Raw genomic sequence first — 896,631 nt, 5'->3', positions numbered from 1 at the left:
TGCCGAACGACATTTCAGGGGCATACGGTGCATCCAGTTCCGCACTCAGCCCACGGCCGGAAACCCGCAGTTGGGAAGACCCAAACGTGCGGTCTCGCGCAATGCGTTCCAGAACAAAATTGAAGGGCGTGCCGTTGATGGTCGCCTGTACGACGACTGGATCACCGTCGCTATTTGGCTGGACATCCGTCAGGGCTTGTCCAGGGACAGAAGCTGAAAACTGCCACGTCCAGGAGTCCACGTCCAAAGACATGCTCAAACTCGCTGCAGGGATGATTCGCCCGCTGTCCAAGCGAATGAGAAATGCGCTGTTGATTGTCAAGTAGACCTCCTTTACCGGTACAACGACCGTCTCACCAGGCTCTGGCCCGGGACCGTCCTTGCAGCACACAAACAGAAGATCCGCAGACGCGGACCACGGGTCTCTGAACACCAGGTGCGTGGGCAGGCCCGGCACGTAGCACGGCGGCTCGACCGGCGGGACCACGGCATGCGTGCGGCCCGGCCCGGGGCGCATGGCCTCCTCGTATCGGGCGCGCCAGGGTTGGCGCACTGCCAAGCCATCGGTCAGGGATGACGCCACGGCCGCGCCCCGTGCGAGTGCTGCGCCAAAGGCCAGGCCGGCGCGGCCACGCAGGCGGATGGACTCCTGCCAAGCCTGGGCCGTGCTTCGCCCACGCCGCTGCGCGTCCTGCATGAGCGTGGCTGCTGCCGTCCGCCGGCGGATGGATTCCTGCCATGCCTGGGCCGTGCCGCGCCCTCGCCGCTGGCCCTCCTGCATGCGGGCCTGCAACGCGGCACGCATGCGCAGCGACTCCTGCCAGTGCTGCTGCGTGCTGGCCCGTGCCGGCACGCCCTGGCCGCCACGCTCACGCACTGCGCCACCAGCCCGGCCGGCCTGCTCGTACACGCTGCGTGTCGAGGCCTTGGCAGGCACGGCCTCCTCGTATGTCGTGGGCGTGCGCGCGGCGAGGGGCCGCGCTACGTTGATGTCGGACTTGACCGGCACAGCGCCCCGCAGCCCGGTGATCGTGCCCCTGGCCGAGGCCAGCGCCACGGTGTGCACGACAACGCGGCCCCGCAAACCCGTGATGCGGCCGGCGGCGCGCAGCTCCACGACCTGCTGCTGGCCGCCATCGTCGCCGAACACCAGTTCGACGGGCGAACCGGGCCCGTTGAGCTGCGGGCCGAAGACGAGGTCGATCTGTGCCATAGGTCAGCTCAGGCTGGTCTCGCCCAGCAGAACCAGTCCACCGGCATACAACATAGGGCTGGTCTCACCCTCGGGTGTCTCGCCGCCAGCGATGCGCCAGGGGCCAGCGTGGTCGGCGTCCGATACCTCGCCGCCAGCCAGCAGCGCGCCATCGGCTGCATGCCAGTCCGCCCAGCGTGGGATGCCCGTGGCCATCACCATTGCGCCGGCCGCATCGCGGACGTGCAGCACCAGGGTGCCGTTGACCACCGTGGCGCTGGGCCTGGCTAGCACGACCTCGGCCTGCTGCACCCCTCGGCTGCCAAGGAAGTCGGCCGGCATATCAAGGTAGATGCGCACGCGGGCGTTGCCCGTGCCCACGTCCGAGCGCGCAGCCGTGGCCTGCAGTTGGGCCAACGCCGTGGCGGGAGCGATCTCCCATACGCCCGCCGTCATACTGCCTCCAATCGCTGCGCTGCCACTGCCTGGAAGTTGCCTCCGGCATCTTCGGCAAGGGCTATGTACTGCTGACGCATATCCAATCCCTCAAACGCCCATGCACCTGTATCGGGGTCCGACCATGTCTGCCTCACAAGCAGTCTGTCGCGCTGACGTAACAGCACGACGCGGGATTTGGCGGGGCTGTTACTCACAGTGCCTTTTATTTTTGTCGTGCCAAAGATTCGACCGCTGCCGCCAAACTCTGCATCCATGAATGGGAAAGTGCCATTTGCCGGGATGGTTTCGACCGATGATTCCCCTGTAGACGATTGAACAACGAAATACTGCAGGGTTCGCCGACGAGTAATCAGTGGGGTCGGATCAAAGTTGCCGCCTCCTGAGCCGGTGGGCAGCGGATCTGTAGGTGGCGTGAATGAATCGGTATATCGCGCCACCCCTTTTGTTATCCGAACTTCGCCCAAATTTCCATTCACGAAACGCCAGCCAGAGAAATTTAAATTCCCCCCAATATTCAAATCTCCCGAGGCAGTGGGAATCGCCCCCGAAAATGGTACGTCCGCGCACTTCACACCACCCAGAAACAACCTAACCCTGCCGCCGGATCGAGACACCGCAACGTGGGTCTTTGCGAACAGCCCGTAATACGCATTCCCTATTACGTCAAGAGCCATTGAATTATTGCTAGATACGTAGAAGCGCAAAAATCCGACATCTGTAAACTGCAGCAGGAATCCATTGGCGTTGCTTTCACCCGTGTTTCCTAGTAACGTATTATTCCGGTAATTCTCGACTTGAGCCCAAAGCTCGATCGTAAAGTCTAGATCGGCAAAATCAAAGTCTTCCGCTTTATTTAATACAACAGACCCGCCGACACCGCCATATCTAATCGAATTCAGACCCGAAAATGTGACGGCATTGCTGACGACAAGATCCCCCGAAACAGTTAAAGGTTTTTCGGGTACGGATTTATCCCGAAAATCCAGTGAGCCGTTTTCGCCATCCACTTGCAGCAACAGCGACACCTTGTCGAAATGCTCGTCGCCCGAAACGACCTGTGTGACCTCTCCCATGGCGCGAGGACCGGGCCATGGGTGGCGCCCCGTCGTCGATAGCCAGGTCCAGGAAATGCCGTCCTCGGAATACTGGAGCGTGAACTCCGACAGAAACGAGCCCTGGGTGTCTGCCGATCCGAAACGCACGGATTGCACAGAACCAGGCGAGCCCGAACCAAAGTCCCAGACAAGAGCGAACCCTGGCGAGCGTGCGTCGAACACGACAGACGTGCCGACGTCCGCGTCCTGCAGACTGGAGACATCTCCGGCCAGCGTGGGAACGGTGCATGTCAGGGCCGCAGCGGAGTCCACACGCTGGTCGGCCGCGCCGTATAGGTGCCAGGCGCTCAGCTCCAGGTGGGCTGCGGCGTAGGTGGAGATGGCGATCGCTCGCCAGTACCGCGCGGTGGCCATCAGAGCCTCCAGGGGCCGGTGATGTCGATAAATGCGGCGCCCGCATTGCCCAACGCCGCGCCGGGGGCCCCAACGCGCAACACCAGCATGCGGCGGTCAGCGTAGACCCCTGTGCCGACAACCATGTCGCCGGTGGAGAAGGCATCACCCAGGATCTGGGGCGAGTGATGCACGCCCGCGATGCGTCCCCGCATGCCGCTGGTGCCGACAAGGACATCGACGGGCGCCAAGCGAAGGCTGTTGTCTGCCGGATTGGGATAGGGCAGCGCGTTGCCGTTGTAAGCCGTGGTGCCGGCATAGCCCGCTGCGGTGTTATAGGCTGCCACTTTCTTGGCGAGCTGAGCACTGCCTAACCCCGTGGTTGCCCGGGGCACGTAACAGTCCGCACTGGCGGATGTCGCATGCGCGTAGCCCAGGCAGCCAGGCACTGCGCTGGTCGTAGTGGTTGCCCCGGCACCTCCACCAGTCAGCAGGCAGGCATAGGCGTCACCACTCTTGTCTGCAACGAGATCACCGAAGGAAAACAGCACGCCGTGCTGCTGGTTCGCCGCCTGTGGCGCCAACCACAAGTGCAGCGCCTGCGCGTCGGCCACCAGGCGCCAGGCACGTGCAGCACCGCCGGTTGCATCACTCTTGGGCCAGTACATGCCCCCGGCATACTGCGCCTCGGTCGGGAATGCGCCCACGCCCGTGGTGTTGGATGTGGCGGTCTCAAAGCCCACCACCCGGGCCACAGTCGCGGACGTGTCGTCCAGGCGCAGAACGCACCCGGACGCCTCGACCGCCGTGGGCTTGAGCAGCAGCACGTTGGACAGGCCGGGGAACAGCTCCTGCCAGCCGGCCGGCGCCGCCCGGCTGGTGATCGTGCCGGAGGCCGGCCCATCCGCCACGTTCGGCGCGGTGAAAGATGCCGTGTTGCCCGTGGTCTCGGTCACCAACTGGTCACCATTGAGGCCTGCAGGCGTGGCCCCCGCAATGCGCGCCACAGAGCCCACCTTGAATGGATGCGTGCCCGGGTAGGTGAGCTTTGCCGCACCGCTTGTGACGACGAGAGACGAGACCGTGCCCGCGCCAAAGCCATCGACCAGGCAGGTCTTGAGTAGCGCAGCCAGCGCGCCAGCGGTACCGCTGAGCACCGGCGCTCCGGACTGTGTGGAATCAAACGTGTAGATCATGGTTCATCTCTCAGGGGTTGGACGGCGGGCGGTCGATGTCGCCGCGCGTGAGCAGCTCGAAGTGGTAGTCGGTGCCCGCGGCCTCGCTGGGCTGTACCGCGCGGATAGCGGCCAGCGGTTGCATGGCGCCCACTGTGTTGATGCGCAGCACGTTGCCGGCGGCCCAGCCCATGCCCCAGCCCAGAGCCGGCAGTACGAAATACGGGGCATTGGTGTTGGGGTTGATGGGCGCGTAGTCCGCGTTGAGGGAGCCCACACCCAGGTTGCCCACGTACTGGCCGATGCACTCGAAGGTCGAGCTGTTGCCCAGGATGCGCAGCATCCAGCGCTCTGTCACTGCACCCGTATTCGTGACCACGATGGGCGAGATGGTGTCGTTGTAGCTGGCCAAGGCCTCCTGACCGTCGACGGTGTCCTGCCACCTGTTGCCCCATGTGTTCTGGTCGAATAGGTGGCTGACACGGGCGCGCAGACCGGGCGCCGCGGTGATCAGGGCCGAGCTGACGATGGAGCCTGCGGGGAATTCGTGGCTCAGCGCCTTGGTCAGGGTCAGCATGCCGCTGATCTGTACGTCCGACACGCGGGCCATCTCTTCGATGCGGTGCTCCACGCGCACCGGCTGGGCCCAACCCGTGGTGTCCTGGATCGCCACGGTGCCGGCGTCGAGGTTGGGCGTCCAGCCCTCCTGGATGAGCTGGCCATCGGCGCCGATCAGGTAGACCCGCGACAGACGCGTGCGACCGCAGTTGATGGTCTGGCCTGCACTGAGCTGGGCCGGACCCACCGACGCGCTGTGACTGACAACGACATAGCTGCCGACCCGGTAGATGGGCACGCGGCCATCCTGGGGCAGCCGCACGGGGTCCAGGCCGATGATGTCCGCGTCCAGCGGCAAATAGAAATAGCTGACGCTGTTGTAGCGCAGTGTGGTCGGGTCCACGGGCCAGGGGCGCCAGATCCGGTCCGGCTGCACGGCCCCCACATCGTCGGCCGAATACCACCACTCGGCCTTCTGGGCCGCAGTCAGCGAGGAGTCCAGCACGTAGTCGCCGAACTGCAGCTCCACGACCCCGCTCTGGTAGTCGATGCGTCCGCGCAGGTGGGTGCCCGAGATCACGCCGTCCACACCGGCCGAGGCCGTGATCTGCTCGCCTGTGGCGTCGGACAGGTTGAGCACGAACCCCGAAGGCTTGACAGGCGCTGCAGCCGTCCGCATGAATATGCTTGCAGTGGTCCAGTTTTGCCGCACAGTCCACAGGCTCTCGACCGCAAGGTCGGTGGGCTGGCCGTCGACCACGTAGTCGTAGATGCGCGCCACGCCGCTGGAGTAGTCCAGCGCGCCGGCCACAGTCCCCGCCGCCGAGGCCGTGCGGTCGCGCACCAGCACGCCGTCGTAGTCCTCGTAGACATGGCCCATCCAGCGAAAACGCACGCTGCCCGGCACGATGTAGTCGCTGGTGTAGGGGCACAGGTCCAGCGTCATCGGTTCGGGCGTGTAGCTCATTGTGTGCTGCTGGGCGCCGGCAAAGCCCTCGACATAGCTCACCGTGACGGTGCTGGCCGCCAGCAGCTCCTCGCTGACGCTGGTGTCGCTGCGCGCGCCGCCCTTAGCGCTGGAGTTGTTGGAGCCCGGGTCGCTGCCACCTCCCGACATCGACGTGGTCTCGAAGGTCTTGGCGTCCTCGTAGTCGCTGTTGTAGCCCTCGGTCCGGCTGTCAAGCCGCAGCAGGCGCACGTTGAGCGTCTTGCCCGCGTAGTTGATGGTGCCGTCCGGCCCGAACGACCCCTGGCCGTCATCGGTGAGCTGGTGGCGCACAGTGTCCTGCGTCTTGCTTGTCTGGTAGCTGGTCTTGCTGTGGCTGGACGATGTGCTGGCACTGGTCTCAGTGCGCACGGTGATGACTGCTGCTGCATCGCTCATGCTGCGCTCCCGTTGCCCCAGCGCTTGTACCGGGTGCCGTTGATATCCTTGGCGCCGGCGGTGATCTCCGACTCCGACCAGGTGACGCCCGCCACATCGGGCACGGGGTAGTAATAGCCATCGGAGCCATAAGCAGCCGTGACAGCGATATAGACGGTCTCCCCCGTGAGTACCCGCGTGCCAGCTTGTGCCATGTAGGGCACGTAGATATCGCCGCCGCTCAGGGGCACGCGCGTGGTGGTGGCCGGCGGGTTCACGCCGCCGGGCAGGGGCATGTAGCTGACCGTGCCGCTGGATTCTTTGGTCGCGGCCGTGCCACTGGAACTGGCGCCCGAGCTGGCCGAGAGATTGCGCACCGTGATCCAGCCCACGGACACCGAGCCAGCGGCGGGCACGGTGTCCAGGGTGATGGTGGCAAAGCCGCCGGCATCAGGGGTGACGGACACGCTTTTCTCGACGATGGCGGCGTACTCGTAGTCGATGGCGAACTGTCCGCCTGCGTCGATCATGAATTTGGGGCGCAAGCGCAGCGCGCCCGAGGCATGGTTGACCTCGCCCGTGGCATCGCCCTGCAGCTGCCCGGCGGCATTGCCCGTGGCCGTGCGCAGCACACCGCCCGAGGTCCACTTGATGACCAGGGTGCCGGGCTTGATGCCCTGGTGGTCCAGACGCAGCGTGTGCTCGGGCGCGCGCCAGCCCGTGGCACCCGACCGATTCACGAAGGCAGAGGCCTCGCCCCACTGGAAAATGATCGAGCTGCCCACGTCCGGGAGGGCCGGGAGCGTGACGGACACTGAGCCATTGGCATAGTTGACCGTGCCCACCGCGCCGCCGCCGGAGATCTCGCCCACGCCGTTGTCGGCGGCCACATACCAGACACCCATCACCGCGAACGAGATGGCCAGGCTGTTGGGTGCAGGGAACGGGCGCAGGATGTTGACCCATGCAAAGCCCCGATTCTCCTGGCCCACCTTGATGCGCCGCGTGTGCGGGGATGCGGCCACGCGGATCTCGCGCGGCGCCGTGGCGAGGGTGAGCTGACGCACGCCGGCCGGGCGCTGGTCCAGCGAGGCCGTCTCGGTGCGCGAGCTGGGCACCAGTTGGGTGTAGATGCTGTCCACGCGCAGCACGCTCTCGCCCAGACCCACGACGGCCGTCAACGGCTGGGCACCGTAGTAGGTGGCGGCGTCGGCCACAGTGGTGTCGCGGATCTTGGTCTTGCTGGAGTCGCCAGCGAACCCACGATTGGGCGGGGAGCCGGGGAATGCCGCAGCCAGGCGGGGCGTGATCTCGCAACTGGAGACGCTGGCTTGGTAGTCGATGTAGCCGCCGCTCGACGAGTACGTGAAGGTCTGTGTCTCGGTCTCGACGCGGAGCACGCGCACGTACTGCTGCACCTGGGTCGGCAGGCCCTCATTGAGCACCAGCGCAAGGGTGCGCCCGATGGCCGGGCCCGGCGTGCCCGGACGGTGAAAAATCTTGATCGAGGCCTGGCCCTGCACATGGTTCTCGAGCAGGAAGCCGCTCCACTCCGTGCCCGGGATCAGGTACGCCGCAATGGCCGCCGCGATGTCCGTGCGCCGCGCGAAGAAGCCGCAAGACGCCAGCGTCACACTGACATTGGGGTCGTTCGGCATGGCCGACAGGATGACGTTGGCATCCATGAGCGGCTCGGTATCCGGCGTACGCACAGCGGCGAACAGTTGGCGGATGCTCACGTCGCCGCCAGCGCGGTCCACTTCGGTGATGTCGCTGAAAATGCCGTTGCTCTTGCCCCAGGGGATAAGGTTGCCTGTTGGGCCACCGCCTCCTTCTGGCACGTCGTCCATCACCTTGGACGCGTACAGGCCTATATCGCCGTCTTTGATCGCCATTGCTAAATCTCCATCAGACGGACCACACACAGATACCAATCCGTTGGAGTGCGATCGCGGTAGTGCACTACAGGACGCGCTTCGAGGCCGCCATCCTGATGCCTAAAGACCACGTTCCGTGTTTCGTTTCGCAGTGTAAGAATGAGCTGCTGCCCCGGCACTGCGGCCCAATTTCGCAATTGCACAACGATGCCTGATGACATCCACGCACTGCTGTCATCCTCGGGCTCGAGGGTGATGGGCCGTCCCTTGTCCATTGCTGCTGCTTGAATGTCGAGGGCGCCGGTGATGGTCCGTTGCACGCTCTGCTGGACCGGATGCCAGTTGTCCTCGTCGGACCAGCGTAGGTCCGGGTTGAGGTTCAGGGTGTTCATGCCGTCAGAAAGGGTGATCACGATGCCGTTCCTCCAGATGCTTCGAGTTCGCGGAAGATGGCCGTCAGCGTGTCCACGTCCGCAGCACTGGATACGTTGACTTGCCGCTGCCGACCTCCAAGGTTGATAGTCACAGTCTTGTTGCTGCCCGCCGGCGACGCGGTCCCCTCCCCACTACTCCCGTTGCGCACCCGGGTTCTTGCGTTCTCCAAGACCCGCTGGTTGATTGCGTCGTTGACGTTGGTAAACCAGTCTTTACTCCCGCCAAGCGTTCCGGAGTCCATACCTGTGGGGTTGCCATTGCGCATGAATTGGTCGACCAAGGCGACTGCTTCGGCTTCCGACAACCCTTGGCTTTTTGCTGTGTCATAGACATATCGCTCGGTAGGCGCCGACTGCTGCATCCGCTGTCCGTTGCTATCCAGGGTGAAGCCGTCTTTGTCGATGTTCCACTTCTTGCGATAGGCCTCGGCTGCTTTCTCGGCGGCAGCCGCCTCCCGTTCCAGAAGCGAAATTTGCCGCTCGCTGTAATCAGCGGATTGCATGTACTTCATGGCCAGCTTGTCCAGGGCGTCGGCATGATCTTTACTGGCCAAAACAACTCCGCTTCTTGCCCGCGCCTCGTCTCTCAAATCGCCTATCAGCCCTTTTCGCAAGCCAGTTCCTTCTTTCAGCGTCTTAAGCTCCCGCTCCAACGCAGTAACTGCCTCACCTGCCGCTTTAGCACGAAGGATATCGGCTTCGGCCGCTTGGATACTTAGATCGATAGCTGCAATTTTCTGCGCTCGCAAGGGATCATCCAGACCAATTTCCTCTTTCTTAATCTGAAGCATTGCAATCTTCGCCTTGGTTTCCGCGATGACTGCATCCATTGTCGTCCTGGTGATTTTTATCTCAAGTTCTTTCTGCTCGATGAGTAGTTTCTTAAGTTTATATTCATCTCCATCTGATCTTGCCTTATCGATCGCCAAATTCAGCTTCGCTTTATCGAGGTCATATTGGGCGAGAGATAGTTGATAACCAGTGCGTATTGCCGATATACCCAGCTCGGCATTGGCATTGCGATCTTTCTCTGCGTCACGCACCTTGTAAATTGCGATAGCCTGCTTTTCAAACGCATCAGCGACATTCTTCTCTGTCGCCATGCCTCGCGCTTTTAACACTAAAGCCAGGGCGTACTCTTTATTGGCTGCTTCTTGCGCTGCCCTCAGTGCTTCAAGCTTGACGGACTGATCCCCTAGAGTCTCCGTTGTCAAGCGGCGCTGCAGCGCCTCCACACGAGCGACTTCTGCGGACTGCTTAGCTTGCTCAGCTTCTGCCCGGCCTGTGTTAAGTTTCTCTTTGAGCTTATCGGTTTGATCTTTAATTGCCTGCGCATCCAAGTTGCGAGCTTTGGCGTTCTGTTCAATTACTGCAATCTCCTGCTCCAATATTTTGACGGCTTCAGCCCGTTCTCTTGCCTCAACTGCAATGGCTTGCGAATATTTCTCTTTCATTTCTGCTGTAATACGCGTCGTCTCAATCTCACTCCCCATGAGTTCGGTAATGCGTATAACTGCATCTCCTTCATCTTTGACCGCTTTAGCAATTTTGGCAGCGTCATCGATGCGTTTCTCTTGAGCTTTTACGGCTGCTTGGCTGGCCACTTGATACTGAATAAGCTTGGCGCTTAGGTTCAACGTGGCATCGGCATTGAGGCTCGCAGTCAATGCTTGTAATTTCAATGACTCCGTAGCACCTTCAGCAGCAGACTGCACCGCCGCCATTTTTGCGGCTACGTTGGCTGCGCTATCCCCCAACGAGTCACCGCCACTGACGGCCTTCGCCATAGACTGCACGAGGCCTTTAACTCGATCATCAGCGGAAGACCATATATCTTTCAGTGCGGTCCATGGGTTAGTCCATGTAATGACCGCTGCTGCAAGTACACCCCCTGAGCGGTACAGCGCCCCGAAAACTTCAACGAGCCCGCCTACAGCCACGCTGGCCAGCCCAAGGACAAGACTAAGCGTCCGGATAGCAGCTGTCAGTATGTTCGTTCCTCCCGCATCCCCCAAGCTTTGGGCTAAGGCGGTTAGCATGTTCTTGAGGTCATTCCATGCGGGGATGATCCCTGTGCTTTCCCCGTGCAGTCCTTTCAATGCCTGCGTGAATGGCTCTACAAAATCGCGTGTTGCCAGCTTTCCTGATTCAACCAAAGCGATGAGTTGGGCTTGCGTGAGTCCCATTCCCTTCGCAACGAGACCCAGGGCGCCCGGCAAGCGATCTCCGAGTTGTTGTCGCAACTCTTCCATTGAGACGACACCTTTACTCGCCATTTGTCCCAGGGCGTTTAAAGATCCCGCTGTTGCCTCTGCATCAAGACCCAATGTGGCCGCGGCTTTAGTAACCGCTGCGAACAATGCGTTAGATTGCGCTAACGGAATATTAGCGCTTTGCATAGACGCCGAAAAACGCACGAACTCCCCGCCCAAACTCCCGACTGCAACGCCTGCGTCACGAGCTGTCTTGTTCAAGAAAATAATTTGGGATGCTGTAGTGCCAGTATCTTTATAGATCGCATTTAACCCACGGCGCATCTGATCCAATTGGATAATGGCCGTTATGGCTGCCGCCCCCATCTCCTTGACCTTGTTGACCAAGTACCCAATGGCGTCTGCAATCAGATTGCCTGCGGTGATCTGGCCCATGCTGTTCTTCAGCAGGCCGGCGGCCTTGTCGGCCGTGGTCATGGTTCCGGACACCTGGCGCAACTCGCGCTCAAGGCTCTGCACCTTCGTCTCGGCCTGCTGCATGGCCACGGCCAGGGAGCTGCCCGTCATTTTGCCTGATGCAGCCAGGGTGGCCATGGCCGCATTGGTGCTGGCGATCTCTCGCTGTATGTCCTCGATCGGCCGCACGTTGATTTGCTTGAACGCGTCGTTCACGCGCTGCGTGCTGGCCGCCAGATCCTGCTGCGTCCGGTCTGCCTCATCAAGGGCCCGTTCCCAGAAACGCACGTACTCGGCGGCCTGGACCATTTTCTGCGCCTCGGCCGCCTGTTTCGCGAATGCGTTCTGCGCCTCGAGTTCTCGCAGCGCCGCGACCTGCTCTTGCGTCCTCTTGGTGGCTTGCTCCTGGGCGATGCGCAACGAGACGACGGCATCTGCCTCTCGCTGCCACGCCTCGGCATCGGCTGTCGCTTGAGCCTTGGCCGCCGCATAGTCCCGCGCTGCCTTTGCAGCTTCGCGTTGCGCGACCACTTCGGCTTGCAGGGCTGCTTCTCCGCGCGCGTAGAGTTCAGCCAGTCCTTTCGCCTCGATCGCGGCAAGCCTGTCGGCTTCGGCCATACCCTCGATAGAGGCTTTGCGATCTTGCGCGGTCTTTGTGGCGCGCGTGAAGGTCGTCTGCAGGGCCGCTTCTGAGCCGGCGAGATCCGTCACGTCCACGCCCAGGGCGTCGGCAGCCGCGCCCGCCTCGCGCATGGCGGCGCCCTGCTTTTCAACAGCTGCGGCCGTTGCAGCCACCTGCCGTTCAGCAGCCTTGTAGGCGCCTTCGGCCTTTCGCTGATCGGCCGCCGCCTGGGTGACTGCCTCGCTGGCGCGCCGGTTCTCATCCCGCAGGGTCACAAGCGCCAGGTTGGCTTGGTTCTGCGCCGCCACCAAGGCTTGCAGGCGGCTGCGGTACTCGGCCGTTTGCTTGCCGGCGTTGTCGTATTCAGCTTTCAGCGCGCGCAGCGCGTTGCCGGCCTCTGTGTAGGTCTTCTCCCCTTCAAGCAGGCCTTGCCGGGCCGTGTCTTGTGCTGCTCGCGCCTCGTCGGTGGCTGCGCGCAAGGTCTCCAGGCGCTGGGCCAGTTCCTGCGCTGTTTGGCCCGCGCCCTCCTGGCGAGCTTGCAGCGCTGCAGTCTGGTCTGCCAGGGCCTTCACGCCCTGGAGCGCTGCATTCTGGTCGCCCAGGCGGCTGATCTCATCCGCCAGTTGCCCGAACTCTGCCGCGCTGGCATCGCCCGTATCGGCAAGGCGGCGCAGCTCCTTTTCCAGTTTGCTGATGTTCTCCTGCCCGAGAGACTCTATGCTCAGGGTCAGTTTCGCATCGCGGCTGCTTGTGGCCATGTCAGATCCTCGGAAAAACAAAACCCGCCAGCGCTCGAAAGCAGTGGCGGGTTGGGCTGCGGGCAGTGGCCCCGCCACGGAGGGAGGCGCTTACTGCACGGGGTCTTGCACTTCGACGATGTACGGTGCGTCCTTGCCCGTAGGTGTCTTGAGGTTGCCGGTCAGCGATACGTTGCCGAAGTCGTCGGCCAGGAAGTCGAAGGCGGAATCGGCAGACAGCACCGCCTCCCAGACGTTGACCGTGCACTGAGTGCCGTCGGCCTGGTTGATGCCGTCGAAGACGATGTGTGCACGAACTTCGGTGCGAGTCGAGCCCTTGATCGTGCGGCCCTTGGCAGCCGAGTAGGCACCCGAGACATTGACAGTCGCTGCATCGGCAATGGCGCCGCCAGCCAGCGCCATGATCCAGCCCATGGGGCGGTTCAGCTTGTAGTCGGTGCCTTCGACGTAGGTCGTCGTTCCGCCGGTGTTTTCGACCGAGATCAGGTCGTCGAGATTGCGCTTGCCCAGCGCGACCCACTTGCCGAGCTTCACCGTGACGGGAGCATCAGCCAGCGTGCCCGCAGCTTCGTTCAGCGCCGCATCCGTGCCCAGGAAGGCCATGGTCAGGATGTCGCCGGTGACTTCCTTCAGTTCCATCGTGAAGGTCGTAGGCTGGGCGATGTTCACGGACTCCAGAACCTGGCCGTAGTCGTTGCGGCCTTTGCTCGTGGATTGCACCGTGTTGACAGCAGGCTGCAACTGGAAGCTGTTGGCGTAGATCGGGCCCACGAGGCCCTGCGGAATGCCGTCGATCAGACGGTTGATGTAGATGTCGCCGGCGCCCAAGAAACTGCGTGCTGCCATGGTGTTCTCCGAAAGATGTTGCGTGCGGCAACGCGCACGTTCAAAGCGACACCAGTTTCGCTATTTTGCTAAATTCCGGGCTGCGGGCAAATTTCGGAACTACGCCTGCGCAAGCTGTTCGACGAACACCACGTCGATGTGCACCACCGCAAAGACGATGGGGACGCCGTCAGCACGAGGGCCGATATCTCGTCCGCGATACGAGACCGACTTGACCCGGCCGCCGAAGCTGAATTCAGCGCCAGCGCGCTCCGCGCGCGTCGCATCGGACGTCAGACCGAACAGAGCTTTCTTGATATCTGCAAGGATCTCGTGCGCCCGGTCATTCGGGTGGTCTGGGTCGCACTCGGCATATCCGCCGAGCACGTAGGACTGCGTAACCTGCTGGCTGCCGGCCCCTTGTACGCCGCCCGGCTTGTCCTCGCCTTCGATCAAGACCGCGCACGGCACCTGCTGGTCGTCGATCTTGCGACGGCCTCGGAACACGTGCAGGCCAATGTCGGTTTCGTAGCCGTTGGCCTTGGTGATGGTGGCCAGGCGCGTCGTCAGGTACGCCGCAATATCTCGGGCACGGGCGAGGGGTGTCATCCCAGAATCCTTTCCACCTGCTCGTCGACACGGCGCAGGAATGTGTCTTGGAGGTCGTCGGCCACCTCGTCGCTAATGCGGGGCGCCTGGTACGCAAAGAGTTGGTACACGGACGGGCCGTAGAGATGCTTGAGCTTTCCGCCCTCTCGCCGAAAGACGCCGACCTTCTCGCCCGCGGCTGCGCCAGCGCGCAGGTTCAGCAGAAAGCCGCTCTGCAGCGTCTTGGCCGCGCCCTTAACGACGGTGACGTTCACGCCGCCCTGCTTACCCCCTGCGGGAATTTTCAGTAGACCCTTGGAGCGAGAGGCCCGGTTCGTCTTGCGCGGGACAATCACCATCTGGGCGTCGTAAGTCGCAAGGCGGGTCATCAGGGCGCGCGAGCCGCTGGCTGTAATCGCGGCCTCGGGCTTGCCGGCCGTGGCGTGAACCACGGTCATGCGCCTGCGCAAGTAGTCGTCCGTCAGATTGATACCGACCGTGATGCGCTCTCGGGCCATCTCGTATGTCCAATCAGCAGTCTCGTTGATCGACGTCACCGAGACATCCACGAACCCTTCTGCATTCAGCCGACCCAAGTTGTCTGCCGCCTGGCGAATCTGGTCAACACCGATCTTGATAGCGGTCAGGCGGGTAGCCATCAGCGCAGCTCCATCACGACGAAGCGGCGGGTCACGCCGTTGTCTTCCACTGGCACGTCCAGTTGATAGGTCTTGCCGTTTTGGACGAATTTTTTGAACTGCTGGGGGTTGTGGCGCGCATGAATCGTGGCTACGTCGCGATTCGCCACCAGGTCGCCCCGGTACTGTGCCTCTTCGCCGCCGATACCCGCGAGTTGCACGCCGTGCTCGATGTTGATCTTGATGGGTTCGGTGGCCCCATCGTAAAAGGCATCCTCGCCTATTTCGTCGAGGATGCCTTCGGCCATTTCTTGGAACAAGTCCAACATGGCGCCAGCCTTTACGTAGCGGCTGTGGTCAGCTCAATGACCGCTTCAGGTAGCGTGTTGAGCACGATGGGGTTGGACTGCGATTCCAGGTCAACGCCCTTGTCGTGCGGCAAGCGTTCCTGCGAGGCGTAGTACGGCACGCCCAGGGTGTTGACCGTGCTCATGTAATCGCCAGGGGCATAGGCGATTTGGAACATGCCCTGCACACCTTCGGGGTACGCATAGGCCTTGCCCGCAGGGATGAAGTCGTGCTGATCGCCGCTGCCGTCGACCACGCCGCCCGAGTACACCTGGAACAACACCCCGTTGAACAGGAATGTCTGGCCGGGGAACTCGCGATTGAACGCCCCGTTCTGGTACAGCTCCCAGGCCTTGTACATCTTGTTGTGTCCGACGAACTTGTCGAACCACGACTCGCTGCACTTCACGCGGACACGGGTGAACGACTTGCCGCCCAGCTTGCGCTGAATCGCGCGCTTCAGGTCTTCGGTCTTCTGGCGCAAATCGGTTGTCGAGCTGGCCGAGTTGATGTCGAAGCCGATGACCTGGCGCGTCATACCGAAGATTTGGTACAGGTCCCAGATCACGCTCACGCCGTCGGCATCCAGCACTTCACCGCGCAGCGCACCGACGCGCATGTGCTCCAGCGTCAGGTCGATGTTGCCCTTCAGCACCGTCAACTGGCGGGACACGATACGCGAGACCTGTTCCACTTCAGTCTCGGAACCGACCGCGCGCACGTTCTGCACTTCGTCGGCCATGATGGTGTCGCCCTGAGGCAGATGCACCGCAGCGATCGGGATCAGCTTGCGACGCTCGCGGCCGGCCGTGGCGCGCACACCGCCGCGGGGCGCCGTGGGCACCAGCTTCAGGCCGGAGCCAGTGCGCTCGATCATCATCGAGGTCGTGGTGATGCCGTACTCGTTGAACAGCCCCTCGTCGCCCAGTTGGGTTGGGACGCGGGGGATGTCGACGATGGTCTGCGTGAGCTGGCTCACGCTGAAGGCGTCGTCATTGAAAATGTCGAGGGTTGCCATTTCTTGTAGCTCCTGAGTCGATCAAAAATGGCTCAGAGAGCCGGGGTGTGGATGCTCAGGCCGCCGACTGCGCCGCGTACCTTGATGCCCACCTTGCGCAGGTCATCTTCAGCCGCAGCCGTCAGGCCGGTCAGGGCCGAGCGCTTGACTTCGCAGTCGCTCGTGAAGGCGACAGCCGCCTTCAGGCCGGTGGCTGCAGGCAGATGGCTGTACAGAATGGCGACCGCCGTGCCCGTGCCGGTGTATGGCAGGTAGTTGTCGTCGGCCGGGATCACGTCGAGGGTCGCACTGTCGCCGGCAACGGCGGCTGTGGTGCCGGCTGTCAGCGTGAAGCCAATGCCGCCCGCCGAGAAGGCCGTTCCCAGAGCGCCAGCAGAACCGACTTGGGTGCCGCTCGGGTCTTTGACCACGAAGGCGGTCGCCGCTGTGAAGTCGATCGTGTAGGCGCCTTCGATCGCGAGAGCGCTGGCCGAAGCAGCCGAGATGGTCGGGTTGCCCGTGGCGCCTTCGTCCATGTCGAAAGCGACGCCGCCGACCGTGTCCTGGACCAGCAGAGCGCCCGACTTGACCTCGGCGCCGCTCTGGCGCACGTGCACGTTGTCGCGACTGCGCTGCCCGCTGGCCTCATGCAGGATGAAGTCGGCCAGGGGTGGATTGTTGTAGAGAGCGGTTGCCATGATCAGCGTCCCTTCTTCGATTGAGCGTTGTGCGAAGCCCAAAGCGTGTTCGTGTTGACGACGGCGGGCTTCGCAGGGCCTCCGTTCGTCGTGCCGGTTTTCGGAGTGGCGGGTGCGTTGTCCACCTGGGTGTCGGTGTCGGCCAGGTCCTCGATCAGCGCCGCGCGCACATCGGCAACGCTCTTGTTGTCGCGGATGAAGCGGGCGGCCTTGGCTTCCAGGTTGCCGACCTTGCACAGCGCAGTGATCTCGCGCGCAGTGGCGATGCGGGTCTTGGCTTCGTCGACCGAAGTGCAGGACAGGGCGAGGAACGGAGCGTGGGCTTCGAGGCCACCGGCCGTGGCAAGGGCAACAATCGCTTCGGCGACCGGAGTTGTCAGGGCATCTTTGTCCGCTGGTGACAGTTCCGGCTCTGGTTCAGGCTCGTCCACCTTGGCGGCAAACAGCTTGGCGACGTTTTCGGGCATTGACGCGCGCTCCACGTCGAACTTGGCCTGCATCTGCACCTCGGCCAGGAGGTCTGTAGCAAAGCCTGTGGCCAGAGCTTCGTCGGCAGTCATCCAGTTGTCTTTGCCGAGCATTGCGTCAGCCGTTGCCTCGTCGACGCCCAGCCGGTCCACGTAGATGCCTCGCAACTGGCCCTTGACCTTGTCCATCGTGTCTGCGTGGTCACGCAGCTCATCGGCCGTGCCCCAAATGCCGCTGGCGACGTTGTGCGTCATCGCCATGGTGTTCTTGGGCATCTCGCGCTTGTCGCCAGCCAGAAGCAGAACGCTGCCGATGCTTGCGGCCACGCCCATCACGCGGGTGGTGACTTGAAAGCCCTTGGCTGCGTGCGCGCGCAGCATGTTGAAGATGCCCAGGCCGGCGAACACATCGCCGCCGGGTGTGTTCAGTTCAACGTCGATATCGCCTGCGACATTTGCAAGCTGGTCGCGGAAGTCCTTGGCCTGGGTGCCCCAGAAGCCGATCTCATCGTCGATCGCCAGGACTGTAGGCTTGCTCGCAGTCTTGGCGCTAAATGCAAAGCAAGGTCGCATGTCGCAGTCCTTTCAGGAATGGCCGCATTTTGGGCGGCATCCTGCTAAACAGGGCTGCGGTTAAATTTCGGGGTTGTCAAGAGGCGCCGCAGCCTGGCGGCTGCGTGCTCCAGACATAGACGAAGACGACGATGGAAATAAAAACTTGGCTCGGGGACGGCCAATGGCCCATCCAGGGTTGGCACGCGGACACCAGTCCCGCGCAAAGCACCAAGGCCAGGGGTGCAATTTTGCGCAACGGCACCCCGGGAGAGAGTGTGTCCAGGCGGCAGAACGCCAATGCAGCAATGCTGAATCCGAGCATCGCATTGACGGTCGCCAACAGCAATTTGCTCTCAACCATGACCACCTCCATCACCTCGCATCTTGATCAGGATATCGACCAGGCGTGACACCTTGCGTGCCGCCCAGCCCATCACAGCCGGCCAGCGGTCCCCAATAAAGCCGATGACGAATGCCACGGGCGAAAACCACGCGCGCTGATCTTCGATTGGGTATCCTGCATTCACAACTGCCGAGACGGAGTAGGTCAACAACACCGAAAGGCCGTTGACCCGGACGAAGAACAGCACCGAGTTGAATCCTGTGGTGCGCTCCCGGGCCACGAGAGCAAACGAGGCGCCGATGGTAGACGCGAAGAGAATCACGAGATAAGGCCCTACCACGTGCGCAACGGCTGGTGCGAAAACTACAGAAGCAACGGCGACAGCCGCACTGATCGGATCGATCTGCGGCTGATTCATTTCAGGCCTCCCGGCAAATTGGAATTGTGCATGGATGCCTCTTGTGTCAAGTTGTCACACCCTCGGCATTGTGCGCAACATGGCCGAATGTCGGCTGCGGGCTGTTTTCGCAATTACGCTCGCTGCGCGGCTGCCCAGGCGAACAACGTGTCCACCTGCTCCGCTGTCAGGCCCAGCACAGCAGCCACCGCCGCCACGGTCTCGCTGTCGCGCAGCCAGTCCTTGGCATCGTTGAGCACTGCGTCCACCCGGTCCAACATCTCGCCGGGCTGCAAGGTGTCGCGCCACGCCAGCACGCGCGCCAGTAGGTTGTCCTCGGGACGGGCATCGTCAGGGGCCAGCAGCACCAGGGCACCCTGCTCCAGCACATGCCGCTTGAGCGCCAGGCGGCCGGCCCAACGTGATACCTCGAAAGGTTGATTTGCCGAATTCAGGGTGATAGGCCCATGCTCGATACGCACGCCTCCGATATCGATAATCATCGGACAGCCCTCAGAATGTATGCGAGCACTGTCGATGCGTTTGTAGCGGCCCCGGCTGGCGTATAGAAGACGCGAAACGATCTGCGGAATGGTATTCCTGGGCTTTCCGGAAGTGCGACGTAACCAGCGAACGATGTGGTTGACGTGCCACCACTACCCGATGCACCGATTATGATGTTGAATTCGTTGTTTAATGTCTGTATTGACGCATCAAATATAGACCTGTCATCCGCCAAGACTTCAAAACGCCCGCCGCCGGTGTTTGCTTTTTGAAATCCCAAGTACCCCACATAACCGCGACCTGTTGCAGAAAATATCTCTGTGCGCGTGCCAACGGAAATTGTGGCGGGTGTGATCTTTATGGCGCCATTTGCGAACAGCGTGGTGTTGCCACTGTTGTTCGCCGCGATCGAAGCTGATCCCCCAAGGGAAGTAACGCGCGGATATGTTACAGACTGATAGTTCGCAATATCGTCTGCGGGGTCAACTGCGCCGCCACCAGTGGCCGCAGTGCGCCGATACTCCTCCCAATCCAGTGGGCTGATCACCCGCTCGCCTTGGGTGACGGTCATGCCTGATTGCCAGACTCTGGTCATAGCTATCGAGTCTCCATCTGGCAGCTCTCGCAGAGAGCCGCCGATCATGACAAGGGGGCGCCGCTCGGCCATGGCTTACGCCAGCACCACCGGGACGCCGGATTCGAAGTTGATGGCCGTGGCGCTGATGGCGATGCCCAGGCGCTGCACCACGTTGCCCGCTGCACTGGGGGCCGTGGCCCCTGCTGTTCCGGCCGTGGTCTGCAGGAAGACAGGGCCAGCCGTCTGGCCAGACACCTGCGTGTTGGTGCCTTCGAAGTACACCGTGGCGTTCGCGCCGCTGGTCACGGCGGCCAGCACGAAGCCGTGGGCCTCCTTGCCGGACACAGTGCCATCTGCCTTGCGGACCTTCGCGCCGGTGCTGTTCCAGATGTTCACGAAGTCGCCTGCTGCGAGGGCTTCGCTGGAGGCAATGACAGCCGTATCGGCCCCCATGCCCACCGGCATCATGCTCATGTCCAGGCGCCCGGAATCATCCAGGGAGACGATATCGCCAGCATTGGCGGCGCCTGTGGATGCCTGTACGCCAAACACCTCGGTAATGTTGTTGCCGACGAAGCGGAGAATTTTCTTTGCAGCCATGGTGGGCTCCTATGCAAGGGTGATGGGTGGGTTGATGTCGATGAGGACGCGGGTAGAAGACAGCGCTCGGCCGATGACCTGAGCGAACAGCGCGCCAGCGGGCGGGGCCTGGGCCAGCTGCCCCGACAGCCCGACCAGCACCGGGCCGGGCGCCCAGGTCCAGCCGGCGTGCTCAAGCACATAGCCGGTCTGCACCACGGCGTCGTCGCCAGGGCTGTATGCGTCGGCCACCAAGCCGAGGACGGCGCCGCGATGTGCGGGATTGGTGGCGTCGGCTGCGACCAGTTCGCCAGCGCTGTCGCAGGCCACAACGCTGTGTCCGCTGATGGGCAGCGGGCCGACCTTGACGGTGGTGACACCGATTGGTGCGCAGGTCTCTACTGAAGATAAAACCGCCACGGAACCGGAACCTGGCGGGCCCCTTAAGTCAACCCACTTACCCCAGGTTTCCTGATCTTTCTGAAACCTCAGTTCCGTTCCACGCCATTCATGTTTTGGCATTGGTCCGGTGGCACCGTCTTTACCGTCCCGACCTTTTATGCCGGGTTCACCGTCTTTTCCGTCTTTGCCATCCCGACCTTTTATGCCGGGTTCACCGTCTTTTCCGTCTTTGCCATCCCGACCTTTTATGCCGGGTTCACCGTCTTTTCCATCGATACCGTCTCGGCCGGCAGGTCCTGGCTCGCGCGCCAATGCCGCCACTCGCTTACTGAGATCAGATATAGATCGCGCCAGGGTGAGAAACAATTTTTCAGTCACTGGCTGGCCCCTCTAATAAGGCCAATACACTTTCGTGCAGCGCGTCATGTCGTTCAACTTCACGGGCTCGGGCCAATTTGGCAGCTTCGCGCAATGCGTCCGTTTGCGCTTCCAAATGCCTCAGTCGTACCAAATCGGCCTGGTCTTCTGCATCAATCTCAGGCGCCCGTGAACTGCCTTCACCGGCCCCAGACGCTGGATCCGGCGCCGTAGTACTGGGGGCAGTGTCTGTAACTCCTGACACCGGCAGACCCAGGGCTCGCTCCCGTTCAGCGTCGTCGGCCCGCTCCTGATCCACCACGTCCGGATCATCGCCCTGCTCCCCGATCACGCTGGAGCGGCTGCGGAATCCGTTCTTGACCTCCAGAGCCTTGCCTTCCACATCCTGCACGGGATGGATGTACTCCCAGCCGTGGGGTGCATGTTCAGCGCGCCGAATGGCATTTCGCTCTTCGAGTGAAACCTTGCCTGCCAGGAGGGCCGCGTCAGCGAACCACTCGACCACGCGCTGGCACTTCTGGAAGATGACAATCTGCCATTGACGCTGTGATGCAAAGCGCCGGTATTCGTTGATGACGACACGCAAGGTGCGGTCACTGACATTCGCGATGTCGCCCACGGCCAGCTCGTAGGGAACGCCGGTACCGGCCGTGGTGCCCAGGTGACTGGTGCGCATGTAGTCGCTGTACGACGTGCCCGCATCCGGCGGCTTGGCGAACTCCACTGTCTGGCCGTCTTCCAATTCCTGCATCAGCCCGGGCTTCATCGGCAGAAGCGGCGCCGCTTCTCCGTCGATCTCGGACTCCAGGCCTGTCAGTGCCTGGTGGTTCGGGTCGGTGGGATCAAGCGATGGCAGCGACCGGCTGATAAACGCCACGAACAGGTTGGCGATCTTCTGCCGCTCCAGTGTGGCGTCCTCGTAGTCCAGGATATTGCGCTGCTTGGCCAGGATGGGTGCCAATGTCGGGACGCCGCGGCGAGCGCCAATACGCTTCGGCTCGAACATGTGGAACATGTCCTCCGCAGGAACGCGTACCAGGGCCGTGGCGGCGGGCGTGCCTCCGGCGCCGGACCAAACGCCGTCGCCTGGGTGCTCTTTGTAGACCCAGTAGGCGATCTTTTTGCCACGGTTGTCGAACTCGATGCCCGAACGGATCTTGTTGTTGACAGGCAGGCCGGAGTAGGTGTCCGCGTCAAAGTTCGGCACCATGTCCGCTTCAAGCAGTTGCACCTGCATGGGCACAGCGAGACCGTCCGATGTCTTCCGGTAGCGGCGGCGGCCAAACATCTCGCCCCGCTCAATCCAGCTGCGCACGGCCAGGGTTTGCATGCCGTAGGCGTCAAGCACGCCATCGGCGTCTGCCTCCCGAACGAAGTCTGCCCAGAGGTCGTTGATCTCTTGCCTGCGCTCTTTGTCCTTGATCCGGCGAAAGCGCGGGGTGATGGCGATGCCGACCAGGGTCGTCGTCCATTTCTGGATGATCGACTCGCTCGACCAGTCGTTGCGCGCGGAGTCGCTGGAACGGTCGCGCAAAACCTGCAGAGCAGCGTTGATGGCCTGGTTCGGCCCGGTGGAAGGTGCATTCCACGATGCCATGCGCCGCCCACGGCCGGCGGCGTCGTAGCGATTCATGAACTGCCGGAAGGCACGGCCATACGCCACATCCTCCGCCGACACTGGCGGTGCCGCCTGCGCTGCTTGCGGGTTCTTTGGCGGTCGGCCGATACGCTTGCCGTTTGCGGTGAATCGTGGCGCCATCAGTAGTCCCGCCCACCGTAGACAGCGTAGTTCTGCCGTGACACCTTCTGGCTTGAAGCAGCGCGCTCGACGGCGGCGAGTTGGGCCTGCATGTCGTTGCGCGCCTTCATCAGCGATTCTGTCGTGTTGTAGATGATGGTCTGGCCACCGAGCGTGACCGAGCGCGCGCCGCGCGCAATAGCCTTGTTCAAGGCCTTGACGTAGCCCCGCAGGGTCGCGGCATCTTCGGTGGTAGTGCTCATGGTCCGGCAGTTTGCCAAACGCTTGCGAAACGCTGCTGCGGTTAAGTTTCGGACTTTTGCGAAAACGCCGGAAATAAAAAGAAAACCCCGCAGTAGCGGGGTGAAGGCCGTGGTGGCAGCCAAGGAGACAGCGGGCGCGGTGTAAAACACCACCAATCGAGAACTTTCGTGACCCCCGTTTTGCAACCTCGCTCGTGCAGGTGGTCAACCCGCCTTTGTCTGGTCGTAGGCTCGTTCCTCTCTATCGAGGCGACTCCCGGCGAAAGCACTCGATTGGTGGTCCTCGTCTTTCCGAGGCGTCAAGGCGTCGTTTCAGTCCTGGGCAAACCTGAGGACCTTCTAGCATCCCTACCGTTGAACTGGCCCGGAAAGGCCTGTTCTTTGGGGCTGATGCAGTGCTGCAATCTGGCTGAAATAATATCGCATTTGCGAAACAAAACAATACCCGACAAGATCACAAGGCTGCTACCGATGACCGCCGCGCACGGCGCCGAGCGACCGGCTTCGCGGGCAAAAGTCCTGCTGTCGGCTGAGAGACGACTTCGTTGGTTTGGACCTCGCGGCGATCCTGGCGCGTGATTGCCATGGCGTTTTTCTCAAATGGCGCCAGCCACGCAGGTACGCGTGCCCAGTCCTCGACCTTGAACACGCCCAGGCGGTGCAACAGCGCGCGCTGCATGCGGCAATGGTCAAACGTCTCGTTGCGCGCCCGCAGCTTGCGCCAGGTGCCGTCCTTACCGCGCACTTCCGCCTCGAGTTCGTCGAAAAACGCTGCAGAGACCCAGCCGTCAGGGTTTGTGTCGGGATGGCGCGCAGCGGGGAAGTGGATGTAGCCCGGGCCGGGTGTCTGGCGCCGCAGGCCGGCGTCCACCTGGTCAGAGAGCTTGTTCGGGTTGCACAGCAGCAGCGGCACATCGTCGCGCCCCTTCTTGCCGTTCTTGCCGACCATGTTCTCGCGCATGTCGGGCGCATCTTTTGTGGACCCGCCCTTGTACAAGAAAACCCGTTTAGCGAGGCCCAATTGCCGCACTCGTCGATACCACTCGTAGGCGTTGTGGGTGACACCGGTCTTGCCTTCCTCGAAAACCCGGGCGCCCTTCTGCTTCCCGCTGGCGCCCTGCTCCTGCATCATCACGCGCCCGGCCTCGCCGCCGGTGTCAACAATCACGCCGATGGGGTGCATCTCGAGATCTCTTGTCGTCGTGCGCCAGGTGCCTAACAGCACTTTTTCCGTCAACAGGTCCCAGTCTTCGGGGTATGAGGCGGGGTCAAGGGGGGCGAACTCATTCGGCCCTATGCCGGGGCGCTTCGACTCGGTGATCTTGAAACGGTCGATGACCCACTGCTCGCCGCCTGGGCCGACAGCGTGGACCTGAACGTCAAATCTCGCGTTTTGGCCGCCCTGCACGTCCACGGAGGCTGTGATGCAGCGCGCTGCCGGCGGAGCAATGAACCGCTCCAAGTCAACTTCTGCCCTGTCTCTCGGCGTCGTGCCACTGCCGCGGGCTTCCACAAGCCGGCGCTCGATGTACGGCATGCCCTGGTCCGTGTTGGTGGTCTGTTTCAGCTTTTGCTCGCTGCCCGTGAGCGCGTAATCCTGCAATCCGTACAGGTGCTGCGCGACGATAGATTCCCAGGACTGGTATGCCGCAGCCACGCCGCCCAACCAATACCCCCTGATCGTTGACGTGCGCGGGCTGCCGACAAAGTGCCCTTCGTCCGCAAGGCTGCAGCCATCAGGAACCCATATGCCGGCCCTGTTGAGCGCGCCCTTCATCTGGTGCCCAGGCTCGCTGCCACAGTGCGGGCACGCCACCTGCCCGTAGTGCTTCGCCATCGTCGGGATATCCATCGTGCGGATCTCTTCGAGCAACTGCTTGATCGCCGGCAAGCGTTTGAACAGTGAAAGCCCGGGGGCTGCTTCGAACCACGCGCGGCAATCCAGGCAGCGCCAGTAAAAACGCCGACGGTCGGATCGGTTGTAGAGCGACAGAATTCCGCCGGTAGGTGGTGCCTCGTGCGGGGTTGCTGGTTGCCAAGACGGATCTTCCAGTGGGTAGCCCGGGCTGGACTCCACGAGCGTCATGCCGCGAGAGAGAAACGTCGTGGTGCGCTTCTTGGCCAAGTCGAACAGTGGGCCCTCTCCGTCCACGTTCTCCGCATTTTCGATCCGGTCGATATCCGTGATTGCAACGTACCGATAGGTCGAGCCCGAGACGTTGCCCACGGTCGGCCAGGCGATACGCACCCACATGCCGTGCCGAAACATGGTGTCGAAAGTGTTGCTGTCCACCGCCCTGTCGGATTTCATGGCCTGGACCTTGGGTGAATATCGGATAGCGCGGTCCACGTCAGTCTTGGAAAACTCTCGCGCCTTGTCCTTGGACATCTGCACGAACAGCATGTCCCCCGGGTCGTTCACCACCGTATGCGACATCCAGCCGAGCAGCAGCGACGCCGTCTTGCCCGTCCTGGCCGGGCCCACGAACACCACGGCTTCGTGCCTGCGGCTGGCCAAGGCATCTGCAGGCTCGACCATGTACGGGGTTTCGGTAGGAGACCAAGAGGTCTTCGGCGAGCCGGGCTGCTGAATCACGAGCGTGTCAGCAATGCCTTCGCTGACTCGCATCCGGTTGGGCGGCCTCAAGGCCTCGAAGCCGCTGCACGCGTCCGACAGTGCCTGGGCGTAGTGATCGCTCAAGACTTTGCCTCCGTGAACAGCGCCAGCTCGTCGGCGATGTGGCTCAAGGCTTCATCGATCGCCGACTCAATGTCCTGCAGCACCTCTGGCGCCAGCCCGCATTTGCGCTCCAGGGTGTCGGGCAGCGACCGGAGCCCCTGCGACAGGGAGGCGACCAATGTGGCCGTGGCCTCTCGGTAGGCGGCACGAGGCAGGTACTCGCCCGTCTTGACCTTCAGCTGCAGTTCGTTGAGGCCTGCGAGTGCCGCTTCTTTTCGGGCTTTCGCCAGCAGGTGACGCGTGGTGAGGCTCAACTGTCCATCTGCGGACTCGAGTTCTTCACCCCCCACATCTTCCCCGGCCTCAATGCGCCTGGCCACCTCGGCCGCCTTTTTCGGCGAGTAGCCCGGTGTCCGGCCACCGCGCGGCATGTACGGCCCGCGGCGAAAGCCCGGAGGCAACTCCGTTATTCCATCTGCGCCAAGGTCGAAATCTGCATGCATTTCGCAGATTGTGCATGTTTCGCGTTTGCGACACAAGCCCCGACACCATTCGTCTTCCAGGGGGTGCGGCGCCGCGCTGCTGGGCCTGCGGCCGGTTCCAAAACTGCTTAAATTTTAAGCGGGTGGCATGTGTGGCGTTTGGAGGGCTGTTTTAAATTGGTCATACCCCGCGCAGACGAGATCAATTCTAAAACCCCATTTAAACGCCACCTACGCCACCCTTTTTAGGTTTTTTGCTTATTTTTTAAGCAGACTGCGCTGATTTTTAGCTTTTGCGAAGTGACGCAAGCCGATTTTAAAATTTTCGGGCCAAGTTTTACCCGGGCTCAATGAGACCCGCGGCGCTTAAATTTAACGTCAGGGTCCCCCGCGCCCGGCAGGCTCGCGGCAGTCGATCTAAAAGCGGGTGGCATGTGTGGCGTTAACTCTTCGCTCCTGACGGAGCCACAGCATCTGTTCTGATGGCTGCTGATCAAACGCCACACATGCCACTCGGCTGCAGCATCGAGCCTGCTGCCCTATGCTTGGCGGTGCCTGTCTACGCACTCAGAGACTTGTGGGTGGCCCAGGTAGGCCGCCGATGAACCCTGATACAGTACGCTCATGGCGGGGTCGTACTGCAAAGCTTGTGATAGGTTTACGCTGTACCGGCTTGGGAACAGCGGTTTGCAGCGGTGCAAATGCGGGTATGGGAGTGCAGTGTTTGCAACCCCGCAATTCAAACGCTCGGAGATTGACTCACAGATCGAAGAGAGTCTGCGGAGTCAAATAAGCAGCGCGGATATCAGCCCTCTAGAAGCATTGCGCGCCGCAATTCGCAAAAACTCCGAGAGGCAAGATACTCCAGACACTACGCTGCAGGATCTTCTAAAAGAGGCTGCAGCACGAGACCCGAGGCACAGTGGTCTTGTTGCACTGTATTCACACATCAAAGAATCCGATACTAAGGCGGAATCACTCAGATGCCCTAAATGCACACACCCTCGAATAAAAGAGGGCTCTGTTTGCAGCAATTGCAGTATTGTGTATGCCAAATATAACAGTATGCGTATCGCCGAATTGAGTGCAATACGTACACAAATTAGGCAGCGAGAGCGCAGAAGATTATGGGTTGCCTTAGTGGCTATTGCAGTTGCGCCACTTGTCTATTTGGTGTTTAAAGTTATTTAAGGGATCGATACATGCGGGAATACGCAGTTCTAATTACCGTCTTGACATCGGCACTTTTTAGCGCCCATGCACAACAGGTCTACAAATGCGGCAACACCTACAGCCAGACGCCATGCGCCCCAGATGCAAAGGCTGTCGACATCAGAGCTTCTGATGGTTGTGAGAGTGCCCAGAACAGATACCGGAGCGACTGCTTCGATAAGCGCTGGGCAGAATCTGATAAAGAGTCGGCTAAATTGAGTAAGGAAATAGCGCTTGGTAAACTCCGTGTTCAAAAATTGATTGATGAAAACGGACCAATCACGCCTCCTAGCGATGCAACACTGGCGCGTAACTATGAGGCCTGCCAAGCGGCAATCCGGACAAAGTTGAAAGACCCTGACTCAGCAAAATTTGATGCGTTCACGCGGTCTGCCAAGGCGGCTCCTGCACTTGACTATCCAACCTGGCACGCAGCGATAGTGTATTCCGGACTCGTTAACGCCAAGAATAGTTACGGGGGGTATACAGGATCGAAATTCGCATGGTGCGCGTTCGATCTTGCCGAGCAACGCATTTTGTTTACCCGTGGCCCTGATTAAAACATCCAGTTTGCTAAATTTGTGCTAAAATACAAAAAGTACTTGCAAACGGGAAAACCTCTGCGGTATACTGGCGTCACTCCGAAAGGGGTGGAGCCTAGAAACTCCTAGAGATACGCGGTAAGCCGCACCCGATAGCAATGCGGCTTTTTTGCGCCCGTGCCAGATTTATTTATGGCCGGGAGGGCGACGGATACAACACCCCGCAAGGGGAAAGAAGTCCGCCTAGCGTATCCTAGGTTTCTAGCCTCCCGGCCGCCTTGTCTTAGCGCCTAGAAACGCTTCGATAAGGCCTTGTAAGTCTTGATACGGAGCATTCACCATGGCACGTTCTGCAGCCCTCCGCGTATCCACCGATACCGCATCCATTTACGTTTCCGTCACCCCCAAGCGCGCCCGCTTGACGCCTCCTGCAGATCCTATGGAAGCCATTGAATGGCACGTCCGGCAGATCTGCACCCTCGCCGAAGAATATGTGTGCTCGACCAACGGCCTGTGCAATGGCCACCCAGCGCGTATTGCTAACCACAAGCGGAAGCTCGCATCGCTTGGTATCGACGAGTCGTCTCTGATATCGTTCATTCACCGCCTGGCGCCGCCCACGCACTGACCGCAGTCCGAATCACCCGACGAAGCCCGCCTTGTGCGGGCTTTTTTCATGCACTATAGGGGTATGACTCCTGCACCCCTGCTCCAGTTCACCAGCGTTCGCACTCGCGTCGAGCCCGGCAAGACGCTCATAGGTATCAAGCACACAGCCAAAACATCCGCAGGCCTGCCCGTTACGACGACCTGGGTTGAGATGCCACCCGAGGACGTTGAGCAGCTGATCAAGATGCTGCAGGCCTCGTTGGCCGACCTGGGCCGCGAGTAGAGCCAGACTCATCAGCGAATCCCCCACCCTCCGCCGGGTTCCACCGGCAACGCCAAGCCGGCACGAGCTGGCACCATCGGCCAACTGAGCCGCCCTACCCCAGCACAAGCCCCGCGCGACGGGGCTTTTTTGCGTCACTACCTCCCACGAAGATCACATATCGCTTTTTGCTAAATTTTTGAATAGCGTTTCTATTTCGCGTTTGCTATACTAACTGCATAGCAACAAGACCCGGCGGGAGCGCGAGATGAAAACCGAAACTGCAGCAAACAGGGCCATGGAAGAACGCGCCGCGTGGCTTGCGAAGGGCGCTGAAAAAGCTCGATGGGCTGCAGTATTGGCGAGGCCCACTGCCCGACATGCAGGCACTTCAGTGACCAAACCTGCCGGTCTCCTGGGTCGGCTGCTGGGCCTATGCAGATCGAAATTCTCGGCCCGCACTGTGTAGGCTCAACGCCTTGCATCGGTTTTTTGACCCGCAGAGTAGGTCCCATTCCGGGGGCGAAGAGCTTTCTAAGGCCTGCACTGAAGCACACCCCGGGGTGGGAGGGGTCGCCCGTTCAAATTTGAAATCAGACCTGGGGGGTGGGAGGGGTCGCCCGTTCAAATTTGAAATTGCCACGGGTGCGGAAATCAGAACGACCCCTAGTGCTGCCCCCGGGCCAAACAGGTATCGGGGTGGCCTGCTGCGCACTATCAATCCTGCGGAAACCCGCATGGGTATTAGGTTTTGGGTGGCCACTTGGGTAGGGACACCCTGGTGCTGCTCACGTACGCAGACGCAGCACCGGACGAGAAAACCCCTGTACAGGTTTCGCATAACTACTGTATATTCGCACAGCACACAGCATCCATAGGAGCTTCAGTTATGACAACGACACCCCAGGCGGACCCATTCCCTTCACAAACACCCCTGGCCAGCCACGACCCCCAAGTGCTTGCGGCGGGCTGCCTGCTTGTGATCGGCCGGCGCGCGCTGCATGAGTACGGAGCTCAACGGGGAGAGACTATGGGTCCGTTGGTTGCCCTGCTGCAAGAGGCTGTGGGAACGTGGGCTGCGGCCAACGAATGGGACCGGTCAGCAGTGCTGGAGGTGGCGGCTGCTGTGGATGCGCACTTACTGCCGGATGACTTCCCGGCGACCCATTGAGCGTGACAGGAATGAAATCGGCAGCTTTTAGGCTGCCGAACATTTTCGTGCGCTAGGCACATCTCCGGAGAGAAATGTGTGCGGCCCTTCAGACGCGCTGTTGGTCAAGCCGGTTCGTGCAGTTGCAGAACCATCGCCCCAATTACCGTTGAGACAGGAGCCTCTTTCGCTGTCTCGATGCCAGCGATGATAGAGGTCTGACTTTTGGCACCCCGCTTTTTCTGGGGGCCTTTTTCCTGGCATTTTTCCGATGCCCTTTTCCCTGGGGGCTTTTTTCTGGAAAATTCCCACTCTGCTTTTTCCTGGAGCGCTCCCGGCGGCGCCCAGCAGTCGTTCTCTGCCGACGGGCCCAGCGGCGCGATGATGCCAACCTGCTCCAGCTCTCGGCAGATCTGTTGGATACGCCGCTCGCTGACGCGCTCGATGCGGCTGACCTCTCTGGTGCTGAACCCTCGGGACAGCATGGTGGCCACGCGCTGACGGCGGCAGTCCTCGTCGTAGGAGACGATGCGCGGCACGGCCAGGTGGTCCCCGCCGAACTCCTGCGACAGACGCTCCGCTGCGCTGCGCCCGATGAGCAGCACCAGCACCTGCCCCTCTTCCACAGTGGTGGGCACATAGAGGTTGTTGCCGTTGCCGTACCAGGCCGAGAGCCGCAGCGTGGCGCTGAAGCCGATGATCGAGGCGATGTCGTCGAGTGTGGTGTTTTGTCGGTCCATGGGGTGTCTTTCAGAAAACGTCGGCGATATCGCGCAGGCCAATGCCGCGGCGGATGCGCACGCCCTTCGAGCCTTTGTCCGAGGGGAAACGGGAGTCGAGGCGGCGGCCGAGCGCCTTTGATGAGCTGATGAAGCGGACCAGGCCGCGCCGGCGCGCGTAGGTTTCCCACGACTCCCACAGATCCGAGACCTTGGTGTGCAGGTTCTCGTCGATCTCGCAGCACTCTTCGATCCACTCGCCCAGCAGGTCCATGTCCTTGCGGTAATCGGCGCTGGCAGCCAGCACCTTGGCCGGGGGATTCAACCCGGACTGGCGGTAGCGCATGCCGGCGCGCACGATCAGGGCCAGGATGCCGGGCAACTCGGCCTCCAGCTTCTCGCGCCGCTGGTCGTCCTTGACGATGTGCGGGTCGTTGCGGAAGTCGCGCTCGAAGGGCAGCAGGCCCATGCGCCGCCAGATGCCGTTGTCGGTGCCCTTGATGATGGGCTTGTGGTTCGTGGGCATGTACACGGTCCACGTGGGTTCGATCTCGATCGAGTGCTTGGCCTGAATGCCGCGCGCCGTGATCGCGTCGCCGCCTGTCATGGCCTTGACGGCACCTTCCCGCAGCTCGCCGCCCTCGTCCGGCTCGTTGACGTACACGAACCGAGCGCCGCGCAGGCGCAGTAGGTCTTCCCGCGGCCCACCGGCGTTGCCGCCCATGGCGTCGCTGATGAACGAGGCGGCGTCGGCCGAGCGCGCGTAGCCGCCGAAGACCTTGCGCACGGCGTTGAAGATCGTGCTCTTGCCGTTGGCGCCGTTGCCGAAGGCGATGAACATCATGTCCTCGCGCGGCTGGCCCTGCAGCGCATAGCCGAACGTGCGCGCCACGTACTCGACCATCTCCAGGTCGTCGAAGAACACATCGCGCAGGGTCTGCTCGAAGAGCGGGCACTTCGCCCCTGGGTTGTACTCGCAGCCCGCAGACAGGGTGATGCGCAGTTCGGGAGATGCCGGCATCAGCACGCCGGTGCGCAGGTCGACCACACCGTTTTTCACACCCAGCAGGTGCCTGTGCTTGTCCAGCTCCGAGGACGGCACGCAGACGCGGGGGTCGCTCTCGGCCAGCTTGACCATGGCCGCCACCATGGCGGCGCGCTGGCTCAGGCTGCAGAAGGCGAAGAACTCGCCCGGGTCAGCGTGGCTGGCGGCCTCGCTGGGCAGATCCTTGATGGTCTCCTTGGCATAGTGGGCGACCTCGGTATTGCCGCCCATGGCCGTGCGCCAGTACACGCCAGTCCAGACGTACCAGGTGGCCGTGTCCGGGCAGAACATCAGGCTGTCACCGTAGCGCGCCAACATGCGCTCGGTGTTGCCAAACTCGGTCAGCGGTGCGACGGCGGCAGCGGCCGGCGGGCGCTCCACCTTGATGAGCTTCTTGAACTCGGTCTTGTTGATGGCCAGGCCGAATTCCTTAGCGCGCCCGGCCACCAAGCTGTAGGCCTCGATCTCCAGGATGGGGAATTCGAGCAGCAGCCGCGACACGTCCGGCATGACACGCGTCTGCAGCGTGAGCATATCGGGGGCTTCCTTGAGCAGCCTCTGCATCTCGGCCAGCGCGCCGCGCATGCGCTCGTCGTTGCTCGCCGCCATCTGGTCCCGGCGCCAGGACAGCAGCCACCGGCCGGTGATAGGCGCGCCGCCGCGGTCCCGGCCGAAGGAATCCCAGCGGCCTTCCACGTCCTTGCGGCCGGCGTAGCTGTCGCCGGTGGCGCTCCATTCGTCGGCCAGGTCCAGCGCGTCTTCGGAGCCGTCGAACTCGTGGTGCAGCGCCATCAGCGCGTTCAGCCACTCGGCGCGCGACACGCTGGCCTTGCAGTCGAACAGGTACTCGCGCGCCTGGTCCATGGTCCAGCCCAGCTTCTCCGGGCCCAGTGCGGCCAAGTTGGCCTCGCCAGCGAGAGCTACGGCGCCAACGGCCGGCAGAGGCCCGGTGTCTCCGAAGCGCTGGGCGTAGAGCTGCTGCACCCCCTGGGAGAGCGGCGCGACTGTGTCCTGCAGGCCCCACAGCTGCGTGTCGGGCGTGGCCTTGCCGGTGACCGTCACGAAGCCGTTGTGGCCGAAGAACTCGATGTCGAAGAGGCCGTCGAGGCGCGCTGCGCCAGCCTGCCCGCCAACGCGCTTAGACTTGTGGGCGTTGTCCTTGCGGCTGGCCATGGCGCCCAGGTAGAAGGCGCGCAACCCCGTACCGGAGGGCGAGAATTCGGCGTATGTGTCCGAGATCAGGGCCTCGATGCGTGCGTCTGTGATCTGGCCGCCGGACACACAACCGTCGAAGTCCAGGGCGACGATGCCGCCGTTGGCGATGGGCGCGAAGCCCAGGCCGGTGTAGCCGCGCTCGCGCACGGCGTGCACTGCAGCGTCGAAGGTCGTGAGCTGGGCCAGATCCTCAGCCGTGCCCTGCTCGCCGTTGCGCGGCGCGCCGTTGGCGTAGAAAGGGACCTTGCGGGGCTTGGGTTCATCGGGCTTCTTGACCAGGCGCCACACGAGCCACTGCTTACGCTGGCGCAGCACCTGGGGGATATCGGGAGGGGAGAAGGTCATGCAGGCTGGCTCGCGGGTTTCTTGGCAGAGCCGATGAAGGCGCAGCGCACAGGGTGGCCGATGTCCTCGGTGGCGCAGGCCGCCAACGCTTCAGTGACGGCGGCGTAGTGCTCGGCCGTGGGAGCGTTGGTCTTGACGAGATCTTGAACCGCCTGCGCGAGCAGACGACGGGTGACGGGCGAAGACATAGGCTGGCGACCTGTTCTGCGAACACCCCGTGGGCAGGGACCGGGAAGTAGAGCGCCAGCCATGACCTCGCCGCAAAACGAGGACTTCGAGGCCCCTGCCCACGGGGTTCTGCGGATGCTGTGGATGTAGGCTGGCGTCGCTAAATTGTATATCGCATTTGCGAAATAACAAAAGAAAAGACCGACGGCGGTACGTCGGTCTGTGGTTTGGTGGGTGGGATTGCCAGGGCGGGGGATCACGACTCTGGAAACAGCAATCGACTTACTTGCTGGACCTGCTCTGTGGTGAGGTGCGCAGGGGTTGTATGGAACATGCCGACCTGCCGGCGCAATTTCAGCCACGCATGATTCCGTTCTATCCCTGCCTCATACTCTCCTGCACTCAGGTAGCACCGACCGTAATAGCCGCCTTCTTGCTTGAGCGTCACGATGTCAATGCGTCGTTCGTTGCTAAGCGTCAGCCATTTGCGCCCCACCTTTGTGATCGTGACTTCCGCCTTGTCGCGGCCAACCCAGAACAGCGTCTGGCCGACCTTGAACTTCTTTTCGGACATCTCTCATCTCCTTGTGTGCCCCGGCTACGCGTCAGGCGGTTTGCTCCGGCAGAACAACTCGTGATCCCACAGGACCCGAGGCATCAGGAATTTTTGGCCGCACTTGGCGCACTGCTGGTATCGGACGTACATGATCACCCCCGATCCACAGGGCACATGCTGGCCAGCGTGTCCATGGTGATCACAGCCGTTCCGTGGCGCTTGTGCATCTCCACCGAGGCGTCGGAGATACCCTTGGCGAGACGGGAGCGGCAAGCCCCGCGCTTGCACGTGGCGAGCTGGTAGAGATAGGCCGTGGTCGTACCGGCAAGGACCGCAAAATCTGTTCGGCGCTCGTCCGTACCCAGCTGGCGCAGCAGGGCCAGCAGCGGCGTCGATGGAGGGGGTAGAGGTTGTCGCATGGCGAGAATTGTCGCACTCATTTCGCATTTGCGCAATAACTCGCGCAAGCGTATAGCACATGCGATAAACGTAAGCCTAGCAACGATTCTATGCTCACCTTTTTTACAAGGTCAGCTTGTAAAATACTTCGGTATTCGCTATCGTTGATGCGAATCACTTCAGGACACAGACCATGGATCTCACCAGCCTCCGTATCGCAAATGCACGCAAAGCAATGGAAGCCTTTGGCGGCGTGGGCAAGGCGGCGATAAAGATGGGCTACGCAAACGCAGCATTCCTCAGCCAGATCTTCGGCCCCAATCCCACAAGATCGCCGACCGAAAAGACAATGCGGCGCCTGGAACGAGCCTTGGAGCTTGAGGAAGGATCTCTGGACAAGGAGCCGGCGCCTGAATTGCCAGCGCAATCGGCCGTCGTGACGACGCAGATCGACCCTGGCCAGCTTGCCCAGGTGATCACGTTGGTCAACCGGCTGCTGGAAGAGGAAAAGGTCTCCCTGCCCACCGAGCGTTTCGCGAACCTGGTCGCTGTCGCATACGACGAGGCCGCAGAACACGCAGGCCAGGCGCGCGAGAGCAAACTGCGCCAAGTCGTACGCCTGCTGCGCTGATCGGCAGCCGCCGGGAGACGGACGTCAACGCGAAACCGCACCTTTGGCCGCCACAGGCAGAGAATCCAGGACGAGGCAGCACTCAGCACATACCTTGAAGGCCTTGAACGGCCGAGCGCCCTCCCCGCTTTTCTCCTTTTCACAACGCAGGCAGTGGATGGTTTGCAGCCGGCCCAGAGATTCCAGCCCGCTGGGCGCGCGGCCTTTCTTCGGGCTACGCATAGACGCCTCCCGGCCACGCCACCAGGCCCTGCAATTTGCGTGCACGGCACGCGGCGGTACGGTGCGCCCCGCTCATCTTCGGGCGGGCCACGTCTTTCATCTGCCCGAGTTGGTAGCACGCCACCAGATTGCGCCCGCCGTCGGCCGGCTGGTCCCAGGCGGCGATGAACACCTGGCCTGCGCGCCGCAGCTCGTCGACGTAGTGACCGACCGTCTGGGTGTGCAGCCCGGTGATCTCCGCCAACTCGGCGCGCGAGTACGGCCCTTCGTGCAGGGCCTTGATGAGTTGGGCGTATGCAAAGGCGCCAACCTTTCCTGAGCGCTTCATGTTTTCGCCACTCCGCAGACACCATGGTCGATCAGCACCTGTTCCACAGCACTGGTTGCGTCCCAGGCTTGGCCGTGGGTGAGCCAGCCCGGAGAACGCAAGGCTTCCTTGATCGCACTGGCTGGCGCCGCAGGCAATGAGCGCACCTGCTCCGTCATCAGTTCCCGCACCAGCGCCACCACGGCACCCCGCTGGCGCAGACGCGTCACCTGCAGCGCGGCGTCACTGACTTGGCTGCGGCCATGCTTTTTGGCCACGTCTTGCAGGCGCCCTTCGTGGGTGCGCAGCAGCTTTTCAAGCCGCTCTTGTTGCTCAGGCGTCATCGCCATTTCTCCATAGGTTTGCCCGGTGTATCCCAGACGATGTCCATCGTCAGGCGCCAGGCCTCGTCGTTGTCTGCCCCGGCGCGCAGCGCACTGTGAACGGGCCCCATGGGGTTGCGCTCGCAGCACGGAGACCCCGGCCGGTGCGCGTAGTGGTAGCCCCCGCAGGTGCAGACGGTGTGGCTGTGGTCTGAGCAGTGCTTGACCAGCAGCACGAAAGATGTGCGCCGGGTGCGGCAGGCGGGGCAGCGAAAGCGGCGCGGCATCTCATCGAGCCTCAGAAGCTGCGCGGCTGCGCGAGGCTCGGGTCTTGCGCATCTGCTCCGCAGGGGTGAGTGCACGCCCTGGACGCGGTGTGTCCGGCCGGCTTCCCCAGGCGAACACCGGAACGAAGGGCCGGCCGTTCTTGTCGGGGGCCCAGGCTGCAACGTGCAGATCGGCGCGGTGCTTCTTGACCCAGCGCGCCAGGCGCCGGGCGGCCATGCGGGTGGCCCGCTCCATGTCGGCGTACCCCATCGGCTTGTCTCGCAGCATCTGCTGCAGCGCGAGGGATTGCTGTTGCGTGATGCGCTCAGCCACGGGCGCCCTCTGCGGCTTGCTGTGCGGCCACCTCGGCGCGCAAGCGTGCCACGCGCTCCGAAAACATCTTGCTCATCGCGTTGGCGTCTTCGAGGGCGGCCTGCCAGGTCAGCAGGGACCTTTCGGCCTCTTTCAGTTGCTGCTCACGCAGCTGCGCCACGGTGCGCGGCTTGAGGAAAGCGAACATCGCAGCCTCCTTGTTGTGTTTGCGATGGGCGCACTTTAGCGTTGAATTTCGCTTTTCACAAAATTGTGTCGCAAAAATCCACGAACTCGGCTTGGCTATTTCGCAAACGCGAAATGTCGTGCACAATGCAGGCTCCGCAAACGCAATTTCGCAAGTTTTTACGGAGCCAACAATGACCATCGAAGCGAAGCTCGACGAAACCAACAACCTGCTGCGCCAGTTGCTGGCCGCCTACCAGTCCGGCCAGCAAGTCGCCGGCGAAACCGCAGCCACCGGCACTCGCAAGCGCCGCACCAAGGCGGAGATCGAGGCAGACGAAGCTGCTGCCGCTGCTTCGGCCGGCGCCCAAACAGCCCCTGTCGTCGACGGCGACCCTGCAGGCACGGTGTACTGGGCCAGCGACGCCCACAAGCTGGTGTTCGCACAGAAGCCCGGCGAGGCCGCACCCCAGGGAAACGAGTTCTCGCAGGTGTCGAGCACCGACTACCTGGCCAAGAAGGAAGCATTCGCCGCTGCGGAGAAAGCTGCAGCCACACAACAGACCAGTGCCAGTACCGAGCCTTCTGCAACAGCCCAACAGGCCACTGCCTCGGGCGCGACTTCGGGCGCCGCTGAACCCACCTGGGACGAAGTGGTCGCAGGCCTGAAGTCGCTGGCTCAGAACCCTGCGCACGGCGCCACTGCGGTGATGGCCACCGTCCAGAAGTTCAAGCCCGGCGCTGCCAACGTGCCCGCCCTGAAGGACCTGGGCCAGAACGCCGCAATCCTGGCCCACGTCAACAGCTTGCTGAATCCCAGCGCCAGCGCTGGCGCCGAGGTGGACCCGCTGTTCGGCTGATCGACAACCCCTCCAGCAAGCCCCTTCCATGAGGGGGTTTGCGAAGTAGCGGTCCCCCCCAACACGCCCATGTCCAAGAAACACGCCCGCCTATCGCCATCCAGCGCAGACCGCTGGACCTCGTGCACGGCCAGCCCTGCGGCGCAGGACGGCATCCCGAACGAGAACAGCGATGCCTCGCGCGCCGGCACCACGTGCCACCAGGTGCAAGAGGAACTGTTGCTCAACCCCGAGCGCGACCCGCAGGTCTACCTGGGCGCGAAGTTGGTTTTCTGGGTGCACCCTGAGAGCGACAGCAAGGGCGAGACCTGGAACGAAGAGTTCTATGCGGGCATGGCCGCTGAGGTTCAAGTCGAGGCCGAGGTCGAAGTGACCCAGGAAATGATCGACGCTGTCGTTTCAGCCGTGACCTTCATCCGCGAGCAGCACCAGCTACTGGGCGGCGAGTTGCTGGTCGAGCAGCGTGTGCCCATCGGCCAGTTCACCGGCGAGGAAGATGCATACGGCAGCGCCGACGTGATCCTGCTGGGCGCCGATTGGCTCCACGTCATGGACTCGAAGTTCGGCCGCAAGCGTGTCCATGCGGGCAAGGTGATCCGCCACGAGTCCGTGGACTTCATCACTGGTGAAATCTTGTCTCTGCTGCTGGGCCCGAACCTGCAGATGGCCAGTTATGCGCTCGGCGCGGTCCATGCCCACGATATCTTCGGCGAGGTCAAGACGGTCACGATGACCATCGTGCAGCCGTTCATCGGCCATACCGACAGCTTCACCTGCTCGATCGACGAGTTGCGGGAAGTCGAAAAATTCCTGGCCGCCAAGGCTGAAGAGACGCGCACCGCGCCGCGCTTCGTCCCTGACTACGACAACTGCTTTTTCTGCCGAGCCAAGGGCACCTGCTACGCGCAGACCTCGAAAGCCCTGGGCACTGTCTTCGACGGCTTCGGCGAAGCGACGAGCGGAGTCTTGCGCCGGCCTGACCCTTTGATGTTGGGCTCGCAGTACGCCCTGGTGCCCTTCGTCCAGCAGTGGGCCAAGGATGTTGAAGAGGCCACCTACCGCGCGCTGCAGAACGGCGAGCCCGTGGTGCGCAACGATGGCGTGCCCTACAAGCTCGTGCCCGGCCGCGCGGCCAAGCGCACCTGGCGTGACGAAGAGGCCGCCGCCGCTGTCCTGCATGCCGCGCGCATTCCCCGCGACCGCATGTACCTCTTCCAGCTCATCAGCCCGGCAATGGCCGAGGCGATGTCCAAACAAAAACGGCCCCCCAAAGGCCAACCCCCGCAGCCTGCAGAGCTTCCGCCCAGCAAGTGGAAAGACCTGCAGCCGCTTATTGCCCAGGGCGAGCCTGCACCGCAGATCGCCTTGGCTACAGACCCGCGACCGGCACTGTGCAAAGCAGACGGTTTCGAGGACGCGCCCACGCCTATTGACCCTATGGCGGCTTTGTTCGGCGAGTAATTGCCGAGCGCCATCGATACGCAAAAAGCCAACTCGTAAATCTTAAAGATCGGAAATCAAAATGGCATCGAACTTCGCATCCAGCAAGCCTGTAATCCTGAAGAACATCCGTCTGCAGTGGGGTGACTTGTTCCAAGCTGCCTCCGGCGAGATCAATGGCAAGAAGACCGAGCCCAAATTCAAGGCGGTCGGTTTGTTCGCGCCCGACTCCGACGCTGCCGCGCAAGCCAAGGCCGGCCTGCTCGAGGCTGCCACGACCCTGTGGGGAGCCAACGCGCAAAACGTGCTGGTGAATATCAGCGCGAATTCAAAAGCGGTGCGCAACGGGAACTCGAAGATCGACGACTCTGGCGCCGTGCGGCCTGAGTTCAAGGACATGCTGTTCATCTCGTGCAGCAACAAGCAGCGCCCTCAGATCATCGCCCCGAAGCTCCTGGACGGCAAATACGTGACCATTACCGAAGACGGCCGCGGCATGGTAAACGGCATCGATGTCACGGACCGGTTGGGCTACGTGCTCAAGGCGCCCTATCGCGGCTGCTATGTCAACCTGAAGGTGCAGTTCGTCGCCGGCAAGGCCTTCAAAGCCAGCAGCGGCGAAATGATCCCCAACCAGGTCTATGCCAAGCTGGAAGCGGTCCAGTTTCTGCGCGACGGAGACCCCTTCGGCGCCGGCCCCACTTCCGCAGAAGGCTTCGGCGAGGAAGAGGTTTCGCAAGAAGCCGTCGACTCCGCGTCCCTGTTCTAAGACCATCGCGCACTTCGTGAAACAAGCCCTCTGCCATCGGCAGGGGGTTTTTCAAAAAGGAACTGGAAATGGACAGCGAAGAGTTGGCGCAGTTGCGTCTGCAATATCACGACTTGGGCGAGCGCATCAAGGTCGGCGAGGCTATGGCCAAAAAAGAAGCGCTCCAAAACGCCAAGGACTCAATGACGGCCGCTGGCCTCACGGATGCTGAGATCGCGGCGCACTTCAGCAAAGTCCGCAAGCCCACTGGCGTCAGTGGAATGAAAGTGCCCGCCAAATACCGCGACCGGGCAACGAACGCCACCTGGACGGGCCGCGGCAAAGCCCCCACTTGGTTCAACCAAGAGCGCGTGCAGGGTGGCCATATAGAGCAGCTTCGCTGATCGGAGACATCATGTTCAAAAACCTGATCATCTACCGCATCGCGGCCTCCTGGGTCGCTGACTTCGCCGCCCTGGAAGCGGCCCTCGAAAAAACCCCGTTCGCGGAATGCGGTCCGACCCAGGAACGGTCGGTCGGCTGGGTGCCGCCCCGTCAAGAAGAACACGGCGCCCTCGCGGAGAACATCGGCGGCCAGTGGATCTTTCGCTTCATGACCGAGGCCAAGCTGCTGCCGGCCAGCGTGCTGGCGCGCAAGGTTCAGGAAAAGGCCGCCCACATCGAGGCCAACGAAGGCCGCAAGCCCGGCAAGAAGGAAAAGAAGGAACTCAAGGACGAGGCCAAGCTGGACCTGCTGCCCATGGCCTTTACCAAGCAGGGCGCCATGTGGGTCTGGATCGATACCCAGAAGCGCACCCTGGTGCTGGACACCGGCAGCCAGGCGCGCGCCGACGAAGTTGTCAGCCTGCTGGTGGAATCCCTCCCCGGCTTCGCGCTCGCGCTCCTGGACACCCAGACAAGTCCGCAGGCCGCCATGGCGCACTGGCTTGCCACGGAAGACACACCGATTCTCTTCTCCGTCGACCGTGAATGCGAACTGAAGGCTGCCGACGAGTCCAAGGCCGGGGTTCGCTATGCGCGCCATCCGCTGGACATCGACGAGGTGCGCCAGCACATCGAGCACGGCAAGCTGCCCACGCGCTTGGCGTTGACATGGGACGACCGCGTGAGCTTTGTGCTGACCGAAGGCCTGCAGCTGCGCAAGGTCGCGATGCTGGATGCCGTGATGGAAGGCCAGTCGCAGGACGACAGCGGCTTCGACGCCGATGTGGCGATTGCCACGGGCGAGCTGTCCAAGCTCATCCCCGATCTGATCGATGCACTGGGTGGTGAAGGCCGCACGGGCCTGACTCCGGCCACGCCGGCAGCACTCGACAACCTGTTCGGCTGACCACTGCCTTTCGCCAGCGGTCTGCTCGCGCGGGCTGCTGCCAAAACGCAAGGGAGCACATCGTGATCAATCAGACAGACCGCAAATTCCTGGCCTCGGCAGAAGCCATCGGGCAAATCTGGAGCAAGGACCCTTCCACGCGCGTCGGCGCCGTGGCCGTGGGCAACACCAAGAACCAGGTTGCCTTCGGCTACAACGGCCTGCCGCCGGGCATCGCAGACACTGATGAGCGACTGCAGAACCGAGACCTGAAGCTCTCGCTCACGCTCCACGCCGAAGAGAACGCCCTGGCCAACGCCTCGTTCGTCGTGCGCACCGTGTATGTTACCCACCACCCGTGCGCCGGTTGCGCCCTGCGCATTCTTGCCAAGCGCAGCGTGCGCCGGGTGGTCTACATCACCCGGCCCGACTTCGAGGCCCGTTGGGCAGCCAGCCTGACCGAGGCCCGCATGCTGTTTGAAGAGGCTGGCGTGCAGATCGAGGGCTGTGCGCTGTGACCGCGCCGCTCTGGCTTGACCGCGAGACGTGGTCCGAGCGCGATCTGAAAGAGGTCGGCACCGCACGATATGCCGAGGTGGCCGAGGACCTGCTGTTTGCTTATGCAATCGGGGACGGGCCGGCGCGCGTCTGGGATTGCACGGCCGAAGAGATGCACGACGAGCTGTACCACGCCATGGACGACGCAGACAGCGAGGCCTGGGCCCACAACGCATTTTTCGACCGGACGATCCACAACGGCCCGGCGCAAGCGCATCTGCCGCGCATCGCGGACGAGCGCTGGCGGTGCAGCATGGCGATGGCGCTGTCGCACGCCCTGCCCGGCGGGCTTGCCGATCTGTGCCGGGTCTTGAAGGTTCCAGCGGACATGGCGAAGCTGGCCGATGGCAAGAAGCTGGTGCGCCTGTTCACCCAGCCCCAACCGGACAATCGCAAAGTCCGGCGCGCCACCCGCCTGACTCACCCTGCCGAGTGGGAGCGCTTCAAGCAGTACGCGGCCAACGACATCACGGCCATGCGCGAGTGCGTGCGCCGCATGCCCGCCTGGAACTGGGACGCTTCCGCCATTGCCGAATGGCACCTGGATCAGCGGATCAACCAGCGGGGGTTTCAGGTTGACCAGGCGCTGACACGCGCTGGCGCGCGAGCGGCTGTAGAAGAGAAGGCCCGCATCGCCACGCGCTTCGCACAGCTGTCAGGCGGACAGTTCACCCCGGGCCAGCGCGAGAAGTTCCGGGTGTACCTCGGCCAGCGCCTGGGCTACGAACTCGACAACACCCAGGCCGGTACATTCCAGGTGATGCTGCGAGACCCTGGCCTGCCGGCCGACGTGCGCGAGATGATTGAGCTGGCCATAGCCAGCAACAAGACGAGCACGGCGAAGTACGCCGCCCTGGACCCGGCCGTGTCGCCAGACGGGCGCTTCCGTGGCGGCCTGCAGTTCGCCGGCGCCAGCCGCACGCGGCGCTGGGCGGGCCGCCTCTTCCAGCCCCAGAACCTGCCGTCCCGCGGACTGCCATCGGCCGAGGTGATCGAGGACTATATCGAGCACCTCAAGATGGGCACCCACGCCCTGTTCTTCGACAACCTGATGTTGCTGGGTGCTGCCGCCCTGCGCGGGTGCGTGGTGGCCGCCCCCGGCAAGAAGCTCGTCGTGGCCGACCTGTCAAACATCGAGGGCCGGGTGCTGGCGTGGATCGCGCGGGAGGAATGGAAGCTTAAGGCCTTCCGCGAGTACGACGCCGGCACCGGGCCGGATCTCTACAACATCACGGCGGTGAGCATCATCGGCGGCGACCCCTGGAACGTAGAGAAGAAAAACCGCAACGCTTTCGGCAAGGTTCCCGACCTGGCATCAGGCTACCAGGGGGGCGTGGCGGGCTACCAAACGTTCGCCCGCAGCTACGGTTTGAAGATGGCCGACTTCTGGGACACCATTCAGCAGATGGTGCCGGCCCAGCACGTGGCCAAGGCCTGGGAGAACCTGGCCTCCTGGGGGCACCCGCAGTTGGAGTCTCTTGAAATCGACGAAATCGAGTGGGTGGCTAGCGAGACATGCAAGCTCGCCTGGCGTGCGCGGCACCCGGCCACAAGCAAGTTCTGGTACGCCCTGGGTGGCGCGGCCAAGGACGCTATCCGCAACCCGGGCTCCGTGTTCACCGCCGGGCCCTTTATCAAGCTGCGTACCGTCTCGCACCGCGGGCAGAAGTGGCTGGTTGTGCGCCTGCCCAGCGGCCGGTTCCTCACCTACTTCGAGCCGCACATTGTCGGCCAGGGGCGCGACGAGACCATCGCCTACTGGGGCGAGGCGTCCGAGGAAGGCAAGACCACGCGCCAGTGGGTGCGGGTCTTCACCCACGGCGGCAAGATGACCGGCAACTGCTGCCAGACCATCGCGCGCGACATCCTGGCGCCGTCCATGGCCGTCGCCGAGAACCGCGGCTACTTGCCCGTGCTGTCGGTGCATGACGAGGCCTTGACCGAGGTGCCCGACACCGACGACTTCACGGCGGCCGGGCTCGTCGAGATCCTGGCCACCAACCCAGCATGGGCGCCAGACCTCCCGCTGGCCGCAGCCGGTTTCGAGGCCTACCGATACAAAAAAGATTGATGCTCCACAGCCCCGCAAGGGGCTTTCTTTTTTGCGATATTTCATTTAGCATTTGCGTTATGAATTTCGCAACCAAGGAGCGCCACATGCCCGTCACCACCCCCATCACCGCCAACAATCTGGAGATCACGAAGGAACGAGTCAAAGAATGGAGCGCCTGCACCGGCGGCTACCGCTGGTTCCTTGAGCAATTCCCCCAGGGCGGTCAGTTTGTACCCGTCTACCGCGCGCTGCGTGCAGCAGGCCGGGCTGACGACGCAAACTGGCTGGTCGGCAAGATCAGCCCGGAGCTGGACCCGGTACTGCGTGTCGCACAGATCGCCCAAGTCGTTGGCGCAGATCGCGAGTGGGTGGCAGAGCAGGTGCAAGAGGTGATCAAGGCTGCTGACAAAGACGTTGCCACTGGCTACAAGGGCCACGCCGCAGCCACTGGCGACGAGGGCCACGCCGCAGCCACTGGCTACAAGGGCCACGCCGCAGCCACTGGCAACTACGGCCACGCCGCAGCCACTGGCTACAAGGGCCACGCCGCAGCCACTGGCGACGAGGGCCACGCCGCAGCCACTGGCAACTACGGCCACGCCGCAGCCACTGGCTACAAGGGCCACGCCGCAGCCACTGGCGACGAGGGCCACGCCGCAGCCACTGGCAACTACGGCCACGCCGCAGCCACTGGCTACAAGGGCCACGCCGCAGCCACTGGCGACGAGGGCCACGCCGCAGCCACTGGCGACGAGGGCCACGCCGCAGCCACTGGCTACAGGGGCCACGCCGCAGCCACTGGCTACAGGGGCCACGCCGCAGCCACTGGCAACTACGGCCACGCCGCAGCCACTGGCGAACACGCGATTGCAGCTGCCCTCGGTATGGCCTCGAAAGCGATGGCCGGTGAAAAGGGCGCGATCGTGCTGGTCCATTTCAACGACGACGGCGAACTGATTCACATCCGCGCGTCGAAGGTGGGCGAGAACGGCGTGGCGGCCGGCAAGTGGTATCTGCTGGACGCCGACGGCCAATTCGTGGAGTGCGAAGAATGATCTATCCCGACCTCGACTCCCTCGTCCAGCGCGCCAACCGGCAACTGGACGGCATGACCATCAACCGCGACCAGTTCTCGCGAGACGCCATCGCATTGGCCGGCGAGCTGCAGCGCTGGCGCGAAGCCCATGCCCGTTTGGAAGCAACCCGCCCTGTTGGGCAGGGCCATCCTTTCGACGGTGTCTTCAAAGACCTGTTCAAGGGCCAGGCGCGATGACTCAATTCTTCGACCTGATGATCGACACCGAGACGATGGGGCTACCACCGGCCGGCGCGCTGTTGTCGATCGGTGCCGTCTTCTTTGACCTGCACACCCAGACCCTGGGGCCGACGTTCAACCGCACGATCAACCTCGCCTCCAGCGTCAAGCACGGCGGCACCATCGACGCAGGGACTGTGCTCTGGTGGCTGCGCCAGGGCGACGAGGCCCGCAAGGCGGTTGCCTATGGCGGCGAGCCCATCGATCTGGTGCTCGCAGACTTTGCCGCCTGGATCGCGCAGACCTGCCGCCATGACGACGTGCGCCCGTGGGGCAACTCTTCGACGTTCGATCTGACCATCGTGGGCGGCGCCTTTCAGCGCCTGGGCCTGAAGGCCCCCTGGTATTTCACCAATGAGCGCGACTTCCGCACCGTGCGCAATATGTTTCCACATATTGAATATGACCCGGGCGAAAAGGGTACTGGCGCGCACAACGCACTGGCAGATGCGCAATTCCAAGTTGCGCATCTCTTCAAAATCAAGAACCGCAATTCCGCAGTTCAATCCACGGGGCAATAACTATGCACGTCATTTCACCTGCCGGCACTGTACATCACCTGCCTTTGGCGCGTCACGCGCGGCACAACGACGATCACTCACTGGTTGAGCTTTTTACAGACCCAAGTTGCGCCGAACTCGTGGCCGCTTTGCCCGGGACCTGGGCCATCTTGACGATAGCGCCCGAAAAGACCGCTGTCGACGAGATGAACGCGCTTCAACTGGAAAAGATGTACGCGAAGCGCAACATTTTTAACCCGTGGGAAGCAGGCACAGCGCCGAGAACGTTTCGTCTTTTCGGTCGTATCCCGCTGTTCACGATTCGTTGAACATGCCCCGTGAATCAGCCATCGAGCGCGCCGACCGCAAGAACCACAAGGCTGCCGGCCGCCTGCTGCTGAAGTTTGTCAGCCCGGGGCGAAACGGCATGCCCGATGACATTTTGCTCAACCCTATCCCGCCAGAGCACCAAGAACTGGTGGCCCGATATTTCCGCTTCGTTGAATACAAGAAACCGAAAGCGACGCCGCGAGCCGACCAATTGCGCCGCCACGCTGAATTGCGCGCGTTGGGTTTTACTGTCGATGTGATCGACAGCCAATCAGCATAAGGATTAAGCAGCTATGCCTCTCATCCAAGTTCGCAATACCAACGACTCGGGCACGACAACTATTCAATCGGACCTGATTGAAAAAATGGAATGGGTGGGCCGTGCATGGCCGCCCTACACCGCGATCACGATATCCGGCAAGGTCATGACTTCAGCCGAAAGCCCCGAGGAAATCCAATCGAAAATCCGCGCAGCTACCGCCCAGCCCCCAACGGCACAGTCGAAGGCTGACACCCTGGCCCGCTACGCTGCGGCATTCGAGCTTTGGGAAGACGAGTTTCGCGCCGACCCCAGCACCTTCTTGACGGCGGAAGAGATCGCCGCCATGGAAGTCGCGCCGCTGGCAGTACAGCGCGCCATGACTTTCGTGGGCTACCTGCGCGCCGGCGGACAGGAGGTCTGACCCATGCCCACCCTTCCACCAAACTCGGATGAGCGCGACGCCGCGCTGCGCGAACTCGCCACAGCCCTGTCGGCCACCGCCGCCGGCCATCCGCTGGATATCTCGATTGGCGCGGCTGCGACCTTCATCGTCAGCCAGGTTGAGGCCGTCGGCGATCCTGACCTCTTCGCATACGCTGCGCGGACGCTGCGCCGGGTCGCCGACATCCTGCAGCCTCCGGCCGAATGACCAAGCGGTACACGCCCCGCCCGTGGCAGCCCCAGATGACAGAACACATGCTGCGGGTGCCGCGGAGTAACGTGTTCGCAGGCATGGGCTCCGGGAAAACTGCGGCGACCCTGGAGGCCCTGGCCATCCTACTTCTGTTCGGCGTCGTCCGGCGCATCCTGATCATCGGCCCGAAGCGCGTGGCGCGCGACACCTGGCGTGACGCCATCTGCAGCTTCGGCCAGTCCTTCGGCTGGATGACGATCGCAGTTGCTATCGGCGACGAGAAAAAGCGGCGCGCGGCCATCCAGGCCGGCTGCCACATCACCGCCATCAATTTCGACAATCTGGACTGGCTGGTGGACAACTACGGCCCTGACTGGCCGTTCGATATGGTGGTCGTGGACGAGTCCACCAAGCTGCGCGGCCTGCGCGTCTCCATCCAGGCGCACAAGAAGTCCGGCAAAAAGTGGCTGGCCGGCCAGGGTGCCAGCCGGGCGAAAGCCCTGGCGCGCGTGGCGCACACCCGGGTGCAGCGCTGGGTGAACCTCACCGGCACGCCGGCCCTGGCCGGCCTGGAAGCACTCTGGGGGCCAACTTGGTTCCTCGACGCGGGCCACCGCCTGGGCAACTCGTTCACGGCTTTCTCGCACCGCTGGTTTCGCTCGGTGCCTGGTTCTGACCCGCAAAAGCAGGTGATCGAGCCCATGCCCTTCGCCGAAGAGCAGATCCGCAACGCCATCCGCGACATCACCCTGGTGGTCGACATCAAGGACTACGTCGATGTGGGCGCGCCGCAGGAAAACGTGATCTACGTGGACCTGCCAGCGCCAGCGCAACGGCAATACGACGAGATGGCGCGCGAGCTGGCCACCGAAATCGACGGCCAGGTGATCGAGGCGTTTTCGGCCGGCACGAAAAGCCAGAAGCTACTGCAGATCGCCAGTGGCGCGGCCTACACAGACGACCAGGGCGCCTGGGCACTGGTGCACGACGAGAAGATCGAAGCGCTGAAGTCTGTCGTCGAAGAGGCCCTAGGCATGCCGCTGCTGGTCTTTTACCACTTCAAGAGCGATCTCGCCCGAATCCGCAAGGCCTTCCCCAAGGCGCGCACGCTCGACGACAAGGGCGCCAAAGAGGATTTCGAGGCCGGGCGCCTGCAGATGCTGGTCGTGCACCCGGCCAGCGCCGGCCACGGCGTCGACGGCCTGCAGCACGGCACCTGCCAGTGCGTTTTCTTCTCGACCAACTGGTCGGCCGAGAACGACGCCCAGGCAATCGAACGCATCGGGCCCACGCGCCAGATGCAGTCCGGGTACGACCGCCCGGTCACCGTCCATCGGCTCGTGGCGCGCGACACCGTGGAAGAGTCCGCGATGTACCGACTGCGCAGCCGGGTGTCGGTCGACGAGGCGTTGCGGCAGGGGCTGAAGAAATATCGCAAAACTTAGCGAAATACTTTCGCGTTTCGCTTTGTTTTGCTAAACTGAATTTCGCATTCAACAAAGGAGGTGCGAAATGTCAGTAAACGGCATAGCGCTGGCGGTCGGCCAGCGGTGGCTGACTCGAAGCGGTCGGGTCTGCAGTGTTCAAAGCGAGATCCCTGGCAAGCGCAACTACTACCACTGGGAGGTAAAAGGCCTCGATGGCGTGTGGGCCGTAACCCATGAGGGCTTTCAGGGCGTCGATGGCGCACCCCGCAATGGAGACCTCATCGAACTCGTAGCTCAGCCCGCCCCCGCACCGGTGCCCCCAGGCGAAGACCTCCAGGTGGAGAGCATCGAGCTGGCCGCTGCGGATCTTCCCAACCGCGCACCCGACATTCTGGAGGCCGCAGCAGGCCACCTGCGCGACCGTGCAGCCACCTACGACAAGCCCGAGGGCGAACGGTCGATGGCCCAGACCGTGACCATCTTCAACCAGTTTCACGGCGCCGGCATGACGGAGGCTCAGGGGTGGCACTTCATGCAGATCCTGAAGGACGTGCGCCTCTTCACGCGCGACGGCTACCACCAGGACAGCGGTGAAGACTGCGTGGCCTATGCGGCTCTGAAGTGCGAGGCCAAGGCCCGTGAAGGCGGTGCCCCATGCTGATCGCCGCTTTTGCCATCCTCGGCGGCGTGGCGCTGCTGTTCGCTGGCTACTTGGCCGGCTTGGCCCGGGGCTCGTCCACCGGCCGCGACACCCAGCTGATCGACTTCCTGGAGGCCGGCGGCTATTCCCTGCAGTGCCTGCGCGGTACGAACGGCGATGACGACGCATGGGCTGTGACGGACGGCGCCAACGGGGTGATTGGCTTTCCGGGGTACGACTTGCGCGAGGCCGTGGAAGCGGCGACGGGGAACGAACCGGAGACGACTCATGGCTGACGAAGCAGACATCACCGCCGACCGCGAAGAGCGCGAGGCCCCCATGCGCCTGGCAGCCAGCCGGCGCAACCCCGGCCCGGCCGCCAACGGCCTGTGCCACTGGTGCGACGAGCCTGTCGCCTCCGGTCTGCGCTTCTGCGACGCAGACTGCCGTGATGATCACGCCCGGGCGCAGCGGGCGAAGGGAGTGGCCCAATGACGCACGAAACGAAAGTCCCGGGCATGGCTGTGACAGCCCTCGCCGGCGAGATTGTGGAAGCGCTCCTGGCCGACGAGAAAGACGGCGGGTATGACCTGACTGCAGGTCTTTTCGGGCCGAGCTTTTCCGCATTGGTTCGGCGCTGGGCCGCAGCGGAGTGGTTCGGGATCACCAATGCGCGCGAGATCAGCGACGAGGCGATCAAGGCGGCTGCGCTGGCGGCTGGCGCGGCCAAGTTCTACCCGGACGCCCAATCTAAGAAGCCGTGGGGCGAGGAATCCTTCTTGGTCACTGGTGGCTTTTTGCAGCGCTTTGCGAAGGCTGTCTGTACGGACTTTCCAGCGGATGCCGAGGCCAACAAGAAGGCCGCCCGCTGGCAACCCGTTGCGCCACTCGATAGCTGCACAGACCCCTACAACTGCGCTCGTTGTAAAGCGCACCCTGCGCACCGACAAGGGCTGCATCACGCAGGTATTTCCGGTTCATCCCGCAAGGAGGACAGCGAATCATGAAAGCCTCACTTGCCTACTGGGGAGTCGCATTTTTCGCAGCCTGCATGCTTTTCAGTGGCGTCTCTACTCTTAGAGACATGCAGTGCCACGCTCGTTGGGCAAATTCCGGCTTCAAGGCGTCCTATTCCATCAGTACCGGGTGCCTCGTTCAAAAACCGAACGGCCACTGGATTCCAGAGTCGGCAGTGCGGGAAACGGGAGTGTTGACATGACGAAACGCATCAATTTGCTGGATGACGACGGCGAGAACCGAGCGGTTCGTATGTTCCTCGCAGCCTACGGGGCTCCGGGCCTGACCGTGGCGCACATGCGAGAACACATGGAAGCCGCCGGCTGGCCCCAGGTGCCGGAATGGGCCACCAAGCCCGAGGCACAGGGGCACCTCACCAAGGCTGGCGCACAGATCTGGTTGCGCCACCTGTTTGCCCTGGAGTACCCCGAGGCCCCGAGCGTGACCAACGCTATTGACCCAGGTAAGGGCGCCTTGTAGGTGTGTCCCGTGACGTCCCAAAATCCCCCTCCCTCATAAAGCAATGCACATCAAAACCGCCATCCTCAAAGCTGTCTCGCTGGCCGCAGCCAAGAAAGACCTACGCTATTACCTGAAAGGCGTCCTGATCAATGACCGCCATATCGTCGCTACCGATGGCAGCCGCTTGCACGCTGCGCGCCACGGGGCCGAATGGCTACACGGCCCGCGCATCATCCCCATCGACAACCTGCTGCTCGCGTTGAAGAAAAAGAGTGACCTGACCGAAATCACTCTCTGCAGCGTCGGCGACGTTATTTACGCGCCCGTCGACGGGGTATTTCCCGCCTATGAACGTGTCTTGCCGCGCGGCACGGAACCCGAGCAATGCCCCGGCGTCATGAACATCAACCCGAAGTATTTGGCCGATGCGTGCGAGGCGATCAAGCTGGCGACCGGCGAAAGCCACACGCTCGCATTCAGCGGCGGCAATTGGGTCTACAGCAGCGCGTCCCTGGCCATTACGGTCAGCCCCACGCGGCCTACCCAGAAATTCCCTTCCCTCACTCGCCTGGAGCCTTTCCAATGACTTTTCATGCAATTCCCCCGTCTCAAGCCATAGAAAGGTCTCGAGCATGGCCAACACTATTGACCCAGGTAAGGGCGACGAAATGACGGCTACGGCCCGTAGGCCCGACATTGCCACGCGCATCATTCAGCGCGTGGCAGAGCTGCCCGAGCGAAACAGCCCCGAGGACTGGCCCGAAGCCATGTTGGTGACGGGCAATGAACTGCAACTCATCATCAGCGAAGAAATAGCGCCGATTGTTGAAGAAACCGCGCGCCTCGTCCGCGAGCTGCGCCTCCTAGACGAAGAGATCAAGACCCTGCGCGAAGATGCAGAGCGGTATCGCTTCATCAAGCGCCACCGGCTCATCCTGAGTGGCGGCACGCAGAAGTTCGGCTGGCCCATGGCGCCCTTCGGCGACGAGTGCGACCGATACATCGCGCAGGCATTGGCAACCGAGCTCGTAGCCCAGGGGGCAGCCAAGGCAAGAAACACGGCAGTCGCAGTGCTACAGCCATCTCTGTGGTCGGAGGAATCAACACCTCAAAATTCGGATTGACGGCTACGCCACGGCTACGGCGACTTAAAAATGAAAAAGCCCGCTACTTTTCAGCAGCGGGCTTTTTGTTCTAAGTTCTTGTTTTTATTCAAGAATTCTTGGTGGGTCCTGCGAGATTCGAACTCGCGACCAACGGATTAAAAGTCCGCTGCTCTACCGACTGAGCTAAAGACCCGAACCACGCTTTGCATGCATCAGATGCTGCTTAGCGAAGACATAGATTCTAGCACCAAAATTTACGCTTCAATTCTTGATGCGGCTCAGTTGATCGATGACCCAGCCTGCGGCGCACTGGCCGAAGGTGGCGGTGACGGCCACTACCGAGCCGTAGCCGTGGCAGTTGAGCGTGCCGTCGCCTTCGATGGCGCAAGAGGCATCGGGCGGGGCGACGGCCTCGCGGCTGAAGACGCAGGCGATGCCGATGCGCTTGCCTTCCTTGGGTGCGCCGTGTTCGCGGCGCAGGCGGTAGCGCAGTTGGGCCAGCAACGGGTCGTGCGTGGTGGCGCTGAGGTCGTCGATATCGACCTTGTGAGCCAGGCGCTTGCCGCCCGCTGCACCCACGGAGATGAAGCATTGCCGCGTGGCACGCGCATGGGCTGCCATGGCGGTCTTGGCCTTGACCTGGTCGCAGGCGTCGATGACGGCGTCGGCGTCCTGGGGCAGCAGGCGCAGCCAGTTGTCCGGGTCAACGAAGTCGTCGATGCAGTGCACGCGGCAGGCGGGGTTGATCTGGGCGATGCGCTCGCGCATGGCTTCGATCTTGGCCTGGCCCACGGTGGCGGAGAGCGCGTGGATCTGGCGGTTGATGTTGGACTCGGCGACATGGTCCATGTCGATGAGGGTGAGTTCGCCCACACCGCTGCGCGCCAGCGCCTCGGCGGTCCAGGAGCCCACGCCGCCGATGCCCACCACGACGACGTGCGCGGCGCGGATGCGCGCGGCGCCCGGCACGCCATACAGGCGCTCCAGGCCGCCGAAGCGGCGCTGCAGGTCGGCATCAGAAAAAACAGCGCCTGCTTCAGGCGCTGTCTTGTCTTCTTCCGGAAGGGATGAAGAGACCGTGTCGTTCATCACTTGAGGCTGGCGAGACGGTTCTTGGCCGCAGCCGTGGCTTCGGCGTTGGGATAGGCCTTGATGAGGTCTTCCAGCGTCTTGCGCGCGCCCTTGGTGTCCTTCATCTCGATCTGGCAGTTGGCGATGGACAGTGCCGCCTCCGGCGCCCGGCCGTGCATGGGGGCTGCTGCCAGCAGCGCGCGGAAGTTGGTGATCGCGTCCTTGTAGTTGCGATTGGCGTACTGCGCGTTGCCCAGCCAAAAGCGTGCCGAGGGCACATAGCCGCTCTTGGGCCACTGGTTCAGGAAGGACGAGAACGCCGTGCCGGCTTCGGCAAAGCTGCCTGCGCGGAACTGCGCCAGCGCGGCTTCGAAGTCGCGCTTCTCTGCCGGGTCGGCTGCGAATTCCTGGCCGTCCACCGTCACCGTGACGGGCTCGAACTGGCGCAGGCGCTCGTCCACGCCCTTGGCAATGTCGCGCTGGCCGCGCTGCAGCTCGGCCACATCGCGCAGCAGCTGCTCGTTCTGGCCGCGCAGCTTGGCTTGCTCGGACTTGAGCTGCTCGATCTGCGACTGCAGTTCGAGCAGGCCACGGCGCGTTTGCGAGCTTTCCTCGGTCATGCGCTGCTGCGACTGCTGCATGCTGTCGACGCGCTGGCGCATTTCCAGGATGGCGCGGCGCGCCTCGTCATCGCCGAACAGCGCGGCATGGCCGCTGGCGGCGTAGCCGGCCATCAGGCCGGCCGCCAGCAGCGTGCGCAGCGCGGTGCGATGCAGGATCGGGGAGCGCTGCATGTTCATCAACGGTAGGACAGTTCAGCGCGGCGGTTTTGCGCGTAGGCGTCTTCGGAATGGCCTTCGGCGGCAGGCTTTTCCTTGCCGTAGCTCACGGCTTCCATTTGCGCATCGCTGACGCCCAGCAGGCCCAGCGAGCGGCGCACGGCTTCGGCGCGCTTTTGGCCCAGGGCCAGGTTGTATTCGCGGCCGCCGCGCTCGTCGGTGTGGCCTTCGATCTGGACCTTGCGTGCAGAAGACGCCTTCAGGAAGCGTGCATGGGCTTCGATCTGGGGCTGGGCGTCGGCCTTGACGACGTAGCTGTCGAAGTCGAAGTAGACGACGCGGCTGACGCCCTGGGGACCTGCCTTGTCGGCAGCCGAGCCGGTCAGGTCCACGCCCGAGATGCCGCTTTGCGAGGTGCTGCCCGTGCCGGCGCCGCTGCCCTGGCCCGTGCTGGTGGCGCCCGCGTCGGTGACCGGGGTTTCGTCAAGCTTGACGCCCGAGCTGCAACCTGCCATGAGTGCGGTGACTGCAAGTGCCAGGGAAAGTCGTTTGATGGTGATCATGAAAAATCTCCGTATGTCCGGGTGGACTTCGTGCTGAGTTGACTGGTTGACTGAAAAGAAATCGGGGAAGCCGGATATCACTGGCGCTGGAACGGACCCCAGTCGGGCTCGCGGATGTCACCGCCCTGCCCTGCCAGCCGCGCCTTGATCTTGCCGTCGAGCGTGGTGGTCATCAGGGACTCGCGGCCCTGCTGCAGGGTGGCGTAGACGATCAGGCGGCTGTTGGGAGCGAAGCTGGGGCTTTCGTCGGCCGTGGTGTCGGTAATGGCATTCACTGTGCCGGTGCCCAGGTCCATGACGTGGAGCTTGAAGCCGCCGCCCACGCGCGAGACGTAGGCAAGCCACTTTCCATCGGGGCTGACGCTGGGCGAGATGTTGTAGTTGCCGGTGAAGGTGACGCGTTCCGCACTGCCGCCCGAGGCCGGCACCTTGTAGATCTGCGGGGCGCCGCCACGGTCGCTGACGAAGTAGATGGAGCGGCCGTCGCTGGAGAAGTTCGGCTCGGTGTCGATGCCGCTGCTTTGCATCAGTCGGCGCGGCTCGCCGCCCTGGGCACTGATCAGGTACAGCTGCGAGCCGCCATCGCGGCTGAGCGTGACGGCCAGGGAGTTGCCATCGGGCGACCAGGCCGGTGCGCTGTTGGAGCCCCGGAAGTTGGCAACCAGGCGGCGGCGGCCACTGGCCACATCGTGCACATAGACCACGGGCTTGCGCGATTCGAAGGACACGTAGGCCAGCTGGGTGCCGGTGGGCGACCAGGCGGGCGAGATGATGGGTTCCGGGCTCGATAGGGCCGACTGGGCGTTCTCGCCATCGGCATCGGCCACCCACAGGCGGTAGTTGCTGCCCGCCTTGGTCACATAGGCGATGCGTGTGGAGAACACGCCCTTCTCGCCCGTGAGTTTTTCGTAGATGTAGTCGGAGATGCGGTGGGCCACCAGGCGCAAGTCGCCGGTGGTGACGGCAAAGCCCTGGCCGCCCAGGTCCTGGCCCTTGACCACGTCCCAGAGGCGAAAGCGCACGTCGTAGCGGCCATCGGCCAGGCGCGTGATGCTGCCCACGGCCAGCGAGTCAGCGCTCTTTTGGCGCCACATGGCAACGTCGGGGCGCGAGGTTTCGTCCAGTTGCACGCCGGCCGTGTCCACGGCGCGGAATTGACCGCTGCGCTCCAAGTCAGCCTGGATGATGGCCGAGATCTTCTGGGGCGCCTGCCCTTCTCCCTTGAATGCTGCAATGGCGATGGGCAACTGGGTCAGGCCCACGCCCGTCACTTCGACGCGGAACTGGGCCAGCGCGGGAATTGCGGGGGTTGAGGCGAGAGCGGCCAGCAGGGTTCGGCGCGAAGTGCGCGGCACGGCCGCCAGGGAGGAGGGAGAAAGGAGTCGGTCAATAGTCATTGGCATTCATCAATATCTACGGGAAGACCCCGGTACTTGCACAGGTGCGAATGTTACACACACTGGATGCGTCTCGATGTAAGAACGTGCACTGTAGGGTCTGTCGGCCCAGGCTTTCTCGATCCCCGCCAGCCGCATCAGTTCCCCATGAGGCAGCCCCAGGCAAGCCCGCCGTAAAATCCGCGCTTCATGCAAGCACCATCCTCACCGCCGCCGGCCCCTGCGCCGTCCGCCGCACCGGCGGCCCTTGATCTCGCCAGCACCCTGACCCTGTCGCAGCGCCTCAAGCGCCTGTCACCCTACTTTGGTGGCCAGCGCCTGGCCTGGACGCTGGCGGTGGCCGCCACGCTGGTGGGCGCGGTCACCGAGCCATTGATCCCTGCCCTGCTGCAGCCGCTGCTGGACAGCGGCTTCACCGACGGCACGCTGCCACTGTGGTCGGTGCCGCTGGCCATCATCGGCGTGTTCCTGGTGCGGGGCCTGTCGCAGTTCGTGGGCCAGTACGCGCTGGCGCGCATTGCCAACGAGGGCATGCTGGCGCTGCGCAAGCGCCTGTTCGAGCGGCTGCTGGCGGCCGATATGGCGCTGTTCTCGCGCCAGTCGGCCTCATCGCTGTCCAATACCGTGGTCTATGAGGTGCAGACCGGCTCCACGCTGCTGGTGCAGGCCATGCTGGGCATCTCGCGCGACGGTTTCACGCTGGTGGCGCTGCTGGGCTACCTGCTGTATCTGAACTGGCAGCTGACGCTGGTGGTGGCGGCCGTGGTGCCGGGCGTGGCCTGGATCATGAAGACGCTGTCGCGCCGCCTGTACCGCATCACCAAGATCAGCCAGGAGGCCACCGATTCCCTGGCCTATGTGGTGGAAGAGAACGTTCTGGCCCACCGCATGGTGCGCCTGCATGGCGCGCAACAGGGCCAGCAAAAGCGCTTTGGCGGCCTGAGCGGGCAGCTGCGCAAGCTGGCCATCAAGGCCACCATCGCCTCGGCGGCCATGACGCCGCTGACCCAGTTGCTGGCCGCCGCCGCCCTGTCGGCCGTGATCTGCATTGCGCTGTGGCAAAGCCGGGGCACGGGCGCTGCTGCGGCCAATGTGCAGGATGTGACGGTGGGCAGCTTTGCGGCCTTCATCACGGCCATGCTGATGCTGATTGCCCCTATCCGCCGCCTGGCCGATGTGGCCAACCCCATCACGCGTGGCGTGGCGGCGCTGGAGCGGGGCCTGCATCTGCTGGAGGGCTCGGGCGACGAGACCGGCGGCACCCAGGTGCCCGGCAAGGCGCGCGGCGAGATCGAGTTGCGCGACGTGTCCGTGCAGTTTGGCGAGGACAAGGCCCCCGCCCTGAGCCATGTGGACCTGCGCGTGCGCCCGGGCGAGGTGGTGGCCCTGGTCGGCCCCTCCGGCGCGGGCAAGACCACGCTGGTGAACCTGCTGCCACGCTTTTTGCAGCCCACGGGCGGCCAGTTGCTGCTGGACGGAACGCCCCTGCCCGAATGGGATCTGGCCGCGTTGCGCCAGCAGTTCGCCATGGTCAGCCAGGACGTGGTGATGTTCAACGACACCATTGCCGCCAACGTGGCGCTGGGCGGGGTGGAAGACGAGGCCCAGCTGTGGGCCGCGCTGGATGCCGCCAATCTGGGCACCCACGTGCGCGGCCTGTCCAACGGCCTGCATACGGTGGTAGGCCACAACGCCAGCCAGTTGTCGGGGGGCCAGCGCCAACGGCTGGCGATTGCACGGGCGCTGTACAAGGATGCGCCCATCCTGATCCTGGACGAGGCCACTTCGGCCCTGGACAACGAATCCGAGCGCCTGGTGCAGGAGGCGCTGACGCGGCTGATGCAGGGCCGCACGACCCTGGTCATCGCCCACCGACTCTCGACCATCGAGCATGCCGACCGCGTGGTGGTGATGGAGCGCGGCCGCATTGCCGAGCAGGGAACGCATGCCGAGCTGCTGGAGCGGGACGGCCTGTACGCCCGATTGAGCAGGAATCACACAACCTGAGCTGGACAGCGGCGGCACCGGCAGTGCCACCCGCCTGGCTTGCTGCTACCAGCTTCCGCGCGAAGGCTGGGTCTTGCGCTCGGCCTTGATGGCCTTGGTGAGCTTGTCCACCATGTATTGGCGGTCCACCTGCCGGGCAAAGTCGGCGGCGGTGAAGCCGCGCTGGTTGCGAAGGACGACGTCGGCGCCCTCCTTGATCAGCAGGTCCACCACGGCTTCGCTGCTGTATTGGGCGGCCAGCATCAGAGGGGTGGTGCCGTTGGGCGAGTCGGCGTCGATGTAGGCGCTGTTGTCCAGCAGCAGCTTGACGATGTCCAGCGTCTTGGGCAGGTCGGCCGAGGTGGCGTAGTGCAGCGGCGTCCAGCCGGGGCGGTTGACATCGGCGCCCCGGCGTATGAGTTCCTTGGCCAGGTCCAGGTGGCCCTTGATGCAGGCCATCATCAGCGGCGTTTCTCCCTGCTGGGAGGCCTCGTTGACCTTGATGCCCGGGGATTTGAGCAGCACGTCGAACACGCCCAGTGAGCCCTGGTGCAGGGCCGCTACCAGGCCCGGGCGGCCGCGCGTGTCGCGGGTGTTGGGGTCGAAGCCGCGAAAGATCAGGTTGACCATGGCGCGCTCGTTGTCGCTGATGATGGCGCGCACATAGTCGTCGTACTGGCTGGCATGCGCCAGCCCGCCGCTGGCTGCGGCCAGGGCCACCACGGCCTGGCCGGCCTGGGCCAGCCAGTGGCGCCGGTGCACGTCCACGCCCATGCCCACGCGGCCACCGACCGCAGCATTCAGTCGCATGCGACAACCCCCTTGAACAGCTGGTCGAAGTTGGCACTGGTCAGGGCCGCCACGTCCTCCATGGCCATGCCGCGCACCTGTGCAATCTGCTGCGCCACGTACGGCACATACGACGGATTGTTGGTCTTGCCGCGATAGGGAACGGGCGCCAGGTAGGGGCTGTCGGTCTCGATCAGCAGGCGGTCGGCCGGCACGAAGGCGGCCACGTCGCGCAGGTGCTGGGCGTTCTTGAAGGTGACGATGCCTGACATGGAGATGTAGTAGCCCAGGTCCAGCGCCGCACGCGCGACTTCCATGGTCTCGGTGAAGCAGTGGAACACGCCGCCGGCCTGGCCTGCCGAGCCGTCCTCGCCTTCTTCGCGCAGGATGGCCAGCGTGTCATCAGAGGCGCTGCGCGTGTGGATGACCAGGGGCTTTTGCGTCTGGCGCGCCGCGCGGATGTGCACGCGAAAGCGCTCGCGCTGCCATTCCAAGTCGGCAATGGTGCGCCCGCCCTTGCGGTCTTCCATGCCGTAGTAATCCAGTCCCGTTTCGCCGATGGCCACCACGCGCGCCAGAGCGGCGCGCTCGACCAGGTCGGCCACGCTGGGCTCGGTCATGTGTTCCGTATCGGGGTGCACGCCCACCGTGGCCCAGAAATTGTCGTGATCCAGCGCCAGCTGGTGCACATCGCCGAATTCCTCCATCGTGGTGCAGATGCACAGCGCACGTGTGACGCGCGCGGCCGCCATGGCCTCGCGGATCTCGGGCAGGCGGCTTTGCAGCTCGGGGAAATTCAGATGGCAGTGGGAATCGGTAAACATGGAATCTCGTGGTTCAGAAACAGGCATGCCGACCGGAGAGCACTTCCTCCGTGTCGGCATGCGGGCAGAGGCAGGCGCAGGACTCAGACCGTCTGCGTGGCCTTGTCCGAGGCCAGGGCCGAGCCCAGGATGTTCTCGATCTTGGCCTTGAGCTCGGCGGACTTCTCGTCCTTGGGGAACTGTATGCCTATGCCCTGCGTGCGGTTGCCCGAGGCGCGCGCGGGCGTGATCCACGCCACGCGGCCGGCCACGGGATAGCGCTGCGGCTCGTCGGGCAGGGTCAGCAGCACATAGACATCATCGCCAAGACGGTACTCACGCTGCGTGGGCACGAAAACGCCCCCTTCGGCGAACATGGGAATGTAGGCGGCGTACAGCGCGGCCTTTTCCTTGATCGCCAGTTGCATCACGCTGGGACGGGGTGTGGTGGGTGCGGTGCTCATGGATGGTTTGCAGACATTGGTTCGGTGAGCGGCCGGCGCGATCGGCACCGGGCCCAGGGCCGTAGGTTAACAGGACGGGCTTTCATGTGGCGAAAAGCACACCGCCGCGCTGCTGCACTGCCGCCACGCCCCCCGCGCCTCATCCCCGGCGCTGGCGGGCAGGCTGGCCGGACATGAGCACGCGCCGGGCCTCGGCGGCCAGGGCCTCGGTCATGAGTCCGGCGTTGAAGGGGTGGTCCGCCGTGCGCGCAGCCTGGGCCAGGGCACGTGACCATTCGGCCAGCAGGCCCATGTCCAGCGGCCGCGACGGCAGGTCGGCGGGCGTGAAGTAGCGCGGCGCGGCGCCTGCGGCCAGGGCCATCAGGTCGTGGCAGATCTTCTGCAAGGCCTCCACGGCATGGGGCGGAGCATAGGCGGCCAGGGCCGCCACATCGCCCTTGGCCAGCGCACGCGGCAACTGGGACCATGCGGCCATGTCCTTGCCACCACCGCTGTGCGCCAATGCCAGCGCGTCGCCGGGCCGCCCGCCTGCGGCGCGCAGCGCCACGTCGGCCGCTTCCGGGGCCACGCCCTGCCCCTGAAGCCAGGCCAGGGCCTCTTGCTGATCGGGCCAGGCCATGGTGTGAGTCAGGCAACGGCTGCGGATGGTGGGCAGCAGCTGGTGGGCCGCCTCGCTGGCCAGCACGAAGCGGGCATCGCCCGGCGGCTCCTCCAGCGTCTTGAGCAGCGCATTGGCCGTGATGGCGTTCATCTGCTCGGCCGGATAGACCAGCACGGCCTTGCCGCGCCCGCGCGCGCTGGTGCGCTGGCAGAACTCCACGGCATCACGCATGGCCTCGACACGGATTTCCTTGCTGGGCTTGCGCTTCTTGTCGTCGATATCGGCCTGGGCCTTCTCGGGCAGCGGCCAGCCCAGCGCCATCATCTGCACCTCGGGCATGAGCACGCACAGGTCGGCATGGGCGCGCACGTCGATGGCGTGGCAGCTGCCGCAGTGGCCGCACGCCCCCTGGGGCGACGGCGATTCGCACAGCCAGGCGCGCACCAGCGACAGCGACAGCGCGTACTGGCCCAGGCCGGAAGGCCCCTGCAGCAGCCAGGCGTGGCCGCGCTGGGCCAGCAGGCGCGCGCGTTGCCCGGCGATCCAGGCGGTGTCGGTCTCGGCCGGTTGTGGCAGGGCCTCGCTCATGCCGCACCTGCCTGTCCGCCGACCATGATGGCCAGCCAGCCCCGGCGCACCATGACCTGGGTGATCTGCTGCCAGACCGCATGCCGGCTGGCGTTGGAGTCGATGCGCGCAAAGCGCTGGGGCGCGGCGGCAGCGCGCGCCGCATAGCCCTGGGCCACGCGTGCGAAAAAGCTGCCGGGCTCAGACTCGAAGCGGTCCGGGACACGGGCCGAGGCCAAGCGCTCGGCGGCCACCTCGGCGGGCAGGTCGAACCAGAGCGTCAGGTGGGGCTCGCGCAGCAGATCGGGCTGGGGGGCCGTGCCCGTCTGCACCATGCGCTCCAGCGTGGCCAGCGGCTGCAGGTCGAAGCCCCGGCCCGCACCCTGGTAAGCAAAGGTGGCATCGGTGAAGCGGTCGCAGAGCACGACTTCACCGCGCGCCAGCGCGGGCTCGATCACCTGCACCAAGTGGTCGCGTCGCGCGGCAAAGGCGATCAGGGCCTCGGTCAGCGGGTCCATGGCGTCGTGCAGCATCAGCGCGCGCAGCTTTTCGGCCAGCGGCGTGCCGCCGGGCTCGCGGGTGAGCGTCACCGTGCGCCCCTGGTCACGGAAAGCCTGGGCCAGCGACGCGATGTGCGAGGACTTGCCGGCGCCATCGATGCCTTCGAAGCTGATGAACAGGCCGGCGGGAGTTGCAGTGGTCATATGGAAAGAGAGGATACGCAAGCGCTGCGCAGAACGCAGCAGCCCTGGGGGAATATCTCAGGGCTTTTGCTCAGGGCTTTGCTGGCCGCGCTGGTAGCGGTTCACGGCGCGGTTGTGCTCGTCCAGCGAGGCACTGAAATGGCTGGTGCCGTCGCCACGCGCCACAAAGTACAGCGCCTTGGTCTGTCCGGGCTGCACGGCGGCCATGAGGGCGGCCTTGCCGGGCATGGCGATGGGCGTGGGCGGCAGGCCCGCGCGGGTGTAGGTGTTCCAGGGAGTATCGGTCTGCAGGTCGCGGCGGCGCAGGTTGCCATCGAATTTCTCGCCCAGGCCGTAGATCACGGTGGGATCGGTCTGCAGCAGCATGCCGATGCGCAGGCGGTTGCTGAAGACACCGGCAATCTGTGCGCGGTCGGCCGCGCGGCCGGTCTCCTTCTCGACGATGCTGGCCAGGATCAGCGCTTCATCTGGCGTCTTGAGCGGCGTGTCGGCCGAGCGCAGCGCCCAGACATCGGCCAGGCGCCGGTCCATGGCGTGCAGGGCGCGGCGCAGCACGGCCAGGTCGGAGCTGCCCTTGGCATAGGTATAGGTATCGGGGAAGAAGCGGCCCTCGGGCGCCACGCCCGCGCGGCCCAGGGCCTGCATGAGGGTAGCGTCGTCCATGCCTGCGCTTTCCTGGCGCAGGAATTCCTCGCGGGCCAGGGCGGCGCGCACCTGGCGCCAGTTCCAGCCTTCCACCAGGGTCAACGCCTTGAGCGATTCCTCGCCGCGTGCGAGTTTTTGCAGCAGCACATAGGGAGTCAGGCCCGTGGTCAGCTCATAGTTGCCGGCCTTGATCTGCCGGTCCTGCCCCGAGACGCGGAACCAGGCGTACAGCAGCCGCGCATCGGTCTGTACGCCGGCCTTGACCACTTCGCGGGCCACGCCACGCGGCGTGGTGCCGGGCTCGACCTCCAGCTCCAGCGTGGGCTGGGCCAGCGGCAGCGGCTGGTTCAGCCACCACCAGCCGGCACCGGCCAGCACGGCGGCCAGCACCAGCAACATCATCAAAGCGCGAAAGATAAAGCGCACAACCTCGGTCCAAGCAAGCAATAGAGCGGCTGATCATAATTCAGCCATGACCCAGCCTTTACTGAACGGCATTGCTTCCGTTTCCCATCTCGGCGTGATACGCGCCCTCGGCGAAGACGCCGCCCAGTTCCTGCATGGACAGCTGACCAACGACTTCGCGCTGCTGGATCTGCAGCATGCGCGTCTGGCGGCGTTCTGCACGGCCAAGGGCCGCATGCTGGCCAGCTTCATCGGCTTCAAGCGCAGCAAGGACGAGATCTTGCTGCTGTGCGACCGCAGCCTGCTGGCGCCCACGCTCAAGCGCTTGTCCATGTTCGTGCTGCGCGCCAAGTGCAAGCTCAGCGACGCCACGGCCGAATTCACGCTGCACGGGCTGGCTGGCGGTGCCGCCGCGCAGGCCCTGGGCCCGGCAGCCGTGCCCTGGACCAAGACCGATGACGGCGACGCCAGCCTGATCGCCCTGTACCCGGCCGCCGGCCAGCCGCGCGCCCTGCGCGTGGCGCCCGTGGGCACGCCCCTGCCCGAAGGCCCTGCACTCAGCGAGGCCGACTGGCTCTGGAGCGAAGTCGCCAGCGGCATTGCCACGCTGTCGGCGCCTGTGGTGGATGCCTTTGTGCCGCAGATGCTCAACTACGAATCGGTGGAAGGCGTGAATTTCAAGAAAGGCTGCTACCCAGGCCAGGAGGTGGTGGCCCGCAGCCAGTTCCGGGGCACGCTCAAGCGCCGCGCCTACCTTGCCCATGCACAGCAGCCGCTGGCCACCGGCATGGAGGTCTTCACGCCCGAGGACCTGGAGCAGGCCACCGGCACCGTGGTCCAGGCCGCCCCGGCGCCTGGCGGCGGCTGGGACGCCATCGTCTCCATTCAGACCAGCTCGGCCGACCAGCCCCTGCTGGCCCACGCCGCACTGGGCGAAGGCCAGCGCGCCGATGCCGCACAGGCCGTGGCGCTGCAGCTCAAGCCCCTGCCCTACGCGTTGCGCGAGGACATTTGAGATTTGAGCCTTGCACCGCCTGAGCTGCCTGCAGCTCAGGCGGTGAGCACTTTCCTCATGGTGATGTGGGGGATGCCGGCCTCTTCATAGGGCTCGCCTTCCGGCGTGAAGCCCGCGCGCAGGTAGAACGACTCGGCATGGCGCTGCGCATGCAGCACGACTTCGCGGTCGCCGCGCTGGCGGGAGGCTTCGACCAGGCTGTCCAGCACGATGCGGCCCCAGCGGCCGCCGCGCACGCTGCGGTCCACGGCCATGCGGCCGATCCTGCCCGCGCCGGGGCTGTCGCTGACCAGGCGGCCGGTGGCGATCGGCTGGCCCAGGCCGTTGTAGACCACGGCGTGGCGGGCCACGGGGTCGAATTCGTCGATCTCGATCTCGCGCGGCACGCCCTGCTCGTGCACGAACACGGCCAGGCGCAGGCGCTCGGCGTCGCGGCCCAGGTCGTTCCAGCTGCCCGATGCCACGCGCACCACGCTCTGGCCGGCCTCATAGGCCGTGAGCACGTCGCGCAGCTGCTGCGGCACGGGCAGCGGCTGGCGCGTGGTGGCATCGGCGAACACATAGACCAGTTCCACGGTGTTGAGCAGTTCCATCCCGCGGAAGATGCCGGCCTCGAACAACAGCGAGGTATTGCCCTGCCTGGCACAGCGTATGCCCACATGCAGCACGTCGCCCAGCGTGGCCGATGCGTGGTAGATGGTGGTGGCCTTCTTGACGAACAGCTCGCCACCCAGGGCCGCGAAGGACGATTCATAGGGCAGGCCCAACTGGCGCCAGTAGTCGGTGACGGCCACGTCGGCGTACATCAGGTAGTGGGCGTTGAAGACGATCTTCTGGGCGTCCACTTCGGACCAGCGCACTTCAATGCGTTGCAGCGTGCGGAAATCTTGGCGTTGCATGGGGGTGTTTCTCTCCTGTTGTCTTGGGGTGTCTTGGTGTGTTTTGGTGCGTTTCTTTGTGCCTCGGCCTTCAGGCCGCGAAGGCGTCGCTCAAGGCGCGCGCCATGTCGGCATGTGCACGGCGCGCTTCGGCAATGGCGCGGCCCATCTTGACGAATTCATGGGTCACGCCCCGGTAGATCTCCAGGTCCACGGGCACGCCGGACATGCGCAGCTTGTCGGCGTATTCCACGCCCTCGTCCACCAGCGGGTCGCATTCGGCCAGGCCTATCCAGGCCGGGGCCACGCCGTCCACATCGGGGGCCAGCAGCGGGGCAAAGCGCCAGTCCTCGCGGTCGGCGGGGCTGTTGAGGTACTGGGCGAAGAACCAGGTGATGGCCGGCTCGTCGATCACCAGCCCGTGGGCGAAGCGGCGGTGCGAGTCGGTGTCCTGGTTCGCCGTCGTGCCCGGGTAGATCAGCAGTTGCAGGGCCAGCTTGAGGCCGGTGTCGCGCGCATGGATGGCGCAGGCTGCGGCCAGCGTGCCGCCCGCGCTGTCGCCGCCAACGGCCAGGCGCGCAGGGTCGGCGCCCAGCGAGGCCGCCTGCGCGGCCAGCCACTGCAGCGCGTCCCAGGCGTCGTCGTGGGCGGTGGGAAACTTGTGCTCTGGCGCGCGCCGGTAGTCCAGCGAGACCACCATGGCGCCCGACAGATGGGCCAGCTGGCGGCACAGTACATCGTGCGTGGCCACGCTGCCCACGGTGAAGCCGCCGCCGTGCAGGTACAGCAGCACGGGCAGGCCCGTGGCCGGCGCCTGGCTGCGCTCCACGGGCGCATAGAGACGCGCAGGCAGCAAGGCGCCATCGCGCGCAGGAATCTGCAGATCATCGACACGCGGCAGAACCGGCTTGGGAATTTCGAGCACGCCGGCCCCCGCCTCGTAGGCGGCACGTGCGCCCTCGGCGCCCAGCTGGTGCAGGGGCGTGCGCGCGGCGCGCTCCATGCGGCGCAGCACATCGCGCATCTGGTGGGTCAGGGACGCCGGCAGCGGCGTGGCATGGGAGGAGGATTCAGTCTGGGGCACGTTCAGGAGCACGTTCAGGGACAGGTTCGGTGGCGACTATCTGGCAAGGCAATTCGGCGTGGCCGGCCAGGTGCGACCGGCGAGGTAAGGCCAGGCAGGCACGGCGCAGCAGGCATTGTGCCGCGAGCACAAGGCCCTGGCAGCCATGCGATGACAGCACATGCCCGCGCTGTCGCCCCCGTGACCGTCGCAGCGCCCTCTCAGGGTTTGCTTTGTTTGCAGTGCAGCACGCGCGGTCTAGATTCGGCGCACTCCCCCTGATCCCCACCATGGGCCGCAACGGCCCGCAACGAGTCACCGACCATGGCCTTCATCAACTACGTCACCCAGATCCAGTTTGACTTCGGCGCCGTGCGCCTGTTGCGCCAGGAGTGCGAGCGCGTGGGCATCACGCGGCCGCTGATCGTCACCGACCAGGGCGTCAAGGCCGCTGGCGTGCTGCAAAAGGCGCTGGATGCGCTGGGCGGCATGCCGCATGCAGTGTTCGACCAGACGCCCTCCAACCCCACCGAGGCCGCCGTGCGCGCGGCCGCTGCCATCTACCAGGAGCAGCGCTGCGACGGCCTGATCGCCGTGGGCGGCGGCAGCGCCATCGACTGCGCCAAGGGCGTGGCGATTGCAGCCACGCACGAAGGGCCGCTGTCGCACTACGCCACCATCGAGGGCGGCTCGCCGCGCATCAGCGAGCGCGTGGCCCCGCTGATCGCCGTGCCCACCACCAGCGGCACGGGCAGCGAGGTGGCGCGCGGCGCCATCATCATCGTGGACGACCACCGCAAGCTGGGCTTTCACAGCTGGCACCTGGTGCCCCGTGCCGCCATCTGCGACCCGGAACTGACCTACGGCCTGCCCGCCATGCTGACGGCCGCCACGGGCATGGACGCCATCGCCCATTGCATGGAGACCTTCATGGCGGCGGCCTTCAACCCGCCTGCCGACGGCATTGCACTGGACGGCCTCACGCGCGGCTGGGCCCACATCGAACGCGCCACGCGCAACGGCCAGGACGCCGAGGCACGCCGCCAGCTGATGAGCGCCAGCATGCAGGGCGCCATGGCCTTCCAGAAGGGCCTGGGCTGCGTGCACAGCCTCAGCCACAGCCTGGGCGGCGTGAACCCGCGTCTGCACCATGGCACGCTGAACGCCATGTTCCTGCCCGCCGTGGTGCGCTTCAATGCCGAGGCCGAGAGCGTGCGCGCCGAACAGCGCCTGCAGCGCATGGCCCACGCCATGGGCCTGGACTCGGGCAGCGACATTCCCGAAGCCATACGCGACATGAACGCCCGCCTGGGCCTGCCCACGGGCCTGGCGGCCATGGGCGTGGAGCGCGCGCAGTTCGCAGCCGTGATCGGCGGCGCGCTCAAGGACCATTGCCACGGCACGAACCCGCGCCTGGCCAGCGCCGACGACTACGAGCAGATGCTGGCCACCTCGCTGTAAGCGGGACTCAGCCGCCAGCACTCGGCTGGGGTGTTGTCGATGGTGACGACGATGGTGGCTGGGGTGTCGTTTGGGATGCCACTTGCGCCGGAGTTTGTGCCGAAGTCTGCACCGGAGCCGGTGCAGCGCCAGCCTCCATCATCCGGCGCACCTCCACGTTCTGCATCAACTGCTCGGCCATGACGCCCAGCAGCTCCAGATCGGCCGCCGAGACCTCGCGCGGCGCGTCGTCCATGATGCAAAAGCTGCCCAGCACCGTGCCGTGGCGGTTCTTGAGCGGGACGCCCGCGTAAAAGCGCAGCCGCATCGCCTGCAACGCGGGGTTGCCGGCAAATCGGGGGTCGCGCGCGGCGTCATGCACCACCAGGGCGTCACCGCCATGGACCACGTAGGAGCAGATGGACTGCGCACGCGGCATGCCGGCGGAAGCCGGGTCGCCCTGGTCCGCCACCAGCAGGCTGCCGGGCGTGTGCACGCGGTCGGCATCGACCCATGAGACCTGGGCCCATTTCACATCGAAGGCATTCGCGGCCTGCTGGGCTGCCTCGTGGTACAGCTGCGGCAGGCCGGGCCCGAGCACGCCGCTGTCGTGCAGCTGGCGCACGCGCTGCTCATCGTCATCGGGAATGGGCGCGGCCAGGCCCTGGCCTGCCGCGTCAGGCAGGCGCAAGGCGTCCACCCACAACTGCAGCTCGCGCAGGCCGGACACGCAGGCGGCGGCGCCGCAGCGGCGCGCGAACTCGGTGTCGGACACCACGGCCGGCGCATTCCACAGCGCCAGCACCACGCGCAGGTGCGGCCAATGGCGGCGCACGCGGCGCATCAGTTGGCGCACCACGGTCTGGGGCTGGGTGCTGAAGACGGACAGCACCAGCAACTGCGCCTCGGCCAGGGCCTGGGCTCCTGCGTGGCCTTGCGGCAGGCCGCCCTGCCCCGGTCCCAACTGGCGCCATTGCGGGTCGGCGGCCAGGGCCCAGTCCGAGCAGCTGACCACGTGGCCGCGCAGCGCCTCGCTGTGCGCCACCATGGCGGCGGCCAGGGCATCGACCTCCCAGCGCGCGCCCACGCAATGGATGCGCAGGGCGCGCGTGGCCAGGGCAGCGGCGGGCGCCGGATGGCTTTCGCGCAGTTCCTCGATCAGGGCATCCATGCCGCTGGACAGGCGCAGCCGGTGTTCGGCCGTGGCCGACTCCAGGTGCTGCTGCGTGGCCAGGCGCAATGCGGGGATGGCCACCTCGTCATAGAAACCGGCCACTGCGGCCGAGCGTTCGTCCGCCGAGGCGCGCGCCGGCAGCCTTGCGTCCACCAGTTCATGCGCCAGCGTGACCGCGTCTTCCACGTCGTCGGCCAGCAGGCGCTGGTACAGGCGCTGGGCCGGCCCCAGCACGGGCGAGCTGCCCAGCAGCACTTCCATGAATTGCAGCGCCGGGATGTAGCGCCCCAGCACCAGCAGGCAGACCGTCAGCGGAGTGGACAGGATCAGCCCTATCGGCCCCCACAGCGCTGGCCAGAAGGTGGCCGACACGATGATGGACAGCGTGGACAGGCCCGTGCTGCTGCCATACAGCCAGGGCTCGATGAGGTTGTTGCTGATCAGCTCCAGCGCCATGATCAGGCCCAGCGTCATCAGCAGCATCTGCCAGCCCGGGTCCACGGCAAAGGCCAGCGCCAGCGGGAAGGCGGCCGAGATCATGGCCCCCACATAGGGCACGAAACGCATGATGGCCGCCAGCACGCCCCAGAGAATGGCGCCCGGCACGCCAATGAACCACAGCCCCGCCGCCATGGGCAGTCCGTAGGTGATGTTGACGACGAACTGCATGCGCAGGTACTTGCCTATGCGCTGCGAGGCCTCATCCAGCGCGTCGGTGGCCACGTGCAGGTTGCCGCCCATCAGGCGCAGCAGCCGGTCGCGCAGGTCATCGCGGTCCAGCAGGATGAGGATCACGAACAGCAGCACGATGCCGGCCATGGTCACGGGCTCGGCCACGCGGCCCAGCCACTGCAGCATGCGCGCCGTGGGCTTTTGCTCGGGCGACTGGATCTCCACCTTCTGCACGCGGGGCGTGTTGGCACCGCGCGATATCTCGCGCTCCACGGTGTCATAGGTGCGCAGCGCACCGTCCCAGGCACTGGGCATGTTGGCGTTCCTGCGCAGGCTGCGCAGCTTGTCGCGGATGGTGTTCTGGTAGGTGGGCAGATCGGCGCTGAGCTGCTGCACCTGGCTGCCCAGATAGGTACCCATTCCCGCCAGTGTCGCCAGCGCCATGACCACCACCAGCAGCGTGGCCGCCATGCGCGGCATGCCCCAGCGCTTGAGCCGGGAGACCGCAGGATCCAGCAAAAAACCGAACAACAGCGCCAGCGCCAGCGGAATCAGCAGGCCCTGGCCGAAGTACAGGCCCGCGATGATGATGCTGGCCACCAGCAGCCCGGTGAGCAGGCGCAGCGCGGGGACCATGTCGGCCAGCTGTGCCAGGCCCGGCAGGGCCGAACGCACGCTGCGCGCGAAATCTGCATGGGCGGCGGCATGGGTGGCGGCATGGGCGGCGGAATTCGCGGCTGCATTGGCCGCATTGCCGCCTTCGGCGGCGGCAGGAAGGGCCTGCCGTGAAGGCGACGGCGCAGGGTCGGGATGTGGGTTCATGGAAACGGGATGTCAGGGCTGGGATGCAGGTATGGATACTGCATCACATCCGCATATCGGGGGATTGCACAGCGCGCCGCGGGCCTGCCCTGTCAGCGGGCACCGCAATTGCCGGAACGCCGTTGCCGCCGGCGCATCGGCCCGATCACCAGCGCACACGCACCACGGTCCCCCCACCGGCCCGCGGCAGGATATCCAGCACAGCCCCGATGGCATGGGCGCGGCGATGCATGCCTGCCAGGCCCATGCCCTGCAGGCCAGGCGGGATGGCACCCTGCGCAGGGCCAGGGCCGGGGTCGGAAGGCAGGCCGCAGCCGTCATCTTCCACGCGCAGTTCCCAGTGCAATGCACGCCGGGCATCGCGGCCAGGGCTTGCAGCATCTGCACGATCCACCGGCTCCAGCACCAGCCACAGCGTGGTGGCGCGCGCATGCTGCAGCGCATTGCTCACGGCCTCCTGGGCGATGGCCAGCAACTGCTGGGACGGCTGGCCACGCGGCAGGTCTGGCAGGTCTTGCAAGACTGGCAGGTCCGGCGCCCCGCTCAGCCCGGCGGCGGCATGCGGATCGGCCACGCTCCAGCAGATGCGCATGCCGCGCCGGTCCAGCACGGGCTGCAGCCGGTGGCGCAGGCGCGCCAGCCGCACGGGCAAGGCGTCTTCCATGGCGTCCATGGCATCCACCATGAGCCGCAGGTCCAGCAATGCCTGCTCCAGCAGTTCCTGCGCCTGGCGCTGGCGGGTCTCGCGCGGGTCCAGCAAGGCCATGGCATGCACCAGCAGCCCGCCCACGCCGTCGTGCAGGTCGGCGGCAATGCGCCGGCGCTCGGCCTGCACTTCGCGCGAGGGCCGGGGACTGCGCCGGCGCCGCCACAGCAGCAGCCTGTGCAGTCTCCGGGCACCCATGGCGCACAGCAGCGCCGTGGATACCAGCAGGGCCAAGCTGGCCAGGCTCAGCCACGGCGGGGCCTGGGCGCCCGCCTGCCAGAGCCAGGCGCACAGGCCCAGCATCTGCAGCAGGCCCAGGGCCAGGCAGATGGCCAGCGTGCGAAGGGGATCTTTCATGGCCAAGCCGTGCCAGGCGCGGCCGCCATGGCCCGGGCGGCGGCAGGCCGCTGCGGGCAGGACGCCGCCCCAAGATCAGAACAGGCCGCGCAGCGATGCAAAGCGTACCGCCTGGGCGCGTGTGCGCACCTGCAGCTTGCGGTAGATGTTCTTGATGTGCGTGTTGACCGTCATGGCGCTGATCATCAGGCGCGAGCCGATCTCGGCGCTGGTATAGCCGCTGGCGACCATGCGCAGCACCTCGCGCTCGCGGGTGGACAGGCGGTCTGCCTCGTCAGGCGTGCGGCGCTTGGGCTCGGCGCCCTGGGTCTTGTCGAAGCGCTGCAGCAATCTGCGCGCCAGGCTGGGAGTGACGGATGCGCCGCCATTGGCCACCTGCAGCACGGCCTGCGGATAGTTGCCGAACCAGGAGTTCTTGACGAGGTAGCCCGTGGCGCCCAGCTCGAAGGCGCGCAGCACCTGTTCGTCGTTTTCCATCACGGAGATGATGACGGCCTCGGCCGTGGGCCGCACGGTCTTCATCATGTCCAGCAGCTCGAAGCCCTCGCCATCACCCAGGTTCAGGTCCACCAGCATCACGTCGAATTCATGCTGGCGGATGGCCTTGCGCCCGTCGCGCACGCTGCCGGCCTGGGCCACGACCAGGGTGCGCGGGTCGTTCATGATTTCCTGCGCAATGACCATGCGGATATGGGCATCGTCGTCCACCAGCAGCACCCGCACGGGCTTGTCGGGCTGGCCCGCCAGGTAGTCGGGCCACATGGCAGAGCTCAGACCTGTGCCCAGCATGCCCTGGGCGCGAGGGGACTCGGCGATCAGGGGACGGGCATCGGCGGGAACGTCGGATGGATTCATGCTGCTCTCCTCAAATGTCACGCCATGTGTATGACGCAACCGATCACAGACTTGCCTTTCCACATTAAGAGAAATCGCAACCGATATCCAGAATCTTTGACGAAGTTTGTGAAAGATTGCGTAGATTACAAATTAACACCTTTGTGTGAGGAATCGACTACGGAGTTTCCTGAGCGCCGGTCCGGCAGATCTTGCGGATCCAGACGCCGCGCACCACGCCTTCAATCCCGCCCTGTTACAAAGGCCGATCCTGCCCTTGTTGCCGCCGCCGACCTCAGGTGCGTGCACTTCGATACACCAGGTTGCCCAAACGCCCCCGCCCCCGTCTGGACGGCGACCCCAAGCAAAGCTGCAATCGTGAATTTTCTGTCGTTACACCTTGAAACTACCCAGATCCATTCATCGCGCATGGCTGCCGCTTTAACGCGATGCAGCCTGCCTGCAAACGGCTTGGGCGGGTAAGTACCCGGCAAGTGGATCAGCGCTCATGGCTACCCCGGACAAGAGATGGAATGGACGGATCTCCCCGAGCACATTGGAGTCCAGACAACGAGCAGGGGTCCAGGGAGACAAAGCCGGAAACCTCCGCAAAGTGTCTGCAAAACGGGTGCTTACACACCTCTTCCTGATAGTCCGATTCTTCATCAAGGAGCCATCATGAAATCGCTTGCAATTCTTTCCCTGAGCTTGATCGCAACAGCTGCCATGGCAGGCCCCATGGGTGGTGGCGGCGGTGGCGGCAGCGGCGGCGGCAGCAGCAGCTCCCAGATCGAAATCAATGGCCCCAGCGTTCAGGTCACCCTGCTGAACAGGAGCGGCGTGCTGAACGTGGCAACGGGTGGTGGCAAGGCCTCCCAGAACCTGGCCAGCAATGCAGGCAACGTGACCATCGATCGCAGTGGCAGCTCGCTGCAGGTCGTCGCAGCCACCGGCAGCGGCATCCTGAACAAGGCCGATGGCTATAGCGCAGTGGCCGTCAACAACCTGGCCTCCAACTATGGCGAAGTGGACGTGAAGAGCACTTCGATCCAGGTGGTGGCTGCCAAGAACTCCGGCATCATCAACTACGCCGGCAACGGTTCCATGGCAGTGCAGAACATCTCCAGCAACAACGGCTGCGTGACCTGCTACAACAACCACTGAGCCTGGCTGCCGGACGAAGGAAACTGCCGGGCGGCCCCAGGCCACCCGGCGGCACCTTCCCGGCGAAGACCCAGCTCACCGCACCAGGAGAGCCCACCATGCACACCGCCGCCCATCTCTGTTCGGCTGCCCTATTGGCCTGGCTCGCCCTCGGAGCGAACCCCCTTCATGCAGCGGCCCCCGGCGAAGACCCGGTGGTGCTGAACAAGCCCGTCGACTACCTCAGGCTGCCCACGGCCAAGCAGCCGACATCGTCGGGGCTGGACACCGTCACCGACATCCCCATCAATGTCAAGGCCAAGATCGCGCGCTACGAAGCCATGTCCATGACCAATGCGCCCGGCATCTCCACCGAGGCGAACGTGGTGACCACGACCACGACGAGCAGCACGGGCATGCAGCGCACCTGCACCCAGGACCTGGCCAGCAACACCAACGCCAGCGCATTCAACCGCTATGGGCCCCAGACCAAGGACCAGATCGTGGTCCTCAAGGGCGACCTGGTCAACGTCTGCCGCTAGCGCGACACAGGGCGGCCAGCCTTCGGGCCGCCCACCATTTCTCGATCCCCCATTTTCCGGCGCCGACGCCCGTGCGCGCCTGTGCCCTGGCTCGCCGTTTTCCAGCAGAGGTCCATCATGCGCAACCGCCTTCCATCGCCAGGACTTCCCCGCCCCGATGCCGCGCTGCAGCCGGCACTCGGCGGCCATGCGGACGACCGTGGGACTTTCCGCCAGCGATGGTCCGGCAGACAGGGTTGCATGCGGGCCATTGCCTGCGCCGTCTCGGCCTCCATCGTGCTGCTGTCGGGCTGCGCGCCGCTGGATGCGCGCAAGGACGCCAAGTACCTGGACAAGGTCTATGCGGCCGACCGCCCCGTGGTGCGGCCGGTGCGCTCGATATCGAGCTTTTCCGACTCGCTGATGTGCATGGACAGGATGTTCCGCAACAGCCACATGCCCACGGTGCTGATCACCAGCAAGCAGCTGCCCGACTACTCGGGCCGCGTGGCCGTGGCCGCCAAGGAGATGGTGGTCACCGCCCTGTCCCAGATGTCGCGCGTCAGCAGTGCCTTCCGCTACGTGGACTATGAGGTGGACATCGCTCGCCAGGATACGGTGCAGAACCTCACCACCATCTTGCTCAACAACAACCAGATCCAGCTGCAGCGCCCTGCCCTGTATGTGTCGGGCGCCGTGTCCTTCATGGACCAGAACGTGCTGCGCAACAACGTGGACATAGGCACCAGCGCCTCGCGCCTGGAAACCGGCTACAGCGCCAACCGCAGCGGTGCCGTGCTGGGCATGGAGCTGCACCTGGGCGACTTCCGCACGCGCACCATCATCCCGGGCCTGGATTCGGCCAACGAGGTCGTCATCGGCAACGGCAGCCAGGGGCTGGACCTGTCCGGCCGCATCGGCACCTACGGCGTGCAGTTCAGCGTGGGCCGCGACTATGCCCAGGGCTCGGGCCCGGCCGTGCGCACCCTGGTCGAGCTGGGCATGATCGAGCTGCTGGGCAAATGGTCGCGCCTGCCCTACTGGCAGTGCCTGACGCTGGACCAGACCCACCCCGACTTCCAGCGCCAGCTGCGCGACTGGTACGAGGAAGGCGAAGCCGGCATCCACCAGGAACTGGTGCGCCAGTCGCTGATCAGCAAGGGCTATCTGCCGCCGGACGCCCCGGCCTTCACCGCAGGCAACCCGCAGTGGCGCGAGGCCATAGGGCGCTTCCAGGCCGACAGCGGCATGGTGGTCAGCGGCGTGGTGGACTTCAACACCTACGAACGCGCACTGCGCGACTTCGTGGCCGTGGGCGCCGATGGGCACATCACGCGCATTGGCTGGAACACCAAGAGCGCAGCGCCGGTCACCACCGCCTCCGAGAACGTGGCCGTGGGCACGGGCGACTACCGCTACGGCGCCCCCGCGCCCGACCGCAAGCTGGACCTGTGGGTGGAGAACATCACGCCCACCCGCACCTCCTTCGAGACGGGTGAGCAGCTCTTCCTGTCCACCACCGTGTCGCGTGCCTCCTACCTGTCGTGCTTCATGGCGGGCGCCGATGGCGAGGTCACCCGGCTGGTGCCCAACGACGTGAACCGCTCGGGCTGGATCACCGCCGCCCAGTCCGTGCGCCTGCCCGACTGGATGAGCCCCAACCCCGGCTATGTGATCAACGCCGGCCCTCCCGGCAAGGAAGGCGTGGCCTGCTTCGCCACCGAGCAGAACATGACCGACAAGCTGCCCACGCTGCTGCAGGGCAAGGCCTTCATCGCCATCCCGGGCATGCGCTCCCTGGAGGATGTCAACCAGTACATGGCCAGCTCGCTGGGCGCAGACGGGTACACCGGCTCGGCCCGCTTCTGGCAGGTGGTGCCGGCCCAGGCCAAGCGCTGATGCACGGTGCGGACCACAAGCCAACCAGAGGCACCTGCCATGCCCTCCAGCGCTCATGAAACCTCGCCGCGGCGGCGCCGCGGGCTGCGCCTGACCGCCAGGCTTGTGCTGCCCGGGCTGCTGGTGGTGCTGCCCGGTCTGGCGCCCGCCGTGCTGCCGCATGTGCAGGCGGCAGCACGCTTCACGCCGGTCATGCCCATCCGGGTGGCGACGGCCAGCGTGTACGGCTCCCAGCCGGGCACCAGCAACATCACTTCGAACTCGGATACCGCCCAGCAACGGGCCCTGTCCCAACTGCGCAGCCGCGCCGAAGGCAAGGGCGTGAGCCCGGCCACGCAGCGCGAGGCGCAATGGGTCATGGGCCTGCTGGCACTGCATGGCATTGCCATGGCCCAGGACGGGCCGCAGGCCAGGACCTGGTTCGAGCGTGCCCAGCGCGCCGGCCATCCGCTGGCCAGCGCGGGACTGGCCTGGTGCGCCATGGACGGCTGCGGCCAGCCCCCCGATCCGCCGGCCGCAAGGCCCTGGATCGCCCAGCTGGCCAAGACCGACCCGGCCCGTGCGCAATACCTGGAATGGCTGCTGGCCCGGCGCCTGGCGCCGCTGTCCACGGCCGAGCCCGTGGGCGAGGCCTTGACCGTGGCAGGCACGCCCGACCAGGAGCTGTTGCAGCGCGCGGCGCGTTCGGGCAGCCCTGGCGCCCAGCTGGAATGGGGCCTGGCCTTGCTCGCGCAGGACGAGCCCGAGGCCGCCCTGCGCCAGTTCCGCGCGGCGGCGCCACGCTCATCCAGCGCGGCGGCCAATGCGCAGATGCTGGGCGACCGCATGCGGCCCGCAGGCCAGCTGGTGTCGGCCCAGGGCACGTCTGCCCCGCCTGCGGCGCAGGGGCCGCAACGGCTGCAGCGCACGCCGCAGTTGCGGGGCTCGCCCAGCGAGCAGGACATCCAGGTGCGCCAGCCCGTCACGGCCCAGCAGCAGTGGGAGCAGGCCCAACGCTATCACCGTGGCGAAGGCGTGCCGGCCAACTACACCGAGGCCCTGCGCCTGTACCAGCAGGCGGCGTCCCACGGCCATGTGGCATCGCGGCGCATGCTGGAGTTGATCTATTCGCGCCCCGCACAGGGCGGCGGTGTGGACATTGGCTGGATGCAGCAGCTGGCACGCATCGACCCCATGACCATGCAGCCCATGGCACCCATCAGCCCCGCGCCCTACCGGCGCGACCCCACGCCGCTTTTCGACATGGTGCCGGCGCCCTGGCACCGGAACTGACGCTGGCCCCGGGTCCTGCCCTAAAGCAGCACATCCAGGCCCGTGTCGGCCATCCAGTCCACCGGGTCCTGGCGCAGCACCATGTCGATGTCCAGGCCCAGAGCCACCCCCACTTCGCCGGGAAAGCTCACGGCCAGCGCGCGCTCGCCCCATTGCGCCTCGCGCGATCGGGCGCGCCAGGCGGCGATGTGCAGCACGCAGGCCAGGGGATCGAAGCCGGGCTGGGCCAGCGGCGCGTGCAGGTGCTGCAGCGCGTCGGCCAGCAGCGGCGGAAGGTTCCAGCGCCGGGCCAGGCCTGCGCTGACATGGCTGTATGCGTAGCCGCACAGCCGCATCTCCACTTCGGCACGGCGCGGGTCCAGCGGATCGACCAGCTCGGAGATGGTGGCCGCGCGGCCGGGATCGATCATGTGCATGGCCAGCTCGCCCAGCCCGTGCAGCAGGCCTGCCGCATAGGCCGCCGTAGGGCTGGCCTGCACCGTGCCGGCCAGCGCGCGGGCCACGCGTGCGGCATCCACGCTGTAGCGCCAGAAGGCCGGCATGGCCACGCCCGGCACGGCATGCGTGCCCACGCCCAGCGGCATGCCCCGCACGATCTGTCGCAACTGCGCGGGCGCCAGCAGGGCCAGCGCCTCGGGAATGCCGGTGACACGGCCCGCCATGCCGAAGACCGGGCCGTTGGCCTGCGCCAGCAGCCCGGCAGCCAGCGCGGGATCGGCCGCGAACAGCTGGCTCAGCCGGCGCAGGCTGGGCTGCTCGGGCACCAGCTCGCGCAGCAGCAGGGCCACAATGCGCGGCTGCGCCGGCAGGGCCAGCGTCTGGGTCAACAGCGTCTGCAGATCCAGTGCGTGCGCAGCCATCGCGTTTCCTGCCTTGCCCTGCCCGGCCTTACTTGCGGGTCTGCAGCTTGGCGAAGGCCGAGGCCATGGCCGACTGCTGCGCCGGCTCGGGCGCGCGGCGCTGGCCGCCCTGATGGCCCTGGCTGCCCCGGCCTGCGCTCTCGAAGCGGTTGTCACGGGGGCCATCGCGGCGCGCGGGCGCCGCATCCAGCTTCATGGTCAGGCTGATGCGCTTGCGCGCCACATCGACCTCCAGCACCTTGACCTTGACGATCTGGCCGGTCTTGACGACCTCGCGCGCGTCCTCGATGAACTTGTGGCTCATCTGGCTGACGTGGACCAGGCCGTCCTGGTGCACGCCCAGGTCCACGAAGGCGCCGAACTGGGCCACGTTGCTGACCGTGCCCTCCAGCGTCATGCCTTCCTTGAGGTCCTTGATGTCTTCCACGCCGTCATTGAAGCGGGCGACGACGAAGTCCGGGCGCGGGTCGCGGCCGGGCTTTTCCAGCTCGCCCAGGATGTCCTTGATGGTGATGGCACCGAACTGCTCGCTCACGAACTGCTCGGCCTTCAGGCCCTTGAGCACCTCGGAGCGGCCCATGAGCTGGTCCACGCTCTTGCCCGTGGTGGCAATGATGCGTTCGACCACGGGATAGGTTTCCGGGTGCACGCCCGTCATGTCCAGCGGGTTGTCCCCGCCGCGGATGCGCAGAAAGCCTGCGGACTGCTCGAAGGTCTTGGCGCCCAGGCCGGCCACCTCCATCAGCTGCTTGCGGCTCTTGAAGGAGCCGTTGGCATCGCGCCAGCGCACCACCGACTTGGCCACGCTGCCCGACAGGCCCGAGACGCGCGACAGCAGCGGCGCCGAGGCCGTGTTCAGGTCCACGCCCACGGAGTTCACGCAGTCCTCGACCACGGCGTCGAGCTGGCGCGCCAGCTCGCTTTGGTTCACGTCGTGCTGGTACTGGCCCACGCCGATGCTCTTGGGGTCGATCTTGACCAGCTCGGCCAGCGGGTCCTGCAGGCGGCGCGCAATGCTGGCGGCGCCGCGCAGGCTCACGTCCACATCGGGCATTTCCTGCGAGGCGAACTCGCTGGCGGAATACACGGAAGCGCCGGCCTCGCTGACCACGACCTTCTCGATCTGGCGGTCGGCCTTGCTGGCGATCTTGATCAGGTCGGCCGCCAGCTTGTCCGTCTCGCGGCTGGCCGTGCCGTTGCCGATGGCAATCAGGTTGATCTGGTGCTTTTCGACCAGGCGGGCCAGCACGGCCAGGGAGCCGTCCCAGTCGCGGCGCGGCTCATGCGGGTAGATGGTGGTGGTGTCCACCAGCTTGCCCGTGCTGTCCACCACGGCCACCTTGACGCCCGTGCGGATGCCCGGGTCCAGGCCGATGACGGCGCGCTGGCCCGCAGGCGCGGCCAGCAGCAGGTCGCGCAGGTTGTCGCCAAAGACCTTGATGGCCACCTTCTCGGCGTCTTCACGCAGGCGCGAGAACAGGTCGCGCTCGGTGGACAGGCTCAGCTTGACGCGCCAGGTCCAGGCCACGCACTTGCGGATCAGATCGTCGCTGGCGCGCTTGGCGTGGCTCCAGCCCAGGTGCAGTGCGATCTTGCCTTCGGCCAGGCTGGGCTGGCCGGGCTCGGGCTCCACGGGAAGAACCAGCTTGGCTTCGAGGATCTCCAGCGCGCGGCCGCGGAACACGGCCAGCGCGCGGTGCGAGGGCACGCGGCCAATCGGTTCGTCGTACTCGAAATAGTCGCGGAACTTGGCGACCTCGGGGTCGTTCTCGTTCTTGGACTCGATCTTCTTGGAGCGCAGCAGGCCGTCTTCCCACAGCCATTCGCGCAGCTTCTGCACCAGCGCCGGGTCTTCGGCCCAGCGCTCGGACAGGATGTCGCGCACGCCATCGAGCACGGCGAAGGTGGTGGAGAAATCGGGGCCCGGCTTGCCGTCGTCCAGGGTGGTGGCGGGCTTGCAGAAGGCCTCGGCCTCCTTGTGCGGGTCCAGCGTGGGGTCGGCAAACAGCTTGTCGGCCAGCGGCTCGATGCCGAATTCCTTGGCAATCTGGCCCTTGGTGCGGCGCTTTTGCTTGAAGGGCAGGTAGATGTCCTCCAGCTCCTGCTTGGTCGGCGCATTGGCAATGGCCAGGCGCAGCGCATCGGTCAGCTTGCCCTGCTCGTCGATGGCCTTGAGCACCGTGCCCCGGCGGTCTTCCAGCTCGCGCAGATAGCCCAGGCGTTCGTCGAGCTGGCGCAATTGCGCGTCGTCCAGGCCGCCGGTCACTTCCTTGCGGTAGCGGGCGACGAACGGAACCGTGGCTCCGCCATCAAGCAATTCGACCGCAGCACCCACTTGCTGCGGCTTGACATTCAGTTCTGCGGCGATTTGGCCAATGATTTTTTGCATTCGAGAGGCGCCCCGTGGCGTGGAATCCGGAAAGCGGCCAAGTGTGCCACACGCGATTCGGGCCGGGCCGCTCACGGCCCGCCCGCAAATGCAAGCATTTCTTGCAGTCCAATGAATTCAAGGGCTTGCAGCATGAAGCCGGAAGGGCGCGGGAATGGCCGATAGGACAAGCCCGGCTTTCAGGGCCGCACATCCACGATCTGCATCATTCCCAGGTCCTCATGGTCCAGCGCATGGCAATGCCAGACGAACTTGCCGTGGAAATCCGCGAACCGCATGCGAAAGGTGATGCTGCCCTTGGTGACCCCCGCCGCCCCGCTGCCGCCCGTGCCCGGCGGCACGGGCAGGGTGTCGGCCCAGAACGGCGTCACCGGCGCGCCGTTGACCCTGACCACATAGCAATCGTTGACGTGGATGTGAAAGGGATGCGGGTAGCCGTTGTAGTTGTAGACCGTCCACTCCTCCACCGCATTGAAAGGCACGGTCTGCACAGGCGTGAGGCTGGAATGGATGGGCGACATGCCCAGCGACATGGCCTCGGTGCCCACCGCAAACACCGATCGGTTGCCGCCCACCTTCAGCACCCAGCTCTCGCCGGCCGGCATGGGCGCCAGGGCCGGGTCGCGCACGCCCTTGTCCTCGTCGTCGGCCAGCACGGCCAGGCGCAGGACGCGCTGCACGCCACCATGGCTGGCCAGCTCGGCATCGGTGATGGGCGTGTAGTCGCCGGGCCGGCGCAGCAGGGCCGGGTCGGGCACGCGGGCCTGCACGGGCTCGCCCTGCACCACCACCCGGGCCAGCACCTCCTCGAAGGGCTCGTTGCCGCTTGGCCGGTGAAAGGACGGGCACGCGGCCGCGCGCAGGAAATACTCGCCCGGCGCCATCGATGCCTGCACCACCATGGACAGGCGCCCGCCCGGGTAGATGTAGTTGCCGGGCCAGTCGCGCATGTCCAGCGGCTGCCCGGCCGTCTGCCGGCTCAGCGGCCGGTAGATGCCGCCGTAATGGTTGCCGTCGCGGCCATAGACATTCATCACATGCCCGTCGAGCACGGGATGCAGCGGGTAGAACGACGAAGGATTGACGATGTGCCAATGCTGCACCTCGCCGGGCCGCATCACGATGGTGGGCTGGTAGGCGCCGTTGAGCAAAAAGGCGCCGGCCGGATTCTGCATCGAGTCTTCCAGCGTATCGGTGCGGCCCTTGGCGTTGACGGTGAGCTTGTGGGCGAACAGCACGCGCTCGCGCATGTTCACGCTGGCACGGAACGGGTCCTGCGCATCGGCCACGATGATGGCGCCGAACATGCCGCTGGAGACCTGGGCATTGGTGGCGCCGTGCAGATGCGGGTGGTACCAGTAGATGCCGCAACTGTGGTCGTCGGGCAGATGGATCTCGTGGTAGCGCGTGGCGCCGGGCGCGATGCCGGCATCCGGCCCGTCCACCACGTAGTCGCCAAACACGCCGGGCCGTATCTCGCGCGGGTCCACGTGCAGGCCGTGGAAATGCATGTTGGTGCTGTTCTGGTGGTTGAGCAGCGCCCAGTCCGAGCCCTGGGGCGAGGCCGGCAGCTGGTTGTGCACCCACATCTTCAGCGTGTCGCCGGGGCGCAGCCACAGCGTGGGCGCCGTGTATCGCCCATTGAAGCTGCGCAGCTCCAGACGCCGCCCGGGCTGCCGATCGGCCGGATAGCGGGCCCAGCGCGCAATGTCGCTGTCCGGCAGGTCCATGTCCATGGACGCATAGCCCACGTTCAGGTGCAGCTCCAGCACGCCGTTGACGGAGCGCAGCGCCTGCGGCTCGGGCAGATCGTCGCGCGGCCCGCCTCCACCGCCGCAGCCGGGCAGCACGGCGCCCGCCGTCAGCAGGGCGCCCCATTGCAGCAGCGCCCTGCGGTTCAGGCCCGGGGCAGGCATTGAATGCTCCTGGTGCAGATGCTTCACAGGGCCTCCTTTGCCGTGCCGGCGATTGCGTTGGTTTCGGTCAGGTCATTGAGGGCGTGCAAGGCCAGCGCATGGGGGCGGGACTGGGCCTGGGCCCCGTCCTGGCCCTGGCAGGCGCCATGGCGGTTGTCGCCCCAGGCCCAGCAGCGCCCGCCGCGCTCCAGGGCCAGCACATGCGTGCCTCCCACGCTGATCTGCTGCACCGCCGCCAGGCCGGGCACGGCGTGAAAGCCCGCGCGGGGTGCCGCATCGCCCTGGCCCAGCTGGCCCAGGCCATTCCAGCCCCAGGCCAGCACCTGCCCGCCCTGCGTGGTCGCCGCCGAAAAATGCAGGCCCGCCGCCAGACTGCTGAGGCGCCCAGGCACGGCAATGCGCACGGGGCCGGGACTGTAGGCCGCCTGCAGCCCCTGGTCCAGCTGGCCCTGGTGGTTGGAGCCCCAGCCCCACAGCCGCCCCTTCTCATCCAGCGCCAGGCTGTGCGTGGCCCCCGCCGCCACCGCCACCACGGCCGCAGCACCCTGCGGCAGCACCACGCGCTGCGCACGGCTGCGCTGCACCAGATCGCCCTGCCCCAGTTGGCCGGCCGCATTGGCGCCCCAGGACCAGACCTGACCCCTGGCGTCCAGCGCCAGCGCATGGCCCATACCCACGGACACGCTGCGCACGGAGGGCAGGCCCTGCACGCGCTGCGCACCGGGCATGGCATCCGACCATCCCCAGAGTGCGCCTTCGCGGTCCTGCACATAGGCCTGCTGCTCACTCGCCCAGATGCGCCGCACCCCGGCATCCTGCCGGCCCAAGGCCAAAGGCCTGGGCACGGCGCCCGCGGCATCGCGGACCTGGGGCGCAACGGCATAGGCCTGGCCATCCGCCCAGGCCAGCAGCGAATGGCCCGCATCCACCAGCCCCTCCCAACGCGTGCCACGGGGGCTCAGGCGCTGGGGCACGGGCTGGGAAAAGCTGCGGTGGCCGATGCGCGTGGCATCGGGCGCACAGACCTCGGCAGCATCCACGCCTTCGGGCAGAGTGCGCAACACCTCCAGATTGCCCCAGGCGAATACGCCCTCCGATGTGATGAGCACGGACCGCTGCGGGCCCGCCACTACCTGTTGTATGGTCAGCATCACCCTCTCCTTTGCGTGTTTCGCGTGTTTCGCGTGTCTTGGGGCACCCCGACACGGCGGTACAGCTGCCCGTGAGGTGTCAGTGCGGATTGTTCAAAGGAAGCGGGTGGGGGGCAATCACTGAAAACTGTGATTCCTCAAGAGCGCCTTAGGCTCCGTCAATCGATCCCGCCCCAGGCCTGCGACGCGGCATTGGCCTGCAGGCACATCGCCATCGCAGCCGGGGCCTGCGTGGCCTGAGTGCCTACGCGGGCTGCGCTGGCGCAGCGGCATCATGGACAATCCATGCTCCAGCCCATGCAAGACGATCTGTTTGGCGCGCCGCCCTCACCGCCGCCCTCCCCACCCTCTTCCGCTCCGGCCTCGCCTGCCGCCAGCGCTGCGCCTGGCGGCCGCAAGCCGGCATCCCGCAAGGCCGTCGGCGCCGTGCAGCTGGCGCCCCAGGCCCTGCAATGGCAGGCGCTGGCGGACCGGCTTCCGCAGGGCTTGCGCATGGGGGTCTCCACCTGGTCCTACCCGGGCTGGGAAGGTTTGATCTGGGATGGCGCCTATGACAAAAGCGTGCTCGCCAAGAAGGGACTGGAGGCCTATGGCCGGCATCCGCTGATGCGAACGGTCTGCGTGGACCGCAGCTTCTGGAGGCCGTTGACGGCCAGCCAGTACCTGGCCTTCGCGGGCCAGGTGCCGGCCGATTTCCGCTTCGTGGTCAAGTGCCCTTCGGTGGTCACCGATGCGCAGGTCCGCGACGAGGATGGCAAGGGCATGTCGCTGAACCCCGTATTCCTTCAACCCGATCTGGCCGTGACCAGCTTCGTCGAGCCCACGCTCGAAGGGCTGGGCGAGCAGCTCGGCGTGCTGGTGTTCCAGCTCAGTCCGATGACCTGGGGCCTGCTGAGCCGTCCCACCGAACTGCTGGCGCGGCTGCAGGCCATGCTGGACGCGGTGCGAGCGGCGCTGGCCGCCCATCCGCTGGGCGCACAGATCATCGTGGCGGTGGAAGTGCGCGACCCGGAGCTTTTGACGCCCGAGCTGGCGGACACGCTGCTCGCTGCGGGCGCCACCTTCTGCCTGGGGCTGCACGGCAAGATGCCGCCCATCGAAGAGCAACTGGTTTTTCTGCGGCGGCTGTGGCCCAGCCCCCTGGTCTGCCGCTGGAACCTGAACCGCGAGTTCGGGGCCTACGGCTACCCCGATGCGCAAACCAAGCACGACCCCTTCAACGAGATCCGCACGCCCGATGTGCACACGCGCGCCATCCTCGCCAAGACCATCGATGGCATCACCAGCCGCGGGCTGCCCGCCTTTGTGACGGTGAGCAACGATGCCGAAGGCTGCGCGCCGCGCTCCATCGCGCTGCTGGCCGAGGCCGTGGTGCAAGCGCAGGCGGCCCGGATTCAGCGCTTGCCGTAGGCGCGCTCCACGCGGGCCACGCGCAACTCATAGTGCTCGTACCAAGCGTCCTTGCCCAGTTGCTGGGCGACCAGGTGCTCGGCATCCTGCTTCCAGCGCGCAATGGATTCGGCCGTGGACCAGTACGACACGGTGATGCCGAAACCGTCCTCGCCGCGCGTGCTTTCCGCGCCAAGGAAGCCTTGCTGCTGCGAGGCCAGGTCCACCATGCGCTGGGCCATGAGGCCGTAGCCATCATCGTCGTCCGGCGTCCTGCGCGACGAGAAGATGACGGCGTAGTAAGGCGGCTCGGGGGTGTTGGCAAAGGGGCTCATGGTGGTCGGGGCGGCATGTTCTGCGGGACCGCGCAATACATCGCCCGCGCTCAGGAATTCGCCGGTGCCGAGGCGGACGACGCCTGCACCTGCTCGCCGCCCAGCACCTTCCACAGCGTGACGCGGTTGAGCTGCTCGGACAGGCGCAGTCCGATCAGGGTCTGCTGGGCCGTGTAGAGGCTGCGCTGCGCATCCAGCACGGTCAGGTAGTTGTCCACGCCGGCCTTGAAGCGGGCCTCCGACAGGTCGAAGGCCTTTTGCGTGGCGGCGACCATGCTGGTCTGGGCGGCCAGGCGCTCGTCCCACTGCGCGCGGTCGGCCAGCACGTCGGCGGTTTCGCGGAAGGCCGTCTGTACGGCCTTCTCGTACTGGGCGATGGCGATGCGCTGGTTGGCCTCGGCCACCTGCACGCCCGCACGGTTGCGGCCACCGTCGAAGATGGGCAGGCGCACCAGGGGGATGAAGCTCCAGGTGCTGCTGCTGCCGCCAAAGAGGCCATCGAGCTCGCGGCTGCCCGAGCCCACGCTGGCCGTGAGGCTGATGGTGGGGAACATGGCAGCGCGTGCGGCGCCGATGTTGGCCTCCATGGCGCGCAGGTTGTTCTCGGCGGCCTGGATGTCGGGGCGCACCAGCAGCACGCTGGAGGGCAAGGGCGCCGGCACGGGCTGCAGCGCGGCCGCGGGCCGGGCATCGGCGCGCAGCGTGGCGGCGCCGGGCAGCAGGGCATCGGGCAGCGGGCCGCCCACCAGCAATTGCAGGGCATTGCGGTCACGCTCCACCTGGGAGGTGAAGCTGGCCACGTCGCCGCGCGCCGTGTCCACCGTGGTCTGGTTCTGGGCCAGCACCAGGCCCGATGTGGAGCCAATCTCGTGCATGCGCCGCGTCAGCTCATAGGCTTTCTCACGGCTGGCCAGGGTCTCGCGCGCCAGCTGCAGGCGGGCCTGGTCGGCCGCCAGCGTGAGCCAGCCGTTGGCCACGTCGGCCACCAGGCCGATCTGCACATTGCGCCGGTTCTGCTCGCTTTGCAGGAACTGCTGCAGCGCCGCCTCGCTGAGGTTGCGCACGCGGCCCCACAGGTCGATCTCATAGCTGGCAAAGCCCAGCTGGGCCGTGTACTGGGTGCTGACCGAGGCCGCCTGGGTGGCGCTGGTCATGCCGGCGGCCGTGCGCGCACGGCTGGCCTGGGCCTGGGCGTTGACGCTGGGCAGCAGGTCGGCGCGCGTGATGCCGTACTGGGCACGCGCGCGTTCGATGCTTTCCACGGCCACGCGCAGATCGCGGTTGTTGGCCAGGGCCAGCGCAATGACCTCGCGCAGCTGCTGGGACTGCACCCAGCCCAGCGCGGCGGCGGCCTGCAGGCTGGCCTCGTCGGCCTGGGCCGGCATTGCGGCCGTGCTGCCCACGGTATCGGGCACGGGCATGTCGGGCGTGCGGTGCTGCGGCGCGAGGTTGCAGCCGGTCAGCAGCGCCGCCAGCGCCGCCGCTGCGGCCAGTGCGGAGACATTCGTTGGGCGCCTCATGCTGCGCTCTCCTTTGCGGTATGCGGTGAATCAGGTGATCCGGCAGTGGGCTGGGGCGCGTCGTCCTCGGTGCGCGAGTGGCTCTTGAACCAGCTGCGGATCAGCAGGAAGAACACCGGCACCAGGAAGATGCCCAGCACCGTGGAGGCCAGCATGCCGCCGAGCACGGCCGTGCCGATGGCATTGCGCCCGCCCGCGCCGGCCCCCGTGCCGATGGCCAGCGGAATGACGCCGAAGCCGAAGGCCAGCGAGGTCATCAAGATGGGACGCAGGCGCAGGCGCACGGCCGAGACCACGGCGTCGAAGATGCTCTTGCCCTGCTCCTGCAGCTGCACCGCAAATTCCACGATCAGGATGGCGTTCTTGGACGCCAGGCCCACCGTGGTCAGCAGGCCCACCTGGAAGTACACGTCGTTCGTCAGCCCGCGCGTGTAGGTGGCGGCCAGCGCGCCCACCACGCCCAGCGGCACGGCCAGCATCACCGACAGCGGCACGGTCCAGCTTTCGTACAGCGCCGCCAGGCACAGGAACACGAAGAGGATGGAGATGGCGTACAGCAGCGGCGCCTGGGCGCCGGACTGGCGCTCCTGCAGCGAGGCGCCGGTCCACTCGTAGCCTATGCCGGCCGGCAGGGTGCGCAGGATGTCCTCCACGATCTGCATGGCCGTGCCCGAGCTGACGCCGGAGGCGGCGCGGCCTTCCATTTCGTAGGCCGGGTTGCCGTTGTAGCGCATGAGCTGTGGCGAGCCGTAGGCCCAGTAGCTGCTGGAGAACGAACTGAACGGCACCATCTCGCCCTTGGCGTTGCGCACCGTCCATTTGGCGATGTCCTGGGGCAGCATGCGGTGCGGCGCATCGCCCTGGATGTAGACGCGCTTGACGCGCTCGTTGTTCAGGAAGTCGTTGACATAGGTGCCGCCCATGGCGCTGGACAGCACGCTGTTGATGTCGGTGTACGACAGGCCCAGTGCGGCGGCCTTGCGGTCGTCGATGTCCAGGCGCAGCTCGCTGGCGTCTTCCAGGTTGGTCATGCGCAGATTGGTGAGCTCGGGGCGCTTGCGGGCCTCGGTCAGGAATTTCTCCTTGGCCTCCAGCAGCACCTGGTGGCCCAGGCCGTTCATGTCCTTGATCATGAAGTTGAAGCCCGAGCTGGAGCCCAGGCCGCGCACGGCCGGCGGCAGCACGACCAGCACGCGCGCATCGCGGATGGAGGACAGGTCTTTGGTCGCGCGGTGCGCGATCTCGGAGGCCGACTGGCCGGGCAGCGGACGCTCCTCCCAGGTCTTCAGCCGCACGAAGGCGCGTGCCGAGGCCTGGTCGCCGTTCAGGCCCGAGACCTGGTAGAAGCTCACCACGTCGGGCTGCTTGGCAAAGTAGTCGCGCACCTCGTCGAGCACGCCCTGCAGCCGCGTATCGGCCGCGCCCGAAGGCAGGTTGATGTTGACGAAGACGAAGCCCTGGTCCTCGTCCGGCAGGAAGGAAGTGGGCAGGCGCGCCATCAGCAGCCAGACCACGCCGCAGACGGCCAGGAAGATCAGCATCATGCGCTTGGCGCGGCGCAGCGAGTAGGCCACCGTGCCCTGGTAGCGCGCGGCCGTGGCGTCGAAATGGTGGTTGAACCAGCGGAAGAACCGGTCATTCACCCCCAGGATGCCGCTGCGGATGGGGCGGTCATGCCCTGCCCCGCCCGCTGCGGGCGGCTTGAGCAGCGTGGCGCACAGCGCAGGCGTCAGCGTCAGCGCCACGAACACCGACAGCGCCATGGCCGCGACGATGGTGATGGAGAACTGCCGGTAGATCACGCCCGTGGAGCCGCCGAAGAACGCCATGGGCACGAACACGGCCGACAGCGTCACGCCGATGCCCACCAGGGCCGGCGTGATCTCGCGCATGGACTGGCGCGTGGCCTGCTTGGGCGACATGCCCGTCTCGTGCATCACGCGCTCGACGTTCTCCACCACGACGATGGCATCGTCCACCAGCAGGCCGATGGCCAGCACCATGGCGAACATGGTCAGCGTATTGATCGAGTACCCGGCCAGCGACAGCACGCCGAAGGTGCCCAGCAGCACCACGGGCACGGCGATGGCGGGGATCATCGTGGCGCGGAAGTTCTGCAGGAAGATGAACATCACGATGACCACGAGGATCATGGCCTCGCCCAGCGCGCTGACCACTTCCTTGATGGAGGCGCGCACGAAGGGCGTGGAGTCCGAGCTGACGAAGTAGTCGATCTCGTTGGGGAAGAACGGCTTGAGCTCGGCCAGCTTGGCGGCGATGGTGTCGGCCACCTGCATGGCATTGGCGCCATCGGCCAGCACGATGCCCATGCCCGCGCCGGGCAGTCCGTTGAGCTTGGCCTTGATGGTCAGGTTGTCGGCGCCCAGCTCCACGCGGGCCACGTCCTTCATGAGCACCACCGAGCCGTCCAGCGAGGACTTGAGCACGATATCTTCGAACTGCTCCACCGTCTTGAGCTTGGTGCGCGCCGTGATGGTGGCGTTCAGCTGCTGGTCGGAGACGGCGGGCAGCGCGCCCAGCTGGCCGGCCGAGACCTGGGCGTTCTGCGAGTTCAGCGCATTGACCAGGTCCGACGGCATCAGCGCGTACTTCTCCATCTTGGCCGGGTCCATCCAGATGCGCATCGCATAGTTGGTGCCGAAGACGTTGACATCGCCCACGCCGTCGAGGCGGCCGATCACATCGACCAGGTTGCTGGTCAGGTAGTCGCCGATATCGACCGCGGTCATGGCCGGGTCCTTGGAGAAGAAGCTGTAGGTGACCAGGAAGTCCTGGCCGCCCTTGTTCACGAACACGCCCCGGCTCTTGACGGCGTCGGGCAGGCGGTTCACGGCGGACTGCAGCTTGTTTTGCACCTGCACCTGGGCCACGTCGATGTTGGTGCCCGGCGCAAAGGTCAGCGTGGTGCGCGCACGGCCCGAGGCGTCGGACGTGGAGCTCATGTAGAGCATGTTGTCGATGCCCTTGAGCTGCTGCTCGATGATCTGGGTCACCGAGTTCTCGACCGTCTCGGCCGAGGCGCCCGTGTACTGCGCGCCGATGGTCACGCGCGGCGGCGCGATGTCGGGGTATTGCTCCAGCGGCAGCGTGAAGATGGACAGCGCGCCGCCCAGCATGATGACGATGGCGATGACCCACGCGAAGATGGGCCGGTTGATGAAGAACTGAGCCATGTGACGGGTTCCTGCGGCTTAGCCGGCGGCCGGAGCAGGAGCCGCTGCCGGTGCTGGTGCAGGAGCTGTAGCAGGCGCCTTGTCCGCCGCGCCAGGTGCTGCCGGCCCGTCGGCCGGCTTGCCCTTGCGGGCCTGGGCCTTGGCGCGCAGGTCCACCTCCACGGCGCGCACCTTGTCGCCGGGCTTGATGCGCTGGAAGCCATCGACCACCACGCGTTCGCCGGCCGACAGGCCGTCCTGCAGCAGCCACATATTGCCCACGGCACGGTCGATGTTCACGGGCCGGCGCTCGATCACGTCGTCGGCCTTGGCCACCAGCACGCTGGCCTTGCCGGTCAGGTCGCGCGTCACCGACTGCTGGGGCACCAGCAGCGCCTCGGGCGCCAGGCCCGTGGGCAGCAGCGCCTGCACATACATGCCGGGCATGAGAACGCCCTGCGGGTTGGGCACCACGGCGCGCAGCGTCACGCTGCCCGTGGTGGCATTGACGATCACGCCGGCAAACTGCAGCTTGCCCTGGTGGCTGTAGTCCGTGCCATCGTCCAGGCGGATGCGCACGGCCACCTTGTCGCCCTCCACCTTCTGGAAGCGCCCGGCATCCCAGTCGCGCTTGAGCTGCAGCAGCTCGCTGGTGGACTGGGTGAAGTCCACATACATGGGGTCCAGCTGCACGATGGAGGTCAGCGCCTCGGTCTGGTTGGCCGTCACCAGCGCGCCCGGCGTCACGGTGGACAGGCTGATGCGCCCGCTGATGGGCGCCTCGATGCGGCTGTACTTGAGGTTGATGCGCGCGGTCTCCAGATTGGCCTTGGCCACGGCCACGTCAGAACGCGACTGGGCTGCGGCGGCCTGGCTTTCCTCGAAGGCCTGCTGGCTGATGGCATCGATCTTGACCAGCTCGGCGTTGCGCCGCGCCGTGGCCTCCAGCGTGCGGGCGCTGGCCTCGGACTTGGCCAGCGCCGCCTGGGCGCTGGCCTCGGTGGCGCGCAGCGAGGCCGCGTCGATCTGGTAGAGCTGCTGGCCCTGGCGCACCAGGGCGCCCTCGGTGAACAAGCGCTTTTGCACGATGCCCGACACCTGGGGCCGCACTTCGGCGGTCAGCGAGGCGCGCGTGCGGCCCGGCAGCGTGGCGTCCAGCTGCTGGCTCTGCTTTTGCAGCGTGACCACGCCCACCTCGGGCGCGGCCTTGGCCGTGGCGGCAGGTGCGGCATCCTTCTTGGAGCAGGCCGCAAGGCTCGCGGCCAGCGCCAGTGCGCACAGCACGGCGGTGCCGATGCGCCGGCCACCGGCCGGCGAGGCGGAAACTTGTACGTGCCCTGCGCCGGGCTGGGAATCGGAAGGCGCAGCAAGGCGCGGGCTCGGCGAAAAGGGCACGTCAAAAATCATGGGAGCAGCGAAGTCGTTGGGGGCATCGCACGATTGTGCAGTGCCCATATTTCTTGTTTGTAAAGCGGATGGCATGCCACCGAAATCTCCTGGCAAGTCCATCCAGGATGATGCATGTGTCGGAGCGCGCCGACACATGCAAGTTCAATGCCATTTACGGGCCTGTTCAGTGCTTAGGCACAGGCGCCGTGCGCACGCGCAGCAGGCTGAACACGCCCGCCATGGCCGCAAAGCAGCCCGCCACGGCCAGGGCCACGATTTCGGCATGGCCGCCATGCCCGCCCGCGAAGGTGAAGATGGTGGCCAGCACCACGGCACCCAGGGTCTGCCCCGTGAGCCGCGCCGAACTCAGCATGCCGCCGGCCGCGCCGCTGCGCGCCAGAGGCGCCGTGGTCACGATGGTGTGGTTGTTGGGCGACTGGTACAGCGCAAAGCCGCTGCCCGCCAGCAGCATGCGCCAGACCATGTCCACGGTCGAAGGCGCATCGGGCATGGCCGCCAGCGCCCACAGCCCGAAGGCGAACATGGCCATGCCGATGCCGCCCAGCAGCCCGTCCGCATAGCGGCCGATGAGCCGGCCCGCGATGGGCGCCGTCAGCACCGTGGCCAGCGGCCAGGCCGTGATCAGCAGCCCGGCCTCGATGGGCGACATGCCGTGCGACTCCAGCAGCAGGAACGGCAGCGCCAGGTAGGCCAGCATCTGCGCGCAAAAGGCGCTGACCGATCCGCACATGGACAGCGCAAACACCGGAATGCGCAGCAGGTCCACCGGCAGCAGCGGCGCGGGCAGGCGCCACTGGCGGCGCACATACCAGGCGCCCACCAGCAGGCCCGCGCCCAGCAGCCACCAGCCCGAAGGCAGGGAAGAATCGGCACCGCCGGCGCGCACGCCCAGCTGCTCGCCGCCCAGGAAGATCAGGCTGAACATGAGGATGTTGAGCAGCACATCCAGCGGCGACAGCCGCGCCCCTGCATGGCCGGCCACGGCATTGGCAGGCAGCGCGCGGCGCCCCAGCCACAGCGTGAACAGGCCCAGCGGCAGATTGGCCGCAAACAGCCAGGGCCAGCTGGCCACCGACAGAATCGCCGCCGCCACCGAGGGCCCGGCCATGGATGCCGTGGCCACCACCAGCGAATTCACGGCCATGCCCCGCCCCAGCAGGGCACGCGGATAGATCAGCCGCACCAGGGCGGCGTTGACGCTCATCACGCCCGCAGCGCCCAGGCCCTGCAGCGCCCGCGCCGCCACCAGCGTGGGCAGCGACGTGGCCAGCATGGCCGCCAGCGAGGCCACGGAAAACACCAGCATGCCCACCAGGTACACACGGCGGTAGCCCAGGCGTTCACCCAGGGCCGCCAGCGGCAGCAGCAGCACCAGGCTGGCAAGCTGGTAGGAATTGACCACCCACAGCGTATGGGCCGAGCTGGCCTGCAGCTCGCGCGCCATGGCAGGCAGTGCCAGATTGACCAGGGTGCTGTCCAGCACCGACAGCGTCAGCCCCAGGATGATGACCAGCATCGCCTGGCCGCGAGGGCCTGACGGAAGTCCATCGTGGACAGGCGCAGCCTCTGCCGCGGGTGCCAGGCTCATGAATGGCCCTTTGCGCCCACGCGATGGGCACGCGCACCGCCCAGCGTGATCCAGGCCAGGGCCACACCGATCAGCGCGCCCGTGGCCATGCCCACCACCATGGGCAGGGGCTTGCCCGTGGAGAACAGCCCTACGATCTGCATGGCCGCAGCGCCCGACAGCATCTGCAGCGTGCCCAGCAGCGCCGAGGCCGTGCCGGCAATGGCGCCGTGCTCCTCCAGCGCCAGCACCGAGGTCGTCGGAATCACCAGCCCCATCAGCGCGCTGGCCACGAAGTACAGGCCGATCAGCACGGCCAGCCGTTCACCGCCCAGCAGGTAGTAGGCCAGCAGCGACAGCATCACCAGGCCCGAGCCGGTGGCCGCCACCTTGACCACGCGCACCAGCCCGAAGCGCTGGCCCAGCCAGCCCGTGAACTGCGCCGCGCCGATGAAGGCGATGGCGTTCAGCCCGAAGGCCAGGCTGTACTGGGTGGAGCTCAGCCCGTAGTAATTGATCAGCACAAAGGGGGAGCCAGCCAGGTAGACGAAAAAGCCCGCCATGGCGCAGCCGCCGATGAAGACCAGGCCCAGGTAATGCCAGTCGCGCAGCAGCACGCCGTAGGCACGCAGTGCGCCGGCCACGCTGCTGTCCAGCCGCGCGGCGGCCCCGCGCGTTTCCTTCAGGCCCATGAACACGGCCACCAGGCCGATCACGGCCGCCACGGCCACGGCCCAGAACACGCCGCGCCAGCTGCTGACGGCGATCACGCCGCTGCCGGCCAGCGGCGCCAGGATGGGAGAGACGCTGAACACCAGCATCAGCAGCGACATCATGCGGGCCGCCGCGTGGCCGGTGTGCAGGTCGCGCACCACGGCGCGCGGCACGGCCATCCCGGCGGCCGCGCCCAGGCCCTGGATGAAGCGCAGCACCACCAGCGTCTCGATGCTGGTGGCCATGGCGCAGCCCACGCTGGCCAGCGCGAACACGGTCAGGCCGAAGTACAGCGGCGGCTTGCGCCCCACCATGTCCGAGACCGGCCCGTACAGCAGCTGGCCCACGCCCAGCGAGAGGAAGAAGGCCGTCAGGCTGGCCTGCACCGCGCCCACCTGGGCGCCAAGGCTGCTGCCGATCTGGGGCAGCGCGGGCAGGTACATGTCGATGGCAAACGGGCCGATGGCCGAGAGCAGGCCCAGGATCAGCACCAGGCGCAGTGTGTGGGAATCAGGGGAAGCGGGAGAAGAGGAAGGCATAGACGCAGACATAGACGCGCCATTGTGGCGGCAAGCGCGCGGGGCTGCAGGAGGCTGCTCACATTTCCTGCCCATGCAGCCCCGCGCACCTGGCGGTGGCGGCTTGCCGTGGCACAAATTCAGAAGCCCGCAATCCTGTTACGCTCTGAAACGAGTTCGCCACCCAAGAGGCCAACCCACCTTTTCATCGCTGCAACTGCCATCGCCACTGCAACACACCATGCGCCCATCCCTGCCTTCCCTTCCACCGGCCCTGAATGCATTGCCAGGGCCCCTGCTCGCCGCCCTGCTGCTGGGTGTCTGCACGCTGGGTTCTGCCCAGGCAGCGCAGCGAGAGACACAGCAGGAGACGCAGCAGGAGACACAGCGCGGCCCCAGGCCCGGCGCCGCTCCTGTGCTGGAAGTATCCGAAGACGGCCGCGACGTGATCGACCGGCGCGCCCGCCTGCTGTGGCCGCGCTGCGTGGAAGGCATGCAGTGGAATGGCAAGACCTGCACGGGCCTGCCTGAGCTGTTCACGCACAAGCAGGCGCAGGCCCTGGCCGCCGAGCGGGCCAAGCAGGACGGCGTGCGCTGGCGCCTGCCGCGCGTCAACGAGATGCGCCGGCTGATCTCGCGCGATATACGGCCGCAAGGCCTGTCGCCCGAGCTGTTCCCGGGCGCGCCGCGCGGCTGGCACTGGACGGGCACGGCAGCGGTGAACGCGCGGCCCGTCAATCCCTACAACTACAGCAACATCTCGGGCAGCGCCGGTACGCAGCTGTCGGCCCAGCAGGCATGGGCGATTGACCTCGACAGCCTGGAGACGCGGCCCGACATGGGGCGCGGCAACCAGCTCATGGTGCGGCTGGTGCGGCCCCTGCCCTCCGCGCCGCCCGATGAAAAGGCCGAGGCTCCCGCCAGGCCGGCCCCCCACAGGCCGGACCCGGACGAGGAGGACTGACGCTCAGGCCGCGCGCAGCGAGGCCTTCAAGCTGGCGCCCAGTTCGGGCTTGTGCGCGAACGGGTCGGTGGGATTGCGGCCCTGCACCACATCTTCCATACGGGTCTGGACCGAGCCCAGCGCCTGCGGATGGCTGTAGATGTAGAACTGGTTGGCCGCAATGGCGTCGAAGACCTTCTGCGCCACATCGGTGGCCGTGACCTTGCCCGAGCCCACGGCCTTCTCGCTCATGGCCTGGCCGATCTTCTGGCTGGCCGTCAGCGGCTGGGCGGCCAGATGGCTGGGCCGGTTGCGCTCGCTGTGGCTGATGCCCGTGGGCACGAAGAAGGGGCACAGCACGCTGGCGCTGATCTGGTCGGAGACCAGGGCCAGGTCCTGGTACAGCGTCTCGGTCAGGCTCACCACGGCATGCTTGCTGACGTTGTAGATGCCCATGTTGGGCGGCGCCAGCAGGCCGGCCATGCTGGCCGTGTTGACGATGTGGCCCTCGAAGGACGGATCGGCCTTGGCCGCCTCCAGCATCATGGGCGTGAACAGCCGCACGCCGTGGATCACGCCCCAGAGGTTGACGCCCAGCACCCACTGCCAATCTTCCAGCGTGTTCTCCCAGACCAGCCCGCCCGCGCCCACGCCTGCGTTGTTGAACACGAAGTGCGGCGCGCCGAACTGCTGGCGCACCTCATCGGCCAGGGCCTGCATCTGGGCTGCGTCGGACACATCCACGCGGCGTGCCAGCACGCGCACGCCCTGCCCTTCGAACTCGGCGGCAGCCCTGTCCAGCGCTTCCTGCTGCACATCGACCAGCACCAGGTTCATGCCCAGCTTCGCGCCGATGCGCGCGCACTCCAGGCCGAAGCCCGAGCCTGCGCCCGTCAGCACCGCCGTCTTGCCCTTGAAGTTCTTGATCATTCCCTTGTCTCCTTGTCTTGTCCTGATGTTCTTGTGGAAGGATTTGGCAATTAACCCTGGCCCGTACACAGCCCTCCCTCCTGGCACTGGCAGAGCCCGCCTCAGGGACACCGAGGAAGGGCCGCCCCCCACCGAGGGTGTCGTCCCCCTCCCTCGCGAAGCGAGTAGAGAGGGGGAAGGCGCGTAGCGACTCAGGGGGTGAGCTTCACAAGCTGCTTTCCGAAGTTCTTGCCCTTGAGCAGACCCAGGAAAGCGGAAGGTGCAGAGGCAATGCCTTCGGCAATGCTCTCGCGCGGGCGCAGCTTGCCGGTGCCCACCAGGCGGCCCAGTTCCTGCAGCGCCTCGGGCCAGACTTCCATGTGCTCGCTGACGATGAAGCCTTCGATGCGGATACGGTTGATCAGGATGAGCGCGGGATTGGTCATGGGCAGCGGCGTGCCGTCGTAGCCGGCGATCATTCCGCACAGCGCGATGCGCGCAAAGGCATTGGTGCGCAGCAGCACAGCGTCGAGGATGTAGCCGCCCACGTTCTCGAAGTAGCCGTCGATGCCCTGCGGGCAGGCGTCCTTGAGCGCCTTGGCCATGGTCTTGGTGTCGGGGTGCTCGCGGTAGTCGATGCAGGCGTCGAAGCCCAGCTCCTCGGTGGCGTAGCGGCACTTCTCGGGGCCGCCCGCAATGCCCACCACGCGGCAGCCGCGTGCCTTGGCCAGGGCCGCGAAGGCGCTGCCCACGGCGCCCGTGGCGGCGCTGACCACCACGGTCTCGCCGGCCTTGGGGGCAATGATCTTGACCAGGCCGTACCAGGCCGTCACGCCGGGCATGCCCACGGCGCCCAGGTAGTGCGACAGCGGCACGTGGGTGGTATCCACCTTGCGCAGCATGCCGGGCGCATCGCCATCGACCACGCTGTACTCCTGCCAGCCGCCCATGCCCACGACCTTGTCGCCGACCGCAAACTTGGGATGGCGGCTTTCCACCACCTCGCCCACGGTGCCGCCGATCATGACCTCGCCCAGCGGCTGCGGCTGGGCGTAGCTCTTGCTGTCATTCATGCGGCCGCGCATGTAGGGGTCCAGGCTCAGGTAGTGGTGGCGCACCAGCACCTGGCCTTCGGCCAGCGCGGGGGTCTCGGTACTGACAAGGCGGAAATTGCTTTCCACGGCTTCGCCCTCGGGGCGGTTGTCGAGCAGGATCTGCTGGTTCACGGGCATGGGAAAACCTCCGGTGGCATCACAAACAATGGAACCAGTTCCCGGTGCTGCCGGGGCTGGCGTGTGGCATTGGGTATCTGGCAAATTCGCCGTGCGGATCAGTCCGTGGCGAGGGTTGTCTCGGCAGCGGCCGGCTTGGCCACGCGCGGCATGTACTTGAACGTTCCGGTCGCATGGCTGCACAGCCGGCCCGAGGCATCGAACACGCGCGCCTCGGTATAGGCCATGGAACGCGTGCGGTGCAGCACCACGCCCTTGGCCACCAGGGGGCCGCGTGCGGGCTGCATGAAGCTGGTCTTCATCTCGATGGTCACGCAGCCCATGTCGCGCTGCAGGCTGCGTGCTGCCACGGCCATGGTCACGTCCAGCAGGGTCATGGTGGCGCCGCCGTGGGTCACGTCAAAGGTGTTCAGGTGCTCGGGACGCGCCTCGAAGCGCAGTTCGGACTCCCCGTCCTCCATGCGGTGCAGGGTGAAACCCAGGTGGTCGACGAAGGGGATGGGGTGGCCAAAATCCAGCACGAAATTCTCCAGTTCAGATCGCAATGCAGGCGAGCATAAGGGCGCCCGAAGGCACCATGGCGCGCGGCGGCCCGATCTGCGCGAAAAACTGTCACCTCGGCAGCAGCGCCGCTGCGGCTCAACCGCCCACCAGGGCGCTGACGCCGCCGTCCACGGCCACCCACTGGCCCGTGATGTGCTTGCCCGCGTCGCTGGCGTACAGCAGGGTCAGGCCCTTGAGGTCCTCGTCGTCGCCCAGGCGGCGCAGCGGGGCGTGGGATTTCATTTCATCCTCGCCCAGGGTCTCGATCAGCACGCTGGCCATCTTGGTCTTGAAGAAGCCCGGGCAGATGGCGTTGACGTTGATGCCGTGCACGCCCCACTCGCCGGCCAGCGCGCGCGTGAAGTTGATGACCGCGCCCTTGGAGGTGTTGTAGGCAATGGTCTTCATGCCCAGCGGGTTGCCGCCCAGCCCTGCGATGGAGGCCAGGTTGATGATGCGCCCGGTCTTGCGCGGGATCATGCTGCGCCGCGCGATCTGCTGGCTCAGCAGGAAGTAGCCGCGCACGTTGAGGTTCATCACCTTGTCCCATGCGGCCACCGGGTGCTCCTCGGCCGGCGCGCCCCAGCTGGCGCCCGCGTTGTTGATGAGGATGTCCACCTGGCCCAGGCGCTCCAGGGTCTCGGCGGCCAGGCGCTCGATGTCGGCCTCGTTGGCGCAGTCGGCGGCGATCCAGCGGGCGTCGATGCCTGCGGCCTGCAGCTCGGCAGCGGCTTCCTCCAGGTCGGCGGCCTTGCGCGAACTCAGCATGATCCTGGCGCCCGCCTCGCCCAGCGCATGGGCCATCTGCAGGCCCAGGCCGCGCGAGCCGCCGGTCACCAGGGCCGTCTTGCCGGTGAGGTCGAAAAGTTGCTGCACATTGCGAGTCATTCGTCTGTCTCCTGCGCCGGGTCTTGGGTTCCGGTCATGGTTGGAATGGAGGGCGGCCATCCCCAAGCGGAACAGCCTGCAGCGGCGATTGTGCAAGCCGCCCCGCCGTGCCGCATGTCACATGCGTGTCCGGCCCGTCAATCCCCGAACAGCGAGCGCGTGCCGCCCCAGGCCGCACCCTCGATCTCCAGCATGCGCAGCTTGGTCAGCGCGCCGCCGCCGCCCGAAAAACCGCCCGGCTGGGCGCCGGCAGCCAGCACGCGGTGGCAGGGAATCACGGGCGCAAAAGGGTTGAGGCCCAGCGCCTGTCCCACGGCGCGCGAAAGGCCCACCTCGCCCAACTCGCGCGCGATCTCGCCATAGGTGCGCGTATGGCCGGGCGCAATGGCGCGCGTCAGGTCATAGACGCGACGGTGAAAGTCCGACACGCCGTGCCAGTCCAGCGCCAGCCCGGCCAGATCCGGCAGTGCCTCGCCTGCGGGCAGCATGCGCCGTGATCGCAGATCGGGCAGCACCGGGCCGTCACGCAACTGCTGTGCGCTGGGCGCGAGAGGCTCCACAGTCCATTCGCCATGGCCCGCCATCAGCACCTGCACGCCGGCGATGGCCTGTGCCACGCTCACCGGCAGGTCCTCGGCCCGCGCCGCTGCGGCGTAGCTGCCCGGTCTGCGCAATTGCACGCCGCGCAGCATGCGCGTGCGCGTGGCGGCCGGGCCGTCCACCTCGGGCAACTGAAAGGCCACCAGGCCGCAGGCGCCCCAGGCCACGCCGCAGGGCCCCACGCGCGTGGCAAACAGCGCGTGGCCCGTGGCTTCGGGGTCCCAGGCCGGGCTGCCCGTGGTCGATTCGTTCTTCATGGCGATGGTTTTCTCCTTGCAGGCGATTGTGGCCGCACGACTGCAGCCGCTGCCCGGCAGCGACCCCACCGGGATAACACTGTAAAAAAACACCGGAAAAATACTGGATGTGCAGCCAGTTAATACTGTATATTTCGCCAGTCATCATCCTCATCTCGTGAACCATGGACATGCAAGAAGCCGCCTTCACCGTCACCTTGTGTGACTACCCCAACCTGCCCGAGCAGGAACGCAACAAGGCCGAGGCACGCTATGCCCGCGTGCTCGAACGCCAGCTCGGCAGCGCCGAGCAGGTCAGTGAAACCCTGTACCTGGTAGAGGGCCTGGAAGACACGCCCCCTGAAGAAATCAGCGACGACGCCAAGCTCGCCTTCGCCCGCTGGATGAAGGCTGCGCGCGCCGCCACCGAGGCCGGCATGCAGGGCCTGGGCGACGGCGAATGCAGTTTCTTCGAGGTGCGGCGCGGCTGGCGGCATTGAGCCTGCCCGCAGCACGGCTGAATGGGGCCTGAAACCAGGTTTGCCCGGGTTTGCCTGGGCTGGGCCCCAAACTGCATACACTGGCAGACCTTTTCGTCGCCCCCTGCCTGGAACCGTACGGTCCCGTACGGTTCCACCCGGCACACCCGGCGCCCCTGCCAGATCCAGCCTCTCCCATGCAAGCCCTGCTCGACGCCATCGCCCGGATGGCCCTGCCCTCCGACGCCCAACGCATCTTCCACGGCCGTGGCGGCCTGTACCCGGGCTGCGAGCATCTGGTGCTCGACGCCTTCCCGCCCGTGCTGGTCCTCACCAGCTTCCAGCCGCTGGACGATGACGCCCTGGCCGCCATCGGCACGGCGCTGTCACTGCGCTGGCGCGAACTGGCACCGGACCAGCCCCTGAACTGGGTCTACCAACTGCGCCAGCCCGCCGCGCCCGCCGAAACGCGGCTCATGGCCGGTGAGGTGCCTGACCCCCACATCGTCACCGAGGCCGGCACGCGCTACCGCGTGCAGGTGCTGCGCGGCCAGAACCACGGCCTGTTCCTGGACATGGCCGAAGGCCGGCGCTGGGTGCACGCGCATGTCGCCAACCATCCCGAGCACCGCCACGGCATCAAGGTGCTCAACCTGTTCGCCTATACCTGCGCCTTTTCGGTGGTGGCCCTGCAGGCCGGGGCGCGCCACGTGATGAACATGGACATGGCCCAGGGCGCGCTGGCCACGGGCCAGCAGAACCACCGGCTCAACGATCTGTCGGGCGCCAGTTTCCTGGCCCACGACATCTTCAGCAGCTGGGGCAAGATCACGCGCGGCGGGCCCTACCACCTGATCGTGGTGGACCCGCCCAGCTACCAGAAGGGCAGCTTCGTCGCCACCAAGGACTATGCCCGCCTGATGCGCCGCCTGCCCGACCTGCTGCGCCCAGGCGGCCATGTGCTGCTGTGCCTGAACGCGCCGGAGATGGGCACGCAGTTCCTGACATCGCAGATGCAGGAAGTGGCGCCCGAGCTGGAGTTCGTCGAGCGCCTGGCCAACCCGGCCACCTTCGCCGACATCGACGCCGAGCGCAGCCTCAAGGTGCTGGTCTACAGGGCACCCGCAACACCCGCAGCGGCCGACACGGCTTCCTGACCCGCCCGGCCCTTGAGCGCACGGCGCCCCGCATAGACGGCGGCCGGGCCCAGTTCGCGCTCGATGCGCAGCAGCCGGTTGTACTTGGCCGTGCGGTCGGCGCGCGACAGCGAGCCGGTCTTGATCATGGCGCACTGGGCCGCCACGGCCAGGTCGGCAATGCTGGTGTCCTCGGTCTCGCCCGAGCGGTGCGACATCACCACGCCGTAGCCGGCGCCATGCGCCAGGCGCAGCACGTCCCAGGTCTCGGTCAGCGTGCCGATCTGGTTGATCTTGACCAGGATGGCGTTGCCCACACCCCGGGCAATGCCGCCCTCGAACAGGCCGGGGTTCGTGCAGAACACATCGTCGCCCACCAGCTGGCAGCGTCCGCCCAGGCGCCGGCCCAGGGCCTGCCAGCCCTCGATATCGTCCTCGGCCATGCCGTCCTCGATGGAGACGATGGGGTAGTGCTCCACCAGTTGCGCCAGGTAGTCCACCTGCTGCTGGCGGCTGCGCACCAGGCCCTCGCCCGCGTAGCGGTAGCCGTCCTCGCCATGGAATTCGCTGGCGGCCGGGTCCAAGGCCAGGGCGATGTCCCTGCCGGGGCGCAGGCCGGCGCGCTCGATGGCGGCCATCAGGTGGTCCAGCGCCTCGGGCGCGCTGCGCAGGGCGGGCGCAAATCCGCCCTCGTCGCCCACGTTGACGCTGTGGCCTGCGGCCTTGAGCGCATGGCGCAGCGTGTGAAAGACCTCGGCGCCCATGCGCAGCGCCTCTCTGAAGCTGTCCGCCCCCACCGGCAGCAGCATGAACTCCTGGAAGTCCAGCGGATTGTCGGCATGGGCGCCGCCATTGATGACATTGATCATGGGCACGGGCAGCACGCGCGCCTGGGCGCCGCCCATGTGCCGCCACAGCGGCATGCGCTGGCTGGCCGCCGCCGCGCGGGCCACGGCCAGCGACACGCCCAGCAGCGCGTTGGCGCCCAGCCGGCTTTTGCCGGGTGTGCCGTCCAGCGCGATCATGGCCGTGTCGATGCGGCCCTGGGCGTCGGCCCGCATGCCGCGCAGCAGATCGCGCAGCTCGGTGTTGACGGCCTGCACCGCCCCCAGCACGCCCTTGCCCAGGTGGCGCGAGGCATCGCCGTCGCGCCGCTCCAGCGCCTCGTGCCGCCCCGTGGAGGCGCCCGAGGGCACCAGGGCCAGGCCGCGCGAGCCGTCCGCCAGCTCGACCTCGACCTCCACGGTGGGGTGGCCCCGGCTGTCCAGCGCCTCATGGGCCGCGATATCGGTGATCTGCATGGAAACTCCTTTTCGTCAAGAAATTGAACTGTGCAAAGGAGCTGGCAAGCCTGCACAACTCCCATTAACAGGCCTCCATGCTAGAAATCACGGCGATGCGGGACAATGCAGTTTTTCTGCCCATGCGTCAGCTTTTCTGACGAATTGATTGCTATGAGACAACTGCCACCGCTGGCCGCCCTGCGCGCCTTCGAGGCCATTGCCCGCACCGGCTCGGTGACACGCGCGGCCGAGGAACTGTGCCGCAGCCACGGTGCCATCAGCCGCCACCTGCGCCTGCTGCAGGAGCACGCGGGCGCGGCGCTGTTCGAGAAAGAAGGCACGGGCCTGCGCCTGACCGAGGCGGGTGCCGCCTTCCATGCCTCGGTGCGCACGGCCTTCGACCAGCTGGAGGCCGCCTATGCCCAGCTGGCGCGCGACGCCCAGGCGCCGGGGCTGCATGTGGCCTGCAGCGCCACCTTTGCCATGCGCTGGCTGGTGCCGCAGCTGGCGGTGTTCTACCGCAGCCACCCGCATATCCGCATCCGCCTGTCCATGACCTCGGCGCGCGAGATGCGCCACGAGGGCGCCGACCTGATCATTGCCTGGGACCTGTCCACCTACGCCGAGGCCGACCGCCGCCGCGCCATCGAACTGGCGCCCGTGCATTTCGGCGCCGTGTGCACTCCGGCCTATGCCCGGCGCCGGCCCGCTAATCGCGCGCGCATTGCACATGAGTACACGGCCAGCGCCTGGAACCAGTGGGAAGCCCTCACGGGCCAGCCCGTGGCCCTGGGCGAGACGCTGGCGTTCCCCCACACCCACCTGTGCATAGAGGCGGCACTGTCGGGCCTTGGCGTCGCCCTGGTGGAGCAGCGGCTGATCGCACGCGAGCTCAAGGAAGGGCTGCTGGTGGCGCCCCATGGCTTCGTGCCCTTCGAGGGTGGCCTGCGCGCCGTGCCCGCCGCAGGGCGTGCGCTGCCGGCCCAGGCGGGGGTCTTCATCGAATGGATGCGCGGCGCGCTGGCCGCCGTGCCGGCATAGGCCGGACGGCCTAGGCCCTGCCCCACTCCCGCAGGCGCCGGTACAGCAGCCCGCGCGAGACGCCCAGCATGCGGGCGGCCTGCGAGATATTGCCCTGGCAGCGGGCCAGGGCCTGCTCGATCAGCTCGCGGCTGGCCTCGCCCAGGGAGGACGGTGCCTCGGACGGCGCCTCGGCGGGCGGCGGCAGGGCCTCGATGGCCGGCAGCACCTCCTCAATCTGGGAGGATGCCTCATCCAGCCTCGCCTCCATCCACAGCGTCAGCCCCGTGGGCAGCATCTGCGGGCGCGCCTGGCCGTGGTGGGCCAGCTCCAGCAACTGGTTCAGGCCCAGGCCGAAGACTTCCTCTGCCGCCAGTCCCTCGGCGGGCCGGCGCGGGCTGTCGAACAACTGGGCGCCCACGCCGTTGAACCAGCGCACCATGCCTTCGCCATCCACGGCGGCCAGCCCTTCCAGCGGCGTGCCGAACATGCTGCGGCTGGACTGAAAGCGCAGCAGCAGGTGCATGCGGGCGGCGCCCACCAGCAGCCGGTTCTCGATGCAGGTGGCGTACATGTGGGCCATGGCGCCCGCATCGAAGCGAAAGGGGCCCGCCTCGCTGCTCAGGTCCAGCATGGCCACGGTGCGCCCGCTGGCGTCGCGCACGGGCGCGGCCGCGCAGTGCAGCGAGGCCAGGCAGCGAAAGAAATGCTCGCCGCCACGCACATGGCAGACCTCGCCCGTGCGCACGGCCACGCCGGGTGCGCCCGTGCCCACGGCATCCTCGGCGATGTTCACGCCCACGCGCGCAGCCGTCAGCAGCAGCGGGCCGTCGCCCGGCGTGGGGCGCGAGGCGATCAGCACCACGCCCTCGCTGCAGGTGAGCATGGCGCGCGCCTGGCTGCCCGCGATCACGGTCTCGAGTTCGGCGATGGGGTCGCGCACCGCCTCGATCAGCGCGCGGTTGTGGGTCAGCAAGGTGGCCGTGCGGATCTTGCTGACCGGGTCGAAGCTGATCTTCTCGTCGGGGCTGCGGCTGGCGCCCAGGCAGCGCGTCCAGGACTGCAGCACGGGCTCGGACACCAGACCCGAGGGGCGCTCGCCACGCTCGAAATAGCGCTCGCGCGCCAGCGCCACCCGGTCCTGCCGCGTGGCATAGAAGGGGTTGGAGGGCAGTGGGGCGGGAGGCGGCTGTTGCATGACGGACATCAAAACTGCCGCGATTGTTGTTCCGCCACGGCACAGGACAGCACTAGGGAAATCACCCGTGTTGGAACGGATTGCCGGGCTCGGTAACCTCGGGCATCGCCACAGGCCCGCCCGCAATGACACGCTCCCCACACAGCACAAGACACACCCGGCCCGCCCTGTCCACCCTGGGCGCCGCACTGGCCTGTACGCTGCACGCGCTGCCCGCCCACGCGGCGGACGCAGCACAGGACTCCAGCGAGGCCCTGCTCGCACCCGTGGTCATCACGGCCAGCCAGCCCGGCGCCGGCCCCGACCTGTGGCGCGCCACCGCCGCCATCGACAGCGTGGAAGGCGCCGTGCTGCGAGACGGGCAGATGCAGATCAACCTGTCCGAGAGCCTGGCGCGCGTGCCGGGCCTGGTGGTGCTGAACCGCCAGAACTTCGCTCAGGACCTGCAGATCTCGGTGCGCGGCTTCGGTGCGCGCTCCACCTTTGGCGTGCGCGGGCTGCGCCTTTACGTGGACGGCATTCCGGCAGGCGCGCCCGACGGCCAGGGCCAGGCCGCCAACTTCACGCTGGGCAACGCCGCGCGCCTGGACGTGGTGCGCGGCCCGGCCGCCGTGCTCTACGGCAACAGCGCAGGCGGTGCACTGCTGCTGTACACCGAAGATGGCGAGGAACCGGGCCTGTGGCGCAGCGGCATGGCCGTGGGGCCGGACGGGCTGTGGCGCCTGTCCACCCAGCTGCGCGGCACGATCGGTGGCGGAAAGCCGGACCAGGCGGATGGCGGCTCCGCCCCATGGCGCTATGCCATCCACATCGAGCGCTTCGCCACCGACGGCATGCGCCCCCAGTCGGCCGCAGACCGCAGCACGGCCCACATGAAGCTGTCACGCAAGCAGGGCGACGACCAGTGGCTGCTGCAGTACCAGGAGCAGCGCGCCAGCGCCCAGGACCCGCTGGGCCTGACACGCGCCGAGTTCGAGGCCGACCCCGGCCAGACCACGGCCAGCGCGCTGCGCTTCAATACGCGCAAAAGCGTGCGCCAGCGCCAGCTGGGTGCCGCCTGGCAGCACCAGTTCGGCGCGGGCCAGCGCCTGGAACTCATGGCCTATGCGGGTACGCGCTCCGTGCTGCAGTACCAAGCCATTCCCGTGGCCACCCAGGCACCGCCCTCGCATTCAGGCGGCGTGATCGACCTGGACCGCGACTACGCAGGCATGAACCTGCGCTGGCGCAGCACCCACGAGGATGTGGCTGGCGGCCGGCTGGACTGGTCGGCAGGCCTGGCCTACGACTGGCAGGGCGAAACCCGGCGCGGCTACGAGAACTTCATCGGCAGCCAGCTCGGCGTGCAAGGCCGGCTGCGCCGCGACGAACGCAACCAGGCGCGCTCCGCCGACCCCTATCTGCAGGCCGAGTGGAGCACGCAGAGCCTGGCCCTGAGCGCCGGCCTGCGCCAGGCGCGCGTGCGCTACCGGTCCGAGGACCACTACATAGTCGCCGGCAATGGCGACGACAGCGGCAGCATGGCCTGGCGCGGCTGGCTGCCCTCGCTGGGCCTGCGCGTGAACCTGCTGCCGGACCTGGTGGCCCACGCATCGGTGGGCCGGGGCATGGAGACGCCCACGCTCAACGAAGTGGCCTACCGGCCCGGTGGCCAAAATGGCATGAACAGCGGCCTGAACACCGGCCTGGCCGCCAGCGCCCACAACACCGTCGAGGTCGGCCTGCGCGGGCGCCACGGCAACGCGGGCTGGAACCTCACGCTGTTCGAGACCCATACCCAGCGCGAACTCACCGTGCTGTCCAACACGGGCGGGCGCGCCACCTACCAGAACGCAGGCCGCACGCTGCGCCGGGGGCTGGAATTCTCGGGCAACGCGCAATGGGGGCCGCTCACGGCCAGCACCGCCCTGACCCTGCTGCAGGCCCGCTACCGCGACAGCTTCCTGACCTGCGAGGCCACGCCCTGCACCACGCCCACCGCCCCGGTGGATGCCGGCGCGCGCCTGGCCGGCACCGCGCCGCGCCGCCTGTGGAGCGAGCTGGCCTGGCAGCTGTCGCCGCAATGGACCTGGACCGTGGACATGCTGCACAGCGGCCCCGTGGCCGTGAACGACCGCAACACCGACCGCGCGGCCGGCTACACCGTCTGGGGCTCCAGCCTGCGCTGGTCACGGCAATGGCAGCAGTGGAGCGCCCAGACCTTTGTGCGGCTGGACAACCTGTTCGACCGGCGCTTTGCAGGGTCGGTCATCGTCAACGAGGGCAACCAGCGGTTCTTTGAGCCGGGTGCGGGACGCGGGCTGTCGGCCGGGGTGACGGTCAGCCGGACGTTCTGAGCTGTTCCACGGCGGTACAGATCCGCCCCCGGGTAAATCCGAATGTTGTGACCCGAGGTCGCTTTTTTTATCGTCTCCCACATGGTGCCCTTGCCCCCAGCGCCATGCACGCAAAAACAAACCACACAGGAGACGAGACAACATGAAGACCCACGTGCTTTCCTCCACGCTGCTGGCCGCCGGCCTGGCGCTGGCCCTGCCGGGCGCCGCTCTGGCGCAGGCAGGCCTGCCAAGCAAAGGCTCGCCCGAGCACATACGCGCCGTCACCTCGCGCATCGACTCGCAGAGCATCCGCGACAACGCGCGCAGTTCCAAGGACTGGCCCAGCTACGGCATGGACTACAGCGAGACGCGCTTTTCCAAACTCAGGCAGCTGGACACGGCCAATGTGAAGCGGCTGGGCCTGGTCTGGTCGTATGACCTGGAATCCACGCGCGGCGTGGAGTCCACGCCCGTGGTGGTCGACGGAATCATGTACGTCACGGCCAGCTGGAGCGTGGTGCATGCGGTGGACGTGCGCACCGGCAAGCGCCTGTGGAGCTACGACCCCGGCGTGGACCGCGCCAACGGCTTCAAGGGCTGCTGCGACGTGGTCAACCGCGGCGTGGCGGTCTACAAGGGCAAGGTGTATGTGGGAGCCTTCGATGGCCGCCTGGTGGCGCTGGACGCGGCCACGGGCCAGAAGGTCTGGGAGCAGGACACCATCATCGACCGCGCCTACTCGTACACCATCACGGGCGCGCCGCGCGTCATCAAGGGCAAGGTGCTGATCGGCAACGGCGGCGCCGAGTACGGCGTGCGCGGCTATGTCACGGCCTATGACGCCGAGACCGGCGCGCAGCAATGGCGCTGGTTCACCGTGCCAGGCGATCCGTCCAAGCCCTTCGAGAACGAGGCCATGGCCCGCGCCGCCAAGACCTGGGACCCGGCCGGCAAGTGGTGGGAGGCCGGTGGCGGCGGCACGGCCTGGGACACCATGGCCTATGACCCCGAGCTCAACCTCATGTACATCGGCACGGGCAACGGCTCGCCCTGGGCGCAAGCCAAGCGCAGCCCGGCCGGTGGCGACAACCTGTACCTGGCCAGCATCGTGGCGCTGAACCCCGATACGGGCGAGTACGTCTGGCATTACCAGGAAACGCCGGGCGACAGCTGGGACTTCACCTCCACCCAGCCCATGGTGCTGGCCGACATCAAGATCGGCGGCAAGCCGCGCAAGGTCATCCTGCATGCGCCCAAGAATGGCTTCTTCTTCGTCATCGACCGCACCAACGGCCAGTTCATCTCGGCCAAGAACTTCGTCGATGTGAACTGGGCCAGCGGCTACGACGCCAAGGGCCGCCCCATCGAGACGCCGATTGCGCGCAGCGGCGACCGCGCGCGCGACGTGATCCCCAGCCCCTTCGGCGCGCACAACTGGCATTCCATGTCCTACAGCCCCGATACGGGCCTGGCCTACCTGCCGGCCCAGCATGTGCCGCTGACCCTGCAGGACAACAAGAACTGGAAGTTCAACGGCGGCTCCCTGCCCGAGCCGCACAGCAACATCGGCTGGAACACGGCCACGCTGATCAACATGGAGCCGCCCAAGAGCACGCCCTTCGGCCGCCTGATCGCCTGGGACCCGGTGGCGCAGAAGGAGCGCTGGCGTGTGGAGCATGCCTCGCCCTGGAACGGCGGCACGCTGGCAACGGCGGGCAACCTGGTGTTCCAGGGCACGGCCGACGGCCGCTTCGTGGCCTATGACGCGCGCAATGGCAAGAAGCTCTGGGAAAAGCCCACGGGCACGGGCGTGGTGGCCGCACCCATCACCTATGAGGTCGATGGGCGGCAGTACGTCTCCATCGCCGTGGGCTGGGGCGGCGTCTACGGCCTGGCCGCGCGCCACACCGAGCGCAAGGGCCCGGGCACGGTCTACACCTTCGCGCTGGACGGCAAGGCCGAGGCGCCTGCCTTCGTCGCCTACCAGCAGGGCAAGCTGCTGCAGGGCGTGCCCTACGACAAGAGCCTTGTGGCCGAAGGCACGGCCCTGTATGTCAGCAACTGCGCCTTCTGCCACGGCGTGCCCGGCGTGGACCGGGGCGGCAACCTGCCCAACCTGGGCTACCTGGACCCGGCCTATATCGAGCACCTGGACAAGTTCATCTTCAAGGGCCCGGCCATGTCGCGCGGCATGCCCGACTTCACGGGCAAGCTGAGCATGGAAGACGTGGAAAAGATCAAGGCCTTCATCCAGGGCACGGCCGACGCGGTGCGGCCCAAGTAGCCAGCGCGAGCCGCCCTCCTCCCCTCCCCAACCTCCCAATCCCCTCCCCGGCCCTGCTGTCCTGCAGCAGGCCTGGGCAGGGCTTTGCCTGAAAACACCGGACCTGACTCTTCGCCATGCCATCCAAGCCCTTTACCCGCGCATCCCTGGCCCTGGCAGCCATGGCCGCATGCGCCACCTTCAATGCCCACGCCGTCGATATCGACGCGGGCGACTACACCGCCCTGCCGCCCGGCACCACGCTGGGCATGGTCTATTACCAGCACGCCACGCGCGACAGCCTCTATGCCAATGGCGACCAGGCGCCCATACGGCCGAGGCTGACCTCGGACATCGGCATTGCGCGCGGCGTGCACTTCATGAAGCTGGGCGACTATGTGATCGACCCGCAGTTCCTGCTGCCCTTCGGGCGCCTGTCGGCCTCGCGCGATATCGCGGCCATGGGCAGCAATACCGGCGTGGGCGACCTGATGCTGGCCGCCACCCTGTGGCTGACGAAGCCCGGCGACAAGGAGCACTTCGGCATCACCCCCTTTGTCTGGCTGCCCACGGGCCAGTACAACCGCAACGATCCGCTGAGCCTGGGCGAGAACCGCTGGAAGGCCGCCCTGCAGGCCGGCTGGATCAAGCCGCTGGGCAAGAGCGTGACCATGGACCTGGCGGCCGATGTCACCGTCTTCGGCAAGAACGACGACTTCGGCGCCCACAGCGCCACGCTCAAGCAAAAGGCGCAGTTCCAGTTCCAGGGCCTGCTGCGCTACCACCTGTCGGACACATCGGACCTGCGCCTGGGCCTGTCGCACCTGACGGGCGGCGAGACCCAGGTCAACGGCGTGGCGCAAGGCGACCGCCAGTCCACCACCAAGGTCTCTTTCGGCGGCGCGGTCTTTGTCGCACCCAAGACGCAGCTGCTGGCCACCGTGGGCCGCGATCTGCATGTGCGCCAGGGCTTCAAGGAGAACGCCCGCATCAACCTGCGCCTGCTGCAGGTTTTCTGAATCCACACCCCCTGTCCCCTGCCCACCACCAAGGAGCACACCATGAACCTCAGCGACATCCAGCACCAGATCACCGAGCGCGCCAGCGCCTTCCTCAACCGGGGCACGCATGACCTCTTCATCGACGGCCAATGGGTGGCGGCCCGGACCGGCCAGCGCCTGTCAACCGTCAACCCGGCCACCGAGGCCGTGATCGCCGAAGTCGCCAGCGCCGGCCCGGCCGACGTGGACTTGGCCGTGCGCGCCGCGCACCGCGCCCTGCACCTGGGCCCCTGGGGCCGCATGCGCCCCGTGGAGCGCGAGCGCCTGATGCTGCGCCTGGCCGACCTCATGGAGACCCATGCCCAGGCCCTGGCCGAGGTCGAATCGCTGGACAACGGCAAGTCCGCCGCCATTGCGCGCGCCGTGGACATCGCGATGGCCATCGACTCCATCCGCTACATGGCCGGCTGGGCCACCAAGATCGAAGGCATGACGCACGAGCACTCCGTGCCCTTCGCGCCCGAGGCCCAGATGTTCACCTACACCCGGCGCGAGCCCGTGGGCGTGGTCGCCGCCGTCGTGCCCTGGAACTTCCCCCTGCTCATGGCCACCTGGAAGCTGGCGCCCGCGCTGGCTGCCGGCTGCACCCTGGTGCTCAAGCCCGCCGAGCAGACGCCGCTGACCGCGCTGATGCTGGCCGAGCTGATCCAGGAAGCGGGCTTTCCGCCCGGCGTGTTCAACGTGGTCACGGGCGACGGCCCCGGCACGGGTGCGCCCCTGGTCTCGCACCCGCTGGTCAACAAGGTCAGCTTCACGGGCTCGACCGAGGTGGGCAAGCTCATCGGCCATGCCTGCATGGACAACATGACGCGCATCACGCTGGAGCTGGGCGGCAAGTCCCCCGTCATCGTGCTGGACGACTGCGATCCCGCCACGGCGGCGGCGGGTGCGGCCAATGCCATCTTCTTCAACCACGGCCAGGTCTGCTGCGCGGGCTCGCGCCTGTACGTGCACAAGAGCATGTTCGACCGCGTGGTGGCCGACGTGGCCGACCAGGCCGCCCGGCTTACCCTGGGCCATGGCCTGGACCCCAGCGCGCAGATGGGCCCGCTGGTCTCGCAGGAACAGATGGAGCGCGTCTGCAGCTACATCGACATAGGCCGCAGCCAGGGCGCCGAGGTGGTGACGGGCGGCGCCCGCGCAGGCCAGCGCGGCTACTTCGTGCAGCCCACGGTGATGACCGGCGTGCAGCACGACCACCGCGTGGCACGCGAGGAAATCTTCGGCCCCGTGCTCGTGGCCATGCCCTATGACGACCTCGACGAAGTCGCCGCCTGGGCCAACGACACGCCCTACGGCCTGGGCGCCAGCATCTGGTCCAACAACCTGTCCAAGGTCCACCGGCTGATCCCCAAGATCCAGTCCGGCACGGTCTGGGTCAACTGCCACAGCACCCTGGACCCGGGCATGCCCTTCGGCGGCTACAAGCAGTCCGGCATGGGCCGCGATATGGGCCGCACCGCGCTGGATGCCTACCTGGAGACCAAGTCGGTGTTCATCAATCTGTGAGGGCTGCTGCCGGCCTGCAGCTTTTGTGCAGGCCGGCAGCGGGTGCTTGTCGGAAAGCACGGATTCAGATCATTCCGATATCTTTTCACTGCGCACCCCTGCACACTTCCCCGCTTTCCACGCCATGCCGCCTGCAGTGCGGCACAGAAAGAGAGGGAGACCATGGATCGTCGTTGGATCGCAGGGCTGTCATGGCTCTTCATCGCCTGGTCCTGCCAGGCGCAGGACGGGGGCAAGGCCGACAGGCCCACACCCGAACAGGCCCGCCAGGAGGCAGCGCGCTGGAGCCACACCGCCGTGGCCGACATCCAGCGAATGCACCAGATGATCCGGGAGGCACATCCCGCCGTCCTCGACCCTGGCGCAAGTGCTTTCCACCAGTGGTTCAGCGAGGGATACGATCAGGCCATGGCGCTGGCTGGGCGCGCAGCCACGGAACAGCAGGCCTTTGCCGCGCTGCGCTTCTACACCACCGGATACCGGGACGGCCATCTGGCCATATGGCGCAACCACCATGCCGCCACGCCTGTGCGCACGACCTGGGCAGGCTGGGCCGTGCAGCGCCAGGCAGGCCGCTACCGCGTCTCGGGCCGCGCTGCGCAATGGCCGATCGATACGCCGCAGGTGGGGGAGCAGGTACTGTCGTGCGATGGCATCCCCATCGACGATCTACTCACTGACAAAGTGGCGCCCTTCGTGAACCGGCTCGTGCACCTGGAGGGAACGAAGTCCGATCTGGCATGGCACCTGACCCGCGAATCGCCCAGCGCCCCGCTGTGGGAGCCGCTCAGGTTGCGTCAATGCACGACCCGCTCCGCCGCTGGCGAAATCCGGAGTTTCAACCTGGCATGGCAGCCGCTGGACGACAAGGACGCCCGTGCCCTGGCGCGGCCCCGGGCACCGCGCCAGGGCATCAAGGAAGTGCGACCGGGAGTGCAGTGGGTCCAAGCGTCCAACTTCATGCCATCGTCCGAGAAGGCCATGGCCGCCTTCGAGAAAATGCTGGAGGGCATCCGGCAGGCAGGAGATGCGCAGGCCGTGGTGCTCGATGTGCGCGGCAATGGCGGGGGCAACTCCCTGCTCGGCTACCGCATCCTGATGGCCCTGCTGACAGATGCCATCACGGCAGGCGCCACGCAGCACTCCCACGCCAGGGCTTACTGGCGTGTCTCCGCCATGGCCCTGGAGGCGTTCGAAGAGCGCAGGACACAGCTCCTGCGCACGGAAGGCGCCGGCAGCCTGGTCTACCAGTTCACACAGCAGATGGCATCGCTGATGGGCGATGCCGCATCGCGCGGGGAAGATTTTGTCGAGCAGCCGCAGGTCGATGAAACGCACAAGGAGTTGCAGCAAGACACCGCCGCTGCACGCGCAAACCCCTTCAAGGGCAAGCTGGTGCTGGTCACGGATGCCCAATGCCAGAGCGCCTGCCTGGATTTCGTGAGTGCGGCGCTGCAGATTCCGGGCATCGTGCACGTGGGCAGCATGACCGGCACGGACACGCAGTACACCGACGTGGCCGACAAGGCACTTTCGCCCACAGTGACGTTCCGCGTCCCCCTCAAGGTCTGGAAGAACCACGGACGCCAGGACAAGGAGGGCAAGCCCTACCTGCCGCAGTTCGTCTTCGACGGCGACCTTGCCGACACCGCCGCCGTGCAGGCCTGGGTGCTGGACAGCATCCTGCCCACGGCAGGAAACATCCAGCTGGATTGAACAGAGGCAGGCTTTGAGGAGATCGGATGATGCGAAGCAGGTCCCATGACGACGCCATGGCCGAGCTGTACCGCAGCGATCCGGTCATGGCCATCGAGACCATCAACGCCATCCTGGCCGATGGCGATCCGGCAGAGCTGCGGATGTGATGCGCCAGTCTGCCCTGGCGTACCCTCCCGCACAGCTTCCCCCTACTCCGAATACCCCTTGGGCCATCCCCCTGGCCGGTCGCAACACTCCTCCCAGCCCAGCTTGCGCGAGGTGTGGCCTATGCCGGGGTTGAAGGTGTTGGTCGGGTCCAGTTCGCGGTAGAAGCCCGCCAGGGCAGGCTTGGCCACGTAGAGGTGGCCCACGTTGTGCTCGGCCGGGTACTCGGCGCGGCGCGCGTCCAGCAGTTCCCACATGCGGTGCTCCATGGCCAGCGGGTCCACGCCCTTCTTGACGATGTAGTCCTGGTGGAAGACATGGCAGAAGAAGTGGCCGTAATAGAGCTTGTGGACCATGTCGCGCTCGACCTGGGCAGGCAGTTGCTCCACCCATTCGCGGTCGTTGCGGCGCAGGGCCACGTCCAGGGCCACGATGTCCTCCACCTGGGCGCGGTGCACCTCGCGGTAGCGGATGGCCGCGCCCGCGATGGCGAAGCGGTGCAGGAAGGCCTTGCGCCCCTCGTCGGCATCGCACTCGAACCAGCCGCCCGTGGTGCTGCCGCTGAAGTGCCGCGTGAGGAATTCACGCGTGGCCTCGGCCGTGTCGTTGGACACGCGCACCAGCAGGTGGTGCTCGTAGCGGTCGCGCCACTGGCGCATGCGCGCGGGCAGGTGGCTGGGCAGCAGGTTGGTCAGCGCCTGGATCACGCGGTCGGTGACGCCGCGCAGCCCGAAGCGCTCGAAGAAGCCGTCCACGCGGCTCTTGAGAGCGAAGGCGGCCGGCACCCTGGCCGTGCCGAAGCGGTCGATCAGCAGGAAGGTGTCCTTGCCGTATTTCTCGCCGATGTCGTAGGCCGTGCGGTGGATGTACTCACCCGCGATCGGCAGGCGCGGCAGCGCGGTCAGCAGCTCGCGGCGCACGGCCGTGAGGTCGTCGGGCGCATTGCTGCCTATGTAGAAGACGGTACTGGGCTCCTTGGGGAAGGTGTCCAGCCGCACGGCGAACAGGCACAGCTTGCCGGCCGAGCCCGAGGCCTCGAACAGGCGCGAGGGGTCGGCGTTGAAGCGCGCGGGCGTGTCCTCGTCCACGGCGCGCACGGCCTCGGCATAGCGCGGGTCGGAGGCGGCGCGCTGCGCATCGTGGGCGATGTCGGACTCGGTGTAGTCGCCGTTTTGCAGCCGGGTGAGGATTTCCTCGGGCGTGCGGCCCAGGGCGATGCCCAGGTGGTTGACGAGTTCCAGCGAGCCGTCGTCGCAGACACGTGCGTACAGCGCCAGCTCGGTGTAAGCCGGGCCGCGCCGCACCAGGGCGCCGCCCGAGTTGTTGCAGATGCCGCCCAGCACCGAGGCGCCGATGCACGACGAGCCGATCACCGAATGCGGCTCGCGCCCCAGCGGCGCCAGCGCCTGCTCCAGCCGGTCCAGCGTGGCGCCGGGCAGGCAGACCACCTGGGCGCCGCCGCCAATGACCTGCACGCCGGTGATGCGCAAGGTGTTGATGAGCACGATCTCGCGGTCGTAGTCCGCGCCGTCGGGCGTGGAGCCGCCCGTCAGGCCCGTGTTGGCGGCCTGCATGATGACGATGCGCCCGGCCGCCACGGCGGCCTGCACCACCTTCCACTGCTCCAGCAGCGTCGCGGGCCGCACCACGGCCAGCACCGGGCCCTCGCCCGTGCGGTGGCCCTTGCGAAAGCGGCGCGTGGCCTGGTCGTCGGTGAGCACATGGGCGGCGCCCACGGCTTCGCGCAACTGCAGCAGCAGGTCCTCGCGGGAGACGACCGGAGTCTGCAGCGCGCTCATGGCTGGCGCACCAGCAGGTCGCCGGTGATGTCGGATACCTTGCTCACGCTGGTCAGCGTCATGGCCACGCGCATTTCCTTTTCCAATAGTTCCAGCAGGTGCTTGACGCCCGCCTCGCCGGAGGTGGCCAGGGCGTAGATGAAGGCGCGGCCGATCATGGCGCAGTCGGCGCCCAGGGCGATGGCGCGCACCACGTCCAGGCCGTTGCGGATGCCGGAGTCGGCCAGGATCTTGATCTGGCCCTTGACCGCATCGGCAATGGCCGGCAGCGCGCGGGCCGAGGACAGCACGCCGTCGAGCTGGCGGCCGCCATGGTTGGAGACGATGATGCCGTCGGCGCCAAAGCGCACCGCGTCCTTGGCGTCCTCGGGGTCCAGGATGCCCTTGATGACCATGGGGCCCTTCCAGAAGGCGCGTATCCATTCGAGATCCTTCCAGGAGATGGAGGGATCGAAATTGGCGCCCAGCCAGCCGATGTAGTCGGCCAGGCCCGTGGGGCTGCCCCGGTAGGCCGAGATGTTGCCCAGGTCATGCGGGCGGCCCAGCAGGCCCACGTCCATGGACCAGGCCGGGTGCGTGACCGACTGCCAGTAGCGGCGCATGGCGGCATTCGGGCCGCTCATGCCCGAATGCGCATCGCGGTAGCGCGCGCCGGGCACAGGCATGTCCACGGTGAAGACCAGGGTGGAGCAGCCGGCCGCCTGGGCGCGCTCCAGCGCGTTCTGCATGAAGCCCCGGTCCTTGAGCACATAGAGCTGGAACCACATGGGGCGCTTGATCTTGGGCGCCACCTCTTCGATGGGGCAGACCGAGACCGTGGACATGGTGAACGGAATGCCATGGGCGTCGGCCGCGCGCGCGGCCTGCACTTCGCCGCGGCGGCGGTACATGCCCGTCAGGCCCACGGGCGACAGCGCCACGGGAATGGACAGCTTCTCGCCAAACAGCTCGATGCTGGTGTCCAGCCGGCTCATGTCCTTGAGCACGCGCTGGCGCAGCGCCACGGCGGCCAGGTCTTCCACATTGCGGCGCAGCGTCTGCTCGGCATAGGCGCCGCCGTCGATGTAGTGGAACAGGAAGGGCGGCAGGCGCTTTTGCGCCGCTGCGCGGTAGTCGGAGGTGGAGGAGATGATCATGATGGGTGTCTCATGTCTTTCGTATCAGGTCTGAAGTGGGCAGCAGCGCGGGCGCGGCGTCCAGAGGCAGCCGCATGGAGCGCTCGCGCCGCGCGCGGTCCTCGTCCAGGCGCTGGATGGTGGTGCGAACATGCTCCAGGTGCTCGCCGATGCATTCGCGGGCGCGCTGCGGGTCGCCGTCCAGGATGGCCTGCATCAGGCTCTGGTGCTGCACGGTCAGCTCCTGCAGGGTCTGGGGGGCGCTCAGGCGGAACATGTCGTGGCGGTTGCGCTCCACCGTGGACAGCACCACGGTGAACAGGCTGTGCATGACCTGCACCAGCACCAGGTTGTGCGAGGCCTCGGCAATGGCCAGGTGGAACTGCGCGTCGGCACGCGCCGCCAGCTCGGCGTGACCGCTTTGCTGGTGCTGGATCATCACTTCGAAGCAGCGCTGGATATGGTCCTTGTCGCGCTCCGTGGCGCGCTGGGCGGCCAGCCAGGCCGTGCTGGTCTCCAGCGCATGGCGGGTTTCCAGCACGTCGTAACGGTAGTGGGAGTCGGACTCCATGAGGCCGGCCAGCGGCCGCATGGCGTCCTTGAGCCAGTCCGCAGGCTCGGCAGCCGGCGCCGGCTCCTGCAGGTAGGTGCCATCGCCGCGCCGCGCCACCAGCACGCCCTGGCTGGTGAGTTTCTGTATGGCCTCGCGCACCGAGGTGCGCGAGACACCCAGCTCGGCCGCCAGTTGCCGCTCCGCGGGCAGCCGCTGTCCGGGCTGCACTCCGCTGGCCTGCACCAGGGCAAGCAATTTCTCGACAACTTGATCGGCAACGCGCATGGGGATTCTCAGAATTGGTTTTCAGTGATTCACGGCGCTATGCGCCAGCCTCATCGCATGAAACCCGCACTGCCCAAGCCAGGGACACCGAGCAAGGGCCGCCCCGCCGCGAGGGTGTCGTCCCCCTCCCCCGCGAAGCGGGTAGAGAGGGGGAAGGCGCGCAGCGACTCAGGGGGTGTTTCATGTCAATACCCCGGGATCATCCACGTAAATACGTAGGCTTGCAGCGTGGTGATCACCCCGATGATCACGGCGAACATCAGGCTGTGCTTGACCGTGAAGCGGAACAGGTCCGACTCGCGGCCTGCCAGGCCCACGGCCGCGCAGGCAATGGCGATGGACTGGGGCGAGATCATCTTGCCCGTCACGCCGCCCGTGGTGTTGGCCGCCACCGTGAGCACCTGGGGCAGGCCCAGCTGCTGCGCCGTCGTGGCCTGCAGCGCGGCGAACAGCGCGTTGGCCGAGGTGTCCGAGCCCGTGAGGAACACGCCGATCCAGCCCAGGAAGGGCGAGAAGAACGTGAACGCCTGGCCCGTGTGCGCCAGCGCCAGGGCCAGCGTGGCCGACAGGCCCGAGTAGTTGGCCACGAAGGCGAAGGCCAGCACCATGCCGATGGAGTAGATCGGCACGGCCAGCTCCCTGAAGGTCTCGCCCAGCGTGGCCACGGCCTTGGCGGGAGACAGGCGCGTGAAGGTGATGGTGATCAGCGCCGCGATCAGGATGGCCGTGCCGGTGGCCAGCAGCCAGTTGAAGGTGTAGACCGCGCCGTAGGGCGCAGCGGCGGCCACGACGGGGGGCGTCTTCTCCACCAGGTTGTGCAGGAAGGGCACGGGGATGTTGATGACGGTGGAGGCCAGCGGGCCGCCTGCGGCGAACAGCGCCTTGAAGGGCTTGATGCTCCAGACCGTCACCATGGCCGTGAGGATGATGAAGGGCGACCAGGCCTTGATGACGGCGCCTGCTGTCAGCGGTGCACCGGAGGTGATGGCCGGTGCTGCAACTGCCGCAGCCTTGCCGCCCTCGCCTTCCGTGTCGAAACGGAAGATGCGCTTGGGCTGCCAGACCTTGAGGAACAGCGTCAGCGCCACCAGCGAGACGATGGCCGAGGTGATGTCCGGCAGCTCGGGGCCGATGAAGTTGGCCGTGAGGAACTGCACCACGGCGAAGGAGCCGCCGCCCACCAGCACGGCAGGCCAGGTTTCCTTGACGCCGCGCCAGCCGTCCATGATGGCCATCAGCCAGAACAGCACGAGCACGGTCATGAAGGGCAGCTGGCGCCCGGCCATCTGGCCGATGGCGAATGCATCCACGCCCGAGACCTGCCCGGCCACGATGATGGGAATGCCCATGGCGCCGAAGGCCACGGGCGCCGTGTTGGCGATCAGGCACAGGCCCGCTGCATACAGCGGCTTGAAGCCCAGGCCCACCAGCAGCGCCGCCGTGATGGCCACGGGCGCGCCGAAACCGGCAGCACCTTCCAGGAAGGCGCCGAAGCAAAAGCCCACCAGGATGAGCTGCAGCCGCTGGTCTGGCGTGACCGACAGGATGGACGAGCGGATCACGTCGAACTGCCCTGTCTTGACCGAAATCTTGTAGAGGAACACGGCCGCCACGATGATCCAGGCGATGGGCCACAGGCCGTAGAAGAAGCCGTACACGGCCGAGGCCAGTGCCGCGCTCACGGGCATCTTGTAGAACAGCAGCGCCACGCCCAGCGCCAGCGCCACGGTGACGGTGCCGGCCTGGTAGCCCTTGAGACGGAACCTGGTCAGCGCCAGGAAGAAAAAGATGATGGGAATCAGCGCGATCAGCGCCGAGATCCAGATGTTCCCGGCGGGATCGTAGTTCTGCTGCCAGATGGTTTGCATGACCGTGTCTCTAGATGATGGGGAGGGCGCGGTAAGCGCCCCTTGTCGGCCACTCCCTCTCGTCACAGCGTTGGCATGCGGTGCGATCCGCAGTGGATGTCTGCTGGCTGGCTGCAACGGTGACCGGGAGTGTTCCCCGCGCTGGCGCCTTGTGGGGCCATTAGCGAATTGGTCCAACCAATTAAGACCAAATTCAGACCATTGCGCGAAGTGGTGCGATTCTCAGAGCTTTCAAGCCCATAGATGAACAGGGTAAACACCTAAAACAGTGCAGATACTGCACCATGATGTTTATTGGTCAGACCAATTTACGGATTTGTTTTGGTGCAGCGCGCAGCAAGACGCACCGCCAGGGCAGGCCCAGGTGGTGCGCAAAGCGGAAGGAAATCTGAAGAAAAGCAGCGGTGAGGCGAGCGCAAGCGCGGGCGCGGGCGATCAGCGCCGCGCGGGTTCGGCGCTCATGCGCGGCTGGCTGCAGGCCACGGTCCACAGCGCCTCGGCCGCATCGGCCATGTCGGCGCGCTGGCGGTACAGGCGGATCTCCACGGGCACGGACCAGGCATGGCCGCCCGCCAGCACCAGCGCGCCGCTGCGCAGCTCGTCCACGATGAGGCTGCGCGGCAGCCAGGCCACGCCGCGCCCCTCCAGCGCCATGGCCTTGAGCAGGGCCGCATGGTGAGCGGTGAACACGGTCTGCGCGCCCTGGGGCAGCTCGGGCCGGCCATCGCCCTCGCCCGCCGTGCCGGCGCCGCCTGCGCCAAACAGCCCACGCAGGCGCGAACGCATGATGCGCCCCAGCCCCGAGGCCTCGCTGTAGGCCAGCACGGCCAGCGGCAGGGGCTGGCCGCCTCCCGTTGCGGACCCGGCGTCTATGGCATGCAGCGCGCGGCCCGGCGCGTCCGGCCAGGGCGCGGACACGGGCAGCAGCATGTCTTCGGACAGCTGCAGCATGGGGTAGCCGGCCTCGTCCAGCCGGCCCGGCACCTCGGCATGGCCGTGGCACAGCACGAACTGCACGCGCCGCTGCAGCGCCTGGTCCTCGCAGGCGTGAAAGCTGTCCGAGATGGTCTGTATCGGCCCCAGCCGCAACTGCGACTCCAGCGTGCCCAGCCAGCGCGGGAAAAAGGTCAGCGACAGCACATGGGTGGCCGCAAAGCGCAGGCTGGCGGCGGCCTGGTCGTGCGCGGCGCGGGCCTTGATGCGCGCCGCCTCCAGCTTGGCCAGCACATCCTCCAGCAAGGGCTGGAAGCGCTGGCCTGCTGCGGTGAGCGCGGCCGGATGCGCGCTGCGGTCGAACAGCTCGGCGCCCACCCATTCCTCCAGCGCGCGGATGTGCCGGCTGAAGGCGGGCTGGGCGATGGAGCGGGCCTCTGCCGCGCGCGAGAAGTTGCCGCTTTCGGCCAGGGCCAGAAAGTCTTCCAGCCACTCCATGTCAAGGGGGCGATTGCCAGGTCCCATGGTCTCCAGTCGTTGTGGTTCTCGGATGGATAGATGTATGCGATTCGAGTATTGGACCGTGCGGGCGCGGCGGGAAATGATCCATCCGTCGTTCACACACATCCCAAAACGGAGACAAGCCTCATGACTTCCATCTCGAATTATCGCGGCATCATTCCCGCCATTTCCTGCCCCTTCACGCCCGACCACCGCATCGACGAGCCCGCGCTGCGCAGGCTGGCATCGTGGCTGGCAGGCCATGAGGGCGTGGTCGCCGTGATGACCAACGGCCATACGGGCGAGGTGTTCGCGCTGACGCCGGCCGAGCGCGCCGAGGTCACGCGCATCGTGGCCGACGAGCTGCGGGGCCGGCTGCCCGTGATCTCCTCCATCGTCTGCGAAGGCCTGGCCGATGCGGCCGAGCATGCGCGTGCCGCCCAGGCCGCAGGCGCGGTGGCGCTGGATGTGATGCCGCCCCACCACTGGCTGCGCTTCGGCTTCACGCCCGGCCATGCGCTGCAGTACTTCGAGGCCATCCACCGCGCCGCGCCGGACCTGGACCTGGTCTGCCACGTCTACCCGGCCTGGACGCGTGCCTCCTACTCCTCGCAGCTGCTGGCCGAGCTGGCGCGCCTGCCCTACGTGCAGGCCTTCAAGGTGGGCCAGCGCGACATGAACAAGTACGCCCGCGACATCCAGGCCATCCGCGAGGCCAATCCCGCCAAGGCCATCCTGACCTGCCATGACGAGTACCTGCTGGCCTCCATGGTCCAGGGCGTGGACGGCGCCCTGGTCGGCTTCGCCACCTTCATCCCCCAGCTCATCATCGACCTGTGGAATGCCGTCAAGGCCGGCGACCTGAAGAAGGCCATAGCGGTGCAGGCCGTGATCACGCCGCTCAAGGACGCCGTCTACGGCGGCGGCGAGCCCACGGGCGAGGCCCACGCCCGCATGAAAGGCGGCATGTACCTGGCCGGCGTGATCGACGACGCCACCGTGCGCCCGCCCACCGAGGCGCCCAACGCCCAGGAGCTGCAGGCCCTGCGCGCTGCCGTGGCGCAGGCCGGGCTGCTCAAGCGCTGAACGCAGGCCGCAGGCCACACACAGACATAGACACAGGCTCTTGCCGCGCAACCAGCCTGGCCCGGCCCGAGCTGCGCGGCCCCTTCGGACAACAACAAAAGCACGACAGGAGACAAGACACCATGCAACGCCATCATTTCCTCCGCGCGGCCCTGGGCGCTGCCGCAGGCGCCGCCCTGCTGGCGCTGGCCGGCCCGGCCGGTGCCCAGGCCTGGCCTGCCAAGCCCGTGCGCGTGGTCATTCCCTTCCCGCCCGGCGGCACGCTGGACGCCGTGGGCCGGCAACTGGCGCAGAAGCTGGGCGAGCAGACGGGCCAGCAATTCATCATCGACAACCGGCCCGGCGGCAACGGCGTGATCGGCGGCGACATCGTGGCCAAGGCCCCGGCGGACGGCTACACGCTGCTGTTCAACGCCTCCACCTTCACCACGGCGCCCATGACCATGAAGACCGTGCCCTACCAGGTCAACCGGGACTTCGCCCCCGTGGCCCTGGTGGCCAAGGCGCCGCTGTCGGTGGCCATCAACAAGAACCTGCCCATCACCGACATCAAGTCGCTGATGGCCTATGCCAAGTCCCATCCGGGCAAGATGACCTTTGCCGTGGGCTCCATCGGCTCGGCAGGCCACCTGTCCACCGAACTGCTCAAGCGTGCGGGCCAGCTGGACTACCTCATCGTCCCCTACAAGGGCACGGCCCCCGCCTTCCAGGACCTGATCGGCGGCCAGATCGACGGCTTCATCGACCCCATCCTGGGCTCCCTGCAGTACCACAAGGGCGGCATGCTGCGCGTGGTGGCGGTCACCTCGGCCCAACGCGCGCCCAGCCTGCCCGATGTGCCCACGGTGGGCGAGACCATTGCCGGCTACGAGTTCTACAGCTGGTACGGCCTGTGGGCGCCGGCCAAGGTGCCGGCCGACATCATCAAAAGGCTCAACACCGAGGTCAACAAGGCGCTGGCGGGCGATCTCAAGGACAAGCTGCGCGAGCAGGGCCTGCTGCTGTCGCCGGGCAGCGTGGAGGACTTCGCCAGGTTCCAGGCCAGCGACATGGAGCGCGCCCAGAAGATCGTGACCGAGGGGAACATCCGTGTCGAATGAACTGCGCCACGCCGTGGTCACCGGCAGCAGCAGCGGCATAGGCCGCGCCATTGCCCAGTCGCTGCTGGATGCAGGCTGGCGCGTGACCGGCCTGGACCTGGCGCCCGCCAGCCTGGCGCATGAAGCCTTCCACCCGCTGCGCGTGGACCTGTGCGACGGCCTTGCCATTGCCCAGGCGGCCCAGGCCAACCGGGACCGGCCCGCCCCCGATGCCCTGGTCCATGCCGCAGGCGTGCTGCGCGTGGGGCCGCTGGGCCTGCTGGACCACGCGGGCGGCGAGCTCATGTGGCGCCTGCATGTGGATGCCGCCACGCGGCTGGCCGACGCCATCGTGCCCGGCATGGCCGCGCGCGGCGGCGGGCGCGTGGTCTTCATCGGCAGCCGCGTGGCCCAGGGCATGCCCGGGCGCGGGCAGTACGCGGCCACCAAGGCCGCGCTGGTTGCGCTGGCACGCAGCTGGGCCGCTGAAGTCGCTGGCCAGGGCGTGACGGTGAACGTGGTCTCCCCGGCTGCCACGGCCACCGCCATGCTGGGCGACCCCGCCCGTGCCGGCAGCGCGCCGCGCCTGCCGCCGCTGGGCCGGCTGATAGAGCCGGCCGAGATCGCCGCCCTGGTCGGCTACCTGCTGTCGCCGCAAGCCGCCGCCATCACCGGGCAGGACATCGCCATCTGCGGCGGCTCGTCGCTGCCGCGCTGAGATCACCCCGACACCCATCCTTCATCCGCAAGCACCATGAAAATCGTCAACATCCTCGAATCCACCCGTCCCATCAAATCGGACATCCGCAACGCCTACATCGATTTCTCGAAGATGACGCTCAGCCTGGTGGCCGTGGTCACGGACGTGATCCGCGACGGCCGCCCCGTCATCGGCTACGGCTTCAACTCCAACGGCCGCTACGGCCAGGGCGCGCTGATGCGCGAGCGCTTCATCCCGCGCGTGCTGGAGGCCGAGCCCGCCAGCCTGCTGGACGACAGCGGCGACAACCTGGACCCGCACAGGATCTGGGCGCGCATGATGATCAATGAAAAACCCGGCGGCCACGGCGAGCGATCGGTGGCCGTGGGCACCATCGACATGGCCGTCTGGGACGCCACGGCAAAAATAGCGGGCAAGCCCCTGTACCAGCTGCTGGCCGAGCGCTACGGCAGCGGCACGCCCAACCCGCGCGTCTTCGTCTATGCCGCTGGCGGCTACTACTACCCCGGCAAGGGCCTGGACGGCCTGCGCCGCGAGATGGAAAGCTACCTGGAGCGCGGCTACTCGGTGGTGAAGATGAAGATCGGCGGCGCCTCGCTGGCCGAGGACTGCGAGCGCATCGAGTCCGTGCTCAAAATTCTGGGCCCGGGCCAGCAGCTGGCCGTGGATGCCAACGGCCGCTTCGACCTGGCCACCGCGCTCGACTATGGCCGCGCCCTTGGCCAGTACCCGCTGTTCTGGTACGAGGAAGCCGGCGACCCGCTGGACTACGAACTGCAGGCCCGCCTGGGCGAGGTCTACCAGGGTCCCATGGCCACGGGCGAGAACCTGTTTTCCATGCAGGACGCGCGCAACCTGATCCGCCACGGCGGCATGCGCCCGGACCGCGACTGGCTGCAGTTCGACTGCGCGCTCAGCTACGGCCTGGTCGAGTACCTGCGCACGCTGGACATGCTCAAGGCCCATGGCTGGTCGCCCAGCCGCTGCATTCCGCACGGCGGCCACCAGATGTCGCTGGCCATTGCCGCCGGCCTGGGCCTGGGCGGCAACGAAAGCTACCCCGACCTGTTCCAGCCCTATGGCGGCTTCCCCGACGGCGTGAAGGTGGACAACGGCCACGTCACCCTGCCGCCGCTGCCGGGCATAGGCTTCGAGGGCAAGGCCGACCTGATCGCCGAGATGCGCGCGCTGGCGGCCTGAGGCGCACCCCATATCTGACGCTCCCCAACGGAAAAGCCCGCTCCCTACAATGCAGCCTCAGCGGTCGGTGTACCGCCCTTGTACCTTCGGCGCCCGGTCATCCCGGGCGCCCATTAAACCGCCGTGTATCCGGACGGCGGTGGCTGATTGAACGGAGCCCATCCATGAACCACATTCCTGCGCGCCGCTCGGCGCTGCGCCAGGCGGCTGCCTGCGTGCTGGCCGCCTCCACCCTGTCCAGCCTGCCTGCGCTGGCCGCCGAACCCGCCGTGCTGCGCGTCTCGGCCATCCCGGATGAAGCTCCCACCGAGCTGCAGCGCAAGTTCGAGCCGCTGGGCAAGTACCTCTCGGCCCAGACCGGCATGAAAGTGGTGTTCACGCCCGTGACCGACTACGCCGCCGTGGTCGAGTCGCTGGCCACGCGCAAGCTGGACCTGGCATGGCTGGGCGGCTTCACCTTCGTGCAGGCCAAGATCCGCACCAACGGCACGGCCATCCCCATCGTGCAGCGTGAGGAAGACGCCAAGTTCACCTCCAAGTTCATCACGGCCAACCCCGCCATCAAGACCCTGGCCGACCTCAAGGGCAAGAGCTTCGCCTTTGGCGCGCCCTCGTCCACCTCGGGCAGCCTGATGCCGCGCTTTTTCCTGCAGCAGGACGGCATCAACCCCGAGAAGGACTTCAAGACCGTGGCCTTCTCCGGCGCGCATGACGCCACCGTGGCCTTCGTGGCCGCAGGCAAGGCCGAGGCCGGCGTGCTCAACGCCTCGGTCTGGGACAAGCTGGTGGAGACCAAGAAGGTCGATACCAGCAAGGTGCGCGTGTTCGCCACCACGCCGCCCTACTTCGACTACAACTGGACCGTGCGCGGCGACCTGGACCCGGCCCTGGTCAAGAAGCTGACCGACGCCTTCCTGGCGCTGGACCCGGCCAAGCCCGAGCACAAGGCCATCCTGGAGCTGCAGCGCGCCGCGCGCTTCGTGCCCACCCAGGCCTCGAACTACGAAGGCATCGAGGCTGCCGCCAAGTCGGCCGGCCTGCTCAAGTAAGCCGCAGCAGGCGCAATCCATGAGCTTTGAACTGGAAGGCGTGGGCCTGACCCACGCCGGCGGCGGCATTGCGCTGCGCGGCGTGACGCTGGCCGCACGCCAGGGCGAGGCCATTGCGCTGATCGGCCCCTCGGGCGCGGGCAAGACCACGCTGCTGTCCGTCATCGGCACGGCGCTGGCGCCCAGCCAGGGCCGGCGCAGCGTGCTGGGCAACGAGGTGCCTGCGTCCAGCGCGGGCGCACCCCGGCTGCTGCGCGCGCGCATCGGCACGGTGCACCAGGCGCCGCCCATACCGCCGCGCCAGCGCGTGGTCACGGCGGTGCTGGCCGGGCGGCTGGGCCGGTGGCCGGCGTGGAAGGCGCTGGCTTCGCTGCTGTACCCACAGGACACCGCTGGCGCGCGCGAGGCCCTGGCCCGCGTGCAGCTGGCAGACAAGCTGTTCGCGCGCTGCGACCAGCTCTCCGGCGGGCAGTTGCAGCGAGTGGGCATTGCCCGCGTGCTCTACCAGCAGGCCGAGCTCATCCTGGCCGACGAGCCCGTGGCCGCGCTGGACCCAGCCCTGGCCCTGTCCACCGTGCAACTGCTGGTGCACGAAGCCGCCGCGCGCGGCGCCACCCTGGTGGCCAGCCTGCATGCCGTGGACCTGGCGCTGGCCTGCTTTGCGCGCATCGTGGGTATCCGCGATGGCGCCATCGCCTTCGACCTGCCGGCGGCTGAAGTCACGCAGGAACACCTGCGTACGCTGTATGGGTCCGAGCATCCTGGCGATGATCCCTCCCGCCCTGCGTGGACACCCGCGCCCGCCGCCTTTGCCGCACCGCTGTCCGCATCCGCATGCCGTTGAGTTCCGATCTGCACGCGCTGCGTGATCCCGCCGCGCCCCGCCGCCTCGGCGCACTGGTACTCGCCGCCGTCGTTCTGTGGCCGCTGTTCCAGGGCGCAGGCTTCAGCCTGGGCGCGCTGTTCGATCCCGGCAACCTGCAGGTCATCGGCCGCTTTCTGGCCACGTTTCTGCCGCCCGAGACCGGGCGCGACTTCCTCGGCTACCTGGGCCGCGCCACGCTGGAGACCCTGGCCATTGCCACGGCCGGCATGGCCCTGGCCTTTGTGCTGGCCGTGCCGCTGGCCTACCTTGTCACGGGCGCCGCGCGCGAGCGGCGGGCGCTCAAGCCCGTCACGCGCGGCCTGCTCACCATCCTGCGCGGCGTGCCCGAGCTGGTCTGGGCCCTGGTCTTCGTGCGCGTCTTCGGCCTGGGGCCGGCCGCTGGCGTGCTGGCCCTGGGACTGACCTATGGCGGCATGCTGGCCAAGGTCTATGCGGAAATCCTGGAGTCGGCCGACCCCGCACCCGCACGTGCCCTGGCGCAGGCGGGCGCGCGCCGGCCGCTGGCCATGCTCTACGGCCTGCTGCCCCAGGCAGCGCGCGAGCTGACCTCGTACACCGTCTACCGCTGGGAGTGCGCCATACGCGCCTCGGTGGTCATGGGCTTTGTGGGCGCGGGCGGCCTGGGCCAGCTCATGGACCAGGCCATGAAGATGCTCAACGGCGGCGAGGCCTCCACCATCTTGCTGACCTTCATGCTGCTGGTCTGGGGTGCCGACCTGCTCTCGCGCGGCCTGCGCCGCGCGCTGGACACGCCACCCGCCGCGCGTGCCAGCGCCTGGGGCTGGCGCAGCGCCCTCACCTGCGCCGCCCTGGCGCTGGGCGTGGCCGCCAGCTTTGCCATGCTGGAGATGGACCTGCCCTCGCTGTTCACCGGCGCGGCGGGCCGGTCCATGCTGGAGTTCGTCATCAGCTTCTTCCCGCCCGACACCAGCGCCGAATGGCTGCGCAAGGTGGCCGTGGGCGTGTGGGAGACGCTGGCCATCTCCGTGGTAGGCACCCTGCTGGCGGCCGTGCTGGGCCTGCTGCTGGCGTTGCCGCGCTGGCGCGCTCCCTGGAGCCTGGTGCTCAACGTGCTGCGCTCCGTGCCCGAGCTGGTCTGGGCCACCATCACCGCCCTGGCCGTGGGCCTGGGCCCGTTCGCAGGCGCGCTGGCGCTGGCGCTGCACACGGCGGGCGTGCTGGGGCGCCTGTATGCCGAGGCCCTGCAGAACCAGCCCGCCGCCCCCACCCAAGCGCTGCGCCTGTCCGGCAGCGGCCGCGCCATGGCCTTCCTCTACGCGACGCTGCCCGGCGCCGCGCCGCAGTTGCTGGCCTATACGCTGTACCGCTGGGAGATGAACATCCGCATGGCCGCCATCCTGGGCTTCGTGGGCGCGGGCGGGCTGGGGCAGCTGCTGTACTTCGAGCTGTCGCTGTTCCACTATGCCCAGGCCAGCACCGTCATCATCGCCATGCTGGCGCTGTCCGTGGCCGTGGACTGGGCCAGCGCGGCGCTGCGCAGGCGCATGGGTTAGGCCGAGGCACCCTCGCCTTCCTCCTCGACCAGGTAGTCGATCAGCGCCCGCAGCTTCAGCGGCACATGGCGCGTGGGCGCATAGACCGCATGCACCACGCGCGGCGCGTACTTGCCGCACAGCGCCCAGCCCGGCAGAACGGGTGCCAGCTGCCCGGCCTGCAGCGCCGCCTGCGCGGCAAAGTCGGCCACCACGCCTATGCCCGGCCCCTGCTGCAGCGCGTGGATGATGCCCAGGCTGCTGGCAATGGTGATGGGCGTATTCACCAGCAGACGCGTGGCGGGCGCGGCCGCAGGGTGGAGCGGGCGCAATTCCACCTCGTTCTGGAACTGCCCGTAGCCCAGGCTGATGAAGGGATGCGCCAGAAGTTGCCCGGGCTCCGTGATCTGCGCATGCCGCGCCAGATAGCCGGGCGTGGCCACCAGCACATAGCGGATGGTCTTGAGCGGCCGCGCCACCAGCCCCGGCGCGATCTGGCCCGGCACGCTGATGCGCAGGCCCAGGTCCAGCCCCTCGGCCACCAGGTCCACCATGCGGTCCGTCATGTCCACCTGCACCTGCACCTCGGGCCAGCGCGCGCAAAAACCCGGCAGCAGTGGCGACAGCCAGATGTCGCCCAGCACGGCCGGCGCGCTGATCTTCAGCAGCCCGCGCGGCTGCTGGCGCAGCTGGCCGGCCAGCGCCTGCACGGCCTGGGCATCCGCCACCAGCCGCAGGCAGGCCTGGTGGATCTCGGCCCCCGCCTCGGTCAGCGACAGCGAGCGCGTGGTGCGCTGCAGCAGCCGCAGCCCGAAATGCGCCTCCAGCCGCCCCACGCTGCGGCTCACGGCCGAGGTCGTCAGCCCCAATTGCCGGGCCGCGCCCGCAAAGCTCTGGTGCTCCACCACGCGGGCGAAGACCAGCATTTCATCCAGGGGCATGGCGGTATCGGGCAAGGCGCCACTCCGGTCTTTGTTGCATGGCAGGCAATATTAATTTGAATGACTGGCGGATTGTTGATTGATTGCAGGGTCTGCAAGATACGCCCATGCGCTCCATACCGAAGCGCGCCCAGGAATCGACACCATGTCCCACAGCCCCAGCCTCACCTCTGCAACCTCACCCACACGGCCCCGAACCAGCCAGGGCGGCACCTGGCGCATGCTGCTGGCCATGGCGCTGTCGGGCACCATCGGCCTGCTCGTCGTGGAAAGCGCGCTGCCGCCGCTGCTGGTCGTATTCGCCCGCTGCGTGCTGGGCGCACTGGGCCTGGGCCTGTGGCTGGCTTGGCGGCGCGAATGGGTCGCCCCTCAAGGCCGGGAATGGCTGTGGCTGGCCGGGGGCGGCATCGCCCTGGTATTGAACTGGGTCGCCCTCTTCAGCGCCTACCACTACAGCTCCATCGCCGTGGCCACCGTGGTCTATCACGTGCAGCCCTTCATGCTGCTGGCCCTGTCGGCGCTGCAGGGCGAGCCCGTCGAACGCCGCAAGCTGCCCTGGCTGCTGCTGGCCCTGCTGGGGGTGGCACTGAGCAGCGGCCTGGTCGGGCTGGACGGCATGGATGCATCGCATGCTGGAACAGGCGCATGGGTCGGCGTGGCCCTGGCCCTGCTGGCCGCCGCTCTCTACGCAGGCACCACGGTCGCCACGCGCCGCCTGGGCCACATGCCCTCGGCCCAGATCGCCATGCTGCAGATGCTTGCGGGCGGACTGGTGCTGAGCCTGTGGGCCCTGCCGCTGCTCACCCATATCGCCGCAGCCAGCCCACAGTTGCTGTCAGCGCGGGCCGCCTCCATGGTGCTGACCCTGGGACTGGTCCATACGGCCTTCATGTACACGGTGATGTATGCCGCATTCCAGCGGCTGCCGGCGCCCGCCATTGCGGCACTGTCTTTCGTCTACCCCGCCATGGCCTTGCTGGTGGACCTGGTCTGGTTTGGCGCTGTGCCGTCGGCGGCGCAGTGGGCGGGGATGGGCTTCATCCTCGTCGCAGTCGTGGGTCATCGCGCAGGCATTGCATTGCGCCGCCATTGAGCCCCTGTGAATTCCGGAGATTTCCGGAATTCATCCATCCTTCATGAAATGCACCCAATTGTTTCAATATATTTCCAATAAAGAGATGCACAGTACATTTCGAATTATTTATATCCCTTCAGCCCGTATGCTCTGCCGGCTTTCCGCCATTCGCATTCATTCAGCCGGAATACAGAGGGAGAAATAATTGGCCACTATCGAAAAAGGATTGATGGTAGACAAAAGCGTCGAAGTCAAGACCTATCCATCCATAGAGCACGGCGCCTTGCTGGCCGTAACCTCCATCGTGCTGCACCGCACAGACTCGTCCACGGCCGCCAGCGTGCTCAATGCCTACAAGAGCGGCCAGAAGACGGGGGCGCACTTTCTGATCGAGAAGGACGGGAAGATCTACCAAACCGCCAGTCTGGAAAAGATCTGCTGGCATGTGGGAATTCTTCAGCCGCGCTGCGTCAACGAGAGCACCTGCGATCCCACGGAACTCAAGAACATCAATGCCCTGCTGCACCAAAAGGGCCTGAGCTTCAGCAAGCGGGCCAAGAATGTGTCATCGCACGAGAACACAAAGGCCTACCCGTTGCGCTATCCGGCCAACAGCGACTCCGTGGGCATCGAGGTGGTGGGCCGTTTCCTGCCATCGACCAAGGATTACGAGGCGCCCACCCAATCGCAGCTGTTCCAGACCAAATGGCTGACCCAGCAATTGGTGGACCACTACAAGCTCAAACTGCTGTCCGATGTCTACTCCCACGGCGCCATTGCCCGCAAGGAGGCGACCGAAGGCGCCCAATTGCTGCGCTACATCTTCACGGGAGCCTGAGCCATGCCATCCAGCCAGCTTTTCAACAATCCCTCTCGCAGCCTGCGCATTGCCGCCTGGGCTGCCGTGATGCTGTGCCTGCATGCGCCGTTGCAGGCCTCATCTACTTCCACATCCACGCCCAAGCACGCGGCCAAGGCGGCACCCATTTCCGTCATCGGCCCGGTCACCCGTTCCGTGGGCACGGGCGAGACCATGGGATGCGAGAAAGTCAGCCTGGACGCCGCCGACGTGGCCCGCTATTTCGCGACGGCAAAGCAAGTCTCGGCTGGCAGCTTCCACGAGGAATCCATCATCCTGCCCTGCAGTTTCAGCGGACGGCTGCTGCGCTCGGGCAAGGTCTATGAATGGAATATCAACGCCGCCGGTGCCGGCTACCTGCGCAGTGAAGATGGTGAACAGGACCTGCGCTACCTGTGCCGCAAGGCCTGCGAGAAGGCATTGCCGCAGTTGACGGGGCTTTGACCTGTTGTTCAGACATTGTCTACAAAGGCGTCTTGTCACTCCGATTGAGTGGCGCCCCATCCTCCTGTCAAACACAGCGGATACGATGGCGCCTTCCACAATATTCCCAACAGACCATGGACCGACTGATTTCCCAAGGAATGCATTCCTTCAGCCAGGGCGACCACGCGCGCATGCATGCGCTATGGTCCGGCACCACGGTTTTCAGCCATCTGGACAACGAAGCGATTGCCAGCCTCTTGACCAGTATTCAGGCCACTGCCGAATCAGGCCAGGGTAGCGAATGGTCATGGCTGATGCTGTGCCTGGTGTATCTCGATTCCAGTGACCAATTCACCGAGGACCGCAGTGCGGCATTGCGCCAGGTCGGCGAATGGGCACAGCGCGCACTGGCGATGTCACCAGGCAATGCCTATGGACACCGCTATTTGGGCAGTGCCCACTATTGGCTGGACGAACCCGAGCCCGCGCTGGCCGCCTACCGCAAGTCTCATGCCTTGCAGCCCCAGGCGGACTTGCAAGCCCGCATCTTCGAGATGGAGCATGCCGTGCCCTGGCGCAGCATCTTTTCCTATCCCGAGTTGGCTGATAGCCCGGCGGCACCCGACTACTACACGGCCGGCGTGACCGTGGGCAAGTGGAAGCGCCCCGACACGGATGCAGCGGCCCTGCAGGAAATCGAGCGCCTGCAGACCACACTCTACGAACGCTGTCTGGAGCGCTTCGCCAGCGCCGGCACGCCGGCAAACGGCCAGGAGGCCGCGCCCGCCGCGCTGGACATCCACACCTATGCCATGTGCTGCAACAACCTGGGCGTGCTGTACAACGCGCAGGAACAGTACGAGCAGGCGGCCGCCGTCCTCGAAGCCGGGCTGCAGCAGACCTGTTTCCAGGCCCTGCTGGAAAACCTGCGCCATGCCTATCGGCAACTGGGGAACCGCAAGCAAGCCACCGACCTGTCACTGCTGCTGATGGAGGACTACGCGCTTGATACCGGCCTGTATCTGGACTGCGCGCAGACCGCGTGCGCCTATCTCAACGAGACCAGCCACCACCAAGACGTCCTCGACATCGTGGCCGAAGCCGAGCGCCGCTATGCGCAGCTTTCGCCGCAGCAACAGCAAGCGCAATGGGAAGTTCGCAGCATGAGCTTCGTTCATGCGCACAAGGTCACCGCCCTCAGGGCCCTGGGCCAGCTCAAGGCCTCGCACCTTCAGCCTGAACTGGTCGAGATCGCCCTGCGCCACGATCCGGGCGATGCCCAATTGCTCGGCATACGCGCCCACATGCAGGGAGCCCGCCAGCAGGTGGGGGGAAAAGGCGGATTCTGGTCGCGCCTGTTCGGCTGAGCCACACCGGGCGACCGGGCCACCAAGAAATGTAGGGCACCCAAGATGCTGGCAACCCTCAAAACACCCCCAGCGCCAGCCCGGCCCCCATCGCCTCCCCCAACGCCCGGCACTGCTCCAGCTCAGCTGCGGCAATCCGCTTGGGCGCCAGGATGGCTTTGGTGGTCTGGGCGTGGGTGCAGATGATCAGGGGCTCGGCCACGGGCTTGAGGCGCCAGCCGGTGGCGATGCGGGCGATCTGGCGGGCGGCGTTCTGGCCGTCGCTGCCCGCGCAGATGAGGCTGGCATAGGGCCTGCCATTGAGGTGCTCCAGCGCCGCGTAGTAGCTGCGGTCGAAGAAGTCCTTGAGCTGCCCGCTGATGGCGGCCAGGTTTTCCGGGGTGGCGAAGAGGTAGCCGTCGGCGGACAGCACATCGTCGGGGCCGGCCGCGGAGGCATGCAGCAGGCGCACCTGCACGCCCTGGCCTTCGGCCGCTGCGCCGTCGCGCGCGGCCTCGGCCATCTGGCGGGTGCCGCCGGTCATGGAGTGGTAGACGATCAGCAGGGTCTTGCTTGCGTTCATGCCGCGAGCATAGACCGATGGAGGGAGAACCGGGCCGCTCCCGCCACGATGCGGCTCAGGTAACCCCCCTGCCGGCCCCATCCGTCAGCGACGCCACGGAAGGCCTGATCCATTGCGGATCATCGAGCTGCCGTTGAATGCAGTCGCGCAACCATTGATGCGCGGGATCCGCCTGATGGCGCGGATGCCAGGCCATGCGCATGGGCTGCACCTGTACTTCGATGGGCAAGGCAAACACCACCAGCCCCAGCGATGCAGCCATGCCATGCGCCGTGCGTGTCGGCACGCAGGCCACCAGGTCGGTGCGGGAGGCCGCAATCAAGGCCGAGAACGAACTGGGCACCAGCAGCGCCAGTTGCCGCTGTAGGCCCAGCGCCTCCAGGGCAGCGTCCACGGGCGAGCTTTCACCCGGGCGCTGGGTGATGCCGACGTGGCGCGCGGCGGCGAACTGCGCGGCGCTCGGCCGTTGCGACTTTCTGGCGGACTTCAACAGGGGATGGCCGGCGCGCACGACGCCCACCAAGGTCTGCTCCGATATCACCAGGCTCTCGGTTTCCGGGTCCATGCTGCGAAAGCTGCCCACGTCCAGGTCGATGCGGCCTTCGCGCAGGGCCCCCGGGTCGGCATGGGTTTCGGGCAGGAACTGCAGGCTGGCCAGCGGCATTTCCGCCTCCAGCGCACGCGAGAGGCTGGCACCGAAGACGACGGCAATGCCTTCGGGCGCCCGCACCACGAAGCGGCGGCGCAGGCCCGCCAGTCCTCCCGCGTCGACAGGGTCCTGCAGCGCCCGCGCCTGGGCCAGCAGCGCGCGCACCGGCTCCGCCAGGGCCAGGGCGCGCGGCGTGGGCACGAGGCTGCGGCCCGCACGCACCAGGATGGGATCGCCAAACGCCTCCCTGATGCGTGCCAGCGTATGGCTCATGGCGGGAGTGCTCAGGTGCATGCGCCCGGCCGCCTGCGTCACGCTGCCGGTGCTGAGCAAGGCATCCAGTGCAATCAGCAGGTTGAGGTCGTATGTGTTCGCCATGCGAAATCATACGTTCAATACATTGCACTGTACAAAATCCATACCGCTCCCGACACTGGCGGCCGTTACCTCAACCCAAGCCCTCGCCGCTGCACGCCCATGACGCCCACGCCCACAACCTCGCTGACTTCCCCGCCCGGTCGGCGGAACCTGCCCCGGCTTTGCTTCGCCATGCTCGTGCTGACGCTCGTCCTTGCGGCCCTGGACCAGACCATTCTTTCGACCGCCCTGCCCGTGATGGCCCGCGAACTGCCGGGCCATTGGCCGCTGGCCTGGGTGTTCTCGGCCTATCTGCTGGCGGCCACCGTGGTGATTGCGCTGTACGGGCGGCTGGCCGATGTGCTGGGCAGAAAGCCCATGCTGCTGCTGGCCATCGGCCTGTTCCTGGCCGGCTCCCTGGCCTGTGGTGCCAGCCATGACCTGCAGCAGCTGGTGTTGGCGCGTGCCCTGCAGGGCGCGGGCGGCGGCGGGCTCATGACGCTGACGATGCTGACCCTCGCCGACCTGTTTGCGCCTGAACAACGGGCCCGCTACCAGGGCCTGCTGGGCGCCGCCTATGGCGTATCGACCATGGTCGGCCCGCTGCTGGGCGGGGCGCTGGTGGAGCATCTGTCCTGGCACTGGGCGTTCTGGCTGAATGTGCCGCTCGCAGGGCTGGCCTGGGGAGTGCTGGCATGGGCGCTGCCCGCCAGGGCGGCTGCGCCGGAGGCTGCCGCCGAGCCCCGGCCCCGCCAGCGCATCGACTGGCTGGGTGCCGTGTTGCTGGCCGCAGCCCTGGTCAGCCTGCTGCTGGCCACCCAGCACAGCCACCTGAATCTGCCCGAGCAGCTGTCGCTGTGGGTGCTGCTGGCCCTGGGCGCCAAGTTCGCCCTGGCATTCTTCGTGCGCCAGCGCCGCGCCACCCATCCGCTGCTGCCCCTGTCGCTGTTTGCCCACCCGGCCTACGCGGCGGTCAGTTTCCTGGCCCTGTCCACGGGCGTTGCGCTGTATGCGGCCGTTGTCTTCCTTCCGCAGTATCTGCAGATTGGCCTGCACCTGTCGCCTACCGGTTCCGCCTGGCACCTGGCGCCACTGATGGCCGGCATCACCGCAGGGGCCATTGGCAGCGGCCGGCGCCTGCGCGCCCAGACGCCAGCCGCGTCGCTCGCCCGGGTGGCCTGCGTGCTGATGCTGCTGTCGTTCGGGCTGATCACCGCGGCCTTGCACTGGCTGCCGCAGGCGCCGCTGGCCCTGTCCGCAGGACTGCTGCCGCTGGGCCTGGGACTGGGGCTGATGTTTCCCATCATCACCGTGGTGGCGCAGCGTGTGTCGCCGGCCCGGCACCTGGGCATTGCCACGGCGGCACCCGTCATGCTGCGCAGCCTGGGCGGCGCCGCCGGCGTGGCCTTGCTGGCAGCCCTGCTCACCCATTTGATGAAACAGGAGCTGGCTGCGGCCAGCCCCCTGGCAGCACAGGCCGATGCCGTTACCGCCGCGCTGGGCCACGGGCTGCAGGCCATCTTCGGCTGCGCGGCGCTGGCGGTTCTGGCGGCGTTGGCTGCCTGCCGATGGCTGCCGGCGCGCAAAGCCGCAGCCCGTGACGGCCAGGGAGCCCCTGCGGCGCAGAGCGCCGCCATTCGCCGAGGTGCGGAAGGCGCCTAGGCCGCCAGGTGCCTCAGAAATGCCTCAGAAATCCACCGAAGCCGATACCACGAAGGTGCGCGGAATCATCGGCGAGACGGCGCCCCAGGACGTGACACCGGCCCAGGCCTTGCGGTCGGCCACGTTCTGCACCGTGGCGCGCAGCGTGGTCTTGCGGCCCGCGATGCGGGTGGCATAACGCAGGCCCAGGTCGGTGCGTGTCCAGCCCGGGATGCGCAGGCGGTTGGCCTGGTCCACGAACTGGGCGCCGGTGTATGCCAGGTCGCCGACCAGGGTCAGGCCCTCAAGGGCGGGCACATCCCATTCCACGCCCAGGTTGGCCAGCAGGCGCGAGGTGCCGATGGGCCGGTTGCCCACCAGCGCAGGCGTGGCCGAGCGCGTGATCTCGGGCTTGAGCCAGGTCACGCCACCGAGCAGGCGCAGGCCGCGCGCGGCCTCGCCGTAGGCATACAGCTCCATGCCCAGGTTGCGCTGCTCGCCATTGGTCTTGTAGACGCCCTGGTCCAGGCCGCCGCTGGGTTTTTCAATGCTGAACAGGGCGGCCGTGGCCATGAAGCTGCCGAAGTCGTACTTGCTGCCCACTTCGTACTGGCGGCTCTTGTAGGGACGCAGCACCTCGCCGTAGTTGCTGGCCGCGGGCGGCGCGATGTCGCCCTTGCTCAGGCCTTCGATGTAGTTGGCGTAGAGGCTCCAGTTGGGCGCCTGGCGCCAGACCACCCCCACGGCGGGCGTGGTCACGCTCTCGTCGTAGACATTGGCGGTGCCGCCCGTGAGCACGTTGTAGTTGGTGGACTTGATGGCCTGGTGGCGCAGGCCCAGCGACAGTTGCAGCCGGTCCTGCAGCAGCGAGAGCGTGTCCACCAGCGCCAGGCTGGTGTTGCGGTTGTCATGGATGCGCGGAATGACCGAAGGCCGCGCAATGCTCTGCGGCGCGTGGGCAATGGGCGCATAGATGTTGGACACCACGGTGGAGCCCGCCTGCAGCGCGCGGTGAAAATCCTCGCGGTAGCTGGCCAGCTGCAGCGTGACCGAATGCTTGACACCGGCCAGCGCAAAGCGCGAGCGCAGGCCCGCGTCGATGGTGCTGCGGTCCACGTCGAACACCGCGTAGGTGGGCGTGATGCTGGTGGCGCCCGCCGCACTGGTCAGGCGCGGGGCCGAGTCGTAGATGCGGTCCACATCGGCGCGCGACTGGCCGATGTTGGCGAACAGCGTGAGCTGCTGCGTGAGGTCCAGTTCGGTGCGCAGCAGCACGGCGCGCTCGCGGTTCTTGGACCATTCCCAGGGCTGGGTCACGTTGCGCCGGCCATCGGGCGCAGCAGGCATGGAGGTGAGTCCCGTAGGCATGATGGGCCGGCCCACGCCGTCGATGCGCTCGTCCTGCGAGAGCAGGTCCAGCGTGGCACGGAAGCGCTCCACCTCGTAGTCCAGCGCCACGGCCAGCACATGGCCGTCGGTGCTTTGATGGTCCATGGACGTATCGCCGCCGTACTTGCTGGCGTTCACACGGATGCCGTACTGGGCCTCGTCGCCGAAGCGCCGGCCCACGTCGGCATGGGCACGCCAGAGGCTGTCCGAAGTCCAGCCCGTGGTCAGCCGCGCCACGTCTTCATTGGCACGCTTGGGCGCGATGTTGATCACCCCGCCCACCGAGCCATTGGGCGACATGCCGAACAGCAGCGCGCCGGGCCCCTTGACCACCTCGATGCGGTCCACGTACTCGGTGCGCACGCGGTAGTTGGGAGCAATGCCGTAGATGCCGTCAAAGGCGATCTCGCCCGAGTTGCCCTCCCAGATCGGAAAGCCCCGGATATAGAGGTTGTCCACGTTGCCGCCCGGCAGCACGGTGTAGCGCACGGAAGGGTCGCGGTTCACCGCCTCGGCAATGGTGCCGGCCTGCTGGTTGCGCACGGCCTCGGACGTGTAGCTGGTGGTGCTGAACGGCGCCTGCATGTTGCCGGTATTGCCCAGCACGCCCAGGCGCACGCCCTTGGCCACCTGCCCGCCGGCGTAGGGCGCGGGCAGCAGGCTCACATACTGGTCGCCGGCCGTGACGGTGATCTCGGACAGGCGGTGCGCGTTCTCAGGCGCGTTGGCGGCAGTGGGAAGCAGGGTCAGCGTACCGCCCTCGATGCGCCCCTGCAGGCCGCTGCCCTGAAGCAATGCCGCCAGGCCCTGGCGCACATCGTGGCTGCCGTTGAGCGCCGGGGCCTGCCGGCCCTGCACCAGTTCGGAGGAGTAGGTGAGCTGCAGCCCCGCCTGGCGCGCAAACTGGCTCAGCGCCTGGGCCAGCGGCTGGGCCGGCACGTCGAAGGACACCGATTGCGCGGCGGCCAACTGCAGTTGCAGGCCCAGCACCAGGCCTGCACATGCATGAAAAACCGCTGTGCGGCGGAGACGGAGGCGGAATCGGAATCGGGAGGACTTGGGAGCGGACATAAGGACTTTCTGGAAGACAGGCTCATTGCGAATCGCCGGCACAGGCAGGGCGCCCGGCCTTTCATATGCAAATACGAGTCACTCCCAAAAACCCTGAAAAAAACTTCACGGCTCCGCGCGCCCGCCGCGCCGCGCAATCCGCAGGCCGCCGTCGTCCAGCACGCTGACCTGCACCGGGGCGAACTGCGGCAGCCCGCGCAACCATCGCTCGGCCTGGGCAATGCGCACATGGCCGCTGATGGCCAGTTGCGCCGCGCCCTCCTCCACCACCAGGCGGCGCCGCGTGTAGCGGCCCAGACGGTGCACGACGCGGCCCAGCGGTTCCTGCTCGAAGACCAGTTCGCCCTCGCGCCAGGCCGCAGGCCGTTGCTGGAGCTGCGGCTGCCAGGCAGCGCCCTCGGCATCTCCTTCGCCGCCGTCCAGGGGAATGCGCAGCGACTGGCTGTCCTGCAGCAACTGGCTGCGTCCGGTGGCCGCATGCTCCACCCGCACCTGGCCCGACTCCACCTGCACGCGCACCGCATCGGGCTCCAGTTCCACGCCAAAGCGCGTGCCCAGCACGGTCACGCGCAGGGGGCCAGCCTCCACCACAAAGGGCCGTGCCGCATCGCGCGCCACGGCAAAGAAGGCGGCGCCTTCCAGCAGCTGTGCCTGTCGCAGGTCGGCACGGTAGGTCAGCGCCACGCGGCTGGCGGCGTCCACGCGCAGCACGCTGCCATCGGGCAGCTCCAGGCTGCGCTGCACGCCCGTGGCGCTGGCCAGTTCACCTTGCCACAGCACGCGGCGGCTCCACATCTGCCAGGCGGGCCAGGCCGCGCAGGCCATGCCGGCCACGCCCAGCAGTGCGCCCAGGGCACGCCGCCGCCGCTTTCTGGAGGAGGCCTGCAAGCCCGCCTCCACCCCGCCGCGCCAGCGCAGCAAGGCGGCTTCCAGGCAGGCATCGGCCTGCATCAGGTCGCGCTCCACGGTGTTCAGGGAGACCTGCAGGCGGTCGGCGATGTCGGCCTGCCGCTCGCCATGCAGGCGGTGGGCCAGCAAGGCGGCCTGCATGCGCTCGGGCAGGTCTGCAATCGTGCGCTCCACCACGGCCAGTGCCTGCCGGTACATGGCGCGGTCAGCCACATCGCCTTCGGCCTCGGGCTGCAATTGCGCCCAGTCGTCCATGCAGCGCTGCTGCGCACCGCGCTGACGCAGCCTATCTATCGCCAGATGCTTGGCCGTGGCAAACAGGTAGGCCCGCGCGGCTTCGAGCGTGGGCGAGCTGCCATCGGGCAGCTGCGGCGGCGCATCGGCCAGGCGCAGCCAGGTTTCCTGGGCCAGTTCCTGCGCCTCGTCACGGCTGCCGGTCTTGCCGGCCAGATAGGCCACCAGTTGCTGCTGGCAGGCACAGAAAAGCTGGTGCCAGCGCGCAGCGGTCCAGGAAGCGGAGGGGGTGGGCATGGCCGGGGGGGAGGTGAGGAATCGACAACGAGAATGACTATCATTCTAGTTTTGTTTGATCCAGGCAGGCCCGGCCGCCGGGCCATCGAAGGCAAACTGTCCACCCATCAGCATCCGGACCACATGCCCATGGTCTTCTTGGCGATCACACCTACCGGCTTGGCACAGGCACTTCGCGCCGCCACCGAAAGCGACGCCATCTGGTGCGGCAGCGACGCGATTTCCGAGGCCGACTACGCCGCCCGACAGTGGCCCAACCTCAGCCGCTTTGCCTACTCGCTGGAGGACCGCGTTTTGATCGACGATGCCGTGTCCACCATTGAGGAACACCATCCGGGGCAGACGGTCTGGGTCGAGGCCAAGGCCGTGCGGTAGCGAAGTCTCGGGCCCGCTACCACCTCAACGCCGCCACCCGCAGCGCATCCACCGCCATATCGATGAAGGCCCGCACGCGATGCGCGGCATGGCGCCCTTCCCTGTGCACCACATGAATCGGTAGCGGCGGCCGCTCGAAGGGCTCCAGCACCAGGCGCAGTGTGCCGTCCTGCACGGGCTTGGCGATCTGGTAGAGCGGCAGGCGCGTGATGCCTTGCCCGGCCAGGGCGCAGTCTGCTGCAGCCTCGTTGGTCATGGACATGAGGCGCGGCTGCAGGCGCACGGCCAGGGCCTTGTCGCCTTCGAGAAACCGCCATTCGGGCGTGGAGGTGAGGCCGGATGCGGTGATGGTGGTGTGCTGGGCAAGCTCCTCGGGCCGCTGGGGCACGCCGTGGCTGGCCAGGTATGCGGGCGAGGCGCACAGCACCTGTCGCACGCTGCCCACGCGGATGGCCTGCAGCGAGGAATCGGGCAGATCGCCGATGCGCACGGCCACGTCCACGCCCTCGTCCACCAGGCTGACCACGCGGTCCACAAACCAGCAGTTGACGTCCACCTCAGGGAACCGGCCCAGGTAGTCGTGCACCACGGGCAGCACGTGCATGCGCCCGAAGTTCACCGGCGCCGTGAGCGTGAGCCGGCCGCGCGGTGCGGCGTGGGCGCTGGCGGCATGCTCGTCGGCCTCTTCCAGCTCGGCCAGGATGCGGCGGCAGCTGTCGGCGTAGGCCGTGCCGGCCTCGGTCACGCGCACGAAGCGCGTGGTTCGCGTGAGCAGGCGCACGCCCAGGCGCTCCTCCAGGTCGGAGACGGCCCGCGTCACCACCGAGGGCGAGACCTTGAGCCGGCGTGCGGCCGAGGCGAAGCCGCCCGTGTCCACCACCGCGAGAAATGCCGTCATGGACTGGAAGCGATCCATCTGTGCCTGCCTTGTCTGTGTCGTATGTCTGCCCGGCTGCGAGCGGCCCGCGCAGGCCTGCACAGGTTTGCGCCGGCGCTTTGTTCGCGTTCCCGCAAGAGTGACTTGCCGCCGCCAGGGATTCTAAAGATGCGGGCGGAGAAGGAGGATACGTCCCGTGGTGCCGACAACCGGCGCCTTCACCAACCCCAAGGAACCGCAATGAAGCTCTACCACTTTCCCCTGTCCGGCCACGCCCACCGCGCCCGCCTCTTCCTCGGCCTGCTGGGCGTGGAGCATGAGCTGGTCCACGTGGACCTGGCCAACGGCGCGCAGAAGAAGCCCGAATTCCTGGCGCTGAACCCGCTGGGCCAGGTGCCGGTGCTGGACGACAACGGCACGGTGATTGCCGACTCCAACGCCATCCTGGTCTACCTGGCGCGCAAGCTGGACCGCCAGGACTGGATGCCCCTGGGCGCACAGGCCGAGGCCGAGATCCAGAAATGGCTGAGCATCGCCGCCGGCCCCATCGCCTTCGGCCCGGCGGCGGCCCGGCTGGTCACGGTGTTCAAGGCCCCCTTCCAGGCCGAGGAAGTGATAGCCCGCGCCCACGCCATCCTCGGCAAGATCGAGGCGCAATTGACCGGCCGCCCCTTCCTCACCGGTGCCACGCCAACGATTGCCGACGTGGCCCTGTACAGCTACATCGCCAGCGCGCCCGAGGGCAATGTGGACCTGCAGCCCTACCGCGAAGTGCGCGCCTGGCTGGGCCGCATCGAGGCGCTGCCGGGCTTCGTGGCATTCGCCCAGACACCGGCCGGCCTGCGGGCCTGAGTGCCTGAGCCACACCTCCCCTGAAACCCCGGCAAAGGAGCGCACCATGCACCCGCAACCCCCGAAAAACCCCGCCTCGCCATGGCATGCGGGCGAACTGGCGATCCAGCAAAGCGTTGGCGTCGTGGGCCGCATGGACATGCCGGGCCGCAAGTTTGTGCGCCCCTTCCTGCTGGACCAGCACCGCGAGTTCTATCCGCTGCTGCATTTCGTGGTGCTGGGCAGCGTGGATGCGCAAGGCGACGCCTGGGCCACGGTACGGGCCGGCGAGCCGGGCTTCCTGCACTCTCCCGATCCATCGACCCTGCATGTGGCGGCGGGCCGCGATGCGGCCGACCCGGCCGAGCCGGGCCTGGCAGACGGCCGTGCCGTGGGCCTGCTGGGCATGGACCCCATGACGCGCCGGCGCAACCGGCTCAACGGCACCGTGCGGCGCAAGACAGGCGTTGATGGGGCGGGCGCCTTCGACATCGGCGTGGTCCAGAGCTTCGGCAACTGCCCGCGCTATATCCAGAACCGCAGCGTCCGGTTCGTCCGGCCTGCGGACGAGCCCACGCAGGTGCCGGCTATCGAACTGGCATCGCTGGACCCCCGCGCGCAGGCACTGATTGCGCAGGCGGACACGTTCTACGTGGCGTCCTACGTTGATGGGGAGGATGGCCTGCGCCAGGTCGATGTCTCCCACCGTGGCGGCAAGCCGGGCTTTGTGCGGATCGACGCCGATGGAACGCTGACCATCCCCGACTTCTCGGGCAACCTGTTCTTCATGACGCTGGGCAACTTCCTGGTCAATCCCAAGGCGGGCCTGCTGTTCATCGACTCCGAAACCGGGGAAATGCTGCAGATGACGGGCGAGGCCAGCGTCATCCTCGACTCCCCGGAAATCGCGGCCTTCGAGGGCGCCGAGCGCCTGTGGACCTTCAAGCCCCGCCGCATCGTGCGCCGGCCCGACGCCCTGCCGCTGCGCTGGAGCATGGCGGCCGACGGCTGGTCGCCCCACCTGCAGATGACCGGAAGCTGGGCCGATGCCAGCCAGCGCCTGGCCGCCGCCCGGCTGGGGCGGCAATGGCGGCCGTTCCGGGTGGCGCAGGCCGTGGACGAGAGTTCCACCATCCGCTCGCTCTACCTGGAGCCGGCCGATGGCATGGCCACGGTGGCCCCCCTGGCCGGCCAGCACCTGCCGCTGCGCCTCATGCTGGCGGACGGCAGCCATCTGCAGCGCACCTATACGCTGTCGCTGGCGCCTTCGGACGGGCGCTTGCGCATCAGCGTCAAGAGGCAAGGCCGCGCATCCAGCCATCTGCATGGCCTGAAGCCCGGCGATCTGGTCGAGGCCCGCCCGCCCGCTGGCAGCTTCACCGCCGATGCGGCCCTGCGCCGACCCGCCGTGCTGCTGGCCGCGGGCATAGGCATCACGCCCTTGCTGGCCATGCTGCGCCACATCGTCCACGAAGGCCGGCGCACCCGCAGCCTGCGGCCCACCTGGCTGTTCCAGGCGGCTCGCACGCGAGATGAAAGGGCCTTTGACGCGGAGATTGCCGAACTGGTGAAGGCCGGCAATGCCGAGGTGCACTGGGTGCGAACGCTCAGCCAGCCCGGCACGGCAAAGGCCGGCCGCGACTACGACCACGAAGGCCACATAGACATGGCCCTGTTGAAAGCCACCCTGCCCTGGGACGACTACGACTTCTACCTCTGCGGCCCGGACACCTTCATGCAGGCCACCTATGACGGCCTGCGCGAACGCAATGTGCCCGACGAGCGCATCCACGCAGAAGCCTTCGGTCCGTCGGCCCTGAAGCGTTCCATGGCCGGTGCAGCCCCCGCCGCCGAACTGCCGGCACCCGCCACACAGCCTGTCCGCATCATCTTTGCCGACTCGGCCAAGGAAGCGCGCTGGAAGCCCGGCGACGGCAACCTGCTCGAAGTGGCCGAGGCCAGGGGGCTGGAACCCGCCTTCGGCTGCCGGGGCGGCAGCTGCGGCGACTGCCGTGCTCGCGTGCTGGAAGGCGGCGTGACCTACGCATCCCCGCCCTCCTTCGCCGTGCCGGCGGGCGAGGCCCTGATCTGCTGTGCGGTGCCTGCGCAGGGGACGGGGGAGGCTTTGCATCTGGCGTTGTGAGGAGCCTGTCTCTGCGCGCTTTCCGCATCAGGACATACCGACGGCAAAAGGAGCATCAGCGGTTGCTGCCCAATGCTTGGCTGCATCTAGCTTTCTATCTGGACGAGTATCGATTCATCAAGCTCTATGACTTCAAACAGGCCCTGACCCCGCTCATAGACCTCCCCTGACAGGAACCGAACCACTTTCTGGCCGATGAGCATGCACATCTCCACGACAAAGCCATCTGCATCCCGGCGCATGTCTTTTATCCGCACAAGACCCAAGGGCAACTCAGCCAGCAGTCGGTCACGGTAACCAATGGATGCAGGCACGCCGGGATCCGACTCAGACGCCTCTGGAGTCACAAGGTACAGGCCGTGAAAACCGCTGCCATCGTCGATACGGGAAAGCATTGACCAGACACGTCCGTCCACCAGTTGGATCCAAATCTCGATGAACTGGAGATAGGGCACCTGCGGATGGCTCCAGACTGCTTCGCCAGGTACCCAGTGCTGCCGACCTGATTCATCCATATCCCAGCGGCCGCCTTCGGCCAACGCCATCTCGCAAGCTCGCCAGCCCACAATCACCTGCTGGTCGAGATCCTGAAGGGACGGGAACTGGCGCGGCCCCATGGGCTGGATGGAGCTCCCGGGGGCCGGCTCGGTGTCATCGATATGGATTACCGCGAACCCTTCCTGCTCACTCGGCGGCTCGAACATGGCAAACACGCTGCGAATGGCCTGCTCCGGCACTTGGTGATCGGCTCGCCGCTGCGTGTTCCTCCGCAAGGCGGTCTGCAAATCGGCTTTGAGCCAAATACAGACTACCGGCACCCCATGTGATCTGGCGATCTGAATGGAACGCTCACGATGCACCGCCTTCGGAAGGGCGGCATCAAAGAACACCGCATCACCACCCAACGCTAGGGCGTTCTGTTGAATCCAGCTGCTCTTGCCTGCAGCTTGCACCCCCACCACCACATAGAGCTTGGTCGCGGGCGAGCTGACAGACAGTGCTTTGTCCAAGTCCCGGTACGCCAACTCCCATGCGGCAGCACTGCGTTCCGGGGTGAACAGGCGACCTTGTTCGGTTTCCAGATAGTGGTCTGGATTGATGTGCTTTGTAGTGTCCATGGTGAGCTGCAAGATTCTGGATCACTGTAGCTGGGCACGGCGCCGTACCGTCCGCAGACAAACGAACCCACCATGCAAAACGGCCTTGATCGATACACTCGCTGCAATTCCTGCGCCCTCGTACACGCCGCAAATCCAAAGCCCTGCCCATGCAACTCACCAACTGCCTGCTCCGCCTGTCGCCCTTGGTCCTCACCTGCCACATCGGCCTGGCCTGCGCACAGATCACCACGCCCTCAGCAGGCACCTATGTGCGCAAGGGCGGGGGTGGCGATCTGGTGGTGCGGGCCAATGGCAAGTTCCATATCCAGACCGTCGGTGCCAACGGCCATACCTGTGAGCTGGAAGGCACCATCACCAACGGCCGGGCCAGGATAGCGAATTCGGCCTGCGCAGTGGACTTCACGCCTGCCGGTCAGCGCGTCGGGGTCGACACGGCCACCGCCGATGCATGCCGGGACTTCTGCGGCATGCGGGCCTGGTTCGGTGGCGATTACCTTCGGCCCACACCCGGCTGCACGGACAAGGCCATTGCCGCATCGCGCAGAAACTTCAAGCGCGCGTACGACGCCAAGGACTACCGTCTGGCGCTGACCACGCTGGCGCCGGTGCTGCAGGACTGCGATGAGGTGCTGACCGGCGTCGCCAAAGGCTGGCTGCGCAACGACCTGGCGCTGGCGCAGCTTCGCTCGGGCGACGCAGCCGCCTGCCGCCAGACCCTGGCCCCGCTGGCCGAGGAAGCCGGCAAGACGGATCAGGAACTGCGCGAGGCCTATCCGCCCACCGATGCCGATGTGGTGCTGCCCATGCTCAAGGCCGCGCGCACCAATCTGCGCTTGTGCAGTTGAGCGGAGCCATCGCCATGAAAGATCCCGCATCGCCCAACGCAGGAATCTCCGGGCATTTCCGGCGTGAGGCGAAGTGGATGCTGTGGGTGCTTGGCGTGCTGCCCTTGGCGCTTGCCTTGCTGGCAGCGTGGCTGGCGCCGCTGATCCTGAACCATGTGGAGAAAGACAAATGCCTGAAAGCTGGAGCACAGATCTCCAGGCAAACCGGCAGGTGCGAACGCCCTGAACAGGCGCCCCCGAAGGAGTGAATTGCGGGCTGTCCCGTTGCCCGCCTGGCGCACGACGATGCCCTGTGCTTGGGCGTGGTGCCCATGCTGTAGCGGATCGGCGGCGGCCCGGGCGTCTTGCCCTATCCTTGTGCGCTTTCATTCCAACCGAGCAGCGCCCTTGAACAGGGCTTGACCCCTTGGCACCCATGACCGATATCCGCCCCGCCCGCTTCCCCGAAGACCTCGACGCCGTGGTCCGCATCTTCCGGGAATACGTGGCCAGTCCCACCGTGAGCCTGGACTTCCAGGACTTCGAGACCGAGTTCGCCGCCCTGCCCGGCAAGTACGCCGCACCCGAAGGCTGCGTGCTGCTGGCCTGGAAAGACGGCCAGCCCGTGGGCTGCGCCGCCCTGCGCCAGGTGGATGCGCAGACAGGCGAAATGAAGCGCGTCTACGTGCGCCCCACGGTACGCAGCGAGAACCTGGGGCGCCGCCTGGTGGAAGGCATCCTGGACGCTGCGCGCCACGCAGGCTACACCCGCATCTGCCTGGACGTGCTGCCCGAGTTCCAGGCCGCGCAGCGGCTGTATGAAAACCTGGGTTTTGTGGATGCGGAACCGGTGAGCTTCAATCCCGTGCCGGGCACGCGTTATCTCGGACTGGATCTTTGAGGCATGCGCCCTCCGGCAGGCGGCCTTCAGCGCCTGCACGGCTTCCGATGCGCTGACACCCGGTCCCTGAGTCCTCGTCTGCAAGCATTCGGCACGGTGAGACCGTAGCCCATACCCCGGTCCAACAGCCTGCCGCAAGCGCAGCGGCGGTACGGACCACCTCTTCCCGCATCCTTCATCCGCAAATGCCCGTGGCCGAGCCGGGCAGCCTGCGCTTGTACCCCGTGAATGCCGCCCATGGCGAATGGCGCTGCCTGGTACCAAACGCTCATTGGCAGCATCTCTATTCACCTGGCATTTCAATCCTGATTTTAGGAATTGTCCTAAGGATAATTCTGAAAATGATCTGTGGGCGACTTCTTTGATTGACCTCGTGCAGGCCATGAAATCAAATGAGGACTCTTCGCACAGCAAACATCGGAAACCCGCCTGGACACTGACAGCGGATTATTCGCCTGCTTGCAACCACTCATTTCCGTCAAATTGCCTTTATTGACCAAGGCGCATTGGCTGGAATCATCGATTCCGCTTCTGATCCAGCGTCTCCATACACCATGCCAGCCTCCATTGCCGCCACCTTCTATCAGATCGGCTATGCCGACATGCTTGCTCGCCAAATGGAGCAAAAACAGATCGATGCCATTGTGCTCACGCCACAGGAATACGCAGACATACTGAGCGACAAGGCGCGTAACAATCCTCGCCTGGCGGCCACGCTGCATGCCATGCTGGCCCACAGTGCGCTTGGGCGATACTGGACACACACCGCCAGCCCGAATGCAGGCAAACCCTGGGTCGCTCCCGCCTCCCTGATGGTCAGCGACGCGTACCTGATCACCAAAACGCTGATTGCATTGGGCTTGGCCGGTGCCCGCTCCTATATCAAGACAACCGCCACAGGCACCTATATCATCATCACGGGCTACGCGGGACTTCGCCGCCAGTTGCTGCAAGGCACGCGATTCCTTGCCGCCAATCCGAGCATGGTCCAGATGGGCCTGGGTATTCGCGGTCTGCAGAATGTGGCCAAGGGCGGGTTCCTTCTGAGCCTGGTGGTGGGCACCGGGATAGAGTCACTGGACTTCATCTTCAATGACGAGAAGACCATGCATGATCTTGTGGGTGGGATTGGAGTGGAGGCGGTCAAGGCGGGATTGGCGACGATGATTGCAATAAGTGCGGGAGCCCTAACTGCAAGCGTTACCACTTTGGTCATTTTTCCGCTAGGAGCGATGGCGTTAGCCATATTTGCCACTGGAGCACTTCTCAACTACACAGATCAGCGATGGAAAATAAAACAAAACGTTATTACAGCCCTAAAGTCTGTAAACAATGAAAAAGCACCAGGCATATATAAACTAGATCAAAGCACCATTCAATAAAGGCAGCTACCATCTCTCAGCACGTGAGCATCACCCAAGGATCACGATCCAACAGAAAATCAACTTCACAAGATACTTCGCGTCAAATCAAAAGAAAATCAATTCATTAAAATAAATATGAGAGACATAAAAAATATTCGGAAATCTGCAATATTTGGAATACCCATCAGCATTCTACTATCCGTCGGATGTTTCTGGTTTTTCTTTGCGGAAACAATCCCGATGCTGAAAGACATAAATGCTCTCGCGCCAACCATAAGAATCATGCCGGGCGCACCAACAATCTTCATGACTCCTTTCGTTTTTATTACGTTAGCACTGGTATCGGTGCTGAATTCCATCCCCTGCAACGACAGCATTCTACGAAAATCCGATAAAGCACTATCAATAGTTTTCACCCTTGGAATTTCTTCAGCACTGGTTTCTTTGATATTTATTACTCCGCTGCAGTACTATGCGATGCCTAAGCTTGGCTATACACGTTGCAATATTCTGGAAGGGCATCCCACCCTATATTTCACAGACTGGGTAAAAAACCCCGAGTGGTGCGTTCGCGGAAAAACCAGGGAATGGGTCAAAGAGCAGGCCAGGCTCTCCGGCAACCTTGAAAATCCCTGAAATAAAAAAAGCACAGACCACATGGTCGGCGCTTTTTTGCATCCTCCGGCAGCCGTGCTGCCAACTCCCTCAGAACGCCTCTTCACTCATCTGCGCGCAAGTCATGTCGCGCTCACGCACGACCTTGAGCCAGGCGCCGATCTTCGGCAGCTCGTAGCCAAAGAAGTAGCGCATGGCGGCCATGCGGCCAGCGTTGGCGGGTTCGGCCAGGGCGGCGTCCTTGGCGAGTACGGCCAGGGACACGTCCAGCCAGGTCCAGGCCAGTACCGTGTGGCCGAAGGCCTGCATGTACGGCACGGCATTGGCCAGGGCCTGTTGCGGGTCGTCGGTGGCCCATGCGGCCTTGGTGGTGGCGCCGACTTCCTGCAGGGCCTTGGCCAGTTCGTTGGCGTGGCCGGCCAGCTCGGGCCGGGCCATGGCGCGCTGGATGGTGTCGTTGACGCGCGTGGCCAGCAGCTGCAGGCCCTTGCCGCCTTCCATGAGCACCTTGCGGCCCAGCAGGTCCATGGCCTGGATGCCGTGCGTGCCTTCATGGATCATGTTCAGGCGGTTGTCGCGCCAGTATTGCTCCACGGGAAAGTCGCGCGTGTAGCCGTAGCCGCCGTGGATCTGGATGGCCAGGGAGTTGGCCTCCAGGCAGAACTCGCTGGGCCAGCTCTTGGAGATGGGGGTGAGCACTTCCAGCAGCAGCCGTGCCTCGGCCACGGATTCGGGCGTGCCGGTGTGCTGCTCATCGACCAGGCGCGCGCAGAACAGGTTCAGCGCCAGCGCGCCTTCGCAATAGGACTTCTGCGCCAGCAGCATGCGCTTGACGTCGGCGTGCTCGATGATGCGCGACTGGGGGCGCGTGGCATCCTTGCCGGCTGCACCCGGCGCCCCCTTGATCGGCCGGCCCTGCGGGCGGTTCTGCGCATAGTCCAGGCTGGCGTGGTAGCCGGCCAGGCCCAGCATGGTGGCGGCCATGCCGATGGAGATGCGGGCCTCGTTCATCATGTGGAACATGCATTTGAGGCCCTCGCCGGGCTTGCCGACCAGGTAGCCCACGGCCCCGGCGCCGCCGCGCACGGGAAAGCGCCCTTCCCCGAAGTTCAGCAGCGTGTTGGTGGTGCCACGCCAGCCCAGCTTGTGGTTGAGGCCGGCCAGGGCGACGTCGTTGCGCTCGCCGGTCAGTTGGCCTTCGGTGTCCACGAGCTTCTTGGGCACGATGAACAGCGAGATGCCCTTGACGCCGGGCACGGGCTTGCCATCGGGGCCGGGGATCTTGGCCAGCACGAGGTGGACGATGTTCTCGGTCAGCTCATGGTCGCCCGCGCTGATCCACATCTTGTTGCCCTTGAGGCGGTAGCGCGGACCCAGCGCATCGCTCTCGAAGTCGGCGCCATCGGGCTCGGCACGGGTGGCAATGTCGCTCAGTGACGAGCCGGCCTGGGGCTCGGACAGGCACATGGTGCCGGCCCAGCGGCCATTGAATTCATTGGTGGCAAAGACCTGTTTTTGCATGTCCGTGCCGTGGGCCATGATGGCGTTGGCATTGCCCGAGGTCAGCATGTTGGAGCCGATGCTGATGGAGGCCGCCGCGAAGAAGCTGTTGGCTGCCGCCTCCACGGTGTAGGGCAGCTGCATGCCGCCGATGTCGTAGTCCTGGGCGGCGCTGAGCATGCCCGAGTCGGCATAGGCCTGGCGCGCATCGTGGGTGCACTGGGGCAGGATGACTTTCTCGCCGTCGAACTGCGGCTCCTGCGTGTCCACGGTGCGGTTGAAGGGGGCGTATTTCTCGCGGGCGATGCGCTCGCAGGTGTCGAGCACGGCATCGAAGGTGTCGCGCGAATGGTCGGCAAAGCGCTCGCGCTCGCCCAGCGCATCGGCGCGCAGCCATTCATAGAGCAGGAAATCGATGGTGGAACGCAGGCGCATGGTGATGTCCGGAATCAAAAAAGAAGCCGCAGGCGCCGCCAGAGGGAGCGCGTGCGGCCAACAGGAGTAACGGGAACAGGCGGTGGCGGCCACAGCCGCCACCTGCACTTACAGCACTTCGAACACGCCGGCGGCACCCATGCCGCCGCCGATGCACATGGTCACGCAGACACGCTTGGCACCGCGGCGCTTGCCTTCGATCAGGGCGTGGCCCGTCAGGCGCTGGCCCGACACGCCATAGGGATGGCCCAGGGCGATGGCGCCGCCGTTGACGTTGAGGCGGTCGTTGGGGATGCCCAGCTTGTCGCGGCAGTACAGCACCTGCACGGCAAAGGCTTCATTGAGCTCCCACAGGTCGATGTCCTGCACCGTCAGGCCCAGCTTCTTGAGCACCTTGGGCACGGCGAAGACGGGGCCGATGCCCATTTCGTCGGGCTCGCAGCCGGCCACGGCAAAGCCCAGGAAGCGGCCAAGAGGCTTGAGGTTGTTGCGCGAGGCATAGTCCTCGCTGACCACCACGCAGGCGCCTGCGCCATCGGAGAACTGGCTGGCATTGCCGGCCGAGATCACGCCGCCGGGCAGCGCGGGGCGGATGCCCGAGATGCCTTCCTTGGTCGTGCCTTCGCGCACGCCCTCGTCCTTGCTGCAGGTCACCTCCTTGGTGATCAGGCCGCGCACCTTGTCGGCCACGCCCATGGTCACGGTGATGGGGGCGATCTCGGCATCCAGCAGGCCGGCGGCCTGGGCCGCGCAGGCCTTTTGCTGGCTGGCGGCGCCGTATTCGTCCATGGCGTCACGGCCGATGCCATAGCGCTTGGCGACCTGTTCGGCGGTCTGCAGCATGCTCCAGTAGATCTCGGGCTTTTGCTTGGCCAGGGCCAGGTCCTGGATCATGTGCAGGTTCATTTCCTGCTGCACGCAGGAGATGGACTCCACGCCGCCGGCCACGTAGACATCGCCCTCGCCCGCGATGATGCGCTGCGATGCGGTGGCAATGGTCTGCAGGCCCGAGGAGCAGAAGCGGTTGATGGTCATGCCCGATGCGGTGATGGGCAGGCCGGCCTTGAGCGCGATCTGGCGCGCAATGTTCATGCCGGTGGCGCCTTCGGGGTTGGCGCAGCCCATGATCACGTCATCGACGGCGGCAGGGTCGATGCCTGCGCGCTGCACGGCGTGCTGCACGGCATGGCCGCCGAGCGTGGCGCCATGGGTCATGTTGAAGGAGCCCTTCCAGCTTTTGGCCAGGGGCGTGCGGGCGGTGGAAACGATCACGGCGGATGTCATGGATATTCCTTGTATGGCGGGTTTGCGGTGGTTCGCAAAAAGTTCGTGCGCCGCACGTCTCAGCTGAATTGCTTGCCTTCGGCCGCCAGCTTCGCCAGCAGCGGGGCCGGCTGCCAGAAATCGGCGTCGTCGTTGGGGTTCTTGGCGAAGCGGTTCATGGCCTGGACCACGTTGAACAGCCCGACCTCACCCGCGTAGTGCATGGGGCCGCCGCGCCAGATGGGGAAGCCATAGCCGGTCAGGTAGACCATGTCGATATCGCCCGACTTGCCGGCGATGCCGTCTTCCAGGATGTGGGCGCCTTCGTTGACCAGGGCGAAGACCAGGCGCTGGACGATTTCCTCATCGGAGATCTTGCGCGGGGTGATGCCCAGCTCCTTGCGGTGGGACTCGATCATCTGGTTGACCAGCTCGGACGGGATGGCATCGCGCTTGCCCGCCTGGTAGTCGTACCAGCCCGCGCCGGTCTTCTGGCCGAAGCGGCCCAGCTCGCACAGCTTGTCGGCCGTGCGGCTGTACTTCATGTCGGCGCGCTCGACGGCGCGGCGCTTGCGGATGGCCCAGCCGATGTCGTTGCCGGCCAGATCGCCCATGCGGAACGGGCCCATGGCGAAGCCGAACTTCTCGATGGCCTTGTCCACCTGGGCGGGCGTGGCGCCTTCGTCCAGCAGGAAGCCGGCCTGGCGCGAGTACTGCTCGATCATGCGGTTGCCGATGAAGCCATCGCACACGCCCGAGACCACGGCGGTCTTCTTGATCTTCTTGGCCAGCTTCATCACGGTGGCCAGCACGTCCTTGGCGGTGTGCTTGCCGCGCACCACTTCCAGCAGCTTCATCACGTTGGCGGGGCTGAAGAAGTGCATGCCCACCACGTCCTGCGGGCGCTTGGTGAAGGCGGCGATCTTGTCCACGTCCAGCGTGGAGGTGTTGGAGGCCAGGATGGCGCCGGGCTTGGCAACCTCGTCCAGCTGCTTGAACACGGTTTCCTTGACGCCCAGCTCCTCGAACACCGCCTCGATGATGAGGTCGGCATTCTTGAGCGCGTCATACGACAGCGTGGTGCTCAGCAGCGCCATGCGCTGGTCGTACTTTTCCTGGGTGAGCTTGCCCTTCTTGACCTGGGCTTCGTAGTTCTTGCGGATGGTGGCCACGCCACGGTCCAGCGCTTCCTGCTTGGTCTCCAGAATGGTGACGGGAATGCCCGCGTTCAGGAAGTTCATGGAGATGCCGCCGCCCATGGTGCCGGCACCGATGACGCCCACGGTCTTGATGTCGCGCACAGCCGTGTCCGAAGGCACGTCGGCGATCTTGGAGGCCGCGCGCTCGGCCATGAACAGGTGGCGCAGCGCGCGCGACTCGGGCGACCACATCAGTTGCATGAAGGCATCGCGCTCCAGGGCCATGCCCTCGTCGAACTTCTTGCGCGCGGCGTTCTCCACCGTGTCCACGCAGCGGGCCGGGGCCGGGTAGTTCTTGGCCATGCCCTTGACCATGTTGCGCGCGAACTGGAAGTAGGCGTCGCCCTGGGGGTGCTTGCAAGGCAGGTCGCGCACGCGCGGCAGCGGACCACCAGCCGCGTGCTTGTCAGCCACTTCCAGCGCAAAGGCCTTGGCCTCGTCCAGCAGGGACTCGGGCGAAGCGGCCATCTTGTCGAACAGCTTCTGGCCGGGGATGGAGGCCAGCAGCTCGCTCTTGACGGGTTCGCCGCTGACGATCATGTTCAGCGCGGTCTCCACGCCCAGCACGCGCGGCAGGCGCTGCGTGCCGCCTGCACCGGGCAGCAGGCCCAGCTTGACTTCCGGCAGGGCCACCAGGGTGCCGGGAGCGGCCACGCGGTAGTTGCAGCCCAGCGCCAGCTCCAGCCCGCCGCCCATGCAGACGGTATGGATGGCGGCCACCACGGGCTTGCTGCCCTGGTCCAGCGAGTTGATCAGCGAGACCAGGTGCGGCTCGCGATACGCCTCTTCCTTGCCGAACTCGTTGATGTCAGCGCCGCCCGAGAAGGCCTTGCCGGCGCCCGTGATGACGATGGCCTTGACGGCAGGGTCGGAATAGGCCTTGTCCAGCCCCTCGACGATGCCCCGCCGCGTGGATAGCCCCAGGCCGTTGACCGGCGGATTGTTCAAGGTGATGACGGCGATGGCACCGTCCACTTTGTATTCAGCAGTCATGCTGTTGTCCCCTATGCGATAGAAAAAGAACGATCGTGCGATTTTGATTGTAAAAAAAATGCGGACCGGCGCCACTGCGGTTTGTCCCAAGCGGGACAAGCGCCGTGGTCCGGGCCGCCTGCCTGGCAGCATGCCCAGCCTTGTGCGGCATCAGACCTCCAGCCACTCCTTGCGCACCTTCTGATCGGCGCGCAGCCCGTCGGGCGTGCCGTCGAAGACGATGCGCCCGTGCCCCATGACCAGGGCCCGGTCCGAGATGCTCATGGCAATGGTGAGCTTTTGCTCGATCAGCAGCACGGACACGCCGCGCTGCTTGATCTTTTGCAGGTACTCGCCCACCAGCTCGACGATCTTGGGAGCCAGGCCTTCAGTGGGCTCGTCGATGATGATCAGGTCCGGGTCGCCCATCAGCGTGCGGCACAGGGTCAGCATCTGCTGCTCGCCGCCCGACATCACGCCGGCCTCGGTGTGCTGGCGCTCCTTCAGGCGCGGGAACATGGCGTACATGTCGTCGAAGCCCCAGCGGCTGTCCCGGCCCTTGCCCTTCTGTCCCAGCAGCAGGTTCTGGTGCACGGTGAGGTTGGGGAACACATCGCGGCTCTCGGGCACGTAGCCCACGCCCAGGTGGGCGATCTCGTAGGCCTTGCGGCCGGTCAGGCTCTGGCCCTTCCAGTCCAGCGAGCCCTCCCAGTGCACCAGGCCCATGATGGCCTTGGCCGTGGTGGAGCGGCCCGAGCCGTTGCGCCCTAGCAGCGCGACGATTTCGCCGGGCTGCACCGAGAAATCCACGCCATGCAGCACATGGCTTTTGCCGTAATAGGCATGCAGGTTGTTGATGTTGAGCATCCGCGCTTCCTCAATGTGCACCAGCTTGTTGATCGGCGACTGAAGATCCGAGATAGGCCTCCTGCACGCGCGGATTGGCACGCACGGCCTCTGGCGTGTCGTAGGCGATGACTTCGCCGTAGACCACGACGGCGATCTTGTCGGCCAGGCCGAAGACCACGCCCATATCGTGCTCCACGGTCAGCAGGGTCTTGCCTTCGGTGACCTTCTTGATCAGCTGGATGAAGTGGGCCGTCTCGCTGTTGCTCATGCCGGCCGTGGGTTCGTCCAGCAGGATGACGCCGGCGCCGCCGCCGATGGTGATGCCGATCTCCAGCGCGCGCTGTTCGGCATAGGTCAGGTTGACCGCCAGCGTGTCGCGCTTTCTGTGCAGGCCGATCATCTCCATCAGCTCATCGGCGCGGGCATTGGCGTCGCGCAGCTTCGACAGGAAGCGCCAGCAGCTGTAGCGGTAGCCCAGGCTCCACAGCACGCTGCAGCGCAGGTTCTCGAACACGCTGAGCTTGGGAAAGATGTTGGTGATCTGAAAGCTGCGCGACAGCCCCATGCGGTTGATTTCATAGGGCTTCTTGCCGTCGATGCGCTGGCCGTTGAGCAGCACCTGGCCGCTGGTGGGCTCGAAGCGGCCACTGATCAGGTTGAACAGCGTGCTCTTGCCCGCGCCGTTGGGGCCGATGATGGCCACGCGCTCGCCCGGCTTCACGGCCAGTTGGGCGCCGCGGATGATCTCGGCCTTGCCGAAGCGCTTGTACAGGTCGCGCAGCTCCAGCGCATAGGTGGCCTCGCCAGCCGCGGCGGCGGCCGCGGTGCCCGGACGTTCGATTGCAATGCTGGACATGGTTCAACCCTCCCCGCGCTTGATGGCTTCTTCGATTTCTTCCTGGATGCGCTCCCAGCGGCGCAGGCACCAGCGCCTGGCCACTTCCAGCAGGCCCAGGCCCACCACGAAGATGGCAACGGCCACGGTCCAGGTCGATGCCGAGCTGGTATCGAGCTGCACGCCCATGAACGAGACCTGGGGACCCAGGGCCGCATTGAGCTGCAGGTGGTAGATCATCTCGACGATGGCCGCGCCGCCCACGATCATGACCAGGGCACTGGCCGCGATGGCCAGGTAGGGCTGGGCCAGCCGGCGCCACTTGCCGAAGCGCGCCACGCGCAGGTTCATCATGATCAGGCTGGCAACGCCGCCCGGTGCGTACATCACCATCAGCAGGAACACCAGGCCCAGGTACAGCAGCCAGGCCTTGGTCAGCTCCGACAGCAGCACCGAGGCCAGCACCAGCAGCACGGCGCCGATGATGGGTCCGAAGAAGAAGGTGGCGCCGCCCAGGAAGGTGAACAGCAGGTACGAGCCCGAGCGCATGACGCTCACGCTGTCCATGGCCGTGATGATCTCGAAGTTGATGGCTGCAAGCCCCCCGCCCACGCCAGCGAAGAAGCCCGCGATGATGAAGGAGAAGTAGCGCACGCGCTGCGTGTTGTAGCCCACGAACTCCACGCGCTCGGGGTTGTCGCGCACGGCGTTGAGCATGCGGCCCAGAGGCGTGCCCGTGAAGGCGAACATGGCGGCCGTGCAGATGAAGCAGTAGGCGGCGATCAGGTAGTACACCTCCATGCCCGAGCCGAAGGTCAGCCCGAAGAAGGGCTTGCCATAGACGCGGTCGGTGGTGATGCCGCCCTCGCCCCCGAAGAACTCGGGGAACATCAGCGCCATGGACGCCACCAGCTCTCCGATGCCCATGGTGATCATGGCGAAGGTGGTGCCCGACTTCTTGGTGGTCACATAGCCCAGCAGGGCCGCGAAGAACATGCCGCCCAGGCCGCCGATGATGGGAATCAGCACCAGCGGAATGCCCCAGTCGCCGGAGCTGGCCCGGTTCATCGCATGGATGGCGATGAACGAGCCCAGCCCCGTGTAGACCGCATGGCCGAAGCTCAGCATGCCGCCCTGCCCCAGCAGGATGTTGTAGGACAGGCAGATGATGATGAGATAGCCGATCTGGCTGAGCATGGTCAGCGCCAGGCTGCTGGTGAACACCAGCGGCGCGACGATCAGCGCCAGGGCGAAGGCGCCCCAGATCAGGATGCGGCCGATGTTGAGCGGCTGGAAGCTGTAGTGGCGCCCTGCGCCCCCAGCCCCTGAAGCGTCCGGAACGCCTTTTGCGGCAGTGGATGTCATGGTCGTTTTGGTGATCGAGGACATGGTGTCAATCTCCCCGCGTGCCCAGGAGGCCCTTGGGCCGGAAGATGAGGATCAGCACCAGGAACAGGTAGGGCAGGATGGGCGCGACCTGGGAGATGGTGAGCTTGAGCAGCGGCCAGCCAAAGGTCTGCTCGCCGACCGGGCTGCCCAGCGAGCTCAGCAGACTGGCCAGCGACCAGTCGATGGCCACGGCAAAGGTCTGCACGACACCGATCAGCAGCGAGGCCACGAAGGCCCCCGCCAGCGAGCCCATGCCGCCGACCACCACCACCACGAAGATGATGGAGCCGACCGACATGGCCATGGCCGGCTCGGTCACATAGGTGTTGCCGCCGATGACGCCGGCCAGCCCCGCCAGCGCGCAGCCGCCGCCGAACACCATCATGAACACGCGCGGCACGTTGTGGCCCAGCGCCTCCACCATCTCGGGGTTCTTGAGCGCGGCCTGGATGACCAGGCCGATGCGCGTGCGCGTCAGCAGCAGCCAGACGGCCACCAGCATCAGCAGCGCCAGCAGCATCACGAAGGAGCGCGAGCGCGGGAACTGCGTGCCGTACAGCGTGAACAGGGGGCCCTGCAGCGCGGGCGGCAGTCCGTAGGGCACGGTGCCGCGGCCCCAGACCAGTTGCACCACCTCGAGGATGAGATAGGACAGGCCGAAGGTCACGAGCAGTTCGGGCACATGGCCGTACTTGTGCACGCGGCGCAGGCTGTAGCGCTCGAACATGGCGCCCAGTGCGCCCACCAGCAGGGGCGCGACGAACAGCGCGCCCCAGAAGCCGATGATGCCGCTGAGCGTGTAGCCGAAGTACGCGCCCAGCATGTAGAAGCTGGTGTGGGCGAAGTTGAGCACGCCCATCATGCTGAAGATCAGCGTCAGCCCCGAGCTGAGCATGAACAGCAGCAGTCCATAGCTCACGCCGTTGAGCAGCGATATGGTGAAGAACTCAAGCGTCATCGAAAGGCCTTGGTCTCGGTGCGTTGGGGACAGGAAGCGGTGCGGGCCGCTCTCAGGACGGGCGCTTCATCTGGCAGGAGGTGGGCGTGCTGGCCACGTAGGGCTCGTAGTACTTCACCGGGGCGAAGGTGTAGCCCGTGTTCTCTGCGTCATACGGGTTCTTGCCGCCGGCCTTTTCCCAGCGCGTGATGTACAGGCCCTGCTGCAGCTGGTGGTCGGTCTTGCGCATCTCCACTTCGCCGTTGAAGCTCTTGAGCTTCATGCCCTCCAGCGCGGCCGCCACCTTCACGGGGTCGGTGCCGCCGGTCTTGACGAAGGCCGCATCCAGCAGCGCGAACACGTGGTAGATCGAGCTTTGCGTGAGGTCGTCGTTCATCTTCTTCTTGAACTCGGCCATCAGCGGCTGGATGGGGCCGCCCATGTTGTAGTGGCCATAGCCCACGGTGTAGACCTTGCCGTCGGAGGCCGCGCCCATGGCCGTGGGCGAGCCCGAGCCGAAGGCGTAGTAGGTGTAGAACTTGACGTTGTTCAGGCCCGCGTCGTTGGCCGCCTTGAGCAGCAGCGACAGGTCAGAACCCCAGTTGCCCGTGATCACCGTGTCGGCGCCCGACTGCTTGATCTTGGCGATGTAGGGCGCGAAGTCGCGCACCTGGGCCAGGGGCGCGAAGTCGTCGCCCACCACCTGCACATCAGGCCGCTTGGCCTTGAGCATTTCCTTGGCGTACTTGGAGACCTGCTGGCCGTGCGAGTAGTTCTGGTTGATCAGGTAGACCTTCTTGACCTCGGGCACGTCCTTCATATAGGTCGTCAGCGCTTCCATCTTCATGGAGGTGTCCGCATCCAGGCGGAAGTGCCAGTAGCTGCACTTGCTGTTGGTCAGGTCCGGGTCCACGGCCGCATAGTTCAGGTAGACGACTTCCTTGCCCTTGTTGCGCGCGTTGTGCTTTTCCAGCGCATCCATGATGGCCAGGGCCGGGCCCGAGCCGTTGCCCTGCACCACGTAGCGTGCGCCCTGGTCCATGGCCGAGCGCAGCACGGCCGTGGTCTCCTGCGGGCTGAGCTTGTTGTCCAGCGGGATGATCTCGAACTTCACGCCCGAGGCATTTTTCCTGTTGAACTCCTCGGCCATCAGCTGGAAGGTCTTGAGCTGGTTCGTGCCCACGGCGGCCATCAGACCCGACAGCGGATCGATCCAGCCGATCTTCACCGTCTCGCCCTTTTGCGCCCAGGCGCCCGATGCACAGGCCAGCATGGCCGAGGCGGCCACCGAATGCACGATCCACTTCATTTTTCTGTCTCCTTTTTCCGGTTGATTCGGATATCTGTATTGGCGCCAGACTAACGCCTGAATGACAATTTCCCTCTGGGGAATGCCTTAGAAACTATCGCGCATGCGACTTGGCTGCGGCCCTGGACACATTGGCGACAGATCGCCATCGATCAGGCCAGAAAACCGTGTTTTGCCTGATTTCAGGCAAAAAAAGGGGCGCCTCGCGCCCCTTTGCGAAGTTCACTGGCCGGTCAGGCGATCAGGAGGGCCTTTTCATCTCGCATGAAGTCGGCGTGCTGGCCACATAGGGCTCGTAGTACTTCACGGGAACGAAGGTGTAGCCGGTGTTCTCCGAATCCATCGGATACTTGCCGCCGGCCTTTTCCCAGCGCGAGATGAACAGGCCCTGCTGCAGCTGGTGGTCGCTCTTGCGCATCTCCACTTCGCCGTTGAGGCTGTTGAACTTCATGCCTTCCATGGTGGCCGCCACCTTGGCCGGGTCCGTGGTCTTGGCGCGCAGGAAGGCCTGGTCCAGCATGGTCAGGCCCGAGTACAGCGAGCCCGTGTACATGTCGTCGTTGAACTTGGCCTTGTAGCCCTTGGTGATGCGGTCCAGTGGGCCGGGCAGGTTCATGTGGCCGTAGCCCACCATGTAGACCTTGTCGGCCGCAGCTGCGCCCATGGCCGTGGGCGCGCCGGTGGCGATGGCGTAGTAGGTGTAGAACTTGACGTTGTTCAGGCCCGCGTCGCTGGCGGCCTTGATCAGCAGCGCCAGGTCCGAGCCCCAGTTGCCCGTGATCACCGAGTCGGCACCCGACTGCTTGATCTTGGCGATGTAGGGTGCGAAGTCGCGTACCTGGGCCAGCGGCGAGAAGTCGTCGCCCACGATCTCCACATCGGGGCGCTTGCGCTTGAGCATCTCCTTGGCGTACTTGGAGACCTGCTGGCCGTGCGAGTAGTTCTGGTTGATCAGGTAGACCTTCTTGACCTCGGGCAGGTCCTTCATATAGGTCGTCAGCGCTTCCATCTTCATGGAGGTGTCCGCATCCAGGCGGAAATGCCAGTAGCTGCACTTGCTGTTGGTCAGGTCCGGGTCCACGGCCGCATAGTTGAGGTAGACGACCTCCTTACCCTTGTTGCGCGCGTTGTGCTTTTCCAGCGCATCCATGATGGCCAGGGCCGGGCCCGAGCCATTGCCCTGGAAAACGTAGCGCACGCCCTGGTCCATGGCCGAGCGCAGGGCCGCCGTGGTTTCCTGCGGGCTGAGCTTGTTGTCGATGCCGATGATTTCGAACTTCACGCCCGAGGCCGTGCCCTTGTTGAGCTCCTCGGCGATGTACTGCAGGCTCTTGAGCTGGTTGGACCCCAGCGCGGCCATGAGGCCGGACAGCGGGTCGATCCACGCAACCTTCACCGTCTCGCCCTTCTGGGCCATGGCGCCCGTGGCGCAAGCCAGGGCCAGGGATGCCGTCAATGCCTTGATCGCAAACTTCATGAAGCGTCTCCTCTTGTGGTGGTTTCTGGGCGAGGCCCAGGGTAATGGCCCCTGTGCCCTGCCCTGATCGGTGATTGCCCCTAGCGGCTATCGCCGACGAGACTCGGACCGGCCGCCCCGGCCAGGACATGCCCCCGCATGCCCTGCCACGGTGGCCGCCCGCAGCGGCTCAAAGCCCCGGCAGCCGGTAGCCGGCCAGCTGCTCGCGCAGCCGGGTCTTGAGCATTTTTCCGGTGGCGCCCAGCGGGATGGCATCGACGAAGACCACGTCGTCGGGGATCTGCCACTTGGCGGTCTTGCCCTCGTAGAACTTGAGCAGTTCCTCGCGCGTGACCTCGGCGCCGGGCTTCTTCGCCACGGCGACGATGGGGCGCTCGTCCCACTTGGGATGCGGCATGCCGATGCAGGCGGCCATGGCCACGGCCGGATGGGCCATGGCGATGTTCTCGATGTCGATGGAGCTGATCCACTCGCCGCCGGACTTGATCACGTCCTTGCTGCGGTCGGTGATCTGCATGAAGCCGTCCGGGTCGATGGTGGCCACGTCGCCCGTGGGGAACCAGCCGCGGCCCTGCGCGTCCTTGACCAGCGGGCTCTCGCCCTTGAAGTAGCTGTCCACGATCCAGGGGCCGCGCACCAGCAGGTCGCCATAGCTCTTGCCGTCCCAGGGCTGGTCGGTGCCGTCGCTGTCGACGATGCGCATATCCACGCCGTAGATGGCGCGGCCCTGCTTTTGCAGGATCTTCATCTGCTCGTCCTTGGGCAGCTGCAGCTGCTTGTTCTTGAGCGTGCACAGCGTGCCCAGCGGGCTCATCTCGGTCATTCCCCAGGCATGCAGCACCTCCACGCCGAACTCGTCCTGGAAGGCCGTGATCATGGCCGGCGGGCAGGCGGAGCCGCCGATCACCGTGCGCTTGAGCGTGGAAAACCGCAGGCCGCCCGGCCTGATGTGGCCCAGCAGCATCTGCCAGACCGTGGGCACGCCAGCCGCGTAGGTGACGCCCTCGGCCTCGATCAGCTCGTACAGCGACTTGCCGTCCAGCGCCGGGCCCGGGAACACCAGCTTGCAGCCCGTGAGCGCGGCCGAGTAGGGAATGCCCCAGGCGTTGACGTGGAACATGGGCACGACAGGCAGCACCGAGTCGCGCGCCGATATGCACATCACATCGGGCAGCGCGGCCGCGTAGGCGTGCAGCGTGGTGGAACGGTGGCTGTACAGCACGGCCTTCGGGTTGCCCGTGGTGCCGCTGGTGTAGCACATGCTGGAGGCCGTGTTCTCGTCGAATTCGGGCCACTGGTACTGGTCGGGCTGGCCGGCAATCCAGGCCTCGTAGCTGACCAGGCCCGGAATGCCGCTGTCGGCGGGCAGGCGATCCGCATCGCACAGCGCCACCCACTGGCGCACCGTGGGGCACTTGGCATGCACGGCCTGGATGATGGGAAGGAAGGTCAGGTCAAAGCACATGACGCGGTCTTCCGCGTGGTTGATGATCCACGCCACCTGGTCGGGGTGCAGGCGCGGGTTGACCGTGTGCAGCACGCGGCCCGAGCCGCTGACGCCGAAGTACATCTCCATGTGGCGGTAGCCGTTCCAGGCCAGCGAGGCCACGCGGTCGCCGGGCTGCAAGCCCAGGCCGTCCAGCGTGTTCGCCAGCTGGCGCGAGCGCCGTGCCAGGTCGCGGTACGTATAGCGATGGATATCGCCCTCCACCCTGCGCGAGACGATCTCCGCATCGCCATGGTGGCGGTCGGCGAAGTCGATCAGCGACGAGATCAACAGTGGTTGGCTTTGCATCAGACCCAGCATCTATAGGCTCCTAAGGTGATTGAACTTCGTGAACGTCGTGAACTGCGGACTGCGGATTCGCGCAAGGCCAAGGCCCTGGTGCGCGATGCCGCTGCCCGCATGGAGGGTGGCTCAGGCCGGCGCCCTGGGTCCGATCCCGGCAGGGACAGGCGTATCGTTTTTCCGGCATGGTTGACGCATTGTCTTGTCGCAACTCGGCAGCGTCTTCGCATGCTCGTATGGGATATACCCTAGGACGATGCTGGAGGCATGCGCCGCGTCATGCCACAGCGTGTTCGTGGACGGCGTCTTGTCGTTGCCGAAGATCCAGTATCCGGTCTGCGATGGCGAATCCACTGTCACGCGAATGCTTGAACCGGCGCGGAACACATGCGCGAATTTCTGTATTTCCACCCGCATCAACTGGGGCTGGCCGGCAACCAGTGGCACATCCTTGTCCCGTGTGTAGGCCCCCCAGGGACGCAGCGCCGTGGAGCGGCTCTCATCGAGCGCACGCTTGGACGCACGCAGCCAGCCACGCTGCACGAACATCTCCTGCCCGTCCGGCCGCACCTCGGACACGGTGACCTGGATGTCGGTATTGGCGGCCGTGGCGCTGAGCCACAGGTCGGCCGAGCCTTCGCCATAGAAGCTCAGGTCCTGCGGCAGGGCCGCCGTGGTGAAGACCAGCTGGCCATCCTTTTCCGAAGCGGGCACGGCTGGCCAGCCTTCGGCCGCCGGGTTGTTCACCTGCGGACTCAGGGCCGGATAGCGGTAGCTGGACGAAGCCGTGCCTGAGGCGGGTGCGCTGTCGCCCAGCGCCTGGCCCGGCTGCATCCACAGGCGCAGGGGCTTGACCTGGACAGGCAGCCGGTCAAACCGTGCCTCGCCCGTGGGCATGAGCTTGGCGCCGCCATTGAGGGCCTTGGCGTCCGTGGTCTGCATCTCCTGCAGCAGCCGCACGCGCGGCTCCTTGTCGAAGCCGTTGTCCTCGCCCTTGACGAAGCGCGCCAGGAAGCGCTTCAAGGTCTGGTCGATATGGTCCGAGGTGATGTTCGTATGGTGGTCGCCGTTGGAGCTGACCAGCCACATCCTGTCGGGCGCAATGGTGTCCTCGTAGTAGCCCGAGCGCGGGCCGATCTGCTCGTCCTGCCAGGACTGCGTGCCCAGCGTGGGGATATTGATCTTCCCGCTTTGCAGCATGGCGCTGCGCTCCAGGTACAGGCCATCGGCATAGGGGTTGTCCAGCCACTTGATCAGGTCCAGCTCGGGCCGCTTGATCTTCTCGATGTTATCGGCCACGGTCTTGGCGCATTCCGTGTCGCCACCGTTCTTCACCGCCAGGTCGGCGGCCGTGCGCCAGATGCGCGGGAAGCCGTTCCACCACTGCGCCGGAAAACCGATGTTGGCAATGCCGCCCGGATAGCCCACGTCCCGGTAGGGATCGCCCACATTCTTGCTGGGCGTGATCGCCAGCAGCCCCTTGGGCCGGTGCGCCGCCACCCACAGCTGGTTGTAGCCCGAATACGAGTAGCCGATCATGCCGATGCGGCCATTGGACCAGGCCTGCCGCCCGGCCCATTCGATGGCAAAGGCCCCAGCCGCACCTACGCTGGCGTCAAACACCTTGTCATCCCCCGTGGAGCAGCCCGTGCCCGGCACGTTCAGCCCCATGACCGCATAGCCTTCCTTGGTCCAGGGACTGCTGATGTTGGGGTACGAGCCCGAGATATAGCCGTCGTACTCGACCAGCAGCGGAAACGGGCCCTGCCCCTCGGGCAGCAGCAGCGAGTAGCGCATCTTGCTGCCGTCCGGCAGGGTGATATAGCCCGATTGCTGGCCCGGCCCCATGGGCGCGGGCATGCCCGACGATCCCCCTCCGCAGGCGGCCAGGCCCACGGCGGCGGCTGCAATGGCCCCCGCCAGCGGCCAGCGCCAGGCATGTGTGAAAACGGTCTTGACTGTCATGGGTACTTGTCTCCTTCGTTGTTGTTGGCTATCTCGTGGGGCTTGCCGCGGCAAGCCCCTGCTCGCTCATCTACTCGCTCACTGCACCCGGATGCTGGTCGCGCCCGGCTCGGCATCAAAGATCAGGCTGGACGGCCAGGGCTTCCATGTCTGGCCCAGGGCCGCGTTCTGCGGATTGCCCGTCTGCATGAAGGCCTTGAGGCTGGCCATCATGGCGTTCGACAGCGCCAGCCGGCCCGGGGCATTGGCCGTGCTGTTGGTCACGCGGGAGAACACGGACGGCCCGAAGTTGCCGAAGAGAAAAGGCAGATCGAAGGCATGGGCCGCGCCGTAGACCGTGTTCCAGGGCGCAGGCTGGCGCGCCCAGTCGAAGCGGTAGCTCCAGACCTCGGCCTGGCGCGTGCGCAGCGTATTGAGCAATTGGTCGCGGCTGGGATCGGCGAACAGATGGGTCAGTTGCGCCATGCGGGCGTTGTAGCCGGTGACCGGCGTGTCGACGGGCAGGTAGGCGGCATCGATGATGTCGGCCAAGCCCGGCGCGTTGGGCGACTGCGCATCGAAGGACTGCATTATGCGAAAGCGCGCCGCATCATCGATCCTGAAGCCCGGCTTGCCGCCCAGCGCCGCCAGCAGGGGCGCGAACAGCTTGCCCTCCTCGGCCGTGTAGCCGGCCATCACGGGCACGCGGTTGTATTGGCCCGCAGCCAGCGCGGCCATGGGATCGGTGGGCAGCAGCAGGCCGTCGGGAATCGGTCCCGCGCCCGTCAGGCCCTTGGCCACCAGGGTCTGCAGCAGCACGCGCGCATCCTTGCCGCGCAGGTAGGCCGCAATCTGCGCCGGTGTCCAGCCGGCAGCCACCGTGGCCGCAGCCGCCACATCGGCAGCCAGCCCATCGGCCACCATCAGATGGGCCAGCAGCAGCGCGGACTGGGTGGCGTAGGCCGAAGCCGGCTTGAGCGTGGCCAGCACGCCGGCCGGCAGGTTGGATGGAAGCGACAGCCCGCCGCTGATGGGCACCAGCCTGTGGAACAGGCCGCGCGCCGACTCGGCCGCCAGCAGCGCCAGCACATTGGTGGCACCTGCCGACTGGCCCATGAGCGTGACATTGCCCGGATCGCCGCCAAAGCCCGCGATATTGCGCTGCACAAAGCGCAGCGCCTGCAGGTTGTCCAGCAGCGCGAAGTTGCCCGTGGCCGGCGCGCCGGCCTGCATCTGCGGCATGTGCATGTAGCCCAGGATGTCCAGCCGGTAGTTGGCCGTCACCACCACGGCATTGGCGGCGCGCGCCAGGGCCGCGCCGTCATACAGCGGATCGGCCGTATAGCCCGAGATGGCGCTGCCGCCGTGGATGAACACCAGCACCGGCAGCTTCTCGGCACCGCTGGCCGGGCGCCAGATGTTGAGCGTCAGGCAGTCCTCGCTGCCCACGGGCTGGCCCAGGGTGGAGGCAATGGTGTCGTCGAAGCGGTTGTTGGCTCCCGGGCCGTACATGCGCCCGATCTGCAGGCAGGCATTGCCGAACTGGCGCGCCTCGCGCACGCCTTCCCAGGCCTTGGGCTCGGCCGGCGGCTGCCAGCGCAGCGCGCCCACGGGCGCCTGGGCAAAGGGCACACCCTTCCAGTAATAGGTGCCCGTGGCGGCGCCATCGTCCACGCCGCGCAAGGGGCCGTAGGCCGTCTCGCGCAGTTCGGGACCTCCGCCGCCCGAGCCGCCGCAGGCCGCGAGCCACAAAGCCATTGAAGCCACGGCCAGGCGTATGCCGCCAGCCATCCACCGCTGTCCTGTGCGCATGCTTGTCTCCTGAATGGTTTTTGGGGTTTCCCGTATGGGCCGCGCCGGGCCCATGGGTCACACTGCGCAGTCGTTCGCCGCGCTGCAAAAATTCTAGGAACAGCGCGGCAAAACGCCGCTATCGCAACCACGCCAAAACAGTGACTTCAGAACGCAAACAGCGCCCCGAATGGCCCAGGAAAACCCGGTCATGACAACGCAGCGCAGCAGCTCCGCCGCCTGGGTGCGCGGCATCCTGGACATGATGGCCACCGAAGGGCTGGCCCCGCAAAGCCTGTGCGCCGCAGCCGATATCGACCTTGCCGCACTGCAGCATTCGCAGGCCCGTACCGATGTGGACCGAGTGAGCCGGCTCTGGGAGCTGGCCGTGGCCCAGTCCGCCAATCCCACGCTGGGACTGGACCGGCAACTGGCCGCGCGCCACGGCAACATCGATCTGGTCGGCTACTCGCTGGCTTCGGGCCCGCACCTGCTGGCCGGCTTCCGCGACCTGGAACGCCACATGGCCGTGATCTCGGACGCAACGTCCTTCACGCTGGAGCGCGATGCGCGCGGCTACTGGCTGTCCATACATCACATCGGCGCCACACGGCCCGTGCCGCGCCAGCGCGTGGAGTTCGCCGTGCTCACGCTGCTGGTGCTGTGCAACTGGCTGACGCGGCGCGATGTCCGGCCGCTGGCCGTGGAATTCATGGCCGAGGCGCCCGCCCCCTCGCACGAGGCCGCCTACCGCGCGGCCTTCGGCCTGCTGCCGCGCTTCGGCGAGGACGCGAACCGCTTCCTGCTGTCCGAGGCCGACCTGCTCGCCCCCATTCCCACGCACAACCCCGAACTGCTGGCACTGCACGAAAAGCTGGTCGAAACCGAACTCGACCACCTGGGCCAGGCCGGCGTGGGCGCGCGCGTGCGCCACGAGATTGCTCGCCTGCTGCCCCAGGGTGAGCCGCGCCGCGAAGACGTGGCCAGCCTGCTGGGCCTGACCGACCGCACCTTGCAGCGCCGCCTGCAGGCCGAAGACACCAGCTACCAGCAACTGCTGGACGAAACCCGGCGCGAGCTGGCCCTGCAGTACCTGGGCGAGCCGCGCCGCAGCCTGGCCGAGGTGGCCGACCTGCTGGGCTTTGTGGACCAGAGCAACCTCTTTCGCGCCTGCCGCCGCTGGTTCGGCATGCCACCTGGCCAGTACCGGCAGCAACTGCGTGCGTGAATGCATGCGGTGAATGCGCGCATGAACCTTGCGCCCCACGGGGCATAGGCGCTGGGGGACAATTCCCACATGAACCTGCATGCTGCCGCCGAAGGCCAGGCTCCGGCGACCTCCCCACGCCCTCCCATCTCCTGGCAAGACGGCTTCGCCGCCCTGGGCCCGGACTTCTTCACCCATCTGCGCCCCACGCCGCTGCCCGAACCGCACTGGATTGCCACCAGCACCGGCACAGCCGAGCTGCTGGGCCTGGACCCGCAGTGGCTGGCCTCCGATGAGGCCCTGCAGGCGCTCACCGGCAATGCCGTGCTGCCCGGCAGCCATCCGCTGGCCAGCGTCTACAGCGGCCACCAGTTCGGCGTCTGGGCCGGCCAGCTTGGCGACGGCCGTGCCATCTTGCTGGGCGAAACGGCCTCGGGCCACGAGATTCAGCTCAAGGGCGCGGGCCGCACGCCCTACTCGCGCATGGGCGACGGGCGCGCCGTGCTGCGCTCTTCCATCCGCGAGTTCCTGTGCAGCGAGGCCATGCACGCCCTGGGCATTCCCACCACGCGCGCGCTGAGCCTCACCGGATCGCCCGCCCCCATTCGCCGCGAAGAGATCGAGACCGCCGCCGTGGTGGCACGCGTGGCGCCCAGCTTCATACGCTTCGGCCACTTCGAGCACTTTGCGGCGCGCGACCAGATAGCGCCTTTGCGCCAACTGGCCGACTACGTGATCGACCACTACTACCCCGAATGCCGCACGGCCGAGGCACTGGCCGGCAACGCCTACGCCAACTTCCTGCAGGCCGTGAGCGAGCGCACGGCGCGGCTGCTGGCGCACTGGCAGGCCGTGGGCTTTTGCCATGGCGTGATGAACACCGACAACATGAGCATCCTGGGACTGACCATCGACTACGGTCCCTTCCAGTTCCTTGATGCCTTCAACCCCGGCCACATCTGCAACCACAGTGACACCCAGGGCCGCTACGCCTTCAACCGCCAGCCCCAGGTGGCCTACTGGAACCTGTACTGCCTGGGCCAGGCCCTGCTGCCGCTGATCGGCGAAGAGGAACTGACTATTGCAGCGCTGGAGTCGTACAAGCAGGTGTTTCCGCAGGCCTATGGCGCCCTCATGCTGCGCAAGCTGGGCCTGCCCGAAGATGCGCCAGGCACGCCGCCCGCTGAGGGGCGCTTTGCCGCCCTGGTGAACCCGCTGCTGCAGCTCATGGCCGACAACGCGGTGGACTACACCATCTTCTTCAGCCGCCTGACCGATGCGGTGGCTGCAGGTGCCGGTGCCGGCACGGACCTCGAGCCCGTGCGCGACCTGGTGCTTGACCGCGAGGCCTTCGACCGCTGGGCAGCCCTGTACGCGCGGCACCTGGCAGGCACGGATGCCGCGGCGGCCGCCGCTTTGATGCAAGAATCGAATCCGCGCTTCGTGCTGCGCAACCACCTGGGCGAGATGGCCATCCGCGCCGCAAAGGCCGGTGACTTCGCTCCCGTGCGCCAATTGCTGGCCGTGCTGCAGACTCCGTTCGCCCCCCACGCCGAGCATGCCGAATGGGCAGGCTTCCCGCCCGATTGGGCTTCCTCCATCGAGATCAGCTGTTCATCATGAGCTTTCCCATCCACAAGACCGAACAGGAATGGCAGGCCGAGCTGCAGGCCAAGGGCGCCGAACCTGCCGCCTTCCAGGTGACACGCCATGCAGCCACCGAGCGTCCGTTCACCGGCCGCTATGAACAGTTCTGGGCCGATGGCAGCTACCACTGCATCTGCTGCGGCAGCAAGCTGTTCGACTCCGACACCAAGTTCGATGCCGGCTGCGGCTGGCCCAGCTTCGACCGCGCCATCCCCGGCGCCATCACCGAAATCGTGGACCGCAGCCACGGCATGGTGCGCACCGAAACCGTCTGCAGCCAGTGCGGCGCCCACCTGGGGCATGTATTCCCCGACGGCCCCTCCGACACAGGACTGCGCTACTGCATGAATTCCGCATCGCTGGAATTCGAGCCGCCCAAGGCCTAGGCTCCAGGCACGCAAAAACCCCAGGCCACGCGGCCCTGCACCGATGCCGGGCCGCGCCGGCTGCGCCACAATGCGCCTGCCAAGCTCAGGCCCCATGCCTGACTCCAAGCCCATCGAAACCTTCCAATGAAGTTACTGATCGACTTTTTCCCCATCATCCTGTTCTTCGTCGCCTTCAAGGTCTGGGGCATCTACACGGCAACGGCCGTGGCCATCGTCGCCACCATTGCCCAGATCGCCTATCTGCGCGTGCGCCACGGCAAGGTCGAGCCCATGCAATGGGTGAGCCTGGGCGTGATCGTGCTGTTCGGCGGCGCCACCTTGCTGGCCCACAACGACACCTTCATCAAGTGGAAGCCCAGCGTGCTGTACTGGCTCATGGGCAGCGCCCTGTTGATAGGCCAGCTGGTGTTCCGCAAGAACCTGCTGCGCTCGGTCATGGGCGCGCAGCTGCAACTGCCCGACAACGCATGGCGCACCCTGAACTGGAGCTGGGCGGCGTTCTTCGCGGTCATGGGCGCGCTCAACCTGGTCATCGCCTACCGCTTCGACACCGACACCTGGGTCAACTTCAAGCTGTTCGGCGGCATGGGGCTGATGCTGGTCTTCGTGATCGGCCAGGCCATCTACATGAGCCGCTTCATGCAGGAAGACAAGGGCGAGGCAGCAGCCGCCACGCCCGACGCCCTGCCCCCGCCTGGCGTGCAGCAGGACAAGCAGCCATGAGCGCCCCCGCCCATCCGCTGCCCATCACCGCCGAAGCCATGCAGGCCGTGCTGCGCGAGCGCCTCGCCCCCGATCACCTGGAAGTGATCGACGAGAGCCACCAGCACGCCGGCCACATGGGCGCCAACGGCACCGGCTTCGGCACGCATTTCCGCGTGCGCATTGCGTCACCTTTGTTTCAAGGCAAGCCACGCGTGGCACGCCATCGCCTTGTGTATGATGCGCTGCAAGAATTCATTGACCAGGGCGCACACGCCATCGCCATCGAGGTTCTTTGAACTTTTACAGGCTCCGACGATTCGGAGCCTGTTGCGTATCCGCGCTATAGAATCAATTTTTCCTTCATATCTGGAATTCGCATGAAAAAACAGCTTCTGACCAGCCTGGTGACTGCCGCCGTGCTGAGCACCGCGGCCCTGTCCGCCTCGGCCCAGAACATCGCCGTCGTCAACGGCAAGGCTGTGCCCAAGGCACGCGCCGAAGCGCTCAAGCAACAGATCGAGCAAAGCGGTCGCCCCGTGACCCCCGAGCTGGAAGGGCAGATCAAGGAAGAAGTCATCGCCCGCGAGATCTTCATGCAGGAAGCCAACAAGCGCAGCCTGGCCAACAGCGAAGCCTACAAGCAGCAGATGGAACTGGCCCGCCAGACCATCCTGATCCGCGCGCTGTTCGAGGACTTCCAGAAGAAGAACCCCGTGACCGACGCCGAAGCCAAGGCCGAGTACGACAAGGCCGTCGCTGCCAACAGCGGCAAGGAATACAAGGCCAGCCACATCCTGGTCGAGTCGGAAGACCGCGCCAAGGCCATCATTGCCGAGATCAAGGCCGGCAAGAAGTTTGAAGACATCGCCAAGAAGGAGTCCAAGGACCCCGGATCCGGCGCCCGTGGCGGTGACCTCGACTGGGCCAACCCCGGCAACTACGTGCCCGAGTTCTCCGAAGCCCTGATCAAGCTCGAAAAGGGTGGCATGACCCAGGAGCCGGTCAAGACCCAGTTCGGCTACCACATCATCCGCCTGGACGACGCACGTCAGGCCGAGCTGCCCAAGTTCGAGGAAGTCAAGCCCCAGATCGTGCAGCAGCTGCAACAGCAAAAGCTGGCGCAATTCCAGGAATCGCTGCGCGAAAAGGCCAAGATCCAGTAAGATGCGTACGAGTCGGCGGTTTTTGCCGCCGGCCTGACCATCACCAGCCCGCCTTGTGCGGGCTCTTTTTTTGTCCAACGCCCCTGTCAAAAACAAAAGCTGCCCTCTGGGGGCAGCTTGCACGCATTGTTACCTGCGGCCGACACGCTGAGCGTCGGGCCCCAGGCAATCCGGCACTTCAGAACTGATAGGTTGCCGTTACCCTGGCCGTGCGGCCTTCGCCGTATTCAACGGCCGAGGAACGCGACTGCTCGCCCAGGCGCTGGCGCACGCCGGCCACATAGGCCTTGTTGCCGATGTTTTCGAGATTGAGCCTGAGCTTCCATTGCCGGTTGAGTTCATAGCCGACCATGGCGCTGTGCACCCAATAGGCAGAGAGTTTCCCATCGCCTGCCGAGGTGACATTGCGCGTGCCCACGAAGCGCACCCCATAGCCCACCGTCCAGCCTTGGGGCAATGCATAGGTGGTCCACAGGTTCAGCGAATGGCGCGGCGTATTGCCCAGCGCCTGGCCCACACGCGCAGGCTCGTTCAATGACTTGAGGGTCTTGCTGGCCATGAAGGTGTAGTTGGCGAAGACATCCCATTGCGGCGTCACCTTGCCTGCGGCACCGAGCTCCAGCCCGCGCACGCGCTGCTCTCCGGCCAGCAGATAGCTGCCATCGGCCATCTGCTCGCGGGCATTGGTCTTGTCCACCTGGAACAGGGCGCCGGTCAGCGCCAGCTGGCGGTCCAGCACATCCCACTTGGCTCCCAGTTCCAGGCTGGTGTTCTTCTCGGGTGCCAGCGAGGCCGTGGCCGCATCCAGGCCCGAGCCCGTGGAGACCAGAAATTCGGCGGAAGGGTTGAAGGCCGTGCCGTAGGCCAGGTAGATGCGGCCATTGTCGGCGGGCTTGAAGCTCAGGGCCGTGCGGCCGCTGAGCCGGCCGTCGGAGCTGTCCACCGCGGTGCGCACGCCAGCGGCCGTTGTGGCGTTGGAGCGCCCGTCGATCCAGTCATAGCGCAGGCCCAGGTTCAGATCCCAGCGCGGACCCAGCGCAATGGAGTCGGTGGCATACAGCGCGCGGGTGTCCAGGCTGGTTTCGTTCCTTCCGCTGTTTTGCAAGTCCGTCGTGCCCGTCCAGTATCCGGGCGGACGGGCCAGCGGATAGCCGCCGGCCGGGAACTGCCGGTTGATGTTGTAGGAAGAGGTGGTGCGGTCATAGGTCTCGCGCGCGATCTCGAAGCCCGTGATCAGCGTATGCCCCAGCACGCCTGTGTCGAAGCGCTGTGTCAGGTTGGTCTGGTTGATCCACAGGGTGGTGGCCGCATCGCGGCCATAGGCCTGGGGCCCTGCGGGCCGGTAGTAGCCAGGCTGCATGCCCCGGAGATCGACATGCGAGGCAGAGATCACGGTATCGCGGCTCAGCCGCGAGTAGCGCGAGAGGTTCTGCAGCTTGGCGCCCGAGGCGAAGTCATGCTCGATCTTCGCGGTCAGGGCATCCTTGCTGATCTTTTCCCGGTCAAGGTTGCGCCATCCGAAGTAGGCATTGCGCGAGACGCCATCGAGCATCTTGCCGCGAAAGGCCGGCACGCCGAAGTCGGGAAGATTGTCATCGTTCTGGTGGAAGAAGCTGAGAGTCACGCGCGTGGGCGAATTCAATCCCAGAGCCAGCGAGGGCGCCACACCCCAGCGCCGCTTGAAGATGGTGTCGCGCCCGGCCACGTCGCTGTCATGGCCCATGAGGTTCAGGCGCATGGCGGCCTTGCCGCCAGCCAGCACACGGTTGGTGTCGAGCGTGAGGCGCCGGTAGCTGGCCGTGCCCAGGCCTGCGTCGGCCTCGGTGAAGTCATGGGCCTTGGGCTGCTTGCTGATCATGTTGATGCTGCCGCCCGAGGTGCCTGCCCCGCCAAAGACCGAGTTCGGGCCCTTGATGACTTCGACAGACTCCGTGTTGAAGAGGTCGCTGCGGTTGTTCTGCCCACTGTCGCGCAGCCCGTCGATCTGCAGGTTGGCGTTGGCGCTGAAGCCGCGGATGTTGATGCTGTCGCCCGAGCCCGCACCGCCCTCGCCCGCATTGAAGGTGATGCCCGACACATTGGACAGCGCCTGCTGCAGGCTCAGGGCGTTCTGTTCCTGGAGCACCTGCCCCGGTACCACCGTAATGGTCTGGGGCACGTCCAGCAGCGGCTTGGCGTACTTGACCGAGTCGGATGCCTCGGTGCGCGAGCCGGTGGTGCGCGGCCCCGAAACGGTGACCGGCGCCAGCTGGACCTGGCGATCCTCAGAGGACACATCCTGCGCGTATGCGGGTGTGACCAGCGCCGCAGCGAAGACCGAATAAAGGCATGACTGGGGGCCGGAGACGAAAGGTCGGGAACGGCAATCTGAAGTGCGCATGGCAAGGGCCTTTGTTGAAAATGGAAATCATTTGCAACAAGACCTTTCCCAGCAATCAGATCCGTCTGATTCTGGTGTTCAGACCTCGATTTCAGGCGTTTTCGCTTGCGTCGATCAGCGCGCTCCCGCCTCCTGCAGCAGCCGCTCCACCTCATGCTGGCTGCGCTGGCGGGCGTGGGCCAGGGCCGTGACGCCGTCCTTGTCGGGCAGGCTGAGGTCCGCCTTCGCCGTGATCAGCTGGCGCACGATGTCCTGGTAGCGCGGGCCACCATCGCCCAGCAAAACGGCTTCGAGCAGGCAGGTCCAGCCCAGCCGGTTCACATGGTCGGCCCGCACCCCGGCAGCCAGCAAGGCCTGCACGGTATCGACGTGGCCGCGCTCGCAGGCAGGGATCAGCGCCGTGCCGCCGTAGCGGTTGACGCTTTGCAGGTCCGCACCATAGGACAGTGTCATGCGCAGGATTTCCAGCCGGCCCAGGGCACCGGCCAGCAGATAGGCGCTGTCCTGCAGGTCGTTCTTGAGATTGGGATTGGCCCCGTGGACCAGCAAGGAGCGCGCGACCTCGACATGGTTGCCACGCACGGCCAGCAGCAGCGGCGTGTTGCCCTGCGGATCACGCACATCCACCGGCGCGCCGCGCTTGAGCCAGTCGCGCACCTGCAGCGCTTCGCCCGCCTGGGCGGCCGCCAGCAGCGCGGGGCCGAATTCGGGGCGGTTCACCACACCCTCCTGCGCCTTGGCCGCGTCGCGGCCCTCGGCGGCTGCGGCAACGGCCTGGGCCTCCTGCGCCTGGACATCCGCCAGTCCCGCCGCAAGGCAGGCCGTCAGAATCGCCGCGTGCCGGCCCTGCGCGCCGGATCGGGAAACAGCATGGTGCATACAAGCCCTCCTGGAAAACACTGTGGTGCGGCAAGCGTACGGCAAGCCCGGGCGATTGCACGCGAACCCGGGGTGCCGCCCGTCAGTTTCATTCAGGAACTATAGCGGCATCGCCTGATCCCACGCGCTTTCCCTGGGCTCGGCCCGCGCTGGAAAGTCTCCGCGCGCCAGCCGACCTCGAACGAAAGGAGACCCGTTCCCGTGCCTTGCAATCAACGCCGTGCCGCCCGCTGGCTGGCCGCAGCCGCCACCGCCCTCGCCGTCCTCACCACCACCCTGGCCCCGGCCGTCGCCCATGCGCGCGAGTTCGTCAGCGTCAAGGGCACCAGCGTCAATGTGCGGCAGCAGCCCACCACGCGCTCGGCCACGCTGTGGGAGCTGGGCAAGGGCTATCCGCTGCAGGTGGTGCAGCGCAAGGGCCAGTGGCTGCGCGTCAGGGACAACGAGAGCACGCTGGGCTGGGTGCATGCGCCGCTGACCGGCAAGACCCCGCACATGGTGGTGACCGGACGCACCGCCAACCTGCGCGCTGGCCCGGGCCAGAACCATCGCGTGGTGGGCAAGCTGGCTGAAATGGAAGTGGTGCGCACGCTCAGGAAACAGGGCTCCTGGGCCCAGGTCCAGCGCGACAACGGCCAAAAGGGCTGGGTGGCGCGCAGCCTGACCTGGGGCTGGTGAACCAGGCGCTGCGCCGAACGTTCAGCCGTTGACCACGACCTGCGCGCGCGGCGCATAACCGTGGTTCAGCGGGCCATGGCCGGCGCCCGTGAACACATCGGCGCCGGCCGCAATCGCGCCCAGGATGTACTCGCGCGCCTGGGCCACGGCCGCATCCAGCGGCAGGCCCAGCGCCAGGTGAGAGGCAATCGCCGAAGACAGCGTGCAGCCCGTGCCGTGCCCGTTGTGCGTGGCAATGCGCTGCGACTGCAGGCGCAGCCGCTGGCCGTTGCCATGGCCCAGCAGGTCCACCACCAGATCGCCCGACAAGTGCCCGCCCTTGAGCAAGGCGGCCGGCGCGCCCAGCGCCAGCAGTTCCTGCACGGCGCCGTCCAGTGCGTCTATGCCATCAATAGAGCGGCCCAGCAGCAGCGCTGCCTCGTCCAGATTGGGCGTGACCACGGTGGCCAGGGGGAACAGCTCGCGCACCAGCACGGAGGCGGTTTCCGGCGCGATCAGCCGGTCGCCGCTGGTGGCCACCATCACGGGGTCCAGCACCACGTTGCGCAGCTGGTGTCGGCGGATGGCATCGGCCACCACCTGCACCACCTCGGGCGTGGCCAGCATGCCGATCTTGACGGCGTCGGCGCCGATGTCCTCGACCACCGCATCGATCTGGCCGCGCAGTATGTCCACGGGAATGCCGTGGATGCCGCTGACGCCCAGCGTGTTCTGCACGGTGATGGCCGTGATGGCCGTCATGCCGTAGCAGCCCAGGGCGCTGCAGGTCTTGAGGTCGGCCTGTATGCCGGCGCCGCCGCCGCTGTCGGAGCCCGCGATGATGAGCACGCGGGCATAGCGCTTGCGCGCGGCGGGAGCCGGTTCGGGGGATGCGGCGGTCGAAGGGGAGTGGTCGGCAGTCATGGGCGAAAATTATCACCCATGCGCATGGTCAATACCGGCAGCTGCGGGATGTGCTGTAATGCCTGCTGACGGACGAAACAGGGGTGTCCCGTCGGTGAAACAGGGCCTGGCCCGCCTCACCGATGCGTGACTGAGAAACACCCTGGGGCCCCGGGGCGACCAGCCCCCTGCCGCACAAGCCTGCACCACAGGCACCTTGCCGCGCAGCGCCCCTGCACCCGATCCAGGTCATGCTGGCGTGGGGAGTTTCAATCAATCGGGGTGGTACGCCGCGTTTTGTCCAGCACATGCCCTGTGCGCGGACAGCCGGCCGGCAGTCCCACGGGCATGGGCGCACTTGACCACCAGATGCACATGTCCGTTCTACAAGCTTCTTCCCGCATCGCCATTCTGGGCGGCGGCCTCATGGGCCGGCTGCTGGCATTGGCGCTGGCCCGTCGCGGCCACGGCATTGCCGTATACGACGCCCACGGCCCCGAAGGCGATGGCGCCGCGGCCCGCGTGGCAGCCGCCATGCTCGCGCCCCTGGCCGAATCGGCCATCACCGAGCCCGGCGTGGTGCGCATGGGCCAGCACGGCCTGACGCGCTGGCCCGAACTGCTGGCCCAGCTCGATGCGCCCGTGTTCTTCCAGCAAAACGGCACCCTCATCCTCTGGCACCGCCAGGACGCGGGCGATGCCCAGCGCTTCTTCGGCCTGCTGGAGAAAAACCGCCGCATCAACCCCAGCCTTCCCGCGCTGCAGCCGCTGGCCGACCAGGCCCTGCACGACTGCGAGCCCGCGCTTGAGCGGCGCTTTGCCCAGGCCATGTACCTGCAGGGCGAGGGCCAATTGGACAACCGCCAGCTGCTGGCCTCACTCCACGCCACGCTGACCCGCCTGGGCGTGGAGCAGCACTGGAACCAGCCGCGCGAGCTGGCCGACTTCCGTCCCGGCACGCCGGGCCAGCCCGACTGGGTGCTGGACTGCCGGGGCCTTGGCGCACGCGGCCAGTGGCCTGCGCTGCGCGGCGTGCGCGGCGAGGTGGTGCGCATCCACGCGCCCGAGGTCACGCTGCAGCGGCCCACGCGCCTGATCCATCCGCGCTACCCGATCTACATTGCGCCCAAGGAGGACCACCTCTTCGTCATCGGCGCCACCGAGATCGAGTCCGACGACATGTCGCCGGCCAGCGTGCGCTCCACGCTGGAGCTGCTGAGCGCCGCCTACACCGTGCATCCGGGTTTTGCCGAAGGCCGCATCGTCGAGATCGCCACCCAATGCCGCCCCACCCTGCCCGACAATCTGCCGGCCGTGCGCTGGAGCGCGCCGCGCGTGATGGAGGTCAACGGCCTGTACCGCCATGGCTTCATGATCGCGCCGGCCATGCTGGACGTGGTGCTGGAGCTGCTCGACAGCGGCGATTCCGAACTGGCCCGCCGCTTCGATGTTGCCGTCGAGCATGCGCCATCGCAGCACAAGGCAGCCGCCTGAACGGCACGCACGGCACTTTCACGCACAACAGACCGGACATGCACGCAGGGTCGCCAGGCCCGGCCCTGCCTAAGATCGAACAAGCCCCCGTACCCGCCTTTCGTTTTCCCCCAGCCGCCATGAACATCACCATCAACCAGCAAGCGACCGAACTGAGCGACGGAGCCACCGTGGCCGACGCGCTGGCCCAGCTTGCGCCGCGCCCGCCCTTTGCCGTGGCCATCAACACCGTCTTCGTGCCCAAGGCCCGCTATGCCGAGCAGGCGCTGAACGACGGCGACCGCCTCGAAGTGATCTCGCCCGTGACCGGCGGCTGATGCCCCATCCGACTCTCCCATTGCCTCACGCCATGACGACTTCCGCCTCTTCCTCCGACGACAGCCTGGTCCTGTACGGCCAGCGCTTTGACAGCCGCCTGCTGCTGGGTACCTCCCGCTACCCCTCGCCCGCCGTGCTGGAAGCTGCCGTGCAGCGCGCCCGCCCGGCCATGGTCACGGCCTCGCTGCGCCGCCAGGGCAGCAATGCCGCCGAGACCGGAGCCAGCTTCTGGGAACTGCTCAGAAAGCTCAACGTGCCCGTGCTGCCCAACACCGCCGGCTGCATGACCGTGCAGGAAGCCGTGACCACGGCCCAGATGGCGCGCGAAGTCTTCGAGACCCCCTGGATCAAGCTGGAGCTGATCGGCGACGACTACACCCTGCAGCCCGACACGCTGAACCTGGTCGAGGCCGCCTCCATCCTCATCAAGGACGGCTTCCAGGTCCTGCCCTACACCACCGAGGACCTGGTGCTGTGCCAGCGCCTGGTGGATGTGGGCTGCCAGGCCGTCATGCCCTGGGCGGCGCCCATCGGCACGGGCCGCGGCCCCGTCAACCCCTATGCCATGCAGACGCTGCGCGAACGCCTGAAGGTGCCGCTGATCGTGGATGCGGGCCTGGGTCGGCCCTCGCATGCCTGCCAGGTCATGGAATGGGGCTATGACGCCGTGCTGCTGAACACGGCCGTGGCCCTGTCCGAAGACCCGGTAGCCATGGCCGGTGCCTTTGCCGATGCCGTGAATGCCGGCCACGCCGCCCACCGCGCCGGCGCCATGGCCGAGCAATCGGCCGCCCAGCCCAGCACGCCCGTGCTGGGCACGCCGTTCTGGCACCACGGCTGAGGAGACCGGCCATGAGCAACGACTCCATCCAATCCTGGGCAGATGCCATCGTGCGCCTGCACGGCGCCACCTTCGCCCCTGAAGGCTCCGCCCTGCCCTCCCAGCCCGTGCCGCAGGCACAGCGCCAGGAGCCGGCCTATCTTGCGGCGCTGCAGGCCTGCAGCGCCCTGGGCTTCATCGCCATCGACGCCCAGACGCTGGCCTGCGCCTGGCAGGCGCAGACGCTGCGCAGGGGCCGCTTCGAGGCCACGCTATGGCCCGACGATCCGCGCGACTTCGGCCTGGAGGGGGCCGATCCCGCACTGGCCTTCCCGGAGTGCCCAAGGTCCCTGGGCCTGTACGGCGTGCTGCCCGATGCGCAATGGGTGGGCCGCATGGCCCGCGCCGGTGTGCCCACCGTGCAATTGCGCTTCAAGTCCGAGGACCGCGACGCCATCGCCCGCGAAGTGCGCTCCGCCGTGGCTGCCGTGGAAGGCACGGGCGCACTGCTCTTCATCAACGACCACTGGCGCGAGGCCATCGATGCCGGCGCCTATGGCGTGCACGTGGGCCAGGAAGACCTGGACGCGCTGGCCGGCGCCGACCTGCAGGCCATCCACGCCTCGGGCCTGCGCCTGGGCGTGAGCACGCATGGCTATGCCGAAATGGTGCGTGCCCATGCCGTGCAGCCCAGCTACATCGCGCTGGGCGCCGTCTTCCCCACCACGCTCAAGAAGATGGCCACGGCTCCGCAGGGCCTGGCGCGCCTGGGCGCCTATGTGCGGCTGATGCAGCGCTATCCGCTGGTGGCCATCGGCGGAATCTCGGCCGACCAGTTCCCGGCCGTGCGCGCCACGGGCGTGGGCTCGGTGGCCGTGGTGCGGGCGCTGGTCAATGCCGAGGATCCTGAAGCGGCGGCGCAGCAGTTGCTCGCGCGCATGCACGCTGCAGGCTGAGTTCCTGCTGGGCACGCCCAAAAAAAAGGGAGCAGATGCTCCCTTTTTTCGATGCACACCGCTCAGCCCTTGGGCGGATCCTTGTCGTCTGCCTGCGGCGACGCAGGCTGTGGTGATCGACGAAAGGCCGGGTCGGTCTCACGCGACAGCAGCATGTCCACCGAGCGGCTCAGCGGCTCGTCCAGGCCACGGTGCTCACGCACGGTGTCGGGCGGCTCCAGCTCCCACTTGTCCAGCGCCAGGTCCATGTCCAGCGGCGCCTTGAGATTGTGGCTGCTGAAACCCACGGCACCCGAGCCGGGCACCGACAGCGTCACGGGCGGAAAGCGCGAGGGCACATCGACATGCGGCAGCTCGTTCTCGCCCAGGTCCGTGAGGTCTATGTCCAGCAGCGGTGCCGACTCATCGTGGATGAAGGAAGGCGCCTCGCCCAGGGGCACGGCGCGCACCTGGCCTGCGGGCAGCTGGCCGGCCTGATCCAGATCGAAGTTCAGGGGCTGCAGCTCGAAGTGCAGCGGTGCGGACAACGAGTCCGGTGCGCTGCTCGCAGGCCTGTGGCCGCCACCGACAGCACCCGTGGACAGGGGCAGCGTGTCCATGGGGGTGAACTCCAGGCCCGGCTCCAGCGGCGTCACCGAGGCCGGCTGCGGCTGTGCAGGTTCTATCGGCGGCTGCAGCTCTGCCATCCAGTCCACGCCCGTGGCCGCGGATGCAGGAGCCTGCGCCGGCGTGGCTTCTGCCGCCGCTGTGAAGGCAGCAGCGCCAGCCGTGGCTGCGCCGGCTACGGCCGTGCCTGCCACCATGCGCGGCGTGGTGCGCTCGCGCGGGCCGGGTTCGCCGCGTGTTCCGGCAGGTGAAGTGCGCGCAATGGACAGCAGCAGCAGCAGGTCGTCGAAGGCGGCCAGGTCGAAAGGGGCCGGCGCATCGGGGTCGGGTGCGCCGTCCTGCTTGAACAGGTAGTGCGCCAGGCAAGCTTCGACTTCGTCCACGGGCCACAGGGCCTCGATGCGTGCCAGTTGCTCGGGATAGCCCTGCAGCAGGCTGCTGCCCTTGTCGGTAAAGCCCGGCATGGCCGGCACGCGGGCGTTGAAATGCCTGGCAAAACGCGCGCGCAGCTGGTCGAAATCGTCGCGGCGGCTCAACGTGTAGTACAGGTGCAGCAGCTCCAGATAGGCCAGCGGCGAGGAATCCTCATGCGTGTCGATATGCGAGCGCAGCAGCTCGATGGCCTGCTGGTGCTCGCCCACAGAGATGAAGAATTCCGCCTGTTGCTGCACGTCGAACAGTTCGCCGGGCTGCACCATGCGCCTGGCCTTGATGGCCTCGGGCCCGGACGTGCGCACAGGTGCCGGGGCCTGCGGCGCAGGCTCGGTTTCCAGTTCGGCATGCACGGACACAGGCACGGGAATGGTGGCCGGGCCGAAGTCGCCAGGGTCCACATCCTCATGCAGCTCATAGGTCACGCCGGGGCGCATCTGGGCGCCGCGCTGCACATAGGGCGAAGCCAGGGTATCCGGTCCCCGGCGGTCGTCCTGCTGCGGTGCCGCAGGCCGGTGCTCACGCAGGCTGGGGGCCATGGGCCGCGTGGGCCTATGGGGATCCAGGGAATGCGGCAGGGTGTGAATCTCGTCATCGCGCACATGCGGCGGGGTCGACGGCACGGGGTCCTGCGACGAACGCTCCACCGATTCCCGCCAGGCATCCGGCTCGCGCGAGAACAGCAAAGCACCCGAGCGCATGCGCCAGGCCATCCAGCCGATCACGGCCACGGCGGCAATCAGGGCCAGTAGCAGCGCATTGAACAGCCAGGATGAGCCGCCGGACTCCTGGCGCATTGCGTCCAGCTCGGCCCGCAGCTGGGCCAGTTGTCCACGGTCCACGCCGTCGCGCTTCTTGAAGGCCGCCATCTCGGCCTCCAGCGCCTGCACGCGCTTGTTGGCCTCGGCCAGCTGCTCGCTGCCGGCATCGAACATGGGAGCCGCAGATGCGGCGCCGCCTTCGGGTGTTCCGGGTGTTCCGGCTGCTCCAGCGGCGCCCGGCGTGCCGCCCGTGCCCAGCCATTCCTCCACCGGCTCCATGCGCAGGCGCGGTTCGATGCGCAGGCCCGCCTGCAACTGCCCGGCCTGGGCCTGGGCGGTCACGCCCACGGGCGGCCTGGATTTCTCGGCCGCCGCCTTGGGCTTGGCCTGGGGCTTTGGCTTGGGCTGGGGTTTCGGTTCCTTGGCAACGGGCACCGCTGCGGGCCTGGACTCGGCCCGGGCGCTGCGGCCAGCGGCCGGACGGGAGGAAGAAGTCGAAGATGGGTCGGAAGCGGCACCAGCGGCACCAGCGGCCGCCAGCGCCGGCTGGGCTGCCGCCAGCTCCCGCACATTGATGGGTTGATTGCCCGTGGCATCCACCGACTCGGGCAGCTGCGCCAGCAGCGTATAGCTGCGGCTGATGCCGCCACCTTCGCAGCCCGCCCACAGCTTGAGAGTCACGATGGGCTCGTCCACCGTATAGCGGGCCTGCACCCGCACGGCCTTGCCCGACGAGGTCGGGCTGACACTGACGCGCGAGGATTCGATGGGCCTGTCACCGGCCAGCAGCTCGGCGCGCACGCAGGAGCTGCCGGCATCGTTGCCGCTATCGGGCTGCAAGCCCACCACCAGGTCGAACGGAGCGCCCAGCACCACGTTGCCTCGAGGACTGCCCAACGACAATGCGGACGCGTTCCAGGCCATGGAGGACAGGGCGACGCCGAGAATGGTGCTACAAATTCTCACATCAGCCTTTCTTTGAACGCTTGCATTTTTGCATAGACACCTGTAGGACACCTCCTCTATGTATATGAACCAAAACAACATTTCTCCTATCAGGAGCGTCGGATTGATAGGCGCAGGCATCATGGGGCAAGGCATTGCCCAGTTGGCCGCCCAGGCAGGCGCCAGGGTGCTGTTGCAGGATGCCCGTCCCGGTGCTGCCGCACAAGCGCAACAACAGCTGCTTGGGCTGTGGGACACGCTGCAAAAGAAACAAAAAATAACAAGTGAGCAGGCCGCAGATTGCAAGGCCCGGCTGACGGTAGTGGACGGTCTCGATGCCTTCAAGAACTGCGACCTGGTGATAGAGGCCATCGTCGAGCGCATGGATGCCAAGCAGGCGCTGCTGCGCGAGCTGGAGGCCATCGTTGCGCCCGGGACCCTCATCGCCAGCAATACCTCGGCCCTGTCCATCACCACGCTGGCCACGGCGCTCAAGCACCCGCAGCGCTTTGCCGGCTTTCACTTCTTCAACCCGGCACCGCTGATGAAGGTGGTGGAGATCGTGCGCGGCCTGGCCACGGACGAGGCCACCTGCGCCACGCTGGCACAGTTCGCGCGCAGCTTCGGCCACACGCCCGTGCGGGCGCAGGACACGCCGGGCTTTCTGGTCAACCACCTGGGCCGCGGCTATGTGACCGAGGCGCTGCGCATCGTGCAGGAAGGCATTGCCGACTTCGCCACCATCGACCGCATCCTGCGCGAGCAGGTGGGATTCAAGCTCGGCCCGTTCGAGCTGATGGATCTCACCGGCCTGGATGTCACCCATGCCGTGATGGAGCACATCTACCACCAGTACTACCAGGAGCCGCGCTACCGCCCCAGCCCCATTGCCGCGCAGCGCGTGGCGGCCGGCCTGCTGGGCCGCAAGACCGGCCGGGGCTTTTACCGCTATGCCGAAGGCCGCGCCGAGCAGCCTGCCGAGCCTGCCGTGCCGCAGGTGCAGACGCTGCCACCGGTCTGGGTGTCCGCACGCGCGGCCCGGCGCAACGAGATCTACCAGTTGCTCAAGAGCCTGGGCGCGCGCATTGAAACCGCGCAGGCACCGACCGAGCAGGCCTTGATCCTGGTGGCGCCGCTGGGCCTGGACGTGACCACGGTGGCTGCCGTGGAGCGGCTGGACTGCACGCGCACCATGGGCATCGACATGCTGATCGCCGACGCCGACACGCGCCGCCGCGTACTGGCCACCACGCCGGCCACGCGCACCGACATGCGCGATGCGGCCCATGCGCTCTTTGCCAGCGATGGCAAGGCCGTCAGTGTGATCCGCGACAGCGGCGGCTTCGTCACCCAGCGCGTGGTGGGCTCCATCGTCAACATCGCCAGCGACATCTGCCAGCAGGGCATCGGCAGCCCGGCCGACCTGGAAAAGGCCGTGACCCTGGGCCTGGGCTATCCCATGGGCCCGCTGGCCATGGGCGACCGCTGGGGCCCCACCAACATGCTGGAGGTCCTGTTCAACCTGCAGACCGTCTACGGCGACCCGCGCTACCGCCCCAGCCCCTGGCTGCGCCGCCGTGGAGCGCTGGGGCTGAGCCTCACGCACGAGGAGCCATAAGCCCTGCAAAGCCGGCGACCCGATGCAAGACGGGTCGCCTTTTTTTCGCCGCCCTGCCCCGTTTTCGGCAGGCCCAGACACCGAAGTGACAGGCCCGCCGGCGGCATGCTGCGCCGCGGCGGTCCCACACGCGACAATGTGACCGTCATCAGTCACGCAAAAGACAGGCCATGGACGACCCGATTCTTACCATCGAAGAACGTGAAGCGATCAATTCCGGTCGCTGGTTTTCATCACTTTCTCCATCGCTTCGGCACGACATTCTTCGATGCGCTTACGTCAAACGGTTCAAAGATGGCACGCTCATCTGCGCACGCGGAGAACCGCCCGAGGAATGGATCGCCTGCGCCCGCGGTGCGGTGCGCGTGAGCTCGACCTCGATCACGGGCAAGCAGATCACGCTGGACTACGTGGAGCCGGGCATCTGGTTCGGCGACGTGGCCATCCTGGACGGGGACAAGCGCACGCACGATGCCTATGCGCACGGCGAGACCACGCTGCTGTGCGTGTCCAAGACCGACTTCAAGAAAATCCTGTCCATGCATGTGGAGTTCTCGGAAGCCATGCTGCGCCTGCATGCACGGCGCATCCGCCAGCTCTACGGCCTGGTCGAGGACCTCAACACCCTGCCGCTGCGCGCGCGCCTGGCCAAGCAGCTGCTGCACCTGGTGCGCAGCTACGGCGTGACCAGCCTGTCGGATGGCAGCGAGATCCGCATCGGCCTGCACCTGGCGCAGGAGGAACTGGCGCAGTTGCTGGGCGCCTCGCGCCAGCGCGTGAACCAGGAACTCAAGGCCATGGAGCGCGAGAACGCCATCCGCATCGAGCCGGGCGGCCTGGTGGTCTGCGACCGCGACACGCTGCTGCGCATCGCCGCGCCCGACGCCTGAACCTGCGCGGCCCGCGCCGCGGCCTTTTCCCTGCCACATCCCTTCCACCGACCGGACGTTCGCGCCGGCCGGTGCCTTGCCGCGCCCGTGCCGCGCGGCCGCACCCCTTTCTAGAACCGGTTTCCGAACCGATCACAGGACTGACTGCCCCATGAGCACTTTCGACCATTTCGTAGGCACGCGCCCCGTCTCCGACCAGCACGCATTCGACGTGCCCGCGCTCACCGCCTGGATGCAGGGCCATGTGCAGGGCTTTGCCGGCCCGCTGCAGGTGGAGATGTTCAAGGGCGGCCAGTCCAACCCCACCTACAAGCTGATCACCCCGGGCCGCAGCTACGTGATGCGCTCCAAGCCCGGCCCCGTGGCCAAGCTGCTGCCCTCGGCCCATGCCATCGAGCGCGAGTTCCGCGTGATGAAGGGCCTGGCCGGCACCGACGTGCCCGTGCCCCACATGTATGCGCTGTGCGAGGACGAGTCCATCATCGGCCGCGCCTTCTACATCATGGAGTGCATGGAAGGCCGCGTGCTCTGGGACCAGTCCTTGCCCGGCATGGAGCCGGCCCAGCGCGCCGCCATCTACGACGAGATGAACCGCGTGATCTCGGCCCTGCACACCGTGGACTTCGCGGCCCAGGGCCTGGCCGACTACGGCAAGAGCGGCAACTACTTCGAGCGCCAGATCGGCCGCTGGAGCAAGCAGTACGTGGCCTCGGTCACCCAGCCCATCCCCGAGATGGACCAGCTCATGCAGTGGCTGCCCGCCCACATGCCGGCCAGCGCGCTGGATGCCTCGCGCGTGTCCATCGTGCACGGCGACTTCCGCCTGGACAACCTGATGTTCCACCCCACCGAGCCGCGCGTCATCGCCGTGCTGGACTGGGAGCTGTCCACCCTGGGCCACCCGCTGGCCGACTTCAGCTACCACTGCATGAGCTGGCACATCCCGGCCACGCTGGGCCGGGGCATCGCAGGCAAGGACCTGGCGGCCCTGGGCATTCCGGACGAAGAGGAATACATCCGCCGCTACTGCGAGCGCACGGGCCTCAAGGACGTGGACACGCTGCGCGCCGACTGGAACTTCTACATGGCCTACAACATGTTCCGCATCGCGGCCATCCTGCAGGGCATCGCCAAGCGCGTGGAGGCCGGCACGGCCTCCAGCGCCCAGGCCAAGGCCTCGGGCGACACGGCCCGGCCCATGGCCGAGCTGGCCTGGTCCTTCGCCCAGCGCAGCTGAGCCATCCAGACCACCAGCCCCCAACACTCACCGATCACCCCGTTTCCACCACAAGCGACAAGCCAAGAGAAGGAGCGCATCCATGGACTTTGAATATTCGCCCAAGACCAAGGACCTGCAGGAACGCCTGCTGAAGTTCATGGACGAGCACATCTATCCCGGCGAAAAGGACTATGCCGCCGAGATGGAAGCCAACACCGCCGCAGGCAAGCGCTGGACGCCGCTGCAGACCATCGAGAAGCTCAAGGTCAAGGCCCGGGAGCAAGGCCTGTGGAACCTGTTCCTGCCCGTGGACAGCGCCGAGGCCGCTGGCTACAAGGGCGGCGGCCTGACCAACCAGGAATACGCGCCGCTGGCCGAGATCATGGGCCGCGTGCCATGGTCCAGCGAGGTGTTCAACTGCTCTGCGCCCGACACCGGCAACATGGAGACCATTGCGCGCTACGGCAGCACCGAACTCAAGGAGCGCTGGCTCAAGCCGCTGCTGGAGGGCAAGATCCGCTCGGCCTTCGCCATGACCGAGCCCGAGGTGGCCTCCTCCGACGCCACCAACATCTGCACCCGCATCGAGCGCCAGGGCGACGAGTACGTGATCAACGGCCACAAGTGGTGGATCTCGGGCGCCGGCGATCCGCGCTGCCAGGTCTTCATCACCATGGGCAAGACCGACCCCGATGCGCCCAAGCACTCGCAGCAAAGCATGATCATCGTGCCCGGCGACGCGCCCGGCATCCGCATCGTGCGTCCGCTCAACGTCATGGGCTATGACGACGCGCCGCACGGCCACATGGAGATGTACTTCGAGAACGTGCGCGTGCCCGTGGGCAACATCCTGCTGGGCGAGGGCCGTGGCTTCGAGATCGCCCAGGGCCGCCTTGGCCCCGGCCGCATCCACCACTGCATGCGCCTGATCGGCCTGGCCGAGCGCGCGCTGGAGCTGATGTGCAAGCGCGCCAGCTCGCGCATCGCCTTCGGCAAGAGCGTGGCCCAGCAGACCGTGACGCAGGAGCGCATCGCCGAGGCGCGCTGCCGCATCGACATGGCGCGCCTGCTCACGCTCAAGGCCGCCTGGCTGATGGACATCGCCGGCAACAAGGTGGCACGCAGCGAGATCGCCATGATCAAGGTCGTGGCTCCCAGCATGGCCTGCCAGGTCATCGACTGGGCCATGCAGGTGCACGGCGGCGGCGGCATGAGCGACGACTTCCCGCTGGCCAGCGCCTACGCCCACGCGCGCACGCTGCGCTTTGCCGACGGCCCGGACGAGGTGCACCGCAACGCCATCGCCAAGTGGGAGCTGGGCAAGTACGGCGCCTACGGCAAGGATGCCGGCGTGCCCATCACGCGCGGCAGCTGAGCAGGCTTCAAGCCTGAGGCCTGAGGCCGCACACCCGGCAGGACCGGGTGGCGGCCCTGGCCCTTCCCTCTCAGCCAGGTGGCAATGCCTCCTGGCTTTTTTGTGCCTGCCTTTCCGGCATTTCAGTGCCTACGGCAGGCGCCTCCCATCCCCCGCCCAGCGCACGGTACAGCGCCACGCGCGCCTGCAGCTGCAGCAGGCGCTGCAGCACGGCATCGTCCTGGGCCGCGTACAGCGTGGTCTGGGCCTGCAGCAGGGACAGCAGGCTTTCCGCCCCGGCCTTGTAGCGCAGCTCGGCCAGCGACACGGCCTGGCGGGCCTGGGCCAGCACCTCGGCCTGGGCCTCGGCCTGGGCCTTCAGGCCGTGGACGGCGTTGAGCGCCAGGTCCACATCGCCATAGGCGGCGACGATGGACTTGTAATAGCCGGCCAGCAGCTCCTCGCGCCGGGCCTGGGCGCCATCGCGTTCGGCCGCCAGACGGCCGCCGTCGAAGATGGGGCCGGCGAGGCCGGCCAGCAGCGAATAGACAGGCTCGCGCAGCCAGTCGCTGGCGCGCCCAGCGCTGGTGCCTGCACTGCCCGTGAGGGTCAGCCGGGGCCACAGCGCTGCGCGGGCGGCCTGCAGGTTGGCGCTGGCGGCGGCCAGCTGCGCTTCCGCATTGGCAATGTCGGGCCGGCGCTGCAGCAGCTGCGTGGGCAGGCCTGCGCCGATCTCGGGCAGTTGCAGGGCTTGCAGCGAATCCGTGGCCAGCGCGGGGCGGCGGGCCTGGCCCAGCAGCACGGCCAGCGTGGCATCGGCATCCTCGCCCTGGCGGCGCAGCGTGGCCAGGGCCTGGCGCTGGCTGGCCACCAGGCCGCGTTGCTGCGCCAGCTCCAGCTGGGTGGCGGCGCCTGCGCGCGCGCGGGACTCCACCAGGCCCAGCAGCCGCTCGGCATTGGCCACGTTGCGCGCCGCAATGGCCTGGCGTTCGCGCAGCGCCACGGCCTGCAGCCAGCCATGGGCCACCTGGGCGGTGACCGTGAGGCGCACCGTGTCCTGGTCGAACCGGCTGGCCTGCCAGGCCGCCGCCGCCGCATCGCGCGTGGCGCGGTTGCGGCCCCAGAAGTCCACCTCATACGAGGCCGTCAGCGCGGCGCCGTAGACGCTGGCCTGCCCGCCCGCCACCTGTGCATGGTTCATGCGCTGGGCGCGCAGCTCGCCATTGAGCGACGGCAGCAGCGCCGCGCCTGCCTGGCGCGTGGCCGCCTCGGCCTGGCGCACGCGGGCCATGGCGGCAGCCATGTCCAGGCTCTGGTCCTGGGCGGCCTGCACCATGCCGCCCAGCTCCGTACTGCCAAAGGCCTGCCACCACTGCGGTGAAACAGAGGCAGGGACGGCTTCGCCCTGCTGCTTCCACGAAGCGGCCAGCGCAGGCGCTGTCCTGTCCGGCATCGTCTGCTGCGCGGCGCAGCCGCCCAGCGCAGCCAGGGCCAGGGCGATGCAGCCCAGGCGCGCCGGCATCGTCTTGTCGTTCATGTCTTTCATCTCACTCTCCCGCCAGCGCGCGCACCGGGTCCAGCCGCGCCGCCGTCTTGGCCGGCATGTAGCCGAACACCAGGCCCGTCACCACGGCGCAGGCAAAGGCGCCCAGCATGGCGCGCACCGAAAACACCACGGGCACGCCCGCCACGATGAGCACCACGCCCACGGCCAGGCCGGCCAGCAGGCCCACCGTGCCGCCCACGAAGGTGACCAGGCTGGCCTCGGTCAGGAACTGGCGCAGGATGTCGCGCTGGCGCGCGCCCGTGGCCATGCGGATGCCGATCTCGCGCGTGCGCTCGCGCACCGTCATCAGCATCACGTTCATCACGCCGATGCCGCCCACCACCAGGGAGACGGCGGCAATCAGGCCCAGCATCACCGCCATGCTCTGGCGCGTGGCCGCCTCGGCCTGGATGCGCGCGGCCGCGTTGCCGATGCCGAAGTCCTCGCGCCCGCCGTGGCGCGCCAGCAGCAGCTTGCGCATGGCCTCCTCCGCCTCGTGCACCACGTCGGAGGACATGGCCTCGATCACCACATAGTCGGGCTGGGTCTGCGACTGGTAGACGCGCGCCCGGCCCGAGCGGTAGGGAATGAAGACCATGTCGTCATAGTTCTGCGCCCCCGAGTCCGCGCCGCGCTCGCTCATCACGCCGATGACCTCGAAGGCCGATGTGCCGATGATCAGCTGGCGGCCCAGCGGGTTGGGCGTGTCGGGGAAGAAGTGCTGGTGCGCCTTGTGGCCCAGGACCACCAGGGGCGCCAGGTCGCGGTCCTCGGCCTCGGTGTAGTAGCGGCCCTGGGCCAGCTTCCAGTGGTGTACCAGGGGCATCTCCTCGCTGGCCGCGAACACGTAGATCTGCTTGTCGGCCTTGCCGTAGCGCACGGTGATGGGGTCGCCGATCACGGGCATCACGCGCCGTATCTCGGGCAGCTCGCGCACGGCGGCCAGGTCTTCCTCGGTCATCTGCCCGGCCGGCCCGCCCGTGGCCGGCGGCTTGCTGCCCATGTAGAGGATGGCCGTGCCCATGGTCCCCATCTGCTCGACCACCTTGCGCCGCGCGCCCTCGCCAATGGCCAGCATCACGATGACCGAGGCCACGCCGATGACGATGCCCAGCAAGGTCAGGCTGGTGCGCACGCGGTTCATGCGCATGCCGCGCCAGGCGCTGCGCGCGGCCTCGAACAGCTCGGCCAGCCAGGACGCGCCGACGCTGCCGCGCTGCGGCGTGAGCGGCAGGGCAGCGGCACCCGCATTCACCCCGTTAGCGGCATCGTCGCGCTGGCTGTCGCTGGTGATGCGGCCGTCGCTGATCTCGATCACGCGGCGCGCCTGGGCGGCCACAGTGCGGTCGTGGGTGATGAGGATGATGGTGTGGCCCGCGTCGGCCAGCTCGCGCAGCAGGGTCATGACCTCGGCGCCGCTGTGCGAGTCCAGCGCGCCCGTGGGTTCGTCGGCCAGGATGATCTGGCCGCCGTTCATCAGCGCGCGCGCAATCGACACGCGCTGCTGCTGCCCGCCCGACAGCTGGTTGGGCCGGTTGCCCAGGCGCGAGCCCAGGCCCAGGCGCTCGAGCAGCGCACGGGCGCGCCGCACGCGCTCTTCCTTGGGCAGGCCCGCGTAGATGGCGGGCATTTCCACGTTCTCGCTGGCGCTTTCGCTGGCTATCAGGTGGTAGCCCTGGAAGACGAAGCCGAAGGCCTCGCGCCGCAGCCAGGCCAGCGCGTCCGAGTCCAGCGTGGCCACGTCCTGGCCCTGGAAGTGGTAGCTGCCCTCGCTGGGCCGGTCCAGGCAGCCCAGGATGTTCATCAGCGTGGACTTGCCCGAGCCCGAGCTGCCCACCACGGCCACGAACTCGCCCGCGCGTATCTCCAGGTCGATGCCGTGCAGCACGGTGACGGCGGGCTGGCCGCTGTCGCCGCCGCCGTAGTGCTTGGTGATGCCGCGCAGCTCTATCAGCGGTGCGGTCAGCGGCGCGCCGGCCTGCATGCCCTGCGCCATCACCATTGCAGCCACCGCAGGCCACGGTCCAGAGGCGTCTCGCCGACGATGACGCGCTCGCCTTCCTGCAGGCCCTCCAGCACCTCGGCCTGGTGGCGGCTGCGCACGCCCAGGCGCACGGTGCGCTGCTCGGGCTGGCCCTTGGCGTCCAGCACGCGCACGGTCTGCGTGCTGCCTGCCTTCTCGGCGTTCTCTGCCTTTTCCGCCTTGTCAGTCGTTCCCGCCTTGTCGGCCACGGCCATCAGCGGCACGGTCAGCGCCTGCGCGGCCTGCCCGGTGACGAAGACCACCTGGGCCGTCATCTGGGGCATCAGCTCGGCGTCCTCGTTGTCCACATCGAACAGCACGGTATAGGCCACGGCCTTGGTGGCGGGCGCAGGCGCCTGGCCCGCATTGCCGCCGGCCGGCGCCTGGCTGGCAGAGGGCGAAGGCAGCACCTGGCGCACCTTGCTGGACCAGCGCCGGGGCCTGGCCTGGTCGGCGCCGCCCAGCGTGGTGAAGTACACCGGCATATCGTCGCGCACGCGGCGCACGTCGGCCTCGGACACTTCGGTCCACACCGTCATGGCCGACAGGTCGGCAATGCGCAGGATGTTGGGCGTCTGGTAGGTGGCGTTCAGTGTCTGGCCCTCGCGCGCCTCCACCGACACCACGGTGCCCGCCATGGGCGCGTAGATGCGCGTATAGCCCAGGCGCGCCTCGTCGGCCTTGAGCGTGGCCTGGGTCTGGTCGATCTGGGCCTTCAGGTGCTCCATGCGGGCGCCGGCTGCGGCCAGGTTGGCTTCTGCGGTCTGCAGGTCTTCCTCGCGCGTGGCCCCGTCGCGGGCCAGCTGGCGCTGGCGCGTGAGCTGCTGCTCGGCCAGCTTGCGCAGCGCCTGCTGCTCGGCCAGCTGTGCGCGCAGGCCGGCCAGCGAGGCACGCCCCGCATCCACCGTGGCGCGCTGCACGCTGGGGTCGATCTCCACCAGTAGTGCGCCCTTCTCCACCTGGGCGCCGGGCTCCACGCGCAGCCGGGTGACCTGGCCCGACACCTGGGCGCCCACGTCCACATAGCGGCGTGGCTGCAGCGTGCCGATGGCCGTGACGGTGGACTCGATATCGGTGCGCGCCACGGTCTCGGTCTGGTAGGCCACGGCAGGCCGGCTGGACCACCAGGCGGCCGCGCCCCCGGCCGCCGCCAACAGGACCACCGCCACGGCGATGGCTTTCCAGCGTTGCTGCGTGCGCGTCATGCTTGCCTCCCGACCACACACACCCCGAACTGGAACGAAAGCAGGAAACTCATCTGAAAAACCCCGTAGTACCGAAACTGAAACCAATCCACGCAAAATCCGCCACGGCAAGCACGCCAGCCAACCAGGCCAGCCGCGCCGCCCAGCGCGCATGGGCGCTGATCAGGGCCACGGCCATCAGCGCGCCGGCGGACACAAAGCCCAGCCAGGCCACCGTGCCCACCGTGCCGCCCCAGCCCGAGACAACGGGCACAAGGGCCAGCGCCAGCAGCGCCGTGCCCAGGCCGCGCAACTGCGGGCCGCGGCGGGCCGGCAGCTCGCGCGCGCCGGTCAATTGTTCGTAGTGGCGGTCCATGGCAAAGGCCAGGGCCGCCATGCCTGCAAAGGCCAGGGCCAGTGCGGCCAGGGATGCGTGCAACGTGCTCATGCCTGCACCTCCGAGGGGCCGGCCACGGCGGTCTGGCCTTTGGCCGTCCTTGCCTTGGCGGCGGCACCCGCGCCGCGCCGCGCCAGCCAGCGCCAGGCCCAGGCGGCCGCCAGCCCCGTGGCCAGGCAGAACAGCTCCACCCCGGCGCTTTCCCAGTCGCCCTCCAGCATGTGGGCCGACAGCGGCTCGCCCACGGTGATCCAGTTGAGCAGCGGCAGCAGCAGGCACAGCATGGCCAGCAGGCCCATCTGCTGGCGCCAGGCCGTGGCCGGCGCGCAGGCCAACGCATGCACCAGCGCCAGGCCCCACAGCCCGAAGAACACGGCCAGCTCCCAGTCATCACGGTGCGCCAGGCCCACGGGCACCAGGCGGTTGGCCCACAGGTAGCCGATGCAGCCCAGGCCCAGCCCGGCGATGGCCGCCACGTTCAGGCCCTCGACCAGCCGGTACACGCGCGCCGTGGCGCTGCCGAACTCGCCCTGGTGGCGGCTGCGGCGCTTGACCATGAAGAGAATGGCGCCCGTGGCCATCATGGCCGCGCCCGCCAGGCCGCACAGGAAGTACAGCCACTTCATGGCCAGCCCGCCGAACTTGACCATGTGCAGCCCGCCCATGACCGCCTGGGCCAGCGAGGGGGTGCCGCCGTCGGCGCCGCCGGGCAGGCGCACCTGCAGCACCTCGCCCGTGGCGGCCGAGAACATGGCCATGCCCGAATTGGGGCTCAGGCGCTGATGCGCACGGTCATCGCTGTTCCAGCCGTAGACGCCGATGCGTGCCGACGCATCGCCGGGATGGTTGACGACCACCGCGCGCACCGCCTGGCCCATCAGCTCCTGGCCGCGCCGCGCAAACGACTCCAGATCCGGCACGGCCATGGGCTTGCCGGAAGGCGCGGGCGGCCCGGCCTCGGTCATGTCGGCGATGAAGGCCGTGCGGGCGGCCTGGTCCGTGCCATAGACCGTCCAGACGCCAACGGGCATGAAGCTCAGGCTGGAGATGGCGATGCCGGTATAGGCAATCATGAACTGGAAGGGCAGCGTCAGCACCGCCACGGCGTTGTGCGCGTCCAGCCAGCTGCGCTGGCCCTTGCGTGCGCGAAGGGTGAAGAAGTCCTTGAAGATGCGCTTGTGCGTGATCACGCCGCTGACCAGTGCCACCAGCATGGCCATGGCGGCAATGCCGATCACCCACAGTCCTACCTGCCCTGCATGCAGTTCATAGTGGAAATCCACGAAATGGTTGCCGCCCATGGTGGCGCGCGCGGCGCCGTGGCCGTGGCCGGCCCCCATTTCCTCGCCCGTGGCGGTGTCCAGCTCGGCATCGGCGTATTCGCGCCTGGCGTCGAACCAGTAGACATGCAGGTCGCCGCCGCCCTTGTCGTCGGACGGCCAGATCTCCCACATCTGCGCGCCCTGGTGGTGCTTTTGCATGTAGGCCGCGCCCCAGGCCAGGCGCTGGCCCAGGTCCGCACCCTGCCCGGCCGGCGCGGCGGCGCGCGCTGCCGCCTCGGCCGCCTCCTCGGCATGGTGCTCGGGCGTCATCCAGTGCGTGATGGCTTCCTGGAACACGGCCAGCGAACCCGTGAGGAACACCGCGAACAGCAGCCACGAAAACCACAGCCCGCACCAGGTATGCAGCCAGGCCTGGGCCTGGCGGAAACCGCCCGTGGCAGCGCCGCTGCCGGGGACCTTGCCGATCTGCGCCTTTGCCATCTCAAAGGCCTCCGCCATTGCGCGCCAGCAGCAGCGCGGCGCCGCCCATCAGGGCCGCAGGCACCAGCAACCCCAGCCAGACCCGGCCCGCCGAAACCGGCGAGAACGCCCAGATCACCGCCAGTGCGTGCAGCGCAAAGCTCCACTGCATGCCGGCCAGCACGGCATCGACACGCGCGCCGGGCAGCGCAGCGGCCAGGAAGGCCGCCAGCGCGCTGGCCAGCGCATAGCCGCCAAAGACGGCGGCCAGCAGGCGGGAAACCGCAAGCAGCCCCGGATGGGTGGGTTTGGCGGAATGACCGGATTGGCCGGAATGGCTGGAATGGGAAAGGGACATGTATTGGGTTGTTCAGAAAAGCGGCAATGCAAATGCCGAAAGCGATGGCCGTGACGGCCCTCCTGATACATGACAAACGAGATTGAAAAAAAGGCCAGCCGCAATGGACAGCGGCCTGGGTGGTTGCCGGCCTACGCCCGGTGTTGCTGTGCCCGCCCGCAGGCCGGCATGGGGCTGGCGCTCACCCTGCACGCGGAGTGCGGTGAAGGAGGCGGACAAATCCATGGGGCTGGATCATAACCGCGTAAAGAAGAATCATTCTCAATGAACGCAACGCATGCCGGGCTCTTTCAGCGGTCCCTGGACGATCCCTGAAAGGGCGAGATGGCAAGGTGCAACGGGCCGCAAAGCGACTTTGCGCACGCCGCACGCGCTATCATCCGCACCAGCCCCCTGTCACGGGGCCGGTGCTTCAAAACACCCATTTAGTAAGCGGTGCTGCCTCCCCGAAAGCGAGGCCTTGTCACGTCTGGATTCCGGGCTGTGGACGCTCGTCCACGCCCCTGCGGTTTCGGGCGGGATGGGGCTACCCGTAAGGGCGTCCGCACATCTTGCTGTGTGTTTTGAACATCCCGTCCACCTGTTTCGTGCTTCAAAACGCGGAGTCGGTGGTTTCAGTCTCAGTAAGGAGCACGGAAACATGACTGCCGTTTCTCTGGCACTCGCCTGCGCGCCCTCTTTTGGCGCCGCCCTTTCCACACGGAGGGCCCAGGCATGAACCCCGCCCAGCCCAAATCCGCCACGGACAGCCACACCACGCGGCAGCTGTCCAATGCCCTCACCCAGGTGGACCATCTCGTGCAGCAAGGCTGTGCAGAGATCTCCTCCATCGCCCAGCTCGCCCTGGCATGGCTGGAGACGCCCAAGGGCCATCGCCACATGGACGTGGTGGCCCGCGCCCTGCAAAGCATCCGCGACAGCGCCGAGACGCTGGCCGACTACGCAGGCACCGAGGCCCAGGCCATGGGCTGCGGATTCGAAGACGCGGCCGAGATGCGCCGCGCCGAAGCGGCCGAGGCAGCCGCCAAAGCCATGGCGCAACTGCTCGACTGCCGCACCCATGAGCCGGTGCGCCCGCAGGGCTGAGGCATGGCCATGGACAAGGACACCCCCAGGACACAGCCCCCCAGCCTGCACCAGTTGACCAGCGCCATCACCGAGATCCACAGCAGCGTGCAGGAAAACTGCACCGAGATCTCGGCCCTGGCGCAACTGGCCCTGGCGGCAGTGCATGCACCGCAGGAGCACCACAGCCAGCAGGCCCTGGCCCATGCATTGCGCGCCATCCGCGACAGCGCCGACCTGCTGGCCGGCCATGTGAAGGTGGAGGCCCGGCGCGTGGTGTAGCACCCCTCCGCCGCCTGCCCCGCGATGACTCTGCAAGGGCGGCTGGCTCCGCAATGTGCGCCAGCGGCCTGCACCGCCGTCATCGGCTGCTGCCGCGCAAACGCCACCCCCCTCACAGGGAAAGCTTCACCACTTGTAGTTCAGCACCGCCATGGCCTGGCGCGGCGTGCCGAACTGGCCCTGGCCGTCGATGTTGACGTAGTACTTCTTGTTGAAGAGGTTGTTCAGGTTCAGCTGCAGCGAGAGCCTGGGGCTGAAGGCATAGCGCGCCATGAGGCTGGCGGTGGCGAAGGATTTCTGCTCGAAGACCAGGTCATTGCCCGCCACGAAGACGCTGGCGCGGGTGCGGCTTTGCCATTGCAGGCCGCCGCCCACGGTGAGCTGATTCCATCCAGCGGGCAGGCGGTAGGAAGTGAACAGCTGGGCCTGGGTCTTGGGCGCCCAGGCGTTGATGGACAGGCCCTGGGCGTCACGCGCGACGGTGTGGGCAATGCCGGCCGACAGGTTCCAGCCCGTGGCCAGCTCGCCCGAGACCTGGGCCTCGAAGCCCTTGCTGGTCACGCCCTTGGCGCCGTAGTAGGCGAAGTCGGTGGTGCCGGGCGCGACCTGGCCTTCGTCCAGCTGGGCCACGTTGTCCTGCTGGATGCGGAAGACGGACAGCGAGCTGTTGAGCCTGCCGTCCAGGTGCTCGCCCTTGATGCCGATCTCGAAGCTCTTGCCCGCCACGGGGTCCAGGTAGCTGCCGCCACGGTCGCGGTAGTTCTGGGGCTGGAAGATGTCGGTGTAGCTGGCATAGGCCGAGAAGCCTTCGCTCAGGTCCAGTACGACGCCGGCATAGGGGATGAAGACATCGTGCGAGCGGTTCTCGCTCAGGCTGCGCACCTTCCAGCTGCTCTGGCGCCCGCCCACGATGAGCTTGACCGGATCGGCCAGCGACAGGCGCAGCGCGCCGTACAGCGCGTCCTGGCGCGTGTGGTCCAGGCTGCTGGTGGTCAGCGGCCCCCAGGTGGGCTCGGCATAGGAGCCGTCCCATTGGTAGTAGTTGCCCACGTCCTGCAGCGGGCTGGTGCGCGCATGGCCGGCCTTGTGCTCGCGGGCGCGGCTGCTGGTCAGGCCGACAACGGCTTCATGGCGGCGCCCGCCCAGTTCCCAGCCGCCCGTCACCTGCAGGTCGGCGCTGTTTTGCTGGAAGCTGTATTCGGAGTAGTTGGGCAGGGCTGCCATGCCCAGGCCGGTGGTGATGTCGGGCTGGCGCATGAGGTACAGCAGCTTGGCGTCGTAGGCGCTGTCGCGGTGCACGAAGTTGGCCTTGAGCTTCCAGTCGTTGCCGAAACGGTGCTGCAGGTTGGCGAAGATGTTTTTGTTGGTGCTGTTCCAGCGCGTCCAGTTCGCGGCCGTGGTCTTGGAGGTGCTCCAGTCGGCTGGCATGCCGTTCGTGAAGACCAGCGGCAGGCCGCCCCAGGTCGAGCCGGTGGGCCGGTTGGCCTGGTAGTCGGCGCCCACGCTGAGCGTGGTGTCGGGCGTGAGGTCGGCATCGATCACGCCGTAGAAGACCTGCTTGCGCGCGTGGTAGAGGTCCACATGGGAGTCGCGCTCTTCGGCCATGCCTGCGACGCGTGCGCGGATGCGGCCGTCCTGCGTCAGCGGCATGGACAGGTCCACCGTGCCGCGATGGTGGTTCCACGAGCCCACGCTGGCCGAGGCCGAGCCCGTGAACACCTTGCTGTTGGCGTGCTTGCGCACCATGTTGATGGAGGCCGACGGATTGCCCGCGCCCGTGAGCAGGCCCGTGGCGCCGCGCACCACTTCGACGCGGTCATAGATGGTGGTATCGGTGCCCGAGTCCCCGTAGAACGACAGGCCGATGGAGGTGGGCACGCCGTCGTACTGCAGGTTGTCCACGTAGAAGCCGCGCGAGTAGAAGTCCGAGCGGTCGCTGTCCGAGCTGACGACATGGATGCCGGTGACGCTGCGCATGGCGTCGTTGAGCGAGAGCAGGCCCTGGTCCTCGATCTGCTGGCGCGTGAGCACGCTGACGGACTGCGGCGTGTCGCGCAGCGACAGGCTCAGGCCCGTGGCTGCCGCCGTGGCCGGCGTGGTGTAGGAGCCCGAGCCTTCGGTGGTGGGGCTGGCCTGGGCCGAGGCCGTGACCAGCACGGTCCTGAGTGTCTGGGAGGACGGCGCGCCTGCCGCACCCGCAGCGGAGGCGGCCGGCACCACGGGCATCTCGCGCAGGGTGTAGCCGCCACCGGCCGAGCGCACGGCCGCCAGCGGCGTGCCCAGCAAGGCGCGGTCCAGCGCCTGCTCCACGGTGAAGCGCCCGCTCACGCCGCCGCTGCGCAAGCCTTCGGTGACGGCCGAGCCGAAGGTGACCAGCACGCCGGCCTCGCGGCCGAGCTGGTTGAGCACGCTTTCCAGCGGGCCGGCCGCAATGCTGTACTGGCGTTGCTGCGAAGCACCGGCAGCGGGCTGCGCCCAGGCCTGTGCCGGAGCCAGGGCGCCTGCGGCAGCCAGCCCCGCCAGCGTGCCCGCGCACAGCACCTGCAGCGCCAGCGCCACCGGACGTAACGCCGGGGCCGCCTGGGATGGGCGGACGGTGGAGGCGGCAGTCTGCCGCATGGAGTTCTGGCGCATGGTCTGAGGGCGCATGGAAAGGCCTTGTTGCAATGGTTGTAGAGAAGCGTTGGCGCACGCTGCGGTGCGCTCCTGTCTCTGTTGACAGCCATCGCCGGCAAATCAGCTCACATTTTTTTCAGGAAAGTGCGAAGGCCTTCATGCAGGCCGTGCCGCTCATGCCTTGCCCGCCCCGGCAGGCCGCACCATCACCCAGTAGCGCGAGAAGGAGTGGATTTCCACGGGCAGCGAGGAAGTCAGCGCGGCCAGCACGCGGTCGGTGTCGGCCAGCGGATAGGCGCCGGAGACGTGCAGGCCGGCCACGGCCGGGTCGCAGCCCAGGCGCCCGCGCCGGTAGCGGCCCAGCTCGACCAGGAAATCCTCCAGCCGCATGCGCGAGGCCACCAGCATGCCTTCGGCCCAGGCGCTGGCCGCCGTGTCCAGCGCGCCGGAGTGCACGGCCTGCTGGGCCGTGAACGTGCCCTGCTCTCCCGCAGCTATGCGCTGCGGGGCATGCGGGGCATGCGCGGGCCGCAGTTGCACGGCGCCTTGCAGCACGCCCACTTCAACGGCGGACTCGCGCTGGCGCACCGTGAAGCGCGTGCCCAGGGCCTGAACGGCGCCCATGGCGGTCTGCACGATGAAGGGACGGTGCAGGCTGTCCGGCGCAGTCTGCACGAGGATTTCGCCACGCACCAGCTCCAGCACGCGCTCGGCCGCGCCGTAGCGCAGGTTGAGGGCGCTGCCGGTGTTGAGCACCACGCTGCCGCCGTCGGGCAGCGGCAGCGTGCGCTGCTCGCCTACGGCAGCCACCTGGTCGGCCGTCCAGCCGCGCCAGGCCTGCGAGCGCACGACGGCTGCGGAGCCTGCGCCCGAGACCAGCAGCACGGCCAGCGCCTGCACCGCACGGCGCCTGCCGGCCGAGCCGGGTGCGGCCAATGCGGCCCGCGCCAGCGGCATGGGAATGCCGGCCATCTGGCTGCCCATGGATTCGATGCGCTGCCAGGCGGCCTCATGCTCGGGGCTGGCCGCACGCCAGCGCTGCAGGCCATCGTGCTGCCGGGCCTGGGCCTTGCCGGAGTTCAGTTGCAGCCACCATTGCACGGCCTGGCGGGCCACTTCGGCAGAAATGGGGGAAGAAGTGGAAGGGAACGCCTGCATGCCGCCTACTCCGGGAAGAAGCAGCGCATGGCGGCCTTGGCCAGATGCCGCTTGACTGTGGAGACGGAAATCCCCAGCTCGGCCGCGATCTCGCCATAGCCGAGCCCTTCGAGCTGGGCCAGCAGGAAGGCCTGCTTGGCCAGCGCGGGCAGGCGGCCCAGGCGGCGGTCTATCTCGACCAGGGTCTCCAGCACCATGAGCCGGACCTCGGGCGGCGGCGCCACGGGCTCGGGCATGGCGGCCAGCGCATCGAGATAGGCCTGCTCGATGGCGCGGCGCCGCACCTGGTTGATCAGCAGGTTGCGCGCAATGGTGGTCAGGTAGGCGCGCGGCTCCTGGAGCTGGTCCAGGCCCTTGGCGCCCAGCACCTTGAGGAAGGTGCTCTGCGCCAGATCGGCCGCGTCGAAGGCATTGCCCACCTTCTTGCGCAGCCAGCCCTGCAGCCAGCCGTGGTGGGCCAGGTACAGGGATTCGACATGGGCGGACAAGGAAGGCGATGGGCTGGACACGCGGCGACCCGAGATTGAGAATAATTCTCAATTATAGGCAACTGCGACCCTCTTGCGGCCCAGCTCTGCCGCTTGCTGCTGCAGTCCGTTCCTCCTGGCCGCGTTTCAGAACTTGCCGCGCAGGGTGAGCGTCGCGCTGCGCGGTGCGCCGTAGACATTGCCCCAGGCCGGCGCGCCGATGGTCTGGTAGTAGGTCTTGTCGAACAGGTTGGCCACGCTCAGTGCCACGGACCAGTTGCGGTCGATGCGGTAGCCCAGACGGGCAGACCACACGGCATAGGCTGGCTGCACGTCGGTGATGGCGCCCACCGCGCGCGAGCTGGCGGTCTGGAAGTTGACGCCGCCGCCCACGTTCCAGGCGCTCCATTCGCCCGGCAGGCGGTAGTCGCTCCAGACACGCAGCATGTGCTTGGGCGTGTAGGTGCTGGCGAACTCCACGCCGGCATTGGAGGTGTTGTCCAGGTACTTGAAATGGCTGAAGGTGTAGCCGGCAAACAGCTGCCAGCCACGCGCCACCTCGCCGCTGATCTCGGCATCCAGCCCCTGGCTGCGGACCTTGCCCACGGAGACATAGCAGTAGGTGCTGGCCGAGCAGGGGTTGACCAGGTCCTCTTCGGCGCGGTTCTTCTGGTCGATGCGGAACAGGGCCACGGCCGCGTTCACCCTGCCGTCCAGCAATTCGCCCTTCATGCCCACTTCCAGATTGCGCCCCTTGATGGGTGCCAGCAGGTCGCCGGCCGCCGTCACGGCGTTCTGGGCCTGGAAGATGTCGGAGTAGCTGGCATAGGCCGACCACTGGTCATTGAGCGCATAGACCAGGCCGCCATAGGGCGTGATGACGCCGCTTTCCTTGTACGGGTCGTTGTAGGCCTCGCCCGTGTTGCGGTAGTTGCTGCTGCCCGTGAAGCGGGTGACGCGGGCGCCGCCGATCAGGGTCAGCGCATCGGTGAGGCCCAGCCGCGCCACGCCATAGGCGCCGGACTGGGTCATGCGGGTGCGGCTTTCATCGCCGCGATAGCGGTTGGCCAGGAATTCCGCGCGGGACGGCTCGCGGATGGCGGCGCTCGGGTCGAACACGTTGTTGGGCAAGCCCATGCGGATCAGCGAATAGTCGCTGTCGTTGACCATGCGGCCCGTGTTGGCGCCAAAGCTCAGCGAATGCCGGCGGCCGAAGGCGTCGAATTTGCCGTCCACCGCCACGTCCAGGGTCTTGTTGTCGGTGGTGACATCAAACAGGCCGGCATACATCTCGTTGCCCGCCAGCGTGGCGGGATTGATCGCCCCCAGGGCGAAGGCGTACTTCATGTCGTGCTTTTCCCGGGTGTAGCCCGCCGTGGCCTTGACGGTCCAGTCCGCGTTGAAGCGGTGCTGCAGCTCGGCAAACAGCGATGTCTGCTCGCTGTCCCAGCGGTTCCAGTCCGCGCCCAGGAAGGTGGAGCGCGGCAGCCGCAGGTCCGCACCGTCGGCATAGCGCGGCAGGCCCTGGAAGAACGGCGTGGAGCGCAGCCGCTCGTGGGTGGCGCCCACCGTCAGCCGGGTCTGGGAGCTGAGGTCGTACTCCAGCACGCCGTAGAGCACGCCGGTGCGGCTGCTGGCCACGTCGTAGAAATAGTCGCGGCTGTTGAGGCTGGCGACCACGCGCCCGCGCAGCGTGCCGGCCTCGTTGAGCGGGCCAGTGGCATCGATCTCGCTACGCAGGTTGTTCCAGGAGCCCACACTGGCCGATACCTCCAGCTGGCGCTCTGCCAGGGGGCGCTTGCGCACCATGTTGATGGCCGCGCTGGGCGAGCCCGCCCCCTGCAGCAGCCCCGTGGCACCGCGCACCACTTCCACGCGGTCCAGCGTGGCGGCGTTGCTGGTGAAGTTGTCGGCCTGCGGGTAGTAGAAGGCGCGGTTCACGCCATCGAACTGGTAGGTATCCACGCGGAAGCCGCGCGAGTAGACATAGCGCCCGCCCATGGGGCTGTCGTACATGGTGATGCCCGTGGTGCTGGCCAGCACGTCGTCCACGGTGTTGAGGTTCTGGTCGTCCATGCGCTGGCGCGTGATCACGCTGATGGACTGGGGGATGTCCTTGATCGCCTGCTCGCCCTTGCCCACCGTGACCGCGCGGGCCGCGTAGCTGCCCGTGCCTTCGCTGGTGGCGCTGCGCTCGGCGCGGGCCGTCACCTGCACTTCGTTCAGGACCGTGGTGGAGCCGGCAGCAGCGCCGGCCGGTGCGGCCTGCCTGCGCAGCGTGTAGCTGCCATCGCTGCGCGCCACCATGTCCAGCCCGCTGCCGGCCAGCAGGCGCTGCAGCGCCTGCTGCGGCGCGTAGTGGCCGGACAGGGCCGGGCTGGTGAGCCCTTCGGTCAGCGCAGGATCGAAGGACAGCGAAATGCCCGCCGCCGTGGCCACGCCGGCCAGCGTGCGGCCCAGCGGCCCGGGCGCGATCTGGTAGGTCTGGGCTGCGGGAGCGGGTGTGGGAGCAGGTGCCGGTTCGGCCGCCTGCACGGCGCCTGCGGCCAATGCCATGCCCAGCAGGGCCAGTCGGGCGGCATGCGCCAGGGGGTGGAAGACGGGATGCGGCATGGGTACGGCAGGCATGGAAATCGGTCCTTGGAGGCGGTGAAGAAAGAAGCTCTTTCCCCGTTGCCAGCCGAGATCCGAAAAAGTGTCACCCTGCCTCGATTTTTTTAGTTCCTGGCGACCACGGTGATCCAGTAGCCGCGCATGCGCGTCTGCACGTCGACGGGATAGGTGGAGGCCAGCATGGTCAGCGTCCGGTCCGTATCGCCCAGCGGGAAGGAGCCGGACACGCGCAGCGCGCGCACCTCGGGCGCGCATTGCAGCAGGCCGGGCCGGTAGCGCGACAGTTCGGCGCAGAACGCGGCCAGCGGCATGGCGTCGGCCATCAGCATGCCGTGGGTCCAGGCCGTGACCTCGGGCTGCAGGGGCTGGGGCGCGGTCACCTCCCCCGCTCGCAATACCGTTTGCTGACCGGCTTGAACGACCAGCGCCGGGTGGGCGGCGCCGCGCAGCGTGACTTCCACGGCGCCCTCGGTCACGGCCAGGCGCACGGGGCCGCCGTCCGCCCTGCCCCCCTCCTGCCGCACGGTGAAACGGGTGCCCAGCGCGCGCAGCCGGCCATGGGCGGTGTCCACGACAAAGGGGCGGCGCGGTGTGGCGGTATCTGCCGCCGTTTCTATGGAAATCGCGCCCTGGCGCAGGGTGAGCAGGCGCAGTGCGCCATCGAACCGGATGTCCACCGCGCTGGCCGTGTCCAGCAGGAGGCGGCTGCCATCGGCCAGATGCTCGGTGCGGCGCTCGCCGGTGGCGGTGCGCAGGTCGGCGCCCCAGCCGCGCTGGTCCGCTGCGCTCCATACCAGCCAGCTTGCAGGCGCCACGGCCAGCAGCGCGGCCAGCCGGGCCACGGCGGCGCGGCGCTGGGCGCGGTGGCTTCGGGGCCGGTCCAGCGCCGGCATGGCCAGCGCTGCAGGCAGGCCCCCCAACTTGCCCAGCAGCCGCTCGGCACGCTCCCAGGCCAGGGCATGCTGGGGGTCGGCCTGGCGCCAGCGTTCGCAGGCGGCGCGGTCGGCATCGGTGGCGCCGCTGTCGTGCAGGCGCATCAGCCATTCGGCGGCCTCGTCGAGCACACGCGCTTGCAGGGGCGTCTCCATCACGCCATTGCCACCAGGCATTGGCGAAACGCCTGGGCCATGTAGCGCTTGACGCTGGTGAGCGAGACCTCCAGCTGCTGCGCGATGTCCTCGTACTTCATGCCATCCAGCTGGGACAGCAAAAACGTGCGCCGCACGATGGGCGGCAGCGCGTCCAGCATGGCGTCTATCTCGTGCAGGGTCTCCAGTACCAGGGCGCGCTGCTCGGGCGAAGGCGCCACAGGCTCGGGCAGTGCGGCCAGGGCTTCGAGGTAGGCCCGCTCCAGCGCCTGGCGCTTGTACCAGTTGACGAGCACGCCCTTGGCCACCGTGGTCAGGTAGGCACGCGGCTCCTGCACACCGGCCAGGTCGCGCACGCCCAGGATGCGCACGAAGGTGTCCTGCGCCAGGTCCGCCGCGTCCGCCCCGTTGCCCAGCCTGCGGCGCAGCCAGCCCTGCAGCCAGCCATGGTGGGCGGTGTACAGGGAGGCGGCTTCTCGGTGCTGGGGGGTGGAGGCGGATGGCATGGCAGGTCCCGATTCCCTTGGGGGCGGGGCCCGCAATCAAACAAGAATCATTCTTATTCGATTGTATCCATGCCAGGGAGCGTGCAACCGCGCTTTCGACCGGCCTGATGCCGCAAGGCCTACCAGATGTACCCGAACCGAACCACCATGTTGCGCGCTTCGCCATAGTTGCAGGCATTGGCGGAAAAGCACGACGCCGTGTGGTACTTGTCGAACAGGTTCTTGACCGTCAGGCTCACGCTGGCCCCGCGCCAGTCACTGCGCATCTTTCCCAGGTCATAGCGCAGCGAGGCATCCACCAGGGTGAACGACGGTACGCGGAAGCTGTTGTCCGCATCGCCCCAGCTCCAGCCGATGTAGCGTGCCCCCACGCCCGCCCCCAGCCCCAGCAGGTCGCCCCCAAAGGCATAGTCCACCCAGGCCGACGCCATCTTGCGGGGCACTTCGTAAGGCGACTTGCCCTGCACGTTGCCGCCCCACTGGTCTGGCTGGGCCCGGGTCACCTTGACGGGGTTGTAGGTCAGCGCGGCCAGGAGCTTGAGCCCGCGCATGGGCTGGACTGCCGCCTCGAACTCGATGCCGCGAGAACGCACTTCGCCTTGCTGTATGGAATAGCGGACGTTCTCGGGGTCGGTGGTGAGCACGTTCTGCCGGCGCAGCTCGAAGGCGGCCAGCGTGAAGCTGCTGCGCTCGTCGGGCGAGTACTTGACGCCGACCTCGACCTGTTTGCCGGTTTCCGGATCAAAGGGCCGGTCGTTGCGGTCAGCGCCCATCAGAGGGACAAACGACTCGCTGTAGCTGACATAGGGCGCCACGCCATTGTCTGCAAGATAGGTCAGGCCGACACGGCCGGTGAAGGATTTGGGCTTGCGCACGCTGGTGGACACGGGGTCGGCCAGGCGGCTGGTCTGCTCCAGGCGGCTCCAGTCGTGGCGTCCGCCCAGGGCCAGCACCCAGCGGTCCTTGCGGATGCGGTCCTGCACGTAGAGGCCCACCTGCTGGGCGCGCTCATCGCGCAGCGCATCGGGCTGCAGCAGCGAGGTGTCGATGAAGCTGCCATAGACGGGCCGGTAGATGTCCAGCTGCGGCCCGTCGGCGATATAGGAGTCGAAACTGGAGCGGCTGCGGTTGTAGTCCAGCCCCACGATGAGTTCATGCTGCAGGCCGGCCGCCGCGAATTGGCCCGACAGGCTGGTGTCCACGGTGTAGACGCCACCCTTGCCATCGCGCGAATCGATCTCCCGGTTGGTGATGGAGCCGTCGATCAGCGGCCCGTAGCGGAACATGTACTGCTCGTGGTTGCGTGCGTGCAGGTAGCGGAAGTTCTGACGCAGCGTCCAGCCGCTGTCGAATTCGTGCCGTGCGTCGTAGCCCAGCGATGCGACCTCGGTCTCTTCACGGTCGAAGCCCGGCTCCCCCAGGAAGCGGTTCAGGGGCAGCCGGCCATTGGGGTTGCGCCCGTTGAGCGCATCCCACTGCACGTTGGTGGACATCATGGCGTGGTTCTTCTGGTAGAAGCCGCGCAGCGTGACGCTGGTGCGCGCGTCCGGCGCCCAGGTCAGGCTGGGCGCCAGGTAGACGCGGTCATCACGCATGAAGTCGATCTGCTGGTCGGCCGCCCTGGCCAGCCCCACCAGGCGATAGCTCACCGTGCCATCGTCACCCACCGGCCCTCCGAGGTCGAAGGCCGCCTGCCGGCGAGCATGGCTGCCCACGGACAACTCCATGCCGCGCACCGGATCGGCCGAAGGCCGCTTGGACACGAAGTTCACGATGCCGCCCGGCGAGTTCTGGCCATACAGCACCGAGGCCGGCCCCTTGAGGACCTCCATGCGCTCGGCCCCGTAAGGCTCCATGCCGAAAAAGCCCAGCGTGCCCAGCGGCATGAGGCGCAGCCCGTCCAGGTAGAAATTGCCCGAGAACTGGCTGAAGCCGCGCACCGACAGGCTGTCGTCCGCAGGATTAGCCCCGCCCGTGTTGGTGCGCACGCCGGCCGTGTACTGCACGGCGTCGTTGAGCGTGCGCACGCCCTGGTCGTCCATGCGGTCGCGCGTGATGACGGACACCGATTGCGCCACCTCCAGAATCGAGGCATCAGTCTTGGTGGCCGTGCTGGCCCGGCGCGCCACATACCCGCTGGTGCTGCCCCAGGGGCTTTCTGCCGGGGCCGCGGCGGTCACCCTGACCTCACCCAGCACGGTCGATGCCTGGTTGGCCTCGGGCACCGCACGCAGCACAAAACCGCCCTCCCCCGCCGCCTGCGCCTGCAGGTCGGTGCCGGCCAGCAGCCGGTCCAGCGCCTCGCGCACCGTGAGGCGGCCCTGCACGCCCTGGGTGCGCCGGCCCTGCACCAGGGCGGGCGGCGCACTGATGCTCACGCCTGCGTCAGCGGCAAACGCCGTGAGCGCGGCGGCCAGCGGGCCTGCCGGCACCTGGAACGGACGCTGCACCGCGCCGGTGGCCGCCGCACCGGCCTGGGCCAGCGCGGCGCGTGGCAAGGCGGCGCCTGCCGCCAGGCCCGCTGCCATGAGCGCGGCGAGGCCTGTCCGGGACAGTGAAAAGAGCAAGGGGGAGGGAGTGCGCGCCACGCTGCGCATGCCGGGCCGGAGAGCCATGGTCTGTTTTTCCTTCGGAAGTCGTTCGATGAAATCGGTTGCCATCGAACAGGACACGGCCTGCCGCAGAAAGGGGCCAGATTCCGAAAGAAATTTCAGCCCGGTGGTGTACCGCGCGCCGCCACCGTCACCCAGTAGCGTGTGCGGTAGTGGACCTGCACGGGCAGCAGGTGCACGAGGTTGGCGAGCACGGCGTCCGTGCCGGTATCGGCATCGCCCAGTTGAAAGGCGCCGGTGACGCGCAAATCCGCCACAGACGGATCGCAGTGCAGCCAGCCGGAGCGGTAGCGCGACAGCTCGGCCACGAAGTCGGCCAACCGCATGTTGTCTGCGGACAGCAGGCCGCGCGCCCATTGGGCGGCGCCGGCGTCCGCAGGCTCGGCACGGCCCATGCCCATGGCGTCAAACCACAGTTGCTGGCCTGCCTGCAGCTGCTGCGCGGCGCCGCCACGGGTGGTGATCTGCACGGCACCCTGCAGCACGGCCACTTCGCTGCGCTCCCGGACACTGCGCACGACAAAGCGCGTGCCCAGGGCGCGCACCCTGCCCTGCCCTGTGGTGACCACGAAGGGCCGATGCCGGGACTGCGGGTCGGGCGCGGTCTCTATGAAGACGGCGCCCTCACTCAGGTGGACACGGCGCAGCGCCTCGTCAAACAACACATCGACGGCACTGCCCGTATCGAGCACGATGCGGCTGCCATCGGCCAGCGTCCATTCGCGACGCTCGCCCGTGGCCGTCGCATGGGTGGAGGTCCACTGCATCCAGGGCGCGGCGCGCCAGGCCAGCCAGCCCACGGGGGCCGCCGTGATCAGCAGGGCCAGAGCGCGCACGGTATCGCGGCGGCCCACGGCGCCCAGGCGGCGCTGCTTGCGGGCCAGGGCCGGCGCACCCAGTGTGGGCGGCAGGCTGCCCGCGCGCTGGCTCACGGCCAGGGCGCGCAGCCAGGCCTGCTCATGGACATCGGCACGGGCGCGCCAGGCCTCGAAGGCGCGGTGGTCGGCCTCGCTGGCCTCGCCCGAGTGCAGCAGCACGAACCATTCGGCGGCCTGCAAGGCGATTTCGCGCGACAGCGGCGCTGCGGCCTGGGAGTCCACGGCGTTCATGCCGACAGCAGGATGCACTCGGCCATGGCCTGGGCCATGTAGCGCTTGACCGAACGCAGGCCCATGCCCAGTTGCTCGGCAATGGCCGCATAGGTCAGCCCCTCGACCTGGGACAGGATGAAGACCGCGCGCACCTTGGGCGGCAGGCCGTCGAGCATGGCATCGACCTCCTGCAGCGCCTGCAGGATGAGCAATTGCTGCTCGGGCGACGGCGCCTGCGGCGCTGGCAGTGCGGCCAGGGCCTGCAGCCAGGCCTGCTCCAGCGACTGGCGGCGCAGGTGGTTGATCAGCAGGCGCCGCGCCACCGTGGCCAGGTAGGCGCGTGGCTCGCGCAGGGCGGGCAAGTCGCCCGCAGGCGCGGTGAGCAGGCGGATGAAGGTGTCCTGCGCCAGGTCGGCCGCGTCGCAGGCATTGCCAAGTCGGCGGCGCAGCCAGCCCTGCAGCCAGCCATGGTGGCCGGCATAGAGGGTGGAGATTTCGCGGTGCAAGGGGCTGGAGACCGCGTTGGAGGTGGCGCTGGAGGCTGGGGCGGATGGCATGGTAGGACCCGATGGCTTGAAGGCTGGTTGCACCATCAAACAAGAATCATTCTCAAATCATTGTAACCAGCGGCAGCACTTGCCTAAGAGTGCCATCAGGCGGACCATCCATGGGCGAACAGAGGGAGCAAGTGCGATCAGGTGTGGCTGGACATCCAGCTGCTGCGCCGGATCGGTATCATTTAGAAACAATCAATCATCAGCTCAGCATCCATCAGGAGAGCGAACCATGTTCGAAACGCGGGTAGCAGGCACGGCAGGGCAGCAGGCGCTGTGGAGCACGCTGGACAAGGCCATGGCGCTGGCGGAGTTCACGCCCGAAGGCCGGCTGATGCGCGCCAACGCCAATTACGAAGCCATTCTTGGCTACCCGACCTCGGGCGCCGAGGGCCTGCTGCACAGTGACCTGTGCACCCAGGCACATGCCGATCCCGACGCCTACGGCCGGTGGCGCCAGCGCTGGGGCGCGGGCGAGACGATCTCGCGCGTGGGCGAACACCGGCGCCGCGACGGCAGCACCTGCTGGCTGGAGGCCACCTATGCCCCCGTGCTGGATACCCAGGGCGCGCTCAGCCATGTGCTGTGCATTGCCACCGACATCACGGCCCGGGTGCAGGCCGACCGCAGACGGCAGGAGCATTTGCGGCGCCTGTCCCTGGTGGCCGATGCCACCGACGCAGCCGTGGTGATCGCCGACGGCAACTGGACCATCTCCTATGTCAACGCAGGCTTCACCCGCATGTTCGGCTGGAGCAGCGAAGAGGTCGTGGGCCGTGCGCCCATCGCCCTGCTGGTGCCGCATGCCTCGCCCGAATTCACGGCCGCCTACCGCGCCGAACTGGACGCAGGCAAGCCGGTGTACCGCGAGGAAATCCTCGTCGGCAAGGACGGCGAGCGGTATTGGGTCAGCGCCCAGGCCAATCCCGTCATGGGCCCCGACGGCCGCCTCCACACCACGGTGACCGTGATCACCGACATCACCGAGGCCAAGATGCACGAGGTGCTGCAGCGGCGCGCCCTGGAGGCCATGGCGCGCGACCAGCCGCTGACCGAGGTGCTGGACCTGGTCTGCCGCGAGGTCGAGCGCATTGCGCCCGACATTGCGGTCTCGGTGCTGGAAGTCGATGACCAGAGCCGCCTGCACCCGCTGGCCGCGCCCAGCCTGCCGGCCTCCTATTCGGCGGCGCTGGACGGCGTGCCCATCGGCCCCAATGTCGGTTCCTGCGGCGCGGCGGCCTTCCACAACCGGCCCGTGCTGGTGGGCGACATCGCCACCGATCCGTTGTGGGCCGACTTCAAGCACCTCATCCTGCCGCTGGGGTATACGGCCTGCTGGTCCACGCCCATCTGCGGGCTGCAGGGCGGCGTGGCCGGCACCTTTGCCTTCTACTACCGCCATTTCGACCGGCCCGGCCCCGATCCCTTCCACCAGCGGCTGGTGGAGGCCTGCACCGACCTGTGCGCGCTGGCGCTGGAGCGCGAGCAGGCACGCCGCCGCATCCGGCAGCTGGCCTTCTACGACGGGCTGACCACCCTGCCCAACCGCAGCCTGCTGCTGGCCCAGGCCGAGCAGGCGCTGTCCGTGGCTTCTCACGAGGGCCACGAGCTGGCCGTGGTCTTCATCGACCTGGACCGCTTCAAGCAGGTCAACGACTCGCTGGGCCACCCGGCCGGCGACCGGCTGCTGTGCAGCGTGGCCCAGCGCATCCAGGCGGAGCTGCGCACGGGCGACATTGCCGGGCGCCTGTCGGGCGATGAATTCGTCATCGTGCTGCCACACTGCGGCGGTGCGCAGGCGGCCGAGGTGATCGAGCGGCTGCAGTCGGCACTTGGCGAGCCCTGCATGATCGACGACGTGTCCCTGGCCAGCACGGCCAGTTGCGGCATTGCCGTGTTTCCCGCCGACGGGCGCGACATGGAGACCCTGCTGCACCGCGCCGACATGGCCATGTACCAGGCCAAATCGGGCGGGCGCGGGCTCTACAGCTTCTTCAGCCCCGAGATGAACCGCCTGGCGCAGGAGCGGCTGGTGCTGGAGACGGCGCTGCGCGACGCCCTGCGCAGCGGCGGCCTGCGACTGCACTACCAGCCCCAGCTCGACCTGAAGGACGGGCGCCTCTACGGCGTGGAGGCCCTGGCGCGCTGGAGCCATGCGGAATTCGGCGAGATCTCGCCCGCACGCTTCATTCCGCTGGCCGAGGAATGCGGCCTGATCGGCGAGCTGGGCACCTGGGCACTGCGCGAGGCCTGCCGCCAGCTGGGCGAGTGGCGCAGCCGGGGCATTGACGTGCCGGCCATGTCGGTCAACCTCTCGCCCACCAGCTTTCACAACCTGGACCTGCCGCGCATGATTGCCGACACGCTGGAGCACAACGCGCTCAAGCCGCAGGACCTCACGCTGGAGATCACCGAAAGCCTGCTGCTGGACACCAACCCGGGCACCATGCGCACGCTGCAGGCCGTGCATTCCCAGGGCGTGCGCCTGTCCATGGACGACTTCGGCACGGGCTACTCCAGCCTCAGCTACCTGCGCCGCCTGCCGGTCAGCGAGCTCAAGCTGGACCGCAGCTTCGTGGCCGACCTGGAAAACGACGAAGCCGCCCAGGCCCTGAGCAACGCCATCCTGGGCATAGGCCGCAGCCTGCACCTGACCGTGGTGGCCGAGGGAGTGGAGACGGCGGCGCAGAACACCATCCTGCGCGAACAGGGCTATCCGGTCGCGCAGGGCTATCTGTTCTCGCGCCCGCTGCCGGCAGCGGATCTGGAGCGGTGGCTGCAGGCATCGAGCCTGCAAGCCGGCCTGGCGACGGACGTGGGATCGGACGTGGGATCGGACGTGTGAACGGGCATGTGAGCGGGCATGCGAACGGACCAGGCCGTGCGCGCGGAGACCTCGGCCGGAAAAAGTAACAATCCGCAATAAATATTCGGACTGGACCTATTTTTCCCTAAGCCTCGCCGGCAAGTGACCGATAACTGCGGCATGGCGGGGCCGAGTGTCGGTCCCGCTGATCGCCACCGATCGCCACCGCATCCCCTCGATTCGCAGCCACCGCCGCTCACCCGCTTTCGCTTCTCGCCGTACGGCACTCCCCACCATGATGTTTTTCCGCAATCTGAAGCTGGCCCACAAGCTGCTGGCCTCTTTCATCGCCCTGCTGCTGCTGACCGCCGGCCTGGGCCTGTTCTCCGTGGTCCAGCTGGACCGTGTCAACCGCACGGCCACCGACCTGGCGCACCACTGGATGCCCGCCGAGCGCGTGATCATGGAGATGCGCTACCAGCTGCAGCGCTACCGCTCGCAGACCATGCAGCATGTGCTGGCCACCTCGATGGATGAAATGGCCATCTACGACAAGAGCATGCCGGCGTTGTGGTCCGAGCTGCTCAAGAACCATCAGGCCTTCGAGCGCTATGCCAACACCGCGCGTGAGCGCGAGCTGATGGCCGGCATCAAGGACGACCTGGGCCAGTACGCGCAGCACACGGCAAAGATCGTGGACCTGTCCCACGCCCTGCGCACCGAGGAAGCCTCCGAGGTGCTGCGCGGCGATTCGGTCAAGACCAGCCGTGCCATCAACACCAAGCTGGACGAACTGCTCAAGATCAACGCCCAGGGCATCGAGGATGCCAACCAGGCAGGCGACGACATCTTCACCGCCGCGCGCTGGTGGGTGATCGCCCTGCTGGCGGGGGCCGTCCTCTTCGGCCTGGGCATGGCGCTGCTGATCGCCCGCAGCGTGGCACGCCCCCTGCAGCAGGCCGTGAGCCTGGCACAGGCCGTGGCCGCCGGCGACCTGGGCAGCCGCATCGAGGTGCATGGCAAGGACGAGACCGGCCAGCTGCTGCAGGCCCTGCAGCACATGAACGAGAGCCTGCAACGCATCGTCGGCCAGGTGCGCCAGGGCACGGACTCCATTGCCACGGCCAGCGGCCAGATCGCCTCGGGCAACCAGGACCTGTCGGCCCGCACCGAGGAACAGGCCAGCTCGCTGGAGCAGACCGCCGCCTCCATGGAGGAGCTGACCTCCACCGTCAAGCAAAACGGTGCCAACGCCCAGCAGGCCAACCAGCTGGCCGCCGCCGCCTCCCAGGTCGCTGTGCGCGGCGGCTCGGCCGTGGCCCAGGTGGTGCAGACCATGTCCGCCATCAACGATGCCTCGCGCAAGATCGTGGACATCATCGGCGTCATCGACTCCATCGCCTTCCAGACCAACATCCTGGCGCTGAATGCCGCCGTGGAAGCGGCCCGCGCCGGTGACCAGGGCCGGGGCTTTGCCGTCGTCGCCTCGGAAGTGCGCACCCTGGCCCAGCGATCGGCCGCCGCCGCCAAGGAGATCAAGCAGCTCATCGACGACTCGGTGGGCAAGGTCGAGGAAGGCAGCGCCCAGGTCGACTCGGCCGGCAAGACCATGGAGGAGATCGTGGCCAGCGTGCGCCGCGTGACCGACATCATGGGCGAGATCTCGGCCGCCAGCCATGAGCAGACGGCCGGTATCGAGCAGGTCAACCAGGCCGTCACGCAGATGGACCAGATGACCCAGCAGAACGCCGCTCTGGTGGAGGAATCGGCGGCGGCCACCGGCGCACTGCAGGCCCAGGCCAAGGCGCTGGCCGAGGTGGTCAGCGTGTTCAAGCTCTCGCCGTCCGCCGGCATGCTGGGCAGCAGCCGCGGTGTCAACCACGCCGCTGCCGTGGCAGCGCCCCGCCACGCGCCGACGGCGCCCCGCCCGCATCTGGCGCCTTCCGCTCCCAAACGCGCGGTGCCCGCACGTGCTTCGGCCGCCCTGCCTTCTGTAACCGGTGCGGCCGGTGCAACCCCTGCTCCGGCTGGCGCCGCGCGCCCGGCCCAGCCAGCACAGCCGGCCCGGCCCGCCGTGACGGCATCGGCCAAAGCCAAGGCCAAGGCGGCCAGCACGGCTTCCGACGACGATTGGGAAACCTTCTGAATCAGGTTTTCGCCCGCCCCGCCAGGGGCGGACATGCCTGCCAAGGCCCGACCAGCTTCTGCTGGCCGGGCCTTTTTTCCGGGAGGTCTGCAGTCAGATCACGCCAGGGTCCACGCTGCAACCTGCGCATTGCCATGGCCAAGCCCTTCAAATCTGCCATGATCGGCCGCTGCAAGCCCTTGTTTTGAAAGCCATCGTCACACGGCAGCGCGCCTCCAGACCCGCGCGGCGGGCGCTTGTCCCGGCACGATGCCTCAGCATGAGAAAATCGGCGATTCGGCCAAGAACACATTCATCAGAAGAACGGAACACATCATGGAAGCAGAACGCATCAACCTCATCGGCAACACCCTCGAAGATCTGTCGCAGCGTGCGGCAGATCTACGGAGGTATCTTTGACTACGATGCAAAGTACGAACGACTGCGCACGGTAAACGCCTCGCTGGAAGATCCCAGCGTCTGGAACGATCCCAAGAAGGCCCAGGAGCTGGGCAAGGAAAAGAAGCTGCTCGACGGCGTCGTGCTGACGCTGCAAAAGCTGACCACCGAGCTGGCCGACAACGCCGAGCTGTTCGAGATGAGCAAGGAAGAAGGCGATGAGACCGGCCTGCTCACCATCGAGGGCGAGACCGCCAAGCTGCAGCCGCTGATCGAGGAGCTGGAGTTCCGCCGCATGTTCGGCAAGGAAGCCGATCCGCTGAACTGCTTCGTGGACATCCAGGCCGGCGCCGGCGGCACCGAAGCCTGCGACTGGGCCGGCATGCTGCTGCGCCAGTACCTGAAGTACGCCGAGCGCAAGGGCTTCAAGGCCACGGTCGAGGAAGAGACGCCGGGCGACATCGCCGGCATCAAGAGCGCGACCATCCACATCGAGGGCGAGTACGCCTACGGCCTGCTGCGCACCGAAACCGGCGTGCACCGCCTGGTGCGCAAGTCGCCCTTCGACAGCTCGGGCGGCCGCCACACCAGCTTTGCCTCGCTGTTCGTCTACCCCGAGATCGACGACTCGATCCAGATCGAGATCAACCCCTCGGACGTGCGCACCGACACCTACCGCGCATCGGGCGCGGGCGGCCAGCACATCAACAAGACCGACTCGGCCGTGCGCCTGACGCACATGCCCACCGGCATCGTCGTGCAATGCCAGGACGGCCGCAGCCAGCACAGCAACCGCGACGTGGCATGGCAGCGCCTGCGCTCCAAGCTCTATGAGCACGAGATGCAAAAGCGCATGGTGGAGCAGCAAAAGCTGGAGGACACCAAGACCGATGTGGGTTGGGGCCACCAGATCCGCTCGTACGTGCTGGACAACAGCCGCATCAAGGATTTGCGCACCAACGTCGAAATCTCGGCCACCCAGAAGGTGCTGGACGGCGACCTCGACGCTTTCATCGAAGCCTCGCTCAAGCAAGGCCTCTGATTTCAAGCCCCTGGGCGGCACCGGCCGCACAGGGGCTTGGACTCTGTCCCCTGATATTGGCATAGGAAGGAATCTGTATGCTGCAACTGCGTGACGGGCAGGCCCCTGCCACCGCCATCCACCGCGCCGACTACCAGGCTCCTGCCTGGTGGATCGACACCGTGGACCTGACCTTCGATCTCGATCCGGCCAAGACCCGCGTGCTCAACAAGATGCGCGTGCGCCGCAACACCGAGGTGCCGGCCCAGCCGCTGCGCCTGGACGGCGATGAACTGAACCTTGCGCGCGTTCTGGTCAACGGCGGCGGCACCTCGTTCAAGATGGACGGCGACCAGCTCGTGCTGGAGAACCTGCCCGAGGGCGGCGACCCCGTCGATCTGGAAATCTTCACCACCTGCGCGCCCGCCAAGAACACCAAGCTCATGGGCCTGTATGTGAGCCAGGGCACGTTCTTCACCCAGTGCGAGGCCGAGGGTTTCCGCCGCATCACCTATTTCCTGGACCGTCCCGACGTGATGGCCATGTACACCGTGACGCTGCGCGCCGACAAGACCGCGTACCCGGTGCTGCTGTCCAACGGCAACCTAGTCGAGCAAGGCGCGCTGGAAGACGGCCGCCACTTCGCCAAGTGGGCCGACCCGCACAGAAAGCCCAGCTACCTGTTCGCCCTGGTGGCCGGCAATCTGGTTGCGCGCGAGCAAAAGATCAAGAGCCGCGCAGGCCGCGACCACCTGCTGCAGGTCTTCGTGCGCCCCGGCGACCTGGAGAAGACCGAGCACGCCATGAACTCCCTCATGGCCAGCGTGGCCTGGGACGAGGCCCGCTTCGGCCTGTCCCTGGACCTGGACCGCTTCATGATCGTCGCCACCAGCGACTTCAACATGGGCGCCATGGAGAACAAGGGGCTGAACGTCTTCAATACCAAGTACGTTCTGGCCAGCCAGTCCACGGCCACCGACACCGACTACGCCAACATCGAGTCCGTCGTCGGCCACGAGTACTTCCACAACTGGACCGGCAACCGCGTCACCTGCCGCGACTGGTTCCAGCTGTCGCTCAAGGAAGGCCTGACTGTCTTCCGCGACCAGGAATTCAGCATGGACATGGCGGGCAGCCCCTCGGCACGCGCCGTCAAGCGCATCGAGGACGTGCGCGTGCTGCGCACCGCCCAGTTCCCCGAAGATGCGGGCCCCATGGCCCACCCGGTGCGGCCCGACAGCTACATCGAGATCAACAACTTCTACACCGTCACCATCTACGAAAAGGGTGCCGAGGTCGTGCGCATGCAGCACAACCTGGTGGGCCGCGAAGGCTTTGCCAAGGGCATGAAGCTGTATTTCGAGCGCCATGACGGCCACGCCGTCACCTGCGACGACTTCGCCCAGGCCATGGCCGACGCCAACCCCGGCAGCGAGCTGGCCCAGCGCCTGGACCAGTTCAAGCGCTGGTACAGCCAGGCCGGCACGCCCCAGCTGCGCGCCGAAGGCAGCTATGACGCCGCCGCACGCACCTACACGCTGACCCTGAGCCAAAGCTGCGCGCCCACGCCGGGCCAGGCCGAGAAGCTGCCCTTCGTCATCCCCGTGCAGATGGGCCTGCTGGGCCAGGACGGCCGCGCGCTGACCCTGCGCCTGCAGGGCGAGGACCAGGCGGCAGCGGGCGACAGCCGCCTGCTGGTGCTGTCCGAGCCCAGCCACAGCTTCGTCTTCACCGACGTGGACCAGGAGCCCGTGCCCTCGCTGCTGCGCGGCTTCAGCGCCCCCGTGGTGCTGCAGCACAGCGACAGCGATGCCGCCTTGCTGACCCTGCTGGCCCATGACAGCGACGCCTTCAACCGCTGGGAAGCCGGCCAGCGCCTGGGCCTGCGCATCGCGCTGCAGGCCATTGGCGACACCTCCATCACGGCAGACGCCAGCGGCCAGATCACGGCCGCCCTGCTGCCGGCCTCCTTCATCGAGGCCATGCGCGGCGTGCTGCGCCATCCCCAGCTGGATGCGGCCTTCAAGGAGCTGATGCTGGCCCTGCCCGGCGAAAGCTACATCGCCGAGCAGCTGGCCGTGGTCGATCCGCAGCGCGTGCACGCCGTGCGTGAAGCCATGCGCCAGCAACTGGCGACCGAGCTGCAGGCCGACTGGCAGCAGGCATGGCAAGAGCACAGCGACACCGGCGCCTACCGCCCCGACCCCGTCAGCTCCGGCCGCCGTGCGCTGGCAGGCCTGGCCCTGTCCATGCTGTGCCTGGCCGCACGCGCCTCGGGCGACAGCGTCTGGCCCGGCAAGGCGCTGCAGCGCTTCAAGGACGCGGGCAACATGACCGACCGCATGAGCGCCCTGACGGCCCTGGTGCAAAGCGGCCATCCGCTGGCCGCCCAGGCCCTGGCGCGCTTCCACAAGCTGTTCCAGCACGATGCGCTGGTGCTGGACAAGTGGTTCGCACTGCAGGGCGGCGCCTGCGACCGTGGCGGCAACGTGCTGCCGGCCGTCAAGCAGCTGATGAAGCACCCCGACTTCCAGATCAAGAACCCCAACCGCGCGCGCAGCCTGATCTTCAGCTACTGCAGCGCCAACCCAGGCGCCTTCCACCGCGCCGACGCGGCGGGCTATGTGTTCTGGAGCGAGCGCGTCATCGAGCTGGACGCCATCAACCCCCAGGTCGCCGCCCGCCTGGCGCGCGCCCTGGACCGCTGGAGCAAGCTGGCCGAGCCCTACCGCACGGCCGCACGCGAGGCCGTCGCCCGCGTGGCGGCCCGCGCTGAACTGAGCAACGACGTGCGTGAAGTCGTCACCCGCGCCCTCGCGGATTGACCCAAGGCGCGGCCCAGGCCGCGCCTCCCGGATTTTTAGGAGTTGAACCCATGAAGAAAAACGTCAGCCTGACCCGCTACCTGGTCGAGCAGCAACGCGTGGACGGCCTCATCCCCGGCCAGCTGCGCCTGCTGCTGGAAGTCGTGGCCCGTGCCTGCAAGCGCATCAGCCAATCCGTCAACAAGGGTGCCATCGGCGACGTGCTGGGCACGGCCGGCAGCGAGAACGTGCAGGGCGAAGTCCAGAAGAAGCTGGACATCATCGCCAACGAGGTGCTGATCGAGGCCAACGAATGGGGCGGCCACCTGGCGGCCATGGCCTCCGAGGAAATGGAAGGCATCTACCTGGTGCCCAACCGCTACCCGCACGGCGAATACCTGCTGATGTTCGACCCGCTGGACGGCTCGTCCAACATCGACGTCAACGTCTCCATCGGCACCATCTTCAGCGTGCTCAAGAAGCCCGAAGGCCACCCCGGCGTGACCGAGCAGGACTTCATGCAGCCCGGCACCCAGCAGGTCGCGGCCGGCTACTGCATCTACGGCCCGCAGACCACCCTGGTGCTGACCGTGGGCGACGGCGTGTCCATGTTCACGCTGGACCGCGAGCAAGGCTCCTTCGTGCTGGTGCAGGAAAACATCCGCATCCCCGAGGACACCAAGGAATTCGCCATCAACATGTCCAACATGCGCCACTGGGACACCCCCGTCAAGCGCTACGTGGACGAATGCCTGGCCGGCGTGGAAGGCCCGCGCGGCAAGGACTTCAACATGCGCTGGATCGCGTCCATGGTGGCCGACGTGCACCGCATCATGACCCGCGGCGGCATCTTCATGTACCCCTGGGACCGCCGCGAGCCCAACAAGCCCGGCAAGTTGCGCCTGATGTACGAAGCCAACCCCATGGCCTGGCTGGTCGAACAGGCCGGCGGCGCCGCCACCAACGGCAAGCAGCGCATCCTCGATATCCAGCCCACCCAGCTGCACGAACGTGTGAGCGTCATCCTCGGCTCCAAGAACGAAGTCGAAAAAGTGACGCAGTACCATTCCGAGGCATAAATTTGCCGTTATAATTTTTGTCTGTCGCCGGTGTAGCTCAGTTGGTAGAGCAGCTCATTCGTAATGAGAAGGTCGAGGGTTCGATTCCTTTCTCCGGCACCAAAAACATAGCATCCATGCGGGTTCCGCGAGGATTGTGGGAGGAAATTGGGGGAACTCAATTTCCTCTTTTGGTTTCTGCAGCGCGCGCGAGCTTACCTGATTTCGATCAGGCGCCCGCATCGGCTGGCCACTCTGCCACCCAGACTCGAACGCAAAAAAGCCCCTCGGCAGCCATCAAGGCGCCGAGGGGCTTTTTTGCGTTCTTACTGTACTCATCGTGACATCTTGGGCCACGCATCCCGCATCAGCGCGGAGTCAGCGGCGTGGCCATCAGCCGCTCTCGCGATGTCTGCACCGCGCTCTGCCATGCGTTCACCTCGATCTGCCAGCTCTTGGAGTACGGCTGTGCAGGTTGAGGCGTACTGAGCGAGGGCGGGCTGGGCAGCTCCAGCGATGCGCTCGGGGAGGCCGGCAAAGTCGCCCCGCATGCCTGCAGTAGCAGAGCGCAGCTCGCGCAGACTGCGGTCGAGATCCTGCTGCGCGGCCTGGTTGCGCTGGCCCGTGGCCTGGAAGGTTGTGAGTGCATCGGTCAGTCCTTTCTGAAATCCGGCCATGTCCGTGACGGCCTGGTGGGTGGCTTTGAGTTCGGCCGTGGTCTGCTGGTGGCGCAGCTGCTCCAGTTGCAGGCCGTAGCGCTGGCCCTGGGTCCACCAGGCGCCAGAGGCCCCGATGGCCAGGGCTGCGCCGGCGGCGGCTAGGTGGGTGTATAGCGCGGAGATCACGTGGCCGCCCCCGTCACAGCGGCACGCGCCTGGGCATGGAATGCATCCCAGGTCTGCCGGTGTGGCTTGCCGGGCCGCCAGGTGCGCAGCGCGTACAGATCCCAGGCGCCCTGCACGTCGCCCACAGCCGGCAGCCGGCGGGCATCCGTGAACAGCAGCAGCCGGGCCAGCGCGGCGGCCAGCACGTCATCTTGCTCGATGGCCTCCCAGATACTCGTCGGGACGGGCAAGCACCCGCGCTGCTCAGCGATGGCGCGCAGCAGGCGGTTGGTGGATGGGTGCAGGAAAACGCCCCAGACCCCGCCCCGGCTTGCACGCGAGCCGAGCTCGAACTGCCAGAAGCCCCGGGCCGGGCCCTTGACGCCGGGCCGGCCCTGCACCAGCTGATAGCGGTAGGTGAACCGGGATTCCTGCAGGCCGATGGCCAGCAGCATCACGCGGGCCTCGGGCGTGTCCATGGCGGCCGGCAGCAGCGCCAGGGCCGGGTTGATCGCGGTCTTGATGATCGTGTCGAGAGTCATTGGTCTTCCTTTTGCTTGTCGATGCCCAACTTCCGCTCCAGCACCTTCTGGCCAGCGGACTCAACCCAGATCAGGCCCTTGGCCCCGGCGTGGCCGCTCATGCCGACAATCGCCGAGGTCAGCAGCGGGTTGAGAGTGAAGTACTCGCAGAGCCAGAACGCCACTAGGCCGGCGAACGCGCTCACGCACAGCTCGCCGATCAGCGAAGAAAGGTTCCAGGCCAGGATCTCGCCGCGGCGGACCTTCATCCACCAGGATGCGAGGCCGCCGAGCAAGGCCGTGCCAAGCACGATCCCGTATTCCTGCAGCGTGTAGCTCAGGGGCGTTTTGACCGTCGATTGCGCCCATACGGCGATAGGCACCACCAGTTGCAGGCTGATGAGGAGGGTGATGAATATGCGCATCAGGCATTCCGTTCGGGCATGAAAAAACCCGCCTGAGCGGGTTGGGGTGGAGTGGTGTCGGGGTCAGAGCGTCACAGCTAGCGCGAACGCAGCATCGAGCGATCCCGGTGTGCCGCCGAGCTGCGCCCAAAGAGCGGACAGAAACGGGTTGTGCCGCTCCCAGGTGTCCGCCTCGTACTCGATCTGAGCAGCCCGCTTGTCGGCGCCATCAGGCATTGCGGCAATGGCTGCCTCAGCGGCTTCGAGCAGGCCCAGCATCAGCAGTGCGAGCCGGCCCTGGCGGCGCGTGCACGAGATGTGCGCCACCGAGGGCGTGGGCTCGTACTGCTCGGCCGCCACGCGCCAGGCGCCTGGATGCAGTTGCTGCGCAACCTCGGGCGTTGCGATGATCGTGTTTGCGACTGTGCCGTCGGCGTTGAGTATTTCGATGCGTTGCATGGCTCACCCCAGCGAATACTCGATGATCACGACGCCCGCGCCCCCGGCACCGCCCGTGCCGGCATTTGCGCCACCACCACCTCCACCGAATGGGCCGCCCGCGCCTGCGGCACTCCCACCCGTCGAATTTCCACCGCCGCCGGCGAACTCACCTGCAAAGCGATTTGCTGCAGCACCAGCCCCGGGGCCACTTTGGCCGCTCGCCGTCGCAGCGGGAATACCAACTGGGAGCAACACTCGGCCACCTGCGTACCCCGCGCCAGACAAGATCCCCGGTAGCGATGGCCCGCCAAAGGTGCCAGATGTATTCGGCCCGCCCGTGCCAGCACCAGCCGAGCCACCGGAGGCCAGGGACCCATACCCGACGCCGTAGACGCCGACAGCCCCACCGCCAGTGCCCGTAGCGTTGCCCGACGCGCCACCCGTGATGTTTCGGTCCCCACCTGTGGCCGTTCCGCCGCCGGTTGTCGTCCCGCCGTTCGCAGTCAACGCAACGCCCGTGCCCGTGACAGTTGTCGCGCCGCCTGCAGCCCCATTGCTCGCCCCGCCGGCGCCAATCGAAATTGCGAGCGTCAGCCCGGCAGTCAAAAACACACGCTTTTGCGCCAGGCCGCCTGCGCCGCCGCCGCGCCCGGTATTGAGCCCAGCGGCACCGCCGCCGATTGCCGTCAGCAGATACCAGCCATCCACGGGGCAGGTGTATGTCACCGATGCCGGGGCAATCTCCTGCATCAGCGCGCCACTCCCCCCGCCCCCTCCGAACAGCTCCGAAATTGGTGTCGCGCTCATACCCACTCTCCTCGTGTTGCGTTGTACTTGATGTCCAGGCCGAAGCCCTTCTTGTCGATGAATCGTTGGCCAGGCGTCTGGCCACGGAAATTGACCGTCAGAAAGTCAATGACCTGGTTGCGCGATACAGCGGCTGCAAGCCGGATCCCGATCTTGCTGTCGCTGCTGAGGCCGGTCGTCGGCAGCGTAAGCGTCACGTTTGCAGCCGCGATCACATAGATCACCCCGGGCACGGCGGTCGTGTTGCCCGTGATGACCTGCTGCGCCATGCCGCTGGAGCCCTTGGCGGCCACGCCGATGACCCAATCGGACTTCGCCGAAGCGCCGCTGAATGTGTCCACAGCGATGACCAGCGCGCCCGTAGCAGGGTCGTAGCTCTGCACAGGGCCGCTCATCTGGGTCGCAGGGTCGCTGGTGGACGTGGCCACGACGTACATGCCGGTCACGAACGAGCGCGATGCTTCGATCGTGAAGCTTTTGGCGCCGGCACCAGGAGTCACGCTCGTTGTGCTGCTGCCCTTGAGCTGCTGGGTCGCGAAGACCTCGGCCTGGTCGCGGAAGTCTTCAGCCGCATCGCGGGCGGCCTCGGCGCCTGTCTTCGCCGTGTTGGCAGCCGTCGCCGAGCCGGAGGCGGCCGTGGCGCTTCCTGCTGCTGCCGATGCGGATCCTGAGGCGGCGGTGGCCGAGCCTGCAGCGTTGCCTGCCGACGTGGAAGCGGCCGTGGCGCTCCCAGCCGCTGCTGTTGCGCTGCCGACTGCTTCTCCTGCCTTGGTGGTCGCCGTGGCCGCCGCCGCCTGCGCTGCGCTTTTGGACGCATCGGCGGCCACTGCCCGCTCGTCGGCAGCGACCGCGTTTTGGTTGGTTTGGGTCGCCGCAGTGTTGATCTGCGGCACCATGAGCACCTCCGCTGCGACAAACGGGAAGCTCTTGGCGTTGAACTCAGCCGCCGTATCGCCCGGAGAAGGCGCCGGCGGCAGCGCATCAATCGGGGTTGGCGTAACGATGTCTGTCATGTCAGTCCTTCCAGCTCCAGCTCGGAGTCTGCATAGTCGTAGTAAGAAAGAAGAATTTCGTAGTTCTTGCAGAACCCGTAGACCACCGTTGCCTCGAACCGACCGGAGCCGATCCAGAGACACGGTGTGGCCCGCACCGAGATCAGGAAGTCGTTGAACGCATCGACCTCCTTGGAGGCAAGGAGCATCTGGAACGCGGCACGCCTGGCGAACCCTCGCTCCAGCAGGATGACGTCGCCGAACTCGTTGCGATCCTTGATCGAGTAGTCCTGGAAGCTCACACGCGCGCCCGACTTGACGCCGAGCGAGAACGTGCGGCGCTGCCCCATCAGGATCACGCCGATGGCCAGGTCAGCCGTGCCAGTGACATCGACCAGAACGTCGGCCGCCGGGAAGCTGGGAAGGTCTTGCAAGAGAGCTTGCGTCGGAGTGCGTCGCTCCCCGAAAAACCACTCCCACCAGCCAACAGCAACCGGGACTGGAGACATCGCCGTTGTCTTGTCATAGACGGTGCCGAACGTCGGATCAATCAGCCGTACGCGGATGCTCGTGGCGCCCGTGACATTGAGCAGACCGAGCGACGTGATCGCTTGGCCGGGCTTGATCCGGTAGCTGATGTTGTTGGCCTGTTTGACTTGGCTGCTGATGGACTTGTCGAATGGCTTCCAGCGGTTCGTCGGGCCCACCTCCTTCCATTTCGGCGTGGCGGACGGCGTGACCGGGTTGTTCCCGGTGTTGCTGTCTGCCGCGCTTTCATAGACCTTGTGCTGTGCCACCACGATCACGCGATTGCCTGTCGAATAGGTGGTTCCTGCAGCCCACTCCGGATAGTCCGTTTCTGGCACATCACTGGACACCAGCATGGCCGGTGTCACAGTGATTGGCGCCACGACGATGAGCGATGAAATGCTCATGCTGTTACCCCCTCTCCTTCTTTGCGTGGCTGCGGCATACCGTCGCCATCCCATCGCTGCAGCAGCTTCGCCACCACCCCCTGGAGCCGGACGATCTGGCCCGCCTGAGTGCGGTTCTCATCAATCAGCTGCGCCATCAATGCCTCAAGCCGGGCGTTGTCGTTGCCGCTACCCATGCCAGTACCGCCCGCCCATGGGTTGAAGGCAGCCGGCACGATGGCCTCGTTCTTGTGGACGATGGCCAGCATGTCCTGCGGCACACGGTTGGTCCCAACGTCGAAGCCAGGCACACCAGCCGCACGCAGAGCTGCAAGCACGTCGCGCTCGTAGAACCCGTAGATGTCTGCGAGATCCTTGGCAGTTGCGCCGGCGGCCGATGCCTCGGCCCACAGGCCAGCAACGTCGCCCGTGCCGTCGTACTTGCTCTTGATCGCGTTGATGTCATCGAGATGCGAGATACGGTCCGGGTCAGTGATTGGGTCACGCCAGGTGATTCCGCCCACGTTGTTGACGCTGCCGTACTTCGATGTCGTGCCGCTGCCAGCGCCTCCCTGCCCCCAGCCAGGCCGCCCGTTGCCACCTGGCACAGGCGTCTTGGAGCCGCCCGTGCCGCCCGCTGTGTCCGGGAACATCAGCGCCCTCAGCGCTTCGATGGCCTTCTCAACGCTCAGCGTGGCGTCGATCTGCGCCTTGCTGCCGTCCAACAGGTCGCGCCAGTAGCTCAGCGTCTTGTTGAGGCCCTCAAGCTGCTCTTGCGAGTTCTTGAGCTGCCGCTCCTCTGTGGAGAGTTGAGCATCCCCGTAGCCAGCGATCTGGCTGAGCTGGTTGGCCAGCACCAGAGCGTCGCGGTCGCGCTCGAACTGCGATGCGTAGCGGCCCGATGTGATGCCGCCGCGCGCCGCGGTGATTGCGTCTGTGAGCCCGTCGTAGCTGGACAGCTTGGCGCCGCCGCGCACGCCCGCCAGGGCCTGCTCGATGTAGACCATGCCCGCAGCGGCCTGCATCTGCTGAGCAGCATCGATGGAGCCAAAAAGCTCCTTCGCGTTCTGCTTCAGCGGCGTCAGGATGCTGGATATCGCCTGCACTGCTGCCTGCGAGTCCGTCACGATCCGCTGCCAGTACTCCTGCTCGCGCTGCACCGCCGCTTCAAAGTTCGCCAGCGCGGCGTCCTTGGCCTTCTGCTTGGCCTCCTCCAGTGCGCGCGCTGCTTCGTCTGCTGCCGACTTGGCCGCATCGGCCGCTGCCTCCGCCGACTTCTGGGCCGAGTCGGCAGCGATGCCGAACAGCTGCGCCAGGGCCAGCAGCTTTGCCGCAAGCTCCGTGTTTCCAGAGGCCAGCGCCTGCTCGATGAGGGCGCGGAATTTCTTCTTTGCCTCTTCGCCGCCAGCGGGGTCGATGTCCACGACTCCCAGCTTTTTGAGCTGGTCGCGGACTTGGCGTTGCAAGATCTCGGCCCTTTCCTGTTCGCTATAAAACCCTGCGTAGAAGGCGTTCACGTTGCCGGCCAGCGCTTCGATGCCGCCCGAGAACTTGAGCAGCTCGGTCTGGGCCTTGGCCGTGAGCCCGGCAAAGCTGGTCATCGTGTCAGCCCAGCCCTTGAAGGCAGCATCGATCACCGCGATCTTCTGGATCGCAGCGTTGAGTCCCTCGACCGTCACGTCCTCGCCCAGCGCGTCCAGCTCTTCACGCATCCAGCCAGGGATGTCGCCCTTCTTGATCTCGTTGACAAGCTCCCCGCCCATGTCGGCCACAAACTGCGCCCAAGCCTTCTCCGGGTCCCTGTCCATGTCCCGGTTTTTGTACTTCTTCAGCACTTCGCCCGTGACTTTGTCCAGGATCTGGAAGTAGCCATACACGCCTTCATCCGCATACTTGGGGTTCGTCGAAAACCCGGCCGCGATGTCGATCTCTCGCGCGCCACCCCCGCCGATCTTGGCCAGGGCCTTGTACATCTCAAGCATGCCGTTGACGGTCTTTTGCAGCTGCTTGTCGAGCGCCTCGTTCTTGCGCGTGGTGAAGTCGCCGAGGGTGTTGCCCCAAGCATCTGTGCCAAGCACTTGCTTCACGGCAAGGTCGCGGTCGGTGGTCGCCGTGGATGCGACGCCGCCCGAGTGGTTCGGGCCGCGCGAACCAAACCAATCACCCTTCAGGATCTTGAACAGCGCCAGTCCTGCACCCAGGTACGGAAGCGCCCCACCAAACATGCCGAGGGCCGACGAGCCACCGGCCAAGATGCCCGCCGCGCCCGCGCCGCCCAGAGTGGAGCCCGTCAGCGTAGCCATGATGCCGGCGCCAATGGAACTGCCAACCGTGGTAAGCGACATGCCGCCGAACAGCAGATTGCTGACCAACCCCGAGCCAGCGCTGCCAACAACGCCGCTGGCAGCCGCGCCTGCCCCACCACCTCCGAAGATGCCGCCCATGACTGCCTGGACGACAGGCTCAAGCACCAACGTGGCAAACAGTCGCTTGAGGTACTGGGCGGCGTCCTTGCCGCCGGCCATGATGTAGTCGCTCAAGGTCCGGCTGATGGTCTGGGCGGTCTTGTCCCAGTCCTTCGCCGCCTCGTCCGCCGCCTTCTTGTTTCCCTCGCGGAAGCCCTTCTGCTGCAGCACGCCCAGCAGTTCCTTGCGCGCGGCAAGCTCCCGCTCCAGGGCATCAATGGTGGCCTGCGACTCCGTGCCCATGCGGGCCATCTGCAGCTGGTCTTCCAGACGCGCGATGGTCAGGCGCTCCACGGCCTCGGCCAGCGTGATGTTGGCAGCAGCAGCAAGGGCATGCGCCTCCTCTTCCTGGCGCGCCTTGCGCACGGCATCCTCTGCAGACTTGATCGCAGCTTGACGCTTGTCGGCCAGGCGGTCGGCCTGCTTGATGTCGTCCTCGATGGCCTTCTGCAGGTCGCGGCGGGACTTCTCCTCTTCCTTGGCCAGGGCGATGGCGAAAGGCTGCTTCTTGATCAGGTCTTCGACGTACTTGACGTACTGAGCCTGGGTGATGTTTCCCTTCTCGAATTCTTTCTGACCACGCGCCAGCTCTTCGTAATAAGTGCTGCTAAATCCGGCCAGTTCTGCATAGACCTTGGCTTGATCGGACAGCTCCTTTTTGGCCTCGCGCGCAGCAGCAGCACTGCCCTTGTTGGCTTTGTTGTACTGCTCTGTCTCGTAGGCCAGAACACGCTTTATCTCAGCTTCCGATTTACCAGCGTCTTCCCCTTCACGTCGGATCTTGGCCAACTTTTCCTGGAGAGTTGCTTCATTTTCAAGGGCTTTGGCGTAGTCCTTGTCGAAGGCAAGACGCGCAGCCATTACACGGGAAGACTCCTGCTGCTGCATGGCTGCGATTTTTTCGGCATCAGCTTTTTCGTAGAGAGCCCAAATCTCCTTGCGCAGAATTTCAATGCCTTTTTCGCGCGATGCACGCATGGCAGCGTTATCGACAGCAAGCGGCTCCGTCAGCTTCCGCTCCAGCTCTGCCTGTGCTGCATTGATTTGGTCGTTGAGCGTTGCAGCACGCCCCACATTGAGCATTGCGTCCCACGCTTCAGCAGCCTTGCCTTTGATAGCCGCCCATCCTCTTTCGATGTACCCGAGGGACTCCCTGATTGACGCGCCGCGCTCACGCATGGCGCCGTCCAGCGCCTCCATGGCTACCTTGGATGCGTCAGCCTTGCGGCCCTGGTCATCTAGGGCCTTGATCTGCTCGTACACGGATACCGTCAGGAAGTTTGTCCCCTCGTTGAGCTTGATGACGGCGGCCAACGGATCCTTTTGCAGGCTGGCGAACTGGTCAGCCGTCTTGCTGACAGCCTGGCCCGTGAGCTTCTCCCATTCAATGGCTGTCTGCGTGTAGCGGCGCAGCTCTTCGCCACCGCGCACGCCGGCCGCGACAAAATCAGCTAAGCCGGACGCAGCCTGTGCTTGAGTTCCCACCACGGCATCGATCTGCCTGGCGTAGTCGCGCAGCTGACTGGAAGTGACACCAGACGCATTCCCGGTCAGCACAATGGACCGGACAAATGCGTCGCTCTCCTTTGAGCCTTGATAGTACGCAACGCCCAGTGCAGCTGCGCCGGCAGCGGCCACTGTGAGCGGGTTCACCAGCCCCCACACATACCCTGCGAGCGCCTTTGCAGCCGCCCCTGCGCCGCCGAACATGTCCTTCAGCTGCCCTCCCTGCTGCAGGAAGACGGTCATGGGATTCATGCCGCCTTGCAGGGACACCACGATGTCCGTGAACTGGGCGGGAACACCGCGCAGGGCGGCTTCCGTCGCCTTGGCGGACATTCCGATCTTGCCCAGACTTTGCACCGCCGCGTTTTGCGCGGTATCCGCCTTCTTCAGCTGATCAAGGTAGGGGGATAAAACATCTCCACCAATGTTGGCGGGCTTGCCAAGCACCTCATAGAACTTGCCAACAGATTTTTCGCCCGCCTCGCTTGCCGCAGTGGTCTTCTTGATGCTGTCGATGATGGATCGCGAAGCGCCATCGACCTTCTGCGCAGCCTGCTGACCTCCATTGCCTATGGAGCCAATGCTCTCCCCGATTTTCTTTGCCGCAGCCTCAACACCAGGCCCAGACTGGCCGAGCTTCTCAAGCTGCTTCTGGGCGCGCTCAAGATCAGTGGTATCGGCCTTGAAGTGGATCGCGCCTATTTCTTCGCTCATACGGCCTCGCCAATAAAAAAGGCCCGCCTACTGGCGAGCCCATAAAAAAACCCGCCGAAGCGGGTCTCGTCATTCAAAAGCAAATCTATGGATTACGACCCCATCGGGCGCGGTAATCACTTTCCATCTTTTCACAAGCACTCGCCGCAAACCTTGCTGCGCTAGGGTCAAGCGACTTCTTCGATTGCTGCTCCCAGCAAAAGCTGATCGCGTCGCGAGAGGATTGCCGCTCCTTGCCTTCAGGGGAGTTCCCCGCACATGAGCCAACAATCATCATGAGGATGAAACCGCCAACAGGAACACCCAGCACCCACTTCCAGACGCTGGACTTTTCCTTCTTCGGCTCTTCCGCCCACCGATTAACGATCGGCTCGCGCGCACTTACTGGCGCGCCGCAACTTGGGCAGGACGCAGCCTTGTCGCTGATCTGTTTATTGCATTCTGTGCAGGCAATGAGCGCCATATCCCCTCCAAGTGATGACTTGAAGGGGATGGTAGCGCATCACCTGCTCTGCATTCTGAGTAACTGGATAGTGATCAGGCGGATCGGGCCTTTGGAGGCATCACCAGATCCAGCAGTTCAGCGAACTTGCTCACGTACCAGTGCGGCTGCGTCTCGCGCGGATTGCTCGGGCTGGTCAGGTTCTTCCCGAACTCCAGCGCCGTGCAGACCTTGAACTTCTTCACACCCGCGCCACGGGAGGACTGGCGCTCCTGCTCCTTCAGCATCCCGCGCTGCATCAGCAGCTTGTTGAAGGCCTGGGCGCTGATTCCCACACCGAACTCCTTCAGCAGTTCCGCCAGGGACTTGGTGGGTTCGCTGGTGCCGGCGGCAGCAGAGGCCGGCGCGTCAACCGCATAGGCGGGCAGAAGGCCGGCCACGCCGACGTGGCTCTCCAGCTTCTGATAGCCGCCGAGAACGGCGGACGGGGCGAACTTCAGGTCTTCGGCCGCAGCGCGCAGCAAGAGGATGCCGGCGTCCACCTGATCGCGCAGGGGCGCGGCCATCTGCTGGGCTGCCGGACCGGTGTAGCTGCCAGTGCGCCGGATCGATGGCAAAACCTCGCTGGTCACCCACTTCTTGAACCGCTTGGCCTCCTGGCGCTCGCTCTTGAGAATTGCGGAATACAGGCCCGATTCGTTGATCACGATCACGCGCTGGGTTCCGCCTTGGGTCTGCAAAACCTGCAGACCCTTCTCATCGTCGTCAAGAGTCCGCGTCATGGCGCTGGCTTCGGAGTAGCCGAGAACGCCCGACACTTCTTTTGCAATGAACCAGGGCTCTCCACTGTCATTCGTCAGCACAGTGATTTCGTGGTCCTGAAATTTGAATGGCGTGATGTTGCTCATGCTGCGGCTCCTTGTGCGCTGAGTTGCTGGGTGGGCAGGATCTCCATCCAACCTTCATTTTTGAAGCCTGCTCGCGGATCTTGTCCGCGCAGCGCGCGCTTGATCGCCAGCAGGTCGGCGAACTGGTCGCTGAAGGGGTGGAACAGCTTGCCCACACGATCCAGGCGTGTGCTGATCTCCTCAATCTGGGATGCCGGGATGGCCGGCGCTTTGTGCTCGTCAACCAGTTCCCAGGTGGCGATCTCCTTGTCCAGCCGGGCCAAGTGCTGCGCGGCGCGTTTGCGGGCCGTCGCCAACAGCTTGCCGACCTTGGCCTTCTCTGGGCTGTCCGTCAGCGAGATAGGGCCTGCGGACTCTGCGGCCTTCGGCGTTGTGACCGCCAGGAACACACGGATCACCTTCAGGTGGAACTTTGCGCTGATCCAGGCCGCGTAGGCGATGACCAGCTCCTTGCAGGCGTAGGTGCCGCCGTACTTGCCACGCTTGGTTTCCAGGTAATTCCGGGAATCACCGGAATTGGAAAGTTCGGCAACAAGAGCCTTCGTTTGTTCGATCCGCAGAAACTCATGGGGCTGGTGCTTCGACTGGCCGCCGCTCTCCTTGTGCAGATCGTTGAGGGAGTACAGGTCGCCAACTTGACGCACCGCTGTACCGCCGATAGTCAGTGCTGTAGAATTTGCCACGTTGATTCCTTTCATTGCTTGACTGGCTTCTTCACTCGACGCCTCTGGACTCCTACATCCAGGGGCGTTTCCTTTTTCAGGCCGCATCCGCATGCTCGGCCTCCTTCTTTTTCTCAATCAGCAGCGTTAGCCAGCTGTTGACGCTACGGCGCTCCTTCTTGGCCTGCTCCGCAACCCACTCCTTCAGTTCGGGAGGAAGGCGGAGGCCAAGCGGGGCGATCTTTCCGATCGGGGTGTCCATGCTGCAACCTTTCTCTAGTGACACGATGTCACTATACAAACGACACGGCGTAGTGTCAACATAGTGCCATGCAAGAAATTTTCAGAAGCCAGTTTCGCTTGCCGGTAGAGCTGGCAGACAAGATCAGAGAGTCAGCCGATGCCAGCGGTCGCTCTATGAACGCCGAAGTAGTTGCTCGCCTGGAGCAGTCATTCCAAGAGCGCGCCGGCCAGTCTCTTGACGCGGCAAAGGAGGAGGTCCGCGCGCAAATCCGACTGGTTCTTGAAGAAATGAAAGCGATGGAAAACGTGTTCTCAGACGCCCGTCGCTCGTAGCCCTATGGATTCAAGGCCCGCCCAGCGGGCTTTTTCGCGCCTGGGCTGGGGGTTCTTGAAACGAGAACACCTTCAGCGAAGGCATGGTGGAAATCACCATACCCAGGCCATGACCTCGGGAAACGCGAGGCCGTCGGCCAGACCGACGCCCCGGGCCCGGTTGCCCTCCTGGCCTACGATGGGAGCTTCCACACAACCATCGCCAGGAGGGCGAAACCCATGAAGCGAGACATGGACTTGATCAGAGACATCCTGTTCTGGATGGAGGAGCACGAAGCAGACTTCCCAAAAATTCCAGAAAAGTCGGAGAGGGAGATCGGCTATCACTGCTACCTGCTTGCGGACGCAGGCCTGATAGAGGCAGCAAAATCGACTCCATTTGAGGAGACCATTCCTCAAGCGATTCCGATCTCTCTGACCTCTCGTGGACACGACTTCATCGACTCTGCGCGCAGCAAGACCGTCTGGTCAACTGTCAAAAGCAAGGTCGCCACAACCACAGGAGGCGTATCTATTGCCATCATGACGGAGCTACTCAAGGAGGAGTTAAAGCGGCGCCTAGGGCTCTCTGGATCCTGAGGAAGCAGTTGGCGTAGCACATCGCACCGTGCTCGATGAACCGACGACCCGCCTCATCACTTTCGGGCTGGAGTGCCGCGCTTCTAAACGCTGCAGCGCTCCAGCCCCTGATTTCCTCCATTGCTTGGGAGACTCTGGATTCCAGGCGTTCACCAGAAGCTTGCCCACCATCCCAGGGATTGAACGCCTTGGGCACGATGGCCTCGCCTTCATGGATCTTCGCGACAAGATCGCACGCGGCAGCCTTCTTGGCGTCGATTTCAGCCAAGCCCGCGGCGGTGGCAGCGTGCTTGGCCGACTCTGCTGCCGCACGGGCATTGGCTGTCGGGGCGTTTTCATGGGGGTCCATAGTTCCTCCGGAAATTCAAAGGCCGCCCTCGGGCGGCTTTACTCTTCGCGCATTGCGGCCAAGGCCTCGGACTCCATCACGCGGATGTCGCTGAACAGCGCGTCATAGTCCTCTTCGCTGAGCCCCATGCGGTCCAGTTCGTGTTGCAGCGGGATGTAGTCGAGCGAGGCCGGGCCGCTCATGGTGTAGCGCCACTGGCTGCCGACCTTGCACCACAGCTTGTAGGCCGGGAAGTTCTCGGGCCATATCTCCACAGGCTGCTGCTCTGCCTCCCAGTCCCGGTATGTCATGCCCCAAAAGCCGAGTTGCTCGGCTGTCGGCGGCTTGCGGTAGATGGCAGCAGCTATGGCCCTCAGTTTCCCACGCGGCCCGTGGTGCAGAGCGAGCGGTATCCATCCCACAGGGCTGCGGGCGCGGCCGGCGCTTGGTCGAACAGCTCGATCAGCGTGTCCTTGCTCAGGGCGGGGAAGTCCTCGTTCCAGGCGGCCAAGTACTTGAGCACGTTGTCGGCGTTCACGGCATCGCCACGCTCAAACATGCCGGCAAAGCTGAACTTGACTTCGTCGCCCTCCTTCTTGACGGTGCCCTCCTGCTGGGCAGTGGCCAGGGCCAGTGTGGCGCCCGCGATTTCGTCCCACAGGGCGCCGAATTCCTTGCGGGTGCGGTACTTGAACTTGCACTCCAGCTTCGCGCTGGTGCCGTCCGGCAGGGGGAATTCGATCGTGCCGGAGATGGTCTCGGGGCGCTTGCCCAGGATGAACGGAGCGGCCTTGTCGGCCTTCTTTGCAGAAGCGGTCATGGTGATGGTCTTTCAGCAGATGGAGGAGAAATGCCCGCGCCCGACTGCCCGCCTCTGCTGAGAGACGAAACAGCCGGGCCGGTGCAACTGGGGCCGATCAGACGGCGTAGCGGGTGGTGCGGCCCTGCGGGGCCATGGCGGCGGTCACGGTGTCCACCTGGCCCTTGGTGAGCGAGGGAATCTCGTTCAGCGCGATGTAGCCGTAGAAGTAGTTCACATTGCCGTTGGGCTTGAGCACCTTCAGCGCGACCAGCAGGCGGTCCTCGGAGGCCTTCTTGACCGCCTTGTAACCCGGCAGGCTGGGGTCATCGCCGATGGGGATGGTGATGCTGGTGGCACTGAAGCCCGTGGGGATCTGGAAGGTGTTCATGCTGGCCAGGGGAGCCACTTCGGCGAACTGCGCATCGCCGCCCGAAGTCGAGGGGTTCAGCACCTGCTGGATTTCCTGCCAGGTGGTGATGGGCAGCACCGAACCGATGCCGCCACCCGGCGTGAAGCGGTTCTCGTTGAGCGTGTCCAGGCCGTCGATGGCGAAGGTGCCGGCCGCAGTGTTGGCGACACGGAAGACGCGGTTGTTGGCGTCATCCCAGCCGGACGTGAAGATGAACTCCTTGCCGTTGGGCAGGCCGTGCGCTGCTGCACTCGCAACTGCGGGGCTGGCGTTGGTCACCGCCGTGACGGCGATAGCCGTGCCATAGACGGTGGAGATGAACAGCTTGCTGCCGTCCGGTACGGTGTATGCCATGGTGGGCCTTTCAATGAAAAAGCCCGCAGTCGCGGGCATGTGTACGCCCTCGCGGGCACAAAAAAAGCCACCCGGAGGTAGCTCAACTTTTCAGATTTAGCTGGTCAGGCGGGGAAAGCTCGCCAGTTGACGGAGACCGGCACCGTGTACCAGCCTTCGTCGGGAATGCCGCCAGCGATGGACGGCGTTCGCGTGAGATCAATGCGGTGGTTGCCGGCATCCAGGCTCTGGACTGGGGCGAAAAGTGCGGCCACTTGCTCGGCCATCTGCTTCGCCTCTACCTTGCCCTGGCCTGCGGGCCACACCACATCCACCTGGAAGATGCCGAGGCGCTCAGCTGCATCACCAACCAGGGTGAAGTCCCTCGGCGTGTTGTGCAGGTGATGCACGCGCAGGTAGCCCTGGCCGGTCGTCGGCTCAAAGGCCACGTCCTCCCAGGCGATGGGCGGCGGCGAGGCCAGGGTCATCAGGCGCTCCTCAAGGGCTGATTCGATTGCCACAATGCTCATGCTTCACCCCTCACTGCATCTGCCGTCTTCTTCAGTGCCTGCCCAGTGTTCTGAAGCGACAACCGCACCATTCCGTTTGGAGCCTGCTTGGACCAGCCATATTCAAGGCGCTTCGCGTATGGAAGGTTGTTTGAGACGTAGATCACCATCCCGAGCTTCAATCCGTCGAACACCGTAGCGGCACGCTTCAGAGAGCCGGACCCGCTTGCGTCTGGAGTCTCCTCAACGGCTGCGTTGATGAACCCGATCCCAACCTGCCAGTTGTTTTTGAAGCGCCCGCCTGTGTAGCCCTTGCCGACAGCCAGAGGGAATTTCTTGTTCACCACCTGCCTGCTCGTGCCCTTGCGCCGCTTGCCAGGATTCGCCGCGTTGTACGTGAAAGCCTCCTCGCGGTATGCCTCTCTTGAAGATATGACGCCTTGATTCGCCTTCCACAGATCCGGGTTCCCGACAGGGGAGCCATCCACGCAGTCGCTGAGGATCTCAAGCAACGTTCTGCGAACAATCTCCCGGGAGCGTTCGATTTGCACCAGGCACACGCGCTGCAGATCGTCAGCGAAGCCCATCACACACCTCGCAACTGCAGCTTGTAGAGCACCGCAACGCCGGCCGGCGCAACGATCCCGACGTCAACCACGTTGTAGACCTTGTCCCCCACGGTCACGGTGTCGCCCGTCTTCGGGGCAACCTCGATCTGCGGGGCCAGGAGCAAGCGTTGGTCGCCGTGCTTGATGAGCGCGCCGTCGATGTCGCGCTGCTTGTAGCCGAACAGCGCGCCGGTGCCGGGGTAGTCGAGCACAGTGGGCGTGACCGGCTGACCAGGCACGAACGGCCCGGACGGCGCAGCCTTGCGGTGCAGCGTGACGGGCTGGCCGGCCTCGGCGATGGACTCCAGCGCGCCAGCGGCGATCTCGGCGTAGTCGATGGCCATGGGTCAGCCCGTCACCGTGTGCAGCCAGGGCTTGAGCCACGCCCACGCGGCCGGCATTGCCCAGTAGAACAGCGAGAACAGGCCGAAGACGCCCAGCACTGCCAAGACTGCCATGACTTGAAAGAAGCCATCCAAGTCGATGTATCCGCGTTGCGTTCTCATGATGGAAGCCTCTCTCCAGTTTCATAGGCCTCGCGGCCGTCCAGGCTGTGATGCAGCCACACGCCATCTTCTTGGCCGTCTTCAGCCGGAGCGCACCAGCACTGCGCAGAGTGCTCATGGGGCCGCAGATCCTCGATGGGCGTGATGTGGATCGCAGCAGCGCCTTGTGTGACCAGCCACATGCCCTACCCCCTCACCAGCTTGATGTTCATCGCGCCGCCCGTGGTCAGCCCACGCAGCAGCGCATCGATGACCGCGAACCGCATCTGTCCACCCTGCTGGCCCTCGGCCCACTTGGTGGTGATCACGTCCACGGTCCGCTCGGTCATGATCCGGCCGTCGGTGTCCTGGAACAGCTCACCCTTCGCAGCGCGCCATGCGGCCTCGCAGCATGCGTCCTTGACCTTCTGGGCCACGGGATCGAGGTACTGCGGGTCAAGGGCGTAGTTGCTCAGGATGTACTGCGTGGCGCGCCGGAGTGCGATCTCCTGGGCCGACTCGTCGGCAGGCCACACATGGCCGTAGTTCGCCATGTAGACCACCGCCTCGGCCAGGGTCACGAGGCTGTCATAGCCCTCAGCCGGGGCAACGATCAGCGCCATGGTCAGGCCACCGCGTCCAGCAGGGCCTGCAGGTCGGCCTTCTTGGCGCCCTCGGGCACCTCGACGCCCTTGGCTTCCAGGGCGGCGCGCAGCTCGGCCACAGTGGCCTTCTTGGCGCCCTCGGGCTCGCCATCGTCGGCAGGGTTCTCGTAGCCCTCGGGCATGAAGATGGCATCGATGATTTGGAAGCCGCGCTTGCGCAGCTCGGCCTTGCGCTCCGGCTTCACCGGATGCGGCTCGTACCAGACCTTTTTGTCTTGCATGTGGTTCTCCCAGAGGAGAGGGGCCGAAGCCCCTCCCATTACTTGGCGGCGTCGCCGATGGTGACAACGCCGGCCGAGGCCTTGACGCTGTTGGCCACCAGATCCCAGTTCGTGCCGGTTGCCAGCTCAGCATCGGTGGGGCTCTTACCGCCGTTGGCGGTGTCCCAGGTGTAGCCCTTCAGACCCAGACCGAAGGTGTAGTCGGCCTGCATCGTGGTCTCGATGCGGTTTTTGCCGTTGGTGGTCTGGATGTTGGTGATGAGGTCCGAGCCGTCCGAGACGACTGCGGCACCGTTCACCAGGGACAGAACCTTCACCTTGTCGGGAGTGCCCGCCGTGAACAGCGAAGGTGCATCCGTGACGATCACGGCCTTGCCCAGGATGTCCACGATGGTCACGCCGCTGAAGGTGAACAGCTTCTCGGCGTTGGCCAGGTTCTGGCCGATCAGCTTGTGGTACATCGCGCCCGTCATCACCTGGGCCACGATGCGCGCCGAAGCGTCGCCGAACTTGGCGTGCGCGCTGTTGATCGCGCTGTAGGTGATGCCAGCCGTGGCGGACACGTCATTGGTAGCGCCGGCCTGGTTGGCGATGGCGGCCACCAGCGCGGCGATGGCCGTGTTCAGCTGGTCGGCCATGATGGCCTCGGACAGGTTTCGCGAGATCACCTCCAGGGCTTCCTCGGGCGACTTCTGAATCCAGGACAGTTGGCCCGGCTCCCACAGGATGGGACCGAAGCCGCCTGCGATCTTCACGGTGTCGTACTGCTTCTGTGCCAGCGGCGTGGAGGACTGCGCGCTGTTGGAGGCGTAGCGGTCCACGCGGCGCTGGGCGCTGTGGATGCCGGCCCAGAAGGATTCCTGCAGGAAGTCGCCGTCGATGCTCTGCGTCGTCAGCTGGATGGAGCCGGCCGATGCAGCGTTGAACTTGGCCACGTCTTGGGCCAGGGTTTCGATGGTGGCCAGCTTCAGGTACTCGTTGAATACCTTCATGTCGGACAGTGCCATGATTTGCCTTTCTGCGCCTTACGCGCCAGATGTGAGTTGCTTCATTGCGGCAACACGTTCGGCCTTGCTGCCGCCGAAGTTGCCTTGTTGTTTGCCACCACCATGGCCGCCCTGCGCGCCAGAGCCAGAAGCGCCGGAGCCCTTCAGGATGTGGTCCTTGCCTGGGTACTGGTTGACCAGCATTTCCAGCGCCTCATCGAAACCTGCCAGGTCGCCCGGGCTGGCTGCGCTGTAGAGCTTGTTGCCGTTCGCGTCCTTGGCTACGACCTTGCCCTCTTCGATGCTGAAGGCCTTGCCGAAGTAGGCCTGCACCAGGTCGGGTGGGATCGCCAGCTTGTCCAGAGCGAACTTGGAGCGGGCGAAGCTTCCGCCGATCATCTCGGCGTACAACTGCTGCTCCAGCTTCGAAGCGGTGCCGTTGGCGGCGTCCAGTTGAGCCTGGAACGCCTTGGAGATCTCGGCCTTGACCTTCTCCACCTCGCCAGCGTCGATCAGCTTCTTCTGGTCCAGCGACTGGAGGGTTTCCAGCGCCTTGCGAGCAGCGTCCGGGTCAGCGATCCCCTCGAAGCCCTTGAGTTTGCTTTCTGCATCCTCGAAGCGCTTGCGGTATGCGGCGCTCTGGCCGGTCAGCTCGCCGATCTTGGCGAAGGCCTTGGCGCCATCGAAGGCGATCTCAGTGCCGTCGTCCTTGATGTACACGGGAGCGCCGTCTTGCAGAACAACCGCGCCGTTGGAGTCGAGTTTCAGTTTCATGGTGGTGGAACGAGCTTTCTGCTCAGAAGTTGATGGCTTACTGCCGACGAGCCCGCTTCTGCTTCCTGCTTTCGACGGGCGTGAAAAAGCCCGCCAGACTTGCGCCGGGCGGGCGGTGAAAAAGAAAGCCCGCACGGCGGCGGGCTGGTTGTCATTTCACGGGCCTGGGCTTCGTTCGCCTGGGCTTGGGCTCTTTCGCCACCTTGAACTCGGGCGGCATCATGGGCGACCAGATGCCCTGCTTGTCGCAGGTGTAGCAGACCCGATCATGGGTCATCGTGCCGCGCTGGTAGCGGCCCTTTTCATCGATCCATGAGCCGTTCACCACCGTCATCACAGCCCGGCCGCCACACTTGGGGCACTGGAGCATGCCCGGCGGCCGATACCGCGCCTTGACGCGCTCTATCAGGGCGGTCTTGGCGTCTGGCTCGGCTGGCGGGACGAGGGAGAGGTGCTTCGGCTTGTCGGTCACGGCGCAATACTACAGCCCGGCCCGCTTGAAAGCCTCTGCATCCCGCTGCCTCAGCTCATCGAGAGTGAGATAGCGGCCCTTCGAGTCGTACATCGCATCCATCCCCAGCTTGCCGTCGCGCATCAGCCTGGCCCGGGTCTCGCCGAGCACATCGGTCTGGCGCGCCAGGGATTGGTTCTTCAGCCAGTCGGCGTAGCTCGTCTCCTTCGGCACCTGGCCGTCCATGCTGGCCCGTGTGCGCCCGTTGACCTCGATGTCCGGCAGATCGATGCCCAGCTCCTTGTGGCTCTTGAGCACTGGCACCTGACCAGAGCGGCAGCGCCAGTGCAGCCGGCCCGGGCCGCTCAGCCACGGCACCTTGTGGCCGATTGGCTTGTGCGTGTCGGGCGTGTACAGCAGCCGGTCACGGATGCGGCACATCGGCGACGTGCGGAGATCGAGGGTCGATGACCACATGGCAGCCTTGATCAGGTCAGCATTGGCCTCCATCACGTTGTCCTGCGCCACTCCGGCCATGTGAGCCAGCGCCGTCCGCACGACCGCCTCAATGTCCCGGCGATCCTTCTGGATCAACCCGTCGATGTAGCCCTTGGCCCGCGTGCCGCGCAGCTCTCGGATGATTTGGTCGGTGGTCTTGCCCTCGACAAAGCCCTGGGCGATGGCTTGCCTCACGCGCTTGAGCTTGCCGGCGTCCAGATCGCTCCAGACGCCCTGCAGCAGCAAGCCCTGGAATGGCCGAGACAGCGCCGCAGCGTAGATCTGCTCTGCCGAGACTGCCGCCACGTGCACGCCCACCGGCAAATGCGTCTTGAGCATCTGCTCCTGGTAGCTGACCTCGTAGGGAACGAACTGCTTCAGCTCTTCAGTCAGGGCCCTGCCCAACTGGGCGTAGGCCTCGCTGTTCAGCGACCAGATGGACGTGAGCAGCGACTCCAGCCGCTGCATGGTGAAGCTGCCAGCGTCCAGGCCTTCCAGCCTGGCGGTCAGTTCAGCCATCAGCCGCAGGTCCGAGCGGTTCAGAAGCGCGATGATGCGCGCCACGACTCCGTTGTCGTACCGTTGCAGCGCGACCATGTGCCGGATGGCTTCCGAGAGAATCAGGTCATTGACCGAGGCCATCAGTCACCTCCGATGGTTCCGAGTGCCGGCCCCTCGCTTGCGATGCGGTCGAACTCCGCTTCAGCGTCCAGATCAGGCGAGAGCACGCCGCGCCGCTGCATCTCCTTGATTGCCGTCTCCTTCGACAGCAGCCCGGCCTGGTACAGGCTCACGATCATCTGCGCGCCGGCCTCCGTGAGGCTCTGGGCGGCGAAGTCCTTGAACAGCGTCACCTTGGCCGTACGGTCGATGCCGAGCCACGCGGCCATGTAGTCCAGCACAAGATCCAGCGCGTCCTCGTAGTTCTCCACGATGCTCTGGAGCGCGGACTTGTTGGCCTCGGCATCGTTGGACGCCTCCGTCGCAGTGCGCTGGCCGGGCTGTGCGACCAGCAGTTCGGCACCCGTTTGGATCATCTGCTCCTCAAGAGCGTTCAGCTCGGAGCGCCCAACAGTCACGGACTCAGCCGAGCCCTGCAGCACATCTGCGCTCCCACCGGCTGGCAGGTTGACCGCCTGGCTAGCCGCCATGACGATCTCATCCTTGTTGTTGATGCCCGAGAACACCAGCAGACGCTTGCGGGCAAAACGGGCAGAGTCGTCCTGGTCGCTTTCGTTCTGCCAGTGCTTCACGTTCAGATAGGCCAGATTCAGCAAAGGAGGCATGCCCTGCATGAATGCAGCGCGCCGGCCGTAGACGGGCACGAACGGGATGAAGCTCAGGGTTGTCGCCCCAGACTCCTCGCTGACCAGTGCATAGCTGCCGTTCGCCGATTCCTCCCATACCTCGAAGGAGCCGGGCCGGAGAACCCGCACCCGCTTCAGGAGCTTGGTCCCATAGTCCCCGTCCGGCACCTCCTTGGTCTCGGCGATGCGCAGCATCGTGAGCCCAGGCTTGCCGCCGACTTCACCCACCATCCAGCCCAGGATCTGCTCAGCCTTGATGTGCACGCAGTAAGGGCGCGCGCCGATGGCCTTTTCCTCAGCCCGCGTCCTCGCCCTGCCTTGCGTTCGGGTGAAGTCCACCAGGATGCCGCCGAAGCCGTACTTGATGGCCGAATGGTCGAACACGTCGGAAGCGAAGGCATGCAGGCTGCGGCCTTCGCCATCGATGTTGTTGCACAGGTCGAGGATGACGTCGGGCGTGTCCTTGGAGAGCGTCACTTCCTTGGCGAACGGCTTGCCAGCCATCACCGTGCAGGTGCGCTCGAAGGCAGGGAACAGAGTGGCCACCGCCAGGCGGTAGTTGTAGTCGTCCAGGTCTTCCTTCGGTTGGCGCGGCAGGAACGTCGTGGACGCTGCACGCATGGTCCGGGTGCCACCCAGCAGCGCAGTCAATAGGGGCCACTCCGCCTCCATTGCTGACATCTTCGGGTCGCGGTCTTGAACGTTCAATGCCATAGAGAAACCCGCCTCCATTGCTGGGGCAGGCCTGTTTTCACATGCGGAAGGTGAACGCCGCTGCTTGTTTCTTCACGATGGGCCACATGTATGCGATGGGATAGCCCGCCGCATCGATCACGTGGTCCACGCCGCTTGACTTGTCCGGCAGCCCGTTCTTGTCATAGGCCTGCTGCTCCAGGGCCTCTGTCAGCTTCGGGCAGCGCAGGGTGTTGACCTTAAGGCGCCGGGCGCCCTCCCCGTTCAGGATCAGGGCGTTGACGGCGTTGATGCGGTCGGCCACCGCTGGGTTCGTGCCGTTCACCTGCACGGTCAGGTTGTGATCCCGCAGGATCGACAGATCCGACTCGCTGGCGTTCTTGCTGCTGCTGTTCTGACCCGATGCATCGGGGTACACCGTGACGGCGTGGCCCTTGTCTTGGTATCGCTCCCTGAACAGCCGCGCCATGTAGGGCGTGTCCCGGCCGTCCGTGATCTCATCCACTGCAACCGGCCAGCCGTCCCTCAACACGTAAGCTACAGCCGCCATGTGCAGGCGGTTGAAGTCCATGCCGAGCATCACAGGCTCGCCCTCCTGCAGCGACTCGAAGCTGTGGTTCAGCTTGCGGTCAAAGTCGGGGTAGACACTGCCCGAGGTCAAGTTGACGAATAGGCCGCGCAGGTAGGCGTCGATCAGCTGCTTTGGGTAGCTATCGAACAGAGACGGGATGTAGTCGGCCGGCAGGTTCTTGGCGTTCTCGAACGTGCTGGCCTGGATCAGCCCATACAACTTTGCCAGTTCCGGCTTGTCCTGCACCGCCTTGACGAACTGCTGGTGCGTGAACTTGAACCCCTCAGGGGTCGTGGTCACGTCCACGCCGTTCTTCAGGCCGTCCACGTTGTAGCGCATCCGCGCGATGATCTTGCGCCAGGCCTGCTCAGCCTTCTGCTTGGCCATCACGTCCAGCTCATCCACAAGCGCCTGGCCGATCTTGAAGCCCACGATGGACTCGGGCCGATCCATGGAGCGGCAGATCACCGTCGTGCGGTACTGGCGGCCGGAGTAGAGGTGAACCTCCTTGTTCGACTCCCGTATCTCGGTCCTCAACCCCCAGTCGTGCGCCACCTCTTCAATCGTCGGGAAGAAGATGTCGCGGATCTGCGGGTAACTCGGGGCAAAGTAGCCAGCATTGATGCGCGGGAACTCCCAGGCATGCGCCGACAGGCCAGAGCAGCCCACCCAGGTCTTGCCCGACCCGAACCCCGCCACGAAGGCGCGGAACTTGTGTGGCAGAGAAAGGAAGCGGGACTGCGGGACATTCAGGCGCGGGCTAACGGTCTGCATCGGCGCTTGCGTCCTGCACCTGCACGACGACCTTGACCGGCTGCGGCGCCTCTCCGCCCTTGCCATCACCATCCAGAGGCTTGCGGTTCACGTACATGTCACCGCACTCCTTCGCCGCCTGCTCCAGTACCTGCAGAGCCAGCGGCATGTTCTTCATGGACTCGGCCTTCGAAACGATGCGCTGCAGCACCTTCAGCCGGTATGAGCGCTGGGCAATCGGAATCTCGGTGATCTCGTTCTTGAACGCATCGCGTGTGGCGAAGAACACGTCCCGCCACTTCTTGGACAGGTCCTTGCCCGAAGCCTTGGTCGGGTCGTAGACCGCCACGTGCGCGCGGTCCAGCACCAGGCCGAATTCCTCCTTGACCGCCTCAGCCACCTGAGACGGCGTGTCGTAGCAGGCGAGCGCTTGCACAATGAAGCGCTTGACCGCCTCATCGAGCCTCGCCATATGCGCTCTCCTGTATATGAGTGGTGAATGTTATGCCGCAACCTTGAGACATGTGCCGCATGCGTGAGCGATATTTCCCATCCGCAGCTCCGGGCCGGCGTTCGCCGCATCCATGAGCCGCTTCACGTCGGCCGACGGGCCGTAGCGCTTGACCACGCCGACGAACTCCTCGACATCGTGGCCGCGGATCTTCAGCTTGGGCTTGCCGTCTCTCCCGAACTTGGGTGCGCCGAACTCATCCAGCGCCTGGGCGACGTGGTACAGCTCATGCTCCACCAGAGCGCACCACTCGGCATCCGAGCACTGGGCGCAGTAGGTGGCGTCCAGGGTGATCATGAAGGCCGGCACACGGCCGAACCAGTCGTAGAGCTGCTGCTCCTGCCGGCCCTTCTGCCACCCACCGGCGCGGATCATCACCTCCTCAGCCTGACCGATCACGGTCTTCATGGCCTTTGTGAATCCGTCAGGCGCCCAGAGGAACACCAGGTCGGCGTCGATCAGGTGCGCGTGGTCAGGGTTGTGGATGCGGCCATCCTCAGCAATGATCTCGGCCTGCACCCACTCCGCCACCCCTTCTGCCGGGACGTAGCGCCCCAGTTCAGCGGGTGGATACGGCCGGGCGCCGATGGCAGCAGCCGGCTTTGCCTTTGCCGGTGTTGCCATGGCAGGACTTCCTTACACTGTATTGATGACTGAAAACTTTGACGCCGATGAAATACGCGCTATCCGCGCGAAGCTTTTGGGATTCCAAAGCCGTTGCAAACAAATTTCGAATGAGATTGGTGAACGCAAGTCACTGACAATCGATGAGAAAGAAAGGCTGCAAGAGCTCTACACCAGCCTGAAGGCAGATCTCAAAGCCGAGTCAGCCGCTCTCCGCAAATGCTGGGACGATCTCTCCCGGGCAGAGGAGTGCTTCTATGAGCCTGCGATCAGGAAAGCGGCAATTGCGCTTCGACCTGCGACCAACTCCAACCCCATCACCTCCGGCTGGTTCTCTGCTCTATACGACTGCGAAGGAGAGTTCTCCTACGTGCTCTTCAACTTGGAAAAGCTGGACATTTAGCCCATGCCCCCATGATCAGGCGCCGTCTTTCAGGCGCTGCAGTGCTTCTGCCGTCTCTGGTAGATCGGGGTATGTGGTGTCTTCGCCGACGCGGACGAAGGTCTCGACCTTCACGCCGAAGCCGGCGACGTGGTTGCCGCCGCACCAGGAGCAGCGGAAAGCCTGGCCCTTGAAGACCATCTCCTCATCGAACAGGTCCATGTCGGTGAGCTGCACAGGGCAGTCGTAGGATTGCCAGACTTCGCGTGCGGCACTCATCCCAGTGCCTCGTCATCGATGTGCAACCGGACGGTGGTGACGATGTGCTCTGGCGCCGCAGACTCCAGGCGATTCACTTGCACCCAGGTCACATCCACTCTGGCGCGCATGCCCGTAGCCTTGGAGAACTCGGTCATCGCGTCGCGGATTTTGGCGGCGGCCGTCTGAGCGTGCTGTTGGATTTGGTCGCGCGGGGTCATGGCGGTCTCCTCACATCCAGGACTTCGCCACCCAGGCGATGCCCATGATCACGGCCACGGCTAGGGGCACACCGAGGAACGCCTTTGCCAGAGCAATGCCAAATCCATCCTTGGACTTCTCCTCGGACAGCTTGAGCCCCTGGAGACACCGGAACACCTGAGCGATGCCCCACGCCTGGATGATGGAAATCGTGGGCAGCCCAAACACTGGGACGATGAACCACCCCCACAGGGTGGAAAGCAGCAGGCCCGCAAAGAACCCCACCCAAACGATGCTCAGCAGGAAAGCGACGAAGCCGCCGAACAGCATGGAGCAGGCCTCGCCAGCGGACATATCGTTGAATCTTGACATGGAGTCTCCTGTGAATAGGTGCCACCGCTGCGGGCAAGGCGTCCCTGGCGAGCTAGGCGTGGTGGATGCGCCCGAGCGGTGGCGGAAACGAAAAGGCCCCGCGTCAGCGAGGCCGTGTTGATAGTCACCCCATCGGACTTACGCCCCTAAGGCGCTGGGGGATGCCGTTCGCGAACTATCCAGCTCCGCTGCGCTTGCGGTGGAGATCACCGCCCCGTCATACCTCTCGGGGGCGGCCCTGGCTGGATCAGGGGATGAAACAGAAAAGCCCCGACTGCGCGAGCAATCGAGGCTTTGGTGGCAACGTTGGCGCGTCACCAGTTGAAGGTCAGACGACCCTCCTTTGCAGGCTTGTTGATGGCTACTCGCGGCGGCTCAAGCATGGCCGAAGTCCGCATTACGCTTACGCTCTTCACCATCACGGGGGAAGACTGGGCCGCCAAGACCTAGCGCGCCAGGCGCATCGGTGTTGCCCACGGAGTCGAACCGTGTCCAATCTTCCTTCGTGATGCCCCCAGCCTTTTGAGCCGCTGGGATGGGCTGGCGTCCTCGCAACGGCCTCGCGCCCAAACCCTGGCGTGCGGGATAAACGCCCCGATTTCTCCGGGCGCGCTTGTCCATCTCGGTCCTGCCTACGTCAACAAAGCGGAGGGAGCGAATTGGACAGTGGGGAGGCCTAAGCACAGCCCCTCATTGAGAATTTTCAGACTCAACGCGGGGCCAACGTTACCACATAAATGCGTGAAAATCAAATCAGCGCATCAGCTTACGCACGCGGCCGCTCAGGGCGCGCCGGCAGTCGCTCACATGGTCGATCAGGTACTGCGCGTCGCGGCTGGCCGGCTCCCTGCGCAGCTTCTCTCCCTTGCACTTGGGGCACTTGTGCATGCGCCCCTTGCGCTCGATTTCGCCCGTGCCAGAGCAGACCTTGCAACTCGGGTCCAGCATCCAATCGATGGCGGCCGTGATGGCGGCGGCTGGCTCCACAAACTTGCGCTTGTGCGCCACGTACAGCAGCGCGGCATAGACCCGGGTCATGTCGGCTTTGGTGGGCTTGCTGACCAGTCGCATGAAGTGGCTGGCCATGTTGCTGGCGCTCATGCCGTTGGCCTTCACCAGATCAACCTGGCCGATCCGGTGGGGCATGTCCTGCAGATTGGTTGCACCAGTGGCGCAGAGGTAGCGTTCTTCGGTCATTGCTGGCTCTCTTTCTTCAGTTGCTTGGCTTTGGCTCGGTACTTGGCGCGAATGTCGATCAGCTCTTCGCGGGTCCATTTGCGGGGTTGGTTGTCGGCTTCCAGGGCCTCGACGCGCGCCAGGCCGATACGGGCAATCAGCCCGATCCGGTAGTCAATGGCGTTGCCCGAGAGGAACTGGTTGTCGTGCTTGCTCTGGGCGTGGCAGTTGTCCTCGTTGAACCGAAGGTGTGGCGCGGCGCCCGTGGAGCGGTAGTGGCCAGCGTCCACGGCGTTGCCAGACCAGTCCAGTGGGCGGCCAGAACTGATGCAGTCGTAGCCGGCGGCCTGGTCACGGGCACGGATGTAGGCGTTGAAGGCCAGCTGCGCTTCCTTAGTCAGTTGCGGAATGGTCTTCAGCTGCTCCCGCTTCTTTCGGTCCAGCGCGCGCTGCACTTTGGCTTCGGCCTGGCGGCGCTTCTCCTCCTTGCGCGCTTCCTTCTCGCGCTCGGCAATGGCCCAGTCTGCGGCGCATTCCTCATGCACCACCTGGCCATAGCGCTTGGGGTCGAAACGCGTGCGGCAGTGGGCGCAGCGTGTGCGGCGGAAGGTCATCAGGCCTCCCATGCCAGCTTGGTTTCGCGCCAGTTGCGTTGGCGGACCTCACCAGAGAAAGGCGACTCGCCAAAGATCTGGCACAGGCGTGAAAAGTCGGCCCATGTCATGCCCTCGGATCCCCTCGTGTGGATGAAGTGAGGCTCCTGGCTTTCGAGCATGTCCGGGTCGTCGTCCAGGATCGCGTAGTTCGTGACCTCGACGTGGTTGTCCAGCCAGTGCTGAATCTCATCGCCGCGGCAACCCAGCAGACTGGGAGTGCGATCGATGATCGGCAGGTCGAAGGCCTTGGCCACGTCCTTGTAGTCGTGGGTAAGGCGCCAGGCGCTGGAGAGCACCACCTGGATGCCCGACGAGTCGCACAGGCGCTGCAGCAGCTTGATGGCCACCCAGTCGAATGCCTCGGTGTGCGTGAGTTCATGGGGATACCCGCCATGAGCCACGCTTGTGCGGGTGCTGTTGAGCACGCCATCAATGTCGAGAAACAGAACCCGCATCACTTCCCCTCCCAAAGGTCATAGAACGTCACCCCCAGCTCGGACTTAGGTCGCTTGTTGTGCGCCTGCTCAAGCGCAGTGGCCCATCGGCAATTGCCCGGCTCGTAGTTGCCATTCACATCAATGCGATCAATCGACAGGTGATCGGCGGGGATCCCCATGTCGGCCACGAAGTTCTCGAACGAGTTTCTCCAGCGTTCGCAGACCGTGATCCCTCTGCCGCCGTAAAGGTGGCGCTCTGGATACTTCTCGTAGTGGCAGCGGTTGCACATGGCTTTCCAGATCCGGTAGACCCGCGAATTCGATAGACCGTGCGTGGTGTTGACCTCCACCCTCCTTTGCGCCCAGTAGCATCCGCAGGAAAGTACGGCTCCGCTGCGCAGGTGGTCAGCCCGAACGGTCTTTTCTTTTCCGCACGAGCACCCGCACGTCCACATGACATGCTTGCCCTGGTTGGGCGCACGGCTTATCGCCGTGAGTCGGCCAAAAACACGGCCGGAGAGATTTGCAGCGGTCATGCCCCGGCCCTCCATGCTTCGATGAAATCCACCAACTCTCCACACTCAGCCCTGGTGAGCGAAGAGGTACGGCGGAAAACGACATCGATGCCGCAGCCGTCCAGCGCGGGCAGCACCTCCACCGATTCGCCTCTGGCTCGCAGCCAGGCAGCGGTCAACAGGCGCTTCCAGGTCTCAACGTCACGCTTGGCGCCAGCCCATTCGCGCGTTTTGGCGATCTCCGTAAGCAGCGCATGAAGCATGGCGTTCTGTGCATCGCTGCGCTTCTCGGGCCGAAGCTCTGCGACCATGCGCCTGCCCTGGCGCACGGCCACTCGGGCGTTCTTCCACAGGTGGTTGATGGCCTTGTGGGCTTGGCTTTCTTCCCACAGGCTCAGGGTGAGGCGGTCAGTCATTGCGATCCTCCACATAGCCTTCGCACTGAGTGACTGCACCCGGCTTCGACTTCCCCGCCCGCACCATGTCGGCCAGCTCATCAGCGGGCTTGATGCCGTACTGCAGCTCCAGTGCAAGCTGGGCGTAGTGGATGACCTTCTTCAGATCTTCTGCGCCGTTCTTGGCCTTGTACCGGGTGGCGTACTTCACGATGTTGCCCTGGAAGAAATCAAGGCCGTTGGCGTGGATGTACTGGATGGGCTGGATGGCGCAGCCCTTGTAGTGGGTGCCGCCTGCTTGGGTGTTGAGGGCGCTCATGCTTGCTCCTTCGGCGCCTGAGCCGCAGCACAGCGCAGGATCGCCAGGCGCATGCGGTCCGCGCGCTGGGATTCTTCGGGCACGTCTTCCATGAACAACTGGACGGGGCTCGACACTCTGTCATCGACCTTGGCGCATACCCACGGACGATTGCAGCTCGGAGGGTTGTGCTCCAAGCTGATGCGCAGCGCGGCGGCCAGCTCGAATGCGTCAGCCCCTTCTTTTCTGGGGTCGAACCACCAGCCCTCACCATTGCTCAGGCAGCCCATTCCATCGTCCCAGACTCCAAGATGGGCGCACCCAACAGCCCGCGCCGCTGCTTCGAGCAGTTCGCGTTCGGTGCTCATGCTGAGCCTCCGATCTTGGCTGCTGCCTCTGTTCCTCGCTTCCCTTCCGCGCGCCCGGCGGTCTTGCCGCACTCAAAAATGATCTGGTCGCGCGTCATCTCGGCAGTTGCGATGTAGCCCTGGGAGCATGTTGGGCAGTAAGCGATAAGCGCATCCAGTTTCTCGACATGCTCGCGCCAAAGCGCGGCATAGCGCGCATCCTCTGCCACTGGCGCAGCAGGTGCCTCCAGCCGCTCCCGCAGGGCCTTGTTCTCTGCGTCCAGCGCCTCGATGCGCTCCTTCGCGGCCTCTACGCACAGGCTCTCGTGCTGGACCGTCATCTTGAGTTCGCGCACCTCTGCATCCAGGCGGCGCAGTTCGGCGGCTGCCTCATCAATCGGATCGCCATGGCCAACAGGCAGCCAGCAGCCGCTCTCCAACAACCTCGCCAGCCTCAGCGCCTCGCTCTGTGTCTCTGTCTTGCTCATGCTGCCTCCTGCACGAAAGCGCGGACGACATCAGCCAGGCGCTGGCCGGCGTACATCATTCGCTGGGAAACAATCTGGTCACGGTGGCATTTGCAGCCGCCGTTCGTGTGCATGCCCTGCGGGCGCTTCACCAGGCAGCCACCATCCCTGCAACCCGACTGCGCGCTCATCGCGTCGCGCAATTTGTCGTACTCGGCCAGTGCACTGGCGATGTCTTGACGCTGCTTTTGAAGCAGTTCCTCAACAGTCTTCTGGCTGAAGAGCGCGAGATCCTCGTCGTCGCAACGGCGGCCGCTCACGCACCATTCGCCCGATGTCCCCATGAGGTGCTGATCCTCAACATCCATGAATGCGTCCGGCTCTGGCAGTTGCATGCTCGATTTCGCTTCTGTCTTGCTCATTGCCCCACTCCTTTGTTGATCCACTCGGCCCGCTTGGTGGCCTGCTCTTGAGTTACTGCCTTGTGCTGGTCACAGGCCGGCGCTGTTGCGCTGTACGTGTGGCCCTTGGTGCGCTTCATGCACTGGGCGAATCCGAGACGGCGCATGCCTGGGTCTGTCTCTTTGCGTTGCCAGTGCACGCAGGTGCTGCAGGTGGTCATGCGATTTCCTTCAGCAGGGCCTTGAGCTGCTTCAGCTTCGCGGCCTCGCCCGTGGTGCGGCTTTGCTCTTCCTCCAGGGCCAGCGCCGCGGCGTCCACTTCATCCGCCAGGGCGCGCATCTTCTGGGCCAAGCAGCCCAGCACGTCGATGGCCGACGCGGGCGCGGCTTGTTGTGGGGTGGCGGGCTTGGCGGGCTGGGTCACGGTCGATTCCTTGGTCTTGGGCGGGGTGGATTGAGCGGCGGAAACAGCGACGCGCTGGTGCAGCGATCCGTGCTCCGTGGAGCGGATGAGGTCGGAGTCGGCCAGGGCGCGAAGGCAGCCTTGCAGCGTGTGGCGGTCCAGGCGGGCGCCGGTCGTGCGGTGCAGAGACTGCGAGATCTGGGCGACGGTCCAGGCCTCGGCGATGGGCACGGCCTGGAACACCTTCTGCGCGATGGCCGTCTGGCCGGCGAGCTTTTGCTTTTGCTTGTCGGGCGTCATGCGGGCTCCTGACCAGGGAATAGGTCCGACAACTCGATACCATGGCACTCGCGCCATGCCACTGCAGGCCAGGCCTTCACGGAGCCGTAGCGCGCGTCCACCACCGACACCGCCTGCAGGCCGTACTTCTGCGTTACCCGGCGCAGGTCCACGTAGGCGTTCTTCGGGAAGGCCATGCCCGTCGCCTTCTCCACGGCGATCACGGTGGCGTGCTGTTGGTTGCGGCCCAGCTCGTGCTGCAGGCGGGCCACCTCGCGGGACTTGGCCGATGCAGTGGCCATGGCCGTGGCTTCGCGGCGGCTGCCGATCTCTGCCTTGGTGGCGATGGCCTTGTCGCGCTCGGACTCGGCTTGGATACGCGCCTGCTCCGACTCCATGGCCAGGCGGAGGATGTCCATGCGGGACAGCTCAGCCGGCGTCTTTGCATGGGCCGCCTCCAGCACCTGCCAGCGCGCGATCACGCGGCGGCGCAGCTGCGTGCTGTAGCCGGCCAACAGGGTGTATGTCAGCTCGCGGCCGAGATGAAAAGCGAGGGTGTAGCCGCGCGCATCCTTGTCCTCGCGGACATGCTCCAGTTCTGGATCATCTTCGAGCGAGTCCAGCATGGCGCGGATGTCGCGGTTGACGTGGCCCAGATCCTTGCTGGTGAGCTCAGCGATCTCCCGGCTGCTCATGGTCAGCGCGGGCGCGATGTTTTGCAGTGCGTTCATGTTCACCATTCCTTCGAGTAGCGGGGCTTCGATTCGGTATCGGCCTTGGCCGGAGCGGAGAGGGAGGCAGTGGATTCGGTCCAGCGCTGGTACTGGCCCTCGAAGTGCAGCGCGACTTCGCCCTTGGAGCCGCCACGGTTCTTCAGCAGAGCGGCGCCCTTGATGGACGGCTGTCCATCGACGCCCTTGACGTGGTCCCACAGCGTCAGCACCACGTCTGCGTCTTCCTCGATGGCGCCGCATTCCTTGAGGTCCGACATCTGCGGGCGCGGGTTCGTCCGCTTCTCAACGTCGCGGTTGAGCTGGGACAGCAGGATCACGGTGATGCCCAGCTGCTTGGCGGCGCGCTTCAGGCCCCGGGTGATCTCTTCCAACTGAAAGCGGCGGTCCTTCTTCTGGTCGGTGCCCAGCATCAGCTGCAGGTAGTCCACCACCAGCGTCTTGATGCCGTACTTGCGCACCAGGAACCGGGCCTTGGAGACCACTTCGTGCAGCGTGAGGCCGGGAACGTCGTAGAGGTAGAGTGGCAGGTTGCGGATGGACTCCAGCGCCTCGGTGATGCGCGTCCACTCGTCGTCGGACAGCTTGCCGGTGACGATCCCGTCCAGGGGCACGCGGCCCTTGTTGGCCACCGTGCGGTCCACCACCTCGTAGTTCTCCATCTCCATGCCCAAGAACGCGGCCGGATAGCCCTCAGAGGCGTGGAAGCAGGCGATCTGCTGGGCCAGGCTGGACTTGCCCACGGACGGGCGTGCGGCGATCACCACCAGCTTTCCATCGCCCAGGCCGTTGGGCATCATCCGATCCAGGTACGGGATGCCGGTGGGCCGGCCGGCCTTGGATTCGCCGTCGGCGCGGCTTACCAGGCGGTCGATGAACTCGGCGGCGAACGCGGACACCGGCAGCGGGTCACCGCCAATGCGGTCAGCCAGCACGCTCTCCAGCGCAGCGACTGACTGACCCACGCGCTGCTCGATGGCCAGCGTCTCATCGGACACGAAGCCCGACACCTGGAAGGCTGCAGTGCGCAGCGCGCGCTGCTTGGCGTAGTTGGCAATGATCTCGGCATGACCGGGGACCGCGCGCACTGTGGAGTAACTCTGCGCAATGCCGTTGACCTCGACCAGATCCACCCCATGGCCGCGCAGGTGCTCCATCACAGCCACCGGGTCCACGAACTTGCCAGCCAGGATCAGCTTCTGGGCGGCTTCCCACACCAGGCGATGCAACGGCACGCAGAAAGACTCGGCGGTGATGATGCCGGCGGCTGCGTCGTATGCCTCGGCGCCGTTGCACAGGATCGCTCCCAGCACCGCGCACTCGGCCTCGTTCGAGAACAGCAACTCGTACTCAGGCAGGTCGATAGCGTTCATGCTGCCTCCTGCTGGTCTTCGTTGGCAGCGTCCGCCACGCGCTTGGCCTGCAGGCCTTCGGTGGTCCACTGCGCAGGCCCGTTGGCCTGGATGAACCAGAGCCTGTACCAGCGGTCCTTCACCGAGTTGGCGAACGTCGCCGGCCAGTCCTTCTGGCGCTTGTCCTTGCGCGTGCCAGTCGTGTGCTCCTCACGGAACCGCATCCAGGCCAGCTGCTGCATCTCGTCGCAGATCCCAGCCTTGGCCATGAACGTGCGGATCGCATGGTCATCAGGCACCGGCTTCACGCCCTGCTCCTCGCACTCGGCCAGGTAGGTCTTCAGGGTCTTCAGTCCGGCAGAGGGGCGAGACGGCTTGGCCGTCGTGGCGGGCTTGTCCGCCGGTTTCAAGGAATCAGAAGAGAGGGAATCAGGAATCAGAGAATCAGCAGGATTTCCACCGGCCTTGTCTCCGTCCTTAACCGTTACGGCACCTTCTATGCCAGGAATCTCCGAGGCCTTCTCGGTGTGGTGCGGGTTTTGGTGCTTGCTCCAGTTGGCTATTTGCACGTAGCGCGAACCGTCAACCTCGTAGCGCACAACGAACTTTGCCTCGTGCAGCTCCTGGAGCATGGCGTCAACATCGACGTTGTCAGCCGGAAAGACTCCGATCTTGATCTTCTTCGGACGGTCCTCAAGGCGGCCTTCGCGGTCGGCCAGAGTCCACAGGCCAGCGAACAGCAGACGCGTGCCGAAGTTGAGTTCCACGAGGTCTTCGTTCGTGAAGAAGCCGGGTTTGATGTTTCGAGACCTAGCCATGGCTCACCTCGAACTTGTTGGACTTCTTCAGGTTGCCGACCGCAGGAATCACCTGCAGGTTCGCAGCGACGTGCAAGCCACACACCAACGCGCCAGCGAGGGGCACGATGTGGTCAACGTGATGCTCTTGTCCGGTCGCTTGCGTTGCCAGGCGCGCGGCCTCGTAGACGGCCTTGATCTCGCCGGCATGAGCCCATGCCGGCATGGCCTTGCGACGGCGCGCACGGCGGGCGGCGGCCTCTGCATTGACTTGAGCAGGGGTCTTCTCGTCGTACCACTGTTGACGGTTGACGATCAGAATCGAGCCGGAAGGCTCCCGAACGATGAAGCCGCTGGCCTGCAGCCAGGACAGCATCTCATCGACATTGATTCCGTCTCGATACGGAAAAACTTCGGCCTTGATCCGAAGTGGACGGTCCTCCAACCGACCTTCTCGGTCAGCGAGAACCCACAGCCCCTCGAACAGGAGCGTGTAGATGGGGTCGGCGACGCCAAGAATCTCGTTCTTGAACAGGCCGGGTTTGATATTCCTTGCGCGAGCCATGTAATCCTCTTGTGCGCTGGCCCGGTGGGGCCATAAAATGCGCATGTGTTTTCCAGATTCGTCTGAATCCCGGTTGCACCCGAGACCAGACTCCTAGAACGCCTGCTAGCTCTCCAGCTGCAGGCGTTTTTGCTTTTGCCCTTTCATATCGATGCCAGGCGATTTGCCCGGCGGCGGTCGTTGTCAATGCGGCTCTTTGCGCTGCTGACCACACGGATGTGATTGATGGCGCTCGGAGTGACGGGCTTGTACGGCTTGGCGCCGGCCATCACGGAGCGAGTGGGGATGTGGAATGCGGTGGGCTTCATGGGATTGCTGCTTTGCAGTAACTGGAAAGTGCCGGCCTAGTGAGCGCGGCGGAAACCCAGCAGTCGCCCAATAGGGCCCTGCGCGGGCTTTTTCTCATCGCGTTCAGCCAGCAAGAGCAGGTGCTTCAGCGCGAAGTCCTCGAAGGAGAGCCCCGCGCGATCTGCTAGCTTTTGGAGAGCGCGCACCTGTTCAGGCGACGCGCTGCCGAAGTCGATTTGCATCGGCGGTTCGGTCATGGGGGTGGCTTCTTTTTTGGTCATGTGGCGGGTCCGAAGAAGCCATCACGCGGCCAGGAGAGCGCCGAAGGCGTTCCTGTCAAGGCCGTGGCGCTGCGTAGCATTTGTCCGATGCGAACGCTCTTCTTCACGAATCTCGTCGTCGGCCAGGCGCAGCAAGGCGTCCAGCAACGTCGGGGCAACCGCTCCCCCGTTGGACCGGCGCTCGGCCCAAGCGATCAGCTTCTCCCGCTCCTCTTTGCTGGCACGCAGCATGCAGAGGGGTTCACGGATGAGGTCACGGTTGCGGTATGTCATGGTTGGTATGCCCTCCAGGCAGTTCTTGTTGGGTTGAATTCAGGAAAAGGTGCCCGCCACTCGCTGGGCTATGCTGGTGGCTTCCAAACCGTTACCAACATCGCCAAGGAGGGCGGACATGAAAGAGGAATTGATCGCACCAGCCGCTGTCATCACAGCCGAGGTGCTGAGGCAGACGCAGCCCATATACGGAGAAATCACGGAGGAGGTCATCGCGTCAGCCTTTGCTCAGGCGTATCGCGGCCTTCTGGCAGGCGTGGCGGAGGTGAAGAAGGACGACCCTCCTCCTGCTTCAGCTTCAACGATGCAATTTCGGCTGTGAACTCGCGCTGGAGGAGCGGCAGAGCTGCTGCGGCCTCGCGGGCTACCTCTTCCAACGTGTCGTACCTGGCCATCGCATGGCTCAGCCAAGCCATCTTCAAAAGAGCAAGGTCATCACGAAGCATGGGCCTGCTCCTTGGGCTGGGCGGGGATGGCGGACTTCTGGGGCTTGCGGCGCACCGAGGCCCGGTGCAGCTTGGCGAGGCGCAGAGCCACATCCGCAGCAGCGGGGATGTCGCCTGCTTCCCAGCGAGATATCAGGGACTGCGAAGCGTCAACGCAGGCAGCGATTTGCGCCTGCGACTGCTGCTCACGCAGGTCTTTGATGAAGCTTTGGATTTGACTCATGCAGTTATTATGCACATCTGCATGATGTCCGCAAGTCACTTGTGCATGATCACTATGGACAATCCGCTGCATGACACCCGGTGAACTTCTTCAAGCCTTGATTGCCAAGCGAGGCATCCCCTCGCCCAATGCCCTTGCAGACCAGATCGCGCTGGAGTCTGGCGGCGAGGCCTCCGCTGGAAGCCTGCAGTCAGCCATGAGCCGCCTTCAGTCTGGAAAGACGCCAAGAACAGCAACAATGAAGCCCATAGCCGAGTTTTTCGGCCTGGACGCATCGGTGTTTCAGACTCCTGAAGCCGCTACAGCTGCGGCTGAGCGCCTAGGACTCATCCGAGACGAAGCTGACGCACCCGCCTTCGCGGGCTATCCAAAACATCAGAAAAGCAAGATACCCGTGGTAGGAACAGCCAAGATGGGGGACGACGGCTTCTACGAGGAATTCAGCGCGATTCCTGGGGCTGGCGATGGTTACGTAGAGCACTACAGCGACGACAAAAGTGCCTACTGCCTGCGCGTGAAGGGAATGAGCATGTTTCCGGCTATACGCGACGGCTGGTACGTCATCGTTGAGCCGAACTCGAATCCGTCAGAGGGCGAGTACGTGTTGATAAAAAAGTCAGATGGCAGGAGGATGGTCAAGGAGTTTTTGTTCCGACGCTCTGGCTCCATCGAACTCATGAGCGTTAATGGCGGAGCACGATTGACACTAGAGATGCATGAGATACAGGACATTCAGCCGATCTGCGCCGTGATCCCGCCCAGCAAGTGGCGCCCGGCATAAGAAATGCTCAGCGTTGATGTATAGGAAGCGCAATGAAGAAGGTTCTGACTGCCGCTGTACTAGCAGTGTGTTCTTTGGCCGCTCAGGCGGACGATTTCAGTTACAAGGGCGTGAAGCTCGGCGAAACGATGGAGCAGTTTCAGGCCGCTCTTCCGCTCTACGAATGCAAGGGTGACGCTTGCACCTACACCCGGGATTCATGCGCGCCAAACTCCATGGGCGGCACAACTGATGCATTCGTTCAGAGGCTGGCCGAATGCAGGGAAGGCACATCTTTCGGCGGCGGCCTGGTGACATATGGGCGAGCCAAGTTCATCGATGGGAAGTTCGCCAGCCTCTACCTGATCTTCCCGATGGCGCATGCGCGTGTCGTTGGCGATGCCCTTGAGGAGAAGTACGGCAAGCCAACAACTGTAGACACCAAGCCGGTGAAGAACCGCGCCGGCGCGGAGTTCGACAACTGGGTCAAGACCTGGACGAAGGGTGACGCTGACCTAGTTGCAAGGCTGCGGGCCTCCCAGATTGACGAGGGCTCCGTCTCCATCCGTAGCGCGGCAGCGAAGGCCGAGGAGCAGGCGCGCCAGCAACAGCAAACCAAGGCCGGCGCCAAGGATTTCTGAGCTAAGTAAAGGAGCGAGGGATGACGAAGGCATGGATTGTGTCGGGGGCTGTTGCTGTGGCCGCCCTGGTGCTGGTGGCCGCGAACTATCACATCGTGACCGGCTCGACTGTGAGCGGTGTGACCTTCCAGAAGAAGATGTCCATGAGCCTGTCCGAGACCTTCGTGAACCTCGACTCCGTGGGCAACATGCCGATGATCGTGGCCAGGGCCCAGTACCCGATGTTCGTTGCCTCGATGGAGCGCGCAATAACCGCCACAGAGGACGCCTTGGTCAAGGCCTGCGGCAAGGACATCCAGGTGGGCATGAGCAAGGGCGTCGTACTTCACCGATGCGGCCAGCCGGCGAACGTCGAGACGGAAGACTTTGACGTGGAAAAAATGCGCTGGCGCACTGGACTCTTGGTCCATGTGCAGCACGGCCTGGTCACCTACGTCTCTGGCCGCTGAGCGCAAGGCCGACGCCGCGAGGTTGTAGGGCTGGCCGCTCAGGGTCATGACCATGCTGCCCAGACCGACCAGGTTCACGACATTCGCTACCGAACTTCCAAGCGAAAGCAGCATCGAACAAGCATCGAAGGACGATGCGAACACCCCACAACTGGCACCGTGTGAGCGTCGAACCTACAGAGGAACACCCGGAAGTTCGCATCGAAACACTAGATATAGGCGAAGAAGGGTGTTAAGCTGCCCTAACCGACGAAATTTCAGAACAAAGAATGTCATGAATTTTCGTGCTAAAATTTAGGGCTTTGCCAATTTTTACCTAGCGACACTAGGCACTACATGCAACGTGTAGTCGTACGTTGAAGCACTGGACTTGTGCTTCAGGTGGCGCTTACGTGAGGTGGCCTATGGATGACATCATCACTATGATCATAGAGAAGACGAGGAACGCTACCCCAGACGCGCCAGATGGCCGCGCCTCTGGCGACCTGTTGCCTGGCGACTTCGATCAAAGTCGCATGAAGAAGGCCTTGTCCAGTCCGCGTTTCACCGTCCCGCCAGGTCTTAGCCCGCTGGAGATCGTTGCGTTCATGAAAGCAGCCGCAAAAACTGGCGCATGAGCAACTACATCGTTCATTTCAATCTTCAGTTCGCGCAAGAGCTGACGAGAGTGCGGGAGGACCAGCAGTTGGCTGTTGGCGAATTCGTTAGCACTTTCCAAAGCTGCGGGCTGCAAGATCCAACAAAGTACCCGGGCAGAATCTCCCCCTCTTGGCTTAATGCCGGCGCGCAGAATTTTGATTTTGCTAAGCGCCATGACCTGTGGCATTACCACTTGGGCCTCCCCGAGTACCGAAGAGGCAGGTCTGTTGGCGGCACATCCGACTGGCTACTGCACTTTCAGTGGAGAAACAGCGGGGACGAGATAACCCTTCTGGACATGTACCAACATTACACGACTCGCGGTGATTTTTACTTGCCGCCAGCTTCGCGCATAGGCGCCCTAGAGAACGAATAGAGCCCGCCCCGAGCGGGCTTTTTCATGCCCGGCTGCCCACAGGCAGGCAGTCGTGACAGCAAGATGGTGGTGCCGCGCTGTTGCGGCGCAACTGGAGCATTGAATGCCCTACACGACCCTGCAAGACATCGAGACCTTGGCGGATGCACTGACAAACGCCCGCGCCGTCTCGAAAACGCATCTAGGCCAAGATGATGTCGAGATGCTCGAGCTGCGCGTCCAACAGTCGATTGATGAGCTGGTTGCGGGCGGCGCCACGGCCGACGATCAGCGCCTGGTCAGGTTGCGATCTCTGTAGCCGCCCAACCCTGGCGCCATCGGCCAACCGAGCCGCCCCACCCCAACACAAGCCCCGCACGACGGGGCTTTTTTGCGCCCGGGGCGCAGAGCAGTCAGGCGCTTCGAAGTGAGTCATGCAAAGGCGACTGCTTTTTTTGTCTTGACTCATGCAATAGTGATTGACATCTTCATGCACAACTGCATAATTGACCCCAGACGCAGCAACAAAGCCCCAAGGCAGCAGTTGCGGCGGCGGGTGTCACGGGATCGGCCGGGCGCTGACTGGTCTTTAACAACAGAGGGCTACAGAGAGATGCGGACGCACCAAAGGTAACGGGGGTGCACCACAGTCGAAACGCGAGGGTTGATGACCTCGGGAGGGCAATCAGTCCATGCCCAAGACGGCGCGAAAGCGCGGGAGCATGCCTTGCGAGGCACGTCAGACAGTGTCATAGCCGGGAATTGCCGTCCGGCCCGCATCTCTCTGTAGCCCTCAAGGAAGGATGAACAGGCCGCAAGGCCCTGCCCCTGTGATCTGTCGGCAGAAGCAAAAGACAGGTGGCGCGAGAACCAACACTCGCGAGCCGGGCCCAGCTGGGGCTAGATCAAAAACGCATGCTGGAGCCGGGAGACCGGGAGATGCCAGCCGTCCACCCTGTACGTAAACAGGGGAAAGACCAAAGCGCATTCGCCGAGTGCGCTTCGTTTTTTCAACCACCACGGAGTGACTCATGAGCACACAGACACGCGAGACCTTGAAGGCTGAAATCAACGCCGCCAAGAAAGCCCTGGAGGCTGCACAGCAGGCCTACGACGAGTTCGACCAAGCAGCCGAGAACAACGTCTTCCCCTCTTTGGAAGATGCCGAGGCTCTGCAGGATGTCCTGGCGAACCGCGCGTTCGATGACTGCCAAGGCGCCTACAACTGTGGAAGTGATGTCTATGAGCAGGAGTTCATGGTTGGCGATGTGGTCTACGTTGCCACACTGAAGTGCGAATACAACCGCCACGACAAGACCTACTACTACCTGGATGGCCAGGAGTTCAGCATCGCCCCGAAGGCGTCCGCCTGACCGCCCGCCCCTGGCGCACAGGGGCAGAACCAAAGGCGCCATGACCCGTTGCGGCGCCTTCGGTTTTTCAACAGGAGCAGATATGACGCCAGAACAGAAGTTGAAGCACGCAATCCTGCTGCTTGCCGCCAAGTGGAAAGACATCACCCTAGCCGCTGATGCAGAGATCACCGCCGAGAACGTAGATGCCCTCTACGAAGAACACGACGAGGGCGGGATGCTGCAAGACGCGCGCAGCGAGCTCCGCAGCACCGGCGAGGAAACCGGCCTCAGCGCACCTGGATCGCGCAACTACGAGACCGAAGCGGTCGCCAAGCAGATGCCAGACGGCTCCTGGGTCGGCTGGACGCACTACTACGGCGGCGGCAAGCACAGCGAGCCCGACGCAATCCCGTGGATGGAGGACGCCTACGACCTGACCTGCACAGAAGAGCAAATAACGGTGACGAAGCGGACGTTCGCAAGAGTCCCAGCCTGACCCCTCCCCCGGCTCGTAGCCGGGGCACACAAGGAGATGAGAGATGAAGTCCATAAACGCGCAGGTTGCCGACCTGCTGCGCCCTTTCCTGAAGGAAGGCGACAAGGTGATATGGCGCGATGCGTTCCGTTGGCATGACGACAACGGGCCTCTGCCAAATCACTTCGAGGGGGCTTCACTGGCCAGTCTGGCTGATGAATTCGGCTACGACATTGACTGGAGCATGAACATGAGGCACGCGGCCATCGTGCGCAAGCGGCCCTGATCCCCCGCCCTGGCAAGCCCAGGGCCCATCACATCTGCAACTGGGTCCCTCGGGATAGTGCTGCAGCTCTGCCGGTTGCAGTTGTGATGGTTTTCCAGCCGCGCGCGCCCAGGAATCGGGGATTGATCGCACGGAACGTGGCGCGCACCACGCGGCTCTTTACACCCAGGCTCTGCAATGCAGGGCCTTTTTCGTTTCTGGCCTGCGGGCCGCAAGGAGGCTTCTCATGGGTCTTTCTTTTGTGAATATCCACGGCCAGCAAATCAGCGAACTGCAGCTCGGCGCCATGAAGGCGGAGGGCCTGGAGATCGAGCGCAAGCGGCGTGCGGCGAACAAGGCGGATCAGGTGTCTGTGCACAAGGGCTGGCGCGTCACCGGCGTTGCCCCTGGCCTGCTGGATGATGCGCGCGCAGCTCGCGAGCGACTGCAGGCTATGGCGCGCAAGGCTGGCGGCAAGCCGATTGAGGACTTTGACCAAGTGGCGTGGCAGCGCAATGCCAAGCGATCTGCAGTGCGGAGCAAGCCATGCGGCCTGGAGTCGGCGGCAAAGCAGTGTGCTGAGCTGGCGAGCAAGGCTGGATGGCTCGACGTGCAGATACAAGAGATCAAAAAGGTGGTTGCATGAACGCATGTATCCCATGCCTCGCCAGCCGAGACGCTGATGCTCTGGCCCACCAGCAGGGCGAGTACGACGCAGAGGACTCGTTCCTCGACGCATACGTGCAGATCCACTACGGGCCTGATTACGCACCTGAGTTCGTGATCGAGGCAATGAAGGAGATCCCGTTCGATCTCGCGAAGGTCATCGCTGAACTGAAGGACTACAAGGCCCAGGGCGAAGCCATTGAGAACTGGCTGAGCAAGTACGCATACCAGTGCGCCCGCCGCGACATGCAGGAGGCCCGCAATGCTTGACGCAGCAAAGGCAGCAGCGCATCCCGCAATTGCTGAGGCGTTGATCCTGCTTCAGCAGGAGCGCATCAGAGACCTAGAAATGCAACTTGCCACTGCACTTTCCAACGTTGATGCGGAAATAGTCAAAAAAGCCGCGCGCTACGACTACATCAAGCAGTTCGGCACATCTGGCGAAACCGAAGCTCTGACGCATCCCAGGCAGGTCGTCTATGCATCCATCGGCTTCCATGGACACGAGTTGGGGGCAGCCATTGACGCACGCATCGCAGAAAAGAACGGGCGAGCCGCGCTCGCCCAACAACCCCAGGCGCTGGAGTTCAGCGCCGATGCCATTTGAGGACAACATGAAGCAAACAAAGAAACACGCATCCCCCGGAAGCTTGGCGCGCGAGTACCGCGCCTCTATGCCGGCCGATGTGCTGCACCTGTGGGCTGCTGATGCTGTCTCTGCTCTCCGCCTCCAGGACGCGAAGATCATGGCCCTCCAATGCGCCCTGGAGGATGCCGGGTGCGCAATCAACAGCATGAAGGCCGAGGCAGAAAACGGGGCTCAAGGCGATGAGCAAATGATGCTCGAAGCGTGTGAGCAGATTTCGAATGAAGGCTTACAGGCGTCAATGGAGATTGCCGCCGCGCTAGCCCCACAGGAGTCCCCATGACCCCGCCCATCCAACTCCCCACAGAACCCGCCCCTCCCGGCGGGTTTCGCTTTTCAGGAGCCACAGCAATGCAACGAGTGACCCCTACCGAGCCCTTCAACCCCGACCCCGACGCCCGCTACCTGCGCGAGTGCTCGACCCCTGGACCGGTCCATGAGCCGGAAGCCGATGGCGTGCCCGGGGGCTGGCTGCTGATGGTGCTGTCCGCCCTGCTCCTGCTGGCCCTCACAGGATGCAGCCAGGCTGGCGCACAGGAGCAGCCCACGGATACAGCGCAGGAACTCAAGCGCGCGGCTGCAGGCAAGTGGCTGTGCCCTGGGATGCACGCCGAATGGATCAGCAATACAGAGGTCCAGTGCCTCAAGGAGAGATGAGATGAAGGAAGAGCACCCGCACGCACAGGTACTGCGCTGGATCGCAGATGGCGAAACGGTTGAGGCCAGGAGCCGTGGGCATCAGGGCGATTTGGGCGATTGGGAGCCATTCCCGGATGCCTTTGACCAGTATGTCATTGCACAACTGGTGCGTGGATACGAAGGCCGGCTTGAATTCCGCATCAAGCCTAAGACCATCACGGTAGGAGACCGCGAGATCGAGGCGCCCATCAAGTCCGGCCCGGGGTTCTACATCACGAATTACGGCGATGTTTTCCGTTGGTTCGAGGACGCAAATCTCAACCCTCCTATTGACCTGCAAAAGCTTGGACGCGTCTATGCAACCGAGAAGGCCGCGCGCGCAGCACAGGAAGCAATCACAGCACTGCTGACTAGGGAGCCATCATGAGCTCAGACATGCCCACATACGCAGAGCTGCAGGCAGAGATCGCCCAGCTGCGCGGAGAGATGCTCTGGTACTTGCCACTCATCAACAAGGCCGAGCAGTACCACCACACCTGGGCCTTTCTCACGGAAGGCACGGGCATCGCCACCGCGAACGGCTACCGGGCCGCGCTGGGGCAGAAGGAGAAGCCATGAGCAACGAGGAACTGACAGAACTGGCGGCCAAGGCTGCTGGGATTCGCTTGGCTTCGCACCCCTGGACACACCGTGGGCCTGTTGGATCTGCGCTTACGGATAACGGCGAGTTCTGGAACCCAAGGGACGACGACGGCGACGCCCTACGTCTGGCCGCGGCGCTTGCTGGGCTGAGCCCAGGGGCATCGTTCACCTTGTCTATCAGCAAGATGCATGACAGCCGTGGATTTGCAAGCGCTGGCTTCTTTTCTCGCGACAACCCAACACAGCAAGTTGTTGATCCCGACCTGAGGGCGGCAACTCGCGGGGCAATTTTCCTGGCCGCCGCCGAGATCGGGAAGGCCATGCCATGAAGCACCTCTTCTACGCATTCCTGTGGTCCGGCATCAGTGCGCTGACGCTGGCCGTGGCCGCTTTCAACTCAGGCGCCTTCTAGCGCAACCGAGATCACCATGAACACAGCAACCGAAGAAATGACGCTCATCGACGTTCCGGTGCAGCAACAGGCCGTGCCCGCAGTCCAGCAAGGCGGCGCGCTGGCTCCAAATTCCCCGGCCGCAATGATGATGGCAGCAATGAGCCAGGGCGCCAGCCTGGAGCAGGTCGAGAAGATGATGGACCTTCAGGACCGCTGGGAGAAGAAAGAGGCTGAGAAGGCCTACAACGCGGCATTCGCGGCATTCAAGTCCGAGGCGGTGCGCATCGTCCAGGGCCGCACAGTGACGGATGGCCCGCTCAAGGGCCGCGCCTACGCCGAACTGCATGACGTGGTGAAGGCTGTCACTCCAGCCCTGTCGCGCCATGGCCTTAGCGCATCCTGGAGGCTTTCCAAGGACGAGCCCCAGTGGATCGAGATCACATGCGTTCTCAAACACATCGGTGGGCACTCCGAGTCCGTCAGCATGGGTGGCGCGCCCGACACAGGCGGCGCCAAGAACCAACTCCAGGCGCGCGCCAGTACCAAGTCCTACTTGGAGCGCTACACGTTGAAGGCCATCTGTGGCGTTGCCGAGGGTGGCGATGACGACGACGGCGATGGCGGTGGCACTTCGGATCTGGTGAGCGGCTGGGTGGACTATGCGCTGGCCCGAAAGGGCACGCCCGAATTCGACGCGGCTTGCAAGAAGGCGCGCGCGGAGTTCGACAAATCTCGAGACGTCGCCAGCCTGAAGGCCTTCAACGCAGCAGTTGCAAAGGGCTGACCATGCGCGAAGTCCTCTTCCGGTGCTCCAGCATCGGCAAGCTGATGGGCGCGCCGGTCAGCATCGATCCAGCCCTGGTTACGCCCGATGTGCAGAAGATCCTGGACAGCAAGAAGCGGACGGACGAAGAGAAGGCACGTATCGAGGGGCTGAAGTTGCGCACGCTCAGCGAGGGAGCCAAGACATACGTGCGTGAGCTTGTCCGCCAGGAGATATGGGGCGTGGACTTCGAGAGCAGCAGCAAGTACACGGAGAAGGGTCTTGCAGTCGAGGGGCAGGCCCTGGAACTGATCAACCGGGTACGCGGCCTGAGCCTCACGAAGAACACCGAACGCCGATCCGACGACCTGCTGACCGGTGAGGCCGACACCATCGACCTGTTGAATCAAGAGGGATGGGACGTGAAGAGCTCCTGGAGCTTGCAGACCTTCCCGGCATTCCTGCAGGACTGCGCGGACTCGCTCTACGCATACCAGATGCGAGGCTACATGCGGCTATGGGGCGTGGATCGCTGGCACGTCGGCTACGCAATGGTTGACACGCCAGACGAGCTACTGGGCCGCTACGAGCCCCTGCCTCTGCACATCGTCAGCCACATCCCAGAGCACATGCGGCTCACGGTCTGGACCATCGAGCGCGATATGGAGATCGAGCGACAAATGGTCATCAAGCTCCAGGCCGCGCGCACTTACTACCAGCAGTGCATCGAGGAGTTCAGCGCACTACACCCAGACCCCAAGGAGGAAGCATGCCAGTCCCACCTGTCGTGCGCGATGCAATAACCCAGGCCCTGCGCGAGTTTGGACCCATGAGCGCGGTGGAGATCGCCGAAGCCACCGGCCTGCCGCGCGGGAAGGTGAATGCGTCTCTCACGAACGCCAGGGCCAACCACCCGGGCAAGTTCTTCCGCATCAGCCGATGGCAGTTGCAGGTCGGGCGCAAAGGCCGCGAGACACCGATCTACGCGGCGGCGCCCGGAAAGGATGCAGAACGGCCAGCATTCGATGAGGCGCACCGCAAGGCCGCGAACCAGCGCAACTACCGCGCCAACCGCGCCCGCTGGGCCGCGCGTCGGAAGCGTCGTGCTGGCGTGGCGACGTCTCCATGGGCTGGGCTGATTCCAATGGAGACCAGGTCATGAGCAACAAGCCCAAGTGCGTCGAATGCGGTGCTGACACCCAGGTCACGGAAACGCGGCCTGGCGACGGCGCCGCGATCATGCAACGCAGAACCCGCAAGTGCAAATGCTGCGGGGCTCTGTTCAACACGATCGAGATCTACGCGCCCGATCAAAGCATCCCAAGGAAAGACCGCAGGCCACACGCCAGAGCCTGACACTCCCCTCCCCCGAAGCCCTCCCGGTATGCCGCGAGGGCTTTTCTGTTTCTTCATCCCGTGAATTCCAACTCTTCCCAGTGCCCGCTGCTGCAGCGCGCAGGCCACGTCATCAACACCACCAAAGCGCTATGGCGCGTAGAGGAAGCCTCATGACAGCAACCAAGATCCAGCCCGGCGACGACCTGCACCTGACGTCGCTGATGTCGCCCCACTCCCTGAACTTCGTGACGGGCGCAGATCGCGCAGCACTGCTGGCCTACGGCCGAGACGTGTTTGCCGCGGCGCGCAACTCGAAGTGCCTGGCCCAGATCGAGGAGCCGGCAGCTCCTGCCGCTGTGGCGCCCCGGGGCGAATACCCGCATGAGCAAATGGATGCCATGGCGCTCGATCGCTACAAAGTTGTGCCCTCTAACGCCAGCATGCTTTGGAGCCACGCGGTCGTAGCCGGAGACGGCACGCAGCAGCTCTATGTCGGCCGCGAGGTCGAATGCCAAAACATGGCGCGCAAGTTTGCAGGGGCATTCCTTGATGGCGCCTTTGCATTCCACTCGACAGCTGCCGCTCCCACCGCCCCGGCCGCGCCCGCCCTGGAAGCGCCTGCAGCCCCGGCCTGCAATCTGTTCGACTGCGAAGTGCGGCCCCACCCACTGCGGTATCCGCTGGCTGCGTATCACCACGCCCCTGGCAACGGCCCCCTGCATGCCACATGGCAGGACAAGCCTCACCGCATCGTTTATGACCTTGTTGCGGCGGTCCGGCACTACGCCGCGCTTGCAGCATCGCCCCAGGCACCTGCTGCGCCCATCCTGGGTGATGCCGAGCGCCTTGCCGCAGCGCGTCAGGACAAGTCCCTGGCGGACTACTGGCGCAACCGTGTGGCCGGCCTGGCCGAGGAATTCACCACGGCAGAGGCCGCCCTGTATCTCGCGGATCGAATCGTGGCGGACCTCTACGACTTGCCGCAGGCTGGCGTGGCGCGGCCGGCAGCACCTGCTGCGCCTGCAGTAGATGCCGACCCGCTGGGCCTGCGTGATTTGGGCGAAGCGCTGATGGAGACCATCGAGCGCAATGCTGACGCTCTCAAGGCGGTCGGCTGGCTCGGCCCGATGGACTGCCCCAGCGAAATCGTGGTGGACCTGCTCAACCTACTGGACGAGGCCAATACCACGTCTGCCCTGGGCGAATGGGTGGCCACGCTCGAAGTGGACAGCGGGGGAGGCCTCGACTACGAGACTGTGCCACCGTGCACGCTGCCGCCCGGCTGCTACCCGCTCTATCGCGCAGCCCAGGCCAAGGAAGGCGCCGAGTGATGGTCGAGCTCAAGACTACCTGCGGTACGCCATTCATGGTTGACGAAGACATTGCGGCGCGAGTTCGCCACCTCGCCTGGAAGCTCGATAAGGACGGCTACGTGATCCGCAAGACAACCATCAGCGGGAAGCGGGGCCGGACAGTTCGCCTGCACCGCATCGTAGCGGGCTGCAACGACAGCAGCGTGCTGATCGACCATCGGAACTGCGACAAGCTCGACAACACCCGAGCCAATCTGCGCGAGGCCACGAAGCGGAACAACAGCCACAACTCCATGAAGTCTCCTGGCTGTTCATCAGTTTTCCGTGGAGTCACATGGAACCGAAGTTCCTCAAAGTGGCAAGCCAGCATCAAGGTGGGCGGCCGATATCTCTACCTTGGCGTTTTCAAGGAAGAGCACGAGGCCGGTCATGCATACAACCGGGCGGCAGTAGTCCATCACGGCGAGTTCGCGCGCCTAAATCCGATTGGCTTCAAACTGGGAGGTGAGGTATGAATCGTCCTGAATTTGGGCCCGGCTTTCTCGCTGGATTCTTGATCGGCGCATTGATCATGACGGCCGCTGCCATCTACTTCCGCGACCAAGGCCGCGATGAATGCGACCAGAAATTGCCGCGTGATGAGAAGTGCGTGCAGATCTGGGTGCCGGGAAAAGACGCAGCCCAGGCAGCAGCCAAGGGGGATGGCGGCCATGAATGAGGAAATCGAGCGCCTCAGAACGGCTCTGGACTACGACCCTGAAACGGGTCTGCTGAGATGGACGAAGTCGATGGTTGGCAAGAAACGGCGCGGAGATATCGCTGGTAGCCGAGAGAAGGCTGGCTACAGAAAGCTGATCTGCTTTGGGAAGACGTACTTCGTCCATCGGGTTGCTTGGATGCTGCACTACGGCGAGCCGCCGCCAAAGATCATCGACCACATCAACGGCGTGCGCGATGACAACCGCATTGCGAATCTGAGGGGCTGCACCGATTCCCAGAACAACATGAACCGTAGGCCAAGACGATCCGGCTATGGGCTCAAGGGAGTCACGAACTTGCCGGATGGCCGATTCATGGCGCACGTCACCAAGGAAGGCCGCAGCTACTACGGCGGCTACTTTCATACCAGAGAGGCCGCCGCCAGGGCCTACGACTTTCTGGCCATCACCCATTTCGGCGAGTTCGCTCGGCTGAATTTCCCAGACCAGCGCCCCACTGGGCACAAGGAGAGCTGACATGCAAGAACCTATCGAAATCACCGTGCGCAACCAGATAGAGCGCGGCTGGTGGGTGGACCAGGATCAATGGTTCGCCCAGAAAATCTGGCCCCTCACCGGCGTCTGGCAGGCCGTCCGCCTCAAAAATGGCGACATCACCAGCGGTGTGGTTCTGGCCGGCTACAACGGATGGCGCGACGGCAACTACGAGCCGATCAACGTGGTGCAGTGGCTGAAGCCAGCGCGCTGGTTCACGTCGCCCGACGACATGGAAGGCAAGGTCGATGAGTACGCGGCATATCGCCACGCCGTGCTCTATGGCCGCAAATCTCCGTTGCGCGCCCAGGCGCAGCAGAAAGGACCTGCATTGTGACCATCATCAGCACCAGCGAACTCACTGGCCCCGCACTTGATTGGGCTGTGGCGCAAACAGCAGAGAAGTGCGAAGGAATTATGTTCAAGGTCATTGGCGGCATGCCTGTCGGCATTGACGCGGAAGATGGCAAAACCATCTGCATTTTCTTCAACCTGCCGCGCAGCAATTTCAAGGACCGGCTGCTGCAGCAAAGCCGCTTCGGCGCCGATGGCGCTCACGCTGTGCGCTACGAGCCAAGTCAAAACTGGGCACAGGCGGGGCCGATCATCTGCCGCGAGCAGATCGGCATCAGCCCGCCTGGATCGCGCGTCCATCGCAATGGCGGCAACAGTCCAGGCTGGGGGCCTTCCGGCATCTGGACCGCTACCACATGGCATGCAGGCGCCAATGGCCGCCGCTCCATCGCGTGGCACGAAACCGAGCCACTGACTGCGGCCATGCGCTGCTACGTGGCAAGCAAGCTGGGCGACAGCGTGGACGTGCCCGATGAACTAGCGCCGGCCGCCGAGAAAGGACAGACCCCGTGACCACAGCACCAACACCCTCCGAACTGCTTCCCTGCCCGTTCTGTGGCGCCGGCAACACCGAGATCCGCGACAACGGGAAAGTGTGGTCTGGCATGGGCTACACCGCGCCCACCAGCACATCGGTATTCCATCAATGCAGGCCAGTGGCCGGCCAGCCGTCTCGCGCCATCGAGAGAGTAGGGCGTGATCGCGCCAGCGCCATTGCTTCGTGGAACCAGCGGGCAGAGCTGGAGGCGCGCAAGCCGCTGCCGCTGAGCGATGAGCGGATCGAAGGACTGCGAGAGCAGACCTTCAGCACGAACAACCCGTTTTGCCCATGTGACAGCAAGACCATGCGTAAGGCTGTCCGCGCCGCTGAGCGCGCCCACGGCATCAAGGAGACCTGACCATGACACCTGAGCTTGAAAGAATGAAATCCATCTGTGACGAGTTCTACAGATCAGATCTTCTCCCTCCTCATTTGGTGGCGTTCCTGAGAGCGTTGCCTGACACGCTGCAGGAAATACACAACCGCCTGGATGCTCTAGAACAGAAGGCCACCGGCCCTATGCCGGGCATCACCGGAGGATCGTCATGACCTGGCAACCAATTGAGACTGCACCCCAGGAGGGCGAACAGTGCTGGGTGCATGTTCGCCATTCGGATGGTGGAAGCACGCAAGCATATGCAATTTGGGCGGATGGAGACTGGTTTATGGACGTCCTCGAATCTGGCGACCTCTACTCACGATCGAGGGCAATCAAAGATGGCATGCAGGCTGCGGCAGTAACTCACTGGATGCCACTGCCCCAACCACCGGAGGACGCATGACCCACGCCGAGATCATCGCTGCCTGGAACGCACAGGCTGACCACATGAACCAATGGCCTGTACTGAGCGAGCAGGAGAAGGTCGAGTGGGCGTGGAACTGCGCGCTTGAGAAGGCCGCCAAGGTCTGCGACGACCAGGACGTGCCGCGCGAGTTCTTCCGCGACCAGTCCTGGCCATACGAGAAAGCCTGCAACGACCTGGCAGACGCCATCCGAGCCATGAAGGACAAGCCATGAGCAAGCGCGACAGGTGGCAAGAGCCACAGGACCAGCAACCAGAGCCCGCACCAGCGGGCTTTTTCATTTGAGGGGATGAGGATGACAGCAGTACTTGAACGCCTGCGCCTCGCATCAGCCGTGATCGCCGGCAGCGCAGAGGCAGCCAGCATCGTGCCCGTGCGTACCTTCCAGATCTCGCGCGGCCCGCTGGATCTGTTCGTCTGGCCCGATGAGGACAGCCTGGACGACTGGGGCAAGCTGGAAGTGCGGAAGCTGCGACGGGAAGTCGAAGAGCGGTACACGCGCTACCGCAGCTTCGACATCTGCTCGCTGCGAGATTTCCTGAAGAACATGCGGATTCCCTTGACCCATCAGACCCAGGATTCTTTCGAGCGGCTGCATAGGCTTCACTGCGTGGAATTCAGCGGTGTCCCGGCGTCCATCTACGAGCGCATACCGCACTGGTTCAACCACGTCATCTCCTGCGGCCAGATCACGCACCCGCTCATTGAGACCGGGTCGGTGATCGATGTATGACCAACCCCAGCCCCGCTAGTCGGGGCTTTTCTTTGGAGAACCAGATGAAGGAAGAACTTCAGCGACAGCTTGCCCAGGTCATCGCGGCGATCCACGGGCAGGCCTCATCCACCGGGGATTTCTGGATCGAGCGCCTGCCCAGCGTGGCGCAGCAGTACATCGCCTACGGGCGCGCTCAGGCCGTCATCGACATCATCATGCCCACTGCGGGTCTGCTGGTCGCAGCTTGGCTCATCAAGCATTTGCTGGTGCACTCGGGCATCGCGCTCGACTTCAAGGCACATCGCGCTTTCCTGTCGTTGCTGACGGGAGTCGTAGCCGCCGGCCTTGGCATCTACTCCGTGATTGCATTTGTGACCGCGACACGCCTTGCGGCCCTGGTCTGGTTCGCGCCAAAGGTCTGGCTCCTGCGCGAGTTGGCCAATATCATCAAATAACGATAGAGGTGAACGACATGACGACAACTGAAGCCATGGAGGCCAAGATCGAGATGCTGACCTATGCCGTGCAATCCCTGTGCTTACAACTTGGAGGGAGGCTCACGCGCCAGCAGTTTGCCGAGCGCATGGGCGTGCACAGGAACACGCTCAGCAACATGCTCGCGCGCGACCGCTCTATGCCCAGGCCTGGGAAGGATGGGAAGTGGCTGCTCTCAGAGGTGATGGATTGGGAGATCCGGCGCCGACGCCAGGGGTAGGAGCATCCAGCCTGTCCGCGATCTGCTCTGCAGTCGGGTTGTAGTAGGTCATGGCCCGCTTCGGGTCAGACCACCCAAACATTTTGCAGAGGTCGAGCAGGTGGAGTTTCTGGGCAATGCGTGTCGCCGCGGTATGGCGGGAATCGTGGAAGGTGAAACCAGACAGCCCAGCGCGCTCTCGGCACCGACGAAAGATCACATCCAGCGTCCCCTCTCCGATTCCGAAAACGAACTCGCTGTCGTAGCCCCGCATGCTCTCGATGTTCCGGCCGGCAGACTTGCTCAGTGGGACGATGCGGCCCTGGCCTGTCTTGGTCTTACCCTGGCGCAAGATGCAGTGCGAAGGCCTTACGTCTTCCCAGCGGAGGTTTGCGATCTCTCCCGCGCGCATTCCAGTGAGTAACGCATGGATGAAGCAACGGGCAACGACATGCTTCTTCTGGGTCAATGGTCCATCAGATGACCATCCCATGGCGCGCAGCATGCATCTCACCTCGAAGTCGGAGATGACGCGCTCGCGGTTCATAGGAGCGCTTGGCCGCTTCACGTCCGCCATGGGATTGCGCTCAATCCAGTGCCACTCTCGGCGCGCCTCTTCCAAGATGGAGCTCAACAGACCCATCTCACGGATGACCGTTCCATCTTTGACAGCCTTCCTGCGCTCGTTCTTCCAGCCGATCAAGTCTTGCTCATCAAGCTCAGACATCGGCCGGTCTCCTGGCCACTTCGGCTGCCTCAGGAAGGCATCAATCCTGAGCAACTCCCAGCGCCAGCCGCGCTTCGACGGCGACACTTCTTCCTTGTAGCGCAGGACGGCATCGTTCAGCGTCTTGGACTCGCCCAGTATCCTGGCGCCAGCTTTCCCCCCTGCCGCCGCCGCGAGAAGCTCAACACGCCGATGGGCTGCCCACTCGTTGCATTCCCGGGCCGTGGGGAAGGTTGCGGCATCGCGCCTACCCTTGACATCGATCTGTATGCGGAAGGTTCCAGCAGCGGTCTTCTTTGGTTTTGCCATAACGATTGGGGGAAATTGGGGGCAAGTTTTGTGCAGACATGTGTTTTTGCTGCACATGCCATCTTCAGAAATCATCATAACTACTTGATTTGTTTGTCTTTGTGCGCCATGAGCACAATCGCAAACAAGCAATAGATTCCTTTCTCCGGCACCAAACAAGAAGCCCCTGGTTCGCAAGAGCCAGGGGTTTTTTCGTTGGATCATGCTTGTGGCTTCGCGCCTCCTGCGCGCGCCGCCATCCGCACCGCGAGGGCCGACAGTACAGCGCTGCCGCCCGCCAGCAGGATGGACGATGTGTAGCTGCCCGACAGATCGAACAGCAGCCCCGCCAGGCTGCCCCCGGCCACGGCAGCAATACCGACCGACACGTAGAGCGCACCCAGGATGGCGCCCAGGCTCCGCGTGCCAAACCAGGTGGCAGCCACGGCAGGGTACAGCGCGATGCAGCCGCCATTGACCGCACCGAATGCCAACGCGAATCCCGCCAGGGCCGTGAAGCCTTGCGCCATGGACCACAGCCCGCACAGCAGGGCCAGACTCGCGGTCAGCACCAACAGAAAGCGCAGCGGCCCCATCCTGTCGCCCAGCCGCCCCAGCACCAGACGCCCGAGCACATTGCCGACGCCGATCAGCCCGATCAGCAAATTGGCCTGCGCGGCAGGCAGCCCCTGCTGACGTGCCAGCGGATTGATGTGGATCAGCGCCAGGAACAGGCCGATGGAGCCGAAGAAGATGGCGGCGAAATACCACCAAAAGCGCGCCTGCCGGGCCGCTTGCCCCAGGCCGACGCCCACCACACCTTGGCCCGTCTGCCCCGCAGCCTTGGCGCCGCCGGGTTGGATGCCATCGGGATGCAGGCCCAGCTCCTCGGGCCTGCTTCGCAGGGCGGCTGCGGCAGCCAGGCCGGCCAGTGCGATGGCTGCGGCATAGACCTGCATGGTCAGTTGCCAGGACAGATGCTCCATGAGTGCGCCGGCCACCACGGGCCCGAGCAGGGTTCCAAGTCCGGTGCCGGCAAGCGCGATACCTGAAGCCGAACTGCGCCGCAGCACGAACCAGCGCTGAATAGTGGAGACAGCAGGCACATAGACCAGACCAACTCCCAGCCCGACCAGCGCACAGAAGGCACCCAGGAAAGCCGCCAGCGATGATGTCAGCAGGCTGCTGGCCGCAAAGCCCAGCGACAGCAGCACAATGCCGGCCGAGGTGACGGTGCGCACCGAGGTCCTGTCGCTCCAGGCGCCCGAGAACACGCCGACGGCGTAGTAGATCAGTGCCGTCAATGAAAAGATGGAAGCCGTGGAAAAGCTGCTGGCGCCGAACTGTGCCTGGATGCTGAAAAAAAATGCCCCGAACGAGTAGGCGGCACCAAAAATCAACGCCAGCAGCACATGGACGGCGCCCACGATGTACCAACCCCGGAACAGCCTGCCTCGGTCCATATGCATCTCCTTGATAGGGCTGACTGTAGTTGTCTATACATGTTCAGACATTAAGTATCAACCCGGAGATCACAGGCCAGCGAGATCACCGGCAGTTGCCCGTCAGAGGTCAGGCAAGCTCAACGAGCCGCCTAACCACCAACGGCTATCGGTACTTCGCCTGGAGGCGGCACCTTGCTTCTGCGCCGGAACCGCGCAGCTTCTCACTTTCAAAGTCAGGCCTGAGCTGCCCCCTCCCCTCCTTCAGGCATGCGGGACAGCGCCGGGCGCCGGACATCTGGAATCTGCAGCCAGTACCTGGTTTCAGTGATATGTCGCGCATATGCATTGAACAGGTATTCCAACCATTCTCATCAGACGCAGATTTCTCCGTCTTATATTCTCAATTCGCACAATGCTATTGATAACAAGAAACCAATCAATCACCAAAAACCGACAACAGCATGTTCAATCGACATAATCAACGACTATTGCAAATTAATTATCAAGAATCATGAAAAATATAAGCATTCGCTGATAACCACCAAAACCACACCTACCATCCGCCTTCCTCCTCTGAAGAAGAAAATAAATGACCAATGAAAGCGCTTGAATCCAGACACACAACGAAAAACCACCTGAGCAATTTCTTCTTGAAAATTTCTTACAATCCATCGATATTCCGGCCTACCTGATGCGCTCAGCATCCACTCCAGGCCTTTCCTTTCCGTATTGAATCCATGCTGTTTTCCGGCCAGAATCCGCCGCCCGACATACATGACCAACTGTCTTCCGTTTCAAGGCAAGACCGGGAGATACTCCATGGTCATAAAGCGGTTGCGATATGGCTGACCGGACTTTCGGGGTCCGGAAAATCGACCATCGCCAATGCGCTGCAGGCGCATCTGCACGCAGCCGGCCGGCGTACCTATGTGCTGGACGGAGACAACATCCGCAGCCGGCTGAACCGCGATCTGGGCTTTTCCGAAGAAGACCGGGCGGAGAACATACGCAGGGTCTCGGAGGTTGCCCGGCTTTTCGTGGATGCGGGCACGATCGTGATCGCGGCCTTCATTTCCCCTTTCCGTAGCGAGCGCGACACTGCCAGGGCTTTGTTCGACAAGGGTGACTTCCTGGAGGTGTTCGTGGATGTTCCCCTGTCCGTTGCCGAGCGGCGGGACCCCAAGGGCCTGTACAGAAAAGCGCGCCGCGGCGAACTGCGTCAGTTCACTGGAATCGACTCGCCCTATGAACCTCCTGTGGCAGCGGAGCTGACGCTGCGCACTGATCAGCTCAGCGTGGCCGCATGTGTTTCGCGCCTGCAGGCGTTGCTGCTGCAGGGGCAGCCGACTGCGCCGGGCACGCCCGCCCAGGGCATGGCGCCGCTGATGACCTGTCCCCTGCCACTGGCCAAGGCGCTGCAATGAATGCCAGGCCCGCCCTGCCCTGCGCGCATGAAGACGCCTGTGCCGGCACGCCCCTGTTTGCGCGGCTTGATGCCAGGGTTGCGCTGCAGGCGCTGCGCGAGGAGGTGGATGCGCTGCTGTCCTCGCCATGGTGCGACCACGTGAACCACGGCGGCTACGAAGGCGTATGGCGTGTGATGCCGCTGCGCTGCCAGCGCCAGCATGTGGCGGCCCACCCCATTCTCCAGAGCTTCTCCATCGAGGAACCCGAGGAGGATTGGAAGGACCTGCCCCTGCTGCAGCACTGCCCCGCCATACGCCAGGTGCTGGAGCAACTGCAATGCCCGCTGCGCTCTGTGCGCCTGATGCAGCTGAAGGCTGGCTCCTCCATCAAGCCGCATCGCGACCATGGGCTGGGCCTGGCGCATGGCCAGGCCCGGCTGCATGTGCCCGTGCACACACATCCCGATGTGCAGTTCATCGTGGAAGGCCGCACGATCCCCATGGCCGCAGGGGAGCTCTGGTATTTCAATGCCGATGCCACGCATGAAGTGGTGAACCGGGGCACCCGGGACCGCACCCACCTGGTCATCGACTGCCTTGCCAACGCCTGGCTGGCAGACAGCATCGGCAAGGGACACGCCCATGCATGAGCTGCAGGCGGCCTTTGCCGAACTGATCGCAAGCCCCCGGCAGCACACCCTTTTCCAGCAGGCCAGGAGCATGGAGTCGCTACTGGTGCAGCTGCGCCTGCTGTGGTGTCTTCCCGCCTGGAACGATGGCCGGCTCATGCAGGCGCTGCAGCAGTTGAACCAGGCGGCCGCCGTGCCAACTGCCGCACTGCTGGCCGGTGGCTGGCTGCCACACAGGTATGAGGCACGCACGCGCAGCATCCTTTGGTGCCTGCCGGACGGCCCCGCCACCGAGCCGTTTCATGACGAGTACATCAGCCGCTGCCTGCAGCGCAGGCTGCTCAACCAGTTCATCCGGCCGCGCACGCCGCTGGCCGGCCTGTGCGCGGAATCCCTTCCCAGGCCCGGGGGCCATCCGCCTGCCGGCTTCATCTTCCACCTCTCGCGCTGCGGCTCCACCCTGGTCTCGGGCTGCCTTTCCGAACTGGACGGCACACTGGTCCTGTCGGAGCCACCTGTGTTCACCGAGCTGCTGCTGGACAGCTCGCTGGACCGGGCGCAAAAGCGCGATGGCATTGCCGGCCTGGTGTCGGCCATCACCGTGGCCGTGCCGGGGCGCCGCAACCTGGTGGTCAAGTGGAATGCCTGGGACATTTTCCAGTGGGAGCTGCTGCACGATCTCTACCCCGAGGTCCCCGGCCTGATGCTGGTCCGCGATCCTGTGGAGATCCTGGCCTCACACCACAGGCAGGCCGGCCGGCACATGTCGGGCGACCCGTCGCTGGCTGGCGCCGGTCCGGTTTTCTGTTGCGGCAGTGGCAGCCAGCCCTTTGTCTCCGTGCTCGACCACCGCATGCGCGTGCTGCAGGCGATGATGGAGCGGATGCGGGATCTGCACGAAAGCCAGGGCGTTCCTGTGCTGCACTATCGCCAGCTGGATGCCGAAGCCATGGAGCAGATAGCCCGGCGCTTCGACCTGCATGCAGGCGAGGCGGCGCGCCAGCGCATCGCCGCACGCCTTCGCCAGCATGCCAAGGCGCTGGACCAGCGCTTCGAGCCTGACGGGCGGGACAAGGCAGCCGTCTTTGGCGAAGGCGAACGCCAGCACATCGAGGCGCACCTGGGTCCGCTGCACGCACAGCTGCTGCGGCGCGCACAACCCGTGCACGAATAGGCCGCGCCAAAGATCAACGCCAGCAGCACATGGACAGCGCCCACGATGTGCCAGCCCCAGAAAAAACGGCGAGACGATCTGCGGCTTTGCCCGTTCCTTCGATTTGCGCAGCACAGATCCTTTGGTAGTCCGCGCTGTGTATGCACAGCTTCAGTCTGAAGCGGCACCGCAGGCCACCGCATTTCACTGACGACAGTGCCTTGCCCAGAGCACGGCACAGACCGCTGCAGCGCCCTCACGAAATCACATTGCGAATGAACCGCGTCACGCCTTCGTGCAGGTTCACATAGGCGTAGTCCTGGGCGCTGCCGTAGATGGCGTAGTCGCCGGCCTCGATGGTCATGGGGCCTTCGCTCAGGTCCACCAGCAGGCGGCCTTCGACCACGACGATCATTTCATGCCAGCCTTCCGGGTCGGGTTGGGCCTGGTAGCGTTCGCCGGGCCCAAGGGACCAGGACCACAGCTGGGCCTCGCGCGTGGCGGGCACGCTGCCCAGCAGCATGGCCTGGCTTTCGGGCCGGGTGCCGCGCCAGGCCATGGCATCCATGCGCAGGCGCTGCGCGGCCGGGTCGCTGACGATTTCTATGAAGCTGGCGCCCAGCGCATCGGCCAGCCTGTCCAGGCTGGACAGGCTGATGTTGGTGTCGCCGCCTTCCAGCTGCACGACCATGCGCCGGCTCAGGCCTGCGGCCTGGGCCAGGGCCGCTTGGCTCAGTCCTGCACGCTGGCGCAGACGGCGCAGGTTTTCGCTGACGAAAGCCAGGACATCGGAGCGCTCGCCAGCGCTGTGCAATATATTTCTCATATGATCTGCGCAATATGTTGCACACGTCATCTTCTCACAGTTCGCGCACGCCACTGCTCAGCCGGCAGGAGCTGGCCCTGATAGCCGTCACCATGGTCTGGGGCGGCACCTTTCTCGTGGTCCACCTGGCCATGCAGCACAGCGGGCCGCTGTTCTTTGTGGGCCTGCGCTTTGTCACGGCGGGTTTGATCGGGCTGCTGGTGTTCCGCAAGGCCATGGCCGGGCTCACGCGCACCGAGCTGGTGGCAGGCATCGCCATCGGCACCAGCATCTTCCTGGGCTATGGCCTGCAGACCTTCGGGCTGCAGACCATCAGCAGCAGCAAGTCGGCGTTTCTGACGGCGCTGTATGTGCCGCTGGTGCCTCTTGTGCAATGGCTGGTGATGGGCAAGCCCCCGCGATTGATGAGCTGGATAGGCATTGGCCTGGCCTTCACGGGACTCATGCTGGTGGCGGGACCGGAGTCCGGCGGCATGGAGTTGAACGTGGGCGAGATGGCAACCATGCTGAGCACGCTGGCTATTGCGGCCGAGGTGCTGCTGATCGGGCATTTCGCGGGCAAGGTCGATGCGCGGCGCGTGACCACGGTGCAGTTGCTGGCGGCCGGCGTCATGGCGCTGCTGGCCATGCCGGTGTCGGGCGAATCCGTGCCCGATTTCTCATGGGTCTGGCTGTCCGCCGCGGTGGCCATGGCCTGCGCCAGCATCCTCATCCAGCTGACCATGAACTGGGCCCAGAAGTCCCTGTCGCCCACGCGTGCGACCGTGATCTATGCAAGCGAGCCGGTCTGGGCCGGCATCGTGGGACGCATGGCCGGCGACCGGCTGCCGGGGCTGGCAATTCTGGGGGCTGCGCTGATCGTGGGCGGGGTGCTGGTCAGCGAGCTGCGCCTGGGCAGGCAAACACCCAAGCCGTAACGCACCCCGGCTGCGGCCCCCGGCGTGCTGGGCCGCACCTGTCCCACCTTGCGGCAAGGCCACAGGCGAATTGCTGCGCAGGACAAATCGCGGGGGCATGCCAGGCGCCTCGAGAGCCCGGCCAGGACACTTCTCAGAAGCTCTTGAAAAACGGTATTTTCATAATCAATCAGAAACATCCGAGATCAAATAAGCTATTCCTAGGATAAATCCCATTTCCTCAATAATCCTAGGACGACTCTGAAAATCCGATTTTCATCAAAAAGATCATTACAAAACGCAATCAACCCTTTAGATTCCGCTTTTGAAAACAGGCAAGCCATTCATCGGCTTGATGGTCATTCAATTCAGGAACTCATGAAAGGGCGATGGCATGCAAAAGCGTGGCGCGGGAAATCGACGGAAATTGGCCGGCTTTACGGCGGCAATGGCAGTCAGCTGCACAATCGTTTTTGGGACAGGTGGCACCGCATGGGCCGCCTCGGCAGGGGAAGGTCGCGGCTATGCGCTGGAAGTGAAGGCCGGCGTTTCATTGGTAGACCTCGGGCTGGATATCCCGCTGGTAGATACCGGACTGCAGAGTGCGCCGCCGGCGTTCAATGTCTCCGGGAAAATGCTTGCTGCAGACATCGGGGGCGCCACCAACAGCTTGATTTCATTGAAGGCGGGTGTGCTCTCGGCAAGCACCGGGAGCTCGCTGGCGCAAAACCGCGTCGAAACAACCGCAGGCATCAGTGACATCAACCTGTCCATCGCTGGCGTCGTAGCCATCAAGGCTGATGTGCTGCAGTCCCAAGTGCAGGCAACCTGCGTCAATGGCGCCATCCAGCCCACCGGGGCCGCGACCATCGAGAACCTGAGCATCTCCGTGCTCGGTATCCCTGTCCCAATTCCACTGAATCCACCCCCCAATACCGGACTGAATACCGGAATCCTGGAAATCGTTTTCAATGAGCAAACTCCCGTGGATGGGGGAATGGAAGTCAATGCCCTGCGCATTGGCGCGAAAATACCCACCCTCGCCGACGTCAACCTCGTCTTGGGCCATTCGCAAGCCTCGCTTGCCGACTGCACCGCAGCGCAAGGAGATACCACGCCACCTGCGGTAGACATCACCACGTCCCCGGTGATCAATGCAGACAACCAGGAGGCCTACATCGTCGCAGGCAGTTGCACCGCGGACGATGGCAATGTGAAGGTGACCATCGGCACGGCCCCGAAGTTCGTGACCATGACGACGGCCTGCAATGCAGCCGGAGCCTGGACGGCACCCGCTGCCAATGTGGCCAGCCTGCCCCTGGGTCCGGTGGACATCACGGCCACCCAGACCGATGCGGCCGGCAACACCGGCACGCGAAGTGTCATCACCACCAAGACCACGGCCGCAGCCACGGACACGACGGCACCCGTGGTCGCGGTGGACAACGCAGCCGCGATCAATGCCGGCAATGAGCACGGCTACACCGTCTCGGGCACCTGCACGGCCGGCGATGGCGATGTCAGGGTGCGCATCGGCACGGCGCCCAACTCCGTGGAAGCCATCGCAGCCTGCGGCAGCAATGGCAAATGGACCACTGCCGCCACCGACCTGGGCGGGCTGCCTGCGGGCACGGTGCCCATCCAGGCAAGCCAGACCGATGCGGCTGCCAATACAGGGACCGCCAATGTCTCCGTCACCAAGGCAGACACCACGCTGCCTGTGGTCACAGTGGGCAGCGCGCCCCAAATCAATGCCGGCAACCAGGGCGCCTACATCCTCTCTGGCACCTGCTCAGTCGGCGCAGGCAGCGTTACGGTGACCATAGGCACGGCGCCCAACGCGGTAGTGGCCACTGCGCCCTGCGACAGCAATGGCCATTGGACCACCCCCGCCACCGACGTGAGCGCACTGCCTGCGGGCACGGTGGGCATCCATGTGGCTCAGACCAATGCCGCCGGCAATTCGGGCACGGCCGATGCCACGGTCACCAAGGTCGATACCACGCCGCCCACCACGCCCTCGGTCACGGTGGTGAATCCTCCCCCGATAGACGCGGGCAACCAGGGCGGCTACATCCTCTCTGGCACCTGCACGGCCGGCGGTGGCAGCGTGACGGTGACCATCGGCACGGCACCCAAGGCCGTGGTGGTGACCGTGCCCTGCGATGGCAATGGCCACTGGACCACTCCTGCCACAGACGTGAGCGGCCTGCCCAAGGGATCGGTGACCATCACGGTCACCCAGACCCAGGCGACGGGCGATGTCGACTCAAGCACTGCGACCACCACCAAGACCACGCCTGGCGCGGGCGATGCCCCAGGCAGCGACTCCGTCGCAGCCATCCCCGTGGGCGGGGCCTGGGCCTCCCTGCTCCTGCTGGGCGCGGCGGCGCTGGGACTGCGCCGCCGTGGCAGGCAGCCGGGCCCGCAGCGCTCCGGGCGGCACCACGATTGACGTAGTTGCCACCATCAAAGGCGCCACGGCCGTGGCGCCTTTTTGCGTTGGGCCTGCGCAAGGCATGGGGCGGCCTTGATGCGGCCTTGATGGCGTTGTGCGCAAACACAATCCGCCCTTGAGGCAGCCGTGCCTAGAGTCAAGGCCTCACAACAAATGGCTTCCCGATGAAGCCGCGCCGCCATGAGACCTGTCGCCATCCTCCAGCACGAATCCGCCCAGGGCCCCGGCGTTCTGCGTGAACACCTGGAGCAGCAGTGCATTCCCTACCGACTGTTGCAGCCCGCCCTCGATGGCACAGCCCCTGTGCACGCCGCCGATTACAGCGGCATCGTGGTGCTGGGCAGCAACCACAGCGTGAACGAGGGCCTGCCGTGGATGGAGGATGAACAGGCCCTGCTGGCCGATGCGCTGCGCAGCGACATCCCCGTGCTCGGCCACTGCTTTGGCGCACAGATGCTGGCGCGCGCCATGGGCGCCAGGGTCTGGCGCAACCCCTGCCCCAACATTGGCTGGAGCCGCATCTGGGTGACGGCCGCCGCCCAGCAGGTCATGGACCTGCCGCGCGAGGCGACGATCTTCCATTGGCACTACGACACCTTCGAGATCCCGCGCGGCGCCGTGCGCACCATGTACGGCAGCCACTGCCTGAACAAGGGCTTTCGCCACGGCCGGCACTGGGCCTTCCAGGGCCACATGGAAGTGACCGCCGCCAGCGTGGCCGCCTGGTGCACCGAAGGCCATGACGAGCTGCTGCGCGCACGCGGCCCCGCGGCGCAGACCGAGAGCGAGATCCTGCGCCACCTGGACCTGCGCATTCCCGTGCTGAACGCCCTGGCCCACCGGACCTACCGGGCCTGGACGGCACAGTTGCAGCGGCCGGTGGTCGTGAACCTGGGCGTGGCCAGCCGATAGCCCTCCCCGAAGCGGACGCCCCGGTGAATACCCGGGGAGCGCTTGACGTGGCGTTTGCACGCAGGGAAACTTTCGACACGAAATAAAAAACTTTCGAATCGAAAGAATCCATGCAGGACCAAGGCAACAGTTCACTCAAGCGCAGGCTGCAGATCGTGGAGCTGGCGCGCAAGACCGACGAGGTGCGGGTGGAGGCGCTGAGCGTGCTCTTCGGCGTCTCCACCGTCACCATCCGCAACGACCTGCACTACCTTGAGCAGCAAGGCTATGTGGTGCGCGCCTTCGGCAAGGCGCGCTACAACCCGGCCCTGCTCAAGACGGCCGCCGAGATACCCGGCGCCCCTGCCGCCGCGCAAGGCCCGGCGCAGGCCCAGGTGGCCCAGGGCGCGCTGGGCTGGATCGAGGACGACGCCTCGGTCTTCCTGGGCAGCGGCCGCATCACCCACCGCGTGCTGCCGTTGCTGGCCAGCCGCCAGGGCATTGCGCTGACGCTGCACGACCTGGCCATGGTGGCGACGGCACGGCAGTTTCTCGATTGCGCCATTCACGTCACGGGCGGCACGCTGGCCGGCGACGAGCCCGGCCTCATCGGCCCCGGGGCGGAAGCGGGCCTGCGGGCCCGGCCGCTGGACATCTGCCTGTTCGAGATCTGCGGCATCGACGACCGCAACCGCCTGCTGTGCCGCGATCCAGGCGCGGCTCGCCTGTATTCGGCAGCCGTGGAGCACAGCACCAAGGCCGTGGCGCTGGCCCTGGATCTGGACAGCACCACGGGCGGGCACCCGGTCTGCGACATCGCCCAGATCGACGGCCTGTGCACCCACCAGGACATGGAGCCGGGCGCCTTCGATCTGCTGGCGCACCACCGGCTGCAGGCCACCCGCAAGGCCGAGGGCCGCATCGAATTCGCCAGAACCTGAGCTTTTCCACAACGACAGAGGGAGGGAGACAGCCATGGACCGCAACACGTTTCTCCGGCGCATGCTGGCCGGCGCATTCACATTCGGCCTGCCGGCCAGCCCGGCGCTTGCACAGCCGGGCCCCGGCCCCAGCCCTGCCCGCACCATCGGCGTGTCCCTGCTCACGCAGCAGCACCCGTTCTACCTGGAGCTGGCCCAGGCCATGCAGCAGGAAGCCGCGCGGCAGGGGCTGAAGCTGGACCTGAGCATTGCCAACCAGGACCTGGGCAAGCAGATCTCCGATGTGGAGGACTTCGTCAGCAAGAAGGTCGATGCCATCATCCTGTCGCCCGTGGATTCACGCGGCGTGAAGGCCGCCGTGCTCAAGGCTGCCGCCGCCCGCATTCCCGTGATCACCGTGGACATTGCAGCCAGCGGGGTCGAGGTCGCATCGCACGTGGCCACCGACAACCGCGCCGGCGGCGTGCTGGCCGGCCAGCTCATGGGTCGGGCCACCGGCGGCAAGGGCCAGATCGGCGTGCTGCACTACCCGTCCATACAGTCCGTGGTCGATCGCGTGGAGGGTTTCAAGGCCGCCATCGCCACCTTCCCCGGCATGAAGATCGTCTCCGTGCAGCCGGGCATCACGCGGGCCGAGGCCCTGGCCGCTTCGCAGAACATGCTGCAGGCCCACCCCGATCTCGCGGGCATCTTCGGGTTTGGCGACGACGCGGCCCTGGCTGCACTGGCCAGCGTCAAGGGCGCAAAAAAGCTGGAGCAGGTCAAGATCGTCGGCTTTGACGGCATGGCCGAGGCGCGCGCGGCCGTGGACCGCGAACCAGCCTTTGTGGGCGTGATCCGCCAGTACCCCGACCAGTTGGGACTGCAAGCCGTGGCCATTGCCGCGCAGCTGCTGTCGGGCAAGCCGGTGGAAAAATTCCACCCCGTGTTGCCCGGCGTGTACACGGCTGCCGCCAGATAGCTAGATACGGACCTGCGGAGCAAGCCATGCCAGGCCCATCTGCGAAGCCCTGCCCCGGCCATCCCCAGGATGACGCCGCAATGCCGCCCCCACTGCTGCAAGCCCGGGAGCTGGCCAAATCCTTCGGCGCCGTGCAGGCGCTCAAAAGCGTGTCCTTCCGCCTGCGCGCAGGCACGGTGCACACGCTGCTGGGCGAGAACGGGGCCGGCAAATCCACCCTGCTCAAGATCCTGGCCGGCGTGCACCGGCCCGATGGCGGCCAGCTGCTGATCGAGGGGGCCGGCACCGAGCTGGCCAGCCCCGCCGATGCGCAGCGCCACGGCATCGCCATCGTTCACCAGGAGCTGAGCCTGGCGCCCAACCTCAGCGTGGCGGACAACCTGTTTGCCGCGCGGCTCCCGCAGCGGGCCGGCTGCGTGGACCGCCGCGCACTGCGCCGCGACGCCGCCGCGCTGCTGGCCCGACTGGGCATGGACCTGGACCCCAACGCGCAGGTGGCCGAACTGTCGCTGGCCCAGCGCCAGCTGGTGGAGATCGCCAAGGCGCTGGCCCAGCCCGCGCGCATCGTCATCATGGACGAGCCCACCTCCTCGCTCAGCGACAGCGAGGCGCAGATTCTCTTCACCCTCATCGCCCGCCTCAAGGCCGAGGGGCGCGCCATCATCTACGTCTCGCACCGCATGGACGAGATCATGCGCATCTCCGACGAGATCACCGTCATGCGCGATGGCAGCTCCATCTGCACCCTGGCGCGGGACGAGACCGACATCGGGGCGCTGATCGCGCTCATGGTGGGGCGCCAGATGCAGGACATCTATCCGCCGCGCGGCCCCGCCCCTGACCGCAGCACGCGCGCCCTGCTCCAGGTGCGCGGCCTGGGCCTGGCCGGGCGCTTCGAAGGCATTGACTTCGAGGTCCACGCGGGCGAGATCGTGGGCTTTTTCGGTCTGGTGGGCTCGGGCCGGTCCGATGTCATGGATGCGCTGTTCGGCATGCACCGCTGCACGGGCAGCATCCTCATGCACGGCCGGCCGCTGCGCCTGCGCTCGCCGGCCGACGCCATTGGCCAGGGCATGGCCTTCGTGACCGAGAACCGCAAGGAGCAAGGCCTGGTGCTGGACCAGTCCGTGCAGCACAACATCTGCATGGTGCAGGTGCACAGCGGGCGCGGCGGCGCGCTGCTCACCGACGAGGCGGCCGAGCAATCGCTGGCCCGCGCCTGCGTGCAGCGGCTGAAGATACGCGTTGCCGGCCTGCACCAGCCCGTGCGCCAGCTGTCGGGCGGCAACCAGCAAAAGATCGTGTTCGCCAAATGGCTGGCCATGCGGCCCCGGCTGCTGGTGCTGGACGAGCCCACGCGCGGCATCGACGTGGGCGCGAAGTTCGAGATCTATGCCCTGATCCGCGAGCTGGCAGCGGCCGGCACGGCCGTCATCCTGGTGTCGTCGGAGCTGCCCGAGGCACTGGCCATGAGCGACCGCCTGCTGGTCATGCGCAACAAGCGCCTCGTCCAGAGCCTGGACACCCTCCATCTGCGCCAGGAGACCGTGATGGCGCACGCCACCGGAGCAGGACTGCCATGACCCCTTCCGAACTGAGCATCACCGCGCCTGGCTCCTCCAATGCCTCCGACGCCGTCGACGCCGCCGAAGGCATCCCGGACAGCCAGGAAACCTGGCGAGACGGCTTGCGAGGTGGCTGGCGATCGCTGCGGCGCCACGCCGGCACCCTCATGGGCCTGGCCGCCCTGGTGCTGCTGTTTTCCCTGCTGTCGCCGGCCTTTCTGACGGGCGGCAACCTGCGCAACGTGCTGCTGCAGGTGTCCATCATCGCCATCGTGGCCTTCGGCATGACCTATGTGCTGCTGCTGGGCGAGATCGACCTCTCGGTGGGATCGGTGGTCGCCCTGGCCGGCAGCGTGGCCGGCCTGATGCTGGGCCAGGGCCTGGCGCCCGCCCTGGTGCTGCCCGCCGTGCTGCTGTGCGGCCTGCTGCTGGGGGCACTCAACGGCTCGCTGTCGGCGCTGCTGCATCTGCCGTCCTTCATCGTGACGGTGGCGACCATGGGCATCTTCCGGGGGCTGGCCTATATCGTCTCGGGCGGCATGCCGGCGCCAGTGGACAACGAGGCTTTTCTGTGGATCGGCAACGGCGAATGGCTGGGCATGCCCGTGCCCATCTGGATCCTGGCCGCACTGCTGGCCGCCAACCACTTCGTGCTGGCCCGTACCGTCTTTGGCCGCAAGATCTATCTGGCAGGCGGCAATGCCGAGGCGGCCACCTATGCGGGCATACGGGTGGGGCGGCTCAAGATCGCCATCTTCATGCTGTCGGGGCTGATGGCGGCCGTGGGCGGCCTGCTGCTCACCTCGCGCCTGTACTCGGCCCAGCCCAACGCGGCCATGGGCTGGGAGCTGGACGCCATTGCCGCCGCCGTGCTGGGCGGCACGCGTCTGGCCGGAGGCCACGGCAGCGTTGCGGGCACCTTGATAGGGGCGCTGATGATCGGCGTCATCAACAACGGCATGAACCTGATGAGCGTGCCCTACTTCTATCAGCTCATCGTCAAGGGCAGCGTGATTCTGGTGGCCGTGTGCATCGATGTGCACAGCAGGCGCAGGCGCTGACGCATGGGCCAGCGGCGCAGCGAACGGCGCACGGGGTTTGATTCCAGAGGGAGGGAGAGCATGCAATCCATCATGACCATGGGCGAGATCCTCGTCGAAATCATGGCCGAGCAAAAAGGCCAGAGCTTTCGCGCGCCGGGGCCGCTGACCGGGCCCTATGCCAGCGGGGCGCCCGCCATCTTCATCGACCAGGTGGCCCGGCTGGGGCATCCGGCCGCCATCATCGGCTGCGTGGGCGATGATGATTTTGGCTGGCTCAACATCGACCGCCTGCGCCGCGACGGGGTGGACACCAGCGCCATCGCCGTGTGCAAGGGCGCCGTCACGGGCAGCGCCTTCGTCACCTACCGCGACAGCGGCGAGCGCGACTTCATCTTCAACATCACCAACAGCGCCTCGGCACAGCTGCAGCCCGAGCAGGTCAACCAGGCCGTGCTCAAGGACTGCGCGCACTTCCATGTCATGGGCTCGTCGCTGTTCTCGTTTCGCATCATCGATGCCATGAAGAAGGCCATCGAGATCGTCAAGGCCCAGGGCGGCACCGTGTCCTTCGACCCGAACGTGCGCAAGGAGATGCTGCGCATCCCCGAAATGCGCGAAGCCCTGGCCTACATCCTGGAGTTCACCGACATCTTCCTGCCCAGCGGCCACGAGGTCACGCAGCTGGCCCGCTCGGCCGACGAGGCAGGCGCCATCGCCGAGATCTTTACGCGCGGCGTGCGCGAAATCGTGGTCAAGCGCGGCGCCGACGGCTGCAGCTACTTCAGTGCCGACGAGCGCATCGACCTCGACGCCCTCCGCGTGAACGTGGCCGACCCCACGGGCGCGGGCGACTGCTTTGGCGCCACCTTCATCGCCTGCCGGCGCATGGGCAAGACCGCGCTGCAATCGCTGCGCTACGCCAATGCGGCCGGCGCGCTGGCCGTCTCCAGCAAGGGGCCGATGGAGGGCACATCCGGCTTTGCCGGGCTCGACGCACTGCTGGCACAACAGCCGCAGCACCTGCGGCATGCGGTGATGGAGGGCTGAAACCATGCCCGCCCACCTCACCCACCCCACCCATCTCACCCACTTCACCCGCCTGGCGCAGTCACGCTCCAGGCAAACGCCAGCTGCCGCAGGCGATGCGCGCGCAACAGGCAGCGCACTCGGCATCTACTCCATCTGCTCGGCCCATCCCCTGGTCATCGAGGCCGCCATGCACCAGGCGCTGGACGACGGCACGCCCCTGCTGGTGGAAGCCACCGCCAACCAGGTCAACCAGTTCGGCGGCTACACCGGCATGCAGCCCGCCGACTTCCGCCGCTTCGTGCTGGCCATCGCCCACCGCGTCGGCCTGCCGCCCGACCGCGTGCTGCTGGGCGGCGACCACCTGGGCCCCACGGCGTGGACGCACCTGCCTGCCGCCGAGGCCATGGACCTGGCGCAGGACCTGGTGCACGCCTATGCGGCGGCCGGCTTCGTGAAGCTGCACCTGGACGCCAGCATGGCCTGCGCAGACGACCCCCAGGCGCTGGACGACGAAACCGTGGCCCGCCGCGCTGCCCTGCTCTGCCAGGCGGCCGAGCGCGGCAGCACCTGCCCGGCGCCCGGCCCCGTCTACGTGATCGGCACCGAAGTGCCCGTGCCCGGCGGCGCCGCGCATGCGCTGGAGCATGTGCAAGTCACTGCCCGCGCCGACGCCCAGCGCACGCTGCAGGTGCACCGTGAAGTCTTCGCGCAACAGGGGCTGGACCCCGTCTGGCCGCGCGTCATTGCCATGGTGGTCCAGCCCGGGGTGGAGTTCGATCACACGCGCGTGGTGGACTACGCGCCCGGTGAAGCGGCCGACCTCAAGCAGTTGCTGCGCCAGCACCCGCAACTGGTCTTCGAGGCCCACTCCACCGACTACCAGCGGCCCGAGGCCCTGCGCCAGCTGGTGCAGGACGGTTTTGCCATCCTCAAGGTCGGCCCCGGCGCCACCTTTGCGCTGCGCGAGGTGCTGTTCGCGCTGGCCGCCATCGAAGAGCAGCTCATCGACGCGCACCAGCGCTCCCACCTGCCCGCCGTGCTGGAGTCCGCCATGCTGGGCCGCCCCGCCAGCTGGGAGCGCTACTACCGCGGCGAGCAGCCCGATCCCGGCGCCCAAAGGCTGCTGCGCATCTACAGCTACAGCGACCGCATCCGCTACTACTGGGCCGACCCCACGGTGAACGCCGCCGTGGCCCGGCTGCTGGACAACCTGTCCGCCTGCACCCTGCCCGAGAACATGCTCAGCCAGTTCCTTCCCGCCCAATACCAGGCCGTGCGCGCCGGGCGGCTGGCACCCTCGCCCCACGCGCTGGTGCTGGACCGCGTGCGCGAGGCGATCAGGCCGTATGCGGCGGCTTGTGGCCACAGCCTCACAGCTGCCCCGCCTCCCCCCTGATCAAATCCCACACGCTTTGCGCCACCGGCGACAGTTCGCGCTGGCGGCGGCGCACCAGCATGATGTCGCGCTGCACGCGCGGCAGCAGGGGGCGGCTGGCGAGGGCATCGGGGGTGGTGGCGCCACTCCCGGGGGTTCGCCATGCCTGCGGCACGGCCAGTTCCGGCACCACGCTCAGGCCCAGGCCCGCCTGGAGCATGCAGAAGATGGTGGTGGTGTGGCCGACTTCCTGCACGACGGCGGCCTCGGCGTCGTGGGCCTGCAGCGCGGCGTCGATCAGGCGGCGGCTGCCGGAGGCGTGGTCCAGCAGTACCAGCGGCTGGCCGGCCAGGTCGCTCCAGGCCACCTGGCGCTTGCGGGCCAGCCGGTGCGTGGCCGGGCAGACCAGGCAAAAGGGCTCGCTGAGTATGGTTTCGCAGTGCAGGTCATCGCGGCCCTGCGGGTCGATGACCACGCCGAAGTCCACCTCGCCGCTGCGCACGCTTTGCAGCACGTCGCTCTGGATGCGGTCCAGCAGCAGCAGCTCGATGCCCGGCGCCTGCTCGCGGCAGCGCGCAATGCAGCGCGGCATCAGGTGGGCCGACAGCGTGGGGCTGCTGGCCACGCGCACCTTGCCCAGGCGCTGGGTGGCCAGGCCGCTGACTTCGAGCAGGCATTCATCCAGCGCGTCCAGCACGCGCGTGGCATGGCCCTGCAGCAGGCGGCCGGCGTCGGTCAGTTCCACCTCGCGCGTGGTGCGGTGCAAAAGCTGCACGCCCAGGGCCTGCTCCAGTTCGGTGACATTGCGGCTGACGGCGGGCTGGGTGAGCGCCATCAGCTCGCCGGCGCGGCTGAAGTTGCGGCTTTCCGCCACGGCCAGGAAGGCGCGCAGCTGGCGCAGGCTGATATTCATACGGAAAAATTATAAAACCATCAGATAAATCCATTTCTCTTTTCAATGGCCGTGGCGTCCAATCGGGGCCTTGCAGCCTGGCTGCACGAACCGATAGTTAGTTGGAGAGAGTTTTCCCATGGCACGCCCCCGCTTCGCCCCTGACAATTTCACGCTGATGCTGCTGTCCACCGTGGCACTGGCCAGCTTCCTGCCCGCCTCGGGCGCCGTATCGCAATGGCTGGAGGTGGCAACCACGCTCATGGTCAGCCTGCTGTTCTTCCTGCACGGCGCCAAGCTCTCGCGCGAGGCCATCTTTGCCGGCATAGGCCACTGGCGCCTGCACCTGACCATCTTTGCCGCCACCTTCGTGCTCTTTCCCCTGCTGGGCTGGGCGCTGCGCCCCGTGCTGGAGCCACTGGTCACGCCCGAGATGTACATGGGCGTGCTCTTTCTGTGCACGCTGCCGGCCACGGTGCAGTCGGCCATCGCCTTCACGGCCATGGCGCGCGGCAACATGCCCGCCGCCGTGTGCAGCGCATCGGCCTCCACGCTGATGGGCATCGTGATCACGCCCATCCTGGTCAGCATGCTGCTGCACAAGAGCGCCGAAGGGGGCGATGCGCTGCAGGCCATCGGCAAGATCGCGCTGCAGCTGCTGCTGCCCTTTGTGCTGGGCCATCTGCTGCGGCCCGTGATCGGCGGCTTCATCTCGCGCCATGCCAAGCGCGTGAAGTTCGTGGACCAGGGCTCCATCCTGCTGGTGGTGTACACGGCCTTCAGCGCCGCCGTCATCAGCGGCCTGTGGCAGCAGACGCCCCTGCCTGCGCTGCTGGGCCTGCTGCTGCTGTCGTCCATCCTGCTGGCCCTGGTGCTGGTCATCACGTCGTGGACGGCGCGCCGCCTGGGCTTTTCCAAAGAGGACGAGATCACCCTGGTGTTCTGCGGCTCCAAGAAGAGCCTGGTCAGCGGCGTGCCCATGGCCAAGGTGCTGTTCGAGTCCAGCGCGGTGGGCGCCATCGTGCTGCCGCTGATGGTCTTCCACCAGCTGCAGCTCATGGTCTGCGCCGTGCTGGCCCAGCGCTATGCACGCCGGCCCATGCATCCCGAGGCGATCGAGGATGGCGCCGTGCCCGCCAGCGCTGCGCCGGCCGCCAAGGCCGAAACGGCGCCGGCCAAATAAGGCGCGGGCGCGCTCCCATCACAAAAAAGCCTGGCTCTCGCGCCAGGCTTTTTTGCATCTCAGCCCTTCAGGGCCAGGTTGTTGAGCTTGTCCAGCCGTTCAGGCCAGCTTCCCTGCTGCGCCGACTGCAGCAGGATGCGCGTCCAGGCGATCCAGGCGTCCCACTGCACGCGCTTGTCCCAGGCATTGCCCCAGCCGCTGAAGCACTGCAGCGCGCTGGCGGCTGCGCGCGCGGCGCCGTCGGCGCGGCCGGCAGACAGGTAGAGCTGGGCCAGCACCATCTGCGGCTCGCCCACCCAGGGGTTCAGGCGCACGGCGCTTTCCAGCACGGCCGTGGCGGCGTCCAGGTCCACCAGCGGCTGGTCCAGCTGGATCACCGACCAGTACAGCGACACGGCAGCGGCCTCGTCGCCGGGCGACAGCTGCCGGCTGCAATGGTCGAACACCGGCGGCAGCGGCAGCTGGGCGCGCAGCGCCGGGTGCTGCAGCGAACGGCCCAGGTCGCTGATCTGGCTGAGCATGCGGCTGGCAGGCCGCATGGGGCCGGGCCACAGCGAGGCCGCCCAGTGCACGCCCTGCTGCCGCTGGTTCTGCACCTGCGGAAACTGCGAATAGATGTCTTCCTGCCAGCTGAACCACTGCTCCATGGCATCGGCCATGCTCACGATGGTGAAGGCCGCCACCTCATAGGCGCTCAGGCGCTGGCTGCGGCCGGCGGATTCCAGCGCCATGGAGCCGTCTTCGGCCAGGTCGCCGGCCAGTATCTTCTGCATGAACTGCGTGCGGCTCATGGTGCAGAACAGGTAGACCAGGTGCTCGGCGCCCTCGCCCACCAGCTCGCGCAGGCGGCCGCGCTCGCTGCCCGCATCGAACTTGACCAGGTCCACGAAGGCGTTGCCGTAGACGCTGTGCAGCAGGCCCAGCAGGCGCACGTCGCGCGGCTGGCGCCACAGCGCCAGCGAACGCGCCACTCCCGCCAGGTGGTGGCGGAAGGTGCCGGCCTTGTGCCAGTCCTGGCCCACGCCGCGCGCCAGCACCACGGGCAGCACGGGGGCGAGGTCGGCATCCTTGGCCAGCCATTCCTCGTCCAGCAGGTCCTGGGCGCGCGTGAACAGCGCCTCGTCAAGTGTCTGGAACAGTGTCGGGACAGGCAGGCTCATGCAGGCACCTCCATGGCAGCGGCGGGCCGCTGGGTATATTGCGCCACCCAGCCCGCCGTATCGGCGAACAGGCGCAGCGCCTTGATGCGCCGCGTGGCGGTCAGCGTGAAGCGGTGCTCCACGCCGGCCGGTATGCGCAGGTAGTCGCCGGGCTGCACGCGCAGCACGCGCTCTTGGCCGCCGGCATCAAAGAAGCCGAACAGGCCTTCGCCTTCGAGGATGTAGCGCACCTCGTCATCGGCATGGGTGTGGGGCTTGTCGAAGCGCTCCAGCGCCTCGTCCAGGCCCGGGGTGCCTGGGTGCAGCACGACCAGGTCCATGCTGTGGTAGCCATGGGCCACGCATTCGTCGACCACCAGCATGCCCACGGCCTGGACCACGGTGGCCTTGCCGCCATCGTCCAGCTGGGCCTGTGCCAGCAGCGCGGCCAGGCCGGGCTCGGGCGCCAGCGGGCGGTGCTGCCATTGCACGCCGATGGCGGCCACGAAGTCCGCGTCGGAAACCCGGTGGGATGCGAGGGCACCCATGGTCTTACCAGGCCGCCGTGTAGGCGCCCTTGAACTGCGTGTCGATGAACTGGCGCACCTCGGGCGACTGGTAGGCCTTGACGAAGGCCTGCAGGCCCGCGTCCTTCTCATGGCCCGCGCGCGTGGCGATCAGCACGGTCACGTACGGCGTGTCCGTGGCTTCCAGCGCCAGCGAATCCTTTTGCGGCGACAGGCCTGCGGCCACGGCGTAGCTGCTGTTGACGGCGGCAGCGTCCAGATCGTCCAGCGAGCGCGCCAGCTGGGCGGCCTCCAGCTCGACGAACCTCAGCTTCTTCGGATTGGCCGTGATATCCAGCACCGAGGCACGGGCGCCCGCGCCGGTCTTCAGTTCGATCAGCTTTTGCGCGGCCAGCACCATCAGTGCGCGCGAGCCGTTGGTGGGGTCGTTGGGGATGCCCACGCGCGCACCGCTCTTGAGGTCGGCCAGGCTTTTGATCTTCTTGGAGTACACGCCCATCTGCTGGTTGACCGCACGGGCCACGGGCACGAGCTTGTAGCCGCGGTCCTTGTTCTGGGCGTCCATGAAGGGCTGGTGCTGGTAGATGTTGGCGTCCAGCTCGCCCTGCGACAGGGCAGCGTTGGGCTGGATGAAGTCGCCGAACTCGACCAGCTTCACCTTCAGGCCGTTCTTCTCGGCCACCTTCCTGGCCACCTCGGCGATCTGGGCATGCGGGCCCGAGGTCACGCCGATGGTGACCGAGCCGTCGGCCGCATGGGCCGGCAGCGCGGCCATTCCCGCCAGCGGCAGGACGGCGGCCAGGGCCAGCGATTGAAGCAATGCGCGCTTTTTCATGGAATCCCTCTTTCAGACAATCTCGCGGCAGCTTGCCGCCCCGGCCGCGCCAGCCGCGCCGGCCGCCGGGGTGTGTGGATCAGCGGTGGCTGAGCCTGCGCACCGCCCAGTCGCCCAGGCTCTGGATGGCCTGCACGAAGAAGATCAGGATGATGACCACAGCCAGCATCACGTCGGGCAAAAAGCGCTGGTAGCCGTAGCGAATGCCCAGGTCGCCCAGGCCGCCGCCGCCAATGGCGCCGGCCATGGCCGAGTAGCCGGTCAGGCTCACGAAGCTGATGGTCAGGCCCGCCACGATGCCGGGCAGCGCCTCGGGCAGCAGGATCTTCCAGACGATCTGGCCCGTGGTGGCGCCCATGGACTGGGCCGCTTCCACCAGGCCGTTGTCCACCTCGCGCAGCGCGGTCTCCACCAGCCGCGCCACAAAGGGCGCAGCCGCAATGGTCAGCGGCACCACGGCCGCCCAGGTGCCGATGGACGAGCCCGTGATCAGACGCGTCAGCGGGATGATGGCGACCAAAAGGATGATAAAGGGGGTGGAGCGCAGGGCATTGACGATCCAGCCCACGATCTTGTTGGCCGGGCCGTTCTGCAGCACGCCGCCGTGGTCGGTCAGGCGCAGGAACACGCCCAGGGGAATGCCGATCAGGCCACCCACCAGGCCAGAGACGCCGACCATGATGATGGTCTCCCACAGCGAGCTGACGAACAGCTCCAGCATCATTTCCGAAAAATTCTCAAACATCGCTCAATCCCTGGTGGAAACGATCTGCACCTGCACGCCCGTGGCGCGCAGATGGTCCACGGCGGCATCGATCTTTGCCGCGTCGCCGCTGGCGAAGACGGCCAGCGAGCCGAAGGTCTGCTCCTGGATCTCGTCGATCTGGCCATGCAGGATGGACAGGTCCAGCCCCAGCTCGCGGATCAGGTGCGACAGGATGGGCTGGTAGGCGCTCTCGCCCGCATACGACAGGCGCAGCAGCCGGCCTTGCTGGCCGGGCGCCAGCTGGGCGGCCAGCGCATTCACGCGCACGGCCACCGACTCGGGCAGTTGCTGGGGCACGATCTCGTCGATCAGGCTGCGCGTGATGGCCTGCTGCGGGCGCGTGAACACGTCGATCACGGGGCCCAGCTCGGCAATCTCGCCGCCGTCGATCACGGCCACGCGGTCGGCGATCTGCTTGATCACCTGCATCTGGTGCGTGATCAGCACCACGGTCAGGCCCAGCTCGCGGTTGACCTTGCGCAGCAGGTCCAGGATGGAGCGCGTGGTCTCGGGGTCCAGGGCCGAGGTGGCCTCGTCCGACAGCAGCACCTTGGGGTGGCTGGCCAGCGCGCGCGCAATGCCCACGCGCTGCTTTTGCCCGCCAGAGATCTGCGCCGGATAGCGGTCGCGCAGCGCGCTCAGGCCCACCAGGTCCAGCAGCGGGTCCACGCGCTTCTTGATGTCGTCGGCCGACATGCCCGCCATCTCCAGCGGCAGCGCGGCGTTGTCGAACACCGTGCGCGAGGACAGCAGGTTGAAATGCTGGAACACCATGCCGATGTCGCGGCGCGCCGTGCGCAGCTCGGCATCGCTCAGCTGCATCAGGTCACGGCCGCCCACCAGCACCTGGCCCGAGGTCGGGCGGTTGAGCAGGTTCAGGCAGCGCACCAGCGAGCTTTTGCCCGCGCCGCTGCGGCCGATGATGCCGAACACCTCGCCCGACTCGATCTGCAGGTTGATGCCCCGCAAGGCATGGACGGGCCCGGTGGGGCCCTTGTAGGTCAGGGAAAGATCCCGAATCTCGATCATGAAAAAACGCCGCGGCGCAGGACGGCCTGGGGACGCCGCTGCGCATTGTTGGGAAGTGGGAGCAAATATAGGTTGCGCGTATAAAAACGCAAACTATAAAAAAATAAAGTAATAAGAAGCTCCGGTTATGCCCAGGACTTCACTACTTTCTGCACAACCCTCAACTATGCCTGAATGTGGACACGCCCTTGCCCTGCCGGGCTATGCGCGGCGCCACGGAGCACAACGGCAAGGCCCTTCTTGCGGCCGCGTCTGATTGACAGTGCGGCCGGCACGCTGCCGTCGCGGCCTGGCGGCCCCGGCCCGCTCCTGCTTTTGACGATGGCAAGCACCCGCCGCTGCCGCCGCGCTGACGCCAGAAGCAGCCTTTGCTGACAGGCCGCGCGGCATGCGCCCTCCTACAGTGGGCTCAACCCCACAGGAGAAGAGCGCCATGCGCCCAGAACAACACTCCGGCGCCGGCAGCCAGGCCGGCACGGCTCCCTTGTCGCGGCGCGGCTTTCTGCAGGCCGCCAGCATCGCAGGCGTCAGCGTCTGGGTGGCGCCGCTGGCCAGCCAGGCCTATGCAGCCCTCTTTGAAGACCGCGTCCTGGGCAGCGTGGCCCGCGAGCCGGCCACGCAGTTGCCGCGCATGCGGCTCGATGGCCGCTCCAAGGTCATGGGCGCCAAGGTCTTCGCCCGCGACATCCGCGCACGCGACATGCCGCACTGGCCCCAGCAGCAATCCCATGCCTTCATCGTGCGCACCACGCTGGCCGACCGGCTGTTCGACGGCATGGACCTGTCTTCCCTGGACGGCGAGCTGGCGCCCGACCGCGTGGTCACCGCCGAAGACCTGGCGCGCGACGGCCTGGCATTTCCCGAGTTCTATGGCGAAGACATGCTGCTGCCCGCAGGCAAGACCCCCGCCTACCTGGGCCAAGCCGTGGCCATCCTCATCTACCACGACTTCGCGCGCTTTCGCTTTGCCAAGGAAAGGCTGCAGGCCACGGCCGGCGTCATCCGCTACGGCCGCATCACGGGCGCGCTGGACCGTCCGCCCTGGGGCGTGTTCCGCTACGTGCGCCAGGGCGGCGCCACGGCCTTTGACGACGACGTGTTCTCCAGCCTGCGCGATGCCCCGCTGTTCCCCGCCGAACGCAAGCCGCTGGTCTGGCCGCAGATCTCCAAGGCCGACGCGGTCACGGCACGCGGCCTGCGCGCGGCCGAGCAGATCGCCCAGGAACTGGCCACGCCGCCCGCCGACTGGCTGGTGCTGCAGCGCCACTACGCCACGCAATCGGTGGACACGGCCGCGCTGGAACCCGACAACGCCAACTGCTGGTATGACGCGGCCACGCAAAGCCTGCACATGGTGCTGGCCACGCAGTCGCCGCACGAGGTGGCCGAATGGGCAGCGCAGATGGTGCAGGCCAGCAGGTTCCCGCTCAAGAACCTTTTCGTGCACCCGTGCTACACGGTGGGCTACGGCTCCAAGGACCACGCGCCCATGCCCTACTACGGCCTGGTCTGCGCGCTCTATGCGGACGGCAAGCCCGTGCGCCTGGCCAATGACCGGTTCGAGCAGTTCCAGTCCTCGCTCAAGCGCCATGCCTTCGAGATCGACTACACCATGGCCATCGACAGGAAGACCGGCCTCTTCCAGAGCCTGGTGGCCAACATGACGGCCAATGGCGGCGGCCGGGCCAACTTCTCGCCCTCGGTCGCCATGGTCGGCGGCACGGCGGCGCAGTCCATCTACTACTTTCCCAAGAACGACATCACCGCCGTGGCCCTGGCCAGCCGCGCGCTGGACGCGGGCTCGGCACGCGGCTACGGCACGCTGCAGAGCATGGCGGCCACCGAAATGATGGTGGACGAAATCGCCGAACTGCTGCAGATCGACCCCATCGAGCTGCGGCTGCGCAACGTGCTGACCTCGGGCGCCAAGAACACCCAGGGCGCCATTGCCGCCGGCGCCCTGCGCGCCGACGAGGTGCTGGAGCGCGCCCGCCGCCATCCGCTGTGGACCGAGCGCGCCAAGCGCAAGACCGCCTACGAGGCCAGCCACCCGGGCCAGCGCTACGGCGTGGGCTTTGCCTGCGTGCAAAAGGACTTCGGCACGGGCGGCGAGGCGGCCTTCGCCCGCATCGAGATATCGCCCCAGGGCCGCGTGCTGCTGCACCACTCGGGCACCGAGATCGGCACGGGCATGGGCACCTCGCAAGCCCAGCTGTGCGTGCAATGGTTCGGCAAGCCCGCCGACGAGCTGCAGACCGCCTGCCTGGACTGGCCGGAGCTGCCGCTCAAGGCCGAGGGCGACAACTACACCATGCCCCAGGCCGACCAGGACCGCTTCGCCACCCGGCCGCTGTGGACGCCGGTCTACGCCTCGCCGGCCAGCGCCAGCAACTCGGCCTACTACTACAGCCACGCCACCAGCGAGACGGCGCGCGTGGTCTTCGAGCACGGCCTGTGGCCGGCCGCCGTCGCCATCTGGAGCCAGGGCACGGGCGGCGGCCAGAAGGCGCCCTACGTGGTGCGCCGCGAGGACGCGCGCTGGGTCAACGGCATGCTCACGGCCAACGGCATGCAGCCGCTGTCCCTGCAGGCCCTGGCCCAGAAGGCCCATGCCATGCAGCTGGTCACGGGCGCCGTGGGCCATACCTTCAACCGCTGGCAATGGGCCGAGGCGGACTTCGACATCCTGGGCACCAGCGCGCGCCGGCCGCTGGACGCGCTGGCCGTGCGCCTGGGCAGCGCGCCCGATGCTGCCGCCGTCACGCCGGCCCCTGACACCACCGACACGCCGCAGGCGGCCACGCCCGTTGAGGCCTCTGTCACCGCGCGGCGCAGCGCCGCCGGCTACCGCATGATTGCGCGGCGCAACCTGTTCTATCCGCCCATGCAGCGCAACAACGCAGGGGTCACCTACTACAGCGCCAATGCGGCCCTGGTCGAGCTGGCCGTGGACACGGGCACGGGCGCGGTCGAGCTGCTGGCCCACCACTCCATCATGGAGTGCGGGCGGCCCATCGTGCCCGAGCTGGTGCACGGCCAGCTCGAAGGCGGCATTGCCATGGGCATAGGCCATGCGCTGTACGAAACCATGCCGCTGTACGAGGGCGGCCCCGGCGACGGCAACTGGAACTTCCACCGCTACCACCTGCCGCGCGGCAGCGAGGTGGCGGTCTGGAAGCAGACGGCCGAGCTGCTGCCCCCGCTGTCCGACACCGATCCACCCAAGGGCATTGCCGAGGTGGTGATGATTCCCATCGTCGCCGCCATCGTCAACGGACTGCACCACGCCATTGGCAAGCGCTTCCACGACCTGCCCGTGACCCCGCAAAAGATCAGGGAGGCACTCGCACCATGAGCCTTGTCCCGCGCCCCTTGTCGCTGACCGTCAACGGCCAGACCGTCGGCCCCATGGACGTGCCCGAAGGCATGCCCATGATCGACTTCCTGCACGAATACCTGAACCTCACCGGCTCGCGCCTGGGCTGCGGCATCGGCGAATGCCGGGCCTGCACCGTCATCGTGGACGGGCCCGAGGGCAGCCGCGAGATGCGCACCTGCATCACCGGCGCCCACTACTTCCAGGGCCGCAAGGTCCGCACCATCGAAGGCATTGCCGACCCGGCCGGCGCGGACACCGCGCCCCCATCAGCCCCGGGCGCCTCGGGCCAGCCGCGCAAGGTCATCGCCATCAGCCCCGTGCAGCAGAAGTACCTGGAGCATTTCAGCTTCCAGTGCGGCTACTGCACGCCGGGCTTCGTCATCGCGGCCACGGTGCTGGTCGAGCGCCTGGCCAAGGCGCCCATCCGCGCGGCCGATGTGGAACAGGTCGTGGGCGAGGCGCTGCAGCCCCACCTGTGCCGCTGCACCGGCTATGTGCGCTACTACGCGGCCGTGAAGGACCTGGTCCTGAACACGCCCGGGCTGACCTTGAAAGGATGAGCGCCATGTCCGCAGCCGACCCCAGCGCAGCCACCCCCACCGCCGCCACCGGTTCCCCCACCGCCGCGCCACCTGCCGACTACAGCGGTGCCCGCCCCCCGCCACCGCGCAGGCCCAGGCGCCGCTGGCGCAGGCTGCTGCTCGTCCTCTTGCTGCTGGCCGTGCTGTTTGCCATTGCCGCCGTCTGGGGCAACCGGCCCCATGTGCCGCAGCGCGAGCCGCAGGCCGTGCACCGCAGCCCGCAGCAGCTGGCCCAGGGCCTGTACCTGGCGCGCGCCGCCGACTGCATGGCCTGCCATGACGGGGTGGGTGGCATGGGTGGCGCCCGGGAAGGCCAGCCCTTTGCGGGCGGCAAGCCCCTGCCCACGCCCTTCGGCACCCTCTACGGCACCAACATCACCCCCGACCCCGACCACGGCATAGGCCGCTGGACGGCCGAGGAATTCCACGCCGCCGTCACCCGCGGCACGGCGCCGGGCGGGCGCCAGCTCTACCCGGCCATGCCCTATGCCTCCTACCACCTGATGAGCCGCGAAGACTCGGACCTGATCTACGGCTACCTGATGAACATCCGGCCCGTGGCCCAGCCCAACACCAAGCCCGCCCTGCCCTTCCCCTTCAACCTGCGCGTGCTCATGTTCGGCTGGAAGGCGCTGTTCCTGTCCAGCGCGCCCCTGCCCGTGGGCTCGCAGGGCCAGAGCCCAGCCTGGCTGCGCGGGCAGTACCTGGGCAATGTCATGGGCCACTGCGCCGAATGCCACACGCCGCGCGGCATGTTCGGCCAGATGCAGAAGGACCGCTGGCTGCAGGGCGGCACGCTGTCGCTGTTCACGGCCCCCGGCATCACCGCCGAAGCCCTGGCCGCACGCGGCTGGACGCGCGAGGGCATGGCCCAGTTCCTGCAGACGGGCTTTTCGGCCCACGGCAGCGCCTTCGATGAAATGCACGAGGTCATTGCCAACAGCACCCGGTACCTCACGGCCGAGGACATGACGGCGCTGTCCACCTTCCTGCTGGGCGACAACCCGCCCGCGCCCCAGCCCCTGCCGGCCGCCGTGTCCCCGGATTCCGGCACCGGCAACAGCGGGGGCAATAGCGCGGGCAATGGCGCCGGCAACGGTGCGGGCACGCTGGACGCAGGCCGGGGCCACTACATGGCGCTGTGCGCCAGCTGCCACGGCAGCGAGGGCCTGGGCCGCAGCCTCACCATGCCCCCGCTCAAGGGCAACAGCACCGTGCGCCAGGCCGACGCCCGCAACCTGGTGCTGGCCATCCTCGTCGGCCTGCCCAAGCACCCAGCCACCCAGCAGGGCCCCACGCCCCTGCCCGGCATGCCCGGCTTCATTCAGGAGCTGACCGATGGCGAAGTCGCCGCCCTGGCCAACTACACCCGCACCACCCTGGGCGGCCAGCCTGCCGATGTGACAGCCGCCCAGGTGGCCGACCTGCGCAGCGCAGCCGGAAAGTCAGGGCACAAGGCTGCGCCGTGAAACACCGGCTGTTCTACGGAGCCCAACCCGTATGCCCGCGCCTGCGGCGTGGCGGTTGCGGGGTTGCAAGCCTGCCGAAGGACAGGCTTGCTTCGTCATCTGACTCGCCGTGATGTCTGAGCGTAGCGCGCAGCGCGAAGTGAGTTTCACGGCGAACCCCGCAACCGCCACGACGCAGGTTGCCCGCAGCGAAGCGGAGGGTCGCGGGCATTCGGGTTGTACGTGTCAAGGACATGGGTAACAACTCAGCTCACAGACATGGGTAACACTTCAAGCTCACATAGTCCTTCTGGGGTCCTCGCACATCCTCTTCGTTGAAGCAGCCCAGTCGCACCGGCCCCAGATACACATCCCACTGGCCAGCGGCCACCTCCTGCATCCCGATCCACTGCCCCGCAAGTAGGTAGCCGATGTAGACCCGCAGCGCTCGCCAGTAAATCAGGCCGTTGTGGCTGACTCGAACTCGTTCCCAATGCTTCGGGTACTGCAGCTCGGGTAGCTTTGAGGGGTATGGCCTGGCCGAGTCGCTGTAGTGCTGGGCCGGCATGCTTTGCTGCAAGGCCTCATGCGGGCGCTGCTGGTTGTAGTGCTCCACAAAGGCATCGAGCTGCATCTGCAATGCCGCTTTGTCCGCCGCAGGCTCTTTGCCCAGGGCATGCTTGAGCGTGCGGTGCATCCGCTCGTGGCGACCGTTTTGCTGTGGCTTGCCCCTCTCGATGCGCTCCGGCCTGATGCCCAGCCTTATCCACCATATCGCCAGGCGTGACAGGCCCGCCACGCCAGTAGTCGCGAACGGCGGACCGTTGTCACTGCGTATGCGCTCGGGTAGTCCGTATTGCCGAAACACCTGTTCAAAGCTGCGTTTGGCATCCTCGTAGTTGGGGCTGTCGTAGACATGCACGGCCAGCAAATAACGGCTGGCGTGGTCCATGATGGTCAATGGATAGCACCAGTGACCATCGGCTGTCTTGAACTGGCCTTTGTAGTCTGCACTCCACACCCCATTGGGCTGCTTGCTCGTTCGCAAGGGCTGGGCCGTAGGCACCGAGCGTCTGCGTACACGCCTGCTGCAAACAAGCCCCTCTGCCTTCAGCACGTTGTAGATGGTGGTTTTGCTGGGTGTCTCCTGTGGGCCCCAACGCTGCAGGAGCAAAGCGTGCAGCTTCTTGGGCCCCATCTGTGACCTTTGCTGCGTGCGCAGCTCAATGATGGCCCGGCGCTGTGCATAGCTGATCGCCTGATTGTTCCCGTGGGGCCTGCGACTGCGTTCTTGCAATCCATCCATGCCCAGTTGGCGGTAACGCTCAACCCACTTGTAGGCCGTCTTGCGGCTGATGCCGTAGCGCCTGCACAGCTCGCTCAGCGGCGCACCACCGCGCAGGTGGTCGGCTATGAAGAGCAGTTTCTCGTCCATGGGTGCGCACTCCTTCCAGGGCATGGTGATCGCTCCTTGGCTGCTGTTGGCTCCAGCTGCCAAGCTTGGATCTGTTACCCATGTCCTTGTACTGATGTGTCACCTATGAGTGTGAGTCGTACCGGTCGCCTTCTTTGACCTGACCTTTCTTGGCGAATCAAGAAAGGGCAGTCGGCTGCCGGGCCGAGACCCGGCCTCGAAAAATAGCCACCCGACAGGTGGCCATAAGCATCCCTGCACTCGCTGACAAGCCGCGGTCACAGCCCCAAAACACAAGCCCATTGTTTCCACCACGGAACCAACCGCGTTCCACCACCGTCCTTTGCCAGCCGCCCCTGTCTCCCTAGAGTGAAAGCAAAAGGAGACAAGCATGTTCGAAGCCAATCTATTCCAGGGCCAGCGCGTCCTGATCACCGGGGGCGGCACGGGGCTGGGCCTGGCCATGGCGGCCAAGCTGGCGGAGTTGGGTGCCGAGCTTCACCTGTGCGGCCGGCGGCATTCCGTGGTGCAGCAGGCCTGCGAGATGCTGAACAACGACACGGGCGCGCAGGCCTTTGCGCATGAACTCGACATTCGCCAGCCCGAGGCCGTGCACACCGTCATCGACCGCATCTGGGCCGAACACGGACCCCTGACGGGCCTGGTCAACAACGCGGCCGGCAACTTCGTCAGCCGCACCGAGGACCTGAGCATCAACGGCTTCCATGCCATATCGGACATCGTCTTCCGGGGCACCTTCTACGTCACCCAGGCCGTGGGCCGCCGCTGGATCGCCGAAGGGCTGCCGGGCTCGGTGCTGTCCATCGTCGTCACCTGGGTGGACACGGGTTCGCCCTTTGTCGTGCCCTCGGCCATGTCCAAGGCCGGGCTGGACGCCATGACCAAATCGCTGGCCGTGGAATGGGGTCCCAAGCGCATACGGTTCAACGCGATTGCGCCGGGCGTGATTCCCACCCAGGGCGCCAGCCAGCGCCTGCGCCCCAGGATCGACGGCAACGAGGACTCGGCCGACCGCCGCCGCCTGGACAACCCCACGCGCCGCCTGGGCACGGGCGAGGACATCGGCAACATGGCCGCCTTCATCCTGGCCCCGGGCAACACCTGGCTCAACGGCCAGACCATCACGCTGGACGGCGGCGACGCCCTGGCCAATGGCGCCTACTTCACCGAATACCAGGCCTGGGACGATGCCGACTGGGCGCGCGCCCGGCAGATGGCCAAGGCCGCCAACCAGCCCAACGTCAACGATGGGGACCAGGAGGCCACGCCCACATGAGCAACGCCGCCACGCCCCATTCCACCCTGGTCTTCGAACAGCGCACGCTGACCGGCGCCGCCCAGCAGCAGCGCGGCCGCCAGCTGGCCCAGGGCCTGCGCAGCCTGGGCCTGGCCGAAGGCGACGTGCTGGCCGTCTTCCTGCGCAACGGCATCGAATACGCCGACGTGGTCCATGCCTGCCGCATTGCGGGCATCTACTACTGCCCCGTCAACTGGCATTTCACGGCCACGGAGATCGACTACATCCTGGCCGACAGCGGCGCCCGCGCCCTCATCACCAGCCAGGACCTGCTCGACGGCCTCAAGGGCGAACTCTATGCGGACCTGCCCCGGCGCGTCGCCCACGCACGCGAGCCGGAGCAGGACTACGAAACCTGGCTGGCCGCCCAGGCACCCTACGACGGCCCGCTGGTCGCGCCGCGCGGCCACATGGCCTATACATCGGGCACCACGGGCCGTCCCAAGGGCGTGCTGCGCAAGGCGTTTCCCGTGGAAGAGCTGCCTCGGCGCCTGGCCGTGAACCAGGCGCTGATCGCCACCGCCTACGGCCTGCAGCCCGGCGCGCGCACCCTGCTGACCGCGCCCATCTACCACAGCGCACCCAGCCTGTACTTCCAGAACGCGCTCATGCTCAGCGAGCTGGTGGTGCTGGAGCAGCGCTTCGACCCCGAGCGCTTCCTGCAGCTGGTGCAGGAGCACCGCATCGACACCGCCTACATGGTGCCCATCATGTACGTGCGCCTGCTCAGGCTGCCGCGCGAAGTGCGCGAGCGCTACGACATCTCCTCGCTGCGCTTCATCGCCTCCACCGGCTCGCCCTGCGCGCCCGAGGTCAAGAAGGCCATGATCGAGTGGATGGGGCCCATCATCAACGAGACCTATGCCTCCAGCGAGTCGGGCCTGGTCACCTTCATCGGCTCGGCCGACGCCCTCACCCACCCGGGCAGCGCGGGCCTGCCGCTGCAGGACGCCGAAGTCCGCATCCTGGACAGGCAGGGCCAGGGCCTGCCCACGGGCGAGGTGGGCCTGATCTACGTGCGCCAGCCCGCCTATGCCGACTTCACCTACAAGGGCAACGAAGAGGCCCGCCGCAAGATGGACCAGGGCGGCCTGATCACCCTGGGCGACATGGGCTACCTGGACGAAGAAGGCTTTCTCTACGTCTGCGACCGCGACTCGGACATGGTGATCTCCGGCGGCGTGAACATCTACCCGGCCGAGATAGAGAACGAGCTGCTCAGGCACCCCGGCATAGCAGACTGCGCCGTCATCGGCGTGCCCGATGCCGAGTACGGCGAACGGCTGCTGGCCCTGGTCGAGCCCGGCCAGTCAGGCACACTGCCCGAGGCGGAACTGAAAGAATGGCTGCGCGGCCGGCTGGCGGCCTACAAGCTGCCGCGCAGCTTCGTCTTCCAGCGCCTGCCCCGCGACGACAACGGAAAGATCGCCAAAAGAAAGCTGCGTGACGCCCACTGGGGCGCGACGCAGCGCAAGATCTGAACCCGCCAACACCGAAAGAGAAGGAGACAACGCATGAACAAGGCCATTGCATTGCTGCTTGCCGCTGCGGCCACCGCAGCCGCAGCCCCCGGGTTCGCCCAGTCCGACTACCCCAGCAAGCCCATCAAGCTCATCGCCCCGTATGCGCCGGGCGGCTCGGTCGATGTGCTGGCCCGCACCCTGGCCACGCACCTGTCCACGGAGCTCAAGCAGTCCGTGGTCGTGGAGAACCGGCCGGGCGCCAACACCATGATTGCCGCCTCGGCCGTGGCGCGCTCGCCGGCCGACGGCTACACCCTGCTGCTGGCCAGCAATGCCAGCATGGTGCTCAACCCCCTGCTCTACAAGAAGCTGAGCTACAACCCCGACCGGGAGCTGAAGCTCACCAACATCCTGGCCGAGGCCCCGCTGGTGCTGGTCACCAACAGCCAGACCGGCATCAAGAACGTGGCCGACCTCAAGGCCTACTCCAAGGCCCACGCGGGCAAGCTCAACTACAGCTCGGTCGGCCTGGGCAACCCGCTGCAGCTGACCACCGAGCTGATCAAGTCCCGCCTGGACGTGGCCGCCACCCACATTCCCTTCAACGGCAGCGCGCCGGCCCTCACCGCCCTCATGGCCAACGACACCCAGCTCATGGTGGACGTGGCCGGCACCTCCCTGCCCCACATCAAGGCCGGCAAGCTGGTGGCCATTGCCACCACCGGGCCGGAGCGCTCGCAGTTCCTGCCGCAGACGCCCACCATTGCCGAATCGGGCGTGCCCGGCTTCAGGGCCTCCACCTGGTTCGGCATTGCCGTGCCCGCAGGCACGCCCGCGGACGCGCGCAACACCCTGCAGGCCGCCGTCAACAAGGTCATGCTCAACCCCGAGTTCGCCAGTGCCCTGGGCAACCAGACCCTGGCCGCCAGAAAGCCCCAGACCCAGGCCCAGCTCGACGACTTCCTGGCCGCTGACGGCCAGATGTGGCGCAAGGTGATCGCGGACAACGCGATTGCGCTGGAGAACTGAAGAGCTGAAGAGCTGAAGAACTGAACAACCGAGGCGCTAAGGCCCGGGCTCCCCGGCCTGCTCCACGAAGCGCAGCAGGCTGGCCCTGAGGAACTCGGTCATCACCTTGACGGCATGCGAGGGCCGACGGTCCTCGGCCGTGATGATGTACAGCCTGTCGCCCAGGCCGGACACCGTCCAGTCCGGGCACACGCGCTGCACCGCGCCCGATCGCAGCTCGTCCATCACCATGTAGTTGGGCAAGGTGGCCACGCCGCTTCCCCGGAGCATGGACTGCTTGAGGAAGGGGAAATGCTCGCTGGTGATGCAGGGCTCGCACTTGAGTGCAATCTCCTGCTGCCCCTTTTTCACCGAGACGGCATAGGTCTTGCCATCGCCGGGCGGCGTCAGCAGCACGCCGTGGGGAATCTCGGCGGGGTCGTGGAACGGCCGCGCCTTGGCATAGGCGCTGCTGGCATACAGGCCAAAGCCCACCGGCCCCAGGTCGCGCGCCACCAGGTGCTCCTGCACGTCGCGCGCCACGCGCACGGCCACATCCACCTGGGCGCTCATGGGATCGCTCACCCGGTTGGAGAACAGCACGCGGATGCGCACCTGCGGGTGACGCTTCTGGAAGGCCAGCAGCATGTCGGCCAGGTACAGCTCGCCCAGGCCCGTGGGAATGCTCAGCCGCACCGAGCCGGTCACCACATGCTGCAGCGCGTCGATGGCGCCCTGCGCCGCCTCCACCTCCTGGATGATGCTGCGCCCATGCTCGTACAGCACCTCGCCCGCCGCCGTCGGCAAAAAGCTGCGCGTCGTGCGGTGCAGCAGGGTCACGCCCAGCGCGGTCTCCAGCGCCTTGAGCTCCTTGCTCACCTTGGAGCGCGTGATATCGCGCTTGCGCGCCGCAGCGCTGAGGCTGCGCGCGTCCACGATCTCTACGAAATTGCGGATGAGGTTGATGTCCATGGCTTGAGAGCGGCAGGTCAGGCGGTCCGCCTTGTTCGCGGCCTTGTTCGCGGCCTTGCGCGCGGCCGCAGGCAACGCGCCCGGACCGCCACCTCCGGACTATGGCACCGTCACGACGCCTGGCCCCGCCACCCGTGGGCGCCGGGACACAGGGCTTTCCCCGGTGCCAGCCGCATCAATCCAGGCTGATCTGCGACGAAGAGGCCACCTGCTTCCAGGTCGTCACATCCTTGAGGATCACCGCGCCGAACTGCTCCGGCGTATTGGCCACCACCGTGCCGCCCAGCTCTGCCAGGCGCTGGCGCAGTTGCGGATCGGCCAGGGCCTGCACGCTGGCCTTGTGCAGCTTGTCGCGGATGTCCTTGGGCAGGCCCTTGGGTGCCAGCAGGCCGTTCCAGGCCTGCACGGCGTAGCCGGGCACGCCGGACTCTGCAAAGGTCGGCACGTCGGGCAGCTCGCTGCTGCGCTGGGCCGTGGCCACGGCCAGCGGGCGGATCTTGCCGGACTTGATGTGCGGCAGCGAGGCCGGCAGCGGCTCCCACAGCATGGACACCTGGCCGCCGATCAGATCGGTGAAGGCCGGGCCAGCGCCACGGTAGGGCACATGCATGATCTGCACGCCCGCCTTGGCCTTGAAAAGCTCCATGGCCAGATGACCCAGACCGCCCGCGCCCGAGGACGCATACGACAGATGGCCCGGCTGCGCCTTGGCCAGCGCGATCAGCTCCTTCAGATTCGCCGCCTTGACCGAGGGATGCACGCTGAGCACGCCCGGCACCGTGATCACCTGGGTGATGGGCGTGAAATCCTTCACCGCGTCATAGGGCAGCTTGGTGTAGACGGCCGGATTCGTGCCGTGCGTGCTGGACGTGGCGCCCAGCAGCGTATAGCCATCCGGCTTGGCATCGGCCACGAAGCGCGTGCCCAGCGAGCCACCGGCACCGGCCTTGTTCTCCACGATCACCGAGGCGCCCAGCACCTTGCCCAGCTGCTGCGCGAACAGGCGGTTCACCACATCGGCCGTGCCGCCGGGCGGAAACGGCACGATCAGGCGGATGGGCTCGGCCGTGGGCCAGCCGGCATCGGCCGCCAGGGCCGACTGCGCGGGCGCCAGGGCGCCCAGGGCCAGGGCCGCCGTGGTTGCAGACAGGCTGCGGATCATGAAATTGCGGCGTTGCATGAGATTTTTCTCCTCGTTGAAATTCTTCGGGACCAGCCCCGGCCAGTCAGCGGCCAGTCATCGGCCAGTGACCCGCCAGTAACCCGCCAGTCATCGGCCCAGGCGCTCCAGCCAGGCCAGCACCCGGCCCAGCACCTCGTCGCCATTGGTGTCCAGCATGCAGAAATGCGAATTGCCGGTAATGCCTGCGGCCGGCAGGTCCAGCACCTCGGCACGGCCGCCAAGGCGGCGCAGCAGCTGCCAATACACATCGGTCTGCGCGCGGTACTTCTGCCACTGCGGGCTGTGCGCGAAATGGTCGCCCCACACCGCCAGATGGGGGATGGCCGAGGCAGGCGCGAAGGCATCCGCCCCCTCCTGCCCCTGTTGCCCCTGCTGCCCTTCTTGCACCACCGGCATGCCCGTAGGCTCCACCCCCACCACGGCGCGCACCAGGTGCGGCTTGCGGCTGGCCGCATGCGCGGCAAAGCCACCGCCCTGGCTGTGGCCCAGCACCACGCAGGGGCCGAACTGCTCCAGCAAGGCGTCATAGGCAGCCATGGTCATGGCCTCATGCCCCAGCCAGCGCGGTACCATCTGCCGCACCAGGGCACCAAAATTCTCATGTGGAAACCGCTGGCCAACGAAGGGCTCGCCCACACCGTCGCACGAAGGCGCGCCATGGCCTATGCGGAACAGCGTCCACGCCTCCTCGGCACTGCGGAACACGGGCGCCTCGGCATAGATCTCGGGGAACATCGCCCAGCCCGCGCGGCCGCGCTCCACGGCATCGCAGACCACCACGTCGTGGCCGGCCTCCAGCAGGCGCCACAGCCAGCCCTGGCGGCCATCGGGCGTGGACTCCCACTGCGCACCCGTCATGCCACCGCCGTGCCACAGCAGCACCGGCAGGGGGCTGCGCGGACGCGCCAGCCGGTACTCCATGGCGTACATCTGGCCCACGGCATAGCTGCCATTCATGTCCAGCGGCCGCTCGCCGCCATTGCGCACCACTTCCCTGTGCTGGATCGGCAGATCCCGCACCGTGCGCTGCGCACCGCCAATGAAATGGCTTTGCATCTTCCTTAGGCAAACTTCAGGCATAACAGGGCTTCTCTCGCATGCCGCCATGCTAGGCATGCCCCGCCTTGGTGCTGTGCCGATTGCGGCGGCGCTGTGCCGGATCAGCACAGCCCTGCACCCACCCTACCCATGCACGAACTCAACCTCAAACTGCTGCAGGACCTGCAGGCCCTGGCCGACACCGGCAGCCTCTACAAGGCCGCCGAGCGCCGCCACATCACCCACCCGGCCTTTGGCCGCCGCATCCGCGCGCTGGAGGAATGGGCGGGCACGCCCCTGGTCGAGCGCGGCCACCAGTCCACCACGCTCACGGCAGCCGGCAAGACGCTGCTGGCCTCGGCCCATGAAGTGCTGGGCATCCTGGAGCAGACCCACGGCCTGCTGCAGCGCCCCCACCGCACGCGCGATGAAACCATCACCATCGCGGCCGGCCGCACGCTGTCGCACACCGTCCTGCCGGGCATCATCACCGCCCTCAACCAGGCCATGCCCCAGCTGTGCTGGAAAGTGGTCACCACCAGCCTGGACTACGGCGTGGAAATGCTGCTGCAAGGCAAGGTGGACCTGCTCATGTGCCACGCCCAGCCCGCCATCGAAGGCAGCCTGCAGGGCCACCATCTGGCCTGGCTGCCCGTGGGCCAGGACACGCTGATCCCCGTCAGCATCCCCCTGGTCCCGCAACTGCCCAAGTACGCCCTGCCCGCCCACGGCGGCGGCCCGCTGGTGCCCTACCTGGACTACGCGCAAAGCATGTCCCTGGGCAAGATCCTGCGCAGCCACCTGCACGAACTGTGCGACACCACGCGCCTGCGCACCGTCTACGAGGCCGACCTCGCCGACTCCCTGCACGCCATGGTCCACCAGGGCCTGGGCCTGGCCTGGCTGCCGCTCACCCTGGTCAAGGCCGACCTGACCGAGGGCCGCCTGGCCCGCGCGGCCGGGCCCGACAAGGACGTGCCCATCAACGTGCGGCTCTACCGCCGGCCTGCGGCGCAGAGCAAGCCGCTTACGCGCAGGGTGTGGGCGGGGTTGGAGAATCTTTATGGGAGGAGTCAGAAGTCGTGAATGGCATCGCCCGCCGTCAGCAGCAAGCAAACAGGCGGCATCAAGACTCTTTCAATATTGAGTAAATCTCAATAACCAGAACACACAAGATAATCGGCAATATTATCTTTGCAAATAGCGGGAGATAGTTATAAACCCTTGCTCTCATCTGCTCCGATAAAATCCAGCCAAAGACCAGCATCAACGCCAAAAACCAGATGGCCGATGCCGCAATTGCCCCCGAAATGAAGCTGACCGGGTATGTTGATACCGCAGCCATACCTCCCAGAAAGATCACAGTATCAATCCATGAATAGGGATTTGCAAGAGAAAGCTCTCCCATGCGCAGAAAATCGCCACTACGCCGATCACGCTCTACTGCATCCTCAGAAAATCCTTTGCCATCTATCGAGAAAAACAAATACACGATATAAAACACGGCCAACACCCTGATGCTCATACCCACAGCAGAAATACCGCTAGTCATTCCAAAAAGCAATGTCCCCACCGCAATCAGAACTGCATCGGAAGCAACCGCAAAAAATGCCATCCGAAACAGACTTCTTCGCAAGACGCACATCTTGATGAAGAAAATATCCTTGGGGCTGGGAATACTGATGATTCCCAGCCCGAAAGCCACGCCCAGGAGGAAAGTATTTTCATCCATCAATTTATCTCTGCATTACCAAAAGATATGTGATTTTCCTGAATATGCCGCGAGAAATTTATCAACTTTCTTTTGTAGAAGCTTGAATAATTTTTATTCAAATCAGGATTTAGAAAATAAACTACCGAGGTTCTATCCAGCTCCAATTGGCTATCCACAGAATGATATATCGACTTGATCGCGTGGTCGGACAATATCGACAGTGCCGATCCCGCCATCACAATAAACTCTCCATCTGCAAAATTTACTTGCTCCATCAATTTTCCATTATGCAAGCAAAGCCCTTTGGAGTTGGCGGTTATAAACGTAAGGAAATGACCATCCTCATGAGGCTCCTGAGAATAAGCCCTGCCATTATTTTCACCGGCTTTATAGTAAAGGCATGCTTGCAAATATGAATAATATCTTCCAGATGATTTCTCATCAATATCAAACTTTGAGAATATTCCATCCAACAGACAGTCTGCAATTTCACTCATACGAATCTCCAATTGCGCTGCCAGCTTATAGACCAGCGCGCCAGTCACACCATTCTTTTCATTTATTTCACGCCTAGAGTACCAATAACAGAATCTCTCACAAATATCAGCATAGCCATTGATATTAGAGAATTCGCTACCGGCCCCCATGAATCCATCGCTATGCTGTGGACTCGCATGAGAAAATTTATACTCAAGATCACAATTACGCACTGAGTCAGTAAATTTAAGAACAAGATTGTAAATATCATCATCGACAGAAAATTTACAATAACCATCTTTGATGATTTTTTGAACCAAACTATCCAAAGTCCCATATTTTCCAGCCGCCAGACTTGGCCTTATTCCAATTTCATTCATCATTAAATCCCAAGTTAATTTAAAGAATTATGCGTTCAGCTGCACCAAACATGCGATAGATCTCATTCCAAGTACATAAAGCACCTCCTTGCATTTCAAATGTTAGTTGCTGCACGTCACTTTTTCTATAATTCCGTCCTAGGAACATTCTGTTTTTTTGCGACCAAGCCAACTACCTCTTGAAAAGCAAGGCATCAAAGGCCTCATCAGCCAAAGAATTCGCAACTCATTGCGCCTTCACACGGCCCATACCACACAAACAAAAGGGATATTTGTCATTGTCAGCACTGTTTCTGCCTGCGGAAGACAGCAAGTGCATCACTTAGCGGCAAGTCAACAGCAATGCTCGGTGACAAAGCCAAGGACTCCTGACTCAACCGCGGTGGTCATTGGCGCAAAAGCGTCTTGAACTCCTTTTTGGCCCTGCCAGGCGGGCGCTTTCGGAGATCAGCATCTGGCCAGGCAACCGAGTCCTCTTCACTAGGCTGTGGCACAGCCGGCATCGTGGCGATTGCAGCCTCTGCCCAGGACTTTCCCCTTGGCCCCGCTGCAGCCTTGAACTAGCATGGCCTGCACCGTCCCGGCCGGGGCGGATCTTCCCTGGGCATCGATGAGCTTTCCCGTTCAGATTCCGATCCGAGTCCCCTGCCCTCCGGGCGCCTGCATCTGTGAGCACGATGCCCTGCTCGCCGACTCCATGGCCGACCAGCGCATCCTGCGGCTCACCAGGGAAGAGGAAAAGCGCCTGCTGCTGCGGCTCGAACAGATCACCAGCCTGCAGGACCTGCGCCATGTGGAGCAGCGCATGTATGAGCAGCTCGGCATCCGCGTGCGCATCGAGCCCGGCGCCAGCGAAGTGCGCACTGTGCGCGGCATACAGATCGAGGTCCTGTCCATGCGCGGGCTGTGCAGCAAGACGCGGCAGGCGATTCCTGCGGCGATTCGGCGGGGGATGGAGAGGACGCCTGAGGTGGCGTTTGAGTTGTTGGATGAGGGGGGGTTGTTTGGGTGAGGATTGGCAACCTCGACCGACCAGGGATCACTGGTTTTCCGCAAGGCGCTCAATTCCAGCTTTGCGACTGTGGCCAGAGGCTAGCTCCAGACCTCCTCTATCAGACGCCTCAACTCATCAACCGCCGCAGAAAAAGCCGTCTTGTCAAATACTGCTCTTTTATTTCCCGCTACCCATTCAACCGAAACAACAATACCATTTCTCACATCGATAGCACGTCCGATTCTCGCCCAACTCACCGTTTCTTCATCAACCAGCTGCTCTACCACCGCAACAGTGCAATTCATATCCATATCATCTGGACAGATCATGATTGGAACTATCGTCGACGAATTTTCATTTTTTGGATTCAAAAGATACCAGGCATTTTGCAAATCGCACTCATCAATAAGCCACCCTTGGGCCGGGACAAGGCCACCCACAGTATCTTCTCCAAAGACAGCCGAGCAATCTGCCTCTTTCAACCATAACTCAAGCGGCACCCCGTCAACCACCAGGACAGGATGGGGAGCCTTCGCGTAAAGCGACATGTGCATTACAGCTTCAATAACGTTCATGTGGTGTCAAGATTTAATTTTCAGTGTCCATGACGATCGATTGTCCTTACCGCGCACAGGTCCCGTCAACCTCCTTCACCCTCCGTAGGCTGACCATCCCTGTCGCGTACCCCATGCGAGCACTCCGCCCGAAGACATGCACGCCATCGCGAGGCGACCTGCCATCATGCCTACTCACCGCCACCGCAAACGCTGAGGATGCATGGCAGCACGCCTGAATCAGGATGCCAGGCTCCTCATCATGCGGCACAATCAGCCGACAGCGACCCTGAAGCCAGGTTTGAATCTACTGGAAGCACCAGCCACCCGCCTCCAACATGGAATGCCCCATCTGCACAAGCACTGATTTTCATCGCCCCGCGGAGAAATCTGCAATGGAAATATGGCACTGCAAAAACTGCGGGAATGGATGTGCAGTGCGTTGCAATTACATCCCCGATCTTTCGGACGTGAAAGGCCATGACCTGTTCGTTGGAACGGCATCGGTTTCCACAGGAATAACGGGCCTTAAGGCATTGATCCAGTTAAAGAAAGCTCTTTCATTTGCAGAGCATTTTGTGCCTGCCAGACTTGATGAGCAGCACCGAGCCGGGAAACTTTGTTGGGACCTAGGATATTTTCTGGATTTTGAAATCCAACAGGCCGAAGCAGAGTGCGAACGAATCGGAATAGCTGCGTCATTCAATAGATTGGTCTAGGCGAGCTTGATGCAGATGACAACCGGCGTGCGACGACAGACAATGCCAGTCCGTGGCACACGCAACCAATCCGGCTCTTATGTCAAAGCACACCAGCGCGGCTTCTCGGAGATTAACAACTACCTACATAGACTCCGTGTGCCCAGCCATATACGCAGTCCTGCTCGTACATTCAAGATCATCGATAAGACAAAGATCGATAATCATGGAGTATTTCAATCACTCCAAAGTTACCAACAACAACTGACTTTAATTTGAAATTCTACAATCATTCGCTGCTGGCTTTTTTGCAAAATATGCTATTATCCACTCAGGAGAAGCGGCCAATAAATGGTCTATACAACGCATGAACAATGATGATCTATACTCATTTTTTTCCGACCCTGAACTGATCGAGTTAATCGAGCAGGCAAAGATTTCAGATGATATCCTAGATGTCATAACACTGAATGAAAATCAGCATTCAGATATGCTAGCTTGGTGCTTGACACCAGGGGAAGGACATGGTCAAGGGGACTCCGTCATTAAAGATTTTCTAGAAGCCGCATACCAAAAATCAGATGCAGCTATCTACGATAATAAAAAGTTCTTTCGCAAATGGACACCGGGACGTATTCGTGTGTCGAGTTTTGGCTCAGCTTTCGTTACGCGGGAATTTGTGGTGAGTGTAAAAGAACCCGGGCAAGAAGAAAAGCGTACCGGACGACTCGATCTTTTTATAGTAGATCCTCAGAACAAGCTACTGATTGCAATCGAAAACAAAGTTGGTGCGAGACTGACCGAAGAGCAACTGGCTCGCTACCAAGGAGCAATAAATAAAGAAATTGGCAGTCGCCCTATATTCAAAGACTATGAATTCGCTTACGTCGTGCTGGATCGTGAACTTGATTGGTACACAGATGACAAACTAAACGCGCTCGGCAAGCGCTGGGCACTGCTCGACTATTCATGGCTTGAAGCATCGGCCCGTCGGGCGCGATTGCAAGTTACCCGCAACAACCAAGCCGCACAACTGCTGGTTGCCTATTGCCAAAAACAGACTAGCTGGGAGAGTTCGTCGGAAGCACGGCTGTCTGAACTAGCTGGTGAAATTGCCAGCAAGCACCCACAGGTGATTGCCGCGCTGAGTGCTTTGCGCGGCCAGAGTATCGCTCAGTGGACGCCAAAGACGCTTGAAGGCCTAAGCGGCGAGCTGGCTCTTTTCCGTGCGCAGCACTTGCGGCTGTGCATGTTACTAACACGTAGCCAGGGCATTGCATCGTTACAACGAAAAATCCGCAAGGCCTTACCCCTCAGTGACATGGTAAACGGGCGAACTTGGCTAGAATTTGCCACGCCAGACATAGCCGAACTAACCATCGACGATGAAAGCTCCTGGGCGCTATCTGTAAATATCCGTCGGCAGCCAAATAATGACGACAACAAGCCACGCTACACGTTGCGAGCAATGTGGAGGCGCGCCTCTTTCGACGATGCCCATGGAAACGAAACCGACCTCCGTCGCCACTTTGAAGCAGTATTGCCCGGGCTCAAGCACTTCAGTTCTGCAACAGAGCGTCGAATGGTGATTGCGCAAAGTCTGGATGCAGACGCGGTATTGCAACGAGCAGTTAAGCTAGCGCAGCAGTTGTCGGCTTCCTTGTTAAATTTGAGCATGGCCACCCCCATGCGAAAAATATCATAGATGTCATTGGACTGCGGCCGCAACTCCATCGTTTGATCACAGCCATTAACACATTGAATACCCAATGTATGTCACAAACAGGAGCGTTAGAATGCAAAGAATTCTACCGATAGTCGATCTATGAAATTCGAGAATCGACTAAAAGCTGTCGAGCACAATCACTTTTGATCCACGCAAATTCCGAAGTTTATATACATCTAGTACATGAGAATATTACATGGACGATAAATACAAAGTATTCGAAGACGATGAGGCAGGTTATCACGCCTGGTTAGCGCATAACCCCAATGGTTTTGTTTTAAACACAGACCGCCCACCGCGCGCTGAGTACATGCCACTGCACACAGCGAGGTGTAGCACCATCAAAATACCCGCTACTCACGCACGCCCTGACCCTTTTACGAGTCGTGGCTACATGAAGGTTTGCGCTAATGATCCTAATGACCTGCTCGCCTGGATGCAAACTAAAGGCGCGAATGAATTCTCGAAGCTATGCAGCAAATGTAGAGTTGCGGAATTCATGACTGGCAGCGCGGGAGATAGCTGGACGAACGATGAATTACGCTCTTCAGTTGAGGCTTACCTAGAGATGCAACGCAAAGAGCGAAACAATGAGCCGTTTACAAAAAAGCAGTATTACAAAAAATTAACGCAAGACTATGGGCGTACCGTCAAAGCATTTGAGTACCGCATGCAGAACATTTCTTATGTTCTATCGCTTATGGGCAGGGATTGGCTTACAGGGCTAAGACCGGCAAGAAATGTTGGAAAAAGAGTTGCCTGTCTGATTGAAGCATTGGTCTTAGAGCTGAGTAATAGCCAGCAAGCCCCTGTTGTAAAATTTGAGTTTCAGGTTCGTGAGAACCTGGAAAACAAAAAGCAAGCCAAGCCAGCAGGCAACAGCAACCCCGGCACAATCATTCGCCAAGTAGCTCAGTTCGAACGCGATCCTGCGGTTAAAGCTTGGGTGTTAAAAAAGGCTGCTGGCGTTTGCGAGTGCTGCAGTAGCAATGCACCGTTTGAGAGCACAGATGGCCAACCTTTCCTAGAAGTCCACCACATTCGCAAATTGGCAGAAGGGGGATCAGACACAGTAAGCAATACTGTAGCTCTCTGCCCCAATTGCCATCGCGCACTACACTATGGAATGAGAGCAAAAGAGCTTATCGAAAGTATATTTATCAAGGTGAATCGCCTAATTCGCGAATGAATCATGGATTTTTAATTAATTTTGATTCAACTATTTCTGGGTAGATTGAAGGGTTATATTCATAGTCACAATCCAACACGCACATCGCGCCCAGCCTAATCCTTCAATACATCCCTCACCCGTTTCCTAACTTCCTCACCCGAAACCCCATACCTGAGCAACAACTCCGCCACTTCATCATCCGTATCCGAATAGAAAAACGCCATCGGAACCTTGAGCACTTCCGCCAGCTTACGCACAGTCAGCAAGTCTGGTTTGTGTTTCCCCAGCTCATAGCGATTGATCCGCGCACTCGCCACAAACGGATCGATTCCAGCTTCAATTCCCAGCATTTTTTGGGACAGGTCTGCTGCAAGCCGAGCTTGCTTGAGCCTCGCGCCCCATTGTTCATCTGCGTCTGACATCTCGTGCTTTCCAAAAGCTACGAGACTCGTAGTTATGCTGTATTCTCGATACTACGAGTTGCGTAGTTTTCTAGCCTGCAGCCACGAATCGCTACGGAACGTCCTCGCCGCAGCACGGCGCTTCGTCACAGGAGCAGCAACCCATGAAGCACATCCCCCCATCCCCTCCCCCCGAAAACACCCACGCCCAGAAGCTCGCAACAGCGCTGCATGAAATGGACCGCTTCGTGCAGCAAGGCTGTGCCGAGGTTTCCGCCCTGGCCCAGTTGGCGCTGGCCTGGCTGGAGATACCCGAAGGCCATCAGCGGCTGGACGTGGTGGCGCAGGCGCTGGTGACCATTCGCAACAGCGCTGAATCGCTGGCGGAGTTCGCTGGCAGTGAAGCCCGGGTGATGAACTGCGAGTACGAGGACCAGGCAGAGGTGCGCCGCAGCGAGGCGGCCAAGGTGGCTGCCGAAGAGGCCGGGCATGTGTACACCGTGGTGGGGCCTGGGGCGACGCGGGGCGTCAGGTAGTCCCACAGGTACTGGGTCTGCGCCCCGTTGCACCCTGCACGGGCCGTCTATCCCTTGCGCGTGCGAAACAGCAGCCACAGCAGATACACCCCGCCCAGCAGCCCCGTCACCAGCCCGATGGGCAGATGCAGGCGCACGGGTGCCCACTGGCTGAGCATGTCGGCCGCCAGCAGCAGAACGGCGCCCATGGCTGCCGCCGTGCACAGGGGCACGTCGGGCGACAGGCCCAGGCGCCTGGCCACCTGGGGCGCGGCCAGCGCGATGAAGGCGATGGGCCCCGCCGCTGCCGTGGCGATGGCGGTCAGGGCCACTGCAGCCATCACCATGGTGAGCCGCGTGCGCGGCACGTTGACGCCGAGCTGGGTGGCGGCATCGTCGCCCAGCTCCAGCAGGTTGATGCGGCGGGCGCACCACAGCACGACGGGCACGATGGCGATGAAGCCCAGCGCGGCGGGCGCGACATGCGCCCAGGTCCGCGCGCTGAGCGAGCCGGCCAGCCAGCGCTGCGCGGCGACGGCCCGGTCCAGGTCCCCCATGACCAGCAAGATGGTGTTCAGGCCCGAGAGCGTGGCCCCCACGCCTATGCCCACGAGCACCAGCCGGTAGCCGCCGCCAGCACGCTGGCCCCCGGACAGCGCAAGCACGACCGCCGCCGTGGCCATGCCCGACAGCACGGCGGCCAGCGATGTCCACAGCGGCCCGGCGTCACCCAGCACGATGAGCGCAATCGCCCCGCTGGCCGCGCCGGTGGTGAAGCCGATCACGTCCGGCGAGCCCAGCGCGTTGCGGGAGATGGACTGGAAGATGGCGCCCGCCATGCCAAGAGACGCGCCCACGAAGACGGCCGTGAGGACACGCGGCAGCCGCACCCGCTGCACGATGCGCTCAGCTGCGGGGTTGGAGCCCGTGCCCAGCAGGCTGTCAAGCACTTCGGCGGGGCTGAGGGACAGGGTTCCCGTGCCCAGCAGCAGCACACCCAGCACCAGGGCCAGCACGACCAGCGCCATGCCCACGGCCAGCGGCCTGGGCCGCCAGAGAAACGAACAGGCTCCCCAGCGCACAACGGATGTGTTCACGAAGGTCTTCATAGCCTGCTCAACCGGTATCTGCACGCCACCCAGACAAAGAACGGCCCGCCGATCAGGCAGGCGACGATGCCCGCAGCCACTTCGGCAGGTGCCGCGACGACACGGCCCAGCACATCGGCCCCCAGCAGCAGCACCGCCGCGTAGAGCGCGGACAGCGGCAGTATCCAGCGGTAGTCCGGCCCGCACGAGAGGCGTGCAAGATGCGGCGCCACCAGGCCGACGAAGGCGATGGGCCCCACGGCCGCCGTGGCGGCCCCGGCCAGCAGCATGACCGCAAGGCAGGCCAGTTGCGCGGTGGCGCGGACATTGACGCCCAGCGCCAGGCCCACGTCATGCCCCAGCGCCATGGCGTTGAGCTGGCCGACGATGGCCCAGGCCGCCGCCAGCCCTGCCGCCACGGCAGCCGCCAGCACGGCGGCGCTGGCATAGCCGCTGCCCTCCAGGGAGCCGGCCGCCCAGTGGCGGAAGCCGTCGAAGACTTCCGGGGGTGCGTTGAGCAGGATGATGCCGGCGCTGGAGGTGAGCATGACCGACAGGCCGGCCCCGGCCAGGACCAGGCGCACCGGGTGCGCGCCAGCGCCCCGGGACTGGCCGAACGCGAAGACGGCGGCGCCCGCCAGCCCCGCGCCGGCAAAGGCGCACCAGACGTACTGGAGCACGGACGTCAGGCCGAAGGCCGTCATGCCGATGAGCACGGCCAGCGCCGCACCCGCGTTGACGCCCAGCAGGCCCGGCTCCGCCAGGGGATTGCGGGTGACGGCCTGCATGAGCGCGCCGGCCACGCCCAGCGCCATGCCGGCCAGGATGGCCACCACGGTGCGGGGCATGCGCAGCAGGCTGACGATCAGGTGCTGGTCATCACGCAGGTTCGGAGCCCGCAGCGCGCCGAGGATGTCGGCCAGCGCAATGTCGCGCGAGCCGACGGTGATGCCGAGCACGGCAATGATGGCCAGCGCCAGCAGCCCGCCTGCAAGGCCCAGCCAACGCCTGCAGTGCAGGGAGGAGCGCGAACAGGAGCGCTGGGCAGGCCGCGCCACCGCGCCTAGGAGCCGTGCACGCATGGCTCAGCGGAAATGGCTTGCCACGGCGTCGACCATCTGCTGCCCCGAGTAGTAGTCGATGCGAAACGAGGTCGGGCCCAGCGGATAGACGCGCCGCCCGGCAACGGCGGGCAGGTTGGCCAGCAGCGGATCGTCCAGGAAGGCCTGCACATCGCCCTGCGAGGCGCCGAGCAGGAAGACGGAGTCGCCGGTGATGGCGGCCGAGAGATTCTCGCGGGAGATGAATTCGAAGTCCGAGGCGCGTGTGACCTGGGCGGCCAGCGCGGGCGGCAGGCCCTCCACCTTGAAGCCCAGCGCGGCCAGCAGCCGCGCATGGGGGCTGGCGGCGCGGCCTATGGAGTAGCTGCCGGCCAGGTTGTAGGCGACGATGCTGACGGGCTGGGCCGGTGGCGTGATGGAGGCGGCGGTCTGCGCCACATGGGCATCGAAGCGGGCAATGGCTGCTGCGGCCTGCTTCGCATGGCCCGTGATGCGGCCCAGCTCGGTGGCGATGTCCTGCCAGGACTGGCTGGAGTAGTCGACCACGACCATGGGCACGCCCTGCGCCTGCAGTTCGGTGCGGTGCTGGGCCACGCTGTCGGCCCCGGTGGCGGAGGCCACCAGCAGGTCGGGGCTGGCGCCGATGGCGGCCTCGATATCGAATTGCAGGTTGCGGTAGAGCACCTGCACGCCGCGCTTGTCGGCAACGGCGGCCCATTGCGAGAAAAAGCCCTTGTCGTCGGTCATACGGCTGGGCGTGGTCGCGGCGGTCGCGACGACCGGCGCATCGATGGCCAGCAGGATGCCGGTCACGCTGGGCGAGGTGGAGACGATGCGCCGGGGCAGCGGTGCATGGTCTGCGTGTGCTGCAGCCGGCGTATCCGATGTATCCGATGTATCCGATGTATCCGACGCATGCGATGTATCCGACGTATGCGGTGCGGCGCCCGCCACGGGAACGGCGGCGCGTGGAAACCATGCGAAACAGGCCAGTACGGCCAGTGCGGCGGCCGCGCCCAGGGCGGCAAGTTGGAGTCTGTTCATCTCGATCCGAAGCGACGGGGCCGGGCGCCAGGGCGGCGTCTCCAGCATATTCCGTATTGTAGAATTCATTCCACATTGCAAACACCGAAGGACCTATCGATTGTGGGAAATGACCGGCCATGACGCAGCGCCTGAGTGCTGATGCGGTGACGCTGCGCTACGGCGAGCGCACGATTTCGCAGGGCCTGTCCCTTGCCATTCCCGATGGTTCCTTCACCGTCATCGTGGGGCCGAACGCCTGCGGCAAGTCCACCCTGCTGCGCGCGCTGTCGCGGCTGCTGGTGCCGGCTGCCGGGCAGGTCATCCTGGATGGCCGGCACATCTCGCAATTTCCCGCCAAGGAGGTGGCGCGGCGCCTGGGCCTGCTGCCGCAAAGCGCGGTGGCGCCCGAGGGCATCACGGTGGCGGACCTGGTGGCGCGGGGGCGCTACCCCCATCAATCCTTCCTGAGGCAGTGGACGGACGCGGATGAGCAGGCCGTGGCCGAGGCCATGCAGGCCACCGATGTGGCAGCGCTGTCAGACCGCCTGCTGGACGAGCTGTCAGGCGGCCAGCGCCAGCGGGTGTGGATTGCGATGGTGCTGGCGCAGCAGACGCCGATCCTGCTGCTGGACGAGCCCACGACGTTCCTGGACATCGCCCACCAGATCGAGCTGATGGAGCTGCTGGCGGATCTCAACGATGCCCGCCGCACGGTGGTTGCGGTGCTGCACGACCTCAACCAGGCGTGCCGCTATGCCTCGCACCTGATCGCCATGCGCGACGGGCGCATTGCCGCGCAGGGCGCGCCCGGAGCGATCTTCACGGAGCAGTTGGTGCAGGAGGTGTTCGGCCTGCCGGCCGTGATCATTGCGGACCCCGTGTCGGGGACGCCGCTGGTGGTGCCCAGGGGGCGCAGGGCCGTGAATGCCATGGAGCGCGCCGCAGGGAACTGAGGCGCCCGGGCATTTTTCCCGGCGCGGCTTTCAAGGCGAATCTGCGCTGAAGGCCCGCCCGCCCGTGGACTGGTTGATCAGGCTGGCCTCGCGGAACAGTGCGACCCGGTCTTGCGGCGACTTGAGCTGGCCCAGGTCCGAGACGGTGGTGACCGCGCAGACGATTTCATGCTGCGCATCAAACACCGGCGCCGCCTGGCCCGTGACGTTGGACAGCAGGTGGCTGGTCATCTCGGACCAGCAGCGCTCGCGCACTTCGTCAAGCACGGCCTTGGCTGGCGGCTTGCCACGGAAATGGGCAGGCTGCTGGCGCCGTGCGGCGTCGATGGTGGCCTTGGGCAGGAAGGCCTGGAACACCAGGCCGCAGGCGGTGTTGTCTATGGGCAGGATATCGCCCAGCGCCAGCGGGTTGATCGAGAAGTAGGCGCTGCGGTACCAGCGCACCAGGGTGGGCCCCCGGTCGGTCCAGATGGCCACGCCGCCGCTGAGCGCATGGCTGTGCGTCAGCGCCTTCATGCGCTGCGCCGCAATCTCCACCGCATCCACACGCTTGAGCGCGCCAATGCCGATGCTCAGCGCCGCGCTGCCCAGGTCGTACAGGCCGCTGGCGGGGTCCTGCTTGGCCAGGCCTTCCTTGACGAGGCTTTGCAGGTAGCGGTGGGCCGTGGAGCCCCCCGTTCCCGTTCGCCGGGCCACCTCGCCCAGCGCCAGCTCGCTTTCGGCATTGGCCAGGACCATGAGAAACCGGGTGGCGATGGAGACGGACTGGATGGTGCCGGAGCGCTTCTCGCCGGCTGTCGTCTGAGGTGTTGTTGTTTTCAAGGGCTGGGCTTTCTTGCCTGTACCAGGCGCATCGCAGGTGGGGGCGCAGGCGCCGCCGGTGTCGATGATACCGGCTCTGCCGAAGGCTCTGCACGGGTGCGCGCACACCATTTCGCCGCTGTTTTTTCTTCCGCATGTGGGAATGCATTCCCTACTGTGGAATTTCGATGCATGATGGCGACCTTTGAAAAATACGAATCATTCTCATCAAAGGAAGATGCTGTGAAGCTGTGTTTCCATCGCAGGCTCCCGTCCCGGGCGGGCGCCATCGCACTCTCTACCCTGATGGCGCCGGCCGGCGCCTTCGCTCAGGGCACGTCGGGTTCCGGGGGGGAATCCAACGCGCTTGAAGCGGTCGTGGTCAGCGGAGAAAAGGTCAGGCGCGAACTCAAGGACACGGCCTCCTCCGTGTCGGTCAAGGCCGGCAAGGACCTGGCCCGGCAGGAGTCCGGCAATGCCTCGGTCCACGAGGTGCTGCACGACGTGCCCAACGTGGTCTACACCGACACGGTGGGCGCGCCCATCATCCGCGGGCAGGACACGCAGGGCCCCAACAACGGCCAGAACGTCTTTTGGGGCGGCACGGTGCCGCGCGCCACCATCAACCTGGATGGGCACTACCTCAACTACAACGAGATGTTCTTCGGCGCGACCTCGGTCTGGGATGTGGAGAGCATCGAGGTGTTCCGCGGCCCGCAGACCACCTCGCAGGGCGCCAATGCCATTGCGGGCGCCATCGTCGTGAACACCAAGGACCCCAGCTTCAAGCGCGAAGGGGCCTACCAGCTGGAGGCGGGCGACTACCACTCGCGGCGTGCGTCCATCGCCGTCTCCGGCCCCGTGGGCGAGGAGCTGGCCGCGCGGCTGGCCGTGGACTACTCGGGGCGCGATACCTTCATCGACTACACCAATCCGCAGTTCCAGCGAGGCCAGGCCGATCAGGATTTCCGCGCGCTGAATGCACGCATGAAGTTCCTGTGGCTGCCCAGCCGCATTCCGGGCCTGGAGGCCAAGTTCACCTATTCCCACAACGACAGCAACCGTCCCAGCCAGGAGGCGGCGTCCGCTCCGTTCACCGCGCTGGAGCACTGGACGACGACCATGCCCAGCTGGAAGCAGAAGACCGACACCGGCATCCTCGACCTCAGCTACGAGCTGGGCAACGGCGTGCGGCTGGTCAACCAGTCCCAGTATTCGCGCTCGTCCGTGCAGCGCTATACGGGCATTCCCGGCGAGGGCGATGCCGATATCCGCCAGAACAATGTCTCCAATGAGTTCCGCGCCCTGGTGGGCAGCGACAAGGACCGCCTGAGCGGCTTCGGCGGCGTCTACTACGCGCGCACCGGCACGGACGAAAGCCTGCTGCTGCGCGGCCTGTCCGCCTTCGACGACACGAAGAAGAACCTGGGCGTCTTCGGCGAGCTGAACTGGCGCCTGGCCAACCGCTGGACCCTGACCAGCGGCCTGCGCTACCAGCAGGACGAGGTGGTGCGCACCGGCACTTCGGTGCTGGCACCCACCGCCCTCGACTACACGAAAACCTTCTCGGCCCTGCTGCCCAAGCTGTCCCTGGCCTATGCCGCCACACCGCGCTGGACCGTGGGCGCGCTGGTCAGCCGGGGCTACAACCCGGGCGGTGTGTCGCTGAACCTCACCAGCCGGCAGTGGGCGTATTTCAAGAAGGAGTCGATCTGGAACTACGAGCTGTTCAGCCGCGCCAGCCTGCTCGATGACCGGCTGATGCTCAACACCAACCTGTTCTACATGGACATGCGGGACGCGCAGTACAACATCCCCGTGGTCATCTCCCCGGGCGTGGCCCAGTCCTACACCATCAACGCGGAGAAGGCCCATGCCTACGGCTTCGAGCTGGGCGCCGACTACCGCGCGCTGGACAACCTGCGGATCAAGGCCGGCGTGGGCGTGCTGCGCACCCGCATCGAGGAGATGGGCAGCAACCCCGGCTACGAGCACAACCGCTTCGCCCGCTCGCCCGGCTACAACCTGAGCCTGGGCGTGAGCTGGGACGCCAGCCCCCGGTTCAATGTCTCCGGCCAGGTGCGCCATCTGGACGGCTACTACTCCGATACCGCCAACACGCGCGCCTATGCGGTCGGCTCCAACACCATCGCCGACCTGCGCATGACCTATGCCTACAGCGCGCGCGTGCAGCTGTACGGCTATATCAAGAACGTGTTCGACAGGCGCGCACCGACGTACCTGCAGCAAAACCGGGGCATCGGCGGCATCGAGGCCAGCATGACCGCGCCGCGCATGATCGGCGTGGGCGTGCGCGGAACGTTCTGAGATGGGAATGACAGCAGACATGACAACCCGCAAACCCCTGCACATCGGCCTTTCGCTGGCCCCCACCTGGCTGAGCGGCGACGCCTGGCGGCAGCCCGGCAGCAATATCGAAGGGCTGTACTCCAGCGACTTCGCCCTGGACCTGGCCCGGCGCGCCGAAGCCGCGCACCTGGACTTCGTCTTCCGCCCCGACGTGAGCTTTCTGCCCATGGAGGCGCTGGAGACGGGCGCGGGCTTCGCCAGCCTGGACCCCACGGTGCTGATGGCCGCGCTGGCGCGCGAGACCTCGCGCATCGGCCTGGTGTCCACGGTATCGACCACGTTTTTCCCGCCCTATGCGGTGGCGCGCCAGCTGCAATCGCTGCACTGGATCAGCAACGGCCGCGCCGGATGGAACATCGTCACGGCCCTGCAGGGCCACGAGAACTTCGGGCTGCAGGCCATGCCCGATGCCGATGAACGCTATGCGCGGGCCGCAGAGTTCACCGACGTGGTGCGCCGGCTGTGGGCCAGCTTCCCCAACGAGGCCTTGAAGATCGACCGGGACAGCGGCCGCTACGCCGATGCCTCGCTGGTCCACCCCATAGACCACGAGGGACCGCACCTGAAGGTGCGCGGCCCGCTGAACCTGCCGGAGTTCGGCGGCCCGCGCATTCCGCTGGTGCAGGCGGGCGCGTCCAGCACCGGGCGCGACTTTGCCGCATCGGTGGCAGACATTGTTTTCGCCCCCACGCCGGACCTGGACGCGGCGCTGGAGCTGCGCCGGGACCTGTCTCGGCGCGCCCAGCGCCATGGCCGCCAGGCGCGGGATGTGCGCCTGCTGCCCGGCCTGAGCCTGTACCTGGCCGACACCCGCGAGCAGGCCCGGGAGATGTTCCAGCAGACGCACGGCCGGGTGGACAGGGGCCGCAAGCTGGCATCGATCAAGGCCATGGTCGGCCTGGACCTGACGGACTGGCCCGCAGACCGGCCGATCACCGCAGCCGACCTTCCGCCGCCCGTGGCAACCCCGTCCAGCCGCACGCATGCGGGCCTGCTCAGGCGCCTGATGGAGCGCGAGTCATTGCGCATCGACGAGCTGCTGCAGCGGCCGGAAATCCTCTCCGCCGCGCACTGGCAGGTGGTCGGCACGGTGGACGATGCCGTGGCGCAGATCACCCAGTGGAGCGCCGCTGGCGCCATCGACGGCTTTCTGGCCGCGCCCGGCGGCTCCGTCGAGTCCCTGCATTGCGTGCTGGAGCAGCTGGTGCCGCGCCTGGTGGAGGCCGGCCTGTTCCGCTCCCGCTACACGGGCACCACGTTCATGGAGCACCTCGACGAGTCGAGGTAGGGGCTGCGCCCTGCCCTCGCCGGGCCTTCACTGCGCCCGCGTGTCGGAACCGCCATCGGGCTCGAACGCAAAGCCCACGCCATAGACGGAGCGAATCCACTCATGGCGGTCGTCCGCCGCCTTGAGTTTCTTGCGCAGGTTCTTGATGTGGCTGTCGATGGCGCGCTCGTTCACGTCCAGTGTGTCGGCGCAGGCCAGCTCCAGCAGCTGCGCGCGGGAGTACAGGCGGCCGGGCTGGCGCATCAGGGCCTGCAGCAAGGTCAGCTCCCGCTTGGTCAGTGGCAGCACGCTGCCGTTGAGCATGGCGCGGCCCTGCTCGGGCAGCAGCGTCAGGCGTTGCTGGGCAGGGCCGGGGCCGGCACTGCGGCGCAGCACGGCCTTGACGCGGGCCACGACTTCGCGCGGTGCGAAGGGTTTGCAGATGTAGTCGTCCGCGCCCAGCTCCAGGCCCAGCAGGCGGTCCATTTCCTCGACACGCGCGGTGAGCAGGATGACGGGGCTGGCGCTGTGGGGGCGGAACTGGCGCAGGATGTCCAGGCCGTCCAGCCCCGGCAGCATGATGTCCAGCACGGTGAGGTCGGGCGGGGAGCGCAGCATGCGGTCCAGCGCCTCGCGCCCGTGGCGGATGTGCTCGACTTCGTAGCCGGCATGGCGCAGGTAGTCGATGACGATGGCGGCCATGTCGGTCTCGTCTTCGACCAGGAGGATGCGGGCAGGCTTCATGGCGCGGGATTTTCCAGCAAGGGCAGCCACAGCGTGATGCGCAGGCCGCCCAGCGGCGAGGCAGCGGCCTCGATGCTGCCGCCATGGGCCTGGACGATGGTGCGGCAGATGGCCAGCCCCAGGCCGGAGCCGCCCAGGCCGTCGCCATCGCGCACGCGGGAGGCGTCCACGCGATAGAGGCGGTCGAACAGGCGCGGCAGGTGCGGGCTGGCCACGCCGGGAGCCGTGTCGTCCCAGCGCAGTTGCAGCATGCTGCGGTCCTGCATCTGGACGATTTCGGCGGACACCTGCAGCCGCCCGCCCGCAGCCGTGTAGCGCAGGCTGTTTTCCAGCAGGTTGGCAAACACCTGGTGCAGCCGGTGCGGGTCGCCCTGCACCAGCGGCGGCGGAACGCGCGCAGCCAGCTGGTCCACGGTGGAGCGGTCCAGGCCGATGCCGACCTGCTCGAAGCCCGGCCGTGCGCCGTCCAGCGCCTCGCCCAGCAGGGTCAGCACATGCACGGGCACATGGCCCGAGCCGTGCAGGGCCTGCGGGTCGTCCAGGCTCACGCGCAGGTCGCTGACCAGCCGTATCAGCCGCATGATCTGCCGGTGCAGGCGCAGCGCCATGCGGTCGTCCATGGGCAGCACGCCGTCCTGCACGGCCTCGACCTCGGCGCGCATGGTGGACAGGGGCGTGCGCAGCTCATGCGCCACGTCGGCCAGCCAGCGCTGGCGCGAGGCCTCCATGGTGGCCAGCTGCACGGCCATGTCGTTGAAGGTTTCCGCAAGGCGGGCCAGCTCCGCATCGCCCTTGATGGCCACGCGCGTATCCAGCCGCCCGGCCGCAATGCCGCGCAGGCCGTCGACGAAGGCGGTCAGCGGCTCCAGCCAGCGCCGCGTGAGCCAGGCCGACAGCAGCAGCGCCAGCAGCAGGCCGGCCAGCCCGGTCCAGGCCACAAAACCCATCTGCTGCGCGAGGAAGGCGCGGTCCAGGTCGCGCTGCATGCCCTGCCCTGTCTGCACGGGGGACAGCACGATCTCGCCAATGGCCTGCCCGTTGGCGGCGCGCAGAACGCGGTGCGCCACACCGGGCTGCGGCGTCATGCCGGAGATGAGCTGGCCCTGGGCATCCAGCAGGCCCACGCGCGCCCACGGGCCGCCGAACGGGCGGTCTGGCGGCGGGCCTGGGCGGTCTGGGCGGTCTGTACGGTCGGAGCGATCTGAGCGATCTGAGCGATCGGCACGCTCTCCGCCTTCCGGCCCAGGTGGCGGTGGAAACCCCGGGCCCGGCCCCGGACCGTGGCTTCCCTCAAAACCAGGCCTCGGCTCCGGCATGGGCATGGGCATGGGCATGGGGGGCCGTGGCCCGGGCTCGCCCGCAGGAAAGCCCCGGCCCATGCCTGCGCCCGGTCGCACCATGTCGCGCCAGAAACCGGGGTTGGCGCGCGCCGCATCCCAGCCGCCGTTTTGCTCATGGTGCTGGACCAGCCGCTCGGCCAGCCCGTCCATGCCGGTCAGCTCCACCTCGGCCATGTACGGGCCCAGGCCCCGCTGCAGGCCCAGGCGGGAGAAACCGAGAAACACCAGCAGCAGGGCCACCAGCAGCACGGCCAGGGCGAAGAAGGCCTTGTGCTGCAGCTTCAGGCGCGGGAGGCGGAGGCTCATTCAGTTGCTGCGTCAGACGGCAATGCCGATGGATATCGTGGCGGTGTGGCCATTGGTGGTGTCTCCGGTGAAGGTGGGCGTCTGCCAGGCGATCTGCTCGCTGGTGTTGTCGCCGAAGACATTGTCCGATGTCACGCTGACCCGCGACAGGTTGGAGACGCTGGCGCTGTAGCCGCTGACACCGGCATAGACGGCGCTGGCCACGTCCTTGGGCATGGCCATCTGCGAGGTCAGCAGCTTGTTGGTGTAGCTGCCGGCCGTGTTGAGGCTGCGGAACACCTCGAAGTGCATGTGCGGCCAGCGCCCGTCATAGCAGCCCGGGAAGATGGTCACAAAGGTGCATTCGCCATTGCTGTCCGTCGCCTGCACGCCGCGCAGGAAGTTCTGGTTGAGCAGGTCGGTGGAGTACAGCGAATACTCGCCCTCGCGGGTGCAATGCCACAGGTAGATGGCATAGCCTTCCAGCGGGCTGCAGTTGGTGCTGACGTTGACCAGGGTGATCTTGAGCGTCAGCGGCAGGCCCGCAGCCATGCCGCTCATGCCGCCAAAGCTGCTGCGCAGGTCGCTGCGCACCACGCCGCTTTGCGACAGCACGTTGACCAGGCTGCCGCGCGAGCCGTTGGAGCCGTCGGCGGGGTAAGGGCCCTCGGTTTCCGTGGGATCGACCATGCAGGTGCCGGTCGTGGTTCCAGCCCCCGTGCCCGTACCTGTGCCCGTACCCGTGTCGGTGCCCGTTCCTGTCCCGGTTCCGGTGCCCGTGCCAGTTCCTGTCGAATCACTGGAATCACCACCGCCGCCACAGGCGGACAGAAGCGCTGCAGCGCCGCCAGAGGCCATCAGGCCCAGAATGCGGCGGCGCTCGAACAGGCGGCGCGCCATGACTTGCAGATCGTGCTGAAGGCCCAGGTCGTGGGCAAGATCATGGGCATCGTGAGAGTGGTTCATGGGGGTGGCTTTTTCATGAGGGCCTGTGCGCAGGCCCGTGGGGTTGCAGACAGCCCGGCGGCGTGGCCCGCCGGGCCACGCGATCACTGCTGCGGATGGGGCGGCGGCCCGCCTGCGCCGGGCCCGCCGGCCGGCATGGCCACCAGCTGCCCGTTCAGGCTGCGGCAGGTGCCGGCCAGCGTCTTGCCATCGGGCATGGTCAGCGTCACGCTGTCGCCCTCGGCCTTGCCCTGGCAGGCCGTATAGGCCTCGGGCGGCGGCGACGGCGGATTGCCGTGCCCCCCGTGGCCCTGCGCATGGCTGCAGGCCGCCGCGAAGGCAGCCACAGCCAGCACCAGGGCCGGGCGAATGCGTGAAGCGTTGGTTTGCGAGAAATCAATCATGGTCTTTTCCTGGAGTTGCCAAGGAATTCTTGCGACCAATCTGGGGGGAAATTGGGAGAAGTGGACGCGGGTTCTGCAACATCGTCCGATGGCTGCACCCGGCTTACATTGCCTGCGGACAAAGGCGTACGTGAACTCCTTGCCGTTGTCCACCATCAGCTTGTTGATCCCCATCGGGCAAGGCACCTGCGACACAGGGCAAGCCTGGAGGCCGTGGCAGAACCCTGCTTATTTGGACACTGCCTGATAAGCGGCCTGCACCGCGCGCACAAGGGAAGGATGCAGGACTCCCAACTTGGGCGTCTGTCCATGGGGAGCTGCAGGCGGCACTGCAAACCACTCTGCCGTATACGGCAGATCCAGGGCCTGCTTGAGATTGAATTTCGTGTCATAGCTCAACCCGGCAGCCGTATAGGCCACGGGATTGCGCTCGCGCAGGATGGCGAACTCGCCCTGGTACAGCGTGGTAGTGCGCTGGCTGGTGCCGTAGGCGACTCGTACCGTGAACTGCGGAGCATCGTCATCGAAGACCACCAGGATCAGCGCGGGCCGAGGCTTGGGCCCGGGACTGATGTCTTCCGGGAAATAGCACCAGACGATGTCGCCCGCCGTGGGCTCATCCCACCATGGCGCGGTCACAGCGCCTCCAAGTCGAACAAGCTCGACTTCACCGAGCGTTGCTCTCCTTGCGGCACTTTTTTCTTGATTTGCCTGACCTGGGCTGCCGTCAAGGGGCCGTCATCCGCCTCGTACTGCGGCAGCATTCGTACGGCAAGCTCATGCAGCGCACGGTGTATCGCCTGCGTTTCATCAACACCAAGATGCTCGGCCAGGCGCTTGGCGGTTTCTCGCGTGACGCCGGTGGCGCTGTCCACTGCGCGGTAGCGGAAGGCAATCTGGTTGGCGTTTGTGCGGGTCGGCATATTCAACTCCTTTGGATATATCAAAGATATCCACCCGGCCAGTCCATGTCAACGATGCCCATGAATCGACCATGCCTCGGGCATGTTGGCAAAGCGGTACGACCCGGACCTTCTCACGCCCACCTGAAGACTGCCTGCGCGGCCATGGGGCCTTGCGCGCAAGGCAGCAGTGCGTTCAGAAACTACGCCCGCAGGATACAGCCGGCCAAATCAGGGCCATCCGGACTTACTCCAACACGACATTGGCCTTCTTGACCAGGCGCGCAAAGCGTTCCTGCTCGGAGCGCAGGAACTGGGCTGCCGCCTCGGGGCTGTTGAGCACGGTGTATTCGTCGCGCCGAGCAAAGCCGGCCTTGACCTCGGGGTCGGCAAAGGCGGTGGCGATGCCGTCGTGCAGGCGGCGCACCTGGGCGGGCGGCATGCCCTTGGGGCCTATGGCGGCCACCCAGCCGGCGATGTCCACGCCGGGAAAGCCCTGCTCTGCCACGGTGGGCACATCGGGCAGCGATGCCACGCGCTCGCGGCCCATGATGCCGATGGCACGCAGCGCGCCGGATTTGAGGTGCGCCTGCGCCGTGCCCACGGCGATCACGCCGAAGTCCACCTGCCCGCTGAGCAGGTCCACCACCATCTGGCCCACGCCCTTGTAGGGAATGTGGCGTGCCGTGGTGCCGGCCGCGTCCAGAAAGACTTCGGCCGCGAGGTGGAAGATGGTGCCGTTGCCGGACGAGGCGTAGTTGAGGTCGCCGGGCCGCGCCTTCATGAGCGCCTGCAGTTCGCGCGCATTGCGCGCCGCCACCTTGGGGTGGACGACCAGCACGAAGGGAGAGCCGCCGACGATGGACAGCGGCGTGATGTCGGCCAGGCTGTCGTAGGGCAGCTTCTTGAAGACGCTGGGGTTGACGGCGTGGTTGTTGGAGATGAAGGCGATGGTGTTGCCATCGGCCGGCGCCTTGACCAGCATCTGCGTTCCCGTGATGCCGCCCGCGCCCGGCAGGTTCTCCATGACCACGGGCTGGCCGCCCAGCGAGCGCACCAGCGCGGTCTGGGCCGAGCGCACGATGGTGTCGGCGCCCGAGCCTGCCCCCACGGGCAGGATGACGCGCAGCGGCGTGCCATTTTGGGCGCGCACGCCCAGGGCAGCGGCCCCCAGCGATGCGCCGGCCAGGGCCAGCAGGGTGCGGCGGCGGAAGGGATGGGACGAGTGCATGGGGTTGTCTCCTTTTTGTGTTGTCTCATGCGCGCCGGGGTGGTTTTTCTGCTGCCTTCGGCGCCCGGGGTTGGCTGTCAGGTCCGTGATGCAAGGGCTCCGAGGATTTCTTCGGTGTGCTCGCCAATCCCGGCCAGCGGCATGCGCACGCCGGGACGGTGGCCGTTCATGAGCAGGGGCAGCAGCACCACGTCGGTCTGGCCGCCGTCTTCGGTCTGCATGGAAGCCAGGCCGCCGCTTTGGCGCAGGTGCGGGTCGTCCACCAGTTGCTCAGGCCGAGTGATGGGCGCGTAGGGAATGCCTGCGGCCTCCAGCTGCGGCGCGAGCCGGGCCGATTCATGGCTGGCCAGGATGGCGCCCAGCTCGGCCAGCAGTTGGGGGCGCACGGCCACGCGGGCGGCGTTGTCGGCGTATTCGGGGCGCTGCAGCAGGTCGGCGCAGTCCAGCACGCGGCACAGGGTGGCGAACTGCTTGTCGCTGACGGCGCCGATGAACAGCTGCTCGCCACCGGCCAGGGTGAACACGTCGTAGACGCTCCAGGCCGATACGCGCGAGGGCATGGGCGGCGGTGCCTCGCCCGTCATCAGGTACTGCTGCATGTGCTGGGAGGACAGGAAGACGCAGTTCTCGAACAGCGCGCTTTGCACCTCCTGGCCGCGCCCGGTGCGCTCACGCTCGCGCAGGGCGGCGAGCACGCCGATGGCGCCGAACATGCCGCCCATGATGTCGTTGACGCTGGTGCCCGCGCGCAGCGGCCGGCCCACGGGGCCGGTCATGTACGACAGGCCGCCCATCATCTGCACCACCTCGTCCAGCGCCAGGCGCTTCTCGTAGGGGCCGGGCAGAAAGCCCTTGTGGCTGACGTAGATGAGACCGGGCGCGCGCTGCGACAGCGTGGCGTGGTCCAGGCCCAGGGACTGCATGAGGCCGGGGCGGAAGTTCTCCAGCACCACGTCGCTGCCAGCGGCCAGTTCGGCAGCGGTGGCGCGGCCCGCTTCGGTGGTGATGTCCAGCACCACGCTTTTCTTGTTGCGGTTGAAGCTGCGGAAAAAGCCGATGCCCAGGCCAGGCAGCGTGCGCGTTTTGTCTCCGCCCGGTGGCTCGACCTTGATGACTTCGGCGCCCAGGTCGGCCAGGATCATGCCGCAGGTGGGGCCCATGACCATGTGGGTGAATTCGATGACGCGGATGCCGGACAGCGGCAGCAGGGGGTCGGTGGCCATACAGGTGTGCTCGTGGGAAGGTAAGGGGTTCATGCAGCGGCGGGGGCTGCGTCGGCGGTGACGCTGCGCGGCAGGCCCGCGCGCCACAGCGCGCCGTGCAGGCTTTCGCCGTCCAGCCAGGCGGCCACCTTGGCGCGCAGGCGCAGCAGGGCCTCGATGTCCAGGCCCGTGCCGATGTCCATGGTGTCCAGCATGAAGGCCAGGTCTTCGGTGGAGGCATTGCCGCTGGCGCCGGGCGCATGGGGGCAGCCGCCGATGCCGGCCAGCGTGGTGTCAAAGCGCGTGACGCCGGTTTGCAGTGCGGCATGCACATTGGCCAGCGCCAGGCCGCGCGTGTCGTGGAAGTGGCCGCACCAAAAGCGTTCGCCCGCAATGCGCCTCGCCTGCTCGAACAGCGATTGCACCTGGCCCGGCCCGCCATGGCCCACGGTGTCGGCCATGCTGACGCGGTCGGCCCCCGCGTCCAGCAGGGCCTGCATGCAGCGCAGTACCTCGGCCGGCTCCACCCGGCCCTGCAGCGTGCAGCCGAAGGCCGTGCCAATGCCGCCTTCGATCAGCATCTTCGAACCTGCGGCATCGCGTGCGGCACGCATGCGGGCCACCTCGGCCACGACCTCATCGGGCGTCTTGCGCAGGTTGGCCAGGCTGTGGGCATGGCTGGCCGACAGGGGCACCAGCATCAGGTCGGCCCCGCTGGCAAGGGCACCTTCGGCACCGCGCAGATTGGGCACCAGCACGGAGACGAACAGGCCCGGCAGCGTTCGGGCATAGGCCACCAGCTCGGCCGTGTCGGCCAGCTGGGGCAGCAGGCGCGCAGGGACGAAGGAGCCGACTTCGATCTCGCGCTGGCCGGCAGCGTAGGCATCGCGTATCCATTCCTTCTTGCGCTCGGTGGACAGCACGGTCTGGATGCTTTGCAGGCCATCGCGCAGGCCGACCTCGCGGATGACGGCGGACTGCAGGGCACGGATGGGTTCTGGCATGGGAAGGTTCGCGTGGGGTGGTTTGTCTTGAATGGCACTTTAGACATTCCCACCAGCGTGCAGAAGCGATAATTTTTCGCCTCAGAGTTTCCCAAATAGAAATCCATAACCGCCATGAAAGACCTGGACCTGACCACCCTGCGGCTCTTTGTCGCCGCCTGCGACCTGGGCAATATCGCCCGCGCGGGCGAGCAGCAGCACATCGGCTCATCGGCCATCAGCAAGCGCATGGCGCTGCTGGAAGAGCAGGTGCAGGCCCCGCTGCTGGAGCGCCACCGCCGGGGCGTGGTGCCCACAGCAGCCGGGCTGATGCTGCTGGAGCATGCACGCGCCATGCTGGCCAGCGCCGACCGCGCGGCCCGCGACATGGCGGCCTACCAGCATGGCGTGAAGGGCCAGGTGCGGATACTGGCCTCGGTGTCGTCGATTGCCGAGTCCCTGCCCGATGACATCGCGGCCTTTCTGCAAAAGCCCGAGCACGCGCAGATCCGCGTGGACATCGAGGAGCTGACCAGCAGCGAAATCATCCGATCCATCCGCGAAGGCCTGGCCCTGGTGGGCGTGTGCTGGAACGCGGCCGATCTGGAGGGCCTGCAGACCCTGCCCTACCGCTGCGACACCCTGGCCGTGGCCGTGCCGGCCGGCCACCCGCTGGCCTTGCGCGACAGCTGCAGCTTCAGCGAAACGCTGGATTGCGAGCATGTGGGCCTGCCCGCCTCCACGGCCGTCTACACCATGCTGGCGCGGGCGGCGGCCATCATCGGCCGGCCCATCAATTACCGCGCCGTGGTCAGCTCCTTCGACGCCACGATCCGCTGCGTGCGCGCCGGCCTGGGCGTGGCCATCATGCCCAGGGAGATCCTGGGCATGGCGGGCTCCGGTCAGGGCGGGCAAGGTGTGCAAGGCGTGAACATGGTGCCGCTCACCGATGCCTGGGCGCGGCGCCAGTTCGCCATCTGCTTCAGGGACGGCAGCCGGCTATCGCCTGCGGCGCGCACGCTGGTGGACTATCTGGCCGGGTGCGCCCAGGCGGGCTGAGCCGGCCTTGGGAGTTATCACGATTAATTGAAGTTTGCGTGATACATCCGCTACAGGGTCCCTCCAACAATGGGACCCATGAACACCGCCCTCATCACCCCCCAACCGGCACAGCCCCAGGATGGTCAGCGCATCCACCCGCTGTGGCTGCGCCTCACGCATTGGCTCAATGCGCTGGCCGTGGTCATCCTGGTGACCAGCGGCTGGCGCATCTACAACGCGGCGCCGTTCTTTGATTTCAGCTTTCCGGGCTCGATCACGCTGGGCGGCTGGCTGGGCGGGGCGCTGCAATGGCACTTCGCGGCCATGTGGCTGCTGGTGTTCAACGGACTGCTGTACCTGCTGCTCAACATCGCCAGCGGCCGGTGGCTGCGCAAGTTCTTTCCCGTCAGCGTGCAGGGCGTGCGCCAGGACCTGGTGGCCGCCCTCAAGGGCCGGCTCTCGCACGCCGACCCGGCCCGCTACAACCATGTGCAAAAGCTGGCCTACCTGTTCGTGGTGCTGGACCTGGTGGTGATCGTGCTGTCGGGCCTGGTGCTGTGGAAGTCGGTGCAGTTCCCGCTGCTGCGCGAGTTGCTGGGCGGCTATGAGTCCGCAAGGCGCGTGCACTTCTTCGGCATGTCCGCGCTGGTGGCCTTCGTGGTCGTGCACCTGGCAATGGTCGCCCTGGTGCCCCGGACCTTCCTGACCATGATCCACGGCCGTGCGCCCAAGTCACCATGAAAATCTTCAAAGTCCCTTCCCTGCCCGGCGTCGATGGCGAGGCCGTGGTGCGCGAGGCACGCTCGCTGATCGTCCGCAAGCTGGACCAGCCCGCACGCCGCGCCTTCTTGCAGCGCTCGCTGACGCTGGGCGGCCTGTCCCTGCTCACGGGCTGCAGCATCAGCGATGACAGCCACGTCGAGGCCGCGCTCAGCCAGGTATCGCGCTTCAACGACCGCATGCAGGGCCTGCTCTTCAGCCCCACGCGGCTGGCGCCCACCTATTCCGCAGCCGAGATCACGCGCCCCTTCCCCTTCAATGCCTACTACGGCGAGGACGAGGTGCGCGAGGTGGACGGGGCCAGCTGGCGCCTGGAGGTGACCGGCATGGTCGCCGACCGCCATGCCTGGACCCTGGCCGAGCTGCGCGCCATGCCGCAGGACGAACAGATCACGCGCCATATCTGCGTGGAAGGCTGGAGCGCCATAGGCCGCTGGGGCGGCGTGCGCTTTGCCGATTTCCTGCGCCACATAGGCGCCGACACCAGTGCCAAGTACGTCGGCTTCAAGTGCGTTGACGACTACTTCACCAGCATCGACATGGCCACGGCCCTGCATCCGCAGACGCTGATGGCATTGACTTACGACGGGCAGCCCCTGCCGCCCAAATATGGCTTTCCGATGAAGCTGCGCATGCCCACCAAGCTGGGCTACAAGAACCCGAAGCACATCCAGGCCATGTTCGTCACCAACACCTACTCCGGCGGCTACTGGGAAGACCAGGGCTACAACTGGTTCGGAGGCAGCTGAGCGGCCTTCCAAGCCGCTGGGCCGCCAACGAAGGTGCGAGGCCGGGCCCATCCAAAGCCGGCCGATTTGCAATCCCGCAAACCGCTAATCCAAAGGAAGACTCAAATGACCAAGCTCACCACCACCCTGCTCGCCACCTGCCTCGCCCTGGCCGGTGCCACCACGGCATTCGCTGCGGATGAGATGGCGAAGGACGGCATGTCCAACGGAGCCATGTCCAAGGATTCGATGTCCAAGGACGGAATGAAGAAGGACTCCATGGCCAAGGACGGCATGAAGAAAGACTCCATGTCCAAGGACGGGATGAAGAAGGACTCGATGTCCAAGGACGGCATGCACAAGGATGGCATGCACAAGGACGGCATGTCCAAGGATGGAATGAAGAAGGATTCCATGGGCAAGGACGCCATGTCCAAATAAGCAGACGGACTCGCCTGATCCGTCTGGTGCCCTCCAGGCGGTCGGGCCGTCGGGGCTGCTTGGGAAGCTGACTGGGGCTGCCGATCAGGCAACCAGGCACAGAGCCCGGTCCTGCGCCCCGAGTGCCCGCTCTGCAACAGAAGCGGGCCGGCGGGCTTCAGCGGCGCTGCGGAGGACGCGGGCCCGGTGCGCCGGAGCGTTGCTCGATGTGGCGGAACGTCAGGCGGCCCTTGTTCAGGTCATAGGGCGACATTTCAAGCGTCACCTTGTCGCCGGCCAGCACGCGGATGCGGTGCTTGCGCATTTTTCCGCCGGTGTAGGCGATGAGCTGGTGGCCGTTTTCCAGCGTTACGCGGAAGCGGGAATCAGGCAGCACTTCGTCTACCCGGCCTTGCATTTCGATCAGTTCTTCTTTAGCCAATGGGACTCCTGTGAGTACATGTTGAAAGGGTTGCGTCGCCGCAAGTTGCTGGTGCAGCACCATGCTGCGGCCTTGGGCCAGCGCAGGATGACCGCTGCACGCAGGCAGCGGAGCATCGAAAAAAGGGAAAAGAGGACCCTGCAGGTGGCAGGGAGAGTGCGGACCCGGGAGGTGGGTTGGATTCGCGTGGTGCTCGCCGTTGAGAGTGACAGTTGCGGACCTCGTCACAGACTTTGTGACAGTGGGCGGCTAACGGCAGCCCGGAGACCGCGAAGGTGTCAGACGGGCACTGAGGAGGCGAACAACAAGGACAGCACCTCCATCAGTATAGGTGAATTGCCGGCCGCGCGTTGAAGCGGCGCTGGGTACCGCACCTGTACGGGGCGGCATTTTCCCTGTCGCGACTGGGGCAATTCGCAGTCGAACCGGAAGTAGTGCCCTCTCTTGGTGGTTGCCGCGGCATCGAAGTGGCCGCAGGCGGCCCGCCTCATGCCTTTCACTTATGCCTTTCACCTATCCCAGCTTGGGCAGCAGATTGAACAGCAACACCATCAGCAGGCCCACAAAGGACACGATGGACTGGACCACGGTAATCGTCTTGGTGGCCTCGCCCATGCTCATGCCGAACGACTCCTTCACCATCCAGAAGCCCGCGTGGTTGGCATAGTTGAAGAACAGCGAGCCGCAGCCGATGGCCAGCGCCAGCAGCGGCACGTTCAGCGAAGGATCGGAGGCCGCCAGCGGCGCCAGCAGGCCCGCCGCGCCCACGATGCCCACGGTGGCCGAGCCGGTGGACACCGACAGCAGCATGGCGATCATCCAGCCCAGCACCAGCGGAGGCAGGGCGAACTGCTGGGTCATGTGGACGATGGCATCGCCCACCTTGGCGCTGGTCAGGATCTGCTGGAAGGCGCCGCCGCCCGCAATGATGAGCATGATGCCGGCGATGGGCTTGAGGCTCTGGCCCAGCGCGTCGCGCAGCTTCTCTGCATCGGCGCCGCGCAGATAGCCCAGGGTGATGGAGGCAAACACCACGCCCAGCAGCATGGCCACCAGCGGATTGCCCAGGAAGGCTGCTGCATGCAGCAGGCCCGAATCCTTGGGCAGAAGCACCTCGGCCAGCGCATGTACCAGCATCAGCAGCGCGGGCAGCAGGGCGCACAGCACGCCCATGCCGATGCTGGGCGCACTGCCCTGCCCGCCTTCCTTCTTGCCTGATGTGAACTGCTCCAGCAGGGCTGCATCGGGGCGCGTGCTCATGCGCGGCGTGATGAAGGCGCCGTACAGCGGGCCACCCAGCACCATGGCGGGAATCACGGCCAGAAAGCCATACAGCATGGTCGGGCCGACCGTGGTGTGCAGCGTGGCAATGGCGGTGAGCGGGCCCGGGTGCGGCGGCACCATGCCGTGCATGGCGGCCAGCGCGGCGATCACGGGCACACCCACATAGACATAGGCCGATCCCTTGAAGCGCTCATTGCTTTCCAGCTTGCGCGCCACGCTGAAGATCAGCGGCAGCATGACCACCAGCCCCACCTCGAAGAACATGGGGATGCCGATCACGAAGGCCACCAGGGTCATGGCCCAGGGAATCATGCGCTCGGACGTGCGCTGCAGGATGGCACTGGCCAGCCGCTCGGTGGTGCCGGAGTCCGCCAGGATCTTGCCCAGCATGGCGCCCAGGGCAATGACCACGCCCACCGCGCCCAGCGTCTTGCCGGCCCCGTTGGTGAGGTTCTTGACGATCTCGCCCGGCGCCATGCCGGTGGCAAAGCCCACGCCGATGGAAACCACCAGCAGCGCCAGCAGGGGATGAAGACGGATGCGCGAGACGATCAGCGCGACGAGGACCAGCACGCTGGCCAGCGCGATGAGCAGCAGTTGGGTATCGAATGAAGACATAGGAGGCTTGGAGTTGTGTTTTTATGATGGACGCCCGCACGCTGGGATGCATGCGGTTTCCAATCGCTACAAATCCTATGCCTGACCCTGAAGGGGAGCTGTAGGTTCCGGGCTTGTTCGCAGGAGACTGGCTCAGAGCCGTGCCTCCCGTTCCACTACTGCAAGACCAATGAACAACCTCGGCTCCGCTGGCACTCTCGAAGTCTTTGTCAGAGCCCCCATCCAGCCGGAATTTGTGGATTTGGTGGCGGATGCGCGCGCAGCCATCGCCAGCGACCTCGGCGAGGCGCTGGACAGCCTCTACCTGTATGGCAGCGTGGCGCGCGGCTGCGCGAGGGCGGGCTTCTCCGACCTGGACCTGACGGTGGTGCTGGTGCGCTCCCTTAGTGGACAGGAGTGCGCCCGGCTGGAGCAACTGCGCCAGGACCTGCAACTACGTCACAAAGAAGTCGTGAAGATCGATTTCGACCTGGGCACTCGGCAAGAGGTGCTGGACCCGGCCCATCTCTACAGCTGGGGCTACTGGCTCAAGCATGAGTGCCGCTGTATCCATGGAGAAGACCTGGCGCAGCAGTTTGAGGCGTTCGAGCCGTCCAGGGCGATTGCACAGGCCGTCAATGGCGACTACGTGCAGGTGCTGAACGACTACCTGCAGCGCATTGCTGCAACCCGGGACGACTCGGAGGCCCTGCGCCTGCAACGCGAAGCCGCACGCAAGCTGATCCGGGCCACCAATGTGCTGCGCCCCTGCTCAGGGGGTTTCTGGCCGCGCACGCTGGAGGAGTTCGCCGGATGTTTTTCAGAGCGCCACCCGGAATTGGCAGAGTCCATCGATTTCTTCCTGATCCAGGCCAGGGCACCGTGTATGCCCAAAACACTCTTCAGTGCCCGGCTTTCCAGCTTTCTGGAATGGTTGCACCGGCAGCAGCAGTTGCTGGCATCGGAGCTGGATCCATCGGTCCCGTGAAGGCCGGACGGCAGGCATTTCCTATTCCGTGAACGACACCCCGATGGAGCCCAGCGGTCCAAAGTCCGCATGGATGGTGTCACCGGCCGTGACAGCCGTGGGCCGAGTGAAGGAGCCCGCCAGGAGGATGTGTCCGGCCTCCAGCGCGATGCCATGGCCCGCGAGCTTGTTGGCCAGCCAGACGATGCCCAGGGCGGGATGGCCCATGACGGCAGCCGAGACACCTGACTCCTCAATCACGCCGTTCTTGGACAGGGTGGCGGCCACCCAGCGCAGATCGATGTCCATGGGGCGCACGATGCGCCCTCCCGTGACCATGGCGGCGGCTGCGGCGTTGTCCGCGATGGTGTCGCAGATGCTGCGCGGCACCTCGGTGCGGTAGTCGATGATCTCAAGCGCAGGCGTCACATAGGCCGTGGCGTCCAGCACGTCATAGACCGTCACCGGCCTGCCGCCCGGCCGGGTGCCGCCCAAGGACTTGCCCAGGACAAAGGCAAGCTCCACCTCCAGGCGGGGCCGGTGGAATTGCGAAGCGCATATCCGGGCGCCATCCGCATGGACCATGTGATCCAGCAGCACGCCGTAGTCCGGCTCATTCATGCCGGAAGCCATCTGCATGGCGCGTGAGGTCAGGCCGATCTTGTGGCCCACGATGCGCGCGCCAGCCTTGACCTTGGCCTGCGCCCACAGTTGCTGCACGGCGTAGGCATCGGCTATCTCCATGGCCGGCCAGGTCCGGCTGACCTGGGCGATGGGCTGGCGGCTCTGTTCTGCCTGCAGCAGCGCATGGGCCGCGTCCTGGCGTTCGGTGGCATCGATCATTTCCGGGCTTTCCTCAGTGAGTGTCTGTGCAGCGCTCCAGCACGGTGAGCGTCGGGCGCTCCCCGCCGGCCTTGCCGGTGATCGGGGGCTTGGGCAGCCGAGCCTCCCCTGGCTCGATCACGAAATGGTGGTCCAGCGTGTACCAGGCGCCATGCACGTCGTCGGCCGGAGGGGACTCGCCCGAGTGAAGAACGTACTGTCCGATCAGCGCCCGCGTCACGCCGAACTGCACATCAGTCTCCAGGTGCGGATCGTCACTGGAATACACCTGGGCAAACTGCGTCTTGAAGCCGGGCTTGTAGACCATGAAGTGGATGTGGGCCGGGCGCATGTTGTGCCGGCCCTGCGCGCGCAGCAGGGCGCCCACCGGGCCGCTCAAGGGAATGGGATAGCCCACGGGCTTGATGGTGCGAAAGGTGATGCACCCTGCGGCATCGGTCCTGAACTTGCCGCGCAGGTTCATGTCGGCCTGCTCCGGGTCCTGGTTCTCATAGAAGCCCTCGGACGACGCATGCCATACATCGACTTCGGCATCCGGCACGGGCCGACCCTGCCGGTCGCGCACCCAGGCGTTCACGAACACGGGCATGCCCGGCGTGGGAGAGCGGACGATGGAGCCGCCGTTTTCCGTGGGCGGAGAATCCATGCGCCAGAACGGGCCCATCAGGTTGGCCGTGGTTTCCGTCTGGCCGTTGTCCCCGTTGTTGAGCAGGCAGACCAGGGCGGAGACGCCCAGCGAGCCGGCAATGAGCACCACCTCGTTGTGCGAGGCCGTGGTCAGTTGCCCCAGCCGGGCGATGAGGGCGCAGGCCTGGTGGAACTCCGCCTCCGACAGGCGGGCGTCCCGTATGAAGCCGTGCAGATGGGTGACTGCGGCGATCATGATCTCCTTGAAGCGGGGATCGCTTGACTGCTGCAATTGCTCCAGCACGGCGGCCGTCACGTCGCTCTGCTTTTCGATGATCATGGCAACTTTCTCCATTTTCTAGTCCAGCCTGACGCCAGACGATTTCACGAGTTCGGCATATGCGGCCCTGCCCTGCCTGAGCGAGGCCGCCAGGGCGTCCGGGCTTGCGCCCAGCGGTCTCATGCCGTTGGGCGCAAGCACCGTGGCCGCAATCTCCTGCCGGACGATGACAGCGGCGGCTGCATTGATTTTGCGCACCACGGCTGGCGGCGTGCCCGCAGGCGCCATGAGGATGAAATTGACTTGCGGGTCGAGCCGCGCAAAGCCTGCTTCGGCCAGGGTGGGCACATCCGGCAGCAAGGGGCTGCGCGATGGACCCGTGACGGCCAGCGGCCTCATGGCGCCGCTTTTCAAATACTGAAGCGCCGGCCCGCCAATGCCGCCCAGCACCAGTTGGACCTGGTTGGCCAGAACATCACGGATGGCGTCGGGATAGCCCTTGTAGGGCACGTGCACCAACTCGATGGCAGCCATCCGGGAAAACGCATCCATGGCCAGGTGGACGATGTTCCCCGTGCCGAACGAGCCATAGTTCAGCGTGCCCGGCCTGGCCCTGGCCAGGGCCACCAGTTCAGCGATGCTGGCAGCGGGCACCTGCCTCGCGCTGGACAGCACCATCTGCAACTGCGCAAGATCCGCGACCGGCGCGAAGTCCTCCAGCGAATAGGGCAGCTTGCGGAACAGATGCGGGTTGAGCGTGAAGACGCCGTCATCGCACAGCAGCAGGGTGTAGCCATCGGCGGCGGCCTTGGCCACGAGGCTGGCCGCGATGATCTGGTTGCCCCCGGGCCGGTTGTCGACCAGCACCGGCTGCTTCCACCGGGCGCTCAACTGCTGGGCCACGCTGCGTGCGAGAACGTCGGAGATGCTCCCTGCGGAGTAGGCCAGGACCAGGGTGACAGGCCTGTCCGGAAAGGCCTGCGCAGCGCCGCACAGCGGCACCAGCGCGCAGGCCCAGACACCGATGATCCGCGCGATCCGCGTGATGAGTGAATGCATGGCCTGTCTCCTCCTGAATGCGTCGTGGCTGCGATGGCAGGGGTTGTGCAAACCATTCTCGAGTGCCCTCCCCATACTGTCCAATACCGAATCAGCGATCGGCCATACCATTCAGGTATCTCCAAAAAAGGGAATGGCCATGGATCTGCGGCATATGCGTTACTTCCTCGCCCTGGCACAGGAGCAAAGCGTCAGCCGTGCGGCCGAGCGGCTGCACATGGCGCAGCCGCCCCTGTCGCGGCAGATGCGCCAGATGGAGGAGGACCTCGGTGTGGAACTGTTCGTGCGCACATCCCGGGGCATAGAGCTGACCGAGGCTGCGCACTCCCTTTTGCGCGATGTTCCGAACATCCTGGAACTGGCCCGGCTGGCCCGCGAACGTGCGCTGCGGGCAGGAAAGGGGCTGCTGGGTGATCTGGACATCGGCATCTTCGGCTCGGGGATGCTGAACGTCATCCCTCGCCTGATCGGGAGCTTTCACACGCAGCGGCCCGAGGTCCGCATCCGGCTTCACAACCTGACCAAGGGCGAGCAGATCCAGGCCTTGCGGGAACACCGGATCCAGGTGGGCTTTCACCGGCTGCCCCCGGCCGAGCCCGACCTGGCCGTGCGCCTGGTGCTGCGCGAGCCCATGTACGTGGGCATGCATGAAGGCCATCCGCTCAGCACACGCGCCGGGATTTCCATTCGCGACCTGGAGCGCCAGCCCATGATCCTGTACCCGAACACGCCGCTGGCGGGACTGGCGCAGGAGGTGGTGGCAGCGTTTCGCCGCGAAAAAGTGCAGATCGAGGTCATGCAGGAGGTGGAGGACGTCACCACTTGCATCGCCCTGGTCAGCGCAGGCCTGGGGCTGTGCATCACGCCCGAATCGGGAACCATGCTGAGATTGCCGGGCGTCGTCTTCCGCCCGCTGCGCTCCCGCTTTCTCAAGGACATCGAGTTGAGCTGCGTCCACCGCCGGGACGATACCTCTGCCCTCCTGGCGGCGTTCATGGAGGTCGTCAGAGACTACCCGGGCAGCGCCTGAACTGCCACAAAAGCTTCAAACCTTCGTCACCTCCCTGTCACGCGCAGCGGGTGCAATGTAAACGTTTTCAAGAAATCGTTTACATCCATGAGCATCACCGAGGTTGCACGCCGCGCGGGACTGTCCGTCGCCACTGTTTCGCGGGTTTTCAATTCGCCGGAGGTGGTCAATGCGCAAACGCGCAGCACGGTGCTGCGCGTGGCGCAGGAAGTGGGCTATGTGGCCAATGCCAGCGCCCGCACGCTGCGCACGCGCAGCAGCAAGGTGCTGGGCGTGGTGCTGCCCACGCTCACCAATCCGGTGTTTGCCGAGTGCCTGCAGGGCATTGCCTCGCAGGCGGCGCTGCGCGGCTATGCGATTTCGCCCTGCACCACCGAATACGACCACGCCGGTGAAGACGCGGCCACCACGCGGCTGCTGGCCAGCGGGGTGGATGCGCTGGTGCTGGTGGTCTCCAACCCTGGCGATTCGGCGGCGTTGGCGCGTGTGCGCCAGGCCGGCAAGCCCTATGTGCTGGCCTATCACCACACCCATGAGCATGCCTGCGTGGGCGTGGACAACACGGGCGCCGTCAGGGAGCTGGTGCTGCGCCTGGCTGCGGCAGGCCACAGCCGCATCGGCATGGTCACGGGCCAGTTGCAGGCGTCCGACCGCGCCCAGCAGCGCTGCCGCGGCTATGCGCTGGGCATGCAGGCCGCAGGCCTGTCGCCGCTGCCTGTCTGGGAGGTGCCCTTTGCCGCCACCGCCGTGCAGATGCTGCAGCACCACCTGGCCGAGCAGGCCCCGCCCACGGCCATTGTCTGCAGCAACGATCTGCTGGCGATACGCACCATCCGCGCGGCATCGCTGGCCGGGTTCTCCGTGCCTGCGGACATCAGCGTGGTCGGCTTTGACGGGATTGCCATGGCCGGCGATCTCACGCCTTCGCTGGCCTCGATTTCCCAACCCAACCACGACATCGGCTCGGCCTGCGTGCGCCTGCTGTGCGATGCGCTGGCGGGCAAGAAAACCCTGGCCGCGCAGGAAAGCCTGTGCCTGCCGCATGGCTGGCGCAGCGGCGAGTCCTGCCGGCTCTGAAACCAGCAACAGCGGCCCGCGCAAGCCAAGGCCGCGCCCTTCCCTTCCCCACGCTCCCCCACCTCTTCGAGTACGCACCATGAAACTGACTGCCCTCCCCTTCAAGCTCTCCTTCAAGCCCTCCTTCAAGCGCCTGGCCCTGCTGGCCGCCACCACCGCCGTCTGCGGCACGGCCCTGGCCCAAAGCGCCATCTGCTACAACTGCCCGCCCGAATGGGCCGACTGGGGCACGCAGATCAAGGCCATCAAGGCCGATACCGGCATCACCGTGCCGCCCGACAACAAGAACTCCGGCCAGTCGCTGGCCCAGCTGGTGGCCGAGAAGGCCAGCCCCGTGGCCGATGTGACCTACCTGGGAGTGACCTTCGCCATCCAGGCGCAGAAAGACGGCGTGGTCGCCGCCTACAAGCCCGCCAACTGGGACCAGATTCCCGCCGGCCTCAAGGACCCCAAGGGCGAGTGGGTGACCATCCACTCGGGCACGCTGGGCTTCATGGTCAACAAGGCGGCGCTGGGCGGCAAGCCCGTGCCGCAGTCCTGGGCAGACCTGCTCAAGCCCGAATACAAGGGCCTGGTGGGCTACCTGGACCCGGCCTCGGCCTTCGTGGGCTATGTGGGCGCCGTGGCCGTGAACCAGGCCATGGGCGGCACGCTGGACAACTTCCAGCCCGCCATCGACTACTTCAAGAAGCTGCAGAAGAACGAGCCCATCGTGCCCAAGCAGACCTCGTATGCGCGCCTGCTGTCGGGCGAGATCGGCATCCTGCTGGACTACGACTTCAACGCCTACCGCGCCCGCTACAAGGACAAGGCCGACGTGGACTTCGTGATCCCCAAGGAAGGCACCGTGGTCATGCCCTATGTGATGAGCCTGGTGAACAAGGCGCCGCACACGGACAACGGCAAGAAGGTGCTGGACTATGTGCTGTCCGACAAGGGCCAGTCCATCTGGGCCAACGCCTACCTGCGCCCCGTGCGCGACGTGGCCCTGCCCAAGGAGGTGGCCGGCCATTTCCTGCCCGCCAGCGAGTACGCGCGCGCCACCTCGGTGGACTACCAGAAGATGGCCGATGTGCAAAAGGGCTTCTCCACGCGCTACCTGCGTGAAGTGCGGTGAGCCAGGCGGACTGCATCGTGGGCATTTCCTCCCAAGCGCCAGGCGACTGGCGCGCCCGCGCGCTGCTGCTGGCCTGCAGCGCGCCGGCCGTGGCCTTCTTCGCCGCGTTCTGGCTGCTGCCGGCCGGCCTGCTGCTGGCGCTGCCGGCGCGTGAAGGCTGGCGCACCTACTTCGCCACGCTGACCGACGCGCTGTACCTGCAAAGCCTGCTGCAGACGCTGGCCCTGTCGCTGGCCGTGACCCTGGCCACGCTGCTGATCGGCGCGGTGATGGGCATTGCGCTGGCGCGCCACCGCTTCACGGGGCGCGGCCTGCTGCTGTCGCTGCTGACGCTGCCGCTGTCGTTTCCGGGCGTGATCATCGGCTTTTTCATCATCCTGCTGGGCGGGCGCCAGGGCGCGCTGGCCGATCTGTCGGTGGCCCTGGGCGGCGAGCGGATCACCTTCGCCTACGGGCTGCTGGGCCTGTTCCTGGGCTACCTGTACTTCTCGCTGCCGCGCGCCATCGCCTCCTACACGGCAGCGGCCGAGGCGCTGGACCCGCACCTGGAAGAGGCCGCGCGCTCGCTGGGCGGCAATGGCTGGCGCGTGGCGCGCGATGTGTGGTGGCCGCAGCTGCTGCCCACCACGCTGGCCTGCGGCGCCATCGTGTTCGCCACGTCGGTCGGCGCCTTCGGCACGGCCTTCACGCTGTCGAGCAAGTTCGAGGTGCTGCCCATCACCATCTACAACGAGTTCACCAACTACGCCAACTTCGCCCTGGCCGCCAGCCTGTCCATCAGCCTGGGGCTGATCACCTGGCTGGTGCTGTGGCTGTCGCGGCGCTGGGCGGGTCCGGCCGCCTCGGGAGTCTGAACATGCGGACCACACAAAAAAATAGCCCCCACGCTGCCCTTGCAGCGCAAGGTCCGCTGCCCCCCGAAGGGGCCGCTTTTTGCCTTGGGGCGGCCCGGCGGCCAAAAATGCCGCCGCTGATGTGGCTGGTGACGGCCACCGTCACCGTGTTCATGCTGGCGCCCATGCTGCTGTCGGTCCTGGCCGGGCTGGTGCAGAACTACGGCCAGGGCCTGGCCAGTGGCTTGACCACCCGCTGGCTGGCCGAGGTCTGGGCCGGCTACGGCAATACCGTGCTGATGTCGCTGCTGCTGGCCTGCGCCTGCGTGGCCATGACCTTGGTGCTGGGCGTGCCCTGCGCCTATGCGCTGGCGCGCAGCCGCTCGCCCTGGGCCCGGCATTTCGAGGAGCTGCTGACCCTGCCCGTGGCCATTCCGGGCCTGGCCAGCGCCCTGGCCCTGCTGCTCGCCTATGGCAGCGTGGCCGCCTTCCGCCAGAGCTTTGCCTTCATCCTGGTGGGCCATGTGGTGTTCACCCTGCCCTTCATGGTGCGCATGGTGGGCTCGGCGCTGCGCCGCCAGGAGCTGGTGGCGCTGGAGGAGGCTGCGCGCAGCCTGGGCGCCTCGTTCACGCAGCGCTTCCTGGGCGTGCTGGTGCCTGCCGTGCTGCCCGCCATCGTGGCCGCCTGCCTGATGGTGTTCACCCTGTCCATGGGCGAGTTCAACCTGACCTGGATGCTGCATACGCCGCTGACGCGCACCCTGCCCGTGGGCCTGGCCGACAGCTATGCGTCCATGCGCATCGAGGTGGGCTCGGCCTACACCCTCATCTTCCTCATCGTCATCCTGCCCGTGATGTGGCTGCTGCAGGCGCTGGGGCATTTCATCGAGAAGCATTATGGAAAGTAACAGCGTCGCCATCGACATCCGGCAATGCGCCAAGACCTATGCCGACGGCACCCGCGGCCTGCAGGCCACCGACCTGCGCGTGGAGCCCGGCGAGGTGCTGGCCCTGCTGGGCCCCTCGGGCTGCGGCAAGACCACGCTGCTGCGCATCATCGCGGGGCTGGAGACGCCGGATGCGGGCAGCCGCATCGCCTTCGGCGACACCGACGTCACCCGCGTGCCCATAGAAAAGCGCCAGGTGGGCATGGTGTTCCAGCACTACGCGCTGTTCCCGCAGATGAGCGTGCAGGCCAACATAGCCTACGGCCTGCGCATACGCGGCGTGTCCGAGCAGGAGCAGCGCCGCGTGGTGGGCGAACTGGTGGACCTGGTGCGCCTGAACGGCCTGGAGCACAAGCGCCCGGCCGAACTGTCCGGCGGCCAGCGCCAGCGCGTGGCCCTGGCCCGCGCCGTGGCATCGCGCCCGCGCGTGCTGCTGCTGGACGAGCCGCTGACCGCGCTGGACGCCAAGCTCAAGGAAACCCTGCGCGACGAGCTGGCCCAGCTGCTGCGCCAGCTGCGCATCACCGCCGTCCATGTCACGCACGACCAGCAGGAGGCCATGGCCATTGCCGACCGCATGGCCGTCATGCAGGCAGGCCGCATCCTGCAGGTGGGCGACGGTGAAAGCCTGTACCGCCGCCCGGCCCATCCCTTTGTCGCCACCTTCCTGGGGCGCGTGAACCAGGTCGAACGCAGCGACGACGATGCGCGCAGCAACCGGCTGGCGCTGGCCGGCATGGAGCTGGCCTGCCCGGCCGAGTGCACGGGCGCGGCCCGGCTGCTGCTGCGCCCTGAAGACATCGAGGTCTGCGCCGCCGGCACGCCGGGCGCCGTGCCCGCATCGGTGGCGCGCCGCGTTTTCCTGGGCGATCGCCTGCAGCTCACGCTGGAGCTGGCGGGCCACACGCCGCTGATGGCCGACGTGGCCCGCGACCACGCCGCGCAATCGGGCGACCGCGTGGCCTTGCGCATCGCCCCCCACCAATGGATGCCCAACCATGCCCACGCCTGAAACCCTGCGCCCCTCCATGACCACCTTCCTGGCCCAGCTCACCGACCTGCACATCCGCGAACCCGGTCGCCTGACCTACCGCCGCATCGATACCGCCCAATACCTGAAGCGCACGGTGCAAAGCGTGCTGGCCCTGCCGCAGCCGCCGCACGCCGTCGTGATCACGGGCGACCTGACCGACTTCGGCCGGCCCGCCGAATACGCCCACCTGCGCAGCCTGCTGGCGCCGCTGGGCGAGCTTCCCATCTACCTGCTGCCCGGCAACCACGATGACCGCGACGCGCTGCGCACCGCCTTTCCCGAGCACACCTGGCTGCGCAGCGAAGGCTTCATCCAGTACGCGGTGGACATCGGCGCGCTGCGGCTGATCGCGCTGGACACCGTGGTGCCCGACCACAGCGAGGGCGCGTTGTGCGAGGAACGCCTGCAATGGCTGGAGCTGCAGCTGGCCGCCAGCGAGGGCCGGCCCGTGGTCATCGCCATGCACCACCCGCCCTTCGAGACCCTGATAGGCCACATGGACAAGATCGGCCTGCTGCAGGGTGCCCAGGCACTCGAAGACCTGGTGCGCCGCCACCCCAACGTGCAGCGCGTCATCTGCGGCCACCTGCACCGCAGCATCCAGGTCGGCTTCGGCGGCACGGTGGCCATGACCTCGCCCGCGCCCGCCCACCAGGTCTGCCTGGACCTGGCGCCCGATGCGGCATCGGCCTGGACGCTGGAGCCGCCCGGCTTCATGCTGCACGCCCTGCCGCACGGCGGCCGACTGGTCAGCCATGCCGTGGCCAGCGGGCAATTCGACGGGCCGCACCCGTTCTGGGATGCGGACGGGCGGTTGATCGACTGAGCCCGGGCCGGCGCGCCTGGCCGCGTCAGCGGCCCGCGCCGACCCGCTGGCGCCGCCCCAGCCCCATCCATCCGATGGCTGCAGCCAGCAGGCTCAGGACCACAAGGGCTGTGTGCTGCAGCGTCGGCACGGGGGTCACCTGTCCACCGCCGGGGAAAGCTGCCAGCGTATTGATGGACGCGGAAGCCATGCACGGCACCGTTCCCACGACCTGCCCTGCTTGCATGCACTGCACCGACGGGTCCCCGGCATTCACGGTGGCCACATTGGTAATGGTTGCGGGCGCCGGGTTGGCCACGCTGGCCATCACGGTGAAAACCAGCGAGTCTCCTGCCGCGAACACGGGCACCGTGACCGCCAGCGATCCGGAGCCTGACGCCACGGGACATGGCGTGCTGGTGCCGGGCGTACAGATCCAGGTGGCGCGCTCCAGGCCGGCAGGCAGGCTGTCGGCAATCTGCGCCTGGGTGGCGGCCACGGTCCCCGTATTCCTGACGGTGATGGTGTAGCGCACCTCCTGCCCCGCCTGCACCTGGCCTGCGGGCGAGATGCTGTGGGTCAACGACAGGGCAGGATGCACGGCCTCCCTGTGCCAGGACATGACGTTCTGGTTTTGCACGGGCGCCCCGGTCCACGCAACGGACACGCCGTTGTCTGGCACCTCATAGGTCCCCAGACAGGTGTCGCTCTCACCCGAATAACTGACCTGCAGGGATGTTTCCGAGAACAAGGAAGCGCACATCGCGTTGTTCATGGCACCCACCTGTTCCGTGGCCATTTCAAACCGGCTCAGCATATCCACATCATTGGGAGATCCACCCGGGCCCATTTCATTGATGGAGCGGTGCGGATTGCTTCCCGTCAGCCAGCGTTGAAGGTGGATTCTGTTTTTCACGATATTGGACCCACTGTCCGTGGAAACCCTGAATATGAATGCGCGCACATCCGGATCGGAACTGCTGTAGGTGTTCAATCCGTCCGAGAAACTATAGGAAGTGACCAGCGCCCTTATTTCGCTCTCGTCCAGATTGGGCTGCAAGGGTGCGGCCGTTTCAAACCAGCCGGCCAGGCGGGCGGTCCTCGGAAAATCCTGGCATGAGCCGTGAGACCCCAGGGGACACGCCGTGCGATCCTGGAAATCCGAGTAGGCGGTTCTCATCTCCCCGTAGTAACGCGTCACTTGCGCGCTGGCGGGGGGGCAGGCCGAGAGTGCTGCGCCGGCCATCAAGGCAGCCATGAGGGCGTGATTTTTCATAGAACTCCCAGTGATAGATAGATTTACGCTATCAAGGTATCACCGGTATTGAACTTTAAAAATCACCAATCCCCTACAGCCACCATCCAATGACAAATATTTGCAATCCCGCCATTGGAATTGAACTCCAAGTTGTCGTCCTGTTTACTTTTCAAAGGAGAGCACCGATGAATGTGGAACTTCATAACAACCGATCTGCCACCCAACATACTTTTTGATTGGATCGCACAATACCCCATTTGAATCAACGCTATTGTGACAAACGTTTCAAACAGTAAATAACAATAAGGGATGGCGGTAAATCCGACCCTGGAACGCCGAGGACGGCTCCCTCACCGATCCACAGGCAGCGCCAGCGTCTCCTTGACCTCTTCCATCACCACATAGCTGTGCGACTCGGCCGGCACGGGCAGTTTCTTGAGGATGTCGCCCAGCAGGCGGCGGTACTCGCGCATGCCGCCCAGGCGGGCCTTGACCAGGTAGTCGAAGCTGCCCGAGACCAGGAAGCACTCCAGCACGTCGGGCACGTGCAGCAGTTCCTGACGCACCTTGTCGAAGACCTCGCCCGACTTGGACGAGAGCTTGATCTCCACGAACACCAGCAGCGTCTTGCCCAGCGCCTCGGGCGAGAGGTGGGCGTGGTAACCCGTGATCACGCCATCGCGCTCCAGGCGGCGCACGCGCTCCGAGCAGGGCGTGGCCGAGAGGCTGACCTGCTCTGCCAGTTCGGTCATGGAGATGCGGCCGTCCCGCTGCAGGATGTCGAGGATCTTGCGGTCGGTGCGGTCAAGCACGCGGTTTTCACTTTTGGCGGCCATGGCGGCGATTCCCGGGGCTTATCAATCACTGGAGAGTAGCAATATTTCAGTGGTTTCCACTGCCTCATCGTCAATAGACTTTGATTTCATCTTGTTGACCTGGCGGTGAATCGTATGAAAGTCCTTGTTCTTGGCGGCGGTGTCATCGGCGTGACCAGTGCGTACTACCTGGCGCGGGCCGGTGCCGAGGTCACGGTGCTGGACCGGCAGGATGCGCCCGCGTCCGAAACCAGCTTTGCCAACGCGGGCCAGGTCTCGCCCGGCTACTCCACGCCCTGGGCGGCGCCCGGCATTCCGCTCAAGGCCCTGAAGTGGATGCTGCAGGAACACGCGCCGCTGGCCGTGCGCCTGGACGGCAGCCTGTTCCAGCTGCGCTGGATGGCGCAGATGCTGCGCAACTGCTCTGCCCAGCGCTACGCCGTCAACAAGGAACGCATGATGCGCGTGGCCGAGTACAGCCGCAGCTGCCTGCAGCAGTTGCGCGCCGACACCGGCATCGCCTACGAGCAGCGCACCGGCGGCACCTTGCAACTGTTCCGCACCCAGGCCCAGCTGGACGCCGTGGAGCGCGACGTGGCCGTGCTGCGCGAATGCGCCGTGCCCTTCGAGCTGCTGGACCGCGACCAGCTCGCCCAGGTGGAGCCCGCCCTGGCCCAGGCGCGCGACCGGCTGACGGGCGGCCTGCGCCTGCCCAAGGACGAGACCGGCGACTGCCACCGCTTCACCAATGAATTGGCCCGCATCGCCACCGGCCTGGGCGTGGAGTTGCGCTTCAACCAGAACGTGGATGGCCTGGTGGTCGAAGGCGGCCGCATTGCCGGCGTGCGTGTGAATGGCGAACTGCTGACCGCCGACCGCTACGTGATGGCCTTCGGCAGCTACTCGCGCCAGGCGCTGGAGCCGCTGGGGCTGGACCTGCCCGTCTACCCCGTCAAGGGCTATTCGCTCACCGTGCCGCTGGGCAACCCGGCGCTGGCGCCGCAGTCCACCGTGCTGGACGAGACCTACAAGATTGCCGTCACCCGCTTTGACGACCGCATCCGCGTGGGCGGCATGGCCGAGCTGGGCGGGTTCGACCTGCGCCTGGACCCGCGCCGCCGCGCCACGCTGGAGCTGGTGGTCAACGACCTGTTCCCGGGCGGCGACGTGGCGCGCGCCAGCTTCTGGACCGGGCTGCGGCCCATGACGCCGGACGGCACGCCCATCATCGGCGCCACGCGCTATGCCAACCTGTTCCTGAACACCGGCCACGGCACGCTGGGCTGGACCATGGCCTGCGGCTCGGGCCGGCTGATCGCCGACCTGATCACCGGCCGCAGCCCGGAAATCAGCACCGACGGCCTGGCCCTGGACCGCTACACGCACCGGCCGGCCCGGCACCTGGGGGGCAGCTCCACGCCCGTGTCCGCCTGAGCGCAAGACACCTTGAACACTTGAGGCCGGCCTGCACCGGCCCTGCTGAACGGTCCGCTACCCCAGCGTCAGGTCCCGCAGCGCGGACATCAGCGGCGACCAATGGGCCTTGGGGTGGCTGATGAGAAGCCAGCTGCGGCGCGTGCGCAGCTCGGGGATGGACAGGGACTGCAGGCGCTCGGGATTGCTGCGCAGCACATGGCTGGGCACGTAGCACAGCAGGTCGGTCTGGCCCACGATGTCGATGGTGGCCTCGGTGTTGTGCTGGATCTCCAGGGCCACGGTGGGCGCGCCCAGGCCCTGGGCCGCGAAGGCCTCGTCCACCACCTTGCGCACGGCGGCGCCCGGTGCCGGCAAGGCCCAGGAGTAGCCCTGCAAATGCCCGAACCTCAGGCCCTGCTCCAGCGCCAGCTGGAACAGCGGGTGGCGCGGCCGTGCGGCGGCCCATAGCTCGTCCTCGCCGATGACCACCTGGGCGCAGCGCGTGGCATGGCCCGGGTAGGACGGCACCACGGCCAGGTCCAGGCTGCCGTCGAGCAGGGCGCGCTCCAGGTCGTCGGACTTGCCCACGGTCAGCCGCACGCGCAGGCCGGGGCGGCGGCGCAGCAGCTCGGCCACGGCCCGGGTGGCGCGGCTTTCGGAAGTGGCCTGCGTGAAGCCCAGGCGGATCAGGCCCACATGCTGGGCCTGGATGTCGCTGGCGGCGCGCATCGTCTCCTCATGCCGCAGCACCAGTTGGCGCGCGGGCTCCATGAACAGCTGGCCGCTGCTGGTCAGCGCCACGCCATGCGTTCCGCGCGTGAACAGGGCCGCTCCCACCCCCTGCTCCACGCGGCGCACGATCTTGGAGACGGCCGGCTGGGTCAGTTGCAGGGCAGCGGCCGCACGCCCGAAATGGCCATGCTCGGCCACGGCTAGAAAGCAGGCCAGCTCGTTATAGGCAAATCCCGTCATGCCATTCCTTGTCAACGAAGAAAAACGAGAAAGCTTGCTACCTTGCCGAGCAAAGCCTTCCAGATGTGCATCGATTTTCGCTGGTTTGGTTATCACCAAGACAGGGCTTGTGGCTAGAGTTTTGGCATGGAAACTTTTTGAGCCACATCATGAACCCACCAAACATCGTGCTCATCGTCGCGGACAACCTGGGCTGGGGCGAGCTGGGCTGCTACGGCGGCGGTGCGCTGCGCGGCGCGCCCACTCCGCGTATCGACCAGCTGGCCACCGAGGGACTGCTGCTGCAGAACTTCAACGTGGAAAGCGACTGCGTGCCCACGCGCTCGGCCCTGATGACGGGGCGCCATCCCATCCGCACGGGCGCCCTGCAATCGGTGCCGGCCGGGCTGCCCCAGGGCCTGACGCGCGGCGAGACCACGCTGGCCCAGTTGCTGTCGGCCCAGGGATATGCCACGGCGCATTTCGGCAAATGGCATCTGGGGGACATTCCGGGCCGTTATCCCTCGGACCGGGGTTTCGACGAGTGGTACGGCATTCCGCGCACCACGGACGAAAGCCAGTTCACCGCGACCACGGGCTACGACCCTCTGGTGGCACCCCTGCCCCACATCATGGAAGGCCGCGCGGGCGCGCCCTCGGACGATGTCAAGGTCTACGACCTGGAATCGCGGCGCAACATCGATGCCGAGCTGGTGGAGCGCTCGCTGGACTTCATGCGCCGCAACCACGCCCGGGACCGCCGCTTCTTCCTGTACCTGCCCCTGGTGCACCTGCACTTTCCCACGCTGCCGCATGCGGATTTCGCGGGCCGCACCGGCCAGGGCGACTTTGCCGACTCCATGGTGGAGATGGACCACCGCGTGGGCCAGATCTCGGACGAGATCGACCGGCTCGGCCTGCGCGAGGACACGCTGTTCATCTTCTGCAGCGACAACGGCCCCGAGTTCCGCCAGCCCTACCGCGGCACGGCCGGCCCCTGGCGCGGCACCTACCACACGGCCATGGAGGGCAGCCTGCGCGTGCCCTTCATCGCACGCTGGCCGGGCCGCATCCAGGCCGGGCGCACCAGCAATGAAATCATGCACGTGACCGACATCTTCTCCACCCTGGCGGCGGTGGCGGGCGCTGCCGTGCCGCAGGACCGGCCCATCGACGGCCTGGACCAGACGGCCTTCCTGCTGGGCGAGCCCCGGTCCGCGCGCGAGGGCTTTCTCTTCTACATCAAGGACCAGCTGCGGGCCGCGAAGTGGCGCGACTGGAAGCTGCATTTCTACTGGGAGCCCGAGGTCAACGAGAGCAAGGGCAAGCTGGAGTCCCCCTACCTGTTCAACATCGTGCGCGATCCCAAGGAGGAGCATGACGTGCTGATCTTCAACACCTGGGTGCTCAACCCCATGCTGACCATGGTCCAGCGCTTCAACGAAAGCTGCAAGGCACACCCCAACACCGCGCCCGGCGCCCCCGACCAATGACCTGCGCACCCCTACCCGCCCCGCAGGCCAGCGGCCGCCTGCCGACCACCCGCCGCCATGCGCTGCGCCCCCTGGCCGCCGCAGCCCTGCTGGCCCTTGCACTGCCCACGGCCCGCGCGGCCGATCCCCCGGCGCACGCGCCGCAGGGCAAGCCCATCACATGGATCGTGGGCTTTGCGCCCGGCGGCAGCTTGGACGTGCTGACCCGCCATGTGGCCCGGCAACTGGAGGCCAGGGCCGGTGTCAGCGTGGTGGTGGAAAACCGGCCGGGCGCCTCGGGCGCGATCAGCCTGCAGGCGGCGGCCAAGGCGCCTGCCGATGGCCTGACCCTGGTCTCCGTTCCCGGGCCGCAGCTGTCCGGTCCACGCCAGCCCGAGGTGGGCCGCGAGCTGACCGCCGTGGCCGTGATGGCCCGGGGCGCCATGGTGCTGGTGGGCCCGGCCCCGGGTGCGGCCGGCAGCCTGGGCGAACTGGTAGCCGCCATGAAAGCCAAACCGGGCCAATGGAGCTACGCCAGTTCGGGCACGGGCACCTCCCAGCATCTGGCCGGCGAACTGCTCAACGCCCTGGCGGCCACCAGCATGGTGCATGTGCCGTACAAGGGTGGCGGGCAGGCCGTGACCGATGTGGTGGGCGGGCAGATCCCCCTGGCCATGCTGGGCGTGACGCCCGTGCTGCCGCACATCCAGTCGGGCCGGCTGAAGGCCTATGCCGTGACCAGCGCCACGCGCATAGACAGCCTGCCTAATGTACCGACCATGCGCGAGGCCGGCGTGCCCGGCTACGAGGCCACCCAGTGGTATGCCGTGGCCGTGCCCTCCGGCACGCCCCCCGAGCGGCTGGCCCAGCTCAACCAGTGGATCAACCAGGCCATCCAGTCGCCCGAGCTGCGCCCCACGCTGCAGGCCGCAGGGGCCGTGGCCACGCCCATGTCGCTGCCCGAGATCCAGCGCTTCATGTCCCAGGACAACGCCAAGTGGAAGAAGCTGGCCGCAGACCGGCGCCTGGCGCTGGACTGACCCCACAGCGCCGGGCCACGCCGGGCCGGGCTACGCCGGGCCGCCAGCCCCTTTCAATGCGCCGAAAACCCCAGCAGGTACTCGTAGCTGAGGCTGGTGGTGCGCGCATCGCCGGAGACAGGCAGCCGCACGATGGCCAGCAACTGGTTGAGCCCGGCACGCGGCAGCACGGTCACCAAGCCGTCGGCATCGGTCTCCAGGGGCTCGCCCTTTTCTCCCAGCGACACGCGCACGCCGGCCCAAGGCTGGCCGTTCAGCAGCACCTGGAATTGCTGGGGCTCGCCCGCGTGGGGCGAGCGGCGGGTCTTGGCGATGATCTCCAGGGTCTGGCCCAGCTTCTCGCGGGTGACCGGGCCCCATTCGAGGATGGTCTTGTGGAACTTGAGCGCATGCACGCCGCTGGTGGCGCCAGGGTTCTCGGTCATGGGCTTTTCGACCATCGGCCCCTCGCCCACGCGGCTGAAAAATCCGTTGTCGAAATGCGCGGCCAGCAGCGCGGCCTTGCGGGCCGGCGTGGCGCGGGCGCCGCCGGGCACGGGCTGCACGGCCACGTCGATGCGGCGGCCGCGCGCGTCATAGGCCTCAACGCTCTTGAGCTTGCCGGCCGCAAAGTTCTCCAGCTTGCCCTCATGGCCGCCGAATTGCACGGTGTAGGCGCCGTCGGCATCGGGCTCCAGCCAGACGTTGTGGGCCTGGGCCAGCGGCGCGCAGGCCAGCAGGACCACGAATGCGGCGGTTGCAACGGATGCGAAACAGGGGTTGGATTTCATTTTTTTCCTCCTCAAAACTGTGTCTGCACGCCGACCTTGAGCGTGCGCGGCGCGCCGGGCGCGAACAGCGGCACGCCGCGGATGACCGAGGCCGACGTGGCATAGGCCTTGTCCCCCAGGTTGGAGACCACGGCATAGATGCGGCTGCGCGCCGAAGGCAGGCGCCAGCTCAGGCCCAGGTCCCAGGTGGCGTAGCCGCCGTAGAACACGCTGTTGTCGGCCGTGACGGCATAGCGGCCCACGCGGCGCCAGGTGAGCGTGCCCTCCCACTGCGCCAGCGGGCGCCAGGCCAGGCCCACGGTGGCAGTCTGCCGGGGCACGCCGGCCACCTGGTTGCCGACCAGGGCCGGGTTGCCGTTCTCGGTCACGCGCGAATGGGCGCTGCCCCAGGCCAGTTGCAGGTCCAGGTTCTTGCGCACCGCCCACAGCGCGCTGGTCTCCACGCCCGTGCGGCGCGTGGCGCCGAAGTTCTCGTATACGCCGGGCGCCACGTTGCGGATCTCGCCCGAGGACTGCAGGCGATAGGCGGCCACATCCAGCACCAGGCCCGGCATGGGCTTGATCTGCGCGCCCACTTCGGTCTGCCGGAAGATGTTGGGATCGAGCCGCGCGGCGCCCAGCGCGTACTTGGCGAAATCGCTGGCCAGCGCAAATCCTTCGGACCAGCTGGCGCGCAGCAGCACGCCCGGCGCCACCTGCGAGCGCAGGCCCAGCTTGGGGCTGGCATGCGAGGTGCGAGCCAGCGGGCCGCAGGGGTCGCTGCCCGTCTCGGGGCCATTGGGCCGGCAGCCGCCCGTGAAGCGGTCCCAGCGCAGGCCGGCAGACAGCTGCAGCAGGCGGTGGATGGGCGCATCCACCTCGGCAAAGGCCGAGAGGGTGTTGAGCCTGGAATTGCGGTCATCAATGGCCGCGCCCGTGCGCTCGCGCCATTGCAGGCCGTCGTAGAACTGGTAGTCGGTGGATTCGCGCACGGCCTCCAGCCCGGCCACCCAGTTGAGCGGGGTCAGCGCCGTGACATGGCGGCCATTGAGGCTGGTGCCGGCGCCGTAGACGGCGCGGTCATAGCTTTCCTCGCGCTGGCGCCACTGCAGTGCGTCGATGGGCCGGCTGAACCAGCGCGTGAAGCTCTGCTGCGTGGTGTAGGCATAGCCCAGCCAGGTCAGCCGTGGCGAGAGCGCGTACTGCACATCGGCGCGCAGCGTGGCGAAGTTCTTGCGCGTGCCATCGTTCATGGCGCGCGGATCGATGCCATGCGGATCGCGTGCGAACTGCCCCGCCGTCAGGTACGAAGGCGAATCGCCCTCACCATGGTGCAGCCGTGCCGACAACGCCACCTCCAACTGCGACGAGAGCCGCTTGCTCCAACGCAGGGATGCCGTGCTGCGCTGCATTTGCGACTGCGCGCGGAAACCGTCCGTGCGGTAGTGCTGGGCCGCCAGGTTCAGGAACTCGCCATCGCCCGGCTTCAGCCCCAGCGCCGCCTGAGCGTCCAGCGTGCCGTGCGAGGCCAGGCTCACGTCGGCCTCGCGGTAGGGGGTGTAGTCGCCCTGCTTGCGCGTCTCTATCGCCATCAGCCCTGCACGGTTGAAGTTGCCGTACAGCGCGGACACGGGACCCTTGTAGATGCTGATGCGCTCCATCTCCAGCGGCACGATCACGCCCAGGTCCACATAGCCGTCGGCATGCGACATGGCTTCGTTCAGTGGAATGCCGTCCAGCACCACGCCCACGTCGCCGCCATGGCCCCCACCGCCGAAGCCGCGCATGACGATGGCGTCACCCACGCCGGACAGCTGGTAGTTCTGCACATTCATGCCGGGCACCTGGCGCAGCAGCTCCTGCGGATGACTGACATGGGCGTTGGCAATGTCCTCGGCCTCGATCACCGTGGTGGTGTAGGCGGCCGAGGCGCCACGCGCGGTCTGGCCCTTGACCTCGACGGGCTGCAGGCTGGGCGAGGCATCCGTCGCCTGCTGTGCACCAGCCTGGGGAATGGCGGCCAGGCCCAGCAGGCCGGCCGCCGCAATCTGGTGCAAGGCGCAGGGCCGAGAAGGAAATTTCAGAGGATGTGTCATGCGGATCCAAGAGTTGTATGAAGAAAAAAGCAAACTTCATACCGGCCTGCGTGACAGGGGCTGCGCGCCCGGCCCCGGACTGCCTCAATCGTCGTGCGAATGCGGATGGTGGTGCGCGTGATCGTGCCCACCAGGCTCTGCCCTGCGCGCCATAACCACGTTGAGCTGGCCATGGTGCACGCCGCGCTCGGCCGTGATGGTGTCGGCAAACCGCCGCACGGCGCTGGCCGGGCCGCGCAGCATGACGGTTTCAATGCATTGCTCGTGGTCCAGGTGCACGTGGGTGGTGGCCATGTGCAGTTCGTGGTGGTCGTGCTGCAGGCTGGCCAGGCGCTCGGACAGGTCGCGCTCGTGGTGGTTGTAGACATAGGACAGGTTGGCCACGCACAGGCCGTCGGCGTCCTCGCGCTCGCGCACCTGGGCCAGGTGGGCGCGCAGCACGTCGCGGATGGCCTCGGAGCGGTTGTCGTAGCCGCGCGCGGCGATCCAGCCGTCGAAATCACGGGCCAGGTCGTCGTCGATGGAGATGGTGAAGCGTTCCATGGGCAGCAGAAGTGGGGAAACAGGTGGCGGGAACAAAAAAGGTCGGCATCACGCAGGATGTGCCCGGCCATTGTCTGGCCATCCAGGCCGGTGCCCTGCATGCAACACCCGCGCCAATCACTGTCGGCGCAGGCTGGCAATAGCGACAAACCACCACGGTCATGCTTTGTTCACATTAGCGCAATATCCGGTTACCCTGATCGAGGTTGCGCAGTGCGCACCGTCGATCGCTGAAAGGGGCGCGGCATGCAGTATTCATTCGATCAGCTTCTGGACATGCTGCTGTCCCTGCTGGAGGCTGCGCCCGCCTGTTCCTCGCGCGAACAATCCTTCGAGCAACTGCGCACGCTGTGGCTTCAGACCCACAGCTATTTCGCGGCCCCCGAGACCGAGCTGCGCCGCCTCGCCGGACGCAGGCTGGTCGAACTCCACGGCTGGAAGGATCTGGACAAGGACCCCTGTCACCTGGACTACGACCCCGGCAACGGCAGCGCCCTGCGCATCTACCTGCACCGCGATGGCGGCATGGTGATACAGCGCCTGCAGGGCGATGGCCGGCAGATCCTGTTCTCGCGCCTGGGCGTGCAGTTGCAGCCTGCTAGCTGAGCCTGTGCCCGGCCTGCGCGGCCAGACATCGCCCCACATCGCATGCTTCCCGTGGTCCCCGCATTGCAGGGACCGAGGATCACGGGCCGGGCTGCCGCTCCCAGCCCTGGCGCAGCAGCCGCGCCAACCCCTGCTCGAACCGGCCATGCAATGCCTGCGCGCCCTCGCCCGACAAGGCCAGCGCCAGTGCATGGCCATGCGTGTAATCGATCAGCAAGTCCAGCAGCACGGCGGCATCGCCATCGCTGGGCTCGCACTGCTGCACCTCGCCGCGCAGCCGCTGCGTGAAGGCGGCCAGCGAATCGGTGAACAGGGCCGGGTCGCCCAGAATGCACACCGTCAGCGCCGGATGGCGGCGCACGCGCTCCATGTAGCCCGCCAGCAGCGCCTGCACGCGCTGCGCCGGCGCAAGCCCGGGCGGAGGTTCGGCCAGCGGCTGGCCATGCACGCGCTCCACCAGGCTGCGCATCAATTCCTGCTGGTCGCCCACATGGTGGATCACCGACATGGGCGTAATGCCCAGCTGCCGCGCCAGCGGCCGCAGGCCAAAGCCCTGCGCGCCCACGGCCTCTAGCAAGGCCAGCCCGGCGTCCAGCACCTGATCGCGGCTGAGCGAGCGCCCGGCCGAGGGGCGCCCGCGCCGTGCAGCCTGTGCAGTCGATACAGCCCGTACAGCCGGTACAGCCTGCTCACTCATCGCCGCCCCCGTTGCGCACCATGACCCGGCCGCCCGCCTCCACGCGGTAGCGCGTGCTGACCATGCCGCTGGGATAGGCCTGGGAGGCCAGGCAGGTCAACCGCAGATCGCAGCCGATATCGCCAAACAGCGGCCGCCCCGCGCCAATCAGCACGGGCACGCGGGTGATGGTCATCTCGCCCACCTCACCCGCCGCCAGGAAGGCGCGTATCACGGCGCCGCCGTCGATATAGGCGCTGCTCCAGCCCTCGGCCCGCAGCTCGGCCACCAGTTGGGCAGGCTGGGCGGACGTGATGCGCAACTTGCCGCGCAGGTGCACAGGCACATCGCTCGCGCCCAGCGTGCGGCTCATCACCACCACGGGTTTCTCAAACGGCCAGCCGTCGAAGCCGAGCACGCTTTCATAGGTGGAGCGGCCCATGACGATGCCATCCACCGTCCTCATGAAGGCCGCGTAGCCGTAGTCCTCGCCGCCATCGCCCCCGGCCGGCAGCCAGTCCAGCGAACCATCGGGCCGGGCAATGAAACCATCCACCGAAGTGGCGATGAAGACCTTGCCGAACGCATTGCCGAACGCATTGCCGTGTGCTTTTGCGGGTGTCCTGTCGGGTGCCATGGCAGTCTCTCCATCCAATTAAACATACACCGTATGATAATTAATCTGCGGCACCCTGGCTACCGATGCCCGTTCTCAGGCATAGGCCAGGATGTCGGCCAGCGGCCTGCGCGCCTTCTGGGGGCGTGGCGTGCCTGCCGCGTGGCCCACGGCGACCAGCATCACGGGCAGTTCGTGGGCCTGCAGGCCAAAGCCCGCTGCCAGCAGTTCCGCATCGAACCCCACCATGGGACAGCTGGCCAGCCCCAGGCCCTGGGCGGACAGCATCAGCGTCATGGCCGCCAGCGAGGCTGAGCGCACGGCCTCGTCGCGCTGCAGCTGCAGGTTGTCCGCGTGCGCGGCCTGGGCCTGGGCTACCCAGCCATCGGCCGTGCGCTGGCTCATCAGCCCGCCGTCCACGCTGGGCTGCAAGAACTCCGCCAGCCGCGCATGCGCGGCCAGCGTGCCGCAGACGATGAAGACGGCAGAGGCGTCCTCCACCTTCTGCTGCCCATAGGCGGCGGCCTTCAGGCGCGCCTTGGCCTCGGGTGTGCGCACGGCAATGAAGCGCCAGTTCTGCAGGTTGTAGGCCGACGGGGACAGCGAGGCCTGGGCCACCAGCGCGGCCAGCGTCTCATCGGCCAGCGCGCAGCCCGGCTCGAAACGGTCTGCGGAAATGCGCGAAGCGATGGCCTGCCCGATGGGCATGGAGGAAAGTTCAGAAGAAGTCATGTGAAACGCTCGGTGGGAAAAAAGAGGAACCTCGATGCCAGAAACTCAGGCGCCGCGCGAAGCAGACCACTGCACCATCAGCACGCTGGCCAGCACCACCAGCAGGCCCAGGAAGGACAGGCCTGTCATGGACTGCGACAGCAGCGCCCAGCCCAGGACCACGGCGGTGAGCGGGCTTAGCAGGCCCAGCGAAGACACGGCCACCGAAGGCAGGCGCCCGATGCCGCGAAACCACAGCACATAGGCCAGCAGCGCACCGGCAAGACACAGGTAGGCATAGGCGCCCAGTTGGGTGAGCGACAGCGCGGGCAGCGGCGCATCCACCCACCAGGCCAGCGGCAGCAGCATCAGCCCACCAAACAGCAGTTGCCAGCCCGTCAGCGCCAGCACCGGCAAGTCCACGCGCCAGCGCCGCGTGAGCCAGGTGCCGGCTGCCATGCACACCGCACCCGCCAATGCCGCCGCCATGCCCACGGGCTCGAACACCGTCTGCGGCGACAGCAGCAGCACTGCCATGCCCGCAATGCCCGCCACGGCGGCCCACAGCGTCAGCCGCGCGGGGACCCGCCCGTCCACGCCCCAGGCCAGCGCCATCACCAGCAGCGGCTGCACGGCACCCAGCACGGCCGCCAGCCCGCCCGGCAGCCGGTAGGCCGCCACGAACAACAGCGCCTGGAACACGCCGATGTTCAGCGCGCCCAGCACCAGCAGCCGCCACCAGCCCGAGCCCACGGGCAGCCGCCGCGTGAACAGCACCAGCAGCAGCCCGGCCGGCAGCACGCGGATCAGCGCAGCCGTGAACGGACGGTCTGGCGGCAGCAGTTCGGAAGTGACGATGTAGGTGGAGCCCCAGATGGCGGGCGCCAGCGCGGTCAGCAGGATGTCGCGCCAGGACATGGCGAGGCTGGCCGAGGGTGCACAAGAAGAGGATGGCGAGGAGGACATGGCATTTATCTTCAATTCAAGACAAATCCATTATGCACGACTTATCTTAAAATCAAGACAAATGCCGAAACCCACCCTCCCCCGCCTTCCCGACCGGGTAGACACCATCCTCGAACAATGGGCGCGCGAACGCCCCGACCTGGACGCCAGCCCCATGGGCCCCATCGGCCGTATCAAGCGCTGCGCAGCCCTACTGGAGCAGCGGCTGGAAGAGTGCTTTGCGCGCTTCGGCATGACCATGTGGGAATTCGACGTGCTGGCCACGCTGCGCCGCTCGGGCGCGCCCTTCTGCCTCACGCCCACGGCCCTGTTTTCCACGCTCATGGTCACCTCGGGCACCATGACCCATCGCATGAAAAGCCTGGAGACGCGCGGCCTGGTGCAGCGTTTGCCCAACCCGCAGGACGCGCGCAGCATGCTGGTGCAGCTCACCGACCAGGGGCTGGAGCTGATAGACCGCGCCGTGGAAGCGCACCTGGACAACGAGCGCGCCATGCTGGCGCCCATGCCCGTTGCCGAACTGGCCGCGCTGGACCAGCGGCTGTCCCAGCTGCTGCGCGTGCTGGAGGGCGGGCCTGACGAGGGCACCCGCCCTGCCCCCTGAACTGGCGTATGTCCAGGTCGTTGGGACTGGCGACGGTCGTGGTGCTCAAGCCCTTCGTCATGACCCGGGAACGCTTTTGGCAAAAGAGGTGCTTCCCTTGAAGCACATCGCAGGCACCCAGCCGCTTCTCGATACGCCATGGCAGCAATTGCTTACCCGCATGTCTCAAGACCTGCGCAACAGCCCGCATCCTGGACTCGGGCGGGCAATGCCAGAAAATCCTGATCACACAAGCGCGACCCACAGAAGACCATTGGTTTTCCCACAATCTGCTGCAAAAACCTTGGTGTCGAATTTTTGTAGCTAGATGTAATGATTTCGCCAGAGATTTCCACTAAGATGTCCATTCCAACGGTGAAATGGCGAAAACAGATTCTCAAACGACTTTGATACTCCCTCAACGCACCATACCATCTTGATAATGGTTTATTAATCTCCCACCTTGGATACAAAAGGCTGCCGCAGGCTGAATGCGCGCGATTTTCAATCGTCCAATGTTCAGGCTTCTTCGGCTGTTCCTTTACCGCACAATTTCTACACGAATGGCATGACGTCAGTTTATTCAGGCGGCAAACAGGCGGTTTAGCTAGTTATTCAATCTTTCAAACGGCACTGTGCAAAGCAGTCTCGCCGAGGCTTCGGCGTGGAATGGCCCTATGGCATCGGCACATAAGAAATGGGAGACATACCATGGACATATCGGAAATAGCTTTGGCAAATAGCGAATGCCATCTCGATGCTGCGCATCCAACAGCTGATGAAGTCATCGCCTCTGCGCTCACTGCGCGCGAAATCGATGTACTCGAAGCGATGGCCAAAGGCCTTGGTTGCAAGGACATTGCGCACACGCTGGGCATCAGCGAACACACGGTACGCAAGCACCGCAGCAATATGTGTACACGGCTGGGCCTGCGCAATGCCGTAGAACTCGTCACGCATGCCAGGCGGCAAGGCTGGTTGAGCGCTGCCCGCTCACCGCTCCCTCTGTCTCCTCGCGAGCAGGAGGTGTTGGCGCACGTGCTGGCGGGACACACCAGCAAGGAGATCGCACGTTCGCTTTACCTCAGCGACTTGACCGTACGCAAGCATCGCGAAAACATTCTGCGCAAACTGGGCCTGACAAGCACGGCCCAGTTGCAGACATTCGCGCCAACGGCAACTCGCAATGGCGGCGACACCTGATATCCAGGCCAGCGTGCATCGCCTGTCCGTACCCACCGAATACGACATTGGAAGTATTCCACTCTCCTGGTGCAATTGGGCATGATGAGCATAACGAATCTCGGACATTGACCTTCGCGACTTTGGAACAACCGGAGGGTGAGCAATCTCCTTATGGTGGCTTCAGCAGGCACCATTGCATTTGAGGTTTGCACGGTTGACATGGAATATCCGCGCGAGCCTTGAACGACTGCAGAATCTCATATCTCTTCGCCTTTCAGTCTCTTCGCCCTTTGGTTTTTTCGTCTCTACGGTCCGCATCCGTCGAGGCATCTTCCCGGCGCCCACGTGTCGGATTCCTGTACGCAACTCAAAGGAGTATCCCGTCATGAACCACTCTTCGCGGTCACCACCTGAGATTTCTCCCAAGCATCCCATGCCTTAGGCCCAATACCGGGCAATCATTCTCATTGGCAAAGAAAAGCGTTCATGACTTCAAACCTCATGTCGCTCCCTATCCATTCAATTTCAGGAATTGCACGCCATGTCAGATCAAGCCATGTTCAGCCAGTTGTACAACGCCCTTGTCGATAATCTCGGCACCCCGAATTTCCAGTTGCTTGGCACCCCCAAGGACTTCAGCTGGGGCACGGCTCCGACCGGGCAATGGGACCCGGCCGCCTATCAGATCGTCAGCGGCATGCCGCAGTGGTCCGCGATCGGCCAGTACGGCAGCCTCGATGCGACGCTCTTCGACGCCGTTCGCCAGATCTTCGGTCACGTGACATTCAAGGTCAGCCCCGAGCAGCAGGCCAATCAGACGGAGCTGGCCAACCTGTGCGTCCAGAAAAGCAATGCGATGGCCAAGGCCAACAGCGACATGAACCAGTTCTACCTGAGTTCAAAGCAGAACGGCGGCTTGATATTCGCAGCCCGCTACCCTGACATCAACACCTGGCTCAACAACGCGCCGGAGGCTGCTGCCTACGTTGCCGCCATCCAGGCGGCCACCAACGCCTACAACCAGGCGGTCAAGATGAAGATGGAGCTGGAGCGAGCCAGCATGCCCAGCGATCTGCAGCGCGCCATCGACATGATGCAGATTCCGTCGGGCGACCCTGCCTCAAACAACGCACCGGCAGGCTGGACCAAGGTGCCGGATGGCTCGGGCATCCTGCGCTGGCAGCCGGACTTCCACATCGACACGACGGGCGCGGACTGGCGCGCAGCGCTCAGCAATGGCAGTGCAGGCGCGTTCTCGATCGCGATGAAATCTTCGCAATCGAGCAGCGACTTCAAGTCCTCGTTTGCCAAGGGCTCGACCAGCGTTGGCAACTTCTTCTGGAGCGTCAACGCATCGGGCGGCTGGAGCAAGTCCGACCTGTTCAACCAGGACTCGAGCTCGGCAGTGAAGATCAGCTGCGAGTCCTCCACCCGCGTGAAGGTGAATCCGGGCGACTGGTACCCGGGCGGCTTCATGAGCGAACTGGCCAAGGCACAGCAGGGGCCGAACGGCCAGGGCTACACCATCGTCGCCCCGTGGGTGGCAAACGGCGGCCCGGGATCGAGCTCCCTGTTCGGCCCGAACGGCATCGTCGCGGCACGGGTGTCCGAGCTGCTGGTCGTCTACAAGCCTTCGTTCGAGATCACGATGAGCGCCAACACCTATCAGCAGAACAAGCAGGCCTTCGAGGGCAGCGCGGGTGTGCGCATCGGGCCCTTCACCTTCGGTGGCACGGGCGGTCACCAGTCCGAGTACACCAAGAGCACCGCACAGGCCAATACCTTCAAGGGCAGCAGCACCTCGGAGAACCCGCAAATCATCGGCGTGATCGTCGACTTCCCGGGCATCCATTGACCTGAAGACCAGCGGGTGGGCAGGACGCCGCGGCGGGTCCCGCCCACCCCCGTCAACCGGAGACAGCGTTCATGAACGTGATCCATCAGTTCCTCGGCGGCCTGGCTGATCTGGTGCCTCCGCCCCCAAGGGGCCCAAGCGTATCGAGCGGGCCGAAAACCGGCATGGTGTTCAAGCGCTCGGCATCCATTTCGGCGCCGCTGGTGCGGGGGCAGATGCTGATGCCAGTGACCGCGTGGAACTGGCCGGATCCAGTGACCGGCACCATGGCCGACGCGCAGTTTCTCTTTGCAGATACGGTGCCCCAGTCCGCTGCCAATGGCGCGCTGTACCAAGCGTCGGGGCGCAGCTTTTCGCAGGGATACAAGACCTTTCTGCAGGTACTCGAAGCCTGCAAATTTCCCTATCAGTCGATGCTTGCAGGCGCCTTGCAGAAGATGGCGGCACCTCCAGGCGACCCTGCCTACTCGCCCACTCCGGTGGGATGGACCAAGGTGTACGAGACCGGCTACCTCCAGTGGAAACCGATCTGGACACTGCCCAAGAGTTCGTCGGAGTGGAGCGCAGCAGTGGCTGTCGGCACGATCGCAAACCCCGGCACCTTGCGCTTGAATCTCAACGACACATCCGGCGCAGGGCCGCAGGCTCCGGCTTCCCTGCAGGCCCTGGACGCTTCCGGCCGCGTCCTTGCGCTACCCGCCGCTTCGCTGGAGACGGTGACGATCACCTCTGAATGCTGGGACCAAGTGCCGATCTATCCCGGCAGCTGGTACGACGCCTCGATGGTGGCGCTGGGTCGCGGCCTGGTGCCGGATGCGGGCGTGTTCTTCGGGCCTGCCGGCCTGATGGCGTGCCGTGTGTCAACTTTCTACGTCGCGTTGAAACCCCGCTTCGACTTCACTGCCGCAGCGCCGATCCCCGCCTCGCTGCGCCAGACGCTGGACGAGGCTGACACCGTGCAGGCCATGGGTGTGACGGTTCAGCGCGCACGCGGAGACGGACAGCCAAACCAGGCCTTGCGCCTCGTGAACACGGAGCCTGCCCCCGTCATCGTGGCCGTGAGCCTTGAAACCTTGGCTTGATTCGTCACGTCCACATCACGTCACTTCACGTCAGACGATTTGCATTGGGCACCCTCAAGGTCGCAAGGCGCAGGCTGCTTGCCATGACGCAGCAAAGTGCGTGGTGGCCGCATGCGTGACAGCCCCCGGCCCTATCGCAGCCCTTCCGCCTGCAGCGACTGGCGCACGGCAGGCCGCTCCCGCATCCGCGCGTACCAGGCTGCAAGATGCTCCAGGCCATCAAAGCGAATGCTCGTCTTGTAGACCGACTCCAGCCATGGCGCCTGCCCCCACTGCGTGAGCGCGTACAGATAGGCATCGGCCACGGTGAAGCCATCGCCCATCAGGTAGCGCTTGCCGGCCAGTTGCGCATTCACCCAGGCATACCGCTGCTCCAGCTTGGGCCTGGCCGTCTCCACGCCGTACTTTCCCGCCGCCACTGCATACAGCAGCGGGATGAAGCCCTTGTGGATTTCCGAGTTCAGGAAGGCCAGCCACTCCAGCAGCCGATAGCGCTCCAGGCTGCCCTGGACTGGCACCAGAAGCGACGCAGGCCGCAGGTCCGCCAGGTACTGCAGGACGGCGGGCCCTTCCCGCAGCAGGCTGCCGTCGTCCAACTCCAGCAAGGGGACATAGCCGAACGGGCTGAGCGCACGGAAGTCCCTGCCGTCTTCCGTCTGGTGGGTCTTGTGGTCCACCCGGACCAGTTGGAAATCAAGCCCCAGCTCGTTCAGGGCAATGTGCGGCGCCAGCGAACAGGCGCCCGGCAGGTAATACAGCTTCATGGAATTTCTCTGGTGATGGAACAAGGGGCCTGTGCGTTCAGGCACAGCCCCTGGCCAATGTCATGCACCAGGGATAAATCTGGAAGAAGGCAATAAAACTGCCCATAGGTTAAAAAAATATACCTGCCGCCTGCCTATGATGAATGTGCTATGAAATCCAACATCTCCGGCTGCTCCGTGGAAGAAGCCATGCGCCTGCTGGGCGGCCGCTGGAGGCTGCTCATCGCCTCCTACCTCATCGACGGCCCCCGCCGCTTCAACGACCTGCGCCGCGACATGCCCGGCATCTCCCAACGCTCCCTCACCCTGGACCTTCGCGCGCTGGAGGAAGCGGGCCTGGTCAAGCGCACCGTCTACCCCACGGCGCCGATCAAGGTGGAGTACGAGCTGACGCCCGATGGGGAGCGGCTCAAGCCCGTGGTGGAAGTGATGAAGGAGTTTGGATTGTGGGTGAAGGGGAAGGCGCCGGCCTGACGAGAGCTGCGCCGGCTGGTTGTCCCCATCCGCCCCCTGCTGACAGGCAAGCCCCATCGCCGCATGAACGGTGATTTGAAGAACAACGACCATGACGAACAAGCCTTCCGAGCAGGCATCCCGCGCCGAGTACGCGCGACGGATCAATCGCGTGCTCAACTACATCGATGCCCACCTGGATCAGCCTCTGGATGGCGCACATCTGGCCGACATCGCCAATTTCTCGCGCTTCCACTTTCACCGAATTTTTGCGGCATGGATGGGAGAAACGCTGGGCAGCTATGCGCAGCGCCGACGGCTCGAGAAGGCGGCGTTCCGGCTGTCCTGCGGCAGCAAGGAAACCGTGCTTGAAACCGCGCTGGCCACCGGCTTCCAATCGGGCGAAGCATTTGCGCGCGCCTTCAAGCTCAAGTTTGGCTGCACGCCATCGGCCTGGCGCTCCACCACGCTTGAGCGGATGAAAACCCAGGCGGCCGCCATCGGGCAGCCGCCAGGCAGCCAGCAGAGCAATCCTGATCAGGTCTTCGGCAATCTCCATCAGGAAGACCTGCGCGCGTTCGGCGAACCTCAGGGCTCTTGTCACCTGAAGGAAGAAATCGCCATGGACGTCCGCATCATTGATCTACCCAAAGCACATGTCGCCTATCAGCGCTTGATCGGCCCCTATGGGCCAGCCATAGGCCAATTCTGGCGAGGCACCATTGCGCCGTGGATGCACTCCAATGGCCTCAGCGATCAAACGTGCTACGGCATAGGCTATGACGACCCCTCTCTCACGCCCGCCAGCAAATGCCGCTATGACGCCTGCGTGGAAGTCCCCGCGCATTTTGTCGCCAGCGGCCAGGTGGACACCCAAACCCTGCCGGGCGGCCGTTACGCCGTGGCAAGGTTCAAAGGAAAACCCGAGGGTCTAGCCAATGCCTGGATGTGGCTGACGCGCGAATGGATGCCGTCCAGCGGGATGCAATGTGACGACCGGCCTTGCTTTGAGATGTTTTCTGCGGCCACTGCAATGGATGCCGACACCGGGGAGTTCTGCTGCGACATCTGTATTCCGGTGCGGGCGCTGTAAAGCGGCTCAAGCTGGGTGAGGTTTGACGAAGGCTTTGGGTTGGGCGATTGAACTCGCTACCCGCTGCAGTCGTTCGGCCTTAGCCGTCAGGTGTCGGCTTTGCTGCGGTTGCCGCCGCTGCTACCAAAACGGCGAGCGAACGGTCTGCGCCAGTTTGCTGTCGCTGAAGCCTCCGTAGCTCGAATGATCCGAACGACTCGCTGGAAGGGCCTACGGACAATCCCATCTTCGTCGCTCGTGGGCTGTCTCGGGCAGCAAGGGATTGACTTCGAGCAAGGTCGCTCTCCAAATCGTGTTCAACGCGAAAACAGCGGCAGAGATCGGCCCCGCGTCGAATCCAATGTTGGAGTGCGTCACGATCGCCGCAACTATGGGTGACCGTGCTTTGGCAATCGCATCGCGGCTACACGGCAACTCTTCCTGCGTTGTTACGACCTTACCTGCCTTTGATAAATTCAGACAGCAACACCCATATGAAGGGTCGTTGGCTTTGCGTGTCCAGGATCTCAAAATGATCCATGATGGCTTCCACGCCGTCCTGTGTATCCATGGCCATCTTGAGATAGGAAATACGGATGTCGGCCTTCCCATTGCCATCCATGACCGCAGTGAAGATCATGCCGCTTACGCTGCCGCAAACGGTCTTCAACATCGTCTTCAATCCTTCGGATCTCTGAAGATCAATGCCAGGCCGGACTATCAGAGTGACTGTTGTTTCTTCTGCTGCCATGCTCTGTCCTCATCGGAATGGCTTCAACTGCCCCTGCACGCGCCTTCTGTAGTTGTGAAGGCGCGGGGAGTCCGCGCTTTCACGGTGCTCAGTATTTGTTGCCCACGTACGTTGAGTCCCAGGCTTCGGGAATCACAAGGCCATCGCCCACGGTGAAGTTCTTGCCACCATCCTTGAGCCCGAACGTGTTCTTTGCCCACAGGCCCAGCGTTTGCCAGATCAACGACCCTGGATCGGATTGGCGATCCTTACTCGACTGCCGATGAGGGTGGACCGTCTTGATGGCGCCATTCTGGGCCGCGACCGAATCGATGATCCACTTGATCGTCGTCTGGACAGCTTTCATCTGCGCTTCCGGGAGATCCATGGGCAAGCGCTTGGGGTTCGTGCCGCCAGGTTGCCAGAGTGTTTCCGGCTTCCCCTCTATCCCAGCAAACCAGCCGTCGATCTCGATGCCGACGCTGATCTTGTTGAGGTTTCCTGCGTGGTTGCAAACCTCAGTCAGCGCATATAGCTGGAAGATCTTTCCCGCGCGCGTGACGCCGAAATGAATGGGTACGTTGTGCCAGGCTTTTGCCGTTTCCCCGATCTTGGCGGCCGTCTGGTGCAGCACGATCGCGGTGATCGCGGACCAGGGCCTGAACGGATTGGACTTGGAACGCCCTGAGTGTGGGTGTTTGAGTTCTTCGTTAATGATCTCGCTGGGAGCCGGACTCGTGCTCAAGGAGTTGAAGGCCTTGTCCAGTGCGGCTGCTCCGGCCACGGTGACCGAGTTGGGGAGCTCATCGGTTGGTGCAAGCAAACCTGCTTCGATCATGAAAGCGGCATACGCAGTCAGCGTTTCATCCCCAAGATCTGCATCAGCGCCGAAACGAGGCAGAGCATAGCCGAGCGCTAAAAGCTGCTTCTGAATGTTCTCGACCGCAGGCCCCTTGGAGCCGCTCTTCAGTGCACTCAAAATTGCCATGGCAGTTCCTTTTTCCCAGAGTAGTCGCGGAGAGACCAGTAGCGCGTTGGCGCCTCATTGGTCTGTACGGTCACTGGATGGCGTCCTCCCCGGTCACCACTAAGGTGTCACCGTTGGCAAAGTAGAAGTCCCCTGGCATTAGCTGCTGCGCTCGTTCTTCGATCTGTTCGAGCGTCAGCGCGTTTGGGTTGGCTTCCAGCTGGGTTAAGACCTCTTGCATGGCTGGAGCCAATGCCGGCAAGCTGTAGTCGGCGGGCCGGGTCTGAAACCCCGTGTCGCCTGTGACCGACTTCATCGCGTTGATGCAATTCTTCCCACAGGCGTTGCCGGCGATGAGCCTGATCCATTTGGGCCCGCCAACCAACACCGCCAAGTACATGGTCTTGGCCTTCGCTTGGGAAACACCCTGGTCCAGCAGGGCATCGTAGAACACCCGATGCGTCATCCTCCACGAGCGGACGTGACGGTCGCAGTAGTGATCGTGGATCACAGCTGCCTTGATGAACCTTGTCTCAAAGGGACTCCCGATGAACGGCTGGAAGACTCCCGGGATTGAGGCACCGTCCGTCTTGAGCCCCGCCTTCGCCTCCCAGACCGTTCCGGATGCATCTTTGAAACGCAGAGCCTCCTTGATGATGCATTGCCCGGCGGCCTCGCATCCCTTCGGCCAGAGCACCAAATCGCCACTGAATTGGGCTGGTGCCAACGTAGGAGTGAGCAGCGCGGCAGCCGTTGCCAGCGTCCGAAACCACGATGGATTCATCTAAAACCTCCGAAAAGGAGTAGCTTGATGCCAAACGCTGGTGTGCAAAACACGAGCCGACGATGTGCCGCCAGCAACGGCGCATACATTTGCAGTAGTTTCTCGGCGGCAAATGCTTTGTGAGCAGTGCTGCGGATAGTACGGCATCTGCACGTCATTGGGCAATTGATGGCGCCGATGCCGATTTGAGCCATGTGCTAGAGGAGTGATGAGCGACTTCGCGCAAGCCGAAGGCCACGCCAGAGGTCGCGCGCTGCCTCTTCTCCAAGGCTCAGATCCGCGCCTGCAACAGCAGCCGATGGCCTACAGCGCCGATAAGCTCCGGCATAAGCGGCTGATTCCGGGTAAAGCGGAGGAGCCACTTTCGACGCAAAGCGCTAACTCGCCAACTGCGCGAGCAGCCGGTTGCACGATTTAGAGTGGCTAACACCACTTCGTCACAGGCCCCCGCAGAGCAGTTATGCTCGCTGCCCTCATGGCAAGACGACCCGTTAGCAAAGAACTGTGGCGACAGCTACAACCCCTGATCCCAGCCTTCGTGCCTTCTGCCAAAGGCGGTGCGCGCAAACTCGCAGTCAGCGATGAAGCTGCCCTCAACGGCATCTTGTTCGTGCTGCAAACAGGCATTCCATGGGAAGACCTTCCCCAATCCCTGGGCTACGGCAGCGGCATGACTTGCTGGCGGCGTCTGCGCGACTGGAATGCCGCTGGTGTCTGGGAGCAGCTGCACCAAGCCATGCTGACTCGCTTGCGTGAACATGACCAAATCGATTGGAGCCGGGCCAGCATTGATGGCTCCTCAGTACCAAGCCCCCGGGGGGCCAGGAAACGGGCCCAAACCCCACGGACAGAGGCAAGCTCGGCTCCAAGCGGCACATCGTCGTAGATGCCAGAGGCATCCCGCTGGTGATCTTGGTCAGCGGCGCGAACCGGCACGACTCCAAGATGTTCGAGAGGTGCGTGGACGCGATTCCTGCGATTGCTGGCCTGCCAGGACGTCCCCGTAGAAGACCGGCAAAGCTGCACGCCGACAAAGGCTACGACTTCAAGCGATGCCGAGCCCACCTGAGGCAGCGGGGCATCATTGGCCGGATTGCCAGACGAGGCATTGAGAGCAGCGAGAGGCTGGGCAAACACCGGTGGGTGGTGGAGAGGACGCACAGCTGGTTTGCAGGCTTTGGCAAGCTGCGAATCCGCTTTGAACGACGGCTGGATATCCACGAAGCGCTGCTGAAACTGGCAGCGGCGATCATCTGTGCGCGCTTCGTGGATCGGTGGTGTTAGCCACTCTTAGCGTTGAGTCGTCTCTGATTGACCTGTTCCGGGTGCACAGCGTACCGCCGCGCCTGTCGAGCGTCAGTGGCCTCTTTCGCAGGCGACGGTCGCTAAGTTCTGAAATCTCAAAGTCAGTAGTCAGCTTGCAGTCGTCGTTCGGTAGTGCGTAAGCGCTCTATTGACCACGCCCTTGCACTCGGATGCCCGTTGCGGCAATGAATGTTCTCTCTGCGTGGTGCGGTCTGCGACGCGCGAGAATCTGGGTCAGCGCCGCATTTCATATTCAGTTGATGACAGACCCATTTGCTCCCTTGTCCGAGGAAGAGTTCGAAGAACTCGACCACTTTCTGCTGTTCGGCATTGACACGGAAGAAGGCATGACCATGGACATGGTCGATGGGTTCTTGCACGCCATTGCGGTCGGGCCGACGACCGTGCATCCCAAGCAATGGCTGCCCAAGATCTGGGGTACCAAGGAGATGATGCCTCCGATGGGTTCCATCGAAGAGCTGAACCACATGCTGGGCTTGGTCATGCGCCACTTCAACACCATCATTGCCGGCCTGGGGGATGATCCCCGGGAGATCAGCCCGTGCTGGTCAACGATGGCCTACGACGGTGACGAGCGTGAATACGACGACGCAGAATCGTGGGCGTATGGCTTTGTCCAGGGGATGAGGCTTTGCTGGAAGGACTGGCAACCGTTGCTGTCCACTCCTCAAGGGCAAGCTTGGTTCAGACCCATTGCCCTGCTGGGCGAAGACGACTATTCCGTGGACCAGGACGAACTCACCCGAACACCGGCCATGCGATCGGAGCTGGCTCAACAAATCCCGCCGGCTGTTCTGGACATGCACGCTCACTGGCTGCCACTTCGGCTCGCTGTCTATCAGCGGGAAGTGGCCAAGTCGATGCAGCCCAAGGTGGGGCGCAATGATCCGTGCCCTTGTGGGAGCGGGGCGAAGTTCAAGAAGTGCTGTGGTGCTGCGGCCGATTTGCACTGAGCCATCTCGCGCCTCGAACCGTCAGGCGGTGGATCACCGCACCAGTCGCCAGGGCAGCAAGGCCTCGTAGTCCTCAACGGTCCTGGCCCGAGGAAGCGCCACCAGCAGCGCCCTCAGGTACTGGTACCCATCGACGCCGTTGACCTTGCAGGTCTCCAGCAACGAGTACAGGTTGGCGCTCGCGTTGGCGCCGGCCACGGTGTCGGCGAAGAGCCAGTTGCGTCTGCCGATGACAAACGGACGGATCGAATTCTCACAGCCGTTGTTGTCGATGGGGTAATGGCCGCTGGTGACGAAGCGCTCCAGCTTGACCCACTGCGAGGACAGGTAGTGCAGCGCCTTGCCCAGCAAGCTGCCCGGCAGCACCGCATGAACATTGGCCAGCAGCAAGGCCTGGATCTCTTGCAGCACCGGCACACTGTGGGTCTGGCGGCTTTGCAGCAGCGCATTCACATCCAGCCGTTGTTCTTTGGCCAGTGCCTCCACGCGGTAGAGCGTGCCGATCAGCGCGATGAATCTGGCCGCCAATTGCTCAGGCCCCCGGTTCGCTTTGGGCAGCGCCTGCAGCGCGTCATTGAAGTAACGTCGGCAATGCGCCCAACACCCAATGTGCACGAGCTTGTTGGCCAAGGCGATTTTGTTGTAGACCTCGTAGCCGTCGCTCATCAGCACGCCGCCCTCGCGCACGCCGACGTACAGACGCTGCGCCGCTTCGGTGCTGCGTGAGGGTGAGTAGGCGAACAAGCGTATGGGCGGACCCGTGCCGCTGGCGCCAGAGCCATCGGTCATCTGCGCCCACATGTAGCTCTTGGACTGGGCGCTGCGCCCAGCCTCCTTGAGCACCTGGATCTCGGTTTCGTCACCGAAGATCAGCGGGGCGTCCAGCACCCGGTCGCGCAGCAGGTTGATGACGGGCTGCACCGCCTGGCCCACCCGCACCACGCTGGCGGCCATGGTGTTGCGCGAGAGGTCGCTGCCGCCAAAGCGCCCCAGCAAGGCCGCCTGGCGGTACAGCGGCAGGCCGTCCACGTACTTGGAGGTGATCACCCAGGCCAGCAGGCCTTCGCTGAACAGCCCCTTGGGGATGACTTGCTCGGGCTTGGCCGCCAGACGCAGCGTGCCATCGCAGCACGGGCAGGCGTACTTGACCCGCTCGTGGCGGATCACGCGCACTTGTTGCGGAATGATGTCGAGCTGCTCGCTGGCCTCCACGCCAATCTCCCGCAACACGGCACCGTCGTGCGGGCATACGCGCTCGGATTCGGGCAGTTCGTGGCGCACCACCTCGCGCGGCAGCGCCGGGTCCAGCGGCTTGCGCCCGCGCTTGGTCCGTTTGTGGGCGGGGACCTCGACGGTGTTGTCGTCGGCCTCGGTTTCTTCCTGGGCCGGCTGGGTTGCCGATCCAAGCGCCTCGGCCTCGTTGAAGAACATGTCCTTCTGGTGGCCGGCGCTGGCCTCGCTCTTGGCGGCGAACAACTGGCGCTTGAACTTGTTGAGCTGCTCCTTGAGCAGGTCGCGCTCGGCGCGCGTGATGCGCAGCTCACCAGCGAGCGATTCGCTGGTCTGGGTGGCTTGGGCCAGCGCCTTTTGCAAGGCTGCAAATTCTTCGGCGGTGGGCATGTGAACCATCGCCTGCTTCGATCTGCTTGTCGCTCAGGCGGTTCCTTGTGCTGGGGATTTTGCGGCAAATATTCTCAGCAGTGGCCTTGCTCATTTCGGCAGCACCAGCCTCACGCAACGCGCTCGTAGAACCGCTGTGGATGTCGCTGTGTGACCGCCAGATCAATGCCATCAAGCAACCAGTGCAGTTGCTCCACCGTCAGCGTCGGCACCACCGCCTCGTCCGGCCAGATGAAGCGGTCTTGCTCCAGGCGCTTCATCAACAACCAGAAGCCGTTGCGCTCCCAGACCAGGATCTTCACCCGGTTGCGCTGGCGGTTGCTGAACACGTACACCGCCGCCGCGAACGGGTTCATGCCCAGGGCTTGCTCCACCAGGATGGCCAGACCGTTGATGCCCGTTCGGAAGTCGATGGCCGGGCGGTGCAGGTACACCGTCAGCGTGTCGTCGAGTCGGAACATGGCAGGCGCCCCAGAAGTTCAATGACGGGCAACCACTCGCCTGGGCCTGTTTCGCTGAGGTCGATCTCCACCCCATTAGGCAGTCGGGCGTGCAGGCGTGCCTTGATCTGCGCAGCGGTGACGGAGGACACCTCGGGGGCCGCCAGCCGCAGCGGGACAAAAGCACTGGTGCTGGCCATGGCCACGGTCGGCATGCTGGCCCGACTTGCCTTCATGTCTGCACCCATGCTCTGGGTGATCCAGCGGCGCAGCAAGTTGGCGTTGATGCCGCATTGCAGCGCCATGCGCGCCACCGACACACCCGGCTTCAGGCACGCCCGCACCACCTCTGCCTTGGCCTGCGGGTCGTACACGGCCCGTCCATCGTTCTTGCGACCCGTGACCAGGCGCCGTACCACTTCTGCGTCGATCTCTGACATACGTGTCCACCTTGTTCTACATGGACACGTAGCTTCCCCTCTCAAGCGCTCTGTGGGAAGACGTAGTTGGATGACCGCTTACGGTAGTGCACTGCGGCTGTCCGCCCCTGGCCGGATTCTGTCCGATGCTCAGGCTTCCCGCAGTTGCCCGGCAAGCACGACAAAGTTGCTGGTGCCAGCCGTGGATTCGACTCCCCAAGGCTTCGTCGTCGAAGCACTGACCAATGACCGGCCCGCCGCGTCAATCCACTCTGATTCGACCTCGCAAGCGATAGCGCCTGGCACCGGCAACTGGTCGACAGGTAAGGGGGCGGAACTCACGATGGCATCCTTCTCCACGAACCGATGCGTCCGACCTTGTGCGTCGACCAGGATGCATTCCACCAGGGGCGGATACGCGCTGTCGTCGACGAGACGTGTGATTTCAACGGAGATAGCTTTCACGAATACCTACTTCTGCTGTTTGGGCGACCGTCTGCTGTTGGCCGAAGCCGGGCCTAGCTAATGATGAGTACAGCACCGCAAAGCTGACCTTCGAGGCTGCACCTTGAGCGTCCGGTTAAGGAGAGGCATTCAACTGGTGCAGGCCGTCGCCAGTCGGCCATGAGCGGTCGGTCGCCGGACGCTCCTAATTTCGAGTGCGACGAGGCCTCGGATGGCATTGCGGCGATGAGTCTCAACTGCTCGCCGGCCTGACCCGGCCGAAAGCGGACATTAGCGCTTGAGCCAGGGCGTTCGCTAGCCGCTCGCCTGGCCCTTTCGGCCTTTCAGCCAAGAACCCGCCGGAGTACAGGTCCGTAGGACGATTGCACTCTCCCGGTTCTCTGGAGACTGGAGCCTCTTCATGCGGAGCGGCGACCCTGTTTCCTAAAATCAATTGCCCTTCGCCCGACGCGCAGCGGAGATCTCGTTCATGGCTTGTCTTCCGCAATGCAGTTGTCATGGTCGGAGCTTCCGGCGCAGCGCCTTAGCCAGGGGCGACTACTTCTCGATCGCGGTCGGCGCTACGTCCGTAGTGTCATCTCAATAGCAGATTGCCTTCTTGGTGGAGCTGCACATCCACTGAGCGACCTCGGTGGTGTTCACACGAACTATGTACTGGTTTCCAGCGCGGCAGTATGCGACGGACTGGCCCGTAGCAGTGGAGCCGCTGACGACGCCAACGAGCTCGTGCTCAGGAGGCTTGGGGCCGCCATTAAGCTCGCCGGCGAACACGGGGCCTCCGGAGTCACCCGCGCAAACGCGGCCCATGCCTTTGGTGCTGACCGACTCGTACAGCAGGTACTTAGGGAATACCCGAACGTCAGCAGTGCGTCGCGTGATTTCGAGCGTACTTCCGTCAACTCCTGGATCGGCCGCATTCGTCAGCCCATACCCCGCACTCGTAAACGGCATGTCCTTGTTCGCAGTGCGCAGTACGACTGGCCGCCACGTGGCACTACCCGCGGGGACGGACACTCGCAGCACAGCGAGGTCTTTTGCAGACTCGAAGTCATAGAGCTTGCTGGGCTGGAATTCGACGTCGTACAACGTTGCACTGCCCGGGACGACGGAGAAGGATCGCAGGTTTCTGTTAAGTGCCTGCGCCGCCATCGCCTGTTCGGAACTACCCTGGAACGGCATGTACACGATGAGCTTGTCCTGGGCGATGCGCGCGCCAGTCTTATCGAATAGGCAGTGCGCGGCTGTTAGGAGCCAACCATCTTTGAGCATGGTTCCCGTGCAGTGAATCGTCCCGACCGGCTGGCCGGCGGCTCGCTGGCCCACCGCAACCACTTCAGTGAAGCCTTGTCGGTAGACCAGTCGCTCGCATCGATTAAGGCTCGAGTTGTAGTTGCATGGCCCCGTGGCCGACGCTGTTGGGACGGCGTCGGTGCTTGCTGGCGTGTCCGGGTCCACCTGTTGCACGCTCGGCCAACCGCCCAGGGAACGAGCTATTGCAAGAATTCGGTTGGAATTGAACGCTGCACGTGCTTTCACCAGAGCAGGTGAATGCGGGTCCACCGAGCGAGCGGCCAGAAGAAGCTCCTCACGCTTCAAGTTCGCCCGCTGCAGGGACTCGGCCGAAACTGCGCCCGTTGCCAAGTGATAAAGAAATGCGCGATCAGCCAGCTTCCGTTGCAGCGCTGTGCGGGCGGCCTCAGTGCGGGCCGTCTCTTGCAGGCTCTTACCTTCCTCTGACAGCCTCTGTACGACCTCGGGGTCCTGAACGCGCGCGACAGACTGCGCTGTCTGCGCATCCAAGCCGTTCGCAGACAAAGCCCTGATCGACAGAGCGGTCGTGGCGGCGGGCTGTGCCAGAGTGTCGCTGGCGGCTATCACCAGGGCTGCGCCAAGTCCGAACGCGCGTAGCGCGTTCACTGCTCCAGCTCCTTGGCAAGTTCCTTACGCTTCTTGACCAGCTCGATTTGAGAGTCGATCAACTGTTTCTCGCGAGCGTTGCGGTCGATCTCACGCTGTACCTTGTCCATATCGCCGTTTCGACGCGCTTCGACGTCTCGCATCAGCGTGATCCGCTCCGCTGCCTCCTTCAGCGATGCGTTGGCATCTGCCCTCACGGCGGCACCTTCCTCGCGGATGTCCTTGCGCTCGGCGCGTTCGTCCTTGCGCTCTTCGCGATCCTTCTTGCGGTCGTCGCGCTGCGCATTGAGCTCCGTGCGCCGATCCTGAATCAGGTTGGAAACCGTAGTCATGTAGGTCTCGGACGCCTGCTTGGCTGTCTCGGCGGCCTTCTCCAGTGCCGCATCGGCGTCAAAACGCAGCGACACCATAGTGCCGTCGGCGAGCTGCGCCAGAACAAGGCTGTTTTTCTCAAAGACTTCGTTCTTGAGGGGCAGTGAGCCAAGAGCTCCAAGCTGAGGAATCAAGAACGTCTGATTCAGCACCGCGTTGGCGATTCCCGCGCCAGAGTCGCAACCATCACCTGCGCAGATCGTCATCTGTGCGCTCACAGGCTGCCGGTACACGATGCCTTGAGCGGTGTTGGTGGCCATAGGCTTCGCGCCCACGGAGCGGTCTCCCATGCCGGCGACAGACAGCTTGACCAGAGCGAACAGACGGTTAAGGCTTGCAGGCCGGATGTCCGCACCGCCTAACTTAGCCTGCAGGGCCTTCTTCCCGTCATCCGTGAGAAGCTTGTCCCAAGCTTGATCCGGGTAGCGAATCTGCACCTGCAAATCGCCGAGCTTTGGCTGCCAGACTAATGTGACCTTCTGCGTCAAGGCTGTCCGGGCAGCGGCCAAATCTGCAGCGTTCTTGTCCGCCTTGGATTGACCAAGCGCCTCTAGCTCTGCCTTCACGACATTGAGGCGCTCCTCCGCGACGGCGACTGCTTTTTTCGCGTCGGCTTTGTCCTTCGCGGTTCCGGTCTTTTCGGCGTCGCGCGCGTTCACCCGGGCTTCAGCCAGGGCGTCCACGGCCTCGGAAACTGCAGCAGACTTGGCCCTGCGGCCTTTGTCTTTGTCCTTTTCGTTCTCTAGCCTTTGCTTGGCGCCATCGCGCTCGGTAAGAAGGTAGATAAGCTGCGGGGAGCACAGCTTGTCCTGGGTGACCTCTGCGACTTCTGCGGCGTAGAACTTGCCCAGCGCTACTCCGCGGGCGACGTTGCCGAGGGCCTGCACAGTTGAAGTGATGATCTGGCCCGTGCGATCTTCGGCATGTGCATTGACTGACTTGAGCGTGCCGTTGTCAAAGAGTTCGATATTGAAGCCGGTGACTTTCGTCTTTCCAGCGAGCGCCGAGTAGCGGATGACGTGTACCTGGCTCACGTCCCCGACGAGCGTTTCTGTGACTACCGGAACGATGCTGTAGGTGATTGCCGGAGCCTTGTCCACGTCCACAAAGCAGTCTTCGACTTCGAACGGAACGGTGATGGAGAACTGCTTCGCCGGTAAGTAGTACACCAGACCGTCGGGGAGCGACCCCGCATCATCTTCAGCTCTCTGGACCTGGATTGACGTGCAAGCGCTGATTGCAGCCGCGCCAACAGCCGCCAATGAGAGCCTGACGAAGTAGTGCATCTATCCTCCCTTGCCACCTCAAGGTGCGACTCGGGGTACTGTAAACGTTGGTTACGCGCTGAGCAAGGCCACCAAATGCGGGAACCCCCGAAGCCTTTGGATGAAAGATGGCTAGCCTTTGACAAGGGGGCGTGCCCTAGATGAGGGTTGGCTTCGCTGCATGTGCCGCCACTTCGCCCCCGCGCCAAGAGCGAGCGTTAGTCGGACGTCGTCTGCTCTTGGCCGAACTCGAACATGGGCGAACGGCTGCGCCAAGGATGTCCAGCTCGAGACGTCGTGTCTACATCGTGTAGCAGCTTTCAGGAGAACCGAAGGGCAGCTGAGGGTCGACAGGAGCCTACCGCGCTGCGCGAAGTCGATCCTTCGAACCGGTGCAGGGCGAATTGAGCAATCAGTTGGCGGCTTCCAAGGATGGAGCGGTCGTCCATGACCGGAATCGCTCAATGGCCGGTGTTCGTCGTTGCGGTCACTCGCGCACTGCAACGTGAATGGCTCAGATCAGCCTGAAGCCGTCGTTCAACCGCCTGCGGTAGCCTACTACTGACGCACAGGCCTTGAGCAACTGAAGTGCGAAGAAACCAAAACAGGTGTTGCCCTCGCAATACGCTACAAAGCCCATCATTCAACACGTCCCTGTCCCCTTCATCCAGCACGCCTACGTAACCGCTTTGGGCAGCTCCCCGCACGCCCACACCTGCTACGATCCCCCCGGTGCTCAACACACCTTCATAGGCGGAAGTCACTCCCGAAAGTCAGTGGCGTTTCGTCCATACGCTTTGTCTTGCCCTGCAACCCAGGGCAAGTCTTGTTTATGGCCGGGCTGCCCGCCGCTGCATAAAGCCATTGCGGCAAAGACCGACGGGCAACCCTATGACCGTGTTGACATAGGAGGCCATTCATGGCTTTGCGATCCCCCTCCCGTGCCGTCCCCGCAGACGACATCACCCCCCAAACCTTCCACTTCGGCGACATCCCGATCCGCACGTTCCCCAGGAATGGCGTGATCTGGTTCATGGCCAAGGATGTGTGCACCGCCCTGGGAATCTCCCGCCACAAGCTGGCCACCGGCAAGCTCGCTGAGGACCAGCGCTGCACCGTCCGCCTTGCCAGCGAGCCCGGCCGCAAGCCCAGGCGCGAAGCCGTGGCGGCCGTCAACGCGGACGGCTTGCATGCACTGATCCAGGCCAGCCCCTCCCCTGAAACCAAGCGGTTCAAGCGCTGGGTGCAGCGCAAGGTGCTGGGCGCCAAGGATGCCCCGGCCAAAGACAGCAAACCCAAGTACAAGACCAAATCCGGGCGCGATGCCAAGCACCCGCCCCAAAGCCTGATCCCGGGGCCTGCGCCCAAGGTCTTGCGCCGCATCCGCACCTGCGATGACCTGTCTTTCACACGGCGCAATGCGAAGGGGGAGCGCATTCAGTGGTTTGTGCCGCCGCGCGTGAACAGCGGGCATGAGCACTACGGGATTGGAGAGATCTGGTTCAGCGAGGTGGTGGAGCTGGCGCGCCACAACCCCAGGCATGCCTATGACGCCATGCGGTTTGCGGGGCCGGAGATGGCGCGGTACTGGAACCATGGGCACCCTGACGGGTTCTTTGACCGCATGGCACGTTGGGCGCTGGGGGCCATTCTGGCCAATGCGCAGGAGCCCGCGCTGCCGTTCGAGCTGCCCTGCCTGGGCTTTGCGCCGCTGGAGGGCATGGAGGCCATGCTGGCGACTGCGGCTGCGCCCCGGCCGCTGCCGGACCATGTGCAGGAGGCCATCGACAGGCAGGCCTGGCAGGAGGCGGCCGAGTGCCAGCGGCATTACTACGAGCGCCGCCGCCGTGACCTGATGGCGCGGCGCGACTGAGGCGGGCGTCAAATGCCACTCCTTTACTCCAGGAGTGGCCAGCGGCTGGCCGGGCCGTGACCTGCACAGGGACCCGGGCAGGGACAATGGCGCATATAGCGAGACTCCCATGAAGTTGAACCTGCTCACCCTGGACGAAAGTGACCTGGCCGCGCTGCCTGAAGGCGTGTGCATTCGCTGCCTGACCCACCCCATCACCGAGATGTTCATGGCCCTGCTGCCTGCGGTTGAGATCAATGGCAGCAGCAAGATTGCCGTGGTTCTTGGCCCCCAGGGCGAAGCGGAGGCGTTCGACAACGTTCTTGGAGTGACTGCGGTTTTTGTTGAGGATTTCGACTTTGCGCATTTTCTGGCGCAGGACCGCGCTGCCCAGAACCAGCAGTTGCTGGAGCTCCTGCGCCAGTGCCTAATGGACATCGCCAACCGCAAGGGACCGAACCCGCAAGCCGTGCAGGCCATCAACGCGGCAGCGGATGCGGTGGTGCAGCGCCAATTCCAGCTGACGCTGCCCATCAAGAAGCTGGGCAAAAGCAGCAGAGACAGAAAGTCCCGGGTGGAAGTGTTCCGGCGCCTTGATTCCGAAGTGGGTGAAGCCTGGTATTGCGAAGTGACCAGGGCAGGCCAGAGCACCCCGCAAAGGCTGTGGATGAGCGATGTGCCCGGCTTCATTGACCGCCGCGACTCTTTCAAGACCGCCGAGATCAGCGGCAACAGCTACATCGTCAAGAGCCGCCTGGGCCGGGTGGTCTTCGAGACTCCGCTGGCGTAGCGCCCAACTGCCCCCGCCATTTCCTTTGCTGGAGCGCGCTCAGGGCAAATCGATCTTCAGCCCGCGCCCGGTCTGCACGGCCACGTAGTGCGCATCCTTCAGGGCCCGGGCCAGCTCTGGATCGGTCTCGTCGAACTCCTTGACCGCAACGCTGCCGATGGTGATCTGGTGCAGCCTGGAGCGATCCAGACCCCGGTCCAGTAGCACCGCACGCACGTATTGCAGCTGTTGCGCCAGGTGCTGGAAGAAAACGTGCCCTGGCAGGGCCAGGGCACGTTGGGCCACCAGCGCCAGGGCGCGATCGATGTATTCAAGGGGCGTCAATGGGATTCAACCGGTTCATGCAGTGGCTGCAGAGCATGCCAGAGCGCCGCGGGCCTGAGAGGGCAGGCCGCGGGAGCCAGGGGTACCAGGGGCACCAGAGGCACCGGGCTCCCCTGGCCTCACCCGGTGGCTCTCAGAAACTGTCCCAGTCGTCATCGGCCGTGCAGGCCATGGCGACGGGCTTGGCGGCGGCCGTTTTTGCCGGGGCTGCAGGGGCTGCGGGCTTGGCCGCGGCAGCGCCGGGCGCCAGTGCCGGGGCACGGGGGATTGCGGCGCCGGTGGTTGGCGTGGCGCTCGCTGCGCGGGCCGCAGTCTGCAGCGGCGCACCGCTGCCACCCGGCAGCCTGAAGACCGAGACCACGCGCACCAGTTGATCGGACTGGTGGCGCAGGCCGGCGGCGGCGCCTGCCATTTCCTCGACCAGGGCGGCGTTCTTCTGCGTGGTCTGGTCGATGTGGGTGATGGCCTCGGCCACCTGGGCGACGCCGCTGTTCTGCTCAGCGCTGGCGTGGCTGATGTCCGAGATGAGCTGGGTGACCTTGCGGATTTCCTCCATGGCCTGTTCCATGGTTTCCCCGGCAAACGCGGCCTCCTGGTTGCCGGTGTGGATTTCGGCCACGCTGTGGCTGATGAGCTGCTTGATTTCCTTGGCGGCCTCGGCGCTGCGGCCTGCAAGGGCGCGCACTTCCTCGGCGACCACGGCAAAGCCCCGGCCATGCTCGCCCGCGCGGGCCGCTTCCACGGCGGCGTTGAGGGCCAGGATATTGGTCTGGAAGGCAATGGAGTCGATGACGCCGATGATGTCGGCGATCTTCTTGCTGCTGGCGTCTATGCCCTGCATGGTCTGCACGACCTTGCGCACGGCCTGCCCGCCTTCGGTGACGACGCGCTGGGCCTCGCGCGTGATGCGGTCGGCCGATTGCGCGTGGTCTGCGTTGTGGGCCACGGTGGAGCCCAGCTCTTCCATGGCGGCGGCGGTCTGCTCCAGCGCGCTGGCTTCGCTTTCGGTGCGGGCGGCCAGGTCCTGGTTGCCCTGGGCGATTTCCGCGCTGGCCAGGGCCACGCTGTGGGCCTGTTCGTTCACGCTGCCGACCACGCGCGTCAGGCCCGTGCTGGTGGTGTTCATGGCTTCCAGCAAGTGGCCGATTTCATCCTGGCGGTCGCTGGCGATGCGCACGGTCAGGTCGCCATCGGCAATGGCGTAGGCCATGTGGCTGGCCTGCTTCAGGGGGCGCACGATCATGCGGCGGATGAGCCAGAACCATGCCGCCGACAGCAGCAGCACGGCGCCCAGGCCCATGAGGGCGAACTGCAGGATCAGGCTGCGGGTCTCGGACACGGCTTCGTCCACGTAGGCGCTGGTGGCAATGACCCAGTTCCAGGGTGCGTATTGGCTGAAGACGACCAGCTTGTCGCGTGCCTGGGTTTCGCCCGGATTGGTCCAGGGATAGGCCATGCTGCCCTGCTTGCGGTCCAGCATGTCGCGGATGAAGAAGCGGCCATCGCCGTCCTTGGAATCGCTCATGTTCTGGCCTTCCAGGGCGGGATGCACGACCAGTTGGCCGCGCTGGGGGCCGTCTTCGGCATTGAGCACGTAGTAGTAGCCGGTCTGGCCCACCTTGAGCGCGCGGATGGAGTCCTTGAAGTGCTCCAGCAGTTGCGAGAAGTCCTGGCCCACGAAGGCGATGCCCACGGTGGCGCCGGAAGCGTCCTTGAGCGGGCGGTACTGCGTCATGTACTGGCGGCCGAACAGGTGGGCCAGGCCCATGTAGCTTTGGCCGGCCTGGATGGCGGCGTAGGCGGGATGGGCGCGGTCCAGCCGGCTGCCCAGCACGGCCACGCTCTGGTCGCCTTTCTCGTTTTTGAGCGTGGTGGCAATACGCACGAAGTCGCCCTGCCCCTGGGCCGCAAACACGGTGGCCACGGCGCCGGTGCTGCGCGTGAAGGCCTGCAGGTGCGCATCGTTGCCGTTGAGCGGCTGGCCGTCCAGGCTCAGCACGGGTTCATGGCCGCTGGTGTCCAGGCTGAGCGTTCCCTGCAGGCTGCGCGCCAGGCTGTCGGCCAGGAACTGGGTGCGCTGGCGCAGCTCCTTGTCGGTGGACTCGACGAAGTTGTGCAGCATCTGGACGCCCTGCTGCATCTCGTTGTGCATTTTTTTCTGCAGGGACTTGCTCACATCCCAGGCAATGCCCAGCACCAGCAGCGCCAGGATGGCGGCGACCCAGACAAAATTGGTGAGTGACAGCTTTGCGCCCAATCCTTGGCGGCGCCAGAAACGTTGACCGATGTGCATTGATGCATCTCCTGTGCGGCGTTGTGCGCCGCTGTTGTGTGCGCACAGGCGGGGAATGCCTGCGTGCCAAGCCATGCTGACCAAAGTCAAGCCCTGGTGATTCATGGGCCGAAGCGTATCGACGCTGCCGCATGCGGGATTTGAGATGGGTCAAGGAAGTAACAAAGTGTTGCAACGACAGTGCCCGGCCATCGCGCCCAGGCTTCGGCCAACGCCCGCCAGAACGGCTGGGGCACAAACAGGCGCATGACAACGATGCCGAGGTGGCGGGCTTTGTCACCGAAGCCGCCAACGTGCGCTACCTGGAGACCGAGCTGGCGCTGGAAGGTGGCATCCACGCACGGCGCAGCAGCAGCCGCGTTGATGCGCGCCGTGCGGCAATAAGAATCGTCTTAGCCTTGGCTGCGCAAGGCCGGGCAAGACTGGAGAGCGGTACATCGATCCGTTTTTTCCAGAAATGCAGCCAAAGAGAACGTCCCAGAAACTATGCGACCCGTGCTACGAATTGCTGAGCAATACAAGCCTGTCAACGCCCCACCCCGGACTGAGGTTCCGCTTTTATTCACTGGAGCAAGACGCCAATTTCGTGAACTATGGCTGCGTGCATTGCCAGGCGCCCCTGGCGATGAAGACAAGCCGGAGCGGGGCACTTCTGGGGTTTCGCCTGATGCCGTCCGAACCGCACTATCGCCTGGGTGAGGGGGACGCCGAGGACGGCAGCCAGGCGCAAGGCCAGGTGCTGGAAGGGTGACCGGCTTGTGCAGCCCGCAGGCCGGTCAGTCGAAAAGATGGTGCTCGGCGCAGAAGGCCGCCAGGTCCTGGTTGCTGTCCACGTTCAGCTTGCGCATGGCGGAGTTCTTCTGGAGGCTGACGGTCTTGACGCTGCGCCGCAGGCGTGCGGCGATTTCGGTGATGGACTCACCATTGGCGAAATGCCTGAGGACTTCGAACTCGCGCGGCGAGAGGCTGTTGGCGCGCTCGGCCAGGAAAACGGACCGCTCCTGCCTGGGCGTGTCGGCCTGGAATGAGGGCGAATAGTAGCGGGCATTGAGGCGGACACACTGCAGCGCCGCCATGATCTGGGTGAGCGGGTCTTCCTTGAGCAGCACACCGGCGACGCCGGCGTCATACAGGGCCGAGATGATCATGGGGTTGGAGACGGTCGTCAGCACCAGCACCTTGATGTCCGGGAAGTGGCGTATCAGATAGTCCACGTAGCGCAGGCCATCGCCATAGACATCGTCGCCCGGCATGGAGTAGTCGGTCAGAACCACGTCCAGCGGGTTCGATCTGGCGTATTGCATCAAGGACGATGGCGTGCTGAACGTGGCCACGACCTGGAGATTGGGGTCCTGCTCCAGGAAGTCCTTGACGCCAAGCAGGACCACGGCGTGGTCGTCCACGACAGCAATGCGCAGTTTCAGTTTCATGGGATCGCAAGCAAAGGGTTAGGGCTGGGGCAATTGCGCCATCATGGCGCGAAGGTCGGCCAAGAGGTCGGCCAGCAGGACTGACAGCGCGGCCTGCAGGCCGGGCTCCCGGGTGCCGTTCGGGAGCTGGTCCTCCAGCGACTGGGTGCGCGCGGCAAGCTCCTGCATCCTGGCCAGCAGCAAGGCGCCGCGCATGCGATGCAGCGCCTGCGCGGCCAGGTCGGGCCGGTGCTCCTCCAGGCCACGGGCCAGCATTGCGATGTCGTCGTTCATGCACTGCACGAAGACCTGCCGGTGCGTCTGCAGCACGTTGGGCTCCGACAGGGCCGCAGGCTGCGGGGTATCCCCCACCGGGGTATCGGCCTGGGCAGGCGCCGGGCGGAGCCGCTTTTTCGGCGCGAACTTCTCCAGGGTGCGGACCAGCGTGCGCAACGGGATGGGCTTGACCAGCCAGGCATTCATGCCGGCATCCAGGCAGCGGTTTTCCTCGTCCAGCATGGCATTGGCGGTCACGCCGACGATGGGGCAGGCAACGCCCTCCGCACGCAGCCGCTCCGCCAGTTCGTAGCCGTTGAGGTAGGGCATGTTCACGTCCGTCAGCACCAGATCGTGCGGGCTGATGTCCCACAGCGCCAGCGCCTCCTCGCCGTCGTCGGCGACCGTGACTTCGCAGCCCAGGCTCTCGAGCTGGCCGCGCAGCGTCACCTGGTTGACGGGATTGTCCTCGGCGACCAGCACGCGCAGGTCGAACAGGGGCAGATCGGAGCCGAAGCCGGCCGAGCGCTGTGCGCCACCGAGCACTTGCGCAATGCCCAAGCCGATGCTCAGAACGTTGTGCCCGTCGATGCCCCGGTTGTCCGGCGAGGAAAGGTTCAGGTGCGGCCCCATCCATCCGGGCGCGGGGCTGTCCGCCGGCAGCAGGACGTCCAGCAGCAGCTCATCGTCATGGGCCGCCACCGGGGCGGCGCCCGCCGCGCGGGCCTGGCCGCCCCAGCGCTGCAGCCAGGCGCAGATGTTGTCCGTCAGTTCCGGGTGGGGGGTGCGCACCGCGATGCGGGCGCCCTGTAGCGCGGGAGCCTCCTCCTGCTCCTCCTCCTGCGCGACGGTCTCCAGCCCCAGCTCGAACCAGAACCGGCTGCCCAGCCCGGGCTCGCTCCAGACCTCGATGGAGCTGGACATCATCCGGGCCAGGCTCCAGCAGATGGACAGGCCCAGGCCCGCTCCACGGGCGGTGCGGCTGCTGTTCTTGACCAGATAAAAGGGCGTGAAAAGCTCCCCATGCAGGGATTTCTCTATGCCCACGCCCGTGTCGCAGACCTCGAACACCAGCCGGACCTGGGAGGCCGTGCCCGGCACGCTGCGCAGGCGGACGATCACATGGCCGGCCTCCGTGAACTTGATGGCATTGCTGATGAGATTGCCCAGGATCTGGCGGATGCGCACCGCGTCTCCCAGCACCGACTCGGGCACCTGCGCGTCCACGCAGGAAAACAGCAGCAGGCCGTTTTGCTGCGCCATGGCGGCATAGGAGCTGGTGCAGTTTTGCACCAGCTCCCGGGGATTGAACGGAGCCTTTTCCAGTTGCAACTGGTCCGCCTCGATCTTGCTGGTGTCCAGGATGTCGCTGATGATCTGCAGCAAGATGGACGAGGAGGCTTCGATACGGTCCACATACTTGCGCTGCAGCTGCGTGAGCTCGGTCAGGCCCAGCAGCTCCAGCGTGCCCAGCGCGCCATACAGCGGCGTGCGGATCTCGTGGCTCATGGTCGCCAGAAAGGTGGACTTTGCCTCGTTGGCCTCGTCCGCCGCGATTCTTGCCCGCTCCAGATTGCTCTCGATTTCTGCGCGCGCACTTACGTCGGCAAAAACGCACAGCGTCACATCCTGGCCCAGGTAGCGGGTGGGCGCGTAGGCCACGTAAAGCGTTCGGCCCTGCGCGGTGACCAGTTGCTCCATGGTTCCTGCGGCCCTGGCGTGGACAATTTCATCCAGCGCCGCCCTGTTTTCCGGCGAGCCGGGGCGCAGGTAGCCATCGGCCGAGTGCAGCCACTCCTGCACCAGCGAGTTGCTGAAGATGATCTTTCCACTGCCGTAGGCCACAAGGCAGACAGCCACGGGGGCGGTTTCGATCAGCGTCCTGTTGAATTGATTGCTCTCGACGATGACCCGCTGCGCTTCCTGCGCAGGCGCAATCACCTTGCGGTTGAACCAGCGGGTATAGGCAATACCGGCCAGCAGGCTCAGCAGCAGGGCCAGCACCAGGCCGGCAGAAGGGGCGAACAGCCGGCCCTGGAAAAAGGTGGCGTAGTCCACCTGGTAGTAGCCGGTCCACCGGCCGGAGGCATCTTCGGTCTTGAGGATCAGGCCATTGCGCGTGTACCGCATCCCCGCCTCGTCCACTTGCGGGACGGGGCCGGTGCCCATGAGCACGCCGAAATCCCGGTGCTCCAGCCAGAAAAGATGCCTGGGCAGCGTATGGATGGTTCTTTCTATGGCGCTGATGCGCTGGCGGCTGAAAAGGATGGCAGCGTAGATCGGGCTTGCGGCGGCTTCGTCGCCGGCATCGATATGGCTTGAAAAGCCGGCGGCGACCATGCCGATCATCTTTTCCGGGAACTGGGGCGACCGGAACCAGACGATCTCCTGCGCCGGCGCCGTGGAGCCGGCGCCCGGCCGGGCATCGGCGGCCCTGGCCCGCAGATGCGCCTTGACGGCGGCAATCGTGCTGTCGAACATTTCCTGCGTGACGCTCTCGTTGCCGATGGGCACGTCGATGGCCGGCACGCCGATGCTGATCGCCCCGTCCTCCTTGGTGAAGAAGGCAGCGGCTGCAGGGAAGTAGGAGCCTGCCCAGAAGGAGGAATAGCCCGCGGCCAGGGAGCTGCCCAGCGAGAAAAGCCGGTCCGGGAGCGTGTCGCAGGCCACGCGCGCAGAGCATTGCAGTGAAAAGGGAATGCCGCCGATGGCCTCGCGGCCACGGAACATGCGGTAGTCCGCCTGCGCAGGAGCGGGCACGTCGACGATGGTGGCTATCCTCTGGTCCGGCAGCGCTTTCCAGGACTCGTTGCGGCCCTTGAGCCGCCGAAGAAAGATCTCCTGCTCCTGCAGCGAGCCGACGATGGCGGAGAAGTTCAAGGCCAGGCGGCCCTGCTCCTGCTCGAAGATCCTCTCAGAGCCCCACAGCAGCACGGCGATGAGGAAGATCGCAAGGGGAAGCACTCCAAACAGTACCCGGTTCTGCCAGCGTGTGGTGCGTGTGATCTTGCTGAACGGGGAGTCGGGCATGGACGCCTTGCGTGCTTGGGTCAGGTGGGGTTGCCTTGGTGTCGGGGTTCGGATGCCAGCATAAGGGCAAATTCGCTGGCGGGCACCGCGGCGGACAGCAGATATCCCTGCACGCAATCGCAGCCGATGCTGCGCAGCAACTCCAGGTCCTGGGTGGTCTCCACCCCTTCCGCCGTCACCGTCAGGCCCAGTTGCCGCCCCAGCTGCACCGACGACGTCAGGGCCGCAGTGCGCACCTCGTCACCCGCGGCGCCGGCCACGAAGGCCCGGTCGATCTTCAATTCGGTGAAGGGCGTGGAGATGAGGCTGTACATCGAGCTGTAACCCCGCCCGTAGTCATCCTGGGCCAGGCCGAAGCCTTTGAGCCGCAGGCGGCTCGCGCACATGTAGTAGTTGGCGGGTATGCCGACGGCCTGGTCCTCCAGCAACTCGAACGTGATGTTCTCCGCAGCGATGCCGCACCGGGCCGCCATGTCGTGCAACTCATCCGGCAGCCCGATGTCGTCCAGCAACGGTATCGGCAGGTTGACGGATACGGGAATCACATATCCCGAACTGCGCCAGGCCAGGTGCGCCGACATGGCGTCTTCCATCATCCGCACCAGCAAGGCATGGTCCAGGCCATGGAACCGGATGGCGGACATGAACGAGCCCGGCATCATGAAGCCGAACTGCCGATGGTTCCAGCGTGCCAGCGCTTCCACACCGACGGTGTGGCCCGTGAGCAGGGATTTCTTGGGCTGGAACCAGGCCTGTATGGTTTTCTCCTCCAGCGCCTGGATCAGGTGTGCCTTGGCGAAAATCGGCCGCTCCTTGATGCCTGGAGCGCCTTTCCTCTCGTAGGCACGCAAGGATCTGAGTTGGCTGGCCAGGACCTGGACATGGTCCGCACCGAACGGCTTTTGAAACATCCCGATGACGGAAAAGCCGGACTCCTTGGCCATGAGACTGACACTGTTCATCAACCGGCGCGAGCAGGAGCTGGATATGACGAGCATGGGATGCAGGCCGCGCTGGCTCAGTTCATTGATGAACTGCAGGCCGTCCATGTCGGGCATTTTCAGGTCGGTGATGACGAGGTGGAATCCGCCATCGCGCAGCATTTGCAGGGCATCGCGTGCGTTGCAGGCAATGTGCGTGTCCACGATTCCCGCCTCCATGAGCAGGCTGCGCGTGTGCTCGCAGCACAGGGCGTGGTCGTCAAGAATGAGTGCTTTGAATGTCGACAGCATGGGATCAGGTCCTGCATTGCTTGATGTGGTTCAGGGTGGTGCGCAGCACCGCCAACGTGAATGGCTTGCACAGCAGGCTGTCGAAGCCGGCCGGCAGTCCGTCGCCCTGCCCTTGCGCCTGCGCCTGCGTCTGCGGCTGCGTCTGCGTCTGCGGCTGGGCATTGGCCGTCAGCCCGATGATCGGGCGGCCGTAGCCACGCTTTCTGAGCGCACGCGCCAGGGCCAGGCCGTCCAGCAGCGGCATGTGCAGGTCGGTGAGAACGGCGTCGAATTCGAGCAGGCCGGGCATGGACAGCGCGTCCTGTCCATTGCTGGCCTGCTGGACCTCGCAGCCCAGCACCTGCAGTTGCTCTCGCAGGATGATTCTGTTGATGGGGTTGTCCTCGACGATGAGCACGCTCAGCCCCATCGGCTCGTGGACCTGGGGAACGGCGGCGTACAGGTCAGGGCGCGCGCCCGGCGCAATGCCCAGCTGGGCCATGCCCAGCGCCTGGCCCACGGCCAGCACGCCAGGCATGCTGGTTTCCCACACACGGGCCTGCAGGGTTTCGCGGGGGACCTCGCCCGGCGCCAGCGCCAGAACGCATTTGCCCGTCCATTGCGGACGGCGCACCGACCGTGGCCAGGCTTGCACCAGCACCGCCTGTTCATTGGGGCCCTGCACCTGCTCCCGGTACGGCTGGGCCATGGCGCCCCAATGCCGCAGCCAGGCGCACAGGTTGTGCACGACTTCCGGAATGGCGCCATCCACGTAGACGGTCTGCGGCAACAGGCTGGGCACCGCCTCATAGCCTGCCGCGCTCTCGCGCGGCAGGCGCAGCTCGAATGACACGCAGGTCCCCAGTCCCGGCTGGCTGGCGGCCGTCAGCCGCCCGCCCATCTCCTGGCTGAGGCGCAGGCAGATGGACAGCCCCAGGCCCGCGCCCTGGACCTGCTGCTGCGTGGCCGCATGGGCACGGAAGTACGGGTCGAACAGGAAGGGCTGCTGCTCCGGGTCGATGCCGATGCCTGTGTCCTGCACCTGGAACCGCAGGTCGGTGCCTTCCTCGCTCTCTCCCATGACCTGCAGGCGGATGGCCACATGGCCGGAGAACGTGAACTTGATGGCATTGCCCACCAGGTTGTCCAGGATCTGCCGCAGCCGCAAGGCATCGCCCACCAGCAGGGGCGGCGTTTTCACATCGGAGACGGCATACAGCTGCAGCCCCTTTTGCTCGGCACGCGACAGCAGGCCCGCGGCCACGCTGTCGAGCAGTTCGGTGGCCGAGAACGCATGGGCCTCCAGTTGCAACCGGCCCGCCTCGATGGCCGACAGGTCCAGGCTGTCGTTGACGATGCGCAGCAAGGACGCCGATGCCTGCTGCATGGCCCCCAGGTAGCGTGTCTGTTCGGAAGGAACCCTGGACAGCGCCAGCAGCTCCAGCGTTCCCAGGATGCCAAAGAGCGGCGTCCGTATTTCATGGCTCATGGTGGCCAGAAACTGCGTCTTGGCCTGGCTGGCCGATTCGGCGCGCAGCTTGGCATCAACCAGCGCTGCCTGCACCTGCCTGAGCGCCGTCACATCGCTGACCAGGCAGAAAACCACCGGCTCGCCGGCGTGGGTCGTGGGCGTGGTGCTGACCTCCACCAACCGACCGTCTCCCAGCGCCAGCTCACGCGGGCCCTGCTGCGTGCCCCCGGCCAGGGCATGCTCAAACCAGGAAGCATCACTGCACACCCACTGCCGCGCCAGTCCGTTGGACAGCAGCAGGCTGCGATCGCTGCACCGCACCAGCGCCAGGCCCACGGGGGCCGTGTCCAGCAGCTTGCGGCAGAGCGCATCACCGGCGGCGCAGGCGCAGGCACCTGCCCGGCTCCAGGCCGAAGCCGGCACCCTGCGGCGCAGCCGGCGCACGCACCATGCAAGTACAGCCATGAAGGCAAGTCCCAGCGCCACGGACCACAGCAGCAGCCAGACATGGGCCCTGACCAGCTGCCGCGCGGGCTCCCAGCGGTCTGCAAGCCATCCGGCGTTGTTCGCGGATTTGCGCAGCAACAGGGATTCGGGAAGCGCCCGGCCTGCCTGCATCAGTGAATGGAGCGGCCCGGGCTGGCCCTGCGGTGCGCTGGCGCGCCACGGCCAGGCATAACCGGCTTGCGTGTGGATGGCTGCGTGCGTGGCCCCCACCGCAGCGTCCAGCAGCAGGAAACATCGGTCCATGAAAAACAACTGAACGTCTCGCACGGGCACATGACCGAGGCTGCGCGATGGCGTCGCCGGGGCGGCGTCGCCCCTGCCGCCGTGACCAGCACAGGCCAGCATGGCCATGATCGCCAGTGCAAATGCCATCAAGTCACGCCGTGCCAGGGACAGGCGCAGCCTGTGATGTATCGATCTGGAAGAAAGCAAGAGAGCTTGAAACTGGCGCATTGCCGAATCTTAGAAATCAAAAGGCGAATTTGGACTAAGAATTTTCTTAATGCTGAAACCTCTTGCACGCCACCTCGCCAAAGAGCGATTTCAAGCATCGATCCGCCATCGGAAAATTGCCCAAATTCTTTGAAAATGCCATTATTCCTGTCACTTTAAGAAAATTCTTAAACCAATATCCCAATGACCTGGAGATCATTGCCGGATTGATTCATCGACAAAGGCTGCTCCGTTTCTCACCACCCCTGTGATATTGAACACAGACGTCGCGCATGCAGAATGCCAGCGCTTTTTTCACGTCCTGTGTTGCGCAATATCCAGAATGCGTTTCGGCAGCCCATTTCAGGGAAAGTGAAAATGGCAATGAAGATATACAGGCAACGATTCATTCCCATGGCGGCACGCAGGCCCCTGCGCCTGCTCGCCCTGGCGTTGCTGTCGCAAGGCTGTGTCGCCACGGCCCAGGCATGGACCGTCGTGGTGGACAGCGCCGCCGACGCAAGCGGCCCGTGCGCCAGCACCGGCCTGGGACCCTGCACCCTGCGCGACGCCATCACCTACGCCAACGCCAACCGCAACAAAGGGGGCGACAACCGCATCGAGTTCAGCATCGGTGCGGGGGGAGAGCAGACCATCGTCACCCAAAGCAACTGGAATGGCAGCCTCATGCAGCCCATTGCACCGGCCACATCGCTCACGGTGGACGCCAGCACGCAACCCGGCTATGAGGACCACTTGCCACGCCGCCCCCTGATCACGCTGCAGGCAGGCAGCTCCGAGTTCGGTACAGGGCTTGAGCTGGCAGGCGCCATCACGGTGCGGGGTCTGGCGATAGGCGGCTTCAACACCGCCCTGGCGGTGACAGGCGACGGCAACACCGTGCTGGGCTGCCACATAGGCGTTGACGCATCGGGAACGGTCGCCATGGGTAACCGCAGCAACATTATTGTCAACTCCGGCAACCGCAACCGCATCGGTAATCTGGATATTGGCGGGCGAAATGTCATTTCCGCGGCGGAAAATTCCGGAGTATGGCTTTCCTGGCCGGGCGTCGGTACAGAAAACATTATTCAGGGAAATTACATAGGCACCGATATCACCGGCAATGTGGCGCTGGGAAACCAGGGAAACGGCATCAGCGTGGCATCCGGATTTACCGGCACGCTGATCGACAGCAACCTCGTCTCCGGCAACGTCAGGGAAACCGGTGGTTCATCCGGGATTTCCATTTCCGGCTCGCACACGCTGGTGACCCGCAACCGTGTCGGGACCAATGCAGCCGGCACGGCCATGATTGCCAACAATGGGCCAGGCATTGCCGTATTCTTTTCGCCGAAAGGCGGACACCGCATTGGCACAGGCCCTGAAGACGGCAACCTGGTTGCCGGAAACAAGGAAACGGCCATTGAATTGAATGGAAACTACGCCGCACGCAACTCGAATACCCTGATTGCCGGGAATATCGTGGGAACCAGCCTGGATGCCAGCACCATGCTGCCCAATCAATGGGGCATCGTCATCAAGGATTCGGACGAGGTGACCGTGCGCGGAAACATCGTCGGTGGCAGCAAGGCGTCCGGCATACAGTTCCAGGGCGCCGGCAAGAACAACCTCGTGCAGGGCAACTACGTGGGCGTCAGTCCCCAGGGAACCGCCCTGCCCAACGGTGAAGGCGTTTCCTTTTTCCAGAAGGCCCATGACACCCTGGTCGGCGGTGACGACGCGGCACATGCCAACGTGATTGCGCACAACAGGCTGTTCGGCGTGGGATTGCGGGGGGACGAAGTCAAGGGCGTCTCCATGCTCGGCAATGCCATCTACGGCAATACCGAGGGAGGCATCGCACGAACCAGCCTGGCCAACGGAGATCCTGCCGATCCGGTGCTGCTCACGGTGACGCCCGACGGCCTGTCCGGCACGCTGGACAGCGTCGCCAACGAGAGCATGCGCATCGAGTATTTCTCGACGCCCAGGCTGCCCGACGGGCTGGTGGAGCGCGCCGCTGGCAAGGTTCTGCTGGGCTCGCAGACCGTGACCACCGATGCCTCCGGCCATGCGCCCTTGGCGTTCAAGGGCGCCATGCCCCCGGGCGACCAGGCCGCTGTCACGGCCACCGCCACCCGGATTTCCACCGGCGACACCTCGCGCTTTTCCAACGCGATGGCGGCCAACGCCGCCCCCGTGGCGCTGCCGCAAGCCGTCACGACGCCGCAGGATACGGCGCTGTCCATCACCCTCGCTGGCACGGACTTCGAGTCGGACCCGCTGCGCTTCGAGATCACCGCCGGCCCCGCCCATGGCGGCATCAGCGGCTTCGATCCCCAGACGGGCACGCTGGTCTACACGCCGGCGGCCGGCTACTCCGGGCCCGATACCTTCGCCTTCACGGTATCCGACGGGCACCAGAGCGCTGCCGCACCGGCATCCGTGTCCATCGAGGTGATCGCTGCCGATCCTCCCGACCCGGGCCCGGGCACCGATCCCGGTCCGGGCACGGACCCAGGGCCCGGTGCCGGCCCCGGAAATGTCCAGGCCGTTCCCGGCCTGGGCAAGGGCGGCATGCTGGCGCTGCTGTGCGGCATGGCCTATCTGGCCAGCCGCAGGATGAGGAAAAGGCAGGCCTGAGCCTGCGGCGGGCGCAGAGGTCCCCGCGCAATCGTCAGGCCGGCAGCCAGCGCAGCCAGCTCGGCCGCCAGGTCAGCGTGAAGGCAATGGCCAGGGCGGCAGCGGCCAGCGTCATGATCCAGACCAAGGAGGCCATGGAGGCATGGTCCACCGCCAGGCACAGTCCCAGCGAGGCGGCCAGGCCTGAGGCGCCCAGCCAGCGCAGCAGCCTGACCTTGCCATCGGGCTGGGGGGTGTTGCCGTGCACCTGCTCCCAGTGCACGTCCTTGGCCAGCGCAAACCAGCCCATGCCGGCCAGCGAGGCGGCAAAGGCGGCGGCCAGCAGCAGTGCGTCCATCAGTCCCTCAGACATGGGCCACCTCCGCGGCGCGCGAGGGCATGGCGGGCACGGCGCGCGTCTTGAGCTTGCGCGCCACCACCACGGCCAGCAAGGCGCTGGCCAGCATGAACAGGTCCACGCCGGCCACGGGCCAGTAGCCCGCGCCCAGGGTCTTGAACAGGTGGTCACCCGTGGTCAGCCAGTTCAGCAGCACGGCCGTGACGGCCATGGCGGCCACGGCCCAGCACTGCTCGCGCCAGGCGGGATTGGGCAGGCCCCGGGCCACGGGGGCGCTGCGCACAAAGGCATGCGCCATGGCCAGCAGCCAGGTGGCCCAGAAGAAATAGCGCTCCATGTCGCCCCTGCCCGGCCAGCCCTGGGGCATGGCCTCGGGCAGCAGGCGGTTGGAAATCAGCATGCCCAGGGCGGCCACCAGCATGCCGGTGACGGTGGTGACGGCCAGGGCATCGACCACGCGCGCGCCCTGCACGCCCTGCTTGGCGTGCTGCTTCTTGCGCTTTTCCACGAAGAAGACAAAGCCGGTGGCAATGCAGGCGCAGCCGGCCAGGCCACCGAGCACGTACAGCCAGCGCAGCAGCCAGTGGCGGAAGTGCTGCAGGTGCAGGCCGGTGAGGAAGGTGTTGAGGCTGTCCACGGCCGTGCGCGGCGGGTCTTCGCGCAGCAGCGCGCCCGTGCTGGCCTTGAAGTGGATGCCCTCGCCCGTGAGCGCGATGCGGTCGGTGCCTGCGCGGTAGACGCTGACGTAGCCATTGGCATCGCCCACATGGGTTACGGACAGGAAGCCCACGTCGCCGGCCATGCCCTTGGCGGCCCAGCGGCGCTGCGCCTCGGCCACCATGGCGTCCACCGAGGCCACGGGCGCGGCCACGCCGGCGCGGTCGTGCGGCAGGCCGGTTTCCTCGGCCTCCATTTTTTCGTGCAGCTCGTGCAGCGGCTCCAGCTGGGTGTGGGTGATGGGGAAGTAGATGCCCGCAAAGATCACCAGCCCCGTGAAGGCGAAGAAGAAGTGAAAGGGCAGCGCCACCACGCCCGTCATGTTGTGCAGGTCCAGCACGCTGCGCTGGGTGGCCTTCTTCGGACGGAAGGTGAACAGCTCGCGGAAGATCTTGCGGTGCATGACCACGCCGCTGACCAGGGCCACCAGCATGATGAGTGCGGCAAAGCCCACGATCCAGTAGCCCAGGCCCATCCAGTTGAGCGTCAGGCTGTAGTGCAGCGGGTAGAAGAACTGGCTGCCGATCTTGAGGTGGTCGTCCGGCAGGGACTCGCCATTGCGCGGGTCGATGGTGCGCATGGCCCAGATCAGGGTCTCGGGCTTCTTGGCGTTGGCCACCTCGTAGCCGGCGAACAGGCCCAGCACCGGGTCGCGGTGCGTGGTGTAGGCGCCCCAGCGCTGGGGCGTGTCGAAGCGCTCGGGCAGCGGGCCGTTGACCTCGCCGCGCATGGCCTCGCGCGCCTGGGCGTTGGGCTGCATGGACTCGAAGACCGGCTTGAGGATCTGGTCGTACGAGGGCATGGGCGTAGGCTCGAAGCGCGAGGCCGGAATGGCCCAGCGGTCGATCTCGCGGTCGAACACCGACAGCGCGCCAAAGAAGAAGGCGGCCATGAGCACGAAGCCGAGCACCAGCCCGAACCAGGTGTGCAGCCAGGCCATGGAAAGGCGGAAATTCTGGAACATGGGAAGCGATCTCCGGATCAGGGCAGCAGCATCTGCTGGAGCAGCGATGCGCAGCCGGTCATGACAATGCCGCCACCGGCCAGCACGGCCCAGACGCGCGGGAGGCTCTGGGCGGCAAAGGCCCAGAGGAACACCGTCAGAAACACCAGCAAGCCAAGGATGTAGCCCAGATGCTCGGCATCGTGGAACTCCATTCCGGCGGCAAACATCAGCACCACGCCCAGGGCGATGAAGCCCCAGGTGAAGGCATAGCCGCCGAAGATGGCAGCTGCAATGCGAACCAAAATAGTTTTCATTTACACAGAAAAATACAGTTGTGCACCAAGTTCTCGGGGCGCATTATCCCCGAGGGTTGTTAAAACCTGTAATCGGCTGTGGTCTGTGGCGCCTGTCTTCTCTGCGTGGCGTCTCTATGCCGCCTGGCCCGCCGCCTGCGCCTTGGCCTGCGGCGCAGAAGGCTTGAGCGTGGGCGGCGCGAACTGGAAGGTGTGGGCGCTGGCGCCCGGCCAGTAGAGCTTGAACACGCTATGCTGCTTGTCCAGCGGCCCCAGCAGCGCGCCGGGCTCCACGCGCAGGACCAGGTTGGCCAGCTGCCGCACCTCGGTGTCGGAGATGCGCCGCACGATGTGGTGGGCCGTGATGTCGCAAGGGTGCTCCAGGCCCGCAGCCTGCACCAGTTCCTGCAGCGCATGCAGGGTCTTGTCGTGGAAGTTGGCCACGCGCGTGGCCTTGTCGGGCACGACCAGGGCCTTCTGGCGCGCCGCATCTTGCGTGGCCACGCCCGTGGGGCAGTGGCCGGTATGGCAGTTCTGCGCCTGGATGCAGCCCAGGGCCATCATGAAGCCGCGCCCGGCGTTGCACCAGTCGGCGCCCAGCGCCATCATCCGCGCGATGTCGAAGGCCGTGATCACCTTGCCGGCCGCGCCGATCTTGATGCGGTGGCGCAGGCCCACACCGATCAGCGTGTTGTGCACCAGCAGCAGGCCTTCCTGCAGCGGCACGCCCACGTGGTCGGTGAACTCCACCGGCGCCGCGCCCGTGCCGCCCTCGGCCCCATCGACCACGATGAAGTCCGGCGTGATGTCCGTCTCCTGCATGGCCTTGACGATGGCGAACCACTCCCAGGGATGGCCAACGCAGAACTTGAAGCCCGTGGGCTTGCCGCCCGACTTCTCGCGCAGCCGGGCGATGAAATGCATCATCTCCACCGGTGTCTTGAAGGCGCTGTGGCTGGACGGGCTGATGCAGTCCACGCCCACGGGCACGCCGCGCGCGGCGGCGATCTCGGGGGTGACCTTGGCGCCCAGCAGCATGCCGCCGTGGCCGGGCTTGGCGCCCTGGCTGAGCTTGATCTCGATGAGCTTGACCTGCGGGTCGGTGGCGTTGGCGATGAATTTTTCTTCGTTGAAGCTGCCATCGTCGTTGCGGCAGCCGAAGTAGCCCGAGGCCACTTCCCAGATCAGGTCGCCGCCGTGCACGCGGTGGTGCTGGCTGATGGAGCCCTCGCCCGTGTCGTGCGCAAAGCCGCCCATCTTCGCGCCCTTGTTCAGCGCCAGGATGGCATTGGCCGACAGCGCGCCGAAGCTCATGGCCGAGATGTTGAAGATGCTGGCGCTGTAGGGCTGGGTGCAGGGCGAGTTGCCTTCATCGGCGCAGCCGATGGTGATGCGGAAATCATGCGAGGCCAGCTTGGTGGGCTGCATGGAATGGTTCACCCATTCATAGCCCTGGGCCGTGACATTGAGCTGTGTGCCCAGCGGGCGGCTGTCCGGATCGCCCTTGGCGCGCTGGTAGACCAGGGAGCGCTGGGCGCGCGAGAACGGCAGCGCCTCATGGTCGGACTCGATGAAGTACTGGCGCATCTCGGGCCGGATGAACTCCAGCAAAAACCGCAGGTGGCCGATGATGGGGTAGTTGCGCAGCACCGAATGGCGCACCTGGGTCATGTCGCGCACGCCCAGCAGCGCCAGCGCGGCGCACACGCCAAAGCCCAGCCACCACCACAGCCCTCCCCACACCAGCGCCGCCACCAGCAGCCCCGCGCTGCCGACCAGGCTCAGGCAGAACGTGGTGTAGCGCAGCGGCACCCATGCGGGCAGGCGATGAACCGGGGAGGCAGACGTTGACATGGCGTGGGTCCTTGGGGGCGTGTTGACGATCTTGTGCATGCCGCGCCGTCGAGGGCGCGCTGTGCACAAGGGTAACCCACGATCCGCCTCAGCCCTGGCGCGGCCGTGCGTCGGCGCCCGTTGCCTGCGCGGCCGCCGGCAGCACGAACCGGAAGCTCGCCCCCTGCCCCGGCTGGTCCACCAGTTCGATGCGGCAGCCGTGCAGCTCCAGCATGCGGTGGACGATGCGCAGGCCCAGGCCGCCGCCGCGGCGGGCGCCGCCCACGGTGAAGGGCCGCTCGAACAGTCCTTCGCGCAGATCGGCCGAGATGCCGGGGCCGGTGTCGGCCACGGTGACTTCGACGGCGTTGCCCGCTGCCGCCAGCGCCACCTGGATGCTGCCGCCGCCGGGCGTGTGGCGCAGCGCGTTGTCCAGCAGGTTGCCCAGCACGCGCTCGATCATGCCCAGGTCGGCCTGGACGACGGGCAGGCGGGGCGGGAAGTCGGCCCGCAGCGCCACCTGGCGCGCCTCGGCACGCAGCTCGAATTTCTGGAACACGTCCTGCACCAGGTCGGGCATGGAAAACGGCTCCGGCTCGGGCTGGACAAAGCCGTATTCCAGGCGCGCCAGCTCGAACAGGCTTTGCGCCAGCTCGCCCACCTTCTGGCTCTGGGCCAGGGCAATGCCCAGGTAGCGGCGGCGCTCGGTGGCGTCGAGCACGGCATCCTTGAGCAGCAGCGTTTCCAGGTAGCCGTGCAGGGACGACAGCGGCGTGCGCAGGTCGTGCGAGACGTTGGCGATGAGTTCGCGCCGCTCCTGGTCCTGGCGCGTGAGCGCCCGCCACTGCTCGCCGATGCGCGCCACCATGCGGCGGTAGGCCGAGTCCAGCACGGCGATCTCGTCACGGCTGTCCTGTGCGGCGCCGGGCTGGGGGGCCGGCAGGTCCGGGGGCGCGCCATGGATGTCGAAGCCGGCCACCTCTTCGGTGAGACGGCGCAGCGGCCGCGTGATCAGCGCAAAGGCCACCAGGCCCGCCACCAGGCACAGCAGCGCCACCATGCCGATGGACCACAGCGCCGTGCTGAGCACCGAGTTGGCCGAGCCCTGCGCCACCAGCTGGTCATGCGCCTCGCCCTGCAGCACCACGTAGATGAAGCCCACGTCCTTGCCGTTGACGCGCAGCGGCGCCGCGCTGAAGACCTTGCGGCCTTCGACGCTGCGCGGGTCGTCGCCCAGGATGGGCAGCGTGCCGCCTTCCAGCAGCCGGTGCACGGGCGCCAGGTCCACGCGCTCGCGGCGCACGCGGCCGTCGGGGGCGGCATGGCCGGCAATGCGGCCGTCGGCGTCCAGCAGGTAGACCTCCACGCTGGGGTTGACCAGCATGAGCTGGTTGAAGAAGCTGCGCACGGCGCCGGGCATGAGGCCGTTGGCGTCGGTCAGCTGGGCGTCGCGCGCAATGCTTTCGGCCACGTCGCGCGACAGGCCCTGCACCACTTCCAGCTCGTGCATGCGGCTGGCGCGCAGCTGCATCCAGGCCGAGGTGCCGCTGCACACCAGCAGCAGCACGGCAAAGACCAGGGACAGGCGCTGGGTCAGTGTCAGGCGCAGCTTCATGTCAGGCGCCCTCCCCCGCCTCGGCGAACTTGTATCCGCGCCCCCAGACGGTGAGGATGCGCGCGGGCTGGGCCGGGTCGGCCTCGATCTTGGCGCGCAGGCGGTTGATGTGGGTGTTGACGGTGTGCTCGTAGCCTTCGTGCTGGTAGCCCCAGACGGCGTTGAGCAGGTCCATGCGCGAGAACACCTTGCCGGGCTGGCGCGCAAAGAAGTACAGCAGGTCGAACTCGCGCGGGGTCAGGTCCAGCCGGGCACCATGCAGCCGGGCATCGCGCGCCACGGGGTCCATGGCCAGGCCGGCGATGGTCAGGCTGCCGGACTCCAGCCTTGCATTCTGGGCCAGCGCCTCCACGCGGCGCAGCAGCGCCTTGACGCGCGCCACCAGCTCCAGCACGGAAAACGGCTTGGCCAGGTAGTCGTCGGCGCCGATCTCCAGGCCCAGGATGCGCTGCACCTCGCTGGAGCGCGCGCTGATGATGATGATGGGCGTGTAGCGCGCCATGGCGCGGGCGCGGCGGCAGATCTCCAGGCCGTCCACGCCGGGCAGCATGATGTCCAGCACCAGCGCGTCCCAGCCGCCGCGCTCCAGTTGGCGCAGGCCGTCGTCGCCACGCGCGCAGTGCATGACTTCCAGGCCTTCGTCGCGCAGGTGCAGCGTGAGCAGGTCGGCGATATGGGCGTCGTCCTCGACGAGAAGTACGCGGCGCGTGGCGGTCATCGGATGCGGTTTCCTGGAAGTGGCGGGAGTGGCTGCCATTGTGCGCAATACCGGGGCCGGGAGTTATCACGAATCTTTGAACTCTGCGTGAAGACTTCGGGAGGCCGCCGCCCTAACCTGACTGGCATCGCATCGTTTCAGACGCACGCAACCTTCAGGAGCACACCATGACCACCAGACGCCATCTTCTGTGGACTGCAGGCGCCGGCACCACCGCCGTCCTGGCGGCCAGCCTGTTCCCGCGCAGCGCACCGGCCGCCGCCTCCAGCGAAATCTTCGAGGTGAGCTACAGCGACGCCGAGTGGCGTGCCCGGCTCACGCCCGAGCAGTACCAGATCCTGCGCAAGGAAGGCACGGAGCGCGCCGGCACCAGCCCCCTGAACAAGGAGCACCGCGCCGGCACCTTTGCCTGCGCGGGCTGCGCGCTGCCGCTGTTCTCGTCCAAGACCAAGTTCGACAGCGGCACCGGCTGGCCCAGCTTCTGGCAGCCGCTGGACAAGGCCGTGGCCACGCGCCAGGACCGCACCTACGGCATGCTGCGCACCGAGGTGCATTGCCGCCGCTGCGGCGGCCACCTGGGCCATGTCTTCGACGACGGCCCCAAGCCCACGGGCCTGCGCTACTGCATGAACGGCCTGTCGCTGACGTTCACGCCCCAGCCTGCCTGAACCCGGGAGCCACGCCATGCTGCTGATCGTCCTGGCCTATCTGGGCGGGGTGCTGACCATCGTCAGCCCCTGCATCCTGCCGGTGCTGCCCTTCGTCTTTGCACGCGCCGACCAGCCTTTCGCCAAAAGCGGCCTGCCGCTGCTGGCGGGCATGGCGCTGACCTTCGCCCTGGTGGCCTCGCTGGCCGCCGTGGGCGGCGGCTGGGTGGTGGCCGCCAATGAATACGGCCGCTGGCTGGCCCTGGGCCTGGTCGCCGTGTTTGCACTGACCCTGCTGTGGCCCGGCCTGTCCGAGCGGCTGACGCGGCCGCTGGTGGCGGCGGGCTCGCGCCTTTCCGAGCGTGCCCAGGGCACGGACGGCGGCGCCCGCCCCGGCGCCTCGCTGCTGCTGGGCGTGGCCACGGGCCTGCTGTGGGCGCCCTGCGCGGGCCCCATCCTGGGCCTGATCCTCACGGGCGCCGCACTGCAGGGCGCCAACACCACCTCCAGCCTGCTGCTGCTGGCCTATGCGGCCGGTGCGGCCACCTCCATGGCGGCGGCCCTGCTGCTGGGCGGAAAGGTGTTTGCGGCGCTCAAGCGCATGCTGGGCGCGGGCGAATGGGTGCGGCGCGGGCTGGGCGCGGCCATGCTGGCCGGTGTGGGCGCGATTGCGCTGGGGCTGGACACGGGCGTGCTGGCGCAAGTGTCCACGGCCTCCACCGGCGGCCTGGAGCAAAGGCTGGTGGACCGCCTGAGCGGCAGGCCCGAGGGTGGCGCCATGGCCATGCAGGCCGGTCCCGCAATGATGGCCGCCGTGGATAGGGACTCCGGTGCTGGCCCGGCCATGATGGCCGCAGGCGGCGCCATGCGCATGGCCGGCGGCCCGTCCCGCGCCGCCCTGCCGGACGAAGGGCTGGCTCCTGCGCTGGACGGCGCCACCGGCTGGCTCAACTCCACGCCGCTGACGGCCGAACAACTGCGCGGCAAGGTGGTGCTGGTGGATTTCTGGACCTACTCCTGCATCAACTGCCTGCGCACCCTGCCCTATGTGAAGGCCTGGGCCGAGAAGTACCGCGACCAGGGCCTGGTGGTGGTGGGCGTGCATGCGCCGGAGTTCGCCTTCGAGCGCAAGCTGTCCAACGTGGAAAAGGCCATCAAGGACCTGGGCATCGGCTACCCCGTGGCCGTGGACAACGGCTACAAGATCTGGCGCGCCTTCAACAACCAGTACTGGCCGGCGCACTACTTCATCGATGCCCAGGGCCGCATCCGGCACCACCACTTTGGCGAGGGCGGCTATGCCGAGTCCGAGCGCGTGATCCAGCAACTGCTGCAGGAAGCCGGATCGAAGCAGGTGGACCAGGGCCTGATCGACGTGCAGGCCAAGGGCGTGCAGCAGGCAGCCGACATGGCAGCCGTGCGCTCGCACGAGACCTACCTGGGCTATGAGCGCGCCGAGCAATTTGCCGCCACGCCTGCCGCCGTGCACAACCAGGCCACCGCCTATGCCACGCCCGAGCGCCTGCCGCTCAACGCCTGGGGCCTGAGCGGCCAATGGACGGTGGGCCCGGAAAGCGCCACGCTGGACGGCGCTAACGGCCGCATCACCTACCGCTTCCAGGCACGCGACCTGCACCTGGTGCTGGGCCCGGGCAGCGATGGCAAGCCCGTGCGCTTCAAGGTGCTGATCGACGGCAAGGCGCCCGGCGCCTCGCGCGGCATGGACGTGGCCGCCGACGGCAGCGGCAGCGTGACCGAGCAGCGCCTGTACCAGCTGGTGCGCCAGGACGGCGGCGCAGCCGAGCGCACCTTCAGCATCGAATTCCTGGACCCCGGCATCTCCGCCTATGCCTTCACCTTTGGCTGATCCCTGGCCACTTCACTTTCACCGGAGAGACACCATGACCAACGATTCCAACCTCGCCGCCGCACCCCGCCGCCGCGGCCTTCTCCAACTGCTGACCGGCAGCGCCGTGCTGCTGGGCGGCGCCTTGCTGTGGCAGGGCAGCAACCTGCAGGCGGCCGAGCAGGCCGTGCGCATTCCACCACCCGCGCAGGATGCGACCGCCACGGGCCAGGGGCCGCAGAAAGCCATCTTTGCGGGCGGCTGCTTCTGGGGCGTGCAAGGCGTGTTCCAGCACGTCAAGGGCGTGCAGCGCGCCGTCTCGGGCTACAGCGGCGGCACGGCGGCCCAGGCCTCGTACTCGGCGGTGAGCAGCGGCCGCACCGGGCATGCGGAGTCGGTCGAGATCACCTATGACCCGGCCCAGGTCAGCTACGGGCAGCTGCTGCAGATCTACTTTTCCGTGGCCCATGACCCGACCCAGCTCAACCGCCAGGGGCCGGACACGGGCACGCAGTACCGCTCGGCCATCTTCGCCACCGACGCCGCGCAGCTCAAGACCGCCCAGGCCTATGTGGCCCAGCTGGACGCGGCCAAGGTCTTCGGCAAGCCCATCGTGACCCGGCTGGAGGACAAGCCCAGCTTCTTCCCGGCCGAGAACTACCACCAGGACTTCATGACGGAGAACCCGCGCCACCCCTACATCGTCATCAACGACCTGCCCAAGGTGGAGCAGCTCAAGCAGCTGTTCCCGGGCAGCTACCGCGCCGAGCCGGTGCTGGTCAAGCAGGCCGCCCGGCAGATGTAGCGTCTGCGCAGCGCGGGTGCGGTGCGGGTGCGGTACGGATGCGGTATAGGTGCCTGCAGGCGTCGGCAGCGGCTGCCGTATGAGACATTTGCGGCATGCCTCCCAGTTCGCTTGATGCACCCGCTGCCCCCCTCCCTCCCACCCGCGCCGAAGCCCTGCGCTACTGGCTGAAGCTGGGCTGCATCAGCTTTGGCGGGCCGGCCGGGCAGATCGCCATCATGCATGAGGACCTGGTGGAGCGGCGGCGCTGGATCTCTGAGGGGCGCTTCCTGCATGCGCTCAACTACTGCATGCTGCTGCCCGGCCCCGAGGCGCAGCAGCTGGCCACCTACATCGGCTGGCTGCTGCACCGCACCTGGGGCGGCATCGTGGCCGGCGGGCTGTTCGTGCTGCCTTCGCTGCTGCTGCTCATCGCCCTGTCCTGGATCTATGTGGCCTTCGGCCATGTGCCGGCCATTGCCGGCATCTTCTATGGCATCAAGCCGGCCGTGACGGCGCTGGTGGTGCAGGCGGCCTGGCGCGTGGGCTCGCGCACCCTGCGCAACGGCTGGCTGTGGGGCATTGCCTCGGCGGCCTTCGTGGCCATCTTCGCGTTGAAGCTGCCTTTTCCGCTGATCGTGCTGGCGGCCGGCGCGCTGGGCTACCTGGGGGGCAGGCTGGCACCGCGCCACTTCTCCCCTGCGGGCGGGCACGGCCCGCGCGGGGGCAGCCACGGCCCGGCCGTCATCGACGATGACACGCCCACACCGGCCCATGCACGGTTCCGCTGGCGCTTTTTCAGCCAGGTGCTGGCGGCCGGCCTGGGGCTGTGGGCGCTGGCGCTGGGCCTGCTGACCGCCGCCTTCGGCTGGCAGGGCGCGCTCACCCAGATGGGCTGGTTCTTCACCAAGGCGGCGCTGCTGACCTTTGGCGGCGCCTACGCCGTGCTGCCCTACCTCTACCAGGGCGCCGTGGACCACTACCACTGGCTCACGGCCACGCAGATGATGGACGGGCTGGCCCTGGGCGAGACCACGCCGGGGCCGCTGATCATGGTGGTGTCCTTCGTGGGCTTCCTGGGCGGCTGGAGCACGCAGGTGTTCGGCCCCGATGCGCTGCTGCCTGCCGGCGCCGCCGCCGCCCTGGTCGTGACCTTCTTCACCTTTTTGCCGTCCTTTGCCTTCATCCTGCTGGGCGGCCCCTTCATCGAGTCCACCCATGGCAGGCTGGGCTTCACCGCGCCGCTGACGGGCATCACGGCCGCCGTGGTGGGCGTCATCGCCAACCTGGCCGTGTTCTTTGCCTGGCATGTGCTGTGGCCCCAGGGCTGGGCGGGTCCCTTCGACTGGCCGTCCGCACTGCTGGGTATGGCTGCCGCAGCCGCGCTGCTGCGCTGGAAGGTGGGCGTGATCCCCGTGGTGGTGGGCGCGGGGCTGGCCGGCCTGGCGATCACGCTGGCGCGCCAGGTTGGATAGGAAAGGCTGCGGCATGGTATCGACCACGGATGGGCATTTCAGCTGGCTGCGCTGCCGCACCGCAGGGGTGGAGGCCGTGGCCGCAGACACGGCGAGGCGCTTTGGGCGGCACGCCCACGAGCAGTACGGGATCGGCCTGATCGAGCGTGGCGCGCAGAAATCCGCCAGCGGGCGAGGTCTGTACGAGGCCGGGGCCGGCGACCTCATCATGGTCAACCCCGGCGAGTTGCATGACGGCATGCCCCTGGGCGATGGCGGTCGCGCCTGGCGCATGCTGTACCTGGAGCCCTCGGTCGTGGCCGGGCTCATGGCGGACATGGATGGCGCAGGGCCGGCGACCGGCTTCGAGTTCCGCCAGCCCGCCGTGCGCGACCCGCGCCTGGCCGCGTGTTTTCAGGCTCTGTACCGCAGGATGACCGGCAGCGGCGAGGCAACGGACGCCCTGGACCTGGACGAAGCCCTGCTGCAGCTGCTGGGCGGCATGCTGCAGCGCCCTGCCCCGGCGCCCCGCGCACCGGCCCCCATCACACTGGCCCGCGCCCGGATGGACGACGATCCCGGTGCGCCGCTGACCCTGGGCGCCCTGGCCCACGAGGCGGGCCTGAGCCGCTACCAGTTCCTGCGTGCCTTTGCGCGCGCCACGGGAATGACGCCCCATGCCTATCTGCTGCAGCGGCGCCTGCACCAGGCGCGCAGGCTCATCGCCGGCGGCATGCCGCTGGCCGAGGCCGCCGCGCACAGCGGCTTTGCCGACCAGAGCCATATGACGCGCCTGTTCGTGCGCAGCTTCGGCATGGCGCCCGGCTTCTACGCCAGGGCAGCCAAGGCCTGCGCTGCGTGACGCGCTGCAATTTCCTTCAAGACCACGCAAACCGGCCTGGCGAGGATGGAGATCACATCACCTCTCCACTCACAAGGCCTGATCTTGCAGTTCTCCTACTCACCCTCCATCCCCCGCGACTTTCCTGAACTGGCCTCGCAGACCTTGCTGCTGCGCGGCATGTCACCCGACGTGCCCGCACACGCCGTGATCGCACCCTTCATGGCACAGGCCAGGCAGAACCTGGCCTGCACCCCGGAAAGCGAGATGCCATCCATTCAGGCCTGGCGGCGCGGCTTTGCCAGGATGGGCCTCAAGCCCACGCAATACCGCTGCGCCGCCGAGGCCCTGCTGCGCCGCTTGCGCAAGGAAGGAGATCTGCCGGGCCTGCATCCGCTGGTGGACCTGTGCAATGCGGCCTCGGTGGCCTTTGCCATTCCCGTGGCCGTCTTCGACCTGGACCGCGTCAGCGGCTGCCTGCAGGTGCGCCCCGCAACCGGCAGTGAGGTCTACGAGACCTTCTCGGGCGAGATCGAATATCCCGAGCCCGGCGAAATCATCTTCGCCGACACCGCTGGCCGCGCCCACGCCCGGCGCTGGTGCAACCGCCAAAGCGGCCACTCGGCAGTGCGCGAATCCACAGTCAACGCGCTGATCGTGACCGAGGCGCTGCACGCCACGGGCAAGGCGGATACGCGGCAGCTGGTGGAAGCATTGCAATCGGCGGCCGGGCGGCTGTGGCCCGAGGCCGTTTCACACCGAAGCAACCCCTCGCAGGCCGCCCTGGCCTGAGGAGACCGGGGCGGTTGGCGCCCCGGCGTGAAAGGGGCTAACACGCTGCGCGGACTTCCCGCAAGCAAGACCGCACGCGTATCGCACCGCCCTGCACATCGACTCGCAGATCTCTTCAAGACATGCTTTGTTGCTATCAAAATGATACCAATGCGTTGCATGCTACATACAAATGAAAAGAAAAAGCAATCATTCTCATTGTCATTCTAGAATTCGCACCCGCCACGACAGGCTGCGCCGCTGGCCCCAGGCCGGCAGCAGCGCCGACGCACCCAGAGCACGCCCCACGGCACAGGTTTCCCAGCTCTCGACCATTGACCATGCCTATCCAAAGACTTTCGCGCACGGCAGTTGCGCATGCCGCCCTGCTTGCCCTGTGCGGCGCAGCCCACGCCCAGGCCCAGCCTGAAAATGTTCCCGAGGCCACGCTCGCCCCGGTCACCGTGAACGCAGGCGCCGAGAAGGAAAATCCCACCGGAGCCGTGGTGGGCTTCACCGCAAAGCGCGCCATTTCGGCCACCAAGACCGACACGCCGCTGATCGAGACGCCCCAGGCCATCAGCGTGGTCACGCGCGACCAGTTCGAGGCGCAGGGCGTGCAGACGCTGCGCCAGACCACGGCCTACAGCGCGGGCGTGGTGTCCAACTATTTCGACAGCCGGGTGGACAGCTTCTCGGCACGCGGCGGCAGCGTGAGCCAGTACCAGGACGGGCTGCTGCGCACCTACGGCACCTACAACACCAGCCGCCCCGACCCCTACACGCTGGAGCGCGTGGAGTTCCTGCGCGGACCCTCTTCCGTGCTCTACGGCCAGGGCAGCGTGGGCGGCGTGCTCAACCTGACCAGCAAACGCCCGCAGGCCGAGGCGCTGCGCGAGGTTCAGGTGCAGATGGGCAGCTACGGGCGCAAGCAGATCGCCACCGACCTGACCGGCGCCGTCACCGAAGACGGCCAGTGGCTGTACCGCCTGGTGGCCGTGGGCCGGGAAAGCGGCACCCAGGTGGACCATGTGAACGACGACCGCCTGGTCATCGCGCCCAGCCTGACCTGGCGGCCCAGCGCCGATACCTCACTCACGCTGCAGGCGCTCTACCAGAAAGACAAGAGCGGCTCGCTGATCGGCTTCTTCCCCTGGCAGGGCACTCGCCTGCCCAGCCCCTACGGCCAGATTCCCACCAGCACCTTCATCGGCGAGCCCGGCTGGGACTCGTTCGACACAGAGAACAAATCCTGGGGCTACCTGTTCAGCCACCGTCTGAACGCGGACTGGACCGTGCGCCAGAACCTGCGGCGCACCATCAGCGACGTGGACTACCGCTCCATATACACCAGCTTCACCGCCATCCCGGGCCAGGGCCGCCCTGCGCGCCCGGTCTTCAACCCCGACAACCGCAGCGTCTACCGCGATGCCTCCTGGCAGGTCAACGGCGGGCGCATGCTGGTGATCGACACGCAGCTCGAAGGCCGGCTGCGCTGGGGCACGGCCGAGCACACCGTGCTGGCCGGCATGGATGCGCAGCGCAACAGCACCAGCCAGTCCACCTGGCGCGGCCTGACCGCGCCGTTTGACGTCTACAACCCCGTATACGGCAACTTCACGCCGCCCACGGCCTCGCAGCTGGTGCGCCAGCCGGGCGTGTCGCAAAAGCAATTGGGCTTCTACGCCCAGGACCAGATCAAGTGGGGCCGCTGGACCGCCACCCTGGGCCTGCGCCACGACAGCGCGCAGACCGATACCGAAGGCCGGCCCGCCTCCGCCGTGGACGAGAAGGCCTGGACCAAGCGCGCAGGCGCCACCTACCAGATGGACGGTGGCTGGGCGCCCTACCTGGGCTACTCCGAGTCCTTCCAGCCGCTGGGCGGCGTGGATGTCTACGGCACGCCCTACAAGGCCCAGCGCGGCGAGCAATGGGAAGCCGGCGTGAAGTGGCAGCCGCCGGGCCAGGGCCTGTCGGCCTTTGCCGCCGTCTACACGCTGCGCGAGAAGAACCGCAAGACCACCGACCCGGCCAACCCGCTCAACAGCCTGCAGATCGGCGAGGTCAAGGTCAACGGCTTCGAGGCCGAGCTCACCGCCAGCCTGGCCCGCCACTGGGACGCCACCCTGGCCTATGCGTACACCGACGCCGTCATCTCGCGCAGCAATGGCGGCGACCAGGGCCAGCGCGTGACCAGCGTGCCGCGCCACACGGCGTCGGCCTGGCTAACCCACCGCTTTGCCAGCGAAGGGCGCGGCGGCTGGAGCCTGGGTGCCGGCGTGCGCTATACAGGTTCGCAGTGGACGGGCACCAGCCTGGTGGACACGCCTTCGGCCACCCTGCTGGACGCCATGGTGTCCTATGACGCCGGCCCATGGCGCCTGGCCTTCAACGTGGTCAACCTGACCGACAAGGTGCAGATCACGCAGTGCCTGGCACGCGGCGACTGCTTCTACGGCCAGCGGCGCACCTTTGCGGTGACGGGAACGCACCGCTTCTGAGAGCCGCCGCCGTGCGCCTTTCACAGCGCAGGCAGCTCAGGCAGGCAGCTGCCTGAAGCTCCTTCGGTCCGCCGTGCTGCCAAACGATGCGCAGCCCGACAGCACGGCGGGCGAAGGCGCGGTGGTCGACAGCGCCTCGCTGCACAGTCGGGGCAGCTGGCTGTGCTCGTCTTCCAGGGCCTGTGTCTGGATCATGGGGGCCATGGCCACCACGTTGCCGAAGATGGTGGCAAAGGCCACGTCGGCCGCGTCCCGGCCCGTGCCAAAGCGCATGAAGCCCATGGGAATGGCCGTGCCCGATGCATCGAACAGATACCACCTGTCGCCCAGGTAGGCTTCCACGTAGGCATGGAAATCGGGCGGTCCCAGTGCAGGATCGGCGCCGTAGTCCGTGCCGGTGGCGATGCGGGCGGGAATGTTCAGCGCACGGCACAGGGCGATCATCAGGTGCGTGAAATCGCGGCACACGCCCACCTGCTCCACCAGGGTATCGACGGCCGAGGTGGACGAGTTGCTGGTGGCAGAAGCGAAGGTCACCAGCTCCTGCACCCACTGCTGTATGGCCAGCACGCGCGAATAGCCGGGCGCCAGTTGGCCGAAATTGCGGAAGGCCAGCTGCATCAGCCGGTCGGACTGGCAGTAGCGGCTGGGGTAGATGTACGGCAGGACCTCCAGCGGGATGCAGCGCACCGGAACCTCGCCCAGCGCCGCCGGATCCTCGCGGTGGTGCGCGATGCAGACGGTGGCCTTGTAGGTCAGGTGCAGGGGGCCTGGGTTGGCATGCAGGCGCATGAAGCGGGTGGAGGTGGCGGGCTCGGTGGCAATGTCGGGCTCCACGGGCTGGCTGAGCACCAGACGCTCGTTCTCCACCGTCTGGTGGGAGGTATGGGCCGCATGGATGTTGAACACGAAATCGGCCCCGGCCGGATCGCGGATGTCATAAGCAAGATCCACCTGGATCTGCAGCCGGATCGCTGCGTTGGCCATTGTTTGTCCCTGGTTGGTGTGTCTGATCGGAACCATGGTGCGGGCAGCCACGCCCGCAGGCCGTAGGCCCCTGCTGAAAAGCCTGTAGTGCTTGGCAGGGACAGCGCGTGCGCCGGGCAGGAGGCCCGCCTGGGGTGCAAACTCGGCTAACATCGGCGCCGCCCCGCATGGCGCAATGCCTGTGGCGGGGGCATCCACCAGCCAGGAACAGCCAAGGAGACCGCTAGATGGCGGAGATCATCGAGATATCGCGGGCGGCGCTGCACGAGCAGGTGGCGGACCGTTTGCGGTCCATGCTCATCGAAGGGCGCATCGCCCCGGGCGCCAAGCTCAACGAGCGCGAGCTGTGCGAGCAGCTCGGCGTCTCGCGCACGCCGCTGCGCGAGGCCATCAAGCTGCTGGCCGCCGAAGGCCTGGCCGACCTGCTGCCCAACCGCGGCGCCATCGCCGTCAAGCTGAGCGAGGCCGATGTCATGCACGCCTTCGAGGTGCTGGCCGGCATCGAGGGCCTGTCGGGCGAACTGGCCGCCCAGCGCATCACCGACCAGGAATTCGCCGAGATCCGCGCCCTGCACTACGAGATGATGGCCAGCGTGGCGCGCGCCGACGTGTCTGCCTACTACCGGCTCAATGCCGCCATCCACGCGGCCCTGAACAGCGCCGCCAAGAACCCCGTGCTGACGGAGACCTTCCAGCGCATCAACAACCGCGTGCAGTCGCTGCGCTTTCGCACCAACCTGGACACGGCCAAGTGGAAACAGGCCGTCAAGGAGCACGAGGCCATGATCGAGGCCCTGGGCGCACGCGACGCCACGGCCCTGCGCGAGCTGCTGGTCACCCACCTGCACCACAAGCGCGATGCCGTGCTGGCCATGCTGCGCGCCGAGGCCCTGCAGCCGCGCAAGGCGCGCTGAAGCAAAAGGCCAAATCGGCCACCCGGCACCGCATTCGCCAGCTCTTTTACCTCACCACTGCGGCAAGGCTACGCCCAGCAGGACAGCCGCGCCTGTCAACAAGCGCACCCGTGAGAGTCTGGGCCCAAAGCCCTTTGCATTCATTCATCCAGTTCTATTCCTAGGAATTTTCTGTTAAATCGGTTCGTTCGCGAAATAATTCAGAATGATCTGATTGATTTTCTATTTTTATCGTGTGCTTAATCAGCAGCCATAGGTATTGCGCTAACGGTGCCAATGACTGAGAACACGATGAATGAGAAACAACGCACAAGCATTTTCCGCAAGGAAGCACTGCAACGATTTGAGCGACAGGAGCATGGCCCAATGCTGCTGGCACGCTCAAACCACAGCTGGCTACTGGTTAGCTTGGCTTTTGCCATTACTTTTTTCTGCACGCTTTATCTCTTCCTTGGCAGCTACAGGCCACGCGCTACTGTAAGTGGCATCCTGGTTCCAGCGGATGGCGCGATAAAGGTCATGGCGCCTGTCAACGGCATCGTGTCGGAGCTACGTATCCAGGAAGGCCAGCGGGTAAAACAGGGCGATGTCCTTTTTGTAATGGCGGACCAACGCTCACAGACAGGCAACCAGCAAACCACAAAAATCTCGGATTTACGCCTTGCCTCGCTGGCACAGCGTCAAGAAAGCCTGAAGCGACTCAGAACGACGACACAGCAACTGGGCATGACCAATGAAGCAGGTTTGCGCAGGCAGCACGACAATATCAACGAGGAACTTCAGCGCAATCAGCAAGAGCTGGACCTTTATGCTCGGCGGATCCAGGCTCTCTCGAAAATAGTCGCGAATCATCGAGAGCTGGCAGAAAAAAAATACATTTCACACTTGGAGCTTCAAAACAAGGAAGAACAACTATCTTCACTTGAAACACAACTGCTGGGCGCTCAACGCAGCCGTTCGCAGTTAACCAGAAGCTCCGCAAATCTCTTGAGTGAAATTCATCAGGCTCCCATCAAGGTGGCTGGGCAACTTGCTGAGATTGATCGTGATCTCGCAAGCCTGGAACTTGAAACCACGGAAATCGCGTCTCGCGATGGCTTTGCGATTACAGCGCCCATCTCAGGCCGCGTGACGGCCATCAATGCCAATCGTGGTCAGTCAGTATCTTCCCAGGCATTGGCTGTCATCGTTCCTGAGAATGCTCCCCTGATGGCGCATCTTTTCGCCCCCTCCAAAGCACTGGGTTTCGTCCAGTCCGGGCAGTCAGTCCGATTGAGGTACGAGCCCTATCCTTATCAAACCTACGGCATGCACGAGGGAATAGTCTTGGAAGTCTCCAATAGCCCATTAAGACCCGAGGATTTTGCCATTCTGTCAACCACAATCAAACAGGAGGGAATGTACCGTGTCACTGTAAAAATCAAGAGCCAAATCATTACCAAGAACGGAAAGCAGACAACGCTATTTCCCGGAATTGCACTCGAAGCAGACATCCAGCAGGACAAACGTCGCTTGATCGATTGGATACTGGCACCCATCAGAGGTAACGCCAATCGACATCTATGAATAGACTACTTCTTGCCTGTATTTCGATCAGCAGGATGTATTTGCCACAACACTTGCCAAAGGAAGAACAATGGTAAACAAAAACCCTGTCACGTTAGCAATCGACGCTCTGAAATTTGATGAATTTGGAATATACGCGGTTACAGAAGTTTTGACAGATGATGAGCTTGACTTCATCAATGGAGGAGCACTACAAAGTCTTAACATCATCTGCCCTAACGCCATCTGCCCACAAAACAGGCAAAACTCCATTTGCGGAGAGGACAATGACTTCAATATCTAAATAAATTCTTCAAAAAAGCCGAAATAAACTCGGCTTTCATATTAAGAGAAAATTGATAAAAATTAAGAGGATTATTTTGAAAAATGAAATTCACAATCAATTGATCGCCTCTGTGGATCCAAAATATTTGGAACTTACCCTTCTTCCCACGGAGCAATGCAATTTTCGCTGCACCTATTGCTACGAAGACTTCTCGATTGGAAGAATGAGTAAAAAAACGATTGATTCCATAAAAAACTTCTTGAACAACAGAATCAGCACTCTAACACAATTAAACCTTCAATGGTTTGGAGGAGAGCCTTTGGCAGCAAAATCCATCATGTACGAGATCAGTGATTTCGCACAGAAATTATGTATAAAACACAAAGTCATTTTCAGAGGGTCCATAACAACAAATGGATATTTGATGGACATGACAACCGTCAGGCGCTTGCACGAACTTAGCCAATGCAGCTATCAAATATCTCTGGATGGGCTCGGCCCTGTTCACAATGTCACAAGAAGACTGGCGTCTGGAGGCGGCACCTTTGATCGTATTCTTAAAAATCTGAAGGCTATTCGTGACAGTGAATTATCTTTTTCTGTTCTTCTACGCATTCATCTTTCAGTGGATAACCATGAGTCATTGAAAGATTTGGTAAAAATGCTCCGTAGTGAATTCTTACATGACAGCAGATTTTCCGTCTTTCTCAAACCAATAGAAAATCTTGGTGGGCCCCACAGCAAAAAAATACGCTCGCTCAATGACCAGGATCGGCGATCTCTCAAGAATGACCTCGAACATTTGCTACGTATGGACAACTCAGAGCGAGAAAAATCTCTAAATAACAATCCTCAAATATGTTACGCCAGCAGGCCCAATTCTCTGGTGATACGTGCAGATGGGAGGGTACAAAAATGCACGGTACTACTTTCTGACAAGCGGAACACAGTGGGGAACCTCACTCCCGAGGGAAAAATCAATCTTGATCACTCCTTGATGGGAGACTGGATGCAAGGCTATGCGACAGGTGATTTTAAAGCACTGAGTTGTCCCGCAATAGCCATTACTCAAGCCAAAACCTCGAAAACCATTCCAATCATCCGGATCTCATGAAAAATCTCATCAATTTTGACCTCACCAAAGAGGCCTTCAATGAAGGCATTGCAGATCGCAACATCCATCTGGTGCGCGGTGCAGTGGAACCAATGCTTTTCAGTTGGTCTGATATGGATTCAGCACTCTACTATAGCGATATCACCCCGCCCTTTATGCACCTGCACAAAAATGGAATTATTCCATCAGAGATGTACATAGAAGAATTCAAAGCAGGCAGTCGCACAATGCAACGACTAGACACGCACGCAGTGCAATCCTTACTTAAAACAGGAGCGACCGCCATACTTAATCGCATAGACAACAGGCAGGAATTGGTGCGCAGGCTGTGCGAGGAGGTAGCCAGCTTCACCAATGCAGAAACCACCGCAAATGCATATCTCGCCTTCTCGGGAGAAGGAAGCTTTGGCTCGCATTGGGACACACATGACGTCATGGCCATTCAATTGATTGGCAAGAAGCATTGGCGTGTTTATGCCCCAACGTATAAATCGCCTCTACCTGGGCAAACCTCCAAATCTTTCGATTCCACTTGTCCCACGGACCCCATTTTTGACGGTGTTCTAGAAGCTGGTGATTTGCTCTACGTCCCAAGAGGCTGGTGGCATGAGGTGCTACCTATCGGAGAAACCCTTCATGTCGCAATTGGAATATACCCACCCCATGTTCTAAATTATGTGGCTTGGTTTTTAGAAAAAAATATAAAACACCACGAAGAACTCAGAAAAACGCTCAGATCTTGCACGACGACAAAGGAAGTAGTCTCAAATGCCTGCCATGTTCTAACCGAAGGGCTTAACGATCCTGAAGTTCTCAAAGCATTCATGGATGACGTAAATAAAGAAATGGTAAAGCCTAGAGTACCATTTTCACTAAAATCCTTATCAATATAGATACATCATACCCAAATTTCCTCAATCGCATGACTAAAGCAATATTTCCACTAATCGCAATCATCATGCAATTCATTCTCAATCCATCGGCACATGCACATCCATCTGAGATGGTGACTCATAAAAACAGCATGCATAAAACCATTGAAGAGTGGGATAAAGTCGCCATTCGAGACATCAAGAAAGTCCACGATATCATCAGCGAAACACATCCAGCCAAGTTGGACGAAGAAAATCTTGAATTCAATCACTGGCTGGAGTTCGGATATCAAAAATCCCTCTTACTTGCCGGACGAAGCAGATCTAAAGAGCAAGCCTGGGCTGCAGTTAATTATTATCTAACCGGATTCATGGATGAACATTTGACAGCGGGAAGAGTATTAAGTCAATCAAGCCACCTTTATTGGGCAGGATTTGTAATGAGTTACAAAAATGGCCGATACTTTGCCACATCAAAAGCCAACGTTTGGCCCGTGGATTTGCCGCAGATAGGTGATGAGATCATATCTTGTGATGGAGTTGACATTACTGAAATTCTGCGCAGTAAGGTTGCACCATTTGTGGACAGGCGAACGTATTTGGATAACACGCTTGAAAAACTCTCAAGATACATGACCTTGGAGCAATCCCATCACCCTCTCTGGGATCCTTTGCGGCCCATGAGCTGCATTATCCAGAAACCCGATGGCGAAAGGCACGAAATTTCCTTGCTTTGGAAAAAGCAAACAGATAATACGAAAATCGGACGCCAACCAGCTCCACAGCAGGGTATGCATCAGATAAAAAAAGGTGTTTACTGGATACATGCCTCCAATTTCATGCTGGATGCTGAGGCATTCATCAAATTCGAGAGTCTGCTCAACGAAGTGCGAGCGCTAGGTTCTGCTGACGCAGTCGTACTTGATACACGGGGAAACAATGGAGGAGACTCCTCGGTTGGGTCCCGTTTATTGCGAGCCTTGTTGAAAAGCAACACACCTCTGCTTAACGAGGCCAGAGCATATTGGCGTGTATCACCCTTGGCCATGGAAACTTTGAAAGCCCACAGCACATCCGCTCTGCAGATTGAAGGCAGGGAGAGCACAAGATACAAATGGCTAGATGGACTGAGTGAATCCATGGCCACGGCCGCCCGGCGCGGTGAGAATTTCATAGAGCAAGCTCATGGTTCAGCAATAGATGATGAAGACACGGGTCAAGAGGTGCCACCATTCCAGGGAAAACTTATTTTGATAACCGATTCATATTGCAACAGTGCTTGCCTTGATTTTGTTGACGAGGTCATGAGTGTTCCGGGAGCCTTGCATGTTGGCAGCACAACCAATGCTGATACCCGTTATATCGACGTTGGGTCAGTGATGCTTCCCAGCGGTCTCAAATTATGGGTTCCCCTCAAAGTATGGGTAGGCAGACGCCGACAGGACAATGTGCCCTATGTTCCGCAGATCAAGTACCACCAGGATCTTGATGACACCAAAGCAGTGCAGGACTGGGTTCTCGGTTCCGTTCTCCCAGTGGCCTCAAGAATCGGAAAACCGTGAGCACCTATCTGCAAACCACATTGAGTGAATGCGGAATGGCTTGCGTAGGCCACGTCGCGGCACACCATAAGAATGCATTTTCCATGAACGAATTGCGTACACGCTTTGCCGTATCGATTCGTGGAACAAGCCTGCGCGACCTCATACGCATGGGAGAGGTTCTTGGCCTGGGTGCCCGGGCGGTGCGCATGGATCTTCAGGGCTTGACCAAGCTGACCCTGCCCTGCATCCTTCATTGGGACCTGACCCACTTCGTGGTGCTGACCAAGGTTTCACGCCGCAAGATCACCATTCATGACCCGGCCAAGGGCTTGCGCACTTTGCCCCTAAAAGAGGCCAGCGAGCATTTCACAGGTTTTGCCTTGGAAATGTGGCCGACACCGGCCTTTCAGCAGATCAAGCCGAAGCCACCCATCAGCTGGCGGGATTTGATGGGTCCCATCATCGGCCTCAGGCGCAGCCTGCTTCAATTGCTCTTGCTGGCTGCTGCCCTGCAAGTGGTGGCCCTCATCCTGCCTTTGTTCACGCAGTGGTTGATGGACGGCCCCGTCGTTTCTGGCGAGCTTGATCTCATAGGAGTCATCGCCATCGGCTTTGTACTGTTGACTGTAGTGCGCACGGTGCTGGAGTGGACACGCGGCTGGCTGGGGATCGTTGCTACGTATCAGCTCGGCATCCAATGGTCTTCGCGCATCGCGCGGCACCTGTTCAAGCTTCCGATGCATTGGTACGAAGTCCGCCACACCGGTGACGTGCTGTCGCGCTTCCAGTCTGCCAACAATATCCAGCAGACCGTGACGGGCAAGCTGGTGGATATCGTGCTTGATGCCCTGTTTGCCATCATCACCGGGGTCGTGATGTTGATCTACAGCCCACTGCTGGCTGCTGTGGCCGTGTTCACCATCGTGGCCTATGCGGCCATACGCCTGTCCACACATGGGGCATTTCATCGGCTCAGCGACGAAGCGCTGGTTCATGAAGCAACAGCACAAAGCCATTTTCTGGAAAGTCTGCGCGCCATGCAGAGCGTCAAGATCGCGGGCTTGGAGGCACATCGCGCATCCGACTGGGCCAACCGCATGGTGCAGGCGTCCAACAGGCGCATGCTCAGCAACCGTATGACGCTGACCTTCGGGTCGAGCTACAGCCTGCTGTTTGGCTTGGAAACCGTGGCCGTGCTTGCGGCAGGTGCGTACATGACCATCGAGGGCGCATTGACGGTTGGCATGTTGATGGCCTTCATTGCCTACAAAAATGAGTTTTCCTCCAGGATGCAGCGGTTCATCGACAACATGATGTCGATGCGCATGCTGCGGCTGCATGTGGAGAGGCTGTCCGACATCGTGCTGACCGAGCCTGAAAAGACCGCAGGCACCTTACCTGAGCAGTTCGACTCCAGAGGCTGGGCACCGCCTGAAATCCATCTGGACAAGGTGAGCTTCCGGTACGCCGAAGGCGGTCCATGGGTGTTGAAGGATATCGACCTGAAGCTGCATGCAGGGGAACATGTAGCCATCGTTGGCCCGACCGGATGCGGCAAGACGACACTGGCCAAGATCATCTTGGGCTTGCTGGAGCCGACCTCGGGAACCGTTCGGGTAGATGGGCAGCCGCTGAGCTACCTTGGCTTGTCGAACTGGAGGCGGCGCATTGGCGTCGTGATGCAGGACGATCAGTTGTTCTCTGCAAGCCTCAAGGAAAATATTGCGGGACTGGATGGCGTGATCGACATGGGGCGGGTCCAAGCTGCAGCACGGGCAGCTTTCATCCATGACGATATTCTTGCCATGCCGATGGGTTACGACACGCTCAATGGGGACATGGGCAACACCTTGTCCGGAGGCCAAAAGCAACGCCTTCTGCTGGCCAGGGCCTTGTACCGTGAACCCTGTGTGCTGGTTCTGGACGAAGCCACCAGCCACCTGGATGTGGAGCGCGAACAGCAGGTCAACGAATCCATTGGCCGACTGCCTGTGACACGTATCACGATTGCACATCGTCCTGACACGATTGCCATGGCTGAGCGCGTGATTGACATCACACGATTGCATGCAAGCGCCATTGCCGTGGAGGCAGCCGTTCCATGAGCCGACCTCCCGTCTTGCTCTGCAACTGCCCATGGCGATGCTTGCTGCTCTGTATAGCTGGCTGCCTGGCCGCGCTACTGAGCGTGGTACCGATGTGCACTCTGGCATCGACGGACATCTTTCAGGCTGAGGAGAGGGTTGTTCAGCCCCTAACAGCCATCGCACGGCCTGGATCGCCAACACCCTGCATCTTTGCTGCGATGCCCGACCCTTTGCCTGTCGCCGAGGCCGTGGAACGCATGCTTTGCAATGATCCCAACGTGCGTCTGGCATGGGCTCAAACCCGCGCGCAAGCAGCCCAGGTCGGACTCAAACAGTCGGCTTACTTGCCAAGGCTGAACGCACAACTAGACGCCAGACAGGCACACAGCGAGATCCAGCGCGCAAGCGGTGGCTCGGGCGGCAGCAGGCAAACCTACACCGGCGCCGTCAACCTCCATTGGGTGGTGCTGGATTTCGGAGCCCGCGAAGCAGCGCTGGAGACTGCACGACAGCTGTTGCGCGCCGCAAATGCCTCCGGGCAGGCTGCTGTACAGCAAGCATTCCTGCGCTCGGTGCAGTTGTACTATCAGGCGCAGTCGCTCCAAGAACGCCTGCAAGCGGCGCGGCAGGTTCTGGATCTGGCGGATGAAAACCACCAGGCGGCAAACGCCAAGTACCAGGTGGGGGCAGCAGCCTTGTCCGACATGCTGCAGGCGAAGACGGCACTATCTCGAGCCAGCCTCAGAGTGACGCGTATCCAGGGTTCGCTTGAACAGGTACTCGGCGATATGGCCTTGTTGATGGGGCAATCTGCAGATCTTCCGCTGCGCGTCGAGACCCTTTCTGCTCCTCAGCCAGACTTGAGTTTCGTTGTTGCACTGGACGAACTACTGGCAATCGCCCAGCAGACGCACCCCACCCTGAGGGCCGCACAGGCCAGACTGAGTGCCGCGCAGTCGGCTGTGCAAGAAAGCCGAGCTTATGGTCGGCCCAATGTCGCGCTGACAGCGAGCATCAACCGTTCGCGCAGCATGCAACCGCCAGCCTTGGGCTCTGACTTCCGTCAGTCGGATAGCAGCCTGGGCCTTCTGCTGAACATCCCGCTGTTTGACGGGATGGAGCGCGAATACCGCATACGCGATGCGCAAGCCCGTGCAGCTGAAAGCACAGCAGCCATGGAAGACACACTTCAACGGATTTCACGCGACGTATGGCTTAACTACCAAACGCTGAAGACCGAGACCGAAAGCCTTCAACGTGCCAGTGAAATCGAAGACCAGTCGCGACAGGCGCTTGAAGTCGTTCGAGGCCGGTACCGTGCCGGCGTGGGCAACATGACGGAATTGCTCAACGCCATGAATGCCTTCACTGATGCGCAAGAACTTCATATCTCGACATTGAACAGTTGGAGGATCTCTCGGATAGGCTTGGCCGGCAGCCTGGGCCGATTGGGCTTTTGGTCGCTGGATTGAAGCGTTCTACGCCCGCCAGCGCCCTTACTCCTTTAGAACTTGTAGCGCCGCAATCCCCGCCCGCGCCACCTCCGCATCCTCGGCCGGCTTCACCCCGCTGACGCCCACGGCGCCCAGGCAGTGGCCCTCACTGGTGATGGGCACGCCGCCTTCCAGCAGGCCTTGCAGCGCGGGCACGCTCAGGTAGGCGGTACGGCCACCATTGATCATTTCCTCATAGAGCCGACTTTCCTTGCGGCCCAGTGCTGCGGCGTGGGCCTTGGCCGGCGCGATGTGGGCCGAGGCCGGTGCCGCGCCGTCCAGGCGCTGCAGCCACAGCAGGTGGCCGCCGTCATCGGCGATGGCGATGCTGACGGCCCAGCCGCGCGCCGTGGCATGCGCCTCGGCGGCCTGGGCGATGGTCTTGATGTCCTGGAGGTCCAGGCAGGGCTTGTGCTTCATGGGAGTGCCTTGTCTTGTGCGGTAGGGAGGATGGCGGTCAGCGGGCGTCCAGCAGGCTTTCCAGCAGCCGCGCCACATGCACGGCTTCGCGCGCCGCGCCGTCGGCGATCTGGTGGCGGCAGCTGGTGCCGTCGGCCACGACGATGGCCTCGGGGCGCTGGCGGATGGCCGGCAGCAGGGCCGCCTCGGCCATGTCCATGGAGACCTGGTGGTGGCTGGCCTCGTAGCCGAAGCTGCCGGCCATGCCGCAGCAGGAGCTTTCGATGAGCTCGGGCTGGGCGCCGGGAATCAGCCGCAGCACGTCGAGGATGGGGCTGACGGCGCCGAAGGCCTTCTGGTGGCAATGGCCGTGCACGAGGATGGGCGCCTCGGCGGCGCGCAGCGGCAGCGCGAAGCGGCCGGCCTTCACTTCACGGGCAATGAATTCCTCGAACAGCAGGGCCTGGGCGGCAACGGCCTGTGCAGGCTCGCCAAGGCCCATGACCAGGGCTTCGTCGCGCAGGGTCAGCAGGCAGGAGGGCTCCAGGCCGACGATGGGGATGCCGGCCCGGGCCAGGGGCGCCAGGGCGTTGATCAGCGCACCGGCGCTGGCCTTGGCCTGCTCGACCATGCCGGTGGCCAGGTAGGTGCGGCCGCAGCAGTGGTGGCCGCCCCCCTCTTTGGCGGACTTGCTGGCGGTGTGCAGCGCATAGCCGGCCGCCTGCAGCACGCGCGCGGCGGCCAGGGCGTTTTCGCTCTCGAAGGTGCCGTTGAAGGTGTCCACGAAGAGCACGGCCACGCGCTCGCCGGCCGCCGCGCGGGCCAGGGCCTGGTCGCGGTCAAGAAAGGTATGTGCTTCGGGCGCGCGCCAGAAGGTGTCGCTGCGCCAGGCCGGCAGCGAGCGCCTGGCGGACAGGCCCAGCAGTTTTTCGCCCAGTTGGCGCAGCACGGGCAGGCGGTTGCGCAGGTTCAGCAGCCAGGGCATGCGGCTGGCCGTGGCGGCGTAGCGCGGCAGATGGGCGACCAGCCGGTCCTTGAGCGTGTGGCCATGGCGGGCCTTGTAGTGGGCCAGGAATTCCACCTTCATGCGGGCCATGTCCACGCCCGTGGGGCAGTCGCGCCTGCAGCCCTTGCAGCCCACGCACAGGTCCATGGTGTCGTGCAGGGCCTCGCTGGTGAAGGCATCCGGCCCCAGCTGGCCCGAGATGGCCAGGCGCAGGGTGTTGGCGCGGCCGCGCGTCAGGTGCTGCTCGTCGCGCGTGACGCGGTAGCTGGGGCACATGGTGCCGGCGTCGAACTTGCGGCAGTGGCCGTTGTTGTTGCACATCTCCACGGCCTTGGCAAAGCCGCCGGTGACGTCGCCGCCCGTGCCGGGTGCCGTGGTGATTTCGGTGACCGGGTCGGCCTGCACGTTCCAGGCCGACCAGTCGAGCACGGGCGTGATGGGAACGCGCCGGTAAGGCCGGGGCGTATCGGCGGGCGCGAAGCGGAACAGCCGGCCATCGTCCATCTTCGGCGTATCGATGATCTTGCCGGGGTTGAAGAGGCTGTCCGGATCGAAATGCTGCTTGATGGCGCGCAGGGCCTCGGTGATGGCGGGCCCGAACTGCCAGGCAATCCACTCGCCGCGGCACAGCCCGTCGCCGTGCTCGCCGCTGAAGGCGCCCTTGTATTTGCGCACCAGTTCGGCAGCTTCCTCGGCAATGGCGCGCATGCGCGCCGCGCCGTCGGTGCGCATGTCCAGGATGGGCCGCACATGCAGCGTGCCCACGGAGGCATGGGCGTACCAGGTGCCCCGGCTGCCATGGCGCGCGAACACTTCGGTGAGCGCGTCGGTGTACTCGGCCAGGTGCTGCAGCGGCACGGCGCAGTCCTCGATGAAGCTCACGGGCTTGCCATCGCCCTTGAGGCTCATCATGATGTTCAGCCCCGCCTTGCGCACTTCCCAGAGGTTTTTCTGGGCCGCTTCCTCGGGCATTTCCACCACGCTGCCGGGCAGGCCCAGCTCGCCCATCAGCTCCACCAGCTGGCGCAGCCGCGCCAGCAGCGCGGCACGGTCGTCGCCGGCGAATTCCACCAGCAAGATGGCAGCCGGGCGGCCGATGAGGGCGGTTTCTATGGTGGGCTTGAAGGCCGGGTTGGCCAGGCCCAGCTCGATCATGGTGCGGTCCACCAGCTCCACGGCCGTGGGTCCCAGCTTCACGATGTGCTGGGCCGAGTCCATGGCCGCGTGGAAGGTGGGGAAGTTGACCACGCCCAGCACCTTGGCGCGCGGCAGCGCGCTGAGCTGCAGGGTGAGCGAGCGCGTGTAGGCCAGCGTGCCCTCGGCGCCTATCAGCAGATGGGCCAGGTTGACGCTGCCGTCGGCCGTGTAGGGCCGCTCGCTCTGGTTGTCGAAGATGTCGAGGTTGTAGCCCGCCACGCGGCGCATGACCTTGGGCCAGTGCGCGTGGATTTCCGCCCGGTGCTGTTGCGCCAGCCCGTGCACGAATTGCGCAATGCGCGCCGCGCGGCCCGTGGCCTGGGCGACGGGGCCGAAGTCCAGCAGCTCGCCATCGGCCATCCAGGCGCGGGCGCCGCGCACGTTGTGCACCATGTTGCCGTAGGCAATGGAGCGCGAGCCGCAGGAGTTGTTGCCCGCCATGCCGCCCAGCGTGGCCTGGGCGCTGGTCGATACGTCCACCGGATACCACAGGCCGAGCTTCTTGAGCCGGGCGTTGAGGTGGTCCAGCACCAGGCCGGGCTCGACCTCGGCCGTGCCTGCATCAGGGTCCACCGAGAGGATGTTGCGCAAATGCTTGCTGTTGTCGATCACCAGGGCCGCGCCCGTGGTCTGCCCGCACTGGCTGGTGCCGCCGCCGCGCGGCAGCACGGGCACCTTCAGCTCGCGGGCGATCTGCAGGGCCGTGGCGATGTCTTCTTCGCAGGTGGGCACGAAGACGCCCACCGGCATGATCTGGTAGATGGAGGCATCGGTGGCATAGCGCCCGCGCGAGGCGGCGTCGAACAGGACCTGGCCGCGCGTGTCCGAGCGCAGGCGGCGCGCCAGCATCTGGCTGACATCGTCGGGCGGCAGCACGGTGCCGGGGGCGGGCACGGTGTCGTCGGGGGAAGCGGCAAGGCGGTGCGTGGATTCCATCAGCATGGCGGCTCTCATTCGTTCATGGTTCGTGGGTAGATCTGGCCTGCCTTGAGCAGGGCGATGACGGTGTCGCGCTTGTGCTCCAGGTGGGCCACCAGCACCTGGCGCAGCGCGGCGGCGTCGCGCGCCTGCAGCGCCTCCAGCATGCGTTCGTGTTCCTGGACGGCGCGTTTCCACTTGGCCGCGTCCTGGTTGGTGCGAAAGCGCAGCGACTGCACGCGGGCGTTGATGCGGCCATAGGTCTCGGCCAGCACGGGGTTGGCGGCGGCGCGGTTGATGGCCGAGTGGATCAGCGCATTGAGCCGGTAGTAGCCGGACAGGTCCTGGCGCGCATGGCTGGCCAGCATCTCGAAGTGCAGGGCCCGCACCTCGGCCAGTTGCTGCTCGCTGATGCGCTGCGCGGCCAGCTCGCCCGACATGCCCTCCAGCCCCGCCAGCACCTCGAAGGTCTGCAGCACATCGGCCTCGCCCAGGCGCACGGCCACGGCGCCGCGGTTGGGCACCAGGTCCACCAGCCCTTCGGAGGCCAGCAGCTTGATGGCCTCGCGCAGCGGCGTGCGCGAGACGCGCAACTGCTCGCACAGCGCGCGCTCGTTGAGCTTGGCACCGGGCGGTATGCGCCCCTCCACCAGCCAGGTGCGCAGCCGAGCCGCCACCTGGTCATGCAGGGCAAGCCGCGAAATCTCGATGATCTCCGCCATGGATTCTCCTGGTCGAATGAATTTTGCATTCATTTTTACGCAAGCATTTCTCAAGGCATTCATGGTTATCACCAAGGCATTTATGAATTTTGAATGCAAAAATTCGCAAGCACCCTTTCCCGCAGACCGACCTGGCATTTCCTTGAAAAGGACGCACCATGCTCACGCTCGACAACCATCCCACGGGCCGCCACTTCCTCCAGATCCCCGGCCCCAGCCCGGTTCCCGACCGCATCCTGCGGGCCATGAGCCTGCCCACCATCGACCACCGGGGGCCGGAGTTCGGCCAGCTCGGCCTCAAGGTGCTGGCCGGCATCCAGCAGGTCTTCAAGACCCGGCATCCGGTGGTGATCTATCCGGCCTCCGGCACGGGCGCCTGGGAGGCGGCCCTGATCAACACGCTCAGCCCTGGCGACCATGTGCTGATGTTCGAGACCGGCCACTTCGCCTCGCTGTGGCAGAAGATGGCCACGCGCCTGGGCCTGTCCACCGAGTTCCTGTCCTATGGCGGCTCCGATGAGCACCTGCCCCAGGCGCCAGGCTGGCGCCATGGCGTGCAGGCCGGCCTGATCGAGGCACGGCTGCGCAAGGACACGGAGCGCCGGATCCGCGCCGTGTGCGTGGTGCACAACGAGACCTCTACGGGCGTGACCTCGGACATCGCCGCCGTGCGCCGGGCCATCGACGCGGCGGGCCACCCGGCCCTGCTGCTGGTGGACACCATCTCGGGCCTGGCCAGCGCCGACTACCGCCATGACGAATGGGGCGTGGACGTGACCATCAGCGGCTCGCAAAAGGGCCTGATGCTGCCGCCCGGCATCAGCTTCAACGCGCTGTCGCCACGCGCGCTGGAGGCCGCCAAAAGCGCGAAGCTGCCCAAGTCGTTCTGGGCCTGGGACGAGATCGTGGAGATGAACCAGACCGGCTACTGGCCCTACACGCCCAACACCAACCTGCTGTACGCCCTGTCCGAATCACTGGACATGCTGCTGGCCGAAGGGCTGGACACGGTGTTTGCGCGCCACCAGCGCTGGGCGGCCGGCGTGCGCGCCGCCGTCCAGGCCTGGGGCCTGCCCATCCAGTGCGCCGATCCGCAGGTCTACTCGCCCGTGCTCACCGGCGTGATCACGCCCGAAGGCGTGGATGCCGACGCCCTGCGCCGCCTGATCCACACGCGCTTCGACCTGTCGCTGGGCGCGGGCCTGGGCAAGCTCAAGGGCCGCATGTTCCGCATGGGCCACCTGGGCGACAGCAACGACCTCACGCTGCTGGCCATGGTGGCGGGCGTGGAGATGGGTCTGAAGCTGTCCGGCATCCGGCTGGCCGGCAGCGGCGTGCAGGCGTCCATGGACTACTTCGCTGCCCACGCCGCAGCCGGTGCGCTGCGCAAGGCCGCCTGAACCCATCGGCCCCGCGCCGAAAACCCTTGGCAGAGCCGGAGCACATGGCTCGCCCCCTTGATCGTGGATTGCACCAATACCAGGAAATAACAGGAGACAAGAGACATGACATCGCCCCGCAACCGCCTGGCGGCAACTGCCGTCGCCACCCTCGCCGCCACCGCCGCCATCACCCTCGCCGCCCCTGCCGCCTGGGCGCAGTGGAAGCCCGCCAAGTCCGTCGAACTCGTCGTGCCGTTCTCGGCCGGCGGCGCCTCGGACCAGATGGCACGCGTGATCCAGGCCATCGTCACCAAACACAAGCTGATCGAGCAGCCCGTGGTCATCCTCAACAAGGCCGGCGCCTCCGGCGCCGAGGGCATTCTGGACGTCAAGGCCTCGGCGCGCGACCCGCACAAGCTGCTGGTGGCATCCACGGCCATCTTCACCCTGCCCATGGCCACGGCCCTGCCCTTCCAGTGGCGCGACCTGAATCCCGTGGCCATGATTGCCCAGGACCAGTTCGTGCTCTGGGTCAATGCCGAGACCGGCTACCAGACGCCCGCCGACTACCTGGCCGCCGCGCGGCAGGCCGGCGGCAAGTTCAAGATGGGCGGCACCAGTTCCAAGCGCGAGGACCAGATCATCACGGCCAACATGGAACAGGCCGCCGGCGTGAAGTTCACCTACATCCCCTACAAGGGCGGCGGCGAGGCCAGCACCCAGCTGGTGGGCAAGCACATCGACTCCAACGTCAACAACCCCAGCGAGTCCATGGCGCAGTGGCGCGCGGGCCAGGTGCGGGCGCTGTGCGTGTTCGACACGCAGCGCATCGAGTACACGGCCAAGGTCACGGGCAGCCAGGCGCTGTCGGACATCCCCACCTGCAGGGAGCAGGGCCTGGACGTGCAATACACTATGCTGCGCGGCTTCTTCCTGCCGCCCGGCACCACGCCCGAGCAGGCGCAGTTCTATGCAGGCGTGATGCAAAAGGTGGTGGCCACGCCCGAGTGGAAGGAGTACCTGGAGAAAAACGCGCTCAAGCCCGAGTACATGACGGGGCAGGCCTTCGTGGACTTCCTGGCCAAGGACGAGACGCGCCACCTCGACATCATGAAGAAGGCCGGTTTCCTGTCGGCCAGCGTGGCCGCCGCCGCCAAGTGAGGAGCCGCGCCATGGACACCGCCATCCACCTTGCCCCGCCCTCCTCCAATGCAGCGGCAGCAGCAGCAGCCCCGGCCCAGCCCTCCAGCGCGGCCACCGAATCCATCCCCGCCACCGAAGCCCAGGCCCCCGGCCTGTCCCGCCGCCATGTGGAGTACGGCGTGGCCGCCGTGCTGCTGGCGCTGGCCGTGCTCGTGGTCTGGGACAACCAGCGCATTGGCGCGGGCTGGAGCGACACCGGCCCGCAGGCCGGCTACTTCCCGCTGCGCGTGGGCGCCGTGCTGGGCATCTGCGCCATCGCCGTCTTCGTGCAGGCGCTGCGCAGCCGCAGCCAGGAGCAGTTCGCCAGCTGGCTGCAGCTCAGGCGCGTGGCCCAGGTGCTGCTGCCGCTGACGGCCTACATCGCCGTGATCGCGCCGCTGGGCATCTACGCGGCCTCGGTGCTGTTCATCACGGGCTTCATGGTGTTTGCGGGCCGCTATCCCTGGTGGAAGGCCGTGGCGCTGTCGGGCTTCACCAGCGTGCTGCTGTTCTACGTCTTCGAGATCCAGTTCAAGGTGCCCCTGCCCAAGGGTCCGCTTGAAGCCTGGCTCGGCTATTGACCCCTGTCGCCGCCACGGAGCAACACCATGGACGAACTCCAATACCTCGCGCACGGCTTCGCGGCCGTCACCACCTGGCAGAACACGGGGCTGATGCTCACGGGCATCCTGCTGGGCATCGTGGTCGGCGTGCTGCCGGGCCTGGGCGGCCCCAACGGCGTGGCCATCCTGCTGCCGCTGACCTTCGGCATGTCGCCCACCTCGGCCATCATCCTGCTGTCTTGCATCTACTGGGGGGCGCTGTTCGGCGGCGCCATCACCTCGGTGCTGTTCAACATCCCGGGCGAGGCCTGGTCGGTGGCCACCACCTTCGACGGCTATCCCATGGCCCAGCAGGGCCACGCCGGGGCCGCGCTGACCACGGCCTTCACGGGCTCGTTCATCGGCGCCATCTCGGGCGTGATGCTGATCACCTTCCTGGCGCCGGTCGTGGCCTCGTTCGCGCTGCAGTTCGGGCCGCCGGAGTTCTTTGCGGTCTTCTTCCTGACGTTCTGCTCCTTCATCGGCATGGGCAAGGAGCCCAAGGCAAAGATCGTGGCCGCCATGGCCGTGGGCCTGCTGCTGGCGGCCGTGGGCATGGACACCATCTCGGGCGACCTGCGCATGACCTTCGGCTCAACGGAGTTGCTGCGCGGCTTTGATTTCCTGGTGGTGGTGATCGGCCTGTTCGGCATCAGCGAGATCCTGATGACCATCGAGGAAGGCCTGGCCTTCAAGGGCAAGAAGGCCTCCATCGACCTCAAGGTGGTGTTCAGGACCTGGGCCCAGCTGCCGCGCTACTGGCTGACCATGCTGCGCTCGGCCCTGGTGGGCTGCTGGATGGGCGTGACGCCCGGCGGCGCCGTGGCGGCCAGCTTCATGGGCTACGGGCTGGCCAAGAAGTTCTCGCGCGACCCCGACAGCTTCGGCAAGGGCACCCCCGAAGGCGTGCTCGCCCCCGAGACCGCCGCCCACGCGGCCGGCACCTCGGCCCTGCTGCCCATGCTGGCCCTGGGCATTCCGGGCTCGGCCACGGCGGCCGTGCTGCTGGGCGGGCTGATGATCTGGGGCTTGCAGCCCGGCCCGCTGCTGTTCACCGAGCAAAAGGACTTCGTCTGGGGCCTGATCGCCAGCATGTACCTGGGCAACATCGCCGGCCTGGTCATCGTCATGGCCACCGTGCCGCTGTTCGCCGCCATCCTGCGCGTGCCGTTTTCCATCGTCGCGCCCATGATCCTCATGGTCTGCGCCATCGGCGCCTTCACCGTGCACGGCAATGCCACGGACATCTGGCTCATGCTGGTCTTCGGCGTGGTCGGCTACGTGTTCAAGAAGCTCGACTATCCGCTGGCGCCCATGGTGCTGGCCATCGTGCTCGGCGACCGCATGGAAGACGCCTTCCGCCAGAGCATGCTCTCCAGCCAGGGCGCGCTGGGCATCTTCTGGCACAACGGCCTGTCGGGCACCATCACCACGCTGGCCTTGCTGATGCTGGTGTGGCCGCTGCTGGGCAAGTTGCGGGCGATGGCGTTCGGGGCGAGGGCAAGGGCTGTGGCGGCCTGAGCCCTAATCCCTGTACCGCTTCTTGCGAAACGCCAGCCAGGCGGCGATGACGGTGAAGGCGATCACGATGGACACCACGATCCAGAAGCCGTGCTCGTGCTCTGCCAGCGGTATGCCGCCCACGTTCATGCCGAACAGGCCGGCCAGGATGTTGATGGGCAGGGCCAGCACGGTGACCACGGTCAGCACGAAGAGGCTGTTGCTGTTGTCCTCGTTCACGGCGGCGGCCACTTCTTCCTGCAGCAGCTTGATGCGGTCCTGCAGGGTCTGCATGTCGCGCAGCATGAGCGAGAACTCCTCGCTGGCGGCGGCCAGGCCGCGGCGGTCGTCCTCGCCCATCCAGGCGGGGGGCTGCTGCAGCAGGCGGAACAGCGCGGCCGGCTCGGGCGCCAGCAGGCGCTGCAGGCGCACCAGCAGCCGGCGCAGCCGGCCCAGGTGGGCGCGCGGATGGTGGTAGCGCTGCGCGATGATGGCGTCTTCGATGTCGTCCACGCGCGCCGTGGTCTCGCGCACCACCTTGACCAGCACGTCGGCCTGGGTGCGCATCAGGTGTTCCAGCAGCTCGGCGGTGCTGGCGGGGCTGTCGCCCTGGCGCACGCCGGCACGCAGCGCATCGACCGAGCGCAGGGGCTGGGTGCGCGCGGTGACGACCAGGCGCTCGTCCAGGCAGATCCACAGCGTGGCGATGTCGGCCGACTCGAAGTTGAACTCGAAATTCACATCGTTGAGCACGGCGACCAGGGAGTCATCGGAGCGCTCGATGCGCGTGGAGGCCAGGCCCTCGCGCAGCGTGGTGTAGAAGACTTCGGGCAGCGCGGCGTGGCGCTGCAGCCAGCGCAGGGACTGGGTATTGGCCAGGTTGAAGTGCAGCCACAGGAAGTCGCGCCGGCCGGGCTCGGTGAGCGGACGCTCTGCGCCCAGCCACTGCGCGGCCGACTGTGCCGTCATGGCCTCCACACGCCGCTGCGTGTCGCAGAAAAACCGCCAGCCGCAGATCAGGCCTGCGTCTTCATTGGCCTGGGCCAGGGGGGAGGCTGCGTCAGTCATGGATGGGTGGGGCACCTGCGGGGAGTGGCCTGCGCGGGCCGGACAAGTGCGGGATTCTTGGCCGCCTCCATGACAGAGGTGTGACAACTGTCACGGAGTCGTCATCCGATGTGCCTGCCCCCCCAGTCGGGGGTGCGGGGCAGGCCTCAGCACATCACGACATTCTCCAGCGTGAACGACAACGGCGTGGACCCGGCGCCCGCACCGCCGCCTCGCATCACGATGTCGGCGCGCGAGATGCCCAGCAGGGAGATCTCGGTGTTGATGTCGCCCAGGATGGCCGAGTTCATGACCTGGCCCTGTTCGATCTGCGAGACCACCCCGATCCAGATGGTGGGCTTGAATTCGAACACGGCCTTTTGCTGGGGGGCAATCGCGGTCTTGACGGCCAGCAGCCGGCCGTCCTTGTAACAACTGGCATTGATGGCGCCCCGGGGCAGCGAGTTGAGCACCTGCACTTCGTTGGAGCTTGCGCCATAGCCTGCGGGCGCCAGGCGATCGCCGCTGCTGCTCAGGGACAGCTGGAACTGCTGGCCGAACTGCGCCTCCAGCTGAGGCGTGTGGTTGCCATAGCTGTCGCTGGCACCGACCTGCAGGCCCAGCGGGAAGGTGAACGGGTGGTTGTCGCCCTGGCCGCAGTACTTGATGACCCGCCATGCCACGGCCAGTTCCTCGAAATCGCTGGCCACGTTTTTCTGGAAGATGACGATCTGCGAGTTGTTTGCGTCGTTCGATTGATTGACGAAGTTGAGTTGAACGCCCATGCATCTCTCCTGATGAATCAAAAAAGCGCTGCGGCGCTTTCTGCTGCCCCGCCGTGCGGGCGCAAGCGCACTGTAGGGAACAACGATCCGTCAGAAAATTACGCCTGATTACATCCCGCCCCCTCCACAGGGAACGGCCCAGACCCGCCCGCCGCCTACGGCAAAGCGCTGGAGGCCAGGACCGGGCGGCAGGCTGGCCATGCCAGTGAACAGGCCGAAGGCCGGCAGCAGGGTGAAGCCGGCATGGACGGCAAAGCACGGCAGGCGCAGCGCATCGCGCCCGGGGCCGCGCAGCACGACGGCGGGGTGAACATGGCCGGCCAGCACATGGCAGGCAGGAGCCTCCTGCGGGTAATGGCAGCCCGCGAATGGCCCCAGGCGCCAGGGCTCGTCCACCACGCTGATGCCCAGCGCGGACGGCGGGTCGCCCGCATGGCTGTCGTGGTTGCCACGCACCAGGACCACTTCCAGCGCCGCGTGGCGGCGTCGCCAGTCGGCCAGGGCGGCCAGCACGGACGGCGTGCGGGCCTGCGCGGCATGCAGGAAGTCGCCCAGAACGACCAGCCGGCGCACCGGCAGGCCCTGCAGCAGCGCCGACAGCCGGTCCAGGTTGCCCTGGGTGGTGCCGGCCGGCACGGGAATGCCGCGCGCGCGGAAGGTGGCGGCCTTGCCCAGGTGCAGGTCGGCAATGAACAGCGTGCCCTGGGCGGGCCACCACAGGGCGTGCTGGGCCAGCAGGTGGACGGGCTCGCCCGCCAGAAGGATGCCCAGGCTGCCGGCCAGGGCGTCGGGGGAAACAGGACTTGGCAACGGTGCGTGGCCTTTCATCAGCGGTGCAATGGTTCTACAGCAGCGGCAAGGGCCGCGAGGGCTTGCGTACGCGGCGCGGGCGGCGGCTGGCGGCATCGGCCTCGGGGCCATCGGTGGCCTGCAGCGAGAAATCCAGCGTACGGCGCACGGCGGCCGTGTCCTCGTCCACGGCGGGGGGCTGGTCTGCCTTGGGTTTTTTCCGTGGACGCAGCGGCGGATCGGGCGGGACCAGGTCCTGCGTGCGCGGCTCGCTGGCTGCACCGCCGGCGTCTGCCGCCTCGTGCAGCTGGGCCAGCATGCGCGCGATGCGGTCGGCCAGGTGCTCGTTGGTGAGCTTTTCGCGAAAGCGCTCCACCATCAGCGGAAAGGCAAACGGGCTGGGACGGCGCAGTGCGCTCACCACCAGCTGCTGCGCCTGCATGCGGCGCAGCGCGGCCAGCAGCTGGGCCACGTCCAGCTCCTGGCTCAGGACTTCCTCATCGGCCTGACGCAGCAGCAGGTTCATGTCGTCGTACTTGCGAAAGACCTCGAAGAACAGCTGGGCCGAGGCCTGCAGCTGGCGCGCGCTGCGGCGCTCGCCCGGGTGGCTCTGGAAGATCAGGCCCGAGACGCGGGCGATCTCGCGGAAGCGCCGCCTTGCCATCTCGGTGGCGTTGAGGCTGGCCAGCACTTCGTGCAGCAGGGCGTGGCGGGCGTCATCGCCCGCCAGGTGGGCATCCTCGGCGGCCTGGTCCCAGTGGCGGTCGGCATTGGCGGTATTGCGCATGGCGCCCGCCTCCGTGGCAGAGACACGTCCGGGCGCCGCCACGGCCTGCACCGGCTCGGCGCGCAGCAGTTCGGGCAGCATGGCGGCCCAGTCACGCTCGGTGGCGCTCAGCAGCTCCAGCCCGTAGTCGTTGACGGCGATGGAGAAGGTGCCCATCTCGCCCTGCGCGGCACGCCAGGCCAGCAGGCTGGCCAGCCCCGTATGGGCATGGCGGCCCGCAAACGGGTAGAGGAAGAGATGCCAGCCTTCGCGCGTGCGCAGGGTTTCGGCCAGCAGCGTGCCGGGCGTGGGCAGGGCCGACCAGCGCTGCTGCACCTCCAGCAGGGAGCGCACGCAGCGCAGCTCGGGCGAGTGGTAGTCGCCCGCTGCCGCCAGCGCCAATTGCTGCACCACGAAGTCGGCCAGCACGGTGGACAGCGGCATGCGCGCGCCCGCCCAGCGCGGCACGGTGGGCCGCGTTCTGGCGGCGCGGCGCACGTAGGCGGTCATGTCCTCGATGCGCACCAGCTCCAGCACCTGGCCCGCGAAGACAAAGGCATCGCCGGGCGACAGGCGCGACAGAAAGCTCTCTTCCATGCTGCCCAGCCGCGCGCCATGCAGGATCTGCACGCTCATGCTGGCGTCGCTGACGATGGTGCCGATGTTGGCGCGGTGCCTGCGCGCCAGCCGCGCGTCGGGCATGCGCCAGATGCCCTCCGCGTCGGGCCGCACGCGCTGGTAGTCGGGATAGGCGGCCAGCGAGGGGCCGCCCCGGTGCACGAAGTCCAGGCACCACTGCCAGACCGCAGGCGCCAGCCCGGCGTAGGCAACGGTGCGGCGCACTTCCGCATACAGCTCATCGGGCACGAAGCCGCCGCCCAGGGCCACGGTGGCCAGGTGCTGCACCAGCACGTCCACGGGCTGGCGGGGGCTGGCGCGCATTTCCACCTGCTGCGCGCGCACGGCGGCGCGGGCGGCGGCGGCCTCCACCAGCTCCAGGCTGTGCGTGGGCACCAGGGTGATGCGCGAGGGCCGGCCCGGCGCATGGCCCGAGCGGCCCGCGCGCTGCAGCAGCCGCGCAATGCCCTTGGCCGAGCCGATCTGCAGCACGCGCTCCACGGGCAGGAAGTCCACGCCCAGGTCCAGGCTGCTGGTGCAGACCACGGCCTTGAGCGTGCCGGCCTTGAGCCCGGCCTCCACCCATTCGCGCACACCCCGGTCCAGAGAGCCATGGTGTATGGCCAGCAGGCCGGCCCAGTCGGGCCGGGCCTCCAGCAGCGCCTTGTACCAGAGCTCCGCCTGCGAGCGCACATTCACAAAGACCAGGGTGGAGCCTGCCGTGGCCTCCAGCTCGCGCACCACGGCCGGCAGCATGGCCAGCCCCAGGTGGCCGGCCCAGGAAAAGCGCTCGGGCCGGTCGGGCAGCAAGGTGTCCACCACCAGGCGCTTGTCCACCTGGCCCTGGACCAGCACGCCGGGCCGCGGCTGGCCATGGTCGTCCAGGCCCAGCAGGGTCTGCATGGCTTCGTCCAGATTGCCCAGCGTGGCCGACATGCCCCAGACGCTCAGTTGCGGGCTCCAGCCGCGCAGCCGCGCCAGGGCCAGCTGCAGTTGCACGCCGCGCTTGTTGCCCAGCAGCTCGTGCCATTCATCGGCCACCACCAGGCGCACGGAGCCCAGCAGCTCGCGCGCATCGGCCCGCGCCAGCAGCAGGGACAGGCTCTCGGGCGTGGTGACCAGCACGGTGGGTAGCTGGCGCGACTGCGCGCTGCGCTCGGCGCTTCCCGTATCGCCCGTGCGTGCGCCCACGGTCCAGCGCGCCAGCGCGGGATGGTCCTGGGCCAGCGCCTGCAAGGGCGTCTGCAGCGCCTTGAGCGTGTCGGCCGCCAGGGCGCGCATGGGCGTGATCCACAGCACGGTGAGCGGCGCGGCGGCGGGTTTCCTCCTGCTGGGTGGGGCCTGGGCAGGGGCCTGGAGAGGGGCCTGTGCAGGCGCCTTGGAGGCCTGCGCAAAGGCCTGCAGCGCGCCCAGCCAGACCGCATAGGTCTTGCCTGCGCCTGTGGTGGCGTGCAGCAGGCCGCTGTGGCCCTGGGCCAGCGCCTTCCACACGGCGCGCTGGAAGGCAAAGGGCTTCCAGCCCCGTGCGGCAAGCCAGGCGGTGGCGAGGGGGTGGGAGGAACGGGTGGCCATGGCGCGGTGCGTCAAGGGTGGGTCACGGGTGGGTCGCGGGTCGGTCAAGGGTTGATCAAGGGTCGGAATGCGGCAGCAGGGCGGCCAGCGTGTCGATGGAGTCGGCCTCCTGCACAGGCTTGTCCTCGCGCCAGCGCAGCATGCGCGGAAAGCGCACGGCAATACCGCTCTTGTGGCGTGCGCTGCGCGCAATGCCCTCGAAGCCCAGCTCGAACACCAGGGTGGGCCGCACGCTGCGCACGGGGCCGAAGCTCTCCACCGTGGTCTTGCGGATGACGGCGTCCACGCGCGCCATTTCGGCATCGGTCAGACCCGAATAGGCCTTGGCGAAGGGCACGAGGGCGCGGCCCTCGGTGCCGGGCGGCGCGTTCCAGACAGCAAAGGTGTAGTCGCTGTAGAGGCTGGCGCGACGGCCGTGGCCGCGCTGTGCATAGATGAGCACGGCGTCCACGCTCAGCGGATCGATCTTCCACTTCCACCACACGCCGCTGTCCTTGGTGCGGCCCACGCCGTAGGCGGCATCGCGGGCCTTGAGCATCATGCCCTCCACGCCCAGGGAACGGGCCTGCTCGCGCAGTTCGGCCAGGGCCTGCCAGCTATCGCCCGCAAGGACCGGACTGGGCAGCAGCGCCGGATGCGCCACCAAGGCCACCAGCCGCTCCAGCCTTGCGCGCCGTTCATGCTGGGGCAGCGCGCGCAGGTCCTGGCCGCCCTCCTCCAGCAAGTCATAGGCCAGCAGCACCACGGGCAGCTCGCGCAGCAGCTTGGGGCCCAGGGTCTTGCGGCCTATGCGCTTTTGCAGGTCGGCAAAGGGGCGCACATGGGCGGGCGCCTCGCCCTGCTGCGCGGCCCAGACGACGATCTCGCCGTCGATCACGGTGCCCGCAGGCAAGGCATCGCCCATGGCCTGCAGCTCGGGGAAGCGCTCGCTCACCAGTTCCTCGCCGCGCGACCAGATCCAGGTGCCCAGCGCGTCACCGCTGCCGCGCCGCACGATCTGGGCGCGTATGCCGTCCCATTTCCACTCCACCACCCATTGGGACGGCGGGCCGAGCACGGCGTCGAACTGCTCCAGCGGCAACTGCAGCGGATGGGCCAGGAAGAAGGGATAGGGGTGGCCCCGGGCTTCGCCCGAATGCGCGTCATCGCCCTCTTCCTCCCCCGCCACCAGCCGCAGGTAGTCGGCCGCCCCGGGCCGCGCGCCGATGTGGGTGTAGCCCATGAGCCGCTGGGCGATGCGCTTGGCATCCACCTCGCTGACGGCCGCCAGCGCCTGCGTGACCTGCAGCCGCGACACGCCGACCCGGAAGGCACCAGTGATCAGCTTGAAGTAGACCAGCCGCTCATCGGCCGCCAGCCGCGCCCACTGCGCGCGCAGCGTGTCCGCCAGCGCCTCGGGCGCCATGCCGCGCAGCGGCAGCAGGTGGTCCGTGACCCAGGCGGCCAGGCCCAGGTCGTGCGCGTCACCGGGTGGCGGCAGCAGCAGCGCAATGGTTTCGGCCAGGTCGCCCACGGCCTCGTAGCTTTCGTCGAACAGCCATTCGGGCAGGCCGGCAGCCTCGCGCGCCAGCTCCTTCAAGACCTTGGTGGGCACCAGCTGGCGTGGCTTGCCACCGGCCAGGAAATAGACGGCCCAGGCCGCATCGGCAGGCGCGGTGGCGCGCAGATAGGCCTGCAGCGCGGCCTGCTTGTCGCGGCTGGCGGTGCTGGCGTCCAGCGCGCGGTAGAGGGCGGCGAAATCCTTCATGGCGCGGGCGTCTCATCCGGTGCAGCCTGGGCTGCGGCAGCCTCGTCCTCATCGCCGTATTCGGTCTGGAAGGCTTGCGCATCCAGGCCCTGCTCGCGCAGCCAGCGCACCAGCACCGCCACGCTGCCATGCGTGACGAAGACACGCTCGGCGCCCGTGGCGCCTATGGCGTACTGCAGGCCGGGCCAGTCGGCATGGTCGGACATGACAAAGCCCCGGTCCACGCCACGGCGCCGGCGCGTGCCGCGCAGCTGCATCCAGCCGCTGGCAAAGGCATCGGCATGGCCGGGAAACCGGCGCATCCACGGCGTGCCCTGCGCCGAAGGCGGCGCCAGCACCAGGGCGGTCTTGAGCCGTTGTGCATCCACGCCGGGGTCGGTCACGCGCAGCGTGGGCGGCAGGTCCACGCCCGCGGCGCGGTACACGGCATTGAGCGGCTCCACCGCGCCATGCACGACGATGGGGCCGATGCGGCGGTCCACCCCATGCAGGATGCGCTGGGCCTTGCCGAAGGCATAGCACAGCAGCACCGAGGGCCGGCCTTGGGCCGCATTGGCTTGCCACCAGGCGTTGATGTCGGCCATGAGCTCGGGCTGGCGGGGCCAGCGGTAGATGGGCAGGCCGAAGGTGGATTCGGTGATGAAGGTGTCGCAGCGCACGGGCTCGAAGGGGGTGCAGGTGCCGTCGGCCTCGGTCTTGTAGTCGCCCGAGGCCACCCAGACCTGGCCGCCATGCTCCAGCCGCACCTGGGCCGATCCGAGCACATGGCCGGCCGGGTGCAGGGAGATGCGCACGCCGTGGTGATCGATGGCTTCGCCATACGGCAGGGTCTGCAGCGTGATGTCCGCCCCCAGCCGTGCGCGCAGCACGCCCTCGCTGTCGTCATGGGCCAGGTAATGGGCGTGGCCGGCGCGCGCGTGGTCGGAGTGGCCATGCGTGATCACGGCCCGGTCCACGGGCCGCCAGGGGTCGATGTAGAAGTCGCCGGCCGCGCAGTACAGGCCTTCGGGGCGGGCCACGATCAGGTCGGCGGCCATGCGGGATCAGGGACGGGAATGCTCATGGCCCCATGCTAGTGGGGCGGTCGCCGCGCGCACGCTGGCCCGGAGCGCGGCAGGCTGTCAGCCTGCACCTACCCGCGCAACGAATGACCGCAACCGGTCCGCAGGGCCGGTCAAATCGGGGAAGATAGCGCCCTCTCAACCCACACACATCCACACGCCTTCATGAACAACTCCGTCGTACGCATGTCCAATCTCTTCCTGCAGCTGGGCCTGGATGCCAGTGACCAGGCCATTGCCGATTTCATCCGCGCGCACCAGCTGGCCGCCGATGTGGATGTGGTGGATGCGCCCTACTGGAGCGATGCGCAGCGCCAGTTCCTGGCCGAGCAGCTCAAGGCCGATGCGTCGTGGTCCATCGTCGTGGACCAGCTCAGCGAGTCGCTGCACGAAGACGCGGTCAGGCAGCGCGCTGCCCGATAGCACGGGCAGTCAGGCCGCCAGCGGCTCGGGCACCGTGATGTCCACGCTGTGGCGGCCGTCCACGCTGGTGGCCACGGTGCCGGTCACGGTGACGCGGCGCACCACGCGGTGGGCATCGCCGTAGTCGTTGATGGCGTAGTGCTGCGTGGCGCGGTTGTCCCAGATGGCCACGTCGCCCTGCGCCCACTGCCAGCGCACGGTGTTCTCCAGCCGGATGATGCGTTCGTTGAACAGCTGCAGCAGCGCCGTCGATTCATTGGCGCGCAGGCCCTTGATGCGCTTGGCGAAGTGGCCCAGCAGCAGCGCCTTCTCTCCGGTCTCGGGGTGCACATGCACCAGCGGCTGCTCCGACTCGATGGTCTTGCGCGTGAACACCTTGCGGTAGCTGGCGCGGCCTGCGGTCTCGGTCTGGCTGGCGGCGTTCTGGCGGAAGTTCTCGGCATAGTCGTAGTCGTTGCCATGCACGGCCCACAGCTGCTCGGCCAGTTGCCTGAGCGGCTCGGGCAGGCCCTCATAGGCGGCCACGGTATTGGCCCAGACGGTGTCGCCGCCATGGCCGGGCAGCGTGACGGCGCGCAGCACGCAGACCTTGGGAAAGGCCGCCTTGAAGGTGACGTCGGTATGCCAGGAATCGGCGCGGCCGCCATGCTGGGAATTGAGCTCCAGAAAGGCCGTGCCGTCCGGGGCAGGCACGGTGGGGTGCGATTCGATCTCGCCGAACAGCCGCCCGAAGGCCTGGTGCGATGCATCCGTCAGATGGTGCTGGCCCCGGAAGAACAGCACGCGGTGGCGCAGCAGGGCCGCATGGATCTGCGTGAACTGTTCGGCCGCCAGCTCGCCCGACAGCCTGGCGCCGTGGACCACGGCGCCTATGCGGCCGGACAGGGGCTGGATCTGCAGCGGCTGTTGCCGGTCCTGCTCCAGGTCTTGGGCCACGGTGCTCAGGTGGCTGGCTTCGGTGACAGCGTTCACGGCGTCTCTCCTCAGTGCTTGCATGGGTGGAAGCCCCATGCTAGGAACCGCCCTGCCACGCCACAACGAAGCTTTTGGCGCATGGTTATGCGCAAGAGCGGTGCATACCAACCAGGGCCGTGCGCGTCACAAAACTGCAACAAGGAAAACGTAACATTCCTTAACAATTTTGCGATGTGCCTTCCATGGATGAGTCCCGCGCCTACCTGAGCGATTCCAGGCCACGTTTCCGCCCACCCAGCGCTGCGGACCTGTGTACCCCCGTTCCCTGCATGACCGCCGACGAGACCAACGAGAAGGTGCTCGAGGTCTTCACGCGCCACCGGGACCTGATCAGCCTGCCCGTGGTGGAGGGCAACCGCCCCATCGGCCTGATCAACCGCAGCATCTTCCTGTCCCAGTTCAGCAAGCCCTTTCGCATGGAGCTGTACGGCAAGAAGAGCTGCATCGCCTTCATGGACAAGGAGCCGCTGGTGGTCGATGCCTCCACCGACATCGACACCCTGACCGTGAAGACCGTGGAGTACGGCGAAAAGGCGCTGACCGATGGCTTCATCATCACGCGCGAGGGCCTGTTCGCGGGCGTGGGCAACGGTCTGCAGCTGATGCGCGCGGTGGCGGACATGCAGGTGGCGCGCAACCGCCAGATCATGCACAGCATCGAATACGCCAGCGTGATCCAGCAGTCGCTGCTGCGCAGCTCGCGCGACTCCCTGGCCCGCGCCTGCCCCGGCGCCGACCTGGTCTGGGAGCCGCGCGATGTGGTCGGCGGCGACTTCTACCAGTTCAGCCAGGACGGCGATGGCTGGTTTGCCACCGTGGCCGATTGCACGGGCCACGGCGTGCCCGGCGCCTTCATGACGCTGATCGCCACCAGCAGCCTGAGCCAGGCCATCAAGGAGCACGGCCCGCGCGACCCGGCTGCGCTGCTGGGCCATGTGAACCGCAGCGTCAAGCAGATGCTGGGCCAGCTCGACGGCAAGGATGGCACGCCCGGCTCCGACGACGGGCTGGACGCGGCCTGCTTCTGGTTCGAGCCCGCGCACCGGCGCCTGCGCTTTGCGGGCGCGCGCCTTGCGCTGTTCGTGCTGCGCCCCGGCGCCGAGGCGGTGGAGGTGCTCGACGGCCAGCGCAAGGGCGTGGGCTATGTGGACAGCGAGTTCGACTTCGCCTGGAACAACATCGACCTGGAGCTGCCCGCCGCCACCCTGGTCTTCGTCACCACCGACGGCCTGATCGACCAGGTCGGCGGCCCGCGCGGCATCACCTTCGGCAAGAAGCGCGTGCGCGAGCTGCTGCTGGAGCAGGCCGGCCGCACGCCCGCCGAGATCAACCGCGCCCTGCTGGCCGCCCTGCAGGCCTGGCAGGGCGAGCACCACCGCCGCGACGACCTGACCTTTTTCTGCTTCAGAACCTGAATGCCTCCCATGCCCTCCGCACAGATCGCCGACAAGTACGGCAGCTTCTTCCACCTGGCGCGCCAGCACCAGGTGATCTTCTACTACGTGGGCTACTTCTCGCAGAACATCGTCGCGGCCATGGCCGAGGCCGTGCGGCTGCAGCTGGAAGTGGCCGGCGTGCCCGGCCCCACGCGGCGCAAGCTGTTCTCGTCCTTTGTCGAGATGGCGCAGAACATCATCCATTACTCGGCCGATGCCCTGACCCCGCCCCACCAGGACGATGGCGAGCTGCGCCACGGCGCGGTCTGCATCCGCCGCGAGGACGACGGCAGCTTCGTGCTGCTGTGCGCCAACCCCATAGAGCCGGGCATGGGCGAGGCGCTGCGCGCCAAGCTCGACGCCCTGCGCAGCATGACCCTGGACGAGATCAAGAAGGCCTGCCGCCAGTCGCTGCGCGATGACGCGCCCGAAGGCAGCAAGGGCGCGGGCATGGGTTTCCTGACCCTGGCCCGCGATGCGCGCGAGCCGCTGCAGTTCGACTTCGATCCCGCCCAGACCGTGGACGGCCGGCCCGTCTTCTACCTGAAAGCCACGCTCTGAGCCGTCGCTCCGGCACCAGGCCTGGACAGGCCCGGCCCGCAGGCACGGACAACGCACCGAGATCACGCATGGACAACCTCTACATCGCACCGACTCCCAGTTCCCCGGAAGTGGACTTCCAGTTCGACACGCACACGCTGCACCTGCGTGGCGAGTCCTATCCCGAGAACGCCGCCGCCTTCTACGGCGGCATCCTGGCCCGCCTCAAGGACTACCTGGCGCAGCCGCAGCCGGCGCAGCAGCAGGCGCGCATCGAGGTGCACATCGCGCTGGCCTACTTCAACAGCTCCAGCACCAAGATGCTGTTCAACCTGATCGAGGCACTGAGCGGCGCCGCCGAGGCCGGCCGCCCCGTGGCCCTGCACTGGTACCACGACGAGGAAGACGACACCATCTGCGAATTTGGCGAGGAGCTGCGCGACGACTTTCCCGCCATCGCCTTCACCGGCCACCCCGTGAAGGCGGCGTGATGGACACCGTGGCCGCTCCCGCGGACCTCTTCGATGCCGAGCACCAGGCCCTTTTGGCGGCCCGCGCCGCCCACGACCGGGGCGAAGAAGCCGGCGCCCAGGCCTGCCACCAGGCCCTGGGCGTGCTGCTGACCGCCTATGAGCGCCTGCTGCGCGAAACGCGCCGGCTGGTACGCCGCAGCGACCGGGCCGAGCTGGAGATGACCCAGCTCAACCAGCGCCTGCAGGAGCTGGCCGGCGAGCTGGAATACCGCGCCACGCACGACCCGCTGACCGGCGTGCTCAACCGCGCGGCCATCATCGAGCGCGTGAACCGCCACTTCACCCAGCAGGGGCTGGCCCTGATCGTGCTGGACATAGACCACTTCAAGCGCGTGAACGACAGCTTCGGCCACCCCGTGGGCGACAGCGTGATCCTGGGCGTGGTGCGCTGCCTCAAGGCCGCCGTGCCGGCCACGGCCCACATCGGCCGCGTGGGCGGCGAGGAATTCACCGTGCTGCTGCCCCAGCACGACAGCGACGGCGCCGTGTGCGTGGCCGAGCAGGTGCGCGCCGCCATCGAGGCCCATCCCTTCGGCCTGCCCGACGCCAGCTGCATCACGGCCAGCTTCGGCGTGAGCTGGCGCCCGAGCGGCGGCCGCTTCGACGACGCCTACAGCCTGGCCGACGAGGCGCTGTACGCCGCCAAGCGCAGCGGGCGCAACCAGGTCGTGCGCGCGGCAGACCATGCCACGGCCTGAGCGGCGCGGACACAGACAGGGCTGAGGCATGAGTTTCGTGATGCGCGCACGGGCGCCCAGGGCGCCCGCCCCTGCTTCCGCCCTCCTGCAGCCGGCTCTGCAGCCGCCCCCGCCATCGCCCGTGCCCGGGCCTGAATGGCGGGTGCTGATCGTGGACAGCGACCCCGACGTACACGCCGCCTTCCGCCTGGCGCTGGAAGGCCACAGCCTGTTCGGCCGGCCGCTGGTGTTCCTCTACGCCCGCTCCGGCACGCAGGCGCGCAACCTGCTGCGCAGCGAGCAGGACCTGGCCGTGGTGGTGCTCGACGCCGTGACCGATGGCACGGGCGCCGGGCTGGACCTGGTGGACTTCATCCGCTACACGGCCGGCCTGCGCAACAGCCGCATCGTGCTGCGCACCGGCCGCCCGGGCCAGGCGCCCGATCTGGAAACCCTGCTGCGCTACGACATCAACGACTGCCGCACCAAGACCGAACTCACGCCCGACCGGCTGCTGGCCATCGTGGTGACCGCCGTGCGCTCCTACGAGCAGCTGTGCGCCATCGAGGCCAACCGCCGCAGCCTGGAGCTGATGGTGCGCTCCAGCGCCTCGCTGCTGGAGGAAACCAATCTGCACGCCTTCGCGCGGGGCGTGATCACCCAGCTGGCCACCTTGCTGGGCGTGGCCAGTGAAGGACTGGTCTGCTCGGAGGGCACGCACCCGGCCGAGCCCTACCGCGTGCTCGCGGCCACGGGACCGTTCGCCCGGCTCATCGACCAGCCCATCGCCACCGTGCTGGCCTCACGCGGGCTGCGCCTGCTGCGCCAGGCGCTGCAGGCGCGGCGCAACATCTACGGCGTGCAGCGCGGCGTGGCGCTGTACATCGGCCGGGGCGACGAGCAGGACATGGCCGTCTTCATAGACGCGCCAGCCTCGCACAGCGCACTGGACCGCCAACTGCTCGAAGTCTTCTGCGCCAACCTGCGCACGCTGCTGCACAACCGCGGCCTGCTGGAGCGCCTGCACCAGTCCGCCTACTTCGACCCGCTGGTCTGCCTGCCCAACCGCGCCCACTTCGTGGAAAAAGTGGACGAATGCGTGTGGCGCGGCACGCGTGACCATGTGCTGGCCCTGGTGGACATCGACGACTTCAGCGCCACCAACGACGTGATGGGCCACCGCTTTGGCGACCGCCTGCTCGAAGCCATGGCCCGCCGCTTGGCCAGCGCCCTGCCCGCAGGCGTGCTGCTGGCGCGCGTGGGATCGGACACCTTCGGCATCCTGGGCCCCACCGACGAGGTGGCCCTGGCCCAGTTGCTGGACTGCGCCCGCCAGCCCCTGGCCGTGGACGGCGTGCCGCACAAGGTCTCGCTGACCTGCGGCTACGTGTACCTGCCCCATGAACGCCAGGCCGGCACCGACCTGGTCAAGGACGCCACCATCGCCCTCAAGCGCGCCAAGCGCGATCACCGCGGCCAGCTGCTGGAGTACTCCGAGCAGATGGGCATGGAGGCGCGCGACCGCGCCCTGCTGCTGTCCGACCTGCGCGCCGCCATCGACGGCGCCCAGCTTTTCCTGGTCTACCAGCCCCAGGTGGACCTGGAAACCCATGCCCTGGTCGGCCTGGAGGCCCTGCTGCGCTGGCGCCGGCAGGACGGCAGCTTCGTGCCGCCCGACCGCTTCATTCCGGTGGCCGAGCATTCGGGCCTCATCGTGCCGCTGGGCCAATGGGTGCTGGCCACGGCCTGCCGCACCATGCGCGAACTGCTGGACGCCGGCCGCGCCCCCAGGCGCATGGCCGTCAATGTCTCCACCGTGCAGTTGCAGGACCCGGGCTTTCTGCAGACCGTGAGCAACGCCCTGGCAGAGCACGGCCTGCAGGGCGCGCAGCTGGAGCTGGAGATCACCGAATCCGTCGCGGTCCTGCCCACCCAGCTGCTGCAGGCCACGCTCAGCGCCCTGCGCACGCTGGGCGTGACCATTGCCATCGACGACTTCGGCACCGGCTACTCCTCCCTGAGCTACCTGGAGCGCCTGCCGCTGGACCGCATCAAGATCGACCGCAGCTTCGTGCGCCAGCTTGGCGAATCACAGGAAGCCCGCATCGCCGAAATGATCGCCCAGCTGGGCCGCAAGCTCGGCCTGCAGGTCCTGGCCGAAGGCATAGAGGACGCCAGCGCCTGGCAGGCCCTGCGCGCCATGGGCTGCCAGGAGGGACAGGGCTATCACGTTGCCCGGCCGATGGACAAGGCGCAGTTGCTGGGCTGGCTGGGCCAGCGCAATGAAGTGCCTCAGCGACAGCCTGGCACCTCTGAGTTCCCCTGAGGCGGCCAGGCCGCGCCCTGCCCCTGCCCTACCTGCACACCGCAGGAAACCCATGCCGCCTGGCCGCCCACACCACGGCCAGCGATGCGCCCAGCAGCGCCAGCAGCACGGGCGTGAAGGCGCCCACGCCCATGCGCGCCAGCAGCAGGCCGCCCACGATGCCGCCGCCGGCAATCGCCATGTTCCAGGCCGTGACCAGCATGGACTGCGCCACGTCGGCGACCTCGCCCGCCGTGTGGGCAATGGCGGTCTGCAGCAGCGTGGCGGCGCCGCCAAAGGCCAGGCCCCAGACGGCCACCGCCGCATACACCAGGGCCGGCGCATCTGCGGCCACGCCCAGCATCAGCGTGGACAAGGCGAACAGCGCAATGCTGGCCAGCGTGAGCGCGCGCAGGTGGCGGTCGATCAGCACGCCGGTGATCCAGATGCCCAGCACGGAGGTGGCGCCGAACACCAGCAGCACCAGGTCCGTGCGCGCGGCCATGCCCGCCACCGCCAGGTAGGGCGCGATGTAGGTGTAGAGAATGTTGTGCGCCAGCACGAAGGCCAGCACCACGAACAGCACGGGGCGCACGCCCGCCAGGGTGAACACGCGCCGCAGCGGCAGGTGGCGGCCTGCCGCCTGCCCCGCGAAGTCGGGAAGGCGGGCGCGCACCCAGACCATGAGCGCCAGCGCCAGCACGCTCATGAGGCCGAAGCACAGCCGCCAGCCCACCAGTTGGCCCAGCACGGTGCCGGCCGGCACGCCCAGCGACAGCGCCAGCGGCGTGCCCACCATGGCAATGGCGATGGCGCGGCCCTTGAGATGGCCGGGCACCATGCGTGCCGCGTAGCCGGCCAGCAGCGCCCAAAGCAGCCCGGCCGAGACCCCCGCCAGAAAGCGCGCCACCAGGGTCAGCGCAAAGTGCGTGGACAAGGCCGTGACCGTGTTGGCGACGACAAAGCCCGCGATCGCCGCCAGCAGCAGGGGGCGGCGGCGCATGCCCTGCGTGGCGGCCGTCAGCGGTATGGCGGCCACCAGGGAGCCTATGGCGTAGAGGGTGACGGTCTGGCCGACCCAGGCCTCGGTCACGGCCAGGCCCTGGGCCATCTGCGGCAGCAGGCCGGCCGGCAGCGCCTCCGTCAATATGGTGATGAAGGCCGCCATGGCCAGCGCCAGCAGGGAGGCAACGGGCAGGCGGTCCTGGCGTGTCCCGTTCATTGCGGCGCTCCCGAAGCCCCTTGGACCTCACAAACCCCGTAGACCGCGTCGCGCAGATCGTTGACGAAACGCCCCGACATGCCCTCGTACAAGGTGTTGGTGAAGGCCACGACGCTGAGCTCCTGCGCCCGGTCGACGAACCAGGAATGCCCGTAGGCCCCGCCCCAGCGCCAGGTGCCCACCGACTCCGGCGATGCCGCCTGCGCCGCATCGCGCAGCACGGAAAAGCCCAGGCCAAAGCCGAAGCCCGGCGCGTTGGGCAGGGCCAGCCCGCCGGTCTGGTCCCGCGCCATCTCGGCGACCAGGGCGTCGGGCAGCAGGGTGTTGCCGCCCTGGCGCAGGGCTTCCAGCAGCCGCAGGAAATCGCCCGCCGTCCCCGCCATGCCGGCGCCGCCGGAGGCAAAGGCCTGGGCGTCAAAGATGCGCGAAGGGCTGAAGGCAATGCCGATGCTCCCCTCGAAGGGCGACACGGTCTCGCCCTCGGCCAGCGGATGGGGCTGCGGCACGTCGCTGACATAGGCCTTGGCCACGCGCTGCACGGCCAGCGCATCGGTGACGGCAAAGCCGGTATCGGTCATGCCCAGCGGCCCGGTCACAAGGTCGCGCACGGCCTGGTCCAGCGGCCTGCCGTGCACCTGTTCAATGAGGGCGCCCAGTACATCGGTGGCCAGCGAGTAGCCCCAGGCCGTGCCCGGCGCGTACAGCAGCGGCACGCTGGCGATGCGCTCCAGGTTCTCTGCCAGGCCGATGGCCTGGCGGTCCATGCCGTCCGATACGCCCGCGCGCGCATAGGGGCCTTGTGCATCGGCCTCGAAGAAGCGGTAGCCCAGCCCCGCCGTGTGGCTGAGAAGCTGCCGCACGGTGATGCGGGCGGGCCCGCCATCGGCCAGCCGGGGCCGGAACTGCGGCAGCCAGCGGTCCACGCCCTCGTCCAGCGCCAGCAGTCCCCGCGCCACCAGCACCAGCGCGGCAGCCGAGACGATGGGCTTGCTGGCCGAGGCCAGGCGGAACACCGCATCCACGGCCATGGGCAGCCCGCGCTCGCGGTCGGCCCAGCCTGCGGCCTGGCGGTGGACCAGCGCGCCGCCACGCGCCACCAGCACCACGGCGCCGACCAGGCGCTGCGCCTCAAGCGCCTGCCGGACCACGGCCTGGATGCGGTCGGACAGGGGCGAGTTCAACGGGGCTGCAGGCAGCGCAGCAGGTGCTGAAGGCGCTGCAGAAAGGGCAATCGTCATGGGAATTCCCGGGATCAAATGAACAGGGTTCCGACGATAGAAAGCCCGCGATTAAAGAAAAAGTGGGGTAGATTTCCGGTTTGCGCGGAACTGGATGTCCGCAATGAAGGAGCGGCGTTTGGACAGCCTCAACGGTTTCGTGGTGTTCGTTCAGGTCGCCGAGACCCGCAGTTTCGTGGCGGCCGGCCGGCTGCTGGGCATCTCGGCATCGGCCATCGGCAAGAGCGTGGCGCGGCTGGAGGACCGGCTGGGCGTGCGCCTGTTCCACCGCAGCACGCGCAGCATCACGCTGACGGCCGAGGGCACGCTGTTCCTGGAGCGCAGCCGCCGCATCCTGGCCGAGATCGAGGCCGCGCAGCTGGAGCTGTCGCAGGCCAGCACCGCGCCGCGCGGCCGGCTGCGGGTCAGCCTGCCCCTGGTCAGTTCGCTGGTGCTGCCGGTGCTGGGCGAGTTCATGCGCGCCTATCCCGAGATCGAGCTGGACCTGGACTTCACCGACCAGCTGGTCGATGTGATCGAGGACGGCTTCGACGCCGTGGTGCGCACGGGCGCGCCCGCCGACTCACGCCTGTCCGCGCGCCGGCTGGGCGCCTTCGGCTACCTGCTGGTGGCCTCGCCCGGCTATCTGGCGCAGCGCGGCACGCCCCGGGTGCCCGAGGATCTGCTGCAGCACAGCTGCCTGCACTACCGCTACCCCCACAGCGGCAAGCTGGAGCCCTGGGTGCTGCGGCGCGCAGCAGGCGCGCCCGAGCTGCAACTGCCCACCTCCATGATCTGCAACAACATCGAAACCCGGCTGTGCTTTGCGCTGCAGGGCCTGGGCATCGCCTACTTGCCGGAATTCTCCATCCGCGAGCCGCTGGCCGACGGCCGGCTGCAACCCGTGCTGGCGGACTGCATGGAGCACACCAATGTCTTCCATGTGCTGTGGCCCGCCAGCAAGCACCCTTCGCCCAAGCTGCGGGCGCTGGTGGACTTCCTGTGCGCGCGGGTGTTTCCGCAGCAGGCATGAGGTGCACGGCGGCGTCCGAATGAGCGGGCCGCTTCACTCGTCGCCCGGCACTCCATAGCTGGGCGCGGCCCTGGGATCGATGGCGCGTGTCTGGTAGTCCTGCATCTGCGGCGCGTAGGCGGCCCAGAGGCCTTGCAGCGCGCCGATGGGATCGTGCTCCGACCAGTCCACGCGCAGGTCCGCCATGGGCCAGCTGTGCTCGCCCGCCACCTTGAGCGCGGCCGAATGCACGGGCCCGGCCTCGCCGCCCGCGGCCATGGCGGCCTGCATGGCGGCCAGCAGGCGCTCGGCCAGCGGCAGGTCGGCGCTGCGCTCGAAGGCCGGCACCATGGCCTCGATGGTGCGCTCGCTGGCCAGCAGGTTGCCGGCCGCCACGCACTGCCGCCCCACGGCGCTGGTGAAGATGCCCAGGGCCTGGCTGCCGCTGAAGACGCCGGTGCGGCCTTGCGCGTCCACCACGGTAACCTGGCGGTACTGGGGCCAACTGCCGTCATCCAGCGCCTGGCGCAGCGCGGCCTGGGGGTCGGCGCCCTGCTCCAGCAGGTCCAGCACGCGCGGGCCCAGGGCGGGCAGCGTGATGTTCTGCGTGGACACCACGCCCACGCCCGCGCGCACCCAGGGGCAGCGCGCGCCCACCGCAATGCTGGACGAGCTGATGGCCACGCCCAGCTGCCCGGTGCGCTCGCAGCGCCCCACAATCGAAAAAGTCATGGTTTCTTCCTCCTGCCGATGCGGCTGTACCAGGTGCTTGCTGTGGTCGACGCTCAGGCGCTGGCCGGCGGCTGCCAGTCATCGGGGATGACCGCGATCACGTCGATCTCCATCAGCCACTGCGGCTGCCCCAGGGCCGAGATGCACAGCCCCGTGGAGATGGGAAACACGCCCTTGAGCCACTTGCCCACTTCACGGTAGACGGGCTCGCGGTAGCGCGGGTCGATGATGTAGGTGGTGGTCTTGACGATGTGCGACAGGTCGCTGCCCGCTTCCTCCAGCAGCTGCTTGACGTTCTTCATCGCCTGCTCGGCCTGCTTTTGCGGATCGCCCAGGCCGACCAGGTTGCCCTCGAAATCGGTGCCGATCTGGCCGCGCACATAGACGGTGTTGCCGGCGCGCACGGCCTGGCACAGGTCGTTGTCCAGCGACTGGTTGGGATAGGTGTCCTTGGTGTTGAACATGCGGATGCGGGTATGGGTGGGCATGGTCTGGCTCCTGCAGGGGATGGATGGGAAGGTGTCTCAGAGCACGCTACCTGCTACCTGCTGCGGGCGGCGGCGTCGTAGTCGCTGTAGCGGCGCTGCTTGGCGATGTGGTCGGCCACGAACTTGGCGTCATGCCACACGCCCCAGATGAAGGACGAGCCACGGCGCGACAGCCAGGGCAGGCCCAGGAAGTAGATGCCGGGCTCGTGGCCCACGCCGCGGTGGTGGCGCGGCTTGCCGCCGGGCTCGAAGCTGTCCACCTGCAGCCAGCTGAAATCCACCCTGTAGCCCGTGGCCCAGATGATGGAAGTGATGCCTGCGGCGGCCAGGTCGAGTTCGCGCAGGGGCTGGCGCACGCACTCCGGATCGGGCAGGCGCCTGCGCGCCTCGGGCTCTTCGGGCAGGTCCAGGCCGTTGCGGCGGATGTAGTCGTCGGCCGCATCGAGCATGGCCAAGTAGTTGGCGTCGCCGTTGGCGATGTTCTCGGCCAGGTCGTCCCGGAAGCGCACCCTGCCATCGGCGAAGGACTCGGTCAGCCCCACCAGGGTGATGCCCTGGTGTCCCAGCGCGCGAAAGTCCACGGTGTGGCCCCCGCGCGCGCCGCTGACGGCAATGGTCACATGCTCGCGGCCGGGCTTGGCAATGGCCGCATCCCATTCGCCCAGCACGCCCAGCCACCAGCAGAAATCACGGCCGCGGTAGGCGCGCGGCGGCCGGTCATGGGCGCCTACCGACAGGAACACCTTGCGGCCCGCGCGCTGCAGTTCATCGGCGATCTGCACGCCCGAGGAGCCTGCGCCCACCACCAGCACGGCGCCTTCGGGCAACTGCGCGGGGCGGTGGTAGTGCGCGGAATGGATCTGCAGCAGGCTGCCATCGGCGGGTGCAGCGGGCGCAGCCGGCGCTATCGGCGGGATCACCGGCACCTGGAACGGCCCCGTGGCCGCGATCACGTTGCGGGCCTCGATCACGCCCTCGGACGTTTGCACCGTGAAGCCCGGCCGGCCCTGGTTGCGCGTGACCCGCCTGACCTCCACGCCGGTGCGCACGGGCGCCTTGATCTGACGGACATAGTCCTCGAAGTAGTCGGCCACCTCGTCCTTGCCGGGAAAGCCGTCGCGGTCGCCTTTGAACTCCAGGCCCGGAAAGCGGTCATGCCAGGCCGGCCCGTTGGCCACCAGCGAGTCCCAGCGCCCCGTGCGCCAGGCCTGGGCGATGCGCTGGCGCTCCAGCACCAGGTGCTCTACGCCAAGCTGGCCCAGGTGTTCGCTGGCCGCGATGCCGGCCTGCCCGGCGCCGACCACGAGCGTGTTGATGGTTTGAATGTCAGCTGTCATGGTGTGGGTCTCTCAGGAAAAAAAGGCGCAGGCCGTCCCGCATCGGCGCGGTGCCGACTGCCTTGGTGTGGTCCGCAACAAAAAAGGGAAGGAGGTGAAGGCCGCCCGTGCGGCGCTACAGGTACAGGTGCTTCACCACGTCGTTGGCCAGCAGCTCGCTGGCCGTGCCCGAGGCCACCAGCTGGCCCTTGAGCAGCAGATGGCCGGTGTGGGCGATGGACAGCGCCGCCTCGGCGTTCTGCTCGATGAGCAGCACGGTGATGCCTTGGCTGTGGATGCGCTGCACCGTCTCGAAGTACTCCTCGATGAGCTTGGGCGACAGGCCCAGCGTGGGCTCGTCCATCACCACCAGGCGCGGCTCGCCCATGAGCACGCGGCCCAGCGCCACCATGGCCTGCTCGCCGCCGGACAGGGTTCCGGCCGCCTGCGACAGGCGCTCGCCCACCCGGGGGAACAGGGCCACCACGCGCTCCAGCGCCTGGGCAAAGCCCTGCTGCGGGCGCAGCGCGTCGTGGCCGATCTTCAGGTTCTCCTGCACGGTCAGCTCGGCAAACAGGCGCCGCCCTTCGGGCACGAAGCCCACGCCCAGGCCGGCCAGGTCCTCGGTGCGCATGCGCGCCAGCGGCTGGCCCATGACGCGGATGGCGCCGTGGTGCACGGGCAGCAGGCCCGCAATCGCCTTGAAGGTGGTGGTCTTGCCCGCGCCGTTGGGGCCCAGCAGGCAGACGATGCTGTGCTCGGGCACCTGCAGCGAGACCTGGTTGAGCATGTTCACCACGCCATAGCGCGTGCTGATGGAGTCCAGTTCAAGCATGGCTGGCCTTTCTGCCCAGATAGGCTTCCTGCACGCGCGGCAGCCGGCGCACCGCCTCGAAGCTGTCGTCGCCGATCTTGCGTCCGTAGTCCAGCACCATCACGCGGTGCGGCAAGGTGGCGATGAGCCGCATGTCGTGCTCGATGATGATGAAGCCCAGCGCCGGATTGCCTTCGCGCAGGCGCTGGATGTCGGCGATCAGCGCATCGGTGTCGCGGTCGTCCATGCCGCTGGAGGGCTCGTCCAGCAGCACGATGCGGGGCTCGGCGGCCAGGGCGCGCGCGATCTCCAGGCGGCGGCGGTCGGCCTGCGGCAGGCTGCTGGCCAGGACGTTGCGGCGCTGGTGCAGGTCGCTGGACACGCTTTGCAGCAGCGCGCAGGCGCGCTCGGCACAGCGCTTCATCTCGGCGCGCGAGACGGCCGGGCGCAGCAGCGCGGTGAGCACGCCGCAGCGGGTGCGCGCGTGCATGCCGATGATCACGTTGTCCAGCACGCTCAGCGAGCCGAACAGCCGGCTGGTCTGGAAGGTGCGCGCAATGCCGGCGCCCGCGATGTCGTGCGCGGCCATGCCCTTGAGCGAGCGGCCTTGCAGCAGCACCTCGCCCTCTGTGGGCTGGTAGATGCCGGTCAGCAGGTTCAGCAAGGTGGACTTGCCCGCGCCGTTGGGCCCGATGATGCCCAGCACCTCGCCCGCCGCCAGGTGGATGTCCACGCCCTGCACCGCCGTCAGGCCGCCGAAGCGCATGGTCAGGCCACGCCCCTCAAGGACCAGCGGGCCTGCGGGCGCGGCATGTGCAGCGTGTTGGGGGGGATGGGGATCAATGCTCATGGTTGCGCACCCGTTGGGGGAAGATGCCGCGCGGGCGGATGATGAGGAAGGCGATCACCACCAGGCCGTAGAACAGGATGCGGTAGTCGGAAAACGCCCGCAGCTTCTCCGGCAGCATGGTCAGCAGGAAGGCGCCGACGATCACGCCCAGCGTGTTGTCCATGCCGCCTGCGATCACCAGCGTCATGATGGTCACCGACACCAGGAAGGTGAAGTTGTCCGGCGAGATGAAGCTCACATAGAACGCATACACCGTGCCCGCGAAGCCCGCCAGGAAGGCGTCCACCGCAAAGGCCTTGACCTTGAACCAGGTGACATTGATACCGCAGGCGCGTGCGGCGATCTCGTCGTCGCGCAGGGCATTCCAGGCCAGTCCCACGCGCGAGCTGTGCAGGCGCTGCGCCGAGACGATGGCCAGCCCCAGCAGGGCGACGGCCACGTAGTAGAAGTTGGCCTGGCCCGGCAGGCTGTGGCCCCACAGCGTGATGGGGTCGTTGAACGAATGGCCGAACAATGTGGGCGAAGGAATGCCCACCAGGCCGTTGGCGCCGCCCGTCCACTCCAGGTTCATCAGCAGCTGGTGCACGACGATGCCGAAGGCGATCGTCACCAGCGCCTGGTAGCTGTCGCGGGTGCGCATGGACGGCAGGCCCAGCAAAAAGCCGAAGACCGTGGCCACGGCGGCGGCCACCAGCAGGCAGATCCAGAAGCTCACGCCGAAGTGGATGGCCAGCAGGGCCGACGCATAGGCGCCGATGCCGTAGGACGCGCCGGTGGCGAAGTTCGGTATGTTGGCGCTGCCCAGCTGGAAATTCAGCGCCAGCGCCAGCACCGCGTACAGGCAGGCGATGATCATCAGGTGCATGGCGTAGCTGTCACCGCCCAGCACCCACGGAAACACCAGCGCCAGCACCACGCCCGTGCCCACGGCCAGCGGCCTGCACTGGCCGAAGGCGGCCACGATGCGGTCTTCCACCAGCGGGCGTTTCTGCACCGCGACCAGGGCCACGGCAAAGCAGGCCAGCAGCGCCAGCACCGTGATCCAGCTTTCGGCCAGCAGGAATTGGCGCAGCAGCACGGCGCCCGCCAGGGCCACTCCCAGCACGATGGCGGCCGAGCCCGCACTCCGTGGGGCCGCCCGCGGCGGCGCCTGTATCGTCGTTGTCTGCATCACACCTTCTCCATTTTCTGAACGCCGAACAGGCCGGCGGGGCGAAAGATCAGCACCAGGATCACCAGGGCGAACACGAACACCAGGCGGTACGAGGTGCCGTTGGGCACATAGCCCTGCACGATGGTCTCGATGGCCGCAATCAGCAGGCTGCCGACAATGGCGCCCCCCAGCCGCCCCAGCCCGCCGACCACCGCGGCGGAAAAGCCGATCAGCCCCGCCTGCACGCCGAAGTCAAAGCGCACCACGCCCGCATAGCTGGCCAGGAAGATGCCGCCCACCGCGCCGGTGGCCGAGGCAATGAAGAAGGTGTTGCGAAACACCGGCCCCGGCGCAATGGAGAACAGCCGCGCGGTTTCGCGGTCCTGCGACACGGCGCGTATGCGCATGCCCATGGGCGTGTGGTGCAGCGCATAGAGCAGCACGCCCACCAGCGCCACCGCCACCAGCACCGAGACCACGCTGATCAGGGGCAGCGGCCCGAACGGGGTGGGAACGGCCCCCTGCGCAATCGCCGGGAACGCGTGCGGATTGCTGCCCTGCGGGTACAGGTGGCGGATCAGCTCGCGGATCACGATGCCCAGCGCCACCGTGGCCACCAGCGGCATCATGGCCGGCGCATTGCGAAAGCGGCTGATCACCAGCCGGTCCAGGGCAACGCCCAGCCCTCCCACCGCTGCAATGGCCACCAGGCAGGCCAGGCCCAGCACCAGCCAGGGGGCCGCGCCGCCCAGCGCAGCGGCCAGGGCCTGCACGGCCGCCAGGGCGATGAAGGGGGCGACCATGGCCACGTCGCCATGGGAAAAATGAATCACCTGCAGCACGCCAAACAACAGGCTGAAACCCAGGGCAAGCAGGCTGTAGATGCAGCCCAGGGTCAGCCAGTTGATGAGTTGCTGGAACAGCGCGTCATGCATCGATAGGGTTCCTCTTGTGTCGGGTTCGGCCGGGTTGGCGGGGCTTCGCTTGTCTCCATGTCACGCAGCCATTGAAGCAAGAAACCGCGCAAAACCTGCGTCGCTTTTGCCGAGGCGCTGCTTCGGAAAACGCGATCCAGTCCCGGGCAGGTGCGGCGATACATTGATCCGGCGGCGTTGCCAGACAGCGCCGGCCAGCCCGCCACGCACCGTGGCGCCCCGCCGCCCCGGCCCCCCGGGCCGCCATGGCTGCCCCTCGTCTTCACCTGAACAGGACCGACCGACCATGCAAGCCTTCACGACAACCACCGCCCTCCTGCCATCGCGCCGGCGCCTTGCCGCATCCGCCCTGGCGCTGGCCGCCGCCACGCTGGCCTGCGGCGCGGCCTGGTCCCAGTCCACCGTGAAGCTGGGCTTCATCGGCCCCGTCAGCGGCGGCAACGCACAGCAGGGCCTGGGCGCGAAGAACGGCTTCCTGCTGGCCATCGACCAGTGGAATGCCACGGCCGGCGTGCCGTTCAAGGTGGAGGGCGTGGTGCTGGACGATGCCTCCGACCCGCAGACCGGCGTGTCCGCCGCGCTCAAGCTGGTCAACGACCGCGACGTGGTGGGCGCCATCGGCCACTGGAACAGCCCCGTGGCCCTGGCCACGCTGCCGGTGTTCAACCGCGTGCAGATGCCCTTCATCGTCTGGGGCGCCATCGGCCCCAAGATCACCGACCAGAACTTCGCCAACACCACGCGCGTGACGCCCACCCTGGTCAACGAGAACAAGCCCCTGGCCACCTGGGCCGCCACGGGCCTGGGCGCAAGAAAGATCGCCATCATTGCCGACACCAGCGACTACGGGCGCGCCAACCTGGCCTCGTTCGGCAGCTTCTACAAGGCAGAAAAAGGCAGCGTGGTGGCCGAGGAAAGCTACCCCGTGGGCACCACGGATTTCCGCTCCATCCTCACCAAGATCAAGAGCCTGAACCCCGACGCGGTCTACTTCGGCGGCGTGATCACCGAGGCAGGCATCGTGCGCAAGCAGATGGCCGAGCTGGGCATGAAGCAGCCCATGCTGGGCATCAGCGGCATCTTCGACCCGCAGCTCATCCAGATCGCCGGCCCGGCCGCGGACGGCACCATCGTCGGCACGCCCAAATCGCAGACCAACCCCCGGCTGGACGCCATGAGCCGCGCCTATGCCGCCAAGGGCTATGCCGACTCCGAGAGCCCGTACACCAAGTACGCCTACGACGCCACCGGCATCCTTTTGCAATCGCTCAAGACGGCAGGCACCAAGGACCGGCAGGCCGTGGCCAAGGCCATCCGCGCCATACGCTACGACGGCGTGACCGGTACCGTGACCTTCGACGCCAACGGCCAGACGCAGGTGCCCGTGGAGCTGCAGCTGCACGAGGTCAAAGACGGCAAGTGGGCCAGCCGCTGATGATCAGGACAGGCAGCCAGTACCGCGACTCCATCCGCGATGGCCGGCGGGTCTGGATGAACGGCGAGCGCGTCAAGGATGTGACCACCCACCCCATGTTCAAGCCGCTGGTGGACATCCGCGCGCGCATGTACGACCTGCAGCACGAGGCCGCGCTGCGCGACGCGCTCACCTGCGACGAAGGCGACGGCGAGCGCCACCCCATCGCCCACAAGCTGCCGCTGACGCGCCAGGACTGGTGGGACAAGCGCCGCGCCACCGACCTGCTGCTGGAGGACATGGGCGGCGTGGTCATGCGCGTGGGCGACGAGAGCGTGGGCGAGATGTGGTCGCTGTTCGACGGCCAGGACGTGCTCAACGAGCTGGACCCGCGCTTTTCCGCCAACATCCGCACCCACATCCGCCGCGTGGTGCGTGGCGACCTGTTCCACGTATCGGCCAACACCGACCCCAAGGGCGACCGCTCGCGCCTGCCGCAGGACCAGGACCCCGACGTGCTGCTGCATGTGGTCAAGGAGACCGATGCAGGCGTCATCGTGCGCGGCGCCAAGTACGAGACCGCTGCCGCCTATGCCAACCAGGCCTTCACCAAGCCGGGGCTGGCGCACTGGGGCGACGCGGCGCAGTCCGAATACGCCATAGGCTTCATCTGCGACCTGGGCGCGCCCGGCCTGCGCTTCATCTGCCGCCCGGGCCTGGCCGCCCGCGCATCGGCCCAGGACCATCCGTTGAGCCATCGCTTCGACGAAGTGGACGCCATCGTGGTCTTCGACGACGTGCTGGTTCCCTGGGAGAACGTGCTGTTCTACCGCCACACCCGGGCCGCCCATTTCCTGCGCGAGACGCTGCACCGCTACTCGGCCTTCACCTTCCTGCAGCGTAGCCTCAAGCTGGCCGACATGCTGATAGGCACGGCCCTGCACAACGCGCGCCAGACCGGCGTGGAGAAGCTGCAGGCCGTGCAGGACAGGCTGGCCGGCCTGGCCTGCTACCGCGAAGGCATCAACGCCCACCTCACGGCCGCCATCGCACTGGCCGAGCGCAGCCCGGCCGGCCTGATGATGCCCAACCAGTCGCTGCTGTTCACGGGACGGTCTCTGGCCACCAGCCAGCTGCACCACATGATGAACACCGTGCGCGAGCTGTGCGGCGGCCAGGTCTGCCTGACGCCGGACCACGCCAGCTTCGAGAACGAGGACACCGGCCCCTGGCTGCGCAAGTTCTACACCCTCGGCCCGCAGTGGCAGGCCGACGACCGCCGCAAGCTGCTGGCCTATGCGCGCGACCTGCTCGACTCGGACCACGCCGGCCACCGGCTCAGCTTCCAGCTGTTTGCGCAATGCCCGCCCTACGCCCAGACGGCGGCCGTGTACCGGCACTTCAACTGGGATGCGCCGCTGGACTTCGTGGGCAAGTCCGCCGGCCTGACGGACCGCGTGAAGGCCACGCAGGCGCCGGCCCAGGGCGACGGTGCGGTGGCGCAATGGTTTCGCAATCACAACACCAGCGACTGAAGGCTGCCGGGGCCCGACCGCCGCACAATGCAGGAGCCTTGCGGGAAGGGCCTCTTGCAGCGCGGTCCGCCGCTTGGTCAACTACGCGGCTGGTCACCCTGGCCGCCCTCCCCTCTCCACCTCTTGCACACCGTGCTGACACGACTGACCTTCAGACAATTGGAATACTGCGTGGCAGCGGGCGAATTCGGCAGCATTGCCGAGGCCGCCAACCGCATCCATGTCTCACCCTCGTCCATCTCATCGGCCATCACCCAGGTGGAGGCCGAGCTGCAGGTGCCGCTGTTCGTGCGCCACCATGCGCAAGGCCTGTCCGTCACGCCCGCAGGCGCCGAAGTCCTGCGGGAGATCCGCGGCCTGCTCGACCAGGCCATGGCCTTGTACGACGTGGCCAGCAGCGCGCAAAGCCAGGTGCGCGGCCCCGTGCGCGTGGGCTGCTTCACCACGCTGGCGGCCATGGTCGCCCCCGAGCTGTGCCAGGGTTTCGCGCGCGCCCACCCCAAGGCCACGGTCACCCAGATCGAGGACCACCAGGAAGGCCTGATCCACAAGCTGCGCACCGCGCAGATCGATGTCGCCATCACCTACGACCTGCTGGTGGCCGAATCGGACATCTGCTTCGAGCCCCTGGCCCAGCTGCCGCCCATGGTCATCGTCAGCGAACTCAATCCGCTGGCCAACCACCGCTCCACCACGCTGGAGGCGCTGGCCCAGCTGCCCATGGTCCTGCTGGACCTGCCCCTGAGCCGTGAATACTTCATGTCGCTGTTCCGCGAAGCCGGCGTCTCGCCCCTGATCGCGGCCCGCAGCGCCAGCCCCGACGTGGTGCGCTCCCTGGTCGCCAACGACGTGGGCTACTCCCTGGTCAACGTGCGCCCGCGCAACTCCCACGCGCTGGACGGCAAGAAGATCGTCAACCTGCACCTGAACGGCAACCACCGCCCCATGAAACTGGGCCTGGCCTGGGCCCGCGAACAAAAGCCCCGCCATGTGGTGGAAGCCTTCATGCACCGCTGCCGCAGCTTCATCTCCAATGAATACATTCCGGGGATGACGGCGCCTGGGCGCGGGGAGGCGAACTGAGCGGCGCGCAGACCGAATCAGGGAGCCTGTCAGGCGGTGCTCTTGCGCACCTCGTAATGCAGCACCGCCATGCCCTCGCCAATCTGCCGAACCGACAGCAGGCGCAGCACCGGATGCAGCACCCGGCGCGGAAACAGCGGCTTGCCCCGGCCCAGCGTGGCCGAGCCCACGCTCAGGATCATCTCGTCCAGCAGGCCCGCGTCATAAAACTGGCCTGCCAGGTCCCCGCCTCCCATGATCCAGAGGTTGCGCCCACCGGCCGCCGCCTGCATCTGCGCATGCACGGCACGCACATCACCGCTGACAAACCGGATATCGGCACCCGGGATACCAGGCAGCGTGCGGCTGGAAAACACCCAGGCTGGCTGCGTATAGGGCCACGCCGCCCCGGTCTCCTGCGCCACCGTCTCCGCGTGGCGCAGCATCCATTCGTAGGTGGCGGAACCCATGGCCAGCGCGCCCACGCCGGCAATGAACTCCGGGTAGCCCGCGGCCTGCATGTCGCCCAGCGGGAACAGCCAGTCCAGGGAGTCGTCCTCGGTGGCCAGGAATCCGTCGAGTGAGGTGGCGGCGAAGTATTGGGTCTTCATGGGGGAGATGGTAGCCAGGCAGGCGCGGCAAGGCCATCCGCCCGGGTGTTGTGCGGGCTGCGCCTGGACCTCATCGTCAAATTTCTTTTGAAACCGCCTTCAGTCCTGCGGGTCTTTTTCAATTGAAACGCCCAGGTCAACATCGCTCCATGCCCAGACGACTTGCGAACCGGACTTCCGCCACCGCCCCAACACTTCTCCAGCTCCGCCAAGAAACCGCATGACCACCGCCTCCACGCCCCTGTTTCGTCCGCTGCAGCTCGGCCCGCTCAGCCTGCCCAACCGCATGGTGATGGCCCCCATGACGCGCAGCCGCACCAGCCAGCCAGGCGACGTGCCCAATGCATTGATGGCCACCTACTACGCACAACGCGCCAGCGCCGGCCTGATCGTCTCGGAAGCCACCCAGATCTCCCGCCAGGGCCAAGGCTACAGCTTCACCCCCGGCATCTATTCAGAGGCGCAGGTGGACGGTTGGCGCCGCGTCACGGAGGCGGTGCATGCCGCCGGCGGGCGCATGGTGCTGCAGCTGTGGCACGTTGGCCGCATGTCGCATGCCAGCTTTCACGCCGATGGCCTGCCGGTCGCGCCTTCGGCGCTGTCGCCCCAAGCGCAGGTCTGGGTGGTCGGCGACGACGGTGTCGGCCGCATGGTCGACTGCCCCGTGCCGCGCGCACTGAGCGCACAGGACATCCAGGACGTGATCGGCGACTTCCGCAGGGGCGCGGCCAATGCGATGCGCGCCGGTTTCGATGGCGTGGAAATCCACGGCGGCAACGGCTACCTGATCGATCAGTTCCTGCGCACCACCTCCAACCACCGCACCGACGCCTACGGCGGCGGCATCGCCCAGCGCACGCGCTTCGCCGAAGAGGTCGCGGCCGCCGTGGCGGGCGAGGTCGGGGCCGAGCGCACCGGCATCCGCCTGGCGCCCTTCATCACGCAGCGCAACATGAACTGCCCGCAGATCATCGAGACCATCCTGCATCTGGCCAGCAGGCTCGACGAGATCGGCCTGGCCTACATCCACCTGTCGGAAGCCGATTGGGACGATGCGCCCGAGATTCCGCAGGACTTCCGCCACGCGCTGCGCCGCGCCTACCAGGGCAAGGTGATCGTTGCGGGCAAGTACGACGCGGAGCGCGCCCAAGCCATCCTGCACGAGGGCCTGGCAGACCTCGTCGCCTTCGGCCGCCCCTTCATCGCCAACCCGGACCTGCCGGCGCGCTACGCCGCCCAGGCGCCGCTGGCCGCATTCGATCCGAAGGCCCTGTTTGGCGGCGACGCGCGCGGCTACTCGGACTACGCAGCCCTTGCCACTGCCTGAAACCCTCCCTGCTCGCCCTCCTTGCTATCCCCTCTTCCTCAACCTTTGAAAGCACGACCATGAAAGCCGTTGGATACCAGAAACCCCAGGCCATCAGCCAACCCGAATCGCTGATCGACATCACCCTGCCCGATCCCGTGGCCACCGGCCGCGACCTGCTGGTCGAAGTCAGGGCCGTGTCCGTCAATCCGGTGGACACCAAGGTGCGCGCCAGCGGCGCGCCCGCCGAGGGGCAAACGCACAAGGTGCTGGGCTGGGATGCCAGCGGCATCGTCAAGGCCGTGGGCCCCGAAGTCACGCTGTTCAAGCCGGGCGACCGCGTCTGGTACGCCGGCTCCATTGCCCGCCCTGGCACGAACAGCGAACTGCACCTGGTGGACGAGCGCATCGTGGGCCACGCGCCCAAGTCGCTGGACTTCGCACAGGCGGCGGCCCTGCCCCTGACCGCCATCACCGCGTGGGAGATGCTGTTCGACCGCCTGGGCATCGCGCCGGGCAAGCACCCCAGCCACAAGACACTGCTCATCATCGGCGCCTCCGGCGGCGTGGGCTCCATCCTCACGCAGCTGGCCACGCGGCTGACCAGCCTTACCGTCATCGGCACCGCATCGCGGCCCGAGACGCAGGCCTGGGTCAAGGAGCTCGGCGCCCACCACGTGATCGATCACAGCCAGCCGATTGCCGACGAACTCAAGCGCATCGGCTTTCCCACGGTGGACCACATCGTGAGCCTCACGCAGACCGACCTGCACTTCGCACAGATCGTCGAGGCGATCGCGCCCCAGGGAAAATTCGGCCTGATCGACGATCCCGCGTCGCTGGACATCACCAAGCTCAAGCGCAAGTCGGTGTCGGTGCACTGGGAATTGATGTTCACCCGCGCACTGTTCGGCACCGACGACATGATCGGCCAGCACCGCCTGCTCAACGAGGTTGCCGCACTGGTCGATGCCGGCCTGATCCGCACCACGCTGGCCGAGCGCTTCGGCAGCATCAACGCCGACAACCTCAAGCGCGCCCATGCCCTGATCGAGTCGGGCAAGGCGCGCGGCAAGGTGGTGCTGGAGAACTGGGGCTGAGCCATGAAGACAGAGACCATTTTCAACCTGGCCATCCTCGAAGCGAAGGCCGGCCAGCAAGACCAGCTGCGCGACGCCCTGCGCGCGCTGGTGCCATTCACCCGGCAAGAGGCCGGATGCCTGGACTACACGCTGTTCGAGCTGGCGGACACCCCCGGCACCTTCTACATGCGGGAGTCATTCAGGGACCAGGCAGCGCTGGATGCGCACTTCAGCATGCCGTACTTCAAGGCGTTCGAGAAACGCTTCGACGAACTGCTGGCACGCCCCCTGCAACTGGTGGGCCTGAAGGAAGTGCCCTGACGGGCGGTACGGGTCCGGGCGGTACAGATCCGTGCGGTACATATCCGGCCGACGACTAGCGCGCGGCTGCAACGCACCGCCCCCACGCTGGCGGCAGCGTGGGCGTTGCCGCCGACAGCTCGTCCCATACGTACTGGGCGGCAAAGCCGTGGTGACGGCTGCGTGAGCGCACCAGGCAGGCTTGCCGGCCCAGATTTCTTTCGGCCAACGGGACTGCGTCCTGCACGTCCAGGCTCATTGCCGCGGCACCGTTGAGCAGCGCGACCATGCCGTTTTCACGGGCGGCATGCACCAGATCCTCCAGCGTATCGGACTCCAGATGCACGCCCGGCTTCAGCCCCTGCGCCGCAAAGGCGTTGTCGAGCTGGCGCCGCATGGCGTATTCGCTTGGCAGCAAGGCCAGGGGGTGGTTCGCGACCTCGCTGAGCTCCAGCAGGCGTCGCCGCCGGCGGGGCTTCAATCCGACGGCCACCACGGGCTCGTCGAAGCAGGCCAGGATCTCCAGATCGGCATGCGGCTCCGGGTCGAAGCTGACGGCGAGATCGAAATCGCCACGCAACACGCCCTCCACCAAGGCCTGTGCGGTGCGCCTGCGCAGTGCGATCGCCAGCTGCGGCCACTGCGCCTGGGCCCTGCGCACGACGGGCAGTACCCAGCATCCCGCGTAGGACTGCACCAGGCCGATGCGCACCAGGCCCGCCACGGTGCTCGCACGCGCCTGCACGTCGCGCAGCGCCGCCTGCAGCTCACTGAGGCAGGCCGACACCCGGCGGTCGAGCTCATGTCCGGAGGCCGTGGCAACGGCGCGCCCGCTCGCACGGTCGAACAGCTGCACGTCCAGGGTCGATTCCAGCAAGGCGATCTGCTCCGACAGCGCCGCCTGCGAGATCGAGGCATCGCGCGATGCCGCACTGAAGCTGTGCGCCCGCATCGCCGACACGAAGTAGCGCAACTGGCGCAATGAGACGAGATCGAGGGGGTCGCGGCTGCGTGCGGACATGGCCATCGGATTATCCGATAGGCGCGGCCAGAAAATGCGAATTGCGAAGAAACAAGGGCCTGCCGACACTACGGCCACGAGACAACTCAGGTCACGAGAGCACCGATGAAACGACGCAACTTCCTTCAGTACGCCAGCACTGCGACGGCCATTTCAGCCTTGGGCGCAAGCCCCTCGGCGCGCGCGCAGGCATTCCCTTCCAAGCCCATCCGCATCATCTGCCCCTATCCGGCAGGTGCGACCACCGATGCCGTCTCCCGCCTGATGGCGAACGCCTTGCAGACGGACAGCGGCAGCACGGTGATCGTCGACAACCGCAGCGGTGCGGGCGGCAACATCGGCACGGAGGCGGCGGCACGCGCCGAGGCTGACGGCTACACGCTGCTGCTGGGCGCACTCGGCCCCATGGCCGCGAACCCGGCGCTGTACTCCAGGCTCAACTTCGATCCGGCCAAGGACTTCACACCGCTGGCATGGGCCGCCTCGGTGCCGTTGATCTGGGCCGTGCATCCCTCCTTCTCGGCGACCACGGCCAAGGAGGCGCTCGAATGGCTGCGCAAGAATCCGGGCAAGTTCTCCTACGCATCCGCCGGCAACGGCACGCCGCAGCATCTGGCGGGAGAACTCGTCAAGCGCCAGACCGGCACCTCGATCCTGCACATTCCCTACCGCGGCTCCGCGCCTGCACTCAACGACGTGCTGGGCGGCACGGTGCAGATGGTGTTCGAAGCCACGCCGGCCATCCTGCAGCATGTGCAAAGCGGGCGCCTGAAGGCGCTGGCGGTGACGTCCGCCAGACGCATTCCCGCGCTGCCCGGCGTGCCCACGCTCAAGGAATCCGGCGTGGACGCCGAGATCAGCGGCTGGTACGGCTTCCTCGCGCCCGCTGCGACCCCGGCCGACCGCAAGGCCTGGCTGATCAAGCACATGGGCGCGGCGCTGGCGACCAAGGCCACGCAGGACAGGCTGGCCGAACTCGGCTCGGTGCCCATCGACAACTCGCCCCAGGCATTCGCACGCCTGCTGGACAGCGAGCGGGCACGCTGGCAGACGCTGATCCGCGAAGTCGGCATCAAGCTCGACTGAAGGTGCAGCCCCATGCCGCACATCGCCATCGAGGTATCGCCATCGTTGCTCCCGTCCATCCAGTGGGAGCCGGTCCTGCACGCCATGCACCTTGCGCTGGCCGAGCGCGGATGGGCACGGCTCGCGGACCTGAAGTCGCGCGTGGCCCCCATCGCCGTCGGACTGTGCGGCGACGACCCCCACGCGCAGCAACTCATCGCCACCCTGACGCTGACCAACCCGCGCCCGCCGCAGATGTGCTCGGCCATGGCCGAGGTCGTATTCGAGCATCTCTCGCGCGCGATCGGTGCGATCGGCCCGATCGGCCCGATCGACGCGCACCCGGAGGCAGCGGCGTGGGTGCAGTGCGGCGTGTTCCTGCAGGAGCACCCGAAGTCGCACTACCTCAAGCGGCAATGGAACGCGCCGCCGCCCGCTCCCTCAACTCCATGACAACGGGAAAAGCGCCATGTGTTGCGGCTGGCCGCTGGCCGCTGATCGCTGATCGCGCGCTGCCGGCTCAGGCCGACAGGCCTGCGGCCAGTTGCCGCACGGTCCGGGCATTGGCGCCCTTGCCGGTGATGGCCACCGCCGGAGGGTGGGCCAGCATGCGCTCGAAGACCTTGCGCACTTCCTCGGCCCCGATGCCATCGATCATCGCCAGCGTTTCGGCCACGGATGTCACGCTGCCATGGGCAAAGAGGTCCTCGACAGCCCGCTCCATGGTGGCGTAGGTCCGCTCGCCCGCACGCACCCGCGAGACCGCCAGCTGGTTCTTGGCCCGTTCCAGATGCACGGGGTCGATGCCGGCCGCCTGGGCACGCAGCAGGCCGCCTGTCGCTGCCACCAGCGCTTCGAGCTTGTCCGGCGTCGTGACGGCATGCACGATGAAGTTGGCCCAGACGTCACCGCCCTCCATCGCCGCATAGGCCGTATAGGCCAGTCCGAGCCGTTCGCGCACGGTATCGACCAGGGGCGACGACATCCCCTCGCCCAGCAGATGGGCCGCCAGCGAGGCCACGAGACGCGCACGCTGCGGATGCTCGCCCTGCAACTGCTCGAACACCAGGGGATAGGCCAGGTTCACGAACACCTGGGACACCTGCGTGAAACGTTGCGCCAGGGCCTGCCCCACATACTTTGCGGGCTGAGGGGGCAGCGCCACAGCGGGATCGGCCGAAGCAGGCATGCCGGCGAACAGCTGCGCCGCCTGCTCCAGCCAGGCCGGCACATCGAAGTTTCCGGCCGCGACGACGACGGTCTTTTCTCCCACGTAATGGGTCTGCACATGGCGCACCAGATCCTGCCGCGTGAAGCCTTCGATATTGGCCACCGTGCCGATCACCGGCATGCCCATGGGGTCGTCGCCCCAGATGGCGCGGTCCAGCAGATCGCCGGCGCTGTCCTCCGGGTCCTCTTCGTACTCGATGGCCTCCTGCCGGATCACCTGCAGCTCCCTTTGCAGCTCATGCTCGGGAAACACGCTGTTCAGCACGATGTCCGCAATCATTCCCAGCAAGGCCTGCGCATGCCAGCCCAGGCCGGTCATGAAATAGCCGGTGATGTCCTTGCCGGTGAAGGCGTTGACCTCCGCCCCCAGCCGCTCCGCATCCAGGTTGATCTCCTGCACGGAACGCGTGTGCGTGCCCTTGAACGCCATGTGTTCCAGCACATGGCTGATCCCGTTGCTGGTGGAGGTCTCGTCGCGGGAGCCCACGCGCAGGAACACACCCACGCTGACGCTCTGCAAATGCGGCATGGGCAGCGCCAGCAGCCGCACTCCGTTCGCAAGAGTGCGCAAGGCCATGGCAGGCCGCTCCAGTTCGGTTGCCGCCAGGGGCTTTTCTTGAATCATGGGCTATTGTCGTCGCGCTCCAGAGGATGCGCAGGGCAGCCCTCTTCAGCCCTCTTTCATGCGCTTGTGATCAAAGCTGCGGGGAGCTCGGCCGCAGCCCATGCGCCACCAGCAGACAGCAAGGCGGACAAGGTCTCGGACCCTGCGCGTTACCCCACAAACTAGCTGGATCTCTGTCGCGAGGCACGATGGGAGCATTTCTCATTTCCATACAAACAAACATGCTGACCATTGATTTCGATGACTTCAAATTCGATATCGTGCCGACTTCTCGTTCCATCGAGGAAGATGGCGTCCCTTATCGGGACTGGTTGACTCTCAATGTAAAAATCACGGACGGCAATTTTTCGGGCAGTGTTCAGTGGTTGACAATGCCAGCCGAAATCAAAAAATTCCAGCAAGACCTTTCACAGGCCTATGAATCATTGATAGCGGGCAATTTTGATATTGACCCTATCCAACTCTCGGGGATCGAGCCTCAATTTCTGCTTGCCATCGGGGTGGCGAACGCATGGGGCCACCTGTTCGCGCAATACACCATGAAGGACTCCCCGGACGGCCCCGAGCTCAAAGGCTCGTTCGGATTGGATCAGAGCTTCCTTCCCGAATGGATCCGTGATCTGGATGAATTGCTGGAATTCCGCGGCCATTAAGAGCCAATAGCACAAATTACCCAGAGCTCAGCACAAGCTCAAAAATTTCATGCATTTGGCCCAGATAATTCCAGCCTTGCCAAAGTCAGAAACAAAAAAGCCCGCATTGATGCGGGCTTGAGGTGGAAACACTGCCAGACAGTTCCAGCAGTTTCCTATTGAGCAATCATTCCCACTCGATCGTCGCCGGCGGCTTGGTCGAAACGTCGTAGGTCACCCGGTTGATGCCGCGCACTTCGTTGATGATCCGGCCAGACACCTTCTTGAGCAGGCCGTAGGGCAGCTCGGCCCAGTCGGCGGTCATGAAGTCGCTGGTCTGCACGGCGCGCAGGGCCACGACGTAGTCGTAGGTGCGGCCGTCGCCCATGACGCCCACGCTCTTGACGGGCAGGAAGACGGTGAAGGCCTGGCTGGTGAGGTCGTACCAGTTCTTGCCGGTGGCTTCGTCGGTCCAGTTGCGCAGTTCCTCGATGAAGATGGCGTCGGCGCGGCGCAGCAGGTCGGCGTATTCCTTCTTGACTTCGCCCAGGATGCGCACGCCCAGGCCCGGGCCCGGGAAGGGGTGGCGGTAGACCATTTCGCGCGGCAGGCCCAGGGCCACGCCGAGTTCGCGCACTTCGTCCTTGAACAGGTCGCGCAGGGGTTCGAGCAGCTTCAGGCCGAGCTGCTCGGGCAGGCCGCCGACGTTGTGGTGGCTCTTGATGGTGACGGCCTTCTTGCTCTTGGCACCGCCCGACTCGATGACGTCGGGGTAGATGGTGCCCTGGGCCAGGAAGGTGGCGCCCTTGTGGCCACCGTCGCCTGCCTTGAGCTTGGCGGCCTCGGCCTTGAACACGTCCACGAACAGGCCACCGATGATCTTGCGCTTGGCCTCGGGCTCGCTGACGCCGGCCAGCTTGCCCAGGAACAGGTCGCTGGCGTCCACGCGGATGACCTTGGCGTGCAGCTTGCCCTCGAACATTTCCATGACCATGTCGCCTTCGTTCAGGCGCAGCAGGCCGTGGTCCACGAAGACGCAGGTCAGCTGGTCGCCGATGGCGCGGTGGATCAGGGCCGCGGCCACGGACGAATCCACGCCGCCCGACAGGCCGAGGATGACTTCCTCGTCACCCACCTGCTCGCGGATCTTGGCGACGGCTTCCTCGATGTAGTCGCCCATGATCCAGTCGGCGTTGGCCGCACAGATCTCGCGCACGAAGCGGTTTAGCAGGGCCGCGCCCTGCACGGTGTGCGTGACTTCGGGGTGGAACTGGACCGCGTAGAAGCGGCGCGCCTCGTCGGCCATGCCGGCGATGGGGCAGGACGGCGTGGAGGCCATGACCTTGAAGCCCGGGGGCAGCTCGGTGACCTTGTCGCCGTGGCTCATCCAGACCTTGAGCATGCCGTGGCCTTCGGCCGTGGCGAAGTCCTGGATGCCCTTGAGCAGTTCGGTGTGGCCATGGGCGCGCACTTCGGCGTAGCCGAATTCGCGGGTGTGCGAGCCTTCGACCTTGCCGCCCAGCTGGGTGGCCATGGCCTGCATGCCGTAGCAGATGCCCAGCACGGGAATGCCCAGCTCGAACACGGCGTCGGGGGCGCGGTCGTCCACTTCATAGACGCTGGCGTGGCTGCCCGACAGGATCACGCCCTTGAGGCGACCGTCGGCGGCGAATTCGCGCACCCAGTCGCTGCTGACGTCGCAGGGGTGGACTTCGCAGTAGACATGGGCTTCGCGCACGCGGCGGGCGATCAGCTGGGTGACTTGGGAGCCGAAGTCAAGAATGAGGATCTTGTCGTGTTGCATGGTCATCTCAGGCAAAGGTGATGGGAGGGGATCAGAAATCTTCAGGGGCCAGCAGCGCCAGGCCGCGCTTGCGGGCGGCGGCGGCCTGGGCCGCGTCAAAGGTGGCCAGCGGCAGGCGCAGCGACTGCGCCAGCCACAGGTAGGCCGCGTCATAGACCGGCAGGCGGGTGTCCAGCGCCACGTCGAGCACGGCCTTGTGCTGGGCGGGCGCCAGCTCGTGCAGCTCCACGCGGTGGCGGATGGCCTCGAGCACGCCCCACAGGCCTTCGACCGAGCTGTGCGGAATGCGGCCGCCGTGCACGCCCGAGGCGATCAGGTTGCCACACTCCCACTGCCAGAGGTTGGGCGCCTGCGGGTCCACTTCGTGGCGGCGGATGCGGGTATACAGGCGCTGGGTGTGCACGCTGGCGGCATCGGGCAGCAGCCAGGCGGCGGTGACGGAGGCATCGAGCACGAAGGAGGTCATGCCTGGCTCCGGCCTGCGTGGCGCAGTCGGGTGGTGGAGTCCGGCGCCTGTGCCGACTGTGCCGGCTGGGCCGGCCGCACCGTGGCCTGCAGCGCCTGCATCTGCTCCAGCTCGCGGGCGATCTGCTCGTCGGTGATCACGGGGCGGCGGCGCACCGGCAGCATGCGCACCACTTCCTTGCCGTGGCGCGTGATGCGCACTTCCTCGCCCTGCTCGACAAGTTCGATCAGGGCGGAGAAACGGGTCTTGGCTTCGTAGATGCCGACAGATTGCATGGCGGGGCTGAAAACAAAAACAGGCCTGGTGTCCGGCCTGGCCCGAATTCTATCATTCTGGCCAGAATTTCCAAAAATTCAGACCAGAACCTTGCGGATATTCCAGGCATTAGCCTCGGCTGCCTGCTGGCGCGCCCCACTCAATGCTGTTCGCGCACGAAGCCGACAAACCGCGCCAGCGCGGGCGACATGGCGTCGGCAGGCCAGGCCAGGCTGGTCTCGCAGACCGGCAGGGCAACGGCCTTGCTGCCTGCACGGGCGCTGGCGAAAACCGCCTCGCGGTAGACCACGCCGGGCCTGCAGAACTGCATCACGCTGGCGGGCACCCAGGCCAGGCCGATGCCGCCCCAGACCAGGTTCACGATGGTCTGCATCTGTATCGCCTGCTGCGCGATGCGCGGCACATGTCCGTGCCGTCGGTACAGATCCGTCACCGCGTCATGGAGCGAGGGCATGATGCGGCGCGGAAAGATCACCAGCGGCTGCTCCAGCACTTCGTCGAGCATCAGCCTGTCCGCACCGGCAAGCGCATGCTGCTGAGGCAGGGCCAGCACCATGGCTTCCCGTCCCACGGCCAGGCGCTCCAGGCCGGCCGGCGCATGCCCGGGGGCATGCAGCATCAACCCGGCATCGATCTGCCCGCGCTCAAACGCCTCCATTTGCACATCGCTGGTGGCCTCGACCAGCTCCAGCGCCACACCAGGCGTGCCTGCCACGAAGTCCCGCACCCACAGCGGCAGCCGGGTGAAGCCGATGGTGGAGACAAAGGCCAGCCGCACGCGCCCCACTTCTCCCGCTGCCGCAGCCCGCGCAATCCCGGGCAGCGCTGCCGCCTGCGCCAGAAGCTCACGCACCTGCGGCACAAGCGCCTCGCCGGCGGGCGTCAGCGCGACGTGGCGGCTTGAGCGCTCGAACAGCGCCACGTCCAGGCTGCGCTCCAGCTGGGCGATGGCCTGTGTGAGCGGCGGCTGCGTCATGTGCAGGCGCGATGCGGCCCGGCCGAAGTGCAGCTCGTCCGCCACGGCCAGGAATTGCCGCCAGACGCGCAGATCAATGGGGGGCTCATTCATATGTGCAGCATATCAATCATGCCGATGAATAGGATTGGATCAGATGAATCAGTCGGCCCATACTCATCCAACCCCCACAACGAGAGACATGCCATGACCCCGCCGAACCAGATCAACCGCCGAAGCTCCCACATCACCGAAGGCAAGGCGCGCGCAGCCAACCGCTCCATGTTCTACGGCATGGGCTACAAGGAAGAGGATTTCAAGAAGCCCATGGTCGGCGTGGCCAACGGCCACAGCACGATCACGCCGTGCAACTCCGGCCTGCAAAGGCTGGCGGACGCGGCCATCGCAGGCATCGAGGAAGCCGGCGGCAACGCGCAGGTGTTCGGCACGCCGACCATCTCGGACGGCATGTCCATGGGCACGGAAGGCATGAAGTACTCGCTGGTCAGCCGCGAGGTGATCGCCGACTGCATAGAGACCTGCGTGGGCGGCCAGTGGATGGACGGCGTGCTAGTGGTCGGCGGCTGCGACAAGAACATGCCGGGCGGCATGATGGGCATGCTGCGCGCCAATGTGCCGGCCATCTACGTCTACGGCGGCACCATCCTGCCCGGCAGGTGGAAAGGCCGGGACCTGAACATCGTCAGCGTGTTCGAGGCCGTCGGCGAAAACGCCGCGGGAAAGATCAGCGACCAGGAGCTCAAGGACATCGAGCAGCACGCCATTCCCGGCACGGGCTCGTGCGGCGGCATGTACACCGCCAACACCATGTCGAGCGCGTTCGAGGCGCTGGGCATGAGCCTGCCCTACTCCTCCACCATGGCCAATCCCCATGATGAAAAGGAAAACTCGGCCAAGGAATCCGCCAGGGTGCTGATCGAGGCCATCAAGATGGACCTCAAGCCGCGCGATATCGTGACGCGCAAGTCCATCGAGAACGCGGTCTCGGTGATCATGGCGACCGGGGGCTCCACCAATGCCGTGCTGCACTTTCTTGCGATCGCCCATGCGGCCGGCGTGCCCTGGTCCATCGACGACTTCGAGCGCATCCGCCAGCGGGTGCCGGTGCTGTGCGATCTCAAGCCCAGCGGCAGATACCTGGCGGTGGACCTGCACCAGGCGGGCGGCATCCCGCAGGTCATGAAGATCCTGCTGAATGCGGGCCTGCTGCACGGCGACTGCATCACCATCTCGGGCCAGACCATTGCGCAGACCCTGGCTGGCGTGCCTGACGAACCACCGAACCCGCAGATCATCCGCCCCCTCTCGGATGCACTCTATCCGCAGGGCCACCTGGCCATTCTCAAGGGCAACCTGAGCCCGGAAGGCGCGGTGGCCAAGATCACGGGCCTGAAGAACCCGGTCATCACCGGCCCGGCACGCGTGTTCGACGATGAGCAATCGGCACTGGCGGCCATCCTCGACGGCAGGATACAGGCCGGCGATGTGATGGTGCTGCGCTACCTGGGCCCCAAGGGCGGCCCCGGCATGCCGGAAATGCTGGCCCCCACGGGCGCCCTGATCGGCGCCGGCCTGGGCGAGAGCGTGGGCCTGATCACCGATGGCCGCTTCTCCGGCGGCACCTGGGGCATGGTGGTCGGCCACGTGGCGCCGGAAGCGGCCGTGGGCGGCACCATCGCGCTGGTGCACGAGGGCGACTCGATCACCATCGACGCGCACGCATTGCGGCTGCAGCTGAACGTGCCCGAAGACGTGCTCGCCCAGCGCCGCGCGGCATGGAAGGCCCCCGCGCCCCGCTACACGCGGGGCGTGCAGGCCAAGTTCGCTTTCAACGCATCGAGCGCCAGCTCGGGCGCGGTGCTGGACAACTTCGCCATCTGAGCTTCGTCATCTAGGCGCACAAAAAAAGAGGTCCGGGCAGTGGCTGCCCGGACCTCTTTTCCATCTCGCGCCAAGGCGCTGGATCGGGATCAGTCGGCGCGGTAGTTCGGCGCTTCCTTGGTGATCTGCACGTCATGCACGTGCGATTCACGGATGCCTGCGGCGGTGATCTCCACAAACTCGGCCGTGTTGTTCATCTCTTCGATGGTGGCGCAGCCGCAGTAGCCCATGGCAGCGCGCACGCCGCCGGCCATCTGGTAGACGATGGAGACCATGGAGCCCTTGTAGGGCACGCGGCCTTCGATGCCTTCGGGCACGAGCTTGTCGGCATTGGGGTTGCCGGTGCTTGACTCCTGGAAGTAGCGGTCGGCCGAGCCCTGCTGCATGGCGCCGATGGAGCCCATGCCGCGATAGCTCTTGTACGAACGGCCCTGGTACAGGATGACTTCGCCCGGAGCCTCTTCGGTGCCGGCGAACATGCCGCCCATCATGATGGTCGAGGCACCAGCGGCCAGGGCCTTGGCGATGTCGCCCGAGAAGCGGATGCCGCCGTCGGCGATCAGCGGCACGCCCGTGCCCTGCAGGGCCTGGGCCACGCTGTCAATGGCCATGATCTGGGGCACGCCCACACCGGCGACGATGCGCGTGGTGCAGATGGAGCCAGGGCCGATGCCGACCTTGACGGCGTCGGCGCCTGCCTCGGCCAGTGCCAGCGCAGCGGCGCCGGTGGCAATGTTGCCGCCGATGACATCGACCTGCGGGTAGTTCTGCTTGACCCAGCGCACGCGGTCGATCACGCCCTTGCTGTGGCCGTGGGCCGTGTCCACCACCAGTGCATCGACGCCGGCCTTGACCAGCAGCTCCACGCGCTGCTCGGTGCCCTCGCCCACGCTCACGGCGGCGGCCACGCGCAGGCGGCCTGCGCTGTCACGCGCTGCGTTGGGGAAGGTGGTCTGCTTGGTGATGTCCTTGACGGTGATAAGGCCCTTGAGTTCAAAGGCGTCGTTCACGACCAGGATGCGCTCGAGCTTGTGCTTGTTGAGCAGGGCCTTGGCTTCCACGGGCGTGGTGCCGTCCTTCTCGTTGACGGTGATCAGGCGCTCGCGCGGCGTCATGATCTGGCTGACCTTGACGTCGTAGCGGGTCTCGAAGCGCAGGTCGCGGCTGGTGACGATGCCCACCACCTTGCCGCCGTCGCACACGGGAAAGCCGGAGATGCCGAGGTTCTCGGACAGCTGCAGCACCTGCAGCACGGTGTGCTCGGGGGTGATGACCACGGGGTCGTGCACCACGCCGGATTCGTGGCGCTTGACCTTGGACACTTCGGCAGCCTGTTGCTCTGCCGTCATGTTCTTGTGAATGACGCCGATACCGCCCTCTTGCGCAATGGCAATGGCCAGACGCGCTTCGGTCACGGTGTCCATGGCGGCGGACACAAGGGGGATGTTCAGGGAGATGTTGCGCGAAAAGCGCGTCTTGAGCGAGGTGTCCTTGGGCAGGACCTGGGAGAAAGCGGGGACCAGGAGGACGTCGTCGAAGGTCAGGGCTTTACCGAGAAGGCGCATGTGAGAGCTCCAAAAGAAGGATTGTACCCGTGCGCCGGATCACAATGTATGCTGTAGGCCATTGTTCCCCGCTATCGCTGCCCGCCATCATTTCCTGCTATTGCTACCTGCAACCGGCCCGATCACCCCAATCACCATGCACGCCACCAAGCTTGTTTTGCTAGCCGCGCTTGCCGCCTGTTCGCTGTCCGCAGCCGCCCAGTGGCAATGGGTCGACGCCACAGGCCGCAAGGTCTTCAGCGACCGCGCGCCACCCCCTGACATTCCGGCCAAGAACATCCTGCGCCAGCCTGGCGGCAGCGCGCCCGCTCCAGCAGCGGCGGCGCCATCCACTGCACCGGCGGCTACAGATGCGGCCACGCAGCCCGCTGCAGATGCAACGGCACAGGCATCGCCTGCCACCGCCAAGGACGCCAAGCCCGCAGGCACCGACAAGGCCCTGGAAGAGCAAAAGCGCAAGGCCGAGGCCCAGGAGGCCGCCAAGGCCAAGGCAGAAAAGGAACGGCTTGCCAAGCAGCGCCAGGACAACTGCGCACGCGCCAAGCAGTCCAAGACAGCGCTGTCTTCGGGCCGCCTGCTGGGCTACACGAATGAGCAGGGCGAGCGCGGCTTCATGGACGACGCCACGCGCGATGCGGAACTCAAGCGCGCCGACGCCATCATCGCCTCGGACTGCGGCCCGGTGCGCTGAGCGCCCCCTCCGTCAGTAACCGGCCTTGGCCCCGGGCCTCTGGCGCTGGAACAGGCCCGTGGCGCGGGCTCCCTGGCGCGCAAAGCGCTCGCGGCGCGCCACCTTGGGGTCCACGGTCAAGGGCCGGTACAGCTCCACGCGATCGCCGTCGCGCAAGCCTTGCGTCAATGGTGCGCTGCGGCCCCAAAGGCCAGCGGGCCCCTCCTGTGCAAAGCCCAGCGCCTGCCAGCCACCAGCGGCCTCGACTGCGTCGGCAATCGAGGCACCGGCCGGCAATTGCAGGGTCAGCTCAACGACTTCACCGGCACGCGGGCTGCATGCCAGCGTGATGCACAGAAACGGCCGGGGTTCAGCCATAGACCTGCTCGGCGCGCTTGACGAAGGCATCGACCATGGAGCCCGCGATGCGGTCGAACACCGGGCCGACCACGGCGGCCAGCGCCATGTTGTCAAAGCCATAGTCCAGCTGCAGCTCCACGCGGCAGGCACGCTGCGTGCCGTCGCCCACGGGGCGGAACATCCAGTTGCCCTCCAGCCGCGAGAACGGCCCCTTGATCAGGCGGATGCTGACCTGGCGCCCGCCATCGTCGAGCACGCTGTGCGTGTTGCGCGTGACGAAGGACTTGCGCATGCCGCCGAATGCAATGCCCACCTCGGCCGTCATGCCCTGCTCGTCCTGCTCCAGCACCCTGGCCTGGTCGCACCAGGGGAGGAAGTCGGCATAGTGGGCCACGTCCGTCACCAGGGCAAACATTTCTTGGGGGCTGTACCAGATCAGGACGGACTTGTTGACTTTTTTCATGAATGGGGCGGGCTGCACGGCATGCAAAACACCGGCTGCGCGGTCATGGCGCATACGGCTGTCACAATGACGGCAAGGCGAAACTAAAATCCCGCACGGAGGCGAGACGGCAATCCAGTATTGTATGGAGAGCTTTCATCTCCAGGTTTTCGCCGCATCTATTACTCCATGGCCAAGAAACCTGAAACACAGTCGCGCATCGCCGACAACAAAAAAGCCGCGTTCAACTACTTCTTCGAGGAACGTTTCGAGGCCGGCATCGTGCTGCACGGCTGGGAAGTGAAGGCACTGCGCAGCGGCAAGGTGCAGTTGACCGACGGCTACGTCATCGTCAAGGACGGCGAGCTGTTCCTGCTCGGCTGCCAGATCAACCCGCTCAAGACCGCCTCCACCCACGTCAACCCCGACGCGGCGCGCATCAAGAAGCTGCTGCTCAAGAAGGACGACATCCTGCGCCTGATCGGCAAGGTCGAGCAAAAGGGCTTCACGCTGGTGCCCATCAACCTTCACTGGAAGAACGGTTTCGTCAAGTGCGACATCGCCCTTGCCAAGGGCAAGGCCGAGCACGACAAGCGCGACGTGATCAAGGACCGCGAAGGCAAGCGCGAGGTCGAGCGCGCCATGAAGAGCTTCAACCGTTGACGGGCATCCGCAGCTTTTTTTGCACTGCTGCGGAATAAACCGGCACGGCCCAGTGTTCATTGCAGTGTCCGGCCGCAATTTCGCGCGCCGGCAAGCACCGGAGACAGCGATGAAGAAGCTCGGCATGAAACTTGGTACCTGTGCCTTCACGGCAGCCCTGACATTGACCCTGGCAGGCTGCTATTCCGCGCCTGCGGCCAACGCCTCTGGCCAGACCCCGCCCAGCGCGGTCAGCGTGCAAAACGGCATGCTGGTCGGCGCCAACGGCATGACGCTCTACACCTTCGACAAGGACACGGCCGGCAGCGGCAAGTCCGTCTGCAACGGCCCCTGCGCGACCAACTGGCCGCCGCTGATGGGCAAGCAGGCGCCCTCTGGCGGCAACTACAGCGTGATACAGCGGGACGATGGCAGCAGCCAGATCGCCTACAAGGGCAAGCCGCTGTACTACTGGGTGAAGGACGGCAAGGCCGGTGACACCACGGGCGACGGCGTCATGGGCGTCTGGCATACCGCACGCCCCTGATTCCAGCCGCATCCGCCTTCGGACCTGCCCATGGACCGCAGCCAGATCCTGGAGCACCTGCCCGGCCTGCGCCGCTATGCGCGGCTGCTGGCAGGCGATGCCTGGGCCGCCGACGACCTGGTGCAGGACACGCTGGAGCGTGCCTGCCGCAAATGGCTGCTGTGGCGCCCCGGCGGCGATCTGCGCGCCTGGCTGTTCACGCTGATGCACAACCTCTACTTGAACCAGCGGCGCTCTGCCGCGCGCGGGCAGTGGCTGGACATAGACAGCCTGTCCGAGACCCTGGCCGCACCCGAGGACAGCAGCGACGCGGCCCTGGACCTGGAGCGCTGCCTGCAGCGCCTGCCCGCCGAGCAGCGGGCCGTGCTGCTGCTGGTCAGCGTGGAGGACATGAGCTACGCCGACACGGCGCGCGTGCTGCAGCTGCCCCTGGGCACCGTGATGTCGCGCCTGTCGCGCGCACGGTCCCGGCTGCGCGAATTGATGGAGGCCCCATCGGCCCCATCAGCCACCTCGGCCTCCTCTGCAGCGCCTGCACAGTCAGCACCGACTGCCAAGGCCGCAACACCCCAAGCCGCAGCCCCCGCGCTGCGCCGGCTCAAATGACGAGGCCGCCATGACCGCATCCGCCCCCACCCCTCTTTCATCTTCCTCGCCCTTGCCCCCGCCCATTTCCGACGAGCAGCTGCACGCCCTGGTCGATGGCCGCCTGCCCGCGCAGCAGGCGCAGGCGCTGCGCGACCAGCTGGACGAAGACAGCGCCGCGCGCGTGGAGCAATGGCAACGCCAGCGCCAGTTGCTGCGCGCCCTGCCTGCTGCCCGGGACGAACCCGGCATGCCCGACGAAATGCGCGCCGCCGCCGAACAGTTGCAGGGCCTGCACCAGCGCCAGCAGCAGTGGTGGCGCTGGGGTGGCATGGCCGCGGGCTGGATGCTGGCCTTCGGCCTGGGCTGGCTGGTGCATGGGCAGCAGGCGGTGCCCGCCGCCGCGCCATCAACGGCGGCCACGCTGGCTGCTGCCTCCCCGGCCCGCTTCGCCCACCAGGCGGCCGTCGCCCACGCGGTCTACCAGCCCGAGCAACGCCACCCGGTCGAGGTGGAGGCCGCGCAGCAGGCCCATCTGCTGCAGTGGCTGTCCAAGCGCCTGGGCCGGCCGCTGAAGCTGCCGGCACTCACGGACCTGGGCTATGAGCTGGTGGGCGGCCGATTGCTGCCCGGCGACAGCGGCGCACGCGCCCAGTTCATGTACCAGGACGCGGCGGGCGAGCGCATCACCCTGTACCTGGGTGCGCTGGAGGACCCGGCCACGCGCGGCGAGACCGCCTTTCACTTCAGCAGCGACGGCCCCGTGCCCAGCTTCTACTGGGTGGACCAGGGCTTTGGCTATGCGCTCAGCGGCGCCCTGCCGCGCAACCAGCTGCTGCAGCTGGCCACGGCCGTGCACCAGCAGCTTTGAAGCCTGGGGCCACGTCTACCAGGGCAGCGGCGCCGCCTCGCCGTTGCCATGCTCGCCGTAGTACAGCGAGGGCAGGAAGCGCGACAGATAGGTGAACTCCGTGTAGCAATGGCGCAGCAGGCCCAGGCCCAGCGCGTCGGGCAGCTCGGCCGCCGGGTCGGCGCAGGACTGGCCCAGCAAAAAGCGGCTGCGCAGCACGCAGCCAAAAGGCGTGTCACGCGCCAGGTGCACCATCTGCCCGTCCATGGGGTCCCCGCTGGCGTCCAGCTGCACATGCTCACCAAAACCGATGCGCGCATACACGGCGGCCGAGGCGCGTTTTTCGGCAAAGGCCAGCTCCAGCTGCGCAGGGTCGAACAGCTCGCGCGGATCGTGGAACTTGAGCCTGGCCGCCACGGGCGGAATGTCGGCCAGGGACTCCACGGCCTCGATGGACGCGCCGATGTAGCTCTCGCCCTTCTTCCATTGCGCATCCCAGCCGCGGTGCGCGATATGGTCGTGCGGATGCCACCACTTGATGTGCTGCGTGGTCTCGAAGAACTTGAACCACCAGTCCAGCATGCGGCCGCTGCAGCCATGCAGGTCGGTGCGGCAGGCCACCACCAGGCAACCGCTGGGCAGGCGCTGGATTCCCGTCTCCAGCCGCAGCGGCGTGATGTGCAGCAGCTCGTCGATGCGGGAAATGTCGGGCTCGAAGGCATGGGAGTTCATGGGTGTTTTCCGTTCCTGGGTTGATGAGGAAAAGCCATCTTATATTAAAGAAACGAACTACGTTTCCAAACAATCGGATAATCCCTGACGGGTAACAAAATGCTGCACAACCAGGCACGACCCTGCACAACACCGAACGGAACGACAAGAAATCCAATGGAATCCGAAATCACTCCTGCGGCCCCAAGGCCGCGCGGGCGGCCGGCCCGGCCCGAGCACGAGGCCAACGATGCCGCCCTGGCCGCCGCCACCTGGCTCTTGCTCAACGAAGGCTATGCCGCCACCACCATGGAAGCCGTGGCCAGGCGCGCAGGGCTGGCCAAGAAAACGCTCTACCGCTTTGCCGCCAACCGCGAGGACCTGGTGGCCCTGGTGGTGCGCAGCTGGACCGACGGTTTCCGCCCTGCCCTGTCGGCCGATGCGCAATCGGCCTCAGAGGTGGCCCCAGCGCTGGCCGAGATCCTGCGCGTGATTGCCGCGCGCGTGCTGTCGGCCGAGGCGGTGGGAATGTTCCGCCTGCTCACCACCGACTTTCCCGCCAAGCCCGAGCTGCTGGAGGTCTACCAGCGCAACGGCATAGAGCGCGGCCGCGGCATGCTGGTGGACTGGCTGCGGCGCCAGTGCGGCAAGGGGTTGCTGCGGGCCGAACAGCCCGAAGTCGTCTGCGACCTGCTGCTGTCCATGGTCATTGCCGAGCCGCTGCGGCAGATGGCCCTGGGCCTGACGCCGCCCGTGCCCGAATGGGATCCGGGCCCGCGCATTGACGACGCGGTACGGCTGCTGGCAGGCCATTCCTGCCGCATGGAGCCTGCGGATCGTTGAATGAAAAAAGGCCACCCGGCATGGCGCCGGATGGCCTTTTGGAAGCCTGAACGCTCTGCGCCGCGATCAGTCCAGCGCTGCCAGCGGATGCGAATGCGCCGGCCAGGGGCTGTCGAAGAAGGCGCGCCACTGCGCGTCCTGCACGTCTTCGATGCGCGCGGGGTTCCAGCGCGGGTGGTGGTCCTTGTCCACGGCCAGTGCGCGTATGCCTTCGATGGTCTCGCTCTGGCCCGGGCGCAGGTAGAAGCAGTGGCGCACCATGTCGCGCTCCATGCGCAGGTCCTGGGCCAGCGTCATGCCGCGCGCGCGGCGGATCTGCTCCAGCACCACGTGCAGCATCAGCGGCGAGCGCTTGCGCAGCGTGGCTGCCGTGTGCTGCGCCCACTCGCCATCTGCCGCTTCCAGCGCCTGCACCATGGCAGCCACCGTGGGCAGGGCAAACACGCGGTCGATCTCGGCGCGGGGCTGGGCCGCCGGCTTGGCCGGAGCCGTGAACTTCGACTTCACCAGGGCCTCGACGGCCGCTGCATCGGCAAAGCTGCCGGCGGCCAGCGCGTCCCACAGCGCAGGCTGCTGGTCCGAGGGCAGGTAGCCATCGGCCAGGCCGAAGTCCAGCGCATCGGCCGCGCCGATCACGTCGCCCGTCAGCGCCAGCCACTCACCCGCGTGACCCGGGCAGCGCGAGAGGAAGTAGCCGCCACCCACATCGGGGAACAGGCCGATGGCCGTCTCGGGCATGGCCATCTTGGTGCGTTCGGTGACGATGCGCATCGTGCCACCCTGGCTGATGCCCATGCCGCCGCCCATGACGATGCCGTCCATGAAGGCGATGTAGGGCTTGCCAAAGGTGTGGATCAGGTGGTTGAGCGCGTACTCCTCTGTGAAGAAGTCCTCCAGCTGCGGATTGCCCGTGCTGCCCGCGCCATGCAGGAAGCGGATGTCCCCGCCCGCGCAGAAGGCGCCGAAGACCCCTTCCTTGCCCATGCCTCGGATGGCCACGGCCAGCACCTGCTCATCCTTTTGCCAGGCCAGCAGGGTGGCCAGCAGATCGCGCACCATGCCCAGCGACAGCGCGTTCAGCGCCTTGGCCCGGTTCAAGGTGATCATGCCCATGCGGCCCCGCACTTCGCTGAGGACTTCGCCGGCAGCTCCCGTCATATCTTGCTCCTTGTTGCTATGCATGCCCTGCCCCGGCAGCCCGGGGCAATGAGCCGCAACCATAGCTGAAAAACCGCGCCCACCCCTGACAAACAGGTGCCAATATGCGCAACTGCGCGACAGGCGCCGCAACGCCCCGCACTCAGTCCAGAGAGACGCCCGTGCTCTTGACCACGCCGGCCCAGCGCTTGATCTCGCTGCGGATGTAGGCGCCGTATTCCTCCGGCGTGGAGCCCAGGCCTTCGGCGCCCTGCAGCTGCAGCTTCTCGACCACGCCCGGGTCCTTGAGCGCGCGCATCAGCTCCTGGTTGAGCCGCTGGATGATGGCGGCCGGCGTCTTCGCGGGCACCATCACGCCCTGCCAGGCACCGGCCTCGAAGCCGGACATGCCGCTTTCGGCCAGCGTGGGGGCATCGGGGAAGTTGGGCAGGCGCTTGGAGGAACTCACGGCCAGCAGCTTGAGCCGCCCCTCCTTGATGAAGGGGGCGACCGAGTTGATGGTGTCCGTCATGAAGTCGATCTGCCCGGCCACCAGATCCACGTCGGCCGGCGCGCTGCCCTTGTAGGGCACGTGGCTGGCCTCGATCTGGTAGTGCTGCACGACCTGGAAGGCCGCCAGGTGGGTGACATTGCCGTTGCCTGCCGAGCCATAGGACAGCTGGCCGGTCTTGTCCCTGGCATGGCGCACGAACTCCTGCACGTTCTTCACCGACAGCTTGGGATTGACCACCAGGCCCAGCGGCACCACGGCCGTCAGCGCCACGGGCATCAGGTCCTTGCCCACGTCGTAGCTCATCTTCTTGTACAGCGACGGGCTCAGCGCAATGGACGAGGTGTTGTAGAGCACGGTATAGCCATCGGGCGCGGCCTTGGCCACCAGGGCATTGCCGATGTTGCCATTGGCTCCGGGCCGGTTGTCCACGATCACGGTCTGGCCCAGTTGCTGGCCGACCTGCTGGGCCAGCACGCGCGCCACCAGGTCGGTGGGCCCGCCCGGCGGGAAGGGCACGACCATCGTGATGGGCTTGCTGGGCCAGGGCTGCTGCGCCAGCGCGGCGCGGGGCAGTGCCGCCCCCATTGCCACCGCCGCTGCCGCCGCAATAGGGGCCGCCAGGGTGACCAGCGCCATGCGGCGCCCTCTTTTGCGGGTCGCCTTGTCGATCTGCTTGTCCATGCTTTTGTCTCCTGATGTCGTTATGGGAATGCTTGTGGCCGCCTAGCTGCGCCCGGCCAGCAGGCGCACGGCCGTGTATTCCATGACCTTCTGGTGGCCCTGGTTGAAGACCTCGATGCGCGAGGTGACGACGGCGCGGTTGCCCTTGGAGGTGGGCTTGATGGCGGTGACCTCGACCAGCGCCTCGATGGTGTCGCCCACCAGCACGGGGCCGAGGATCTTCTGGTGCAGCTCCAGCATGGCCAGGCCCGTGCCCTGGATCATGCTTTGCAGGATGAAGCCTTCGATCAGCGCATAGGTCATGGCGCCCGGCACGGGGCGGCCGGCAATGGCGCCGCCGTCGTAGCCCTCCTCGATGAAGATGGCCTCCAGCATGCCCGTGGCATTGATGAAGGCGACCAGGTCCGATTCGGTCACGGTGCGGCGGAAGGTGCGCAGCTGCTGGCCAACCTGCAGGTCCTGCCAGAAAAAGCCCTGGCCCATGCGGGGCACGGCGTTCCAGGCGGCGCCAGGGCGGGGCTGCGGGGTGTTCACTGTCATCTCATGTCTCCTGTTGCGTGATCTGCAGGCCGGCGATGCGCTCGGCGCTCCAGCCCGCCTGGGCCAGCAGCGCCGCCGTGTGCTCGCCCAGGCGCGGTGGCATGCCCATGGGGGCCTGCCGGCCATCCATGCGCACGGAAGAACGCGGCAGGTGCACGGTGCCCATGGCGGCGTCCTGCAGCGGCACGAAGAACTCCGTGGCCTGCAGGTGCGGATCGGCGGGCAGATCGTCCATGCGCGCCACGGGGGCGGCGGGAATCTCCAGGCGCTGGCAGGTATCGAGCCAGTGCTGGGTGCCGTGCAGGGCCACATGCTCGCCCGCGGTCTCCAGCAGCTCGGCGATGTGGGCCGTGCGGCTGGCCTGGCTGGCAAAGCGCGCATCCAGGGCCAGCTGCGGCTGGCCCACGGCGGCGAAGAAGCGCTGCCAGTGCGCATCGGTGTACGGCATCATGCAGACGTGGCCGTCCAGCGTTCGGTAGGGCTTGCGCCAGGGCGCCATCACGCGCGGGTAGCCTGCGCCGCTGAGCGCCGGGCTGAAGTGCATGCCGTAGAAATGCTCGACCAGGTTGAAGCCCACCATGGTCTCGTACATGGGCACTTCCACAAAGCAGCCATGGCCGCTGCGCTCGCGCTGGAACAGCGCCGCCAGCACGGCATGCGCGGCCACCAGGGCGCAGGTCTTGTCGGCCGCAATGGTGGGCAGGTAGCGCGCCTCGCCCGTCTGGCGTTCCATCAGGTCGGCCAGGCCGCTCATGCCCTGGATGACATCGTCATAGGCGGGCATGCCCGCATAGGGGCCGTCTTCGCCAAAGCCATGCAGGCCTGCATAGACCAGGCGCGGATAGCGCTCGCGCAGCGTTGCGGGGTCCAGGCCCAGCGGAGCCAGCTTTTGCGGCCGCATGCTGTGCATGAACACATCGGCCGTGGCCAGCAGCGCATGCAGGGCCTGGCGCGACTGTTGCTGCTTGAGGTCCAGCACCACGCTCTTCTTGCTGCGGTTGGTGCCCATGAACATGGCTGCCATGCCGGGCTCCACGGCCGGGCCGGTATGGCGCGTGGAGTCGCCGGCCGGCGGCTCGATCTTGATGACTTCGGCGCCATAGTCGGCCAGCACCTGGCTGGCCAGCGGCCCGAACACCACGCTGGACAGATCCAGCACCCGAATCCCTGTCAACGCAGCCTGCACTGTGGTCTCCATGTTGCTTCAGGGAGCCAGTATTTGATATCTTCAAAGCTGCGTCTAAGACTTAATTCAGCATCTCTGATACACGGTAGATATCAATGGACCTGCGCCAACTGCGTCACTTCGTCACCCTGGCCCGCACGCTCAACTACCGGCAGGCGGCCGAGCAGCTGCACATGTCGCAGCCGCCGCTGTCCCAATCCATACGCCGGCTGGAAGACAGCCTGGGCGTGCAGCTGTTCCAGCGCGACCGCCGGGGCACGGCGCTGACCGAGGCAGGCCTGGCGGCCCTGGAAAGTGCCGAGCTGGCCCTGCACCATGCGCGCCAGATGCAGGAGGTCTCGCGCGCCACGGCCGGCGGCGAGCGCGGACGCCTGCACATAGGCTTCATAGGCTCGGCCACGTTCTCGTTGATACCGCGGCTGGTGCAGGCCTTTCGCAGCGAATATCCGCTGATCGACCTGGTGCTGACCGAATCGACCACGCGCGAGATCTGCGCGCAGGTGGCCAGCGGCGATTTCGATGCCGGCCTGCTGCGCTACCCGGTGACGCAGGCCACCGACCTGTCCATCACGCCCGTGGAAAAGGACGAGCTGGTGGCCGTGCTGCCCGAAGGCAACCCGCTGCTGCAGCGGCCCGCCTTGCGGCTGCGGGACCTGGCGGACCAGCCCTTCATCAACTACCGCCCCAGCGAGGTGCCCGGCCTGCACGCGCTGGTGGTGCTGGCCTGCCAGAACGCGGGCTTCATGCCCCAGGTCAAGCAGCATGCCGTGCAGGCGCAGACCCTGGTCAGCCTGGTGGGTGCGGGCCTGGGCGTGGCGCTGGTGCCAGCGGTGGTGGCCAAGGGCAGCACGCCGGGGGTGGTGTTCCGCGCGCTGGCAGATACCGAGAACCTGCCCTCCATCGGCCTGGCCCTGGCGCTCAATCCGCAGCAAAGCGCAGCGGCCGGGCAGCGCCTGCGCGAGTTGCTGCTGCAGCTGCAGTAGCAAGCAGTTGCAAGCAGTAGCAGCAGCAGTTCCTTTGCCGTGGCGCCCGCACGCCTGAACGGCGCGCCACAAAAGACAAAGGCCGCAGATGCGGCCTTTGACAGTCAGGGCGATGAAGCCATGCGGCTTGCGTGCGCCCTTGGCGCAACAGCGCTTATGCGCCGCGCGAAGCGCGCTTGCGCTCGTTCTCGGACAGGTGGCGCTTGCGAACGCGGATGCTCTTGGGGGTGATTTCCACCAGCTCGTCGTCCTCGATGAATTCCACCGCGTATTCCAGCGACAGGTCGATCGGGGGCGTGATCTTGATGGCATCTTCCTTGCCGGACACGCGGAAGTTGGTCAGCTGCTTGGTACGCGTGGCGTTGACCACCAGGTCGTTGTCGCGGCTGTGGATGCCGATGATCATGCCTTCGTACACGGGATCGTTGGCCTTGACGAACATGCGGCCACGGTCGTCCAGCTTGCCCAGGGCGTAGGTGAAGATTTCGCCTTCGTCCATGGAGATCAGCACACCGTTCTTGCGGCCGCCGATTTCGCCCTTGTGCGGCTCGTAGCTGTCGAAGATGTTGGAGATCAGGCCGGAACCACGGGTCAGGTTCAGGAATTCGTTGGTGAAGCCGATCAGGCCACGCGCAGGAATGCGGTACTCCAGGCGCACGCGGCCGCGGCCATCGGGTTCCATGTTGACCAGCTCGCCCTTGCGCTCGCCCAGGGCCTGCATCACGCCACCTTGGTGGCCTTCTTCGATGTCGGCCGTCACCAGCTCGATAGGCTCGTGGCGCACGCCGTCCACGTCGCGGTAGACCACGCGGGGCTTGGACACGGCCAGCTCGTAGCCTTCACGGCGCATTTCTTCCAGCAGGATGGTCAGGTGCAGTTCGCCGCGGCCCGACACTTCGAAGATGCCGTCTTCGTCGGTTTCCTTGACGCGCAGGGCCACGTTGGAACGCAGTTCCTTTTGCAGGCGGTCCCAGATCTGGCGGCTGGTCACGAACTTGCCTTCACGACCTGCCAGGGGCGAGGTGTTGACGCAGAAGTTCATGGTCAGCGTGGGCTCGTCGATCTTGAGCATCGGCAGCGGCCGGGGGTTCAGCGGGTCGGTCAGCGTGACGCCCATGCCCAGGTCGGCGATGCCGTTGACCAGCACGATGTCGCTGGGACCGGCTTCGGTCACCTGCACGCGGTCAATGCCCTGGAACTTCAGAACCTGGTTGATGCGGCCCTTGTAGCTCTTGCCGTCAGGACCTTCCATGACCAGCACGTCGGTCGAAGGCTTGAGCGTGCCGGAGGTGATGCGGCCCACGCCGATACGGCCCACGAAGGTGGAGTAGTCCAGCGCCGAGATCTGCATCTGCAGCGGAGCGGCAGGATCGCCCTTGACGGCGGGAACGTGCTTCAGGATGGTGTCGAACAGGGCCGACATGTCGGGGCCCCACTGCTCGCCGGGAGCGCCTTCTTCCAGCGAGGTCCAGCCGTTGATGCCCGAGGCGTACACCACGGGGAAGTCCAGCTGCTCGTCGGTGGCACCCAGCTTGTCGAACAGGTCGAATGCGGCGTTGACCACGTAGTCGGGACGCGCACCGGGCTTGTCCACCTTGTTGACCACGAGGATGGGCTTCAGGCCCAGGGCCAGTGCCTTCTTGGTCACGAAGCGCGTCTGGGGCATGGGGCCTTCCTGCGCGTCGATCAGCAGCACCACGCCGTCCACCATGGACAGGGCACGCTCCACTTCACCACCGAAGTCCGCGTGGCCGGGTGTGTCGAGGATGTTGATGTGCGTCTCGTTCCAGCTCACGGCGCAGTTCTTGGCCAGGATGGTGATGCCACGCTCGCGTTCGATGGCGTTGTTGTCCATCACCGTGTCCACGACTTTCTCGTGTTCGGCGAAGGTTCCGGATTGGCGCAGCAGCTGGTCCACCATGGTGGTTTTGCCGTGGTCCACGTGGGCGATGATCGCGATATTGCGGATTTGTTTGCTCATAGTGTTTTCCCATTGCCGCTGCGTCATGGGCGCGGCGTGTCTTCCAAAATCTGTTGAATTTCCAGTGAACTGAGCAGGCGCCCGGGGATGAGTTCCCCACGCACCACGCGCCCCACTCCCAGCAGAGCCTGTGGGTTCTCGCCATACACAGCCACCGCCTCGGCATCGGCCCAAGCGCCCTTGCGGGGCAGGCCCGTGAGAAAACGGGCCGCATCTTGCTCGCCCAGCGTGACAGCCGTGTGGCTGGCCAGCAGGGCGTCGACAGGCTGCAACTGCTGCAGACGCTCGCCCTCGCCCATGGCGGCCAGCGCCTCCAGCGAGATACAGCGCTCGACACCCAGCCCCCCGGTGTCGATACGGCGCAGCGCGCGCAGGTGCGCGCCGCAGCCCAGGGCCTCGCCCACGTCCTCGGCCAGCGTGCGGATATAGGTGCCCTTGCTGCAGGTCACCAGCATCCGGATCGCAGGCAAGCCTTCGCTGTCTTGCGTCAGCGAAAGCTCCAGTGCGTGGATTGTCACTTCGCGCGCCGGGCGCTCGACTTCGATGCCGGCACGCGCATATTCATAGAGAGCCTTGCCGTCCTTCTTGAGGGCGCTGTACATGGGTGGCACCTGGCGGATCGCACCCGTGAACTGCGCCTGCACGGCGGCCAATCGCTCGGCCGTGAGGGCGGCGAGGTCAACGGCGCGCTCGCGCAGCACCTCGCCCTCGGCATCGGCCGTGGTCGTGGTCTGGCCCAGGCGCGCAATCGCCTCATAGGTCTTGGCAGCCTCAAGCTGCAACTGGCTGAACTTGGTCGCCGCACCGAAGCACAGCGGCAGCACGCCGGTGGCCAACGGGTCCAGCGTGCCGGTGTGTCCGGCCTTTTCGGCGCGCAGCAACCACTTGACCTTTTGCAAGGCGTCGTTGCTGGACAGCTCCAGCGGTTTGTCGAGTAGCAACACCCCATGCACAGGGCGCCGCTGCACCCTTGTGCGTGGCGCGTTCATGGGGCTACTCTTCCTTTCCGCGCGAAGAAACGGCCTTGGCGATCAAGGCGTTCATGTCGGCCGCACGCTCGGAGGTGCGGTCGTAGATGAAGTGCAACGTGGGCACTGTGTGGATGTGCAGGCGCTTGAACAGGCCATTGCGCAGGAAGCCTGCGGCCTGGTTCAACGCTTCCTGCGTCGCCTGTGGATCGCCCACGAGCAGGCTGAAGTAGACCTTGGCGTGGGCATAGTCCGGAGTCACCTCCACGCTTTGCAGCGTGACCATGCCCACGCGCGGGTCCTTCAACTCGCGCGCGATCAGCTCTGCCAGATCACGCTGGATCTGGTCAGAGACTTTGAAGCTGCGATTCGGAGCAGCGGACTTGCGTGTTGCCATGGCGAATTACAGCGAGCGCGCGATTTCCTTGATCTCGAACACTTCGAGCACGTCGCCTTCGCGAATGTCGTTGTAGTTCTTGAGCTTGATACCGCACTCGAAGCCTTCCTTGACTTCCTTGACGTCGTCCTTCAGGCGCTTGAGCGATTCGATCTCGCCCGTGTAGATGACCACGTTCTCGCGCAGCAGGCGGAAATGCGCATTGCGCGTGACCTGGCCTTGCGTGATGTACGAGCCGGCCACGGTGCCGATCTTCGAAGCCACGAACACGGTGCGGATCTCGGCCATGCCGATGATCTCTTCCTTGCGCTCGGGAGCCAGCATGCCGGACATGGCCGCCTTCACCTCTTCGACAGCGTCGTAGATGATGTTGTAGTAGCGCAGGTCCACATCGTTGCTCTCGGCCGTCTTGCGCGCCTGGGCATCGGCCCGGACGTTGAAGCCGATGATGATGGCCTTGGAGGCCAGCGCCAGGTTCACGTCGGACTCGCTGATGCCGCCCACGCCCGAGTAGACCAGCTGAACGCGGATCTCGTCGGTCGAGAGCTTGAGCAGCGATGTGCCCAGCGCTTCCTGCGAGCCCTGCATGTCGGCCTTGATGATGATGGGCAGGGTCTGGACCTCGCCTGCACCCATTTCGGCAAACATGTTCTCGAGCTTGGCAGCCTGCTGGCGGGCCAGCTTGGTGTGGCGGAACTTGCCGGCGCGGTAGGTCGCGATTTCGCGGGCACGACGCTCGTCCTGCAGCACCATGAAGTCGTCGCCGGCCTGGGGCACGTCGGACAGACCCTGGATTTCCACCGGGATGGAGGGGCCTGCAGACTTGGTCTGCTTGCCGTCTTCGTCCAGCATGGCGCGCACGCGGCCGTAGGTCTGGCCTGCCAGCACCACGTCGCCCACCTTCAGCGTACCGGACTGCACCAGCACCGTGGCCACAGGGCCGCGGCCCTTGTCCAGCTGGGCTTCGATGACCAGGCCCTTGGCAGCGGCTTCCACGGGAGCGGTCAGCTCCAGCACTTCGGCCTGCAGCAGAACCTGCTCCAGCAGCTCGTCGATGCCCTGGCCGGTCTTGGAGGACACGGCGATGAACGGGGACTCGCCGCCGTACTCTTCAGGCACCACCTGCTCGGCCACCAGGCCTTGCTTGACGCGGTCGAGGTTGGCATCGGGCTTGTCGGCCTTGGTGATGGCAACCACGATGGGCACACCAGCCGCCTTCGCGTGCTTGATGGCTTCCTTGGTCTGGGGCATCACGCCGTCGTCGGCCGCGCACACCAGGATGACGATGTCGGTGGCCTGGGCACCACGGGCACGCATGGCCGTGAAGGCCTCGTGGCCCGGGGTATCCAGGAAGGTGACGATGCCGCGGGGCGTCGTCACATGGTAGGCACCGATGTGCTGGGTAATGCCACCGGCTTCGCCCGACGCCACCTTGGTGCGGCGGATGTAGTCCAGCAGCGAGGTCTTGCCGTGGTCCACGTGGCCCATGACGGTGACCACGGGAGCACGCGACTCCTGGGCAGCTTCCTGCTGGGACACTTCCTCGGCCGTGAAGGCTTCGGGATCGTCCAGCGCGGCGACCTTGGCCGTGTGGCCCATTTCCTCGACCACGATCATGGCCGTGTCCTGGTCCAGAGGCTGGTTGATGGTGACCATCTGGCCCATCTTCATCAGCACCTTGATCAGCTCGGACGCCTTGACCGACATCTTGTGCGCCAGTTCGGCCACGGTGATGGTCTCGGGCACGTGCACTTCGATGGCGCGGAATTCCGCTGCCGCGCTCTGGTGCTGACCGTCATGACGGTCATTGCCACGACGGCCGCCACGCGGGCCGCCGCGCCAGTTGGAACGGCCACCCACGCCACCGGAGCTGTCGCCACGGGTCTTGATTTCCTTCTTCTTGCCATCGCCAGCCCAGCTCGACGAGAGCTTGGCGGACTTGACTTCCTTGCCGGCACCGGCAGGCGCACCCGCACGCGCACCGGCTCCACCGGCGGTCGTGCCAGCGGGCTTGTGCAGCGTGGTCTTCTTGGCATCGCCGGCAGCGGGCGCTGCAGGCTTGGCCACGGGCTTGGGCTCTTCAGGCTTCTTGGCCACGAGCACCTTCTTGGGCGCAGCCATCATGGCGCGAATGGCTTCGGCCTCGGCCAGCGCCTTGCGGCGGCGGTCTTCCAGATCCTTGGCGCGTTCGGCTTCCTCGGCCGCGCGGGCCTTGGATTCTTCCTCGGCCTTGACGCGAGCCGCAACCTGGGCTTCGGCGCGCGCTGCCTGGCCTGCAGCCTGCTCACGCGAAGCTTCCTGCTTTGCGCGGTTGGCCTCGAGGATCTTTGCGGCTTCTGCAGCCGCATAGGCGCTTGCGCGCTCTTCGGCTTCTCGCTCGCGTTGTTGAACTAGTTCGCGCTCTTCGCGCTCACGGCGTTGCTGTGCCAATTCTTCCTCCTCGCGGCCGATCATTTCGGCCTGGCGACGTGCTTCCCCTTCGCGGCGCACCAGATCCTGGGACTCGCGCTCCGATGCCGCGCGCTGCTCCTGGGCAGCGGCAACGACAGCGGGATCGGAGGCACCATCGGCGACCTCGTCACGCTTGACGAAGGTGCGCTTCTTGCGCACTTCCACCTGGATGGTGCGGGCGCGGCCCGACGAATCGGCCTGCTTGATCTCGCTTGTGGACCGTTTGGTCAGCGTGATCTTCTTGGCGCCACTTCCGTGGCTGGCCTGCAGATGGCTGAGCAGTTGCTGCTTGTCGCCGTCGGTCAACGCATCCGATGCGTTGTCCTTGGCGACGCCTGCAGCCTTGAGCTGCTGCAGCAACGTGTCAGGGGTCTTGTTGAGCTCTCTTGCAAACTCGGCAACCGTATTACTGGACATATATGCTCTGAACCTCCCTGACCTTACTCTTGCCCTTCGGTGAACCAGTGTTCACGCGCCTTCATGATCAAAGCCTTCGCTTCTTCCTCGGTCTGCCCGGTCAGCTCGGTCAACTCGTCGATGGCCAGATCGGCCAGATCGTCTCGGGTGTGCACATCGGCCTCGGCCAGCTTGTCCACGATCTCCGGAGTCATTCCCTCGAGCGTCAGCAGATCCTGCGACACTTTGCCCACGTTTTCCTCGTGCGCGATTTCCTGCGTCAGCAGTGCATCTTTCGCCCGGGTGCGCAACTCGTTCACCGTCTCTTCGTCGAACGCCTCGATTTCGAGCATTTCCTGCAGCGGCACATAGGCCACTTCTTCCAGGGTCTCGAAACCTTCCTCGATGAGGATGTTGGCGATTTCCTCGTCCACATCGAGCTTTTCCATGAACAGCTGGCGCGCAACGGCGGACTCGTCCGCCTGCTTTTGCGCAGACTCAGCCGCGTCCATGATGTTGATCTTCCAGCCGGTGAGCTCGGAAGCCAGGCGAACATTCTGACCGCCACGGCCGATGGCGATGGCGAGGTTTTCCTCGTCAACCACCACGTCCATGGCATGCTTTTCCTCGTCCACAACGATGGACGACACATTGGCCGGAGCCAGCGCGCCGATCACGAACTGTGCAGGGTCTTCGGACCACAGCACGATGTCCACGCGCTCGCCAGCCAGTTCATTGGTGACGGCGTTGACACGGGTGCCCCGCACGCCGACGCAGGTGCCGATGGGATCGACACGCTTGTCATGGCTGAGCACGGCGATCTTGGCGCGGCTGCCGGAATCGCGAGCGCAGCTCTTGATCTCCAGCAGGCCCTGCTCGATCTCGGGCACTTCGTTGCGGAACAACTCGACCATGAACTCGGGCGCCGAGCGCGACAGGATGATGGGCGCGCCGCGCAGCGTGGCGTCCACTTCCATGATCATGGCCCGCACGCGGTCGCCGTTGCGCAGGTTTTCCTTGGGGATCATCTCGTTGCGGCGCAGGCGTCCTTCGACACGGCCGGCCTCGACGATGATGTCGCCCTTGTCCATGCGCTTGACGGTGCCCGTGAAGATCCGGTCGCCGCGCGACAGGAACTCGTTGAGCAGCATTTCGCGCTCGGCGTCACGGATCTTCTGCAGGATGACCTGCTTGGCCGCCATGGCGCCGATGCGGCCGATGGGCACCGACTCGATCTCTTCCTCGATGTACTCGCCTTCGGAGATACCGGGGACGCGGTCCTGTGCGTCCATCAGCATTTCTTCGGCATCGGGGTTTTGCAGGCCCGCATCATCGGGCACCACCAGCCAGCGGCGGAAGGTGTCGTAGTTACCGCTATCGCGATCGATGGCCACGCGGATGTCCACCTCACCTTGGTACAGCTTCTTGGTGGCCTGGGCCAGGGCCGATTCCACTGCACCGAACACCAGATCGCGCTCCACGTTCTTTTCGCGCGAAATGGCTTCTACCAACATCAACAATTCGCGATTCATGCGACGACTCTCCTATTTCAATCACACAGGAAGGGGATGGCAGTGCCCTTCCTGCCCCAATGATTCGACGTACCCTGCCTGCTCCGATCAGACCGGCTTGGCAGAACGCCCCTTGAAATCCACGATGGGAGCCAGACGCGCCTCGCGCAGCTCCTCCAGAGTGAAGCCCAGCGCCTGCAGGGGCGCGGGAACACGCTTTTTGCTGACCTTCTGGCCAGGCTTGACGGGTGGCTCGTCGCTCCAGACGATCTGCCAGCCACCATCTTCGGCACGCTCCAGCGTGCCGCGGAATTTCTTGCGATTGGCGCTGACCTGCCCTTCAGCGGCGGCGCCGATGGGCTCCTTGAGGGTCAGGTCGATGACTTCACCGACAAAGCGGGTGAAGTCCTGCTCGTGCCGCAGGGGGCGATCGATACCAGGGGAGGAGACCTCAAGGCGCGTGTAATCTGCGCCATCAACCTCAAGCGCGAACTGCAGCTGGCGCGTGATCTTCTCGCAGTCCTCGACTGTCACGAACTGCTCCGGCACCACCGGCCCGCCCTCCACCGGGGGCTGCCAAGGCAAATCAATTGTGACGCGCAACAGCCCGCCCGCGGAGCGTTCTATTTCCACCAGGTCATAGCCCAGACCTGTCACGGTTTGTTCAACGATTTGCTGTAGTGCCACGTGTATTTAAATTCAGTCCTGCAAACACAAAAGACCCGGAACGCCCCTGAAACATTGGCAGCAGCCATGTCCCAACAGCGCCGAGCCCCATGGCAATCCCGAAGGTCGCCCGAAGATCGCCCAAAAAAAAGGGCGGTTGGTACCCGCCCGTTTGGTCGTGAATATGCCATTGTATCCGCAAACGACCTTCAGGCCAAGCCCGCCCCGCACAAAAGCGGGGACAGGACGGCGTGCTCAGGCCCGCCCGCGCACCCTTGGCCCTGCGTCAGGCGCCAACGCGCTCCAGCCCCTGCGCCGACTGGAGCCGCCGCAAGAGGGCCTGCGCCTCGGCGGGATCGGCAGGGGCCGCGCCCGGGTCCTGGGCCAGTGACTGCAGCATGCGCGCCACAACCCCCGCCTGGGGCAGCACCGGCCCCAGAAAACGTGCGCGCTCGCCATCGGCCACCAGCAGCGAGGGGAAGGTTTCGATGTCCAGGTCTCCGGCCACGTCCTCGCGGTCCTCGACATCAAGCCAGACAAAGCGCATCTGCGGGAACTGGCTTGCCAGTTCCGCAAACGTGCTTCGGTATTGGTTGCAAACGCCGCACCATTGCGCGCACAGGCACACCACCCACCAGGGGCGGGTGGCGTCGCTGTCGCCCGGCAGCTTGCCGGCCATTGAATCCATGAAAGCCTCTCAGAAACCACGCCCTTCCCGGGCGCGATAAACCTCCATGTTACCGATTTCCGCTGCCTTGTTGCCCCAGGCGTTGCGCACATAGCTGGCCACGGCGGCCACCTGTGCGTCGGACAGCACATGACCGAAAGGCGGCATGCCGTGCGGCTGCGGCTGCTGCCGGGTGGAGGGTGGGTAGCCCCCCTCCAGCAACACCAGCAACAGGTTGCGCGGCTCGGCCAGGGTCACGGAGGCATTGCCCGCAAGCGCGGGAAACGCGCCCGGCGTCCCCTGGCCCTCTGCACCGTGGCATACCGCGCATTGCCGCTCGTAGATGGCCCGCCCCAAGGCCATTTGCCCGGATGGCACGGGCGCGGCAGCAGGCCTGCTCCTGGGCGGGCCTGCTGTCGCGCCCTGCTCCTGCAGGTAGGAAGCAAGTGCCTGCAGATCCTGCGGCTGCCAGTGCTGGGTGCTGCGCGCCACGACTTCGGCCATGGGGCCCAGCGCCGATCCCGAAGGACCCGAACCCGTCTGCAGCAACTGCACCCAGGCGGACTCCTGGCCCTCGCGCACGCCGGCTTCGCCCGGATCAAGCAGCGACGGCGCATACCAGGCCTGCCCTGCCACAAAGCCACCGGACATGGCCTGAGACGAGGCACCCATGCCGTTGCGCGGCGCGTGGCACGCCGCGCAGTGCCCCAGGCCCTGGGCAAGATAGGCACCGCGATTCCAGGCAGCCGCCTTCTGCGGCCGGTCCTGCCAATCCTGCGGGGTGAAGAACAGCGCGCGCCAGACAGCCAGCGAGCCCTGCCAGCCATAGGGAAAGTCCAGCGCATGCCGGGGCACCTGCGCGCGCACGGCGGGCAGGCTTTGCAGATAGGCAAACAATGCGTCCGAGTCGGCGCGCGTCACATGGGTGTAGCTGTCATATGGAAAGGCCGGATACAGCAGGCGCCCTTCCCGTGACCGCCCGTTATGCATTGCACGCCAGAAGTCCTGGGCCGTCCACAGCCCCAGGCCACTTTCCTTGTCAGGCGTGAGATTGCTGGTGTACAGCGTGCCGAACGAGGTGGGCAGACCCCGCCCGCCCGCATACTCGGCGCCTCCAGCCGCCGTATGGCAGCCTGCGCAGTTGCCCACGCGGGCCAGGTAGGCACCGCGCTCTATCAAGGCGGCTGGCGTTTCGCGCGCGCCTGACCAGCCGCCATGACCGTAGGCGTGCACGCCCTGCTCACCGCGCAGGTTGAACCAGGCCAGGAGCGCGCCCAGCAGGGCGATGATCAGCAACGCCAGCCCTGCCACCCTGGCCAGCCGCCGTCGCCCGCGTGTGTTCCCGCTTGCCGCGTTTTCTGCCAGGGTATTCATGGCTTGCCCTCCTGGCCGGCAACGGCGGCTACGGCGCCGCAGCGCAGCGGCATGGGCAGGGCCAGGGCTTCATGTCCGCCCGGCCCTGCCAGTGCAGGGCGCGATGACAGCCAGGCCGTGACGGCCACGACCTCCTGCGCCGTCAGCGCCTTGGCAACCCGGTCCATGCAATCGGGCGCTGCCGCCTTGCGCTGGCCGGAACGCCAGGCACCGATCTGGCTGTTCAGATAGTCGCGCGACAGGCCCAGCAGGCCCGGAATATCGTCACCCGCACCCATGAGCCGCTCACCATGGCATGCAGCGCAGGCGGGCAGGCCGCGCTGCGCGTCGCCCCGCAAGACCAGCTGCTCGCCACGGGCGAGTTCAGCGGGCGGCAGTTGTACCGGCACGGGCGGGGCATAGGGAAGCTCCAGGCCTGCGAAATGCGTGGCGATCTGGCGCAGATAGTCGTCCGACATGAATTCGATCAGCCGGTTCATGGCGGGATAGCTGCGGCGCCCTTGCTGGAAGTTCTTGAGCTGGCGGTACAGATAGCCCGCGGGCTTGCCCGCAATGCGCGGAAAGTAGCCGCTGGGGGTGGCTCGGCCCTCGGGACCATGGCAGGCCGTGCAGGCCAGCACCCTGGAGGCCATAGAGCCCACATCGGGCAGCGGGGCGCTGACCACGGACGGCGGCAGGTCTGCCATGGGCACGCCCGGTGATGGCTGCATGGTCTGCGCGGTCTGCGCCATCACCCCGCAGGTTCCACACGCGCCGGCCACCAGCCATGCGCCCAGCAGGGCCCTCCATCCCCGGGAGCCTGTGCGCCCCCGCCCAGCCCGCCACCGACTGCCATGTGCCATGTCCGACGCCTCCTGTTCCGTCCTGCCGACGCGCGAATGTAATGAACCCGTCACAAGATGCCAGTCAAGCAGGAAAAGGCCCATCGGTTGAGACCCTGCCATGACCGGGCTATGCTGCTTTCGGGTTTGTCCAGAACATCGCCCGCAAGGGCCGGAGGACGGAAATTCATGGATTACAAGGACTACTACCGCATCCTGGCCGTGGACAGGCAGGCCAGTGCCGATGACATCAAGAAGGCTTATCGCAAGCTGGCGCGCAAGTACCACCCCGATGTCAGCAAGGAGGCTGACGCCTCCGAGCGCATGGCCGAAGTCAACGAAGCCAATGCCGTGCTGTCGGACCCCGAAAAGCGCGCAGCCTATGACGCCCTGGCCGATGCGCCGCGCCGCAGCGGGCCCGGCGCCGGCGGCTTCCAGCCACCTCCTGGCTGGGAAGGGCAGGACTTTCACTTTCGCAGCAGCGACGGCGCCATGCCGGAGGGCGACGCGGACTTCAGCGAGTTCTTCTCACAGATGTTCGGCCAGGCCGCGCGTGCCCGCCATGCGGGCGGAGGCGGCCAGCATCGCGCCCCACCCGACATGCGCGGGCAGGACCAGCACGCCAGCATCGAGCTGGACCTGCTGGACAGCTACCAGGGCGCGCAGCGCAGCCTGCACCTGCGCACCACGGTGCTGGATGAGGACGGACACCCCGTGGCGCGCGACAAGGAATTGCAGGTCAGCATTCCCAAGGGCGTGCGCGAAGGCCAGATGATCCGCCTGGCCGGCCAGGGCGGCCCGGGCCTGGGCAACGGCCCGGCAGGCGATCTGCTGCTGGAAGTGCACCTGCGCCACGACCCGCGCTGGTGGGCCGAGGGCAAGGATGTCTACCAGCCCGTGTCCCTGGCTCCCTGGGAAGCCGCACTGGGCGGCCCGGTCCGCGTGGCCACCATTGCCGGTGAATTCGAGGTCAGCGTGCCCGCGGGCAGCCGCGCTGGCCGCAAGCTGCGCATCAAGGGCAAGGGCTTGCCAGCCGCCACGCCGGGCGACCTGTACCTGGTGCTGGGCATCGCCCTGCCCGAGCCCAAGACCGACGCCCAGCGCCAAGCCTATGCGGCACTGGCCCAGGCCTTTCCTTCGTTCGATGCCCGCCAGCACGCAGCGGGCCAAGGAGCCACGCGATGAGCACGCCGCTGTATCCCTTCTACGAGCCCGCAGAACTGCTGGGCGAAGGCGCTCTGGACCTGCAGGATCTGGCCCGCCACTGCCAGCGCAACACCGACTGGGTGGTGGAGCGTGTGCAGACCGGCGTGCTGTACTGCGAAAACGAGCCGCCGGGCGAAGCGACCGCACCGCAGGCACAGTGGCGCTTCAGCAGCCAGACCCTGGTGCGCGCGCGCCGCATAGCCCATCTGGAGCACAGCTTCGATGCCGACCCTCAACTGGCCGCGCTGACGGCGGACCTGATCGAGGAAGTGCAGATGCTGCGCCGCAAGCTCCAGGCACTGCAGCATTGAGAACGCCGCCTCAAAAGCAAAAGCCCTTTAATTGACTCATTCCCTAAACATACATAGGATGTGGGTGAATGAGCGTAGAGCCTTGTCAGAATTGATTTTTTTCTACGAGTCATTGCGGTGTAGAGATACATCGTAATACATCGTAACTACAAAGCGCCGAGGGCAACTTCGGCGCTTTTTTCATGGAATTTTGGGCGTGGATTCGCCCAGCACCTTGCGAACGGCACGAGCAAAGCCCACCTCGAACACCGTCCGTCCGCGCTCGTTGACGATTTCGCCGTGGCTGCCTTCCTTCAAGCCGCGCTCTTCAAGGTAGCTTGCCGAAACCGCTTTCTGCAAGGCTTCACGCTCCGACGACGTCAACTGCGCAGACAGGGCGAGGACAGCCACCGGCAGTGTCCCCGGAGCAGCAGAGATGGTCGCCCCTAAGGGACGTCGATCCACGGTTACCAGCGTGTGGGCCTTCAGCACGTTGAGTTGCGCTTTGAGCTTGTCGCGCTCAGCGATGACGGCCTGCATGATGGAGCGGATGGCAGGGTCTTCGATGCGCATCAGGTAGTCATGGCTCGCCAAGGTTTTGGGTAGCTTGGGCTCAGCGGGTCCGGCATAGGCGGACCACGCTTTAATGAGCACCCGATAGTCGGCGGACTGGGCGTTGTAGAGCGCTCGGCCTTTCAGGATGCCTTCGGCTTCAGCTAGGCGGCCGATGGCCGGCAGGGAGAAGTCGCGCGAGCCGGCTGCGTGCTGCCGGCGGCAAAGCTCGTGCATTTTGGCCAGGTTGGCCTGTCGATTGGAGCGTCCGCCCTTGTCGAGCAGCGACGCAAGCACGGCGTCCGGGTGGATGTCCGTCATGCCGCTCATGCTGCGTCTCCGGTCAAGGGTCGGGGGCCGGAGGGGAACGACTGAACCGGGCGGTCGGCGTGCAGCAGCGAAGCGAGGTCCATGTTGAAGTGCTGGCTGAGGCGTACGCCTGCGTCCATCAGGCGAATCACCTCCCGCTGGCCAAGCACGGGATTCGCAGCGTTCATCTGCTGGGCCAGTCTTCGCATGAAGGCGTTGCCCGCGAGCAGTTGCTCCTGCTCGCCCAGAAGCATGAACACGGGTGGCAGGTCGTCACGATAGAGCACACCATCGAGGAGTTGGCTGCGGCGGAAGACCGCCTTTCCCGGCTCCAGGTCGGGGTAGACCTCGACGCTGTCGCAGACACCGCTCAACTGGAGCAGTTCGGAGTCCGTCTCCTCAAAGGCAACCTGCACGTCGGCCACCTCGCCGACCGTGACCAGTTGCGTGCCGTCGCCTTCTGCGGCATTCAGCGCAGCCTTGCAGCGCTCAATAAGACGCCAGCAGGCCACCAAGTCTTCGGCCAAGTCGCTGAAGCGCTTCATCGCGCTTTCCCACACCCGCTCGGCCTGCCGGTAAGCGTCCTGGCAAGCAAACGGATGTCCAGCGTCCTCCGCGTCAGCCTTCTGCTTTTTCAGGCCCTGAAGCTCCTGTTCGCGCGCAAGGCAGGCGTTGCGTGCCTCGTCGAAGTGATAGGCCAGTGTGTTGAAGTGGGCTGCCAGCGCAGGCAGGTGGTGTGGTTCGGTCACGAACCAGCGGCAACGCACGCAATTGCGACTGCCGCCCGGAACCGCTCCGTACTTCGGAGCGGAAGGTGAGCCTAGGTTTGGCCCGCCGTTATAGCAGCCGCCCACAACGCCGTTATCCTCAGTCTCACTCGTGTTGCCACCGACCAGACACAGACCATGGTGCATCGGCATCCAGCCTACCGGGTTGCGCGCAGCGGGATGCTGCGGGATGGCAGCGGCAAGGCTGGGCACGCTGTTGCAGATGGCCTTTTGCAGCAGTTCGTCGTGTGCGGTATCCAGTAGGAAGTTCTGGATGCTTGATTCCTTGCGCGCCTCCAGCCGCTCCGCAGCACCATGCAGCACATCTCGTATGTGGGTTGCGCCGGGCTTGGTGTAGTAGAGCGTCATCAGCAGCCGGCTGTGGCCGACGAGTTTTTGCAGTATCGGAAACGGTACCTGCCCTTCCAGAGCCAGTGCGGTGATGAGGGAGACGCGCAGGCTGTGCAGCGGGAAGAGGGTTGTCCGCCCATTGTTCTGCTCCTCTGGCGGCGGGAGGAAGCGAATCGGGTTTCCGTTACGGTGGGTTTCACCCAGGTCGGCGAGTCGCAGTTCGAGCGCTTCCAGCAGAACGAACCACGCCCTATCCATGGAACCATCCACCATCGCCAGATGCCGCTCGTCGTCTCGGGCCTCCGGGAACCTGAAGAGGAAGCAAGCGTCAGGATAGCCAGCGAGCTGCACCTCGCTCTTCGCCTTGATGTGGCGGCCATCCAGTTCCGTCCAAGCTGCGCGCCGTGAGACGGGGTTGTACTTCTCCTGCCAATTGCGCAGCTTCTCTAGCCAGTAAAAGACGTCCTGATGTACCGGTCCACCTAAGGACCAGGGCAACACGTAGCCTTTCTCTGTACCGGATTTGGCGATGTCCGCAGTCTTGTTGGTGTTGATGTGAAGCACGGTTGATGCATCTTTACCATCGGAGAGCGGGTTGCTGCGGCGAAACACCCCTTGCTGGAGGGGGCGTCGTTCGCTGCCCCGTGCAAGTCGGTTCGTATTCAAAGTCCACTCACCCGCTGAATAGCGCCAGGTATCCGCTTCGCCCGAGTCGAGCATGCGCACCTGGAAGGTTCGCAGCGGCAGGATGAGCTTCACGAGCAGGGCAACCCAACGCACCGGGCTCCACATCTCCAGCACCTGGCCACCGCGATATTTCGGACTCACCTTGCGGACTCGCCACACGCAGTCGGGGTCGTTCCGGTCAATCTGGCCCTCGGTCACTTCAAACCAATCAGGTGCACCTTGCCCGCGCTGGCCAATTTCCACACCCAGAGCGCTCTGCGCCCACGGCCAGTCGCAGAAGTTTGGGCCTGCTGCCAGCATTTGCCGCAACTCGTCAATGTACCCATAGGGCAGTGGCGAGTGGACGCTCTCATCCCGCCTGGGCAGGCCACTCTTGGACATCCGGAGCACAGGGTTGCGGAAGGCTGGTGAGACCACCGGTTGGCCATTGTCGTCGGCTTCGCTGAACTCCCGCAGCAGCACGAAGTGCAGGAAGGCGTGGATGTTATTGTTGTACTGGATGCCATTCGCTGAATCCGGGCAGGTCGTGCGGTAGAAGTCCGGCAGGACCGTGCTGCGGGCCAGGAACACCGAGGGGTCAAGCGGCAGCCCCTGCTGGACGAGGTAGCGTTCGAAGAAGGCCGCCAAGGCATTAAGCCTCCACCCAACCCCGCTCGTTTCCCCTTGGAGCCACTCCACTGCCAATACGCGCCAGGCCTCGAGTTGTGGATGCTCCAGTTCGACCCAGCGCAGGGTGATGTCGCTTTTACGCGAGACCCTTTTGACCTTGGGAGCCGGGGCGGTAGATGACTTGGCCGTAGTCGTTGTTTTCTTTTCGGTCATACGGATTACCTATTCATCTAGCTCGATACCCGGCTGTGGCCGGCCCAGCACAGTCGGAGGGCCGGCGTGCTGAGCCCGCAGTCGCTGCGCGGCGGTTTCAAGTGCTGCGATGGCCTCGTGGGTGGTCGCTTGCGTGTAGACCTGCTGGCTCTCCTCGGATGCGTGATGCATAAAGCGACGGATGAGCGACTTATCGACATCGGCGTTGCGCAGCCGCCGACCATAGGCGTGACGGTGGCCATGGGGTGTCGTGCCCAGTGCCTTGCCGACCGTAAGACCGATACGTTCACAGGCGGCGGCATGCGCCTTGTTGTACTGGTTGAGCGTGTACACCCCGCCCACTGGCTCTCGACTGAGGTTGATAAAGGCAAACGGGTGGCCACGGTCGATACGCGCGACCTGCTCCAGGTAACGGTGCCAGAGTTGCAGGAACCACTTGCCATATTCTGGCAAGAACCAGTACGCCTGCTTGTAGTAGGCCGCGTCATGCGTACCGCCTTTCCAGCCGGCATGGCGCCTGTCCATCAACTCATTGCGAGGCACAAGGCCGAATTGCTGGGCAAGGTATTCCGCCCGGTTGCCCTTGCGTGACTTGCCTCTTTCATCGCGCCAATCGGCGGGTGCTCCGCCATGGCTCGGGTGATGGATGAGCACCCTGGCCTGACTCGGGTTGGCTGGGTCCGGGAATACATCGGAGATGTAGAGGTGGAAAGGCTCCGACTCTCGGAAACCGGCCCCGTGCAGCAGCAACGTGATGAGCATGCCACGGTAGTCCTGGCGTCCAGCTGCATGGAATCCCTTGGCAAGCAGTTCCTCGAAACGCTCTTCCGGGAAGGCTGGCGGTTCACCCTTCTCAACTCTCGGCAGGCGTTGGCCCCGGACACGGTGCCCGGTCTCGGCGGGGGAAGCGTTAGCCGCCCAGGCGTGCCCGAGGAAGGCCTTGCTGCGCCGGTACTGGTAGGCGGCTTCATCGGTCTGGCGGTCGAAGGCGCCGCCCGCGTAGCGCGGGTTCACCTGGGCCGCCTCGGGACGCATCTCGCCGAGCCAGTCAAAGAAGTCGGTCAGGTGGGTGACGATGTGCGAAGCATCCTGCGGCGAGCGCGGCGCCCAGCAAAGGCCACTGGGGTCCAGACCGGTCGCACGGTCGAAGGTGCCGGTGTACAGCCGCTGGGCGAAGTTCTGGAACAGACGGTAGGTGTCGCGCTCGCCAGGGTTGGATTGCAGGTATTCGAGGAACATCCGCACCGAGCGGGTCACTTTCGACATCCAGGCCAAGCTGCGGTCGTGGCTGCGGTACAGGCAATAGTCCAGCAAGGGCTCCAGCACCCCCGCCGGGGTCAGTAACGCAGGCAACTCGGCGTAGGCCCCGGTGGCATCAGTATGGACACGGGCTTTGACGGTCACGAACATGGTCGACCTAGACAGCCAAGGTGCGCAACAGGTCAGTTGCGCCTTTGAAATCGATGTGGCGCGCATGCATGACCATATCCATGGCGCCCCCACCGCAGCGCTGGAGCCGGGTATCGAAGAACTTGGGGCCGCGCAGCAGCAATTCGAAATCCCGCCCTTCAACATTGATGTGATAGCGCTGGGTGCCGTGCGTGCTCAGTGGCTCAAACGTGTCGTCGGCCTTTACGTAGCTCTCCAGCTTCTCCAGCATCAACAAGGCATCGAGCTCCCGCCAGCGCCCCAGAGTCAAGCTATCGACAAAAAGTCGTCCCATACGTCCCTCCCCCGGACCCCACCTGCTACTCGTCTTCAAAGAAAGACGGCTACTCGAAACAGCCAGAGATAGCGCTGCATCTTCGCACTCAACCTACATAAGATGCAAATTCATGGAATAGCTACAAGATAATTAGGTCAAGAAAAAACCCCTGCAAGAGGGGTTTGAGTAGCTTCCGACAGTTAAACCGTCCCAACTATGTATTGATTGTTGGGGGGAATAACGAAAGAGGGCTTTTGCTTTCAGAACGTGGCCGCAGCAGGCATGCGGCCCGCCGTGCTCAGCGGTGACGCTTGCCGGGGTTCTTCTTGGTATGGGTGTGGGCGCCACGGGCGCGGCTCACGCGCTGGCCACGGCCGGGCGTCGGCAGGGTGACGCCGTTGGGCAGGGGAGGCTGGGGAGTGAACTTGCGGTCGGCTTCGGTAACGATCTTGTTGCCCATGGCATTTCCTTCTTCAAAAAAATGAGAACGCGCAATTAGGCCATAGACCTGCATGACCGCGCACAAAAAAACACATGGCCTGCTCTGGCATAGGGAAAGTTCCAGCGTTGCGCGGCCCGCACAGCACCGGCGCAGGCAGCGCCGGCCTACACTGCGGCCCGGTTTTCTGTCCTAAAGTAGGAGCACGCTGCCAAGCGCGCAAGACCCTGGCATGCACGTCTGCCCGAACACGGAGTTCCGCAACATGTCACCCCGCTACCCCAATACAGAGTCAACCACCCCATCCACTTCCCGCCCCGCCTGGGTGCTGCCCACGGCCGGCCTGGCAGGGCTTGCCGTAGGCGCCGCCGCAGCAGCGTTGCTGTGGAAGGGCCTGCGCAACCCGCCCATTCCCCCTACCGTGGAGCCGGTGCGCGGCTGGGACATCCAGCGCTACATGGGCCGCTGGTATGAAGTGGCCCGCATCGACCACAGTTTCGAAAAAGGCCTGGAGCGCACCCAGGCCGAGTACACACAGCTTCCCGACGGCACGGTGCACGTGCTGAACCGGGGCTACGACGCCCGCCACCGGCGCTGGAAATCCTCCGAGGGCAAGGCCCGCACGGTGCACGGCCCGGACGTTGCGGCGCTCAAGGTCTCTTTCTTCGGCCCGTTCTACGGCGGCTACAACGTGGTGGCTCTTGATGCCGAGTACCGCTGGGCCATGGTGGTGGGATCGGACCTGCGCTATTTCTGGATTCTTTCGCGCACGCCCGAACTGGCCGACGGCGTGGCGGCACGCCTGCTGGCGCAGGCCCGGCTGCTGGGCGTGCCCGTGGACAAGGTCCAGTGGATCCTGCAGGACGGAGTCAATCCCACGGGCAGCTGGTAGCGCGGTCCGGCAGCCGCCTCAGAACCCCTCGGGCATGCCGTCGCCCGAGAAGCCGGCGGCCTCCACCAGCCGCTGCGTGTACGCCTGGCGCGGCGCGCCCAGCACCTGGGCGACGGGGCCGGATTCGACGATGGCGCCATCCTTCATGACCACCACGTCATGGGCCATGGCGCGGATCACGTCCACATCATGCGTGATCAGCAGATAGGCCAGGCCCCGCTCGCGCTGAAGCCGCTGCAGCAGGCCCAGCACCTGCTGCTGAATGGTCACATCCAGCGCGCTGGTGGGCTCGTCGAGCACCAGCACCTCGGGCTCCAGCACCAGGGCGCGTGCAATGGCGATGCGCTGGCGCTGGCCTCCCGAGAATTCGTGGGGATAGCGGTCAAGCAGGCCGGGAAACTGTTCCTGCGTCAGGCCCACGGCCGACAGCATCTCCACGATGCGGTCGCGTTGCTGCGGCGCCGTCAGCGACGGCGCATGCACGCGCAGGCCCTCGCCAACGATCTGCTCCAGCGTCAGCCGGGGCGACAGCGATGAATACGGGTCCTGGAACACCACCTGCACCTTGCGCCGCAGCGCACGGTTGGCGGGCGAGTTGCGCGTGGCTGGCTGCTGCCAGGCATGGCCGGCAATGCGCAGCCGGCCTTCATGGGGCAGCAGCCCCAGCACGGCCTGCGCCAGCGTGGATTTGCCCGATCCCGATTCACCGACCACACCCAAGGTGCGCCCGGGCAACAGCGCCAGGTCTGCGGACTGCACGGCGACGAAGCGCCCCTGGCCGAACCATCCGCGCATGCCTGCCAGCGGCACCGGATAGCTGACCTTGAGGCCCTGTGCCTGCACCAGCGGCTCGCCAGCCGTGGCCTGGGCGCCTGCCTCCACCTCGATCAGGTCGCGGCGCGGCACGCTGGCCAGCAGCTTGCGCGTATAGGCATGGCGCGGAGCCGCCATGACCGCCGACACCCCGCCCTGCTCCACCAGTTGCCCGCGCTCCATCACCGCCACGCGGTCGGCAAAGCGCCGCACCAGGTGCAGGTCGTGCGTGATCATCAGCACGGCCATGCCGGCCTGGCGCTGCAGGTCATCGAGCAACTGCAGGATCTGGCCGCGCAGCGTGACATCGAGTGCCGTCGTCGGCTCATCGGCCAGGAGCAGGCGCGGGCTGCTGGCCAGCGCCATGGCGATCATGGCGCGCTGGCGCTGCCCGCCACTGAGCTGGTGGGGAAAGGCCCGGGCGCGGCGCACAGGCTCGGCAATGCCGGTGGTCGCCAGCAATTCGGTGGCCTGGACCAGGGATTGCGCTCGCGTCAGCCCCTGCTTGAGGCGAAGCACCTCGCCCACCTGCTCGCCCACGGTCATCAGCGGGTTGAGCGCCGTCATGGGCTCCTGGAAAATCATGGCCACGTCGCCGCCGCGCACGGCGCGCATCTCGCGCTCGGGCAGGCGCAGCAGGTCGCGGCCGTCGAACAGGGCCTGGCCGCCCAGCTGAGCGTCTCCAGCCAGCCGCAGCAGCGACAGCGCGGTGATGGTCTTGCCCGAGCCGGACTCGCCCACCAGCGCCAGCTTCTCGCCTGCCGCCAGGTCGAAGCTCACGCCGTGCACCACATCCTTGCTGCCGAAGCGCACGCGCAGGTTGCGCACGGACAGCAATGTCCGGCCACGGCCGGGGGGCGAAGGCAGCTCCATTGCCGGCTGCTCTGCGTTCATGCGGCGTCCTTTGCATCGACACCGGGGGCGGCATCGCTGGCAGCGGCCTTGCGCGGGTCCAGCGCATCGCGCAGCGCATCGCCCATGAAGGTAAGCAGCAGCAGCGTCACCACCAGCACGGCAAAGGTGGACAGCGAGATCCACCAGGCATCGATGCTGTTCTTGCCCTGGTTCAGCAGCTCACCCAGGCTGGGGGTGTCAGGCGGCACGCCCAACCCCAGGAAGTCCAGCGAGGTCAGGGCCAGGATGGCCGCACTCATGCGAAACGGCAAAAAGGTCACCACGGGCGTCATGCTGTTGGGCAGCAGATGGCGCCAGATCAGCGCGCCATTGCCCACGCCCAGCGCCCGCGCCGACTTCACATAGTCCAGTTGGCGGTTGCGCAGGAACTCGGCACGCACGTAGTCCGACAGGCCCATCCAGCCGAACAGCGACAGCAGCACCAGCAGCAGCGAGACGCTGGGCGCCAGCACCGCGCTGAAGATGATCAGCAGATACAGCTCGGGCATGGAGCCCCAGATCTCGATGAAGCGCTGGAATGCCAGATCGGTCCTGCCGCCGAAAAAACCCTGGACGGCCCCCGTCACCACGCCCAGCACCACGCCCGACGCCGTCAGCGCCAGTGCAAACAGCACGCTGACGCGAAACCCGTAGATCAGCTGGGCCAGCAGGTCGCGCCCCCGGTCATCGGTACCCAGCAGGTTGTCGCGCGAGGGCGGCGCCGGATTGGGCGAGGTCGCGAAGTAGTTCAGCGCCTGCGGCCCATAGGGATTGAGCGTATACAGCGCCCAGTTGTCGCCCTGGCGCAGGCGGTCGCGGATGAAGGGATCCAGGTAGTCGGTGGCCGTCTCGAAGTCGCCGCCGAAAGTCTTCTCGGAATAATCGTTCCACAGCGGCCAGTAGGTCTGGCCCTCGTAGCGCACCACCAGGGGCCGGTCGTTGCTGATCAGCTCGGCGCCCAGGCTCAATACCACCATCACGCAAAAAGCGACCAGGCTCCAATACCCCAGCCGATTGCGCCTGAACCGCATCCAGGCCCGCCGCGCCGGCGACACTGCCACCACAGCCAGCGGTGCAGGCGCTGCCCCGGGCAGCCCTGCGCCTGGAGCGGCAAGGGAGTGCATCTCAGTTTCCATGTTGCTGCATCACAGGGGCGCGACCGCCCAAAGTCAGGAACACCAGGCAAGGGCCTGCGCCAGCCGCCAATGGCCCGGAAGCTCCCTCCGCAACGCAAGAGGGGGAAGCGGCGCAGCCGTTCAGGGGGCGCTCAATCAAACCGTACACGCGGATCCACCCACACATAACAAAGGTCACTGACCAGCTTGGTCACCAGGCCGATCAGCGTGAACAGATACAGCGTGCCCAGCACCACGGGATAGTCGCGCCGAATCACGCTGTCATAGCTGAGCAGGCCCAGGCCGTCCAGCGAGAACAGCGTCTCTATCAGCAGCGAGCCCGTGAAGAAGGCCCCGATGAAGGCGGCCGGAAATCCGGTGACGATGGGGATCAGCGCATTGCGCAGCACGTGGCGGTAGAGCACCTGCCGCTCGGACAGGCCCTTGGCGCGCGCAGTCAGCACGTACTGCTTGCGGATCTCTTCCAGGAAGGCATTCTTGGTCAGCATGGCCGTGATGGCGAAGCTGCCCGCCACCATGGCCGTCACCGGCAGCGCGATATGCCAGAGATAGTCCACGATGCGCGCGCCCAAGGACAGCTCGTCCCAGTTGGAGGAAGTCAGCCCGCGCAGCGGAAACCACTGCAACTGCCCGCCAAAGATCACCAACAGCGCCACGCCCAGCACGAAACCCGGAATCGCATAGCCGACCAGGATCAGCAGCGTGGTGGCGAAGTCGAACCGCGAGCCGGCCCGCACGGCCTTGGCAATGCCCAGCGGCACGGCAACGAGGTAGCTGATGAAAAAGGTCCACAGTCCCAGGCTGGCCGAGACCGGCAGCTTCTCCTTGATCAGCTGCCAGACATCCTTGTTCTGAAAGAAACTGCGCCCCAGGTCGAACCGCGCGAACTGCCCGAGCATCTGGAAGAAGCGCTCATGGGCCGGCTTGTCAAAGCCGTAGAGGGCCTTGATCTGCTCTATGCGCTGGGGGTCCACCCCCTGGTTGCCACGGTAGGCCAGGCCACCGCCCTCGCCGCCACGGCCCACGCTGGCCTTGGCCTCGGCCAGATACTGCTCGACCGGGCCACCGGGCACGAACTGCACGACCACGAAGGTCAGCAGCAGTACGCCCAGCAGGGTCGGCACCATCAGCAGCAAGCGTTTGAATATGTAGGCCCACATAAGAAGTCTTGCATTATGTCCATTGCGGGGAGGGACCCCGGCCGGGGGACGCCCTCATCATGCAACGGATCGCAACGACACAGCCGCAACGCCGGCTCATGGAGGCGGCGCGGTCAGCACCGGCATGCGCGCCCACCAGGTGTCCATGGCCCAGCTCTCGCCCTTCGCATAGGCCGGAACCACGGCCGGCCGCACCAGGCGCCAGGAGTCGTAGACCATGCGGTGCGTGCCCGCGCTCCACTGCGGAATCAGGTAGTGGCCGTGCGTGATGATGCGTTCGAGTGCGTGACAGGCAGGCAACAGTTGCGCCTCTGTCTTGGCCTCGGTCATGCGGCGGATCATGGCGTCGACCGCCGGGTTCTTCACGCCGGGGAAATTGCCGGAACCCTCGGTTGCCGCCGCCTGGCTGCCGAACAGGTCGGCGAACTCCTGGCCCGGATTGTTCGTGCCCTGGTAGGCGATGGAGATGATGTCGTAGTCGAACTTCTCCACGCGCTGCTGGTACAGCGCAAAGTCCGCCGAGCGAAAGCGCAGCCGTATGCCCAGCTTTTCCAGATTGCGTATCCAGGGCGAGACCTGGCGAATGCCCGACTCGCTGCTGTCCAGGTACTCCAGCTCCATGGCCTGGCCCCGCGCGTTGCGCAGCACGCCATCCTGAATGGTCCAGCCGGCATCGGCCAGCAATTGCCGCGCCTGGCGCAGGTTGGCACGCAGCGAGTTGTCGCCATCGGTGCGTGGCGGCTCGGCCATGGGGCCGAAGGCCTCCGGCGGGATGCTCTTGCGCAAGGGCTCCATCAGCGCCAGCTCCTCTGGCGAAGGCTCGCCATGGGTCTCGCAGGCCGTGTTGCCGAACAGCCCGCGCACGCGCTGGTAGGAACCGTAGAACATCTGCCGGTTCATCCACTCGTAGTCCATGGCCAGGCCCAGGGCGCGGCGCACCCGGACGTCCTGCAGCACAGGCCGGCGCACGTTGAGCACATAGCTCTGGAATCCCGATGGCAGCTTGTTGTTGAACTCGCCCTTGACCAGCTCGCCCCGGTCGAAGCGCTTGCCGTACAGGCGCCGCGCCCAGTCACCGGCGCTGTAAAAGCGCATGAGGTCGAACTCCCCGGCCTTCAACGCCTCAAGCCTCGCCGTGTTGTCGCGGTAGATCTTGACGGAGATGCGATCGAAATTGGCCGTGCCCACGCGCACAGGCAGGTCGCGGCCCCAGTAGTCCGGGTCACGCACATAGGTGATGTCCTTGCCGAATCGCACGGGACCTATCTTGTAGGGCCCGCTGCCGATGGGCGTGTCCGTCACCACCTGGTCGAAGGGCTTGGCCTTGCCGTTTTCCACGCCCCAGTCGCGGCTGAACACCGGAATGGCCCCCACGGTCAGCGGCAATTCCCGGTTCGGCTGCTTGAAGCGAAAGCGCACGGTGCGCTCGTCCAGCACATCGACGCCCGCCACATCGAAGAACAGCGTTCTGTAGCCGGGCAGTGCATGCGGGCCCACCAGCGTGTCATAGCTGAACTTGACATCGGCGGCCAGCACGGGCTTGCCGTTGTGAAAGCGTGCCTGGGGCCGCAACCGGAATGTGGCGGACAGGCCGTCGGCCGCGGCCTGCACGTCTTCGGCCAGCAATCCGTAGCCGGTGGCGGTCTCGTCCAGCGAGGGCCACAGCAAGGTGTCGAACATCAGCTCCGCCAGATAGGCGGGCGACGACCCCTTGATGGTGAACGGGTTGTATTTGTCAAAGGTGGAGATGCGCAGATTGCTCACCAGGCGCAGCTCGCCGCCCTTGGGAGCCTTGGCGTTGACATAGTCGAAATGGCTGAAGCCCTCGGCATAGCGGGGTTCGCCCCACAGGGCATAGGCATGCGAGCCCCAGGCCGGCACACACGCCGAGGCCAGCAGCAGCGAAGAAATCATCCAATGGCGCATGCGACAATTCTGCACCACGCAGCCAGCCCTTCCGCTGGCAAACGCTGACGCGGGCCCCGGCCGTCGCCGCCAGCTGGTGCGCACTTCCACTCACTTTCTCTGGAGAACAACAATGGGCTTTCTCGCCGGTAAAAAACTGCTGATCACGGGCGTTCTGTCCAACCGCTCCATCGCCTACGGCATCGCCAAGGCCTGCCATGCACAGGGCGCGGAGCTGGCCTTCAGCTATGTGGGCGAGCGCTTCAAGGACCGCATCACCGAGTTCGCCGCCGAATTCGACTCCAAGCTGATCTTTGACTGCGACGTGGCAGACGATGCCCAGATCGACAAGCTGTTCGCCGACCTGGGCGCGACCTGGGGCAAGTTCGACGGCTTCGTGCACAGCATCGGCTTTGCACCGCGCGAGGCCATCGCCGGCAACTTCCTGGACGGCCTGTCGCGCGAAGGCTTCAAGATCGCGCACGACATCAGCGCCTACAGCTTCCCCGCGATGGCCAAGGCGGCCCTGCCCTACCTCAACGACAAGTCCTCGCTGCTGACCCTGTCGTACCTGGGCGCGCTGCGCTCCATCCCCAACTACAACACCATGGGCCTGGCCAAGGCATCGCTGGAAGCCTCGGTGCGCTACCTGGCCGAGGCCGTGGGCCGCACGGCAGACGGCCGCGCCATCCGCGCCAACGGCATCTCGGCCGGTCCCATCAAGACCCTGGCCGCCTCGGGCATCAAGGACTTCGGCAAGCTGCTGGGCCGCGTGGCCGATGCATCGCCGCTGCGCCGCAACGTGACCATCGAGGACGTGGGCAATGTGGCCGCCTTCCTGCTGTCGGACCTCGCCTCGGGCGTGACGGCCGAGATCACCTACGTGGACGGCGGCTTCAGCCAGACTGCAGGCCTGTCGGCCGACCAGGTCTAAGTCACCGCCAGACTGCGACCCGCCCCGCAGGCATTGCCGCCTGCGGGGCTTTTTTTTCGCCTGGAATCCAGGCATCCGCATCCTGCCGATGCGCGAAAGGAAATACACATCGGATTGCATACGGTCATTTTTGCTTTGAATGAGAATGATTCTCATGAATAATACAATTCTCAGATCAATATCAAAGAACCTCTGAAAACCTCGGAGCCAGCAGATATGCAAGCAACCTCTGACCTCAGTCTGCCCTCTCCCGTCCCGGCACCCTCCGAAGCATCCTTGAATCAATGGGAACAGCTGGCGCGCCGCGCCCATGGGCATTTCCATGCAGGCCAGATCGAAAGCGCGCTCGCGATGCAGATGAAGGCCCTGCATGTGGCGCAGCGCCTCATCGCCGGCCCGCTGCTGGCGGAACACGCCGATCACTGCATGGCCGCCTGGGTGGTCTCCCACCACAACCTGGCCGAGTTGCTGGCATTGCGCCAGCAGCCCGCACTGGCCATCGAATACCTGTGCGAGGCGCACCAGGGCCTGCTGGCCCTGGGTGATGCGCGCCACCATGCGGCCGCCGTGTGCAGCGCCGCCTGGCGCCATATGCGCGAAACCCATTCAGCCCTGCTGCAGTGGCAGCGCCAGCACGGCAGCCAGCCCCGCATCGATGCGGCGCTTCAGGCCTCGGCCCGCGTCTTCGACTGCACAGCCACCGCCCTGCCACCCCGGCTGGCGCATTGATTGCCGCCGCACAGACATCGCAACGCACCGATTTTTTCCCCGTAGTCCCTGAAAGAAACCACATGAGCAACTACACCCTGCCTCCCCTGAACTACGCCTACGACGCGCTGGAGCCCCATATCGATGCGCAGACCATGGAGATCCACTACACCAAGCACCATCAGGCCTATGTGAACAACCTGAATGCCGCGCTCAAGGACACGCCGCACGGCAGCCAGCCCGTGGAGCAGTTGATCGCCGACCTGTCCCTGCTGCCCGAAGGCGTTCGCGGTGCCGTGCGCAACAACGGCGGCGGGCACGCCAACCACAGCCTGTTCTGGACCGTGATGGCCCCGGTGGACCAGGGCGGCGGCGGTGCCCCCTCGGGCGAACTGGCACAGGCCATTGACCGGGAACTGGGCGGCTTCGATGCCTTCAAGGCCGCCTTCACCCAGGCCGCGCTCACGCGCTTTGGCAGCGGCTGGGCCTGGCTGGTGGTGGGCAAGGACGGCAAGCTGGCCGTGGAAAGCAGCGGCAACCAGGACAGCCCGCTGATGGCAGGCATCGGCTCCGGCGCCACCCCCATCCTGGGCCTGGACGTGTGGGAACACGCCTACTACCTCAAGTACCAGAACCGCCGCCCTGAATACATCGCGGCGTTCTACAACGTAGTCAACTGGGCCGAAGTGGCCCGCCGCTACGCCGCCGCACGCGGCTGAACGGTCCGCAACGCCAACCTCTGACCTCGACCAGCATGGATCTGCCACAACGCTTCCGCTCCAAGACCAGCGTACGGTCCAACATCCGCCTGTGGATAGGCCTGGCCATCATGATGGCCGGCGCCTGGGCGCTCACCAGCCAGTTCTGGGCCTACGCCCAGAACCATCCGGTGGTCTTCCAGGCCCTGGCCGGAGGCTCGGCCGCCGCGCTGGCGACCGCACTGGGCACCGTGCCCGTGATGCTGTCCCAGCGCCTGTCCGAGCGCACGCAGGACACCCTGTTCGGCTTTGGCGCCGGGGTCATGCTGGCCGCGTGCGCCTTCTCGCTGATCCTGCCGGGACTGGAGGCCGTGCGCACCCAGGAACTGTTCGGTGGCGGCAGCTGGGCGGCGGGCGGGGTCATAGGTTCGGCCATCCTGATGGGCGGTGCCGCCCTCATGCTCATGGACAGGCTCCTGCCCCATGAGCACTTCATCAAGGGCCGCGAAGGCCTGGACCCGCAAGGCGCGCGCAAGCTGCAGCGCACCTGGCTGTTCGTCTTCGCCATCACCCTGCACAACCTGCCCGAAGGCCTGGCCATCGGCGTGGGCTATGCGGGCAACGACGGACTGCGCGCCAATGCGCTGGCCACGGGCATTGCCATACAGGATGTGCCCGAAGGCCTGGTGGTGGCCGTGGCCCTGCTGGCAGCAGGCTACAAGCGCAGCTTTGCCGTGTTGCTGGGCATGGCCTCCGGCCTGGTGGAGCCCGTGGGCGCCGTGCTGGGGGCAGCCATCGTGAGCGGCTCGGCAGCCATGTTGCCCTGGGGCCTGGGCTTTGCAGCGGGCGCCATGCTGTTCGTGATCAGCCACGAGATCATTCCCGAGTCGCACCGCAAGGGCCATGAAGCCTTTGCCACGGGCGGCCTCATGCTGGGCTTTGTGCTGATGATGGTGCTGGACACGGCCCTGGGCTGAGCCAGCGCACCGCGCACGCCTGGCTCAGGGCAGCAAAAGCCCCAGTTCCCGCGCCGCCGCCAGCACATGGCGGGCGTGGCGCTCTTCATAGCGGTGGGCTGGCATGGTCAGTGTCAGCGCCGCTGCCAATTCCCCATCGCGCTTGAACACGGGGGCAGAAATCCCTGCGATCTCGCGGTGCCTGTCTCCCACCATGGCGCAGTAGCCATCGGCGCGCACACGGGCCAGCTGCGTGCGGCTGCCGCCGCGCGATGCGGCGTACAGCTCGGCATCGAAAGCCGACAGCACGCGCCCGCCTGCGCCCTGGCCCAGCGGCAGCAGATCGCCCGTGCGTGCGTGGTCGCGCACGGGGTGCGGTGAATCCACGCGGTACAGGCACAGCCGGTCCTGGCCCTGGCGCACGTGGTAGGCCGCACTTTCGCCCGTGGCCTGCACCAGGGTGCGCAGCACGGGCATGACCACGCTGTCCAGCGAGAAATGCCGGGCATAGACGGTGTTCAGCCGCGCCACGGCCGGGCCCACGGCGTAGCGGCCGTCATCCATGCGCAGCACCCAGCCGCCATGCTCCAGCGAGGCCAGCAGCCGCAGCACGGTGCTCTTGTACAGGCGCGTGCGCTCCGACAACTGGGCCAGCGTCAGCCCGTCGTCGCCGTCGCGAAACGCTGCCAGCAGGCTCAAGGCCCTGTCCACGGCCGCCACGCCGCCCGGCGCGGCGTTCTCGTCGGCCACCGATTCCGTCACTGATTTGCGAGGCATAAAAAGGCACCCAAGGGAAAACCCCAGGCACGCAGGCTTGACGATGGCGCGTGCAGCAGGGAATATTTCAATAGAGAGAATATAGTTCTATCTATTAGAACCACACAGAACCCCGATGTCAACAGGTGAATCCGCCACCATCGACACCCACCACCGGATGCAACTGCCCATGTCCTCCCACCGTTTTGACGTACTCATCAGCGAAGTCGGCCCGCGCGATGGCCTGCAGTCCGTGGCCTCCACCATGTCCACGGCGCACAAGCTGGCCTGGATCGCCGCGCTGGCCCATGCAGGCCTGCAGGAGATCGAGGTCGGCTCCTTCGTCTCGCCCAAGCTGCTGCCGCAGATGGCCGACGCGGCCGAGGTGGTCGCCCAGGCCATCACCCTGCCCGGCGTCACCGTGATGGCCCTGGCCCCCAATCTGCGCGGCGCCGAGGCCGCGCTGCGCGCCGGCGCCCACAAGGTCACGCTGCCCGTCTCGGCCAGCCCCGCGCACTCCATGGCCAATGTGCGCAAGACGCCCATGCAGATGGTGGACGAGGTGCGGGCGATTGCCGCGCTGCGCGACGAGATCGCGCCGCAGGCCCTGATCGAGGCGGGGATCTCCACGGCCTTCGGCTGCACGCTGCAGGGCCTGGTGCCGGAGGACGAAGTGATTGCACTGGCCCTGGCCTGCGTGGCGGCGGGCGCCGATGAATCGGGCCTGTCCGACACCACGGGCATGGCCAACCCGGCCCAGGTGCGGCGCCTGTTCACACGGCTGCGCGCCGAGCTGGGCGAACATGCAGGCGCGGCCCACATGCACAATACGCGCGGCCTGGGCCTGGCCAACTGCCTGGCCGCCTACGAGGCCGGCGTGCGCACCTTCGATGCCTCGCTGGCCGGCCTGGGCGGCTGCCCGTATGCGCCCGGCGCCTCGGGCAACGTGGTCACCGAAGACCTGGTCTTCATGTTCGAGGCCATGGGCATCCGCACCGGCGTGGACATCGATCGCCTGATCGCCGCCCGCCAGCCGCTGGCCGCAGGCCTGCCCGGCGAGGAGCTGCACGGCATGACGCCGCTGGCCGGCCTGCCCAAGGGCTTTGTGCCCCGCATCTACGCACCGGCCTGAGCCGCAGCGACAACCCCCACATTCATTCACCGTTTTTCCATGAGCCAACCCAACTCCCCCGACACGGCCTCAGGCCAGGCCACGCCACTGCCCTACGCAGGCATACGCGTGGTCGAGTTCACCCACATGGTCATGGGCCCGTCCTGCGGCATGATGCTGGCCGACCTGGGCGCCGAAGTCATCAAGATCGAGCCCGTGGGCCACGGCCGCGACGGCGATGCCACGCGCAAGCTGCTGGGCTCGGGCTCGGGCTTTTTCCCGCTGTTCAACCGCAACAAGAAAAGCCTGACGCTGGACCTGCAGACCGAGGAAGGCAAGCAGGCCGCGCTGCGCCTGATCGCCACGGCCGACGTGGTCTGCGAGAACTTCAAGCCCGGCACCATGCGCAAGCTGGGCCTGGACTACGACAGCCTCAAGGACCGCTTCGAGCGCCTCATCTACGTGAGCCACAAGGGCTTTCTGCCCGGCCCCTACGAGCACCGCACGGCGCTGGACGAAGTGGTGCAGATGATGGGCGGCCTGGCCTACATGACGGGCCGCCCCGGCGACCCGCTGCGCGCAGGCGCCAGCGTCAACGACATCATGGGCGGCATGTTCGGCGCCATGGGCGCGATGGCTGCCCTGGCCCAGCGCGAGAAGACCGGGCGCGGCCAGGAGGTGCAAAGCGCGCTGTTCGAGAACAACATCTTCCTGGTCGCCCAGCACATGATGCAGTTCGCCGTCACCGGCAAGCCGGCCGCGCCCATGCCGGCACGCATCTCGGCCTGGGCCATCTACGACGTGTTCGAAGTCCGGGACGGCGAGCAGATCTTCCTGGCCGTGGTCAGCGATGGCGCCTGGCGCCTGTTCTGCGACGCCTTCGGCCTGGGCGAGCTGCGCGACGATCCGCGCCTTGGCAGCAACAACGACCGCGTGCTGGCGCGCAGCTGGCTGATGCCGCTGCTGCGCGAGAAGATGTCCCCGCACAGCGCCGCCCACATTGCGGAGATCTTCGAGAAGAACGGCCTGCCCTTCGCGCCCATCGCACGCCCGCAGGACCTGCTGGAAGACCCGCACCTGAACGCCACGGGCGCGCTGGCTCCCATCACCCTGCCCGATGGCCGCGAGACCAAGACCGTGCTGCTGCCCTTCACGCTGGACGGCAAGCGCCTGGACGTGCGCCTGTCGCCCCCGCGCCTGGGAGAGCACAGCCTGGAGATCCTCACCGCCCTGGGCTACAGCAGCGAGCAGGCCCTGGCCCTGGCCCGGGGCGACACCACCGACAGCCACGCCAAGGCTTCCCACTGAAGCCAGGCTGAGCCACTGAAGGCGCCGCCGTCCACCCGGCGCGCGGCGCCCCTGCAACCTTGCACCCCATCCACCCCACACCGGACGACGCTTGCCGCGCGCCCGGCGGGGAGGCCTTTTCCCAAAAATTCCCGGAGACAACACCATGCCCGCCATCCACCGCAACCCGGCCGCCCAAAAACAGATACAGACACTGACACAGACCCAGGCCCGCCCTTGTTCCACCCCGCGCCGCCAGTTGCTGCTGTGCGCCCTGCCCGCATTGGCTGCCGCCCTGCTCCCGCTGGCGGCCCAGGCACAGCCTGACCACTGGCCCTCACGCGCCGTGCGCATGGTCGTGCCCTACACGCCGGGCGGCGGCACGGACGCGGTCGCGCGCCAGATCAGCGAGCGCGTGGGTACGCTGAACAAATGGACCGTGGTCGTGGACAACAAGCCCGGCGCGGGCGGCAACATCGGCCTGGATGCAGTGGCCAAGTCCGCGCCGGATGGCTATACCTTCGGCATGGGCCAGACCGCCAACCTCGCCATCAACCCCGCCCTGCTGCCCAGCATGCCCTTCAACCCGCGCACCGACCTGATCCCCGTGGCCCTGGTCGCTGCCCAGCCCACGGTGCTGGTCGTGCCGCAGGACTCGCCATGGAAGTCGGTGCAGGACCTGGTCAAGGCCGCCAAGGCCGACCCGGGCGGCATCCGCCAGGGCCTGGCATCGACGGGCACGGTAGGCCACCTGGCCGGCGAGATGCTGGCCTTCAAGGCCGGCATCCAGGTGCTCAACGTGCCCTACAAGGGCGCAGCGCCGGCCGTGACCGACCTGCTGGGCAAGCAGACGCACTACATGTTCGGCACGCCCCAGGCCGTCTATCCGCTGCTCAAGGGCGGCAAGCTGCGCGCCCTGGCCGTGACATCGGCCAAGCGCCTGCCCATCCTGCCCGAGGTGCCCACCGTGGCCGAGTCGGGCTATGCAGGCTTCGAGGCGGTGGACTGGAAGCTCATCGTCGCGCCCAAGGGCACGCCGGCTGCCATCGTGCAGAAGATGAACACCGCCGTGAACGCGGCCCTGCAGCAGCCCGCCGTGCAGCAGCAACTGCAGGCCGAGGGCAGCACGGCCCTGGGCGGCAGCATCCAGGATGCGGCCCAATACCTGCTCAAGGAACAGACGGACTGGGCCGCGCTGATCCGCGACGCAAAGATACGCCTGGAGTGACCACGGAATAACGACGCCGCAGCGGCGCAATGAAAAAGGCGCGGAGCCCCTTTCGGGACCCGCGCCTTTTTTATGGGCCGTCAGCCGGCCCGGCGATCAGATCGTGCGGCCGAAGGGACCATCGTCCCCCACCTGCACCATCTTGCGGCCGCGCGCAGGCTTGGCTGCCGTGCCGACTTCAGGCGCGGCCGGCTGCGCCTTGCGCGCTGCGGGGCGCTTGGCAGGCGCCTTGACCGCGGCGGCCTTGGCAACCTTGGCGGCCGGCTTGGCTGCCGGTTTCGCTGCCGGTTTCGCGGCTGCCTTGGCAACTGTCTTGGCGGCTGCCTTGGCAGCAGGCTTGGCTGCAGTCTTCACGGCCTTCTTCGCAGCAGGCTTGCCACCTGCCGGCGTCTTGCGCGCCGGCGCGGTCGCGGCCACGCAGTCGGCGTAGTAGCGCACTTCGCCATCTTCGCCTTGCAGTTCCACCAGGCCGTGGATGTCGGTCTCGAAGCCTGGGCACTCCTTGGCGAACTCGCGCGCAAACAGCAGGTAGTCCACGATCTTGCGGTTGAACACTTCGCCGGGAATCAGCAGCGGAATGCCGGGCGGGTACGGCGTGACCAGGCCCACGGTGATGCGGCCTTCCAGGTGGTCGATCTCCACGCGCTCGGTCTTGCGCTGCGCGATGTGGGCGTAGGCATCGGTGGGCTTCATGGCGGGCTGCAGGTCCGACAGGTACATCTCGGTCGTCAGGCGGGCGATGTCGTACTTGGCGTACAGCTGGTGCACGTGCTGGCACAGGTCGCGCAGGCCCATGCGCTCGTAGCGGCGGTGCTGCTGGCAGAACTCGGGCAGGATGCGCGCCAGCGGCTGGTTGCGGTCGTAGTCGTCCTTGAACTGCTGCAGCGCCGTCAGCATGGTGTTCCAGCGGCCCTTGGTGATGCCGATGGTGAACATGATGAAGAACGAGTACAGGCCCGTCTTCTCCACCACCACGCCGTGCTCGGCCAGGTACTTGGTCACGATGGAGGCAGGGATGCCCGTGTCCGAGAAATCGCCGTCCAGGTCCAGGCCCGGCGTCACGATGGTGGACTTGATCGGGTCCAGCATGTTGAAGCCGTCGGCCAGCTCGCCGAAGCCGTGCCAGTTGTCGAACTCCTTGCCGTTCTTGGCCTTGGAGCGCTTGGGCGCCGCGTCATGGCCGCGGATGATCCAGTCCTGGGCCGAGCCCACGCCTTCATCGGCCAGCTTCTCGGGACCCCAGACCTCGAACCACCAGTCGTCGTCGCCGAACTCGTCCTCCACCTTGCGCATGGCGCGGCGGAAGTCCAGCGCCTCCAGAATGGACTCCTCCACCAGGGCCGTGCCACCGGGCGGCTCCATCATCGCGGCGGCCACGTCGCAGCTGGCGATGATGCTGTACTGCGGGCTGGTCGAGGTGTGCATCAGGTACGCCTCGTTGAACAGGTGGTGGTCCAGCTTTTCGGTCTGGCTGTCCTGCACCAGCACATGCGAGGCCTGGCTGATGCCGGCCAGCAGCTTGTGGATGGACTGCGTGGCATACACCACCGAGTGCTTGGGGCGCGCGCGCTTCTTGCCCATGGCGTGGTAGCTGCCATAGAACGGGTGGAAGGCCGCGTGCGGCAGCCAGGCCTCATCGAAGTGCAGGTTGGCCACATAGCCGTCCAGCATGCTCTTGATGGTCTCGGTGTTGTAGAGCACGCCGTCGTAGGTGGACTGCGTCAGCGTCAGCACGCGCGGCTTGACCGTCTTGGCATCCACGCCCTTGAGCAGCGGATTGGCCGCGATCTTGGCCTGGATGGACTCCACCGAGAACTCGCTTTGCGGGATCGGGCCGATGATGCCGAAGTGGTTGCGCGTGGGCTTGAGGAACACCGGAATCGCACCCGTCATGATGATGGAGTGCAGGATGGACTTGTGGCAGTTGCGGTCCACAACGACCACGTCGCCGGGCGCCACGGCGTGGTGCCAGACGATCTTGTTCGACGTGGACGTGCCGTTGGTCACGAAGTAGCAATGGTCGGCATTGAAGATGCGGGCGGCATTGCGCTCGCTCTCGCCGATGGCGCCGTTGTGGTCCAGCAGCTGGCCCAGCTCCTCCACCGCGTTGCACACGTCGGCGCGCAGCATGTTCTCGCCGTAGAACTGGTGGTACATCTGGCCCACGGGGCTTTTCAGGAAGGCCACGCCGCCCGAGTGTCCGGGGCAGTGCCAGCTGTAGGAGCCGTCTTCCGCATAGTCCAGCAGCGCCTTGAAGAACGGCGGCTGCACGCCTTCCAGGTAGCTCTTGGCTTCGCGGATGATGTGCTTGGCCACGAACTCCGGCGTGTCCTCGAACATGTGGATGAAGCCGTGCAGCTCGCGCAGGATGTCGTTGGGCAGGTGGCGGCTGGTCTTGGTCTCGCCGTAGATGTAGATCGGCACATCGGCGTTCTTGCGGCGCACTTCGCCGATGAAGCTGCGCAGGCTGTGGATCACGGGATCGGTTCCGCCATCGCCCAGCGAGAACTCCTCGTCATCGATGGACAGAATGAAGGCACTGGCCCGGCTTTGCTGCTGCGCGAATTGCGACAGGTCGCCGTAGCTGGTCACGCCCAGCACCTCGAAACCTTCCTCCTCGATGGCCTGGGCCAGGGCGCGGATGCCCAGGCCCGAGGTGTTCTCGGAGCGGTAGTCCTCGTCGATGATGACGATGGGAAAGCGAAACTTCATGGGGGCAGCCTCCGTAACCTGAGCGGGCCAAAAAACGAAACAGGCGCGAAGTGTAAGGAATATCCTTATTGCGCCTTTGAAGCGTGCGGATTTTCACCCAGAATGTGCTGCACTAAACACAAGCAACTGTCACAAAGGGAGTCTCACGCATGGAATATTCCACCATCTGGTGGCTAGTCGCCGGCGCCTTGGTCATCGCCGAGCTGCTGACCGGCAGCTTCTATCTGCTGATGCTGGCGCTGGGCGCCATCGTCGGCGCGCTGTGCGCGCATGCGGGCCTGGCGCCCATTGCACAGATCATCATCGCCGCCGCGCTGGGCAGCGCCTTCGTGCTGGCCTGCTATCTGGTGCGCCGCCGCCAGCCCAGCCGCCAGCCGGCATCGAGCAACCGCGATGTCAATCTCGACATAGGCGAGTCCGTCATGGTCGAGCAATGGAATTCCGACGGCACGGCCCAGGTCCGCTACCGTGGCGCCCAATGGACCGTGATCGGCCGCCCGGGCAACCTGCCCTCGGCCGGAATGCACCGCGTGGCCGAGGTCGTCGGCAACCGGCTGCTCGTGGACAAGCTCTGAGCCACCGCAGCACCTCTTGCGCACACCTGGGGATGCAGTCCTCGCGCCCCTTCGCCTCACCCTCTTGTTTCACTGAATGCCCTCCGGGCTTGGAGACACCATGGAAATCGCCATCGTCATCGCCGTCATCGCGGCCATCTTCATCGCACGATCCGTCAAGGTCGTGCCCCAGCAGCACGCATGGGTCAAGGAACGCCTTGGCAAGTACGCGGGCACGCTCACGCCGGGCCTGAACTTCCTCGTGCCCTTCGTGGACCGCGTGGCCTACAAGCACAGCCTCAAGGAAATCCCGCTGGATGTGCCCAGCCAGGTCTGCATCACGCGCGACAACACCCAGCTGCAGGTGGACGGCATCCTCTACTTCCAGGTCACCGACCCCATGCGCGCCAGCTACGGCTCGTCCAACTACATCATGGCCGTCACCCAGCTGGCCCAGACCTCGCTGCGCAGCGTGATCGGCAAGCTCGAACTGGACAAGACCTTCGAGGAGCGCGACATGATCAATGCCCAGGTGGTCTCCGCCATCGACGAGGCCGCGCTCAACTGGGGCGTGAAGGTGCTGCGCTATGAAATCAAGGACCTGACGCCGCCCGCCGAAATCCTGCGCTCCATGCAGGCCCAGATCACGGCCGAGCGCGAAAAGCGCGCACTGATCGCCGCCTCCGAAGGCCGCCGCCAGGAACAGATCAACATCGCCACCGGCGAGCGCGAAGCCTTCATCGCACGCTCCGAAGGCGAGAAGCAGGCCGTCATCAACAAGGCCCAGGGCGAGGCCGAATCCATCAAGGCCGTGGCCGACGCCACCGCCCAGGCCATCGAACGCGTGGCCAACGCCATCCGCCAGCCCGGCGGCGAACAGGCCGTGCAGCTCAAGGTGGCCGAAAAGGCCGTCGAGGCCTACAGCCAGGTGGCATCGGACGCCACCACCACCTTGATCGTTCCCAGCAACATGACCGAGGTATCGAGCCTGATCACCTCGGCCATGAAGATGATCCAGACCGGGCAGCGCACCAGCTGAGATCCGCCGGAACCCCAAGAAGAACGGGCCATCGCGGCCCGTTTTTCATTGCGCGCCGGTCTGCTGCACCAGTGCCATGGCGAAGCGCCCATGGCCCACGGACCAGTCCGAGTAGTCGTTCTCATGCATGAAGATGAACACATCGGCCGGCGCAACCCCGGCCCCCTCGTGCAGGTTGCGCGCAATGGCCGCATACAAGGCCTTCTTCATCGCGTCGCTGCGTCCGCGCCGCATGGTGATCTCGACCACCACCACCGCATCCGAACGCGCCACCCCGTTGAAACTGCGGCTGAACGCGAACTGCCCGGGAGCGTACGGGTGCACCATGTTGAACAGCTCGTCCTCGGGCATGCCGATGCCTTGCACCAGCGCCTGGTGGATGCCCTGCACGACGGCATCGCGCTGGGAAGTGGAGGTGGACTGGGGCAGATAGGTGTGGACGAAGGGCATGGTGCTATGTGCTTTGGGATCGAATGGAGAGGGAGAGTCCGGCCAGAATCCACGCAGGATTGCCGGCCGAAGCGGCAAATCTATCCACCGGCCCATTGCCTGAAAAGCGATGATTTGGCCGGTTCTATGTACTTGGAACTCACATAGCCTTCACCCGCCCGTGACCCGACTCGTGACCCGACTCATGACCCCACCCATGACCCGCCGCCTGCCCCCGCTGGCCGCCCTGCGCGCCTTTGAAGCTGCCGCACGCCTGGGCCGCATGACGGCGGCGGCAGACGAGCTGTGCGTCTCGCCCGGCGCCGTCAGCCGCCAGGTACGGCAGCTGGAGCAGCACCTGGGCCTGGCGCTGTTCGCGGGCACCAAGGCCCGCCCCACGCTCACCGCAGCGGCGCGCACCCTGCAGCCCGCGCTCACCCAGGCCTTCGAGCAGATCCATGAGGCGGTGCGCAGCCTGGGCGACGCCCACGAAGGCCCGCTGGACGTGGCCTGCTTCAGCACCTTCACCGTCAAATGGCTGATCCCCCGGCTGTTCGACTTCCACGCGCACCACCCCGGCATCGAGGTGCGCCTGCGCACCACGGACACCGGCACCGACGCTGCACGCGAAGGCTGCGACCTGCTCATCACGGCCATCCCCACCGACAGCAGCGGCAACAGCGGCCAGGCCATTGCAGACGACGAGTTGGCCCTGCCGCTTTTCGACGAGTACCTGGGCCCCGTGATGTCCCCCGCAATGGCCGGGCCTGTCACGCGGCCCCAGGACCTGGCCAGCCTCCCCTTGCTGCACACGCGCGGCCGGCGCAACGCCTGGGACCTGTGGGCCGACTCCATGGGCATGGCCCCGCCCGCAGCGGCCGGCCCCGTCTACGAGCACTACTACTTCACGCTGGAAGCGGCGCTGCGCGGCCTGGGTGCAGCCGTTGCTCCCTGGCACCTGGTGATGGACGACGTGCAGGCCGGCCGCCTGCTGGCACCCTTCGGCTTCACGGCCTCCGGCTACCGCTACCTGGCACTGCGCCGCAGCACCGCCGCGCCTGCCCGGCTCGACACGCTGTGCACGTGGCTGCAGGCGCAGGTGCGGGCCATGCCGCAAGTGCCAGCCGTCCAAGGCATGCCGATCACGCCGGCAGGCAACTTCGCCGCCACCCCCAAAAATCGATGCTAGAATCGCGGTCTTCGGAGAGGTGGATGAGCGGTTTAAGTCGCACGCCTGGAAAGCGTGTGTGGGCTAATCCCCACCGCGGGTTCGAATCCCGCCCTCTCCGCCAAAATGATCTAAGTCCTTGATTGATTCAATCAAGGGCTTTTTTCTTTGTGCAGCGGGTGACCGCACGACAGGCATCAGGCGAACCCGCTCCTGATCGCAGCGGGTTCGATTCAGGCCTGCCGCCCGGGCTACCTGAGCCGTGGCTGCACGATGATCTTCACCGCCGATTCGTTGTTGTGAATCAGCGTGTCGAAGCCCTGCGCCACCAGGTCATCGAGCTGGATGCGCTGGGTGATGAAGGGCTCGAGGTTGATCTTGCCCTCCTCGACCAGCTTGATGGTTTCCTGGTGGTCGTTGCAGTAGGCAATGGTGCCGCGCACATCCAGCTCCTTCATGACCACGCTGTGCACGTTGATGGTGGCCGGATGGCTCCAGATGGACACGATCACCACCACGCCCGTGGCCTTCGTCACGGCCACCAGCGTGTCCAGCACCTTGTTCACGCTGGAGCATTCGAACGACACATCCACGCCCTTGCCGCCGGTGAGCTTCATCACCTCGGCCACCACGTCCACTTCGGAGGGGTCCAGGATGTGATCGGCCACGCCCGATTCACGCGCCTTCTGCTTGCGCTTGGCGCTCAGTTCGGTGATGACCACCGTCAGGCCCTTGGCCTTCAGGATGGCGGACAGCAGCAGGCCGATGGGGCCTGCGCCGCCGACCAGCGCCACATCACCCGCCTTCGCTCCGCTGCGGGTGTAGGCATGGTGGCCCACGGACAGCGGCTCGATCAGCGCGGCCTGGTCCAGTGGAATGGCATTGGAGATCGGGTGCACCCAGCGGCGCTTGACCGCAATCCGCTCGGACAGCCCGCCGCCACGCCCGCCCAGGCCGATGAAATTCATGTCCTTGGACAGGTGGTAGTGGTCGCCCGGCCCCGTGGGCACGTCGTCGGCCACGATGTAGGGCTCCACCACGACGTGCTGGCCGACCTTGATATCGTCGACGCCCGCGCCCACGGCGTACACCACGCCGGAGAACTCGTGCCCCATGGTGATGGGTGCGGACTCGCCCGAGATGGGGTGCGGATGGCCGCAGGGCGGAATGAAGATCGGCCCTTCCATGAACTCATGCAAATCCGTGCCGCAGATGCCGCACCAGGCCACCTCGATGCCCACGGTGCCGGGCTCCACCACGGGTTCGGGGATGTCTTCGATGCGGATGTCGCCCCGGTCGTAGAAACGTGCTGCTTTCATGATTGAACTTTCTGTTTTGCAAGGCTGGGTTGGCGGGCGGCACAGCCGCCCCATGGCGATTATTCGGCCTTACCGCAGGTGATGAACTTGCTGCAGGTCATAGACACGCACTGGCAGGCCTTCCTGCCGCGCCTTGAGCTGCAGCGCCAGGTACAGCGAGTAGTGGCGCGACTGGTGCAGGTTGCCGCCGTGGAACCACAGCGCCTCTTGCTGCGTGGGCTTCCACATGTTGCGCTGCTCGCCCTCCCACGGTCCCGGGTCCTTGGTGGTGTCCGAGCCCAGGCCCCAGACCTTGCCCACCTTGTCTGCCACCTCCTGGCTGATCAGGTCGGCCACCCAGCCGTTCATGGAGCCATAGCCCGTGGCGTAGACCACCAGGTCCGCCGGCAGTTCGGTGCCATCGGCCAGCACCACCGCGTTTTCCGACAGGTGGCTGATCTGCTTGCCCGCCTGCAGCTTGATGCTGCCGTCGATCACCAGATCGCAGGCCCCCACGTCGATGTAGTAGCCCGAGGCGCGGCGCAGGTACTTCATGAAAAGGCCGGAGTCGTCATCACCGAAGTCCAGCATGAAGCCGGTCGCCTCCAGCTGGCGGTAGAAGTCCGCGTCGCGCTCGCGGATGCGGTCGTACACCGGCACCTGGAAGTCGGCCATGATGCGGTAGGGCAGCGAGGCGAAGATCAGGTCCGCCTTCCTGGTCGTCACGCCGCTGGCCACGGCGCGCTCCGAATACAGGTCGCCCAGGCCGATGTCCATCAGCGAATCGGAGCGCACGATGTGCGTGGACGAGCGCTGCACCATGGTCACATCGGCGCCGTGCTCCCAAAGGGCCGCGCAGATGTCGTGCGCTGAATTGTTGGCGCCGATCACCACCACCTTCTTGCCCGCATAGGCATCCGGGCCATGGTGCTGGGACGAGTGCTGCTGCTCGCCCTTGAAGACGTCCTGGCCCTTGATCTTGGGCACATTCGCCTTGCCCGACATGCCGGTGGCGAACACCACATGCTTGGGGCGCAGCACCTGCGTCTCGCCGTTTCGCTCCACGGTCACTTCCCATTCCTGCCTGTCCTCATCGAAGCGGGCGTTCAGGCAATCGGTGGAGGGCCAGTAGTTCACCTCCATCACCTTGGTGTACATCTCCAGCCAGTCGCCGATCTTGTCCTTGGGCGCGAACACGGGCCAGTTGTCCGGGAAAGGCATGTACGGCAGGTGGTCGTACCAGACCGGGTCGTGCAGGCACAGCGATTTATAGCGGTTGCGCCACTGGTCGCCGGGGCGCGCCTGGCGGTCGATGACGATGTGCGATACCCCCAGCTGGCGCAGCCGCGCGCCCAGCGCAATGCCGCCCTGGCCGCCGCCGATGACGAGCACGAAAGGCTGCTTGTCACGGCCCAGCTCCTGCGCCTCCTGCTGGCGGCGCTCCAGCCAGGTCTGGCGGCCACGCCGGATGCCGTGCTCGGCCCCCATAGGGCGGCGCGTGCCCATGGGCTCCTCATGGCCCTTGAGCTCCTGGGCGGCCGTCAGCAGCGTCCAGATGCGCCCGTCCCTGATGCGGACATGGCCGCCGCCGCGCGCATGGCGCGTGTCGATCACGATCCAGGCGGACACCACGCCATCGGCCTCCTCCACCGGCTCGCGCTCGTCCAGCGAAAAGCGCACGGGCGCCGCGGCGTCCAGCTGCGCAGCCAGCATGTCGGCGATCTGGCTGCGCCCTTCCATGGTCTTGATGTTCCAGGTCAGCAGCACCAGGTCGCGCCAATAGCATTCATCGGCGAACAGGCGGCCGGCGGCCGCGAAGTCGCGGTCTCCCAGGGCATGGTTGAGTTGGTCAAGCAGCGCCTTGGCGCGGGCGTTGGGCGTCGTATCGGTCATGTTTGTCTCCTTGATGCGGTCATGCCCGCTGGTTTTTCTTCGGGCAGGCACTCTTACGCAATCACCATGCCAGGCAGGCCCAGCGGCGGGATGCGCCAGGCAAATCAAGGGGTTGCCTGCGCGCCTCCGGTACAAACCCTGGGCCTTGCAAATCGCTGCCCGGCGTTGCCGCCCGCGACAGGTGGGGCAGCCCTGCGACACCTGTCGCACCAGGCGTGCTGCAGCGCAGCAGAAGCAGTGGGTAAGTCTTGATTGGCGCTGCGCCGTGCAGGGCACAGAATCGTCTGCGGCACGTTCAAAGCCCGCATCGACTCCACGCCATGCCCCTGCAGTCCTACGCCTCGCACATCCAGGAAATCGAAGCCTTTGGCCTCGGCTACTCCAACCGCGGCCAAGAGCGCGACCGCGCCGTGCTGCGCAGCTGGCGCCGCTGCATCGACTCCCACCGGCTTGACCCGGCGCATACCAGCGAAGCCCACATCGTGACCGACGGCCAGCTGCGCGCGCACCGCGAGGAGTCCGAGCCGCTGATCCACATCGCCCGCCATGCGCTGGAGCGGCTGTACCAGCAGCTCAAGGGCCTGGACTACGTGCTGCTACTGGCGGACCGGCACGGCGTGGCCGTGGACTTCCTCGGGCACGAGGCCGACGCTGGCGACCTGCGCCGCGCAGGCCTGTACCTGGGCGCGCAGTGGCGCGAGGACCACTCGGGCACCTCGGCCGTGGGCGCCTGCCTGGAAACGGGCGAGGCGCTGACCGTGCACCAGAGCGACCATTTCGACTTCACCCACACCGGCTTGTCCTGCACGGCCGCGCCCATCTACGACATGCACGGCGAACTCGCTGCGGTGCTGGACCTGTCGCTGCTGCGCTCGCCCGCCGAGCGGGCCAGCCAGAACCTGGCGCTGAACCTCGTCGTGGCCGCCGCGCGGCGCGTGGAGCAGGCCAACCTGATGGCGCAGTCCGGCCAGGACTGGGTGGTGCGCCTGGCACAGTCGCCCGATTTCCTCGACGTCGATCCCGACGCCTCCATCAGCGTGGACGCACGGGGCCGCATCCGCGCCATGACCCACGCGGGCGCCCGCCTGCTGGTGGCCGCCGCGCAGCTGGACTGGCGCCAGCGCCACAAGCTCATCGGCCAGCCGCTGGAGCGCTTCTTCGACGTGGACCTGCGCCACCTGCCCGAGCTGCGCCGCCATCGCCCGGCGCAGGAGCGCATCATCCGCGCCCGCGACGGCAGCATCCTCTTCGCCCATGCCATGGAGCCGCAGCGCCCGACACGCCGCCTGCGCGCGCAGGCCATGCCGGCGCAGCCCCCGCTGCCGGCAGCGCTGCAGGCGCTGGACACGGGCGATGCCAAGCTGCAGACGCTGCTGCGCAAGGCCGCACGGCTCGCGCCGCAAACGCTGCCCATCCTGGTGCAGGGTGAGACCGGCGCAGGCAAGGAATACCTGGCCCGCGCGCTGCATGCCAGCAGCGGCCGCAGCGGCGCCTTCGTCGCCATCAACTGCGCGGCCATTCCCGAGGCACTGCTGGAAAGCGAGCTGTTCGGCTACCTGCCCGGCACCTGGACCGGCGGCGCCAGCAAGGGCCGCGAGGGCCTGATCGCCGCGGCGCACGAAGGCACGCTGTTCCTCGACGAGATCGGCGATATGCCACTGGCCCTGCAAGCCAAGCTGCTGCGTGTCCTGTCCGAATCCGAAATCACCCCGCTGGGCGCCCGCGCGCCACGGGCGGTGTCCGTTCGCGTCATCTCGGCCTCACACCGGCCGCTGGCCGAATTGGTGCGGCGCGGCAGCTTCCGCGAAGACCTGCTTTACCGCCTCAATGCCGCCGAGCTGCAACTGCCCGCCCTGCGCCAGCGCAGCGACCTGCAGGCGATTGCCGACCAGATGCTCGCCACGCTGGGCAGCCATCTGCACCTGGGCGACGCGGCCCGCGCGTTGCTGGCCGCGCACGCATGGCCCGGCAACCTGCGCGAGCTGCACAACGCGCTGCGCTACGCCGCAGCCCTGTGCGGGAACGATGGCGACGGCAGCATCGAGCCCGACCACCTGCCCGACGCGCTGCACAATGCCCCGCCCTGCACCGCCGCCCTGGCCAGCAACACCAGCGAGCCCGCCGCACAGGCGCTGGAGCAAATGCTGGCCCAATGCCAGGGCAACGTCTCCGAGGCGGCGCGCCAGCTCGGCGTCAGCCGCTCCACCATCCACCGCCGCATCCAGCAGCTGCAGCTTGGCGTGCGGCATGCCCAATGGCGCGGGCCATAGGGCCGAGCGGCAACCGGCAATCCCGAAGCATCGCTGACACGGTGTTACAGCAGCTGCGGCGTTCACCAGTAGATTGGCGCGTTTCGTCCATTGCAGCCCCAAAAAAAGATGAAACCCAAGATCAACTTCATTGAACGCGAGCGCCTGTTCCGGCGGGAACTGAAACGGCGAAAGGTCAGGTTCCTGCCCATGCAGGTATTGCGCCGGCTGTTCGAGAAGGCAGGTGTCTGAGCCCTCCCCCACGGCTGCAAACAACTGGAGCAGGTCCGACTGCGCATGCAGCCTGGCCAAACCCGCCGCATTCAGCGCTACACCGCCCGGCTCGCTGCCCATGGGCCATGCAATGAATACGGCCGGGTGACTTGGCATCTATGGGCAGCTTTGGCTTTGGATTGCCCCAGAAAACCAGATCAAGATGACTGCCCTCAACACTGCGCTCACGTTGGCGTGGATGCTTTCCTTGATCGTCATACCCGTTCTTGTTTTTCTAAAAACAAGGATGCCGCGGAGTACCTCCGCACAGCAAGTCATCAGTGATTACGACGCGCAATTGGCGTCGATTGAAGCCCACCTGCAGGCCAATCGCGCCATTGTCTCCACCCTGCCATCTTGATGTGATGGCTTGCGAAAACGCTTCGCAGGCCATCTCCATGGGTGCTCACGCCCTCATCAACTGATGCAGCAACTGGCTCAGATCCTCCTGCGAATACGGCTTGGCCAGCCGCGTCATTCCAGGCGGCAGCGCCGGGATGTCTGCAAAGCCGCTGGCCAGGATGAAATTCAAGCCTGGATACCGCTGCGCAATGTGTTCGGCCAGCTCGACGCCATTCATGCCGGGCATGGCGTAGTCGGAGATGACCACGTCAAAGCGTGCCTTGCGCGCCAGCAGGTCGATGGCCTCCTGCCCGGCGCCGAGGGCCGTGACACGGTGGCCCAGGTCCTCCAGCAGGGCCGAGGCGTTGGCCAGTACCAGCGGGTCGTCGTCCACCAGCAGCACGTCCATGGGTCCCACGTCCTGCGTGCGCCGGGCGCCCAGGTGGCAGGCCGTGCTCTCGTCCTTGGAGATGGGCATCCACATCTCCACCGTGGTGCCGTTGCCCGGTGTGCTGTGCAGCACGAGCTTGCCGCCGGATTGGGCCACCAGCCCGTCCACCATGGCCAGGCCCAGGCCGGTGCCCTTGCCCACGCCCTTGGTGGTGAAGAAGGGCTCGACCACGCGGGACAGCGTCTGCTCGTCCATGCCCTCGCCGGTGTCCTCCACGCGCACGCAGACATACGAGCCTGCGGCAAGGCCTGCAAGCTGGCGCGGCAGCGTCGTTTCCACGGCCGCCGCGATCTTGATGACGCCGCCGCCCGGCATGGCGTCGCGCGAGTTGGCGACGAGGTTGAGCATGCTGCTCTCGAACTGGCTGGGGTCGGTGAGGATGCGCGGCAGGTTGGCGGCCAGGGCCATCTTGAGAAAGATATGCGGGCCGGCCGCCTGCTGCAGCAGGCCTTGCAGGCCCGACAGCAGCACCGCCACATCCACCGCCTGCGTCTTCAATTCCTGCTGCCGCGCAAAGGCCATCATGCGCTGGGTCAGCGAGGCGCCACGCTGGGCGCCGCGCGTGGCGGTCTCCACCAGCGCGCGCAGCCGCTCGTCGGGCGGCATGCGCTTGCGCAGCAGCTCCAGGCTGCTGAGCACGGCCATCAGCAGGTTGTTGAAGTCATGGGCCACGCCGCCCGTGAAGCGGCCGATGGCCTCCATCTTCAAGGCCTGGCGCAGCTGGGATTCGGCGGCCTTGCGCTCGGTCACATCGCGGGTGACCTTGGCAAAGCCGATCAGCCGGCCCTCATCGTAGATGGCATCGATGACCACCGAGGCCCAAAAGCGCGAGCCATCCTTGCGCACGCGCAGGCCTTCGGCCTCCATGCGGCCCGTGCTGACCGCCGTGCGCAGCCCCGCCTGGGGCAGCCCGGCCTGCTGGTCTTCGGGCGTGTAAAAGCGCGAGAAATGGGTGTTGAGGACCTCCTCCTCCTCATAGCCCTTGATGCGCTTGGCGCCCAGGTTCCAGCTCACGATGCGGCCTTCGGGGTCGAGCATGTAGATCGCATAGTCGGTCACGCTTTGCACCAGCAAGGCAAAGCTGCGCTCTGCGCTGGAAAGCGGGCTGGACAGGGGCGGGGGCGCGGCAGGCGGCGCGAACGGCGGCGTTGCAGGCGAGTGCGCATCGGCCTCGCGCACGCACAGCAGCAACGCCGGGCTGCCGTCCGGCAGCCGTATGCGCGATGTGCTCGAAGCCACGGGCCGCTCGCGCCCTGAACAGGTCAGCAGCGGCCAGCAACTGGACTGCCGGGGCTGTGCGGCCTGGGCAGGCTCCCATTGGCGGCTTGCCCAGCCTGAGCGCGCAGCCTGGGCCACGAAACGCTCTTCGAAAACACTGCCCTCCAGCGCATCTCCGGAGTGGTCCAGCAGGCTGCGGGCCTGGCGGTTGCAGTGGGCCAGGCGGCCGTCGAGCCCGACGACAAAGACGGCGTCGGGAAACGCATCCAGAACGGCGTGGCCCGGGTCAAGGGGCAAGAGAGCGTCGGAGCCAGGAGAGGCCGACGCCAGACCATTCGAGGTCAGCATGTGAGCGACTCCGTAGGCAAATGGGTTGAATGCGCCGCGAAAATTGTAAGCAGCACGGATTCATCGCAAGCGGTTGCATCACAGGATCAGGGACGCGCTTCCTGCTCGTGCTCGGAAGCCGCCGGGGCAGGCACGGCGTCCAGGTCGGGCTCGGAATGCAAGGCCTCGCTGAGCTGGTCCACCACCAGTGCCCAGGTCGCATCGGCATGCCACTGCTGCGAGAACAGGGCGCGTTGCGCGTCGGTCCAGAACGGCGCGTCCACCAGCAGCGTGTTTTTCTCCAGGCGGTGCGAAAGAATGAACTGACGGATGCCCTCCGGGCTGGAGTCCAGTCCCAGCTGATCGAAGAGGTTGGTCATGGTGGGTTCGGCTGTGATCATGGTGTGTCCTTCTTGGGTGTGGCGGGGGTTGGTCCAAGGCTAGAAGCTCGGCTGGCAGCCCCATGTCGGACACCGAAGCAAGCTACCGTCGGAAGCCCTTCTGCGCTTGGGCCGCAGTGCCCGCGCACAGCACAGCCCTGCTCCTACAAGGCAGCACCAGCGCACTGGCGCACCATGCAGCCACCTCATCACAGGACACCTGTTCCATGAAAAAACTGCTGCTTGCCACCGCCATTTCCCTTGCCTTCGTCGCAGGCCTGTCGCCCGCCCACGCCCAGGTGGGCAAGGCCGCCTCCGAGGCCGCCGACGCCGCCGACCACAAGGTGAAGGAAAAGCAGGCCGACGCCAAGGCCAAGGACAGCGGGCCGGTCGGCAAGGCCGTGAACAACGTCAAGTCGGACTACCACAAGAAGCGCTCCAAGCAGTCGGCAGACAACGCCAAGGAATCGCTGAAGAAGGCGACCGAGTAAACGGCACGGCCCGGATGGACAAAGGCCCACTTGCGTGGGCCTTTGTCTTTTGCAGAGGCCGGCGCTGCCGGCGCTGCCGGCGCAGCCTCAGAAGCTGTGCCGCAGCGTCACCATCACATTGCGCGGCGCACCCGGCAGGTTCAGGTTGGGGCTGGTGCCGTGGGCCGAGACGATATAGCGGCGGTCGAACAGGTTGCGCAGGTTCAGCTGCACCGTGGTGGCACGGCCGATGCGGTACTGGGCCATGGCATCCACCACCGTGTAGGCGGGCAGCGTGACGGTGTTGCCGGGGTTGGCAAAGCGGTCGCCCACGTAGTTGAGGCCGCCGCCCACGGTCCAGGCATCGCCCAGGCGCTGGGTGAGCCAGACAGACAGGGAGTTCCTGGGCGTGATGGTGGCGCGCTTGCCCTGCACAGGCTGGCCGGCGTCCACGGTGGTGGATTCGGTGACCACGGCATCCAGGTAGGCGTAGCTGAAGGTGGCCTGGGTGCCGGGGCGCAGTTCGCCGGACAGCGACAGCTCCAGGCCGCGCGTGCGCTGCGTGCCGATGGGAATCAGCTGGGTGGGCTGGGCCGGGTTGGTGGTCTTGATGTCGGTGCGTTCCAGCTGGAACAGCGATGCCGTCGCCATGGCCTTGCCGTCCATCAGGTCCCATTTGCCGCCCACTTCATAGTTGGTGGTGCTTTCCGGCTTGATGGCGGCATTGGTGGCCGACAGCGCAAACATCTCGGCCGAAGGCTGGTAGGAGCGGCTGACCGACAGGTAATAGGACTGCACGGCATCGGGCTGCCACACCAGGCCGGCGCGCGGGCTCCAGGTGGAGTCCGTGCGGCTGAAGTCGCTCTGGCCGGCCAGGCGGTTGTCGGTTTCCTGGCCGAAGCGGTCATAGCGCAGGCCCACCAGCAGCTTCCACTGCGGCGACAGCGTGACCTGGTCCTGCAGGTACAGGGCCCGCGTGAGGTAGCGGTTGAGTGTGCTGCCGCTCAGGGTGCCGCCGCCGTTGAGCGGGGCCACGGGCAGCACGGGGTTCCAGAGGTTCACATTGGCCAGGGTGCCGCCGCTGAAGGACAGCGCATCCTTGTTCTGCTGGCCCAGCTCCACGCCGTAGAGCACTTCATGCTGCACGCTGCCGGTGCGCAAGTTCTGGATCAGCTCGGTCTGGTTGAAGATGCCGTGCTCGTTGCGGTCCACGCCCGAGCGGGTCAGCGCCACGGTGCCGGCCGCCTCGTTGGTGGTGCCGGCCGGCAAGGTGTTCTGGCGGTCCAGCTCGTAGTGGTAGTAGCGCAGCGCGTTGCGCACGCGCAGCGTGTCCGAGAAGCGGTGGTTGAAGGTGGCGGTGAAGGAGCCCACGGTGGATTCGGAGGTGTCCGCATCGCGCGCATTGGCCGAGCCGTAGTAGGTGCCGGGCGCCACATCCACGGGGCGGCCGCGATAGGCGGGAATGCCGAAGTCGGTGACGCGCTTGTCGCGCAGCAGCTCGGCCTGCAGCGTCAGCGAGGTGTTGCCGTCCGGCTTCCACATGACGGAGGGGGCGATGGTCTCGCGCTTGAGGAACTGCTGGCTGCGGTAGCTGTTGGCGTCTTCGGCGGCGCCGGTGACGCGCCAGGACCAGTCGCTGCCCTCTGGCGCACGGCCTACATCGAATTCGGCACGCTTGTCGGCCCAGCTTCCCACGCTGACGGCCACGTCGGAGACATTGACGCCCGGCTTCTTGGTCACGCGGTTGACCAGGCCGCCCGAGGAACCCCGGCCATAGAGCACGGCGGCCGGGCCCTTGACGACTTCCACGCGCTCGATGTTGGAGAGGTCGCGGAAATACAGCGCATCGTCGCGAAAGCCATCCACGAACTGGTCGCCGATGCTGGTGAAGCCGCGGATGCTGACCTGGTCGCGCTGGCCGTCGCCGTGCGAAAGGCCGATGCCGGCCACGTTGCGCAGCGTGTCCTGCAGCGAGGTGGCGGCCTGGTCGCGCATGACCTGCTGGGGGATCACATTGATGGTCTGGGGCACGTCGCGCAGCGGCGCCTCGGTCTTGGTGCCGCTGGCGGCCGAGGGGGCGTAGTAGGCCGTGTCCTCCGCGCGCGAGGCCAGCACGCGCACTTCTGCCATGACGGCGCCCCCAGCGCCGGAGCTGGCAGCCGGGCCGCCGCTGCGCTCCACGGTGAAGGTGCGCTCATCCTGCGCACGCACCTGCAGGCCGCTGCCGGCCAGCAGGCGCTGCAGGGCCTCGCGCACTTCCAGCGTGCCGCGCAGCGCGGGCGCCTGCAGGCCCTGGGCCACATCGGTGAGGAAGATGATCTGGGCGCCGCTTTGGCGCGCCAGCGCGTTCAGCGACTGGGCCAGCGGCTGGGCAGGCAGGTCCACGGCAAGGGGCTGGGCATGGGCCAGGCCGGCAATGCACAGTGCGGCGGCCACGGCCGCGATGCGAAGGCGCGGCAGGCCGGTGACGGTAGGGGAAGGGTTCATGGCGACATCTCTCCTGAGGCGTTGGATACGGAATACGGGGTACGGCGGTGGCGGCAGGCCCCTCCTGGGCCTGATCGGCCCGGGCGCAATGCCGGTCTGCCTGTAAGCCGCTGCAGCGCGCAGGTTTGTACACATGGCCACGGAAAATTTCTGGATCAGGCCAGCGGCTGCAGGGACAACTGCCGGGCGGCCTACCTGCGCCTACCTGCGCCTACCTGTGGCGCGTGGAGATCAGCACGCGGCCATCGTCCTCATGCCGCACCTGCACGGGCGCAAGGCGGGGCAGCAAGTCCAGCAGCTGGTCGATGCGGTCCAGGTCGAACTGCCCCGAGATGCGCAGCTGCGCCGCATGCCGGTCGGCCAGCACGATGGGTGCGCTGCGGTAGCGCTGCATCTGCGCCACGGCATCGGACAGCGGCGTGCCGTCCAGCACCAGGCGGCCCTCCCGCCAGGCCAGGGCGGCCAGGGCAGCGGCGCCGTCGCCCGCCTCTGCCGGCACGAGCTGCGGCAGCGGCCGGCCGGCGCGCGTGCGCAGGTGCTGGCCGGTGGACAGCTCCACGGGTGCGCCGCCACCCTCCATGGAATGCACGCGCACCCTGCCCTGCAGCACGGTGATGTCGGCGCCATCCTCATGGCGGTGCACGCCGAACACGGTGCCGATGTCCTGCACCACCACGCCGCCGGCCTGCACGGTGAAGGGCCGCTGCAGCCAGGGCACCCAGCCGTGCCAGAAGGCATGGGATACCTCGAAGGACGCCTCCCCCTGGTCCAGCACCAGGCGGCGCGAGCGCAGGTGCTGCGCCACTTGCACGCGCGAGCCGGTGTTCAGCCGCACCTCGCTGCCATCGGCCAGTTGCCAGCTCTGGAGCTGGCCCACGGCTGTCGCCAGGGTCTGGCGCTGCAGCGCGGGGTCGGCCCAGAGCAGCAGCGCCAGCGCCGCCAGGGCCGCAGCCGTGCCTGCGCGCAGCGCCCTGCGCTGGCGCAGTTTCTGGCGCTGGGCGGCGGCCTGCTCGATTTCCTCGGGCGTGGGCAGGTGCCGGCGCAGCATGTCGGCAAAGGGGGCCAGGGCGTCATCGACGGGCAGATGGGCGCTGCGCCCCGAAGACTGCGCAGAAGCACCCTGGCGCGCGCTGCGCGTGCCGCCTGTGCTGCGCGTGATCTCAGGCGGCATGGTCGGCCGTGAGCACGGGCTGCACATCGCGCAGCGCACGCGCCAGATGGCGGGCCACCATGCCGCGCGAGATGCCCATGCGCTGCGCGGCCTCTTCCTGCGGCATGCCATAGAGCTTGGTGAGGATGAAGGCCTCGCGGCTGGCCTGGGGCAGCTGCTCTATCGCCACCAGCAGCGCGCGCTGGCGCTGGGCGGCGGCCACGGCCAGCTCGGGCGGGGACAGCGGCATGGCTGCGGCGGGGGCAAGGCGCTCTTCCAGCTCGGCGCCATCGAAGGGCGTTTCGGGCCGGCGCGCCTGGGCCCGGTGGCGGTCTATGGCCAGGTCGCTCGCCAGATGCCGCAGAAAGGCCAGCGGGTTGGCAATGCCCTGGGGAACGGGCCGCTCCATCAACCGCAGGCACAGCTCGTTGACGATTTCGCGGGGCTGGCATTCATCGCCGAAGCGGTGGCGCAGGAAACCGACCAGTTCGTCATAGTGCTGCACCAGCTGGGCCAGCAGGGGCTCGGCGGGTGGTTGTAGCGTGGAGGGGGACGGCATGGAGGAAAAGCCAATCGCGAAGAAGATCGCAAATGATTCTTATTATCCTATGCAGTTGCCATGCTTACCGTTGGCAAACCGGGCGGTGACGCGCCGCCGCAACAGCGGCGGGCGAACGGCTCAGGGCAGCGGCGCGCGCATTCCGGTGAGTCCCGGCATGACCTCCCGCATGGCCGCGATGAAGGCGCGCAGGCGCGCCGGCTGGTGGCGCGCCGGCGGATACACCAGGTGCACGGGCAGCGGCGCGGCCTGCCAGTCCGGGGCCAGGTGCACCAGGCGGCCTGCCTCCAGATCGTCGCGCACGATCCAGGCCGAGGCCAGGGCCGCGCCCAGCCCACCCAGGGCGGCGTTGCGCAGCGCATAAAGGCTGTCGGTGCTGAGCCGGGGCTCGAACTGCAGGCGCCAGGATTTGCACACCCGCTCATCGCCCACGCGGTGCAGTTCCAGCTCGCGCTGGTAGAAGGTGCGCAGCGCAATCCAGGGCAGCCCCTGCAGCTCGCGCGGGTGCTGGGGCACGCTGCCCTGCCCCAGCAAGGCAGGCGCGGCCACGGCAATGCGCGGCACCTCGGCCACGCGCAGCGCGACCACCGATGGATCGACCACGGCACCCACCTGCACGGCGCAGTCGATGCCCTCGGCAATGAAGTCCGGCTGGCGGTCATGCAGCAGCCACTCGACCTTGACGGCCGGATGGCGGCCCAGGAACTGCAGCAGCGGCGCCATGAGCTGGTCCTGGCCGAAGGCGTGGGGTGCGACCACGCGCAGCAGGCCGCGCGGCGTGTCCTGGGCGCCGCGCAGGTCGGACTCCAGCGCCCGCCATGTATCGAGCAGTTCGCGCGCATGGGCCAGGCAGCGCTCTCCGTCGTCGGTCAGCGCCATGGCGTGGGTGGAGCGCCGCAGCAGGCGCAGGCCCAGCGCGCGCTCCAGCGTCTGCAGGCGCCGGCTGACCGTGGGCTGGGTGGTGGACATCTGCTGCGCGGCGGCCGAGAGGCTGCCGCTTTCGACGATGCGCACAAAGGTCTGCAGCAGTTCGATGCGGTCTGCGCCCGAAGGCAGGGAGAGGTCGGCGATGGTCATACGCCAAGCGTATATCGATTCTGCGGACGCAGCCACTACCGTGGGCTGCTGCATCGCACCACACTACGGCCATCGTTTCTCAAACACGCCGTATCGGCGGATCAACATGTCTTGCATTCAATCTGCGCATAACCAAGCGGCCACCAGCGAAAAGGCGTCCGGCGTGCCCCGGTCGCTGGTGCTGCTGATGGCGACCACGGCGGGCGTGGGCGTGGCCTCGCTCTACTACAGCCAGCCCATGCTGGGCGTGCTCGGCCCCGACCTGGGCGCGGGCGAGCGCGCCGTGGGCTTTGTGCCCACGCTGACCCAGCTGGGCTATGCGCTGGGCATTTTGCTGCTGGCCCCGCTGGGCGACCGCATGGACCGCCGGCGCATCATCCTGGCCAAGACCGCCGCGCTGATGCTGGCCCTGCTGGCCAGCGGGCTGGCCCCGGGCCTGGCGCCGCTGCTGGCCGCCAGCCTGGCCGTGGGCCTGGCCGCCACCCTGGCGCAGGATGTGGTGCCGGCCGCCGCCACGCTGGCGCCCGAGCACCAGCGCGGCAAGGTGGTGGGCACGGTGATGACGGGGCTGCTGCTGGGCATTTTGCTGTCGCGCGTGGTCAGCGGGCTGCTGGCCGAGCATGGCGGCTGGCGCAGCGTCTACCTGCTGGCCGCCGCTGCCATGGCACTGCTGGGGGTGGCCCTGTGGCGCGGGCTGCCCAGTTTCAGGCCGACCACGCAACTGGGCTATGGCGCGCTGCTGGGCTCCATGGTGCAGCTGTGGCGCGGCCAGCCCGCGCTGCGCCGTGCGGCCCTGGCCCAGGGCCTGCTGTCGGTGGCCTTCAGTGCCTTCTGGTCCACGCTGGCCGTGATGCTGCACCAGCAGTTCCACATGGGCAGCGCCGCAGCCGGCGCCCTGGGCGTGGCGGGCGCCGCCGGTGCGCTGGCCGCGCCGCTGGCGGGCCGGCTGGCCGACCGCAGCGGCCCGCAGCGCGTGACCTGCCTGGGTGCGGGCCTGGCCCTGGCGTCGTTTGCCGTGCTGGCACTGTCGCCCTGGCTGCCGGCCGGCGCACAGCTGCCGCTGCTGGTGGCCAGCGCCATCGGTTTCGACTTCGGCATCCAGGCCACGCTGGTGGCGCACCAGACCCTGGTGTATGGCCTGGACCCCGCTGCACGCAGCCGGCTCAATGCGCTGCTGTTCACGGGCGTGTTCATCGGCATGGCCTCGGGCTCGGCGCTGGGCGCCCTGGCCCTGGCGCAGTGGGGCTGGAGCGGCGTGGTGGCCCTGGCCTGCGCGGCATCGGCGGCGGCATTGGCCGTGCGGCTGGCGGGCCGCAACCGCTGAACTTCTGCAGGCTGCCGGCAGGCCTATGCCCCGCCCTGCAGCCGTGCCGCGCGCTGGGCCAGCCGCTGCTGCTCCGAGGCGCGCAGGGCAGCGATCTGCGCCAGGATCTGCTGCTGCTTTTCCATCAGGCGCTGCGTGTGCACGCCATGCGCATCCCCCGCCAGGCCCTGGGCGATGCAGGCCAGCGCGCGCGCCGGGTCGCCACGCTGTTGCCAGGTGTAGGCCAGGTTGAGCTGGGTGCGCGCATCGCGCGGGTCTATGCCTTCGGCCTGCAGGTAGGCGTCATGCGCGGCCGCGAACTGCTCCTGGCAGAACAGGCAGTCGCCCAGCACATTCCACAGCCAGGTACTGAGCCAGGGATTGAGGTCCAGCGCGCTGCGCGCCAGCTCGATGCCGGCGGCAAAGTCCCGCAGCTGCAGGCCCACGAATTCGGCCACCTCGCCCAGCAGCCGCCAGTCGCGCGGGCTGCGGGTGATGGCCTGGCGGTAGCTTTCCAGGGCGGCGTCCTGGCGGCCCGACTCCAGGTGCATGCGGGCCTCATGGGCCGGGGCCTCGAAGAACTGCTGCGCGTCGGCGCTGAAGCGGTTGAGAAAGGCTGCCGCCGTGCGCTCGCATCCCTCGCCGATCAGCAGCCGCGCATGGATGGCCCTTTGCGCATCGCCCGAAGGCGCCAGCACCTGCCAGCCCTCGCGCCCGAACAATTGCGCCAGCAGCGGAAAGTTCAGGCCGATGGCGCTGGTGCGGCCAAAGCGCTGGGAGGCGCCCGCTTGGGCCGCCGCCTCGGGCGTGCAGGCGCCGTAGTCGTTGATGAGCACCAGCCCCTTGGGCGCCAGCCGCTGCTGCAGCGTCTGCAGCGCGCCAAAGGCGCCGTGGTTGACCAGCAGGCGCGGCGCCGCCTCGCTGACGGACAAGGCGGCATCCACCCAGGGCGACAGCGCTGCCTGGTCGCAGTCGAAGAAGCCTACCTCCTGCTCGAACAGGCCCACCAGGGGCAGCAGGCGCGCACGCTGGGCCGCATCCGCATGGTCCACCAGAGCGCGGATCTCGCCCGGCGACAGCGCGGTGTACTGGCGCACGAGCTGGGCGTCATCGGTGAGGCGGGTGCGTATGCGCAACTCCTGCACCGGCCCGTCGCCCTGCCGCCGCACGACGGTGGCAGGCAGCACGTCCAGCACGTAGTTGCAGAACACGGCGTGCAGCGGCGGCAGGGGCACCGTGCTGCCGTCCGGCAGCTGCACGGCCTCGGGCCGCATGGCGTCGCAGCAGCCGGCCACGACCTGGCCGCCGAACTCGGCAAACAGGGCGCGCTCCTGCCATTGCGCGACCGTGCGGGGAGAGCCGTCGGTGACGTAGTAGACCAGCCGCTGGTCGAAATCACGCCCTTCCTGCTGGCACAGGTGCCGGAAGGCCTGCAGGAACATGCGCGCAAACAGGCCGCAGCCGGCGCCCAATTCCAGCACGGCAATGGCGCCTTGCGGCGCGGTGTCCGCGCAGTGGTGGAACAGCAGGGCCGCCGCATCTTCCGAGAGGCGGCCGCTGTTGTTGACCACATAGGGCACTTCGTTCTCGGCAAAGGTCAGCAGGCCGGCCTGCGCCCAATGCAGGTGGCCCAGCTCCCACTCGATGCTTTCGGTGATGGGGCGAAAGTCCTGCAGCAGCTGCGAGGCAACGCGCACGCCCGAAAGAACGTCCTGCGGGGCGCGGATGGCAGGCGGCCCGCCCGGCGCTGCGTCAGCGTCCATGGCGGAAAGGGACGCCGGAAGGGACGCGGACAGGGACACAGGCAGGGGCAGCGAAAGGGACAGTGGCGCGCGCAGGGCGGCCTCGCCCGTCGAAGGGTCGATTCTCAAGATGCTCTCTCCGGAAGATGCGATGGGAGTGACGCCTGCCTGCACGGCAGGCGTCCGGCCAGGCTCAGGGCACGGGCGCCCACTTGGACCAGTTCAGGTCGGCCTGCTCGAAATCGGCCTTGAGCATGCGGCGCATGGCGTCCACCTCGTCCTGGGTGATCTGCGCTTCCTTGACCTGCTTGCCGGTGGCCGCCGTACGGGCCTTGGCAAGATCGGCCTTGGTCACGGAGGCTGCTCCAGCCCAGATGGACTTGGCGGACCCCACATTCACCCAATGCTTGCCCTGGGACTGCAGGTCTGCCTGGTAGGCGGATTTCCAGCCCATGTTGTTCTGCGACACGGCGTTGAGCAGCTTGGCCAGCGAGCGCTGGTTGCTCACCCCCTGCTGGGCGAAAGCCTGCAGGTGAACGCGCTCGAACTTCAGCGGCAGCAGGCCCTGCTTGGCCGCCAGGCTGTCGCGCTCGTCCCACCAGCGCGATGCATCGGCGGACTTGACGGCCTCCAGCTGGTTGAGCCAGTCGGCATCGGTGACGATGCTGCCGTCGCCCTTGACCCACTGGAAGCGCTTGAAGCCGATGTCGGCCGCGCGGCCGAAGTTGTGGTTGCTCTCGCCCGGGCCGGCCTTGGTCTGGGTCTCGGCGGCCTGCTGGGCAAAGGTGCGCCGGCGCCCCGTGGGCGTGATCCACAGCGCGATCTTGTGCGTGTCATACATCTGTTGCACCAGGCTGGCCAGCTTGGCGCGGAAGGTGGGCTCGTACTCCGCATCGTTGGCAATGGCGGCCTTGCTGGTGGCCACGTCCTGGGCCTTGGCCTCCAGGTACACCGTCTTGGAGTTTTGCGCGGCGCGCATGCCCTGGTGCGAGGCCGGCAGCATGCCGCTGAGCTTGGCCACCGTGGCCCCTCCGGCTGCCGCCAGACCCAGCGCCTCCTTGGCACCCCCGGCCTGCGGCTGGCCCGGCGCGGCCTTGGCGGCGGCCAGCTTGTGGTCGTTCTGGAAACGCTCCAGCGCGGCGCGCGTCTGCGCGCCGTAGCTGCCGTCGTAGTCCACGCCCAGATACGGCGCGTTCTTGGCGTCCTTGACCACGCGCAGCATGGCCTGCAGCAGGGCCACGTCATGCACCTGGTTGCTGCCGCCCTCGCCTACGCTGTCCTTGATGTCAGGCATGTTTTTCCCCTCTTTGTGGTTGTCGATATGGCCCGCAGCACCGGCTCAGCGGGCGGGCTCGGGTTTGCGGTCGGGTTTGTTGCCGGGTTTGTTGCCGGTTTTTTTGCCGGGCTTCAGGCCGGCATCCGGCAGCAGGTGCACCAATGGCACGGTGCGCGGCTGCAGGCTGGCCGAGCAGGCACGCAGCCGCAGCGATTCGGCATGTGCCTGCGCCATGTCCGCCGCCACCTGCACCAGGGCGTGATGGGGCGCGGCGCCTGCGGGGCGTGTGCGCACGACGGAATAGGCGCCCAGGCATTCGGCCTGCTGCGCGCGCGCGGCACGTGCGGCCGCCACGCTGGCATAGCGCGCCGCCACCACGGCCTGTACGGCGGCCGGTGGTGCCGAGGCCTGCTCGGCAAACGCCTGCCGGCCCTTGTTCCAGCGCAGGCTGCGGGTCTCGATCTGGTCGGGCGCATCGTCCTGCGGTGATGCATAGCGCACCAGCAGCACCGGAATCCGGCCCGTGGGCGCCAGCACCCAGCTTTGGTAGTTGCCCTGGGGCTCGTCGTACTGCCAGGCCAGGTGCGGACCCTGGGCGGTAGCGACATACAGCGCATGGCGGCGCTTGGGATGCTCAAAGCCCCCCATCTGCGTGACCAGCAGCGCACGCGAGCCGCCCTGCACGCCGGGCAGGCGCAAGCTGCGCACGGCAGCGGTGACGGTGTCTTCTTCCTCTCCAGTCGTCCACACGCGCTCGAGGTGCTGGAGCCCTGCTGCCGCAGACAGCGGATCGCCCACGCCGTACAGCGGATCGGGCTGCGCCAATTGCGCCGGCCCCCTGGACGCCGGCCAGGACAGCGCCACTGGCTGGCCCTGCTGCACGCCGGCACGCACCAGCCGCAGCTCAAAGGGACAAGGCGCCGCCGTGCAGGCAGGCAGCGACAACTCATAGGCAGGCGCCCCCTTGGCCGTGCCGGACGGCAGGCTTTCCAGCACCTGCCGCTGCGGCCCGGCAGCGAACGCCGCCCCGGCACCCAGCACCGCCGCAAGGCTCAAGGCCAGTGCCCGCCATGGCAGCGCCCCGCCACAGTAAAAATCGGAGCGCATTGAATGGTGAGCCATGGTGATAGCGGGTTTCTATGATTGGCCTGGGCTGTCGATACACCGAAATACAGAAGGAATCTGCCGCAATGGGCTTGAAACAGGCATTTCAAGGCCCGGCGCCGCAGGCATTGTCTACAAGCTGGCATGCGGCGTCTGTTGCAAAATGCATCCGTCGCTGGGGAATTGCATTCAACATTTGCAATTCATCCAGGATGCATTCTGGAACCGTTCAAGCCAGATAAATTTCATTTGAACAAAAATCAATAATATCAATGACTTACATGAAATTCACTCCAATTTCACAAAGCAAGGAAAATACCTTCTTGTATACATGACAGCTCCCGACATCTGCCTCCATCGAATGCACGGGCTGAGGAAAACCTGAATCAATGCGGATACGCCATGGGTTGCCAACTGCAAATAGTGCGCACCGAGGATTCCCTGGATGGACCCGCATCACAAGCTCGCCGGATTTCACGATACTGCAACCATTCACCGTCCCAAATGGCTTGCGGCTGAACGACCGGGGCGGCCTTTCCGGTTGTACCTGCAAGGTGCACCGGGGCGCACCTGCATCGCTGCCGGTTCCAGCTTCTTACCGTGACCACCCGAAATCACTGCTACAATCGCTGGCTTCGGAGAGGTGGATGAGCGGTTTAAGTCGCACGCCTGGAAAGCGTGTGTGGGCTAATCCCCACCGCGGGTTCGAATCCCGCCCTCTCCGCCATACACCCAGCAAAACGGGCCCCTACACGGGGCCCGTTTTCGTTTCCGGGCCGGCTTGTGGCAAGGTTCATGCCCAGTTTTGCGCCCGCCGCGCCCGCCCCTGCCTCGGCCCCGCGCACCGGCCGCGCATCAGGGAAAGCGACAGCACGGACACCCCCTCCAAGCCTTGCGCAGACGCGCCCCAGAGCTTGCAATAGGCAGCAGCTGGCAGCAATAGGCAAGCGTCTGACAAGCACATCCTTGTTTCGGTGATGTACTAGCTGCAACAAAGCCCACAGGCGCGCAGCTTTGTGCAACAGCACCCTGGCGCAAACGTGCATCCAGCCCCATGGCGCGCATGGCTTGCGGCGCTTGAGATTCGACGGAGGTTCCCCAATGGAAGGCAAGGTCATCAAGCTCCCTCAAGTCCTCTTAACTTCCGTCAATTTCTCTCAATTGACGATAGTTTTCAATCGAATGACAGCAATCGATCGAAAATTCCAAAAACCCGCCGTATATTCCACACCGCTTTGCGGCCTGCCCGGCCCGTCTTCGGGCTGAGACGGGCCCTGCCCCCTGCCGGGTACAGCGCAGCACAAGAACGCACAAGCGAAGAGCACAGGAAAACGCAAAAGGGGTTGGCATGAAGATTCTTTCGTTTTTCGGGACCCGTCCCGAGGCCATCAAGATGGCGCCACTGGTCACGGCCCTGTCGCAGACGCGGGGCATCGAGAGCGTGGTGTGCGTCACCGGCCAGCACCGGCAGATGCTGGACCAGGTGATGGATCTGTTCGGCCTGCAGGCGCAGCACGATCTTGCCGTCATGCAACCCAACCAGACGCTCAACGGCCTGTTCTCCCGCGTGGTGGCGGGCGCCGACGGCGTGCTGGAGCAGGAAAAGCCCGACTACGTGCTGGTGCACGGCGACACCAGCACGGCCACGGCCTGCGCGCTGGCGGCGTTTCACCGCCGCATTCCGGTGGGCCACGTGGAAGCCGGCCTGCGCACCGGCGACCTGGCTCAGCCCTTTCCCGAAGAGATGAACCGCCGCGTGGTCGATGTGGTCAGCCAGTGGATGTTTGCGCCCACGCCCACGTCGCGCGCCAACCTGCTGGGCGAGAACCTGCAGGGCCGCATCGCCGTGACGGGCAACACCGTCATCGATGCGCTGGCCACGCTGTGCGACCGGCTCGATGCCCAGCCCGAGCTGGCCCGTGCCATTGCCCAGCGCCATCCCTGGGTGGATGCGCAGCGCCCGCTGCTGCTGGTCACGGGACACCGGCGCGAGAATTTCGGCGAAGGCTTCCAGAACATCTGCGCTGCGCTGGCCGAGCTGGCGCAGCGCCATCCGGACCTGCTCATCGTCTACCCCGTGCACTTCAACCCCGCCGTGCGCGAAGTGGTCATGCGCACGCTGGGCGGCATGGACAACATCCGCCTCATCGATCCGCTGGACTATGTGGACTTCGTCTGGTTCATGCAGCGCGCCCACATCATCCTGACCGACTCCGGCGGCGTGCAGGAAGAGGCGCCCTACCTGGGCAAGCCCGTGCTCGTGATGCGCGACGTGACCGAGCGGCCCGAGGCCGTATCGGCCGGCACCGTGCTGCTGGTGGGCACGCAGCGCGCGCGCATCGTGGCCGAGGTCGACCGGCTGCTGGCCGATGAGGGGCACCACGCCTCGTTTGCGCGCCGCATCAATCCCTATGGCGATGGCCAGGCCTCGCAGCGCATCGTGCGCGCCCTGCTGGGACAGCCCTTCGACGAGTTTGCCGCCGGACACACGGGCGCCGCGGCCGTCCCGGGCATCACGGCCGCCGTGACCAAGGGCATGGCGCCGGCCTGAACCACGCACGCACCACCCCCGCATCACGTCCACGAAGCGCATTACGAATCGAGCACCGAAGTGAGAAAAGAGGCCTCCATGCAACCGACCATCCGCCAATCGCTTTCCCGCACCGGGGCCCGCTGGGCGCTGGGTTCGCTGCTGGGCCTGGGCGCCCTGTTCGCGCAGACGGCATCGGCCTCGGCGCTGGGCGACGCCATACGCCAGCTGGGCGCCAGCGACGGGCTGCAGCGCAGCGTCACGCTCAAGGAATTGGGCATCGTCGATCCCGTGGTGCTGGCCGGCACGGCCACCCAGGACTTCTACCTGCCCGTGCCGCGCGGCCTGCCGCTGGGCGATGCCAGCATTGCCTTCGACAGCCGCTACCTCAAGGGCGAGCCCGGCGTCTCGACCGTGGTGATCTCGCTCAACGGCACGCCCGCCGTGTCGCAGACCGTGCCCGATGGTGACGGCATGCTGCAGCGCACGCTGCCCGTCGGCCAGCAGGCCCGCGCCAGCGATTTCGTGCGGCTGGGCGTGAACTGGCGCAGCCGCAACGGCCAGGTGCGATGCGATGACAACCACTCCCTGGCCAACTCCCTGACCATCTCGCCGCAGACACGGCTGAGCTACCGCGTGGACCCGCGCGATGTGCGCAGCATCGAAGATGTCTGGAACACCCTGCCCGTGCGCACCACCGTGCTGGTGGCGGGCCGGCAGCTGGAGCAGGCCTCGTTCGACAGTGCCTGGCGCATTGGCGCCAGCCTGCAGCGCAACAACAGGCGCATGACGGTGAACGCATTGCCCGCCGTGGGGGAGACGCTGGACCTGCGCGGCCTGGAGGTTCCCGCCGCCCTGGCAGGCGTGCCCGCCTTTGCCGCACTGCGCGGCGCCGAGCCCCAGCACAAGCTCGCCAGTGACGCCGAACTGGGCGCGCTGCTCATGCTGGGGGCCGCCCAGGTCAGCGGAGACATCGTGGTGGCCGACAAGGCACTGCAGCAGCGCCTGACCGCCGCCTTCGCGGCCCTGCAGGCCCAGCTGGCGGCCGACCCCGATGCGGGCCAGGCCCTGCAGCAATGGCGCGCCCGGCGCGCGCCGCTGGCCAACGAGGCGCTGGCCTCGCAGCAGTTGCGCGCCCTGCCCATGGGCCGCCAGATGGTGCTGGCCGTGGCCGCCGACGCGGGTGCGCGCGTGGCCGGCCTGCAGGAGGCCGCGCTGCAGCGCCTGCTGGTCAGCGACAACGTGACCGTGGCCGCGGCCCAGCCCCCGCAGTGGGACGAGGCCAAGGGCATACGCCTGTCCAGCCTGGGCGGCAGTCCCGACAGCTTCGACGTGCTGTCGCGCGGCGACTGGACGATGAACTTCCCGCTGAGCGCCGTGGCCTCGCAGGGCCAGATGCCGGGCGAGATCACGCTGTACGTGGCCGCCGCCCCCGGCGCCTCGGCCACGCGCCCCGTGGCCACGCTGTTCTGGAACGGCATGCTGCTGTCGGCCCGCCAGCTGGAGGCCAACGGCCAGCCCGAACGCCTGCGCGCCCGTGTGCCCGGCTATGCGCTGGGCATCAACAACACCTTGCGGGTGTCCGTGCAGCGCCAGCCCTACTCGGCCGACTGCAACGAGATTCCCCAGCCCTACCCCGCCAGCGTGCTGCCGGCCATCAGCTACGTGACGCCCGGCAAGGCCGAGGCCAACGGCAGCTTCATCGGCCTGCTGCCGCTGCTGGGCGCCAAGTCGCAGTTCCTGGTGCCCGCCAGCTATCTGTCGGCGGCGCCGGCCGCGCTGGAGCGCATGGCCAACCTGGCGGCCGCCAGCGGCCTGTCGGCTTCGCAGGCCGAGCTGGTCGTGGCCCAGGCCGATGCAACGGCCAAGCCCTCCATGCCCTTTGTCGCCATGGAGGTGCCGGTGGACGGCGCCAAGCCCCTGGTGACGGTGACGGACCGGCAGCAGCTGCGCATCCGCGGCAAGTCGGCGGACTGGCTGGACATCAAGGGACTCAAGCAACTGTCCTCGGCCGAAGTGGTCACTGCAGGCGGCCAGCAGGGCGTGCTGTGGCATGCCATCGGCGAGTGGACGGGCGGCCTGGGCGAGCCCTTCCTGCTCAATCGCGGCAACATCGCCGTGATCGGTGGCAACGGCCCGCTGGCCTGGGTGGACAGCAGCAATCCCGAAACAGGCATTCCGTAGGGTCCGCGCGAAAGCGCCTTCCACGAATGGCGCAACTTCCTGTCCTGGAGCGTGCCGGGCATCGCCATCGCGCTGTTTGTGGTGCTGCTGCTGGTGGTGCTGGCCTGGGCGGTGGCGCGCAGCAAGCAGTCCAAGCACTGAGCCCGGCCCGGGCAACGATGACGACGGCATGAGGCGATCGCCATGATCTCTTCCCTCTACTGGCCCTACCTGGTGGCCGACTACTACCACGCGCTGGAGATCGTCAGCGCCGTGGTGGCCGTCGTCATCCTGCTGTCCAGCATCGACGACCTGTTCATCGACGCCTGGTACTGGGTGCGCGAGGCCTGGCGCGCGCTGACCGTCAAGCGCCGCTACCAGCCGCTCAAGGCACAGCAGTTGCAGGAGGTCGAGGAAAAGCCGCTGGCCATCATGGTGCCGGCCTGGCTGGAGTACGACGTGATCGCGCCCATGCTCGAGAGCATGGTGGGCACGCTGGACTACAAGAACTACATGATCTTCGTGGGCACCTACCGCAACGACGAGCGCACCAAGAACGAGGTCGAGCGCATGCGCCGGCGCTACCGCCAGCTGGTCCGCGTGGAGGTGCCCCACGACGGCCCCACCTGCAAGGCCGACTGCCTCAACTGGATCGTGCAGGCCATCTTCCAGCAGAACACGCTGCAGCCCGAGCCCTTTGCCGGCGTGATCCTGCACGACAGCGAGGACGTGCTGCACCCGCTGGAGCTCAAGTACTACAACTACCTGCTGCCGCGCATGGACTTCATCCAGCTGCCCGTGACCTCCCTGGAGCGCGAGTGGTACGAGCTGGTGGCCGGCACCTACATGGACGAATTCGCCGAATGGCACACCAAGGACCTGGTGGTGCGCGAGAGCATGTCGCACATGGTGCCCTCGGCCGGCGTGGGCACCTGCTTTTCGCGCAAGGCGATGGAGGAGCTGGCGGCCGAGACCCACAACCAGCCCTTCAACACCGACACGCTGACCGAGGACTACGACATCGGCGCGCGGCTGGCACGCCGGGGCATGAAGCAGATCTTCGGCAAGTTCCCCGTGGACTACGTGATACGGCGCAAGCCGCTGTTCGGCCTGGGCAAGGAAAAGGTGTCCACGCTGACCATGCCGCTGGGCATACGCGAATTCTTTCCCAACACCTTCAAGACCGCCTACCGGCAAAAGGCGCGCTGGACACTGGGCATCGGCCTGCAGGGCTGGAGCCAGGTCGGCTGGGCCGGGCCGCTGTCCACCAAGTACCTGCTGTTCCGGGACCGCAAGGGGCTGGTGACCTCCTTCGTGGCCATCCTGGCCTATCTGCTGCTGCTGAACTTCCTGCTGTTCCTGCTGGCCGATCACATGGGCTGGTGGACGGTGTACTACCCGTCCCTGTTCGCTCCCAACGGCTGGCTGGTGACGCTGATGAGCGTCAACGTCATCGCCCTGCTGCTGCGCGTGGTGCAGCGCGCCTGGTTCGTCTCGCGCCTGTACGGCTGGGAGCACGCCATGCTGTCCATCCCGCGCATGGTGATCGGCAACTTCATCAATGCCATGGCGGCGGCGCGCGCCTGGAAGCTGTTCATCGTCCACCTGGTCACGGGCAAGCGGCTGGCCTGGGACAAGACCATGCACGACTTCCCGTCCACCGACCAGTTGAGCCACCAGCGCCAGCGCCTGGGCGAGCTGCTGCTGTCATGGCAGGCCATCGACGAAACCCGGCTGGCCACCGCGCTGGAGATACAGCAGCGCGAACGCCGTCCGCTGGGCGCCATCCTCATGGAGCAGGGCTGGCTCGACGAGGCCACGCTGCGCGAGGCCATCAGCTTCCAGCAGGGGGAGCCCACCGACCCCACGGTGCATCCCGACATTCCCGCACAAGGCATTCCAAGCACTCCAAGGGCCGGCATATGAAGCATCTCGCTCCCCTCGTTCGCCCTCTCACGCTGGCCGCGCTGCTGGGCGCCGGCTGGAACACGCCGCCGGCCTGGCCGCAGGCCGTGGCGGCCGTCAAGGCCGAGGCGCCGCTCAGGGGCCGCGCGTGGCAGCTGGCCAACCAGGCCTATGCCCACTACCAGGCCGGCCGCTTTGCACGGGCCGCGACCGCCGCCGCATCGGCCATACAGCTGCGCCCCGACCTGCTGCGCCTGCGCATGCTGCTGATCTACTCGCTGCAAAAGCAGGGCAAGAACGAGGAAGCGCTCAAGGCCATCGCCTCGGCCCGCGCCGCCGGGCTGGACGAGGCCACGCTGCAGCAGGCCGAAACCAATGTGCGGGCCGCAGCGGCAGGCGGGGCGGCGGGCGGGCCTGCGGGGGCCACGGCTTCCGAGGCCTACAACAAGGCCTTTCCCATCGCCACGCAGGCCTACACCGACTACAACGCCAAAAACTACGCGGACAGCGCGCGCAGGGCCGAGCAGGCCTTTCGCCTGGACCCCAGCCAGGGCCAGTGGGCGCTGCTGTGGATAGGCGCGCTGGAGGCGCAGGAGCAACTGGGCGCCGCCATCGAGGCCGCAGATGCCGCCCTGGCCCTGGACCCACCCAACAAAAGCGACCTGGTGGCCAAGCGCCAGACCCTGCGCCGCAGCCAGGCCGTGCTGCCGGCGCAAAAGGCCTACCAGGCGCTGATCGCCAACAACCCGGCGCAGGCCGTGCCCTTTGCGCGCGAAGCCGTGGCGCTGGCGCCGGGAACGGCATCGCACCGCCTGCTGCTGATCACCTCGCTGCTGCTGGCCGAGCAATTGCCCGATGCGGAAAAAGCCGCAGACGAGGCGCTGGCGCAGGACAACGAAGACACAGCGGCGCTGGGCATGCGCGGCTACATCCGCCAGCGCCAGGGCAAGACCGCACAGGCCAACGAGGACTTCGATGCCGTGCTCAAGCAGGACTGGCTGGACGAAAAGCAGTCCGCCAACCTGCGCCTGATCGCGGCCGACGCGGCCCTGGCCGCTGGCGACGCGGCACGCGCCCGCGCGCTGCTGGCGCCCATGCCGGCACAGGATGAATCCGTGGCCCGCCGCCTCAAGCAAGCCGATGACCTGCGCCCGGGCCGCGACACGCCCATGGTGGCCGATACGCGCGGCGCCTCGCAGACCCTGGCCATGGCCGACTATCCGCCGCCCCTGCAGGACTGCCGCGACACGCCCTACGGCACGGTCTGCGAGCTGCAGCCTTCCGATGCCCAGGGCACGGGCGGCCCCAGCGCCCAGGCCTATGCGGCCTACGCACGCCAGGACTACAAGGCCGCCATCGACCACGCGCGCACGGCCGTGGAGCAGGACCCCGACAACCCGCAACTGCAAAAGCTGCTGACCACCACGCTGGCCGCAGGCGACCGCGACCAGCAGGGCCAGGCCCTGCTGCGGCTGGACAAGTCCCTGTCCCTCACCCCCAACGACCCCCAGCTGCTGATGCAGCGCGGCTACCTGTACTCGCGCCAGGAAGAGCCGGCCAAGGCGCTGCAGGACTTTCGCGCGGCGCGCGCCACGGGCGAGGCGCCAGCGGGCGCCATGCTGGACGAAGGCTATGCGCTGGCCGGCACCGGCGACAACCGGGGCGCCGTGCGCACCTTCAAGGAAGCCATCGACCTGGACGACGCCGGCACCGCCAAGCTCACGCCCGGCCAGCGCGAGAACGCACGCAGCGCCGTCTCCGGCTACGCACGCGAGTGGGGCGCCATCGTCTCCATGGGCTACCGGGGTGCGCGGCCTGCGGGGCGTGCGTTCTCGGACGGCATCCTCACCCAGGCGGGCGACGCCGTCTTCGGCACGGCCGAGGCCTACTGGCGCCCGTCCAACTTCCTGAACTCATCGACGCGCATCTTCGATGTCTACGGGCGGCTGGGCAGCACCTTGCACGACGGCGGCGGCACCACGCTGGGCCAGAGCGCCATCGACCCCTGCACCGGCCTGCCCATCAATGTGCAGGCGGGCGACAACCGGGGCGTATCGGGCCTGCCCACCACCACGGGCTCGCTGGGCATGCGCTTCACGCCGTCCACCAAGTACGCGCTGACCTTCGGCATAGAGCGCCAGTTCAACCTGGGCACGGCTACGCGCTCGGGCTTCATCACGCCTGAATCGCCCCAGCTGCGCTGCCTGATGAGCGGGCGCGATCCGCTCAACCCCACGGGCCCGGCGCTGGGCAACCCGATATCGGCCAAGTACAGCGCGGGCGCAGGCCAGGGCGGCTGGCTGGCCTATGTCACCCATGGCTTCTACGAGGGAACGGGCCGGCGCACGGACCGCTCCAGCTGGTTCACCATGGAGGGCTACAGCCAGGCCGGCTATGCCAACCAGAGCATGGCCTCGCGCTTCACGCTGACCGACCAGACCAACGGCGCCCTGGTGGGCGACGGCTCGGGCCGCTACAAGCGCGAGCAATGGTTCTTCTCCACCGAGGCCCGCTTCGGCCGCAGCTTCCGTGCCGACGGCATCAACCAGGGGCTGGTGATCTTTCCGTTCGGCGTGGTCGCGGCCGACTGGATCAAGCAGAGGAACCGCGTCGATGTGCGCTCCCTGCAGGCCGCCCCGGGCGCCACGCCCACCGCAGCCCAGTTGGCCGCCCAGCAGGGGCAGACGCTGGCCCTGCAAGGCAATGGCAGCAGCTGGTCCGCCAGCGCCGGCGTGGGCGTCAGCCTGCGCCAATGGTTTCGCGAAAGCCACTACAGCACGGCCCAGTCCTATGTGGACTGGTCCATGCAGTACCGCTTCAACATCGGTGGCGGCCAAGCCGACCGCGCCAAGGGCCTGTTCATGACGCTGACGCTGTCCTATTGAAAGCCCTGCCCCGCCGCCGCCACCACCACACAGACAAGAGAAAAGGAGAAAGCTCCCATGGATTCGACCAAGCAAGCACCCCGCCCCGCCCTGCACGGACTGCGCTCGGGCATGGCACGCGCCGCACGCGGGCTGGCCGGCTGCGCCCTGATGCTGGGCGCGCTGGCAGCGCAGGGTACGGCACAGGCCCAGGCACAGGACAGCTCCTCCATCGTTCTCAGGGGCAAGGACGGCTGGCTGTTTCCGGGCTGGGGCAGCCTGACCCAGGTGGACCGCGCCGGCATCACCGAATCCACCCGGCTGATCACCGAGGCGCGCAACCTGCTGGCCGCGCGCGGCGTGAAGCTACAGGTGCTGCTTCTGCCCGACAAGGTGCGCTTCTATGCCGACAAGATGCCCGACGGCAAGGCCATGAGCGCCGATGTCCAGGGCCGCTACAAGCAGGTGCTGCAGGCGCTGCAGGCCGCCGGCATTCCCAGCTTTGACGACGAGGCCGTGCTGCGCACCGTGCGCGACAGCGGCAAGGACGTGTTCTACCGCACCGACCAGCACTGGACCCAGGCGGCAGCCGACGCCACGGCCGAGGCCACCGCCCGCATGGTCCAGGGCGAGGTGCCCCAGCTGGCCGGCAGCGCCGGCAGCGGCCTGGCCCTGGGCGACACCGTCACCGAGCGCCGCTATGGCGACCTGGCCGAGCTGTTCCTGACCGCCGAGGAGCGCAAGCAGATCGGCCGCGAGGTCTACACCGTGCGCCGCCAGGCTCCGGCCAAGGGCCTGCTCGACGATGAGCCCGCCCCCGTCCATGTCACCGGCCACAGCATGGTCCAGCCCTACTTCGGCTTTCCGCAAAAGCTCTCCAACCTGCTGGACCGCCCGGTCTCGCTGAACTGGAAGCCCGGCAACGTGGGCCAGTGGACCATGCTGCTGGAGTACCTGGAGTCGCCGGCCTTCAAGTCCCACAAGCCCCAGGTGCTGGTGTGGCAGATGTTCGAGCCCACCTACAGCTACGGCCCCAACGCGGCCGGCCAGTGGGACAACGCCTCGCTCATGCCCAACGCCACCTGGCTGGAGCGGCTGCGGGCCGCGCTCAAGGGCTGACACCGTGGACCCCACCGCGCAAGAACTGCAAACCGACAAAGGACACCGGCGCAACGCCTGGATCTGGGGCGCCCTGCTGCTGTCGGGCCTGGCCTGGGGTGGCTGGACGCTGGCCAGCGGGGGACCGAAGGCCGGCGAGCTGCAACTGGCCGCCTGGCTGGATGGCCGCGCGGGCGCGGCGCTGAACAAGGGCCTGCGCCTGCCTGCTCAGTCCTCGCTGGAAACCGGCCAGGCCGCGCTGCGCTACCGCCTGCTGGGCGACACGGGAGCGCAGGTGGCCCTGGGCTGCCCGCAATGGATGTTCTACCGCGACGGCCTGCGGCCCCAGCCCGGCACGGGCGCCGCGCCCTTCGAGGCGCGCCAGCGCCTGCTGCGCCACTGGACCCGGCAGTTGCAGGACAAAGGCATTGCCACCCTGGTGGTGGCCGTGCCCGACAAGTCGCGCATCGAGGCCGCCCATCTGTGCGGCCTGCCCGTGGCACCCGTGATGCTGCAGCGCCTGGACCTGTGGCAGCAGCGCCTGCAGGCCGACGGCATTGCCTTCGCCGATCTGCGCCCCGCCCTGCAGACACAGGAGCAGGCGCAACCCGTTTTCTTTCGCACCGACGTGCACATGAATGCCGAGGGCGCACGCGCCGCCGCCCTGGCCGTGGCCCAGGCCGCGCTGCCGCTGCTGGGCGGGCAGCGCGGCGCCCAGGCCTTCGAGGAAACCGCGCCCGGGCCGCTGCAGCCGCTGCCCGGCGACCTGCTGGCCCTGGCCGGCCTGGCCGATGCCCCGGCCGGCTGGCGCCCACGGCGCGACCAGGTGCGCCCGCAGACCATCACCCCCGTGCGCGGCGGCGGCCTGCTGGACGAGACACCGCCCGTGCAGGTGCTGCTGGCCGGCAGCTCCAACGGGCTGCGCAGCAATTTCGCGCCGCAGCTCGGCCGCGCGCTGGGCCAGGAAGTCTGGAACCTCAGCATGGACGGCGGCCAGTTCAGCGGCGCCATGGTGGCCGCGCTCAAGCGCCGCGCCTCCTGGCCGGCCAGCCTGCGGCTGGTGATCTGGGAGTTCTCGGAAAACACCTTGTCCCTGCCCCTGACGGACGATGAAAAAGCGGCGCTCAAGGAGATGGACGCCGCCTCCCCGCCTGCGTGACCCCGCCCGCTACATGCTGTTCAATTCCTATCTTTTCCTGCTGCTGTTCCTGCCCATCGCGCTGGCGGGCCACTACCTGGCCGGGGCCATCAGCCTGCGGCTGGCCGCGTTCTGGCTGTGCCTGACGTCCTTTGTCTTCTACGGCTGGTGGAACCCGCAGTTCGTCGCCCTGCTGGCGCTGTCCATCGCCTTCAACTACGTGGTGAGCCTGCTGATCCTGCGCTTTGCGGGCCGTGCGCGGCTGCAGGGGCTGGTCACCGCCCTGGGCGTGGGCGCCGACCTGGCGGCACTGTTCCACTACAAGTACTTCGCCACGCTGTTCAACTTCCTGGGCGAATGGGGGCTGACGCAGGGCGGGATGCACGAGCTGATCCTGCCGCTGGGCATCTCGTTCTTCACCTTCACCCAGATCGGCTACCTGCTGGACTGCCGCTCGGGCATCGTCAAGGAACGCAGCCTGCTCAGCTACGTGCTGTTCGTGACCTTCTTCCCGCACCTGATCGCGGGGCCCATCCTGCACCACAAGGAAATGATGCCGCAGTTCGCGCAGCCGGATAACTACCGGTTCCGCGCGGACAACCTGTCCATCGGCGGCACGCTGTTCGTGATCGGCCTGGCCAAGAAGGTGCTGCTGGCCGACGAGATCGCGCCCTATGCGGACGCGGGATTCGCCGCGCCCGGCGAGCTGCAGTTCTGGGCCGCCTGGGGCGCCAGCCTCAGCTACGCGCTGCAGCTGTACTTCGACTTCTCGGGCTATTCGGACATGGCGCTGGGCCTGGCGCGCATGTTCGGCATCCGTTTCCCGCTGAACTTCAACTCGCCCTACAAGGCCGGCAGCATCATCGACTTCTGGGCACGCTGGCACATGACGCTGACGCGCTACCTCACGGCCTACCTGTACTACCCCGTGGCCATGGCCATCTCGCGCGCACGCGAAAAGCGCGGCCTGTCCGTGGGCTCCAGCGCCGCGCGCACGCCCGGCGGCTTTGCGGCCACCATCGTCGTGCCCACGCTGTTCACCATGGGGCTGGCGGGCATCTGGCACGGCGCAGGCCTGCAGTACGTGATCTTCGGCCTGCTGCATGCCTTCTACCTGTCGGTCAACCACGCCTGGCGCATCTTCGTGGTCAGCCGCAAGCCGGCCGCCGCACGCAAGTCGGGCCGGGGCGTGCAGGCGCTGTGCGTTGTCATCACCTTCATTGCCGTGCTCATCGCCCAGACCTTCTTCCGCGCCCACGGCGTGGGCGACGCCATGCTGCTGCTCAAGGGCATGGCCGGCCTGCGCGGCGTGGAGGCGCTGGAATCGCTGTCGCACCTGCAGGGCCTGGCCGTGGGCGACGCGCTGCGGCTGGCCATAGGCCACCACATGCAGCTGGCCCTGGTCCTGCTGCTGCTGGCCATTGCCTGGTTCACGCCCAATGCCCACCAGATCCTGGGCCGCTTCTCGCCCGCCATGTTCAAGGTGCAGGAAGCGCCCCGCGCCTGGATGCGCTGGCGCCCCAGCGCAGGCTGGACGGCCGTGACCCTGTTCCTGCTGTTCCTGTGCCTGGTCAACCTGCACAAGGAAACCCGCTTCCTGTATTTCCAGTTCTGAAACACCTGTTGGAGAAAAACCATGTCCCTGAATGACATCGAAACCAAGATTGCCCAGATCATCGGCGCCATCATCCTGACCTCGGTCGAGCCCGATACGCTGCTGCTCGAATCGGGCTTGGTGGACTCGCTGTCCGCCGTGGACGTGGCACTGGCCATCGAAAAGGAGTTCGGTGTCAAGATACCGCCATCGGAGATCGACCTGCACCTGGAATCCGTGCACACGCTGGCGCAGTACGTGGCCGAGCAGCGCAAGGCCTGATGCAGCGCCTGCACGCCGCCGCCCTGTCCCTTTGTCCCCGCGCAACAAGGAGCCCGCATGCGATTCAGTTTTGACCGCTTCGACTTCACCGAGCCCGGCGCCGACACCGCGCGGCCCGCCGTGATCGATGCCGCCGGCACGCTGGACTGGCAGCAACTGGCCCAGGCCGTGGCGCAATGGGAGCAGCAGGCGCTGGCGCGCGGCGCGCGGCGCGACGAGCCGCTGCTGATCACGGGGCACAAGGAGACCGCGTTCCTCGTGGCCATCCTCGGCTGCCTGCGCCTGGGCGTGCCCTTCGTGCCGGTGGACGTGATCAACCCGCCCGAGCGCATGGCGCGCATCGCCACGCTGGTGCAGGCCGGCCTGCACTACGACGCGCAGGCCCGCAGCTTCCTGGACACCGGCATCGCCGCGCAGCCGCTGCAGGAAAAATCGCTGGCCTACATCATGTTCACCTCGGGCAGCACGGGCGATCCCAAGGGCGTGCAGATCGGGCGCGAGAGCCTGGGCCTGTTCGCCGGCTGGATACGCGACTGCCTGGCCCTGGGCGAGGCGCCGGTCTTCATGGACCAGATGCTGTTCAGCTTCGACTTTTCGCTGTTCAACTGGATGGGCGCCCTGGTCACGGGCGGCGCCTGCGTGCTGTGCGCGCGCGAGACCATTGCCGACCGCCAGGCCTTTGCCGCCTACCTGGCGGGCACCCATGTGAACGTCTGGGCATCCACGCCCTCCTTCGTGCGCCAGCAGCTGCTGGATGCCGACTTCGACCAGCAGCACCTGCCCGACCTGCGCGTCTTCGTCTTCGGCGCCGAATCGCTCACGCCCACCGTGGCCGAAGCGCTGTGGAGCCGCTTTCCCCAGGCGCGCATCATCAACTCCTACGGCCCCACCGAGGCCACCTGCTCCACCACCTGGGTGGAGATCGACCCCGCGCTGCGCCAGCGCGCGCCGCTGCCCTTTCCCATCGGCCGGGCCAAGCCCTATGCCGATGTGTTCCTGGACGAAGGCGAGATCTGCGTGGCCGGCGACCACGTGATGCGCGGCTACCTGAACCGCCCCGACCTGCACGCCACACGCATGTTCATGCGCAACGGCAAGCGCGGCTACCGCACGGGCGACCTGGGCGAGATCGACGGCGAGGGCCTGGTCACCTTCCACGGCCGGCGCGACGACCAGATCAAGATGCACGGCTACCGCATCGAGCTGGCCGAGGTCGATGCCGTGCTGGCCACCCTGCCTGGCGTGCGCGCAGGCGCGGCGGTGGCACTCAAGCGGCCCGATGGATTCATCGTGCGCATGATCGGCTTCGTGGACCTGGACCGCAGCGGCCCGCCCGGCATGCAGCCCCTGCCCGAAGACCTGGCCGGATGGCGCGAGCTGCTGGCCCAGCGGGTGCCGCCCTACATGATTCCGTCGGAACTGCTGGCCTGCCACGGCTTTCCGCTGACGCAGACTGACAAGGCCGACCGCAAGCAACTGGAGCGCATGTACCTTGATGCACGCATGCGCCCCGCCAAGGAAACCAAGGACCCGCAGGCATGACCTCCGCTTTTTCCCCCGTGATGCGTACCGTCGCCCTCGCCCTCGCCCTGGCCGGCCTGGCCGGGCTCTCCTGCCTGCCCGCCGCGCATGCCGAAGGCACGCTGGCCCAGCTCTATGCCGCGCGCCCGCCTGCAGGCTCGTCCTTCGTGCGCGTGGTCCACCCCGACGCGGGCAGCCTGCGCGTGAAGATAGGCGACGGCCCCGAGCAGACGCTGTCCGGCAGCAAGCCGGCCAGCAGCTACGCCATCGTCAAGGGCGACACGCCCTTTGCCATTCAGCTGGACGGCAAGAGCGCCGGCAGCATGAAGGTGGCGCCGGGCAGCTTCACCACCTTGGTGCCGCAGCGCCAGGGCAAGAACGCGGCCGCGCGCTTCACGGCCATCGACGACTCCGGCGGCAGCCAGGACGCGCTCAAGGCCGAGCTGCGCTTCTACAACCTGATCGACGATTGCACCGAAGGCGGGCTCAAGATCGCCGGCACGGGCACGCCGCTGTTCACGGGCGTGGCGCCCGCCAGGTCGGCCAGCCGCTCCATCAACCCGGTCAGCGCCCAGCTCGCCGCCACCTGCGCCACTGCGGCCAGCGCGCCGCTGGCACTGCCCCAGCTGCAGCCGGGCGACCACTACAGCCTGTTCATGACAGGGACGGCCGCCGCCCCCGTGCTGCGCGGCCAGGCCAGCGCCACCGACACCTATCGCCCCTGACCCAGCCCAAGGAGGCCGACACAGACATGCGCACCCGCTCCGTATTGCGTGAAGACCACCTGCTGTTCAAGGAACAGGTGGACCGATTCGTGGCCACCGAGATCCTGCCCCACATCAATGACTGGGAGGCAGAGGGCATCACGCCGCGCGCCCTGTGGCGCAAGGCCGGCGACAGCGGCCTGCTCAACTGCGACCTGCCCCCGCCCTACGGCCAGGGCGGCGACTTCGGCCACGCGGCCGTGGTCATCGAGGCGCTGGCGCGCGCCAACTGCCTGGGCATCGGCTTTTCCATCCATTCCGACATGGTGGCGCCCTATCTCTGGAACTTCGGCACGCAGGTGCAGAAGGACCGCTGGCTGCCGCGCATGGCCACGGGCGAGCTGATCGGCGCCATCGCCCTGACCGAGCCCGGCGCGGGCAGCGACCTCAAGGCCGTACGCACGCGCGCCCGCCGCAAGAGCGAGAGTGAGGGCGGCGGCTATGTGCTCAACGGCCAGAAAACCTTCATCACCAATGGCGTCAACGCCGGCCTGATGGTGGTGCTGGCCAGCACCGAGCCCGACCTGGGCGCGCGCGGCCTGTCGCTGTTCGTGGTGGAAGAAGGCATGAAGGGCCTGGGCAAGGGACCGGCACTGCGCAAGATAGGCCAGCACAGCCAGGACACCTGCGAGCTGTTCTTCGACGAACTGCACCTGCCGGCCGACCACCTGCTGGGCCGCGAAAACGCCGCCTTCGAGCATGTGACGCAGGAGCTGGCGCAGGAGCGGCTGGCGATCGCGCTGCGCGCGGCAGCCTCCACCGAAGGCATGCTGGATGAGGCTGCCGAGTTCGTGCGCAACCGCAAGGTCTTCGGGCGCCGCGTGCTCGACTACCAGAACACCCGCTTCAAGTTCGCCGATGCGCTGGCCAAGACCACCATGCTGCGCGTCTTCCTGGACGACTGCCTGGCCCGGCACATGGAAGGCTCACTGGACTCCGTCACCGCCGCCATGGCCAAGCTCAATGCCACCGAGCTGCAGGGCCAGGTGCTGGACGAGCTGCTGCAATTGCACGGCGGCTACGGCTACATGGCCGAATACGGCATTGGCCGCGCCTGGGCCGATGCACGGGCGCTGCGCATCTTCGGCGGAAGCAGCGAGATCCTGCGAGAGATCATCGGCAAGCGCTTCTGACCCGGCAGCCACCGCGCTCAGCGGGCGGCGGCCTTCCACTCGCGCAGCAGTTGCTTAGCCTCTGGCGTGTCGTTCAGCACCCAGGGGTCGATGGCGAAGGCGACGACGCGCTGGGCGCCGTAGTCGCGGGCCACATCCCACTGGCGGCGCACGCGCTCGAAGCTGGCCGTGCGCGCCTGGAAGTCCGAGCCATCGGGCCGCGTGGGCGGCAGTTGCTCGAACAGTTCCACGATGAGGTCGAACGGCGCCCTTCGCTCCAGCAGCATCTGCTGCAGCGGTGCCAGCGCCTCGTAGTTGCGCAGTCCCGCCACGCCCACGCCGTCCTGCACCATGGGGCGCAGGGACACGCGGTCCAGCAGGATGCTCCACAGCGTGGGCAGGCTGCCCAGCGTCTGCAGCTGGCTGAAATAGGTGGAGATGCCGGGCACCTGGCCGGACGTGGCCGCTGCCGCCTGCGCCAGTGGCTGCAGTGCGCTCAACAGCAGCTCGATGCGCTCGGGCGCGGCCCAGTGGTATTGCTCCAGCTCGTAGGGGATGTACCAGCCGCGAAACGCCGCGTGGCGCGGCCAGGTGCTGGCGTACATATAGGCGGCGCCCTGCTCGGCAATATGCGCCAGGTAGGGCGCAGGGCCTGCGGCGTTGGAAAGGCTGATCTGCTTCCACCAGCGCTCGTCATAGGGCAGGCCCAGGTGCACGCCCATGCCCAGTTCGGTGCCGATGTCCAGCAGGTCGGCGATCTGCGCGTCGGCCAGCATCCAGCTGTCCGCCTCGGACTCGCCTTGCAGGCCGCTCCATTGCACGAACAGCTCCCGGCAGCCCAGCGCCTGGGTGGCGGCCAGGCGCTGGCGCCATTGGTCGCGCGGCATCTCCAGATGGCTGCGCCACGGCTGCAGGAAGCTGCCCGACACGGGTGCCGAGGCCGCGCAACCGACCAGCGAGGCACAGGCGGCGGCCGCGCCGGCGCCGAGGAATTCGCGTCTGGACAAATGCATGGTGGGAACGGCCGCAAGGCTGCGTGAAGCGAAGCGCCAAGAATACAGCCAAGCGGCGCGGCAGCCGCCCCGCAAGAGCCGGCCCACCCGGACTTGACCCGGCCAGGCCGAGGGTTGATGCGCAAAAAGCCAGCGTCAGAACGAGTGCACGATGCCCGTGTAGACGCCCTGCTGACCGGACCCGGGTGCTGGCCTGGCGCTGTTGGCCTCCACCGAGAACGAGGCTCCGCCGCCGTTGGAGACGGCGCCCACCGTGCCATACAGCATGGTGCGCCGGGAAAGATGGTAGTTGGCCCCCAGGCTCACCAGGCTGGCGCCGCCTCCACTGCGGTTGGCGCGGTAGGCGCCGCCCGCCAGCACCAGGGCCGGCGTGGCCTGGTAGTTGGCGCCCATCCAATAGGTCTGCTGACTGCGGGCGCCTGCCGGGTTGTCGGCGTCGGCCACCGTCAGCGCACCTGACCGGATCTGGCTGTAGCCCGTGAACAGCTTCAGGCCGCCCACGCGGTAGGTTGCGCCCACCGTGTACAGGCGCGATGCCTTGTAGAGCGAGGCGAACGCGCCGTTGCCGTCACGGATTTCCTCGTAGAAGGCCTTGAGCACCAGCGGCCCCTGCTCATAGCCCACGCTGGCGGCGGCCTGGCGCCCGGCCCGGGAACGGCCCGCCTCCCCGTTCAGCCCCAGCTGGGTGCGAAACGAGAGCCCTCCCCAGGCCGGCGACTGGTAGCTGATGGCATTGGGGCGCGACCCCCAGGTCCGGTTGCCCTGCAGCGTGCCCGCGCCCATGGCCTGCAGGCCCATGGGGTCCAGGGCCCAGACCTCGCCATCGGGAATGCCCATGGCCCGGCCCAGCAGCAGCGTGCCGTATGTCTGGCTGCGCAGGCCGACCACCGCATAGCGGTTGAAGAAGCTGTCGCCCACCGTGCCGTCGTCGGCGGAGAACTGGCTTTCGAGATGGAAGACGGCGCTCAGGCCGCCACCCAGGTCCTCGGCCCCGCGCAGCCCCCACCAGGTCGCGCCCCATTGCCCGGCGTGCCGGAGTTGATCGGAAGACCGGCCCGGCCCTTCGGCAATGCGGTTCATATAGTCGACACCGCTGACGATGCGCCCATACAGCGTGACGCTGCCTTGCGCCGTGGCCAGACTGGCTGCGCCGGCCAGCGCCGCAGCGCACAGGCAAGGCACGGTGGCCCGGGCCGCAGGGCCCCGCAGGGCGTGGTGGATTGCAGATGTCATGACGGTGTCCTCCCTTGGTTTTCATGCCTCGATGCCGGATGGCCTCAGGCGCCCAGCCGGTCCACGAGCGCGCGCAGCGTCTCGTAGCCCTTTTTCGCGTATGCGTAGCCGGGCGCGATGGCCGGGTCCTGCTCGGCCTCGACCACCAGCCAGCCCTGGTAGCCGGCATCCCTGAGCGTGCGCAGCACCGCCTCGAAGTCGAGCGCGCCGTCGCCCGGCACCGTGAAGATGCCGTTGACCACGCCCTGCAGAAAGCTCCAGTCGCCCTGGCGTGCCTGGGCAATCACCTGGGGACGCACATCCTTGCAATGCACATGCGCCACGCGCGCCACATGTTTTTTCAGCAGCGCCGCCGGATCGGCCGCCCCGCCGTAGTAGGCATGGCCGGTATCGAACAGCAGGAAGACTTTGCGCGGATCGGTCAGCGCCATCAGGCGGTCGACATCCTGCGGGGATTCCACATGGGCGCCCATGTGGTGGTGATAGGCCAGCCGGATGCCGTAACACTCCAGCAGGTGCGCGCCAAAGGCATCCAGCCGCCACGCATAGCGCTGCCAGGCAGCATCGTCCGCAAAGCGCGGGCGCCGGGACACAGGCGTGCCGATCTGCCCCTGGACCGTGCCCGCGCATTCGCCATAGACCACCACGTCGACGCCGTTGTGGCGCAGCCTGTCCATGTGGGGCTTGCAGCGCTCGGCCTCGGCGGCAATCGCCTGTGCATCGCTGCCCGCATCGGCCTGCGCCAGAAAACCCGAGTACCAGCCGGAGACGCAGGCCAGCCCGTGCGCGTCAAGCCTGGCCTTGAGCGCGGGGCCGGTTTTCGGAAACTTGTTGCCCAGCTCGAAGCCCGCGTAGCCGATCTCGGCGCCCTCCTTCAGTGCCGTGTCCAGCGGCGTATCGCCCCCCAGCGAAGGGAGGTCGTCGTTCATCCAGGACAGGGGATTGATACCGATGCGTACCTTCCAGGTCATGCGAGTCCTCCTTGGTGCAGATGGGCAGATGGGCAGAAGTCGTACGGGGCGACGGCGGCGCGGCATCAGCGCCGCTGGCCTGCCTTGTGGTGCAGGTACTCGCGCCGCGCGCCCTGGACCTCGGGGCGGGCCGAGACTTCGGGCACGGCGACCTCCCACCAGGCGCCGCCGTCGGCCGTGGTGCGGCGGTGGGTGGTGTCTATCACCAGCACCTGGCTGCGGCGGGACGCCCGCGCACGCAGCATTTCGCGGCGCAGTTCCTGCACACCGCCCACGTGCACCGCCTCGGCCCCCATCGCAGCGGCATGGCGGGCGAAATCGATGGACGAGCGCTCGCCGCCCTCGGGCACGCAGTCATCGAGCATGTTGTTGAAGCTGGCGCCGCCGCAGCGCACCTGCAGCCGCTCTATGCAGCCGTAGCCACGGTTGTCCAGCACCACGACGATGATCTTGCGGCCCAGCAGCACCGAGGTGGCCAGCTCGGCGTTGAGCATCATGTAGGAGCCATCGCCAACGAGCACGATGACCTCGCGCTCGGGCCGCGCCAGCTTCACGCCCAGGCCGCCCGCGATCTCGTAGCCCATGCAGGAATAGGCATAGTCCACGTGGTAGTTGCCCGGCAGGCCGCTGCGCCACAGCTTGTGCAACTCGGCCGGCAGCGTGCCCGCCGCACAGACCACGATGTCGCTGCAGGCGCTGTCCAGCCCGGCGTCGGCGGCCGATTCGCGCACGGCGCCTATCACCTCGGCGTCATAGGGCAGCTCGCCCTTGGGCACGTGCAAAGTCAGCGCCGCCACGCGCTCTGCCCAGGCTGCGGCCCGGGCGCGGCTGTCGGCCGTCCACTGCGGATCGGCGCGCCAGCCGGCCAATCCCGCGCCAAGCTGGGCCAGGCCGACACGCGCATCGGCCACCAGCGGCTGGCCGCGTTTCCTGGCGGCATCCAGGGGCTGCACGTTCAGGCCCAGCACCCTGGCATGGCCGTACAGCGCATGCGAGCCGCTGGTGAAATCCTGCTGCCGCGTGCCGACGGCCAGCAGCACATCGCATTGCCGGGCTGCGTGGTTGGCGGCGGGCGAGCCCGTGACGCCCATGGCGCCCAGGTTGAGCGGATGGTCCCAGGCCAGGCTGCCCTTGCCGGCCTGCGACTCGGCCACCGGCACGCCATGCGTTTCGGCAAACACGCGCAAGGCCTCCCAGGCCTGGCTGTACAGCACGCCGCCGCCCGCCACGATCAGCGGCCTTTTGGCGGAGGCCAGCAAGGCCACGGCCTCGGCCAGCCCGGCAGCGTCGGCCGGCTGGCGGCGCAGGCGGATCAGCGGAGGGTGGAAGAAATCCATGGGCCAGTCGAAGGCCTGGGTCTGCACATCCTGCGGCAGCGCAAGGCAGGCGGGGCCGCACTGGGCCGGGTCGGTCATGACCTGGATGGCACGCGGCAAGGCCACCAGCAATTGCTCGGGCTGCATGATGCGGTCGAAGTAGCGCGTGACCGGGCGCAAACAGTCATTGGCGCTCAGATCGCCCTGCTCGAAGCTCTCCACCTGCTGCAAAACGGGATCGGGCAGGCGCGAGGCAAAGATGTCCCCGGGCAGCAGCAACAGCGGCAGCCGCGCCACATGCGCCAGCGCGGCCGGGGTCACCAGGTTGGTGGCGCCGGGCCCGATGCTCGATGTCACGGCCATCATGCGCTGGCGAAAGTGCGCCTTGGCAAAGGCCACGGCCGCATGGGCCATGCCCTGCTCGCTGTGTGCGCGCAGCGTGGGCAGCCGCTCACGTTCGGCATGCAGCGCCTCGCCCAGCCCGGCCACGTTGCCATGTCCGAAGATGGCGAACACCCCTGCGCAATAGGGCTGGACGGCCGTGCGGCCATCGGGCTGCATGACCTCGGCCTGCAGGGCGGCCAGGTAGCGGACCAGCGCCTGGCTGACGGTCAATCTCACGGTGCCTGTCATCTTTTGCCTTGCCTTTCCATGGCCATCGCTCAGGGGCTGTCCGCAGGCAGCGCTTGGCCAGCGTCCAGAACATGGAAAAAGATTAAAACTATTAGAAATTTTTTTCCTTAGGTGTATTCACTTAGAAATTAATTTCCAACAATTAGAGGGGCAGAACTACATTTCTCCTCAGGGTCCGGTGCAATCCGGTGTTTGGCGAGTCAAGGCGGGATGTGAATGCGCCCCGCTGCCGCTCAAGGACAAGGAGACGAGGGATGAGGAAAAACCACCTGCTGGCGGCCATTGCCGCTGCCTTTCTGGCAGCACTGCCCGTGCATTCCCAGGCTCAGACGCAGAAGCAGACACAGGCGCAAGCCCACGCGCAGCCCCTCAGGATCGGCGTGGCGATGGCGCTCTTCGACGACACCGGCCTGACCATCCTGCGCAACGGCATCGTGGACGCGGCCAGAAAACACGGGGCCGAGCTGCAGATCGAGGACGCCAGCAACGATGTGGGCAAGCAGCTGAGCCAGATCCAGAACATGATTGCCCAGCGGGCCGACGCCATCATCGTCAACCCGGTGGACACCGACGCCACGCCCAGAATCACCCGCATGGTGAGCGACGCCGGGATCGCGCTGGTCTACGTGAACCGCCAGCCTGTCGATTTCGACAAGCTGCCCGCAGGCACCGCCGTGGTGGCCTCCGACGAAAAACTCTCGGGCACGCTGCAGGCCCGCCAGGTCTGCAAGCTGCTGGAGGGCCGCGGCAACATCCTGGTGCTGATGGGGGAGCTCTCCAACGAATCGGCGCGCACCCGCACCCGCGACATCGAGGAAGTGGCGGCCACGCCCGAATGCGCGGACATGAAGATCCTCGACAAGCGCGAGGGCAAGTGGAGCCGCACGCAGGGCCAGGACATCACCATGAACTGGCTGAGCTCGGGCATGAAGTTCGACGCCATCCTCGCCAACAACGACGAGATGGCGATTGGCGCCATCAACGCGCTGAAGGCGGCCCGCAAGTGGAGGCCCGACACCATCGTGGCCGGCATAGACGCCACGCCCGACGGGCTGTCGTCCATGAAGAACGGCGACCTCAAGGTCTCCGTCTTCCAGAACCTGGCCGGACAGGGCGCCAAGGCGGTCGATGCCGCCCTGCGCCTGGCCGGCAAACAGCCCGTGGAGCGCTTCGTGAACGTGCCCTTCGAGCTGGTGACGCCCGAGAACATGGGCCAGTACGCCAGGCCCTGAGCCATGTCCGCATCCCCTGTGCACGGGCCGGACCGCGGCCCACCCGCGCCTGCCGCACCGCGCGCGCAACACGCGCCCCATGCCTGCAGCGACCTGCTGGAGGTGCGTGGGGTGGGCAAGTCGTTTCCGGGCGTCGTGGCGCTGGCCGATGTGCAGCTGCGCCTGCGCAGCGGCAGCGTGCATGCGCTGATGGGCGAGAACGGTGCCGGCAAATCCACCCTGATGAAGATCATTGCCGGCGTGCATGCGCCCGACACCGGCGAGATCCGCCTCAGGGGCCGGCCCGTCACGCTGCGCAGCCCGCTGGATGCGCTCAGGCAAGGCATTGCCATGATCCACCAGGAACTGAACCTCATGCCCACCATGACGGTGGCCGAGAACATCTGGATAGGCCGCGAGCCCGTCAACCGCTTGGGCCTGGTCGACCACCGCCAGCTGCGCCAGCGCACCCAGGCCCTGTTCGAGCGGCTGGCCATCGACATGGACCCCGACTCCGAGGTGCGCACGCTGAGCGTGGCCAGCCGCCAGATGGTGGAGATCGCCAAGGCCGTGTCCTTCGACTTCGAGGTGCTGATCATGGACGAGCCCACCTCCGCGCTCACCGACCGGGAGGTGGAGCACCTGTTTCGCATCATCGGCCACCTGCGCGGCCAGGGCAAAGGCATCGTCTACATCACGCACAAGATGAACGAGCTGTTCGAGATCGCCGACGAGTTCTCGGTGTTCCGCGACGGCAGGTACATAGGCACGCATGCATCGGCCGATGTCACGCGCGACGACATCATCCGCATGATGGTCGGGCGCGAGATCACCCGGATGTTCCCCAAGCAGGACGTGGCCCTGGGCGATGTGGTGCTCTCGGTGGACGGGCTGGGCGTCGAGGGCGTGTTCCATGGCCTGCGCTTCGAGCTGCGCGCCGGGGAGATCCTGGGCGTGGCCGGCCTGGTGGGCTCCGGGCGCTCCAATCTTGCCGAGGCGCTGTTCGGCGTCGTGCCCGCCACCTGCGGCGAGATCCGCATCGGCGGCGAGCCGGTGCGCATCACCTCGCCTGCCCAGGCCATGCGGCTGGGCATGGCCTTTCTCACCGAGGACCGCAAGGACACGGGCTGCTTCATGGGCCTGGACCTGCTGGCCAACATGGAGGTGGCGCTGCTGCACGAGCGCCATGTGCGCTGGGGTCTGGTCGCGCATGCCGCCGTGGCACGCGAATGCGAGGACATGGCCCGCACGCTGCAGGTCCGGTCCCCCGGGCTGCACGAGGACATCCGCAACCTGTCGGGCGGCAACCAGCAAAAGGTGCTGATCGGCCGCTGGCTGCTGACGCGCCCGCGCATCCTCATCCTGGACGAGCCGACGCGCGGCATCGACGTGGGCGCCAAGGCCGAGATCCATCGCCTCGTGGGCGCGCTCGCGGCCCAGGGAACTGCCGTGCTGATGGTCTCCTCGGAAATGCCCGAGGTGCTGGGCATGAGCGACCGCATCCTGGTCATGCATGAGGGGCGCATGACCGGCATCGTCGAGCGCAGGGACGCCGACCAGGTGCGGATCATGGAACTGGCCTCCCGCTGAGCCCCGATACGCAACGGAGACACGCAAGATGAGCAATTCCCAGACGGTTTCGCAAGCCCAAACGCAAACCCAAACCCAAACCCAAGCGCAGGCCCGGCCCGCCCGAAAGCAGCGCGCCCGGTGGCCGCCGGAGCTCAGCATCTTCCTCGTGCTGCTGGGCATCGCCCTGTTCTTCGAGGCGGCAGGCTGGCTCACCGTGGGCCAGAGCTTTCTGCTCAACGCCGAGCGGCTGCAGATCATCGTGCTGCAGATGGCGGTGGTCGGCATCATCGCCGTGGGCGTCAACCTGGTCATCATCACCAGCGGCATCGACCTGTCCTCCGGCTCCGTGGTGGCCGCTGCCGCCGTGGTGTCGGCCAGCCTGGCGCAGGTATCGGACTTTCCGCGCGCGGTGTTCCCCCAACTCACCGATCTGCCCGTGGTCTGGCCCGTGCTGGCCGGCATGTGCGTGGGCCTGATGGTCGGGCTGATCAATGGCTCGCTGATCGCCTTCACCGGCATCCCGCCCTTCATCGCCACCCTGGGCACCATGGTCGCGGCACGCGGCTTTGCCAAGTGGTTCACCAACGGCACGCCCGTCTCCATGCTGACGGAGGAGTTCGCGGCGCTGGGCTCCGGCGCCCATCCGGTGCTCATCTTCCTGGTGCTTGCCGCCGTCTTCCACACCGTGCTGCGCCATACGCGCTTTGGCAAGTTCACCTACGCCATCGGCGCCAACCGCCAGGCTGCCGTGGTCTCGGGCATCAACGTGCGCCGGCATCTGGTCTGGGTCTACATGATTGCCGGCGTGCTCAGCGGCATCGCCGGCACGGTGACGGCGGCGCGGGCCATCTCCGGCCAGTCCGGCATGGGCGTCATGTACGAGCTCGATGCGATCGCCGCCGTCGTGATCGGCGGCACCTCGCTGGCGGGCGGCGTGGGCCGCATCACCGGCACGGTGATCGGCGTGCTGATCCTGGGCGTCATGACCTCGGGCTTCACCTTCATCCGCATCGACGCCTACTACCAGGAGATGGTCAAGGGCGCCATCATCGTCGCGGCCGTGGTCGCCGACCAGTACCGCAACAAGAAGGCGCGGCGCTGACGGCGCGCCCTGCAGGGAGGCATCATGAAAATCGCCCTCGATCCCTACATGATCCGGCACGAGCCCCTGGACCGCCTGCCGCACGCCGTGGCCGAGCTGGGCTACGACCAGATCGAACTGTCGCCGCGCAGCGACTTCCTGGACTGGTGGGTGATGCCGCGCGCCACCAGGGAGCGCATGGCCGCATTCCGCCAGGCCATGCGCGCCAGCGGCGTGGCGCTGGCATCGCTGCAGCCCATGTACCGCTGGGCCAGCCCGTTCGAGGACGAACGGCAATGGGCCATGCGCTGCTGGAGAAAGGCCATCGAAGTCGCCGTGGAGATGGACTGCGCGTTGATGGTGTCCGAGTTCGGCCGGGGCGCATCGCCCGAGCGCTCGGTGAACGGTCCTGCCGGCGCGAATCCGAAGGAGATGTGCGAGGCCGCCTGGTTCCGCTCCATGGACGAGCTGCTGCCCATCCTCGAACGTGAAGGCATCACGCTGTCCGTGGAGCCCCACCCGGAGGACTGGTTAGAGCAACTGCAACCGGCCATGGACATCGTGGGCAACATGGCCTCCAAGGCACTGCGCCTGTCCTATATCGCCCCGCACACTTTCCACTACGGCGGCGACATGGCCGCCATGCTGCGCGAGGCGGCACCGCTGCTGGCCCATGTGCGCGTGGCCGATACCTTCGACCACCGCAAGAGCAGCCAGTTGCGCTACATCGTCAACCCGCCGGGCTCGCACCACATCCGCGTGCACCAGCACCTGGACATGGGCCAGGGCGAGATCGACTGGGACCTGTTCTTCGGCACGCTGGGCGCAGCCGGCTTCGATGGCGTGCTGTCGTCCTGCGTGTTCGCCTGGGAGGAACGGGCCGCCGAATCCAGCCGCTTCATGCGCCGGGAGATACAGCGCTACCTGAACAGGCATTTCTCCCCCGCCGCCCTGCCCCTGCCAGCCTGAGCCCTTGCCATGCACCAGCCCATCCACTTCGCCATCAACCGCATCAGCGCCTCTCGCATGCCGTTTGCCGACTGCCTGGCCATGTGCCGGCGCCTGGGCGTGTCGGCCATCGAGATCCGCAACGATCTGCCCCACGCCGAGATCCGCGACGGCACGGCGCCCGCCGCGATCCGGGCTGCAGCGCAGCAGGCGGGCATCACCATCCTGTCCATCAACGCGCTGTATCCCTTAGACGTTTTCGACGCAGGCCTCGAACGCAAGGCGCGCGAACTGGCTGTGTATGCGCGTGACTGCGGCGCGCAGGCCCTGGTCATGTGTCCGTTGAACGACCGGGCCGATGCGCGCACGCCGGGCGAACGGCGGCGCGACCTGGTGCAGGCGCTGCGGCAGTTGCACCCCATCCTCGACGGCCACGGCATCCAGGGCCTGGTCGAGCCCCTGGGCTTTGCCGAGTGCGCACTGCGCCGCAAGTCCGATGCGGTGGCCGCCATCCATGAGGCCGCGGGCGAGCGCCATTTCAAGCTGGTGCACGACAGCTTCCACCACCACCTGGCGGGCGAAGACCTGTTCTTTCCCGAGCAGACCGGGCTGGTGCATGTCTCGGGCGTCGAGGACCGCCAGCTGGAGAGCGGCCAGATGCGCGACGGCCATCGCGTGCTGGTCGGCGAAGGCGACCGCCTGGGCAACATCGCCCAGTTGCGCGCCCTGCTCGATCGCGGCTGCGGCGCCCCGGTCTCGTTCGAGCCGTTCGCGCAAGGGATCACGCAAGCGGCCGACAGCGAGGCTTTGCTGCGGCAAAGCATGGACTTCATCCGCCATTCATTGCTTTGACGAGGAGAGGACGACATGACATTGCAGATCGGAGTGATTGGCTGCGGGGCCATAGGCCAGGACCATGTCCGCAGGATGTACCAGACGCTGTCGGGCGCCCGGGTAGTGGCGGTGACGGACATCGATGCGCAGCAGGTGCGTGAGGTGATGGCCCGGCACGGCCCGGACATCGAGGCCTTTGACAGCGGCCCGGCACTGATTGCCGCGCCGCAGGTGCAGGCGGTACTGGTCACGTCCTGGGGACCCACGCACGAGGAGCTGGTGCTGGCGGCCATCGCCCAGGGCAAGCCGGTGTTCTGCGAAAAGCCGCTGGCAGTCACCGCTGCCGGCTGCCTGCGCATCGTGCAGGCGGAGATGGCCCATGGTCAGCGGCTGGTGCAGGTCGGCTTCATGCGACCCTACGACGCAGGCTACCGGGCATTGCGGCAGGTCATCGCCAGCGGCCAGATCGGTGCGCCGCTGATGGTGCACTGCGCGCACCGCAATCCCTGCGTGGCCGACGGCTACACCACCGGCATGGCCATCACCGATACGCTGATCCATGAGCTTGATGTGCTGCGCTGGCTGCTGGACGACGAATACGCCAGTGCCCAGGTGGTGTACCCGAAGAGAACGCGCCACGCCCTGCCCCATCTGGCCGACCCGCAGATCGTTTTGCTGGAGACCGTGGGCGGCATCCGCATCGATGTGGAGGTGTTCGTCAACTGCCGCTATGGCTACGACATCCAGTGCGAAGTGGTGGGCGAGACAGGCATTGCGCGCATGCCCGACCCCGCAGCCGTCCCCCTGAAAAGCGCGGCCATGTACTCCATACCCATACTCACCGACTGGAAGCAGCGCTTCATGGCAGCCTATGACGTGGAGCTGCAGGCCTTCATCGACGGCGTGCGCGGCCAGCGGCTGACGGGGCCCTCGGCCTGGGACGCCCATGCAGCCGCCGTGGCCGCCGATGCCTGCGTGCTGGCCCAGTCCTCCGGCGCCGTAGAGCGCATGGCGGCGGCGCCCCGGCCCGCGTTCTACCAAAGCTGAAGGTGAACACCATGATCGACGCAACACCCATGCCCGGCCACCCGATTGCCTGGGCCATGGTCGGCGGGGGACAGGACAGCCAGATCGGCCCGGTGCACCGATCGGCGGCGCAGCGCGACCACGGCTTGCAGCTGGTGGCCGGTGCCTTCGACATCGACCCGGTGCGCGGCCGGCAGTTCGGCGAGCGGCTGGGCCTGGATGCGCAGCGCTGCTATGCCGACTACCGCGCCATGTTCGAGGCCGAGGCGCGCCGCCCGGACGGCATCCGCGCCGTGTCCATCGCCACGCCCAACAACACCCATTTCGAGATCTGCAGGGCCGCGCTGCTGGCGGGGCTGCACGTGGTCTGCGAAAAGCCGCTGTGCTTCACCACGGCCGAAGCTCTGCAGCTGCTGGAGCTGTCGCGTGCCAGCAGGCGGATCGTGGGCGTGGCCTACGGCTACGCGGGCCACCAGCTCATGGAGCAGGCGCGCGAGATGGTCGCGCAGGGCGAGCTGGGCGAGATCCGCATCGTGCAGATGCAGTTCTCGCACGGCTTTCACAGCGAGGCGGTGGAAGCCGCCAGCGCGGCCGCGCGCTGGCGCATGGACCCGGCCCATGCCGGCCCCAGCTATGTGCTGGGCGACCTCGGCACGCATCCGCTGTACCTCTCGCAGCTGGTGCTGCCCGGGCTGGAGATAGAGCGGCTGATGTGCTCGCGGCAGAGCTTCATCGGCAGCCGCGCCCCGCTGGAGGACAACGCCCTCGCCCTCATGCAGTACCGGGGCGGCGCCATGGGCTATCTGTGGGCCTGCGCGGTCAACAGCGGCTCCATGCATGGGCAAAGGCTGCGTGTCATCGGCTCGAAGGCCAGCCTGGAATGGTGGGACGAGCATCCCAACCAGCTGCGCCACGAAATCCAGGGCCGGCCGGCCCAGGTGCTCGATCGCGGCATGGACTACCTGCATCCCGCTGCACGGCAGGAAGACCGCATCGGCGCCGGCCATGCCGAGGGCCTGTTCGAGGCCTGGGCCAACCTCTACCGCCGCTTCGCCCTGGCCATGCATGCCACGGACCGGGGCGACAGCCTGGCCCTGGGCAAGATCCGCTATCCGGACATCCAGGCGGGCGTCGAGGGAGTGCGCTGGGTGGAGAACTGCGTGCGTTCGGCCGACGCAGGCGGGGTGTGGATCGACTATCGCTGAGAGCGATGCCGGGCGCATCGCAAGCGAATGCGGCGACCAAGGCCGCCGCATCGAGCAGGAGAGGGTTTGGTGCCCGGGGCCTGCGGACTCAGGCCTTGACGGCTGCGGCCTCGGCAGGCAGGGCCTGCACAGGCTCTCCATCCAGGGCAGCGTTGAGCTTGCTGTAGTCCAGCTCGTTTTCCCAGCGCGATACCACCACGGTGGCCACGGCATTGCCCATGAAGTTGGTCAGCGAGCGGCACTCGCTCATGAAGCGGTCCACGCCCAGGATCAGGGCCATGCCGGCAACGGGCACTTCGGGCACCACGGCCAGCGTGGCGGCCAGGGTGATGAAGCCCGCGCCGGTCACGCCGGCAGCGCCCTTGGAGCTGAGCATGGCCACCAGCAGCAGCGCGATCTCATGGCCCAGGGTCAGGTGGGTGTTGGTGGCCTGGGCGATGAACAGCGCGGCCAGCGTCATGTAGATGTTGGTGCCGTCCAGGTTGAACGAATAGCCCGTGGGCACGACCAGGCCCACGACGGACTTGCCGCAGCCGGCGCGCTCCATCTTCTGCATCAGCGAAGGCAGGGCCGATTCCGAGGACGAGGTGCCCAGCACCAGCAGCAGTTCCGCCTTCAGGTAGCGCGCCAGCTTGAGCACCGAGAAGCCGCACAGCCGCGCCACGAAGCCCAGCACCACCACCACGAAGAGCAGCGAGGTGATGTAGAACGAGCCCACCAGCCAGGCCAGGTTCACCAGCGAACCCAGGCCGAACTTGCCGATGGTGAAGGCAATGGCGCCAAAGGCTCCCAGCGGCGCGGCCTTCATCAGGATGCCGACCAGCTTGAACACGGGGGCCGTCAGCGCCTCCAGGAAGTTCAGCACGGGCTTGCCCGCATCACCGACCATGGCCAGCGAGATGCCGAACAGCACGGCCACGAACAGCACCTGCAGGATGTTGTCGCCCACGAAGGGGCTGACCAGCGTCTTGGGGATGATGTCCATGGCAAAGCCGGTGAGCGTCAGCTCATGCGACTTGGCCACATAGCCCTTGACGGCGGCCTGGTCCAGGTCGGCCGGGTTGATGTTCATGCCTGCGCCCGGCTGCACCACGTGCGCCACCACCATGCCGACCACCAGGGCCAGCGTGGAGAAGAACAGGAAGTAGGCCATGGCCTTGAGGAACACGCGGCCCACGGTGCGCAGGTGCGTCATGCCCGCAATGCCGGTGACGATGGTCAGGAAGATCACCGGCGCGATGATCATCTTCACCAGCTTGATGAAGGCATCGCCCAGCGGCTTGAACTGCTCGGCGTACTGGGGCTCGAAGTGGCCGAGCAGCACGCCTGCCACGATGGCGACCACCACCTGGAAATACAGCTGGCGGTAGAAAGGCAGCCGCTCGGGGCTGGCGGCGTGGGTGGGGACGGCATGCATGGTGCGGCTCCGGCGGTACTGTGTGGGGTGGGCGCACCACCAAGGTGCGGCGAGGTCCAGTTTGTACCGCTGGCGTGCTCCGGCGCCGATAACCTATTGGTATTAGGCGCAGGTGCTCTCCCTGGGAGAATGCACGCAGAATCAGGGTAATCCCCAACCCCTTCCCGCCCCTGGAAGGCACCAAGCTGGCGCCCAATCGGGTCCAGACCACCATGCCCCAACCCGTTCGACGCCCTTCACGCCGTTCCTTCTGGACCCTGCTGCTGCTGTTCGGCGGCATGCTCGCCTGCATGCTGCTGGCCGGTGAGCTGGTCTACCACCGCGCCCTGCGCGGCGAGGCCGAAAGCGTGCAGCGCCAGCTCAGCCTCTACGCCCAGGCCCTGGGCCAGCGCATAGACCGCTACCGCACCCTGCCCGAGGTGCTGGCGCTGGACGCGCAACTGCGCGCCGCCCTCACCCACCCGCTGTCTCCCGCCGAAGTCGATGCCCTCAACCGCAAGCTGGAGCAGGCCAACGGCGCCAGCCAGTCGTCCACGCTGACCCTGATCGACCGCCACGGCACGGCCCTGGCTGCCAGCAACTGGCGCGAGACGCGCAGCAACGTGGGCGTGGACTACAGCTTCAGGCCCTATGTGCAGCAGGCGCTGTCGCGCGGCAGCGGGCGCTTCTACGGCATCGGCCTGACCACGGGCCTGCCGGGCTACTTCCTGTCGCAGGCCATCCTGGACGAACAGAACGCCGTCGCGGGCCTGGTGGTGATCAAGATCGCGCTGCTGGAGCTGGAGCGCGAATGGCTGCAGACGCCCGACGTGGTCATGGCCTCGGACGAGCACGGCGTGGTCTTCCTGGCCAGCCAGCCCGACTGGCGCTACCGCCTGCTGTCACCCCTGAGCCCCGCCGACGAGGCGGACCTGGCCGCCACGCGCCAGTACATCGACCAGGAGCTGCACCCCATGCGCTACCGGGTGCGCCAGGGCCTGGAGCAAGGCAGCCGCCTGGTGCAGATGCAGGAGCCCGCCCTGCCCGGCACCACGCTGTGGCAGACCCTGCCCCTGCCCGGCAGCGACTGGCAGTTGCACCTGCTGCACGACACGCAGGCCAGCACCGTGGCCAGCCGCTGGGCGGCGGCGGCCGCTGCGGGCGGCTGGCTGGCCCTGGGCCTGCTGGTGCTGTTCGTGCGCCAGCGCAGGCGGCTGGCCGCGCTGCGCCTGCGCAGCCGCCTGGAGCTGGAGACCGTGCTGCGCCAGCATGCCCAGGAGCTGCGCACGGCCCAGGACGGCATCGTCCAGGCCGCGCGCCAGGCCGACACGGGCCTGAGCCGCAGCCTGGAGCACCTGCCCCAGGGCGTGGTGGTGATCGATGCCGACCTCAACCTGGTGGCCTGGAACTCGCGCTACGTGGAGCTGTTCCGGTTTCCCTCCGAGCTGCTGCGCACGGGCCAGCCCATAGAGAACCTGTTCCGCTACAACGCCCGGCGCGGCCTGCTGGGGCCCGGCCCCATCGAAGAGGCCATCCACCGGCGGCTGCAGCATCTGCGCAGCGGCAGCCCGCACCTGCGTGAAAGCACCAAGGACGACGGCACGGTGCTGGAGATCCGCGGCAACCCGCTGCCCGATGGCGGCTTCGTCACCAGCTACGCCGACATCACCAGCTACAAGAACGCCGCGCGCGAGTTGCGCTCGCTGGCCGATGCGCTGGAGCAGCGCATTGCCGAGCGCACGCGCGACCTGGCCGAAGCCAAGCGCGAGGCCGAGCAGGCCAACCGCTACAAGACCCGCTTCGTGGCCGCCGCCGTGCACGACCTGCTGCAGCCGCTGAACGCCGCGCGCATGTTCAGCTCCCTGCTGCGCAGCCATCTGCATGACGACGCGGGCCGCCATGTGGCCGACAGCATCGACGGCGCACTGGCCGCGCAGGACGCCATCCTGGGCAGCCTGCTGGACATCTCGCGCATGGAATCGGGCCAGCTGGAGGTGCGCGTGCGCGACTTCGCGCTGGGGCCGCTGCTGCAGGTCATGCGCCACAACTTCGGCATCCTGGCCGAAAGCCGGGGCCTGCGCCTGAGCGCTGTGGACACGCGCTGCGTGGTGCGCAGCGACGAGGCGCTGCTGCGCCGCATCCTGCAGAACTTCCTGTCCAACGCCATACGCTATACGCGCCAGGGCCGCATCGTCATCGGCTGCCGGCGCCAGGGCCAGCAGTTGCGCATCGAGGTGCACGACCAGGGACCGGGCATTCCCGAAAGCCTGCAGCACGAGATCTTCGAGGAATTCCGCCGCCTGGACGAAGGCCATGGCGACGACCGTGGCGCGGGGCTGGGCCTGGCCATCGTCGAGCGCCTGGGCCGCCTGCTGGGCCACGAGATCGGCCTGCGCTCCCACCTGGGCCGGGGCAGCGTGTTCTGGGTCTGCGTGCCGCTGGGCGATCCCGCAGCCGTGCCGCAGATCGCCGCGGCCACGCACTCCGGCGAGGCAGGCCAGGACGCACCGCTGCAGGGCATGAGCGCCTGGTACGTGGAAGACGATGCCCAGTCCTGCACCGCCATGCGCGCCCTGCTGCAGCGCTGGGGCTGCAACGTGCCGCTGGCCGGTGGCCCGGCCGAGGCGCTGGCGCTGGCCGCGCCCGGCGAAGCGCCGCAGCTGGTGCTGCTCGACGTGCGCCTGGGCCAGTTGCACGGCCCCGATGTCTACGCGCAGCTGTGCCAGCGCTGGGGCCAGTCGCCGCCCGTGATCCTGGTCACGGCCGAACGCGACGGCATGGTGCGCCGCCAGGCGGCCGAGCGCGGCTGGGGCTTTCTGGCCAAGCCCGTGCGCCCGCCCGCGCTGCGCGCGCTCATGAGCCAGATGCTGCTGCGCCACCGATAGACGTGGCACGGCAGGGACTGGCGTTCAGACCGTGCCGTCGTTCTCCAGGCTCTTGACCAGCACGGCCGCCTGCGTGCGGCTGTAGCACTCCAGCTTCTTGAGAATGGCCGTCACATGCACCTTGACGGTGTTCTCGGCCAGCCCCAGCTCGTGGGCGATCTGTTTGTTGAGCAGGCCGTCGGCCAGGCACAGCAGCACGCGGAACTGCTGGGGCGTGAGCTGGGCCAGCCGCGCGGCCAGCGCGGCGTCGGCCTCGGAGCGCTCGGCGGCCATGGGCGGGAACCAGCTGCCGCCGTCCAGCACTTCCTGCAGGGCCGTGCCAATGGCCTCGGCCGGCGCCGATTTCGGAATGAAGCCCGCGGCACCGAACTGCTGCGCACGGCGGATCACGCGCGGGTGGTCATTGGAAGAAATCACCACCACCGGAACGTCGGGGTACTCGCCGCGCACATGCAGCAGCGCCGAAAAGCCGCGCGCCCCCGGCATGGCCAGGTCCAGCAGCACCAGCTCGATCTCGGGGTGCTGCTGCAGCGCCGCGCCCAGCGTGGCGGCGCTTGCGGCTTCCAGCACGGCGAACTGCGGCAGGGCCTCGCGCAGCACATGGATCACCGCGGCGCGGAACAGCGGGTGGTCATCGGCAACGAGCAGGGTGGGTTCGGACATGGGCGCGAGTCTGACACGTCTGGAAGCACATGCCCGGCTCATGGGGTCCATGCCTGGCCCATGGCCGGGTTGCAAGCTGGCACGCTGTTTGCAACCAGTTGCAGCCAAATGCCTGGCAACAGGCACAAATCCACCGCCCAACCGACGAACAAGGAGCCCTGAATTGACCTTTGAGCCCTCTTGCAACGACCTGCTGCACAGCCCTGGTGCCCCAGCCCCATCCCAGTGCACGGCAGTGTTCAAGCCGCGAGAGTGCAAAACACAAATTAAGTTTCGTCATAACTGTGTCAAAGACACCACTTCCTGGCTGGCGCAATGGCTCGGATGCGTTGTAATACGCGGCTTAGCCAGTCAAGACCGCCTTGCACACAGGCCGCAAAGACATGCCGACGCCAACCCGCCCCTGATGCGAAAACGCCACTGTCCCAGGTTTGCCACGTAGCCCAGCCCGGGCGATTGGTTCATCGTCTGCCCCGGTCACAGCACTGGCCACCCGTTTCCACTCTCCAACAATGAAAGACTCCTCAACATGAAACGTTCCTTCATCGCAATGGCCGCTGCACTGGCCTGCGCCGGCGCTGCACACGCCCAAAGCTCGGTCCAGCTGACTGGTCTGGTGGACGCCTATGCCGGCTCCATGCGCATGGCTGGCGACGCCAGCGGCAAGGGTGTCGTGGGTTCGGGCGGCATGACCACCTCCTGGTGGGGCATGAAGGGCCAGGAAGACCTGGGCGGCGGCCTGAAGGTCGATTTCCAGCTGACGGTCTTCATGCGTGTGGACACCGGCAGCCCCGGCCGTTTCGATGGTGACCCGTACTTCTCGCGCGATGCCAACGTCGGCCTGTCCGGCGGCTTCGGCACGGTGCGCCTGGGCCGCGGCATGGCGCCCAACTTCCTGCCCACCATCCTGACCAACCCCTTCGGCGACTCCTTCACCATCTCCCCGCTGGTGCTGCACGCCAACGTGGGCACGACAGCCTGGGGCTCGGCCAACCTGACCACGCCGTCCGACACCGGCTGGAGCAACCAGGTCGTCTACACCACGCCCAAGTTCGGCGGCCTGCAGGCCAACGTCCACTACCAGTTCGGTGAAAAGGGCGGCGATTCCGGCAAGAAGAACATCGGCGTGAACGCCATGTACTTCGGCGGCCCCCTGAGCCTGGTGGCCTTCTACGAGCGCGCCCAGATCAGCAACCCCGTGAGCCTGGCCGTGATGCCCACCAAGACCGACTGGATGCTGGGCGGCACCTACAACTTCGAAGTGGCCAAGCTGTACGCAACCTACGGCCAGGCCAAGGTCAAGGATCTGGACCGCAAGAACAGCACCTACTCGCTGGGCCTGGACGTGCCCGTGACCAGCGCCGGCACCATCAAGGCAGCCCTGGCCCGCACCAAGGCCGAGATCGGCGCCGTGGACTCCACGCGCACCACGGCCAGCCTGGGCTACGACCACTACCTGTCCAAGCGCACCGATGTGTACACCGTGCTGATGCACGACCGCATCACGGACCTGAAGTCGGGCACCAGCCTGATCGCGGGTATCCGCCACCGTTTCTAAGGCGACGCCTGGCCTGCCAGCACGGGCCAGGGACTTACGTCCCGAACTTTCAGCGAGGCTCTGCCTCGCTTTTTTTCGGCCTCTTGAAAGTCGATAGAAATTTTCTCTCAGCAGTTTTTTACAAACGTCAAGAGAGAAAGCGATTGTCCGACAGCCGCGCTGCGCAATCCGATGTGCAATGGAGTCCAGGCCCAGCCCAATGCTCTGCCTGCGCTGTCAGACAGGAGGTCCACCATGCGCAGACCCAGCCCCTTCGGACGTCATCCCTTCATCGCCTTCACCGCCACGGTCGTGCTTGCCGTAGCCGCCAGCGTTGCCACCTTCTGGCTGGACAGCGCCGCCCCGGCTGCAGACACCTTGCTGCAAAAAGACCCGGGTGCCCTGCTGTCGTCGATGTAAGCCCTGCAAACGCCTGCAAATGCCTGCCCAGCGCCATTCCTTTCGGACTGGCGCTGTTTTCATTTGCCGGCCGATGCGCCCCCACCGCTGGCCGTCTTCGCCAGCAGCGACAGCCTGCGCCTGACGGCCTGGGCCTTGTGCACCTCGCCCGCCTGCTCATGGGCCCTGGCCTGCAGCAGCAGCCACGCCATCACCGCACGGCGCCAGCCTTGGGCCGAGGCGGTCTCGGCACCCAGCTCCAGCAATTGCGGCTGCGCCGCACCCGCCCGCAAGGCCGCGCCGGCCGCCACCAGCCGTGGCAGCGGCTCCTTGATGGCGCTCACGGCGGCCAGCGCCGACGCAGACCCGCCCAGCAGCGCCTGTGCCACGGGGCGCTGCAATTCTGGCAATAGCGCAATGTCTTCGGGCCGCGGCCTGCCTTGCAAATAGCGCGCATAGGCGGCCTCCGCCGGCGCCGCGTCAAGCGCCAGCGCCTGGTAGCCGGGGCAGTCATCCCATTCGAGACTGGCCACCTGGGCCGCGCAGCGCATCAGCTCCAGACGCGCGGCCAGGTCGGTGCGGCCCGTGGCGGCCACCTCGGCGCGGGCCTTGTCCCATTCCATGGCCTGCACGCGCTGGCGGCCTTCCAGGTAGGCGGTGGATGCGCGTTGCGAAGCCGATTCGGCATTCAGCGCCCAGTCCGGCGCGGGCGGGCGGCTGCTGCAGCCGGCCAGCACCAGGGTCAGCACGGCGCCGGCGGCGGCATGGCGCGCCAGGAGGGTTGCGGCAGAAAGTTTCTTGGCGGCAGCACTCATGGCAGCTTCAACTCCGGTTGATGGGCAAACGGCCACTTGCGCTGCAGATCGGCCAGCACGCCTTCCAGGCGGCGCAGGTTGCCCTCGACCTCGGCGCGCAGGGCACCCAGGTCGGCCGTGGCCTCGCGCGCATTGGAGCCCACGGCCTGGGCCTCGGCCAGCACGGCGTCCACCTTGCCCAGCGTGCGGCGCGTGTCGGCCAGCAGGCCGTTGAGCTGCACCACGGTGGAACGCACCTCGGGCATGACGCCGCCGGCGTCGAACACCTGGCTGTCGGCCCGCGCCACCATGCGCTCCATGCGGGCCAGCGTGGCGTTGGCGCGGTCCAGCAGGGCCGTGACCTTGCGCGCCTCCTGCTCGCTGCCCATGACCACGCCCAGCACGCCGCCCGGCCCCTGGGCCCGGCCGGCCAGGCCGCGCAGCTCGGTCAGCGAACCGCCCAGGGCCGAGTCCGGCGCGGTGAGCTGGGCGATGTTGCCCAGCACTTCCTTGGCCGTGGACATGATCTGCGGCAGCTCGGCCGTGGCATCGCCACGCAGCACGGGGCGCACGGCCTCGTCGGGCAGCGGCGGATCGCTGAGGATGCCGCTGTAGGCCTTGATGGTGGTGCCGCCCACCAGCCCCTTGACCAGGGTGAAGACGCTGGACTCGCGCAGCCAGTGCGCGTCCTTGCGCGGCACGTCGATGAGGATGCGCACATTGCCGTCCTCGGCCAGTTCGATGCGGCGCACGCGCCCGATCGGAAAGCCCGAGAAGGTCATGTCCATGCCCACGCTCACGCCCTCGGAGTCGTCGGCCGTGAGCACCAGGCGCTGCGTGGCGTCGAACACGCCGCGCGAGTACAGCAGGTACAGGGCCGATCCAAGAATCAGCACCAGCGTGAACAGCAGCAGGCCCGCCGCCTTGGCGCGCAGGTGCGCCACGGGCTTGAGGGCCTCGATTTCCTCGCCGTCCCAGGGGTCTGGCGGCGGGCGCCGCGTATCGGTCATGGCATTCCTTGTTCTGGCACGGGCCTTGCCGTGCATGTGGGGTTCGTGGAGTTCAGCGGGCGTGCTCAGTAGTAGTTGCCCATGAGCGAGATCACCTCGATCACCAGCAGCACGGCAAACATGCGCGCAAAGCCGCCCAGCGCCGCGCCGCCCAGCCGGTGGCGCCGCAGCGGCGCATACAGGCCCGAGGCCATGGGCATGATGGCCACGGTGAGGCTGAAGAACCAGGTCTTGAGCACGAAGACCAGGGTCACGGCCGGCGTGAAGATCTGGCCGAAGATGCGCGTATAGCCGGGCAGGCCCGCCAGCGTGAAGCCATAGACGCTCAGGTAGACGGTGACCAGGGCCACCACGCAGCTGAGCACGGCCAGCGTGACCGAGGCGAACACGCCACCGGCGGCGCGCGGCACCAGGGCCATGCGCAGCGGGTCGGAGCCGCGCTCCTGCCAGGCCTGGAGCTGGCCCCGCGCGCGCAGTTGCGCAATCAGCGTGCCATTGGGAATGGTGCAGCGCATGGCCACGAACAGCGCGGCCGTCAGCGGGATCAGCTCGATCACCAGCACGCGCACCACCATCTCCAGCGCATAGCGCGACAGCCCATAGCTCAGCGCCGTGACGATGACGATGCGCGTGATCACCGCGCACAACAGCGCCGCCAGCGCCGTGAATCCCAGCAGGATGGGGCCGGTCTGCACATAGATCTGGTGCGCCATGGCACGCCGTGCGCCGCGCCGGTAGCTGGAAGGGGACATGGCCAGCACCAGCAGCACGGCGCCCAGGTAGACGCTGCGCCACCAGGCCAGCGCGTGGTCGCGCAGCGCCGCCCAGATGCGGTCGGGAAGGGACAGGGCAGCGTGGCTGAGGCTCATCGGGCGATGATAGCGAGCCGTACCGGGACGGTCCGTCGGACGCCGACGCAAGACAGGCGGCTGCGGACGGCGCTACACATGGCGCTTGGCGCCGGAGCTGCCCAGGGCGGGTGCCAGCGGTTCGTCGGCCTGGGCGTGCAGGGCCTCGATCAGATGGCAGTAGCTGGCCGAGCCGTCGCACTGGCTGCGCAGCTGCATCAGCTCATGCTCCAGCGCGCGCAGCTCGGCCAGGCGCTCGCGCACATGGCCCAGATGGGCATCCAGGGTTTCGTTGGCGGCCACGCAGTCGGCCTTGCTGGCGCCGTCCAGCGCCAGCAGGGTGCGCACCTCGTCCAGCGACATGTCCATGGCGCGGCACAGGCGGATGAAGCGCAGCCGGTGCACATCGCTGTCGCTGTACAGCCGGTACTGGTTGTCCTCGCGCACGCCTGCACTGAGCAGCCTTTCCTTCTCGTAGTAGCGGATGTTGGCGGCGGCCACGCCGGAACGCTTGGCCGCCTCGCCGATGCGCCAGCGCGCAGATTCATGCTGTGACATGCTTGACCTTGAAGTGACTTCACCGTTTCCAATGCTCGCATGAACTCCAATCGCCTGCCAAGCCCTCAGGGCAACGAGGCCCTGAAAGCCTTCCCAGCCCATTCCACGCCCGCCTCGACTTCGCCGTCTTCCGCCTGCGGCACCGATTGCTGCGCGCCCTTCACCATCACCCAGCCCACGCCGGCCCGCAAGAAGGCCCAAGGCCACTCGCATGCGCATGGCGAGGGCCATGGCCACGGTCACGCCCATGACCACGACCATGACCACGGTCACGACGAGAGCGATCCCCATGCCGGCCACGACCACAGCGTGCTGCCCGGCTGGCCGCGCATCACGGCCGCGCTGATTGCAGCCGTGCTGGCAGAAGCCGCCCACTGGGTCAGCGGCTCCCAGGGCGGCGTGCCTGCCCTGCAATACGGCGGCATGGCCGCGGCCGTGCTGGCCATTGCCCTGTCGGGCCTGGGCGTCTACAAGGCCGGCATCCGCGACGTGCTGCGCCTGAAGCTGGGCATCCATGCGCTGATGGCCATTGCCGTCACGGGTGCCTTCGCCATCGGCCAGTGGCCCGAGGCCGCCATGGTCATGGCCCTGTACGCCGCGGCCGAGCGCATCGAGGACCAGGCCATGGACCGCGCGCGCAATGCCATCCGCAGCCTGCTGCAGATGGCGCCCGAGACGGCCGACGTGCTCCAGCCCGACGGCAGCGTGCAGCGCGTGGCCGCCGCCGACGTGGCGCTGGACGCCACCGTGCGCGTGGCCCCCGGCGCGCGCGTGCCGCTGGACGGCGTGGTCCTGCGCGGCCAAAGCTCGGTCAACCAGGCGCCCATCACCGGAGAAAGCGCCCTGGCCGACAAGGCCCCGGGCGACGAGCTCTACGCCGGCAGCATCAACCAGGATGGCGAGCTGCAGATGCGCGTCACCTCGGCGGCCAATGACAGCCTGATTGCGCGCATCGTCCACGCCGTGGAGCAGGCCCAGGCCTCCAAGGCGCCCACCCAGCGCTTCGTCGATCGCTTTGCCGCCGTCTACACGCCCATCGTGCTGGTGCTGGCCATTGCGCTGGCGGTGCTGGCACCGCTGGTCATGGACTGGAGCTGGCATGACGCGGCCTACCAGGCGCTGGCCCTGCTGGTCATCTCCTGCCCCTGCGCCCTGGTGCTGTCCACCCCCGTCACCGTGGTCAGCGCGCTCACGGCCGCGGCACGCCGCGGCCTGCTGATCAAGGGCGGCCAGGCGCTGGAATCGGCCCGCAAGCTGCGCGCCATTGCCCTGGACAAGACCGGCACGCTGACCACGGGCAGCCCGAAGCTGGTCGAATGGAAATCCTGGAGCGAAGAAGACGCAGCCCAGGACTCCAGCCAGCCCGCCGCATATGCCCTGGCCCTGGCCGGCCGCTCGGACCACCCGGTCTCGCGCGCCATTGCTTCCGGCCTCCAGGCCGATGCCGCCGTGGCCGCCGATGCCGCACGGGCCTCGGTCAGCAAGCTGCTGGCACTGCCCGGCCGTGGCGTGCAGGCCGAGATCGACGGCCAGCTCTGGACCCTGGCCAACCTGCGCTGGGTGCAGGAGCAAGGCTGGGACAGCGCCGCGCTGCGCGCCGGCCTGGCCATGCACGAAACCCAGGGCCGCACCGTGACCCTGCTGGCCGACAGCAGCGGCGTGCGGGCCCTGTTCGCCGTGGCCGACCCGCTGCGGCCCCAGGCCCGCGAGGCCGTGGCACGCCTGCAGGCCCTGGGCGTGCAGCCCGTGGTGCTCAGCGGCGACAACACGGCCACCGTGCGCTCCATCGCTGCCGAAGCCGGCATCCAGGATGCGCGCGGCGGCCTGCTGCCGCAGGACAAGCTCGACGCACTGGCCGAGCTGCAGCGCACCCGCGGTCCCACCGCCATGACGGGCGACGGCATCAACGATGCACCGGCCCTGGCCCAGGCCGACATCGGCTTTGCCATGGGCGGCATGCACAGCACGGGCATGGCCATGGAAACCGCCGACGTGGTGCTGATGAACGACGACCTGCGCCGCCTGCCCGAGGTGGTGGAGCTGTCGCGCAGCGCCCACGCCGTGCTCTGGCAGAACATCGCCCTGTCGTTGGGCGTCAAGCTGGTGTTCTTCGCACTGGCCCTGGCCGGCAACGCCAGCATGTGGCTGGCTGTGCTCGCCGACATGGGTGTGAGCCTTCTGGTGGTCGCCAACGGCCTGCGGCTGCGCCGCTGGGGCAGCGACAGGGAGGCGGCATGACCGACGCCCAGCGCCGCGCCGCCTTCACCCACCTGCTGCACAGCTTCCGTTCAAGCCAGGACCAGGCGCCCGCACAGCGCTGGCTGCTGCTGGAGGCCAGCCATGTGCTGGGCCAGCAGCTGCTGGGCCTGCACTGGCGATCCCACTGCTGGATGCTGCGCCATGCGCTGCAGCTGCGCGATGGCGGGGAGGTGGCAGGCCAGTTGCTGCGTCTGGCCCTGGTGCCTGCAGGCCACCTGCTGGACCGGCTGCCGCGCGGCAACACAGGCCGCGCCACGGTGCCGGCCACCCTGCCCATGGACATGCCGCCCGCCGTATCGGCCCTGATCGCCGAGGCCCTGCGCGCCACGCGCCACACGCCCCGGCAAAGCCCACGCGCCTGAGGAACTTCGCACCGCCGTCCGGTATCATCCAAACCTATGCGCCGCCCCTTGTCCATTGTCCTGGTCTTGCTGCTGGTCCTTCGTGGCCTGCTGGGCGACGCCATGGCCATGGGGGCTGCGCCGGTCATGTCGGCCCTGGCGCCGGCTGCGGCATCTGCGCCAGCGTTGGATCCGGCGTCGGCACTCCACCACCACGCGCCCGAAATCGCGCGGGAAGTCGCGCTGGAAATCACGCAATCGCCGGACAGCCCCGAGCAGCATCACGCGGCGCACGCCGCAGATCACGGCCCGGATCACGCATCACACGCCGAGCACAGTGCAGGCTGCGCTCCCCAGGCCAGCGGCCATCCGGGCGGCAGCTGCGGCGAACATGAACATGGGCCCAGCTGCACCCTGTGCGGCATCTGCCATTCGGCCCTTTTCACTCCTGGCCAGATCGGTTCGGACGGCGCAGCGCCGTCCGCCGCACTGCGCCCCCAAGGCAGCGCGCGCTTTGCCAGCGCGGCCAAGCTGCAGGCCATCAAGCCACCCATTTCCTGAAGCCTGACGCCCGAAGTGCGTCCGCGCCATCCCTGCCGCCCCTCCATGGGCAGCCCGCTTGCGGGCATGGCGGGGCACTTGGCCGCGGATGCGTTGTCCGTTTCGCATTCAGGAGAACACCATGCGCCGTGCGCATTTTCTCGTCCCCCTTATCCAATTCGGGCTGGCGGCCCTTGCCGCGTCCAGCCCCGCTGCCTGGGCCCAAGCCCATGACGGCAGCCTTCCCACAGCCTCTTCCTCCGCAGGCCTGACCGGCGCCATCGATCCGGCTGCGGCCAGCCTGCCGCTGCGCCATGCCGCGCTGCCGGCCAGTGGCGCCGTGGAAACCGAGCTGACCGACTGGCGCCAGGCCAATGCGGCCGTGGCCGAGTTTCCCAACGGCCATATGGACATCCTGCGCTGGGAAGCTGCACAGGGCGGCCGGTCCACGCCTGCGCCGTCCCCGCACGGCTCTCACATGCAGCACGGAGGCCGGCCATGAAGCGCACCCTCTTCGCCCCCACCCGGCTGGTCGGCGCCATGGCTGCCGTGCTGGCCCTGGCCGGCTGCGCCAGCATCTCGCCCGACGGCCTGCGCGGCGCGGTCCAGTCCCATACCGCCAGCCGCCTGCCGGACGGCGCCCAGCTGCCGCCAACCGATCTGCAGGCCCGCGACGCGGCGCAGCAGCGCATCGACGAGTGGCTGCGCCAGCCGCTGGACATGGACCAGTCCGTGCGCATCGCACTGCTCAACAACCCCGGCCTGCAGGCGCGCCTGGCGCAACTGGGCGTGCAGGATGCCGAACGCGTTCAGGCCCTGACCCTGCCCAACCCCACGCTGGCCCTGGGCCGCATGGTCAACAGCGACGAGCGCGAGATCGAGCGCCAGCTGAGCTTCGGCCTGGTCAGCCTGATCACCCTGCCCTGGCGCAGCCGCTGGCAGGGCATGCAGATGGAACAGGCCACCCTGACCGCCGCGCAGGATGTGCTGCGGCTGGCCGCCGACACGCGCCGCGCCTGGCTGCGCGCCGTGGCCGCACGCCAGCAGCTGGCGTCCAGCGAGCGCATGCACGAGGCGGCCGAGGCCGGTGCCGAGCTGGCGCGCCGCATGGCCCGCTTGGGCAACTTCAGCCGGCTGCAGCAGGCACGCGAGCTCAGCATCCAGCAGGACACCGCAGCCCAGCTGGCGCGTGCGCGCCTGGCCGCCACGGCCGAGCATGAGCAACTGGCCCGCCTGATGGGCCTGTGGGGACGGCGCATCGATTTCAAGCTGCCCGACCAGTTGCCCGCCATCCCGCAGGCCGCCACGCAGTTGCGCTCCGGGGACGATGCCGAAGCCACCGCGCTGCGCGAGCGCCTGGACCTGCGCGCCCTGCGCCGCGACCTGGACCAGTTGGCCGAGCGCCGTGGCTGGGCACGCCTGGGCGCCATGTTCGGCGACATCGGCCTGGGCTACAACCGCAACACCGCCACGGACCGGGCCACCGGCCACAGCGATGTGACACGCGGCTGGGAGATCGACCTGCCCCTGCCGCTGTTTGACTGGGGTGGCGCCGCCAGCGGCCGCGCGCGCGCCGAGGTCCAGCGCAGCGCGGCCCAGCTGCAGCAAGGCGCCATCCAGGCGCGGGCCGAGGCGCGCAGCAGCTGGATGCGCTACCGCACGGCCTGGGACCTGGCCCACCAGCAGCAGGCCGAGGTGCTGCCGCTGCGCCGCTTCATCCAGGACGAAACCATGCTCCGCTACAACGGCATGTTCGTCAGCGTCTGGGAGTTGCTGGCCGAGGCCCGCAACAGCGCCCAGGCCGTGGCCACCGCCACCGACGCCCAGCGCGACTTCTGGCTGGCCGACACCGACCTGCAGCTGGCTCTGGCCGGAACCTCGCCAGGCACGGTCGAGGCCGCATCCAGCGCCGCCGCACCCACTCCCACGAACACAGCGAGCCACTGACATGAACCGCCGCAACTTCTTCACCGGCGCGGCCGTGGCCGCCGTCTCCAGCGCCGCCGTCAGCCGCGTGGCCCTGGCCGCCCTGCCCGAGGCAGCGACCCAGTCCTCGGCCGAAACCGCCGCCCCGCTGGCACCGCCCAACGGCCGCCCCTACCGCCCCGTGGTCACGCTCAACGGCTGGACCACGCCCTGGCGCATGAACGCAGGCGTCAAGGAATTCCACCTGGTGGCCGAGCCCGTGGTGCGCGAGGTGGCACCGGGCTTCTTCGTCAACATGTGGGGCTACAACGGCCAGAGCCCCGGCCCCACCATCGAGGTCGTGGAAGGCGACAAGGTCCGCATCTTCGTGACCAACCGCCTGCCCGAGCACACCACCGTGCACTGGCACGGCCAGCGCCTGCCCAACGGCATGGACGGCGTGGGCGGCGTGACCCAGCCGCACATCCCGCCCGGCAAGACCTTTGTCTACGAGTTCACGGCGCGCCGCCCCGGCACCTTCATGTACCACCCGCATGCCGACGAGATGGTGCAGATGGCCATGGGCATGATGGGCCTGTGGATCACGCATCCGAAGGCGGCCCACCCGCAGATCGCCGAAGTCCAGCGCGACTACGCCTTCCTGCTGTCGGCCTACGACGTGGAGCCCGGCTCCATGACGCCACGCGTGGCCGAGATGACGGACTTCAACATCTGGACCTTCAACAGCCGGGTGTTCCCCGCCATCAGCCCCGTCGTCGCCAGGCGCGGCGACCGCGTGCGCCTGCGCGTGGGCAACCTGACCATGACCAACCACCCCATCCACCTGCACGGCCACGAATTCGAGGTCACGGGCACCGACGGCGGCCCCGTGCCCCGGTCCGCGCGCTGGCCCGAGGTGACCACCGACGTGGCCGTGGGCCAGATGCGCCAGGTGGAGTTCATCGCCGACGAGCTGGGCGACTGGGCCCTGCACTGCCACAAGAGCCACCACACCATGGGCGCCATGGGGCATGACACGCCGACCATGATCGGCGTGGACCACCGGGGCCTGGTCGGCAAGATCCAGAAGATCGTGCCCGACTACATGGTCATGGGCGAGCGCGGCATGGGCGACATGGCCTCCATGGAAATGCCCCTGCCCGACAACACCTTCCCGATGATGACGGGCACGGGCCCCTTCGGCCCCATCGAGATGGGCGGCATGTTCACCACCCTCAAGGTGCGCGAGCAGCTGGGCGCCAACGACTACGGCGACCCGGGCTGGTTCAACCACCCCAAGGGCAGCGTGGCCTATGAATGGAAGGGGCCGGCAGCCGAGGCCTCCGCACCGCGCCAGACCACGCCCGGCCAGTCCCCCGGCGCGCCCAGCGTGCGCAAGCCCGGTGCGGGCCATGAGCACCACTGATGCCATCCAAGGAGTCCCTCATGAACACCTTTGCCCTCCTCCTCGCCACCGCACTGCTCGCCGGCCCCGCTGCCGTCTTCGCCCATGGCAGCGAAGCCCACGATGACGCTCCCAAGACCGCCGCAGTCAAGGAGCAAAAGCCCTGGGGCATTGCCGGCGATGCCTCGGCCGCCCGGCGCACCATCACCCTGGACATGAGCGACAACATGCGCTTCACGCCCGAGCGCATCAGCGTCAAGCGCGGCGAAACCGTGCGCCTGCGCGTGGCCAACAAGGGCCAGGTCATGCACGAGATCGTGCTGGGCACGCCGGCCTCGCTGGACGAGCACGCGCAGATGATGCTCAAGTTCCCCACCATGGAGCACGGCGAGCCCTACATGGCCCATGTCTCGCCCGGCAAATCCGGCGACCTGGTCTGGAATTTCAACCGCGAAGGCAGCTTCGACTTTGCCTGCCTCATCCCCGGCCACTACCAGGCCGGCATGCGCGGAACCATCACGGTGACGCAATGAGCGCGCCAATTCTTCCCCCCCTTCAGGAGCACCCCATGAAACATGAACGCATGGCATCCGCCCACCCGCGCCGCAGTGCGCTGCGCCGCATGGCCCTGGCCTGCACGGCATTCGCCGCCCCTTCGCTGTGGGCGGCCGCACCCACGGCCCGCATCCCGGTCGAGGTCTGGAAGGACCCCAACTGCGGCTGCTGCCAGGACTGGGTGGTGCACATGGAGCAAAACGGCTTTGCCGTCACCGTGCACGACACCGGCAACAGCGCCGTGCGCGCCCGGCTGGGCATTCCGGCGCGCCTGGGCTCCTGCCACACGGCCCTGGTCGAAGGCTATGCGCTCGAAGGCCATGTGCCTGCGGCCGACGTGCACAAGCTGCTCAGGCAAAAGCCCAAGGCGGTGGGCATTGCCGTGCCCGGCATGCCCGTGGGCAGCCCCGGCATGGACGGCCCCGAGTACGGCGACCGCAAGGACCCCTACGAGGTGCTGCTGATCACCAAGAACCTCATGAACAGCGACGTTTCCACCCGTACCTTCACCAGCTACCGCTGAACCCCGGAGCACACCATGCACAACACAGCCCTCCTTGTTTCCCGTACGTCCCGTACGGCCCGTACTTCCCTTGCCGTGCGCCTGGCCCTTGCCGCCGCGCTGATCCCGGCCTGGGCCGGTGCCCAGGCCACGGCCCACGACCATGCGGCGCATGGCGCGCAATCTGCCGAAACCGCACCTGCCGCCGTCAGCCAGGACCTCAGCGAAGGCGAGGTCACGCGCTGGGATGCTCGCACCAGCAAGGTCACGCTGCGCCACGGCGAACTCAAGAACCTGGGCATGCCGCCCATGACCATGGTCTTCCAGCTGCGCGTGGCTGCACCCGAGCCCGCCCTCAAGGCCGGCGACAAGGTGCGCTTTCGCGCCGAGCAGGACCAGGGCGCCTTCGTGGTCACGCAGCTGGAAGTGCTGCGCTGAAGACCGGGTGCAGGGCTGCCGTTTCGGCTAAGGTGAAGGCCTGTCCATCACCGAGCAGAGCAGCGCATGCCAAGCACCGACTCAGACCCCGGCTCCATCACCCGCGTACAGGGCATCGAGGTAGGCCACCACACCGATGCCCGCCGCCCCACGGGCTGCACCGTCGTGCTGGCGCGCGGCGGTGCCGTGGGGGGCTGCGATGTGCGTGGCGCCGCCCCCGGCACGCGCGAGACCGACCTGCTGCATCCCTCCAACCTGGTGCAGCAGGTGCATGCCGTCATGCTCTCGGGCGGCAGCGCATGGGGGCTGGACGCGGCCAGCGGCGCCATGCGCTGGCTCGAGGAGCAGGGCATAGGGCTGGATGTGGGCGTGGGCCGCGTGCCCATCGTGCCGGCCGCCGTGCTGTTCGACCTGGCGGTGGGCGACAGCCGTATCCGCCCGGGTGCCGATGCCGGCCATGCGGCCTGCCAGGCCGCCAGCGCCGCGCGGCCTGCCGAGGGCAATGTGGGCGCCGGCATGGGCGCCTGCGTGGGCAAGGTCTTCGGCATGGATCGCGCCATGAAGGGTGGCATCGGCACGGCCTCGCTGACCGTGCACGGCGTCACCGTGGGCGCGCTGATCGCCTGCAATGCCGTGGGCGATGTGGTCGACCCCCACAGCGGCGCGCTGCTGGCCGGCGCGCGCAGCCCCGATGGCCGCCAGCTGCACGACACCTGCCGTGCCCTGCTGCGCGGCGAAGAGCCCCGGCCGCTGCTGGCAGGCACCAACACCACCATCGGCGTGATTGCCACCGATGCGCGCATCACCAAGGTCCAGGCCCAGCGCCTGGCCGTGGTATCCCATGACGGCCTGGCACGCGCCATACGCCCCGTGCACACCATGAGCGATGGCGACACATTGTTCGCCCTGGGCACGGGCCTGGCCGAGCACTCGCTGGGCATGCTGACCCTGTCCGCCATGGCCGCCGAGGCCGTGGCCCTGGCCACGGTGCGCGCCGTGCTGGCCGCGCAGTCGCTGACCACGGCCGAAGGGCTGGAGCTGCCCTGCGCCAGGGAGCTGGCCGCCTGCCGGCCCTGACCGGGCTCAGGCCTGCAGCGCAACCGCCCAGGCGTCGTAGCCGTAGACGCCATCGGCATTGCCACCGGCGCGCAGCCAGTTGTTGCCGCGCGAGCCGATCTGGATCTCGCTGGTGCGCTGCATGCGCATGGCCTGGTAGCGCGCCAGGACCTCGGGCACCTGCTGCGGGCCCGGGGCGGCATCCAGGTTGCGGGCCAGCACCACGGCGTCTTCGATGGCCATGCCTGCGCCCTGGGCCATGAAGGGCATCATCGGGTGGCAGGCATCGCCCAGCAGCGTGATGCGGTCCTGCGACCAGGCCGGCAGGGGATCGCGCTCGTACAGCGCAGTCTTGAGCACGCCATCGCAGGCGTCGAGCAGCGCCCGGGCGTCGGGATGGAAATCGGCGTAGAAGCCGCGCAACTCCTCGACGCTGCCGGGCGTGGTCCACGATTCCTCGTGCCAGGAATCCTGGGCCGTGGTGGCGAAGATGAAGGTGTCACGCCCCTGGTTCAGCGGAAAGGTCACGATCTGGCTTTGCGGCGTGGCGCCCCACCATTTGGTGAAGGCCTGGATGTCGGGCACATGGCGCACGCGCTCGGTGGGCACCACCGCGCGGAAGGCCACCACACCCGTGAAGCGCGGGCTCTCGGCACCGAACAGGGCCGCGCGCACCACGGAGTGGATGCCGTCCGCGCCAATGAGTGCGTCCAGCCCGGCCACTTCGCTGCCATCTGTGAACGCGATGTCCACGCCTTGCCCCGTCTGCGTGATCTGGCTGGCACGCTTGCCCAACTGCACCTGGTCCAGCGGAAAGGCATCGGCCAGCGCGGCCAGCAGATCGGCGCGGTGGATGGTCAACTGCGGGGCGCCGTACTTGCGCTCGGCCTCGTCACCCATGGTCAGGCGCGAGGTTTCCTCGCCCGTGTCCCAGTTGCGGCTGATGCGGTGCGTGGGCCGTGCGGCGCTGGCGCGCACGGCGGCGGCAATGTCGGCGCCCAGGCCATCGAGGGCGCGCACGGCATTGGGCGTGAGGTTGATGTCCGCGCCCACGCGCAGAAACTGCCGGCTTTGCTCGAACACCAATACTTCATGCCCTGCCTGGTGCAGCGCATTGGCTGCCGCCAGTCCGCCAATGCCTGCTCCGACGATGCCTATCCTCAAACGCGCCATGGTTCCTGTCTCCTGCTGGTGGGGTCTATTCGGTGATGCGCCCCGTGATCCGGAGCGCACCGATGCAGGACATTGTCTTTTTGACAGGCCTCAGGCCTCAACCTCCGCAAGGCCCGAATTGGGCACGATTCGTACCCATCGGCACCGGCGCATGTCCGGCAGGCGCCTCAGTCCACGCGCCGCAGTTGCCCTTGCGCCAGCAGCTTGTCGCGCATGCGGCGCGTCATGGACTGGGTGCTGCCATCGGTGGCTGTGAACAGGAACAGCGTCTGCTGCGGGCTGACCCAGGTCAGCTGGGTGCGGATGCACTGCCGGGCGTTGGACAGTTCCACCCAGGTGCCCAGCGCCCAGTCTTCGGACACCACGGGAACCACCGGCGGCGGTGGCTCCAGGGGCAGCGCAGGCTCGGCAGGCATCGGGGCGGCTTCGCCACCGGCCAACGCAGCCTGCCCCGCAAGCCCAGCAAGGGCCTGCGGCGCTTGTGCAGCCTGGGTGGCCGGCAGCTCATCCTGCAGCGCCTCGGGCAGTTCCAGGTCCTGCTCGGTCAGCGCGCCGATATCGTCCCCCATCGGCTGCCGCACATCGAGCGGCACCGGCAGGGAGGCTGCCACGCCAAACAACGACTGCGGCAGGCGGGCCGCCAGGGAGCCGGGCGTTGTCTGGCCAAGCGTTGCCGCACCAGTGGAGGAAGACAGGGACGCCAGCACCGAGTCCGACCCGTAGATGGTCGGCGGTATGGAGTCCAGATAAATGTCCACGCTCTCTATGGGCTGGCGGACCACACCGGCATCCAGCGCGTCCTGGTGCAGGCCGGCCAGGCGCGCGGCAAAGGCCTGGATTTCCTCTTCCGTACGCCCCACGCTGCGCAGGCCGGCGCGCAGCCGGGCCTGCAGCCGGGGTGCCAGCGCCACCAGGCGGTCGGTATCGCGGCCCGCATGTGCCGACACGCTCCACAGCAGGCTGGGCACCAGGGCCAGATAGCCGCCGGGGTCCCGGGCCTCGCTGCCGTCCACGGGTTCCTGAACGCTGGCGATCACTTCGGCCCAAGGTCCCGTGGCGAATTCCAGAATGTCATCGGGCACGCCCTGGGCGCTGGGCAGGCGCCGAATGGCTGCTGCAATCTGCTCGGCCCTGGGCATGGCGGTTTCGGGCCAGCGCGGGTCCACGCCCCGCCTTTCCACGTGCCTGAGCGCAGCCGAGACAGGCCCGGTCACCGTGCCGCCTTCCGGCATTTCGCCAGGACCCACGGGCTGCATGCCGCTGCCGCCCCAACCGTCGCGCAGTTGCTGCAGCACCGTGGCAAAGGCCGACGCATCGGCACGCTGCAGGGCCGCCAGCCGCATGGCGGCGGAATCGGCCACCTGCAGGAATTGACCGTAGCCCGGCGCGGATTCACTGTCGAACCACAGGCTGCGCGCCGTCAGCTCATCGAGCAGTTGGCGCGCGGGGTGGCTGCGGTCTTCAAAAAAGCGCGCGTCCTGGACCACCAGCTGCTGCAGCAGCGGCTCCAGACGGCCCACGGTGCGCTGCACGGAAGGCAGCAGGCGTGTGTCGGCCGCCATGAAACGCATCATGCGCTGCAGGGTGTGCAGCGCGGCGCCGTCGTCGGCACGCACGCCGGGTGCGGGCTCCTGCTGCTCGGGCGGCTGCAGCGCCTGCATCAGTTGCTCCAGCTGGGCCGAGTGGTGCTGCACGGACTCCAGCGCCATGCAGCTCAGCGAAGTCCAGCCTTCGGGCAGCGCCGCCAGCACGGTGGGTGCCGTCTCGCTGCCCTGCCAGGCGGTGGTCTGCAGGCGGCTTGCGCCGTCCATGGCCGGCGCAAACTGCCCGGGCACGGAATAGGCGGATGTGTGGGCCAGCGCCAACATGGAAGAAGGCGCCGAAGTGGGCGCCTCGCGGTGCGAATCCATCCAGCGTGGATCGGACAGCAGGGCCGCCACCAGGCGCCGCGTCAGCTCATCTTCCTGGGCCTGCTGGCCAAAGGAGCCATAGGCGCGGCTCTGGGCCACGGCATCGCCATAGTGGGAAGGTGCCCGCCAGCGGCTTTGCCCCGGCAGGTCGGAATGGCGGCGTCCCGCCTCGGGCGATGGGGCCTGTGCCGGCGCCAGGCCATAGGCCGCAGGCTGCACCCCCTTGTCACGCAGGGATTGGGCGATATGGCCGTACTCGGACACCAGCAGCGCACCCAGGTGCTCGCGCATGAAGCCCAGCCAGCAGGCGGCGGAGCCGGGATCCACCCCGGTGTCGTCGATCACGCGCTGCAGCGCCTGCACATAGCTGTGGGGCCGCAGCGGATTGCGTTCGGGCTGGACACGGTCCAGGCCCTGGACGGCGCTGACCAGGGCGTCGAGCTCGGCCAGCGCGATCTCCACCTGCGGCGCCACATGCTGCAGCAGGCGCTGGTGGGCCAGCTGGGACTGCAGCACGGAGTCGTCCAGGAGGGAGAGTGAGGCGAAATCGGTGGTGCCGGGCACACCGGACGCACCGGACATGCCAGGCACAGGGGGCCAGACAGCAGCGCCGCCGGATTGACCAAAGCATTCCAGCAGCGCCCGCCCATAGCCCTTGAGCATGGGCGCCCGGTGGCGGGCCAGCAGCTCCAGCGCCTCGGGGATTTCAGCGCGGCGCGGCAGGCCGGAGCCCGGCTGGTCGGCCTGCTCCATGGCATGCGCCGTGCGCTGCAGCAGCCGCAGGATCAGCGCCTCCGAGCCACGCACGGCCTGCACCAGGCAGGCTTGCAACGCGGCAACAGAAACGGGTGGAGGATTCATGGCCCGAAGAATACAGGCTCCAGCCCGTGCCGGAGGCGCTTTGAGGCTTGCCTTTGATGCTTACTTCAGTGCCTTGTAGCGCATGCGCTTGGGCTTGGCACCCTCCTCGCCCAGACGCTTTTTCTTATCGGCTTCGTACTCCTGGTAGTTGCCGTCGAAGTACACCCATTGCGAATCGCCTTCGGCGGCCAGGATGTGCGTGGCGATACGGTCGAGGAACCAGCGATCGTGGGAGATCACCAGCACCGTGCCCGCGTACTCCAGCAGCGCATCTTCCAGCGCGCGCAGGGTTTCCACGTCCAGGTCGTTGGACGGCTCGTCCAGCAGCAGCACGTTGCCGCCCTGGATCAGCGTCTTGGCCAGGTGCAGGCGGCCGCGCTCGCCGCCGGAGAGGTTGCCGACCTTCTTTTGCTGGTCCTGGCCGTTGAAGTTGAAGCGGCCCGCGTAGGCACGCGAAGCCATCTGGAACTTGCCGACGTTGATGATGTCCAGCCCGCCCGAGATGTCTTCCCACACCGTCTTGTCGTTGGCCAGCGCGTCACGCGTCTGTTCCACATAGGCCATCTTGACCGTCTGGCCCACGATGACTTCGCCGGAGTCGGCCTGCTCGCGCCCCGCGATCAGCTTGAACAGCGTGGACTTGCCGGCACCGTTGGGGCCGATGATGCCGACGATGGCGCCAGCGGGGATGTTCATGGTCAGGTTGTCGATGAGCACGCGGTCGCCAAAGCTCTTGGTGACGTTGTTGAACTCGATGACCTGGGTGCCCAGGCGCTCGGCCACAGGAATGAAGATTTCCTGGGTTTCGTTGCGCTTTTGGTATTCGAAATCGCTCAGTTCCTCGAAGCGCGCGATACGGGCCTTGGACTTGGTCTGGCGGCCCTTGGCGTTCTGGCGAACCCACTCCAGTTCCTTCTTCAGGGCCTTGGCGCGGGCTTCCTCGCCCTTTTGCTCGGACTCCAGGCGGCTTTGCTTCTGGAACAGCCATTCGGAATAGTTGCCCTTGTAGGGAATGCCGTGGCCACGGTCCAGTTCCAGGATCCACTCGGCAGCGTTGTCCAGGAAGTAGCGATCGTGGGTGATGGCCACCACGGTGCCGGTGAAGCGGTGCAGGAACTGCTCCAGCCATTCCACGGACTCGGCGTCCAAGTGGTTGGTGGGTTCGTCAAGCAGCAGCATGTCGGGCTTGGACAGCAGCAGCTTGCACAGCGCCACGCGGCGCTTTTCGCCACCGGACAGCTTGCCGATCACGGCATCCCAGGCCGGCAGGCGCAGGGCGTCGGCAGCGATCTCCAGCTGGTGCTCGGAGTCGGTGCCGGCAGCGGCGATCTTGGCTTCGAGCTCGCCTTGCTCGGCGGCCAGCGCGTCAAAGTCGGCGTCGGGCTCGGCATAGGCGGCGTAGATTTCATCGAGGCGCGAACGGGCCGCGTTGACTTCGGCCATGGCCTCTTCCACGGCCTGGCGCACCGTGTGCTCTGGATTGAGCTGAGGCTCCTGCGGCAGATAGCCGATGGACAGGCCCTGCATGGGCAGCGCCTCGCCTTCGAATTCCTTGTCCACCCCGGCCATGATCTTGAGCAGCGAGGACTTGCCAGAGCCGTTCAGACCCAGCACGCCGATCTTGGCGCCCGGGAAAAAGCTGAGAGAGATATCCTTCAAGATCTGCCGCTTGGGCGGCACGGTCTTGGTGAGGTGGTTCATCGAAAAAACGTATTGAGCCATTCTGGTCCGAGTACTTGAATCGTTGATTTCTGCAAAAACCGGGCAACAAATCGGTTGCACGCCAGCCGTGATTATCGGCGCATGCGACAATACCCTGCGTCACGGGTTCCAGTTGCCCGTGACATCAGCATTCCAGCTGGGGACGATGGACGCTGTTTTCCAGGCTCCCGACATTGAACTACATCCGCCTACGACTGGTCCGGCAACCGCCCTGGTTGCCTCGACAGGCAGATACCCAGCGCCCCGGACGGGCGCATCTTTGATCACATGACATTTGAAGAACTGAATCTGGCTCCCGCCATTCTGAAGGCCGTGCTTGAGGAGGGTTACGAGAACCCGACTCCCATCCAGGCACAGGCCATCCCTGCGGTGCTCGCCGGCCACGACCTGCTGGCAGGTGCCCAGACCGGCACCGGCAAGACCGCTGCCTTCACCCTGCCCATGCTGCAACGCCTCTCGCAAGGCCAGGTGCCGCGCAACAAGTTCGGCGGCAAGGGCATCCGCGCCCTGGTGCTGACGCCCACGCGTGAACTCGCCGCACAGGTCGAGGAATCGGTGCGCAGCTACGCCAAGTACCTGGACATCAACTCCACCGTCATCTTCGGCGGCGTGGGCATGAAGCCCCAGATCGACCGCATCAAGAAGGGCGTGGACATCCTGGTCGCCACGCCGGGCCGCCTGCTGGATCTGCAGCAGCAAGGCTTCATGGACCTGTCCACCGTCGAAGTCCTGGTGCTCGACGAAGCCGACCGCATGCTGGACATGGGCTTCATCCATGACGTCAAGAAGGTGCTGGCCCTGGTGCCCAAGGACAAGCAAAGCCTGCTGTTCTCGGCCACCTTCAGCGACGAGATCCGCGACCTGGCCAACGGTCTGCTGCGCAACCCGCAGTCCATCCAGGTCACGCCCAGCAACACCACGGTCCAGCGCATCACCCAGGTGATCCACCCCGTGGGCCGCGGCAAGAAAAAGCAAGTGCTGCTGCACATCATCAACGAGAACAACTGGAGCCAGGTTCTGGTGTTCACGCGCACCAAGTTCGGCGCCAACAACGTTGCCGAATTCCTGACCAAGAACAACATCAGCGCCATGGCGCTGCACGGCAACAAGAGCCAGAGCGCCCGCACCCAGGCCCTGGCCGGCTTCAAGACCGGCGAGCTGCGCGCCCTGGTCGCCACCGACATCGCTGCACGCGGCATCGATATCGATGAGCTGCCGCACGTCGTGAACTACGAGATCCCCAACGTGTCCGAGGACTACGTGCACCGCATCGGCCGCACGGGCCGTGCCGGTCGCGAAGGCCACGCCGTCAGCCTGGTCTGCATGGACGAGGAAGGCTTCATGATGGACATCGAGCGCTTCACCAAGCAGGAAATCCCTGTGCAGGTGCTCGAAGGCTTCGGCCCGGAAGAAGGCGAAGTGGCCGAACCCATCGCCATGGGCCGCCAGACCATCTGGGGCGGCGCGGGCAAGCCGCCCAGCCGTGACGTCATGCAGGCCGCCGCCAAGGCTGCGCGCCAGGAAATGATGGACCGCATCCGCACCACCAAGGCCACCCAGCCCGACCGTGGCGGCCGCGCAGGCGGCCGTGGTCAGGCTCCCAAGGCCGGCTCGGACGAAGGCCGCTCCGAAGGCAACGCCGGCGGCCAGGGCCGTGGCCGCAACCACGCCGGTGCAAGCGCCAACAACAAGCCGCGCCGCGATCGCTTCGATGGCCCGGGCAATGGCTCCGGCGCCGCCCACCGCCCCAAGGCAGCCCCCCAGAACGCCCCCAGGCGCGGCCCGCGCCCTGACGGCGAAGGCGGCGGCGGTGTCCGTCGCTTCGATGACCAACCCCCGCGCGCTGATGCCCACCTGGGCACGCAGCTGGGCCATGCACGCAGCAGCGGCCCCCGTGGCAGCGCAGGTGGCGGCCAGCCCGATCCGATGCGCACCAGCGTGGACACCATGGCCGAACGCGGCCGCCGTGGCGGCTTCAACCGCGGCGGCAATGGTGGCGGTGGAGGCGGCGGCTTCGGCGGCGGTGGCCGTGGCGGCCCCTCGCGCGGCGGCTACGGTCGCTGACCTGCACCACGGCTCCTTGGCATGCCCTGCGGCAAGCCGAGGAATCCGCCAGCAAAAAAGGGCTGCATCTCTCCGGGGCTGCAGCCCTTTTCACATGGCGCAGATTGCGCATTCAGCCGACAGCGCGCCGCAAGCCTGCATGGCTATCATCCCGATAGCATTGCGGCCTGCGGCGATTGAAGGCCGCGCCCTTTTCCCGGATTTCCAAAGACTCCCCCGACTGGTTCCTCAAGGCCACGCCATGACACTGCAGACCCCACACGCCACCCCCTCCAGCCAGCGCCCCGATTCGGAGCTGCCACAGGACAGGTTGCGGTGGTCGGCCCTGGCGTGCGCAGCCCTGCTTTCCGCCTGCGCCAGCACCCCGCTGCCGCCATGGCCCACCGCCTCCAAGCCCCAGGCGCCCGCCCCCGCCCGGCCGGCCCCGGCCACCCCGGTGGTGCCGCAGGCGACCACGCAGCCCATCGCGCCGGCCAACAACCTGGTCCCGCTGCCCTACAACGCGGCCGTGGCTGCGCGCTTTCCCGATCCAGCCACCCGCTACGACACACCGGGCCTGGCGCCGCAGCGCAACCAGTTCACCACGGCCAGCGAACTGTCTTCCTGGCTGAACAGCCAGGCCAGCAAATCCCTGGGCCGCGACACGCGCCTGGGTATCGTGCAGCCCGGCAGCTCGCAGCGCGGCAGCCCCATCCAGGCCCTGGTGGCCACGCGCGCACCCGGCATTCAGCCGTCGGCGCTCTATGACAGCCGCCGCCCCACGGTCATGCTCGTGGCCGGCCAGCACGGCGACGAACCTGCGGGCACGGAGGCCTTGCTCATCATCGCCCGCGAGCTCGCTCCCGGCGGCCTGCTGGAGCCGCTGCTGCAGCAGATCAACGTTATCCTCGTGCCGCGCGCCAACCCCGACGCCGTGGAAGCCGGCACGCGCAATGCAGCCGATGGCACCGACATCGCCCATGACCACCTGCTCCTGAACACGCCCGAGGCCAAGGCCCTGGCCACCCTGGCACGCGACTACCGCCCCGTCGCCGTGGTGGACCTGCAGGAATTCCCCGCCGCCAGCATCTTCCTGCAGAAGTACCAGGCCATACAGCGCTACGACGCCCTGCTGCAGTACTCGGCCACGGCCAACCAGAATGAATTCGTGACCAAGGCTGCGCGCGAGTGGTACACGGCGCCGCTGCGCACCGCGCTGTCGCAGGCCGGGCTGAGCAGCGACTGGTACTACACCACCAGCCAGGATCTGCAGGACAAGTCCATATCCATGGGCAGCCTCGCGCCCGATTCGCTGCGCAACGTCAGCGGGCTCAAGAACTCGGTGGGCTACCTGGTCAGCAGCCGTGGCTCGGACCTGGGCCGCGCCCACATCCAGCGGCGCGTGCACACCCTGGTCACCGCGTCCACACGCATGCTGCATTCCAGCGCCGAGCGCGCCAAGGATCTCACCCAGGTGCAGGCCTTCGTGGCGCGCGAGACCGCCTCCCTTGCCTGCCATCAGCAACTGGCCGTACTGGCCGAGCAGACCCCCGAGCAGCGCACCCTCACCATGATCCAGCCCGACACGGGCGCCGACCAGCAGGTGCGTGTGGACTGGAACGCTTCGCTGCAGCCGCGCACCACGCTGTCGCGCCCGCGCTCCTGCGGCTACTGGCTGTCCGCCAGCGCCCAGCCCGCCGTGGACAGGCTGCGCCTGTTGGGCCTGCAGGTGCTCAAGGTGGCCGAGCCCGGCCAGCTGCTGGCCGACTCGTACAACGAAGCCCGCTCGGCCACGCCCGCCAGCGGCGCCTATGCGCTCACGCGCGGCGCCGTCGAAGCGCCCGTGGGCAGCTACTACCTGACGATGAACCAGCCCATGGCCAATCTTGCCGCTGCGGCGCTGGAGCCTGACACACCCTACAGCTACCTCGCACGCGGCCTGGTGCCCACGATGACCGACATGGCGCGCGTGATGGCGCCTCCTTCGGTGGTTTTCGAGGAAGAAGACGACGCCGAATGACGGCCAGGGCGCCAGGGCACGCGGCCAAGCCCTGAGCGCCCGCCCATTGCGGGTATGATCCGCGCTGGCCCGTCAGCGGCCATACCTGCCCGTAGCTCAACCGGATAGAGCAATTGCCTTCTAAGCAATAGGTCGGGGGTTCGAGTCCCTCCGGGCAGGCCATCCTGGCATCCCAAGAAATCCCAACAAGTCCAAAGAAGTCCAGGAGCCCGCGCTGGTCTCGGGCTTCAGGTACATCCAGCTTCCGACGTCGTCCATCGGCCAGCGATGAAGATGGAGTTCCAAGTGGTAGCCAGCCAGGCAGGCAGGATTGCTGCCGTGCATTGCAAAGCGGGAAAGGCTGTAGCTGCGGGCGATGCGTTGATGGTGCTGGAAGCGTCGCAACCGGCCGGCTCCTGAAGTCCTGTGCGCCATTCAAGGAGACCGGCCTTTTTCAGCTCGGTGCGATGGGCTGGCTGGGCGATCGGAAGGCTCCATTGGATCGCGTCGCCAGCAGCTACGCCTTCAGAAGCGATGGTGCAACGTGATCTCCGCGCGCCGGCCCTCGCCCACCAGCCATTGCGTCGTGGTGTAGTAGGCCGTGGAGAAATAGTGCTTGTCCAGAACGTTGAACCCGCGCAGCGTCAGCGTGGTATCCGCGGTGGCCTTCCATTGCAGTGCCATATCGAAGGTGGTGTACGCCCCCAGCTTCAAGGTATTGGCGTTGTCGGCATAGCGTTTGCCGACATGGCGCAGCCCTCCTGACAGTGTCCAGTTCGGAGCGAGGTTCCAGCCCACCCAGGCATTGGCGACACGTTCAGGCACATCGGTGGGCACGTTGCCATTGCGGGACACGGTGACACCGCCAACCGACTCGCTGAAGTCGTCGTACCGCGCCTTGAGCAAGGCCACGTTGGCATCCAGCCGAACCGTCTTGGCGACCTGCATCGACAGGGTGCTCTCCATGCCTTTGGATGACCGCTGCCCCACCTGGATGCGCAGCGCGGGGTTGGAAGGGTCACGCGTGAGCAGATTGTTCTTGGTGATGGAGTACATCGCCAGCGTCCAGTCGCCCTTGCCTTCCCAGAACGATTGCTTGAGGCCGATTTCGAACTGCCGCCCTGTGGACACGTCGAAAGCGGCGTTGGCTGCAGACAGCATCAGCAGGCCGCTCACCGGATCCGCCGCCTTGGATGCCTGGGCATACAGTGACAGGCCGGGGTGGAGTTGGTAGACCGATCCCAAGCGCCACCCCGCATTGGAGTAGCTGCGCTTGAAGGCCTGCGTCCCGGCCACCAGGTCCTGGCGCGAGAGATTTGCATGGTCAAACCGCGCACCGGCCACCAATGACCAGCGGTCCGTCATCTCCAGGCGGTCCTCGGCGAACAGCGCATATTGCTCGGCCTTGTTGCGATAGCGGGGAATGAAGGGAATGGAGCTGGTGAATTGACCGGGATCGGGGTTGTAGGGGTCCACCGGACCGGAGCTGCCCGCATAGGTGTTGTTGGAATGCTGGAATGCCGCGCGGTTGACATCGAAGCCCAGGGACACCTGGTTCTTGCGGCCGAAGAGACTGCCGCTGAAGGTCGCATCCGTGGTGTTGCCGGTCTGCGTCTGGTCATGGGCGATCTCGGTGTTTCCGGATCGGTCGATCAGGCCGGTGGATGCGTTGTACAGGTAGGTCTCGGCGTTGCGCCAATAGCGGTCGCTGGCTATGTGATAGAGCTTGCTGCGCACGATCACGTTGCTGGAGGGCGTCCACTGCGCCGCCAGTTCGGTCCAGCGGTCCTTGTACTGGATGCGGCTGTCGGCCACGTTGTAGTTGCGTTCGCGCACCGCCGGATCCTGAACTCCATTGATCAACGGCGTGCCGAAGTAGCGCATGGGCTTTTGCCGGCCCAGTGCGTGGGACAGCTGCACGCTGAAGTCCTGCACCGGATCCCATCGCAAGGCTGCGGAGAGGGTGCGGTTGCTGGAATCACCCCGGTCAACCCATCCGTCGGAGCGGTCTCCACTGGCATCCAGACGGTAGGACCAGTGCTCATCGATTGCGCCGCCGCTGCCAAAGGCCAGGCCGCGTTTTCCGTCGGTGCCCACCGTGGCCTGGACCTCGTTGCGTATCGGACTGCGTGTGGGCTTCTTGGGAATCACATTGATGACCCCTCCGATGGCGCCATCGCCATAGATCACGGAAGCCGGTCCACGCAGCACTTCGATGCGGTCTATGGACCAGGTGTCGAAGGGAAAACTCACGCCCACACCGCCATATTGGCGAGTGCCGTCATACAAACGCATGACCGACGTGGTGTCGGTGAAGCCCCGTGCCGACAGCGAACTGCCGCTGTTGCCCGGATGCCCCAGGCTGGTGATACCCGTGGAGCGGGTGATTGCATCGACCAGCGAAGTGTCGCCCCTGGCCTGCAGTTGCTCGCGCGTGATCACTTCGACACTGGCGGGCGTATCGCGTGCGCTGAGATCCAGTCGGCTGCCGGTGGCCAGCGGGCGCTCCAGGGCGCTGTCGCCGGATGAGCGCACGGTGACGGTGTCCAGGGTTGTGGAGGCCTGCCCCCAGCTTGCCGAGCAAGCGAACGCCATGGGGAGCAACACCACGGCCCGGGTCTGGCGAGAACGTTGCAAAAAGGTGGACGAAGAAGTGTGAACGATGCCTTCGGGCATCGCGGTACCAATGGAACGGGTCATGAGCGATTTGCGTGCAAGTGAGACCTGCCGTGCCCCACAAGGCCCGGCGGCGAAGGTGCGGCAGGCATCGGGGCCCGCCGCACAAGGCTTACACGCGCGCCGGGGGACCTCTGGGCGGAAGCGGTGCCCCTACCAGCGCAGCAATGCGCGCAGACTCCACGGGCCGCACCGCCAATCCCAACGGCTGCGGCTGTTCAAACTCCGGCGAAGGATGAAGCAAGGCAGGCGTGACCACCAGGCACAAAGGGCAGTCGAGCGAGTGGTGCGTGCCGGCACTCGCCTGTCCTTCGTCATCCAGAACGACCAGCTGCATGCTGCCATTGCCCGTGCAAACCACTTCCAGGGAGCGCGGGTGCACGATGGGCGACACCACGGCCATCGCCAATGCCAGCATGAACCACGCCAAAGCAAGGCGGGGCAGCATCAGGCAATTGCGCAAGGTTTGCATGGGTGCGCATTATGGAGGGCCATCGCCTGTTGAGCGAGGCAACTGCCTGGCAAGCTGTTGTGAGTTCCCTGCAAAACTGCCTTGCCATCCGTCGCCTTCAAGCGGCGGCGAGCGCCTTGATCAAGATCAACCGGACCGGATCTGCATCCGCCATTGCGCAAGAAGGTTGCTGTCGGTCCGATATCGCCGCCATAATCGCGGGCTATGCACACCCTTCGCACATCGTCATTCTGGAAGCGCCTCGCCCTGGCGTGGTTCCTGCTGACGCTGGGTGTTGCGGGCGCTTCGCCCTTCGTGAACCCCAAGACCATGGAGCTCATCTGCTCCAGCGGCGGAGCCATCACCATGGTGGTTCTTGACGACGATGGCCAGGCCCAGGCGCCAGTTCAGCACACCCTCGACTGCTCGATGTGCCTGGCCCCTGCATTGCCTCTGCCTCCCGTCAGCCTGGCGGTGGCACAACCCCATCCTCTGGCGGCAGCCCTGCATCCGTTTGCAGCGGCCCATATCGCAGCCCTGGTCGGCGCGCCGCTTCCGCCCCGCGGGCCTCCCGCACAGGCCTGATTCCCTCGCATCGATAGCGCGGCTGCCTTGGCCGCGACACCATGGCAAGGCCTTGCGCCACGCCAGTTGCGAGGTCATTTCCTGCCCTGCCCCAAGCCCCCATTGCGCCCGCCTGTGACCAGGCCGTATGTGGCGGCGATGGGCTCAAGGCCCTCCAGATGCCGGCAATGGCTGGCCTGTCTGCATCGGCCGCGCGCAGCCTGGCCAGCAAGGTCGTACCGGCCGAGTCCGCCATGCCCGCGCAGCCCTGCACCGCGCCGCGCCCTGCTGTCCCTGTTCGACGGCATGGTCCATAGGGACGCGCAGGGCCAGCATCCCCGTCCGCACATCCGGCCCATTGAGCCGATCGCATCCTCCGCACCATCCACCGTCCGCCTCACCTGATGTCTGTCTCCCTCTCCTTCTCGCGCAGCCCCCTGGCCCTGTCCATCACCCTGGCACTGGCCTCGGCGGCCCATGCCCAGGGCCTGGTCGCCCCCCAACCGTTGAGCCAGGACGACTCCGCCCTGACGCTGGGCACCATCAGCATCACCTCCAAGGCCTCCGGCCCGCTGTCCACGCGCAGCGTGTTCAGCTCCGTGGACATCGTGGGCGCGGACATCCTCGAAAACGAACATGTGGACTACAGCTGGGAGCTGCTGTCCAAGGCGCCCGGCGTGCAGGTCACGCAGTTCAAGCAGGGCACGGATGCCGGGCGCTTCTCCTTCCGAGGCTTCAACGGCGAAGGCCGCATCAATGCGGTCAAGCTGCTGATCGATGGCATCCCCAGCAATGACAACGCCGGGGGCATGCCCTTTCTGGACGCTGTCTTCCCGCTGGACATCGAGGCCATCGAGATCGTGCGCGGCACCAATGACGCGCGCTACGGCCTCAACAACATCGCCGGCAATGTCAACGTGATCACCCGCACGGGCGGCAACGAGGGCCGTGCCAGCGTGACCGTGGGCAGCTTCGGGACCAAGGAGTTTCAGGTGTCCAAGGGCATCGAGAGCGGCAACTGGAGCCAGAACTATTTCCTGGCCTGGCGCGATTCGGACGGCTACCGAGACCATGCCGATGCCCGCAAGCTGTCCCTGTCCGGCAAATGGTTCTACACCTCGGACGATGGCCGCTGGCGCACCGGCGTGATCGCGCGCTACTACCGCAACAAGGCGCTGGAGTCGGGCTACCTCAGCTACGAAGAAGCCATCAAGGCGCCGCGCAGCTCCCCGGCCTACGCGGCGGCCGACCGTGGCGAGCGGGAAACCGGCCAGCTCAGCGCCCACCTGGATGGCGAACTGACGCCCGAGCTGTCGCTGTCCGCCAAGGTCTACGCCAACCAGTACGAGAACCAGCGCTGGGTGCGCTTCTCGGCAGCGGGATCGCAGCAGGAGCGCTACAACGACGAGCAGCAGCAAGGCGCCATCACCACCCTGACCTGGCGCCCCAAGGTGGCCTGGGCGCATGAATTCACGCTCGAAGGCGGTCTGGACGCCCAGCGGCAAAGCAACCTGGGCCAGCGCTACCGCACCACGGAGCGCGTGCGGACCTCGCAGTTCCGCGACTGGGACTTCGACCTCAATACGCAGGGCGCCTATGTGCAGGCCGTGATCCGCCCCATCGAAGCCCTGCGGATCATCCCGGCGCTGCGCATTGATGACGTGGATGGCCACTTCATCGACCGCCTGGCAGGCACGCGCGCCCCCGTGCATGACTATGGCCTGATCAAGCAGCCCAAGATCAGCATCGCCTACACCCTGAGCCAGCAGGCCAGCGTCTACGCGAACTGGGGCCGGACCTTCCAGATCGGCTCGGGCATCGACGCCTACCGCACGCAGGATCGCAACCTCAGGCCCTCCATCAATGATGGCTGGGAAGCGGGCGTCAAGTTCTCTCCCCTGCCCTGGCTCAACGGCCGCGTGGCCTACTGGGAGCAGCGCGCCTCGGGCGAGGTGGCCCGGGTGCTGGGCGTGGACGGCCTGCCCGACCCCGGCGGCCTGGGCAACGTGGGCAAGACGCTGCGCAAGGGCTACGACATCCAGCTCAACATGAAGCCCCATGCCCGCACCACGGCGTGGATTGCCTACTCCCACCAGGTGGCACGCATCACCGCGCCCGACCCCAGCGCACCCGCCACCCTGGGCAAGGAAATCGAGAACGTGCCGCACTACCTGGTCTCGGCCGGCGTGGACTGGCAGGCCACGGACCGGCTGAAGCTGTCGGCCTGGGGCAATGCCCAGGGCGACTACTACCTGGAGCGCACCAATACCCAGGGCCGCGCAGGCAAGTTCGCCGTGCTGAACCTGGGCGCCAGCTACCGCCTCTCGGAAACCATGGACCTGGGCCTGCAGGTCAAGAACGTCACCAACCGCAAGTACGTCTACGCCTGGTATGACAGCGGCTCCTCGGGCTACTCACCCGCCGACGGGCGCGGCGTCTATGCCAGCATGAACCTGCGCTTCTGATGGACACCCTCCAGCCGTCCACCGCACCAGTCACGTACCAGGCACGCACCCGACACACACGACATTTTTGCCAACGAAGGAGAACCCCATGAAACGCCACGTCCGTTTGCTTGCCCTCGCCGCCGCCATGATCAACGGATTCGCCAATGCCCAGGTCAGCGTCAGTGATGCCTGGGTGCGCGCCACCGTGCCGCAGCAAAAGGCCACTGGCGCGTTCCTGAAACTGCAGGCCGCCCAGGACAGCAAGCTCGTCGCAGCGACTTCGCCCCTGACGCCGGTCGTCGAAGTCCATGAGATGGCCATGCAGGACAACGTGATGAAGATGCGCCAGGTGCCGTCCATCGCGCTGCCGGCAGGCAAGACCGTGGAACTCAAGCCCGGCGGCTACCACGTGATGCTGCTGGACCTCAAGCAGCAGGTGCAGGAAGGCCAGACCGTGCCGCTGACCCTCATCATCGAAGGCAAGGACGGCAAGCGTGAATCCGTACAGGTGGAGGCACCCGTACGCCCGCTGGCCACCAAGGCGGCGCCCTCGGGCCACGATCACAAGCACTGACACAGGGCCCATGCGCTGCAGCAGCCTCCGCATCAAGCGCCTGGTGGCCTTCGGGCCACCCGCCTGGCCGTGGGCGTTGCCGGGCGCACGACAGCGGCGCGACCAGGGCCGGCGCTTTGCCGCCTGGATGGTTGCGGCGCTGCTGTTCGCCTTTGTGCACCCTGCCCTGGCGATGGTGCTGGCATCGGGCCAGGGCAGCGGCGACCCGCTGGCGCGGCTGGCCATGGAAGTCTGCACACCCCTGGGCCTGCAGCAGGCGCAACCGGTGTCTGCTGCAGGCGAGCCCGAAGCCGATGGTCAAACCACGGCCGCTGGCCAGGCGCATTGCCCCCTGTGCCGGGTCGTGGGCGATGCACCTCCTGATTTGTCCCGCGCGGACCTGCGCTTTGCCGCGCCGCCGCCTCCCACCCCGCTGCCGCCCCAGGCCCTGCGCCCGCGGGACACCGTGCTGCGCGTGGTGCTGAGCACTCCCCCCAGGGCGCCTCCCCTTTCCTGAAGCCCGAAAGGGCCGCACGGGCGGCATGCCGTCGCCCATTCCCGAATTCCTCTTCCATGCCAAGCCGCGACCCGTGTCGCAGCCTGCAGGGTTACCCACGCCTGCGCGCCGCCATGGCAGCGCAGGCACCAAGAAACCGTTTCCCCATGCGTACCACTTACTTTGACAACTCCCGCTTTCCCCTCGCCCTGATCGCCACCGCGCTGCCGCTGCTGCTGGCCGCCTGCGGTGGCGGCGGAGGCGGTGACAACAGCCAGCCCACCACACCCACAGGCCCCCAGGCCGTGGCCCTCGAGTTCGCCGCCAAGGCCGGCAACCTGCCCGCCAAATGCGGCACGCCCATCGCCGGCATGGGAACCACCCAGGCCACGGTGGACCTGCATGACCTGCGCTTTTACGTCAGCGGCGTCTCGCTGATCAATGACAAGGGCGAGGCCGTGGCCGTCACCCTGGACGTCAACGACTGGCAGACCAAGGAGGTGACGCTGATCGACCTGGAGGACGGCACCGGCGCATGCGCCGACGCAGGCACGCAGGCGCAGAACACGCAGGTCAGGGGCACGGTGCCCGCAGGCACGTACAAGGGCATCAGGATGACCGTGGGCGTGCCCTCCTCGGTCAACCACACCGACTATGCCGTCGCGCCCAAGCCGCTCGATATGCAGGCCCTGGCCTGGTCGTGGCAGGCCGGCCGCAAGTTCGCCCAGATCGAGGTCAACCCCGTGGGCGGCGTGGCCCGCCCCGCGCCGGCAGCCCCCGGCAAGACGTTCTACGTGCACCTGGGCTCCACCGGCTGCACGGGCAACCCCGTGACCGGCGAGACGGTCAGCTGCGCGCGTGCGGACCGCATGGATTTCGGGTTCGGCGATTTCAATGCCGGCACCCAGAAGGTGGTGCTGGACATTGCGCAGCTGCTGCAGGGCTCGAACGTCAAGGAAGACCTGGGCGGCGCCGCCGGCTGCATGTCCGGGGCCACCGATCCGGAATGCGTGCCCATCTTCAGCGCGCTCAGGATCGATCTGACCACGGGCCGCTCCATCAATGAAGGCAGCGGCCAGACCGTGTTCCGTACCGAGGCCAAGTAATGCACAAGCCCCATTCGCTTCGGCGGGTGGCGGCATGGACCGCCGCCCTGTGCGGCCTTGCCGGGGCCATCGCCCTGGCGGGCTGCGGGGGCGGCGACACCGCCGTCCACGATGACTCCGGCAGCAGCACGGGCTGGTCCTGGGTGCTGCCCTCCTTTTTCCCCACGCCCAAGGTGCCCGACTCCAACCCCATGACGGCGGAGAAGGCCGAGCTCGGCCGCTTTCTGTTCTACGACAGGCGCCTGTCGGGCAATGGCACGCAGGCCTGCGCGAGCTGCCACATACAGTCCAAGGCCTTCACCGATGGCCTGACGACATCACTGGGCTCCACGGGGCACGCACATCCGCGCAACGCCCAGAGTCTGGCCAACGTGGTCTACAACGCCACGCTGACCTGGGCCAACCCCTCGCTGGTCACGCTTGAAAAGCAGATGGAGACACCGCTGTTCGGCACGGACCCGGTGGAGATGGGCGTCAACGACAACAACAAGGAGGAAATCCTCGCGCGGCTGGCTGCCGACACCGGCTACGGCCCGCGCTTCGCCAGGGCCTACCCGGGCCAGGCAGCGCCCATCACCTGGGGCAATGTGATCCACGCCATCTCGGCATTCCAGCGCACCATTCTTTCGGGCAACAGCAAATATGACCAGTACCTCAAGGGCAGCACGGCACTGAACCCGGCCGAGCAGCGCGGCATGAACCTGTTCTTCGGCGAAAAGGCCGAATGCTTCCACTGCCACAGCAGCTTCAACTTCAACGACCAGATCGTGCACGCGGGCAGCCGCATCGTCGAGACCCCGTTCCACAACACGGGTCTCTACAACATCGGCGGCACCGGCGCCTTCCCCGAGCCCAACCGGGGCGTCTACGAACTGACCCAGCTCTTCAAGGACATGGGCAAGTTCCGCGCGCCCAGCCTGCGCAATGTGGAGGTCACCGGCCCCTACATGCATGACGGCAGCATCGCGACGCTGGAGGAAGTGCTGCAGTTCTATGCAGCCGGTGGCCGCAACATCACCTCCGGCCCGCATGCCGGCGACGGGCGGGCCAACCCCAACAAGAACGACTTCATCAACCAGATCGCCCTGACGGCCGACGACCGCGCCGACCTGCTGGCCTTTCTCAAAACCCTCACGGACCATGAGCTGCTCACCAACCCCAGGCTCGCCGATCCCTTTGCACGGCAGGCAGGCCAATAGCATGCAACGCACCTTCCTCGCGCAATGCACGCCGCTGGCAGCGGCCATCGCCGTCGTCATCGCCTTGGCGGCAGGCGGCGCCGCCGCGCACACCCTGGATGACGGCATACCGCAGACCAACGGCCTGCGCATCGACATGGCGGCGGTGGCCGCCTATCTCCATGGCGATTCCACCTTGCCGGCGCCCAGGCTGGCCGGCACGCTGGGCCTGGGCGACACGCCTGACGACCAGCGCGGCTGGCGGCTGGAGCATGGCACCCTGGGCGCCGGCCTGCGCGTATCTCCCCAACTGGGGGCCAACATCGTGATGGGCTGGCACGACAGCGACCCAGCCCATGTGGAGGCCGCCTGGATGGAGGCGCGCAGCGGCTCAGACGCCGAGCTGACCCTGGGCGCAGGCCGCAACCGCGTGCCCATGGGACAGGTGCTCACGCGTGCCGGGCACTTCGACCGCTACGGCCAGATGCCGCTGGCCAAGCGGGCGGCCTTCAACGGCGACTGGATCGAGGATGGCGTCAATGCCGCCTGGCGTCCCCACCTGCAAGGCGCCATGTCCTGGCTGCAGGGCATTGACCTGGGGCTTTGGCGCGCCCGGCGCTTTCCCGGCAGCGACAACGCCGCCTGGGCGCCCGTCGTGCATGCCAACGCCGCCTGGACCTCGGTGGAGGCAGACGTCTTCTACAGCCGGATGCAGCCCAAGGGCCGCGGCGCCTATGTACAGCGCTCCAACAGCGGCCACATCCATACGGCGCCACAGTGCAACGCCAGCCTGCGCGACATCACCTGCTTCGACGGCACCGTGGACCTGGCCGGGGCCAGTGCCACCTGGACCACGCCGCTGCAGGGCGTCAAGCTCACCGCAGCAGGCATCTGGCGGCGCGAAAGCGGAAACCTCTATTCCCAGAACGGCGACACCAGCTACCAGGGCCGCACCCTGGGCGGCTGGCTGGAGGTGCTCTGGCAGCCGCGCGCACGCTGGGAATTCGGCGCCCGCCAGGAATGGCTCAGAAGCACCAATCGCGTCAGCGGGCCGGGTGCCCTGCTGGTGGCCACGGACGCCAACCTGCTGCCCAACAACCCATCGCGCCGCTTCACGGCCATGGCCGGCTGGCGCCCCGTCAAAAGCGTTCTGATCGCGCTTGAAGCCGGGCGCGAGCACATCGCTGGCAAAGGCAATACGGTGGCAGGCCTGCGGCTGATCTGGACCCCCGATGCCCTGTTGGAAAGGAACTGGAAATGACCACAATGCTTCGCCGCCATGCGCTTGGAATGCTGCTGGGCATGGGCTGTGCCCTGACACTGCCGCTGACGGCACGGGCCCATGACTTCCGGGCGGGAGACCTGGTCATAGACCACCCCTACGCCACGCCCTCCATCGCCGGCTCCAGCAACGGGGCGGCGTATTTGCGGGGGATCAGGAACAAGGGAAAGAACGCCGACCGGCTCATCGCGGCCAGCACGCCAGCGGCCGCACGCGTGGAGCTGCATGAGATGAAGTTGGAAGGCGACATCATGCGCATGCGCGAAGTGCCCTTCATCGAACTACCCGCAGGCCAGGAGGTGCAGTTGCGCCATGGCCAGTCACACCACCTCATGCTGATCGATCTCAAGCAGCCCCTGCGCGAGGGTGATCGCTTCGATCTGACGCTGCAGTTCGAAAAGGCTGGCGAATACAAGGTCAAGGTCTGGGTGCAGCAACCCAAGCGCATGCCATCCGGACACCAACACCCGCATTGAACGGACATGCGAAGAGCCGTGCCCCACAAGGCGAGATGCAGCCATGAACTGCTGCAATCGCCACCATGGGGCCTGCCGGCAGCTCAGTCTTCGTCCAGCGCCTCAAACCGCTCTGCCAGGAAATCCAGCAGCGCCCGCACGGCCGGCAGCAGCCCGCGCCGTGAGGCGAACACCGCATGGATGATCTCGCGCCGTGGCGCCCAGCCCGGGATGACGTGGACCAGTTCACCGCGCGCGATCTGCTCGCGCACCATCATCGAGGGCAGTTGCACCACGCCCACCCCCGCCAAGGCCGCCGCGCGCAGCGCCAGCATGCCGCGCGTGACCAGGCGCGGCCGGTGGCGGATGGCCGCCTGCGTGCCGTCCGGGCCGATCAGGTGCCACACATGCTCGTGCTGCGGCAGGCCCAGGTCCATGCTCGGCAGGCCTGCCAGGTCGGCGGGCACCTGGGGGATGCCGCCTGTCAACAGCCGCGGGCAGGCCACCAGGCATTGCCCGCGCTCGGCGAGCATGCGCATCACCAGGTCGCTGTCTTCCAGCGGCGGCGGGCGCACGCGGATGGCAACGTCGATTCCTTCGCCCACCACGTCCACGCGGCGGTTGGTTTCCTCGAGGTGGATCTCCACGCGCGGATACGCGGCCATGAAGGCCGCCAGCATGTCGGCGATGCGCGCATCGAGCAGCGCCACCGGGCAGGTCATGCGCACGATGCCGCGCGGCTCGGCGTGGGTCAGCGCGATGGCCTCGTCGGCGGCGTCGGCCTCCACCAGCATCGCCTTGCAGTGGCCGTAGTAGGTCTGGCCGGTCTCGGTGACGGCAAATCGCCGCGTGGAGCGCTGGATCAGGCGCGTGCCGAGACGCTCCTCAAGCTGCGCGATGCGCCGGCTCAGCTTGGATTTGGGCATCCCCAGCGCGCGGCCCGCGGGCGCAAAGCCGCCGTGGTCCACCACCTGCACGTAGTAGTAGAGGTCGTTCAGGTCTTTCATTGCAAACCGCCTTCATCGTTCCTCAGATAGGACTCTGATGGCAAATATTAACGGCTACCGCGTTCATCGTTCAAATCCTATTCTCTATCCATCAGCCAAGACCTTTGTCTGGGCGACCCAAGGAGATTCACCATGACCAAGCCCTACGTCCGCCTGGACAAGGACAACGCCGCTGTGCTGCTGGTAGACCACCAGACCGGCCTGCTATCCCTTGTACGCGACATCGACCCGGACAAGTTCAAGAACAACGTGCTGGCGCTGGCCGACATCGCCAGCTATTTCAAGCTGCCCACCATCCTGACGACCAGCTTCGAGAACGGTCCCAACGGACCGCTGGTGCCGGAGCTCAAGAGCCAGTTTCCCCAGGCGCCCTACATCGCCCGGCCCGGCAACATCAACGCCTGGGATAACGAGGACTTCGTCAAGGCCGTGAAGGCCACGGGCAAGAAGCAACTCATCATCGCCGGCGTGGTGACCGAGGTGTGCGTGGCCTTCCCGGCACTGTCGGCCATCGAGGAAGGCTTCGACGTCTTCGTGATCACTGACGCCTCGGGCACCTTCAACCCCATCACCCGCAATGCGGCGTGGAATCGCATGTCGCAGGCCGGCGTGCAACTGATGAGCTGGTTCGGCGCTGCCTGCGAACTGCACCGCGACTGGCGCAACGACGTGCAGGGGCTGGGCACTCTGTTTTCCAACCACATCCCCGACTACCGCAACCTGATCACGAGCCACACCATGCTCACCCAGGGCAATTGAGGAGAAGACCGTGAGCACACCCCAAACCATCGCCAACTTCAACGGCACCCGCCCGGTCATCGATCCCGACAATGTGGCGATGCTGCTGATCGACCATCAAAGCGGCCTGTTCCAGACCATCAAGGACATGCCCTTCACCGAGGTGCGTGCCAATGCCACCACACTCGCCAAGGTAGCGACACTGGCGAAGATCCCGGTCATCACCACCGCATCGGTGCCGCAGGGTCCGAACGGCCCCTTGATCCCCGAGATCCACCAGTACGCCCCGCATGCCCGGTACGTTGCGCGCAATGGCGAGATCAACGCCTGGGACAACCCGGAGTTCGTCGCTGCCGTCAAGGCCACTGGGCGCAGGCAGCTCATCATCGCGGGGACGATCACCAGCGTCTGCATGGCCTTCCCCAGCATCGCCGCAGTGCATGAGGGCTACCAGGTCTTCGCGGTGATCGACGCCTCGGGGACCTACTCGAAAATGGCTCAGGAAATCACGCTGGCGCGCATCGTGCAGGCTGGTGTCGTGCCGATGGACACGGCGGCGGTGTGCTCGGAGGTGCAAAAGACCTGGAACCGTGAGGACGCGTTGCAGTGGGCGCAAGCCTACAGCGCAGTCTTCCCGCCTTACCAGTTGCTGATCGAAAGCTACTCCAGGGCACAGGAAGTGGCCAGGAACGGTGAGCAGCTGGATTCGCAACGCACCTGACCGCGGTAGTACGGCACGGGTACGAGGCCGCTTGCCCAAGGTGTCGGCGGCCATGGTGGAATTTGTGGATGAGGCGCAGAACTGAGGCCCCGGCCCCGGTGGCGCTCAGCGCCAGCAGTCCTCCACCGTTCCCAGGGGCGAGATGCCCTTCACGCCCAGGGCGTTCAGGGTGTAGTCGCCGCAGCGCCTGTCCGATGCCTGGCGGCCGGTGCGCGTGGCCTTGAGCGTGTAGCCGCCGTCATTGGCGGCCGTGGCCATCGTCAGGGTGTAGTGGCCGTTCTCGGACTTGTCTCCCCAGGGCAGTCTGAGGTTGGCGACGGAGCTTGTGTAGCCGCCGTTCTGCGCCCGCCAGCGCTCCTGCCGGGCGGCGGCCTCGCCCAGCAGGCTTTGCGCCTCCACGCGCCGCGATCGCAGCACGTATTCCTGGTAGGAGGGGTAGGCGATCGCCGAAAGAATGGCGACCACCGCCACCGTGATCATCAGCTCGATCAGCGTGAATCCATGTAGCTTGCTGCGCACGCATTTCTCCTCGGGGGCCCGCAGGGCCAGCCAGACGGCCGGGGCCGGCAGGCCCCTGTGTGTAGTGGATGGGTGTGTAGTGGATGGGATGGCGGTCACGGGTTCGCTGGCTGGCGGCGCCAGCTCTGTCGCCCCCGGTCCACTCCGCTGTTGATATCGTCGCCCCCGCTCTTGCCCGCGCCTCCTGCCCCGCTTTGCTTTCCGCTGGAGTCGAAGATCTTCGCGCCGCTGATGGTGGGCTTGCCCGGCCCCACCTCGTAGCCGTTGACCTGCTGGCCTGCCAGGTTGTCGGCGGCGTTGAAGATGCCGTCGCCGTTCACATCGAAGGCGACATAGTCGGTCTTGCCCCCGGTGTCGGGATCGATGGCGTAGATCGTGCTGGCCAGGCCTGCGGAGCAGGGGTCGCCCAGCGGTGGCCGGATGGAGGTGAACACCAGTCCCCGCCCGTACAGGCTCATGTCGTAGACCAGTCTTTCTCCATCGCGCGGCAGATCGACGTACCAGCCCCAGCTGTGCACATTGGAGTCGGCGGTGCTGGTGGCGTCCTTGTACCAGGTGACCGGGTTGGCCGACAGGGCGAACTTGCCCGGAAAGCCGCTCACCTGGGTGAACTGCTGGGCCTGCAGATCCCCGCGTCCCTTGCCGGCGGTAGGCAGCGGCTGCGGCGCCGCCGTGGCGGGTGTGCCGTAGCGATCCCAGATACCGAACACCGATTGCCGGCGCATGTCCAGCTTGTCGTCATCCGTCATGAAGCGGCCCGTGCCGAAGGCCACCACATCGCCCTTGCCGCTGGAGTGCCGCACCACGTAGGGTGCGGTGGTGATGGACAGCCGCTTGCCGCCGCTGCGTTCGGACTCGCGTGCCACAAAGAACAGTTGCGCATTCCATGAGCCGCTGGCACCACTGGCCAGGTCCACGCGCCAAACATTGCCCGCAAGATCACCGGCATAGGCCACGTCCACCTTGCCATCGCCGTTGTTGTCCACCACGGCGGCACGCGACAGGCCGTTTTTCGGCGCAGGCAGCGCGTTCAGCTCCGCGGCCGTCATGCCTGCCGCGAAATCAAAGCGCCGGATGACCTCGCCACTGGAGACATCCAGCACAAACAGGCTGGACTCGCCGGAGGTGCTGTTCGACGCCTGGTAGCCATTGGACAGGAATACCACCCACCTGCCCTTGGACCGGCCGGCGTCGTTGAGCCGCGCCACGACAGGCGCGGGCATCGAGTAACCCATGCGTTCGTCCTGTTCAACCCCGAACTCCCACAGCAACCGGGGGGAGGTGGGGTCCGTGACGTCCAGCGCGAAGACCTGCCGCCCGCCCGCGCCCAGGCTGCCGACCAGCACCCTGTGCCAGGCGTTGCCGAAGTAGACATCCGAGACCACGGGCGTCCCGTCCACGAAGTAGCGGTGAGGAGCGCCGCCCGCGCCATACCGGGATGCCAGGACATTGAGCGAATCCTTCACGCCCGATGGAATGAAGGCGAACTCCTCCTTGCCCGATGCCGCGTCGAAGGCGTGCAGCATGCCGTCGTTGGCGCCCACATACAGCATCTCCTTGGCAGCCTGTTTCGCGGCAAAGGCGGCATAGGCGGTGCTGCCCTCCAGCTTGTCCGCGGCAGAGGCGCGGTACAGGCCGCCCTTGACCCGCACCAGCGAGGAATTGACGATATCGCCCAGCACATTGGGCTTTCCGCTGGCCAGGGGCTTGCGCACGCGCAAGTCATCGCGCACCTCGCCACGAAGGAACTCGATGCGCTTTTTTGCCTGGCCATCGGCGGAGTTCGTGGCCGGGTCCGTGTTGAGCACGGCCAGCCAGGACGCATCGGAGCGCTGCCCGCTGAGACTGGAGTACGTGAAAGGGCTCAGCGACACGGCACTGCCGGTCCTGCTGGGGTAGTAGATCTTGCGGTCATCGGCGGACCGCGCCGACAGGAGTTCCGCCGCGCTCCAGACCAGCGTTCTGTCGCTGGTGGTGAGCTTCTCGCGGATGACATCGCCGCTCCAGTACTGGACCTCGAACGTGGTCCGGTACAGGTCGGCGCCTTCGCCCAGTGTCGCAGTGGGCATGTCCACGCTGACCGCCGTCACGGAACTGATGCTCTGCAGGATGTCGTTGAACGCCTTGGTCAATTGCTCCTTGAGCGTGCCGGCATTGGTCACCAGAAAATAGTTGTCCGGATCTCCCGTGATCTTGGAGGGGTCGCGGTCCGGCACACCGTACTTGGCGGCATACCACAGCGGCCCCTTCAGGAAGCTGCCCGCGTCGGTCGCATTGCCCGGAGTGAAGCTGCGGGTGGCCGTGAGCCCCAGGTTCGAGCATTCCGTGCGCTGCTGGGCCGAGATGCTGCCCCGGCAGTAGCCCGGATCGCGATTGGGGGGCGTGTTGTAGGCGTAGTAGGCCGAGGCCGTGTCCTTGTCACGCACCTCCAGGTACATGCCGTCCTTGGTGGTGCCCGAGATCACATAGCCCATGTGCTGTCCCAGGCCGCCAGCGGCGTATTCGGACACCATGTCGATCTTCACCTTGCCATCGGCCTGCAGCGCGACCGTGTAGCGCGCGATGGCGTCCATGTCATGGTCGGCGCCCTGCTCCACGTCCTCGTAGTTGATGCGGAACTCCGCATAAGGCCGCCCGCCATTGACCGAGGCATCGATGTCCGCCTTGCCCGTGTTGGCAATGTTGACCACGTAGTAGTCGACGATCTGGTTGGTCGGCGTGAAGACCGCATTGTTCACGGTGCTGCCGCCGGCACTGCCGGAGACGGTCTTGGCAAAAGGCGCAATGGTCACAAAGCGTTTGCCGCCGATCGGAAAGCGTATTTCCGGCAGCGGTGACGCAATGGCCACGGAGTAGGTTCTCAACGCATTCTTGCCCTGGCTGTTGCCGAAGATGGCATTCCTGGCGCCGAAACGGGCCACACCGGCGGCATAGTAGGTGCCTTCCTTGCTGGGCTCCTCGGGAGACAGGCCGCGCGCCCAGGACAGGTCTGCAATGGTCTTGACCGAAGGAGCCTGGTCGGCATTGGCCGATGTTGACTGGCCGATGAAGAAGTTCTTCCCGTCTATGCGCTCGGCCGAGCCGATGGCCGCCACCTCGTCAGAGACATTGAAGCCATTGAGGGCGCTGGCGCCGACGCTCGCGTAGCGGCTGCCGGGCAGCTTGCCGTCGTAGGAGGGATTGATGTCGCTGAGCACCGTCATGACGGGACGGGAGCAGTACTGGTAGCCGCCCCCGCCTTCGGCCTTGGCCCTGTAGGGCGTTTCCCAGGCGGGCTTGGACAGGCCCAGGGACGCATCCTTGGAGGAGCCGGCGGCGTAGTCATAGATGTCGAGGGCCTGGGACGCGCCGCCGAAATAGCGCATGGTCTCGAACATCATTTCGCTGATGGGATTGCCCCACATGGCGCACTTCGAAGGCTTGTCCAGCGAACTGATGGGGCCGGACGTGATCCAGCCGCATTCCACGTATTTGCCGCCGGTGTAGCCGATCAGGCGCTGGCGGTCTATGTTGGCGACCACGCCATTGACACCCGTCTTGAACTGGCCCGTCTGAGGGTCGACTTCCTCTGCGAAATTGCTGATATTGCGACGCAGCACGCCGCCGGCGATGTTTTTCTCGTACGAGCCTGTGAGCAGGCCGAAGTACATCTTCCCGTTCTCTCCGAAGTCGTGCAGCAGCCCCGTGGGCTTGTAGATGGTCTTGCCGCCGTTGGGATAGGCCTTGCAGCTGGCCTCGAGCAACTGGACATTGCTGCTGGAGCAGGCCTCCACAAGCAGGTTGTAGTCGGTGATCCTGCTGCTGCCTCGCGCGCACGAATTGCTGCCTGCACAGTTGCTCTGCCCTGCAAAGCCCTCCTGGGACACCCAATCCCAGATCTGGAACGAGGAGTCATTGAGCACGCGCAACTGCGTGATGACGCCAGCGGCCTCCCCCAGCGTGGTGACGGCAAACAGGTGGCGCGTGCCGGCCGCCGGCTGGCGCAGCGGCGCATAGTCCGAAATGCTGTAGACCCCGAGATCCCGCGCAGGGTCATAGGCCTTGCCCCAGCTGTGCGCATCCCTGGGAATGTAGGCGGTCTGCAAAACGGTGCGCGAAGCAGTGTCCTCCGCACGCATGCCGCCATAAAGCACGCGGCGTATGGCGTCCATGCGCGATGTGGCCAGATAGTTCAGGAAGTCGCCACTCCAGTTGTTCGAGCACTTTTTCCTGTTGCTTCCGGTCGCTGCCTGCGAGGGCACGAAAACACCCTTGGAATAGCTGTAGCAGACGTTGTTGTTGAAGTAGCCGTAGTAGTCGATCTGGTCCGGCTTGTACCCGACATCGATCACACCGTCTCCGTTGAGGTCGGAGGCATCGTTGTAGGCCTCGTAGTACAGCTTGTGGTCACGCCCCATCACCAGCATGTTCAAGGGCGCCAGCGCCTGGTTCACGAACAGCGGCATCTGGGACAGCACGGTGTCCGCACGCCCCTGGGCCTGCGCCGGCGTACTGGCCAGGGCCAGTGCGCACGTCCACAGCGCCAGCGCCATGGCCATCGGGCCATGCATGGTTTTCCAACTTGCAATGCGAGCCATTGAAGCTCCCTCCCCCTGCTTACTTTATGAACATGTTGACGCTGGACCGCAGGCACAGCGCATCCGCTCCGCAGGCCTGGGCCTGCGACTTTTCCGTGGCCTGGGCATTGACCTCATAGAAGTCCGTGCAGCCGGTGGCGGGTGCATCCAGCGCGGACGTCGCACTACCCGACTTGGGACAGGCGGTCGTGATGTATCGGGGATACCAGTACCCATCGGGCTTCTGAAACCCTGCCGCCTTGGCCTTGGTCGTCTGGAAATCCGTGCCGAGCCCGATGGAATCCGTACGCACATCGGACACCGAGCAGGGAATGCCGCTGCCCTCGGCCACCGGAGTGCCGGCGCCATTGCAAGGCTTGAGTGCGACGGCATGCTCCAGCAGCTTGCGCTCGCCTTCTCGCAGCGTGCCATCCGCGGTTTCATACAGCCGCTGGCTATCCACCATGTTGGCGGCGATGCGCGCCTCCAGCGTGGCCACGCGCATGCCGACCACCGCCAGCAACAACACCAGCAGCAGCATGATCATGGACACCAGCAAGGCATTGCCGCGCTGGCGCCCGTGCAGGACACAGGACATGCAGCGGCGGCTCCGGGCTCCGATCAGCGCGGTCATGGCATCAGATTCCTCAGGGTGAGCGTGCCGGTGGCCAGTTGCAGCAGGGGGCCGGCATTCGCATCGCATCGGTCCGGAGCGCCGCCCAGTTGCGCCCAACGCTCGCAGACGGTGGAGGCCATGCCCTGCGTCACCTTGCCGGAGCTTTCCAGCAAGAGGGCAAGGCGCAGGGAACGGATGGCTTCCTGCTGCCCGGGCAACGTGGCCGCGAAGGCATCGACCCTGCGTATCGCGCCAGGCGCTGTCTGCCGATCGATGCCGAACTCGAAATGCACCGCCCGCACGCCATCGGCGAGCGGCACAACCTCCTGCGCGGCCCGGCAGACCAGCACACCACTTTCGACGGTGTATTTCTCCGCGAACATGCCTGTCGCCGGCGCCGGAGCGTCATAGGGGCCGGCGGCTCCCAGGTTCGCCGGCGTGCCCGCACAATCGGTTTCCGCAGCGTCCCGGGGCTGGAAGCGAAGGCAGATGCTCTGCACGTCAGCCGCGTAGAGCGCCTGTCCCTGGGCGAACTGGCAGCCGTTGGGATGGGGCGAGGAATCGGCAGGAAATGCGTCGAACATCGCCTGCGAAGGGTCTCTCCTGTAGCCTGCCTTGGAGAACTCGGAGTCCAGCACGGCAAGCGCCAGCCGGCTGTTGCCGAGGTTCTCGCTCTGCCCCACGCGAAAACCGAAGCTCGACAGCCCCTGCATGTAGATGGTGGTGGCAATCAGCACGAGGAACAGGCCGATGGCCAGCGCCACCATAATCTCCACCAGGGACATGCCCGCCTGGGACGGCATGCGCACGCGGCACGCCCGTGCGCCCGGCCCGCGCTCAAAGCCGCGACCGCAGCGTGAATGTGCAAAATTCATTGTCGCTTCCATCCAGACATTGGCCTTTCTTGACCGGCCAGGCCACCGTCACGGACACCAGGCCATCGGCATCGGCGCTCACGGCGAAGGAGCTGTCGATGCGGTCCGCGGTGAGATCGGGCACCAGCTTGCGGGCCCGATCGCCCCAGCAGGCCAGGCGCTGCTCCCGCGGCTGCGGCAAAGGCTGGCAGGCCGCAGGGGCCGCGGGCATCGCCGCACCCTCCAGCTTCTGGTAGCCGCCCAGCTCCGCCACGGGCGAGCCCTTCGCGTCCAGGACCGTGGCCGTATCCCCCCGCAGGGTCTCCAGCAGTTCGGAAGCCAGCATGGATGCCATCTGGCGCCGCTCGGTATCCACGGTGTATTCAATGGCACGCACATGGATGCGCACGGCGCCCAGCAGCCCCACGGCCACCAGCAGCACGGCGACGAGTACCTCGATAAGGCCTGCGCCGCGTTGCCTGCGAGAAGAAAAAGGAATGGACATGTTGCAGACCCGTTGCACGCGCATCAGCAACTGCCGCCGGCAGGCAGCCGCTGCTGGCGCACAAGCCCGGCGCGAGTCACTCTCAGGCAGTGCATGCGCGTGGCATGGCGAGCCGTGACGGTCAGCGTGTACAGCGTGCTGGCGCCGGAGAACTGCCTGGCGGTCCCCGTGGTTTCGAACAGGACGCCCTGGGAAGAATCACCGGAGGGCGACACGGTCACGGCATCAGGCACCCGGGCCTCGCGCACCAGTTGCCCTCCCGACTTGGCGGACCATGTCTGCCCCGCGCCCACGAAGCTGCTTTCCACCCGTTTGTAGACCGCTTCGGAGCGAGCCAGCTGCAGCAACGACTGCAACTCGAGCGCAGCCGAGCTGACGCGCTGGTTGGCTATTTGGGCGATGAAGGAAGGAGCGGCCAGAGCGGCCAGAATCGCGACCAGCGCCACCACAACCATCATCTCGATGAGGGTGAAGCCGCGGGGCCGTTGCCACCTGCCGCCTGGACAGACGTTGCGCGTGTAACCGGGGTTTTTCATGCAAGCGTGCTTCTCGTTGCCGGGGGACCATGCGACAGGCCTGCAAGCCCTGCGCCATTGCTCTTGATTGATGTTTGCAATCGTAATGCAATGGCAATACATAACACCTATTGACACAGGTTACGGGACAAATATAGGACTTGTCTTATAAAAACCTGTGCAGAGCGCAACACCCCATCCAGCAAGCCCGGCCCGCCGTCGGCGCACGCAAGCTCGGCGGAACGGCCCGCGCAACGGGCATGGCCACGGTGGCGGTACGGCAGATCGCGAAGTCAGGCAGGCAGACCTCGCATCAAGCGCCTGAAAATCCACGGCAGCATGAGCGGCCGCAATCCAGCCGCAGCGCGATTGGCCATGCGAATATCCCGCCTGCTTGCAGCCCGAGGAAGAAAAAGTTTTCGCCCAAAGCAAAAATCCCCAGTGCATTCCTGCACTGGGGATTTTCTTGTTTGGGGTGGCTGATGGGGCTCGAACCCACGACAACAGGAATCACAATCCTGGACTCTACCAACTGAGCTACAGCCACCGTTGAAGCATTCGATTATATGCCAAAAACCAGCAGACAAATGCTTTGGAACAGGCGTTGCGTGACGGATCGGGAGCGGCAGGAACAAAGGCGCATCGGGGGATGCGGGCAACGGGCAGGATGCCACCATCCTCCATGCAGCCGCAGCCGGCAGGGACCTTGCCGGGCGCACCTGGAGCTTTCGGGGACAAGCAGCCCCCCCTGCCGCCCAAAGCAAAAATCCCCAAAGCATTTCTGCTCTGGGGATTTTTTTATTTGGGGTGGCTGATGGGGCTCGAACCCACGACAACAGGAATCACAATCCTGGACTCTACCAACTGAGCTACAGCCACCGTAGAAGAACGCTATTCTATTCCAAAAAACTGCTTGATTTCTGAAATTTCTGTTCTGCTAGAAATTTCTCTCATCAGGGGCGCGGGACCTTGATCTGCACCTTGAGCTGTTTCTTGAGAAGCTCGTAGTATGCCATAGCTTCTGCGACCGCAGAGCTTCGCAGGAAGTCCTGCTTCTGCGCGGCAGCAGCCTGTGCATCATCGGCCGGGCGCTCGACGATACGGTTGATCTTGACCACGGCATAGCCTTGGGCACCCATGTCGACACCCGTCCAGGCAGGCAGCTGAGCGGTCGGTGCACGCAGGGCAGAATCCACCACTTCGCGAGGCTGGCCTTCGGGCTGGTCACGGCTGATCACCTTGGCGGCAGGCAGTTGCGCCGCATCAGGCTTGGCCTTCCATGCGGCGAGCTTGGCCTCGCCATCGGCCTTGGCCAGTTCGGCGGACTTTTGCGCCACGTACAGGGTGCGCAGCTTGTCGCCGACCTCGGCCATGGGCAGCGTGCGGGCAGGCGTGTACTCCACCACACGGCCGGCCACCAACTGGTTGGAACCCAGCTCCACCGCATCGGTGTTGCGCTTGTTGTTCAGCGAGTCGCTGGAGAACAGCGCCTCCAGGAAACGGGGGTTGGCCAGGGGACCCTTGACGTTGGGGCCGGGCTGGCGCGTCACATGGTCTGCCTTTTGCACGGTGAGCTTGAACTTCTCGGCCACGGGCTGCAGGCTGTCCGACTGCTCGTAGACCGCGTTGGAGAAGCCTTCCGCCAGTTCGGCGAACTTGCGCTGGGCCTGCTGCTGCTTGAGTTCAGCTTCCAGCTTGGGACGCATCTGCTCGAAGCTCGGAGCCTTGGGCTTCTTGATGTCCACCAGCGAGATGATGTGGTAGCCGAAGTCGCTGTGCACCACGTCGCTGATGTCGCCCACCTTCATGCCGAAGGCTGCGTCTTCGAAGGGCTTGACCATGGCACCGCGGCCGAAGTAGCCCAGATCGCCACCCGATGCAGCCGAGCCACCGTCCTGCGAATTGGCCTTGGCCAGTTCGGCGAAGCGCTTGGGGTCCTTGCGCAGCTCGGCCAGCAGTTCCTCGGCCTTGGCCTTGGCTTTTTCCTGCTCGGCAGCAGGCGCATCCTTGCTTGCATTGATCAGGATGTGGCTGGCACGGCGCTCTTCGGGGCCGGCCAGGCGCTCGGCGTTCTGGTTGTAGTAGGAACGCACATCGTCTTCGCTCAGCGTGATGCCGGCCTCGATGCTGGGAACATCCAGCAGCAGGTATTCCACCTTGGCCTGCTCCGATTGCTGGAACTGGCTGGTGTGGGCATCGTAGTAGGCCTTGAGGTCTGCCTCGGTGGGCTGGACCTTGCTGGCGTAGGCGCTGGCTTCAAAGCGGGCCACCTGCACTTCGCGGCGCTGGTACAGCGCATCGATGGCCTGCTTGACCTGGGTGTCGGTCGCAAAGGCCGTACCCGTCACGCCACCCATCACCTGGTTCATGGACAGCTCGCGGCGCAGGTTGGCCTCGAAGCCTTCGGGCGTCAGGCCCTGCGATCCGACCAGGGCGCGATAGGCCTCGGCATCCATCGAGCCATCAGGCTTCTTGAGCGCGGCAATCGCGGGGATCTCCTGCAGCGTGCGCACCAGTTGCGCATCGGACGCTGCCAGATGCATCTTCTGCACGGCAGCGGCCAGCACCTGGTCACGCACCATCTTCTCCAGCGTGGCGTAGCGCGCCTGCGGCGAGTCCAGCAGCTTGGGGTCGATGTTGGGGTTCTCGGCGCGCAGGCGATCGCTCTCCATGCGGTGCGCGTTCTCCCAGTCGGCCTGCTTGATCTCATGACCATCGACACGTGCGACGATGACGCTGGACTCTGTGAAGTAGTTCTGGTTCACACCCACGAAGATGAACGAGGGAATGATCAGCAAGAACAACAAGATCATCACGAACTTGGAATGCTTGCGGATGGATTCGAACATGGTCTGTCGTCTTTCAATGGCAGAAATAGAAAAGGCGAACTTTCGTTCGCCTTTTGTTCTTGGTGGGTGCTGACGGGGTCGAACCGCCGACCTACGCCTTGTAAGGGCGCCGCTCTACCAACTGAGCTAAGCACCCCACCTTGACTGGTGTCAGTTCAGGGCATCTTTCAATGCCTTGCCCGGACGGAACTTTGGAACCTTGGCGGCCTTGATCTTGATGGTTTCGCCGGTGCGGGGGTTGCGGCCCGTACGAGCAGCGCGCTTACCAACGGCGAATGTGCCAAAACCAACGAGCGACACTGTACCACCCTTTTTGAGGGTTTTCTTCACAGCCTCAATCGTGGAATCCAGTGCACGAGCAGCCGCAGCCTTGGAGATGTCGGCGTTGTTAGCGATGTGCTCAATCAGTTCGGTTTTATTCACAAGATGCCTCTGGAGAAATAAGTGAATGGGATGTCTCTGCGGCCACCAACTTGGCTCGGCCAGAAACCCGGCGCGACGGATACGGAATCTGGCTTGCCGTTCGACGCCTGCCTCGGGGCAGACATCGGTGAATTAAAGCCATCGACCTTCCAGGTGTCAATGCACGCTACGCATCGCAGCGACAGGGGACGATTCTATGCGGTTTTGGCGCCAGCTTTGGCTTTGCGGCCGGTTTTTTGCGCCCTGCGCAGGCTAGCGGCTTCACGAATTGACAAGGGTTGACAATGGACTTGTCCGCTGCAGGCCTTGCCAGTGCTGCAATGCGCCTCACCGCTTCGCATCCACGACGCCGCAGCGGCTGCCGTGCCTGATTCAAATGCTTCCAAAAAAATAGCAACGCCAGACAGTTCGACGTGTCTGGCGCAGGATCCCGGGAACGGCCGGAAAGGCCCTCAGTGCGTGACCCGCGCGCGGATCTCGGGCAGGGCTTTTTGCAGGTAGTACACCATCGACCAGACGGTGAGCACCGCCGCCACCCAGATCAGCACCTGGCCCCAGACGCCGGTGTCGATCATGCCGAACAAACGGCCGTCGTACAGCAGGAAGGGGATGGCCACCATCTGCGCCGTGGTCTTGAGCTTGCCGAGCATGTGGACGGCCACGCTCTTGCCCGCGCCCAGGTGCGCCATCCACTCGCGCAGGGCCGAGATGGCGATCTCGCGGCCGATGATGATCAGGGCCACGAACACATCGGTGCGCTGCAGGTGCACCAGCACCAGCAGCGACGCGCAGACCAGGAACTTGTCGGCCACCGGGTCGAGGAAGGCGCCGAAGGCCGATGTCTGGTTGAGCTTGCGCGCCAGGTAGCCGTCGAGCCAGTCGGTGGCCGCGAAGACGATGAACATGACCGTGGCGACCAGGTTGCGGGTCGCCGCATCGAACGGCGCGTAGAACACCCCGACGATCAGCGGAATCGCGACGATCCGCGTACAGGTCATCAAGGTGGGGATTGTAAGAAACATGGCCGCCATTGTGTCACGTACCTTGGTGTTTGAGGTTCTGTTTCAAGGCCCGCGGTGCAGCCTGCGGGACGGTCATTTCAATGCAATGCACGGTAGATATCTTCAGCCAGCGCGGCCGAGATGCCGTCCACGCTGCACAGGTCCTCGACGGTGGCTTCGGACACGCCGCGCACGCCGCCAAAGCGCTGCAGCAGGCGCGCTCGCTTCTTGGGGCCGACGCCCGGAATCTCCTCGAGCTTGCCGCCGCCCACGCGCACCTTGGCACGCGCCGCGCGCATGCCGGTGATGGCGAAGCGGTGGGCCTCGTCGCGGATCTGGGCCACCAGCATCAGCGCGGCCGAGTCGTAGCCCAGGTAGATCTTCTCGCGCCCGTCGGCAAAGACCAGCTCTTCCAGGCCGACCTTGCGCCCCTCGCCCTTTTCCACGCCCACGATGCGCGAGACATCGAGGCCCAGCTGCTCGAAGACTTCGCGCGCCATGCTGACTTGGCCCTTGCCACCGTCGACCAGCACCAGGTCCGGCAGTTGCGGCTGCTTGCCGGTGAGCTCGGCACCGCCCGCCTCTCTTTGCGCCTCGGCCACGCGGCTGTAGCGGCGCGTCAGCACCTGGCGCATGGCGGCATAGTCGTCGCCGCCCGTGATGCCTTCGATGTTGAAGCGCCGGTATTCGCTGCTTTGCATCTTGTGGTGATGGAAGACCACGCAGGAGGCCTGCGTGGCCTCGCCCGCCGTGTGCGAGATGTCGAAGCATTCGATGGTGAGCTCGTCCAGGTTCTCGCAGGCCAGGTCCAGCGCCTCGACCAGCGCGCGCGTGCGCGCCTGCTGCGAGCCTTCTTCGGCCAGCAGGCGGGCCATCTGGATGTCGGCGTTCTTTTGCGCCATCTCCAGCCAGATGCGCCGCTGCTCGCGCGGCTGCTGCACGGCGGTGATGCGCACGCCGCCTTGCTCGCTCAGCAGGGCCAGCAGCTTCTTGTCCACCGGATGGCTGACGATGAGCACGGGCGGCACGGCCACGCCGGTGTAGTGCTGGGCGATGAAGGCCTCCAGCACGATGTCCTCGACCGGGCGCGCGGATTCGGCAAGATTGGCCTCTTCCTCGCCGGCGTAGACCGAGGCGGCATCGCCCAGATTGGCGGGAAAGTACGGCCGGTCGCCCAGGTGGCGGCCGCCGCGCACCATGGCCAGGTTCACGCAGGCGCGGCCGCCCTGCACCTTCACGGCGAGGATGTCCACGTCGCGGTCGTCGGCGGTTTCTATGACCTGCTGGTGCAGCACGCGCGACAGCGCCGTCATCTGGTTGCGTACCTCGGCGGCCTGCTCGTATTCCATGCGCCCGGCGTGCTCCATCATGCGGGCCTCGAGCTGGCGCAGCAGTTCCTGGGTTTCGCCGCGCAGCATGGCCTCGGCATTGCGCACATCCAGCGCATAGGCTTCGGGCGAGATCAGATCCACGCAAGGGCCGCTGCAGCGCTTGATCTGGTAGAGCAGGCAGGGGCGCGAGCGGTTGGCAAAGACCGTGTCCTCGCAGGTGCGCAGCCGGAAGACCTTTTGCAGCAGCTGGATGCTTTCCTTGACGGCCCAGGCGTTCGGATAGGGACCGAAGTAGCGGTGGCGCTTGTCCACGGCACCACGGTAGTAGGCCATGCGCGCGAAGCGCTGGTGGGCAGGCTCGCCAGCCTGGCCGTCGCGCGCGGCCACGCCGGTGATCTTCAGGTAGGGATAGCTCTTGTCGTCCCTAAACAGGATGTTGTACTTGGGGTGCTGCGTCTTGATGAGGTTGTTTTCGAGCAGCAGGGCCTCGGCCTCGGAGCGCACCACCGTGGTCTCCATGCGGGCGATCTTGCCCACCATGTGGCCTATGCGCGTGCCGCCATGGTTCTTGGTGAAGTAGCTGGAGACGCGGCGCTTGAGGTTGATGGCCTTGCCCACGTACAGCAGCGTGCCTGCCGCGTCGAAATAGCGGTAGACGCCGGGCAGGCCCGGCAGCGCTGCCACCTGGGCCAGCAGTTCATCGGAATGGGATTCGGACATGCGCCTATTGTGGCCGCTGCCCGGGCCCGCCGCAGCGGGCCTGCGGGCCCCCGGGCTCTTACTCGGCCTCGATCTTCGAGGACTTGACCACCTGGGCCCAGTTGGACCACTCGGTCTTGACCATGGCGCCCAGCTGCTGCGGGTTCATGTAGTCCGCCGTGGCGCCCTGCTCCTGCGCCTTTTGCTTGAAGGCCGGGTTCTCCACCACCTTCTTGAGGTCGGCCGTGAGCTTGTCGATCACGGGCTTGGGCGTGGCGGCGGGCGCAAACACGGCAAACCAGGAGGTGGCGTTGACGCCCGCATAGCCGGCCTCGGCCGTGGTGGGCGCATCAGGCAGGCTGGGCAGGCGCTGCGTGCCGGTGACGGCCAGCACGCGCAGCTTGCCGCTTTGCACGTGGGGCATGAAGGGCGGCGCCGTGCCGAAGGTCAGGTCCACCTGGCCGCCCAGCAGGTCCTGCAGCGCGGGGCCGGTGCCCTTGTAGGGGACGTGGACCATCTTGATGCCGGCCTGCTGCTCCAGCATGGCGCCCGTCACGTGCTGCAGCGAGCCATTGCCCGACGAGGCGTAGTTCAGCTTGCCGGGGTTGGCCTTGGCATAGGCCACGAGTTCGGCCAGCGTCTTCACGGGCAGCTCGGACCGCACCACGATGATCTGCGGCGCCGACAGCACATTGGCCACGGGCTGGAAGTCGCCCTGCTCCCAATTGCGGGCCTTGGTCAGGTGGGGCGAGATGACGTGGTAGCCCGAGTACTGCATGAGCAGGGTGTAGCCATCGGCCTCGGCACGCTTGACCAGGCTGGCTGCGATGGAGCCGTTGCCGCCGCCCTTGTTGTCCACCACCACCGACTGGCCGATCACCGGCGCCAGCGCCTGGGCCGCCATGCGCGCCGCCAGGTCGGTAGTGCCGCCGGCTGCGGCCGGCACGATCATGGTGATGGTCTTGGCGGGGTAGCCGCCCTGGGCCAGCGCGGCTGTGCCGCCCAGGCCCAGCCCTGCGATGGCCATGGCCACGGCTGCGATCTGTCTGCGTTGAATCTTCTTCATCTTTGTCTCCTTGGTTTGCTCGGTTCTTGTGAATGAGAATGCGCGCCGGCCTCAGCCCTTGGCCAAAGCCCGTTCGCGGATGGCTGCAAAGTCGGCTGGCGGCTGGTGCAGGTCCAGCCGCGCGCCGGCCTTGGCGATCTGGCTGGCCGTGTCATGGCCGATCAGCGCGGGAAGGCTGCGCGCGGCCGCGACGATCTGCGCCAGGTCCACGCCGGTGTCGTAGCCCATGAGCTCAAGCGCGTGGACGATGTCCTCGGTGCAGGCATTGCCCGATGCGCCGGGCGCGTAGGGGCAGCCGCCCAGGCCGCCGATGGAGGCATCGAAGCGGTCGCCGCCCGCCTCGATGGAGGCCAGCACATTGCCCAGGGCCATGCCGCGTGTGTTGTGGAAGTGCAGGGTCAGTCCCAGCTGCGGCCAGCGCTGCCGGAAGGCGGCCACCATGTCACGCACCTGGGTCGGGAAGGCCATGCCCGTGGTATCGCACAGCGTGATGCCCTGCACGCCCAGGTCGGCAAAGCGCTGCACCCAGTCGAAGACTTCCTGCTGCGGCACATCGCCCTCCATGGGGCAACCAAAGCAGCACGACAGTGAGACGTTGACGGGCACGCCCGCCTGCTGCGCCGTGGCCACGACCTGGGCCAGCGCCGCGAACGACTGGCTGCGCTGCATGCGCAGGTTGCACAGGTTATGCGTCTCGCTGACCGACATGACGAGGTTGAGCTCGTCCGTGCGCGCCTCGATGGCGCGCTCGGCGCCGCGGGCATTGGGCACCAGGGCCGTATAGACGGTGCCGGGCCGGCGTTCTATCTCACGCATGACGATCTCGCCATCGCGCAGCGCGGGAATGGCCGTGGGCGAGACAAAGGCCGTGACCTCGATCTTGGACAGCCCTGCCTGCGACAGCGCATTGACCAGGGCGATCTTGTCCTCGGTGGGGACAAAGGCCTGCTCCATCTGCAGCCCGTCGCGCGTGCCGACCTCGTTGAAGAAAACGCGGCGGCCCGCGCCCTGCCAGACATCCGTGGGGTGGACGGCATTCATTGGATCACTCCCTTGCTGCGCAGCAGCGCAATCTGTTGGGCCGTGAGGCCGGCCTCGGCCAGCACGGCATCGGTGTCGTCGCCCACATGGGGGGCGCTGGTGCGCACCGTGCCCGGCGTGAGCGAGAGCTTGGGCACGATGCCCGGCACCTCGATGTCGTCGCCGTCGCGCGTGTGCTGGCTGAGGATCATGTCGCGGGCGCGGTAGTGCGGGTCCTCGGCAATGTCCTTGGCCGTGTAGACCTTGCCGGCCGGCACGCGCGCGGCGGCCAATTGGTCCATCACGGCCTGCACGCTCTGCGAGCGCGTCCAGCCGCCGATGACGGCGTCGATCTCGGCAATGCGCGCCACGCGGCCCGCGTTGTCGGCCAGCTGCGGATCGTCGGCCAGGTCCTGGCGGCCGATGGTGGCCATCAGGCGCTTGAAGATGGAGTCGCCATTGCCGGCCACCAGCACCCACCCGTCCTGGCAGGGATAGGCGTTGGACGGCGCAATGCCCGGCAGCGCACTGCCCGCCGCCTCGCGCACGGCACCAAAGGCGCTGTATTCGGGCAGCAGGCTTTCCATGACGTTGAAGACGGCCTCGTGCAGGGCCACGTCGATGACCTGGCCGGCACCGCCGTTCACCTTGCGGTGGTACAGGGCCATCATCACGCCGATCACGCCATGCAGCGCGGCCAGCGTGTCGCCAATGGACACGCCCACGCGCACCGGCACGCGGCCCGGCTCGGCCGTCAGGTGGCGCAGGCCGCCCATGGCTTCGCCGATCACGCCAAAGCCCGGCAGGTCGCGGTAGGGGCCGGTCTGGCCGTAGCCCGAGATGCGCAGGATGACCAGGCCGGGGTTGAGCGCATGGAGCTCTTCGGGCGACATGCCCCAGCCTTCCAGCGTGCCGGGGCGGAAGTTCTCGACCAGCACATCGGCCTCGGCGATCAGGCGCCGGGCGATGTCCTGGCCCTCCTGCTGGCGCAGGTCCAGCGCCACCGAGCGCTTGTTGCGCGACTGCACCTGCCACCAGACCGAGGTGCCGTTCTTGATCAGGCGCCAGTTGCGCAGCGGATCGCCCGCGCCCGGCGCCTCGATCTTGACCACGTCGGCGCCGAACTCGCCCAGCGTCTTGCCGCAGAACGGCCCTGCGATCAATTGCCCCATCTCGACCACGCGCACACCGTTGAGTGCGCCGGGGGTGGGAACCAGCCTTGTCTGTTGTGTCATGGGTTAGCGCTTCCTCTTTGTCTCCTGCGGCCAGCCTCCGATGGCATTGCCGCGGCGCCGATCTTGCCGCCGTCCGCGCCGGCTGCAAAACGCTCAAGCGCGACGCTGCCATCGCAAACCGGCATGGCAGAACCCAGCCGGGCGGGGCCGGGAGATAATCGCCACCCCATGAAACTCGACCCGATTTCGCTGCGCCTGTTCGTGGCCGTGATGGAGGAAAGCGCCATCGCCCGCGCCGCCGCACGTGAACACATCGCCCCCTCGGCCGCCAGCCGGCGGCTGGCCGAGCTGGAGAGCCAGCTGCAGGTGGAGCTGTTCACCCGCAGCAACCGGGGCAGCGTGCCCACGGCCGCCGCCTATGCGCTGCTGAACATGGCGCGTGGCGTGCTCAACGACCTGGACGGCATCGGCGAGCAGATGCGCGAGTACGGCAGCGGCCTGCGCGGCCATGTGCGCGTGATGGCCAACATCTCGGCCATCACGCAGTTTCTGCCCTCGCAGCTGCAGCGCTTCCTGGACCAGCACCCGCATGTGGACGTGCGCCTGCAGGAGCGGGTGAGCAGCGACATCGCGCGCGCCGTGGCGGACAACGAGGCCGACATCGGCATCCTCAACCAGGGCAGCTATGGAGAGAAGATCCGCCTGCGCCCGTACCGGCGCGACCGCCTCATCGTCATCGTGCCCCAGGGCCATGCGCTGGTACGGCGGCGCTCGCTGCGGCTGGCCCAGGTGCTGGACCATGACCTGGTGGGCATGCACGCGGGCAGCGCGCTCAACCACCAGATCACGCGCGCCGCGGCCGACCTGGGCCTGCAGCCCCGGCTGCGCATGAAGGTCACGGGCTATGACGCGCTGTGCCTGATGGTGGCCTCGGGCCTGGGCGTCGGCATCCTGCCCGAAGGCAGCGCACGCCTGTACCTGGGCGCCCTGCCGCTGCGCTGCATTGCGCTGGACGAGCCCTGGGCCGAGCGCCAGCTGATGCTGTGCGTGCGCTCGCAAGAGGCACTGCCGCCCGTGGCGCAGTTGCTGGTCGAACACCTGTGCGAACCCTGATCCCCATGCTTGCCTTCAACCCCATCCCCCCGGCCCCTCTGCCAGAGCAGGCCGTTGCACGGACCTGGGACATCTTCTGCCAGGTCATAGACAACTTTGGCGACATCGGCGTGTGCTGGCGCGCGGCGGCCGACCTGGCCTCACGCGGCCAGCGCGTGCGGCTGTGGATGGACGACGCCAGCGCCCTGGCCTGGATGGCTCCCCCGCCCCACCCGGCCGGACTCAGCGTGCACGGCTGGCCCACGCAGGCGCAGGATGTCCCGCAGACCGTGGGCGATGTGGTCATCGAGGCCTTCGGCTGCGAGATCCCGCCGCCCTTTCTGGCGGCCATCGCGCGCCGGGCACCGCTGTGGATCAACCTCGAATACCTGTCGGCAGAGGACTATGTGGAGCGCTGCCACCGCCTGCCCTCGCCGCTGATGTCGGGGCCGGCTGCGGGGTTGACGCGCTGGTTCTTCTACCCGGGCTTCACGGCCGCCACAGGCGGCCTGCTGCGCGAGCCGGAACTGGCCGCGCGCCAGGCAGCTTTTGCTTCCGAGGGCCGGCAGGCCTGGCGCACACGCCAAGGCATAGGCTCCGGCGATTGCGCCATCTCGCTGTTCTGCTACGAACCTCCTGCCCTGCCTCAATGGCTGGCCCAACTGCATGCAGCACCCCCTGCACCGCAGGCCACGCATTTGCTGGTGACCCCGGGGCGCGCAGCCGCCGCCGTGCAACAGGCCATGGCCAGCGTGCCCGCCACGGAACAAGGCGCGGTGACCCGGCATGCGCTGCAGCCCTGCCCCCAACCTCAGTTCGATGAAATGCTCTGGGCCTGCGACCTGAACCTGGTGCGTGGCGAGGATTCGCTGGTACGCGCGCTGTGGGCGGGCCAGCCGCTGGTCTGGCACATCTATCCCCAGCACGACGACGCCCATCACGACAAGCTCGACGCCTTTCTTGACTGGCTGCAGGCACCCGCCAGCCTGCGCGCCTTCCACCATGCCTGGAACGGCATGGCACCGGCAAGCACCCTGCCCGCAATCACGCCTGCGTTGCTGAAGCAATGGCAGGAATGCGTGCAGGCGGCACGCTTGCGGCTGCTGCAACAGACCCCATTGATTGAGCAGCTACAAGCTTTCGTGACCGAAAAAAGCTAGAATGCACGTTTTGCCTCCCTGGAGGCGCCGCTGCGGGCGACCGCCAGCCGGCCGCCATCGACCAACCAGGGTTGCACCCGCCGCGGAACTGCGGCAGGCGCACCGTCCCAGCGACTTCGCTTGCCTGCCCTGTTGAGCGGCTCAACCTCAGCCAAGCAAGCTATGAAAATCGCTCAAGAAATCCGCGCCGGCAACGTGATCATGCACGGCAAGGACCCGATGATCGTCCTGAAGACCGAATACGCTCGCGGTGGCCGCGGCGCCGCCACCGTCCGCATGAAGCTCAAGTCCCTGCTGGGCAACATGGGCACCGAAGTCGTCTTCAAGGCCGACGACAAGATCGACAACGTGATCCTGGACAAGAAGGAGTGCACCTACTCCTACTTCGCCGATCCGATGTACGTGTGGATGGATGCCGACTTCAACCAGTACGAAGTGGAAGCCACCAACATGGGTGACGCCATCAACTACCTGGAAGACGGCATGGAAGCCGAAGTCGTGTTCTACGACGGCAAGGCCATCTCCTGCGAACTGCCCACTTCCGTGGAACGCGAAATCACCTGGACCGAGCCCGCCGTCAAGGGCGACACATCGGGCAAGGTACTCAAGCCTGCCAAGATTGCCACCGGCTTCGAAGTGCCCGTGCCCCTGTTCGTGAGCCAGGGCGACAAGATCGAAATCGACACCCGCACGGGCGAGTACCGCAAGCGCGTCTAAACAACGCTTGCAGTTCCCTCTGCGAAGCCCCTGGCAGCCTCTGCCAGGGGCTTTTTCTTTTGGGCGCGCAGTATTCATGCAGATATTTACCCGGATTTAATTGACTTGCGAATTTTACCCGGCTAATATACGCCGCATGACTACCAAATCCAGCGCAGCGGCCGCCGAGCCCGCCCCCAGCTACACCATCTTCCAGGGCCACAGCCGGCTGCTGCAGGCCGGCAGGCCGGCTATCCTGCAGTTCCTGCAAAGCCATGAGCAACAGGCCCACGGCAGCGGATCCGCGCCGCCGCTGTGGGTGTTCGACGACCACAGCGGCATGCGGCTGGACCTGGACTGGCGCAGCGAGTTGGCCTCAGCGCCTGCCCCCGCCGAAGCCGCCGCCCCGCGCAGCGTGGGCCGCCCCAAGCTGGGCGTGGTGGCGCGCGAGGTGACCTTGCTGCCGCGCCATTGGGAATGGCTCAACCGCCAGCCCGGCGGCGCCTCCGGCGCACTGCGCAGGCTGATCGAGGAGGCGCGCGGCAAGCACGCCGCACAGGATGCCGTGCGCGCCGCCACCGAAGCCGTCTACCGCTTCATGAGCGAGATGGCGGGCGACCTGCCCCATTTCGAGGACGCCAGCCGCGCCCTGTTTGCACGCCAGGCCGAAGCCTTTGCACGGCACACCGCCGCCTGGCCCGAGGATGTGCGAAGCTACCTGCAGCAACTGGGCGGCCCCGTGTGGGCGGGCTCACCTGCGGCGCCAGCCCAGGACTGAAGACCTGAACCGGCCCGAACTCTCTGCTTTTCTCGTCGCATTACCAGACACAACATGACGAAACCAACCGAACCCCTGCCCCAGGCCGCCGCGCCTGCCGCATCCAGCCCCGGCGGGCCGCCCATTGCCGGCAGCCAGCCGTTGTGGCGCACCTTTCTGGTGTTCCTGGGCCCCATGGTGCTGGCCAACATCCTGCAATCGCTGTCGGGCACCATCAACAGCGTCTTCATCGGCCAGATGCTGGGCGTGCAGGCGCTGGCCGCCGTCGCGGCCTTCTTTCCGGTGATGTTCCTCTTCATCGCCTTCGTGATCGGCCTGGGCGCGGGCTCCTCGGTGCTGATCGGCCAGGCCTACGGCGCGCGCATGCATGACAAGCTGCGCGCGATTGCGGGCACGGCCATGTGCATAGGACTTCTGTTTGGCGCCATCGTGGCCCTGTTCGGCGGGCTGTTCACCGAGCCGCTGATGCGGTTGCTGGGCACGCCGCCCGACATCATGGAGCAGGCCACGCTGTACTCGCGCATCGTTCTGCTGGGCATGCCGGGGCTGTTCGTGTTCCTGCTGGCCACCTCGCTGCTGCGCGGTGTGGGCGATACGGTCTCGCCCATGCTGGCGCTGCTGATCTCCACGGGCACGGGCCTGGCCTGCACCCCGGCGCTGATCGCGGGCTGGGCCGGCCTGCCGCGCCTGGGCGTGGCCAGCGCAGGTGTATCCATGATCCTGGGCTTCACCCTGGCGCTGGCCTGGCTGGGCTGGCGGCTGCGCCGCATCGGCAGCCCGCTGGCGCCCAATGCCGCGCTGTGGAAAGCCATGCGCATTGACCGGACCCTGCTCAAGAGCATCCTGCGCGTGGGCATTCCCACGGGCGTGCAGATGATTGCCTCGTCCATGGCCGGGCTGGTCGTCGTGTCGCTGGTCAACGGCTTCGGCTCCAGCGCCACGGCCGCCTATGGCGCGGTCAACCAGATCAACTCGTTTGCGCAGTTCCCCGTGATCTCGGTCGCCATCACGGCCTCCATCCTCGGAGCCCAGGCCATCGGCGCGGGCCGCAGCGAGCGCCTGGGAGCCATCACGGCCACGGCCATCCGCATGAACCTGGCATTGGGCGCCGCCCTGGCCCTGATCGGCAGCCTGTTCGCACGGCCGCTGCTGGGCATGTTCATCACCGACGAGCAGGTGCTGGTGCTGGCCATCGAGCTGCTGTACATCGTGCTGTGGAGCGGCCTGCTGCTGGGCTGCTTCATCGCCCTGTCGTCCATCATGCGTGCCAGCGGCGATGTGGTCATTCCCACGGCCATCACCATCACGGTGCTCGCCGTGCTGGAGCTGCCCATGGCCTGGTGGCTGAGCCGCGGCTTCGGGCTGATGGGGATCTGGATGGCGCTTCCGCTGTCCTACACCCTGACGCTGTGCCTGCAGACCGCCTACTACAAGCTGGTCTGGAAGAAGCGCCCCATCCGCCGCATGGTGTAAGGCGTGCGCCATGCAAAACAGGCTTCCCGAGGGAAGCCTGTTTTTTTTGGAGTGGGCAAGGCGTCAGGCGTTCAGGTCCAGCACCACGCGCCCTTCGATCTTGCCTTCGTGCATGCGCGCAAAGATGTCGTTGATGTTCTCCAGCCGGTCTGTGGACACGGTGGCCTTGACCTTGCCCATGGCCGCGAAGTCCAGCGACTCCTGCAGGTCCAGCCGCGTGCCCACGATGGAGCCGCGCACCGTCACGCCGCTGAGCACCATGTTGAAGATGGGCAGCGGAAAGCTGCCTGGCGGCAGGCCGTTGAGCGACACCGTGCCGCCGCGCCGCACCATGCCCAGCGCCTGCTCGAAGGCCTTGGGCGATACCGCCGTCACCAGGGCGCCGTGTGCGCCGCCGATCTCCTTTTTCAGGTAGGCCGCAGGGTCCGTGGTCATGGCATTGACCGTGACCTGGGCGCCCAGGCGCCTGGCCAGCGCCAGCTTGTCGTCATCCACATCCACCGCCGCCACGTTCAGGCCCATGGCCTTGGCGTACTGCACGGCCATGTGGCCCAGGCCGCCGATGCCCGAGATCACCACCCAGTTGCCGGGCTTGGTGTCCGTGACCTTCAGGCCCTTGTAGACGGTGACGCCCGCGCACAGCACGGGTGCGATCTCGATCAGGTCCACGCTGCCGGGCAGCAGGCCCACGAAGTTGGCATCGGCCAGCGCGTACTGCGCAAAGCCGCCGTTGACGGAGTAGCCGGTGTTCTTTTGCTGCTCGCACAGCGTCTCCCAGCCGCCCAGGCAATGCTCGCAATGGCCGCAGGCCGTGTACAGCCAGGGAATGCCGACGCGGTCGCCCTCCTTCACATGGGTGACGCCCGCGCCCACGGCGGCCACATAGCCCACGCCTTCATGGCCTGGGATGAAAGGCGGATTGGGCTTGACGGGCCAGTCGCCCTGCGCCGCATGCAGGTCGGTATGGCAGACGCCGCAGGCCTCGATCTTCACCAGCACATGGCCGGGATCGGGCCTGGGCACCGGGACTTCCTCGATGGTGAGCGGCTTGCCAAACTCCCGCACCACGGCGGCCTTCATGGTCCTGTTCATTCGCGCCATCCTTTCTTTGCGTCAAAGTAGGTACAGCATTTCAGCGAAGCGACCTGAACGCCTTGATCAAAATCAGGCCTTGGACCATCAAGGACAAAAAAAGCGGGCAAGGAAAACCTTGCCCGCTTTTCAGGGATGCGAATGCAGGCCTTACACAGGCTGGCCCACCAGGTCGTGGCCCTGCGTGCCCACGATGCGCGCCTTGACGAAGTCACCCACCTTGTAGGTCTTGCTGGCCTTCTCGGGCGGCAGCAGGTGCACCAGGCCGTCGATCTCGGGCGCATCGGCATAGCTGCGGCCCACGCCACCCTTCTTGCCCAGGCCCACGGACTTGTCCACCAGCACCTGCATGGTCTGGCCCACGCGCTTTTGCAGGCGCGCAGTGGAAACCTCTTCGGCCACGGCCATGAAGCGCGCGCGGCGCTCCTCACGCACCTCCAGGGGCAGCATGCCGGGAATCTCGTTGGCGGCAGCGCCTTCGACCGGGCTGTAGGCAAAGCAGCCCGCGCGGTCTATCTGCGCCTCGCGCAGGAACTGCAGCAGGTGCTCGAACTCCTGTTCGGTCTCGCCGGGGAATCCCGCGATGAAGGTGGAGCGGATCACCAGGTCCGGGCAGATCTCGCGCCAGCGCTGCAGGCGCTCCAGGTTCCTCTCGCCGTTGGCGGGGCGCTTCATGCGCTTCAAGACATCGGGATGGCTGTGCTGGAAGGGCACGTCCAGATAGGGCAGCACGCGGCCCGTGGCCATGAACGGAATGATCTCGTCCACGCTGGGGTACGGGTAGACATAGTGCAGGCGCACCCAGGCGCCATAGGGCTCGGCGATCTCGGCCAGCGTCTGCACCAGTTCGAGCATACGCGTCTTCACCGGCTTGCCGTCCCAGAAGCCCGTGCGGTACTTCACGTCCACGCCATAGGCCGAGGTGTCCTGGCTGATCACCAGCAGTTCCTTGACGCCGCCCTCGAACAGCGCACGCGCCTCCTTGAGCACATCGCCCACCGGACGCGAAACCAGATCGCCGCGCATGGAGGGAATGATGCAGAAGGTGCAGCGGTGGTTGCAGCCCTCGGAAATCTTCAGGTAGGCGTAGTGCCTGGGCGTGAGCTTGATGCCCGCCTCGCCAAAGGCGCCCGGCACCAGGTCGATGAAGGGATCGTGCGGCTTGGGCAGATGGGTGTGGACGGCATTCATCACCTCCTGCGTGGCGTGCGGACCGGTCACGGCCAGCACGCTGGGATGCACTTCCTGGATCAGGTTGCCGCCATCCTTGCCCGCCTTGGCACCCAGGCAGCCCGTGACGATGACCTTGCCGTTCTCGGCCAGCGCCTCGCCAATGGTGTCCAGGCTCTCGCGCACGGCGTCATCGATGAAGCCGCAGGTGTTGACGATCACCAGGTCAGCGCCCTCGAAGGTCTTGGAGGTCTGGTAGCCCTCGGCGCTGAGCTGGGTAAGGATGAGTTCGGAGTCCGTGAGTGCCTTTGGGCACCCGAGGGACACGAAGCCCACGCGCGGAGCGGCCGCGCCGGCAGGGGTTGTCATGGTTGTTGCGTCGCTCGTGGGGGTCATAGGGGCGATATTGTCCCAGTTCTGCGAGAACTTGGTAAACCGCCCCTGAACTTATCCCTGCAAGCTCAGCTATTGCGCTTGATCCCGAGCGCACCCAGCATCTGCTCGGTCTGCTTTTGCATCTGGTCCTGCATCTGGGTGAACATGTTCTGCGACTGCTCCATGTAGCTGCTCATCATGTTCTGCATGGCGGGCGGCTGCATGCGCATGAACTGGCTCCAGGCCTCGGGCGAGGTGCCCTGGGCCTGCTCGGCCAGCTTGTTCTGGAAGTCGGTGAACATCTGCACGTTCTTTTCCAGGTAGGAGCCCATGTAGCCCTGCATGGCATGGCCGTAGAAACGGATGATGTTGGCCAGCACGGTCTCGGAGAACATGGGCGCGCCGCCGGCCTCTTCTTCCAGAATGATCTGCAGCAGGATGCTGCGCGTGAGGTCTTCGCCGCTCTTGGCGTCCTTGACCACCACGGGCTCGTTGCTCATCACCAGCTGCTTGACTTCCGTCAGCGTGATGTAGGAGGACGTGTTGGTGTCGTAGAGACGGCGGTTGGGGTATTTCTTGATCACGCGCTGGGCGCTGGGGGCGGCGGATGTTGTCGTCTCTTGCATTGCAATGCTTCTCCTCGTGTACGTGCTTGTACGGGCAATTGATCTATTGCACTGCAACAGATTCTAGGCAGCGTAAACAGCACCTGGCGCAGCAGTAACCCTGATGGTGATCAACGCATGCGGCAGAGCGAATGGCTGCCTTGCCGCCGTCCGGGCAAAAAAAATCCCGCTTGAAGCGGGATTTTCTGCAGCCCCTGGTGAGACTGCTTTGTTTGGTAGGCGCGATTGGACTCGAACCAACGACCCCCACCATGTCAAGGTGGTGCTCTAACCAGCTGAGCTACGCGCCTGTCGTTTGTTGAAGCCGCAAGTATAGCAGTGCAAAACAGGGCTTCCGGGCAAGTTGCGCAGTTTTTCCGATCACAGCACCCTGGCGCGTTCCAGCATGGCGTGCATCAGCACATTGCAGCCTGCGGTGATGTCGGCCGGCGTGGCGTCCTCGATCTCGTTGTGGCTGATGCCGTCCTTGCAGGGAATGAACACCATGCCGGCCGGTGCCAGCCGCGCCATGTAGACCGCATCATGCCCGGCGCCCGAGACGACGGGCATGTGCGAGTAGCCCAGGGCCTTGGCGGCGCGCGCCACCGCATCCACGCAGTCGGCATGGAAGGGTTGGGCGGGGTAGCTGGACACCAGGTTGATCGCTATGGGCAGGCCCGTCTCCCGGCTGATGCGGTCGGCCACGGCGCGGATGTCGGCGTCCATGGCTTCGCAGTCGGCATCGGTGGCGTTGCGCAGGTCGATGCTGAATTTGACCTGCCCCGGAATCACGTTGCGGCTGTTGGGATGGACCTGCACCATGCCCACGGTGCCGCGCCCATGGGGCGGATGGCGGTGGGCGCAGGCCACCACTTCCTGCATGAGCTGCGCGGCCGCCTGCAGCGCATCCTTGCGCAGGGCCATGGGCGTGGGGCCGGCATGGGCTTCCATGCCTGTGACCACGCAGTCATACCAGCGGATGCCCAGCACGCCGGTGACCACGCCAATGGTCCTGGCGTTGTCCTCCAGCACCGGGCCCTGCTCGATGTGGGACTCGAAGTAGGCGCCGATCGGGTGGTCGCCCGGTTCCTGGCTGCCCACATAGCCGATGCGCTCGAGCTCGCCCTTGACGGTCTTGCCTTCGGAGTCGGTGGCCGCATAGGCATGCTCCAGCGTGAAGGCCTTGGCGAACACGCCCGAGCCCATCATCACCGGCACGAAGCGCGAGCCTTCCTCGTTCGTCCAGAAGGCCACCTCGATGGGCGCTTCGGTCTCGATGCCGTGGTCGTTGAGCGTGCGCACCACCTCCAGCCCCGCCAGCACGCCGTAGTTGCCGTCGAACTTGCCGCCCGTGGGCTGGGTGTCGATGTGGCTGCCCGTCATGATGGGCGGCAGGCTGTTGTCGCGCCCGGGCCGGCGCATGAAGCCGTTGCCGATCTTGTCGATGGTCACCGTCATGCCCGCCTCGCGCGCCCAGCGGGTCACCAGATCACGGCCTTGGCGGTCCAGGTCGGTCAGCGTCAGGCGGCAGACGCCGCCCTTGGGCGTGGCGCCGATCTGCGCCAGCTCCATGAGTGAATCCCACAACCGGCTTCCGTTGACGCGCAGCTGCGCGATGTCCTGCTTCACTTGGGTATCTGTATCCATTGCGGTCTCCTTGTCATGCGGGCTTCAGCGCGCCACGGCCGTGGGCTGCAGCGTGGCGGCGCGGCGCTGCACCGCGTCGAAGTTGGGGCCGAAGGCCGGGCGCTTGATATAGCGCCCCTTGCCCATCTCGGCGCGCAGATCGCCCTTCGCATAGGCCACCACGCCCTGGCTGATGGTGTGGCTGGGCATGCCCTGCACGGTGCGGCCCTCGAAGATGTTGTAGTCACCCTTGGAATGCTGGGTCTTGACCGACAGGGTGTGCGTGGCGGCAGGGTCCCAGACGACCAGATCGGCATCGGCCCCCACGCCGACCAGGCCCTTGCGCGGATAGATGTTGAACAGCCGGGCGGTGTTGGCCGAGGTGATGGCCACGAATTCGCTGGGCGTCAGCCGGCCGGTGTTCACGCCCGCATCCCAGATCACGGCCAGGCGCTCTTCCACGCCGCCGGTGCCGTTGGGGATCTTGGCGAAGTTGTCCCGGCCCATGGCTTTCTGCGCGGCGCAGAAGGTGCAATGGTCGGTGGCCGTGGTGTGCAGCTGGCCCGACTGCAGGCCCTGCCACAAAGCCTCCTGGTGGCCCTTGGCGCGAAAGGGCGGGCTCATCACGTGGGCGGCGGCCTTGGCGAAGTCGGGGTCGCGGTACACGCTTTCGTCGATCACCAGATGGCCGGCCAGCACCTCGCCATACACACGCTGGCCGCGCGCACGGGCAGCGGCAATGGCCTGCGCCGCCTCGGTGCAGCTGACGTGCACCACGTAGATGGGCACGCCCAGCACGCCGGCGATGGCGATGGCGCGGTTGGCCGCCTCGGCCTCCACCATGGGCGGGCGGGCCAGCGGATGGCCCTCGGGCCCGGTGATGCCCATCTTGGCCACTTCCTGCTGCAGCAGGTAGACCAGCTCGCCGTTTTCGGCATGCACCGTGGGCATGGCGCCCAGCTCCAGCGCGCGCTTGAAGCTGTTCACCAGGGTTTCGTCGTCGCACATGATGGCGTTCTTGTAGGCCATGAAGTGCTTGAAGCTGTTGATGCCCTCCTCGCGCACCAGCGTGCCCATGTCGGCATGGACGCTGTCGCTCCACCAGGTGACGGCCACGTGGAAGGAGTAGTCGGCCGCAGCCTTCTCGGCCCAGCCGCGCCATTTGCGGTAGGCGTCCAGCAGCGGCTCCTGCGGATCGGGAATGACGAAGTCGATGATGCTGGTGGTGCCACCGGCCAGCGCCGCCGCCGTGCCGGTGTAGAAGTCATCGGCCGTGACCGTGCCCATGAAGGGCAGTTGCATGTGGGTGTGCGGATCGATGCCGCCGGGCATGACGAACTGCCCCGAGGCATCGATCACCTGCGCCCCGCCCGGCACCAGGGCCGCCACATCCGGCCCCACGGCCGCAATCGCCCCATCGACACACAGCACATCGGCCTTCTCCTGCCGGTCTGCATTCACCACCGTGCCGCCACGCACCCATACCGAACCCTGTGATTGACCCATAGCTTCATGCCTCCTGTTGGTTGGTCCGGCCTATGCCTTGCTCAGCGCGGGAGCACCCTTGGTCACCTGGCCTGCCATGCCGATGCGGTAGACCACGCCGGCAATGAACAGGCCGATGAACCATGCGTAGTCATAGGCATGCTTGAAGAAATCACCCACGTTCGGGAATGCAGCGGGGAACGCCGCGTGCAGGAAGCCGGGCAGGTTGGGCGCCACGCCCAGGGCGAAGGCCGCCACGGCCACCCAGTTCCAGCCGTTGGAGTAGCGGTAGGCGCCCTCTTCCCTGTACAGGTCTTCCACCACCAGCTGCTTTTTGCGCACCAGGAAGTAGTCCACCATCAGAATGCCCGCGATCGGCCCCAGCAGGGCCGAGTAGCCGATCAGCCAGGTGAAGATGTAGCCCTCGGTCGATTCCAGGATCTTCCAGGGCATCATCACGATGGCAATGGCCACCGTCATGTAGCCGCCCACGCGGTAGCTGATCTTCTTGGGCGCCAGGGCGGAGAAGTCATAGGCCGGCCCCACCAGGTTGGCCGCCAGGTTCACGCTCACGGTGTCGATCAGCAGCACGATCAGCGCGATCAGCACGGCCGCCCCCGTCATGCGGCTGGCGACATCCACGGGGTCCCACAGGGCCTTGCCGTAGATCACCACGGTGCCCGATGTCACCACCACCGCCAGCATGGCCAGCAGCCCCATGGGCACGGGCAGGCCGATGGCCTGGCCCACGACCTGGTCCTTCTGCGACTTGGCAAAGCGCGTGAAGTCCGGAATGTTCAGCGCCAGCGTGGCCCAGAAGCCCACCATGGCCGTCAGCGACGGCCAGAACACCGACATGAACTGGCCCGCCTTGGAGCCGCCCGGCGCGTACTGCGAAGGCTGCTCCATGATGGGACCGAAGCCGCCGGCCTTCTGGTAGACCCATCCCAGCAGCACGAAGCAGATCAGGATCTTGAGCGGCGCAGTCCAGGTCTCCAGCTTGCGGATGGACTCGATGCCATGCACCACGAAGTAGAACTGGATCGCCCAGAACACCAGAAAGCACACCAGCTGCCCCACATTGATGCCCAGGCCCGCGATCTTCTCGCCTTCCAGCGGATGGCCCAGCAGCACGCCCAGCAGGGTGTAGATCATCATGCCGCCGAACCAGGTCTGGATGCCGTACCAGCCACAGGCCACCAGGGCGCGCAGCAGGGCGGGCAGCTTGGCCCCGTGGGTGCCGAATGAGGCTCGGGCCAGCACAGCGAAAGGAATGCCGTACCTGGCCCCGGCATGGCCGATGAGCAGCATGGGAATCAGCACGATGAGATTGCCCAGGAACACCGTCATCACCGCCTGCGACCACGACATTCCGTTCGTGATCATGCTGGCGGCCAGCGTGTACGCCGGAATGCACATCACCATGCCTATCCACAAGGCGGCGAAGTGGTACCAGGTCCAGGTTCGCTGGCTAGGCAGCGTGGGTGCGAGATCGTGGTTCCACAGGCTGCCTGCGGACTCACCGGAATGCGGGGCATGCGACATTGCGAAGCTCCTTCTCGAAGAGAGAAATCACCAATCCATTGCTGATCCAGGGTCTGACCTTTTCCATCAAGCGCATTTCGTGCCAGGTCGGCCCGGATGCGGGCCGTGCGCCGACCTGCCGCAATGCCCCCTCTAGCCCTGCGCCGTCACGGCCTGGCGCATGGGGTTGTTCGGATGCGTGGTCCAGTTCGCATACTCCCCGGTGACCGTCTGGCCGGTGCGGGGGTCCACCTCGCCCGGCTGCAGGCTGCGCATGGTGATGCACTCGGGCACGGGGCAGATGGACACGCACAGGTTGCAGCCCACGCATTCGGTGTCATCCACCTCGAACCGGCGCACACCGCCCTCCTTGCTGAAGGTGATGGCCTGGTGGGAGGTGTCCTCGCAGGCCACGTGGCAGCGCCCGCACTGGATGCAGCTGTCCTGGTTGATGACGGCCTTTTCGATGTGGTTGAGGTTGAGGTCCTTCCAGTCCCTGACCGTGGGCACGGCCCGGCCCTGGAAGTCCTCGATGCGCGCAAAGCCGTGCGCGTCCATGTAGTTGGACAGCCCGTCGCACATGTCCTGCACGATGCGAAAGCCGTAGACCATGGCCGCCGTGCACACCTGGACATTGCCGCATCCCAGCGCAATGTATTCGGCCGCGTCCTTCCAGGTGGTGATGCCCCCGATCCCCGATATGGGCAGGCCCGCCGTCTGCGGATCGCGCGCGATCTCGGCCACCATGTTCTGGGCGATGGGTTTCACGGCCGGGCCGCAGTAGCCGCCGTGCGAGCCCTGGCCGTCGGTGCTGGGGTGCATGACCAGGGTGTCCAGATTCACGCCCATCAGCGAGTTGATGGTGTTGATCAGGGACACCGCATCCGCGCCGCCGGCCTTGGCCGCACGCGCGGGAAAGCGCACGTCGGTGATGTTGGGCGTGAGCTTCACGATCACGGGCAGCCGGCTGTACTGCTTGCACCACTGCGTGACCATCTGGATGTACTCGGGCACCTGGCCCACGGCCGCGCCCATGCCGCGCTCGCTCATGCCGTGCGGGCAGCCGAAGTTCAGCTCCAGCCCGTCGGCGCCGGTGTCCTCCACCATGGGCAGGATGCGCTTCCAGCTTTCCTCCACGCAGGGCACCATCAGCGAGGCGATCAGCGCGCGGTCAGGCCAGGCCTTCTTCACGCGGGTCATCTCCTCCAGGTTGGTGCGCAGCGGCCGGTCGGTGATCAGCTCGATGTTGTTCAGGCCCATCACGCGCCGGTCCTGCGCCATGAGGGTGGAGTAGCGCGGCCCGTTCACGTTGACCACATGCGGGTCCTCGCCCAGCGTCTTCCACACCACGCCGCCCCAGCCGGCCTCGAATGCGCGGGTGACGTTGATCTCCTTGTCCGTGGGCGGTGCCGAGGCCAGCCAGAACGGATTGGGGCTGGAAATGCCCAGAAAGCGGCTGCTGATGTCTGCCATGTCGATGCTCCTTGAAAAGCGCGGGCACAGCCGCTCAAACCCCGGCCGCCACGGCGCTGGTCAGCGCCTGGTGCATGGCCCGCGCGGCGACCTTGCCGTGCTCCACCGCCTGCACGGTCAGGTCCTGGCCGCCGGCGCGGCAGTCGCCGCCGGCCCACACGCGCGGCACGCTGGTGCGGCCTTCGTCGTCGGTGTCGATGCGGCCGTCACGCAGGGCAATGGCCGCGCCCGCCGGCGTGGCGACATAGGTCTGGCCAATGGCCTTGAGCACCATGTCGGCCGGCACGTCGAACACCTCCTGCGTCACCTGCAGCCTGTCGCCCTCCATGCGGGTGCTGGCCATGCGCACGCCGCAGACCTTGCCGTCCTGCACCAGGATCTCCTGGGGCGCGGCCCACAGCCGCAGGTTGACGCCATGGGTCTGTGCCCATTCCTGCTCCACCCAGGAGGCGGACAGCGCATCCTTGCCCCGGCGGTAGAACATGGTGACCTCGTCGGCGCCCAGCAGCCTGGCCTGCACGGATGCATCCACCGCCGTCATGCCGCCGCCGATCACCACCACGCGCCGGCCCACCGGCACCGTGGATTTGTCGGCCGCCTGGCGGATGTCGGCAATGAAGTCCACCGCATTGCGCAAGCCTTCGGCCTGCGGCTCGGCCGTGCCCAGCGCATTGACGCCCGCCAGGCCCAGGCCGAGGAATACGGCGTCATGCTCTGCCAGCAGCGAATCCAGCGTGAAATCTCGCCCCAGCCGCTGGTTGTTGCGCGGCGTGATACCGCCCACGGACAGCAGCCAGTCGATTTCCTTCTGCGCAAAATCGCCCGGGGTCTTGTAGCTGGCCAGGCCGTATTCATTGAGCCCGCCCAGTTTGGGCCGGGCATCGAACAGCACCACCTCATGGCCCTGCAGCGCCAGCTGATGGGCGCAGGTCAGGCCGGCAGGCCCTGCCCCGACCACAGCCACCTTGCGGCCCGTGGCGGCGGCACGCTGGAACAGCGGTGCACCACCGGAGGCCATGAAGGCATCGGTCGCATAGCGTTGCAGTGCACCAATTTCGACCGGCTTGTCTTCCTGGGTGTTGCGCACGCAGGCCTGCTCGCACAGCTGCTCCGTGGGACAGACGCGGGAGCACATGCCGCCCAGCGGGTTGGCCGTCAGGATCTCGCGCGCCGCGCCACGGACGTTGTCCTGGGCAATGCGGGCAATGAAGGCCGGCACATCGATGCTGGTGGGGCAGGCCGTGGTGCAGGGCGCGTCATAGCAGTAGTAGCAGCGCTCGGCCTCGATCAAGGCCTGGGAACGGTTCAGCGCGGGATGGGCGTCGGAGAAATTGGCCGCGTAATCGGCCAGGTTCAGTCGGCCGGCGGCAATGCCGCAGGCGCGTTGCGCGGGGCTATCCATGGTGCATCCTCCAGAGTCAGGATTGAGGGCGTGAAAAGGGCCGCGGCATGCAGGTGCACGCCGAGCCATCTCGGACAACGCAAGGCGGGCCGCAGGAAGGACTCCTGAACGGCCCCGGATCCAACAACACAGTCTTCGGAGGTTTCATCGTGGTCCTCGCATGTGTAAGTGACGCCTCTTGTCGGGCGCACTGGGGGTGGAACGGAATTTACGCGGGTGAAAAAATTTACCAATCAGTAAAATCACCCAGAAAGTCGTCAGCAAGAAAGATGCCAGACAATCGCACCAAAATGGCGCCACTTATCCCGACTTACCATCTGCGCAATGGCAACCCTTTCTGACAATGCGCCCCCTTCCCTGGCGCGATCGGCCACGCGCAAACCCACGGCCGCACGGCTGCGCAAGGAACTGAACATCCTGCAGACGGCCGAGCTTCACTTTGCGCAATACGGCCTCGAAGGCGCATCGCTGGAACTGATCGCGCACGACGCCGGTCTGAGCCGCCACAACCTGCTGTACTACTTCGCCAGCAAGGAGGAGCTGTACCTGCGCGTGCTGGGCGACGTGCTGACGCAGTGGCTCGCCGGCATGTCCGACCTGCTGCGGGGCGACGACCCTGCGGAGGCCTTGCGCATCTACATCCGGGCCAAGCTGCAGTCCTCGCGCGAACGGCCCCATGGCTCCCGTGTCTTCACGCGCGAAGTGATGGCCGGTGCGCCCCGCTTCGGGCAGGCCATAGCGAGCCAGGTGGGCCCGGCGCTGGCAGCAGACGTGCAGGCCTTCGAGCGCTGGGTGGCGCAGGGCAAGATTGCCCGCGTGGATTTCACCCACCTGATGTTCATCCTCTGGTCCGTGACCCAGGCCTATGCCGACCAGCAGGCCCAGTTCGCGCTGCTGCTGGGCCGGTCGGAACTGACCGCCGACGACTACGACACGGCGGCCGATCTGATCTACCGGCTGGTAATCCGTGGCCTGCAGCCGGATACCGCGGCTCTCGCACAATGAGCGCATGAATCACAGCATCCGCCTGAGACCCCTGGAGCGCGAAGATCTGCGCTCCGTGCATCTGCTCAACAACAATGCCGCCATCATGCGCTACTGGTTCGAGGAGCCTTACGAGACCTTCGACGAGCTTTCCGCGCTCTACGACGCCCACGTGCACGACCAGACCGAGCGCCGCTTCATCGTCGAGCACCAGGGCGATCGCGCCGGTCTCGTCGAGCTGGTGGAGATCGACCTGATCCACCGGCGCGCCGAGTTCCAGATCATCATCGCCCCCGAGCAGCAAGGCCAGGGCATCGCAGCCCAGGCAACGCGGCTGGCGCTGGACTATGGCTTCAAGACGCTCAACCTGCACAAGATCTTTCTCCATGTGGACCAGGAGAACGAGAAGGCCATCCACATCTACGCGCGCATAGGCTTCGTGCAGGAAGGCGTGCTGATCGACGAGTTCTTCGCCAACGGCCAGTACCGCAACGCCATCCGCATGTACCTGCTGCAAAACGATTACCTGCAGGCACAGGCCGGCATCGGCACCTGAGCGCGGACCTTCATCCTTTCGGCGACCTCTTCCTGGCTGCCGCCTCGTTGAGGGCGGCTGCCTCGCGCACCAAGTCCTTGAACGCTTGCGCATCGATCTCCTCGCCCTCGCGGATATCGATGGCACGGCGCACCTTGCCTTCAAGGCTGGCGTTGAACAGGTGCTGCGGGTCGGCCAGCGATGCGCCTTTGGGAAAGGTGAGCTTCACGGCCGATTGGTAGGCCTCGCCCGTGCACAGAATGCCGCTGCACTACCAGACCGGCACCGACCATTTCCACTCTTCCGCCACGTCCGGAAGCGCTTGCACGATGAGCCGGCGCACATGCGCCAGCACCTCGCCGCGCCAGCCGCCCAGCTCGGCAATGCGCTGGTTGATCAATACGCAGGCCGACGCGGCCGCCTCGGGCGAAACTGTCTTGATCATCCATGTCTCCCAAAGTGATGCATGTTCGATCACAAGACAGGCCAAGGCAAGACCACAGGGAGAACGCACAAACAAAAAAGCCTTCTGAGTGATCAGAAGGCTTTTTGCATTCCATCTGGCAATGGAAAATTGGTAGGCGCGATTGGACTCGAACCAACGACCCCCACCATGTCAAGGTGGTGCTCTAACCAGCTGAGCTACGCGCCTGTGTTTGTTCGAGAAAGCGATTCTAGCACGGCTTTTTCAGCGTCCAGGCAAAAATGCCTGAACATGCTCAACGCCGCCGCGCCGAACGCACGCCCGCCACGGCGGCCACGATGCCCAGCACCTTGCTCAGGCGACCCGAATCGGCCACCTCCACGGTGAAGGTCATCCAGGCCGTTCCCTTGACGGACTGGGTCTGCACGCCAATGACATTGGTCTTTTCGCGCGCAAAGACTTCCGAGATATCGCGCAGCAGGCCCTGCCGGTCCGCCGCCTCCACGGACACATCGACCGGGTAGACGGCCGAGGCCACGGTGGCCGCCTTGGGCTGACCCCAGGCCACATCGATCACGCGCTCGGAATTGCGCGCCGCCATCTCGCGGAAGTTGGAGCAGTCGGAGCGGTGCACGCTCACGCCCTTGCCGCGCGTGACGAAGCCCCGGATGTCGTCCGGCGGCGCAGGCTTGCAGCACTTGGCCAGCTGGGTCATCAGCGAGTCCACGCCAACGACCAGCACGCCGCCCTTGGGCGAGTCCGTGCCGCGCGCCTTGCGCACCGGGGAGAATTCCTCGACTTCTTCCTCCGCCTCGGCCGGTCGCAGCACGGTCTCGATGTTGCGCAGCGAGTATTCATCCTTGCCGACGACTTCGAACAAGGCATCGGCCGATTTGAAGCCGAGCTGAACGGCCAGCTCCTCCAGCTTGACGGCCGTCTTGCCCTCGCGCTGCAGCAGTTTCTCGACCGCCTCGCGGCCGCGCGCCACGGTCTCGTGCGTGGCCTGGGCATTGAACCAGGCACGCACCTTGGCCTTGGCACGGTTGCTGGTCAGGTAGCCCAGGTCGGCGTTGAGCCAGTCGCGCGAGGGGCGGCCTTCCTTGACCGTGGTGATCTCCACGGTCTGGCCGTTTTGCAGCGGTGTGTTCAGCGGCACCATGGCGCCATCCACGCGCGCGCCACGGCAGCGGTGGCCCAGGCTGGTGTGCACCGAGTAGGCAAAGTCCACGGGCGTTGCGCCCTGCGGCAGTTCGATGACGGCCGCGTCGGGCGTGAGCACGTAGATGCGGTCCTCGAACAGGCCGCGATGGTGTGCGCCCGCCAGGTCGCTGCCCCAGGCCAGCAGCTGGCGCAGCACGGCGATCTTGGCGTCGTACTCGCTGCTGGCGGTGACGCCCGCATAGCCCTTGGTGCCCGCCTCCTTGTAGGCCCAGTGGGCCGCCACGCCGTGCTCGGCATGGTCGTGCATGGCCTGGGTGCGGATCTGGATCTCGATGGCACGGCCCGTCTCGTCGCGCACCACGGTGTGCAGCGACTGGTAGCCGTTGGGCTTGGGCTTGGCGATGTAGTCGTCGAATTCCGCCTCGATGGGCGTGAACTGCTCATGCACCCAGGACAGGGTGGCGTAGCAGTCCTTGATCGTGGGCACGACGACACGCATGGCGCGGATGTCGAAGACCTGGTCGAAGTTCAGCGACTTGCCGCGCATCTTCTTGACGATGCTGTAGATGTGCTTGGGCCGGCCCTGCACCGTTGCGCTGATGCTGTGCGCGCGCAGGTCGGCCTCCAGCCGTGCCCGCATCTGCTCCATGTAGGCTTCGCGCTCCACGCGCTTTTCATCGAGCAGGCGGGCCACTTCGCGGTAGGTCTCGGGCTCCAGGAAGCGCAGGGACAGATCCTCCAGCTCCCACTTGATCTGCCAGATGCCCAGGCGGTTGGCCAGCGGCGCGAACACCGTCAGCGCCTCGCGCGCAATGCCGGGAGAGACCGGGCGCTTGCTGGCCGCGTAGTAGCGCAACGTCTGCAGGCGCGAGGCCAGCCGCAGCAGCACGACACGCAGATCGCGCGAGAAGCCCAGCAGCATCTTGCGCACGTTCTCGGTCTGCGTGGCCTCATCGTCCAGATACTGGCCGCCCAGCTCGGCACCGCGCGCCTGCTGCTGCACGCGCATGAGCTTGTTGGTTTCCACGGCCAGGGTGGCGAAGTTCTCGCCAAAGGCCTTGGCGATCACTTCCTGCGGGCGATTCAGGTGCACGCTGGCATGCACCAGATAGATCGCCGCCTGCATCGTTTCGGAACCACCGATGGTCTTGAGGATGGCGGCCACCGCATCGGCATGGGCCATCGTGTTCTCGCCGGACTCCATGGTCTCGGTGGCGATCAGCGGCTCGGCAAAGCTGCGCGCGCGGGCCAGCGCGTTGACCTGTTCGGGCAGGGTCTGCGACGTGGCCGTGATCAGGTGCGGCAGCACCGCCGGCACCTGGCCCTGCGCGGCTGCGGCGGGCGAAGGCGCCTGCACGGCGGCCTCGCTGCTGGCGGTCTTCATTCGTCACTCTCCCTGGCCTGCTCGGCAAGATTCATGGTGCTTGGCAAGCGCTCTTCTCCCCATAAGAACCGGCACAGCAAGGCCACCTGCCCTGCTGCGACGAAGGTGGGCGCATGCCCCACCCCTTCAAATTCCACGCAATGCGCCTTCGGGCCGCGCTGCGCCATGGCCTGCGCCGTGGCCGCAGTCAGCAGATCGGACTGCGCACCACGAACTAGCAAGACGCGTGCCTTGATCTGGTCATACAACTGCCACAGCAGCGCTTCGCCGGCCTGGGCCATCTCGGGCGTCATCTGCTGCATGGGCACTGCAATCTGCGGGTCGTAATGCAAGACAAGGCCGCCATCGGCGGCCGGGCGCATCATAGGTCGCGTCAATCGCAACCATTGCCCTTCGCTATGTGGGCCGAAGCCTTCGGAAATCAAGAGCAGCGCATGGGCTGCCTGTTCAAGATTTTCAAAATGCACGCCCTTGCCCAGGTACTGCCCTATGCGCTCCAGGGCAGACCACTCGATGACAGGCCCCACATCGTTGAGCACCAGCCTGCGGATGGGCACCGGCAATGGCAGGCCCGGCTGGCCCGCAAGCGCCATGCCGATCAGCCCGCCCATGCTGGTGCCCACCCAATCCAATTGTTCGACAGGCGCCTGCGCATGCACCTGGGCCAGCAAGGCCAGCATGTCGGCTGCGTAAAGAGGCACCTGGTAGGCGGCCGGATCCTGCAGCCAGTCGCTTTCGCCACGCCCGACCACGTCGGGGCAGATCACGCGGGCGCGTTCGCTGAGCCGCTCGGCCAGCACGTCGAAGTCACGCCCCTGGCGCGACAGGCCGTGCACGCAGACCACGACATGGGGATGGTTCGGATCGCCGGTGCGATTCCATTCCCAATAGGCCATGCGGTGCGACGCATTATCTTGAGCAGCCGGGCTGGCAGTACGGCTCCAGGGTGAGGCACGCCCGGCAACTGCCGGGCAGGATACGTAGTTCAGCGTAGGATGATTCATGGAAACGCATTCGCGGAGCCGGCGCCGATAATGGCTGTGTTGCATCGTACATTCATTCGGAGACTCTCTATGTTGAAAGGCAAGACCGCCCTCGTGACCGGTTCGACCAGCGGAATCGGCCTCGGGATCGCGAAGGCGCTGGCCCGCCAGGGCGCCAATATCGTGCTCAATGGTTTCGGCGATGTGGACGGCCCGCGGGCCGAAGTGCTGGCCGCAGGCCAGGCCGCCGGCGCCCAGGTCGCCTACCACGGTGCCGACATGAGCCGCGTGGCAGACATCGAGGACATGGTCCAGTACAGCGTGCGCAACTTCGGCCAGATCGACATCCTCGTGAACAATGCCGGCATCCAGCACGTGGCACGCGTGGAAGACTTCCCGCCAGAGCGCTGGGATTCCATCATCGCCATCAACCTGTCCAGCGCCTTCCACACCTCGCGCCTGGTCCTGCCCATGATGCAGGCGGCCGATGGCGGCAAGGGCTGGGGCCGCATCATCAACGTGGCTTCGGTGCACGGCCTGGTGGGCTCGGCGCAGAAGTCCGCCTATGTGGCGGCCAAGCACGGCATTGTCGGTCTGACCAAGGTCACGGCCCTGGAGAACGCCACCTCCGGCATCACCTGTAACGCCATCTGCCCCGGCTGGGTGCTGACGCCGCTGGTGCAAAAGCAGGTGGACGCCAAGGCCGAGCAGCACGGCATCAGCAACGAAGAGGCCAAGAAGCTGCTGCTGGGCGAAAAGGAACCCTCGATGCAGTTCACCACGCCCGAGGAGCTTGGCGAGCTGGCTGTGTTCTTCTGCTCGCCCGCTGCCGCCAACGTGCGCGGCGTGGCCTGGAACATGGATGGCGGCTGGGCTGCGCAGTAATCGCGGCCAGACAGGACCACTGCCAAAAAAGGAGCGCCACGGCGCTCCTTTTTTCATGGATGGGTCACCCGGTCAGTACATCTGCACCGAACCCGAAACATGGACCATCACCTGCGCCTTGCCCGCTTCCACGGACACGGCATCCATTTCCGCGCCGGCAGCCTTGGCGGACATGGCCATCATGCGCGGACGCGGCATGGGCACCGAGGTATCGCTGCTGCTCACGTTGACCTCGCGCAGGCTGTAGTTGGCAAAGCCGAAGCTCTTGGACAGCGTGGAGGCGCGCTGCTTGAACTGTTCGATGGCCTTGGCCTGGGCCTCGCCCTCGACCTTTTCACGGGCCTCGCGCGACAGGCCGAAGCCCACTTGCGACAGCGTCATGTCCTGTACCTGGGCCGCCGTCTGCGTGATGCGCGCGAAGTCGCGGCCCTGCAGAAGAATCTCGGCGCGGCCCTGCCAGCCTTCCACCTTGTTGTCCTTGCCATAGCGCGGATAGATGCCGAAGCTGCCGGTGCTCACATCCATCTGGCCCGACTGGGCGCTGCGCTTGGTCACTGCCATGGCGGCCTCGACCACTTTCTGCAGTTGGGACTGGACCGTGGCCGCATCGCGCCCTTCGCGCGTGGCCGACAAGGTGGCGGTCAGCAGGTCCTGCACCACATCCACCGAGCCTTCTGCAGACAACTGCACCACATTGGCCGGCTGTGCCTGCGCCGAGGCGGCGTTCTGCGCCCAGGCACCGCTGGCACAGGCCAGCGCAGTGGCCGCGACCACGGACTTGACCCAGGGGCGGGACAGCTGTTTGGAAAGCTTGCTCATGCGTTCACCCTTTGAAATGAAAGGTAGTTCAGGGATACAACTGCATGCCGCCCTTTCGCTACGGCATGCCGCCAGATGGTGACAGGTATGGAGCCGTTCAGGCCTATTCGCCCCGTCATTCACAACATTATTGCAACGATAAATGCATCAACGCGATGAACCCATAGTTAAATATTCTAAAGACACATTTTCCGTTCTAAATTTAAACGCAACATCTGTAACACACGGCAAAAGTTCGGGGTTTTGACCAGACTTTTCAGCGCAAGCTGGTAACAATGGCGGCTGTTACAAATGACCGACCGAGGATGAACATGGCCACTACGACCAACCGCACCGACAAGATCCTGGTGGTGGATGACGATGCGCGCATCCGCGACCTGCTGCGCCGCTACCTGACGCAGGAAGGCTTCGAGATCATGATTGCCGAAGATGGCAAGGCGCTGAACCGCATCCTGCTGCGCGAGACCGTGGACCTGATCGTGCTTGACCTGATGATGCCCGGCGAGGATGGCCTGTCCATCTGCCGCCGCCTGCGCTCGGCCAATGACCGCACGCCCATCATCATGCTGACCGCCAAGGGCGAGGACGTGGACCGCATCGTGGGCCTGGAAGTGGGCGCCGACGACTACCTGGGCAAGCCCTTCAACCCGCGCGAGCTGCTGGCGCGCATCCATGCCGTGCTGCGCCGCCGCCCGCCGCAGGAAGCGCCGGGCGCGCCCTCCGGCGACAACGAGGTGGTGAGCTTCGGCCCCTTCACCTTCGACCTGGGCACGCGCGTGCTGCAAAAGAACGGCGAGGAACTGCCGCTGACCACGGGCGAATTCGCCATGCTCAAGGCCCTGGTGCGCCACCCGCGCCAGCCGCTGTCGCGCGAGAAGCTGGCCCTGCTGGCGCGCGGCCGCGAGTTCGAGCCCTTCGACCGCAGCCTGGACGTGCAGGTCTCGCGCCTGCGCAAGCTGATCGAGGAAGATGCCGCCGCACCGCGCTATATCCAGACGGTCTGGGGTGTGGGCTACGTGTTCGTACCGGACGGCGCGAACTGAAATGCATCACCCCCTGAGGCGCTGCGCGCCTTCCCCCTCTCTCGCTCCGCGGGAGGGGGACGACGCCCTCGCCGCGAGGCGGCTCTTGCTCGGCGTCCCTGGGTTGGGGCCGTAACGTTTTATGTGCCGTTGACAATGCGCAGCGCCAAAACCTCACTCTGTCGACCGAGACAACCGGTAACGCAGGCTGGCCGGCACAGGCGTAATCTCGCAGCCGGCCCCTAGAATGACGAACCGCATTCCATGAGTTCCTTCACCGTCCCGCCCCACGACGCCACCAGCCCTGCGCCCCTCGACTACGAGCGGCGCATGACTGCGCGCTCTCCGCTGGGACTCAATCTTTTCTGGCGCACCTTCTGCCTGCTGGCCCTGCTGCTGGTGGGCAGCATCCTGGCGTGGCTGCAGACGCTGCGTGCCTTCGAATTCGAGCCGCGCACGCTGCACACCGCCCAGCAGATCGCCTCGCTGGTCAACCTCAGCCGCGCGGCCCTGGTGCATTCGGATGCCATCAACCGTGTATCGCTGATCAAGACCATGGCCGACCAGGAAGGCGTGCGCATTCTGCCGCGCGAGCCTGGCGACAGCTTCGAGCTGCTGGACCAGAGCACGCTGGGCAAGCGCCTGACCGAGGAGCTCACACGCCGCCTGGGCTACGGCACCATCGTGGCGCGCAGCGTCAATGGCGAACCGGGGCTGTGGGTGGGCTTCACCATCAATGGCGACCGCACCTGGCTGCTGATGGACCGCTCGCGCTTCACGCCGGCCAGCGGGCGCACCTGGCTGATCTGGCTGATCACGGCCGGCCTGCTGTCCCTGGCGGGGGCGGCAGCCATAGCGCGCCTGATCAACCGGCCGCTCAAGCAGTTGAGCTATGCGGCCAACCGCGTGCGAGATGGCGACTTTGACGCCAGCCAGCTGGACGAGGAAGCCGTCACCAGCGAGATCCGCGAGGTCAACATCGGCTTCAACCGCATGGCGCAGAAACTCGCCCAGCTGGAGCAGGACCGCGCGGTGATGCTGGCTGGCATCTCCCACGACCTGCGCACGCCACTGGCCCGCCTGCGGCTGGAGACCGAGATGAGCGTGGTGGACGACGTGGCGCGCGAGCACATGGTGGCCGACATCGTGCAGCTGGACGCCACCATCGACAAATTCCTGGACTACGCCCGCCCCGACCATGTGACCCTCAACCCCGTCAACCTGCATGCCGTGGTGTCTTCCTGCGTCTATGCGGTGCAGGACCACCGCGAGCTGCAGATCAGCATGGCCGTGCCCGAAGGCGTCTATGTACTGGCCGACGAGGTGGAACTGGCGCGCGTGATCTCCAACCTGTTCGAGAACGCACGCCGCTACGGCAAGACGCCCGAGACCGAAACCACCCACGTGGACGTGACGGCATCGGAGCGCGAAAGCTGGGTCGTGATTCGCATCCGCGACCATGGCCGTGGCGTGCCGCCCGAGCAGCTGGCCAGCCTGACCCAGCCCTTCTTCCGTGGCGACTCCGCGCGCACGGCCGCAGCGGGCGCGGGCCTGGGCCTGTCCATCGTGGACAAAACGGTGCAGCGCATGGGCGGCGTGTTTGCGCTGTCCAACTCCTCCACGGGCGGGCTGGTCGCCCATGTGCAGTTGCAGCGTGCCTCGGGAGTGGCCAAGGGTGCCGAGCCCGAGCAGCGTCTGCAGCGCCCGCAGATCAAGCGCCAGCTGCCTCCGCGTGCGCAGGACGGCGCCCTGGACGGAGAAGACTGAGCACGCAGCGCGCGTTCGGCAGATACGTTCGGCAAATACAAAGGCCCCGGCGATCGTTGACCGATCGCCGGGGCCTTTTGCATGGGGATGGCACCCCGCTGGTCAGGCGCGGAACAGCAAGGCGGCAGCGCGCGCCTCCATGGCCTGTTGCTGGCCCACGGGCCCGAGCTTCTCGGCCGTCTTGGCCTTGACGTTGACTTGGTCCAGCGCCAGCCCCAGCGCCGTGGCGATGCGCTCGCGCATGGCAGGAATGTGCGGCGCCAGCTTGGGGGCCTGGGCAATGATGGTGCTGTCGATGTTGCCAATCTCCAGGCCCGTGGCGCGCACGCGGCGCGCCGCCTCCACCAGCAGCACCAGCGAATCGGCGCCGCGGAATTCGGGATCGGTGTCGGGGAAATGCCGGCCGATGTCGCCCAGCGCCGCGCCGCCCAGCAGCGCGTCGGTGATGGCGTGCAGCAGCACGTCGGCATCGGAGTGGCCCAGCAGCCCCAGTTCATGCGGCACCTCGATGCCGCCCAGGATCAGCTTGCGCCCGGGCACCAGGGCATGCACGTCCCAGCCCTCGCCAATACGAAAATTCATGTGAAACATTCCAGGTTCAGAAAAACGGATTGCCCGACGCCTGCGGCTGGTCGCGCTTGCCCCGGTAGCGTTCCAGCGTCGCGCCATGCGCGCGCTGCGACAGCACGGCGGCAGCCAGCGCAAAGTCGTCGGGATAGGTGACCTTGAAGTTCTGCGCGCCGCCGGGCACCAGGCGCGGGCGCTGGCCCATGGCCTCCATGGCGCTGGCCTCGTCGGTCACGGCCGATCCCGCGTGCTCCAGGGCGTCGAGCAGCGGCGCGATGCGAAACATCTGCGGCGTCTGCGCCAGCCATTTGTCGCTGCGGTCCACCGTGCCCGCCACGCGCACGCCGCCAGGCCCGGTCACGGCTGTCTTGAGCGTGTCGGGCAGCTTGTGCGCCAGAAGGCCGCCCACGGCATCGTGCTCGCAGGCGTCGATCAGGGCATCGATCAGTTCGGGCGTCACCAGGCAGCGCGCGGCGTCGTGCACCAGCACCCAGTCATGCGCGCTCGCACCGCGCGCCAGCAGCTCCTTCAGGCCGTTGGTCACGGATTCGGCCCGCGTGGCGCCGCCGCAGGCCGCCGTGGAATAGCGCGTGGGCGACGGGCCCGGCAGGCCCTGGCGCCAGAAGTCGTCGCCAGGCGCGATCACCACCAGGGTGTGGTGCACGCGCGCTGTGCCCGCAAAGGCGGCCAGCGTGTGCGCCACCATGGGCGCACCGGCCACCAGGTGGTATTGCTTGGGCAGTTCAGGCGCAGGCGCATCGGGTGCGATGGCGCGCGAGCCCGTGCCCGCGCAGGGGATCAAGGCCCACAGGCGGGCCGGCTCCAGGGACGCGGGCGCAGCCGCCGCAAGCAGATCTGTCATGGTGGCGCATTGTAGTGACGGCCATGCGCCACCATGGACATGCGGGCATGCCTGCATGGCCGCCATGCGTGCTGGCTAAAATGGTTCGATACCCCTCTGCGCGTGCCGAGGGGTTTTGTCGTTACTTCGCCCAGGCGCTGCGGCGCCCACGTCCAAGCACCATGGAACTGCCCAAGCTCACTCCCGGAAAACGCTTCACCCTGCCCCGCCCCGTGGGCAGCGCCGATGCCCTGCTGCTGGCCCGCCTGGGCGAGCGCGAGAAGGCTGCAGGCAGGGTGACGGCCATCGTCACGGCCGACGCCTCGGATGCCCAGCGGCTGATCGACGAGATGGCCTTCTTCGCCCCGGGCCTGCGCTGCGCGCTGTTCCCCGACTGGGAGACCCTGCCCTACGACAGCTTCTCTCCCCACCAGGACCTGATCAGCGAGCGCCTGGCCACGCTGTGGCGCATCAACCAGCGCGACAAGGAGCATGGCGCCGACGTGGTGCTGGTGCCCGCCACCACGGCGCTGTACCGGCTGGCGCCGCCCTCCTTCCTGGCCGGCTACACCTTCGAGTTCAAGAGCGGCCAGAAGCTGGACGAAGCCAAACTCAAGGCCCAGCTGACGCTGGCCGGCTACCAGCATGTCTCCCAGGTGGTCAGCCACGGCGAGTACGCGGTGCGCGGCGGCCTGATCGACCTGTTCCCGATGGGCTCGCTGCAGCCCTACCGCGTGGATCTGTTCGACGACGAGATCGACTCCATCCGCACCTTCGACCCCGACACCCAGCGCAGCCTCTACCCCGTGCCCGAGGTGCGCCTGCTGCCCGGCCGCGAGTTCCCCATGGACGAGGACGCGCGCGCCAAGTTCCGCCACCGCTGGCGCGAGCTGCTGGAGGGCGATCCCACGCGCAGCCGCATCTACAAGGACATGGGCCAAGGCATTGCCACGGCCGGCATCGAGTACTACCTGCCGCTGTTCTTCGACGAAACGGCCACCGTGTTCGACTACCTGGGCGCCGATGCCACCGTGGTGATGCATGGCGACCTGGAGCCGGCCTTCCAGCGCTTTTGGCAGGACACCAAGGAGCGCTTCCGCCTGGTGCAGGGCGACCCCGAGCGCCCGGCCCTGGCGCCCGAGGTGCTGTTCCTGTCCGCCGATCAGTTCTACACGCGCGCCAAGGAGCACGCCCAGCTCGCGCTGCGCCCAGGCACCGAGGACGTGGCAGACAGCGCCATCTTCCAGAAGCTGGAGGACCTGTCCGTGGTGCGCGGCGCGGAAGACCCGCTGGCGCGCCTGCAAAGGCACATTGCCACCAGCGCCCACCGCATCCTGCTGCTGGCCGAGTCCGATGGCCGGCGCGAAAGCCTGCTGGACTTCTTCCGCGCCTCGGGCGTGAACCCGCCAGTCTTCGACTCGCTGGCCGAGTTCCAGGGCGATGCGGGCGAGAAGGTGGGCATTGCCACGGCCGGCCTGATGAACGGCTTCGCCTGGGTGGAGGAAGGCCTGGACTTCGTCACCGAGACGGAGCTGTTCGCCACCAGCCCCACGGGCCGCAGGCGCCGCCGCCAGGAGCAGGTCAGCGATGTGGAGGCGCTGATCAAGGACCTGTCCGAACTCAAGGTGGGCGACCCCGTGGTGCATTCGGACCACGGCATCGGCCGCTACCAGGGCCTGGTCAACATGGACATGGGCCAGAAGAACCCTGACGGCACGCCGGCCGTGCAGGAGTTCCTGCACCTGGAGTACGCGGGCAACGCCGTGCTCTACGTGCCCGTCAGCCAGTTGCAGCTGATCAGCCGCTACACGGGCGTCTCGCCCGAGGACGCTCCGCTGCACAAGCTCGGCGGCACGCAGTGGGAAAAAGCCAAGCGCAAGGCGGCCGAGCAGGTGCGCGACTCGGCAGCCGAGCTGCTGAACATCTATGCGCGCCGCGCCGCACGCCAGGGCCATGCCTTCCGCTACTCGCCCCAGGACTACGAGCAGTTCGCCAACGACTTCGGCTTCGAGGAAACGGCGGACCAGCGCGCTGCCATCCACGCCGTGATCCAGGACATGATCAGCCCCCAGCCCATGGACCGCCTGGTCTGCGGCGACGTGGGCTTCGGCAAGACCGAGGTGGCGCTGCGCGCGGCCTTCGTGGCCATCACGGGCGGCAAGCAGGTAGCCTTTCTCGCGCCCACCACGCTGCTGGCCGAGCAGCATTACCAGACCCTGGTGGACCGCTTCTCCAAGTGGCCGATCAAGGTGGCCGAAGTCTCGCGCTTTCGCTCGGGCAAGGAGATCACGGCGGCCGTCAAGGGCATTGCCGACGGCTCGGTGGACATCGTCGTGGGCACGCACAAGCTGCTGTCGGAGTCCACGCAGTTCAAGAACCTGGGCCTGCTGATCATCGACGAGGAGCACCGCTTCGGCGTGCGCCACAAGGAAGCCATGAAGGCCATGCGCGCCGAGGTGGACGTGCTCACGCTGACGGCCACGCCCATCCCGCGCACCATGGGCATGGCGCTGGAAGGCCTGCGCGACCTGTCCGTCATCGCCACCGCGCCCCAGCGGCGCCTGGCCATCAAGACCTTTGTGCGCAACGAGGGCACGGGCGTGATCCGCGAGGCCGTGCTGCGCGAGCTCAAGCGCGGCGGCCAGTGCTACTTCCTGCACAACGAGGTCGAGACCATCGAGAACCGCAAGCAAAAGCTCGAGGAAATCCTGCCCGAGGCACGCATTGCCGTGGCCCACGGCCAGATGCCCGAGCGCGAGCTCGAACGCGTGATGCGCGACTTCGTGGCCCAGCGCTACAACATATTGCTGTGCTCGACCATCATCGAGACCGGCATCGACGTGCCCAGCTCCAACACCATCCTCATCAGCCGCGCCGACAAGTTCGGCCTGGCCCAGCTGCACCAGCTGCGCGGCCGCGTGGGCCGCAGCCACCACCAGGCCTATGCCTACCTGATGGTGCCCGACCTGGACAGCCTGACCAAGCAGGCCCAGCAGCGGCTGGAGGCCATCCAGCAGATGGAGGAACTGGGTTCGGGCTTCTACCTGGCCATGCACGACCTGGAGATCCGCGGCGCCGGCGAGGTGCTGGGCGAGAACCAGAGCGGCAACATGATGGAGGTGGGCTTCCAGCTCTACAACGAGATGCTGTCGGAGGCCGTGCGCAGCCTCAAGGCCGGCAAGGAGCCCGACCTGCTCAGCCCGCTGTCGGCCTCCACCGACATCAACCTGCACGCGCCGGCCCTGCTGCCCAACGACTACTGCGGCGACGTGCACCTGCGCCTGTCCTTCTACAAGAAACTGGCCACGGCCCGCACCAGCGACCAGATCGACACCCTGCTCGAAGAAATCGTGGACCGCTTCGGCAAGCTGCCGCCCCAGGCGCAGACGCTGATCGACGTGCACCGCCTGCGCGTGCTGTCCCAGCCCTACGGCGTGGTCAAGGTGGATGCAGCGCCCGGCGTCATCAACATCACCTTCAAGCCCCAGCCGCCCGTGGACCCGATGGCCATCATCCACCTCATCCAGAAGAACAAGCACATCAAGCTGGCCGGCAACGAGAAGCTGCGCATCGAGCGTGCCCTGGACAACCCCAAGGACCGCGCCCAGATGGTGCGCGACGTGCTGCGCAGCCTGGGCCAGCCGCTGGTGGAGGCGAAGGCAGCCCAGCCCGCATAGAACGCGTCGTTCCAGCCATGTTCCTCGAAGCGAGCATCGCCCTGCTGGCCCTGGCCACCGCGCTGTGGCTGCGCCCCTGGCGCATGCTGGCCGGCCGCCCGGCTCCGGGCGGCCCGCAGGACCGCATGGCCTCGCCCCTGGTCACGCCGCTGCTGGGCGTGCTCGTGCTGCTGCCCTGGATCTGGGCCCTGCCCACGCTGCACCGCATGCCGCTGCAATTGCAGTGGTCCTCGGCGCCGCTGGTGGTGCTCATGCTGGGCTGGCCTCTGGCCGTGCCGCTGCTGCTCATCGTGGGCGGGCTGGCCGCCCTGCTGTCGCCGGCCCTGGGCTGGGGCGATGCGCTGGGCATCTCGGTCTGGCAGGGCATCGTGCCCGCCACGCTGGCCATGCTCTGGGGCGCGGCGCTGCGGCGCTGGCTGCCGCACCAGATCTTTGTCTACATCCTGGCGCGCGGCTTTGCGGGCACGGTGCTGTGCGTTTTCATCTCGGCCCTGCTGGCCCAGGCGGCGGGCCACGCCCTGCCCGGCGTCAACGAGGATCTGTCGCGCATCGCGCGCTGGCTCATGGCCTGGGGCGATGCCGTGGTCACCGGCATGGTCACCGCCATCTTCGTGGTGTTTCGCCCCCAATGGCTGGCCACCTGGTCGGACGCCATCTACCTGCGCCAGCCGCCCGCAGCCTGACGGCGGGCCCGCCACTGGATATGATCTGCGCCTGTTTCCCGCCAGCCCGGCGGCCCGTCCCCTTTTTGCTGCCCCACCCATGACCGATGTCACCGAATTCGCGCCCGGACTGCTGATCCGCGGCATCCAGCCTCCGCTGAAGCTGGCCGACTACAAGCTCATCGCGTTCGACATGGACTCGACGCTGATCACCATCGAGTGCATCGACGAGATCGCCGACGCCACCGGCAAGAAGGCCGAGGTCTCGGCCATCACCGAAGCCACCATGCGCGGCGAGATCACCGACTTCAAGGACAGCCTGCGCCAGCGCGTGGGCAAGCTCGTCGGCGTGACCGAGGCCGACATGGCCCGCGTGCTGGCCGAGCGCCTGAAGCTCTCCCCGGGCGCCGAAACCCTGGTGCGCGCAGCCCAGGCTGCGGGCCTGAAGGTGCTGCTGGTCTCGGGCGGCTTCACCTACTTTGCCGAACATGTGCGCGGCATGCTGGGCATCGACTTCGTGCGAGCCAACGTGCTGGAGATGCGTGACGGCGCGCTGACCGGCGGCCTGATCGAGCAGCCCTGGGGCGACATCTGCGACGGCGCCGAAAAGCGCCGCACGCTGCTGGAAGTCGCCTCGCTGCTGGGCATTCGCCCCGACCAGTGCATCGCCGTGGGCGACGGCAGCAACGACATTCCCATGATGCAGGTCGCAGGCCTGTCCGTGGCCTACCACGCCAAGCCGCGCGTGCGCAACGAAGCCAAGGTCTCCATCACCGAAGGCGGCCTGGACCGCCTGCTGGAAGTCCTGCGCTGAAAACGGGCGGCAGCGGCGCGCGCAGGCCGCTGTGCCGCTCCGCAATCAATAGCTGAGAATGTTCTGTGGGCTTGCTTTTCCGGCAAGCCCCAGTCTTTTCTACAATGCTTCACGCAGCCCCATAGGCCACCGCCCCAGCGCCGGGTGGCCCACCTACAACAGCAGGCTGCACGCCGGCGCATCCGCGCGCCGGTGCTTGGAATCCCCTCCCCCATCCCCATGTGACACACAAGGCCGCAGGCCTGCCCGCATACGGGCAGCCTGTGGCGCGCCGACCGGCGCGGGCCCGCCTGCGCCGACCGTGTACATGACCACCATGATTGGAAAAAACTCCGTGAAGACTTCGTTCCGCGCCACTGCCTCCGTGATCGCCCTGGCCATTGCATCGCTGACCGTGCCCACGCTGGCCCAGGCCAAGCGCATGGGCAGCGGCGGCAAGTCCGTGCGCCCGGCGTCGATCGGCAAGGCCCCCGCTCAGCCCGCAGCGCCTGCGGCCCCCACCGCCAGCAAGGCGGCAACGCCTGCCAGCCCTGCAGCTCCTGCCACCCCCGCCACCCCCGCCGCACCGGCCGCGCCCGCCGCAGCCGCCGCTCCGGCAGCGACACCTGCCACTGCAGGTGCTGCAGGCCCGGGCATGATGGGCACGCTGGGCGCCGCCGCCGTGGGCGCCGTTGCCGGCTCCATGGCCGGCAATGCGCTGGCCGGCGCCATGACCCCTGAAAAGGATGCAGCCGCCAAGGAAGCCGAAGCCAAGGCCAAGGCCGCTGAAACCGAGGCAGCCGAGCTGCAGCGCAAGGCCGACGAAGCCAAGGCCAAGGCAGAAGCCGCCCGCGCCGCGGCCAAGTAAACCGCCTGCTCCTTGCAAAAGGCCGCGCCTGTCGCGGCCTTTCTTTTTTTGTCCAGCGGCTGCTTCAACGGCCTTGCGCATGCTCTCCACGCAGCGTCATCACGGCGCTGGCAATGCTCGCAACGGTCTTGCCATCATCACGCTCGATTTCACAGCGGTAGTGGCTGATCGTGCGTCCACGGTGCTCGGCCCACGCCCGCGCGCACAGCCTGGAACGCCAGACCGGGCGCAGGAAGGCCGCCTTCAGGTCGATGCTGGTGAAACTCTGGCCTGGCTCCATCAAAGTGGAATGCGCCGTGCCTATGGCAGCATCGGCCAGTTCGCACAGCATTCCGCCATGGACCGTGCCCTGCTGGTTGCCATGGCGCTGCGCATCGGCGTCGAACTCCACGACGGCCATGGCTTCGCCGACGGCCACTATGCGAAACCCCAGCATCTGCGAGATCGCGGTCGGATAGCGCATGTGCGTGGCCTCGTCTGCGGCAAGCCGCCCTTCGATCTGCCGCTGCAGATAGTCGAGCACGGGGAGATAAGTGCTGGGAAGATGCATGGATTTCCTGTCTGGAGAGGGAGGGCAAGGCCCGGGAATGCCCGTCTCGCCAGTGTGATGACCTAGACTGGAACAATCAAAAAATTGTCCTAGCTACACTCCATGGCTGCCTCTCGCGTTGCTCTGCTGACTGAACGGCTGGCCGAAGACATCCGCGCCGGCCTGCTCGCGCCCGGCACGCTGATGCCCACGCACCGCGACCTCGCGGCCCGCCATGGCATGGCCGTGGCGTCCGCCAGCAAGGTGTATGCGCGGCTGGCCTCCCTCGGCCTGGTCATCGGTGAAACCGGGCGCGGCACCTTTGTGCGGGATCGGCCGCAGCAGCGCGAATGGGATGGCGGCGACGAATCCCGCCTGAGTTCGGACACGGCCGACCTGTCCTTCAACCATCCCACCTGGCCCGGACAGGCCGGGCTGTTGCGCTCCATGCTGCGCGAACTGGCTGCTTCGGGCGACCTGGCTGCGCTCATGCACCAGCAGCCGCCCGGCGGCCGGCTGCACGAGCGGCGCATCGTGGCCGACTTCCTTGCCCGCGAACGCGGCCTGGCTGCCGAGCCGGAACGCATCTTCCTGGTCAACGGCGCGCAGCAAGGACTGGACGTTGCCGTGCGTGCGCTGCTGCGGCCCGGCGATGCGGTGGCCGTGGATGCGCTGACCTACCCGGGCTTCAGGATGCTGGCCGAGCTCCAGGACCTGGACCTCCAGCCGGTCCCTGCCCTTGACGAGGGTCCCGACCTCGATGCATTGGAGCGGCTGTGCGCACGCCGGCGCATACGCGCCATCCATGCCATGCCCACGCTGCACAACCCCCTGGGATGGGTGATGCCGCTGGCGCAGCGCCAGCGCCTGGTGGAGATCGCAAGGCGCCACGATTGCCTGCTGATCGAGGATGCTGCCTATGCCTTTCTTGCAGGCAAGGCGCCCGCAGCCCTCGCAACGCTGGCGCCAGAGCGCTGCATTCACGTCTCCAGCCTCTCGAAAAGCGTGGCCAGCGGGTTGCGCTTCGGCTTCATGGTGGTGCCCCAGGCATGGGCAGGCCGCGTCAAGGCCGTGGTGCGCGCCAGCCACTGGAGCATGCCGGGCCTGGTCACGGCCATGGCCACGCGCTGGATGGCCAGCGGCTCCGTGCGGCAGCAGGAACAACGCATGCGGCAGGAGGCGCGGCGCCGGCAGGCGATTGCGCGCAAGGCGCTGGCAGGAATGCAGATGCTGGCCCACCCCTGCTCGCTCTTCCTCTGGCTGCGCCTGCCCGGGGAGCTGCGAATGGACCGGGTGGCCACGGCGCTGGCCCAGTGCGGCATCGCCGTATCGCAGGCCCACGCCTACGCAACGACACCCCATGCCCCGCATGCGCTGCGCCTGGGACTGGGTTCGGTGCCTCTGCCGCAACTGGAGGCCGTACTCGTTCAGTTGCGGGATACCGTGGAAGGCTTTCCCCCCTGAGCCTGCCGGGCCAGGGCCCGGTTCAGCGGCCTTGCGCTTCAGCGCGGCCCGGCGCGCAGCGGCTGCAGCAGGTGCGACAGGCCGTTGTGGTCCAGCTCCTGCATCAGCGCCAGCAACTGGCCCAGCTCTCCCTTGGGGAAGCCTTCGCGTGCGAACCAGTTCAGATAGTTGCCGGGCAGGTCGGCGATCAGCCGGCCCTTGTACTTGCCATAGGGCATGTGCACCAGCACCAGCTTTTGCAGCATTTCGGAGTCCATGGCGGCGATGGTACGCGCTGCGGCATCGCAAGAATCTGCATAAAAAGCCACAGCCTTATAACCAAATAGCAAAATTGTTCATTGCGGCCGCTGGCGCCGCACTAGACTATGCGCCTGCCTGCCGTACCGCCCGATACAGAACCACTCCACCGGGCCTGCGGCGTTTTTGCAACCCGTTGAAGAAAGTCCTCCGGTCATGTTGAAGAAAGCCCTCTCCGCAATCGCGATTGCCACGCTGGCCCTGACGGCCCAGGCCGCCGACGTGCTCAAGGTCGGCGCCACCGCCGTGCCCCATGCAGAAATCCTCAACCATGTGAAGCCGGCCCTCAAGGCCCAGGGCATCGACCTGCAGATCAAGGAATTCAGCGACTACGTGCAGCCCAATGCGGCCGTCGAGGACAAGCAGCTGGACGTGAACTTCTTCCAGCACCAGCCCTACCTGGACAGCTACAACAAGGACCGCAAGACCTCGCTGGTGGCCGTGCCCAATGGCAAGGTCCACGTGGAGCCCTTCGGCGGTTACTCGCAGAAGATCAAGAACGTGAAGGATCTGAAGGACGGCGCCACCATCGCCATCCCGAACGACCCCTCCAACGGCGGCCGCGCCCTGATCCTGCTGGCCAAGCAGGGCCTGATCGAGCTCAAGGACCCCAAGAGCCTGACCCCCACGCCGCTGGACGTGGCCAAGAACCCCAAGAAGCTCAAGTTCAAGGAACTCGAAGCCCCGCTGCTGCCACGCGCGCTGGCTGACGTGGACCTGGCCCTGATCAACACCAACTACGCCATCGAGGCCAAGCTCAATCCCACCAAGGATGCGCTGTTCATCGAAGGTGCCGATTCGCCCTACACCAACATCGTGGTCTCGCGCCAGGACCGTGCCAACGATCCCAACATCGCCAAGCTGATGAACGCGCTGCACACGCCCGACGTGAAGAAGTTCATCCTCGAGAAGTACAAGGGCGCTGTCGTTCCTGCGTTCTGAGGCGCAGGGAATGCAGCTGCTCGGCTGCATCCTGTCCCCGCAAAAAAAGCGCTGCCTCGGCAGCGCTTTCTTCATTCCCCTTCCCTGGTATCGCCACTCAACCCGCAGGCGTCACCTCGGCCGGCGCCTTGGCTGCCGCAGCGGGCCGCGTGATGGCGCTGCCCATGGCCGCGCCCATGATGCAGGCGATAGCCAGCCACTGGGTGCCCACCAGGTGCTCATGCAGCAGCAGCATGCCCATGAGGGCGGCAATCGCAGGCTCCGTGGCCAGGGCAATGCCGAAGGTGGCCGGCGGCAGGCGGCGCAGGGCCATCATCTCCAGCGTATAGGGCAAGGCGCTGGAGATGGCCGCCACCACCAGGCCGAAGGCCAGGATGGACGGCTGCAGCAGCTTGGCCCCCGCCTCGGCCACGCCGAAGGGCACCACCACCATGGCGGCGAACACCAGGCCCAGCGACACGGCCTGGCCGCCGGGAATGCTGCCCAGGCGCTGCCCCAGCAGGATGTACAGCGCCCAGCAGATGGCAGCGCCCACGGCGCAGGCAATGCCCACGGGCTCCAGCACCAATCCGCCCGCGCCGACGCCCCCTATCGGCAAAATCAGGGCCAGCCCCGCCACGGCCAGCGCCAGCCAGACAAAGTCCACCGGCCGGCGCGAGTGGTAGATGGCCACGGCCAGCGGGCCGGAGAATTCGATGGCCACGGCCAGTCCAAAGGGAATGGTGCGCAGCGCCATGTAGAACAGCAGGTTCATGGCGCCCAGCGCCACGCCGAAACGCAGCAGCGCCCACGCCTGGGGGCGGGCCAGCGTCCAGCGCCAGGGCCGCCAGATGGCCACCAGGATCAGCGCGGCAAAGCCCACGCGCAATGCCGAAGTGCCCTGGGCGCCCAGCACCGGAAAAAGCTGCTTGGCCAGAGAAGTGCCCACGCCCAGTGCCGTGACCGAGCCCAGCACGGCCAGCAGGGGCCAGGCGCGGTTCCATGTGGTGTTTGTTGTCATGGCCCGTACGATATTGCAGGCCAGCGATGCAAAAGGCTCGTTTTGGTGCCTCTTCGCGCAATATTCGCTCTTTCCGACCGCCTCGCCCCCGTTTTCTGCTTCTCCCCATGCCCGCCATCGCACTCGATACTTTTGACCGCGCCATCCTCGACGTGCTCCAGCGCGACAACCTCACGCCGCAGCGCCTCATTGCCGAGCAGGTCCACCTTTCGGCACCGGCCGTGCAGCGGCGCATACGGCGCCTGCAGGAGCTGGGCGTGATCACGGCCAACGTGGCCGTGGTCGATCCCGTGCGCACGGGGCGTCCGCTCACCGTGCTCATCAACGTGCAGCTGGCCAACGAGCGCCCGGACCTGTCCCTGGCCTTTCGCGCGCGCGTGGCGCGCGAGCCCGCCGTGCAGCAGTGCTACTACGTGACCGGGGAAGCCGACTATTCATTGATCGTCACGGCTGCCGATATGCAGGAGTACCAGGCGCTGGCGGCGCGGCTGTTCTCCGGAGACGACAACATCCGGCGCTACACCACCTCGATCGCTCTGGAACGCATCAAGACCGGGCTGCAGTTGCCGATGGCAGAACACAAGCCCGACAATGAAACAAGTTGACACAGCCTAGACAAACACCAGGAGACTGCTTTGAGCGCACCTTCACCGGACAGCATGGCCCGCCTCGTCGCCACACGCACCCTCGACAAGTACGAGCGTGACTACTATCCCAAGCGCGACCGCATCACCATTTCCTTCCGAGGCGACCTGGCCGAGCAATACAACTACGACAAGATCCAGCCCTTGTCCGAGGCCCAGCGCCATGGCCACAAGGTCGTCATCGAAGCGACCAGCCAGAAGACCGGCGCCACGGGCCACTACTGCATCGAATGCAACAGCTGGAACCTCATCGAGGCCGTGGGCACCTGGGCGCCCGGCGAGCAAGCCCCGGCCGCAGACTGATCTGCGCCGTCAGCCAACTGCCGGTGCCAACGCGCTGCCAGCCACCCACCAGGCCAGCGCCAGCATCATCACGCCCGTGAGGCCATCGAGAACGCGCCAGGCCTGCGGCTTCTCGAACAGGCGCTTCATGCGGCGGCCCGCAAAGGCCAGCGCCACGAACCACGACAGGCTGGCCGATGCGGCGCCCACCACATAGACCCACTTGAGCACGCCTTCCTGGCGCGCGCCGATGGAGCCCATGAGCAGCACCGTGTCCAGATAGACATGGGGGTTGAACAGGGTGATCACGGCCAGCGTGGAGACCACGCCCAGCAGGCCACGCGGGGCCAGTTGCCCACCCGATGCCGCCAGTTGCGCATCGGGCGCCATGGCCATGCGCCACAGCGCGATCAGTCCATAGGCCAGCAGGAACAGGGCGCCGCCCAGCGTCAGGTAGCGGGCCAGGTCGGGGTTGTCGCCCAGCAGCCGGGCCATGCCCGCCACGCCCAGGCCGATGAGCACCACGTCGCTCACCACGCACCAGGCCACGCAGGCGCGCACATGCTGGCCTTGCACGGCCTGGCGCAGCACATAGAGGTTCTGGGCGCCGATGGAGACGATGAGAGACAGGCAGACCGTGAAGCCCGCCAGCCAGGAAGAAGAAACATTTGCAGTCCACATGGCCGGGATTGTCTGGCCGGCAAATGGTTAAGTAAAATTACATTTACTCAACCAAATGAAGAATATCTAAATGCTCGACTACGCCGGACTCGAAGCCCTGGCGGCCGTGGTGCGCGAAGGCAGCTTCGAGCGCGCGGCGCGCAAGCTGCATGTCACGCCCTCGGCCGTTTCCCAGCGCATCAAGCTGCTGGAGGAGCGTGTGGGCCAGGTGCTGGTACTGCGCGGCCAGCCCTGCTCGGGCACCGATGCGGGCCGCAGGCTGTGCCTGCACCTGGAGCAGGTGGCCCTGCTCGAAAACGATCTGCGCCGCAAGAACCCGGAGCTGGTCCCCGAGGGGCAGACCGCCCTGCCCACGCTCAAGCTGGCCGTCAATGCCGACTCGCTGTCCACCTGGTTCATGGATGCCATGTCCGCCTTCACGCGCGACGGCAACGAGCTGCTGGACATCAGCATCGACGACCAGGACCACACGGCCAAGCGCATCCGCGAGGGCGAGGTGCTGGCCGCCGTCACGGCCACTTCCTCGGCCATTCCCGGCTGCAATACCTGGCCGCTGGGCCGCATGCGCTACGTGGCGGCGGCCAGCCCCGACTTCATCCGCCGCTACCTGAAGGACGGCATCACGCCCGAGGCCATGGCGCGCACGCCCATGATGAGCTACGGCCGCAAGGACAGCCTGCAGGACCAGTGGCTGCAACGCCTGGGCGCAGAGGGGCGGCGCAACACGCCGCGCCACTTTCTTCCCTCCAACCAGGGCTATACGCGGGCCTGCGAGCTGGGGATGGGCTGGGGCATGCACCCTCCACTGATGATCGGCGCGCAACTGGCCGAAGGCAGCCTGGTGGAGCTGCTGCCCGGCAACGACCTGGACATTCCCATGTACTGGGCCCATGCGCGCAACGCGCAGGCCAGCCTGCAGCGGCTGACGGACTGCGTGATCCAGGCCGCGGCGGCCTGCCTGGACCCGATGGAGTGAATGGGCTGCGGCGATGGCGACGGCGATGGCGGCGCCATCCGCGCCCGGCTCAGGGCTGGCGGCCGGTGTCGTCTGCCGGGGCGGACGGCTCAGCCTGGGCCTGGTCGTTGCGTTCCGGCCGCTGTATGGTGCGCACGGCCGCGCGCACGCGGGTCAGGGTGTGGAAGTCCAGCAGGCTGGTGGCCATGATGGTTTCCCAGAGAAAGCAGGCCAGGGCCGAGAGAAACATCAGCACGCCGAACAGAAAGCCCAGCACCGCATAGCCATGGCCGTTGATGCCGTAGGCCTCGCCCAGGAACAGCAGGGCAATGGTCAGGCCGATGCAAAAGCCGCAGACGGTCAGCAGCCCTATGCAGACATTGGCCAGCCGGCCGCGCTTGCGCAGAAAGTGCAGTTCCGTGAGGCTGCGCGCGATGAAGTCCTCTTCCTGCGGGTTGCGCAGCAGTTCTTCCAGCTTGCGCGCGCGGTCGATGATGCGGGCCAGCCGCCCGGCCACGGCGCCGATCATGCCGGCCACGGCCGTCAGGAAGAACACCGGCGCCAGCGCCAGCTGGATGCTGTGGGTGACGGTATCGGCGTCTAGCGACCAATTGATCATGCGGTCCTCTGCGTGCTTTCTGTTGTCTGGTGCGGCCATGCTGCCGTGTTTTCGCGCGGACAGTATTGTGGCCGCAAGCGGGGGCGGCAAGAAGCCATGTCGCCAGCTTTTGGCATTCAGCGGGCCGGTGGCGCTGGCAGCATCTGCCGGCACAGCGACAGCATCTCGGTCAGCAGGGCCGGCGCCTGGTCGCGCCGGCAGACCACGCCCAGCGGCGCCAACCTGCCCGTCAGCCGCACATCGAGCCGGCACACGCGCGCATGGGTCTGCAGGCCCGGCGCAATGCTCAGCGGCACCAGGGCCACGGCGCCGGGCTGGCTCAACAGGCCCTCCAGTATCGGCAGAGAAACGGTGGAGACGGGAAACCAGGGCGCATCGGGCAGCGCCTGGAGCACCTCGGCCTCGAAAATCCCGCGCACGGCGATGTTGGCCGTGGGCAGCACCCAGCGCGCGCCGGTCAACGCCTGCAGCGGCACGTCACGGCGCCCGGCCAGTGCATGCGAGCGTGCGGCCACCACCACGGCCGTGTCGGCCAGCAGCGGCTCGAAGGCGAAGGGGCCAGGCAGCAGCGCCGGCTCGCGGCAGAACACCGCGTCCAGCCCGCCGCCCAGCAGCTGGGACAGCAGCCGGGTGCTGGCGTCTTCGTGCACATCGACATGCACCTCGGGATGCTCGGCATAGAACCGCGCCAGCAGGGGCGAAAGAATGGCCAGGGCTGCCGCCGGAATGGCGCCCAGGCGCAGCGCGGCCGCCGCGCCCCGGCGAATGGCAGCCAGCGATTCCGCCACCTCCTCCAGCGCGGCCAGCACGCCGCGCACCGTGTCCACCAGGGTCTGGCCGGCCAGCGTGGGGCGTATGCCGCGCGCATGGCGCTCGAACAGGCGGATGTCGAGCACGCGCTCCATCTCGGCCAGCGCCTGGGTGGCGGCCGACTGGCTCATGTGCAGCGTGGCGGCGGCCTGCACCACCGAGCCGCATTGCTGCAGCGCCACCAGCAGTTGCAGCTGGCGCAGGCGCACATGCTTGGTCAGGCGCGAATACAGCAGCCGCCCCTGGGGCGTGGCCGCATCGTCCAGGCCGTCGCGGTCATCGAAGTCATTGCTCATGGGAGTCTCAGTGTTTTCCCCAGGCAGGCCCTGGCGCGCCACAGGCGGCGCAGGGCAAGCTATCGGAACGGCTTATAGCTTGGCACAAATACCGTGGCCCACGCGGGCGGCAGGATTTCTATAGTCGCCTGCATCGGGAGCCGGCGCGGCCCAGGCCTGCGGCTCCTTCACCGTTGATGGAACCCATGCCATGCAAGCCAAACCCCTCTTTCAGCTGCCGCGGCGCACCGTGCTCTCGCTGGGCACGTCCGGTCTTGCCGCCGTGTTGTGCGGCCTCACCCTGGCCCACACAATCTCCACGGCCCATGCGGCCGACGCCTATCCGAACAAGCCGGTCAAGCTCATCGTGCCGTTTGCAGCAGGCGGCTCCACCGACATCGTTGCGCGCGTGATCGCAGAGGGTCTGCGCAGCACGCTGGGCCAGCCCGTGGTGGTGGACAACAAGGCCGGCGCTGGCGGCCTGATCGGCACCGAAAGCATTGCCCAGGCCGCGCCTGACGGCTACACCATCGGCATGGCCACGGTGAGCACGGCCACCATCAATCCCTCGCTGTACACGCGCGCCGCCAAGCTGGAGGGCAGGCTTTTGCCCGTGGCCAATCTGGTGACCATGCCGTCGGTCTACATGGTCCACCCCAAGATGGGCGTCAAGGATTTCCCGGGCTTTCTGGCCAAGCTGCGCGCCCAGCCCGGCGCCTACAGCGCGGGCGTGCCGGGCCTGGGCACGCTGGGCCATCTGATGGTGGCGTCCTTCAACGAGACCATGAAGACCCAGGTGCAGATCGTGCCCTACCGCGGCAACGGGCCGGCGCTCAACGATGCGCTGGCCGGCATGGTGCAGGTGATGACCGACCAGCTGCCTTCGGCCATGCCCCAGATCAAGGGCGGCAAGCTGATCCCCGTGGCGCTGTCGGGCGACAGCCGCTCGCCCGACCTGCCCGATGTGCCCACCTTCAAGGAGCTGGGCTACGCGCAGCTCAACGAACTGGGCATCAGCTGGTTCGGGCTGGTCGTGCCGGCCGGCACGCCACCGGCCATCGTCCGGCAGTTGCAGGATGCGTCGGTGAAGGCCGTGCGCCTGCCCGAGGTGCAAAAGCACCTGAAGCTGCTGGGCGCCTCGGTCACCGAGATGGACCAGAGCCGCTTCCCCGCCCAGATCGCCAGCGAACTGCAGCGCAACAAGGCGCTGCTGGACAAGGCAGGAGTGAAGCCGGAATGAGCGCGGTCGAGCATCTCCAGGACTTCTTCCAGCAGCAGTCCCCGCGCATGGCGGCCCTGGCCGACAGCATCTGGTCCCTGGCCGAGCTGCGCTATGCAGAAACCGCTTCTGCCCGGCTGCACATCGATGCGCTGGAGCAGGCCGGGTTTCGCATCACGCGCGGCGTGGCCGGCATTCCCACGGCCTTCCTGGCCGAATGGGGCGACGAGGGCCCGGTGCTGGCCTTCCTGGGCGAGTACGACGCGCTGTCGGGCCTGAACCAGCAAAGCGGCGCCCTGGTCTGCACGCCTTCCACCGACAGCCCGGGCCTGGCGGGCCACGGCTGCGGCCACCATCTGCTGGGCACCTCGGCGCATTTCGCGGCCGTTGCGCTGCAGGAGCACCTGCGCCGCAGCGGCGCCAAGGCACGCGTGCGCTACTACGGCTGCCCGGCCGAGGAAGGCGGATCGGGCAAGACCTTCATGGCGCGCGCCGGGGTCTTCGACGATGTGGACGCGGCGCTGACCTGGCACCCGGCCAGCTTCACCGGCGTGTTCAGCCAGAGCACGCTGGCCAACATCCAGGCGAAATTCATCTTCCACGGCAAGGCCTCGCATGCCGCGCATTCCCCGCACCTGGGCCGCAGCGCGCTCGACGCCGTGGAGCTGATGAACGTGGGCGTGAACTACCTGCGCGAGCACATGCCCACCGATGCGCGGGTGCACTACGCCATCACCGACTCGGGCGGCCTGTCGCCCAACGTGGTGCAGGCGCGCGCCGAGGTGCTGTACCTGGTGCGGGCCGCACGCAACCACGAGGCGGCCGCGCTGTACGAGCGCGTGCAGAACGTGGCGCGCGGCGCCGCGCTGATGACGGACTGCCGGCTGGAGATCGTCTTTGACAAAGCCTGCTCCAACCTGCTGCAGAACCGCACGCTGAACCAGGTGATGTATGCGCAGATGCAGGCCCTGGGCCCGCTGCGCGTGGACCCCGGCCAGCATCGCCTGGCCGGAGACTTCCAGGCCACGCTGGACAGCAACGACGTGGACCAGGTCAGCCGCCCGCTGGCCAGCGTGCTGCGCGGCAAGGTGCCAGCCGTGTTCGAAGGCCTGGCGCCCTACGATCCTGCCGTGGAGGACACCCTGTTCGGCTCCACCGACGTGGCCGATGTGAGCTGGATCACGCCCACCGTCCAGGCCTGGGTGGCCTGCTACGCCTTCGGCACGCCGCTGCACTCCTGGCAGATGGTCTCGCAAGGCCAGTCCGGCCTGGCCCACGCAGGCATGGTGCGCGCCGCCCAGGTGCTGGCGGCCACGGCCATCGCCTTGCTGGAGCAGCCCGAACGCATTGCCCAGGCCAAGGCGGAGCTGCTTGAGCGCCGCGGCGGCCGACCCTATGCGTGCCCGATTCCTGCGGAGGTGCCCTTGCCGTTCATGCGGGGGTGATGGGCTTGGCTCGCCCTGGATGATCGACTCCTACCCCATGCCCAGTTCCCGGGCTTGCCCGGGCTTGCCGGGGCTTGCCCCTTTGCGCTGCCGCAAACCCACCCCGCCGCCGCGTTGACCCATCACAAGCCCTCCGCGCCAGGCCACGGCGATAGTTGGATCGGGACCCCACCGATACCAACAAACCACAGGAGGACTTGTGAAGCTGATGATTGATCTTTTTTCCACCGACTACGGCCTGATGAGCCTGGGCGCCATCGTCTTCATGCTGATCATGGCGGGCTTTTTCCTGCGCCTGTTCCTGGGCAAGATGAAGCACGTGGCCAACAAGCCGCTTGAATGAAGAAATGCCCAGGCAGGGGCTGGCCTGGGCATTCGCACGCAGCAGCCCTGCGCACTCAATAGTGCGGGGGCAGCTCGTCGCGCAGATGGGTCGCGCCGCCGGCGGGTCCGCCTTCGGGCACCCGGCGGCGCAGGTCGCGCAGCTCGTCAAGCAGCCGGTCGATCTGCTGCTGCTGGCGGTAGATGGTCAGGTTCAGCTGCTCCAGCAGGTCTTCGGTGTAGCTGGCCTTGATCTCCAGCTCCATCACGCGCGCCTGCAGGGCATCGGCGTCTGCGTGCCCGCCGCCGTGTTCTGCGTCGTCAGCCACGCTCATGCCTTGAGCGCCTGGGCCAGGCGGGCGATGCCTTCGCGGATCTTGTCCTCGTCAGCCGTGGCGAACGAGAGGCGGAAGCTGGTGGCATCGGGGTTTTGCGCAAAGAACGGCGCACCCGGCACAAAGGCCACGCCCTGGGCAATGGCCCGCTTGGCCAACTCACCGGCATCGGCCAGCGCGCCGCCCTTGCCGGTCAGGCGCACCCACAGGAACAGGCCGCCCTGGGGCTGCAGGAATTCCACGGCATCGCCGAGGTGCTCGCGCAGCGCATCGCCCATGGCCTTGGCGCGGCGCGCGTAGACCTCGCGCACATGGGCCAGCGTGGCGGGCATGGCGCCGGACTTCAGGTACTGCGCGGCCGTGGCCTGGGCAAAGGTGCTGGTGTGGGCATCGCTGAACTGCTTGCACATCACGGCGCGGCCCAGCAGCTCGGCCGGGGCCACCAGCCAGCCAATGCGCAGGCCGGGGCTGAGCACCTTGCTCAGCGAGCCGCAGTGCGCCAGCCAGTCGCGGCTGCCGGGCACCTGGCTGGACAGCGCCAGCAGGCTGGGCGGAGGCGCTTCGCCAAAATACAGGTCGCCGTAGGGATCGTCTTCCACCACCAGGGTCTGGTACTTGACGGCCAGCTCCAGCACCTTTTTGCGGCGTTCCAGGCTCAGCATGGCGCCGCTGGGGTTGCCGAAGGTGGGGATCAGGTAGACCAGCTTGGGGCGGTGCTCGGCAATGAGTTGCTCCAGCGCATCGACCTGGGCGCCTTCGGCATCGATGGGCGCGCTGATGACTTCGGCGCCGTACAGGCGGAAGCACTGGATGGTGGCCAGGAAGGTCGGGCCTTCGACGATGACCTTGTCGCCGGGGTTGATCATGGTCTTGCCCAGCAGGTCCAGCGCCTGCTGGCTGCCCGTGGTCACCACCAGTTGCTCGGGGGCCAGCTCGCGCACGCCCTTGGCGGCCATGAAGGCTGCGATCTGCTCGCGCAGCGGCTGGTAGCCCTCGGTCGCACCGTACTGCAGCGCGGCGCCCGGTTCCTGCTGCAGCGCGGCCTGGGAGGCGGCGCTGATGCCGGCCACGTCGAACATGGCGCTGTCCGGGAAACCACCCGCAAAGCTGATGATGCCGGGCTTGCCCAGCAGCTTGAACAGCTCGCGGATGGCGGAGGTTTCTACGTTGTTCAGACGGTCGGCGAATTGCATGGGCAGGAGTCTCTTTGTCGGTGCAATGAAAAGGCGAAGCCTGCATTGTCGCCAATCCTGCCGCAGCTTTCCTGCACGATTAGAAGCCCCCTGAGTCGATTCGCGCCTTCCCCCTCTCTCCCGGAAGGCAGCTGCGTTCAATCCACCTTGATGTCGGCTCTGGCGGCCACGGCGCGCATTTGCGGCAGTTCGCGCTCTATGCGCTCCTGCAGCGCGCTGGCCGGACCCCATGCGGGCGACAGGCCGATGTCCACCAGCTTCTTCTTCATGGCCGGCTCGGCCATGGCGTCGGCCAGCGCCTTTTCCAGCTTCTTCTGGATGGGTGCGGGCAGGCCCGCCGGGGCGAGGAAGGCAAACCAGGTGTCCATGGCAAAGCCCGGGTAGCCGCTTTCGGCCACGGTGGGCACCTGGGGCAGCAGGGCCAGGCGCTGGGGGCCCAGGGCTGCGATGGGACGGATCTTGCCGGCCTTGATCAGCGGCGTGGTGGCCACCACCGTGTCCACGGCCACCTGCACCTGGCCGCCCATCAGCGCGGTGAGGCTGGGCGAGCTGCCATTGAAGGGCACATGCACCATGCGCATGCCCGTGGCGGTCTTGAGCATTTCGCCGCCGAAGTGCACCGAGGATCCCGTGCCGAAGGAGCCGTAGGACAGGTTGTCGGGGTCGGCCTTGGCCAGGGCCACGAGTTCGGGCAGCGTGCGTGCAGGCGTTTCGTTATGGGCCACCAGCACCAGGCCCATGTCGGCCACCAGCCCCAGCGGCGTGAAGCTGCGCAGCGGGTCATAGGGCAGCGGGTTGCGGATGGCGGGGTTGAGCGTCAACGTGGTGCTGGCGCCCAGCAGCAGCGTGTAGCCGTCGGGCGGCGCCTTGGCCACCAGCGCGCCCGCCACCACCGTGCCTGCACCAGGGCGGTTTTCCACGACCACGGGCTGGCCCAGCCGTTCACCCAGCGAGGTGGCCAGCAGCCGGCCCAGGATGTCGGTGGCGCCGCCCGGCGCAAACGGCACGACCAGCTTGATCGGGCGATCCGGGTAGGACTGGGGCTGGGCTTTGGCTGCGGGCAGCGCAAGTGCCGTGGCACCGGCCATCAGACACGACAGAAAACGGGAACGGGACAAGGCCATGGCGCGGATCTCCTGGGGGACAAGGGAACGGGAACCTGGGAAAACTCGATGCAACGGTTTCAGTCGAGCAGCGGGCTGCGCACGCGCGAGAAGCCACCGGCCTGGTCATAGGCATGGCCGATCTGCAGCACGGCCAGATCGGCCTGTGCCGGGCCGATGATCTGCAGCCCGGCAGGCAGCCCCTGCGGCCCCAAGCCTGCGGGCGCGGCCAGGGCCGGCAAGCCGGCCATGGTGGCGGGCACCACGGCCTGCATCCAGCGGTGGTAGGTGTCCATCTCGCGGCCGCCCACGGCATGCGGCCAGTCCAGCGCCGCATCGAACGGGAAGACCTGGGCGCAGGGCAGCACCAGAAAGTCGTAGCTGTCGAACAGGCGGCGCAGGGTTTCGTACCAGGCCGAGCGCACACGCGCCGCGTCATAGACCGCCATGGCCGGCAGCGCCAGGCCGCGCTCGATTTCCCAGAGGGCCTCGGGCTTGAGCAGGGCATGCGTGACCGGGTCGCGGTACAGGGCGGCGTTGGCCCCGGCCACGCTGAAGCTGCGCAGGTCGATCCAGGCGCGCCACAGGCGCTCGAAGTCGAAGGCCGGCACGGCCTCTTCCACCGTGCAGCCGATGGTCTTGAAATGCTGCAGCGCCGCGCGGCAGGTCTCCAGCAGGCCGGGCTCGGTGGGCAGGTGCCCGCCCAGGTCCCCCAGCCAGCCGATGCGCAGGCCCTTGCAGTCGCGCTGCAGCTGGGCGGTCCAGTCCTTGGGCGGCTCGCTGCGGCGCGTCAGCGGCAGGCGTGCATCAAAGCCTGCCTGCACGGACAGCAGCAGGGCCAGGTCGGGAATGTCCCGCGCCATGGGGCCGGCCACGCTGAACTGCTGGAAGAACACCTCTTCCGAAGGGCCATGCGGCACGCAGCCCACCGAGGTGCGCAATCCATAGACATGGTTGAAGGCGGCCGGCGTGCGCAGCGAGCCCATCATGTCCGAGCCATCGGCCACGGGCAGCATGCGCAGCGCCACGGCCACGCCGGCCCCGCCGCTGCTGCCGCCAGCCGAGCGCGAAGGATCGAAGGCATTGCGCGTGGTCCCGTAGACCGGGTTGTAGGTATGGCCGCCCAGGCCGAACTCGGGCGAATTGCTGCGCGCCACAAACAGCGCACCGCCTGCGCGCATGCGCTCGAACACCACGCAATCGGTCTGCGAGACCTGGCCCGCGAAGATGGGCGATCCCTTGGTCGTCACCATGCCGGCCGCCGGCATGATGTCCTTGGGTGCCTGGGGAAAGCCGTGCAGCGGCCCCAGGCTCTGGCCGCGCGCCAGCAGCGTGTCCAGCTCGCGGGAGCGGCCGCGCAGCCAGTCGCGGTCCATCGGAGACACCAGCGCGTTGACCACGGGGTTGAGGCGGTCGATCTGCGCGCAGTAGGCATCCAGCACCTCCACGCAGGACAGATCGCGGCCCTGGATGGCCTTTGACAGCGCAACCGCCGACATCTCCACGACGCCACCACCCCCGGTGGCCAGATCCGGCTGCTGCTTTGCGGTGCTTGCGTTTGACTCCATGGATTTCCTCGTTTTTGTGACAGGACGAAGTCAGCATAAGCAGGCGAAATTATTTCGACAATCGCCTTTTTCTTGGTTTATCGTTGCGTTTTTCGCAAACCATGAGCAGGCCATCATGCTTTCCAACCGCCTACAGGACACGGCCCTGCGCTACTTTCTCGAAGTGGTGCGCAGCGGCTCGGTCAGCGAAGCCGCCACGCGGCTCAATGTCTCGCCCTCGGCCGTGAGCCGCCAGGTCGCCGGACTGGAAGAGATGCTGGGCGTGCCGCTGTTCGAGCGCCGCCCGCGCGGCATGGCGCCCAGCCCGGCAGGCGAGCTGCTGGCCGCCCATGCACGCCGCGGTGCGCTGGAGGCCGACCGTGTGGTCTCCGACATCGAGGCCCTGCAGGGCTTGCGCCGGGGCGTGGTGCGCGTGTGCAGCTCGGGCGGCTTTGCCATCGAGTTCCTGCCACGTGCCATGGCGCTTTTCCGCGAACAGTACCCGGGCATGCAGTTCCACCTGCGTGTGCAAGCGCCTGCCGCCGTGACCCAGGCCGTGCTGGGCGGCGAGGCCGATGTGGGCCTGACCTACAGCCGCGCGGCGGCACGTGACATCGAGGTCTGGCACCGCCAGGTCTCGCCCGTGGTCGCCATCATGCGGCCCGACCATGCGCTGGCCCGGCATGCCAGCATCACCCTGGCCCAGATGCATCCCCATGCCATTGCCCTGCCCGAGGACGCCAACACCGCGCGCCAGCTGTTCGACATCGCCTGCAGCCACCGCCGCCTGGTGTTCGAGCCCGCCCTGGTCAGCGGCCAGTTCGAGACCCTGGTGCATTTCGTGCTGCACGGCGGCGGCCTGTCGCTGGGCGGTGAGGTCACCATGCGCGAGCGCGTGCGCCGAGGCGAGCTGCATGCGGCGCCCATCCGCGAGCGCGGCATGAATGCGCGCGCCATCGAGCTGCAGACGCTGTCCGGACGCACCCTGTCCAAGGGCGTGCGGGCCTTTGTGGAGCACCTGCGGGAACTGCTGCCGCCTGGGTAGGAGGAAGAGGAGAAGGGAACGAAGGACGAAGAAGGGGAACGGGTTTCAAGCGCAGCGACAGGCGCTCAGGCCAGGCCGCCTTCCAGCTGGCGCTGCGCCCAATGCCACTGCGCCCGGCGTGTGGCCTGCCGCAGCCGCTGTGCCAGCGTCTGGCGCTCAGGCAGGCCGGGCAGGTACTCGGCCATCTGCACGCCGCGCAGTCCCAGCTCCAGCAGCTCGATCTGCTCGGAGCTGTTGCCCGTGCACAGCACCATGCCCATCGGCGTGTTCTCGCCCTGCTCATGCTCATGCCGGTCCAGCCAGCGCAGGTATTGCTCCATCTGCTCCTTGTCCTCGGCCGTGAATTCGCCCACCTTCAGCTCCACCGCCACCAGCCGCCGCAGCTTGCGGTTGTAGAACAGCAGATCGAGGTGGAAGTCCTGCTCATCCACATGCATGTGCATTTGCCGCGCCACCAGGGTGAAGCCCGTGCCCGACCGCAGCAGGAAGGACTCCATCTCGCGGATGATGGCGGCCTGCAGGTCGCCCTCCTGCCAGGCATCGTGCAGCCCCAGAAAGTCGAAGATGTAGGGATCGCGCATGAACAGCGCCGGCGACATGCGCTCGGTGCTGCGCGGCGTGACCGGCTCCTGCGCGATCAGCGCCTCGGCATCGCAGGGCAGCGCCAGGCGTTCATAGAGCTGGGAGTCGATGCGGCTGCGCAGCGTGCGTGCGCTCCAGCGCTCGAGGCTCGCCATGCTGGCGTAGTACTCGCGCTGCACTGGGTCCTTGATCGCAATCAGCACGATGAAATGCGCCCAGCTCAATTTCCGGGTCGGCGAGATGACCAGGGGCTGGTCGGGAAACGCGGTGGAGAACTGCGTCATGCGCCACAGGTTCTTCTCCGAGAAGCTGCTGCCATAGTCCTGGACCAGATGCCCGGCCAGCACCGGCAGGACCTCATCGCTGCAGCCTGCCTGCCGAACCTCGGATTCATGGCCATGGATGTGCTGGCCGATGTGCCAGTACAGCAGGGTGAGTTCACTGTTGACGTTGGCTGCCACGCGAAGCCGCGCGGCCTCGATCAGGTCCCGCACATTGCCCAGCAGGGCCTGTGACGATGCGAGCGCGGGAGAAACGGATATCTTGCGAGTGGCCATGTGGTCGCCCCCCTCCTGGTGGCGTGATGTCTGGATGTCTGGTGTCGGCGAAGTCGATCCGGCCGACTATTGCGATGCGGCCCTGGCCAGTCAACGCCGCATCTGCATAACCAGACGATCTGACCCTGGCAGACATGAAAAATCAGAACATTCCTAGAGCCTGTCACGCACTTTCAAATACCCGCGCTTGCATGACAATGCACGCCACATCGATGGATACGCGCCCCCCCACAATGAAAACCACCAGCATCGAACCCTTCTTCGCCACGCTCAAGGCCGCCAATCCCTGGCCCCAGACCGAGCTGGAATACACCAACGTCTTCGAGCTGCTGTCTGCCGTGCTGCTGTCGGCCCAGGCCACGGACGTGGGCGTGAACAAGGCCACGCGCAAGCTGTTTCCCGTGGCCAATACGCCCCAGGCCATCCTGGACCTGGGACTTGAAGGGCTGGAGGGATACATCAAGACCATAGGCCTGTACCGCAGCAAGGCCAAACACCTGATGCAGACCTGCCAGATCCTGGTCGAGCGCCACGGCGGCCAGGTGCCGCGCACGCGTGAGGAACTGGAAGCCCTGCCCGGCGTGGGCCGCAAGACCGCCAACGTGGTGCTCAACGTGGCCTTTGGCGAGCCCACCATGGCCGTGGACACGCACATCTTCCGCGTAGGCAACCGCACGGGCCTGGCGCCGGGCAAGACGCCGCTGGCCGTGGAGATGCAGTTGATGAAGCGCGTGCCCCCGGCCTATGCCGTGGACTCGCACCACTGGCTCATCCTGCTGGGCCGCTACGTCTGCCAGGCCCGCAAGCCACGCTGCTGGGAGTGCGTGGTGGCGCCGTACTGCGACTACTCGCCCAAGACGCCTGCCCCGGCTGCGGGCAAGCGCTGAGCCTCAATCGGCCTTGAAGCCCGTGGCTGCCACGGCCTTGCCCCAGGTGACCGTGTCGGCGCGCATGATGCGGGCGAGTTCGTCGCCCGTGGTGCCCGTCACGCGGAAACCGGCTTCTTCCAGCCGGCTGCGGCTGTCGGGCTGCTGCAGGGCGCGCACGATGTCGGCCTGCAGCCTGGCCACGATCTCGGGCGGTGTCTTGGCGGGCGCGACCACGCCGAACCAGGAATTGAACTCCAGCGACGGATAGCCCTGCTCCCGGATGGTGGGCAGCTCGGGCATGGACTGGGTGCGCGTGGCGCCCGTGCTGCCCAGGGCCGTGAGCTTGCCGGCCTTGACCTGGGGCGCGGCCAGGGCCGCCGTGGCGAAGACGGCCTGCACGTCGCCGCTGAACAGGCCGCCCAGGGCATCGTTGGTGTTCTTGTAGTGCACCGGCTCGGGCTTGAGCTGCACGGCATTGCCGAACATGAAGGCGCCGAAGTGGCCGGGCGTGCCGGCGCCGAAGGTGGCGATGAACAGCTCCTTGCGCTGGCGCGCCCAGGCCACGAAATCGGGCACATTGCGGGCCGGCACTTTCTGCGGATTGACCAGCAGCACGAAGTCGGAGGTGACGACCTGGCTGACGGGCACGAAGTCCTTTTGCGGGTCGTAGGGCAGGCGCTGGTAGGTGTTGGGGGCAATGCTGAGCTGGCCGGTCTCGCCCAGCATCAGCGTGTAGCCGTCAGGCACGGCCCGTGCCGCCTCGCTGGCGGCGATGAGGCCGCCAGCGCCCGGCTTGTTGTCCACGACCACGCCCAGGTTGCCCCATTGCTCGGAGAGTTTCTGCGCTAGCAGGCGCGCCACGATGTCCGGCCCGGTTCCCGCAGGAAAGCCGACGAGCAGGCGCACGGGCTTGCTCGGGAAGGCCGGCTGGGCGCCGGCCACGGTCCAGGGCGCCAGCCCGGTGGCCAGCACGGCGGCAAGTGCGCAGGCCACGGCGGTGCGGCGCGACTTCGATGCCTGGTTTTTCATGTGTCTTGTCTCCTGCATTGTGGGTATCGAGAGGGGAAAGGCGCGGCTCAGAGCAGTTCGTGAAAGCGCATCTGCACGCGGTCGGGATGGCGCGCGCCGGTGCCGAAGAACAGGCGCTCGTTGATCCAGGCCAGCGCACGGCTGGCCGTCTCCATGCGGGGCGCGCAGCGGAAATAGATGTGCGCGGGGTCCACAGGCTCGCCGCGCGCCAGCTTTGCCATGAACGCCGGGTCGCCGCTGCGCAGCGCCTGGTTGCAGACATAGATCAGGTCGCCGGCATCAGTCTCCAGCACATAGCGCGCATCGAGCTCGGCCAGCCCGCCGTGCACGATGCGCTGGAAGTCCGCGCCTCCGGGCAGCACGCGCGCGCTCCAGCCGTCGCCCTGGGCCGTGCCGCCCAGGATGGGGATCAGTCGGCGCCCGCCGTGCGCCGTGGCACCGACCTCCTGCGGCGGGCCCACCTGCACGCTCAGGTCGGCGAAGAAGCGAAAGCGCGGATCGGGCAAGGCCGCAAGCTGCGGCACGTCATCTGGCATGGTTCTGGGGCTCCGGTGGATGGAATCGGGACCTAGCATAAGCACCATTGCCCGGGCCGGCCGTCATCCCGGAAGATGACAACGCCCTGCCCGCCCCTGCCTTCCCTTGAGACACTGGACCGCCTCCTCCGACACCCCTGACGCCAGCGCCCTGAGCGGCCATGCGTCCGGCCACGTGCCCAGCCACGTGCCCAGCCACGCCATCGGCCACATGGTCGCCAGCCTGGGCGAGCCCGGCTTCGCCCGGCAGGTGCTGGAGGCCATGAACCCGCTGCTGCCCGCCGCCTCCTGGTCGGTCTACCGCACGGGCCCGCGCAGCCGGCCGCAGCTGTTCCTGTCGGCCAGCAGCGAGGCGCGCGACACCACGCGCGACTGCTGGTGGGCCTATCTTTCAGGTCCTTATCTGCGCGACAGCACCTGGAACCACGGCGACGCCGGTCCGGCCCGCAGCACGGCGCTGTGCCACATCACAGCCCAGGAGGTGGAAGGCGAGCACCGCGCCCTGGTCTACGACGCGCACGGCATGGCCGAGCGCGTGTCCATCGTCGAGCACCAGGACGACGGCGGTGTGTTTGCCGTCAATTTCTATCGCCACCAGCACCAGAGGGCACTGGGCGATGCGCAGATCGACCGCTTCGGGAGCATGGCGCCCGTACTGTTGGCCCTGGCGCACAAGCACATCGCGCTGACGCAGGCGCAGCCCGCCGTGGTAACGGCCTTGGCCTCGGCCCCGGCCGCCCCACCCAGCCAGCCCCGGCAGCGGCAGACACTGCCGGCCCTGCGCATGCGCCTGCTGCAGGCACAGCCCGACCTGACGCCGCGCGAACTCGATGTCTGCGCCCGGCTGCTGCAGGGCATGACGCATGAGGGCATTGCCTGCGACCTGTGCCTGAGCCTGCCCACCGTCAAGACCTACCGCAACCGCGCCTTCGCGCGGCTGGGCATCCACTTTCGCAGCGAGCTGTTCGCGCTGGCCATGGAGCCGCAGGGCTGAGGCCTTGCGTCAATCCAGCGATGCGCCGGACGCCTTGACGATGCGCGCCCACTTGGCGATGTCCTCGCGCAGCAGGGCCGCCATCTGGGCGGGCGGCACGGGCCTGTCCGCCGGCCCGGCCAGCTCCACGCCCGAGGCTTCGAGCTTGCCCCGCAGATCGCCGGCCGCCAGCGCGCGGGCCATGCCGTCCTGCAACTGCGCCAGCACCGGCGCGGGCACGCCTTCAGGCGCAAACAGCCCCACCCACAGCGTGCCGTTGTAGCCGGGCACGGTCTCGCCAATGGTGGGCACATCGGGCAGCAGCGGCGATCGCGCCGCGCCGCTCACGGCCAGCGCACGCAGCCGGCCGGCCTGGATATGGGGCAGCGTTGATGGCAGGCTGCCGAACAGCAGCGGCACCTGCCCGCCCAGCACATCGTTGAGCGCGGGCGCCACGCCCTTGTAGGGCACATGCTGCAGCTGGATGCCCGCCATGCTGTTGAGCATCTCGCCCAGCAGATGGTTGAGCGTGCCGTTGCCGGCCGAGGCATAGCGGAACTCGTCGGGCCGGCCCCGGGCCATGGCGATCAGCTCGGGCACGGATTTGGCCGCAAAGCCGGGATGGGCCAGCAGCACATTGGGCACGGAGCCGATCAGGCCGATGGGCCGGAAGTCCTTCACCGGATCGAAGCCCGGCTTGCGGTACAGCGCGGGGTTGATGGCCTGGCTGCTGCTGATGGTCATCAGCAGGGTATGCCCGTCGCGCGGCGCCTTGGCCACGGCCTGGGTGCCGATGTTGCCGCCCGCGCCGGGCCGGTTCTCGACCACCACGCTGGCGCCCAGCACCTCGGCCAGCTTCTGGCTCACCAGCCGGCCCACGATGTCGTTGGTGCCGCCCGGCGCCTGCGGGACGATCATCACGATGGGCCGCGCGGGCCAGGCCTGGGCATGGCCCAGCAGGGGCAAGGCGAGTGCAGCGGCCACCAGGCTTCGGCGGCGCAAAAGGCTCGACGGCAGGGGAAAGAAAGAATCCGGCATGGTCATGTCTCCATTTGTTCTTTTCGCAAGCCCGCATGGTTGCCCGTGCCGGGCCAGCGCACAATCGCGCATTTCCTGACCCGGCCTTCGGAATTGACAAAGCCTTGACCCAGCCCATGCCCTCTTCGCCCTTCATGCCCCTCATGCATTTCGACCTGACGGACCTGCGCCTGTTCGTGCATGCCGCCGAACTGGGCAGCCTCACGCGCGCCTCGCAAAGGCAGCACCTGTCCCTGGCCGCAGCCAGCCTGCGCATCAAGGCGCTGGAGGAGCAGGCGGGCATGCCCCTGCTGTACCGCGAGGCGCGCGGCGTGCGGCCCACGCCGGCCGGCGAAGCCTTCCTGCACCACGCGCGCGGCATGCTGCTGCAGTCAGAGCAGCTGCGCCACGACCTGCAGGAGTACGGCGCCGGCCTGCGCGGCCATGTGCGGGTGTTTGCCAACACCACGGCTGTCACCGATTTCCTGCCCGAGATCCTGCCCGCCTTTCTTGCCGACCACCCGCGCGTGAACGTGGACCTGCAGGAGCGGCCCAACGCCGAGATCGCGCGCGGCGTGCTCGACGGCCGGGCCGACCTGGGCATCGTGGCCGGCCAGGTGGACACGCTGGGCCTGCAGACCATCCACTTCAGCACCGACCGGCTGGTGCTGGCCACGCCGCGCGGCCACCGCTTTGCGCGGCGCAAGCGCATTGCGTTTGCCGAGACGCTGGACGAGGACGCCATCGGCATGCAGCAGGGCAGCACGCTGCAGACATTTCTGGCAGGTGTGACCGAGCGCCTGGGCAAGCCCATGAAGCTGCGCATACAGCTGTCCAGCTTCGACGCCATGTGCCGCATGATCGGCGCCGGCGTGGGCATAGGCATCGTTCCCGAGAGCGCTGCGCGGCGCAACCGCGAAAGCATGGGGCTGGCGCTCATCGATCTGACCGACGCCTGGAGCGTGCGCGAGCGCCGCATCCTCGTGCGCGATCAGGGCCGGCTGCCGCGCCATGCACAGGCCCTGATCGAGGTGCTGCAGGCCTACTACGCCGCGCCTGCCGTCTCCTGAGCCTGCGACGCACCCTGCTCCACCAGGCTGGACAGCGAAAGAACCTGCCCGCCGCCCGCATCGAAGTTGCCCGGCTCCAGCCAGCGCTGGTAGGCCGCGCGCAGCGCCGGCCATTCGCTGTCGACGATGGAGAACCAGGCCGTGTCGCGGCTGCGGCCCTTGTAGACCACGGCCTGGCGGAACACCCCCTCGAACTGGAAGCCCAGGCGCGCCGCTGCGGCACGCGACGGCGCATTCAGGCTGTCGCACTTCCACTCGTAGCGGCGGTAGCCCAGCTCGTCGAAGGCGCGCTGCATCAGCAGGAACTGCGCCTCGGTGGCCGCACGCGTGCGCTTGAGCTGGCGCGAGTAGCAGACAAAGCCCACTTCCATCACGCCGCTGGCCGTGTCCACGCGCATCAGCGCCAGCGAGCCGATGGCACGGCCCGTGGCCAGGTCGATGACGGCGTGGTGCAGCGGGTCATCGCTGGCCTGGGCGGCCTCGGCAAAGCGCAGATAGGCCTGGGCATCCGCGAAGGGGCCTACCGACATGTAGGTCCAGTCGCTGGCGTCCGGCGCCTGGCTGAAGGCATCGAACAGATCGGCTGCATGGCGCGCGGCGGACAGCGGCTCCAGCCGGCAGTAGCGGCCTTGCATGGGCGTGCGCGGCGGGCGCTGGCGCGGGGTCCAGCCGGGAAGGTCGTGGCCTACGGGTTGGGAGTGGGCGTTGAGTGCGGGGGGCATGGGAGATTCCTGGTCAGGTCATTTGGCAGGGCCACGATAGCGCTGGCGTGGCATCATTGAAAGCGCCATATCCCTCTTATTTCATGGTGCCACGCCACCCATTGCATGCACGCCTCCGACCTGCTGACCAGTCCCTTGCAATCCGGCCCTGGAGCGGCTCCCCGCCAGCGCCAACTGATCCAGCGCCTGAAGCAGGCCATCCTGGCGGGCCGCCTGCCGGCCGGTGACCGCCTGCCGGCCTCGCGCGCCCTGTCGGAGGATCTGGGAGTCTCGCGCAACACCGTGCTCATCGCCTACGAGCAACTGGCGGCCGAAGGCTATGTGGTCGCCGACCGGCAGGGCACGCGCGTGGCGGCTGTATCCACCCATTCCACGGCAGCCGCCGAGGCCGCCGCCCCGCCTCCCTGCGCACCCCGCACGGCCCGCCGCCTGGACCGCATCGCGCCCACACGCCACGCCATCGACCGCAGCCTGCCCCTGACGCCGGGCACGCCCGCGCTGGACAGATTCCCCTTGCCCGCCTGGCGCCGTTCGCAGGACCGCGCATTGCGCCTTCCCGCCAGCGCCACGCTGGACTATGGCGACCCTGCGGGCGAGCCTGCACTGCGCCAGGCCATTGCGCAGCACCTGCGCATCTCGCGCGGCGTGCGCTGCGATGCCTCGCGCATCATCGTCACCGAAGGCGCCCAGGGTGCGCTGGACCTGTGCGTGCAACTGCTCTCCAACCCGGGCGACCATGCCTGGCTGGAGGAGCCCGGCTACCGGGGCGCCAAGTCGGCCTTTGCGGGGGGAGACCTGTGCGTCAGCACACTGCGCGTGGATGCGGATGGCGCAGCCATCGCGCCCGGCCTGTGGGACAGCCATCCTCCACGGCTGATCCAGATCACGCCATCGCACCAATATCCCACGGGCGCCGTGCTGTCGGTGGCGCGCCGGCTGGACCTGCTGGAGCGCGCGCGCCGCGCGGGGGCCTGGATCATCGAGGACGACTACGACAGCGAATTCCGCCACCAGGGCACGCCCATCGCAGCCATGCAGGGCCAGGTGCCGGATGCGCCCGTGCTCTATGTGGGCACCTTCAGCAAGACCATGTTCCCGGCATTGCGCCTGGGCTTTGTGGTGCTGCCGCAGGCCCTGGCGGCCAGCGCCGCAACGGCCGTGCAGGAGATGCTGCGCGGCGGCCATCGACTGGAGCAGCTGGCCCTGGCGGACTTCATGGACAGCGGCCAGTTCTCGCGCCACCTGGGCCGCATGCGGCGCCTGTACCGCGAGCGCCAGGCGGCCCTGCGCGAGGCGCTGGCCACGCAACTGGGCGTGGAGCACGAGGTGCTGGGCGGCCACGGCGGCCTGCACCTGACGGTGCGGCTGCCGCCGGACCTGTCCGACCGTGCCATCGTGGAGCAGGCACGGCGCGCCGGCATGAACCCGGGCGCCCTCTCGTCCTTCGCCCTGGCACCGCTGCCCCAGGACAACGGCCTGGTGATCGGCTATGGCAACACCGATGCCGCGCGCTTCGGCGCACTGGTCAGGCGGCTGGGCAAGCTGGCGGCAGCTGCGTTACCGCGCTAGCCGCGGCGCGGCCCCAGCGGCTATGCCTCCTCCGAACGCGTGCTCACCCCTGCCTGCGCAAAGCTGGCCATCTCGCCCAGCATGGCGCAGGCCGACACCAGCAGCGGCCAGGCCAGGGCCGCGCCCGAGCCTTCGCCCAGGCGCAGCTGCCAGTCCAGCAGCGGCTCGGCACCCAGGTGGGCCAGCATGCGCACATGGCCGGGCTCGCCCGAGCGGTGCGAGAACACGCAGCGCTCCAGCACGGCCGGCTGCAGGCGGCTGGCCACCAGCACGGCGGCCGTGGTGATGAAGCCATCGACCACGATGACACGGCGCTCGGCAGCGGCCTGCAGCACGGCGCCCACCATGGTGGCAACCTCGAAGCCGCCCATGGCCGCCAGCGCGTCCAGCGGTTCGGTGGCCTGGGCGTGCAGCTGCAGCACCTCCTGCAGCACCCCGATCTTGCGGGCCAGCCCGGCGGCATCCAGCCCGGTGCCCGCACCCGTGACCTCGGCCAGCGGTTCGCCGCACAGTCGCGCCAGCAGCAAGGATGCGCTGGAGGTATTGCCAATGCCCATCTCGCCCAGCAGCAGCGCATTGCCCGGCAGCTGGCGCACCAGGGCCGCGCCGTTGCGCAGGGCCATGGCGCATTCGGTGACTGTCATGGCCGGGCCCTGGCTGCAGTCGCGCGTGCCATAGCCCAGCTTGCGGCGCCACAGGCGCGGCTGGCCGGGCTGGGGAAGCTTGTCGTCGGGGTCCTGCTCGCGCGCGGGAAAGTCGCGTGCCACGCCGCAGTCCACCACGTTCAGCGCCAGCCCATGCTGGCGTGCCAGCACGCTGACGGCGGCGCCGCCGGCCATGAAGTTCTCGACCATCTGCCAGGTCACATCCACCGGATAGGCCGACACGCCACGCGCCGCCAGCCCGTGGTCGGCCGCAAACACCAGCATCTGCGGCTGCTGCAGCACCGGCCTGTCCTGGCCCAGGATGCAGGCAATGCGCAGCGCCAGCTGCTCCAGCCGCCCCAGTGCGCCCAGCGGCTTGGTCTTGTGGTCTATGGCGTGCTGCACGCGCTGGGTGAAGGCGGCATCGGCCAGCGAGGCGATGGCGGGAATAGCGGCTATAGCGGTAGTGGCGGCATTGGCGCCATCGTGCGAGTGTTCTGTGGGTTCAGCGGAATGCGGGGTGGGCGTTGACATGGCGAAGCGGCCTTGGCCCGGGGCGGGCGTGGCGGGCGGATTGCAAAGGCGCAAGTATGGCGCGCCGCGCAACTCCGGCAGAACCATCGGTCTCTTTCCTGCCGCCATGGACGGTCTGGGCGTCGATTGCCGCAGCAGGCCGTACAGGCCGCACCGTTCTGAGACAATCGCTGCCACACGTGTCTCCCCAGCCCCCCACTCCCTCCATGACGGTTTCCTTCTCGGCCATCCAGCCCGGTCTCAAGCTTGCGGACCAGGTTGCCCGGCAGTTGGAGGCGCGCATCCGCGCCGGCAATCTGCAGCCGGGGCAGAAGCTGCCGACCGAGGCCGAACTCGTGCAGCAGCTCGAGGTCAGCCGCACCGTGGTGCGCGAGGCGGTGTCCCAGCTCAAGTCGCGCAACCTGGTGGAATCGCGCCAGGGCAGCGGCGTGTTCGTGAAGGCGGCAGGCATAGAGCCACTGGACTTCGAAGGCCTGCCGGCGGCTGGCAGGAATGCGCTGATCCAGATCACCGAGGTGCGCCGCGCACTGGAGGCCGAGGTGGCCGAACTCGCGGCGCGCCGGCGCAGCGAAGAGGACATGCAGCGCATCCACGATGCGGAGAGCGCCCTGGCCGAGGCCGTGCGGCTGGGCCGTGATGGCGTGGAGGAGGACATGGCGTTTCACCGCGCCATTGCCCAGGCTTCGGGCAACCCGTTCCTGATCAGCACGCTGGACTACCTGTCGCAGTTCCTGCGCGGCGCCATGCGCATCACGCGCGCCAACGAGGCGCGGCGCGAGGACTTCGGCAAGGCCGTGGAACGCGAGCACCACAGCATCGTGCTGGCCATCGAGGCCGGCGACCCCAAGGCCGCGCGCAAGGCCGCCGCCACGCACATGGGCAACGCCATAGACCGCATCCACCGCGCCGACGCCAGCTTCTGGGAGCAGGACGGCGAACGCCTGGCCCGCGACATCCTGGCCGCCAAGCCCTGAACCTCCGAAGCCACCCCTTGGCGCATGGCCAAGGGTTTTCACCTTGTTTGGGTTTTTGCGCAAAATTTGTATGATGACCTGATGACAATATCAGTCACATCTCTTTTTGCAGCCAGCACACCTGGCCTTTGCCTGGGCGTTTACCCATGAGCGACGAATCCCGCATCCGCGAGCAGATCTGCGCCACCGGCGCCAGCCTCTTCCAGCGCGGCTACACCGTCGGCGCTGCCGGCAACATCAGCGCGCGCCTGCATGACGGCTGGCTGATCACCCCCACCGACGCCTGCCTGGGCCGGCTCGACCCGGCCGAGCTGTCCAAGGTCGATGCCGGCGGGCAGTGGGTCAGCGGCGCCAAGCCCTCCAAGACCCTGGTCCTGCATCGAGGCATCTACGGCAATGACGGCGAGGCGCGTGCCGTCATCCACACGCATTCCACCCATCTCGTGGCGCTGACGCTGTCCGGCGTCTGGCGCGAGGACGAGGTGCTGCCGCCCATCACCCCCTACCAGGTCATGAAGGTGGGCCGCATCCCGCTGATCCGCTACCGCCGCCCCGGCGACCCGCAGGCCGCCGCCGAGGTGGCCGCGCAGGCTGCCCAGGTGCGCGGCGCCCTGTTCGAGCGCCTGGGCCCCGTGGTCTGGGAACGCTCGGTGGAGCAGGCCAGCCATGTGCTGGAAGAGCTGGAGGAAACCGCAAGGCTCTGGCTCATGACCCATCCCCGGCCGCAGCCCCTGGACGCGGCCGCCATCGACGAGCTGCGCACCACCTTCGGGGCGCGCTACTGATTTGCACCGCGGCGCCCACGGCCGCATTCCACCACCCAGCCCATCCACAGCCGCGCAGCCGCCAGGCGGCGCACCAAGCGGCGAATCAAGCGGCGAATCCAAGGGAGACTTGAAATGACGACAACGGATATCGCATCCGGCCAGGCCGGGGCCCACCCTGCCCAGGCCGCCTCTCCGGAGACGGCGCGCGCCTACGCCAAGGTGTTCTGGCGCCTCGTGCCGTTCCTGATGCTGTGCTATGTGATCGCCTACCTGGACCGCGTGAACGTGGGCTTTGCCAAGCTGCAGATGTCACAGGACCTGGGCTTCAGCGAGACCGTGTTCGGCCTGGGCGCAGGCGTGTTCTTCATCGGCTACTTCCTCTTCGAGGTGCCCAGCAACCTGCTCATGCACCGCCTGGGCGCGCGCGTCTGGATCGCCCGCATCATGATCACCTGGGGCATTCTGTCGGCCATGTTCATGTATGTGGAAACGCCCACGGGCTTCTACATCCTGCGCTTTCTGCTGGGCCTGGCCGAGGCGGGCTTCTACCCCGGCGTGATCCTGTACCTGACCTACTGGTACCCGGCCCACCGGCGCGCCAAGATCGTGGCGCTGTTCATGTCGGCCATCCCCGTGGCCGGCATCTTCGGCAACCCGCTGTCCGGCTGGATCATGCAGGCCTTCCACGGCGACCATGGCCTGCACGGCTGGCAGTGGATGTTCCTGATCGAGGCCATCCCCGCCCTGGTGATCGGCGTGGTGACCATCTTCTATCTGGACAACGGCATCTCCAGCGCCAAGTGGCTGACCGCCTCCGAAAAGCAGCTGCTGGCGCGCGAGATCGAGCTGGACCAGCAGCACTCAGGCGCCCAGAAGCATTCGCTCAAGGCCGTTTTCGCCGACCGCCGCGTCTGGTGGATGTGCCTGATCTACTTCGCCTTCGTCGCCGGCCAGTACGGCCTGACCTTCTGGATGCCCACGCTGATCAAGTCCACGGGCGTCACGGGCGCGCTGAACATCGGCCTGCTCAGTGCCATCCCCTTCCTGTGCGCCATCGTGGTGATGAACCTCATGGGCCACAGCGCCGACAAGCGCCGCGAGCGCCGCTGGCACCTGATCGTGCCCGCGCTGATGGGCGCCGTGGGCTTTGCGATGACGGCCTTCTTCGCCGACAACACGGTTCTTTCCCTGATCTTCCTGTCGCTGGCCGCAGCCGGCGTGCTGACCTGCGCGCCGCTGTTCTGGTCGCTGCCCACGGCCTTCCTGTCGGGCACGGCGGCGGCGGCGGGCATTGCCATCGTCAACTCGGTCGGCAACCTCGCGGGCTTCGCCAGCCCTTACATGATCGGCTACCTCAAGGACCTGACCCAGTCCACGCAGGCCGGCATGTTCGTGCTGGCGGGAGTGCTCGTGGTGGGCGCCATCGCGGTCTGGCTCACCCCCGCAAAGATGGTCAACCGCTGACCGGCCTTTCTTCCCATCCTTCAAGCTCCAAGCCCCAAGACACATGAAAGTACTGATCACCGGCGGCGCCGGATTCCTGGGCCAGCGCCTGGCCCGCAAACTGCTCGAACAGGGCGCGCTGACGCTGGCCGGCACCCGCTGGCCCATCCACCAGATCGACCTGCTCGACGTGGTGGCCACCGACGCCATTGACGACACACGCGTGCGCTCCCTGGTGGGCGACATTGCCGACCCGCAGGTGCTGCGCGGCGCCATAGACCAGGACACGGCCGTGATCTTCCATCTGGCCGCCGTGGTCAGCGGCCAGGCCGAGGCCGACTTCGACCTGGGCATGCGCATCAACCTCGATGCCTCGCGCGCCCTGCTGGAGACCTGCCGCGCCGTGGGCCACATGCCGCGCGTGGTCTTCACCAGCTCGGTGGCCGTCTACGGGGGCGAGCTGCCCGACACCGTGCTGGACGGGACGGCCCTGAACCCGCAGTCCTCCTACGGCACGCAAAAAGCCATTGCCGAGCTGCTGCTGGCCGACTACACGCGGCGCGGCTTTGTCGACGGCCGCGTGCTGCGCCTGCCCACGATCAGCGTGCGCCCGGGCCGGCCCAATGCGGCCGCCTCGTCGTTTGCCAGCGGCATCATCCGCGAGCCCCTCAACGGCGAAGCGGCCAACTGCCCCGTGGGTGCCACCACGCGCCTGTGGCTGCTGTCGCCACGCCGCGCCGTCGAGGCCCTGGTCGCAGGCTGCGAGCTCGATGCCAGCGCCGTCGCCGACCGCCGCCCCATCAACCTGCCCGGCGTGTCCGTCAGCGCAGGCGACATGGTGCGCGCGCTGCGCGAAGTGGCTGGCGACGAAGTGGCCAACCGCGTGAGCTGGCAGCCCGACGACAAGGTCGAGCGCATCGTCGGCAGCTGGCCCGGCCGCTGGGATACCGCGCGCGCCAACCAGTTGGGCCTGCGCGGCGACGAGGACTTTGCGGCCATCGTGCGCGCCTACATCGCCGATGACCTGACACCGGCCAAGCCATGAGCAACGACACCTCCACACCACAGCCCGCAGCAGGGCCCGCAGCACGCTGCGTCGGCGTGATCGGCCTGGGCGCCATGGGCGCCGGCATGGCGCAAAGCCTGCGCCGCGCCGGCCACCACGTGCATGTCCACGACATCCGGCCCGGGGCCGCAGCCGCCTTCGCCGCCGAAGGCGGCACGGCCTGCGCCACGCTGGCCGACATGGCCGCCGCTTGCCGCATCATCGTCAGCGTGGTCGTCAACGCCCAGCAGACCGAGGCCGTGCTGTTCGGCGAAGGCGGCATCGCCCCTGCACTGCAGCCCGGCTCCGTCTTCGTCATGTGCTCCACCGTGGACCCCAACTGGTCGGTGGCGCTGGAGGCCAGGCTGCAGGCGCAGGGCGTGCACTACATCGACGCGCCCATTTCGGGCGGCGCGGCCAAGGCGGCGTCCGGGCAGATGACCATGATGACGGCAGGCCGCCCCGAGGCCTATGCCGCCTGCGAAGGCGTGCTCGACGCCATGGCCGCCAAGGTCTACCGCCTGGGCGACAGCGCGGGCGCGGGCAGCAAGGTCAAGATCATCAACCAGCTGCTGGCCGGCGTGCACATTGCCGCAGCGGCCGAGGCCATGGCCCTGGGCCTGCGCGAAGGCGTCGATGCCGCCGCGCTCTACGAGGTCATCACCCACAGCGCCGGCAACAGCTGGATGTTCGAGAACCGCATGGCCCACGTGCTGGCCGGCGACTACACCCCGCTGTCGGCCGTGGACATCTTCGTCAAGGACCTGGGGCTGGTGCTGGACACCGCGCGCCACAGCAAATTCCCGCTGCCCCTGGCCTCCACGGCCCACCAGATGTTCATGCAGGCATCCACCGCCGGCCATGGCCGCGAGGACGACAGCGCCGTCATCAAGATCTTCCCGGGCATCACCCTGCCCCAGGCTCCATCGGAATCCCCATGACCCTTCTTCTGGGCTGCATAGCCGACGACTTCACGGGCGCCACCGATCTGGCGAACAACCTGGTGCGCGCAGGCATGCGCGTGGTGCAAAGCATTGGCGTACCCGCCGGCCCGGTGGACGAGGGCGTGGACGCCGTAGTTGTCGCGCTCAAGTCGCGCACCATCGCGCCGGCCGACGCCATTGCGCAATCGCTGCAGGCCCTCCAATGGCTGCAGGCCCAGGGCGCCAATGGCCGCGCGCCGCAGATCTACTTCAAGTACTGCTCCACCTTCGACAGCACGCCGCAGGGCAACATCGGCCCCGTGGCCGATGCACTGATGGACGCGCTGGGCTGCGAATTCACCATTGCCACGCCGGCCTTCCCCGACAACCAGCGCACCGTCTTCAAGGGCCACCTGTTCGTGGGCGATGTGCTGCTCAGCGACAGCGGCATGCGCAACCACCCGCTCACCCCCATGACCGATGCCAACCTGGTGCGCGTGCTGCAGGCGCAGACAGGGCGCAAGGTGGGGCTGATCGACCATGTGGCCGTCGCGCAGGGCGAGGCCGCCATCCGCGCGCGCATCGCCGCACTCCAGGCCGAGGGCGTGGGCATGGCCGTGGTCGATGCCGTCTCCAACGACGACCTGCTGCGCCTGGGCCCGGCTCTGGCCGGCATGCCCCTGGTCACAGCGGGCTCGGGCGTGGCCATCGGCCTGCCCGCGAACTTCGGCATCCAGCCCACGGCACAGGCCGCTGCCCTGCCAACCGCCACCGGCCTGCAGGCGGTCGTCTCGGGCAGTTGCTCGGCGGCCACCAATGCGCAGGTGGCGCACTTCATCGCCTCGGGGCGCCCTGCCCTGGCGCTGGAGCCCCTGCGCATCGCCGCCGGCGAGGACGAAGCCGGCAAGGCCCTGGCCTGGGCCCGCCAGCACATCGCCAGCGGCCCGGTGCTGATCTACTCCACGGCCGAATCCTCGGCCGTCAAGGCCGTGCAGGGCCACCTGGGCGTGGAGCAGGCCGGCGCCCTGGTCGAACAGACCATCGCCGCCATCGCCCGGGGGCTGGTCGAGATGGGCGTGCGCCAGCTCGTCGTGGCCGGTGGCGAAACCTCGGGCGCCTGCGTGCAGGCGCTGGGCATCGAGCAAATGCGCATAGGGCCGCAGATCGACCCTGGCGTGCCCTGGTGCCATGCCGCCTCGCCCCTGGCGCCGCAGGGGTTGCACCTCACGCTCAAGTCCGGCAACTTCGGCACCACGGACTTCTTCACCAAGGCCTTCGGCGCGCTGGCAAGCGCCTGATGCCACACTCAGCCTCCGTTTTCAGGAAAGCCTTCATGCCCCGTTTCGCCGCCAACCTGTCCATGCTCTACAACGACCTGGACTTTCTTGACCGCTTCGAGGCCGCCGCGCGCGACGGTTTCCAGGCTGTCGAATACCTGTTTCCCTACGACTTCGCGCCCGGGCAACTGGCCCGGCGACTGCAGGACCACGGCCTGCAGCAGGTGCTGTTCAACGCCCCGCCCGGCGACTGGAACGCGGGCGAGCGCGGCCTGGCCTGCATCCCCGGGCGCGAGGCGGAATTCGCCCAGGGCATGGAACGTGCCGTGGCCTACGCCCAGGCCCTGGGCTGCCCGCGCATCCACGTCATGGCCGGGCTCAAGCCCGCAGGCGCCAGCGATGACATCCTGCGCGCAACCTACATCGCCAACGTGCGCCATGCCGCACGGCTGGCCGCGCCCCACGGCATCGCCATCCTGCTGGAGCCCATCAACGGCCGGGACATGCCCGGCTTCTTCCTGAGCCGCCAGGACCAGGCCCATGCGCTGCTGGCCGACATTGCCGAGCCCAATGTCCAGGTCCAGATGGACCTCTACCACTGCCAGATCGTCGAGGGAGACCTCGCCATGAAGATCCGCCAGTACCTGCCCACGGGCCGCGTGGGGCATGTGCAGATCGCAGGCGTGCCCGAACGCCACGAACCCGACGTGGGCGAGGTCAACTACCCCTACCTGTTCCGCCTGCTGGACCAGCTGGGCTACGACGGCTGGATAGGCTGCGAATACCGCCCCGCGCGCGGCGCGGCGGCGCACGCCACCAGCGAGGGGCTGGGGTGGATGAAGGAGTGGCTGTAGCTGTAGCGTCTGCTGAGGCAGCCCGTCATCCGCCAGGCACGGGAGGATGGGGCGGGCGGATAGCTGTCCTGCGTATCCGCCGCCTGCGTTCAGGAATATTCCAGATCGCTGTGCTTGCCGACCACCAGCCGGCCGGCCGACAGCGACATCATCAGCAGTGCAATCGCCTCATGCATGATCAGCGTGTGCGTGTTGCCGGTCTCCACCATCTTGCTGCGCAGCGATTCGCGCACCTGCAGGGAGCCGGTCACGTCGATGATGATGTCCACCGCCGCGTCCACCAGTTCCATGAACCGGGTGGTGACCGGCACGCCGCGCGCGCGTGCCAGTGCGATGCCGGGCTGGTTCAAATCCAGGTCGGCCACCCCAAGCAACTGCACGAAGGGCGCGTCCAGCAATTGCTGCAGCAAGGGAGTGCCGGTCTGCCCCGCACCAATGACCACGATCCGGAAGGCTTGCATGGGATGAATCCTTTTTCCATATGGGAAGTACGGCGCCATCATAGAAATGCCTTGCCGGTGTGAGCCGGTCCGGGGCGGGTGAAATGGGTTTGTATGACCCAGGTCAAATCCGGTGGACAGGGGCGTGGCGGCGGGCCAGATCTCTGCGGTCGAGGTTCGATACCGGCTGCCTGCGGCAGGGACCACACCACAGGCTGCTGACGCAGGAGCCTGCATTCGCCCACAAAAAAACCCGCCGGCTTCGTGGCCCGGCGGGTTTTCTCAGGTGAACAACAGCCAGCGCTGTTATTGCCTTACAGGAACCTGCTCCGTGTACTCACGCAGCACGCCGCCGCCTTCGACCGAGCCGCTGACCTGGCCGTCCTTGACGCGCTCCACGCAGGAGCGGCGGTCGCCTTCGTTCTTGAAGACATCGCAGCGGGCCAAGGCATTGCGCTGGAAGTGGTCGCCCGACTGGACGCCGCCTCGGCGCGATTGCTCCTGGACGGCTGCAGCCTCGTGCTGGGCCGGGTCGCGGCGGTCATAGCCGCGCTTGCCCTGCCCCTTGGGCTCGGCGTGCTTCTTGTGGTGGTGGTGGGGTTTGGCCTTTTCCGCAGCGGGCGGCGGGGGCGGCATGCCATCGGGGCCAGGGGCGGGCTGGGCAGTGGCCAATCCGGCCATGCCAAGCACGGCAGCGCCAATACACAGCTGCAGGGGACGAATCCATGGGTTCTTCATAGCTTCACTCCATTCCTCGTGAAAAAAGTCAAGACCCAAGCATGCGTGTTTTCCAGCTCCCCATTTATCGGTACAGCGCGGCTGCGCATGCAGGCCATGGCCTACAGCTTGCCGTGTCCCCTGCAGGCGGCCCCTGACCTGGGTCAAGCCTGGTGCGCAAACCAGCGCTGCACGCCTTCGGCCATGCGCGCGAAGACGCTGTCCAGCGTGGGCACCTCGGCGCCCCACAGGGCGCGAAGCACCTCGGCGTTCTCGAACAGGCCGTGCCAGTAGCAGCCCGCGATGAGGCCATCGGGGCTGTGCCACAGCAGGCCGGGCACGGGCTCGGCCACGGCACTGCCAGCGGCCACCATGTCGGGGCGCACGCTGGTCTGGCCGTGGTGGATTTCATAGACCTGCGCCTGTACGCCAGACAGCGGCGCCAGCGCACCCGGCAGCGGCGGCAATTGCACGCTGGCGGGCAGCACGGTCTTGTCGGGCGCGAACAGAGTCGTCAGCGGCAGAAGCCCCAGGCCGGCGGCGTTGCCGTCCACGCCATGCAGGTCGATCAGCGCCTCGCCCAGCATCTGCAGGCCGCCGCAGATACCCAGCACCTGCCGGCCTGCCGCAGCGTGTGCAGCAACGGCGGCATCCAGGCCCTGGGTCCGCATCCAGGCCAGATCGGCAGCAGTGGCCTTGGAGCCGGGCAGGATGATCCAGTTGGCGCCTACCAGCTGGGCCGGCGTGCGCGCCCAGACCACGCGCAGGCCCGGCACCTGCAGCAAGGGCTGGAATTCGTCGAGGTTGCTGATGCGCGGGTAGGCGACGATGGCGATGGTGGTGTGCACGGCGCGCCCCGCCCCTCCTCCAGAGCCACGGTCGTCAAAGACGCCATCCTCCTCCGGCAGGCCATGCTGGAACTGCATGGGGATGGTGGCCACGGTGGGCACGCCGGTGCGCTCCTGCAGCATCTGCGGGGCGGGCGCGAGCAGGCTGGCGTCGCCCCGAAACTTGTTGAGCACAAAGCCGCGGATCAGCGCCTGTTCTTCCGGCGGCAGCAGGGCCCAGGTGCCGTAGAGGTGGGCAAAGGCGCCGCCCCGGTCTATGTCGGACACCAGCAGGCAATGCGCGCCGCAGTGGCGCGCCACGCGCATGTTGACCACGTCGCTGGCATGCAGGTTGATTTCTGCGGGGGAGCCGGCGCCTTCGATGACGACCACATCGTTGTCGGCGCGCAGGCTGTCCAGCGCCTCGGCGATCTGCGGCCAGACGCGGGCGCTGCGGCCGCGCCAGGGCAAGGCCGAGAGTTCCTCGCTGACCCGGCCCAGCAGCACGACCTGGCTGCGCATGTCTGCCTCGGGCTTGAGCAGCAGCGGGTTCATGCGCACATCGGGCGCGCAGCCTGCGGCCAGGGCCTGCAGGTACTGGGCCGTGCCGATCTCACCCCAGGCACCGCCCGGCGCGGAGACCACCCGCGCGTTGTTGCTCATGTTCTGCGCCTTGAAGGGCGCCACCTTGTAGCCCTGGGCGCGGTACCAGGCGCACAGCGCGGTGGCCACCCAGCTCTTGCCGGCGCCGCTGCTGGTGCCCAGCACCATCACGCACAGCGCGGGGCGCCGGCCGGGCGTGGGCAGGGGCAGATTCACGGCAGCGGGTTCATTCGATTGCATGGTGTTTCTCCATTGGCTGCCAGGCGGCCAGCAAGGCGTTCTGGGATGCGGGCGCCAGCACGCCCATGCGCACGCAGCCGGGCAGGCCGAAGCTGTCGCAGTCGCGCAGCTTGATGCCCTGCGCGCGCAGTTGGGCCAGACGCGTCTGCATGACATCGCCCTGCTGGGCTTGCGGCCAGCGCGCCACAAAGTAATTGGCCTGCGAGCCGGGCAGTACCTGCCAGCCCAGGCGCTGCACCAGATCGAGCTGCTGCGCCTTCCAATCGCGCAGCCGTTGCAGGCTTTGCGCCAGCCATTGGCGGGTGGCCGGTGCGGTCCAGGCGGTGAGCATGGCCTCGCCATGGGCGCCCACGGGCCACGATGGTGACAGGGCGCGCAAGGCATCGATCTCGTCGTGCGGCACGGCTTCGGGCGCAATGGCGTAGGCCGCGCGCACGCCGGTCATGCCCAGGGCCTTGTTGGGGGTCCACATCTGCCAGGCATCGCGCACCTGGGAGGGCACGGCGGGTTCCATGCCCGGCTCCAGTCTCAGGGGGGCATAGGCGCAGTCGATCACGCGCCAGGTACCGGGCGGTGCGGGCTCGCTCCACAGCGGCCAGACGTCCTCGGGCTGGCCCAGCGGGCTCGATGGCGCGCAGGCCCAGTGCAGGCCGGGGCCGGCCTCGGTGATGCCGTCGCGCGCGGCCGGGAGCAGGCGCCAGACCTGCGCCGCGTGGGCGTAGTCGCCGTAATGGTGGGCCGGCAGGCTGGCGACGGCCGCGCCCTCGCGCGCTGCATGCATGGTGATGCGGTGGATGAAGTCGCTGGCGCTGGCCGCGATGACAATGCGCTCGGCCGGCACGCCATGAAAATCCGCCAGCCGTGCGCGCAGCGCCGTGTAGTGCGGGTCGGGGTACTGGGCCGCGTGGGCCTGGGCCAGCATGTCCAGCGCCTGCGGGCAGGGTCCGCAGGCATTGCGGTTGGTGGAGAAATCGTGCGCGGGCACGCCCAGCGCGTCCGTGCCGCCGTGGGTGACTGGGATCGGTTTCATGGTGTCTTTCCTGCCATCGCCCATCCAAGGACCAGGGCGGCGGCCAGCCCTGCAGCCACCAGCATGGCGACCACGCGGCCCGCATGCGCCACGGCCTGCTGCAGCTCGGCCGCCTGCGGCACGCGGCCTGCGGGGTTGAGCACGTAGACGCCGGGCTTGCCCAGGCGCACGCCCAGCAGCCTTGCCATGGCGCCCATGGGCCAGCCGCCGTTGGGCGACGGGGTGATGCGCGCGTCATGGCGCAGCGCACCCCAGCCCGGCCGCCGGCCGGCGGCCAGGCCGGACAAGGCCAGCAGCAAGGCGGTCAGGCGCGCCGGTATCCAGTTGAGCAGGTCATCGGCACGCGCCGTCCATTTGCCGGCCCATTGCCAGTGGCGCCGGTCATCGCCCTGCCCGCGCCAGCCCGGGTAGCCCCACATCGCATCGGCCGTGTTGGCCAAGCGGTAGAGGGCCGCGCCCGGCAGGCCGGCCACGGCAAACCAGAACAGCGGCGCCAGCACGGAGTCGCTGAGGTTCTCGGCCAGGGTTTCGATGGCGCTTTCGCGCACCTGGCCTGCGTCGAGTCGTGCCGTGTCCCGGCTGACCAGCCAGGTCAGGCGCTCGCGGCCTGCGGGCAGGGATTGCTGCAGTGCGGCTTCCACGGCCAGCACCTCGTCGCGCAGCATGCGCCAGGACAAAAGCGGCTTGAGCAGCACGCCCAGCACCAGGGCGCCCAGCCACCAGGGCATGGGCGGCAGCAGCCACTGGATGAACGCGTAGATGGTGAAGAACAGCAGCGCCAGCAGGCACCAGGCGACGGCGCCCAGCGCAAAGCGTGGCCAGTCGCGCACATGTTCTTCGCGGGGGGCAAGTCTTCGCCCAACCGCAGCCAGCAGCCGGCCCATGGCGACCACGGGGTGTATCCACACGGGCGGCTCGCCCCAGAGCCGGTCGATCAGCAGGGCCACGGGAACGGCCAGCGCGGCGGCCAGGGCGTGGCGTGCCCAGGGTTCGGCTTGGACCTGGGCCTGCGGCTGCGACAGCGCCTGCCAGCACCACCACAGCGGGCTGAGCGCGGCGCCCAGCAGTTGCCAGGAAGGGCTGTCGCTCATGCCTGCGGCTGCGGGCCGGCGGCGCGCTGGCCCCAGAAGTCGTCGTAGAGCATGTCCTGCAGCGGTGCGCGGCTGGCCCACTTTTGCTGCTGCAGCATGGGCTCGGCATAGTAGGCCGACACGGGGCCCAGGCACAGCACGGCCAGCGGCCGGCTGCCCACGGGCATTTGCAGCAGCGCGGCCAGCACCTCGGGATCGAAGAGGGAGACCCAGCCCAGCCCCAGCCCCTCCGCACGCGCGGCAAGCCACAGGTTCTGGATGGCGCAGGCGGCCGAGGCCACGTCCATCTCGGGCAGGGTGCGACGGCCGAAGACATGGGCCTCGCGCCCTGGCGGCATGGCCACGACCAGTACTTCGGCCGCATCCAGCACGCCCTGGACCTTGAGCTGCATGAAGTCTTCCTCGCGCTCGCCCAGCGCACGCGCGGTCTGCAGGCGTTCCTGCTCGATCACGGCATGGATCTCCTGGCGCAATTGCGCATCGCGCACGCGGATGAAGCGCCAGGGCTGCATGAAGCCGACGCTGGGCGCATGGTGGGCGGCGCGCAGCAGGCGCAGCAGCACCTCGGGCGCGACCTCGCCGCCGCAGAAGTGGCGCATGTCGCGCCGCTCATGGATGGCGCGGTAGACGGCTGCCCGCTCGGCCTCGGCAAAGGGTTGGGCGGGAATGGTCTCTGGCGCCCGGGATTGCGTTTCGCTGCTCATGCCGCCATTGTCCGCCGCAGGCCGGGCCTGCGGGCGGCATCAGTCCTCAATACCACGCTGGGCGGGAATGCCGGCCTGGAAGGCGTGCTTGACCAGTTCCATGCGCGTGACGGTATCGGCCACGGCAATGATTTCCTCGGGGCAGCGGCGGCCCGTGAGCATGACGTGCACATGGCGCGGGCGGTCGGCCAGGGCCTGCAGCACAGGCTCCAGCGGCAGCCAGCCATAGATCAGCGGATAGGTGATTTCGTCGAGCACGACCAGGAAGTGATCACCCGAGAGGATGGCGGTGCGCGCACGCTCCCAGCCCTCGCGCGCGATCTGGGCCGACCGCTCATGGTCCTGGCTCTTCCAGCTGAAGCCGTCGCCCAGGCCCTCGATGGGCATGCCCAGCTGCTCGAACATGCGGTGCTCGCCAAAGCGCGCGGTGGGCACCTTCATGAACTGGAAGATCTTGACGGACTTGCCCCGGCCATGCGCGCGCAGGGCCAGGCCGAAGGCCGCCGTGCTCTTGCCCTTGCCGTCGCCGGTGTTCACCAGCACCAGGCCACGGCGTTCGCCTTCGGGCTTTTCATAGGGCTTTACCGTCGGGGCCTGTTCGATCTGCATGGGTCTGTCATCCTCAAAAGTTGCACGCGCTGCGGCGGGCATGCGCCGCAGCGGAGCGCCACTTTAACCGAGGCGGACGCCCAGCCGGCGCTGCAGGGCACGCACGGCGCTGTCCACCGTGGTGAGCACGGGCAGGCCCGTGGCGGCCTCGCAGGCGGCGCGGGCACGCGCCATGCTGAACTGGGCCAGCGCAATGCGCGTGCAGCCACGCGCGGCCAGGACCCTGGCCTGCTCGACCACCAGGCGGTCATGCGTGGCGGTGTCGCCCCGGTTGAGCGCGTCCATGGCGCCATCGGCCAGGGCGGGCACGAGTTCGATGCCGGCCGGAAACTCCGGCGGCATGGACTGCAGCGTGGGCGCGAAGCTGGAGATCAAACCCAAGGCACCCTGCTGGCCCTGCACGGCCTCTTCGATCATGGCCTCGTTGGGCTTGAGCACGGGCAGCGGCGCGTGGCGCGCGGCCACGGCCTCAATGCAGGGGCCAAAGGCCGAGCAGGTGAACAAGATCCCCTGCGCACCCGTGTCCACGGCGTACTGAGCAAGGCGCTGGAAACGCTCGTGCATGGCGGCGTCCAGCCCGCGCCCGTTGCGCGCCAGGTCGGCCGAGAGGCTGTCGTCCAGCAGGTTCATGCGAACCGCCTCGGGCCAGTCGCGCGCAAAGGCTTCGTTGATGGGAGCGACGGAGTGGCTGAGGGCGTGGATGAGGGCGATGCGGGTCATGGATTGGGGGAGTCTGAAATGGAACGGAATTATTGGGGCGCCAGCCGGGTGAACTGGGAGCGCGGCAGCAGGCGCTTGAAATCGGCATCGAAGCTGACCACATGCTCGCCCTGGTGGATGGCGGCGGCGGCCAGCCAAGCGTCCGGCACGTCATTGGCGGCAAGCGCCTTGTCGGCGCACAGTTGCCTCAACGCCGGCCATTCGGCACCCAGCACGGCCTGCTCAACGCCGGGCGATGCCAGCAACGCGTCGATGAAGCGCAAAGCCTCGGCCATGGGAGTCGGGTTGACGAAGATCTTCGGATGCGTGACCAGGCGCAGAAAGCTCGCCACCACCATGGGCTGCAATTTCAGCAGCACGCCCTGGCTGGCATCGGCCATGGCCTGCTCCAGCCAGTCGCGGGCCACCGAATGATGGGGGTGGTCGCTGCGCGATGCCGCCACCAGCAGATTGACATCGGGCGTCATGGTTGATCCTGCTGATCGGCGGCATCCAGCAGCGCGCGGTTGCTCAGTGCGTCCAGCCCCGGTGCCAGTCCGCCCTTGCCGTGGTAGACGGGAAGGCGCACGCGCCGGGCAGGCGCCTGGGCCTTGCGCAAGCGCAATTGCAGGCCCTCCTCTATCAGGCGCGTCAGGCTGGTGTGCTGCTGTGCCGCATAGGTCTTTGCTTCGGTCAGCAATGCATCGTTGAGGTCAAGCGTGGTCTTCATGGCGGCCCCCAGAGCAGGAATTTCGTACAGATTTCTCGCACGGATCCTTCGCACAGATCTTTCGTACAGATTTCTGTATGTTAGGAAAATTCCGCTCCCAGGGCAACCAGGCCGGCCTGCGCCCTTCAGATGCCCTTGGACGAGGGATGGGCGAAGGCCTCGCGCGTCTCGGCGTTGAGCGGGTAGTTGATGTTGATGTTCCTGGGCGGGATGGGCGACATGAACCAGCGGTTGTAGAGCTTTTCCATCTCGCCGGACTGCATCATGCCCGTCACCACGCGGTCCACGATGGCCTTGAAGCCGGCATCGTCCTTGCGCAGCATCAGCGCCTGGTTTTCGGTGCGCAGGCTTTCGCCGGTGATCAGGTAGTCCTGCGGGTTCTTGGCATTGGCGATCTGGCCGGCGAGCAGGATGTCGTCCAGCACGAAGGCCTGGGCACGGCCGCTCTCCACCAGCATGAAGGAGTCCGAATGGTCCTTGCCCGAAAGGTTGGTGATGTCGAGGTTGCGGCCCCGGTCCGCCTCGCGCAGCAGGCGAAAGGACGTGGTGCCCGCCGTCGTCGCCACGGTCTTGCCCTGCAGGTCGGCGACGGAGCGCAGCCCCGAGTCCGCGCGCACCAGCATGCGCACGTTGTAGCGGAAGATATCCGGCGAGAAGGCCACCTGCTTTTGCCGCTCCACCAGGTTGGTGGTGGAGCCGCACTCCAGGTCCACCGTGCCGTTGGCCACCAGCGGGATGCGGTTGGCCGAGGTCACGGCCTGATAGCGCACCTGCAGTGCGGGCAGCTTGAGCTGGGCCTTGATCTCGTCCACGATGCGCCGGCAGATGTCCATGCTGTAGCCCACGGGCTTGAGATCGCCATCCAGGTAGGAAAAGCCGAACGAGGACTCGCGGTAGCCCAGCGTGATGGCCCCCGCCTGCTGGATCTTGGCGAGCGTGCCGCTGTCCTGGGCATGGCTGGCGGCCAGCGGCAGCAGCGCGGCGATCAGGGCGCTGGTCACGGCCAGGGCCGTGCGCTTCAGGGTGGGGCGGGATGGGGTCATGGGGACACTCCTGTGGCGGGGTTGGGGAAAGCGTGGGAAAGCGTGGAAATGCGCGCAAGCGCAGGAACGGATCAGAGAACCTGGGCGAGTGCGGCCTCGATGGACTCGGCCAGGCGCGTGGCGATGGTCTGCAGCTGTTCCTGCGTGGCGATGAAGGGCGGCGCCAGCAGCACGTGGTCGCCCGTACGGCCATCGGCCGTGCCGCCGCCGGGGTAGCACAGCAGGCCGCGCTGCATGGCTTCGGTCTTGATGCGGGCGTTGAGCTTCAGGCCCGCATCGAAGGGCGCCTTGCTGGCGCGGTTGGCCACCAGCTCCACGCCCCAGAAGAAGCCGCGCCCGCGAATGTCGCCAACGTGCTCGCCCACGCGGCGGTGGCTGCCCAGGGCCTGCGCCAGCATCTGCCCGAAGGCTTCGCCATCGGTACGCACCTTGTCCAGCAGTCCGTCGCGCCGTATCACGCGCTGCACGGCCAGCGCCGCCGCGCAGGCCACCGGGTGGCCCAGGTAGGTATGGCCGTGCTGGAAGAAGCCGCTGCCGCGCGACATGGCATCCACGATGCGCCCCTGCGCCAGCACCGCGCCCACGGGCTGGTAGCCGCCGCCCAGGCCCTTGGCCACGGTGATCAGGTCGGGCACCACGCCTTCCTGCTCGCAGGCATGCAGGGTGCCCGTGCGGCCCATGCCGCACATCACCTCGTCCAGGATGAGCAGCACGCCGTGGCGGTCGCACACCTCGCGCACGGCCTTGAAGTAGCCGGGCACGGGCGTGAGCACGCCGGCCGTGGCGCCGCCCACCGTCTCGGCCACGAAGGCGATCACGGTGCGCGGGCCGTGGACGCCGATGGCCGCATCCAGCTCGTCGGCCAGGCGCTGGCCGTATTGCTCTGGGGTTTCATCGTCGCGCTGGTCGCGGTAGGCATTGCAGGGCGAGACATGGGTGGCCGGCACCAGGATGGGCGCGAACGGCGCGCGCCGCCAGGCATTGCCGCCCACGGCCAGCGCACCCAGCGTGTTGCCGTGGTAGCTCTGGCGGCGCGCGATGAAGTGCGTGCGCTCGGGCTGGCCGATTTCCACGAAGTACTGGCGTGCCATCTTGAGCGCGGCCTCCACGGCCTCGGAGCCGCCGCTGACCAGGTAGGCGTGGCTGGTGCCTTCGGGCGCGCCGCGCACCAGTTCCTGCCCCAGTTCCTCGGCCACCGCGGTGGTGAAGAAGCTGGTGTGGGCATAGGCCAGCCGGTCGATCTGGTCATGCATGGCGGCGATCACGTCGGGATGACCGTGGCCCAGCGAGGACACGGCCGCGCCGCCCGAGGCATCGATATAGCTGCGCCCCTGCGCGTCGCGTATCTCCAGGCCGCTGGCGGCGACGGCGACGGGGGGCGTGTGGTGCAGGTGACGATGGAACACATGGCTCATGGCAGTTCTTTCAAGGAACAAATGTTTCATCACATTATTTGACGGAACATTTGTTCCGTCAACAGAGATTTCAACCACAGCCGTTCCAAGCCAGCCCGCGCCTGGGCTACAGTCGGCGCAGCCAACACCGCCCTTTTCCCCTCCTTTCTCCTGAAAACCCATGTCCGTTCAAGACGACATCCGCCAGCGATTTGCCGAGTTGAGCCCGGCCCTGCAACAGGTGGCCCGCTTCGTGCTGGAGCATCCCAACGATGTGGTCACGGCCTCCATGCGCAGCGTGGGCACGCGCGCCGGCAGCCCGCCCGCCACGCTGGTGCGGTTTGCGCAGTGGCTGGGTTTTGACGGCTGGCCGCAGCTCAAGCAGGCCTTCGCGCAGGACATGGGACTGGGCAGCGACGAGGCGTACGGCCAGCGCGCCAAGGCCCTGGTGGGCCGCGCTGGCGACCATGACCTGGTGGGCGAGACCTTCGAGGTGCACCGCCGCAATCTGGAGTCCACCGAGCGGCGCCTGGGCGACGCCCTGCAGCAGGCCTGCGCACTGCTGGAAAAGGCCCGCAGCGTGCATGTGGCGGGCTTTCGCGCCAGCTACCCCGTGGCCTTTTCCTTTGTCTATGTGTACCGGCTGCTGCGCGCCAGCGTGCACCTGCTGGACGGCCAGGGCGGCACGCTGGAGATGCAGTGCCGCGCCATGGAGCGCGGCGACGCCCTGCTGGTAGTCGCCTTTGCGCCCTACTCGCGCGAGGCGCTGGCCGTGACCCAGGCCGCCAGGGATGCGGGCTGCCGCATCGTGGCGCTGACCGACAGCCCCGCCTCGCCCCTGGCGCTGCTGGCCGACGCCACGCTGCTGTTTTCGCTGCACAGCCCGTCGTTCTTCCCCTCCATCACCTCGGCCGTGGCGCTGTCCGAGGCCCTGGTGGAACTGCTGGCCAGCCGCGCCGGCAAGGGCGTGGTGCAGCGCATCGGCCAGGCCGAGGAGCAATTGTTTGCCAGCGGCGCGTATCTGGAGGCGCCTCGGTCGAGGAAAGCCGGTCGCGACTAGTCCAGGGCCGAAGCCGCCATTTGCGCCACAGCCATTGCAGCGCCAGGATCGTCACCGTCTTCCATGCTCCAGACGGCAGACAGCCCCGACCAGGCCAGCACCCATTGCAACAGGCGCCTTTGCTCCATGCCCGAGACTTCGGCAATGGTGGCCATGCGGTGCGCAAAGCGCCCCGGCGCCAGCGCGCTGGCGCGGTCGGGATTGCTCAGGATGTTGGCGTAGTCAAAGCCGCGCTCGCCATGCAGGCCCTTGGGGTCGATGGCCAGCCAGCCCAGGGGTCCGAAGTCCAGCACATTGCCGTGGTGAAGGTCACCATGCAGCACGGTCACGTCGCGCGGTGCGGCCAGCAGCTCGCGCGCCGTGGTGGCGCACAGGCCCAGCAGGCTGGCGGTTCCATGGCCTTGTGCAAGCAATGCATGGAACCACTGCGTCAGCGGCACCAGGGGTGGCAACGCCTTGGCGCGCGGCAGGTGCAGGCGCTTGGCAGCGGTGCACAGGATGCGCGTGGCCTCCTCATCGCGCGCGCCACGGGCCATCTCCACCAGCGATTCGGGTCCTGTGGCGCGCAGCATCAGCAGGGCCGGCCCTTCCTGGGCCAGCACAGGCGAGGCGCCGTCGCCATTCCACCAGGCCATCAGGCGGGCGCCGGCCACCTCTTCGGGCGCCAGCGCAATCTTGAGCATGGCGGGCGCGCCGCCCTGGCGCACGGGCAGCAACTCGCCGCGCGGCGTGGACAGGGGCTGGCCGTCGATGACCAGAGTCCAGCGGCTCAGATACGGCTCGTAGTGAGACATTTTTCTGGAAAGGCAATCAAGGCGCCGCAGCTTGCCCCCGCAGCCGTGGCAGGGCCAGCCACTGCCCGTCGATGGCGCGGATGCGCAGCCGGTGCTCGAACACGGCCTCCAGCGCCGCATGCGTGGCCGCGTCGGCGCAGGCTCCCTGGTGCATCACCTGCCCCTTGTCGAGAATGACCAGGTCCTGGGCCTGCAAGGCCATCGATATCTCGTGCAGCACGCTGACCACGGTGCGGCCCTGGGCGACCAGGGCCTGCACGCATTCGAGCCAGTCGGCCTGGTGCGGCGGGTCGAGGTTGGCCAGGGGTTCGTCCATCAGCAGCACGCGGGCCTGCACGGCCAGGGCGCGCGCCAGCAGCACGCGCTGGCGCTCCCCGCCCGAGAGACTGCCCACGCTGCGCATGCGCCAGTCCCAGCCCTGGGTCTGGCGCAGCGCCTGCTCCACGGCGGCATGGTCTGCCTGGCTGGGCGCAGCCAGCCAGCCCTGGTGCGGCAGGCGGCCCAGCATGACCACGTCATGGACCCGCATGTCGCCGGCCACGGGCTGGTTCTGGCCCAGCCAAGCGAGCGAGCAGGCCCGTTCGCGCGCACTCCATTGCCGCAGCGGGCGGCCCAGGAGCTCCACCTCGCCTTGCACGCCAGCGCCGGACTCCATGCCTGCCAGGGCGCGCAGCAGCGTGGATTTGCCTGCGCCATTGGGGCCGACGATGGCGGTCCAGCGGCCGGCGGGCAGGGCCAGGCTCAGGCCGCCCAGGACCTGTCGATCGCCCAGGCGAACCTTCAGGGCGCGCGCTTGCAGGGCGGGGGCCAGTGCCGTCATGCGCCCTCCCCGCCGCGCAGGGCGTGGCGGCGGTGCATGAGCCACAGCAGGTAGCTGCCGCCCAGCAAGGCCGTGAGCGCGCCCACGGGCAGCTCCTGCGGGGCGATGAGCCAGCGCGCCAGCAGGTCGGCGGCCAGCAGCAGCACGGCGCCCATGCCCGCGCTGAGCACCAGCAGCCAGCGGTGCATGGACCGCACCATGGAGCGCACCAGATGCGGCGCGGCCAGTCCGACGAAGGCGATCAGCCCGGTCTGCGCCACGGCCGTGCCCGTGGCCAGCGCCAGCAGCAAGATGAGCACCATGCGCAGCGGCGCCAGCGGCAGGCCCAGGCTATGGGCCGTGGCCTCACCCAGGGACAGGCTGTCGAGCACGCGGCCCAGGCACCAGGCGCCCAGGGCGGTGGCCAGCAGCACGGCCAGCATCAGCGCGCAGGCGCCCCAGCCGATGAAGGAGGTGCTGCCCAGCATGAAGGCCTGCATGGCCTGCATGATGTCCGGGTTCATCAGCAGCACCAGCGATGCGGCCGCGCCCAGCACCACCCCCACCACCACACCGGCCAGCAGCAGGCGCATGGTGTTGTGCACGCCCTGGGCCAGCACCAGGGTCAGCAGCACGGCCAGGGCCGCGCCCGCAAAGGCCGCGCCCGTGACACCCAGGCGCGCCAGTCCCGCCAGTGCGAAGGGCGAGGCGCCCAGCGCCGCCATGCTCAATGCAACGCCCAGCGAGGCGCCCGAGGCACTGCCCAGCAGATAGGGATCGGCCAGCGGGTTGCGGAACACGCCCTGGGCGACGGCCCCGGCCAGCCCCAGCAGGCCGCCGGCCAGCCATGCGCCCGCCGTGCGGGGCAGGCGGATCTCGGTGACGATCTGCCAGGACAGCGGATCGCTGCGCGCCGCCCACACGCTTTCCCAGCCCGTGCTGCCCACGCCCGCGCCCAGCAGCATGAGCAGAGCACTCACGACCAGCAGGACCAGCGCCATCCAGGGCGCGGCCAGGCCGTGCTGGAGCCTGCGGGCCTGCCTCACCGTGCGGCCCCGTTCAGGCAACGCGCCATCAGCGCAGCGCCCTCGGCCATGCGCGGGCCGGCGCGCACCAGCACGTCCAGCTCGGCCGGCACAAAGCGGCAGACGCGCCCGGCCTGCATGGCACGCATGCGGCCCCAGCCCGGATAGGGCTCGCCCGATGTGCCCAGGCTGCGGTCGCCGCCCAGGATGAAGTCCGGATCGGCGCGCACCACGAATTCAGGGTTGATGCGCGGGAACGGCCCCAGCTGCGCTCCCACGATGTTGCGCATGCCCAGGCGCGCCAGGGTCTCGCCGATGAACGAAGACTCGCCGGCGGCAAAGGGGCCGCGGTTGACCTCGAAATACACGGTCTGCCCGCGCAGCGCGGGGGCCATGCTGCGCTCCACCTCCTGCAGGCGCGCCTCGATGGCGGACCAGACACGGTCGGCGCCCTGCGCGGGCGGCAGGTCCAGCAACCGGCCCACGGTGCGCAGCACGGCCTGCGCATCGGCATGGGTGCGCGGCTCCAGCGCCACCACCTTGAGGCCCAATGCCTGCAGCCGCGCCACCGAGCGCGAGGCCATGGACACCAGCACCAGATCGGGCTTGAGCGCGACGATGGCCTCGATGTTGGGATCCATGCCGCCGCCCACCACGGGCAGGGTCTTCACATGGGCCGGCCAGTTCGAATAGCGGTCCACGCCGACCAGGCGCTGGCAGCCGCCCAGCTCGCACACGGTCTCGGTCAGCGAGGGCAGCAGGCTGACGATGCGCTGCGGCGGCCGTGGCAGCTCCACCGGAACGCCCCGCCCGTCCGTGACCCGGATGGCAGCCTGCGCCGCAGACAGCGCCAGTGCCAACGCCAGGCCCCACAGGGCGAGACGCCATGGCCTCACGGCTGCGGGCCCTTGAGCGCCAGCGGCAGGCCGGCGCACATCAGCGTGACGGTTTCGCAGCTTTGCGCCGCACGCTGGTTGAGCACACCCAGCGCATCCACAAAGGCCCTCACCTGCGATCCCAGCGGGATCACGCCCAGGCCGATCTCGTTGCCGACCAGGATCACCGGGCCGGGCGCAGCTTGCAAGGCGGCAAGAAAGGCCGTGCATTGGCCCTCCCATCCGCGCGCCAGTTCCTCGGAAGGCTGGGCCGGCATCATCCAGTTGGTCAGCCACAGCGTCAGGCAGTCCACGACCAGCAGACGCTGCGGCGTGCTGTGCCGTGCAAGCATGGCGGCCAGGTCCAGCGGCTCCTCAAGCGTGGCCATGCCGGGCACGCGCTCGGCGCGGTCGCGCCGGTGGCGGGCGATGCGCTCGCGCATTTCGTCGTCCCAGGGCTGGCCGGTGGCGATCAGCGCGGCCTCGCGGTCCAGGGCGCCATCGAGCCAGGCGCGGGCCAGCAATTCGGCACGGCGCGACTTGCCGCTTTTCTGGCCGCCCAGAATGAGTTGGCTGCGCGCAAGCGAACAGGTGGAGATCTGGTCGGTCATGACGCCTGGCCTGCGGGAATGTCAGCGCCCAGCAGCGCCGCCACGGCGCGTGGCTGCGAGGCAAACCAGGCATGGAAATAGCTGGCGTGCACGCTGCCCTGGCGGTACAGCGCCTCGCCCCGGTCGGGCTGGGGGGCCTGGCCGGGGCGGCTGCTGCGCCCGGCCTCGGCCATGGACGTGTCCAGCCGGCTGTAGTGGAAGGTATGGCCGCGCAACAGGCCCCAGGGCGTGGGCAGTTGCTGCATGCCCAGGCCGGCCAGGCGCGGCTGCATGCGCGCATGGCCGGGCAACAGGCCCCAGAGGTCCGTGGTCCGGCCCGCAGTGTCGGTCAGTCGTTCGCACAGCGCCAGCATACCGCCGCACTCGGCCCAGACCGGCCGGCCGGCTGCCACGTGGGCGGCAATGTCACCGCGCAGCGCGGCATGGGCGGCCAGCGCGTCCAGGTGCAGTTCCGGATAGCCGCCGGGCAGCCACAGCGCATCGCACTGCGGCAGGCGCTCTGCGGCCAGGGGAGAGAAGAAGGCAATCCGCGCACCCATGGAACGCAGGCAGTCGAGGTTGGCCTGGTAGATGAAGCTGAAGGCCGCATCACGCGCCACCGCCACGGTGCGGCCCGCCAGCCAGGGCTGCACGGCTTCGGCAGGTTCCGGGCACGGTTCAAAGTCCACGGACCAGTCCTGCCAGCTGGCGCCCTGCCCGGCTTCGGCCTGCCAGGGCAACTGGCCCAGCGGCGTGGCCAGCAGCGCATCGGCGGCCACGTCCAGGCGCTGCAGGGCATCGTCCAGCTCATGCGCGGCAACCAGGCCCAGGTGCCGCTCGGGCAGCAGCGAGGTGGCGCCTGCACCCTGCACCCGCGCCAGCGCGCCCAGCCACAGCGAAGGCTCGCGCAGGCCGGCACGCAGCAGGTCCGCATGGTGGGCGCTGCCCACGCGGTTGGCCAGCAGGCCGGCCCAGCGCAGGCCGGGCCGGTAGTGCTGCAGGCCATGGGCCAGCGCGCCAAAGGTGCCGGCCATGCCCGAGGCGTCGATCACGGCCAGCACCGGCAGGCCCAGCCGCTCGGCCACATCGGCCGCGCAGGGCGTGCCGTCGAACAGGCCCATGACGCCTTCCACCAGGATGAGGTCGGCCTCGCAGGCGGCGGCGTGCAGGCGCGCACGCATGTCGGCCTCGCCCGTCATCCACAGATCGACGCTGTGCACGGGCGCGCCGCTGGCCAGCTCGTGCCAGTGCGGGTCCAGGAAGTCAGGGCCGCACTTGAACACGCGCACGCGGCGCCCCTGGCGCGCATGCAGCCGCGCCAGCGCAGCCGTCAGCGTGGTCTTGCCCTGGCCCGAGGCCGTGGAAGTGATCAGCAGCGCCGGGCAGCGTGCCCCGCCCCGGCCAAGGTCAATATTCATGTGTATTTGTTTGCTCCGTGCGACGCTGCCTTGAACCGGCCGCTCCGCCAACGCGGCGCATTGTAGTGCGCACCCCCGCCGTATCCGCACCGTGCCCGCGCCGCGCCCGCGCCGCGCCCGCAACCAATGCTTACGCATTACACCCCGCCGAAGCAGACGCGTCCTACACATGGCGCTACGATTTTGTGAGACAGTCTGCCGCCTGCGCTCGAATACCTGAGCACGGCGCTGACGTCAAGCCTTCTACGCCCCCCTGCTATCAGGTTTCCTCGGATACTTCCACGGAATGCGCTCACTTCGTTCGCACGTCCTACAATCTCAGCGTCTATGACCTCCCAGACTTCCCTCGACCACATTGCAGAGCGCGTGGAGCGCCTGCTGGTTCGCCACGAGGAACTGCAACGCACGAATGCGCTACTCGCCGAGCAGGTGGCGGCCCTGACCCAGGAGCGTGATTCGCTGCGCTCGCGGCTCAACGCCGCCCGGGCCCGCGTCGATGCCCTGATCGAGCGCCTGCCCTCCAACCAGGGGGCTTGACCCCATTCGCAACCGCCGACGCCCCGAACGCCCATGAAGCAGATCGAAGTGCAAATCCTGCAGCAAAGCTATGTGCTGACCTGCCCCGATGGCCAGGAAGAGCGTCTGCTCGAGGCCGTGCGCCGTGTGGACACGGCCATGACCCGTATCCGCGACAGCGGCAAGGTCCGCTCGCGCGAGCGCGTGGCCGTGCTGTCCGCGCTGAACATGGCCTTCGACGTGCTGGACCGCGAAGCGCAGGAAAGCGCCATGGCCACGGCCCAGGCCGAAATGCAGTCCCTGCATGACGAGGTCACTTCGCAGCATGCCGCCCAGTCCCTGCCGCCCGAGCCCAGCCCCGAGGAACTGGCCGAGCGCCAGCGCCAGCAGGCCCTTGCCGAGCAACTGGTGCTGCGCCTGGACCAGGCCCTGGAAAGCGATGCACGGCTGCTCTGAGCCGCCGCACTCCCGTCCATCCAACGGCCTCTTCGGAGGCCGTTTTTCATGGCATCGGCCATGTCAATGGAAAGCCCATGCCGTTCAAAGAACTTGATTGCGGGCCTGCCCAATCGCCGTAGAATGGAGGCGTCTGCAAACCCGCTGGGCTTTATAGTTCCTTGGACCAATGCTCTATGAGCCCGGGCTTGGTACATTGCCATTCGAGCGTGATCGTCTCGCGTTAGATGAACCCAACGTCTGGCTGCCCTTGCCCCCCTGAACCCCGGTTCAGGATGACGGCCCGGTGGTCTTTGCAGACACCTGATTCCAACCCGGCGCACCTCCACGGTGCGCCGGGTTTTTTGTTGCCCTCCCCTCCCCGCCCATCCACTACCGACCTTCTGCCGCATGCCTGACCTGCTGTTTCTCGAACTGGCCCTGCTGGGCCTGTGCTCCGGTTTCCTGGCCGGCCTGCTGGGAGTGGGCGGCGGCATGGTGCTCGTGCCGTTTCTGACCTACTTCCTCGACAAGCGCGGGGTCGGCCCGGATCTGTCCGTGAAGATGGCGATTGCCACGGCCATGGCCACCATCGTGTTCACCTCGATCTCCAGCCTGCGCGCCCACCACGGTCGTGGCGCCGTGCGCTGGGACATCGTGCGCAGCCTGGCGCCGGGCATCATCACGGGCGGCCTGCTCGCCAGCCTGGGCGTTTTCGCGCTGCTGCGCGGCAAGTACCTAGCGTTGTTCTTTGGCGTATTCATCGGCTACATGGCGCTTCGCATGCTGCGCAGCAACAGCCAGCCCACGGCCACGCGCGCCCTGCCCGGCCCGCTGGGGCTGTACGGCGCGGGTACGGGCCTAGGCTTCATCTCGGGACTGGTGGGTGCGGGCGGGGCCTTCATCAGCGTGCCCTTCATGATGCGCTGCTCGGTGCCCATGCACATGGCCGTGGGCACCAGCGCGGCGCTGGGGTTTCCGATTGCCGTGGTGAATGCGGCGGGCCTGATCTTCACCGGCGCGGGCGACGCGGGGCGCCCCGAATACTCGCTGGGCTACCTGTGGCTGCCGGCCCTGCTGGCCCTGGCCTGCTGCAGCGTGCTGACGGCACCGCTGGGGGCACGGGCCGCGCACCGGCTGCCCGTGGGCCAGCTCAAGCGCATCTTTGCCACGCTGCTGTTCGGCCTGGCGGCCTACATGCTCTGGAAGGGCTTGAGCGCAGGCAGCTGAGCGCTCGCGGCCTGGGCCATTCTCTGCCGGTAGGCGATGGCGCCAATGCCGGCGCGCTGCGCCTGCAGGCATTCGCCGAACTGCTCGCGCGGCAGGCCAGGCGCGCACAGAAAGCCCTGGAAGTAGTGGCCCTGCATGCGGTGGATGGCCGTCAGCTGCTCGTGCGTTTCCACGCCCTCGGCCACGATCTCCACGCCCAGCGCCAGACCCAGGCTGATGATGGCGCCGACGATGGCCTGGTCGCCCTCGTCGCTGGGCAGGCCGCGCACGAAGCTCTGGTCGATCTTGATCTTGGAGATGGGCAGCTTCTTCAGGTAGGCCAGGTTGGAGTAGCCGGTGCCGAAGTCGTCAATCACCATGCCCACACCCAGATCGGCAATCTGGCACACGCGCAGCGCCATGTCCTGGGCGTCCTGCAGCAAGATGCTTTCCGTCAGCTCCAGCTCCAGCAGCTGGGGTGTCAGGCCGTAGCTGCGCAGCAGCTCGGTCACCCGCTCGACAAAGCCTGACTGGCGGAACTCCAGCGCCGACACGTTGACCGAGACCTTGATGGGCATGCCCTGCTGCTGCCAGCGTGCAGCCTCCTGCACGGCCTGCTCCATGACCCAGGCGCCCAGCGTGACGATGTAGCCCGACTCCTCGGCCAGCGGGATGAAGACACCCGGCGAGACCACGCCGAATTCGGGATCGGTCCAGCGCAGCAGCGCCTCGGCGGCGACGATGCGGTCGCTGTCTATGTGCACCTGGGGCTGGAAGTAGACCGCCATGCGGCCATGCTCCAGTGCCTGGCGCATGGCGTGCTCCAGCTTCATGCGCGACAGCAGGCCGGCGCTCATCTGCGGCTGGTAGAAGCTGAAATGGCCCCGGCCCCGCTCCTTGACGCGGTACATGGCGGTGTCGGCCTGGCGGATCAGCTCATCCAGCGTGAGGCCATCGGCCGGGTACTGGGCCACGCCGATGCTGCACTGCACGGAGAAACCCAGGCCGTCGAGCAGGAAGGGGCGCTCCATCTCCTGCAGGATGCGCCTGGCCACCGACGCTGCCAGCTCGGCGTTGCAGCCCTGCAGATAGAGCACGAACTCGTCGCCACCCAGGCGGCACAGGATGTCCACGGGCCGCATGCAGTCGCTCAGGCGCTGCGCGACCAGCTTGAGCACGCGGTCGCCGAACTGGTGGCCCAGCGAGTCGTTGATGATCTTGAAGCGGTCCAGGTCGATGAACAGGATGCTGAACACCGTGCCGCCTGCGCGCGCGGCCTCGATGGCTGCATCCACGCGCTCCGTGAGGTTCAGGCGGTTGGGCAGGCCAGTGAGCGCGTCGCTGTAGGCCAGCTGTTCAATGCGCTGCTGGGCCACGCGCTGCTGCGTGAGGTCGCGCATGAAGCCGATGCTCTGCACCACGTCGCCCTGCGCGTTGCGCAGCGGCACCCAGGACAGGCGCACGGCGCAGCGCGCGCCGCCGGCCTGGCGCAGCCACAGGTCGCCCTCCCAGAAGCCGCCCTGATGCCACTGGATGCGGGCCAGGTCGCCCAGGGTGTCGGCCTGGCCTTCGGAGGCCTCGAACAGCGACTCCACCGTGCGCCCCTGCACGGGCATGCCGCCCAGCAGGCGTTCGCAGGCCGGGTTGGTGCGGGCCACATCCATGTAGCCGTCGGCGATGAAGATGCCGTCCAGGCTGGATTCGAAGACGCGCGCGGCCAGCTCCAGGCCCGCCTGGGTCTGGGCCTCGGCCGTGATGTCGCGAAAGGAAAAGATCCGCCCCATGGGCAGGCCCCGGCGCAGCTGGGGCACGGCGCGGCGCTCCAGGATGCGTCCGTCGCGCAGGTCCAGCACGTCGGCCGCCTCCATCAGGGGCTGGGCCGACAGCAGCTTCAACTGGCGCGCATAGGATTCGGCATCGCGCACCTGGCTGGCCAGGTGGTCGAGGATGGCCACGTCGTTGCGGCGCACCAGCAGCGCCTCGGGAATGCCCCAGAGCGTGGCAAAGCGGTGGTTGAAGGCGCGGATGCGGCCATCGGGATCGCAGACCAGGATGGCGTCGGCCGCGGACTCCAGCGTGGCACGCAGCTCGCCCAGCAGGCTCTCGAACTCGGCCTCGTGCAAGGCCTGCTCGCGCCGGTCCAGCATGCTGACCAGCAGCACCTCGCCGTCGAGCGCGCGCACGCGCATCTCCACGGGCGCCAGCTGGCCGTCGGCGCGGCGCACCTCGGCAATGAACTGGGCTCCGGCCTGCCAGTTGAAGGGATCGCTCCAGAAAGCCTGCTGCTGCGGCGTGGCGGCCAGCACCTGCACGGGCAGGCCCGGGGCCGCATCGGCCTCATAGCCGGTGACGGATTCGCTGGCGGCGTTGGCGCGCAGCACCTTCAGGGTGCGCGCATCGATCAGCCACAGGGCCTCCTGCAGTGCATCGAGCAGGCGAGGCCAGGCGCGGTTGAGCGCTTGCTTGTTCAAGACGCCACCTTCGGTGGATCCAACTCCACCGCCCGTTCAAAGTAATAGCAGACACGCCGGCGCGGCGACAGGTAGTCCAGCGCATCGCGCGGCAGCTGCGCGGGCGCCACTCCCCGGCGTATGCCCAGCTCGGGAAACAGCTCCAGCGCCAGCACAGGCGCCTGCGCGGCCGGCACGCCGGCATCGTGCACCATCACCGAGGGCTTGAGCGGGCGTGATGCATTCACGGACATGACCATGGCATGGCGCCCGTCGGTCAGCTCCACCACCGAGCCCGGGGGGAACACACCCATCATGCGGATGAAGCCATTGAGCACGGGCGCGGCGAACTTGTCGCGCAGCCGGCTGAACAGCATGGACAGGGCCTCGTGCGGCGTATGCGGCGTCTGTGCATCGCCGGGATTGCACAGGCGGTCGTAGCTGTTGACCAGGGCCAGGATCTGGCCCGTGAGCTCCATGTCCTCGGCCACCAGGCTCAGCGGGAACCCCGTGCCGTCGGCCCATTCATGGTGCTGGGCGATGGCCGTGGTGACCTGGGCCGACAGGCCCATGCGCATGGCAATGGCCACGGATTCGCCCACATGGCGCTCGTAGCGCTCGCGCAGGGCGTCGGGCACGGAAGGCTCCAGGGCCAGGCCGTGCATGCCTTCGACACCGGCCACGGGCTTGCCCGCGTCATGCAGCAGCGCCGCCAGGCCCAGGTCGCGCAGCAGCGATTCCTGCAGGCCCAGGGCCCGGCCCAGCAGCAGGCTGAGCACGGTCACGTTGACGGCATGCACGCTCTGGCTGCTGCCCACGCCATCGGACAGCAGGTGAATGGCCACGTCCTGCGGGCCCGCCAGTTCGGCCAGGCAGCCATCGACCAGGGCCTCGGTGGGCATGCGCGCCTGCTCGGGCGCGCTGGCAATGGTGGTCTCTATGGCCACATAGCCGCGCTCCACCTTCTGAAAGCGCGCATTGCAGTCCTCCAGCCGGCCGCGCCAGTCGGGCACGGACAGCAGCAGCGGTGCTGGCGCAGGTTCGGTGGGTGCAGGCTCGGGGGCCGCCACGACGGGCGGCAGCTCCTGCGGCGGCGGGGTGCGCACCTCGGCGGGCCAGGTGTCGCTTTTGTGCGGGACACAGCGCACCGCCTCCAGGCCCAGGGATTTCAGGGTCTGGATCTGTGCGCTGGAGGTGATCTTGAAGCTGCTGACCGGAAAGGGATGGTTCAGCCACCCAACATCGAGCTGGACAAACATGCCCGGACGGAGGTCTCGGATATCGATGAGGACGGAATGGTTCACGCGCGGCAACGGCCCCGAGGCTGAAGGAATCGGCAATATGTAAGCCGATGATTCGGGCATTATCTCCAGTTCTGAGGGCCTCGCAGCCAATCCGCGACCCCAGGTGCCAAGTCTGGCCTCAGCTGTTGCTCAACGGCACCAGAGGCTGGGCTTGTAGATCAGGTCCATCCACAGCGCCCACACGGCCACGCCCACCAGCATCAGGCCGGCCAGGCGCGTGCCCCATTCGGCGCGCAGGCCGTTCAGGCGCTGCCGGCCCAGCCGCCACAGCCAGGGGCCGGCCACCAGCCACAGCCCGCTGCCCACGCCAAAGGCCGCCATGGCCAGCGCGCCCTGCAACGGGCCGCCGCTGAGCGCGGCGACCAGCACGGCCGAATACAGCAGTCCGCAAGGCATGAGCGCCCAGGCATAGCCTGCCGCCAGCGTGCCGCCCGGCGCCGACACCCAGGGCTGCACGCGCCGCCAGGCGGCGCGGCCGGCAGACTCCAGCCAGGCGGGCTGGCGGGCCTGCACCATCATGGCCAGGCCCCAGGCCATCACGGCGACATGGGTCAGTGTCCAGAACGGCTGCAGCGCCGTGGTCTGGCTGGTGAGCCAGGACAGGCTCTCCATGGCCAGGGCCGAGGCAGCGCCCAGGCTGGCATAGCCGGCCAGACGGCCGCCGTGGAACAGCGCCGTGCGCAGCCACAGCCGGCTTTGCAATCCATGCACGGCCACCACCTGCGAGCCGCCGCCCTGCCCCGCCCCGCCCGTGACCACGCCGCAGGGCGCAGCGCACATGGCAAGGCAATGGGGCCCGCCGACGAGCCCCATGATCAAAGCAGTCCAGAGCAGCGACAACAGCATGGGGCCTAGATGATCCTCGAAAACCGCGCCCGGTTCTTGTCCGCCTGCAGATATCGGTCAAACAGCATGGCCACGCCGCGCACGAAGTACCAGCCCATGGGCGTGACCTGGAAGCCCTCGTCGCTGATCTGCACCAGGCCCTTGGCCTGCAGGTCCTCCAGGGCCGCCATCTCGGGCGCGAAGTACTCGCGAAAGCCCAGCAGCCAGGCCTGCTCCATGGGCTCGAACAGCACGGCGCCCTGGCACATGATGGCCATGATGACGGCGCGGCGCACCAGGTCGTCGCGCGACAGCGCCAGGCCCCGCACCACGGGCAGGTGGCTGGCGTCGATGGCGTCGTAGTACTCCTCCAGCGTCTTGGCGTTCTGGCTGTAGCTGGCACCCACCTTGCCGATGGCCGACACGCCCAGCGCAATCAGGTCGCAGTCGGGCTGGGTGCTGTAGCCCTGGAAATTGCGGTGCAGCCGGCCCTGGCGCTTGGCCACGGCCAGCGAGTCCTCGGGCAGGGCGAAGTGGTCCATGCCCACGTAGACATAGCCACCGTCCATGAACGCGGCGATGGAACGCGACAGCATGGCCAGCTTGTCGGCCCCCTGGGGCAGGTCCTCGGCCGCAATGCGCCGCTGCGGCTTGAAGCGCTCAGGCAGGTGGGCATAGGCATAGAGCGCGATGCGGTCGGGCCGCAGCGCGTTGACCTGGGCCAGCGTGCGCTCGAAGGATTCGGGCGTCTGCTTGGGCAGGCCGTAGATCAGGTCCACGTTGATGGAGGCAAAGCCCAGCTGCCGCGCGGCCGCCACCAGCTCGAACACCTGCTCGGCCGGCTGCACGCGGTGCACCGCGATCTGCACCTGCTCGTCGAAGTCCTGCACGCCGAAGCTCAGACGGTTGAAGCCCAGCTCCTTGAGCACGGCCAGGCGCTCGACGCTGACAGTGCGCGGATCGACCTCGATGGAGTACTCGCCACCCGGCTCCAGCTTGAAATGCTCGCGCAACAGGCCCATCAGCGTGCGCAGCTCGTCGTCGGAGAAGAAGGTGGGCGTGCCGCCGCCCAGGTGCAGCTGGCTGACGGTCTGGCCCTTGCCGCAATGGGCCGTATGCAAGGCCATCTCGCGCGCCAGGTAGTCCAGGTAGACGGCGGCGCGATCGTGGTGGCGCGTCACGATCTTGTTGCAGGCGCAGTAGTAGCAAAGCGACTCGCAAAAAGGCACGTGCACATACAGCGACAAAGGCGTGGCACGCGCTGCGGTACTCGATTTGCGTTGTTGCAGCGCCAGGATATAGTCCTCTGCACCAAAGGCCTCGACAAAGCGGTCGGCGGTAGGGAACGAAGTGTATCGGGGCCCCGGTACGTCAAAGCGACGCAGCAGCTCTGGGGTGACAGCGGTCATGGGTTTTTTCCTCTAATACCTCGACTGTGCCGCAGCACATCGGTCATGTCCTTGACTCATATCAAGAGTTGTTTGAGGCACTGCTGCGACAATTTGATCCAACTCATCGCAATCCACGAGGTCACCGCCGGCACGCTGTGTGCCGCTGATGTTTATCACTCCATGAACCTTCAGACCATCAAAGCCTCCTGCTCCAACTGCAACCTGCGCGAACTGTGCATGCCCATGGGCCTGGATGCCGAGCAGATGCAGCGCATCGACGACATCGTGGCCACGCGCCGCAAGGTCAAGCGCGGAGGCCTGCTGTTTCGCAACGGCGAGACATTCACCTCGCTGTACGCCATCCGCACCGGCTTCTTCAAGACCTGCGTGGCCACCGAGGACGGACGCGATCAGGTCACAGGCTTTCAGATGGCCGGCGAGATCATCGGCCTGGACGGCATCGTCAACGACCACCACACCTGCGATGCCGTCGCGCTGGAAGATGCCGAAGTCTGCGTCATGCCCTTCGACAAGCTGGAAGACCTGTCGCGCGAGGTCACGGCCCTGCAAAACCATGTGCACAAGGTCATGAGCCGCGAGATCGTGCGCGAGCACGGCGTGATGCTGCTGCTGGGCAGCATGCGCGCCGAAGAGCGCCTGGCCGCCTTCGTGCTCAACCTGGTGCAGCGCCTGCATGCGCGGGGCTTTTCCAAGTCCGAACTGGTGCTGCGCATGACGCGCGAGGAAATCGGCAGCTACCTGGGCCTGAAGCTGGAGACGGTGAGCCGCACCTTCTCCAAGTTCGCGGACGACAACATCATCGAGGTGCGCCAGCGCCATCTGCGCATCCTGGACACGGATGCGCTCAAGCGCATCGTCAACAGCCAGCAGTGCCAGTGAGGCTGCAAGGGCGGCAAGCATTCATCCGCCAATGAACAAGGCCCGCGACAGCGGGCCTTGTTCATTGCGGCGGGCTCTCGCTCAGTCCCGCCCCAGCCCCTGCATGGCCAGGTCCGGGTCGGGCTCGGGCTCGGAGAGCACGCCGTCATTGAGATCGCGGGCCGAGCGGCCCAGCATGGTGGTCATCAGGCTGGAGAGCATGGTCACGCCCCAGAAGGCGAAGAAGGCCAGCGTGTAGATGCCCTGGCGCGACCAGCCCAGGTCGCCGAGCCAATGCAGCTCCAGGGGGTCCACAAAGGCAAAAACCAGCATCTCCATCACGGCGGCTGCCAGAAAGGCAGGCCAGGCAATCCACATCCAGCGTTGGGCCAACATCAGCGATCTCCTTGTGCTGTCGAGGGGTCGCCTTCATTGTGCGCCGCGCCAACGCATGGCGCCAAGCCCCGCAGCGCCCTGCACGCCTGTAGGAAACCCTCATCCGTCGCGCATGCCGGAGATGCGATCCGCCATGCAAAAAGGCCGCGACTGCGGCCTCTTGCAGGGGTGCACGGCGATCAGCGATCCGTGGGGTGATCGTGCGCGGGCGTGGCCGCATGGTTGCGGCCGGTGACGGCGGGCGCCATGCTCTTGGGCACTTCGCGCACGCCATCGGCACGCTCGTTGATCGTGATGCCGTTGCGGTAGTAGTCGGGGTCGATCACGGGATCGGCGCCATTGATGGCGATGATGGCCGTGATCACGGCAGCGACCACCACGGCCGCCGGGCCGGCCACCACCAGCCAGACATGGCCGAACTTCCACCAGGGCTTGCCGGCGTCGGGGTGCGAGGGAGCCTGCGCGGGCGCGGACACTGCGGGACTGGAAGACATGGGAAACCTCTTTCTTTCAGGCGGCAGGCGCGGACCGTGCCGCGCCTGCCAGGAACATCACCGGGGCACCAGGAAGACGGCCTTTTCGGACGCGCGTCCCGCGCCAGAATGCACGGCATCAATATCGAAGAATACGGTGTGCGAGCCCGGCTCGGCCGAACCGTAGGGAATCTGCAGGCGCGCCGCAATGCCGCGCGTCTCGGCCGGGCCGACCTCGACTTCCTGCTCGGACGCCAGCTCCAGCCCATCGAGGCCATGGGCGCTGATGCGGTAGCGCTGGGCCTGCTCGGTGGCATTCATGATCTGCAGGCGGTAGACATTCTCCAGCTTGCCGCCCGCCACGATGCGCGACAGCGAGGCGCGGTCGCGGATCACGTCCACCTTGACCGACTGGCGCAGCGCCAGGCTCACGATCATGGCCACGCTCAAGCCGATCAGCACGGCCGAGTAGATCAGCACGCGCGGACGGAAGATGCGGCGCAGCACCTGGGCACGCCGCCACAGGCCGGCCATGGCGTTCTGCGTGGTCAGGCGGATCAGGCCGCGCGGGTACTCCATCTTGTCCATGATGGAATTGCAGGCGTCTATGCACAGGCCGCAGCCAATGCATTCGTATTGCAGACCGTTGCGGATGTCGATGCCCACGGGACAGACCTGCACGCACATCTTGCAGTCGATGCAGTCGCCCAGGCCCTGGGCCTTGTAGTCCACCTTCTTGGTGCGCGGCGCACGCGGCTCGCCCCGGCCCGTGTCGTAGCTGACGATCATGGTGTCCCGGTCGAACATGGCGCTCTGAAAGCGCGCATAGGGGCACATGTACTTGCAGACCTGCTCGCGCATGTAGCCCGCGTTGCCATAGGTGGCAAAGCCGTAGAACAGCACCCAGAACATCTGCCAGCTGCCCTGCAGCGCCAGCAGTTCGCCGCCCAGCTCGCGGATGGGCACGAAGTAGCCCACGAAGGTGAAGCCGGTCCACAGCGCAATGGCGATCCACAGCAACTGCTTGAGCGACTTCTTCCAGGCCTTCTCGAAGGTCCAGCCGTTTTTGTCCAGCCGCATGCGCGCGCTGCGGTCGCCTTCGACCTTGCGCTCCACCCACATGAAGATCTCGGTGTAGACCGTCTGCGGGCACGAGAAGCCGCACCACAGGCGCCCGGCCACGGCCGTGAACAGGAACAATGCCAGCGCCGAGATGATCAGCAGGCCCGCCAGGTAGATGAAGTCCTGCGGGTACAGCACCAGCCCGAAGAGATAGAAGCGCCGCGCCCCGAGGTCGAACAGCACCATCTGGCGCTGGCCCCACTCCAGCCAGGGCAGGCCGTAGAAAACCAGTTGGGTGAGAAACACCAGGGCCCATCGCCAGCGTGCGAAGACACCGCTGATGGAGCGCGGGTAGACCTTCTTTTCCGACTCGAACATCGACACCAGCTCGCCCGGATCAGGCGTGGCCGGCGTGATCGGAATGACTTTGCGGGGAGGCTTCCCGGTGTCATCCCCGCTCTCGGGCTTCATGGTGGGTTCCTTTGTTTTTTTGAAATATCTGAAAACTCAAAACGCAAAAAGGCGGCGCCGCAGCGCCGCCCCTGTGCTTACTGACGGACTGCGCCGTCTTTGTGCGACATGCCCCAGACATAGGAAGCAAGCACCGCGATCTGCGCCTCGGTCAGCTTGTCCTTCTGGGCAGGCATCTCGTTGTGCTTGCCGTTGTTGATCATGGCCGTGATGGCGGCCTCGCCCCAGCCGTGCAGCCAGATGTCATCGGTCAGGTTGGGCGCGCCCAGGGCCTGGTTGCCCTTGCCGTCCATGCCGTGGCAGGCAGCGCAGGCCGTGAACTTGGACTTGCCCAGCGAGGCCTTGAGCGAGTCGTGCGGGCTGCCCGACAGGCTCAGCACATAGTGCGAGAGGTTGCGCACATCGTCGGGCGTGCCGACGGCAGCGGCCATGGGCGGCATGATGCCGATGCGGCCGCCCGTGATGGTTTCCCTGATCTTCTCGGGCGTGCCGCCATGCAGCCAGTCGCCATCGGTCAGGTTGGGGAAGCTCTTGCCGCCGCGTGCATCCGAGCCGTGGCACTGTGCGCAGTTGTTCATGAACAGGCGCTCGCCGATGGCCATGGCCTGGGGGTCCTTGGCCATGTCTTCGGTGCTCATGCTCGTGAACTTGGCGTACAGCGGCTCCAGGTCCGCGCGGGCCTTGGCCATCTCGTTTTCATAGGCGCCCAGCTGCGTCCAGCCCAGCTTGCCCGCGAACGAGCCCAGGCCCGGATAGGCCGCCAGGTAGGCGAAGCCGAACACCGAGGTGATGATGAACAGCCACATCCACCACTTGGGCATGGGGTTGTTCAGCTCGCGCAGGTCCTCGTCCCAGACGTGGCCCGTGGTGTTGTCGGCCGAGGGGACCACCTTCTTGCGTGCGGTGAGATACAGCAGCAGCAGGCAGCCGATGATGCCGCCCAGCGTGATCGCCGTGACATAGATCGACCAGAAGTTGTTTACGAAATCGCTCATGGGAAGTTCTCGTTCTGGTGGAGGGACTCAGTCTTGCTCGAACGGCAGCTGGGCGGCCTCGTCGAAACGGGCCTGGTTGCGGCGGGCGAACGCCCACCACCAGATGCCGATGAAGCAGGCCAGCGAGGCCAGCGTGGCCACGATGCGCATGGTGGTGATGTCCATGTCGCTCTCCTTTACTTGACCGAACGGCCCAGGACCTGCAGGTAGGCGATGACGGCGTCCATTTCCGTCTTGCCCTTGACCTGCTCGGCAGCGCCGCTGATTTCCTCGTCGCTGTAGGGCACGCCCACCTTGCGCAGCGCGCTCATGTGCTGGGCGACCACGGTGTCATCCACCTTGTTCTTTTCCAGCCAGGTGTAGGCAGGCATGTTGGACTCGGGCACCACGTCGCGCGGGTTGTTCAGGTGGATGCGATGCCATTCGTCGCTGTACTTGCCGCCCACGCGGTGCAGGTCGGGACCCGTGCGCTTGGAACCCCACTGGAAGGGGTGGTCATAGACGAACTCGCCAGCCACCGAGTAGTGGCCGTAGCGCATGGTCTCGGCGCGGAAGGGGCGGATCATCTGCGAGTGGCAGTTGTAGCAGCCCTCGCGCAGATAGACGTCGCGGCCCATCAGCTGCAGCGGCGTGTAGGGCTTGAGGCCCGCCACCGCTTCCGTGGTCGACTTCTGGAAGAACAGCGGAACGATTTCCACCATGCCGCCGACGGCGACCACCAGCAGGGTCAGCACGATCAGCAGGAAATTGTTGGTTTCCACCTTCTCGTGGGAAAAGCTCTTGGGAGCGCTATTGTTGTGATCGGACATGAGTAATGCTCCTAGACGCTCAGGCGTGGGCCACGACGGCAGGCACGGCCACCTTCACCGAACGGCCCGAGATCGCGGTCTTCCAGGTGTTCCACAGCATGACCAGCATGCCGCCCAGGTACAGCAGGCCACCGGCCACGCGGATCACGTAGAACGGATAGCTGGCCTTGACGCTTTCGACGAAGGTGTAGGTCAGCGTGCCATCGGGATTGACGGCGCGCCACATCAGGCCCTGCATCACACCGGCGATCCACATCGCGGCGATGTACAGCACGATGCCGATGGTGGCCATCCAGAAGTGCAGTTCGATGGCGCCCACCGAGTGCATCTTGGTCTTGCCGAACAGGCGCGGGATCAGGTAGTACAGCGAGCCCATGGTGATCAGGCCCACCCAGCCCAGGGCGCCCGAGTGAACGTGGCCCACGGTCCAGTCCGTGTAGTGCGACAGCGCGTTGACGGTCTTGATGGACATCATCGGACCTTCGAACGTGGACATGCCGTAGAACGACAGCGACACGATCAGGAAGCGCAGGATGGGGTCGTCGCGCAGCTTGTGCCATGCGCCCGACAGCGTCATCACGCCGTTGATCATGCCGCCCCAGCTGGGCGCCAGCAGGATCAGCGAGAACACCATGCCCACGGACTGCGTCCAGTCGGGCAGCGCGGTGTAGTGCAGGTGGTGAGGACCCGCCCACATGTAGGTGAAGATCAGCGCCCAGAAGTGGACGATGGACAGGCGGTAGCTGTAGACCGGACGGCCAGCCTGCTTGGGGATGAAGTAATACATCATGCCCAGGAAGCCCGCGGTCAGGAAGAAGCCCACGGCGTTATGGCCGTACCACCACTGCACCATCGCGTCCTGCACGCCGGCGTAGGCCGAGTAGCTCTTCATCCAGCCGGCCGGAATGGCCGCGCTGTTGACGATGTGCAGCAGTGCCACGGCGATGATGAAGGCGCCGAAGAACCAGTTGGCCACATAGATGTGACGGACCTTGCGGATGCCGATGGTTCCGAAGAACACGATGGCATACGAGACCCAGGTCACGGCGATCAGCAGGTCGATCGGCCACTCCAGCTCGGCGTACTCCTTGCCCTGGGTGTAGCCCAGCGGCAGGCTGATGGCGGCGGCGACGATGACGATCTGCCAGCCCCAGAAGGTCAGGCTGGCCAGCTTGGGCATGAACAGCCGCGTCTGGCAGGTGCGCTGCACCACGTAGTAGCTGGTTGCGAACAGCGCCGATCCGCCAAAGGCAAAGATCACGGCGTTCGTGTGCAGCGGACGCAGGCGTCCGTAGCTCAGCCATGGAATGCCGAAGTTGAGTTCCGGCCAGGCCAGCTGCGAGGCGATCAACACCCCGACAGCCATGCCTACCACCCCCCAGACGACGGCCATGATAGAGAACTGCCTTACGACGGAATCGTCGTAATAGACAGCGTTTTTATTTGAACTATCCATCGTGCACCCCTTAGATTGCTATCAAAGTGTTACGTCCTTCGCTCCCGGGCGTGTTGACCCACGTCAATCGTCCCGAAGAATGCGCTCACCCTCTTGCTCCACACTCTCGAACTGCCCGCGATACACGGCCCACCACAGGGCCGCAAGGATGGCCAGCACCAGCACCACCGACAGCGGGATCAGCAAATACAAAATATCCATGGTCAGTTCCCCGTGGCGCTGACGCGCCACCCACTGCGCCCAACACCGGCGCCCCGCCAACAAAGGGCGCCGAGCAAGGGCCGCCCCGCAGCGAGGGCGCCGTCCCCCTCCCTCGCGAAGCGAGAAAGAGAGGGGGAAGCGGCGCAGCCGCTCAGGGGGTGTTTCAAGTTCTACCTCCCCACCGTTGCGGTGGAGCCCGTCTTCATCGCGACGGACGCTGCGGGCGCAGCAGGCGTGCCCGTGTGATTCGTTGCAGCCAGTGGCAGGCTGCGCGCAAGGCGCGCGGCATTCATCACCACCAGCAGCGAACTCAGTGCCATTCCCAGGCCGGCCACCCAGGCAGGCATGAAGCCCGCCAGGGCCAGCGGAATCGACACCGCGTTGTAAGCGGCTGCCCAGGCCATGTTCTGGCGCACCACCTGCAGCGTGCGGCGCGACAACAGGCATGCCTGGAGTACCAGTTCCAGGCTGTCACCCAGAACAACGAAATCTGCGCGCGATTGTGCCAGGGGCACTGCTCTACCAAACGCAAAAGAGACATGCGCTCCAGCTAAAACTGGGCCGTCGTTGAGGCCGTCGCCCACCATGGCCACGTGGTGGCCGGCAGCCTGCGCCTGCTGCAGGCGCTCCAGCTTGTCCTGCGGGCTGCAGCCGCCTTCGGCCTGGGTGATGCCCACGCGCGCCGCCATGGCGCGGGCCGCGTCCTCGCGGTCGCCGGACAGCAGCATCACCTGTACGCCATGCCGGTGCAGCGCCTGCACCACGGCTGCGGCCTCGGGCCGCACGTCCTCGCTGAGGACGAAGCGGGCCAGCGTGTGCCAGCCCTGCGAGGTCTCCTCGGCCAGCAGCACACCCTGCACGGGCTGCTCCCCGGCCAGGCCTGCGTGCAGGGCCGAGCCCAGCCGCAGATGGCGGCGCGCGCCGGCGCGCTGCACCCAGGCGTCCAGGCCCAGGCCGGCCATTTCCTGCATGGTGTCCAGCTTCCAGTCGGTGGCGGCATCGGCACCGGCCTGCGCAATGGCGCGCGAGGCCGGGTGGATGGACTGGCGCGCCAGCAGCGCCGCCAGTGCCAGCACTTCGTCGGCGTCTTCGCCCGCAGCAGGCTCGAAGGACGACAGGGCCAGGCCATCGCGCGTGAGCGTGCCGGTCTTGTCGAACACCAGGGTGTCCACGGCGGCCAGCGCCTCCAGGCCCTGCAGGTTGCGCACCAGCACGCCGCTGCGCGCCAGCGTGCCGGCGGCAGTGAGCATGGCCACGGGCGTGGCCAGCGACAGCGCGCAGGGGCAGGTGACGATGAGCACGGCCACCGCCACCATCATGGCCTTGCCGGGATCGGTGGGCCACCACCAGATGGCGGCGCCCAGCGCAGCCAGCAGCACCACGACGAGAAAGGGCCGCGCCACCTTGTCGGCCAGCTGGGCCATGCGCGGCTTTTGCAGCGAGGCGCTTTCCATCAGGCCCACGATCTGGGCGAAGCGTGTATCGGCGCCCACGCCATCCACGCGCACATCGACCACGGCATCCAGGTTGTAGCTGCCGGCCGTGACGGTATCGCCCTCGGCACGCAGCACGGGCGTGGACTCGCCGGTGAGCAGGGCCTCGTCGGCATGGGTGCGGCCGCGCACGATGGTGCCGTCGGCCGGGAAGGCCTCGCCACTGAGCACGCGCACCCGATCGCCCGCGCGCAGGCGGCGTGTGGCCACGCGCTCGAAATGGCCGGCTGCGTTCTCGCGCAGCACGGCATCGGGCAGGCGGTTCATCACCGCTTCCAGCGCGCCGGCCGTGCGGTCGCGCAGGCGCAGCTCCAGCCAGCGGCCGGACAGCAGGAAGAAGACGAACATGGTCAGCGAGTCGTAGAAGACTTCCTCGCCGAAGGGGCCCGAAGGATCGAAGGTGCCCAGCGAACTGATCACGAAGGTGATCAGCATGCCCAGGGCCACGGGCAGGTCCATGCTCACGCGGCGCTGGCGTATGTCGCGCAGCGCGCTGGAGAAGAAGGGGCCGCAGCAAAACAGCACCACGGGCAGCGAGATGACCCAGGAGGCCCAGCGCAGCAGCGTCTCCATCTCCTGCGACAGGTCGCCGGGGCGGGCCACGTAGGCGGGCCACGCATACATCATCACCTGCATCATGCAAAAGCCGGCCACCAGCCAGCGCCACAGTGCACGGCGGCTCTCGGCCTGGCGGCGCTCGCGCGCAAAGGCATCGCGTGCGGGAAGCGCCTGGTAGCCGGCGCGCCGCACGGCCTCCATCCACTCGGAGGGAAGCACCTGCGCATGGCGCCAGGTGACACGGGCGCGGCGCGTGGCAGCACTGACTTCGGCCTTCTCCACTCCGGGCACGGCGCGCAGCGCATCCTCGATGGTCAGGGCGCATGCGGCACAGTGCATGCCTTCCAGAACGACGTGCGAATCCCAGGCGGGAAAGTCGGTGGGTTCCTTGGAAGGGTCGGCGGGAGTTGCGGGGCCTGCGGGCCGTCCGAACGAACTCCACTCCTGCGGGTCATCCAGCAGCCGGGCGGTGGCCTGCTGCGAGGGCGAGGGGCCTGAATCAAGCGCCGCCACTGCCGCCTCGCTGGATGGGGCTATCGTGGTGTGGGGCATGGTTCTTAGCGTAATCGGGCCGCATGATAAGCGTATTGACATTAATCAACCGTTAACTCATGGTTGGGTCTATGCTGACTTCATCCCATCCATCAGCACACACGAAAGGAGCACGCATGTACAACCGCATCCTGATCGCCACCGACGGTTCCGAGCTTTCCGACAAGGCCGTGGACAGCGGGCTGGGCCTTGCCGCGCTGTGCGGCGCCAGCGTCGTCGTCGTCCAGGTGGTGCAACACTATCCGCGCAGCTACTTCGAGGGCGGCGAGACCGTGGACCTCAAGCAGATCGAGCGCATCGAAGGCCAGTGGACTTCCAACGCGCAGACCGTGCTGGATGCCATCCATGCCAAGGGACAGGCTCTGAAGGTCAACGTGACCACCGAGATCGTCAAGTCCGACCTGGTCGCCGAAAGCGTGATCGACGTGGCCAAGCGCCGCGACTGCGATCTCATCGTCATGGCCTCGCACGGCCGCAAGGGCCTGCAGCGCCTGCTGCTGGGCAGCGAGACACAGCATGTGCTCACGCACACCCATATCCCCGTGCTCGTCCTGCGTTGAAGGGTAGCGGCAGCCTCGGCGGCCGCCACACAAAAAAAGGCATCGGCGGCGCCGATGCCTTTTGCTTTTTCAATCAGGCCAGGGCGCAATCCGCACCCTGGCGCCAACTCAGGCGAACAGCTGCTTGTGTTCGTCGCGCAGCAGGTTCTTCTGCACCTTGCCCATGGTGTTGCGCGGCAGCTCCTGCACTACGAAGCAGCGCTTGGGAATCTTGAAATTGGCCAGCTGGCCCTTGAGAGCATCGACCACCGCCTGGGGCTCCAGGGCGGCCCCGGGGCGCGGCACGACCACGGCCACGCCCACTTCGCCGAAGTCCGGGTGCGGCACGCCGACCAGGGCGCTTTCGGCCACGCCGGGCAGCTCGTTGATGAAGCCCTCGATCTCGGCCGGATAGACGTTGTAGCCACCCGAGATGATCAGGTCCTTGCTGCGGCCCACGATGCTCACATAGCCCCGCTCGTCGAGCTTGCCCACGTCGCCCGTGCGGAACCAGCCATCGGCCGTGAACTCCTCGGCCGTCTTCTCGGGCATGCGCCAGTAGCCCTTGAACACATTGGGGCCGCGCACCTGGATATTGCCGATCTCGCCCACGGGCACCTGCTGGCCTGCGTCGTCCACGATGCGCACGCCCACGCCGGGCAGCGCAAAGCCCACGGTGCCGGCGCGGCGCTCGGACTGGCCGCCGTTGTGCGCGTCGGCGCGGTAGGGATTGGAGGTCAGCATGATGGTCTCGCTCATGCCGTAGCGCTCCAGGATGACGTGGCCGGTGCGCTCCTGCCAGTCGCGGTGCGTCTCCACCAGCATGGGGGCCGAGCCCGAGATGAACAGCCGCATGTGGGCCGCCGCCTCGCGCGTGAGCCGCGCGTCCGCCAGCATGCGCACGTAGAGCGTGGGCACGCCCATGAAGACGGTGGCGTCGCGCATGCGAGAGATCACCGTGCCGGGCTCGAACTTGGACAGCCAGATCATGGGGCTGCCATTGATCAGCGCGCCGTGGATGGCCACGAACAGGCCGTGCACATGGAAGATGGGCAGCGCGTGGATGAGCACATCCCCCTCCTGCCAGCCCCAGTAGTCCTTGAGCGTCTCGGCGTTGGACAGCATGTTGCCGTGCGTGAGCATCGCCCCCTTGCTGCGGCCCGTGGTGCCGCTGGTGTAGAGGATGGCGGCCAGGTCGTCCTCTCCGCGCTCCACCACCTCATGCTCGTCGCCATGGTGGGCCGCGCGTTCCAGCAGCGTGCCGCTGCGGTCGTCGCCCAGGGTGTAGACATGGGCCACGCCCGAGGTGAAGGCGATCTTGGAGACCCAGCCGAAATTGCCCGGCGCGCAGACCACGACGGCGGGCTCGGCATTGCCCACGAAGTATTCGATCTCGGCGCTCTGGTAGGCCGTGTTCAGCGGCAGGAAGACATGGCCGCTGCGCAGCGTGGCCAGATAGAGCATCAGCGCCTCGACCGACTTTTCCACCTGCACGGCGATGCGGCTGGCGGGCGGCAGTTGCAGCGACTGCAGCAGGTTGGCCATGCGCGCGCTGCCACGGTCCAGGTCGGCCCAGCTGTAGAACAGGCTGGCGCCGTCCGCGCCTATGGCCTCTACGGCCCACTTCTGCAGATCCTGGGGAAAGGCGGCGCGCAAGGCAGCGAACAGATTGCGGTTGGTCATGGCTGTGAAGAAGAAGGAAGAGTCCGCGGGAAGCAGGGAAATCTCAGGCACGTTCATGGTTGGGCGAAGGCTGCGCCACGGACAGCTCGCGCAGGATGCGCTCGCGGTCCGCGTCCAGCGCGGGCGGCTGCCTGCGCACCAGGGGCTGATCGCACGCGGCCAGCAAGGGGTTGCCCGCCACGCGCAGCGTCTGGCCACCGGGGGCCTGCACCTGGGCCAGCATGCCGCGCTCGCGCACCTGGGGGTGCTCGACGACATCGGCCACGCTGTTGTACTCCCCCGCCGGGATGCCATTATCAGTGAGCAGGCGCAGCCAATGCGCCCTGGGACTGTCCCGCAGGCGCGCCTCCAGCGCGGCCTTGAGTTCGGCCTGGTGCTCGCAGCGCAGGGCATTGCCGGCAAAGCGCGCGTCCTCGGCCAGTTCGGGCAATTGCAGCAGGCTGCACAGCTTGCGGAACAGCGCATCGCTGCCCACGGCGATGACGAACCAGCCGTCCTGCGCCGCGAACACATCGAAGGGTGCCATGGACGGATGCCGCGTACCCATGGGCCCCGGCACGCTGCCCAGCGCACCGAGCCGCGCCACGGGGTTCTCCAGCAGGGCCACCTGGCAGTCGAGCATGGAGACATCGACACGCTCGCCCTGCCCCGTGCGGGCGCGGCGCATGAGTGCGGCCTGCGTGCCGATGACGGCATACAGCCCCGCGCCCAGGTCGCCGATGGACACGCCCACGCGGCAGGGCCCGGCGCCCGGGTGGCCGGTCACGCTCATCATTCCGCTCATGGCCTGCACCACCATGTCGTAGGCAGGAAAGCCGCTGTAGGGGCCCGTCTGGCCAAAGCCAGAAACCGACGTCATCACCAGCCGGGGATGGCGCGCATGCAGGGTCTCCCAGCCATAGCCGAGCTTGTCCATGGTGCCGGGGCGGAAGTTCTCGACCAGCACATCGGCGCCTTGCAGCAGGCGCTCGAAGACCTCGCGGTCCTGCGGCTGCTTGAGGTCCAGCGCAATGGATTCCTTGTTGCGGTTCACCGACAGGAAATAGGCCGAGCCCCCGTCCACAAACGGCCCGATGCCGCGCGCATCGTCGCCCGTGCCGGGCTGCTCCACCTTGATCACGCGTGCGCCCAGGTCGGCCAGCATCTGCGTGCACATGGGGCCGGCCAGCACGCGCGTGAGGTCGATGACGGTAAGGCCTTCCAGCGGCAGGCCCGTGGCTTGTTCATTCATAGGGATTTCCATATCGTTATCTATTGCTTGATGCGACACCCACAACCCGTGGGACCGGCGGGGCCCAAGACCAGGACACCGAGGAAGGGCCGCTCCCGCACCGAGGGTGTCGTCCCCCCCGCGAAGCGAGAGGGGGAAGGCGCGTGGCGCCTCAGGGGGTGTCTCACTGCAGCCCGGCGCCGGAACGCTGGGTCAAGGCCTTGGACTCCTGCCCTTCCTTGAGGGCCCAGGCGCGGAATTCTTCTAGGGATGCCGAGGGCGCTGCCAGATTGCCCTGCTTGGCCAGCCTGGCCTTCACATCGGGGTCTTCCAGGGCCTTGGTGCTGGCATCGAACAGCTTCCTGGCCACCTCCTCGGGCAGGCCCGCCGGTGCGAACAGCCCGAACCAGAAGGTGTAGTCAAAGCCCGGCACGCCGGACTCCTTCATGCCCGGCAGCTCGGGAAACAGCGGGGAGCGCTCGGCCGTGCTCACGGCCAGCATGCGCAGCTTGCCGGCCTGGGCCAGCGGCAGCACCGAGGGTGGCGTGCCGAAGGTCAGGTCCACATCGCCGGCGGCCACGGCCTGTATCGATGGCGCACCGCCCTTGAACGGCACATGCAGCATGCGCAGGCCGCCGCTGGCGCCCGCGAACGACAGCGTGGCCAGGTGCGTGATCACGCCTGCGCCCGAGGAGGAATAGCTGAGCTTGTCGGGCTGGCTGCGCGCCAGCGCCACCAGATCGCCCACGCCCTGGCCCGGAAAATCCTTGCGCACGGCCAGCAGCATGGGGGCCGAACTCCAGCGCGTGATGCCCGTGAAATTGCGCGCGCCGTCATAGCGCGCGCTCTTGTAGAGCAGCTGGTCCGAGCCATAGATATTGGCGCTGCCCAGCAGCAGCGTGTAGCCGTCAGGCGCTGCACGCGCCACATGCTCGGAGGCCAGCGTGGTGCCGGCGCCCGGGCGGTTGTCCACCAGCAGGGGCTGGCCCAGGATCTTGCCGACCTTGTCTGCCACGATGCGCGCCACCGCATCGGCACCGCCACCGGGCGGAAATCCCACGACCAGCGTGACGGGCCGGGCGGGATAGGACTGGGCCATCGCGCCACCGGCCAATCCGGCCAGCAGCAACGACAGTGCAAAACGCTTGAACATGGCTTGTCTCCTGTTTATTGATACCCCCTGAGTCGCTGCGCGCCTTCCCCCAAAGGGGGACGACACCCTCGGTGCGGGAGCGGCCCTTCCTCGGTGTCCCCGAGTTGGGCCGCGCCGGTTCCGTGGGCTGTGGGCGGTAGGCAGCACCACGGGCAATCTGCGTGTATGCGGGAGGATGCGGTTCAGCGCCCCTTGAACTCCGGACTGCGTTTCTCGCGCCAGGCCCGGCCGCCTTCCTGCAGGTCTTCGGAGGCGATGCTGCGCTGCACCTCGCGCGTGATCTCGGCCACGTCATGGCGGCCGCGCGCGATCAGGTTCAGGTGCTTTTTCATGCCGAACAGGGGGATGGGCGCCATGGCGGCCAGCGTGCCGGTGAGCTGCTCCACGGCCGCGGCGAAGGCGGCGGGATCGGCCAGATGGGTGAGGAATCCGCAGGCCTTCATCTCCGGGGCCTGGATGCGCTCGCAGGTCAGGAACAGCCGCTTGGCCGTGTCCAGGCCCAGGCGCGAGACATAGCGCTCCAGCCCGCCCGCGTAGAAATGCAGGCCCAGGCGCGCGGCCGGCATGAACATCTCGGCCGCCGTGCTGCCCACGCGAAAGTCGCAGGCCAGGGCCATGTCGGTGGCGCCGCCGTAGACGCCGCCGTGGATGGCGGCCACGGTCACGGCGCGGCATTGCTCGATGGCGTCCACCATCTCGCCGAAGCTGCTGCCCTCGGTCTGGCTGCCCTGGATCTCTGATATATCATAACCACTGCAAAAGTACTTGCCTTCGCTGCGCAGCACCACCACGCGCACGTCGTCGCGGTGGTTGATATGCTCCATGTGCGCGACCAGCGCGCCCAGGTCTTCGGGGGCCAGCTTGTTGGCCGCTTCGGGACGCTGCAGCGTGATGGTGGCCAGGTGATCCTGGATGTCGAGTCTGGGTGTCATATGTATCAGTCGGTAAATCAGATATATTTGAATTAGAAAATGCTTCCAGCCAAGCAGCCATTGGAGAAAACCCCGGCCACGTCCAGCCTGCAGGAGCGTATACGGCAATCGCTGGAAGACGAGCTGCGCTCGGGCGCCATGCGGCCCGGCGACGCCATCGACGAGCCGGCCCTGTGCGAACGCTTCGGCGCCTCGCGCACCCCCGTGCGCGAGGCGCTGCTGCTGCTGGTGGCCAAGGGGCTGGTGGAGATCGTTCCGCGCTCGGGCATCTATGTGCGGCGGCTGGATGCACGCGAGCTGGTGGCCATGATGGAAGGCCTGGCCGAGCTGGAAGGCGTGCTGGCCCGACTGGCTGCCACGCGCATCCATGCGCAGCTGCGCGAGCGGCTGCAGGCGGCGCTGGCACACACCGCCGCCTGCGCCCAGGCGCAGGATGCCGAAGGCTATGTGCAGGCCAACATGCAGCTGCACGAACTGATATACGAGGCCAGCGGCAACGACTTCATCGTGGAGCAGACGCGGCTGCTGAGGCTACGCATCACGCCCTACCGGGGCCGCATGTTCGAGAAGCCCGGCCGGCTTGCGCGCTCGCAGCAGGAGCACGCCACCGTGGTGGCCGCCATCTGCGCAGGCCAGGCGGAGGTGGCCGCCGAGGCCATGCGCCAGCACATCTGCGCAGGCGGCAGCGCCTTCACCGACATGGTGCTGGGCGCGCCCGCGCAGGCGGGCTACGAGCGCCCGCGCAAGTCAAGGTAGCCCGAAGAGGGCTCAGGGCCGCACTTCGAAGGCCAGGAACTGCGTGACCTGGTTGTCCGCGAAGTTGTTGTCGGCCACCAGCACCAGGGTGCGGTTGCCGTTGGCCAGGCGCGGACCCCAGGAGATGCCTTCGATGTTGTCCAGCTTGACGCCCTGGTAGGTCACGGGCATTTCCAGCAGCAGCTCGCGCTTCATGGGCTTGTAGCTGGCGCCCACCAGGCTCTTGAAGCTGCGCACATCGGTGGTGTCGGGCTCGATGGTGGCGCGCGTCAGGCGGATGGTGTTGCCCACGCCATCGGCAAAGGCGCGCTCGATGGCGATGAACTCGTTGTTGGAGACGGCCAGCAGCTCGGGCAGGCCGTTGTCCGGCGGAAAGCTGCCGCTGGCGGCCTTGTCCAGCGGAATCTTCGGGAGTTGGTAGGCGTACTGCGCGCCGGACTTGCCCGTGGCCGGATCGAGCTTGAGGACGCGGATGACGCTGCCCGCCGCCAGCGTGGTGAGGGGGCCGTCTTCCACCAGCGCATCCTCGTTGGCAGTGAACACGCTGCTGTCGGGCGTGACGGCCAGGGCCTCGAACAGCTTGTTGTTGCGCCCTCCGCTGGTGGTGTTGTCCACATAGTTGAAGGCCGCAGGCGTCTCGAAGTCGCGCACGAAGCTGCCGTCGACCCTGATCTCGCGCACAAAGGGCTGGAACAGGCTGGCGGGGTCGGTGCTGAAGTTGCCCTCGCTGGACACGTAGAGGTTGCCGTTGGGCGCCACGCGGATGCCTTCGGGGTCCACGGTGCGGCGTGTGCCGGGCAGCGGCTGGCCGTCGCGGCCCTTGAGCGTGACCATCTTGCGGATGGTCACGGCCTGAATGGCCTTGTCATCGAACTGAATGCCCAGGTTGTAGAAGCGCGGCGTGCCACGCTCGCCGCCACGCTCATCGGAGATGGCCCAGTAGCTGCCATCGGGCGCGCGGTCCAGGCCGGAGATGCCGCCGAACTCCACGCCGTCGAACAGTGTCTTGGTCTTGATGCTGTAGTCGCCGATCAGCCGCAGCGAGCCGATGGTCTCGGGGCCGTCGTCGCTGCCACCGCAGCCTGCCAGGCCCGTGGCCGTGCCGAAAGCCAGGACCAGCGCGAGCAGCACGGATGCGGGCGAGCGGACCTTGTCTGCCTTGTTCATATTCCCTCCCAGGATGGATCTCAGAAGGGATGGACCGTAGCCAAGGCCCGTGACAGGGTGGTGACATGCACGCGCATGCCACCGCCCTGTCCCTGCCCTGCCCCTGCCCTGACCGGCCCCTCGTCCGCTACTCCAGCTTGGCGCCCGAGGCCTTGACCACCTGCGCCCAGCGCGCGATCTCGCCATGCACCATGGCCGCGAACTGCTGCTGGTTCATGCCGCCGTAGTCGGCGCCGTTGCGCGCCCAGATGGACTTGATCTCTTCGGCCGAGCCTATGCGCTGCACCTGGTCGATGACCTGGGCCTGCACGGCCTGCGGCGTGCCCTTGGGCGCCCACAGGCCGTACCAGGTCGTGACCGTGTAGTCGGGCAGGCCGGACTCGGCCGCGCAGGGCACGTCGGGGAAGGCGGGGTTGCGCTTGTCGCCAGAGACCATCAGCGCGCGGATGCGTCCGCTCTTGATGTGCTGGGCCGACGAGCCCAGGCCGTCGAACATCATGTCCACATTGCCGGCGATCAGGTCCTGCAGCGCCGGGCCCGCGCCCCGATAAGGGATGTGGGTGATGAAGGTATTGGTCTGCAGCTTGAACAGCTCGCCGGCCAGGTGGTGCGAGGTGCCCGCGCCCGCCGAGGCGTAGTTGAGCTTGCCCGGCCGCTTGCGCAGGTCGGACAGCAACTCCTGCACGGTCTTGTGCGGCACGTTGCGCGGGTTGACCACCAGCACCTGGGGCACGCTGGCCAGCAGGGCCAGCGCGATGAAGTCGCGCTCCAGGTCATAGTCCAGGCGCGGGTACATGGATGGCGCAATCACATGGTGTGTGCCGCCCATGAAGAAGTTGTAGCCGTCCGGCGCCAGCTTGGCCGCGTAGCTGGCGCCCAGGGTGCCGCCTGCGCCGCCGCGGTTGTCGATCACCAGGGTCTTGCCCGCGCTCTTGGCGAACTGGGCCGAGAACGGCCGGGCAAAGGCATCGGTGCCCCCGCCGGCCGGAAACGGCACGACCAGGTTCACGGGTTTGGACGGCCAGTCCGCCGCCGCGCGGGCTGCCATGGGCAGGGCCAGCGCGGCCATCGAGGCCCCGGCTGCGCGCAACACCGCGCGCCGCCCCGTGGGGTGGGAAGCTTGCATGACTTGTCTCCTTGTCGCCTCTTTGAGGCTGTCTTCGTTGTCAGGCGCAGCAGTCCCTGTGCAAGAAAAGGGGCACGGCCTGCGCCGCGCCCCTTTTCATTTGCACAGGGCTTCGATGTCCGAGGACACCGGTATGCGGCCCTGCGCCAGCAGGCCGCGATGCTTGTCCAGGCGCTTGAGGTCGTAGAGGTAGTTGACCATCAGCCCCAGCGACTGCTTGAGTCCCTTGGCCGAGAGGTCGGCCGCCCAGTTGAGCCGCTCCACGCGCGCGCCGTTGCCCAGGTGAAAGCGCGCCACCGGGTCCAGCGGCCGGCCCTTGGCCGTCTCGCGCCCCAGATAGTGGGCGGCGCAGAACAGCAGGGCGCGGCGCACGGGTGCGTCGGGCTTGAGATCCTGCGGCGCGTCCAGCGCCGCCAGCAGGTGCTCGGCGCCCATGCCGCCGGCCTTGAGCTCGAAGGCCTTGCGCTGGCGCTCGTCCATCTTCTCCAGGATGGCATCGCCGTGCTTGGCGATCCAGGCACGCAGGCCCGGAATGGGAGACAGCGTGGCGAAATGGCGCAGCCGGGGGAACTCGCCCGTCAGCGTCTCCACCACATGCTTGATCAGCGAGTCGCCAAAGCTCACGCCGCGCAGGCCGGTCTGGGTGTTGCTGATGGAGTAGAAGATGGCCGTGGTGGCGCGGCCCAGATCGGCGGCCGCCGCCGTCTCGTCCAGCAGCGGGGCGATGCTGTCGGACATCTTGTCCACCAGCGCCACCTCCACGAAGATCAGCGGCACGGTGGGCATGCGCGGGTGGAAGAACCCGTAGCAGCGCCGGTCGCTGTCCAGGCGGTTCTTGAGGTCGGCCCAGCTGCGGATGTCGTGCACGGCCTCGTACTGGATGAGCTTTTCGATCAGCGAGGCCGGCGAGTCCCAGCTCAGGCGGCGCAGCTCCAGCAGGGCCACGTCGAACCAGTTGGCAAACAGGTGCTCCAGCTCGGCGTCCAGCGCGGAAAAGCGCTGCTGCTCGGCCTTGGGCAGGGCCAGCAGTTCGGCGCGCAGGTCCACCAGAAAGCCCATGCCGCCCTGGGGCTGGGCAAAGCGCTGCAGCAGCCGCGTGCGCGGCGACATCAGCGCGCGGCGCAGGTCCATCTCGGCCTGGCCGCGCTCGGCATCGCTGGCCGCCGTGTCATAGCGCTTGCGCGCGGCCATCAGGGCTTCGGTATCGGGGCCGAACTGCTCGACGATCAGCGCCCAGAAATCCTTGTGCGCAGGCAGCTCGGCCTGGGCGTACCAGTCCATGAGCAGTTGCGCATGGCGGCCGCCCTCGACATCGCTCAGGCCGGCGTCGGCGGCAGCCTGCAGGTCTTCCATGAGCTTGCGCAGCTCGCGCGGGGACAGCACTTCCTGGCCGCGCCGCAGGGTGGCCTGCAGGCGCTGGGCCGTGCCGCGCGGCGCGGGTCCCTTGGCTGCCTCGCCCTCGGACTTTGTTGCAGGCGCAGCCGCATCGGTGCTGCGAAAGCGGGACACATTGCGGGCAATCCAGTCAGTAGCCAGACCCATTCAGAAGTTCCTCCATGTCAAGCGGTCACGGGACTGTCATGCCGCCAATCGGCCAATGACAATCTTTTGCTGCTCACATTATGAGAGTCTGCACGGCAGACCGTGTACGCCGATGTCGCGTTCTTGTCTTCGGGCTATCCCCATGCATGCCCCTGCCCCCTCTCGCGCCAACCTTGCACAAAAAAAGCGGGCACCAGGCCCGCTTCGTATCCGTGCGTACCGCCGGCCTCAGGCCGGCTTGCCCGCCTGGGCAGGATAGGCCGGGCGCCCCGCGGCCCAGAACCACATGGCGATGCCGCCGATCACCATGGGCACGCACAGCCACTGGCCCATGCTCATGCCCAGCGACAGCAGGCCCAGGAAGTCATCGGGCTCGCGGAAGTACTCGGCAATGAAGCGGAAGGCGCCGTAGCCGACGAGGAAGACCGCCGCCACCTGGCCCGGCTTGTGCTCCTTGCGCGCATACAGCCACAGCAGCACGAACAGCAGCAGGCCTTCCAGCAGGAACTGGTAGACCTGCGAGGGGTGGCGCGGCAGCATGGAGCCGCTTTGCGGGAAGACCATGGCCCAGGGCAGCTCGGGGCTGGCGAAGCGGCCCCACAGTTCCCCGTTGATGAAGTTGCCGACGCGGCCGGCCGCCAGGCCCGTGGGCACGCAGGGCGCGACGAAGTCGGCCACCTCCAGCCAGGAGCGGGCCCGCGAGCGCGCGAACCAGACCATGGAGGCGATCACGCCCACCAGGCCGCCATGAAAGCTCATGCCGCCCTGCCAGACATAGAAGATCTCCAGCGGGTGGCTCAGGTAGTAGCCCGGCTTGTAGAACAGGCAGTAGCCCAGCCGGCCGCCGACGACCACGCCGAGCACGCCCAGGAAAAGAATGTCTTCCACGTCCTTGCGCGTCCAGGCGCGGTCGCCCTGCATGCGCACGAAGGGCGGGTGGCGCAGCCTGCGCGTTCCCAGCCAGAGAAAGAGGCCGAAAGCGGCCAGATAGGTCAGGCCGTACCAGTGCACGGCGAGGGGCCCGATCTGCAGGGCCACGGGATCGATCTGCGGGTACATCAGCATGGTCGGCATTGTGCCGCAGCGCCGCATGGCCGGCGCCGGCCAGGGGTTGGAAAGCTGGCGGCGCGGCGGTTCAGCCCGGCTGGCTTTCCTGGATGGCCATGAGCTTGTCCAGGGCCGCGAACAGATGGCGCTGTTCGGTGGAGGTCAGCAGTTGCTCCAGCTCGTCTTCCAGCTGCACCACCACGCCCTCGGCCCGCGCCTGCAGCGCGCTGCCTTCGGCCGTCATGTGCAGCTGCTGCAGCCGGCGGTCGCGCGGATCGGGCTGGCGCCCGATGAGCCCGCGCTGCACCAGGCGCTCGACCACCGGCACCAGGTTGGAGGGCGAGATGTCCAGCGCCTCGCCCAGCTGGCGCAGGTAGATGCCGGGATTGGAGTGGATGAGCACCAGGATGGAGAACTCGCTGGGCTTGAGGTCCAGTTCGGCCACGCGCCGCGCGAACAGCTTGTGGATGTGGATTTCCGCGCGCGTGAGGCGGTAGCCCAGGAAACGCTGCAGGCGCGACTGATCGACGGCGGGTTCGGAGGAGCTGTCCATGGACACGGATCTGGAAGAGGAAGAAGGCACACCGAGGCAAAGCCGCCCCGGCGCCTGCGGATCTTCAGGGCCGGTGCGGCGTTCCATCATAAAAGCCCCGGCTGCCCGCTCAGGCCACGGCGGCCGGCAGCGGCGTGCGGGCGGCGGACTCGGTGCGGCGCAGCCAGTGCTCCGCATCCAGCAGCCCATGCGCGAAGAACCAGGCCGCGCTGTCCGCCTTGGAGCGGCGCAGCGCCGGATCGGCCAGCGGCTGGCTGACGCGCGCCGCGCGCGCCCAGGCAAAGGCCATGCACAGCGTGCCGACCAGGCGCAGATAGTCCTCGGCGCAGCGCGCCAGCAACGGGGCGTCGCCTGCGGCACGGGCGCACAGCGCGCCCGTCAGCGCTTCGGTGCGATCGCTCCAGCTGCGCAGCGCGCCGGCCAGGCCGGGCTCCATGCCCGCCGCCTCGCAGGCAGCGGCCTCCTCGCGCAGTGCCGCCAGCAGCGGCGCCAGCGCGGCCCCGCCGCTGGCGGCCACCTTGCGCTGCAGCAGGTCCAGCGCCTGGATCTGGTTCGTACCCTCGTAGATCATGGCGATGCGCGCATCGCGCAGCGTCTGCTCGATGCGGTACTCGTGCACATAGCCGTAGCCGCCGAAGACCTGCAGCGCCTCGCTGGCCAGCGCAAAGCCCCGCTCGGTGAAGAAGGACTTGACCACGGGTGTGAGCAGCGAGGCCAGCGCATGGGCCTGGGCGCGCTCCTCGGCATCCGGCGCCTGTTCGGCCAGGTCCAGCTGGTGCGCCACCCAGCCTGCAATGGCGCGCATGCCTTCGGTCCAGACACGCAGGTCGGCCAGCATGCGCTGCACGGCCGGCTGCAGGGCGATGGGGTCGGCGGGGCCCTGCGCATCGGCGGGCCGGGGCTGGGCGCGCATCTGGCGGCGCTCGGCCGCATAGGCGCGCGCCAGTTGCCAGGCCATCTCGGCATGGCCCAGGCCCTGCAGGCCCACGTGCAGGCGGGCGGAATTCATCATCACGAACATGGCGGCCAGGCCCTGGTGGGGCTGGCCCACCAGCCATGCCTGCGCACCCTCGAAGCGCATGGCGCAGGTGGCGCTGCCCTTGATGCCCATCTTCTTTTCGATGCCGTCGCAGTGGATGGCATTGGGCAGGAACCCGCCGCCGTCCTGGGGAATGCCGCGCGGCGCCAGGAACAGCGACAGCCCGCGCGTGCCTGCGGGAGCATCGGGCAGGCGCGCCAGCACCAGGTGCACGATGTTCTCGCTCATGTCCTGGTCGCCGCCCGAGATGAAGATCTTGCTGCCGTCCAGGCTGTAGCTGCCATCGCCCCGGGGCCGGGCCTGGCTGCGCAGCAGGCCCAGGTCGGAGCCGGCCTGGGGCTCGGTCAGGCACATGGTGGCCAGCCAGCGCCCGCTGACGATGTGCGGCAGGTAGGTGGCACGCAGGTGCGCGTCGCCATGCGCGTGCAGGCAGGCATAGGCGCCGTGCAGGATGCCCGGGTACATGGTCCAGCCATGGTTGGCCGAGGCCAGCATTTCGTGCAGCGCGGCATCCAGCAGCTGAGGCAGGCCCTGGCCGCCGGCCTCCGGTGCGCAGGCCAGGGCCGGCCAGCCGGCTTCCACGAAAGCCGCATAGGCCTCGGGAAAGCCGTCGGGCGTGCGCACCCTGCCCTCTTCCAGTCGGCAGCCCTGCAGGTCGGCCGGGCCGTTGAGCGGCGCCAGCACGTCGGCGCAAAAGCGCCCGGCCGCCTCGACCACCATGTCGGCCGTCTCCTGGTCCAGGGCTTCATGGGCCGGCATGCGGCGCCAGTCGGCCTCTGCGCCCAGCCAGTGCTGCTGGACGAAGCGGATGTCCTGCAGCGGCGGCTGGTAATGCGAGCAATGCGATGCCTGCGCGCTCATGCCCGGCCCTCCATGGCCGCGACCAGGCGGCGGTAGGGGCCGATGGCGCTGGCCAGGCACAGCACGGACAGCAGCGCGGCCAGGGCGGACACCAGGCCCAGCGACAGGCCCACGAGCTTTTCGTCATGGAAGACGAAGTCCGTGAAGAAGGCCACGAGGAAGGGACCAAGCCCCAGGCCGATCAGGTTGATCAGCAGCAGGTAGATGGAAGTCACCTGGCCGCGCAGCTGGTTGGGCGTGACCGCCTGCAGGATGGGCGGTGCCAGCGCCACCGGCATGCCCAGGAAAAAGGTGGTGACCGCCACGGCCACCAGGGCCACGGTGGGCGAAGGCGCAAAGGCCAGCACCAGGCCGCTGGCGATGAGCACGCCGGTGGCCACCAGCGAGATGACGATCGACCCCACCTGCTTGCCGCGCGCCGTGAGGTAGTCGGCCAGGAAGCCGCTGAGCAGCATGCCGCCAATGCCGAAGGTCAGGATGATGACGCCGTAGGCGGGACCGATCTCGCCGGGCGTCCAGCCCCACTGGCGGATGAAGGTAGCCGGCAGCCAGGCCGTGACGCCGAAGGTGATCATGGCCGTGATGCCCGGCGCCAGCAGCAGCGGCAGGAAGGCGCGCTTGTTGCGGAACACATGGGACAGATCGGGCGCGGGGCCTGCTGCAGCGGCGGCCCTGGCGGAGGCGCCTGCCGCCTGCAGGCCGCGGCGCACCGGCTCGCGCACGGTGTACATCAGCGCCACCAGCGCAATGCCGGGCAGGGCCACGAAGATGAAGGCCGCCTGCCAGGGCTTGAAGCTGCCCAGCAGCGGGAACACCACCTCGCCGGCCTGGCTGGTGGCCTGGATGACCAGGCCGCCCACGATGAAGGCCGTGGCCGAGCCAATGTACACGCCCGAGGTGTAGATGCTCATGGCGCGCGCGCGGCGCTCGGGCGGGAAGTAGTCGGCCAGCATGGAATAGGCCGCCGGCGACAGCGCCGCCTCGCCCACGCCCACGAACATGCGCGCCACGAACAGCGAGACAAAGCCCGTGACATAGCCGCCGGCCGCCGTGGCCACCACCCAGATCGCCATGCCGATGACGATGAGGTTGCGGCGGTTCCAGCGATCGGCCAGGCGCCCCAGGAAGATGCCGACGAAGGTGTAGAAGATGGCGAAGGCAAAGCCGTGGACGATGCTGAACACCCAGTCCGACAGCTGCAGATCCTTCTTGATGGGCTGCACCAGCAGGCCCAGGATCTGCCGGTCCACGAAGGACAGGGTGTAGGCCAGCAGCAGGATGATGGTGACGTAGTAGGCATAGCCGAGTCCGTTCGACTCGGCCGGCGTGGGCGTGGACACGCGGCCCGGCGGGTAAGGCAGGCTCATGGAGACCTCCTGTGGAGGAAGGGGAAGCGGAAAAAAGAAAGCGGGAAAGCGAGAAAGGGCTGCGCATGAAAAGGGCCGGCGCACCGCGCCAGCCCTTGCGCGATCATCAGCCCGCGCTGTGCTCCACCAGCATCAGCGCATCGAGCGCCACCACGCCCTTCCCTTCGGGCAGCACGATGACCGGGTTCAGGTCGATCTCGCGGATGGCCGGCGTGCCGCGCAGCACCTGGCCCAGGCGCACGATGAGTTCGGCCAGCGCCTGGCGGTCCAGCGCCGGGGCGCCACGGTAGCCGTGCAGCAGCGGCGCGCCCTGCAGCCGGTCCAGCTCGCGCAGCACCTCGCCGGTGGACAGGTCGGCGTCCAGCAGGCGTGCATCGCGCATGATCTCGGCCGTCACGCCGCCCAGGCCGGCCAGGATCACCGGGCCCCACTGCGGATCGTTGCGCGCGCCGATGATCATCTCCAGGCCGCGTTGGCCCATGGCCTCGATCAGCACGCCGTCCAGCGCAATGGCGCTGTCATAGGCCGCCACGTTGGCATGCAGCCGGCTCCAGGCCTCGCCCATGGCCTGCGCATCGGCAATGTTCAGGATCACGCCGCCCGCATCGCTCTTGTGGCTGAGGTCGGCCGACTGCGCCTTGAGCGCCACGGGCCAGCCGATCTCCGACGCAATCGCCACGGCCTGCTCGACCGAGGTGGCCAGCCGGCCGCGCGCAAAGGGTATGCCGGCCTGTGCCAGCACGGCCTTGGATTCGTACTCGGGCACCACCGTGCGGCCTGCGGGCAGGGCCAGGGCGACGGGCTGGGCATCGGTTCGCTCGAAACTGCGCTGGCTGAAGGCAGTCAGGCGCTGCACGGCGCGCAGGGCACGCTCGGTGCTGGGGAAATACGGCACGCCCAGCGCACGCATCTCGGCAATGAACTCGGCAGGCACGGCCGCGCCCTCGTCCAGGCCCGCGACGATGACGGGCTTGGCCGGCCGCAGCTCGCGCATGGCGCGCAGCACGGGTGGCATCTTGATGCCGCAGGTCACCGGGTCGCCCTGGATCAGGCCGACCAGGACGGTGGAAAAGCGCGCATCGCCAAACAGCGCGTCCAGCGTGCGGAAATACAGATCCGGCTCCACCAGGCCCTGGGCCGTGAGGTCCAGCGGGTTGCTCACGCCCACGAACTCGGGCAGCGCCGCACGCAGCGCGGGCGAGTCGTCGTCGCCGATGGCGGGCAGGGCCAGGCCCAGTTCCTCGGCCCAGTCCAGCGTCAGCGCCTTGAAGGCGCCGGACTCGCCCAGCACGGCAACTCCCGCTGCAGCTGCTGCACCGGTCCCACCGGCCGCACCAGCCGCACCAGCTGATGGCAGCACGGGGCAGCGGATGGCGATCTCGGCGATGTCGCCCAGCTCCTCCAGTGTCTCGGCAAACACGGCGCCTGCGCGCTCCAGCTTGGTGCGCATCAGCGCATAGTCGCCGGCCATGGCACCGGTGTGCGTGGCGGCCGAGGCGCGCGCCGCGCTGCTCTTGCCCGGGTGCAGCAGCACCACCGACTTGCCCAGGCTGCGCGCGCGGGCCACGGCGGCCAGGATGCGCGCGGGCTGGCGGAACTGCTCGACGATCATGGCGACCACGCGCGTGGAGGGCTGCTCCAGCAGGAAGTCCACATAGTCCTCGGCATGGCTGGCGGCCTCGTTGCCCGTGGAGATGGCGTGCGACAGCGGCAGCGCGCGGCTGGCCAGCGTGGTGCACAGCACGGTCATCATGGCGCCGCTTTGCGAGACCACGCCGATCGCGGGCCGCGTGGCATCAGCCTGCTGCGCGTCGATATTCACCTCGACAAAGGTCAGCGGCACGCGCTGCAGGTAGTTGATGCAGCCCAGGCAGTTGGGGCCTTCCACCACCATGCCGGCCTCGGCGGCAATGCGTGCGATCTCGCGCTGCTCGGCCATGCCGCGCTCGCCCGCCTCGGCAAAGCCTGCCGAGAAGATCACAGCCGCGCCCACGCGGCGCGCCGCCAGTGCGCGCACTGTCTCCAGCACAAAGGGCTGGGGGATGGCCAGCACAGCCACATCCACGCCTTCGGGCAGCTGATCGACCGAAGCCAGGCAGGCCCGCCCGGCGATCTCGCTGCGCTTGGGATTGATCAGGTGGATGTCGCCGGCAAAGCCGTTGCGCTCCAGATTGCCCAGCACCGATGCGCCCAGCGCACCCGGCGTGGCCGAGGCGCCGACGATGGCGATGGAACGCGGCCTCAGCAGCCTGCCGATGTCGGGCCGCAGGGCGGCCGCCATCTCTGTCGTTGTCATTCTTGTCTCCAATGGGTTGGCGGCAGGCGCCCTAGCAGCGAGGGCGCGGCCACTCAGGATGTGCGGGTCTTCAGGACTTTTGCTTCGAGAGGTCGTAGGTTCCGAGACCTGGCTTGTAGGTCTTGTCGTCGAGGAACTGGCGCATGCCTTCCTTGCGGCCTTCGTTGTCGAAGCTGTTGGCGGCTTCCTGGGCACGCACCAGGTAGTCCTCGGCGTTGTCGTAGCTCATGTCGCGCACGCGGCGGATGGCGTCCTTGGTGGCCTTCAGGGCGCTGGGGTTCTTCTGCAGCAGGGCCTCGGCCACTTCGGTGACGCGGGCCTGCAGGCGATCGGCCGGCAGCGACTCGTTGACCAGGCCCCACTCGGCGGCCGTGCGGCCGTCGATGTTCTCGCCCAGCATGGCGTGGTACATGGCACGGCGGAAGGACAGCAGCTCCACGGCCACCTTGGAGGCGCCGCCACCGGGCAGGATGCCCCAGTTGATTTCGGACAGGCCGAACTTGGCGTCATCCGAGGCAAAGGCCAGGTCGCAGGCGAACAGGGGGCCGTAGCCGCCGCCGAAGCACCAGCCGTTGACCATGGCAATGGTCGGCTTCTGGAACCAGCGCAGGCGGCGCCACCAGCCATAGCTCTCGCGCTGGGCCTTGCGTGTTCCGGCCAGACCGGTGGCCTCGGTCTCGCGGAAGTATTCCTTCAGGTCCATGCCGGCCGTCCAGGCCGTGCCTTCGCCTGCAAGCACGACCACGCCCACGTCGTCACGGAACTCCAGGTCGTCGAGCACACGCATCATCTGGCGGTTGAGCTGGGGGCTCATGGCGTTGCGCTTTTCGGGGCGGTTGAATTTCACCCAGGCCACGCGGCCTGTGACGGTGCAGGACACGGTCTGTTCTTCGGTACGTTCGGTGCTCATTGCGCTTCCTTGTGCAAAGGGGAAATGGGGTTTTGGACACCGATGCTTCGGCTCCATAATCGTTATGATAAATAACTATTATTGAAGCCCGCAATACAGCGTTTACCCTAGCCCCAGCCCCCCGCCAGCCTGCCGCGATGCGAATGCTTCTGCGTCGCGCATGCATGCAATGCGCCGTCCACGGGGAATTGCAGCGCGCGCTTTGGCCCGAGGGCCGGTTCACGCGATACTTGCGGCGTTCACACAGTCAGGAGAAGAAGAACATGCAAGGCCAACCAGAAGTCATCGAATGCCTCATAGAGTTGCTGCGCGGCGAGCTTGCCGCGCGCGACCAGTACTTCATCCACTCGCGCCAGTACGAAGACCAGGGCCTGCTGCGCCTGTTCGAGCGCATCGGCCATGAGATGGAAGAGGAAACCCAGCACGCCGACGCCATCCTGCGCCGCATCCTGTTCCTGGGCGGCCGCCCCGACATGCGCCCGCACGAGTTCACGCCCGGCGAGACCGTCGAAGAGATGCTGCGCAAGGACCTGGCCACCGAATACCGCGTGCGTGACAGCCTGCGCTCGGCCATGGCCCTGTGCGAGCGCCACAGCGACTACAACAGCCGTGACCTGCTGCTGGCCCAGCTGCGCGATACCGAGGAAGACCACGCCTACTGGCTGGAGAAGCAACTGGGCCTGATCGAGAAGATCGGTCTGCCCAACTATCTGCAAAGCAAGATGGGCGAGCCGGCCTGAATGAAGCTCCCCCTGAGACGCTTCGCGCCTTCCCCCTCTCTCGCTTCGCGGGAGGGGGACGACAGCCTCGCGGCGGGGCGGCCCTTGCTCGCTGTCCCTTGTTTTGGCCGCGCCAGTTTTTCAGGCACTTCCCATAAATGAGAGTGGGCTGTTTGCTCCACGATGAAAACCCGAACCGGCAGCCACGATGAAACGGCAAGCCGGTCGCCCCGCGGTGGGCCGCCCCGCGATGAAACAAGAGCCCTCAAGGGCCTGAGAGAAGAGAAAAGAAAAAGGGATGGAAAGCCGCAAGGCCTTCCATCCCTTTTCATTTTCATCGGGTGCGCACCGCCGGGCGGCGGTGCTGCCCGGTGTCAGTCGTCCAGCAGGGACAGGTCGCGCACGGCGCCCTTGTCGGCCGACATCACCAGCTTGGCATAGGCCTTGAGCGCGGCCGAGACCTTGCGCGGGCGCGGCTCGGCGGGCTTCCAGCCCTTGGCATCCTGCTCGGCACGGCGGCGGGCCAGCTCCTCGTCGGAGACCAGCACGTTGATGCTGCGGTTGGGAATGTCGATGCGGATGCGGTCGCCGTTGCGCACCAGGCCGATGGCGCCGCCAGCGGCAGCTTCCGGCGAGCAGTGGCCGATGGACAGGCCCGAGGTGCCGCCCGAGAAGCGTCCGTCGGTCAGCAGTGCGCACTCCTTGCCCAGGCCCTTGGACTTGATGTAGCTGGTCGGGTAGAGCATTTCCTGCATGCCGGGGCCGCCCTTGGGACCTTCATAGCGCACGACGACGATGTCGCCGGCCTTGACCTTGTCGTCCAGGATGTTCTGCACGGCCTCGTCCTGCGACTCGGTCACGTGGGCCGTGCCTTCGAACACGTGGATGCTTTCGTCCACGCCGGCCGACTTGACCACGCAGCCGTCCAGGGCGATGTTGCCGGTCAGCACGGCCAGGCCGCCTTCCTTGGAGAAGGCGTGCTCGTAGGAGCGGATGCAGCCTTCTGCACGGTCCAGGTCCAGGCTGGGCCAGCGCGTGTTCTGGCTGAAGGCCACCTGGGTGGGGATGCCGGCCGGGCCTGCCAGGTAGAAGTGCCTGACGGCCTCGTCCTGGGTGGTGGTGATGTCCCACTGCGCCAGGCCTTCGCCCAGGGTCTTGGCATGCACGGTGGGCACGTCGGTGTGCAGCTTGCCAGCGCGGGCCAGCTCGCCGAGGATGGCGAAGATGCCGCCGGCGCGGTGCACATCCTCGATGTGGTATTTCTGCGTGTTGGGCGCCACCTTGCACAGCTGGGGCACGGAGCGCGAGAGGCGGTCGATGTCGGCCATGGTGAAGTCGATCTCGGCTTCACGGGCAATGGCCAGCAGGTGCAGGATGGTGTTGGTGGAGCCGCCCATGGCGATGTCCAGCGTCATCGCGTTCTCGAAGGCCTTGAAGCCCACGGAGCGCGGCAGCACGGAGGCGTCTTCCTGCTCGTAGTACTCGCGGGCCAGCTCGACGATGCGGCGGCCGGCGCGCTTGAACAGTTCCTCGCGGTCGGCATGCGTGGCCAGCACCGTGCCGTTGCCGGGCAGGGACAGGCCCAGCGCCTCGGTCAGGCAGTTCATGGAGTTGGCGGTGAACATGCCCGAGCAGGAACCGCAGGTCGGGCAGGCCGAGCGCTCGACCTGGGCGACCTGCTCGTCGGTGTAGTTGGAGTCGGCCGCGATCACCATGGCATCGACCAGGTCCAGCTTCTTGAACTCCAGCTTGTGCGTGTTGGGATTGGCCAGCTTGGTCTTGCCCGCTTCCATGGGGCCGCCGGAGACGAAGATCACCGGAATGTTCAGCCGCATGGCGGCCATCAGCATGCCGGGGGTGATCTTGTCGCAGTTGGAGATGCACACCAGCGCGTCGGCGCAGTGGGCGTTGACCATGTACTCCACCGAGTCCGCGATGATGTCGCGGCTGGGCAGCGAGTACAGCATGCCGTCGTGGCCCATGGCGATGCCGTCGTCCACGGCAATGGTGTTGAATTCCTTGGCCACGCCGCCTGCGGCCTCGATCTCGCGCGCCACCAGCTGGCCCAGGTCCTTGAGGTGGACGTGGCCCGGAACGAACTGCGTGAAGGAGTTGGCGATGGCGATGATGGGCTTGTCGAAGTCGCCATCCTTCATGCCGGTGGCACGCCACAGGGCGCGCGCACCAGCCATGTTGCGGCCGCCGGTGGAAGTCTTGGAACGGTATGTAGGCATCGTGGGATCGTCAAAAGTAGCGAGCAACCGGCAGGCTCGGCTCCCGGGGTGGCAATTATGTCCCACACCGGGGCAAAGCATGTACCACACTCTCCAGATGGCTATCATCTGCTGCGCCGACGCCAGTGCACGCGGCTGGCGTGCCCTCCCGCTTCCACCGCCCTTTGCCCTATGCGCGTTCTTGTCGTAGAAGATGATCCCGCCCTGAGACTGGGCATCTGCCGCAGGCTCCAGGCCGAGGGCTGGCAGGTCGATGCCGTCACCGACGGCGAGTACGCGCTGACCGCCACCGCCACCCAGGACTACGACATCGCCGTGCTGGACCTGGGCCTGCCCCGGCGCCCCGGCATCGAGGTGCTGCGTGCCTGGCGCGCGCAGCGCAAGGCCCTGGCCGTGCTGATCCTCACCGCCAGCGACGGACTGCAAAACCGCCTGCTGGGCCTCAACGAAGGCGCCGACGACTACCTGGCCAAGCCCTTCGAGCCCGAGGAACTGGTGGCCAGGATGCGCGCCATCGTGCGCCGCAGCCACGGCGGCGCCAGCAACCTGCTGACGGTGGGCGCGCTGAGCTTCAACACGGACACGCGCGAGCTGTTCCTGCAGGGCGAGCGCCTGGCGCTCAGCCCCCGGGAAGCCGCCCTGCTGGAGCTGCTCATCAGTGCGCCCGGCGCGGCCGTGCCCAAGAGCCGCATCATCTCGACCATGTCCAGCTGGGAGGCCAACTTCAGCGCCAATGCCGTGGAAATCTACATCCTCAAGCTGCGCCGCAAGCTGGCCGGCGCGGGCGTGCGCATCGTGACGCTGCGCGGCATAGGCTACGTGCTGGAGGCCGCTTGACCGAGTCCAGCCCCCACCTGCCCGGCTGGCGGCGCTGGTTTCGCCTGAGCCTGAAGCGCCAGGTGCTGATGCCCATCGCCGCCCTCTGGGTGGCGTCCTTCTTCATCGCCACCGGGGCCGCCTACTGGCTTGCGGGACGCAGCACCAGCGACGCCTTCGACCGGCTGCTGGCCGATGACGCCCGCGCACTGGCCGCGCAGTTGCGCTGGAAGGAGGGGCAGGCCTATTTCGACGCCAGCCGCGAAATGGCCGACGCCCTGGTCTTCGACTCCCTGTCGCAGAACCACTACGGCGTGGTCACGGCCTCCGGCAGGCAGCTCATCGGAAGCCTTCCCCTGCCTCCTTTGCTGCAGCAGGAGTCGGCTGCCGACGCAAGCCCCATGTTCTTCGGCCACCAGGCCGCCTCGGGCGCCGCCCTGCGCGCCGTGGCGATCCTGGTCCGGCCCCAGGGCGGCGGCGAGCCCGTGTGGGTGGTGGTTGCCGAGTCCAAGACCAAGCGGCGCCAGGTCAAGGACCAGATTGCCACGGCCATCTTCGTGCCTGCAGGGCTGGCCGGCTTCATCATCCTGCCGCTGATCTACCACGGCATCCGCCGCGGCCTGGCGCCTGCACGGCGCGTCAGCGCCCTGGTCGTGCAGCATGGCGAGAACGAGCTGTCCCCGCTGTCCGTGGAAGACGTGCCCGAGGAGCTGCGCGACCTGGTCGCCCACACCAATGCGCTGCTGCTGAGGCTCAAGGCCTCCGTGGACGAGCAGCGCCGCTTCATCGCCGATGCGGCCCACCAGTTGCAAACGCCCATGGCGGGCATACGCCTGCTGGTGGGCGACATGCGGCGTACGCAGCATGCGGACCCGCAGCAGCCCATGGATGCCGAGGTGCTGGCCCATCTCGACGAAGTCGCGGCACGCGGCGCACGCATGGTGCGCCAGTTGCTGGCCTATGCGCGCGCCGAGGAAGAGTCCGTGGTCGAGGACCAGCTCTTCGACGCGGCACAGGTCGCCCGGCAGGCGGCCCTGCGCTGGCAGGACCGTGCCGATGCTGCCGGCCGCTCGCTCCGGATCGAGGGGCCGGAGCCGGCTGCAACAGGCGGCGCCAGCACCGTGCGCGGCTCGCCCACCCTGCTGGGCGAGGTGGTCTCCAACCTGGTGGACAATGCGCTGCGCTATGGCGGCCCCCATGTCGCCGTGCAAACCCGGGTGCAGGCGCACGAGGACCTGGTCCGCATCCAGGTCAGCGACGACGGCCCCGCGCTGGATGCGCAGACCCGTGCGCAGATGCTGCTGCCCTTTTGGCGCGGCGACCATGGCCAGCCGGAAGGCTCGGGCCTGGGCCTGTCCATCGCCCTGCGCGTGGTCCAGCGCATGGGCGGCCGGCTGGCCGTGCACAGCGGCCCCGGCAGCAGGGGAACCTGCGTCCAGATCGATCTGCCACGCCAGCACGGCCCCAGCTTGGCCGACGTAAAGCCAACTTAAAGCCTTGGCTGCCTAGACTGCCGCACAGCACGGCCAGGCCCACTGGGAGTGGGCCGCCCTGCATGCAACCAGCAAGGAACGTGGTCCCATGGCAGCTGAACAACAATCCCCACCGGCATCGGCATCGGCATCGGCACCGTCCCGCGCGCGCGCCCTGCTTTGGTTGGCCGTGGCCGCCGCCTGCACCGCCGCAGCCATCGGCATATGGACACTGGGCCCGCACCACGCGAGCGCCGAGACCGAGGACCCGCCCCCCTCGGTGGCCGGCAAGGTCCAGGCCGACGTGGTGCGCGTGGCCCCCGATCAGGCCGCCGCGCTGGACGTGGGCCCTTCCCAGGAGCGCCCGTTCGAGAACCTGCGCAGCACCATCGGCATCATCGACTTCAATCAGGACCACACCACGCGCGTGTACTCCGCACAGCAGGGCCGCATCGTGAAGGTCCTGGTCAAGGCCGGCGATGACGTGAAAGCGGGCCAGACGCTCTACACGGTGGCCGTGCCCGAGATGGCCCAGGCTGCCTCGGCGCTGATCTCCAGCGCGGCCACGCTGCGCTCGGCCAACGAAACGCTGCACCGCGCCGAAGCGCTTGCGCAGGAAAACAGCATCCCGCAAAAGGAACTGCAGCAGGCCCAGACGGACCAGCAGACGGCCCAGGCCGCCCACGATGCCGCACGCCAGGGCCTGCGCCTGTTCGAGTTGAGCGATGCGGAGATCGCCCGCATGGAGCGCGAGCGGCAGGTCGGCAAGGAAGTTGCCGTGAAAAGCCCCATGGACGGGCGCGTCACCGCGCGCTCGGCCCAGCCCGGACTGCTGGTGCAGCCCGGCAGCGACCCGGCCCCCGTCACCGTCTCGGACCTGCGCACGCTGTGGATGGTGGCCAGCGTACCGGAGTCGCAGTTCAGCGCCTACCGCACGGGCCAGGCCGTGCAGGTGCGCGTGCAGGCATGGCCGGGCAAGGTGTTCGAGGGCAAGGTCTCCTATGTGGGCGACAGCGTGGATGCCGACAGCCGGCGCCTCGTGGTGCGCGCCGAGGTGGCCGATCCGCGGCACGAACTGCGCCCGCAGATGACGGCCGACTTCAGCATCACCGTCGCTGCCCCGCAGACCTCGGTGGCCGTGCCCGCCGAGGCCGTGGTGCGCGAGGGCAGCGGTGCCGACGTGGTGTGGGTCGCCTCGGACAGCGACGAGAAGGGGCCGCGCTTCGAGCGCCGCAAGGTCGTGCGCGGGCAGACCGCCGACGGCCTCGTGCAGATCACGGACGGTCTGGCCGGCACCGAACGCATCGCACGCCGCAACGCGCTGTTCCTGAGCGGCCTCTACGAAACCGACGCACAGTAAGGAGGCCGCCGTGTTCCGATCCTTGCTGGCCTTCGTGCTTTCGCGCAGGCCCATCGTCCTGCTGGCCCTGCTGGCCTTCCTCGGCCTGGGGCTGCTGGCCTTCGCCAAGCTCAATGTCGAGGCCTATCCCAATCCCGCCCCCGTGATCATTGAAATCACGGCCCAGGTGCCGGGCATGTCCTCCGAGGAGATGGAGCGCTACTACACCCGTCCCATGGAAGTGGGCCTGGCGACCACGCCCGATGTGGAGAACATCCGCTCGACCTCGTTCTACGGCCTGTCCTTCGTGCGCGTGACCTTCAAGTACGGCACGGACTACTACTTCGCACTGACCCAGATCGCCAACAACCTGCAGGCCAACGTGAACCTGCCCGGGGGCGTGCAGCCGCAGATCCAGGCGTCCAGCCTGGTGGGCGAGATCCTGCGCTACCAGGTCAAGGGCCCGTCCACCTACAGCCTCACCGACCTGCGCACCCTGCAGGACTGGGTGATTCAGCGCCGCCTGCTCACGGTGCCCGGCGTGGTGCAGGTCGTGACCTGGGGCGGTACAACCAAGGAGTACCACGTCGAGGCGGACCCCAAGCGTCTGGAAGCCCACGGGGTGACGCTGCGCAATCTCATCGAGGCCATAGGCAACGCCAACCTCAACGTGGGCGGCCGCGCCATCAGCGTGGGCGACCAGTCGGTCAACATCCGTGGCCTGGGCCTGGTGCGCAATGTCGACGATGTGGCCAACATCGTCGTGGGCCAGAAGAATGGCCTTCCCACGCAGGTCAAGGACGTGGCGCGCATCGTCGAAGGCACGGTGCCGCGCCTGGGCGAGGCCGGCCGCGATCTGCAGAACGATGTGGTCACGGGCGTGGTCATCATGAACCGCACGCTGCACACCAGCGACGTGATCGGACGCGTGAAGGCCGCCGTGGAAAAGATCAACGCCGACGGCTCGCTGCCGGCCGGCGTCAGGCTGGAGCCCTACTACGACCGCGCCGTGCTGGTGAACGTCACCACGCACACCGTGCTGCACAACCTCATCTTCGGCTGCCTGCTGGTGTTCCTCATCCAGTGGATCTTCCTGGGCGACCTGCGCAGCGCCGTGATCGTGAGCGTGAACATTCCGTTCGCGCTGTTCTTCAGCATCATGATGCTGGTGATCACGGGGGAATCGGCCAACCTGCTCTCCCTGGGGGCGGTGGACTTCGGGATCATCGTCGATGCGGCGGTGATCCTGGTCGAGAACATCTTCCGCAATTTCCAGCGGCCCACGCCCATACGCGCCTCCATGCTGCGCGCCATGGCCCAGGGGCCGGACGGCGCGCGCACCAGCCCCGGCAAGGGATGGACCTCGCGTCTGCGCATGATCTACCTGAGCGCCACCCAGGTGGACAGCTCGGTGCTGTTCTCCACCTTCATCACCATTGCCGCCTTCACGCCGCTGTTTGCCATGCAGGGCGTGGAGGGCCAGATCTTCGGCCCCATGGCGCGCACCTACGGCTACGCCCTGGCCGGCGCGCTGCTGGCCACCTTCACCATCACGCCCGTGCTGGCCAGCTACCTGCTGCCGGCCAAGGTGCAGGAGAAGGAAACCTTCATCGTCCACGCCATCCAGCGTGCCTACCAGCCGGCGCTGCACTGGGTGCTGCACCATGTGCGGGCCGTCCTGGTGATGGGCCTGGTCGCCCTGGTCGCCGGTGGATTCATGGCCAGCCGCCTGGGCAGCGAGTTCCTGCCCGCGCTGGAGGAAGGCAACCTGTGGATACGCGCCTCGATGCCGCCCACGATCTCGCTGGAGGCCGGCCGCGACAAGGCCAACCGCATGCGGCAGATGATCAAGGAGTACCCCGAGGTCATCACCGTGGTGTCCCAGCATGGCAGGCCCGATGACGGCAGCGATGCCTCGGGCTTCAACAATGTGGAACTGTTCGCGCCGCTGCAGCCCTTCGACAAATGGCGCCCCGGCATGACCAAGGAACGCCTGGTGCGCGAGCTGCAGGGCCGCTTCGAGGCCGAGTTCCCCGGCGTGAGCTTCAACTTCTCGCAGTACATCCAGGACAACGTCCAGGAAGGCCTGTCGGGCGTGAAGGGGGCCAACTCGGTCAAGATCGTCGGCCCCGACCTCGCCACCCTCGAAAAGCTGGCCAGCCAGGTCTACGAGGTGATGTCGCACATCGACGGCGTGGCCGACCTCGGGGTGTTCCACATCCTGGGTCAGCCCAACATGAACATCCAGATCGACCGTGCACGGGCGGCGCGCTACGGACTCAACACGGGCGACGTGGCCAGCGCCATCCAGGCGTCGCTCGGCGGCGTGGAGGCGACCACGGTGCTGGAGGACGACCGCCGCTTCGCGCTGACCGTGCGCTTCGCACAGGATGCCCGCGCCACGCCCGAGGCCGTGCGGGCCCTGCGCGTGGGCTACACCACGGCGGGGGGCAGCACCTCGTACATCCCGCTGGAGGACGTGGCCACCATCACCCTGGACACCGGCGCCACCTACATCTACCGCGAAAGCAACGAGCGCTACATCCCCATCAAGTTCAGCGCACGCAACCGCGACCTGGGCAGCACCGTCTCCGAAGTGCAGCACCGCCTGGGGCAGGAGATCCACCTGCCCCAGGGCTACCGGCTGGTCTATGCCGGCGAGTTCGAGGCCCTGCAGCAGGCCAAGGCCCGCATGCTGATCGCCATTCCCGTGGCCGTGGTGCTGATCCTCGCCCTGCTCTACGCGCTGTTCAACAACTTCACCTACTGCCTGCTGACCCTGGCCTCCGTGCCGTTCACCGTCTTCGGCGGCATCCTGGCGCTGTATGCGACAGGCCAGGTGCTCAGCATCTCGGCCGTGATCGGCTTCATCTCGCTGCTGGGCGTCTCGGTCATGGATGGCATCCTCATCCTGTCGTACTTCCAGGAGATGCGCTCCCACGGCCACGGCCACCTGCAGGCCATGGAGGAGGCCTACCGAAGCCGCATGCGCCCGCTGCTCATGACGGCCCTGTCCGCCTGCATCGGCCTGCTGCCTGCGGCCATGTCGCACAGCATCGGCAGCGAGGTGCAGCGGCCGCTGGCCACGGTCGTGGTCGGCGGCATGCTCATCGGGCCGATTTTCCTGCTGCTGCTGCTGCCGGCGCTGCGCCTGGCCGTGCTGCGGCGCGTCAAGTTCGCCAAGAAGCGTGAAGGCCTGGGAGGCAAACGTGTACACGCATGATCCGAAAGCGCCGCATCGGCGCCTGTTCCTGGGCCTGGCGGGCGCCTGCGTGCTGTCCCTCGCAGGCTGCGCCGTGGGCCCCGACTATGCACGCCCTGCCGTGCCCCGGGCCGACGCCCTGACCCGTGAGCCCCTGGCGACCGCCGGCCACAGCGGCCCGGTCCAGCGCCAGTGGTGGAAGGCCTATGGATCGCCCGAACTCGATGCACTGGTCCAGGAGGCGCTGGAGCGCAGCCCCACCATCGAGGCCGCAACTGCGACATTGCGCGCCGCCAGGCAGAACGTCATCGCCCAGCGCGGCTTCTTCTATCCCACCGTGCAGCTGGGCTACAACCGCACGCGCCAGAACACGGGCCAGTCGATGTCGCCTGCGCTCAACAGCGGCGAAACCCTCTACAGCTACAACACGGCCCAGTTGAGCATCAACTACACGCCCGATATCTTCGGCGGCAACCGCCGCCAGGTGGAGGGACTGATGGCCAGCGAAGAAGGCCAGCGCCTGCAACTGCAGGCCGCACGGCTGACCCTGGCGAGCAACGTGGCGGGCGGCATGCTCCAGGCGGCCATGCTTGCAGAGCAGGCCCACCTCATCGAGCAGGCCATTGCCGCTGCCCAGGAACAGTTGCGCCACATGCGGCTGCAGCAGCGCAACGGCTATGCCAGCGGGCTGGACGTGGCCACGCAGCAGACCCTGCTGGTGCAGATGCAGCAGGCCCTGCCGCCGCTGCGCAAGGAACTGGAGCAGACACGCAACCTGCTGGCCACGCTGGCCGGGCGCACGCCCGACCAGGCCCCGGAGGTGCCGCCGCTGTCCTCCTTCTCGCAGCCGCAGCTCCCGCAGGCCGTGGCCTCGGCGCTGGTGGAGCAGCGCCCCGACGTACGCATTGCAGAGACGGATGTGCAGCAGGCCAGCGCCGCCATAGGCGTGGCCAGGGCAGCCCGCCTGCCGCAGTTGAGCATCACTGCGGCCCTGGGCGGCGGCGCCACGAGCTTTGCCAGAATGTTTGCGGCGGGCAATCCCACCTGGGCCCTGGGCGCCGGACTGCTGCAGCCCCTGTTCGCGGGCGGCACGCTGCAGGCCCGTGAACGCGCAGCACAGGCCGAGTTCGATGCCGCCGCGGCCCGGTACCGGGGCGCCGTGCTCTCATCCTTCCAGGATGTGGCCAATGCCCTCTATGCGCTGGACATCGATGCCAAGGCCGTGGAGATGGCGCAGGAAGGAGAAAAGGCCAGCCGGTCCACGCTGGACCTCACGCGCACCCAACTGCGCAACGGCTACAGCGCCCAACCGGCCGCGCTGGCGGCCGAACAATCCTGGCTCCAGGCCCGTGCCGCCCACGTCGCCGCGCGCGGCGCCTTGCTGGGCGACACCGTGGCCCTGTACCAGGCCCTGGGCGGCGGCGTGCTGGCCAAGCCGCCGGCGGACTGACTCAGCGGCGCGAACGCGTGCCCGTGCCCATGGCTTCCTTGTTCTTTTCGATGCGCTTCAAGCGCCGCTGCTCGATCTTGTCGGCCGCGCGCCGCTTGGTGTAGCCAGAGGCGTCGGCCCAGGCCCACCAGGCTGCCGTCACGCCATAGGCGCCCAGGATGACGTACCAGGACCAGGAGGCCACAGGCTCGATATCGGCCAACTTCAGCAGGGTGAGCAAGACCGCGATTCCCAACAGATACATAACTTCTCCTTCACCAGACGGTGCTTCACACGAGGTAACGCATCAGGCATGCGCGCCTACTACAATGTTTCGCATAATTATTCCCGACAACCCCCAGGAACTCATGATGAAGCAGACATTGATCGCATTTGCCTTGACCGTCGTCACCGTGGCTCCCGCCATGGCCGACCAGGCTCTTGCCACCTCCAAGAACTGCATGGCCTGCCACGCCGTGGACAAGAAGCTGGTGGGCCCGTCCTACAAGGATGTGGCCTCCAAGTACGCAGGCCAGAAGGACGCGGTGGACAAGCTGGCCGCCAAGATCATGAAGGGCGGCAGCGGCGTCTGGGGCCCGGTTCCCATGCCCGCCAACCCCCAGGTCAACGATGCCGACGCCAAGAAGCTGGCCGCCTGGGTGCTGTCGCTGAAGTAAGTTCCGCCGGCCTCCCGCCTCGGGACCCGCAACGAAAAAACCGCGCAACGCAAGTCGCGCGGTTTTTTCATGGTCCGCCCGTGAATCCGGGCGCGGGCCGCTTATCTGTAGTCCGGAGCGCCTGCGCCGGGCTGCTGGTACAGGCGAACCTGCTGCTCCAGCTGCCCCACATAGGCGGCCGTGCTGTTGTCCGACTCCTGGGCACGCTGCACCAGGTGCGCCTCCAGCCCGTCCAGCCGCGCCAGCAGCACTTCCTTGTCACGCGCATGCAGGTCCTCCAGCACGGTGCGCAGCTCGGTGAAGCGCGAGGCCTCGGCCTTGTCGGCCAGGTCCCGCTGAGCCTGCATTTCCTTGGCGTGGCGGCGCGCCTCCATCAGTACGGAGCCCTGCAGCCACAGCACATAGGCGACGAAGAACACGCCCAGCAGGCAGGTCAGCGCCAGCATCAGCACGCCCAGCGGCGCCTGGACTTCGGTCACGCCCAGCGACACGACGGAGGGCGCGGCCAGCGTGTTCCAGTTGAATGCCGCCAGCAGCGCAATCAGGGCCACGGTGATCAGCAGCGACAGGGTTCTCAGATTCATGGTGCAACGCCTCCCTCGGCAGTGGTGAAAACAACAGCTTCGGTTGTACTGCAGCCATCATGCCTGAGCTGTCGGCCCACACAAAATAGGACTGCAAGACAGCGCGCCGCCCGCAGTCCAGCCAAGAAAAAACCGGAGCCTGTGCTCCGGTTCTTCATGGCGGGCGTGTCCGCCCTCAGTTCGTCTCGGCCAACTGGTCGAGGATGGCCGGGTTCTCCAGCGTGCTCGTGTCCTGGGTGATGGCCTCGCCCTTGGCAATCGAGCGCAGCAGGCGGCGCATGATCTTGCCGCTGCGCGTCTTGGGCAGGTTGTCGCCAAAGCGGATGTCCTTGGGCTTGGCGATGGGGCCGATTTCCTTGGCCACCCAGTCGCGCAGCTCCTTGGCGATCTGCTTGGCCTCCTCGCCCGTGGGACGCGAGCGCTTGAGCACCACGAAGGCGCAGATGGCCTCGCCTGTCATGTCATCGGGGCGGCCCACCACGGCGGCCTCGGCCACCAGGTCGGTCTTGGACACCAGGGCCGACTCGATCTCCATCGTGCCCATGCGGTGGCCCGAGACATTGAGCACATCGTCGATGCGGCCCGTGATGCGGAAGTAGCCACGGTCCTCGCTGCGCACCGCGCCGTCGCCGGCCAGGTAGGTCTGCCCGCCCAGCTCGGCCGGGAAGTAGCTCTTCTTGAAGCGCTCGGGGTCGCCCCAGATGGTGCGGATCATGCTGGGCCAGGGCTTGGTGACCACCAGCAGGCCGCCTGCGCCGTTGGGCAGTTCATGGCCGGTCTCGTCGACGATGGCGGCCATGATGCCCGGCAGCGGCAGCGTGCACGAGCCCGGCACCAGCGGCGTGGCGCCAGGCATGGGGGCGATCACGTGGCCCCCGTTCTCGGTCTGCCAGAAGGTGTCCACGATGGGGCAGCGCTCGCCGCCCACATTGCGGTGGTACCACATCCAGGCCTCGGGATTGATGGGCTCGCCCACACTGCCCAGCAGGCGCAGGCTGGACAGGTCCGAGTTCTTCGGATGCACGGCGGCATCGCCGTCGGCAGCCTTGATCAGCGAGCGGATGGCCGTGGGCGCCGTGTAGAAGATGGTGCAGCCGTGGCGCTCGATCATCTGCCAGAAGCGGCCCGCGTTGGGGAAGGTGGGCACGCCCTCGAACACGATCTGCGTGGCGCCAGCGGCCAGCGGACCATAGGCCACGTAGGTGTGGCCCGTGATCCAGCCGATGTCGGCCGTGCACCAGAACACGTCGCTGGGCTTGAGGTCGAAGGTCCACTCCATGGTCTGCCTGGCCCACAGCACATAGCCGCCCGTGCAGTGCTGCACGCCCTTGGGCTTGCCCGTGGAGCCGCTGGTGTAGAGGATGAACAGCGGGTGTTCGGAATCCACGGCCACGGGCGCGCACTCCGTGCTCTGGCCGGCCAGGATCTCGCCGAAGGTCTTGTCGCGGCCTGCCGTCATGGCGCAGGCGGTGGCCGTGCGCTCGTAGACGAAGACATGGCGCACGGCCTCGCAGCCGCCCAGCGCCAGCGCATCGTCCACGATGGCCTTGAGCGGCAGCTCCTTGCCGCCGCGCATCTGGTAGTTGGCGGTGATCACGGCCACGGCGCCCACGTCCACGATCCGCTCCTGGACCGCCTTGGCCGAGAAGCCGCCGAACACCACGCTGTGCGTGGCGCCGATGCGCGCGCAGGCCTGCATGGCCACCACGCCCTCGATGGTCATGGGCATGTAGATCAGGACGCGATCACCCTTTTGCACGCCCTGCGCCTTGAGCGCGTTGGCGAACTGCGAGACGCGCTCCAGCAGTTCGCGGTAGCTGACCTTGGTGACCTCGCCGCCATCGGCCTCGAAGATGATGGCCGTCTTGTGCTCGACGTCCGTGCCCATGTGCTTGTCCAGGCAATTGGCGCTGGCATTGAGTTCGCCGTCGGCGAACCAGCGGAAGAACGGCGGGTTGCTGTCGTCCAGCACCTGGGTGAAGGGCTTGGACCAGACCACGTTCTCGCGCGCCAGGCGGGCCCAGAAGCCCTGGTAGTCGTTCTCTGCCTCGGCGCACAGCGCCTTGTACTGCTCCATTCCGGAGATGCGGGCCTTGGCGGCGAAGTCTGCCGGCGGCGGGAAGACCCGGTTCTCCACCAGTACCGATTCAATGGGGGATGCTGTTGCGGTGCTCATGCTTGCTTGTCTCCTGGGCTGGCCAAATAAAAATTGTGGTGTGACTGTCGGGGGCCGGTCTTACATGCCACTGACTGAAACACCCTTGGGCGCGTCTACCTGGGGATTCCCCGCAGTTCCCGGCTGTCACTGGCAATGGCCTGTTTCGCCGCTAAAATCGCGCGCCCGTTTTCCACGGCCATTGTCCCCTCCCATCCACGCTCCCACGCAAGACAAGCGCGACCGACCACCATGGCCCGCCAGCAAAACTCCAATCGAGCCCCCGGCTCCCCCCTGCGTCCCCTGCCTTCCCTGATCTTCGCCAGCCGCTGGCTGCAACTGCCGCTGTACCTGGGCCTGATCGCCGCCCAGGGTGTCTACGTCTGGCACTTCCTGCTCGAGTTGTGGCACCTGATCGAGGCCGCCTTCGGCAACCAGGAAGCGCTGCAGGCGCTGATCACCAGCATCGGCTACAAGCACGATGCGCCCATCGGCGCGCTCAACGAAACCATCATCATGCTGGTGGTGCTGGCGCTGATCGACGTGGTGATGATCTCCAACCTGCTGATCATGGTCATCGTGGGCGGCTACGAGACCTTCGTCAGCCGCCTGGGCCTGGACAGCCACCCCGACCAGCCCGAGTGGCTGGGCCACGTGAACGCCTCCATCCTCAAGGTCAAGCTGGCCCTGTCCATCATCGGCATCAGCTCCATCCACCTGCTCAAGACCTTCATCAACGCGGGCAGCTACGACGTCAAGGTGCTGATGTGGCAGACCATCATCCACGTCACCTTCCTGGCCAGCGCCCTGGCCATCGCCTACACCGACAAGCTGATCAACAGCACGGCCAGCAACCACTGAGTCCGTCGGCTCCGGCACCGAAGCCCCGCAGCGCCAGCCGCTACGGGGCTTTTTTCATTTCACCATGACTCCAGCACCGAACTTTGCTGGACTACGCCGAAGCCCGATACAGCAGGTTTATCAATAACTTAGGCGAGTCCAACATATGCCGGTGCTTTCCGAAACCTGACCCGGCTTCCCCTCTGATGGCCCCTACATGGCTCTTGGGAATCGGGTCTTTCCGAGGAGTCATCGTGGCAAAACTCAAGCTCACCAAGTCCGCAGTCGATGCGGCACAACCCCAGGCGCAGGCCGTCGAACTCCGGGACACGCTGGTGCCCGGCTTCCTGTGCAAGGTTACACCAGCGGGCCGCAAGGTGTTCATGCTCCAGTACCGCACGAACGCTGGCGAGCGGCGCAAGCCCGCCCTGGGCCTGTACGGGGAACTGACCGTCGAGCAGGCCCGCTCGCTGGCCCAGGAATGGCTGGCCGAGGTGCGCCGGGGCGGCGACCCCAGCGCGGCCAAGGCCGCCGCCCGTTCAGCCCCCACGGTCAAGGAGCTGTGTACCAAGTTCATGGAGGATTACTCCAAGCAGCGCAACAAGCCCAGCACCCAGCGCGGGTATCAGGCCGTCATCGACCGCTGCATCGTTCCGATGCTGGGCCGTTTGAAGGTCCAGGACGTGAAGCGCCCGGACGTGGCCACGGCGATGAAGAAGATGGCGCACAAGCCGGCCGAGGCCAACCGTGCTTTCAGCGTGATGCGCAAGATGTTCAACCTGGCCGAGGTGTGGGGCCACCGGCCTGACGGCACCAACCCCTGCCGCCACGTCCCGATGTACCCCAACGGCAAGGCCACCCACCTCATCAGCGACGAGGACATGGGCAAGCTGTTTCGGCGACTGGAGCACATCGAAGCCGAGGGTCTGGAGAACTACGTCATCCCGCTGGCGATCCGCCTTCAATTCGAGTTCGCCGGCCGCCGCTCCGAAATCGTGACGCTCCGATGGGATTGGGTGGACCTGGACAACCGCCGCGTGGTCTGGCCGGACAGCAAGACGGGCGGCATGTCCAAGCCCATGAGCGAGGAAGCCTATCGACTGCTCTCGACGGCGCCACGGCAGGAAGGCACTCCCTATGTGCTGCCGTCTCCAAGCCATCCCGGCAAGCACCTGACCACGGGCGAGTATTACGGCGGCTGGAGCCGCGCCCTCAAGGCGGCGGGCGCCACGCACGTCGGCACGCATGGCATCCGCCACCGCTCCGCGACCGACATTGCCAACTCGGGCATCCCGGTCAAGGTCGGCATGGCGCTGACGGCGCACAAGACCGTGGCGATGTTCATGCGCTACGTCCACACCGAGGACGATCCGGTGCGCAAGGCGGCCGAGCTGGTGGCGAACCGGCGCAAGACGATCACCGAGGCGCAGCGGCCTGCGGAGGTGGCTGCATGACCAAGAAGGCGCCTGCGATGGCGGGAGTCGCACCCGCCGCCGTGCCTGCCGGCTACGCCGGCATCCACGGCGGCATCGTGGATCTGCTCGATGCCGCGCGCCAGACGGCAGCGCGCAGCGTCAATGCGCTGATGACGGCCAGCTACTGGGAGATTGGCCGCCGCATCGTGGAGGCCGAGCAACAGGGCAAGCGGCGCGCGGGTTATGGCGAGCAGTTGATCGAGCGGCTGGCAAGCGACCTCACCCAGCAGTTCGGCCGTGGCTTCAGCCGTCAGAACCTGCAGCAGATGCGGTCGTTTTTTCTGACCCGGCCAATTCGCCAGACAGTGTCTGGCGAATCTTCCCCGGAGCCAGTGCGGCCTTGGCGGCTGGACGAGCTGGCGCAGGTCTTCACGCTGCCGTGGTCGGCCTATGTGCGGCTGTTGTCGGTCAAGGACGAGCATGCGCGCCAGTTCTATGAAGCCGAGGCCTTGCGCGGCGGCTGGAGCGTGCGCCAGTTGGATCGGCAGATCGGCAGCCAGTTCTACGAGCGCACGGCGCTGTCGAAAAACAAGGCGGCGATGCTGGCCAAGGGCGCGGTGGCCAAGCCCGAAGATGCCGTCGCGCCCGGCGATGCCATCAAAGACCCCTATGTGCTGGAGTTCCTCGACCTCAAGGACGAGTATTCGGAGTCCGATCTGGAGGCCGCCTTGATCCGGCGGCTGGAAGACTTCCTGCTCGAATTGGGTGAAGGGTTCACCTTCATTGGACGGCAGCGGCGCTTGCGCATCGACCAGACCTGGTATCGGGTGGACTTGCTGCTGTTCCATCGCAAGTTACGCTGCCTGGTCATCATCGACCTGAAGCTGGGGAGTCTGACGCATGCGGACGTAGGCCAGATGCACATGTACTGCAACTATGCCAAGGAACACTGGGCCTATCCCGAGGAGAACCCGCCGGTGGGGCTGATTCTTTGTGCCGACAAGGGGCTCGCCCTGGCGCGGTATGCGCTGGAGGGCTTACCCACCAAGGTCATGGCGGCGAACTACCGGATGGTTCTGCCGGATACCGATGTGCTGCAAAAGGAACTGGAAAGCACGCGGCTCTTGCTAGAGTCTCGCGGAACGATTCGTCCCAAGACGTGGAAGCGGTAGACACACCTGCGGAGCTATACGCCTGTTTGGAGATTGGGCAGAACCTCAGTCTGTAGTCGGTTTTACGGCTTTCTTCCGTGAGGAGGAAGAAGGCAACGACGGCAAACATTCAAACAAACGTTCCGCATAGACGAATCCCATCCGCCTTACTGCGTCCTGATCGAAATACAGTAGCCATGCGGCAAGTAGCGCCAGCGAAATGAGCAATGTCAAGCCTGCGGCAAGCCCTGGATCGGCAAGGTGCACCAAGTCAAATTGGAGAGGTGCTACCTGCAAAATCTTTGCAATCAACAATCCGTAGACGACGCCCATGAGGCACGACAGGATACCGACAGGCTTCATCGCCAGCATGTTGCGATGAAATCCATAGGCGATGTTCTCTTTCAGCAAGAGCTGCTTGTTGGAACGCGTGAGTTCGCGAAGCCGCTTAGTGGCACCGATGTAGATGTCGTCTGCCTTGTCTGGGTTTGCTGATTCTTCTTCTGCCGTTGGCATGGCGATACCCAACTTGGCAGTGATCGCCGTGTGATAACGCTGCTTGCTGACACCATCAAGGAACTTGTCGCGGTGGCGTAGTGCGATGGTCGTGGGCATGCCACCCCATTTTGAGACCAGCATCTCTTCAAGTTTTTTACCACGTCCGCGCGCTACGCTCGCGAGTGCATAGATAGCGCCGCAGCCGCCCAGCAGGCCGATCACACCTGTAAGCACAGGGTGCCGAGCCCCGTAGACGCACAACAGCGGCACCAGCACGGGTAAGGCCACAAGAAGGCCAGGGATAACACGTGCCTTGCGCTCGTAGGGGTCTTTGACCAGTTCAAAAATTGTTGTCATGTGAAGTCAGGCCTGTGCCGCCAAGGCGTCGATATAGGGTTGGATTTCATCGCGGTTTTTCAGCGTGATCTGCTGTGCGAGGGGGTCTGGTGCTTCCTTGGTATGCAAACCCAAACGTCTCAGCGTGTAGTACAGAAACGCTTGGCGGCATGGAAGTTTGACCTCTCCATCTTCCATGCCGTAGTCCAACTCTAAGACTCGTTTCTTGGCTGCAGGCAAATCGGGATGCGGTGCAAGTACCAGCGTCAATACAGTTTGCCAATGCGAATCTTGGTTGGAGTCCACTTGGGTCGCCTCGAAGCCATCGATGCGCAGGATTCGAGCAAGGACGAAATCGCTGAAGCGCTGGCGCTTGTGGCAAAACGCGCGCATGTGCCAGCGAAAACCGTCATTGCCAAGGGCGTGGGGAGACAGCAAGCGAACCGATTCATCCAACGACGTCATGGACTGGTAGCTCACCAGAATGGATTCCTGCTGGCGGATTGCGCGCACCACTGCTTCGACGGTCTGCTCATTGATCGTGCGCCAAGGGGACGGGGCCCAATCTGTCTCCGGCGCGGAGCCGATGAAGCTGGCCGTCGGCTCGACAATTCCCATCTTTGTCGCTAGCAGTTCTGCTAGATAGCGTTGCGCCGAGCTTCGTTGGTAAAGCGGGTGAAAACTCTGCGCTGCCGTGTAGGTCTTGGAGCTGCGGTCGTAAGTCAGGTTGCTCGGCGCCAACTCCATGTACTTGGAAATGTCCAGCGATGCCTGCGGGACCGAAATACCAAAGTGCTCGGTGAGATCCATCCGGTTGATGCGCCGCTCCCAGCGCAGACGGAAATCGATGAATTGAAGTCTGCTCTCCAGCCCCCAACTTAGCCCCTTAGGCTCAGCAGGTTCGGCGGCAGGAAAGGAAGGTTTTTGCATCAGTCACGCCTAAAAAGTAGACGGATATAAAAAATCGTCGTACATTAACTATACGCGATCATCCTTCGGTCGTCTACCCGGAGACCCCAGTGCCTACAACCATCACGTTTTTTCCCGTCGACAACGGGGACATGACCCTCATCAAGTTCGGCGATCTCGACGCGACGACTCTGCTGATCGACGTAAACATCAGGCAAGACGCCGACGACCCTGACGGGGAGGCGCGCGATGTCGCCAAGGATTTGCGCGAACGACTGAAGAAGGATGAGAACGGCAGGCCGTATGTCGATGCGTTCCTGCTGAGCCACCCGGATCAAGACCATTGCCGAGGGTTGAAGCGACACTTCTACCTAGGGCCACTCGACAAGTACCCGGACGACAAGAAGGACGACAAGGACAAGAAAATCGTGATCCGCGAGATGTGGTCGTCCCCGATCGTGTTTCGACGCGCCAGCAAGACGCACACCTTGAGCGACGACGCCAAGGCATTCAACACGGAGGCGCGTCGGCGCGTGCAACTGAACCGTGACAAGAATTTCGCCGTCGGGAACGGTGACCGCATTCAGATCATGGGCGAGGACATCGACGGAAAAACCGATGATCTCACTTCGATTGTGCGGAAGGTGGACACGCGCTTTTCAACGATCAATGGCAAGAGTTCCGCATTCTTTTCTGCGTTTCTTTTGGCTCCACTGGACGCCCAGGATGACGAGGAAGAGGAAGAGTGCCTGGTCAAGAACCAGTCCAGCGTTATTCTGAACATCACGTTGGCGGCTGACGCGCAGACGCCGGATGGTGCGAAATTCCTTACTGGTGGCGATGCTGAGGTGTTCATCTGGAACCGCCAGTGGCAACGCCACAAGGCTGAAGCAGATGTGCTTGAGTACGACATCATGCAGGCGCCTCATCATTGTTCCTGGCATTCGCTGTCCTATGACAGCTGGTCCGACTACCGTGAAAAAGCCAAGCTCGATGCTGATGCTCGCAAGGCGCTTTCGCAGACCCGTGACGGCGCCGTCATCGTCGCCAGCTGCAAGCCGATTGCAGATGATGACAGCGATCCGCCCTGCATCCGTGCGAAGCGTGAGTACGTGACGATCGTGGACGAAGCAAAAGGCGAGTTCTACTGCACAGGCGAGTACCCCAGCGAAAAGTCCGTGGAACCGCTCGTTTTCACCGTAACCGCTCAGGGTGTGCAACCTCCCTCGAAGAAGGAGTCCGGATCGAAGGCCGCTGCCGTGGTGACCTCTGCGCGCACCCCCATGCCGCACGGAGCATCATGACGGGCACCATCGCAGACGCACTGCATCAACTTCAGCGGCATCGAGGCCTTATCCGCGTTGGCGAGCCAAGGACAACTGGTGCATCGACGGAGATTGAAGTCGATGTTGCGGTCCAACTGCCGAACAGGTCTCGGCGCAATGGTATCTCTGAGACCGGAGTGCGCACCGTCGAGACGTGCGTGCTGGTATTCGGTAGTGACTGGCCCCTGTCTGCACCCGAGCCCTTCTTACGTGCGGACTTCCCGCTCAACTTGCCGCACATCAACCCCCATCGCCAAGGCGAGTTAGTCTCGCCGTGCCTATTCGAAGGGTCGTTGAACGAGCTGCTGCATCGGTTTGGCCTGGACGCCGTTGTCGATCAGTTGATCGACTGGCTGCACAAGGCCGCGGCCGGAACACTCCTGGACCTGGAGCAGGGGTGGGAACCAACGCGCCGAGACAGCTGTCCTTCGACCGTTGTATTCAGTGCCGAGAAGGTCGCGGCCGCCGCTCCCGCTGACGGCACGATTCTGGTGGTTCCCGCAGGCTACGTGACGATCGATGGCGGTCTGTACGCCATCATCAACGCCGAACTGACCGCACAAGTCGATCCTGTGTTTTATCAGGATGTTCACAACGACAAGCTGGGCAAATGGGGGAACGGCCATGCCGCGGCCTTCATCGCGCGCGCTCCGATGACCGACGGCCTCCCGCATGTGATCGGACGCTATCAACCAGAGACAGTTGTCGATCTCGCGACGCTGCTCGATCGAGCAGCGGAGCTTGGTATTGATCGCGACGCTTTGGCCCAGGAAGTGGACGGTTATTTCGGACGCTCAATCCTGGATATGCGACAGGACTCGCATGGCTGGGTGCATGGTTTGTACGCGATTGTGATTCTGGCTGTGCAAAGGCCAGCGTCGCTTGTGGGCTCGCCAGGGAGGAGTGTCGAGGTATTGCCCTATGTGGTGCGCTATGAACTCAACGCTCAATCGCTCCTGGAGCGTAACGCCACGGTTCACCCGGCCTTTCACGCGCATGCGTTGTCTCCTGAACTGCTGGCAAGGACGTCCGGCATTCCATACGCAGCCACATCACAGCCGCTGGTCGTGCTCGGCTGCGGAAGCGTGGGATCGAAAGTCGCGATGCAACTGGGGCGAGCGGGCTTTGGTTCGATGACTTTCGTCGACAACGAACCCATGTCGCCTCACAACGCCGCGCGGCATGCACTCATTGAGCGGGCATCAGTTCTGGTTCCGCCTCGGAAGTCGGCGCTGATGAAGACAGCCTTTGAATCGCTGTCGCATCTTCAATCGCGAGCGTTCGACACCGACGCAGTGACTCTTTTGGTCGATCCGGAACAGTTTGCGGCAACCGTTCCGCAGGATGCGGCCCTCATCGTGGATGCGACGGCGTCACTTCAGGTGCTGGCTGCAGAAACACAATCGGCAGCGTTGGATCAATCCCCAGCCCGATTGGCACGGATCGCGATGTATGGTCAGGGGCGCTGTGTGGCGGTATTGCTCGAAGGAGCTGGCCGTGCCGGCCGAGTTGACGACCTCACGGCGTTCTTGTTCGAGTGCTGCCGGTTTGCACCGGAACTGCGTGCGTCGATTGCCGGCGAGACGTCTGAGCCGACTCGGATTTTCGTGGGTGACAACTGTCGTTCGCTGACGATGCCTATGTCTGACGCCGTTGTTTCGCGGTCGACGTCACTGGCCGGCCTGCAACTGGAACGATGGCTCGTTGATGGGCTTCCGAAGGAAGCGACGCTTTGCGCCGGAATCTCAGATGCCGAAGGCCTTGGAATGGCATGGACCCGCGCCAGCCTTGGCCCGACCACTGCGCTTGAAGTCGCAGACGATGGTGGCTGGAACATTCGGGTCCTGTCCCCAGTTGCGCAAGCAATCCATGCTGATGCGCTGCGCTGGGGTGCTCTGGAAACAGGCGGCGCCTTGATCGGCCGCATCTCGTTTGAAAATCGAACCATCACCATTGCAGGCCTTGTTGAGGCACCGCCTGACAGTGTTCGAGAGGCCGCCCGCTTCGTCCTCGGAACCAACGGGCTTGTTCAAAATTTGCGCGCCGCAAACGCGGCCTCTTTGGGGTATCTCGCCTTTATAGGAACGTGGCACAGCCACCCGAAAGGCGGCGCACATTCGGGTATCGACCGAAATACATTGCGCGGCATCGCCGAGGATGCTGGCGGCCTTCCGGCCGTGTCGTTGGTATGGACTCCGACAGGACTCACGTGTGCGGTGGATCGCTGGTAGGTGCAAAGCCACCGGCACTTTGTTGGCATAAAACAAGAGGGATGTATGGCTGACTACTTCGAGATCGACTTTCTTGGCGTCGAAACAGCGAAAAGCGGGGACGCGATCACGCTGCGCTACTCGGTGAATGGCACCGAGGGCGTGCACGTTGTTGACGGTGGGTATCTGGATACGGGTGATCAGATAGTCGAGCATCTGAAGACGTACTATGGAACAACAGTCATCGACCATGTGATCCTCACGCACCCAGATCGCGATCACGCCAACGGACTACGAAAAGTCCTGGAGCAATGCACGGTCAGGAATCTTTGGATCAACCGGCCGTGGATATACGCGGACCAGTTGATCGATCGCTTTGAGACCTATGAATCGGTTGAAGCCCTGCGACGGAAGTTGCGCTCAATCTACGATGCCACGGCAATTCTTGAGGATATTGCGGTGGAGAAGGGAATTCCAATCCATGCCCCCCTTCAGGGGCAGAGCATCGGTCCGTTCGCGGTCATGGCACCTACCCTGGGGCGCTACTTGGACCTGATCGTGGACTCCGCGAAGACACCGGAAGCTGTCGAAGAAAGTGCTTTTGATAGCGCGCTGAGCAGCATATTCCGGGCAGTGAAGGCCGCGACCGCCTACATCAAGTCCCTGTGGGGCGAGGAATATTTCCCGCCTGAGCCGACCAGTCGTGAGAATGAAATGAGTGTGGTGCAGTCGGCTGTCTTGAACGGTCATCGCGTCATGCTTACTGGCGATGCCGGGCGTGAAGCACTGCAGGAGGTGATCGACTACGCACCTTTCGTGGGACTCGCGCTGCCAGGTATTCGGTATTTCCAAGTGCCCCATCACGGCGGGCGACACAACGTTTCGACCGAAGTCTTGGATCAACTGCTCGGCCCACGGTTGAACAGTATGCCGGACAAGCACCATTGGAATGCCATATGCAGTTCTGCCAAGGCGGATGAGGATCATCCGCGGAAGTCGGTGATTCGCGCCGTATTGCACCGGGGTGGGCACTGGGCGGCAACTGAAAGCCAGAACATACGCATCGGGGCAGGCATCACCCGCGATGGCTGGGTGCCGATTCCCCAGGCGGCGTATCCGGAAGATCAAGAAAATTGACAGCGCCTGAAGGCCAGCACCACTTTTCAACTGCCTGCTGGCAACTTGGCCTGCATCCCGACGTTCCTTCGTCGGGCTCATGGGCTGCGCCCCGAGCTTCGTGCCGAATCGCAGTCATCCGGCTTCAAGCCCGGACGCTCTGATCTGGACTGACGCTTCGGACCTGCGCGCTACGCTTGTCAATACCGGGGTGGCTGCGTGGTGAGGTGTGGCGGCTTGCTGTTCCCTTCATCGTGCCACGGCGTGCCCGCCGTCAATGACTGCGCACCTTCGGCGCTTGCGGCCTGGCGGCCGTCTTCGATCTTTGACTGCTTGCGCTGCGCCGTGCCCTGCAAGGGCTGGGCAATTCCGCCCGGTAACCTTACAGGAGTTCACCATGAACCACGCATTCATCACGGACGAGCAGCGCATCGTGCTGCTGGCCAACGGCCGCGAATCCTTGGAGAACCCGGACTTCGATCCGGCCCCAGTGGTCAAGCTGTTCACGCCGGATGCCGGCGCGACCTGGCTGCTGACCGAGATTGATCCCGATGACCACGATCACGCCTTCGGTCTTTGCGACCTGGGCCTAGGGATGCCGGAAATCGGCTGGGTCAGTTTTTCCGAACTGGCGACCGTGCGCGGGCGGCTGGGCTTGCCGGTAGAGCGGGATCTGCACTTTCGTGCCGAGAAGCGGCTGAGCGCCTATGCGCGCGATGCGCGGCTGGCGGGGCGTGTCGTTGTCTGACCTGGTTCTGGGGCGCCGCAAGGCGCTCCTGAGCGTTCTCAATCATTTCAGGAGGTCAAGGCCATGAGCAGCCACCACGACTACATCCTCGAAATCACGGCAGAGCATGATGCGTTCAAGCCGTTCCCACCGGAGAACGGCCAGCCCTTGCGCTTTGCGCTCGGCGACGCGGTGATCTATACCAACGAGTTTGGCGCACAGTTCCGGTGCCGCGTCACCGGGTTTTATCGTCCCAGCGGACTTTCGGGCCTGTACGCGCGCGGTGCGCGCTACCTGCTGGACTCGTCATCGCCGTGGATGCCGGTGTCGGAAGCCAGCCTGCGCCCCGACGACCCGGCCTGATGCCTTCGCGCCCCTGGCGGGGCGCTACGCGCTGCGCTTGCCTCCAGGGGAAAGCCCTGCGGGCTATCCCCGCCGCGCAGGCTTGGCGCCCCTCTCGCGCAGCGAACCGGCTGGTGCCGGATCGCTCCCTTCATGCCGGACATTACGATGGCACTTCGGGCGTGGGTGTGTCGGGTTCGTAGTCGCCCAGCCACTCGAAGAGACGTTCGATATCGCAGTCCAGCTGGTTCAGCGTGGCCTGGGCCATTGCGTACCAGGTGGTGCCGTCGTCCGTTTCTTCGGAGGCGGACAGCAGGACGTTGAGCTGTGCGCGCCGTCCCAGCAGGCGCTGCATCTCGTTGCCTACCGTCTTGCGGTCGGTGGTCCAGATGAGGGCCGGCAGAAAGATGCCAGGCCCTTCTGCTCCAGGCGCAGGCGTTCCGGGTTGCATGGGATCGCTCATGGTGGTTCTCCAGAAGGTGGAGATTCCACGGTAGGCATTGGCCCGTGACCGGGCCACTCGAAATTCGCGCTATTTCGGGGGGATTTCGGGATCAGCGCCGATCGGCCGTGGCGCAGTCATGCGGGCGGGCTGCCTTTGAGCCGGTGCTTACCAGGGCTTCCAGCGCCGCTGGGGTGTTTGCGGCACGGCGCCGAGCAATTGGATCGGCGGCAGTGCATGGGGCGCATTGTTCCTGGGGAAGCGCCGGCGCACTTCGCATTCCAGTTCGTGCGCGAGGCCGCGTGCGTCCTTCTCGCCGCGCAGTGCCCGTTGCCGCCAGTCTCGGGCCTGGGCCATCAGTTCATCGTCTTGTAGGGCTCGTATGTCCATGCCATTGCCATTTTGCCGATGGCTGGGTGGGTAGCTGTCCACGGGGATTTCATTGAAGTCATGTGGGCGTCCCCGGCCACCTGGGAGATGGCCGGTCGCGCTCTCGTGCTAGCGCATCGAGCCGCCTGCGGCGTCTCGCCCCCTTCGGGCTTCGATCGTTCCCTCACTCCGTTCGGCTGACGCCTCCGGCCCGGCTTCCAGCTTCGAGCCTGCGCGCTTCGCTTGCCGTGCGGTCGGCTTGTGGGATGGCCGTTGCCATGTCCAGTCCTCTTCCCTGACTTCATCACCTTGTCCGCGACTGTAGCCCGCGGCCGTGTGCCGTCAAGGCGCGCAGGGCCGTGTCCTCGGCTGCGCCTGCGGGCCGCCCCACCCTGCGCTTGTTTCCTTGACGGCCCCCGTCCGCGCGCTCCCTTTCGTCGCGGGCGATGAACTCAGGAAAGACGGTGGCAACAGGGCCAACCGGGTTCCTCGCGCCGACCGCACCGAACAGCCGAAAGGCTGGGCTTCGAATCTTGGAATCCGGTGTGCGGTTTTCTTCAACAGCCTTTTTGTTCAGGAGAAAGACCATGCAACTCGCATCCCGCTTCGCTTCCCATTCCCCCGCATTGCGCAGCGACTCCCCGCTGTCCGATGACCAGATCCGCCGCGTGGCCCCGTCCATCTTCGCGGATGCCCCCCATGAAAGCCGTTCCGAGCGGTACAGCTACATCCCCACCGCCGCCGTGCTGACCGAGCTTCGCAAAGAGGGGTTTCAGCCCTTCATGGTGTGCCAGACCCGCGTTCGCAACGAGGGCCGGCGCGAGCACACGAAACACATGCTGCGCCTGCGCCACGCCAACCAGATCAACGCCCGCGAAGCCAATGAAATCATCCTGCTGAACTCGCACGACGGCACGAGCAGCTATCAATTACTGGGTGGCATGTTCCGCTTCGTTTGCAGCAATGGCCTTGTCTGCGGCGACACCGTGGGCGATGTGCGCGTGCCCCACAAGGGCGACGTGGCGGGCCATGTCATCGAGGGCGCCTATCAGGTGCTGAGCGGCTTCGAGCATGCGCAGGAATCGCGCGAATCCATGCAGGCCATCACGCTGGATGCCGGGGAATCGGAAGTGTTCGCCCGCGCCGCGCTGGCCCTCAAGTACGACGACCCAACCAAGCCCGCGCCCGTCACGGAATCGCAAATCCTGATGCCGCGCCGCTTCGACGACCGCCGCCCCGACCTGTGGAGCGTGTTCAACCGCACGCAGGAGAACCTGACCAAGGGCGGATTGCATGGCCGCGCCGCCAATGGCCGCAGACAGCAGACCCGCCCCGTGCAGGGCATTGATTCGGACATTCGCCTGAACCGCGCCCTGTGGCTGCTGGCCGATGGCATGCGCGCCCTCAAGGCCTGACCCCCTCTGACGTGTTCCCCGCCGGAGGGGCGGTTTCCCCTCCATTCCCTTGTTTCACTTGATTGGAGATTCACCATGAACGCCGTTACTTACACCGAAGCTCAAGCCCTCGACAGCCGCGCAAACGTGCTGCAAGCCGCCGACCCGAGCAAGCACATGATTCTGGTTCCGCTGTCGCGGCTGGTGCTGCGCCCCACGGGCCGCAACGTGCGCAAGACCGTCCCGCGCATGTCCATCCCCGAGCTGGCCGCGAGCATTCAGCGCGTGGGCCTGCTGCAAAACCTGATCGTGATTCCCGCCGCCGATGACCTGCATTACGAGGTGGTGGCAGGTGGCCGACGCTTTGCGGCCCTCAAGCTGCTGGCAAAGAAGCACCGTATCGCCAAGGATTGGGACGTGCCTTGCCTGCAGGTGGCCGATGGCACGGCCCGCACCGCCAGCCTGACCGAGAACGTGCAGCGCGAAGCCATGCACCCAGCAGACCAGTTTGAAGCCTTCGCCGCGCTGGTGGCCGAAGGCCGACCGATTGAGGACATTGCGGCGGATTTCTCCGTTACGCCGCTGGTGGTGCAGCGCCGCTTGAAGCTCGCCAATGTCTCGCCGCGTTTGATGGAGGACTACCGGGCCGATGCCGTGAGCCTCGATCAGCTGATGGCGCTCTCCATCACCGACGACCACGCCGCGCAGGAATGCGCGTTCTACGATGCGCCGCAATGGCAGCGCCAACCCTCGCACTTGCGCGAACGTCTGACGGAGCGCGAGATTGACGCCTACCGGCATCCGCTGGTGCGCTTCGTCGGGCTGGACACCTACGAGCAGGCGGGCGGCGGCATCCGCCGCGACCTGTTCGCGGAGGGCGATGCAGGCGTGTACCTGACCGACGCCGCGCTGCTGGAACGACTGGCGCAAGACAAGCTGGCGGGCATCGCCGCAGAGGTGAAGGCCGAGGGCTGGGCTTGGGCTGATGCCACGCCGGGCGTGACCCATGCCGATCTGCACGCCTTCCAGCGTGCGCCGAGGGAGCGCCGCGAGCCGAACAAGCGCGAAGCACAGCGCATCGAGAGGCTGCAAGCCAAGATGCAGGAGGTGGCCGAAGCCATTGATGCCGCGACGGACGCCGACGACGAGGACAAGGCCGATGCGCTGCAAGAGGAAGGCGAGCGGCTGGGCGAGCAGTTGCAGGCGCTGGAAGACGGCTTGCAGGGGTACGGCGCGAACGTGAAGGCCGCAGCCGGGGCCATCGTCACCATCGGCCGCAACGGCGAGGTGGTGATTCATCGCGGACTGCTGCGCGAGGCCGAGGCCAAGGCACTGCGCACACTGGAGAAGCTGCGCCAAGGGTTCAGCGACCCAGATGCCGCGAACGATGACGAAGGCGAGGACGACGAGCCGCCCAAGGCAGCAGCGATTTCCGACCGACTGGCCCAGCGCCTGAGCGCCCATCGCACCGCCGCGCTGCAAATCGAGGTGGCCCGGCATCCGCAGGTGGCGGTGGCCGCGCTGGTGCATGGCATGGTGCAGACCGTCTTGCAGGGCCGCTACTACGGGCGCGACCTGCCGCTGGGCGTGAGCCTGAAAGTCCAAGACCGGCTGGACGGCATGGCCCCGGACTGGCCCGAGTCACCCGCCGCTGTGGCGCTGCGTGAATTGCAGCAGGCGTGGAGCGGCAAGCTGCCCGAGGACAGCGCCGAACTGTTTGCCGCGCTGCTGGCGATGGAGCAAGGCGAACTGGTCAAGCTGCTGGCCGTGTGCGTGGCTTCCACGGTGGACGTGGTGACGCCTCGCGCCACACCGCACCAGCCCGGCGAGGAACTGGCGCAGGCCGTGGGCCTCGACATGGCCGCATGGTGGCAGCCGACCGCCGAGGGGTATTTCAAGCACGTTCCGAAGGCGGCAGTTCTGCAAGCCGTGGGCGAGTACGCGCCCGATCAGGTTTCCCGGCTGGCGAAGCTGAAGAAGGCCGACATTGCCAGCGAAGCCGAGCGGCTGGCCGATGGCGCGGGTTGGATGCCTGCCATCTTTAAGGTCGAAGGCCCGCAGCAGGCAGTGAAGGAAAGCGCGCAGGAGGCAGGCCCGGAGCAGGACGCCCCGGAGGATGCCGAGGCAATGGCGGATGAACCCGCCGAGGCGCTGGCCGCTTGACCCACGCCGAAGGCAAGCGCCCCGGCTTCGACCGGGGCGCTTCGCTGCAAGGAGAAGCCCCCATGACCCGCACCACCACCAACCGCCCGCGCATGGCGGCGGTCTATGCACCCGGCACGGTGCGCGCCCGCCGCTGGCACGGCGATGGCGACGTGCGCGGCTACCGACCGCCCTCGGGCTGGTCGGCCCGCGCTGACCTCACCGACATACATCCCATCACGGGCCGCGCCTTGCCGCGTGCCGTGTGGTGGATCATCGAAACGAAGGAATGATCATCGTCAGCACCGCGCCCAGGCCGTTCCGCCCTGGGCGCGGTGAAACGCATAATCCGGGCGCGGCGGTGGCCGCGCCCGGTGTTGAAGCCGAATAGCCGGGGCATTACGCCGCCGCCTTCACTGGCACTCAGGCGGCGGCGTTGAAGGCATCGCTGTACTGCGCGATGCCTTCGGGCACTGGCCCATGGAAGGCCAGTGCGAGAAAATAGCCGGGCGGCACGCCCGGCAGTTGCAGGCCCGCATGGGCCTGGAAGCCAAAGCGCCCGTAGTACGCGGGCTCTCCGAGCAGCACACAGCCTTCGGCCTGCATGGCCCGCAGTTCAGACAGCGCCTGTTCCATCAGGCGCGAGCCGATGCCGTGCCCCTGCCTCTGCGGCAGGACGGAGATCGGCCCCAGGCCGCACCAGCCTTTGGCCTTGTGGCCGTGGTCGTTGGTGATAGTCACCGGCGACAGAGCCACATGGCCGACGACCTGGCCGTGTTCTTCGGCCACGATGGAAAGCGTCAGTTCGCTAGCGTCGCGCAATGCACGCACGATGAATTGCTCCGTGTGGCTGGTGTGCGGCGCATCGGCGAAGGCGGCAATGGTCACGGCCTCGATAGCGGCAATGTCGTTCGTGGTTTCGTGTCGTAGCTGGATGGTCATGGTGTTCTGCGTTCCCTGCTCAAAATATAGAACGGCCTGGGCGTGTCGGCGCGTAGCGCCGCCGGGCTTTCGGGCTGCGCCCCGTGCCGACTTCGCTGTCACGGCCATTCGGCTTCAATCCACTCACGCCTTCGCGCCTGCGGCGCTGCGCGCTGCGCTTGCCTCCGGGGGATCGGCGCAAGGCCCATCCCCGCCGCGCGAGCTTGGCGCCCCTCGATGCCGCCGAACCGTCGATGCCGGATCGGCCCGGCCAGCGCCCCGCCGCAATGGACGGAGCTGGCGAACACGCTGGTGCTTGCTGCGGCAGGTTGTGCGAATGCGTGCCGTCCTCAACGCTGGCGGTTCTCGCCCATCACGTCACGAAGGACGGTTCACGGACATCCCGCCCGGCATCGCTATGGAGCTTCCACGCCACGCCTCAAGACCGGCGCCGCAAGGTGCGGCCGGGGCGTTCTCGCTTGTCGTCGGATGGTTGACCTGGCCCGCGTCAGTGGGCGAGCCGGTGCTGCCTTCGTGCGGGGATGCCGAGCCGGCCCTGCCTCCTTTCGATGCGGTTCGGCCCAAGGCGTCCTTGTGTTGTTGTGAATCCTAGCGGTGGCGCGGCTGCGCCTCGGGCTTCATGGCTGCAACCGTCCGGCGAAAACAATTTCCCCTGCTTTGTCACTGCGTTCGGCGCATTCCTCGCGGGACAAATTCTTTTCGCCTCCCGGCTCTCCACTGCGTTGCGACCGCAAGCGGTGCAGCCCGCCCGTCCCCCGCCGGCCGGATCACAACAAGGACGCGATGGGCGCGAACCTTGTTCCACCAAAAGGAGTTTCATCATGGCCAACATCGGCACCTTCACCGCAGACAAAGACGGCTTCACCGGCACGCTTCGCACCCTGACGCTCAAAGTCAAGGTCAAGCTGGTGCCCAACGACAAGGGGGACAACGAGAAGGCCCCGGACTTCCGCCTGCAGGCCGCCAGCCACGACATCGGCGCGGCGTGGAAGAAGACCAGCGAGGCCGGGCGGGAGTACATCTCCGTGACCCTCGACGATCCTTCGTTCCCGGCCACGGTCTATGCCCGCCTGATCGAAGGAGAGAACGGCACGCACGACCTGATCTGGTCGCGCAGCAAGCCCCAGGCGGCCTGACGGCCGCCAGCGCCCCGCCCACTGCGGCGGGGCGCTGTACTGCTTGGATCAGCAGACTGGAAGGCTTGGCTCTCCCAGCTTCGTGATGGTGGTGGTCGGGCAGCATCACCATGACTTCGTGTTGCCAGGGCGAATGCAGGGCGATTCGGCGCACTGCGCCGACCGGGCTTTGCGGGCTGCGCCCCATGCCGACTTCGCCGTCATGGCCATTCGGCTTCAATCCCTATCGCAGCTGCGCGCTTCGCTTGCCTCCGGGGGAAAACCCTGCGGCCTCTCCCCGCCGCGCGATGCTTGGCGCCCCTGAAGTCCCCGAACCGGCTGCACCGGATCGGCCACGCCAGCGCGGTCGCACGCTATGGCGTGTCACTCTTCTTCGCCACAGTCTCCAACTCCTGGCGCACCTGCGCCAGCAGCTGATCGACCTGCTGCAGGTCGTCGCCGGCATAGGCCAGCGTCAGCAGCGTGAGCGGGTGCACCTCCATGACCTCGCACAGCTCGGCCAGCTTGTTCAAGGTGGGGCTTTTGAGGTCGCGTTCCAGCGTGCTCATGTAGGTGCGGCTGGACACGTCCGAGAACGCTTCCTGGCTCAAACCACGTGCTTTCCTGATGGTCTTTAGTGCCTCCGACAATGTATGTTTCGCTGCCAACCCTGGATCTCCGCAAAATCCAAGATGACATCCGATTGAGCCCTATAGGGCTACAATCTATAGTGTTCAACTATGCCCGCCTGCCGCTTTCGTGCTTTTACGGAAATCCGTATCTGCAGCTTCTCACAGAAGCACAAAACCGCATCCGTGCCTTTCCACAAACCCGCCGATGCGGTTTTGCGCTTTCACGCTTCGGCGGTTTTGTGCGAATGAGGTAACGCCCATGAACCAACTCATGACCGAGGACGAGCGCAAGCAACTGCTGGAACACGGCCGGGTCCGGGCCGCTGGCCGGGCCATCGACCCGCTGCCCGTGGTGCGGTTGTTCACGCCGGACGCACACGCCACTTGGCTGCTGGTGTCGCTTGACCCCGCTGACGGCGATACGGCCCATGGCCTGATCGACTTGGGGATCAGCATGCCTGAGCTGGGCGAGATCAAGCTGTCCGACCTCGCATCCATCGTCGGGCCGAGCAAACAGCCCGTGATGCGAGATCGGTATTTCCGGGCGGTGCGCCCGTTGTCGGAGTACCTGCGGCTGGCCCAGGAGAACGGTTCCGTCCTCGATTGAGCCGTTCGCGCCACGGCCAAGCCGGGCGCATTGAGGCTATTTCGGTCTTGCTCCAGACCCGTCAGGTCTTAATCCGCACTGTTGCACCAAACCAGTGCCACCCTGACGCAAACGGTCATGACGCCAGCCGTGCCATCGGGCACGGTGGATAGCGCAGGAGGCCGCATTTCCTCGCGCGCCACCGTCGCATTCAGACGATCCGCGCAATCCATCGGATGCTTTTCGTCTTGACACGCAAGTTACTAATCTACCAGCTTATTCACGATTGGATGCTAGTTCGATGCGGTGACGTTGGCGTGTGAAACCAGTGACGGCCGTCCTGCTCTACGGGAGCTTGCGTCATGGCCGAACCGCACCACCTCGCGCACTGGTATCCGACCGCCGCCTACCTCTACGTCCTGTGTCTGGACACGCTCGCACTGGCCTGGGAGTACCTGCGCCGCCATCCCGACTACCGGATCGACTGGCTGCGCCGTGCGCGCTGCCCCGATGCCGCGCATCGCTGGGGCTTGCGTCTGCTGGAAGACCCGGACGTGGATGCGCGTGACGCGCATCCGGCCTGGCTTCCCGGCCATGGGGCCGTGGTGCAGCTTCACCCCGATGCCGATCCGCCTCCGGATGCCACCGCCTTCGCGTTCTGGCGCATCCCCGGCCACAAGCAGTTGCTGCACGACGGCAAGGGTCTGGCGCTGATCGCGCGCAGCCCCAGCCTTTGCCAGCGCTATGCGCTGGCGCCTGGCCTGGAGGACGGCATGGCCGTGGCCCATGCCTATCGTGGCCGTCACGCCGCCCCTGCGGCCCCTATGCCTGGTACGCCTGCGTCAATGGCTCGGCCCAGGCCACCGCCTGCGGCGCTGCTGGAGCTACACACCCTGCAGGCGCTCGACGCCACCCTGGCGGGCGCGTCCTTGCGCGACGTCGCCGAGGGCTTGTTCGGTGCGGACGCCGCAGCCGGCTGGTACAGCGACGGCGGCCTGCGCTCCAAGGTGCGCCGCCTGGTGCGGCGCGGCGATGCGTTGATGCGCGGCGGCTATCGCCGCCTAGCACAACTGCCGCCGCTTGAGAAGGGTCGTTTTGAAGAGAGCGCAAAACGACCCTTTAATTGACTCATTCCCTAAACATACATAGGATGTGGGTGAATGAGCGTAGAGCCTTGTCAGAATTGATTTTTTTCTACGAGTCATTGCGGTGTAGAGATACATCGTAATACATCGTAACTACAAAGCGCCGAGGGCAACTTCGGCGCTTTTTTCATGGAATTTTGGGCGTGGATTCGCCCAGCACCTTGCGAACGGCACGAGCAAAGCCCACCTCGAACACCGTCCGTCCGCGCTCGTTGACGATTTCGCCGTGGCTGCCTTCCTTCAAGCCGCGCTCTTCAAGGTAGCTTGCCGAAACCGCTTTCTGCAAGGCTTCACGCTCCGACGACGTCAACTGCGCAGACAGGGCGAGGACAGCCACCGGCAGTGTCCCCGGAGCAGCAGAGATGGTCGCCCCTAAGGGACGTCGATCCACGGTTACCAGCGTGTGGGCCTTCAGCACGTTGAGTTGCGCTTTGAGCTTGTCGCGCTCAGCGATGACGGCCTGCATGATGGAGCGGATGGCAGGGTCTTCGATGCGCATCAGGTAGTCATGGCTCGCCAAGGTTTTGGGTAGCTTGGGCTCAGCGGGTCCGGCATAGGCGGACCACGCTTTAATGAGCACCCGATAGTCGGCGGACTGGGCGTTGTAGAGCGCTCGGCCTTTCAGGATGCCTTCGGCTTCAGCTAGGCGGCCGATGGCCGGCAGGGAGAAGTCGCGCGAGCCGGCTGCGTGCTGCCGGCGGCAAAGCTCGTGCATTTTGGCCAGGTTGGCCTGTCGATTGGAGCGTCCGCCCTTGTCGAGCAGCGACGCAAGCACGGCGTCCGGGTGGATGTCCGTCATGCCGCTCATGCTGCGTCTCCGGTCAAGGGTCGGGGGCCGGAGGGGAACGACTGAACCGGGCGGTCGGCGTGCAGCAGCGAAGCGAGGTCCATGTTGAAGTGCTGGCTGAGGCGTACGCCTGCGTCCATCAGGCGAATCACCTCCCGCTGGCCAAGCACGGGATTCGCAGCGTTCATCTGCTGGGCCAGTCTTCGCATGAAGGCGTTGCCCGCGAGCAGTTGCTCCTGCTCGCCCAGAAGCATGAACACGGGTGGCAGGTCGTCACGATAGAGCACACCATCGAGGAGTTGGCTGCGGCGGAAGACCGCCTTTCCCGGCTCCAGGTCGGGGTAGACCTCGACGCTGTCGCAGACACCGCTCAACTGGAGCAGTTCGGAGTCCGTCTCCTCAAAGGCAACCTGCACGTCGGCCACCTCGCCGACCGTGACCAGTTGCGTGCCGTCGCCTTCTGCGGCATTCAGCGCAGCCTTGCAGCGCTCAATAAGACGCCAGCAGGCCACCAAGTCTTCGGCCAAGTCGCTGAAGCGCTTCATCGCGCTTTCCCACACCCGCTCGGCCTGCCGGTAAGCGTCCTGGCAAGCAAACGGATGTCCAGCGTCCTCCGCGTCAGCCTTCTGCTTTTTCAGGCCCTGAAGCTCCTGTTCGCGCGCAAGGCAGGCGTTGCGTGCCTCGTCGAAGTGATAGGCCAGTGTGTTGAAGTGGGCTGCCAGCGCAGGCAGGTGGTGTGGTTCGGTCACGAACCAGCGGCAACGCACGCAATTGCGACTGCCGCCCGGAACCGCTCCGTACTTCGGAGCGGAAGGTGAGCCTAGGTTTGGCCCGCCGTTATAGCAGCCGCCCACAACGCCGTTATCCTCAGTCTCACTCGTGTTGCCACCGACCAGACACAGACCATGGTGCATCGGCATCCAGCCTACCGGGTTGCGCGCAGCGGGATGCTGCGGGATGGCAGCGGCAAGGCTGGGCACGCTGTTGCAGATGGCCTTTTGCAGCAGTTCGTCGTGTGCGGTATCCAGTAGGAAGTTCTGGATGCTTGATTCCTTGCGCGCCTCCAGCCGCTCCGCAGCACCATGCAGCACATCTCGTATGTGGGTTGCGCCGGGCTTGGTGTAGTAGAGCGTCATCAGCAGCCGGCTGTGGCCGACGAGTTTTTGCAGTATCGGAAACGGTACCTGCCCTTCCAGAGCCAGTGCGGTGATGAGGGAGACGCGCAGGCTGTGCAGCGGGAAGAGGGTTGTCCGCCCATTGTTCTGCTCCTCTGGCGGCGGGAGGAAGCGAATCGGGTTTCCGTTACGGTGGGTTTCACCCAGGTCGGCGAGTCGCAGTTCGAGCGCTTCCAGCAGAACGAACCACGCCCTATCCATGGAACCATCCACCATCGCCAGATGCCGCTCGTCGTCTCGGGCCTCCGGGAACCTGAAGAGGAAGCAAGCGTCAGGATAGCCAGCGAGCTGCACCTCGCTCTTCGCCTTGATGTGGCGGCCATCCAGTTCCGTCCAAGCTGCGCGCCGTGAGACGGGGTTGTACTTCTCCTGCCAATTGCGCAGCTTCTCTAGCCAGTAAAAGACGTCCTGATGTACCGGTCCACCTAAGGACCAGGGCAACACGTAGCCTTTCTCTGTACCGGATTTGGCGATGTCCGCAGTCTTGTTGGTGTTGATGTGAAGCACGGTTGATGCATCTTTACCATCGGAGAGCGGGTTGCTGCGGCGAAACACCCCTTGCTGGAGGGGGCGTCGTTCGCTGCCCCGTGCAAGTCGGTTCGTATTCAAAGTCCACTCACCCGCTGAATAGCGCCAGGTATCCGCTTCGCCCGAGTCGAGCATGCGCACCTGGAAGGTTCGCAGCGGCAGGATGAGCTTCACGAGCAGGGCAACCCAACGCACCGGGCTCCACATCTCCAGCACCTGGCCACCGCGATATTTCGGACTCACCTTGCGGACTCGCCACACGCAGTCGGGGTCGTTCCGGTCAATCTGGCCCTCGGTCACTTCAAACCAATCAGGTGCACCTTGCCCGCGCTGGCCAATTTCCACACCCAGAGCGCTCTGCGCCCACGGCCAGTCGCAGAAGTTTGGGCCTGCTGCCAGCATTTGCCGCAACTCGTCAATGTACCCATAGGGCAGTGGCGAGTGGACGCTCTCATCCCGCCTGGGCAGGCCACTCTTGGACATCCGGAGCACAGGGTTGCGGAAGGCTGGTGAGACCACCGGTTGGCCATTGTCGTCGGCTTCGCTGAACTCCCGCAGCAGCACGAAGTGCAGGAAGGCGTGGATGTTATTGTTGTACTGGATGCCATTCGCTGAATCCGGGCAGGTCGTGCGGTAGAAGTCCGGCAGGACCGTGCTGCGGGCCAGGAACACCGAGGGGTCAAGCGGCAGCCCCTGCTGGACGAGGTAGCGTTCGAAGAAGGCCGCCAAGGCATTAAGCCTCCACCCAACCCCGCTCGTTTCCCCTTGGAGCCACTCCACTGCCAATACGCGCCAGGCCTCGAGTTGTGGATGCTCCAGTTCGACCCAGCGCAGGGTGATGTCGCTTTTACGCGAGACCCTTTTGACCTTGGGAGCCGGGGCGGTAGATGACTTGGCCGTAGTCGTTGTTTTCTTTTCGGTCATACGGATTACCTATTCATCTAGCTCGATACCCGGCTGTGGCCGGCCCAGCACAGTCGGAGGGCCGGCGTGCTGAGCCCGCAGTCGCTGCGCGGCGGTTTCAAGTGCTGCGATGGCCTCGTGGGTGGTCGCTTGCGTGTAGACCTGCTGGCTCTCCTCGGATGCGTGATGCATAAAGCGACGGATGAGCGACTTATCGACATCGGCGTTGCGCAGCCGCCGACCATAGGCGTGACGGTGGCCATGGGGTGTCGTGCCCAGTGCCTTGCCGACCGTAAGACCGATACGTTCACAGGCGGCGGCATGCGCCTTGTTGTACTGGTTGAGCGTGTACACCCCGCCCACTGGCTCTCGACTGAGGTTGATAAAGGCAAACGGGTGGCCACGGTCGATACGCGCGACCTGCTCCAGGTAACGGTGCCAGAGTTGCAGGAACCACTTGCCATATTCTGGCAAGAACCAGTACGCCTGCTTGTAGTAGGCCGCGTCATGCGTACCGCCTTTCCAGCCGGCATGGCGCCTGTCCATCAACTCATTGCGAGGCACAAGGCCGAATTGCTGGGCAAGGTATTCCGCCCGGTTGCCCTTGCGTGACTTGCCTCTTTCATCGCGCCAATCGGCGGGTGCTCCGCCATGGCTCGGGTGATGGATGAGCACCCTGGCCTGACTCGGGTTGGCTGGGTCCGGGAATACATCGGAGATGTAGAGGTGGAAAGGCTCCGACTCTCGGAAACCGGCCCCGTGCAGCAGCAACGTGATGAGCATGCCACGGTAGTCCTGGCGTCCAGCTGCATGGAATCCCTTGGCAAGCAGTTCCTCGAAACGCTCTTCCGGGAAGGCTGGCGGTTCACCCTTCTCAACTCTCGGCAGGCGTTGGCCCCGGACACGGTGCCCGGTCTCGGCGGGGGAAGCGTTAGCCGCCCAGGCGTGCCCGAGGAAGGCCTTGCTGCGCCGGTACTGGTAGGCGGCTTCATCGGTCTGGCGGTCGAAGGCGCCGCCCGCGTAGCGCGGGTTCACCTGGGCCGCCTCGGGACGCATCTCGCCGAGCCAGTCAAAGAAGTCGGTCAGGTGGGTGACGATGTGCGAAGCATCCTGCGGCGAGCGCGGCGCCCAGCAAAGGCCACTGGGGTCCAGACCGGTCGCACGGTCGAAGGTGCCGGTGTACAGCCGCTGGGCGAAGTTCTGGAACAGACGGTAGGTGTCGCGCTCGCCAGGGTTGGATTGCAGGTATTCGAGGAACATCCGCACCGAGCGGGTCACTTTCGACATCCAGGCCAAGCTGCGGTCGTGGCTGCGGTACAGGCAATAGTCCAGCAAGGGCTCCAGCACCCCCGCCGGGGTCAGTAACGCAGGCAACTCGGCGTAGGCCCCGGTGGCATCAGTATGGACACGGGCTTTGACGGTCACGAACATGGTCGACCTAGACAGCCAAGGTGCGCAACAGGTCAGTTGCGCCTTTGAAATCGATGTGGCGCGCATGCATGACCATATCCATGGCGCCCCCACCGCAGCGCTGGAGCCGGGTATCGAAGAACTTGGGGCCGCGCAGCAGCAATTCGAAATCCCGCCCTTCAACATTGATGTGATAGCGCTGGGTGCCGTGCGTGCTCAGTGGCTCAAACGTGTCGTCGGCCTTTACGTAGCTCTCCAGCTTCTCCAGCATCAACAAGGCATCGAGCTCCCGCCAGCGCCCCAGAGTCAAGCTATCGACAAAAAGTCGTCCCATACGTCCCTCCCCCGGACCCCACCTGCTACTCGTCTTCAAAGAAAGACGGCTACTCGAAACAGCCAGAGATAGCGCTGCATCTTCGCACTCAACCTACATAAGATGCAAATTCATGGAATAGCTACAAGATAATTAGGTCAAGAAAAAACCCCTGCAAGAGGGGTTTGAGTAGCTTCCGACAGTTAAACCGTCCCAACTATGTATTGATTGTTGGGGGGAATAAGAGCAGGAGGGCTTCGTTTTCTGAGACTGCCTTCATCCGGTTGCGCTGTGTGGCCGGAGCCCTGCAACCGATGGAGGTTCTCACCATGCGTCCTGCTCCCTTGCGGCCTGCCGCTACTGTCTCGACCGCTGCCGCGCAGCCCCAACGCTATCTCACCAACGACGAAGCCGCCGAGTACCTGCGCCTGTCGCCGCGCACGCTGGAAAAGCAGCGCGTGCTGGGAGGCGGTCCCAAGTTCCGCAAGTTCGGCCGCCGCGTGATGTACGCCGTGGTCGACCTCGATGCCTGGGCCGCCGAGCGCAGCTTCGAGAGCACGTCCGAGCCCGAGTACGCCGAGCAGCATTCGGCGGACAGCCGTGCGCGCTGATCGCTGGCGCGCGGGTGGCCTTCGCCATGTCCAGCCCCGCGCTGCCCATGCGGCAGCGACCGATGCAAGAGCGCGAACAGCTCGATCTGTTCCGCGCCTTGCCGGGCGACATGGCGCCGCGCGACAGCCAGGACTTGATGGCCTTTCCGTTCTTCTCGCTGGCGAAGTCGCGGCGCACGGCGCCGATCGACTTCCGCGCCAGCGGCATCACGATCCGCGTGGAGGGCACGCAGGAGCATGGCATCGCCACGATTTGGGATGCGGACATCCTGATCTGGGCTGCAAGCCAGATTGTGGAAGCCCGCGATGCGGGCTTGCGCCCGTCGCGGCTGATGCAGGCCACGCCCTACGAGATCCTGCGCTTCATCGGGCGCGGTACGTCGCTGCGCGACTACCAGCGCCTCAAGGCGGCCTTGGATCGGCTGCAGTCCACGACCGTGGCCACGTCGATCCGCGAGACGACCGGGCGGCGCCTGCATCGCTTCTCATGGATCAACGAGTGGAAGGAACTGGCCGATGCCAAGGGCACCCCCTTGGGGCTGGAACTGATCCTGCCGGACTGGTTCTATGCGGGCGTGCTCGATGCTGCCCTCGTGTTGACCATCGACCCGGCGTATTTCCGGCTGACGGGCGGGATCGAGCGATGGCTGTACCGCCTGGTGCGCAAGCACGGCGGGCGACAGCCTGGCGGCTGGCAGTTCGACTTCCAGCACCTGTACCGCAAGTCGGGCAGCGTGGCGCGGTACTACGACTTCGCCGCCGACCTGCGCGCACTGGTGGTGCGGCAAGCCTTGCCTGGCTACCAGTTGGGCATCGAGTACGTCTCGGGCATTGCCTCGCCGCTGCTGACGTTCCGGCCCGTGCCGTCCACGGCACGGGGATAACTGCTGCGCAGCCTGTGGACGGACTCGTGCTATCAGGCAACAGAGGTATCGTGCTATCAGGCAACGAATCCTCGTGCTATCAGGCAACAAAACCGGCCGCAAAGCTAATACTGGCGCGGGTTTCGGCCTCTCCTAACTTCCCTAACTTAAATACTCTAACTGGTAGTAGCAGCGCCGCGCCTCGGTGGACAACCGCCACAGGACGCGAAGCGCAGCGGCAACAGGCGGGCTTTCCGACACGGAGGGTCCGGTCATGATCGTCGCGCTGCTCAACCAGAAAGGCGGCGTGGGCAAGACCACGCTCGCCACCCACATCGCCGGCGAGCTGGCGATGCGCGGGCAGTCGGTCATCCTGCTGGATGCCGATCCACAGGGCTCCGCGCTGGACTGGACACAGCGCCGCAGCCAGCAAGGTTTGCCAAGGCTATTTAGCGCCGTGGGCCTCGCACGCGAAACGCTGCACCAGGAAGCGCCAGAACTCGCCAGGCGGGCCGATCACGTCGTCATCGACGGGCCACCCAGGATCGCTGCCTTGGCGCGCTCCGCGCTGCTGGCGGCCGAGCGGGTGCTGATCCCGGTGCAGCCCAGCCCCTACGACCTGTGGGCCAGCGCCGAGATGGTGGCGCTGATCCGTGAGGCGCAGGTGTTCCGGCCTGCGCTGCGCGCGGCCTTCGTCATCAACCGGCGCGTGAGCACCACCGTGATCGGACGCGAGGCCCGCGGCGCGCTGGCCGAGCAGCCGCTTCCTGCGCTGCGCGCGGAAGTGCATCAGCGCATCGTGTTTGCCGACAGCGTGGCCGCCGGCCGGCTTGCACGCGAGACGGCGCCAGACAGCGCCGCCGCGCGCGAAATCACCGCGCTGGTCGATGAACTGCTGCGGTGGCCGTCATGAGCACTCCTGCCAGCAAGCGCACGGGCAAGCGCATCGGCATCGGCGCTCGCCCGCCCGCGAATCCGCACGCCGAGGCGTGGATTCGCCAGGGCAGTGCCGATGACCTCCAGAAAGGCGACCTCTACACGGCCCGCCTGACCCTCGACATCACGCCCGCCATGCGGGCGCGCATCAAGGTATCGGCCTTCACGCAAGGCGTGACGGTGGCCGATCTGTTGCGCGCGCTGCTGGAGCGGGAATTCCCGGAGAAGTCCTCATGAACACACCCGCCTCGACGGCTTCGGCACCGCCGTCCATCCCGCCTGTCGGCGTGGCCGACGGCGTACCGCTGACGCGCGTTGCGCTCGCATACATCGACCAACGCTTCGACCTCTACCTGCGCTTCGGTGATCCTGCCCGCATCATCCGGTTCGACCGCTGGCGCCGCTGCGCGGTGTTCACGCCGAATGCGGTTCTCTGCCGCATCCGCTGGCAGGCCAACGACTACGGCACGATCCGCTGGCAGCTCATGGTGATGCAGGCGTGCATGCCGATGGATGGCGCGCAGCGCATCTCCGGCGTGCAACCTGGCGCGCGCCTCTTGCTGCACGCCGAGGGTGAGCAATCGGTGCGTGCCGTGCTGGCGCGCATCGACGCCATCGAGGCGCTGGGCATCACGCCTGTCGGCGTCTCGCCCGCGTACTGGCGCACGCTCGCCAACCGGCTCGCAGCGCACTTGCCGCTGCCCGAATACACCGCCGAGCGGCACGCCGCCTGGCTGGCCGGGAGGGCGCTGCCATGACCGCAGTTTCCACTTCCGGCACCGCGCCGCACCCTCGCTTGCGCGTGCGCGCTCGCCTCGTGCTGGCGGGCCTGTCCGCCTGCGGCCTCGCTGCGCTGGCCTGGGCGTCCTTCGTGCATCCGCTGCCACGCCTGACCTACAACCCGTCCGACAGCGTGGAGGTCGGCTGGTATCGCATCGATCCGCTCGACCATCGCACCAGCTCGCCACCACGTCCGTTGTCGGTAGGCAGCATCGTGCTGGTGCCGCTGCCTGCCGAGGCTGCCGCGCTCGCTGCGCAGCGCGGCTACCTGCCGACGCGCATTCCTCTGCTCAAGCGCGTGGGCGCGGTGGCGCCGCAAGAGGTGTGCATCGCTGACGGCAAAGTCCGCATCGACGGCGTGCCTTCAGCCGCCGTGCTGTCTGCCGATCGCTGGGGCCGGCCGCTGCCATCCCGGCAGCAATGCCACCGCTTGCGGCATGGCGAGCTGTTCCTCCTCAGTGTGACCAATCCGGCGTCGTTCGATAGCCGGTATTTCGGGCCGGTCAGCGCAGCTTCCGTGATCGGCGTTGCGCGCCCCGTCTGGCTGGAGTCGCGCCCATGATGGCCACCGATTCGCTGCGCATCATCGTGCTATCGGGCGTGTCGTTCTGCTGGCCGTTGTCATGTCGTCGCGCGTGCAGTGCGAGCGCATCCGCGCTGCACTTCGCGCTGCCTCCGGCGCAGCCGTCCCACGTGCAGGCGTCTTGCCTCGAACACGGCTGGCCTGCGGCCATTGCCGTGTTCGCCGGTGCGCTGGCTGCTGGTGCAGCCTTGCCACCGGGCCGCAGTTGCCGGGATCGAGAACCTGGGGGACAGGGGGAGGCAAATGCGGAAGGCAAGACAAAAGGGGGCGGCACCTGTCGGCCCGCAAAGCCTGTCTGCACGTGGGGGTGGCGCGGCACGGCGCGGCTTCGCCGCCGTGCCGCTTGGGGCGCGAGGCCCGCGCCGGTACAGGCATGTCCGCGTGCTTTGCACGACCGGACACGCCACAGCCTTCAGGGAGCGCAGCCATGAGCAACCGCCGCGATGAAGATTTCCGCATCCGCCCCAGCGCCCCGAAGAACCGAGGCAAGGGCCAAGGTCAGAGCTTCGTTTCCAAGGTACTCAAGCAGGCAGGCAAGGCCAGCAGCGGCAAGTCCTCAGTGCGCCGTCCAGGCGGAACCGGCAAGGGCGCGGACACCGGCCAGCGGCCCGGTTCGCGCCTGGGGCGCGGCCACACGGCGGCGCGCTTCGCGGGGGCGAAGCTCACGCCCATGTCGCGGCGCGTGACCATCAAGACGCTGCTGGTCAACCAGCGCCAGGCCAGCCCGCAGTCGCTCGCCAAGCACCTGCGCTACATCGAGCGCGATGGCGTGGGCCGCGATGGCGAGCCGGGCCAAGCCTACGGGCCGCAGACCGATGCCGCCGACCTCGACGCCTTCAAGGAACGCTGCGCCGACGACCGACACCATTTCCGCTTCATCCTCTCGCCCGAGGATGGCGCCGAGCTGGAAGACCTGCGCACCTACACGCGGCACCTCATGGGCCGCATGGAAGCCGACCTGGGCACGGGCCTCGATTGGGTGGCCGTCAACCACTGGAACACCGACAACCCGCACACGCACATAGTCGTGCGCGGGCGCGACGACACCGGCAAAGACCTCATCATTGCGGGCGACTACATCGCCGATGGCTTCCGCCATCGCGCCGCCGAGCTGGCGACCGAATGGCTGGGGCCGCGCACCGAGCTGGAGATCCAGCAGACCTTGCAGCGCGAGGTGAAGCAGGAGCGGTGGACGAGCCTGGATCGCACCCTGCAACGCGAGGCCGGCGACGACGGCCGAGTGCAGATCGAACGCTTCAACGAACCGAGACTGCAACGCCAGCGCCTGTTGCTGGTTGGCCGGCTGCAACGCTTGCAGCGCCTGGGCCTGGCCGACGAAATGCAGCCCGGCACCTGGGCCGTCCACGCCGACGCGGGAAAGACCCTGCGCACCCTGGGCGAGCGTGGCGACATCATCCGCACCATGCAGCGGGCCATGCGCGGCGAGCCGCGCGAGCTGGCAGTGTTCGAGCCGGGCGACGATGGCCGAACCATTCTCGGGCGCGTAGCCGCGAAGGGGCTGGCCGACGAGCTGCGCGACCGGGGCTATCTGGTCATCGACGGCGTGGACGGCAAGGCCCACTACGTCGCGCTCAATGCCCGCGACGAGCTGGCGAACTATCCGACCGGCGCCGTGGTGGCGGTGAAGGGATCGGCCGACGTGCGTGCGGCCGACAAGAACATCGCCGCACTGGCGAGCGGTGGCCTGTACCGCACCGACCATCATCTGGCCGTCGCGCAGGGGCAGACAGTGCCGGGCCGTGATCCGCAGGAAGTCGTCGCGGTCCACGTCCGCCGGCTGGAAGCCCTGCGCCGCGCCGGCATCGTGGAGCGCGTGGCCGAGGGACTTTGGAAGGTGCCGGACGACCTGGCCGAACAGGGCCGCCGCTACGACGCGCAGCGTCTGGGCGGCGTGGCGGTGGAACTGAAATCGCACCTGCCCATCGAGCGGCAGGCCCGCGTGATTGGGGCCACTTGGCTCGACCAGCAATTGATCGGCGGCGGCTCGGGCCTGGGCGACCTCGGCTTTGGCAGCGAGGCCAAACAGGCGATGCAGCAGCGCGCCGACTTCCTGGCCGAACAGGGATTGGCCGTGCGGCGCGGCCAGCGCGTGATCCTGGCGCGCAACCTGCTGGGCACACTGCGCAACCGGGAACTGGCGCAGGTCGCCAAAGACATTGCGGCCGAAACTGGCTTGGAGCATCGACCCGTGTCCGATGGGCAGCGCGTGGCCGGCATCTACCGGCGCTCCGTCATGCTTGCCAGCGGGCGCTACGCGATGCTCGATGACGGCATGGGGTTCAGCCTGGTGCCGTGGAAACCGGTGATCGAGCAGCGAATGGGGCAGCAGCTTGCCGGGACGGTGCGCGGCGGCGCGGTGTCATGGGAGATTGGGCGGCATCGGGGGCCAACCATTTCTTGAGTCAAGGTAATGCCACAAGCCGGTGGGAAAAATTAGATCCTATTTATTGATGGTTGATCAATCCAAAGCATTACCAAAGGTTGGGATGCCAGAATTAAAATTTTCTGTAATTTCGGATACATGGTCACATTCAAAGGCACGCTATCGCGTATCTGGATTGATGGTTTCAGACCAGCACCGCATGCGCCTTCCGCAGAATTTGGGGCAAATCCACGATGAAGAGAATAATTTGGACGTTCTGGTTTTTTGCGCTGGCATTGAGCGCTCTATGGCTTTTTACCGATACGCTCTGGCCTGCGCAGTCCAACTACTTCGCCCTGCGAACGGTATGGATTCAATACAGCGGCGTACTGGCCATCGGCGCGATGTCCGTGGCGATGGTGCTGGCCACGCGCCCTGCGTGGCTGGAGCCCAGCTTGAACGGACTGGACAAGATGTACCGCCTGCATAAGTGGCTCGGCATCGCCGCTCTGGCCGCTGCGACAGTACACTGGCTGTGGGCGCAGGGTACCAAGTGGGCCGTAGGCTGGGGCTGGCTGACGCGCCCGGCGCGCAAGCCCCGCGCAGCGGCTGATTCAATGGGCTCCATTGAATCGGCGCTGCGTGGCTGGCGCGGACTGGCCGAGGACTTGGGCGAATGGGCCTTCTACGCCGTCGCGGTGCTACTGGTACTGGCTTTGGTCAAGCGCTTTCCATACCGGCTGTTCGCCAAGACGCACCACTGGATGGCAGCGATCTACTTGGTGCTGGCCTTCCACACCTTGGTGCTGGTTCAGTTCTCCTACTGGGCGCAGCCCGTGGGCTGGGCTTTGGCTATGCTGCTGGCGAGCGGCACGGTATCGGCGGTGTGGGTGCTGCTGGGCCGGGTCGGTGCGCAGCGCACCACGCACGGTGTCATCGAATCGCTGCAGACCTACTCTGCGCTGAACGTGCTGGAAACCACCCTGCGAATGGACCCGGCCTGGCCCGGCCACCGGCCCGGACAGTTTGCCTTCGCCATGTCCAACCCGAAAGAAGGCCCGCACCCCTACACGCTAGCCTCAGCCTGGGTGCCGGAAGACCGGCGCATTACCTTCATCACCAAGGCGCTGGGCGACCACACCCGCCGGCTGCCTGAGCGCCTACGGGTAGGCGACCAGGTAACGGTCGAGGGGCCTTACGGCTGCTTCACTTTCGACGACGAGAAGGCCCGCCAGATCTGGATCGGCGCCGGCATCGGTATCACGCCATTCATTGCGCGCATGAAGTATTTGGCGCAGCATAAAGGCCAAGACGCACGCCCGGTCGATTTGTTTCATCCTACGAGCGACGTTGATCCGCAGGCCATCGAGAAACTGCGCGCCGACAGCCAGGCGGCCGGCGTTGTGCTGCACCTGCTCATCGACAAGCAGAACGGTCGCCTGACGGGTGAACGCCTGCGTGCCATGGTGCCGGGTTGGAAAGACGCCAGCGTCTGGTTCTGCGGCCCCACGGCCTTCGGCCGCGCGTTGCGCGCCGACCTGCTGGCCCAGGGGTTGGAGCCAGAAGCCTTCCACCAAGAGCTTTTCGAGATGCGCTGAATGGAAGAAAGCATATGCGCGTATTGATCGTGGAAGACTCGCAAACGCTGGCCGAAGCCCTGAGCCAGAGCCTTCAGTCGGAAGGCTATGCCTGCGATACAGCAGCCGATGGCGTGTCCGCGCTGAAGTTTCTTGCCAGCTACCGGTACGACGCCATCATTCTGGACTTGATGCTGCCCCGGCTGGACGGCTTTGGCGTGTTGCGCGCATTGAGCCGGGAGGCCCATGCCGCACCGGTATTGGTGCTCTCCGCGCGCGAACTGCTTGACGACCGGGTGCGGGCCTTGGATGCGGGTGCCGATGACTACCTGACAAAACCCTTCGAGCTGGCCGAACTGCTGGCTCGCCTGCGGGCGCTGGTGCGGCGTCCGCCGCAACGGGACGTTCCAGTTCTGCGCCACGGCGATCTGGAGGTCGATCCGCGCTCGCGCACCGCGAGGTTCAAGGGCATTGATCTTGGGCTCACGCCGAAGGAATATGGACTGCTCGACTTGCTGCTGCGTCGGCGCGGCGCCACGCTGTCGCGCCCGCAGATTTTTGAACATTTGTACGACAGCCGCAGCGATGCATCGGACAAGGTGGTGGAGGTGATCGTCAGCACCTTGCGAACCAAGCTCGCCCAGTGCGGCCTGGATGAACTGATCGTGACACGACGTGGCTTCGGCTACATACTGCCCTGAACGATGGTACGTCCCGATTCCGAAGCCCTCTCTGATGCGAGTCAAGGCAGATCCTGGTCCTTGCAGCGGCGGCTGGCTGCCAGCCTGGTGATCTGCATTGGAGGAACCTTCGCCATCCTGTTTCCCGTCCTCGACTACTGGATCGACCACGAAATCTACCGACGGATGGATACCACCCTGATGCAACGATCAGCGGCGGTGGGGCGCGTGCTGCAGGAGTTGGATGCGAGAAAGCTCGAAAGCCTCATGCCGGAATACGAGCCTGGCGGGCATACCGAGTTCTTCACGGTCTTCGATTCGCAGACCCACCGGACCTTGCTGCGTTCGCCCAGCAGTGCTGGGGCCGAGCTGGCGCTTGGACCGGTGGAGCAAGGCACCCCACGCTACTACGACGTGATACTCCCGGACGGCCACGCGGGCCGCGCGCTGGCGACGCGCGTGCCGGTAAGAGGTGAGGAATCTCGATTGCTGGTTGTGGCAACAGAACGTCGGGATTGGGATCAAACCGAACGGCGCATCCACTTCACGCTCCTGGGCGGTATCGTGCTGGCGACGCTCCTGGCCACAGGCCTGGCGCTGCTCATGGTTCGGCGCATCGTGGTCATGCTGGAGCGCGTCGGCGTGCAACTGGCCGACCTGCGTTCGGATCGGCCGATTGCGCGGATCGGAGCGGACTTTCCACGCGAACTGCGGCCGTTTGCCGAAGCCTTCAATCAGGGCTTGCATCACCTGTATGCGGCCATTGCCCGCGAGCGCCGCTTCTCCCGCGACGTGGCCCACGAGTTGCGCACGCCCTTGGCAGAAATCCGCATCAGCGCAGAAAGCGCTTTGATCGATGCCGACCCGACCCAAATCCAGCGCGCCCTGAATGCAACGATCCAGGCCAGTTCACGCATGCAGCGCAGTGTGGACACTCTGCTGTTGTTGGCGCGGCTTGAATCCGGCCAACACACACTTGCGCTTGATCCTCTGGATCTAACAGCTTTGCTGCAAGAGTTGCTGGCGGGATTCAACGTCCAGCAAATGGCACCCAAGTCACCTATCCGTGTGACTTTGCCTGAATCGGCATGGGTGCAAAGCGATCAGGGCGTGATCGAACGCATCGTCTCCAACCTCTTGCGCAATGCCATCGAATACGCGCCCGAAGGCGACGACATTCAATGTAGGCTGGAGCGCGCGGCTTCCGGCTGGATGTTGACCATCGTCAACACAGCTCCCAATTTGCAGGCATCCGATCTGGATCAATTCGGACTTCGCTTCTGGCGCAAGGATTCCGAAGGTGGCACGGCGCACCACGCCGGGCTGGGACTTGCACTGGCCCTGGCGCTCGCGCATGCCATAGACCTGCCGCTGGCGTTCTCACTGGACAACGGTCGGCTGTCCGCGCGGCTTGGCCCTTGGCCACCGCTGCTCTGAGATTGACGCAGATCTACACCGCAGTGCCGAACATGGCTCCCACGCCCGCTGTCACCGCCATGGCAAATGTGCCCCAGAACGCGACGCGCAGCGCACTTTTGAAGAGCGGCGTACCACCCACGGCAGCGGCCGCAGCGCCGAGAAGGGCCAGGAAGACAATCGCCGTCGCGACGATCCAATAGAGCAGGCTCTGCTCCGGCGCCAACAGAACCACGGCCAGCGGCATGGCCGCACCCACCGCGAAGCTCCCAGCGGACGCCATGGCGGCTTGCAGCGGGCGAGCGCTCAAGGTTTCAGAAATGCCCAATTCATCGCGCGCGTGCGCGCCCAGCGCATCATGCGCCATCAATTGCGTGGCGACCTGATCCGCGAGTCGATGATCCAGGCCACGCCGGACATAGATGGCCGTTAGTTCCCGATGCTCTGCTTCCGGACTGTTTTCCAGTTCATCACGTTCCCGCGCCAAATCCGCCTTCTCCGTATCAGCTTGTGAATAGACCGACACGAACTCGCCTGCAGCCATGGACATGGCACCGGCTACCAACCCCGCGATGGCCGTGGTCATGATGCTGGCATGGCTTGCATGGGCAGCAGCCACGCCTGCAACCAGGCTGGCCGTGGAAATGATGCCGTCATTGGCACCCAGAACAGCGGCGCGCAGCCATCCGATATGTTCAGTGCGGTGACTTTCAGGGTGGGCGCGGTGGTGAAATTTGGTCATTGGAGATTCGAATCCATATAAAGCAGCCTGAGGCCAGTAGGTCAGGGGCGACGACCGGGAAGCATGCGAACCAGTGTGTTGTCACGCATGACGTAGTGGTGCAACAGCGCCGCCATCGCATGCGATCCGATCAAGACATAGCCCAATGTCGCCAGCGCCTCATGGACATCCTTGAGTTGGCGCGACAAAGCAACGTCGGTGCCGATCAGAGAGGGAATGGGCAAGCCAAACAGAACAATCGGCTTGCCCGCCGCACTCAAGGTGAGCCATCCGAGCAGCGGCATGGCGAGCATGAAGCTGTAGAGCGCATAGTGCATGACATCGGCGAGCGTGGCCTGCCAGCGTGGCATGGGTGGTTGGATCGCGGGCTTCACGCCCGCCTGGATGCGCACCCCGATACGGATCACGACGATCACCAGAACGCTGAGGCCCAGCAGGTAGTGCAAGGACTTCATGGCGTCTCTCAAGGCGCCCTTGGGTGCCAGTCCGCGCAGCTCCATGCTCGCATAGACCGCGATGATGAGAAGCACAGTCAGCCAATGCAGTCCTATGACCAAAGGACTGAAACGGTATTCGGAATTCCTGACATTCATGGTGTATAGCTCCGATGTTTGAGGTAGCAAAGGCGCACCGCTAGCATATCAGAGCAAGTTACTGAAAAGTCAGTTTATCGATTGCTTGCTGCTCAAAGCAGGCGTTTCGCCGAAATACATCGTACTGAGCAAATTTCGCTTTCTCCAAAGCTTTCTCAAAGCTTCACCGAAGAACATGAGCCGATCTTTTACAAGAGATCGACCGCATGTTTCGCCTCATTAACCTCGCGCACCGCTTCATATGCGACGGATTTTCAATCCGCGCTGTGTGCTTTCTACTCTGCTCTACGTCGTTTGGGGCGGCACAAGCATGAGCTTCCCGACCTTGAAAGCGGCGGGCACCGCCAGCCGAACCAAGACCTTGGCCCTGTCCGCCGTCAGTGTGGCAGTTCTAGCTGCCGTAGGGTACGGCTGGTGGGCTTGGACAACGCAGCAGACAACCGTGGCCGATAGAGACGCGAGCGAGGCTGTCGCCCAACCGAACGCTGGCGGCGTTCACCTCAACGCCGCTCAGCTTCACGCGCAGGGTGTGGAAACCGCACTCGTCAAGGATGCCGCAGTGATACCGCTGGATGGCTTACCCGCGCAGACGGTGGCACCACTCTCGGCCAGCGCGCAGGTCGTGGCGCCCTATGGCGGTGTGGTGACGCGCGTTCTGGTCGATGAAGGCACCGCAGTGCGCCAAGGACAGGCGCTGGCGCGCATCCAGAGCAAGGACGTTCTGGCTTCGCAGGCTGATCTGGCGCGTGCCCGCACCGAAGCGGCGGTGGCCGCGGCGCAGGCCCGGCGCGATGCCACGCTATTGGCCGAGGGCATCATCCCAGCCACGCGCAACGAGCAAACCCAGGCGCGCGCGGCGGCTGCGCAAAGTACGTTGCAAGAGGCCAATGGCGCCCTCGCACGGCTTCGACCCGTTAGCGGCGGGCAGGCCGGCGAGTATGAATTGCTGGCGCCTTTGTCCGGGCGAGTGATGCGTCGTCACCTGAGCCTCGGGCAGGCGGTTGCGCCGCTCGACATCGCCTTTATAGTGGCTCAGCCTGGTCCGCTGGATGTCAGCGTCGCGGTTCCGCTGCGCTGGCGCTCGGATCTCCACCCAGGCTTGGAAGTGCGTCTTCCCGATGGCACGATCGCTCGCGTGACGGCTGTTGGTGGCGACACTGACCTCAGTAGTCAGAGCCTGCGGGTACGTGCCCGCGTCGATGCAGATCAGGCAGGGGCAGACCGCTATGCGGCCGGGCAGCAGATCAGTGTCGCGCTGTTGCTGCCAGCACCGCAGGGCACCTTGAGCGTGCCATCGTCCGCACTGCTGCCAGCGGGCAGCGCCCACGTGCTCTACGTTGCTGAGCCGTCATCGCAAGACAAGCAAGGCGACCTACACGTCCGCGCTGTTCCGGTGCAACTGCTGGGGCAAGACGAATCAGAGGCGTCAAGCGCCGTGCGTGCCGTCTCGCCAGACACTGCGCCGCTTGCGGCAGGCATGCAGGTCGTCGTGCGCGGTACGGCACTGCTCAAATCCATCATTCCATTGCAATGAGGGGCGACCACGCATGTTGTCCCGTCTGATTGAATTTTCCCTGCGCCAACGTGCGCTGGTACTGCTTGGCGTGCTGGCTTTGGCGGGTGCGGGCCTGGCGGCCTTCCTGCAACTGCCGATCGACGCCTATCCGGACATTTCCCCAACGCAGGTCAAGCTGATTATCAAGGCCCCTGGCATGACGCCCGAGGAGGTGGAGTCGCGCGTGATCACGCCGCTGGAGATGGAGTTGCTCGGCGTGCCGCGGGGCGTGATGCTGCGCTCCACGGCCAAGTACGCCATCGCCGACATCACGCTGGACTTCGCCGAAGGCAGCGACATCTACTGGGCGCGTCAGCAGGTGGCTGAACGCTATGCCGGTGTTTCGGGCAGTCTGCCCGACGGCGTCAGCGGCGGGCTGGCACCGATTTCGACGCCGCTGTCAGACGTGTTCATGTTCACCATCGAAGGCGGCAGCCTCACGCTGAGCGAGCGGCGCGCCCTGCTGGACTGGACGCTGCGCCCGGCCCTGCGCACGCTGCCCGGCGTTGCCGATGTCAACGTGCTGGGCGGCGAAGCCAAGAGCTTTGCCGTGGTGCCTGATCGCGCGCGGCTTTCCGCTGCGGGCCTCGGCTTCTCGGACGTCATCACTGCGATCGGCCGCAACAACCGCAACGACGGCGCGGGCCGCCTGGATGCGGGCGAGGACACGCTGATCGTGCGCGCCGAAGGCGCGATCCACACTTTGGACGATTTATCCCGTCTGATCCTGCGCGCGGGGGCCAATGGCACGGCCCCAGTTCGCCTGGGCGACGTGGCCCAGGTGCGCATCGAAGGCGTGACTCGCTATGGCGCAGTCACCCGGGACGGCGCGGGCGAAGCGGTGGAAGGCATCGTGGTGGCGCTGCGCGGGGCCGATGCTTCGGCGCTCGTGAAGGCCATTCGCGCCCGGCTGGACGAGGTGGCTCCCAGCCTGCCGCCCGGCGTCAAGGTGGTGCCGTTCTATGACCGCAGCACGCTGATCGAGCGCGCCGTGGGCACGGTGGAAAGCGCCTTGCTGGAAGCGACGGTACTGGTCGTCATCCTGCTGCTTCTGTTCCTCGGCGAGCTTCGCGCCGCGCTGGTGGTGGCGGTGATGGTGCCTTTGGCGGCGCTGGGTACCTTCTTGCTGATGCGCCTTGTCGGCATGAGCGCCAACCTGATGAGCCTGGGTGGGCTCGCAATCGCCATCGGCATGCTGGTGGATGCTGCCGTGGTGGTGGTGGAAAACGCCGTCAGTCGGCTCGACCCGCACGCGCCCAGTGCGCACCAGCCGCGCCTGCACCGCATATTCGCCGCGGCGCGCGAGGTCGCCATGCCTGTGGCCTCGGGCATCCTCATCATCTGTCTGACCTTCATGCCCCTGCTCACGCTGCAAGGGTTGGAAGGCAAACTGTTTGTGCCGGTGGCGCTGACCATCGTGTTCGCCCTGGGCGTCTCGCTGCTGCTGTCGCTCACGCTGGTGCCGGTGCTGGCCTCGCTGCTCCTCAAGGAACACGCGCACACCGAGCCGTGGGTGATGCGCTGGGCCACGCGCCTGTACCAACCGCTGCTGGAGGCTGCGCTTCACCACCCGCTACGCGCATCGGCGGTCGCTATCGCGGCCCTGGCATTGGGTGTGGTGGCCTACCTCGGCACGGGCAAGGCGTTCATGCCGACGATGGATGAGGGCGATATCCTGCTGCAACTGCAAAAGCCGCCGTCCATTGGGTTGCAGCGCTCGCTGGAGATTGACCTGGCGGTGCAGAAGGCCATCGGTGCGGCGGTGCCCGAGGTGCGGCACAGCATCGGGCGGGTGGGCTCGGACGAGCTGGGGCTCGACCCGATGGGCCTGAACGAAACCGACCTGTTCATGCAGCTCGCACCGCGCAAGGATTGGCATGCAGCCGACAAGGACGCGTTGAGTGCCGAGATACGCAAGGTGATGGATGCCTTCCCCGGCCTGGAATTCGGCTTTACCCAGCCCATCGAGATGCGCATCTCGGAAATGCTCACCGGCAGCCGGGGCGACGTGGCCGTCAAGCTGTTCGGCCCTGATCTGCAAACGCTGGGCGATCTGGCGCAGCGCATGGCCGCTCGCATCGAGAAAGTGCCCGGTGTGCGCGACGTGCTCACCCAGGCCAGCGACAGCGTGGAATACCTGCAGGTGAAGGTGGATGCGCAGGCGGCCGGTCGCGCCGGACTGGCCGTGACGCAGGTTCAGGACGAGCTGCGTGCGCAGCTCGAAGGCGTGCCGGCCGGGCTGGTGATCGAGCCGGACAGGCGCACGCCCATCGTGGTGCGCGGGGATGCCCGGCTGCGCGGATCGGCCGAGCGGTTCAAGGACTTGCAGCTCGCCCGTGGCGATCAGGGCGAGATCCCCCTAGCCTCGCTGGCGCGCATCGCCACCACCGATGGCCCCGTGCTGGTGCGGCGCGAGAACGGTTCGCGCTTCGCGCTGATCCAGTCCAGCGTGAGCGGGCGCGATCTGGTCGGCTTCGTAGATGAAGCGCGCGAAGCCGTGGCGCGCGACGTGCCGCTGCCGCCCGGCTACCGCGTCGAATGGGGCGGGCAGTTTGAGAACCAGCAACGTGCAGCGGCCCGCCTAGGCATGGTGGTGCCGGTGGCCCTGGGGCTGATTTTCTTCGTGCTGTTCATGACCTTCGGCTCGGTGCGGCAGGCCGCGCTCATCCTCGGCAACGTGCCGTTTGCCATGGTCGGCGGCGTGGCAGCGCTGTGGCTGTCGGGGCAGTACCTGTCGGTGCCTGCTTCGGTCGGCTTCATCGCGCTGCTGGGCATCGCCGTGCTCAACGGATTGGTGCTGGTGACGCACTTCAACCACCTGCACGCGCTAGGCCTGCCCATGGAACAGGTGGTGCGCGAAGGTTCGCTGCGACGGCTGCGCCCCGTGCTGATGACGGCTTCCATCACCGCCTTTGGCCTGGTGCCCCTGCTGCTGGCCAGTGGCCCTGGCTCTGAGATCCAGCGCCCACTCGCCATCGTGGTGATTGGCGGACTGGTCAGTTCCACGGCGCTGACCCTGGTCCTGCTGCCGGTGCTGTACCGGCGATTCGGCCAGGCCATCTCCTCACAACAAGGAGTCCACGCATGAACGGATTGAAAGAAGCGCAACTGGTGCGCCTGAATCTGGTGTTTCCACCCACGCTCGAAGACGCCGTCACCGATGCCCTGATGGCCGACCCGGTGCTGCCAGGGTTCACCCTGTTGCACGCCGAAGGGCATACCGGCGACTTCGCGCGCGCGTCCATTCGCGAGAAGGTTCGCGGCCGTGTGGATCGGCGCGTCATCTGGGTGTTGATCGAATACGAACAACTGGAACAGGTCCTGGCGCATCTGCGCCAGCGCATCGCGTCTAGCGATGTCCGCTGGTGGGTGGAGTCGGTGTTGGCAAGTGGAAGACTGGTATGACGAGTAAAAACAAAGGATGCAGCCTGGTACTACCGGCTGGTGCCGTCATGGTGGCTATCGCGGTTTTGACATTTCATCCCGCGCAAGCGCGCGCCGATGATCTCTCCTGGCTACCTGCGCAGGTGCAAGTCGAAGCAGCGATGAAAACCCAGCCGGTCGTGAATGCCGCAGCCGCTCGCTTGGACGCGGCTGCTGCCACGCAAAGCGCCCTTGAAGCCGGTAGCCACGAGTTTGAACTCAGTAGCGGCCTACAACGTCGCAACGTGACCAACGAAGCGCATCGCTACAACGAATGGGAAATCCAGCTCAGCCGTGCTGTTCGCTTGCCAAACAAGGCGCGTCTGGATCGGGAGATCGGCAGCCGCACCCGCGGCGTGGCCGGTATGCGCCTTGAAGATGCCGAGCACCAGATGGCAAGGCGACTGCTGGAAGTCTGGGCCGGATGGCTGCGCAGTTTCATCGTGGCTGACGAGATGCAAGCGCAGGAAAAGTTGCTTATTCGTGAGCAGGAAGCAATGGCCCGGCGCGTGGCCCTGGGCGATGCCGCGCGGCGGGACAGCGACGTTTTGCAAGCCGAACGCGCACTGCTTGCGGCCCAGGTTAGCGCCGCGCGCGATGCAGAACGGGAAGCACGACAGACGTTGGTGATTGAGTTCCCCGGCATTGAGATTCCCGCACGGCCATCCACCCTGCCAGATCCCGATCCCTTGCCGGGCGGGGTACAGGAGTGGCTGGCGCGAATTGTGCGACAAAGCGTCGAAATCGGCATTGCCGATGGAGAGGCGGCTCGCCTTGCCAAGGTGGCCGAGCGCGCTCGCGCCAACCGCACGCCCGACCCCACCGTCGGGGTACGCATGATGTCTGAACGCGGCGGGGCGGAACGTGTCATTGGCGTTGTCTTGACGGTGCCATTTGGCACGGACTATCGCAGTGCAATGGCCGCCACGGAAAGCGCCAACGCGGCGGCCGCAGAGGCCGAGGCGCTCGGCGTGCGGCGCGCGGTGGAGCAAGGTGCGTGGGTCGCCGTGCAAGCAGCGGATAGTAAGCGCACGCAGTGGCAATCATTCACGCAGGCGCTGGCCGCGCAGACCACGGCCAGCAACCGCACGCGGCGGGCTTGGGAATTGGGAGAGGCCCCCTTGGCCGAATACCTTTTGACGCTGCGCAACCTGCGCCAGACACGACTAGCCGAGGCACAGGTTCGCGTCGATGCGCTGCAAGCATCGGCACTGGTGCGTATCGATGCGCATGCGCTGTGGCATTCGAAGGAGGCACATGCCGATGCCCCCCAATGAATTCCGACTACTGGGCAACGCCCCACTATCCAACGCACTATTCGCACCTCGATTCTTAATCACTCATTTAGCGCTACCAGCGGGTGCGGCGCTGATCATCAGCAGTCTATTGATGGATGGCGGTGGGGACTTCTGGGTCGCCGATCATCTCTATCGCTTGCAGGGCAGCCGATGGGCTTTGCGGGATGCCTGGCTAACCAACAACCTGCTGCATCGGGGTGGGAAGAATCTTTCCACCTTGCTGGCAATTGTGGTTGCAGCAACGTGCATCTGGGCTTGGAGAAAAAAACGTAGCAACAATTGCACAGCACACCTACGCTGGCCGCTACTGTATCTTTTTTGTGCGTACGTGATCGCGGCACTGACGGTTTCGGCGCTGAAATCGTTCACTAACATGGATTGCCCCTGGAACTTGGTGCGCTATGGCGGAGCGCGAGTGTTTGTGGGCCTGTTTGAAACACGCCCGCCCGGTATGCCGCGCGGTGTGTGCTTTCCCGCAGGGCATGCAAGTGCCGGATATGCATGGGTCAGCCTCTATTTCTTTACCTTGATGGTTCGTCCTGCCTGGCGTTGGATGGCCTTGGCCGCAGGTTTGATGATAGGTGCCATCTTTGGATGGACCCAGCAGGTGCGCGGAGCCCATTTCCTTTCTCATGACTTGTGGACACTCCTGATTTGTTGGGTCGTTGCCTTGGGTCTTTTCATGGTCTGGCAACGCTGGTTTGTTGGTGGCTCAGGCGATGTCCATTCATCGGGGTTCCAAGCATGAGAACTTTCAAACAGGCTCTCGGTCTGGTGCCGCGATTCAGAACTGCAAACCTCAAGAACCTAAGCCATTGGCGACCACAATGCAGCGTCGAGTGGCTGATCTTGATGACCAGTATTTTCTTTGCACTGGCCTGCAATGGTCTATTTTGGAGTAGCGCCTTAGGCGTCCAGTCCAGTCTACGCATGGGCACATCCGTACTGCTGTTTCTGGTGGGAATTCACAGTCTGCTGTTGAGTTTGGTTGTATGGCGCTGGAATGCCAGGGTTTTACTTGCGGTGCTGTTTGTTGCCTCTGCCCTCGCAACACACTACATGCGCAGCTTTCATATCTACCTCGATTCGAGCATGTTGCGCAATGTTCTAGCCACAGACTTCAAGGAAAGTCGCGAGCTACTGACGCCTGCATTGATTGCTCCACTAAGCCAACTGGCAGTAGTGCCGATTATTTTGCTTTGGCGAATCCGATTGGTCGGGCGTACTTGGCTGAAAGCAACCGTGTGGCGTATGGGATTAATGCTGTTTTCGGCACTGATGATTTCGGTCGGTGTCATGCTGTCATTTCAGGACATGTCCGCACTGATGAGAAATCATCGCGAAGTTCGATACTTGATTACACCGGGAAACTATCTGGTGGGCTTACCGAAGGCACTAAAAGGTTCCTCTATCACGCAGTCCGCCGAAAAGAAAACCATTGGAGCTGATGCCGTTGCAACAGTCAGGCCCGAAGGCAGTCGGCCACGTTTATTAGTCTTTGTCGTAGGCGAGACGGCTCGCGCCCAAAACTGGGGATTGAACGGCTATGCACGCGAAACAACGCCTCAATTGGCTCAGATAGGTGTGATCAATTTCTCCGACATGCACTCCTGTGGAACTAACACCGAGGTTTCTGTGCCTTGCATGTTCTCGTCCTTTGGTCGCCGAAACTACGATGAGGACAAGATTCGTTCACACCAATCCTTACTGCATGTTCTGGAGCGTGCTGGTATTACCACCTTATGGAGGGATAACCAGTCAGGTTGCAAAGGGGTGTGCGATGGTCTCGAAAATCAACGTCTAGGGAACGCACAAAGTCCCTCTTTATGCGTTGATGGTCGGTGTTTCGATGAGATTTTGCTTGAAGACTTACCAGCTCAGGCTCGCAAAATTCCCGGTGATCGTGTGATTTTTTTGCACCAGATTGGAAATCATGGCCCCAGCTACTTTCAACGATACCCAGCAGCGTATCGCAAATTCATCCCAACATGCGACACACCGGAAATGGGGAAATGCACCCGCGAACAGATCGTGAATAGCTACGACAACGCTATTCTCTACACAGATCATTTCCTAAGCCGAGCCATCAAACAATTGCAGGGGCTTTCCGACTACGACACAGCTATGATATTCGTCTCGGATCACGGCGAATCCCTGGGCGAGAAGGGTCTTTTTCTGCACGGCATGCCTTATGCGATTGCTCCACAAGAGCAGACTCGTGTTCCTTTGGTTATGTGGTTCTCTTCAACGTTTACGCAAAGTCGCGGGCTGAATATTGGCTGTTTGAGTGAGCGAGCCCGCTCTTATGCGGATCACGACGCATTGTTTTCGTCTGTCTTGGGGCTAATGCAGGTTAAAACAAGTGAGTACGATAGGAATTTCGATTTTTTCTTTGGCTGTGATGATAAGAATATATAAGAGTTGTTCTCATGAAAGATAAAAAACACACAATCGCAGCTGATTCCATGTCCGCATTCGAAAATAAACAAAAATCTCGCCGAGGAATATTGAGAATTTGGCATGCGTCCCATTACTCAATTCAGGGATTGCGCGCTGGATGGAATGAGCCGGCCTTTAGACTTGAGTCAGTATTTTCCTTTGTGTTGGTCCCATTGGCCTTCTGGTTGGGGCAGGGATGGGTCGAAGTCGCTCTTCTCTCAGGAAGTATCCTTATTTTGATGATTGTGGAGCTACTCAATACTGCTGTGGAATCGGCGATTGATCGTATTGGCCCTCAATGGCATGAGCTATCAAAGCGTGCAAAGGACATGGGAAGCGCTGCCGTGCTGTTAGCCACTTTGCTGACCGGGGGGGTTTGGCTGTCAGCACTCTGGCAAAGGCTGATTAATTAGCCGCGCAAATGAAATTAGACGAATTAAAGTGGAGTGAGCACAATGGAGCTTCGACATCTTCGCTGCTTTCTCATCGTTGCGGAGGAACTTCATTTCGCTCGCGCCGCTGAACGACTACATATCGACCAATCTCCACTTTCACGCACTATCAAAGAATTAGAAGAGGAACTTGGTGCTCGTTTATTCATTCGTACTACCCGAAGCACTCAACTAACCCGTGCCGGGCGACAGCTTTTGGAGCATGTCCCGCGCATTTTTACCGCATTGGATCAGGCCCGTGATGGCGTCAAGTCGGCCACCAACGGATTTTTAGGCCAGTTACGCATTGCCTTGTCTGATGGTGTAACACCCACACGATTGTCAACTTTGCTGGCGCGATGCCGTGAAGAGGACCCTGAAGTTGAGATGCGTCTGTTTGAGGTGCCGCTCGGGCTGCAGATCAAGGGTTTGCATGAAGATCTGTATGACGTAGGTTTTTCGATGGCAGAGGATGGAGGCGATGGTATCTTGGTCACACCTGCTTGGGAAGATGAACTGATGGTAGCGGTGCCAGCCCGCCATCCCGTGCTCGCCTTCAAACAGGTTCCGCTGAAAGAAGTGCTGCGCTATCCGTTGGCACTGGGCGACCCGGCGGTCTGCGAAGGCCACGCGCGGCAGATCGATCGTTTTCTGCGCAAGCTCGATCAGGAGCCGCTGATTGCGCAGCGCGTGGCAACCTTCGACGTGATGATGACGCTGGTTTCCGCTGGCCTGGCTTTGGGCCTAGCGGGCGAGGCGCATATCGCCTCCAGCCGCGAGCCGGGTGTCGTGGCCCGCCGCTTGGCAGGCAAGCCATACATGCTTACGACCTATCTGCTACGCCGCGATGCGGAGCCGTCCGAGATGCTGGCTCGGTTCATCGAGCGTGTGGCCTTCATTGATTCGGCAGACGGTATCGACGCTGCCGACGATGCCTGAACCATCCGACGAAAGGACTGGAATCATGAACAGAGTGATGCTACTGATGCTGACCGTCGCACTGACCGCATGTGGCTCGTCTCAACCTTCGGAAACCGTGGATTTCCTCGCGGCGCATCCCGAGCGCATCAAGGAGATTCAACGGCAATGCAAGGAAGATCGCACAAAAGTCGGTGATGAACTTTGCCGCCGTGCTGCCGAAGCCGCCAATCGGCGTTTCTTCGGTGACCGACCTGAGCAGAAGTCCAAATAGCTCTGTTGTAGTCGCTTCGCAGCGACAAAGTTCTCGCTGACACCTCACTACGCCGCAACGCGCTCCCGTCTGCGGCGTTTTTATTGCCTTCGCTCCTGCAAGAAATCAGGCTTTTTCGGCCTAAATCCCCGCCATAACGGTCTTTGACCGACCTATGCACACGCCTTGATCCTGATGCACGCGGCACGTTGTTGTGCCGTGATTGGAGGCGGGATCATGCAAGGGACGAACGTGCTGTTCGGTCAGATCGCCGTGGTATTCGGCATCGTGATCGCCGGCGTGTGGGCAGCCACACAATGGACAGCCGCCGCCCTGGGCTATCAGCTACGCCTTGGCTCGCCCTGGTTCGACTTCTTCGGTACGCCGGTCTATCACCCGTGGCGGCTGTTCGAGTGGTGGTTCTTCTTCGATGCCTACGCGCCCAGCGTCTTTGACATCGGCGGCGCCATTGCGGGTGGCAGCGGCCTGGTGGCCGTGCTGGTGGCCATCGGCATGTCGATCTGGCGCTCGCGGCAATCGCGCCTGGTCACGACCTACGGCTCGGCGCGCTGGGCGAACGCGGATGACATTCGCAAGGCGGGACTCACGCAGCCGGCCGGCGTGTTCCTCGGCCAGCACGACCGTCAGTACCTGCGGCATGAAGGGCCGGAACACGTCCTGACCTTCGCACCCACGCGCAGCGGTAAAGGCGTTGGCCTGGTGGTGCCGACGCTGCTGTCCTGGCCGGCCTCGGCCGTCATCCACGACATCAAGGGCGAGAACTGGCAGATCACCGCAGGCTGGCGCTCGCGCTTCTCGCATTGCCTGCTGTTCAACCCGACCGATGCGAAGTCAGCGGCCTACAACCCGCTGCTGGAGGTGCGTCGCGGCGCCCATGAGGTGCGCGACGTGCAGAACATCGCGGACATCCTGGTCGATCCCGAAGGCGCGCTGGAGCGGCGCAACCATTGGGAGAAGACCAGCCATGCTCTGCTGGTCGGCGCCATCCTGCACGTGCTCTATGCGGGCGAGGACAAGACGCTGCGCGGCGTCGCCAACTTCCTCTCCGATCCGGCTTGCCCATTCGAGCTGACGCTGCACCGGATGATGACCACGCCGCATCTCGGCTATGGCCCGCATCCGGTCGTCGCATCGGCGGCGCGCGAAGTGCTCAACAAGTCGGACAACGAGCGTTCCGGCGTGTTGAGCACGGCCATGTCGTTCCTCGGCCTGTACCGCGACCCTACGGTGGCCGAAGTCACGTCGCGTTGCGATTGGCGCATTGCCGACCTGATCGCGGCCGAGCATCCGGTATCGCTGTACCTTGTGGTGCCGCCTTCAGATATTTCGCGGACGAAGCCGCTGATCCGCCTGATCCTCAATCAGATCGGGCGACGGCTGACGGAATCGCTCGATGGCTCCGACGGCATCGAGCGCCGCCACAAGCTGCTGCTGATGCTTGACGAGTTCCCGGCGCTCGGGCGGCTCGACTTCTTCGAGACGGCACTGGCCTTCATGGCGGGCTATGGCATTCGCAGCTTTCTCATCGCGCAGTCGCTCAATCAGATCGACAAGGCGTATGGGCAGAACCATTCGATTCTGGACAACTGCCATGTCCGCGTGACGTTCGCCACCAACGACGAACGCACGGCCAAGCGGATCTCCGAAACGCTGGGCACTGCAACCGAGCTGCGCGCACAGCGCAACTACGCAGGCCACCGGCTCGCGCCGTGGCTGGGCCACCTGATGGTGTCGCGCCAGGAGACCGCGCGCCCACTGCTGACGCCGGGCGAAGTGATGCAGTTACCGCCGGATGAAGCCGTGGTGATGGTGTCCAGCGTGGCGCCGATCAAGGCCAAAAAGCTGCGCTATTACGCGGACACCAATTTCAAGCGGCGCGTGCTGCCGCCGCCCGTGCTTGCGGCCGGACGCTATGCCGACGTTCCGCCCTCGCGAGCCGACGACTGGAGCGGGCTGGCGATTCCCGCCGTGCCTGCCGCACCGGCCACTGCACCTACTGATGGCCTGGAGCACTTGGGTTCGGCCGACGACGGCGGACCGCGCCGTCAGCCCGAACTTTCCGAAGCCGTCGCCTACGACCCCGAGCTGGCCGCGTCCGCAGCCGACCTCGGGTTGCTCGATGACGATGACGACCTGCCGCTTCCCCTTCCTCGCCAGCTTGACCCGGCCATGCAGCGCACGGCCCGGCTGGCTTCCCTCGACCCCAACGACGGAATCGAGCTATGAGCCACTACCGCCTCAACCTGTTCATCCAGCCGGAGCATGCCAAGCGTCTGGACGAGCTGGCCGCCAAGAAAGGCGTATCGAAATCCAGCATCGTCGCGGCGGCGCTCGCATCGTGGCTGTCGCCCGATGCTGCCGACCAGCGCGAGGCAGCGATTGCCAAGCGGCTTGATCGCCTCTCGCGCCAGGCCGAGCGCATGGAGCGCGACCAGAACATCGCCATCGAAACGCTGGCGCTGTTCATCCGCTATTACCTCACGGTCAGCACGCCAGTTCCCGAGGCGCACCAAGACGCGGCACGCGCACAGGGCAAAGCGCGCTTCGAGCAGTTCGTTGAACAGTTGGGTCGCCACCTGCTGCGCGGTCGAAGCCTGGTGCGCGACGTGGTAGAGGAACTGCACCCCGACCCGATGCGGATGGATGACGCGGCGGCAGTTGCCGAAGCGCAGGAGCGTGCCTCATGAGCGCCGCGCCTTCGTCCTTCGCCACCTCGCTCGACCGCCGCATTCAGATGCTGCGCACGGCGATGGGGCCGCTGATCGCCGCCGCGCTCGAAGACCCGGACGTGGTGGAAGTCATGCTCAATCCTGATCGCACCCTTTGGGTGGATCGGCTTTCATCGGGCCGCGCACCGATGGGCGTGGAGCTGTCCGAGGCGGACGGCGAGCGAATCATCCGCCTTGTCGCCGCCCACGTTGGCGCAGAAGTCCATCGCGGCCAGCCGCTACTGTCCGCCGAACTGCCCGAAACCGGCGAACGCTTCGAGGGTATCTTGCCGCCCGCCGCGCCAGGGCCGGCCTTCGCGCTGCGGAAGCGCGCCATCGGTGTGATTCCGCTGGAGCGGTACGTCATCGACGGGATGATGACCAGCGCGCAGGCGGGCTTTCTCGTTCGTGCCGTGCGCGAGCGGCAGAACGTCCTGATCGCCGGCGCCACCAGCAGCGGCAAGACCACGCTCGCCAATGCGCTGCTGGCCGAGATCGCCGCCACGGGCGACCGCGTGCTGGTGCTCGAAGACACGGTGGAACTGCAATGCGCGGCCCGCGACCACGTTCCGCTGCGCACCCGCGCAGGCGTGGTGTCGATGACCGAGCTTGTGCGCTCGTCCATGCGCTTGCGGCCGGATCGCGTGGTCGTCGGCGAGGTGCGCGGCGCCGAGGCGCTGGATCTCATCAAGGTGTGGGGCACGGGCCATCCGGGCGGCATCGCCACGATCCACGCTGGTTCCGCGCTGGGCGCGCTGCTGCGCCTAGAGCAACTGATTCTCGAAGTGGCGGTGAACCCGCCCCGTGCGCTGATCGCGGAAGCGGTCAACGTGGTCATCCACATCGCCGGGCGCGGGCGCAAGCGCCGCATCGAGAGCATCGCCCGCGTCGTCGGCTTCGATGGCGTGGGCTACCACCTGGCGGATGCGCTGGAGGCTCCATTCCCGGAGCTGCTGCCGCAGTCCGACTTTTCCTCCCTGTCCCCTGACCACTCTGGAGAACTGCCATGACGCACGTTGATGCTTTCCGTATTTCCGCAAATCCGCTTCCTCGGCCCGCACGGCTGGATGGCCTGGCTCGCCCGGCCATGCAAGGCTTGATGCTCGCTGCCTTCATGCTGCTGCTTGCGGGCACTGCGCAGGCCGCCGGCTCCTCGATGCCCTGGGAAGGCCCGCTGCAATCCATCCTCGAATCCATCCAGGGGCCGGTGGCGCGCATCGTCGCGGTCATCATCATCATCGCCACGGGCCTCGCGCTCGCGTTCGGTGACACGTCGGGCGGCTTTCGCAAGCTGATCCAGATCGTGTTCGGCTTGAGCATCGCCTTCGCCGCGTCCTCGTTCTTCCTGTCGTTCTTCAGCTTCTCGGGCGGGGCCGTCGTATGAGTGCCCCGGACACCTTCGCGGCCGGGTTCGAGGTGCCGCTGCATCGCTCGCTCACCGAGCCGATCCTGCTGGGCGGCGCACCGCGCACCGTGGCGATCGCCAACGGCACCTTGGCCGCCGCTGTCGGGCTGGGCCTGCAACTGTGGATTCCCGGTGTCGTGCTCTGGATCGTCGGCCATTCGCTGGCGATGCGGGGCGCGCGCGTCGATCCGCAGTTCATGGCCGTGTTCGCGCGGCACATCAAGCACCGCCCGCTGCTGGACGTGTAGGGGAGGACGCCGCGATGCTGAACCTCGCCGAATACCGCCAGCGACCGGCCTTGCTCGCCGACTGGCTGCCCTGGGCCGGACTGGTGGCACCGGGCGTCGTCTTGAACAAGGACGGCAGTTTCCAGCGCACGGCGCGCTTTCGTGGCCCCGACCTCGACAGCGCGACGCAAGGCGAGCTGATCGCCACATCGGCGCGCTTGAACAACGCGCTGCGCCGCCTGGGTTCGGGCTGGGCGCTGTTCATCGAAGCCGAGCGCCGGTCTGCCGCCGACTACCCGCACTCCGATTTCCCCGAACCGCTGTCCTGGCTGGTCGATGAAGAACGCCGCGCCGCCTTCGAGGATTCGGGCAACCACTTCGAGAGCGGCTATCACCTGACGCTGGCCTACCTGCCGTCCGAGGAATCCCGTGCTCGGGCCGCGGGCCTGCTGTACGAAAACCGGCCCACCGAAGGCGTGGATTGGCGCGAGCGGCTGCACGCCTTCGTCGCTGAAACGGATCGCATCTTCGACCTGCTCGATGGCGTGATGCCGGAGATCGCCTGGCTTGATGACAGCCAGACGTTGACCTACCTGCATTCGACCGTCTCGACGCGCCGCTACCGCGTCGGCGTTCCCGAAGTGCCGTTCCACATCGACGCGCTGCTGACCGATTCCGCGCTGGTCGGTGGCCTGGCGCCGATGCTGGGCGACCAGCACCTGCGCGTGGTGTCGGTGCGCGGTTTCCCGACCTCGACCTGGCCGGGGATTCTGGACGACCTCAACCGCCTGGGCTTCGCGTATCGCTGGAGTACGCGCTTTCTGTGCCTCGACAAAGCCGAGGCGGAAAAAGAACTCGCCCGACTGCGCCGCCAGTGGTTTGCGAAAAGGAAGAACGTCATCGCGTTGCTGCGCGAGACGATCTTCCAGCAGGAAAGCCCGCTGGTCGATACCGACGCCAACAACAAGGCCGCCGACGCCGATGCTGCCTTGCAGGAGCTGGGCAGCGATCAGGTCGCCTTCGGCTACCTGACGGCGACCGTCACCGTCATGGACGCGGACGCCGCCGTTGCCGACGAGAAGCTGCGCATGGTGGAGCGCGTCATCCAGGGGCGCGGCTTCGTCACCATCCCCGAAACGCTCAACGCCGTGGATGCGTGGCTGTCGTCCATTCCGGGCAACGCATACGCCAATGTCCGCCAGCCCATCGTCTCGACGCTGAACCTGGCGCACATGATGCCGGTGTCGGCGGTATGGGCCGGCCAGGAACGCAATGCGCATCTCGATGGGCCGCCGCTGATCGTCACGCGCACAGACGGCGCCACGCCGTTCCGGCTGGTGACGCACATCGGCGACGTGGGCAACACGCTGGTGGTTGGCCCCATCGGCATGGGCAAGTCGGTGCTGCTGGCGACGATGGCGATGCAGTTCCGCCGCTATCGCGGCTCGCGCATCTTCGCCTTCGACATGGGGCGCTCGATCCGCGCGGCCATCCTGGGCATGGGCGGCGAGCACTACGACCTGGGCGCGGACGACGAGATCGCCTTCCAGCCGCTGGCGCGCATCGACCGAGAGGGCTACCGCACCTGGGCCAGCGAATGGGTGGAAGGCCGCCTGCTGCACGAAGGCGCGGCCGTCGGCCCGGACGAGAAGGCGGCCATCTGGTCTGCGCTGGGGAGCCTGGCCAGCGCGCCGGTGGAGCAGCGCACGCTCACGGGCCTGACGGCCTTGCTGCAATCGAACACCTTGCGCCAGGCACTCGCGCCCTACGTCCTGGGCGGCGCGCACGGCAGGCTGCTGGATGCCGACCACGACCGCCTCGGCACATCCGACGTGCAGGCGTTCGAGATGGAGGAGCTGATGCACAGCAAGGCTGCTGTGCTCGCGGTGCTGCGCTACCTGTTCGCGCGCTTCGAGGAGCGGCTGGATGGTGCGCCCACGCTGCTGATCCTCGATGAAGCCTGGCTGTTCCTCGATGACCCGGTGTTTGCGGCGCGCATCCGCCAGTGGCTCAAGACGCTGCGCAAGAAGAACGTCAGTGTCATCTTCGCCACGCAGTCGCTCGCGGACGTGAAGGATTCGGCCATCGCGCCGGCCATCATCGAAAGCTGCGCGAGCCGGATTTTCTTGCCGAACCCGCAAGCGACCGAACCGCAGATTCGCACGATCTACGAGGGCTTCGGCCTCAACAGCCGGCAGATCGAGATCGTCGCCACTGCGCAACCCAAGCGCGACTACTACTACCAATCCCGCCTCGGCAACCGCGTGTTCGACCTCGACCTGGGGCCGGCGACGCTGGCCTTCGCGGGCGCTTCCACGCCACAAGACCAGCGCGCCATTGATGAAGTTCTTGGCCGCGTGCCGCAGGACGCCGGCGTGCCCGGCTTCGCGGGCGCCTGGCTGCGCCATCGCGGCCTCGATTGGGCGGCAGACCTGCTGCCCTCGTTCCCCGGCCTCACGCCGGATTCCCTCCGTACCGCTGACCACCCCCAGGAGAACCTGCCATGAAAACCCATGCCTCCAAACTCGCCGCGCTGACCGCTGCTTGTGTGCTCGCCTTCGGCATCGCGCAACCCGCGCACGCCTTGTTCGGCGTCGGCGACATCGTGCTCGACCCGACCAATCTTGTGCAGAACACGCTCACGGCGGTTCGCACGCTGGAGCAGATCAACAACCAGATCCGCCAGCTCCAGAACGAAGCGCAGATGCTCATCAACCAGGCGCGCAATCTGGCCAGCCTGCCGTCCAGCGTGGTCGGCCAATTGCGCGCCAATCTGGCGACCACCCAGCGGCTGATCGCGCAGGCCAAGGGCCTGGCCTATGACGTGACGAGCATCGACCGGGAGTTCGCGCGCCTGTATCCCGAGAAGTACGCCGCCACTGTGAGCGGCAATCAGATATACCTCGATGCGCAGGAGCGTTGGAAGAACACGCTCAACGGCCTGCAAACCACCATGCAGATGCAGGCACAGGCGTCGCAGAACCTGAGCGACGACGAAAGCGTGCTGGCCGACCTCGTGGGCAAGAGCCAGTCGGCCGAGGGTGCGTTGCAAGCGATGCAGGCCATGAACCAGTTGCTGGCCTTGCAGGCCAAGCAGTCGATCCAGACGCAGCGGCTTCAGATCACGCAAGACCGCGCGGCCTCGCTGGAGCTAGCGCGGCAAGCGGCGGCCACGGAGCGCGGGCGCGAGGTGACGCGCCGCTTCCTGGGCGAAGGCACGCCGTACACGCCGCAGCCCGTCAATTTCTACAACCGCTGATGGAGGCTGCCATGCAACGCACGCCCATCGTGTTCGCTTTCGCCGTCCATGCGCTTGTGCTGGCCGGCTGTGACCGGCCGCAGCAGGTGCCGGTGAATGCGCTCACCAGCGAACCGGCCCGGCTGCACGCGCTGCGCGCGCAGTGCCGCGCGGGCGAGCACGACGGCGCGCTTTGCGCGCAGGTGGCCCAGGCCGACCTGCGGCGCTTTCTCTCCGGCCAGGCCGGGCCGAATGAGTACCAGACGCTGGCCGACCTGCCGCCGATCCCGCCCAGCTTCGATGAACCCGCCGATGGCAGCGCGGCAATCGCTCTGCCTGGGCAGGAGGACTCGCCATGAACGACGTGACGGTCATCGACCGCTTCCTCGACACCTTCTCGCGCTACATCGACTCGGGCTTTGGCCTGTTGCACGGCGAAGTGGCGTTTCTGACCGCCACGCTGATCGTCATCGACATGACGCTCGCCGGGCTGTTCTGGGCGATGAGCCATGCCACCGGCCAGGGCGAGGACGTGATCGCCAAGCTGATCCGCAAGGTGCTGTACGTCGGCGCCTTCGCCTACATCATCGGCAACTTCAACTGGTTGGCTGGCATCGTGTTCCGCTCCTTCGCCGGGCTGGGCCTGACGGCCAGCGGCTCGACCCTGAGCATGGAGAACTTCCTGCAACCGGGCCGGCTGGCGAAGGTCGGCATCGACGCCGGTGCGCCGATCCTGAAACAGATCGGCGACATGGCGGGCTTCCCCGAAGTCTTCGTGAACATCACGCCCATCGTCGTGATGTTCCTCGCTTGGCTGATCGTCCTGCTGTGCTTCTTCGTGCTGGCGATCCAGCTTTTCATCACGCTGATCGAGTTCAAGCTGACCACGCTTGCCGGCTTCGTGCTGGTGCCGTTCGCGCTCTGGAACAAGACCGCATTTCTCGCCGAGAAGGTGCTGGGCAACGTGGTGTCGTCCGGCATCAAGGTGCTGGTGCTGGCGGTGATCGTGGGCATCGGCTCGGGCCTGTTCGCCGAGTTTCAGGTACAGCCCGCCGAACCATCCATCGACCACTCCGTGGTCGTGATGCTGGCCTCGCTGACGCTGCTGGCCTTGGGCATCTTCGGGCCGGGCATTGCAACCGGGCTGGTGTCCGGCGGCCCGCAGCTCGGCGCAGGTGCGATGGCCGGTGCGGCGCTGGGCGCGGCCGGCGCTGCTGTTGCCGTGGGCGCTGCGGCTACGGGCGTCGGCGGCGCAGTCGCCGCCGGGGCGCGCATGGCGCCCGCAGCCGCCAAGCTGGCCGGTAGCGGAGCGCGTGCCGCCACTGGGGCCGCCAGCAGCGCGCGGTCGGCGTTTCAGGCGGGTTCTGCATCCGCCGGCGGCGGCCTCAAGGGCGCTGCCGCTGGTGTCGGCAATGTCGCCAAGACCGGCGCGCAGGCGACCGGGCAGAAGGTGGCTGAGGGCGCGCGCTCGATGAAGGAGCGTGTCGCCGCCGCCTTCCGGCCCGATGACGCCGGATCGGCGTCAGGGGGCGGTGCCGCACAGGCTGCAAACGAGCCAACCCCATCCACCGCGCAACCCGCCTGGGCCAAGCGCCTGCATCGCAGGCAGCAGCTCACCCATGCCGCGACGACCGCCGCCCACACGCTGCGCGGCGGCGATTGCGGCAGCTCCAGCCAAGGCCCGAGCCTGCGCGATTCCGATTCCTGATCTTCAAGGAGAACTCCCATGCGATTCAAACGACCGCAGGTGCGCTACGCCGATACGCCACAGCCTGCTACTCCGTATCAATCCGCCGCCCAGGTTTGGGACGAGCGCATCGGCTCGGCCCGCGTGCAGGCCAGAAACTGGCGTTTCATGGCCTTTGGCTGCCTCACGCTGGCCGTGCTGATGGCGGGCGGCCTAGTCTGGCGCTCGGCGCAGTCCATCGTCACGCCCTACGTCATTGAGGTGGACAACGCGGGCCAGGTGCGCGCTGTCGGCGAGGCCGCCACGCCCTACAAGCCCAGCGATGCGCAGATCGCCTACCACCTGGGCCGCTTCATCGGCCTGGTGCGCTCGCTGTCCATCGACCCCATCGTGGTGCGGCAGAACTGGCTCGATGCCTACGACTACACGACCGACAAAGGCGCGGTCGTGCTCAACGAGTACGCCCGCACGAATGACCCGTTCGCGCGCATCGGCAAGGAGTCGGTGACGGTGCAGATCACCAGCGTGACCCGCGCCAGCGACACGTCTTTCAACGTGCGCTGGACGGAAACGCGCTTCGTCAATGGCGCGCTGGATCGCACCGAACGCTGGAACGCGGTGATTTCCACGGTGCTGCAAACCCCGCGCACCGAGCAGCGTCTGCGCAAGAACCCCCTGGGCATCTACGTCAACGGGCTGTCGTGGAGCCGCGAACTGGAAGCTAACGAAGGAGCAAAACCATGAATGATCTTTTCCGTAAATCCGCCTTGCCGGTGATGCTTCTGGCTTCGACCGTGCTGTTCTCTGGCTGCGCTACTCAGGGCAAGCCGCCACCGACCATTTCGCTCGATGAGCCGGTGCAGGCCCAGCCGCTGCCGGAGCCACCAAAACCGGTGGAGGTGGTCACGGTGCCGCAGCCGCTCGCGCTGCCGTCGCAGTTGAAACCACTGCCAGAGACCGAGGAGGCCAAGCCCGCGCCGGAACCCGCGGATGAGAAAGTGCGCGTCTCGCGCGCCAATGCCGAGGCCCGTGTCGCGCCCACGCGCGAAGGCTACGTCAACGCGATCCAGGTCTGGCCCTTTACCGATGGCGCGCTTTACCAGCTCTACGCGGCCGTGGGCCGCGTGACGGTGGTTTCGCTGCAGCCCGGCGAGGAACTGGTGACGGTCGCGGCCGGCGACACGGTGCGCTGGATCGTCGGGGACACGTCGAGCGGCAGCGGTGAGGCTCTGCGCGTCAACGTGATGGTCAAGCCGATCCGCTCGGGCTTGAAGACCAATCTGGTCATCACCACCAGCCGCCGGACGTATCTGCTGGAGCTGACTTCGACCGAAAAGACGTGGATGGCGTCGGTGTCCTGGGAGTACCCGAAGGACAAGATGCTGGCCTTGCAGCGCCAGGCGCAGGCGGCCAGCGCCGCCGCCCCGGTCGATAGCGGCCTGTCGCTGGAGAAGATCCGTTTCCGCTATGCCATCAGCGGCAGCAATCCGCCGTGGAAGCCGCTGCGTGCTTTCGATGACGGCGAGAAGGTCTACATCCAGTTCCCGCCCGGCATCGCCCAGGGCGAGCTGCCGCCGCTGTTCGTGATCGGCGCGCAAGGCGACGGGCAACTGGTGAACTACCGATTCCGTGCGCCGTACTACATCGTTGATCGCCTGTTCGGCGCGGCCGAACTGCGCCTGGGCGGGGACAAAGGCGACGTGGTGCGGATTGAGCGCACGGACGGCACACGGAGGAACTGACCATGAGCCAGGACGATTCCCCTGATCTTGCGGCGCAGGCGGGCAAGGTCGCGCCCGAGGCGGTGGCGCTGCGCGCCCAGCCGCGCCCGGTCACGCGCCTGAACCGGCGCACGCTGGCCATCCTCGTCGGCGTCCTGTCGGTCGCCGTGCTCGGGGCCACGATCTGGTCATTGCAGCCGCACCGGCGCGGCACGGGCGAGCAGACCGAGCTTTACAACGTCGATCGCGTCTCGAAGTCCGAGGGGCTGGATGGTCTGCCGGCCGACTACTCGAAGCTGCCGCCGAAGGTGCCCGAGCTGGGGCCGCCGCTGCCGGGTGATCTCGGCCCAGCCATCGTGAAGTCGCAGCAGCCGGTGACGCCGGCCTACGCACAGCCGGGACATGATCCGGCGGATGCATGGCGCAAGGAGGCCGATGCGGCGGCGAACTCGTCGGTGTTTTTCCGCTCGGGCAACCAAGGCAAGGCCACCGCGCCGGTCACGGCGCAAGCCGCTGCGGCTGCGCCCGGCAGCGCCTTGGCGGGCTTCGACCCGCTGGCCGCTGGCCCGGCCTCGACGGCGGCCCAGCCATCCGACCCGACAGCCGTGCAGAACCGGCAAGACCAGAAAGAGGCTTTCCTGAAAGGCGGTTCTACGGAAACCCGCAATTCCGGCAATCTCCAGATGCCGGCCTCGCCGTATCAGGTCATGGCGGGAACGGTGATCGCGGGCGCGCTGGTGACGGGCATCAAGTCCGATCTGCCGGGCGACGTGATAGCCACGGTGACGGAGCCGGTCTATGACACGGCCACTGGCAAGTTCCTGCTGATCCCACAGGGATCGCGCATCCTGGGCAAGTACAACAGCCAGGTGAGCTACGGGCAGAGCCGCGTACAGGTGGTGTGGAACCGCGTCATCCTGCCGGACACGTCCTCGCTGAAGCTAGACAACCTGGCGGGCACTGACCCTGCCGGCTATTCCGGCCTGGAGGATGGCGTCGATTGGCATTGGGATCGCGTCTTCGCGGGTGCGGCGCTGACGACCCTGCTGGGCGTGGGTGCCGAGTTGGCCGCACCGGAAAACCGGCAGGATGGCAACCGCATCGTGATCGCTGGGCGCGATAGCGCGCAGGACAGCATCAACCAGGTCGGCCAAGAGATGACCCGGCGCAACATGAACATCCAGCCGACGCTGACCGAGCGGCCGGGCCTGCCGGTGCGGATCATCGTCAACCGCGATTTTGTGCTGCGGCCGTACCAGCCTATGTTCTTCAACCGTGGAATTGCGAAATGAACACCACCAGGAAGTTGCGGCTTGGGCCGCTGCCCAAGGTCGAGAGCGTCAAGCTGGCCTTTGCGTGCCCGGTCAGCCTGAAAGCCGACCTCGACCGTTACGCCGCGCTGCACGCGCAGGTGTACGGCGAAGCGGTCGATGCCACGACGCTGATCCCGCACATGCTAGAGGCCTTCATGCAAGGAGACCGTGGGTTTCAGAGAAACAGCGCTAGTAAACACGCATTGCAAAACGCTGGTGGAGTAACCATCTCCGGTTGCCGTACGCCGTGAGCTTTTTGGCTATGCGTGACCTAGGTTGCGGGAGTTGGCATCGCGGCTTCGAATTTCGAGGGCTGCAAGCGGTGGGGTGTGCTACAGGTGCGCCATTCACCCACCCGCCAAGTGCTTCAGTGCTTGTGGCCGCCCTGGGCATCGTGGCCAGCCGGCTGGGCGCTGGCGTTGAGCGCACGCACGGGAGCCTTCACTTCGACCGATTCGCGCTTGCCGTCCGGGCCCTCGATGACGAGGGTCAGAGGCACCGTGTCGCCTTCCTTCACCTGCTGCTTCAGGTCCATCAGCATCACGTGGTAGCCGCCGGGCTTGAGTTCCACGGTCTTGCCTGCGGGCAGCTCGACGGCCGGCACCTGGCGCATCTTCATCACGTTGTCCTGCATGGCCATCTCGTGGACCTCGACGGCGGGCGTAAGCGGCGAGCTGGCCGAGACCAGCTTGCTATTCTTGGTTGCCTTCAACTGCATGAAGGCGCCGGTGGCTTTCTGTTGCGGTACGGTGGCGCGCACCCAGGCATCTTTGACGGTGACTTGCGCCTGGGCGGTGGCCGCGAGCAGCGAGGCGGCGACGATGGCTGTGCGGATGACGAGTTTCATGGTGTTCTCCTTGAGGGGATAGAGGGTCAGGCAGGGTTCAAGAGCTTGCGGATGTCGTCCGCATAGTCTTGGGCGGGTTGCTCATGGCGCAGGGCCAAGCGCAGCTTTCCTAGCGGGTCGTAGACGTAGCTGAGCGATGTGTGGTCCATGGTGTAGGACGATCCCGTCGGCATTTTCTTGTAGTAGACCTTGAAGTCCTTGGCGATCTGTGCGGTGCGTTCCAGGTCGCCGTACAGACCGATAAAGCTGGGGTCGAATGCAGCCGTGTAGGCTTTGAGCACCTCGGGCGTGTCGCGCTCGGGATCGACCGTGACGAACAGTGTCTGGAAGCGCTCGCCGTCGGGGCCGAGAAGCCGCTTGACCTCGGCCGCCCGCGCCAGGGCCGTCGGGCAGACATCTGGGCACTGAGTGAAGCCGAAGAAGACCAGGATGGCCTTGCCTCGGAAGTCCGCCAGCGTGCGCTCATTGCCATCCGGGTCGGAGAGCCGGATGTCCGTGGCATAGGTTGCACCGGTCAGATCGACACCTTTGTACGTGGGGACGTCTCAGAAAACGGAAAATAAAGCACGTTAAGCCCATTGCAGACGCTAGATATTGACGAGTACGTCGGGTTTTCTCTTGTTTGAGTTGCCTCTTGTGGTAAGATAGTAATCAATTACTATCTTACAAGGAGTGCTCGTGGACACCCATCCAAAGCATCTGCCGGCCGATGAACGTCGTGCCGTAACTGTCGAGTCCGTCGTGGCGCTTGCCGGTTCACAAAACCCAAGCGAGATAACCACTGCAGCTATCGCTAAACACATGAACTTGACCCAGGGTGCGCTGTTTCGGCACTTCCCGAACAAGGAAGCCATTTGGCAGGCGGTCATGGAGTGGGTAGCAGAGCGCCTATTAGCCAGAATCGATCGATCCGCACAAGGAATCGAGTCGCCCTTGGCAGCCATGGAGGCGATGTTCATGAGTCATATCGAATTCGTAGCTGAGCACCCAGGCGTGCCAAGAATGATGTTTGGTGAGCTTCAGCGTGCCGAATCGACACCGGCCAAGCGCATGGTGCAAACCTTGATTCAGCGCTACGGCGAACGTTTGCATCGTCTCATCGAGAAAGGCAAGGCCAGCGGCGAGTTGTCTCCCTCGCTTGACAACGAGGCGGCGGCAACGCTGTTCATTGGCACGATCCAGGGCTTGGTCATGCAATCGCTGTTGGCGGGTGATGTGGGACGTATGCACGGCGATGCGCCGCGCGTCTTTGCAATTTATCGGCGTGGCATAAGGAGTGCGCAATGAAAAAGTTACCCTTGCAAGGCCGCACCCTGGCGCTGCTTGCCGTCATCATTCCTTTGCTGGTGCTTTTTATTTATGTCGGTCTGCGATCAGGGCCGCTCGCCCCGGTCGCGGTGACGGTGGCAAGCGTGGAATCACGGGCTATCACACCGGCGCTGTTCGGCATCGGCACGGTGGAGGCGCGCTACACCTACAAGATCGGGCCGACGTTTGCCGGGCGCGTCAAACGCCTGGAGGTGCATGTAGGCGACCAGGTCAAGGCCGGACAGGTGCTCGGCGAGATGGAGCCGGTCGACCTCGATGATCGGGTGCGCTCACAGGAGTCGGCATTCAAGCGTGCGGAAGCGGCTTTGCGCGAGGCAGAAGCCCGGCAAGCCTACGCGCAAACCCAGGCGCGCCGCTACGAGCAATTGTTTGCGGTGCGCTCGACCAGCGAGGAAATCGTCACCACCAAGCGGCAGGAACTGCAGATCGCCGATGCCGCCTTATCTGCCGCTCGGGAAGATATTGTCCGGGCACGCTCCGACCGCGAAGGACTCGTCGCGCAGCGGAGCAATCTGCGCCTGATCGCGCCGGTCGACGGTGTAGTCGCCGTGCGCGATGCCGATCCCGGCACGACCATCGTCGCGGGCCAGGCCGTGGTGGAAGTGATCGACCCCAAGAGTTTGTGGATCAATGCGCGCTTCGACCAGATCAGCGCATCGGGGCTGGCTGGGGGGTTGCCGACTCTTATCGTCCTGCGTTCGCGTGGTGGCCAGACCTTGAAAGGTCGCGTGCTGCGGGTGGAACCCAAGGCCGACGCGGTAACCGAGGAAACGCTTGCCAAGGTGACATTCGATAACAAACCAGAACCTTTGCCACCGGTGGGTGAACTGGCCGAAGTCACGGTTGACTTGCCGGCGCTCCCGGCCGCTCCACTGATCCCCAACGCTGCCGTCCAGCGTGAGGGCGACAAAGTTGGTGTCTGGCAAATCGTGGATGGTGATCTGCATTTCTCCCCGGTCAAGCTCGGCACTTCCGACCTCAATGGTTACGTGCAGGTGCGCGAAGGGCTCAAGAATGGGGACCAGGTTGTGACCTATAGCGAAAAGGCACTGACGGCGCGCAGCCGCATCCATGTGGTCGACCATATCCCAGGAGTGTCACGATGATCAGCCTGGCCGGCCGCGACATTCTCCATGCCTGGGGAAAATTCGTCTTCACCGGCATCGGTCTGGGTCTGCTGATCGGCGTCACCCTGGTCATGGCTGGGGTGTACCGAGGCATGGTGGACGACGGCAAGGCGTTGCTCGACAACAGTGGCGCTGACCTTTGGGTGGTGCAAAAGGATACTCTGGGTCCTTATGCGGAGTCGTCCAGCCTCAACGATGACGTGTATCGCGCCATTCTCGCCATGCCGGGAGTCTCACAGGCAGCGAACGTGACCTACCTGACCATGCAGGTACGCAAGGGCGAGAGTGATGTACGCACCATGGTGGTCGGCATCGCGCCCGGTGCGTTGGGGGCTACACCCGGATGGCCTCCTTATCTCGTCGCTGGACGCCAGATCACGCGCGGTCACTACGAGGCGGTGGCCGACATCGCCACCGGCTTCAAACTGGGAGATCGTCTTGCCATTCGCCGAAATCATTACACCGTCGTGGGGCTGACACGGCGCATGGTGTCGTCCAGCGGCGACCCGATGGTATTCATTCCGCTCAAGGATGCCCAAGAGGCTCAGTTCCTCAAGGACAACGACGCCATTTGGCAAAGCCGGCGTCGCACCGAAGCCAACCCGGCCTTCAATCGACCCGGTGTTACTGGTTTGCTGGATGCCGTGATTGCTTCACAGAGCACCAACGCGTTCGTCAATGCAGTGCTGGTCACTCTGAAACCTGGTCATGCGCCGGACGAGGTTGCCGAATCCATCCGGCGCTGGAAACGTTTGACGGTCTACACACGGGCACAGATGGAAGACATCCTCGTCGGCAAGTTGATCGCCACGTCGGCCAAGCAGATCGGCATGTTCTTGGTGATTCTGGCCATCGTTAGCGCGGCCATCGTTGCCTTCATCATCTATTCGCTGACGATGGACAAAATCCGCGAGATCGCGGTGTTGAAGCTCATCGGCACACGCAACCGAACCATCGCCGCGATGATCATGCAGCAGGCGCTCGCCCTGGGCGTGATTGGTTTCGTGGTCGGCAAGATCACAGCCACTTTCTCAGCGCCCCTGTTTCCCAAGTACGTACTGCTGATGCCGTTCGACTCCATCGCCGGTTTTTTCGCCGTGCTCGTGATCTGCGTTCTAGCCAGCATCGTCGCCATTCGCATGGCACTCAAGGTCGACCCGGCCGAAGCCATTGGAGGTTGAGATGAGTGGCAAAGGCATTCGCATCGAAGGTTTGAGAAAACGTTATGGCGAGGGCGATACCGCGGTCAATGCCTTGAAAGGCGTGGACATGCAGGTGGCACCCGGCGAGGTGGTGGGCCTGATTGGCCCTTCCGGGTCCGGCAAGAGCACGCTGCTCAAATGTCTGGGCGCGGTGATTGATCCGACCGCCGGTCGCATGACGCTGGGCGATGAAGTGATCTACGACGATGGCTGGAAAGTCCGCGACTTGCGCGCCTTGCGGCGCGACAAGATCGGTTTCGTTTTCCAGGCACCATACCTGATTCCGTTTCTCGATGTCACCGACAACGTGGCGCTACTGCCGATGCTCGCAGGCGTCGCGAATGGGGAGTCGCGCGCGAAGGCACTGGAACTGCTCACCGCGCTCGATGTGCAACACCGGGCTCGCGCCATGCCCTCGCAACTCTCCGGTGGCGAGCAGCAACGGGTCGCCATTGCGCGAGGTTTGGTCAATCGCCCTCCGGTGATCCTGGCTGATGAGCCCACAGCTCCACTAGACAGTGAGCGCGCCATGGCTGTAATCCGCATCCTCAATGACATGGCTCGGAAGTTCGAGACCGCCATCATCGTCGTCACCCATGACGAAAAGATCATCCCCACTTTCAAGCGCATCTACCACATCCGCGACGGTGTGACCCATGAGGAAGCTGGCGAAGGGCGGGAGTTCGAATGAGAGAACGATTGAATTACAGGAGAATTTCATGACCCACCGCAAACACAGCCACGCATTTGGAACTATCACCCTGACCGTTACGGCCTGCCTGCTTTTATGGGGTTTTCAGTTGCCAGCTTGGGCTGGTGACGCTACCCAGGTTGAGCCACTGGCGCTACGCAAGATCATGCAGGAACTCGGGCGCAACATGCAGGCTATTACCGGTGCGATTTCGCAGGAGGAATGGGTTCAGGTCGTTCAGCTCGCCCCAAAAGTTGCTGCACACCCCGAGCCACCGCTTACTGAAAAAATGCGCATCCTTGCTTACCTCGGCGCTGATGCGACCAAGTTCAGAAACTTTGACGCGCAGACTCACAAGGCGGCGCTGGCCATGAAGCTGGCTGCTGCGAGCAGCGACGGCAAGGCGGTGATCCAATCATTCGCCCACGTGCAGGAAAGCTGCTTGGGCTGCCACCAAGCTTTCCGTAAACCTTTCGTGGAGCATTTTTATGGAGCACGCTAAAACATGCCAGCGCCCCATCAGCCTCGAAAGACGGCTTGCGGCAACTTACCTGGTAGCTGGTCTGGTCACCGCCGGTCTGGCCGGTTGCGCCGCCGGCCCTGATTTTCAGCGTCCCACGGCTCGCTACACTGCAACACCGGTGGCTGATAGAACCGCGTCCGCTCCCACGCAGTTCGGCGAAACACAACGTCTAGTCGAAGGGCTTCCGATCGAAACGCAATGGTGGCAAAGCTTGGGTTCATCCACACTCGACGGACTGATCAACGAAGCTTTCCATGTCAGCCCGACGCTGGCGAGCATCAGCGCCAATTTGCGACAGGCGCAGGAGCTTCTTGCCGCACAGGCGGGCTCGACGCAATATCCACAGGTAGATGTCGCACTGGGATCTCAGCGCCAGCAAATGAGTCCCAGTAGCCAAGGGTTGAGCGGAGACGCACGTCAATTCAGCCTCTACAACGCCAGCGTTGGCGCGCATTACAACCTCGATCTGGCTGGCGGCAACCGGCGCGCACTCGAAGCCTTGGCTGCTCGCGCCGACTACCGTCGCTTCGAACTGAATGCTGCGCGCCTGGCCCTTGCCGGCAACATGGCAACCGCTGCCATTACCCGAGCACGCCTCGCCGCGCAACTAGAAGCCACTACTGCCATTTTGCGCGTGCAGGATGAGCAACTGCGCCTAGCCCATGAACGCGTGCGTATCGGTCAGGCCTCACCTGATGAAGCGTTGAGCCTACAAGCTCAGGCGGAGCAAACGCGGGCAGAACTGCCTGCGCTGCGTAAACAACTGCAACAAACCGAACATCTACTGGCGGTGCTAGCCGGTCGTGCCCCAGGCACGGGTGGCATCCCGGCCTTCACTCTGGCCGATTTCACTCTGCCCGTCGAGATGCCGCTCGTCGTGCCCTCAGAACTGGTGCGCCGCCGACCGGATATCCAGGCGTCAGAGGCGCTGTTGCATGCGGCCAATGCAGACTATGGTGTGGCTGTCGCCAAGCTCTACCCACAGATCAACCTGAGCGCCAACCTTGGCTCTCAAGCGCTGACCACCGGTACCCTGTTCGGTGGTGGCTCGGCAGTGTGGGGCCTGGTTGCGCAGCTCACCCAGCCTCTTTTTAATCCAGGGCTACCCGCTGAAAAAAGAGCGGCGCTCGCCGCTTTTGATGCCGCCGCAGCCAATTACCAGAGCGTCGTATTGGAGTCTTTGCGTAACGTCGCCGACACCCTGCGCGCGGTGGAAAGCGATGCACAAACTTTGACTGCCCTCGCTGCCGCTGATATGGCTGCACAGGCCTCCTTGCAGTCGGTCGAGCGGCAATACCGGCTGGGCGCGGCCAGCTACCTGCAACTGCTCATCGCGCAGCAACAGGCACAGTCAATCCGGATCAATATGGTTGCGGCCCAGGCACAACGCCTAGTCGATAGTGTTGCTTTATATCAGGCCCTGGGAGGTGGTGTCAGTTAAGGCTATGCCCTAACCTGATGTCAGATGTTGAGCACAAACAACGTCAGAGTAGAGTGTGAATTTATATTTATTGACACATTCAGTCAAGGGTAATAGATTTCATCCTGACATTTTTACCTTTGGAGGCATCTTGCAAGGTCAACGTATCGGCTACGTCCGCGTCAGCAGCTTCGACCAGAATCCTGATCGACAACTGGAACAAATAGAAGTCGGCAAGGTATTCACCGATAAGGCTTCAGGCAAGGACACACAACGTCCCGAACTTGAAAGGCTGCTGGCCTTCGTCCGCGAGGGCGACACCGTGGTGGTGCATAGCATGGACAGGTTGGCACGCAACCTTGATGACCTGCGCCGCATCGTCCAAGGGCTGACACAACGGGGCGTGCGCATGGAGTTCGTCAAAGAAGGGCTGACGTTCACCGGCGAGGACTCACCGATGGCCAATCTGATGCTGTCGGTCATGGGAGCCTTTGCTGAGTTCGAGCGCGCCCTGATCCGCGAACGTCAGCGCGAGGGAATCGTGCTGGCCAAGCAGCGCGGTGCCTACCGGGGACGAAAGAAATCGCTGAACAGCGAACAAATTGCCGAGTTGAAACGGCGAGTTGCGGCAGGCGACCAAAAAACCTTGGTGGCCCGTGACTTCGGCATCAGCCGCGAAACCTTGTACCAGTACCTGCGGGAAGACTGACCATGCCACGCCGCTCAATCCTGTCCGCCACCGAGCGCGAAAGTCTGCTGGCACTGCCAGATGCCAAAGACGAACTGATACGGCACTACACGTTCAACGAAACCGACCTGTCGGTGATCCGTCAGCGTCGCGGCGCCGCGAATCGATTGGGCTTCGCCGTGCAGCTTTGCTACTTGCGATTCCCTGGCATCTTCTTGGGCGTCGATGAACCTCCATTTCCGCCCCTGCTGCGCATGGTGGCCGCACAACTCAAGGTGCCGGTGGAAAGCTGGAACGATTACGGCCAGCGCGAGCAGACACGGCGGGAGCACTTGGTCGAGCTGCAAACGGTGTTTGGATTCAAGCCCTTCACCATGAGTCACTACCGGCAAGCCGTGCATACACTGACCGAACTGGCCTTGCAAACAGACAAAGGCATTGTGCTGGCCAGCACCCTTGTTGAAAACCTGCGGCGGCAGAGCATCATCCTACCCGCCATGAATGCCATCGAGCGCGCAAGCGCCGAGGCCATTACCCGTGCCAACCGGAGCATCCATGCGGCATTGGCCGATTCCTTGATACCTGTCCATCGCCAGCGCCTGGACGAACTGCTCAAGCGCAAGGATGGTAGCAAAATGACGTGGCTAGCGTGGCTGCGCCAATCGCCCGCCAAGCCGAACTCGCGCCACATGCTTGAACACATCGAACGCCTCAAAGCCTGGCAGGCGCTTGACCTACCTGCTGGCATCGAACGGCAGGTACACCAAAACCGCTTGCTCAAGATCGCCCGCGAGGGCGGCCAGATGACGCCCGCCGACCTGGCCAAGTTCGAGTCGCAGCGGCGTTACGCCACCTTGGTAGCACTGGCCATCGAGGGCATGGCCACCGTCACTGATGAAATCATCGACCTTCACGACCGCATCATCGGCAAGCTGTTCAATGCGGCCAAGAACAAGCATCAACAGCAGTTCCAGGCTTCCGGCAAGGCGATCAACGACAAGGTGCGGATGTATGGGCGCATCGGTCAGGCGCTGATTGAAGCCAAACAAAGCGGCGGCGATCCGTTCGCCGCCATCGAAGCGGTCATGCCGTGGGACACCTTCGCCGCCAACGTCACCGAGGCGCAAACGCTGGCGCGGCCTGCCGATTTTGATTTCCTGCACCATATCGGCGAGAGTTACGCCACGCTGCGCCGCTATGCGCCGCAGTTCCTGGACGTGCTCAAACTGCGCGCCGCGCCCACCGCCAAGGGTGTGCTCGATGCCATCGACGTGCTGCGCGGCATGAACAGCGACAGCGCGCGCAAGGTGCCCGCCGATGCGCCAACCGCATTCATCAAGCCGCGCTGGGCAAAGCTGGTTCTGACCGACGAGGGTATTGACCGGCGTTACTACGAGTTATGCGCCCTGTCGGAGCTGAAGAACGCACTGCGCTCTGGTGATGTTTGGGTGCAGGGTTCGCGCCAGTTCAAGGACTTCGACGAATACCTGGTGCCGATCGAGAAGTTCGCCACCCTGAAGCTGGCCAGCGAATTGCCACTGGCCGTGGCCACCGACTGCGACCAATATCTGCATGACCGACTGGAATTATTGGAGGCGCAACTCGCCACAGTCAACCGCATGGCGGCGACCAACGACTTACCGGATGCCATCATCACCACTGCATCGGGCCTGAAGATCACGCCGCTGGACGCAGCGGTGCCAGACGCCGCGCAAGCCTTGATTGACCAGTCGGCGATGTTGCTGCCGCACCTCAAGATCACCGAGTTGCTGATGGAGGTCGATGAATGGACGGGCTTCACGCGCCACTTCACACACCTGAAGACCGGCGACACGGCCAAGGACAAAACCTTGCTGATGACGACGATTCTGGCTGATGGTATCAATCTTGGGCTCACCAAGATGGCCGAGTCCTGCCCTGGCACCACCTACGCCAAGCTGTCTTGGCTGCAAGCCTGGCACGTTCGCGACGAAACCTATTCGACGGCGCTGGCCGAGCTGGTGAACGCACAGTTTCGACAACCCTTCGCCGGAAACTGGGGCGACGGCACCACGTCATCGTCGGACGGCCAGAACTTCCGAACCGGCAGCAAGGCAGAGAGCACCGGGCATATCAATCCGAAGTATGGAAGTAGCCCTGGGCGGACGTTCTATACCCATATCTCCGACCAATACGCGCCCTTCAGCGCCAAGGTGGTCAACGTCGGCTTGCGCGACTCGACCTATGTGCTCGATGGCCTGCTGTACCACGAGTCTGACTTGCGTATCGAGGAACACTACACCGACACGGCGGGCTTCACCGATCATGTGTTCGGCCTGATGCACTTTCTGGGATTCCGGTTCGCGCCGCGCATCCGCGACCTGGGCGACACCAAGCTGTTCATTCCCAAGGGCGATACTGCCTACGATGCACTCAAGCCGATGATTAGCAGCGACAGGCTGAACATCAAGGCTATTCGCGCTCATTGGGATGAAATCCTACGGCTGGCCACTTCGATCAAGCAGGGCACGGTGACGGCCTCGCTGATGCTGCGCAAGCTCGGCAGCTATCCGCGCCAAAACGGCTTGGCCGTCGCCCTGCGCGAGCTGGGGCGCATCGAGCGCACGCTGTTCACTCTGGATTGGCTGCAAAGCGTGGAGCTGCGCCGCCGCGTCCATGCGGGGCTGAATAAGGGCGAGGCGCGCAACGCGCTGGCCAGGGCGGTCTTCTTCTACCGATTGGGTGAAATCCGCGACCGCAGTTTTGAGCAGCAGCGCTACCGGGCCAGCGGCCTCAATCTGGTGACGGCGGCCATCGTGTTGTGGAACACGGTCTATCTGGAGCGTGCCACCAGTGCTTTGCGTGCCCACGGCAAGGCGCTGGACGACACGTTGCTGCAATATCTGTCACCGCTGGGGTGGGAGCATATCAACCTGACCGGCGATTACCTATGGCGCAGCAGTGCCAAGGTCGGTGCGGGGAAGTTCAGGCCATTGCGACCGCTGCCACCGGCTTAGCGTGCTTTATTTTCCGTTTTCTGAGACGACCCCTCCATCAACGGTGGGACTTGGGCGTCGGAGAACCCGACCACTGAGACAGTGGCGAGGGCCCACCCTCGTGGGTTTGCGAGTTGCTGAATGGCACCGTCATAGGCCCCAAGCTTGGTGAAGGCAAGAGCCTTGGTGGAATCACGGCTGGACGTCCAGGCAGTACGCAAGCACTTGCTTGCAATCCACGCGGTATAGCCAGACGCGAACAGCTTTAGGCCAAATTGCCCGCCAGCAGGAATCTCATAGGCAACCGCGACTAGCACGGAGCTGGTAGTGACGACGATGGAGAAGCCAAGACTGGTGCCGAGCGTGTAGCCAAGCGCTCCCCTAACTCCGTACGTCGCTCCAAGATACAAGCTGTACAGGGAGCTTGTCGATGGTCCAACGGTATTGGCTACGACGAAGAGTAAGAGTGGATCCAACGGAGTCACTTCCCACAGGCGCAGCCATCTAGGCCTGTTTGACTGACAGCATGGCTGCTAACGATAGGCTTGGCATGAATGATCCACTCGGGCCCTGTCGCCAAGTTCGTGAATCTTTAGGCCAGGCCTCTTCTCACCTCTTTTGCCAAGTCGAAAATCGTTGCTATCAGCGGAGCGTTCTGTCGTTCGCGACGACAGATGAAGTCGACGTGGGTGGCCATTGCTGTATCCAGAATCTTCAGCTTCACAAGACGCGGATCTGGAACATAGGCTGTCTCGGCAACGACGCCTAGTCCTATTCCTTGTGCGACTGCCTCGCGGACAGCCTCCCGGCTTCCCATCTCCAGCGCAACCTGGATGTTGATATTGCGGGCAATTAGCTCGCTCTCGAAGACTCTTCTTGTCGTTGAACCTTCCTCACGTATGACGAAGCGCTGGCTCTGAAGGTCCTTGAGCACTATCTCACCGCACCGGGCTAGGGCGTGCTCTCGGTTCGCAAAGACCACCAGGCGCTGTGACCTGTATGGCATGCAATGGAGTTCGGGGTGCTCGGCGTGATTGAGGACCACGCCGACATCACCCTGGTAGTCGAGGAGCTTTTCCGTGATTGAGCGGGAGTCGCCTACACGGACAGAGACCTCGACCTGGGGATGGCGGCTCCCGAAGGCCTTCAGAACAGGGACTACGTTGTACGGGCCGATCGCGTGAATCACAAGACGCCCGACGAATCGGTTTTTGGCTGCTGCCAAAAGGGCGTGCGCATCTTCCTCGCCGCTGAATGCCCGCCGCGTGTAGTCCAGCAGAGTCCTGCCAAAGGTAGTCAGCTCAAGCCGGCGGCCTTGACGAAGAAAAAGCTCCACGCCGTACTCATTCTCCAGGCGCTGAATATGCGCTGAGATGGTGGGCTGCTGTAGATCAAGCAGCTTCGCAGCAGCAGTCATGCTTCCGGCCCTTGCCGTCGCATCAAAGGCTTTCAAAGCCGCAAGTAGCGTGAGTCCAGACATAGGTGTTATCTATAGATACCCCTATTTTTCGGGGTGCAAGTTTCATATTGATGACACGTTCCACGAACAAACTGCACGCATGCCTAGCCGTATCGAACTTCTTTCTGCGGCAAATGTGCGTCATAAGCGCTCTCGCGCTGCTCGCAGGCAGAAACTTGCAAAGGTAACAACATGAAGTTGGAGAAGGACCGAGACGTTCTGAGTCTCAAGGGAGTTTCCGTCCGCTACGTTGACTCGACCGTGGCCTTGCACCCGACGAGTCTGGATGTGAAGCAGGGAGAGTTTTTGGTGCTTCTGGGCGCCTCGGGCGCAGGGAAGTCCACCTTGTTACGAAGCATCAATGGACTGGTGCTGCCCACAAAAGGCGAGGTATCGATACCTGGCCTGGCAGGTGGGGTAGTCAACGCAAAGACGCTGAGAGAGCACCGCAAGCGCTGTGGGATGGTTTTCCAGCAGCATCATCTGATTGGACGTCAGTCGGTCCTCAGGAATGTTCTGATGGGAAAGCTCGGTGACAGGGGTGCATTCGCTTCGCTATGGCCGTGGAGCAAGAAGGACAAGCTGGAGGCGCTCACAGTGATTGAGCGTGTCGGGCTGCTCGAAAAGGCGCTCTCCCGGGCTGATGCCTTGTCTGGGGGGCAGCAGCAGCGCGTAGGCATAGCTAGGGCGCTAATACAGAAGCCACGAATCCTGCTGGCCGATGAGCCTGTTGCCAGCCTGGACCCGGCAACCGCACATAGCGTGCTCACCTTGTTGCATGAGATCTGCAAAAAGGACCACCTCACCGCAATCGTGAGTCTTCACCAGGTGGAGCTCGCGCGCTCGTTTGCAGACCGAATCATTGGGCTCCGCCAGGGAGCTGTTGTATTCGAGGGTAGGGCAGAGCAGCTGAGTCCTGATGTTGCGCGGAACCTCTATGCAAAGCAGTCCAACGCTTCCAACACGAGTGCGTCCACTGATAGCCCCCGAACTCTTCAATCCAGTCAAACCAAGGAGCTCTTGCCATGCTGAATCGCCGTAACTTCTCTCTTGTTGTCAGCGCAGCTTCTTTTGCTGCACTCCTTCCTCTGTGGGCTCATGCGCAGGGAAAGGATCCATCAAAGCTTCGTGTCGCCCTTCTTCCAGATGAGAACGCTGCCAGCATCATCCAGAACGCGCAGCCTCTTAAGCGCTATCTTGAACAGCAGCTCAAGAAGGATGTTGAGATTGTGGTGACTACCGATTACTCCTCGATGATCGAGGCAATGCGGTTCGGTCGGATTGAGGTAGCGTACTTTGGACCGTTTTCGTACGTTTTGGCCAAATCTAAGGCGTCCGGGATTGAGCCCTTTGCGGTGGGCGTTGAACGTGGTTCGCCCACATACCAGTCGGTCCTCATCGCAACGGCCGGAGGGCCGGTGAAAACGCTTGAAGACGTGCGCGGCAAGCCCTTCGGATTTGGCGACCAGGCGTCCACATCAAGCCACCTTGCACCACGTGCACACCTGCTCAAGAAGTACAAGCTTGATGGTGAGAAGGACTATCGGCCAGTTCACCTTGGGGCACATGACGCGGTCGCACGTGCGGTGCAGTCGGGTCAGATTCCAGCCGGGGCTCTGTCCAAGCCGATTCTGGACAACCTCATCGCTCGAGGAAGCATTGATGCCACGAAGATTGTTCAGCTTGACCTTTCTGCTCCCATTCCAAACTATCCGGTCGTCATGCAGGGGGACCTCAAGCCTGAGCTCAAAGCTGCCATCCGCTCTGCCTTTCTGGACATGAAGGATGCTGAGGTGCTCAAGGCGTTTCGTGTCCAGGCGTTTGCCGCCACTGATGACGCTGCATATGACGTCCTTAGGGATACCGCAACCATCCTGAAGCTTGATTTGGGCCGTATGCAATGACCTCGGCTGCATTCGAGAACATCATCAGTCGCGACAAGCGGGAGCAGTTCATTGGACTGCGCAATACAGCGTTCGTCCTTCTGGTTTGCCTTGTAGCCCTGTACGTCACGGGGTTCTTCGATGCACAGCGGTTCATCGAAGGCGCCCCGGCTGTCAAGCAGCTCTCATCTGAGATGGTCCCTCCCAACTTCGACCGCTGGGAGCACTGGGTCATCCCGCTGAGGGACACCTTGGCGATGTCGATTGCCGGCACAGCACTGACTATCGTGCTTTCACTTCCGCTGGCGCTCCTGGCGGCTCCAAACACCACCCCCAATCCTTTGGTGGGAAGAGTGGCCAGAGTCATCCTGGCGGCATTCCGGTCCGTGCCAGAAATCATTCTTGGCATTCTGTTCGTGGCAGCCGTAGGGTTTGGTGCTCTACCTGGGGTGCTCGCACTAGCGTTGCATTCCACGGGAATGGTCGCAAAGTTTTACGCGGAAGCCATTGAGCACGTGGATCCGAAGCCACTTGAAGCAGCTGCTGCGGTAGGCGCAAGCCGCTTTCAGGTCATCTCGCATGCCGTTATCCCCCAAGTCCTTCCACAGTTGGCAGACATAACCATCTATCGCTGGGAGTACCACTTCAGGGCCTCCGCAGTACTTGGCATTGTCGGTGCAGGTGGCATCGGCTTCGAGTTGATGGCAGCACTTCGCCTTGTCAAGTATGACGAGGTCTCAGCCATCCTTCTGTCGATTCTTGCCTGTGTCCTCGTGGTTGACAGCATTGGATCGATGCTGCGAAAGCGTCTCAAGTAAATCGAAAAATGAATCATCGGAAAATCGTCGTAACGCAGCCAGTTCATGAAGAGGTTCTAAGGAAGCTCCAGGCTGAGGGTGAGGTCATCATGAATCCAGGGCCTGACCCCTGGAGCCCCAGCCAGCTCAGGGAGTACCTCGTGGATGCTGATGCCATGATGGCCTTCATGACAGACAGTGTGACCAAAGAGTCGCTGCTGAACGCTCCCAGGCTCAAGACCATCTCCTGTGCACTCAAGGGGTACGACAACTTCGACCTGAGGGCTTGCGCACAAGCCGGGGTGAGCGTCACCTTTGTTCCTGACCTCCTCACAGAGCCCACAGCCGAGCTGGCCATCGGATTGGCTATTGCTGCTGGCAGGAACGTGCTTCAGGGTGACGCCGCTACAAGAGCAGGCTACTCTGGGTGGAGGCCAGCTCTATACGGAACCGGGCTTCATGGGTCGGTGGCCAGCGTGATCGGTCTCGGAAAAGTTGGGCAGGCCATATTGGCGCGACTCGCGGGCTTTGGCTGCGCGCGGCTGCTTGGTGTAGACCCAAGTGTGCGTCTAGATCAGGTCGAACTGGTCACGCTTGATGAGGCTGTCAGCACATCGGACTATGTGTTCCTGGCAGTGCCTCTTGTTAGCGATACGCGCCACCTGGTTGACTCCAGGATGCTTCAACTATCGAAAAAGGGCCAGATCCTTGTAAACGTGGGTAGGGGGTCTGTGGTCGACGAAAGGGCGGTTGTCGATGCCTTGGCGAATGAGCAACTTGGCGCGTACGCCGCTGACGTCTATGAGATGGAAGATTGGCTACTTCCAGACAGACCTCGCGAAATTCATCCGGGATTGACCAACAACGCCAGAACAGTACTCACTCCCCACATCGGCTCGGCTGTGAGACGCGTACGGTTCGAAATTGAAATGCGGGCTGCTGAGAACCTAGTCCGCTCACTCAGGGGCGAGAGTTTGAGTGATGTTGCTGTCGAGGCCAGCGCGGCAGCATAGGTATGGTTGCTCGGCGGTTTGCACGCCAGCTGAAATGGGCGCGGCTTCAGAGCCTATGTCCTATGGCTGGGTGCAACCTGCCCGTGTGATGCCATCCTGCTCGCCAAGGGGAAATGACTTGAGTCATCATCGAAGTGGTTTAGCGATGATGTTCTCTGCACGGCGCAGCTCATGGGGTAAGCCCAAATGGGCGCATGGCAAACACCAGATACTTCGAGGGGTCAGGCTACAACACTGATCGTTCTTGGCCTCTGATAGTGGTTTCAACCCAGGACGTTTCAGCTGAGGTCATTACATTCGGCTCGTAGTAGAGGTGACGCTGCTTTGCGAGTTCTTGGACTGCACGGCTGAACCCTAGGTCTAATACAACCGCACTGCGCAGAGTGTTGAGATGCACCGCCGAAAGTGTCTCCCTCGCCCCTTTAGGGTCTGCCTTAGAGTTCACGCAGACGACGAGGTGCGTTGTCGCCGATAGACTGCTTTGATGCATCTCAATGAATCTAGGCTGTTGATTTCCACGCAGAACTGACCCGCCGGGGATGCGGACAAAAACTTGGACTACCAGGGGAGGTAGTTCATGTACTCATACGCAGACAGGATTCGTGCAGTTGCGCTTTACATCAAGCTTGGCTTGCGTGTCAGAGCCACGATTCGCCAGTTGGGGTACCCAACCAAGAACGCATTGAAAGGCTGGTATCAGCACTACCTGAAGCATCAGGATTTGCCAGCAAGCCAAGCTCCAAGAGCACCAAAATATTCGCTGCAGCAAAGGCAGGTGGCTATTGCTCATTACCTCGCCCATGATCGCTGTATTGCTGCAACGATGAGGGCTTTGGGTTATCCGGGTCGAGGAACGTTGACTGCGTGGGTTCGGCAAGACTGCCCTGACACCTGCAAATCGAGAGTAGGCAGATCTTGGCCGGCTACAAAGCCTGATGCCTTGATGTGTGAGGGCGTGGTGCAGCTGTGTGCCCGTCGATCAAGTGCACAGCAGATTGCGGACAAGTTAGGGGTGTGTAGGGGGACCTTGTACAACTGGAAAAATCAGTTGCTTGGCCCTTGTGCCCCAGCCTCAATGAAACACAGTCCAAAGCGATCGCCAGTGTTGGATGAAGCAGCACTCAGGCGCCAAGTTGAATCATTGCGCCAGGATGTTCGGCGGCTGAAGATAGAACGTGAGCTTCTCAAGCAGGCCCATGAAATCTTAAAAAATGGGGCTGACATTGATCTGCATAGGCTGGCAAACAAAGATAAGGCTGTGCTGGTTGAAGCGTTGCACGGGCAGTATGAATTGCCAGAACTGCTTTCTCTTGTTGGCCTTGCTAGAAGCTCGTATTTTTACCATCGTGCTCGGCTGAAGCTGGCTGACAAATACGTTGATTTACGCCGAAGCATCACAGAGATCTTCGACAACAACTACCGTTGCTATGGATATCGCAGGGTGCAGGCATCTCTGCTCAAGGAGTGCACGGGCATCTCAGAGAAGGTGGTTCGTCGGCTGATGAAGCAGGAGGGGTTGATCGTGGCCAAGCCCAAACGCCGCAGATATAACTCCTACCTTGGAGAGATAGGTGCCGCCCCGCAAAACCTCATCAATCGAGACTTCCGTGCCGCTGCGCCCAATGAGAAGTGGCTCACCGACATTACTGAACTCCAGATTCCTGCTGGCAAGGTTTACCTGTCGCCAGTCATTGATTGCTTTGACGGGCTGGTGGTGAGCTGGTCGATTGGGACTCATCCCAACGCACATCTCGTCAACACAATGCTGGATGCGGCCATTGATGCTGTTCAAGGCAGCGAGAGCCGCCCTGTGATTCATTCTGATCGTGGAGCTCACTACCGCTGGCCAGGCTGGCTCTCGAGGGTCCATGATGCAAAGTTGACTCGCTCGATGTCTCGCAAAGGGTGCTCACCAGACAACGCTGCGTGCGAAGGCTTTTTTGGAAGGCTAAAGATGGAGCTGTTCTATCCCAACAACTGGCAATCAACAACGATTGAGCAGTTCATTGAAGCTGTCGATGCGTACATTCGTTGGTACAACGAAAAACGTATCAAGGTATCTCTGGGACGTTTAAGTCCTGTGGAATACCGGCACAAACTTGGCCTAGCCGCATAAAACCAGTCCAAGTTTTTATCCGCACCCCCACCGGGGGCTAGTGGGTCACTTCTGGGTGGAAATCAACACGCTGTTCAAGCCGGGGCTGAAGTTCGAACCCGTGTTCGACTACGAGCAGGTGCTGGTCGTGGCCAAAGACCACCCCCTGGCTTCTACGGCCTACGTGAAGCCCCAGCAGCTGACCCGGGAAGTGCTCATCAGTTACCCCGTGGACATCGAACGCCTGGACATCTACAGCCAGTTCCTGTTGCCGGCCGGCGTGACGCCCAAGCGCCACAAAGCCATCGAAACCACCGACATCATGGTGCAGATGGTGGCCAGCGGCCGCGGTGTCGCCGCGCTGCCGCGCTGGCTGGTCGAGGAATATGCGGCCAGGATGGACGTGGTGCCTGTGCGGCTGGGCGCGCGCGGTATTGCCAAGCAGATCTTCCTGGGCGCACGCGAGGCGGATACCGCCATTGACTACGTGCGGGCCTTCGTCGAACTGGCCCGCCAGCCTGCAACTGCCACCACCGCTATTGCCCAAGGAGCCAAGGGATGAACACCACCGTCGAACGCAAAGCGCTTGCGCTGCCCGGAGGCCACGACAAGGTGCTGCTGCATTCGTGCTGCGCGCCGTGCTCAGGCGAGGTCATGGAGGCCATGCTGGCCTCGGGCATTGACTACACCATCTTTTTCTACAACCCCAACATTCATCCGCTCAAGGAATACGAGCTGCGCAAGAACGAGAACATCCGCTTCGCGGAGCAGTTCGGCGTGCCCTTCGTCGATGCGGACTACGACCGGGACAACTGGTTCGAGCGCGCCAAGGGCATGGAGCACGAGCCCGAACGCGGCGTGCGCTGCACCATGTGCTTCGACATGCGTTTCGAGCGCACGGCGCTGTATGCGCATGAGCACGGCTTTCCGGTGATCACCAGTTCCCTGGGCATCTCGCGCTGGAAGAACATGCAGCAGATCAATGACTGCGGCGTGCGTGCGGCGGCCAAGTACTCTGGCCTGATGTACTGGGAATACAACTGGCGCAAGGGCGGCGGCTCGGCGCGCATGATCGAGATCAGCAAGCGCGAGAACTTCTACCAACAGGAATACTGCGGCTGCGTCTACTCGCTGCGCGACACGAACCGCCACCGCGTGGAAAGCGGCCGCGAGCGCATCCAGCTCGGCGTGACGTTCTACGGTGACGAACAGCCCCCCAAAGATTGACGCGCCTTGCCGGGTGAGCGATGCCGCTCCATGGCTTCCAACCGACCCGATCAGCGCTGGCGGGTCGGAACTCTCCCAACAGTCGCCAGATATGGCAAGCCCCTTGCTTCATTCCGACAAGTCAAAGCCCATCGGCAACATCACCGACGCCTATTCGTTAGAGGTCAACGCGAAGGATATCTCTGCGCTGACCGCAGCGGCGCCGCGTGTATTGCCCGGGTCAACCATTTCCATTCCCTACCTGGCGAACCAGGACAACGACGCGCGACTGGCCGCAGCGCAGGCCGTTCGCGGACTCGGCTTTGAGCCCATGCCTCACCTCGCTGCACGCCGTATCGCCTCGTTCGCAAAACTGGAGTCGTTCATCCAGCGCGCGGTCGCGGAAGCCGGCGTCAAGCGTTGCTTCGTGATCGCTGGAGATCCGTCCACCCCGCTGGGGCCGTTTGCCGACAGCTCCTCACTGATCGAATCAGGCGTGTTCGAGCGCTCGGGCATTCAGATGGTCGGCGTGGGTGGCCATCCCGAGGGCCATCCGGTCATGAGCACATCTGATCGTTGGAAAGTGCTCGAACACAAGTGTCGCTGCATCGAAGGGCGCGGCATGGCGCCCTTGATCGTCACGCAATTTGCCTTCGATGCCGACATCGTGCTGGCCTGGCTGGAAGCCCTGCGCGGGCGTGGCGTCGAACATCCCGTACGCGTGGGCGTGCCGGGCCCTGCAGGCGTGGCGGTGCTGGCGCGCTATGCCGCCTTGTGTGGCGTTAGCGCATGCGCGTCGATGTTGTCCAAGTACGGCATCTCGATCAGCAAGCTGTTCGGCATAGCAGGCCCGGATCTCTTTGTGGATCGTCTGACCACCCGCCTGACCGAAGCACATGGAAAGGTGAGCCTGCATTTCTTTCCATTCGGAGGCATCGCTCAGTCCGTGAAGTGGGTAGAGCAGTACTGCTCGCGTGCCGAGCCTGAACAACCCATCGACACGGCTCCCATGTGATTACTGCGCCTCCAGCAGTCGCTTGCACTGGCATGCCCCATAGAAGCAGACCTCGTTGGGGCGAACGCTTCGAGAGCATCCTACCGCCCGCCTCAGCCTTCGCGTTGCGCAAGCGCCCCATGGGCGCGATCCCATTGGCACAGGACACACGCGGCCAACATCACCGGACGCAGGCGCAAATGCCACATCGAAATGGATCGCCCGCATCATCGGCTTCGACGGTGCGAGCTATCGATTGGCAGATTGGGGGGGCAAACACGATAAACGCCCTTCTCGAACTGCCTTCTGTAGGAAGATGGTGATAGACCGAAACTTTGATGATGCGACTTTGCTCGCTGAGACATCCTTACGTTTGCCACTGCAAAGCGCCTATGTGGCACCTAGCTCGCAAATCAGCAAGGATGCGTAGCGACCAAAATATGGACTAACCTGTTATTCCATAAGACCTTTTACGGAACTGTCCGTCTACATCAAAGACTTGACAGCGGACATTTTTCATGGGCGGGCGCAGGCAACGGGTCGGACACCTGCTGGCGCCCGGCCGGCCAGCGCGCCAGGCACGCTTTTTGCCGCAGATCGGGCCTGAAGCTTTCCTCAAGCTGACGCTTGACCGATTTTATTCATCGATGACAGCATATGCCTTGTGAATCATGGGCTATACGCTCTCATTAAGTGAGCAAATACTGGCCCGATTGCAGCCTCCAAGACCTTGAAACAGCCCAAAACAGGCCTCCTTCGGCTCATGCGTTTTGACGCAGTAAAACCTGTTTTATATAATTTCGGCTTCTTTACAACCTGCCAAGCAGGTCATCGGCACCGTCTTCACGGCCTGCCGATACACCCCGGCGGATCGTTGTGCTCCCGGCACAGCCCCGTCAACCGGGCCGAAACTCGGTCCTGATGTTGTGGGGCATCGCGCTGGCTGATCTTCAGCCACGATGCCCGACTGAGACACCGCGCGCCTCGCCGCCGGCTGCTCTCGACTTCTGGCTCTTGCGCACCGCTTCGCGTGCCATCCGAGCCGCCTCGGGTGCTTTCGCACCTGTTTGAATCCCAGCAACGGGGGACGGCAGTCCTCTGCAGCGAACGGCATCAGGGCTTCATTTTTGGCTTGCGCGCCAGCGTCTTCGCCCGTCGAGGACGCTGGACTGTGTTCCATCTCACCCAAAAGGAGAACGCCACAGTGGCCAAGCAGATCATCATCGATCATGTGTTCAAGGTGTTCGGGGACGACCCCAAGACCGCACTCGACCTCGTCCAACAGGGCCTGAGCAAACAGGAGATCCTGGAGCGCACGGGCCAGTCCATCGGCGTGTTCGACGCCAATTTCACCATCGAGGCCGGCGAGATCTTCGTCGTCATGGGCCTGTCGGGCTCGGGCAAGTCCACCCTGGTGCGCATGCTCAACCGCCTCATCGAGCCCACGGCCGGGCGCATCGTGGTCGATGGCCAGGACATCAATGCCCTGAGCGAGCGCGATCTGCGCGCGCTGCGCCGCAAGGACATCTCCATGGTGTTCCAGTCCTTTGCGCTGATGCCGCACATGACGGTGCTGGACAACACGGCCTTCGGCCTGGAGCTGGCCGGCGCCGACAAGGCCGAGCGTCAGAAGCAGGCCCAGGCCGCGCTGGAGCAGGTGGGCCTGGGCGCCTGGGGCGCAAGCTACCCCGACGAGTTGTCGGGCGGCATGCAGCAGCGCGTGGGCCTGGCCCGGGCGCTGGCGTCCGATCCGTCCATCCTGCTGATGGACGAGGCCTTCTCGGCCCTGGACCCCATCATCCGCACCGAGATGCAGTCCGAGCTGCTGCGCCTGCAGCAGATCCAGCGCCGCACCATCGTCTTCATCTCGCATGACCTGGACGAGGCCATGCGCATCGGTGACCGCATCGCCATCATGAAGGACGGCCAGGTGATCCAGGTCGGCACGCCCGACGAGATCCTGCGCAGCCCCGCCGACGACTATGTGCGCAGCTTCGTGCGCGGCGTGGACGCGGCCTCGGTCTTCAAGGCCGGCGACATCGCGCGCCAGGCGCTGACCGTGGTGTCCGAGCACAGCGACCGCGGCTGCCGCGCAGCCCAGCGCCTGCTGGAAGACTCCGACCGCGACTACGCCTATGTGGTCAACGCGCGCCGCCGCTTCCTGGGCGTGGTGTCCTCGCAATCGCTGCGCGACGCACTGCATGGTCGCCCGGGCATGCTGGGCCTGAGCCACGCCTTCCTGCCCAACGTCGAGCCGCTGTCTGCAGGCACGCCGGTGGCCGAGCTGTTCGGCCCCGTGGCCGCCGCGCCCTGCGCGCTGCCGGTGACCAGCGACGACGGCCAGTTCATGGGCGTGGTCAGCCGCACCACCATGCTGCGCTTCCTGGACCGCGACACGCCGCCCGTGCCGCCGCCGCAGGAGATAGTGCCGCCGGTCACGCTCAACCCGCATTTCCCGGTCTCCAACGCCCCCACCGTCGCGCCGACCGTGGAGCCGATCGAACAACGACAAGGAGATGCCGCATGAGCGATGCAACCAACAGCCTGAACCCGAACACCGCCGCCGCCGCCACCGATCCCTGGGCCGATGCGAGCGCAGCCCCTGCTTCCACCGATTCCGCGGCCTCTGCAGCCTCTGCAAGCGCCGATCCCTGGGCAACCGCCGCCACGCCAGCGCCCGATGCCTCGGCCGATCCCTGGGGCGCCGCCAGCGGCGGTGATGCCGCAGGCGGTGACTGGCTGGGCGCCTCGGCCGGCTCGGGCGTTCCCGACGACGCCCATGCCAGCCTCTGGCACCAATTGACCACCGACGGCCTGCCCGTGCAGGGCTGGATCAACAGCGGCCTGGAATGGGTGGTCCACCATTTCCGCCCCTTCTTCCAGGCCGTGCGCACGCCCATCGACGGCACGCTGTCGGGCATCACCGATGCCATGCTGGCCCTGCCCTGGCCGCTGCTGATCCTGGTCCTGACCCTGGTGGCCTGGCAGTTCGCGGGCCGCGCCATGGCCATTGGCGCCGCCGTCTCGCTGGTGGTGGTCGCCATGCTGGGCATCTGGCCCGAGGCCATGGTGACGCTGTCCCTGGTGCTGACCTCGCTGGTGTTTTGCATGGTCATCGGCCTGCCCGCGGGGATTTTGCTGGCCTCCAGCGACCGTGCGCAACGCTGGACACGCCCGCTGCTCGACGCCATGCAGACCACGCCGGCCTTCGTCTACCTGGTGCCCGTGGTGATGCTGTTCGGCATCGGCAACGTGCCCGGCGTGATCGTGACCATCATCTTCGCGCTGCCGCCGCTGATCCGACTGACCAACCTGGGCATCCGCCAGGTGCGCCCCGACCTGATCGAGGCCAGCCGCGCCTATGGCGCATCGCCCTGGCAGTTGCTGTGGAAGGTGCAGCTGCCGCTGGCCATGCCGTCCATCATGGCCGGCGTGAACCAGGCGCTGATGCTGTCGCTGTCCATGGTGGTGATCGCTTCCATGATCGCCGTGGGCGGCCTGGGCCAGATGGTGCTGCGCGGCATCGGCCGCCTGGACATGGGCCTGGCCACCGTGGGCGGACTGGGCATCGTGCTGCTGGCCATCGTGCTGGACCGCATCACCCAGGCCATGGGGCAGACGACCCGTGGCGGTGCGCGCTGGTGGCACAGCGGCCCCGCCGGCTGCATCGCCCGCCTGCTGGGCGCCGGCAACAAGCCGGTCCATCGCGGCAGCACCAGCTGAATGCCTTCACTGCGGCGCGGATGGGCCCACTGCCGCGCCGCCTTCCCGAAAAGCGGCCAGCCACGCTGGCCGCCCACTCCCCTTTCATCACACAACGGAGGAACCCGAGGATGAACCAAGCCCTGAACCACAATCGACTGCCAACTGCCGCTGCCAGCCACTGGCTGCGCACCGCCACGATGGCTGCCGGCATCGCACTGGCCTGCGCAGGCGCATCGGCCGCCAGCGACCAGCCCGGCAAGGGCGTGAAGGTGTCGCCGCTCAAGAGCTCCATCGCCGAAGAAAGCTTCCAGACCCTGATCGTCATGAAGGCCCTGGAGAAGCTGGGCTACGACGTGCAGCCCTTCCAGGAAGTCGAGTACCCCACGGCCCACGTGGCGATTGCCAATGGCGACGCCACTTTCCTGGCCACGCACTGGAACCCGCTGCACGCCGACTACTACAAGAACGCGGGCGGCGACGCCAAGCTGTTCCGCAAGGGCGTGTACTCGGACAACGCGGCCCAGGGCTACCTGATCGACAAGAAGACGGCCGACGAATACAAGATCACCAATATCGGCCAGTTGAAGGACCCCAAGATCGCCAAGCTGTTCGACTCGGACGGCGACGGCAAGGCCGACCTCACCGGCTGCACGCCGGGCTGGGGCTGCGAGGCCGTGATCGAGCACCACCTGACGGCCTACAAGCTGCGCGACACCGTGACCCACAAGCAGGGCACGTACTCGGCGCTGATCGCCGACACCATCTCGCGCTACAAGGCCGGCAAGCCCATCCTCTACTACACCTGGACGCCCTACTGGGTGAGCAACGTGCTCAAGCCCGGCAAGGACGTGGTGTGGCTGGAGGTGCCCTTCTCCTCGCTGCCCGGCGAGCAGGCCAAGTTCGATACCAAGCTGCCCAACGGCAAGAACTACGGCTTCGTGGTGAACAAGCAGCAGATCGTGGCCAACAAGGCCTTCACCGACAAGCATCCCGACGCCGGCAAGCTGTTCGAGCTGATGCAGCTGCCCGTGGGCGACATCAGCGCGCAGAACCACATGATGAGCCAGGGCCAGAACAAGCCCTCGGACATCAACCGCCATGTGGACGGCTGGATCAAGGCCCACCAGAAGACCTTCGACGGCTGGCTGGAACAGGCCCGCGCCGCAGCCCGCTGAACGCTGCGGGGGAAGCCGCTCCAGGCGCTCCCCCGGCTTCCTGCTTCAAAGGCCCGCTTCAAAGGCCCGCTTCGGCGGGCCTTTTGAACATGCGCAGGGCGATGGCCGTGACCACCACGCCCGCCACCAGCGCCACCGCATACATGGCCACGTGGGTCACGGCGTTGGGAATGGGCGCGACGAAGATGCCGCCATGCGGCACCTTCAGCTCCACACCCGCCAGCATGGACACGGCGCCGGCCACGGCCGAGCCCAGCACCAGGGCCGGAATCGTGCGCAACGGATCGCGCGCCGCGTAGGGAATGGCCCCCTCGGTGACAAAGGCCAGGCCCAGCACGCCGGCCGAGGCGGCGCTGCCGCGCTCCTCGCGCGTGAAGCGGTCGGCAAACAGGCGCGTGGCCAGGGCCAGCCCCAGCGGCGGCGTCATGCCGGCGATCATGGCCGCAGCCATGGGCGTGTAGACCTGGCTCGCGATCATTCCCGTGGAAAACGCATAGGCGGCCTTGTTCACCGGCCCGCCCATGTCAAAGGCCATCATCGCGCCCAGCAACAGGCCCAGCAGCAAGGCACTGGCACCCTGCATGCCGCGCAGCCAGGCGCTCAGCCACTGCAGCAGCTCGGCCACGGGCGCACCGACCAGATAGAACATCAGCAGCCCCGTGAACAGGCTGCCCAGCACGGGCAGGATCAGCATGGGCAGCAGGCCCTTGAGCGCCTGCGGCAGCCGGATGTGCGCCGCCATGAAGGCCACGCCGTAGCCGGCGATGAAGCCGGCCGCGATGCCGCCGATGAAGCCTGCGCCCATGCTGGACGCGATCATCCCGCCGATCATGCCCGGCGCAATGCCGGGCCGGTCGGCAATGGAATAGGCGATATAGCCGGCCAGCGCCGGCACCATCAGCGCAAAGCCGCCCTTGGCGCCGATCTGGAACAGCGTCCATCCCAGCGTGCCCTGGTGCGCATCGTCATGGACATAGATGCCGCCCAGCGCAAAGGCCATGGCGATCAGAATGCCGCCCGCCGTGACGAAGGGCAGCGTGAAGGACACGCCGGTCATCAGGTGGCGATAGGCACCGCCCTGGGTCCGGGCCGGCGTGGGCGCGGCGCTGCCTGCAGCAGCGCCCACGCCGGCACCATGCACGGTGGCTTCGGCCAGCGCCCGGCCAATCAGCCCCGAGCCGTCGCGTATGGCCGGCTTGGTGCCGCTGCGCAGCAGCGGCTTGCCGGCGAAGCGCGAAAGATCGACCTCGCGGTCTGCGGCGATGATGACCAGGTCGGCCTCGGCAATCTCCTGCGGCGTCAGCGCATCGAGCGCGCCCACCGAGCCTTGCGTCTCCACGCGCATGGCGTGGCCCAGCGCCGCCGCGCCGCGCTGCAGTCCCTCGGCCGCCATGAAGGTGTGGGCGATGCCCGTGGGGCAGGAGGTGACGGCCACGATCCGCTTGCCCGTGCGCTGTACTGCGGGACTGGCGGCAGCGCAGCGCGCAAGCACGCCGGCCGGATCGTCGAGCGCCTCGCGCAGGCTGCAGCGCTCGACGGCGGCCTGCACGAAGCGGGAGGCATCGGCGGCGGTGTCAGCATCGTCATCGGTGCCGGCATCCCCCACGATCAGCAATTGCCCGGCCTGCGCGGCGGCATCGGCCGCATGCAGCCCGATCACACCGCCGCTGGCGCGCACCTCCACGGCCAAGGGACGCTGTCCGGCCGCATGGCGCAGGGCTTCGGCGGCCAGCAGCGCTTCGGCGTCGTGCCCGGCGGCTGCGATCACCACAAAAAGAGGGTTCATGAAAGCTCCTGAAGAATGGGGGATCACGGCCACTGGCATGGCTCCAGCAGCACGCTGGCGGCCAGGGCCTGGACGCGGTCGGCATCGACTTCGCGCGCGGGCGCGGCCTGCAGCCAGGCCAGCGCGCTGGCCGTGGACAGGCGTGCGGTGTCCGCCAGATCCAGTCCGCGCAGCCGCGCGGCCACCATGCCCGCGACCATGGCATCGCCCGCGCCCACGGAGCTGCCGCGCGCGCGCTGCGGCGGCCGCGCAATCACCGCGCCTTGCGCGCTGGCGAACAGCGCGCCCTCCTCGCCCATGGACACCACGGCCAGCCCCAGCCCCCTGTCCAGCAGGCGGCGCGCGGCGGCCAGAAGCGCATCGCGGCCGTCCAGGCGCCGGCCTGTGGCGGCCTGCAACTCCTCCCGGTTGGGCTTGATGGCCCAGGGCATCGCCGCATGGGGGGCCGTGGCCAGGGCGGCGGCCAGGGGGGCCTCGCTGGTGTCCAGCAGCACGTCGGCACCGGCGGCCACGGCCTGGGCCTGGAGCCGGGCCCAGCTGTCCGCAGGCAGGCCGGCCGGCAGGCTGCCCGACAGCACCACGGCCAAGCCGGGCCGCAGATACCGGGCCAGCGCGGACATGACGGCGTCCAGATGTGCTTCGGCCAAGGCCAGGCCCGGCAGGTTGATGTCCGTGGTCTGGCGTCCGCCGTCGGCCACCAGCTTGATATTGGTGCGCGTCTGGCCCGGCACGCGCAGGCAGGCGTCGGCAATGCCGCGCTGGGCGAACAAGGCCTCGAACATGCCGGCGTTGTCGCTGCCCAGCACGCCCAGCGCGGCGGTGGAAACGCCCAGGCCCGCCAAGGCGGCGGCAACATTGATGCCCTTGCCGCCCGGCGCCTGCATGCTGCCCAATGCGCGCTGCACCTGGCCGGGCAGCAGCGCATCCAGGGTCACGAGCTGGTCTATGGCCGGGTTCAGGGTCACGGTAATGGCTTGCGGGGCGTTCATGCCGTCACCTCTTTGGCCAGTTCGCGCACCTGCGCGGCATCCTCGCAGCCGAGCGCCCTGTCTGCCAGCGCCTGCAACTGCCGCAGGCTGGCCCCGCGCAGACCGGCCTTGACACCGGCGATGTCGTTGGGGGTCATGGACAGCTCGCCCACCCCCAGCCCGGCCAGCAGCAGCGCACCGAACGGGTCGCCGGCCAATCCGCCGCAGACGCCCACGGGGCGCGCGCGGGTGGCAGCGCCCTGCACGGTGGCGCGCACCATCCGCAGCACGGCCGGATGCAGGCTGTCGGCCTCGGCCGCCAGCTGCGGGTTCTGGCGGTCCATGGCCAGCACGTACTGGGTCAGGTCGTTGGTGCCTATGGAGAAGAAATCGGCATGGCGGGCCAGTGCGTCGGCCTGCACGGCGGCGGCGGGCACCTCGATCATGATGCCCAGCGGCAGGACCGGGGCGTCCAGTTCGGCGCGCAGCCGTTCGCAGGCCGCGCGCAGCGCCAGCAGCTCCTGCACGCTGGTGACCATGGGAAACATCACGGACAGCCTTGCGCCATCGCAGGCCGCCCGGTACAGGGCGCGCATCTGGGGCTCCAGCAGGTCGGGGCGGCGCAGCAGCAGCCGCGCGCCGCGCACGCCCAGGAAGGGGTTGTCCTCGCGCGGCAGCTCCAGGTGGGCGACCTGCTTGTCGCCGCCGATGTCCAGCGCGCGAACGATCAGCGGCCGCCCCTCCAGCGCCTGCGCCATGGCGCGGTAGGTTTCGTATTGCTCGTCCTCGCCGGGCGTGCTGCCGCGCTCCAGGAACAGGAATTCCGTGCGCATCAGGCCCACGCCCTCGGCACCCTGGGACAGGGCCAGCGGCACCTGCTCGGGCAGGTTGACGTTGGCGCAGACTTCGATGCGCACGCCATCGGTGGTGATGGCAGGCAGGCCGCGCTGCGCGGACACGCGTTCCTGCAGCGCCCGCTGCTCGGCCATGTGGGCATGCGCCGAAGCCAGGTCCTGCTCCGAGGGATCAAGGTAGATGCGGCCATTGGCGCCATCGACGATGGCCAGGGCCCCATCGGCCATGCCCAGCACGCCGCCGCCTGCCGCCACGGCGGCCGGCAGCCCCAGCGTGCGCGCGAGTATGGCCGTGTGCGAGGTGGGACTGCCCTGCGCCGTGACCAGCGCGGCCACGCGCGCCGTGTCCAGCTGGGCGGTTTCCGAGGGCGAAAGATCGGCCGCGACCACGATGCAGCCGCCTTCCGGCAGGCCCTCCGGTCCCGCCGCTGCCAGCGAGGGCTGCAGTTGCACGAGCACGCGCCGGCCCACGTCGCGCAGATCGGCGGCACGCGCGGCCAGCGCGGGGTTGTCCAGCGCCTGGAGACGGGCAGCGCCTTCCTCCACAGCGCGGTCCCAGGCCCAGGCCACGCCGTGGCCCTGGACCATGAGCTGGCAGGCGCGCGTGATGAGTCCGGTGTCGCCCAGCCACTCGGCCTGCGCGCTGAAGATGGCCGCATCGCCTTCGCCCAGGCGGCGGCGGGTGTCGTCATGCAGGGCGCGCAGCTGGCCCTGTGTCTCGGCCAGCGCCGCATGCAGCCGCGCACCGCACACGCTGAGTGGCTCGGGCAGGTCGGGAATCTCGGCGGCCTCCACACGCCACTGGTGGATGCGGGCCACGGCCAACCCCGGGCTGGCGCCCAGGCCCACAAAGGCAGGCCGCGCCAGCGGCGGCAGCCAGCCCGTGGCGGGCGATTCGGCCGCCTTGCGCGCAGCGGCGTCGGCATCGGCACGTTCCTGGGCCACCAGGGCCTGGGCCACGGCACACAGGCGCTGGACCGCGGCACTGGCGTCGGGGCCCTCGGCCGAGACGGTGACCTTGTCGCCTTCGCGCAGTCCCAGCTGCAGCAGGCTGGCCATCTGCCGCGCATCGGCCACCTCGCCGCCATGGCGCACCTGGATGTGCGAGGCAAAGCCGCGCGCCGACTCCGCCCAGCGCGTGGCAGGCCGCGCATGCAGGCCGTTGGGATAGGCAATGGTCCATTCGCGCGCCTCGGCCAGATCCACTGCCGCCGTGCGGGCGGCAGGCGGCGCCGGGTCCGCTTGCCCCTGGAGCACATCGATGACCTGCTGCACATCGCCCGTGGTGAACAGCGCCTGCAGCCGCGGTGTCTGCAGCAGGCCGGCCAGACGGCGCAGCAAGGTGATGTGGGCATCGGAGCGTGCCGCCACCGCCACGACCAGATGCACGTTCTGGCCGGCATTCCAATCCAGGCCCTCGCGCACCTGGAGCACGGCCACCGCGTCACGCAGCACCAGGGCCCGGTCTTCGGCGCGGCCGTGGGGAATGGCCACGCCGTGGCCCAGAAAGGTTTCGGCCTGGGCCTCGCGCGCCTGCATGCCGGTGGCATAGCCAGGAGCCACGCAGCCACGGTCCTGGAGCAGCAGGGCCGCCTGGGCAATGGCGTCGGCCTTGTCGCGCACCCTGGCGTCCAGGCGCACGGCGATCTGCAGGCCCGCAGGAGCGGTGGGTGCAACCGCCGGGAGGGATGAATGGGCATTGATCATGGCGCGGATTTTGGGAACGTTCCCAACCATCAGTCAATCTGCACTGCAACATAACCCGGCCATAATCCGGCCATAACTCAGCATTTCTTTGGAGTTATCCTCTGCGGCACACCACAACCAACGGGAACGATTGCATTGAGCATCAGCATCAACGATGTGGCCCGTGCGGCCGGGGTTTCCAAATCGACGGTATCGCGCGCGCTGGCGGGCGGCTCGGTCAGCGAGGAGGTCCGGGCGCGGGTCGCGGCCGCCGTGCAGGCCACGGGTTACCGGCCCAATCTGATGGCGCGCCGGCTGCGCGCGCGCGACGCTGGCCCCATGGGCGTGCTGGTGGCCGACATACGCAACCCGTTTTTCACGGCCCTGATCCGCGCGGTCGAGGCCGAGGCCTATCGCCAGGGCCGGCGCGTGCTGTTGTGCAATACCGACGAAGACCCGCAGCGCGAAGCCATGTACCTGCAGCTCATGCAGGAAGAGCGCATCGCGGGGCTGATCTTTGCGCCCACCCAGGCCAGCCTGCACAAGCTCGAGCGCATGCAGCTGGAGTTCCCCGTCGTCCTGGTGGACCGGGCGGGCGCCCCGGCCTTCCATGACAGCGTGGTGCTGGACAACGCCCAGGCCTGCGCCACCCTGGTCAGGCATCTGGTGGACCAGGGCCGCCGCCGCATTGCAGGCGTCTTCGGCAGCACCAGCAGCACGGCGCGCGAGCGCTGCGACGGCTATCTGGCCGCCATGCGCGATGCGGGCCTGGAGCCCGACTTGCGCCAGTTGCCTCCGACCAGCGATGCCGCCGAGGCCGAGGTCGCGCAATGGCTGCGCCAGCCGCAGCGGCCCGACGCCTTCGTGGCCAGCAACAGCCTGCTGCTGGAAGGCTGCCTGCGCGCGATACGCGCCGCAGGCCTGCGCATCCCGGGCGATGTGGCGCTTGCCGGTTTCGACAACGAGCGCTGGACAGAACTGGTGGCCCCCGCCATCACCGTGATCGAGCAGCCGGTGGAGGCCATGGGCCGCGCCGCATTCGGCCTGCTCATGGAGCGGCTGCACGCGCCCGACCTGCCGCTGCGCAAGGTGATCATGCAGGGGCGCTGCATCGTGCGCGAGTCCACCCAGGCGGCGGCCTGAGGGGCTGCGCCGGGGCGGGGATCACGCAGGGATCTGCAACTGGCGCACGGCGTCGTCCACGCTCCAGCCCGCATAGCTGGCGCGCGGCAAGGCCGGATTGCCCACGCGCGCCAGCAGGTCGCGCACGGGGTCCTTGACGCGGGCCAGGGCCAGCGGCACGCCCAGTTGCCGCAACTGGGCCGCGAAGTCGCACAGCGCCTCGACACTGGTGGCATCGAGATCGGCCGAATCTTCCAGGCTCAGCACCACGCCGCGGGGCGAAGGCAGGGATTGAAGCCGCTCCCGGATGGCCGCAAACACCGGGTCGGCATTGCCGAAGAACAGCGGCGCCTCGGGCCGCGCGATCAGCAGGCCGGCCGGCACCACCGCGTCAGGGTGGCGTGCGGCATCGACAAAGTCATGCGTGTCCCCCAGCCTGCCCAGCCAGCTCACATGCGAGCGCGACAGCGTTTGCAGCAGCATGAGCAGGCTGGCCGCGATGGCCAGCAGCAGCCCGTCGAGCACGCCCAGCGCCAGCACGGCAAAGAAGGCCAGCACCACGATCAAGCGATCCCGCCGCCAGGCGAAGTAAGGGCGCAGCGCGGCAGGGTTCAGCGTGTGGCCCACGGCGTGGATGACGATGGCGGCCAGCAGCGGCGCGGGCGTACGCTCTATCCAGGGCAGCAGCAGCCAGACGGCCAGGCCCACCACGGCGCAGGCCACCAGGCCTGCAGCGCGGCTTTGCGCGCCCGCCACCTCGTTGGCCGAGGTGGCGGAGTAGCCCGCGCCCACGGGCATGCCATGGAACACGCCCGACAGCAGGTTAGCCGCGCCCAGCGCCATCAGGTCGCGGTTGGCATCGACGCGGTCGCCGTGGCGCAGCGCAAAGGTACGGATGGAGCCATAGGACTCGGCATAGAGGATGAGCGCCATCGCAAAGGCCAGCTCGCCCAGGCGCAGCCATTCGGCGCGCGACAGCGAGGGAATGCCGGGGTTGGAGAAATCCAGCCGTATCGGCCCCACGGCCGCAATGCCCCAGCGCGCGCACCAGCCGCCCGCATCCAGCGCAATGCCGGCCGCAATCACCAGCAAGGCCGCAGGCAGGCCACGCCAGCGGGCCAGCGCACGCATCAGCAGCAACGCCGCAACGGCCATGGCCAGGCCCGCTCCATTCCAGTGCCGCCAGCCGGCCAGCAGCTCCCAGACAAAGCGCGGCAGATCGCCATGCACGGGCTGGAAGGCGACGGCATGCGGGATCTGCTTGACCACGATGGTCAGCGCCAGCCCCAGCGCAAAGCCGCGCAGCACGGGCTTGGCAATGAAATTGGAGACCGCGCCCAGCCGCGCCAGCCCCGCCACCACGAAGAACAGGCCCGTCAGCAGCACGATGCCCACGCCCAGCAGCATGCGCTGCTGCGGCGAGGTACCGGCCATGGACGCCGTGGCCGCCAGCAGCACGGCGGCAGAGGAGGATGTGGCCGAGACGATGGCGAAGCGGCTGGTCCCCAGCAGGCCATAGGCCAGCAGCCCGGCGAACAGCGCAATCACCCCGGCCTGCGGCGGCAGGCCGGCGATGCCGGAATAGGCCACGGCCTCGGGCAGCAGCAGGCCGGCGATGGACAGGCCGGCGCCCCAATCGGCCAAGGCAGGCAGGCCAGGCGCACGCATCAGGATTGCGGAGCAACGACGCCGGACCAGCCCGGCAGGTAGCGCGCCTCGGCGCCGTGCGCCAGGCCCAGGGCCTCATGCAGGGCCTGATCGGGCAAGGCAACATCGCTCTTGCCACTGCGCAGGTCCTTGGGTGCAAAGCGCGTGCGGAAAAAATCGGCCCAGAGGAATTCGACGAAAGGCGCAGTGTCCTTGGCATAGCCACCGGCCTTGCGCACGGCGCCGGCCAGGCTGCGGTAGGGGTCGTCGCGCAGGCGGTCCAGCTGCTCGGGCATCTTGGTCCAGTCGCAGCGGCGGCCGCGCTCGTCATACGGATGGGCCCATTGGTGGAACTCCATCAGGCGCCAGAACATCAGCGGATCGGCCTCGCTGAAATCGGCCAGTTGCATGACCCAGACCTGCTCCACGGACTCCTGCGTCAGCGCCAGCCCCAGGTGGTGGTGGTCAACGATGTAGTGCAGGCCACGCGGTCCCAGCACGGCCGGAAACCAGTGCGAGGCCAGAACGCCCTCGCGCTCCTTGCGCTTGAGGCGGCTCCACTGGGCGCGCTTGGTCTGCACTTCGGCGGCGCCTATGGTCATCTGCGTAGGACGCAGTGCGTCCAGCGAAACCCGGGTCAGATGCTGCTGTGCTCTCATCGTCCAACCTCCATTGCATCAAAGGTGCGGACCCGGCGGGCTGCCCGGTCCGGCATCCAGAATACGCCTTCGGAGTTACAAATGGTCGCAACAACGGACTTGCACCCATAATCGCTCACAATTTTGTCCCGTTGACCTCATGAACCAGCCCCAACATCCCATCGTCCATGGCACGGAAGACGTGCTGATCAGTCTCTGCAACTCCGTCTCGCGCGTGCTCCAGGTGGCCACGCAGTGCCAGATCCAGTATTCGGGCATGGTGCAGCGCATCACCAAGACCAGCCTCAAGCCCGACATCGGCTGCTTTGTCCTGGTGGACGGCGGCTTCTCGGGCCTGGTGATCATCAACTTCTCGGCCGCCGCCGCCATGGAGCTGTACCGCAGCTACATGCTGAGCATGGGCATGGGCGAGGACGACCTGGCCACCTCCTATACCTCGGACGATGTCAGCAACGTCATGGGCGAGCTGATGAACCAGGTGGTGGGCGACTTCACCAGCAAGGTCCAGCGCGAGCTTCAGACCTACATCACCCAGAGCCAGCCCAAGATGATCCGCCTGAACAAGCAGGTCAACCTCAGCGTGGACGCCAACCTCGACTCCCCCGAGGCGCGCCGCGTGACCTTCTACACGGGCAACAACAACATCTTCTATCTCGAACTGGCCATGGACCGCACCGAGTTCATCAAGGTCGTGGACTTCGAGCCCCAGGAGCGCCCCGATCCCGATGCGCTCATGGCCCAGACCGCCGCCAGCGCCCCGGCCGCAGCGCCCGCACCGGCCGCCAGCACCGACACCGACGAACTGCTCAAGTCGCTGGGCATGTAACTGCCGGCACACGCCCCGGCATACAACCCAGGCACACAGCCCCGGCACTGCGGGCAAGACCCTGATGCATGCGGATGTATCAGGGCGGCCCCGCAAACGACATCGTTGATATGCAGATAATTGGGATGCCAACTATTTGAATATCACCCGATGTCGTCCCCTTCCGCCCCCTTCCCGCCCAAGCAGCCCGACCCCGCCGCCGTGCAAAGGCATTTCATGTTCACGCTGGGGCAGGTGAACAAGCAGTGGCGCCGCACGCTGGACCGGCTGCTGGCGCCCATGGGACTGACCCAGGCACTGTGGATGCCGCTGATGCACCTGGCGCGCTCGCCCGAGGCCATGCGCCAGAAGGATCTGGCCCACTCCCTGGCGCTGGACAGCTCCTCCGTCGTGCGGCTGGTGGACGGCCTGGCCGCCCAGGGCTGGATAGAGCGCGTGGACGACAGCGACCGCCGCGTCAGAAAAATCCAGCTCACGCCAGCCGGCCATGCCCAGGTAGAAGCCGTGCAGGGCCTGCTTCAGCAGGCGCGCGCCCAGGTGCTGGGCGCCGTGCCGCCCGAGGAACTGGGCGCGGCCTACGCCACGCTGCAGCGCCTGCTGGAGGCCATGGCCGCCGAGCCCGCCTGCGACACGGACCTGCCCGACGAGCAGGCTGCCTGAGATGACGGCCGAGCACTCTTCGCTATCGCCCGCCCAGGGCCGTACAGCGGCCAGCCGAAAGGCGCCGCTGTGGCTGCTGGTGATCGTGACCATCGTCGGCACGCTGGCCATGCACATGTTCCTGCCCGCCCTGCCCGATGCGGCACGCCAGCTCCAGGCCGGTGCCAGCCAGATGCAGCTGACCATCACGGTCTACATCCTGGGCCTGGGCGTGGGCCAGCTGATCTATGGCCCGCTGTCGGACAGCCTGGGGCGCCGCCCCATGCTGCTGGCCGGGCTCATCCTCTATGCGCTGGCCAGCCTGGCGGCCTTTCTCGCCCCGTCCGCCCCCTGGCTGATCGGCACGCTGGCCGTGGTCGGCGGCGTGACGGCCTTCGCCATCTGGAAGCTGCTGCCGGAAACCGGCCAGCCCACGGGCCGCCTGCACCTGGGCACCATCCGCGACGACTACCGCAGCCTGCTGCGCTCTCCTGCCTTCGTGGGCTTTGCCGTGGGCGGCGGCTGCGCCACCACGTCCATCTATGCCTTCCTGGCGGCCGCGCCCTTCGTCTTCATCGAGCAGCTGCATTCCACCAAGCATGAGGTGGCCATCTACCTGGGCCTGCTCATGGGCGGCATGGCCGTGGGCAATGCGCTGGCCCGCCAGCTGATACGCCACTGGCCCCTGGAGCGGCTGATGCTCAACGGCAATCTGCTGAGCCTGGCCAGCGCGGCCATGCTGCTGTTGCTGGCCCTGTTCAACCAGCTCACGCCGGCCATCGTGGTGGGGCTGATGGTGCTGTTCGCGCTGGGCTCGGGCCTGACCAGTCCTGCGGCGCTGGCCAGCGCGCTGAGCGTGCATCCGCGCCTCACGGGCTCGGCCGCCGGTGTCTACGGCAGCACCCAGATGGCCGTGGGCGGCCTGTGCACGCTGGGCGCCAGCCTGGGCAGCAACCCGGCGCTGTCGGCAGCGCTGGCCCTGGTGGTGGCCTGCGTGCTGGGGCAACTGGGCTTTCGCAGCGCGCTGCGCCACGTGCAGCGGGCGCCCGGCTGAGGGCCGCCCCGGCGAGGGCCGCCCTGGCTGAGAGCCACAGTCGCCCAGGCGACGGTCCGGCCGAATGCGGGTGCGAGGCGCGCAGGCCCTCGATTACATTGGCGCAGCCGTGGCCAGCCGTCACGGCCCACAGGAGACAAAAAACCATGCGCCAACTTTCCTTTTCCATCGTCCTGCGCCAGGCCGCCACCGGCACGCTGGCAGCCGCCGCGCTGCTGGCCGGCACAGCCGCCCAGGCCGGCTCCATCGAGGCCGCCGAGTTCAAGAGCGCCACGCTGCAGCGCAGCTGGACCTACAACGTCTACCTGCCCACGGGCTACGACGCCCAGTCCAGGCTGCGCTATCCCGTCATGTACCTGCTGCACGGCAATGACGGCCAGCGCAACGACTGGCCCGTCAAGGGCAACCTGCTGCGCACGGTTGACCAGCTGATCCAGAACGGGGAGATCCCGCCCGCCATCATCGTCATGCCCGACGCGGGAACAACCTGGTACGTGGACCTCAAGGAGCCCATGGAGACGGCCTTCTTCCAGGACCTCGTCCCCCATGTCGAGAAGAAGTACCGCACCCTCACCAGCCGCGATGGCCGCGTGATCGGCGGCCTGTCCATGGGCGGCTATGGCGCGCTGCGCTACGTGCTCAAGTACCCCGAGAAATTCCAGGCCGCCGCCCTGCTGAGCCCCGCCATCTACAACCCCGAGCCGCCCGCCGATTCCTCGGCACGCTCGGTCAAGGTCTTTGCCGAACCCAACACCGGCGGCCAGTACAGCACCACGGTCTGGAAGAGCTACAACTACCCTGTGCTGTGGGACAGCTTTCTCGCCCGCAAGATCAGCGTGCCCATGTACATCAACTCGGGCGACGATGATGAATTCATGATCGAGTCCGACGCCGCCCAGCTCTACGCCCAGCTGCGCAGGAACAAGCAGCCTGCCGAGCTGCGCATCGTCAACGGCAAGCATGAATGGCCGGTCTGGGAAAGCACCATCGGCGATGCGCTCAAGTACGTGTTCCGCACCGTGCGCCGCCCGCAGGCGGACAACTGATCCAGGCCATGAAGCAAAAAAAGGGGAGCCGGCCGGCTCCCCTTTTTTGATTGCATCAGCAGGTCTTACAGATTGCCGACCATCTTGGCAGGGATCACCCAGGCGTCGAACTGTTCGCCGGTCAGGTGGCCGGAAGCCACGGCGGCTTCACGCAGGCTGGAGCCTTCCTTGTGCGACTTCTTGGCGATGTAGGCCGCCTTGTCGTAGCCGATGTGCGGGTTCAGCGCCGTCACCAGCATCAGCGAGCGCTGCACCAGTTCGGTGATGCGCTCGCGGTTGGGCTCGATGCCCACGGCGCAGTGGTCGTTGAAGCTCTTCATGCCATCGGCCAGCAGGCGCACGCTCTGCAGGAAGTTGTGCGAGACCATGGGGCGGAACACGTTCAGCTCGAAGTTGCCCGAGGCGCCGCCGAAGTTGATGGCCACGTCGTTGCCGAAGACCTGGGCCGCCAGCATGGTCACGGCTTCGCTCTGCGTGGGGTTGACCTTGCCGGGCATGATGGACGAGCCGGGCTCGTTCTCGGGGATGGAGATCTCGCCCAGGCCGCTGCGCGGGCCCGAGGCCAGCCAGCGCACGTCGTTGGCGATCTTCATCATGCTGGCGGCCAGCGTCTTGAGCGCGCCGTGGGCGTGGACCAGGCCGTCGCACGAGGCCAGGGCCTCGAACTTGCTGGGCGCCGTCACGAACGGGTAGCCGGTGAGCTGGGACAGCTCGGCCGCCACGCCCTCGGCATAGCCCTTGGGCGCATTCAGGCCCGTGCCCACGGCCGTGCCGCCCAGCGCCAGCTCGTACAGGTGCGGCAGCGCGGCGCGCACATGCTTTTCGCCATGGGCCAGCTGGGCCACCCAGCCCGAGATTTCCTGGCCCAGCGTCAGCGGCGTGGCGTCCTGCAGATGGGTGCGGCCGATCTTGACGATGTCGGCATAGGCCTCGCTCTTGGCCTGCAGCGTGTTGCGCAGCAGGGCAAGGGCGGGCAGCAGCTTTTGCTCGATGGCCGTGACGGCAGCCACGTGCATGGCGGTCGGGAACACGTCGTTGCTCGACTGGCTCTTGTTCACGTCGTCATTGGGGTGGACCAGGCGCGACTCGCCGCGCTCGCCACCGAGGATTTCGCTAGCGCGGTTGGCCAGCACCTCGTTGACGTTCATGTTGGTCTGCGTGCCCGAGCCGGTCTGCCAGACCACCAGCGGGAACTCGTCCGGGTGCTTGCCGGCGATCACCTCGTCGGCGGCGGCCAGGATGGCCTGGGTCTTCTTCTCGTCCAGCAGGCCCAGCTTGTGGTTGACGGTGGCCGAGGCCTTCTTGACCTGGGCCAGCGCGTGGATGATCTCGCGCGGCTGCTGCTCGCCGCTGATGTCGAAGTTCTGCAGCGAACGCTGCGTCTGCGCACCCCAGAGCTTGTCTGCGGGGACGGCTATGGGTCCGAAAGTGTCTTTTTCCTGGCGGGTCGCGGTCATTGGTATGGACTCCTTGGTGAAAACAACGCGGCGCAGTTGGCTGGAGGCAGGTCGGCGGGCCGCGCAGGACGTGGCTCGGGGATATCTGGCTGGCAGGGCCGCAATGGCAAAAACCCGCTCATGGTAACTCCGTAAATGGGAACCTCTCGCATCCGTCCCCCACCGAGGTGTCGCCGAGGCGGGCTTGTCCAGGCAAACCCCTCGACTCTTGTACAAGACTGCGGCCATTGCGTGCACTTTTCCCCCTGCAGCGCCGATAATCGCCCCCGGGATTCCCCTCCCCTGTTCCCCCGATCAAAAAGACACCCCACCGATGACCACCACGATCCGCCAGCAGGACCTGATCGATTCGATCGCAGGCGCCCTGCAGTACATCAGCTACTATCACCCCGCCGACTACATCGCCCACCTGGCCCGCGCCTACGAACGCGAGCAGAGCCCGGCGGCCAAGGACGCGATGGCCCAGATCCTGACCAACTCCAAGATGTCGGCCACCGGCCACCGCCCGATCTGCCAGGACACCGGCATCGTCAACGTGTTCCTGAAGGTGGGCATGGACGTGCGCTGGGAAGGCTTCACGGGCGGCCTGGAAGACGCCATCAACGAAGGCGTACGCCGCGGCTACAACCACCCCGAGAACACGCTGCGTGCCTCGGTCGTGGCCGATCCGCTGTTCGCCCGCAAGAACACCAAGGACAACACGCCTGCCGTCATCAACGTGCAGATCGTGCCCGGCGACAAGCTGGACGTGACCGTGGCCGCCAAGGGCGGCGGCTCGGAGAACAAGTCCAAGATGATCATGATGAACCCCAGCGACAACCTGGTGGACTGGGTTCTCAAGACTGTTCCGACCATGGGCGCGGGCTGGTGCCCGCCGGGCATGCTGGGCATCGGCATCGGCGGCACCGCCGAGAAGGCCGTGCTGCTGGCCAAGGAAAGCCTGATGGAAGACCTGGACATGTACGAGCTGCAGGCCAAGGCCGCGCGCGGAGAAAAGCTCGACCAGGTCGAGGAACTGCGCCTGGAGCTGTACGAGAAGGTCAACGCCCTGGGCATCGGCGCGCAAGGCCTGGGCGGCCTGGCCACCGTGCTGGACATCAAGATCAAGATGTACCCCACGCACGCGGCCTCCAAGCCCGTGGCCATGATCCCCAACTGCGCGGCCACTCGCCACGCGCACTTCGTGATGGACGGCTCCGGCGCGGTCTACATGGACGCGCCCTCGCTGGACCTGTGGCCCAAGATCGACTGGGAGCCCGACTACAACAAGTCGCGCCGCGTGGACCTCAACGCACTGAGCAAGGAAGAAGTGGCCAGCTGGAAGCCCGGCGACACCCTGCTGCTCAACGGCAAGATGCTCACGGGCCGCGATGCCGCCCACAAGCGCATCCAGGACATGCTGGCCAAGGGCGAGAAGCTGCCCGTGGACTTCACCAACCGCGTGATCTACTACGTCGGCCCCGTGGACCCGGTCAAGGACGAAGCCGTGGGCCCCGCAGGCCCGACCACGGCCACCCGCATGGACAAGTTCACCGACATGATGCTGGAGCAGACCGGCCTGATCGCCATGATCGGCAAGGCCGAGCGCGGCCCGGTGGCCATCGAGTCCATCAAGAACCACAAGTCGGCCTACCTGATGGCCGTGGGCGGTGCCGCCTACCTGGTGTCCAAGGCCATCAAGAACGCCAAGGTCGTGGGCTTCGAGGACCTGGGCATGGAAGCCATCTACGAATTCGACGTGGTGGACATGCCCGTGACCGTCGCCGTGGATGCCGGCGGCACCAGCGCCCACATCACCGGCCCTGCCGAATGGCAACAGCGCATTGCATCGGGCGAGTTCAAGACCATTGAGATCGCCTCGGCCTGAAGCCGGTGCCAAGCGCAAAGAGGCCGCCTTCGGGCGGTCTTTTCATTGGTGCGGGCATTTGTGACAGACTGCCCGCTGCCTGCAACACAGCCCATTCAACATGACCATCGCGCTCGTCCTCATCGCCCTGCTGGCCGTGACCAGCCTGGCCTGGCGCCTGTCCTCCCGCCGCCATGTCCTGCCCTGCCCGTCCTGGCTGCGCTGGATGGTCGAGCTTGACAACCCCTTCGCGGCCAGCAACAAGGCCGCCTTCATCGTCAGGCAACTGCAGATCCAGCCGGGCATGAAGGTGCTGGATGCGGGCTGCGGCCCGGGCCGCGTCACCCTGCCATTGGCACGTGCCGTCGGCGCGCAGGGACAGGTGCTGGCCGTGGACCTGCAGCCGGCCATGCTCGAACAGGTGGCGGCCAAGGCGCGCACCCAGGGGCTGGAGAATGTGCGCACCCAGGCGGCTGCACTGGGCCAGGGGCAGCTTGAAGCGCAGCAGCACGACCGCGCCGTGATGGCCGCCGTGCTGGGAGAGATTCCGGACCGCCAGGCCGCGCTGGCCGACGTGTTCCAGAGCCTGCGCCCTGGCGGCCTGCTGGCCGTGGCCGAGCTGGTCTTCGACCCGCATTTCCAGCGCCGCACCAGCGTGGAAAAGCTGGCAGGCGAGGCAGGCTTCATCCCCCACTCCTTCCACGGCCATGCAGCCGCGTATCTGCTGGTACTGCAGCGCCCTCTCCAACCATGACCACCACACATTCCCCTGTAGCGACCCTGCGGACACCGCGCCTGATACTGCGCCAGTGGCAGGCCGGCGACCGACAGCCCTTTGCCGCGCTGAATGCCGACCCTCAGGTCATGGAGCACTTTCCGGCACTGCTCAGCCGTGAACAAAGCGATGCCATGGCAGACAGGATCCAGGCACTGATCGAGGAACGCGGCTGGGGCTTCTGGGCGGCAGAGCACCTTGCCAGCGGCGAGTTCATGGGCTTCATCGGGCTGCATGCTCCCGCCGCGTCTTTGCCGTTCTCGCCCTGCGTGGAAATCGGCTGGCGGCTCGCCCGGCCTTTCTGGGGCCAGGGCCTGGCCAGCGAAGGCGCACGGGCGGCGCTGGAGCACGGCTTCGGCGCGTTGCATCTGGAGTCCATCGTCTCGTTCACCGCGCTGTCCAACCTGCGTTCTCAGGCCGTGATGCAGCGCCTGGGCATGGAACGCGACGCCCATGACTTCGACCATCCGGAGGTGCCGGCAGGCCATGCGCTGCGCAGGCATTGCCTGTATCGCCTGACACATGCCCAATGGCTGCAGCAGCAAGCCATGGCCGCAGCATGAACGCGCCCGAGCGGGCATACTGGGCGCCGCCTCCAAAAGCCTTTATCCGTATCTCCACATGACCTCCCCGGCCTCTCCCATCGGCGTCTTCGACAGCGGCATCGGCGGCCTCAGCGTGCTGCAGGCGCTGCGCCATGAACTGCCGCATGAGCGCTTCGTCTACCTGGCCGACAGCGGCAATGCACCCTATGGCGATGCGCGTGGCGATGCCTTCGTTCAGCAGCGCACGCGCACCATTGCGCGCCATCTGCGCGAGCAGCACCAGATCAAGGTGCTGGTGATCGCCTGCAACACAGCCACGGCAGCGGCCGTGGACATGCTGCGCGCCGAAATGCCCGAACTGCCCCTGATCGGCGTGGAGCCCGCCATCAAGCCCGCTTCGCTGTCGAGCCAGACCGGCCACGTGGGCGTGATGGCCACACGCGGCACGGTGAGCAGCGCACGCTTTGCCCGGTTGGTGGCCGAGCATGGCCAGCGCGTGCAATTCCATGTCCAGCCGTGCGACGGACTGGCCAAGGCCATCGAGGAAAGCACGGAGCAACCCGTTCCCGCCGACCCCATGGCCACCGAGGTCGCGCAACTGTGCGCCAGGTATGTGAATGCCCTGGGCAGCTTCGGACAGAAGACGGGTGAGATGGATTCCCTGGTGCTGGGCTGCACCCACTACATATTCGCCCGCGAGCAGTTGCGCACGCTGCTGGGGCCGGACATCCAGTTCATCGACACCGGCGCTCCGGTGGCACGCCAGACGCGGCGCGTGCTGGACCGCCTGGGCACCCTGACCAGCGAATCAGGACCCTTGCCAGCGGCAGAGGGCCAGGTCCAGCTGATGACCACGGGATCGCTGCAGGCCCTGCAGTCTGCCGCATCGCGCTGGCTGGAGCTGCCCGCGCAATGCTGCTCGTCCGTTCAGGTCGGCGAATCCAGCGCCGTCCCAGCGGCCGCTTGAATCAGGGCTGCGCCTGCCACAGGCGCCGGCCCGAGTGGTCCATCCAGCTCAGGTACAGGCGCAGTTCGAACTCCAGCTGGTGGTAGTCGGGTTCCATGTGCGTGCACAGCTGGTAGAAGGCCTTGTCGTGGTCGGGCTCGCGCAGATGGGCCAGCTCATGGACGACGATCATGCGCAAGAAAGCCTCGGGCGCCTGCTTGAACAGTGCGCCGATGCGGATCTCATGCCGTGCATTGAGGCGGCTTCCCTGCACCACGGTGCGGCGCGTGTGCAGGCCCAGGGCGTTGTGGACCACATGGATGCGGCCGTCATAGGCCACCTTGTTCAGCGTGCCGGCATTGCGCATGTGCCGGCCCTTGAGGGCGTCCACGTAGTCATAGAGGCTCTTGTCCGTGCGCACGGCATGGGCCTCGGGATGCTTGCGCAGCAGCCAGGCCTCGGCCTTGTCATCGGCCAGCCAGCCACGCACCTGCGACTGCAGCGCGGCCGGGTAGGCGGACAGGTAGGGAAGAGGTAGTGCACCGCCAGCCACCTCACGCCGCTGCTCGCGCTGGCGGCGCACGGTCTCGGTGACTGCTCCGGAGTACTTGGGCGTGCTGGCCTGTGCCGCCATGGCTGTACGCTGCGCGGGGCAGCGCCTTGCGCTCAATGCAGGTGGCGTGGGCGGCGGTTGCCGCCGTGGCCCGAACCCGATCCACCCATGCCGCGCGGCGGCTTGCCGATCTCCAGCGAGCTGACCAAGGCGTCGAAGCGCTGGGAGAACAGCTTGTCGATCTCCTGCACCACGCCACCCAGCTCCGAGCCGTCGAAATGGCGCTCCATCAGGTTGACCACGTCCTGCACCAGCAGATCGCGCTGCACCTGCATGATGGCCGCGGGCGTCGGGCCAACGAAGAGCATGACGAAGTCGTCGCGCGACTCGGCCTCTTCGGACTCCTCTTCCTCGTCGAACTCGGTGTCGTAGAAGGTCACCTCGATGGCCGCGCCCTGCTCGGCCAGTTCATTGATGCCCATGCACATGTCGTCCAGCGATTGGCGGAAATCCTCGTCACCACGCACGGTCCAGCACACCTGGAGCAGGCGCTCCTTGGTATCGAACTGGATGCCTGGCTCTTCCTCATAGACGCTGCCAGCGCCATCAGCCAGGGAACGGGCCCCCGCATACTTCCACAGCGGACCCAGCGCTTCCTGCAACTGCTCGTAGGTCGTGTCGGGGCGCAGCAGCACTTGGCCGTGCACGTGGATTTCAAATGGAGCGTTGTAATTCGACATGTTCTCGTCTGGGATGAGTTTGGCCACACCTGTCACGCCGCACCATGTGCCACGATCAACGTCAACGGAACGCATGCAGGCATAGCCATCACTGTCTGCCCGAGCCGCGCCATCCAGGCAAGCAGCCCGGGGCCTGATGAATGGATTCTCGCACGTTATGCCAACGGGCAAGGACTTGGCAAGGCATGGACACCGTGCAGCGCAGCAAGCGGGCAGGACCGTCGATGCACGTTGCGGCCCGACGCCTGAATTTGCGGAACAGCAGGCGCCTTGGCTGCTTCAATCCGCTACCGTATAGATAGCAACAATGCTTAGTACGTATTGGGTTGTGGTGCCCCGAGCCGGGATCGAACCGGCACGCCCCTGTTCGGAAGCGGCGGATTTTAAGTCCGCAGTGTCTACCAATTTCACCATCGGGGCCCTGCACCGCAGCGTCACAGGTCAGCGCGAACTGCTCACACCTGCAACTGCAGCACCAACGAAAAAGGGAAGCGTTACCGCTTCCCTTTTTTCTGAATTGGAGCGGGAAAACGGGTTCGAACCGTCGACCTCAACCTTGGCAAGGTTGCGCTCTACCAACTGAGCTATTCCCGCGTATCTGTAAAGCTGTGCGCTTTACAGAGCAGACTTGAATTCTAGCGCAGATTTTTGGTGCTTCGGAAGAAGCCCGTAAAAAATCTGCACCAAGGCAGATCACAGCCTGCCTTGCACCTTGCGGCGGCAGGCTGCTTCACCGTCGACGCCTACTTGCCGTCAATGCGATCCTGCATGCGCTGGGCCCGCTGTTCGGACGGTGGATGGGAGCTCAGGATGGAGCTGCCGCCGCTGCCAGCGCTGAGCTTGGCCAGCTTCTGGAACGATGTGACCAGCCCCTGGCGGCTCATCTTCTTTTCCGTGAGCAGATCGAAGGAGTAGTCATCGGCCGCCGATTCCTGCGACTGCGAGAACTGGGCATTGATGAACTTCTCACCCAGATCACCCGCCTGCGAACGCGACAGCGAGGCCAGCGCCGAATTGCCGCTATTGGCCGCAATAGAACGTGCGGCCGACGCCGCATAGGCCGTCTGCATGCGCTTCTTGCTGTGACCCAGTGCCACGTGCCCGATTTCATGGCCAATCACGCCACGCAGCTCGTCATCGTTCATCAGATCCATCAGGCCGCTGTAGACACGAATGCAGCCATTGGCCATGGCCCAGGCATTCACGTCCTGCGTCATATAGACCTTGTAGACAGCCTTCTTCCCATTGACAGCCTGCGGCATGCCGGCAATCACCTTGTTCAGCCGCAGCGTGTACTTGCTCTTTGCATCTGCCACCTTGTTCTGGGCATCCATGGCTGCGCAGGAATCATTGGACAGGGTGACCACGTCGTCATCCGTGAGCGTCATGGCCTTCATGGCCGTGGAGCCCGAATCCAGCAATCCGCCCACATCGGGAGACTCCATGGTTTTACAGCCCGCCAGCACCACGCCGCTGGCAACAATCGCCATCAATAACTTGATCTTCATAATCCCTCCCGATAAATGAAGCGCGCATCATATCCACGACCCGCCAATTCAATCTACCGGCAATGACAACCCATTTGCAATTTCTTGCAATTTCTCAATGGATAAGCAATGCCAAATTTCAATGACGACTGCTCACTCAAAACAAATGGAAACAATTAAATTCACCAAATCAGCAATGAATGACCAAAACAGGCATGCAGCCATGCTGTCGATGCACAAAGCGTGAAGCACCGCCATGGCACCGAATCGGAAGAGAAGAAGATGCGCCAGCCAAGTCGAGGCCGCTGCGGAGACATGGCACCAAGGACGAACAACGATCCGTGATGCAGAAAAAGAAAAAGGCCCCGAAGGGCCTTTTGAACACTGTATCTGCAATGAATTTTTGGAGGCGCGAACCAGAGTCGAACTGGTCTAACCGGATTTGCAATCCGGGGCATAACCGCTTTGCTATCGCGCCAAGATCACTATCAAACATGCAGCATTGCTGCAGTTTTTAAAACTGGAGCGGGAAAACGGGTTCGAACCGTCGACCTCAACCTTGGCAAGGTTGCGCTCTACCAACTGAGCTATTCCCGCAAAAAATTCAAGCAACCAACCGTCACCTGAATCGGATGCGCACCAGGCACATCCAAAACTGGAGCGGGAAAACGGGTTCGAACCGTCGACCTCAACCTTGGCAAGGTTGCGCTCTACCAACTGAGCTATTCCCGCTTGAATCATCAATTCTGGCAGCCAACCGCCACCAGAACCGAACACACCCGAAAGCATGTTCAAAATCTGGAGCGGGAAAACGGGTTCGAACCGTCGACCTCAACCTTGGCAAGGTTGCGCTCTACCAACTGAGCTATTCCCGCATTTCTACCGAAGCCTGACATTCTACAACGTCGTTTGCTGCGATGGGATGAATTGTAGCGTAGTTCTTGGAGGGTTCAGGAAAAACGCTACATTTTTTCATCTTCAGTGCTTGACGGCTGGCTCCACAGGCTTGGATTCCGCTGGCGGCGGCGCTGCGGCCTCCTCCTCGGACAAGGGCTCGGGCACACGCTCCAGCGCCACCTTGAGGACCTGGTCGATCCACTTGACGGGGATGATTTCCAGGCCGCTCTTGACGTTGTCGGGGATCTCCTGGAGGTCCTTGACGTTCTCTTCGGGGATCAGCACCGTCTTGATGCCGCCACGCAGGGCCGCCAGCAGCTTTTCCTTGAGGCCGCCGATGGCGGTGACCTCACCGCGCAGCGTGATCTCGCCAGTCATGGCGACATCGGCACGCACCGGGATACCGGTCAGCGCAGAGACGAAGGCCGTCGTCATGGCCGCACCCGCGCTGGGGCCGTCCTTGGGCGTGGCGCCATCGGGCACGTGCACGTGGATGTCCTTCTTCTCGAAGGCCTCGTCCTTGATACCGAGCATGCGCGAGCGGCTGCGCACCACGGTGCGGGCGGCTTCCACGGATTCCTTCATCACGTCGCCCAGCGAGCCGGTGCGCGAGATCACGCCCTTGCCGGGCATGATGGCGGCCTCGATGGTCAGCAGATCGCCGCCGACCTCGGTCCATGCCAGGCCCACGACCTGGCCGACCTGGTTGTTGTGCTCGGCACGGCCGTAGCTGTACTTGCGCACACCCAGGTAGTCGGTGAGGTTGTCGGCATTGACGACGACGGTGGGCTCCAGCTTCTTGAGCTGCAGTCCCTTGACCACCTTGCGGCAGATCTTGGAGAGCTCGCGTTCCAGCGAGCGCACGCCGGCTTCACGCGTGTAGTAGCGCACGATGTCGCGGATGGCGGACTCGTCGACCTGCATTTCGCCGTCCTTCACACCGTTGTTGGTGAGTTGCTTGGGCAGCAGGTAGCGGATGGCGATGTTGACCTTTTCGTCCTCGGTGTAACCCGACAGGCGGATCACTTCCATGCGGTCCAGCAGCGCGGGCGGGATGTTCATGGAGTTGGAGGTCGCCACGAACATCACGTCGCTGAGGTCGAAGTCCACCTCGACGTAGTGATCGCCGAAGGTGTGGTTCTGCTCGGGGTCCAGCACTTCCAGCAGGGCGCTCGACGGGTCGCCACGGAAGTCCATTCCGAGCTTGTCGATTTCGTCCAGCAGGAACAGCGGGTTGCGCGTGCCGACCTTGTCCAGGCTTTGCAGCACCTTGCCCGGCATGGCGCCGATGTAGGTGCGGCGGTGGCCGCGGATTTCCGCCTCGTCACGCATGCCGCCCAGCGCCATGCGCACGTACTTGCGGCCCGTGGCCTTGGCGATGGACTGGCCCAGCGAGGTCTTGCCCACGCCCGGAGGTCCGACCAGGCACAGGATGGGCGCCTTGACCTTGTCCACACGCTGCTGCACAGCAAGATATTCAAGGATGCGGTCCTTGACCTTTTCGAGGCCGAAGTGGTCGGCATTGAGCACGTCCTCGGCATTGGCCAGGTCGTGCTTGATCTTGGTCTTCTTGCTCCAGGGCAGGCCCGTGAGCACGTCGATGTAGTTGCGCACCACGGTGGCTTCGGCCGACATGGGCGACATGAGCTTGAGCTTCTTGAGCTCGGCCTCCGCCTTCTTTCGCGCCTCGGCGGGCATGCGGGCGAGCTTGATCTTCTTTTCGATCTCTTCGATGTCGGCGCCGTCTTCGCCCTCGCCCAGTTCCTTCTGGATGGCCTTGACCTGCTCGTTCAGGTAGAAGTCGCGCTGGTTCTTCTCCATCTGGCGCTTGACGCGGCCGCGGATGCGCTTGTCGACGTTGAGGATGTCGACTTCGCGGTCCAGTTGCTCGAAGAGGTTTTCCAGGCGCTCCTTGATGTCCACCAGGTCGAGCACGGCCTGCTTGTTCTCAAGCTTGAGCGGCAGGTGCGCGGCAATGGTGTCGGCCAGGCGGCCGGCATCGTCGATGCTGGCGATGGAGGTGAGGATCTCGGGCGGGATCTTCTTGTTGAGTTTGACGTACTGGTCGAACTGCTGCGTCACGGCGCGGCGCAGGGCCTCGATCTCGCTGGGCTTGTGCGTTTCAGCCTCGGGCGCCACAGGCACGACGGAGCCCACGAAGTGGGTCTCTTCATCCATGACCTGCTTGACCAGCGCGCGCTGCTGGCCTTCGACCAGCACCTTGACCGTGCCGTCGGGCAGCTTGAGCATCTGCAAGATGGTGGACACGCAGCCGACATCGAACATGTCAGCGGCCGTGGGCTCGTCCTTGGAGGCGGTCTTCTGGGCCACCAGCATGATGCGGCGGTCGCCCTCCATGGCCAGCTCCAGCGCCTTGATGCTCTTGGCGCGCCCCACGAACAGCGGGATCACCATGTGGGGGAACACGACCACATCGCGCAGCGGCAGCAGCGCCAGGTCTAGGGGGGTGGAAGGCAAAGGGGTATGTCCTGACATGGGAATCCTCGGTTTGTCAGCGGAAGATGGTCCGCACACCGGTGTATTTCAACCCTGCGGCCCGAAAGGATTTCGGGACGCAGGGACTTGCGCTGCCAGACCTTTGCAGGCGGCGGCGCATCAGGCCTTCTTGGCCGCTTCGCGGTAAACCAGCAGCGGCGCCTTTCCGTCTTCGATGGTGGACTCGTCCACCACTACCTTTTCGACATTGTCGGCATTGGGCAGCTCGTACATGGTGCCGATCAGCGATTGCTCCAGGATGGAGCGCAGGCCACGGGCACCCGTCTTGCGCGCCAGCGCCTTGCGGGCGATGGCCTTGAGCGCGGCAGGCCGGATCTCCAGCTCCACGCCTTCCATGGCCAGCAGCTTGCTGTACTGCTTGACCAGGGCGTTCTTGGGCTCGGTCAGGATCTGCACCAGGGCGTCTTCGCCCAGTTCGGCCAGGGCCGTGACCACGGGCATGCGGCCGACCAGCTCGGGGATGATGCCGAACTTGATCAGGTCCTCAGGCTCGATCTCCTGGAACACTTCCGAGATGGAGCGCTGCTTCTTGCTCTTGACCGTGGCGCCAAAGCCGATACCGGACGCCTCGGTGCGGTTCTCGATGACCTTCTCCAGGCCCGCGAACGCGCCGCCGCAGATGAACAGGATGTTGGTCGTGTCGATCTGCAGGAAGTCCTGGTTCGGATGCTTGCGGCCGCCTTGCGGGGGAACGCTGGCCATGGTGCCTTCGATGAGCTTGAGCAGTGCCTGCTGCACGCCCTCGCCAGACACGTCGCGCGTGATGCTGGGGTTGTCGGACTTGCGCGAGATCTTGTCGATCTCGTCGATGTAGACGATGCCGCGCTGTGCACGCTCGACGTCGTACTCGCAGCTTTGCAGCAGCTTCTGGATGATGTTCTCGACGTCCTCGCCCACGTAGCCGGCTTCGGTCAGCGTGGTGGCATCGGCCATGACGAAGGGCACGTTGAGCATGCGCGCCAGCGTCTGCGCCAGCAGCGTCTTGCCGGAGCCCGTGGGACCGATGAGCAGGATGTTGCTCTTGGCCAGCTCAATCTCGTCCTTGCCGGCCTTGTCCTTGTGACGCAGGCGCTTGTAGTGGTTGTAGACGGCAACGGCCAGCGTGCGCTTGGGCAGGTCCTGGCCGATCACGTAGTTGTCCAGGTTGGCCTTGATTTCGGCGGGCGTGGGCAGGTCGCCTCGGCCGTCCTTGGCCTCGGTGCTGGGCTGCTCGTCGCGAATGATCTCGTTGCAGAGATCGATGCACTCGTCGCAGATAAAGACTGACGGACCCGCGATCAGCTTCTTGACCTCATGCTGGCTCTTGCCGCAGAAGGTGCAATAAAGGTTTTTTTCGCTGGAGGAGCCTTTTTTCTCGGCCATGGGGTCGGTGCCTTGTTACAGAAATATGGAAAAGGATGATAACCAAATGGAAAGCGGCGTTTTCCGTAGGGGGAAAACGCCGCCCATTCTCATGCAGCCTCCGGACTTCAGGAGCGCTTGTTGATCACCTGATCGACCAGGCCGTAGTCCTTGGCTTCCTCGGCGGACAGGAAGTAGTCGCGCTCGGTGTCGTGCTGGATCTTTTCCAGCGGCTGGCCCGTGCGCTCGGCCAGGATCTTGTTCAGGCGCTCGCGGGTCTTGAGGATCTCGCGGGCGTGGATCTCGATCTCGGTGGCCTGGCCCTGCATGCCGCCCAGCGGCTGGTGGATCATGACCTGGGAGTTGGGCAGCGCAAAGCGCTTGCCCTTGGTGCCAGCGGCCAGCAGGAAGGCGCCCATGCTGGCTGCGATGCCGGTGCACAGCGTGGACACATCGGGCTTGATGAAGTTCATCGTGTCGAAGATGGCCAGGCCGGCGCTCACGGAGCCGCCAGGGCTGTTGATGTAGAACGAAATGTCCTTGTCGGGGTTTTCGCTTTCAAGGAACAGCAGCTGGGCCACGACGAGGTTGGCCGTCTGGTCATTGACAGGGCCCACCAGGAAGATCACCCGGTCCTTGAGCAGGCGCGAGTAGATGTCGTACGACCGCTCTCCGCGGCCGGACTGTTCGATGACCATTGGGATCATGCCCAAACCCTGAGTTTCCAATGCGCTCATGTTTTCTCCAGTACTAGGGGGCTACTTTAGCCGTATCCGGAAAGAAAATGGGGCTTGTGCGCCAAAGCACAAGCCCCGCAGATGCCAACCCGCCCGCCGATCTCACGAAGCGGCAGGCAGGCGGTGCTCAAACCCTCAGGCCTGGCCCATCAGTTCGTCGAAGGACACGGCCTTGTCGGAGACCTTGGCCTTGCCCAGCACGAACTCGGTCACGTTGTTTTCGATGACAACGGCTTCGACTTCAGCCAGGCGTTGGCGGTCGCCGAAGTACCAGCGTGCCACGTCTTCGGGCTTTTCGTAGCTGGCGGCCAGCTCTTCCACGTGGGCCTTGATCTGGTCGGGCGTGGCGTGCAGCTCGTTGGCGCGCACCAGCTCGGCCACCACCAGGCCCAGGCGCACGCGGCGCTCGGCTTGGGGCAGGAACACGTCTTCAGGGATCTCGGCCTTCTCGGCGTCCTTGATGCCGCGCTGCTGCAGCTCGGCGCGGGCGCCTTCCAGCAGACGTGCGACTTCAGCCTGCACCGAAGCCTTGGGCAGTTCCAGCTCGGCCTTGGACACCAGGGCATCCATCACGGCCTGCTTGTTGCGGCCCTGGACTCGGAACTTGACTTCACGCTCCAGGTTCTTCTTGATGTCGGCGCGCAGGCCTTCGACCGTGCCTTCAGCCACGCCCAGTGCCTTGGCAAAAGCCTCGTCCACTTCGGGCAGGTTGGCGGCTTCGATCTTCTTGACCGTCACCAGGAAATCAGCGGTCTTGCCGGCCACGTCCTTGCCGTGGTAGTCGGCGGGGAATGCCAGCGGGAAAGTCTTGGACTCGCCAGCCTTCATGCCGCGCACTGCGTCTTCGAATTCCTTGAGCATCTGGCCTTCGCCGACCAGGAACTGGAAGTCTTCAGCCTTGCCGCCGGAGAAGGTCTCGCCGTCGATCTTGCCTTCGAAGTCCACGGTCACGCGGTCGCCGTCCACGGCCACATCGGCCTGGGCGCGCTGTGCGAAGGTGCGGCGCTGCTTGCGCAGGATGTCCACGGTCTTGTCGATGGCGGCGTCGTCCACTTCGGCGGTCAGCTTCTCGACTTCGGCCGAGGTCAGGTCACCGATCTTGACTTCAGGCATCACTTCGAAGATGGCTTCGAACTGAGCTTCGCCCTCGGGAGCGCCTTCCTTTTCGGAGATGCGGGGCTGGCCAGCCACGCGCAGCTTGGCTTCGTTGACGGCCTGTGCAAAAGCCTCGCCAACCTTGTCGTTGAGCACTTCGTACTGCACCGAGTAGCCATAACGCTGGGCCACCACGCTCATCGGCACCTTGCCGGGACGGAAGCCGTCCATCTTCACGGTGCGCGCCACTTGCTTGAGGCGGTTCTCGACTTCGCTCTGGATGGAGTTCAGGGGCAGGCTCAGCGTGATCTTGCGCTCGAGCTTTTCAAGGGTTTCAACAGTAACGGCCATGTTTGTTCCTATGAGGGATTGGACCGTGCCGGCTGCTGTACAGCCCGCACCGTATTGCGCAAAAGTCACGGTGCGACGCGAGCCAAGCCAGTCGGCCGCGCGGCACCTCAGATTTCAAGGGCTTACATCACATGCACCTAGCCGCTGGGGACCGCACATGGTTCGCTCAACCCGTGATGTAAGCGAAGCCGGACATTATAAACGAGGCGGTTTTGCCTTCCAGACGCGCGCTGTTGCAGGGGAATCCCGCAATCCGCCTGGCCAATGCGCCTCCTCTACAGGAAGCGGGCTTGAGCAGTGTTCGCCGCAGTTGAGCGGCGTTGGTGCGTGGTGCGCGGGGGGCGGGTCGTTATCCATTCAAAAACAATCACTTGCCTTCACTGCGCGGGATCCGTGCGGGCCAGCAAAGAGCTTCGGAGGCCGCCCGGCACACGTCAGCCCAACATGCGCGCAGCCCGACCAAAGGCCCTGCCAGTCATCGCCAATCAGCAGATGAAAAAGGGTCACATCAAATTGAAACATCTGGTCATTCGACCTATACTGTATGTGCATACAGTAGAAAGAAGACGCGATGCAGCACCAGATTGAGACGGTCAGGGACGATGTGGAAAGCGCCAGCGAGCAAGTGGCCGCCATCTGCGAGCTGCTGGCTGCAGCCCGGGGCACGGCCGTGCACGCCTCGGCCATTACCGCATTGCTGCTGCCCGTGTCACGCAAGCTCAGCGCGGCGGCGGGTGACCTGTCCGACCATCTGCATCGCAGCCAGGTAGTTGGCAGCAAGCGCTGCTAGACCCTCTCACCCGCACCATGACAAGACCCCGCCCTGCGGGGTCTTGTCATTTCTGCATTCGGCATGGCCGCTGGCGTGCCCGCAGCGCGCACAGGCTGCAGCGATTGCCGGGCCTGCTCCCGTCGGCAAACATGGCATTCATACCCGGCCCGCGCGCCGGACCCGGCATACCGCCTGCTTGGTGCTACCGCGATCCGGTGGCCTGAGGCGTTCCCGGCATCCGCAGCCACACGCATGGCAGGTGCACCAGGAACAGGTCCGCGCGGGCCGGCCCACGAGGAGCTTCAGTGAGTCTTGCCATTCCCTTTCCCGCGCCGGATCAGGCGATACCGCCACCGGCCCGTGCCGCCGCTCCCGCCGACCCTGCACACAGGGAGCGCGCCTGATGCTGGCCATTGCCCGTGAATACGAAACGCTGGACGAGCTGTGCATGCGCCAGCTGGGCGCCACGCGCGGCGTGGTGGAAGCCACGCTGGAGCGCAACCCGGGCCTGCCGGCCCACGGCCCCCATCTGCCCGCCGGCCTGGCCGTCGAGCTGACCGAACCTGCCCAGGCGCCCAGCCTGCCCCTGATCAGTTTCTGGGATTGACATGGACCGAGAAACCATCGTCAGGACCGCTGCCCTGGAAGGCGCCAAGGCCGCGCCTCCCGTCACCGTCGTGGCCGCGAACGTGGCCAATGGCTGGACCATGACCCATACCGCCACCGCGCTGACCATCGTCTACGTGCTGCTGCAGGCCGCGTATCTGCTGTGGCGCTGGCGCAATGAGCGCGAGGACCGGCGCGCGCGCCAGGCCGAGGACGCTGCGCGCAGGAAGGCGTCTTCGACCGCCACAGACACCGGAGCGGCCCCATGAGCACGGCCCGCATGCCAGCGGCAGGACTGGGCATTGGCGCGGCCATTCTCGCGGCCTGGATTGCCGCAGAAGGCTTCAGCGCAGATCCGATCATCCCGGTTCGCGGCGATGTGCCCACCATCGGCCACGGCGCCACGCGCTACGAGGACGGCACACGCGTGACCCTGGCCGACCCGCCCATCACCCGCGAACGGGCGCGCGAGCTGGCCATCAACCTGCTGGAGCAGCAGTACGGCGCCTGCGTGCGCGATTCGCTGGGTGACACGCGAGTGCACCCGGCCGAGTTCGCCCAGGCGGTGGACTTCGCAGGCCAATACGGCTGCGGGGCCTGGCGCGGCTCCTCGATGCTGGCCAGGACACGGGCCGGCGACTACGCCGGCGCCTGCCAGTCCTACCTGTCCTGGCGATTCATGACCAGCACCCAGCCTTTGCAGGGCTTCAGCGCCTATCGATGGGATGGCGCAGGCCGGCCCGCGCGCTGGCGCTTTGACTGCTCGGCACCCGGCAACAAGGTATGCCGCGGCGTGTGGACACGCCAGCAGGCGCGCCACGCGGCCTGCATGGAGGCCCAGCCTTGATGGACCGCCTGCAAACCCATGCCTGGCAGCTGCTGGCCCTGCTGCTGGCGGCGCTGCTGGTCTGGCAGTCGCTGGCGCGGCTGGGTGCCGAGCGCGATGCGGCGCAGGCACGCACGGATCTGGCGACCGACCGCCAGGCCGCTGCCACCGCCGCGCTGCACGCATCCGAACGCTATCGACAACGGGAAGGAGCCTACCGTGAACGCCTCGACTTTCTTGCACGCGACACGGACCTGGCCCTGGCGCGCGCTGCGGCGGATGCCGATGCTGCCCGCGCTGCTGCTGGCCGGCTGCGCGGCGACCTCGCCGACTACATCACCGCCCACCGTGCCGCCGCCCAGGCTCGCGCCGCTGCCGGACAGTGCGCGCCAGACACCGCAGCCCTCGATCTGCTCGCCGAGCTGCAGCGCCGCGCTGACGAGCGAGCGGGAGCGCTGGCGCGCATTGCTGACGACGCCCGCCACCGAGGCAGCGCCTGCGAGCGCGCCTACGACGCCGGGCTCGCCCTGACCAGCGCCCTGACCAGCACCATGACCCAGGACCCACGCCATGCTCAAGCCCGCTAGCCTGCGCGACGCGCTCGTCGCTGCCCTGCCCCAGCTGCAACAGTCGCCGCGGAACATCCGTTTCACCATCCAGAGGGGCCGTGTGGTCAACACGGGCACGCCGTCCCTTTCCTGGGAATACCGCTACACGCTGAGCCTGGTGATTGCGGACTTCACCGGCAGCATCGATGCCGTGACCGTGCCGCTGCTGGTCTGGGCGCGGCGCCACCAGCCCGACCTGTTCGACCATGCCGAAAGGCGCGAGCAGGCGATCCGCTTCGACATTGCGCCTCCTTCCACGGACCCTGCAGCCGCCTCGCAGCCGCAGCAGCTCGCCATCGAGATCGACCTGGTGGAGGCCGTACTGGCGCGCCCGCGCGAGGGCAACCCCGGCGCCTTCGACCTGATCTACAAGCCCGAGCCGCCAGGCCAGCTCGACATTGCGCAGCGCCAGTTGTGGGAGCTGTTCCTGTTCGGCGAGAAGGTGGCCGAGTGGAACTACGACCCGCGCTGAGGCGTGGCCCTGCTCCATGCCGGGCTGCATGTCGGGCCGCATGTGGCAGCGTGCGCCACGCCCGGCACACGGCGACACGCAAGGGCCCGGCCGGCACCATGAACGCCATGGATTCGCCCGTTGCACAAACCGAGAGCCCGTACGAGATCATCCGCCGCCTGGAAGGGCTGATCCGCACGGGCACCATCGCCGCAGTCCGCCATGCGCGCCCTGCGCGCTGCCGCGTCAAGACCGGCAACCTGACCACCAACTGGATTCCCTGGCTGGCCATGCGCGCCGCGGGCGAGAACGCCAGCGTCTGGTGGCCACCGGCCGTGGGCGAGCAATGCCTGCTGCTGTCGCCCGGCGGCGACCTGCTGGGCGCCGTGGCGCTGACCGGCATCTACAGCAGCGCCGCAGCCCAGCCCAGCGACCGCGAAGGGGTGTGCCACACGCAGTGGAGCCCCACCGATTTCATGGAGCACGACAGCACCACGGGCCGTCTCAACATCAACGTGGCCCACGGCATCACGCTGCGCGTGGGCAACTCGGTGATCAGCATCGACGAGCAAGGCATCAGCCTGCAGGCCAGCGGCGGTTCGGCCACCGTCAATGCGCAGGGCCTGGCCGGCGCGCCCGATGTGACCACCGGCCCCATCAGCCTGCTGCGCCACCGACACGGCGGCGTCAGAGCAGGCGACGCCGTCACGCAGGGGCCGCTATGAACCGCCACACAGGCCGCCGCATCGAGGGCATGGAGCATCTGCGCCAGAGCGTGGCCGACATCCTGTCCACGCCCATCGGCTCGCGCGTGATGCGCCGCGACTATGGATCGCTGGTCCCGGCGCTGCTGGACCAGCCCGACAACAACGCCACCCAGGCACGCCTGCGCGCCGCCGTGGCCAGCGCGCTGATGCGCTGGGAGCCCCGCATCCGCCTGACACGCATCGTGATCGAGCGCGATCCGGCCACACCCGCGCGCGCCGACCTGACGCTGATCGGCACCTTCAACAACACGCGCCGCCCGGCACCGCTGAGCCTGCAGATGCCTATTGCCCGCACCCTTTCATGAAGCAAGACATGACCCCTGCACTGGATGCCCTGCCGCCGCCCGGCGTCGTCGAGACGCTGGATTTCGAGCGCATCCTCGACGCCCACCGCGCCGATCTGCTGGCGCGCCACCCCGAGGCCGCCGAGGTCCTGGCGCTGGAGAGCGAGCCGCTCAACAAGCTGCTGGAGGCGCACGCCTACCGCGAGCTGCTGTACCGGGCGCGCGTCAATGATGTGGCGCGTGCGCATTTGATTGCGTTCGCCCAGGGCTCGGACCTGGACCACAAGGGCGCCTTCTATGACGTGGCCCGACTGCCCGGGGAAAGCGACGAACGCTACCGCCAGCGCATCCTGCTGCGCGTGCGCGCGCTGGCCGGCAGCGGCACGGCCGAGCACTACGAGCACCTGGCCATGACGGCCAGCGCCAATGTGCACAGCGCCATTGCCACACAACCCCAGCCCGGCCGCGTGAGCGTGCAGCTGTGGCTGGTCGAGCCCGCACAGGCCGAAGAGACGCTGGCCATCGTGCTGTCGGCCCTCAATGCGCCAGGCGCACGGCCGCTGGGCGTGCCCGTGTCGGTATCGCTGGCGCGCCCGCACCCCATCGACATCACGGCACACCTGCTGCGCGAGCCCGGTGCGCCCGTGGACATCGTGGCGCGCCTGCAGGCCGGCCTGGCCGCCCAGATTGCAGCCTACGCGCTGCTGGGCCGCGATGTGCCGCGCTCGTGGATCACCACGCGCCTGCATGTGGACGGCATTGCCCGCGTCACCTACCCCGACGCCCAGGCCCCGGCCGAGCTCACGCCGCTGGCCGCCGACGAATACCCGGTGCTGGGCCGAGTGCAGCTGGTGGACGAGGGCCTGCAGGCATGAGCACCGCCGCCATCGTCCCGACGGCGCCCCGCCGCCACGTGCTGCCGCCCAACGCCACGGCGCTGGAGAAGGCCGTGGACCAGGTCGTCCCGAATTGGGACGGCCTGGCCGGCGCCTTTCCCGCGCCGGCCCAGGGCGAGCCTGCGGCCTTTCTGCCCTGGCTGGCGGCCGAATGGGGCATTGCCCAGTTCGACCGCTACTTCGACGACGTGCCCGCACTCATCGCCAACGGCCTGCCCTGGCTGCGCGAGCGCGGCACGGCCGCGTCCATGCAGCGTGCGCTGGGCTGGCTGGGCTATGACGGCGCGCAGCTCGACGAGGATGGTGCCTGGCTGCACCTGGACCTGGGCCGCATCATCGGCGACGCAGAGCTGGCCAGCGTGGCCCATGTGGTACGCGCCAGCCTGCCGGCGCACGTGCGCTTTTACCGCGTCTTCCACGGCCACGACCTGCGCCCGCTGCGGCTGGACCACGGCCCGGGCCTGGACGCCGGCATGCTGGACAACGACAGCGGCACCTGGATCGATGTGTCGCCGTATGGCGAACCCGTCAAGCTCAGCCAGGGCCTGCCCCGCCGCACCGGCACCGAGGCACCGCCTTCGGACGGCGTGCTCACGGCCCAGCTGTTCCGCGTCACCACCATCGCCACCTATGCCGACCGCATGCTGCTCGATGCCTGGACGCTGGACAGCGAGATCCTGATCGACGCCAGCCTGGGCATCACCGAAGTCAACGCCACCACCACGGGCGAGCCCGCCTACTACGCGCCGCTGCGGCCCATCCCAGCCCAGGCCATGGCCACCCACAGCGCCTGGACGGCGCCCGCTCCGCTGGCCCTGGCCAGCCTGCACCCCTGGGCCAGCACCGAGCGCCCGCACGACAACACCCGTACCTGGACCGGACGCTGGGACAGCACGCCCTGGCGCCGATCCTTCGAAACCCGCACCACCACCACCGAAGAACCCGAGGAACCCTGAACATGGCAGTTCTGCAGCAAGCGGGCCGCATCGCCCTCGCCAAGGCCGTCGCCGCCCAGACCATCCACATCGCCTGGGGCCGCGGCCTGCCCGCCTGGGACGCCGCGCCCGAGCCCGAACCCATCACCGCCAACGCCCTGGTCGACGAAATCGGCCGCCGCCTGGTCACCGAGGTGCGCTTTGCGCGGCCCGACGACAACGGCGAGATCGAGCTGCCCAGCGGCGCGCGCTACAGCGTCAGCGACACACCCACCACCTTCGTCTACCTGCGCGCGGCCTTCGGCTTCGACGACGCCAAGGGCGAGGACGTGCGCGAGATGGGCGTGTTCTTCGGCACCCAGGTCGCCACGGACGTGCCGCCCGGCCAGCGCTGGGTGCTGGCCAGCCAGCTGACCGGCAAGGGCGAGCTGTACACGCTGGAGCGTCGCCCCCGGATCCTGCGCAGCGGCAGCGTGCGCCAGGTCGAAGAAATCATCCTCCCCTTCTGAACGGCACCCCATGAGCCAGACCAAGATCTACGACCGCTTCGACGCCGGCAAGCGCTACGACAGGCTGCAGTTCGCGGCCGACCGCGTGCTGCAATCGGCCGAACTCAACGAGCTGCAGAGCATGCAGCAGCACCGCCTGCGCGGCATCACCGATGTGCTGTTCAAGGAGGGCGACATCGTCCGCGGCTGCCAATGCATCACCTCCGCCGACACGGGTGCCACCACCATCGAGGCCGGCGCGCTCTACGTGGCCGGCGCCGTGCGCGGCATCACGCCGGGCACGCTCACCGTGGCCACCGTGGGCACGGTCTACGTGGGCGCCTACCTGCAGACCGACACCGTCACCGAGCTGCAGGACCCCGAACTGCTCAACCCCGCCGCCGGCACGCGCGGCTATGGCGAGCCCGGTGCGCTGCGCGAGCGCGTCACCCTGGTCTGGGGCGCGCAGGGCGACGGCACGGCCGGCACCTTCTATCCCGTGTGGACCATCATCGACGGCTCCGTCATGCCCAAGGAGCCGCCGCCCAACATCGACGCCGTCACCCAGGCCCTGGCCCGCTATGACCGCGACAGCGCGGGCGGCACCTACGTCGTGCGCGGCCTGGACGTGATCATGGGCGAGGACCTGGCCACCGGCCAGCAGGTCTACACCGTGCGCGAGGGCGCCGCCCGCGTCAACGGCCATCCGCTGGAACTGGGTGCCAGCCGCCGCCTGGTCTACGAGGCCAAGCCCGACCTGTTCTTCGTGGACAGCGAGCCCCACACCTCGGCCGGCACGGCCGCCCAGCGCATCCGCTTCGACCGCCAGCCCGCTGTCGGCACGCCCCAGGTGCGCGTGCAGGCGCGCAAGACCGTCACGCTCACGCATGGCGGCTTCACGGGCGCGGCCGACCCGCTGCCCGACAACGCCGTGCTGGCCGTGGACAGCGTGGTCCAGGCCGGCACCACCTACGTGCAGGGCACGGACTGGAAGCTGGTCGGCGGCCAGATCGACTGGAGCCCCTCGGGCGCCGAGCCCGTTCCCGGCAGCACCTACCAGGTCACCTACCAATACATGCTCAACGCCACGCCCACAGCTGTGGACTCCACGGGCTTCACCGTGGAAGGCGCGCTCAAGGACACCCTGGTGCTGGTCAGCTACCACTACGCGCTGCGCCGCTACGACCGCCTGGTGCTCAACAGCGAAGGCCAACTGCAATGGGTGCCCGGCGTGCCCGCCGCCTGGTCGCCCAAGGTGCCGGCAGCACCCAGCGGCACCCTGGCCCTGGCCTCGGTCTACCAAAGCTGGGACAGCAACCGCCGCGTGGACCAGGACGCCGTGCGCGTCGTGCCCATGCAGACCCTCAGGGCCTACCAGGACCACATCCAGACCATCTACGCCGACCTGGCCGAGCTGCGGCTGTCGGTGGACGTGTCGGGGCGGCACAGCGGGGTCAAGAAGGGGTTGTTTGCGGATCCGATGCTGGACAACGGCCTGCGCGATGCGGGGCGCAGCCAGAGCGCCCATATCCTGGGCGGACAGCTGCAGCTGCCCATGAACGCCAAGCTGCACCAGATCGGCACCGATATCACCTCGCCCCAGACCACGCCCTACCAGCCTGTGGTCGTGCTCGACCAGTTGGGCCGAACCGGCTCCATGCTGGTCAATCCCTATGGCGCCTTCGATGTGCTGCCCAGCGCAGCCACCCTGACGCCCGCCGTGGACTACTGGACCGATGTGCAGACCCAATGGGCCAACCCCATCATCCTGCGCCTGACGCCTAGCCAGGCGCGTCCTTCGGAAACCGAAAAGCTGCTGTCCGAATCCACCAAGGCACTGGAGAAGCTGCGCCAGATCGATGTGCAGTTCTGGCTGGATTTTCCGGTGGGCGAAACCCTCACCGAGCTGATCTTCGACGGCATTCCCGTCACGCCCCAGCCCCTGACCGGCGGCACGCTCGTGGCCACGGCACAGGGACTCAAAGGCACGTTCAAGATCCCGGCGGGCGTGCCCTCGGGCACCAAGAGCGTGCACTTCACGGGACGCGCCGGCAGCCATGCCGAGGCCGTCTTCACGGGCCAGGGCCAGTTGCTCGAGCGCAGCGTGGCCAAGATCACGGTCCAGCTCTACGACCCGCTGGCGCAGACCTTCACCCTGGGCACCACGCGCGAGATCTGCGGCACGCGCCTGTGGTTCGCCGCGGCGGGCGACAAGGATGTGCAGGTGCAACTGCGTGAAGTCACCAGCGGCGTGCCTTCGCGCAGCATCCTGGCCGAATGCGTGCTCAAGCCGGCCCAGATCAGCGCCGACATCGCCGCGACCAAACCCACGCAGGCGCAATGGGCGCCGGTGCTGCTGGAGTCGGGCGTGGAATACGCCATCGTCGTGCTGACCAACGACGCCACCACCGCCCTGGCCGTGGCCGAGCTGGGCGGCTGGGACGCGGCGCGCGCGCAGTGGGTCACCAGCCAGCCCTACAGCGTGGGCGTGCTGCTGTCCAGCAGCAATGCCAGCACCTGGACACCCCACCAGACACGCGACATGACCTTCGAACTGCTGGCGGCCGAACACACGGCCACCACGCGCACCATCGAGCTGGGCAGCATCGCCGTACAGGACGCCACCGACCTCATGGTCCAGGCCGGCGCCATGCTGCCCGCAGCCGACGCACAACTGGTCTTCGCCATGCAGCTGGAAGACGGCAGCACGCTGGAGGCCGCGCCCGGCCAGGCCGTGCAGCTGGCCAGCCGCTACAGCGGCAACGTGGCCGTGCGCGCCAAGCTCTCTGGCAACACCAACCACGCAGCCCACCTGCTGCCGGGCATGCAGCTGGTGGCCGGCAGCCTGCAGGCCACGGGCGACTACATCAGCCCCGCCATCAACGCCGGCACCAACGTCACGCTCAACGTCGTGGCCGAGGCTGTGCTGCCCGCCGGCAGCGCCCTGGCCGTGCAGATGCAGGCCGAAGGCAGCAGCGCCTGGACCAACGTGCCCTACCTGAGCACCAGCCCCCAGACCGCAGGCGTGCTGGAGCTGAGCTACCGCCTTACCGGCATCAGCGCCGAGCGCCTACGTGTCCGCCTGGTCCTCACGGGCAGCCACGGCGCCCGTCCCCAGGTCACCAACCTGCGAGCCATCGTGATATGACATTGCACGACGACAAGACAGCGCAGGGCTGGCCCCTGCCCCACCCCGACAACCGTCTGGAAGACGACGTGCTGCGCCTGCGCCAGGCCGTGCAGGACGTGGACCAGGCGCTGACCGCAGCGCGCCAGCTCATCGACACCAAGGCCAGCTCCCAGGGCGTGCAGGACGCCATGGACATCGTGGCCCGCCGCATAGAGCAGCTGGAGACCGCGACCCAGGCCCTGAGCACCGGCAAGGTGGCCAGCGTCAACGGCGTGGCCGGCGTCAACGTCAAGCTCAACCCCGAGCACATCGCGCTGGGCCCGGCCAACGGCGCCACCAGCGAAAGCTTCGGCTACGACGCCCAAGGCCGCATCAGCAGCATCACGCGCAGCGTCAACGGCTTCAGCGCCACCACCGCCGTCAGCTACGACGGCGCCGGCCGCGTCTCGCAGCAGCAGACCAGCTACCGCGGGCGCGTGCGTACGGAAACCTATGCCTACGACGCCGCCACGGGGCGGGTGTCGGGGGTCAATGCCACGGAGGTACAGGGATGAGTTTCGACGCAGTCAACTACGCCGAGTTGCGCCGGCTGGCCGACAGCGTGCAGCAGGCCGCTCAGAAGGTGGACTCCGGCCGCAATGAAGCCGCGGGACACAAGGCCGAAGTACTGGCCGCCATGTCCGGCAAGCTCAAGTTCACAGAGTTCCGGAGCAGCGGCTACTTCTACCCTTCAGCCAAGCTGCTGGCCAACGGCGGCCAAGTATTCATACTGGCCGTTGGCGGCGGGCAAGGTGGAGCCCGTGGGGGATACAACGGCAACAGCGGAGGCGCCGGTGGAGCGGTGCGCTTCGAGATTGGCGGTGTCGGCGGCCCTACCAGCGTAGTCATCGGCGCAGGCGGAAGCGGACAGACTGCAGCCTATCTGAGCCAGGCCGCCAATGGTGGAGACACCTCGTTCGGAAACCTGCTGGCCATGGGCGGGCGTCAGTTCAAAAGCCCCACAGGTGTCGGCGACCCGTCCCCGCGCGGCTCGGCTGCCGGCCGCTCTTTCGGCGTCAGTGGATATGGTGGCCCCGGCGGCGCAGGAGGATTCGGCAGCTCGGGAACAGGCAATGCTACCCAGCCGGGCGCCGATGGTGTGATCGGCGGACTGGCTATGGGCAATAGCTCGACCGGGGACTACGGAAACGTCGTGCCCGGAGATCCCGGCTACAGCGGTGGAGGCGCCGGAGGCACGGGCGTCGCCGGCAGCGCGACACGGGGAGGCCACGCAGCCCCCAACTCTGGCGGAGGCGGAGGAGGCGGCGGTTCGTCCGGGATCGGTCAGCATGCCGATGGCGGCAATGGCGGAAGCGGCTTTGTACGCGTCTGGTGGTACGAATGAGTAAGCAGGACCTGCATTTCGCACTGATCAAGGCCGACCGCGTGCACAACATCATCGTTGCGGACGAGGAATTCATCGCCGAGTTGCAGACGCGCCAGCCATCACTGTGGGACAGCATCGAGCCAGTGGCAGGCGACTGCGCGATCGGCTCCGTCAGAACAGGCACAGGCTGGCAGATCTCCACCGAAGATCAAGCGCCTGCGCCCATAAACACGCCCATAACCGAACCCGACGAATTAGCCGCAGGGCGCGTGTCGGCGGTCAATGCCACGGAGGTACAGGGATGAGTTTCGATCCCATCACGAATGCAGGCGTCAAGGCGCTGCAGGGTCAGGTCAACACGGTGCAGTCGCAGACGACTGCGCTGACGACGAAGCTGGCGCAGATCGAGAGCGCGCTGGCGAGTTTGAATACCGCTCAAGCTTCTTCGCGCAAGCCGTTGAGAGTGACGGAGTACACGTCGGGGGCGGGGACGCACACGTTCCTGCCGGAAAGCACGCATCAGTACATCACCTTAGTGGGCGCAGGCGGTGCAGGTGGAGCCGGATATCTCTCCGGTTCGCAGCACATCCAAAATGGAGGCGGATCTGCGGGCTACGAACTGCGTTTGCGGATGGCCCTGACCGCCACAGCTGCCTACCAAGTGGGCGCAGGTGGCGGCACATCAGGAGCCCAAGGCGGAAGGACTGTACTTGGCGCGCTCGCGGTCAGTGGCGGAGCCGGCGGGTCTTCTGATCGCAGCTACACCCCACCCCCTCAAGTCGGGACTGGTGGCGTTGAAACGGGAGAAGCGGGCTCGTTCGCCAAAGGCGGCAATTCGACCATGGGCATCGGAGGCCAGTGCTACGGCCTCTACGGCTCGATACCGTTGGGCTATGCAACGGGATACGGCGCAGGTGGGGGAGGCTCATACGGCCCTGGCGGCTTCAGCCCAGGGACCGGGGGTTACATCCGTATCGAAGAGTACTGAACCAAACGCTGAACGAGCGAGGCAAAAACCTGGGCACTCCCGTTTCGTAACGCTCGCTCCTTGCCATCCACTTAGCTCCGGCGCCGTTGCGACCGGAGCTTTGCCATGCCCGACCCAAACGACAGACACGCCAAACCAAGCCTCTGTGCAGCCCTCCGGCACAGCCAAGGTCGCTGGTGCCCAAGCCCCCGCCGCGAGAACATCAATGCAACCCGGGCACAACGCCAGCGGCCTTGCAGGCTGCAGGCGCTGTGCCCGGCCAGGACAACAGGCCGCCTTGGCTGCATGAACTTCAGCATGACACAGACCATCACTGTCGATTCCATCAACACCGCAGCTTGCGCAAAGGTGCCTGCATGAGCCTGGATGCCGTCATCAGTGCCGATCTGGTGAAGACGCGGGCGGAGATTGCCGCGCTTAGCAATGCTTTGATATCCGCGCGCAACGAGATTGCAGGACTGTCAGGGCAAATCAGCAACGGGAGTGCGATCAAGAGTGTCCAGAGAATAAGGCTCAGACCTGCCTACAACTATGAAGGAGCTTACTCAGACGCGACTATCACAGCGATCAATCCACAAAAGACTCTTATTTTGATTCGAGGAGTTTACGTGGGCTCAACCCTCTATGGCAGGTTCGATTGTGAAATCATCAATCCCACGACATTGCGCTGCTATAGCGCTGGATACAGCGGGGGGTACGTCCCCCTCCCAGAGATGGACATCCAGGTGGTGGAGTTCAAGTAATGCCCCACCACTACGCCCAGCTCACCCCCGCCGGCGTGGCCTTCGCCATCACCGAGACGCACGCCGAGCTCGACGCTCCCGACCTGCTCCCCCTGCCCCGCTACGACACCTCGGTGCTCGGCCGCCGCTGGACCGGCACGCACTGGGAAGACGTGGCGCAGGCCTTGCCTGACGAACAGGCAGCGTCCAACGAATCCGCCCCCCGCCACATCACCCCCCACGCCCTGCGCCGCCGCTTCACCGTGGTCGAGCGCACGGCGCTGGAGTGGGCCGTGGTGGACCGCGCCGAGGCGGGCGAGGCCGACCGGCTCAACGCGGCCACGCTGCGCTCACTGCTCAAGGACATCGAGCAGGCGCGGCAACTCGATCTTGACGACCCCGAACTGGCCGACAGCCTGCGCCAGTTCGAGGCCTTCGGACTCATCGCCGCGGGGCGTGCCCAGGAAATCCTGGACGGCCCCGTACAAGCCCACGAACAGCCGTGACCACCCCTTTCTGACGACAGCCCCACGGCCCAACCACCCCCCAACCCGGAGAACACCATGGCGACAGCCCCGTTCCATCATGGCATTCGCGTCACGGAAGTGAGCGAAGGCATCAATTCCATCCGCATTGTGTCCACGGCCGTGATCGGCCTCGTGGCCACTGCCAGCGACGCCGATGCGGCCACTTTCCCGCTGAACCGTCCGGTGCTGGTCACCAAGGTCGATGCGGCCATCGGCAAGGCCGGCACCAAGGGCACGCTGGCCCTGGCGCTGAACGCCATCAAGGAGCAGTGCCGCCCGGTGCTGGTCGTCGTGCGCGTGGCCGATGGCGAAGGCGCCACCGAGGCCGAACGCCGCACCGACCAGGACGCCAAGGTCATCGGCACCACCGCCGGCAACCAGTACACGGGCCTGCAAGCGCTGCTGGCGGCCCAGGCCCAGCTCGGCGTCAAGCCGCGCATCCTGGGCGCGCCGGGCCTGGACAGCCAGGCCGTGACCGACGCGCTGGCGTCCGTGGCCATCAAGCTGCGCGGCTTTGCGTATGCGGCGGCCATCGGCAACGATGTGGCCGAGGCCCAGGCCTACCGCGAGCACTTCGGCCAGCGCGAACTGATGCTGCTGTGGCCCGGCTTCAAGGCACTCGACCTGTCCACCGCCGCCGTGCAGGACGCCTCGCCCGTGGCCTACGCCCTGGGCCTGCGCGCGCGCATCGACCAGGAGCAGGGCTGGCACAAGACGCTGTCCAACGTGCCGTTGTCCGGCGTGCTGGGCATCTCGCGCGATGTGCACTGGGACCTGCAAAGCCCCGATACCGAGGCCGGCATCCTCAACCAGGCCGGCATCACCACGCTGATCCAGAGCCAGGGCCACCGCTTCTGGGGCTCGCGCACCTGCACGGACAGCGAGCTGTTCCGCTTCGAGTCCAGCGTGCGCACCGCGCAGGTGCTGGCCGACACCATGGCCGAGGCGCATTTCTGGGCCGTGGACAAGCCCATGCACCCCAGCCTGGTCAAGGACATCCTGGAAGGCATCAACACCAAGTTCCGCGAGTTGAAGGCCCTGGGCTACATCCTGGACGGCAAGGCCTGGTACGACGAAACGGTCAACGAGACCGCCACGCTCAAGGCCGGCAAGCTGGTGCTGGACTACGACTACACGCCCGTGCCTCCGCTGGAGGACCTGGGCTTTCGCCAGCGCATCACCGATCGCTACTTCGCCGACTTCGCCCTGCGCGTGGGCACCGGCCAGTAAGCGGCGGCCGCACCCGACACACCCAATACACCGAACACACCGGATACACAGGAGAAAAGCACCATGGGACTGCCCCGCTCTCTCAAGAATTTCGCCACCTTCGTGGATGGCAACTCGTACATCGGCGACATGCCCGAAGTGGGCTTGCCCAAGCTCACCCGCAAGATGGAGAAGTACCGCGCCGGCGGCATGAACGGCGAGGTCAGCCTGGACTTCGGCATGGAGGCCATCGAGGCCGACCTGACCGCTGCCGGCTACATGAAGGAGTTGATCTCCACCTGGGGCACGCTGCGCCACGACGGCGTGCTGCTGCGCTTCGCCGGCGCCCTGCAGGGCGATGACAGCGAAGGCGTGGACTCGCTGGAAGTGGTCATGCGTGGCCGCTTCTCGGAGTTCGACCCCGGCAAGGCCAAGGCCGGCGACAAGACCGAGATCAAGTACAAGCTGGCCGTCAGCTACTACCGCCTGTCCATCAACGGCCAGGTGCTGATCGAGATCGATCCGGTCAACTTCGTCGAAGTCGTCAACGGCATCGACCGCCTCGCGCAGGTCCGCGCCGCGCTGGGCATCTGAGCCTGGCTCACCTGACCTGACCTCACCGGGCCCCACCGGGCCAGTTGGCCCGGTCCTCCTCTTTTCTTCACCCGAACGCTGACACACCATGGACACCACCAAGCCCCAGGAAGACCTCCAGAACCAGGCTGCCGCCAATGCGGCCGCCCTCGCATCGGGCGATGCGCGCGAGATCACGCTCGACGTGCCGCTCAAGCGCCCCGGCGGCGACCTGGCCCGGGTGCTGGTGCGCCGCCCCAATGCCGGCGCGCTGCGCGGCCTGTCGCTGGTCGAGCTGCTGCACATGAACGTGACCGCGCTGCAGACCCTGCTGCCGCGCGTGACCGAGCCCATGCTGCACAAGGCCGAGGTGCTGCAGCTGGACCCCGCCGACCTGGTGACCCTGGGTACGGAGGTGGCCTCTTTTTTGGTGCCGAAGGCGCAGAGGGAGCAATTCCCGAGCGCGTAGAGGACGCCATGGCCGACCTGGCCATGGTCTTCCACTGGCGGCCGGCGGACATGGAGGACATGTCGCTGGCCGAACTCGGCCAATGGCATGAACGGGCGCGCGAGCGCTATGAAAGCCAGGACTGAGCCAGTACTGAGCACCACCTCCACTCCATCGCCCGCCTCTCGCCCCTCTCTTGCACGCCCCTTGCCCATGACCTCCACCCAACGCCAACACCGCACCGGCCAGGGAGCCCTCCATGGCCGTTGACACCCTGCGCCTGGACGAGGTGCTCAAGCAGGCCGAGCGCGTGCACCAGCCCCTGGCGCTGCTGGGCAGAACCAGCAGCAACACGGCCAGGGAACTCAAGGAAACGGTCGACCAGTTGAAGAAGCTGCAGCAGCAGCAAACCCAGCTGGGCGACTACCGCGCGCTGCGCAGCGGCCTGGCAGACACCACGGCACGGCTGCGCGGCGCGCGCCAGCAGATGGCCCAGCTGCGGCTGGAATCGGGCGCGGGCGAGCAGCCCTCGCGCGCCATGCTGCGCGCGCTGCGTTCGGCCCAGGTCGAGGAAGAGCGCCTGGCGCTGCTGCGCGCCACGCAGCGATCGCGCCTGATGGACATGCGCGAAGGCCTGCGCGGCGCGGGCGTGGACACGGGCAACCTGTCGGCGCACGAGCGCAAGCTGCACAACGACATCCGCGCCACCACGGCCCAGATGGAAAAGCAGCGCAAGGTGGTGGCACCGGCCGCCCAGCGGCTGGAGAGAATCGACGCCCTGCGCGAGCAGAGCAAGACCCTGGCCGATCGCGGCCAAGCGCTGCGCGAGACGGGCGGCAAGATG

The 896,631-nt window shown here is 66.1% G+C and carries 853 protein-coding genes, 16 tRNA genes and 2 pseudogenes (2 of these 871 cut by a window edge); 429 read left to right on the top strand and 442 right to left on the bottom strand.

Annotated elements, in window-relative coordinates:
* The 25 genes from DACI_RS17395 to DACI_RS17285 all read right to left on the bottom strand — a co-directional run.
* Positions 1–1,213, bottom strand: partial view of a hypothetical protein gene (locus tag DACI_RS17395; protein ID WP_012205287.1) — the 5' portion only. The gene continues 680 nt to the left of window position 1, outside the view; the window shows 1,213 of its 1,893 coding nt (coding positions 1–1,213); its start codon is at positions 1,211–1,213; its stop codon lies off the left edge, out of view.
* 3 nt (positions 1,214–1,216) lie between these two features.
* On the bottom strand, positions 1,217–1,648 hold the full coding sequence (locus DACI_RS17390) for a hypothetical protein (protein WP_012205286.1): 432 nt from the start codon (positions 1,646–1,648) through the stop codon (positions 1,217–1,219).
* Positions 1,645–3,120 carry a LamG domain-containing protein gene (locus tag DACI_RS31370; RefSeq protein ID WP_012205285.1) on the bottom strand — a complete coding sequence of 492 codons (1,476 nt, stop codon included), beginning with the start codon at positions 3,118–3,120 and terminating at the stop codon, positions 1,645–1,647. The genes DACI_RS17390 and DACI_RS31370 overlap by 4 nt, the downstream gene beginning before the upstream one ends.
* Entirely contained in the window at positions 3,120–4,295 is a 1,176-nt protein-coding gene (locus DACI_RS17385) for a hypothetical protein (RefSeq protein WP_012205284.1), read from the bottom strand. The genes DACI_RS31370 and DACI_RS17385 overlap by 1 nt, the downstream gene beginning before the upstream one ends.
* A 10-nt stretch (positions 4,296–4,305) precedes the next feature.
* Entirely contained in the window at positions 4,306–6,216 is a 1,911-nt protein-coding gene (locus tag DACI_RS17380; protein WP_043781816.1) for a hypothetical protein, read from the bottom strand.
* Entirely contained in the window at positions 6,213–8,090 is a 1,878-nt protein-coding gene (locus DACI_RS17375; protein WP_043781813.1) for a hypothetical protein, read from the bottom strand. Before DACI_RS17375 ends, DACI_RS17380 begins: the two co-directional genes overlap by 4 nt.
* A gap of 2 nt (positions 8,091–8,092) precedes the next feature.
* Positions 8,093–8,485 (bottom strand): hypothetical protein, encoded by a 393-nt coding sequence (locus tag DACI_RS17370; RefSeq protein WP_012205283.1) that lies wholly within the window; start codon positions 8,483–8,485, stop codon positions 8,093–8,095.
* On the bottom strand, positions 8,482–12,555 hold the full coding sequence (locus DACI_RS17365; RefSeq protein WP_043781810.1) for a tape measure protein: 4,074 nt from the start codon (positions 12,553–12,555) through the stop codon (positions 8,482–8,484). The genes DACI_RS17370 and DACI_RS17365 overlap by 4 nt, the downstream gene beginning before the upstream one ends.
* A 90-nt stretch (positions 12,556–12,645) precedes the next feature.
* On the bottom strand, positions 12,646–13,401 hold the full coding sequence (locus tag DACI_RS17360) for a phage tail tube protein (RefSeq protein WP_012205281.1): 756 nt from the start codon (positions 13,399–13,401) through the stop codon (positions 12,646–12,648).
* A gap of 99 nt (positions 13,402–13,500) precedes the next feature.
* Complete coding sequence (locus DACI_RS17355) at positions 13,501–13,989, bottom strand: hypothetical protein (RefSeq protein WP_012205280.1); 489 nt, start codon at positions 13,987–13,989, stop codon at positions 13,501–13,503.
* The gene (locus tag DACI_RS17350; protein WP_012205279.1) at positions 13,986–14,627 is read right to left on the bottom strand and encodes a phage tail protein; all 642 of its coding nucleotides are present in this window, start codon (positions 14,625–14,627) and stop codon (positions 13,986–13,988) included. The genes DACI_RS17355 and DACI_RS17350 overlap by 4 nt, the downstream gene beginning before the upstream one ends.
* Entirely contained in the window at positions 14,627–14,935 is a 309-nt protein-coding gene (locus DACI_RS17345; protein WP_012205278.1) for a hypothetical protein, read from the bottom strand. The genes DACI_RS17350 and DACI_RS17345 overlap by 1 nt, the downstream gene beginning before the upstream one ends.
* Before the next feature lie 11 nt (positions 14,936–14,946).
* A complete protein-coding gene (locus tag DACI_RS17340; RefSeq protein ID WP_012205277.1) occupies positions 14,947–15,972 on the bottom strand; it encodes a major capsid protein in 1,026 nt (341 codons plus the stop codon).
* A gap of 32 nt (positions 15,973–16,004) precedes the next feature.
* Positions 16,005–16,649 (bottom strand): head decoration protein, encoded by a 645-nt coding sequence (locus tag DACI_RS17335; protein ID WP_012205276.1) that lies wholly within the window; start codon positions 16,647–16,649, stop codon positions 16,005–16,007.
* A 2-nt stretch (positions 16,650–16,651) separates the two neighbouring features.
* Positions 16,652–17,689: a head maturation protease, ClpP-related gene (locus DACI_RS17330; RefSeq protein WP_012205275.1), complete on the bottom strand. Its 1,038-nt coding sequence runs from the start codon at positions 17,687–17,689 to the stop codon at positions 16,652–16,654.
* Positions 17,690–17,765: 76 nt separating this feature from the next.
* Complete coding sequence (locus DACI_RS17325; RefSeq protein ID WP_157059666.1) at positions 17,766–18,032, bottom strand: hypothetical protein; 267 nt, start codon at positions 18,030–18,032, stop codon at positions 17,766–17,768.
* A complete protein-coding gene (locus tag DACI_RS17320) occupies positions 18,025–18,432 on the bottom strand; it encodes a hypothetical protein (RefSeq protein WP_043781804.1) in 408 nt (135 codons plus the stop codon). Before DACI_RS17320 ends, DACI_RS17325 begins: the two co-directional genes overlap by 8 nt.
* Before the next feature lie 113 nt (positions 18,433–18,545).
* Positions 18,546–18,914: a hypothetical protein gene (locus tag DACI_RS17315; RefSeq protein WP_012205273.1), complete on the bottom strand. Its 369-nt coding sequence runs from the start codon at positions 18,912–18,914 to the stop codon at positions 18,546–18,548.
* Entirely contained in the window at positions 18,911–19,486 is a 576-nt protein-coding gene (locus DACI_RS32035) for a hypothetical protein (protein WP_157059665.1), read from the bottom strand. The genes DACI_RS17315 and DACI_RS32035 overlap by 4 nt, the downstream gene beginning before the upstream one ends.
* Positions 19,487–19,585: 99 nt before the next feature.
* Positions 19,586–20,092 (bottom strand): hypothetical protein, encoded by a 507-nt coding sequence (locus DACI_RS17310; RefSeq protein ID WP_012205272.1) that lies wholly within the window; start codon positions 20,090–20,092, stop codon positions 19,586–19,588.
* Positions 20,093–20,101: 9 nt separating this feature from the next.
* On the bottom strand, positions 20,102–20,851 hold the full coding sequence (locus DACI_RS32390; RefSeq protein ID WP_080518197.1) for a collagen-like protein: 750 nt from the start codon (positions 20,849–20,851) through the stop codon (positions 20,102–20,104).
* Complete coding sequence (locus tag DACI_RS17300) at positions 20,844–22,610, bottom strand: phage portal protein (RefSeq protein ID WP_012205270.1); 1,767 nt, start codon at positions 22,608–22,610, stop codon at positions 20,844–20,846. The genes DACI_RS32390 and DACI_RS17300 overlap by 8 nt, the downstream gene beginning before the upstream one ends.
* The gene (locus DACI_RS17295; RefSeq protein ID WP_012205269.1) at positions 22,610–22,852 is read right to left on the bottom strand and encodes a phage head-tail joining protein; all 243 of its coding nucleotides are present in this window, start codon (positions 22,850–22,852) and stop codon (positions 22,610–22,612) included. The genes DACI_RS17300 and DACI_RS17295 overlap by 1 nt, the downstream gene beginning before the upstream one ends.
* A gap of 454 nt (positions 22,853–23,306) precedes the next feature.
* Positions 23,307–25,553: a phage terminase large subunit family protein gene (locus DACI_RS17290; protein ID WP_012205268.1), complete on the bottom strand. Its 2,247-nt coding sequence runs from the start codon at positions 25,551–25,553 to the stop codon at positions 23,307–23,309.
* Entirely contained in the window at positions 25,550–26,035 is a 486-nt protein-coding gene (locus tag DACI_RS17285; RefSeq protein ID WP_012205267.1) for a DUF1441 family protein, read from the bottom strand. Before DACI_RS17285 ends, DACI_RS17290 begins: the two co-directional genes overlap by 4 nt.
* 1,181 nt (positions 26,036–27,216) lie before the next feature.
* Here DACI_RS17285 and DACI_RS32025 point away from each other — a divergent pair.
* The 3 genes from DACI_RS32025 to DACI_RS17275 all read left to right on the top strand — a co-directional run bounded on the left by DACI_RS32025 (position 27,217) and on the right by DACI_RS17275 (position 28,660).
* A complete protein-coding gene (locus DACI_RS32025) occupies positions 27,217–27,786 on the top strand; it encodes a DUF4124 domain-containing protein (protein ID WP_012205266.1) in 570 nt (189 codons plus the stop codon).
* A 322-nt stretch (positions 27,787–28,108) separates the two neighbouring features.
* Positions 28,109–28,396, top strand: a complete 288-nt coding sequence (locus tag DACI_RS32020; RefSeq protein ID WP_128422593.1) for a hypothetical protein — start codon at positions 28,109–28,111, stop codon at positions 28,394–28,396.
* Between the two features lie 63 nt (positions 28,397–28,459).
* Positions 28,460–28,660 (top strand): hypothetical protein, encoded by a 201-nt coding sequence (locus tag DACI_RS17275; RefSeq protein ID WP_043781798.1) that lies wholly within the window; start codon positions 28,460–28,462, stop codon positions 28,658–28,660.
* Positions 28,661–29,914: 1,254 nt separating this feature from the next.
* Here DACI_RS17275 and DACI_RS17265 read toward each other — a convergent pair.
* From DACI_RS17265 to DACI_RS17245, 5 genes are all read right to left on the bottom strand, one after another.
* A complete protein-coding gene (locus tag DACI_RS17265) occupies positions 29,915–30,529 on the bottom strand; it encodes a hypothetical protein (protein ID WP_012205265.1) in 615 nt (204 codons plus the stop codon).
* Between the two features lie 10 nt (positions 30,530–30,539).
* The gene (locus DACI_RS17260) at positions 30,540–33,113 is read right to left on the bottom strand and encodes a phage/plasmid primase, P4 family (RefSeq protein WP_012205264.1); all 2,574 of its coding nucleotides are present in this window, start codon (positions 33,111–33,113) and stop codon (positions 30,540–30,542) included.
* Entirely contained in the window at positions 33,110–33,301 is a 192-nt protein-coding gene (locus tag DACI_RS17255; protein ID WP_043781792.1) for a hypothetical protein, read from the bottom strand. Before DACI_RS17255 ends, DACI_RS17260 begins: the two co-directional genes overlap by 4 nt.
* Positions 33,302–33,537: 236 nt before the next feature.
* Positions 33,538–33,855: a beta barrel domain-containing protein gene (locus DACI_RS17250; protein ID WP_012205263.1), complete on the bottom strand. Its 318-nt coding sequence runs from the start codon at positions 33,853–33,855 to the stop codon at positions 33,538–33,540.
* Between the two features lie 134 nt (positions 33,856–33,989).
* The gene (locus tag DACI_RS17245) at positions 33,990–34,256 is read right to left on the bottom strand and encodes a hypothetical protein (RefSeq protein ID WP_151019399.1); all 267 of its coding nucleotides are present in this window, start codon (positions 34,254–34,256) and stop codon (positions 33,990–33,992) included.
* A 173-nt stretch (positions 34,257–34,429) separates the two neighbouring features.
* On the opposite strand from DACI_RS17245, the gene DACI_RS17240 reads away from it, so the two are divergent.
* Positions 34,430–34,867, top strand: coding sequence for a hypothetical protein (locus DACI_RS17240; RefSeq protein WP_012205261.1), 438 nt, complete (start codon positions 34,430–34,432; stop codon positions 34,865–34,867).
* A gap of 214 nt (positions 34,868–35,081) precedes the next feature.
* On the opposite strand, the gene DACI_RS17235 is transcribed toward DACI_RS17240, so the two are convergent.
* From DACI_RS17235 to DACI_RS17220, 5 genes are read right to left on the bottom strand one after another with little or no spacing between them, the layout of a single operon-like run.
* Positions 35,082–35,417, bottom strand: coding sequence for a winged helix-turn-helix domain-containing protein (locus DACI_RS17235; protein WP_012205260.1), 336 nt, complete (start codon positions 35,415–35,417; stop codon positions 35,082–35,084).
* On the bottom strand, positions 35,414–35,740 hold the full coding sequence (locus DACI_RS17230; protein WP_012205259.1) for a hypothetical protein: 327 nt from the start codon (positions 35,738–35,740) through the stop codon (positions 35,414–35,416). The genes DACI_RS17235 and DACI_RS17230 overlap by 4 nt, the downstream gene beginning before the upstream one ends.
* A complete protein-coding gene (locus tag DACI_RS32015) occupies positions 35,737–36,006 on the bottom strand; it encodes a hypothetical protein (RefSeq protein WP_012205258.1) in 270 nt (89 codons plus the stop codon). The genes DACI_RS17230 and DACI_RS32015 overlap by 4 nt, the downstream gene beginning before the upstream one ends.
* Before the next feature lies 1 nt (position 36,007).
* Complete coding sequence (locus DACI_RS17225) at positions 36,008–36,319, bottom strand: hypothetical protein (protein ID WP_012205257.1); 312 nt, start codon at positions 36,317–36,319, stop codon at positions 36,008–36,010.
* Entirely contained in the window at positions 36,312–36,506 is a 195-nt protein-coding gene (locus DACI_RS17220) for a hypothetical protein (RefSeq protein ID WP_012205256.1), read from the bottom strand. The genes DACI_RS17225 and DACI_RS17220 overlap by 8 nt, the downstream gene beginning before the upstream one ends.
* 172 nt (positions 36,507–36,678) lie before the next feature.
* Between DACI_RS17220 and DACI_RS17215 the strand changes: the two genes are divergently transcribed.
* From DACI_RS17215 to DACI_RS17110, 22 genes are all read left to right on the top strand, one after another.
* A complete protein-coding gene (locus DACI_RS17215) occupies positions 36,679–37,344 on the top strand; it encodes a hypothetical protein (protein WP_012205255.1) in 666 nt (221 codons plus the stop codon).
* Positions 37,345–37,413: 69 nt separating this feature from the next.
* The gene (locus tag DACI_RS17210) at positions 37,414–38,805 is read left to right on the top strand and encodes a DUF2800 domain-containing protein (RefSeq protein WP_012205254.1); all 1,392 of its coding nucleotides are present in this window, start codon (positions 37,414–37,416) and stop codon (positions 38,803–38,805) included.
* A 61-nt stretch (positions 38,806–38,866) separates the two neighbouring features.
* Positions 38,867–39,553 carry a DUF2815 family protein gene (locus DACI_RS17205; RefSeq protein ID WP_012205253.1) on the top strand — a complete coding sequence of 229 codons (687 nt, stop codon included), beginning with the start codon at positions 38,867–38,869 and terminating at the stop codon, positions 39,551–39,553.
* Between the two features lie 68 nt (positions 39,554–39,621).
* Entirely contained in the window at positions 39,622–39,936 is a 315-nt protein-coding gene (locus DACI_RS17200) for an H-NS histone family protein (protein WP_012205252.1), read from the top strand.
* 11 nt (positions 39,937–39,947) lie between these two features.
* Positions 39,948–40,883, top strand: coding sequence for a recombination-associated protein RdgC (locus DACI_RS17195; RefSeq protein ID WP_012205251.1), 936 nt, complete (start codon positions 39,948–39,950; stop codon positions 40,881–40,883).
* Between the two features lie 62 nt (positions 40,884–40,945).
* On the top strand, positions 40,946–41,380 hold the full coding sequence (locus tag DACI_RS17190; protein WP_012205250.1) for a deoxycytidylate deaminase: 435 nt from the start codon (positions 40,946–40,948) through the stop codon (positions 41,378–41,380).
* A complete protein-coding gene (locus DACI_RS17185) occupies positions 41,377–43,491 on the top strand; it encodes a DNA polymerase family A protein (RefSeq protein WP_012205249.1) in 2,115 nt (704 codons plus the stop codon). The genes DACI_RS17190 and DACI_RS17185 overlap by 4 nt, the downstream gene beginning before the upstream one ends.
* Before the next feature lie 59 nt (positions 43,492–43,550).
* Entirely contained in the window at positions 43,551–44,528 is a 978-nt protein-coding gene (locus DACI_RS17180; protein ID WP_050771853.1) for a hypothetical protein, read from the top strand.
* Positions 44,525–44,746, top strand: coding sequence for a hypothetical protein (locus DACI_RS17175; RefSeq protein ID WP_012205247.1), 222 nt, complete (start codon positions 44,525–44,527; stop codon positions 44,744–44,746). The genes DACI_RS17180 and DACI_RS17175 overlap by 4 nt, the downstream gene beginning before the upstream one ends.
* A complete protein-coding gene (locus tag DACI_RS17170; RefSeq protein ID WP_012205246.1) occupies positions 44,743–45,309 on the top strand; it encodes a 3'-5' exonuclease in 567 nt (188 codons plus the stop codon). The genes DACI_RS17175 and DACI_RS17170 overlap by 4 nt, the downstream gene beginning before the upstream one ends.
* 2 nt (positions 45,310–45,311) lie before the next feature.
* Positions 45,312–45,617: a hypothetical protein gene (locus tag DACI_RS17165; RefSeq protein ID WP_043781787.1), complete on the top strand. Its 306-nt coding sequence runs from the start codon at positions 45,312–45,314 to the stop codon at positions 45,615–45,617.
* A 2-nt stretch (positions 45,618–45,619) separates the two neighbouring features.
* The gene (locus DACI_RS31360) at positions 45,620–45,898 is read left to right on the top strand and encodes a VRR-NUC domain-containing protein (RefSeq protein ID WP_043781785.1); all 279 of its coding nucleotides are present in this window, start codon (positions 45,620–45,622) and stop codon (positions 45,896–45,898) included.
* 13 nt (positions 45,899–45,911) lie between these two features.
* The gene (locus DACI_RS17155) at positions 45,912–46,301 is read left to right on the top strand and encodes a hypothetical protein (RefSeq protein ID WP_012205244.1); all 390 of its coding nucleotides are present in this window, start codon (positions 45,912–45,914) and stop codon (positions 46,299–46,301) included.
* Between the two features lie 3 nt (positions 46,302–46,304).
* Positions 46,305–46,529 carry a hypothetical protein gene (locus DACI_RS17150; RefSeq protein ID WP_043781781.1) on the top strand — a complete coding sequence of 75 codons (225 nt, stop codon included), beginning with the start codon at positions 46,305–46,307 and terminating at the stop codon, positions 46,527–46,529.
* Between the two features lie 35 nt (positions 46,530–46,564).
* Positions 46,565–47,959: a DEAD/DEAH box helicase family protein gene (locus DACI_RS17145; protein ID WP_157059664.1), complete on the top strand. Its 1,395-nt coding sequence runs from the start codon at positions 46,565–46,567 to the stop codon at positions 47,957–47,959.
* A gap of 199 nt (positions 47,960–48,158) precedes the next feature.
* Positions 48,159–48,602, top strand: coding sequence for a hypothetical protein (locus DACI_RS32535; RefSeq protein WP_225970940.1), 444 nt, complete (start codon positions 48,159–48,161; stop codon positions 48,600–48,602).
* Complete coding sequence (locus tag DACI_RS17135; protein ID WP_012205241.1) at positions 48,596–48,877, top strand: hypothetical protein; 282 nt, start codon at positions 48,596–48,598, stop codon at positions 48,875–48,877. Before DACI_RS32535 ends, DACI_RS17135 begins: the two co-directional genes overlap by 7 nt.
* On the top strand, positions 48,870–49,076 hold the full coding sequence (locus DACI_RS17130; protein WP_012205240.1) for a hypothetical protein: 207 nt from the start codon (positions 48,870–48,872) through the stop codon (positions 49,074–49,076). The genes DACI_RS17135 and DACI_RS17130 overlap by 8 nt, the downstream gene beginning before the upstream one ends.
* Positions 49,073–49,588, top strand: coding sequence for a hypothetical protein (locus DACI_RS17125; RefSeq protein WP_012205239.1), 516 nt, complete (start codon positions 49,073–49,075; stop codon positions 49,586–49,588). The genes DACI_RS17130 and DACI_RS17125 overlap by 4 nt, the downstream gene beginning before the upstream one ends.
* A gap of 208 nt (positions 49,589–49,796) precedes the next feature.
* Positions 49,797–50,078 carry a hypothetical protein gene (locus DACI_RS17120; RefSeq protein WP_012205238.1) on the top strand — a complete coding sequence of 94 codons (282 nt, stop codon included), beginning with the start codon at positions 49,797–49,799 and terminating at the stop codon, positions 50,076–50,078.
* Between the two features lie 43 nt (positions 50,079–50,121).
* The gene (locus DACI_RS17115; protein WP_012205237.1) at positions 50,122–50,646 is read left to right on the top strand and encodes a beta clamp domain-containing protein; all 525 of its coding nucleotides are present in this window, start codon (positions 50,122–50,124) and stop codon (positions 50,644–50,646) included.
* 46 nt (positions 50,647–50,692) lie between these two features.
* A complete protein-coding gene (locus tag DACI_RS17110; RefSeq protein ID WP_043781779.1) occupies positions 50,693–51,184 on the top strand; it encodes a hypothetical protein in 492 nt (163 codons plus the stop codon).
* 99 nt (positions 51,185–51,283) lie between these two features.
* Here DACI_RS17110 and DACI_RS17105 read toward each other — a convergent pair.
* The 5 genes from DACI_RS17105 to tolB all read right to left on the bottom strand — a co-directional run bounded on the left by DACI_RS17105 (position 51,284) and on the right by tolB (position 54,976).
* Positions 51,284–51,359, bottom strand: a tRNA-Lys gene (locus tag DACI_RS17105).
* A 68-nt stretch (positions 51,360–51,427) separates the two neighbouring features.
* The gene (locus tag DACI_RS17100) at positions 51,428–52,255 is read right to left on the bottom strand and encodes a tRNA threonylcarbamoyladenosine dehydratase (protein WP_012205235.1); all 828 of its coding nucleotides are present in this window, start codon (positions 52,253–52,255) and stop codon (positions 51,428–51,430) included.
* Complete coding sequence (gene ybgF / locus DACI_RS17095) at positions 52,255–53,037, bottom strand: tol-pal system protein YbgF (RefSeq protein WP_012205234.1); 783 nt, start codon at positions 53,035–53,037, stop codon at positions 52,255–52,257. The genes DACI_RS17100 and ybgF overlap by 1 nt, the downstream gene beginning before the upstream one ends.
* Complete coding sequence (gene pal, locus DACI_RS17090) at positions 53,037–53,579, bottom strand: peptidoglycan-associated lipoprotein Pal (RefSeq protein ID WP_012205233.1); 543 nt, start codon at positions 53,577–53,579, stop codon at positions 53,037–53,039. The genes ybgF and pal overlap by 1 nt, the downstream gene beginning before the upstream one ends.
* 77 nt (positions 53,580–53,656) lie before the next feature.
* Positions 53,657–54,976, bottom strand: a complete 1,320-nt coding sequence (tolB, locus tag DACI_RS17085) for a Tol-Pal system beta propeller repeat protein TolB (RefSeq protein ID WP_013802697.1) — start codon at positions 54,974–54,976, stop codon at positions 53,657–53,659.
* A 189-nt stretch (positions 54,977–55,165) separates the two neighbouring features.
* Here tolB and msbA point away from each other — a divergent pair, with 189 nt between their 5' ends.
* Positions 55,166–56,983 carry a lipid A export permease/ATP-binding protein MsbA gene (msbA, locus tag DACI_RS17080; protein ID WP_012205231.1) on the top strand — a complete coding sequence of 606 codons (1,818 nt, stop codon included), beginning with the start codon at positions 55,166–55,168 and terminating at the stop codon, positions 56,981–56,983.
* 45 nt (positions 56,984–57,028) lie between these two features.
* Here the strand turns inward: msbA and DACI_RS17075 are convergent, their stop codons facing one another.
* The 6 genes from DACI_RS17075 to mltG all read right to left on the bottom strand — a co-directional run bounded on the left by DACI_RS17075 (position 57,029) and on the right by mltG (position 61,961).
* Positions 57,029–57,772 carry an ankyrin repeat domain-containing protein gene (locus tag DACI_RS17075; RefSeq protein ID WP_012205230.1) on the bottom strand — a complete coding sequence of 248 codons (744 nt, stop codon included), beginning with the start codon at positions 57,770–57,772 and terminating at the stop codon, positions 57,029–57,031.
* On the bottom strand, positions 57,763–58,575 hold the full coding sequence (locus DACI_RS17070) for a TatD family hydrolase (protein WP_043781778.1): 813 nt from the start codon (positions 58,573–58,575) through the stop codon (positions 57,763–57,765). The genes DACI_RS17075 and DACI_RS17070 overlap by 10 nt, the downstream gene beginning before the upstream one ends.
* 83 nt (positions 58,576–58,658) lie before the next feature.
* Positions 58,659–59,018 (bottom strand): PilZ domain-containing protein, encoded by a 360-nt coding sequence (locus DACI_RS17065; RefSeq protein ID WP_012205228.1) that lies wholly within the window; start codon positions 59,016–59,018, stop codon positions 58,659–58,661.
* 139 nt (positions 59,019–59,157) lie between these two features.
* Positions 59,158–60,207, bottom strand: coding sequence for a DNA polymerase III subunit delta' (locus DACI_RS17060; protein ID WP_012205227.1), 1,050 nt, complete (start codon positions 60,205–60,207; stop codon positions 59,158–59,160).
* Positions 60,204–60,890: a dTMP kinase gene (tmk, locus tag DACI_RS17055; RefSeq protein WP_012205226.1), complete on the bottom strand. Its 687-nt coding sequence runs from the start codon at positions 60,888–60,890 to the stop codon at positions 60,204–60,206. The genes DACI_RS17060 and tmk overlap by 4 nt, the downstream gene beginning before the upstream one ends.
* Positions 60,891–60,947: 57 nt before the next feature.
* Positions 60,948–61,961, bottom strand: a complete 1,014-nt coding sequence (gene mltG / locus DACI_RS17050; protein ID WP_080518240.1) for an endolytic transglycosylase MltG — start codon at positions 61,959–61,961, stop codon at positions 60,948–60,950.
* A 46-nt stretch (positions 61,962–62,007) separates the two neighbouring features.
* Between mltG and ygfZ the strand changes: the two genes are divergently transcribed.
* Positions 62,008–62,955 (top strand): CAF17-like 4Fe-4S cluster assembly/insertion protein YgfZ, encoded by a 948-nt coding sequence (ygfZ, locus tag DACI_RS17045; protein WP_012205224.1) that lies wholly within the window; start codon positions 62,008–62,010, stop codon positions 62,953–62,955.
* Positions 62,956–62,990: 35 nt separating this feature from the next.
* Here the strand turns inward: ygfZ and DACI_RS17040 are convergent, their stop codons facing one another.
* Complete coding sequence (locus DACI_RS17040; RefSeq protein WP_012205223.1) at positions 62,991–63,854, bottom strand: YbgC/FadM family acyl-CoA thioesterase; 864 nt, start codon at positions 63,852–63,854, stop codon at positions 62,991–62,993.
* 70 nt (positions 63,855–63,924) lie between these two features.
* Positions 63,925–64,929, bottom strand: coding sequence for an alpha/beta hydrolase (locus DACI_RS17035; RefSeq protein WP_012205222.1), 1,005 nt, complete (start codon positions 64,927–64,929; stop codon positions 63,925–63,927).
* A 291-nt stretch (positions 64,930–65,220) separates the two neighbouring features.
* Here DACI_RS17035 and DACI_RS17030 point away from each other — a divergent pair, with 291 nt between their 5' ends.
* On the top strand, positions 65,221–66,357 hold the full coding sequence (locus tag DACI_RS17030) for an iron-containing alcohol dehydrogenase (RefSeq protein WP_012205221.1): 1,137 nt from the start codon (positions 65,221–65,223) through the stop codon (positions 66,355–66,357).
* 7 nt (positions 66,358–66,364) lie between these two features.
* Here the strand turns inward: DACI_RS17030 and DACI_RS17025 are convergent, their stop codons facing one another.
* The 3 genes from DACI_RS17025 to DACI_RS17015 all read right to left on the bottom strand — a co-directional run bounded on the left by DACI_RS17025 (position 66,365) and on the right by DACI_RS17015 (position 70,922).
* Positions 66,365–69,004 carry an AI-2E family transporter gene (locus DACI_RS17025; RefSeq protein ID WP_012205220.1) on the bottom strand — a complete coding sequence of 880 codons (2,640 nt, stop codon included), beginning with the start codon at positions 69,002–69,004 and terminating at the stop codon, positions 66,365–66,367.
* 145 nt (positions 69,005–69,149) lie between these two features.
* Positions 69,150–70,067 (bottom strand): sensor histidine kinase, encoded by a 918-nt coding sequence (locus DACI_RS17020; RefSeq protein WP_012205219.1) that lies wholly within the window; start codon positions 70,065–70,067, stop codon positions 69,150–69,152.
* Between the two features lie 75 nt (positions 70,068–70,142).
* Positions 70,143–70,922, bottom strand: coding sequence for a LuxR C-terminal-related transcriptional regulator (locus DACI_RS17015; RefSeq protein WP_012205218.1), 780 nt, complete (start codon positions 70,920–70,922; stop codon positions 70,143–70,145).
* 657 nt (positions 70,923–71,579) lie between these two features.
* Between DACI_RS17015 and DACI_RS17010 the strand changes: the two genes are divergently transcribed.
* The 4 genes from DACI_RS17010 (at position 71,580) to DACI_RS16995 (ending at position 75,736) form a co-directional block, all read left to right on the top strand.
* On the top strand, positions 71,580–72,065 hold the full coding sequence (locus DACI_RS17010; RefSeq protein ID WP_012205217.1) for a hypothetical protein: 486 nt from the start codon (positions 71,580–71,582) through the stop codon (positions 72,063–72,065).
* Between the two features lie 98 nt (positions 72,066–72,163).
* Positions 72,164–72,586, top strand: coding sequence for a hypothetical protein (locus DACI_RS17005; protein WP_012205216.1), 423 nt, complete (start codon positions 72,164–72,166; stop codon positions 72,584–72,586).
* A 240-nt stretch (positions 72,587–72,826) separates the two neighbouring features.
* On the top strand, positions 72,827–74,464 hold the full coding sequence (locus tag DACI_RS17000; protein WP_034392811.1) for a DUF4384 domain-containing protein: 1,638 nt from the start codon (positions 72,827–72,829) through the stop codon (positions 74,462–74,464).
* A 39-nt stretch (positions 74,465–74,503) separates the two neighbouring features.
* The gene (locus DACI_RS16995) at positions 74,504–75,736 is read left to right on the top strand and encodes an SEL1-like repeat protein (RefSeq protein WP_012205214.1); all 1,233 of its coding nucleotides are present in this window, start codon (positions 74,504–74,506) and stop codon (positions 75,734–75,736) included.
* A 20-nt stretch (positions 75,737–75,756) separates the two neighbouring features.
* On the opposite strand, the gene DACI_RS16990 is transcribed toward DACI_RS16995, so the two are convergent.
* The 4 genes from DACI_RS16990 to DACI_RS16975 all read right to left on the bottom strand — a co-directional run bounded on the left by DACI_RS16990 (position 75,757) and on the right by DACI_RS16975 (position 82,052).
* The gene (locus DACI_RS16990) at positions 75,757–76,596 is read right to left on the bottom strand and encodes an HDOD domain-containing protein (RefSeq protein ID WP_012205213.1); all 840 of its coding nucleotides are present in this window, start codon (positions 76,594–76,596) and stop codon (positions 75,757–75,759) included.
* Between the two features lie 28 nt (positions 76,597–76,624).
* Positions 76,625–78,985, bottom strand: coding sequence for a Tex family protein (locus DACI_RS16985; protein WP_012205212.1), 2,361 nt, complete (start codon positions 78,983–78,985; stop codon positions 76,625–76,627).
* A gap of 179 nt (positions 78,986–79,164) precedes the next feature.
* Positions 79,165–80,901 carry a multicopper oxidase family protein gene (locus tag DACI_RS16980; protein WP_012205211.1) on the bottom strand — a complete coding sequence of 579 codons (1,737 nt, stop codon included), beginning with the start codon at positions 80,899–80,901 and terminating at the stop codon, positions 79,165–79,167.
* A gap of 23 nt (positions 80,902–80,924) precedes the next feature.
* Positions 80,925–82,052, bottom strand: a complete 1,128-nt coding sequence (locus DACI_RS16975; protein WP_012205210.1) for an RCC1 domain-containing protein — start codon at positions 82,050–82,052, stop codon at positions 80,925–80,927.
* A gap of 297 nt (positions 82,053–82,349) precedes the next feature.
* Between DACI_RS16975 and DACI_RS16970 the strand changes: the two genes are divergently transcribed.
* A complete protein-coding gene (locus tag DACI_RS16970; protein ID WP_043783480.1) occupies positions 82,350–83,462 on the top strand; it encodes a DUF72 domain-containing protein in 1,113 nt (370 codons plus the stop codon).
* Here DACI_RS16970 and DACI_RS16965 read toward each other — a convergent pair.
* The 6 genes from DACI_RS16965 to DACI_RS16940 form a co-directional block, all read right to left on the bottom strand.
* Entirely contained in the window at positions 83,447–83,776 is a 330-nt protein-coding gene (locus tag DACI_RS16965) for an antibiotic biosynthesis monooxygenase family protein (protein WP_012205208.1), read from the bottom strand. The two genes, DACI_RS16970 and DACI_RS16965, sit on opposite strands and share 16 nt — an antisense overlap.
* A gap of 50 nt (positions 83,777–83,826) precedes the next feature.
* Positions 83,827–85,296 carry an efflux transporter outer membrane subunit gene (locus DACI_RS16960; RefSeq protein ID WP_012205207.1) on the bottom strand — a complete coding sequence of 490 codons (1,470 nt, stop codon included), beginning with the start codon at positions 85,294–85,296 and terminating at the stop codon, positions 83,827–83,829.
* Positions 85,293–88,490, bottom strand: a complete 3,198-nt coding sequence (locus DACI_RS16955) for an efflux RND transporter permease subunit (RefSeq protein WP_012205206.1) — start codon at positions 88,488–88,490, stop codon at positions 85,293–85,295. The genes DACI_RS16960 and DACI_RS16955 overlap by 4 nt, the downstream gene beginning before the upstream one ends.
* 18 nt (positions 88,491–88,508) lie before the next feature.
* A complete protein-coding gene (locus tag DACI_RS16950; protein WP_043783478.1) occupies positions 88,509–89,876 on the bottom strand; it encodes an efflux RND transporter periplasmic adaptor subunit in 1,368 nt (455 codons plus the stop codon).
* Between the two features lie 166 nt (positions 89,877–90,042).
* Positions 90,043–91,467: an MFS transporter gene (locus DACI_RS16945; RefSeq protein ID WP_012205204.1), complete on the bottom strand. Its 1,425-nt coding sequence runs from the start codon at positions 91,465–91,467 to the stop codon at positions 90,043–90,045.
* On the bottom strand, positions 91,464–92,699 hold the full coding sequence (locus tag DACI_RS16940) for a multidrug effflux MFS transporter (protein ID WP_043781775.1): 1,236 nt from the start codon (positions 92,697–92,699) through the stop codon (positions 91,464–91,466). The genes DACI_RS16945 and DACI_RS16940 overlap by 4 nt, the downstream gene beginning before the upstream one ends.
* Before the next feature lie 220 nt (positions 92,700–92,919).
* Between DACI_RS16940 and DACI_RS16935 the strand changes: the two genes are divergently transcribed.
* Positions 92,920–93,642, top strand: a complete 723-nt coding sequence (locus DACI_RS16935; RefSeq protein ID WP_012205202.1) for an Lcl C-terminal domain-containing protein — start codon at positions 92,920–92,922, stop codon at positions 93,640–93,642.
* Positions 93,643–93,645: 3 nt separating this feature from the next.
* Here the strand turns inward: DACI_RS16935 and DACI_RS16930 are convergent, their stop codons facing one another.
* The 5 genes from DACI_RS16930 to DACI_RS16910 all read right to left on the bottom strand — a co-directional run bounded on the left by DACI_RS16930 (position 93,646) and on the right by DACI_RS16910 (position 98,050).
* A complete protein-coding gene (locus tag DACI_RS16930; protein WP_012205201.1) occupies positions 93,646–94,551 on the bottom strand; it encodes an SDR family oxidoreductase in 906 nt (301 codons plus the stop codon).
* Between the two features lie 191 nt (positions 94,552–94,742).
* Positions 94,743–95,762 carry an NADP-dependent oxidoreductase gene (locus DACI_RS16925; protein ID WP_012205200.1) on the bottom strand — a complete coding sequence of 340 codons (1,020 nt, stop codon included), beginning with the start codon at positions 95,760–95,762 and terminating at the stop codon, positions 94,743–94,745.
* A gap of 98 nt (positions 95,763–95,860) precedes the next feature.
* Positions 95,861–96,283: a PaaI family thioesterase gene (locus tag DACI_RS16920; protein ID WP_016446794.1), complete on the bottom strand. Its 423-nt coding sequence runs from the start codon at positions 96,281–96,283 to the stop codon at positions 95,861–95,863.
* A gap of 118 nt (positions 96,284–96,401) precedes the next feature.
* The gene (locus tag DACI_RS16915) at positions 96,402–97,193 is read right to left on the bottom strand and encodes an SDR family oxidoreductase (RefSeq protein ID WP_012205198.1); all 792 of its coding nucleotides are present in this window, start codon (positions 97,191–97,193) and stop codon (positions 96,402–96,404) included.
* A 137-nt stretch (positions 97,194–97,330) separates the two neighbouring features.
* Positions 97,331–98,050 (bottom strand): methylated-DNA--[protein]-cysteine S-methyltransferase, encoded by a 720-nt coding sequence (locus tag DACI_RS16910; RefSeq protein WP_012205197.1) that lies wholly within the window; start codon positions 98,048–98,050, stop codon positions 97,331–97,333.
* 164 nt (positions 98,051–98,214) lie between these two features.
* Here DACI_RS16910 and DACI_RS16905 point away from each other — a divergent pair, with 164 nt between their 5' ends.
* Together DACI_RS16905 and DACI_RS16900 are read left to right on the top strand one after the other, a co-directional pair.
* Positions 98,215–98,529, top strand: a complete 315-nt coding sequence (locus DACI_RS16905; protein ID WP_013802728.1) for a hypothetical protein — start codon at positions 98,215–98,217, stop codon at positions 98,527–98,529.
* Positions 98,530–98,705: 176 nt separating this feature from the next.
* Positions 98,706–99,665 (top strand): class I SAM-dependent methyltransferase, encoded by a 960-nt coding sequence (locus DACI_RS16900; protein WP_012205195.1) that lies wholly within the window; start codon positions 98,706–98,708, stop codon positions 99,663–99,665.
* On the opposite strand, the gene eno is transcribed toward DACI_RS16900, so the two are convergent.
* Positions 99,620–100,945, bottom strand: a complete 1,326-nt coding sequence (eno, locus tag DACI_RS16895; protein ID WP_012205194.1) for a phosphopyruvate hydratase — start codon at positions 100,943–100,945, stop codon at positions 99,620–99,622. The two genes, DACI_RS16900 and eno, sit on opposite strands and share 46 nt — an antisense overlap.
* Positions 100,946–101,050: 105 nt before the next feature.
* Here eno and DACI_RS16890 point away from each other — a divergent pair, with 105 nt between their 5' ends.
* Positions 101,051–101,968, top strand: a complete 918-nt coding sequence (locus DACI_RS16890) for a LysR substrate-binding domain-containing protein (RefSeq protein ID WP_012205193.1) — start codon at positions 101,051–101,053, stop codon at positions 101,966–101,968.
* A gap of 10 nt (positions 101,969–101,978) precedes the next feature.
* Here DACI_RS16890 and DACI_RS16885 read toward each other — a convergent pair whose 3' ends face one another.
* Positions 101,979–103,145: a helix-turn-helix domain-containing protein gene (locus tag DACI_RS16885; RefSeq protein WP_225970939.1), complete on the bottom strand. Its 1,167-nt coding sequence runs from the start codon at positions 103,143–103,145 to the stop codon at positions 101,979–101,981.
* 125 nt (positions 103,146–103,270) lie between these two features.
* Here DACI_RS16885 and DACI_RS16880 point away from each other — a divergent pair, with 125 nt between their 5' ends.
* The 5 genes from DACI_RS16880 (at position 103,271) to DACI_RS16860 (ending at position 112,012) form a co-directional block, all read left to right on the top strand.
* The gene (locus DACI_RS16880) at positions 103,271–105,481 is read left to right on the top strand and encodes a TonB-dependent receptor domain-containing protein (protein WP_012205191.1); all 2,211 of its coding nucleotides are present in this window, start codon (positions 103,271–103,273) and stop codon (positions 105,479–105,481) included.
* Between the two features lie 142 nt (positions 105,482–105,623).
* Positions 105,624–107,747, top strand: coding sequence for a PQQ-dependent dehydrogenase, methanol/ethanol family (locus tag DACI_RS16875; RefSeq protein ID WP_012205190.1), 2,124 nt, complete (start codon positions 105,624–105,626; stop codon positions 107,745–107,747).
* Positions 107,748–107,863: 116 nt separating this feature from the next.
* Positions 107,864–108,745: a transporter gene (locus DACI_RS16870; protein ID WP_012205189.1), complete on the top strand. Its 882-nt coding sequence runs from the start codon at positions 107,864–107,866 to the stop codon at positions 108,743–108,745.
* 42 nt (positions 108,746–108,787) lie between these two features.
* Complete coding sequence (locus tag DACI_RS16865; RefSeq protein ID WP_012205188.1) at positions 108,788–110,296, top strand: aldehyde dehydrogenase family protein; 1,509 nt, start codon at positions 108,788–108,790, stop codon at positions 110,294–110,296.
* A 162-nt stretch (positions 110,297–110,458) separates the two neighbouring features.
* Positions 110,459–112,012 (top strand): S41 family peptidase, encoded by a 1,554-nt coding sequence (locus tag DACI_RS16860; protein ID WP_157059663.1) that lies wholly within the window; start codon positions 110,459–110,461, stop codon positions 112,010–112,012.
* Positions 112,013–112,203: 191 nt separating this feature from the next.
* On the opposite strand, the gene dld is transcribed toward DACI_RS16860, so the two are convergent.
* The 5 genes from dld to DACI_RS16835 all read right to left on the bottom strand — a co-directional run bounded on the left by dld (position 112,204) and on the right by DACI_RS16835 (position 119,237).
* Positions 112,204–113,958: a D-lactate dehydrogenase gene (gene dld / locus DACI_RS16855; RefSeq protein WP_012205185.1), complete on the bottom strand. Its 1,755-nt coding sequence runs from the start codon at positions 113,956–113,958 to the stop codon at positions 112,204–112,206.
* Complete coding sequence (gene lldD / locus DACI_RS16850) at positions 113,955–115,094, bottom strand: FMN-dependent L-lactate dehydrogenase LldD (protein ID WP_012205184.1); 1,140 nt, start codon at positions 115,092–115,094, stop codon at positions 113,955–113,957. Before lldD ends, dld begins: the two co-directional genes overlap by 4 nt.
* Positions 115,095–115,104: 10 nt before the next feature.
* Positions 115,105–115,911 carry a transcriptional regulator LldR gene (gene lldR, locus DACI_RS16845; RefSeq protein ID WP_012205183.1) on the bottom strand — a complete coding sequence of 269 codons (807 nt, stop codon included), beginning with the start codon at positions 115,909–115,911 and terminating at the stop codon, positions 115,105–115,107.
* A 185-nt stretch (positions 115,912–116,096) separates the two neighbouring features.
* Positions 116,097–117,779 carry an L-lactate permease gene (lldP, locus tag DACI_RS16840; protein ID WP_012205182.1) on the bottom strand — a complete coding sequence of 561 codons (1,683 nt, stop codon included), beginning with the start codon at positions 117,777–117,779 and terminating at the stop codon, positions 116,097–116,099.
* Between the two features lie 435 nt (positions 117,780–118,214).
* The gene (locus tag DACI_RS16835) at positions 118,215–119,237 is read right to left on the bottom strand and encodes a LysR family transcriptional regulator (RefSeq protein ID WP_013802740.1); all 1,023 of its coding nucleotides are present in this window, start codon (positions 119,235–119,237) and stop codon (positions 118,215–118,217) included.
* Positions 119,238–119,360: 123 nt separating this feature from the next.
* Between DACI_RS16835 and DACI_RS16830 the strand changes: the two genes are divergently transcribed.
* The 7 genes from DACI_RS16830 to DACI_RS16800 all read left to right on the top strand — a co-directional run bounded on the left by DACI_RS16830 (position 119,361) and on the right by DACI_RS16800 (position 126,748).
* A complete protein-coding gene (locus DACI_RS16830; protein WP_012205180.1) occupies positions 119,361–120,299 on the top strand; it encodes a dihydrodipicolinate synthase family protein in 939 nt (312 codons plus the stop codon).
* A gap of 122 nt (positions 120,300–120,421) precedes the next feature.
* A complete protein-coding gene (locus DACI_RS16825) occupies positions 120,422–121,399 on the top strand; it encodes a Bug family tripartite tricarboxylate transporter substrate binding protein (protein ID WP_012205179.1) in 978 nt (325 codons plus the stop codon).
* The gene (locus DACI_RS16820) at positions 121,389–122,096 is read left to right on the top strand and encodes an SDR family NAD(P)-dependent oxidoreductase (protein ID WP_012205178.1); all 708 of its coding nucleotides are present in this window, start codon (positions 121,389–121,391) and stop codon (positions 122,094–122,096) included. The genes DACI_RS16825 and DACI_RS16820 overlap by 11 nt, the downstream gene beginning before the upstream one ends.
* Positions 122,097–122,132: 36 nt before the next feature.
* On the top strand, positions 122,133–123,299 hold the full coding sequence (locus DACI_RS16815; RefSeq protein WP_012205177.1) for a mandelate racemase/muconate lactonizing enzyme family protein: 1,167 nt from the start codon (positions 122,133–122,135) through the stop codon (positions 123,297–123,299).
* Between the two features lie 164 nt (positions 123,300–123,463).
* On the top strand, positions 123,464–124,348 hold the full coding sequence (locus DACI_RS16810) for a putative selenate ABC transporter substrate-binding protein (protein ID WP_012205176.1): 885 nt from the start codon (positions 123,464–123,466) through the stop codon (positions 124,346–124,348).
* Between the two features lie 19 nt (positions 124,349–124,367).
* The gene (locus DACI_RS16805; protein WP_012205175.1) at positions 124,368–125,192 is read left to right on the top strand and encodes a phosphonate ABC transporter ATP-binding protein; all 825 of its coding nucleotides are present in this window, start codon (positions 124,368–124,370) and stop codon (positions 125,190–125,192) included.
* Entirely contained in the window at positions 125,183–126,748 is a 1,566-nt protein-coding gene (locus DACI_RS16800; RefSeq protein WP_012205174.1) for a PhnE/PtxC family ABC transporter permease, read from the top strand. Before DACI_RS16805 ends, DACI_RS16800 begins: the two co-directional genes overlap by 10 nt.
* Here DACI_RS16800 and DACI_RS16795 read toward each other — a convergent pair.
* Positions 126,745–127,668 carry a LysR family transcriptional regulator gene (locus tag DACI_RS16795; RefSeq protein ID WP_043783476.1) on the bottom strand — a complete coding sequence of 308 codons (924 nt, stop codon included), beginning with the start codon at positions 127,666–127,668 and terminating at the stop codon, positions 126,745–126,747. The genes DACI_RS16800 and DACI_RS16795 overlap by 4 nt on opposite strands.
* A gap of 145 nt (positions 127,669–127,813) precedes the next feature.
* On the opposite strand from DACI_RS16795, the gene DACI_RS16790 reads away from it, so the two are divergent.
* The 4 genes from DACI_RS16790 to DACI_RS16775 all read left to right on the top strand — a co-directional run bounded on the left by DACI_RS16790 (position 127,814) and on the right by DACI_RS16775 (position 131,395).
* Entirely contained in the window at positions 127,814–128,761 is a 948-nt protein-coding gene (locus tag DACI_RS16790) for a DMT family transporter (protein ID WP_012205172.1), read from the top strand.
* Positions 128,762–128,972: 211 nt separating this feature from the next.
* Positions 128,973–129,581, top strand: a complete 609-nt coding sequence (locus DACI_RS16785; RefSeq protein ID WP_043781761.1) for a peptidoglycan recognition protein family protein — start codon at positions 128,973–128,975, stop codon at positions 129,579–129,581.
* A gap of 3 nt (positions 129,582–129,584) precedes the next feature.
* The gene (locus tag DACI_RS16780) at positions 129,585–130,046 is read left to right on the top strand and encodes a hypothetical protein (RefSeq protein WP_012205170.1); all 462 of its coding nucleotides are present in this window, start codon (positions 129,585–129,587) and stop codon (positions 130,044–130,046) included.
* A 140-nt stretch (positions 130,047–130,186) separates the two neighbouring features.
* Positions 130,187–131,395, top strand: coding sequence for a tetratricopeptide repeat protein (locus DACI_RS16775; RefSeq protein WP_225970938.1), 1,209 nt, complete (start codon positions 130,187–130,189; stop codon positions 131,393–131,395).
* A gap of 58 nt (positions 131,396–131,453) precedes the next feature.
* Here the strand turns inward: DACI_RS16775 and DACI_RS16770 are convergent, their stop codons facing one another.
* The gene (locus DACI_RS16770; protein WP_043781757.1) at positions 131,454–131,957 is read right to left on the bottom strand and encodes a flavodoxin family protein; all 504 of its coding nucleotides are present in this window, start codon (positions 131,955–131,957) and stop codon (positions 131,454–131,456) included.
* 55 nt (positions 131,958–132,012) lie between these two features.
* Positions 132,013–132,984, bottom strand: coding sequence for a LysR family transcriptional regulator (locus DACI_RS16765; RefSeq protein WP_012205167.1), 972 nt, complete (start codon positions 132,982–132,984; stop codon positions 132,013–132,015).
* Positions 132,985–133,155: 171 nt separating this feature from the next.
* Here DACI_RS16765 and DACI_RS16760 point away from each other — a divergent pair, with 171 nt between their 5' ends.
* On the top strand, positions 133,156–134,625 hold the full coding sequence (locus DACI_RS16760) for an MFS transporter (RefSeq protein ID WP_232244040.1): 1,470 nt from the start codon (positions 133,156–133,158) through the stop codon (positions 134,623–134,625).
* 24 nt (positions 134,626–134,649) lie between these two features.
* Here the strand turns inward: DACI_RS16760 and DACI_RS16755 are convergent, their stop codons facing one another.
* Positions 134,650–136,983, bottom strand: a complete 2,334-nt coding sequence (locus tag DACI_RS16755; RefSeq protein ID WP_225970937.1) for a TonB-dependent receptor — start codon at positions 136,981–136,983, stop codon at positions 134,650–134,652.
* Positions 136,984–137,169: 186 nt separating this feature from the next.
* Positions 137,170–138,504 (bottom strand): sigma-70 family RNA polymerase sigma factor, encoded by a 1,335-nt coding sequence (locus DACI_RS16750; RefSeq protein WP_012205164.1) that lies wholly within the window; start codon positions 138,502–138,504, stop codon positions 137,170–137,172.
* 123 nt (positions 138,505–138,627) lie between these two features.
* On the opposite strand from DACI_RS16750, the gene DACI_RS16745 reads away from it, so the two are divergent.
* Entirely contained in the window at positions 138,628–138,879 is a 252-nt protein-coding gene (locus DACI_RS16745) for a hypothetical protein (protein ID WP_225970936.1), read from the top strand.
* A gap of 16 nt (positions 138,880–138,895) precedes the next feature.
* Here DACI_RS16745 and DACI_RS16740 read toward each other — a convergent pair whose 3' ends face one another.
* Entirely contained in the window at positions 138,896–139,795 is a 900-nt protein-coding gene (locus DACI_RS16740; protein ID WP_012205162.1) for a LysR family transcriptional regulator, read from the bottom strand.
* Between the two features lie 201 nt (positions 139,796–139,996).
* Between DACI_RS16740 and DACI_RS16735 the strand changes: the two genes are divergently transcribed.
* Together DACI_RS16735 and DACI_RS16730 are read left to right on the top strand one after the other, a co-directional pair.
* Positions 139,997–140,608 carry a glutathione S-transferase family protein gene (locus DACI_RS16735; RefSeq protein ID WP_043781753.1) on the top strand — a complete coding sequence of 204 codons (612 nt, stop codon included), beginning with the start codon at positions 139,997–139,999 and terminating at the stop codon, positions 140,606–140,608.
* 46 nt (positions 140,609–140,654) lie between these two features.
* Entirely contained in the window at positions 140,655–142,730 is a 2,076-nt protein-coding gene (locus tag DACI_RS16730) for a 2Fe-2S iron-sulfur cluster-binding protein (protein ID WP_012205160.1), read from the top strand.
* Between the two features lie 86 nt (positions 142,731–142,816).
* Here DACI_RS16730 and DACI_RS16725 read toward each other — a convergent pair whose 3' ends face one another.
* The gene (locus DACI_RS16725; RefSeq protein ID WP_192812284.1) at positions 142,817–143,848 is read right to left on the bottom strand and encodes an AAA family ATPase; all 1,032 of its coding nucleotides are present in this window, start codon (positions 143,846–143,848) and stop codon (positions 142,817–142,819) included.
* Between the two features lie 149 nt (positions 143,849–143,997).
* Here DACI_RS16725 and DACI_RS16720 point away from each other — a divergent pair, with 149 nt between their 5' ends.
* The 5 genes from DACI_RS16720 to DACI_RS31350 all read left to right on the top strand — a co-directional run bounded on the left by DACI_RS16720 (position 143,998) and on the right by DACI_RS31350 (position 147,576).
* The gene (locus DACI_RS16720; protein WP_012205158.1) at positions 143,998–144,696 is read left to right on the top strand and encodes a hypothetical protein; all 699 of its coding nucleotides are present in this window, start codon (positions 143,998–144,000) and stop codon (positions 144,694–144,696) included.
* 14 nt (positions 144,697–144,710) lie between these two features.
* Positions 144,711–144,944 (top strand): hypothetical protein, encoded by a 234-nt coding sequence (locus DACI_RS16715; RefSeq protein WP_043781750.1) that lies wholly within the window; start codon positions 144,711–144,713, stop codon positions 144,942–144,944.
* A 167-nt stretch (positions 144,945–145,111) separates the two neighbouring features.
* A complete protein-coding gene (locus DACI_RS16710) occupies positions 145,112–145,576 on the top strand; it encodes a GNAT family N-acetyltransferase (protein ID WP_043781747.1) in 465 nt (154 codons plus the stop codon).
* Positions 145,577–146,130: 554 nt separating this feature from the next.
* Entirely contained in the window at positions 146,131–146,958 is an 828-nt protein-coding gene (locus DACI_RS16705) for a hypothetical protein (RefSeq protein WP_012205155.1), read from the top strand.
* Positions 146,959–147,180: 222 nt separating this feature from the next.
* Entirely contained in the window at positions 147,181–147,576 is a 396-nt protein-coding gene (locus DACI_RS31350) for a hypothetical protein (protein WP_012205154.1), read from the top strand.
* 69 nt (positions 147,577–147,645) lie between these two features.
* Here DACI_RS31350 and DACI_RS16695 read toward each other — a convergent pair whose 3' ends face one another.
* From DACI_RS16695 to DACI_RS16640, 12 genes are all read right to left on the bottom strand, one after another.
* The gene (locus DACI_RS16695) at positions 147,646–149,490 is read right to left on the bottom strand and encodes an acyl-CoA dehydrogenase (RefSeq protein ID WP_043783474.1); all 1,845 of its coding nucleotides are present in this window, start codon (positions 149,488–149,490) and stop codon (positions 147,646–147,648) included.
* Between the two features lie 108 nt (positions 149,491–149,598).
* Positions 149,599–150,774: an acetyl-CoA C-acyltransferase gene (locus tag DACI_RS16690; RefSeq protein ID WP_012205152.1), complete on the bottom strand. Its 1,176-nt coding sequence runs from the start codon at positions 150,772–150,774 to the stop codon at positions 149,599–149,601.
* Between the two features lie 59 nt (positions 150,775–150,833).
* Positions 150,834–152,945, bottom strand: coding sequence for a 3-hydroxyacyl-CoA dehydrogenase NAD-binding domain-containing protein (locus tag DACI_RS16685; protein ID WP_012205151.1), 2,112 nt, complete (start codon positions 152,943–152,945; stop codon positions 150,834–150,836).
* 150 nt (positions 152,946–153,095) lie between these two features.
* Complete coding sequence (locus DACI_RS16680) at positions 153,096–153,791, bottom strand: ABC transporter ATP-binding protein (RefSeq protein WP_012205150.1); 696 nt, start codon at positions 153,789–153,791, stop codon at positions 153,096–153,098.
* A gap of 10 nt (positions 153,792–153,801) precedes the next feature.
* Positions 153,802–154,629 carry an ABC transporter ATP-binding protein gene (locus DACI_RS16675; RefSeq protein ID WP_012205149.1) on the bottom strand — a complete coding sequence of 276 codons (828 nt, stop codon included), beginning with the start codon at positions 154,627–154,629 and terminating at the stop codon, positions 153,802–153,804.
* Between the two features lie 3 nt (positions 154,630–154,632).
* Positions 154,633–155,997: a branched-chain amino acid ABC transporter permease gene (locus DACI_RS16670; RefSeq protein WP_012205148.1), complete on the bottom strand. Its 1,365-nt coding sequence runs from the start codon at positions 155,995–155,997 to the stop codon at positions 154,633–154,635.
* Positions 155,998–156,001: 4 nt separating this feature from the next.
* Positions 156,002–156,955 (bottom strand): branched-chain amino acid ABC transporter permease, encoded by a 954-nt coding sequence (locus tag DACI_RS16665; RefSeq protein ID WP_012205147.1) that lies wholly within the window; start codon positions 156,953–156,955, stop codon positions 156,002–156,004.
* A gap of 52 nt (positions 156,956–157,007) precedes the next feature.
* A complete protein-coding gene (locus tag DACI_RS16660) occupies positions 157,008–158,243 on the bottom strand; it encodes a branched-chain amino acid ABC transporter substrate-binding protein (protein WP_012205146.1) in 1,236 nt (411 codons plus the stop codon).
* 241 nt (positions 158,244–158,484) lie between these two features.
* A complete protein-coding gene (locus DACI_RS16655; RefSeq protein WP_012205145.1) occupies positions 158,485–159,720 on the bottom strand; it encodes a branched-chain amino acid ABC transporter substrate-binding protein in 1,236 nt (411 codons plus the stop codon).
* 169 nt (positions 159,721–159,889) lie between these two features.
* On the bottom strand, positions 159,890–161,527 hold the full coding sequence (locus DACI_RS16650; protein WP_012205144.1) for a 3-(methylthio)propionyl-CoA ligase: 1,638 nt from the start codon (positions 161,525–161,527) through the stop codon (positions 159,890–159,892).
* Positions 161,528–161,638: 111 nt separating this feature from the next.
* Positions 161,639–163,474, bottom strand: a complete 1,836-nt coding sequence (locus DACI_RS16645; protein WP_012205143.1) for a CocE/NonD family hydrolase — start codon at positions 163,472–163,474, stop codon at positions 161,639–161,641.
* A 78-nt stretch (positions 163,475–163,552) separates the two neighbouring features.
* Positions 163,553–165,265, bottom strand: coding sequence for a carboxylesterase/lipase family protein (locus tag DACI_RS16640; protein ID WP_012205142.1), 1,713 nt, complete (start codon positions 165,263–165,265; stop codon positions 163,553–163,555).
* Positions 165,266–165,455: 190 nt separating this feature from the next.
* On the opposite strand from DACI_RS16640, the gene DACI_RS16635 reads away from it, so the two are divergent.
* The 6 genes from DACI_RS16635 (at position 165,456) to DACI_RS16610 (ending at position 170,355) form a co-directional block, all read left to right on the top strand.
* Positions 165,456–166,472, top strand: a complete 1,017-nt coding sequence (locus DACI_RS16635) for an AraC family transcriptional regulator (RefSeq protein ID WP_012205141.1) — start codon at positions 165,456–165,458, stop codon at positions 166,470–166,472.
* A gap of 69 nt (positions 166,473–166,541) precedes the next feature.
* A complete protein-coding gene (locus DACI_RS16630) occupies positions 166,542–168,074 on the top strand; it encodes a protein adenylyltransferase SelO (RefSeq protein WP_012205140.1) in 1,533 nt (510 codons plus the stop codon).
* Positions 168,071–168,484 carry a peptide-methionine (R)-S-oxide reductase MsrB gene (gene msrB / locus DACI_RS16625; protein ID WP_012205139.1) on the top strand — a complete coding sequence of 138 codons (414 nt, stop codon included), beginning with the start codon at positions 168,071–168,073 and terminating at the stop codon, positions 168,482–168,484. Before DACI_RS16630 ends, msrB (DACI_RS16625) begins: the two co-directional genes overlap by 4 nt.
* Before the next feature lie 126 nt (positions 168,485–168,610).
* Positions 168,611–169,210, top strand: a complete 600-nt coding sequence (locus DACI_RS16620) for a septation protein A (RefSeq protein WP_012205138.1) — start codon at positions 168,611–168,613, stop codon at positions 169,208–169,210.
* Entirely contained in the window at positions 169,207–169,488 is a 282-nt protein-coding gene (locus DACI_RS16615; RefSeq protein ID WP_012205137.1) for a BolA family protein, read from the top strand. The genes DACI_RS16620 and DACI_RS16615 overlap by 4 nt, the downstream gene beginning before the upstream one ends.
* Positions 169,489–169,569: 81 nt before the next feature.
* On the top strand, positions 169,570–170,355 hold the full coding sequence (locus tag DACI_RS16610; protein WP_012205136.1) for a foldase protein PrsA: 786 nt from the start codon (positions 169,570–169,572) through the stop codon (positions 170,353–170,355).
* 178 nt (positions 170,356–170,533) lie between these two features.
* Here DACI_RS16610 and DACI_RS16605 read toward each other — a convergent pair whose 3' ends face one another.
* Together DACI_RS16605 and DACI_RS16600 are read right to left on the bottom strand one after the other, a co-directional pair.
* Positions 170,534–172,735, bottom strand: a complete 2,202-nt coding sequence (locus DACI_RS16605; protein WP_012205135.1) for a TonB-dependent receptor — start codon at positions 172,733–172,735, stop codon at positions 170,534–170,536.
* A 114-nt stretch (positions 172,736–172,849) separates the two neighbouring features.
* The gene (locus tag DACI_RS16600; RefSeq protein ID WP_012205134.1) at positions 172,850–173,614 is read right to left on the bottom strand and encodes an ankyrin repeat domain-containing protein; all 765 of its coding nucleotides are present in this window, start codon (positions 173,612–173,614) and stop codon (positions 172,850–172,852) included.
* A 201-nt stretch (positions 173,615–173,815) separates the two neighbouring features.
* Here DACI_RS16600 and DACI_RS16595 point away from each other — a divergent pair, with 201 nt between their 5' ends.
* Positions 173,816–174,292, top strand: coding sequence for an SH3 domain-containing protein (locus DACI_RS16595; RefSeq protein ID WP_012205133.1), 477 nt, complete (start codon positions 173,816–173,818; stop codon positions 174,290–174,292).
* Positions 174,293–174,313: 21 nt separating this feature from the next.
* Here the strand turns inward: DACI_RS16595 and thiD are convergent, their stop codons facing one another.
* Complete coding sequence (gene thiD, locus DACI_RS16590; RefSeq protein WP_012205132.1) at positions 174,314–175,195, bottom strand: bifunctional hydroxymethylpyrimidine kinase/phosphomethylpyrimidine kinase; 882 nt, start codon at positions 175,193–175,195, stop codon at positions 174,314–174,316.
* A 354-nt stretch (positions 175,196–175,549) separates the two neighbouring features.
* On the opposite strand from thiD, the gene DACI_RS16585 reads away from it, so the two are divergent.
* The 4 genes from DACI_RS16585 to thiE all read left to right on the top strand — a co-directional run bounded on the left by DACI_RS16585 (position 175,550) and on the right by thiE (position 178,762).
* Entirely contained in the window at positions 175,550–176,668 is a 1,119-nt protein-coding gene (locus DACI_RS16585; RefSeq protein ID WP_080518239.1) for an FAD-dependent oxidoreductase, read from the top strand.
* A gap of 119 nt (positions 176,669–176,787) precedes the next feature.
* Positions 176,788–176,985, top strand: a complete 198-nt coding sequence (gene thiS, locus DACI_RS16580) for a sulfur carrier protein ThiS (protein WP_012205130.1) — start codon at positions 176,788–176,790, stop codon at positions 176,983–176,985.
* 32 nt (positions 176,986–177,017) lie between these two features.
* Positions 177,018–177,827, top strand: a complete 810-nt coding sequence (locus DACI_RS16575) for a thiazole synthase (protein WP_016446735.1) — start codon at positions 177,018–177,020, stop codon at positions 177,825–177,827.
* An 11-nt stretch (positions 177,828–177,838) separates the two neighbouring features.
* The gene (gene thiE, locus DACI_RS16570) at positions 177,839–178,762 is read left to right on the top strand and encodes a thiamine phosphate synthase (protein ID WP_012205128.1); all 924 of its coding nucleotides are present in this window, start codon (positions 177,839–177,841) and stop codon (positions 178,760–178,762) included.
* 62 nt (positions 178,763–178,824) lie between these two features.
* On the opposite strand, the gene DACI_RS16565 is transcribed toward thiE, so the two are convergent.
* Complete coding sequence (locus DACI_RS16565; RefSeq protein ID WP_225970935.1) at positions 178,825–181,458, bottom strand: type IV pilus assembly protein FimV; 2,634 nt, start codon at positions 181,456–181,458, stop codon at positions 178,825–178,827.
* Positions 181,459–181,585: 127 nt separating this feature from the next.
* On the opposite strand from DACI_RS16565, the gene DACI_RS16560 reads away from it, so the two are divergent.
* From DACI_RS16560 to DACI_RS16540, 4 genes are all read left to right on the top strand, one after another.
* Positions 181,586–183,124: a 3-hydroxyacyl-CoA dehydrogenase gene (locus tag DACI_RS16560; protein ID WP_050771850.1), complete on the top strand. Its 1,539-nt coding sequence runs from the start codon at positions 181,586–181,588 to the stop codon at positions 183,122–183,124.
* A gap of 170 nt (positions 183,125–183,294) precedes the next feature.
* Positions 183,295–184,014: a Crp/Fnr family transcriptional regulator gene (locus DACI_RS16555; RefSeq protein ID WP_012205125.1), complete on the top strand. Its 720-nt coding sequence runs from the start codon at positions 183,295–183,297 to the stop codon at positions 184,012–184,014.
* Between the two features lie 151 nt (positions 184,015–184,165).
* Positions 184,166–185,251, top strand: coding sequence for a phosphotransferase (locus DACI_RS16545; RefSeq protein ID WP_012205124.1), 1,086 nt, complete (start codon positions 184,166–184,168; stop codon positions 185,249–185,251).
* Between the two features lie 82 nt (positions 185,252–185,333).
* Complete coding sequence (locus DACI_RS16540) at positions 185,334–186,608, top strand: acyl-CoA dehydrogenase family protein (protein WP_012205123.1); 1,275 nt, start codon at positions 185,334–185,336, stop codon at positions 186,606–186,608.
* A gap of 70 nt (positions 186,609–186,678) precedes the next feature.
* Here DACI_RS16540 and DACI_RS16535 read toward each other — a convergent pair whose 3' ends face one another.
* The 6 genes from DACI_RS16535 to DACI_RS16510 are packed head-to-tail and all read right to left on the bottom strand — an operon-like array spanning position 186,679 to position 193,837.
* Complete coding sequence (locus DACI_RS16535; RefSeq protein WP_012205122.1) at positions 186,679–188,133, bottom strand: efflux transporter outer membrane subunit; 1,455 nt, start codon at positions 188,131–188,133, stop codon at positions 186,679–186,681.
* A gap of 1 nt (position 188,134) precedes the next feature.
* On the bottom strand, positions 188,135–190,129 hold the full coding sequence (locus DACI_RS16530; RefSeq protein ID WP_050771849.1) for an ABC transporter permease: 1,995 nt from the start codon (positions 190,127–190,129) through the stop codon (positions 188,135–188,137).
* Positions 190,129–191,361 carry an efflux RND transporter periplasmic adaptor subunit gene (locus DACI_RS16525; RefSeq protein ID WP_012205120.1) on the bottom strand — a complete coding sequence of 411 codons (1,233 nt, stop codon included), beginning with the start codon at positions 191,359–191,361 and terminating at the stop codon, positions 190,129–190,131. Before DACI_RS16525 ends, DACI_RS16530 begins: the two co-directional genes overlap by 1 nt.
* Positions 191,362–191,410: 49 nt before the next feature.
* Positions 191,411–191,788 carry a DUF3325 domain-containing protein gene (locus tag DACI_RS16520; protein WP_012205119.1) on the bottom strand — a complete coding sequence of 126 codons (378 nt, stop codon included), beginning with the start codon at positions 191,786–191,788 and terminating at the stop codon, positions 191,411–191,413.
* Positions 191,785–193,500 (bottom strand): PepSY-associated TM helix domain-containing protein, encoded by a 1,716-nt coding sequence (locus DACI_RS16515; protein WP_012205118.1) that lies wholly within the window; start codon positions 193,498–193,500, stop codon positions 191,785–191,787. Before DACI_RS16515 ends, DACI_RS16520 begins: the two co-directional genes overlap by 4 nt.
* Before the next feature lies 1 nt (position 193,501).
* Positions 193,502–193,837, bottom strand: coding sequence for a DUF3649 domain-containing protein (locus DACI_RS16510; protein WP_012205117.1), 336 nt, complete (start codon positions 193,835–193,837; stop codon positions 193,502–193,504).
* Between the two features lie 714 nt (positions 193,838–194,551).
* Here DACI_RS16510 and DACI_RS16505 point away from each other — a divergent pair.
* A complete protein-coding gene (locus DACI_RS16505) occupies positions 194,552–194,923 on the top strand; it encodes a hypothetical protein (RefSeq protein ID WP_012205116.1) in 372 nt (123 codons plus the stop codon).
* Between the two features lie 3 nt (positions 194,924–194,926).
* Positions 194,927–195,184, top strand: a complete 258-nt coding sequence (locus DACI_RS16500; RefSeq protein WP_012205115.1) for a hypothetical protein — start codon at positions 194,927–194,929, stop codon at positions 195,182–195,184.
* A 126-nt stretch (positions 195,185–195,310) separates the two neighbouring features.
* On the opposite strand, the gene fhuE is transcribed toward DACI_RS16500, so the two are convergent.
* From fhuE to DACI_RS16455, 9 genes are all read right to left on the bottom strand, one after another.
* Positions 195,311–197,833 carry a ferric-rhodotorulic acid/ferric-coprogen receptor FhuE gene (fhuE, locus tag DACI_RS16495; RefSeq protein ID WP_012205114.1) on the bottom strand — a complete coding sequence of 841 codons (2,523 nt, stop codon included), beginning with the start codon at positions 197,831–197,833 and terminating at the stop codon, positions 195,311–195,313.
* 141 nt (positions 197,834–197,974) lie between these two features.
* Positions 197,975–198,958, bottom strand: a complete 984-nt coding sequence (locus DACI_RS16490; protein WP_012205113.1) for a FecR domain-containing protein — start codon at positions 198,956–198,958, stop codon at positions 197,975–197,977.
* A 5-nt stretch (positions 198,959–198,963) separates the two neighbouring features.
* Positions 198,964–199,446, bottom strand: a complete 483-nt coding sequence (locus DACI_RS16485; RefSeq protein ID WP_043783467.1) for a sigma-70 family RNA polymerase sigma factor — start codon at positions 199,444–199,446, stop codon at positions 198,964–198,966.
* A 126-nt stretch (positions 199,447–199,572) separates the two neighbouring features.
* Positions 199,573–202,053 (bottom strand): TonB-dependent siderophore receptor, encoded by a 2,481-nt coding sequence (locus DACI_RS16480; RefSeq protein ID WP_012205111.1) that lies wholly within the window; start codon positions 202,051–202,053, stop codon positions 199,573–199,575.
* 89 nt (positions 202,054–202,142) lie between these two features.
* Positions 202,143–203,147: a FecR domain-containing protein gene (locus DACI_RS16475; RefSeq protein WP_043781723.1), complete on the bottom strand. Its 1,005-nt coding sequence runs from the start codon at positions 203,145–203,147 to the stop codon at positions 202,143–202,145.
* Positions 203,126–203,632 carry a sigma-70 family RNA polymerase sigma factor gene (locus DACI_RS16470; protein ID WP_012205109.1) on the bottom strand — a complete coding sequence of 169 codons (507 nt, stop codon included), beginning with the start codon at positions 203,630–203,632 and terminating at the stop codon, positions 203,126–203,128. Before DACI_RS16470 ends, DACI_RS16475 begins: the two co-directional genes overlap by 22 nt.
* Positions 203,633–203,751: 119 nt before the next feature.
* Complete coding sequence (locus DACI_RS16465; RefSeq protein ID WP_012205108.1) at positions 203,752–206,247, bottom strand: TonB-dependent siderophore receptor; 2,496 nt, start codon at positions 206,245–206,247, stop codon at positions 203,752–203,754.
* Between the two features lie 95 nt (positions 206,248–206,342).
* A complete protein-coding gene (locus DACI_RS16460; protein ID WP_012205107.1) occupies positions 206,343–207,353 on the bottom strand; it encodes a FecR domain-containing protein in 1,011 nt (336 codons plus the stop codon).
* Positions 207,350–207,892 carry a sigma-70 family RNA polymerase sigma factor gene (locus DACI_RS16455; protein WP_043783465.1) on the bottom strand — a complete coding sequence of 181 codons (543 nt, stop codon included), beginning with the start codon at positions 207,890–207,892 and terminating at the stop codon, positions 207,350–207,352. The genes DACI_RS16460 and DACI_RS16455 overlap by 4 nt, the downstream gene beginning before the upstream one ends.
* Positions 207,893–208,121: 229 nt before the next feature.
* Between DACI_RS16455 and DACI_RS16450 the strand changes: the two genes are divergently transcribed.
* From DACI_RS16450 to DACI_RS16425, 6 genes are all read left to right on the top strand, one after another.
* On the top strand, positions 208,122–210,734 hold the full coding sequence (locus tag DACI_RS16450) for a sensor domain-containing protein (RefSeq protein WP_043781721.1): 2,613 nt from the start codon (positions 208,122–208,124) through the stop codon (positions 210,732–210,734).
* 256 nt (positions 210,735–210,990) lie between these two features.
* Positions 210,991–212,841: a methyl-accepting chemotaxis protein gene (locus DACI_RS16445; protein ID WP_043781718.1), complete on the top strand. Its 1,851-nt coding sequence runs from the start codon at positions 210,991–210,993 to the stop codon at positions 212,839–212,841.
* A gap of 315 nt (positions 212,842–213,156) precedes the next feature.
* Positions 213,157–214,261, top strand: a protein-coding gene (gene prfB / locus DACI_RS16440) for a peptide chain release factor 2 (RefSeq protein ID WP_013802816.1) whose coding sequence is annotated in 2 segments (ribosomal slippage) — positions 213,157–213,237 and positions 213,239–214,261 — 1,104 coding nt in all. Because the reading frame shifts where the segments join, the coding sequence is not laid out codon by codon here.
* Positions 214,262–214,338: 77 nt separating this feature from the next.
* Positions 214,339–217,065: an aminopeptidase N gene (gene pepN / locus DACI_RS16435; protein WP_012205102.1), complete on the top strand. Its 2,727-nt coding sequence runs from the start codon at positions 214,339–214,341 to the stop codon at positions 217,063–217,065.
* 50 nt (positions 217,066–217,115) lie between these two features.
* Positions 217,116–218,123: a class 1 fructose-bisphosphatase gene (locus DACI_RS16430; protein WP_012205101.1), complete on the top strand. Its 1,008-nt coding sequence runs from the start codon at positions 217,116–217,118 to the stop codon at positions 218,121–218,123.
* 26 nt (positions 218,124–218,149) lie between these two features.
* Positions 218,150–218,225: transfer RNA gene (locus DACI_RS16425), tRNA-Thr, on the top strand.
* 212 nt (positions 218,226–218,437) lie between these two features.
* Here the strand turns inward: DACI_RS16425 and DACI_RS16420 are convergent.
* From DACI_RS16420 to DACI_RS32005, 11 genes are all read right to left on the bottom strand, one after another.
* The gene (locus DACI_RS16420) at positions 218,438–218,947 is read right to left on the bottom strand and encodes a hypothetical protein (protein WP_012205100.1); all 510 of its coding nucleotides are present in this window, start codon (positions 218,945–218,947) and stop codon (positions 218,438–218,440) included.
* Positions 218,944–219,468, bottom strand: a complete 525-nt coding sequence (locus tag DACI_RS16415) for a hypothetical protein (protein WP_012205099.1) — start codon at positions 219,466–219,468, stop codon at positions 218,944–218,946. Before DACI_RS16415 ends, DACI_RS16420 begins: the two co-directional genes overlap by 4 nt.
* Positions 219,465–219,872 (bottom strand): phage holin family protein, encoded by a 408-nt coding sequence (locus DACI_RS16410; RefSeq protein ID WP_012205098.1) that lies wholly within the window; start codon positions 219,870–219,872, stop codon positions 219,465–219,467. Before DACI_RS16410 ends, DACI_RS16415 begins: the two co-directional genes overlap by 4 nt.
* Positions 219,873–219,935: 63 nt before the next feature.
* Positions 219,936–220,310 carry a hypothetical protein gene (locus DACI_RS16405; protein WP_012205097.1) on the bottom strand — a complete coding sequence of 125 codons (375 nt, stop codon included), beginning with the start codon at positions 220,308–220,310 and terminating at the stop codon, positions 219,936–219,938.
* Between the two features lie 785 nt (positions 220,311–221,095).
* Entirely contained in the window at positions 221,096–222,112 is a 1,017-nt protein-coding gene (locus tag DACI_RS16395; RefSeq protein WP_012205095.1) for a hypothetical protein, read from the bottom strand.
* On the bottom strand, positions 222,109–223,026 hold the full coding sequence (locus DACI_RS16390) for a carbohydrate-binding protein (RefSeq protein WP_012205094.1): 918 nt from the start codon (positions 223,024–223,026) through the stop codon (positions 222,109–222,111). The genes DACI_RS16395 and DACI_RS16390 overlap by 4 nt, the downstream gene beginning before the upstream one ends.
* Positions 223,023–227,690, bottom strand: a complete 4,668-nt coding sequence (locus DACI_RS16385) for a phage tail length tape measure family protein (RefSeq protein ID WP_012205093.1) — start codon at positions 227,688–227,690, stop codon at positions 223,023–223,025. The genes DACI_RS16390 and DACI_RS16385 overlap by 4 nt, the downstream gene beginning before the upstream one ends.
* A gap of 85 nt (positions 227,691–227,775) precedes the next feature.
* Positions 227,776–228,153 carry a zinc-ribbon domain-containing protein gene (locus tag DACI_RS32010; protein WP_157059662.1) on the bottom strand — a complete coding sequence of 126 codons (378 nt, stop codon included), beginning with the start codon at positions 228,151–228,153 and terminating at the stop codon, positions 227,776–227,778.
* A 74-nt stretch (positions 228,154–228,227) separates the two neighbouring features.
* Positions 228,228–229,040, bottom strand: a complete 813-nt coding sequence (locus DACI_RS16380) for a BRO-N domain-containing protein (protein WP_012205092.1) — start codon at positions 229,038–229,040, stop codon at positions 228,228–228,230.
* Positions 229,037–229,738: a KilA-N domain-containing protein gene (locus DACI_RS30800; RefSeq protein WP_085930550.1), complete on the bottom strand. Its 702-nt coding sequence runs from the start codon at positions 229,736–229,738 to the stop codon at positions 229,037–229,039. Before DACI_RS30800 ends, DACI_RS16380 begins: the two co-directional genes overlap by 4 nt.
* Before the next feature lie 61 nt (positions 229,739–229,799).
* Complete coding sequence (locus tag DACI_RS32005; protein WP_157059661.1) at positions 229,800–229,964, bottom strand: Arc family DNA-binding protein; 165 nt, start codon at positions 229,962–229,964, stop codon at positions 229,800–229,802.
* A gap of 68 nt (positions 229,965–230,032) precedes the next feature.
* Here DACI_RS32005 and DACI_RS16370 point away from each other — a divergent pair, with 68 nt between their 5' ends.
* Together DACI_RS16370 and DACI_RS16365 are read left to right on the top strand one after the other, a co-directional pair.
* Positions 230,033–230,278 (top strand): Arc family DNA-binding protein, encoded by a 246-nt coding sequence (locus DACI_RS16370; RefSeq protein ID WP_043781715.1) that lies wholly within the window; start codon positions 230,033–230,035, stop codon positions 230,276–230,278.
* 219 nt (positions 230,279–230,497) lie between these two features.
* Positions 230,498–230,857, top strand: coding sequence for a DUF2513 domain-containing protein (locus tag DACI_RS16365; RefSeq protein WP_012205089.1), 360 nt, complete (start codon positions 230,498–230,500; stop codon positions 230,855–230,857).
* On the opposite strand, the gene DACI_RS31345 is transcribed toward DACI_RS16365, so the two are convergent.
* The 17 genes from DACI_RS31345 to DACI_RS16285 form a co-directional block, all read right to left on the bottom strand.
* Positions 230,814–231,206: a hypothetical protein gene (locus tag DACI_RS31345; RefSeq protein ID WP_012205088.1), complete on the bottom strand. Its 393-nt coding sequence runs from the start codon at positions 231,204–231,206 to the stop codon at positions 230,814–230,816. The two genes, DACI_RS16365 and DACI_RS31345, sit on opposite strands and share 44 nt — an antisense overlap.
* Positions 231,207–231,244: 38 nt before the next feature.
* Positions 231,245–231,496 carry a DUF1799 domain-containing protein gene (locus DACI_RS16360; protein WP_050771847.1) on the bottom strand — a complete coding sequence of 84 codons (252 nt, stop codon included), beginning with the start codon at positions 231,494–231,496 and terminating at the stop codon, positions 231,245–231,247.
* Positions 231,497–231,558: 62 nt separating this feature from the next.
* Positions 231,559–232,005: a phage tail assembly chaperone gene (locus tag DACI_RS16355; RefSeq protein ID WP_012205086.1), complete on the bottom strand. Its 447-nt coding sequence runs from the start codon at positions 232,003–232,005 to the stop codon at positions 231,559–231,561.
* Positions 232,006–232,102: 97 nt separating this feature from the next.
* Entirely contained in the window at positions 232,103–232,750 is a 648-nt protein-coding gene (locus DACI_RS16350; RefSeq protein WP_043781710.1) for a phage tail protein, read from the bottom strand.
* Between the two features lie 104 nt (positions 232,751–232,854).
* Complete coding sequence (locus DACI_RS16345; RefSeq protein ID WP_012205084.1) at positions 232,855–233,259, bottom strand: DUF4128 domain-containing protein; 405 nt, start codon at positions 233,257–233,259, stop codon at positions 232,855–232,857.
* A complete protein-coding gene (locus DACI_RS30795) occupies positions 233,256–233,825 on the bottom strand; it encodes a hypothetical protein (protein ID WP_012205083.1) in 570 nt (189 codons plus the stop codon). The genes DACI_RS16345 and DACI_RS30795 overlap by 4 nt, the downstream gene beginning before the upstream one ends.
* Complete coding sequence (locus DACI_RS16335; RefSeq protein ID WP_012205082.1) at positions 233,825–234,190, bottom strand: hypothetical protein; 366 nt, start codon at positions 234,188–234,190, stop codon at positions 233,825–233,827. The genes DACI_RS30795 and DACI_RS16335 overlap by 1 nt, the downstream gene beginning before the upstream one ends.
* Before the next feature lie 347 nt (positions 234,191–234,537).
* The gene (locus DACI_RS16330; RefSeq protein ID WP_012205081.1) at positions 234,538–234,954 is read right to left on the bottom strand and encodes a DnaT-like ssDNA-binding protein; all 417 of its coding nucleotides are present in this window, start codon (positions 234,952–234,954) and stop codon (positions 234,538–234,540) included.
* 2 nt (positions 234,955–234,956) lie between these two features.
* Entirely contained in the window at positions 234,957–235,217 is a 261-nt protein-coding gene (locus DACI_RS16325) for a HeH/LEM domain-containing protein (protein WP_043781707.1), read from the bottom strand.
* Between the two features lie 38 nt (positions 235,218–235,255).
* Positions 235,256–236,224, bottom strand: a complete 969-nt coding sequence (locus DACI_RS16320; protein ID WP_012205079.1) for a major capsid protein — start codon at positions 236,222–236,224, stop codon at positions 235,256–235,258.
* Between the two features lie 18 nt (positions 236,225–236,242).
* Positions 236,243–236,977: a DUF6651 domain-containing protein gene (locus DACI_RS16315; protein WP_012205078.1), complete on the bottom strand. Its 735-nt coding sequence runs from the start codon at positions 236,975–236,977 to the stop codon at positions 236,243–236,245.
* Positions 236,978–237,128: 151 nt separating this feature from the next.
* The gene (locus tag DACI_RS16310) at positions 237,129–237,449 is read right to left on the bottom strand and encodes a hypothetical protein (RefSeq protein ID WP_012205077.1); all 321 of its coding nucleotides are present in this window, start codon (positions 237,447–237,449) and stop codon (positions 237,129–237,131) included.
* A 9-nt stretch (positions 237,450–237,458) separates the two neighbouring features.
* Positions 237,459–238,568, bottom strand: a complete 1,110-nt coding sequence (locus tag DACI_RS16305) for a structural protein (RefSeq protein ID WP_012205076.1) — start codon at positions 238,566–238,568, stop codon at positions 237,459–237,461.
* Positions 238,568–239,947 (bottom strand): DUF4055 domain-containing protein, encoded by a 1,380-nt coding sequence (locus tag DACI_RS16300; protein ID WP_225970933.1) that lies wholly within the window; start codon positions 239,945–239,947, stop codon positions 238,568–238,570. The genes DACI_RS16305 and DACI_RS16300 overlap by 1 nt, the downstream gene beginning before the upstream one ends.
* 37 nt (positions 239,948–239,984) lie before the next feature.
* Positions 239,985–241,271: a terminase large subunit domain-containing protein gene (locus DACI_RS16295; RefSeq protein ID WP_012205074.1), complete on the bottom strand. Its 1,287-nt coding sequence runs from the start codon at positions 241,269–241,271 to the stop codon at positions 239,985–239,987.
* The gene (locus tag DACI_RS16290) at positions 241,258–241,722 is read right to left on the bottom strand and encodes a DUF2280 domain-containing protein (RefSeq protein ID WP_012205073.1); all 465 of its coding nucleotides are present in this window, start codon (positions 241,720–241,722) and stop codon (positions 241,258–241,260) included. The genes DACI_RS16295 and DACI_RS16290 overlap by 14 nt, the downstream gene beginning before the upstream one ends.
* 30 nt (positions 241,723–241,752) lie before the next feature.
* Positions 241,753–242,385, bottom strand: coding sequence for a putative metallopeptidase (locus DACI_RS16285; protein ID WP_012205072.1), 633 nt, complete (start codon positions 242,383–242,385; stop codon positions 241,753–241,755).
* Between DACI_RS16285 and DACI_RS16280 the strand changes: the two genes are divergently transcribed.
* A complete protein-coding gene (locus tag DACI_RS16280; RefSeq protein ID WP_157059660.1) occupies positions 242,384–242,788 on the top strand; it encodes a hypothetical protein in 405 nt (134 codons plus the stop codon). The genes DACI_RS16285 and DACI_RS16280 overlap by 2 nt on opposite strands.
* Positions 242,789–242,803: 15 nt before the next feature.
* Here DACI_RS16280 and DACI_RS16275 read toward each other — a convergent pair whose 3' ends face one another.
* The 21 genes from DACI_RS16275 to DACI_RS16170 form a co-directional block, all read right to left on the bottom strand.
* Positions 242,804–243,046 carry a hypothetical protein gene (locus DACI_RS16275; protein ID WP_012205070.1) on the bottom strand — a complete coding sequence of 81 codons (243 nt, stop codon included), beginning with the start codon at positions 243,044–243,046 and terminating at the stop codon, positions 242,804–242,806.
* Complete coding sequence (locus DACI_RS16270) at positions 243,043–243,246, bottom strand: hypothetical protein (RefSeq protein ID WP_043781705.1); 204 nt, start codon at positions 243,244–243,246, stop codon at positions 243,043–243,045. Before DACI_RS16270 ends, DACI_RS16275 begins: the two co-directional genes overlap by 4 nt.
* Positions 243,247–243,256: 10 nt before the next feature.
* Positions 243,257–243,598 carry a hypothetical protein gene (locus DACI_RS16265; protein WP_012205069.1) on the bottom strand — a complete coding sequence of 114 codons (342 nt, stop codon included), beginning with the start codon at positions 243,596–243,598 and terminating at the stop codon, positions 243,257–243,259.
* A gap of 753 nt (positions 243,599–244,351) precedes the next feature.
* Entirely contained in the window at positions 244,352–244,795 is a 444-nt protein-coding gene (locus tag DACI_RS16260; RefSeq protein ID WP_012205068.1) for a DnaJ-like cysteine-rich domain-containing protein, read from the bottom strand.
* A complete protein-coding gene (locus tag DACI_RS16255; RefSeq protein ID WP_012205067.1) occupies positions 244,792–245,388 on the bottom strand; it encodes a recombination protein NinG in 597 nt (198 codons plus the stop codon). The genes DACI_RS16260 and DACI_RS16255 overlap by 4 nt, the downstream gene beginning before the upstream one ends.
* The gene (locus DACI_RS16250; RefSeq protein ID WP_012205066.1) at positions 245,388–245,885 is read right to left on the bottom strand and encodes an HAD domain-containing protein; all 498 of its coding nucleotides are present in this window, start codon (positions 245,883–245,885) and stop codon (positions 245,388–245,390) included. The genes DACI_RS16255 and DACI_RS16250 overlap by 1 nt, the downstream gene beginning before the upstream one ends.
* A complete protein-coding gene (locus tag DACI_RS32000; protein ID WP_012205065.1) occupies positions 245,885–246,403 on the bottom strand; it encodes a hypothetical protein in 519 nt (172 codons plus the stop codon). Before DACI_RS32000 ends, DACI_RS16250 begins: the two co-directional genes overlap by 1 nt.
* Positions 246,400–246,798 (bottom strand): recombination protein NinB, encoded by a 399-nt coding sequence (locus DACI_RS16240; RefSeq protein ID WP_012205064.1) that lies wholly within the window; start codon positions 246,796–246,798, stop codon positions 246,400–246,402. The genes DACI_RS32000 and DACI_RS16240 overlap by 4 nt, the downstream gene beginning before the upstream one ends.
* The gene (locus DACI_RS30785; RefSeq protein ID WP_012205063.1) at positions 246,791–247,096 is read right to left on the bottom strand and encodes a DUF3310 domain-containing protein; all 306 of its coding nucleotides are present in this window, start codon (positions 247,094–247,096) and stop codon (positions 246,791–246,793) included. The genes DACI_RS16240 and DACI_RS30785 overlap by 8 nt, the downstream gene beginning before the upstream one ends.
* Positions 247,093–247,443 carry a hypothetical protein gene (locus tag DACI_RS16230; RefSeq protein WP_043781702.1) on the bottom strand — a complete coding sequence of 117 codons (351 nt, stop codon included), beginning with the start codon at positions 247,441–247,443 and terminating at the stop codon, positions 247,093–247,095. The genes DACI_RS30785 and DACI_RS16230 overlap by 4 nt, the downstream gene beginning before the upstream one ends.
* Positions 247,440–247,910, bottom strand: coding sequence for a hypothetical protein (locus DACI_RS16225; RefSeq protein ID WP_012205062.1), 471 nt, complete (start codon positions 247,908–247,910; stop codon positions 247,440–247,442). Before DACI_RS16225 ends, DACI_RS16230 begins: the two co-directional genes overlap by 4 nt.
* Positions 247,907–248,311, bottom strand: coding sequence for a hypothetical protein (locus DACI_RS16220; RefSeq protein WP_043781700.1), 405 nt, complete (start codon positions 248,309–248,311; stop codon positions 247,907–247,909). The genes DACI_RS16225 and DACI_RS16220 overlap by 4 nt, the downstream gene beginning before the upstream one ends.
* Complete coding sequence (locus DACI_RS16215) at positions 248,308–248,511, bottom strand: hypothetical protein (protein WP_043781698.1); 204 nt, start codon at positions 248,509–248,511, stop codon at positions 248,308–248,310. Before DACI_RS16215 ends, DACI_RS16220 begins: the two co-directional genes overlap by 4 nt.
* Entirely contained in the window at positions 248,508–248,993 is a 486-nt protein-coding gene (locus tag DACI_RS16210; RefSeq protein ID WP_012205060.1) for a hypothetical protein, read from the bottom strand. The genes DACI_RS16215 and DACI_RS16210 overlap by 4 nt, the downstream gene beginning before the upstream one ends.
* Positions 248,990–249,703 (bottom strand): Rha family transcriptional regulator, encoded by a 714-nt coding sequence (locus DACI_RS30780; RefSeq protein ID WP_012205059.1) that lies wholly within the window; start codon positions 249,701–249,703, stop codon positions 248,990–248,992. The genes DACI_RS16210 and DACI_RS30780 overlap by 4 nt, the downstream gene beginning before the upstream one ends.
* A gap of 2 nt (positions 249,704–249,705) precedes the next feature.
* A complete protein-coding gene (locus DACI_RS16195; RefSeq protein ID WP_012205058.1) occupies positions 249,706–251,076 on the bottom strand; it encodes a replicative DNA helicase in 1,371 nt (456 codons plus the stop codon).
* On the bottom strand, positions 251,073–251,822 hold the full coding sequence (locus tag DACI_RS30775) for a hypothetical protein (protein ID WP_157059659.1): 750 nt from the start codon (positions 251,820–251,822) through the stop codon (positions 251,073–251,075). Before DACI_RS30775 ends, DACI_RS16195 begins: the two co-directional genes overlap by 4 nt.
* A gap of 43 nt (positions 251,823–251,865) precedes the next feature.
* A complete protein-coding gene (locus DACI_RS32530) occupies positions 251,866–252,462 on the bottom strand; it encodes a hypothetical protein (protein ID WP_050771845.1) in 597 nt (198 codons plus the stop codon).
* A gap of 98 nt (positions 252,463–252,560) precedes the next feature.
* Positions 252,561–252,725 carry a hypothetical protein gene (locus DACI_RS31995; protein WP_157059658.1) on the bottom strand — a complete coding sequence of 55 codons (165 nt, stop codon included), beginning with the start codon at positions 252,723–252,725 and terminating at the stop codon, positions 252,561–252,563.
* 36 nt (positions 252,726–252,761) lie between these two features.
* Positions 252,762–252,986, bottom strand: a complete 225-nt coding sequence (locus tag DACI_RS16175; RefSeq protein ID WP_157059657.1) for a hypothetical protein — start codon at positions 252,984–252,986, stop codon at positions 252,762–252,764.
* Positions 252,987–253,007: 21 nt separating this feature from the next.
* The gene (locus DACI_RS16170; protein ID WP_043781695.1) at positions 253,008–253,259 is read right to left on the bottom strand and encodes a hypothetical protein; all 252 of its coding nucleotides are present in this window, start codon (positions 253,257–253,259) and stop codon (positions 253,008–253,010) included.
* A gap of 118 nt (positions 253,260–253,377) precedes the next feature.
* Here DACI_RS16170 and DACI_RS16165 point away from each other — a divergent pair, with 118 nt between their 5' ends.
* The gene (locus DACI_RS16165) at positions 253,378–253,581 is read left to right on the top strand and encodes a hypothetical protein (protein WP_016449460.1); all 204 of its coding nucleotides are present in this window, start codon (positions 253,378–253,380) and stop codon (positions 253,579–253,581) included.
* 113 nt (positions 253,582–253,694) lie between these two features.
* Here DACI_RS16165 and DACI_RS16160 read toward each other — a convergent pair whose 3' ends face one another.
* Entirely contained in the window at positions 253,695–253,928 is a 234-nt protein-coding gene (locus DACI_RS16160) for a helix-turn-helix domain-containing protein (RefSeq protein ID WP_043781694.1), read from the bottom strand.
* 70 nt (positions 253,929–253,998) lie between these two features.
* On the opposite strand from DACI_RS16160, the gene DACI_RS16155 reads away from it, so the two are divergent.
* The 33 genes from DACI_RS16155 to DACI_RS16010 all read left to right on the top strand — a co-directional run bounded on the left by DACI_RS16155 (position 253,999) and on the right by DACI_RS16010 (position 269,390).
* Positions 253,999–254,709 carry a S24 family peptidase gene (locus DACI_RS16155; protein ID WP_012205055.1) on the top strand — a complete coding sequence of 237 codons (711 nt, stop codon included), beginning with the start codon at positions 253,999–254,001 and terminating at the stop codon, positions 254,707–254,709.
* Between the two features lie 32 nt (positions 254,710–254,741).
* Complete coding sequence (locus tag DACI_RS16150; protein ID WP_012205054.1) at positions 254,742–255,329, top strand: hypothetical protein; 588 nt, start codon at positions 254,742–254,744, stop codon at positions 255,327–255,329.
* Positions 255,330–255,349: 20 nt separating this feature from the next.
* Positions 255,350–255,778 (top strand): hypothetical protein, encoded by a 429-nt coding sequence (locus DACI_RS16145; RefSeq protein ID WP_012205053.1) that lies wholly within the window; start codon positions 255,350–255,352, stop codon positions 255,776–255,778.
* A 404-nt stretch (positions 255,779–256,182) separates the two neighbouring features.
* On the top strand, positions 256,183–256,395 hold the full coding sequence (locus tag DACI_RS16140) for a hypothetical protein (protein WP_043781693.1): 213 nt from the start codon (positions 256,183–256,185) through the stop codon (positions 256,393–256,395).
* Positions 256,392–256,793 carry a hypothetical protein gene (locus tag DACI_RS16135; RefSeq protein WP_043781691.1) on the top strand — a complete coding sequence of 134 codons (402 nt, stop codon included), beginning with the start codon at positions 256,392–256,394 and terminating at the stop codon, positions 256,791–256,793. Before DACI_RS16140 ends, DACI_RS16135 begins: the two co-directional genes overlap by 4 nt.
* A 103-nt stretch (positions 256,794–256,896) precedes the next feature.
* Positions 256,897–257,091, top strand: a complete 195-nt coding sequence (locus DACI_RS16130; RefSeq protein WP_043781690.1) for a hypothetical protein — start codon at positions 256,897–256,899, stop codon at positions 257,089–257,091.
* 712 nt (positions 257,092–257,803) lie between these two features.
* Positions 257,804–258,145, top strand: coding sequence for a hypothetical protein (locus DACI_RS16125; protein WP_012205052.1), 342 nt, complete (start codon positions 257,804–257,806; stop codon positions 258,143–258,145).
* Between the two features lie 82 nt (positions 258,146–258,227).
* Positions 258,228–258,623: a hypothetical protein gene (locus DACI_RS16120; protein WP_012205051.1), complete on the top strand. Its 396-nt coding sequence runs from the start codon at positions 258,228–258,230 to the stop codon at positions 258,621–258,623.
* A 43-nt stretch (positions 258,624–258,666) separates the two neighbouring features.
* On the top strand, positions 258,667–258,888 hold the full coding sequence (locus DACI_RS16115; protein ID WP_012205050.1) for a hypothetical protein: 222 nt from the start codon (positions 258,667–258,669) through the stop codon (positions 258,886–258,888).
* 226 nt (positions 258,889–259,114) lie between these two features.
* Entirely contained in the window at positions 259,115–259,513 is a 399-nt protein-coding gene (locus tag DACI_RS16110) for a hypothetical protein (RefSeq protein WP_012205049.1), read from the top strand.
* Positions 259,510–259,803 carry a hypothetical protein gene (locus DACI_RS16105; RefSeq protein WP_012205048.1) on the top strand — a complete coding sequence of 98 codons (294 nt, stop codon included), beginning with the start codon at positions 259,510–259,512 and terminating at the stop codon, positions 259,801–259,803. Before DACI_RS16110 ends, DACI_RS16105 begins: the two co-directional genes overlap by 4 nt.
* Complete coding sequence (locus DACI_RS16100; protein ID WP_012205047.1) at positions 259,796–260,140, top strand: hypothetical protein; 345 nt, start codon at positions 259,796–259,798, stop codon at positions 260,138–260,140. The genes DACI_RS16105 and DACI_RS16100 overlap by 8 nt, the downstream gene beginning before the upstream one ends.
* 7 nt (positions 260,141–260,147) lie before the next feature.
* Complete coding sequence (locus DACI_RS16095; protein WP_157059656.1) at positions 260,148–260,462, top strand: hypothetical protein; 315 nt, start codon at positions 260,148–260,150, stop codon at positions 260,460–260,462.
* 68 nt (positions 260,463–260,530) lie between these two features.
* Positions 260,531–260,836 carry a hypothetical protein gene (locus tag DACI_RS16090; protein ID WP_043781687.1) on the top strand — a complete coding sequence of 102 codons (306 nt, stop codon included), beginning with the start codon at positions 260,531–260,533 and terminating at the stop codon, positions 260,834–260,836.
* A gap of 1 nt (position 260,837) precedes the next feature.
* Complete coding sequence (locus tag DACI_RS16085) at positions 260,838–261,245, top strand: hypothetical protein (protein WP_012205045.1); 408 nt, start codon at positions 260,838–260,840, stop codon at positions 261,243–261,245.
* 8 nt (positions 261,246–261,253) lie between these two features.
* Positions 261,254–261,436 carry a hypothetical protein gene (locus DACI_RS16080; RefSeq protein WP_043781686.1) on the top strand — a complete coding sequence of 61 codons (183 nt, stop codon included), beginning with the start codon at positions 261,254–261,256 and terminating at the stop codon, positions 261,434–261,436.
* Positions 261,433–261,789 carry a hypothetical protein gene (locus DACI_RS16075; protein ID WP_043781682.1) on the top strand — a complete coding sequence of 119 codons (357 nt, stop codon included), beginning with the start codon at positions 261,433–261,435 and terminating at the stop codon, positions 261,787–261,789. The genes DACI_RS16080 and DACI_RS16075 overlap by 4 nt, the downstream gene beginning before the upstream one ends.
* A 99-nt stretch (positions 261,790–261,888) precedes the next feature.
* Positions 261,889–262,638 carry an ERF family protein gene (locus tag DACI_RS16070; protein WP_012205043.1) on the top strand — a complete coding sequence of 250 codons (750 nt, stop codon included), beginning with the start codon at positions 261,889–261,891 and terminating at the stop codon, positions 262,636–262,638.
* A 2-nt stretch (positions 262,639–262,640) separates the two neighbouring features.
* Positions 262,641–263,420: a hypothetical protein gene (locus DACI_RS16065; protein ID WP_012205042.1), complete on the top strand. Its 780-nt coding sequence runs from the start codon at positions 262,641–262,643 to the stop codon at positions 263,418–263,420.
* A gap of 26 nt (positions 263,421–263,446) precedes the next feature.
* Entirely contained in the window at positions 263,447–263,779 is a 333-nt protein-coding gene (locus DACI_RS16060) for a hypothetical protein (RefSeq protein WP_225970932.1), read from the top strand.
* The gene (locus tag DACI_RS16055; protein ID WP_016449483.1) at positions 263,776–263,973 is read left to right on the top strand and encodes an NrdR family transcriptional regulator; all 198 of its coding nucleotides are present in this window, start codon (positions 263,776–263,778) and stop codon (positions 263,971–263,973) included. Before DACI_RS16060 ends, DACI_RS16055 begins: the two co-directional genes overlap by 4 nt.
* Positions 263,974–264,125: 152 nt before the next feature.
* Positions 264,126–265,286: a hypothetical protein gene (locus tag DACI_RS32525; protein ID WP_012205040.1), complete on the top strand. Its 1,161-nt coding sequence runs from the start codon at positions 264,126–264,128 to the stop codon at positions 265,284–265,286.
* Entirely contained in the window at positions 265,286–265,783 is a 498-nt protein-coding gene (locus DACI_RS30765; protein WP_050771843.1) for an AP2 domain-containing protein, read from the top strand. Before DACI_RS32525 ends, DACI_RS30765 begins: the two co-directional genes overlap by 1 nt.
* Positions 265,780–265,986, top strand: coding sequence for a hypothetical protein (locus DACI_RS32385; RefSeq protein WP_192812283.1), 207 nt, complete (start codon positions 265,780–265,782; stop codon positions 265,984–265,986). The genes DACI_RS30765 and DACI_RS32385 overlap by 4 nt, the downstream gene beginning before the upstream one ends.
* A complete protein-coding gene (locus DACI_RS16040; protein WP_012205038.1) occupies positions 265,979–266,503 on the top strand; it encodes an HNH endonuclease in 525 nt (174 codons plus the stop codon). Before DACI_RS32385 ends, DACI_RS16040 begins: the two co-directional genes overlap by 8 nt.
* A gap of 1 nt (position 266,504) precedes the next feature.
* Positions 266,505–266,858, top strand: coding sequence for a hypothetical protein (locus DACI_RS16035; protein ID WP_012205037.1), 354 nt, complete (start codon positions 266,505–266,507; stop codon positions 266,856–266,858).
* Positions 266,855–267,388 carry a phage protein NinX family protein gene (locus DACI_RS16030; protein WP_192812282.1) on the top strand — a complete coding sequence of 178 codons (534 nt, stop codon included), beginning with the start codon at positions 266,855–266,857 and terminating at the stop codon, positions 267,386–267,388. Before DACI_RS16035 ends, DACI_RS16030 begins: the two co-directional genes overlap by 4 nt.
* Entirely contained in the window at positions 267,385–267,774 is a 390-nt protein-coding gene (locus DACI_RS31325; RefSeq protein ID WP_012205035.1) for a Lar family restriction alleviation protein, read from the top strand. Before DACI_RS16030 ends, DACI_RS31325 begins: the two co-directional genes overlap by 4 nt.
* Before the next feature lie 2 nt (positions 267,775–267,776).
* Positions 267,777–267,965, top strand: coding sequence for a hypothetical protein (locus tag DACI_RS31320; RefSeq protein WP_080518192.1), 189 nt, complete (start codon positions 267,777–267,779; stop codon positions 267,963–267,965).
* Positions 267,962–268,198, top strand: coding sequence for a DUF551 domain-containing protein (locus DACI_RS32800; RefSeq protein WP_080518191.1), 237 nt, complete (start codon positions 267,962–267,964; stop codon positions 268,196–268,198). The genes DACI_RS31320 and DACI_RS32800 overlap by 4 nt, the downstream gene beginning before the upstream one ends.
* The gene (locus DACI_RS16020; RefSeq protein WP_012205034.1) at positions 268,195–268,434 is read left to right on the top strand and encodes a hypothetical protein; all 240 of its coding nucleotides are present in this window, start codon (positions 268,195–268,197) and stop codon (positions 268,432–268,434) included. The genes DACI_RS32800 and DACI_RS16020 overlap by 4 nt, the downstream gene beginning before the upstream one ends.
* A gap of 81 nt (positions 268,435–268,515) precedes the next feature.
* On the top strand, positions 268,516–268,953 hold the full coding sequence (locus DACI_RS16015) for a hypothetical protein (RefSeq protein ID WP_012205033.1): 438 nt from the start codon (positions 268,516–268,518) through the stop codon (positions 268,951–268,953).
* A 44-nt stretch (positions 268,954–268,997) separates the two neighbouring features.
* Positions 268,998–269,390, top strand: a complete 393-nt coding sequence (locus DACI_RS16010; RefSeq protein WP_012205032.1) for a hypothetical protein — start codon at positions 268,998–269,000, stop codon at positions 269,388–269,390.
* A gap of 177 nt (positions 269,391–269,567) precedes the next feature.
* Here DACI_RS16010 and DACI_RS16005 read toward each other — a convergent pair whose 3' ends face one another.
* Entirely contained in the window at positions 269,568–270,869 is a 1,302-nt protein-coding gene (locus tag DACI_RS16005; RefSeq protein ID WP_225970931.1) for a tyrosine-type recombinase/integrase, read from the bottom strand.
* Positions 270,866–272,107 carry an MFS transporter gene (locus tag DACI_RS16000; protein ID WP_012205030.1) on the bottom strand — a complete coding sequence of 414 codons (1,242 nt, stop codon included), beginning with the start codon at positions 272,105–272,107 and terminating at the stop codon, positions 270,866–270,868. The genes DACI_RS16005 and DACI_RS16000 overlap by 4 nt, the downstream gene beginning before the upstream one ends.
* A gap of 719 nt (positions 272,108–272,826) precedes the next feature.
* On the opposite strand from DACI_RS16000, the gene cysC reads away from it, so the two are divergent.
* Genes cysC through DACI_RS15985 form a run of 3 tightly spaced genes read left to right on the top strand, consistent with a single transcriptional unit; the run spans position 272,827 to position 275,298 of the window.
* On the top strand, positions 272,827–273,513 hold the full coding sequence (gene cysC / locus DACI_RS15995) for an adenylyl-sulfate kinase (protein ID WP_012205029.1): 687 nt from the start codon (positions 272,827–272,829) through the stop codon (positions 273,511–273,513).
* Positions 273,510–274,145 (top strand): aspartyl/asparaginyl beta-hydroxylase domain-containing protein, encoded by a 636-nt coding sequence (locus DACI_RS15990; protein WP_012205028.1) that lies wholly within the window; start codon positions 273,510–273,512, stop codon positions 274,143–274,145. Before cysC ends, DACI_RS15990 begins: the two co-directional genes overlap by 4 nt.
* A complete protein-coding gene (locus DACI_RS15985; RefSeq protein WP_012205027.1) occupies positions 274,138–275,298 on the top strand; it encodes a hypothetical protein in 1,161 nt (386 codons plus the stop codon). Before DACI_RS15990 ends, DACI_RS15985 begins: the two co-directional genes overlap by 8 nt.
* A gap of 235 nt (positions 275,299–275,533) precedes the next feature.
* Here DACI_RS15985 and DACI_RS15980 read toward each other — a convergent pair whose 3' ends face one another.
* On the bottom strand, positions 275,534–276,103 hold the full coding sequence (locus DACI_RS15980) for a cupin domain-containing protein (protein ID WP_012205026.1): 570 nt from the start codon (positions 276,101–276,103) through the stop codon (positions 275,534–275,536).
* 14 nt (positions 276,104–276,117) lie between these two features.
* Between DACI_RS15980 and DACI_RS15975 the strand changes: the two genes are divergently transcribed.
* The gene (locus tag DACI_RS15975) at positions 276,118–277,020 is read left to right on the top strand and encodes a DMT family transporter (RefSeq protein WP_012205025.1); all 903 of its coding nucleotides are present in this window, start codon (positions 276,118–276,120) and stop codon (positions 277,018–277,020) included.
* A 655-nt stretch (positions 277,021–277,675) separates the two neighbouring features.
* Here the strand turns inward: DACI_RS15975 and DACI_RS32520 are convergent.
* Positions 277,676–278,068 carry a hypothetical protein gene (locus DACI_RS32520; RefSeq protein ID WP_225970930.1) on the bottom strand — a complete coding sequence of 131 codons (393 nt, stop codon included), beginning with the start codon at positions 278,066–278,068 and terminating at the stop codon, positions 277,676–277,678.
* On the opposite strand from DACI_RS32520, the gene DACI_RS15970 reads away from it, so the two are divergent.
* The 8 genes from DACI_RS15970 (at position 278,060) to DACI_RS15935 (ending at position 287,283) form a co-directional block, all read left to right on the top strand.
* On the top strand, positions 278,060–279,454 hold the full coding sequence (locus tag DACI_RS15970) for a hypothetical protein (protein WP_225970929.1): 1,395 nt from the start codon (positions 278,060–278,062) through the stop codon (positions 279,452–279,454). The genes DACI_RS32520 and DACI_RS15970 overlap by 9 nt on opposite strands.
* Before the next feature lie 183 nt (positions 279,455–279,637).
* Positions 279,638–280,369, top strand: a complete 732-nt coding sequence (locus tag DACI_RS15965; protein ID WP_012205023.1) for a type 1 glutamine amidotransferase — start codon at positions 279,638–279,640, stop codon at positions 280,367–280,369.
* 110 nt (positions 280,370–280,479) lie between these two features.
* Positions 280,480–281,289 carry a DeoR/GlpR family DNA-binding transcription regulator gene (locus DACI_RS15960; RefSeq protein WP_012205022.1) on the top strand — a complete coding sequence of 270 codons (810 nt, stop codon included), beginning with the start codon at positions 280,480–280,482 and terminating at the stop codon, positions 281,287–281,289.
* 34 nt (positions 281,290–281,323) lie between these two features.
* Positions 281,324–282,250, top strand: a complete 927-nt coding sequence (locus DACI_RS15955) for a substrate-binding domain-containing protein (RefSeq protein ID WP_012205021.1) — start codon at positions 281,324–281,326, stop codon at positions 282,248–282,250.
* An 80-nt stretch (positions 282,251–282,330) separates the two neighbouring features.
* Positions 282,331–283,833 (top strand): sugar ABC transporter ATP-binding protein, encoded by a 1,503-nt coding sequence (locus DACI_RS15950; protein ID WP_225970928.1) that lies wholly within the window; start codon positions 282,331–282,333, stop codon positions 283,831–283,833.
* Positions 283,830–284,876 (top strand): ABC transporter permease, encoded by a 1,047-nt coding sequence (locus tag DACI_RS15945; protein ID WP_012205019.1) that lies wholly within the window; start codon positions 283,830–283,832, stop codon positions 284,874–284,876. Before DACI_RS15950 ends, DACI_RS15945 begins: the two co-directional genes overlap by 4 nt.
* Positions 284,877–284,936: 60 nt before the next feature.
* Positions 284,937–285,905: a tagatose kinase gene (locus tag DACI_RS15940; protein ID WP_012205018.1), complete on the top strand. Its 969-nt coding sequence runs from the start codon at positions 284,937–284,939 to the stop codon at positions 285,903–285,905.
* A 4-nt stretch (positions 285,906–285,909) separates the two neighbouring features.
* Positions 285,910–287,283, top strand: a complete 1,374-nt coding sequence (locus DACI_RS15935) for a D-tagatose-bisphosphate aldolase, class II, non-catalytic subunit (RefSeq protein WP_012205017.1) — start codon at positions 285,910–285,912, stop codon at positions 287,281–287,283.
* On the opposite strand, the gene DACI_RS15930 is transcribed toward DACI_RS15935, so the two are convergent.
* Entirely contained in the window at positions 287,258–288,175 is a 918-nt protein-coding gene (locus DACI_RS15930; protein ID WP_012205016.1) for a LysR family transcriptional regulator, read from the bottom strand. The two genes, DACI_RS15935 and DACI_RS15930, sit on opposite strands and share 26 nt — an antisense overlap.
* A 118-nt stretch (positions 288,176–288,293) precedes the next feature.
* On the opposite strand from DACI_RS15930, the gene DACI_RS15925 reads away from it, so the two are divergent.
* A complete protein-coding gene (locus tag DACI_RS15925; protein WP_012205015.1) occupies positions 288,294–289,337 on the top strand; it encodes a bile acid:sodium symporter family protein in 1,044 nt (347 codons plus the stop codon).
* Between the two features lie 59 nt (positions 289,338–289,396).
* Here the strand turns inward: DACI_RS15925 and DACI_RS15920 are convergent, their stop codons facing one another.
* The 5 genes from DACI_RS15920 to DACI_RS15900 all read right to left on the bottom strand — a co-directional run bounded on the left by DACI_RS15920 (position 289,397) and on the right by DACI_RS15900 (position 293,633).
* Positions 289,397–290,497, bottom strand: coding sequence for a DUF6817 domain-containing protein (locus DACI_RS15920; protein ID WP_012205014.1), 1,101 nt, complete (start codon positions 290,495–290,497; stop codon positions 289,397–289,399).
* Positions 290,494–291,024, bottom strand: coding sequence for a cupin domain-containing protein (locus DACI_RS15915; RefSeq protein WP_012205013.1), 531 nt, complete (start codon positions 291,022–291,024; stop codon positions 290,494–290,496). The genes DACI_RS15920 and DACI_RS15915 overlap by 4 nt, the downstream gene beginning before the upstream one ends.
* A 4-nt stretch (positions 291,025–291,028) precedes the next feature.
* A complete protein-coding gene (locus DACI_RS15910) occupies positions 291,029–291,838 on the bottom strand; it encodes a MetQ/NlpA family ABC transporter substrate-binding protein (RefSeq protein ID WP_012205012.1) in 810 nt (269 codons plus the stop codon).
* A 79-nt stretch (positions 291,839–291,917) separates the two neighbouring features.
* Positions 291,918–292,583 (bottom strand): methionine ABC transporter permease, encoded by a 666-nt coding sequence (locus DACI_RS15905; RefSeq protein ID WP_012205011.1) that lies wholly within the window; start codon positions 292,581–292,583, stop codon positions 291,918–291,920.
* Between the two features lie 3 nt (positions 292,584–292,586).
* The gene (locus tag DACI_RS15900; protein ID WP_012205010.1) at positions 292,587–293,633 is read right to left on the bottom strand and encodes a methionine ABC transporter ATP-binding protein; all 1,047 of its coding nucleotides are present in this window, start codon (positions 293,631–293,633) and stop codon (positions 292,587–292,589) included.
* 433 nt (positions 293,634–294,066) lie between these two features.
* Here DACI_RS15900 and DACI_RS15895 point away from each other — a divergent pair, with 433 nt between their 5' ends.
* The 3 genes from DACI_RS15895 to DACI_RS15885 are packed head-to-tail and all read left to right on the top strand — an operon-like array spanning position 294,067 to position 299,062.
* Complete coding sequence (locus tag DACI_RS15895; protein ID WP_012205009.1) at positions 294,067–296,988, top strand: xanthine dehydrogenase family protein molybdopterin-binding subunit; 2,922 nt, start codon at positions 294,067–294,069, stop codon at positions 296,986–296,988.
* Positions 296,985–297,572 (top strand): (2Fe-2S)-binding protein, encoded by a 588-nt coding sequence (locus tag DACI_RS15890; protein ID WP_012205008.1) that lies wholly within the window; start codon positions 296,985–296,987, stop codon positions 297,570–297,572. Before DACI_RS15895 ends, DACI_RS15890 begins: the two co-directional genes overlap by 4 nt.
* Positions 297,573–297,577: 5 nt before the next feature.
* Positions 297,578–299,062 (top strand): c-type cytochrome, encoded by a 1,485-nt coding sequence (locus DACI_RS15885; RefSeq protein WP_012205007.1) that lies wholly within the window; start codon positions 297,578–297,580, stop codon positions 299,060–299,062.
* Positions 299,063–299,312: 250 nt separating this feature from the next.
* Here DACI_RS15885 and DACI_RS15880 read toward each other — a convergent pair whose 3' ends face one another.
* The gene (locus DACI_RS15880; RefSeq protein WP_012202886.1) at positions 299,313–300,500 is read right to left on the bottom strand and encodes an IS481 family transposase; all 1,188 of its coding nucleotides are present in this window, start codon (positions 300,498–300,500) and stop codon (positions 299,313–299,315) included.
* Between the two features lie 346 nt (positions 300,501–300,846).
* Between DACI_RS15880 and DACI_RS15875 the strand changes: the two genes are divergently transcribed.
* Genes DACI_RS15875 through DACI_RS15865 form a run of 3 tightly spaced genes read left to right on the top strand, consistent with a single transcriptional unit; the run spans position 300,847 to position 304,265 of the window.
* Entirely contained in the window at positions 300,847–301,752 is a 906-nt protein-coding gene (locus DACI_RS15875; protein ID WP_012205006.1) for an SDR family oxidoreductase, read from the top strand.
* Positions 301,749–303,254, top strand: a complete 1,506-nt coding sequence (locus tag DACI_RS15870) for an acyl-CoA synthetase (protein WP_012205005.1) — start codon at positions 301,749–301,751, stop codon at positions 303,252–303,254. Before DACI_RS15875 ends, DACI_RS15870 begins: the two co-directional genes overlap by 4 nt.
* Positions 303,255–303,287: 33 nt before the next feature.
* Positions 303,288–304,265, top strand: coding sequence for a Bug family tripartite tricarboxylate transporter substrate binding protein (locus DACI_RS15865; protein ID WP_012205004.1), 978 nt, complete (start codon positions 303,288–303,290; stop codon positions 304,263–304,265).
* Positions 304,266–304,301: 36 nt separating this feature from the next.
* Here the strand turns inward: DACI_RS15865 and DACI_RS15860 are convergent, their stop codons facing one another.
* The 3 genes from DACI_RS15860 to DACI_RS15850 form a co-directional block, all read right to left on the bottom strand.
* Positions 304,302–305,216: a LysR family transcriptional regulator gene (locus DACI_RS15860; RefSeq protein ID WP_043783420.1), complete on the bottom strand. Its 915-nt coding sequence runs from the start codon at positions 305,214–305,216 to the stop codon at positions 304,302–304,304.
* Positions 305,217–305,391: 175 nt separating this feature from the next.
* Positions 305,392–306,396 (bottom strand): tripartite tricarboxylate transporter substrate binding protein BugE, encoded by a 1,005-nt coding sequence (locus DACI_RS15855; RefSeq protein ID WP_012205002.1) that lies wholly within the window; start codon positions 306,394–306,396, stop codon positions 305,392–305,394.
* A gap of 90 nt (positions 306,397–306,486) precedes the next feature.
* Entirely contained in the window at positions 306,487–307,455 is a 969-nt protein-coding gene (locus DACI_RS15850) for an alpha/beta fold hydrolase (RefSeq protein ID WP_043781660.1), read from the bottom strand.
* A 132-nt stretch (positions 307,456–307,587) separates the two neighbouring features.
* Between DACI_RS15850 and DACI_RS15845 the strand changes: the two genes are divergently transcribed.
* The gene (locus DACI_RS15845) at positions 307,588–308,523 is read left to right on the top strand and encodes a LysR family transcriptional regulator (RefSeq protein WP_012205000.1); all 936 of its coding nucleotides are present in this window, start codon (positions 307,588–307,590) and stop codon (positions 308,521–308,523) included.
* A 40-nt stretch (positions 308,524–308,563) separates the two neighbouring features.
* Here DACI_RS15845 and DACI_RS15840 read toward each other — a convergent pair whose 3' ends face one another.
* Together DACI_RS15840 and DACI_RS31305 are read right to left on the bottom strand one after the other, a co-directional pair.
* Entirely contained in the window at positions 308,564–309,169 is a 606-nt protein-coding gene (locus DACI_RS15840) for a LysE/ArgO family amino acid transporter (RefSeq protein WP_043781655.1), read from the bottom strand.
* The gene (locus DACI_RS31305; protein WP_192812281.1) at positions 309,169–310,008 is read right to left on the bottom strand and encodes a 2OG-Fe(II) oxygenase family protein; all 840 of its coding nucleotides are present in this window, start codon (positions 310,006–310,008) and stop codon (positions 309,169–309,171) included. Before DACI_RS31305 ends, DACI_RS15840 begins: the two co-directional genes overlap by 1 nt.
* A gap of 565 nt (positions 310,009–310,573) precedes the next feature.
* On the opposite strand from DACI_RS31305, the gene DACI_RS15835 reads away from it, so the two are divergent.
* Positions 310,574–311,020: a hypothetical protein gene (locus tag DACI_RS15835; protein WP_012204997.1), complete on the top strand. Its 447-nt coding sequence runs from the start codon at positions 310,574–310,576 to the stop codon at positions 311,018–311,020.
* A gap of 80 nt (positions 311,021–311,100) precedes the next feature.
* Here DACI_RS15835 and DACI_RS31300 read toward each other — a convergent pair whose 3' ends face one another.
* A complete protein-coding gene (locus DACI_RS31300) occupies positions 311,101–311,577 on the bottom strand; it encodes a hypothetical protein (RefSeq protein ID WP_012204996.1) in 477 nt (158 codons plus the stop codon).
* A gap of 1,044 nt (positions 311,578–312,621) precedes the next feature.
* On the opposite strand from DACI_RS31300, the gene DACI_RS31295 reads away from it, so the two are divergent.
* Both DACI_RS31295 and DACI_RS31290 read left to right on the top strand, forming a co-directional pair.
* Positions 312,622–313,959, top strand: coding sequence for a PDDEXK-like family protein (locus DACI_RS31295; RefSeq protein WP_012204995.1), 1,338 nt, complete (start codon positions 312,622–312,624; stop codon positions 313,957–313,959).
* Positions 313,960–314,176: 217 nt separating this feature from the next.
* A complete protein-coding gene (locus DACI_RS31290) occupies positions 314,177–315,169 on the top strand; it encodes an HNH endonuclease (protein WP_012204994.1) in 993 nt (330 codons plus the stop codon).
* Positions 315,170–315,264: 95 nt separating this feature from the next.
* Here the strand turns inward: DACI_RS31290 and DACI_RS15830 are convergent, their stop codons facing one another.
* Entirely contained in the window at positions 315,265–315,573 is a 309-nt protein-coding gene (locus DACI_RS15830) for a helix-turn-helix domain-containing protein (RefSeq protein ID WP_012204993.1), read from the bottom strand.
* 143 nt (positions 315,574–315,716) lie between these two features.
* On the opposite strand from DACI_RS15830, the gene DACI_RS15825 reads away from it, so the two are divergent.
* Complete coding sequence (locus DACI_RS15825) at positions 315,717–316,088, top strand: hypothetical protein (RefSeq protein ID WP_012204992.1); 372 nt, start codon at positions 315,717–315,719, stop codon at positions 316,086–316,088.
* Between the two features lie 47 nt (positions 316,089–316,135).
* Here the strand turns inward: DACI_RS15825 and DACI_RS15820 are convergent, their stop codons facing one another.
* Genes DACI_RS15820 through fepB form a run of 3 tightly spaced genes read right to left on the bottom strand, consistent with a single transcriptional unit; the run spans position 316,136 to position 319,260 of the window.
* Positions 316,136–317,176 carry a FecCD family ABC transporter permease gene (locus DACI_RS15820; protein WP_012204991.1) on the bottom strand — a complete coding sequence of 347 codons (1,041 nt, stop codon included), beginning with the start codon at positions 317,174–317,176 and terminating at the stop codon, positions 316,136–316,138.
* Entirely contained in the window at positions 317,173–318,237 is a 1,065-nt protein-coding gene (locus DACI_RS15815) for a FecCD family ABC transporter permease (protein WP_012204990.1), read from the bottom strand. Before DACI_RS15815 ends, DACI_RS15820 begins: the two co-directional genes overlap by 4 nt.
* A 3-nt stretch (positions 318,238–318,240) precedes the next feature.
* Entirely contained in the window at positions 318,241–319,260 is a 1,020-nt protein-coding gene (fepB, locus tag DACI_RS15810) for a Fe2+-enterobactin ABC transporter substrate-binding protein (protein ID WP_043783416.1), read from the bottom strand.
* Positions 319,261–319,379: 119 nt separating this feature from the next.
* Here fepB and DACI_RS15805 point away from each other — a divergent pair, with 119 nt between their 5' ends.
* Positions 319,380–320,195, top strand: a complete 816-nt coding sequence (locus DACI_RS15805; protein WP_012204988.1) for an ABC transporter ATP-binding protein — start codon at positions 319,380–319,382, stop codon at positions 320,193–320,195.
* A 30-nt stretch (positions 320,196–320,225) separates the two neighbouring features.
* On the opposite strand, the gene DACI_RS15800 is transcribed toward DACI_RS15805, so the two are convergent.
* Entirely contained in the window at positions 320,226–321,017 is a 792-nt protein-coding gene (locus tag DACI_RS15800; RefSeq protein WP_012204987.1) for an IclR family transcriptional regulator, read from the bottom strand.
* 357 nt (positions 321,018–321,374) lie between these two features.
* On the opposite strand from DACI_RS15800, the gene DACI_RS15795 reads away from it, so the two are divergent.
* Together DACI_RS15795 and DACI_RS15790 are read left to right on the top strand one after the other, a co-directional pair.
* Positions 321,375–323,324, top strand: coding sequence for a TonB-dependent receptor (locus tag DACI_RS15795; protein ID WP_225970926.1), 1,950 nt, complete (start codon positions 321,375–321,377; stop codon positions 323,322–323,324).
* Between the two features lie 19 nt (positions 323,325–323,343).
* Entirely contained in the window at positions 323,344–324,654 is a 1,311-nt protein-coding gene (locus tag DACI_RS15790; protein WP_012204985.1) for an NtaA/DmoA family FMN-dependent monooxygenase, read from the top strand.
* 27 nt (positions 324,655–324,681) lie between these two features.
* Here the strand turns inward: DACI_RS15790 and DACI_RS15785 are convergent, their stop codons facing one another.
* The 9 genes from DACI_RS15785 to DACI_RS15745 all read right to left on the bottom strand — a co-directional run bounded on the left by DACI_RS15785 (position 324,682) and on the right by DACI_RS15745 (position 332,690).
* Positions 324,682–325,377, bottom strand: a complete 696-nt coding sequence (locus DACI_RS15785) for a response regulator (RefSeq protein ID WP_012204984.1) — start codon at positions 325,375–325,377, stop codon at positions 324,682–324,684.
* The gene (locus DACI_RS15780; protein ID WP_012204983.1) at positions 325,374–327,023 is read right to left on the bottom strand and encodes an ATP-binding protein; all 1,650 of its coding nucleotides are present in this window, start codon (positions 327,021–327,023) and stop codon (positions 325,374–325,376) included. The genes DACI_RS15785 and DACI_RS15780 overlap by 4 nt, the downstream gene beginning before the upstream one ends.
* A 12-nt stretch (positions 327,024–327,035) precedes the next feature.
* Positions 327,036–327,968 (bottom strand): dioxygenase family protein, encoded by a 933-nt coding sequence (locus DACI_RS15775; protein WP_012204982.1) that lies wholly within the window; start codon positions 327,966–327,968, stop codon positions 327,036–327,038.
* 83 nt (positions 327,969–328,051) lie between these two features.
* Positions 328,052–328,351, bottom strand: coding sequence for a hypothetical protein (locus DACI_RS15770; protein ID WP_016448111.1), 300 nt, complete (start codon positions 328,349–328,351; stop codon positions 328,052–328,054).
* Between the two features lie 228 nt (positions 328,352–328,579).
* The gene (locus DACI_RS15765) at positions 328,580–328,990 is read right to left on the bottom strand and encodes a hypothetical protein (RefSeq protein WP_012204980.1); all 411 of its coding nucleotides are present in this window, start codon (positions 328,988–328,990) and stop codon (positions 328,580–328,582) included.
* Positions 328,987–329,274, bottom strand: coding sequence for a hypothetical protein (locus tag DACI_RS15760; protein WP_043781642.1), 288 nt, complete (start codon positions 329,272–329,274; stop codon positions 328,987–328,989). The genes DACI_RS15765 and DACI_RS15760 overlap by 4 nt, the downstream gene beginning before the upstream one ends.
* Positions 329,275–329,500: 226 nt before the next feature.
* A complete protein-coding gene (locus DACI_RS15755) occupies positions 329,501–330,484 on the bottom strand; it encodes a tripartite tricarboxylate transporter substrate binding protein (protein WP_012204978.1) in 984 nt (327 codons plus the stop codon).
* A 77-nt stretch (positions 330,485–330,561) separates the two neighbouring features.
* Positions 330,562–331,707: a CaiB/BaiF CoA transferase family protein gene (locus tag DACI_RS15750; protein ID WP_331254659.1), complete on the bottom strand. Its 1,146-nt coding sequence runs from the start codon at positions 331,705–331,707 to the stop codon at positions 330,562–330,564.
* 29 nt (positions 331,708–331,736) lie between these two features.
* Complete coding sequence (locus DACI_RS15745; protein ID WP_012204976.1) at positions 331,737–332,690, bottom strand: hydroxymethylglutaryl-CoA lyase; 954 nt, start codon at positions 332,688–332,690, stop codon at positions 331,737–331,739.
* Positions 332,691–332,804: 114 nt separating this feature from the next.
* Between DACI_RS15745 and DACI_RS15740 the strand changes: the two genes are divergently transcribed.
* From DACI_RS15740 to DACI_RS15725, 4 genes are all read left to right on the top strand, one after another.
* The gene (locus DACI_RS15740) at positions 332,805–333,728 is read left to right on the top strand and encodes a LysR family transcriptional regulator (RefSeq protein WP_012204975.1); all 924 of its coding nucleotides are present in this window, start codon (positions 332,805–332,807) and stop codon (positions 333,726–333,728) included.
* A gap of 69 nt (positions 333,729–333,797) precedes the next feature.
* A complete protein-coding gene (locus DACI_RS15735; RefSeq protein WP_012204974.1) occupies positions 333,798–334,451 on the top strand; it encodes a cytochrome b/b6 domain-containing protein in 654 nt (217 codons plus the stop codon).
* The gene (locus DACI_RS15730; RefSeq protein ID WP_012204973.1) at positions 334,448–335,239 is read left to right on the top strand and encodes a molybdopterin-dependent oxidoreductase; all 792 of its coding nucleotides are present in this window, start codon (positions 334,448–334,450) and stop codon (positions 335,237–335,239) included. The genes DACI_RS15735 and DACI_RS15730 overlap by 4 nt, the downstream gene beginning before the upstream one ends.
* Before the next feature lie 105 nt (positions 335,240–335,344).
* Positions 335,345–335,659 (top strand): pentapeptide MXKDX repeat protein, encoded by a 315-nt coding sequence (locus tag DACI_RS15725; RefSeq protein WP_012204972.1) that lies wholly within the window; start codon positions 335,345–335,347, stop codon positions 335,657–335,659.
* A 157-nt stretch (positions 335,660–335,816) separates the two neighbouring features.
* Here the strand turns inward: DACI_RS15725 and infA are convergent, their stop codons facing one another.
* A complete protein-coding gene (gene infA, locus DACI_RS15720; protein ID WP_012204971.1) occupies positions 335,817–336,080 on the bottom strand; it encodes a translation initiation factor IF-1 in 264 nt (87 codons plus the stop codon).
* Between the two features lie 513 nt (positions 336,081–336,593).
* Positions 336,594–337,982, bottom strand: coding sequence for a GntP family permease (locus tag DACI_RS15715; protein WP_012204970.1), 1,389 nt, complete (start codon positions 337,980–337,982; stop codon positions 336,594–336,596).
* Between the two features lie 169 nt (positions 337,983–338,151).
* Here DACI_RS15715 and DACI_RS15710 point away from each other — a divergent pair, with 169 nt between their 5' ends.
* A complete protein-coding gene (locus DACI_RS15710) occupies positions 338,152–338,949 on the top strand; it encodes a nucleotidyltransferase domain-containing protein (protein ID WP_012204969.1) in 798 nt (265 codons plus the stop codon).
* Between the two features lie 21 nt (positions 338,950–338,970).
* On the opposite strand, the gene hpaH is transcribed toward DACI_RS15710, so the two are convergent.
* Genes hpaH through DACI_RS15695 form a run of 3 tightly spaced genes read right to left on the bottom strand, consistent with a single transcriptional unit; the run spans position 338,971 to position 341,737 of the window.
* Positions 338,971–339,771: a 2-oxo-hept-4-ene-1,7-dioate hydratase gene (gene hpaH / locus DACI_RS15705; protein WP_012204968.1), complete on the bottom strand. Its 801-nt coding sequence runs from the start codon at positions 339,769–339,771 to the stop codon at positions 338,971–338,973.
* A gap of 13 nt (positions 339,772–339,784) precedes the next feature.
* Positions 339,785–340,738, bottom strand: a complete 954-nt coding sequence (locus DACI_RS15700; RefSeq protein ID WP_012204967.1) for a dioxygenase family protein — start codon at positions 340,736–340,738, stop codon at positions 339,785–339,787.
* 18 nt (positions 340,739–340,756) lie between these two features.
* Positions 340,757–341,737, bottom strand: coding sequence for a Bug family tripartite tricarboxylate transporter substrate binding protein (locus tag DACI_RS15695; protein ID WP_016448124.1), 981 nt, complete (start codon positions 341,735–341,737; stop codon positions 340,757–340,759).
* Between the two features lie 139 nt (positions 341,738–341,876).
* Between DACI_RS15695 and DACI_RS15690 the strand changes: the two genes are divergently transcribed.
* From DACI_RS15690 to DACI_RS15660, 7 genes are all read left to right on the top strand, one after another.
* Positions 341,877–342,767, top strand: coding sequence for a LysR substrate-binding domain-containing protein (locus tag DACI_RS15690; RefSeq protein WP_012204965.1), 891 nt, complete (start codon positions 341,877–341,879; stop codon positions 342,765–342,767).
* 87 nt (positions 342,768–342,854) lie between these two features.
* A complete protein-coding gene (locus tag DACI_RS15685) occupies positions 342,855–343,844 on the top strand; it encodes a LacI family DNA-binding transcriptional regulator (RefSeq protein ID WP_043781641.1) in 990 nt (329 codons plus the stop codon).
* 79 nt (positions 343,845–343,923) lie between these two features.
* A complete protein-coding gene (locus DACI_RS15680) occupies positions 343,924–344,961 on the top strand; it encodes an ABC transporter substrate-binding protein (RefSeq protein WP_012204963.1) in 1,038 nt (345 codons plus the stop codon).
* Complete coding sequence (locus DACI_RS15675; protein WP_012204962.1) at positions 344,958–345,815, top strand: ABC transporter permease; 858 nt, start codon at positions 344,958–344,960, stop codon at positions 345,813–345,815. Before DACI_RS15680 ends, DACI_RS15675 begins: the two co-directional genes overlap by 4 nt.
* A gap of 119 nt (positions 345,816–345,934) precedes the next feature.
* The gene (locus DACI_RS15670) at positions 345,935–346,702 is read left to right on the top strand and encodes an ABC transporter permease (RefSeq protein ID WP_043783412.1); all 768 of its coding nucleotides are present in this window, start codon (positions 345,935–345,937) and stop codon (positions 346,700–346,702) included.
* Complete coding sequence (locus DACI_RS15665; protein WP_012204960.1) at positions 346,692–347,753, top strand: ABC transporter ATP-binding protein; 1,062 nt, start codon at positions 346,692–346,694, stop codon at positions 347,751–347,753. The genes DACI_RS15670 and DACI_RS15665 overlap by 11 nt, the downstream gene beginning before the upstream one ends.
* Entirely contained in the window at positions 347,740–348,600 is an 861-nt protein-coding gene (locus DACI_RS15660) for a phosphodiesterase (RefSeq protein WP_012204959.1), read from the top strand. Before DACI_RS15665 ends, DACI_RS15660 begins: the two co-directional genes overlap by 14 nt.
* 25 nt (positions 348,601–348,625) lie before the next feature.
* On the opposite strand, the gene DACI_RS15655 is transcribed toward DACI_RS15660, so the two are convergent.
* Positions 348,626–349,855: an IPTL-CTERM sorting domain-containing protein gene (locus tag DACI_RS15655; RefSeq protein ID WP_012204958.1), complete on the bottom strand. Its 1,230-nt coding sequence runs from the start codon at positions 349,853–349,855 to the stop codon at positions 348,626–348,628.
* Between the two features lie 332 nt (positions 349,856–350,187).
* The gene (locus DACI_RS15650) at positions 350,188–350,673 is read right to left on the bottom strand and encodes a winged helix-turn-helix transcriptional regulator (protein WP_012204957.1); all 486 of its coding nucleotides are present in this window, start codon (positions 350,671–350,673) and stop codon (positions 350,188–350,190) included.
* 114 nt (positions 350,674–350,787) lie between these two features.
* Between DACI_RS15650 and DACI_RS15645 the strand changes: the two genes are divergently transcribed.
* Positions 350,788–352,086 carry a D-amino acid dehydrogenase gene (locus DACI_RS15645; RefSeq protein ID WP_012204956.1) on the top strand — a complete coding sequence of 433 codons (1,299 nt, stop codon included), beginning with the start codon at positions 350,788–350,790 and terminating at the stop codon, positions 352,084–352,086.
* Positions 352,087–352,143: 57 nt separating this feature from the next.
* On the opposite strand, the gene DACI_RS15640 is transcribed toward DACI_RS15645, so the two are convergent.
* A complete protein-coding gene (locus tag DACI_RS15640; protein ID WP_012204955.1) occupies positions 352,144–353,040 on the bottom strand; it encodes a LysR family transcriptional regulator in 897 nt (298 codons plus the stop codon).
* Between the two features lie 149 nt (positions 353,041–353,189).
* Here DACI_RS15640 and DACI_RS15635 point away from each other — a divergent pair, with 149 nt between their 5' ends.
* Together DACI_RS15635 and DACI_RS15630 are read left to right on the top strand one after the other, a co-directional pair.
* On the top strand, positions 353,190–354,512 hold the full coding sequence (locus DACI_RS15635) for an arylsulfatase (RefSeq protein ID WP_012204954.1): 1,323 nt from the start codon (positions 353,190–353,192) through the stop codon (positions 354,510–354,512).
* Complete coding sequence (locus tag DACI_RS15630; RefSeq protein WP_012204953.1) at positions 354,509–355,531, top strand: tripartite tricarboxylate transporter substrate binding protein; 1,023 nt, start codon at positions 354,509–354,511, stop codon at positions 355,529–355,531. Before DACI_RS15635 ends, DACI_RS15630 begins: the two co-directional genes overlap by 4 nt.
* 53 nt (positions 355,532–355,584) lie before the next feature.
* Here DACI_RS15630 and DACI_RS15625 read toward each other — a convergent pair whose 3' ends face one another.
* From DACI_RS15625 to nikR, 3 genes are all read right to left on the bottom strand, one after another.
* On the bottom strand, positions 355,585–356,301 hold the full coding sequence (locus tag DACI_RS15625) for a DUF4198 domain-containing protein (protein WP_012204952.1): 717 nt from the start codon (positions 356,299–356,301) through the stop codon (positions 355,585–355,587).
* Positions 356,302–356,312: 11 nt separating this feature from the next.
* On the bottom strand, positions 356,313–358,337 hold the full coding sequence (locus DACI_RS15620) for a TonB-dependent receptor (protein WP_225970925.1): 2,025 nt from the start codon (positions 358,335–358,337) through the stop codon (positions 356,313–356,315).
* Between the two features lie 123 nt (positions 358,338–358,460).
* Entirely contained in the window at positions 358,461–358,919 is a 459-nt protein-coding gene (gene nikR, locus DACI_RS15615; RefSeq protein WP_043781638.1) for a nickel-responsive transcriptional regulator NikR, read from the bottom strand.
* Between the two features lie 246 nt (positions 358,920–359,165).
* Here nikR and DACI_RS15610 point away from each other — a divergent pair, with 246 nt between their 5' ends.
* Positions 359,166–359,525 (top strand): hypothetical protein, encoded by a 360-nt coding sequence (locus tag DACI_RS15610; RefSeq protein ID WP_012204949.1) that lies wholly within the window; start codon positions 359,166–359,168, stop codon positions 359,523–359,525.
* 79 nt (positions 359,526–359,604) lie between these two features.
* Here DACI_RS15610 and DACI_RS15605 read toward each other — a convergent pair whose 3' ends face one another.
* From DACI_RS15605 to DACI_RS15590, 4 genes are all read right to left on the bottom strand, one after another.
* Complete coding sequence (locus DACI_RS15605) at positions 359,605–360,222, bottom strand: TetR/AcrR family transcriptional regulator (RefSeq protein ID WP_012204948.1); 618 nt, start codon at positions 360,220–360,222, stop codon at positions 359,605–359,607.
* Positions 360,215–360,838, bottom strand: coding sequence for a dihydrofolate reductase family protein (locus DACI_RS15600; protein ID WP_012204947.1), 624 nt, complete (start codon positions 360,836–360,838; stop codon positions 360,215–360,217). Before DACI_RS15600 ends, DACI_RS15605 begins: the two co-directional genes overlap by 8 nt.
* Positions 360,839–360,913: 75 nt before the next feature.
* On the bottom strand, positions 360,914–361,549 hold the full coding sequence (locus DACI_RS15595) for a nitroreductase family protein (protein WP_012204946.1): 636 nt from the start codon (positions 361,547–361,549) through the stop codon (positions 360,914–360,916).
* Positions 361,550–361,594: 45 nt separating this feature from the next.
* Positions 361,595–362,446 carry an EamA family transporter gene (locus tag DACI_RS15590; protein WP_043781634.1) on the bottom strand — a complete coding sequence of 284 codons (852 nt, stop codon included), beginning with the start codon at positions 362,444–362,446 and terminating at the stop codon, positions 361,595–361,597.
* A gap of 109 nt (positions 362,447–362,555) precedes the next feature.
* Between DACI_RS15590 and DACI_RS15585 the strand changes: the two genes are divergently transcribed.
* The 4 genes from DACI_RS15585 to DACI_RS15570 all read left to right on the top strand — a co-directional run bounded on the left by DACI_RS15585 (position 362,556) and on the right by DACI_RS15570 (position 367,199).
* Positions 362,556–363,098: a MarR family winged helix-turn-helix transcriptional regulator gene (locus DACI_RS15585; RefSeq protein ID WP_012204944.1), complete on the top strand. Its 543-nt coding sequence runs from the start codon at positions 362,556–362,558 to the stop codon at positions 363,096–363,098.
* Positions 363,099–363,788: 690 nt separating this feature from the next.
* Positions 363,789–364,280: a response regulator transcription factor gene (locus DACI_RS31285; protein ID WP_012204943.1), complete on the top strand. Its 492-nt coding sequence runs from the start codon at positions 363,789–363,791 to the stop codon at positions 364,278–364,280.
* 523 nt (positions 364,281–364,803) lie between these two features.
* Complete coding sequence (locus DACI_RS15575) at positions 364,804–366,117, top strand: hypothetical protein (RefSeq protein ID WP_012204942.1); 1,314 nt, start codon at positions 364,804–364,806, stop codon at positions 366,115–366,117.
* Between the two features lie 71 nt (positions 366,118–366,188).
* Positions 366,189–367,199, top strand: a complete 1,011-nt coding sequence (locus DACI_RS15570) for a hypothetical protein (protein ID WP_012204941.1) — start codon at positions 366,189–366,191, stop codon at positions 367,197–367,199.
* 131 nt (positions 367,200–367,330) lie between these two features.
* Here the strand turns inward: DACI_RS15570 and gstA are convergent, their stop codons facing one another.
* On the bottom strand, positions 367,331–367,963 hold the full coding sequence (gene gstA, locus DACI_RS15565) for a glutathione transferase GstA (protein WP_012204940.1): 633 nt from the start codon (positions 367,961–367,963) through the stop codon (positions 367,331–367,333).
* Positions 367,964–368,113: 150 nt separating this feature from the next.
* Here gstA and DACI_RS15560 point away from each other — a divergent pair, with 150 nt between their 5' ends.
* Positions 368,114–368,437 carry a winged helix-turn-helix transcriptional regulator gene (locus DACI_RS15560; RefSeq protein WP_012204939.1) on the top strand — a complete coding sequence of 108 codons (324 nt, stop codon included), beginning with the start codon at positions 368,114–368,116 and terminating at the stop codon, positions 368,435–368,437.
* 91 nt (positions 368,438–368,528) lie between these two features.
* The gene (locus DACI_RS15555) at positions 368,529–369,509 is read left to right on the top strand and encodes an AraC family transcriptional regulator (protein ID WP_012204938.1); all 981 of its coding nucleotides are present in this window, start codon (positions 368,529–368,531) and stop codon (positions 369,507–369,509) included.
* A 436-nt stretch (positions 369,510–369,945) separates the two neighbouring features.
* Here the strand turns inward: DACI_RS15555 and DACI_RS15550 are convergent, their stop codons facing one another.
* From DACI_RS15550 to DACI_RS30760, 3 genes are all read right to left on the bottom strand, one after another.
* Positions 369,946–370,239, bottom strand: coding sequence for a hypothetical protein (locus DACI_RS15550; RefSeq protein WP_012204937.1), 294 nt, complete (start codon positions 370,237–370,239; stop codon positions 369,946–369,948).
* 88 nt (positions 370,240–370,327) lie between these two features.
* A complete protein-coding gene (locus DACI_RS15545) occupies positions 370,328–371,206 on the bottom strand; it encodes an N-acetylmuramoyl-L-alanine amidase (protein WP_012204936.1) in 879 nt (292 codons plus the stop codon).
* 70 nt (positions 371,207–371,276) lie between these two features.
* Positions 371,277–371,969, bottom strand: coding sequence for a DUF1353 domain-containing protein (locus DACI_RS30760; protein ID WP_012204935.1), 693 nt, complete (start codon positions 371,967–371,969; stop codon positions 371,277–371,279).
* A gap of 475 nt (positions 371,970–372,444) precedes the next feature.
* Here DACI_RS30760 and DACI_RS31280 point away from each other — a divergent pair.
* Both DACI_RS31280 and DACI_RS15520 read left to right on the top strand, forming a co-directional pair.
* A protein-coding gene (locus DACI_RS31280) for an IS5 family transposase (RefSeq protein ID WP_085930546.1) occupies positions 372,445–373,253 on the top strand; the annotation gives its coding sequence in 2 pieces (ribosomal slippage) (positions 372,445–372,775 and positions 372,775–373,253; 810 coding nt in all).
* A 206-nt stretch (positions 373,254–373,459) separates the two neighbouring features.
* On the top strand, positions 373,460–374,248 hold the full coding sequence (locus DACI_RS15520) for a UPF0149 family protein (RefSeq protein WP_192812280.1): 789 nt from the start codon (positions 373,460–373,462) through the stop codon (positions 374,246–374,248).
* 33 nt (positions 374,249–374,281) lie between these two features.
* Here the strand turns inward: DACI_RS15520 and tnpC are convergent, their stop codons facing one another.
* The 6 genes from tnpC to DACI_RS15490 all read right to left on the bottom strand — a co-directional run bounded on the left by tnpC (position 374,282) and on the right by DACI_RS15490 (position 380,767).
* Entirely contained in the window at positions 374,282–375,877 is a 1,596-nt protein-coding gene (gene tnpC, locus DACI_RS15515) for an IS66 family transposase (RefSeq protein WP_012203342.1), read from the bottom strand.
* A gap of 101 nt (positions 375,878–375,978) precedes the next feature.
* Positions 375,979–376,329, bottom strand: coding sequence for an IS66 family insertion sequence element accessory protein TnpB (gene tnpB / locus DACI_RS15510; RefSeq protein WP_012203341.1), 351 nt, complete (start codon positions 376,327–376,329; stop codon positions 375,979–375,981).
* On the bottom strand, positions 376,305–376,748 hold the full coding sequence (gene tnpA / locus DACI_RS15505) for an IS66-like element accessory protein TnpA (RefSeq protein ID WP_012203340.1): 444 nt from the start codon (positions 376,746–376,748) through the stop codon (positions 376,305–376,307). The genes tnpB and tnpA overlap by 25 nt, the downstream gene beginning before the upstream one ends.
* Positions 376,749–376,877: 129 nt before the next feature.
* Positions 376,878–377,192 (bottom strand): hypothetical protein, encoded by a 315-nt coding sequence (locus DACI_RS15500; protein WP_043781623.1) that lies wholly within the window; start codon positions 377,190–377,192, stop codon positions 376,878–376,880.
* 579 nt (positions 377,193–377,771) lie between these two features.
* Positions 377,772–379,109: a trypsin-like serine protease gene (locus DACI_RS15495; protein ID WP_043781620.1), complete on the bottom strand. Its 1,338-nt coding sequence runs from the start codon at positions 379,107–379,109 to the stop codon at positions 377,772–377,774.
* Complete coding sequence (locus DACI_RS15490; RefSeq protein ID WP_012204932.1) at positions 379,106–380,767, bottom strand: hypothetical protein; 1,662 nt, start codon at positions 380,765–380,767, stop codon at positions 379,106–379,108. The genes DACI_RS15495 and DACI_RS15490 overlap by 4 nt, the downstream gene beginning before the upstream one ends.
* An 898-nt stretch (positions 380,768–381,665) precedes the next feature.
* On the opposite strand from DACI_RS15490, the gene DACI_RS15485 reads away from it, so the two are divergent.
* The gene (locus DACI_RS15485; protein WP_012204931.1) at positions 381,666–382,619 is read left to right on the top strand and encodes a BRO-N domain-containing protein; all 954 of its coding nucleotides are present in this window, start codon (positions 381,666–381,668) and stop codon (positions 382,617–382,619) included.
* A gap of 109 nt (positions 382,620–382,728) precedes the next feature.
* Positions 382,729–383,388 (top strand): hypothetical protein, encoded by a 660-nt coding sequence (locus tag DACI_RS15480; RefSeq protein ID WP_012204930.1) that lies wholly within the window; start codon positions 382,729–382,731, stop codon positions 383,386–383,388.
* Between the two features lie 39 nt (positions 383,389–383,427).
* Here the strand turns inward: DACI_RS15480 and DACI_RS15475 are convergent, their stop codons facing one another.
* The 6 genes from DACI_RS15475 to DACI_RS15445 form a co-directional block, all read right to left on the bottom strand.
* Positions 383,428–383,712: an immunity protein Tsi6 family protein gene (locus tag DACI_RS15475; protein WP_012204929.1), complete on the bottom strand. Its 285-nt coding sequence runs from the start codon at positions 383,710–383,712 to the stop codon at positions 383,428–383,430.
* Positions 383,713–383,845: 133 nt separating this feature from the next.
* Entirely contained in the window at positions 383,846–386,005 is a 2,160-nt protein-coding gene (locus DACI_RS15470) for a methyl-accepting chemotaxis protein (protein WP_012204928.1), read from the bottom strand.
* 776 nt (positions 386,006–386,781) lie between these two features.
* Positions 386,782–387,435, bottom strand: a complete 654-nt coding sequence (locus DACI_RS15460; RefSeq protein WP_012204925.1) for a response regulator transcription factor — start codon at positions 387,433–387,435, stop codon at positions 386,782–386,784.
* A gap of 18 nt (positions 387,436–387,453) precedes the next feature.
* Positions 387,454–390,720, bottom strand: coding sequence for a hybrid sensor histidine kinase/response regulator (locus DACI_RS15455; protein WP_012204924.1), 3,267 nt, complete (start codon positions 390,718–390,720; stop codon positions 387,454–387,456).
* A gap of 20 nt (positions 390,721–390,740) precedes the next feature.
* A complete protein-coding gene (locus DACI_RS15450; RefSeq protein WP_012204923.1) occupies positions 390,741–391,952 on the bottom strand; it encodes an EAL domain-containing response regulator in 1,212 nt (403 codons plus the stop codon).
* A 4-nt stretch (positions 391,953–391,956) separates the two neighbouring features.
* Positions 391,957–394,152: an ATP-binding protein gene (locus tag DACI_RS15445; protein ID WP_225970924.1), complete on the bottom strand. Its 2,196-nt coding sequence runs from the start codon at positions 394,150–394,152 to the stop codon at positions 391,957–391,959.
* Between the two features lie 489 nt (positions 394,153–394,641).
* Here DACI_RS15445 and DACI_RS15440 point away from each other — a divergent pair, with 489 nt between their 5' ends.
* Complete coding sequence (locus DACI_RS15440) at positions 394,642–396,987, top strand: Ig-like domain-containing protein (RefSeq protein ID WP_225970923.1); 2,346 nt, start codon at positions 394,642–394,644, stop codon at positions 396,985–396,987.
* 34 nt (positions 396,988–397,021) lie between these two features.
* Here DACI_RS15440 and DACI_RS15435 read toward each other — a convergent pair whose 3' ends face one another.
* The 6 genes from DACI_RS15435 to DACI_RS15410 form a co-directional block, all read right to left on the bottom strand.
* A complete protein-coding gene (locus DACI_RS15435; protein ID WP_012204920.1) occupies positions 397,022–397,339 on the bottom strand; it encodes a DUF3325 domain-containing protein in 318 nt (105 codons plus the stop codon).
* On the bottom strand, positions 397,332–399,005 hold the full coding sequence (locus tag DACI_RS15430; protein WP_012204919.1) for a PepSY-associated TM helix domain-containing protein: 1,674 nt from the start codon (positions 399,003–399,005) through the stop codon (positions 397,332–397,334). The genes DACI_RS15435 and DACI_RS15430 overlap by 8 nt, the downstream gene beginning before the upstream one ends.
* 17 nt (positions 399,006–399,022) lie before the next feature.
* A complete protein-coding gene (locus DACI_RS15425; RefSeq protein ID WP_012204918.1) occupies positions 399,023–399,301 on the bottom strand; it encodes a hypothetical protein in 279 nt (92 codons plus the stop codon).
* A 114-nt stretch (positions 399,302–399,415) separates the two neighbouring features.
* Positions 399,416–401,134, bottom strand: coding sequence for an FMN-binding glutamate synthase family protein (locus tag DACI_RS15420; protein WP_012204917.1), 1,719 nt, complete (start codon positions 401,132–401,134; stop codon positions 399,416–399,418).
* An 88-nt stretch (positions 401,135–401,222) separates the two neighbouring features.
* Complete coding sequence (locus tag DACI_RS15415) at positions 401,223–402,728, bottom strand: sensor histidine kinase (protein WP_012204916.1); 1,506 nt, start codon at positions 402,726–402,728, stop codon at positions 401,223–401,225.
* Between the two features lies 1 nt (position 402,729).
* On the bottom strand, positions 402,730–403,446 hold the full coding sequence (locus DACI_RS15410) for a response regulator transcription factor (protein WP_012204915.1): 717 nt from the start codon (positions 403,444–403,446) through the stop codon (positions 402,730–402,732).
* Between the two features lie 167 nt (positions 403,447–403,613).
* Here DACI_RS15410 and msrB (DACI_RS15405) point away from each other — a divergent pair, with 167 nt between their 5' ends.
* From msrB (DACI_RS15405) to DACI_RS15375, 7 genes are all read left to right on the top strand, one after another.
* The gene (gene msrB / locus DACI_RS15405; protein ID WP_012204914.1) at positions 403,614–404,114 is read left to right on the top strand and encodes a peptide-methionine (R)-S-oxide reductase MsrB; all 501 of its coding nucleotides are present in this window, start codon (positions 403,614–403,616) and stop codon (positions 404,112–404,114) included.
* Positions 404,115–404,130: 16 nt separating this feature from the next.
* Positions 404,131–405,960: a cytochrome c biogenesis protein DipZ gene (locus DACI_RS15400; RefSeq protein WP_012204913.1), complete on the top strand. Its 1,830-nt coding sequence runs from the start codon at positions 404,131–404,133 to the stop codon at positions 405,958–405,960.
* Positions 405,961–405,994: 34 nt separating this feature from the next.
* Positions 405,995–406,744, top strand: a complete 750-nt coding sequence (msrA, locus tag DACI_RS15395; RefSeq protein ID WP_012204912.1) for a peptide-methionine (S)-S-oxide reductase MsrA — start codon at positions 405,995–405,997, stop codon at positions 406,742–406,744.
* Between the two features lie 95 nt (positions 406,745–406,839).
* A complete protein-coding gene (chrA, locus tag DACI_RS15390) occupies positions 406,840–408,198 on the top strand; it encodes a chromate efflux transporter (protein WP_012204911.1) in 1,359 nt (452 codons plus the stop codon).
* Between the two features lie 13 nt (positions 408,199–408,211).
* The gene (locus DACI_RS15385; protein WP_012204910.1) at positions 408,212–409,039 is read left to right on the top strand and encodes an AraC family transcriptional regulator; all 828 of its coding nucleotides are present in this window, start codon (positions 408,212–408,214) and stop codon (positions 409,037–409,039) included.
* Between the two features lie 84 nt (positions 409,040–409,123).
* The gene (locus DACI_RS15380; RefSeq protein ID WP_043781604.1) at positions 409,124–409,810 is read left to right on the top strand and encodes a B3/B4 domain-containing protein; all 687 of its coding nucleotides are present in this window, start codon (positions 409,124–409,126) and stop codon (positions 409,808–409,810) included.
* Between the two features lie 320 nt (positions 409,811–410,130).
* The gene (locus tag DACI_RS15375) at positions 410,131–412,290 is read left to right on the top strand and encodes a TonB-dependent siderophore receptor (RefSeq protein WP_012204908.1); all 2,160 of its coding nucleotides are present in this window, start codon (positions 410,131–410,133) and stop codon (positions 412,288–412,290) included.
* Between the two features lie 36 nt (positions 412,291–412,326).
* Here DACI_RS15375 and DACI_RS15370 read toward each other — a convergent pair whose 3' ends face one another.
* Positions 412,327–413,277, bottom strand: a complete 951-nt coding sequence (locus DACI_RS15370) for a transglutaminase-like domain-containing protein (protein ID WP_043781600.1) — start codon at positions 413,275–413,277, stop codon at positions 412,327–412,329.
* A gap of 227 nt (positions 413,278–413,504) precedes the next feature.
* Between DACI_RS15370 and DACI_RS15365 the strand changes: the two genes are divergently transcribed.
* From DACI_RS15365 to DACI_RS15345, 7 genes are all read left to right on the top strand, one after another.
* On the top strand, positions 413,505–414,191 hold the full coding sequence (locus DACI_RS15365) for a GntR family transcriptional regulator (protein WP_012204906.1): 687 nt from the start codon (positions 413,505–413,507) through the stop codon (positions 414,189–414,191).
* A gap of 291 nt (positions 414,192–414,482) precedes the next feature.
* Positions 414,483–415,757: an HlyD family efflux transporter periplasmic adaptor subunit gene (locus DACI_RS15360; RefSeq protein ID WP_012204905.1), complete on the top strand. Its 1,275-nt coding sequence runs from the start codon at positions 414,483–414,485 to the stop codon at positions 415,755–415,757.
* Between the two features lie 359 nt (positions 415,758–416,116).
* A complete protein-coding gene (locus tag DACI_RS31270) occupies positions 416,117–417,136 on the top strand; it encodes a radical SAM protein (RefSeq protein WP_012204904.1) in 1,020 nt (339 codons plus the stop codon).
* On the top strand, positions 417,133–418,029 hold the full coding sequence (locus tag DACI_RS31265; RefSeq protein ID WP_012204903.1) for a JmjC domain-containing protein: 897 nt from the start codon (positions 417,133–417,135) through the stop codon (positions 418,027–418,029). Before DACI_RS31270 ends, DACI_RS31265 begins: the two co-directional genes overlap by 4 nt.
* A gap of 65 nt (positions 418,030–418,094) precedes the next feature.
* Positions 418,095–419,570: a S41 family peptidase gene (locus DACI_RS31990; RefSeq protein WP_192812320.1), complete on the top strand. Its 1,476-nt coding sequence runs from the start codon at positions 418,095–418,097 to the stop codon at positions 419,568–419,570.
* Positions 419,567–421,657, top strand: coding sequence for a peptidase domain-containing ABC transporter (locus tag DACI_RS15350; protein WP_157059653.1), 2,091 nt, complete (start codon positions 419,567–419,569; stop codon positions 421,655–421,657). The genes DACI_RS31990 and DACI_RS15350 overlap by 4 nt, the downstream gene beginning before the upstream one ends.
* 200 nt (positions 421,658–421,857) lie before the next feature.
* Entirely contained in the window at positions 421,858–423,111 is a 1,254-nt protein-coding gene (locus DACI_RS15345; RefSeq protein ID WP_192812319.1) for a TolC family protein, read from the top strand.
* Between the two features lie 24 nt (positions 423,112–423,135).
* Here DACI_RS15345 and DACI_RS15340 read toward each other — a convergent pair whose 3' ends face one another.
* The 3 genes from DACI_RS15340 to DACI_RS15330 are packed head-to-tail and all read right to left on the bottom strand — an operon-like array spanning position 423,136 to position 427,374.
* Positions 423,136–423,552, bottom strand: coding sequence for a heme-binding protein (locus DACI_RS15340; RefSeq protein WP_012204899.1), 417 nt, complete (start codon positions 423,550–423,552; stop codon positions 423,136–423,138).
* A 37-nt stretch (positions 423,553–423,589) separates the two neighbouring features.
* Positions 423,590–426,676, bottom strand: a complete 3,087-nt coding sequence (locus tag DACI_RS15335) for an FAD-binding and (Fe-S)-binding domain-containing protein (protein ID WP_043781592.1) — start codon at positions 426,674–426,676, stop codon at positions 423,590–423,592.
* Between the two features lie 8 nt (positions 426,677–426,684).
* Positions 426,685–427,374: a GntR family transcriptional regulator gene (locus tag DACI_RS15330; protein ID WP_012204897.1), complete on the bottom strand. Its 690-nt coding sequence runs from the start codon at positions 427,372–427,374 to the stop codon at positions 426,685–426,687.
* 158 nt (positions 427,375–427,532) lie between these two features.
* Between DACI_RS15330 and DACI_RS15325 the strand changes: the two genes are divergently transcribed.
* The 4 genes from DACI_RS15325 to DACI_RS15310 all read left to right on the top strand — a co-directional run bounded on the left by DACI_RS15325 (position 427,533) and on the right by DACI_RS15310 (position 432,061).
* Positions 427,533–428,774, top strand: coding sequence for a pyridoxal-phosphate-dependent aminotransferase family protein (locus DACI_RS15325; RefSeq protein ID WP_012204896.1), 1,242 nt, complete (start codon positions 427,533–427,535; stop codon positions 428,772–428,774).
* A gap of 105 nt (positions 428,775–428,879) precedes the next feature.
* Positions 428,880–429,917, top strand: a complete 1,038-nt coding sequence (locus DACI_RS15320; RefSeq protein ID WP_012204895.1) for a Bug family tripartite tricarboxylate transporter substrate binding protein — start codon at positions 428,880–428,882, stop codon at positions 429,915–429,917.
* An 11-nt stretch (positions 429,918–429,928) separates the two neighbouring features.
* Positions 429,929–430,519, top strand: coding sequence for a tripartite tricarboxylate transporter TctB family protein (locus tag DACI_RS15315; RefSeq protein WP_012204894.1), 591 nt, complete (start codon positions 429,929–429,931; stop codon positions 430,517–430,519).
* A gap of 27 nt (positions 430,520–430,546) precedes the next feature.
* Positions 430,547–432,061: a tripartite tricarboxylate transporter permease gene (locus DACI_RS15310; RefSeq protein ID WP_012204893.1), complete on the top strand. Its 1,515-nt coding sequence runs from the start codon at positions 430,547–430,549 to the stop codon at positions 432,059–432,061.
* 3 nt (positions 432,062–432,064) lie between these two features.
* On the opposite strand, the gene DACI_RS15305 is transcribed toward DACI_RS15310, so the two are convergent.
* The 6 genes from DACI_RS15305 to DACI_RS15280 all read right to left on the bottom strand — a co-directional run bounded on the left by DACI_RS15305 (position 432,065) and on the right by DACI_RS15280 (position 440,401).
* Positions 432,065–433,108 (bottom strand): transporter, encoded by a 1,044-nt coding sequence (locus DACI_RS15305; protein WP_012204892.1) that lies wholly within the window; start codon positions 433,106–433,108, stop codon positions 432,065–432,067.
* Between the two features lie 146 nt (positions 433,109–433,254).
* Positions 433,255–433,872: a hypothetical protein gene (locus tag DACI_RS15300; protein WP_012204891.1), complete on the bottom strand. Its 618-nt coding sequence runs from the start codon at positions 433,870–433,872 to the stop codon at positions 433,255–433,257.
* A 108-nt stretch (positions 433,873–433,980) separates the two neighbouring features.
* Positions 433,981–434,700: a ligase-associated DNA damage response endonuclease PdeM gene (pdeM, locus tag DACI_RS15295; protein WP_012204890.1), complete on the bottom strand. Its 720-nt coding sequence runs from the start codon at positions 434,698–434,700 to the stop codon at positions 433,981–433,983.
* Positions 434,701–434,716: 16 nt separating this feature from the next.
* Positions 434,717–437,617: a ligase-associated DNA damage response DEXH box helicase gene (locus tag DACI_RS15290; protein WP_012204889.1), complete on the bottom strand. Its 2,901-nt coding sequence runs from the start codon at positions 437,615–437,617 to the stop codon at positions 434,717–434,719.
* Positions 437,618–437,672: 55 nt separating this feature from the next.
* Complete coding sequence (locus DACI_RS15285; RefSeq protein WP_012204888.1) at positions 437,673–439,364, bottom strand: ATP-dependent DNA ligase; 1,692 nt, start codon at positions 439,362–439,364, stop codon at positions 437,673–437,675.
* On the bottom strand, positions 439,361–440,401 hold the full coding sequence (locus DACI_RS15280; RefSeq protein ID WP_012204887.1) for a ligase-associated DNA damage response exonuclease: 1,041 nt from the start codon (positions 440,399–440,401) through the stop codon (positions 439,361–439,363). The genes DACI_RS15285 and DACI_RS15280 overlap by 4 nt, the downstream gene beginning before the upstream one ends.
* 189 nt (positions 440,402–440,590) lie before the next feature.
* Between DACI_RS15280 and DACI_RS15275 the strand changes: the two genes are divergently transcribed.
* Positions 440,591–440,848 (top strand): DUF2789 domain-containing protein, encoded by a 258-nt coding sequence (locus DACI_RS15275; RefSeq protein ID WP_012204886.1) that lies wholly within the window; start codon positions 440,591–440,593, stop codon positions 440,846–440,848.
* Positions 440,849–440,857: 9 nt separating this feature from the next.
* Here the strand turns inward: DACI_RS15275 and DACI_RS15270 are convergent, their stop codons facing one another.
* Complete coding sequence (locus DACI_RS15270) at positions 440,858–441,820, bottom strand: TauD/TfdA dioxygenase family protein (protein ID WP_063326491.1); 963 nt, start codon at positions 441,818–441,820, stop codon at positions 440,858–440,860.
* A 185-nt stretch (positions 441,821–442,005) separates the two neighbouring features.
* On the opposite strand from DACI_RS15270, the gene DACI_RS15265 reads away from it, so the two are divergent.
* The 5 genes from DACI_RS15265 (at position 442,006) to DACI_RS15245 (ending at position 447,335) form a co-directional block, all read left to right on the top strand.
* Entirely contained in the window at positions 442,006–443,238 is a 1,233-nt protein-coding gene (locus DACI_RS15265; RefSeq protein WP_012204884.1) for a SpoIIE family protein phosphatase, read from the top strand.
* 9 nt (positions 443,239–443,247) lie between these two features.
* Positions 443,248–443,820 carry a SiaB family protein kinase gene (locus tag DACI_RS15260; protein ID WP_013802972.1) on the top strand — a complete coding sequence of 191 codons (573 nt, stop codon included), beginning with the start codon at positions 443,248–443,250 and terminating at the stop codon, positions 443,818–443,820.
* A gap of 68 nt (positions 443,821–443,888) precedes the next feature.
* Positions 443,889–444,290 (top strand): DUF1987 domain-containing protein, encoded by a 402-nt coding sequence (locus DACI_RS15255; protein ID WP_012204882.1) that lies wholly within the window; start codon positions 443,889–443,891, stop codon positions 444,288–444,290.
* Positions 444,290–445,030 carry a GGDEF domain-containing protein gene (locus DACI_RS15250; protein ID WP_012204881.1) on the top strand — a complete coding sequence of 247 codons (741 nt, stop codon included), beginning with the start codon at positions 444,290–444,292 and terminating at the stop codon, positions 445,028–445,030. Before DACI_RS15255 ends, DACI_RS15250 begins: the two co-directional genes overlap by 1 nt.
* A gap of 28 nt (positions 445,031–445,058) precedes the next feature.
* Positions 445,059–447,335 (top strand): putative bifunctional diguanylate cyclase/phosphodiesterase, encoded by a 2,277-nt coding sequence (locus tag DACI_RS15245; RefSeq protein ID WP_012204880.1) that lies wholly within the window; start codon positions 445,059–445,061, stop codon positions 447,333–447,335.
* Between the two features lie 28 nt (positions 447,336–447,363).
* On the opposite strand, the gene DACI_RS15240 is transcribed toward DACI_RS15245, so the two are convergent.
* Complete coding sequence (locus DACI_RS15240) at positions 447,364–448,536, bottom strand: MFS transporter (RefSeq protein ID WP_012204879.1); 1,173 nt, start codon at positions 448,534–448,536, stop codon at positions 447,364–447,366.
* Entirely contained in the window at positions 448,533–449,774 is a 1,242-nt protein-coding gene (locus DACI_RS15235; protein WP_012204878.1) for a serine hydrolase domain-containing protein, read from the bottom strand. The genes DACI_RS15240 and DACI_RS15235 overlap by 4 nt, the downstream gene beginning before the upstream one ends.
* A gap of 118 nt (positions 449,775–449,892) precedes the next feature.
* Between DACI_RS15235 and DACI_RS15230 the strand changes: the two genes are divergently transcribed.
* Positions 449,893–450,786 carry a LysR family transcriptional regulator gene (locus DACI_RS15230; protein ID WP_043781582.1) on the top strand — a complete coding sequence of 298 codons (894 nt, stop codon included), beginning with the start codon at positions 449,893–449,895 and terminating at the stop codon, positions 450,784–450,786.
* Positions 450,787–450,819: 33 nt separating this feature from the next.
* Here DACI_RS15230 and DACI_RS15225 read toward each other — a convergent pair whose 3' ends face one another.
* The 7 genes from DACI_RS15225 to DACI_RS15195 form a co-directional block, all read right to left on the bottom strand.
* A complete protein-coding gene (locus DACI_RS15225; protein ID WP_012204876.1) occupies positions 450,820–451,497 on the bottom strand; it encodes a DUF1028 domain-containing protein in 678 nt (225 codons plus the stop codon).
* 53 nt (positions 451,498–451,550) lie between these two features.
* Complete coding sequence (locus tag DACI_RS15220; RefSeq protein ID WP_012204875.1) at positions 451,551–451,985, bottom strand: RidA family protein; 435 nt, start codon at positions 451,983–451,985, stop codon at positions 451,551–451,553.
* Between the two features lie 53 nt (positions 451,986–452,038).
* Positions 452,039–453,322 carry a flavin-containing monooxygenase gene (locus DACI_RS15215; RefSeq protein WP_012204874.1) on the bottom strand — a complete coding sequence of 428 codons (1,284 nt, stop codon included), beginning with the start codon at positions 453,320–453,322 and terminating at the stop codon, positions 452,039–452,041.
* Positions 453,323–453,437: 115 nt separating this feature from the next.
* Positions 453,438–454,136: an ABC transporter ATP-binding protein gene (locus DACI_RS15210; RefSeq protein ID WP_012204873.1), complete on the bottom strand. Its 699-nt coding sequence runs from the start codon at positions 454,134–454,136 to the stop codon at positions 453,438–453,440.
* On the bottom strand, positions 454,129–454,965 hold the full coding sequence (locus DACI_RS15205; RefSeq protein ID WP_012204872.1) for an ABC transporter ATP-binding protein: 837 nt from the start codon (positions 454,963–454,965) through the stop codon (positions 454,129–454,131). The genes DACI_RS15210 and DACI_RS15205 overlap by 8 nt, the downstream gene beginning before the upstream one ends.
* A complete protein-coding gene (locus DACI_RS15200) occupies positions 454,955–456,136 on the bottom strand; it encodes a branched-chain amino acid ABC transporter permease (RefSeq protein ID WP_012204871.1) in 1,182 nt (393 codons plus the stop codon). Before DACI_RS15200 ends, DACI_RS15205 begins: the two co-directional genes overlap by 11 nt.
* On the bottom strand, positions 456,136–457,053 hold the full coding sequence (locus tag DACI_RS15195) for a branched-chain amino acid ABC transporter permease (protein ID WP_012204870.1): 918 nt from the start codon (positions 457,051–457,053) through the stop codon (positions 456,136–456,138). The genes DACI_RS15200 and DACI_RS15195 overlap by 1 nt, the downstream gene beginning before the upstream one ends.
* Positions 457,054–457,339: 286 nt before the next feature.
* Here DACI_RS15195 and DACI_RS15190 point away from each other — a divergent pair, with 286 nt between their 5' ends.
* The 3 genes from DACI_RS15190 (at position 457,340) to DACI_RS15180 (ending at position 461,085) form a co-directional block, all read left to right on the top strand.
* Positions 457,340–458,488: a branched-chain amino acid ABC transporter substrate-binding protein gene (locus tag DACI_RS15190; protein ID WP_012204869.1), complete on the top strand. Its 1,149-nt coding sequence runs from the start codon at positions 457,340–457,342 to the stop codon at positions 458,486–458,488.
* Complete coding sequence (locus DACI_RS15185; protein ID WP_012204868.1) at positions 458,488–460,002, top strand: 4-hydroxyphenylacetate 3-hydroxylase family protein; 1,515 nt, start codon at positions 458,488–458,490, stop codon at positions 460,000–460,002. The genes DACI_RS15190 and DACI_RS15185 overlap by 1 nt, the downstream gene beginning before the upstream one ends.
* 132 nt (positions 460,003–460,134) lie before the next feature.
* Complete coding sequence (locus DACI_RS15180; RefSeq protein WP_034398359.1) at positions 460,135–461,085, top strand: LysR family transcriptional regulator; 951 nt, start codon at positions 460,135–460,137, stop codon at positions 461,083–461,085.
* Between the two features lie 29 nt (positions 461,086–461,114).
* Here the strand turns inward: DACI_RS15180 and DACI_RS15175 are convergent, their stop codons facing one another.
* The gene (locus tag DACI_RS15175) at positions 461,115–461,675 is read right to left on the bottom strand and encodes a dihydrofolate reductase family protein (RefSeq protein ID WP_012204866.1); all 561 of its coding nucleotides are present in this window, start codon (positions 461,673–461,675) and stop codon (positions 461,115–461,117) included.
* 220 nt (positions 461,676–461,895) lie between these two features.
* Here DACI_RS15175 and DACI_RS15170 point away from each other — a divergent pair, with 220 nt between their 5' ends.
* Genes DACI_RS15170 through DACI_RS15160 form a run of 3 tightly spaced genes read left to right on the top strand, consistent with a single transcriptional unit; the run spans position 461,896 to position 464,384 of the window.
* Positions 461,896–463,002, top strand: coding sequence for an alkene reductase (locus DACI_RS15170; protein ID WP_012204865.1), 1,107 nt, complete (start codon positions 461,896–461,898; stop codon positions 463,000–463,002).
* A gap of 59 nt (positions 463,003–463,061) precedes the next feature.
* On the top strand, positions 463,062–464,081 hold the full coding sequence (locus tag DACI_RS15165; RefSeq protein ID WP_012204864.1) for a zinc-binding alcohol dehydrogenase family protein: 1,020 nt from the start codon (positions 463,062–463,064) through the stop codon (positions 464,079–464,081).
* 3 nt (positions 464,082–464,084) lie between these two features.
* Positions 464,085–464,384 carry a putative quinol monooxygenase gene (locus tag DACI_RS15160; RefSeq protein ID WP_012204863.1) on the top strand — a complete coding sequence of 100 codons (300 nt, stop codon included), beginning with the start codon at positions 464,085–464,087 and terminating at the stop codon, positions 464,382–464,384.
* Positions 464,385–464,439: 55 nt separating this feature from the next.
* Here the strand turns inward: DACI_RS15160 and DACI_RS15155 are convergent, their stop codons facing one another.
* Entirely contained in the window at positions 464,440–465,384 is a 945-nt protein-coding gene (locus DACI_RS15155; protein WP_225971091.1) for a LysR family transcriptional regulator, read from the bottom strand.
* Positions 465,385–465,489: 105 nt separating this feature from the next.
* Between DACI_RS15155 and DACI_RS15150 the strand changes: the two genes are divergently transcribed.
* Together DACI_RS15150 and DACI_RS15145 are read left to right on the top strand one after the other, a co-directional pair.
* The gene (locus DACI_RS15150; RefSeq protein WP_012204861.1) at positions 465,490–466,470 is read left to right on the top strand and encodes a Bug family tripartite tricarboxylate transporter substrate binding protein; all 981 of its coding nucleotides are present in this window, start codon (positions 465,490–465,492) and stop codon (positions 466,468–466,470) included.
* A 12-nt stretch (positions 466,471–466,482) separates the two neighbouring features.
* Positions 466,483–466,902: a 5-carboxymethyl-2-hydroxymuconate Delta-isomerase gene (locus tag DACI_RS15145; RefSeq protein WP_012204860.1), complete on the top strand. Its 420-nt coding sequence runs from the start codon at positions 466,483–466,485 to the stop codon at positions 466,900–466,902.
* A gap of 67 nt (positions 466,903–466,969) precedes the next feature.
* Here DACI_RS15145 and DACI_RS15140 read toward each other — a convergent pair whose 3' ends face one another.
* On the bottom strand, positions 466,970–468,256 hold the full coding sequence (locus DACI_RS15140; RefSeq protein ID WP_043783396.1) for a M16 family metallopeptidase: 1,287 nt from the start codon (positions 468,254–468,256) through the stop codon (positions 466,970–466,972).
* Between the two features lie 74 nt (positions 468,257–468,330).
* Between DACI_RS15140 and DACI_RS15135 the strand changes: the two genes are divergently transcribed.
* Positions 468,331–468,957 (top strand): WapI family immunity protein, encoded by a 627-nt coding sequence (locus DACI_RS15135; protein ID WP_423739957.1) that lies wholly within the window; start codon positions 468,331–468,333, stop codon positions 468,955–468,957.
* 166 nt (positions 468,958–469,123) lie between these two features.
* Here the strand turns inward: DACI_RS15135 and guaA are convergent, their stop codons facing one another.
* The 4 genes from guaA to DACI_RS15115 form a co-directional block, all read right to left on the bottom strand.
* Complete coding sequence (gene guaA / locus DACI_RS15130) at positions 469,124–470,740, bottom strand: glutamine-hydrolyzing GMP synthase (protein WP_043783394.1); 1,617 nt, start codon at positions 470,738–470,740, stop codon at positions 469,124–469,126.
* A 31-nt stretch (positions 470,741–470,771) separates the two neighbouring features.
* Positions 470,772–471,206, bottom strand: a complete 435-nt coding sequence (locus tag DACI_RS15125) for a type II toxin-antitoxin system VapC family toxin (protein WP_012204856.1) — start codon at positions 471,204–471,206, stop codon at positions 470,772–470,774.
* Entirely contained in the window at positions 471,203–471,481 is a 279-nt protein-coding gene (locus DACI_RS15120; protein WP_012204855.1) for a type II toxin-antitoxin system Phd/YefM family antitoxin, read from the bottom strand. Before DACI_RS15120 ends, DACI_RS15125 begins: the two co-directional genes overlap by 4 nt.
* A 140-nt stretch (positions 471,482–471,621) precedes the next feature.
* A complete protein-coding gene (locus DACI_RS15115; RefSeq protein WP_012204854.1) occupies positions 471,622–472,551 on the bottom strand; it encodes a LysR family transcriptional regulator in 930 nt (309 codons plus the stop codon).
* A 93-nt stretch (positions 472,552–472,644) separates the two neighbouring features.
* Between DACI_RS15115 and ilvD (DACI_RS15110) the strand changes: the two genes are divergently transcribed.
* Complete coding sequence (ilvD, locus tag DACI_RS15110) at positions 472,645–474,339, top strand: dihydroxy-acid dehydratase (RefSeq protein ID WP_012204853.1); 1,695 nt, start codon at positions 472,645–472,647, stop codon at positions 474,337–474,339.
* Between the two features lie 89 nt (positions 474,340–474,428).
* On the opposite strand, the gene guaB is transcribed toward ilvD (DACI_RS15110), so the two are convergent.
* Complete coding sequence (guaB, locus tag DACI_RS15105) at positions 474,429–475,904, bottom strand: IMP dehydrogenase (RefSeq protein WP_012204852.1); 1,476 nt, start codon at positions 475,902–475,904, stop codon at positions 474,429–474,431.
* Between the two features lie 136 nt (positions 475,905–476,040).
* On the opposite strand from guaB, the gene DACI_RS15100 reads away from it, so the two are divergent.
* Positions 476,041–476,595 (top strand): DUF4124 domain-containing protein, encoded by a 555-nt coding sequence (locus DACI_RS15100; protein ID WP_012204851.1) that lies wholly within the window; start codon positions 476,041–476,043, stop codon positions 476,593–476,595.
* Positions 476,596–476,607: 12 nt separating this feature from the next.
* Here DACI_RS15100 and DACI_RS15095 read toward each other — a convergent pair whose 3' ends face one another.
* Positions 476,608–476,952 carry an RnfH family protein gene (locus DACI_RS15095; RefSeq protein ID WP_012204850.1) on the bottom strand — a complete coding sequence of 115 codons (345 nt, stop codon included), beginning with the start codon at positions 476,950–476,952 and terminating at the stop codon, positions 476,608–476,610.
* The gene (locus DACI_RS15090) at positions 476,945–477,397 is read right to left on the bottom strand and encodes a type II toxin-antitoxin system RatA family toxin (RefSeq protein WP_043783393.1); all 453 of its coding nucleotides are present in this window, start codon (positions 477,395–477,397) and stop codon (positions 476,945–476,947) included. The genes DACI_RS15095 and DACI_RS15090 overlap by 8 nt, the downstream gene beginning before the upstream one ends.
* A gap of 168 nt (positions 477,398–477,565) precedes the next feature.
* On the opposite strand from DACI_RS15090, the gene smpB reads away from it, so the two are divergent.
* The 4 genes from smpB to DACI_RS15070 all read left to right on the top strand — a co-directional run bounded on the left by smpB (position 477,566) and on the right by DACI_RS15070 (position 480,021).
* Complete coding sequence (gene smpB / locus DACI_RS15085) at positions 477,566–478,039, top strand: SsrA-binding protein SmpB (protein WP_013803027.1); 474 nt, start codon at positions 477,566–477,568, stop codon at positions 478,037–478,039.
* Between the two features lie 109 nt (positions 478,040–478,148).
* On the top strand, positions 478,149–478,565 hold the full coding sequence (locus DACI_RS15080; protein ID WP_012204847.1) for a COG4315 family predicted lipoprotein: 417 nt from the start codon (positions 478,149–478,151) through the stop codon (positions 478,563–478,565).
* Positions 478,566–478,595: 30 nt separating this feature from the next.
* Entirely contained in the window at positions 478,596–479,171 is a 576-nt protein-coding gene (locus DACI_RS15075; protein ID WP_012204846.1) for a sigma-70 family RNA polymerase sigma factor, read from the top strand.
* Positions 479,172–479,181: 10 nt separating this feature from the next.
* Complete coding sequence (locus DACI_RS15070) at positions 479,182–480,021, top strand: anti-sigma factor family protein (protein ID WP_012204845.1); 840 nt, start codon at positions 479,182–479,184, stop codon at positions 480,019–480,021.
* 15 nt (positions 480,022–480,036) lie between these two features.
* Here the strand turns inward: DACI_RS15070 and DACI_RS15065 are convergent, their stop codons facing one another.
* Positions 480,037–480,732 carry a DAPG hydrolase family protein gene (locus tag DACI_RS15065; protein ID WP_012204844.1) on the bottom strand — a complete coding sequence of 232 codons (696 nt, stop codon included), beginning with the start codon at positions 480,730–480,732 and terminating at the stop codon, positions 480,037–480,039.
* A 156-nt stretch (positions 480,733–480,888) separates the two neighbouring features.
* Between DACI_RS15065 and DACI_RS15060 the strand changes: the two genes are divergently transcribed.
* Positions 480,889–481,554 carry a TetR/AcrR family transcriptional regulator gene (locus DACI_RS15060; RefSeq protein WP_043781570.1) on the top strand — a complete coding sequence of 222 codons (666 nt, stop codon included), beginning with the start codon at positions 480,889–480,891 and terminating at the stop codon, positions 481,552–481,554.
* Positions 481,555–481,620: 66 nt separating this feature from the next.
* Here the strand turns inward: DACI_RS15060 and DACI_RS15055 are convergent, their stop codons facing one another.
* The 4 genes from DACI_RS15055 to DACI_RS15040 all read right to left on the bottom strand — a co-directional run bounded on the left by DACI_RS15055 (position 481,621) and on the right by DACI_RS15040 (position 485,624).
* Entirely contained in the window at positions 481,621–482,712 is a 1,092-nt protein-coding gene (locus DACI_RS15055) for an enoyl-CoA hydratase/isomerase family protein (protein ID WP_012204842.1), read from the bottom strand.
* A gap of 142 nt (positions 482,713–482,854) precedes the next feature.
* The gene (locus DACI_RS15050) at positions 482,855–483,886 is read right to left on the bottom strand and encodes a Bug family tripartite tricarboxylate transporter substrate binding protein (protein WP_012204841.1); all 1,032 of its coding nucleotides are present in this window, start codon (positions 483,884–483,886) and stop codon (positions 482,855–482,857) included.
* A gap of 42 nt (positions 483,887–483,928) precedes the next feature.
* Entirely contained in the window at positions 483,929–484,426 is a 498-nt protein-coding gene (locus tag DACI_RS15045) for a MaoC family dehydratase (protein ID WP_012204840.1), read from the bottom strand.
* Position 484,427: 1 nt separating this feature from the next.
* Complete coding sequence (locus DACI_RS15040; protein ID WP_012204839.1) at positions 484,428–485,624, bottom strand: CaiB/BaiF CoA transferase family protein; 1,197 nt, start codon at positions 485,622–485,624, stop codon at positions 484,428–484,430.
* Positions 485,625–485,707: 83 nt separating this feature from the next.
* Here DACI_RS15040 and DACI_RS15035 point away from each other — a divergent pair, with 83 nt between their 5' ends.
* Complete coding sequence (locus DACI_RS15035) at positions 485,708–486,595, top strand: LysR family transcriptional regulator (protein WP_012204838.1); 888 nt, start codon at positions 485,708–485,710, stop codon at positions 486,593–486,595.
* 154 nt (positions 486,596–486,749) lie between these two features.
* On the opposite strand, the gene typA is transcribed toward DACI_RS15035, so the two are convergent.
* The 9 genes from typA to DACI_RS14990 all read right to left on the bottom strand — a co-directional run bounded on the left by typA (position 486,750) and on the right by DACI_RS14990 (position 497,848).
* Positions 486,750–488,576 carry a translational GTPase TypA gene (gene typA, locus DACI_RS15030; protein ID WP_012204837.1) on the bottom strand — a complete coding sequence of 609 codons (1,827 nt, stop codon included), beginning with the start codon at positions 488,574–488,576 and terminating at the stop codon, positions 486,750–486,752.
* A gap of 23 nt (positions 488,577–488,599) precedes the next feature.
* Positions 488,600–489,565: a tRNA pseudouridine(55) synthase TruB gene (truB, locus tag DACI_RS15025; RefSeq protein WP_012204836.1), complete on the bottom strand. Its 966-nt coding sequence runs from the start codon at positions 489,563–489,565 to the stop codon at positions 488,600–488,602.
* 4 nt (positions 489,566–489,569) lie between these two features.
* Entirely contained in the window at positions 489,570–489,941 is a 372-nt protein-coding gene (rbfA, locus tag DACI_RS15020; protein ID WP_012204835.1) for a 30S ribosome-binding factor RbfA, read from the bottom strand.
* A gap of 6 nt (positions 489,942–489,947) precedes the next feature.
* A complete protein-coding gene (infB, locus tag DACI_RS15015; protein ID WP_012204834.1) occupies positions 489,948–492,809 on the bottom strand; it encodes a translation initiation factor IF-2 in 2,862 nt (953 codons plus the stop codon).
* A 23-nt stretch (positions 492,810–492,832) separates the two neighbouring features.
* A complete protein-coding gene (nusA, locus tag DACI_RS15010; protein ID WP_012204833.1) occupies positions 492,833–494,320 on the bottom strand; it encodes a transcription termination factor NusA in 1,488 nt (495 codons plus the stop codon).
* A gap of 87 nt (positions 494,321–494,407) precedes the next feature.
* Complete coding sequence (gene rimP / locus DACI_RS15005) at positions 494,408–494,986, bottom strand: ribosome maturation factor RimP (protein WP_012204832.1); 579 nt, start codon at positions 494,984–494,986, stop codon at positions 494,408–494,410.
* Between the two features lie 265 nt (positions 494,987–495,251).
* A complete protein-coding gene (locus DACI_RS15000) occupies positions 495,252–495,653 on the bottom strand; it encodes a thioredoxin family protein (RefSeq protein WP_012204831.1) in 402 nt (133 codons plus the stop codon).
* Between the two features lie 9 nt (positions 495,654–495,662).
* Positions 495,663–497,006 (bottom strand): c-type cytochrome, encoded by a 1,344-nt coding sequence (locus DACI_RS14995; protein WP_012204830.1) that lies wholly within the window; start codon positions 497,004–497,006, stop codon positions 495,663–495,665.
* Positions 497,003–497,848 (bottom strand): c-type cytochrome, encoded by an 846-nt coding sequence (locus DACI_RS14990; RefSeq protein ID WP_012204829.1) that lies wholly within the window; start codon positions 497,846–497,848, stop codon positions 497,003–497,005. The genes DACI_RS14995 and DACI_RS14990 overlap by 4 nt, the downstream gene beginning before the upstream one ends.
* A 168-nt stretch (positions 497,849–498,016) precedes the next feature.
* Between DACI_RS14990 and DACI_RS14985 the strand changes: the two genes are divergently transcribed.
* Both DACI_RS14985 and DACI_RS14980 read left to right on the top strand, forming a co-directional pair.
* Positions 498,017–499,012 carry a DnaJ C-terminal domain-containing protein gene (locus tag DACI_RS14985; RefSeq protein ID WP_012204828.1) on the top strand — a complete coding sequence of 332 codons (996 nt, stop codon included), beginning with the start codon at positions 498,017–498,019 and terminating at the stop codon, positions 499,010–499,012.
* Positions 499,009–499,344 (top strand): MerR family transcriptional regulator, encoded by a 336-nt coding sequence (locus DACI_RS14980; protein ID WP_012204827.1) that lies wholly within the window; start codon positions 499,009–499,011, stop codon positions 499,342–499,344. Before DACI_RS14985 ends, DACI_RS14980 begins: the two co-directional genes overlap by 4 nt.
* Before the next feature lie 180 nt (positions 499,345–499,524).
* On the opposite strand, the gene gmtX (DACI_RS14975) is transcribed toward DACI_RS14980, so the two are convergent.
* The 5 genes from gmtX (DACI_RS14975) to DACI_RS32380 form a co-directional block, all read right to left on the bottom strand.
* Positions 499,525–500,205 (bottom strand): gamma-mobile-trio protein GmtX, encoded by a 681-nt coding sequence (gene gmtX, locus DACI_RS14975; protein ID WP_012204585.1) that lies wholly within the window; start codon positions 500,203–500,205, stop codon positions 499,525–499,527.
* Entirely contained in the window at positions 500,202–502,811 is a 2,610-nt protein-coding gene (gene gmtZ, locus DACI_RS14970) for a gamma-mobile-trio integrase GmtZ (RefSeq protein WP_012204584.1), read from the bottom strand. Before gmtZ (DACI_RS14970) ends, gmtX (DACI_RS14975) begins: the two co-directional genes overlap by 4 nt.
* Before the next feature lie 9 nt (positions 502,812–502,820).
* A complete protein-coding gene (gene gmtY, locus DACI_RS14965) occupies positions 502,821–504,221 on the bottom strand; it encodes a gamma-mobile-trio recombinase GmtY (protein WP_012204583.1) in 1,401 nt (466 codons plus the stop codon).
* Positions 504,222–504,228: 7 nt separating this feature from the next.
* Entirely contained in the window at positions 504,229–504,534 is a 306-nt protein-coding gene (locus tag DACI_RS14960; RefSeq protein ID WP_012204582.1) for a hypothetical protein, read from the bottom strand.
* A gap of 280 nt (positions 504,535–504,814) precedes the next feature.
* Positions 504,815–504,976, bottom strand: coding sequence for a hypothetical protein (locus DACI_RS32380; RefSeq protein WP_012204826.1), 162 nt, complete (start codon positions 504,974–504,976; stop codon positions 504,815–504,817).
* Positions 504,977–505,220: 244 nt separating this feature from the next.
* Here DACI_RS32380 and DACI_RS14955 point away from each other — a divergent pair, with 244 nt between their 5' ends.
* Positions 505,221–505,847 carry a lipocalin family protein gene (locus tag DACI_RS14955; RefSeq protein ID WP_012204825.1) on the top strand — a complete coding sequence of 209 codons (627 nt, stop codon included), beginning with the start codon at positions 505,221–505,223 and terminating at the stop codon, positions 505,845–505,847.
* Positions 505,848–505,865: 18 nt separating this feature from the next.
* On the opposite strand, the gene DACI_RS14950 is transcribed toward DACI_RS14955, so the two are convergent.
* The 4 genes from DACI_RS14950 to DACI_RS14935 form a co-directional block, all read right to left on the bottom strand.
* The gene (locus DACI_RS14950) at positions 505,866–507,554 is read right to left on the bottom strand and encodes an ABC transporter ATP-binding protein (RefSeq protein ID WP_012204824.1); all 1,689 of its coding nucleotides are present in this window, start codon (positions 507,552–507,554) and stop codon (positions 505,866–505,868) included.
* Positions 507,551–508,690 carry an ABC transporter permease gene (locus DACI_RS14945; protein ID WP_012204823.1) on the bottom strand — a complete coding sequence of 380 codons (1,140 nt, stop codon included), beginning with the start codon at positions 508,688–508,690 and terminating at the stop codon, positions 507,551–507,553. Before DACI_RS14945 ends, DACI_RS14950 begins: the two co-directional genes overlap by 4 nt.
* 131 nt (positions 508,691–508,821) lie before the next feature.
* Positions 508,822–509,850 (bottom strand): microcin C ABC transporter permease YejB, encoded by a 1,029-nt coding sequence (locus DACI_RS14940; protein WP_012204822.1) that lies wholly within the window; start codon positions 509,848–509,850, stop codon positions 508,822–508,824.
* 96 nt (positions 509,851–509,946) lie between these two features.
* The gene (locus DACI_RS14935) at positions 509,947–511,776 is read right to left on the bottom strand and encodes an extracellular solute-binding protein (RefSeq protein WP_012204821.1); all 1,830 of its coding nucleotides are present in this window, start codon (positions 511,774–511,776) and stop codon (positions 509,947–509,949) included.
* Between the two features lie 112 nt (positions 511,777–511,888).
* On the opposite strand from DACI_RS14935, the gene fabI reads away from it, so the two are divergent.
* The 4 genes from fabI to DACI_RS14915 all read left to right on the top strand — a co-directional run bounded on the left by fabI (position 511,889) and on the right by DACI_RS14915 (position 515,072).
* Complete coding sequence (gene fabI, locus DACI_RS14930) at positions 511,889–512,689, top strand: enoyl-ACP reductase FabI (protein ID WP_012204820.1); 801 nt, start codon at positions 511,889–511,891, stop codon at positions 512,687–512,689.
* A 276-nt stretch (positions 512,690–512,965) separates the two neighbouring features.
* Complete coding sequence (locus DACI_RS14925; protein WP_225614194.1) at positions 512,966–513,418, top strand: hypothetical protein; 453 nt, start codon at positions 512,966–512,968, stop codon at positions 513,416–513,418.
* Between the two features lie 62 nt (positions 513,419–513,480).
* A complete protein-coding gene (locus tag DACI_RS14920; RefSeq protein WP_012204818.1) occupies positions 513,481–514,116 on the top strand; it encodes a superoxide dismutase in 636 nt (211 codons plus the stop codon).
* Positions 514,117–514,151: 35 nt separating this feature from the next.
* Positions 514,152–515,072 carry a ZIP family metal transporter gene (locus DACI_RS14915; protein WP_012204817.1) on the top strand — a complete coding sequence of 307 codons (921 nt, stop codon included), beginning with the start codon at positions 514,152–514,154 and terminating at the stop codon, positions 515,070–515,072.
* Between the two features lie 24 nt (positions 515,073–515,096).
* Here DACI_RS14915 and DACI_RS14910 read toward each other — a convergent pair whose 3' ends face one another.
* Entirely contained in the window at positions 515,097–515,828 is a 732-nt protein-coding gene (locus DACI_RS14910) for an IclR family transcriptional regulator (protein ID WP_012204816.1), read from the bottom strand.
* A 157-nt stretch (positions 515,829–515,985) separates the two neighbouring features.
* Between DACI_RS14910 and DACI_RS14905 the strand changes: the two genes are divergently transcribed.
* The 3 genes from DACI_RS14905 to DACI_RS14895 all read left to right on the top strand — a co-directional run bounded on the left by DACI_RS14905 (position 515,986) and on the right by DACI_RS14895 (position 519,433).
* Entirely contained in the window at positions 515,986–516,939 is a 954-nt protein-coding gene (locus tag DACI_RS14905) for a hydroxymethylglutaryl-CoA lyase (protein ID WP_043781550.1), read from the top strand.
* Between the two features lie 39 nt (positions 516,940–516,978).
* Entirely contained in the window at positions 516,979–518,226 is a 1,248-nt protein-coding gene (locus tag DACI_RS14900; RefSeq protein WP_012204814.1) for a CaiB/BaiF CoA transferase family protein, read from the top strand.
* 145 nt (positions 518,227–518,371) lie between these two features.
* Positions 518,372–519,433: a Bug family tripartite tricarboxylate transporter substrate binding protein gene (locus DACI_RS14895; protein ID WP_012204813.1), complete on the top strand. Its 1,062-nt coding sequence runs from the start codon at positions 518,372–518,374 to the stop codon at positions 519,431–519,433.
* Positions 519,434–519,529: 96 nt separating this feature from the next.
* Here the strand turns inward: DACI_RS14895 and DACI_RS14890 are convergent, their stop codons facing one another.
* Entirely contained in the window at positions 519,530–522,145 is a 2,616-nt protein-coding gene (locus DACI_RS14890; RefSeq protein ID WP_012204812.1) for an arginine/lysine/ornithine decarboxylase, read from the bottom strand.
* 149 nt (positions 522,146–522,294) lie between these two features.
* On the opposite strand from DACI_RS14890, the gene DACI_RS14885 reads away from it, so the two are divergent.
* Both DACI_RS14885 and DACI_RS14880 read left to right on the top strand, forming a co-directional pair.
* Positions 522,295–522,720 carry an NfeD family protein gene (locus DACI_RS14885; RefSeq protein ID WP_012204811.1) on the top strand — a complete coding sequence of 142 codons (426 nt, stop codon included), beginning with the start codon at positions 522,295–522,297 and terminating at the stop codon, positions 522,718–522,720.
* 100 nt (positions 522,721–522,820) lie between these two features.
* Entirely contained in the window at positions 522,821–523,738 is a 918-nt protein-coding gene (locus DACI_RS14880) for an SPFH domain-containing protein (protein ID WP_012204810.1), read from the top strand.
* Between the two features lie 45 nt (positions 523,739–523,783).
* Here DACI_RS14880 and DACI_RS14875 read toward each other — a convergent pair whose 3' ends face one another.
* A complete protein-coding gene (locus DACI_RS14875) occupies positions 523,784–524,188 on the bottom strand; it encodes a tautomerase family protein (RefSeq protein ID WP_012204809.1) in 405 nt (134 codons plus the stop codon).
* 196 nt (positions 524,189–524,384) lie between these two features.
* Here DACI_RS14875 and DACI_RS14870 point away from each other — a divergent pair, with 196 nt between their 5' ends.
* A complete protein-coding gene (locus DACI_RS14870; RefSeq protein WP_043781547.1) occupies positions 524,385–525,356 on the top strand; it encodes a LysR substrate-binding domain-containing protein in 972 nt (323 codons plus the stop codon).
* 13 nt (positions 525,357–525,369) lie between these two features.
* A tRNA-Ser gene (locus tag DACI_RS14865) sits at positions 525,370–525,459 on the top strand.
* A gap of 127 nt (positions 525,460–525,586) precedes the next feature.
* On the opposite strand, the gene DACI_RS14860 is transcribed toward DACI_RS14865, so the two are convergent.
* Together DACI_RS14860 and DACI_RS14855 are read right to left on the bottom strand one after the other, a co-directional pair.
* Positions 525,587–526,654: a 2,3-butanediol dehydrogenase gene (locus DACI_RS14860; protein WP_013803056.1), complete on the bottom strand. Its 1,068-nt coding sequence runs from the start codon at positions 526,652–526,654 to the stop codon at positions 525,587–525,589.
* Between the two features lie 69 nt (positions 526,655–526,723).
* Positions 526,724–528,526, bottom strand: a complete 1,803-nt coding sequence (locus DACI_RS14855; RefSeq protein WP_012204806.1) for an NAD(P)/FAD-dependent oxidoreductase — start codon at positions 528,524–528,526, stop codon at positions 526,724–526,726.
* Positions 528,527–528,846: 320 nt separating this feature from the next.
* Between DACI_RS14855 and DACI_RS14850 the strand changes: the two genes are divergently transcribed.
* The 3 genes from DACI_RS14850 (at position 528,847) to DACI_RS14845 (ending at position 531,409) form a co-directional block, all read left to right on the top strand.
* Entirely contained in the window at positions 528,847–530,796 is a 1,950-nt protein-coding gene (locus DACI_RS14850; RefSeq protein ID WP_043781543.1) for a sigma-54-dependent Fis family transcriptional regulator, read from the top strand.
* 108 nt (positions 530,797–530,904) lie between these two features.
* Positions 530,905–531,027 carry a hypothetical protein gene (locus tag DACI_RS32720; RefSeq protein WP_013803059.1) on the top strand — a complete coding sequence of 41 codons (123 nt, stop codon included), beginning with the start codon at positions 530,905–530,907 and terminating at the stop codon, positions 531,025–531,027.
* A 184-nt stretch (positions 531,028–531,211) separates the two neighbouring features.
* Entirely contained in the window at positions 531,212–531,409 is a 198-nt protein-coding gene (locus DACI_RS14845) for a hypothetical protein (protein ID WP_043781540.1), read from the top strand.
* Positions 531,410–531,454: 45 nt separating this feature from the next.
* Here DACI_RS14845 and DACI_RS14840 read toward each other — a convergent pair whose 3' ends face one another.
* Together DACI_RS14840 and DACI_RS14835 are read right to left on the bottom strand one after the other, a co-directional pair.
* Positions 531,455–533,407, bottom strand: coding sequence for a hybrid sensor histidine kinase/response regulator (locus DACI_RS14840; protein ID WP_012204804.1), 1,953 nt, complete (start codon positions 533,405–533,407; stop codon positions 531,455–531,457).
* A gap of 86 nt (positions 533,408–533,493) precedes the next feature.
* The gene (locus tag DACI_RS14835) at positions 533,494–533,787 is read right to left on the bottom strand and encodes a DUF2789 domain-containing protein (RefSeq protein ID WP_012204803.1); all 294 of its coding nucleotides are present in this window, start codon (positions 533,785–533,787) and stop codon (positions 533,494–533,496) included.
* Positions 533,788–533,993: 206 nt separating this feature from the next.
* On the opposite strand from DACI_RS14835, the gene DACI_RS14830 reads away from it, so the two are divergent.
* Positions 533,994–534,257 carry a hypothetical protein gene (locus DACI_RS14830; protein ID WP_012204802.1) on the top strand — a complete coding sequence of 88 codons (264 nt, stop codon included), beginning with the start codon at positions 533,994–533,996 and terminating at the stop codon, positions 534,255–534,257.
* A gap of 87 nt (positions 534,258–534,344) precedes the next feature.
* Here the strand turns inward: DACI_RS14830 and DACI_RS14825 are convergent, their stop codons facing one another.
* From DACI_RS14825 to DACI_RS14810, 4 genes are all read right to left on the bottom strand, one after another.
* A complete protein-coding gene (locus tag DACI_RS14825; protein WP_012204801.1) occupies positions 534,345–536,723 on the bottom strand; it encodes a TonB-dependent siderophore receptor in 2,379 nt (792 codons plus the stop codon).
* A gap of 211 nt (positions 536,724–536,934) precedes the next feature.
* Positions 536,935–537,894, bottom strand: coding sequence for a FecR family protein (locus tag DACI_RS14820; RefSeq protein WP_012204800.1), 960 nt, complete (start codon positions 537,892–537,894; stop codon positions 536,935–536,937).
* Entirely contained in the window at positions 537,884–538,432 is a 549-nt protein-coding gene (locus tag DACI_RS14815; protein WP_012204799.1) for an RNA polymerase sigma factor, read from the bottom strand. The genes DACI_RS14820 and DACI_RS14815 overlap by 11 nt, the downstream gene beginning before the upstream one ends.
* Positions 538,433–538,552: 120 nt before the next feature.
* The gene (locus DACI_RS14810; RefSeq protein WP_013803067.1) at positions 538,553–539,509 is read right to left on the bottom strand and encodes a LysR family transcriptional regulator; all 957 of its coding nucleotides are present in this window, start codon (positions 539,507–539,509) and stop codon (positions 538,553–538,555) included.
* A 106-nt stretch (positions 539,510–539,615) separates the two neighbouring features.
* Between DACI_RS14810 and DACI_RS14805 the strand changes: the two genes are divergently transcribed.
* The gene (locus DACI_RS14805) at positions 539,616–540,833 is read left to right on the top strand and encodes an MFS transporter (protein WP_012204797.1); all 1,218 of its coding nucleotides are present in this window, start codon (positions 539,616–539,618) and stop codon (positions 540,831–540,833) included.
* 23 nt (positions 540,834–540,856) lie between these two features.
* Here DACI_RS14805 and DACI_RS14800 read toward each other — a convergent pair whose 3' ends face one another.
* From DACI_RS14800 to DACI_RS14790, 3 genes are all read right to left on the bottom strand, one after another.
* On the bottom strand, positions 540,857–542,683 hold the full coding sequence (locus DACI_RS14800; RefSeq protein ID WP_012204796.1) for a tetratricopeptide repeat protein: 1,827 nt from the start codon (positions 542,681–542,683) through the stop codon (positions 540,857–540,859).
* 64 nt (positions 542,684–542,747) lie between these two features.
* A complete protein-coding gene (locus tag DACI_RS14795; RefSeq protein ID WP_012204795.1) occupies positions 542,748–543,848 on the bottom strand; it encodes a M15 family metallopeptidase domain-containing protein in 1,101 nt (366 codons plus the stop codon).
* A gap of 45 nt (positions 543,849–543,893) precedes the next feature.
* A complete protein-coding gene (locus DACI_RS14790) occupies positions 543,894–544,886 on the bottom strand; it encodes a hypothetical protein (protein WP_225971090.1) in 993 nt (330 codons plus the stop codon).
* 685 nt (positions 544,887–545,571) lie between these two features.
* Here DACI_RS14790 and DACI_RS14785 point away from each other — a divergent pair.
* The 12 genes from DACI_RS14785 to DACI_RS14730 all read left to right on the top strand — a co-directional run bounded on the left by DACI_RS14785 (position 545,572) and on the right by DACI_RS14730 (position 561,926).
* Positions 545,572–545,661, top strand: a tRNA-Ser gene (locus tag DACI_RS14785).
* Between the two features lie 621 nt (positions 545,662–546,282).
* Positions 546,283–547,485: a non-hydrolyzing UDP-N-acetylglucosamine 2-epimerase gene (gene wecB, locus DACI_RS14780; RefSeq protein ID WP_012204793.1), complete on the top strand. Its 1,203-nt coding sequence runs from the start codon at positions 546,283–546,285 to the stop codon at positions 547,483–547,485.
* 78 nt (positions 547,486–547,563) lie between these two features.
* Complete coding sequence (locus DACI_RS14775) at positions 547,564–549,648, top strand: hypothetical protein (RefSeq protein ID WP_012204792.1); 2,085 nt, start codon at positions 547,564–547,566, stop codon at positions 549,646–549,648.
* Positions 549,649–549,831: 183 nt separating this feature from the next.
* The gene (locus DACI_RS14770; protein WP_012204791.1) at positions 549,832–551,553 is read left to right on the top strand and encodes a glycosyl transferase family protein; all 1,722 of its coding nucleotides are present in this window, start codon (positions 549,832–549,834) and stop codon (positions 551,551–551,553) included.
* On the top strand, positions 551,550–554,417 hold the full coding sequence (locus DACI_RS14765) for an NfrA family protein (RefSeq protein ID WP_012204790.1): 2,868 nt from the start codon (positions 551,550–551,552) through the stop codon (positions 554,415–554,417). The genes DACI_RS14770 and DACI_RS14765 overlap by 4 nt, the downstream gene beginning before the upstream one ends.
* Before the next feature lie 57 nt (positions 554,418–554,474).
* Positions 554,475–555,515, top strand: coding sequence for an alginate O-acetyltransferase AlgX-related protein (locus DACI_RS14760; RefSeq protein WP_012204789.1), 1,041 nt, complete (start codon positions 554,475–554,477; stop codon positions 555,513–555,515).
* A 4-nt stretch (positions 555,516–555,519) separates the two neighbouring features.
* A complete protein-coding gene (locus DACI_RS14755) occupies positions 555,520–556,653 on the top strand; it encodes an alginate O-acetyltransferase AlgX-related protein (RefSeq protein WP_012204788.1) in 1,134 nt (377 codons plus the stop codon).
* A gap of 13 nt (positions 556,654–556,666) precedes the next feature.
* Positions 556,667–558,247 (top strand): MBOAT family O-acyltransferase, encoded by a 1,581-nt coding sequence (locus tag DACI_RS14750; RefSeq protein WP_012204787.1) that lies wholly within the window; start codon positions 556,667–556,669, stop codon positions 558,245–558,247.
* Positions 558,248–558,268: 21 nt separating this feature from the next.
* On the top strand, positions 558,269–558,508 hold the full coding sequence (locus DACI_RS14745) for an acyl carrier protein (RefSeq protein WP_012204786.1): 240 nt from the start codon (positions 558,269–558,271) through the stop codon (positions 558,506–558,508).
* A gap of 57 nt (positions 558,509–558,565) precedes the next feature.
* Entirely contained in the window at positions 558,566–560,050 is a 1,485-nt protein-coding gene (locus tag DACI_RS14740) for an AMP-binding protein (RefSeq protein ID WP_012204785.1), read from the top strand.
* On the top strand, positions 560,047–560,754 hold the full coding sequence (locus DACI_RS14735; RefSeq protein ID WP_012204784.1) for an alginate O-acetyltransferase AlgF: 708 nt from the start codon (positions 560,047–560,049) through the stop codon (positions 560,752–560,754). Before DACI_RS14740 ends, DACI_RS14735 begins: the two co-directional genes overlap by 4 nt.
* Before the next feature lie 26 nt (positions 560,755–560,780).
* The gene (locus tag DACI_RS14730) at positions 560,781–561,926 is read left to right on the top strand and encodes an acyl-CoA dehydrogenase family protein (protein ID WP_012204783.1); all 1,146 of its coding nucleotides are present in this window, start codon (positions 560,781–560,783) and stop codon (positions 561,924–561,926) included.
* Positions 561,927–561,943: 17 nt separating this feature from the next.
* Here DACI_RS14730 and DACI_RS14725 read toward each other — a convergent pair whose 3' ends face one another.
* The 4 genes from DACI_RS14725 to iolD all read right to left on the bottom strand — a co-directional run bounded on the left by DACI_RS14725 (position 561,944) and on the right by iolD (position 567,071).
* On the bottom strand, positions 561,944–562,918 hold the full coding sequence (locus DACI_RS14725) for a DUF4434 domain-containing protein (RefSeq protein WP_043781529.1): 975 nt from the start codon (positions 562,916–562,918) through the stop codon (positions 561,944–561,946).
* Between the two features lie 135 nt (positions 562,919–563,053).
* The gene (locus DACI_RS14720; RefSeq protein WP_012204781.1) at positions 563,054–564,151 is read right to left on the bottom strand and encodes a porin; all 1,098 of its coding nucleotides are present in this window, start codon (positions 564,149–564,151) and stop codon (positions 563,054–563,056) included.
* Between the two features lie 44 nt (positions 564,152–564,195).
* Positions 564,196–565,122, bottom strand: coding sequence for a myo-inosose-2 dehydratase (gene iolE, locus DACI_RS14715; protein WP_012204780.1), 927 nt, complete (start codon positions 565,120–565,122; stop codon positions 564,196–564,198).
* 65 nt (positions 565,123–565,187) lie between these two features.
* Positions 565,188–567,071: a 3D-(3,5/4)-trihydroxycyclohexane-1,2-dione acylhydrolase (decyclizing) gene (gene iolD / locus DACI_RS14710; protein ID WP_012204779.1), complete on the bottom strand. Its 1,884-nt coding sequence runs from the start codon at positions 567,069–567,071 to the stop codon at positions 565,188–565,190.
* Positions 567,072–567,325: 254 nt separating this feature from the next.
* Between iolD and DACI_RS14705 the strand changes: the two genes are divergently transcribed.
* The 7 genes from DACI_RS14705 to DACI_RS14675 are packed head-to-tail and all read left to right on the top strand — an operon-like array spanning position 567,326 to position 574,948.
* Positions 567,326–568,303, top strand: a complete 978-nt coding sequence (locus DACI_RS14705) for a sugar ABC transporter substrate-binding protein (RefSeq protein WP_012204778.1) — start codon at positions 567,326–567,328, stop codon at positions 568,301–568,303.
* Between the two features lie 3 nt (positions 568,304–568,306).
* A complete protein-coding gene (locus DACI_RS14700) occupies positions 568,307–569,872 on the top strand; it encodes a sugar ABC transporter ATP-binding protein (protein WP_012204777.1) in 1,566 nt (521 codons plus the stop codon).
* Positions 569,873–569,900: 28 nt separating this feature from the next.
* Complete coding sequence (locus DACI_RS14695) at positions 569,901–570,956, top strand: ABC transporter permease (RefSeq protein ID WP_012204776.1); 1,056 nt, start codon at positions 569,901–569,903, stop codon at positions 570,954–570,956.
* 24 nt (positions 570,957–570,980) lie between these two features.
* Positions 570,981–571,904, top strand: coding sequence for a sugar phosphate isomerase/epimerase family protein (locus DACI_RS14690; RefSeq protein WP_012204775.1), 924 nt, complete (start codon positions 570,981–570,983; stop codon positions 571,902–571,904).
* A 9-nt stretch (positions 571,905–571,913) separates the two neighbouring features.
* Positions 571,914–572,735 (top strand): TIM barrel protein, encoded by an 822-nt coding sequence (locus DACI_RS14685; RefSeq protein WP_012204774.1) that lies wholly within the window; start codon positions 571,914–571,916, stop codon positions 572,733–572,735.
* Positions 572,736–572,750: 15 nt separating this feature from the next.
* Positions 572,751–573,764: a Gfo/Idh/MocA family protein gene (locus DACI_RS14680; RefSeq protein WP_012204773.1), complete on the top strand. Its 1,014-nt coding sequence runs from the start codon at positions 572,751–572,753 to the stop codon at positions 573,762–573,764.
* A gap of 11 nt (positions 573,765–573,775) precedes the next feature.
* Positions 573,776–574,948 carry a Gfo/Idh/MocA family protein gene (locus DACI_RS14675; protein ID WP_012204772.1) on the top strand — a complete coding sequence of 391 codons (1,173 nt, stop codon included), beginning with the start codon at positions 573,776–573,778 and terminating at the stop codon, positions 574,946–574,948.
* An 88-nt stretch (positions 574,949–575,036) separates the two neighbouring features.
* Here the strand turns inward: DACI_RS14675 and DACI_RS14670 are convergent, their stop codons facing one another.
* Positions 575,037–576,365 (bottom strand): dicarboxylate/amino acid:cation symporter, encoded by a 1,329-nt coding sequence (locus DACI_RS14670; RefSeq protein ID WP_012204771.1) that lies wholly within the window; start codon positions 576,363–576,365, stop codon positions 575,037–575,039.
* Positions 576,366–576,577: 212 nt separating this feature from the next.
* Here DACI_RS14670 and DACI_RS14665 point away from each other — a divergent pair, with 212 nt between their 5' ends.
* A complete protein-coding gene (locus tag DACI_RS14665) occupies positions 576,578–579,229 on the top strand; it encodes a hybrid sensor histidine kinase/response regulator (RefSeq protein WP_012204770.1) in 2,652 nt (883 codons plus the stop codon).
* A 24-nt stretch (positions 579,230–579,253) separates the two neighbouring features.
* On the opposite strand, the gene DACI_RS14660 is transcribed toward DACI_RS14665, so the two are convergent.
* The gene (locus DACI_RS14660; protein ID WP_043781523.1) at positions 579,254–579,892 is read right to left on the bottom strand and encodes a LuxR C-terminal-related transcriptional regulator; all 639 of its coding nucleotides are present in this window, start codon (positions 579,890–579,892) and stop codon (positions 579,254–579,256) included.
* 529 nt (positions 579,893–580,421) lie between these two features.
* On the opposite strand from DACI_RS14660, the gene DACI_RS14655 reads away from it, so the two are divergent.
* Both DACI_RS14655 and DACI_RS32375 read left to right on the top strand, forming a co-directional pair.
* Positions 580,422–581,450 carry a porin gene (locus tag DACI_RS14655; protein WP_012204768.1) on the top strand — a complete coding sequence of 343 codons (1,029 nt, stop codon included), beginning with the start codon at positions 580,422–580,424 and terminating at the stop codon, positions 581,448–581,450.
* A gap of 234 nt (positions 581,451–581,684) precedes the next feature.
* Positions 581,685–581,849: a hypothetical protein gene (locus tag DACI_RS32375; RefSeq protein ID WP_013803086.1), complete on the top strand. Its 165-nt coding sequence runs from the start codon at positions 581,685–581,687 to the stop codon at positions 581,847–581,849.
* A 59-nt stretch (positions 581,850–581,908) separates the two neighbouring features.
* On the opposite strand, the gene DACI_RS14650 is transcribed toward DACI_RS32375, so the two are convergent.
* From DACI_RS14650 to DACI_RS14635, 4 genes are all read right to left on the bottom strand, one after another.
* On the bottom strand, positions 581,909–582,643 hold the full coding sequence (locus tag DACI_RS14650; protein WP_012204767.1) for a hypothetical protein: 735 nt from the start codon (positions 582,641–582,643) through the stop codon (positions 581,909–581,911).
* Positions 582,640–583,632 (bottom strand): MlaD family protein, encoded by a 993-nt coding sequence (locus DACI_RS14645; RefSeq protein ID WP_012204766.1) that lies wholly within the window; start codon positions 583,630–583,632, stop codon positions 582,640–582,642. The genes DACI_RS14650 and DACI_RS14645 overlap by 4 nt, the downstream gene beginning before the upstream one ends.
* Before the next feature lie 65 nt (positions 583,633–583,697).
* The gene (locus DACI_RS14640; protein ID WP_012204765.1) at positions 583,698–584,501 is read right to left on the bottom strand and encodes an MlaE family ABC transporter permease; all 804 of its coding nucleotides are present in this window, start codon (positions 584,499–584,501) and stop codon (positions 583,698–583,700) included.
* A 72-nt stretch (positions 584,502–584,573) separates the two neighbouring features.
* Entirely contained in the window at positions 584,574–585,038 is a 465-nt protein-coding gene (locus tag DACI_RS14635; protein ID WP_012204764.1) for a Cd(II)/Pb(II)-responsive transcriptional regulator, read from the bottom strand.
* 39 nt (positions 585,039–585,077) lie between these two features.
* On the opposite strand from DACI_RS14635, the gene DACI_RS14630 reads away from it, so the two are divergent.
* The 10 genes from DACI_RS14630 (at position 585,078) to DACI_RS14585 (ending at position 594,060) form a co-directional block, all read left to right on the top strand.
* Complete coding sequence (locus DACI_RS14630; protein ID WP_012204763.1) at positions 585,078–587,276, top strand: heavy metal translocating P-type ATPase; 2,199 nt, start codon at positions 585,078–585,080, stop codon at positions 587,274–587,276.
* Positions 587,273–587,659, top strand: coding sequence for a DUF3703 domain-containing protein (locus DACI_RS14625; protein WP_012204762.1), 387 nt, complete (start codon positions 587,273–587,275; stop codon positions 587,657–587,659). The genes DACI_RS14630 and DACI_RS14625 overlap by 4 nt, the downstream gene beginning before the upstream one ends.
* Positions 587,660–587,707: 48 nt before the next feature.
* Entirely contained in the window at positions 587,708–588,199 is a 492-nt protein-coding gene (locus DACI_RS14620) for a hypothetical protein (protein WP_012204761.1), read from the top strand.
* A gap of 121 nt (positions 588,200–588,320) precedes the next feature.
* Positions 588,321–588,680, top strand: coding sequence for a hypothetical protein (locus tag DACI_RS14615; RefSeq protein ID WP_043781515.1), 360 nt, complete (start codon positions 588,321–588,323; stop codon positions 588,678–588,680).
* Positions 588,677–590,125 (top strand): TolC family protein, encoded by a 1,449-nt coding sequence (locus DACI_RS14610; protein WP_012204759.1) that lies wholly within the window; start codon positions 588,677–588,679, stop codon positions 590,123–590,125. Before DACI_RS14615 ends, DACI_RS14610 begins: the two co-directional genes overlap by 4 nt.
* A gap of 1 nt (position 590,126) precedes the next feature.
* Positions 590,127–591,509 carry a multicopper oxidase family protein gene (locus DACI_RS14605; protein ID WP_012204758.1) on the top strand — a complete coding sequence of 461 codons (1,383 nt, stop codon included), beginning with the start codon at positions 590,127–590,129 and terminating at the stop codon, positions 591,507–591,509.
* 20 nt (positions 591,510–591,529) lie between these two features.
* Complete coding sequence (locus DACI_RS14600) at positions 591,530–592,021, top strand: cupredoxin domain-containing protein (protein WP_012204757.1); 492 nt, start codon at positions 591,530–591,532, stop codon at positions 592,019–592,021.
* Between the two features lie 35 nt (positions 592,022–592,056).
* Complete coding sequence (locus DACI_RS14595) at positions 592,057–592,566, top strand: DUF411 domain-containing protein (RefSeq protein WP_043781512.1); 510 nt, start codon at positions 592,057–592,059, stop codon at positions 592,564–592,566.
* A 15-nt stretch (positions 592,567–592,581) separates the two neighbouring features.
* The gene (locus DACI_RS14590) at positions 592,582–592,983 is read left to right on the top strand and encodes a copper-binding protein (protein WP_012204755.1); all 402 of its coding nucleotides are present in this window, start codon (positions 592,582–592,584) and stop codon (positions 592,981–592,983) included.
* Between the two features lie 66 nt (positions 592,984–593,049).
* Entirely contained in the window at positions 593,050–594,060 is a 1,011-nt protein-coding gene (locus tag DACI_RS14585; protein WP_012204754.1) for a P1 family peptidase, read from the top strand.
* Positions 594,061–594,066: 6 nt separating this feature from the next.
* On the opposite strand, the gene DACI_RS14580 is transcribed toward DACI_RS14585, so the two are convergent.
* The 3 genes from DACI_RS14580 to ettA all read right to left on the bottom strand — a co-directional run bounded on the left by DACI_RS14580 (position 594,067) and on the right by ettA (position 599,705).
* Positions 594,067–595,212, bottom strand: coding sequence for an FAD-dependent monooxygenase (locus DACI_RS14580; protein WP_012204753.1), 1,146 nt, complete (start codon positions 595,210–595,212; stop codon positions 594,067–594,069).
* Positions 595,213–595,379: 167 nt separating this feature from the next.
* The gene (locus tag DACI_RS14575; protein ID WP_012204752.1) at positions 595,380–597,983 is read right to left on the bottom strand and encodes a DUF1631 family protein; all 2,604 of its coding nucleotides are present in this window, start codon (positions 597,981–597,983) and stop codon (positions 595,380–595,382) included.
* A 60-nt stretch (positions 597,984–598,043) separates the two neighbouring features.
* A complete protein-coding gene (gene ettA / locus DACI_RS14570) occupies positions 598,044–599,705 on the bottom strand; it encodes an energy-dependent translational throttle protein EttA (protein ID WP_012204751.1) in 1,662 nt (553 codons plus the stop codon).
* Positions 599,706–599,972: 267 nt separating this feature from the next.
* Here ettA and DACI_RS14565 point away from each other — a divergent pair, with 267 nt between their 5' ends.
* The 4 genes from DACI_RS14565 (at position 599,973) to DACI_RS32795 (ending at position 604,167) form a co-directional block, all read left to right on the top strand.
* On the top strand, positions 599,973–601,769 hold the full coding sequence (locus DACI_RS14565; RefSeq protein ID WP_012204750.1) for a DEAD/DEAH box helicase: 1,797 nt from the start codon (positions 599,973–599,975) through the stop codon (positions 601,767–601,769).
* Positions 601,770–602,010: 241 nt separating this feature from the next.
* Positions 602,011–603,768: a M14 family metallopeptidase gene (locus DACI_RS14560; protein ID WP_012204749.1), complete on the top strand. Its 1,758-nt coding sequence runs from the start codon at positions 602,011–602,013 to the stop codon at positions 603,766–603,768.
* An 85-nt stretch (positions 603,769–603,853) separates the two neighbouring features.
* Positions 603,854–603,930: transfer RNA gene (locus DACI_RS14555), tRNA-Arg, on the top strand.
* 105 nt (positions 603,931–604,035) lie between these two features.
* On the top strand, positions 604,036–604,167 hold the full coding sequence (locus DACI_RS32795) for a biotin/lipoyl-containing protein (protein ID WP_012204748.1): 132 nt from the start codon (positions 604,036–604,038) through the stop codon (positions 604,165–604,167).
* A gap of 105 nt (positions 604,168–604,272) precedes the next feature.
* On the opposite strand, the gene DACI_RS14550 is transcribed toward DACI_RS32795, so the two are convergent.
* Positions 604,273–606,447 carry a TonB-dependent receptor gene (locus tag DACI_RS14550; protein ID WP_043781509.1) on the bottom strand — a complete coding sequence of 725 codons (2,175 nt, stop codon included), beginning with the start codon at positions 606,445–606,447 and terminating at the stop codon, positions 604,273–604,275.
* An 88-nt stretch (positions 606,448–606,535) separates the two neighbouring features.
* Positions 606,536–606,895 carry a DUF2946 family protein gene (locus DACI_RS14545; protein WP_043781506.1) on the bottom strand — a complete coding sequence of 120 codons (360 nt, stop codon included), beginning with the start codon at positions 606,893–606,895 and terminating at the stop codon, positions 606,536–606,538.
* Between the two features lie 204 nt (positions 606,896–607,099).
* Here DACI_RS14545 and DACI_RS14540 point away from each other — a divergent pair, with 204 nt between their 5' ends.
* From DACI_RS14540 to DACI_RS14505, 8 genes are all read left to right on the top strand, one after another.
* Complete coding sequence (locus tag DACI_RS14540; protein WP_012204745.1) at positions 607,100–607,459, top strand: hypothetical protein; 360 nt, start codon at positions 607,100–607,102, stop codon at positions 607,457–607,459.
* 383 nt (positions 607,460–607,842) lie between these two features.
* On the top strand, positions 607,843–609,903 hold the full coding sequence (locus tag DACI_RS14535) for a TonB-dependent receptor (RefSeq protein WP_012204744.1): 2,061 nt from the start codon (positions 607,843–607,845) through the stop codon (positions 609,901–609,903).
* Between the two features lie 88 nt (positions 609,904–609,991).
* Positions 609,992–610,459, top strand: a complete 468-nt coding sequence (locus DACI_RS14530) for a copper chaperone PCu(A)C (protein ID WP_012204743.1) — start codon at positions 609,992–609,994, stop codon at positions 610,457–610,459.
* Positions 610,460–610,469: 10 nt separating this feature from the next.
* Positions 610,470–610,955 (top strand): DUF2946 family protein, encoded by a 486-nt coding sequence (locus DACI_RS14525; RefSeq protein ID WP_012204742.1) that lies wholly within the window; start codon positions 610,470–610,472, stop codon positions 610,953–610,955.
* Positions 610,956–611,101: 146 nt separating this feature from the next.
* Positions 611,102–612,040, top strand: a complete 939-nt coding sequence (locus DACI_RS14520; protein WP_043781502.1) for an MbnP family copper-binding protein — start codon at positions 611,102–611,104, stop codon at positions 612,038–612,040.
* On the top strand, positions 612,040–613,239 hold the full coding sequence (locus DACI_RS14515) for a methanobactin export MATE transporter MbnM (RefSeq protein ID WP_012204740.1): 1,200 nt from the start codon (positions 612,040–612,042) through the stop codon (positions 613,237–613,239). The genes DACI_RS14520 and DACI_RS14515 overlap by 1 nt, the downstream gene beginning before the upstream one ends.
* A 1-nt stretch (position 613,240) precedes the next feature.
* On the top strand, positions 613,241–614,479 hold the full coding sequence (locus tag DACI_RS14510) for a hypothetical protein (protein ID WP_012204739.1): 1,239 nt from the start codon (positions 613,241–613,243) through the stop codon (positions 614,477–614,479).
* Positions 614,476–614,976, top strand: a complete 501-nt coding sequence (locus DACI_RS14505; RefSeq protein ID WP_012204738.1) for a copper chaperone PCu(A)C — start codon at positions 614,476–614,478, stop codon at positions 614,974–614,976. The genes DACI_RS14510 and DACI_RS14505 overlap by 4 nt, the downstream gene beginning before the upstream one ends.
* 83 nt (positions 614,977–615,059) lie before the next feature.
* Here the strand turns inward: DACI_RS14505 and DACI_RS14500 are convergent, their stop codons facing one another.
* Positions 615,060–615,962 carry a LysR family transcriptional regulator gene (locus DACI_RS14500; RefSeq protein ID WP_012204737.1) on the bottom strand — a complete coding sequence of 301 codons (903 nt, stop codon included), beginning with the start codon at positions 615,960–615,962 and terminating at the stop codon, positions 615,060–615,062.
* Positions 615,963–616,094: 132 nt separating this feature from the next.
* On the opposite strand from DACI_RS14500, the gene ycaC reads away from it, so the two are divergent.
* Both ycaC and DACI_RS14490 read left to right on the top strand, forming a co-directional pair.
* Positions 616,095–616,721, top strand: a complete 627-nt coding sequence (gene ycaC / locus DACI_RS14495; RefSeq protein WP_012204736.1) for an isochorismate family cysteine hydrolase YcaC — start codon at positions 616,095–616,097, stop codon at positions 616,719–616,721.
* A 10-nt stretch (positions 616,722–616,731) separates the two neighbouring features.
* Complete coding sequence (locus DACI_RS14490) at positions 616,732–617,421, top strand: hydrolase (protein ID WP_012204735.1); 690 nt, start codon at positions 616,732–616,734, stop codon at positions 617,419–617,421.
* 105 nt (positions 617,422–617,526) lie between these two features.
* On the opposite strand, the gene DACI_RS14485 is transcribed toward DACI_RS14490, so the two are convergent.
* The 16 genes from DACI_RS14485 to DACI_RS14410 all read right to left on the bottom strand — a co-directional run bounded on the left by DACI_RS14485 (position 617,527) and on the right by DACI_RS14410 (position 634,610).
* Positions 617,527–617,940 (bottom strand): type IV pilin protein, encoded by a 414-nt coding sequence (locus DACI_RS14485; protein WP_174538912.1) that lies wholly within the window; start codon positions 617,938–617,940, stop codon positions 617,527–617,529.
* A 95-nt stretch (positions 617,941–618,035) separates the two neighbouring features.
* Positions 618,036–622,490, bottom strand: a complete 4,455-nt coding sequence (locus DACI_RS14480) for a pilus assembly protein (RefSeq protein ID WP_225971089.1) — start codon at positions 622,488–622,490, stop codon at positions 618,036–618,038.
* A 46-nt stretch (positions 622,491–622,536) separates the two neighbouring features.
* A complete protein-coding gene (locus DACI_RS14475; RefSeq protein WP_043781498.1) occupies positions 622,537–623,130 on the bottom strand; it encodes a pilus assembly PilX family protein in 594 nt (197 codons plus the stop codon).
* On the bottom strand, positions 623,127–623,987 hold the full coding sequence (locus DACI_RS14470) for a prepilin-type N-terminal cleavage/methylation domain-containing protein (RefSeq protein ID WP_225971088.1): 861 nt from the start codon (positions 623,985–623,987) through the stop codon (positions 623,127–623,129). Before DACI_RS14470 ends, DACI_RS14475 begins: the two co-directional genes overlap by 4 nt.
* Complete coding sequence (pilV, locus tag DACI_RS14465; RefSeq protein WP_225971087.1) at positions 623,950–624,471, bottom strand: type IV pilus modification protein PilV; 522 nt, start codon at positions 624,469–624,471, stop codon at positions 623,950–623,952. The genes DACI_RS14470 and pilV overlap by 38 nt, the downstream gene beginning before the upstream one ends.
* Positions 624,472–624,494: 23 nt before the next feature.
* On the bottom strand, positions 624,495–625,007 hold the full coding sequence (locus DACI_RS14460; RefSeq protein WP_043781491.1) for a GspH/FimT family pseudopilin: 513 nt from the start codon (positions 625,005–625,007) through the stop codon (positions 624,495–624,497).
* A gap of 450 nt (positions 625,008–625,457) precedes the next feature.
* Positions 625,458–625,533, bottom strand: a tRNA-His gene (locus DACI_RS14455).
* Between the two features lie 256 nt (positions 625,534–625,789).
* A tRNA-His gene (locus DACI_RS14450) sits at positions 625,790–625,865 on the bottom strand.
* Between the two features lie 74 nt (positions 625,866–625,939).
* A complete protein-coding gene (locus DACI_RS14445) occupies positions 625,940–627,835 on the bottom strand; it encodes a SurA N-terminal domain-containing protein (protein WP_012204728.1) in 1,896 nt (631 codons plus the stop codon).
* Between the two features lie 60 nt (positions 627,836–627,895).
* Positions 627,896–627,971: transfer RNA gene (locus DACI_RS14440), tRNA-Val, on the bottom strand.
* A gap of 14 nt (positions 627,972–627,985) precedes the next feature.
* Complete coding sequence (locus DACI_RS31250; RefSeq protein WP_012204727.1) at positions 627,986–628,258, bottom strand: HU family DNA-binding protein; 273 nt, start codon at positions 628,256–628,258, stop codon at positions 627,986–627,988.
* Positions 628,259–628,710: 452 nt separating this feature from the next.
* Positions 628,711–629,280 (bottom strand): CDP-diacylglycerol--glycerol-3-phosphate 3-phosphatidyltransferase, encoded by a 570-nt coding sequence (pgsA, locus tag DACI_RS14430; protein ID WP_043783389.1) that lies wholly within the window; start codon positions 629,278–629,280, stop codon positions 628,711–628,713.
* A 77-nt stretch (positions 629,281–629,357) separates the two neighbouring features.
* Positions 629,358–631,310 carry an excinuclease ABC subunit UvrC gene (uvrC, locus tag DACI_RS14425; RefSeq protein WP_012204725.1) on the bottom strand — a complete coding sequence of 651 codons (1,953 nt, stop codon included), beginning with the start codon at positions 631,308–631,310 and terminating at the stop codon, positions 629,358–629,360.
* A gap of 58 nt (positions 631,311–631,368) precedes the next feature.
* On the bottom strand, positions 631,369–632,355 hold the full coding sequence (locus DACI_RS14420; protein ID WP_012204724.1) for a Bug family tripartite tricarboxylate transporter substrate binding protein: 987 nt from the start codon (positions 632,353–632,355) through the stop codon (positions 631,369–631,371).
* Between the two features lie 51 nt (positions 632,356–632,406).
* On the bottom strand, positions 632,407–633,396 hold the full coding sequence (locus tag DACI_RS14415) for a hydroxymethylglutaryl-CoA lyase (protein WP_012204723.1): 990 nt from the start codon (positions 633,394–633,396) through the stop codon (positions 632,407–632,409).
* Complete coding sequence (locus DACI_RS14410; RefSeq protein ID WP_012204722.1) at positions 633,393–634,610, bottom strand: CaiB/BaiF CoA transferase family protein; 1,218 nt, start codon at positions 634,608–634,610, stop codon at positions 633,393–633,395. Before DACI_RS14410 ends, DACI_RS14415 begins: the two co-directional genes overlap by 4 nt.
* Before the next feature lie 168 nt (positions 634,611–634,778).
* On the opposite strand from DACI_RS14410, the gene DACI_RS14405 reads away from it, so the two are divergent.
* The 5 genes from DACI_RS14405 (at position 634,779) to DACI_RS14385 (ending at position 639,749) form a co-directional block, all read left to right on the top strand.
* Positions 634,779–635,663: a LysR family transcriptional regulator gene (locus DACI_RS14405; RefSeq protein WP_012204721.1), complete on the top strand. Its 885-nt coding sequence runs from the start codon at positions 634,779–634,781 to the stop codon at positions 635,661–635,663.
* A 5-nt stretch (positions 635,664–635,668) separates the two neighbouring features.
* Positions 635,669–636,802 carry an elongation factor P maturation arginine rhamnosyltransferase EarP gene (gene earP / locus DACI_RS14400; RefSeq protein ID WP_012204720.1) on the top strand — a complete coding sequence of 378 codons (1,134 nt, stop codon included), beginning with the start codon at positions 635,669–635,671 and terminating at the stop codon, positions 636,800–636,802.
* 162 nt (positions 636,803–636,964) lie between these two features.
* On the top strand, positions 636,965–637,519 hold the full coding sequence (gene efp, locus DACI_RS14395) for an elongation factor P (protein ID WP_012204719.1): 555 nt from the start codon (positions 636,965–636,967) through the stop codon (positions 637,517–637,519).
* 136 nt (positions 637,520–637,655) lie between these two features.
* Positions 637,656–638,276 carry a DUF2239 family protein gene (locus DACI_RS14390; protein WP_012204718.1) on the top strand — a complete coding sequence of 207 codons (621 nt, stop codon included), beginning with the start codon at positions 637,656–637,658 and terminating at the stop codon, positions 638,274–638,276.
* Positions 638,277–638,330: 54 nt separating this feature from the next.
* Complete coding sequence (locus tag DACI_RS14385; RefSeq protein ID WP_012204717.1) at positions 638,331–639,749, top strand: MATE family efflux transporter; 1,419 nt, start codon at positions 638,331–638,333, stop codon at positions 639,747–639,749.
* Positions 639,750–639,812: 63 nt separating this feature from the next.
* Here the strand turns inward: DACI_RS14385 and adhP are convergent, their stop codons facing one another.
* The 9 genes from adhP to DACI_RS14340 form a co-directional block, all read right to left on the bottom strand.
* Positions 639,813–640,841, bottom strand: a complete 1,029-nt coding sequence (gene adhP / locus DACI_RS14380) for an alcohol dehydrogenase AdhP (protein ID WP_012204716.1) — start codon at positions 640,839–640,841, stop codon at positions 639,813–639,815.
* 150 nt (positions 640,842–640,991) lie between these two features.
* Entirely contained in the window at positions 640,992–642,380 is a 1,389-nt protein-coding gene (gene rimO, locus DACI_RS14375) for a 30S ribosomal protein S12 methylthiotransferase RimO (RefSeq protein WP_016453016.1), read from the bottom strand.
* A 92-nt stretch (positions 642,381–642,472) separates the two neighbouring features.
* A complete protein-coding gene (phaR, locus tag DACI_RS14370) occupies positions 642,473–643,012 on the bottom strand; it encodes a polyhydroxyalkanoate synthesis repressor PhaR (protein ID WP_012204714.1) in 540 nt (179 codons plus the stop codon).
* A 213-nt stretch (positions 643,013–643,225) separates the two neighbouring features.
* A tRNA-Val gene (locus tag DACI_RS14365) sits at positions 643,226–643,302 on the bottom strand.
* Positions 643,303–643,372: 70 nt separating this feature from the next.
* Entirely contained in the window at positions 643,373–644,638 is a 1,266-nt protein-coding gene (locus DACI_RS14360; protein ID WP_012204713.1) for a Zn-dependent hydrolase, read from the bottom strand.
* 24 nt (positions 644,639–644,662) lie between these two features.
* The gene (hydA, locus tag DACI_RS14355; RefSeq protein WP_012204712.1) at positions 644,663–646,123 is read right to left on the bottom strand and encodes a dihydropyrimidinase; all 1,461 of its coding nucleotides are present in this window, start codon (positions 646,121–646,123) and stop codon (positions 644,663–644,665) included.
* A gap of 30 nt (positions 646,124–646,153) precedes the next feature.
* Positions 646,154–647,647, bottom strand: a complete 1,494-nt coding sequence (locus tag DACI_RS14350; RefSeq protein WP_012204711.1) for an NCS1 family nucleobase:cation symporter-1 — start codon at positions 647,645–647,647, stop codon at positions 646,154–646,156.
* A 132-nt stretch (positions 647,648–647,779) separates the two neighbouring features.
* Positions 647,780–649,099 (bottom strand): NAD-dependent dihydropyrimidine dehydrogenase subunit PreA, encoded by a 1,320-nt coding sequence (preA, locus tag DACI_RS14345; protein ID WP_012204710.1) that lies wholly within the window; start codon positions 649,097–649,099, stop codon positions 647,780–647,782.
* A 34-nt stretch (positions 649,100–649,133) separates the two neighbouring features.
* Positions 649,134–650,501, bottom strand: coding sequence for an NAD(P)-dependent oxidoreductase (locus DACI_RS14340; RefSeq protein WP_012204709.1), 1,368 nt, complete (start codon positions 650,499–650,501; stop codon positions 649,134–649,136).
* Between the two features lie 324 nt (positions 650,502–650,825).
* Between DACI_RS14340 and DACI_RS14335 the strand changes: the two genes are divergently transcribed.
* The gene (locus DACI_RS14335; protein ID WP_012204708.1) at positions 650,826–651,506 is read left to right on the top strand and encodes a TetR/AcrR family transcriptional regulator; all 681 of its coding nucleotides are present in this window, start codon (positions 650,826–650,828) and stop codon (positions 651,504–651,506) included.
* A gap of 4 nt (positions 651,507–651,510) precedes the next feature.
* Positions 651,511–652,041, top strand: coding sequence for a spermidine N1-acetyltransferase (gene speG / locus DACI_RS14330; protein WP_012204707.1), 531 nt, complete (start codon positions 651,511–651,513; stop codon positions 652,039–652,041).
* A 10-nt stretch (positions 652,042–652,051) separates the two neighbouring features.
* On the opposite strand, the pseudogene DACI_RS14325 reads toward speG, so the two are convergent.
* The 4 genes and pseudogenes from DACI_RS14325 to DACI_RS14310 form a co-directional block, all read right to left on the bottom strand.
* Positions 652,052–652,465 (bottom strand): annotated as a pseudogene (locus DACI_RS14325) (DUF1801 domain-containing protein).
* A gap of 130 nt (positions 652,466–652,595) precedes the next feature.
* Positions 652,596–652,672, bottom strand: a tRNA-Val gene (locus DACI_RS14320).
* 67 nt (positions 652,673–652,739) lie between these two features.
* Complete coding sequence (locus DACI_RS14315; RefSeq protein ID WP_012204704.1) at positions 652,740–654,989, bottom strand: RelA/SpoT family protein; 2,250 nt, start codon at positions 654,987–654,989, stop codon at positions 652,740–652,742.
* Positions 654,986–655,993 carry an alpha/beta fold hydrolase gene (locus DACI_RS14310; protein ID WP_012204703.1) on the bottom strand — a complete coding sequence of 336 codons (1,008 nt, stop codon included), beginning with the start codon at positions 655,991–655,993 and terminating at the stop codon, positions 654,986–654,988. Before DACI_RS14310 ends, DACI_RS14315 begins: the two co-directional genes overlap by 4 nt.
* Positions 655,994–656,062: 69 nt before the next feature.
* On the opposite strand from DACI_RS14310, the gene DACI_RS14305 reads away from it, so the two are divergent.
* On the top strand, positions 656,063–656,857 hold the full coding sequence (locus DACI_RS14305) for a 3-hydroxybutyrate dehydrogenase (RefSeq protein WP_012204702.1): 795 nt from the start codon (positions 656,063–656,065) through the stop codon (positions 656,855–656,857).
* A 72-nt stretch (positions 656,858–656,929) separates the two neighbouring features.
* Here the strand turns inward: DACI_RS14305 and DACI_RS14300 are convergent, their stop codons facing one another.
* On the bottom strand, positions 656,930–657,676 hold the full coding sequence (locus tag DACI_RS14300) for an SIMPL domain-containing protein (protein WP_043781482.1): 747 nt from the start codon (positions 657,674–657,676) through the stop codon (positions 656,930–656,932).
* Positions 657,677–657,981: 305 nt separating this feature from the next.
* Between DACI_RS14300 and ompR the strand changes: the two genes are divergently transcribed.
* Both ompR and DACI_RS14290 read left to right on the top strand, forming a co-directional pair.
* Positions 657,982–658,719 carry an osmolarity response regulator transcription factor OmpR gene (gene ompR, locus DACI_RS14295; protein WP_017404718.1) on the top strand — a complete coding sequence of 246 codons (738 nt, stop codon included), beginning with the start codon at positions 657,982–657,984 and terminating at the stop codon, positions 658,717–658,719.
* A gap of 243 nt (positions 658,720–658,962) precedes the next feature.
* Complete coding sequence (locus DACI_RS14290; RefSeq protein WP_012204699.1) at positions 658,963–660,465, top strand: ATP-binding protein; 1,503 nt, start codon at positions 658,963–658,965, stop codon at positions 660,463–660,465.
* 102 nt (positions 660,466–660,567) lie between these two features.
* On the opposite strand, the gene ispF is transcribed toward DACI_RS14290, so the two are convergent.
* The gene (ispF, locus tag DACI_RS14285) at positions 660,568–661,047 is read right to left on the bottom strand and encodes a 2-C-methyl-D-erythritol 2,4-cyclodiphosphate synthase (RefSeq protein ID WP_013803157.1); all 480 of its coding nucleotides are present in this window, start codon (positions 661,045–661,047) and stop codon (positions 660,568–660,570) included.
* Positions 661,048–661,063: 16 nt separating this feature from the next.
* Entirely contained in the window at positions 661,064–661,894 is an 831-nt protein-coding gene (gene ispD, locus DACI_RS14280; protein ID WP_043781478.1) for a 2-C-methyl-D-erythritol 4-phosphate cytidylyltransferase, read from the bottom strand.
* 161 nt (positions 661,895–662,055) lie between these two features.
* Between ispD and mfd the strand changes: the two genes are divergently transcribed.
* From mfd to DACI_RS14260, 4 genes are all read left to right on the top strand, one after another.
* Positions 662,056–665,550: a transcription-repair coupling factor gene (gene mfd / locus DACI_RS14275; RefSeq protein WP_012204696.1), complete on the top strand. Its 3,495-nt coding sequence runs from the start codon at positions 662,056–662,058 to the stop codon at positions 665,548–665,550.
* 17 nt (positions 665,551–665,567) lie between these two features.
* The gene (locus DACI_RS14270; RefSeq protein ID WP_012204695.1) at positions 665,568–666,233 is read left to right on the top strand and encodes a hypothetical protein; all 666 of its coding nucleotides are present in this window, start codon (positions 665,568–665,570) and stop codon (positions 666,231–666,233) included.
* 79 nt (positions 666,234–666,312) lie between these two features.
* Complete coding sequence (gene serB, locus DACI_RS14265) at positions 666,313–667,026, top strand: phosphoserine phosphatase SerB (protein WP_012204694.1); 714 nt, start codon at positions 666,313–666,315, stop codon at positions 667,024–667,026.
* Positions 667,027–667,333: 307 nt separating this feature from the next.
* Positions 667,334–667,873, top strand: coding sequence for a hypothetical protein (locus tag DACI_RS14260; protein ID WP_043781475.1), 540 nt, complete (start codon positions 667,334–667,336; stop codon positions 667,871–667,873).
* A gap of 64 nt (positions 667,874–667,937) precedes the next feature.
* On the opposite strand, the gene DACI_RS14255 is transcribed toward DACI_RS14260, so the two are convergent.
* Positions 667,938–668,423 (bottom strand): PaaI family thioesterase, encoded by a 486-nt coding sequence (locus DACI_RS14255; protein WP_012204692.1) that lies wholly within the window; start codon positions 668,421–668,423, stop codon positions 667,938–667,940.
* A 102-nt stretch (positions 668,424–668,525) separates the two neighbouring features.
* On the opposite strand from DACI_RS14255, the gene DACI_RS14250 reads away from it, so the two are divergent.
* Positions 668,526–669,866 (top strand): aminotransferase-like domain-containing protein, encoded by a 1,341-nt coding sequence (locus DACI_RS14250; RefSeq protein WP_012204691.1) that lies wholly within the window; start codon positions 668,526–668,528, stop codon positions 669,864–669,866.
* A gap of 38 nt (positions 669,867–669,904) precedes the next feature.
* Here the strand turns inward: DACI_RS14250 and DACI_RS14245 are convergent, their stop codons facing one another.
* The gene (locus tag DACI_RS14245; protein ID WP_034391884.1) at positions 669,905–670,123 is read right to left on the bottom strand and encodes a DUF3820 family protein; all 219 of its coding nucleotides are present in this window, start codon (positions 670,121–670,123) and stop codon (positions 669,905–669,907) included.
* Between the two features lie 196 nt (positions 670,124–670,319).
* Between DACI_RS14245 and DACI_RS14240 the strand changes: the two genes are divergently transcribed.
* A complete protein-coding gene (locus DACI_RS14240; RefSeq protein ID WP_012204689.1) occupies positions 670,320–671,105 on the top strand; it encodes a MetQ/NlpA family ABC transporter substrate-binding protein in 786 nt (261 codons plus the stop codon).
* Positions 671,106–671,202: 97 nt separating this feature from the next.
* Here the strand turns inward: DACI_RS14240 and DACI_RS14235 are convergent, their stop codons facing one another.
* On the bottom strand, positions 671,203–672,105 hold the full coding sequence (locus DACI_RS14235) for an EamA family transporter (RefSeq protein WP_012204688.1): 903 nt from the start codon (positions 672,103–672,105) through the stop codon (positions 671,203–671,205).
* Between the two features lie 107 nt (positions 672,106–672,212).
* Between DACI_RS14235 and DACI_RS14230 the strand changes: the two genes are divergently transcribed.
* The gene (locus tag DACI_RS14230; RefSeq protein ID WP_013803176.1) at positions 672,213–672,710 is read left to right on the top strand and encodes an Lrp/AsnC family transcriptional regulator; all 498 of its coding nucleotides are present in this window, start codon (positions 672,213–672,215) and stop codon (positions 672,708–672,710) included.
* A 30-nt stretch (positions 672,711–672,740) separates the two neighbouring features.
* The gene (locus DACI_RS14225; protein WP_012204686.1) at positions 672,741–673,052 is read left to right on the top strand and encodes a hypothetical protein; all 312 of its coding nucleotides are present in this window, start codon (positions 672,741–672,743) and stop codon (positions 673,050–673,052) included.
* Positions 673,053–673,061: 9 nt separating this feature from the next.
* Here the strand turns inward: DACI_RS14225 and DACI_RS14220 are convergent, their stop codons facing one another.
* A complete protein-coding gene (locus tag DACI_RS14220) occupies positions 673,062–673,712 on the bottom strand; it encodes a LysE/ArgO family amino acid transporter (protein WP_012204685.1) in 651 nt (216 codons plus the stop codon).
* Positions 673,713–673,782: 70 nt separating this feature from the next.
* Here DACI_RS14220 and DACI_RS14215 point away from each other — a divergent pair, with 70 nt between their 5' ends.
* Positions 673,783–674,688, top strand: a complete 906-nt coding sequence (locus DACI_RS14215; protein WP_012204684.1) for an HTH-type transcriptional regulator ArgP — start codon at positions 673,783–673,785, stop codon at positions 674,686–674,688.
* A gap of 49 nt (positions 674,689–674,737) precedes the next feature.
* Here DACI_RS14215 and DACI_RS14210 read toward each other — a convergent pair whose 3' ends face one another.
* Positions 674,738–675,286: a DUF2721 domain-containing protein gene (locus DACI_RS14210; protein WP_012204683.1), complete on the bottom strand. Its 549-nt coding sequence runs from the start codon at positions 675,284–675,286 to the stop codon at positions 674,738–674,740.
* Positions 675,287–675,402: 116 nt separating this feature from the next.
* A complete protein-coding gene (locus tag DACI_RS14205; RefSeq protein ID WP_012204682.1) occupies positions 675,403–676,392 on the bottom strand; it encodes a LysR family transcriptional regulator in 990 nt (329 codons plus the stop codon).
* Positions 676,393–676,582: 190 nt separating this feature from the next.
* Between DACI_RS14205 and DACI_RS14200 the strand changes: the two genes are divergently transcribed.
* From DACI_RS14200 to DACI_RS31245, 3 genes are all read left to right on the top strand, one after another.
* Entirely contained in the window at positions 676,583–677,611 is a 1,029-nt protein-coding gene (locus DACI_RS14200) for a tripartite tricarboxylate transporter substrate binding protein BugE (protein ID WP_012204681.1), read from the top strand.
* Positions 677,608–679,035 (top strand): M20 family metallopeptidase, encoded by a 1,428-nt coding sequence (locus tag DACI_RS14195; protein ID WP_012204680.1) that lies wholly within the window; start codon positions 677,608–677,610, stop codon positions 679,033–679,035. The genes DACI_RS14200 and DACI_RS14195 overlap by 4 nt, the downstream gene beginning before the upstream one ends.
* Before the next feature lie 208 nt (positions 679,036–679,243).
* Complete coding sequence (locus DACI_RS31245) at positions 679,244–679,378, top strand: DUF3149 domain-containing protein (protein WP_012204679.1); 135 nt, start codon at positions 679,244–679,246, stop codon at positions 679,376–679,378.
* Between the two features lie 55 nt (positions 679,379–679,433).
* On the opposite strand, the gene DACI_RS14190 is transcribed toward DACI_RS31245, so the two are convergent.
* The 4 genes from DACI_RS14190 to DACI_RS14175 all read right to left on the bottom strand — a co-directional run bounded on the left by DACI_RS14190 (position 679,434) and on the right by DACI_RS14175 (position 683,555).
* Complete coding sequence (locus DACI_RS14190; protein ID WP_012204678.1) at positions 679,434–679,691, bottom strand: SlyX family protein; 258 nt, start codon at positions 679,689–679,691, stop codon at positions 679,434–679,436.
* Positions 679,688–680,884 carry an aminotransferase-like domain-containing protein gene (locus tag DACI_RS14185; protein WP_012204677.1) on the bottom strand — a complete coding sequence of 399 codons (1,197 nt, stop codon included), beginning with the start codon at positions 680,882–680,884 and terminating at the stop codon, positions 679,688–679,690. Before DACI_RS14185 ends, DACI_RS14190 begins: the two co-directional genes overlap by 4 nt.
* Before the next feature lie 137 nt (positions 680,885–681,021).
* Positions 681,022–682,008 carry a Bug family tripartite tricarboxylate transporter substrate binding protein gene (locus DACI_RS14180; protein WP_012204676.1) on the bottom strand — a complete coding sequence of 329 codons (987 nt, stop codon included), beginning with the start codon at positions 682,006–682,008 and terminating at the stop codon, positions 681,022–681,024.
* A gap of 59 nt (positions 682,009–682,067) precedes the next feature.
* Entirely contained in the window at positions 682,068–683,555 is a 1,488-nt protein-coding gene (locus DACI_RS14175) for an amidase (RefSeq protein WP_012204675.1), read from the bottom strand.
* Between the two features lie 115 nt (positions 683,556–683,670).
* Between DACI_RS14175 and DACI_RS14170 the strand changes: the two genes are divergently transcribed.
* Positions 683,671–684,579, top strand: a complete 909-nt coding sequence (locus DACI_RS14170; protein WP_012204674.1) for a LysR family transcriptional regulator — start codon at positions 683,671–683,673, stop codon at positions 684,577–684,579.
* 65 nt (positions 684,580–684,644) lie between these two features.
* Here DACI_RS14170 and DACI_RS14165 read toward each other — a convergent pair whose 3' ends face one another.
* Positions 684,645–685,718, bottom strand: a complete 1,074-nt coding sequence (locus DACI_RS14165) for a PDDEXK nuclease domain-containing protein (protein ID WP_012204673.1) — start codon at positions 685,716–685,718, stop codon at positions 684,645–684,647.
* A gap of 233 nt (positions 685,719–685,951) precedes the next feature.
* Between DACI_RS14165 and nth the strand changes: the two genes are divergently transcribed.
* Entirely contained in the window at positions 685,952–686,605 is a 654-nt protein-coding gene (gene nth, locus DACI_RS14160; protein ID WP_043781470.1) for an endonuclease III, read from the top strand.
* A 3-nt stretch (positions 686,606–686,608) separates the two neighbouring features.
* On the opposite strand, the gene DACI_RS14155 is transcribed toward nth, so the two are convergent.
* A complete protein-coding gene (locus DACI_RS14155; protein ID WP_012204671.1) occupies positions 686,609–687,616 on the bottom strand; it encodes a Bug family tripartite tricarboxylate transporter substrate binding protein in 1,008 nt (335 codons plus the stop codon).
* 47 nt (positions 687,617–687,663) lie between these two features.
* A complete protein-coding gene (locus tag DACI_RS14150; protein WP_012204670.1) occupies positions 687,664–688,152 on the bottom strand; it encodes a DUF3237 domain-containing protein in 489 nt (162 codons plus the stop codon).
* 106 nt (positions 688,153–688,258) lie between these two features.
* Between DACI_RS14150 and DACI_RS14145 the strand changes: the two genes are divergently transcribed.
* Positions 688,259–689,146 (top strand): helix-turn-helix transcriptional regulator, encoded by an 888-nt coding sequence (locus tag DACI_RS14145; RefSeq protein ID WP_012204669.1) that lies wholly within the window; start codon positions 688,259–688,261, stop codon positions 689,144–689,146.
* Positions 689,147–689,155: 9 nt separating this feature from the next.
* Here DACI_RS14145 and DACI_RS14140 read toward each other — a convergent pair whose 3' ends face one another.
* Positions 689,156–690,163, bottom strand: a complete 1,008-nt coding sequence (locus tag DACI_RS14140) for a tripartite tricarboxylate transporter substrate binding protein (RefSeq protein ID WP_043783386.1) — start codon at positions 690,161–690,163, stop codon at positions 689,156–689,158.
* A 143-nt stretch (positions 690,164–690,306) separates the two neighbouring features.
* Here DACI_RS14140 and DACI_RS14135 point away from each other — a divergent pair, with 143 nt between their 5' ends.
* Positions 690,307–691,212, top strand: a complete 906-nt coding sequence (locus tag DACI_RS14135) for a LysR family transcriptional regulator (RefSeq protein WP_026062687.1) — start codon at positions 690,307–690,309, stop codon at positions 691,210–691,212.
* Here DACI_RS14135 and DACI_RS14130 read toward each other — a convergent pair.
* Positions 691,188–691,934, bottom strand: a complete 747-nt coding sequence (locus DACI_RS14130; protein ID WP_012204666.1) for a GNAT family N-acetyltransferase — start codon at positions 691,932–691,934, stop codon at positions 691,188–691,190. The two genes, DACI_RS14135 and DACI_RS14130, sit on opposite strands and share 25 nt — an antisense overlap.
* A 105-nt stretch (positions 691,935–692,039) precedes the next feature.
* On the opposite strand from DACI_RS14130, the gene pdxR reads away from it, so the two are divergent.
* Positions 692,040–693,503: a MocR-like pyridoxine biosynthesis transcription factor PdxR gene (gene pdxR / locus DACI_RS14125; RefSeq protein ID WP_012204665.1), complete on the top strand. Its 1,464-nt coding sequence runs from the start codon at positions 692,040–692,042 to the stop codon at positions 693,501–693,503.
* A 20-nt stretch (positions 693,504–693,523) separates the two neighbouring features.
* On the opposite strand, the gene cobT is transcribed toward pdxR, so the two are convergent.
* Positions 693,524–694,768, bottom strand: coding sequence for a nicotinate-nucleotide--dimethylbenzimidazole phosphoribosyltransferase (cobT, locus tag DACI_RS14120; RefSeq protein WP_012204664.1), 1,245 nt, complete (start codon positions 694,766–694,768; stop codon positions 693,524–693,526).
* A 119-nt stretch (positions 694,769–694,887) separates the two neighbouring features.
* Here cobT and DACI_RS14115 point away from each other — a divergent pair, with 119 nt between their 5' ends.
* The 7 genes from DACI_RS14115 to otnI all read left to right on the top strand — a co-directional run bounded on the left by DACI_RS14115 (position 694,888) and on the right by otnI (position 701,964).
* Positions 694,888–695,655 (top strand): FadR/GntR family transcriptional regulator, encoded by a 768-nt coding sequence (locus DACI_RS14115; RefSeq protein WP_013803197.1) that lies wholly within the window; start codon positions 694,888–694,890, stop codon positions 695,653–695,655.
* Between the two features lie 146 nt (positions 695,656–695,801).
* Positions 695,802–696,440, top strand: a complete 639-nt coding sequence (gene otnC / locus DACI_RS14110; protein ID WP_012204662.1) for a 3-oxo-tetronate 4-phosphate decarboxylase — start codon at positions 695,802–695,804, stop codon at positions 696,438–696,440.
* Between the two features lie 114 nt (positions 696,441–696,554).
* On the top strand, positions 696,555–697,886 hold the full coding sequence (locus DACI_RS14105) for an MFS transporter (protein WP_012204661.1): 1,332 nt from the start codon (positions 696,555–696,557) through the stop codon (positions 697,884–697,886).
* 43 nt (positions 697,887–697,929) lie between these two features.
* Complete coding sequence (gene denD, locus DACI_RS14100) at positions 697,930–698,910, top strand: D-erythronate dehydrogenase (protein ID WP_012204660.1); 981 nt, start codon at positions 697,930–697,932, stop codon at positions 698,908–698,910.
* On the top strand, positions 698,907–699,851 hold the full coding sequence (ltnD, locus tag DACI_RS14095; RefSeq protein ID WP_012204659.1) for an L-threonate dehydrogenase: 945 nt from the start codon (positions 698,907–698,909) through the stop codon (positions 699,849–699,851). The genes denD and ltnD overlap by 4 nt, the downstream gene beginning before the upstream one ends.
* Positions 699,848–701,131, top strand: a complete 1,284-nt coding sequence (gene otnK, locus DACI_RS14090; protein WP_012204658.1) for a 3-oxo-tetronate kinase — start codon at positions 699,848–699,850, stop codon at positions 701,129–701,131. The genes ltnD and otnK overlap by 4 nt, the downstream gene beginning before the upstream one ends.
* Positions 701,132–701,166: 35 nt before the next feature.
* Positions 701,167–701,964: a 2-oxo-tetronate isomerase gene (gene otnI / locus DACI_RS14085; RefSeq protein ID WP_012204657.1), complete on the top strand. Its 798-nt coding sequence runs from the start codon at positions 701,167–701,169 to the stop codon at positions 701,962–701,964.
* 89 nt (positions 701,965–702,053) lie between these two features.
* On the opposite strand, the gene DACI_RS14080 is transcribed toward otnI, so the two are convergent.
* The 12 genes from DACI_RS14080 to DACI_RS14025 all read right to left on the bottom strand — a co-directional run bounded on the left by DACI_RS14080 (position 702,054) and on the right by DACI_RS14025 (position 712,112).
* Positions 702,054–702,425 carry an oxidoreductase gene (locus DACI_RS14080; protein WP_012204656.1) on the bottom strand — a complete coding sequence of 124 codons (372 nt, stop codon included), beginning with the start codon at positions 702,423–702,425 and terminating at the stop codon, positions 702,054–702,056.
* 285 nt (positions 702,426–702,710) lie between these two features.
* A complete protein-coding gene (locus DACI_RS14075) occupies positions 702,711–703,142 on the bottom strand; it encodes a hypothetical protein (protein ID WP_012204655.1) in 432 nt (143 codons plus the stop codon).
* 143 nt (positions 703,143–703,285) lie between these two features.
* The gene (locus DACI_RS14070; protein WP_012204654.1) at positions 703,286–704,791 is read right to left on the bottom strand and encodes a cobyric acid synthase; all 1,506 of its coding nucleotides are present in this window, start codon (positions 704,789–704,791) and stop codon (positions 703,286–703,288) included.
* Positions 704,778–705,821, bottom strand: a complete 1,044-nt coding sequence (locus DACI_RS14065; protein WP_012204653.1) for an aminotransferase class I/II-fold pyridoxal phosphate-dependent enzyme — start codon at positions 705,819–705,821, stop codon at positions 704,778–704,780. The genes DACI_RS14070 and DACI_RS14065 overlap by 14 nt, the downstream gene beginning before the upstream one ends.
* Positions 705,818–706,912, bottom strand: a complete 1,095-nt coding sequence (gene cbiB, locus DACI_RS14060) for an adenosylcobinamide-phosphate synthase CbiB (protein ID WP_012204652.1) — start codon at positions 706,910–706,912, stop codon at positions 705,818–705,820. The genes DACI_RS14065 and cbiB overlap by 4 nt, the downstream gene beginning before the upstream one ends.
* The gene (gene bluB / locus DACI_RS14055; RefSeq protein ID WP_012204651.1) at positions 706,909–707,616 is read right to left on the bottom strand and encodes a 5,6-dimethylbenzimidazole synthase; all 708 of its coding nucleotides are present in this window, start codon (positions 707,614–707,616) and stop codon (positions 706,909–706,911) included. Before bluB ends, cbiB begins: the two co-directional genes overlap by 4 nt.
* A 39-nt stretch (positions 707,617–707,655) precedes the next feature.
* Positions 707,656–708,225 carry a cob(I)yrinic acid a,c-diamide adenosyltransferase gene (gene cobO / locus DACI_RS14050; RefSeq protein ID WP_012204650.1) on the bottom strand — a complete coding sequence of 190 codons (570 nt, stop codon included), beginning with the start codon at positions 708,223–708,225 and terminating at the stop codon, positions 707,656–707,658.
* 63 nt (positions 708,226–708,288) lie between these two features.
* Complete coding sequence (locus DACI_RS14045) at positions 708,289–708,945, bottom strand: aspartate/glutamate racemase family protein (RefSeq protein WP_012204649.1); 657 nt, start codon at positions 708,943–708,945, stop codon at positions 708,289–708,291.
* A gap of 29 nt (positions 708,946–708,974) precedes the next feature.
* Positions 708,975–709,412: a TA system VapC family ribonuclease toxin gene (locus DACI_RS14040; RefSeq protein ID WP_012204648.1), complete on the bottom strand. Its 438-nt coding sequence runs from the start codon at positions 709,410–709,412 to the stop codon at positions 708,975–708,977.
* Positions 709,409–709,654 carry a DUF6364 family protein gene (locus DACI_RS14035; protein ID WP_012204647.1) on the bottom strand — a complete coding sequence of 82 codons (246 nt, stop codon included), beginning with the start codon at positions 709,652–709,654 and terminating at the stop codon, positions 709,409–709,411. The genes DACI_RS14040 and DACI_RS14035 overlap by 4 nt, the downstream gene beginning before the upstream one ends.
* A 125-nt stretch (positions 709,655–709,779) precedes the next feature.
* Positions 709,780–710,697, bottom strand: coding sequence for an amino acid ABC transporter substrate-binding protein (locus DACI_RS14030; RefSeq protein WP_012204646.1), 918 nt, complete (start codon positions 710,695–710,697; stop codon positions 709,780–709,782).
* A gap of 71 nt (positions 710,698–710,768) precedes the next feature.
* The gene (locus DACI_RS14025) at positions 710,769–712,112 is read right to left on the bottom strand and encodes an aspartate aminotransferase family protein (RefSeq protein ID WP_012204645.1); all 1,344 of its coding nucleotides are present in this window, start codon (positions 712,110–712,112) and stop codon (positions 710,769–710,771) included.
* Between the two features lie 160 nt (positions 712,113–712,272).
* Here DACI_RS14025 and DACI_RS14020 point away from each other — a divergent pair, with 160 nt between their 5' ends.
* Positions 712,273–713,151 carry a MurR/RpiR family transcriptional regulator gene (locus DACI_RS14020; RefSeq protein ID WP_012204644.1) on the top strand — a complete coding sequence of 293 codons (879 nt, stop codon included), beginning with the start codon at positions 712,273–712,275 and terminating at the stop codon, positions 713,149–713,151.
* On the opposite strand, the gene DACI_RS14015 is transcribed toward DACI_RS14020, so the two are convergent.
* Genes DACI_RS14015 through DACI_RS13990 form a run of 6 tightly spaced genes read right to left on the bottom strand, consistent with a single transcriptional unit; the run spans position 713,148 to position 718,652 of the window.
* Entirely contained in the window at positions 713,148–713,945 is a 798-nt protein-coding gene (locus DACI_RS14015; protein ID WP_012204643.1) for an aminoglycoside phosphotransferase family protein, read from the bottom strand. The two genes, DACI_RS14020 and DACI_RS14015, sit on opposite strands and share 4 nt — an antisense overlap.
* Before the next feature lie 16 nt (positions 713,946–713,961).
* A complete protein-coding gene (locus DACI_RS14010; RefSeq protein ID WP_012204642.1) occupies positions 713,962–714,765 on the bottom strand; it encodes an ABC transporter ATP-binding protein in 804 nt (267 codons plus the stop codon).
* Positions 714,762–715,745 carry a FecCD family ABC transporter permease gene (locus DACI_RS14005; RefSeq protein ID WP_012204641.1) on the bottom strand — a complete coding sequence of 328 codons (984 nt, stop codon included), beginning with the start codon at positions 715,743–715,745 and terminating at the stop codon, positions 714,762–714,764. Before DACI_RS14005 ends, DACI_RS14010 begins: the two co-directional genes overlap by 4 nt.
* A 41-nt stretch (positions 715,746–715,786) precedes the next feature.
* Positions 715,787–716,665, bottom strand: coding sequence for an ABC transporter substrate-binding protein (locus DACI_RS14000; protein WP_012204640.1), 879 nt, complete (start codon positions 716,663–716,665; stop codon positions 715,787–715,789).
* Complete coding sequence (locus tag DACI_RS13995) at positions 716,662–717,255, bottom strand: bifunctional adenosylcobinamide kinase/adenosylcobinamide-phosphate guanylyltransferase (protein WP_012204639.1); 594 nt, start codon at positions 717,253–717,255, stop codon at positions 716,662–716,664. The genes DACI_RS14000 and DACI_RS13995 overlap by 4 nt, the downstream gene beginning before the upstream one ends.
* Positions 717,252–718,652, bottom strand: coding sequence for a cobyrinate a,c-diamide synthase (locus DACI_RS13990; protein WP_043781464.1), 1,401 nt, complete (start codon positions 718,650–718,652; stop codon positions 717,252–717,254). The genes DACI_RS13995 and DACI_RS13990 overlap by 4 nt, the downstream gene beginning before the upstream one ends.
* A gap of 327 nt (positions 718,653–718,979) precedes the next feature.
* On the opposite strand from DACI_RS13990, the gene DACI_RS13985 reads away from it, so the two are divergent.
* The 3 genes from DACI_RS13985 to DACI_RS13975 all read left to right on the top strand — a co-directional run bounded on the left by DACI_RS13985 (position 718,980) and on the right by DACI_RS13975 (position 720,833).
* Positions 718,980–719,189, top strand: coding sequence for a hypothetical protein (locus DACI_RS13985; protein WP_012204637.1), 210 nt, complete (start codon positions 718,980–718,982; stop codon positions 719,187–719,189).
* 33 nt (positions 719,190–719,222) lie between these two features.
* Positions 719,223–719,624: a cell division protein ZapA gene (locus DACI_RS13980; RefSeq protein WP_012204636.1), complete on the top strand. Its 402-nt coding sequence runs from the start codon at positions 719,223–719,225 to the stop codon at positions 719,622–719,624.
* A 390-nt stretch (positions 719,625–720,014) separates the two neighbouring features.
* The gene (locus DACI_RS13975) at positions 720,015–720,833 is read left to right on the top strand and encodes a sulfite exporter TauE/SafE family protein (protein WP_012204635.1); all 819 of its coding nucleotides are present in this window, start codon (positions 720,015–720,017) and stop codon (positions 720,831–720,833) included.
* Here DACI_RS13975 and DACI_RS13970 read toward each other — a convergent pair.
* The 4 genes from DACI_RS13970 to hemN all read right to left on the bottom strand — a co-directional run bounded on the left by DACI_RS13970 (position 720,797) and on the right by hemN (position 726,800).
* Complete coding sequence (locus tag DACI_RS13970) at positions 720,797–723,283, bottom strand: bifunctional diguanylate cyclase/phosphodiesterase (protein ID WP_012204634.1); 2,487 nt, start codon at positions 723,281–723,283, stop codon at positions 720,797–720,799. The two genes, DACI_RS13975 and DACI_RS13970, sit on opposite strands and share 37 nt — an antisense overlap.
* Positions 723,280–724,626: an HD-GYP domain-containing protein gene (locus DACI_RS13965; RefSeq protein WP_012204633.1), complete on the bottom strand. Its 1,347-nt coding sequence runs from the start codon at positions 724,624–724,626 to the stop codon at positions 723,280–723,282. The genes DACI_RS13970 and DACI_RS13965 overlap by 4 nt, the downstream gene beginning before the upstream one ends.
* A 69-nt stretch (positions 724,627–724,695) precedes the next feature.
* On the bottom strand, positions 724,696–725,412 hold the full coding sequence (locus DACI_RS13960; protein ID WP_012204632.1) for a sulfite exporter TauE/SafE family protein: 717 nt from the start codon (positions 725,410–725,412) through the stop codon (positions 724,696–724,698).
* A gap of 5 nt (positions 725,413–725,417) precedes the next feature.
* A complete protein-coding gene (hemN, locus tag DACI_RS13955) occupies positions 725,418–726,800 on the bottom strand; it encodes an oxygen-independent coproporphyrinogen III oxidase (protein WP_012204631.1) in 1,383 nt (460 codons plus the stop codon).
* A 162-nt stretch (positions 726,801–726,962) separates the two neighbouring features.
* On the opposite strand from hemN, the gene fnr reads away from it, so the two are divergent.
* Complete coding sequence (fnr, locus tag DACI_RS13950) at positions 726,963–727,682, top strand: fumarate/nitrate reduction transcriptional regulator Fnr (protein WP_043781458.1); 720 nt, start codon at positions 726,963–726,965, stop codon at positions 727,680–727,682.
* Between the two features lie 81 nt (positions 727,683–727,763).
* Here the strand turns inward: fnr and DACI_RS13945 are convergent, their stop codons facing one another.
* From DACI_RS13945 to DACI_RS13905, 9 genes are all read right to left on the bottom strand, one after another.
* Complete coding sequence (locus tag DACI_RS13945; protein ID WP_012204629.1) at positions 727,764–728,057, bottom strand: hypothetical protein; 294 nt, start codon at positions 728,055–728,057, stop codon at positions 727,764–727,766.
* Positions 728,058–728,236: 179 nt separating this feature from the next.
* Positions 728,237–728,551: a FixH family protein gene (locus DACI_RS13940; RefSeq protein ID WP_012204628.1), complete on the bottom strand. Its 315-nt coding sequence runs from the start codon at positions 728,549–728,551 to the stop codon at positions 728,237–728,239.
* Positions 728,552–728,608: 57 nt separating this feature from the next.
* Entirely contained in the window at positions 728,609–730,063 is a 1,455-nt protein-coding gene (gene ccoG / locus DACI_RS13935; RefSeq protein WP_012204627.1) for a cytochrome c oxidase accessory protein CcoG, read from the bottom strand.
* Between the two features lie 77 nt (positions 730,064–730,140).
* A complete protein-coding gene (gene ccoP / locus DACI_RS13930; RefSeq protein WP_012204626.1) occupies positions 730,141–731,058 on the bottom strand; it encodes a cytochrome-c oxidase, cbb3-type subunit III in 918 nt (305 codons plus the stop codon).
* Positions 731,059–731,085: 27 nt separating this feature from the next.
* On the bottom strand, positions 731,086–731,223 hold the full coding sequence (locus DACI_RS13925) for a cbb3-type cytochrome oxidase subunit 3 (RefSeq protein ID WP_012204625.1): 138 nt from the start codon (positions 731,221–731,223) through the stop codon (positions 731,086–731,088).
* Positions 731,224–731,234: 11 nt separating this feature from the next.
* Complete coding sequence (ccoO, locus tag DACI_RS13920) at positions 731,235–731,867, bottom strand: cytochrome-c oxidase, cbb3-type subunit II (RefSeq protein WP_012204624.1); 633 nt, start codon at positions 731,865–731,867, stop codon at positions 731,235–731,237.
* Positions 731,868–731,886: 19 nt separating this feature from the next.
* Complete coding sequence (ccoN, locus tag DACI_RS13915; protein ID WP_012204623.1) at positions 731,887–733,323, bottom strand: cytochrome-c oxidase, cbb3-type subunit I; 1,437 nt, start codon at positions 733,321–733,323, stop codon at positions 731,887–731,889.
* Positions 733,324–733,386: 63 nt separating this feature from the next.
* Entirely contained in the window at positions 733,387–733,524 is a 138-nt protein-coding gene (ccoS, locus tag DACI_RS13910; RefSeq protein ID WP_013803228.1) for a cbb3-type cytochrome oxidase assembly protein CcoS, read from the bottom strand.
* Positions 733,525–733,694: 170 nt separating this feature from the next.
* A complete protein-coding gene (locus tag DACI_RS13905) occupies positions 733,695–736,127 on the bottom strand; it encodes a heavy metal translocating P-type ATPase (RefSeq protein WP_043781455.1) in 2,433 nt (810 codons plus the stop codon).
* Positions 736,128–736,243: 116 nt separating this feature from the next.
* On the opposite strand from DACI_RS13905, the gene DACI_RS13900 reads away from it, so the two are divergent.
* Positions 736,244–736,687 carry a universal stress protein gene (locus DACI_RS13900; protein ID WP_012204620.1) on the top strand — a complete coding sequence of 148 codons (444 nt, stop codon included), beginning with the start codon at positions 736,244–736,246 and terminating at the stop codon, positions 736,685–736,687.
* A gap of 108 nt (positions 736,688–736,795) precedes the next feature.
* On the opposite strand, the gene DACI_RS13895 is transcribed toward DACI_RS13900, so the two are convergent.
* The 4 genes from DACI_RS13895 to DACI_RS13880 form a co-directional block, all read right to left on the bottom strand.
* Positions 736,796–738,349: a malonate--CoA ligase gene (locus DACI_RS13895; RefSeq protein WP_043783380.1), complete on the bottom strand. Its 1,554-nt coding sequence runs from the start codon at positions 738,347–738,349 to the stop codon at positions 736,796–736,798.
* A 43-nt stretch (positions 738,350–738,392) separates the two neighbouring features.
* A complete protein-coding gene (locus DACI_RS13890) occupies positions 738,393–739,580 on the bottom strand; it encodes a CaiB/BaiF CoA transferase family protein (RefSeq protein WP_043781451.1) in 1,188 nt (395 codons plus the stop codon).
* 163 nt (positions 739,581–739,743) lie between these two features.
* Entirely contained in the window at positions 739,744–740,712 is a 969-nt protein-coding gene (locus DACI_RS13885) for a Bug family tripartite tricarboxylate transporter substrate binding protein (RefSeq protein WP_012204617.1), read from the bottom strand.
* A 182-nt stretch (positions 740,713–740,894) separates the two neighbouring features.
* Entirely contained in the window at positions 740,895–741,644 is a 750-nt protein-coding gene (locus DACI_RS13880) for an enoyl-CoA hydratase/isomerase family protein (RefSeq protein ID WP_012204616.1), read from the bottom strand.
* Between the two features lie 39 nt (positions 741,645–741,683).
* Between DACI_RS13880 and DACI_RS13875 the strand changes: the two genes are divergently transcribed.
* Positions 741,684–742,400: a GntR family transcriptional regulator gene (locus tag DACI_RS13875; protein ID WP_013803234.1), complete on the top strand. Its 717-nt coding sequence runs from the start codon at positions 741,684–741,686 to the stop codon at positions 742,398–742,400.
* Between the two features lie 12 nt (positions 742,401–742,412).
* Here DACI_RS13875 and DACI_RS13870 read toward each other — a convergent pair whose 3' ends face one another.
* The 9 genes from DACI_RS13870 to DACI_RS13830 all read right to left on the bottom strand — a co-directional run bounded on the left by DACI_RS13870 (position 742,413) and on the right by DACI_RS13830 (position 754,308).
* The gene (locus tag DACI_RS13870; protein WP_012204614.1) at positions 742,413–743,567 is read right to left on the bottom strand and encodes an esterase-like activity of phytase family protein; all 1,155 of its coding nucleotides are present in this window, start codon (positions 743,565–743,567) and stop codon (positions 742,413–742,415) included.
* Between the two features lie 127 nt (positions 743,568–743,694).
* Positions 743,695–744,693, bottom strand: a complete 999-nt coding sequence (locus DACI_RS13865; RefSeq protein ID WP_012204613.1) for a Bug family tripartite tricarboxylate transporter substrate binding protein — start codon at positions 744,691–744,693, stop codon at positions 743,695–743,697.
* A 96-nt stretch (positions 744,694–744,789) separates the two neighbouring features.
* Positions 744,790–746,235 (bottom strand): malonyl-CoA decarboxylase, encoded by a 1,446-nt coding sequence (locus DACI_RS13860; protein WP_012204612.1) that lies wholly within the window; start codon positions 746,233–746,235, stop codon positions 744,790–744,792.
* A gap of 228 nt (positions 746,236–746,463) precedes the next feature.
* Positions 746,464–747,309, bottom strand: coding sequence for a prolipoprotein diacylglyceryl transferase (gene lgt / locus DACI_RS13855; protein WP_225614206.1), 846 nt, complete (start codon positions 747,307–747,309; stop codon positions 746,464–746,466).
* A gap of 61 nt (positions 747,310–747,370) precedes the next feature.
* Positions 747,371–747,835: a MarR family winged helix-turn-helix transcriptional regulator gene (locus DACI_RS13850; RefSeq protein WP_034391791.1), complete on the bottom strand. Its 465-nt coding sequence runs from the start codon at positions 747,833–747,835 to the stop codon at positions 747,371–747,373.
* Between the two features lie 109 nt (positions 747,836–747,944).
* Positions 747,945–749,735 (bottom strand): acyl-CoA dehydrogenase, encoded by a 1,791-nt coding sequence (locus DACI_RS13845; RefSeq protein WP_012204609.1) that lies wholly within the window; start codon positions 749,733–749,735, stop codon positions 747,945–747,947.
* A complete protein-coding gene (locus DACI_RS13840; protein WP_012204608.1) occupies positions 749,732–751,102 on the bottom strand; it encodes a spinster family MFS transporter in 1,371 nt (456 codons plus the stop codon). Before DACI_RS13840 ends, DACI_RS13845 begins: the two co-directional genes overlap by 4 nt.
* A 106-nt stretch (positions 751,103–751,208) precedes the next feature.
* Positions 751,209–753,398: an acetate--CoA ligase family protein gene (locus tag DACI_RS13835; protein WP_012204607.1), complete on the bottom strand. Its 2,190-nt coding sequence runs from the start codon at positions 753,396–753,398 to the stop codon at positions 751,209–751,211.
* A 70-nt stretch (positions 753,399–753,468) separates the two neighbouring features.
* Positions 753,469–754,308: a p-hydroxycinnamoyl CoA hydratase/lyase gene (locus DACI_RS13830; protein WP_012204606.1), complete on the bottom strand. Its 840-nt coding sequence runs from the start codon at positions 754,306–754,308 to the stop codon at positions 753,469–753,471.
* Positions 754,309–754,571: 263 nt separating this feature from the next.
* Between DACI_RS13830 and bfr the strand changes: the two genes are divergently transcribed.
* Entirely contained in the window at positions 754,572–755,048 is a 477-nt protein-coding gene (gene bfr, locus DACI_RS13825; protein WP_012204605.1) for a bacterioferritin, read from the top strand.
* Positions 755,049–755,401: 353 nt separating this feature from the next.
* Here bfr and ilvD (DACI_RS13820) read toward each other — a convergent pair whose 3' ends face one another.
* The gene (gene ilvD, locus DACI_RS13820) at positions 755,402–757,261 is read right to left on the bottom strand and encodes a dihydroxy-acid dehydratase (protein WP_043781438.1); all 1,860 of its coding nucleotides are present in this window, start codon (positions 757,259–757,261) and stop codon (positions 755,402–755,404) included.
* A 171-nt stretch (positions 757,262–757,432) separates the two neighbouring features.
* Here ilvD (DACI_RS13820) and DACI_RS13815 point away from each other — a divergent pair, with 171 nt between their 5' ends.
* The 5 genes from DACI_RS13815 (at position 757,433) to DACI_RS13795 (ending at position 765,540) form a co-directional block, all read left to right on the top strand.
* A complete protein-coding gene (locus DACI_RS13815; RefSeq protein ID WP_012204603.1) occupies positions 757,433–758,098 on the top strand; it encodes a response regulator transcription factor in 666 nt (221 codons plus the stop codon).
* Positions 758,095–759,570 (top strand): sensor histidine kinase, encoded by a 1,476-nt coding sequence (locus DACI_RS13810; protein ID WP_012204602.1) that lies wholly within the window; start codon positions 758,095–758,097, stop codon positions 759,568–759,570. Before DACI_RS13815 ends, DACI_RS13810 begins: the two co-directional genes overlap by 4 nt.
* A gap of 88 nt (positions 759,571–759,658) precedes the next feature.
* The gene (locus DACI_RS13805; RefSeq protein ID WP_012204601.1) at positions 759,659–760,909 is read left to right on the top strand and encodes an efflux RND transporter periplasmic adaptor subunit; all 1,251 of its coding nucleotides are present in this window, start codon (positions 759,659–759,661) and stop codon (positions 760,907–760,909) included.
* 10 nt (positions 760,910–760,919) lie between these two features.
* Complete coding sequence (locus DACI_RS13800; RefSeq protein WP_012204600.1) at positions 760,920–764,111, top strand: efflux RND transporter permease subunit; 3,192 nt, start codon at positions 760,920–760,922, stop codon at positions 764,109–764,111.
* Positions 764,098–765,540, top strand: a complete 1,443-nt coding sequence (locus DACI_RS13795; RefSeq protein ID WP_012204599.1) for an efflux transporter outer membrane subunit — start codon at positions 764,098–764,100, stop codon at positions 765,538–765,540. Before DACI_RS13800 ends, DACI_RS13795 begins: the two co-directional genes overlap by 14 nt.
* 1 nt (position 765,541) lies before the next feature.
* Here the strand turns inward: DACI_RS13795 and DACI_RS13790 are convergent, their stop codons facing one another.
* The gene (locus DACI_RS13790) at positions 765,542–765,784 is read right to left on the bottom strand and encodes a TIGR04438 family Trp-rich protein (RefSeq protein WP_012204598.1); all 243 of its coding nucleotides are present in this window, start codon (positions 765,782–765,784) and stop codon (positions 765,542–765,544) included.
* Positions 765,785–765,890: 106 nt separating this feature from the next.
* On the opposite strand from DACI_RS13790, the gene DACI_RS13785 reads away from it, so the two are divergent.
* Positions 765,891–766,196 carry a c-type cytochrome gene (locus DACI_RS13785; RefSeq protein WP_043781436.1) on the top strand — a complete coding sequence of 102 codons (306 nt, stop codon included), beginning with the start codon at positions 765,891–765,893 and terminating at the stop codon, positions 766,194–766,196.
* Between the two features lie 101 nt (positions 766,197–766,297).
* On the opposite strand, the gene DACI_RS13780 is transcribed toward DACI_RS13785, so the two are convergent.
* Together DACI_RS13780 and acs are read right to left on the bottom strand one after the other, a co-directional pair.
* Entirely contained in the window at positions 766,298–766,780 is a 483-nt protein-coding gene (locus DACI_RS13780) for a hypothetical protein (protein WP_012204596.1), read from the bottom strand.
* 175 nt (positions 766,781–766,955) lie between these two features.
* Positions 766,956–768,956 (bottom strand): acetate--CoA ligase, encoded by a 2,001-nt coding sequence (gene acs, locus DACI_RS13775; RefSeq protein ID WP_012204595.1) that lies wholly within the window; start codon positions 768,954–768,956, stop codon positions 766,956–766,958.
* Between the two features lie 231 nt (positions 768,957–769,187).
* Between acs and DACI_RS13770 the strand changes: the two genes are divergently transcribed.
* From DACI_RS13770 to DACI_RS13760, 3 genes are all read left to right on the top strand, one after another.
* Positions 769,188–769,796, top strand: a complete 609-nt coding sequence (locus DACI_RS13770; protein ID WP_012204594.1) for a TIGR00645 family protein — start codon at positions 769,188–769,190, stop codon at positions 769,794–769,796.
* A gap of 233 nt (positions 769,797–770,029) precedes the next feature.
* Complete coding sequence (locus DACI_RS13765) at positions 770,030–771,229, top strand: tyrosine-type recombinase/integrase (RefSeq protein ID WP_003056225.1); 1,200 nt, start codon at positions 770,030–770,032, stop codon at positions 771,227–771,229.
* Positions 771,226–772,362 (top strand): PDDEXK nuclease domain-containing protein, encoded by a 1,137-nt coding sequence (locus DACI_RS13760; RefSeq protein ID WP_003056224.1) that lies wholly within the window; start codon positions 771,226–771,228, stop codon positions 772,360–772,362. Before DACI_RS13765 ends, DACI_RS13760 begins: the two co-directional genes overlap by 4 nt.
* A gap of 45 nt (positions 772,363–772,407) precedes the next feature.
* Here DACI_RS13760 and DACI_RS13755 read toward each other — a convergent pair whose 3' ends face one another.
* Both DACI_RS13755 and DACI_RS13750 read right to left on the bottom strand, forming a co-directional pair.
* Positions 772,408–773,196, bottom strand: a complete 789-nt coding sequence (locus DACI_RS13755) for a hypothetical protein (protein WP_003056223.1) — start codon at positions 773,194–773,196, stop codon at positions 772,408–772,410.
* A 6-nt stretch (positions 773,197–773,202) separates the two neighbouring features.
* A complete protein-coding gene (locus DACI_RS13750; RefSeq protein WP_012204593.1) occupies positions 773,203–774,105 on the bottom strand; it encodes a WYL domain-containing transcriptional regulator in 903 nt (300 codons plus the stop codon).
* Positions 774,106–774,194: 89 nt separating this feature from the next.
* Between DACI_RS13750 and DACI_RS13745 the strand changes: the two genes are divergently transcribed.
* The 5 genes from DACI_RS13745 (at position 774,195) to DACI_RS13725 (ending at position 779,825) form a co-directional block, all read left to right on the top strand.
* A complete protein-coding gene (locus tag DACI_RS13745) occupies positions 774,195–775,388 on the top strand; it encodes a ComEC/Rec2 family competence protein (protein WP_003056221.1) in 1,194 nt (397 codons plus the stop codon).
* Positions 775,385–777,640 (top strand): Mov34/MPN/PAD-1 family protein, encoded by a 2,256-nt coding sequence (locus tag DACI_RS13740; RefSeq protein ID WP_003056220.1) that lies wholly within the window; start codon positions 775,385–775,387, stop codon positions 777,638–777,640. Before DACI_RS13745 ends, DACI_RS13740 begins: the two co-directional genes overlap by 4 nt.
* 45 nt (positions 777,641–777,685) lie before the next feature.
* Positions 777,686–778,756: a ComEC/Rec2 family competence protein gene (locus DACI_RS13735; protein WP_003056219.1), complete on the top strand. Its 1,071-nt coding sequence runs from the start codon at positions 777,686–777,688 to the stop codon at positions 778,754–778,756.
* A gap of 376 nt (positions 778,757–779,132) precedes the next feature.
* Entirely contained in the window at positions 779,133–779,483 is a 351-nt protein-coding gene (locus tag DACI_RS13730) for a DUF2958 domain-containing protein (RefSeq protein WP_012204591.1), read from the top strand.
* A 63-nt stretch (positions 779,484–779,546) separates the two neighbouring features.
* Positions 779,547–779,825, top strand: a complete 279-nt coding sequence (locus DACI_RS13725) for a hypothetical protein (RefSeq protein ID WP_003056215.1) — start codon at positions 779,547–779,549, stop codon at positions 779,823–779,825.
* Positions 779,826–779,967: 142 nt separating this feature from the next.
* Here DACI_RS13725 and DACI_RS13720 read toward each other — a convergent pair whose 3' ends face one another.
* Positions 779,968–780,267: a hypothetical protein gene (locus tag DACI_RS13720; RefSeq protein ID WP_012204590.1), complete on the bottom strand. Its 300-nt coding sequence runs from the start codon at positions 780,265–780,267 to the stop codon at positions 779,968–779,970.
* 147 nt (positions 780,268–780,414) lie between these two features.
* Positions 780,415–780,678: a hypothetical protein gene (locus DACI_RS13715; RefSeq protein ID WP_012204589.1), complete on the bottom strand. Its 264-nt coding sequence runs from the start codon at positions 780,676–780,678 to the stop codon at positions 780,415–780,417.
* A 524-nt stretch (positions 780,679–781,202) separates the two neighbouring features.
* Here DACI_RS13715 and DACI_RS13705 point away from each other — a divergent pair.
* The 3 genes from DACI_RS13705 to DACI_RS13695 all read left to right on the top strand — a co-directional run bounded on the left by DACI_RS13705 (position 781,203) and on the right by DACI_RS13695 (position 784,444).
* Positions 781,203–782,030, top strand: a complete 828-nt coding sequence (locus tag DACI_RS13705) for a DUF932 domain-containing protein (RefSeq protein WP_003056211.1) — start codon at positions 781,203–781,205, stop codon at positions 782,028–782,030.
* Positions 782,031–782,105: 75 nt separating this feature from the next.
* Positions 782,106–784,172 carry a ParB/RepB/Spo0J family partition protein gene (locus tag DACI_RS13700; RefSeq protein ID WP_003056209.1) on the top strand — a complete coding sequence of 689 codons (2,067 nt, stop codon included), beginning with the start codon at positions 782,106–782,108 and terminating at the stop codon, positions 784,170–784,172.
* Positions 784,173–784,234: 62 nt separating this feature from the next.
* Entirely contained in the window at positions 784,235–784,444 is a 210-nt protein-coding gene (locus DACI_RS13695; RefSeq protein WP_003056207.1) for a hypothetical protein, read from the top strand.
* A gap of 130 nt (positions 784,445–784,574) precedes the next feature.
* On the opposite strand, the gene DACI_RS13690 is transcribed toward DACI_RS13695, so the two are convergent.
* The gene (locus tag DACI_RS13690) at positions 784,575–785,093 is read right to left on the bottom strand and encodes a GNAT family N-acetyltransferase (protein WP_011517543.1); all 519 of its coding nucleotides are present in this window, start codon (positions 785,091–785,093) and stop codon (positions 784,575–784,577) included.
* An 821-nt stretch (positions 785,094–785,914) separates the two neighbouring features.
* Between DACI_RS13690 and DACI_RS13685 the strand changes: the two genes are divergently transcribed.
* The gene (locus tag DACI_RS13685) at positions 785,915–786,229 is read left to right on the top strand and encodes a DUF736 domain-containing protein (RefSeq protein WP_012204587.1); all 315 of its coding nucleotides are present in this window, start codon (positions 785,915–785,917) and stop codon (positions 786,227–786,229) included.
* Positions 786,230–786,582: 353 nt separating this feature from the next.
* Here the strand turns inward: DACI_RS13685 and DACI_RS13680 are convergent, their stop codons facing one another.
* The gene (locus DACI_RS13680) at positions 786,583–786,876 is read right to left on the bottom strand and encodes a helix-turn-helix domain-containing protein (RefSeq protein ID WP_003056202.1); all 294 of its coding nucleotides are present in this window, start codon (positions 786,874–786,876) and stop codon (positions 786,583–786,585) included.
* Between the two features lie 223 nt (positions 786,877–787,099).
* On the opposite strand from DACI_RS13680, the gene DACI_RS13675 reads away from it, so the two are divergent.
* Both DACI_RS13675 and DACI_RS13670 read left to right on the top strand, forming a co-directional pair.
* A complete protein-coding gene (locus tag DACI_RS13675; protein WP_003056199.1) occupies positions 787,100–787,447 on the top strand; it encodes a DUF2958 domain-containing protein in 348 nt (115 codons plus the stop codon).
* Positions 787,448–787,788: 341 nt separating this feature from the next.
* Positions 787,789–788,553 carry a DUF2285 domain-containing protein gene (locus DACI_RS13670; RefSeq protein ID WP_012204586.1) on the top strand — a complete coding sequence of 255 codons (765 nt, stop codon included), beginning with the start codon at positions 787,789–787,791 and terminating at the stop codon, positions 788,551–788,553.
* Positions 788,554–788,698: 145 nt separating this feature from the next.
* Here the strand turns inward: DACI_RS13670 and gmtX (DACI_RS13665) are convergent, their stop codons facing one another.
* Genes gmtX (DACI_RS13665) through DACI_RS13650 form a run of 4 tightly spaced genes read right to left on the bottom strand, consistent with a single transcriptional unit; the run spans position 788,699 to position 793,708 of the window.
* Positions 788,699–789,379, bottom strand: coding sequence for a gamma-mobile-trio protein GmtX (gene gmtX / locus DACI_RS13665; RefSeq protein WP_012204585.1), 681 nt, complete (start codon positions 789,377–789,379; stop codon positions 788,699–788,701).
* Positions 789,376–791,985 carry a gamma-mobile-trio integrase GmtZ gene (gene gmtZ, locus DACI_RS13660; RefSeq protein WP_012204584.1) on the bottom strand — a complete coding sequence of 870 codons (2,610 nt, stop codon included), beginning with the start codon at positions 791,983–791,985 and terminating at the stop codon, positions 789,376–789,378. The genes gmtX (DACI_RS13665) and gmtZ (DACI_RS13660) overlap by 4 nt, the downstream gene beginning before the upstream one ends.
* 9 nt (positions 791,986–791,994) lie before the next feature.
* Positions 791,995–793,395: a gamma-mobile-trio recombinase GmtY gene (gene gmtY, locus DACI_RS13655; RefSeq protein WP_012204583.1), complete on the bottom strand. Its 1,401-nt coding sequence runs from the start codon at positions 793,393–793,395 to the stop codon at positions 791,995–791,997.
* A 7-nt stretch (positions 793,396–793,402) separates the two neighbouring features.
* Positions 793,403–793,708: a hypothetical protein gene (locus DACI_RS13650; RefSeq protein WP_012204582.1), complete on the bottom strand. Its 306-nt coding sequence runs from the start codon at positions 793,706–793,708 to the stop codon at positions 793,403–793,405.
* A 308-nt stretch (positions 793,709–794,016) separates the two neighbouring features.
* On the opposite strand from DACI_RS13650, the gene DACI_RS13645 reads away from it, so the two are divergent.
* The 10 genes from DACI_RS13645 (at position 794,017) to DACI_RS13600 (ending at position 803,537) form a co-directional block, all read left to right on the top strand.
* Entirely contained in the window at positions 794,017–794,298 is a 282-nt protein-coding gene (locus DACI_RS13645; RefSeq protein ID WP_023123353.1) for a helix-turn-helix transcriptional regulator, read from the top strand.
* A 26-nt stretch (positions 794,299–794,324) separates the two neighbouring features.
* Positions 794,325–795,182 carry a replication initiator protein A gene (locus DACI_RS13640; protein WP_011517539.1) on the top strand — a complete coding sequence of 286 codons (858 nt, stop codon included), beginning with the start codon at positions 794,325–794,327 and terminating at the stop codon, positions 795,180–795,182.
* A 253-nt stretch (positions 795,183–795,435) separates the two neighbouring features.
* On the top strand, positions 795,436–796,074 hold the full coding sequence (gene parA, locus DACI_RS13635) for a ParA family partition ATPase (RefSeq protein ID WP_003056189.1): 639 nt from the start codon (positions 795,436–795,438) through the stop codon (positions 796,072–796,074).
* Positions 796,071–796,334, top strand: coding sequence for a hypothetical protein (locus DACI_RS13630; protein ID WP_003056186.1), 264 nt, complete (start codon positions 796,071–796,073; stop codon positions 796,332–796,334). The genes parA and DACI_RS13630 overlap by 4 nt, the downstream gene beginning before the upstream one ends.
* Positions 796,331–796,855: a DUF2840 domain-containing protein gene (locus DACI_RS13625; RefSeq protein ID WP_003056183.1), complete on the top strand. Its 525-nt coding sequence runs from the start codon at positions 796,331–796,333 to the stop codon at positions 796,853–796,855. The genes DACI_RS13630 and DACI_RS13625 overlap by 4 nt, the downstream gene beginning before the upstream one ends.
* Positions 796,852–797,439 carry a S26 family signal peptidase gene (locus DACI_RS13620; RefSeq protein WP_011517538.1) on the top strand — a complete coding sequence of 196 codons (588 nt, stop codon included), beginning with the start codon at positions 796,852–796,854 and terminating at the stop codon, positions 797,437–797,439. Before DACI_RS13625 ends, DACI_RS13620 begins: the two co-directional genes overlap by 4 nt.
* Positions 797,440–797,887: 448 nt before the next feature.
* Complete coding sequence (locus tag DACI_RS13615) at positions 797,888–799,882, top strand: relaxase/mobilization nuclease domain-containing protein (RefSeq protein WP_043781416.1); 1,995 nt, start codon at positions 797,888–797,890, stop codon at positions 799,880–799,882.
* Positions 799,883–800,097: 215 nt separating this feature from the next.
* Positions 800,098–801,441 (top strand): ferredoxin reductase family protein, encoded by a 1,344-nt coding sequence (locus DACI_RS13610; RefSeq protein WP_012204579.1) that lies wholly within the window; start codon positions 800,098–800,100, stop codon positions 801,439–801,441.
* A 14-nt stretch (positions 801,442–801,455) separates the two neighbouring features.
* Positions 801,456–802,121 (top strand): response regulator transcription factor, encoded by a 666-nt coding sequence (locus DACI_RS13605; protein ID WP_012204578.1) that lies wholly within the window; start codon positions 801,456–801,458, stop codon positions 802,119–802,121.
* A gap of 60 nt (positions 802,122–802,181) precedes the next feature.
* Positions 802,182–803,537: a sensor histidine kinase gene (locus DACI_RS13600; protein WP_225971085.1), complete on the top strand. Its 1,356-nt coding sequence runs from the start codon at positions 802,182–802,184 to the stop codon at positions 803,535–803,537.
* A gap of 13 nt (positions 803,538–803,550) precedes the next feature.
* On the opposite strand, the gene DACI_RS13595 is transcribed toward DACI_RS13600, so the two are convergent.
* Together DACI_RS13595 and DACI_RS13590 are read right to left on the bottom strand one after the other, a co-directional pair.
* Positions 803,551–804,258, bottom strand: coding sequence for a VIT1/CCC1 transporter family protein (locus tag DACI_RS13595; RefSeq protein WP_012204576.1), 708 nt, complete (start codon positions 804,256–804,258; stop codon positions 803,551–803,553).
* Positions 804,259–804,299: 41 nt separating this feature from the next.
* Positions 804,300–804,851, bottom strand: coding sequence for a cytochrome b (locus DACI_RS13590; protein WP_012204575.1), 552 nt, complete (start codon positions 804,849–804,851; stop codon positions 804,300–804,302).
* A 310-nt stretch (positions 804,852–805,161) separates the two neighbouring features.
* Here DACI_RS13590 and DACI_RS13585 point away from each other — a divergent pair, with 310 nt between their 5' ends.
* The 22 genes from DACI_RS13585 to DACI_RS13495 all read left to right on the top strand — a co-directional run bounded on the left by DACI_RS13585 (position 805,162) and on the right by DACI_RS13495 (position 827,739).
* Positions 805,162–806,385, top strand: a complete 1,224-nt coding sequence (locus tag DACI_RS13585; RefSeq protein ID WP_012204574.1) for an efflux RND transporter periplasmic adaptor subunit — start codon at positions 805,162–805,164, stop codon at positions 806,383–806,385.
* Between the two features lie 13 nt (positions 806,386–806,398).
* On the top strand, positions 806,399–809,494 hold the full coding sequence (locus tag DACI_RS13580) for an efflux RND transporter permease subunit (RefSeq protein ID WP_012204573.1): 3,096 nt from the start codon (positions 806,399–806,401) through the stop codon (positions 809,492–809,494).
* On the top strand, positions 809,491–809,811 hold the full coding sequence (locus tag DACI_RS13575) for a DUF3240 family protein (RefSeq protein ID WP_003056157.1): 321 nt from the start codon (positions 809,491–809,493) through the stop codon (positions 809,809–809,811). Before DACI_RS13580 ends, DACI_RS13575 begins: the two co-directional genes overlap by 4 nt.
* A complete protein-coding gene (locus tag DACI_RS13570; RefSeq protein WP_225971084.1) occupies positions 809,808–811,106 on the top strand; it encodes a TolC family protein in 1,299 nt (432 codons plus the stop codon). The genes DACI_RS13575 and DACI_RS13570 overlap by 4 nt, the downstream gene beginning before the upstream one ends.
* A complete protein-coding gene (locus DACI_RS31225) occupies positions 811,087–811,875 on the top strand; it encodes a phosphatase PAP2 family protein (protein ID WP_061872682.1) in 789 nt (262 codons plus the stop codon). The genes DACI_RS13570 and DACI_RS31225 overlap by 20 nt, the downstream gene beginning before the upstream one ends.
* Positions 811,872–813,545 carry a phosphoethanolamine transferase gene (locus DACI_RS13565; protein ID WP_012204570.1) on the top strand — a complete coding sequence of 558 codons (1,674 nt, stop codon included), beginning with the start codon at positions 811,872–811,874 and terminating at the stop codon, positions 813,543–813,545. Before DACI_RS31225 ends, DACI_RS13565 begins: the two co-directional genes overlap by 4 nt.
* An 11-nt stretch (positions 813,546–813,556) precedes the next feature.
* Entirely contained in the window at positions 813,557–813,979 is a 423-nt protein-coding gene (locus DACI_RS31220) for a diacylglycerol kinase (RefSeq protein WP_012204569.1), read from the top strand.
* A gap of 42 nt (positions 813,980–814,021) precedes the next feature.
* Positions 814,022–814,936, top strand: coding sequence for a LysR family transcriptional regulator (locus DACI_RS13560; RefSeq protein ID WP_012204568.1), 915 nt, complete (start codon positions 814,022–814,024; stop codon positions 814,934–814,936).
* A gap of 25 nt (positions 814,937–814,961) precedes the next feature.
* Positions 814,962–815,189 carry an EexN family lipoprotein gene (locus DACI_RS31215; RefSeq protein ID WP_003056142.1) on the top strand — a complete coding sequence of 76 codons (228 nt, stop codon included), beginning with the start codon at positions 814,962–814,964 and terminating at the stop codon, positions 815,187–815,189.
* A gap of 216 nt (positions 815,190–815,405) precedes the next feature.
* Positions 815,406–817,415, top strand: a complete 2,010-nt coding sequence (locus DACI_RS13555) for a conjugal transfer protein TraG (protein WP_012204566.1) — start codon at positions 815,406–815,408, stop codon at positions 817,413–817,415.
* Positions 817,412–817,876, top strand: coding sequence for a ribbon-helix-helix protein, CopG family (locus DACI_RS13550; protein WP_012204565.1), 465 nt, complete (start codon positions 817,412–817,414; stop codon positions 817,874–817,876). The genes DACI_RS13555 and DACI_RS13550 overlap by 4 nt, the downstream gene beginning before the upstream one ends.
* The gene (gene trbB, locus DACI_RS13545; RefSeq protein WP_012204564.1) at positions 817,873–818,907 is read left to right on the top strand and encodes a P-type conjugative transfer ATPase TrbB; all 1,035 of its coding nucleotides are present in this window, start codon (positions 817,873–817,875) and stop codon (positions 818,905–818,907) included. The genes DACI_RS13550 and trbB overlap by 4 nt, the downstream gene beginning before the upstream one ends.
* On the top strand, positions 818,904–819,281 hold the full coding sequence (locus DACI_RS13540; RefSeq protein WP_012204563.1) for a TrbC/VirB2 family protein: 378 nt from the start codon (positions 818,904–818,906) through the stop codon (positions 819,279–819,281). Before trbB ends, DACI_RS13540 begins: the two co-directional genes overlap by 4 nt.
* The gene (locus DACI_RS13535; protein ID WP_003056130.1) at positions 819,278–819,550 is read left to right on the top strand and encodes a VirB3 family type IV secretion system protein; all 273 of its coding nucleotides are present in this window, start codon (positions 819,278–819,280) and stop codon (positions 819,548–819,550) included. The genes DACI_RS13540 and DACI_RS13535 overlap by 4 nt, the downstream gene beginning before the upstream one ends.
* 14 nt (positions 819,551–819,564) lie before the next feature.
* Positions 819,565–822,036 carry a conjugal transfer protein TrbE gene (gene trbE, locus DACI_RS13530; RefSeq protein WP_012204562.1) on the top strand — a complete coding sequence of 824 codons (2,472 nt, stop codon included), beginning with the start codon at positions 819,565–819,567 and terminating at the stop codon, positions 822,034–822,036.
* Positions 822,033–822,788, top strand: coding sequence for a P-type conjugative transfer protein TrbJ (gene trbJ, locus DACI_RS13525; RefSeq protein ID WP_012204561.1), 756 nt, complete (start codon positions 822,033–822,035; stop codon positions 822,786–822,788). The genes trbE and trbJ overlap by 4 nt, the downstream gene beginning before the upstream one ends.
* Before the next feature lie 11 nt (positions 822,789–822,799).
* Complete coding sequence (locus DACI_RS13520; RefSeq protein WP_012204560.1) at positions 822,800–823,126, top strand: hypothetical protein; 327 nt, start codon at positions 822,800–822,802, stop codon at positions 823,124–823,126.
* Positions 823,123–824,475: a P-type conjugative transfer protein TrbL gene (gene trbL, locus DACI_RS13515; RefSeq protein ID WP_012204559.1), complete on the top strand. Its 1,353-nt coding sequence runs from the start codon at positions 823,123–823,125 to the stop codon at positions 824,473–824,475. Before DACI_RS13520 ends, trbL begins: the two co-directional genes overlap by 4 nt.
* 18 nt (positions 824,476–824,493) lie before the next feature.
* A complete protein-coding gene (trbF, locus tag DACI_RS13510; RefSeq protein ID WP_003056121.1) occupies positions 824,494–825,198 on the top strand; it encodes a conjugal transfer protein TrbF in 705 nt (234 codons plus the stop codon).
* Positions 825,195–826,196: a P-type conjugative transfer protein TrbG gene (gene trbG / locus DACI_RS13505; RefSeq protein ID WP_003056120.1), complete on the top strand. Its 1,002-nt coding sequence runs from the start codon at positions 825,195–825,197 to the stop codon at positions 826,194–826,196. Before trbF ends, trbG begins: the two co-directional genes overlap by 4 nt.
* A 2-nt stretch (positions 826,197–826,198) precedes the next feature.
* On the top strand, positions 826,199–827,467 hold the full coding sequence (locus tag DACI_RS13500; RefSeq protein ID WP_012204558.1) for a TrbI/VirB10 family protein: 1,269 nt from the start codon (positions 826,199–826,201) through the stop codon (positions 827,465–827,467).
* Positions 827,464–827,739 (top strand): DUF2274 domain-containing protein, encoded by a 276-nt coding sequence (locus DACI_RS13495; protein WP_003056116.1) that lies wholly within the window; start codon positions 827,464–827,466, stop codon positions 827,737–827,739. Before DACI_RS13500 ends, DACI_RS13495 begins: the two co-directional genes overlap by 4 nt.
* Positions 827,740–827,855: 116 nt before the next feature.
* Here DACI_RS13495 and DACI_RS13490 read toward each other — a convergent pair whose 3' ends face one another.
* Entirely contained in the window at positions 827,856–828,335 is a 480-nt protein-coding gene (locus tag DACI_RS13490; protein ID WP_003056114.1) for a copper chaperone PCu(A)C, read from the bottom strand.
* A 26-nt stretch (positions 828,336–828,361) separates the two neighbouring features.
* A complete protein-coding gene (locus tag DACI_RS31210) occupies positions 828,362–828,853 on the bottom strand; it encodes an SCO family protein (protein WP_076841736.1) in 492 nt (163 codons plus the stop codon).
* A gap of 160 nt (positions 828,854–829,013) precedes the next feature.
* On the opposite strand from DACI_RS31210, the gene DACI_RS13480 reads away from it, so the two are divergent.
* From DACI_RS13480 to DACI_RS13445, 8 genes are all read left to right on the top strand, one after another.
* Positions 829,014–829,622 (top strand): TetR/AcrR family transcriptional regulator, encoded by a 609-nt coding sequence (locus DACI_RS13480; RefSeq protein WP_012204557.1) that lies wholly within the window; start codon positions 829,014–829,016, stop codon positions 829,620–829,622.
* The gene (locus tag DACI_RS13475) at positions 829,619–830,770 is read left to right on the top strand and encodes an efflux RND transporter periplasmic adaptor subunit (RefSeq protein WP_003056109.1); all 1,152 of its coding nucleotides are present in this window, start codon (positions 829,619–829,621) and stop codon (positions 830,768–830,770) included. Before DACI_RS13480 ends, DACI_RS13475 begins: the two co-directional genes overlap by 4 nt.
* Positions 830,767–831,972, top strand: coding sequence for an ABC transporter permease (locus tag DACI_RS13470; protein ID WP_003056108.1), 1,206 nt, complete (start codon positions 830,767–830,769; stop codon positions 831,970–831,972). Before DACI_RS13475 ends, DACI_RS13470 begins: the two co-directional genes overlap by 4 nt.
* 1 nt (position 831,973) lies before the next feature.
* Positions 831,974–832,684, top strand: a complete 711-nt coding sequence (locus tag DACI_RS13465; protein WP_003056107.1) for an ABC transporter ATP-binding protein — start codon at positions 831,974–831,976, stop codon at positions 832,682–832,684.
* 28 nt (positions 832,685–832,712) lie between these two features.
* The gene (locus DACI_RS13460) at positions 832,713–833,186 is read left to right on the top strand and encodes a cytochrome c (protein WP_012204556.1); all 474 of its coding nucleotides are present in this window, start codon (positions 832,713–832,715) and stop codon (positions 833,184–833,186) included.
* Complete coding sequence (locus tag DACI_RS13455; RefSeq protein WP_012204555.1) at positions 833,173–834,648, top strand: efflux transporter outer membrane subunit; 1,476 nt, start codon at positions 833,173–833,175, stop codon at positions 834,646–834,648. Before DACI_RS13460 ends, DACI_RS13455 begins: the two co-directional genes overlap by 14 nt.
* A 130-nt stretch (positions 834,649–834,778) precedes the next feature.
* Positions 834,779–835,336, top strand: a complete 558-nt coding sequence (locus DACI_RS13450; RefSeq protein WP_001162010.1) for a recombinase family protein — start codon at positions 834,779–834,781, stop codon at positions 835,334–835,336.
* A gap of 2 nt (positions 835,337–835,338) precedes the next feature.
* Positions 835,339–838,311, top strand: a complete 2,973-nt coding sequence (locus tag DACI_RS13445; protein WP_012204554.1) for a Tn3 family transposase — start codon at positions 835,339–835,341, stop codon at positions 838,309–838,311.
* Positions 838,312–838,882: 571 nt separating this feature from the next.
* Here DACI_RS13445 and DACI_RS13435 read toward each other — a convergent pair.
* Positions 838,883–839,770, bottom strand: a complete 888-nt coding sequence (locus tag DACI_RS13435) for a LysR substrate-binding domain-containing protein (protein WP_027011074.1) — start codon at positions 839,768–839,770, stop codon at positions 838,883–838,885.
* Between the two features lie 171 nt (positions 839,771–839,941).
* Between DACI_RS13435 and phnC the strand changes: the two genes are divergently transcribed.
* The 11 genes and pseudogenes from phnC to proX all read left to right on the top strand — a co-directional run bounded on the left by phnC (position 839,942) and on the right by proX (position 852,617).
* Positions 839,942–840,781, top strand: a complete 840-nt coding sequence (gene phnC / locus DACI_RS13430) for a phosphonate ABC transporter ATP-binding protein (RefSeq protein ID WP_003056095.1) — start codon at positions 839,942–839,944, stop codon at positions 840,779–840,781.
* Complete coding sequence (gene phnD, locus DACI_RS13425; RefSeq protein WP_003056094.1) at positions 840,775–841,653, top strand: phosphate/phosphite/phosphonate ABC transporter substrate-binding protein; 879 nt, start codon at positions 840,775–840,777, stop codon at positions 841,651–841,653. The genes phnC and phnD overlap by 7 nt, the downstream gene beginning before the upstream one ends.
* Positions 841,650–842,450 (top strand): phosphonate ABC transporter, permease protein PhnE, encoded by an 801-nt coding sequence (gene phnE / locus DACI_RS13420; RefSeq protein WP_003056093.1) that lies wholly within the window; start codon positions 841,650–841,652, stop codon positions 842,448–842,450. The genes phnD and phnE overlap by 4 nt, the downstream gene beginning before the upstream one ends.
* 8 nt (positions 842,451–842,458) lie before the next feature.
* Positions 842,459–843,442: an NAD(P)-dependent oxidoreductase gene (locus DACI_RS13415; RefSeq protein ID WP_011517523.1), complete on the top strand. Its 984-nt coding sequence runs from the start codon at positions 842,459–842,461 to the stop codon at positions 843,440–843,442.
* 577 nt (positions 843,443–844,019) lie between these two features.
* A complete protein-coding gene (locus DACI_RS13410) occupies positions 844,020–845,558 on the top strand; it encodes an IS3 family transposase (protein WP_003056089.1) in 1,539 nt (512 codons plus the stop codon).
* Positions 845,559–845,628: 70 nt separating this feature from the next.
* Positions 845,629–846,099 (top strand): annotated as a pseudogene (locus DACI_RS13405) (LysR substrate-binding domain-containing protein); the annotation flags it as partial.
* Positions 846,096–846,764, top strand: a complete 669-nt coding sequence (locus DACI_RS13400) for an epoxyqueuosine reductase QueH (protein ID WP_003056085.1) — start codon at positions 846,096–846,098, stop codon at positions 846,762–846,764. The pseudogene DACI_RS13405 and the gene DACI_RS13400, both read left to right, overlap by 4 nt.
* 91 nt (positions 846,765–846,855) lie before the next feature.
* Positions 846,856–847,758: a methylenetetrahydrofolate reductase gene (locus tag DACI_RS13395; RefSeq protein ID WP_003056080.1), complete on the top strand. Its 903-nt coding sequence runs from the start codon at positions 846,856–846,858 to the stop codon at positions 847,756–847,758.
* A gap of 1,183 nt (positions 847,759–848,941) precedes the next feature.
* The gene (gene proV, locus DACI_RS13390; RefSeq protein ID WP_157059722.1) at positions 848,942–850,264 is read left to right on the top strand and encodes a glycine betaine/L-proline ABC transporter ATP-binding protein ProV; all 1,323 of its coding nucleotides are present in this window, start codon (positions 848,942–848,944) and stop codon (positions 850,262–850,264) included.
* Positions 850,261–851,460 (top strand): glycine betaine/L-proline ABC transporter permease ProW, encoded by a 1,200-nt coding sequence (proW, locus tag DACI_RS13385; protein WP_012204551.1) that lies wholly within the window; start codon positions 850,261–850,263, stop codon positions 851,458–851,460. The genes proV and proW overlap by 4 nt, the downstream gene beginning before the upstream one ends.
* A gap of 110 nt (positions 851,461–851,570) precedes the next feature.
* Positions 851,571–852,617: a glycine betaine/L-proline ABC transporter substrate-binding protein ProX gene (gene proX / locus DACI_RS13380; RefSeq protein WP_012204550.1), complete on the top strand. Its 1,047-nt coding sequence runs from the start codon at positions 851,571–851,573 to the stop codon at positions 852,615–852,617.
* Between the two features lie 58 nt (positions 852,618–852,675).
* Here proX and DACI_RS13375 read toward each other — a convergent pair whose 3' ends face one another.
* The 3 genes from DACI_RS13375 to ptsP are packed head-to-tail and all read right to left on the bottom strand — an operon-like array spanning position 852,676 to position 857,932.
* The gene (locus DACI_RS13375; RefSeq protein ID WP_012204549.1) at positions 852,676–854,403 is read right to left on the bottom strand and encodes a PTS fructose transporter subunit IIC; all 1,728 of its coding nucleotides are present in this window, start codon (positions 854,401–854,403) and stop codon (positions 852,676–852,678) included.
* Positions 854,404–854,426: 23 nt separating this feature from the next.
* On the bottom strand, positions 854,427–855,392 hold the full coding sequence (locus DACI_RS13370; protein ID WP_012204548.1) for a 1-phosphofructokinase family hexose kinase: 966 nt from the start codon (positions 855,390–855,392) through the stop codon (positions 854,427–854,429).
* Complete coding sequence (gene ptsP / locus DACI_RS13365) at positions 855,389–857,932, bottom strand: phosphoenolpyruvate--protein phosphotransferase (protein ID WP_043781402.1); 2,544 nt, start codon at positions 857,930–857,932, stop codon at positions 855,389–855,391. The genes DACI_RS13370 and ptsP overlap by 4 nt, the downstream gene beginning before the upstream one ends.
* Before the next feature lie 135 nt (positions 857,933–858,067).
* On the opposite strand from ptsP, the gene DACI_RS13360 reads away from it, so the two are divergent.
* Positions 858,068–859,054: a LacI family DNA-binding transcriptional regulator gene (locus DACI_RS13360; RefSeq protein WP_012204546.1), complete on the top strand. Its 987-nt coding sequence runs from the start codon at positions 858,068–858,070 to the stop codon at positions 859,052–859,054.
* A 21-nt stretch (positions 859,055–859,075) separates the two neighbouring features.
* Here DACI_RS13360 and DACI_RS13355 read toward each other — a convergent pair whose 3' ends face one another.
* Both DACI_RS13355 and DACI_RS13350 read right to left on the bottom strand, forming a co-directional pair.
* On the bottom strand, positions 859,076–860,701 hold the full coding sequence (locus DACI_RS13355; RefSeq protein ID WP_012204545.1) for a SulP family inorganic anion transporter: 1,626 nt from the start codon (positions 860,699–860,701) through the stop codon (positions 859,076–859,078).
* Entirely contained in the window at positions 860,701–861,339 is a 639-nt protein-coding gene (locus tag DACI_RS13350) for a ParB-like protein (RefSeq protein ID WP_012204544.1), read from the bottom strand. The genes DACI_RS13355 and DACI_RS13350 overlap by 1 nt, the downstream gene beginning before the upstream one ends.
* A 139-nt stretch (positions 861,340–861,478) precedes the next feature.
* Here DACI_RS13350 and DACI_RS13345 point away from each other — a divergent pair, with 139 nt between their 5' ends.
* The 4 genes from DACI_RS13345 (at position 861,479) to DACI_RS13330 (ending at position 864,904) form a co-directional block, all read left to right on the top strand.
* Positions 861,479–862,165, top strand: a complete 687-nt coding sequence (locus DACI_RS13345; protein ID WP_012204543.1) for a DUF3334 family protein — start codon at positions 861,479–861,481, stop codon at positions 862,163–862,165.
* 150 nt (positions 862,166–862,315) lie between these two features.
* Positions 862,316–862,825, top strand: a complete 510-nt coding sequence (locus DACI_RS13340; RefSeq protein ID WP_012204542.1) for a MarR family winged helix-turn-helix transcriptional regulator — start codon at positions 862,316–862,318, stop codon at positions 862,823–862,825.
* Position 862,826: 1 nt separating this feature from the next.
* Positions 862,827–863,858, top strand: coding sequence for an MFS transporter (locus tag DACI_RS13335; protein WP_012204541.1), 1,032 nt, complete (start codon positions 862,827–862,829; stop codon positions 863,856–863,858).
* A 146-nt stretch (positions 863,859–864,004) separates the two neighbouring features.
* The gene (locus DACI_RS13330) at positions 864,005–864,904 is read left to right on the top strand and encodes an alpha/beta hydrolase (protein WP_012204540.1); all 900 of its coding nucleotides are present in this window, start codon (positions 864,005–864,007) and stop codon (positions 864,902–864,904) included.
* Positions 864,905–864,969: 65 nt separating this feature from the next.
* Here DACI_RS13330 and fumC read toward each other — a convergent pair whose 3' ends face one another.
* On the bottom strand, positions 864,970–866,361 hold the full coding sequence (gene fumC / locus DACI_RS13325; RefSeq protein WP_012204539.1) for a class II fumarate hydratase: 1,392 nt from the start codon (positions 866,359–866,361) through the stop codon (positions 864,970–864,972).
* Between the two features lie 313 nt (positions 866,362–866,674).
* Here fumC and DACI_RS13320 point away from each other — a divergent pair, with 313 nt between their 5' ends.
* The 4 genes from DACI_RS13320 to murI all read left to right on the top strand — a co-directional run bounded on the left by DACI_RS13320 (position 866,675) and on the right by murI (position 870,494).
* Positions 866,675–868,228 (top strand): fumarate hydratase, encoded by a 1,554-nt coding sequence (locus DACI_RS13320; protein WP_012204538.1) that lies wholly within the window; start codon positions 866,675–866,677, stop codon positions 868,226–868,228.
* Between the two features lie 100 nt (positions 868,229–868,328).
* Complete coding sequence (locus DACI_RS13315; protein ID WP_012204537.1) at positions 868,329–868,961, top strand: class I SAM-dependent methyltransferase; 633 nt, start codon at positions 868,329–868,331, stop codon at positions 868,959–868,961.
* The gene (locus DACI_RS13310) at positions 868,958–869,545 is read left to right on the top strand and encodes a GNAT family N-acetyltransferase (RefSeq protein ID WP_012204536.1); all 588 of its coding nucleotides are present in this window, start codon (positions 868,958–868,960) and stop codon (positions 869,543–869,545) included. The genes DACI_RS13315 and DACI_RS13310 overlap by 4 nt, the downstream gene beginning before the upstream one ends.
* A gap of 58 nt (positions 869,546–869,603) precedes the next feature.
* A complete protein-coding gene (gene murI, locus DACI_RS13305) occupies positions 869,604–870,494 on the top strand; it encodes a glutamate racemase (protein ID WP_012204535.1) in 891 nt (296 codons plus the stop codon).
* Position 870,495: 1 nt separating this feature from the next.
* Here the strand turns inward: murI and DACI_RS13300 are convergent, their stop codons facing one another.
* The 13 genes from DACI_RS13300 to tig form a co-directional block, all read right to left on the bottom strand.
* Positions 870,496–871,107: a M48 metallopeptidase family protein gene (locus DACI_RS13300; protein ID WP_012204534.1), complete on the bottom strand. Its 612-nt coding sequence runs from the start codon at positions 871,105–871,107 to the stop codon at positions 870,496–870,498.
* Between the two features lie 32 nt (positions 871,108–871,139).
* Positions 871,140–871,766, bottom strand: a complete 627-nt coding sequence (locus tag DACI_RS13295) for a DUF6806 family protein (protein ID WP_013803265.1) — start codon at positions 871,764–871,766, stop codon at positions 871,140–871,142.
* A gap of 329 nt (positions 871,767–872,095) precedes the next feature.
* Positions 872,096–872,186, bottom strand: a tRNA-Leu gene (locus DACI_RS13290).
* A gap of 98 nt (positions 872,187–872,284) precedes the next feature.
* Positions 872,285–872,360: transfer RNA gene (locus DACI_RS13285), tRNA-Gly, on the bottom strand.
* A gap of 149 nt (positions 872,361–872,509) precedes the next feature.
* Entirely contained in the window at positions 872,510–873,274 is a 765-nt protein-coding gene (loiP, locus tag DACI_RS13280; RefSeq protein ID WP_012204532.1) for a metalloprotease LoiP, read from the bottom strand.
* A gap of 383 nt (positions 873,275–873,657) precedes the next feature.
* Positions 873,658–873,731: transfer RNA gene (locus DACI_RS13275), tRNA-Cys, on the bottom strand.
* A 43-nt stretch (positions 873,732–873,774) separates the two neighbouring features.
* A tRNA-Gly gene (locus DACI_RS13270) sits at positions 873,775–873,850 on the bottom strand.
* Positions 873,851–873,909: 59 nt separating this feature from the next.
* A tRNA-Gly gene (locus tag DACI_RS13265) sits at positions 873,910–873,985 on the bottom strand.
* A gap of 67 nt (positions 873,986–874,052) precedes the next feature.
* Positions 874,053–874,128: transfer RNA gene (locus DACI_RS13260), tRNA-Gly, on the bottom strand.
* 103 nt (positions 874,129–874,231) lie between these two features.
* Positions 874,232–876,646, bottom strand: coding sequence for an endopeptidase La (lon, locus tag DACI_RS13255; RefSeq protein WP_012204531.1), 2,415 nt, complete (start codon positions 876,644–876,646; stop codon positions 874,232–874,234).
* A 120-nt stretch (positions 876,647–876,766) separates the two neighbouring features.
* Complete coding sequence (clpX, locus tag DACI_RS13250) at positions 876,767–878,029, bottom strand: ATP-dependent Clp protease ATP-binding subunit ClpX (RefSeq protein ID WP_012204530.1); 1,263 nt, start codon at positions 878,027–878,029, stop codon at positions 876,767–876,769.
* A 107-nt stretch (positions 878,030–878,136) separates the two neighbouring features.
* Positions 878,137–878,745 (bottom strand): ATP-dependent Clp endopeptidase proteolytic subunit ClpP, encoded by a 609-nt coding sequence (clpP, locus tag DACI_RS13245; protein ID WP_012204529.1) that lies wholly within the window; start codon positions 878,743–878,745, stop codon positions 878,137–878,139.
* Positions 878,746–878,880: 135 nt separating this feature from the next.
* Complete coding sequence (tig, locus tag DACI_RS13240; protein ID WP_012204528.1) at positions 878,881–880,191, bottom strand: trigger factor; 1,311 nt, start codon at positions 880,189–880,191, stop codon at positions 878,881–878,883.
* Positions 880,192–880,762: 571 nt separating this feature from the next.
* On the opposite strand from tig, the gene DACI_RS13235 reads away from it, so the two are divergent.
* From DACI_RS13235 to DACI_RS13125, 23 genes are all read left to right on the top strand, one after another.
* Positions 880,763–880,981, top strand: a complete 219-nt coding sequence (locus tag DACI_RS13235; RefSeq protein WP_012204526.1) for a hypothetical protein — start codon at positions 880,763–880,765, stop codon at positions 880,979–880,981.
* A 385-nt stretch (positions 880,982–881,366) separates the two neighbouring features.
* Entirely contained in the window at positions 881,367–881,570 is a 204-nt protein-coding gene (locus DACI_RS13230; RefSeq protein ID WP_012204525.1) for a tail protein X, read from the top strand.
* A 1-nt stretch (position 881,571) separates the two neighbouring features.
* Positions 881,572–881,838, top strand: a complete 267-nt coding sequence (locus DACI_RS13225) for a hypothetical protein (protein WP_012204524.1) — start codon at positions 881,572–881,574, stop codon at positions 881,836–881,838.
* Entirely contained in the window at positions 881,835–882,416 is a 582-nt protein-coding gene (locus DACI_RS13220) for a glycoside hydrolase family protein (RefSeq protein WP_012204523.1), read from the top strand. Before DACI_RS13225 ends, DACI_RS13220 begins: the two co-directional genes overlap by 4 nt.
* Positions 882,416–882,982 carry a DUF2514 family protein gene (locus DACI_RS13215; RefSeq protein ID WP_012204522.1) on the top strand — a complete coding sequence of 189 codons (567 nt, stop codon included), beginning with the start codon at positions 882,416–882,418 and terminating at the stop codon, positions 882,980–882,982. The genes DACI_RS13220 and DACI_RS13215 overlap by 1 nt, the downstream gene beginning before the upstream one ends.
* Positions 882,966–883,475: a phage tail protein gene (locus DACI_RS13210; protein WP_012204521.1), complete on the top strand. Its 510-nt coding sequence runs from the start codon at positions 882,966–882,968 to the stop codon at positions 883,473–883,475. The genes DACI_RS13215 and DACI_RS13210 overlap by 17 nt, the downstream gene beginning before the upstream one ends.
* 98 nt (positions 883,476–883,573) lie before the next feature.
* On the top strand, positions 883,574–884,179 hold the full coding sequence (locus tag DACI_RS13205; RefSeq protein ID WP_050771840.1) for a phage baseplate assembly protein V: 606 nt from the start codon (positions 883,574–883,576) through the stop codon (positions 884,177–884,179).
* The gene (locus DACI_RS13200; protein WP_012204519.1) at positions 884,176–884,526 is read left to right on the top strand and encodes a GPW/gp25 family protein; all 351 of its coding nucleotides are present in this window, start codon (positions 884,176–884,178) and stop codon (positions 884,524–884,526) included. The genes DACI_RS13205 and DACI_RS13200 overlap by 4 nt, the downstream gene beginning before the upstream one ends.
* An 8-nt stretch (positions 884,527–884,534) precedes the next feature.
* On the top strand, positions 884,535–885,380 hold the full coding sequence (locus DACI_RS13195; protein WP_225971083.1) for a baseplate assembly protein: 846 nt from the start codon (positions 884,535–884,537) through the stop codon (positions 885,378–885,380).
* A complete protein-coding gene (locus DACI_RS13190) occupies positions 885,377–886,357 on the top strand; it encodes a phage tail protein (protein WP_012204517.1) in 981 nt (326 codons plus the stop codon). Before DACI_RS13195 ends, DACI_RS13190 begins: the two co-directional genes overlap by 4 nt.
* 2 nt (positions 886,358–886,359) lie before the next feature.
* Positions 886,360–886,845, top strand: a complete 486-nt coding sequence (locus DACI_RS13185; RefSeq protein ID WP_012204516.1) for a hypothetical protein — start codon at positions 886,360–886,362, stop codon at positions 886,843–886,845.
* A 10-nt stretch (positions 886,846–886,855) separates the two neighbouring features.
* Positions 886,856–889,972 carry a DUF4815 domain-containing protein gene (locus tag DACI_RS30755; protein ID WP_012204515.1) on the top strand — a complete coding sequence of 1,039 codons (3,117 nt, stop codon included), beginning with the start codon at positions 886,856–886,858 and terminating at the stop codon, positions 889,970–889,972.
* The gene (locus DACI_RS13175; RefSeq protein ID WP_043781397.1) at positions 889,969–890,508 is read left to right on the top strand and encodes a hypothetical protein; all 540 of its coding nucleotides are present in this window, start codon (positions 889,969–889,971) and stop codon (positions 890,506–890,508) included. The genes DACI_RS30755 and DACI_RS13175 overlap by 4 nt, the downstream gene beginning before the upstream one ends.
* Positions 890,505–891,338 carry a glycine-rich domain-containing protein gene (locus DACI_RS13170; RefSeq protein ID WP_012204513.1) on the top strand — a complete coding sequence of 278 codons (834 nt, stop codon included), beginning with the start codon at positions 890,505–890,507 and terminating at the stop codon, positions 891,336–891,338. The genes DACI_RS13175 and DACI_RS13170 overlap by 4 nt, the downstream gene beginning before the upstream one ends.
* A complete protein-coding gene (locus DACI_RS13165; RefSeq protein ID WP_012204512.1) occupies positions 891,335–891,625 on the top strand; it encodes a hypothetical protein in 291 nt (96 codons plus the stop codon). The genes DACI_RS13170 and DACI_RS13165 overlap by 4 nt, the downstream gene beginning before the upstream one ends.
* Positions 891,622–892,308 carry a hypothetical protein gene (locus tag DACI_RS13160; RefSeq protein ID WP_012204511.1) on the top strand — a complete coding sequence of 229 codons (687 nt, stop codon included), beginning with the start codon at positions 891,622–891,624 and terminating at the stop codon, positions 892,306–892,308. Before DACI_RS13165 ends, DACI_RS13160 begins: the two co-directional genes overlap by 4 nt.
* Before the next feature lie 356 nt (positions 892,309–892,664).
* A complete protein-coding gene (locus DACI_RS13155; RefSeq protein ID WP_043781394.1) occupies positions 892,665–893,051 on the top strand; it encodes a hypothetical protein in 387 nt (128 codons plus the stop codon).
* Positions 893,051–893,536 carry a hypothetical protein gene (locus tag DACI_RS13150; RefSeq protein WP_012204510.1) on the top strand — a complete coding sequence of 162 codons (486 nt, stop codon included), beginning with the start codon at positions 893,051–893,053 and terminating at the stop codon, positions 893,534–893,536. The genes DACI_RS13155 and DACI_RS13150 overlap by 1 nt, the downstream gene beginning before the upstream one ends.
* Before the next feature lie 57 nt (positions 893,537–893,593).
* Positions 893,594–894,787: a phage tail sheath subtilisin-like domain-containing protein gene (locus tag DACI_RS13145; RefSeq protein ID WP_012204509.1), complete on the top strand. Its 1,194-nt coding sequence runs from the start codon at positions 893,594–893,596 to the stop codon at positions 894,785–894,787.
* A gap of 63 nt (positions 894,788–894,850) precedes the next feature.
* A complete protein-coding gene (locus DACI_RS13140) occupies positions 894,851–895,360 on the top strand; it encodes a phage major tail tube protein (protein ID WP_012204508.1) in 510 nt (169 codons plus the stop codon).
* Between the two features lie 88 nt (positions 895,361–895,448).
* Positions 895,449–895,808 carry a phage tail assembly protein gene (locus DACI_RS13135; RefSeq protein ID WP_012204507.1) on the top strand — a complete coding sequence of 120 codons (360 nt, stop codon included), beginning with the start codon at positions 895,449–895,451 and terminating at the stop codon, positions 895,806–895,808.
* A gap of 8 nt (positions 895,809–895,816) precedes the next feature.
* The gene (locus tag DACI_RS31205) at positions 895,817–895,933 is read left to right on the top strand and encodes a GpE family phage tail protein (RefSeq protein ID WP_012204506.1); all 117 of its coding nucleotides are present in this window, start codon (positions 895,817–895,819) and stop codon (positions 895,931–895,933) included.
* Positions 895,934–896,046: 113 nt separating this feature from the next.
* Positions 896,047–896,631, top strand: partial view of a phage tail tape measure protein gene (locus DACI_RS13125; protein ID WP_012204505.1) — the 5' end (the start) only. 2,253 nt of this gene lie beyond the right edge of the window; 585 of the gene's 2,838 nt are visible here — the first part of the coding sequence; it begins with the start codon at positions 896,047–896,049; its stop codon lies off the right edge, out of view.

Origin of the sequence: Delftia acidovorans SPH-1, assembly GCF_000018665.1 — a bacterium.
Taxonomy (GTDB): Bacteria; Pseudomonadota; Gammaproteobacteria; order Burkholderiales; family Burkholderiaceae_C; genus Comamonas; species Comamonas acidovorans.
The sequence above is the reverse complement of the archived record's forward strand: the minus strand, read 5'-3'. Positions and strand labels throughout refer to the sequence as shown.

Excerpts from the sequence above, each read along its gene's own strand:
- DACI_RS17390 (WP_012205286.1), bottom strand. The coding sequence starts at position 1,648 with ATGACGGCGGGCGTATGGGAGATCGCTCCCGCCACGGCGTTGGCCCAA.
- DACI_RS31370 (WP_012205285.1), bottom strand. The coding sequence starts at position 3,120 with ATGGCCACCGCGCGGTACTGGCGAGCGATCGCCATCTCCACCTACGCC.
- DACI_RS17385 (WP_012205284.1), bottom strand. The coding sequence starts at position 4,295 with ATGATCTACACGTTTGATTCCACACAGTCCGGAGCGCCGGTGCTCAGC.
- DACI_RS17380 (WP_043781816.1), bottom strand. The coding sequence starts at position 6,216 with ATGAGCGATGCAGCAGCAGTCATCACCGTGCGCACTGAGACCAGTGCC.
- DACI_RS17375 (WP_043781813.1), bottom strand. The coding sequence starts at position 8,090 with ATGGCGATCAAAGACGGCGATATAGGCCTGTACGCGTCCAAGGTGATG.
- DACI_RS17365 (WP_043781810.1), bottom strand. The coding sequence starts at position 12,555 with ATGGCCACAAGCAGCCGCGATGCGAAACTGACCCTGAGCATAGAGTCT.
- DACI_RS17360 (WP_012205281.1), bottom strand. The coding sequence starts at position 13,401 with ATGGCAGCACGCAGTTTCTTGGGCGCCGGCGACATCTACATCAACCGT.
- DACI_RS17355 (WP_012205280.1), bottom strand. The coding sequence starts at position 13,989 with ATGACACCCCTCGCCCGTGCCCGAGATATTGCGGCGTACCTGACGACG.
- DACI_RS17350 (WP_012205279.1), bottom strand. The coding sequence starts at position 14,627 with ATGGCTACCCGCCTGACCGCTATCAAGATCGGTGTTGACCAGATTCGC.
- DACI_RS17345 (WP_012205278.1), bottom strand. The coding sequence starts at position 14,935 with ATGTTGGACTTGTTCCAAGAAATGGCCGAAGGCATCCTCGACGAAATA.
- DACI_RS17340 (WP_012205277.1), bottom strand. The coding sequence starts at position 15,972 with ATGGCAACCCTCGACATTTTCAATGACGACGCCTTCAGCGTGAGCCAG.
- DACI_RS17335 (WP_012205276.1), bottom strand. The coding sequence starts at position 16,649 with ATGGCAACCGCTCTCTACAACAATCCACCCCTGGCCGACTTCATCCTG.
- DACI_RS17330 (WP_012205275.1), bottom strand. The coding sequence starts at position 17,689 with ATGCGACCTTGCTTTGCATTTAGCGCCAAGACTGCGAGCAAGCCTACA.
- DACI_RS17325 (WP_157059666.1), bottom strand. The coding sequence starts at position 18,032 with ATGGTTGAGAGCAAATTGCTGTTGGCGACCGTCAATGCGATGCTCGGA.
- DACI_RS17320 (WP_043781804.1), bottom strand. The coding sequence starts at position 18,432 with ATGAATCAGCCGCAGATCGATCCGATCAGTGCGGCTGTCGCCGTTGCT.
- DACI_RS17315 (WP_012205273.1), bottom strand. The coding sequence starts at position 18,914 with ATGATTATCGATATCGGAGGCGTGCGTATCGAGCATGGGCCTATCACC.
- DACI_RS32035 (WP_157059665.1), bottom strand. The coding sequence starts at position 19,486 with ATGACCGTCACCCAAGGCGAGCGGGTGATCAGCCCACTGGATTGGGAG.
- DACI_RS17310 (WP_012205272.1), bottom strand. The coding sequence starts at position 20,092 with ATGGCTGCAAAGAAAATTCTCCGCTTCGTCGGCAACAACATTACCGAG.
- DACI_RS17300 (WP_012205270.1), bottom strand. The coding sequence starts at position 22,610 with ATGGCGCCACGATTCACCGCAAACGGCAAGCGTATCGGCCGACCGCCA.
- DACI_RS17295 (WP_012205269.1), bottom strand. The coding sequence starts at position 22,852 with ATGAGCACTACCACCGAAGATGCCGCGACCCTGCGGGGCTACGTCAAG.
- DACI_RS17285 (WP_012205267.1), bottom strand. The coding sequence starts at position 26,035 with ATGCATGCAGATTTCGACCTTGGCGCAGATGGAATAACGGAGTTGCCT.
- DACI_RS32025 (WP_012205266.1), top strand. The coding sequence starts at position 27,217 with ATGCGGGAATACGCAGTTCTAATTACCGTCTTGACATCGGCACTTTTT.
- DACI_RS32020 (WP_128422593.1), top strand. The coding sequence starts at position 28,109 with ATGGCACGTTCTGCAGCCCTCCGCGTATCCACCGATACCGCATCCATT.
- DACI_RS17275 (WP_043781798.1), top strand. The coding sequence starts at position 28,460 with ATGACTCCTGCACCCCTGCTCCAGTTCACCAGCGTTCGCACTCGCGTC.
- DACI_RS17265 (WP_012205265.1), bottom strand. The coding sequence starts at position 30,529 with ATGGACCGACAAAACACCACACTCGACGACATCGCCTCGATCATCGGC.
- DACI_RS17260 (WP_012205264.1), bottom strand. The coding sequence starts at position 33,113 with ATGACCTTCTCCCCTCCCGATATCCCCCAGGTGCTGCGCCAGCGTAAG.
- DACI_RS17255 (WP_043781792.1), bottom strand. The coding sequence starts at position 33,301 with ATGTCTTCGCCCGTCACCCGTCGTCTGCTCGCGCAGGCGGTTCAAGAT.
- DACI_RS17250 (WP_012205263.1), bottom strand. The coding sequence starts at position 33,855 with ATGTCCGAAAAGAAGTTCAAGGTCGGCCAGACGCTGTTCTGGGTTGGC.
- DACI_RS17245 (WP_151019399.1), bottom strand. The coding sequence starts at position 34,256 with ATGCGACAACCTCTACCCCCTCCATCGACGCCGCTGCTGGCCCTGCTG.
- DACI_RS17240 (WP_012205261.1), top strand. The coding sequence starts at position 34,430 with ATGGATCTCACCAGCCTCCGTATCGCAAATGCACGCAAAGCAATGGAA.
- DACI_RS17235 (WP_012205260.1), bottom strand. The coding sequence starts at position 35,417 with ATGAAGCGCTCAGGAAAGGTTGGCGCCTTTGCATACGCCCAACTCATC.
- DACI_RS17230 (WP_012205259.1), bottom strand. The coding sequence starts at position 35,740 with ATGACGCCTGAGCAACAAGAGCGGCTTGAAAAGCTGCTGCGCACCCAC.
- DACI_RS32015 (WP_012205258.1), bottom strand. The coding sequence starts at position 36,006 with ATGCCGCGCCGCTTTCGCTGCCCCGCCTGCCGCACCCGGCGCACATCT.
- DACI_RS17220 (WP_012205256.1), bottom strand. The coding sequence starts at position 36,506 with ATGTTCGCTTTCCTCAAGCCGCGCACCGTGGCGCAGCTGCGTGAGCAG.
- DACI_RS17215 (WP_012205255.1), top strand. The coding sequence starts at position 36,679 with ATGACCATCGAAGCGAAGCTCGACGAAACCAACAACCTGCTGCGCCAG.
- DACI_RS17210 (WP_012205254.1), top strand. The coding sequence starts at position 37,414 with ATGTCCAAGAAACACGCCCGCCTATCGCCATCCAGCGCAGACCGCTGG.
- DACI_RS17205 (WP_012205253.1), top strand. The coding sequence starts at position 38,867 with ATGGCATCGAACTTCGCATCCAGCAAGCCTGTAATCCTGAAGAACATC.
- DACI_RS17200 (WP_012205252.1), top strand. The coding sequence starts at position 39,622 with ATGGACAGCGAAGAGTTGGCGCAGTTGCGTCTGCAATATCACGACTTG.
- DACI_RS17195 (WP_012205251.1), top strand. The coding sequence starts at position 39,948 with ATGTTCAAAAACCTGATCATCTACCGCATCGCGGCCTCCTGGGTCGCT.
- DACI_RS17180 (WP_050771853.1), top strand. The coding sequence starts at position 43,551 with ATGAATTTCGCAACCAAGGAGCGCCACATGCCCGTCACCACCCCCATC.
- DACI_RS17175 (WP_012205247.1), top strand. The coding sequence starts at position 44,525 with ATGATCTATCCCGACCTCGACTCCCTCGTCCAGCGCGCCAACCGGCAA.
- DACI_RS17170 (WP_012205246.1), top strand. The coding sequence starts at position 44,743 with ATGACTCAATTCTTCGACCTGATGATCGACACCGAGACGATGGGGCTA.
- DACI_RS17165 (WP_043781787.1), top strand. The coding sequence starts at position 45,312 with ATGCACGTCATTTCACCTGCCGGCACTGTACATCACCTGCCTTTGGCG.
- DACI_RS31360 (WP_043781785.1), top strand. The coding sequence starts at position 45,620 with ATGCCCCGTGAATCAGCCATCGAGCGCGCCGACCGCAAGAACCACAAG.
- DACI_RS17155 (WP_012205244.1), top strand. The coding sequence starts at position 45,912 with ATGCCTCTCATCCAAGTTCGCAATACCAACGACTCGGGCACGACAACT.
- DACI_RS17150 (WP_043781781.1), top strand. The coding sequence starts at position 46,305 with ATGCCCACCCTTCCACCAAACTCGGATGAGCGCGACGCCGCGCTGCGC.
- DACI_RS17145 (WP_157059664.1), top strand. The coding sequence starts at position 46,565 with ATGACAGAACACATGCTGCGGGTGCCGCGGAGTAACGTGTTCGCAGGC.
- DACI_RS17135 (WP_012205241.1), top strand. The coding sequence starts at position 48,596 with ATGCTGATCGCCGCTTTTGCCATCCTCGGCGGCGTGGCGCTGCTGTTC.
- DACI_RS17130 (WP_012205240.1), top strand. The coding sequence starts at position 48,870 with ATGGCTGACGAAGCAGACATCACCGCCGACCGCGAAGAGCGCGAGGCC.
- DACI_RS17125 (WP_012205239.1), top strand. The coding sequence starts at position 49,073 with ATGACGCACGAAACGAAAGTCCCGGGCATGGCTGTGACAGCCCTCGCC.
- DACI_RS17120 (WP_012205238.1), top strand. The coding sequence starts at position 49,797 with ATGACGAAACGCATCAATTTGCTGGATGACGACGGCGAGAACCGAGCG.
- DACI_RS17115 (WP_012205237.1), top strand. The coding sequence starts at position 50,122 with ATGCACATCAAAACCGCCATCCTCAAAGCTGTCTCGCTGGCCGCAGCC.
- DACI_RS17110 (WP_043781779.1), top strand. The coding sequence starts at position 50,693 with ATGGCCAACACTATTGACCCAGGTAAGGGCGACGAAATGACGGCTACG.
- DACI_RS17100 (WP_012205235.1), bottom strand. The coding sequence starts at position 52,255 with ATGAACGACACGGTCTCTTCATCCCTTCCGGAAGAAGACAAGACAGCG.
- ybgF (WP_012205234.1), bottom strand. The coding sequence starts at position 53,037 with ATGAACATGCAGCGCTCCCCGATCCTGCATCGCACCGCGCTGCGCACG.
- pal (WP_012205233.1), bottom strand. The coding sequence starts at position 53,579 with ATGATCACCATCAAACGACTTTCCCTGGCACTTGCAGTCACCGCACTC.
- tolB (WP_013802697.1), bottom strand. The coding sequence starts at position 54,976 with ATGACTATTGACCGACTCCTTTCTCCCTCCTCCCTGGCGGCCGTGCCG.
- msbA (WP_012205231.1), top strand. The coding sequence starts at position 55,166 with ATGCAAGCACCATCCTCACCGCCGCCGGCCCCTGCGCCGTCCGCCGCA.
- DACI_RS17075 (WP_012205230.1), bottom strand. The coding sequence starts at position 57,772 with ATGCGACTGAATGCTGCGGTCGGTGGCCGCGTGGGCATGGGCGTGGAC.
- DACI_RS17070 (WP_043781778.1), bottom strand. The coding sequence starts at position 58,575 with ATGTTTACCGATTCCCACTGCCATCTGAATTTCCCCGAGCTGCAAAGC.
- DACI_RS17065 (WP_012205228.1), bottom strand. The coding sequence starts at position 59,018 with ATGAGCACCGCACCCACCACACCCCGTCCCAGCGTGATGCAACTGGCG.
- DACI_RS17060 (WP_012205227.1), bottom strand. The coding sequence starts at position 60,207 with ATGAGCGAGGCCCTGCCACAACCGGCCGAGACCGACACCGCCTGGATC.
- tmk (WP_012205226.1), bottom strand. The coding sequence starts at position 60,890 with ATGACCACTGCAACTCCCGCCGGCCTGTTCATCAGCTTCGAAGGCATC.
- ygfZ (WP_012205224.1), top strand. The coding sequence starts at position 62,008 with ATGACCCAGCCTTTACTGAACGGCATTGCTTCCGTTTCCCATCTCGGC.
- DACI_RS17040 (WP_012205223.1), bottom strand. The coding sequence starts at position 63,854 with ATGCAACGCCAAGATTTCCGCACGCTGCAACGCATTGAAGTGCGCTGG.
- DACI_RS17030 (WP_012205221.1), top strand. The coding sequence starts at position 65,221 with ATGGCCTTCATCAACTACGTCACCCAGATCCAGTTTGACTTCGGCGCC.
- DACI_RS17025 (WP_012205220.1), bottom strand. The coding sequence starts at position 69,004 with ATGAACCCACATCCCGACCCTGCGCCGTCGCCTTCACGGCAGGCCCTT.
- DACI_RS17020 (WP_012205219.1), bottom strand. The coding sequence starts at position 70,067 with ATGAAAGATCCCCTTCGCACGCTGGCCATCTGCCTGGCCCTGGGCCTG.
- DACI_RS17015 (WP_012205218.1), bottom strand. The coding sequence starts at position 70,922 with ATGAATCCATCCGACGTTCCCGCCGATGCCCGTCCCCTGATCGCCGAG.
- DACI_RS17010 (WP_012205217.1), top strand. The coding sequence starts at position 71,580 with ATGAAATCGCTTGCAATTCTTTCCCTGAGCTTGATCGCAACAGCTGCC.
- DACI_RS17005 (WP_012205216.1), top strand. The coding sequence starts at position 72,164 with ATGCACACCGCCGCCCATCTCTGTTCGGCTGCCCTATTGGCCTGGCTC.
- DACI_RS17000 (WP_034392811.1), top strand. The coding sequence starts at position 72,827 with ATGCGGGCCATTGCCTGCGCCGTCTCGGCCTCCATCGTGCTGCTGTCG.
- DACI_RS16995 (WP_012205214.1), top strand. The coding sequence starts at position 74,504 with ATGCCCTCCAGCGCTCATGAAACCTCGCCGCGGCGGCGCCGCGGGCTG.
- DACI_RS16990 (WP_012205213.1), bottom strand. The coding sequence starts at position 76,596 with ATGGCTGCGCACGCACTGGATCTGCAGACGCTGTTGACCCAGACGCTG.
- DACI_RS16985 (WP_012205212.1), bottom strand. The coding sequence starts at position 78,985 with ATGCAAAAAATCATTGGCCAAATCGCCGCAGAACTGAATGTCAAGCCG.
- DACI_RS16980 (WP_012205211.1), bottom strand. The coding sequence starts at position 80,901 with ATGCCTGCCCCGGGCCTGAACCGCAGGGCGCTGCTGCAATGGGGCGCC.
- DACI_RS16975 (WP_012205210.1), bottom strand. The coding sequence starts at position 82,052 with ATGCTGACCATACAACAGGTAGTGGCGGGCCCGCAGCGGTCCGTGCTC.
- DACI_RS16970 (WP_043783480.1), top strand. The coding sequence starts at position 82,350 with ATGCAAGACGATCTGTTTGGCGCGCCGCCCTCACCGCCGCCCTCCCCA.
- DACI_RS16965 (WP_012205208.1), bottom strand. The coding sequence starts at position 83,776 with ATGAGCCCCTTTGCCAACACCCCCGAGCCGCCTTACTACGCCGTCATC.
- DACI_RS16960 (WP_012205207.1), bottom strand. The coding sequence starts at position 85,296 with ATGAGGCGCCCAACGAATGTCTCCGCACTGGCCGCAGCGGCGGCGCTG.
- DACI_RS16955 (WP_012205206.1), bottom strand. The coding sequence starts at position 88,490 with ATGGCTCAGTTCTTCATCAACCGGCCCATCTTCGCGTGGGTCATCGCC.
- DACI_RS16950 (WP_043783478.1), bottom strand. The coding sequence starts at position 89,876 with ATGATTTTTGACGTGCCCTTTTCGCCGAGCCCGCGCCTTGCTGCGCCT.
- DACI_RS16945 (WP_012205204.1), bottom strand. The coding sequence starts at position 91,467 with ATGAGCCTGGCACCCGCGGCAGAGGCTGCGCCTGTCCACGATGGACTT.
- DACI_RS16940 (WP_043781775.1), bottom strand. The coding sequence starts at position 92,699 with ATGCCTTCCTCTTCTCCCGCTTCCCCTGATTCCCACACACTGCGCCTG.
- DACI_RS16935 (WP_012205202.1), top strand. The coding sequence starts at position 92,920 with ATGCGCCCATCCCTGCCTTCCCTTCCACCGGCCCTGAATGCATTGCCA.
- DACI_RS16930 (WP_012205201.1), bottom strand. The coding sequence starts at position 94,551 with ATGATCAAGAACTTCAAGGGCAAGACGGCGGTGCTGACGGGCGCAGGC.
- DACI_RS16925 (WP_012205200.1), bottom strand. The coding sequence starts at position 95,762 with ATGCCCGTGAACCAGCAGATCCTGCTCGACAACCGCCCCGAGGGCGAA.
- DACI_RS16915 (WP_012205198.1), bottom strand. The coding sequence starts at position 97,193 with ATGACTCGCAATGTGCAGCAACTTTTCGACCTCACCGGCAAGACGGCC.
- DACI_RS16910 (WP_012205197.1), bottom strand. The coding sequence starts at position 98,050 with ATGAAGAACGAATCGACCACGGGCAGCCCGGCCTGGGACCCCGAAGCC.
- DACI_RS16905 (WP_013802728.1), top strand. The coding sequence starts at position 98,215 with ATGGACATGCAAGAAGCCGCCTTCACCGTCACCTTGTGTGACTACCCC.
- DACI_RS16900 (WP_012205195.1), top strand. The coding sequence starts at position 98,706 with ATGCAAGCCCTGCTCGACGCCATCGCCCGGATGGCCCTGCCCTCCGAC.
- eno (WP_012205194.1), bottom strand. The coding sequence starts at position 100,945 with ATGCAGATCACCGATATCGCGGCCCATGAGGCGCTGGACAGCCGGGGC.
- DACI_RS16890 (WP_012205193.1), top strand. The coding sequence starts at position 101,051 with ATGCAGTTTTTCTGCCCATGCGTCAGCTTTTCTGACGAATTGATTGCT.
- DACI_RS16885 (WP_225970939.1), bottom strand. The coding sequence starts at position 103,145 with ATGCAACAGCCGCCTCCCGCCCCACTGCCCTCCAACCCCTTCTATGCC.
- DACI_RS16880 (WP_012205191.1), top strand. The coding sequence starts at position 103,271 with ATGACACGCTCCCCACACAGCACAAGACACACCCGGCCCGCCCTGTCC.
- DACI_RS16875 (WP_012205190.1), top strand. The coding sequence starts at position 105,624 with ATGAAGACCCACGTGCTTTCCTCCACGCTGCTGGCCGCCGGCCTGGCG.
- DACI_RS16870 (WP_012205189.1), top strand. The coding sequence starts at position 107,864 with ATGCCATCCAAGCCCTTTACCCGCGCATCCCTGGCCCTGGCAGCCATG.
- DACI_RS16865 (WP_012205188.1), top strand. The coding sequence starts at position 108,788 with ATGAACCTCAGCGACATCCAGCACCAGATCACCGAGCGCGCCAGCGCC.
- DACI_RS16860 (WP_157059663.1), top strand. The coding sequence starts at position 110,459 with ATGGATCGTCGTTGGATCGCAGGGCTGTCATGGCTCTTCATCGCCTGG.
- dld (WP_012205185.1), bottom strand. The coding sequence starts at position 113,958 with ATGAGCGCGCTGCAGACTCCGGTCGTCTCCCGCGAGGACCTGCTGCTG.
- lldD (WP_012205184.1), bottom strand. The coding sequence starts at position 115,094 with ATGATCATCTCCTCCACCTCCGACTACCGCGCAGCGGCGCAAAAGCGC.
- lldR (WP_012205183.1), bottom strand. The coding sequence starts at position 115,911 with ATGCGCGTTGCCGATCAAGTTGTCGAGAAATTGCTTGCCCTGGTGCAG.
- lldP (WP_012205182.1), bottom strand. The coding sequence starts at position 117,779 with ATGCAAACCATCTGGCAGCAGAACTACGATCCCGCCGGGAACATCTGG.
- DACI_RS16835 (WP_013802740.1), bottom strand. The coding sequence starts at position 119,237 with ATGGGACCTGGCAATCGCCCCCTTGACATGGAGTGGCTGGAAGACTTT.
- DACI_RS16830 (WP_012205180.1), top strand. The coding sequence starts at position 119,361 with ATGACTTCCATCTCGAATTATCGCGGCATCATTCCCGCCATTTCCTGC.
- DACI_RS16825 (WP_012205179.1), top strand. The coding sequence starts at position 120,422 with ATGCAACGCCATCATTTCCTCCGCGCGGCCCTGGGCGCTGCCGCAGGC.
- DACI_RS16815 (WP_012205177.1), top strand. The coding sequence starts at position 122,133 with ATGAAAATCGTCAACATCCTCGAATCCACCCGTCCCATCAAATCGGAC.
- DACI_RS16810 (WP_012205176.1), top strand. The coding sequence starts at position 123,464 with ATGAACCACATTCCTGCGCGCCGCTCGGCGCTGCGCCAGGCGGCTGCC.
- DACI_RS16805 (WP_012205175.1), top strand. The coding sequence starts at position 124,368 with ATGAGCTTTGAACTGGAAGGCGTGGGCCTGACCCACGCCGGCGGCGGC.
- DACI_RS16800 (WP_012205174.1), top strand. The coding sequence starts at position 125,183 with ATGCCGTTGAGTTCCGATCTGCACGCGCTGCGTGATCCCGCCGCGCCC.
- DACI_RS16795 (WP_043783476.1), bottom strand. The coding sequence starts at position 127,668 with ATGCCCCTGGATGAAATGCTGGTCTTCGCCCGCGTGGTGGAGCACCAG.
- DACI_RS16790 (WP_012205172.1), top strand. The coding sequence starts at position 127,814 with ATGTCCCACAGCCCCAGCCTCACCTCTGCAACCTCACCCACACGGCCC.
- DACI_RS16785 (WP_043781761.1), top strand. The coding sequence starts at position 128,973 with ATGGTAGACAAAAGCGTCGAAGTCAAGACCTATCCATCCATAGAGCAC.
- DACI_RS16780 (WP_012205170.1), top strand. The coding sequence starts at position 129,585 with ATGCCATCCAGCCAGCTTTTCAACAATCCCTCTCGCAGCCTGCGCATT.
- DACI_RS16775 (WP_225970938.1), top strand. The coding sequence starts at position 130,187 with ATGCATTCCTTCAGCCAGGGCGACCACGCGCGCATGCATGCGCTATGG.
- DACI_RS16770 (WP_043781757.1), bottom strand. The coding sequence starts at position 131,957 with ATGAACGCAAGCAAGACCCTGCTGATCGTCTACCACTCCATGACCGGC.
- DACI_RS16765 (WP_012205167.1), bottom strand. The coding sequence starts at position 132,984 with ATGGCGAACACATACGACCTCAACCTGCTGATTGCACTGGATGCCTTG.
- DACI_RS16760 (WP_232244040.1), top strand. The coding sequence starts at position 133,156 with ATGCTCGTGCTGACGCTCGTCCTTGCGGCCCTGGACCAGACCATTCTT.
- DACI_RS16750 (WP_012205164.1), bottom strand. The coding sequence starts at position 138,504 with ATGCCCACCCCCTCCGCTTCCTGGACCGCTGCGCGCTGGCACCAGCTT.
- DACI_RS16745 (WP_225970936.1), top strand. The coding sequence starts at position 138,628 with ATGCCCATGGTCTTCTTGGCGATCACACCTACCGGCTTGGCACAGGCA.
- DACI_RS16740 (WP_012205162.1), bottom strand. The coding sequence starts at position 139,795 with ATGGATCGCTTCCAGTCCATGACGGCATTTCTCGCGGTGGTGGACACG.
- DACI_RS16735 (WP_043781753.1), top strand. The coding sequence starts at position 139,997 with ATGAAGCTCTACCACTTTCCCCTGTCCGGCCACGCCCACCGCGCCCGC.
- DACI_RS16730 (WP_012205160.1), top strand. The coding sequence starts at position 140,655 with ATGCACCCGCAACCCCCGAAAAACCCCGCCTCGCCATGGCATGCGGGC.
- DACI_RS16725 (WP_192812284.1), bottom strand. The coding sequence starts at position 143,848 with ATGGACACTACAAAGCACATCAATCCAGACCACTATCTGGAAACCGAA.
- DACI_RS16720 (WP_012205158.1), top strand. The coding sequence starts at position 143,998 with ATGCAACTCACCAACTGCCTGCTCCGCCTGTCGCCCTTGGTCCTCACC.
- DACI_RS16715 (WP_043781750.1), top strand. The coding sequence starts at position 144,711 with ATGAAAGATCCCGCATCGCCCAACGCAGGAATCTCCGGGCATTTCCGG.
- DACI_RS16710 (WP_043781747.1), top strand. The coding sequence starts at position 145,112 with ATGACCGATATCCGCCCCGCCCGCTTCCCCGAAGACCTCGACGCCGTG.
- DACI_RS16705 (WP_012205155.1), top strand. The coding sequence starts at position 146,131 with ATGCCAGCCTCCATTGCCGCCACCTTCTATCAGATCGGCTATGCCGAC.
- DACI_RS31350 (WP_012205154.1), top strand. The coding sequence starts at position 147,181 with ATGCTGAAAGACATAAATGCTCTCGCGCCAACCATAAGAATCATGCCG.
- DACI_RS16695 (WP_043783474.1), bottom strand. The coding sequence starts at position 149,490 with ATGCGCCTGCGTTCCACCATCGATTTCCTGCTCTATGAATGGCTGCGC.
- DACI_RS16690 (WP_012205152.1), bottom strand. The coding sequence starts at position 150,774 with ATGACATCCGCCGTGATCGTTTCCACCGCCCGCACGCCCCTGGCCAAA.
- DACI_RS16685 (WP_012205151.1), bottom strand. The coding sequence starts at position 152,945 with ATGACTGCTGAATACAAAGTGGACGGTGCCATCGCCGTCATCACCTTG.
- DACI_RS16680 (WP_012205150.1), bottom strand. The coding sequence starts at position 153,791 with ATGCTCAACATCAACAACCTGCATGCCTATTACGGCAAAAGCCATGTG.
- DACI_RS16675 (WP_012205149.1), bottom strand. The coding sequence starts at position 154,629 with ATGTCCAGCATTGCAATCGAACGTCCGGGCACCGCGGCCGCCGCCGCG.
- DACI_RS16670 (WP_012205148.1), bottom strand. The coding sequence starts at position 155,997 with ATGTCCTCGATCACCAAAACGACCATGACATCCACTGCCGCAAAAGGC.
- DACI_RS16665 (WP_012205147.1), bottom strand. The coding sequence starts at position 156,955 with ATGACGCTTGAGTTCTTCACCATATCGCTGCTCAACGGCGTGAGCTAT.
- DACI_RS16660 (WP_012205146.1), bottom strand. The coding sequence starts at position 158,243 with ATGAAGTGGATCGTGCATTCGGTGGCCGCCTCGGCCATGCTGGCCTGT.
- DACI_RS16655 (WP_012205145.1), bottom strand. The coding sequence starts at position 159,720 with ATGAAGTTTGCGATCAAGGCATTGACGGCATCCCTGGCCCTGGCTTGC.
- DACI_RS16650 (WP_012205144.1), bottom strand. The coding sequence starts at position 161,527 with ATGCTGGGTCTGATGCAAAGCCAACCACTGTTGATCTCGTCGCTGATC.
- DACI_RS16645 (WP_012205143.1), bottom strand. The coding sequence starts at position 163,474 with ATGACAGTCAAGACCGTTTTCACACATGCCTGGCGCTGGCCGCTGGCG.
- DACI_RS16640 (WP_012205142.1), bottom strand. The coding sequence starts at position 165,265 with ATGCGCACAGGACAGCGGTGGATGGCTGGCGGCATACGCCTGGCCGTG.
- DACI_RS16635 (WP_012205141.1), top strand. The coding sequence starts at position 165,456 with ATGACAACGCAGCGCAGCAGCTCCGCCGCCTGGGTGCGCGGCATCCTG.
- DACI_RS16630 (WP_012205140.1), top strand. The coding sequence starts at position 166,542 with ATGAACCTGCATGCTGCCGCCGAAGGCCAGGCTCCGGCGACCTCCCCA.
- msrB (WP_012205139.1), top strand. The coding sequence starts at position 168,071 with ATGAGCTTTCCCATCCACAAGACCGAACAGGAATGGCAGGCCGAGCTG.
- DACI_RS16620 (WP_012205138.1), top strand. The coding sequence starts at position 168,611 with ATGAAGTTACTGATCGACTTTTTCCCCATCATCCTGTTCTTCGTCGCC.
- DACI_RS16615 (WP_012205137.1), top strand. The coding sequence starts at position 169,207 with ATGAGCGCCCCCGCCCATCCGCTGCCCATCACCGCCGAAGCCATGCAG.
- DACI_RS16610 (WP_012205136.1), top strand. The coding sequence starts at position 169,570 with ATGAAAAAACAGCTTCTGACCAGCCTGGTGACTGCCGCCGTGCTGAGC.
- DACI_RS16605 (WP_012205135.1), bottom strand. The coding sequence starts at position 172,735 with ATGCGCACTTCAGATTGCCGTTCCCGACCTTTCGTCTCCGGCCCCCAG.
- DACI_RS16600 (WP_012205134.1), bottom strand. The coding sequence starts at position 173,614 with ATGCACCATGCTGTTTCCCGATCCGGCGCGCAGGGCCGGCACGCGGCG.
- thiD (WP_012205132.1), bottom strand. The coding sequence starts at position 175,195 with ATGACTGCCGACCACTCCCCTTCGACCGCCGCATCCCCCGAACCGGCT.
- DACI_RS16585 (WP_080518239.1), top strand. The coding sequence starts at position 175,550 with ATGTCCGTTCTACAAGCTTCTTCCCGCATCGCCATTCTGGGCGGCGGC.
- thiS (WP_012205130.1), top strand. The coding sequence starts at position 176,788 with ATGAACATCACCATCAACCAGCAAGCGACCGAACTGAGCGACGGAGCC.
- DACI_RS16575 (WP_016446735.1), top strand. The coding sequence starts at position 177,018 with ATGACGACTTCCGCCTCTTCCTCCGACGACAGCCTGGTCCTGTACGGC.
- thiE (WP_012205128.1), top strand. The coding sequence starts at position 177,839 with ATGAGCAACGACTCCATCCAATCCTGGGCAGATGCCATCGTGCGCCTG.
- DACI_RS16560 (WP_050771850.1), top strand. The coding sequence starts at position 181,586 with ATGTATATGAACCAAAACAACATTTCTCCTATCAGGAGCGTCGGATTG.
- DACI_RS16555 (WP_012205125.1), top strand. The coding sequence starts at position 183,295 with ATGGACGACCCGATTCTTACCATCGAAGAACGTGAAGCGATCAATTCC.
- DACI_RS16545 (WP_012205124.1), top strand. The coding sequence starts at position 184,166 with ATGAGCACTTTCGACCATTTCGTAGGCACGCGCCCCGTCTCCGACCAG.
- DACI_RS16540 (WP_012205123.1), top strand. The coding sequence starts at position 185,334 with ATGGACTTTGAATATTCGCCCAAGACCAAGGACCTGCAGGAACGCCTG.
- DACI_RS16535 (WP_012205122.1), bottom strand. The coding sequence starts at position 188,133 with ATGAAAGACATGAACGACAAGACGATGCCGGCGCGCCTGGGCTGCATC.
- DACI_RS16530 (WP_050771849.1), bottom strand. The coding sequence starts at position 190,129 with ATGGCGCAGGGCATGCAGGCCGGCGCGCCGCTGACCGCACCGCTGATA.
- DACI_RS16525 (WP_012205120.1), bottom strand. The coding sequence starts at position 191,361 with ATGACGCGCACGCAGCAACGCTGGAAAGCCATCGCCGTGGCGGTGGTC.
- DACI_RS16520 (WP_012205119.1), bottom strand. The coding sequence starts at position 191,788 with ATGAGCACGTTGCACGCATCCCTGGCCGCACTGGCCCTGGCCTTTGCA.
- DACI_RS16515 (WP_012205118.1), bottom strand. The coding sequence starts at position 193,500 with ATGGCAAAGGCGCAGATCGGCAAGGTCCCCGGCAGCGGCGCTGCCACG.
- DACI_RS16510 (WP_012205117.1), bottom strand. The coding sequence starts at position 193,837 with ATGTCCCTTTCCCATTCCAGCCATTCCGGCCAATCCGGTCATTCCGCC.
- DACI_RS16505 (WP_012205116.1), top strand. The coding sequence starts at position 194,552 with ATGAACCCCGCCCAGCCCAAATCCGCCACGGACAGCCACACCACGCGG.
- DACI_RS16500 (WP_012205115.1), top strand. The coding sequence starts at position 194,927 with ATGGCCATGGACAAGGACACCCCCAGGACACAGCCCCCCAGCCTGCAC.
- fhuE (WP_012205114.1), bottom strand. The coding sequence starts at position 197,833 with ATGCGCCCTCAGACCATGCGCCAGAACTCCATGCGGCAGACTGCCGCC.
- DACI_RS16490 (WP_012205113.1), bottom strand. The coding sequence starts at position 198,958 with ATGCAGGCGTTCCCTTCCACTTCTTCCCCCATTTCTGCCGAAGTGGCC.
- DACI_RS16480 (WP_012205111.1), bottom strand. The coding sequence starts at position 202,053 with ATGCCTGCCGTACCCATGCCGCATCCCGTCTTCCACCCCCTGGCGCAT.
- DACI_RS16475 (WP_043781723.1), bottom strand. The coding sequence starts at position 203,147 with ATGCCTGGTGGCAATGGCGTGATGGAGACGCCCCTGCAAGCGCGTGTG.
- DACI_RS16470 (WP_012205109.1), bottom strand. The coding sequence starts at position 203,632 with ATGCCATCCGCCTCCACCCCCCAGCACCGAGAAGCCGCCTCCCTGTAC.
- DACI_RS16465 (WP_012205108.1), bottom strand. The coding sequence starts at position 206,247 with ATGGCTCTCCGGCCCGGCATGCGCAGCGTGGCGCGCACTCCCTCCCCC.
- DACI_RS16460 (WP_012205107.1), bottom strand. The coding sequence starts at position 207,353 with ATGAACGCCGTGGACTCCCAGGCCGCAGCGCCGCTGTCGCGCGAAATC.
- DACI_RS16455 (WP_043783465.1), bottom strand. The coding sequence starts at position 207,892 with ATGCCATCCGCCCCAGCCTCCAGCGCCACCTCCAACGCGGTCTCCAGC.
- DACI_RS16450 (WP_043781721.1), top strand. The coding sequence starts at position 208,122 with ATGTTCGAAACGCGGGTAGCAGGCACGGCAGGGCAGCAGGCGCTGTGG.
- DACI_RS16445 (WP_043781718.1), top strand. The coding sequence starts at position 210,991 with ATGATGTTTTTCCGCAATCTGAAGCTGGCCCACAAGCTGCTGGCCTCT.
- pepN (WP_012205102.1), top strand. The coding sequence starts at position 214,339 with ATGCTGCAACTGCGTGACGGGCAGGCCCCTGCCACCGCCATCCACCGC.
- DACI_RS16430 (WP_012205101.1), top strand. The coding sequence starts at position 217,116 with ATGAAGAAAAACGTCAGCCTGACCCGCTACCTGGTCGAGCAGCAACGC.
- DACI_RS16415 (WP_012205099.1), bottom strand. The coding sequence starts at position 219,468 with ATGACTCTCGACACGATCATCAAGACCGCGATCAACCCGGCCCTGGCG.
- DACI_RS16410 (WP_012205098.1), bottom strand. The coding sequence starts at position 219,872 with ATGCGCATATTCATCACCCTCCTCATCAGCCTGCAACTGGTGGTGCCT.
- DACI_RS16405 (WP_012205097.1), bottom strand. The coding sequence starts at position 220,310 with ATGCAACGCATCGAAATACTCAACGCCGACGGCACAGTCGCAAACACG.
- DACI_RS16395 (WP_012205095.1), bottom strand. The coding sequence starts at position 222,112 with ATGACAGACATCGTTACGCCAACCCCGATTGATGCGCTGCCGCCGGCG.
- DACI_RS16390 (WP_012205094.1), bottom strand. The coding sequence starts at position 223,026 with ATGAGCATTTCATCGCTCATCGTCGTGGCGCCAATCACTGTGACACCG.
- DACI_RS16385 (WP_012205093.1), bottom strand. The coding sequence starts at position 227,690 with ATGAGCGAAGAAATAGGCGCGATCCACTTCAAGGCCGATACCACTGAT.
- DACI_RS32010 (WP_157059662.1), bottom strand. The coding sequence starts at position 228,153 with ATGGCGCTCATTGCCTGCACAGAATGCAATAAACAGATCAGCGACAAG.
- DACI_RS16380 (WP_012205092.1), bottom strand. The coding sequence starts at position 229,040 with ATGAGCAACATCACGCCATTCAAATTTCAGGACCACGAAATCACTGTG.
- DACI_RS30800 (WP_085930550.1), bottom strand. The coding sequence starts at position 229,738 with ATGAAAGGAATCAACGTGGCAAATTCTACAGCACTGACTATCGGCGGT.
- DACI_RS32005 (WP_157059661.1), bottom strand. The coding sequence starts at position 229,964 with ATGGACACCCCGATCGGAAAGATCGCCCCGCTTGGCCTCCGCCTTCCT.
- DACI_RS16370 (WP_043781715.1), top strand. The coding sequence starts at position 230,033 with ATGCAAGAAATTTTCAGAAGCCAGTTTCGCTTGCCGGTAGAGCTGGCA.
- DACI_RS16365 (WP_012205089.1), top strand. The coding sequence starts at position 230,498 with ATGAAGCGAGACATGGACTTGATCAGAGACATCCTGTTCTGGATGGAG.
- DACI_RS31345 (WP_012205088.1), bottom strand. The coding sequence starts at position 231,206 with ATGGACCCCCATGAAAACGCCCCGACAGCCAATGCCCGTGCGGCAGCA.
- DACI_RS16360 (WP_050771847.1), bottom strand. The coding sequence starts at position 231,496 with ATGACATACCGGGACTGGGAGGCAGAGCAGCAGCCTGTGGAGATATGG.
- DACI_RS16355 (WP_012205086.1), bottom strand. The coding sequence starts at position 232,005 with ATGACCGCTTCTGCAAAGAAGGCCGACAAGGCCGCTCCGTTCATCCTG.
- DACI_RS16350 (WP_043781710.1), bottom strand. The coding sequence starts at position 232,750 with ATGGCATACACCGTACCGGACGGCAGCAAGCTGTTCATCTCCACCGTC.
- DACI_RS16345 (WP_012205084.1), bottom strand. The coding sequence starts at position 233,259 with ATGAGCATTGTGGCAATCGAATCAGCCCTTGAGGAGCGCCTGATGACC.
- DACI_RS30795 (WP_012205083.1), bottom strand. The coding sequence starts at position 233,825 with ATGGGCTTCGCTGACGATCTGCAGCGCGTGTGCCTGGTGCAAATCGAA.
- DACI_RS16335 (WP_012205082.1), bottom strand. The coding sequence starts at position 234,190 with ATGGCCATCGACTACGCCGAGATCGCCGCTGGCGCGCTGGAGTCCATC.
- DACI_RS16330 (WP_012205081.1), bottom strand. The coding sequence starts at position 234,954 with ATGGCGCTGATCGTTGCCCCGGCTGAGGGCTATGACAGCCTCGTGACC.
- DACI_RS16325 (WP_043781707.1), bottom strand. The coding sequence starts at position 235,217 with ATGCAAGACAAAAAGGTCTGGTACGAGCCGCATCCGGTGAAGCCGGAG.
- DACI_RS16320 (WP_012205079.1), bottom strand. The coding sequence starts at position 236,224 with ATGGCACTGTCCGACATGAAGGTATTCAACGAGTACCTGAAGCTGGCC.
- DACI_RS16315 (WP_012205078.1), bottom strand. The coding sequence starts at position 236,977 with ATGAAACTGAAACTCGACTCCAACGGCGCGGTTGTTCTGCAAGACGGC.
- DACI_RS16305 (WP_012205076.1), bottom strand. The coding sequence starts at position 238,568 with ATGGCCTCGGTCAATGACCTGATTCTCTCGGAAGCCATCCGGCACATG.
- DACI_RS16300 (WP_225970933.1), bottom strand. The coding sequence starts at position 239,947 with ATGGCATTGAACGTTCAAGACCGCGACCCGAAGATGTCAGCAATGGAG.
- DACI_RS16295 (WP_012205074.1), bottom strand. The coding sequence starts at position 241,271 with ATGCAGACCGTTAGCCCGCGCCTGAATGTCCCGCAGTCCCGCTTCCTT.
- DACI_RS16290 (WP_012205073.1), bottom strand. The coding sequence starts at position 241,722 with ATGGCGAGGCTCGATGAGGCGGTCAAGCGCTTCATTGTGCAAGCGCTC.
- DACI_RS16280 (WP_157059660.1), top strand. The coding sequence starts at position 242,384 with ATGGCAGGACTTCCTTACACTGTATTGATGACTGAAAACTTTGACGCC.
- DACI_RS16285 (WP_012205072.1), bottom strand. The coding sequence starts at position 242,385 with ATGGCAACACCGGCAAAGGCAAAGCCGGCTGCTGCCATCGGCGCCCGG.
- DACI_RS16275 (WP_012205070.1), bottom strand. The coding sequence starts at position 243,046 with ATGAGTGCCGCACGCGAAGTCTGGCAATCCTACGACTGCCCTGTGCAG.
- DACI_RS16270 (WP_043781705.1), bottom strand. The coding sequence starts at position 243,246 with ATGACCCCGCGCGACCAAATCCAACAGCACGCTCAGACGGCCGCCGCC.
- DACI_RS16265 (WP_012205069.1), bottom strand. The coding sequence starts at position 243,598 with ATGTCAAGATTCAACGATATGTCCGCTGGCGAGGCCTGCTCCATGCTG.
- DACI_RS16260 (WP_012205068.1), bottom strand. The coding sequence starts at position 244,795 with ATGACCGAAGAACGCTACCTCTGCGCCACTGGTGCAACCAATCTGCAG.
- DACI_RS16255 (WP_012205067.1), bottom strand. The coding sequence starts at position 245,388 with ATGACCTTCCGCCGCACACGCTGCGCCCACTGCCGCACGCGTTTCGAC.
- DACI_RS16250 (WP_012205066.1), bottom strand. The coding sequence starts at position 245,885 with ATGCGGGTTCTGTTTCTCGACATTGATGGCGTGCTCAACAGCACCCGC.
- DACI_RS32000 (WP_012205065.1), bottom strand. The coding sequence starts at position 246,403 with ATGACCGCTGCAAATCTCTCCGGCCGTGTTTTTGGCCGACTCACGGCG.
- DACI_RS16240 (WP_012205064.1), bottom strand. The coding sequence starts at position 246,798 with ATGACTGACCGCCTCACCCTGAGCCTGTGGGAAGAAAGCCAAGCCCAC.
- DACI_RS30785 (WP_012205063.1), bottom strand. The coding sequence starts at position 247,096 with ATGAGCGCCCTCAACACCCAAGCAGGCGGCACCCACTACAAGGGCTGC.
- DACI_RS16230 (WP_043781702.1), bottom strand. The coding sequence starts at position 247,443 with ATGAGCACCGAACGCGAACTGCTCGAAGCAGCGGCGCGGGCTGTTGGG.
- DACI_RS16225 (WP_012205062.1), bottom strand. The coding sequence starts at position 247,910 with ATGAGCAAGACAGAGACACAGAGCGAGGCGCTGAGGCTGGCGAGGTTG.
- DACI_RS16220 (WP_043781700.1), bottom strand. The coding sequence starts at position 248,311 with ATGAGCAAGACAGAAGCGAAATCGAGCATGCAACTGCCAGAGCCGGAC.
- DACI_RS16215 (WP_043781698.1), bottom strand. The coding sequence starts at position 248,511 with ATGACCACCTGCAGCACCTGCGTGCACTGGCAACGCAAAGAGACAGAC.
- DACI_RS16210 (WP_012205060.1), bottom strand. The coding sequence starts at position 248,993 with ATGACGCCCGACAAGCAAAAGCAAAAGCTCGCCGGCCAGACGGCCATC.
- DACI_RS30780 (WP_012205059.1), bottom strand. The coding sequence starts at position 249,703 with ATGAACGCACTGCAAAACATCGCGCCCGCGCTGACCATGAGCAGCCGG.
- DACI_RS16195 (WP_012205058.1), bottom strand. The coding sequence starts at position 251,076 with ATGAACGCTATCGACCTGCCTGAGTACGAGTTGCTGTTCTCGAACGAG.
- DACI_RS32530 (WP_050771845.1), bottom strand. The coding sequence starts at position 252,462 with ATGCGCATTTTATGGCCCCACCGGGCCAGCGCACAAGAGGATTACATG.
- DACI_RS31995 (WP_157059658.1), bottom strand. The coding sequence starts at position 252,725 with ATGAAGCCCACCGCATTCCACATCCCCACTCGCTCCGTGATGGCCGGC.
- DACI_RS16175 (WP_157059657.1), bottom strand. The coding sequence starts at position 252,986 with ATGACCAAAAAAGAAGCCACCCCCATGACCGAACCGCCGATGCAAATC.
- DACI_RS16170 (WP_043781695.1), bottom strand. The coding sequence starts at position 253,259 with ATGACATACCGCAACCGTGACCTCATCCGTGAACCCCTCTGCATGCTG.
- DACI_RS16165 (WP_016449460.1), top strand. The coding sequence starts at position 253,378 with ATGAAAGAGGAATTGATCGCACCAGCCGCTGTCATCACAGCCGAGGTG.
- DACI_RS16160 (WP_043781694.1), bottom strand. The coding sequence starts at position 253,928 with ATGAGTCAAATCCAAAGCTTCATCAAAGACCTGCGTGAGCAGCAGTCG.
- DACI_RS16155 (WP_012205055.1), top strand. The coding sequence starts at position 253,999 with ATGACACCCGGTGAACTTCTTCAAGCCTTGATTGCCAAGCGAGGCATC.
- DACI_RS16150 (WP_012205054.1), top strand. The coding sequence starts at position 254,742 with ATGAAGAAGGTTCTGACTGCCGCTGTACTAGCAGTGTGTTCTTTGGCC.
- DACI_RS16145 (WP_012205053.1), top strand. The coding sequence starts at position 255,350 with ATGACGAAGGCATGGATTGTGTCGGGGGCTGTTGCTGTGGCCGCCCTG.
- DACI_RS16140 (WP_043781693.1), top strand. The coding sequence starts at position 256,183 with ATGGATGACATCATCACTATGATCATAGAGAAGACGAGGAACGCTACC.
- DACI_RS16135 (WP_043781691.1), top strand. The coding sequence starts at position 256,392 with ATGAGCAACTACATCGTTCATTTCAATCTTCAGTTCGCGCAAGAGCTG.
- DACI_RS16130 (WP_043781690.1), top strand. The coding sequence starts at position 256,897 with ATGCCCTACACGACCCTGCAAGACATCGAGACCTTGGCGGATGCACTG.
- DACI_RS16125 (WP_012205052.1), top strand. The coding sequence starts at position 257,804 with ATGAGCACACAGACACGCGAGACCTTGAAGGCTGAAATCAACGCCGCC.
- DACI_RS16120 (WP_012205051.1), top strand. The coding sequence starts at position 258,228 with ATGACGCCAGAACAGAAGTTGAAGCACGCAATCCTGCTGCTTGCCGCC.
- DACI_RS16115 (WP_012205050.1), top strand. The coding sequence starts at position 258,667 with ATGAAGTCCATAAACGCGCAGGTTGCCGACCTGCTGCGCCCTTTCCTG.
- DACI_RS16110 (WP_012205049.1), top strand. The coding sequence starts at position 259,115 with ATGGGTCTTTCTTTTGTGAATATCCACGGCCAGCAAATCAGCGAACTG.
- DACI_RS16105 (WP_012205048.1), top strand. The coding sequence starts at position 259,510 with ATGAACGCATGTATCCCATGCCTCGCCAGCCGAGACGCTGATGCTCTG.
- DACI_RS16100 (WP_012205047.1), top strand. The coding sequence starts at position 259,796 with ATGCTTGACGCAGCAAAGGCAGCAGCGCATCCCGCAATTGCTGAGGCG.
- DACI_RS16095 (WP_157059656.1), top strand. The coding sequence starts at position 260,148 with ATGAAGCAAACAAAGAAACACGCATCCCCCGGAAGCTTGGCGCGCGAG.
- DACI_RS16090 (WP_043781687.1), top strand. The coding sequence starts at position 260,531 with ATGCAACGAGTGACCCCTACCGAGCCCTTCAACCCCGACCCCGACGCC.
- DACI_RS16085 (WP_012205045.1), top strand. The coding sequence starts at position 260,838 with ATGAAGGAAGAGCACCCGCACGCACAGGTACTGCGCTGGATCGCAGAT.
- DACI_RS16080 (WP_043781686.1), top strand. The coding sequence starts at position 261,254 with ATGCCCACATACGCAGAGCTGCAGGCAGAGATCGCCCAGCTGCGCGGA.
- DACI_RS16075 (WP_043781682.1), top strand. The coding sequence starts at position 261,433 with ATGAGCAACGAGGAACTGACAGAACTGGCGGCCAAGGCTGCTGGGATT.
- DACI_RS16070 (WP_012205043.1), top strand. The coding sequence starts at position 261,889 with ATGAACACAGCAACCGAAGAAATGACGCTCATCGACGTTCCGGTGCAG.
- DACI_RS16065 (WP_012205042.1), top strand. The coding sequence starts at position 262,641 with ATGCGCGAAGTCCTCTTCCGGTGCTCCAGCATCGGCAAGCTGATGGGC.
- DACI_RS16060 (WP_225970932.1), top strand. The coding sequence starts at position 263,447 with ATGAGCGCGGTGGAGATCGCCGAAGCCACCGGCCTGCCGCGCGGGAAG.
- DACI_RS16055 (WP_016449483.1), top strand. The coding sequence starts at position 263,776 with ATGAGCAACAAGCCCAAGTGCGTCGAATGCGGTGCTGACACCCAGGTC.
- DACI_RS32525 (WP_012205040.1), top strand. The coding sequence starts at position 264,126 with ATGACAGCAACCAAGATCCAGCCCGGCGACGACCTGCACCTGACGTCG.
- DACI_RS30765 (WP_050771843.1), top strand. The coding sequence starts at position 265,286 with ATGGTCGAGCTCAAGACTACCTGCGGTACGCCATTCATGGTTGACGAA.
- DACI_RS32385 (WP_192812283.1), top strand. The coding sequence starts at position 265,780 with ATGAATCGTCCTGAATTTGGGCCCGGCTTTCTCGCTGGATTCTTGATC.
- DACI_RS16040 (WP_012205038.1), top strand. The coding sequence starts at position 265,979 with ATGAATGAGGAAATCGAGCGCCTCAGAACGGCTCTGGACTACGACCCT.
- DACI_RS16035 (WP_012205037.1), top strand. The coding sequence starts at position 266,505 with ATGCAAGAACCTATCGAAATCACCGTGCGCAACCAGATAGAGCGCGGC.
- DACI_RS31320 (WP_080518192.1), top strand. The coding sequence starts at position 267,777 with ATGACACCTGAGCTTGAAAGAATGAAATCCATCTGTGACGAGTTCTAC.
- DACI_RS32800 (WP_080518191.1), top strand. The coding sequence starts at position 267,962 with ATGACCTGGCAACCAATTGAGACTGCACCCCAGGAGGGCGAACAGTGC.
- DACI_RS16020 (WP_012205034.1), top strand. The coding sequence starts at position 268,195 with ATGACCCACGCCGAGATCATCGCTGCCTGGAACGCACAGGCTGACCAC.
- DACI_RS16015 (WP_012205033.1), top strand. The coding sequence starts at position 268,516 with ATGACAGCAGTACTTGAACGCCTGCGCCTCGCATCAGCCGTGATCGCC.
- DACI_RS16010 (WP_012205032.1), top strand. The coding sequence starts at position 268,998 with ATGAAGGAAGAACTTCAGCGACAGCTTGCCCAGGTCATCGCGGCGATC.
- DACI_RS16005 (WP_225970931.1), bottom strand. The coding sequence starts at position 270,869 with ATGATCCAACGAAAAAACCCCTGGCTCTTGCGAACCAGGGGCTTCTTG.
- DACI_RS16000 (WP_012205030.1), bottom strand. The coding sequence starts at position 272,107 with ATGGACCGAGGCAGGCTGTTCCGGGGTTGGTACATCGTGGGCGCCGTC.
- cysC (WP_012205029.1), top strand. The coding sequence starts at position 272,827 with ATGCTGTTTTCCGGCCAGAATCCGCCGCCCGACATACATGACCAACTG.
- DACI_RS15990 (WP_012205028.1), top strand. The coding sequence starts at position 273,510 with ATGAATGCCAGGCCCGCCCTGCCCTGCGCGCATGAAGACGCCTGTGCC.
- DACI_RS15985 (WP_012205027.1), top strand. The coding sequence starts at position 274,138 with ATGCATGAGCTGCAGGCGGCCTTTGCCGAACTGATCGCAAGCCCCCGG.
- DACI_RS15980 (WP_012205026.1), bottom strand. The coding sequence starts at position 276,103 with ATGAGAAATATATTGCACAGCGCTGGCGAGCGCTCCGATGTCCTGGCT.
- DACI_RS15975 (WP_012205025.1), top strand. The coding sequence starts at position 276,118 with ATGTTGCACACGTCATCTTCTCACAGTTCGCGCACGCCACTGCTCAGC.
- DACI_RS32520 (WP_225970930.1), bottom strand. The coding sequence starts at position 278,068 with ATGGCCCAAGACGAGGTTGACGTCGGCGAGGGTGGGTATTTTCGCGCC.
- DACI_RS15965 (WP_012205023.1), top strand. The coding sequence starts at position 279,638 with ATGAGACCTGTCGCCATCCTCCAGCACGAATCCGCCCAGGGCCCCGGC.
- DACI_RS15960 (WP_012205022.1), top strand. The coding sequence starts at position 280,480 with ATGCAGGACCAAGGCAACAGTTCACTCAAGCGCAGGCTGCAGATCGTG.
- DACI_RS15955 (WP_012205021.1), top strand. The coding sequence starts at position 281,324 with ATGGACCGCAACACGTTTCTCCGGCGCATGCTGGCCGGCGCATTCACA.
- DACI_RS15950 (WP_225970928.1), top strand. The coding sequence starts at position 282,331 with ATGCCGCCCCCACTGCTGCAAGCCCGGGAGCTGGCCAAATCCTTCGGC.
- DACI_RS15945 (WP_012205019.1), top strand. The coding sequence starts at position 283,830 with ATGACCCCTTCCGAACTGAGCATCACCGCGCCTGGCTCCTCCAATGCC.
- DACI_RS15940 (WP_012205018.1), top strand. The coding sequence starts at position 284,937 with ATGCAATCCATCATGACCATGGGCGAGATCCTCGTCGAAATCATGGCC.
- DACI_RS15935 (WP_012205017.1), top strand. The coding sequence starts at position 285,910 with ATGCCCGCCCACCTCACCCACCCCACCCATCTCACCCACTTCACCCGC.
- DACI_RS15930 (WP_012205016.1), bottom strand. The coding sequence starts at position 288,175 with ATGAATATCAGCCTGCGCCAGCTGCGCGCCTTCCTGGCCGTGGCGGAA.
- DACI_RS15925 (WP_012205015.1), top strand. The coding sequence starts at position 288,294 with ATGGCACGCCCCCGCTTCGCCCCTGACAATTTCACGCTGATGCTGCTG.
- DACI_RS15920 (WP_012205014.1), bottom strand. The coding sequence starts at position 290,497 with ATGAGCCTGCCTGTCCCGACACTGTTCCAGACACTTGACGAGGCGCTG.
- DACI_RS15915 (WP_012205013.1), bottom strand. The coding sequence starts at position 291,024 with ATGGGTGCCCTCGCATCCCACCGGGTTTCCGACGCGGACTTCGTGGCC.
- DACI_RS15910 (WP_012205012.1), bottom strand. The coding sequence starts at position 291,838 with ATGAAAAAGCGCGCATTGCTTCAATCGCTGGCCCTGGCCGCCGTCCTG.
- DACI_RS15905 (WP_012205011.1), bottom strand. The coding sequence starts at position 292,583 with ATGTTTGAGAATTTTTCGGAAATGATGCTGGAGCTGTTCGTCAGCTCG.
- DACI_RS15900 (WP_012205010.1), bottom strand. The coding sequence starts at position 293,633 with ATGATCGAGATTCGGGATCTTTCCCTGACCTACAAGGGCCCCACCGGG.
- DACI_RS15895 (WP_012205009.1), top strand. The coding sequence starts at position 294,067 with ATGCGCCCAGAACAACACTCCGGCGCCGGCAGCCAGGCCGGCACGGCT.
- DACI_RS15890 (WP_012205008.1), top strand. The coding sequence starts at position 296,985 with ATGAGCCTTGTCCCGCGCCCCTTGTCGCTGACCGTCAACGGCCAGACC.
- DACI_RS15885 (WP_012205007.1), top strand. The coding sequence starts at position 297,578 with ATGTCCGCAGCCGACCCCAGCGCAGCCACCCCCACCGCCGCCACCGGT.
- DACI_RS15880 (WP_012202886.1), bottom strand. The coding sequence starts at position 300,500 with ATGCCCTGGAAGGAGTGCGCACCCATGGACGAGAAACTGCTCTTCATA.
- DACI_RS15875 (WP_012205006.1), top strand. The coding sequence starts at position 300,847 with ATGTTCGAAGCCAATCTATTCCAGGGCCAGCGCGTCCTGATCACCGGG.
- DACI_RS15870 (WP_012205005.1), top strand. The coding sequence starts at position 301,749 with ATGAGCAACGCCGCCACGCCCCATTCCACCCTGGTCTTCGAACAGCGC.
- DACI_RS15865 (WP_012205004.1), top strand. The coding sequence starts at position 303,288 with ATGAACAAGGCCATTGCATTGCTGCTTGCCGCTGCGGCCACCGCAGCC.
- DACI_RS15860 (WP_043783420.1), bottom strand. The coding sequence starts at position 305,216 with ATGGACATCAACCTCATCCGCAATTTCGTAGAGATCGTGGACGCGCGC.
- DACI_RS15855 (WP_012205002.1), bottom strand. The coding sequence starts at position 306,396 with ATGCAACGCCGCAATTTCATGATCCGCAGCCTGTCTGCAACCACGGCG.
- DACI_RS15850 (WP_043781660.1), bottom strand. The coding sequence starts at position 307,455 with ATGCAAAGCCATTTCATTGGCGGTGCGCAGCGCACGGTGCGGGATCTG.
- DACI_RS15845 (WP_012205000.1), top strand. The coding sequence starts at position 307,588 with ATGCACGAACTCAACCTCAAACTGCTGCAGGACCTGCAGGCCCTGGCC.
- DACI_RS15840 (WP_043781655.1), bottom strand. The coding sequence starts at position 309,169 with ATGGATGAAAATACTTTCCTCCTGGGCGTGGCTTTCGGGCTGGGAATC.
- DACI_RS31305 (WP_192812281.1), bottom strand. The coding sequence starts at position 310,008 with ATGAATGAAATTGGAATAAGGCCAAGTCTGGCGGCTGGAAAATATGGG.
- DACI_RS15835 (WP_012204997.1), top strand. The coding sequence starts at position 310,574 with ATGGCCTGCACCGTCCCGGCCGGGGCGGATCTTCCCTGGGCATCGATG.
- DACI_RS31300 (WP_012204996.1), bottom strand. The coding sequence starts at position 311,577 with ATGAACGTTATTGAAGCTGTAATGCACATGTCGCTTTACGCGAAGGCT.
- DACI_RS31295 (WP_012204995.1), top strand. The coding sequence starts at position 312,622 with ATGAACAATGATGATCTATACTCATTTTTTTCCGACCCTGAACTGATC.
- DACI_RS31290 (WP_012204994.1), top strand. The coding sequence starts at position 314,177 with ATGGACGATAAATACAAAGTATTCGAAGACGATGAGGCAGGTTATCAC.
- DACI_RS15830 (WP_012204993.1), bottom strand. The coding sequence starts at position 315,573 with ATGTCAGACGCAGATGAACAATGGGGCGCGAGGCTCAAGCAAGCTCGG.
- DACI_RS15825 (WP_012204992.1), top strand. The coding sequence starts at position 315,717 with ATGAAGCACATCCCCCCATCCCCTCCCCCCGAAAACACCCACGCCCAG.
- DACI_RS15820 (WP_012204991.1), bottom strand. The coding sequence starts at position 317,176 with ATGAAGACCTTCGTGAACACATCCGTTGTGCGCTGGGGAGCCTGTTCG.
- DACI_RS15815 (WP_012204990.1), bottom strand. The coding sequence starts at position 318,237 with ATGCGTGCACGGCTCCTAGGCGCGGTGGCGCGGCCTGCCCAGCGCTCC.
- fepB (WP_043783416.1), bottom strand. The coding sequence starts at position 319,260 with ATGAACAGACTCCAACTTGCCGCCCTGGGCGCGGCCGCCGCACTGGCC.
- DACI_RS15805 (WP_012204988.1), top strand. The coding sequence starts at position 319,380 with ATGACGCAGCGCCTGAGTGCTGATGCGGTGACGCTGCGCTACGGCGAG.
- DACI_RS15790 (WP_012204985.1), top strand. The coding sequence starts at position 323,344 with ATGACAACCCGCAAACCCCTGCACATCGGCCTTTCGCTGGCCCCCACC.
- DACI_RS15785 (WP_012204984.1), bottom strand. The coding sequence starts at position 325,377 with ATGAAGCCTGCCCGCATCCTCCTGGTCGAAGACGAGACCGACATGGCC.
- DACI_RS15780 (WP_012204983.1), bottom strand. The coding sequence starts at position 327,023 with ATGAGCCTCCGCCTCCCGCGCCTGAAGCTGCAGCACAAGGCCTTCTTC.
- DACI_RS15775 (WP_012204982.1), bottom strand. The coding sequence starts at position 327,968 with ATGAACCACTCTCACGATGCCCATGATCTTGCCCACGACCTGGGCCTT.
- DACI_RS15770 (WP_016448111.1), bottom strand. The coding sequence starts at position 328,351 with ATGATTGATTTCTCGCAAACCAACGCTTCACGCATTCGCCCGGCCCTG.
- DACI_RS15760 (WP_043781642.1), bottom strand. The coding sequence starts at position 329,274 with ATGCCGACCCGCACAAACGCCAACCAGATTGCCTTCCGCTACCGCGCA.
- DACI_RS15755 (WP_012204978.1), bottom strand. The coding sequence starts at position 330,484 with ATGCACTCGTCCCATCCCTTCCGCCGCCGCACCCTGCTGGCCCTGGCC.
- DACI_RS15750 (WP_331254659.1), bottom strand. The coding sequence starts at position 331,707 with ATGGCCACCGACCCCCTGCTGCCGCTGTCCGGCATCCGCGTCATCGAA.
- DACI_RS15745 (WP_012204976.1), bottom strand. The coding sequence starts at position 332,690 with ATGCCAGAACCCATCCGTGCCCTGCAGTCCGCCGTCATCCGCGAGGTC.
- DACI_RS15740 (WP_012204975.1), top strand. The coding sequence starts at position 332,805 with ATGAAAGACCTGGACCTGACCACCCTGCGGCTCTTTGTCGCCGCCTGC.
- DACI_RS15735 (WP_012204974.1), top strand. The coding sequence starts at position 333,798 with ATGGGACCCATGAACACCGCCCTCATCACCCCCCAACCGGCACAGCCC.
- DACI_RS15730 (WP_012204973.1), top strand. The coding sequence starts at position 334,448 with ATGAAAATCTTCAAAGTCCCTTCCCTGCCCGGCGTCGATGGCGAGGCC.
- DACI_RS15725 (WP_012204972.1), top strand. The coding sequence starts at position 335,345 with ATGACCAAGCTCACCACCACCCTGCTCGCCACCTGCCTCGCCCTGGCC.
- DACI_RS15715 (WP_012204970.1), bottom strand. The coding sequence starts at position 337,982 with ATGTCTTCATTCGATACCCAACTGCTGCTCATCGCGCTGGCCAGCGTG.
- DACI_RS15710 (WP_012204969.1), top strand. The coding sequence starts at position 338,152 with ATGAACAACCTCGGCTCCGCTGGCACTCTCGAAGTCTTTGTCAGAGCC.
- hpaH (WP_012204968.1), bottom strand. The coding sequence starts at position 339,771 with ATGATCGATGCCACCGAACGCCAGGACGCGGCCCATGCGCTGCTGCAG.
- DACI_RS15700 (WP_012204967.1), bottom strand. The coding sequence starts at position 340,738 with ATGATCATCGAAAAGCAGAGCGACGTGACGGCCGCCGTGCTGGAGCAA.
- DACI_RS15695 (WP_016448124.1), bottom strand. The coding sequence starts at position 341,737 with ATGCATTCACTCATCACGCGGATCGCGCGGATCATCGGTGTCTGGGCC.
- DACI_RS15690 (WP_012204965.1), top strand. The coding sequence starts at position 341,877 with ATGGATCTGCGGCATATGCGTTACTTCCTCGCCCTGGCACAGGAGCAA.
- DACI_RS15685 (WP_043781641.1), top strand. The coding sequence starts at position 342,855 with ATGAGCATCACCGAGGTTGCACGCCGCGCGGGACTGTCCGTCGCCACT.
- DACI_RS15680 (WP_012204963.1), top strand. The coding sequence starts at position 343,924 with ATGAAACTGACTGCCCTCCCCTTCAAGCTCTCCTTCAAGCCCTCCTTC.
- DACI_RS15670 (WP_043783412.1), top strand. The coding sequence starts at position 345,935 with ATGTGGCTGGTGACGGCCACCGTCACCGTGTTCATGCTGGCGCCCATG.
- DACI_RS15665 (WP_012204960.1), top strand. The coding sequence starts at position 346,692 with ATGGAAAGTAACAGCGTCGCCATCGACATCCGGCAATGCGCCAAGACC.
- DACI_RS15660 (WP_012204959.1), top strand. The coding sequence starts at position 347,740 with ATGCCCACGCCTGAAACCCTGCGCCCCTCCATGACCACCTTCCTGGCC.
- DACI_RS15655 (WP_012204958.1), bottom strand. The coding sequence starts at position 349,855 with ATGAAAAATCACGCCCTCATGGCTGCCTTGATGGCCGGCGCAGCACTC.
- DACI_RS15650 (WP_012204957.1), bottom strand. The coding sequence starts at position 350,673 with ATGGCCGCCAAAAGTGAAAACCGCGTGCTTGACCGCACCGACCGCAAG.
- DACI_RS15645 (WP_012204956.1), top strand. The coding sequence starts at position 350,788 with ATGAAAGTCCTTGTTCTTGGCGGCGGTGTCATCGGCGTGACCAGTGCG.
- DACI_RS15640 (WP_012204955.1), bottom strand. The coding sequence starts at position 353,040 with ATGACGGGATTTGCCTATAACGAGCTGGCCTGCTTTCTAGCCGTGGCC.
- DACI_RS15635 (WP_012204954.1), top strand. The coding sequence starts at position 353,190 with ATGAACCCACCAAACATCGTGCTCATCGTCGCGGACAACCTGGGCTGG.
- DACI_RS15630 (WP_012204953.1), top strand. The coding sequence starts at position 354,509 with ATGACCTGCGCACCCCTACCCGCCCCGCAGGCCAGCGGCCGCCTGCCG.
- DACI_RS15625 (WP_012204952.1), bottom strand. The coding sequence starts at position 356,301 with ATGAAATCCAACCCCTGTTTCGCATCCGTTGCAACCGCCGCATTCGTG.
- nikR (WP_043781638.1), bottom strand. The coding sequence starts at position 358,919 with ATGGAACGCTTCACCATCTCCATCGACGACGACCTGGCCCGTGATTTC.
- DACI_RS15610 (WP_012204949.1), top strand. The coding sequence starts at position 359,166 with ATGCAGTATTCATTCGATCAGCTTCTGGACATGCTGCTGTCCCTGCTG.
- DACI_RS15605 (WP_012204948.1), bottom strand. The coding sequence starts at position 360,222 with ATGAGTGAGCAGGCTGTACCGGCTGTACGGGCTGTATCGACTGCACAG.
- DACI_RS15600 (WP_012204947.1), bottom strand. The coding sequence starts at position 360,838 with ATGGCACCCGACAGGACACCCGCAAAAGCACACGGCAATGCGTTCGGC.
- DACI_RS15595 (WP_012204946.1), bottom strand. The coding sequence starts at position 361,549 with ATGACTTCTTCTGAACTTTCCTCCATGCCCATCGGGCAGGCCATCGCT.
- DACI_RS15590 (WP_043781634.1), bottom strand. The coding sequence starts at position 362,446 with ATGTCCTGGCGCGACATCCTGCTGACCGCGCTGGCGCCCGCCATCTGG.
- DACI_RS15585 (WP_012204944.1), top strand. The coding sequence starts at position 362,556 with ATGCCGAAACCCACCCTCCCCCGCCTTCCCGACCGGGTAGACACCATC.
- DACI_RS31285 (WP_012204943.1), top strand. The coding sequence starts at position 363,789 with ATGGACATATCGGAAATAGCTTTGGCAAATAGCGAATGCCATCTCGAT.
- DACI_RS15575 (WP_012204942.1), top strand. The coding sequence starts at position 364,804 with ATGTCAGATCAAGCCATGTTCAGCCAGTTGTACAACGCCCTTGTCGAT.
- DACI_RS15570 (WP_012204941.1), top strand. The coding sequence starts at position 366,189 with ATGAACGTGATCCATCAGTTCCTCGGCGGCCTGGCTGATCTGGTGCCT.
- gstA (WP_012204940.1), bottom strand. The coding sequence starts at position 367,963 with ATGAAGCTGTATTACCTGCCGGGCGCCTGTTCGCTGGCGCCGCACATT.
- DACI_RS15560 (WP_012204939.1), top strand. The coding sequence starts at position 368,114 with ATGAAATCCAACATCTCCGGCTGCTCCGTGGAAGAAGCCATGCGCCTG.
- DACI_RS15555 (WP_012204938.1), top strand. The coding sequence starts at position 368,529 with ATGACGAACAAGCCTTCCGAGCAGGCATCCCGCGCCGAGTACGCGCGA.
- DACI_RS15550 (WP_012204937.1), bottom strand. The coding sequence starts at position 370,239 with ATGGCAGCAGAAGAAACAACAGTCACTCTGATAGTCCGGCCTGGCATT.
- DACI_RS15545 (WP_012204936.1), bottom strand. The coding sequence starts at position 371,206 with ATGGCAATTTTGAGTGCACTGAAGAGCGGCTCCAAGGGGCCTGCGGTC.
- DACI_RS30760 (WP_012204935.1), bottom strand. The coding sequence starts at position 371,969 with ATGAATCCATCGTGGTTTCGGACGCTGGCAACGGCTGCCGCGCTGCTC.
- DACI_RS15520 (WP_192812280.1), top strand. The coding sequence starts at position 373,460 with ATGAATGTTCTCTCTGCGTGGTGCGGTCTGCGACGCGCGAGAATCTGG.
- tnpC (WP_012203342.1), bottom strand. The coding sequence starts at position 375,877 with ATGGTTCACATGCCCACCGCCGAAGAATTTGCAGCCTTGCAAAAGGCG.
- tnpB (WP_012203341.1), bottom strand. The coding sequence starts at position 376,329 with ATGTTCCGACTCGACGACACGCTGACGGTGTACCTGCACCGCCCGGCC.
- tnpA (WP_012203340.1), bottom strand. The coding sequence starts at position 376,748 with ATGTCAGAGATCGACGCAGAAGTGGTACGGCGCCTGGTCACGGGTCGC.
- DACI_RS15490 (WP_012204932.1), bottom strand. The coding sequence starts at position 380,767 with ATGCACTACTTCGTCAGGCTCTCATTGGCGGCTGTTGGCGCGGCTGCA.
- DACI_RS15485 (WP_012204931.1), top strand. The coding sequence starts at position 381,666 with ATGGCTTTGCGATCCCCCTCCCGTGCCGTCCCCGCAGACGACATCACC.
- DACI_RS15480 (WP_012204930.1), top strand. The coding sequence starts at position 382,729 with ATGAAGTTGAACCTGCTCACCCTGGACGAAAGTGACCTGGCCGCGCTG.
- DACI_RS15470 (WP_012204928.1), bottom strand. The coding sequence starts at position 386,005 with ATGCACATCGGTCAACGTTTCTGGCGCCGCCAAGGATTGGGCGCAAAG.
- DACI_RS15460 (WP_012204925.1), bottom strand. The coding sequence starts at position 387,435 with ATGAAACTGAAACTGCGCATTGCTGTCGTGGACGACCACGCCGTGGTC.
- DACI_RS15455 (WP_012204924.1), bottom strand. The coding sequence starts at position 390,720 with ATGCCCGACTCCCCGTTCAGCAAGATCACACGCACCACACGCTGGCAG.
- DACI_RS15450 (WP_012204923.1), bottom strand. The coding sequence starts at position 391,952 with ATGCTGTCGACATTCAAAGCACTCATTCTTGACGACCACGCCCTGTGC.
- DACI_RS15445 (WP_225970924.1), bottom strand. The coding sequence starts at position 394,152 with ATGGACCGATGTTTCCTGCTGCTGGACGCTGCGGTGGGGGCCACGCAC.
- DACI_RS15440 (WP_225970923.1), top strand. The coding sequence starts at position 394,642 with ATGCCAGCGCTTTTTTCACGTCCTGTGTTGCGCAATATCCAGAATGCG.
- DACI_RS15435 (WP_012204920.1), bottom strand. The coding sequence starts at position 397,339 with ATGTCTGAGGGACTGATGGACGCACTGCTGCTGGCCGCCGCCTTTGCC.
- DACI_RS15430 (WP_012204919.1), bottom strand. The coding sequence starts at position 399,005 with ATGTTCCAGAATTTCCGCCTTTCCATGGCCTGGCTGCACACCTGGTTC.
- DACI_RS15425 (WP_012204918.1), bottom strand. The coding sequence starts at position 399,301 with ATGAAAACTATTTTGGTTCGCATTGCAGCTGCCATCTTCGGCGGCTAT.
- DACI_RS15420 (WP_012204917.1), bottom strand. The coding sequence starts at position 401,134 with ATGTCAACGTCTGCCTCCCCGGTTCATCGCCTGCCCGCATGGGTGCCG.
- DACI_RS15415 (WP_012204916.1), bottom strand. The coding sequence starts at position 402,728 with ATGAAGCTGCGCCTGACACTGACCCAGCGCCTGTCCCTGGTCTTTGCC.
- DACI_RS15410 (WP_012204915.1), bottom strand. The coding sequence starts at position 403,446 with ATGACCGCCACGCGCCGCGTACTTCTCGTCGAGGACGACGCCCATATC.
- msrB (WP_012204914.1), top strand. The coding sequence starts at position 403,614 with ATGACCACCAGACGCCATCTTCTGTGGACTGCAGGCGCCGGCACCACC.
- DACI_RS15400 (WP_012204913.1), top strand. The coding sequence starts at position 404,131 with ATGCTGCTGATCGTCCTGGCCTATCTGGGCGGGGTGCTGACCATCGTC.
- msrA (WP_012204912.1), top strand. The coding sequence starts at position 405,995 with ATGACCAACGATTCCAACCTCGCCGCCGCACCCCGCCGCCGCGGCCTT.
- chrA (WP_012204911.1), top strand. The coding sequence starts at position 406,840 with ATGCCTCCCAGTTCGCTTGATGCACCCGCTGCCCCCCTCCCTCCCACC.
- DACI_RS15385 (WP_012204910.1), top strand. The coding sequence starts at position 408,212 with ATGGTATCGACCACGGATGGGCATTTCAGCTGGCTGCGCTGCCGCACC.
- DACI_RS15375 (WP_012204908.1), top strand. The coding sequence starts at position 410,131 with ATGCCTATCCAAAGACTTTCGCGCACGGCAGTTGCGCATGCCGCCCTG.
- DACI_RS15370 (WP_043781600.1), bottom strand. The coding sequence starts at position 413,277 with ATGGCCAACGCAGCGATCCGGCTGCAGATCCAGGTGGATCTTGCTTAT.
- DACI_RS15365 (WP_012204906.1), top strand. The coding sequence starts at position 413,505 with ATGGCGGAGATCATCGAGATATCGCGGGCGGCGCTGCACGAGCAGGTG.
- DACI_RS15360 (WP_012204905.1), top strand. The coding sequence starts at position 414,483 with ATGAATGAGAAACAACGCACAAGCATTTTCCGCAAGGAAGCACTGCAA.
- DACI_RS31265 (WP_012204903.1), top strand. The coding sequence starts at position 417,133 with ATGAAAAATCTCATCAATTTTGACCTCACCAAAGAGGCCTTCAATGAA.
- DACI_RS31990 (WP_192812320.1), top strand. The coding sequence starts at position 418,095 with ATGCAATTCATTCTCAATCCATCGGCACATGCACATCCATCTGAGATG.
- DACI_RS15345 (WP_192812319.1), top strand. The coding sequence starts at position 421,858 with ATGCCCGACCCTTTGCCTGTCGCCGAGGCCGTGGAACGCATGCTTTGC.
- DACI_RS15340 (WP_012204899.1), bottom strand. The coding sequence starts at position 423,552 with ATGAAGCACAAGCCCTGCCTGGACCTCCAGGACATCAAGACCATCGCC.
- DACI_RS15335 (WP_043781592.1), bottom strand. The coding sequence starts at position 426,676 with ATGCTGATGGAATCCACGCACCGCCTTGCCGCTTCCCCCGACGACACC.
- DACI_RS15330 (WP_012204897.1), bottom strand. The coding sequence starts at position 427,374 with ATGGCGGAGATCATCGAGATTTCGCGGCTTGCCCTGCATGACCAGGTG.
- DACI_RS15325 (WP_012204896.1), top strand. The coding sequence starts at position 427,533 with ATGCTCACGCTCGACAACCATCCCACGGGCCGCCACTTCCTCCAGATC.
- DACI_RS15320 (WP_012204895.1), top strand. The coding sequence starts at position 428,880 with ATGACATCGCCCCGCAACCGCCTGGCGGCAACTGCCGTCGCCACCCTC.
- DACI_RS15315 (WP_012204894.1), top strand. The coding sequence starts at position 429,929 with ATGGACACCGCCATCCACCTTGCCCCGCCCTCCTCCAATGCAGCGGCA.
- DACI_RS15310 (WP_012204893.1), top strand. The coding sequence starts at position 430,547 with ATGGACGAACTCCAATACCTCGCGCACGGCTTCGCGGCCGTCACCACC.
- DACI_RS15305 (WP_012204892.1), bottom strand. The coding sequence starts at position 433,108 with ATGACTGACGCAGCCTCCCCCCTGGCCCAGGCCAATGAAGACGCAGGC.
- DACI_RS15300 (WP_012204891.1), bottom strand. The coding sequence starts at position 433,872 with ATGGGCGTTCAACTCAACTTCGTCAATCAATCGAACGACGCAAACAAC.
- pdeM (WP_012204890.1), bottom strand. The coding sequence starts at position 434,700 with ATGAAAGGCCACGCACCGTTGCCAAGTCCTGTTTCCCCCGACGCCCTG.
- DACI_RS15290 (WP_012204889.1), bottom strand. The coding sequence starts at position 437,617 with ATGGCCACCCGTTCCTCCCACCCCCTCGCCACCGCCTGGCTTGCCGCA.
- DACI_RS15285 (WP_012204888.1), bottom strand. The coding sequence starts at position 439,364 with ATGAAGGATTTCGCCGCCCTCTACCGCGCGCTGGACGCCAGCACCGCC.
- DACI_RS15280 (WP_012204887.1), bottom strand. The coding sequence starts at position 440,401 with ATGGCCGCCGACCTGATCGTGGCCCGCCCCGAAGGCCTGTACTGCGCG.
- DACI_RS15275 (WP_012204886.1), top strand. The coding sequence starts at position 440,591 with ATGAACAACTCCGTCGTACGCATGTCCAATCTCTTCCTGCAGCTGGGC.
- DACI_RS15265 (WP_012204884.1), top strand. The coding sequence starts at position 442,006 with ATGGATGAGTCCCGCGCCTACCTGAGCGATTCCAGGCCACGTTTCCGC.
- DACI_RS15260 (WP_013802972.1), top strand. The coding sequence starts at position 443,248 with ATGCCCTCCGCACAGATCGCCGACAAGTACGGCAGCTTCTTCCACCTG.
- DACI_RS15255 (WP_012204882.1), top strand. The coding sequence starts at position 443,889 with ATGGACAACCTCTACATCGCACCGACTCCCAGTTCCCCGGAAGTGGAC.
- DACI_RS15250 (WP_012204881.1), top strand. The coding sequence starts at position 444,290 with ATGGACACCGTGGCCGCTCCCGCGGACCTCTTCGATGCCGAGCACCAG.
- DACI_RS15245 (WP_012204880.1), top strand. The coding sequence starts at position 445,059 with ATGAGTTTCGTGATGCGCGCACGGGCGCCCAGGGCGCCCGCCCCTGCT.
- DACI_RS15240 (WP_012204879.1), bottom strand. The coding sequence starts at position 448,536 with ATGAACGGGACACGCCAGGACCGCCTGCCCGTTGCCTCCCTGCTGGCG.
- DACI_RS15235 (WP_012204878.1), bottom strand. The coding sequence starts at position 449,774 with ATGACGATTGCCCTTTCTGCAGCGCCTTCAGCACCTGCTGCGCTGCCT.
- DACI_RS15225 (WP_012204876.1), bottom strand. The coding sequence starts at position 451,497 with ATGACTTTTTCGATTGTGGGGCGCTGCGAGCGCACCGGGCAGCTGGGC.
- DACI_RS15220 (WP_012204875.1), bottom strand. The coding sequence starts at position 451,985 with ATGCCCACCCATACCCGCATCCGCATGTTCAACACCAAGGACACCTAT.
- DACI_RS15215 (WP_012204874.1), bottom strand. The coding sequence starts at position 453,322 with ATGACAGCTGACATTCAAACCATCAACACGCTCGTGGTCGGCGCCGGG.
- DACI_RS15210 (WP_012204873.1), bottom strand. The coding sequence starts at position 454,136 with ATGCTTGAACTGGACTCCATCAGCACGCGCTATGGCGTGGTGAACATG.
- DACI_RS15205 (WP_012204872.1), bottom strand. The coding sequence starts at position 454,965 with ATGAGCATTGATCCCCATCCCCCCCAACACGCTGCACATGCCGCGCCC.
- DACI_RS15200 (WP_012204871.1), bottom strand. The coding sequence starts at position 456,136 with ATGCAGACAACGACGATACAGGCGCCGCCGCGGGCGGCCCCACGGAGT.
- DACI_RS15195 (WP_012204870.1), bottom strand. The coding sequence starts at position 457,053 with ATGCATGACGCGCTGTTCCAGCAACTCATCAACTGGCTGACCCTGGGC.
- DACI_RS15190 (WP_012204869.1), top strand. The coding sequence starts at position 457,340 with ATGCAAGCCTTCACGACAACCACCGCCCTCCTGCCATCGCGCCGGCGC.
- DACI_RS15185 (WP_012204868.1), top strand. The coding sequence starts at position 458,488 with ATGATCAGGACAGGCAGCCAGTACCGCGACTCCATCCGCGATGGCCGG.
- DACI_RS15175 (WP_012204866.1), bottom strand. The coding sequence starts at position 461,675 with ATGAAGACCCAATACTTCGCCGCCACCTCACTCGACGGATTCCTGGCC.
- DACI_RS15170 (WP_012204865.1), top strand. The coding sequence starts at position 461,896 with ATGACCACCGCCTCCACGCCCCTGTTTCGTCCGCTGCAGCTCGGCCCG.
- DACI_RS15165 (WP_012204864.1), top strand. The coding sequence starts at position 463,062 with ATGAAAGCCGTTGGATACCAGAAACCCCAGGCCATCAGCCAACCCGAA.
- DACI_RS15160 (WP_012204863.1), top strand. The coding sequence starts at position 464,085 with ATGAAGACAGAGACCATTTTCAACCTGGCCATCCTCGAAGCGAAGGCC.
- DACI_RS15155 (WP_225971091.1), bottom strand. The coding sequence starts at position 465,384 with ATGTCCGCACGCAGCCGCGACCCCCTCGATCTCGTCTCATTGCGCCAG.
- DACI_RS15150 (WP_012204861.1), top strand. The coding sequence starts at position 465,490 with ATGAAACGACGCAACTTCCTTCAGTACGCCAGCACTGCGACGGCCATT.
- DACI_RS15145 (WP_012204860.1), top strand. The coding sequence starts at position 466,483 with ATGCCGCACATCGCCATCGAGGTATCGCCATCGTTGCTCCCGTCCATC.
- DACI_RS15140 (WP_043783396.1), bottom strand. The coding sequence starts at position 468,256 with ATGGCCTTGCGCACTCTTGCGAACGGAGTGCGGCTGCTGGCGCTGCCC.
- DACI_RS15135 (WP_423739957.1), top strand. The coding sequence starts at position 468,331 with ATGCGCAGGGCAGCCCTCTTCAGCCCTCTTTCATGCGCTTGTGATCAA.
- guaA (WP_043783394.1), bottom strand. The coding sequence starts at position 470,740 with ATGCAACACGACAAGATCCTCATTCTTGACTTCGGCTCCCAAGTCACC.
- DACI_RS15125 (WP_012204856.1), bottom strand. The coding sequence starts at position 471,206 with ATGACCTCCTTCGTGCTCGATGCCTCCGTCACCGCCGCCTGGCTGCTG.
- DACI_RS15120 (WP_012204855.1), bottom strand. The coding sequence starts at position 471,481 with ATGCAATCTGTCGGCATCTACGAAGCCAAGACCCGTTTCTCCGCCCTG.
- DACI_RS15115 (WP_012204854.1), bottom strand. The coding sequence starts at position 472,551 with ATGAATGAGCCCCCCATTGATCTGCGCGTCTGGCGGCAATTCCTGGCC.
- ilvD (WP_012204853.1), top strand. The coding sequence starts at position 472,645 with ATGACCCCGCCGAACCAGATCAACCGCCGAAGCTCCCACATCACCGAA.
- guaB (WP_012204852.1), bottom strand. The coding sequence starts at position 475,904 with ATGCGCCTTCTCGGTAAAGCCCTGACCTTCGACGACGTCCTCCTGGTC.
- DACI_RS15100 (WP_012204851.1), top strand. The coding sequence starts at position 476,041 with ATGCACGCCACCAAGCTTGTTTTGCTAGCCGCGCTTGCCGCCTGTTCG.
- DACI_RS15095 (WP_012204850.1), bottom strand. The coding sequence starts at position 476,952 with ATGGCTGAACCCCGGCCGTTTCTGTGCATCACGCTGGCATGCAGCCCG.
- DACI_RS15090 (WP_043783393.1), bottom strand. The coding sequence starts at position 477,397 with ATGAAAAAAGTCAACAAGTCCGTCCTGATCTGGTACAGCCCCCAAGAA.
- smpB (WP_013803027.1), top strand. The coding sequence starts at position 477,566 with ATGGCCAAGAAACCTGAAACACAGTCGCGCATCGCCGACAACAAAAAA.
- DACI_RS15080 (WP_012204847.1), top strand. The coding sequence starts at position 478,149 with ATGAAGAAGCTCGGCATGAAACTTGGTACCTGTGCCTTCACGGCAGCC.
- DACI_RS15075 (WP_012204846.1), top strand. The coding sequence starts at position 478,596 with ATGGACCGCAGCCAGATCCTGGAGCACCTGCCCGGCCTGCGCCGCTAT.
- DACI_RS15070 (WP_012204845.1), top strand. The coding sequence starts at position 479,182 with ATGACCGCATCCGCCCCCACCCCTCTTTCATCTTCCTCGCCCTTGCCC.
- DACI_RS15065 (WP_012204844.1), bottom strand. The coding sequence starts at position 480,732 with ATGAACTCCCATGCCTTCGAGCCCGACATTTCCCGCATCGACGAGCTG.
- DACI_RS15060 (WP_043781570.1), top strand. The coding sequence starts at position 480,889 with ATGGAATCCGAAATCACTCCTGCGGCCCCAAGGCCGCGCGGGCGGCCG.
- DACI_RS15055 (WP_012204842.1), bottom strand. The coding sequence starts at position 482,712 with ATGACGGGAGCTGCCGGCGAAGTCCTCAGCGAAGTGCGGGGCCGCATG.
- DACI_RS15050 (WP_012204841.1), bottom strand. The coding sequence starts at position 483,886 with ATGGACAAGCAGATCGACAAGGCGACCCGCAAAAGAGGGCGCCGCATG.
- DACI_RS15045 (WP_012204840.1), bottom strand. The coding sequence starts at position 484,426 with ATGACAGTGAACACCCCGCAGCCCCGCCCTGGCGCCGCCTGGAACGCC.
- DACI_RS15040 (WP_012204839.1), bottom strand. The coding sequence starts at position 485,624 with ATGGAGACCACAGTGCAGGCTGCGTTGACAGGGATTCGGGTGCTGGAT.
- DACI_RS15035 (WP_012204838.1), top strand. The coding sequence starts at position 485,708 with ATGGACCTGCGCCAACTGCGTCACTTCGTCACCCTGGCCCGCACGCTC.
- typA (WP_012204837.1), bottom strand. The coding sequence starts at position 488,576 with ATGAGCAAACAAATCCGCAATATCGCGATCATCGCCCACGTGGACCAC.
- truB (WP_012204836.1), bottom strand. The coding sequence starts at position 489,565 with ATGAACGCGCCACGCACAAGGGTGCAGCGGCGCCCTGTGCATGGGGTG.
- rbfA (WP_012204835.1), bottom strand. The coding sequence starts at position 489,941 with ATGGCAACACGCAAGTCCGCTGCTCCGAATCGCAGCTTCAAAGTCTCT.
- infB (WP_012204834.1), bottom strand. The coding sequence starts at position 492,809 with ATGTCCAGTAATACGGTTGCCGAGTTTGCAAGAGAGCTCAACAAGACC.
- nusA (WP_012204833.1), bottom strand. The coding sequence starts at position 494,320 with ATGAATCGCGAATTGTTGATGTTGGTAGAAGCCATTTCGCGCGAAAAG.
- DACI_RS15000 (WP_012204831.1), bottom strand. The coding sequence starts at position 495,653 with ATGGATTCAATGGCCGGCAAGCTGCCGGGCGACAGCGACGCCACCCGC.
- DACI_RS14995 (WP_012204830.1), bottom strand. The coding sequence starts at position 497,006 with ATGAATACCCTGGCAGAAAACGCGGCAAGCGGGAACACACGCGGGCGA.
- DACI_RS14990 (WP_012204829.1), bottom strand. The coding sequence starts at position 497,848 with ATGGCACATGGCAGTCGGTGGCGGGCTGGGCGGGGGCGCACAGGCTCC.
- DACI_RS14985 (WP_012204828.1), top strand. The coding sequence starts at position 498,017 with ATGGATTACAAGGACTACTACCGCATCCTGGCCGTGGACAGGCAGGCC.
- DACI_RS14980 (WP_012204827.1), top strand. The coding sequence starts at position 499,009 with ATGAGCACGCCGCTGTATCCCTTCTACGAGCCCGCAGAACTGCTGGGC.
- gmtX (WP_012204585.1), bottom strand. The coding sequence starts at position 500,205 with ATGAGCGGCATGACGGACATCCACCCGGACGCCGTGCTTGCGTCGCTG.
- gmtZ (WP_012204584.1), bottom strand. The coding sequence starts at position 502,811 with ATGACCGAAAAGAAAACAACGACTACGGCCAAGTCATCTACCGCCCCG.
- gmtY (WP_012204583.1), bottom strand. The coding sequence starts at position 504,221 with ATGTTCGTGACCGTCAAAGCCCGTGTCCATACTGATGCCACCGGGGCC.
- DACI_RS14960 (WP_012204582.1), bottom strand. The coding sequence starts at position 504,534 with ATGGGACGACTTTTTGTCGATAGCTTGACTCTGGGGCGCTGGCGGGAG.
- DACI_RS32380 (WP_012204826.1), bottom strand. The coding sequence starts at position 504,976 with ATGGGCAACAAGATCGTTACCGAAGCCGACCGCAAGTTCACTCCCCAG.
- DACI_RS14955 (WP_012204825.1), top strand. The coding sequence starts at position 505,221 with ATGTCACCCCGCTACCCCAATACAGAGTCAACCACCCCATCCACTTCC.
- DACI_RS14950 (WP_012204824.1), bottom strand. The coding sequence starts at position 507,554 with ATGAACGCAGAGCAGCCGGCAATGGAGCTGCCTTCGCCCCCCGGCCGT.
- DACI_RS14945 (WP_012204823.1), bottom strand. The coding sequence starts at position 508,690 with ATGGAAACTGAGATGCACTCCCTTGCCGCTCCAGGCGCAGGGCTGCCC.
- DACI_RS14940 (WP_012204822.1), bottom strand. The coding sequence starts at position 509,850 with ATGTGGGCCTACATATTCAAACGCTTGCTGCTGATGGTGCCGACCCTG.
- DACI_RS14935 (WP_012204821.1), bottom strand. The coding sequence starts at position 511,776 with ATGCGCCATTGGATGATTTCTTCGCTGCTGCTGGCCTCGGCGTGTGTG.
- fabI (WP_012204820.1), top strand. The coding sequence starts at position 511,889 with ATGGGCTTTCTCGCCGGTAAAAAACTGCTGATCACGGGCGTTCTGTCC.
- DACI_RS14920 (WP_012204818.1), top strand. The coding sequence starts at position 513,481 with ATGAGCAACTACACCCTGCCTCCCCTGAACTACGCCTACGACGCGCTG.
- DACI_RS14915 (WP_012204817.1), top strand. The coding sequence starts at position 514,152 with ATGGATCTGCCACAACGCTTCCGCTCCAAGACCAGCGTACGGTCCAAC.
- DACI_RS14910 (WP_012204816.1), bottom strand. The coding sequence starts at position 515,828 with ATGCCTCGCAAATCAGTGACGGAATCGGTGGCCGACGAGAACGCCGCG.
- DACI_RS14905 (WP_043781550.1), top strand. The coding sequence starts at position 515,986 with ATGCAACTGCCCATGTCCTCCCACCGTTTTGACGTACTCATCAGCGAA.
- DACI_RS14900 (WP_012204814.1), top strand. The coding sequence starts at position 516,979 with ATGAGCCAACCCAACTCCCCCGACACGGCCTCAGGCCAGGCCACGCCA.
- DACI_RS14895 (WP_012204813.1), top strand. The coding sequence starts at position 518,372 with ATGCCCGCCATCCACCGCAACCCGGCCGCCCAAAAACAGATACAGACA.
- DACI_RS14890 (WP_012204812.1), bottom strand. The coding sequence starts at position 522,145 with ATGAAGTTTCGCTTTCCCATCGTCATCATCGACGAGGACTACCGCTCC.
- DACI_RS14885 (WP_012204811.1), top strand. The coding sequence starts at position 522,295 with ATGGAATATTCCACCATCTGGTGGCTAGTCGCCGGCGCCTTGGTCATC.
- DACI_RS14880 (WP_012204810.1), top strand. The coding sequence starts at position 522,821 with ATGGAAATCGCCATCGTCATCGCCGTCATCGCGGCCATCTTCATCGCA.
- DACI_RS14875 (WP_012204809.1), bottom strand. The coding sequence starts at position 524,188 with ATGCCCTTCGTCCACACCTATCTGCCCCAGTCCACCTCCACTTCCCAG.
- DACI_RS14870 (WP_043781547.1), top strand. The coding sequence starts at position 524,385 with ATGACCCGCCGCCTGCCCCCGCTGGCCGCCCTGCGCGCCTTTGAAGCT.
- DACI_RS14860 (WP_013803056.1), bottom strand. The coding sequence starts at position 526,654 with ATGAAAGCAGCACGTTTCTACGACCGGGGCGACATCCGCATCGAAGAC.
- DACI_RS14855 (WP_012204806.1), bottom strand. The coding sequence starts at position 528,526 with ATGACCGATACGACGCCCAACGCCCGCGCCAAGGCGCTGCTTGACCAA.
- DACI_RS14850 (WP_043781543.1), top strand. The coding sequence starts at position 528,847 with ATGCCCCTGCAGTCCTACGCCTCGCACATCCAGGAAATCGAAGCCTTT.
- DACI_RS32720 (WP_013803059.1), top strand. The coding sequence starts at position 530,905 with ATGAAACCCAAGATCAACTTCATTGAACGCGAGCGCCTGTTCCGGCGG.
- DACI_RS14845 (WP_043781540.1), top strand. The coding sequence starts at position 531,212 with ATGACTGCCCTCAACACTGCGCTCACGTTGGCGTGGATGCTTTCCTTG.
- DACI_RS14840 (WP_012204804.1), bottom strand. The coding sequence starts at position 533,407 with ATGCTGACCTCGAATGGTCTGGCGTCGGCCTCTCCTGGCTCCGACGCT.
- DACI_RS14835 (WP_012204803.1), bottom strand. The coding sequence starts at position 533,787 with ATGATCACAGCCGAACCCACCATGACCAACCTCTTCGATCAGCTGGGA.
- DACI_RS14830 (WP_012204802.1), top strand. The coding sequence starts at position 533,994 with ATGAAAAAACTGCTGCTTGCCACCGCCATTTCCCTTGCCTTCGTCGCA.
- DACI_RS14825 (WP_012204801.1), bottom strand. The coding sequence starts at position 536,723 with ATGAACCCTTCCCCTACCGTCACCGGCCTGCCGCGCCTTCGCATCGCG.
- DACI_RS14820 (WP_012204800.1), bottom strand. The coding sequence starts at position 537,894 with ATGCCGCCTGAGATCACGCGCAGCACAGGCGGCACGCGCAGCGCGCGC.
- DACI_RS14815 (WP_012204799.1), bottom strand. The coding sequence starts at position 538,432 with ATGCCGTCCCCCTCCACGCTACAACCACCCGCCGAGCCCCTGCTGGCC.
- DACI_RS14810 (WP_013803067.1), bottom strand. The coding sequence starts at position 539,509 with ATGACCATCGCCGACCTCTCCCTGCCTTCGGGCGCAGACCGCATCGAA.
- DACI_RS14805 (WP_012204797.1), top strand. The coding sequence starts at position 539,616 with ATGTCTTGCATTCAATCTGCGCATAACCAAGCGGCCACCAGCGAAAAG.
- DACI_RS14795 (WP_012204795.1), bottom strand. The coding sequence starts at position 543,848 with ATGCCTGACATCAAGGACAGCGTAGGCGAGGGCGGCAGCAACCAGGTG.
- wecB (WP_012204793.1), top strand. The coding sequence starts at position 546,283 with ATGAAGATTCTTTCGTTTTTCGGGACCCGTCCCGAGGCCATCAAGATG.
- DACI_RS14775 (WP_012204792.1), top strand. The coding sequence starts at position 547,564 with ATGCAACCGACCATCCGCCAATCGCTTTCCCGCACCGGGGCCCGCTGG.
- DACI_RS14770 (WP_012204791.1), top strand. The coding sequence starts at position 549,832 with ATGATCTCTTCCCTCTACTGGCCCTACCTGGTGGCCGACTACTACCAC.
- DACI_RS14765 (WP_012204790.1), top strand. The coding sequence starts at position 551,550 with ATGAAGCATCTCGCTCCCCTCGTTCGCCCTCTCACGCTGGCCGCGCTG.
- DACI_RS14760 (WP_012204789.1), top strand. The coding sequence starts at position 554,475 with ATGGATTCGACCAAGCAAGCACCCCGCCCCGCCCTGCACGGACTGCGC.
- DACI_RS14750 (WP_012204787.1), top strand. The coding sequence starts at position 556,667 with ATGCTGTTCAATTCCTATCTTTTCCTGCTGCTGTTCCTGCCCATCGCG.
- DACI_RS14745 (WP_012204786.1), top strand. The coding sequence starts at position 558,269 with ATGTCCCTGAATGACATCGAAACCAAGATTGCCCAGATCATCGGCGCC.
- DACI_RS14740 (WP_012204785.1), top strand. The coding sequence starts at position 558,566 with ATGCGATTCAGTTTTGACCGCTTCGACTTCACCGAGCCCGGCGCCGAC.
- DACI_RS14735 (WP_012204784.1), top strand. The coding sequence starts at position 560,047 with ATGACCTCCGCTTTTTCCCCCGTGATGCGTACCGTCGCCCTCGCCCTC.
- DACI_RS14730 (WP_012204783.1), top strand. The coding sequence starts at position 560,781 with ATGCGCACCCGCTCCGTATTGCGTGAAGACCACCTGCTGTTCAAGGAA.
- DACI_RS14725 (WP_043781529.1), bottom strand. The coding sequence starts at position 562,918 with ATGCATTTGTCCAGACGCGAATTCCTCGGCGCCGGCGCGGCCGCCGCC.
- DACI_RS14720 (WP_012204781.1), bottom strand. The coding sequence starts at position 564,151 with ATGACATCTGCAATCCACCACGCCCTGCGGGGCCCTGCGGCCCGGGCC.
- iolE (WP_012204780.1), bottom strand. The coding sequence starts at position 565,122 with ATGACCTGGAAGGTACGCATCGGTATCAATCCCCTGTCCTGGATGAAC.
- iolD (WP_012204779.1), bottom strand. The coding sequence starts at position 567,071 with ATGACAGGCACCGTGAGATTGACCGTCAGCCAGGCGCTGGTCCGCTAC.
- DACI_RS14705 (WP_012204778.1), top strand. The coding sequence starts at position 567,326 with ATGAGGAAAAACCACCTGCTGGCGGCCATTGCCGCTGCCTTTCTGGCA.
- DACI_RS14700 (WP_012204777.1), top strand. The coding sequence starts at position 568,307 with ATGTCCGCATCCCCTGTGCACGGGCCGGACCGCGGCCCACCCGCGCCT.
- DACI_RS14695 (WP_012204776.1), top strand. The coding sequence starts at position 569,901 with ATGAGCAATTCCCAGACGGTTTCGCAAGCCCAAACGCAAACCCAAACC.
- DACI_RS14690 (WP_012204775.1), top strand. The coding sequence starts at position 570,981 with ATGAAAATCGCCCTCGATCCCTACATGATCCGGCACGAGCCCCTGGAC.
- DACI_RS14685 (WP_012204774.1), top strand. The coding sequence starts at position 571,914 with ATGCACCAGCCCATCCACTTCGCCATCAACCGCATCAGCGCCTCTCGC.
- DACI_RS14680 (WP_012204773.1), top strand. The coding sequence starts at position 572,751 with ATGACATTGCAGATCGGAGTGATTGGCTGCGGGGCCATAGGCCAGGAC.
- DACI_RS14675 (WP_012204772.1), top strand. The coding sequence starts at position 573,776 with ATGATCGACGCAACACCCATGCCCGGCCACCCGATTGCCTGGGCCATG.
- DACI_RS14670 (WP_012204771.1), bottom strand. The coding sequence starts at position 576,365 with ATGCATGCCGTCCCCACCCACGCCGCCAGCCCCGAGCGGCTGCCTTTC.
- DACI_RS14665 (WP_012204770.1), top strand. The coding sequence starts at position 576,578 with ATGCCCCAACCCGTTCGACGCCCTTCACGCCGTTCCTTCTGGACCCTG.
- DACI_RS14660 (WP_043781523.1), bottom strand. The coding sequence starts at position 579,892 with ATGTCCGAACCCACCCTGCTCGTTGCCGATGACCACCCGCTGTTCCGC.
- DACI_RS14655 (WP_012204768.1), top strand. The coding sequence starts at position 580,422 with ATGAAACGTTCCTTCATCGCAATGGCCGCTGCACTGGCCTGCGCCGGC.
- DACI_RS32375 (WP_013803086.1), top strand. The coding sequence starts at position 581,685 with ATGCGCAGACCCAGCCCCTTCGGACGTCATCCCTTCATCGCCTTCACC.
- DACI_RS14650 (WP_012204767.1), bottom strand. The coding sequence starts at position 582,643 with ATGAGTGCTGCCGCCAAGAAACTTTCTGCCGCAACCCTCCTGGCGCGC.
- DACI_RS14645 (WP_012204766.1), bottom strand. The coding sequence starts at position 583,632 with ATGACCGATACGCGGCGCCCGCCGCCAGACCCCTGGGACGGCGAGGAA.
- DACI_RS14640 (WP_012204765.1), bottom strand. The coding sequence starts at position 584,501 with ATGAGCCTCAGCCACGCTGCCCTGTCCCTTCCCGACCGCATCTGGGCG.
- DACI_RS14635 (WP_012204764.1), bottom strand. The coding sequence starts at position 585,038 with ATGTCACAGCATGAATCTGCGCGCTGGCGCATCGGCGAGGCGGCCAAG.
- DACI_RS14630 (WP_012204763.1), top strand. The coding sequence starts at position 585,078 with ATGAACTCCAATCGCCTGCCAAGCCCTCAGGGCAACGAGGCCCTGAAA.
- DACI_RS14625 (WP_012204762.1), top strand. The coding sequence starts at position 587,273 with ATGACCGACGCCCAGCGCCGCGCCGCCTTCACCCACCTGCTGCACAGC.
- DACI_RS14615 (WP_043781515.1), top strand. The coding sequence starts at position 588,321 with ATGCGCCGTGCGCATTTTCTCGTCCCCCTTATCCAATTCGGGCTGGCG.
- DACI_RS14610 (WP_012204759.1), top strand. The coding sequence starts at position 588,677 with ATGAAGCGCACCCTCTTCGCCCCCACCCGGCTGGTCGGCGCCATGGCT.
- DACI_RS14605 (WP_012204758.1), top strand. The coding sequence starts at position 590,127 with ATGAACCGCCGCAACTTCTTCACCGGCGCGGCCGTGGCCGCCGTCTCC.
- DACI_RS14600 (WP_012204757.1), top strand. The coding sequence starts at position 591,530 with ATGAACACCTTTGCCCTCCTCCTCGCCACCGCACTGCTCGCCGGCCCC.
- DACI_RS14595 (WP_043781512.1), top strand. The coding sequence starts at position 592,057 with ATGAAACATGAACGCATGGCATCCGCCCACCCGCGCCGCAGTGCGCTG.
- DACI_RS14590 (WP_012204755.1), top strand. The coding sequence starts at position 592,582 with ATGCACAACACAGCCCTCCTTGTTTCCCGTACGTCCCGTACGGCCCGT.
- DACI_RS14585 (WP_012204754.1), top strand. The coding sequence starts at position 593,050 with ATGCCAAGCACCGACTCAGACCCCGGCTCCATCACCCGCGTACAGGGC.
- DACI_RS14580 (WP_012204753.1), bottom strand. The coding sequence starts at position 595,212 with ATGGCGCGTTTGAGGATAGGCATCGTCGGAGCAGGCATTGGCGGACTG.
- DACI_RS14575 (WP_012204752.1), bottom strand. The coding sequence starts at position 597,983 with ATGAATCCTCCACCCGTTTCTGTTGCCGCGTTGCAAGCCTGCCTGGTG.
- ettA (WP_012204751.1), bottom strand. The coding sequence starts at position 599,705 with ATGGCTCAATACGTTTTTTCGATGAACCACCTCACCAAGACCGTGCCG.
- DACI_RS14565 (WP_012204750.1), top strand. The coding sequence starts at position 599,973 with ATGACATTTGAAGAACTGAATCTGGCTCCCGCCATTCTGAAGGCCGTG.
- DACI_RS14560 (WP_012204749.1), top strand. The coding sequence starts at position 602,011 with ATGACACTGCAGACCCCACACGCCACCCCCTCCAGCCAGCGCCCCGAT.
- DACI_RS32795 (WP_012204748.1), top strand. The coding sequence starts at position 604,036 with ATGAAGATGGAGTTCCAAGTGGTAGCCAGCCAGGCAGGCAGGATTGCT.
- DACI_RS14550 (WP_043781509.1), bottom strand. The coding sequence starts at position 606,447 with ATGACCCGTTCCATTGGTACCGCGATGCCCGAAGGCATCGTTCACACT.
- DACI_RS14545 (WP_043781506.1), bottom strand. The coding sequence starts at position 606,895 with ATGCAAACCTTGCGCAATTGCCTGATGCTGCCCCGCCTTGCTTTGGCG.
- DACI_RS14540 (WP_012204745.1), top strand. The coding sequence starts at position 607,100 with ATGCACACCCTTCGCACATCGTCATTCTGGAAGCGCCTCGCCCTGGCG.
- DACI_RS14535 (WP_012204744.1), top strand. The coding sequence starts at position 607,843 with ATGTCTGTCTCCCTCTCCTTCTCGCGCAGCCCCCTGGCCCTGTCCATC.
- DACI_RS14530 (WP_012204743.1), top strand. The coding sequence starts at position 609,992 with ATGAAACGCCACGTCCGTTTGCTTGCCCTCGCCGCCGCCATGATCAAC.
- DACI_RS14525 (WP_012204742.1), top strand. The coding sequence starts at position 610,470 with ATGCGCTGCAGCAGCCTCCGCATCAAGCGCCTGGTGGCCTTCGGGCCA.
- DACI_RS14520 (WP_043781502.1), top strand. The coding sequence starts at position 611,102 with ATGCGTACCACTTACTTTGACAACTCCCGCTTTCCCCTCGCCCTGATC.
- DACI_RS14515 (WP_012204740.1), top strand. The coding sequence starts at position 612,040 with ATGCACAAGCCCCATTCGCTTCGGCGGGTGGCGGCATGGACCGCCGCC.
- DACI_RS14510 (WP_012204739.1), top strand. The coding sequence starts at position 613,241 with ATGCAACGCACCTTCCTCGCGCAATGCACGCCGCTGGCAGCGGCCATC.
- DACI_RS14505 (WP_012204738.1), top strand. The coding sequence starts at position 614,476 with ATGACCACAATGCTTCGCCGCCATGCGCTTGGAATGCTGCTGGGCATG.
- DACI_RS14500 (WP_012204737.1), bottom strand. The coding sequence starts at position 615,962 with ATGAAAGACCTGAACGACCTCTACTACTACGTGCAGGTGGTGGACCAC.
- ycaC (WP_012204736.1), top strand. The coding sequence starts at position 616,095 with ATGACCAAGCCCTACGTCCGCCTGGACAAGGACAACGCCGCTGTGCTG.
- DACI_RS14480 (WP_225971089.1), bottom strand. The coding sequence starts at position 622,490 with ATGCATGGCCCGATGGCCATGGCGCTGGCGCTGTGGACGTGCGCACTG.
- DACI_RS14475 (WP_043781498.1), bottom strand. The coding sequence starts at position 623,130 with ATGACCGCGCTGATCGGAGCCCGGAGCCGCCGCTGCATGTCCTGTGTC.
- DACI_RS14470 (WP_225971088.1), bottom strand. The coding sequence starts at position 623,987 with ATGAATTTTGCACATTCACGCTGCGGTCGCGGCTTTGAGCGCGGGCCG.
- pilV (WP_225971087.1), bottom strand. The coding sequence starts at position 624,471 with ATGTCCATTCCTTTTTCTTCTCGCAGGCAACGCGGCGCAGGCCTTATC.
- DACI_RS14460 (WP_043781491.1), bottom strand. The coding sequence starts at position 625,007 with ATGAAAAACCCCGGTTACACGCGCAACGTCTGTCCAGGCGGCAGGTGG.
- DACI_RS14445 (WP_012204728.1), bottom strand. The coding sequence starts at position 627,835 with ATGTTCGAATCCATCCGCAAGCATTCCAAGTTCGTGATGATCTTGTTG.
- pgsA (WP_043783389.1), bottom strand. The coding sequence starts at position 629,280 with ATGTTTCTTACAATCCCCACCTTGATGACCTGTACGCGGATCGTCGCG.
- uvrC (WP_012204725.1), bottom strand. The coding sequence starts at position 631,310 with ATGTCCGAATCCCATTCCGATGAACTGCTGGCCCAGGTGGCAGCGCTG.
- DACI_RS14420 (WP_012204724.1), bottom strand. The coding sequence starts at position 632,355 with ATGAAGAAGATTCAACGCAGACAGATCGCAGCCGTGGCCATGGCCATC.
- DACI_RS14415 (WP_012204723.1), bottom strand. The coding sequence starts at position 633,396 with ATGAATGCCGTCCACCCCACGGATGTCTGGCAGGGCGCGGGCCGCCGC.
- DACI_RS14410 (WP_012204722.1), bottom strand. The coding sequence starts at position 634,610 with ATGACACAACAGACAAGGCTGGTTCCCACCCCCGGCGCACTCAACGGT.
- DACI_RS14405 (WP_012204721.1), top strand. The coding sequence starts at position 634,779 with ATGAAACTCGACCCGATTTCGCTGCGCCTGTTCGTGGCCGTGATGGAG.
- earP (WP_012204720.1), top strand. The coding sequence starts at position 635,669 with ATGCTTGCCTTCAACCCCATCCCCCCGGCCCCTCTGCCAGAGCAGGCC.
- efp (WP_012204719.1), top strand. The coding sequence starts at position 636,965 with ATGAAAATCGCTCAAGAAATCCGCGCCGGCAACGTGATCATGCACGGC.
- DACI_RS14390 (WP_012204718.1), top strand. The coding sequence starts at position 637,656 with ATGACTACCAAATCCAGCGCAGCGGCCGCCGAGCCCGCCCCCAGCTAC.
- DACI_RS14385 (WP_012204717.1), top strand. The coding sequence starts at position 638,331 with ATGACGAAACCAACCGAACCCCTGCCCCAGGCCGCCGCGCCTGCCGCA.
- adhP (WP_012204716.1), bottom strand. The coding sequence starts at position 640,841 with ATGAACAGGACCATGAAGGCCGCCGTGGTGCGGGAGTTTGGCAAGCCG.
- rimO (WP_016453016.1), bottom strand. The coding sequence starts at position 642,380 with ATGACAACCCCTGCCGGCGCGGCCGCTCCGCGCGTGGGCTTCGTGTCC.
- phaR (WP_012204714.1), bottom strand. The coding sequence starts at position 643,012 with ATGCAAGAGACGACAACATCCGCCGCCCCCAGCGCCCAGCGCGTGATC.
- DACI_RS14360 (WP_012204713.1), bottom strand. The coding sequence starts at position 644,638 with ATGGATACAGATACCCAAGTGAAGCAGGACATCGCGCAGCTGCGCGTC.
- hydA (WP_012204712.1), bottom strand. The coding sequence starts at position 646,123 with ATGGGTCAATCACAGGGTTCGGTATGGGTGCGTGGCGGCACGGTGGTG.
- DACI_RS14350 (WP_012204711.1), bottom strand. The coding sequence starts at position 647,647 with ATGTCGCATGCCCCGCATTCCGGTGAGTCCGCAGGCAGCCTGTGGAAC.
- preA (WP_012204710.1), bottom strand. The coding sequence starts at position 649,099 with ATGGCAGACATCAGCAGCCGCTTTCTGGGCATTTCCAGCCCCAATCCG.
- DACI_RS14340 (WP_012204709.1), bottom strand. The coding sequence starts at position 650,501 with ATGGATAGCCCCGCGCAACGCGCCTGCGGCATTGCCGCCGGCCGACTG.
- DACI_RS14335 (WP_012204708.1), top strand. The coding sequence starts at position 650,826 with ATGGCAACCCTTTCTGACAATGCGCCCCCTTCCCTGGCGCGATCGGCC.
- speG (WP_012204707.1), top strand. The coding sequence starts at position 651,511 with ATGAATCACAGCATCCGCCTGAGACCCCTGGAGCGCGAAGATCTGCGC.
- DACI_RS14315 (WP_012204704.1), bottom strand. The coding sequence starts at position 654,989 with ATGAAGACCGCCAGCAGCGAGGCCGCCGTGCAGGCGCCTTCGCCCGCC.
- DACI_RS14310 (WP_012204703.1), bottom strand. The coding sequence starts at position 655,993 with ATGAATCATCCTACGCTGAACTACGTATCCTGCCCGGCAGTTGCCGGG.
- DACI_RS14305 (WP_012204702.1), top strand. The coding sequence starts at position 656,063 with ATGTTGAAAGGCAAGACCGCCCTCGTGACCGGTTCGACCAGCGGAATC.
- DACI_RS14300 (WP_043781482.1), bottom strand. The coding sequence starts at position 657,676 with ATGAGCAAGCTTTCCAAACAGCTGTCCCGCCCCTGGGTCAAGTCCGTG.
- ompR (WP_017404718.1), top strand. The coding sequence starts at position 657,982 with ATGAACATGGCCACTACGACCAACCGCACCGACAAGATCCTGGTGGTG.
- DACI_RS14290 (WP_012204699.1), top strand. The coding sequence starts at position 658,963 with ATGAGTTCCTTCACCGTCCCGCCCCACGACGCCACCAGCCCTGCGCCC.
- ispF (WP_013803157.1), bottom strand. The coding sequence starts at position 661,047 with ATGAATTTTCGTATTGGCGAGGGCTGGGACGTGCATGCCCTGGTGCCC.
- ispD (WP_043781478.1), bottom strand. The coding sequence starts at position 661,894 with ATGACAGATCTGCTTGCGGCGGCTGCGCCCGCGTCCCTGGAGCCGGCC.
- mfd (WP_012204696.1), top strand. The coding sequence starts at position 662,056 with ATGGAACTGCCCAAGCTCACTCCCGGAAAACGCTTCACCCTGCCCCGC.
- DACI_RS14270 (WP_012204695.1), top strand. The coding sequence starts at position 665,568 with ATGTTCCTCGAAGCGAGCATCGCCCTGCTGGCCCTGGCCACCGCGCTG.
- serB (WP_012204694.1), top strand. The coding sequence starts at position 666,313 with ATGACCGATGTCACCGAATTCGCGCCCGGACTGCTGATCCGCGGCATC.
- DACI_RS14260 (WP_043781475.1), top strand. The coding sequence starts at position 667,334 with ATGACCACCATGATTGGAAAAAACTCCGTGAAGACTTCGTTCCGCGCC.
- DACI_RS14255 (WP_012204692.1), bottom strand. The coding sequence starts at position 668,423 with ATGCATCTTCCCAGCACTTATCTCCCCGTGCTCGACTATCTGCAGCGG.
- DACI_RS14250 (WP_012204691.1), top strand. The coding sequence starts at position 668,526 with ATGGCTGCCTCTCGCGTTGCTCTGCTGACTGAACGGCTGGCCGAAGAC.
- DACI_RS14245 (WP_034391884.1), bottom strand. The coding sequence starts at position 670,123 with ATGGACTCCGAAATGCTGCAAAAGCTGGTGCTGGTGCACATGCCCTAT.
- DACI_RS14240 (WP_012204689.1), top strand. The coding sequence starts at position 670,320 with ATGTTGAAGAAAGCCCTCTCCGCAATCGCGATTGCCACGCTGGCCCTG.
- DACI_RS14235 (WP_012204688.1), bottom strand. The coding sequence starts at position 672,105 with ATGACAACAAACACCACATGGAACCGCGCCTGGCCCCTGCTGGCCGTG.
- DACI_RS14230 (WP_013803176.1), top strand. The coding sequence starts at position 672,213 with ATGCCCGCCATCGCACTCGATACTTTTGACCGCGCCATCCTCGACGTG.
- DACI_RS14220 (WP_012204685.1), bottom strand. The coding sequence starts at position 673,712 with ATGTGGACTGCAAATGTTTCTTCTTCCTGGCTGGCGGGCTTCACGGTC.
- DACI_RS14215 (WP_012204684.1), top strand. The coding sequence starts at position 673,783 with ATGCTCGACTACGCCGGACTCGAAGCCCTGGCGGCCGTGGTGCGCGAA.
- DACI_RS14210 (WP_012204683.1), bottom strand. The coding sequence starts at position 675,286 with ATGATCAATTGGTCGCTAGACGCCGATACCGTCACCCACAGCATCCAG.
- DACI_RS14205 (WP_012204682.1), bottom strand. The coding sequence starts at position 676,392 with ATGAGCAATGACTTCGATGACCGCGACGGCCTGGACGATGCGGCCACG.
- DACI_RS14200 (WP_012204681.1), top strand. The coding sequence starts at position 676,583 with ATGCAAGCCAAACCCCTCTTTCAGCTGCCGCGGCGCACCGTGCTCTCG.
- DACI_RS14195 (WP_012204680.1), top strand. The coding sequence starts at position 677,608 with ATGAGCGCGGTCGAGCATCTCCAGGACTTCTTCCAGCAGCAGTCCCCG.
- DACI_RS31245 (WP_012204679.1), top strand. The coding sequence starts at position 679,244 with ATGATTGATCTTTTTTCCACCGACTACGGCCTGATGAGCCTGGGCGCC.
- DACI_RS14190 (WP_012204678.1), bottom strand. The coding sequence starts at position 679,691 with ATGAGCGTGGCTGACGACGCAGAACACGGCGGCGGGCACGCAGACGCC.
- DACI_RS14185 (WP_012204677.1), bottom strand. The coding sequence starts at position 680,884 with ATGCAATTCGCCGACCGTCTGAACAACGTAGAAACCTCCGCCATCCGC.
- DACI_RS14180 (WP_012204676.1), bottom strand. The coding sequence starts at position 682,008 with ATGGCCTTGTCCCGTTCCCGTTTTCTGTCGTGTCTGATGGCCGGTGCC.
- DACI_RS14175 (WP_012204675.1), bottom strand. The coding sequence starts at position 683,555 with ATGGAGTCAAACGCAAGCACCGCAAAGCAGCAGCCGGATCTGGCCACC.
- DACI_RS14170 (WP_012204674.1), top strand. The coding sequence starts at position 683,671 with ATGCTTTCCAACCGCCTACAGGACACGGCCCTGCGCTACTTTCTCGAA.
- DACI_RS14165 (WP_012204673.1), bottom strand. The coding sequence starts at position 685,718 with ATGGCCACTCGCAAGATATCCGTTTCTCCCGCGCTCGCATCGTCACAG.
- nth (WP_043781470.1), top strand. The coding sequence starts at position 685,952 with ATGAAAACCACCAGCATCGAACCCTTCTTCGCCACGCTCAAGGCCGCC.
- DACI_RS14155 (WP_012204671.1), bottom strand. The coding sequence starts at position 687,616 with ATGAAAAACCAGGCATCGAAGTCGCGCCGCACCGCCGTGGCCTGCGCA.
- DACI_RS14150 (WP_012204670.1), bottom strand. The coding sequence starts at position 688,152 with ATGCCAGATGACGTGCCGCAGCTTGCGGCCTTGCCCGATCCGCGCTTT.
- DACI_RS14140 (WP_043783386.1), bottom strand. The coding sequence starts at position 690,163 with ATGCCGGATTCTTTCTTTCCCCTGCCGTCGAGCCTTTTGCGCCGCCGA.
- DACI_RS14135 (WP_026062687.1), top strand. The coding sequence starts at position 690,307 with ATGCATTTCGACCTGACGGACCTGCGCCTGTTCGTGCATGCCGCCGAA.
- DACI_RS14130 (WP_012204666.1), bottom strand. The coding sequence starts at position 691,934 with ATGCCCCCCGCACTCAACGCCCACTCCCAACCCGTAGGCCACGACCTT.
- pdxR (WP_012204665.1), top strand. The coding sequence starts at position 692,040 with ATGCACGCCTCCGACCTGCTGACCAGTCCCTTGCAATCCGGCCCTGGA.
- cobT (WP_012204664.1), bottom strand. The coding sequence starts at position 694,768 with ATGGTTCTGCCGGAGTTGCGCGGCGCGCCATACTTGCGCCTTTGCAAT.
- DACI_RS14115 (WP_013803197.1), top strand. The coding sequence starts at position 694,888 with ATGACGGTTTCCTTCTCGGCCATCCAGCCCGGTCTCAAGCTTGCGGAC.
- otnC (WP_012204662.1), top strand. The coding sequence starts at position 695,802 with ATGAGCGACGAATCCCGCATCCGCGAGCAGATCTGCGCCACCGGCGCC.
- DACI_RS14105 (WP_012204661.1), top strand. The coding sequence starts at position 696,555 with ATGACGACAACGGATATCGCATCCGGCCAGGCCGGGGCCCACCCTGCC.
- denD (WP_012204660.1), top strand. The coding sequence starts at position 697,930 with ATGAAAGTACTGATCACCGGCGGCGCCGGATTCCTGGGCCAGCGCCTG.
- ltnD (WP_012204659.1), top strand. The coding sequence starts at position 698,907 with ATGAGCAACGACACCTCCACACCACAGCCCGCAGCAGGGCCCGCAGCA.
- otnK (WP_012204658.1), top strand. The coding sequence starts at position 699,848 with ATGACCCTTCTTCTGGGCTGCATAGCCGACGACTTCACGGGCGCCACC.
- otnI (WP_012204657.1), top strand. The coding sequence starts at position 701,167 with ATGCCCCGTTTCGCCGCCAACCTGTCCATGCTCTACAACGACCTGGAC.
- DACI_RS14080 (WP_012204656.1), bottom strand. The coding sequence starts at position 702,425 with ATGCAAGCCTTCCGGATCGTGGTCATTGGTGCGGGGCAGACCGGCACT.
- DACI_RS14075 (WP_012204655.1), bottom strand. The coding sequence starts at position 703,142 with ATGAAGAACCCATGGATTCGTCCCCTGCAGCTGTGTATTGGCGCTGCC.
- DACI_RS14070 (WP_012204654.1), bottom strand. The coding sequence starts at position 704,791 with ATGCAATCGAATGAACCCGCTGCCGTGAATCTGCCCCTGCCCACGCCC.
- DACI_RS14065 (WP_012204653.1), bottom strand. The coding sequence starts at position 705,821 with ATGAAACCGATCCCAGTCACCCACGGCGGCACGGACGCGCTGGGCGTG.
- cbiB (WP_012204652.1), bottom strand. The coding sequence starts at position 706,912 with ATGAGCGACAGCCCTTCCTGGCAACTGCTGGGCGCCGCGCTCAGCCCG.
- bluB (WP_012204651.1), bottom strand. The coding sequence starts at position 707,616 with ATGAGCAGCGAAACGCAATCCCGGGCGCCAGAGACCATTCCCGCCCAA.
- cobO (WP_012204650.1), bottom strand. The coding sequence starts at position 708,225 with ATGCAGATCGAACAGGCCCCGACGGTAAAGCCCTATGAAAAGCCCGAA.
- DACI_RS14045 (WP_012204649.1), bottom strand. The coding sequence starts at position 708,945 with ATGACCCGCATCGCCCTCATCCACGCCCTCAGCCACTCCGTCGCTCCC.
- DACI_RS14040 (WP_012204648.1), bottom strand. The coding sequence starts at position 709,412 with ATGACGCCCGATGTCAATCTGCTGGTGGCGGCATCGCGCAGCGACCAC.
- DACI_RS14035 (WP_012204647.1), bottom strand. The coding sequence starts at position 709,654 with ATGAAGACCACGCTTGACCTCAACGATGCATTGCTGACCGAAGCAAAG.
- DACI_RS14030 (WP_012204646.1), bottom strand. The coding sequence starts at position 710,697 with ATGACCCCATCCCGCCCCACCCTGAAGCGCACGGCCCTGGCCGTGACC.
- DACI_RS14025 (WP_012204645.1), bottom strand. The coding sequence starts at position 712,112 with ATGAGCCATGTGTTCCATCGTCACCTGCACCACACGCCCCCCGTCGCC.
- DACI_RS14020 (WP_012204644.1), top strand. The coding sequence starts at position 712,273 with ATGTCCGTTCAAGACGACATCCGCCAGCGATTTGCCGAGTTGAGCCCG.
- DACI_RS14015 (WP_012204643.1), bottom strand. The coding sequence starts at position 713,945 with ATGTCTCACTACGAGCCGTATCTGAGCCGCTGGACTCTGGTCATCGAC.
- DACI_RS14010 (WP_012204642.1), bottom strand. The coding sequence starts at position 714,765 with ATGACGGCACTGGCCCCCGCCCTGCAAGCGCGCGCCCTGAAGGTTCGC.
- DACI_RS14005 (WP_012204641.1), bottom strand. The coding sequence starts at position 715,745 with ATGGCGCTGGTCCTGCTGGTCGTGAGTGCTCTGCTCATGCTGCTGGGC.
- DACI_RS13995 (WP_012204639.1), bottom strand. The coding sequence starts at position 717,255 with ATGACCGACCAGATCTCCACCTGTTCGCTTGCGCGCAGCCAACTCATT.
- DACI_RS13990 (WP_043781464.1), bottom strand. The coding sequence starts at position 718,652 with ATGAATATTGACCTTGGCCGGGGCGGGGCACGCTGCCCGGCGCTGCTG.
- DACI_RS13985 (WP_012204637.1), top strand. The coding sequence starts at position 718,980 with ATGACCTCCCAGACTTCCCTCGACCACATTGCAGAGCGCGTGGAGCGC.
- DACI_RS13980 (WP_012204636.1), top strand. The coding sequence starts at position 719,223 with ATGAAGCAGATCGAAGTGCAAATCCTGCAGCAAAGCTATGTGCTGACC.
- DACI_RS13975 (WP_012204635.1), top strand. The coding sequence starts at position 720,015 with ATGCCTGACCTGCTGTTTCTCGAACTGGCCCTGCTGGGCCTGTGCTCC.
- DACI_RS13965 (WP_012204633.1), bottom strand. The coding sequence starts at position 724,626 with ATGCCCGAATCATCGGCTTACATATTGCCGATTCCTTCAGCCTCGGGG.
- DACI_RS13960 (WP_012204632.1), bottom strand. The coding sequence starts at position 725,412 with ATGCTGTTGTCGCTGCTCTGGACTGCTTTGATCATGGGGCTCGTCGGC.
- hemN (WP_012204631.1), bottom strand. The coding sequence starts at position 726,800 with ATGACCGCTGTCACCCCAGAGCTGCTGCGTCGCTTTGACGTACCGGGG.
- fnr (WP_043781458.1), top strand. The coding sequence starts at position 726,963 with ATGAACCTTCAGACCATCAAAGCCTCCTGCTCCAACTGCAACCTGCGC.
- DACI_RS13945 (WP_012204629.1), bottom strand. The coding sequence starts at position 728,057 with ATGTTGGCCCAACGCTGGATGTGGATTGCCTGGCCTGCCTTTCTGGCA.
- DACI_RS13940 (WP_012204628.1), bottom strand. The coding sequence starts at position 728,551 with ATGTCTTCCAGTCCCGCAGTGTCCGCGCCCGCGCAGGCTCCCTCGCAC.
- ccoG (WP_012204627.1), bottom strand. The coding sequence starts at position 730,063 with ATGAAGCCCGAGAGCGGGGATGACACCGGGAAGCCTCCCCGCAAAGTC.
- ccoP (WP_012204626.1), bottom strand. The coding sequence starts at position 731,058 with ATGAGCGATTTCGTAAACAACTTCTGGTCGATCTATGTCACGGCGATC.
- DACI_RS13925 (WP_012204625.1), bottom strand. The coding sequence starts at position 731,223 with ATGGACATCACCACCATGCGCATCGTGGCCACGCTGGCCTCGCTGGCC.
- ccoO (WP_012204624.1), bottom strand. The coding sequence starts at position 731,867 with ATGTCCGATCACAACAATAGCGCTCCCAAGAGCTTTTCCCACGAGAAG.
- ccoN (WP_012204623.1), bottom strand. The coding sequence starts at position 733,323 with ATGGATAGTTCAAATAAAAACGCTGTCTATTACGACGATTCCGTCGTA.
- ccoS (WP_013803228.1), bottom strand. The coding sequence starts at position 733,524 with ATGGATATTTTGTATTTGCTGATCCCGCTGTCGGTGGTGCTGGTGCTG.
- DACI_RS13905 (WP_043781455.1), bottom strand. The coding sequence starts at position 736,127 with ATGCCCCACACCACGATAGCCCCATCCAGCGAGGCGGCAGTGGCGGCG.
- DACI_RS13900 (WP_012204620.1), top strand. The coding sequence starts at position 736,244 with ATGTACAACCGCATCCTGATCGCCACCGACGGTTCCGAGCTTTCCGAC.
- DACI_RS13895 (WP_043783380.1), bottom strand. The coding sequence starts at position 738,349 with ATGACCAACCGCAATCTGTTCGCTGCCTTGCGCGCCGCCTTTCCCCAG.
- DACI_RS13890 (WP_043781451.1), bottom strand. The coding sequence starts at position 739,580 with ATGAATGAACAAGCCACGGGCCTGCCGCTGGAAGGCCTTACCGTCATC.
- DACI_RS13885 (WP_012204617.1), bottom strand. The coding sequence starts at position 740,712 with ATGTTCAAGCGTTTTGCACTGTCGTTGCTGCTGGCCGGATTGGCCGGT.
- DACI_RS13880 (WP_012204616.1), bottom strand. The coding sequence starts at position 741,644 with ATGACACCCAGACTCGACATCCAGGATCACCTGGCCACCATCACGCTG.
- DACI_RS13875 (WP_013803234.1), top strand. The coding sequence starts at position 741,684 with ATGCTTCCAGCCAAGCAGCCATTGGAGAAAACCCCGGCCACGTCCAGC.
- DACI_RS13870 (WP_012204614.1), bottom strand. The coding sequence starts at position 743,567 with ATGAACAAGGCAGACAAGGTCCGCTCGCCCGCATCCGTGCTGCTCGCG.
- DACI_RS13865 (WP_012204613.1), bottom strand. The coding sequence starts at position 744,693 with ATGCAAGCTTCCCACCCCACGGGGCGGCGCGCGGTGTTGCGCGCAGCC.
- DACI_RS13860 (WP_012204612.1), bottom strand. The coding sequence starts at position 746,235 with ATGGGTCTGGCTACTGACTGGATTGCCCGCAATGTGTCCCGCTTTCGC.
- lgt (WP_225614206.1), bottom strand. The coding sequence starts at position 747,309 with ATGCCGACCATGCTGATGTACCCGCAGATCGATCCCGTGGCCCTGCAG.
- DACI_RS13850 (WP_034391791.1), bottom strand. The coding sequence starts at position 747,835 with ATGGACAGCTCCTCCGAACCCGCCGTCGATCAGTCGCGCCTGCAGCGT.
- DACI_RS13845 (WP_012204609.1), bottom strand. The coding sequence starts at position 749,735 with ATGAGCGCGCAGGCATCGCATTGCTCGCATTACCAGCCGCCGCTGCAG.
- DACI_RS13840 (WP_012204608.1), bottom strand. The coding sequence starts at position 751,102 with ATGAGCCTGCCTTACCCGCCGGGCCGCGTGTCCACGCCCACGCCGGCC.
- DACI_RS13835 (WP_012204607.1), bottom strand. The coding sequence starts at position 753,398 with ATGACAACGACAGAGATGGCGGCCGCCCTGCGGCCCGACATCGGCAGG.
- DACI_RS13830 (WP_012204606.1), bottom strand. The coding sequence starts at position 754,308 with ATGAGCACCGAACGTACCGAAGAACAGACCGTGTCCTGCACCGTCACA.
- bfr (WP_012204605.1), top strand. The coding sequence starts at position 754,572 with ATGCAAGGCCAACCAGAAGTCATCGAATGCCTCATAGAGTTGCTGCGC.
- ilvD (WP_043781438.1), bottom strand. The coding sequence starts at position 757,261 with ATGCCTACATACCGTTCCAAGACTTCCACCGGCGGCCGCAACATGGCT.
- DACI_RS13815 (WP_012204603.1), top strand. The coding sequence starts at position 757,433 with ATGCGCGTTCTTGTCGTAGAAGATGATCCCGCCCTGAGACTGGGCATC.
- DACI_RS13805 (WP_012204601.1), top strand. The coding sequence starts at position 759,659 with ATGGCAGCTGAACAACAATCCCCACCGGCATCGGCATCGGCATCGGCA.
- DACI_RS13790 (WP_012204598.1), bottom strand. The coding sequence starts at position 765,784 with ATGTATCTGTTGGGAATCGCGGTCTTGCTCACCCTGCTGAAGTTGGCC.
- DACI_RS13785 (WP_043781436.1), top strand. The coding sequence starts at position 765,891 with ATGAAGCAGACATTGATCGCATTTGCCTTGACCGTCGTCACCGTGGCT.
- DACI_RS13780 (WP_012204596.1), bottom strand. The coding sequence starts at position 766,780 with ATGAATCTGAGAACCCTGTCGCTGCTGATCACCGTGGCCCTGATTGCG.
- acs (WP_012204595.1), bottom strand. The coding sequence starts at position 768,956 with ATGAGCACCGCAACAGCATCCCCCATTGAATCGGTACTGGTGGAGAAC.
- DACI_RS13770 (WP_012204594.1), top strand. The coding sequence starts at position 769,188 with ATGGCCCGCCAGCAAAACTCCAATCGAGCCCCCGGCTCCCCCCTGCGT.
- DACI_RS13760 (WP_003056224.1), top strand. The coding sequence starts at position 771,226 with ATGACCAAGAAGGCGCCTGCGATGGCGGGAGTCGCACCCGCCGCCGTG.
- DACI_RS13755 (WP_003056223.1), bottom strand. The coding sequence starts at position 773,196 with ATGACAACAATTTTTGAACTGGTCAAAGACCCCTACGAGCGCAAGGCA.
- DACI_RS13750 (WP_012204593.1), bottom strand. The coding sequence starts at position 774,105 with ATGCAAAAACCTTCCTTTCCTGCCGCCGAACCTGCTGAGCCTAAGGGG.
- DACI_RS13740 (WP_003056220.1), top strand. The coding sequence starts at position 775,385 with ATGACGGGCACCATCGCAGACGCACTGCATCAACTTCAGCGGCATCGA.
- DACI_RS13735 (WP_003056219.1), top strand. The coding sequence starts at position 777,686 with ATGGCTGACTACTTCGAGATCGACTTTCTTGGCGTCGAAACAGCGAAA.
- DACI_RS13730 (WP_012204591.1), top strand. The coding sequence starts at position 779,133 with ATGAACCACGCATTCATCACGGACGAGCAGCGCATCGTGCTGCTGGCC.
- DACI_RS13725 (WP_003056215.1), top strand. The coding sequence starts at position 779,547 with ATGAGCAGCCACCACGACTACATCCTCGAAATCACGGCAGAGCATGAT.
- DACI_RS13720 (WP_012204590.1), bottom strand. The coding sequence starts at position 780,267 with ATGAGCGATCCCATGCAACCCGGAACGCCTGCGCCTGGAGCAGAAGGG.
- DACI_RS13705 (WP_003056211.1), top strand. The coding sequence starts at position 781,203 with ATGCAACTCGCATCCCGCTTCGCTTCCCATTCCCCCGCATTGCGCAGC.
- DACI_RS13700 (WP_003056209.1), top strand. The coding sequence starts at position 782,106 with ATGAACGCCGTTACTTACACCGAAGCTCAAGCCCTCGACAGCCGCGCA.
- DACI_RS13695 (WP_003056207.1), top strand. The coding sequence starts at position 784,235 with ATGACCCGCACCACCACCAACCGCCCGCGCATGGCGGCGGTCTATGCA.
- DACI_RS13690 (WP_011517543.1), bottom strand. The coding sequence starts at position 785,093 with ATGACCATCCAGCTACGACACGAAACCACGAACGACATTGCCGCTATC.
- DACI_RS13685 (WP_012204587.1), top strand. The coding sequence starts at position 785,915 with ATGGCCAACATCGGCACCTTCACCGCAGACAAAGACGGCTTCACCGGC.
- DACI_RS13675 (WP_003056199.1), top strand. The coding sequence starts at position 787,100 with ATGAACCAACTCATGACCGAGGACGAGCGCAAGCAACTGCTGGAACAC.
- DACI_RS13670 (WP_012204586.1), top strand. The coding sequence starts at position 787,789 with ATGGCCGAACCGCACCACCTCGCGCACTGGTATCCGACCGCCGCCTAC.
- gmtX (WP_012204585.1), bottom strand. The coding sequence starts at position 789,379 with ATGAGCGGCATGACGGACATCCACCCGGACGCCGTGCTTGCGTCGCTG.
- gmtZ (WP_012204584.1), bottom strand. The coding sequence starts at position 791,985 with ATGACCGAAAAGAAAACAACGACTACGGCCAAGTCATCTACCGCCCCG.
- gmtY (WP_012204583.1), bottom strand. The coding sequence starts at position 793,395 with ATGTTCGTGACCGTCAAAGCCCGTGTCCATACTGATGCCACCGGGGCC.
- DACI_RS13650 (WP_012204582.1), bottom strand. The coding sequence starts at position 793,708 with ATGGGACGACTTTTTGTCGATAGCTTGACTCTGGGGCGCTGGCGGGAG.
- DACI_RS13645 (WP_023123353.1), top strand. The coding sequence starts at position 794,017 with ATGCGTCCTGCTCCCTTGCGGCCTGCCGCTACTGTCTCGACCGCTGCC.
- DACI_RS13640 (WP_011517539.1), top strand. The coding sequence starts at position 794,325 with ATGTCCAGCCCCGCGCTGCCCATGCGGCAGCGACCGATGCAAGAGCGC.
- parA (WP_003056189.1), top strand. The coding sequence starts at position 795,436 with ATGATCGTCGCGCTGCTCAACCAGAAAGGCGGCGTGGGCAAGACCACG.
- DACI_RS13630 (WP_003056186.1), top strand. The coding sequence starts at position 796,071 with ATGAGCACTCCTGCCAGCAAGCGCACGGGCAAGCGCATCGGCATCGGC.
- DACI_RS13625 (WP_003056183.1), top strand. The coding sequence starts at position 796,331 with ATGAACACACCCGCCTCGACGGCTTCGGCACCGCCGTCCATCCCGCCT.
- DACI_RS13620 (WP_011517538.1), top strand. The coding sequence starts at position 796,852 with ATGACCGCAGTTTCCACTTCCGGCACCGCGCCGCACCCTCGCTTGCGC.
- DACI_RS13615 (WP_043781416.1), top strand. The coding sequence starts at position 797,888 with ATGAGCAACCGCCGCGATGAAGATTTCCGCATCCGCCCCAGCGCCCCG.
- DACI_RS13610 (WP_012204579.1), top strand. The coding sequence starts at position 800,098 with ATGAAGAGAATAATTTGGACGTTCTGGTTTTTTGCGCTGGCATTGAGC.
- DACI_RS13605 (WP_012204578.1), top strand. The coding sequence starts at position 801,456 with ATGCGCGTATTGATCGTGGAAGACTCGCAAACGCTGGCCGAAGCCCTG.
- DACI_RS13595 (WP_012204576.1), bottom strand. The coding sequence starts at position 804,258 with ATGACCAAATTTCACCACCGCGCCCACCCTGAAAGTCACCGCACTGAA.
- DACI_RS13590 (WP_012204575.1), bottom strand. The coding sequence starts at position 804,851 with ATGAATGTCAGGAATTCCGAATACCGTTTCAGTCCTTTGGTCATAGGA.
- DACI_RS13585 (WP_012204574.1), top strand. The coding sequence starts at position 805,162 with ATGAGCTTCCCGACCTTGAAAGCGGCGGGCACCGCCAGCCGAACCAAG.
- DACI_RS13580 (WP_012204573.1), top strand. The coding sequence starts at position 806,399 with ATGTTGTCCCGTCTGATTGAATTTTCCCTGCGCCAACGTGCGCTGGTA.
- DACI_RS13575 (WP_003056157.1), top strand. The coding sequence starts at position 809,491 with ATGAACGGATTGAAAGAAGCGCAACTGGTGCGCCTGAATCTGGTGTTT.
- DACI_RS13570 (WP_225971084.1), top strand. The coding sequence starts at position 809,808 with ATGACGAGTAAAAACAAAGGATGCAGCCTGGTACTACCGGCTGGTGCC.
- DACI_RS31225 (WP_061872682.1), top strand. The coding sequence starts at position 811,087 with ATGCCGATGCCCCCCAATGAATTCCGACTACTGGGCAACGCCCCACTA.
- DACI_RS13565 (WP_012204570.1), top strand. The coding sequence starts at position 811,872 with ATGAGAACTTTCAAACAGGCTCTCGGTCTGGTGCCGCGATTCAGAACT.
- DACI_RS31220 (WP_012204569.1), top strand. The coding sequence starts at position 813,557 with ATGAAAGATAAAAAACACACAATCGCAGCTGATTCCATGTCCGCATTC.
- DACI_RS13560 (WP_012204568.1), top strand. The coding sequence starts at position 814,022 with ATGGAGCTTCGACATCTTCGCTGCTTTCTCATCGTTGCGGAGGAACTT.
- DACI_RS31215 (WP_003056142.1), top strand. The coding sequence starts at position 814,962 with ATGAACAGAGTGATGCTACTGATGCTGACCGTCGCACTGACCGCATGT.
- DACI_RS13555 (WP_012204566.1), top strand. The coding sequence starts at position 815,406 with ATGCAAGGGACGAACGTGCTGTTCGGTCAGATCGCCGTGGTATTCGGC.
- DACI_RS13550 (WP_012204565.1), top strand. The coding sequence starts at position 817,412 with ATGAGCCACTACCGCCTCAACCTGTTCATCCAGCCGGAGCATGCCAAG.
- trbB (WP_012204564.1), top strand. The coding sequence starts at position 817,873 with ATGAGCGCCGCGCCTTCGTCCTTCGCCACCTCGCTCGACCGCCGCATT.
- DACI_RS13540 (WP_012204563.1), top strand. The coding sequence starts at position 818,904 with ATGACGCACGTTGATGCTTTCCGTATTTCCGCAAATCCGCTTCCTCGG.
- DACI_RS13535 (WP_003056130.1), top strand. The coding sequence starts at position 819,278 with ATGAGTGCCCCGGACACCTTCGCGGCCGGGTTCGAGGTGCCGCTGCAT.
- trbE (WP_012204562.1), top strand. The coding sequence starts at position 819,565 with ATGCTGAACCTCGCCGAATACCGCCAGCGACCGGCCTTGCTCGCCGAC.
- trbJ (WP_012204561.1), top strand. The coding sequence starts at position 822,033 with ATGAAAACCCATGCCTCCAAACTCGCCGCGCTGACCGCTGCTTGTGTG.
- DACI_RS13520 (WP_012204560.1), top strand. The coding sequence starts at position 822,800 with ATGCAACGCACGCCCATCGTGTTCGCTTTCGCCGTCCATGCGCTTGTG.
- trbL (WP_012204559.1), top strand. The coding sequence starts at position 823,123 with ATGAACGACGTGACGGTCATCGACCGCTTCCTCGACACCTTCTCGCGC.
- trbF (WP_003056121.1), top strand. The coding sequence starts at position 824,494 with ATGCGATTCAAACGACCGCAGGTGCGCTACGCCGATACGCCACAGCCT.
- trbG (WP_003056120.1), top strand. The coding sequence starts at position 825,195 with ATGAATGATCTTTTCCGTAAATCCGCCTTGCCGGTGATGCTTCTGGCT.
- DACI_RS13500 (WP_012204558.1), top strand. The coding sequence starts at position 826,199 with ATGAGCCAGGACGATTCCCCTGATCTTGCGGCGCAGGCGGGCAAGGTC.
- DACI_RS13495 (WP_003056116.1), top strand. The coding sequence starts at position 827,464 with ATGAACACCACCAGGAAGTTGCGGCTTGGGCCGCTGCCCAAGGTCGAG.
- DACI_RS13490 (WP_003056114.1), bottom strand. The coding sequence starts at position 828,335 with ATGAAACTCGTCATCCGCACAGCCATCGTCGCCGCCTCGCTGCTCGCG.
- DACI_RS13475 (WP_003056109.1), top strand. The coding sequence starts at position 829,619 with ATGAAAAAGTTACCCTTGCAAGGCCGCACCCTGGCGCTGCTTGCCGTC.
- DACI_RS13470 (WP_003056108.1), top strand. The coding sequence starts at position 830,767 with ATGATCAGCCTGGCCGGCCGCGACATTCTCCATGCCTGGGGAAAATTC.
- DACI_RS13465 (WP_003056107.1), top strand. The coding sequence starts at position 831,974 with ATGAGTGGCAAAGGCATTCGCATCGAAGGTTTGAGAAAACGTTATGGC.
- DACI_RS13460 (WP_012204556.1), top strand. The coding sequence starts at position 832,713 with ATGACCCACCGCAAACACAGCCACGCATTTGGAACTATCACCCTGACC.
- DACI_RS13455 (WP_012204555.1), top strand. The coding sequence starts at position 833,173 with ATGGAGCACGCTAAAACATGCCAGCGCCCCATCAGCCTCGAAAGACGG.
- DACI_RS13445 (WP_012204554.1), top strand. The coding sequence starts at position 835,339 with ATGCCACGCCGCTCAATCCTGTCCGCCACCGAGCGCGAAAGTCTGCTG.
- DACI_RS13435 (WP_027011074.1), bottom strand. The coding sequence starts at position 839,770 with ATGTCTGGACTCACGCTACTTGCGGCTTTGAAAGCCTTTGATGCGACG.
- phnC (WP_003056095.1), top strand. The coding sequence starts at position 839,942 with ATGAAGTTGGAGAAGGACCGAGACGTTCTGAGTCTCAAGGGAGTTTCC.
- phnD (WP_003056094.1), top strand. The coding sequence starts at position 840,775 with ATGCTGAATCGCCGTAACTTCTCTCTTGTTGTCAGCGCAGCTTCTTTT.
- phnE (WP_003056093.1), top strand. The coding sequence starts at position 841,650 with ATGACCTCGGCTGCATTCGAGAACATCATCAGTCGCGACAAGCGGGAG.
- DACI_RS13415 (WP_011517523.1), top strand. The coding sequence starts at position 842,459 with ATGAATCATCGGAAAATCGTCGTAACGCAGCCAGTTCATGAAGAGGTT.
- DACI_RS13410 (WP_003056089.1), top strand. The coding sequence starts at position 844,020 with ATGTACTCATACGCAGACAGGATTCGTGCAGTTGCGCTTTACATCAAG.
- DACI_RS13400 (WP_003056085.1), top strand. The coding sequence starts at position 846,096 with ATGAACACCACCGTCGAACGCAAAGCGCTTGCGCTGCCCGGAGGCCAC.
- DACI_RS13395 (WP_003056080.1), top strand. The coding sequence starts at position 846,856 with ATGGCAAGCCCCTTGCTTCATTCCGACAAGTCAAAGCCCATCGGCAAC.
- proW (WP_012204551.1), top strand. The coding sequence starts at position 850,261 with ATGAGCGATGCAACCAACAGCCTGAACCCGAACACCGCCGCCGCCGCC.
- proX (WP_012204550.1), top strand. The coding sequence starts at position 851,571 with ATGAACCAAGCCCTGAACCACAATCGACTGCCAACTGCCGCTGCCAGC.
- DACI_RS13375 (WP_012204549.1), bottom strand. The coding sequence starts at position 854,403 with ATGAACCCTCTTTTTGTGGTGATCGCAGCCGCCGGGCACGACGCCGAA.
- DACI_RS13370 (WP_012204548.1), bottom strand. The coding sequence starts at position 855,392 with ATGAACGCCCCGCAAGCCATTACCGTGACCCTGAACCCGGCCATAGAC.
- ptsP (WP_043781402.1), bottom strand. The coding sequence starts at position 857,932 with ATGATCAATGCCCATTCATCCCTCCCGGCGGTTGCACCCACCGCTCCT.
- DACI_RS13355 (WP_012204545.1), bottom strand. The coding sequence starts at position 860,701 with ATGCGTGCGCCTGGCCTGCCTGCCTTGGCCGATTGGGGCGCCGGCCTG.
- DACI_RS13350 (WP_012204544.1), bottom strand. The coding sequence starts at position 861,339 with ATGAGAGCACAGCAGCATCTGACCCGGGTTTCGCTGGACGCACTGCGT.
- DACI_RS13345 (WP_012204543.1), top strand. The coding sequence starts at position 861,479 with ATGAACCAGCCCCAACATCCCATCGTCCATGGCACGGAAGACGTGCTG.
- DACI_RS13340 (WP_012204542.1), top strand. The coding sequence starts at position 862,316 with ATGTCGTCCCCTTCCGCCCCCTTCCCGCCCAAGCAGCCCGACCCCGCC.
- DACI_RS13335 (WP_012204541.1), top strand. The coding sequence starts at position 862,827 with ATGACGGCCGAGCACTCTTCGCTATCGCCCGCCCAGGGCCGTACAGCG.
- DACI_RS13330 (WP_012204540.1), top strand. The coding sequence starts at position 864,005 with ATGCGCCAACTTTCCTTTTCCATCGTCCTGCGCCAGGCCGCCACCGGC.
- fumC (WP_012204539.1), bottom strand. The coding sequence starts at position 866,361 with ATGACCGCGACCCGCCAGGAAAAAGACACTTTCGGACCCATAGCCGTC.
- DACI_RS13320 (WP_012204538.1), top strand. The coding sequence starts at position 866,675 with ATGACCACCACGATCCGCCAGCAGGACCTGATCGATTCGATCGCAGGC.
- DACI_RS13315 (WP_012204537.1), top strand. The coding sequence starts at position 868,329 with ATGACCATCGCGCTCGTCCTCATCGCCCTGCTGGCCGTGACCAGCCTG.
- DACI_RS13310 (WP_012204536.1), top strand. The coding sequence starts at position 868,958 with ATGACCACCACACATTCCCCTGTAGCGACCCTGCGGACACCGCGCCTG.
- murI (WP_012204535.1), top strand. The coding sequence starts at position 869,604 with ATGACCTCCCCGGCCTCTCCCATCGGCGTCTTCGACAGCGGCATCGGC.
- DACI_RS13300 (WP_012204534.1), bottom strand. The coding sequence starts at position 871,107 with ATGGCGGCACAGGCCAGCACGCCCAAGTACTCCGGAGCAGTCACCGAG.
- DACI_RS13295 (WP_013803265.1), bottom strand. The coding sequence starts at position 871,766 with ATGTCGAATTACAACGCTCCATTTGAAATCCACGTGCACGGCCAAGTG.
- loiP (WP_012204532.1), bottom strand. The coding sequence starts at position 873,274 with ATGAAGATCAAGTTATTGATGGCGATTGTTGCCAGCGGCGTGGTGCTG.
- lon (WP_012204531.1), bottom strand. The coding sequence starts at position 876,646 with ATGTCAGGACATACCCCTTTGCCTTCCACCCCCCTAGACCTGGCGCTG.
- clpX (WP_012204530.1), bottom strand. The coding sequence starts at position 878,029 with ATGGCCGAGAAAAAAGGCTCCTCCAGCGAAAAAAACCTTTATTGCACC.
- clpP (WP_012204529.1), bottom strand. The coding sequence starts at position 878,745 with ATGAGCGCATTGGAAACTCAGGGTTTGGGCATGATCCCAATGGTCATC.
- tig (WP_012204528.1), bottom strand. The coding sequence starts at position 880,191 with ATGGCCGTTACTGTTGAAACCCTTGAAAAGCTCGAGCGCAAGATCACG.
- DACI_RS13235 (WP_012204526.1), top strand. The coding sequence starts at position 880,763 with ATGCAGCACCAGATTGAGACGGTCAGGGACGATGTGGAAAGCGCCAGC.
- DACI_RS13230 (WP_012204525.1), top strand. The coding sequence starts at position 881,367 with ATGCTGGCCATTGCCCGTGAATACGAAACGCTGGACGAGCTGTGCATG.
- DACI_RS13225 (WP_012204524.1), top strand. The coding sequence starts at position 881,572 with ATGGACCGAGAAACCATCGTCAGGACCGCTGCCCTGGAAGGCGCCAAG.
- DACI_RS13220 (WP_012204523.1), top strand. The coding sequence starts at position 881,835 with ATGAGCACGGCCCGCATGCCAGCGGCAGGACTGGGCATTGGCGCGGCC.
- DACI_RS13215 (WP_012204522.1), top strand. The coding sequence starts at position 882,416 with ATGGACCGCCTGCAAACCCATGCCTGGCAGCTGCTGGCCCTGCTGCTG.
- DACI_RS13210 (WP_012204521.1), top strand. The coding sequence starts at position 882,966 with ATGCTCAAGCCCGCTAGCCTGCGCGACGCGCTCGTCGCTGCCCTGCCC.
- DACI_RS13205 (WP_050771840.1), top strand. The coding sequence starts at position 883,574 with ATGAACGCCATGGATTCGCCCGTTGCACAAACCGAGAGCCCGTACGAG.
- DACI_RS13200 (WP_012204519.1), top strand. The coding sequence starts at position 884,176 with ATGAACCGCCACACAGGCCGCCGCATCGAGGGCATGGAGCATCTGCGC.
- DACI_RS13195 (WP_225971083.1), top strand. The coding sequence starts at position 884,535 with ATGACCCCTGCACTGGATGCCCTGCCGCCGCCCGGCGTCGTCGAGACG.
- DACI_RS13190 (WP_012204517.1), top strand. The coding sequence starts at position 885,377 with ATGAGCACCGCCGCCATCGTCCCGACGGCGCCCCGCCGCCACGTGCTG.
- DACI_RS13185 (WP_012204516.1), top strand. The coding sequence starts at position 886,360 with ATGGCAGTTCTGCAGCAAGCGGGCCGCATCGCCCTCGCCAAGGCCGTC.
- DACI_RS30755 (WP_012204515.1), top strand. The coding sequence starts at position 886,856 with ATGAGCCAGACCAAGATCTACGACCGCTTCGACGCCGGCAAGCGCTAC.
- DACI_RS13175 (WP_043781397.1), top strand. The coding sequence starts at position 889,969 with ATGACATTGCACGACGACAAGACAGCGCAGGGCTGGCCCCTGCCCCAC.
- DACI_RS13170 (WP_012204513.1), top strand. The coding sequence starts at position 890,505 with ATGAGTTTCGACGCAGTCAACTACGCCGAGTTGCGCCGGCTGGCCGAC.
- DACI_RS13165 (WP_012204512.1), top strand. The coding sequence starts at position 891,335 with ATGAGTAAGCAGGACCTGCATTTCGCACTGATCAAGGCCGACCGCGTG.
- DACI_RS13160 (WP_012204511.1), top strand. The coding sequence starts at position 891,622 with ATGAGTTTCGATCCCATCACGAATGCAGGCGTCAAGGCGCTGCAGGGT.
- DACI_RS13155 (WP_043781394.1), top strand. The coding sequence starts at position 892,665 with ATGAGCCTGGATGCCGTCATCAGTGCCGATCTGGTGAAGACGCGGGCG.
- DACI_RS13150 (WP_012204510.1), top strand. The coding sequence starts at position 893,051 with ATGCCCCACCACTACGCCCAGCTCACCCCCGCCGGCGTGGCCTTCGCC.
- DACI_RS13145 (WP_012204509.1), top strand. The coding sequence starts at position 893,594 with ATGGCGACAGCCCCGTTCCATCATGGCATTCGCGTCACGGAAGTGAGC.
- DACI_RS13140 (WP_012204508.1), top strand. The coding sequence starts at position 894,851 with ATGGGACTGCCCCGCTCTCTCAAGAATTTCGCCACCTTCGTGGATGGC.
- DACI_RS13135 (WP_012204507.1), top strand. The coding sequence starts at position 895,449 with ATGGACACCACCAAGCCCCAGGAAGACCTCCAGAACCAGGCTGCCGCC.
- DACI_RS31205 (WP_012204506.1), top strand. The coding sequence starts at position 895,817 with ATGGCCGACCTGGCCATGGTCTTCCACTGGCGGCCGGCGGACATGGAG.